An 896,200-nucleotide genomic window follows, 5' to 3' on the forward strand; every position below is an offset into this window, starting at 1 on the left:
CAGCGTCCACAGCGCCGCGCGGGCCTGCGGTGTCTCGTCCCCGCGGCGCAGGCGGTGGGTCGGGCGCGGGGCGCGGTCGTGCCAGAACAGCCCCGTGCTGTGGCCCGGCTCGGCGGCCGCCTGCAGCCAGACGACGGTGTCCGCGCCCTGCGCGGGCGTGCGCAGCAGCGGTCCCGTGAGGCGGTGGAAACCGGGCAGCGAGCTCGCGACGCCGGGGGTGTCGGCCCAGCCCGGGTGCATGCTGTGCACGACGACGCCGTCGCCGGCCAGGTCGTCGGCGAGCAGCTCCGCGAGCACCACCTGCATCCGCTTCGTGCGGGCGTACGCGGCCCCGCCGGAGAACGTCCCGGTGCGCGACTCGGGGTCCTCGAGGCGCAGCGGGGTGGTGTACATGCCGCCCGAGGAGACGAGCACCACCCGCGACGGCGTGGTCGGCCCCGACCCGGCGCGCAGCACCGGGCGCAGCTCGCGGGTGAGCAGGAACGGCCCGAGGACGTGGGTGGCGAACGTCAGCTCGTGGCCCTCGGCGGTCTCGGTGCGCTCGGCGGGCAGGACGCCGGCGTTGTGCACCAGGCCGTGCACCGCGGCCTCGCGGTCGCGGACCTCGGCGGCGTAGCGGCGCACGTCGGCCAGCGACGACACGTCGCAGACCGCGACCTCGACGCTCGCGCCGGGGTGCTCGGCGAGCACGGCGTCACGGGCCTGCTCGCCGCGCCCGCGGTCGCGCACGACCATCTCCACGCGCGCGCCCAGCCCGGCCAGCCCGAGCGCCGTCGCGGCGCCGAGCCCGCCGGACGCTCCGGTGACGATCACCGTGCGCCCGTCCACCGCCGGCAGGGCGCGCCACCCGGCGCTCCGCGCGACGTAGCCCAGGCGGGACCAGCCGGGGACGACCAACCGGTCGAGCGCGGTGTCGACGAGACGGGGGAGCGGCACGGCGCGCAGGCTACGGGTCGCGGGGTCGGGGAACGATCACGGCGGGCAGACGAGGCCCTGCGGCGGGAGGGTGCCGTCGCGCAGGTAGCCGCCCACGGCGTCGCGGACGCACGGCGTCGCGGGGTACGCGCCGTGCCCCGCGCCGAGCCAGGTGACCAGGCTCGCCGAGCCGAGCTGGGTGGCCGCCCGCTCGGAGCCGGCCAGCGGCGTCACGGGGTCGCCGCGCGTGCCCACCACCAGCGGCGGCGGCCCGACGACGGCGCCGGGCGCCGGGGTCTCCACGGGCACCGGCCACGACCCGCACAGCAGCGCCTCGTGGGCGAAGTACGCGCCGAACAGCGGGTCGGCGGCCCGGGCCTGCCCGGCGTCGACCGCGACCTGGTCGAGGGTCGGGCGCTCGGAGCTGTCGTTGCAGGCCAGCAGCACGCCGGCGTCGAAGCCCCCGCCGTCGGCCTCGGAGGGCGCGAGCAGCCGGAGCAGGCCGGCGGGGTCGCCCTCGCCCGCCGAGGCCACGGCGGCCGCGAGGTCGCGCCACCGGGCCGGCTCGCCGAGCCCGCGGACGATCACCTGCGTCGCCGTCCCGTCGGTGATCGCCCGCCCGAGCGGGCCGGGCAGGGGCGCCGCGCGCAGGTTGGTGAGGATGCCGGTGAGCGCCCCGGCCGGGTCGGGCCCGAGCGGGCAGTCCGGGCGGGCCGAGCAGTCGGCGGCGAACGCGGTGAGCGCCTCGCGGGCGGCGGTGGCGCGCTCGCGGGCGCGCTGGGAGAACGTGGCGCTCGGGTCGGCGACACCGTCGAGCACCGTGCGCCCCACCGACGACGGGTGGCGCCGCGACCACGCGGCCAGCACCCCCGCGCCGTCGCCGACCCCGACGACGTGCAGGCGCTCCGCGCCGAGCGCCGTGCGGACCTCCTCGAGGTCGTCGGCGTCGACCTCCGTGCGGTAGTCGGTGAGGGCGGTCTCGAGCACCTGGGTGCACGTCCGCGCCGCCGTCGCGGCCGCGTCGCGCAACGGGCCGAGCGCGACCGGGTCGGCGGCCAGCGGGTCGGCGTCGACGAGCGCCTCGCGGGTGGTGGGCGTGATGCAGTCGACGGGCTCGGAGTTGCCCGTGCCGCGCAGGTCGACGCCGTAGAACGCCGTGCCGACCAGCAGCGCCTCGGGCACGGTCGCGGCGAGGCGGGCCGCGCGCTCGCCGCCGGTCGGGCCGCCGGCCTCGCCGACCACGGCCACGGGCACGGGCCCGCCGGGCGGCAGCGGCCCGACGGTCACCTGCACCACGCCGACCTCGGCGCGCGACGACCCGCCGCGCCCCCCGACGGGCACGCTCTGGCAGCCGAAGCGCACGTCGCGGCCGCCGAGGAGCTCGTCGCCGTAGGTCGCGCGCAGCTCGCCGGTGCAGTCGGCGAACCCCACCGGCGCCGTCGGCACGGGCACCCACGGCGGCAGCAGCGACGGCGCGGGGCCGGGCACCCCGGTCTCCGGGGCCGGGGCCGGCAGCACCGGCCCGTCGACGCGCGTCGCGATCGGCGGCCGCAGCGAGGGCCCCACCGCGCACCCGGCGAGCAGCAGCGCGGCGCCGAGCACGAGGACGACGGCCGCCCGCACGGATCGGGGCACGCAGCGCTCCTCGTCAGGGTGTCGGGGGATCGGCGGACCGGGGGAGTCTGACGAACGCGGGGGCGTGCCCGGCGTGAGGGGGCGGGACGGAGCGCCATCGTGCGCCCGCGCGGCATGATGCGCGCGTGGACCTGCCCGTGATGCCGCCCGTCGCCCCGATGCTGGCCAAGGCCGTGGCGGAGATCCCCGCCGGGCAACGCTACGAGCCCAAGTGGGACGGCTTCCGCTCGGTGATCTTCCGCGACGGCGACGAGGTCGAGATCGGCAGCCGCAACGAGAAGCCGATGACGCGGTACTTCCCGGAGCTGGTCGAGGCGTTCGCGACCGCGCTGCCGCCGCGCTGCGTGGTCGACGGGGAGATCGTCGTCGTCGACGCCGAGGGCACCGGCCTGGACTTCGAGGCGCTGCTGCAGCGCGTGCACCCGGCGGCGTCGCGGGTGCGCAAACTGGCCGTCGAGACCCCGGCCCACTTCGTCGCGTTCGACCTGCTCGCGCTCGGCGACGACGACCTCACCGGCCGGCCCTTCAGCGAGCGCCGCGAGCGCCTGGCCGAGGTCGTCGGCGGCCTCGAGCGCCCCGACGTGCACCTCACACCGATGACCGAGGACCTCGACACCGCCCGGGGCTGGTTCGAGCAGTTCGAGGGCGCGGGCCTGGACGGCCTCATCGCGAAGAAGGCCGACCTGACCTACCAGCCCGACAAGCGGGTCATGAGCAAGATCAAGCACGAGCGCACCGCGGACTGCGTCGTCGCGGGCTACCGGGTGCACAAGTCGGGGCCCGACGCCGTGGGCTCGCTGCTGCTCGGCCTGCACACCGAGGACGGGGCGCTGCAGAGCATCGGCGTCATCGGCGCGTTCCCGATGGCGAAGCGCAAGGAGCTCTTCGCCGAGCTCCAGCCGCTGGTCACGTCGTTCGAGGGGCACCCGTGGGCCTGGGCGGCGCAGGAGGAGGGCACCCGCACGCCCCGCGAGGCCGAGCACAGCCGCTGGAACGCGCAGAAGGACCTGTCGTTCGTGCCGCTGCGCCCCGAGCGCGTCGTCGAGGTCAAGTACGACCACATGGAGGGCGTGCGCTTCCGGCACACCGCGCAGTTCAAGCGCTGGCGCCCGGACCGCGACCCGGCGTCGTGCACGTTCGCCCAGCTCGAACGCCCGGTGCGCTTCGACCTGGCCGAGGTGCTCACCGCCCGCTGATCACTCCACCCGCGCCGGCGTCGGTGCCGAAGAGGCGTCGAGCTCCAGGCGCACGGCCGTGGGCAGCGCCGAGACCGAGAACGCCTCGCGGGCCCGGGCCAGCACCCGGCCGTCGAGCTCGGCCCACACGTCGCGGACGTCGCTGCCCTCGACCATGGTCAGGGCGATCCGCAGCGCCGGGCGCATCGGCGTGCCGACCAGGCGCACGCGGGCGCGGCTGACGCCCTCGATGGTCTCGGCGTCGTGGCGCACGGCGTCGCAGATCGCGGCGTGCTCGACGGTCAGGCGCTCGCCGGGGACCTCCGAGAGCGACACGTCGGGGCGCGGCTCGGGACGCAGCGAGCGCAGCGTCCACCAGAGCCCGACGACGAAGAGCACGACGCCGATCCCGATGGCGATCCAGCGCGTCGCGCCGGCGTGGCCGGCGGCCCACTGCACCGCGATCGGGTCGATGAGCGGGCGCTGGGCGCGGAAATCGCCGAACACGCCGTAGCCGACGAGCAGGGCGAGGACGGCGGCGGCGACGAGGACGAGCCCGAGGATCGTGGTCAGCGTGCGGTCGCCGCCCGCGGAACGGGCGACGGCGGCACGGGAGCGGCGGCTCACTTGACCCCCTGGGTGGTGGTGACCGAGACGGAGACCCGCGGGCGCCGCGCGAGCGGCAGGCGCACGAGCATCGTGTCGACGCGGGCGCGGACGTCCTCGCGGACGGCCTCGGCGGGGTCGAGGGTGGAGGCCTTGACGGTGATCTTCTTGGCCGACGCGACGACGGACGCCGAGACGACGTCGGAGTGCGAGCGCACCTCGTGGCCCACGGCGCGGGCGAGCGAGCGCGGCGACGTGGTGACCGTGACCTCGGGGACCGGGTCGGCCAGGTAGACGTCGTGGCGGCGGGCGACGAGCCCGAGCACCAGCACGAACAGCCCGACGACGCCGACGGCGATCGCGGTGCCGCGCACGGCCCCGGACTGCCAGGTCAGGCCCTCGGCGGCCGCCTGCCACGCGGGCCACGGCACGACGAGCGGGCTCGAGTCGGGCGCGACCCAGAGCGTCACCGTCTCGACCACGATCGCGAGGCCGACCACGGCCAGCACGAGGCCGAGCAGCGGCGCGAGGACGCGCAGGAGCAGGCGCACGGCGCTAGTCCCTCCGGGAACTGGGGTCGGTGAGCGCGGAGACGCTCAGGTCGAGCGAGCGCACCCGGTAGGGCGTGAGGGCCTGGACGCGCTCGCGGACGTGGTCGCGCACCGCGGCGGCGCTCTCGGTGATGCGGGCCGGGTAGGCCAGCGGCACCTCGAGGCGCACGTCGACCTGCTCGCCGTACCCCGAGACCTTGGCGCTGGCCCCGTGCTCGCCCAGGTCCAGCCCCGCGAGGCGGCGCTGGGTGCGCACGGTGCCCGCGGTGTGGTCCGCGGCGTACTCCGCGATCTTGCGGACCACGGACAGCGCGACGTCGAGGCGGCCGCGCTCGGCCGCCTCGTCGTCGGTGTCGTCGGGGACCGCGGGGGACGTCGAGGCCATCGGCGACGTCCGCTCGGTCAGGGGCACGGTGCTCATCGGTCGCGGCCGCGCCCGACGAACTGGTTGACGTCGAGCTCGCCGTCGAGCACGCGGCCCACGACGAAGCCCAGGACGCCCAGGACGAGGGCGATGAAGAAGCCCTGGAGGCCGCCGGCGGCGGCCGCCACGCCCAGGATGAGGCCGACGAACAGGCCGGCACGGGTGGCGCTCATGACCACTACCTCCACGATCGTTCGCGTCCCGCTCCGTCGGGGAGCGGGGTCCTACTGCACGCGGGCGGACCCGCGGCGCGGGTCGTACCGGCGGGCGATCCGTCGGCCCAGCCGCCCGAGGCGGGCCAGGCGGCGGTCGCTCACGCCGACCACCGGCGCGTCGAGCCGGGGGTCGTCCGGGGCGATCCCGCCGGGCGGGCCCGCGGCCGGGCCCAGCGCCGCCCGGAGCTCCGACAGGCCCTCGCGGAAGGCGACCGGGTCGCCCCCGACGTCCGGGTGGTGCGTGCGGACGAAGGCCCGCAGCGCCGCCCGCGGGTCGGTGACCCCGTCGGGTGCGGGGCCGCTCACGGCGGCATCTCCGGCGTCTCCGGCATCTCCAGGTCCGTGACCAGCACGTCGACCCGGCGGGCCCCGGAGGCCGCGGCGACGATCCGCCGCAGCTCGGCGGCGGTCGCCTCGACCGGCGCGCCGTACCGCAGCACGACCGCGATCCGCGCCGGCTCGTCCGGGCCGCCCAGCGCGACGCCGGTGAGCCGGCGGCCGGGCAGGTAGCTCGCGACGGTGCCGTACGGCCCGCCGGACAGGGCGGCGACCGCCGGGTGGGCGAGCAGCGCCTCGGCGACCCGCACCGGCAGCGGGCCGAGGCCCGGGGCCTCCGGCGTGCCGGCCGCGAACGCCGCGCCGGGGGGACGGGGCGTGCTCACTCGACGCGGGTCGAGGGCTGCGACGGCGTCTGGTCGTCGTCGTTGTTGTCGTCGCCCGGCATGTGGATGTCGTTGACGGCGATGTTGACCTCGATGACCTCGAGGCCGGTCATCTGCTCGACGGCGGCGATGACGTTGCGGCGCACCGCGCGGGCCAGCTCGACGATGCCGGCGCCGTACTCGACGACGATGTCGAGGTCGATCGCGGCCTGCTTCTCGCCGACCTCGACCTGCACGCCCGCGGCCTGCGAGGTGCCGGTGCCGCCGGGGATGCGCTCGCGGATCGCGCCGAAGGCGCGGGAGACGCCGCCGCCCATGGAGTAGACGCCCGAGACGTCGCGGGCGGCGATGCCGGCGATCTTCTGCACCACGCCGGAGGCGATGGTGGTCTTGCCCTGGCCCGTGTCGTCGGCCAGGCGGGCCGGGGTGTTGTTGCCCCCGGTCCGCCCGCTCGTCGACGGGGTCCCTCCGGTCGAGGCCTCGGTGCCGGTGCTGGGGCTCTGCGTCATGGGGCGCTCCTGTGCGCGTGGCGGGTGGTTGACGCCGCGACGGGCGTCCACCGGATCGGCCCGGTTGCCGAAGCGGTACCCGTGGGACACGCGGGGCGGCGAGTCGTCATGGTCTGTCACCCGAAAAGACCACGGAAGTGGTCCGGATCTCAGCGATCGGCCGTCCGGTAGCGCAGCAGGAGCCCGTCGTCGTGGGCGAGAACCGAGGCCAGCCCGAGCCGACGCGGCCCGTCGATGTGCGCGCCCGTGACGATCCGCCCGGCGTCCCCGCCGACCAGCTGGGGCGCGAGGCTCAGGCACAGCTCGTCCACCCGGCCGGCGGCCAGCAGCGCCCCGAAGAGCGCGGGCCCGCCCTCGCAGAGCACACGGGTGAGCCCGCGCTCCGCGAGCGCCGCCAGCACCGCGTCGGGGTGGGTGGCCCCGGGGTCGTCCCCGCTGACGGCGATGACCTCGGCGCCGGTGGCGGCCAGGGCGCGCCGGGCCCCGTCGGCGGCGACGGCCGTGGTGAGCACGAGCGGGGCCACCGTCGTGTCGGTGAACAGGCCGGCACCGGGGTCGAGGTCGCCGCGCGTGCTGACGACCGCGATCGGGGGCACGGCCGCCCGTCCCCGCGCCCGCCGGCGGGCCTCGCGCTCGGGCGAGGTGCGCGCCCCGCGGTAGCCCTCGGCGCGCACGGTGCCCGCGCCGACCAGCACCACGTCGGCGAGCTCGCGCAGGAGCCCGAAGACCTGCTTGTCCCCGGGCGCCTCGAGCCCCCCGGACACGCCCTCGACCGCGACCGCCCCGTCCGCGCTGGCCACGAAGTTGACGCGGACGCAGCCCTCGTCGTGGGCGTAGAGCTCGGCGAGGGCGTCGCGGTCGAGCTCGCCGTCCGCGGGCTCCGGCCAGACCAGTCTCACTGCGTCCGACCCGGCTCCGCTGCGGTCCGCGGGTGGCTCGCCTTGTCCCTCAGCTCGTCGATCGCGCGCGAGGCCTGCGACTTGTTCAGCCCGGTCGGCGGCTCCTCGCCGGCCTGCTGGGCGAGGGTCTCGAGGTAGCTGGCCTGGGGCCCGGTCATCGGCTCGTCGCCGGTGACCCATTCGGTGGTCGGGCGCTCCTGGCGCGACAGGTCCGGGGTCCCGCCGCCCTCGCCGTCCCCGCTCGACGGCGTCACCGAGCCCTGCAGGCGCTCGATCTCGTCGGAGGCCTGGGCCTTGGTGAGCCCGGAGGGCGGCTCCTCGCCGGCCTGGTGGGCGAGGGTCTCGAGGTAGCTGGCCTGCGGCCCGGTCATCGGCTCGTCGCCGGTGACCCAGTTGCTGTTGTCCTTCGCGGCGGGGGAGTCGTCGCCGGGCGTCTTCACGGCGTGGGGGTCGGGCGTGCCCTGGGGGTCGGTCACCGGGGGGCTCCTCGGTCGTCGGGGTGGTCGAGGTGTCGAACACGCGTTCGATGCTCCCGGTTACCCCGTGGCGGCGCGGGAACACCTCGCCGATTCGTGGCGCTACCGTCGCCGCCGTGACGAGCCCGGACGAGCGCGGAGACCGCGACGAGCTGCGCCCGATCTTCTCCCGTCCGGCCGAGCGGCCCGGCCTGCGGCGGGAGCGGCTGGCCGACGAGGAGATGCTGCCGGCCACGGCGTACCAGATCGTCCACGACGAGACGATGCTCGACGGCAACGCCCGCCTCAACCTCGCCACGTTCGTGGGGACGTGGATGGACGACCACGCCGACCGGCTCTACGCCGAGTCCGCCGACAAGAACATGATCGACAAGGACGAGTACCCGAGCACCGCCGCGATCGAGGAGCGGTGCTGGCGGATCCTCGCCGACCTCTGGCACGCCCCGGACCCCGGCGCGGCCATCGGCACGTCGACCACCGGCTCGTCCGAGGCCTGCATGCTCGGCGGGCTCGCGTTCAAGCGGCGCTGGCAGCACGCCCGGCGCGCCGCGGCAGCGTCGACCGAGCGGCCGAACCTCGTCATGAGCTCGGCGGTGCAGGTCTGCTGGGAGAAGTTCTGCAACTACTTCGACGTCGAGCCGCGGTGCGTCCCGATCACCGAGGAACACCCGGTGCTCGACGGCCACGACCTCGCGCGCCACGTCGACGAGAACACCATCGGCGTCGTCGCGATCATGGGCGTCACCTACACCGGCGTGTACGAGCCGGTCGAGGAGATCGCCGCCGCCCTCGACCGCATCCAGGCCGACACCGGCCTCGACGTCCCGATCCACGTCGACGGCGCGTCCGGCGCGATGGTCGCCCCGTTCCTGCAGCCCGACCTGCGCTGGGACTTCGGCCTCGAGCGCGTGCACTCGATCAGCACGTCGGGCCACAAGTACGGCCTCGTCTACCCCGGGGTGGGCTGGGTCGTGTGGCGCGAGCGCCGGTGGCTGCCCGAGGACCTGGTCTTCGAGGTCAGCTACCTCGGCGGCAGCATGCCGACGTTCGCGCTGAACTTCTCGCGGCCCGGGGCGCAGGTGCTGCTGCAGTACTACCTGTTCCTGCGGCTCGGGCGGGCCGGGTACACCGCGGTCCAGCGCACCTCGCAGGCCGTGGCGCAGTACCTCGCGCGGGGCGTCGCGGCCCTCGGGGCCTTCGAGCTGTGGAACGACGGCTCGGACATCCCGGTGTTCGCCTGGCGCCTGCGTCCCGGCCACACGCAGAACTGGACGCTGCACCACCTGTCCGACCGGCTGCGGATGAAGGGCTGGCTGGTGCCGGCCTACCCGCTGCCCGACGACCTGTCCGACCGCACCGTGCAGCGGATCGTGGTGCGCGACGGCCTGTCCGGCGACCTCGCGGACCGTCTCCTCGCCGACATCGCCACCGAGACGGCCTACCTCGACCAGCTCGACGCGCCCATGCCGGCGGCCCGCGGGCACCCCTCGTTCCACCACTGAGGCGGCGCCCGGAGGGCGGCAGCCACACGCCCGTCCCACGTACCGCCGGGTAACGCCTCTTGGCCTCACGGTGTGTCGCCGGGCAGACTGTCAGCGTGTCGGGAGACGGAGCGCAGCGGAGATCGACCCGGTGGAGCCCGGCCGGGCTGCCCGGGCGCGATCCCTACGACGATCGCCGCGCCGACACGGGCGGCCCCTCCAGACGCTGAGCCGTTCGGCGTCGTTCGGGGGCCCGGTCGGCCGGTTGTCCCCACGTGGCGATCAGCACTCTTTCGGACGCGTCCACCCGGTGCGCACGCCGGGTCGCGGAGGTTAACGTCAGATTGCCCCTCCGGTCGTCCACCCCGACCGGTGCGCCGGGCCGTCCCGGGACGAGCGCCACGCTCCCCGCAGCACGACCACCACGCCGGTCCCCGGCGACCATCACCTGCACGGACGCACGATCGGAGGGCGCACGTGGCACACCGCCGCAGCGAGGGCCTGTACGACCCCGCGTACGAGCACGACGCCTGTGGCGTCGCGTTCGTGGCCGACATCGCCGGCCGCCGCGACCACCGCACGGTCAGCCGGGGTCTCACGGCGCTCATCAACCTCGAACACCGGGGTGCCCGCGGCGCCGAGCCCGAAACCGGCGACGGCGCCGGCATCCTCATCCAGGTCCCCGACGGCCTCTACCGGCCGCTGCTGGCCGAGGCCGGCGTCGAGCTGCCGCCCGCCGGCCGCTACGCCGTCGGCAACGCCTTCCTGCCCGCGGACGCCGACCCGGCGGACGTCGAGGTGATCGTCGCGCGCGTCGCCGCCGAGGAGGGCCTCGAGGTCCTGGCCTGGCGCGAGCTGCCCGTCGACCCCGACTCCGCCGGCATCGGCCCCACCGCCCGCGCCGTCATGCCGCGCTTCCGCCAGCTGTTCGTGGGCCTGCCGCCGCACGTCGACGAGGTCGTCGACACCCCCAACGCGGGCGACGACGACGCCGGCATCGTCCTGACCCTCGAGCGCCGGGCCTTCGCGCTGCGCAAGCGCGTCGAGCACGAGGCGCGCGCCGCCGGCGTCGAGACCTACTTCCCGAGCCTGTCCGGGCGCACCGTCGTCTACAAGGGCATGCTCGCCGAGGAGCAGCTCGAGCCGTTCTTCGCCGACCTCGCCGACGAGCGCACCACCAGCTCGCTCGCGCTGGTGCACAGCCGGTTCTCCACCAACACCTTCCCGGCGTGGAGCCTCGCGCACCCGTACCGCTACCTCGCCCACAACGGCGAGATCAACACGCTGCGCGGCAACCGCAACTGGATGGCCGCGCGCGAGTCGATGCTCGCCACCGGCGCGTTCGGCGAGGCCGAGATCGACCGGCTCTTCCCGATCGTCACCCCCGACGCCAGCGACTCGGCCACGTTCGACGAGGTGCTCGAGCTGCTGCACCTGGGCGGGCGGACGCTGCCGCACGCGGTGCTGATGATGATCCCGGAGGCGTGGGAGAACCACGCCGAGATGGACCCGGCCCGCCGCGCGTTCTACCGCTACCACTCCACGCTGATGGAGGCCTGGGACGGCCCGGCGCTCGCCGCGTTCACCGACGGCTCGGTGATCGGCGCGGTGCTCGACCGCAACGGCTTGCGCCCCGCCCGCTACTGGGTCACCGAGGACGGCCTGGTCGTGCTCGGCTCCGAGGTCGGCGTCCTCGAGATCGACCCCACGACGATCGTGCGCAAGGGCCGCCTCGAGCCCGGCCGCATGTTCCTCGTCGACACCGTCGGGCGCCGCATCGTCGACGACGACGAGATCAAGGGCGAGCTCGCCGCCGAGCACCCCTACGACGAGTGGCTGCACGCCGGGATGGTCGAGCTCGCCGACCTGCCGTCGCGCCACCGCGACCGGTTCGACCGCCAGGTGCTGGTGCGCCGCCAGCAGACCTTCGGCTACACCGGCGAGGAGATCTCGCTGCTGCTGCGGCCGATGGCCCAGGGCGGCGCCGAGGCCACCGGCTCGATGGGCAACGACGCGCCGCTGGCGCCGTTCTCGTCGCGCAGCCGGCTGCTCTTCGACTACTTCATCCAGCTCTTCGCCCAGGTCACCAACCCGCCGCTGGACGCCTACCGCGAGGAGCTCGTCACCTCGCTGCAGGTGCAGCTCGGGAGCGAGACCAACCTGCTCGACGCCTCGCCCGCGTCGAGCCGGCGCGTCGTGCTGCCGCTGCCGGTGCTCGACGACGACGAGCTCGCGCAGATCGCCGGCATCAACGACGACGGCGACATGCCCGGCTTCGCGCCGTACCTCGTCTCGGGGCTCTACGACGTCGGCGGCGGCGGGGACGCGCTGCGCGCCCGCCTGGGCGAGATCCGCGAGGAGGTCTCGCGGGCCGTCACCGACGGCGCCCGCGTGATCATCCTGACCGACCGCCACTCGGACGCCGAGCACGCGCCGATCCCGTCGCTGCTGCTCACCGGCGCGGTGCACCACCACCTCGTGCGCGAGAAGACCCGCACCCGGGTCGACCTGATCGTCGAGTCCGGCGACGTCCGCGAGACCCACCACGTCGCGCTGCTGCTGGGCTACGGCGCCAGCGCGGTGAACCCCTACCTCGCGCTCGACTCGGTCGACGACCTCATCGACCGCGGCGTCATCACCGGCGTCACCTCCGGCACCGCGACCCGCAACGTGGTCGAGGCGCTGGCCAAGGGCGTGCGCAAGGTGATGAGCAAGATGGGCGTCTCCACGGTCGCGTCCTACGTCGGCGCGCAGATCTTCGAGGCGATCGGCCTGGGCACCGAGGTGGTCGAGGACTGCTTCGCCGGCACCACGTCGCGCCTGGGCGGGGTCGGCTACGACGTCCTCGCCGAGGAGGTCGCGATCCGCCACCGCCAGGCCTGGCCCGCGGACGGCGTCCGCCCGGACCACCGCGAGCTCGCGGTCGGCGGCGAGTACCAGTGGCGCCGCGAGGGCGAGCTGCACGTGTTCAACCCGCACACGGTGTTCAAGCTGCAGCACTCCACGCGCACCCAGAACTACGACACGTTCAAGGAGTACACCCGCGCGGTCGACGAGCAGAGCTCGCGGCTGATGACGCTGCGGGGGCTGTTCGGGTTCAAGGAGTCCGAGCGCTCCGCGATCCCGATCGACGAGGTCGAGCCGGTCGGCGAGATCGTCAAGCGCTTCAACACCGGTGCCATCTCCTACGGGTCGATCTCGCAGGAGATGCACGAGGTGCTGGCCATCGCCATGAACCGCCTCGGCGGGCGCTCCAACACCGGCGAGGGCGGCGAGGACCCGGACCGCTTCACCCGCGACGCCAACGGCGACTCGCGGCGCTCGGCGGTCAAGCAGGTCGCGTCGGGGCGCTTCGGCGTCACCAGCGAGTACCTCGTCAACGCCGACGACATCCAGATCAAGATCGCGCAGGGCGCCAAGCCCGGCGAGGGCGGCCAGCTGCCCGGGCACAAGGTCTACCCGTGGATCGCGAAGACCCGGTTCTCCACGCCCGGGGTCGGCCTCATCTCGCCGCCGCCGCACCACGACATCTACTCGATCGAGGACATCGCCCAGCTCATCCACGACCTCAAGAACGCCAACCCGCGGGCGCGCATCCACGTCAAGCTCGTCTCGCAGGTCGGCGTCGGCACGGTCGCGGCGGGGGTGTCGAAGGCGCACGCCGACGTCGTCCTGATCTCCGGGCACGACGGCGGCACCGGCGCCTCGCCGCTGAGCTCGATCAAGCACGCGGGCGGTCCCTGGGAGCTCGGGCTCGCCGAGACCCAGCAGACGCTGCTGGCCAACGGCCTGCGCGACCGGATCGTCGTGCAGACCGACGGCCAGCTCAAGACCGGCCGCGACGTCGTCATCGCCGCGCTGCTGGGCGCCGAGGAGTTCGGCTTCGCGACGGCGCCGCTGGTGGTGTCGGGCTGCATCATGATGCGCGTCTGCCACCTCGACACCTGTCCGGTCGGCGTCGCGACCCAGAACCCGGTGCTGCGGGCGAAGTTCGACGGCAAGGCCGAGTACGTCGTGGCGTTCATGGAGTTCGTCGCCCAGGAGGTGCGCGAGCACCTGGCGGCGCTGGGCTTCCGGTCGATCGAGGAGGCCATCGGGCGCACCGAGGTGCTCGACACCCGGGCCGCCGAGTCGCACTGGAAGGCCGAGGGCCTCGACCTCTCGCCGATCCTGCACCGCCCCACGGACATCCCGGACGCCACCGTGCTGCACCAGGCGGTGCCCCAGGACCACGGCCTGGAGAAGGCGCTGGACCACACGCTGATCCAGCTCGCCGAGGGCGCGATCGCCGACGGCACGCCGGTGCGCCTGGAGCTGCCGGTGCGCAACGTCAACCGCACCGTCGGCACGATGCTCGGCTCCGAGGTGACCCGGCGCTGGGGCGGCGACGGCCTGCCCGACGACACCATCGACATCACGTTCACCGGCTCGGGCGGGCAGTCGTTCGGCGCCTTCCTGCCGCGCGGCGTGACGATGCGGCTGATCGGCGACACCAACGACTACTTCGGCAAGGGCCTCTCGGGCGGGCGGCTCTCGGTGCGCCCGCACCCGCAGGCGCCGTTCGTCGCCGAGCAGAACATCGTCGCCGGCAACGTCATCCTCTACGGCGCCACCGCCGGCGAGGCGTACCTGCGCGGCAAGGTCGGCGAGCGCTTCTGCGTGCGCAACTCCGGCGCCATCGCGGTCGTCGAGGGCGTCGGCGACCACGGCTGCGAGTACATGACCGGCGGGCGCGCGGTGATCCTCGGCCCGATCGGCCGCAACTTCGCGGCCGGCATGTCGGGCGGCATCGCCTACGTGCTCGACCTGACCGAGGGCCGGGTCAACCACCAGATGGTCGAGCTCGAGGTGCTGGACGCCGACGACCTCGAGGACCTGCGCTCGCTGGTGGAGAAGCACTACGCGGCCACGGACTCCGCGGTGGCGCACGACCTGCTCACCGACTGGGACGCCGCCGCGGCGCGCTTCACCAAGGTGATGCCGACCGACTTCAAGCGGGTCCTCGAGGCCACCGCCGACGCCGAGCGCGACGGCCGCGACGTCAACGAAGCGATCATGGAGGCTGCTCGTGGCTGACCCCCGGGGATTCCTCACCACCGGCCGCGAGCTCCCGCGGCGCCGGCCCGTCGACATCCGCATCCGCGACTGGCACGAGGTCTACGAGGAGCTCAACCCGACCACGCTGCGCAAGCAGGCCGGGCGCTGCATGGACTGCGGCATCCCGTTCTGCCACCAGGGCTGCCCGCTCGGGAACATGATCCCCGAGTGGAACGACCTGGTCTGGCGCGACGACTGGGCCGAGGCCATCGAGCGGCTGCACGCCACCAACAACTTCCCGGAGTTCACCGGGACGCTGTGCCCGGCGCCGTGCGAGTCGGCGTGCGTGCTGGGCATCAACTCGGACCCGGTCACGATCAAGCAGGTCGAGATCGAGATCATCGACCGGGCCTGGGACGAGGGCTTCGTCAAGCCCCAGCCGCCGGAGACCAAGACCGGGAAGTCGGTCGCGGTGATCGGCTCCGGGCCCGCCGGCCTGGCCGCCGCCCAGCAGCTCACGCGCGCGGGCCACGACGTCACCGTCTACGAGCGGGCCGACCGCATCGGCGGGCTCCTGCGCTACGGGATCCCCGAGTTCAAGATGGAGAAGAAGCGCCTCGACCGCCGCCTCGAGCAGATGGTCGCCGAGGGCACGCGGTTCCTCGCGGGCGTCGAGGTGGGCGGTCCGGCCGAGACCGACCACACCGTCGAGAAGCTGCGCGCGGAGTTCGACGCGGTCGTGCTCGCCGTCGGGGCCACGTCCTGGCGCGACCTGCCCATCACCGGGCGGGACCTCCAGGGCGTCCACCAGGCGATGGAGTACCTGCCGCCGTCGAACAAGGTCCAGCAGGGCGACTACGAGCGCTCGTTCATCGACGCCGAGGGCAAGCACGTCGTCGTCATCGGCGGCGGCGACACCGGCGCGGACTGCGTGGGCACCGCGCACCGGCAAGGGGCGGCGTCGGTGACGCAGCTCGAGATCATGCCGGTGCCGCCCTCGGAGCGCCCGGACACCAACCCGTGGCCGACCTACCCGATGGTCTTCCGGGTGTCCTCGGCGCACGAGGAGGGCGGCGAGCGCCTGTTCTCGGTCAACACCGAGGAGTTCCTGGGCGACGAGCAGGGCAACCTCCGCGCGCTGCGGCTGGTGGACGTCGAGCGCGTCGACGGGCGGTTCCAGCCGGTCGAGGGCAGCTCGCGGGAGCTGCCCGCCGACCTGGTCTTCCTCGCGATGGGCTTCCTCGGCCCGCAGAAGGAAGGGCTGCTCGACAGCCTCGGCGTCGAGTACGACGAGCGGGGCAACGTGCGCCGCGACGCCGACTTCGCGAGCACGGTGCCCGGGGTGTTCGTCGCCGGCGACGCCGGCCGTGGCCAGTCGCTGATCGTGTGGGCGATCGCCGAGGGCCGGTCGGCGGCGGCCGGGGTCGACCACCACCTCACCGGCCGCGAGGTCCTCCCGCGCCCGATCGGCCCGACCGACCGCGCTTTGGCCTAGCGGCCTCGCGCGCACACCTGGGTCAGGCGGGGCGCAACGTCCGCTGGTCGGCGATGGCCGGCACGGTGACGCGCAGGCGGTGGGGCGAGACCTGCCAGTAGCGGCGTCCCGGGTCGGCGCGGCGCCACCGCTCGGCGAGCTCGGTGACCCGGCCCTCGTCGACCGTGCCCGCCCGGGCGCGCCAACGGCGGGACCGGCCGCGGACCAGGAGGTCCAGCGTGTCCCAGGCCTCCTCGGCCGAGCCGTGCACGGTCACGCGCGCCGGGGCCTCGCCGTCGCCGAACAGCACCGTGTAGGCACTGACCGCGTCGTAGGTCACGTCGTTCTCCTCCCGGGCCGGGCGGGGCCGCCGGCACCGGTCCAGTAGACCGGGCGCGGGCGGTCCGGGCGGGCGCGCCGCGCCCGGCCGCGCCGGACCGGTGCGCCCCCGCGACGGGTGGTGCGCCCGGCCGGGTGTCGCTCGTCCGGGCGTGCCGCCGGGCGCACGGGCACCACTTCCGGTCCGCCCGGCGGGCGAGCGGCCCCGACGGGTGCCCCCGCTCACACGGCGGTGGCGAGCATCAGCTGCGTCGTGACCAGGCGTTCGCCCATCAGCCGCCCCATGATGCGGCCCTGCTCGTCGGCCTGGCGGTGCGCCGGGTGGTCGCCGTGGTGGCGGCGCACGTGCTCGGCGACACGGTCGGCGCGCTCGTCCCACCCCGCCGGCGACCCGGGCAGGCGGGCGGCGTCGACCTCGTCGTCGACGCGGAACCCGGCGTCGGCGAGCTGGACGGCCAGCGCGTCGTGGGTGGGGAAGTCGTTGCCCTCGGGCTGCTCGGGCAGCGGCCGGTCGCCCTGCTCGAGGACCAGCAGGCCCAGCCGCCCGCCGGCGACGAGCACCCGGCGCAGCTCGCCGAGCATCCGCGGGCGCGAGGGCGTGACGCACAGGACGCCGAGCGACCAGGCGACGTCGACGCTGCCGCTCGGCAGCGGGAGCGCCTCGGACACCGCGGCGACGGTGGGGAAGCCGAAGAGCCGGCGCGCCGAGCGCGCGGCGTGCACCATCGGCTCGGTCAGCAGCGGCCGGCCGGTCCACCGGCCCTCGAGGTGGTCGACGAGCCACGCCGCCGGCCCGCCCAGGCCCGCGCCGGCGTCGAGGAAACGCGCGTCGCCGCGCAGGTCGAGCCCGCGGGCCAGCCAGGCGAGGTCGCCGGGCGAGCCGCTGCCCCGGCAGGCCGCGGGAACGGCGTGATCGTGGCCGAGGTCGGCGATCGCCTGCTCGGTCCAGGCCGCCACCGTGTCGAACTCGGCCTCCATGGCGGTGTCGGGGGCGGGTTCCTCGGTGCTCACGGGCGGGTCCTCACGAGTCGGGCGGCGATCTCGGCCTTGATCTCGGCGCCGGCGCGCCAGCCGTCGGCGGAGGCCAGGCCCGACAGGTTCACGCCCACCACCCCCGGCACGGCGAGCAGCGCCTCGGCCTCGGCGACCGCCGCGGCGATCCCGGCCTCGCGCGGGTCGTCGGCGGCGAGCACCGCGGCCACGGCCCGGGCATCGAGCGCGAGGCCGGGGAAGGCGGCGAGCACGGCCGCGGAGCGCTCGTCGGTGTAGACGGCGACGCCGGCGATGACCGGCAGGTCGGCGCCGGCGTCGCGCGCGGCAGCGAGGAACGCGGCCAGCTCGTCGGGCGAGCCGACGTGGTTGGCGACGGCCAGCGACGCGCCCGCCCGCTGCTTCTGCGCGAGCGCGGCGGGCCGCAGGTCGGCGGGCGGGGCGGCTGGGGCGACGGCCACGGCGGCGGGGAGCCCGCCCGCCGCGACCAGGTGGGTGAGGCGGGTGCTGTCGAGGTCGAAGACCTGCGTCACCTCGGGGCGAACGTCCTGCCCGCGCCCGTCGCCGGTCACGCACAGCACCCCGCCCGCGCCGAGCGCCGCGAGCCCGGCCACCTCCTGCTCGAGCACGACGCCGTTGCGGTCGCGGCAGGTCAGCGTGATCCACGGATCGCCGCCGGCGGCGAGGATCTCGGCCGCCAGCATCGTCGGCGGGAAGTCGGGGCGGTGGTGGTGCTCGCCGACCAGCAGGGCGTCGGACACCGGGGTGAGCAGGGCGAGGGCCTCGCGCAGGGCCGCCAGGTCGTAGGGCGGGACGCTGAGGTCGGTGAGCACGGCGGGCACGCGCACCGGGACGGGGGCGGGCGGCGGATCGGGCCACGCGCGCAGCCCGACCGGATCGCCGGGGTCGCACCAGGGGCAGGGCAGCCGGTCGTCGAGCTCGCAGGTGCCGGCGCTGCGCACCCCGCCGCACGGGCCGAACACCATGCGCTTCGGACAGCCCGGGGTGGGCGGGGCGATCATCGTGTCGGCCACCGAGGCGCGGTTCCCGCCGCGTCACCCGGGCCAAACGGCCGCGGGCGCCCTCGCGTCGCGCGGAGCGCCGGGCGGGGCAGGGACGAGTGCGGGATGCGGCGACCGGCGGCGGGGCAGCCCCTCGAACCCTCGACGCCTCGTGGGTCTCGTCATGCCGCCGCCGCTGGTCGCCGACGGGGGCTGCGCCTACCGTCGTGAGCAGGGCGGACTCGAGTCAGGGGTCCGGCCCGACATCGACGACGGGCCCGGTCCCCGCCCTCCACCTCCACCTCCACCGCCCCCGCGCCTGCGCGCGTCGTGGCCGCCGTCCCGGCGCCGCGACGCGGTCGCACCGAGCCGGGGACGACCGACACCGATCCACCGGGAGGACCCTTGGCGCAGCCAGGACGCACGAACACCACCGATCGACGCGACGACGCCGTGGACGAGGCCCCCGACCTCGCCGCGAACGGCTCCGAGGCGGGAGCGAGGACCCAGCCCCGCCGCGCCACCACGGAGTCCCGCCCGGCCGCCCGGAAGACGTCCGAGAAGGGCTCCGAGAAGACCTCCGAGAAGACCCCCGAGCGGCGTCGGACGACCGAGACCCGCCGGACGTCCGAGCCCCGGACGACGGAGTCCCGCCGGACCACCGGGACCACCGGGACGACCGGGACCACCGGGACCACCGGCCGGCGCGCCTCGGGCGGCGCCGGTGACGACGAGCCCCAGGGTCGCCAGGGCCCGCAGGGCCCGCCCGGGGAGAAGGGACCGACCGGCGACAAGGGGCCGACCGGCGACCAGGGCGACCAGGGCTTGCAGGGCGACCAGGGCTTGCAGGGCGACCAGGGCTTGCAGGGCGACCAGGGCTTGCAGGGCGACCAGGGCTTGCAGGGCGACCAGGGCTTGCAGGGCGATCAGGGCTTGCAGGGCGATCAGGGCTTGCAGGGCGATCAGGGCTTGCAGGGCGATCAGGGCTTGCAGGGCGATCAGGGCTTGCAGGGCGATCAGGGCTTGCAGGGCGATCAGGGCTTGCAGGGCGATCAGGGTCTGCAGGGCGATCAGGGTCTGCAGGGCGATCAGGGTCTGCAGGGCGATCAGGGTCTGCAGGGCGATCAGGGTCTGCAGGGCGATCAGGGTCTGCAGGGCGATCAGGGTCTGCAGGGCGATCAGGGTCTGCAGGGCGATCAGGGTCTGCAGGGCGATCAGGGTCTGCAGGGCGATCAGGGTCTGCAGGGCGATCAGGGTCTGCAGGGCGATCAGGGTCTGCAGGGCGATCAGGGTCTGCAGGGCGATCAGGGTCTGCAGGGCGATCAGGGTCTGCAGGGCGATCAGGGTCTCCGCGGCGAGCAGGGCGACCGCGGCGAGCAGGGTCTCCGGGGCCCGCAGGGCGGGCAGGGTGTCCACGGGTTCCCCGGTCAGCAGGGCGCTCCCGGCGAGCAGGGTCTCCAGGGCGCGCAGGGTCTCCAGGGCGAGCAGGGTCTGCCGGGGGAGCAGGGCGAGCAGGGCCTGCGGGGCGAGCACGGCGAGCAGGGTGCGCCCGGCGAACAGGGCCTGACCGGCGAGCAGGGTGCCCCCGGCCCGCAGGGCGTGCCCGGTCCGCGCGGCGAGCAGGGCCCGCAGGGCGAGCCCGGCCCGGCCGGCCCGCAGGGCCCCCCGGGGCCTCAGGGTGAGCCCGGTCCCGCCGGTCCGCCCGGACCGCAGGGCGCTCCTGGGCCGCAGGGTGCGCCGGGCCCGGAGGGCCGGCAGGGATGGGCGCCGGCGCCGCCGCGCCGGGACGCGGCCCCGCGTCCCGAGCGGTCCGACACCGAGCGGGCCGACACCGAGCGGGTTGACTCCGGCCCGGCCGGGGCGACGTCGGGGCTCCTGACCTCGACCCTGCTCCTCCCGGTCCGCGCGACCGACGCGACCATCCGCTTCGGGCTCCGGACGGCGAGCCGCGTCCTGCGGGGCGGCCGCTCGTAGTCCCGCACCACGTGCTCGTGACTTCGGTGGCGGATCCCGCGCTGGGGCGCGGGTTTCGTCACCGAAGTCGGAACAGGCTCTCGATGAGGTGAACGCGACGACGGGGGTCCTCCACGACGGAGGGCCCCCGTCGTCGTGCGCGGGGGGAGGGGGAGAACCCCACCCGGGAAGCAGGGACCACCCCGCGGGGGCGAGGGCGCACACCATCGGCCGCGGGCCGCCGCACGGCGACGCTGACTCCATCACCGGACGAGACCGGGACACCCGAGGAGCCAGCCATGACCGTCGACACCGCGACCGCGCCCACCACCCCGATCACCGTGCCCGCGCAGGGCGCGCTGCCGTCGGTCCGTGTCTCCACGCGCCGGCCCGCCGCGGACCTCGAGGTCATCATCCCCGCCTACAACGAGGCCGCCCGGCTGCCGCGGACCCTGGAGGCCACCGTCGCCTTCCTCGCCGCGCAGCCCTGGGACTCCCGCATCGTCGTGGTCGACAACGGCAGCGTCGACGACACCGCCGGCGTCGTCCGCGCCGCCGCGGCCCGCCTCGGCGACACGGTGCCGATCGAGGTCATCGGCTGCACCCGCGCCGGCAAGGGCGCCGCGGTCCGCCGGGGCCTGTCCACCAGCTCCGCGCGATTCGTCGGGTTCTTCGACGCCGACCTCTCCACCCCGGTCGAGACGCTGACCGCCGCGATGTTCCACCTGCAGAGCGGCGCCGGCGCGGTCATCGCGTCCCGCCACGCCCCGGGCGCCCGCTTCGCCGAGGCCCAGCCCCTGGCCCGCCGCCTCGGCGGCGCCGCCTTCCGCGCCCTGAGCCGCTCGGTGGTTCCCGGCGTGCACGACTCGCAGTGCGGCTTCAAGTTCTTCGCCCGCGAGGTCGCCGAGGCCGCCGTCCGCGAGTGCCACCTCGACGGGTTCGCCTTCGACGTCGAGCTCCTGCGCCGGGTGCAGCAGGTCGGGGCGGACATCGTCGAGGTGCCCGTGACCTGGACCGACGACGCCCGCTCCACCTTCCACCCGATCCGCGACGGCATCCCGAGCTTCCGCGCCGTCCTCGCGCTCCGCGGAGCCTGACGCGTCTTACCCGACCGCCTCGTGGCGCTGGGTAGTCGTCATGACCTATCGTTCCCCCGTTGGGAGTTCGTTGTGGCGGCAGACGGCCGGTCGCGATGTCTCTGCGTGATGCGACTGGGGGCAGCGTGACGAGACTGGCGAGCGGCGCGGTTATCGGCGGCGTCCGCATCGACCGGCAACTCGGCCAGGGTGGGATGGGCACGGTCCACCTCGGCCACCAGGTGACTCTCGGCCGGCCCGTCGCGGTCAAGGTCGTGCGCGACACCCTCGCCGAGGACGATGAGTTCCGGGCGCGGTTCCTCCGCGAGGCGCAGCTGGCGGCGTCGCTCGACCACCCCAACATCGTCCCGGTGTACGACGCCGGCGAGGACGACGGCCGACTGTACGTGGTCATGCGCTACCTCGACGGCTTCGACCTCGGCGCGGCGCTCTCCCGCCACGGCGCGCTCCCGCCCCTGCAAGCGGCCCGCATGGTCGAGCAGGTCGGGGAAGCGCTCGACGCGGCGCACGCCCGCGGCCTGGTCCACCGTGACGTCAAGCCGTCGAACATCATGCTGGTCGGATCAGGGGCCGACACCCGGGCCTACTTGACCGACTTCGGCCTGAGCAAGGTCATCAATGGCATCGAGTCCATCACGGCGACAGGTGTGGTGCTCGGAACTGCGGACTACATGGCCCCCGAGCAATTCGAGGGCGTCAACGTCGACGGCCGGGCCGACACCTACGCACTTGGGTGCGTGCTGTATGAGGCGTTGACGGGTTCCCCACCCTTCTCGTCAGGTGAGGGCTTCGTCGGCCGCATGTATGCGCACCTCATGCAGCCAGTGCCGAAGCCCACCGCGGCACGCCGGGACCTTCCGCGGGCGCTCGACGCGGTGGTGGCGATGGCGATGGCGAAGGATCCCGCTCACCGTTATGCCAGCTCCAGCGGCGTGGGCGCTGCCGCCTTGCAGGCTTCGTCCTACGGGCAGAGCGAGGCAAGTCGCGGAGTAGGGCCCGATGAGAACCAGCGCGTCAACGACGGTGAACGTCCAGCAGGGGGCTCGATAATCCGGGAGGGGGAGACGACCCGGATGTCGGCTCCCAGCCAGCCGAGCGTCGGGCCGCGGGACTCGCGGCTCGGAGCGGCTGGTGGAGGCTTGCTTACCCCCGAAGAGGTGCAACCTGTGGGGAGTGCGCCGAACGACCCGTACGAACAGGGAGAGGTCGCTGCGGTCGGAGCGGCACCGCGTCGCTGGTGGTTGCTCGGCGGGGCGGTAGCCGTGGTCGTGCTGCTCGTCCTCGTGACGGTCTTGGCTTGGCCGCGTGGCAGTCGAGCCGGCGAGATCGTGGGTACTCCGATCGCGGCCGGCGTCCAGCCGTCGAACTTCGATGAGTTCGGGGGCATCGCCTGGATAATCGACACCGCACGCAACAGCAACGACAACGACGGAAATTTGCTCCGCGTCGACGTTACGACCGGCGCAACAGAGACGTTTCGGATTGGCGGGGACCCCACCCTTGTGGCCGCTGACCGCGGCGCCGCGTTTGTCGTCCACTACTCGGGGGACATCTTGAGAGTCGACGCTGCGACCGGAGTGCAAACCGTGATCCCACTTCCCGGCGGGGAAGTTACAGCAATCGAAGCGGGCGGCGGTTCCGTGTGGGTCACCGGGTTGCTGCCTGACACGGTCACGCGTATCGACGTCGCCACATCGGCCGTCTCCCACATCCCTGTGGCCGGTGGGCCAACAGCGTTGGCGATCGGCGAGGAGTACGTCTATACAGTGACGACGACTCCATCGCAGGTGGTTTCCATCTCGACCTCAACCGGGCAGGTGTCCGGGAACCCGTTGCCGGTAAACGGCGCCTACACGTTGCAGGTCGTCGAGGGTTCGATCTACGTCCTCATTAGCAGGCGAGAGAATCCTTCTGACGTCTCGTACACCACGGTCGATGAGGGTGAGTTCGTCGTCAGTGCCTCGAGCACCCCCTTGAGGACACTGGAGAACTACCAGTGGTATGCCGAGTTCCGGAAGAATTCCTACTGGATCTCGGATGAACGTGCTGATCTGATTCGCCACTACTCCCTCGCCCAGGGCAACCCTGAGGAGGAACCAATCATCGGCGCGGGCAAGGGCGTGGTGCAGATGCGGGCGGTGGGCGACGAGCTCTGGGTCCTCAATGCCGAAGACGACACCCTCACCCGCTACGCCGTGGGCGACTGACGCGGAACGGTCGGGGTGGGGTTCTCCCCACCCCGAGGACGGGGGAGTGGTCCCCCCGGGTGCAGGGCGCACCCCCTCGGTCACGCCAGTCTCCGGCGGCATCCTCGTTCTTGCAGGTCAGCAGGCCGCGAGACACCAGGGAGACCGAGATGACCACCACCGCCACCCCCCTCACCGACCGTCTCGTCGGCCGCCACGTCCTCGTCCTGAACTGGCGCGACGTGCGCCACCCGCAGGCCGGCGGCGCCGAGCAGTACATGCACCGCATCGCCAAGCGCTGGGTCGCCGCCGGCGTCCGCGTCACCTGGTTCTGCGCCCGCCCCGAGGGCCTGGCCGCCCGCGAGGTCATCGACGGCATCGAGATCGAGCGCGCTGGCGGCGAGCTCTCCCTCTACGCCCACGTCGCGGCCCGCCTGGCCCGGCGCGGCGGCGAGTTCGACGCCATCGTCGACTGCCAGAACGGCATCCCCTTCTTCGCCCCGGCCTTCGTGCCCCGCGGCGTCCCGGTGGTCGGTGTCGTGCACCACGTGCACCAGGACCAGTTCGCCACCCGCTTCTCCGCCCCCGTCGCCGCCGTCGGCCGCTTCCTCGAGGGCACCGTCGCCCGCCGGGTGCACGGCGCCCGCCGCATCGCCGCGGTCTCGCCGTCCACCCGCCTGGAGCTGCGCCGCCGCCTCGGCTTCGCCGGTCCCATCGCGATCGTCCCCAACGGCGCGGCCGCCCCGGTCGTGCCGACCAGCCCCCGCGACGTCGACCCGACGATCGCCGTCGTCACCCGCCTCGTGCCCCACAAGCGCGTGGACGTGCTGCTCCGCCAGGTCGCCGAGGTCGCCCGCCGCGTCCCGCGCCTGCGCGTCGACGTGGTCGGCGACGGCCCCGAGCGCCCCGCCCTCGAGGCCCTCGTCGCCGAGCTGGGGCTCGGTGACATCGTGACGCTGCACGGCTACCAGCCCGACGCCGTCCGCGACGAGATCCTCGGCCGCGCCTGGCTGACCACCTCGACCTCGGACGCCGAGGGCTGGGGCTGCTCGGTCATCGAGGCCGCCGCCCACGGCCTGCCGACCGTCGCCCTCGACGCCGCCGGCATCCGCGACTCGGTCGTCGACGGCGTCACCGGCCGCCTCGTGCCGTCCGTCGCCGAGCTCGCCGACGCCCTGGTGACCACGCTGACCGAGCTCGCCGACGACCGCCACGCCGTCGCCGTCGAGGACGCCTGCCGCCGCTGGGCCGCCTCGTTCTCCTGGGACCGCAGCGCCGAGCTCCTCGCCGGCGTCGTGCTGGCCGAGATGGACGGGGCCGGCCACGACCAGGCCCGCAGTGCCCGCACCGACCTCGCCACGGTCGCCCGCCTGCGCGGGGTCACCGTCGAGGCCGTGCGCGCCGGCGTCCGCAGCACCGACCAGGTGGTGGCCGTGGGCGACGAGGTCGCCGTGCTGCTCGTCGGCTGCGACGAGGTCGACGCCACCGCGGTGGTCGCCCGCCTCGGCGCCACGGCCGTCGAGCTCCGGATCGCCGAGCGCCGCGACCTGCTCGCCGGCCCGGTGCGCGCGCAGGCGGCGCCGCAGGCGGTCGCGGTCTGACGCGGTCCGACGAGCCGGGGTGGGGTTCTCCCCACCCGAGGAGGGGGGCGTGCTCCGCGGGGGCGAGGGCGCACCCCCTCGGATCGATCACCGCCCGGCGGCAGGGTCATGACCAGCACGGACAGGGCACGAGACCCGCAGGACGGAGACCGGTGATGACCACCACGACGCAGGAGCGCCCCGCCCCCCAGGAGACCGCCACGGCGGTGGAGGACCGGGACGTCACGCGCCACAGCGTGGTGCTCTCCGCGTGCTCCGCCGCGGTCGGCGTCCTCAGCTACGCCTGCACGGTCCTCATGGCCCACCTGCTCGCCCCCGCCGAGTACAGCGCCTACGCCGCCGCCCAGATGCTCGTCGGGATCGCCGGCATCGTCGCCGGCGCGCTGGTCCCGCTGCCGCTGGTGCACACGGTGCGCGCCCACGGCGCGGGCACCGAGACCCGCCGCCAGGGCATGGCCTTCGCCGTGCTGCTGACCGCCGGCGCCGGCGTCCTCGCCGCCCTGGTGACCGGCGTGGTGGCCGCGGGCTTCGCCCCCGCCCCGCTGGTCGTCGCGGTGGCGGTGGCCTCGGCCGGGATGTTCCTGGTCGCCCCGGTGCTGGGCTTCCTGCAGGGCGAGCTGCGCTTCCGCCGCTACGTGATGGCGATGGTCGCCCAGGTCGCGGGCCGGCTGGGCTTCTCGGTCGCCGCGGTCCTCGTCGGCGCCGGCGCCCCCGGCGCGATCCACGGCTTCGTCGCCGGCGTCGTCGCGGTGCTGCTCGTGGCCGGCACGGCGACGATCCGCCGCGACCTGACCTGGCGCCCCCGGGTGCTCACCGAGAAGGCCCGCTGGGCCGAGACGGGCGACATCGCGCTGGTGCAGCTGGTGGTGGCCTCGGTGGTCGGGTCCGACGTGGTCCTGGTGGCCGCCCTCGGCTCCGGCACGCCGATGGAGGCGGGCTTCCAGGCGCTGGCCACGCTGGCCAAGGCGCCGATCTACGTCGCCGGCGGCACCGTGCTCGTCACCTTCCCGCTGCTGCGCGGCGTCGGCCGGGCCGAGGCCGCCGCGATCCTGCGACCCGCCCTGGCCGCGTTCCGCCGGATCGTCCTGCCGGTGACCGCGGTGCTCGCCACCGCGCCGGCCGCCTTCGTCATGGTCGTGCTGCCCGCCCGCTACGCCGACGCCCTGGTGCTCCTGCCCTGGCTGGCCCTCTCCGGGCTGGGCTTCGCGGTGCTCACCGTCCTCGCCACCGTCCTCTCCGCGGCGCGGGAGCACCGCCGCAACCGGCCGGCCCTGGCGCTGGCCGCGGTCCTGCTCATGGGCGGGCTGCTCGGGGGCTGGGCCTGCGGCGCCGTCACCGGCATGGCCGTCGGCGGGGCGCTCGGCGCCCTGGCCGCCGCCGCGGTGATGATCCTGGCCGCCCGGCCCCTGCTCACCGGCACGCTGAAGGCCACCGCGATCGAGGTCGGCGCGGCCCTGCTGGCCACCGTGGTCCTCGGTCTGCTGCACTCCCACCCGCTTGCGTGGTTGCTCTCGGTGGTCGTCGCTGGTGTGATCGTGCGCCAGAAGCTCGCTCGTTCGGGTGAGGGCGTCTCCGAGGGGTCGGCATGAACCACGCTGCGCAACAGCAGGGCGTGAGCGCCGCGCGCGGCCCGGCTCCCCGGACCTCCAAGCTCGCCGCCCCGGCCCTCCGGACTCCCCCCGAGGGCCGTGCCCCCGGGGCTCCCGGTGCCCCTGGTGCCCCCGGCTCCCTCGACGCCCCCACCGCCGCCCTCCCGCTGCTCGAGCGGGTCCGGGCCGGGGGCGTCGGGCGCCGGGACCCGCGGGCGCTGCTCACCGCGGCCCTGCCCCTGGTCGTGATCGGCCTCCTCGCCTTCGGGGTCCGCGCGATCGGGGTGCAGAGCGGCTTCGAGCTCTGGGTCGACGAGATGGTCTACGGCGACCTCGGCCGGGCCGTCGCCCGCGGGGAGCTGCCGAACCTCCCGGACGGCCCGTTCTTCCTCCACCCGCCCGGGATGTTCCTCGTCGAGGGTGCAGTCATCGCGTTGTTCGGGCTGGGCGACTACGACCCGGCGAGCCTGGTGTTCGACCTGCGCTGGATGACCGTCGGCTTCGGCGCGATCTCGGTGGTGCTCGGCTTCCTGCTGGTGCAGCGCACCGCCGGCCGGCCCGCCGCCTTCATCGCCGCCGCCGTCCTGATCTTCGAGCCCTTCGTGCTCCGCAACAACAGTCGCGTCTTCCTCGAGACCCTCGGCACCACCGCCGTGCTCGCCGGCCTGCTCGTGCTCGTGCACCACCTCAGCGCCGGCGGCTCGCGGGCCTCCCGGACGCTGGCGCCGGTCACGGCCGGCGCACTGCTGGGCTTCGCGCTGCTGACCAAGGACGTCTTCGCGGTCTACGTCCTGGTCCCCGTGGTCGCCGCGATCTGGTGGCGCCGCACGCTGGCCGGCCGCGAGGCGCTGCTCGTGCTCGGCGCCACGATCACGCCCTACGCCTCCTACCTGCTCTTCCTCGCCGCCACCGGCAACCTCGACGGCTGGGTGCTCGCGAAGCTCGACGGGCTCTCGCGGATGTTCGGCGCCAGCCAGACCACCGGCTTCAACGCCCCCAACGCCCCGAGCCTCGTGGGGCGGCTCATCGCCCAGGTCGGCCAGTACGGCACCAGCTACCTGCTGCTGGTGCTCTGCCCCGTGGCCGGCGTGCTGGTCGTGCTCAGCAAGCGCCCGGAGCGGCGCCTCATCGGGCTCACCGCCCTGTTCATGGGCCTGTTCGGCCTCTACACCGCCGCCTTCGGCACCTTCGAGGAGCAGTACGGCTACGGCATCATGATCGCCAGCGTCACCGCCGTCGCGATCGCCGCCGTGGAGCTGCGCGAGCGCCGCCCGCGCCTGCGCCGCCCCATCGCCGTCGCCGCCGCCGTGTTCCTGGTCTGCACGATCGCGCTGGGCGCCCGCGCCGAGCTGACCACCGACAACGGCTACCAGCAGTTCCAGGCCTGGGCCGCGGAGAGCCTGCCGCCCGACGCCAAGGTCGGCGTGACCAACGCGACCGCCGAGTGGATGTTCGCGGGCGACCCGCAGTACGGGGTGTGGGTCAACCCCCGCGAGCTGCGCGACGCCGGCGCGGGCTACGTCCTGACCCAGAGCCTGCCGACGAGCCAGGGCTACGACTACGCCGCGCCCGTGCTGCTGGAGTGGCTCGAGGCCAACGCCACGCCGGTCTTCCGCGTCGACGGGCCGAGCAACGGCGCCACCGTGCTGTGGGCGCTCGACGGCGACGCCCTGGAGCGCGGCGCGGCGGAGAACGCCGGCACCGACCCGGACCACGCCGGCGGCCACGGTGGCCGGTGAGCTGTATGGACGCCGCGGTGTGGTGCTCCTGCTCTCGGGCCTCGCGCTCGCGGCGGTGGTCCTCGTGATCGTCTCCCTCACCGCGGCCGGGCGCCCCGCCCCCGCCGGCCCGCTGCGCTTCGGCGTGCTCGGCTCCTCGTGCGACGCCGCGCGGGTGCCGGCGCTGGCCGAGGCCGGGGTGACGCTGGCGCAGGTCAGCGTCGAGTGGGCCCGCTTCGCCCCGGCGCCGGGCGTCGTCGACGCCGCCTACCGCGACGCCACGACCGCGGGCATCGAGCGCTGCCGCGCCGCCGGGATCGGCGTCGTGCTCAGCGTGGGCCTGCAGGACGCGCCCCCGTGGGTCACCGCGGCGCCGGGCGCGGCCTACCGCGACCAGTACGGGCGCCCGGGCCCCGACCGCGTGCCCAACCTCGCCTTCAGCGCCGCCGCCCGCGCGGCCACGGCGGAGTACCTCAGCGCCGTGGCGCGTACCTGGCCCCTCGACGGGTTCGCCGCCGTCCGCGTCGGCACCGGCGACAACGGCGAGCTCGGCTACCCGACGGTCGAGCCGACGGCCGGCGCCGACAACCCCTACTGGGCGTTCGACGACGCCGCGCAGTCCGGTGTCGGGCTGGCCGAGGGCGCCGCGGTCTCGCCGCTGCCCGGCTGGACGCCCGGCTCGCCGACCTACGACGACCGCCCCCTGGGCGCCGACGGCGTGCGCCGCTGGTTCGACTGGTACTCCGGCGCGATCGCCGGCGCCGCCCGCTGGCAGGTCGACACGCTGCGCGCCCTCGGGTTCCGCGGCGAGGTCCACCTCCCGCTGGCCGGGCGTGGGGTGCTGCCCGCCGACCTGGCGCTCGCCGTCGAGAACCACCTCGACGGCACCGGCGACCGCGACGGCAGCCTCGCCGCCGGCCTCGACTACCCGACGCAGCTGCCCGCGCTCGCCGAGGCGCCCGGCCCGCTGCTGGTGGACGTCACCGGGCTCGACGACGCCACCGCGGTCGACGCCCGCCGGCTCGATCCGCCCCAGGACCTGTGCGCCCCCGACGACGCCGACCAGGTGCCCGAGCCCGCGCCCGAGGTCGACGTCGCCTCCTGGTCGGCGTCGCGCTGGACCCTGGCGGTCGCGTCCCACGCCGGGCTCGGCGCACTGGGGGAGAACCCGGGCAGCGCCGGCGCCCCGAACACCGGCGGCGACCCCGAGTCCGACGACCTGTCGGCGCAGATGGAGCAGGCCACCCGCTACGCCCGCGCGTGCGGGCTGTCCGCCCTGCTCTTCGCGTTCGAGGACGACCTCTTCGGCGACCCGCGCGACGTCAGCGTGGCCGAGTACGCCGAGCACATCCGTACCGGGGAGGCGAGGTAGCCGTGCACGTCCTGCACCTGGGGTTCGAGCACCCGCAGCAGCCGGGCGCCGGCGGCGGGTCCCGCCGCACCCACGAGATCGACCGCCGCCTCGCCGCGGCCGGGCACCGGGTGACGGTGCTGACCACGACGTTCCCCGGAGCCCGGGACGCCGAGCTCGACGGGGTCCGCTACGTCCCGGTCGGCCCCGAGATCGGGGTGCGCCGCGGCGGCAACCGCCTGACGCGGCTGCTCGGCTACGTCGCCGGCCTGCCGCTGGCGGTACGGCGGCACCGCGGGGACGCCGACGTCGTGATCGAGGACTTCTTCGCCCCCTTCTCCAGCATGGCCGCCCCGCGCTGGACCGGGCGCCCGACCGTGGGCCTGGTGCAGTGGCTGCACGCCCGCGACAAGGCCCGCCAGTACCGGGTGCCCGTGCACTGGGTCGAGCGCGCGGGGGTCCGCAGCCACGACCGCCTCATCGCCGTCTCCGAGGGCACCGCCGAGCGGCTGCGCGCCATGAACCCCGACGCCCGCGTCGACGTCGTCGGCAACGGCATCGAGCCCGCGCTCTTCGCGCCGCCGGCGCGCGTGGGCCGCGACGTCGTCTTCCTCGGCCGCCTCGAGCTCCAGGGCAAGGGCCTCGACCTGCTGCTCACCGCCTGGGCGGCGGTGTGCGGCGAGGTCGAGGGCGACCTCGTCATCGCCGGCGGCGGCCCCGAGGAGCCGCGGGTGCGCCGCTTCGCCGAGCGCCTCGGGGTCGGCGAGCGCATCCGCTTCGTCGGCTGGTGCTCGGGCGCGGACAAGGTCGCGCTGCTCGCCGACGCCCGCCTCGTCGTCGTGCCCTCGCGCCACGAGACGTTCGGGCTCGTCGCGCTCGAGGCCCTCGCCGCCGCCACCCCCGTGCTCGCGTTCGACATCCCGTGCCTGCGCGAGGTGATCCCGGACGGCGTCGGGTGGACCGTCCCCGCCTTCGACGGCGACGCGCTGGCCGCGCGCCTGGTCGACCTGCTCACCGGTGCCGACGCCCTCGACACCCTCGCCGCTGCCGGCGCGCGGGGTCGCGAGTTCGCCCGCGCCTTCGACTGGGACGCCCTCGCGCAGGCCGAGCTCGCGGTGCTCACCGACGTGCTCGCCGGCTCCGCTGCCCGACCCGCTGACCTGCCCGTCCCCGCACCGAGAGGTCCCGCCGTGTCCGAACCCGCCTCGATCCCCGCCCAGCGTTCCCGCTTCGGGTTCAGCGACCGCGCCCGTCGCCGGTTCGTGCGCCGCTACGTCCTGGCCAAGACGGTCGGCCTGTGGCGCGACGTGCGGAGCCCGCGGCTGCGGATGTTCCTCTACGAGGTCATCTACTCGCTGTGCCGCGCGGCCGGGCGCCCGATCCTCCCGACCGGCTGGCTGCGCCTGGACCACGTGACGACGGTGTTCGGCGAGTTCCACCTGCGCCCGGGCACCATCGACGCCGCGTGCGTCTCGCCCGCCTTCGAGCGCGACGACCTCGACCACCTGCTGGCCCTGACCCGCGAGCGGCTGCTCGCCGGCCGCCGGGTCGTGTTCTGCGACGTGGGCGCCGACGTCGGCACCTACTCGGTGGCCGTCGCCAACCGGCTGCGCGACGCGGGCGACCTGCGCATCCTGGCGTTCGAGCCGGCCAGCTCGTCGCAGCGGATGGTGGCGGCCAACGTCGAGGCCAACGGCATCGGCGACCTCGTCGAGCTGCGTCCGGTGGCCCTCGGTGACGGGTCGGTGACCGAGGCCGAGCTGCAGTTCGACCCCACCGAGCCCGGCGGCAGCGGTCTCGACCACGCGCTGGTCGAGGGCAGCGTGCACGAGCGGGTCACGGTGAGCACGCTCGACGCCGAGCTGGCGGCCACGGGCGCCGACGCCTCCGACGTGCTCGTCCTCAAGATCGACGTCGAGGGCCACGAGGCGGCCGTGCTGGCCGGGGCCTCCGCGGCGCTCGCCGGCGCGCGCGAGGTGCTGCTGCTGGTCGAGGACTTCGTCGAGACGAGCATCATCGCCCGCCTCGAGCGCGACGGCTGGACGTTCCTCGACAAGCGCACGCCCTACAACAGCTTCTGGGTCCACCGGGCGGCCCGGCCCGCGCCCGCCGCGTCGGCGGAGTCGACAGGGTCCGCCGTGCCCGCCACCCCCGTCAGCGCGATCCCGGCCGCCGGCGGGGGCACGCCGTGACCCGGGCCGTGGCCCGCGAGCTGGCCGGGGTGCGCGTCACCAGTCCGGCACCGCGCGCGGTGTGGGCCACGGCGTTCGCGGCCGACCCGCACGCGGTGCCCAGCCAGTCACCCCAGTGGGCGGACTGCCTCGCCGCGACCCGCGGGCGCGTCGACGCCAGCCGGCTCTACGAGCTGCCCGACGGGCGCGCGCTGGTGCTCCCGCTGGCGGGGCGCCAGGTGGCGGGGGTCCGCGTCGCCGAGGACTCGTGGCCCTACGGCTGGGTCTACGGCGGCGCGCTGAGCACCGAAGGGCCGGTCACCGAGGCCGACGCCGCGATCGTGCTCGCCGACCTCGTGCGCCGCCCGGTGGTGCGCACCGGCGTCGTGCCGATGCCGATGACCGGGCCGTCCTGGACCTCGGCCGCCGACGGGCTCGGCGTCCCCGTGCAGCGCGTCCCGTACCTCTCGCAGAGCCTCGCGCTCGACGGCGGCTTCGACCACGTGTGGGCCAAGCGCTACCGCAAGCAGGCGCGGCGCTGGATCAAGAAGGCCGGCGCCTCGGGGCTCGACGTCGCGGAGTACGCGGGGTCGCACGCGCTGCCCGCGGTCGCGGTGTTCGCCGACCTCTACCGGCAGTCGATCGACCGCTGGGCCGCCGACATGGGACGCCCGCTGCCCATCGCCCGGGCGCACGCCCGTCTCCAGGACCGGCCCGGGCACCTCGCACGGGTCGTGCGCGGCCTGGGCGACATGGTGCGCGTGTGGACGGCGCACCGGGCCGGCGAGCCGGTGTCGGTGCTGGTGGTGCTCGAGCACGGGCCGCACAGCTTCGGCTGGCTCGCGGCGATGGACGTGCGCCTCGGCGCGGAGACCAACGCCGGGCACCTGTTGCAGTCGCTGGCGATCGAGTCCGCCTGCGCGGCCGGGCGCGACTGGTTCCACATGGGGGAGTCGGCGCCGGGCTCGGGCGTCGAGCGGTTCAAGACGAGCTTCGGGGCGGTGCCGATGCCCTACGAGGCGCTGTTCACCGAGCGCCTGCCGCTGACGGCCGCGGACCGCGCGCTGCGGCGCGCGGTCACGGCGGTGACCACGCGGCGGCGCCGCTCGACGGACGACGAGAGCGAGGCTCAGGAGGCGAAGTAGGTCTCCGGCGCGGCGGGGATGACCCCGGAGGGGAAGAGCGCGTCGGCCTGCGTGCCGTAGCCGCGGATGAGCGCGGCCTTCTCGACGATGCCCTCGTCGTGGCGCCACGCCTGCAGCCCCTGCGTGCGGACGAACGCCTCGTCGCGGGGGTGGACCTGGTCGTAGGGGAAGTCCGAGTAGTAGACGACCCGGTCGGGGTGCACGCCGCCGAGGGTGCGGGTCAGCAGGTGGTCGACGTGGCGCCCGACGCCCAGGGGCGCGAAGACCAGGTCGGCGCCCTCGAGGCGCGGCGCGAGGCGGGCGGCGAGGTCGCCGACCAGCGACCGGTCGCCGCGCGAGACCCGGCCGCGGGCGATGTCGTAGCGGAACGTCGGGTAGCGGTGGTCGACCTCGGGGAGCACCCGGCCCAGCCGCGCGACGACGCCCGGCACCGTGCGGCGCCGGAACAGGGCGTCGGCCAGGCCGACGTGCTCGTGCGTGACGCCCATGCCGTCCAGCACGGCGCGGTCCTCGTCGCGGCGGGCGGCGAACAGGGCGTCCGCGTCGGCGTGGGCGCACTGGCGCAGGAACGAGCGCGCGGCGCGGGTGTGGGGGCCCTCGCTGATCTCGGTGAACACCGTGACCACGTGGATCTCCGACCGCGGGGCGAGCGAGCGCATCAGCGCGCCGCAGGACAGCACGGCGTCGTCGAGGTGCGGGGAGAGGAACACGCAGCGCGCGCCGGAGGAGGCCGCGGTGCCGAGGCGGTCGAGCGGGCTGGTCACGATGGGCTCCCGGGCGGGTGTCGCGGTGGGGCGGAACAGGGACGGGTCAGGCGGCGTGCAGGGCGTGGTCGCCGGCCGGGGTGAGGCGGGCGGCGCCGGAGCCGGCGGTGAGCAGCCCCGCGCGGGCGAGGCGGGCGAGCGCGAACTGGTCGGCGCTGAAGCGGCCGTCGATCACGAGGGCCCCGGCCCGGACCGCGGCCCGCCCGGCGGCGACCGCGGCGAGCACGGCGCGGTCGCGACGGCTGATGGCGGGGGCGGCGGGGGCGATCGTGGCGGTCATGGCGGGCTCCTGGATCTCGTGCTGGTGGTGTCCACGAGAGTCGTCCGACGAGGGCCGCCGCACCCTGGTGCCGGCCCTCCGGCCGACCCCACCCCGCAGCGGGGGAGAACCCCACCCCGCACGTCACGGACACCGCTCAGCCGGGGAGCACGAGCCCCTGCGGGGCGCTCTCCGCGGGCGCCTCGCCGTCGGTCGGCTCCGGAGGCGGGCCGATCACCCCGAAGAGGAACAGCAGGACGACGGTGACCGCGGCGACGATGAGCGCGGCCATCACCGTGAGCACCACGGTCTGGGTGCGCCGGCCACGGGCGGCGCCGTCGTCGGGCTCCGCGAGGGCCGGGGCCTTACGGCCCACCGGGGCGGCGGGGCGGGCGGGCCGGTTCTCGCCGACGGGCGGCTCGGCGGCGGGGCTGCGCGGGGGCTGCTGGGGCGCGGGGCGACCGGGCGCGACGCGCGGGTCCGGCGGGCGACCGGGAGCGCCCGGCCCGCCGGGCGGGCGTCCGCCCGGGGCCGGGCGGCCGGGGCCGCCGTAGCCGGGACCACCGGGACCCCGGGGTGCTGCGGGTCCACCGGGACCACCCGGTCCGCGCGGGCCGCCGGGACCACCCGGACCGCCGCCCGGGCCCCGGGGCCCGCCGGGTCCACCCGGGCCGCCCGGTCCGGGTCCGCCCGGGCCTCGGGGTCCACCCGGTCCGCCGGGACCGCCGGGACCGCCGGGACCGCCGGGACCCCCCGGCCCGCCCGCCCGGGCCCGCGCCGGGATCGCGCCCTCGTCGGCGCCGGTCGGCGGGGTGGGGCGCGGCAACCAGGGGCTGCTGCTCACGCCGTCCACGGGCAGCGCGCGGGTGGCGGCGACCGGGTCGGGGGAGTGCACGACGGTGGGGGGCGGGGCGTCCGGCCCCACGTCCGGCCCCACGTCGGCCCAGCGCGGCGCGGCCGTGGCCACCGGGGCGCCCTGGGGGTTCGTCGGCGCCCAGGTCGCGACGGCGCCCGAGGGCGGACGGCTCCCGGCGCCCGCCGCCCCGGCGCCGGCCGCGGCCCCCGGGGCGCTCGGCGCGCCCGAGCCGCCCGCGCCGACGAGGCCGGCGCCGCCCGCCGGGACGCCCCCACCGGTCCCCAGCCCGCCCGCGACCACCGCGGCGCCCAGGGCGACGGCGTGCTTGGGGTGGCTGTCGACCACGGTGCGGCAGCCCAGGGCCTCGCCGACCATGCGACCGACCAGCGGGATCCGCGAGGAGCCGCCCACCAGGAGCACGGCCGACAGCGCGTCCGGGCGCACCCCCGCGGACTCCAGCGCGCGGCGCAGCGCCGCCACCGTGGAGTCGATCGGCGTGCGGACCATGGCCTCGAACTCCGCGCGCGTCACCGTCACCTCCTCCTGCCGCGTGGGCAGGAGCACCGAGATGCTCGCCTGGTCGTCGACCGACAGCGTCTCCTTGGCCACGACGCAGTCCTGCCGCACCCGGGCCACGGCCGCGCGGGCCCGGGCGTCGTGCGGGTCGAGCTCGCTGACCGCGCCGCCGCAGGCCTGGTCGACGCGGTCGAGGACGGCCTCGTCGAAGTCGACGCCGCCGAGGTGCTCCATCCCCTCGGGCACGCCGAGGATCTCCACCCCGGCGGCGCGGCCGCGCAGCACGGCGGCGTCGAAGGTGCCGCCGCCGAGGTCGTAGACCCCGAGCAGCTCGCCGTCGGCCAGCCCGCGGGTGAGCGCGAAGTGCACCCCGGCCGCCTCGGGCTCGGTGAGCATCGGCGGGTCCTCGAGCCCGGCGAGCACGGCGACGTCCTCGAACAGCCCGCGCCGGTAGGGCCCCCAGTTCGCGGGGTGGGTGAGCACGACCCGTTCCGGCGGGCCGCCCTCCTCGTCGGCGATGCGGGAGAGGACGTCGCGGAGCATGGCCGCGAGCAGCTCGCCGGCCGGCCGTGACGCCCCCCCGAGCACCACCGGGGTCGGGTCGCCGAGACGCCGCTTGACCCCCCAGGCGACGTCGGCGGGCCGGCTGCCCGCCTGCCGGGCCGCGGCGTCGCCCACCGCCAGCGAGCCGTCGGAGCGGCGCAGCACGAGCGCCGGCTCCGTGACGGTCCGGTCGCCGAGGGACACCATCTCGACCCGGTGGCCGTCCCGGGAGATCGCCGCGGCCACGAACGTCGTGCCGAGATCGACCCCGAGGCTGTACGTCACGACCCCTCCTCCGGCAATCTGACGGATAGTAACCTTCCGCACCGTCGCTGGGCGACGGGTCGGCGGCGTCACACCACTTTGGGGGTCCGGTTGGACACGAGGCGTGTTCGACGGTGCCGCGGGATCGGGGGCCCGCCCCTCCCACGACGAGGGCACACCCCCTGTCCCGGGGCCCGCGCGAGGAACGAGGCTGCAGCGATGACGCTGGGTGGCGAGCACGGCCGTCGCGCGCAGGCGGTGTGGCGGCGACGCCGCGGGCTCGAACGGGCCCTGCACGACGGGCCGGCCCTGCGCCTGTCCGCCCTGTCGCTGCGCCTGGGCGTGCTGCGGGCCGAGGTCCCGGCCGCGGACGGCGCCGACGCCTGGCGCCGCGGGCTCGACGACTGCGCCGACGAGATCGCCGCCGCCCTGCAGGAGCTGCGCGAGGTGGCCGGCGCGATCTACCCGTCCCTGCTCGAGGAGGCGGGGCTCGGCCCGGCGCTGCGCGAGCTGGTGGCCGCCACCGGCGCCCGCGCCCGCGTCGACGCCGTGGACACGCGCTGCGGCACCGCGGCGGAGGGCGCGGCGTACTTCGCCGCGGCCGCCTGCCTCGCGGCGGCCCGCGACGACCCCGTCGACGTCGGCGTGCGCGTGGAGGACGACCACCTGGTGCTCGTGCTCGCCGGGATCGACCCCGGCCTGCGCGGCACCGTGTGCGACGAGGCCGAGCCCCTGGGCGGGACGGTCGAGGTCGGTGGCCCCGGGGACGGGACCGCCACGATCACCGCGAGGTTCCCGTGCGCGTAGCCGTGGCCGAGGACGGTGCCCTGTTCCGGCAGGGCCTGGTGATGCTGCTCGAGGCGGCGGGCCACGAGGTCGTCGCCGTCGAGGCGGGCGGCGACCCGCTGGTGGCGGTGCTCTCGACCGTGCCCGCCGACGTCGCCCTGCTCGACATCCGCATGCCGCCCGAGCCCGACGGCGGGCTCGTCACCGCCGAGCGGCTGCGGGCCGCGCACCCGGACATGGGGCTGCTGTTCCTCTCGCACTACGCCGAGTCGCACTACCTCATGCGCATCCTCGAGATCGGCACCGACAGCATCGGCTACCGGCTCAAGGAGAAGGTCGGCAGCGTCGAGGTGCTCTCGGACACCCTGACCCGCATCGCCGACGGCGAGATCGTCATCGAGCCCGAGCTGGCCAAGCGCCTCGTCGAGCGGCCGCGCGGCGACAAGAAGGACCTGGTGTCGACGCTGTCGGAGCGCGAGCGCGACGTGCTCAAGCTGATGGCCGAGGGCCGCTCCAACAACGGCATCGCCTCCACGCTCTTCGTCAGCGCGAAGGCGGTGGAGAAGCACGTCGCCAACATCTTCGACAAGCTCGGGCTGCAGGCCGACACCTCGGCGCACCACCGCCGGGTGCTCGCCGTGCTGACCTACCTGCGCTCGCAGCGCAGCGACGCCTGAGCCGATGAGCGACGCCGGCGCCGCGTGGCGGGCCCCCTCCCGCGTCACCTGGCCGGTACGCGCCGGGCTGCTGGGCGTGCTCGTCGCCGTCGTCCTGCTGGCGGTCGCGAGCGTGTGGGCCCTGCTCACCGGCCCCGCGCTGGCGGCGGTGGTCGGCCCGTTCGTGGCCGCGGCCGTCGCGGTGGCGGCGGCCCGCGCGGCGGGGCCGGGCGTCGACGGCCTGGCCCGGCGCCTCGTCCCGCGGCCCGCGACCACGCCCTACGCGGTGCTCGCCGACACCGCCGCCCGGGTCCGCGAGGGCTCGCTGGCCGACGCCCTGCCCGGCCTGGCCCGGGTGCTGGGCGAGGGCACGGCCGCCGAGACCGCGGGCGTGTGGCTGGCGGTCGGCGACGACCTCGTGGCCGAGGCCGTGTTCCCGCCGGGCGAGGGCGCGGGGGAGCGGGTGCCGTCGCTGGCGGCGCTGCTGGCCCGGCCCGGGATCGACCACGCCGTGCCGGTGCTCGCCGGGGAGCGCCTGCGCGCGGTGCTGACGGTCGGCAAGGCCGGGCGCCCGGTCACCGCGGCCGACCGCCGGCTCGTGCGCGACGTCGCCGGCGGGGCGCACCTGCTGCTGCAGGGCGTGGCGCGCGGCGCCGAGCTCGCCGCCCGTGTGCGCCGGGTCGACGAGCTTGCCACCGAGACCGCCGCGTCGCGCCGGCGCCTCGAGGTGGCCCGGGAGGTCGAGCGCCGGCGCCTGGCCACCGAGCTGCGCGGGGCGACCACCGAGCGGCTCGCGGCGTTCCGCCTCGCGGTCACCGACGCCGGCGAGGCGCTGGAGGACGCCGAGGACGACCCCGAGGGCGCCGCGGACATGGCGCGCCACCACGTCGAGGAGGCCCGCGACCGCCTCAGCGAGCTCATCGACCGCTTCCGGGTCATCGCCCGCGGCGTGCACCCCGCGGTGCTGCGCGAGCAGGGGCCGCGCGCGGCGCTCGAGGAGGTCGCCGCCGACCTGCCGCGGCGCGTGCACCTCTCGGGCCGGCTGTCCGACCGGCTGCCCTGGGAGATCGAGTCGGGGCTCTACTACGCGGCCGCGTCCGCGATCTCCCTGCTCGCCGCCCACGCGGGCCGCCGCCCGCTCGAGGCCCACCTCGACCGCCACGGCGACGTCGTCGAGGTGCGCGTCGAGGACGGCGACCCCGAGGGCGACGCCGCCTGGCTGCGCGACGCGCTCGCCGACGACCTCGACCGGCTCGCCGCACTCGGCGGGGGCCTCGACGTCGTCGACCGCGGCGGGCTCCTCGAGCTGCGCGCCTGGCTGCCCGACCGGCTGCGCCCGGTGGTGCTCGACCCGGGCGGTGCCCCGTGACCGGGACCCTCGCGGCGGCCGCCGCCCCGACGGCCCCGTCCGGCACCCGCGTCGCGACCCGGCCCGGCGGGGGACGCGGCTGGGTGGTGGCGTGGTGGGTGGCCCTCGGCGCGTGCGGCCTGCTGACCCTGATGTGGCTCGTGCTCGGCGCGGTCGTCGCGCTCGCGGCGAACATCCCCGCGCTGGGTGCGGTGGTCGAGGACGCCGCCGCGGCGGGCGGCACGTGGTCGTCGGGGATCGTCGAGGCCGGCGAGCTCGGCGAGCCCGCGGGCCAGGCCGTGCTCGACTACGTGGCGAGCGCGGTCAACCTGGTGGTCGCGGTCGTCCTGTGGCGCCGCGGCGGGCGCACGTGGACGGTCCGCCTGCTGGTCCTCGCGATGATCGGGTCGGCGGGCGCGTTCAACCTGCAGGCGCACGCGGCGACGCTGGTGGTCCGGCGCGGGTCCGGGCTCGAGATCGGCGAGCTGCACCAGATCCTGCTCCACGGCATCGCCAGCGCCGCCTACGTCGGGGCGCTGCTGCTGTTCCCGGCCGGCGTCGCCGCGGCCCGCGGCGGCCAGCGGCTGCTGGTGGGGCTCGCCGGGGTCGCGCTGTTCGCCGCGGGCGTCGGCACCGCGCTGCTGCCGCACACGGTGAGCTGCGTGGTGTTCTTCGGCTTCGGGGTGCCGCTGGTGGGCGCGCTCGGGGTGTCGCGGCACCTGCGCGCCGGCGCCACTCCCGAGCGCCGCGACCAGGCGCGGCTGCTCGCCACCGTGCTCACCGGGGTGCTCGTCTCGGCGACCGTGCTCGCCCTGCTGACCGCGGTGATGGCCGCGCTCGGGCAGCCGGGCCTGACCCTCGACGACCCCACCGCGCGCCACGGCGGCGGCGGCGGCGAGCCGACCGCGCTGCTGTTCTGGTTCGCGCGCTTCTCCGCCGCCGCGCTGGCCCTCGCCGTGCTGGCGGCCTACCGCCCGCGGCTGCGGGCGTCGGCCGACCACCTGCACCGGGCGCTCGTCGCCGTCGTCGTGGTGGTGGCCGTCGGCGGCACCGTCGCGCTGCTCGCCGCGCTCGCCGGCAGCGGCCCGCTGGGATGGGTGGTCGGGGCGGTCGGCGGGGCCGCGGTGTACCTCGCGGTGTCCGCCCGGGTCGACCGCGTCGTCGAGCGGCTGCTGCACGGACGGCGCCCCACGCCCTACCGGGTGCTGCTCGAGGTCGCCGAGCTCTCCCGCACCGCCGCCGCCGGCACCGAGCTCGACCGCCTGCCGGAGGCCGTCGGGCGCCACCTCGGGGCCCGCACCGTCCAGCTCGCGGCGCGCCGCCCGGGGCTGCGGCCGCGGACCTACCGCTGGCGGCGCGACGACGCCGGCGCCGAGGGCGAGCTCGTGACGTTCCCGGTGCGCCACGGCGCCGAGGAGATCGGGGCCCTGTCGGTGGACGCCGAGGCCGTGGCCGGGGGCAGCGAGCGCCACCAGCTGCTCGCCGACGTCGCCGACAGCCTCGGCGCCGTGCTCCAGGCCCACCGCGTCGAGATCGAGCTCGAGCGCCAGCTGCGCGCGGCCGTCGCGCACGGCGAGCAGATCGCGACGTCGCGGCGGGAGGCCGTCGCCGAGTCCGACGGCGAGCGCCGGGCCATCGAGCGCAACCTGCACGACGGCGCCCAGCACCACCTCGTCTCGCTGCGCCTGTCGCTGGGGCTCGTCGAGCACCAGGTGGCGGCGGGCAAGCTCGACGCCGCCCGCGAGCGTCTCGAGCAGCTCGCCGAGCAGGTCGACACCGCCGAGGCGGTGCTCGCCGAGACGGCGACGGGCGTCTCGTCGGCGACCCTGGCCGACCGCGGCGTCGTCGAGACCCTGCGCCAGGAGCTGACCGGCGGCGACTCCACGGTCACCCTCGACGCCGGCGGCGTGCCGCCCGGGCGCCGCTACGGCGCCGACGTCGAGTCCGCCGTGTACTTCTGCTGCCTGGAGTCGGTGAACAACGCCCGCAAGCACGCGCCGGGCGCCCGCATCACGGTGACGCTGACCGAGGCGGCGGGGGCGCTGCGGTTCACCGTGCGCGACGAGGGCCCCGGCTTCACCCCCGACCCCGCCGCCGCCGGCGGGGGCAAGGGCGTGCGCAACGTGACCACGCGCGTCGCCGCGGTCGGCGGCACGGTCGTCCTGCGCTCGGCCCCGGGCGCGGGCACCACCATCGAGGGCGCGATCCCGCTGCCCGACGCCGACCCCGACCCCGTCACGGGTCCCGTGGTGCTCGCGGGCGCGGCGGTGAACGCGGCGGTGGGGGCAGCGAAGGTCACCCCCGCTGCGTCCGACGCAGGCGAGGAGTCCTTCGCCCCGACGGGCACGCTCGCGGTGGGCGCAGCGAAGGTCACCCCGGCTGCGCCCGACGCAGGCGAGGAGTCCTTCGCCCCCGCGGGGCTCCTGCTCGCCGTGCGGGACCTGCTCGCCGGGCTCGACCGCCCGCCGCCGGTCGCCGAGCGCCTCGACGCCCTCGCGCGCGCCCTCGACGACGGCGCCGGCACCGAACCCGGCACCGTGCGCGCCCGCCGGGCCCTCGACGGCCTCGAGGCCCTTGCCCGCACGGGCGCCGGCGGGCCGGGCTGGTCGCGCCGCGTGCTCTACGAGGCCGAGCGCACCCGGCTCGCCGGGGCCCGCGAGGTGGCCGAGGCCGACCTCGCCGACGCCCTGCGCCGACGCGCCGTCGTGCTGCCCGCCCGCGAGCAGGAGGACGCCGAACGACTCGCCGCCGCCGGCGCCCCGCGCGCCCGCCTCGGCTTCGCGGACGACGCGCCCGCCGCCGAGGTCCGCCGCGCCGCCCAGGACCAGCTCGCCGTCTGGCGCGCCCGCGCCGCCCACCCCGCGTCCTCGCGCGGGGTGCGCGACGCCGCGCTGGTGCTGGCCGGGGTGTGCGAGGCGGTGCTCGCCGAGGACACCCTCTAACCCGTGTTGCGCATGCCCGCCGAGATGCCGTTGACCGTCAGCAGCAGGGCGCGCTGCAGGTCGGGGTCCGGGTCCTCGACGGCGCGGCGCTGCGCCAGGGCGTGGATCTGCAGGTGGTGCAGGGGCTCGAGGTAGCCCTCGCGGATGTCGAGGGTGCGGCGCAGCAGCGGGTTGCCGCCGAGCAGCTCCTGGCCCGGCGTGAGCTTGAGGACCTCGTGCTCGGTGACCCGGTGCTCGTCCTTGATGATCTCGAAGACCTCCTGCAGCTCGGGGTCGACGAGCTCGGAGACGTAGAAGCCGGCGATGCGCATGTCGGTCTTGGCCAGCGTCATCTCGACGTTGGAGATGAGGTTGGCGAAGAACGCCCAGTCGCGCATCTCGTCGAGGACCTCGGAGTACCCCGCCTCGTGCGCCGCGGCGAGCCCGCTGCCCAGCCCGAACCAGCCCGGCACGATCATGCGGGTCTGGGTCCAGCCGAACACCCACGGGATCGCGCGCAGGTCGTCCAGCGACGCCTGCCCGCTGGCGCCGGGACGCTTGCCGGGACGCGAGCCGACGTTGAGCATCGACAGCTCGTCGACCGGGGTGGCCTGGGTGAAGAAGTTCGGCAGCCCCTCGTGCTCGACGAGCTTGGTGTAGGCCTCCTGCGCGGCGTCGGAGATGACGTCCATCGCCTCGTCCCAGCGCTTGAGCGTCGCCGCCTCCACCCGCGAGGTCTGGTGCAGCAGCGTCGCGTCGAGCACCGCCGAGAGCATGATCTCGAGGTTGTCCTCGGCGAGGGTGGGCAGCGAGTACTTGTCGGAGATGACCTCGCCCTGCTCGGTGACCTTCATGCAGGCGTCGACGACGCCGTGGGGCTGGGCCGCGATCGCCTCGCCCGCCGGCCCGCCCCCGCGCCCCACCGAGCCGCCGCGGCCGTGGAACAGGCGCAGCCGCACCCCGTGCTTCGCCGCGACGTCGCGCAGCTGGCGCTGGGCCTGGTGGATCGACCACTGCGACGTGGTCAGCCCGGCGCCCTTGTTGGAGTCGGAGTAGCCCAGCATCATCTCCTGGACGTCGCCCCGGGCCGCGACGAGCGCGCGGTACGACGGGTCCGACAGCATCCCGTCGAGCAGGTCGCCGGAGATCTTCAGCTCCGTCGCGGTCTCGAACAGCGGCACGATGTCGAGCGACGCCACGGCCTCCACCGCGCCGTCCCGGCCGCCCGTGATCTCGACCAGCCCCGCCTCCCGGGCCAGCACGGCGACGGCGAGGATGTCGTCGACGTTCTGCGCCATGGAGATGACGTAGGTGTGCAGGGCGTCCTCGCCGTAGGTCTCCTGCACCGTGCGGATGCAGTCGAAGACCTCGAGGGTCTCGCGGAAGCTGTCGTCCCCGATGTGCTCCCAGTTGCGGCGCGGGGTCAGCGCCCGGCGTCCCGCCAGCTCCTTCGAGAGCACCTCCGCGCGCCCGGCGTTGTCGAGGTCGGCGTAGGGGGTGTCCAGCTCGCCGACGCGGTCGAACAGGGACGCCAGGGCGGTGTGGTGGAAGTTCGTGTGCTCCCGGACGTCGACGCTCGCCAGGTGCAGCCCGACGGCGTTCGCGCTGCGCATGACGTCGCGCAGACCCCCGTCGGCGATCCGCTCGCCCTGGTGGGAGCGCAGGGAGGCGTCCATGACCTCGAGGTCGCGCAGGTATTCGTCGGCGCCGAGGTAGTCGCGGCCCGGGCGGTGTGGGGTGCCCTCGGCGTAGCGGCGGGCGGTGTTCTGCAGCCGCGCGTGCACGTACGAGCACTTGAGCCGGTAGGGCTCCTCGGCGTTGAGCCGCACGAAGCGGTCGTAGACCTCGGGCAGCGCCCGGCGGTCACGGGCCAGGCTGCGCCGCAGGTCCTCGCTGACGCCGACCAGCCGCGTCGACACCGACAGCTCCTGCACGAGGCCCTCGAGCAGGTCGGACTGGATGCGCACGCCGCGCTCGCCGTAGATCCGCATCGTCTCGAGCGTGAGCTCGGCGGTGACGTTGGGGTTGCCGTCGCGGTCGCCGCCGACCCAGCAGCCCAGCACGAGCGGGCGAGAGCCCTCGGGCAGAGACAGGCCCACCCGGCCGAGCTGCTCGTCGAGCTCGGTGAGCACCTCGGGGACGGCGTGGCGCCCGAGCTGCTCGAGGTAGTAGGCCACCGAGCGCGCCTCGTCGAGCACCGTCGGGCGCTCCGGGCGGATCTCGTCGGTCTGCCAGATGAGGTCGACGAAGCGGTGCAGGCGGGCGTCGGCGAGCTCGTCGGGCAGGTCCTGGGCCAGGACGTCGGCGATGCCGCGCAGCTTGCCCAGCACCGACTGGCGCTGCGCCTCGGTGGGGTGCGCGGTGAACACCGGCTTGAGCTCGAGGCGGGATAGCGCGGTCGAGAGCTCGTCGGGGTCGGCGTCGGTGACGAGCCGATCGGCGAGCTCGTGCAGGGGCCCGCGGCCCTCGTCGTGCACGGTGGCCCGCTCGCGGGAGCGGTGCAGCTGGTCGGCCAGGTTCGCCAGGTGGAAGTACGTCGCGAACGCCCGGCCGAGCACCGCCGCGGTGCCGGGGTCGAGCTCGCCGAGCAGGTCGCGGATCTCGGTGTCACCGCGCTCGGGCGTCTGGCGCACGAGGTGGCGGACCTTCTCGACGAGGTCCAGCACGTCGTCGCCGTGCTGCGCGGCCACCGTGCGCCCGAGCAGCGTCGAGAGCCGGCGGATGTCGGCACGCAGCGCGGAGTGCTCGGACTCGGACGCGACGGTGCCCTCGGTGGAGACACGGTCGGCCCGCGCGGTCCGCTGTCCGTTCTCGCTCTCGCTCATCGGCGGCCTCCCTGTCGACGTGCCCGGGTGATGGGTCCGCGACGGTGGGGACGCCGCTGGATTGTGCCCCCGATCGCCGCGCGCGACACCCCGGGCGGGCGCGTCTCACGTCAGCTGGGCGAGGAGACCGTGGTGGTCCCAGAGCGTGCGGTGCTCGGCGACCCGCAGCTTGCGCACCGTCACCACCGAGATCGCGAGCACCTCGACGTACCGCCCGGTCGCCGCGACGCCGGGCAGCAGCCACGGCAGCTCGCGGTCGTGGGTGAACGACACGAGCTCCTCGTCGACCACGCGCCAGCGGTCGCCGGTGCGCGAGACCCGGCGCGTCGCGAGGTCGGCGGGATGGTGGGGGAGGACGTCGTCGGCGAGGTGGCGGCGCAGCTCCCCGGCCCCGCGCGCCCCGGTGCCCGCCGGCAGCGTCGCCAGCGCGACGTCGTCGGTGACCAGCTCCATCGCGCGCTCGAGGTCCCCGCCCCGGACGGCGGCGACGAACTGGTCGCGGGTGCGCTCCACCGCGACCATGAGGTCCTGGACGCCCTTGGTCACCCGCGGATGCTCTCACCCGAGCGCGGCCAGGCGCCCCGCCAGCAGCTCGCGCTCGACGTCGTTGGCGGTGAGCAGCACCGCCTCCTCGATGGCCTCCCGGGCCTCGCGGTGCCGGCCGGCGCGGCGCAGCAGTTCCCCGCGGGCGGCGGCGAGGTAGCCGTACCCGGCGAGGCGGGGCTCGTCGGCGAGCCCGTCGAGCGCCGCCAGGCCCGCGTCGGGGCCGTCGGCGAACCCCACCGCGACCGCCCGGTTGAGCGCCACCACCGGCGAGGGCCACCGGGCGAGGACGACGTCGTAGAGCCCGACGATCTCGGGCCAGTCGGTGTCCTCGAGGCTCGGCGCCTCCGCGTGGACGGCGGCGACGGCGGCGAGCACCGCGTAGCGGGCGACCGGGCGGGCTCCCAACGCGCCGCGGACCAGCGCGCGCCCCTCCTCGATCATCGCCGCGTCCCACCGCGCGCGGTCCTGGTCGGCGAGCAGGACGAGGCCGCCGTCGGCGTCGACCCGTGTGGCCCGCCGGGCGTCGGTGAGCAGGACCAGCGCGAGCAGCCCGGCGACCTCGGGGTCGTCGGGGAAGCGCGAGCGCAGCAGGCGGGCGAGGTCGTGGGCGCGGTCGAGCAGGTCGTCGCGCACGAGCGCCGCGCCGGTCGGGGCCGTGTGCCCGGTGGTGAGCACGAGGTGCACCACGGCGAGCACCCCGCCGAGCCGCCGCGGCACCTCGTCGGGCGGGGGCACGCGGAACGGCACCCCGGCGGCGGCGATCTTCTTCTTCGCGCGGGTGAGCCGGGCGGCCATCGTGGGTTCGGTGACGAGGAACGCCCGCGCGATCTCGGGGGTCGAGAGGCCGCCGAGCAGGCGCAGCGTCAGCGCCACCCGGGCCTCGGCGGTCAGCGCCGGGTGGCAGCAGGTGAACAGGAGCGCGAGGACGTCGTCGGGCGGGGCGCCCCACGGCTCGGGGGCGACCTCGTCGACGACCAGCAGGGGCAGCGCCCGCTGCGCGACCTCGGCCCGGCGGTGGGCGTCGAGGGCCCGGCGCCGCGCCGCCGTGGTCAGCCAGGCGCCGGGCCGCGCCGGGACACCGTCGCGCCACGCCTCCAGGGCCTGCGCGTAGGCCTCCTGGACGCACTCCTCGGCGAGGTCCAGGTCGCGCGTGACGCGCACCGTCGCGGCGAGCACGGTGGCCCACTCGCGACGGTGCGCGTCGGCGACGGCCCGGGCAGGGTGGATCACGTCCCCTGGTACTCCTGCACCGACGGGCGCAGCGGGCGGACCTCCACGCCGCCGAAGGGCTCGGGGACGTCCCGCGCGACCCGGAGCGCGGTGTCCAGGTCGGGCACCTCGATCAGGTAGTAGCCGCCGAGCGCCTCCTTCGTCTCCACGTACGGCCCGTCGGTGACCAGCGCGTCCTCCCCGGCCGCGAGGTCGTCGCGCTCCCGGCCGTCGGGGCGGCGCAGCGTGGTGGCGGCCGCGGTCGGGTGCAGCCACCCGCCGCCGCGCAGCACCGCGCCGTGCTGCTGCCCGAACCGCTGGTGCGCGGCGGTGACCGCGCCGGACTCCTGCTCACCGATCGCCGCCCAGGACGCCTCGTCGGTGTAGATCAGGATCAGGTACTGGCCCATCGTCTCTCTCCTCGGGCTCCGGGGCCCCGCGGTCGGGGCCCTCATCATGACGTCGCGGACGCCGCGCCGGAATCGACAGCCGGGTCCGGTCGGGTGCGCACCCGGTAGCGCAGGTGCGTGGCCCGGCGGTGGAGGTCCTCGGTCGGCGGGCTGCCCAGGCGGCGCACGAGCTCGAGCTCGACGTGGCCCGGCAGGTCGCCGAACAGCCGCCGCCCCTGCCCGAGCAGCACCGGCACGACGTGCAGCTCGATCTCGTCGAGCTCCCCGGCGGCCAGCAGGGCCTGCCCCGCGCCCGCCCCCATCACGACGACGTCGCCGTCCCCGGCCGCCGCCCGGGCGCGCGCCGCGGCGTCGCGGACGTCGGTGGCGTAGACGACGCTGCCGGGCGGCGGCTCGTCGGGCACCGCGTGGGTCAGGACGACGATCGGGACGCCGTCGTGGTGGTCGCCGCCCCAGCGCCCCGCGTGCTCGTAGGTCCGGCGGCCGGAGAGCACGGCGCGGGTGGCCATCGCCTCGGCGTACACCTCGCCGGCGGGGCCGGGGTCGAGGCGGCGGTCGAGCCAGTCGAACAGGCGGAACCCGCCGACACCGAGCGGGTCGTGCGGGGAGTCGTCCGGCCCCGCGACGAAGCCGTCGAGGGACACGGTCATGTCCAGGCGCAGGGCCATCACCGCTCACCCGCCCCGAGCACCCGGTAGCGCAGGTGCACCATCCCGGGACCGTCGAGCGCGCGGAGCAGCTCGAGCTCGACGCGTTCGGCGGGCAGGTCGTCGAACAGCCGCCGCCCCGCCCCGAGCAGCACCGGCACCACCTGCAGCGCCATCTCGTCGAGCACCCCGGCCCGCAGGCACGCCCGGGCCGCCTCGGCGCCGTGGAGCAGGACGTCCCGGTCGCCGGCGGCCGCCTTCGCCTGCGCCGCGGCCTCGCGGACGTCGGTGACGTAGCGGGCGTGGCCGAGCGGCGGCTCCGCGGGCGCCGAGCGGGTGAGCACGACGATCGGCACGCCGTCGTGGTGGTCGCCGCCCCACTGCCCGGCGAGCTCGAAGGTGCGCCGGCCGGTGAGCACCGCGCCGGTGGTCATCGCCTCCGCCATGACCGCGGTCCCGACCTCGTCGCTCGAGCGGGCGGACGAGGGATGGTCGGGGTCGTCCTCGGGACCGTCGAACGTCAGGAAGTCGTGCAGCCGCTCGCCGCCGACCCCCAGCCCCTGGCCCGGGCCGTCGTCCGGCCCCGCGATGAACCCGTCGAGGGACATGAACATGTACAGCACGATCTTCGCCATCGTCGTCCTCCTCACCGGCGCCGCAGCGTCGAGACGGTGGCGCCGGTGGGGATCGTCGCCACCGACTCCAGCGTCCAGGTCGACCGTGGCAGCGGGCCGTCGAACAGCGGTAGCCCCGCGCCGAGGATCGCCGGCACGCGGGTGATGCGGAGCTCGTCGACCAGGTCGGCGGCGAGCAGCGCACGGATGACGCTGACGCTCGACAGCACCGCGATGCCCTGGCCCGCCGTGGTGCGCAGCGCGCGGACCGTGCCCTCGAGGTCGTCGGTCACGCGGCTGTTCGCCCAGTCGGCCGTGGACAGCGTGCGGGAGACCACGACCTTCTCGACGGCGTCGAACCATCGCGAGAAGTCCCGGCTGCGCGCGTCGGCGGCGGGGTCGTCGGCCACCGCGGGCCAGTAGCCGTGGAAGCCCTCGTAGTTCGTGCGGCCGAGCAGGACGGTGTCGACGCCGCGGTACCAGCCGGCGAAGCCGGAGGCGCACTGCTCGTGCAGGGCGGTCTCGATCAGCCAGGACATGTCCCCGCCCGGCCCGGCCGCGTAGCCGTCGAGCGAGAGGGTGATGTTGGCACTCACGGTGCGGGACATCGGGTGCTCCTGTCGGTGGTGGGCCCCGTGCGGGCCCGGTCACCAGGGCGTCGAGCCGGCCCGTCCCCGTCGGTCACGCGGGCGGAACGCCGGACGATCGGGCGTCGGATCGACCGGTGCTGCGCCGATCGTCCCGCACTCGTCACGTTGCGGCGGGCTCCTCCGAGGGCACCCAGCCCTGCGTGAGCACCCCCACCGACAGCAGTGGCTCGTTCCGCCGTCGCGGCCCGCGCTTCACCGACCGGATCGTGGCCGAGCCGACCGGCGAGCAGGACTGGCCCGCCGAGCCCGGCCGCTACCGCCTCGTCGTGTCGCTGGCCTGCCCGTGGGCGCACCGCTCGATCATCGTGCGCCGGCTGATGGGGCTCGAGGACGCGATCTCGATGGCCATCGTCGACCCGATCCAGGACGAGCGCTCCTGGCGGTTCGCGCTCGACGAGGACGGGAAGGACCCGGTGCTCGGGTACCGCTACCTCGAGGAGGCCTACCTCGCCCGCGACCCGGAGGAGGGCACCGAGAACGGGGTGAGCGTGCCCGCGATCGTCGAGGAGTCCACCGGGCTGCTCGTCACCAACGACTACCCGCAGATCACCGTCGACCTGGGGATCGAGTGGGCCAAGCACCAGCGCCCGGGCGCCCCGTCGCTCTACCCGCCCGAGCTGCGCGAGGAGATCGACGCCGTCAACGAGGGCGTGTTCCACGACGTCAACAACGGCGTCTACAAGACCGGCTTCGCGACGACCCAGAACGCCTACGAGACGGCCTACACCGCGCTGTTCGCCCGCCTCGACGAGCTCGACGAGCGGCTGGCGGACCGGCGCTACCTGGTCGGCGACCACATCACCGAGGCCGACATCCGGCTGTTCACCACGCTGGCGCGCTTCGACGCCGTTTACCACGGCCACTTCAAGTGCAACCGGCAGAAGCTCGCCGAGTTCGGCAATCTTTGGCCCTACGCCCGCGACCTCTACCAGACCCCCGGGTTCGGGGACACGGTCGACTTCGACCACATCAAGCGGCACTACTACCAGGTGCACACGTCGATCAACCCGACGCGGATCGTCCCGCTGGGCCCCGAGCCCTCGGCCTGGCTCGAGCCGCACCACCGCGAAGAGCTGGGCGGATCGCCGTTCGGCCCCGAGGGCACGCCGCCCGAGCCCCTCGCCGGCCCGCTGCGCCCGCTGCCGCCGCTGGACATGTAGCGGCTCGCGCGGGTAGTCCGGGGGCGTGAGTGCACCCAAGAACGTCGCCGCGCACGTCCTCGACCGTCTCGCCGCCTGGGGTGTCCACCGCTTCTACGGCTACCCCGGCGACGGCGTCGGCGGCATCTTCACCGCGATGCCCGAGCGCCACGACGCCGAGTTCGTGCAGGTCCGGCACGAGGAGACCGCCGCGTTCGCCGCCTGCGCGGACGTGAAGTACGGCGGGTCGCCCATCGGCTGCTGCGCGGTCACCGGCGGCCCGGGCGCGATCCACGCCCTCAACGGCCTCTACGACGCCAAGCTCGACCACCAGCCCGTCGTCGCGCTGCTCGGCAACACCGCCCAGACCGCGCAGGGTGGCGGCTACTACCAGGAGGTCGACCTCGTCGCGCTGTTCTCCGACGTCGCGGGCTACCTCGCCGAGGTCAAGGACCCCAGCCAGGTGCGGCACGTCGTCGACCGCGCGTGCCGCAGCGCGCTGGCCGACCGCACGGTCTCGGTGATCATCCTGCCGTCGGACGTGCTCGAACAGGACGCCGTCGTCGACCCGCCGGACGCCCACGGCTACTACCACACCTCGGCGGTGCCCTCGTCCATGATCGGCGCGCCCCCGGAGCCCGCGCTGGACGCCGCGGCCGAGGTGCTCAACGCGGGGGAGAAGGTCGCGATCCTCGCCGGCGCGGGCGCGCTGGGCGCCACGACCGAGCTCACCGAGATCGCGAACGCGCTCGGCGCCGGCGTGGCCACCGCCCTGCTCGGCAAGGGCGTGGTCGACGACCGCTCGCCCTGGAACACCGGCGCGATCGGCCTGCTCGGCACCACGGCCTCGTGGCACCTCATGCGCGAGTGCGACACGCTGCTGATCGTCGGCTCGACCATGCCCTACACCGAGTACCTCCCGGCGCCCGGCCAGGCCCGCGCCGTCCAGATCGACGTCGACGGCTCCCGGTGCGGGATCCGCTACGAGACCGAGGTCAACCTCACCGGCGACGCCGCGGCCACCCTCTCCGCGCTGCTGCCCCGGCTGCGCGCCCGCACCGACACCTCGTGGCGCGCCCACGTCGAGCGCTGGACCCGGTCCTGGCACGACTACTCCCGCCAGCGCGCCCACGCCCACACCACGTCGCTCAACCCGGAGCTGGTCGTCCGCGAGCTCTCCGACCGGCTCCCCGGCGACGCGCTGATCGCCGTCGACTGCGGCACCGCGACGTCCTGGTACGCCCGCGACCTGACGCTGCGCCCGGGCCAGCGCGGGTCGCTGTCGGGGACGCTGCTGTCGATGGGCGGCGCCATGCCGTACGCGATCGCGGCCAAGAACGCGCACCCCGACCGGCCCGTCGTCGCCCTGGTCGGCGACGGCGCGATGCAGATGAACGGCGTCAACGAGCTGATCACCGTGCAGCGCTACTGGCAGCAGTGGGCCGACCCCCGCTTCGTCGTGCTGGTGCTGACCAACGACGACCTGTCCTTCGTCTCGTGGGAGACCCGCGGGATGCTCGGCGAGGCGCCCGACCCGCAGTCGCAGTCGCTGCCCGACGTGCCCTACGCGGACTGGGCGGCGCTGCTCGGTCTCGGCGGGGCGACGCTGACCGACCGGGCGGCGATCGGGGAGACCTGGGACCGGGCGTTCGCCGCCGACCGCCCGTTCGTCGTCGACGCGAAGGTCGACAAGGACATCCCGCTCGTGCCGCCGCACGTGACCCTGCAGCAGGCCCTCAACACGGCCCGCTCGCAGCTGCACGACACGGACGCCCTGTCGATCATCGCGAACGGGGTGCGCGAGACCGTCGGCGCCAAGGCCCGCTCGGTGTTGGGCCTTCGGCCTCGTGAGTGATATTCACGGCCTCAGCCGGGAACATCACTCACATGGCAGCCAGGGGCAAGGCGTTCGTCGCGTCGCTGTCGGGGACGTCGCTGGAGTACTACGACTTCGCCGTCTACGGCACGGCGTCGGCGCTCGTGTTCCCGCAGCTGTTCTTCCCCGGCTCGGACCCACTGACCGGGCTCCTGCTCGCGTTCGGCACCTTCGCGGTGGGCTACGTGTCGCGGCCCATCGGCGGGTTCGTGTTCGGGCGGCTCGGGGACACGCTGGGCCGCAAGCGGGTGCTCGTCACCACGCTCATGCTCATCGGCGTCGCCACCGTCCTCATCGGGCTGCTGCCCACCTACGCGACGATCGGGGTCACCGCGCCGATCGTGCTGGTGCTGCTGCGCTTCGGGCAGGGCGTCGGCGTCGGGGGTGAGTGGGGGAGCGCGGTGCTGCTCTCCGGCGAGTTCGGCGACGCCCGGCGGCGCGGCTTCTGGTCGTCGGCCGCGCAGATCGGCCCGCCCGCGGGCAACCTGCTCGCCAACGGCGTCTTCGCGGTCCTCGCGGCGACGCTGACGCAGGACCAGCTCCTGTCGTGGGGCTGGCGGCTGGCGTTCCTGCTCTCGGCGCTGCTCGTCGCCTTCGGCCTGTGGATCCGGCTGACGCTCGAGGACACCCCGGTGTTCCGGGCGCTCCAGGAGTCGGGGTCGACGTCGGACACCCCGATCCGCGAGGTGCTGCGCACCCAGCCCCGCGGGCTGATCGCCGCGATCCTCTCGCGCCTCGGCCCCGACGTCGCCTACTCGCTGCTGACCGTCTACGTCCTGAGCTACGCCACCCGCACCGCGGGCTTCGAGCGCGCCGCGGTGCTTGCGGCCGTGCTCATGGGCTCGGCGCTGCAGCTCGGGCTCATCCCGGCCTTCGGTGCGCTCTCCGACCGGGTCAACCGGCGGCTGGTCTCGACGGTCGCCGTCCTGCTCGCCGGGGTGTGGGTGTTCGTGCTCTTCCCGGCGATCGACTCGGGCTCGTTCGGGTTGCTCGTGCTCGGCGTCGTGGTCGGCCTCGTCCTGCACGCGGCGGCGTACGGGCCGCAGGCCGCGTTCATCACCGAGCAGTTCTCCCCGCGCCTGCGCTCCACGGGCTCCTCGCTGGGCTACACCCTGGCCGGGGTCCTCGGCGGCGCGCTGGCCCCGCTGCTGCTGACCTCGCTGCAGGCGGGCTACGGCTGGGCCGCCGCCGCGGGCTACGTCGCGCTGGCCTGCGTGCTCTCCGCCGTCGGCCTCGCGCTCGGCCGCGACCACGACCCCCGCGAGGACGAGGAGCTGGCCGCCGCCGTCCCCGCGGGCCCTGACGAGGCGGCTCCCGGGCGCCCGTAGGGTCGGGTCATGGCGGTCACCGTGGACAACACCGACGACCTGACCCGCGCCCCCGGCGCGTCGGTCACCCCCGACACCCTGCCGAACGACCTCGACATCACCGACCTGGTGGTGGGCGGCGGCGCCGAGGCCGGCCCCCGCGACACCGTGCAGGTCCAGTACCAGGGCATCCGGGTCTCCGACGGCGGCGAGTTCGACTCCTCCTGGGGTCGCGGCGGCGCCCCCGTCGAGTTCCCGCTGAACGGCGTCATCGACGGCTTCAAGCTCGGCATCTCCGGCATGCGCGAGGGCGGGCGGCGCATCCTCGTCGTCCCGCCGCACCAGGGCTACGGCGACCGCGGCGTGCCGCCGGTGATCCCGGCGAACGCGCACCTGGTCTTCGTCGTGGACCTCGTCAAGGTCAACTAGGCCCCGAACGTCATCGGCTGGCCCGTGGCCTCGATGACCGACATCCACAGGTCGCCGTCCGGGTCGACCTGGTTGCGGTGCGCGGTGATGAGCTCCATCGGGATGTGCACGAACCGGCGCCGCCAGCGGACGACGACGGTCTCGGTGCGCCCGGCCATCCCGGCGTGCACGGCGGCGTGGGCGAGGCGCACGCAGTAGACGCTGTCGTAGGCGTTCGCCGGCACGCTGCGGATGGCGTAGCTCGGGTCGAGGTAGCGGATCGTGGGCGGCAGGCCGACCTCGGTGAGGTGCTCGGTGAGCTTGTCCTTGAGGTAGATGCCGATGTCGCCGAGCTTGGTGTTGCCCGACGCGTCGGTGGTCTGGCCCTCCTGCTCGAGCAGCTCCTGGCCGGCGCCCTCGGCCACCACGACGACCACCTGGCCGTGCCGGCGTACGTGGTCCTCGACGCGGCGCAGCACGCCGTTGGGGCCGTCGAGCACGAACGGCACCTCGGGGATGAGCACGAAGTCGGCGTCGTTGTTCGACAGGGCCGCGTAGCAGGCGATGAAACCCGAGTGCCGGCCCATGAGCTTGACGATGCCGACGCCGTTCTCGGCCGCCTGGGACTCTATGAACACGGAGGCGATGAACTCGGTCGCCTGCGCGAACGCCGTCTGGAAGCCGAAGCTCTGGTCGGTGTAGGGCAGGTCGTTGTCGATCGTCTTGGGCACCCCGATGACGGCGATGTCGAGGCCGCGCGCGTCGATCTCCTTGGTGATGCCCATGGCGCCGCGCATGCTGCCGTCGCCGCCGATGACGAACAGCACGTCGATGCCGAGGTCGACGAGCGTGTCGACCATCTCCTCGGGGTCCTGGTCGCCGCGCGAGCTGCCGAGGATCGTGCCGCCGTCGTTGTTGATGTCGGCGACGGACCGCAGGTCGAGCTCGACGACCCGCTCGCGGTGCTGGGACGTCAGGCCCGCGTAGCCGTTGCGGAAGCCGTAGATGTGCGCGACGCGGTAGTGCTCGGTGAGCTCCTGGACGAGGCCGCGGATGACGTCGTTGAGACCCGGGCACAGGCCGCCGCAGGTCACGATGCCGACGCTGGTCGCGTCCGGGTCGAAGTAGATCTTCCGCCGGGGCCCGGCGGCCTCGAGGCTCGGCAGCTGCTCGAGCGGCACGCCGCGGGAGAGCAGCACGGACACGGTGTCGTCGACGAGGACGCGGTCGTCCTCGTGCACGTAGTGGGGCGAGGTGCGCTTGGTCGCCAGCATCTCCGCGAACGGGGAGTCGTAGCGGCACTCACCCAGGCTGCGCACGCGCAGGTCGTCGAGCTCGAGCGTCACGGCGGGGACCCCCGGGGTGGTCGAGAGGCGGGGCACCGGCGCGACGCTGCGGCGGGCGGACGGCGCGGAGCACCGGGGTGCTGCCGCTCTGCATCGTTCACGATAACCGAGCGGCCACCCACGCCGACCCCTATCGTGCGCCTGCTCCCAGATCATCCGCAGCACCGGAGGACGCCCCATGGCCGACGACATCGTCGTCACCCGCACCGTCGACGCCCCGCCGGACCGGGTGTGGGACCTCGTCGGCGACCCCGCGCGCATCGGGGCGATCTCGCCGGAGTGCCACCGCGTCGACTGGCTCGGCGGCGCCACCGGCCCGGCGCCGGGCGCGCAGTTCAAGGGGCACAACCGCAAGGGCCCGATGCGCTGGTCCACCAAGGGCACGATCGCCGAGTACGAGCCGCAGCGGGCGATCAGCTGGGACGTCGAGCTGCTCGGGCAGTCGGTGGCCCGGTGGGGCTTCCGCCTGGTCCCGGAGGGCTCGGGCACCCGCCTCGAGCAGTTCTGGCAGGACCGTCGCAGCCCGATCGCCAACGTCGTCGGGCGCGCCCGGGCGTGGGACGTGCCGGCCGCGAACCGCCGGGGCATGGAGCAGACGCTCGACACCGTGCGGCGCAAGGCCGAGCAGGGGTAGCAGGCCGAGCAGGGGTGGCGGTCAGCCCTCGAGGGCGGCGACGCCCTCGAACCCGGAGAGCTGGAGCACCCGCCGCGCCGGCGACCCCTGGGGCACGTGCACCCGCATCGCGATCTGCAGGACCTCGAGGCGGGCGGCGAGGGCGAACAGCACCCGCAGGCCCGCGCTGTCGAGGTACTCCAGCGTCCCCAGCTCGAGCACGACCGCGGTGGTCTCGTTGGGGATCGCCGCGGCGAGCTGCTCCTCGACCGTGTCGGCGTTGTCGAGGTCGATCTCGCCGCTGATCCCGATGCGCACGCAGGCGTCCTCGGGTCGCACGACGACGGTCGCGGTGGTCACTGCGGCGCCCCCGTCACGTGCCGGCGGAAGGTGACCGTCGTGCCACCCACCCCGGCGATCACGTCCATCTCGTCGCTGCACGACCGGATCAGCGCGGTGCCCCGTCCCGGGTCGTCCCCCCGGGCCGGGCGCCACCGTCCGTTGTCCCGCACGTTCGTCACCACCGTCGTGCCCTCGAGCTCCATCTGCACCGTCAGCGTGCCACCCGCCGGTCCGTACGCGTGCTCGACCACGTTGGCGCACGCCTCGCCCGCGGCCACCAACACGTCCGCCGCGACCTCGGGCGGCGCGCCCACCGCCTGCAGCCAGCGCCGCACGGTCGCCCGGATGTCGGAGAGCGTGCGCGGGACGGCGGGCACGACGATGTTCAGCGGCACCATCGCCGAGCCCTCGCGTCGGCGCGCCACGAGCATCGCCACGTCGTCGCCCACCGCCGTCGGGCCGATCATCTGGTGCAGCACGGACGTGCAGACGGCGTCGGAGTCGGTGCCGGGCCGGACGGCGTCGCACAGCAGGTCGAGGCCGGTGTCGAGCGACTGGCCCCGGCGCTCGACGAGGCCGTCGGTGTAGAGGAAGAACAGCGCCTCGGGCGGGAGGTCGATCACCGTGGTGCGGCGCGGCGGGCCCACCGAGACCCCGACCGGCAGGTCGACGGGCACGTTGACCAGCGCCGACCGCTCGCCGGGGCGGCCGAGGATCGGCGGCAGGTGGCCCGCCGTGGACAGCGAGACGCGGTCCAGCGACGGCTCGAAGATCGCGTAGAGGACCGTGGCCATCACGCCGTCCTCGAAGTGCTGGACGTTGCCGTCGAGGCGCTCGAGCACCTCGGCCGGGTCGTCCTCCTCGAGCGCGAAGGCGCGCAGGGCGCTGCGCAGCCGCCCCATGATCACCGCGGCCTGCAGCCCGCGGCCGACCACGTCGCCGATGACGACGCCCAGGCGGCCCGAGGGCAGGGAGAACACGTCGTACCAGTCGCCGCCCAGCCCGCCGGCCTCGCCAGGCACGTAGCGCGCCGCGAACTCGACCCCGTTCACCTTGGGCAGCTGCCCGGGCATGAGGCTGCGCTGCAGCGCCGAGGCGGCGGCGCGGTCGAGATCGGAGAGGTGGGTGCGGGTCACCAGCGCGACGCGGTCGGCGACCATCTGCAACAGCTCCGCGTCGTCCTGGGTGAACTTCCGCGAGGACAGGGTGCCGACGTGCAGGACGCCCAGGACCCCGCCCTCGGCGATGAGGGGCACGCCGAGCAGCGAGCGGATGTCCTTCTCGCGCAGGATCGGGTTGAGGACGTTGGAGTGGTCCACGTCGTCGATGAACACGGGGCGGCGCTCAGCCGCGATGCGCCCCGCGAAGCCCTTGCCGACCGGGATGCGCACGCCCTGGCGCACCTCCTCCTCGATCCCGCGGGCCGCGGTGGCCACGAGGTAGGTCCCCGAGGGGTCCAGGAGGAGGACGGCGGCGGTGTCGGCGCCGAGCAGGATCCGCACCCGGTCCAGCAACTCGGTGAGCAGATCCCCGACGTCGAGGTGCGACAGCGTCGTATCGGTGATCTGCTCGATGCGACGCAGCCGGTCCTCGTCGGTGACGGATCCGGGCACGGACATGGGGCAGACGCTAGTACGGCTAGCGTGGCGGGCGTGCGACTGGCGACGTGGAACGTGAACTCGGCCAAGGCCCGCGAGCCGCGGCTGCTGGGCTGGCTCGACGACCGCGCGCCCGACGTGGTCTGTCTGCAGGAGACCAAGCTCTCCGACGAGGCGTTCGCCGAGACCTTCGCGGCCCCGCTGGCCGAGCGCGGCTACGCCGTCGCGCACCACGGCGAGGGCCGCTGGAACGGCGTCGCGGTGCTCTCCCGCGTCGGGCTCGACGACGTCACCGAGGGCCTGCCCGGGGGGCCCGGCTACCCGCACCAGGAGGCGCGCGCGGTCACCGCGACCTGCGGGGGCCTGCGCGTCACGTCGGTCTACGTCCCCAACGGCCGCGACCCCGCCGACCCGCACTACGCCTACAAGCTCGAGTGGCTCGCCGCCCTGCGCGAGCGGGTGGAGGCGGCGGGCCCCGACGCGGCGGTGGTGGCCGGCGACTTCAACATCGCCCCCGCCGACGCCGACGTCTACTCCGTCGAGGCCTTCGCCGAGTCCACCCACGTCACCCCGCCCGAGCGCGAGGCCCTCGCCGCCCTGCAGAAGGTCGGGCTGCACGACGTGGTGCGCGACCGCTGGCCCGAGGAGCGCGCGTTCACCTACTGGGACTACCGCGGCGGTGCCTTCCACCAGGACCGCGGCATGCGCATCGACCTCGTGCTCGTCGGCGAGCCGGTGGCGCAGCGCCGGGCGGCGGTGTGGGTCGACCGCCAGGCCCGCAAGGGCACCGGCCCGTCGGACCACGCGCCGGTGATCCTCGACCTCGACGAGGCCCCGGACGGCGACCTCGGCCCGGTCGTCCCGCCGCCGTCACTGGGCCGCACGCGCAAGCGGTAGGGCCGCCGCCCACCGCTCGATCGTCGTCGGGGTGCTCGTGGCCGGGCCGCGGCCGGTGAGGGCCCGCACCGTGCCCGCGTTGAACGCCACGTTCATCGCGAGGTTCTCGTCGGCGAGGTCCGGGGGCAGGCCGACCTCGACCAGCACGGCGCGCATGACCTCCGCCGGCGGGCGCTCGTAGCGCAGGCCCGGCTGCCCGAGCGCGGCGCCGAGGCGGGCGATCGCCTCGGGGACCGTGAGGTCCTCGGGCCCGAGCAGCTCGCGGACCCCCTCCGCGTCGGGGTCGCGCAGCGCGTCCGCTGCGGCGTCGCCCACGTCGGCGGTCGCGACCATGGGCAGCGCGACGTCGTAGTCGATCGTGTCGTGGTGGACGCCGGTGGCCAGCACCGCGTCCAGCGCGGGCAGGAACGACTCGAAGAACAGCCCCGGCCGCAGGAACAGCACCCGGGCGTCGAGGGCGGCGAGGCGCTGCTCCTGCTCGTGGAGGGTCTCGAGGAACCCGGTGCCGCGCGCCCGCTCCGCCCCGAGCGAGCTCAACGCCACCACTCGCGGCACGCCGGCGTCGGCGAGCGCGGTCGCGATGGCCGTGCCCACCCGCTCCTGCTGGGCGCGGTAGCCGGGCGCGGCGAGGTCGAGGGGCATGAGGACGTAGGCGGCGTCGGCCCCGCGCAGCGCCGTCGTGAGCGCGGCGCGGTCGGCGATGTCGGCGACGTGCGGCTCGGCGCCGTGCGCGGCCGCCTCGGCCAGGCGGGTGGCGTCCCGCCCGACGGCGCGGACGGTCTCGCCGGTCTCCTGCAGCCGGCGGACGACCCGCCCGCCGGTGTTCCCGCTGGCTCCGAGAACAGTGATCATGGTGTGCCTCCTGGCTGGGTCGGTGCGTCCAGCCTCGAGGCGTCGGGCTGGACGGACCATCGTCGAAGCGCCGGTTTCCTTGCCCGATCGTCCGGTCATGACGGATGCTGGGCCGATGCCGACCGAGCCTCCGTGGACGCCCTCCGACGCCGTCGGCGAGGCGCTGCACGTCCTGCGGATGAACGGGACCTTCTACTGCCGCGCCGAGCTGCGGGCGCCGTGGGGGATGGCGCTGCCCGCGACGCCCGGCTGCCTGTGGTTCCACGTCGTGACGTCGGGGAGCGCGCGGTTCGAGGTCGGCGACGAGGTCGTCACCCTCGCGCCGGCGGACGTCGTGCTGGTGCCCCGCGGCGAGGGCCACGTGCTGCGGGACGCGGAGGACTCCCGTGCTCCGGACGTCCGGTCCATCCCGCACACCTGGCACGGCGACCGCTTCGCCTCGATCCGCCACGGCGGTGGGGGTGCGCTGACGACCACCGTCTGCGGGGCCGTGCGCCTCGAGCACCCGATGGCCGAGCGGCTCGTGGCGATGATGCCCGACATCGTCCACGTGCCCGTGTCGCCGCTGACCGCGCGCCTGCAGGACACGCTGCGCCTCATCGCGCTCGAGGTGGAGGAGACCCAGCCCGGCGGCGAGGCCGTGATCACCCGCCTCGCCGACGTCCTCGTCGTCCAGATGCTGCGCGCCTGGCTCGCGCACGACCCCGCTGCGCGCACCGGCTGGCTCGGCGCCCTCGCCGACCCCGACATCGGCCGCGCGCTGGCCCTCGTCCACGCCGACCCGGCCCGCGACTGGTCGGTCGCCGGCCTCGCGCACGAGCTGGCCCTGTCGCGCTCGACCTTCGCCGCGCGCTTCACCGCGCTGGTCGGCGAGCCGGTGATGACCTACGTGACCCGCTGGCGGATGCTCGTCGCCCACGACCGCCTGCGCGCCGGCGACACCACCGTCGCCGCCGTCGCCGCGTCGCTGGGCTACCGCTCCGAGGCGGCGTTCAGCCGCGCCTTCCGCCGCGTCGTCGGCACTCCGCCGGGCGCCGTCCGCGCCCGCCCCCGCGACGAGGAGGGCCTGCTCGTCGGCGCGTGAGCCGCCGGACCCCGAGCAGGTCGTCTCGCGACCCGTGTCCTGAGGACACGGGTCGTTAATCGGCGCCGGCCGCGCCGGGCGGCCGGCCGCCGGACCCGGGTAAGTCGTCTGGCGACCCGTGTCCTGAGGACACGGTTCGTCCTGAGCAATGACGGTCGGGCCGAGTGGCCGCTGCCGGACCCGTGAGTCGTCGGAGACGACCCGTGTCCCGAGGACACGGGTCGTCTCCGGCGGTGCCGGCCCCGCCGGGCGTGCCGGGCGGCTGCCGCCGGACCCGGCAAGCGTCCTGCGAGCCGTGTCCTGAGGACACGGTTCGTCCTCGGCGCGCGGCTGGCCCGCGCGCCGGACCCGGCGGGCCGACTCGCGACCCGTGTCCTAAGGACACGGGGCGACCTCGGCGAATCCGGCCCCGCGGTGCGGCGGGGTTCGCGACGCTGCTCGGCGTGGACCGTGACGAGGTCGAGGCCGAGCTCGACGCCGCGACCGACGAGCTGGTGAGGCTGCTGCTCGACGACCTCGGGCCGACCCTGCAGTGGTACCGCGACGAGGTCGCGCGCCGGCTGGGGCTCTCGCACGCCGAGCTGCTGTGCCTGGAGCTGTGCCGTCGCCACGGTGCCGTGACGAGCAACCGCATCGGCACGCGGCTCGGCCTCACGCGCAGCGCGGCGGCGAAGCTGGTGCGCCGGCTGGAGGCCGCGGGGCACGTCACCCGGAGGCACGGTCAGGCCGACCCGGAGGTCGAGGTCCGGCTGCGCCCGCACGCCGCACGCGATGCCGTCCTCGCCGATCTGCGCGGGCGGATGTGGCGGGCGGTGCGGGGCGTGGTGGCGAACCACGGGCTCCGCGAACGTCGGCACGCGCTGGTGGCGACCGCGCTGGTCGGGATCAGCAACGTGGTGTTCGCGCACGCCCAGGCGCTCGCCGACGCCGCGGCCGACAAGCGCCTGCACGCCGCGCGGCGCCGGGCCCGCGAGGCCGACACCAGCGCGCCGTGGTGGCGGTGACCTCTACGTCGTCGCCATCGGACCGATCGCCGTCACGTGCACCGCGGCCGCGCCCAGCTCGTCGGAGGCGTCGAGGTCGACGTCGGCGCTGATGGCCCAGTCGTGGTCGCCCTCGGGGTCGTCGAGGACCTGGCGCACGTGCCAGGTGCGCCCGTCCACGGTGACCCGGAAGAACGCCGGCCCGCGGGCGTCGGGGCCGGCGCCGAGGGTCGGGTACTCGCCGAAGTAGGCCTCCATCGCATCGGCCCAGGTCTCGAGGTCCGGACCGTCGTCGGACAGGTCCGCGAGGTCCGCGGGGGAGCGGCGGGCGAACAGCTCGACGCGGCGGAACATCTCGTTGCGCACGAGCACGCGGAAGGCGCGCTCGTTGCGGGTGACCGGCGGCGGGCCCTGGTCCACGGGGCGCGCGTCGGTGCCCGCGGCGTCGAGCTCGGTGGGGTTGGCGAGGTTCTCCCACTCGTCGAGCAGCGACGAGTCGGTCTGGCGCACGAGCTCGCCGAGCCAGGCGACGAGGTCGTCGAGGTCCTCGGTGCGCGCGGCCTCGGGCACGGTCTGGCGCAGCGCGCGGTAGGCGTCGGTGAGGTAGCGCAGGACCAGGCCCTCGGAGCGGGCGATCCCGTAGTACGAGACGTACTCGGTGAAGGTCATCGCGCGCTCGTAGAGGTCGCGGACCACGGACTTCGGGGCGAGCTCGTGGTCGGCGACCCACGGGTGGCCCGACCGGTAGGACTCGTAGGCCGCGCCGAGGAGCTCGGCGAGCGGCTTCGGCCAGGTCACGTCCTCGAGGAGCTCCATGCGCTCCTCGTACTCGATGCCCTCGGCCTTCATCGCCTGCACGGCCTCGCCGCGGGCCTTGTGCTCCTGGGCGCGCAGCACCTGCTTGGGGTCGTCGAGCGTCGCCTCGACCACGGACACGAGGTCGAGGGCGTAGGTCGGCGACTCCTTGTCGACCAGGTCGAACGCCGCCAGCGCGAACGGCGAGAGCGGCTGGTTGAGGGCGAAGTCGACCTGGAGGTCGTCGACCAGCCGCACGTCGGGGCCGGCGACGGTCTCGACGCGCTCGACGACGTCGGCCTCGAGCAGCCCGCGGTAGAGCGCGATGGCGCGCAGGATCAGCTTCCGCTGGGTCGGCCGGTCGGCGTGGTTGTCCTCGAGCAGGTGGCGCATCGCGGCGAAGAAGGGCTGCTCGCGCTGGGCGACCTGCAGCAGCATCGCCGTCGACACCCGGAACTGGCTGGTCAGCGCCTCGGGCTGGGCGTCGATGAGGCGCTCGAGCGTCTTCTCCGACCAGGACACGAAACCCTCGGGCGGCTTGGTCCGCACCACCCGGCGCTGCTTCTTGACGTCGTCGCCCGCCTTCGCGAGACGCTTGGCGTTCTCCACCTCGTGCTCGGGGGCCTGGGCGACGACGTAGCCCGCGGTGTCGTGCCCGGCGCGCCCCGCCCGGCCGGCGACCTGGTGGAACTCGCGGGCGCGCAGGTGGCGCACGCGCTGGCCGTCGAACTTGGTCAGCGCGGTGAACAGCACCGTGCGGATCGGGACGTTGATGCCGACCCCGAGGGTGTCGGTGCCGCAGATGAGCTTGAGCAGGCCCGCCTGGGCGAGCGTCTCCACGAGCCGGCGGTACTTGGGCAGCATCCCGGCGTGGTGCACGCCGATGCCGTGGCGCACCAGCCGCGAGAGCGTCCGGCCGAAGCCGGCGCTGAAGCGGAACGCGCCGATGAGCTCGGCGATCTGCTCCTTCTCGGCCTTGCTGCTCACGTTGAGGCTCATCAGCGCCTGGGCCTGCTCGATGGCGGCGGCCTGCGTGGTGTGCACGACGTAGACGGGCGCCTGCTGGCCGGCGAGCAGCTCGGTGATCGTCTCGTGCAGCGGGGTGCGGGCGTAGCGGAACGACAGCGGGACGGGCCGCTCGGTGTGGGCCACGACCGCGGTCTCGCGCCCGGTGCGCCGGGTGAGGTCCTCGGCGAAGAACGAGACGTCGCCCAGGGTCGCGGACATGAGCAGGAACTGGGCCTGCGGCAGCTCGAGCAGCGGCACCTGCCAGGCCCAGCCGCGCTCGGGGTCGGCGTAGAAGTGGAACTCGTCGATGACGACCTGGCCGACGTTCGCGCTCGCCCCCTCGCGCAGCGCCCAGTTGGCCAGCACCTCGGCGGTGCAGCAGATGACCGGCGCCTCGGGGTTCACCGCGGCGTCGCCGGTGAGCATGCCGACCTGCTCGTAGCCGAGCTGGGCGCCGAGGGCGAAGAACTTCTCCGAGACCAGCGCCTTGATCGGCGCCGTGTACACGGTGCGCCGGCCCGCCGAGAGCGCGGCGACGTGGGCCCCGAGCGCCACCAGCGACTTCCCCGACCCCGTCGGCGTCGAGAGGATGACGTTGGATCCCGAGACCAGCTCGATGAGCGCCTCGGACTGGGCCGGGTAGAGGTCCAGGCCCCGCTCGGCGGCCCACTCCGCGAACCCCTCGTAGAGCTCGTCGGCGTCGGCGCCCGGGCGGGCGAGCAGGGCGGTGGAGGTGGTCATCCCCGCCATTGTCCCGCGCGCGCCCGTCCCGCCGGTGGCGCCCGGCCCGCGCCCCCGGCAGGTTACGATCCGTCACCGCACGGACGGTCACTGCTCCGTTGCGGCGAAGGGGAGGGGACCGCGTGACGCCCGTCGGTCGGCGCGCCGCCACCAAGGCCCGCACCCGCGAGGCGCTGCTCGTCGCCGCGCGCCGGGTGTTCGCCGCGCGTGGCTACGGCCCGGCGTCGGTGGAGGAGATCGCGCGTACCGCCGGGGTGTCGGTGGGCTCGGTCTACGTGCACTTCGCCAGCAAGGAAGCCCTGTTCACCGCGCTGGTCGAGGACCAGACCTCGGCCGCCGTCGACCACAAGGCGGCGCTGGTGGGCGGCGACCCGCAGGAGACGTTCGCCGCGCTCGACCGCCTCGTCACCGACGTGGCCGACTCGCGCGAGGAGGCTCTCCTCGACGCCGAGGTGTGGCTCTACGCGGTGCGCCACCCCGAGTTCGCCGGCCGCCTCGCCGAGCACGAGGTGCGCCTGGCCCAGGTCGCGACCGACGAGCTCGCCCGCTCCTGGGACGACGTCGACCCCGCCGTGCGCGCGGCCGTGCGCGACGACGAGGTCGTCATCGCCGCCGCGGCGCTCTACCACGGGCTCATCCGCCTGCGCCGCGTCCTCGGTGAGGAAGCGGTGTCCGGCGACCTCTACAGCCGCGTCCTGCGCCTGCTCCTGCACCTGCCCGCGGGCGGCGACCCGGTCTCCTGACCGCCGCCCCTCACCGGCCGGGCAGCACCGTCCGCAGCACCGGGGCGAAGGCGGCGGGGTCGCCGGCGAACCCGATGTGGTCGCCGGGGAACAGCACCGGCGCGACCCCGAGCCCGTCCGCGAGCGCCCGCGACGCCCGGTCGCAGAGCTGACCCGCGGAGTCCTCGCCGATGCCCACGACGATCCGCGGCCGCCCGTCGCGCAGCGCCTCGAGGTCCGGCCGGAAGTGCGTCGTCGGGCGCATGAGGCGCCCGTTCTGGTAGTCGCCGTCGGCCCGGGCGGCCGCATCGGGCTCGCCGCCGAACACCGCCGCGACGACCTCGTCGGGCATCGCGATGTCCGCGTTGGCCAGGAACGCGCGCCACGACCCGAGGTGGTCGCCGGCGAACCAGCGCTCGATCACGACGTCCTCGCCGGCGTGCCGCTCGGCGCGGTCGGGGAGCAGCTCGACCAGCGGGGGCTCGTGCGCGACGACGGTGTCCACCAGGTCGGGGTGCTCCTGGGCGACCGCGAGCGCGGTGACCGCGCCGCCGCTCGACCCGAGGAGCGTCACCGGCCCCCGTGCGCCGTCGGGGTCGACGTGGCGGACGAGCCGGGCGACGTCGTCGGCGCGCGTCGACAGCGTCGGGGACACGTCGCGGTCGTCCACCGGACTGCGCCCCGTGCCGCGCGGGTCGGACGTGAGCACGGTGTGGTCGACGGCGAGGAGGTCGGCCAGCCCGGCGAAGGCGTCGGCGCCCATCGGGGTCCCGAACAGGACGACGAGCGGGCCCTGGCCGCGGACCTCGTGGTGCAGGCGGGCGCCGGGGACGGCGAGCGTGCCGGTGGTGACGGTGCGGGGGGAGACGTCGGTCATCGGGGGCCTCCAGGGCGGCGGGTGGCGCGGTCCCCCGTGTGACGGCGCGCGGGCGCCCGAATCATCGCGCGGATCGATCCGATCACCGCCGGGTACAGGCCGTCATGGCTCCCTCCCGCTCACGTGACCTGACGTGGATCCCCCGCCTGCTCGGCGTGGCCACCGCCGGGTACAGCGTGGCGATCATCGCCCGTCCCGAGCTCTTCACCAAGCCCACCGCGCTCCAGGCCGAGGGCGCGCCCCTGCCCACGGCCACCGCGATCGGGGTGCGCGCGCTCGGCGGGCGCGACCTCGCCTCCGGCCTCGCCATGGCCCTCGCCCCGTCGGGCAAGGCGCTGCGCACCGCGATCGCCGTGCGCGTCGGCGCGGACCTCGTCGACCTCGTGGTGCTGGGGACGTCCCTGCCGGACGCGACGGCCCGGACCAAGGCGGCCGGGGTGGCCGCGGCGTGGGGCACGCTGTGCGGACTGAGCTACCTCGCCGCGGGCGACTGATCGGCCGGCACCTCGCTGAGCCGCAGGTGGTAGACGCCGGCGGCGGGGGTGAGCGGGTGCAGGTCGTAGACGTGGACGACCTTCGGGCCGTCGTGGAGGTGCGTGTGGGTGACCACCGGCAGGGGCGCGCCGTGGCGGGCCTCGCGAACCTCGACCCGGCCGTCCAGCGGGCCGCCGACGTAGAGCAGCACGGCGTCCTCGGCGGTCGGCCCCGTGGGCGTGACGGTCATGAGGACCTCCTCGGACGGCTCGCGGCGACGCTGCGGTCGCGCCCCGGTGGGGGCGGCGTCCAGCGTAGGGACGCTCCCGCTCGCGCGCTGCCCTCCTGCCGCGTCACTTTCCGGAGCGCGTCGTGACCGCCGGTGACGGAATCCGTGACTGGACGGCGCCCGGCCATCCCCCGTTGGTCCCGGAGATCACCCTCCTGCTCGCCGACGACATCCACCGCGCGTGGTCGGCGCTCGACGAGGAGGCACCGCCGTTCTGGGCGTTCGCCTGGGTGGGTGGCCAGGCGCTGGCCCGCCACGTCCTCGACCACCCGGAGCTGGTCCGCGGGCGTCGGGTGCTCGACCTCGCGACGGGCTCCGGGCTCGTGGCCATCGCCGCGGCGCTCGCCGGCGCCACCGCGGTGGTGGCCTCGGACACCGACGCCCGCGCCCGCACGGCCGTCGGCCTCAACGCGGCCGCGAACGGCGTCGCGGTCGACGTGGTCGGGGACGTGCTTGACGGCGCGGTCGAGCTCGACGTCGACGTCGTGCTGGCCGGCGACGCCTTCTACGAGCAGCCGATGGCTCGCCACGTCGAGCGCTTCTGCGACGAGGCCGTGGCCGCGGGGGTCGACGTGATCGTCGGCGACCCGGGCCGCGAGTACTTCCCGCGGAAGCGGTGCACCGCGCTGGGCACCTACGAGGTGACCGACACCGCCGACCTCGAGGGCGGGGCGGTCACGCGCACGGTCGTCCACCGGTTCTCCTGAGCGCCCGGCTCCTGTAGAACCGTCACGTCTGACGGTTGGTGGTCCCCGGCGAGGAGGTCGCGGTGCGCGCGGTACAGGTCGTCCGGCTCGACGGGCCGGGCGCGCTCGAGGTCGGCGAGGTCGAGGAGCCGAAGGCCGGCGACGACCAGGTGCTCATCGACGTGGAGGCGGCCGGCGTCGTCTTCCCCGACCTGCTGCTGTCCCGCGGCGAGTACCAGATGAAGCCCGAGCTGCCCTTCGTCCTCGGCAACGAGGTCGCGGGCACGGTGCGCGAGGCACCCGCCGACTCGGGGTTCTCCGCGGGCGACCGCGTCGCCGCGCTGCCCGTGATCGGCGGCTTCGCCCCGACCGTCGCGTCGCACACCGAGACCGTGTTCCCGCTGCCGGACGCGGTGTCGTTCGACATCGGCGCCGGGCTGCCCATGAACTACCTGACGGCGCACTTCGTGCTCGAGACGCGCTCGCACCTGGCGGCGGGGGAGACCGTGCTCGTGCACGGCGCCGCCGGCGGGGTCGGCATCGCCTGCATCCAGTTCGCGAAGGCGCGCGGGGCGACCGTGATCGCGGTCGTGTCCTCGGAGGGCAAGGGCGAGGTGGCCACCGCCGCCGGCGCCGACCACTGGATCCCGGTCGAGGGCTTCAAGGACGCCGCGAAGGAGCTCACCGGCGGCCGCGGGGTCGACGTCGTCGTCGACCCGGTCGGCGGCGACCGGTTCACCGACTCGCTGCGCAGCCTCGGCGACGACGGGCGCCTGGCCGTCGTCGGCTTCACCGCCGGCGAGATCCCCACCGTCAAGGTCAACCGGCTGCTGCTCAACAACATCGCCGTCGTCGGCGCCGGCTGGGGCGCCTACGCCTCGAAGCGCCCCGGCTTCATGCGCCGGCAGTGGGACGCGATGCTCGACGACATCGCGAGCGGCCGGCTCGCCCCGCCGATCAGCGCCACCTACCCGCTGGCCGAGGCGTCCTCCGCCGTCGGCGAGCTGGCCGAGCGGCGCGTCACCGGCAAGGTCGTCGTCCACCCCCGCGCCTGACGCACCCCGCCCCGCACCCGCCCCGCACCCGAGGAGGACGCGTGGACCTCGCCCACACCCGCACCGGCTCCGGCGAGCCCGTGCTGCTCCTGCACGGGATCACCCACCGGCGCCAGGGCTGGGACCACGTCGCGCCGCTGCTCGCCCGGGAGCGCGAGGTCTGGGCGGTCGACCTGCCCGACCACGGGGAGTCGCCCGACCTGCCGCCCGAGTACCGCGGCGACATCGGCCCCATCGCCGACGCGGTCGAGGCGTTCTGCGCCACCCAGGGTCTCGATCGCCCGCACGTCGTCGGCAACTCGCTCGGCGGCCTCGTCGCCCTCGAGCTCGCCGCCCGCGGCACCGTGCGCTCGGCGACCGCGCTGTCACCGGCCGGGTTCTGGTCGACCGCAGAGCGGCTGTGGGCCCGCGGGGTGCTCGGCGGGGCGCACGCGGTGCTGACGCTGGTCCCGTCGGCGCGGCTGCAGGCGATGCTCGGCACGCCCGTGCTGCGCAGCGCGCTGGTCGGCCTGCTGCTCGCGCACCCCTCGCGCATCGACCCCGCGCAGATCGCCGACGACCTCCAGGGCCTGAGCCACCCGCGCTCCTCGTTCGCGACGATGCTCGCGAACCTCGGTAGCTGGACGATCCCCGCGCGCGCCGCGGTCCCCACCGTCGTCGGGTGGGGCGCGCGCGACTTCCTGCTGCCGCGCTGGCAGTCCGGACGGCTGCGCCGCGCGCTGCCCGACGCCGCGGTCTACGTCCTGCCCGGCTGCGGGCACGTCCCGATGGGCGACGACCCCGAGCTCGTCGCCGACCTCGTACTCGCCGCCACCCGTCCCCGCCCGGCGGCCCACGCCTGAGGTGCCGACCCTGCACCTCGTCCGCGGCCTCCCGGCCTCGGGGAAGACCACCTGGGCGCGGGCCCTGGTCGCGTCGCGGCGGCCGGGCTCGATCCTGCGGGTCAACCGCGACGACCTGCGCCGCAGCATGGCCGACCCCGGCTACTCGGCGCCCGTCGACGCCGTGGAGCGCCGGATCACCGCGGCGGAGTGGCGCCTCGTGCGCAGCACCCTGCTCGACGGCGTCGACGTCGTCGTCGACGCCACCAACCTGCGCGCCGGCGTCGCGCGGCGCTGGCTCGCGCTCGCCGAGGCGTGCGGCGCGACGTGGCACGTCGAGGACGTCGTCGCGGACCTCGAGGAGTGCGTGCGCCGCGACGCCGCCCGCACCGGCCCGGAGCGCGTGGGGGAGGAGACGCTGCGCGACCTGCAGGCGCGCTTCCTCGACCCTGCAACGGGCCGCCCGGCCCCGCTCGCCCCGCCACCGCGGCTGGGGTCGACGGGCGGCGCGCCGTACCGGCCGGTGCCCGGGACGCCGCCGGCGGTGCTGGTCGTGGTCGAGGGCGTCCTCACCCAGCGCGAGCCGCCCGACCCGGACCACCCGGAGGAGCTCCCCGTCCCCGCCGCCGTCACCGTGGTGGACGCCCTCGCGGCCGCCGGGCACCGGGTCGTCGCCCTGTCCGCGCGCCCCGAGGAGGAGCGGACGGCGGTGGCGTCGTGGCTCGCGCGCCACGTGCCCGTCGCGCTCGACGCCCTGCTCCTGCGCCCGCCCGGGACGCGGCGCGGCGAGGCCGCCGTGGCGCTCGGCCTCTTCGACGGGCACGTGCGCGACCGGTACACGGTGCTCGCGGTGCTCGAGGGACGTCCCCGGCTCGCGGCGTCCTGGCGGGCGCTGGGCCTCACCGTCCTGGGGCTCGCCGAGGGCGAGGCGTGATCGGGACGCATCACCGTGCCAGCATGGGTCCGTGGCCCACGAGAACGAGTGGTACTTCTGCCTCAAGCACCACCGGGTCGAGCCCTGGGACGGCTGCCGTGCGGCCGACCGGCTCGGTCCCTACCCCGACAAGGAGACCGCGGAGCACGCGCTGGAGATCGCCCAGCAGCGCAACGAGGCGGCGGACGAGTACGACGAGAGCTGACCGGCTAGCGGTACCACTGCCGGTGCGCGACGCGGGCGACGTCGGTGACGTCGGCGACCAGCCGGTCGAGCTCGACGCGGAACCGCGGCGCCGGCAGCGTGATCGCGATGGCGGCGCCCACCCGGCCGCCCGGATCGGCGATGGGCGCGCAGACGCAGGAGAAGCCGGCGGCGAACTCCTCGCGGTCCAGCGCGTAGCCGTCGCGGCGGATGCGGGCGAGCTCGAGGTCGTACGCGTCGGGTGAGGTGATCGTCGCGGGCGTATAGGCCGTCCAGCGCGACGGGTCGAGGCGCGCGCGGCGGCCCGGGGCGTGGGCGACGAGGACCTTGCTGACGGCGAGGGCGTGGGCCATGGTCGGCGGCACGCGGGCGGGCAGCTCGGGGATGTTGCCGAGGCCCTGGTGGCCGCGGATGTCGACGAGGTCGATCTGGTCGTCGTCGGCCCACTCGATGAGGTAGGCCCAGGCGCGGGTGCGCCGGTAGAGCTCGGTGACCGCGTCGGAGAGCATCGCCGGCAGCTCGCGCCGCGGGGCGGTGCCCGCGGCGGGGATGCCACCCCAGCTCGGGCCGGGGCGCAGGCGGTAGGTCCCGCCGTCGCGGTGCTCGACGTGGCCGTCGCGCACGAGGCGCTGCAGGACGGGGAGCACGCCGGTGTCGGTGCGGCCGAGGTGCCCGCCGAGCGCGGCGAGGTCGACGCCCTCGGGGTGCGCGGCCAGCATGCGCAGCACCCGGAGCGTGCCGGGGGCGACCATGCGTGAGGAGCGGGTCGAGCGCGGTCGCCGCGGCACGTCGCCCGAGCGGGGGAGGGGGACGTCGATCGTCACGTCGGGTGATCTTAGGCGGTGTCGCCGCCCGTGTTCGGAGAGAACGCTGAGGAAGCCGTGAGGTCGTCCTCAGAGCGCCTCGAGGGCGGCGCCGCACGAGGGGCAGCGCGTCGGCGGGTCCTCGTCGGCGAGGCGCCCGCACTCCTGGCACACGCGGTGCATCCAGCAGGCCGGGTCGCCGCCCTCATCGGCCACGTCCCGACGCGTCGCTTCCGGGTCCACGAGCACCTCCCGAACGAACGAAGCTCCGTCGCCGGCGGCGGGGCCGCTGACGAACGGAGCCCCGCCGTCCGGCTGCGCTTCTGAACCGGACCTACGGCGTGCGTCCGGCACACCGCCCCGACCGGTCCCAGCACACAGCCTGGTGACGTGCGACTGCCCGCGTTCGTCGTCCTGCGAAACCACCCTCGTCGGAACCCCCGAGGGATCACGGGCTCCAGGGCTCGTCGGTCGCCTGGTCCGCGGCGACGCCGGTCGTGAGCTACTGGGCGACGGCGGTGAGCTTCGTGCCGGTGTCCTGCGACGAGCGCACGAGCATCTCGAAGGCCGCGTCGTCGTCGACCTTGAAGCGTTCCGTCCGTGTCATCGCGTGATGCTCACGGGCACCGGCTGATGTCCCGCTCGATGACTTTTCGCTGGCGCTCAGGACCACCCGCGAGCGACGGCCCAGAGGCTCAGTCCGCGTCCCTGTCGGCGGAGTGCACGCCACGTCCTGATCGTCCGCATGGGGACGCACGGTGCACCGCCGGTTCACCGGTGTCCATCGAACAGGTGTACGAGGAGCGCGCGGAAGTCCTCGCGCGAGACGGCGAACGATCACGCGTTGCGCCGCACACTGCCGCGTCGCCGGGAGACCGATCGAGGCCGCCTCGCGTCTGGCCGACCTTGGTCGGGAGCCTCTCAGCCGAGACTCTCGGGGTTGGTGCCGGTCCCGGTCGAGCCGGGCCTCTGGGTGGTGAGCCACGACGCGACGGCGGTGAGCTTCATGTTGGTGTCCTGGGAGGTGCGGACGAGCATCTGGAATGCGGCCTCGCCGTCGATGCTGAAGCGCTCCATGAGGATGCCCTTGGCCTGCCCGATCAGGTCGCGGCTGTCCACCGCCTTCTGCAGGTGCGTGGCCTGGCCGGCGCCGTAGAGCAGCAACGCCGCCTGGACCCCGAACAGCCCGGCCATCGTGCGGCTGTGCTCGTCGAACGCGTCCGGGGCGTGGGAGTAGAGGTTCAGCGCCGCCCGGGGTCCGCCGTTGGTGGACAGCTGCGTGGAGAGCAGGGCCCGGAAGCCGGCGTCCACCGCGCGCGGCGCGAACCGTGGCCAGAGCTCGGCGTCGGTGCCGGCGAAGTCCTGGGCGACGACGATCCCGCTCTCGGGCGGGTCCTCGATCGCCTCGATGCAGGGGCCCTGGCGCAGCTCGCTCTGGGTCTCGTCGAGCTTGCGGATGACCTCGCTGGTGGGGTGGCGGGTCTCGATGCGCCCGTGCTCGGTGATGGAGATGCTGCCCGCGTCCACTCCGGGGACGGTGTGGACAGCGGAGGTCACGATCTCCTGCAGCGTTTGCTCCAGGTCGCGGATGCTGCGGCGCTGGGCGAGTTCGCGGGAGGCGTGGCGCAGGGCGATGAGGAGCTGGTCGTTCTGACGGGGGTCCATGGGGGTCCCACCTCGTACTTCGCGGCGGGGACGAACACAGCACCTCGACGAGGCGGTTGCGCCGAGCAGAGCCGAAGCGCCATGGCTGCGTTCTGCCCGCCACCCGGAGGCCGGTCGGGACGCGCATGAACAACGGGACCACCGGGAGCGCTCGTGCCGAGCGGAGCGCTCCGCGTCCGGTCAGCGCCCGTCACGTCGACCGCTGTGACCGTCACCGTACAGAGCCCCGACGATCCGTGCGGGGGCTGGCCCCGAGCGACGGGGCTGCACGTACCCGGCACGGCGGGATTCGGGCAGGCGCGCTCAACGTGTTGGTCTGGGCGCTTCGTCGAGCATCTGGGTGGCGATCTCCGCCCGGGTGAGCGCCGACGCCTGCGCCCGGCGGTGGATGGTGTGCACGGCCTGCTCGATGCTGATACCGAGTCGCACCGCAACCCGGCCCTCGGCCTGGTGGAGCTCGTCGTCCTCGTGCCAGGTGAACTCGTAGCCGTCGGACGTGTCCATCGGTCCACCTTCCGTCGCAGCTGCGTTGACACAGCGGGCGGCGGGGTCCGGGCCGGGGCTGACCACCCCACCGTGACTGACACGTCGCGATCCGTCCAACAACGGACAACGGCCGGCTACGGGTCTCCCTCGGCGGCGCTCTCCTGGGGTCGGTGCTCTGGTCCAGGGCGGAGCCCCTGGCCACTGGAGGCCGGTCGGGTCCTACGCCGTCGCGCCAGCGCCGGCCCCGACCGTGGTCGGTGCGCAGTGACCGCCCCGGCTCTCGGTGAAGGCCGCGCGCATTCGGGAGCCGGTATGACGAGCCCCGCTGACTTCTCGCTGACCATTCGGCCCGGAAACACCGAAAGGCCCCGGTCGGGGACCCCTTGCGGGGTCGTGACCAGGGCCTTCGTGGTGGGCGATACTGGGATTGAACCAGTGACCCCTACCGTGTCAAGGTAGTGCTCTCCCACTGAGCTAATCGCCCGAGGCGCAGGCGGGAATCGAACCCGCGTACAGGGCTTTGCAGGCCCTTGCCTAAGCCACTCGGCCACTGCGCCAGGCATCCGGAGGTCGTCCGGCTCACCTTGGGACGACGCCGAGGAGCCTCCTCGAGCGGACGACGGGACTCGAACCCGCGACCCTCACCTTGGCAAGGTGATGCGCTACCAACTGCGCTACGTCCGCGTGTGGCCGGCGGGTTCCGTGGGTCCGACCCGCCGTTGCCGACGAAAGAAACAGTACTGCATCGCGCGCCCCCCACTCCTCGCGGGGGGGGGTGCGCGTCAGCTCGGATCGCTCGACAGCAGCAGTCCGAGGGCGTGCTCGAGGTCGAGCCAGTCGTCCTCCGAACCGGGCGCGACGATCTCGTGGGTACGGGTCAGGAAGTCGGAGACCTCCCGGCTCGTGGCCCGGAACGTCGCGTGGCCCGAGGGCGAGCTGAGCTCGATCTCCACGGACTCGGCGTCGTGCTCGGCCGGCCGGATGCGGACGTCACCGGCGCCGGCGGGGGCGAGGAGCCCCTCGGTGAGCAGATCGCGGGAGAACACCCACTCCACCCACCCGGCGCGACCGGTCCGGAACGCCGCCTGCACGGCGTACGGGTCGCGGGTGTCGTAGCGCATCTCGACCTGGACGGGCACGGGCGGGTTCGGCGGGCCGACGAGGTCGAAGACCGCCGTGGAGCGGATCGTCGTGTGATCGTTGAGCATGAGGCTGCCTTTCGCACGCTGCTGTCGTCGGGGGAAACGACTGGCGGACGAGCCTGTGACGGCGGTTCACCCGGCTCACGCATGCATCACACCGCACGGGCACCCGAGAGGGGACCTACCCGGTTCGGTTCCGTAACGAACCACCCACCCCGGGCGAGCGCCGCTCGTTGCCCCAGGAGCACTAGCCTGGCCGACATCTGGCCCGGACACACACACCCGACGAGAGGCTCGAGCAGTGTCGGACACGTCGCGAGGGGTCCCCAAGGTGGCTCCGCAGCGTGACGACGCCCGGGGTGGTGGGGTGAGCGACGTCACATTGCTCGAACAGATCGGGGAGCGAAGCGCGGATGCCCTCGCGCAGCTCTACGACCGGTACGGACGCCCCTCCTACTCCCTGGCCCGTCGCATCTGCGTCGACGAGTCCTTGGCGGAGGACGTGGTGCAGGAGGCGTTCCTCGTGGTGTGGCGTGACCCGCAGCGTTTCGACCCGGCCCGCGGGGCCGTGTCGAGCTGGTTGCTGACGCTCGTCCACCACCGCGCCGTCGACGCTGTGCGCCGCGAGGCGACCCGGCGCCGCCGCACCGTCGCGCCCAGCGAGGACGGCGAGGAGTGGAACGTGCCGCCGGGGCCGGGCGCCGACCAGGCGGCCCTCGGGGCCGTCGTGGCGGGCAAGGTCCGCGAGGCCCTCGCCTCGCTTCCCGCCGAGCAGCGCGAGGCGCTGGCCCTGGCCTACTTCGGCGGTTACACCCAGCGCGAGGTCGCCAGCCTCGTCGGCGTGCCGCTGGGCACCGTCAAGTCCCGGATGTTCACCGGGACCCGCAAGCTGCGGACCCTGCTCGGCCCGCACGTCGAGGTGGACGAGGGGGAGGGCCGATGAGCGACGACGCCGTCCCGCAGGCCACCGCGGACCACACCGACGACCACGACGCCCTCGCCGTGGGCTGGGCGCTGCACGCGCTCGACGCCGAGGACGAGGCGGACTTCGCCGCGCACCTGGCGACCTGCGAGCGGTGCCGGCAGACGGTCGACGAGACCCTCGAGACGTTCGGCGGGATCGCCGAGGCCCTCGAGCCCGCGGCCCCGCCGCCCGCGCTGCGCGCGCGACTGCTCGACGCGGTGGCGCAGGAGGCGGCGGACTCGGCGGCGGAGGACGAGGACGACGACGTCCCCGTGTCCGGCGAGGTCCCGCCGACGATCTGGTCCTCGTCGCCACGACGGACGCGGGACGACGAGCGGGAGGCCTCCGCGCCTGTTCCTGCGTCCGGTGGCTCGCCGCGGCACGCCAGCGTGGTGCCCCTGCGCCGCCGGCGCGCGACCCGATGGCTGGCCGTCGCGGCCGCCGTGGTCGTCCTCGCCGCGGTGGGCGGCCTGGCCGTGGCCACCCAGTCGCTGCGCAGCGAGCGCGACGCCGCCGCGGCGCAGGCCCAGCGCGACGCCGTCGTCGTGGACGTGCTGCGCGACGCCGGCACGCCCGGCGTCGTCCACGCGACGCTGGCCGACCCGCAGGGCGCGCTCGTCGGGGTGGTCGTCGACGACGGCTCCGGGCCCCGCGTCCTCACCACCGGCCTGGGGGCCAACGGCGCCGAGGAGGTCTACGTGCTGTGGGGGATCGCCGACGCGACGCCCCGGCCGCTGGGCACGTTCGACGTCACCGAGCAGGCGCCCTCCGTCCGTTCCGTACCCTCGGCCGCTGAGGCCGCCCCGCTCGCGGGGTACGCGGTGTCGCTCGAGCCCGGGCGCACCGCGCCCGCCTCGCCGACCCGAGTCGTCGCCAGTGGACAGGTGGGACGTTGAGCGAACCGGCCGAGCCGTCGACCGCGACCGCCGAGCAGCCCACTCCCGCCGCGACCGGGGCCACCCCCGTCGAGCCCGCGCCCCGGCACCGGACCCTGCGCACCCGGCTGCGGCACGTCCGCGCGCGGGTGCGCGGCAACCCCCGCGCCAACCTGGTGTGGCGCATCGCGATCGGCGTGGTCGGCGGCCTCGTCCTCGTCGCCGGCATCATCGCCATCCCGTACCCGGGCCCCGGCTGGCTGATCGTCTTCGCCGGCCTGGGCATCCTGGCCACTGAGTTCACCTGGGCCGGGCGGGTCCTGCACTTCGCGCGGCGGCACTACGACCGCTGGATGGCGTGGGTCGGGCGGCAGAGCGTCGTGGTCAAGGCCCTGCTCGGTCTGCTGACGTGCGCCATCGTGTTGCTGACGTTGTGGCTGCTCGGGGCGCCGTACCTCGTGGCCGAGCTCGTGGGCCTGGGGCACTGGACCTGGCTGCAGAGCCCGCTGGGTTGATGGTCTAGGCTCGTGAGTGCTGCGGGCGATTAGCTCAGGGGGAGAGCGCTTCGTTCACACCGAAGAGGTCACTGGTTCGATCCCAGTATCGCCCACCGCAGGTCAAAGGCCCGATCCCGAACCTTGGGGTCGGGCCTTCGCCGTTTCAGCGGGAACACTTCGGGAACATCGGCCCTCACCGGACCACGGCGAGGGAGCCCGCCGGACCGTCCTCGTCGTCATCGTCGGGCCCGTCCTCGTCGTCCTCCCGAGCCAGCGCAGGCCCGCCACCGAGGGCGTCGAGGATGCGATCGTGGTGCTCGGTGCGCCGCGTGTAGAGCTGCAGCGTGGTGGTCACGTTCTCGTGGCCCATGACCCGCTGGACCATGTTCGGCGGGACGCCGTCGTCGACGAGCCAGGTGGCGTAGGAGTGGCGCAGGTCGTGGAACCGGAGCCCGGTCCCGGCCTCTCGGGCGACGACCTTGACCGCCTCGTCGTATGAACCGCAGACCTGGGCGACGGGCTCGCCGTCCTCGTCGGCCCACCGGCCCTCGAACTTGTGGCCGTCGGTCTCCGCGACCTCCCCGAGCAGACCCGCCCGGACCAGGGCCGGGCGCCAGACCCGCGACCGGAACAGCGTCCGACGCAGAGGCTTGCCGACGGCGTTCGGGAAGACCAGGCCGTGATCCCCGAGGCCGAACCGCGCGATGTGGTCGCCGATCATCGTGGTGAGCCACGCCGGTAGCGGCACCGTGCGACGACCGGCGGCGGACTTCGGGAAGGGCTTGAACGCCGTGCTCCCGCTCACCTCCACCACGACCCGGATGACCCGGAGCCGGCGATGGTCGAGGTCCAGCGCGTCCGCGCGGAGGCCAGCGGTCTCGCCCCATCGAAGGCCGGCCCACGCCGCCGTGGCGACGAATGCGCGGTAGCGCTCCGGTACGGCGGGCAGCAGTAGCTCGCTCAGGTCCTGCTTCGAGATCACGCGGTCGTCGTGGTCCTGCTTCCGTCGCTTCGGGAGCCGTACCTCCTCGCAAGGGTTGAAGGCGATCAGCCGGTTGCGCACCGCGGACCGCAGCACCGACGAGGTCAGCCGGAACGCTTCAGCGACGGTGGCGGGGGAGCGGCGTGACCCGAGCTGTGTCACCCAGCTCTGGACCGACAGGTGATCGATCTTCGCGAGCTGCCAGCCGCCCCACCGCGGCAGAACGTGCGTGCGCATGATCGATTCGTCGCGCGCTCGTGTCGTCGCCTCCGTGCCTCGGCTGTCGAGCCAAGCGTGGGCGTGGACCGCGAAGCGCTCCTTGCCGGCCTGCGGGTCGACGTACTGACCGCGTGACTTGGCCGTCTCCTGCTCGGCAAGGAACGACTTGGCCTCGCGCTTGGTGCCGAAGTTCTTGGAGCGCTGGCGGCCGGACGGGTCACGCCACTTGGCGCGGTAGGCGCCTTCCGGTGTGCGGTGGACGCTCACGAGGCCACCGCCGACACCTCGGCCAGCCACGCGTGGAAGGCCTCACGCGGCACGAGCCACCGCCGGCCCAGCCGCTTCGCGGGAATCTCGCCTCTGCGGATCAGCTCGTAGGTGATCCCGAGGTTGAGCCCGAGCGCGGCCGAGACCTGCCGCACGGTATAGACCTGCGTCGCCGGGATGTCTTTCAGCGAGACCGGATCGTCGGACCGATCGGCCAGCTTCCTCAGTAGTTCGTCGCCCTGCATCGGCCTTTCTCCTTCTCCGTGGTCAGGCAGTGATCGAGTCCAGTTCGTCGCGGGCGGCGCGTCGCCTGGCTCGCGCGTTGGCCGCGGAGGTGTTGGCCAGTAGGGCGTCAGCGCTGGTATGCCAGCCGATCCCGGCGAAGGCCAGCGAGGAGACGATGACCTCGGTGGTGTCCTCGTCGGCCAGCTCGTCGTCCTCGTCTGGGCGGGGCGCGTGCTGCCGGCGCCAGTCGCGGCGGGCCTGCCGTAGGGCGCCGAGGGTGGTGGAGTAGCGGCGGCTGCGGGTGGAGAAGTGGCCGCCGAAGCCGAGCATGTGCGCCCAGCGCTGGAGGCGGCCCCAGCCGGCGGCCCACTTATTGGCGTCGGCGGTCCCGGGGCGGGTGCCGAGGTACCAACACACGTCGACCTGGCGGCCGGGGTGCGTGTCGAGACGCGCGTGCTCGCGGACGGTGTCCGGCCGGAGCCGGGTCGACGCGTGGCCGGCGAGTTCGGTGGCCTTGGTGGCGTACTTGGCGAGGTAGCCGGCGACCGCGAGGGTGGTGATCTCCCCGGCGTCGTCGAGGTCCAGGCGTGAGAGCCGGACGGGTCGGGGGTCGACCTGTTTGCCCCAGGCAATCGACCAGCCCTGCGCGCGGGCCGGGTGTGGGGCGGTGGTGAACGCGGTGTCCTCGATAGCTTCCCGCAGGATCGTGGCGAGGTGGTTCGCTCCGACGCGGGGGTCAGGCGGGAGCACCGCGTCAAGGTCGTGGGGGTCGAGCCCGTCGAGACGGACCAGGGCGTGGAAGTGCACCGCGCCGCGATGCTGGAACTCGGCGACCTTGGTGTACGACAGGCGCAGTTTCGTCCTGTACCGCTTGGCGAGTGCCTTGAGCGCCCGCCGGGCAGCGATCATGGTGCGGCGCCACAGCTCCCCGGACTGCAGGTTCCACACGGCCTGGGCCGGGTAGTCGTAACAGTCCAGGCACAGCGGACGCCCGACGTCGGCCGCGTGCTCGTCGTGACGTTCGAAGCACGCCAGCGGCAGCCCGTGGGCGCAGTGCTCGAGCTGCCGGCGCGGTCGGCACGGGCGGGCGCGACCAGCGCGGTCGGTGTGATGCGAGTGAACCGGACCGAAGGACGGTGCGGTGACAGTGAGGAACACGCACGGGTGCTCGCCGACGGCGACGGGGACACCCTTGCCGCCGACGAGACCGGCGGTCACCAGCTGGAAGGTGTCGGCGCGATAAGTCTCCGCACAGCCGGGACAGACCGAAGCCCGGCGGTTGCCGCACGGGGTGTAGAGCACCCCGTCGGGCATCTCGGCGGTGTGCCGCTCGGCGGTGATCCGTCCGGTGGCGGCTTCGACGTGGTGGATCAGGCCGGCGAGGCGGATCGGGTGGGAGCAGCCGGCGGCACCGCCAACGTGACCCAGCCACGCGTCATGGTCGCCCCGGAGCGAGCGCGCGAGCTCGTCGAGAGACGCCGAGCGGGCAGCTTTCGCCAGCCGGCGCGCGCCGAGCTCATCGACGGTGGAACCGGTGGTCCCTGCAGTCCCGGCGGTACGGGCGGTCATCGCCGGTCCGAGCGCGACGTCTCCACCGAGGAGTCGCGGCTGGCGAGGTAGAGGGCATTCGCTCGCAGGTCACGTCCGAGCAGGTCGGCCTCGTCGGGCGACAGGATGACCTCGATCGTGCGGTGGGGGCCGATGGTCAAGCGGAACACCAGTACAACCGCGGCCGCGTCCATGACCGGCGCCACGTTCTCCGCACACAGCCGGGTCACCCGGTCCACGGGGACATCGCTGAGTCCGACGTCCTGGCGGCGGGCCGTGGCGCTCACGACGGGCTCCGGAGGTGGGTGGCGGTGTCGGCGAGGGCGTAGACCTGCTCGTCGGACAGGTAGGCGGACTTGATCCGCTTCGGTTCGCCACCCTCGGCGAGCAGCAGTCCGACGCCCTTGTCCTCGGGGGCGATGGCGGCGGCGGTGTGGCCTCGGGTGGCCCAGCCGGCGCCGAGCACGATGTCCGAGGACGAGTCGGTGGTGCAGCGGAACGCCCAGCGGTAACCGAACAGGTCCCGCAGGCTGGTGGGGATGATGTCCGAGCTGGGGCGTTGGGTCGCGGCGATGACGATGATGCCGGCGGCGCGGCCTCGAGCCACGAGGTCGCGTACGAGCACGGCGAAGCGTTCCTGTTCGCGCTTGGTGCCGACCGTGGCCAAGTAGTAGGCGAGTTCATCGAACACGGCCACGACCGGCCAGACACCGTGGGCGGCATCCTCAGGCGTGATCTTTCGGCGGCGATCGGCGTCGAGCAGGTCGTACCGTCGGCCCATCTCGGCCTGCAGCTCTTCCAACGCGGTGATGGCGTCGCTGAGGTCAGGGCCGACGAACCGCTCCGCGGCGGTGCGCCACAGGCCGAGTTCGACCAGCTTGCCGTCGAAGAGCCACAGGTCGCAGTCGGTCGACAGTGCCGCGTGCCCGACCGGCAGGTTCAGCCCGACCGACTTTCCGGCGCCGGGCTCGCCGGCCAGCAGGGCGTTGCGGTAGACCAGGGTGACCCGCACGGGTCGGCCGTGCTCGTCGGTGCCGAGGTGGATCGGGTCCCAGATCGACAGCCCTGCCGGCTCGGGCGCCTGGTCGCAGACGCCGGCGGGGGTGCGCACGGCCTCGGCCCAGGACCGCAGCAGGGTCCCGAACCGCACGGGGCCGGGCTCGGTGGTGAGCTCAGACATAGTCCGACCAGTCCCCACCGCGGTCAGGCACGACCGGCCGGTTCCGCGGCTTGTCGACGTTGGCGTCCTGGTGGTCGATGACCACGGGGACGTCGTCGTCGAGCGTCGACCGAGGAGCCGGCATCGGAGCTGTTCTGGCGCGCTCGTCGGTGCCAGACCAGTGCTGGTTGCCGGGCTTGGGTGGGACGACGACGGCACCGGGCGGGGGAGGCGCGCCGGTGGTGGCGGTCCAGTCGTCCAGCTCGGAGGCGATCAGCTCGGTGGCGAGCGGGTCGCGGCGGATGACCTCGACCCGTAGCAGAGCGGTCATGCGCCGCACGGGGGTGACGCGGGCGTCGCGGGCGAAGCAGCCCGAGGCGATCCACTCCGTCTCGCCTTCGACGTCCGAGGGCGAGATACCGGCACGCAGGAACAGCCACAACGTCTCGCCGACCTCGGTCGGGTGCGACCAAAGGAACAGCGGCGCGTGACGGGAGAAGTTCAAGCAGCGGCGTTCGACGAGGACCTGACGCAGCCGGTGGCGGGTCATGACCGCCGAGCCGCGTCGGGAGACGAACCCGCGGAGTGCGGGGACGGCGAGGATCGCGGCGACGGTGATGGCGATGACGGCGGATGCGGCGGCCGGCGGCAGCCAGGAGTAGAGGACCGCGAGGACGGCGAAGGTCAGCATCAGGGTGGTGATCTCGGCGCGGAGCCGGATCAGCAGCCCGATCACGCGGGCGGCGGGGTGGGTGATCGGGTTGCTGATGATCTCGAAGGAGTCGGTGCGGGCGCGGCGCACGATTGGGCGGGTCGCCGGGCGGCCGGTGGTGTTGCGAGCCATGACAGATCACTCCGAAGGAGAAGGGCCGACGCGGAGCCCGGCCGAGACGACGAGACGCGGGAAGTCGAGCGGGAGATGGGGGTCGGGGCTGCAGGGAAGCCAGCCCCGACCCCCGGATCAGTCCGGGTAGGCCAAGGCCGAACAGATGCCGACGCAGGCGAAGACCTGCGAGCCGGTGTGCGAGCACCCGACCGGGACGCCTGCGATGCCCGCCGGCCCCGTGCGGATGCCGGGCACCGGGTCGGGCTGGAACTGCGCGGGGAGTTCGGGCCAGCCGAACGAGCGCTCGCACATCACGCACTCGGTCCCGTCGGCGTGGCTCTCGTTGAGCCTGTGCCACACGGCCTCGCTGCGGGCGGCGGTCACGACCCTGAGCCCTTCGACGGCGCGGGCGCGGCCGAGGCGATGCCCTGAGTGGTGGCGGGGACGTGCTCGATGGCGTCGGCCTTGAACGCCACCCCGGAGCGCTGACCCTGCTGCCACGGGATCGCGATGAGCTTGACCGGGCGCACCTCCGCGCCCTGCCCGACGTCCGGGGCTCCGGGCGTGGTCACCGCGATGATCTCCGCTCCGTCGTCGTCCAGCTTGATCAGCTGCGTGACGAACAGCGGCGTGCCGGTCATGCGGTCGGTGCGCTGGCGCCCCTCCATGTCGTTCTTCGGGCGCGGCTCCACCCCCACGCTGAACTTCGTGTCCGAGGTGTCCACCTTGATCATTGCCATGTCGTCCTCCGAGGACTTCCGCGATGGCCCCGGGCTTGGGGCACCACGAAGACTCCGGAAACCGACGGGACGACCACACCACACGGCTGGACTTCTACGGACGTCCTTGAGAGCCTTGGACGTCCTAGACGTCCCTACGAAGGGTGTCGGTCGTGGCGAATGAACGGCTACGCGACGCGCTGCACCGCGGCGGAGTGACACTCGACGACGTCGCCGAGCGGACCAGCGTCGACCCCAAGACCGTCGAGCGTTGGATCACTCAGGACCGCGTCCCTTACCCCCGTCATCGACGCACGGTCGCGCAGATGCTGGCCGAGGCCGAGTCGTACCTCTGGCCGTCGGCCCACTCGGACCAGAAGATCGACGAGGTCTCGGGCTCCGAGGTCGTCAAGGTCTACCCGAGCCGCAACGCCGTGCCGCGCGAGCTGTGGGACCGGCTGCTCAGCGACGCCACCTCGCGCGTGGACATCCTCGTGTACGTCGGCATGTTCCTTACCGAGAACCCGGCGTTGCTACCCGCGCTGCGGGAGAAGGGTGCGGACGGCGGCCGGGTCCGCCTGTTGTTCGGCGACCCGAACAGCCGCGAGGTGATGCGACGCAGCACCGACGAGGGCATCGGCCGCAACGCGATCTCGGCGAAGATTCGCAACGCGCTTGCGTTCTTCGGGCGCATTGCCGACGCGTCCGGTGTTGACATCAGGTGCCACGGCACGACGCTCTACAACTCAATCTACCGCTACGACGACGAAATGATCGTCAACCCGCACGTTTACGGCGCCCCAGCGCCGCACGCCCCGGCCATGCACCTGCGCCGGCTCTCGGCCGGGCTGATGTTCGAGACCTACGCGCAGAGCTTCGACACCGTGTGGGAGGCCGCGAAGGCGCCGAAGTGGTAGTTCTGGTGACGTGGGCAAGACCGACTACTACGACGACCCGACGGCACCGGCCGCCAACAGCCTCGTCGTCGCCGTCGCCGTGGTCGTACTCGACGACCAGGGCCGGATCCTGCTCATCCAGCGCACCGACAACGGCCTGTGGGCGCTGCCCGGTGGCGGGCAGGAGCTCGGCGAGTCGGTCAGCCAGGCCGGTGTCCGCGAGACCCGCGAGGAGACCGGACTCGAGGTCGAGGTCACCGGTATCGTCGGCGTCTACTCCGATCCTCGCCACGTCATCGCCTACGACGACGGCGAGGTCCGCCAGGAGTACTCGCTGTGCCTCCGAGCCCGAGCAACTGGCGGCGAACTCGCGACCAGCGACGAGAGTCGACGCGTGTGCTGGATCGAGCCTGCCGACATCGACCAGCTCGACATGCACCCGACTATGCGCCGGCGCGTCCAACACGGCCTCGCACAACAGGCACCTCACGTCGACTGAGGGACTCCCGCCGCGTCCATCCGAGCGCGCGTGCGCGCCACCGCAGCCCGCAAGACCGGCTCCGCGATTTCGAGGAACTGAGCAACGACGTGGCCCGCGCCGTAGCGAGTCCTTATCTCCGTCCACCGCTCATCAGGACTCAGTCGTTCCCCCTGAGGACCGGTGACCGCGTCGCAGTACCAGAGAGCATCACGCGTGGGGCTCGCCTCATCCTCGAAGGCGTCCAGGCCAGCAACGTCGCGGAGGCCAGCCTCCGTTATTGCGCTTGAGTGATGGGCGACCAAGCTGGCGACACGCTCACCGTACTGATGTGCAGCGAGGAAACGCGCGCCGTCGAGTGGGTGGAAACCCACGCGGGCCACGATTGGCGAGTACCCGATATCGTGCAAGACCGCCGACTGAGTCAGAGCGTCGCGGCTGATATCGCCGATGTCGGCAATCCGGAGCGCTTCCCTCGCTACCGACTGTACATGTCGCCACCGATCGGGCAGATGCTCCCCGAGCGTCAGTTCGGCGAGTGCACGCGCATCGGCGAAAGAGGGCACGGCTAGAACTGTAGCGCTCGACGACAGTCCGCAACAGCCGAATCTCGCCCATCCTTCACGAGGCTGAGGTCGCCGCAGCATGCAGTGGTTACGTACGGCGCCGCCAGCTGGCTAGCGAGCATACTGGTCCCAAAACCCGGGATAGAACAGGGAGAGTGGGCTCTCCGCTGGGCCATCCTCGTCCAGAGCGAGTCGACATTGCCGCGCGATCTCGGCGCGATAACTATCAATCTGCGGCACCAACGTGAAAATGCTTGTCATGTCGATTGTCACCGTTCGGAATTGACCAACATCGAACGGCAAACGATCCGAGGATCGAATTACCTGGACGGCCGGCTTCCTGCAGGCATGACGAAGTGCTAACTCGTAGTAGACATTGGGGTTGCTATACGAGAGGTCAGCGATGACTAAGGGTGCCTTGACAATGTGCTCGATAACTTGCCCGGTAATCATGCCTGGTTTGCTAATTTGGTCGGCTCGCACCAACCTCAGCCCGAGAGACGTGAGTGCTGGCTCGAGCAGCGAACCCAAGACGAGGTTGGCGTGTTCTCGTTGCTCGGAGCCTTCGGCCCCAATGGGCGACACCAAGAAACACACATCAGACATGTCGATTGGTGAGTCAGGCCAGCTCCGCGAGACCGCCGGGCCATGAATGGGCGCAGACTTGAACGCCTGTCCGGGGTCCTCATCGGCTACCAGATCACCAGTCTCGGAATCTCGGACATCCTCCCCAGCTTCGTCTACGACGTGTTCAATTGTTAGCATTCGCTCGGCACCCGCATAGGTGCGGACTAGCCCAAGGTCTCGGCAGTTGGCAAGGAATGTCTCTACGCATTCGCCAGCCACCTCCCTTGCCGTACCTTGCTCGACCGCGTGATCTTGCAGTACCGCAGGGCTAGGGACTCGATTGTCCTTGAATTGCTCGTAGAGCGAATTGAATGGGTCGATCCGTGTGATAGCGAGAAGTAGCTGTGCAGCGAGGGCGGTCCGCGCTGGGGTGTCGTCGCTGGACGCCGCGCGACCCTCGTCGGTTAGCTCGATCCACTCTGCGGTATAGCTCCCCCGAGTAATGCCGTACTGATTCGAGTTGGTGACTAGCTGCCGGCTCGCACCGCTATCAGCAGAGCGGCCCATCCTCTCAAAGAGAGTAAGGCGCCGAACTCTTTGGCCAGCTGCGTGCTTTTGAATAGCCTCGGCTAATGCCAGTGCTTCGAAGAAGGACGACGCAGGGAACGAGCGCGGAACGCGAGCGCGGCGAGACTTCGATCGTGTTGCGGGTGCAGTCGGCGTCGCTTCAGGCGTTGGGCTGGTTTCAATCGCTCCGCCGTCCCCGCTAGAACTCGCCGGAGTCTCGGCAGGCAATTCATGATCTTCGGCCACGACAGCAGTCTATACGTGATCTTGCTCGCCCCGCGCGGCAGGGGATTAGTCGTTCGCGCGCCGGGGAGAACCCCGCGTTGTGAGGACTTTCTGTACGTCTTCAAGCCGGCCCTCACGGGCCGGGATCGGGCGGCGCCGCAGCCGGCTCGCCTCCTGCCTCCGGCCCGGCGGCCGGCGCGGGCACGCCCGGCCACAGCCGTCGAGCAGCGCTAGACGTGTCAAGCCTTCACCCCACCGCAGGACAGGTGGAGCCGCGCGGCCCAAGAACGGGCACGAGGGAACGCCCTACCTCCTGGTGGCGAGCCTCTACGGCCGAGGTGAGAGCGAGCGCGGTTGAGGCCGGGACGGCCCCAACCCCCAGGCCCGCCGACGCCCCTCTGAGTCTTCCGAGCGCAGTGGACTGATCGCGCTGCTTGGCAGTCTAGACGATCAGTAACGTCAAAGGTACGAGGCGGCGATAACCTGGAAGGGCAAGACCAGCCCAGTGAGCGGAGACCTTGATGAGTGTGCCTTCGGCAACGTGCGTGACGGACCGGATGACGTCCTCGCCTAGCGCGACGTGTATGGCGCGAGCGGATGATCTACTGCCTTCGGTGACGATGTCCACGCCGAAGAGGCATCGTTCACTCACTTCAGTGAGCCGACGTTAGCCAGCGCGCACGATTTCCAAGCTATCAGGCTTTCAATGGGTGGTACTCCATCGTAGTATGCGGGATGTTCAAGCCATGGAAATCGTACTCGCCGGAGATCGCGCGGAAGCCAAGACGTTGATAGAAGCCGCTTGCCTGCACCTGTGCTTGCAGCCATAGTCTATGACAACCATCGTCTCGCACAGACTGGATAACGTGCTTAGTCAATTCTGCGCCAACTCCGCACCCACGGTTCTTGCCACGCACCGCCATACGTTCGATCTTCCTGGAGCCGGGTCTGTCCCGACGAAGTCGTGCCGTCGCCACCACGACGTCGTCGACGAGTGCAATAAAGTGATCCGCATTCCGGTCCTCGGGGTCCGGTTCCCAGCCAGGCGGACAGTGCTGCTCTATTATAAAGACGTCAACCCGGATACGAATAGCCTCTACAAACTCAGGAATAGTGGTTACTCGGCGGCACGAGATTCCCGATGCCGGCTGCTTGTTTGCCACGGTTCCTCCGGACGACGTCGTTGCGCGCGCGACAGCCTCACGCTCCCTGCGGCGCTGTGTAAGCCTGGCTGGTGCGGACCCCCAAAGGCCAACGACCCTGGAGGGCCCTCCGACGAGCGTAGACTGACATGCCGGCGTGATTCTAGCCTGACTCCATGATGTACGCCAACGAAATCCCAGAGAAACTGCCGCCCGGAAAGGCACCGTCCTGCTAGACAGGAGAGCAAATGACCATCATCAGCCTGTCAAGTGACTTTGGCGTGCAATCACAGGGGGTTGGGATCATGGAGGCGACCGCCTACTCAATCGCCCCCGAGGTGCGGCTAATCCATCTTATGCATGGCCTCCCGGAGTTCGACATAACGGCCGCTGCGCGTACTCTGGAAACCGCGCGATATCTGCCCGTGGGATGCCACGTTTGCATCTGCGATCCAGGCGTCGGCACAGACCGACGAGGGATCATTTGCCAGGTCAACCGAGGCGACTACCTGATTGGCCCTGATAACGGTGTTCTGGTTCCTGCCTCACGCATACTCGGCGGAACCGTAAGGGTTCATCAGATCACGAACCCTAGCTATATGCGCCTCCCCGTATCGCCCATATTTCACGGGCGAGATGTCTTCGTGCCCGCAGCCGCGCATCTTGCCAACGGAGTACCTATTGAGGACTTCGGAGAAGAGTTGCAGGCGACATCGCTTGCACCTGCTCCATACGACGAGGCGCTCGTCGATGGCGACCGACTGATGGCTACTGTAATACAAATCAATAGATTTGGATCAGTCCACCTCAATATTCTGCACGAGGCATGGGATAAGATGGGCGCAATCGAAGGAACCACCGCTCGAGTACGGCTCCCAGACGACAACGAACTCGAGGTGCGGGTCAGCCGAACGTTCGGCGACGTTGCACCCCACGAAAATGTGATCCTTAAAGATGACTATGGGCGAGTGGAGATAGCCAAGAATCTCGGGTCGTTTGTCGAAGAGCATCCGCTTCGTCGGGGCGACAACCTTCAAGTATCTCTAGCTGCTAGTGAAGCTTCCGGAGAAGTGAGATCATGAGCGAGCACGCCGTGTTCTTATCGTACAGTTCGGCCGACAGAGATGCCGTGGGCATTTTGGCCCGGCGATTGATCGATAACGGCATCGAGCCGTGGTGGGACAGACGGAACCTTATACCAGGCGAGCCGTGGCAAGAGTCGATCGAGCGAGCATTAAGTCGGTGCTCTGTTGTGGTGGCATTCCTCGGCGCCGATGGCGTCGGCCCGTGGGCGAATGAGGAAATTCGCTACTCCCTCGACCGTCGGGCAAGGAATGAGGATGTTCGGGTGGTCCCGGTTCTGCTGCCGGGAGCTCCTGACCCAGCCGACGTACCGCGGATGCCAGGTTTCCTAACTAGGCTGACTTGGGTTGACTTCCGTTCCAGTCTAGATAGCTACGAATCGCTGCAGCAGTTGATAGTTGGAATTCGTGGTGCGGGCCCTGACCCTCTCCCCTCGTCACTGACAACTCGGTACCTAACCAAAGTATCCGACTTCGCCGGCGTATCCTCGGAAATTATCGACGTTCGGTTTGGCATTCCAGCCTGGAACGACTTTCCCAATCCACCGAGCGATAAGCCGCTAGCTCGCAGGCCAGAGCTGGCTCGCAAGATCATAGCCAGTCTTGATAGCGACAAGCTGCACGTCCTTGTTGGTCCATCTGCTTCAGGTAAGACCACCCTCATCAAGGAAATCGCGTCAGTACTGGTAGATCACTCCAATACACAAAGCTATTACCTCGACGTGGGTCAGCTTCGCCGCACTGACAACGCCGGCATTGCGGAGCTGAACTCCGAGTTCACTAGCGTGTTGAGTGTGTCCGAAAGCTTCTATCTCTTAATAGATAATGTTCACTTCGCATTCAATGAAGTTAGTGCCGTCGTCCGACAATTGCGACGGACGTCGCCCTCAGTGAAGATACTGCTGAGCCTCGTGCGGGATATTCCGAAGTACTATGCGATGTTGGACGAGAGCCCAGTGGCGTGGGCGCTGCAGCAACCGTCGCTCCGGACGATTGTGTCTAGCTCTGATGTTGCCGATCGAATTATCACGTCGTTCAGCGATACGCATCAGATCGATCGGGGCAAGTTGCCGACTACTTCCTATCTGGTTGACCTGTGCAACCACAATCTCCACCACCTCAACTTCTGCCTGTTGGGCATGCTGGAAGATGTACATGCGAGCGATAAAGACACTTCGAGCTCCGTCCAGGCCACACTCGACTCGAAGGCTGGGATTCGAAAGTATGTCCTTGGCAGGCTGGAGAATGTACGGCAAAAGTATGGTGCGGCTGGCTTACTCGCCTTGTCCGCGATCGCCACGTGGTCGCTGTACGATGTTCATATCGAACGCTCTTTTCTGACGGGCGGGTCCGATCAGGGTAGAGTTGGCCTCGCGATAGCCGAGGATACGATCGCCAACCTTGTGCGCGACGGAGAAATCGAGGAGCAGTGGGGCCTCGTCGGGTTACCGCATCGAGCGGTCGGGATCGCTTACTCCGATACCCTTCAGCAAGTGCACGGAGTTCAGGCACTCGTGCGAGATGAGATTTTGTCGCGCTGTGCAGTCAGGGGACGAGTTGTAGAGAACATGGTACGACTCTACTTGCAGTTTCGTCCACATTCCATTGATGTGATCTCGCGACATATCTGTAATCGCACCGATGTGGCGTCGACAATCAGCACGAGCCCGGAAACCATCGACGCCATCTTCGACCTCATGATGGAACAAGACGACCTTGTTCGGCTGACAGAGATCTTCATCAACTTCGAGTGGCAGAACTTCCGGCTTTCCACTGAGCTGATGAACCGAATGCTAGTCTCGTCGGAGCGTCTCATCTCGATGTTCAACAGCCAAGACAGTATAGTCCCAATTGTTCATCTGCTCGCTCCGATGTGGTTTGTCTCGGGTGACTCTGTCAAACGTGGGAAGACCTTGGTCCATGCGAATAGTCAGGATACCCAACAGAGCTCGGCGGGTCCGATCATTGAGTGCCCGTACATCACACCTTTCGATCAGTTCGACAGATACCAGCAGGACGTTGTCCGTCGATTAGGAGCGGGCGGAATCGACGAACAAACCATAACGGCAGTCAGTTCGCCTGCAAGTGAGCAAAACCTGCTTGCGAACAGCTCCATCTGCATCAAAGCGTTCTCGTACTCACGACCGGTAATGTGCGGTAAGTTGACAGTTGCGGACAATCGCCCAGGCGCGAGCCTCCTGAAGAAGATCGACGAGCGCTTACTACTTCGACTCCTCGAGGTGGAGGAGTCGCTGAAGAACGTCGCGTATGCATTCAGTGTAATCTCATACTACGACAATGCGCTCGGGCGGCGGATCGTCGAGGGCATGAGAATCGAACACTTGTTGGACGTCTTCAATAAGTGTGGCGACTCGGAGATCACGACACTAGCGGCGCTCCTTATCGGGCGGATGTCGCGGTCGCGTTACACACAGGTGGTGGCGAACCTAGATCGAGCGATAGCAGAGCGAGTCGCCAGTTCCGGTTGGCTGGTTGCTGAAAACTGATATGCATCCTTGTGCGCCGACGCGCCGAGTATGTGAGATGCAATCTTCAGAATGGCTGCGATTCAGCTCCGGGATTCTCGGTGATCGAATTAACGCACTGACTCTGCTGTTGATGTAGGGAACTCTGACGACGCCCCGACACCACCCAGCAAGTTGTGCGAGTTCGTTCGTCCTGTGACAGTGCTCTCCTGCTGCATCCCACCATATCCGCCAACTAATGGCGCAAGTCCTCGATGACTGCGAGATAGCCATCGATCACGGCCTCAATTAGTCGCTCGCCAGCCTCAACGGTCGCCTTACGTTGATCTGACCCTATTACGCCCGACTCCGTCATAAACTGTCGGAGAAGGGTCCGGCCGACTTGGTATTTCACGGGAGGAAACTCGGCGGTTAAGAGCTCTTGCCGAACATATGACTGGTCGATGGCAAGTAACATTGCAACGTCCGCAGCGTCGGCATGTCCGCCAGCCTCATCGAATTCCTCCTGCATTATCTTCTGAACTAGTGAGAACTCCCAGAAGTCCTTTATGGCGAAGCGCATCTCTGGCAGAGAATCGGCCAGTTCTGACATTGCCGCAGCCACTGGGAAGTGATTGTCCCAGTGGGTACCCAGCATCAAGAACCTACGAAATCCAGCTCTGTGGAGAGAGGTCACATAGTCTACCGTCGCGGCAAAGAGCGTTGACGGTCTGAGTGCGATCGTTCCTGGGAACGATGTGAATACTAGAGAATCTCCAACCGGGAGCACCGGACCATAGAGAATGTTGGCCGCTTCAGCGACACGTGGAGCGATATACTGAGCCAGAATCATGTCTGTGCCGACCGGACAGGAAGGCCCGTGTTGTTCCACCGCCCCGATGGGTACTAGGACGGCGTCACTTTCTTGGATGCACTCTGCGACCTCGTTTGTGGTTAGATCGGTGATTGCCCATGAAATTGGCACCCGTCTCTCCCCCTTGTTGACGGACCTGCGCGGCGGCCGGCACCACGCGGCCGCATCGCACTCTGCCAGAAGCCCGATCGATTGCAAGGATTCGGAGGTCCCGTCGGCAAAATTGGCGCGGCGTGTACGTAGTGTTCGGGGCTTCGGTACGACGGATGATCTTCTCGGACGGCGCAGCCGTCACCGAACGTGCACGGCCAGTTACTCTGAGAGTTGGTCGAGCCGCCGCACGCTTGTGGAGGTGAGCAGCCGTAGGCGTCGCTGAGCGACGGCTCAGTCTTGATCGGGGGTAGTCCGTGTATCGGTGCGGGGGGGACGGAGGGTAGTGCTGTGCAGGATCGCAATGGGTCCTAGGGTTGGCTTCGCCGCGAGGCTCGCTCTTTCCCTGGCCCCAGGCGCGATGCAAAGTATTGTTGGCGGGTTATGCAGCAGTATCAAGGCGTCGATGTGCGGCTCGAAACGGACCGCGTGAAATGGCGCCCGTAATTCGAATTTGGTGGGCGACGCCAGGCGGGCCCTCACTACGTCGCTCGACGCGCCGGGGCTAGTTGCACAGAAGATAGCCGGCACGCACACCGTCCGCGGTACTTGACTGGCCGGTACGATGCGTCGGTGGCGACAGATGTCGACGGTCTCGAGTTCCCTGCAATGTTCGCTTCAGCGGAGCGCGCCTCAGCCGACGGGCAGAGACTCTACATGAGCCTGGTTGGAATTCGGCTCGGTGCGCTCATCGCCGCGGCTTTGGGGGGCGCCGTCAGTTGGCATATTGACACGATTGATGTGTTGAGCTGGCTGGCGCTCGTATCATTTGTCGTGGCCCTCACTGCCGAGGTCCTTATTCTCGCGCTTGTGCCTGAGAAGAAGTGGTACGAAGGCCGGGCCATCGCAGAGTCTGTGAAAACCCTCACGTGGCGCTACGCTTCGGGCGGCGATCCCTTTGATCCGACTATGGGGCAGGACGAAGCTGAGAGCGAATTTCGGTCGCAACTGCGAGCGGTCGGGCAAGACATGGAGTACGTTCCCGTTCCGACCGATGGTGCGGGTCAGGACATTCCTCCATCGCTGCGTACGCTTCGCTCCGAGTCCTATGAAGGCCGAAAGAATCGTTATCTAACCTGTCGACTCATAGATCAGCAGAACTGGTACACGGGCAAAGCACAGTCTAACGAGCGTCGCCGGATCGCTTTTCTGGTGCTGACAATATGTCTAGAATTCATAGGTTTGGTCGCTGCGGCTTTACGCGTCTCTGGTGCAATTGACTTTGATCTGTTGGGGATTATTGCGGCGATCGTAGGAGGGGCCGCATCGTGGGCACAGACCAGGCAGTACGGCCAGCTCTCACGTGCCTATTCCATCACCGCGCACGAGTTGCGATCCGTGAGGTCTGAGGCCGAACGAGTCTCTGAGTTTGACTGGCCTCGGTTCATAGACGAAGCCGAGGAAAGTATTTCGCGGGAGCATACGCTCTGGCGCGCCTCTCGAGGCGTGCTGGCAAGGCCTCACCGCTAACGCCGTGCGCCTTTCGGATGGCATAGACGACAGTGGAGGTATTTGGCGACCGCAGCATCAGCGTTGCTTGGGGTCGACGTCGAATTGCCTATTTTCCTTGCGGTGGTTGCGTGACTTGTCCGACGTTGCGCGAACTCGCTCCTCCTAACGCCCGCTTGCCTACCGCCGTACCAAGGTGCGCTTCGGAGTAGTTTGAGGCTGGAGGCTGGCGCTACTCCCTCGGCCGGTGAGCATCCACGTCGCGCCGTCGGCGTCAAGGGCGCCTCCGCGTCGCTCCGCGATGGGCTTCGCCCACCCTGGACCCCGCCATCGCGACGAGAGAGGCGGCCTATGCGGGAAGCAGTGGGGACCTGTAGGCAAGGCAGGCGCCGGGCTGAAGTCGTGGCACTTTGCACGGCTCGACCGCAGGGCGGCTAGAGCCCAACAGGCCATGCACGGCGAAGCTTTCCAACCCGTCTACCTGTCTGCCGCGTCGCTCCGAGTTCCGTGCTTTGTCCATCCGGGCAGCTCGATACAGCGGCATTCGCGGACGCGGCCAGCTGGTCGCTCGAGGGCGCGGCTCCGCGGCGACGTGCCACCCGCCGAGCTCGAAGCCGCCAATTGCCGATCAACACCTGCCCCAAAACAGAGTGTGTAATTCGAATTCGTAACACCTCGGACGGAACGGGCACGTTGGGTGATTCAGAGCGCCCTTGCCGCGGACGGCAGTGGTTCCCAGCTGACGAGGTAGGTGTGGCGGCCGATAGTTTTGTCAAAGATCGAGTCAAGGTCAGACTGTTGGGCGTGACGCAGGTGGCGATCCAGGAACATCACGGGAACTCGCCGCTCAGCCCGGTGCGCTGCCTCCTGGCGCTGGCCAGTACGAAGACGCAGATCAGGCCCTCCCAGCGGTCCTTGGCGGCGGTCGGCCCCATGGCCGGTCAGGCTTCACACCGAAGAGGTCACTGGTTCGATCCCAGTATCGCCCACTCAGCAAAGCCCCTGGTCACAGGCTCACCAGAGCCGTCGGCCAGGGGTTTTTTCGTGCCTGAGCGGTACCGCACGCCCCTTCGGTCGCCCTAGACTTACCGTTCGTGTCAGCTTACCGAGATGCCGGGCTGGGGTTGCTGGGCGACCCGATGCGCCGCGCGATCTTCGAGACGCTGGCGCGTCGGCCCTGCTCGGTCGGCGAGCTGGCCGAGCAACTCCCGATCAGCCGCCCGGCGGTTTCCCAGCACCTGAAGGCGCTCAAGGACGGCGGCCTGGTCGTCGCCCACGCTGAAGGCACCCGGCGCATCTACCGGCTCGACCCGCAGGGTGTCGCCGCGCTGCGGAGCTGGCTCGACGGCGTCTGGGAGCACGCGCTCGCCGACTTCCACAAGTTCGCCGAGCAAGCCGTCGCCGACGAGACCGACGGCCACGGCACCGACCACCGCGATCACTCCTCGAAGGAGCAGCCATGACCACGCCGATCCCGGCGATCGAGGGCAAGACCACCGTGAACATCAGCCGTGACCGCGCCTTCGCGCTGTTCACCGGCTCCTTCGGGGCGTGGTGGCCCCGGCAGTACCACATCGGTCAGGCCGAGGTCGCCGACGTGATCCTCGAACCCGCCGAGGGCGGCCGGTGGTTCGAGCGCGGCGTGGACGGCAGCGAGTGCGACTGGGGCCGGGTCCTGGCCTGGGAGCCCCCGGAGCGGGTGGTGTTCACCTGGCAGATCGGTGGCGACTGGCAGTTCGACCCCGACCCGTCGCACGCCAGCGAGATCGAGGTGCGGTTCCACGCCGACGGGCCCGAGCAGACCACCGTGGAGGTCGAGCACCGCCACTTCGAGCGCCTCGTCGGGGGCGAAGGCGTCCACGGTGCCATCGAGCACGGCGGCGGCGGCTGGGTCGCGCTGCTCGCTGCCTACTCCCGGATGGTCGCCGCCGAGACCGGAGAGGGCCCGTCGTGACCGACCAGGACCCGAGGCGTCTGGCCCGCGACGACCGCACCGAGCTGGCCGAGTTCCTGGGTGGGCTTCCGCCCGAGCGGTGGGACGCACCCACGCTGTGTACGCAGTGGAGCGTCCGTGACGTCGTCGCCCACATCATCAGTTATGACGACCTCGGGCCGGTCGGGCTGGTCGGGCGCTTCGCGGCGGGCCGGTTCGATCCCGACCGGGCCAACCAGGTCGGCGTCGACCAGTACCGGTCGCTCACTCCGGACGAGCTGCTCGCCGAGTTGGAGGGCCACCTCCGGCCGGCCGGGCTGACCGCGCGGTTCGGGGGACGGATCGGGCTGGTCGACGGCCTGATCCACCATCAGGACATCCGCCGGGCCCTCGGGGCGCCCCGCGAGGTGCCTCGGGCTCGACTCGCCGCGGCCCTGCCCTTCGCGACGATCGCGCCACCGATCCGGGCGTCCTCGAGGATCAAGGGTCTCCGTCTCGTCGCCACCGACGTGGACTGGTCCACCGGGAAGGGGCCTGCGGTCGAAGGCCCGGCTGAGCCGCTGTTGATGGCGATCGCCGGCCGCGCCGACGCCGTCGACGAACTCACCGGGCCGGGGCAGCCCACCCTCGCGGCGCGCATGCCCGCCGGGTAACTCGTCCGCCCCGTTGGCCATCAGCGGTGCGAGCGTCAGAGAGGAAGGGCCGGGTGCGCGGCTCGGGTGAGTTCGCTGAGCAGCGCGCGCACGCGGACGTCTATGTCGTCGCGGATGGGGCGGACGTCGTCGACGCCCTTGCCCGCCGGGTCGGCGAGCTGCCAGTCGAGGTAGCGCTTGCCGGCGAAGACGGGGCAGGCGTCGCCGCACCCCATGGTGATGACGACGTCGGCGGTGTCGACGTCCTCGGTCGTGAGCTTGGTCGGGACCTCGTCGGAGAGGTCGATCCCGAGCTCGTCCATCACCTGCCGGACCGCGGGGTTGATCGTGTCGGCGGGCGCGGAGCCGGCGGAGCGGACGCGGACGGAGCCGGCGGAGTGGTGGTCGAGCAGGGCGGCGGCCATCTGCGAGCGGCCGGCGTTGTGCACGCAGACGAACAGCACCTCAGGTAGCTCAGGCACGGCGGGCCTCCTGGTCGAGCGCGGGATCGGTGGCGGGGACGAGCCGGCGGCGGAGCCAGAGGGACACGTAGACCAGGGCGACCAGCACCGGGACCTCGATGAGCGGGCCGACGACGCCGGCGAGGGCTTGGCCGCTGGTGGCGCCCCAGGTCGCGATGGCGACGGCGATGGCGAGCTCGAAGTTGTTGCCGGCGGCGGTGAACGCGAGCGTGGTGGTGCGCTCGTAGCCCAGTCCGACGGCACGGCCGAGGGCGTAGGAGCCAGCCCACATCAGCGCGAAGTAGATCAGCAGCGGCACGGCGATCCGGACGACGTCGAGGGGCCGGTTGGTGATGGCGTCGCCCTGGAGGGCGAAGAGGATGACGATGGTGAACAGCAGTCCGTAGAGCGCGAACGGTCCGATGCGGGGCAGGAAGCGGGTCTCGTACCAGTCGCGGCCGCGGGCGCGTTCCCCGAAGCGGCGGGTGAGGTAGCCGGCGAGCAGCGGGATGCCGAGGAAGATCAGTACCGAGCGGACGATGGCCCAGGCCGACACGTCGAGCCCGGCCGTCGGCAGCCCGAGCCAGCCGGGCAGGACCGCGAGGTAGAACCAGCCCAGGGCACCGAACGCGATCACCTGGAACACGCTGTTGAGGGCGACGAGCACGGCGGCGGCTTCGCGGTCGCCGCAGGCGAGGTCGTTCCAGATGATGACCATCGCGATGCAGCGGGCGAGCCCGACGACGATCAGACCGGTGCGGTACTCGGGCAGGTCCGGCAGCAGCAGCCAGGCCAGGGCGAACATCAGCGCCGGCCCGATGACCCAGTTCAGCACCAGCGACGACACCAGCAGCCGCTTGTCGCCGGTGACGGTGTCGAGGCGGTCGTAACGGACCTTCGCCAGCACCGGGTACATCATGATCAGCAGCCCGAGGGCGATCGGGAGCGAGACCCCGTCGATGGCGACCGCGCCCAGGGCCTCGCCGAGCCCGGGGATCAGCCGGCCGGCCAGCAGGCCGACGATCATCGCGGCGAGAATCCAAATCGGCAGGAACCGGTCGAGGGTGGAGAGCTTCGCGACGACGCCAGCCTCGCCCGGGTCGTTCGAGGTCAGGTTCTCCGTGCTCACGCCTCGACCACCGGCAGGGCCTCGCGTCCGGCGGGCACGAGTACCGCAGAGACCGTGGCGAGCAGCTCGGGACGTACCCGGTAGTAGACCCAGGTCCCGCGCCGCTCGCCGGTGATCAACCCGGCCTCGCGCAGCACCTTGAGGTGGTGGCTGATCGTGGGGCCGGACAGGTCGAACACGTCGGTCAGGTCGCAGACGCACGCCTCGCCGCCGACGTGGGAGGCGATCAGCGAGAGCAGCCGCAGCCGCACCGGGTCGCCCATCGCCTTGAACACCCGCGACAGCTCGATCGACTGCTGCGCCGTGAGGGGCTCACGGACCAGCGGCTCGCAGCACCCCACGACCTCGGCGAGCTGGGCCAGCACCCGCTCCTCGTCACCCTGCTTCGACATGCATCTACCTTGACATGCGTCGAACCAGAGTGCAACCTCTGGTTCGACCGACATCGAAGCAGGCGTCGGAGGAGTTCGAGGAGGACATCCATGTCCCGTGTGCAGCTCGCCCTGCGGGTCTCCGACCTGGAGGGCTCGATCCGCTTCTACAGCTCTCTGTTCGGGGTGGAGCCGGCCAAGCGGCGCCCCGGCTACGCCAACTTCGCGGTGGCTGAGCCGCCGTTGAAGCTGGTCCTGTTGGAGGGCGAGGCGGACCGGCCGACGGTGATGGACCACCTCGGGGTCGAGGTCGAGTCCACCGACGAGGTCAACGACGCCACCGAGCGGCTCGACCAGCTCGGGCTGTTCACGCAGGTCGAGGACGACACCACCTGCTGCTACGCCCGCCAGGACAAGGTCTGGGTCCAGGGCCCCGGCCAGGAGCCGTGGGAGGTCTACACCGTCAAGGAGGACTCCCCCGACTTCGGCACCAACGGAATCATCACCACCATGCCCGACCAGGGCACCAGCGCGGCGAGCGTCGAAACCAACGAGGCCTCCACGTGCTGCGGGGTCACCGCGTGCTGCTCGCACGAAGAGCAGGCCACCGAGCCCGGAGTGACCGCCACCGAGGCCAAGACCGCGTCGGGCTGCGGATGCGTGGCATGACCACCGATCACTTGGATGGGTCGCTGCGGCGCGCGAGCGGGTCCGCACCCGCTACGCGGCTGCGGCCGGCCAGGTCCGCGCCGGCCAGCCTGGGCTGCGGCAACCCGCTCGCGGTCGCCGAGCTCGTCGCCGGGGAGACCGTGCTCGACCTCGGGTCCGACTCCGGGCTGGACGTGCTGCTCTCCGCCCGCCGCGTCGGTCCCGACGGGTTCGCCTACGGGCTGGACCTGACCGACGAGATGCTCGACCTCGCCCGCCGGCACGCCGCCGAAGCCGGCGCGACCAACGTCGAGGTCCTCCGCGGGTACATCGAGGCCATCCCGCTGCCCGACGCCTCAGTGCACGTGGTCATCTCCAACTGCGTGATCAACCCGTCGGCGGACAAGCCCGCGGTGTTCGCCGAGATAGCTCGGGTGCTGCGGCCGGGAGGACGGATCGGTGTCTCCGACCTCGTCGCCGACGACCAGGCCGACGCGGCCACCGTCTCGGAGGCGGCCGCATCGGTCGGGGCATGACCGACGTTCTGCGCCAGAGCGCCTACCGCATTGAGCTGGAGGAGGCCGGGCTCGTCGCCGTCACCGTCACCGCCACCAACGAGGTCAGCGCCGGCGTCTTCTCCGCCATCATTCAGGCCTCGCGCACCTGAACCCGCCAGGCGCACACTCGACCGATGGACCGGCAGGCGGTTCACCACGAGTACGAACCCGCGCGGGCGGGGCGCTGGGCCGCCGGCGCCGACGCCGTCGAGGCGGTGGAGCAGAAGGCCCGGACCCTGCTCGCCCAGGCCGACGCGCACCGCCGGGTGTCGTCCTCCCTCGACCACGACGACGCCGGCTGATAGGACGGCGCCCGTGGCGGAGACCGGCGAGGTCCTCCTGAACACGGACGACCTCCGCGCGGTCACCGGGTTCGCCGCGGGCTGCGCCGGCACCGTCCTGGGCCTCTACGCGAGCGCGCACCCCGCTGACCCCCGTCCGCGGGATGCGATCGACGCCGCGTGGGCCTTCGCCCGCGGTGGGCGACGCGGGAAGGCGCTGCGCGACACGGCGTGGGCCGCCCTGCGGGCCGCGGGGGAGACCGACGACGAGGCGGCCGAGCACGCCGCACGGGCGGCGATGGCCGCGGCCTCCGCCGCGTACCTGCACCCCCTGGCCGACGCCCACCAGGTCAAGCACGTCCTCGGGGCCCCCGCCCACGCCGCGCGGGCGGCCGAGCTCGCGGCGGGGGGTGACGAGGACGTCGCGGTCGAGCACCTCGCGCGGGCCCGGGAGCGCTGTCCCGCCGAGGTCGTCGCCGTCCTCGTGCGCTTCCCGGCGGCGCCGGCCGGCGGCGGGCGGGTCGGCAAGCTGCTCCGCGACCTGGACGAGGTGCTCCGCCGCGTCGGCTAGAGGCCGCCACACGTGGCCGCCACGGCCTCCCGCGCGACCGACTGGACGTGCCGCCACCGGTCGGGCAGGTGCTCGGCCGGCGCCATCTCCGCCAGCGCGCGGGCGTCGGAGGAGGGCACGGACGACGGTGGCGAGGCGGTTCTCGCTGGTGGGCGGGACTGTCGGGGGTCGGGTCTATCTTCGAACACATGAGCGAAGGTGGGGTTGTCGGGCAGGTCGAGCGGGAGGCGCTCGACCGGGTCCGGGACGGCATCACCGCGCTGCACGCCGCTCAGTACCGGTTGCTCGAGGACGTCGCCGACCTGCAGCGCCTGGGCGTCGCGCGCCAGACCGGTGACCGGTTCACCGAACGCCTGCTCGAGGACCTGGGGCGGCTCAACCGGCGTGACGCGGACCGGTTGGTCGACGAGACCGCCGACTTGGTCCCGCAGCTCGCGTTGTCGGGGGAGCCGCTGCCGGCGCGGCTGCCGTGCACGGCGACGGTTTACGCGGCGGGCGAGATCGGGCCGGGGCATGTGGCGGTGATCCGGCGGACCATGGCGCGGCTGGACAAGGTCGATGGACTCGATCCCGCGGACTGGGTGTGGGCGGAGGCGACGCTGGCCCAGGACGCGACCGAGCTCTCGCCCGACGCGCTGGCTCGGGCGGCGGCGCGGGTGCTCGCGCATCTGGACCCGGATGGGGCGGCGCCGGATCCGCGGGAGGAGCGCGACGACGAGCTGCTGATCTCTTCGCGGCGTGACGGGACGTTGCGGATGACCGCGACCTTCCGCGGGACGGTGAACGCCGAGATCGTCCGCGAGGGCTTCGACGCCGCCTCCACCCCGGCCGGTCCGGACGACGACCGGACGCTGGGCAACCGGCAGGCCGGGGCGCTGGTCGAGTTCGTGCTCGGCGCGCAAAGTGCTGGCGGCATCCTGGCCGACGACGACACCACCGCAGACTCCAGCGAGCCTCAGCCCGAGTCCGCGGGATCAAAGCCGGAGGTCGAGGACGCGCTGATCCCCGCGCCGCGCACGCCCGAGCCGCCGGCAGCGCTCCGACGCCGGCAGCCGCCCCGCTCGATGGGGCGCCCGCTCCTGAACATCACCATGGACCACCGCTGGCTCCAGGCCGCCATCGGCCACGGCACCCTCGACTCCGGGCACCTCGCCGACGCCGCCACCGTCCGCCGGTGGGCGTGCGACGCCGAGATCATCCCCATCGTCCTGGGCTCCAAGTCCGAGCCCCTCGACGTGGGGCGCCTGGCGCGCACCGCCACCGACGCCATCCGCCGCGCGCTGAACCTCAGAGACGGCGGCTGCGCTTTCCCCGGCTGCACCCGACCACCCCGGCGCTGCCACGCCCACCACATCCACCACTGGCTCGACGGCGGCGACACCGACCTGAACAACATGGTGCTGCTCTGCCAGCACCACCACCTCGTCGTCCACCACGACCACTGGGTCATCGACATGATCGACGGACTGCCCTGGTTCACACCACCGCCGTGGATCGACCCCGACCAACGACCACGCCTCGGCGGCCAGTCCCGTGTCCCGGGTGGCCGTCGAGAACGGGCTGGGTAGGCTCTGCGCGCCGCGGTCGAACAGACGGCCGCTTCGTGATCGGGGTGCGGCCCGCGGAGGCTCTGCGCTCGTCCGGTCCGTCCGCTGTGGCTCCCCGCCCGTGCTCCGGGCGCGGGTGAGCGCGCGCGTCCGACGGCCGACGGCGCGGGACGTCCGCACGGTGCCGCCCTCGCGTCTCGTCGCGACCGCGAAGTGGGGGATGACTGCGTTGCACCCGGGCCAGTCCGAGCAGCTCGTCGTGGCGCTGCGCAGAGCCGCGCAGCAGCTGCTGGAACAGCACAGCATCCGGGACCTGCAGCAGACGCTCTCGGAGATCGTCGTGGCGGCGGTCGAGACGGTGCCCGGCGCGACGGCCGGCGGCATCTCGGTGGCCGAGGACGGCGTCGTCGGCTCCCACAACCCCACCAGCCGCGACATCTCCGAGCTCGACCGCCTGCAGGGCGAGCTGCACGAGGGGCCCTGCATCACGGCGCTCGAGGAGCCCGCCGACGACGGTGTCGTCATGGCCGAGGACCTCGCCGGGCCCGACGCGGAGCGGTGGCCGCGGTTCGCGCCGGCGGCGGTGGACTCGGGCTACCGGTCGATGCTCTCCATCCAGCTCGCGAGCGGCGGGCGGATGCGGGCCGCACTGAACCTCTACGCCCCCGAGCCCCACGTCTTCGACCGCGACGCGCGCGTCACGGCCGGTCTGTTCGGCGTGCAGGCGGCGGTGCTCCTGCACGGCAGCGAGCAGGCCGAGCACCTCGGCAAGGCCGTCGACAGCCGCGACGTCATCGGGCAGGCCAAGGGCATCCTCATGGAGCGCTTCGGGGTGGACGAGTCCGAGGCGTTCCGGCTGCTCGTCGAGTCGTCGCAGAGCACCAACCTCAAGCTCGTCGACGTCGCCCGATGGCTCGCGAACGAGGCCAACCGACGGCAGCCGCGCCGCAACACCGACGGCCCGCCGCTGCCCGAGGTGGCGGCCGCCGACATCGTGCCGCCCGAGCACGAGGAGCACTGACCCGCACCGGCCTCACCCACCGTCCAGCACCACCGCACCGTGGGGCGTGCGCAGCTCCGCGCGCAGCACCGGAGGCCCGTCGGCGACGGTGACGCACCCTGCGAGGCCGAGCCCGGCGAGGCGGCGGCGCAGCTCGGGGGCGTGCGGACCGGCGAACACCAGCCGCTCGAGGCGCACGCCGGCGTCGGGGAGGGTGTCGGTGGGGTGCGCGCCGTCCCACGCGATGAGCGTCGGCACGAGGCCGCTCCCGTCGCCGGGCAGCGACCCGTCGGCCGGCACCGTCACCGCCCACGCCAGGTCGCCGCGACGCAGGCGCAGGCGCTCGCCGTGGTCGTCCAGGTCGGGCGGCAGGGCCGTCGGGCGGGCGACCCAGTGCAGCAGCCGCGGGCCGTCCGCGAGGCGGGACCGCACGGCGTCGGTGTCGAGGCCGAACCAGCGCGGCCGTCCCGGCGGCGGCGCGTCCGGGTCGACGGCGATGAGCTCGAGGTAGGTGCTGCCGCCGAGGGCGAGCAGCGCGTTGTGGGTCCCGAACGCGACGTGGCGGCCGCCCTCGGCGAGCGGGACGCCGAGCTGCTCGGCGAGGGCCGGCACGCCGTGGGCGAGGTCGGTGGTGGCGACGACGAGGTGGTCGACGGCGGGCGTCGGCGGCACGGCACTCCCGGGGACGGCGGCGGGTCGGGGAGACGGTACCGAGGGCAATGAGTACGAAAACAATACTGCATTGTTGTTGGTAGATACCGATCCTGCTAGCGTCACGGGTCAACCCACTCCGGAGGAGGCCGTGATGGCACCGACCGTGACCTCGGAACGTCGCGCGTGGATCGGGCTCGCCGTGCTGGCGCTGCCGACGCTGCTGCTCTCGCTCGACATGAGCGTGCTCTACCTGGCGCTGCCGGCCCTGTCCGCCGACCTCGGCCTGGGCCCGACGGCCCAGCTGTGGGCCATGGACGTCTACGGCTTCATGATCGCGGGCTTCCTCGTCACGATGGGCACGCTCGGCGACCGCATCGGACGCCGCCGCCTGCTGCTGATCGGCGGCGCAGCGTTCGGCGTGGCGTCGATCGCCGCGGCGTTCTCCACCAGCGCCGGGATGCTCATCGCGACCCGCGCGCTGCTCGGCGTCGCCGGCGCCACGCTGATGCCCTCGACGCTGGGCCTCATCCGCACGATGTTCCCCGACCCGCGGGCCCGCGGGACGGCGATCTCCATCTGGATGAGCTGTTTCATGGGTGGGATGACCGTCGGCCCGCTGGTCGGCGGCGTGCTGCTCGAGACGTTCTGGTGGGGCGCGGCCTTCCTCATGGGCGTGCCGGTGATGGTGCTGCTGCTCGTGCTCGGGCCGGTGCTGCTGCCCGAGTCGCGCGACACCGGCGCCGGTCGCCTCGACCTCGCCAGCGTCGCGCTGTCGCTCGGCGCCGTGCTGCCCGTGGTGCACGGGCTCAAGGCGCTCGCGGCCGACGGCGTGCACCCCGGCGGGGTCGCCGCGCTGGCCCTGGGCCTCGGCATCGGCGTGCTCTTCGTGCGCCGCCAGCTCCACCTGGACGACCCGCTGCTCGACCTCAGCCTGTTCCGCCACCGCGCGCCGGCCGGGGCGCTGGCCATCGGGCTCGGTGGCGGGGTCGTCATGGCCGGAACGTTCCTGCTGCTCACGCTCTGGCTGCAGCTCGTCGCCGGGCTCTCGGTGCTCACCGTCGGCCTGGTGCTCGCCCCGCTGCAGGCGGCGATGGTCGTCGCGTCGCTGCTCGCCCCGCGCCTCGTGCGCACGATCCGCCCCGCGCGCGTGATGGCCGCCGGGCTGGTGATCGGTGCCATGGGGCTGGCGGTCGTCGGGCTGCTGGGCGCCGGGGCGGGCGGCGGGACCGTGGTCCTGCTCGGCGGGTTCCTGCTCGCCAGCGTCGGCATCGCGCTGCCGGTCGCGCTGGGCACCGACCTGCTCGTCGGCTCCGTGCCCGAGGAGAAGGCCGGCTCGGCCGGCGCGCTGTCCGAGACCAGCGGTGAGCTGGGGATCGCGCTCGGCGTCGCGACGCTGGGCAGCCTCGCCACCGCCGTCTACCGCGGTTCCCTCGTGCTCCCGCCCGGGACGCCGACCCCCCTCGCGGAGGCGGCCCGGACGGGGCTCACCGAGGCGGTGGCCGCCGGCCCCCCGCCCGCCGTGCTCGACGCCGTGGAGTCGGCGTTCACCACGGGGCTCGGGGCCGCGGCCACCGCCGGCGCGGTGGTGTTCGCCGTCCTGGCCGCCCTCGCCCTGGTCGCCTTCGACCGCGTCCCGGTGACGGCCGCCGCCCCGGCCACCGTCCCGGACGTCGAGGCCGACGCCGAGCGCATCCCGGCGCCCGCGGCGGCGTGACCGGGCGCGCCGCGTACCGTGCTCGCCATGTCGGGCTTCCCGTGGCCGCCGCGCGACACCGATCGCAACCGCATCCTGTACCGCGCGCAGGCCGTGATCTACGGGCTGATCACCGTGTACTTCTTCCTCTTCGCCCTGGCCTCGGGCGCGTTCGTCCCCTGGGCGATCTTCACGGTGGCGCTGGCGGCGACGGTGGTGGTCGGCGTGGGACTGCTGCTCATGCGGGCCCAGCGCCAGGCGGCGACCACGGCCACCGAGGCTCCCGACCCGGCCGCCCCCGCGGCCTGACCCGAGCTCAGGCCGGCGGGCCCGTCGCGACGGTCTCCCACCGGCGGGAGAGGGCGTCGAGGTCGGCGATCAGCCGCTCGGCGCACGCCGCGTGCTCGGCCATGAGCTCGTCCTCGAGCGCGCTGACCCGCGCGTGCACGCGGGCGAGCGCCGTGCGGCCCTCGTCGGTGAGCCCGAGCAGCTTGCGGCGGCCGTCGGCCGGTGCCTGCGTGCGCTCGATGAGGCCCCGCTCCTCGAGACGCCGGCAGACGTCGGCCATGGTGGAGCGGTCGAGGGCCACGGTGTGCGCCAGCGACCCCTGGTCGAGGCGGGGATGGGCCTCGACCGTCGCCAGCACCGCGTACTGCGGCCCGGTGAGCACCGGGTCCACCCGGCGGCTCCACGCCGCCGTGTACGCCTGGTGCAGCCGCCGGGCGAGGTAGCCCGGGGCTCGACTGATGACCTCGGGCGTGCCCGGACCAATTTCCGTGTTCGTCGCGTCCCCCTCGCGTGACATCCATCTACTGTGACACAACCAAGTGATACACAACTCGTTGTGGCGCGCCCTCTCCCGCTGAGCGGTCGTCCGTTCCGGACCACCGGACGTTCGGTTGGTTCTAGCCCCTCAACGCAGTGCTTCGCCACCCAGCCGTCGCCAGGGTGGCACGCTTCGCGCCCGTGGACGAGATCGCGGAGTGGACCCGTGCCCAGCAACGGGTGATCGCCCTGGTGACGGGCCTGCCGGCCGCACGGGCGGCGACCACCGTGCCCGCCTGCCCGGAATGGACGGTGCGTGACCTCCTGTCGCACATGGTGGGCCTCGGCGCCGACGTGCTCGCGGGCGACGAACCGGACGACCACCACGCCACCTGGACGCAGCGGCAGGTCGAGGCCCGGCGCGACCGGGACGTCGACGCCCTGGTGGCCGAGTGGCAGGAGGTCGCCGAGCCCCTGCGGGCGTGGATGGCCGAGCACGGGACGCGCCCGCTCGGCGACGTGGTGATCCACGAGCAGGACCTCCGCGGCGCCCTGGGGGAGCCCGGCGGGCGGGACACGCCGGCGATGGCCGCGATGCGCGACCGGTTCGCCGGCCGCTTCGCCGCGCGCCTGGACCCGGCGCTCCCGCCGATCGCCCTCGTGGGCGAGACATGGTCCTGGGGCTCGGCGGGCGACCCGGCCGACGCGGCGGTCGAGCTGCGGGCCTCGGACTTCGACCTCGCCCGCGCGCTGGTCACGCGCCGCTCCACGGCCCAGCTGCGCGCGTGGACGGTGCGCGGCGACGTGACGCCCCACCTCGAGGCCTTCGCGCTGCTCGGCGCCCTGCCGGAGCGCGACCTCAGCGAGTAGCGACCGAGGCCGGCACCTGGCTCGGGAACAGCAGCCGGACGTCGTCGAGCGTGACGAGCCGCAGGTGGATGACCTGCTCGACGACCGCGACGCGCCAGCCGCGGGTCTTGTCGTTGAGCCGCAGGCCCCGCAGCCAGCGCTGCGCGTGCCGGAACGCCTCGCTCTGGGTCTTCGGGCTGGGCGCGGGACGGCCCTCGGCGCGGTGCCACTCGGCGATCTGGTCGGCGTCGCCGTGGACGTCGCGCGGCGTGCTCCCGGGCCCGGCCGTGGCGGCCGCGATGATCGTCGGCCCGCAGGCGGCGACCAGCACCGACCACCACGTCTCCGCGGTGGGCAGCGAGGTGTCGACCGTGCGCTCGGCGAGGTCGCCGCTCGTTCCGGCGCCCGCGCCCGCCACGGGGGCGAAGCGCAGCAGCGCCAGCGTCAGCTCCTGGCCGTCCGGGAACCACAGGCCCAGCGAGGAGCGGTCGTCGCGGACCAGGAGCCCGTTGCCGACGCGGATGCGGTCCTTGCCCGGCACCCCGGGCACGAACAGGGTCAGCAGGCCGCCGTGCCGCTGCCGGTTGATGATCAGGTAGGCGTCGTCGCGCACCTCGATCTCGGCTGCGAGCCGGGACACGCGGTCGTCGGGGACGGCCACGTGGCGGGCGACGCCCGCGCCGCGGTCGCCGCGGCCGATCGTGATGCGGTCGCCCCACGGCACCGACTGCGTGCGCTCGGAACGGACGTCGAGCACGGCGAGGCCACCGGCCGGCAGGTTCGGCCCCCCGGGACGCGACAACGGGCGCGCCGCCGGACGGGCCGGACGGGCGGCGGGTCGCGTCACGTCACCTCCCGGGGCGGCTGCCGGGAGCTGCGTCAGCCGCTCCCGTCCCGGGGGCGGTCCGCCGGGCGACGCCACGATACGCCGCGCACCGGTGCCGTCCTCGGGGTGAAGCGCCTCAGCGTCCGGGCGAGCGTCGTCGGCCTTTCGACCACCGCGGTGCCGCCACCGGCACCAGCATCTCCGCCACTGCTACCCCGGGACCCCCCGACGAAGTCCCGGGGTACCCCGGCCGGCCCCCGCGCCGGAGCCGGCCGAGGTGGTGGCGGAACGGGCCCCGGCCGACCGGCTGCCCCCGGTCGTGCCGGGCCGCGCACGTGCAGGGCGTGCGGCGCCTGGCGTACTGCTTCAGGAGGGGCCAGCGACGACGGGGTCGGCTCGGTCGCCGACGCCGTCACCACCGGGTCGGACGGCGGCCGCGAGAACGCGGCGGTGACGACCACGCGGCCGACGGGGACGTCGCGGCCCGCCAGCAGGTGCAGGAACGTGCGCTCGGCCGTGCGGCGCGCGCCGGAGTCACGGGCGTGCTCGAGGTAGCCGCCGAGCAGCTCGTCGGCGAGCACCTCGAGCGGCCAGCGGGCGGCGACGTCGGCGAGGTCGTCGGGGTTGAGCTCGACCCACAGGTGCGGGGCGGCGACGCGCTGCCCGCGCGGGGTCCACACCAGCGACTCCTCGGACGCGAGGCGCCGGGCGGCCGCGCGGACCAGGCCGTCGCCCTGCACCCAGGGGCGGCCGAGCAGGCGGCGCAGCGTCCGCCGGACCCGGGCTCCGGTCGACGGCGGGGTGAGGTCGGTGGTCGGCAGGGCGCCGAGCACGGCCGACGGGTCCGCGGTCCCGCGCGACGGGCGGCCGCTCCAGCCGACGAACACCCACGCCAGACCGGCGGTGCCGGCGACGAGGACGACGACGAGCAGCCCTAGCACGAAGGAGCCGGACGCGATCCACACGAGCAGCAGCAGGCCGAGCGTGCCCAGCCCCGCGAGGCGCGGCCAGGTCAGGGGAGCGCTCACCACACCTCCGCGGGGGTCGAGGTCACCCGGCGCACGTCCGCCGGTGACTCCGAGTCAACCGTGGGGGAAGCGTCCCCGGCCGTGCCCGTTCGGGAAGTATTTCCCGGAGCGCTACCCGCCCGCCTGCTGCTCCAACGGCACGAGGACCTCCTGCATGGCGGGGCTGTCGACCGGCCCGCCCTGCATCCGCGCGAGGAACGCGATGACGCCCGCGGAGCCCCAGTGCCACGACGGCTCGCCGCCGAGCGTCCACGTGCCGCCCTGGCGGGTCGCGCCGAAACGGTGCTCGGGCGTCGCGACGGCGAGCAGCCACGCCCGGGCGTCGAGGGCGGCAGCGGAGAACTCCTCCTCGCCGGTGACGCGGCCGAGCGTGTCGAGGAACCAGCCGGTGCCCGCCGCCCCGCTGTTGGTGGCGGTGTGCACCGTACGGCTGCCCTCGTACTCGGCCCATGCGCGCCCGATCGGCTCGTCGAGGGCGACGTCGACGAGCCAGCGGCCCGCGGCGCGCGCCCGCTCGAGGTGGCGCTCGCCGCCGAGCATCGCGTGCGCCTGCAGCGACACCCAGCCGATGCCCGCCGCGCCCTCCTCCATGCCCGTCGCGCGGTTCGTGTTGTCCGGGGTCAGCGGGTCGGGGCCCGCGCCGAGCAGGATCGGCCAGGTCAGGCCGCGCCCGGCGGGCTGGGCGGTGCGGTCGAGGAAGCCGAGCGCGGACTCCGCGTCGCGGCGCCACCGCTCGTCGCCCGTGGCCTGGTACATCCGCAGGAACGCGAAGGCCGCGCCCGCGGTGCCGGACAGGAAGCCGGTGTTGCGGCGGGGCTCGTCGGCGCGCTCGGGAAGGCCGCCGTCGGCGTCGAGGCGGCTGGAGAGGTACGCCGCGCCGCCCGCGGCGTGCGCGGCCAGCACCGGGTCGCCCGAGCGCTCGGCCAGCACGCTCAGCGCGTAGACGATGCCGGCCTGGCCCTCGCCCATCCCGTGCCGGTACGAGGGCGGGCCCGCGCCGCCGTCGTCGACCCACGCCCAGCGGCACATCCGCGGGCACGCCACGCCGTCGACGCCCTCGGCGCGGCCGACCACCCAGCCGATCGCCGCCCGGGACGCGGCGCGGTAGCGGTCGTCGCCGGTGACGTCGCCGAGGCGCCAGAGGACCTCGGCGATCCCCGCCGCGCCGTCGTCGAACGAGGTGTAGGCGCGCGCCGCCGGGCCGTCGGCGTCGACGTAGTCGGGGACCCGGCCGCCGCGCGCGGCCCCGACGAGGAAGTCGCCGGCGGCGCGGGCCCCGGCGAGGTGGCGCGCCCGCACCGCCGGGTCGGGCGTCGCCGCGGCGAGCGCCATCAGTCCGTGGGCGATGCCGGCGGCGCCGACGTCGCGGTCGGTCTGGCGGTGCGGGGCCTGGATCGCGCTCGTCCACGCCCGGGCGCCGGTCGGGCCGTCGGGGCCGAGCGGGTCGGGGACGGCGTCGGCGACGAGCCGGTCGCCGAACACGGGGTCGGGGCCGCCGCCGGGCCCGGCGAGCGCGACCGGCTCGGCCGCCGGGGCCCGCGAGCAGCCCGCGGCCAGCAGGAGGGCGGCGAGCAGCACGAGGACCGCCCTCACTCGGGCCGTCACCGGGCGACCACGGCGGCGCGCGATCCCGCGTTCACCGGCGACGGGGCCGCGGCCGGCGCGACGACGCCGAAGGTGGCGCCGCGGGCGCGCAGGGCGTCGATGGCGCGCGGCAGGTAGTCGAGCTGGGCGGGCGGGCAGCCCACCACGTCGCCGGCGTCGTGGAGCAGGATCATCGCCTGGTCGACGGCCTCGGTCAGGACGTAGTCGACGAGCGCGTCGGCGCCCGGGCACTGGAAGTCGCCGGGCCGGTTCGACGACCACTTCCAGTGCACCCCGCCCGACATGCCCAGCCGGGCCAGCGCCGCGTCGCCCGCGGGGGAGGGCTGGCCGAAGGGGTAGCGGAAGAGCGTGGGCCGCGCGCCGGTGATCTCGGTGAGCACCTGGTTCGTGCGCTCGATCTCGACCTCGGCCTCCTGGGGCGTCAGGTCCGGGAACCAGGGGTGGTCCCAGGCGTGGTTGGCGACGACGTGGCCCTCGGCGTGCAGGCGCCGCACGAGGTCCGGGTTCGCCGCCGAGTGGTCGCCCTGCAGGAAGAAGGTGGCGGGCACCCGCTTGGCGGCCAGCACGTCGAGGATGTACGGCGTGAGCTGCGGCGACGGGCCGTCGTCGAACGTCAGGGCGATGCGGGGACCGCGCGCGGGGCCGGGCGTCGGCGGCAGGGCCAGGTCGGCCGCGGTGGGGGTGTAGCGCGGCCCGGCCACCGGGGCCGGACCGTCGGCGCGGCCGGCGGCGCCGGCGAAGGAGCCGGCGAACGACGCCACGACGGTGGCCAGCAGGGCCACGAGGAAGAAGATCAGCGAGCGGACGTTGCGACGCCGGTCGTCGAAGGACACGCGGCTCAGCGACGGAGGCGGGCGCCGCGGCGCACGATCCGCACGAGCAACATCACCGTGAACAGCACCGTCACCGCCATCAACATCGCGGCCATCGTGTTGATGCCCGTGGTCGCGGCCAGCGCGAGGCCGGTGCTCCCGCCGCCGACCACGCTCGTGAGGTACATCGAGTGCTCGCCGTACATCCCTGCGCTCCGTCCCCTCTCGATCTCGTCACCAGGCCTGGCGGCGGGCGTTCAGACACCGCCAGGACGCGACCACCGCGCACAACTCCAGGAAGAAGCCGTAGACGTCCTCCACCAGCAGGACCGCGACCAGCACGACGTCGCGCCAGCCCCGGTCGGGCACCCGCCACATCGACGTCACCCGCTCCAGCCACATCACCCACAACGGGATCAGGCCGTACAGCGCGTACCGGAACGGGACCTCGTAGACGATCATCAGCGTGAGCATCGCGAGGAACAGCACGCGGAAGAACACGCTGAACGCGAAGAGCAGGTAGGACAGGCAGTCGGTGCGCGTGGCGGTCGACCAGCCGCGCTTGAGCACCTCGTCCATGCCGCCGCGGCCCCAGCGCAGGCGCTGCTGCCAGAGTTCGCGGAACGTGGCGGGCGGCGTGGTGTGGACGTGGGCGTGCCGGGCGGCGGCGACGCGCCAGCCGCGGGCCTTGAGCTCCAGGGTCAGCGCGTAGTCCTCGATGAGCGACGCGCCGTCCCAGGGCTCGCCGGCCTCGCGGGCCGCGGCGACCTGCTCGAGCGCGCCGGCCCGGTACATCGCGGCGGCACCGCTGGCCACCGAGACGCGCCAGCCGCGAAGGTCGCGCAGGTCGTCGTACCGGGCGTACTCGAGGCGCTGCAGCCGCCACACCAGCCCGCGGCCCGCCGTCGCCCAGTACCGCGCGCAGACCGCGCCGAGGACGGCGTTGCCGCGCAGCTCGGCGGCCATCGCGGCGACGGTGTCGGGCTGCAGGACGGTGTCGGCGTCCATGGTCAGGACGAGGTCGGCGGCCTCGGTGCCGCGGCAGACCTCGCGCCAGCCGTGGTTGAGCGCGCCGGCCTTCTTGTCCGGGTTGCGCTCCATCTCGAGGACCGTGACGGGGTAGCGGCGCGCGATCTCGGCGGTGCGGTCGGAGCAGTTGTTGGCGACGACCACGATGCCGGCGATCCGCAGCCAGTCCGGGGACTCCTGCGCGAGCAGGCCCTCGATCGTCGCCGCGATCCCGACCTCCTCGTCGTGCGCGGGCACCAGCACGGTCGCGGTGGTGACGGCGGTGGCCGGGGCGCGCTTGGCCGGGGTGCGCGGCGCCGTCGGCCGGTGGGCGCGCAGCCGGATCGTGGGGGAGTCGGGGTCGTGCGAGCGGCGCGCCGGGGCCGGGGTGGGCGCCGGGTTGGGCCCGAAGGTGAGCGACGACCTGGGGGTGTGGAGGGGCGACGGCCCGTCCCGCACGTCCTGCCTGGTTGCCACGTCACCTCGCCCTGCGTCGCGCCCCGATCGGCGTGCCCGTCACCCGTTCGGAACGGGGCACATGCGGCATACCGTACACAGATCGCATTTCGTTACACCATCGTGAGAAAAGGGATGTGGCGACCGACGCCGGAGCGTCACTCACCTCCCACCGGCCGGCCGCCGACCAGCACCCGGGTGACGGTGAGGTCGGCGTCCAGGAGGACCACGTCGGCCGGGCCGCCGGGACGCAGCCGGCCGAGGTCGGGCCGGCCGAGCAGGCGCGCCGGCACCGCGGTCGCGGCCCCGACCGCCGTGACGAGCCCGACGCCCGCGTCCACCGCGGTCCGCACGCCCCGGAGCAGCGGTGCCGCGGCCCCGGCCAGGCCGCCGTCGGCGTTGCGCACCGCCCCGTCGGCCAGGGTCACCGGGACCCCGGCCAGGCGGTACGGGCCGTCGGGCATCCCGGCGGCCGCGGTCGCGTCGGTGACCAGGGCCCACCGTCCGGGCGCCGCGGCGGCGAGCAGGCGCAGCATCTCGACCGCGACGTGGTGGCCGTCGCCGATCACGGTCGCGACCACCTCGGGGCGGGTGAGGGCGACGGCGGCGAGGCCCGGCGCGCGGTGGTCCAGGCCGCTCATGGCGTTGTGCAGGTGGGTGACCGCGGTGACGCCGCGGTCGACGGCGGCGTGCGCGGCGGCCGCGTCGGCGTCGCTGTGGCCGGCGGAGACGACGACGCCGCGCGCACGGAGCGTGGCGACGAGCGCGTCGGCGCCGGGGAGCTCGGGGGCCAGGGTGACGACGTCGACCCGGCCGGCGTCGAGCAGGCGGGCGAGCAGGGCGGGGTCCGGGTCGCGGCGGTGCGCGGGCGGGTGGGTGCCGAGGCGGGTGGGGGCGAGGAACGGGCCCTCGAGGTGGGCGCCGAGGAGGTGGGCGCCCGCGTGCCCGGTACGGCGGGCCGTGTCCAGCCGGCCCAGCGCGGCGACCGTGCGATCGGGGTCGTCGGTGAGCAGCGAGGGGCAGAGGGCCGTGGTGCCGTCGCGGGCGACCGCGGTGCGCAGGGCGGCGATCCCGTCGGCGTCCGCGCTCGCGAGGTCGACGCCCGCGTAGCCGTGGCAGAGGAGGTCGACGAGCCCGGGCACCGCGACCAGGTCGCCGCGCGCGGGCGGGAGGCCGACGTCGGTGACCCGCCCGTCGTCGACCGCGACGTCGCCGGGGCACCACGCCCCGTCGACCACCGCCCCGGAGACGCCCAGCCGCACCGGCCCAGTGTGGAGCGCGCCTAGCCTGGGCGGGGTGATCGGGATCGAGATCGTGGGTTTCGTGGTCTCCCCCGGCCACGCCTGGGACGGGCGTCCCGCCGACGGTCCCGCACCGGTGGCGACGCACACGCCGTCGGCGATCGAGGTCCGGGCGGGGTACGGGGTGGTCGGCGACCGCTACGCCGGCCATGCCGCGCACCGGGAGGCGGCGGTGACGGTGCTCGCGGTGGAGGCGCTCGAGGCCGTCGCCGCGGAGCTCGGCGTCCCGCCCGTCGACCCGGCCGCGGCGCGCCGCACGATCGTCACCCGCGGGCTGGACGTCGAGGCGCTGCGGGGCCGGGAGTTCGCGCTCGACTCCGGCGACGGGCCGGTGCGCCTGGGCGGCGGCCGGCCGGCGGCGCCCTGCGCGTGGCTGGACGTGGCGCTCGCCCCGGGCGCGCACGCCGCGCTGCGGGGCCGCGCCGGGGTGCGGTGCGCGGCGCTGGGCTCGGGGACGCTGCGGGTGGGGCCGGCGACCGTGACCGTCGCGGACGGCGAGGAGCTGCTGGACCCGAGCCGCGCCGGGCTCCCGCGCCGCCGCCTCCCCACGTGAGCACTCTCCGCCTCCATGAAGGCGGAAAGTGCGCACAAACCGGGCAGGCGACGGTGGGATCGGTCTCGACCGCGCGTGCGGGCCCGGGTGGCGCGGGCACCGTCGGACGGTGACCGCCGAGACCTCGACCGACCCGGCCGCGCCTGCCTCCGGTATCGGGCGCGCCCGGACGCTGCTGCTCGCGGTGGTGTGCGGGGCGGCGGTCGCGAACATCTACTACGCCCAGCCGCTGCTGCACACGATCGGCCAGGCGTTCGGCGTCGGCGACGGCACCGCGGGCCTGCTCGTCACCGCCTCGCAGATCGGCTACGCGGCGTCGCTGGCGCTGCTCGTCCCGCTCGGCGACCTGCTCGAGCGCCGCCGCCTCGTCACGGTGCTGCTGCTGGCGTCGGCCGTGGTGCTCGCGCTGGCGGCGGCGGCGCCCGGGTTCGGGCTGCTCGCGGGCGCGGTGGCGCTGGTCGGCGTGACCTCGGCGGTCGCGCAGATCGCGGTGCCGCTGGCCGCGTCGCTGGCCGGCGACCACGAGCGCGGGCAGGTCGTGGGCACGGTGATGAGCGGGCTGCTCGTCGGCATCCTCGGCGCCCGCACCGTCGCCGGGTTCGTGGCCGAGGCCGGTGGTTGGCGCTGGGTGTTCGGGGTCGCGGCCGGGGTGATGGTGCTGCTCGCGGTGGTCGTCCGGGTGGGGCTGCCGGTGGTCGCGCCCACGGAGTCGTCGAGCTACCCGCGGCTGCTGCGCTCGGTGCTGGGGCTGGTGCGCCGCGAGCCCGAGCTGCGGCGCCGGATGGCGCTGGCCGCGGTGGGCATGGGCTGCTTCACGATCCTGTGGACCGCGGTCGACTTCCTGCTCTCCGCCCCGCCGTACGGCTACGGCCCCGCGGTGATCGGGCTCTTCGGGCTCGCGGGCCTCGCCGGGGCGGCCGCCGCGCCGCTGGCCGGCAAGCTCGCCGACCGCGGGCACGGCCGGCTCGTCGTCACCCTCGGGCTGCTCGTGCTCGCGGGTAGCTGGGGGCTGCTCGGGCTCGGCGGGGCGTCGCTCGTGGCGCTGATCGCCGGCGTCGTCGTGCTGGACCTCGCGCAGCAGAGCCTGCAGATCAGCCACCAGAGCGTCATCTACGCGCTGGCCCCGCAGGCGCGCAGCCGTGTGACCACGGCATTCATGACCTCGGCGTTCCTGGGCGGCACGCTCGCGTCGGCGGCCACGTCGGTGGTCTACCCGGCGGCCGGGTGGACGGGCGTCTGCGTCCTCGGCGGCGCCCTCGCCCTCGTCGGCCTGGTCGTCTGGTCCCTGCCCCGTACGTGAGCGATCCTTGGGGCTATAGGGCCAAAGATCGCTCACGTAGGGGACGCCAGCGCCGCCGAGAGGTCGGCCGCGGTGGCGGCGGTCGCGGCGGCGTGGTCGGCGAGGCGCGGACGGAGGCGCGTCGCGGGCCCCGACACGGTCAGCGCGGCGACGATCCCGCCGTGGGGCCCGCGCACCGGGGCGGCGGCGCCCGCCAGCGCGGGGTCGAACTCGCCGTCCACCACCGCGTGCCCGGCCCGGCGCACGCGCGCCAGCACCCCCGGGTCGGCGCCGGCGGCCCGCGCGTCGCCCGGGTCGCGCTCGCTGAGCAGCACCCGGCCGGTCGAGGTGGTCGCGGCCGGGACGTCGTCGACGTCGAAGCGCAGCCGCGCGCGGCCCCCGGGCTCGGCGGTGAGCACCGTCGCCACGCGGGTCCCGTGCAGGCGGCAGAGGTGGGCGTTCTCGCCGGTCCGGGCGGCCAGGGCGATGAGGGCGGGCCCCGCCGTGCCCACCAGGCGCGCCTCGGTGGTGCGGACCGCGAGCGCGTAGAGACGCCAGCCCAGCGCGTAGCGCCGGCTCGCCGGGTCGCGCTCGACGAGCCCCTCGTCCTCCAGCGCCGCGAGCGCCCGCGACACCTGGCTCGGCCCGCGCGCGGTGAGCTCGGCCAGCCGGACCACCCCGAGCCCGGCCGGGCGAGCCTCGGGCGAGGCCAGCGCGTCGAGCAGCTCGGTGTCGCGGAGCAGCCCGGCCGATCGCGGGCGTCTCACGACGCCAGCAGCAGCATCGCCAGCGCCACCCCGCCACCGAGCGTCCACGCCGCCGTGCGCCACCAGTTGGTGCGCACCAGCCGGGCGTGCACCGCCGGGTCCCAGCCGTGCGCCAGGCGCTGGTGGCACGGCACCGAGACCGCGACGGTGACGACCACCGTCACCGCCCCGCACACCCCGGCCGCCAGCGCCGCCACCAGCGGCACCCCGGGCGGGCGCCACACCAGCAGCACCGCGCAGGTCAGCCCCTGCAGCGCCCAGGGCCCGGTGACGAGCAGGCCCATGAGCCGCGTGTGGCGCGCGTGGACGGTCGCCCAGTCGGGACCGGTCCCCAGGGATCCGACGAGGGCCGCGAATCCCGGGTAGACCAGCAGCTGGACGACCCAGACCAGGCCCGCGCAGAACCACACCGCGGCCAGGTGGACGCCGAGCAGGGCCGTGCCCACCAGCGGGTTTGCGCTCACCGCACGGATTGTTGCCCACGCCCGCACCCCGCGCTGCACTCTCGCCGTCCGACCCCGGCGACAGGCGGCCCGTGAAGATCACCGACATCCGGCTCGAGCACCGCGAGACGGTGCTCGACCCGCCGTGTCACGCGGCGTGGGACCCGGAGCCCCGGACCCGCTTCGAGGCCGTGGTCGTGCGCGTCGAGACCGACGAGGGCGTGGTCGGCGTCGGCTCGGGCGACACCATGGCGGGCTTCGACGCGTACCGCGAGCTGTTCCTCGGCAGCGACCCGCTGGCCACCGAGCTGCAGGTGCGCCGCATCGAGTCCGTCGGCTTCCACGCCGGCCGGTTCTGGCCGCTCGAGGCCGCGCTGTGGGACGTCGTCGGGCAGGTCGCCGGCCTGCCCGTGGCCACGTTGTTCGGCGGGGTCACCGACCGCCTGCCCGTCTACGCCTCCTGGTGCTCCGAGCAGCCGCCCGCCCGCCGTGCCGAGGACGCCCACCGGCTGCTCGACGAGGGCATCCGCGCGGTGAAGATCCGCGCGCACCCGCGCCGGCTCGACCAGGGCGTCGCCGCCGTCGCCGCGGTGCGCGGGGCCGTCGGCGACCGCCTGGACGTCATGGTCGATCTCAACCAGGCCTGGCGGATGCCCGGCGACGTCACCGAGCCCCTCGAGCTCGCCGACGTCCGCCGGGTCGTGCGCCGCCTCGCCGAGTACGACGTCGCGTGGGTCGAGGAACCGCTGCCCTACGCCGACGCCGAGGGCCACCGCCTGCTGCGCGCCGACAACCCGGGGCTGCGGATCGCGGCGGGGGAGATGCTCGACTCGCTGCCGCAGACGCTCGCGCTCGTCGAGGCCGACGCGCTGGACGTGTACCAGGCCGACGTGGTGCTCGCGCTGGGCATGACGCGCGCCCGCCAGCTCGCCGAGGCCGTCCGTGCGCGCCACCGCCGCTTCACTCCGCACACCTGGACCAACGGCCTCGGCCTGCTCGCGAACCTGCACGTGGCGGCGGGGGTCGGCGCCGGCCCGTACCTGGAGTTCCCCGACGACCCGGCCGGCGGCTGGACGCCCGAGCGGCGCGACTTCCTGCTGGCCGAGCCCCTGCGCCCCGACCCCGACGGCATGCTCGTGGTGCCCGACGCTCCCGGGCTGGGCGCCGTGCTCGCCTGACCGGCGGGCCCCACAGACGCTGCACCAGGAGGAGCCGTGACCGGGACGAACGCCGCGAGACCCGTGACGACGTCCCCCTGCGCCGGGGTCGCGGCCGGCACCTTCCTGTCCGGGCCCGGCCCGGTGGTCGACTGCGGGCCCGGCGCGGTGGCCCGCATCCCCGGCCACCTCGCCGGGCTCGGCGTGCGGCGGGTGCTCGTGGTGACCGACGCCGGGCTGCGCGCGGCGGGGGTGGTCGACGCGGTCGCCGCCCCCGTCGGCGCGGCCGGGCTCGCCGTCGAGGTCTACGACGCCGTCACCGGCAACCCGTCGGTCGCGCTCGTCGAGGACGCCGCCGCGCAGGCCTACGCGCTGGGCGTCGACGCCGTGCTCGCCGTCGGGGGCGGGTCCAGCCTGGACGCGGCCAAGGGCATCGCCCTGCTCGCGCCCACCCCGGGCGCCCGGGCCGACGGCGCCGGCGCCGCGCCGGGGGCCGGGCTGCCGGTCGTCGCCGTGCCCACCACGGCGGGCACGGGGGCGGAGACCAACGGGTTCGGCGTGCTCGAGGACCCGACGACCCGGCAGAAGGTCTACTGCGGCGACGTCAGCGTCGTGCCCCGGGTCGCGGTGCTCGACCCCGAGCTCACCCACGGCCTGCCCGCCCGGCCGACCGCGACCACCGGCGTCGACGCCCTGGTGCACGGCATCGAGTCGCTGGCCTCGCGGGGGCGCGACCCCGTGTCCGAGGCCTTCGCCGCCGAGGCCGTCCGGCGCGCCTGGGCGTGGCTGCCGACCGCCGTCGCGGACGGTGGCGATGCCCGCGCGCGGGCCGAGATGCTCGTCGCCGCGCACCTCGCCGGGCAGGCGCTCACGCGCAGCGGCCTCGGCCTGGTGCACGGGCTCGCGCACGCCCTGAGCCTGCACACCGGCGCGGTGCACGGGCTGGCGCTGGCCGCGGTGCTGCCCGAGGTCGTCGGCTGGTCGCTCGACGCGGAGCCCGCGGGATGGGGGCGCGCCGCCGAGGCCACGGGCCTGACGTCCGCGGCCGCGCTGCCCGACGCGCTCTCCGACCTGCTCGAGCAGGTCGGGACGCGGGTCGGGCTCGCCGACCTGGGCGCCGGGCCGGCCCAGCACGAGGCGCTGGCGCGCACGGCCCTGGCCGACCCGGTGACCCGCAACGCACCGCGCCACCCGTCGTCGGTGGCCGAGGTCACGGACCTGCTCGCACACTGCTGAGCACCTGGGGGAACGCCCCCGAGACTTGTGGTCATGCAACAGATTCGGTCGTCGACTCCTCGCTGGGCGCGTAGCCCGTCGCGCACGACCTGCCTACCGTCGAGGGAGATCAGCAGCGGGCCCGACGGGCGCTCGCGCCGCTCCCTGACTCTCCAGGAGGCCCCGTGACCGCACTCGACGTCACCATCCCCGAGCACATCACCCGCATCAACGAGGCGAAGACGCCGACCGGCCCCGGACGCCCGGGCGCCAGCACGGCCCACATCACGCCGTCGACCGAGCACCTGACCGCCGCGGACATCGACCGGCTCGGCACCGAGCTGCAGGCGATCCGCGAGCGCGTCATGTCCTCGCTGGGCGACGACGACGCGCGCTACATCCGCCGTGTCATCCGCACGCAGCGCGGCCTCGAGGCGGCGGGACGCGTCCTGCTGCTCGGCGCGCTGTTCCCCCCGGCCTTCGTCGCCGGCACCGCGTCGCTCGCGCTGGCCAAGATCCTCGAGAACATGGAGATCGGGCACAACGTCCTGCACGGGCAGTGGGACTGGATGCGCGACCCGGAGATCCACTCCACCACGTGGGAGTGGGACCACGTGTCGACGGCCAAGAGCTGGCAGCAGACGCACAACTACCTGCACCACACCTACACCAACGTGCACGGCAAGGACCGCGACATCGGCTACAACGTGCTGCGGGTCGACCCCGACCAGCCGTGGCACCCGCTGTACCTGGTCCAGACCGTCACCAACGCCGGCCTCGCCATGATCTTCGAGTGGGGTATCGCGGCCTTCGACCTCGAACTGGACGAGATCCAGCGCGGCGAGAAGACGTGGAAGGACAAGCTCCCCGAGCTCAAGGCGATGGGGCGCAAGGCCGGCAAGCAGGCGCTCAAGGACTTCGTGGTGTTCCCGGCGCTGTCGGGCCCCTCGTTCGTCCCCGCCGCGGTGGGTGGACTGGTGGCCAACCTGGTCCGCAACATCTGGTCGCACGCCGTGATCTTCTGCGGCCACTTCCCCGTGGAGGTCGAGACCTTCTCCGAGGAGCGGCTCGACAACGAGTCGCAGGCCGAGTGGTACGTGCGGCAGATGCTGGGCTCGGCGAACATCGAGGGCTCGGTCCTGCTGCACATCATGACCGGGAACCTGTCGCACCAGATCGAGCACCACCTCTTCCCGGACATGCCCTCGCGGCGCTACCGCACGATCGCCCCGGAGATCCGGGACCTGTGCCGCCGCTACGGCCTGCCCTACCACGCCGGCCCCATGTGGAAGCAGTACGGCGGCGTGCTCGCCAAGATCGCGCGCCTGTCGTTCCCCGGCGGCCACAAGACGCTGAGCAAGCGCCGCCTGCGCGCCCTGCCCTTCGGTCGCCGCCGCGCCGAGAGCGTGGGCACCCAGGGCGCCGTGGCGCCCGCGGCTGCCTGACCTCAGTGCGCCATCCGGTGCAGCACGCGCCGGAAACGCCCCGCCGACGCGGGCAGGTCGCCGGGAGGGTCGTCCGTCCCGGCGACCTCGTCCGTCGGCGCGAAGTCTTCGGTCGGCGCCGGTTCCTCGGCGGGCGCTGAACCCCCGGAGTCCTCCGAGGACTCCTCCGACGAGTCCCGGTCGTTCGTGTGCTCTCCGGCCTGCGGCAGCACGACCGTGCCGCCGGCGTAGTCGTCGGCCGGCACGCCGATGAGGGGGTCGTCGCTCTCCGGCGGCGCGGGGGGCGCCGCGCGGGCCGCCGGGTCGCCGTCGGGGTCCTCGGAGCCGGCCGCGCCGTCGTCCGACGGGCTCGCCTCGGTCATCGACCCGGTGTCGCTCTCGCTCATCGCCCGGTTCCCGAACGGGTCGGCATCTTCCGGCGGCCGGTCGCGGGTGATCTCGATCAGCTCGGTGCGGTCCTGGTCCTTCGAGATGCCGTAGCGCTCCATGTCGTCGGCGGTCAGCGACTCGAGGATCGCGGTCTGCGCCTTCTCCGGCAGCGTGTGCAGCACCTGCATCACCCGGTCCTTGCGGCGCTGCACCGCGGGGCGGTCGCCGAGCCCTTCGGTGGGGTCGATCTGCGGGTCGATGTGGTCGACGAGCCCGACTCCGGGCTCGACCCGGTGCGCACCGCGTACCTCAACCAGCTCCTGGTCGACCTCAACACCCAGCTCGACGCCACCATCCTCGTGGTGACCCACCACCTGGGCACGGCGCGCTCGATGCCCGACAACATCGGGATGCTGTTCCGCCGCAACCTCATCATGTTCGGCCCGCGCGAGGTGCTGCTGACCTCGGAGGAGCCGGCGGTGCAGCAGTTCCTGCAGGGCCGGCGGATCGGGCCGATCGGGATGAGCGAGGAGAAGGACTCCGGCCAGATGGAGGCCGAGATGGCCGAGCTGAAGAAGAAGGGCGGCTCGGCGGACTCCGAGGAGTCGTTGGATGATCTCGGGGTCGAGCACCAGCGCCCGCGCGAGCCCGGCGCGCTTCTTCATGCCGCCGGAGATCTCGCCCGGCAGCTTGTCCTCCGCGCCGGACAGCCCCACCAGCTCGAGCTTCTCCATGACGATGTCGCGGATCTCCTTCTCGCCCTTGCGGGTGTGCTCGCGCAGCGGGAAGGCGATGTTGTCCTGCAGGTTCATCGACCCGAACAGCGCGCCGTCCTGGAAGAGCACCCCGAAGAGCTTGCGGATCTCGTAGAGCTTCGACTCCGAGCACCGCACCAGGTCGGTGTCCTGGATGAAGATCGAGCCCTTCTCCGGCTTGAGCAGCCCGATGATGGACTTGAGCAGCACCGACTTGCCCGTCCCGGACGGCCCGAGCAGCGCCGAGATCTCCCCGGCGGGCAGCGTCAGGGTGACGTCGTTCCAGATGTTGGCCTTGCCGAACGACTTGCTGAGGTTCTTGATCCCGACCTCGAGCCCCGCCACGTGTCCTCCGACCACCGCACCGGCCGCGCCGGAACCGGCGCGGGCCGTCGACACCGGCGAGAGAACTCGGGTCCCCGGGAGGGGGCGGGAGGTCCGGGTGGGGGAGCGCCGGCCGACCGGGCCGGACGCCTCCGTGGTGCAGGCGTCGCCGGGGACCGGGGCGGCGTCTCGTCGAGGAGGACGAACCTACGCCGACCGGAGGAGGCGCGCCGGGTGTCCGGAAGAGCTCAGCTCTCCGCGAGCGTCGCGGCCGCACCCCCGGCACGCAGCGCGAGGGCGACCTCGAGGCGCCCGACGGGGTCGTCGAGCACCCCGGCGAACGCCTCCTTGAGCCGCGCGAGGCGGTAGCGGACCGTCTGCGGGTGCACGTGCAGGCGCGTGGCAGCCTCGCCCACGTCGCCGTGCGCGTCGAGCCAGGCCGTCAGCGTCGTCACCGCGCGGTCGCGGGCGGCGGCGGTCATGCGCCGCAGGGGCTCGAGCCGCTGGGCCACGAGGTCGGCGGTGAGCGTGACGTCGGCGTGCAGGAGGAGCACGAGCAGGTGGTCCTCGCTGCGCACGAGGCCCTCGCCCGGCAGCTGGCCCTCGAGGTGCAGCGCCCACGCCGCCCGCGCGCGGGTGACGGTGCGCGTGACCTGGTCGGGCGCGACGGTCGGCCCCAGGAGCCCGTCGGTGCCGCGCAGTGCGTCGGCGAGCGCGTCGGCGCGTCCCGGCCCGTCGGGGTCGGGCACGAACAGGACGCCGACGCGGTCGACCACGGACGCCGCGACATCGGGGGGCAGGCGCCGGCACACGGTGCCCAGCGACTCCTCGGCCAGCACGAGGGCGGCCACGGACTTCGGCACCGGCCAGCCGGCCTCCCGCGCCAGCGCCTCGAACTCCGCGGCCTCGGGCGCGGGTGCCCGGCACAGGCGCTCGACCAGCGCGTGCTGGCGGGCCTGGCGTGAGCCGGCGGCCAGCGACTGCTCGTAGGCGTAGCCCGACACCGAGGCGGCGGCGAGCTGCTCGATGTAGGCGAAGAGGGCCTCGGCGAGCCGGAAGATCGCGTCGGGCTCGAGGCCGTGGTCGTCGCCCGACGCCGCGATGCGCCGCCAGAGCACCCGCGAGCCGATGCGGTAGGCGCTCTGCAGCGCGTCCATGGTCCGGCCGTGGCGGTGCTCAACGCGCCCGAGCTCGAAGTAGACCCGGGTGTCGGGCAGCGCCGCGTCGGTGCCGAGCAGGTCGAGGAACTGGTCGAGGGCCACCGACACGCCCAGGCGCAGGCGGCGGCCGAACTCGCCGTCCATCGACAGCGCGTACTCGGCGACCTCGGCGCGCACCGTCTTGATGATCTCGTCGCCCGCGTCGAGGACGACGGCCTCGAGACGCTCGCGCGCGGTCGCCGGCACCGCGGCCCACGGATGGGGCCGGGGCGCGTCCTCCGCCGCCTCGCACAGCCCGTCGCTCACGGCGTCCAGTGTGGCAGGAACCGACGGCGCCGGGGGTGGAGGCGACTCACCGGCCCCGGGACCGCGCGGCCGGGTCACCGCAGGAGAGATGATGACGGGGTGCGGATCCCACGTGCCCTGCTCGCGGCGCTGCGGGCGCCGGGGGCGGGGCCCGCGCTGGTGGTGGGCGGGCTGTCGGTGCTGGTGGCCGCCTCGGGCCTGCGGCCGGTGACGCGGCGCTGGCCGGCCGCCCTGCTCGGCAGCCTGCTGTCCGCCACGGCCACCGAGGTCCCGCGCGCCACCGCCCTGCTCGCCGGCGCGGCCGCGGCGGACGCGGCGGGCCGCGGGGCCTGGCGCCACCCGGCCGGCCGCGTCGGGCTCGGCGCGACGGCCGTCGCGGTGGCCGTGCTGCTGGGGCTCGACCGCCGCGCCCGCGCCGACGCCGAGGGGCTCACCGACGCCCTGCGCGCCGAGCTCGGGCCCCTGGAGCTGCCCGCTCGGGGCCGGGTCCTGCGCCGGATCCTGCGCGCGGTGCTCGCCCGCCGCCGCTACGCGACGGCCCGCGACGTCGCGTACGGGCCGGACCCCGCCAACGTGCTCGACGTCTGGCGCCACCCCGCCCTGCCCCGCGACGCGCGCGCGCCCGTGCTGCTGCAGATCCACGGCGGCGCCTGGTCGTCGGGCAGCAAGGCCGCGGACGCGCACCCGCTGATGGCGGCGATGGTGGGCCGCGGCTGGGTGTGCGTCAGCGTCGACTACCGCCTGGGCCCCGCCGAGCGCTGGCCGGCGCAGATCGTCGACGTCAAGCGGGCGCTGGCCTGGACCCGCGCCCACATCGGCGAGCACGGCGGCGACCCGGACCGCATCGCGATCACCGGCGGCTCGTCCGGCGCCCACCTCGCGGCGCTGGCGGCGCTGACCCCCGGCGCGTGGCAGCCCGGGTTCGCCGACGTCGACACCTCGGTGGCCGCCGCGGTCTGCCTCTACGGGATCTACGACCTGACCAGCGACGACGGCAGCGGCACGCTCGACGAGCTGCTGGCCGAGACGATGATGCCCACGGCGCTGGACGAGGACGCCCACCCCTACGTCGCCGCGTCACCGGCGGCACGCGTGCACCCCGGCGCCCCGCCGTTCATGGTGCTGCACGGCACCGGCGACGCGATCGTCGTGCCCGCCCAGAGCGCCGCCTTCGTCGCGCGGCTGCGGGCGGTGTCGCACGCCCCGGTGGTGCACGCCGAGCTCGCGCACGCCCAGCACGGCTTCGACCTCGTGCCCACCGCCCGCACGCTCGCCGCGGTGCGGGCGATCGCGGCGTTCCTGGAGACGGTCGTGGGCCGCGGCGTGCGGGGGCCCGGGGCCGAGGACGCGGCGGCCCGGCCGGATCCGGCACTCGCGAACGCTCGATAGGCTCGGTGCGACCACCGCCCGCGATCCCGGAGTCCACCCGTGTCCTCGCCGCCCTTGCCCCTCCCCACCGTCGCCGACAGCGTGCGGGTGACGGCGGGCACCACCGCGGGGCAGGCGGTCCGCGACGCGGGGCTGCCGTCGTCCGGCCCGCAGGCGGTCGTCGTCGTGCGCGCCCCCGACGGCGTGCTCAAGGACCTGGCGTGGACGCCGGACGAGGACGTCGACGTCGCGCCGGTCCCCGCCGACACCGACGACGGCCGCGCCGTGATCCGCCACTCGGCGGCGCACGTGCTGGCCCAGGCGGTGCAGCAGCTCTTCCCCGAGGCCAAGCTCGGCATCGGCCCGCCGGTCACCGACGGCTTCTACTACGACTTCGCCGTCGACCGGCCGTTCACCCCCGAGGACCTCGAGGCCCTCGAGAAGGCGATGCGCAAGATCGTCAAGGGGAAGCAGCGCTTCGTGCGCCGCGAGTACGCCTCGCTGGACGCCGCCCGCGAGGAGCTGGCCGGCGAGCCGTTCAAGCTCGAGCTGGTGGACCTCAAGGGCACCACCGCGGACGACGACTCCGAGATCATGGAGGTCGGCGCCGGCGACCTCACGGCGTACGACAACGTCCACGCCCACACCGGCGAGCGGGTGTGGGGCGACCTCTGCCGCGGCCCGCACATCCCGACCACCGGCTACATCCCGGCGTTCAAGGTCCTGCGCTCGGCCGCGGCCTACTGGCGCGGCGACCAGCGCAACGCCCAGCTCCAGCGCATCTACGGCACGGCGTGGGAGAGCCAGGAGGCCCAGGACGCCTACCTGGAGCGGGTCGCCGAGGCCGAGCGCCGCGACCACCGCCGCCTGGGCAGCGAGCTCGACCTGTTCAGCTTCCCGGACGAGATCGGCTCCGGGCTCGCGGTGTTCCACCCCAAGGGCGGGATCATCCGCAAGGAGCTGGAGGACTACAGCCGCCAGCGCCACGCCGAGGCCGGCTACGAGTTCGTCAACACCCCGCACGCCACCAAGGGCGACCTGTTCCAGACCTCGGGTCACCTCGACTGGTACCGCGAGGGCATGTTCCCGGCGATGCACCTCGACGCCGAGTACGGCGAGGACGGCGAGGTCAAGCGCCAGGGGATCGACTACTACCTCAAGCCGATGAACTGCCCGATGCACAACCTGATCTACCGGGCGCGCGGGCGGTCCTACCGCGAGCTGCCGCTGCGCCTGTTCGAGTTCGGCACGGTCTACCGGTACGAGAAGTCGGGCGTGGTGCACGGCCTGACCCGGGCGCGGGGCTTCACCCAGGACGACGCGCACATCTACTGCACGCGCGAGCAGATGCGCGACGAGATCCGCTCGCTGCTGCAGTTCGTGCTCGACCTGCTGCGCGACTACGGCCTCGACGACTTCTACCTGGAGCTCTCCACCCGCAACCCCGAGAAGTCGATCGGGTCGGACGAGGCGTGGGACGAGGCCACCGAGGTCCTGCGCGAGGTGGCCGAGGGCGCCGGGCTCGACCTCGTGCTCGACCCGGGCGGCGCCGCGTTCTACGCGCCGAAGATCTCGGTGCAGGCCAAGGACGCCATCGGGCGCACCTGGCAGATGTCGACCATCCAGGTCGACCTCATGCTCCCGGACCGCTTCGACCTGGAGTACACGGCGGCCGACGGCTCGCGGCAGCGGCCCGTGATGATCCACCGCGCGCTGTTCGGGTCGATCGAGCGCTTCTTCGGCGTGCTCACCGAGCACTACGCCGGCGCGTTCCCGGCCTGGCTCGCGCCGGTGCAGGTGGTGGGCATCCCCGTCTCGGGCGACCAGGCCGACTACGTGCGCGACATCGCCGCGCGGCTGCGGGGCCACGGCCTGCGGGTCGACGTCGACGACTCCGACGACCGCATGCAGAAGAAGATCCGCAACCACACCCTGCAGAAGGTGCCGTTCCTGATGCTCGCGGGCGGCAAGGACGCCGACGCCGGCGCCGTGTCGTTCCGCTTCCGGGACGGGTCGCAGCGCAACGGGGTGCCGGTGGACGACGCCGTCACGGCGCTGGTCGACTGGGTGCGGCGCCGGGAGAACGCCTCGCCCGACGCGGACCTGTTCGCGCCCTGATGGCGGAGCAGGCCGACCACCCGGGCGAGCTCGACGAGCTGTGGGGCGCCGGAACGCCCGACGGGTTCCGCCGGCTGTGGGCGCCGCACCGCATGGCCTACATCGCGGGGGAGACCGGCACCGGCCAGGTCGACGGCGGCGGCTGCCCCCTGTGCCGCATCCCGACGCTCGGCGACGACGAGGGTCTGGTGCTGCACCGCGGGACCCGGGTCTACGCGGTGCTCAACCTGCACCCGTACAACCCGGGCCACCTCATGGTCGTGCCCTACCGGCACGTCGCCGGGCTCGACGAGCTCGACACCGAGGAGTCCGCCGAGCTGATGGCGGTGACGCAGCAGGCGGTGCGGGCGCTGCGCGCGGTCGCGTCCCCGCACGGCTACAACGTCGGCATCAACCTCGGGCACGTGGCCGGCGGGTCGCTGGCCGACCACCTGCACCAGCACGTCGTGCCCCGCTGGGGCGGCGACGCCAACTTCATCACGGTGATCGGGCAGACCAAGGTCATCCCACAGCTGCTGGCCGAGACCCGCGCGAGCCTGGCGGCGGCGTGGCCGGCTCCCGGGGCGGGGGACGCGGCGTGATCAACGAGTGGGCCCGCGCCGCCCTCAAGGGCGGCGTCGAGCCCGCCGCGGCGTGGCTGGTGCGCCGCGGCGTGCACCCCGACGCGGTCACGGTGACCGGCACCGCGCTCTCCACCGGTGCCGCGCTGTGGCTGATCCCCACCGACCACCTCGTCGCGGGGGCCATCGTCGTCGCGGTGCTGGCCATGCTCGACGTCGTCGACGGCGCCATGGCCCGCGCGCGGGGGGTGAAGAGCCCGTTCGGCGGGGTGCTCGACTCGGTGTGCGACCGGCTCGTCGACGGCGCGGTGTTCGCCGGCATCACGTGGTGGGCGGCCGAGCGGGAGCTCTGGCTGCTGGTCGGGCTGGCGCTGACGTGCCTGGTCACCGGCCAGCTGATCTCCTACATCAAAGCGCGCGCGGGCGAGGCCGGGCTGCGCGCCGACGGCGGGCTCGTCGAGCGCGCGGAGCGGCTGATCCTCGGGCTGCTGGGCGTCGGCCTCGTCGGGCTCGGCGTGCCGTACGCCCTGGACATCGCGCTGGGGTTGCTCGCGGTCGGCTCGGTGATCACGGTCGGGCAGCGGGTCGTGGCGGTGTGGCACAGCGCGCGCGAGCAGTACGGCGCGGCCACCGGGCACACGCCGGGGCGGGCGTCCGCCGACCAGACTGTCGAGCGGCCCACCGACGGACCGGGGGCCTCGGCGTGACGGACGTGGTGACCCCCGCCCCGGTCACCGAGGGCGCCTCGTCGCCCGGCGAGCGGGCCGCCGCCCTGGGCTACGCGGCGGGCTGGCGGGTCGTGCGCGCGCTCCCGGAACGGGTGGCGCGGTGGGCCTTCGCCCACGGCGCCGACCTCGCCGCCCGGCGCGGCGGGCGCGGCACGCGGCGCCTGCGCGCCAACCTCGCCCGCGTCCGCCCCGACGCCGACGAGGCCGAGCTCGACGCGCTGACCGCCGCCGGCCTGCGCTCCTACGCGCGCTACTGGCGCGAGGCGTTCCGGCTGCCTGGGATGGACCACGCGGAGCTGGCCCGCCGCCTGGACCCGCTGGTCGAGGGCCAGGAGCACCTCGACGCGGCGCTCGCGAGCGGGCGCGGGGCGGTCGTGGCGCTGCCCCACTCCGGGAACTGGGACATCGCCGGGCTCTGGCTCGTCGCGCATTCGGGACGCTTCACGACGGTGGCCGAGCGGCTGCGGCCCGAGTCGCTCTACGAGCGCTTCGTGGCCTACCGCGAGTCACTGGGCTTCGAGATCCTGCCGATGACCGGCGGCGAGCACCCGGTGCGCGGGCTGCTGCGGGCGCTGCGCGCGGGGCGGGTGGTGTGCCTCGTGGCCGACCGGGACCTGTCGGCGCACGGGGTGCCCGTGACGTTCTTCGGCGGGCGGGCCTCGATGCCCCCCGGCCCGGCGTCGCTCGCGGCGACCACCGGCGCGGCCCTGTTGCCCGTGGGGCTGTGGTTCACCGACGACCCGGTCGCGGGGGAGGGGTGGGGGTTCCGCATCCACCCGCCGGTCCCGGTGCCCGACCGCGCCGCGGTGCCGGCAGCGACCCAGCGGATCGCCGACCACTTCGCCGCCGACATCGCCGAGCACCCCACCGACTGGCACATGCTCCAGCGCATCTGGATCGACGAGGACTGAGGCCCCGACGCCCGTCGGCGCCGATGAACGCCCCATGACGTGACGCAGAGCACACGCGGGCGCGCTAGAGTTCATCGCGTGAACACGGTGTCGCGGCCCGGGTCGCCCGCCGGGCTGCGCGACGCCAACCGCCGGCGGGTGCTGGAGGCGGTGCGCGGCGGGGGCGCGCCCACCCAGGCGGAGATCGCCGCGGTCACGGGCCTCGCGCCCGCGACCGTGTCCAACATCGTCCGCGACCTCGCCGCGGCCGCCCGGGTGGAGGCGGTCGACGAGGTGCGCGCCGGGCGCCGCGTGCGGGCCGTGCGCCTCGTTCGCCGTACCGGCGTGGTCGCCGGGATCGACTTCGGCCACCGCCACGTCCGCGTCGCCCTGGCCGACGTCGCCGACGCCGCCGGCGCCTCCGGGCACCCCGCGCCGCCGGAGACGGCCGAGGTCCGCGCCGACCTGCCCGACGCCCACGGCGTGGCCGACGGGCTCGCCACCGCCTCGCGCCTGCTCGACGAGGTGCTCCACCGGACCGGCACGCGGCGGGCCGCGCTGCGCGGAGCGGTGGTCGGCCTGCCCGCCCCGCTGGACCTCGCCACCGGGGCCGTCGGCGCGTCGGGGGTGCTGCCCGGGTGGGTCGGCGTGCCGGTCGCCGGGCGGGTCGCCGAGCACCTCGGCGTGCCCAGCTGGGTGGACAACGACGCCACGCTCGGGACGCTCGCCGAGCAGCGCTGGGGCGCGCTGCGCGGGGTGGACGACGGCCTGTTCCTCAAGCTCTCCGACGGTGTCGGAGCGGGCCTGGTGCTGGGCGGACGCCTCTACCGCGGCCCGGACGGCACCGCCGGCGAGATCGGCCACGTGGCCGTCGATCCCGGCGACCGCTTCGCCGCCGTCTGCCGCTGCGGGCACCGCGGGTGCCTCGAGACGGTGGTCTCGGCCCGCACGGTCATCGCGGTGCTCGAGCCGCTGCTCGGTACCCCGCTGACGATCGCCGACGTCGTGGCCCGCGCCCACGAGGGAGACGCTCCGGCGCGCCGCGTGCTCGCCGACACCGGGCACCACGTGGGGGTGGCGATCGCCGGGCTCGCCACGGTGCTCACGCCGCGGCGCATCGTGGTCGGCGGCGAGCTCGCACACGCGGGCGCGCTGCTGCTCGATCCGCTGCACGCGGCGCTCGCGGCCGCCGCGGTGCCCGGCACCACGCGCACCGCCGAGGTCGTCACCGCCGAGCTCGCCGAGCACGCGCCCGTCCTCGGGGCGCTCGCGCTCGCGCTCGAGCGGTGCGCGGTCACGCTGTAGGACCCCGCAGGCCCCCGTCCGCGCACCCCCGCGCACCCGCTCGGTCCAGCGCCCGCGGCGTTCCGGCCCCGTCGCCACGGACTGGTGCCGCCCACCTGGCGCGCGGGCCACCCGTCCGCCAAGATCACGGCGCTGTGTTCATCCGTTGACGGCGTGTGCGCGCGGACCTAGCCTGTGGCTCGCATCACATGACGCGGCGCCCCGACGATGCAGCCCGATCTCCGCGGAGGCCCTGGTGACCGTCCCCCCGACCGCTCCGGCGGACCGGTTGCCGCACGCGCTCGACGCCCCCGAGGTGTCCGAGAGGCTGCGGGGACGACGTCCGGCGGTGTTCCTCGACTACGACGGCGTGCTCAGCCCGATCGTGCCGCGACCCGAGGACGCGATCATGACCCCGGAGATGCGCGAGATCGTGCGCGCGCTGGCCGCCCGCTGCCCGGTGTGCGTCGTCTCGGGGCGCGACCGCACGGTCGTCGCCGAGCTGATGGGCCTCGACGACCTCGTCATCGCCGGCAGCCACGGCTTCGACATCCACGACCCCGCCCGGGGGGTCATCGAGCACGAGGCCTCCCGCGGCTGGGAGGACCTCGTCGCCGAGGTCACCGAGCGGGTGCGCACGGGCGCCGCGGAGATCGAGGGCACGCAGGTGGAGCCCAAGCACGCCTCGGTCGCCCTGCACGACCGCCACGTCGCCGACGCCGACCGGCCCCGGGTCGCGGAGCTGGTCGAGGCCGTCCTCGGCGAGCACACCGGGCAGCTGCGGGTGACGCCGGGCAAGTTCGTCCACGAGATCCAGCCGAAGATCGACTGGAACAAGGGCAAGGCCGTCGAGCACCTCGTCGGGGTGCTCGACCTCGACCGCCCCGGCCCCGACGGCCGGCCCACCGTCCCGATCTACCTCGGCGACGACATCACCGACGAGGACGCCTTCCGCGCCCTCGCCACGCGCGGACGGGACGGTGATCACCGGGAGCCCGGGCTGGGCATCCTCGTGATCGACCCGGCGGACGCGCCCGACCGGGAGACCTCGGCGACGGCGGTCCTGGCCACCGTCGACGAGGTCGGCCGCTTCCTCGACGCCCTGGCGCGCTGACCGCATGAGTCCGACGACCCCGCCGCCCGCTCCCGCAGTACGGAGACGTCCGTGACGACGACGACCGAAGACCAGACCCCCAGCACCACGACCGGCGGCGCCACCGCCCCGGCGACGCCCGAGGCGCTGCCCGGCGGCGCCGTCGCCGACGGCACCACCCTCGTCTGGAGCGGCTTCGAGCCCGACGACGAGGGCCTGCGCGAGGCGCTGACCAGCACCGGCAACGGCTACTTCTGCACCCGCGGTGCCGCGGAGTGGGAGGACACTGACGCGCCGACGCACTACGCCGGCACCTACGCCCACGGCGCCTACAACCGCGAGACGACCATCCTCGGCGGGCGCCCGGTGCTCAACGAGGACCTGGTCAACCTGCCGAACTGGCTGGTCCTCAAGGTGCGCATCGAGGGCGAGGACGCGGTCCGCCTCGACAACGTCGAGGTGCTCGAGTACCGCCACACCTACGACATCCGCACCGCGACCGTGGGCCGCGAGTTCCGCTTCCGCGACCGCCAGGGCCGCGAGACGACGCTGCGCAGCCGCCGCTTCGTCTCCATGGCGCACAGCCACCAGGCCGCGATGGAGTGGACGCTCACCGCAGAGAACTGGTCGGGCCGGGTCGGGATCGTCTCCGCGATCGACGGCCGCGTCGACAACGACATGGTGGCGCGCTACCGCGACCTCGAGGGCCGCCACCTCGACCCCGTCACCCCGCGGACGTTCGGGCCCGAGATCATCGCGCTCAAGGTCCGCACGCGGCAGTCGAACCTCTACGTCTCCGAGGCCGCCCGCACGCGGGTCTACCGGGGCCGGGGTCGCGGCTGGGAGCAGGTCGAGCCGGCCCGCACGCTCCACCAGATGAACGACTACGTGCAGCAGGTGCTCGACCTCGACATCACCGAGGGCGAGACCGTGCGGGTCGAGAAGATCGTCGCGTTCTTCACCAGCCACGACAACGCGATCACCGAGACGCTCACCGCCGCCGGCCGGCACGTGGAGCGGTACCCGGACTTCGCCGGCTGCCTCGCCGAGCACGTCGACGCCTGGGACGAGTACTGGGACGTCTGCGACCTCGAGGTGCCCCACGAGCCGCAGATCCAGCTGCTGCTGCGCTTCCACATGGCGCACGTCCTGCAGGTCTGCTCGCGCCACACCGCCCGCCACGACGCCGGCGTCCCGGCCCGCGGGCTCAACGGCGAGGCCTACCGCGGGCACGTGTTCTGGGACGAGCTCTATGTCTACCCATTCCTCAACTACCGGCTCCCCGAGATCACCCGGGGCCTGCTGATGTACCGCTACCGGCGTCTCGCCGAGGCCCGCGCGGCGGCCGAGGAGGCGGGCTACAAGGGCGCGATGTTCCCCTGGCAGTCGGGCAGCGACGGCACGGAGGAGACGCAGGTCGTCCACCTCAACCCGCTCTCGGGCCAGTGGGACCCCGACCACTCGCACAACCAGCGCCACGTCAACGCCGCGATCTTCTACAACGTCTGGCAGTACTACCAGGCCACCGACGACCTGGAGTTCCTGCGCGACTACGGCGCCGAGCTCATGCTCGAGATCGCCCGGTTCTGGGCCTCGATCGCGCACAAGAACCCGAACACGGGCCGCTGGGAGATCCACGGCGTGATGGGGCCCGACGAGTTCCACGAGCGCTACCCCGGCGCCACCGAGGGCGGGCTGCGCAACAACGCCTACACCAACGTCATGGTGGCGTGGATCTGCTCGACCGCGCCCAAGGTGCTCGCGCTGCTGCCCAAGAGCCGCCGCCGCGCCCTGCGCAGCCGCCTCGGCATCACCGACGACGAGATCGCGCGCTGGTCGGAGATGTGCACCTCGATGGTGGTGCCGACGCACCGCGACGACGACGGGCACCCGGTGATCACGCAGTTCGAGGGCTACGAGGCCCTCGACGAGCTCGACTGGGACGGCTACCGGGCCAAGCACACGAACATCCAGCGGATGGACCGCATCCTCAAGGCCGAGGGCGAGGACCCCGACCGCTACAAGCTCGCCAAGCAGGCGGACGCGGTCATGCTGTTCTTCCTGTTCGGCGACGACGAGCTACGGGAGATCTTCTCCCGGCTGGGCTACGACGAGATCGCCCAGGACGAGGAGCTCGCGCGGCGCACCATCGCCTACTACGACCGGCGGACCTCGCACGGGTCGACGCTCTCGCTCGTCGCGCACGCCGCGGTGCTCGCCGGCATCGACCCCGAGAGCTCCTGGGAGCGCTTCCTCGTCGCCGTCGAGTCCGACATCGGCGACGTGCAGGGCGGCACCACCAAGGAGGGCATCCACATGGGGGTCATGTCGGGGACCCTCGACCTCCTGCAGCGGGCCTACCTCGGCGCCGGTGCCCGCGACGGCGTGCTCACCTTCGCGCCGCGGCTGACCCTGCGCCTCGACGGGCTCGCGCTCTCGCTGGTGTTCCAGGGCACGACGCTGCGCGTCTCGGTCTCCGGCGGCGAGCTGACCGTCGCCGTGCAGTCCGAGGGCTTCAGCCACCCGGTGCGCATCGGGCTCGCCGACGAGGTCCGCGAGCTCGGCGCCGGCCAGGAGTGGACCGTGCCGCTGGACCGCACCGGCCGGATCGTGCCGTCCGGCGCCCGCCGGTCCGCGGACGCGGTCACGGCCGGCGGCACGGCCGGCGGCACGGCCGGGCCCGAGGGTGCCCACGACGGATCGCAGGGCCACGACCACGGAGGGAACGGCGCATGAGCGGCTTCACCGGAGCGATCTTCGACGTGGACGGTGTCCTGGTCGACTCCCCGCACGAGGAGGCGTGGCGCGAGTCGCTGCGCGAGCTCATGGAGGGCCCCTGGGCCGACATCGCCGGCCAGACGAGCTACTCGCCGGAGAAGTTCACCTCGGCGGTCTACCACGAGCGCATGTCGGGCAAGCCGCGCAAGGCCGGCGCCACCGCGGCGCTCGAGTACTTCGGCGTGCCCGACATCGACCGGCGCGTGCAGGAGTACGGCGAGCACAAGCAGGAGATGATCATCCGGCTGATCTCGGAGGGCCGGTTCTCGGCCTACGACGACGCCGTGCGCTTCGTGCTGGCCGTCCGCGACGCGGGCATCCCGGTCGCGGCCGCGTCCTCGTCGAAGAACGCCAGGATGTTCCTCGAGAAGATCGACCTGACCCGCTTCGGCGGCACCGGCAACCTGCACCAGGTCTTCGACGTCGACGTCTCCGGCCGCGACTTCGCCCAGGGCAAGCCGCACCCGGAGATCTTCCTGACGGCCGCGAGCGAGCTCGGCGTCGAGCCCTCGGCCGCGTTCGTGGCCGAGGACGCCGTCAACGGCATCCAGGCGGCGAAGGCCGGCGGCTTCTCCGCGCTCGGGGTCTCGCGGGCCGACGACGTCGACGCGCTCGCCGCCGAGGGGGCCGACGTCGTCGTCACCGACATGGGCGAGATCGACCTCGCCGCGCTCGGGCGGGGTGAACTGGTGACCAAGTCATGAGCGACCTGACCGTCGGCGTGGACGTCGGCGGCACCAAGATCGGCGCCGGCGTCGTCGACGAGGACGGCAAGCTCATCGCCTCGACCCGCCGCGAGACGCCCGCCACCGACACGGCCATGGTGCTCGAGGCCATCGGCGACGCGGTGCGCGAGCTGCAGGTCGCCCACCGGGTCGTGGCCGTCGGCATCGGCGCCGCGGGGTTCGTGGACGCGGGCCGGGCCAAGGTCATGTTCGCGCCCAACCTCGCGTGGCGCGACGAGGACCTCGGGGGCGAGCTGACGTCGCGGCTCGGGCTCCCGGTGGTGGTCGAGAACGACGCCAACGCGGTGGCGTGGGCCGAGTCGCGGTTCGGCGCCGGGCGCGACCACGACGACCTGGTGGCCATCACCGTCGGCACCGGCATCGGCGGCGGCCTGGTCACCAACGGCCGGCTGCTGCGCGGCGGGTACGGCGTGGCCGCCGAGATCGGCCACGTGACGATGGTGCCCTACGGGCGGCGCTGCGGCTGCGGCCTGCAGGGCTGCTGGGAGCAGTACGGCTCCGGCCGGGCGCTGGTCACCGAGGCCCGGGAGATCGCCCGGCACTCGCCGGCGTTCGCGTCGGGCCTGCTGGCCGCGGCCGGCGGGGACCCGGAGGCGATCACCGGGGAGATGGTGACCGCGAACGCCCAGGAGGGCGACGTGGGCGCCCTGCACTGCTTCGACGAGATCGGTCGATGGATCGGGCTGGGCCTCGCCCAGCTCGCGGCCGTGCTCGACCCGTCGCTGTTCGTCATCGGCGGGGGGGTGTCCGCCGCGGGCGAGGTGCTGCGCGAGCGGGTGGAGAACGTGTTCCGCGCCAACCTCACGGGCCGGGGGCACCGGCCCGTGGCGGAGGTGCGGCTCGCGGAGCTGGGTTGGGAATCAGGGATGGTCGGCGCCGCCGACCTCGCCCGCACGAAGTACGACAGCGCCGTCCCGGGGAGTGACCGATGACCAGTCCAGCAACCGGGCCGGGTACGCCCGGCTCACGGGAGAAGACGACCGCCAAGGCGATCCTCATCTCCATCGTCGCCGCCGTCGGCGGCTTCCTCTTCGGCTTCGACTCCAGCGTCATCAACGGTGCCGTCGACGCCCTCAACGACCAGTTCGGCCTCCAGGACAGCCCGCTGCTGTCCGGCTTCGCGGTGGCCTGCGCCCTGCTCGGGTCGGCCGTCGGCGCGTGGTTCGCCGGCCCCGCCGCCGACCGCTACGGCCGCGTCCGGGTCATGCTCATCGCGGCCGCGCTGTTCGCGATCAGCTCGATCGGGTCCGGTCTGGCGTTCGCCGTCTGGGACCTCATCATCTGGCGCATCCTCGCCGGCGTCGGCATCGGCATCGCCTCGGTGATCGCCCCCGCCTACATCGCCGAGATCGCGCCCGCCCACATCCGCGGCCGGCTCGCGTCGCTGCAGCAGATGGCCATCGTGCTCGGCATCTTCGTCGCCCTGCTCTCCGACGCCCTGCTCGCGGGCGTCGCCGGCGGCGCGGCGAACACGTTCTGGCTGGGCCTCGAGGCGTGGCGCTGGATGTTCCTCGTCGGCATCATCCCGTCGGCGATCTACGCGATCCTCGCCCTGCGCATCCCGGAGTCGCCGCGCTACCTCGTGGCCAAGGGGAGGATGGAGGAGGCGGGCCGGGTCCTCGCGCAGGTCCTGGGACAGCCGGTCGACTCGGTCCAGGCCAAGGTCCGCGAGATCGCGGTGACGCTGGAGCGCGAGGAGAAGCCCAGCCTGCGCGACCTGCGCGGGCACGCGGCGGGCCTGCGCCCGATCGTCTGGGTCGGCATCCTGCTGTCGGTCTTCCAGCAGTTCGTCGGCATCAACGTGATCTTCTACTACTCGACGACGCTGTGGCAGGCCGTCGGGTTCTCCGAGAGCGACTCGTTCCTCGCGTCGGTCATCAACTCGCTGGTCAACGTGCTCGCGACGGTCGTCGCCATCCTCATCGTCGACCGGGTCGGCCGGAAGCCGATGCTGCTCGGCGGGTCGGCCGGCATGGTCGTGACGCTGGGGATCATGGCGATCGCGTTCTCGCAGGCCATCGTCACCGTCGGCGCGGACGGCTCCGAGGAGCCGAGCCTGCCCGGCCCCTGGGGCCCGATCGCGCTGGTCGCGGCGAACCTCTACGTGGTCGCGTTCGCGGTCTCGTGGGGACCGGTGGTCTGGGTGCTGCTCGGTGAGATGTTCCCGAACTGGCTGCGTGCCGCCGCGCTGTCCGTGGCCGCCGCCGCGCAGTGGATCGCGAACTTCCTCATCACGGTCACGTTCCAGTCCCTCGCCGACGTCGGCCTGACGCTGGCCTACGGGCTGTACGCGCTCTTCGCCCTCCTGTCCTTCCTGTTCGTGAGCAAGTACGTGCAGGAGACCAAGGGCAAGGAGCTGGAGGAGATGCTCGCCCCGCAGTGAGTCGGCGCTTCGCGCTCGTGAGTGCTCGCCCGTGCCCCGGCACGGGCGAGCACTCACACCCCGCCCAGTACGCTCGCCCCCGCCATGCGCATCGGGATCGTGTGTCCTTACTCGCTGGACGTGGCCGGCGGGGTCCAGGCCCACGTCCTCGACCTGGCGCGGGCCCTGACCGGTCTCGGCCACCACGTCGACGTCCTCGCGCCCGCGGGCGACGACACCCCGGTCCCCGACTTCGTGACGCGGGCGGGGCGCGCGGTCGGCATCCCCTACAACGGCTCGGTTGCCCGGCTGACGTTCGGGCCGGTCTCGCTCGCGCGGGTGCGGCGGTGGCTGCACGAGGGCGGGTTCGACGTCCTGCACGTCCACGAGCCCACGGCGCCGAGCCTGTCGATGCTCGCGCTCGTGGTGGCCGAGGGCCCGGTGGTGGCCACGTTCCACACCTCCACGCCGCGCTCGCGGACCATGACCTTCTTCGAGCCCCTCCTGCGCCCGATGCTCGAGCGGGTCACCGCGCGCATCGCGGTCTCGCCGCTGGCGCGCCAGGTCTACGTCGAGCACCTCGGCGGGGACGCCGTCGAGATCCCCAACGGCGTCGACGTCGCGGCCTTCGCCGACGCCGCGCCGCTGCCGGGGCACCCCCACCACGGCGACGGGGCGACCGTCGGCTTCGTCGGGCGCTACACCGAGCCCCGCAAGGGCATGCCCCTGCTGCTCGAGGCGCTGCGCCCGCTCGCCGAGCGGCGCCCCGACCTGCGCCTGCTCGTCGTCGGCCGGGGGGACGCCGACGAGCTGCGCCGCGAGGCGGGCCCGGTGCTCGCCGACCGGATCGAGCTGCTCGGCGCCGTCGACGGGCCGACGAAGGCCTCGGTGCTGGCGTCGATCGACCTGCTGGCCACCCCGAACTCCGGCGGGGAGAGCTTCGGCGTCGTGCTGGCCGAGGGCATGGCCGCGGGCGCCCCGGTGGTGGCCAGCGACATCGACGCGTTCCGCCGCGTGCTCGGGGACCCACCGGCCGGGGTCGCCGTGCCGTCCGGGGACGCGCCGGCCTGGGGGGCCGCGATCGGTGCCCTGCTCGACGACCCCGCCCGCCGCGACGCCCTGCGCGCCGCCGGGCGGGCCCGCGTCGCGGCGTTCGACTGGTCGGTGGTCGCGGCGGCGGTGCTGCGGGTCTACGAGGTGGCCGTCGCCGCCGACCCGCGGGGTGTCCGCCCCGGGCGGCGCGACCAGGTGGAGCAGGCCGGTGCCCCGGCGCCGCCGGGCGCGGGCGGCGAACTACCGTCCTCGCCGTGACCCTCCTCGGGGCCGGCGGTGTGCTGGTGGTGCTCGTCGCCGTCGTCGTCCTGCTGCTCGTCGCCGTGACCGCCGGCGTGCTGGTGGCGCGGGCCCGCCGCCTCGACCGCCTGCACGTGCGCACCGACGCCGCGGCCGCGGGCCTCGCGGCCGTGCTGGACCGGCGCGCCGCCGTCGTCCGGGCGATCGCCGCGACGGCCGGCCCGGTCGCGCTCGACGACGCCGACCGCCGCGCCCTGCGCACGGCGGCCCGCGCGGTGGGGGCGACGCGCTCCGCCGGCGACGGCGTGCTCGACGCCGAGCGCGAGGCCGCCGAGAACGATCTGACCCGCGTGCTCGCCCGCCTCGACACCGCGGCGCTGCCCGCCGACCTCGCCGCCGAGCTCGCCGACGCCCACGCCCGCGTCTCGGTGGCCCGCCGCGTCCACAACGACGCGGTGCGCGACACCCGGGCGCTGCGCGGGCGCCGGATGGTGCGCTGGCTGCACCTCGCGGGCAGCGCCCCGATGCCCCGCTACTTCGAGATCGCCGAGCCCGGCCCCGACGCCCTGCCCGGCTTCCCCGCCGCGCTGGGGGCGGCGCAGGACGCGGTGCGCGTGGTCGTCGTCGACGGCGACGGGCGGGTGCTGCTCTTCGAGGGCGTCGACCCCGCCCGTCCCGCCGAGACGTTCTGGTTCGCCCCGGGCGGCGGCGTCGCACCGGGGGAGGAGCCACGGGTCGCGGCCGCCCGCACCCTCGCCGAGGAGACCGGGCTGGCCGTCGACCCCGCGCAGGTCCGGGGGCCGCTGTGGGTGCGCGAGGTCGTCTTCGAGGCCGACGGCGTGACCTATGCCGGCCGCGAGCTCTTCCACGCCGTCGCCGTGCCGACCGGCGACATCGACACCAGCGGCTTCACCGAGCACGAGGCGCGCACGGTGCGCGGGCACCGCTGGTGGACCCCCGCCGAGCTGGCCGTGACCCTCGACGTCGTGCACCCCCACCAGCTCCCGGGCCTGCTCGCCGACCCGTCGGCCCTCGAGCCCGGCCCGGTCCCGCTGGCGATCCACTAGACCCCGGCCGTGCACGACGTCACGGGCCGGGCCCGCCGCACGTCCGTACCATCGGGCGACGACGTCGTCGTCCCGTTCGGAGGATCACCGTGACCGAGTCCGCCACCACCACCGGCACCGGAGGGGTCAAGCGCGGCCTCGCCGACATGCTCAAGGGCGGCGTGATCATGGACGTGGTCACGCCGGAGCAGGCGAGGATCGCCGAGGACGCCGGCGCCGTCGCCGTCATGGCCCTCGAGCGCGTGCCCGCCGACATCCGCGCCGACGGCGGCGTGGCCCGCATGTCCGACCCGGACATGGTGCGCGGCATCGTCGACGCCGTCTCCATCCCGGTGATGGCCAAGGCCCGCATCGGCCACTTCGTCGAGGCCCAGGTGCTGCAGTCGCTCGGCGTCGACTACGTCGACGAGTCCGAGGTGCTCACCCCGGCCGACGAGGCGCACCACATCGACAAGTGGGCGTTCACCGTCCCCTTCGTCTGCGGGGCGACCAACCTCGGCGAGGCCCTGCGCCGCCTCGGCGAGGGCGCGGCGATGATCCGCTCGAAGGGCGAGGCCGGCACGGGCAACGTCGTCGAGGCGACGCGGCACATGCGCGCGATCCGCTCGGAGATCCGCGCGCTGTCGCGGATGGACCCGCAGGAGCTCTACGCCGCGGCCAAGGAGCTGCGCGCGCCGGTGGCGCTGGTGCAGGAGGTGGCCGAGTCCGGCCGCCTGCCCGTGGTGCTGTTCACCGCCGGCGGCATCGCGACCCCCGCCGACGCCGCGATGATGATGCAGCTCGGCGCCGAGGGCGTGTTCGTGGGCTCGGGCATCTTCAAGTCGGGCGACCCGGCCCGGCGCGCGGAGGCGATCGTGCGGGCCACGACCTTCCACGACGACCCGGACGTCATCGCCAAGGTGTCGGCGGGCCTCGGGGAGGCCATGGTCGGGCGCACCACCGCGGACATGCCCGACCACGAGCGCCTCGCGACCCGCGGCTGGTGACGGGACACCGACCGATGACCACGCCGGACGAGGCCGACACCGAGACGATGCGCGCCGTCGGCCCCGCCCGGCCACGGGCCGCGCGGGAGCCCGAGCTCGTCGAGGAGCCCGCCCAGCGCAACGGCATGGGCACGCCCGCGCTGGTGCTCGGGCTGCTCGCCGCGGCCACGTGCTGGACCGGGTGGGCGGGCGTCGTGCTCGGCCTGCCCGCGGTCGTCGCCGGCTACCTCGGCGCGCGCCGGGCGTTCCGCAACCTCGCCACGGACGGCGCCGCCTCGCTCGGCGGCCTCGTCGCCGGGCTGGTGGGGCTGGTCGTCGGCGCCGTGATCGTGTGGCCGACGCTGTTCGGCACCGGCGGCTTCGGCGACGGGCTGACCCTCGACCAGTGCATGGCGCAGTCGACGACGGCCCGCGAGATGCACATGTGCAAGTCCCAGCACCTCACCGAGTTCAACCAGCGCTACCCGGGCGCCGCCGAGTAGCGGCCGGTGGCACGATCCCTGCCATGACCAGAGCCTCCCGAGCGGGTGTCGAGACGCGCGACCGCGAGCGTCGCGGGGGACTGGGCACGGTCGCGCTGGCCGCCGGCATCCTCGCCGTGGGCACGTGCTGGCTCGGCTGGCCGGGCGTCGGGCTCGGCCTCGTCGCGCTGGTCGTCGGCTTCGTCGGGGCGCGCCGCGCGTTCCACGACCCGCAGCGCAACGGCGCCGCGTCCCTGGGCGGCTTCGTGCTCGGGCTGGTCGGGCTGATCGTCGGCGCCTGGCTCGTGGTGCCGGGCCTGCTCGGCATCGGCACGTTCGGCGAGGGCCTGACCCTCGACGAGTGCATGGCCCAGGCCCAGGGCCAGCAGGAGGAGCGCATGTGCGCCTCCCAGCACCTCGGCGAGTACCGCGCCCGCTACGGCGACCCGGGCGGCTCGGGGGGATAGTCGGGCCGGGGATCGGTGACCCCCTGGTGTTCCGCACCCGAGCACCAGAGGAGGCCCCGTGAGCGGGCACCAGCAGGAGCACCCCGGCTTCGAGGCGCAGATGACCCCGCCGGCCGACTGCGGCGAGGACAGCTACCGCGGCTCCGGCCGCCTCGAGGGCAAGGTCGCGCTGCTCACCGGCGGCGACAGCGGCATCGGGCGGGCCGTCGCGATCGCGTTCGCCCGCGAGGGGGCCGACGTCGCGTTCGGTCACCTGCCCGTCGAGGAGGCCGACGGCAAGGACGTCGAGCGCCTCGTCACCGAGGCCGGGCGGCGCGCGCTGCGGGTCCCCGGCGACCTCAGCGACCCCCAGGCGTGCCGCGACCTCGTCGCCCGCACCGTCGAGGAGTTCGGGCGCATCGACGTGCTGGTCAACAACGCCGCGTTCCAGATGGTGCGGCCCAGCCTCGAGGACGTGCCCGACGAGGAGTGGGACCGCACGATCGCGGTGAACCTCGACGCGCTCTTCCACGTCACGAAGGCGGCGCTGCCGCACATGGGGCCGGGCGGGTCGATCATCAACACGACGTCGGTGAACTCCGACAACCCGCCGCCCGGGCTCATCGCCTACGACGCCACGAAGGCGGGCATCGCGAACTTCACCGCGGCCCTGGCCCGCCAGTACGGCGAGCGCGGCATCCGCGCCAACAGCGTGGCGCCCGGCCCGATCTGGACCCCGCTGATCCCGGCCACGATGCCCGCGGAGGACGTCGAGGTCTTCGGCCAGGAGACCCCGCTGGGCCGTGCGGGCCAGCCGGCCGAGCTCGCGCCCGTGTACGTCATGCTCGCCTCCGACGAGGCCAGCTACGTCTCCGGCGCGCGCATCGCGGTCACGGGCGGGATCCCGATCCTGTGACCACCTGGGCGCCCCTGCACCTCACGGCGCCGGTCGCGAGCCACGTGTTCGGTGGGCGGGCGATCGCCGAGCGCCTGGGCCGTGAGGGCCTGCCCGAGGGCCGCGTGGCCGAGACGTGGGAGGTCAGCGACGTCGAGGGCATGGCGTCGGTGGTCGCCGCGGGCCCGTGGGCGGGGACGTCGCTGCACTACCTGACCCTGGAGCACCCCGACGAGCTCGTCGGGCGCGGCTGGCGCGGCGACGCGTTCCCGGTGCTGACGAAGTACATCGACGCCGCCGGGATGCTGCCGGTCCACCTCCACGCCGACGACGCCACGGCCCAGCGCCTCGAGGGCACGGCCACCGGCAAGACCGAGGCGTGGCACGTGCTCGAGGCGGCGCCGGGCGCCACGGCGCTGTGCGGCACCCGCCCCGGCGTCGACGCCGACCGGCTGCGCGCGGCGCTGCTGGCCGGCGACTTCGACGCGGTGATGCGCCGGCTGCCGGTGCGGGCGGGGGAGACGATCTACGTGCCGGGCGGGACGCTGCACAGCTTCGGCCCGGACACGCTGGTCTACGAGATCGAGCAGACCTCCGACGTCGTGCAGCACGCGATGCCCTGGCGCATGGAGGACGGCTCAGCCGTGCCGCGCGGGGAGCAGGAGGCCAACGTCGACCTGCTGCTCGCCGAGTGGGACCCCGCGCCCCGCCCGGAGTTCCGGCCGGGGCTGGCCGTGGACGTCGAGGACGGCGTGACCCGCACCGTCCTGACCGCGGGCCCGTACTTCGCGCTCGAACGGTGGCGGGCGGCGGGGACGGCGCGGTTGGGGGTCGAGACCGCGACGGTCCTGTCGAACGTGGGCGCGCCGGTGCGGTTGCGGACCCCGGGGCACGAGGAGGTGCTGGGGCGGGCGACGACGGTGCTGCTGCCGGCGGCGCTGGGGTGGGTGGAGATCGACGGCCCCGCCGACGTGCTCGCGGGGTACCTGCCGGACCTCGAACGCGACGTCCGGGCGCCGCTGCTGGCGGCGGGGTACGGGGCGGATGTGATCGCGGGGCTGGGGGCGGGGCTCGAGGGGTGAGGCGATGAACCTGCTGTTCAGGGCCTTGTCGGGCTGGTAGTATCGAACACACGTTCGACAGCTGGTGGGCGGAGGCGGCGCCGGTCGCGCCTGCTGCGCTGTCGTGGTCGCAGTGGCTGCCGGGCCCGGAGCTGGCCGCCGCGCTGGAGGGTTCGGAGCCGGTCGATCTGGTCGACGACCAGGGGTTCGACGCCGCGGAGCGGCTGGCCGGGTGGGAGGCGCTGGTCGCGTGGGCGAGCGCGCGGCTCTACCGGGAGACCGCGGAGTACCTGCAGGCCCGGCAGGGCCGGGTGCGCGGGGAGGGGCGCGGGGAGCTGGCCGCGCAGGAGGTGGCGATGGAGGTCGCCGCCCTGGCCCGGGTCGCGCCGCGCACCGGCGAGGTGCGGATCCACCAGGCGGCGTTGCTGCTCGAGCGGCTGCCGGGCACGTTGGCGGCGCTGGAGGCGGGCCGGATCTCGCTGTCGCACGCGCGGGTGGTGATCGAGCAGACCGAGCAGTGCTCGGCGGAGACCGCGCGGGCGCTGGACGCGGCGTTGTGGTCGCGGCCGCCGCGGGACCGCACCCCGACGCAGCTGCGGGAGACGGTGCGCCGGCTGTTGGCGCGGATCGACCCGGACGCGGTGCGCCGCCGCCCGGAGCAGGCGCGCCGCGGTCGGGAGTTGCGGTACTGGTCGGACGACGACGGCGCGACCGGGGTCATCCAGATGCGGATGCCCGCCGATCAGGCCCGCGGGGTGTTCGCGGTGGTCGACGCGCTGGCCCGGGCGGCGGGTGACCCCCCGGAGGGCGAGGTGCGGACCCTGGGGCAGAAGCGCTTGGACGTGGCCCGCGACGCCATCCTCGACAGCGCCACCGCCCGCGTCGCCGGCGACTGCGGTGACGGCTGCTGCTGCAGGGCCCAGGACAGCGAGACCAACTCGACCAACCCCGCCGGCGACGCCGCCGAGGACCCCGCCGAAGAGTCCAGCGCGGACCAGGCCGGCACTCCGGCGCCCGGGCGCGACCCGCAGCGCGGGTTGCGCGACGGGGCCGTCTCGCCGGTGCGCACCGAGGTGCGGGTGACGATCGGGTGGGACGTGCTGGCCGGGCTCTCGCAGCGGCCCGCGGAGCTCGAGGGCCACGGCCCGATCCCCGCGGTGCTGGCCCGCCGGCTGGCCGCCGACCCCGACGCCACGTGGCGGCGGCTGCTCACCGACCCGGTCACCGGCACCGCCACCCACCTCGACGCCCACCGCTACCGGCCACCCGCGGCGATGCAGGAGCTCGTGCGCTCCCGCGACCTGACCTGCGCGGCCCCGGGGTGCCGGATGCCCGCCGCGCGCTGCGATCTGGACCATGTCGTGCCCTACGACCACGGCCACCCTGACGGCCGCGGCGGCGCGGGCCGCACCCGCGAGGGCAACCTGCGGCCCTGCTGCCGGCGCCACCACCGCATCAAGACCCTCGGCGACTGGACCGCCGCCCTCGCCCCCGACCCCGACGGCGGACAGACCCCGGTGGTCCTGTGGACCTCCCCGTCCGGGCACCGCTGGTGGGTCCGCTCACCCGAGCTCGAACCACCACCCTGGGAACGCGACCCCCACCTCGACCCCCACCTCGACCCCGACACTGACCCCGACACCGCCGACGCCCACCTCGCCGACCTGCGCAGCGCCGCCGCGTGAGCCGTCACCACGCCCCCGGCGGCCCCGGCCGCGGTTCCTACACTGGAGACGTGAGCGCACCCGTCGGCGTCCTGGCCCTGCAGGGCAACGTCCCCGAGCACCTCGACGCCCTGCGCGCCTGCGGCGCCGACGCCCGCCCGGTGCGCCGCCCGTCCGAGCTGGCCGAGGTCGCCGGGCTCGTGCTGCCCGGCGGCGAGTCGACGACGCTGTCGAAACTGCTCGAGGCCGTCGAGCTGCTCGAGCCGCTGCGCGAGCGCCTGCGCGCGGGCATGCCGGCGTTCGGGTCGTGCGCGGGCATGATCCTGCTGGCGCGCGAGGCCGTCGACGCGCGTCCCGACCAGCACCAGCTCGGCGCCCTCGACATCACCGTGCGCCGCAACGCGTTCGGCCGGCAGGTGCAGTCGTTCGAGGCCGACCTCGCGGTCACCGGCGTGCACGGGGGCCCGGTGCGCGCGGTGTTCATCCGCGCCCCGTGGGTCGAGTCGGTGGGTCGCGGGGTCGAGGTGCTGGCGCGCGTGCCGGGCTCGGTGCGGGGGCCGGCGTCGGGCAAGGTCGTCGCCGTGCGCCAGGGCGCGGTGATGGCGACGGCGTTCCACCCCGAGCAGACCGGCGACGCCCGCCTGCACGACCTGTTCCTGCAGCGCGTGCGCGCTCTGGGTCTCGCGGGCGCACCCAGCCCCGGCTAGGGTGCCGGGTCGTGCGCTACGCCGACCGCCCCACCGTCGAGGCCGCCGTCCACGTCGCCGCGCCCCCCGACCGGGTGTGGCCGCTGGTCCGCGACATCGAGCTCGTCGCCGAGACCTCCGACGAGCTGCAGGAGGCGCAGTGGCTGCCGGCCCCCGAGGGCCCCGCGGACGGCACCCCGCCGGCGGTCGGCCACCGCTTCCGCGGCCGCAACGCCCACCCGCAGGGAGGGGAGTGGGAGACCGTCTCGGAGATCGTCGAGTGCGACGAGGAGCGGGCCTTCGGCTGGGCGGTCATGGACCCCGCGAACCCGTCCGCGCGCTGGCGCTTCACGCTCACGCCCACCGAGGGCGGCACCGAGCTGCGGCAGTGGGCGCAGCTCGGCCCCGGCCCGTCGAACCTGACCGAGGTCATCGAGCGGATGCCCGACAAGGAGGAGCGCATCGTCGCCCACCGGCTGCGCGAGTTCCAGCAGGGCATCGAGCGCACGCTCGCCGGGATCAAGGAGCGCGCGGAGTCGTGAAGCAGAGCTGATGCGCACCGCGACCACCATCGAGGCCTCGGGAGCGCCCTGGGGCGAGACGGTCGACTTCGTCGTCGAGGCCGAGCGCCTCGGCCTCGACGTGTGCTGGGTGGCCGAGGCCTGGGGCTCCGACGCGCCGTCGCCGCTCGGCTACCTCGCGGCGCGCACCGAGCGGCTGCTGCTCGGCTCGGGCGTGGTGCAGGTCGGCACGCGCTCGCCCGCCCTCATCGCCCAGACCGCGCTGACGCTGCAGGAGATGTCGCAGGGCCGCTTCCTGCTCGGCCTCGGCAGCTCCGGGCCGCAGGTCCTCGAGGGCCTGCACGGCGTGCCGTTCGCCCACCCCCTGGGCCGCATGCGCGAGACCGTCGAGGTCGTCCGGGCGGTCATGGCGGGGGAGAAGGTGCGCTACGAGGGCCGCCACGTCGTGCTGCCGCTGCCCGGCGGCGAGGCGCGCCCGATGCGGGTCTCGGTGGCGGCGGACGAGCGCGTCCCGATCTACCTCGCGACCCTCTCGCCGCGCATGCTCCGGCTCACCGGCGAGGTGGCCGACGGCTGGCTGGGCACGAGCTTCGTCCCCGAGGGCGCCGCGACGTCGCTGGAGCCGATGGCCGAGGGCGCGGCGGCGGGCGGGCGGACGCTCGCCGACCTCGACCTGTGCCAGGGCGCCGAGGTCGCCTTCGCCGACGACCCCGCCGACCTCGACGCGATGCTCGACGAGCGCCGCGCCGGGCTCGCGTTCAGTCTCGGCGGCATGGGCTCGGCGAGCCGGAACTTCTACCACGACGCCTACGCCCGCCAGGGCTTCGCCGACGTCGCGGCCGAGGTCCGGGCGCTGTGGCAGGCGGGCCGGCGCGACGACGCCGCGGCCGCGGTCCCGCGCGCGATGGTCGCCGCGACCACCCTGATCGGCACCGAGGACGGGGTGCGCGAGCGGCTCGCCGCCTGGCGCGACGCCGGCATCACCACCGTGCGGCTCTACCCCGCGGGCGCCGACCTCGGTGCGCGGCTCGAGACCCTCGCGCGCGCGATCGAGCTGGTGCACGAGGTCGGCGCGCCGTGAGCGCGTCGGAGCTGCCCTGGCGCGAGCTCGACAGCGGCACGTGCTCGATCGCGCGGACGATGGCGGTGCTGGGCGAGCCGTGGACGGTGCTGGTGGTGCGCGACCTGCTCCACGGCGTCCGGCGCTTCGACGACCTCGTCGCGCACCTGGGCATCGCCCGCACCGTGCTCTCCCGGCGCCTGGCCGTGCTCGCCGAGGCGGGCCTGGTCGAGACCGTCGAGTACCGCGAGCCCGGCCGGCGCTCGCGTCGCGAGTACCGCCCGACCGCCGCCTGCCTCGAGCTGCGCCCGGTGCTGCTCGCGCTCATGACCTGGGGCGACCGCCACCGGCCCGGCCCCGGCGGCCCGCCCGTCGTGGTGCGCCACGACGGCTGCGGGGCGCCGGTCGCGCTGGTGGCGGAGTGCGCGGACGGTCACCGCCTCGCCGCGGAGGACCGGATGCGCACCACGCCCGGCCCGGGAGCCCGTCCGGCCCCCCGAGCCCGGGAAGGCTAGGACGCGGCGTCGGCGACCTTGTCGATCGTCTGCGCCATCTGGTCCTCGGTGACCAGCGGGAAGAAGCCCCGGAACTGCTCGTCCTCGACGCGGCTCCAGTCGTAGACCTGGGTGACCTCGGTGCCGTTGTCCGCCGGCTCGAGCTTCCAGGTCCAGGTGTGGCCCTTGCCCTGGACGTCGCCGAGCTTGTCGGTGTAGCCGTCGAGCGGGTGCAGCTGCGGCGCCCAAGCGATCTCGCGGTCCTGCTCGTAGGTGGTGACGGTGTTGAGCATCTGGTAGTCGCCGAGGGCGTCGTTGCGCATGTTCATGACGAACTGGTCGCCGACGCCGGAGACCGCGCCGTTGCCCTCGACCCCCTGGAGCATGCCGGCGCCGTCGAACTCGTGGTGCCGGGCCGGGGTGGCGAGCAGGGAGAAGATCTTCTCCGGCTTGGCCTCGACGGTGCGGGTGACGGTGATCTGGTCGTCGCTCATGGGTCCCCTCCGAGAAGTCGGTACGCCGTCCACCTGCCCGGCACGCCGACCGTCAAAACGGTTGGGTGCTACCGACCGGGCGGCGCGAGCCGGTAGACCGCGCCGGCCCCGTCGTCGGTGATGTAGACGGCCCCGTCCGGGCCGGGTACCGCCGCGACCGGCCGGCCCCAGCGCGACCCGTCGGGCGCCTGGAAGCCGCCGACGAGCGTGCGCTGGCCGCCGAGGCCCCCGTTCTGCCACGAGTAGAACGACACTTCGGGCGCCCGCGGCGTCTGCCGGTTCCACGAGCCGTGGACGCCGACGAGGGCGCCCTGGCCGTAGGGCGCGGGCAGCTGCGCGCCGAAGGCCAGGCCCAGCGGCGCCGAGTGCGCGCCCATCGTCTGCTCGATCGGGGTCAGCGCACGGCAGTCGAGCGCCCGGCCGTCGGCGTTGGTCTCGGCGTCGGCCACGAACGGCGGGTCCGACGGGTCGAGGGCGCTGTCGGGCACGCCGGGCTGCACGTCCGGGTCCGGGTTGCAGTACGGCCAGCCCAGGTCGCGGCCCGGGTAGAGGCGGGCGAGCTCCTCCGGCGGGTGGTCGTCGACGTAGTCGGGGACGACGCGCCCGCGGGCGGAGCCGTCGTCCTCGCCGTAGGGGCGGTCGTAGGGGAACGGGATGTTGTCGCGGTTGTTCACCGCGGTCCACACCGCGCCGTCCGGGGCGACGGCCAGGCCGGTGCCGTTGCGCACGCCGCGGGCGAAGGGCTCCGCGGGCCCGCCGCCCGGCGGCACCCGCAGGATCGCCGCGCGCTGCGGGGTCGACTCGCGGTCGGCGGGGGAGACGTTGGCGGTGGAGCCCACCGACACGTACACCGAGCCGTCGGGCCCGACGGCCACGCTCTTGAGCGCGTGCGCGTAGGCCCCGCGCAGGTCGGGGCTGCGGGCGTCGGGCAGGTCCTCGACCACGGCCGTCGGGGTGCCGAGCGTGCCGCCCTCGTAGGGGTAGGAGCGCACCGCGTCGCTCTCCGCGACGTAGAGCGTGTCGCCGGAGAACGCCAGGCCGTGGGGCTGGGTCAGGCCGCTGACCAGCGTCGTCGAGGTCGGTCCGCCCGGCCCGGCGACGAGGCGCACGACCTCGCCCGCGCCCGGGCGGGACACGAGCAGGGCGCCGTCGGGGGCGAAGGCCGCGAGGCGCGCACCGTCCACCCGGGCCCACACCGCCAGCGACCAGCCCGCGGGCACGAGCGCCTTGCGCGGGACGTCCAGCGGCTCGGCGCCCATCCCCGGCGGCACCGTCACGGGCGTCTCGACGAGGCCCTCGGTGGCGGCGCCGGCGGGCGCGGGCCCGTCGCCGGGCTGGGCCGACGCCGTGCGGTCCGGGTCCGGGGGGCCGGCGGGCGCGGGGCCGATGGCCGCCTGCCCGCAGGCCGCGAGGAGCGCGGCGGTCGCCGTGGCGACCAGGGCGTGCATCACGCGGCGGTGCGCAGGCATGGCGGCCTCTCGAGAGACGGTGTCCGGGCCCGGGTCCCCACGGACTCCACCACAGCCCCTGTGACGTCGGCCTCCCGGCCCCCGTGGCCGGCCGCCCTCAGCCGCGCAGGATCAGGCAGCTCGAGGTGGCCTCGGCGACCAGCCGCCCGGCGCCGTCGACGAGCTCGGCGCGGGCCAGGGCGGTCGTGCGCCCCGCGTGCACGACGTAGCCGGTGGCGCGGCTGGTGCCGGAGTCGGCGGTGAGGCGGCGCAGGAACTTCACCGACAGGTCGAGGCTCGTGTAGCCGACCCCCGCCTCCAGGGTGCTGTGCACCGCGCACCCGGCCGCCGAGTCGAGCAGCGTCGCGTAGATGCCGCCGTGGACCGAGCCGATCGGGTTGTAGTGGTACTCGGCGGGCTCGAGGGCGAACACGACGCGCCCGTGCTCGACCGACTCCACCCCGGCGCCCACCAGCGTCATGATCGGGGGCGGCGGCAACGTCCCGTCCGCCATGGCCCGCAGGAACGACAGGCCGTCCTGCCCGGTCGCCGCGGCGGCGAGCGTCCGGGGGTCGGACCACTGGTGGGTGCGCTCGCGTGCCGTGCCGTCCATGCCACTCCTGGGTATCGATACGGGACTCAGCCGTCGGGAGCACCGTACCGTCCCCGCACGCGCCGGGGGCTCTCGGTAAGGTGGACCGCTGCGAGACCGAAGGGCGGGAGACCATGAGCGGCCACTCCAAGTGGGCGACCACGAAGCACAAGAAGGCCGTGGTCGACGCGAAGCGCGGCAAGATGTTCGCCAAGCTGATCAAGAACATCGAGGTGGCCGCCCGCACGGGCGGCGGCGACCCGTCCGCCAACCCGACGCTCTACGACGCCATCCAGAAGGCGAAGAAGACGTCGGTGCCCAACGACAACATCGACCGCGCCGTCAAGCGCGGGTCGGGCGCCGAGGCCGGCGGGGCCGACTACCAGGCGATCACCTACGAGGGCTACGCCCCGGGCGGCGTCGCGGTGCTCGTCGAGTGCCTCACCGACAACAAGAACCGCGCCGCGGGCGAGGTCCGCACGGCGATGAACCGCAACGGCGGCGCGATGGCCGACCCGGGCTCGGTGGCGTACCTGTTCAACCGCAAGGGCGTCGTCATCGTCCCCAAGGAGCAGTCCTCGGGCGACCTCGCCGAGGACGACCTGCTGCTCGCGGTGCTCGAGGCCGGCGCCGAGGAGGTCAACGACCTCGGCGAGAGCTTCGAGGTGCTGTGCGAGGCCACCGACCTCGTGCCGGTGCGCACCTCGCTGCAGGACGGGGGCATCGACTACGACTCGGCCGAGGTCTCGTTCGTCCCGTCGATGAACGTCGAGGTGGACGCCGACGGCGCCCGCAAGGTCCTGCGGATCATCGACGCGCTCGAGGACTCCGACGACGTCCAGAACGTCTACGCCAACTTCGACGCCTCCGACGAGGTCATGGCCGAGGTCGGCTGACGCCCGTGCCGCCGGCCCCGTGCGTCGTCGCCGCCCTCAGCGCCGACGACGCCGGCGAGGCGCTGACCGTGCAGTTCGCGGCGTACCTGTCCGAGGCGCGCCGCTACGGCACCACCGAGATCCCGCCGCTGCGCGAGACGGTCGCGCAGCTCGTGGCCGACCTCCAGGACCCCGCGGTACGGGGGTTCGGGGCGTGGATCGGGCCGCGGTTGGTCGGGTCGGTGCGCCTGCGGGGCGCCGGCGTCGGCACGGGCAGCGGGTGCGCGGAGCTGGCGCGCTTCTCGGTGGCGCCCGACGCGCAGGGCCACGGCATCGGGCGCGCGCTGATGGAGCGCGCGCACGCCGAGCTGGCCGCGGGCGACGTCACCTGGCTGGTCAGCGGGGCGCGCAGCGAGGAGAACCTGCGGCTCTACCGCCGCGCCGGCTACGAGGACACGGGACGGCTCGTCGACGCCGTGGGCGTGGAGCTGCTGCGCCTCGAGCGCCTGGCCCCGGGGTGAGGCGCCGGGCGGCGGGCGCTCTCCTCGGGCTCGGCGCGCTGGTCGCGGCGCTGTGGGTGCCGTTCTGGTGGTGGGCGCCGCCGTGGTCGCCGGCCGCGTTCGCCCTGCTCGCGCTCACCCCGCTCGCGGCGGGCGCCGCGCTGCTCCTCGCGGTGCTGGCGGCGGTCCTGCGGCGCTGGGCGACGGCGGCGGTGGCGCTCGTCGCGGGCCTGGTGCTCGCCGGGCTGGTCCTGCCGCGCGCGGTGGGCGACGGCGACCCCGCCGTGGCGGCGGGGGCGGGCAGCGCGCCGGTGGTCGTGGCCACGGTCAACCTGCAGTTCGGGCGCGGGGACCCGGCGGCGGTCGTCGCCCTGGCGCGCGAGCGGCGGGTGGACGTCCTCGGGCTGCAGGAGCTGACCCCCGACGCCGAGCAGCGCCTGGTCGCCGCGGGCCTGCGCGCGGAGCTGCCGTTCACCGTCTCGCGGGCCCGCGACGGGGCGGGCGGCACGGCGCTCGTCAGCCGCCACCCGCTCGCGCCGTCGGGCCTCGTGCTGCGTCCTGCGGAGCTCCCGCCGGTCACCGGCCGGGTGCTGGCGCCGTCGGGACCGGTGGACGTGGTGGTGGCCCACCCGTCGGCGCCGGTGTTCCGCGACGACTCGGCGGGCTGGGCGCAGGAGATCGCCGACCTCCCCGGCCCGGCGGCGGCGACCGACCCGCCGCGGCTGGTGATCGGCGACCTCAACGCCACCCTCGACCACCGGCCCCTGCGCTCCCTGCTGGCCCCCGGGGCCTGGCGCGACGCGGGCGCCGCGCTCGGCGACGGCCTGCGCGGCACCTGGCCGGCCGACACCGTCCTGCCGCCGTTCGCGGCCATCGACCACGTGCTGGTCTCCGGGCCGGCGACGCCGGTGGAGCTGGCCACCCGGCGCCTGCCGGCGACCGACCACGCGGGGCTCGTCGTCACGCTCCTCGTGCGCGACGGGCGCGGCGGCGTCATCCCGGGAGCGTGAGCGCCCGCCCCAGCACGCGGCTCCAGACCGCCCGCTCGTCCTCCAGGTCGGGGAGCGGCGCCTCGAACGGGGTGACCGCCAGCCGGTCGTCGTCGGCGCTCCAGGTGCCCACGACGCGCCCGGCCTCCAGCACCACCGGCGCGATCCACCCGGCGGCGCGGCTGACCTCCTTCCGGTGCGCGGGTGGCACGAGGTCGGGGTCGCCGGTGCCGGCGCCGAGCACGTAGGGGTCGAACGGGCCGAGCAGGCGGGGCCCGGGCGGCGCGGCGGCGGCGAGGTCGTTGAGGTCGGCGGTGCGGGCGTGGCGGGTCTCGCCGTCGACGTCGACCTCGGTGAGCGTCCCGTCGGCGACGAGCCCGGCGAACCAGCGCCGCAGCCGGGCCTTCGGCGTCGCGCCGCGCAGGAGCCAGGCGTCGAACGCGGCCGGGGTCGCGGGGCCGTGCGCGGCGAGGAAGGCGGGGACGACCGTGCGGGCGGCCTCGTCGGGGTCGGGCAGGCCGGGCCAGCCGGGGACGGCGACGCGCGGGCTGGTGAAGGTCACGCGCGGCCCCGCCGGCGGGCCGTGGCAGAGCAGGCCCTGCCAGGCCAGGGGCTTGAGCACCGCGCCCCACCCCGAGCCCAGCGCCTCGGCGAGCCCGGGCTCGCGGGTGTGCGCGACCAGCGCGGCGGTGAGCTCCTCGCGGGTGAGCACGGCGTCGGCGAGCACCTCGGCGGCCCCCGCGGCGAGCGCGTCCATCTGGGCGGCCGTGGCGAACTCGCGCTGCCAGGAGCCCTTGTCCCACGACCGCGCCGAGGCGAGCAGCGCGAGCACCGCGGGCGCCTGGTCGGCGGCCAGCAGGTGCAGCGTGCCGCGCACCGACCAGGTGCGGAGCAGCGCGCCCGTGGCCAGGGCCGCGTCGACCGTCCCGTCGCCGGCCGTGCCGGTAGCCGTGCGCACGGCCACCGCCTGCGCCGCCGCCGACGGGACCTGGGCCTGGACGCCGACGAGGCGACGGGCGATCGCCACCGGGTCGGCGCCGTCGCGGCCGGCGACGTGCTGGCGGCGCAGGCGGAAGCCCCGGACCTGCGGGGCGGTGAGCCTCATGCCTGCTCGAACGACTCCAGCCCCTGGGGCTCGGTGTCGGTGACGTCGACGCCGGTCACCGCGGCGGACGAGGGTCCCTGGCGGGCCCACTCCACCATGCGGTCGACGGCGGCGTCGTCGCCCTCGACGAGCATCTCGACGGTGCCGTCGTCGCGGTTGCGCACCCACCCCGCGACCCCGAGGTCGTTCGCGGCGTCCTCCGCGGCGGACCGGAAGTTGACGCCCTGGACGCGTCCCTGGACGACGATGTGCTTGCTGGTCACTTTGCCCTCCGGGCTCGTGAGCGCTTGCCCGTGTCCTGACACGGGAAAGCACTCACACCTCGACTCGAACACGTGTTCTACTGGTCGGGATGACCGCCGCCTGGACGCCCTCGCTCTTCGGGGGCGGCGCCGACCCCGCCGCCGACCCCGCCGTGGACCCGGCCGTCGTCCCGCGCCGCATCGTCCTGGACGACCGGTCGTGGGTCGACCTCGCCCCCGCCTGGATCGCCGGCGCCGACGCGTGGTTCGACGCGATCGTCGCGCAGGCGCCGTGGGACCAGCGGCGGCGCCGGATGTACGACCAGGAGGTCATGGAGCCGCGGCTGACCTGCGGCTGGCGCGTCGACGAGGCGCCCGGTCCGGCGCCGGCCGTGGCCGCGGCCCTGTCCGCGCGCTACGGCGTGCGCTTCGACCGGGTGTCCGCCAACCTCTACCGGCACGGCGACGACTCGGTGGCCTGGCACGGCGACCGCGTCCGGTACACCCACGAGGCGCCGATCGTCGCGATCGTCTCCCTCGGCGCCCCGCGGCGCTTCGGCCTGCGCCCCCTCGGCGGCGGCCCGTCGCGGCGGCTGACCGTCGCCGGCGGCGACCTGCTGGTCATGGGCGGGCGCTGCCAGCACGACTGGCAGCACACGGTGCCCAAGTGGCCCGGCGCCGGCCCGCGGGTCAGCGTGACGTTCCGGCACGACGACCCCGGCCCGCGGCCCTGACCCCGGCACCTCAGCCCGTGCTCGTCGGCGGCGCGACGCACTCGACGTCCGGGCCGGGCACGCTGGCGGTGTTCTCGACCAGCACCCGCCCGTCGAGCGAGATGCGGCACGTCAGCCGCGAGCCCTCCGGCGCGTCGGCCACCGAGATCCGCATCTTCGGGGCGACCTCGCCGGGGGCGGGCACCTCGTCGCGGAACGGCAGGGTGTCGAACGAGCGCATCTCGTTGCCCGGCAGCTCGCCCTGCAGGACGTAGGCGCCGACCACGGGACCGCTCGGACCCTCGGCCGCGAACTCGAGGTAGCTCAGCGGCTCGTCGGGCGGGGCCGGGTCCGACGAGCAGCCCGCCAGGGCCACCAGCAGCACGCCGGACGCGGCCAGGCCGACCCGGCCGCGTCGCCACCCCACACCTGTCCGTCCACCCATCGCCCGCTCCCCTCGCCTCGCCCGGATGGCGGGGCCGGATGCCCGGACGCTGGGCCGGACGAACCCTCCCGGCGCGGCGGACGGGGGAGCGTCAGATCGGGATCTCGCTGTCGTCGCCCTCGGCGCGCGGCCCGTGGATCCGCCGGTCGGCCTCGTCGATGCGCAGGTCGTTGATGCTCGCCTCGCGCCGGGCCATGAGCCCGTTCGGGGCGAACTCCCAGTTCTCGTTGCCGTAGCAGCGCCACCACTGCCCGTCGGCGTCGCGGCACTCGTACTGGAAGCGCACCGCGATGCGGTGCCCGCTGTAGGTCCACAACGCCTTGCGCAGCGCGTAGTCGTGCTCGCGCTCCCACTTGCGGGTCAGGAAGTCGACGACCTCGTCGCGCCCGGAGACCCACTCGTCGCGGTTCCGCCACACCGTGTCGACGGTGTAGGCCAGGGCGACCTTCTCCGGGTCGCGGGTGTTCCACCCCTTCTCGGCGGCCAGGACCTTCGCGCGCGCCGACTCCTCGTCGAACGGCGGGAAGGGCGGGCGGGGCTCCTCGGTCGGGCTGCTCACGGGTCGTTCCTCCTCGCGGGGCGCGGGACGGGCGACGGTGCCCGGGGGTGCGCGGCCAGCATGCCGGGTCGGCCACGCGCGGTCGATCACGCCCGATCACTCCCGATCACTCCGGATGACACGGGGACACGCCGGGCGCGGGGGACGAGGACGGGCCCGCGGGCCGGCGCCCCGTAGCGTCGCGGTCCATGCGGGTGCTGGGCGTGGACCCCGGGCTGACGCGCTGCGGCCTGGGCGTCGTCGAGGGCGGCGGCGGGCGCTCGGTGCGCGCGGTCGCCGTCGACGTGGTCCGCACCCCGTCGGACGCCGAGATCGCCCAGCGCCTCGGCGCCGTCGCCGACGCGGTCGAGGCGTGGATCGCCGAGCACCGCCCCGACGTCGTCGCCGTGGAGCGGGTGTTCGCCCAGCACAACGTGCGCACGGTGATGGGCACCGCCCAGGTCAGCGGGGTCGTCGCCCTGGTCGCCGGGCGGGCGGGGCTGCCCGTCGCGTTCCACACGCCGAGCGAGGTCAAGGCCGCGGTCACCGGCTCGGGGCGGGCGGACAAGGAGCAGGTGACGACGATGGTCACCCGGCTGCTCGCCCTCGGCGCCGCGCCGCGCCCCGCCGACGCCGCCGACGCGCTCGCGCTGGCGGTGTGCCACTGCTGGCGCGCCCCGATGCTCGCGCGCATGGCCGAGGCCGAGGCCCGCGCCGCCGAGGTCACCAAGCACCACCGCGCCCGCCTCGCCGCGGCGCGCCGGGCGCGGTGACGACCACCCACGTCGCCTCGGCCGACGGCACGCGGATCGCGGTCGAGACGGTGGGCGAGGGTCCGCCGCTCGTGCTCACCACGGGCGCGCTGCAGGACCGGGCGAGCGTCCGGCTGCTCGCGCGGGCCCTGGCCGACCGCGCGACCGTGCACGTCTGGGACCGGCGCGGGCGCGGCGACAGCGGCGGGGTGCCCGACCCGTCGCGGGACCCCGCGGGTCCCGACGGCGACGCGCTGGTGGCCGTCGAGGTCGCCGACCTCGCCGCCGTCACCACGCACGCCGGCGGCGCGCCCGGGCACTACGGGCACTCCGCGGGCGCCGTGCTCGTCCTCGAGGCGCTGGTGCGGGGCGTGCCCGCGTCGCGGGTGGTGGCGCACGAGGCGCCGTGGCCGCTCGACGGCGACGACCCCGTCCCTCGCCGCGAGCTCGCCGCCGCGACCATGGCCGCCCTGCGCGCCGGGCGCCCCGACGACGCCGCGGCCGCGTTCCTCGACGGCTTCCCGGCCGCCGCGCCCGCCCCGGTCGCGCGCCTGCGGACCACGCCGTTCTGGGCGCGGACCGTCGCCATGGCCCCGGCGCTGCCGTACGACGTCGCGCTGGTCGCCCGGGACGTGCTGCCCGCCGACCGGCTCGCGGACCTCGCCGTCCCGCTGCTCGCCCTCGACGGCGGGGCGAGCCCGGCGTGGGTGCGCGCCGCGGTCGACGCCCTGGCCGCGACCGTCCCGGGCGCACGGCGCCGGACGCTGCCGGGCCAGGGGCACCTCGTCACCCCGGCGGTGCTGGGCCCGGTGCTCACCGAATACTTCACCGAGTTCCTGACCGGGTGAGCAGGCGCGGCGGTCCCCGGGAGCGTCGGGGGTGGCCGGTAGCCTTCGAACGCGTGTTCGTCAGGACGGTCGGGAGGGTCGTGCGGTGATCTCGTCGGTGCGGGGGGAGGTCCTGTCCCTGGGGCTCGACCACGCGGTGGTCGAGGTCGGGGGCGTGGGGCTGGCCGTGCAGGCCACCCCGTCGACGCTCGCCCGGCTGCGCCGCGGCCAGCCGGCGCGGCTCGACACCGCGCTGGTGGTCCGCGAGGACTCCCTGACGCTCTTCGGCTTCGCCGACGCCGCCGAGCGCGAGATGTTCCTGCTGTTGCAGACGGTCTCCGGGGTGGGGCCGCGCGTCGCGCTGGCGACGCTCGCGGTGCTCGACCCGCAGTCGCTCTCGGTCGCGCTGGCCGACGGCAACCTCACGACGCTGATGAGCGTGCCGGGCATCGGGCGCAAGGGCGCCGAGCGGCTGGTGGTCGAGCTGCGCGACAAGGTGGCCCCCGCCCCGCCCGCCGGGGACGACGAGCTCCTCGCGTCGCCGGTGGCCGCGGGCACGCTGCGCGACCAGGTGGTCGAGGCGCTGGTCGGCCTCGGCTTCGCGGCCAAGCCGGCGGAGAAGGCGGTGGACGAGGTGCTCGGCGACTCGTCGGGCTCGTCCGACTCCTCCGCGGTCCTGCGCGCGGCGCTCACCCGGCTCGGGCCGGGCCGATGAGCGAGCACGACCTCGAGGCGAGCCTGGCCTCCGCGCTGGCGAACACGGCGGCGGACGGTGAGGGCGACGTCGAGAACAAGCTGCGCCCCGCCCGCCTCGACGAGTTCATCGGCCAGCACCGGGTGCGCGAGCAGCTCGACCTCGTGCTCCAGGGCGCGCTGCGCCGCGGCCGCCCGCCGGACCACGTCCTGCTCTCCGGGCCCCCGGGCCTGGGCAAGACCAGCCTCGCCATGATCATCGGGGCCGAGCTCGGCAGCGCCGTGCGCATCACCTCGGGCCCGGCCCTGGAGCGCGCGGGCGACCTCGCGGCGATGCTGTCCAACCTCGTCGAGGGCGACGTGCTGTTCATCGACGAGATCCACCGCACGGCCCGCCCGGCGGAGGAGATGCTCTACCTCGCGATGGAGGACTTCCGGGTCGACGTCGTGGTCGGCAAGGGCCCCGGCGCCACGTCGATCCCGCTCGACGTCGCCCCGTTCACGCTGGTCGGGGCGACGACGCGGGCCGGCGCGCTCACCGGCCCCCTGCGCGACCGGTTCGGCTTCACCGCCCACATGGAGTTCTACGAGCCGTCCGACCTCGAGCAGGTGCTCGTGCGCAGCGCCCGCATCCTCGACGTCGTGCTGCGTCCGGACGGCGCCCGCGAGATCGCCGGGCGCTCGCGCGGCACGCCCCGCATCGCCAACCGCCTGCTGCGCCGGGTGCGCGACTACGCCGAGGTCCGCGCCGACGGCACGGTCACCCGGGACGTCGCGCGGGCGGCGCTGGCCGTCTACGACGTCGACGAGCTGGGGCTCGACCGGCTCGACCGCGCCGTCCTGGGCGCGCTCGTGCGCAGCTTCGGCGGCGGGCCCGTCGGGGTGTCGACGCTCGCGGTGGCGGTGGGGGAGGAGCCGGGCACCGTCGAGGAGGTCTGCGAGCCCTACCTCGTGCGCGCCGGGATGCTCGCCCGCACGCCCCGCGGACGCGTCGCGACCCCCGCGGCGTGGCGCCACCTGGGGGAGGAGCCGCCGTCACCCGGGGGAGGGGCACCCGACGACGAGCGGGGCCAGGGCGCACTCTTCGGTTGAGCTGGCAGACTCGGAATCGGACACGCGCGGGCCACGACTCCTCGCCCGCCCGGTGAACGGAGAACCATGGACCTGATCTTCCCCCTGCTCATCCTGTTCATGATCGGCCTGGTGTTCATGTCCAGCCGTCAGCGCAAGAAGCAGGAGCAGCAGCAGCAGGGCATCCAGAGCACCCTCGCCGTGGGCGACGTCGTCGTCATGACCTCGGGCATCAGCGGCACCGTGGTCGACGTCGACGACGAGCGCACCATCGACGTGGAGATCGCCCCCGAGGTCGTCACCACGTGGCTCCGCGCCGCCGTGCGCGAGAAGCTCGTGGCCGAGGAGGCGGTGGTGGACCCCGAGGACCTCGAGGACCTCGACGCCCTGCCCGAGTCGTCGGTGCCCACCGAGTCGACCCCCGTGGTCGAGGCCCCGGGCACCGTCGAGACGGACACCAAGGACACCCCGGCGGACACGACGGACAACGTGTCCTCGCCGCGCCGGTCCTGAGCGACCCGGGGCGGGGCGCCGCCGGGGGCGTCGCACGCGGCGCCTACCCTCGCGGCGAGCCCCTCCCCGGCTGAACACCCGAGCATCTGGAGCAACGCAGCGTGGCCCCTCCGACCGTGCGCTTCCGGCCAGGGCGCTACCTCGCCGCCTTCGTGGTGATCGTGGCGGTGCTCTACGGCCTGGTGTTCCTCACCGGGAACGGGTCGCCCACGCCCAAGCTCGGCATCGACCTCCAGGGCGGTACGCGGGTCACGCTGACGGCCCGCACCGAGACCGGTGCGGCGCCCACGCCCGACCAGCTCAACCTGGCGCGCCAGATCATCGACCAGCGCGTCAACGGGCTGGGCGTCAGCGGCGCCGAGGTGGTCCAGGACGGCAGCAACCTCGTCATCACCGTGCCCGGTCAGGAGGGCGACCAGGCGCGCTCGCTCGGCCAGACCGCGCGGCTGTACTTCCGGCCCGTCCTCGGCGGGCCCATCCCGGCGAACCCGCAGGCCGGCCAGCCGGGGGCGCCCGGCCAGCCCGGCGCCGCCGCACCCACGCCGGGCGGACCGAGCGGGGCGGGCACCCCGGGCTCGGCGCCGGCGGGCCAGAGCGCCCCGATCGGTCCGGCCCAGCCGCCGGTGCCCACGCCGCCCCCGGGCGGTGGGGCCGACCCCGGCACGTCCGCCGACCCGCGCCTCGCCCAGGCCATCAGCGAGGCCAAGGCGCTGCGCCAGAGCGAGGACCCGGCGGTCCAGGAGCAGGCCGCGCTGGCGCTCGACTGCGCCGTCGAGGACCCGCTGCGCGGCTACGACGACCCGGCGCGGCCGCTGGTGGCCTGCAACCGCGAAGGCACCGAGAAGTACCTGCTCGGCCCCGCGATCCTCTCGGGCACCGACGTCGCGAGCGCCACCCCCAACCCGAACCCGCAGGGCGTCGGGTGGGTGATCAACCTGGCGTACAAGTCGGAGGCCGCGGGCGTCTGGGCCGACTACACGAGCGCCAACGTCAACAAGTCGAACGCCGTGGTGCTCGACTCCCAGGTGGTCTCCGCGCTGCGCATCGTCCAGCCGCTGCTCGACGGCAACGCGCAGATCTCCGGCAACTTCAACCAGGCCTCGGCCACCGACTTCGCCAACGTGCTGCGCTACGGCTCGCTGCCGCTGTCGTTCGACACCTCCGAGGCCCAGACGGTGTCGGCCACGCTCGGGCTCGCGTCCCTGCAGGCCGGGCTGATCGCCGGGATCGTCGGGCTGATCCTGGTGTTCGTCTACTCGCTGTTCTACTACCGCGCCCTCGGGGTGCTGACGATCCTGTCGCTGATCCTCTCGGGGCTCGTCGTCTACGCCGTGCTGGTGCTGCTCGGGCGCGGGATCGGGTTCACGCTCGACCTCGCCGGGGTCGCCGGCTTCATCGTCGCCATCGGCATCACGGCGGACTCGTTCGTCATCTTCTTCGAACGGATCAAGGACGAGGTCCGCGAGGGCCGCAGCTTCCGCTCGGCGGTGCCACGCGGGTGGATCCGGGCGCGGCGCACGATCCTCTCCGGCGACGCGGTCAGCTTCCTCGCCGCGGTGGTGCTCTACGCGCTGGCCGTCGGCCAGGTGAAGGGCTTCGCGTTCACCCTGGGCATGTCCACCGTCCTCGACCTCATCGTGGTGTTCCTGGTGACCCACCCGCTGCTGGCGCTCGCGTCGAACTCGCGCCTGTTCTCCAGCCCGGCCTGGTCGGGTCTCGGCGAGGTGGTGCGCCACGCGCCCCGCTCCACCGGCTCGGGACCGCCACGCGCCGGCGGGGGCCGGCCGGTGCGCACCGGCGCCGGTGACCGTCCGGCGGGCGCGCGCAGCCGCGCGGGCCGTGGAGGTGCGCGATGAGCCGCCCCACCGGGTCCCGCGGCAACGGCCGCCGCCGCGCCGAGGACCGCCTCGACGACCGTGCCGACGACGAGCTCGACTCCCTGGAGAGTGCCGACGCGTCCGCGGACGGGGCCGACGGCTCCGACCTCGCCGACGGGCCGGGCGACCCCGACGACGAGGGCGGGCCTCGCCGGCAGATGAAGTCCGGCCGCCTCGACATGCTCTACCGGGGCAACGGGGGGCTCGACATCGTCGGCCGCTCGCGCACCTGGTACGCGATCTTCGGCGTCGTCCTCGCGATCTGCATCCTGTCGATGGTCATCCGGGGCTTCAACTTCGGCATCGACTTCGAGGGCGGCACCAGCGTCCAGATGCCCGCGGCCGGGGCGGCCGGGACGGTCTCGTCGCAACAGGTCGAGCAGGTCTACGCCGAGACGGTGGGCTTCCCCGCGACGTCGGTGCAGAGCGCCGGCCAGGGCGGCACGGCGACGATCATCATCCGGTCCGAGCGCCTCGACGTCGCGCAGGTCGTGGCGCTGCGCCAGGCGCTGTTCGACCGGTTCCAGCCGCTGGGCACCAGCGGCGCCCCGGACCCGAACGCGATCTCCGACAGCGCGGTCAGCGCGAGCTGGGGCGGCGAGATCACCCAGCAGGCGCTCGTGGCGCTCGCGGTGTTCCTCGTGCTCGTCACCGTCTACCTGTCGTTCTACTTCGAGCGGCGCATGGCCTACGCGGCGCTGATCGCCCTGGCCAACGACATCATCATCACCGCCGGCGTGTACTCGCTGGTCGGCTTCGAGGTGTCGCCGGCGACCGTGATCGGCCTGCTGACCATCCTCGGGTTCTCCCTCTACGACACGGTCGTCGTGTTCGACAAGGTCCGCGAGAACACCCGCGGCCTGCTCGGGCTCACGCGGCGGACGTACGCCGAGGCCGCGAACCTCGCGGTCAACCAGACCCTCATGCGCTCGCTGAACACCTCCCTGATCGCCGCGCTCCCGCTGATCGGGCTGTTCGTCGTCGGCGTCGTGCTGCTCGGCGTCGGCGTCCTGGGCGACCTCGCGCTGGTCCAGCTCGTGGGCACGATCATCGGCGCCGCGTCGTCGGTGCTGCTCGCGACGCCGATCGTCGTCGACCTCGCGATGCGCGACCGGCGCTGGGCCGCGCAGGCCGAGAAGGTCCGCACCCGGCGCGCCAAGGCCGCCCGCCGCACCCCGGGCGACGGCGAGCCCGCCGGCGACGGCGCCCCGGGCCCTGCCACCGACGTCCTCGACACCCGCGAGGTCGCGGCGGCCGGTGCGGGCCGGGCCGGCGCCCGATCGACCGCGCCGCGTCCGGGCGCCCGCCCCTCGGGCAAGGTCGCCCGGCCGTCGGGCAAGCGCCGCCGGTGAGCCACCCGTGAGCGCCGCCCCCGCGGCCGACGACCTCGACGTGGTCGCGGGCCTCCTGCGCGAGGTCCCCGACTTCCCGACCCCGGGCATCCGCTTCTGGGACCTCACCGCGCTGCTCGCCGACGGCGCCGGGCTCGCCGCCACCACCCGGCTGCTGGGCGCGCCCGCCCGCGACGGGGGCGCCGACGTCGTGGTCGGCATCGAGGCGCGCGGCTTCCTGCTCGGCGCCGCGGTGGCCCAGTCGCTGGGTCTGGGCGTCGTCGCGGTGCGCAAGGAGGGCAAGCTGCCCGCGGTCGCCGCCCGCGAGTCGTACGAGCTGGAGTACGGCTCGGCGGTCCTCGAGCTGCCCCACGACGTCCTGCGGCCCGGCACCCGGGCACTGCTCGTCGACGACGTCCTAGCCACCGGCGGCACCGCGGCCGCCGCCTGCGCGCTGGTCGAGGGCGCGGGCGCCACGGTCGCCGCGGTCGCCGTCGTGCTCGAGCTGCCCGCGCTCGCCGGCCGCTCCCGCCTCGACGGCCACACGGTGCACGCGCTGCTCGCGCGCTGAGCGCCCGCCCGGGACCCACCCGGGACCCCACCCCGCCCGACCGCTCGTCCGCTCCCCGCACCGCGGGCGACGGCCGACCGACCGCCCGGCGCGCGCGGACGCATCACCGGTCCGGGTGGCGCGGCGTCACCCACGCGTACCGACGGCGGGCGACCAGTGACCCGATCGGACCCCGACCGACCGGACACCTCGACCCCGCGGAGATATCCTGGATGGATTCCGGACGCGCCGGGCTCCCGTACCGGATCGGGGCCCTGGCCGTTTCGTCCGGAGGGAGGGACGACGCGTGAGCCAGGACGTCGACGCCACCGGCACGCCGATCGCTCCCGAGCCGGGTACCGCGGACGCCGACGGGTCGGCCAGTGAGTCGGCGCGCGAGGAGGCCGTCCTCCACGCCGCCGGGCTCTCGCCGGCCCCGCCGGTCAGCCCCACGCGCCCGCCGTCGGCCACGCGTCGCGTCCGGGCCCGCATCGCCCGCCGGATCACCGCGCAGCGCTCCGGGGTCGTCAAGCCCGTGCTCGAGCCGCTGGCCGCGGTCCACCGCGAGCTGCACCCGTCGGCCGACATGGCCACGCTGCAGCGCGCCTACGACATCGCGGAGCGGTCGCACGACGGCCAGATGCGCAAGAGCGGCGACCCCTACATCACCCACCCGCTGGCCGTCGCCACCATCCTCGGCGAGCTGGGGATGGACACCACGACGCTGGTCGCCGCCCTCCTGCACGACACCGTCGAGGACACCGCGTACTCGCTGGAGAAGCTCTCGGCCGACTTCGGGGCCGAGGTCTCCCACCTGGTCGACGGCGTCACCAAGCTCGACAAGGTCCAGCTGGGCGCCGCGGCCGAGGCCGAGACGATCCGCAAGATGGTCGTCGCCATGGCGCGCGACCCGCGCGTGCTGGTCATCAAGCTCGCCGACCGGCTGCACAACATGCGCACGATGCGCTTCCTGAAGCCGGAGAAGCAGGCCAAGAAGGCCCGCGAGACCCTCGAGGTGCTCGCGCCGCTGGCCCACCGCCTGGGGATGTCGACGGTCAAGTGGGAGCTCGAGGACCTCGCGTTCGCGATCCTGCACCCCAAGCGCTACGACGAGATCGTCCGCCTGGTCGCCGACCGCGCGCCCAGCCGCGACACCTACCTGCGCTCGGTGATCGACGAGGTGTCGGGCCAGCTCACCGAGGCGCGGGTGAAGGCCGAGGTGCTCGGGCGCCCGAAGCACTACTACTCGATCTACCAGAAGATGATCGTCAAGGGGAAGGACTTCGACGACATCCACGACCTGGTGGGCGTGCGGGTGCTCGTCGAGGACGTGCGCGACTGCTACGCGGCGATGGGCATGGTCCACGCGCTGTGGCAGCCGATGCCCGGGCGGTTCAAGGACTACATCGCCCAGCCCCGCTTCGGGGTGTACCAGTCGCTGCACACCACGGTGATCGGGCCGGACGGGCAGCCGCTCGAGGTGCAGATCCGTACCCACGAGATGCACCGCACCGCCGAGTACGGCATCGCGGCGCACTGGCGCTACAAGGAGACCAAGGGCGGGCACAAGAGCTCCCCGGGCTCGGTCGGCGGCGGCGACGGGACGCTCGAGCTCGACGAGATGGCCTGGATGCGCCAGCTGCTCGACTGGCAGCGCGAGGCCGCGGACCCCGGCGAGTTCCTCGAGTCCCTGCGCTACGACCTCGCCACCCGCGAGATCTTCGTGTTCACGCCCAAGGGCGACGTCATCACGCTGCCCAGCGGCTCGACACCGGTCGACTTCGCCTACGCGGTGCACACCGAGGTCGGCAACAAGTGCATCGGCAGCCGGGTCAACGGCCGGCTGGTGGCCCTCGAGCGCGAGCTCGAGAACGGCGAGGTCGTCGAGATCTTCACGTCGAAGGCCGAGAGCGCCGGGCCGTCGCGCGACTGGCTCGCCTTCGTCGCCTCGCCGCGCGCCAAGCAGAAGATCAAGCAGTGGTTCGCCAAGGAGCGTCGCGAGGAGGCGATCGAGGGCGGCAAGGAGGCCATCACCCGCGAGGCGCGGCGCACCGGCCTGCCCCTGCAGCGCCTGGTCTCGGCCGACTCGATGGGCGCGCTGGCCCACGAGCTGCACTACCAGGACATCTCCGCGCTCTACGCCGCCGTCGGCGAGCACCACGTCTCCGCCCGCCACGTCGTCCAGCGCCTGGTGGCGCTGCTCGGCGGCGTCGAGCAGAACGAGGAGGAGCTCGCCGACCGGGCCACCCCGTCGACGGTCCAACGCCGTCGGGGCACCGGGGACGTCGGCGTCGTCATCGACGACATGGCCGACGGCGGCGACTCGACCGACGTGTGGATCAAGCTGGCGCGCTGCTGCACGCCGGTGCCCGGCGACGGCATCCTCGGCTTCGTCACCCGCGGCGGCGGCGTCAGCGTGCACCGCACCGACTGCACCAACGCCGACGAGCTGCGCAGCGAGCCCGAGCGCCTGGTCACCGTGCACTGGGCGTCGTCGTCGAGCGCGCTGTTCCTCGTCGCGATCCAGGCCGAGGCCCTCGACCGGCACCGCCTGCTCTCCGACATCACCAAGGTGCTGGCCGACGAGAAGGTCAACATCCTGTCGGCGTCGGTGACGACCTCGCGCGACCGCGTGGCGGTCAGCCGGTTCTCCTTCGAGATGGGCGACCCGAAGCACCTGGGCCACGTGCTCAAGGCCGTCCGCAACGTCGAGGGCGTCTACGACGTGTACCGGGTGACGTCGGCGGGCTAGTGCCTCAGGCCTCCGTCAGGCCGAGGAGGTGCGGCTGCGGACGGCGTCGACGGCGCGGGCCACGAAGCTGCGGGGTGGCTGCTCGCCGACGTGCCAGTCGGGCCGGGCGGAGCGGGGGTCGAGGGCGTCGACGGTCTCGGGGTCGAGACCGTGGCCGTCCGAGGCCCGGTTGAGCGAGCGGACGCCGGCGTCGATCACCGTGACGAGCGGGACGGCGAGCAGGGCGCCGGCGATGCCGGCGAGCACCAGGCCGCAGGCGATGGGCAGCACCACGGCGAGCGGGTGGAGCTTGATCGACCGGCCGAGCAGCAGGGGCTGGAGGATGTAGCCCTCGAGGTTCTGCACCAGCACGAGCAGCAGGACGACGAGCAGGGCGTCGGTGATGCCGCCGCTGACCAGGCCGACCAGCACGGCGACGACCCCGGAGACGACGGCCCCGAGGGTGGGGACGAACGCGCCGAAGAAGATGAGCGCGGCCAGCGGCACGGGCAGCGGGATGCCGATCAGCCAGAGCCCGACGCCCGCCGTGATCGCGTCGGCGGCGGCGACGAGGATCGTCGCGCGGGTGTAGCCGACCAGCGACGCGAACGCGCGCCGCCCGGCGATGTCGCTGCGGTCGCGGGCCTGCCGCGGGATCGCCTGGAGGACGAACCGCCACACCTGGCCGCCGTTGTAGACGAAGAAGATCAGCGTGAACAGGGCCAGCAGCAGCTCGGTGAGCACCTCGCCGACGGTGCTGACGGCGCCGAGGGCGCTCTGGGCGAGCGTCGCCTGGCTCGACTGCAGGTAGGCGAAGAGCTGGTTGCCCACCTCGGTGAACTGCTCGTTGTTGAGCCCGAGCGGGCCGGTGCGCAGCCACTGCTGGATGCCGGCGACGCTGGCGAGCAGCTGCGACGACAGCTCGGGCAGGCCGGACACGAAGGCCAGTCCGACGCCGTAGAATACGCCGCCGACGATCGCGACCCCGCCGACGATGACGATGGCGGTGGCGATGCCGTGGGGCAGCCACTTGAAGCGCGAGAGCGCGTGCGCGGACGGGGCGAGCAGCGACGCCGCGATCAGTGCCAGGACCACAGGGAACACGACGGCCCCGAGCAGGCCCAGCACGTAGATGACCACCAGGACGGCCGCGCCCAGGAGCAGCAGCCGCCACGCGAGGGCGGTGGCGATCTCGAGGGCGGCCGGCACCTGCCAGCGTTTGCGCCCGGACAGGAGCACGGCGCCGCCCGTCCCGGACGCGGCGGCGTCGTCGCCGTCGTCGTCCGCGGGCTCCTCGAGCAACCTGGCCTGGCTCACACCCCGAACCGTAGCCCGCGCGCGTCACGGGAGCGGTCCGGAGCGCCGAGCTGGTGCTGGATCGGTGCAGACAGGGGATACGATGAGGGCCGTGAGCCGTCGAGCCAAGATCGTCTGCACGCTGGGGCCGGCGACGTCGTCGCCCGAGGCCATCCGCGACCTCGTCCGCGCGGGCATGGACGTCGCGCGCCTCAACTTCAGCCACGGCACCCACGCCGAGCACGAGCGGATCTACCGCCTGGTGCGCGAGGCGGCCGACAGCGAGGGCCGCGCGGTGGGCATCCTCGCCGACCTCCAGGGGCCGAAGATCCGGCTCGGGAGGTTCGCCGACGGGCCCCAGATGTGGGCCACGGGTGAGACCGTGCGGATCACGACCGAGGACGTCGAGGGCACCCACGACCGGGTCTCCACCACCTACGCCGGCCTCGCCGACGACGCCCGCGCGGGCGAGTCGCTGCTGGTCGACGACGGGAACGTCGCCCTCGAGGTCACCGCCGTCGAGGGCCGCGACGTCGTCTGCCGCGTGGTCGAGGGCGGGCGCGTCTCCGACAACAAGGGCATCTCGCTGCCCCACACCGCGGTGTCCGTGCCCGCGATGAGCGACAAGGACGAGGCCGACCTGCGCTTCGCGCTCGGGCTGCGCGTCGACGTCATCGCGCTGTCGTTCGTGCGCTCGCCGGCCGACGCCGAGCTGGTGCACAAGATCATGGACGAGTACGGCGCGCGGCTCCCGGTGATCGCGAAGCTGGAGAAGCCGGAGGCCGTCGACGCGCTCGAGGCGATCGTCCTGGCGTTCGACGCGATCATGGTCGCGCGCGGCGACCTCGGCGTGGAGCTGGCGCTCGAGGACGTGCCGCTGGTGCAGAAGCGCGCGGTGCAGATCGCGCGGGAGAACGCCAAGCCGGTGGTCGTCGCGACGCAGATGCTCGAGTCGATGATCCACAACTTCCGGCCGACGCGGGCCGAGGCCTCCGACGTCGCCAACGCGGTGCTCGACGGCGCCGACGCGGTGATGCTCTCGGGCGAGACCAGCGTCGGCTCCTACCCGATCGAGACGGTGCAGACGATGGCGCGCATCGTCGCCGCGGTCGAGGTCGGGCCGGCGTCGGTGCCGCCGATCCAGCACGTGCCGCGCACGCAGCGCGGGGTCGTCACCACCGCCGCCCGCGACATCGGCGAGCGGCTCAACGCCCGCGCGCTGGTGGCGTTCACGCGCACCGGCGACACGGTGCGCCGGCTCGCGCGGCTGCACACGCGGCTCCCGGTGCTGGCGTTCACACCGATCCCCGAGGTGCGCAGCCAGCTCGCGCTGAGCTGGGGCGTCGAGACGTTCCTCGTGCCGTGGGCCGAGACCACCGACGCGATGATCCGCCAGGTCGACGCGTCGCTGCTGGAGATCGGGCGCTTCGCCGCGGGCGAGCTGGTGGTCATCGTCTCGGGCTCGCCGCCCGGGCAGGTGGGCAAGACCAACCTGCTGCGCGTGCACAAGATCGGCGAAGACAGCCGTTAGACGCGGTGCGACGATCGCGGGCGTGACGACGACGCAGCACCGCTTCGACGCCCTCACCGCCGAGCACATGCGGGCCGGCGGCAGCTGGAAGTGGTCGACGCCGGGCGAGTCCCACGGGCGCGGGCTCATCGGTGCGTTCGTCGCCGAGATGGACTACCCCGTGGCCGACGCGGTGGCCGAGGCGGTGCGGGCGGCCGCGGACGGCTCGCGCCTCGGCTACCTGCCCGACGGCTGGGTGGCCGACATGGCCGCGGCGTGCGCGGAGTTCTGGGGCGAGCGCCTGGGCTGGGCGCCCGACCCCGCGCGCATCCGCCCCGTGCCCGACGTCCTCACCGCGTTCACCGCGACCGTCCGGCACTTCAGCCGGCCGGGCAGCGCGATCGTGCTGCCGACCCCGGCCTACATGCCGTTCCTGACCGTGCCGGCCATGGTCGACCGTGAGCTCGTCCAGGTCCCGATGGTCCGGGACGGCGGGCGGTTCGTCCTCGACCTCGACGGGATCGACCGGGCGTTCGCCGACGGGGCCGGGCTGCTCGTGCTGACGAACCCGCACAACCCGACGGGCCGCGTGTTCGACGACGCCGAGCTCACGGCGGTCACCGAGGTCGTCGAGCGCCACGGCGCGAGGGTGTTCAGCGACGAGATCCACGCCCCGCTGACGTTCGGGGGAGCGCGGCACCGCCCGTACGCGGCGACCTCGGGGGCGGCGGGGCACACGGTGACCGCGACGTCGGCGTCGAAGGCCTGGAACACCCCGGGGCTCAAGTGCGGGCAGGTGATCCTGTCGAACGATGCCGACGTCGCGCACTGGGAGGCGACCGGCTACCTCGCCGAGCACGGCACCGCGACCCCGGGGGTGCTGGCGTCGACCGCGGCCTACCGGGACGCCCGGGGCTGGCTCGACGAGGTGCTCGCCTACCTCGACGGCAACCGCGCGCTGCTGGCGGAGGCCGACCTGCCCGGGGTCGACGTCACCGTCCCGGACGGCACGTACCTGGCGTGGCTGGACGCGCGCGGGCTGGGGCTCGACGAGCCGCCGTCGACGTTCTTCACCCGCGAGGCCGGCGTGGTGATGACCGACGGCGCCGCGTGCGGCGAGGCCGGGCGCGGCGGCATGCGCCTCAACCTCGCCATGGCCCGCCCCGTGCTCGCCGAGGCCCTCGATCGTCTGCGCGCCGCCCTCACGTGAGCGATCTTTGGGCGTATAAGCCCAAAGATCGCTCACGTGGGCCAGGGGAGGGGCTCCGGCGGGAGGCCCTCGGCGAGGAGCGAGGCGAGGTGGTCACCCCGCCGCTCGGTGAGCTGGTCGATCTGGGTGCGGCAGGAGAACCCGTCGGCGATCACCGCGGTGTCCGCCGACGCCGCCCGCACCCGGGGGAGCAGCACCTGCTCGCCGCAGGCCACGGACACCTCGTAGTGCCCCTGCTCGAACCCGAAGTTGCCGGCGAGCCCGCAGCAGCCGGAGTCGAGCACCTCCACCTCGGCGCCCGCCCGGCGCAGCACGGCGGTCTCCGCCCCGTAGCCGCCGGTGGCGTGCTGGTGGCAGTGCTGCTGGACCATCACCTCGCGGCCCGCGAGCCCCGGCGGCGCCCAGTCCGGCGCGCGCTCGGCCAAGAGGCCGCCCAGGGTCGTCGTCGCCGCGGCGATCGCGTCCGCCCGCGGGCCGGGCAGCAGGTTGACCGCGTCGTCGGTGAGCACCGCGGTGCAGCTCGGTTCGAGGCCGACGATCGGCATGCCGTCGCCGACGGCCGGGGCCAGCGCGTCGAGGGTGCGCCCCAGCACCCGCTTCGCAACGTCGAGCTGGCCCGTCGTCACCCACGTCAGCCCGCAGCACAGCTCCTGCTCGGGCAGCCGCACCGTGAACCCCGCCGCCTCGAGCACGCGCACCGCGTCGGCGCCGGCGCGCGGGTGGAGGAACTCGGTGAACGTGTCGGGCCAGAGCAGGACCTCGCCGCGCCCGCCGGCGCCCCGCGGACCGCGGGCCCGGTACCAGTGCGAGAACCGGGGCGTCGCGAACGCCGGGATGCTGCGGCGCGTGTCGATGCCGCCGGCGCGCTTGAGCAGCCCCGAGAGCCGCGACGCCGTGAGCCGGTTGACCAGCGGCGCCAGCGGTGACGCGACGCGGGCCAGGGCCGGCAGCCAGCCCATGGAGACGTGCGAACGGGGGCGGCGGTGCTGCCTGCCCTCGTAGTGGTGGTGCAGGAACTCGGCCTTGTACGTCGCCATGTCGACGTTGACCGGGCAGTCGGACAGGCAGCCCTTGCACGCCAGGCACAGGTCGAGGGCGTCGCGGACCTCGGTGGAGCGCCAGCCGTCGCGGATCGGCGAGTCCTCGTGCCCGCGCAGCATCTCCCAGAGCAGCCGGGCGCGGCCGCGGGTCGAGTGGTGCTCCTCGCCGGTGACCCGGTACGAGGGGCACATGACGTCCCCGTCGGTGCGCCGGCAGCGCCCGACCCCGATGCAGCGCTCGATCGCGCGCGTGAACCGCCCGTCGTCGGACGGGTAGGCGAACGCGGACGCCGGTTCGGCGGGCGCGTAGTCGGCGCCGACGTGCAGGTGCTCGTCGAGGCGGTAGGGGTGGACGATCTTGCCGGGGTTCATCCGGTTGCGCGGGTCGAACAGCGCCTTCACCGACTCGAAGGCAGCCACCAGCTCCGGGCCGAACATCCGCTCGAGCAGCTCGCCGCGCGACTGCCCGTCGCCGTGCTCGCCCGACAGCGACCCGCCGTGGGTCACGCACAGGTCCGCCGAGCGCTCCATGAACGACCGGTAGGCCGCGATCCCGGCGACCGAGCCCAGGTCGAAGGGGATGCGCGTGTGGATGCAGCCGTGGCCGAAGTGCCCGTAGATCGCGGTGCCGCCGGTGAAGCCGTACTCCTCGAGCAGCGCCACCCACTCGGCCAGGTAGTCGGCGAGCCGGTCGGTCGGCAGCGCCGCGTCCTCCCAGCCCTCGTAGTTGTCCTGGCCCGTGCGCGGGTCGCGGGCCGAGACGGCCAGCGCCGACTCGCGGATGCCGAACAGCTCGGCCTGCTCGGCGGGGTCGGTGACCGTGAGGATCGAGCAGGTGCCCTCCAGCTCCGCGGCCAGCGCCCGGGCGCGCTCCGCGACCCGCTCGGGGTCGTCGTCGCGGATCTGGACCATGAGCCAGCTGTGGCCCGCGGGCATCGCGCCCATCGCCCGCTGGTGCACGCCCTTGGCCCGCTCGAACTCGACGATGACGCGGTCGATCGACTCCAGGAAGTGCGGCTCGTGCGGGAGGATCGCCGGCACGGCCCGCGCGGCGGCCACGACGTCGTCGAACCCGAGCACCACCAGGGCGGTCTCGGCGGCCTCGGTGACGAGGTCCAGCTCGGCGTGCAGCACCGTCACGAGCGTCGACTCCGAGCCCACCAGCGCGCGCGCGAGGTCGAACGCGGAGCCGGGCACCAGGTCGTCGAGGTTGTAGCCCGAGACGCGCCGGGGGATGTCGGGGAAGCGCTCGGCGACCAGCGCGGCGTGGTCCTCCGCGATCGCCCGCAGGCCCCGGTAGATCTCGGCGCGCCGCCCGCCCGCGGACTGGATCGCCGCGTACTCGTCCTCGGACGTCGGCCCGACCCACATCCGCAGGCCGTCGTAGGTGAGCACCTCGAGGCGCCGGACGTTGTCGGCCACCTTGCCGAACACCTGCGCCGTGGAGCCGCAGGAGTTGTTGCCGATCATCCCGCCGAGCGTGCAGCTGACGTGCGTCGCGGGCTTCGGGCCGTAGATCAGGCGGCCGGGCAGGGCGGCGTTGAGGTCGTCGAGCTTGATGCCGGGCTCGACGACGCACGTGCGGGCGTCCTCGTCGACCGCGACGACGCGGGTGCAGTACTTCGACCAGTCGATCACCACCGCGGCGTTGCAGCACTGCCCGGCGAGGCTCGTCCCGCCCCCGCGCGAGAGCACCGGGACGTCGTGCTCCCGGCACACGGCCAGCGCCGCGACGCCGGCGTCGATGGTGCGCGGGACGACGACGCCGATGGGGACCTGGCGGTAGTTCGACGCGTCGACGGCGTAGGCGGCGCGCGAGCCGGCGTCGAAGCGCACCTCGCCGTCGACGCGGTCCGCGAGCGCCCGGACGAGGGCGTCCTCGGGGCGCGGAGGGTCCTGCGCACGGGTGCGGGGGACGGGCAGGTCGACGGTGGCCACCGCCCGACCCTTGGCCACGGCCGGGTGCACCGCAAGCCTGAGATGCTGCGGGAGACTGGGGGCGTGGAGGCCGACCTGCTCGACGACGCCGCGGTCGGCGCGCTGCTGACCCGGGTGCGGCGCGTCGCGGTGCTCGGCGTGTCCGACCGCTTCAACCGGCCCAGCTTCCGCATGGCGGCCTACCTGCTCGACCGCACGGCCTGGACCGTCGACCTCGTGAACCCGCACGTCGTCGAGACGCTCGGCCGGCTCTGCGCGCCGCTGCTCAGCGACGTGCCCGCCCCCGACCTCGCCGTCGTGTTCCGGGCGCCGGCGGCGTGGGACGCGGTGCTCGACGAGGTCGCCGCGGCCGGGGGCGGGGCGGCGTGGCTGCCGTCCGGGGTCGCCGACCCCGCCGTCACCGAGCGCGCCGTCGCCCGGGGCCGCGCGCTCGGGCTGGTCGTCGTCGCCGACCGTGACCTGCGCGCCGAGCACCGGAGGTGGTGTCCGTGAGCCCCGCCGTCACCCGCGAGCCGGACCGTCTGGAGATCCGCGCGCCGCAGACCCCGGCCGTGGTCGCGCTGGCCACCGGGCTGGTCGGCATCGCCGCCGGGGTGTGGCTGCTGCTGGCGGGCGGCACGGCGAGCTTGGTGCTCGGCGCCGTGCTCGTCGTGTTCTTCGCCGTCGGCGCGGTGCGGGCGGTGCTGCGCCTGGTGCGGGGCCGCCCGCTGCTGGTCGTCACCCGCGAGGGCGTCGACGACGGCGGGTCGATCGTCGCCGCCGGCTTCCTGCCCTGGTCGGAGGTCGGGGCGATCGACGTCCTGGCCGGGCGGGGCGGCGGGATGCTCGTCATCGGCGTTCGCGACCCCGAGGCCGTCCTCTCCCGCGCCACCCCGGCGCGCGCCCGCGTCGCCCGGACCCAGGCGGGCCGCCTCGGCAGCCCCGTCGTCCTGCCGCCGACCGTCCTGCCGCTGCCCGCCGCCGAGGTCGCCGAGGAGCTGGAGCGCCTCCGGCCGGGTGCGGTGTGAGGTGCGCACCGACCACGAGCGACGGCGCCGCGCGATGATCGCCGACCTCCGGCAACAGGGGATCACCGACGAGCGCGTCCTCGCCGCGATGGCGGCGGTCCCGCGGCACCGCTTCGTCCCCGCCCACCGCGCCCGGCAGGCCTACGGCCGGAGGCCACTCCCGATCGCGTGCGGGCAGACGATCTCGGCGCCGTTCATCGTCGCCGCGACGGCCGAGGCCCTCGGGCTGCGTGGCACCGAGCGCGTCCTCGAGGTGGGCGCGGGCAGCGGGTACGCGGCGGCGGTGCTGTCGCGGCTGGCCCGCGAGGTGATCACGATCGAGTACCACCCCTCGCTGGCCGCCGGGGCCCGCGCCGCGCTCGGGGCCACCGGGCACGACGTCGAGGTCCGGCACGGCGACGGCCGGCGGGGTGCCCCGGACCGCGCCCCGTTCGACGCGATCGCCGTGGCCGCCATGGCCGAGGGCGAGGTGCCGCCCGCCTTGGTCGAGCAGCTCACCGACGACGGGGTGCTCGTCGGGCCCGTGGGCCACGGACGCCACGGAGACCTCGTGCGCGTCCGGCGCGACGGGCGCACCGAGACGCTCATGGCGGTGTCGTTCGTGCCCCTGCTCTGACCGGCCTACGTGCGTGATCTTCTGAGCTACAGCTCAGAAGATCACGCACGTACCAGGGCGAAGGACTCCGCGGGCAGGGTCAGGGAGTCGGTCGCGGTGTCCACGCCGGACGGGGCGTAGAGCACCTCGCGGGCGGCGACGGGCAGGGTCACCGGCGACGCGCCCAGGTTCACCGCCAGCCGCAGCGTCCCCCGGTGCACGACGAGCGTGCGCGCCTCGGCGTCGAGGTCCACCCGGACCCGGTCGAGGTGGGGGTCGACGAGCTCCGGGTGAGCGCGGCGCAGGGCGATCAGCTCGCGGTGCACACCGAGCAGCCAGGCGTGGGGCTCGCGCTCGGGCTCGGTCCAGTCCAGCCGCGAGTCCTCGAACGTCGACAGCGCCGTCGGGTCGGGGACGTCGGAGGCGCCCCAACCGTGCTCGGCGAACTCGCCGCGCCGGCCCTCGCGCACCGCGTCCTGCAGCGCCGGGTCCTCGAACCCGACGAAGAACGCCCAGGGCGTGCGGGCGCCCCACTCCTCGCCCATGAACAGCATCGGCGTGTACGGCGAGCAGAACACCAGCGCGGCGCCGCAGGCGAGCAGGCCGGGGGAGACCGACGCCGACAGCCGGTCGCCCGCGGCCCGGTTGCCCACCTGGTCGTGGTCCTGCAGGTAGGCCAGGAACCGGTGGCCCGGCGTCGTGAGGACGTCGACCGGGCGCCCGTGGGTGCGCCCCCGGAACGACGACCACGTCCCGGCGTGGTGGAACGGCTGGCGCAGCACCCCGGCCAGCGTCGCCGGCTCCCCGAAGTCCCCGTAGTAGCCCTGGGTCTCGCCGGTGAGCGTGGAGTGCAGGGCGTGGTGGATGTCGTCGCACCACTGCGCGTCGAGCCCGTAGCCGTTCGCCTCCCGCGGGGTGATCAGCCGCGGGTCGTTGAGGTCGGACTCGGCGATGAGGGTCAGCGGGCGGCGCAGGTGCGCCGACAGAGTGGCCACGTGCTGGGACATCTCCTCGAGCAGGTGGACCGCGCGGGCGTCGCGCAGGGCGTGGACGGCGTCGAGGCGCAGGGCGTCGACGCCGAAGTCGCGCAGCCACATCGTGACGTTCTCGAGGATGTAGGACCGCACGGTGTCCGAGCCGGGGCCGTCGAGGTTGAGCGACGGGCCCCAGACGTTCTCGCCGAAGAAGTAGGGCCCGAACCGGTCGAGGTAGGCCCCGGACGGCCCGAGGTGGTTGTAGACGACGTCGAGCACGACGCCCAGGCCGCGGGCGTGGCAGGCGTCGACGAACCGGCGGAACGCCGCCGGCCCGCCGTAGTTCTCGGTGACCGCGTACCAGAGGACGCCGTCGTAGCCCCAGCCCCGCGTGCCGTCGAAGGCGTTGACCGGCAGGACCTCGACGAAGTCGACGCCGAGCTCCACGAGGTGGTCGAGCCGCTCCTCGGCGGCGGCGAACGTGCCGCCGGGGGTGAACGTGCCGACGTGCATCTCGTAGACCACCGCGCCCGGCAGCGACCGGCCCGTCCAGGCGGCGTCGGCGGGGGAGGGCTCCACCTCGACGACGCGGGACGGAGCGTGCACACCGTGGGGCTGCCAGCGTGATCGCGGATCGGGCAGCGGGTCGCCCCCGTCGAGGGAGAACGCGTAGTCGGTGCCGGGGCCGGCGTCGTCGACGGTGAGTGACCACCACCCGTCCGCGTCCGGGTCCGAAGCAGGGGTCATCGCCTCGGTACGGCCGTCCAGGACCAGGCCGACCGACGTGCGGTCGGGGGCCCACACCGCGAACTCGTGTGCCACCCGCGCATCCTTCCCGACGGGTCGGTCGCGCATGCCTACCCGTCGGCCGGGATGATGGGCGCCGGGGCCCGGGCCGTCACACCACGACGGCAGGACGACCGGGCCCGACACGTGCGCGAGGCGGTGACATGAGCACGGGAACCACCCCCGACGCGGGTGCCCTCTTCAGCGGGGGCGGCCGGGTCGGCGCGGACATGGCGCAGGTCGACTGGGCGACCACGCCGGTCGGGGCGCCGGACGCCTGGCCCACCCCGCTGCGCACCACCGTGCGCACGCTCCTGACCACGCGCTTCTCCATGTGGATGGCGTGGGGCCCCGAGCTCACCGTGTTCTACAACGACGCCTACTGGCGCGACACGCTGCAGTCCAAGCACCCGTGGGCGCTGGGCAAGCCCGCGCGCGTCATGTGGTCGGAGATCTGGGCCGACATCGGGCCCCGCATCGACTCCGTGCTCGAGACCGGGGTGGCCACCTGGGACGAGGACCTGCTGCTGTTCCTCGAGCGCAGCGGCTACGCCGAGGAGACGTACCACACGTTCTCCTACAGCCCGCTCGCCGACGACGAGGGCGTCGTGCGCGGGATGCTCTGCGTGGTCACCGAGAACACCGACCGCGTCGTCGGCGACCGGCGGATGGCCACGCTGCGCGACCTCGCCACCGCCATGGCCACCGCCCGCACCCAGGCCGACGTCCTCGGGGCCGCGGAGCGCGTGCTGCGCGAGAACGACCGCGACGTGCCGTTCGGCCTGGTCTACCTGCTCGACGAGGACGACGGCACCGCCCGCCTCGCGGCCAGCGCGGGCGCCGAGCCGGGCTCGGCCACGGCCCCCGAGGTGATCGCGCCGGGCGACGGCCCCTGGCCGCTGGATCGGGCCGCGGGCGGGACCACCACGGTGGTGGACGACCTCGCGGCGCGCTGCGGGCCCGACGTGCCGGTCGGCGCGTGGGAGCACCCGCCCTCGCAGGCCGTGCTCGTGCCCCTGCCCGCCGCACCCGGACAGGGCCCGGACGGCGCCTCCGGGCCCGGCACCGCCGGCGTCCTCGTCGTCGGCGCGAACCCCCACCGGCCCCTCGACGACCGGCTCTCGAGCTTCCTCCAGCTGGTCGGCGGGCAGATCGCCGCGGGCCTCGCGCGGGCCGGCAGCTACGAGGCCGAGCGCCGCCGCGCCGAGGCGCTGGCCGAGCTCGACCGGGCGAAGACCGACTTCTTCTCCAACGTCAGCCACGAGTTCCGCACCCCGCTGACGCTGATCATGGGCCCGGTCGAGGACCTGCGGGCGGCCGACGAGATCGACCCCGAGCGCTGGCGCGCCGAGCTCGAGGTGGTGCACCGCAACGGGCAGCGGCTCGGCCGGCTGGTCAACAGCCTGCTCGACTTCTCGCGCCTGCAGGCCGGCCGGCTCGAGCCCCGGTACGTGTCGACCGAGTTCGGGGCGGCGACGGGCGAGCTGGCGGGGGTGTTCCGCTCGGCGATGGACCGCGCCGGGCTCGAGTACGTCGTCGACACCCCGGCGGTGTCCCGCCCGGTGCTGCTCGACCGCGATGCGTGGGAGAAGGTCGTCCTCAACCTGCTCTCGAACGCGCTGAAGTTCACCGTCGAGGGCCGCATCGAGGTCCGCGTCGGGGCGCGCGAGGACGCCGCGGTGCTGCAGGTGATCGACACCGGCGTCGGCGTGCCCGCCGAGGAGCTGCCGCGGCTGTTCGAGCGCTTCCACCGCGTCGCGGGCACCCCGGCGCGCTCGGGGGAGGGCAGCGGCATCGGCCTGGCCCTGGTCCGCGAGCTGGTCGCGCTGCACGGCGGCGAGATCCGCGCGGAGAGCACGCCCGACGTCGGCACGACCATGACCGTCACCATCCCGTTCGGCCGCGCGCACCTGCCCGCCGAGCGGATCGTGGACGACACGGAGGACCCCGACCGGACCTCCGACGTCCCGCCGCCGCCCTCGCCGGACGCCGAGTCGTTCGTGGCCGAGGCGCTGCGCTGGCTGCCCGACACCGAGCCCCCGGACGACGGTCCGCCGACCCCGTCGCCGAGCGACACCACCGCCGACGTGATCACCGCGGCGGCGGCGCCCGGCCCCGCGGGCGGACGGATCCTGGTGGCCGACGACAACGCCGACATGCGGGCGTACCTGGAGCGCCTGCTCCGGCCGCGCCACCACGTCCGCCTCGTCGCCGACGGCGAGGACGCCCTCCGGAGCGCGCTCGCGGACCCGCCGGAGCTGGTCGTCTCCGACGTGATGATGCCGCGACGCGACGGCCTGTCCCTGCTCGCCGCGCTGCGCGCCGACGACCGCACCGCGCGGGTGCCGGTGCTGCTGCTCTCGGCGCGCGCCGGCCAGGAGGCCGCCGTCGAGGGCCTCGCCGCCCAGGCCGACGACTACCTCGTCAAGCCGTTCACCGCCCCCGAGCTGCGGGCGCGCGTCGAGGCCCACCTGCAGCTCGGGCGGGCACGGCGCCGCGCCGAGGACCGGTTCACGGCCATGGCCGACCTCGCGCCGGCGATGATCTGGGCGGCCGACCCCGACGGCGGTCGGGTGTTCCACAACGCCGGCTGGCGGCGGTTCACCGGCCGCGAGGAGGCCGACGAGCACGGCGACGGCTGGCAGGACGCCCTGCACCCCGACGACCGCGACCGCTACCGGGAGGTCACCGGCGCGGCGATGGCGGCCGGGGAGGGCTGGGAGGTCGAGTTCCGCCTGCGGCGCGCCGACGGCGCCCACCGCCGGGTCGTCGAGCACGCCGTGCCGCTGCCCGGCGAGGACGGTGTGTCGGGCTGGGTCGGCAGCTGCGTGGACGTCAACGCCCGCGCGCTCGAGGCCGACCGCCAGCGCCTGCTCGCCCGTGTGGGCGCCGAGCTCGACGGCGAGCCCGAGGTGGTCGACCGCCTCGAGCGCCTCGTCCACCTGCTCGTCGACGTCGGGCTCGCGGAGCACGCCACCGTGCGCTCCGTCGACGACGAGGAGCGGATCGGCGGGGGCCGCGTCGCCGTCCCGTCGACGGGCTCCGCCCCGGGCGCGGGACCCGGGACGCCGCCGGCGAACTCGCCGTCGGCCACCCGCGGGACGTCGGCGGCGACCTCGGACACGGTCCTCGCCGAGGAACGCGAGGCCGTCGCGTGCCGGGCCGAGGTCATGGTCGACGGAACGCTCGCGCTGCCGCTGCTGGTCCGCGACCGTCCGGTGGCGGTGCTGTCGCTGCGCCGGCACGCCGACGCGCCGGGCTGGACCGACGAGGACCGGGCGCTGGTGGGCGAGGTCGCCGACCGCGCCGCCCTCGCCCTGGACAACGCTCTGCTGCTGGCCGAGGAGCGGGCCACCGCCGACCGGCTGGCGCTGCTGCAGCGCGCGACCACCGAGCTCTCCGCCGCCGCCACGCCGGTCGAGGTGGCCGAGGTGACCGTCGAGCACCTCCAGGCCCTGTTCGGGCGCTCCGCGCGCGTCGCGGTGTTCGAGTACGAGCCCCGGGACGGGTCGCTGGTCCCGCTCGCGGCGCGCAACAACGACGCCCCGTCGGCCGAGCCGGGGCGGGAGCCGCCGACGCTGGTGAGCGCCGCGGTCGGCGGGGGCGAGCCGCTGTGGCTGCTCGGCGGCACCGACGGGGACCTGCTCGGCGAGGGCGCCGACGGGCGCGAGCGTGCCGACGACGTCGACCCCGCCGTGGTGGGGGTGCTGCGCGAGGCGGGCGTGCGCGGGGCGATGGCGCTGCCGCTGGTCGCCGCGGGCACCACCGTCGGGGCCATCGGCGTCGGGCTGCTCGACCGCGCCCGCATCTCGCGCACCGAGCGCAACACGCTCATGGCGCTGGCCGAGCCGTGCGGGATGGCGCTGGACCGGGCGCGGCTCTACCGCGCCGAGCACCAGATCGCCGACACCCTGCAGCGCAGCCTCCTGCCCCAGGCGCTGCCCGACATCGACCGCCTCGGCCTGGCCGTGCGCTACCTGCCCGGCGCGACCGGCACCCAGGCCGGCGGCGACTGGTACGACGTCGTGCAGCTCGACGACCAGCGCGTCGCGGTGGCCGTCGGCGACGTCGTCGGGCAGGGCACGGCCGCCGCGGCGGTGATGGGCCAGCTGCGCACGGCGCTGAGCGGCTACCTCCTCGCCGGGCACGGCCCGGCCGCGGCGCTCGGGCTGCTCGACGGGCTGACCGCGCGCATCCCGGGCGCCCGCGCGTCGACCGCGATGTGCCTGGTCCTCGACCCGCACCGCGGCGAGCTGCGGTGGGCGCGCGCCGGGCACCTGCCCGCGCTGCTCGTCGCGGCCGACGGCTCGCCCGTGCGCTACCTCGACGACCCCGCTGGGCACGGCCCCCTGCTCGGCCTGCCGCCCGACCGGCGCGGCCACGGCGAGGCCGTCGCCCAGCTCGAGCCGGGGGCGACCCTGCTGCTCTACACCGACGGGCTCGTCGAGCGCCGCGGCGAGTCCCTCGACGAGGGGCTCGCCCGCCTCGCCGACGCCGTCGAACGGCACCGGGAGGACGGGCCGGAGCCGCTGGCCACGATGCTGCTCGACGAGCTCGGCTCCCGCACCGACGACGTCGCGCTCGTCGTCGCCCGGCTGCTGCCGGCCCCGCTGGAGCTGCACCTGCCGGCCCGCCCCGAGTCGCTGGGCGCCATGCGCCGGCGGGTCGCGGCGTGGGCCCGGACCTCGGCCCTGCCCGACGTGGCCCTCGACGACCTGCAGCTCGCGCTGGGCGAGTCGGCCACCAACGCCGTCGAGCACGCCTACCGCGACGACGAGGACGGCGTCGTCGACGTGCGCGTCGCGCGCTGCGACGACGGCACCGTCGAGGTCGTCGTGCGCGACCACGGCACCTGGCGGCCGGTGCCCGCGGACCCCGGCTACCGCGGCCGCGGCCTCACGCTCGTGCGCGAGCTCACCGACGAGACCGAGGTGATCTCGCAGCCCGACGGCGGGACGCGCGTGCGCTTCCTGCTCGTGCCGGAGCAGGCCGGGGGACCCGAGGAGGACCCCGAGCCGCCGGCCGCGGACAGCGGTGACGAGGTCCCGGACGCCGTGGAGCCGCCACCCCCTGCGGGTACGCCGGCCACCTTCACTGTCGAGGACGACGCCGGCACCCGGCGGCTCGTCGTCCGCGGCGACCTCGACCTCGTCGCGGTGTCCGGCTGCCGCGAGGCCCTGCTCGAGGCCGTGGCGGCCAGCGCGCGGGTGGTGCTGGACCTGCGCGCCGTCGGGCACCTCGCGAGCGCCGGCGTCGGCCTGGTCCTCGAGGCCCTGCAGCGGGCGCGGGGGCGCGGCGCCGCGGCGGACCTGCGGACGCAGCCGGGGAGCGCGGCGGCGCGGGTGCTGGCGCTGTCGATGCCCGACGGGACCTGAGCCGGCCTAGCCGCCCCGGCCGAGCCCGGCTTCGCGGGCCCGGACGATCGCCTCGGCGCGGTCGGCCACGTGCAGCTTCGTGAAGATCGCCGACACCACGTTGCGCACGGTCTTGGGGGAGAGGAAGAGCGCCGAGGCGATTTGCGGGTTGGCGCGGCCCGCGGCGACGAGGTCGAGCACCTCGCGCTCGCGGGAGGTCAGCTCGGGGAAGACGTCGACGGTGGCGGCGCGCGGCGCGAGGAACTCGCCGACCCGCCGCGCCAGCGCCGGCCCGAAGATCGCGTCGCCCTCGGCGACCGCGGTCACGGCGCGCACGATCTCGGCCTTCGTGGCGCCCTTGAGCAGGTAGCCCCGGGCCCCGGCGCGCAGGGCGGCGAAGAGCGTCTCGTCCTCCTCGCTCATGGTCAGGACGACCACGCCGACGCCCGGGTCGGCGTCGACGATGCGCCGGGTGGCGGCGATCCCGTCGAGCACCGGCATCCGCACGTCCATGACGACGACGTCGGGGCGCAGCGTGGCCACGGTCTCGACGGCGGCGGCGCCGTCGGTGGCCGTGCGCACCACCTCGACCTCTTCCACCGTCGCGAGCAGCCCGGCCAGCCCGTCCAGGTAGACGGGGTGGTCGTCGGCGAGCACCACCCGGATCACGCGTCCCCTTCCCTCGGTGTCACGGCGCACGGCAGGTCGGCGCTGACCACCGTGCCCCCGCCGGGCGGGCAGGTGACGGTGGTGCGCCCCCCGAGCTCGGCCGCGCGCTCGCGCAGCGACAGCCTGCCCACCCCGGCGACGACGTCCGCGCCGATCCCGCGGCCGTCGTCGGCGACGGTGACGACCAGCCGGTCCTCGCCGCGCTCCAGGGTGACCTCGGCGCAGCTCGCGGTGGCGTGGCGCACGACGTTGGTGAGGGCCTCGGACGCGATCCGGAACGCGGCGACCTCGACGGCCGCGCTGAGCTCGCCGGGCTCGCCGTCGACGGCGATCACCAGCTCCTCGGTCGACAGCCGCCGGGCCAGGGTGCGCAGCGCGCCGAGCAGGCCGAGCTCGTCGAGCGCGGGCGGGCGCAGGTCGTGCACGAGGCGGCGGACGTCGGTGAGCAGCGCGCCGACGTCGGCGACGGCCTGCTCGAGCACCGCGTCGGCGCGCCCGGGGTCGCGGGCCGCGAGGCCCCGGGCGGTCTCGATGCGCAGGGTCACGGCGCCCAGCCCGGGGCCGAGGCTGTCGTGCAGGTCGCGGCGCAGGCGCCGCCGCTCCTCCTCGCGGGCGGTGACGAGACCCTCGCGGGCGCTCTGCAGCGACGCCGAGAGCGCGCCGGCCCGCGCGGCCCCGGCGGCCTGGCGCAGCAGGTCGCCGAGCAGCCGCTGGTCGGATTCGGAGAGCCGGCGCCCCTCGGCCACCACGACCCGTCCGATCGACTCCTCGCGGTAGCGGATCGGGAGCTCCACGGTGGGGCTGTCGGTGTGCCCGTGCTCGACGACGGCCCGCGCCCCGTCGGCGCGGTCGATCTCGACGCGCACGTACGGCAGCTTGAACGCCTCGGCCACCGAGCGCGCCAGGGCCGCGAGCTGCTCGCCGGGCGCCACCGCGGTCTCCAGCCGCCCGGCGAGGGTGGCGACGGCGGCGTACGGGTCGTCGCGCGACCCGCGGGTCAGCCGCCGCGCCGCGCGCCAGAGCCGGGAGCGCAGCGGGGTGTAGAGCACCGCGACGACGGCCACCGCGACCAGTGCCGAGTCGCGGTCGTCGAAGGCCGCGCCGGCGACCAGCAGCACGACCCCGTCCACCGCGAGCACCAGCAGCGCCAGCGCGACCGCGACCAGCGTCGTGGGCAGCAGCCGGTCGATCTCGTAGAGGCGTTCGCGGACCACCGCGGTGACGATCGCGCCGCAGGTGACCGTGATCGCGACGAGCAGGGCGACCGTCGGCCACGGCTCGGCGAGCAGGAGACCGACGCCGATGACGATCAGGTCGACCAGGCCGGCCCAGACGAGCCAGCGCAACTGCAGGCGCCGCCGCCCCGTCGCCCGCCGATAGCGGACCGCGATCACGGCGAACGGCACGACCATGCCCAGCGGCACGAGCGCGAACGCGACGTCGAGCACGACCGGCCAGAACGGCAGCGCGATCGGGTGCGGGTCGAGGTCGAGCGCCGACTCGACGGGCGAGAGCACGCCCCCGGCGCGGGCCACGACGACCGCCGCGGGCACGAACAGCAGGCTGACCGGCAGCAGCGCGGTGCCCGCCAGGCTCGCGACCGCGAGCGGGCGGCCGACCCGGCCCCGCGGCGGCCGGCCGTCGGGGAACAGCAGCAGCGCCAGCGGCAGCGCGAGCAGCAGGAAGGAGCCGTAGCGCGCGCCGACCGCGTACGCGAAGGAGGCGCCCGGCAGGCCGGGGCTGACCGCGACCGCCTCGACGAGCCAGCCCTGGGCGAGCGCCGTCGCGAGCCAGCCCGCCCCGGCGACGGCGAGGACCCGCCCGACCGGCCGGCCCCGGCGGTCGGCGCCCCGGAGCACGAGCAGCCCCGAGAACAGCAGGACGAGGCCGGGGAGGATGTCGGCGATCCCGCCGCTCTCGCCGACCGCGACGACGACGTCGCGGTGGCGCACCTCGAGCGCGACGACGACGGCGGCGACCGCCAGCCCGGCGAGTGCGGCGAGGGCCAGCGCGACGTCGCGGCGGCGGCCGGTGTCCGGGCCGGCCGAGGACCCGGAGTGCTCGGGGGACCCGTGCCCGATCACCGGCACCGGGGCGCTCGCGGGGCGCTCGGCCGTGGATCGCACGCGGACGATCGTTGCAGGTCGGGCGGTCGGTGTCCCCGCGTCGGCGTCCCCTCCTGGTCCCGATCCGTGTCCCGGGTGGTCGGGACGACGTCGGGACCGGCGCGGGGCGCGCGGCCCTGCCGGGCAGGACCGCCGGCCGCGCAGAGTCCTCGCCATGCCCCAGGCCGACCGCCTCATCGCCGACCACTTCAGCACCGACCGCTTCAGCACCGACCGCTTCAGCACCGACCGCTTCTCCCGGGAGCCCGCCATGACGACCGTCCGCACCACGCCCGCCCGTGCCCGCACCGACGCCCCGGTCACCTCCGCGGTGGTGTCGCCCGGCTCCGGGAGCCCGGGGGCCCGCGCCGGGACCGGGCGGCTGCGGCTGCTCGGTGCCGGTCTCGCCGTCGGCGCCACCGCCTACGCCGTCCCGTTCATGCTCTACGGCGGCGAGGAGACCGGGTCCGGCCGCTTCGTGATCGATCTGTCCGGGGTGTTCTTCCAGCTCGGCGTGTTCTGCCTGCTCGCCGCCATGTGGCGGACGCGGGCCACGGGCACCTCGCGCCTGGCCCGCGCCGTGATCGTCGTGGAGTCGGTGGTCCTGGCCGTCGCCACCGTCCAGTCGCTGCTGACCCTGCCCTCGATGGGCGGCGAGTGGAGCGCCGCGGCGACCGCCCTCGACCCGTTCTGGCCGCTGTCGATGCTGGGCATGGCGATCCTGGGCGTGAAGGTCGCCGTCGCCGGCCGCTGGCGCGGCGCCCTGCGGGCGTGGCCCGTGGTCGCCGAGACCTGGATCTTCGTCGCGCTGCCCGCGATGGCGCTGCTCGGCCCGGCGGTCGGTTCGGTCATCGCCGGCGGGCACTTCGTCGTCGGCTACGGCGTCCTGGGTCTCCTGCTCGCGGTGCGCCCCGACCTGGCGGTGCGCGACTGACGGTGGCTCCGCGTACTGACCGAAGGGCCCCGTCGCTCGAGTAGACCGAGCGAAGGGGCCCTTCGCTCATCTCACGTTCCGCCCCGCCCGGCCGGGGGCAACCGTCCGGCATGGAGTACCGCACGCTCGGACGGTCGGGACTGAAGGTCTCGACGATGACCATGGGCACGATGACGTTCGGTGGCAGGGGCGGGTTCGAGAAGCTCGGCGCCACCGACGTCGAGGGCGCCACGCGCCAGATCGACCTGTGCGTCGACCACGGCGTCAACCTCGTCGACACCGCCGACATGTACTCGGCGGGCGTGTCCGAGGAGATCGTCGGGCAGGCCACCAAGAACCACCGCGACGACCTGTTCCTCGCCACCAAGTGCCGCTTCCCGTTGGGCGACGGGCCCAACGACGGCGGCGCCTCGCGCCAGCACATCGTCAAGAGCGTCGAGGACAGCCTCCGCCGCCTCGACGTGCAGCACATCGACCTCTACCAGCTCCACGGCTGGGACGGCGTGACGCCGCTGGAGGAGACGCTCGAGGCGCTCGACACCCTCGTCAGCAAGGGCAAGATCCGCTACATCGGGTGCTCGAACTACTCGGCCTGGCACATCATGAAGGCACTCGGGGTGTCCGAGCGCGGGGAGTACCAGCGCTTCGTCTCCCAGCAGATCCACTACACGCTGCAGGCCCGCGAGGCCGAGAACGAGCTGGTCCCGGTGTCGGTCGACCAGGGCCTCGGCATCCTCGTGTGGAGCCCGATCGCGGGCGGCCTGCTCTCGGGCAAGTTCCGCCGCGGCCAGGACGACCCGGAGACCTCGCGCCACCTCGGCGAGTGGTCCGAGCCGCCGGTCCACGACCGCGAGCGGCTCTACGACATCATCGAGGTCGCCGCGGAGGTGGCCGACGCCCACGGCGTCTCGGTCGCGCAGGTGGCCAACGCCTGGCTGCTGCGCAAGCCCGGCGTGACCTCGCTGGTCATCGGGGCCCGCACCGAGGAGCAGCTCACCGACAACCTGGCGGCCGCCGAGCTCGCGCTCACCGACGACGAGGTCGCCCGCCTCGACGAGGTCTCGGCGACGCCGCTGCTCTACCCCTACTGGCACCAGAAGAACACGATCACCGACCGGCTCTCGCCGGCGGACGCGACGCTGCTCGACCGCTGACCGGTCACACCACGGGTACCGTCAGCGCGGCGACCAGGCCGGTGGCCGGGTCGCCGCCCATCCGTGCAAGCTGGCTGTCCACGCCGTCGGCGAACACGGTGTCGTCGGTCAGCGTGACGTCGTCGAGGTTGCCGGTGCTGTCCTCGTAGCCGGACAGCGCGTACACCTGCCGGCACACCGACTCGGGGAACGCGAGCTGCGAGGTGGTGATCGCGGCGTCGCCGCCGGTCGCCCGCGCGAGGTCCGGGTAGACCTCGAAGTGCACGTGCGGCCAGCGTCCCGCGTAGGCGGCCGGGAAGATGCTGGTGAACGTCACCCGGCCGTCCCTGTCGGCGACCTGGACGCCGCGCAGGTAATTCTGGTCGGCGACGTCGTAGAGCGAGTAGGCGCCCGAGCGGTCGCAGTGCCACACGTACACCGCGGCGCCGGGCAGGGCGACGCCGGCCGCCGAGGTCACCGTGAGGTCGAGGGTGAGCGGAGCGCCCTCGGCGACGCCGGTCAGCGCGCCGAAGCTCGGGCGGATGTCGCGACGGACCACGCCCGCCTCCTGCAGCACGTTCGGCCCGTTGCTGCCGTCGCCGGGGAACGGGCCGGCGGTCTCCTGGGGGATCTCGCCGGGCGACCCGGACTCGACGGCCCCACCGGGCCCGCCCGCCTCGCCCCGCCCGGGACGGTCGGGGGGCGCGCAGGCGGCGGCCAGGCCGGCGAGGCCCGCACCGCCGAGGAGTGCGAGGGCCCGGCGCCGACCGAGCAGCCGCGGCAGGTCGGCGCGCAGGCCGGCGTCGTGGTCGTGCGGTCCGGACGGGGTGGTCATCGACGCTCCGGGGGTCGCGCGGGGGGTGGGCGGCGCCCAGGATGGTCGCGTTTCCTGTGCCCTCGCTGAGCGCGGGACCTGGCCCGGCCCGGCGGCGTGCGGGATGCTGCGCCGGGTGACCACGGCGCCGGGCACCGCGAGCGCGGTGCTGGTCGGCCGGCGCTGGGAGCTCGCGCTGCTCGAGGCCCGGCTCGACGCCGCGCGCGCCGGGACGGGCGGGTTGGTGCTGTGCGCGGGGGAGCCGGGGATCGGCAAGACGCGGCTCGCCCAGGAGCTCGCCGGCCGGGCGCTGGCGCGCGGGGTGGCGGTCGCGTGGGGGCGGTGCGCCGAGGCCGAGGGGGCGCCGGCGTTCTGGCCCTGGCGCCAGGTGCTGCGCGGCCTCGGCGCGGACGTCGGCGTGCTGGGAGGCGACGGGTCGGCGCCCGAGGAGCGCTTCCGCGTGGTGGAGGACGTGCTCGCCGCCCTGGGGACGGCCGGGGCGCGGGACGGGCTCCTCGTCGTCGTCGACGACGTCCACCGCGGCGACGAGCCGTCGCTCGACGTCCTGCGCCACGTCGCCCCGGCCCTCGGCGGGCTCCGGGTGCTCCTGCTCGCCGCCTATCGGGACGCCGACCCGGGGAGCCCGCTGCCGCGGGTGCTGCCCGAGCTCGCGGGCGCGCCGGGTGCCGAGCGCGTCGACCTGCACGGCTTCGACCTCGGCGAGGTGCGCGCCCAGCTGGGCGACGCCGCGGACGACGCGACCGCGCGCCGGCTCCTCGACGTCACCTGCGGGAACCCCCTGTTCGTCCGCGAGGTCGCGCGGGCGATGGCCGACGGCTCCTGGCGCCCCGACCGACCGCCCCGCTCCGTGCTCGAGGTGGTCACCGCCCGGCTCGACCGGCTCGGACCCGGCGCGCGGCGCCTCGTGCAGGCCGCCGCGGTCGTCGGGCGGGACTTCTCGCTCGGGCTGATCGCCGCGGCGCTCGGCGAGCCACCCGCGGCGTGCGTGGGGTGGCTCGACGAGGTGCGGGCCCACGGGCTCGTCGACGAGACGGGGCCGGGCGACCACCGCTTCGTCCACGCGCTGACCCGCGACGCGGTCGAGGCCTCGCTGTCCACCGACGAGCGGGTCGCGCGGCACCGTGCGGTCGCCGAGGCGATCGAGGCCCGGGCGGCCGGGGACCTCGCCGAGCACCTCGCGGACATCGCCCGGCACTGGCGCGAGCTCGCGCCCCACGGGGAGGCGGCCCGGGCCCGCGCGTGGACCGCCCGCGCGGCCGCCGACGCCGTCGCCCGCGGCGCGCCCGAGGAGGGCGCCCGGCTCTACCGGGTGGCCCTCGCGATCGATCCCGACGTGCTGCCGGCGGGCGAGCGGAGCGCCCTGGCCGCGGCGCTCGGCCGGGCCCTGGGCGCGGCGGGGGAGGTGGGCGCCGCGGTGGAGGCCGCGTCCCGGGCCGGCGAGGCCGCGCGGATCGCGGGCCGCCCGGACCTGCTGGCCGAGGCCGCGCTGGTGCTCGAGGCGGTGCCCGACGCGGCGGTGAACGCCGTCGCCACCGCGCTCGTCGAGGAGGCGCTCGCGGGGCCGGCCGTCGGGGAGCACGACGCCCTGCACGCCCGCCTGCTCGCCTCGCGCAGCCAGCTGGCCTTCTACGCGGGCGACCAGGAGCGCGTCACCGCGCTGAGCGCGCAGGCCCTGGCCCTGGCCCGGGACAGCGGCGACGACGGCGCGCTCTCGGCCGCGCTGCGCGCCCGGCACGAGGCCTGCCCCGGTCCTCCCGGCCGCGGGGAGCGCGCGGACCTCGCCACCGAGATGATCACTCTCGGTCGCCGGACCGGCAGCGCGCGCAGCGCGATGTGGGGCGAGCTCTGGCGGATCGACACACTGGTCGAGCAGGGGCGCCTGCGCGACGCGGCCGACGAGCTCGCCGTCCTCCGGGTGGCCACCGAGGGGGTGGGCGGGCCGGTCCCGGCCTGGCACCTCGACCGGGTGGGCGCCTGCGTCGCGCAGGCGCAGGGCCGGTACGAGGAGGCGGCGGCCGCGGCCGGGCGCGGGTTCGAGCGCATGCGCCCGGTGGAGCCCGCTCCCGCGACCGGGGCGTTCTTCGGCCTCCACACCGCCCTGTCCCGCCACGTCGGGGTCCGGCCGGAGGCGCAGCGGTTCCTCGCCGCGGTCTTCGATCCGCCCCCGCGGTTCCGGACGCAGTTCCGGATCGCCCACGCGGCCCTGTTCCTGGCCGCAGGGCGACGGGACGAGGCCGCGGCGTCGTACCAGCAGGCCGGCCCGGTCGCCTCGTGGTCGCTGCCGGTCTTCTTCGTGCTGTCCGCCCGGGCCTCGGCGGCCGCGATCTGCGGCGAGCTCGGCCTCCGCGACGACCTCGCCGTCCTGCTCGAGCACCTCGAGCCGTTCCGCGGCGGGTACGCCGCCGGCAGCGGGGTCTTCTTCCTGGGCCCGGTCGAGCTGGCGCTCGGGCGCGGAGCCCTCGACCTCGGCCGCCCCGACGCGGCCGTCGACGACCTCACCGCGGCGGTGGACGCCGCGGAGCGGGCCGGCGCGCCCGGCTTCGTCGCCGAGGCGCGGTACCACCTCGCGGTCGCCCTGCACGAGCGCGGCGAGCCGGGGGACCGCGAGCGCGCCGCCGCCGCCGCGGTCGACGCCGACCGGCTCGCCCGCGCCCTCGGCATGGCCGCGTACGTCGACCGCACGGCGGCGCTGGTCGAGCGGCTGCGGCCCGACCCGCGCCACGACCTGACCTCGCGGGAGGCCGAGGTGGCCGCGCTGGTCGCCGACGGGCTGACGAACCGGCGGATCGCGTCCCGGCTCGGCATCTCGGAGCGCACGGCCGAGACCCACGTCCAGCACATCCTCACCAAGCTCGGGTTCACGTCGCGGAGCCAGATCGCCGGGTGGGAGGTACGTAGCCGCCTCCGTGGTCCTGCGGATGGCCGCGGGGGCGCGGCTCCCTAGCGTCGTCCGTGCGGCCGATCCGGGCCGCGGGGACGAGGAGGACGACATGGAGTGGATCGGGGTGGCGACGCCGCCGCTGACGACCGTCGAGCAGTTCGACGCGGTGATCGCGCGGACCGGCGAGCCCGCGGGGCTCGAGGCGCGCTGGTGCGGGCGGACCGCGGACGGGGAGCTGCGCATCATCACCGTCTGGACGTCGAAGGAGCACGCCGACCGCTTCTTCGCCGAGAAGCTCGGCCCGGCGCTGGCTCAGGTGATCGGGCCGGAGCCCCAGGGGCCGTCGCGCATGCTGGGCCTCGAGGTGCTCCGGAGCTGGGTGCTCGCACCGGTCGGCTGACGGCCTCCCGCCGACCACACTCCGCGATCGGTCATCCTGGGGGAAGTCGAGGCGGGAGGTCGAGGGTGTCGGGTCCGCGCAGCGCGAAGGCCGTCGCGCACGAGCAGAACAAGCGCACGATCGTCGAGCTGACCGCGTGGATCACGGTGGCGGCCGCCGTGCTGGTGGTGGCGCTGCACGCGGGCATCTCGGCGTCGTCGACGGCGGCGGACGTGCCCCGGGTGACCACGGCCGAGTACCGCTGGTGATCGAGCTCTGGAACGTCTCGCGGGCCCTCGGGCTCGTCGCCCTCCTGCTGCTCAGCGTCGTGCTGGCCCTCGGCGCACTGCACAACACCACGTTGAGCCGCGCCGCGACCCAGGCCCTGCCGCGGTTCGTGGTGGTGGCGCTGCACCGCAACCTCGCGCTGATCACCGTGGTCTTCGTGGCGCTGCACGTCGTGGCGGTGCTGGTCACGCCCTACCTGCCGCTGCGCTGGTACCACCTCGTCGTCCCCGGGACGGCGTCGTTCAACCCGTGGCCGGTGGGGCTCGGCGCGGTCGCGCTGGACCTGCTCCTCGCGGTGGTGATCTCCAGCAGCCTGCGGCGGTACCTCTCGAAGCGCGCGTGGCTGGTCGTGCACTGGAGCGCCTACGTCTGCTTCCCGGTGGCCGTGGCGCACGCCGTCGCCAACGCGTCGTTCCGCGGCGGCACCTGGTGGACGCTCGTGGTGCCGCTGCTCGCGACCGCCCTCGTCGTCGCGTCGCTGATCCAGCGGCGGGCGGCGCGGCGGCGCCCGGCGCTCCCGCTCGCCGGCCGCGGGCGCACCGACCCGGTCGAGGCCCGGCGCGCCGCCGACCACGCGACGGGGCAGCAGCCAACCATCAACCCCGAGGCGCGCCCGCCCCGTCCGTGATCGGCTACGGGGCCTCGCGCATCCGCTCGCGCATCTGCTCGAGCGCGGCGATGAGCGTCTTCGCGTCGTAGGGGCCGAGGTGGCGCCGGGGGCGCGAGCCGCGGATGCCGAGGAAGAAGGTGGGGGTGCCGGGCAGCTCGCTGCCGCGGGCGTCGATCTGGTCGTCGGTGACGCGGCGGGTGACCTCGCCGTCGCGCAGGTCGTCCTCGAGCCGGTCGACGTCGAGGCCGAGGTCGGCGCAGTAGCCCAGCAGGCTCTCGCGGTCGAGGGCGTCGCTGTGGGCGAAGAACGTGTCGTGCACGTCCCAGAACCGGCCCTGCTCGGACGCGGCCTCCGCGACCTCGGCGGCGAGGCGGGCGTTGGGGTGGACGTCCTCGAGCGGGAAGTGGCGGAACACGTAGCGCACCTCGTTGCCGAAGTACGCCCGCACCTCGCGGGTGGAGCCGGTGGCCTTGCTGCAGAACGGGCACTCGAAGTCGCCGTACTCGACGATCGTCAGCGGCGCGTCGACCGGCCCGCGGATGTGGTCGCGGCGCGGGTCGACCGTGCGCAGGAGCACCGAGGACACGTCGAAGGGCTCGGGACGCAGGCGTGCGCCGACCCGGAACACCAGCGCGCCGAGCCCGAGCGCGATCACGGACGCGGCGAGCACGCCCACGCGCGCCTCGTCGGCGAGGAGCGGGTCGGGGAGGGCCAGGTCGACGATGAACAGCGAGATCGTGAACCCGATGCCCGAGAGCGCCGCGCCGCCGCCGACCTGGGTCGCCGTCAGACCGGGCGCGATGCTGCCCGGGCGCAGCCGCGCCATCACCGCCGTCGCCCCGCTGATGCCGACGAACTTGCCGACGACGAGGCCGAGCACGACGCCCCAGGTCAGCGGCGAGGTCGCGGCTGCCTGCAGCGTCTCGGCCGTCAGCGGGACGCCCGCGTTGGCCAGCGCGAACACCGGCACGATGATGAACGCGGTGTAGGGCTGCCAGAGGCGCATGAGGCGCTCGTTGACCGACACCGCGCGTTCCAGGCCGAGCCGGGCGGAGCGGGCGTACTCGGGGTTGGGCGACTGGCGGAACGCCCGCGTCAGCTCGGCCGCCCGCTCGACCTCGTGCCGGCGTGGGGGGTAGACGGGCAGCAGCAGCGCGATGAGCACCCCGGCGAGCGTCGCGTGCACGCCGGACGCGTAGAACGCCACCCAGGTGATCACGGAGATCAGCAGGTAGGCGCCGCCGCGCCAGACCTGCAGGCGCCGCAGCTGGAACACGGCGAGCAGTCCGACCCCGGCGATGACCAGGGGCAGCACGCGCAGCTCGTCGGTGTAGACCAGCGCGATGATCGCCAGCGCGCCGACGTCGTCGGCGACGGCGAGGGTCAGCAGGAAGATCCGCAGGCGCTCGGCCCGGCGTGGCCCGACCACGGCGAGGGCCCCGAGCAGGAACGCGGTGTCGGTGGAGATCACGACGCCCCACGCCGACGCCTGCTCGCCGCCGGGGTTGAGCAGGAGGAACAGGACCGCGGGCAGGGCGAGCCCGGCGAGGGCCGCCGCGAGCGGGACCACGGCCTTGGACCGGTCCCGCAGCTCGCCCATCGCGAACTCGCGCTTGACCTCCAGGCCGATGACGAAGAAGAACAGCGCCATCAGCCCGTCGTTGACCCAGTGCTGCAGGTCGAGGTCGATGCCCACGTCGCCGACGGAGATCGCGAGCCGCGTGTGCCAGAAGGCGTCGTAGGTGTCGCTCCACGGGGAGTTCGCCCACACCAGGGCGAGCACCGTCGCGACGAGGACGAACACGGCGGCGAGCGACTCGCTCGCGTCGCCCCGGCGGGCCTGGGCGATGCGCTCGAGGGCGCCGTGCCACCGGGGGCGGCTCTCCGTGACGTCGGCCATGCCGGGACTCAAGCAGGACGGACGAGGAGCGCGACCGGGTAGAGGTCGAGCACGGCGGTGAGCAGCGGGGCGCCGCCCTCGACGGGACGCCCGGTGACCACGTCGGTCCAGTCGTCGGCGCCGCCGGGCAGGGGCAGCGAGGTGTCGCCCCAGCCGCCGGCGGCCCGCAGCCCGACGGGCAGCCGGGTGGCCACGGCGACGAGGCGCTCGCGACCGGCCGCACCCCCGCGGGCGAAGGCCACGGCGTGGTCGGCCGCCGGCCCGGACGCCGGCAGCGGCGCGTACCCGGTGAACAGCTCCGGGCGGAAGCGCCGCAGCCGCAGCGCCGCGGACACCACGGCGAGCTTCGTGGCCGCGCGGTCGTCGTCGTCCCCGTCGAACTCCGGCACCCAGCCACTGTCGAGGCGCTCGAGCAGCCGGCGGCGCAGGGCGAAGTCGACGGGCCGGCGGTTGTCGGGGTCGACCAGCGAGTACTCGTAGCACTCGGTGCCCTGGTAGACGTCCGGCACGCCCGGCCCCGCGAGCTGCAGCAGCTTCTGGCCCAGCGCGTTGGCCCGCCCGTGCGCGTCGATCTGCGCGACGAACGCCTCGATCTCCGCGACGGCCTCGGCGTGGGCGAGCACCTGGCCCGGCCACGCCGCGATCGCCTCGTCGACCTCGGGTACCGCGTCGACGTGCGCGGTGACGAGCTTGGCCTCCTTGGACGCCTTGGTCAGGTAGCCCGCGAGGCGCTCCTCGGTGATCGGCCACGCCCCGAGCACCGACTGCCACGCCAGGAGCTCGAGCGACGGCGACGGCAGGGGATGCCGCGCCGCCGCGGTGCGCAGGAACGCGCCCCACTCGGCGGTGAGCTCGCTGAGCACGGCCAGGCGGGCCCGGACGTCCTCGGAGCGCTTGGTGTCGTGGGTGGACAGCGTCGACATCGTGGCCGGGGTGGCCGCGTCGCGGGCCGCCGCCTTGGCGTGGAACTCCGCCGGCGACACCCCGAAGCGGTCGGGCGCCCCGCCGACCTCGTTGAGCGCGACGAAGCGGTTCCACCGGTAGAACGTGGTGTCCTCGACGCCCTTGGCCGTGACCATGCCGCTGGTCTGCTCGACGCGGCGCGCCAGGTGGCCGTCGGGCTCGGCGATCATGGCCGCGTGGATCGTGCGGACGGTGTCCGCGAGCTCCGGGCGCGCCGTGGACGCCGTGTCCACCGCGCGGTCGAGCGCCGCGCGCCCCTCGGGGAGGTAGGAGCGGTAGACCGGGAACGAGCTGAGCAGCTCGGCGACGGCGTCGCGGACCTTCTCGTCGTCGCCGCCCCCGGGCACCAGGTTGGCGATCCGGCGCATCTCGGCCACGAGGATCTCGTCGGTGACCAGCCGCCGCGCCGTGTGCTCGACGGTGGACAGGCCCTCGCGCACCCCGGTGTGCTCGGCGGCGACGGCGTCGACGAGCGCCTCGCCGCGCGGGTCGACGAACAGGCCCTGCACCTCGCGCAGCGCCTCGTAGCCCGTCGTGCCGTCCACCGGCCAGGACAGGGGCAGCGCCTCGTCCGGACCGAGGATCTTCTCGACCAGCAGCCACGCGTCGTCACCCAGCGCCGCGCGCAGCCGCCGCAGGTACGCCCCCGGCGCGGTGAGGCCGTCGGGGTGGTCGATGCGCAGGCCGTCGAGCTGGCCCGCCGCGCGCCAGCGCAGCACCTCGGCGTGGGTGGCGTCGAAGATCTCCGGGTCGTCGACGCGGACCGCGGCGAGGTCGGAGACGTCGAAGAAGCGCCGGTACGTGAGCTCGGTGTTGCCGCGCCGCCAGTGCACGAGCCGGTAGTGCTGGCGCTCGTGCACCTCCTGCGCGCTGCCCTCGTCGCCCGTGCCGGGGGCGACGGGGTAGCGGTGCTCGTAGTAGTGCAGCTCGTCGCGGTCGTCGGAGAGCGTGAGCGCCTCGACGTCCTCGGGGGAGCCCAGGACCGGGATCAGCAGCGGCTGCGAGAGGTCGGCGTCGTACCAGGCGGCGTACGGCGAGTCCGGGCCCTCGCGCAGCAGCGACCACCACGACGGGTTGGCCGCGGGCACCGCCACGCCCATGTGGTTGGGCACGAGGTCGACGAGCACGCCGAGCCCGGCGGCGCGCAGCGTGGCCACGAGGTCGCGCCGGGCCGCCTCGCCGCCGAGCTCGTCGTTGGCGTGGGTGGGGTCGACGACGTCGTAGCCGTGGGTGGAGCCGGGCGCGGCCTGCAGGATCGGCGAGCAGTACAGCGTCCCCACCCCGAGGGCGTCGAGGTAGCCGACGAGCTCGCGGGCCGCGGCGAACGGCTGGTCGGGGGAGAGCTGGAGCCGGTAGGTGGAGGTGGGGATGCTCATGCCGCCCGGTCCGTGCGCTGCAGCAGCAGCATCGAGCGGGACGGGACGGTGAGGACGTCGCCGCCCACGTGGTCGTCGAGGTCCTCGGGCAGGGCCGGGGTGTTCCACGTCTGCGTGGTGCGCGCCGTGCCCACCACGACGTGGCCCGTGGCGGTGTCGAGCACCGTGCCCCAGCGGTGCGGGTGACCCTTGCCGGGCAGGGTGACCTCGCAGTCCTCGTGGTGGGCGTTGAAGATCAGCAGGAACGTGTCGTCGACGACGCGCTGGCCCCGCGGGTCGCTCTCGAGGATGCCGTCGCCGTTGAGGAACACGGTCAGCACGCCGGCGTCGCTGGACTCCCAGTCCTGGTCGGTCATCTCCTCGCCCGACGCGGCGAACCAGGCGATGTCGCGCTGGACCTCCGTGCCCTGTGCGCCCAGGGCCGGGCGGATGGGCCGGCCGTTGAAGAAGCGCCGGCGGCGGAACACCGGGTGGGAGGCGCGCAGCTCGGAGAGCGAGGAGGTGAAGTCCATCAGCTCGGAGTCGGCCTTCTCGGGCGACCACTCCATCCAGGAGATCTCCGAGTCCTGGCAGTAGCCGTTGTTGTTGCCGTACTGGGTGCGGCCCATCTCGTCGCCGTGCAGCAGCATCGGCACGCCCTGCGAGAGGAACAGGGTGGTGAGGAAGTTGCGCCGCTGGCGGTGGCGCAGCTCGAGCACCTCGGCGTCGTCGGTGGGGCCCTCGACGCCGTGGTTCCACGAGTTGTTGTCGTCGGCGCCGTCCTGGCCGCCCTCGCCGTTGGCCTCGTTGTGCTTCTCGTTGTACGAGACGAGGTCGTTGAGCGTGAAGCCGTCGTGCGCGGTGACGAAGTTGATCGAGGCGTAGGGCCGCCGGCCGTCGTCCTGGTAGAGGTCCGACGACCCGGTGAGCCGCGCGGCGAACTCGCCCATCGTGCCCGGGGTGCCGCGCCAGAAGTCGCGGACGGTGTCGCGGTACTTGCCGTTCCACTCGGTCCATCCGGGCGGGAAGTTGCCCACCTGGTAGCCGCCGGGGCCGACGTCCCACGGCTCGGCGATGAGCTTGACCTGCGAGATCACCGGGTCCTGCTGGACGAGGTCGAAGAACGTGGACAGCCGGTCGACGTCGTAGAACTCGCGGGCCAGCGTGGAGGCGAGGTCGAACCGGAAGCCGTCGACGTGCATCTCGGTGACCCAGTAGCGCAGCGAGTCCATGATCAGCTGCAAGGTGTGGGGCTGCCGGACGTTGAGCGAGTTCCCGGTGCCCGTGTAGTCCATGTAGTACTGCGGCTGGTCCTCGACGAGGCGGTAGTACGACTGGTTGTCGATGCCGCGCATGGACAGCGTCGGGCCCAGGTGGTTGCCCTCGGCGGTGTGGTTGTAGACGACGTCGAGGATCACCTCGATGCCCGCGGCGTGCAGGTCGCGCACCATCGCCTTGAACTCCTGCACGTGCGCGCCGGGCGCCGGGTTGCCCGTGATGCCCACCGAGGCGTAGCCGTAGTGCGGGGAGAAGAAGGCGATCGTGTTGTAGCCCCAGTAGTTGCGCAGACCGCGCTGCACGAGTGCGTCGTCGTGCACGAACTGGTGCACCGGCATGAGCTCGATGGCCGTGATGCCCAGCCGCTGCAGGTGCGCGATGACCGCCGGGTGCGCGACACCGGAGTAGGTGCCCTGCATCTGCTCCGGGACCTCGGGGTGCAGCGTGGTCAGGCCCTTGACGTGGGCCTCGTAGATCACGGTCTCGTGGTACGGCGTGTGCGGCGGCCGGTCGTCGTGCCAGTCGAAGAACGGGTTGATCACCACGGCCTTCGGCACGTGGGCCGCCGAGTCGGCGTCGTTGACCTCGTCGGGGGCGTCGAACCGGTACCCGAACAGCGACTCGTCCCAGGCGTAGGTGGACCCCAGGCTGCCGTCGATCGCCTTGGCGTATGGGTCGATGAGGAGCTTCGCCGGGTTGCAGCGCAGCCCCTGCGCCGGGTCGTGCGGCCCGTCGATGCGGTAGCCGTAGCGCTGGCCGGGCACGACGCCCGGCAGGTAGCCGTGCCAGACGAACCCGTCGCGCTCGGGGAGGGGGACGCAGGTCTCGGTGCCGTCCGCGTCGAACAGGCACAGCGTGACGCTCTGCGCGACCTCGCTGAACAGCGCGAAGTTCGTCCCGGCCCCGTCGTAGGTCGCCCCCAGGGGATAGGACGTGCCGGGCCAGGGCTGCATCGGGCTTCCTCCGAGGGGTGCGGGGTGGTCAGGCACGAGACGAGGAGTGCCCGGTGCGCACGTCGAGGATACGGGGCGCGACCGACAGCACCGAGGAGCCGACGGGAGGCCTCGCTACCATCCCCGGCGTGGCGACCGTGTTCACCAAGATCATCAACGGCGAGATCCCGGGACGTTTCGTCTGGTCGGACGACCAGGTGGTGGCGTTCCTGTCGATCAACCCGCTCGGGCCGGGACACGTCCTGGTGGTCCCGCGGGAGGAGGTCGACCAGTGGGTCGACGCCTCCCCGCAGCTGCTCGGGCACGTCATGACCGTCGCCCAGGCCGTCGGGACGGTGATCCGCACCACCTGGTCGCCCCCGCGCGTGGCGTTGATGATCGCCGGCCACGAGGTGCCGCACCTCCACGTCCACGTGCACCCGATGTGGGGCGCCGAGGCGTTCGACTTCTCCCGGGCCGACACCGACCCCGACCCCGCCGAGATGGACCGGAACGCCGAGGCGATCCGCGCCGGGCTGCGCGACGCGGGTCACGGTGACGTGGTGCCCGACGCGTGACGCAACTGGTGCTCGTCCGCCACGGCGAGCCGCTCGCGGCCACTGTGCTGCCCGGCGCCCCGGACGCGGGCGGCGGCGCGGACCCCGCGCTGTCCGACCGCGGCCGCGAGCAGGCCGACCGGTTCGCCGCCTGGCTCGCCGCGGCGCCCGAGCGCGACGACGTCGCCGAGATCGTCACCTCGACGATGCGCCGGTCGCGCGAGACCGCGGCACCGGCGGTGCGCCTGCTTGGCGTCGCCGAGCCCGTGGCCGTCGAGGACCTGTGCGAGTTCGACCGGGGACGGGCGAGCTACCAGCCGGTTCACGAGCGCGACGAGGACGACGAGGACTGGAAGAGCATCAAGGCCGGCCGGTTCCCCGCCTACGTCGACGGACCGGCCTTCACGGCGCGGGTGGTCGACGCCCTCGACGCGGTGGCCGCCCGGCAGGAGCCGCGGGCGACCGCTGTGGTCGTCTGCCACGCGGGCGTCGTCAACACCTACCTGTCGGTCGTGCTCGGCCTCGAGCGTCCGCTGACCTTCCCGCTGCACCACACCTCGGTGTCGCGGGTGCTCGTCTCGCGCTCGGGCACGCGGCGGGTCAGCTCGGTCAACGAGACCCAGCACGTCGCCGGGATCCTGTGAGCGCGCCGGACCGGGAGCGCTGGTGGCTCGGGGCCGAGCGGCTGCTCGCGTTCAGCGACGGCGTCGTGGCGATCGCCCTGACCCTGCTGATCCTGCCGCTGGCCGAGCTCGTCCCCGAGGCGTCGGAGCCGACCGGCTCCGGGCTGACGATCGTCACCGAGAACCTCGCGCCGATCGGCAGCTTCGTCCTGAGCTTCGTGGTCATCGCCCGGTTCTGGGTCGCGCACCACCGCGTCTTCGACGACGCGCCCCGCGTCTCGCCCGGCATCGTCTGGGTCAACACGGTCTGGTTGTTCACGGTCGTCGTGCTGCCGTTCCCGACCGAGATGGTCGGCGCCTTCCCCGAGGACCCCTTCACGCTGCGCTTCTACGTGGCGGCGCTGCTGGCCAGCAGCACGGTGCTCACGGTCACGACGGTGCTCGTCGCGCGCTCGCGGCCCCGCGACGAGCGGGCGCAGGCGCTGCTCTCCGGGTCGGGCGCCACGGCCCTGCTGCTCCTCGTGGTCTTCGTGACCACGCTCGTCGCCCCCGGCCTCGGCTACTGGCCGTTGCTCCTGCTGGTCGCGACCTCGCTCGTCGAGCGCGCGACCGGCCCCCTGATGCGCCGGGTCGTCACGCGCTCGTGACCCACGGACCGGCCGCCGGTCCCTACGGTGGTGCCGCCCGTCACCCCCGCGGTCCGTGAGGAGACCACCGTGCCCGTCACGCCACCCACCCCGGACGAGCTCGCCGCCCTGGCCGAGCGCGACCGCCTCGGCCTCGACGAGGCCGGCCTCGCGGCGTTCGCCCCGCTCGTCGAGGGCTCGTTCGGCGCCTACGACCGCGTCGAGGAGCTGTGGGCCGCGCAGGCGCCCGTCGCCCCGCGGCGCGAGTGGTCCTGGCCGGCGGACGGCGAGAACCGCTGGGGCGCCTGGTACGCGCGGTGCCACGTCGAGGGCGCGCCCGAGGGCCCGCTCGCGGGCCGGACGGTGGCGATCAAGGACAACACCGCGGTCGCCGGCGTCCCGATGGGCAACGGGTCGCGGCTCGTCGACGGGTACGTCCCGGCGCGCGACGCGACGGTGGTGACGCGCCTGCTCGAGGCCGGGGCGACGATCACGGGCAAGGCGGTGTGCGAGGACCTCTGCTTCTCGGGCGCCAGCCACACCTCGCACACCGGCCCCGTGCGCAACCCGTGGGACCCGACGCGCACCACCGGCGGCTCGTCCAGCGGCAGCGCGGCGCTGCTCGCGGCCGGCGAGGTCGACCTCGCCACCGGCGGCGACCAGGGCGGATCGATCCGCATGCCCGCCGCGATGAGCGGGATCGTCGGCCACAAGCCCACCCACGGCCTCGTGCCCTACACCGGCGCCTTCCCCATCGAGGCGACGATCGACCACCTCGGCCCGATGGCGCGCACGGTCGCCGACGCGGCCCTGGCGCTGGGGATCCTCGCCGGTCCGGACGGGCTCGACCCCCGCCAGCCCGACGCCGTCGCGCCCGTGGACTACCTGGCCGAGATCGCCCGCGGGGCGCAGGGGCTGCGCGTCGGGGTCGTCACCGAGGGCTTCGGGCACGAGGGCCTGTCGGTGCCCGGCGTCGACGCCAGCGTCCGGTCGGCGCTCGACGTGCTCGCCGGCGCGGGCCTCGCCGTCGAGGAGGTGTCGCTGCCCTGGCACCGTCACGCCTTCGACGTGTGGACGGTGGTGGCCACCGACGGCGTGGTCGCGCAGATGATCGAGGGCAACGGCTACGGGATGAACTGGGAGGGGCTCTACGACCCCGACCTCATCGCGCACTACGGGCGGCTGCGCGCCCAGCGCGGCCACCTCTTCTCCGACCCGGTGAAGATGGTGACGATGGCCGGCCGCCACACCCTGACCACCGAGCACGGGCGCCACTACGCCATGGCCCGCAACCTCGTGCCCGCCGCCCGCGCGGCCTACGACGCGGCGCTCGCCGACCACGACGTGCTGGTCATGCCCACCGTGCCGATCCTGCCGACCACCCTGGTGGGGGAGGGGACGCCGGTCGCCGAGGGCGTCGCCCGCGCGCTGGAGATGATCGTCAACACCGCGCCCACCGACGTGACCGGGCACCCCGCGACGTCGGTGCCGACCGCCCCCGTCGACGGCCTGCCGGTCGGGATGATGATCGTCGGCCGGCGCTTCGACGACGCCACGTGCCTGCGCGTCGCCCACGCCTTCGAGCAGGCCGTCGGGGGCTTCCCGGCGCCGCCCGTGCCCGCGGGCGTGGCGGCGGGCTGAGGCTCGGGGCCGGCGTGATCGGGACATAGCGTCAAGATCGCGTCGAGACCGCCGCCGACCCCCGTCCGCGTCGGCCCGGGACTGTCGGGGGTCTGGTTTATCTTCGAACACATGAGCGAAGGTGGGGCTGTCGGGCAGGCCGAGCGGGAGGCGCTCGACCGGTTCCGCGACGGCATCACCGCGCTGCGCGCCGCTCAGTACCGGTTGCTCGAGGACGTCGCCGACCTGCAGCGGTTGGGGGTCGCGCGGCAGACCGGTGACCGGTTCACCGAACGCCTGGTGCAAGAGCTGGGGCGGTTGAACCGGCGCGACGCGGATCGGCTGGTCGACGAGGCCGCCGACCTCGTGCCCCAGCTCGCGCTCTCGGGGGAGCCGCTGCCGCCGCGGCTGCCGGCGACGGCCACCGTCTACGCGGGCGGGGAGATCGGGCCGGGGCATGTGGCGGTGATCCGGCGGACCATGAGCCGCCTCGACAAGGTCGACGGCCTCGACCCGGCGGTGTGGGCGGAGACCGAGGCGAGCTTGGCCGAGGCCGCGACCCGGCTCTCCCCGGACGCGCTGGTGCGGGTCGCGGCGCGGGCGCTGGCCTACGCCGACCCCGACGGCGCGGCGCCGGATCCGCGGGAGGAGCGCGACGACGAGCTGCTGATGTCCTCGCGGCGCGACGGGACGTTGCGGATGACCGCCACGTTCCGCGGGGCGGTGAACGCCGAGATCGTCCGCGAGGGGTTCGACGCCGCATCGACCCCTGCGGACCCGGACGACGACCGGTCGCTGGGGAATCGACAGGCGGGGGCGCTGGTCGAGTTCGTGCTCGGCGCGCAAGGGGCTGGCGGCATCCTCGCCGACGACGACATCAGCGAGTCGCAGCCCGAGGCCGCCGGCTCCGAGCCGGAGGTCGAGGACGCGCTGATCCCCGCACCGCGCACGCCCGAGCCGCGGGTAGCGCTGCGGCGCCGGGCGCCGCGGTCGATGGGGCGGCCCCTGTTGACCATCACGATGGACCACCGGTGGCTCCAGGCCGCGGTCGGTCACGGCACCCTCGATTCCGGGCACCTCGCCGACGCCGCCACCGTCCGCCGGTGGGCGTGCGACGCCGAGATCATCCCCATGGTCCTGGGCTCCAAGTCCGAGCCCCTCGACGTGGGGCGCCTGGCGCGCACCGCCACCGACGCCATCCGCCGCGCCCTCAACATCAGAGACGGCGGCTGCGCCTTCCCTGGCTGCACCCGACCACCACGGCGCTGCCACGCCCACCACATCCACCACTGGCTCGACGGCGGCGACACCGAGCTGCACAACATGGTGCTGCTCTGCCAGCACCACCACCTCGTCATCCACCACGACCACTGGGTCGTCGACATGATCGACGGACTGCCCTGGTTCACCCCGCCGCCCTGGATCGACCCCGACCAGAGACCCCGGCTCGGCGGACGACCACGCGTCCCCACCTGACGTGACGCGGGTCACCACCGACCTCGGGTCGATCCGGCGGGTCCCGCTCGTGGTGGGGCGAGTCCCCGCGAGCTGCGCGGCGACCGCCACACGAGGAGCACCACCGTGACCCCCGGCATCGTCGACCTGCCCCCCGCACGCAACCTGCTCTCCGGCCTCGTGATGGTCGAGTCCGCCCGGTGGCACGACGGGCGGCTCTGGTTCGCGCACTGGGGCGCCGGCGAGGTCGTCGCGGTCGACCTCGACGGCACGGCCGAGGTCATGGCACCCGGACCGCGCCGGATGGGCTGGTCGATCGACTGGCTGCCCGACGGCACCCTGCTCACCACCGGCGACGAGATCACCCGCCACGATCCCGGCGGCGCCGTGGTCATCCGGGACCAGGGCGCCAACGAGATCGTCGTCGACCCGCGCGGTCACGTGTACGTCGACGGCGCCGACTTCGACTTCGTCGGCGGGGGTGCGCCGGAACCCGGGTGGATCGACCTCGTCGCGCCCGACGGGTCCTCGCGCCGGGTCGCGGGCGACATCGAGTTCCCGAACGGCATGGTCGTGACCCCCGACGGCTCCACCCTCGTCGTCGCCGAGTCCTTCGCCGGGCGCCTGTCCGCCTTCGACATCGGCGAGGACGGAAGCCTGAGCGGACGCCGCGTGTGGGCCGAGGGGCTCGGGCCCGACGGCATCGTCATCGACGCCGAGGGCGGGATCTGGACGCAGACCGCCGACACCGTCGCGTACACGGGCGACCCCGGCTCCCCGGCAGGAGCCTGCGTGCGGGTGCTGGACGGCGGGGAGATCACCCACCGGATCGAGACCGACCTGCCCTGCTTCTCCTGCGTCCTCGGGGGTCCCGAGGGCCGGCACCTGTTCCTGCTGTGCAACGAGTTCGAGGGCGTCGACCGGTTGACGGCCGTGCAGCAGCGGCGATCCGCGCGGGTCCTCGTCACCGAGGTGCCGGTGTCCCCGGCCTGCTGATCACTGCAGGTAGTCGTGCACCTGCTTCTCGGTCGCCTGGCCCGGGTCGCCGCCGAAGTCGCGGCCCGCGCGGCGGCGGCGCAGCACGTCCCAGCACTGGTCGAGCCGCTCCTCGATCGAGCGCAGGCGGGCGCGGTCGTCCTCGTCGATCTTCTCGCCGTGGGCGCGCAGCCGGTGCTCCTCCTCGACCAGCGTGTGGATCGTCTGCAGGGTCTCGTCGTCCGCCATGGGCACGACCCTAATCACTTCCGGACGAGCGCCACGAGGTCCCGCACGCCGGCGTCGGGCAGGTAGGCCCGCCCGATGCCCAGCCCGACGCGCGGGAGGTCGGCCTCGTCGCGGTGCACGAGGTACATCGGCGCGTAGCGCGGCTGGAACTTCGCCTTGAACTGGTGTAGCGAGCGGAAGCCGTAGTACGGCTCGAGCAGGGCGCCCATCCGGTCGAGCACGCGGTCGAGCACGTCGTGGCTCGCCGCGTCCTCGGCCTCCTCGGTGCGCGCGAGCGGTGCGCCCGACAGCGACAGGAACCGCGCTCCCTCCTCCTGGAAGGTCAGGCACGCCGAGGCGATGAGGTACTCGACGACGGCGCGGAACCCGTCCTGGCGCCGGCGCATGACGTCGAGGGTCCAGCCGACGACCTCGGGACCCCCCGCCCCGCCCGGCCCGTACACCGGCAGCCACGACGTGACGCCGTGGATCGTGCCCTCGGCGTCGACGGCGAGCCCGGTGCGGACCTCCGGGTCGAGGGCCTCCTCGACGCCGCCGAGCGTGAAGCCCATCTCGGGCAGGCCCTTGTCGCCCACCCACTCCTCGGAGATCGCCCGCACCTGCGCGACGACGGCGCGCGGTTCCTCCTCGAGGCGCACCATGCGGTGGGTGATCCCGGCCTTGCCCGCGCGGTTGAAGGCGCTGCGGACGTTCTGCCAGGGCTTGCCCTTGAACTCCAGGCCGTCGAGGTCGATGAGCGTGTCCTCGGCGACCTGCAGCGTGCGCCACCCGTCGGCCCGCGCCTGCTCGGCGAGCTCGGCGGTGGCGGAGAACAGGCACGGCACCCAGCCGGCGCGCTCGGCCATCGCGCGGAAGTCCTCGAGCGCGGCGGCGCGGTCGGCCGGCGCGACGATCGGGTCGCCGAGGGCCACCGCGACGCCGGCGTGCACGCGGAACGCGGTGATCCCGTCGGCGGTGCCGTGGGTCAGGTAGCGGTTCTCCGGCCAGGTCGTCATCCAGGACAGGGTCGACCCGCCGTGGCGGTGCAGTGCGTCGCGGGCGACCTCGGGGCCGGTGCGGGCGCCGTTCTCCCGACGGCGCAGGCGCCGCCGCGACGGCACCGCGAAGGCGTGCCGGCCCGCCACCAGCCACACCAGCAGCGCCGACCACAGCACCGCGTTGGGCACGAACACCGCGAGTCCGACGAGCTCGATCTGGTCCATCTGGTCGGTGATCTGCGCGAACACGACCGCGCCGATCACGAACAGTCCCAGCAGCGTGTACAGCGCGCCGAGGCAGAGCCCCAGGACCCAGGCGATCCGGCGCCCGCGGCGCAGGCCCTCGGCCAGCAGCAGCGAGACCACGGCGGAGATCACGGTCTCGGTGACGGTGGAGTCCGACGCGGTGTCGCCGAGCGGTCCGACGACCGGGACCACCAGCGTCAGCACCCGGATCACGGCGATGACGAGGAGCCCGGCCGCGGCGACCAGGCGCCACTCGCGGCGACCCGGGCGGCCAGAAGGGACCTCGCCGGCGCGGGCGATCCGGCGCCCGAGGGGGAGCGCGACGGCCAGGACGAGCACGTGCTCGACGTCGGCGAGGTGGCCGAGGAACAGCAGCCCCACGGCGGCGACGCCGACGAGCACCAGGCGCAGCCGCAGCCGCCAGGGCGCGGCGAGCGTGGCCGAGGCGACGGCCACCACCGCGAGCACGCCCGGCGAGATCCCGCCGCCGAGGGAGGCCGCGACGCCGACCGCCCAGGCCCACCCGGTGGCCGCGAGCGCCGCGACCAGGGCGATCGTCACCGCGACCGCGGCGACCTGGCCGGCGACGAGCAGCACCGCGGTGCGCCGCGACCCGAGGCGCCCCTCGCCCCAGCCGACCCCGAGCGCGACGAGGAGCAGACCGACCCACGCGCCGGCCGGGTGCGCGCTGACGAGTGCGCCGGTGAGCACTGTCCAGGGGTGGCCCGCGGCGATCGAGGGGACGCCGTGGGCGATCGCGTCGCCCCACGTCCGGTCGGCGACGGGGCTCCAGAACGCCCCGGTGGCGACGCCGGCGACGACGAGCAGCAGCAGGGTCACCGCCGTCACGGGCCGCCGGCGCGCGACCGCGAGGGCCCGTGCCCCAGCCTCGCCCGTCCGGGACGGGGCCGGCGTGGTCTCGGGAGGGGCGGTCACCGTCATGGGGCGAACTCCTGGTGGTCACGGATCGCGACGAGATCGTCGCCCGGTGCGGCCGGACGGGTGAGGACTGAGTCGAGTCTGCGGTCCGTGTCGCGGAATGACAATCCTCTGGGTGATCGACGCTCTCGACGCGGGCGCCCGCGACCGTCACGATCATCGCGTGGAGTCCGACGGGCCAGGCGAGCTCGACGAGTCCGACGTCCGCGACCGGCGCCTGCTGCTCCTGTCGGTGTGGGCGTCCGCCGCCTTCGCGGTGCTGTCGTCGGTGTGGGGAGTGCTCAGCGGCTCGTCGATGATCGTGTTCGACGGGCTCTACTCCTTCGCGAGCATCGGGCTCTCGGTGCTCGCCGTCCTCGCGCTGCGCACCTCGCGCCGGGGGGCGGACGAGCGATACCCCTGGGGCCGCGAGGTGTGGGAGCCGGTGACCGTGGTCGTCAAGGCCTTCGCCCTCGGCGCGCTCTGCGTCTACGCCGTCGTGGGCGGGGTGACGGACCTGTTCGCGGGCGGGCGCGAGGTCGCGACGGGGTGGGCCCTCCTCTACGCCGTCATCGCCACCGCCGGCGGCGTCGTCGTCACCCTCTTCATGCGCCGCGGCGGGCGGTCGGACCTGGTGCGCGCCGAGGCGGCCGAGTGGGTGGGCGACACGCTGCTCTCGGTGGGGGTGCTCGTCGGCTTCGTCATCGCCGCCGTGCTCGTGGCGGTGGGACGGCCGGACATCGCCGCCTACGTCGACCCGGGGATGGTCGTCCTCGTCTCGCTGCTCTTCCTGCGGGTGCCCGCGAAGCTGATCGGCGGGGGGATGCGGGAGATCCTGGCGATGTCCCCGCCGCCGGAGACGCGGGCGGAGCTCGAGGCGGCGGTGGGGGCCGTGCGCGAGCAGTTCGGGCTCGCGGAGTCGTTCCTGCGGGCCTCGAAGGTCGGGGGCCGCGTCGACGTGGAGGTGGACTACGTGGTGGGGGAGAAGTCGGCGGTGGCCACGGTGGCCGACTGCGACGCGGTGCGCGCGGCCCTGCACGAGCGGCTGGTCGCCCTCGGGCACGAGCGGTCTGTCGTCGTCGCGTTCACCACCGACCGGAGGTGGGCCCTGTGAGCGGGACGCCGGTGGTGGTGCACCTGCGCCGCCCCGGCGACCTCGTCGCCGTCGACCCCGCGCTGCTGCTGGAGGACGACGACGCGCGGACGGTGCCGGGCGCGGACGAGGTGCTCGACGAGCTGCTGACCCGCCGGCGGGTCGGGCGGGGCGACCGGGTCGTGGTCACGCTGCCCGCCGCCGGGGTCGGGCCGGACCGGGCGGCGACCGAGGCCCTGCTGGCCACGACGCTGCGGCGCTGGTGCCGCCGGCGCCTCGAGGGCACCGAGCGCGAGGCCGCGGTGCTGCACCGCCAGGGCTGGGCCTCGCTGCGCCCGGGCCTGCCGCTGTTCCTCATCGGCCTGCTGTTCTCGACCGACTTCCTCGCCCCCGACGTCCCGGAGTTCTTCCAGAACCTGCTCGGCAACGGCGTCTTCCTCGTCATCGCCTGGGTGGGGCTCTGGTATCCCCTGGACCTGCTGTTCTTCGCGCGCCTGCCGCTGCGCCGCCAGCGCCGGGTCCTGGACGCCCTGCTGGCGATGCCGGTCGAGGTGCGTGTTCGGGAGACTGCGCCGGAGGGGTGACGGCGGCGGCCAGCCGGGTGAGCCGGCGTTCCGTCGCGGTCGCCGTGGGTGGACGCTCGCGGGCGAGCGCTCGGCGGCGACGGGGTCGGCCATGGGAACAGCCCGGGGGGACGGCGAGTGGCTGGAGCTCGTCGCCGACCTCCTCGGGCGGCCACTGACCGACTGGCCCGTCCAGCAGATCCTGCCCTTGCTCGCGCGATCGTTCGACGCGCCGGCCGCCGCGTTCTACGGCCGGGCGCCGTCGAGCCCGCTCGGCCAGGAGGCGTGGCCGCCGGACCTCTACACCGACCGCTTCGACGACGTCCTGCGCTGGGGCCGGGAGCGCGCCCCACGGGAGCACCCGCTGCTGCGCTACTACCTCGCCACCGGCCGGCCGGACGTGATGCAGGTGCGCGACGTGCCCGCGCAGTTCGCGGACCTGCGGGTGCACGAGCGGTGGCGCGCCGCGTGCGACGACGTGATCGGCAGCGACGTCGTCATGCAGGTGTCGCTGCCCGTCTGCCTGGGGCCGAGCACGAACCGGTCGTTCCTCGTCGGGCGGGTCGACCCGTACTCACCTGAGGAGATCGCGGCCATGAGGCGCCTGCAGCGGGTGTTCGAGGGCCTCGACCGCCAGATCAGCGCCCACGCGCGCTGGTCGGCCCGGACCGGCACGCACGCGGTGGCCACCGCCTGCGAGGTCGGGCTGACCCCGCGCGAGAGCGCCGTGCTCGACCTCCTCGCGTCCGGCGGCACGGCGCGCGCGATCGCCCGGCGCCTGGCCGTGGGGGAGCGGACGGTGCAGAAGCACCTGCAGCGCGTCTACGCGAAGCTCGACGTCACCGACCGGCTGGCCGCGGTCCAGCGCGCCCAGGTGCTGGGCCTGCTCCCCGCGCCGGCACTCCGCCGGCCCTGACGTACGCACTTCCCGCCCTGTCGGGAGCGTCACGTCCCGAGGTGAATGGTCCCGACGCGACCACCACCACCACCACGGGAGGCCCCCATGCTCGCCACCACCGACCTCAGGTCCCGGCTCGACGACGTCCGGGGGCGCATCACCACGTGCCTCCGCGCGGTGGAGGACGACCAGGGCGCCTCCGTGGTCACCCTCGCGGTCGTCCGCGAGTTCGACGCCAAGGCCGGGAAGGCCGGGTCCACGCCGGACGAGGGCACGCGGGACGCCGTCATCGAGCTCGAGCAGGCCGCGGACAGCGCGAAGGCGGCCGCCGGCGCCGACCCCGGGATCAGCGAGGCCGCCCGCAGCAGCGTCGAGGACGCCCACCTGGCCATCTGCATCCTCAAGACCGAGGTCTGAGCGCGTCCTCCAGCGCCGCGGCGAAGCCGGGCGGATCCTCCAGGTAGCCGATGTGCGCGCCGGGCATCTCCGTGACCGCGACCCCGAGGCGCTCGGCCAGCACGGCGTTGGGACGGCTCGGCATCTGGTCTTCTGCTCTCGAGGTGTGGCCCACGGCCAGCACGAGGCGGTCGGCGTGACGGCGCAGGGCTGCGAGGTCGATCTCGTGCTCGGGGTACGGCCCGTACTCGTGGTCGAACCAGAAGGTGGTGTTGGCCGGCCAGCGTTCGTACATCGCCGCGAACGCCGGCGGCACCGCCTCCGGCGACGGCTCCGGCCGGCGCCCCATGCCGACCACCTCGCCGAACGCGGCCATCGCGGGCACCACGCCCTCGCGCCGGTAGAGCGCGTGGACGTCCGCGAAGCGCTCCCGCCAGCGCGCGGCGTCGTCGAGGAGGGGGAACAGCGGCGGCTCGTGCGCGACGACCGTGCGGACGAGGTCCGGCCGCCGGACCAGCAGCTCGAGGGCGACGATCGCCCCGGAGCTCGAGCCGAGCACCGCCGCCGGGCCGCCGTGGCGCTCGATCAGGGCGACCGCGTCGTCGACGTCGGCGCCGACCTTGTCCTCGGCGACCTGTCCCGCCGGGCCCTCCGCCACCGGGCTGCGCACGAAGCCGCGCCGCACCCAGGTCAGGACGGTCCAGCGCTCCGCGAGCAGCGCGGCGAGGGGTTCGAAGATCGTGGGATCGCCGTTGCCGCCGACCACCAGCAACAGGAGCGGCCCGGCGCCCCGGACCTCCGTGTGCAGCCGCGCACCCGGGACGTCGACCACCTCGGTACGCGGTGACGTGGCGTCGTCCACGAGGTCACGGTAGGCGCTCCCGGCGACATAGGGGCAAGATCGCACCGAGACCGACGGTCCCGGGCCGGTGCTGCTCGGGTGGTCTCGACGCCGCGGGAACTGGCGGCTGTTCGTCCCCGACACCTCGCCGGGCGAGGTGGCGGCCAGCACGCGGAACCCGGTCGTGACGGGCGACCCCGGCGCGTGACCGGCGAGGGCCGAACGGGTGCCGGCCCTCGGCGCCGGCGCCCCACGGGAGGACGATGCGCGTGCCGCTGTCCCGCCCCCCGGGAGGTCCGATGACGTACCGACTCACCGCCACCTATGCCCACCCCACCGACCACGACGCGTTCGTCGCGCACTACCGCGACGTGCACGCCCCGCTGGTCGCGAAGCTGCCGGACCTGCGGTCGTTCTCCTGGGGCGTGAGCGAGACCCCCGACGGCACGCGCCCGGCCCATGCGCTGGTCGCGGTGCTCGACTGGGACACCCGGGAGGCGGCCCAGGCCGCGCTGTCGTCCGCGGAGGGCGAGGCCGCCGTCGGCGACCTGCCCAACTTCGCCCAGGCCGGCGTGAACCTCGAGTTCCAGGAGGTCACCAGGACCGTGTGACGCCTACCGGTCGAGCATGGCCTCCTCGTGGTCCAGCTCGCGGAGCATCTCGCGCATCACGCCCTCGTCGATGCGGCGCATCTCGCGGAAGCGCGCGAACGTCTGGCGCTCCGCGTGGAGCATCGCCCGGCGCAGGCGGACGAACGCGAGCGACGGGGCCTCGCCGAGCTCGTCGTCGGACCGTCCGAGGCGTTCCCACGGGCTGTTCGCACGGTGCTGCGCCCAGGCGCGCAGCTGCTCGGTGACCGTCTCCGGGGTGGTCTCGTCGGAGAGCTCGTCGAGGCGCGCGAGGGCGGCCTCGGCGGCGGCCTGCTTCACCGCGGCCTCGTCGAGGACGTCGCCGTGCCCGCCCTGGTCCCGGATGTGCAGCCGGCGGATGAGCACGGGCAGCGTCAGGCCCTGCACCAGCAGGGTCCCGACGGTGATGACGAAGGCGGCGAACAGCACGACGCTCTGTCCCGGCATCCCCGGGCTGTCCGGCCCGGCGGCGGGGATCGCGAACGCGGCGGCGAGCGTCACCACGCCCCGCATGCCGGCCCACGAGATGACGAACGGTCCGCGCCAGGGCAGGGCGGGCCCCCGTGCCCGCACCCGGGGCAGGAGGCGCGGGAGGTAGATCGTCGGGAAGACGAAGACGAAGCGGGCCAGGATGGTGACGCCGAGCAGGGCGAGCGAGACGAGCAGGATCCGCGTCGCGTCGTCGCCGAGGCCGTCCACGACGACCCGCAGCTGCAGGCCGATCAGCGCGAAGACCAGCGCCTCGAGCAGGGTGTCCAGCGCCTTCCACACCGCCTGCTCCTGCAGGCGCGTGGCGTAGCCGGCCTCGTCGGCCTTGTGGCCGAGGTAGAGCCCGGAGATGACCACCGCGAGCACGCCGGAGGTGTGCAGCTCCTCGGCGAGCAGGTAGATCGCGAACGGCACCAGCAGGCCGACGGAGCTCTCGAGCGCGCCGTCGGCCAGGCGCAGGCGGGCCCGGTGCAGCAGCCAGCCCGCGGCCCCGCCGATGAGCACCCCGCCGACCGCGGCCAGGGCGAACTCCTCGAGCCCGGACAGGATCGTCGTGCCGGCGCCGACCGTCGTGGTCATCGCGGCGGCGAGCAGCACCCGGAACAGGGTCAGTGCGGTGGCGTCGTTGAGCAGGCTCTCGCCCTCGAGGATCGTCATGATCCGTCGGGGGAGTCCCAGCCGCCGCCCGATCGACGCGGCCGCGACGGCGTCGGGCGGCGCGACGACGGCGCCGAGCACGAGCGCGCTGGCCAACGGCAGTTCGGGCAGCAGCAGCCACGCGGCGACCCCCACCACCGCGGTGGAGAACAGGACGAGCCCGACCGCGAGCTGGCTGATCCGCTTGAGGTTCTCCCGCAGGCGCAGCGTCGAGCTCTCCAGCGCCGCGGAGTACAGCAGCGGCGGGAGGACGAGGAACAGGACGAGGTCGGGCTCCAGGGGCACGATCGGGACGCCGGGCACGTAGGACGCCCCGAGCCCCACGACCACGAGCAGCAGCGGGGCCGACAGCGCGTACCGGCGCGCCAGGGCCGTGACGGCCAGGGCGACGACGAGGACCGCGAGCAGGACGCGGAAGTCGGTGTCGTTCACGCGGTGGGCGTCCCGGTCGCGGGCGCCGGCGGGGTCCAGGGCGTCGTCGCCTGCAGGACGGCCTCGGTGAGCGCGCCGGAGCGCAGGTGCGTGCCCTGCTGGTAGGCGGGGTCGGCGACCATGTCGCTGAACGCCCGGCGGCTCGGGTAGCGCACGACCAGCACCGCGTCCCAGGCCTGGCCCTCCTCGGCCACGAGCGCGGTGCTGCCGTCGCCGAGGTACAGGATCTCCGCGCCGCGGGGCTCGGCGTACCGGCGGAAGTGCGCGAGGTAGGCGGTGTAGGCGTCGCGGGCCGCCGCGTACCCGCCCTCGGCGTCGGGCCGGAAGCGCAGCAGGTTGAGCATGACCACCGGTCCGCCGGGGTCGTCGGCCAGGAACGTCTTCAGGTCGCGCCCGCGGGGGTCGACGGCCATCAGGGTGCCTCCTCTCTCACGTGCACGCTGACGGCGTAGCCGCCGCCCGCGTACGGCTCCTCGCCCGCCCAGTCGGCGGTGCGCGCGACGAGGACGAGGCCGGCGGCGGCGCACGCCGCGTCGTAGTCGTCGAGCCCGGGGAAGGCGACGTCGCCGGGCAGCGTGAACGGCACGTGCTCGTCGTCGAGGCCGAAGCCCGCGACGAGCAGGCCGCCGGGACGCAGGTGCCCGGCGAGCCCCGCGACGACCCCGGCGTGCGTGCCGGGCGTCAGCAGCGGCCAGAGGTTGCCGGCCGCGACGACGGCGTCGAGCGGGTGGTCGAGGCGCAGGGCCCCGGGGTCGGCGAGGTCGACCAGGCGCCAGTCGAGCTCCGGCGCCGCGGCGCGGGCCTCGCCGAGCATCGAGGCGTCGAGGTCGGCGCCGACGACGTGGTGCCCGAGGTGCGCGAGGTGGATCCCGACACGCCCGGTGCCGCAGCCCGCGTCGAGCACCCGCGACGGCCGGCCGCCGAGCAGGGCGTGCACCCGGCGCGCCTCGCCGTGCAGGTCCTCGCCCGCGGCCTCGAGGGCGGCGAAGCGTGCGGCGTAGCCGGGGCCTGCGGTGCCGCCGGTGACGGCGAGCCAGGGGTTCACGGCCACCGGCACACTCTAGGCGCCGGCCCGGAGTGATGATCCTGACCCGCACATGCAGATGTACGCATGTATGGTCCGGGGCGTGGGACACGGTCACGGACACGGGGGTCACGCCGGGCGCGACGACCGTCGCCGGCTCGGGCTCGCGCTCGGCGTCACGGCGGTCGTCCTGGTCGTCGGCGCGGTGGGCGCGGTGCTCACCGGCTCACTGGCCCTGCTCGCCGACCTCGGCCACGTCGGCACCGACGTCGTCGCCCTGGGCACGGCCCTGGTCGCCTCCGCGCTGGCCGTCCGGCCCCCGAGCCGGCGGCGCACCTTCGGGCTCGGGCGCGCCGAGGTGCTCGGCGCCGGGCTCAACGCCGTCCTGCTCCTCGGCGTCACCGTCTGGGTCGCCGTCGAGGCCGTCGAGCGCCTCGCCGCGCCCACCGCGGTGCCCGGCGGCGGCCTGCTGCTCTACGGCGTGGTCGGACTCGTCGGCAACGTCCTCGCGCTCGCGGTGCTCCAGCGCGGCAGCGGCGGGATGAACGTGCGCGGCGCCGCCCTGCACGTGCTCGGGGACGCGCTGGGCTCGGTCGCCGTGTTGGCCGCGGCGGTGGTCACGCTGACCACCGGCTGGGCCTACGCCGACACCGTCGCCTCGCTGGTGATCGTCGCGATCCTCCTGCCGCGCACGGTCGCGCTGCTGCGCGAGACCGGGCACGTCCTGCTCGAGGGCGCCCCCGCCGGCATCGACGTCGACGACGTCCACACCACCCTGCTCGACGTCGACGGCGTCGCCGAGGTCCACGACCTGCACGTCTGGGCCATCAACGACCGCAGCCCCGCGGTGTCGGCGCACCTCGTCATCTCCGACGCGGGCTGCGCCACCGCCGACTGCGGGCCCCACGGCGTGCTCGACCGCGCCACCCACCTGCTGCGCGAGCGCTTCGGGCTCGAGCACAGCACCCTGCAGATCGAGGCGCTCGAGCACGCCGACCACGAGCGGGCCTGCGACCCGCCCGCCGGCGTCGTCAGGAGACGCTGAGCGCGCGCGCCGGTGCTCCGAGGGCGTGCGGCCCGGCAGACCGCGGGCCTCGTGCTCTACGGCGTGCTCGTCCTCGTGGCGCTCGCGATCGCCCCGGGCGGCGGCCTGGTCCTCGCGGCCCTGACCCTCGTCGGCCACGGCGCCTGGGACCTGTGGCACCTGCGCCGCCACCGCGACCAGGTCTCGCCGTCGATGGCCGAGGCGTGCGTCGCGCTCGACGTGCCCGCCGGGCTGGCGGTGCTCGTGCTGGCGCTCGTCGTGTGAGATGGCCGGGGTGACGACGACCCACGCGCTCGCGGACAGCCCCCTCGGCCCGCTGACCCTGCGCGCCGACGACGGCGTGCTGACCGGGCTCTACCTGCCCGAGCACCGCCGCGGGCCGGCGCCGGGGACGCTCGGGGAGCGGGACGACGCGGCCCTGCCCGCGGTCCGCGAGCAGCTCGCGGCGTACTTCGCGGGGGAGCGGACGGCGTTCGACGTGCCGCTGGACCTGCGGGGCACCGCGTTCCAGCAGCGGGTGTGGGCGGCGCTGCGGGAGATCCCGTACGGGCAGACGTGGACCTACGGCGAGCTGGCGGCGTGGATCGGCGCGCCCGCGGCCTCGCGCGCGGTGGGCCTGGCGAACGGGCGCAACCCGATCAGCATCGTCGTGCCCTGCCACCGCGTGGTCGGGGCGAGCGGGTCGCTCACCGGCTACGCCGGCGGCGTGGAGCGCAAGCGGGCGCTGCTGGACCTCGAGCGGGCCGGGGTGCCGGTCGGCGGGTGAGCAGCGAAGGACGCCTCCGCTGCCTGCGACGCAGGCGAGGCGTCCTTCGCTGCGCGTGCGGTCGGGTCAGCGGCCCTCGGTGGACCCGGCGCGGGTGGGCTCGGCCTCGCCGTCCTCGGGCTCGCCGGCCGGGTCGAACCAGGGGTGACCGGCGGACGGCGTGGGGGTGGGGTCCGGCGTCGCGGTGCTCGAGGTCGCGGCGTCGTCCGTCGCCGGGAGCGTGTCGGTGACGACGGCGTCGTCCTCGACGTCCTCGACGTCCTCCTCGGGGATCGCGCTGTCGGGGTCGGCGGGGTCGGCGGGGTCGCCGTCGTCCGGGCCGGTCTCGAGGTCCGGGTCGGCGTCCAGAACGTCGTCGGCGGCCGGGACCTCGTCCTCGTCCACCGCGTCGTCCGCGTCCTCGTCCACGGGGTCGTCCGCGGTGGGCTCGTCGGTCGCCGTGAGCGTGGTCGTCACCGGCTCGTCGGGGTCGGTGCCCAGCGTCTGCGGCGTCTCCGGCGTCTCCGGCGTCTCCGGCGTCTCCGGCGTCGCTGCGGTCTCCGCCACGTCCCCGTGCGCCTCGTCCTCGGTCTCCGCGGCCTCGTCGAGCGACTCGGCCGTGACGGCCGGGGGCTCCTCGCGGTCGAGGTCGTCGTCGGGCTCGGGCTCCTGGGGCCCCTCCGGCGCCGGCTCCGCGGCGAAGGTCTCGGTGACCGCCGCCTGCTCGGGCGACGGCTCCCCGGACGGCGCGACCGGGGCGTCGGAGCCGGTCGCGGCGGCGGCCCCCAGGCCGGCCCCCGCACCCGCGCCGGCCGCGGCGGCGCCGACCGGCAGGAGGGTCGTGCCCTCCTCGGCGATCACCTGCTCGCCCTGCTCGTCGAGCAGGGCGTGGCGCCCGGTGGGCGTGCGGTCGCCGCTGCGGGCGGGGAGGCGCCGGAACAGGGCGACGAGCAGCAGGGTCCAGGACACCACCTGGAGGACGATCACCCCGAAGCCCAGGACGCTGGTCAGGGTCAGGAAGCTCGCCGGTGCCAGCCCGAGCCCGTTGAAGGACGCCGCGGCGACCAGGAACGTGCTGACCAGCACGACGATCAGCTGCAGCAGCAGGCCCACGATCGCCGGCAACGAGACCGCCGGCAGCGCGCGCCGACGCACCACGGCCACCACGAGGCCCACGAGGACCGGGATGCCCACGGGCAGGAAGGCGGCGGCGATGCGGACGCCGGAGTCGAGCATGGCGACGAACCTAACGGAGAGGCCCCGAACGGCGGAGGGCCGACCACCCCGTCCCGCGGGGCCCGTTGCCCTGCGTGTCCGTCCCTGTCGGGAGCGTCAGGGCAGGACCCTCTCGTCGGTGACGTCGACGTCGGGGAAGCCGAGCTGACGGGCCACCTCGCGGGCCCCGTCGATGTCGATCACCTCGGCGCCGCCCGCCCCGGCGCCCAGCCACCGCAGCGAGTCCGGCTGCGTGCTGGCGTGCCACCGGCCGTCGACCCCGAGACGGGCCCCGCGCCGGACCCCGCGGCCCCGCAGGTCGTAGCGCAGGAGGACCGGTCCGAGGGTGCCCGTGCGGTCGACCCAGAAGGAGAACCGGGCGGGTCGGGGACGGCCTGTGCCCCGGCCGCGCGTGCTCGCGACGGTCATGATGGCCAGCATGCGTGGCTGTGGGTGCGAGCGCGACCGGCCGAGGGGGCGACGTGACTAGCCCGTCCGCCGGTGTCGCCGTCGACGCCGCCCGGGTACGCGCGGTCCTTACCGCGGTCGACGCCGTCGGCGGGTTCTTCGCCGTGTCGACCCGCGAGGCCGAGGCCGCCGACCCGTCGTGGCGCCCGCTGGCCGCCCTGTTCGCGGTCCCGGCCGAGGGACCCGACCCGCTGGGGCAGCGGCTGGAGGAGGTCGCCGACGGGCTGGGCGCGGGCCGGCGGGTCGCGGCGTCGCTGCTCGCGCAGTCGGTGGCGTCGCGGTCGGTGTCGGTGCTGCTGGCGTCGGCGGCGCTGGGCGTGCTGCCGGACCTCGCGACGTCGTCGGTGCTGCACGCGCGGCCCTGGGCGGGCGGACCGCTGCCGCTGTGGGCCGACCCCGCGCAGCTCGCGGGCACCGACGTCACGGCCGCCGCCCCGGACGACGTCGCGGCGGCGCTGGCCGACGTCCTGGCGCGCGAGCACGTGGCGCCCCTGGTCGCGGGCGTCCGGGCGCGGGCGTCGGTGTCGGCGCGCCTCCTGTGGGGCAACGCCGCGTCGGCGCTGGCGGGGGCGGTGCGCGTGCTGGGGGAGGCGCGGCCCGACCTGCACGCCGGCGCGCTCACCCTCGCGCGGGGCGTCCTCGCCCACGAGGCGTTCGCCGGGCTCGGGACCTTCGTCCCCGACCCCCTGCACCCCAGCGGGCTCGGCTTCGCCCGCCGCACCTGCTGCCTCTACTACCGCGTGGACGGCGGCGGGAAGTGCGCCGACTGCCTCCTCCGTGCGTGATCTCCTGAGCTACAGCTCAGAAGATCACGCACGTCAGACGGGCGGCCACACCACCAGCAGGCGCCCGGCGCCCAGCAGCGAGAACACCCCGAGCAGCGCGAACAGCGCCACCCAGATGCCGCCGGGCACGCCGGTGAGGCGCTCGAGCTGGTCGGCGTCGGAGTCGGGCGCGCGGCGCCGGGAGCGCTTGCGCTGCACCTCGAGCACCGTGCGCAGGCCGCCGACGATGAGGAACCACGTCACGAAGCACGCGAACCCGTACTGCACGTTGGCCGAGCCGTAGGCCGCGACCACCACGAACACCGCGCCGGTGAGCACCACCGACAGCACGCCGTAGGCGTTGCGCACCAGGATCAGGGTGGCGAGCAGCAGCACGACGGCGATCCCGAGCATGATCGAGATCTCGTCGGCGGCGACGAGGACGGCCGCGCCGATCCCCAGCAGCGGCGGCGTCGCGTAGCCGGCCGCCGCCGTCGCGACCATGCCCGGCCCGTCGCGGCGGCCCTTCGACACGGTCACGCCCGAGGTGTCGGAGTGCAGCAGGATCCGGGTCAGCGTGCGCCCCGAGCACACCGCGACCAGGGCGTGCCCGCCCTCGTGGGCGATCGTCACGACGTTGCGAGCGAGTCGCCACGTGCCGTGGACGCCGACCACCACGAGCGCGACGAGCCCGGCGAGGATCACCAGGGTGGCCTGGGTCTGGCCCGTGGTGAGCTCGCGGAGCGGGGAGAGCACGGTCGTCACGATGGGGGCACGGTAGCCGGGCGGGACCTGGTGTCCGGGTCCGACTCCACGGCGGATCGCTTCCCCCGGATCTCGTCACCCGCCCGTGAGGTGGTCATGCTGAGCCGGTGACGGAGACCCCGGGGGCCATCGAGGACATCCGGATGGGCTCCGCGCGCGGCCGCTGGATCCTGCTGACCACGGTGCTCGGGTCGGGGCTCGCCCTGCTCGACTCGACGGTGGTCAACGTCGCCCTCGAGCGCATCGGCGACGAGTTCGACGCCAGCTTCTCGGCGCTGCAGTGGACGGTGAACGGCTACACGCTCACCCTCGCCGGGCTGATCCTGCTCGGCGGCTCGCTGGGCGACCGCTTCGGCCGGCGGCGGATCTTCTGCATCGGGGTGGTGTGGTTCGCGGTCGCCTCGGCGCTGTGCGGCCTGGCGCCGTCCGTGGAGTTCCTCATCGCCGGGCGCGCGCTGCAGGGCGTCGGCGGGGCGCTGCTGACGCCGGGGAGCCTGGCGCTGATCTCGGCGTCGTTCCACGGCAGCGACCGGGCCGCCGCCATCGGGGCGTGGTCCGGGCTCGGCGGCGTCGCCGGGGCGATCGGCCCGTTCCTCGGCGGCTGGCTGGTCGAGTGGACGTGGCGAGCGGTCTTCCTCATCAACCTCCCGCTCGCGGCGATCGTGCTGGTGGTGGCCCTGCGCCACGTGCCCGAGTCCCGCGACCCCGAGGCCGCCCACCACCTCGACGTCCCCGGCACCGTGCTCGCCGTCGCCGGTCTCGGGGCGCTGACGTGGGCGCTGACCGCGGTCGGCGAGGACGGCGGGACACTCGCGGTCTGGGGCAGCGGGGTGGTCGGTGTGCTCGCGCTCGTCGCCTTCGTCGTGGTCGAACGGCGCTCGCGCTCCCCGCTGGTGCCCGGCGAGCTCTTCGCCAGCGCCCGGTTCACCGGCGCCAACATCGTCACCCTGCTCGTCTACGGGGCGCTCGGGGTGCACTTCGTGCTCGTCGTGCTGCAGCTGCAGGTCTCGGCCGGGTTCAGCCCGCTGGCGGCCGGGACGGCGATGCTCCCGATCACGGTGATCATGCTGCTGCTCTCGGCCCGCTCCGGGCGCCTGGCCCAGCGGATCGGGCCGCGCTGGCCGATGACGGTCGGGCTCCTGCTCGCCGCCACCGCGATGCTCTGGCTCGGCCGGATCGGGCCCGGCGCGTCGTACCTCGTCGACGTGCTGCCGCCGGTGACGCTGTTCGGGCTGGGGCTCGCCGGCACCGTCGCCCCGCTCACCGCGACCGTCCTCGACGCCGCCGACGACCGTCACGCCGGCATCGCGTCCGGGGTCAACAACGCCATCGCCCGCGCGGCGGGCCTGCTCGCGGTGGCGCTCATCCCGGCGGTGGCGGGCATCTCCGGGCAGGACTACGACGACCCCGTCGCCTTCAGCGCGGGCTTCCGCACGGCGATGACGATCTGCGCGGGCCTCCTCGTGACCGGCGCGGTGCTCTCCGCGGTGCTCCTGCGCCCGCGGCCCCGCGCCGCCTCGCCGACCCGCTTCCGCACCGAGGACTGCCCCCACTGTGGGGTCATCGCCCCGCAGCAGCACCCCGGCTGATTCAGCCCAGCGCCTCGAGGGCGGCGTCGGCGTCGGACGCGGTGTTGTGCAGATGGAAGCCCAGGCGTGCGGCACCGTCGCGCACCGCCGCCCGGATGCCCGCCACGGCGAGCCGGTCGGCGGCGCCCTCGCGGCGCACGGACACGATCGCCGACCCGCCCGGCGGCATCCCGAGGCCCGCGCGCACGCGGTCCGCCAGCCCGACGGCGTGGTCGCGGACGGCGGCGGCGTCGAGGTCCGCGATCCAGGGCAGGGCCGCCGCGGCGCCGACCTGGGCGAGCCAGACGGGGGAGAGGTCGAAGCGCCGGGCGTCGTCGTGCAGGCGCAGCGGCAGCCCGTAGATCGCGTCCCAGCCGCCCGCGTACCAGCCCGACTGCACGGGCGCGGTGCGCGCGGCCAGCCGGTCCGACAGCGCCATCCACGCCGCGCCGCGGGGCGAGAGCAGCCACTTGTACCCGGCGGCGACCACGGCGTCGGCCCAGGCGAGGTCGGCGGGCAGCCAGCCGAGGGACTGGGTGGCGTCCAGGACCACGAGCGTGTCCGGCCCGACAGCGGCCCGCAGCGCGGCGAGGTCGACCTGCGCCCCGTCCGCGGACTGCACGACGCTCACCGCCACCACGTCGGCCGTGCCCACGTGCTCGGGCAGCGCGGCCAGCGGCACCTCGACGACGTCGTGCCCGGCGGCGGCGAAGGGGAAGGTGACGCTGGTGAACTCCCGCCCGGCGGTGAGCACGCGCGCGCCCGGCGGCAGGGACGCCGCCACGAGCCCGAGCAGGCCCGAGACCGCCGTCCCGATCGTCACCGCGGACGCCGGCACCCCGACCAGCGCCGCGAACGCCTCGCGGGCGGTCGCCACGGAGGCGTCGAACTCCGGCGGCGAGCTCTCCGCCCGGCCCCAGGAGGCCACGGCCGCGCCCACCGCCTCGACCACCGGCCGCGGCGGGACCCCGATCGACGGGGTGTTGAGGTAGACGCCCTCGACGTCGAAGACCGTGCCGAACGCCGGGCGCACGGTCAGCGGGCCCGGGGCGTGAACCGGCGCAGCCGCAGGCTGTTGGCGACGACGAACACGCTGGAGAACGCCATCGCGGCGCCGGCGATCACCGGGTTGAGCAGGCCGAGCGCCGCCAGGGGGAGCGCGGCGACGTTGTAGGCGAAGGCCCAGAACAGGTTGCCCTTGATCGTCGCCAGCGTGCGGCGGGCCAGGCGCAGCGCGTCGGGGACCATCCGCAGGTCGCCGCGGACCAGGGTCAGGTCGCCCGCCTCGATCGCGGCGTCGGACCCGGTGCCCATGGCCAGCCCGAGGTCGGCGCGGGCGAGGGCGGCGGCGTCGTTGACCCCGTCGCCGACCATCGCGACGACGGCGCCCGCGGCCTGCAGGCGCGCGACCTCGTCGGCCTTCTCCTCGGGCAGCACGCCCGCGATCACCGTGGCGATGCCGACCTCGTCGGCCACCGCCCGGGCGACGGTCTCGTGATCACCGGTGAGCAGGACCGTGCGCAGGCCCATCGCGTGCAGCGCCGCGACCGCCTCGGCGGAGGTCTCGCGCACCGTGTCGGCGACGGCGAGCACCCCGCGGGCGCGCAGCACGCCGTCCGCCCCGGCCCAGGCGACGGCCACCGGGGTCGACCCGCCGGCCTCGACGCGGGCGAGGACGTCGGCGAGATCGTCCGTCGCCACCCCGCTCTCGGTGAGCAGGCGCGCGCGCCCGACGACGACGGCCCGCCCCTCGACGGTGCCGGTGACGCCGAGCCCGTCGCGGGCGGCGACGTCGACGGCGGCGGGCAGGTCGCTGCCCTGGTCACGCAGCCGCGCGCGGGCGGCGTCGGCGACGGCCCGGGCGACGGGGTGGGCCAGCGCGTCCTCGAGGCCGCCGGCGCGGCGCAGCAGGTCGCCCTCGTCGACCCCGTCGAGGGTGACGACGTCGACCAGGCCCATCGCGCCGGTGGTCACGGTGCCGGTCTTGTCGAGCACGACGGTGTCGACGCGGCGGGTGGACTCGAGCACCTCGGGTCCGCGCAGCAGGATGCCGAGCTGCGCGCCGCGCCCGGTGCCCACCATGAGCGCCGTCGGCGTGGCCAGCCCGAGCGCGCAGGGGCAGGCGATGATGAGGACGGCCACCGCCGCCGTGAACGCCACCGAGGGCGCGGCGCCGAGCAGCAGCCACACCGCGAGCGTCCCGACCGCGAGCGTGATGACGATCGGCACGAACACCGCGGACACCCGGTCGGCGAGGCGCTGGACCGCCGCCTTGCCGTGCTGGGCCTCCTCGACGCGGCGGGCGATGCGGGCCAGGCGGGTGTCGGCGCCGACCGCGGTGGCGCGCACGACCAGCCGGCCGCCGACCGCGACCGTGCCGCCGCTGACGCGGTCGCCCGGGGCTACCTCGACGGGCACCGACTCTCCGGTCATCGCGCTCGCGTCCACCGCCGAGCGGCCCTCGACGACGACGCCGTCGGTGGCCAGGGTCTCGCCGGGGCGCACGACGAACTCGTCGCCGACGCCCAGACGGTCGACCGGGACGCGCTCCTCGCGCCCGTCGCGGCGCACGGCGACGTCCTTGGCGCCGAGGTCGAGCAGGGCGCGCAGCGCGTCGCCGGCCCGGCGCTTGGCACGCGCCTCGAACCAGCGCCCGGCCAGCACGAAGGCCGTCACCGCCGACGCGGCCTCCAGGTAGATCGCGTCGGTGCCGCCGGCCGCGGTGAGCGAGAGGCCGTGGGTCATGCCCGGCATCCCGGCGCCGCCGAGGAACAGGGCGTAGAAGGACCAGCCGAGCGCGGCGAGCGTGCCCACCGAGACCAGCGTGTCCATCGTCGCCGCGCCGTGGCGCAGGTTCGTCCACGCGGCCCGGTGGAAGTCCTGCCCGCCCCACACCACCACGGGCGCGGCGAGGATGGCCGAGAGCCACTGCCAGTTCGTGAACTGCCAGGCCGGGACCATGGCCAGCACCACCACGGGCAGCGTGAGCGCCACGCTGACGAGCAGCCGCCGGCGCAGCACGTCGGCCTCGCCCGCGTCCGGGCGGCCGGACGGGGCGGAAGAGCCCGTCTCCGGGCGCGGCGGGGCGGGCGGTGCGGCACCGTAGCCGAGCTTCTCGACGGTGGCGACCAGGTCGTCGACCGACACCGACGGCGCGTGCTCCACCCGGGCGTTGCCCGTCGCGTAGTTGACCCCGGCGGTGACGCCCTCGAGCTTGTTGAGACGCCGCTCGATGCGGGACGCGCACGACGCACACGTCATCCCGCTGATCACCAGCTCGACGCGCGACGCGTCGGGTGCCGGGGCGGGCGGTGCACTCATCGGGTCCTCCTGTCCTCGTCCGCCTTGCTACCCCTGGGGGGTATGACTGTCAAACCGGGGTGACCGGAACGGCGGGTGGGCGCTCGGTCACGCGGGGCGAAGTGGTGTGATTGTTTCGTGACCATCCACCGGCCGCCGCCGCGGCCGGCTCCGGACGGGGCACCACCGCGCTCCCGTCCCACCGGCACCGGCGGGCCCGCCCCGGCGCGCCACCGCGCGCCGGCGGGGCCTCCGCCTGCGGGTCTGCTGACCGCGCCGGCGCCCCGGCACGCGGTCCGCGAGCTGGTCGGGGCGGGTGCGGTCGCCGCTCCGTCGCGTCCGGTCGCGCCCCCGCCCGCCCGACCGATGGCCCCGCCGGCCGCGCCGCGGCACGCCGGACCGCCGCCGGTGCCCGCGGCCTTCGCCGCGCCGCCCGCCGCCCCGCCCCGGCACGAGCCGCCCGTCGAGCGCCCGGCCCCCGCGCCCCGCCGTCCCGTCGCGCCGCCCGTCGCCCCGGACGGCCCCGCCCCGGACCGCGCCGCCCCGGCCGAACCCGTCACGCCCCGCCGCCGCCCCACCCCGGAGCCGGCTCCCCGGACCGCCGCACCTCGCGCCACCCCGGCCGCGCCCCGCCCCACCCGGCGGCGCCGCGCCCGCGGCCGCGGCCTGCCGCGCGGGCTCGGCGCCGCCCTGGTGGGCGCGGTCGTGGCCGGCACGCTGGTCACCGTCGACACGCTCAACGGGTCGTCCGGGCTCCTGGCCACGAGCGTCCCCGACATCTCGCCCCTCGACGACACCGAGACGGTCGCCCCGCCCACCGCCCCCGGCGCCCTGCCCGTCGACCTCGCCGCCGCCGTCTCGGCCGCCGAGGACGCGGCCGGCCGGGGCGTCGACGTCGGCGTCGCCGTGGCCGACATCGCCACCGGCGAGCTCTCGCCCGGGACCGCCGGGGACGAGCGCTTCGACACCGCGTCACTGGCCAAGCTCCTGCTCGTGGTCGACATGCTCCAGCGCCAGCGCGACGGCGAGCTGACCCTCGGCGCCCGCGACCTGCGCCTGGTCCACGCCGCGCTCAGCGCCAGCAGCGACCCGGCGATGAACGCGCTGTGGACCCAGTACGACGGGCCCAACGCGATCACCCGGGTGTCCACCTCGCTCGGGCTCGAGGACACGACCACCCCCGAGGACCCGTCGCAGTGGGGCGAGGTGCAGAGCTCGGCGCGCGACATGGTGACGGTGCTGCGCCACGTGCAGGTCGACCTGCCCGCGCCCGACCGCGACGTCGTGCTCGGGTCGATGGGCCAGGCGTCGCCGGTCGCCGGCGACGGCTTCGACCAGGGCTACGGCTTCCTCGACGGGTCCGGCTCGCCGGTCAAGCAGGGCTGGATGTGCTGCATCGGCTCGCGCGCCGAGGTCCACTCCATCGGCGTGGTCGGCGGGCGCTGGGTGGTCGCGGTGATGACCAGCCAGCCCCCGGGCTACGACCGCGCCCGCCAGGTCGTCGACTCGGCCGCCGGCGCCGTGCGCGAACGCCTCGGGACGCGGTCGTCGGCCGGGTAGCCTGGACGCGCATCCGGGCGCCAGGAGGGTCATGAACGGCTACGCGGGCAACAAGGACGACCACCTGCGGCGCCTGCGCCGGATCGAGGGCCAGGTCCGCGGCATCGCGAAGATGATCGAGGACGACAAGTACTGCATCGACGTGCTCACGCAGGTCTCGGCCGCGACCCACGCGCTGCAGAACGTCGCGCTCGGCCTGCTCGAGGAGCACATGGGCAGCTGCGTGGTCGACGCCGCGAAGGCCGGCGACGACGAGGCGGCCGAGAAGGTCCAGGAGGCCTCCGCGGCCATCGCCCGCCTCGTCCGTTCCTGAGTCCGGCCCCGGGTCAGGCGCGCGCGGGCGCGCCCTCCACACGGGCACGCAGCTCGGCGGCCAGCGCCTCGACACCGCCGAACCGGCGGTCGACGATCAGCTGGCCGACGATGCCCAGCACCACGGCGGGCCACTCCAGGAGCCCCGCGATCCCGACGCCGAGGTAGAGCCCGTAGAACAGCAGGCTGGTGGTCTCCGGGGTGTGCGCCCGCACCCAGGCGTGCACGGCCGCCTCGTCGCCGGCGTCGAGCGCGGCCAGCAGGCTGGGCGCGTCCTCGGGCTGCAGCTCGGCCTCCCCCGGCAGGGCCGGGGTGCGGGTGGGCGTGTCGGCGGGCACGGCGGCGAGGTGCGCGCGGCTCGGGGTGGTCGTGGCGGTGCCGTCGGCCATGGGGTGTCCTCCGGGAGTCGGCGAGGTGGACGGGCCGTGTCCGGGCCCTGTCCAGGCCTACCCACCCTAGGTCGGCCCACGCGCCCGAGGGGGCGGGAACCTCAGCCCGGGAAGATCCGGTCCAGGGCGTGGCGCCGTTCGGCGCGGTCGAGGCCGCGCAGGTCGGCGGGCCCGTGCTCGGTGACGACGACGTCGACGTCGTGGGACGCGGTGGTCACCGGCCGCGAGAGCCGATCGACGCGCGTCGACCGGCCGCGGTGCTCCGCGGCCAGCGCGATCACCGAGAGGCCGCGGACGGACCGGGTGGCCGCCGCCGCGTAGTCGGGGTGCCCGCCGATGCCCCCGACCAGCGCCGTCCGGGTGCCCTCCACGTTGACCTGGCCGTCGAGGTCGATCTCCACCGCGGTGTTCACCGACACCAGCGGCGGGTCCGCGGACAGACGCGAGGGGTCGTGGGTGTGCTCGATCCGGTGCACCACCGGGTGCCCGGCGCGCCCGCGCTCGTCGGCCCAGGCGTAGAGCTCCGGGCTCCCGACGAGGTAGGTGGCCACGGGGTCCGAGAGCAGCAGCCCGGCCCGGTCGAGGGCGACGACGCCGTCGCCGAGCAGCCCGGAGTCGGCGTGCACCCGCACCCCGGCCGCGCGCACCCCGTCCACCACCGCGGCCCCGAGCTGGCCCGGCGCCCACTGCAGCCGCACCCCGTCGGTGAGCAGGGCGGCGACGTGGCGCCCGATGGCCTCGTGCGCGGCGCTCGGGGCGCCCGCGGTGTGGACGTGCGGGCCGCCCGGGGCCTCGCCGAGCACGAACACCTGCGCGTCGGGCAACGGCGGCCCGGCCGTGGCGCGCGGCAGCTCGGGGTCGAGGACGACGGCCAGCGGCACCCCGAGGTCGATCACCGCCCGCACCCAGGAGGCCTCGGCGCCCAGGACGGGGCCGACCGGACCGGGCGCCGCGGCGAGGACCAGGAGGTCCGGGCGCAGCGGCCCGGCGACCAGCGCGGGGACGGCCGAGAGCCGCGCGGGCACCGGGCGGACGTGCCCGGCCTCGGCGGCGCGGCGCAGGCCCCAGCCGGGCATCACCGTGCGGGCGTCGGCGAAGGCGTCGAGGTCGAGCCCGTCGACGGGGCCGGGCAGCCAGCCGGTGAGCAGCCGCAGGTCGCCGCGCTCGCGGGCCAGGGCCGAGAGCGCGGGGTAGGCCGCGCGCGGGCTGCCGCAGCCGTCGGCAAGCGCGACCCGCGCCCCGGGCCGGGCAAGGCTCGCGAGGATTCCGCCGTCGAGCGCCATGCCCGCAGCATCGCTCACGGGCGGGCGGCGGCTCCCAGCACCCCGCGGGCGATGATCACCTGCTGGATCTGGCTGGTGCCCTCGTAGATCCGGAAGAGGCGGGCGTCGCGGTACATCCGCTCGACGGGCACGCCGCGCATGTAGCCCGCGCCGCCGTGCACCTGCACCGCGCGGTCGGCCACGCGACCCACCGCCTCGGAGCAGAAGTACTTGGCCGTCGACGGGCCCAGCGTGGTGTCCGATCCGTCGTCGTAGGCCCGCGCCGCCTCGCGGACCAGGGCCCGGCCGGCGTGCCAGTCGGTCACGGCGTCGGCCACGAGCCCCTGGACGAGCTGGTAGGCCGCGATCCGGTGCCCGCCCTGCTCGCGATCGGTGGCGAACGCGGTCATCTCGTGCACCAGGCGCGCGGCCATGCCCGTGCAGAGGGCGGCGATGTGCAACCGGCCGTGCGCGAGGCAGCGCATGGCGGTGACGAACCCGCGGTGCAGGCCCTGCTCGCCCCCGACCAGGTTCGCCGCCGGCACCCGGACGTCGTCGAGGTAGACCTCGCAGGTCCACGAGCCGCGCTGGCCCATCTTCGCGTCGTGCTCGGAGAACGAGACCCCGGCCGCGGACGTGGGGACGAGGAACGCGGAGATGCCCTTGGCGGGTGCCGCGTCCGGGTCGGTGCGCGCGAAGACCATGAGGACGTCCGCGAGCGGGGCGTTGGTGATCCAGCGCTTGGCCCCGGTGATCACCCACCCCTCGCCGTCCCGCACCGCCTTCGTGGTCAGCGACGAGGGGTCCGAGCCGGCGTCGGGCTCGGTGAGCGCGAACGACGCGACGACCTCGCCCGTCGCCAGGCGCGGCAGCCACTGTTCCTGCTGCTCGCGCGTGCCGCCGGTGAGCAGCACCTGCCCGGCGATGCCGTTGTTGGTGCCGAAGAGCGAGCGCAGCGACGGCGTGGTCCAGCCGAGCTCCATCGCGAGCTCGACCTCCTGCGCCATCGACAGGCCGATCCCGCCGAACTCCTCGGGGATCGCGAAGCCGTAGAGGCCCATCGCCTTGCACTGCTCGCGCAGCTTCTCGGGCACCTCGTCGGCGGCCTCGATGTCGTCCTCGCGGGGCACCACCTCGTCGCGGACGAACTCGCGCACCGAGGACAGGACGTCGGCGAAGTCATCGGCCTCCATGGCGCTCACGGTGTCACGTTCCGCGCCGCTCCGCCGTCCTCCCGGTGTCCGCCCGCCACGGCCCACCACGGCCCACCCCGGAGGTCCTCCCCATGGCCCGCATCCCGCTCGTCGCCCCGCGCGACGCCGGTCTCCTCGGCCGGCTCGCCTACCGGTACGCCGCCAAGCGCTTCGGCGACGTCCCCGAGCCCTTCGCCGCCCTGCGCCACCACCCCGGCCTGTTCTGGAGCTCGGCGATCGGCGAGTCGCTGATCGAGCGCGCCGCGACGGTGCTGCCGGCGCGGCTGCGTGACCTCGCCGTCTACCGCACGGCCACCCGCGTCGGCTGCTCGTGGTGCGTCGACTTCGGCGAGATGCTCTGGATCCGCCGCGGCCTCGACGCCGACCACCTGCGCCGCGCCGCCGCCGACGGCGCGCCCGACGACCCCGGCTTCGACGACGACGAGCGCGCCGTCATGGCCTACGCCGACGCGATGAGCGCCCAGCCGGTCGCGGTCACCGACGAGCAGGTCGCCGACCTCGACGCCCGCCTCGGGCACGCCGGCCTCGTCGAGCTCACCCACCTCGTGGCCGTCGAGAACCAGCGCGCCCGCGCCAACGCCGCCCTCGGCGTGCGCGCCCAGGGCTTCGCGGCGTCGTGCGAGGTGCCGGCGGCCGTCAGGTCGGTGCCGTCCCCGGGCTGAGCTTCTCCGGCGTCATGACCGCGTGCACCGCCCGCGCCCGGTCCCCGTCGACGGTCAGGACGACGACGATCGGGGCCGGCCCTGTCGGATCTGCGGGCACGAGCAGGCCCGCCTCGCCGTTGACGAGCACCGGCCGGGCCCCGGCCAGCATCTCCGGCCCGGCCTCCTGGACGAGCGCGACGAGGAAGCGCGCGATCTTGTCCGCGCCCACGACGACCCGCCGGGCGGCCTTGACGATCCCGCCGCCGTCGGTGCGCAGCGCGGCGTCGGGGTGCAGCAGGGCGACCAGGGCCGGCACGTCGGCGGCGGCCAGGGCGGCGACGACGGCGTCGAGCACCCGGCGCTGCTCGGGCTCCGGCACCGGGGCGGGCAGCTCGCCGTCCGCCGCCGCCCGGCGCACCTTCCGCCGGGCCCGCAGCGCGTGCTGGCGCACCGTGCCCGTGGGACAGTCGAGCACCGCGGCGACCTCGTCGAACCGGAGCCCGAGGGCGTCGTGCAGCACGACGGCCACCCGCTGGTCGGGCGTGAGGCGCTCGAGCACGAGCATCGTCGCCATCCGCACGTCGGCGGCCGCGACGACGGCGTCGAGCACGTCGTCGGCGCCGGTGGTCACCAGCGGCTCGGGCAGCCACGGGCCGACGTAGCGCTCGCGGCGCGCCGGCGCCGAGCGCACCTGGTCCAGGCACAGGCGCGCGACGGTGGTCGTCAGCCAGGCCCGGACGTCGCGGACCTCCGCCCGGCCCGCGGGGCCCAGGCGGTCCCAGCGCAGCCACGCGTCCTGGACGGCGTCCTCGGCGTCGGCACGCGACGCGGTGAGCCGGTAGCCGACGGCCAGCAGGTGGGCGCGGTGCTCGGCGAACGCTTCGGCGACGGTGTCGGCGCCCATCAGCCGAGCATCCCGCGCAGGGCGGCGGCGTAGTCCTCGAACGCCCGCCGGCCGGCGCCGGTGAGCGCCACCCACGTCACCGGCGTGCGGCCCTGGTGGGCCTTCGTGACCGTCACGTACCCGGCGTCCTCGAGCTTGCGCAGGTGGGTCGAGAGGTTGCCGGCGGTCATCTCGAGCAGCTGCTGGAGCCGGGGGAAGGTGATGCGGTCGTCGGTCGCGAGCGCGGCCAGCGCCACCGTCACCCGCAGCCGCGCCTGCGCGTGGATGACGGGGTCGAGCTCGGGCAGCGTCGCGGCGGGGTCGTCGCGCTGCTCGGTGCTCACGTCTGCCGCCCGCGCGCCCACGCCACCAGGGCGAGCACGACGAAGCCGCCCCCGCCGGCGAGGGACAGGACGAGGAAATTGGTGGGGTAGCCGACGATGATGCTCAGCGCGGCGGAGACCAGGATCCACACGCCCAGCACGTACTGGCCGCTGCCCGGCCACAGCAGCCCGCCGGCGAGGGTGAGCAGCCCGACGACGATCAGCGCGGAGCTCGACCAGATCAGCGAGATCGTCGTCGGCGCGACGCCGAGCCCGATCAGCTGGGAGTTGACGACGCCCAGGGTCGCGAAGGCGAGCGCCCAGCTCCCGCCGTAGCGGGTGGCGACCCGCCGCGTCGGCCCCTCCACCCCGTGGTGGCTGCGGACCAGCGCGGTCAGCATCGTGGCCACGGCCCCGACGACGGCCAGGGCGACGACCACGACGGTGGCCGGCGCGGGCAGCAGGCCGGGGCCGAGGGTGAGCCAGACGGCGCCGAACGCGACCACGTAGACGAGGCCCCAGGGCAGGAAGAGCGCGAGCGGGTGCGGGCGCAGCCGGCGCTGGGTGGTGCGGCGCTGGGCGTCGATGAGCGCCAGCGAGTCCTCCGGCGACAGGGCGTGGTCGGGGTCGTGCGTGGAGGCGGCCATGGTCTGCTCCTCAGGCTGGTCTTGCGTGCTGACGAGTTTGCAGGACAAACTCGTCGGTGTCGAGAGGAGCGGGCGGGCCCGTCAGCGCACGCCCCGCATCGCCCGCCGGATCAACGGCGTGAGCGCGACCAGGACGAGGCCCAGCACGATCGCCGCGGCGCCGGTGATGCCGAAGTAGGCGGCCTCGTGCTCGGGGGCATAGAAGCCCGCGAGCGTGCCGGAGAGCGCCGAGCCGAGCGAGATCGACAGGTAGAACAGCGCGACGGTGAGGTTGCGGAACGCGGCCGGCCCGATGCGGGTCGACAGGGAGAGCCCGACCGGCGAGAGGTTGAGCTCGGCCAGCGCGAAGACCAGCAGGATCAGGACGACCGCGAGCACCGGGGTCGTGTTGCCGACGCCGCCGGCCCAGGGCAGGAACAGCAGGAACGCGAGGCCCATGCCGCCCGCGCCGATGGCGAACTTGGCCGGGGTGGAGGGCGCCCGCTGGCCCAGCTTCGTCCACAGCACCGCGAACACCGGCGCGAGGACGATCACCCAGAACGGCTCGATCGAGTTCACCCAGTTGACCGGCATCTCCCAGCCGAACAGGTTCCGGTCCAGCCGCTCGTCGGAGTACAGCTCGACGACGGTGAACTGCTGCTGGAACAGCGACCAGAACACCACGCTGCCCAGCCACAACGGGATGAAGGCGCGCACGCGGCTGCGCTCGTCGCCGTCGGTCTTGGGGCTCGTCAGCATGATCGCGAAGATCACCACCGCGATCACCGCGACGACGATCGCCACGCTCGTCGAGAGCGTCGCGGCGGACAGGACGCCGGTCAGGAAGCCGACGGCGACGAGCACCACGACGGCGACCGCGCCGACGAGGGGCCGCACCCAGGCCCCGGGCGGGAGGGGGTCGGGCACGACCGCGGCGCTCGACGGCAGGCTCCGGCGCCCCAGCGTGTAGATCACCAGGCCGAGCGCCATGCCGGCCGCCGCGAGGCCGAAGGCCCAGTGGAAGCCCACGAGGTCCTGGGTGAGGCCCGTGAGCAGCGGACCGACGAGCGCGCCGATGTTGACGCCCATGTAGAAGATCGAGAAGCCGGCGTCGACGCGCGGGTCGTCACGGGCGTAGAGCGAGCCGACCACCGTCGTGGCCGAGGTCTTCACCCCGCCGCTGCCCAGGGCGACCAGGACGAGCCCGACCGCGACGCCGGTGATCCCCGGCAGCACCGCGAGCGCGACGTGCCCCGCCATGACCGCGATCGCGGAGAAGAAGAGCGTGCGCTCGGCCCCGAGCAGCCGGTCGGCGACCCACGCGCCCACGACGGCCGCGAGGTACACGAGGCCGCCGTAGGCGCCGATGACGCTCGTGGCGGAGGCCTTCGGGAAGCCCAGGCCGCCCTCGGTCGCGGCGTAGTACAGGTAGTACGCCATGACGGTCTGCATCCCGTAGAACGAGAAGCGCTCCCAGAGCTCGACCGAGAACAGGCTGCCGAGCGCGAGCGGGTGACCGAAGAAGCGCCGATCGGTCGAGGGCCCGGTGTCGGCGGTGGGCGTCGTCGTCACGCAGAGCAGGGTGCCCCTCGCGCAGCGCGACCGCCAGGCGTGTCATCGAGACTTGACCGGGGTGAGACCGCCGTTCGTGTCGACAGCGGGGCACGAACCGGGCACGCTGCGCCACCAACGCGCGACGCCGCGGCCGCGCAGGGGGAGGTGGCACGTGTACGTCCAGAACGACACCCCGCTCGGCGGGTCGCTGGCCCTGAGCTCGCTCGTGGCCGTGCTCCCGTTGCTGACGCTGTTCGTGCTGCTCGGGGGCCTGCGGGTCCGGGCCTGGCTGGCCGCGCTGGTCGGCCTCGCCGTGGCGCTGCTCGTCGCGATCCTGGCCTACGGCATGCCGGTCTCCCAGGCGTTGCTCGCCGGCACCGAGGGCGCAGTGTTCGGCTTCTTCCCGATCCTCTGGATCGTGATCAACGCGCTCTGGATCTACCAGATGACCGTCTCGACCGGGCAGTTCGACGTGCTGCGGCGGTCGTTCGGGTCGGTCTCGGACGACCAGCGGGTCCAGGCCGTGATCATCGCCTTCTGCTTCGGCGCGCTGCTCGAGGCACTCGCGGGCTTCGGCACCCCGGTGGCGATCTGCACGGTCATGCTCATCGCCCTGCGGTTCAGCCCGCTCAAGGCCGCGGTGGTGGCGCTGGTGGCCAACACGGCGCCCGTCGCGTTCGGGGCCATCGCCGTGCCGATCACCACGCTGGCGCAGGTCACCGGGCTGCCCGAGGAGGCCCTCGGGGCGATGGTCGGGCGCCAGACCCCGATCCTCGCGGTGTTCGTGCCGTTCGTCCTCGTCTTCCTCGTCGACGGGGCCCGGGGCCTGCGGGAGACCTGGCCGGTGGCGCTCGTCGCCGGGCTGGTCTTCGGTGTCGCGCAGTACGTGACGTCCAACTTCATCTCGCTCGCGCTCACCGACATCGTCGCGGCGCTGCTCTCGGCGGGCGCGGTGGTGCTGCTCGTGCGCATCCGGCCGCCGCGCCGCGCGGAGGTCCCGGCGGACGCGCCGCAGGACACCCGGGAGACGGTGAGCGTGTCCTCCGGCGGCGGGGGAGACGGCGGGTCCGGTGGCGCCTCGTCCACCGACGCCCCGACGGGCTCCGACCACGACGACCACACGCGGGACAGCCGCCGCGACGTGGTCCTCGCCTACGCGCCCTACCTGATCATCATCCTGCTGTTCTCCCTCCAGCAGATCCCGTTCATCGACGACGCCCTGGGCGCCACGACGACGAAGTTCAACTGGCCGGGGCTGAACGTCGTGACCGAGGCCGGCAAGCCGGTGTCGACGCAGGCGTTCACGCTGAACTGGCTGGAGTCCGCGGGCACGATCCTGCTCTTCGCCGGGATCCTCACGGCGCTGGTCCTGCGCGTGCGGCCTGCGGTGGCCGTCGCGGCCTACGGGCGCGTGCTCGTGCAGCTGCGCACGGCGATCGTCACCGTGATGGCGGTCCTGGCGCTGGCCTACGTCATGAACACCTCGGGGCAGACGCTGACCCTCGGCGGCCTGCTCGCGGGCACCGGGGCCTTCTTCGCGGTGCTCTCCCCGGTGCTGGGCTGGCTCGGCGTCGCGGTGACGGGCTCGGACACCTCGGCCAACTCGCTGTTCGGCTCGCTGCAGGTCACGGCCGCGCGGGGCGCGGGTCTCGACCCGATCCTGCTGGCCGCGGCCAACAGCTCCGGGGGCGTGCTCGGCAAGATGGTCTCGCCCCAGAACCTGGCCATCGCGGCGTCGGCGGTGGCGATGAGCGGGCGCGAGGGGGAGATCTTCCGCAAGGTGCTGGTGTGGAGCCTCGTGTTCCTGGCGGGCATGTGCGTGCTGGTGCTGCTGCAGTCGACGCCCGTGCTCGGCTGGATGGTCGTGGCGGGCTGAGCACGCGGAGTAGCGAGCCGAACCGTTCGGCGACTCTTCACCCGGACGGTGCTCGGGGCCGGGGTTCGCGGGGCACCTGGTGGGATGATCGCCCGGGAAGCCGTACGGGCGCGCGGAGGGGTGCATGGATCCGGTCCTGATCATCGTCGTGGTCGCCGCCGTGGTGCTGGTGCTCGGGGTCGTGCTGGTGGTCATCGCCCGCAGCCGGTCCCGGTCACGGCGGGCGGCGCTGCGCAGCCAGTTCGGCGACGAGTACGAGCGCGTGGTCGGCGAGTACGGCCAGCGCGACGGCGAGCGCGAGCTGCGTGCGCGGCTCAAGCGACGCCGCGAGATCGAGGTCCGCGAGCTCGAGGGCTCCGAGCGCGACCGGTTCGGCCAGGCGTGGGACTCGGCGCAGTCGGCGTTCGTCGAGCAGCCCTCGACGGGGCTGCGGGACGCGGACCTGCTGGTCCAGCAGGTGATGCGCGAGCGCGGCTACCCCACCGAGCGCTTCGAGGAGCGCGCCAAGATGATCTCGGTGGACCACCCGGACCTCGTCGAGCGCTACCGCTCGGCCCACCGCACGGCCACCGAGCTCGAGGACGGCTCCCCGGACACCGAGGACATGCGCCAGGCGATGGTCGACCACCGGTACCTGTTCGACGCCCTGCTCGGGGGCGGCGACGCCAACCGCACCCGCCGGCTGTGAGTGCTCCGCACCAGGCGCGCGGCCAGTCCCGCGTCCTCAAGGACCGCTACGAGCTGCGCGAGCTGATCGGCCGCGGCGGCATGGCCGAGGTCCACCGTGCGGTCGACCTCGAGCTGGGCCGCACGGTGGCGGTCAAGCTGCTGCCCGCCGAGCACCGCGGCGACGCCGAGTTCGGCGGGCGCCTGCGCGACGAGGCCCGGGCGGCGGCGTCGATCGACCACCCGTCGGTCGTCGCCGTGCACGACGTCGGGTTCGCCGGCGGCGACAGCGGCGAGGTCTTCGTCGTCATGGAGTGCGTCGACGGTCGCACGCTGCGCCAGGAGCTCCAGGCGCGGGGCCGGCTCGACCCGGGCGAGGCAGCGGCGGTGCTGGTGCCGGTGTGTGAGGCGCTCGCCGCGGCCCACGACCGCGGGATCGTGCACCGCGACGTCAACCCGGGCAACATCATGCGCTGCCACGACGGCCCGGTGAAGCTCATGGACTTCGGCATCGCCCGCGTCGCGGACGTCGAGGGGTTCACGGGCACCGGGGTGGTCATGGGCACTGCGGCCTACCTCTCGCCCGAGCAGGTGCGCTGCGAGCCGCTCGACGGGCGCTCCGACCTCTACGCCGTGGGCTGCACGCTCTACGAGCTGCTCACGGGACAGCCGCCTTTCCGCGGGCCGAGCTCGGTCGAGGTCGCCTCGCAGCGGCTGCGCGAGCTGCCCGTCCCGCCGCGGGAGATCGTGCGGGACCTCTCGCCCGACCTCGACGCCGTGGTGCTGCGGGCGCTGGCGATGGAGCCGGCGATGCGCCACCACGACGCCCGCGAGCTGGCGAACGACCTGCGGCGCTTCGCGGCGGCCGACCCCACCGCGCGCACCGCGGTGGTGCCCGGCCAGCGGGCGTCGGGGGACTCCGGCGGCACCGGGGCCGGCGCGGGCGGTGGCGGTCGCGTGGCGGCGACCCGCCCCCAGGACGTGCCCGACACCGGCCCCGGAGCCGGCGAGCGCAACCCCTGGTCGGCGATCCGGGTCCTCGGCATCACGCTCGTGGTGCTCGCCGTGCTGGCGCTCGCGGGCGCCGCGACGCTGCTGGCTCTGCGCTAGCCGGGCTGGCCGATCCGCCGCAGGGACAGGCGCCCGTCGGCGGGGCCCGTGGTGGCCCACGCCCCCGAGGCCACCGTCCAGGTCTGCCCGTCGTAGGTGACGCTCTCGAGCGACAGGCGCTCGCCGTGCGCCACGAGCCAGGTGGCGATGGCCCACCCCTGCTCGGCCGGCTGCTCGCCCGAAAGGCGCGTGGTGCCGAGCTCGCTGCTCGCGAGCGCCGCGACCGGCGCCGCCGACGCGTCCTCCGGCGCGGTCGCGGGCAGGTCGGCACAGGTCCACGACCCGGGCGCCTGCCCGAGCAGCGACACGGCCATGAGGCGGGCCTCGGGCTCGTGGTCGGCGTAGGCCTCGGGGAAGCCGCTGCGCTGCACGGCCTGCGCGGCGACGGTGACGTCCATGGAGGGCCAGCCCGGGATCTGCAGCAGGCCCTCGTAGAAGGCGGTGGTGCTGGCGACGGGGTCGAGGATCTCGTCCTCGGTGCCCCAGCCCTGGCTCGGGCGCTGCTGGAACAGGCCGAGGGAGTCGCGGTCGCCGTAGTCGAGGTTGACCAGTCCCGACTCCTGGATCGCGGTGGCCAGGGCGATCGTCACCGCGCGGTCGGGGACGCCGAGGCGCCGCCCGACGCCGACGATCGTCGCGGCGCTGTCGGCCTGCTCGGGGGACAGCGTCCAGGTCGCGGGCAGCCCGGGGGAGTCGGGCGGCGCGGTGATCGTGCAGCGCGGCCGGGCGCTCGGGCCGCTGTCGGCGAGCAGCACGATCAGCGTGATCACCAGCGCGAGGACGGCGAGGACCGCGACGACCGCCACCGCGAGGCGCGCCCGGGCGGCGACGACCGGGGAGCTCAGGGCCGGCCTCCCTCGACCGCCGCGGGGACGCCCATGTCCGCGCGGTGCCGGGCGACGGCGTCGACCACGTCGGTGAGGAACCGGGTCACGAGGGCCAGCTGGTCGGGGGAGTAGTCGGCGACGACGGCGTCGAGGCGCGCGGCGAGCGGGCCGAACCAGGCGCGCCCGACGTCGGCACCCGCGGGGTCGTGGTGCAGCGTGACGCGGCGCCGGTCGACGTCGTCGCGGACGCGGTGCAGGTGGCCGAGGCGCTCGAGCCGGTCGACGGCCGCGGTCGTGGCGCCGGAGGACAGCCCGACCTCCTCGCCGAGCCGCCCCGGGGTCAGCGCGGCGCCCGCCCGCTCGGCGCGCAGCACGGCGAGCAGGGCCTGGGCGTCGGTGCGGTGCAGCCCCTGCCCCGCGGCGAACGCCTGCCCGAGCCGCCCGGCCTCGTCGGCGTAGGCCTGGAGCAGGTCGACGAGGTGCTCACGCGCCTCCCGGTCACCGTCGGTCACACCGTGCAGCCTAGCCGCGTCCGGGGTAATCTCGACCGTCGAGAGGTTCGATGATGGAGGAGAACGATGACCGCGACCGTGTCCGCGCCCACCACGAGGCCCACCGCCGCCGACCACGTCCGGTCGGTCGCGCTCCTGCTGGGCGCGGTGCTGCAGATCGTCGTGGGCGGGCTCGGCGGGTCGGGGGCGCTGGGCCTGTCGGTGGGCCAGGTGGCGCAGGAGAACACCACCGTGGTCATGCCCGCGCCGGCCGCGTTCTCGATCTGGGGCCCGATCTACGCCGCGATCCTGCTGCTCGCGGTGCGCCAGGTGCTGCCCGGCCAGCCCGGGCGGGCGGTGCACCGGGCGACGGGGTGGTGGCTGGTGGCGTCGACGGTGTTCAACGCGGGCTGGATCCTCGCGTTCTCGGCGCAGGCGGTGGTACTGGCCCAGGTGATCATCGTCGCGCTGCTCGTGGTGCTGGCCGCCGCGCTGGCGCAGCTCACGCGCCTGCCGGCCTCGGGAGTCGCCGACCGCCTGCTGCTCCACGGCCCCGTCGGCCTCTACGCGGGCTGGGTGAGCGTGGCCACCGTCGTCGGCGCGGCCACCACCGGCACGTTCCTCGGCGCCCCGGGCACGGGCGGCGTGGCGACGGTGCTGGGCGCGCTCGTGCTGCTGGTCACCGGCGCGATCGCCGCCGCCGTGGTGGCCCGGGGCCCCGGAGCGCTGCCCTACGCGGCGTCCGTGGTCTGGGCGCTCGCCGCGATCGTGGTGATGGGCCCGCCCTTCGCCGTGGTCGTCGCGGCCCTGGTGGCCCTCGTGGCGGTCCTGGCCGTGGCCGTGCGCCGCGTACTCGTCGCCCCGCCCGGCCGCCGCGTCCCCGCCGCCTTCGGCTGACCGTTCACGGCGCACGGGTTGTGCCAGCCTGGGGGCCACGCTGGCGATCCAACACAGCACGCCGATAGGGCCAGGAAATCCCCCACGATCACGGTCAGGCCGCCGGCCCCGGGGTACGCCGTCCTCGATCCACCCGCCCCGACCAGAGGACCCCGTGACGCTCCCCGACGATCTCACCGCACTCCTGCGCCGCCCCGCGCCCTGCTTCATCAGCACCCTGATGCCCGACGGCTCGCCGCAGATGACGCAGACGTGGGTCGACACCGACGGCGACCACATCCTGATCAACACCGTCGAGAGCCACCAGAAGGTCCGCAACATCGCCCGCGACCCCCGCGTCGCGCTCAACGTCGCCGACCCCGACCGGCCGGCTCGCTACTTCGGCGTCCGGGGCCGCGTGATCGACCGGACGACCGAGGGCGGCGACGCCCACATCGACGCGCTCTCGCAGCGCTACCTGGGTCGCCCGTACCCGGCGTTCGGCGGACCGGACCAGGTGCGCGTGATCCTCACCATCGCGGCCGACCGCATCACGAACATCGGGTACTGAGCCGCCTGTGCTGGTCTGGCTGGTCCGTGTCGTGGCCGTGGTGTGGATCGGCACCCTGCTCGTCGTCGCGATCGGGACCTACGCCCCGCGCCTGCCGGTGCTCGGGTTCCTCGGCTCCTTCGTCACCGGCCAGTACCCGCTGCACGCCGCGCTCGCGGCCCTCGTCGGCGTCGGGCTCGGCGCGCTGGCGTGGGGCGCCGGGTCACCCCGGGTCGGCGGGGTCCTCGGCGCGCTCGCGCTGGCCGCGACGGTCGCCCTCGCCGGCGTGCTGGTCGGCCAGGGCCGGGTCGCGGGTGCCGAGGGCGCGTCCGTCGACTGGTGGCAGGCCCTCACCGTCGTCGGCCAGCCCGACGGGCACCCCGACCGCACGGAGCAGTACGGCGTCGACGAGCTCGGCCGGCCCCTGTCCCTCGACCTCTACCGCCCCGCGGGCCCCGGGCCGCACCCCGTCGTCGTCTGGGTGCACGGCGGCAGCTGGGTCCGCGGGGAGCGCGACGACCGCACCGCGCTCAACCGCTGGCTCGCCGACCGGGGGTTCGCGGTGGTCTCCGTCGAGTACCGCCTCCCGCCGCCCGCGCCGGTGGGGGAGGGCCAGCGCCGGGACGTCGCCGCGGCGATGGCGTGGGCCGTCGCGCACGCCGCCGAGGAGGACCTCGACCCGCAGCGCCTCGTGCTCGCCGGCCAGTCCGCGGGCGCGACCCTCGCCCTGAGCTCCGCGGCCGGGGTGCTCGCCGGCGAGTACGACGTGCCGCGCCCGCGGGCGGTCGTGGCGTACTACCCGGTCACCGACCTGCGCCGGATCGACCGGTCGCTGCAGGACGCGGTGCTCGGCGGGGCGGCGGCCGAGCACGACGCGGCCGTGCGCGCGGGCTCCCCGGCCGACCTCGTGCGCCCCGACCTGCCGCCGACGCTGCTGGTGCTCGGGTCGGCCGACCACTTCGTCTTCCCCGACCTCGTGCTCGCCTACGACCGGGCGCTGCGCGACGCCGGCGTGCCCGGCAGGCTCCTCGAGGTGCCGCACGCCGACCACGTCTTCGACTACCCGTTCGGCAGCCCGGGCGCCCAGGCGACCCGCCCCGCCGTCGCCGCGTTCCTCGCCGAGCAGGTGGGGGTGCGGGCGCGGTGAGGGTCGAGCAGGTCGCCGACGACGTGCACCTGGTGCGCGCCGCCGCCGTGAACTGGGTGCTCGTCGACGACGGCCACGCCGTGACCCTGATCGACGGCGGCTACCCCGCGGACGCCGCGGCGGTCGAGGCCTCGCTCGCCGCGATCGGGCGGGCGCCGGGCGACGTCGTCGCCGCGCTCGTCACCCACGCCCACGTCGACCACATCGGGGGCCTCGCGCCGCTGGCCGCGCGCCACGGGTTCCCGGTGCTCACCGGGGAGACCGAGGCCCGCCACGCCCGTCGCGAGTTCCTCGAGCAGGCCACGCCCGCCGACGTCGCCCGCCAGGCCTGGCGCCCGCGGGTGCTCGCCTGGGCGGCGACGATCGCGCGGCTCGGGGCCCTGCGGTCGGTGAGCGTGCCGACGGCCACCGCCCTCCCGGACCCGCCCCTCGACCTCCCCGGCGCCCCCGTCCCCGTCGCCACCCCCGGGCACACGAGCGGCCACACCGCCTACCTGCTCCCCGGCGCCGGCGTGCTCGTCAGCGGCGACGCGCTGGCCACCGGCCACCCGACCACCGCCCGCACCGGCCCCCAGCGCCTCCCGGCGTTCTTCGACCACGACACGGCCCGGGCCGAGGCCGCGCTCGACACCCTCGCGGCCCTCGACGCCGCCGTCCTCCTGCCCGGACACGGCCCGGCGTGGCGCGGGACGCCGGCCGAGGCGGTGGCGCGGGCGAGGTCGTAGCGAGACGCCCCGGCGAGCTGGTGGACTGCCCGACATGACCGATCGGGGGACGCAGGACGTCGGGACCACGGACACGCAGGAGCCGCGGCGCCGCTGGAGCATCGTCGGCCCGGGCATCGTCGTCGCAGCCACGGGCGTCGGCGCCGGCGACCTCGTCGCCACGCTCGTCGCCGGCTCCGAGTACGGCTACACGCTGCTGTGGGCGGTGGTGCTCGGCGTCGTCGTCAAGGTCGCGCTGGCCGAGGCGACGGGACGCTGGCACCTCGCCACCGGCTCGACGATCTTCGCGGGCTGGCGCTCGCTCGGGCCGTGGACGACGGTGTACTTCGTCGTCTACGTCGTGATCTGGGGCTTCGTCTACGGCGCGACGGCCATGACGTCGTCGGCGCTGCCGCTGGCGGCGATGTTCGGCGGCTCGATCCCCGCCTGGGGCATCCCGTGCGGGCTGCTCGGGCTGGTGCTCGTGTGGTTCGGCTCGTACCGGTTCTTCGAGAAGATCATGACGGTGCTGGTCGGCGTCATGTTCGTCGTCGTGGTGGGTCTCGCGATCCTCGTGGTGCCGGACGTCCCGGCGATGCTGGCGGGGCTGCTGCCGACGCTGCCGACGGGCTCGGGGATCTACACGCTGGGCCTGGTCGGCGGCGTCGGCGGCACGGTGACCATGGCCGCGTACGGGTACTGGGTGAACGCCAAGGGCTGGCGCGACAGCTCATGGATGCGGGTGATGCGCCTGGACAACCGCGTCGCCTACATCACCACCGGGATCTTCGTCGCCGCCATGCTCGTGGTCGGCGCGGAGCTGCTGTACACGGCGAACATCGCGCTGGTCGAGAGCGACCGCGGCCTGCTCGACCTCGACGCGATCCTCGCCCAGCGCTTCGGGCCGGTGATCGCGACGCTGTTCCTCGTCGGCTTCTTCGCGACGTCGTTCTCGTCGCTGCTCGGGGTGTGGCAGGGCGTGAGCCTGCTGGTCACCGACTTCGTCCGCACCCGCCGCGAGGCCGTCGCCACCACGCCCGAGGAGCTGGCCGCCGCCGGCCAGCTCTCCGACGACGCCCACCGCAGCACCCCGTACCGCGCCTACCTGTTGTGGCTGACGTTCCCGCCGATGGCGCTGCTGTTCCTCGGGCGCCCGTTCGCGCTCGTGGTGGCCTACGGCGCGCTCGGGGCGTTCTTCATGCCGTTCCTCGCCGTGACGCTGCTGTGGTTGCTGGGCGGGCGCCGGACGCCGCGCGAGTGGCGCAACGGGTGGCTCTCGACGACCCTGCTCATCGGCTCGGCGCTGCTGTTCTTCGGGCTGTGCGCGTCGGAGCTGGTGGACCTGTTCGGCTAGGTCCATGTGAGCGATGTTCGCGGCTATCGCCGAGAAGATCGCTCACGTAGGGGTCCGAAGGCGGACTCCGATGGCACGCACATGCCGCGGCTACTCCCGCGGGTAGAGAGGGACGCGTGACGGTCTCCTCCCGCCGGTTCCGCGTCGTCGACAGCCCGATCGGGCCGCTGACCCTGACCTGGGACGACGAGGCGGGCGCCGTGGTCGGCGTGCACGTCCACGACCAGCGGGAACGCGGTCCCGATCCGGCGTTCGGCACGCCCGACGACGGCGCCTGCGCCGCGCTGGACGACCTGGCCGGCGAGCTGGACGAGTACTTCGCCGGCACGCGCCGCACGTTCTCGCTGCCCGTCGACCCTCCCGGGACGCCGTTCGCGCGCGCCGTCTTCGCCGCGTTGCAGGACGTCCCGTACGGCGCGGTGACGACCTACGGGGCGCTCGCGGCGGCGATCGACAAGCCCCGCGCGGCCCAGGCCGTCGGCACCGCGAACGCCCGCAACCCGGTCAGCCTGCTCGTGCCCTGCCACCGCGTGGTGACGTCCGCGGGTCATCCCTCGGGTGGGGGACCCGGCGTCGAACGCAAGCGTTTGCTCCAGCAGCTGGAGCGTGGAGGGCCTTGACCGTGCGGGCGGCGCGAGTATGTTCAGAGGTGTCGTTGTGGTGCTGATCACACGAGCTGAGGGCTGATCGCGCTGCAGTCACGACCGAAGGTTTCCGACCGGGATCGAGGTGATGGATTGGACGCAGGGAACACCCCGCACAACATCACGAGGACCCGGTCGACCCGGCGCCGTACCGCGCACGGGAGCTGATCGATACCAGTCTCCACGCCGATGAGCGCATCTCAGCGGATGGTGGGACGACCGGGCCCGTGCGGGTCCCGAGCTGACACTTCCTCCCAGATACGAGCCGGCGTCCCCATCGGGGGCGCCGGTTCGTGCGTGTAGGGGTAGTTCCGCGCCGGGATCGCGGGGCAGCGCGACGCAGGAGCGCTGACGTGCGGATCCCCCTGGCGCGACTAGTAGTGCACGACGCCCCGCTCGCCGCCGCCGGCGACCACGGCGTCCCCGGTCACCGCGACCGCCCGGGGCGAGGCGAGGAAGACGACGACGTCGGCCACCTCCTGCGCGGTGGGAATCCGGCGCAGGCTGGTGCCCTGCGCCAGCTCCGCGCGGACCTCGGCCTCCGGGAGCCCGGTCGCCGCCATGCGCTCGGCGACCATGCCCGGGGTGCGCTCGGTGTCGGTGTAGCCCGGGTGCACGACGACGACGCCGACCCCGGACGGGCCGAGCTCGTCGGCGAGGTTCGCGGTCAGCGCCGCGACGCCGACGTTGCGCACGGTCCCCGCGATCGAGCCGGTGCGCCGGGCGTTGAGGCCCGAGATGTTGACGATGCGCCCGGCGCCCCGTGCGCTCATGTGCGGGGCGACGGCGCGGGCGGTGCGCAGGTAGCCGAGCACCTTGGTGTCGACGGCGTCGAGCACCGCGGCGTCGGTCAGCTCGGCCAGCGCCGGCACGGGACCTCCGCCGGCGGGCGGCGCCGCGGCGTTGACCAGCACGTCCACGCCGCCCAGCTCGTCGACGACCCGCGCGACCATCGCCCGCACGGCCGCGTCGTCGGTGGTGTCGGCGACCAGCGGCAGCACCGTCGACGCGGGTCCCGCCGCCCGCACCTGCCCGGCCGCGGTCTCGAGCGCCGCGGCGTCGCGGGCGACCAGCACGACGTGCGCGCCCTCGGCCGCGAGGCCGCATGCACAGGCCAGGCCGATGCCGCGCGAGCCGCCGGTGACGATCGCGACGTGCCCGGTGAGCCCCAGGTCCACGGTCAGCTCCAGTCGTAGAAGCCGCGCCCGGACTTCTGCCCGAGCTCGCCGCGCTCGACCTTGTCGCGCAGCAGCTGCGGCGGGGTGAAGCGCGGCCCGAGCTCGTTCGTGAGGTGCTCGGCGATGGCCAGGCGCACGTCGAGCCCGACGACGTCGGTGAGGCGCAGCGGGCCCATCGGCCAGCGGTAGCCGAGCTGCATGCCGGTGTCGATGTCCTCGGGGCTCGCGACGCCCTCCTCGACCATGCGGATCGCCTCGAGCCCCACGGTGAGCCCGAGACGCGAGGTGGCGAAGCCGGGCGCGTCGTTGACGACGATCGCGGTCTTGCCCAGCGCCTCGACCCATTCGCGGGTGGCCTCGGTCGTCGCCTCCGAGGTGCCGGGGTGGACGACGAGCTCGACGAGCTTCTGCGCGGGCACCGGGTTGAAGAAGTGCATGCCGATGACGCGCTCGCCGGGCAGGTCGGCGGCGATCGCGCCGATCGAGAGCGACGAGGTGTTGGACGCGAGCACCGCCTCGGGGCAGGCGCGGGCGGCGCCGCCGAGCACGGCCTGCTTGACGTCGACGCGCTCGGGCACCGCCTCGACCACCAGCGCGGTGTCGGCCGGCAGCTCCTCGACAGTGGTCGACAGCGTCAGGCGCGCGAGCAGGTCGTCGCGCGTGGTGCCCTCGGGGAGCTTCCCGCGCTGTGCGGCCCCGTCGAGGCTGGTGACGACGGCCGCACGCGCCGCGTCGCCGCGGGACTCGTCGGCCTCGACCAGGGTGACGGGGGAGCCGGCGGCGAGCAGGACGTGGGCGATCCCCGCGCCCATCGTCCCGCCCCCGACGACGGCTGCGGTGGGGCGCTGATCCACGTCCTTGGACCTCCGGTCTCCCTCTCGGCGTGCTCCTCTTACCCCGTGTCATAGCACGGACGAGCACTCACAGCCCGACGCGATGGGCCGCGAGGAAGACGTCGACCGCGTGGTCGGCGGCCTCGGCGATGTCGATCTCCGGCGTGGCGTGGAACATCCCGTGGTCCAGGGGGCGGCCCAGGAGCAGGAACGCGAAGTCGTCGGCGGCCCGTCGCGGGTCGTCGAGGGTGACCAGCCCGCGCTCGGCGAGCCGGCCGAACTCGCGGGCGAGGGCGGCCAGCACCATCGCCGGCGACCGCGCGTAGTACGCAGCCGCCACCTCCGGGAACCGCGCGGCCTCGCCGATGACCAGCCGGCGCAGCGCCAGGACCTGCGGGTCCATCACCGCGGCGAGGTAGCGCCGGGCCACCGCGCGCAGCACTGCCTCGACCTCGTCGGCCGTGACGGCGTCGACCAGCGAGGACGTCAGGTCCGCCGCGAACGCCTCGGCGGTGGGGGCGACCGCGAGCACGACCTCGCGGAACAGGCTCTCCTTGTCGCCGAAGCGGGTGTAGACGGTCTGCTTGGACACCGCGGCGGCCGCGGCGATCTGCTCGGTGCTGGTGGCCCGGAAGCCCTGCCGGAGGAACAGCTCGGTGGCCGCCCGGACGATCACGGCGTGCTTCCCCGCGGTCACGCGCCACCTCCTCGAACTGGACGGTACGGTACCAGGACCAGTACCGTCCGGCCCCCTGCCACCGACCCCGAGGACGATCGCGATGACCGGCTCCACCCGCCCGACCGGCCCCTCGGGCAGCCCGCTGGTCGGGCGCGGCGACGCCGACCGGCACGCCGCGATCACGCGCTCGCTGCTGGGCTACGGCGTGCTGGCCGGGCCGTTCTACGTCGTCGTCGGCCTCGTGCAGGCCCTCACCCGCGACGGCTTCGACCTCGCCCGCCACGACCTGAGCCTGCTCGCCGCGGGTCCCTGGGGCTGGATCCAGATCGCGAACCTCGTGCTGTCCGGGCTGATGACCGTGGCCGCGGCGGTCGGGATGGGTCGCGCCCTGCGGGTGCTCGGGGACGGGCCCGGCAGGACGTGGGGCCCGCGGCTCGTCGCCGGGTACGGGGTGGGCCTCGTCGGGGCCGGGGTGTTCGTCGCCGACCCGATGAACGGCTACCCGCCCGGGACCCCGGAGGGCCCGCCGGCCGTCGTGACGGTCGGCGGGATCGGTCACCTGGTGCTCGGCGGGCTCGGCTTCCTCTTTCTCGTCGCGGGCACCTGGGTGATCGCGCAGCGGTACGCCCACGAGGGCCGCGCCGGCATGGCCGGGTTCTCGCGCGCCACCGGGGTGCTGTTCCTGCTCGCGTTCGCGGGCATCGCGAGCGGTTCGTCGAGCCCGGCCGTCGTGCTCGGGTTCTGGGTCGGTGTCGTGCTGGCGTGGGTCTGGCTCGCCGTGGTCTCGGTCGACCTCTACCGCCGCACGCCGCTGCTCACCCCCGCGGCCGGCTGAGGGGGTGTGCGTGCTCGTCCGTGCCCCGGCACGGGCAAGCGCTCACGAGCGCGCCAGCGCCGAGGACACATGCTCGGGCACCAGCACCGCGGCCCGGGCGACGAGGCCCAGGAAGCGGTTGGTCAGCGCGTCGGGCGTGGAGCCCGTGTAGGCGGCGAGCTCGCGCTCGACGCGGGGGACGGGCCGGGCGATCGTGCCCGCGAACACCGGCGGGACGATCGCCGCGGGCACCAGTGACGGCCCGATCCCGGCGGCGGTGAGCAGCGGGGCGACCGCGGTCTGCTCGGTGCGCACGGCCACGCGCGGGCGGTAGCCGACCTGGCGGCAGGCGTCGACCAGCACGTCGGCCAGGGCGTGGTCGGGCGCGTACTGCACCCACGGCACGTGCTCGAGGCGGCTCAGCGCGATCTCCCCGCCGACGGGGGCCATGACGTCGTCGGCGCCGAGGTTGGGCGGCAGCAGCACCACCATCTCCTCGTGGCCGAGGCTGCGCTGGCGCCCGCGCCACTGCGCCGGCACGGGCCCGACCCCGACGTCGGCCTGGCCCTCGGTGACCGCGGTGGCGAGCGTGTCGCCGTGGCGGTGCTCGTAGAGCCGCACGGTGACGTCCGGGTTCTCGGCCCGCCAGCGGCGCAGCACGCCGGGCAGGAGCCCGAGGCTCACCGAGTAGACGCAGCCGATGCGCAGCTCGCCGCCCTCGGAGCCGGTGGCGGCGCGGGCCGCGGCGCTGCCGCGCTCGGCGGCGGTGACGGCCGCGCGGGCGTGGGGGAGGAGCGCGCGGCCGGTCGGGGTGAGAGCCACCGCACGCGGCAGGCGGCTGAACACCGCCCCGCCGAGCTCCTTCTCCAGGGTGGCGATCTGCTGCGAGAGGCCGGGCTGGGTGACGAACAGCCGGTCCGCGGCCCGCGTGAACGAGCCCTCGTCGGCGACGGCGAGGAAGTACTCGAGCTGGCGCAACGTCGGCATCAGTTCAGCTTATGCGCTTTCGCGGTGACCTTCTTCGACTTATGGGCGCAGGCGACGCAGCGTGGAGGGCGTCCCCGAAAGCCCGTCTCCCCGAGGAGCTCCCCGTGCCTCTGGCCCTGCTCGCCCTCGCCCTGGGCACCTTCGGCATCGGCACCACCGAGTTCGTGATCATGGGCCTGCTGCCGCAGGTCGCCGGTGACCTCGGCGTCACCGTCAGCGGCGCCGGCCACCTCGTCTCCGCCTACGCCGCGGGCGTCGTCGTCGGCGCGCCGCTGCTCGCCGTCGCCACGGTGAAGCTGCCGCGGCGCCTGGTGCTCATGGCGCTCATGGCCGTGTTCGCGGCCGGCAACGTCGCGTCGGCGCTCGCCCCGGGCATGACCTCGCTGCTCGTCGTCCGCTTCCTCACCGGCCTGCCGCACGGCGCCTTCTTCGGCCTCGCCTCGGTCACCGCGGCGGCCATGGTGGGCCGGCAGCGGCGCGCCACGGCCGTCTCGCGCGTGTTCCTCGGCCTCACCGTCGCCAACGTCGTCGGCGTCCCGCTGGCCACGCTGCTCGGGCAGGCCGCCGGCTGGCGGGCGACGTTCGCGCTGGTCGGCGTGATCGGCGTCGTCGCCCTGGCCGCCGTCGCCGCGTTCGTCCCCGCCGCCGAGCCCACCGCGACCGGGCCGGGCGCCCTGCGCACCGAGGTCGCGACGCTGCGCCACCCGCAGGTCGTGCTCTCGCTGCTCGCGGTGGTCTTCGGCTTCGGCGCCATGTTCGCCTGCTACAGCTACGTCACCCCGATGCTCACCGAGGTCGGCGGGTTCTCGGCGGCGACCGTCACCGTGCTGCTCGCGGTGGTCGGGCTGGGCATGACCGCGGGCTCGCTGCTCGGCGGGCGCGCGGCCGACCGGGCCCCGCTGGCCACCCTGTACACGTGCCTCGTCGCGCTGGCCGTGGTACTCGTCAGCTTCACCGTCACGGTGCAGCACCCGGTGCTCGCGGTGCTCTCGCTGTTCGGGGCGGGCATGTTCTCGCTGGCCCTGGGCCCGGCGATCCAGACGCGCATCCTCGACCTCGTGGGCGAGGCGCCGACCATGGCGTCGGCGGCGATCCAGTCGGCGTCGAACATCGCGAACTCGCTGGGCGCCTGGCTGGGCGGGATGGTCATCGCCGCGGGCCTGGGCTACCTCGCGCCCGCGATCGTGGGCTCCGTGCTCGCCGTCGTCGGCCTCGCGGTCCTCGCCCTCTCCGGCGGCCTCGAGGTGCGCGTCCGTCGCCAGGAGGCGGTCCGGGCCCTGGCCGCGGCCTGACCCCACGTGAGCGATCTTTGGGGCTATAGGCCCAGAGATCGCTCACGTGAGGGCCGGTGCCAGCGTTAACACCCCCAGCAGGACCGGGACGCTGACGACGGTCGAGACCAGCGCGCTGTCGCGGGCGAGGCTCGTCCCGGTCCCGAAGCGCACGGCGTAGCCGAAGACGTTCTGCGCCGTCGGCAGCGCGGCCATGACGGCCACCGCGACCAGCTCGTCGCCGTCGATCCCCAACAGCAGCGCCAGCCCGAGCGCCAGCGCCGGCTGCACGACGTTCTTCAGCAGCACCACCGCCCCGAGGACGACGGGGTCCTCGTCGCGGCCGGGGCCGGTGGGCGGACACCAGCGAGACGCCGAACGCGAGCAGCATCGCGGGCACGGCGAAGTCGCCGATCATCTCGATCGGCGCGCTCACGGGTTCGGGCAGCTCGACGCCCAGGAGCGCGACGAGGACGCCGAGCGTCGTCGCGATCGCGAGCGGGTTGCGCAGCGGCGCGCTCAGCGTCCAGGCGTAGGACGGGCGCTCGCCGTTCGACCGCGCGCACTGGACGTCGAGGATCGTGGGGAACACCGGCGTGAGGATCGCCAGCTGGAAGATCAGCGCCGGCGCGACGTCGGCGGGGCTCGACAGCGCGTACACCGCGATCGGCAGGCCCAGGTTGCCGGCACAGCAGCGCGGGCGTGGCGACGAAGAACGCGACGCGCGAGAGCACCGATGTCGCTCATGCGTCCGGCCGCGCCGATGTGATCCGGACGGCCGTCACAGGGCCGCCACGAGCAGCACCGGGACGCTGAGCAGCGTCGTCAGCAGCGCCGCGTCGCGAGCCAGCGGGACGCCGGTGTCGAAGCGCACCGCGTAGCCGAAGACGTTCTGCGCGGTGGGCAGCGCGGCGCTCACGACCACGGTGAGCAGCGCTGGCCCGCCCAGCCCGAACGCCACGCCCAGCCCCAGCGCCAGCAGCGGGTGCACCAGGTTCTTGAGCACGATCACCGCGCCCAGGCAGACCGGGTCGTCGTCGCGGCCCGGGCGCTGGGCGTGCGCGAGCGACAGCCCGAACGCCAGCAGCATCGCCGGCACCGCGAGGTCGGCCAGCAGCTCCAGCGGCTCGAGCACCCCCTCCGGCGGGCGCACGCCGGCGACGTTGCACCCCAGCCCCGCCGCGGTCGCGAGCAGCAGCGGGTTGCGCAGCGGCGCGAGCAGGGCGCCCCCGAGCCCGGCCCGCTCACCCCGGCGCCGCGCGGCGACGACGTCGAGCAGCGTCGTGTAGGTCGGCGTGAGCACCGCGAGCTGGAAGATCAGCGCCGGGGCGATCTCGGCCGCGCTGCCCAGGGCGTAGGTGGCGATCGGCAGCCCGAGGTTGCCGGCGTTGAGGTAGCCGCTGGCCATCGAGCCCACGACGGTCTCGCCGCGCGGGCGCCCGCGCAGCATCCCCACCGGCACGTACAGCGCGCACACCGTGATCGCCGACAGCGCGGTGACCACGAGGCCCGTCGAGAGCACCCGCGCGACGTCCGCCCGCAGCAGCGTGACGAACAGCAGCGCCGGCGAGGCAACGAAGAACGCGGTGCGCGAGAGCGTCTCGGTCGCCGCGTCCGGGAGCAGGCCCATCCGCCCGACGACGATCCCGACGGCCACGACGACGCCGATGACGAGGAACCCCTCCAGCACCCCGTTCACCTGCCGATCACCGGACGAGCCTAGGAGTGCGTGCGTGCCCTACGGTCCCGAGACCATGGGCATCCTCGATCGCTTCCGGCTCGACGACCGCGTCGCCGTCGTCACCGGCGCCTCCTCCGGGCTCGGCGTCGTCTTCGCCACCGCGCTGGCCGAGGCCGGCGCCGACGTCGTGCTCGGCGCCCGCCGCATCGAGAAGCTCGAGGAGACCCGCAAGGCCGTCGAGGAGCGGGGCCGCCGGGTGGTCACCGTCGCCACCGACGTCGCGTCCCCCGACGACTGCCGCGCCCTGGTCGACGCCGCGGTCGCCGAGTTCGGGCGCGTCGACGTGCTGGTCAACAACGCCGGGGTCGGCACCGCCGTGCCCGCGACGAAGGAGACCCCGGAGCAGTTCCGGCAGGTCATCGACGTCAACCTCAACGGCTGCTACTGGATGGCCCAGGCCGCCGCGCCCCACATGGCGCCCGGCAGCGTGATCGTCAACGTGTCCAGCATCCTTGCGCTGACCACCGCGGGCCTGCCCCAGGCCGCGTACTCGGCGTCGAAGGCCGGGCTGATCGGCCTGACCCGCGACCTGGCCCAGCAGTGGACGCCGCGCAAGGGCATCCGCGTCAACGCGCTGGCGCCCGGCTTCTTCACCTCGGAGATGACCGACAGCTACCACGAGGGCTACCTCGAGAAGATGATGCCGCGCGTGCTGGCGGGGCGGATCGGCGATCCCGAGGAGCTCGCGGCCGCGCTGGTCTTCCTCGTCTCCGACGCCGGGTCCTACGTCACCGGCACGACGCTCACCGTCGACGGCGGCGTCACCACGACCTGAGGTTTCGGGCGGGCCCTCGGTCCGGGTAGGCCCCCGGCATGGACGACACGCTCGCCGAGGAGCAGAAGGCGACGGCCCGCGCGGCGCTCGAGCGCGAGGGCCGGGGGTTCGCCGAGGAGATCGGGCTCGGGCGCACGAACAACCCCGCCAGCCTGTTCGGTCTCCTCGTGGCCGCCGTGCTCGTCGCGCCGCGCGGTGAGGCCGCGGGGCCAGCCCGCGCCGCGCACGAGGTCACCAACCGCTGGCACACCGCGTCCGACCTCGCCGCGGCGTCCGCGCAGGACGTCGCGAAGGAGCTCGGTGCCGCGGTGGAGGGCTTCGACCGCGACGACGGCGACGACAGCGCCTCCGACGACGCCGGGACGTTGATCGCGCTCGCCGCCGCGGTGAGCGACTCCTGGGGCGGCGACCTGCGGCGCCTGCGCGACGAGGCCGGCCAGGACCCGGAGGCCGAGCGCCGGTTCCTCACCGACCTGCCCGGGGTCGACGACGCCGCCGTCGACGTGTTCCTGCGCGAGGTCCAGGTGCTCTGGCCCGAGATCGCCCCGTTCGCCGACGCCCGCGCCCTGCGCGCCGCGGCAGCCCTGGGACTCGGCGAGACCGCGGAGGACCTCGGGCGCTACGGCGGTGGCCCCGAGAAGATCGGCCGGCTCGCGGGCGCGCTCGCGCGCATCGAGGTCGAGGGCTCGCACGACGAGGTCCGCCGGGCGGCGGCCGAGGCCTGACGGCTGGCCGGTCCTCACCGCGCCGCCGGCGTCGCCTCCCCGGCCGCCGCGAGCTCGGCGGGCAGCACCCGCGCGGCCTCGAGCAGGCTCGGGCCGTACCAGGTGAGCAGCCGCCCGCTGACCAGCGCGGCGGGCGCGGCGAAGCTCTCGGGCCCGTCGTCGGCGGTGAAGCGGTAGGGCTCGTCGGGCAGCACCACGAGGTCGTGTGCGGGGAGCTCGGCGGGGTCGAAGCGGGGGTAGCGCTCGGGGGAGTCGTCGAGCACGTTCTCCACCCCGAGACGGGCGAGGACCGCGCCGGTGAAGGTGTCGGAGCCGACCGCCATCCACGGCTTGCGCCAGATCGGCACCACCGCGCGGCGCGGCGCGTCGGGCAGCGCCAGCGCGTCCCACGCGGCGCGGGCCCCGTCGATCCACGCCGGCCGCTCGAGGCCGCACGCGGCGAGCATGCGCTCCAGCGAGCGCAGGGCCCCGTCGACGTCGCGGATGTCGGTGACGTACACGGCGAGGCCGGACTCGCGCAGCCGGTCGAGCTCGGCGGGCTTGTTCTCCTCGGCGTTGGCGAGCACCAGGTCGGGGGCCAGCGCCACGATCGCGTCCACGTCGGGATTCTTCGTGCCCCGCACCCGCGTGACCCCGTGCTCGTCGAGGTCGTCGGGGTGCGTGCACCAGTCCGTGGCCCCCACCAGGAGCCCGGGGGCGGTGACCCCGACGGCCTCGGTGAGCGAGGGGACGAGGCTCACCACCCGGCTGACGGACGCGGGGAGCGAGACGCGGGTGCCCTCGTCGTCGACGACGTTCATGCCCCCAGCGTGCCACCAGCAGGAGTCCGATACCGTCGGTACCGGTAATTCTCGGAGACCGGAGGCACACCCGTGGATCGTTGGGCGTCGGGCGTCGACACCGCCTGGCTGCAGCTCGAGCAGCCCACCAACCGCATGATCGTCCATGGAGTCCTGTTCTGCGAGGACGCCGTGGACGTCGAGGTGCTGCGCGAACGCGTGCGGGAGCGCTGGGTGGCGACCTACCCGGGCCTGCGCCAGCGTCCCGTGTGGAACGCCTCCCAGCTCGGTCCGGTCCGGTGGACCGACGCCGACCCCGACCTCGACGAGCACGTCCGCGTCGTCGCGATCGAGGAGCCCGGCGACGACGCCGTCCTGAGCCGCCACGTGGGCCGCCTGATGGCGACGCCGCTGCCCCACGACCGGCCGTGGTGGTCGCTCCACGTCCTGCAGGGCTACCGCGGCACCGCCGACGGCGGGACCGGGGAGCCGGGCACGGCCCTGCTGCTCAGCATCCACCACGGGCTCGGCGACGGCGTCGCGCTCAACCACCTCTTCCACGCGCTGTCCGACGACCCCGCCGCCGAGGGCACCCCGGCCGCCTACGCGCAGCCGCCGCGTCGGGCGCGCCCCGCCCACGACTGGCGCCTGCTGCTGCGCGAGCTGGGCGACCGTGGCCGTGACTTCGCCGGCAAGGTCCGCGCGGCGGGCACCGACGAGGGCGCGGGCGAGCTCGCGGCGACCGGGCGCGCCATCCGCTCGTCGGCGGCCATGCTGGCCCGCCCGCCCCGCGACGCCGACACCGTCCTGCACGGACGTCTCGGCACGGCGAAGTCCGCCCGCTGGACCTCCCGCGTCCCGCTGGAGACGGTGAAGGCGGCCGGCAAGGAGCACGGGGCGAGCATCAACGACGTCCTGTGCGCCGCGATCGCCGAGGCCCTGCGCGCGTACCTGGCCCCCGACGGCGGGGACGTGCCCCGGCTGCGCGCGGTGATGCCGACCAACCTGCGGCCGCTCGACCAGCCGATCTCCGACGAGCTGGGCAACGAGTTCGGGCTGGTGCTCCCGCCGCTGCCCACCGACGAGGCCGACCGGGGCCGCCGCATCGAGCGGCTGCGCGCGTCGATGCAGACGATCAAGCGGACCAACCAGGCGCTGGCCTCCTTCGCGGGCATCGTCGCCTCGGGCTTCGGTCCCCCGTCCGCCAGCCAGGGCCTCATCGGCCGCTACGCGACGAGCACGTCCGTGATCATCTCCAACGTGCCGGGCCCGCTCGCGCCGCTGCGGATCGCCGGCGTCCGGGTGCGCGACGTCCTGTTCTGGGTGCCCTGCTCGGCGCGCCTGGCCCTCGGCGTGTCGATCCTCAGCTACGCCGGGCAGGTGCGGCTCGGCGTCCGCGCCGACACCGGGGTGCTCGGCGGGGAGGAGGGCGTGGACCGCTTCACCACCGCCCTCGAGGAGGCGCTCGCCCAGCTCTGAAGGTGCCTCCGGCACGTGAGCAGTTCTTGGTGCTGCAGCACCGTGTCTGTGCTCAGGACTTCCCGGACAGTTGTTGTCTCAGCACATCGCGGACACTGAGCATGCCCCGCGGGTGGGTTGGTCACGTTGGTGACCAGCCTGCTCGGGTGTGGGCAGGACAGGGTTCGAGATGGATCCAGCGCTGGTGGCCGCGGTCGCGTTGGCCGCTGCCGGGGAGAAGATCAACGTCACCCGGGTCTGCCGCGAGGCGGGCGTGACCCGGTCGGTCTTCTACCTCAAGCTCGCCCGGTTCCGGGAGCAGGGCAGCGCCGGACTGGCGCCGCGCTCGCGGGCGCCGCGCACCCGCCCGACGAGCACACCGGCGCACGTGGGCGAGGCGGTGGTGCGGGCCCGCAAGGAGCTCGCCGATCAGGGTTGGGACCACGGCGCGGTGTCGATCCGCTGGCGGTTGCTCGACCACACCCGCAGCGGTGTCCACCCCGCCGGCGGCCCGGTGCTGGAGCTGGCGGAGGTCCCGTCGCGGGCCACGATCCACCGCATCCTGATCCAGCGCGGTCAGATCACCCCGCAGCCGCAGAAACGGCCTCACCGGGGGCGGCGGTTCGTGCACCCCGCCCCCAACGCGGTCTGGCAGGTCGACGGCACCACCACCCTGCTCGCCGATGCCACCCGCGTCACGGTCGTGCAGATCATCGACGACCACTCCCGCCTCGACATCGCCTGCCACGCCGCGGTCAGCGAGAACAGCGACGCGGTCTGGCAGGCGCTGACCGCCGGCTTCGAGCGCTACGGGCACCCGGCCTGCGTGCTCTCCGACAACGGCACCGCCTTCTCCGGGCGCCGCCGCCAGTGGCCCCTGGTCGAGATGGAACGAGGCCTGGCCCGGCGGGGGATCACCACCATCGTGTCCTCGATCGGACACCCGCAGACCTGCGGGAAGAACGAACGCGCCCACCAGACCCTGCAACGCTGGCTCGCCGCCCGACCCACCCCGCGCACCCTGACCGAGCTGCAGGCCCTGCTCGAGACCTACCGCCACGGCTACAACCACCGCCGCCACCAAGCCCTTGACGGCGACACCCCCGAGCAGCGGTTCCACGCCACCGACCGCGCCCAACCCGCCGGCCCCGCACCCCGGGTGGCCGGGCACCTCACCCGCACCGTCTCGGCCACCGGCGTGATCCGGTTCAGCACCGCCTCCATCGGCCTGGGCCGACGCCACGCCGGCGCCACCGCCGAGGTGTTCTGGCAAGGCGACCGCGTCACCGCTCTCGTCGATGACACCGTCGCCGCCAGCCTTACCCTCGACCGCAGCGTCCGCTACCAGCGGACCACCAACCTGTCTCCGATGTGCTGAGACAGATCTGTCCTAGATGTGCTGAGACATCACATGGTGCTGCAGCACCGAGAACTGCTCACGTGCGCGGAGCGCACCTACATCGAGCGCCGGTACTGCCCGCCCACCTCGAAGAACGCGTCGGTGAGCTGGCCCAGGGTGCAGACGCGCGCCGCGGACATCAGCTCGGCGAAGACGTTGCCGCCCGAGGTGGCGGCGTCCTGCAGGCGCCGCAGCGCCTCGGGGGCGGAGTCGGCGTGGCGCGCCTGGAAGTCGGAGACGCGCTGCAGCTGACCCTGCTTCTCGTCCTCGGTGCCGCGGGAGAGCTCGAGCTCCGGGGCCTCCTGCTCGGCGTCCTCGGGCGGCAGGAACGTGTTGACGCCGACGAGCGGCAGCGAGCCGTCGTGCTTGCGCGACTCGTAGAGCATCGACTCGTCCTGGATCTTGCCGCGCTGGTAGCCGGTCTCCATCGCGCCCAGCACGCCGCCGCGCTCCGCGATCGAGTCGAACTCCTTGAGCACGGCCTCCTCGACGAGGTCGGTGAGCTCGTCGATGACGAACGAGCCCTGCAGCGGGTTCTCGTTCATCGAGAGGCCCCACTCCCGGTTGATGATCAGCTGGATGGCCAGCGCGCGACGCACCGACTCCTGCGACGGGGTCGTGACGGCCTCGTCGTAGGCGTTGGTGTGCAGGGAGTTCGCGTTGTCGTAGAGCGCGCACAGCGCCTGCAGCGTCGTGCGGATGTCGTTGAAGTTCATCTCCTGCGCGTGCAGCGACCGGCCCGAGGTCTGCACGTGGTACTTCAGCTTCTGGCTGCGCTCGTTCGCGCCGTAGCGCTCGCGCATCGCGACGGCCCAGATGCGCCGGGCCACGCGCCCGATCACGGAGTACTCGGCGTCCATGCCGTTGGAGAAGAAGAACGACAGGTTGGGCGCGAAGTCGTCGATGTCCATGCCGCGCGCGAGGTACGACTCGACGTAGGTGAAACCGTTGGACAGCGTGAACGCGAGCTGCGAGATGGGGTTCGCCCCGGCCTCGGCGATGTGGTAGCCGGAGATCGACACCGAGTAGAAGTTCCGCACCTTGTGCGCGATGAACCACTCCTGGATGTCGGCCATCATCCGCAGCGAGAACTCGGTGGAGAAGATGCAGGTGTTCTGGCCCTGGTCCTCCTTGAGGATGTCGGCCTGCACCGTGCCGCGGACGTTCTGGTAGGCGTGCTCGGCGAGCTCCGCGCGCTCGTCCTCGCCCGGCTCCCGGCCCTCCCGCTCGGTGAACGCGTCCACCTGCTGGTCGACCGCGGCGTTGAGGAAGAACGCGAGCATCGCCGGTGCCGGGCCGTTGATGGTCATCGACACCGACGTCGTCGGCGAGGTCAGGTCGAACCCGGAGTAGAGCACCTCCATGTCGTCCAGCGACGCGATCGACACCCCCGAGGTGCCGACCTTGCCGTAGACGTCGGGCGGGGTCGCCGGGTCGTGGCCGTAGAGCGTCACCGAGTCGAACGCGGTCGAGAGGCGCTTGGCCGGCGAGTCCTGCGACAGGTAGTGGAAACGGCGGTTGGTGCGGAACGCGTCGCCCTCGCCGGCGAACATGCGCGCCGGGTCCTCGCCCTCGCGCTTGAACGCGAACACCCCGGCGGTGAACGGGAAGTGCCCGGGCAGGTTCTCGCGGCGCAGGAAGCGCAGGACCTCGTCGTCGGCGGTGAACGGGGGCAGCGCGACGCGGTGGACCTTGCTGCCCGAGAGCGTCTCGCGCGTGAGCTGGGTGCGCAGCTCCTTGTCGCGCACGTGCACGACCATCTCGTCGCCGGCGTAGTCCTCGACCGTCGCCGGCCACGCGTCGAGCAGTGCCGCCGCCTCGCCGGGCAGGTCGCGCTCGGCCTCGGCGAGCACCGCGGGCAGCTCGCCGGCGTCGCGGTCGCCCAGCGCCTCGGCGGCGGTGCGCAGGGCCGCGCGGCGGCGGGCCGCGGCGACCATCGCCTCGGTGCGCTCGTGGTAGCCGCGGACGGTGCCGGCGACGTCAGCGAGGTAACGGGCGCGCTCCGGCGGGATCGCGGCCGCGTACTCGGTGGAGGTCTTGGTCTCCGGGATCGTCAGACGGCCCTCGCCGACCGACATGCCGTGCTCGGCGAGCAGGGCGCGCAGGTGCCCGTAGAGCGCGGTGACCCCGTCGTCGTGGAACGTCGCGGCGCTGGTGCCGTAGACCGGCATGTCCTCCCACGAGGCGCCGAACGCGTCGCGGTTGCGCACGAGCTGGCGGGCGACGTCGCGGCGGGCGTCGTCGGCACCGCGGCGCTCGAACTTGTTGATCGCCACGACGTCGGCGAAGTCGAGCATGTCGATCTTCTCGAGCTGCGACGCCGCCCCGAACTCGGGCGTCATGACGTAGAGCGAGGCGTCGACGTGGTCGACGATGCCGGCGTCGCCCTGCCCGATGCCGGGCGTCTCGACGATGACGAGGTCGACGCCCGAGGCGCGCAGCAGCGCGATCGCGTCGCCCAGGTGCTCGGGCAGCGTCCCGCCGCTGCCGCGCGAGGCCATCGAGCGGAAGTAGATCTGCGGGCCGCCGAGGGCGTTCATGCGGATGCGGTCGCCGAGCAGTGCCCCGCCGCCCTTGCGGCGGGTGGGGTCGACGGCGAGCACCGCGATGCGGAGCTTGTCCTCCTGGTCGAGGCGGAAGCGGCGCACCAGCTCGTCGGTCAGCGAGGACTTGCCCGAGCCGCCGGTGCCGGTGATGCCGAGGACGGGCACGGTGCGCCCGTCGAGCGCGCTCGTGGCACGTTCGCGGACCTCGTCGGGCAGGGCGCCGGACTCGGCGACGCTCAGGGCGCGGGCCAGCGTGGCGGGCTCGCCGGTGAAGACCCCGTCCCAGCTCGAGGGCGGCTGCGCGCCGAGGTCGACGTCGCAGGCCCGGATCATCGTGTTGATCATCCCGGGCAGGCCCAGGCGCTGGCCGTCGGTGGGGGAGAAGATGTGGGCGACGCCGTGGGCGTGCAGCCGGTCGATCTCCTCCTGGACGATCACGCCCCCGCCGCCGCCGTAGACCTTCACGTGCCCGGCCCCGCGCTCGCGCAGCAGGTCGACCAGGTACGAGAAGTACTCGACGTGCCCGCCCTGGTAGGAGCTGATCGCGACGCCGTGGGCGTCCTCCTGGATCGCGGCCGTGACCACCTCGTCGACCGACCGGTTGTGCCCGAGGTGGATCACCTCCGCGCCCTGGCGCTGGAGGATCCGCCGCATGATGTTGATCGCCGCGTCGTGCCCGTCGAACAGGCTCGCCGCGGTGACGAAGCGGATCGGGTGGGTCGGGACGTACAGCTCGTCCGTCATCGTTCCTCGCAGTCCGTGTCGGCGCCTGGGGCAAATAGTAGGACGTCAAAGCTTTTCGTGGTGGGCGACACGGGTCACTCACGGTGTGGAGTCGTTGTTGAGCTGATCGAGTGAAGGACTGGGCTTGGTGCCGAGGTCTTGATTACTGTGCGTCTCATCAGGGTCGGCGAGCCCCTCGCCCACTGATCGTCCCGCCCCCGTCACCGCCCCGGGAGACCGCCATGAGCACCGACACCTCGCCCTCCGCCGCCGGCGACGCCTCGTCGCGCCCCACCGCCGTCGTGGGCCAGGTCCCCGAGTCCGACCGGAGCACCGCGGTGTTCGGCCAAGCCCCGGCTCCGACCGGGCCGACGGCGTACCCACCCGGTCACCAGCCCGGGTACCCGCCGGGACCGGCTCCCTACGGGCTGGCCCCGTACGGCGCGCCGGGTTACGGGCCGCCCGGCCAGCCGCCGACCGGCGCGCTGCCCTACGCCGGCTACGGGACGCCCCCGCCCGCGCCGAAGAAGCGGGGCTGGATCGGCTGGCTCGTGGGCGGCGTCGCGGTCGTCCTCGTCGCGGGCGTCGTCGCCGCCTTCCTGCTGCTCTCGGGCGGCGGGACGCTCATCGGGGTGTCCACCGACCGCGTCGCCGTCCCCGACGCCAGCACCACCGGGGTCGCCGACGGGGTCGTGCTCGACGGGTCCGGCGCGGTGCAGAACGTGCACCTCGAGGCCACGATCACCCACCCCTACACCTGCGACCTCACCGTCCGGCTGATCTCGCCGCAGGGCACGCAGGTCACGGTGGCGGACCCAGCGGACTGCAGCCGCTCGGCGCCGAACCTGGCGATCAACCTCGACAGCAGCGCGCCCGGCAGCCCGCTCGCCGCGTTCACGGGCGAGGAGGCCGGGGGCGAGTGGCGCCTGCAGGTCGTCGACTCGGTCAGCATCGACCAGGGCGCGCTCACCGGCTGGGGCCTGACGGTCCAGGCGGACTGAGCCGTCCGGCCGCACCCCGCGAGGAACGAACGGCGCTCTCGCTGCTTCGGATGCAGCGGGAGCGCCGTTCGTTCGCGGGGTGGCGGGCTCAGCGGGTGCGCTCGGCGTGCAGCGCGAGGACGCCGACGAGCGACCCGGCGCCGAGCATCTCGCCGGCGAGGGCCAGGCGGACGGCCTCAGCGAACGGGATCCACGCGGCGCGGCCGGGCTCGAGGGGGTCGAGGGGCAGGTCGCCGGGCACCGCGCCGGTCCACACGTGCACCGACATCGGGGCCTCCGCCGACCCGGGCAGCGGCTCGAACGCGAGCAGCGTGCGGCCGGGGCCGTCGGGGCGCCACCCGGTCTCCTCCGCCGCTTCCCGCGACGCGGCGACCACCGGGTCCTCGCCGGGCTCGACGACGCCGCCGGGGAGCTCCCAGCCGTCGCGGTCGGCGACGTGGCGGTGGGTGCGCAGCACCAGGACCCGGTCGCGGGCGTCGAGGACGAGGGCGACCGCGACGCGCGAAAATATTGCCCGATCGAATGCGAAGCGGTCGCCCGCGGGCGCAGTAACGTCTTCCTCCTCCACACGAAGTGTGCGCCCGGCGTACACGGTGTGGCGCGAGTGCACGACCCAAAGATGCTCCGAATGCGGAGTGTCCTGAGTCATGCGCTGGGGTAGTTGGCAGGCCCGGCCGTATGGTCGGCCATCGACAGAGGAGTCTCCTTGATCGTTCTCGGCGTCATCTTGATCATCGTCGGGGTGTTGCTCAAGATCAGCATCATCACCACCATCGGCATCATCCTCGCTGTCGTCGGTCTGGTCCTCACCCTTCTCGGCGCCGTCGGCCGTGGTGTGGGCGGTCGCAAGACCTACTTCTAGCCCGTCGGCCCGGCCGGAACCCCGTCCCCACGGGGCCGCGCCGGGTGCGACGTCATCCCCGAACACCGCGCGCCCGTCCCCTCGCGAGGGGACGGGCGTGTCGTGTGTCCGGGGCCGGTTCGGGATCAGGCGTTCCGTCCCAGCCGCGCGACGAGCTCGCCCGCCGGCTCCCCGGTGGCCCGCCGGTGGCCCGTCCCCGCCCAGAGGTGCAGTGCCTCCGGGTCGCCCGCGCCCGACGCGGCGGCCCGCACCGGGCGCGTCAGGTGGTGCAGCTCCGGATAGCAGGGCGGCGCGTCCGCCGAGTACGCCGCGGTGAAGCGGTTGGCCAGAGCCCGCGCGGGACGTCCCGTGAACGCCCGCGTCACCACCGTCTCCCGTGCCCGGTCCGCCTGCAGCGCCGCCCGGTGCGTCGCCGACGTGCCCGCCTCGGGGCAGCACAGGAACGCCGTCCCCAGCCCCGCCGCCACCGCGCCGGCCGCGACGACCCGGGCGACATCGGCGCCGTCCATCAGCCCCCCGGCCGCGACCAGCGGCAGGTCCGTGGTCGCGCGCACGATCGGGAGCAGCTCGGCGAGGGGCACCGCGCCCTCCTCGGCGTCGCCGCCCGCGTCGTGGTGCACGCCGCGGTGACCGCCCGCCTCGGCGCCCTGCACCCACAGGCCGTCGAAGCCCTGCTCCTGGGCGGCCAGGGCCTCGTCGACCGACGTCACCGTGGCGACGAGCGCCGCCCCGGTCTCCCGCAGCGCCGCGTAGCGCGCCGCCGAGGGCAGCGCGAACGTCACCGACACCACGGCGGGCCGGTGCCGCGCCAGCACCGCGATCTTCTCGTCCACCGCGTCGTCGTCGGCCCGCGGCGCCCCGAGCTCGACCCCGTACCGCACGGCCTCGGGCGTGAGCCGCGCGGCGTAGGCCGCGACCGCCGCCTCGCGGGCCGGCGGGTCGGGATCGGGCGGGCCGGGCAGGAAGAGGTTGACCCCGTACGGCCGCCCGCTGCGGGCGGCGAGGTCGTCGATCTGCGCCGCGAGCGCCTCGGCGGACAGGTAGCCGCCGGCGAGGAAACCCATCCCGCCGGCCCCGCCCGCGGCGGCCACGAGTGCGGGGGTCGAGGGACCCCCGGCCATCGGCGCGGCGATCACCGGGACGTCGAGGGAGGGCAGCGTCGGCACCGCGCCATCCTGCCCCGGCTGAGCCCCGCGATCAGCCCTCGCCGCGGAACGGGAACTCCCGCACCGCCTCCCACGGGCCGCCGCGGTAGCGCCACAGCGCCAGCCCGACCACCGTCGCGGCGTAGGGGGAGTGCGACGCGACGAGCTCGGCGAGCGTCGCCTTCGCGGTCTCGGGGTCGACCTTGTTCTGCACGGTGACGTGGTGGTGGGGCCGCCGGCCGTCCTGGCGGGTCAGGTCGCCGGCGAAGCGCCGGGCGACCGCGGCGTGCACGGTGTCGAGCCCCGGCGCCTCGATCCGGTAGGCGACCCCGCGCCCGAGCGCGAACGGCGCCCGGACCCGGGCCTCGATCGGCGGGCGCGCGGCGAGCTCGTCCAGCGCCGCGACGACCTCGTCCGCGCGTGCCCCGGGCAGGGCGTGGAACAGCGTCAGGTGCGCCCCGACGACGAGGCGCCGCGACGGGAAGAGCCGCTGGCGCTGGGCGTCGAGCTCGGCCTGGGTGTGCTCGTCGAGCAGCGCCGAGACGATGAGGGGGTCGGTGTCGATGTCGGGCTCGGTCACGGTGTTGATCCTGACTCTGGCCCGGCCGCCCATCCCTCCGGGTCGTCCCACGCCTGCAGGGTGCGCCGGCTGGTGAAGCGCCGCACCTCGCCGGTGCGCGGGTCGGGGAACGCCAGCTCGCGCGCGAGCAGCTGCAGCGGCGCGCGGAAGTCGTCGAGCGGGACGTCGCGCACCCGCGGGTAGAAGGGGTCGCCGAGCAGGGGGAGGCCCAGCGAGGTCATGTGCACCCGCAGCTGGTGGGTTCGCCCGGTCCGCGGGGTGAGCCGGTAGCGGGCGAGCCCGTCCCGGGCCTCGATCAGCTCGACGAGCGTCTCGGCGTTCGGCTCGCCGGGCACCTCCTGCGCGGTGAGCACCCCGCGCTCCTTGGTGATGCGGCTGCGAACCACCCGCGGCAGGGCGAGGTCCGGGTCGTGCGGGGCGACGGCCTCGTAGACCTTCTCGACGCGCCGGTCCCGGAACAGGTTCTGGTACGCGCCGCGCCGGGCGGGGTCGACGACGAACAGCACGAGGCCGGCGGTGACCCGGTCGAGGCGGTGCGCCGGGCTCAGGGCCGGCAGCCCGAGGCCGTGGCGCAGCCGGACCAGCAGGGTCTCGCGCACGTGGCGCCCCCGCGGGATGGTGGCGAGGAAGTGCGGCTTGTCGACGACGACGATCTCGTCGTCCCGGTGCACGACCTCCGGGGCGAAGGGGACGAGCGCCTCGTCGGGCAGGTCGCGGTGGAACCACACCACCGCCTTCGGCACGAACGCGGCGTCGGGGGCGAGCGGGCCGTCGTGGTCGACGATGCGCCCCTCGGCGAGCATCGCGTCGACCCGCTCCGGGGGCACCGGCAGGCGGTCGACGAGGTGGTCGCGCAGCGTCGCCCACGGCCCGTCGTCGGGCATCCGGACCCGGGCGGGGTCGAGCCCGTCGCGCGGCGGGAGCGGGGGCGCGACGCGGGGCACGGCGCCGAGGCTAGCCACTCGCGGCGAGGTGTGAGCGCTTGTCCGTGCCCCGGCACGGGCAAGCACTCACGAGCGCGGAGCGCAAAGATCAGATGAGGGTGCGCGCGAGGCCGGCGGTGAGGTGGTCGAGGGTGCTCGCGGGCACCACGCGGTAGTCGGGGCGCCCGCGGTGGCGCCACATCCGTTCGGCGAAGGTCCAGGCGAGGTCGCGGGTGCCGGTGACGAGGATGTCGGCGAGCACGTTGCCCGCCCGGTCGAAGACCGAGCCGTCGCCGAGGACGTCCGACCACGGGGCGTCGAAGTCGTTGCAGAGCTCGTCCATGTTGCGCTCGAAGATCGTGTTGATCGCGAGGTAGTCGGCGTACTGCTGGGCGGGGGTGCCCAGCGGCACCCGGTGGCGCTCCCAGACGTCGAGCAGGGCGAAGGCGAGGTCGAAGTTGACGTGCGCGTTGACCCCGGCGGCTGCGAAGCGCCATGGCACGGTGTCCTCGTCCTGGCGGCGGTCGAACAGCAGCCGCCAGCACTCCGGGGCCGACCGGGTGGTCTGGGCGGCGAGGGCGTCGAGGTAGCGGCGGGCGAAGGCGATGTCCAGCTCGATGATGAAGTCGCCGGGGCAGGAGAACAGCTCGCCCGCGCGGAAGCCGCCGAGGACGTCGACGGTGATCTGGTGGTAGAGCCGGGTGAAGCACGCGATGCCGTCGTCGTGGCCCCGGGGCGCCAGCACGGCGGCCCGCTCGGCGATGCGCGCGAGGCGGTCGATCACCTCGGGCACGTCGTCCGGGCGGGGCTCGGCGAGCTTCGCCAGCGCGGCGAGGTTCTCCTCAGGGCTCTCGGACACGGTCACCTCGTGGTCGGTCGGGGCGGGTGGGTCGGGCGCGGACGCGCTGGAGGAGGGCGGCGGCCTGGGTGCGCGAGCGGGTGCCGGTCTTGGTGAGCACGCGCGAGACGTGCACGGCGACGGTGCGCTCGCTGATGTAGAGGCGCTGGGCGATCTGGCGGTTGGACAGGCCCTCGGCCATGACGGCGAGGATCTCGTGCTCGCGCGGCGTGAGGCCGGCGAGCTCGGGGGCCCGGCGCTCGGCGGCGCCCCGGGCCGCGGTGGCCGTGCCGCCGGTGACGACCGCGTCGCCGGCGTGGGCGATGTCGATGCGCGCGCGACGGGCCAGCGCGGAGATCTCGTCGAGGAACGGGCGGGCGCCCATGGCCGTGGCGGTCTCGGCCGCCGCGCGCAGCACCCGCGCCGCGTCCCCGTGCCGCGCCCCGGTGACCAGCAGCGCGTCGGCGCGCCGCAGCAGGGCGTAGGCGGCGGGGTAGGGGTGCAGCAGCCCGCTCCAGGTCTCGGCGACCTTCCCCCACGCCGCCGGGTCGGGGGCGCCCGCCGCCCGCCCGGCCTCGGCGTGGCACATCTGGACGTAGGCGAGCACGGTGCGCCGCAGCGCCGGGACGGTGTGCGGCACGCGGCCCTCGAGGTGGGCGACGTGCCGGCCGAGGCGCTCCAGGGCCGCACGGTCGGCGGTCATGCCGTGGGCGACGGCCTCGGCCTCGGCGCGCAGCCCGTGCCACACCAGCGGGGCGACGAGGAAGACGTCGTCCGGGGTGTGCTCGGCGACGTCGAGGCCGCGGGCGACGAGATCGCGCGCCACGTCCGGGCGGCCGCGCCACATCTCGATGCCCGAGCGCAGCGTCAGCAGCGGGACCCGGTAGCGCGAGGCGACCGTGCCCCGGCGGGGAGCGACGGCGGCGTCGGGGTCGTCGGCGTCGTCAGCGGCACCCGCCGGCGGCGCGTCCTCGCCGGTGCCGTCGAGGGCGAGGAGGTCGACCGCGCGCAGGTCCTCGTCGGCCTCGGCGAACTCGCCGCGTCCCACCTGCAGGCGGCAGCGGGCGAGGCGGACCTCGAGGGCGTCGGCGCCCGTGGGCCGCAGCGCCCAGGCCTCGTCGACGGCGTCGGAGGCCTCCGACCAGCGCCCGAGCCGGAACAGGCCGTTGGCCGCCGTGGCCAGCAGGCGCACCCCGACCGACCGCGCGAGCCCGAGGTCGCGCATCCGCGCCACCCCCTGGCGGGCGATCTCGATGCCCTCGTGCAGCTCGCCCAGCGGCCCGGAGAGCAGGTCCGCCCACGCCTGGTACGCCCGGCCGACCGCCGCCGGGTCCCCGCTGCGCTCGGCGATCATGAGGCCCTCGGCGACGGCCGCGAGCCCGGCGTCGGGGTTCTCGAGGTACGCCAGCGCGAACCCCAGCGTCGCGAGCATCGGCGCCTGCTCGGCCAGCTCGCCGCCGGCGCGGGACACCGCCAGCGCGCGCTCGGCCTCCTGCCGGGCGCCGGTGACGTCCCCGGTGATCAGCAGCGCCTCCGCGTACGCGGCGTGCACCGAGGCCAGCGACGGGTCGTTCCCGGCCCGCCCCGCGGTGCGCCCGGCGTCGTGCAGCACGGCCACCGCGTCGGCGGTGCGCCCGGCGTCGAGCAGCGAGCGGCCCAGCCGCACGACCGCGGGCAGCTCGCCGGCGCTGGCGCGGGCGGGGTCGGGCACCAGCCGGCGCAGGAGCGTCACCGCCGCGTCGTACTCGCCGGCGAGCTGGGCGGTGTCGGCGGCGTGGCGCAGCAGCACGCCCGCGTCGCGGTCGGCGGGGGGCAGCGCGCGGGCCGCGCGGCCCGGCAGCAGACCGGCGGACGGTGCCGCGCGCTGCGCCGAGAGGTCCAGGGCGGCCATCCAGTGCCGGTGCGCCGTGCCGAACTCGTGCATCCGCTCGGCGACGTCGGCGGCGTGCACCACCGCGGGCAGCGCCCGCTCCGGGTCGTCGGCCCGCGCCCAGTGGTGGGCCCAGCGCAGCGTGATCGCGGGGTCGGGGGTGTCCGCCCCGCCGCCGCCGTCCCCGAGCGCCGTCTCGAGGGCGAGGGCGTAGCGGCGGTGCAGGCCGCGGCGCTCCCCGGGCATCAGCTCGCCCGCGACGACGTCGCGCATCAGCCCGTGGCGCAGCGTGTAGGCCTCGCACGGGGCGTCGACGAGGACCATCGCCGCCTCCCGGGCCTCGCGCAGCGCGGTGAGGAAGTCCTCCTCGCCGGCCCCCACGACCTCGGCCAGCAGCCGGTGGGTCACCGGTTCCTCGCCCAGCGACAGTGCGGCCACGATGGTCTGCGCGAGGCGCGAGAGCCCGGCGAGGCGGCCGAGCACCAGCCCGCGCAGGCCGGGGGACAGGCCGTCGTCGGCGCCCTCGGACACCGCGGCGAGGGTCTCGGCGACGATGAACGCGTTGCCCCCGGAGCGGTCCCAGACCAGGGCGGCGAGGTCGTCGTCGCCGCCCTCGCTCCGGACGACGGCCTCGACGGTGTCGCGGGGCAGCGGGGACAGCGCCAGGGTCCGCACGGCCCGGTCGCGCGCCAGCTCCGGCAGCATCCGGCGCAGCGGGTGCGTGGAGTCGAGGGCGTCGGAGCGGGCGGTGGCCGCCACGAGCACGGGCTCGTCGGCGAGGTGGGCGACCAGCGAGACGAGCAGCTCGCGGGTGGTGCGGTCGGCCCAGTGCAGGTCGTCGACGACGACGAGCACCGGCGCGGCGGCGGCCAGCTCCACGAGCACGCGGCGCACGAGCTCGAGCAGGTGCCCGCCCGACGGCACCGGCGCGGCGGGCCCGGGCTCGAGCAGCGGGGCCAGCTCGGTGCGGCCCTGCTCCAGGACCGCGCGGGCGGCCCGGGCGGCGGGCCGGGCGTCGTCGGGGGCGCGCAGCAGGCGGCGCAGCCCGTTCGCGACGGGCCAGAGCGGGAGCTGCTCGCCGACGTCCACGGCCGCGCCGGACACCACCACGCCGCCCTCGGCCTCGGCGCGCGCCGCGAGACCCCGCACGAGACGGGACTTGCCCGCGCCGGCGTCGCCGGTGACCACCACGGTCAGCGCGCCCGTCCGGCACGCCCGCTCCCAGCACCGGGCCAGCACCGCGGCGTCGGCGGCGCGCCAGACGTCCGGGTCGCCGGCACCCGGCGGGGTCGTCATCCGGACTGCCGACCTGGCATGTCCCGGGACGCTAGGCGGCGCCCGGGCGCGGCGTCCAGCCGTCGAGGCGGCCGCCGGGCGGCCTAGTCATTTCTGCTGATGTGGCCGCACTGGTTGATCGGCGAAGCTTCCGGCCGAGGGCGGGACGGCGGTCGTCGGGGGATGGTCGGGGGGTCGTCGCTCCGGCGTCCTCGCTCGCCCTGGCCCCCTGCGGCCGGGCGCGCGACGGGAAGGGGAGGCGGGGCTCCAGAGCCGCTCCGGGGGGATGTGGCTCGCCCCGTCTCCCCTTTCCCGTTCGCTCAGGTCCAGAGCCGCTGGGTAGCGATCGCCGCACCCTGCGAGAGCGCCCGGAACTTCTCCCACACCACGCTCGGGTGCACCTCGGGGGAGTAGCTCGCCCGCGACGAGAACCCGCAGTCCGCACCCGCGACCACGTTCTCGCGCCCGACGCAGGAGGCGTACCAGCCGATCATGTCGGCGATCAGCTCCGGGTGCTCCACGTAGTTCTGGGCGTGCCCGAGCAGGCCGGGGATCAGCACCGCGCCGTCGGGCAGCGGGAGGTCCTCCCAGATCCTCCACTCGTGCATGTGCCGCGGGTTGGCGACCTCGAACGAGTACGCGCCCGCCTGGATGCCGAGCATGTACGGCGCGACCTCGCCCATCCCGATGTCGTGGATGCGCGGGCCGTGGTTGAGGCCGTAGCAGGTGTGCAGCCGGATGCGGTCGGTCGGGATGCCGCGCAGGGAGTGGTTGACGATCTCGGCGTGCTCGCGCGCGGTGCGGTCGCGCTCGGCGGCGTCGAGGGTCGGGTCCGAGAGGATCTCGATGAGCCACGGGTCGTCGACCTGCAGCAGCAGCCCGGCGTCGACGATCGCCAGGTACTCCTCGCGCAGCGCCTCGCCGACGGCCTCGTAGTACTCGCGCTCGGTGGCGTAGTACTCGTTGCGCCCGAACCCGCGGGGCGAGGTGGAGGGCATGAACGCCTCGGCGACGCCGCTGACCCCGGCGAGGGCCTTGTGCAGGTTCGCGATGTCGGTCTGCAGCTCGTCGTGGCCGGTGTAGCGGACCGGCCCGACGCAGGCGATGCTCTGCATCGGCGCGACGGTCTTCGTGTACTTGCCGAGGTAGCCCTCGTAGTAGTCGGGGAAGGCGTCGATCTCGACCTGCCAGGACGGCGGGAGCAGGCGCTCGCCCGAGTCGGGGGCGAAGCCGTCGAGCCGGCGCTGGATGTAGGTCGCGAAGCTGACCTTGCCCATCTCGCCGTCGGTGACGACGTCGATCCCCGCCTCGCGCTGCCGGGCGACGACGTCGGCGACGGCCTCGGTCACCTGCCGGGCGAAGAGGTCGTGGTCGTAGGGCCGGCCGTGCTCCTTCTCCCGCATGGTGTCCAGCAGGGGCTCGGGGCGGGCGAGGCTGCCGACGTGGGTCGTCAGGACGCGGTCGGTGCTGCGCTGCATGGCCCCGACGCTAGGAGCGCCCCCGGGTGGTCGGCACCACCCTGTTCCCGCCAGCCGAACGGCCCGGGGAGGGCCTCAGTGGGGGTGGGCGTGCCCGTGGACGGCGTGCGCGTGGACCTCGGCGTCGTCGGGCCCCGGGTCGGTGCCCGTGCCCGACGCGATCCCCGAGCCGAGGGCCGCGGGGGTGACGTCCGGCCGGGTGCGGCGGCGGCGCACGACGTCGACGAGTCCGAGGGCGAAGGCCGCGAGCACGCAGGCGAGGACGACGAGCAGGCCCGCGGCCAGCGCCGTCCCGTACTGCTCGCCGGAGGCGGACAGGGCCGCGAAGAACACGGTGGCGACCAGGGCGATGCCGATCGAGGACCCGATGCGCTGCGACGTCTGCTGCATCCCGCCCGCGGTGCCGCCCTGGTCGACGGGCACGTCCTGCAGGGTCAGCGCCTGGTTCGGGGTGATCACCAGGCCGCTCCCGATCCCCGCGACGAGCAGCGGGAGGGCGGTGAACAGGCCCGTCGAGGGGTCGGTGCGCAGCCGGACGACCACGAGGGTGGCCGCGATCCCGGCGGCCATGACGAGCGTGCCCGCCACCACGAGCGGGCGCCCGACGCGGACCACGATCCGCCCGCCCCACGCCGCGGCCACCGCCGACCCGACCGCGTAGGGCATGGTCGCGAGCCCGGCGAGCAGCGGGGAGTAGCCGAGCCCCTGCTGCAGGTAGACCGTGAGCACGAAGAAGATCGCCGTCGACCCCGCCATGTAGAGCGTGCCGAGGCCGGTGCCGAGGACGTAGCCGGGGCTGCGCAGCACCCGCTCGTTGACCAGCGGCTCGCGTCCGCCGCGGGCGTAGCGGCGCTCCCAGGCGACGAAGCCCACGGCGACGACGACGCCGACGGCCGCGGTCCACCAGGGCGCGCTCGCGGGGTCCCGCTCGGCGAGCACGACGGGCAGCAGGACGCCGAACACCGCGAGGCCCAGGAGCACGGCGCCGACGGGGTCCAGCGAGGCGCGCGACCGCTGCGCCCGGTCGGGGTCGGCAGGCAGCAGGCGCGGGGCCAGCACCAGCGCGATGGCCGCGAGGGGCAGGTTGACGAGGAAGACCCAGCGCCAGCCCTCAGCCGGACCGCCGAGCTGGATGATCAGGCCGCCCAGGAGGGGACCGACGGCGGTCGAGGAGGCGTTGACCGCCCCGAAGACGCCGAACGCGGTGCCCCGCTCGCGGCCGCGGAACATCTGCTGGATGAGCCCGAGGAGCTGCGGGTTCACCAGCCCGCCCGCGACGCCCTGCACCAGGCGGGCGACCACGAGCCACAGCGGGCTCTGCGCCAGCCCGGCGGCGAGGCTCGCGAGCGCGAAGAGCACCAGGCCCGCGACGAGCACGCGCTTGCGGCCCCGCGCGTCACCGAGGCGCCCGGCGGGGACCAGCGCGAGCCCGAACGTCAGCGTGTAGCCGGCGACGATCCAGGACAGGTCGGCCGGGCCCGCGCCGAGACCGGTGCGGAACGAGGGCAGCGCGACGTTCACGATGCTCACGTCGACGAAGATCATGACGCCGGCGAGCATGCAGACGGCGAGCGCCCGCCACCGCGCGGGGTCGGGGGCGTCCTCGTCGGGGCGCGTCTCGGGTGCGGGGTCGGTCGCAGGCACGATCCCGTGGCTACCCGGGCCGCGGAACAACGACGCGGGAACGGGGGTTGCGGCCGACGTGACGGAGAACCAGGTGGAGGCCAGCCCGACCGGCTGGGTCCGGGAGCAGACCGAGAAGATCGTGCAGAACGGGACCACGGAGGGCGTCGAGGTCCGCGGCGCCCCGGTCGTCCTGCTGACGCTGCGCGGGGCGAAGAGCGGCAAGCTCCGCTACACCCCGGTGATGCGGGTGGAGCACGACGGGAGCTACGCCGTCGTCGCGTCCAAGGGCGGGGCGCCCGAGAACCCCGTCTGGTACGCGAACATCAAGGCGAACCCGGAGGTCACGCTCCAGGACGGCACCGAGACCGGCACCTTCGTCGCCCGCGAGGTCTCCGGCGACGAGCGGGCGCGGTGGTGGGAGCGCGCCGTCGCGGTGTTCCCGTCGTACGCCGAGTACCAGGCGAACACGAGCCGCGAGATCCCGGTGTTCGTGCTCGACCCGAAGTAGATCCGGATCAGCTGCGGGCGCGCTCCAGGTCCGCCGAGATGCGGGCCGCGGCGCGCCGCAGCCCCTGGACGACCGCCGGCTTGCGCGGGCCGAGCACCCGCGAGGTCACGCCGACGACCGACAGCGCCGCCACCGGGTGGGGACGCCCGCTGCGGGTCAGCGCGATCGGCGCCGCGAGCGACGACCAGCCGGGCTCGAACTCCTCGCGCGAGGTCGCGTAGCCCTGCTCGCGGGTCTGGGCGAGGATCTGCCGGTAGCGCAGCGGGTCGACCACCGTGAACGGCGTGTACCGGCGCAGGCCGCGCTCGAGGATCGCCGTGACCAGCGCCGGGTCCGCGGCGGCGAGGACGCGCCCCGTGCTCGACGAGTGCGCCGGGTTGCGGCGGTGCTCGCTGCGGAAGCGCACGTTCATCCCGGCGGCCTCGGTGCGCTCGACGTAGAGCACGTCGGTGCCCACCACGACGCCGAGCTGCACGGTCTCGCGGAGCAGTTCGCGCAGCTCGCCCATCGCGGGCAGGGCCACGTCGCGCAGCATCAGCCGGTCGACCGCGAGCTGGCCGTACTCGAACAGGCGCAGGCCCAGCCGGTAGCGGCCGGAGCCGGTGCGCTCGAGCAGCCCGCCGGTGGCCAGCGCGGCGAGCATCCGGCACGCCGTGCTCTTGGCGATGCCCAGGCGCGCGGCGACGCGCGTCGCGCCGAGCTCGGCCTCGTCGGCGAAGCAGTCGAGCACCGCGACGGCGGTGGAGACCGACCGCAGCGGCGAGTCGTCCTCGGGCGGGCCGCCGGGGCCGAGCTCGAGCGGGGGGAGGGACAGCACGCTCACGGCTCAGGCCTCCCACTGCGGGAACTCGTCGGGCGGTGGGACGTTCACCTCGGTGACGCGGTTGCGGTAGGAGACGAAGGCGCTCCGGGCGCCCTCGCGCACCTTCACGCGGATCTCCTCGGTGTTCAGCGGCTCGCCCGGGTCGTAGCCGTGCGCCCAGGTGGCGAACGCGCGCATCGGCCCGGAGTGGGTCGCGGCGAGGATCCGGCGGTGGCTGATCGAGCCGTCGGGCTGCGTCGACTCGGTGATCAACCGGTGGAACCCGCGCCAGAACCGCCGCACGCACATCGCCGGCGGCTCGAAGTACATCATCGGGACCGTCAGCCACTCCTGGATCGGGTCCGCCCCGCCCAGCTGCGTGCGGTAGAAGCGGTCGATCTCGACGAGCCAGCGCGGCCGGTCGCCGACGGCGAGGCGCTCGAGGGTCTCGTTGGTCGCCTGGTACTGGCGGAACGCCGAGGTGACGTCGCGCAGGCCGTCCGGGGTCCAGACCCCGAAGTTGCGCAGCTCTCCGATCGGCTCCTTCTCGGTGATCTCGGCGTCGATGCCCCACATCTCCAGCCCGTCGGTCACCCCGCGGTAGAGCTGGTCGGCGGTCTGGCGCGCGCGGTTGGTGTCGGCGCAGACCAGCCGCACGCGGTCTCCGGCGTCGAACCGCCGCGCCAGCTCGTGGCCGCGCCGGTGGGCCTGCCAGCCGCCCATCGGCGTCAGGCCGGCGTCGGTGGAGTAGCCCTGGGTGATGCCGTGCCGGATGATCGAGATCTCGCAGACGATCTTCTCCGACGCGCGCCGCTCGACCGGTGCGGCGATCTCCTTGCCCCGGCTGGCCTCGGCCAGCGCCGGGCTGAAGTGCTTGCCCTCGTACTCGACGGTGGCCGCCCCGCCGCCGGGCGCCGAGCCCCGGTCGCGAAAGCGGCGCAGGTAGAGCGGCAGGCCGTCCCCTTCGGGCGGCGCCTCCGGCGCGGCCGGCGCGGCCGCCGCGCTCGCCCGGTCCGACTCCGGGTCCTTCGCGCCGCCGCGGCGCGCGCGGTAGCGCGACAGGTAGTCCGGGGCCTCGTAGCGGTGGACCGCCCGGGGGTCGGTGCGGTCGTCGACGCCGGTCATGAGTGGACCGTGAAGAAGCGCTCGTTGACCTGGCGGTGGTAGTAGAAGATGGCCCGCCCCATCTCCTCCTCGGTCCAGGTGATCGGCTCGAAGTCGGGGTCGACCCAGTAGCCGCCGGTGAAGAGCTCGTTGCGGTTGCCCGCCGGGTCGAAGAAGTACGTGGTGTACCCGCGGGTGACGCCGTGCCGCGTGGGCGCCACGTCGATGTTCACCCCGTGGTACGCCAGCGTGTCCGCCGCGTCGCGGATGCCGTTCCAGTCGTCGAGCCAGAACGCGAAGTGGTGCAGCGCCCCGTTCGGACCGGTGATGACGGCGATGTCGTGCGGGGTGTGCGAGTGCTCGAGGAACGTCGCGAGCTGGTGGCCGTCGTTGGCGAGGATCTGCTCGGTGAGCCGGAACTCGAGCAGCTCGCAGAAGAACGCGGTGAACGCCTCGACGTCCTCGGCCATGACGAACAGGTGGTCCAGGCGCGGGGGAGCGATCCCGATGAGGTCCTGCGGCCGGGGCGGCGGGTTCGTCTTCGGCAGCATGTTGCCGATGCGCTCGGTGCCGTGGGTCAGCTCGACGAGGTGGCCCGACGGGGAGTCGAAGCGGATCGCCTCGCCCCAGCCCGGCCCGAGCTCGCGGAGGGCGTAGCGCTTGACCGGCACGCCGGCGGCCTCGAGCTTCGCGGTGAAGTGGTCGAGGTCGCTCGCCTCGTTGAGCTTGAACGACATGTGGTCGAGGCCGTAGGTGGGGGCCTCGCGCAGGATCACCGAGTGGTGCTCGCGCTCGTCCCAGCACTTGAGGAACACCCGCGGAGCCCCGTCGCGCTCGTCGCGCGCGGTCTCGATGAGGCCCAGGACCTCGGTGTAGTAGGCGGTCGCGAGCTCCAGGTCGGGGACCCGGACCTCGACGTGCTGCAGCCGGATGATCCGGTCGGAGGTGGTGGCCACGATGTCCGAGTCCCCTTACGTGTGCATCCGCAGGAACCGCTGGCTGATGACGTTCTCGTAGTAGAAGAGGCCCTTGCCGAAGTTGTCCTCGGTCCAGGTGAGGATCTCGGTGTCGGGGTCGACCCAGTAGCCGCCGGTGAAGACCTCGTTGCGGATGCCGAGCGGGTCGAAGAAGTAGATGGTGTTGCCGCGCGTGACGCCGTGGCGCGTCGGGCCCTGGTCGATCTGCACGCCGTTGTAGGCGAGCGTGTCGGCGGCCTTGCGCACGTGGTCCCAGTCGTCGAGCCAGTACGCCCAGTGGTGCAGCGCGCCGTTCGGGCCGTTGACGATGGCGATGTCGTGGGGCGAGTGCGTGTTGCCCGCGAGCCACACGCCGAGCTGGTGGCCGTTGCCGTCGAGCACCTGCTCGGTCATCCGCATACCGAGCACGTCGATGAAGAAGCTCCCGGCCTCGGCGACCTCCTCCGCGTTGACCAGCATGTGGTCCATCCGCGGCGGGGCGATGCCCGGGAGGTCGGGCGGCGGGATCGGCGAGGGGTTGTGCTTGCCCAGCATGTTGCCGGTCTTCTCGATGTCCCAGACCAGCTCCATGATCTGGCCGGACGGGACCTCGAAACGGATCGACTCGCCCTGGCCGACCGCGCCACCGCGGCTGACCCGCTGCGTCGGGCAGCCGTAGGCCTCGACCTTCTTCTCGAACTCGGCGAGGTCGTCCTCCTGCTCGACGCGGAAGGTGAAGGAGTCCAGGCCCGTCCGCGGGTTGTAGCGCATCCGCAGCGAGTGGTGGTCCTCCTCGTCCCAGCACTTGAGGTAGACGGTGTCGTCGGTGCGCGCCACCTGCTGGAGACCCATCACCTCGGTGTAGTAGGCGGCCGACAGGTCCAGGTCGGGCGTGCGGACGTCGACGTGGGCCAGGCGCAGGATCCCCATGCGGCGTCTCCCTCTCGAGCAGGCCGGGCTTCCTTGACGGGACGACGCTAACCGCCCTAGCGTTCCGCAAGGAAGGACAGCCGTTCCGATGTGCGGAACGTGGGGGGTTGACGGAGGTGGTGGGCGTGGCGGACCCGGAGGCGATGCGCCGCGCGGTCGCCGGCTACGTCGAGGGGATCCACGGCGCGTACCTCAAGCAGGCGTCCACCTTCCCGCCCGCGGTGCAGGGCCGGCTGCCGCTGCTGGCGGCGGGCCGGTTCACCGTCGCCGCGGTCGGCGCGCGCAACCTGCACGTCCTCGCCACCACCGAGTCCCTCGGGCCGCCGCGGGGCCAGGAGGTCGAGCTCACGGGCGCGCTCGAGGGCCTCGAGTGGACCGTGCGGTTCTACGACCCCGTGGTCGTCCCGGCGCTGGGACTGATCGACGAGTCCGAGGGGCCGGCGTCGGAGAAGGTCCGGGGCGCGCTGGGGATCGCGACGACCGTCTACCACGTGGTCACCCAGCCCGGCTCCGGTCTGACGCCGCACCACGCGGGCCACGTCGGCTCGGGGCTGGCCAGCGCGCACTCCGCCGTGGCGCGCGACTTCGAGCGCCTGCGCGACCGGGCCCGCGGCCGCGAGGCGCTGGTCGACGAGATGGAGGGCGCGGCGGTCGCGGGCCTGCCGCGCGCCCAGGTGCTGCTCGCCCGCGCGATCCGCCCCCACGACGCGGCCGTCGGCGAGGCCGTGGACGCCTCGCTGCGCCCCGGCGCGACGCCCGACCCGGACGGGGTGCGCAAGGTGCTGCTCGAGGCCTTCACCCGGGAGCCGGCGTGAGCGATGCGCCGCTGCAGACGGTCACCAACGCCGCGCGGCTGCTCAAGGCGTTCCTCACCCGCGAGGAGTCGCTGGGGGTCTCGGAGCTCGCCCGGCGCCTGGGCCTGGGCAAGAGCGCGGTGCACCGGCTGTTGACCACGCTGGCCGCGGAGGGCCTCGTCGAGCAGGACCCGGGCACGGGCGGCTACCGGCTGGGCCTCGTGGTGTTCGAGCTGGGCGAGGCGGTGCGCGTCCACATGGACCTGCACGCCGCGGCCGGTTCCGTGCTCGCCCACCTGAGGGAGGAGACGGGGGAGTCCGCGCAGGTCGGGATGCTCGACGGGCACGACGTCGTCTACGTCGACCGGCTCGAGTCCAGTCACGCGCTGCGCCTGTTCACCGAGACCGGCCGCCGGGTGCCCGTGCACTGCACCAGCTCGGGCAAGGTGCTCCTGGCCTTCGCGCCCGAGCCGGTGCGCGAGCGCTTCCTCGCCACCGCTGCGCTGCACCGCCACACCCCGCACACGCTCACCGACCCCGACGAGCTGCGCCGGGCGCTGGTGACCGTGCGCGCCCGCGGCTGGGCCGACGCCGTCGACGAGCGCGAGATCGGGATCGCGTCGCTCGCCGCGCCCATCCGCGACGTGCGCGGCGCCGTCGTCGCCGCCATCGGGATCGGCGCCCCGGTGACCCGGTTCAAGGCCATGCACCGCAAGCGCCTCGCGCGCACCGTCGTCGAGGCCGGCGAGGCCGTGTCCCGACGCCTGGGCTGGTCCGAGGAGTCCCCCCTGCTCGAGAAGGAGAGCTGAGTGCCCGTCACCGACGCCGCCGACAAGGCGCGCGCGCTGTACGAGGCGCGCCGCACCCGCGTGCCGATCGCGCCCTTCACCGACGCCGAGCCCGAGCTGGACATGGCCGACGGCTACGCGATCCAGCAGGAGCTGGTGCCGCTGCTGCTCGCCGACGGCGACCGCGTGGTGGGGCACAAGGTCGGCGTCACGTCGGCGGCGATGCAGAAGATGATAGGCATCGACACCCCGGACTACGGCCCCGTGCTCGCGTCGACGGTGTACCGGGACGGCGACGCCATCCCGCTGTCCCGCTTCATCGCGCCCAAGGTCGAGGCCGAGATCGTGTTCGTCCTCGGGTCCCGGCTGCAGGGCCCGGGCGTCACGCCGACCGACGTCGCGCCCGCGGTGGCCGGGGTCGCGGCGGCCATGGAGATCGTCGACTCCCGCATCGCCGACTGGCGCATCAAGCTCGCCGACACCGTCGCCGACATGGCCTCCAACGGCGCCGTCGCGGTGTCGTCGCGGCTGGTCCCGCTCCCCGGGCTCGACACCCGGCTGATCGGGATGACGTTCACGCGCAACGGCGAGCTGGTCGACACCGGGGCCGGCGCGGCCGCGCTCGGCGACCCGCTGGCCGTCGTCGCCTGGCTGGCCAACGTGCTCGGCGAGGTCGGGGTGGCGCTCGAGCCCGGCCACCTGATCATGACCGGTGCCCTGCACGCGGCCGTGCCGCTGGCCGCGGGCGACGTGTTCCGGGCCGAGTTCGACCGGCTCGGTCCGGTGACGATCCGCGTGGAGGAGTCCTGATGGCCGACGTGCAGGAGCTGGCGGCGCGGCTGACGAAGGCCGTCACCGAGCGGACCGCGATCGAGCCGCTCACCGACGACGTCTCCGACCTCGACCTCGAGACCGGCTACGCCGTGCAGCGCGTGCTGCGCGAGCAGGCGGGGCCCCGGGTGGGCTGGAAGCTGGGCGTGACCTCGCGGGCCAAGCAGGCCCAGGTCGGGGTGTCCGACCCGGTGTGCGGGTTCCTGCGCGGCACCGGCGCGCTGGACCTGGGCGTGCCGCTGCGCACCGGCGAGCTGATCCAGCCCCGCGCCGAGCCCGAGATCGTCTTCGTGCTGGGCCGCGACCTCGCCGGCGAGTACGTCACGGCTGCGGACGTGCTGTCCGCGACGTCGGGGCTCGCGGTGGGCATCGAGATCCTCGACTCCCGGTTCCGCGACTACCGCTTCACGATGGCCGACGTCGTCGCCGACAACACCTCGGCCGCCCGCTTCGTCGTCGGCACCCCGGTGCCGCCGGCGGGGATCGACGTGCGGCTGGTCGGCGTGCTGCTGGAGAAGAACGGCCGGCTCGTGGCCACGGCCTCGGGCGCGGCGTCGCTGGGCCACCCCGCGGCCGCCGTCGCCTGGCTGGTGCGCCGCCTCGCGGCGTCGGGCGAGGGCCTGGCCGCCGGCGAGGTCGTCCTGTCCGGCGGCCTCACCGCCGCGACCCCCGTCGCCCCCGGCGACGTCGTCACCGTCTCGATCGACCGCCTCGGGACGGTCGAGCTCGCCTGTACGTGAGCGATCTTTGGGCCTATGGGCCCAAAGATCACTCACATAGCAACGGAGGCCGAACGTGCCGCTCGTGCAGATCACCCTCGCCCGGGGCCGCAGCCCCGAGCAGCTCGCCGCGCTGGGGGAGGAGGTGACCGCCGCCGTCTCGCGGGCGGTCGGGGCGCCCGCGGGGAACGTGCGGGTCGTCGTCACCGAGTGCGAGCCCGAGCACTGGTTCGTCGGGGGTGAGTCGCTCGCCGCGTTGAGGGCGTCGGGTCAGAGGTGAGCCTCGTGCGCGTCGACGGGCCGGGCGTCGTCACGACCGACGACGGCCGGCGCTTCGTCGTGCTCGCGCTGTCCGACGGCCTCCGGGTGGTCGACGCGCGGTGCCCGCACAACGGCGGGCCGCTCGAGGAGGGCTGGGTGCGCGAGGACCGGGTCCTCGTGTGTCCCTGGCACTGGTACCGGTTCGACCTCGACACCGGCGCGTGCGACACCTCCCCGCAGCACGTCCTGCGGGTCCACCCGGTCCGCGAGATCGACGGCGTGACCTACGCCGACGTCGGCGAGCCCGCGCGCGCGATGTCGTGGTCGGAGCGCCTGCGCGCCCACGCCCGGGAGTGACCCGCCCCGGCCCGTCCGGTTCGCCCGATCCGCGACGCCGTCGCCGCGCACGTCACCCGGACGGCCCATCGCCGGGTGTGTCGGGGTGGGGCGTGGGCGTCGGCACCGGAACGTATGCTGCCGCGCGTGTCCTCCCCCTTCGGTGGTTCCGGGTCCGAGGACCCCCAGCGCAACGAGCCCTTCGGCGCCCAGCCCACCCAGTACGGCCCGCAGGCCGACCCCTCGGCGTGGGGCGGGCAGCAGCAGGGCCAGTACGGGCAGCAGGGGCAGTACGGCCAGTCCGGGCCGCAGCCGTACTACGGCGGCACGGGACCGCAGCAGGGCTACGGCCAGCCCGGGTACGGGCAGTCCGGCGCGCAGCCGTACTACGGGGGCTCGGGGTACCAGGAGCAGCCCTACGGGCAGCAGGGCTACGGCCAACCGGGGTACGGCCAGCCGGGCTACGGCCAGCCCCAGTACGGCCAGCAGGGCTACGGGCCGCAGTACGGCCAGCCCGGGTACGGCGGCTACGGCCAGCCGCCCAAGAAGAACAAGGCGCTGCCCTGGATCCTCGGCGGCGTCGCGCTCGTGGTGGTGCTGGTCGTCGCGGTCGTGCTCGTCATCGGGCTGGGCAGTGGCGGCACGGTGACCGCCACGTCCTCGCGCTCGGTGTCGATCCCCGACGACACCCCCACCGGCGTCACCGACACGCTCACCCTCGACGGCTCCGGCACGGCGTCCGCGATCCGGGTCGGCGTGTCGATCAACCACACCTACACGTGCGACCTCGTCGTCACCCTGCGCTCGCCGCAGGGCGCCTCCGCGGTGATCGCCGACAGCGACTCGTGCAACCGGTCGCAGCCCAACCTGCAGATCAACCTCGACAGCCGGCAGGGCGGCCCGCTGGCCTCGCTGGTCGGGCAGTCGACCTCCGGGCCGTGGACGCTCGAGGTCGTCGACGACGTGGCCGTCGACCGCGGCACCCTCACCGGCTGGAACATCGCTGTCGATCAGTGAGACCACGGCGACCCCCCGGAGCGCGCCGGAGGTCGGTGGGCAGCGCGACGCAGGAGCGCTGACGACCGGACCTCCTCGGCGCGACTAATGCCCGGGTTCGTGGCCGATCGCGGTGCTGCCCGTCGTCGTGACCTCGCCCGTCCAGTCGCACGAGGCGCACCAGCAGTAGAAGCGTCGCTGGTCGCCCTCCCAGAACTCGTTGGCGAGTCCCAGGTCCCGCGCGCACGACGGGCAGAACCGCGGCGCGTCGCGGCGGTGGGCCTCGACGTCGGCGGCGAAGCGCCGGTCGATCTTCGCCCCGGGCGAGCCGTCGGGCACCGTCACCGGGGGATCAGTCCCGAGTCCACCTGGGCGTCCGTGCCGGGCGCGAGGGTGGCGGTGCCGATGCCGCCCTCGGGCGTGAACGGCGAGCGCCCGGCGTCCTTGTCCGCGGCGGCCCGTTCGGCGGCGGAGATGTGGACCGTGCGGATGGTCTCCAGCTCGGGGGAGTAGCGCGTGGAGCCCATGGCGCAGAAGTCCAGCGCGAACTCCGCGGCGCCGGCGTGGAACTTGTCCTTCTCGCAGGGCAGGTCGATGCGCTCGTGCGGCTCGCGGATCGTGCCCAGCGGGTCCTCGCCCTTGGCGACGGCCTGCATCGCCTGGCGGAACATCTTGCGCAGCAGCGCCACGCCGATGTCCGAGCGGCCGAGGTGCTCGGTGGTGCGGTCGGTGATCGGCCCCTGGGTCACCCAGGCCATGATGTCCTGGCCCTCGACGTAGTCGACGACGTGGTTGCCGCGGCCGTCGAACACCGGGATCTCGTAGTCGGGGATCGCCTGCTGCGCCACCGGCTCGTACCCCTCGGGGGCGTGCACGGTGTAGAGCATGAACCGCGTGGTGGTGCGGTTGATCGGCACGCGGATCTGCATCTGGTGGATGCCGCCGCCGCCGACGCGCATGTTGTACGGGAAGACGAGCGGGTGGCCGACCTTCCAGTCGTCGTTGTCCTCCGACGCCCCGGCGAGTACGCGGCGCTTGATGATGCCCCACGCGAAGGCGTCGAAGCCGATGCGCTGGTGCTTCTTGCCGAACGACGCCGGCGCGACGAAGCCCTCGTGGTTGCCGATGAACTCGAAGTAGCGCCCGTGCAGGTGCTCGACGTGATGCGGGTCGACGGCGTTCTCCATGACCTGCACGTAGTTGCAGGGGATGTCGGCCCAGCCGATGTCGCGGTAGCCGTCCATGACGTAGACGTCGAAGCGGGGGAGCAGCGGGGCGGGGTCGGGCCCGACGTAGGCCCACACGAGCCCGCCGAGCTCCTCGACCTTCCCGGCCGTGGCGCGCACCCGCTCCTGGAAGTTGGTGTTGTCCTTCTCCGCCGGCTGGTCGGTGCACGCGCCGTCGGTGTCGAACTTCCAGCCGTGGTACGGGCAGCGCAGCCCGTCGCCCTCGACGACGCCGTAGGCCATCGACGCCTTCCGGTGCGGGCAGGGCTCCGGGATGATCCCGTACTTCCCGGACGGCGAGCGCCACAGCGCGAAGAAGTCGCCGAGCAGCTCGACGCGCTTGACTGGGAACTCCTCGAGCTCGCGGGTGAACGCCACCGGGTACCAGTAGCAGCGCAGCACCTCGCCCATCGGCGTGCCGGCCTCGACGGCGGTGAGTTCCTCGTTCTGCTCGGCGGTCAGCATGCGGCCCTCCGGGGCGTGTGGCGGTGACCCCGACGCTAGGGAGCCGCCCGCCCCCGGAGAAGAGCGTTGTCCCGCTCCGCGGGATGGGACCTCAGACGCGCCGGCGCTCGAGGGTCCGTCGCGTGCCGAGGAGCAGCCCGGGGACCACCCGGCGGTGCACCGCGGACGCGGCGCCCCAGATCACCCGGGCGGCCGGGTGGTCGTACGCCATGACCGTCGTCAGCGCCAGGGCGCCGTCGCCGTGGCGGACGATCAGCTGGGCGCGGCCCCACCAGGACTCCGCGTGCAGGCGGACCCAGTCGTCGCCGACGGCGTCGAGGCGCCACCCGGCGACGCGGTCCGGGGACGGCCGCGGGTCGATCCGCAGCATCAGCGTCCGCCAGATCGCCTGCGCGCGGGCGCCCCCGACGTCGGAGAACATCACCCGCGCCCACTGCTCGGCGGTCCAGGGGCCCGGGTCGGTGGGGAGCGCGTAGTGGTCGAGGTAGGCGGGGTGGTCCAGCGAGCTGCGCTCCAGGACCCCGGCGGGGGCGACCGCGACGCCCACGTGCTCGGTCACCGGGGTCACGGCGCCTCCTCCGGACGGGTGGGGGCGAGCGCCGCCCACGTGCCGAGGACGGCGACGGCGGGCCAGCCGCCCGGCATGAGCACGCTGCCGGCGACGCCGGTGAGGGCGAGGACGCCGCCGCCGACCCGGTCGCCCGGGGTCAGCGTGCGCCCGACGGTCCACAGCGCGGGAGCCGCGACGAGGAACCAGAAGGCCGTCGCGCGGTCGCCGCGGTCGGGGACGGCGCCCCGGAGGGCGCCCGGGCCCCGCGTCCGGACGTCGCGCCCGACCTCGGCGAGGACGTCGCGGTAGAGCCAGGTGCCGACGGCCGCGTGCCCGAGGGCGACGACCTGCAGCGCGCGCCCCACGGTGGTGCTCACCGGGCACCCCCCACGGCCGGGACGGGCGCGTCCTCGGTGAGCCGGGCGATCCAGCGGTCGGCGTACCCGGCCAGGTCGTCGCCGGAGGGAGCGAGCGACGGGGTCGCGTGCACCAGCTGGGTGTGGCCGAGGAAGGCGCTGTAGGCCATGACCGCGCGCTCGCGGGCGTCCGCGTCGTCGTGGCCCAGCGCGGCGAACTGCGCGGCGAGGTACTCCAGCCGCCGGGCGGTGACCCGGGCCAGCGCCTCGGCGACGTCCGGGTCGTCGACGCTGGCCTGCAGCGCGAGCTCGACCTCGGCCGAGGGTCCGGAGGTCCGCCGCAGGGCCCCGAGCAGCAGCGTCCGGAGGCGCTCGCGCGGCCCGTCGACGGCCTCGACCCAGGCGATGACGTCCTCGGTCTCGCGCCGCTCCCACAGCGCGAGCGCGGCCCGCACGAGGTCGCCGCGCGAGGAGAAGTGCCAGTAGAAGCTGCCGCGGGTGGCGCCGAGGACCTTGGACAGGGGCTCGACGGCCACGGCCGCCGCTCCGCCCCGGCCCATCGCCGTCAGCGCCGCCGCGGCCCAGTCGTGGGCCGTGAGCTGCCGTTTCTCGGTCGCCATGCGTCCGTACAGTACTGTACGGACGCCCTACCGTACAGGGGTGTACGGACGCCGGAAGCGCCGCCGGTAGGCCAGCGGGGACAGGCCGACGTCCTCGGCGAGGTGGGCGCGCAGCGACGCCGCGGTGCCGAGGCCCGCGGCCGCGGCCACCCGGTCGACGGGCAGGTCGCTGCCCTCGAGCAGGCGGCGGGCGCGGGCGACGCGCTGGGCGACCAGCCACGCGTGCGGCGAGGTGCCCGTCTCCGCGCGGAAGCGCCGGGTGAAGGTCCGCACGCTCATCGCCGCCCGCGCCGCGAGCCCGGCGACGTCGAGGTCCGCGTCGAGGTGCTCCAGCGCCCAGGTCCGCACCGCGCTCGTCGAACCCTCGCGGTCGGCGGGCAGGGGCCGGTCGATGAACTGCGCCTGCCCGCCGTCGCGCCACGGGGCCACGACGAGGTGGCGGGCGACGGCGTTGGCCACCTCGGCGCCGTGGTCGCGGCGCAGCACGTGCAGGCAGAGGTCGAGGCCGGCGGCGAGGCCCGCGGAGGTCGCGACGTCGCCGTCGTCGACGAAGAGCACGGACTCGTCGACCTCGAGCTCCGGGTGCAGGCGGCGCAGCTCGTCGGCGTGGGCCCAGTGGGTGGTCGCCCGGCGCCCCGCGAGGCGCCCGGCGGCGGCGAGCACGAACGCCCCCGTGCAGATCGACAGCCAGCGGGCGTGGGCCGGCACCGCGTCGAGCGCCGCCTGCACGTCCGGGGGCAGCACGCCGTCGCGGCGGGCCGGGGCGTAGCGGGTGCCCGGGACGATGACCGTGTCCGCGGCGGCGAGCGTCTCGGGGCCGTGCTCGAGCAGGAGCGAGAAGCCGGCCGTGGTCGGCACGCGCTCGTCGAACCCGCAGACGCGCACGTCGTAGAGCGGCCGCCCGCCGGCCTCGGCGGACCCGAAGACCTGGGGCGGGATCTGCAGGTCGAAGCCGATGACCTCGGGCAGGGCGAGGACGGCGATGACGTGGCGGGGGCCGGGCATGGCCGGATTCTTGCACGGAGTGGCGTTCGGGCCACTGGTCCGCGGGGCCCGGACCCCGCAGGATCGACCTCCGTGACCGAGACCGCCCCGGTGAGCCCGACCCGTCTCCGTACCTCCGCCTGGCCGTGGGCGGTGGCCGCGACGGCGTTCGTGACCCTGCTCGGGGCGTCGGGCTTCCGGTCGGCGCCCGGGGTGTTCATCGACCCCCTGCACGCCGAGTTCGGCTGGTCGACCGCGACGATCTCGTCGGCGGTGTCGCTGAACCTCCTGCTCTACGGCGTCGTGTCGCCCTTCGCCGCCGCGCTCATGGAGCGCTTCGGGATGCGCCGGGTGGTGTCGATCGCGCTGCTGCTCGTGGCCGCGGGCAGCGGGCTGACCGTGTTCATGAGCGAGGTCTGGCAGCTCGTCCTGCTGTGGGGCGTGCTCGTCGGGGTGGGCACGGGGTCGATGGCGCTGGCGTTCGTCGCCACGGTGACGGGCCGGTGGTTCGTGCGCCGCCGCGGGCTCGTCTCCGGCGTGCTCACCGCCGCCCAGGCCGCGGGCGGGCTCGTCTTCCTGCCGCTGATGGCCTCGCTCGCGGGCTCGGTGGGCTGGCGCGCGGCGTCGCTGGTGATCGCCGCCGGCGCGCTGCTGGTGGTGCCGCTGGTGCTGCTGCTCCTGCGCGACCGCCCGTCCGACGTCGGGACGGTGGCCTACGGCGCCGACCCGGCCGAGGAGCAGCCCGAGGAGGTGCTGACGGGCGGAGCCGCGCGCCGCACGCTCACCGTGCTGCGCGACGCGTCGCGCACGGGCACGTTCTGGCTGCTCGCGGGCGGTTTCGCGATCTGCGGGGCGACCACCGTCGGCCTGCTCAACACCCACTTCGTGCCCGCCGCCCACGAGCACGGCATGCCCGCCACCACCGCCGCCGGGCTGCTGGCGGTGGTCGGGGTGTTCGACGTCGCCGGCACCATCGCCTCGGGGTACTTCACCGACCGCGTCGACCCGCGCAAGCTGCTCGCCGCCTACTACGTCCTGCGCGGCGCGTCCCTGGCCTTCCTGCCGTTCCTGCTCGCGCCGACCGCGGCGCCGCCGCTCTGGGCGTTCATCATCTTCTACGGCCTCGACTGGGTCGCCACGGTGCCGCCGACGGTGGCACTGTGCCGCGAGCGCTTCGGGTCCCGCGCGCCCATCGTCTTCGGCTGGGTGTTCGCCGCCCACCAGATCGGGTCGGCGATCGCGGCGGTCGGCGCCGGCGTGATCCGGGACGTCACCGGCACCTACGACGGTGCCTGGTGGTCGGCCGGCGCGCTGTGCGTCGTGGCGGCGGGGCTCTCGCTCGCGGTCCGCCGGGAGCTAGCGTCGGTCCGGTGACGATCACCCCTGCCGCCGACGCCGCCGACTGGGGCGGGCGCCTGCCACGCAACGAGTCCCTCGACCTCGACGAGGACCAGCGCGCGGCCCGCGACGAGATCCTGGAGCGCTCCGCGCGCTGGGCCGAGCGCTCCGGGTTCGCGCCCACCGACGACCAGGGCGGGCTGATCGGGCCGTTCAACGCCTTCGCGCTGCGCCCCGCGCCCGGGCGGGCGTTCAACCGCTGGGTGCAGACCGACCAGCGCGGCTCGTCGCTGTCCGCGCCGATCCGCGAGGTCGTCATCCTCACGGTCGGGGTGGCGTGGCAGGCCGACTACGAGATCTACGCCCACGTCGCGGTGGCCCGGACGGTGGGCCTCTCCGAGACCGTCATCGCCGGGCTGCGCGCGGGGGACACCGCGGGCTTCGCGCCCGACGAGCTCGCCGCACACCGCTTCGCCGACGAGCTCGTGCGCACCCACCGCGTGGCGGACGCGACCTACGCGGCGGCGCAGGACGCCTTCGGCCGCGACGGGGTGCTCGACCTGGTCCACCTCGTCGGCATGTACCTGGCGACGTCGGCGCTGCTCAACGCGTTCGAGGTCCCGGCGCCGCCGATCCCCGGCTAGCGTCCCCCACCGTGGCGGGACGGCCGAGCTGGGAGCTGGGCTCGGTGCGCAACGCCGCGCGCCTGCTCAAGGAGTTCTCGATCGTCGACCGGGAGCTCGGGGTGGCCGAGCTGGCCCGCCGGCTGGGCCTGGGCACCAGCACGGTGCACCGGCTCCTGGCCACGCTCGCCGATGAGCGCCTGCTCGAGCGCGGTCCCGCGGGCACCTACCGGCTGGGGCTCGCGGTGCACGAGCTCGGCGCCAGCGTCGCCCCGCACGTCGGCCTGCACGAGGCGGCGATGCCCGCCATGGCCGGCCTGCGCCACGCCACGGGCGAGACCGTGCAGCTCGCGGTGCTCGACGGGCTCGACTCCGTGTACGTCGAGCGGCTGGAGAGCCCGCACACCCTGCGGATCTTCGCCCGCGTCGGGATGCGGCTGCCGGCGACGACGACGAGCACCGGCAAGGTGCTGCTCGCCGCGCTGCCCTCCGAGGAGCTCGACGCGCGGCTGGCGTCCTGGACCCCGGAGCGCCCGACCCCGCACTCCATCGCCGACCCGGCGACCCTGCGCCGGCGGCTTCGCGAGATCGCCGCGCGGGGCTGGGCCGACAACCGCGAGGAGAGCCGGCTGGGCGTGGTGTCGGTGGGCGCGCTGGTCCGCGACGGCGCGGGCGAGGCGGTGGCCGCGGTGAGCGTCGCGGTGCCCGTCGACCGGGCGGCCGCGGCGACCCTGCGCCGCTACACGAGCCTCGTCACCGACACCGCGGAGGTGATCACGCGGCGACTGGGCGCTGCCGCAGCAGGCTGACGAAGGCGACCAGCGCCAGCAGCGCGACGATCCCGGCGAACACGACGCCCGCGGTGACCAGGCCGAACGCCGCCGACGCGACGCCCTCGCCGATCACCGGCAGCGAGATGCCGACGTAGAGGACGAGGAGGAAGCTCGACGCCACCTCGCTCCGCCGCTCGGGCGGGCTGCCGGCGTTCACGGCCCCGAGGCCGGCGCGGAAGCTCATGCCCTGCCCGATCCCGGCCACCACGGCCCCGGCGACGAGCACCCACAGCGTCGCCAGCGCGATGCCGGCGCCCACGACGAGGGCGCCGGCCACGAGGATGGCGCAGCCGGTGAGCAGGGCCGGGCGGAGACCGACCCGCGACGACGCGACCTGTCCGACCGTCGAGGCCCCGAGCAGGGTGAACACGACGAGGCCGGTGACGAGGTGGTCGGGCTCCCCGAGCACCTGCGTGAGGAAGGCGGGGGAGACGGCGGTGAAGAGCCCGAGCACGGCGAAGCCCGCGAACCCGGCGATGGCGGCGCGCACGAACACCCCGCGGACCTCGGCCGGCACGGACACCGTCTGGGGGCGCCAGCGCACCGGGCCCTCGGGGACGTCGATGGGTTCGGCGATCATCCAGACGGCCACGCCGGCGACGAGCACCATCGCGATGTGCACGAGGTAGGGCAGGTCGAGCGGCGCCGGGGCGTACTCGGCGAGCGCTCCCGCGACCACCGGCCCCAGGCCCAGCCCCAGCATGTTCACGCAGGCGCCGAGCAGGCTGTAGCGGTCCTGGCGGCCCTCCGGCGCCAGGTCGACCAGGGCCGCGGTGGCCGTGCCGGTGAAGATGCCGGCCGACAGCCCGGACAGCACCCGGCCCACGAACAGCGCGGTGGTGCTGTCGGGGATCAGGAACACGGCGCTCGAGACCGCGGCGATCACGAGGCCGGGCAGCAGCACCGCGCGGCGCCCCACCTGGTCGGAGAGCCGCCCGAACAGCAGCAGCGCCGCCATGACGCCCACCGCGTACGCCGCGAAGACCACCGTGACCATCACCCCGCCGAACCCGAGCTCGCGCTCGTAGATCGGGTAGAGCGGCGTCGGCAGGGTCGCCCCGAGCATCGTGACGAGGAACGCGCTCGCGACGACGGCGGCCGCGGCGGGCCCGCGCAGGCCGCGCCGTCGGGTACCGGTGGTGGTCTCTGGCGACGAGCTGATGGTGTCCTCCGTCCGGTCGTGCACGACGGAGGGCGTGTTCCCCCGCCGCCCGGGCGTTCACGCCTGGGCGGCCGGGGGTCACACCGGCGCCTACCGCCCGGGGATGGGCCGGCCGGAGAACAGGTACTTCTGGGCGAGGGCCACCGGGTCGTAGGCCGCCGGCGCCGCATCCTCGGGCGCGGCGGTCACCGTCACCGGGCGGGTCTGCACGATGCACACGGGGTCGCCCGGACGCCGGTGCCGGCTGATCACCCACTCGACGTCCACCGGGTGGCCGTAGTGGTCCTCGATCGACCGCACCGCCGACGCGATCGCCCCGACCTGCTCGGTGTCGAGGACCTGCCGGTCGGCGAGCTTGGCCGGCATGTCGATCTCGGTGACCGCGCCGACCGCGAAGTCGAACGCCGAGACGATCCGCTTGTGCGCGACGTCGTACTTGAGCACGCGGCCGTCGGACTTGCCGACCTCCACGTGGTCGGGGTCGACGAGGCCCTGCACGATCGCCTCGCCCCAGCCCCAGCTGGTCTCGATGACGATGCGGTCGGTCTTCCCGGTCACCGGGTGCACCGAGAACGCCACCCCGGACGCCCGGGCGTGGATGAGCTCGATGACCCCGACGGCGATCGGCATCGCGTGGTGGCTGATGCCCTTGCGCAGGCGGTAGGCCAGCGCGCGCCCGGTGAACAGCGAGCCCCAGCAGTTGCGCACGGCGTCGAGCACGCGCTCGACGCCCGAGACCCCGAGGTAGGTGTCGAAGATGCCGGCGAACGAGGCGTCGGCGGCGTCCTCGCCGGTGGCCGACGAGCGCACCGCCACCGGCACGTTGACGTCGACGCACCGCAGGCACAGCTCCTCGTAGGCCTCGGTGAGCCGCCCCGTGAGGTGCTCGGAGACCGGCGTCTCGCGGAACATCGCGCGGATCTCCGCCGACGCCGCCTCCACCGCCGCGTCGTCCGGCGCCCCGCCGAGGCGCGCGACGACGGCGTCGATGCGCTCGTCGAGCCCTGACTCGCGGCAGTGCCGCGCGTAGGCGTCGACGGTCACGGCGAACCCCTGCGGGACCTGCACCCCGGAGGCCAGCAGCTCGGCGAGGCGCCCCATCTTCGAGCCGCCGGCGCGGATCGCCCGCTCGGGGTCGACCTCGTCGAGCCAGACCACGGCCTCGCAGCTGTGGACGGCCGTGTCCTCGGGTCCGGGGGTGGTCATGGATGCCTCCGGGGCGGCGGTCACCCGGCGACACCCGCAGGGGCGCCGGCGGGGTCCGCACGGGTGGTGGTGGCCTTCGTGAGGATCGTGACGGTGCCGGTGTTGCCGTCGACCTCGATCTCGTCGCCGTCGGCGATGGAGAGGGTGGCGACGCCGAGTGCGGTCACCGTGGGGACGCCGTACTCGCGCCCGACGATGGCCGCGTGCGAGAGCATGCCGCCGCCGTCGCAGGCCGCCCCGGCGATCTTGCCGAAGACCGGCGTCCAGCTCGGCGAGGTCGACTCGCAGACGAGGATCGAGCCAGGCTCGAGGCGGTGCATCTCGTCGGAGGACTGCAGCACGCGGGCGATGCCGCGCGCGGTGCCCTTGGCGGCGGGGACCCCCTGCATCACCGTCTGCTTGGCGGCGTCCGGGTTCTGCACGGCCCGGATCGACCCCGGGTTGAGCCCGAAGATCTCGATGAGGATCGGGTCCTCGACGGCCTCCGGGATCGTCCCGAGCACCTTCGGCATCTCGGCGCGCTTGGCGTGCCAGTGGTCGAAGTACTGGCGGCGCTCGGCGACCAGGCTCTTCAGCTCGCCCTCGAAGGGCTTGCGGCCCTGGACGACGTCCATGAGCTCCGGCCAGAACAGGTAGAGCATGTCGTCCTGGTGGTCGGCGCCCTGGCGCCGCGCGAGCTCCTGGCAGCCCCACCGCAGCGGGAGCATGACCTTGAGGTCGATGTAGTAGTTGTGGTCGTCCTGCCACCAGGGGAAGTTCGCCTCCAGGTTGGACTGCAGGCCCGCGTCGAAGACGGCCTGCTCCTCCCGCGTGAGGCCGGCGCGCGCGTTCTCGATGGCCTCCTCGCGCTCGGCCATCGCGTTGCGGGCCGCGGCCTCGAAGTCGTGCTCGCCCTCTTTCTTGAGGAAGGTCTTGATCAGCCCGAGCGGGATCGTGTTGTCCTCGATCCAGCTCGGCACGCCGACGTCGCACGTGGCCTCGGCCCGCCAGCCGTAGACCTGGAGGAAGTCGTCGAACTCGGTGAGCCAGGTCCCGGCGCCCGGCTCGCGGCCCAGGGCGGCGCGCAGCGTGTGCGGCTCGTTCGTCTCGAAGACCTGCTCCAGGCCCGCCGCGCGGGCCCGCGCCGCGAGCCGGGCGAGCCCGCGGTCGGTCTCCATGATCTTGGTGTCCTCGCCCTGGAGGAACTTGCCGATCTCGTTGGGGTTGATCCCCATGTCGGCGCAGGCCCCGTAGAAGCCCAGGAAGTTGGCGAGCATCGGGTACATGACGCCGAAGTGGATCTCCATGGCCCGTTTGTGGTAGCGGCGGCCCTTGGTCAGCAGGTCCGTGAGGTCCGGCGTGCCCGCGAAGTCGACACCGCGGAAGTACTGCCAGGTGGCCTCGAGCTCGTCGCGCCCGCCCTCCCAGATGCTGCGGTAGTTCTGCAGGAAGTGCGGGAGGTTGGTCGCGATGCGGTTGGCGCGCGCCCCGATCTCGTTCGGGTCGGTCTCGGGCAGGGCCGAGCCGTAGAGGTGGGTGCCGGCGAACCGCGCGGACACACCGCGCCCGGGCGGCAGGGGCAGCGACTCGGCGGCGTGCTGGGTGCCCCAGCAGTAGCCGTCACCGCTCCACAGCGTGGCCGCGAGGGGCGTCAGGCCGCGCGACCAGTGGAAGTCGAGGAACCAGAAGCCCTGCTCGTCGCCGGGCTTGAAAGGGCTGGCCGCGTCGACGATCCAGGGCATGTCGAAGTGCTCCGGCTTGTACCCCGGGTACCACTCGCCCGTGGCGAACTCGTCCACCGGCACCACGTTGGCCATCTGGTTCCTCCTCGACGATGAGCGCCAGGTCACCGTTCATCCGATCAAGCTTGTGATGCAAGCAACACGTTCCGCCCCCGCGAACGTTGCGCGCCCCCGAACGGACCGCTGGGTGCGCCGGGCGGGGGGTGCCTAGGGTCGCCGCCGTGGATCAGGTGCTGCTGCTCGACATCGGTGGAGTGGTGCTGCGCTCGGGCCACGAGATGATGGCGCTGCTGGGACGGCGACGTCCCGAGCTGGCGGGGGAGACCGATCGGCGCGGCCACCTCGGCCCGCTGCCCGATCCCCGGTGGGAGATGGCGCTGGCGGGCACGCTCGCCGAGCGCGCGTACTGGGCCGAGCGCGCCGCCGCCCTCGGCGCCCTCACGGGCGGCAGCACGGGCATCCCGGCGCTGATGTCGCTGCTCTACGACGAGGACGCCCTCGGCACGGACGGGCTCGTGCGGCCCGAGGCCCGCGCGCTGATGCGGGACGCCGCCGCGGACGGCCGCACGGTGGCCGCCCTGACCAACGACCTCGCCGCCTTCCACGAGGACGCCGACCTGACCCGGCACCCGCTGTTCTCGCTGTTCGACCCGCTGGTGGACCTCTCGTCCGCCGGTGTGCTCAAGCCCGACCCGGGGGCCTACGCACGCGCGCTCTCCGCGCTGGGCGACCCCGATCCCGCCGACGTGGTGTTCCTCGACGACATGCCGGCCAACGTCGCCGGCGCCCGGGCGGCGGGGCTGACGACGGTGTGGGTGGACCTCGAGGACCCGGGCGCGGCGTTCGCGCAGGCCCGCGACCTGCTGAGCCTGGCGGTGGCGGCATGACGGGCCCCGTCACCGCCGAGCCGCTCGCCGTCGTCGTCGGGGCCACCGGCGCCCTGGGCGGCGCGATCGTCCGCCGGCTGCGCGGGCGCGGGGTGCCGGTGCTGGCCGTGGCGCGGTCCACCGAAGCGCTCGCCGCGCTCCCGGCCGACGACGGCGGCGTGTTGACCTGCACCGCCGACATCGCCGAGGACGGCGCGGGCCCGGCGATCGCCGAGGCGCTCGCGGCGTGGGGCGGGCCGGTGCGCATGGTGGTGCAGGCGGCCGGGCTCCCCGCCGTCGGCCCGCTGGACACCGTGGACCCGGCGGCGCTGGGCGCGGCGGTGGCGCTCAAGGTCGGCGGGATGCTGCGCCTGGTCCGCGCCGCCGACCCCTGGCTGGGCGAGGGCTCACGGCTCGTCGCGCTCGGCGGGCACTACGGCGCCGAGCCCTCCCCGCACGTCCCGGGCGCCGGCGTCACCAACGCGGCGCTGACCAACCTCGTGCGCCAGCTCGCCGACCACTACGGCCCGCGCGGGATCACCGCGCACCTCGTCGCGCCCGGCCCCGCCGACACCGAGCGCCTCCGCCGCCTGTCGGCCGACCGGGCGAGCGCCCGCGGCGTCGACGTCGAGGAGATCCTCGCCGAGCGCCGCGCCGAGTCCCCGCTCGGCGCGCTCGTGACCCCCGACCAGGTCGGCTGGGCCGTCGCGACCCTCCTGGACCCCGAGGCCGCGGCGCTCACCGGCTCGACGCTGGCGCTGGACATGGGGGCGCGGCGGGGACTTTGAGCTGCGCTCTCGTGCGTGCTTGCCCGTGCCCTGACACGGGCAAGCACGCACACCTCAGCCCAGCGCCTCCGCCCGCCGGACCACCGCGTCGACGACAGCCGACCCGTGCCCCAGCGCGGCGTCGTTGTGGTCCGCGCCCGGCACCGCGACGACCTCGCCGCCCGCCGCCCGCGCCACCGCCCGGCTCTGGTCCGGCGGGATGAGGCCGTCGGCCTCCCCGAGCACCACGGTGGTGGGCACCCCGGCCCGGGCGACGGGCTCGGCGACGGGGAAGCGGTCCGCGAGCAACCACCGCACCGGCAGGTAGGGGTAGAGCCGCTCGCCGATGGACGGCAGGTCGACGAACGGTGAGCGCAGCACCATCCCGCCGGCCGGTGCCTCGGTGGCGAGCCGGGCCACGACCGCCCCGCCGAGGCTCTCGCCCAGGTACAGCAGGCGCTCCGGCGCGACGCCGCGCTCCCGGACGAGGTGGTCCCGGGCCGCGCGGGCGTCCGCGATCAGCCCCTCCTCGCTGGGGCTCCCCGGGTTGCCGCCGAACCCGCGGTAGTCGAACAGCAGGACGTCCAGGCCCTGCGCGCGCAGCGCCGCGGCGAGGGGCGCGCGCAGCGACCGGTCGCCGGCGTTGCCGTTCGCGACCAGCACCGTGACGTCCCGCCGCGGCCCCTGCGCCGGGACGAACCAGGCGCCGAGCGCGAGGCCGTCGGCGGTGGTCAGCACGACGTCCTCGGCGCCGGCGAGCGCCGTCGCGGCCGGCGGGACGGGGCCGGGGGAGGGCAGGTAGACCAGCTGGCGCTGGAACAACCACAGGCCCGCGACCAGGGCCAGGGCCGCCACCACGAGCACGCCGGCGAGGAGGGCGAGGGGTCCGCGCACGCCGCCAGTCTGGCGGAGCCCGGTGCCCTGTTCCTGACCGTTCATCCCCTCCTGGTACCCATGTCGGGAAGGGGGTGGCGCCGGTGGAGGTCGCACTCGTCGCCGAGGAGGCCGCGGGGGTGCGGACGCTGCAGCGCGTCGTGCGTAGCGGGCACCACGTGGGCGTCGTCCTGACCGCGGGCCCCGCCGAGGGCGCCGGGGTGACCGTCGCGTCGACGGCCGCCCAGCTCGGGGTGCCGACGTTGCCCGCCGCGCGCGTCCGCGACCCCGACCTCGCGGACGAGCTGCGCGCGCGGGGTGTCGACGTGCTGCTCAACGTCCACTCCCTGCACCTCGTGTGCTCCGAGGTCCTCGGCGCGCCCCGGGTCGGCGCGTTCAACCTGCACCCCGGCCCGCTGCCCGAGGTCGCGGGGCTCAACGCGCCGAGCTGGGCGGTGGCCCTCGGCCACGAGGAGCACGGCGTCACGCTGCACTGGATGGAGCCCGGGATCGACACCGGCGACATCGTCGAGGAGGTCCGCTTCCCGATCACCCCGGACGACACGGGGCTCACCGTCTCGGTCCGCTGCATCGCCCGCGGGCAGGAGCTCGTCGACCGCCTCCTGGGCCACCTCGACGCCGGGGCCGACGCCGTGCCGCGACGCCCGCAGGACCTCGGCGCCCGCCGCTACTACGGCCGGGGCGTGCCGCACGACGGCCGGGTGCCGTGGTCGGCGCCGGCCGAGGAGGTGCTCGCCTTCGTGCGCGCCTGCGACTACGGGCCCTACCCCTCCCCGTGGGGGACGCCCCGGACGAGGCGAGGAGCGGACGAGATCGGCGTCCTCCGCGCGACCGCCACCGGACGGTCGTCGGCCGGCCACGTCTCCGGCGAGGTCGACCGGGACGACGAGGGCCCGCTCGTCGCCACCGCCGACGCGTGGGTCCGGCCGCGGCGACTGCTCGTGGGGGACCGGGCGTGCGAGCCCGCCGACGTCCTGCGCCGCGGGGACCGGCTCACCTAGAGACCACCTGCAGCCCCAGCGCGCGGCACACGTCGGCGGCCTGCTCGGCGGAGACGATCGCGCCGCGCAGCACCGCCGGTGTCTCGGGGGTGATCTCGCCGAGGTCGGCCCCGCGCAGGTCGGCGCCGGTGAGGCGGGCGTGCCTCAGGTCGGTGCCGCGCAGCTTGCTGTCGGTGAGCACGACGTCGCGCAGGTCGGCGCCCGAGAGGTCGGCGTCGGAGAGGTCGACGCGGTCGAGCCGCCAGCCCCGCAGGTGGGCGTCGGCGAGGCGGGCCAGCGCGAGCGAGCAGCCGTCGACGGTGAACGTGACCGCGAGGTCGCGCAGGCCCGAGAGGTCGGCGCCGACCATGCGGCAGTCGCGGAACGCGGTGTCGGTGAGGTGCGCGCCGACGAGCCGGGCGCGCGAGAGGTCGACGCCGGTGAACGCGGCGTCGGTGAGGTCGGCGTCGAGCAGGTCGGCGCCGGCCAGCGAGCCCCCGTCGACGCGCACCCCGTCGAGCACCGCGCCGCGCAGCCGCACGTCCGCCGCCCGCACGCGGTCGAGCGTCGCGCCGGTGAGGTCGACGCCGGAGAGGTCGAGCTCGTCGAGCACGCAGCGGCGCAGCACCCACGGCGCCCCGTGCCCGCGGTCCAGCCGCTCGCGCACCCGCTCCGCGTCGGCCGTGGTGAGGTCGACGTCGGCCACCTCGAGGCCGGCGTCGAGGGCGGCGAGGGGGTCGGTCACGTGCCGCAGTGTGTCCGGTCAGCCCGGGATCGCCGCACCCGAGGGCACGCCCGCGGCGACGTAGCCCTCGTAGCGCTCCTCCCAGGCGGGCGTGCGACCGGTCGACGGCGCGTCGGCGGTGCCGGCGAGGGCGTCGAGGCAGACGTCCCACCCGGCCGCGTTGCGGGCGGCGGTGTCGCGCGCGGCGAGCAGCGTGGTGAACGTCAGCAGCGTGCCGTCGTCGGTGCCGGCGAGCTCGAACACCAGCTCGTCGCCCTCCCACTCGAACGCGAGGCGGCGGACCGGCTCGACGGCCAGGACGCGACCGGTGGACTCGCCCTCCTCGCCGTCGAAGGTGAAGCGCAGGGTCCCGCCGACCTCCCAGGCGTCCAGGTGCACCCGCGCGGGGAACCAACCCGCCAGCTCGTCCGGATCGGTGATCATCGTCCAGACGCGGGCCGGGGGGTGGGGCAGGCGGCGCTCGAAGCGCAGGGCCGGGCGGCCGTCGATCTCGAGGTACGTGCCGGTGGGGCTCATGCGGGGTCCTCTCGGGTCGCGGTGTCCTCGAGGCGCCGGGCGAGGGCGTCGAGGCTGTCCGACCACATCCGCCGGTAGGGCGCGAGCCAGGCGTCGAGGGCCGCCAGCGGGGCCGGGTCGACCTCGTAGACCCGGCGCTGGGCGTCGGCCCGCACGCGCACCAGACCCGCCTCGCGCAGCACGCGGAGGTGCTTGGACGTGCTGGGCTGGCTGAGGGCCAGGGCGTCGACGAGCTCGCCGACGGCCCGGGGCCGCTCCCGGAGCAGGGCGAGCACGGCCCGGCGGTGCGGGTCCGCCAGGGCCGTCCACGCCCCGGCGGCGGGCTCGGTGGTCACGCCGTCGAGCATGCCCTACGAGGAATATGCCGCACAAGGCATGGACGTCACGGGTCGCGACGGACCTCGACGTTGCGGTTGGACCGGAACAGGTTGTCCGGGTCGTGGGTCGCCTTGATGCGGGCCAGACGGTCGTACCGGGACCCGTAGGTCGCCCGCACCCTCTCGTCGCCCTCGTCGGCGGTCTGGAAGTTGACGTAGTTGCCGCCGGTCGAGAACGGCCGGATCCGCTGCCACCCGTCGCGCACCCACCCCGGGAACCCGTCGGCGCCCGGGTGCCCCGGCTCCCACATGCCGGTGATGGCGAAGACGAAGCGGGCGTCGCGGTTGCCGACGGCGCCGTCGTCCTCGGCGTGGTCGCCGATGGCTCCGCCGAGGTGGAGGAAGCCGATCTCGGCCTCCGGGATCGGGCACTGCGCGAATAGGTCCCGCGTCGTCGCGAGCAGCTCGTCGGACAGCTCGGCCACGAACTCGTTCTTCCAGTAGTAGTGGTGGCCCTTCGGCTCGCCGTCGTCGAGGTAGGACTGCACCTCGGTGTAGGGCATGGGCCCGATCAGGTCGACGACCGGGTCGGGCAGCGCCCGGATCGGGGCGAGCGCCGCGTCGGCGTCCTCGGGCGCGCCGCTGTGGCAGACGGCCATGGCGCAGACCTTGCGGCCGTGCCACCGCTCGGGGACGAACGGTGCGGGCGGCGCGTGCAGCATCAGCATCCAGACGCTGAGCTCCCGGGGTGCCCCGGCGGCGATCGTCCGGTACGCGGCGAGGATCTCGTCGGCCCGCTCGAACGGCCACAGGACCAGGCCGCCGTGGACGACCGGACCGACCTCGTGCAGCCGGAACGTGAACGAGGTGACCACGCCGAGGTTCGCGCCGGCGCCGCGGATCGCCCAGAACAGGTCGGGCGACTCGTCCCGGCTCGCGCGCCGGACCCCGCCGTCCGCGGTGACGACCTCGACCTCGAGGAGGTTGTCCACCGTCCACCCGAACCGCCGGCTCAGGTAGCCCAGGCCGCCGCCGAGCGTCAGTCCCGCCACCCCGACCTCCGAGATGAAGCCGAGCGGGGTCGCGAGTCCGTGCAGCTGGGTCTCGCGGTCGACCTCGCCGAGCACGCAGCCGGGCTGCACCGTCACCGTCCGGGCGACCGGGTCGACGTCGATCCCGCGCAGCGCCGACATGTCGAGGGTGAGCCCGCCGGCGACGAGCGCGGTGCCGGCGATGTGGTGGCCTCCGCCCCGGACCGAGAGCGGGAGGCCGTGCTCGCGGGCGGCGTCGACCGCGGCGACCACGTCGGCGGTCCCGGTGGGCCGCACGACGAGGGCCGGCGTCTTGGCGATCATCCCGTTCCAGAGCAGCGTCGCGTCTCCGTAACCCTCGTCGCCCGGGCGGAGCAGCGCGCCGCGCAGGCAGGAGCGGAGCCGGTCCGCGACCTCGTCGTGCGGGGTCGTGCTCAGGGCGGTGGGTGTGGGTGACATCGGTGCCTCACCTCGACGCGGGCGGCTCGGGACTCCACGACGGTAGGAACGAGGGGCACCACGCCGCATCGGGCGGGATGTGCAGGTCGCGTGGAGGGCGCGTGGGTCGTCCTGTGCAGCGGGCTACACGAGCCCCTGCTCGTAGGCGTAGGCCGTGGCCGCCGCGCGGGAGGACACGCCGACCTTGGCGAAGATGTTGGCGAGGTGGCGGGCGACGGTCTTCTCGCTGAGGACCAGGTCCGCGGCGATGACCCGGTTGGTCCGGCCGGTGGCCACGAGGCGCAGCACCTGCACCTCGCGCTCGGTGAGGCCGCCCACCGGGTCGGCGGCACGGGTGAGCGCGGCCACCCGGGCGAGGTCGGGCGCGGCACCGAGCGCGGCGAACACCCGTCGGGCGGCGTCGAGCTCCATCTCCGCGGCGTCGTCGTCACCGAGGTCCCGGCACGTCATCGCGAGGAGGACGCGGACCCGGGCCGCGTGGTGGGGGACGCCGAGCTCCTGCCACCCCCGCCAGGCCGTGCGCAGGGTGGTCAGCGCATCCACCGGTCGACCCTCCGCGCGCAGGACGGCGCCCGACGCCTGGGCCGTCATCGCCCGCAGCAGCTCGACGTCCGACCGTGCGGCGAGCACGGCCAGCTCGTCCGCCGCGGCGCGGGCCGCCGGCGTGTCACCGGTCGCCAGGAGGACCTCGACGAGGGCGGACAGCAGCGCGGACCGGTCGGGGGCGGGCGCCTCAGCGAGCGCCCGCCGCAACGCCGCGGCCGCCACGTCTCCCCGGCCCTGCGCGAGGCGCAGCAGCGCCAGCCCGGGCTGGGGCTGGCGGCCCCACCGGGAGCACTCGCGATAGGCCGCTTCCGCCTCGGCGACCCGGCCGTGCAGCCGATGCAGCTCGGCGACCTGGTAGAACGCCCCGCCCGCCGCCGGGTGCCCGGGCGCCGCGGCCTCGGAGGGTCCCGCCGGGGCGGCGAGGCGCTCGCAGGCCTGACCGGCCGCTGCGGCCGCCTCCGACCAGGCGCCCTGGAGCACCAGGATCTCGGCCCGGTGGACCAGGCACTGGCCCCGGAAGGGGACCAGGTCGGGCTGGGCGGCGCACCACTGGGTCAGCGCCGAGGTCCACGCCCGGGCCCGCCGGAGGTCGAGGATCTCCTGGCAGGCCTGGATGACCGCGCAGTAGGCGATGCCGGCGACGACGGGCGACAGCTCGCCCGCGGTGGCGGCGACCATCACCTCGTCGAACAACGCCGCGGCCTCGGAGGACCGGCCCGCCGCGGCCTGCGCCTCGCCCCGCCCGAGCCGTGCGAAGGCGGTCAGGTCCGGGTCGCCGAAGCGCTCGCCGATCGCGCCGACCCGCTCGTAGATGGCGTGCGCCGCCGCGGGATCACCCGCGCCCAGCTGCGCGATGGCCACCGGCACCAGCAGGTAGCCCTGCTCGGGGCAGTCGTGCCGGCCCTCGTCCAGCAGCCGTCGCGCGCGACCCAGCCACCCCCCGGCCCGGATCTCCTCGCCGCGCAGCAGCAGGCCGAAGCCGAGCCAGAACGCGCAGCGGGCGGCCGCGACCTCCTCGCCGCCCCGCAGGCCCGCGTGGTGGGCGCGTTCCCGGAGCGCCTCGCACTCACCGTCGCGCCCGGTCAGGTACGCGGCGGTGGCCAGCCGCTCGAGGTCTGCGGTACCGAGGCCGTCCTCGCGGTCGGCCTGCGACAGGTCGGTGTAGGCGTCCTGCCAACGGCGGCGACCGAAGGCCTCGCGGCCGCGGTCGAGTGCGCGCGGGGGCGGCACGGCCGGTCATCCCCGGCGTGCGGCGATCTCGTCCCGGCGTGCCGCCGAGGCGGGCACGCCGCCGATGGCCCAGTCGTCGGGCGGGACCTGGATGATCCGCCCGCGCACCCGCGACCGGGTCGCGCCGAGGACGTCGACGAGCAGGTCGGTCAGCTCGGCGAGGAGACGGTGACGCTGCTCGGTCGGCCGGCCCTCCAGGACGATCGCGGTGAAGTACGGGGCGGGAGCGCCCCCGGTCGCGCCGCCCACCGCCCAGTGCTCGCGCGGGTGCAGCGTCGCGTAGGCCCGGATGCGCTCGACCGGCGACTCCAGCACCTCGGCGTAGCGCCGGCTCGCGGCTTCGAGCAGGCGGGCGACGGCGGCGGGGGCGTGGTCGCCCTCGACGAGGTGGACCTCGAGGACCGGCACGCTCAGCCCTGCTCCCGCTCGCGGGCGAGCTCGAGCGCGATGTCGATGATCATGTCCTCCTGGCCGCCGACGAGGCCGAGCTCGCCGCAGCGGCGCAGGATGTCGGGGACGGGGACCTTGTAGCGCTCGCCGGCGTGCTCGGCGTGGAGCAGGAAGCTCGAGTAGACGCCGGCCCAGCCCTGGGTGATGGCGTTGCGGTCCATCTTGGGCCAGCGGTGCAGGTAGGGGCGCACCACGTCCTCGGCGGCGTCGAGCAGGGCGGTGACGTCGAGGCCGGTGCTGATGCCCATGCGGTCGAAGACGGCGGCGATGACCTCGGTGGGGGAGTTGCCGGACCCGGCGCCCAGGGCGCAGAGCGAGCCGTCGATCTCCTTGACGCCGACCTCGGCGGCGATCACCGAGTTTGCGACGCCGAGCGAGAGGTTCTGGTGGCCGTGGTAGCCGACCCAGGCGTCGTCGCCGACCTCGGCGAGCAGCGCCTCGAACCGCGCGCGGGCGTCGTGCATGAGCAGCGCGCCCGCCGAGTCGGTGACGTACGGGCACTGGCAGCCGGCGTCGACCATGATCCGGGCCTGCTTGGCGAGGTCCTCGGGCGAGGTCCGGTGGGCCATCATCAGGAAGCCGACGGTCTCCATGCCCAGGTCACGGGCGACCCCGAAGTGCTGGGGGCTGACGTCGGCCTCGGTGCAGTGGGTGGCGACGCGGACGATGTCGGCGCCGGCGTCGCGGGCGCGGCGCAGGTCCTCGACCGTGCCGATGCCCGGGACGAGCAGCACCGCGATGCGGGCCTGGGTGGCCTCCTCGCGGGCGGCGGCGATGAGCTCGAGCTCGCTGGTGTGGGAGAAGCCGTAGTTGAAGCTCGAGCCGCCGAGGCCGTCGCCGTGGGTGACCTCGATGACCTCGACCCCGGCGCGGTCCAGCGCGCGCACCGTGTCGCGGACCTGCTCGACGGTGAACTGGTGGGCCTGGGCGTGGGAGCCGTCGCGCAGGGTGGTGTCGGTGATGCGGACGTCGTGGCGAATTTCGGGCCTGCTCACGCCGCCACCTCCGTCATGTCCGCCGCCACGAGCTCGCCGACCTGCGCCGCCGCGGCGGTCATGATGTCGAGGTTGCCGGCGTACTCGGGCAGGAAGTCGCCGTTGCCCTTGACCTCCAGGAACACGGCCACCCGGCCGTTGCCGCCCCACTTGGCGTCCGGCGGGTCGAACTGCGGTTCGGCGCGCATCGCGTAGCCCGGGACGTACTGCTGGACGCGCTCGACCATCGCGTGCACCGAGGCCGCCACCGCGTCGGTGTCGGCGTCCGGGGGCAGCGAGCAGAACACCGTGTCCCGCATGATCATCGGCGGCTCGACGGGGTTGAGGATGATGATCGCCTTGCCGCGCTCGGCGCCGCCGACCTCCTCGACCGCCCGCGCGGTGGTCTGGGTGAACTCGTCGATGTTCGCGCGCGTGCCCGGCCCGGCCGAGCGCGAGGCGGCCGAGGCGACGATCTCGGCGTAGGCCACCGGCGCGACGCGCGAGACCGCGGCGACGATCGGGATCGTCGCCTGGCCCCCGCAGGTGATCATGTTGACGTTCGGGGCGTCGAGGTGGTCGGGCATGTTCACCGCCGGGCACACCATCGGCCCGAGGTGCGCGGGCGTCAGGTCGACGGCCCGGATGCCGGCCTCGGCGTAGCGCGGGGCGTTGGCGGCGTGCGCCTTCGCCGAGGTGGCCTCGAAGACGATGCGCGGCAGCGTCGGCTGCGCGAGCAGCCAGTCGACCCCCTCGGACGACGCCGGCACGCCCATCGCGCGCGCCCGGTCGAGCCCCTCGGACTCGACCACCCCGACCATCGCCGTGACCTCGATCCGCGCGCTGCGCGCGAGCTTGGCCAGCAGGTCGGTGCCGATGTTGCCCGGGCCGACGATCGCGGCGGGGACCTTCGCGGGCGCACTCATGACCTCACTGTGCACCGCCGGTCACCGTGGTGGAACCACCGCGTTCCGCTCCGTGGGACCGCGCCGGGGGACCGCGGCGGGGGCGCGGCACCGTGCCCGACGGCGCCGCGGGCCCGCAGACGGCGAGACGGGCCCGGTCGGCGGCGGCGACCACGTCCTGCGCGGTCCGGGCCAGCACCGCCCGGGGGAACAGCGTCGTCGGGCCGGCGACCGAGAGCCCGCCGAGGGGCCGGCCGTCGCCGTCGACGACCGCCGCGGCCACCGACGTGCGGCCGGCCTGGAACGACGACGACACGACGTACCCCGCCTCGCGGCCGACGGCGAGCTCGTCGGCGAGCGCCGCGGGGTCCGGGGCGGGCACGTCCTCGTCGCGGCACAGCCGCGCGACCCGCTCGTCGACCTCCGCGGGTTCCAGCCGCGACAGCGCCGCCTTCCCGCAGCCGCCGCGCCAGGCCGGGGCGCGCAGCCCGACGCGGTTGTCCATCGGCGCCCGGATCGGGCCGGCCTCGCGGTGGAGGTAGACGAGCCACCCACCGACGAGCTGCCCGACGTGGACCTCCTGGCCGGCGGCCCGCAGCAGGCCCCCGAGGGAGCCCTCCACGGCGGCGACCAGGCCGGTGCGCTCGATGATCTGGCCGGCGAGGCCGACCAGCAGCGGCCCGAGCCGCCACCCGCGTCCGGGGACGGTCTCCAGGAGTCCCTCGGCGGCCAGGGTCGCGGCGAGGACGTGGACGGTCGAGCGGGCGATGCCGGTGCGGGCGGCGAGCGCCCGGGTGGAGAGCACGTCGACGCCCGGGTCGAAGGCGCGCAGCAGTGCGGCCGCCTTGCCGACCGCCGACACCATCGGCTGAGTCTCGGGAGCGCGCGCGGCGGTGTCCAGCCCTGCGGGACAGGACCCTGGGTCGCCCGTGGTCGCCGCCCTAGCGTCCGCGGCCATGGCCCGCGTCTTCCACGTCCCGGCCGGCAGCAGCCGGTCCGGGGCCCGCCGCGCGGCGGAGGTCCCCCCCGCCTCCGCCGTGCGGCCGGCGTCGGGCCCGTCGACGGGCACCGAGAGGCGGGGCGGGATCGTCGCCGGCTACCTCGCCCCGCACCCGCCGCACCTGGTGTACGCGGAGAACCCGCCCCAGAACGAGCCGCGCTCGACCGGCGGGTGGGAGGTGCTGCGCTGGGGCTACGAGGAGCTGCGCCGCCGCCTGCGCGCCCACCGCCCCGACGTGCTCGTGGTGCACGCGCCGCACTGGATCACCATGGTCGGCCACCACGTCAACTGCGTGCCGAACCCGCGCGGCGTCTCGGTCGAGCCGATCTTCCCGCACCTGTTCCGCTACCACTACGACTTCGACACCGACGTCGAGCTCGCCGAGGCGATCGTCGAGGAGGGCGAGAACGCGGGCCTCGTGACCAGCGCCCTGCGCGAGGAGGGCGTGCGCGTCGACTACGCGACGATCGGCGCGCTGCACCTGGCGAACCCCGCTTGGGACCTGCCGGTCGTCTCGCTCTCGGCCAACAACAACCCGTACTACTACTCCGACGCCTCGCTGGCCGAGATGGAGACGCTCGGCGCCGCGACCCGGCGCGCGATCGAGCGCACCGGCCGCCGCGCGGTCCTGCTGGGGTCGAACTCGCTGTCGCACCTGCACTGGGACACCGAGCCCGACCTGCCCGAGGACATGAGCGTCGAGCGCCCGTTCAACCATCAGCAGTACGCCGGCGACATGGAGCTGCTGCAGACGATCCGCGAGGGTCCGACTTCCCGGCTCAAGGAGGCCGTGCCGAAGCACATCGAGGCGACGTCGTCCGAGACCAAGGCCGGCAGCCTCACCTGGCTGCTCGCGGCCATGGGCTGGCCCGCGATCGCCGGCGACGTCCTGGCCTACGGCACCGTGATCGCCACCGGCAACGCGGTCATCGAGTGGGTCCCGTGACCGTCCCGGCGGCCCTCGTGCCCGCGATGCCGCACCTGCTGGCCGGCGACCCGGCGCCCAGCTGGGCGGAGCTGGCGACGGCCACCCGCACCGTCGGCGACCGGCTGCGCGCCGCGGGCGTAGACACCGTGCTCCTGCTCTCCACCCAGTGGTTCACCGTCCTCGGGCACCAGGTCCAGTGCGACGCGCGGCTGCGCGGGCGGCGGACCGACGAGAACTGGTACCGCTACGACTTCGGCCGCCTCGACCACGACCTCACCGTCGACACCGAGCTCGCCCACCGCTGGGCCGACCAGATCGACGCCGCCGGGATGCAGGCCCGCCGCACGCTCTACGAGGGCTTCCCCGTCGACACGGGCACGATCGTCGCGTCCCGCCTGCTCGACCCCGGCGACCACGGCCGCTGGGCGATGGTCTCGTGCAACCTCTACGCCGACCCGTCGGCGATGGGCGCGGTCGCCGCCGCCGGGGTGCGGGCGGCGGGCGAGCTGGGCCGCCGGCTCGGGGTGGTCGCGGTCAGCGGCCTGTCGTCCGGGCTGACCGGGCGCTGGATCGCCCCGGCCGAGGACCGCGTCCCCGACGTCCACGACCGCTGGAACCGCAAGGTCCTCGACGCGATCCGCGCCGGCGACCGGACGGAGGTCCTCGCGATGAGTCCCCGCTTCGGCGAGGAGGCGCAGGCCGACAGCCAGTTCCGCGCGTTCGCGTTCCTCGACGGGGCCGGGGCGGTCGACCGGCCCGGCGAGGTCCTGGCCTACGGCCCGGTCTGGGGCACGGGGGCGGCGGTCGTGTGGTGGGGATCCGACTCGGACTAGGGAGAACTGGTGGCCAGAGCAGTGGGGTTCATCGAGGCCGAGGGGTTCGTGCCCGTCTTCGACGCGGTCGACGCCATGGTCAAGGCGACGGAGGTGGAGGTCCGCGGAGCGGTGCGCCTCGGTGGCGGGCTCGTCGCGGTGGCGGTGACCGGCGACCTCGCGACGGTGGAGGAGGCCGTCGAGGTCGGCGAGGAGGTCGCCCGCGCGGTCTCCGGGCGCGCCGTGAAGTCGATCGTGTTCGCGAGCCCGTGCACGCCGGTCCAGGCGCTCGCCGGCGACCTGACGATGGTGGGGAGCTGACGTGGCCGCAGGGACACGGAGCAAAGCGGAGCTGGCCCGATGACGGAACGGGGTTCGGGCGCCATCGGGATCCTGGAGACGCGCGGCGTGGTGGCGCTCGCGGCCGGGATCGAGGCGATGATGAAGACCGCCGACGTCGAGACCGTGACCATCGACCGGGTGTCCAGCGGCTACCTGGCCGTCGCCGTGCGCGGCTCGCTCGCCGCCGTCCGCCAGGCCGTCAACGCCGGCTCGGCCGCCGTCGAGCAGTACGGCGAGCTGCGCGCCGCCCAGGTCTACCCGAAGCCGCACGGGGTGTCGGTCGGCCTGCTGGAGAACGGGAGCGCCGACCGGCTCGCCCGGGCGATCGAGTCATGATCCTCGGCGAGGTCGTCGGACGGGTCTGGTCCGAGCGCGAGGTCGACGGGCTCGGCGGCCTGCGCATGGTGATCGTCCGGGAGCCCGGCAGCGAGCAGCGCCGCGTCGCGGTCGACCTGCTCGACGCCGGCACGGGGACGACCGTGCTCGTCGCGACCGACGAGGCCGCGGCCGCGGTCACCGGGCGCAGCTGCGTGGACGCGGCGGTGGTCGCGCTCGTCGCCGGGTGGGACGGGCCGTGAGCGGGCCCTGGGTGATAGGGCTGGACGACCCCGCCGCGGCCGACAGTGCGGTGGTCGGCGGCAAGGGCGCCGGCCTGCACCGCCTGGTCGCCCTCGGGGGCCGCGTCCCCGCCGGATTCGTCGTCTCGACGGCGGCGTTCGCCGCGGCGCTGGGCGACGGGGTCGACGTCGAGGCCCCGCTGCGCGGGCTGGACCCGGACACCCCGCTCGACGTCCTCGAGCAGGCCGCGGACCGCGCGCGGGCGACGCTGCTGGAGACCGCGCGGTCGAGCCCCGTGCTCGACGCGGTGCGCGAGGCCTACGCGACGCGCGTCGGCCCGGACACCCGGGTGGCCGTGCGGTCGTCGGCGGTGGGCGAGGACGCCGCCGGCGCGTCGTTCGCCGGAGAGCACGACACCTACCTCGAGCTGCGCGGACCCGACCCGGTGGCGGACGCCGTGGCGCGCTGCTGGGCGAGCCTCTACACCGCGCGGGCGATCTCTTACCGCCAGAGCGCGGCGGTCGGCGGCGCGGGAGCCGGTGCCATGGCCGTCGTCGTCCAGGAGATGGTCCCCGCGCGGGCGGCCGGGGTGTTCATGACCCTCAACCCCGCCAACGGCGACCGCTCCACCGTGGTCTGCGAGGCCGTCTGGGGCCTGGGGGAGCCGCTGGTGTCGGGCGAGGTCACCCCCGACCGCTTCGTCATCGACAAGATCAGCGGCGAGGTCGTGCGCCGCGAGATCGCCGACAAGGCGACGCGGCTGACGCGCACCGAGGACGGGCCGGGCACGGTCGTCGCCGACGTCGCGCCCGACGACCGCGAGCGTCCGTGCCTCGACGACGCGGAGCTCGCCGCGCTGCTCGCCGTGGCCCGCCGCATCGAGCGGGACGCGGGCGTGCCCCAGGACGGCGAGTTCGCCGTCGCCGAGCCCGGGGGCCCGGACGCGGTCCACCTGCTCCAGACCCGACCCGAGACGGTGTGGAGCGGCCGCGCGCCCCGCTCGGCGGCCCCCGCGCCCGGCGTGGGCTCGGCGCTGTCCGCCGTCCTCGCCACCCTCACCCGCTCCTCCCGAGAGGACGCCGACCATGGCGGCTGACCGTTTCCCGAGCCCGTTCGACGTGCCGACCCCGGAGGGCGCCGAGGGCTGGGAGTCGATGTACGACTGGTACCACTTGTTCGGGCCCGAGCGCCGCGAGCTCGACGAGCAGCGCTTCTGGTTCGCCGACCGCCTGCACCACCCCGACGTCCTGCACCCCTACGACGAGATCCAGTGCGAGTGCTGGTGGCAGGCGCTCGGGGCGTTCAACACCCGCGTGTTCGCGATGCCCCCCGCGTTCGGCGTGGACCAGCGCATCGTCAACGGCCGGCTCTACGTGACCCCGGTGCCCGCGCCGCCCGAGGACATCGCGGCGCGCGCCGAGGAGTTCGGGAAGCGGGCCGGCCACTACTACGAGCGCTGGGACGCGATCTACGACGAGTGGCGCGGCAAGGTCATGGCGAAGCTCGAGGAGATCCGCGCGATCCGCTTCGACCCGCTGCCCGACCTCGAGCCCGAGGAGACCGTCTACGCGCACACCGGGCACTCGGCCGGGTTCCGCATGATCCGGGACTTCGACCGGCTCGTGCTCACGATGTACGAGACGTACCAGTACCACTTCGAGCTGCTCAACATCGGCTACGCCGCCTACCTGACGTTCTTCGGGATGTGTCGCCAGGCGTTCCCCGACATCTCCGACCAGTCCATCTCGCGGATGGTCGGCGGGCTGCGCGTCGAGCTGTACCGCCCCGACGACGAGCTCAAGCGGCTCGCCAAGGAGGCGCAGCGGCTCGGGATCGCGGACCGGATCGCGGGCGACGAGGACGCCCGCACCCTGTTCGCGGCCCTGCGCGAGGACCCGGCCGGCGCCGAGTGGCTCGCCGACTGGGAGCGCACCGCCGACCCGTGGTTCCTCATCAACACCGACCCGGGGCACCCCGGCGGCTACCACACGTACCCGACCTGGGCCGACGACCCGAACATCCCGCTGGCCTCGGTCCGCGAGTACCTGCGCCGCCTCGCCGACGGCAGCTCGATCGACCGGCCGACCGAGGAGGTCCTCGCCGAGCGCGACCGGATCACCGCGGGCTACCGCGAGCTGCTCGACGAGGCCGACCGCGCGACGTTCGACGAGACGGTCGCGCTGGCGCGGCAGGTGTTCGTCTACATCGAGGAGCACGTGCTCTACATCGAGCACTGGATGTGGGCGACGTTCTGGGCGAAGTCCCACGAGCTCTCGCGCGCGCTGGCCACGATGGGCGAGTTCGACGAGCCGGAGGACATGTTCTTCCTGCGCCGCTACGAGGTCGCCGAGGCGATCTACGACTGTGTCGCCGGCTGGTCGGTGGGCTCGCGGCCGCGCGGGGCCGACTACTGGCGCCCGATCATCGCGCGGCGCCGGGAGATCTACACGGCGCTGCGGGCGTGGGAGCCGCCGCCGGCGCTCGGGCCGCCGCCGACGACCATCGACGAGCCGTTCACGGTGATGCTCTGGGGCATCACCACCTCGACGGTCTCCGAGTGGTTGCGCACCGACACCGAGGACGGCGTGCTGCGCGGCACCGCGGGCTCGCCCGGCGTGGTGGAGGGCCCGGTGCGCGTGGTGACGCACCCGTCGCAGCTCACCGAGGTCCAGCCCGGCGACGTGCTGGTGTGTCCGGCCACCTCGCCGGCGTGGGCGCCGGTGTTCGCCCGTGTGGCCGCCACGGTGTCCGACGTCGGCGGGATCATGAGCCACACGGCGATCGTCTGCCGCGAGTACGGGATGCCCGCGGTCGTCGGCACGGGCAACGCCGTCGCAACCCTGCGCACGGGGCAGCGGGTGCGGGTGGACGGGAGCTCGGGCGTGGTGACCGTGCTGGAGCCCGCGTGACGTCGTGCTCGCCCTCGCCCGAGGGGCGGCCGGCGCCGGCGCCGGTCGACCCGGTGCGGGCGCGGCGTCGCCAGGCGCTGCGCCGCACCCGCGGCGGGGGAGGGACGCTGCTGCTCGACATGGGCGGCGTCGTCATCCCGACGCTGTTCGAGTCGACCGCGGTGCCCGGCTTCCCGGCCGGCCCGACCGGCCCGGACCCCGACTACCGGGCGGTCGAGCGGGGCGAGGTCCAGGAGCGGGAGTACTGGGCGAAGCTCGCGGCGCGGCGCCCGGACATCGACATCGGGGCGCTGTGGCGCGACTGCTCGTACGTCCGCAACGAGGTGCTCGGGCTGATCGCGCGGCTGGCCGGGCGGGTGCGGGTCGTGGCGTTCACCAACGACATGGCGCACTGGTTCGGCGACGACTGGCCGGCGCGGTTCCCGGCGGTGGCGCGCTTCGACGGGGTGCTCGAGGCGGCCAAGCTCGGCGTGCTCAAGCCGGCGCCCGAGGCGTTCCGGGTGGCGGCGCGGGCGCTCGGGGAGGACCCGGGGCGCTGCCTGTTCGTCGACGACCTCGCGGCCAACCTCGACGGGGCGCGGGCGGCGGGGATGGCGGCGGAGCTGTTCGAGGTGACCGACCCCGCGGGCTCCGTCGCCCGTGTCGCCCGGGCGCTCGGGCTGCCCGCCGAGGAGCCGGCGCGCCGGCGGGTGTGGTCGCCGTGACCGGTCCTGACCAGCGGCTCGAGGAGCTGGGGCTCACCCTCCCGCCGCTGCGACAGCCGGCCGGGCACTACCGCGGCTGGTCGCTGGCCGGCGACGTGCTCCACCTCGCCGGGCAGGGTGCGGACGGGCACGTCGGGCGGCTCGGCGCGGACCTCGCGGTGGCGGACGGCTACGCCGCGGCGCGGGCGTGCGCGCTGAACCTGCTCGCGCAGGCGCGCGACGCGCTGGGCTCGCTCGACCGCGTCGCCCAGGTCCTCGTGCTGCGCGGCTACGTCACGTGCACCGACGAGTTCACCGACCAGCCGGCCGTCGTGGACGGGGCGTCGGACCTGCTGGCGGCGGTGTTCGGGGCGCGCGGGGAGCACGCGCGCACGGCGATCGGGGTGCGGGCGCTGCCCCGGGGCTTCGCCGTGGAGCTGGACGCGATGTTGCGTGTGCGCTGAACGCCGGGCGTACGGGGACGACCCGGCGCAGTTCGTCGAGGTCTCCCCGGGCTCCGGTGCCGGGACGGTGGTGCTGCTGCACGGCGGGTTCTGGCGGGCCCGGGTCGGGCTGGACCACATCGCGCCGGTGGCGGCGGACCTGCAGGCCCGCGGGTTCACGGTCTGGAACGTCGAGTACCGCCGGGTGGGGCAGGCCCCGTGGCCGGCGACGCTGGACGACGTCGCCGCGGCGGTGGCCCTGGTCGAGGCGCCGTGCGTCGTCGTGGGGCATTCGGCGGGCGGGCACCTGGCGACGTGGGTGGCGTCGCGGGTGCCGGTGGCCGGCGTCGTGTCGCTGGCCGGGGTGCTGACGCTGGCCGACGTCGCGCGAGACGGCGTGGGCGGGACGGCGGTGCCCGACCTCGTCGGCGGGAAGCCCGACGCGTTCCCGGAGCGCTACGCCGAGGCCGACCCGGCGGCCCGGCTGCCGCTCGGGGTCCCGGTGCGCGCGGTGCACGCGCCCGCCGACGACCGGGTGCCGATCGGGATCAGCCGCCGCTACGTCGAGCTGGCCCGGGCGGCGGGGGACGACGCGGAGTTCGTGGAGGTCGAGGGCGACCACTTCACCCTCGTCGACCCGACCCACCCCACCTGGCCGACGGTCCTCGCGACGATCGAGGCTCTCCTGGTGGTCGCCTGACGTGCCAGCGTGGCGGCCACGCTGGCGTTCAACGCCAGGAAAGCCCCCACGATCACCGCTGCGCGTGCGGGTAGCCCCGGCCCGCGTAGTCGAAGCCGCCGAGCTCGAGGCGGGCGTGGTCGGGCGCCTGGGGCGAGGCGTAGTAGGCGCGGATCTCGCTGATGAACCCGTCGCCGTCGAACTCGTACCACTCCGCCCCGCGCAGGATCACGCCCAGCGAGCCCTTGTGGTGGGTCCACTCGCACGCCGCCTGCCGGCGCGGCTCGTCGACGACGATCGCGTCCACGGTCCACGACGAGCCGCGCTCGCGCACCGCCGTCGCCCAGCGCTCGGCGATGACCCGCCCGCCGACCCAGGGTCCGTCGTACATGTCGGGCGGGAAGTAGTGCCGGGCGTCGTCCGTGAGGTGGGCGGCGATCGCGTCGGCGTCGCCCGCGGTGCAGGCGTCCATGTAGCCGCGGACCGTCGCCTCCAGCGCCGCCGCCGTCGTCCCCCCGATGGCCCCTGCCGCTGCGCTCACCGTGCTCCTCCCGACGACCCGTGTCCGCCGAGGATGCGGATTTCCTGACGTTGAGTGCAAGCGTGGCCGCCACGCTTGCACGAGGATGGCGCCCGTGAGCCAGAGCGGACGGGTGCGGCAGGACGAGGTCTACCGGGGCGGCATCACGGGGCGGCGCCCGGTCGTGCCCACCGCGTTCCCCGAGCTCGAGCGCCGCGCGCGCCGGGTGATGTCCCGCAAGGCCTGGGCCTACGTCGCCGGCGGCGCGGGCTGCGAGGAGAGCGTGCGCGCCAACCGCGACGCCTTCGGCCGCCACCAGGTCGTGCCGCGGGTGCTGCGCGGGGTGGGGGAGCGCGACACCTCGGTCGAGCTGTTCGGCCGGCGCCTCGACGCCCCCGTGCTGCTCGCGCCGATCGGGGCGCTCGACCTCGTCTCCGCCCAGGCCGACCTCGCCGTCGCCCACGGCGCCGGGCAGGCCGGGGTCCCGATGATCGTCTCCAACCAGGCCGGCCACCCCATGGAGCAGATCGCGCCGTACGCGACCGCCGGCTGGTGGTTCCAGCTCTACTGGTCGACCTCCGACGACCTCGTCGACAGCTTCCTCGCCCGCGCCGAGGCCGCCGGGGCCGGCGCCGTCGTCGTCACCCTCGACACGACGATGCTGGGCTGGCGTCCGCGCGACCTCGACCTCGGGCACCTGCCCTTCGCCCGCGGCCTGGGCATCGCGCAGTACACCTCGGACCCCGTGTTCGCCCGGCTCACCCGCGAGACGGCCGCGGGCCCGCCGCGCCCGACCCCCCGCCCGACGCCCGCGGCGGTGCGCACGCTGGTCGAGATCAGCCGCCACCACCCCGGCCGCTTCGTCGACAACCTGCGCTCGCCGCTGCCGCGCGCCGCGGTCGAGACGTTCCTGCGCGTCTACTCCCGGCCCACCCTGAGCTGGGACGACATCGCCACCGTGCGCTCGCGCACCCGCCTGCCGGTCGTGCTCAAGGGCGTCCTGCACGCCGGCGACGCCCGCCGCGCGCTCGACGCCGGGGTGGACGGGGTGCTGGTCAGCAACCACGGCGGCCGCCAGGTCGACGGATCGGTGGCGAGCCTCGACGCGCTGCCCGGCGTCGTCGACGCCGTCGGCGACCGCGTCCCGGTCCTGCTCGACTCCGGGGTGCGCAGCGGCGCCGACGTCGCCCGCGCGCTGGCGCTCGGGGCCCGCGCGGTGTGCCTCGGCCGGCCGTTCGCGTACGGGCTCGCGCTGGCCGGGGCGGCCGGCGTCGCCCAGGTGACCCGCGACGTCCTCGCCGAGCTCGACCTCACGCTCGCCCTCGCCGGCGCGCGCACGCCCGCCGACCTCGAGCTCGCGTCGTTCGCCGCTGCGGAACCCGCCGTGCACGCGACTCGGTGATCAGGTCAGGGTGGGCGGCATGAGCCGGGTGCTGCTGATCCGTCACGGCGAGACGCACGGCTACTTCGACGACGTCGGGCTCACCGAGCACGGCGAGGACCAGTGCCGCGCCAAGGGCGACGCGCTGGCCGCCGAGCTGCCCGCGGGCGCCCGCGTCGACCTGGTGCACGCCCCCACGGCACGCGCCACGGCGACGGCGCGGATGCTGCGCGACGTGCTCGCCGAGCGCCGCGACGACCTCGCGCTGGGCGAGCCCCGGCCCGACGGGCGCTTCGACAGCCTGCAGTTCCTCCACGAGGGCGCGGCCCGCGAGTCGTCGGGGGTGGCGGCGCACCGGCTGCGCTACTCCCCGAACGGCGCGCCGACCCCCGACTGGGTGCGTGCATACGACCGCTTCGACACCGACTACGGCGCCGCCTCCCGCCTCGGCGGGCCCATCGACCGGTGGATGGACCTCGTCGGCCTGCACTTCGAGCCCCCGCAGGTCATCGCCTACCGCGCCTGGGCCGGCATCCGGGCCCTCGACACCGCCGACGCCGCGGCGGTCACCCTGGTCGCCTCCCACTCCGCGCTCCTGCGCGGGTTCGCCGCCGCCGCGCTGGGCCACGACCCGGGCGAGCCGCGGAACCTCGAGCACGTCGAGGTCGTCGTCGACGGGCCCCGGGCCGCCGTCGCCTTCCGCGGCGAGCGGGTCGACGTCGAGGTGCCCACCGCGCTGCCGCCGTGGCTCAACCCGGCCTACCTCGACGACGGGACGCGGGCCGCCCTGCCCTGGTGAGGCCGCCGACGCGGGGCCGAGGCCGGGACGTGACGTTTCGGTCGCCGGTGGCGCGCCTATGCCCCGGGGTCACACCCGACTTCCCCCGGGAGCCCCCGCCATGTCCCTCGCCGACACCCTCGCCCGCTGGCGGGCCCGTCTGACCGGGGAGCGGGGACCCGTCGGGCCCTCGCCCACCTCCGATCCCTCGGAGTCCGACGCCGGGCACGACCCCCGCACGGCCGCGTCCCGCGTGGCCGGCGGCGAGCACCCCGAGCACGAGGGCGACCAGGGCGCGGTGACCGGTACGGGCGACACCGACACGTTCGTCGGCCGCGCCGCCGGCCGCGACCTCGGCTACGTCGGCGAGACCGGCGCCGAGGCCCGCCGCGAGGCCGAGCGCGAGGCGGAGGGGCAGCGATGAGCGAGCAGCAGGACGACCAGCAGGACCGATCGCGGGTGGCCAGCGCCCTGCACCCCGACCACAAGGTGATGTGGGTGCACCGCGTCGGCGCGATCGTGGTCGCCGTCGTCATCGCCGCGTTCGGCGTGCTCGGCTTCGTCGGCGGGCTCTCGTTCTTCGACACCGAGGGCGCGCCGGTCGCCGGCCTGTCGACCAACGGGGCGCTGTCGACGATCTCCCTGGTCACCGCGGTGGTCCTCGTCGTCGCGGCGATCCGGGGCGGGCGGCTCTCGTCCACCGTCATGGTGGTGATCGGGGTGGCGTTCCTGGTCTCGGCGTTCGTCAACCTCGCGCTGATCGGCACCGCGTACAACCTGCTGGCGTTCCGCCTGCCCAACGTCTTCTTCTCGATCGGCGCGGGGCTCGTGCTGCTGTTCACCGGCGCCTACGGGCGGTTCGCCTCGAAGCTCCCCGACGACAACCCCTACCGCCAGGAGCGCGGCGCCGACGACGAGGAGCCCGAGGACGCGCACCGCCAGCCCCGGCCCTCGACGCGCGCCGAGGCCGACGCCGACGCGGCGATGGCCGAGGCCGCCCGGGCCCACGCCCAGGGCGCGTCCGATGACGACCAGCGCCGCCGGCTCGCGGCCATGGACTCCGCGCGCACCCACGAGGAGCGCCGCGAGATCTGGATGCGCTTCGACCGCGACGGCGCCGAGGGCGACGGCACGGGACCGTCGCGCGGCCGGGCGCTGGCCTGACCGTCCCCGCTCCGCCCGCGGCCTGGCCCGCGGCTGCCGGGGATGGTGGACTGGGTCCATGACCGTGAGTGCCCCGTCCGCCACCCCCGTCGAGCCCGCGCCCGCGGCCGTGCGGATCGAGGTCGAGGGCGCGACCGCGGTGCTCACGCTGGCCAATCCCCGCCGGCGCAACGCCCTGTCGGTGGCCACGATGCGCGAGCTGCACGCCGCGCTCACCGACGTGTCCGGACGCGACGGGGTGCGCGTGATCGTGCTGCGCGCCGAGGGCCCGGCGTTCTCGGCCGGCCACGACCTCTCCGAGATGGTCGACCGCACGCTCGACGAGGAGCGCGAGGTCTTCGCCGTCTGCACCGAGCTGATGACCCTGGTGCACCGCGTGCCCCAGCCCGTCATCGCGGCGGTGCAGGGCGTGGCCGTCGCCGCCGGCTGCCAGCTCGTCGCCACCTGCGACCTGGCCGTCGCCGCCGAGAACGCGGTGTTCGGGACGCCCGGGGTGAAGATCGGGCTGTTCTGCTCCACGCCGATGGTGGCGGTGACGCGGGCGATCGGGCGCAAGCGCGCGATGCAGCTCCTGCTCACCGGCGAGACCATCGGCGCGGCCACGGCCGCCGAGTGGGGGCTGGTCAACCAGGTCGTCCCCGCCGACGAGCTCGACACCACCGTGCGCGCGCTCGCGGAGAAGGTCGCCGACGCGAGCGCGGTGACGCTGCGCATCGGCAAGGAGGCGTTCTACCGCCAGGTGGACCTGCCCGAGGACGCGGCCTACGAGCAGATGAGCGACACGATGGCGACCAACGCGATGACGTGCGACGCCCAGGAGGGCATGTCGGCCTTCCTGGCCAAGCGCGCCCCGCAGTGGCAGCACCGCGAGTGACCGACACCCCCCAGGGCAAAGGAGCCCCCTCCATGGCCTTCCCCGGCCTCCAGCACATCGCGATCACCGTGTCCGACCTCGAGCGCAGCACCCAGTGGTACAGCCGCCTCTTCGGCGCCGACCCCGTGCTCGACGAGGACGAGGAGGGCGGCCAGTTCCACCACACGGTGTTCGCGCTCGACGGCGGGAACCTCTTCGGGCTGCACACCCACCAGGGCCGCGAGTCGGGCGACCCCGCCGACGAGCACCGCACGGGCGTCGACCACATCAGCTTCGGGCTGAACGGCACCGCCGAGCTCGAGCAGTGGCGTGACCGTCTCGACGAGTTGGGCATCAGCCACGGCGGCATCAAGAAGGCGCACTACGGCTCCGGGGTGTCGTTCCGCGACCCCGACAACATCGCCCTCGAGTTCTTCATCGCGCCCGGCACCTGAGCCGCGAGCGCGCCCACGAGACGAACGAACGGCGAGTTCGCTGCTTCCGGTGCAGCGAACTCGCCGTTCGTTCGTCCAGGGGCGGGCGTCAGGCGGCGGCGACCTCCTCGCGGCGGACGCGGGCCGAGGCGCGCTGGAGCAGCCGGACGCCGACGAGGATCATCGGCGCGGAGCTGACGAACATCCCGACCAGGATCGCGCCGGGCAGCGGCACGAAGAAGCCGGCGAAGCCGACGACCGGGGCGGCCAGGAGCCACCAGCTCACGACGCCGGCCCGGGCGAGGGCGGCGATCACCAGCGGGATGCCGACGAAGCCCACGAACTGCCCGGTGAGCTGCCAGCTCGTCACCCACGGGTCGCCCCAGACGCCCTCGGTCAGCGCCGCGGCCGCGTCGAGGGGCAGGGCGCGGGCGACGGCGCCGGTGAACCAGTCGCTGAGCAGCAGCCCGGAGAGCTGGATCGCCGAGAGGGACGCGAGGATCGCCGCGACGGGCACGAACACCCGGCCGCGCCGGCCCCGGACCAGCCCGATCGTCGCGAGGACGCCGAGCGCGAAGGCCACCCACGAGTAGTGCAGGAGGCCGGCCGAGAGCCCGGTGAGCGCCGGGTCCGCGCCGAGGCTCGCCACGTAGTCCGTCGTCGCGTCGGACGCCTGTGGCGGGGACGTCGCGATCCCGGCCGTGAACAACACCGGGAACGCGATCAGGGCGAGGCCGGCGGCGGTGCGGGTGATCGCCGGGGCGCCCTGCTCGCCGGCGTCGGTGGCGCGGTGCGCGGTGGCGATGACGGTGGTGGGGTCGGAGGTGATGCTCATCGTGGCTCCTCGTGCTCGTCGTTGCTCCGTCTGAGCGATGACGGAAGGTTATGGAGCGCCACTACGATCACGGATCGTGTCTGCGGCCCGTCCTGGTCCTCCGCCGGTCCACCCCGGGTCCTCCCGTGGGAGGACCCCCGGGGCGCCGTGGCCGCCTAGGGTCCGCGCGGTGCGCCCGATCGCCGTCCGGCTCCTGGTGGCCCTCGCGGGCGCCGGCCTGGTCACGGCTGCGTGCCTGGTCGAGGCGCTGACCTACCGCGACCAGGCGCTCGGGCCGGTGCTGCTGCCCATGGCGCTGCTGATCGCCGGGGCGGGCGTCGCGCCCTTCGTGCCGGCCCTCGGCGTGGTGGCCGCGGTGATCAGCTTCCCGGTGCAGGTCTTCCTCGTCCCCGACTCGCCGGGCATCGGCGGCACCGCGCTGGTCACGATGATGGTGCTGATCGCGTACGGGGCGCGGCACCTGCGCACGCGGTGGAGCGCCCTCGGCGCGGCGCTTGCGGCCCTGAGCGCGGCGGCCTCGATCGTCGTCGACGGGGAGTCCCTGTTCGAGTTCGTCTTCTTCGCCGCGACGATGGGCGGGGCGTGGCTGGTCGGCTGGCTGCTGCGCCGCGAGGCCCGGCGCGGCGCGGAGCTGCGCGACCTCGCCGCCGCCCTGGCCGCCGAGCGCGAGCGCAGCGGGCGCCTCGCCGTCGCCGAGGAGCGCGGCCGGCTCTCCCGCGAGCTCCACGACGCCGTCGCGCACACGGTCAGCGTGATGACCCTGCAGGTCGGTGTGGTCCGTCGGCGCCTGCAGGACACCGAGGAGGGCGAGGTGCTGCGCTCGGTCGAGGAGCTCGGGCGGCGCTCGGTCGACGAGCTGCGCCGCGTCGTCGGCGCCCTGCGCACCGACACCGACGGGTCGGGGACGCTCGACCCGCCCCCGTCGCTCGACCGCCTCGACGACCTCGTCGCCGAGCTCGGCCGCGTCGGGCTGGCCGTCACCGTGCGCCGCGAGGGCGAGGCGCGCGCCCTCGCGCCCGCCACCGACACGTCGGCCTACCGGATCGCGGCCGAGGCCCTGACCAACGTCCTGCGCCACGCGGGCGTCGCCGAGGCCGAGGTCGTGGTGGTCCACGGGCGCGAGTCCGTCGGCCTCTCCGTGCTCGACCGGGGCCGCGGCCCGGCGCCGACGTCCGCCCGCGACGCCGACGACCCCGGCGGCCACGGCCTGCTCCACCTGCGCGAGCGGGCGGTGCTCGTCGGCGGCACGCTGGAGGCCGGACCGCGCGAGGGAGGAGGATTCCGCGTGCACGCCGAGCTGCCGGCGACCCCGCTGCCCGCCCCGGCCCGCTCCACCGAGCCGGCGACCGCCCCGTGACCGCCCCCGTCCGCGTCGTCCTCGCCGACGACGAGCTGCTCGTGCGCGCGGGGCTGCGGATGCTGCTCTCCGGCGAGCCCGACCTCGTCGTGGCCGGCGAGGCGGGCGACGGCCGGACGGCGGTCAGCGTGGCGCTCTCCAGCCGCGCCGACGTCGTCCTCATGGACGTGCGCATGCCCGGGCTCGACGGCATCGGGGCCGCCCGGGCCCTCGCCGAGGCCGGCTCGCCCGCGCGCGTGCTCGTGCTGACCACGCTCGACGAGGACCAGATCCTCGAGGCCGCCCTGCGCGCCGGGGTGGCCGGCTTCCTGCTCAAGACCGCACCGCCTGAGCAGATGCTCGACGCCGTGCGCCGGGTCGCCGCCGGGCAGGGCGCGCTCGACCCGTCGGTGGTGCCGCGGGTGGTCGCCGCCGTCGCCCGCGGTCGCCCGCGGCCCGCGCCGCCGCCCGCGCTCGCCGCGCTGACCGCCCGCGAGGGTGAGGTGCTCGCCGAGGTCGCGCGCGGGCTCTCGAACGCCGAGGTCGCGGCGCGCCTGCACCTGGGGGAGACGACGGTGAAGACCCACCTCGGGCGGGTGCTCGACAAGCTCGGCCTGCCCGACCGGCCGCGGCTCATCGCGTGGGCGTGGAAGCACGGGGTGGTGTCGGCCGAGCACGGATCGTGATGGTCCTACTCTGCTACTCGGAAGGTCGGAAGACGTATCCGGTGGTAACGTGCCGGTATGGCTGCACGACGGGACTACTTCGACGGCTGCGGTGCGGCCCACGCGCTCGACCTGGTCGGCGAGCGCTGGGCGCTGCTGGTGGTGCGCGAGCTGGTGCTGGGGCCGAAGCGGTTCACCGACCTGCGCACGGGCCTCCCGCACGCCAGCCCCAACGTCCTGTCCCAGCGTCTGCGTGAGCTGGAGGACGCGGGCGTCCTGCGCCGTCGGCGCCTGCCCCCGCCCGCGGCCTCCGCGGTCTACGAGCTCACCGAGTGGGGGCAGGAGCTCGAGCCCGTGCTTCAGTCGCTCGGGCGCTGGGCCGCGCGCTCGCTGCCCGAGTCCGACGGCATCAAGGTCGACTCCTTCATCCTGTCGCTGCGCACGATGTTCGCCCCCGAGCGGGCGGCGGACGCCGACGTGACGCTGCAGCTCGTGCTCGACGACCAGCCGTTCCGCGTGCACCTCGCCCACGGCGCGCTCGAGATCGAGCGCGGCGAGCTGCCGGGCGCGGCCGCCACCGTGCGCTGCTCGCCGACCCTGCTCGCCGGGATCGTCTACCAGGGGGTGTCGGTGGCCGACGCCCAGGCGGACGGCTCGCTCGTCCTCACCGGTGACCCCGCGGCGCTCGAGGCCCTGGTCGGCAGCGTGCAGCTGCCCGAGCCCCTGCCCGCCTGACACGCCGGTACGTCAGCGCCGGTCGAGCCCGTCGACCAGCAGCCCGAGCGTGAAGTCGAACCGGTCGTGGCCCTCGCCGGCCGTGAGCTCGGCGGCGTGGCGTGTGGTGTGCGGGAACGTCCCGGCGGGCAGGGCGGAGAGTCGGCGGTGCAGCTCGACGCGGTCGAGCACCCAGGCGGCGTCCTCGTGCGTCGACCGCTGCCGCGCGATCGCGAGCTCGAGGCAGTAGGCCGACACGTAGAGCAGGAGGGCGTCGATGGCCCACGCCGCGACCTGCGGGGCGACGCCGCCGGCGAGCAGGATCGCCAGCATCCCCTCGTTGACGCGCACGATCTCGAGGTCGGTGGGGACCATCGCCAGCGCGGCGCGCGAGATCCCCGGATACGCCAGGTACCGGTCGCGGAGCTGGGCGCACACCCCGCAGATCTGCTCCCGCCACGTCGCGGGATCGGGCTCGGGCAGCACCAGCGCGGCGCAGAGCCGCCCGATGAGCAGCTCGTCGAGGTCGGCCTTGTTGACCACGTGCGCGTAGAGCGAGGCGGGGCCGGTGTCGAGCGCGGTGGCCACCCGCCGCATCGTCAGGGCCTCGTACCCCTCGGTGGCGACGAGCTCCAGCGCGGCGTCGACGACCCGGTCGACGGTGATCGGGGTCGTCCGACGCGGCCGGGTATCGACGTCGGCCGGGCTCGGTGGCCGGTGGCGCGCCTCCCGACGCTCGCGCGGGTTCACCGCACCACCCTAGCTTGACGGGAACAGCGTTCGTCCGTAGAACGGCGTTCGTGTCCACCACCGACCACCCCACCTCCCTGCGCGAGGCCTGGGTCGCCCTGTCCGGGCTCTCCGCGGTGTTCCTCGTCGAGATGCTCGACACCTCGGTCCTCACCGTCGCGCTGCCCACCATCGGCCGCGACCTCGAGGCCTCGACCGTCGCGCTGCAGTGGGTGACCGGCGCGTACGGGGTGGTGTTCGGCGGGTCGATGCTCGTGTTCGGCGCCGTCGCGGACCGGTTCGGCCGCCGACGGGTCATGCTCGCCGGGCTCGTGCTGCTGGGCTCCGCGAGCCTGGCCACCGCGTTCGTCACGACCGCGGCGGAGCTCATCGCCGTCCGGGCCGTCATGGGCGTCGCGGCCGCGATGACCACGCCGGGGTCGATCGCGCTGGCCTTCCGGCTGTTCGCCGACGACGGCCTGCGCGTCCGCGCGACCACGCTCATCTCGACGGTGGGCCTCGTCGGGCTCGCCGTCGGGCCGACGGCGGGCGGCCTCGTCCTCGCCGTCGCCCCGTGGCAGGTCCTGCTGCTGGTCAACGTGCCGATCGCCGTGCTCGCGATCGTCGGCGTGCGCCGGGGCATCGCCGCCGACCGCGACGACGACCTCCACCGCGACCCCGTGGAGGTGCTCGGCGCGGCGCTGGGCACCGCGACGATCGTGCTCGCCCTCGTCGCCCCCACCCTGTTCGTCGACCGGGGCGCCGGGTCGTGGGCGCCCTGGGCGGCCACCGGGGCCGCGGTCGTCGGCGCGATCGGGTTCGTCCGGCGCGAGCGGACGGCGCGCCGCCCGTTGCTCGACCTCGCGCTCGTCGCCCGGCCCCTGGTCTCGGGCGGGCTGGCCTACAAGGCCGCCGCCGGGCTGGCGACCGCCGGCCTCGGCTACGTCGTGACCCTGCAGCTGCAGCTGGAGTGGGGCTGGTCGCCGGCCGCGGCGGCGCTCGGGATGCTGCCGCAGGTCGTGGTGCTCCTCGCCGCCGGTCCGTTCGTCCACCCCTACGTCGCGCGGGTCGGCTTCGGGCGGGCCGCCTGGTCCGGCGCGGTGGCCATCGTCGTCGGGCTCGGCGTCTACACGGTGTTCGGCACCCACGGCTACGCGGGCGTGGCGGTCGCCCTCGTACTCGTGGCCGCCGGGCTGCGGATCTCCGGCGTCGTCGCCGCGGTGAACGTCCTGCGCGGGCTCCCGGAGAACCGGACGTCGATCGGGGCGGCGCTCGTCGACACCGCCACCGAGGTCTCCTCCGGTGCGGGCCTCGCGGTGGCGGGCACCGTCCTCGCGGCGGTGTTCACCGGCACGATCGCGACCCAGCCGTGGAGCGCGTCGCAGGTCGTCGAGTTCCGCGAGGCCGTCACGATCGCGGGCGGCGTGCTCACCGTCGCCGCCGCCGTGTTCGTCGGGTGGGCGATGCTCCGCACGCGCGGCGTCGCGGACGACCGGGCGAGCGCCCCGACCGCCGGGTGACCCTCACGGCCGCGCCGGCCACGCCGGCACGAGGTCGGTGTGGTCGCGGGTGCGGCGCAGCGGGAACGCCGGCGCCCGCTTCTCGAGGAACGCCGTGACGCCCTCCGCGGCGTCGGCGTCGCGGCCGAGCTCGACCACCGCCCGCGAGTCCAGCGCGTGCGCCTCCCACGGCGACGACGCCGAGAGCATCGACCACATCATCTTCCGGGTCGCCGCCACCGACACCGCCGAGGTGTTCTCGGCGACCTCGCGGGCGAGCGTGTACGCGGCGTCGAGCAGGTCCTCGTCGGGCAGCACGCGCGAGACCAGGCCGCCCTCGAGGGCCTCGCGGGCGTCGAACACCCGCCCGGTCATCGCCCACTCCATCGCCCGCGCGATGCCCACGACGCGCGGCAGGAACCAGCTCGACGCGGCCTCGGGCACGATGCCCCGGCGGGCGAAGACGAACCCGAAGCGGGCCGACGCGCCGGCGAGGCGCACGTCCATCGGCAGCGTCATCGTCGCGCCGACGCCCACCGCCGGGCCGTTGATCGCCCCGATCACGGGCACCTGCAGGGCGGCGAAGCGCAGGGCCACCACGCCGCCGCGGTCACGCCCAACCCCGCCGACCTCGCCGTAGCGCGCGGCCTTGTCGCGGCCGCGGTCGTCGAACGTGCTGCCGCCCTCGCCCAGGTCCGCCCCCGCGCAGAACGCGCGCCCGCGCCCGGTGACCACGAGCGCGCGGACCGCGTCGTCGGCGTCGATCGCGTCGCACGCCGCCACGAGCTCGTCGCACATCCGGCCGGTGAAGGCGTTCATGCGCGCCTCGCGGTCGAGCACGACCGTGGCCACGCCGTCGGTCACCGAGTAGTCGATCTCTGCGTAGTCGATCTCCGGGCTGTCGTCGGTCACGTCCGGCACCCTCCCGGCCCCGGACGGCAACGGTCAACGGTGACCGTCCGTGTGCAACGAGCTGGTCTCGGCGCGGCGGGGGGCGTGGACAGGCCCCGTCCGGGGTACCAATGTCTGATTCACGGGTCGACGCCGTCGTCGCCCGTCACACCACCCGGCGCCCCGGCGCCCGAGGAGGACCCGTGACCGTCATTAGCCCCGATCCCGCCATCACGCCCGAGGCCGGGCTGCCGGACGGTCCCGCGGAGGTCGTGGTCACGGTGCCGGAGGGGCCGGGGCGCGTCGCCGCGGCCACCCTGAGCTGCCGGCTGCACGCGGTGATCGGCGGTGCGGGCGCGGCGGCCCCGCTCACGGTCGTCGTCGCGGCGGGGGAGCGGGCCGACGACCCCGACCTCGCGCGCGTGCTGGCCTGCGCCCGCGAGAGCGCCGTCAGCCGCGGCCTGGGCTTCGAGGTGCGCTAGCACGCCATGGCCTTCGTCCACGGGCACGCGCGCGAGACGGGGTGGGTGGTCAGCCACTACCGCCGTCCCCAGCGCGCCGGGGACGACCAGCTCGACCTCGAGCTGCCCGCGCCCCGGCGCGACGACGATCAGCCCGGCGACGAGGGCGGCGAGACCTCCGGAGTCGACCCCGACCCGGACAGCGTGCGCTCCATCCCGCGCCGCACGGCGTCGACGAGGTAGGGACGCAGCCGGGCGGGCGGGACGATCGCGTGCACCGACCCCATCTCCTGCGCGCGGGCGATGGAGTGCTGCGTGTCGAACTCGTCGGCGATCTCGCCGAGCTTCTCCGAACGCACCCCGGGGCGCACCGCGACCAGCTCCTCGCGCAGCTCGGCGACGTCCTCGCCGCGCTCGAGGCCCTCGCCGATGCGGCTCTCGAGGTCGGCGACGCGCGGGTCCGCGGCCGTGCGCTTCGCGACCTCGCCGGCGAACACGACCGCGGCCGCCGGGGCGCCGCCGATCACCGAGGCGTAGGAGCCCTCGACGGCGGCCACCTCCATGCCGTCGTTGAGCGTCCCGGAGAACACGACGAAGGCGCCGCCGTGGTACCGCGAGACGACGCAGAACACGATCGGGCCGTCGAAGTTGACCACCGCCCGGCCGATCTCCGCGCCGTACTCCAGCTGGATGCCGCGCAGCGACTCCGGTGAGCCGTCGAAGCCCGAGAGGTTGGCCAGCACGACCACCGGCCGGTTGCCGCTCGCGGCGTTGATCGCCCGCGCGGTCTTCTTCGACGAGCGCGGGAACAGCGTGCCCGCCGTCCACTGCGACGGGCCGTCGACCGGCGGCGGGCCGTGGCGGGGCAAGGGCTTCGACTCGATGCCGATGAGCTCGACGGGGTGCCCGCCCAGGTGCGCGTCGAGCACGACGACCGACTCGGCGGCCTGCATGTCGGCCCAGCGCTCGAGGGTGGGGTGGTCGGTGTCGGCGACGCCCCGCATGAGCGAGCGGATGTCGAAGGGCTTCTTGCGCTCGGCGTTGACGGCGGGGTCGAAGATCTCGCCGACGCGGGTGAACCCGTCGCCGTGGTGCGGGGCGTCGCGCACGTCGCGGTCGACCGGGTCGCTCGTCGGTGCCGGCCGGGGGAAGCGCTCGCCGGGCACGACGTAGGTGTGGGCGTAGTGCTCGAGCAGCAGGTCGACGGCGCCCGAGAGGTCCGGCGCCCAGTACTGGGCCTCGCCGTTCGGGCCCATGATCCGGTCGTAGCCGCCGATGCCGTAGTTGTCCTCGGCCGACACCCCGCCGGAGTAGTCGAGCGACTGCTTGCCGGTGAGCACCATCGCCGAGTCCGGGGTCATCACGAGGATGCCGCGGGTGTGCATCAGCATCGTGGACTCGGCGTTCCAGTAGGGCTGGGCGCCGACGTTGATGCCGGTGACGACGACGTTGATCTCCCCGCCGTCCTGGGTGAACAGGATGATCGCCCGCAGGACCCGGGAGATCCAGTCCATGTTCTCGGTGCCGGAGTCCATGGCGATCTTGGCGCCGGCCGACACCGCGTACCACTCGACGGGCACCCGGTGCTCGCGGGCGAGGTCGATCGCGGCGAGCACCCGGCGGCACTCGGGCTCCGCGATGGCCCCCAGCGCGCGCGTCGGGTCGCCCAGCAGCACGACGCGGGTCAGGCCCTCGGGCTGGCGCCGCGTGGTGGTGGTGACCATGCCGAGCACGATGTTGGCGGTGTTCGACCCGGGCGCGCGGTCGACCGGCACCGGGCGCAGGTCGGTCGGGTCGAGGTCGTACTCGGTGAACGTGCCCGGGTCGCCGTCCGGGTCGGGGTTGCGGGTGACCAGCGAGACCAGCTCGTAGGGGTACAGCGCGCCACGGCGGGCCGCCTTGATCACCTTCTGCGTGTAGGCGTCGAGCTCGCCCATCGGGTGGCTCGGCCACTCGGTGACCCGCAGGGTCAGCCCCGCACCCGGCGGGCGGCTCATCCGCAGCACCCACTCCCGGGTGCCGGGCCCGGTGCCGTCGGGCGTCCGGAACCGCACCATGACCTGCTCGATCCCCAGGCTCTCGGTGCGCGGGGCGAGGGTGCGCACGATGCCGTCGAGCTCGGTCAGCGGCACCTCGACCACCGGCCACACGTAGAGCAGCACGCGGTTCCAGGCCAGCCGGCCCAGGTCGGCGTCGGCGGCCCGGGCGGAGCGCAGGCTGTCGAGCGCGGCGTCGAGCACGGCCTCCACCTGCGGCAGGGCCCGGATGCGCCCGGTGTCGTCGCGCAGGACGGTGAGGTCGCGGACGTCGCCGGTGACGATCAGCCGGCGGTCCTCGGGGACGTTGCGGCCGCGGGCGTCGAACAGGTGGACGTCGGTGGCCGACGGCAGGCGGGTGAGCTCGAAGTCGCGCAGCCGCCAGAGGCCGAGCCGCTCGGCGACCATGGGGTGCAGGCCGCGCAGGGTGCGGTCCTCGCGCGCCGAACCGTCGTCGGCGCGGCGGAACGTGAACCAGCTCGTGGTCCCGCTGCCCTCGTCGATGGTCCCGCGGACGCCGACGGTCACGCGGCCGACCGCGGCCGGGACCGTGCCGATCGCCTCGCGGATCCTCTCCGCGCGGTCGTCGGGCCCGTCGGGCGCCTCGGAGCCCCGCGGGGACGTGACGTAGAGGTCGATGAGCACCGTGTCGCCCGCAGGCAGCGACCCGACGAGCCGGTGCAGGTCGGTCGACACCGTGTCCGGGGCGGTGGTCGCGCCCTCGGGCTCGTCGACCGTGGCCACCGTGGCGACGACGACGTAGGAGTGGTCGTCGTGGCGGTAGCGGGCGGTGAGCAGGGGGCGCCCGTCGTGCTGGTCGACCCGCACGTCGCCGAGGTCGCGGATGAGCCCGTAGTACCGCCGGGTCATCACCTCGAGCATCACCGCGTGGTGGCGCTCGGCGAACACCCCGAGGATCGGCTCGCCCGACGCGACGATCTCGTCGATCTGCGCCGCGCGGGCGGCGGGGTCGTCGGAGAGGTCGTCGAGCTCGGCGCGCACCCGGTCCTGCACCCGGGCGCGCTCGGACTCGATCAGCGGCGCGTCGAAGCAGCGGAAGCGCACCTGCCGGGCGAGGTCGCCGATCTGCGGCTGGCGCACCTGGGTGGCGGCGACGAGGTGGTCCAGCACGGCGCGGAACGCCGCGCCCTCGTGGTCGGGCAGGCCGGTGTGGTGCAGCCGGGCGCGCAGCAGGGCCGCGACGACGGGCTGGTGGGCGCCGGAGCGCCGGTGCGCCAGGAACATCCGGTAGAGCGCCGGGCCGAGCACCTCCGGGCTGCCGGTGAGGTCGGTGACCCCGTAGTGCGCCAGCGCCCGGCGCAGCTTGAGCAGGAACGACTCGGGCAGCACCTCGGCGTCGGGATCCCGCGAGCGCAGGTAGGCGTGCAGGTACTCCTGCGGGTTGCGCACCGCCTCCTCGTCCACGGCGGTGTCGTCGACCTCGACACCGCCCTCGAGGCGCCGGTTGCGCGAGAGCGCGGCGAGGTCGGCGACGATGCGCAGGATGCCGATCTCGTCGTCGAGGATGTCCGGGTCCTCGGGCGGCAGCTCCTCGCGCGCCCGGTCCAGGGCCTCGAGCAGCGGGTGCGTCTCGCGCTCGTCGACGTCGTAGCCCAGCACCAGCGCGCGCAGCCCCGCCAGCGCCTCGCGGGCCCGCGTGTGGGCGTCGCGGGCCTCGGCCGCGGGCCCCGCCACCAGGGGCGCGAGGCTCACGCGGGCGCCGCCACCGCCCGCGGCGGGGTCGTCGACGTCGGGCTCGAGGCGCACCAGCCGGGTGCCGCCCTCGACCTGGGTGTTGGCGTCCACCAGCACCTCGGCGACCCGCCCGGACACCGGCGCCCGCAGTGCGGTCTCCAGCTTCATGCTCTCCACGACGGCGACCGTGTCGCCCTCGCTGACGGTGTCGCCGGGGGAGACGGGCACGGCCACGACCATGGCCGGCGCGGGCGCGCGCACGAGCCCGGCCTCGCCGCCGGCGATGCGGTGCACGGCCCCGTCGACCTCGACGAGGTAGTCCGAGCCCTGGGTCACCGAGAGCACGCCGAAGGTGTGCCCGCCGACCGTGAGGCGACGCTCGAAGCGGCCGGAGCGCTCGACCACCACGTCCACGCCGGTGTCGCCGTCGAGCACCACCCGGTAGTGCGACGGCTGCGTCCGGGCCACGCGCAGGCGGTAGGACTCGCCGACGACGCGGACGTCGACCTGGTGCCAGACCTCGTGCCCGACCTCGGGACGGCCGCGCTCGGCGGAGAGGAACAGCCGCCCCTGCTGCCGGAACTCGTGCGCCTCGTGGGCCTCGACGGCGGCGGCCAGCAGCGCGACGTCGACCCGGCGCGGCGGGGTGTAGCCGTCGGCCATCATCGTGTCGAGCCACGTGGTGTCCGCGGTGCCGTGGGCGACCTCGGGGCGGGTGAGCAGGTCGAGCAGGAACGCCTTGTTGGTGGTGCCGCCCTCGACGACCACGGCGGTCTGCCGGATCGCGCGGGACAGGCGCGCGCGGGCCTCGTCGCGCGTGCGGCCCCAGGCGATCACCTTGGCGATCATCGAGTCGTACTGCGGCGGGATGACGTCCCCGGCGGCCACGCCGGTGTCGACGCGGATGCCCGGGCCGGCGGGCAGCACCAGGTGGCGGATCGCGCCGGGCGCCGGGGCGAACCCGCGCTCGGGGTCCTCGGCGGTGAGCCGGGCCTCGATGGCGTGCCCGGAGGCCGGTGGTGCGATGGGGTCGGCCATCACCTCGGGGCCCAGGACCTCGTCCAGCGTCCCGCCCATGGCCACGTGCAGCTGGAGCTTGACCACGTCGACGCCGGTGACGGCCTCGGTCACCGGGTGCTCGACCTGCAGCCGGGTGTTGACCTCCATGAACGACAGGACGTCCTGGGCGGGGTCGTAGAGGAACTCGACCGTGCCGGCGTTGACGTACCCGGCGGCGCGGGCGAGGTCGGCGGCGCTGCGGCGCAGCAGCCGGTCGCGCTCGACGTCGAGCGCGGTGGACGCCGACTCCTCGAGGACCTTCTGGTTGCGCCGCTGCACGCTGCAGTCGCGCACGCCCAGGGTGACGACGCCGCCGTGCTCGTCGGCCACCACCTGCACCTCGACGTGGCGCCCGCCGCGCACCGCGCCCTCGAGGAAGACCGTGCCGTCACCGGCGGTGCGCGACCCCTCGGCCGACGCGCGCGTGAAGGCGTCGTCGAGGTCCTCGGGACGGGCCACGAAGCGGATGCCGCGCCCCCCGCCGCCCGCGGTGGCCTTGACCATGAGCGGGAAGCCGATCTTCTCGGCCGCCGTGCGCGCGGCCTCGGTGTCGGCCACCGGGCCGCCGCTCCACGGGGCCATCGGCACGCCCACGCCCTCGGCGATGCGCTTGGACTCGATCTTGTCACCGAGCCGGCGCATCGTCGCCGAGCCCGGCCCGACGAACGTGATGCCCAGGCGCTCGCACAGCTCGGCGAACTCGGCGCGCTCGGAGACGAACCCCCAGCCCGGCCACACGGCGTCGGCGCGGACCGCGACCAGCGCGCGCTCGAGCTCGGCGAGGTCGAGGTAGGGCACGGGGCCCATGTCGTCGGGGTCGTCGGGCCCGATGAGCACGGCCTCGTCGGCCTCGCGCACCGCCATCGCGTGGCGGTCGACCGCGGTGTGCACCGCGATGGTGCGGATCTCCGGGAGCACGCCCTCGTGCTCGGCGTTCCACTCCCGGACGGCGTTGATCAGGCGCATCGCGGGCTCGCCGCGGTTGACGATCGCGAGACGTCGGAACGGACGGGGCGGCGCGCTCACGGTCCGGACCCTAACCGCGACCGGGCGTCACGCGGATCCTCCGCGGGACCCGGGCGTCCGTTCAGACGCGCGAGGAGGGCCGGAAGCTCAGGACGCCGGGGACGTGGCCGACGCGGCCCGTCGTCACCGGGGCCGCCACGTCCCGGTCCTCCGCGTGCAACGCCCGGAGGATCTCGGTGACCGTGCGCCGCTGCGCGCCCTGGCCGTCCCGGGCGCCGTCATGGGCCGTGCCCCGCGCCGGCGGGGCGACGAGGGCGGCGAAGATCGGCGTGGGCTCCACCGCGGCGACGCTAGCCGCGCAGCCCGCCGCCCGACCGGACGCGCCCACCATCGGGCGGGGTCGCGTCACCCGCCGGGGGAGGGGCGCGCAGGACCCGGACCAGGCGCACCACCGCGCCCACGGCGCCGAGGCCGCCGAGCACGAGCAGCACCGGCGTGCCCCACCCGTCGAGGGCGCCCTGGATGAGCAGCGCGTGCCCGACGCCGAGGACGACGACGAGCGCGGCGAGGCTGCCGTGCACGAACCGCCACGTCGCCGGCGACCACCGCAGCCGGCGGCGCAGCACCCCGAGCAGCGTGACGACGCCCAGCAGCAGCGTGGCGATCAGCGCCATCCGCGCCCGCGTCGGGCCGTCGGGCGACATCGAGTAGAGGGCGTCGTCGGGGTCCTCGACGAGCAGCGCGACGACGTGCAGGACGACGAGCACCGCGACGATCGCGCCGACCCGCACGTGCACCCCGACCCGGCGCCGCGTGAGCCACGGCTGGACCGCGAGCGCCGCCACCGCGAGGCAGGCGGCCACCGTCGACACGACCAGCAGCACCGGGGCGCCGGCCAGGTGGGGGCCCGCGAGGGCGAGGCCGACCAGCGCGACGGCCCCGAGCGCCGCCACCCCGACGAGCACGCGCACGAGGCTCACGAGCGTGGCACCAGCGTCAGGTCGACGACGGCGAGGGTGTCGGCGCTGTCGATCACGTTGCGCAGGAACACCGAGCGCCAGGGGTCGTCGACATCGTGGGCGACGTGCACGTTGGGCTCGCCGAACTGTGCCACCGCCGGGTCGCTGTCCACGCGGTAGCGCCCGTCGGGGCCGGTGAGCACCGTGGTGCGGTTCTCGCGCTCGCTGCCCCCCGCGGTCTGCAACCACACCTGCACCGGGACGCCGGGCAGCGGTCGGCACGCCGTGTCCCGCACGACGCCGGTGATCACCAGGCCGCGGCCCAGGGGCACGTCGTACGGGGCGTCCGCGCGGTAGTTGTTGCGCCCGCCCGGGTTGGTGATCGACGGAGCGCACGCGGTGCCGGGCGCCGCGGCGACCGGGAGGTCCGAGACGCTGCCGACGTCGCGGGCGCCCGTCCCGGACTCGTCCGAGCGCCAGAGGAGCGCGGCGATCATCGCGACGAGCAGCAGCACGGCGGTGACGGCGACGGGGTGCGGGCGGGTGCGCGGGGCGGGCACCGGCACAGCGTGCCTCCTCAGCCCGGGACGCGGGCGAGCACCACCGAGTTGACGACGTCGGTGTGCGGGTGCAGGACGGCGACGGGGTCGAGCCCGCCGAGGCCGGCGTCCCCGCTCCCGCCGACCTCGAGCACCGGGTAGAGCAGGGTGCGCAGCGAGTGGGCGCTGCGGGCGAGCACCATCGCGCCGGGCCGCATCCGGGCGCGGACGTGCGCCAGCGCCGCCGCCTTGTCCTCGGGCGCCAGGCCGACCAGCGCGGCGAGGCAGACGAGGTCGTAGCCGCCCAGGTCGCCGAGCCCGAGCACGTCGCCCTCGGTCACCGCGACGTCGTCGCCGAGCGCGCGGGCGAGCGCGCCGCCCAGGGCGACGGCCTCGGGGTCGACGTCGACGGCGTCCACCGCGACGCCGTGGCGCGCGAGCAGCAGCGCCGAGAGCGGCAGCGGCCCGGAGCCGACGAACAGCGCCCGCCGCGGCGGGGCCGGCGCGTGCCCGGCGACCGCGTGGAACTCCATGCGGGTGAGGTCCCGGTAGTTCTGCAGGTAAGGGAACCCCGCGAGCGCGGACGCGGGATCGTCCGCCGCGAGCACCCGGCGGGCCCAGCACCGCTCGAGCGCGTACTCGCCCGCCGCGCAGCGGGCCCGCAGGTCGGGCAGGCGCTCGCGCACCCGCGGGTCGGCGAGCACCGCGGCCACCACCGCCGCCGGGCGCCGTGCGACGGCCAGGGCGACCAGGCGGGTGAACAGGTCGTCGGTGTGCGGGCCCGGTTCGAGGGACGGCGCGGCGACGAGGGCGTCGTGCAGGGCGAGGACCTCGGCCACCAGCGCCGCGTGCTCGCTGCCGGTGCCGTCGTGGCCGCAGGCGCGCACGGGCAGGCGGGTGGTCAGGTCACGGCCGTGCGCCCCGCGCGACGCGGCACGGGCGTGCGTCTGCTCGAACGGTCTGCTCATCTCGGGTGGTCCTCCACCGGGGCCGGGCGCCGTCGTGCGTGCGGCCATTCGGCCACGTCCACCCATGGTGGCACAATACGTAAGCGTGTGCGCACACGACGACGTCAGAGGGGACGGGGACTGGTCGCGCCTCCCGTCCGACGCGAACGTCGACGTCGCGGTCGAGGGGCTGCGGATGCTCGCCGACCCCACTCGCCTGCGCATGCTCTGGCTGCTCTGCGGCGCCGAGCTGGACGTCTCCACGCTGGCCGCGCGCCTCGGCGCCACGCGCCCCGCGATCTCGCAGCACCTGGCCAAGCTGCGGCTCGCCGGCCTCGTCACCCAGCGCCGCGCCGGGCGCCACGTCCTGTCCCGGGCGCGCGACCACCACATCGCCGAACTGCTCGACGTCCTCGTCCACGACGCGGATCACCGCCGTGCCCTGGGCCGCCACCCACCCGCGTCCTGATCCGCCGTGCGGCCCAGTGCCCCCGTAGGGTCCGGCGCCGTGGGGGGAGACGCCGACGGCCCGCTGGGCGACGTGCTGACCGCGCTGGCGGAGAGCCGGGCCGCGGCCCAGGTGGTCGACGCCGACGGCCGGCTGGCGTGGGTGTCCGAGCAGATGCTGCTGCTCGCCGGGGCCGACGCCGACACCGACGTCGGCCTCGGACACCACGTCGACGAGGTGCTCGAGCGCCCGGTGTGGCGCGAGCTGCTCACGGCCGGCTCGGTCGAGACCCTGCGCGCCGAGCTGCACCCCCGCCTCGCCGACCCGGAGACGACGCCGCTGTGGGTCCTCGCGCTCGACCTGCAGGTCGGCGCCCGCCGACGCGCGGTGGGCCTGCTCGGGGTCGCGCTGCGCCACCCCGACGGGTCGCCGATGGGCGCGGTGCTGGTCTACGCCCCGCTGCTGCCGGCCCGCGTCCTCGCGCTCGTCTCCGAGGGCGACGAGGAGATGTTCACGCGCATGGCCGACCTGTCGGCGCCGGCCCAGCGCCCGGCCGCGGTGCTCTTCGCCGACATCGACGGCTCGGGCCCGCTGTCGCGGCGCCTGCCCACGCCCGTCTACTTCGAGCTGATCCGCGGAGTCACCACCGCGTTCGACGCCCTCGTCGCGCGCCACGGCGGCATCGTCGGCAAGCACGCCGGCGACGGGGCCAGCGCCTACTTCCTGCGCGAGACCCACGGCTCCGACGCGGCCGCGGCGCTCGCCGCGCTGCGCACGGTGCAGGAGCTGGCGGACGCGATCGCGGGCGTGATCGCCGACCTCGCCGACACCGGGGTCGAGCTGCGCCCGGAGGACTGCCGCATGAACGTGGGCGCGCACTGGGGCGCCGACCTGTTCATCGGGCAGGTCGTCACCGGCGGCCGGCTGGAGGTCACGGCGCTGGGCGACGAGGTCAACGAGTGCGCGCGCGTCGAGCAGGTGGCCACGGGCGGCCAGCAGCTGGTCACCAAGACGCTCGTCGAGCGCCTGGACGACGAGGCCGCCGAGACGCTGGGCCTGCGGCCGCGCAGCATGACCTACCGCCTGCTCGGCGACCTCACCGACGGCGCCGACCACGCCGGCGGCAAGGCCGAGCGCGACGCGGGGACGCTCGCCGTGCACGACCTGCGCTGACGTGGGGGCGACGGGTCGCCCGCGCGTGGCTACGGTGACTCCCGTGAGCGCGGACAAGTCATCGTTGATCAGCGACGAGGAGCGCGAGCGGCTGACCGCCGAGCGCGACCGGATCCGCGAGGAGTTCCTGTTCTCCCGGGAGCACCGCCCGCCGTCGACCGGCAAGGGCATCCACCACACGGCGCTGATCTGCCGCGACGTGCGCACCACCGTGGAGTGGTACCAGAACGTGGCCGGCTTCCCGGTCACCGTGCTGTTCGAGAACCGCGACCTCGCGGGCTCGACGCACTTCTTCTTCGACGTCGGCAACGGCAACTGCCTGGCGTTCTTCGACCTGCCCGGCGTCGACCCCGGCCCGTACGACGAGGTGCGCGGCGGGCTGCACCACCTCGCGATCTCGGTGCCGGGCACCCAGTGGTACGGGATCAAGAGCCGCCTCGACGAGCGCGGGATCGAGTACATGCTCGAGTCCGACGTCTCGATCTACACGCGCGACCCCGACGGCGCCCGCATCGAGTTCATCCAGGACCCGCTGGGCGAGATGTACGGCGAGGAGACCGTGTAGGTGCCTTCGGCACGTGAGCACTTCTCGGTGCTGGAGCACCGAGAAGTGCACACATGCGCGAAGCGCACCTCTCAGATGGTGAGGCCGCCGTCGACGGCGACGGTCGCGCCGGTCATGAAGGCGCTGTCGTCCGAGGCCAGGTAGAGCACGGTCCGGGCGATCTCCGCGGGCGTCGCGTGGCGGTGCAGGGGGATCAGCTCGTCGAAGGCGGCCGCGGCGTCCTGCTGGGACGCGCCGGTCGCGCGCATCTCGATGCTGTCCTGGAACGCCGTCGACGTCGGTCCCGGGTGCAGGGAGTTGACGCGGATGCGCCGCGGGGCGAGCTCCTTCGCGGCCGCCCGCATCACCCCGACCTGGGCGTGCTTGGCCGCGATGTACCCGCTGATCCCGGCGAAGCCCATGAGCCCGACGACGCTGGAGGTGATGATCACGCTGGCGCCCTCGCCGAGGTGCGGGCTCGCGTGCTTGACCACGTGGAAGGCGCCCAGCGCGTGCACCTGCAGCGTGCGGGCGAACTCGTCCGAGGGGTAGTCCTCGAGGGGCGCGACCGCCCCGGTGTTGCCGGCGTTGCTGAAGACGACGTCGAGGCGGCCGTACCGCTCGACCGCCGCCCCGATCGCGTCGCGCACCGCGTCCTCGTCGGTGACGTCCGCGACCGTCCAGCTCGCACGCTGCTCGCCGAGCTCGACCGCGGCCTGCTCCAGCCCGTCCCCGTCGAGCCCGACGAGGTGGACCTTCGCGCCCTCGTCGACCATGGCGGTCGCGGACGCGCGACCGATCCCGCTCTCCCCGCCGGTGACGAGGGCGATCTTCCCGTCCAGACGCATCTCCGTACTCCTCCGTGGTGTCGTTCGGTGGGTGATCAGGCGGCGACGATGTCCCGGACGGCGCCGGTGATCTCGGGATGGGCGAAGTCGAAGCCGTGGGCGAGCGCCCGCCGGGGCACGAGGCGGTGGCTGTGCAGGAGCAGCTCGCTGGCCCCGCCGAGGGCCTCGGCGACGCGGTCCGCGGGGACCTGGTCCTGCCACGGGACGCCGAGCGCCTCGCCGATCGCCCGGGCCAGCTCGGCGTGCCGTGCGGGCTGCGGGGCCACGGCGTTGACGACCCCGCGGTAGGCGGGGTCGGTGAGCGCCTCGACGAGCAGCCCGACGACGTCGCTGAGGTGGATCCAGGGCAGCCACTGCCGGCCGCTGCCGAGCACCACCCCGTGGCCGGCGTCGAAGGGCTGTCGCAGCACGGGGAAGCCTCCGCCGTCCCCTCCGAGGACCAGCCCGATCCGCATGATGGCCACCCGCGCCGGCCCCCCGGCGGCGCGGGCGGCCACGGCCTCCCACTCGGCGTCGATGTCGCCGAGGACGAGCTCGCGGCTGGCGGGCAGGTCCTCGTCGAGCTCCTGCTCGCCGCCGTCCCCGCAGACGGGGTAACCGCTCGCGCTGACCAGCACGGGGTCCGCGACCCCCGTCCGGGCCAGCGCGTCCACGATCCGCTCCGTCGTCCCGATGCGGCTCGAGCGCATGGCGTCGACGAACTCCGTCGTCCAGGGCTGCTCGAAGGCGTTCCGCCCGGCGAGGTTCAGCACCCGGCCGGCCTCGGTGACGGCCTGCTCGAGCTCGTCCCCGACCCCGATCCAGCGCCACTGCGGGTGCTGGTCGCGCGCCTGCTCCGGCGTCCGGGAGACGCCGACGACCTCCCACCCGAGCCGGTGCAGCACGCGGCACGCGTGGCCGCCGATCCAGCCGTTCGCGCCGGTCACCACGACCTGGTTGCTCATCGCCGTCTCCCCTCGGTGGCACCGCTCCGCTCGGGAGAAGCCTCGCCGAGCGGCGGGGGAGGGCGACATCCCGGAAACCATGTAGCGACGTGGTCGTTCACCACCGCCCGAGCCCTAGGGTCGGGACGGTGGTGGGGGGTGGGTCGCTCGTCGGGCGCGAGCGGGAAGCGGAGCGTCTGCGGCAGCACGTCGACGAGTCGGGTGCCGGCCGGGGTCGGTTCGTGCTGATCACGGGTGAGCCCGGGGTGGGCAAGAGCTCCCTCGCGCGCGTCGCCGTGGAGCACGCGCGGTGCTCCGGGTCCGTGGCCGCCTGGGGACGCTGCGCCGAGACCGAGGGCGCGCCCCCGTTCTGGCCGTGGATCCGGCTGCTCCGGTCACTGTCCAAGCGAACCGAGGGCGACTGGGCGCCGGCGCTGCAGGCCCTCACCGGGGCCTCGCCCGACAGCGACCGCTTCCGCCTGTTCGACAGCGTCACCGAGGCGCTGACCGACGCGGCGTCGACGCGTCCCGCGGTGCTCGTGTTCGACGACCTCCACCGGGCCGACGAGGCGTCGCTGGCGCTGCTGCGCTTCGTCCTCGGCGCCGCCGTCGACCACCCCCTGCTGTGCTTGGGCACCTACCGCGACGGCGAGGTCTCCGGCGACCACCCGCTGTTCGCGCTGGCCGGGGAGGCGTCCGCCGACCTGGTGCGGCTCACCGGCCTGACCCGGGACCAGACCGCGACCTTCGTCCGGGCCTCCACCGACGCGGGCGTCGACGTCGACCTGCTCCACGACCGGACCGGGGGCAACCCCTTCTTCCTCGGCGAGGTCCTGCGTCTGGACGGAGGGCTCGACGCCGTGCCCACGACCGTCGACGCCGCCATCCGCATCCGCGTCGGGCGGCTGCCCGAGGTCACCCAGGAGGCGCTGGCCCAGGCCGCCGTCCTCGGCCGCGAGGTCGTCCCCTCCCTGCTCGCCGGCATGCGGGGGACGACCGTCGACGACGTCGCGGCGACGCTCGCCCCGGCGGTCGGCAGCGGGCTCATCTCGGGCCCGGGGACGGGGACGGCCTTCTACCGCTTCGACCACGTCCTGGTCCAGCAGGCGCTCTACCAGCACATCGACCCCGCTGCACGGGTCGTCCTGCACCGGGCGGCGCTCGCGGCGCTGGCCCGCTTCGACGACGAGCCCGCCTACGCCGTCGCGATCGCCCACCACGCCGTGCAGGCCGCCGACTCACCCGAGGCCCGGGTCCGCGCGCGGACCCTCGCGGAACGGGCGGCCGACCACGCGGCGGCGACGGCGGCCGACGGGATCGCCGCCGACTGGTGCCGACGAGCACTGGCCCTCGTCGACGCCGGGGAACCCGCGCGCACCGATCTCCTGGTCAAGCTGGGCCGGTCGGCCGGCCGCGCAGGGCACCTCCAGGAGGCCCGGCGATCCTTCGAGGAGGCCTGGGCGGTCGCGGCGCGCCGGGGCTCGGCGCCCGCCATGGCGGCCGCCGCGCTCGGGCTCGGGGAGATGGTCGTCTCCGCGGGCACCGTCGACGTCGGCCTGGTGCAGCTGATCGAGCGGACCCTGGCCCGGCTGCCCGACGACCCGGCCGGCGCCCTGGACGTCGCCCTGCGGGCGCGGTTGGCCACCGAGCTGTACTGGGGCCCAGGCCTCGAGCGCGCCCGCACCCTGGCGCGCCAGGCGGCCCAGGACGCCCGGGCCCTCGACGACCCCCGCTGCCTGGCCGGGGCCCTGGCCGCGCAGCAGTTCGTCATGCGCGGGCCCGACGGCTTCGAGGAACGCCTCGCCGTCGGCCGGGAGGTCCTCGACCTCGCGCGGCACCTCGAGGACGAGGCGCTCGAGCTCGGGGCCCGGCGGGTCCTGGTCCCCGACTGCCTGCAGCTCGACATCGTGCGGGCCGAGGCGGAGATCGACGGGCTCGCCGCCCTGGCCGACCGCAGCGGCCGGCCCCTGGTCCGCTGGTACCTGCAGGTGTTCCGGGGGGTGCGCACGACGATGCAGGGTCGTGTCGACGAGGCCCTCGCGGAGATCGACCGGGCCGAGACCGAGGGTCGCCGACTCGGGATCCAGCCGACCGTCGTCTACGCCACCGGGCAGCGCTTCACGCTCCTCCGGCAGGCCGGCCGTACCGCGGAGGCCGAGGACGCCGTCCGGGAGCAGGCCGCCCGCTGGCCGGTGCTGGTGACCTTCCGCTGCCAGCTCGCGCTCCTGCTCGCCGACACCGGCCGACGGTCCGAGGCGCTCGCCGCCCTCGACAGCCTGCTCGAGGGGCGCTGCGGCGCGATCCCGCGGGACTCCCTGTGGCTCGCCAGCATCGCGATCCTCGCCGAGACCGCGGCGTGCCTGGAGCACCCGGAGCACTGCTCGACCCTGTACGACCTGCTCGTCCCGTACCGCGGGCGCATCGCGTTCCTCGGGGTCGTCGGCTGGTGGGGCGCGGTCGACCACTACCTCGGGCTCACCGCGGCCGCGACGGGACGGCACGCCGACGCCTCCGGGCACTTCGCCGCCGCGCTGCGCGTGCACCAGCACTGGCAGGCGCCCCTGTTCATCGACGCGTCGCTCCGGGGTCTGCGGCGTGCCGAGCAGCGCGCCGGCGCGGACGCCGTCCCGACCCCTGCGCCGGAGGTGGCCCCCGACGACGGGCTGACCCGCCGGGAGGCCGAGGTGCTCGACCTGCTCGCCGGAGGCGCCAGCAACAAGGAGATCGCCCGCGCCCTCGCCCTCAGCGTCCACACCGTCGAGCGCCACGTCGCCAACCTCTACGGCAAGATCGGGGCGCGGAACCGCGCCGACGCCACGAGCTACGCGCTCACGCGGCGGCGCACCTAGCGTCCCTTCCAGACCGCCGCGCGCTTCTCGGCGAAGGCCGCCGCGCCCTCGCGGGCGTCCTCGCTGGAGAGCACGGGGCCCAGGATCTCGCCCTGCCGCTCCCACATCTCCGCCGCGCTCCAGTCGGGCGAGGCGACGATCACCTGCTTGCTCGCCCGCACGGCCAGCGGGCCGTTGGCCCCGATCCGGGCGGCCAGCTCGCGGGCCCCGTCCAGCGCGCCGCCGGGGGCGGTGAGCCGGTTGACCAGGCCCCACCGGTGCGCGTCGGCGGCGCTCATCGGGTCGCCGGTGAGCGCGAGCTCCATCGCGATCGTGCGCGGGATGCGCGCGGGCAGGCGCATCAGGCCGCCCGCGGCCGCGGCGAGCCCCCGCTTGACCTCCGGGATGCCGAAGCTCGCCTCCTCCGAGGCCACGACGAGGTCGCACGAGAGCGCCAGCTCGCAGCCGCCCGCCAGCGCCGGGCCCTCGACCGCGGCGATCAGCGGCTTCGCGGGCGGGCCGGCGGTGATGCCGGCGAACCCGCGGCCCTCGACGTGCGGGCGCTCGCCGCGCAGGAAGGCCTTGAGGTCCATGCCCGCGCTGAAGAACCCGCCGGCGCCGGTGAGGATGCCGGTGACCAGCGCGTCGTCGCCGTCGAGCTCGTCGAGCGCGGCCGCGATGCCCTGGGCCACGGCCAGGTTCACCGCGTTCCGGGCGCGCGGGCGGTCGATGGTGATGACCAGCGTCGTGCCCTCGCGCTCGGTGCGCAGGACCGTCTCGTCGCCCTCCGGCGCGCTCATCGCGGCGGCATCCGGATCGCGCCGTCGAGACGGATCGTCTCGCCGTTGAGCATCGGGTTCTGCAGCATCGCGACGGCCATCTGCCCGTACTCGGCGGGGTCGCCGAGGCGGCGCGGGTGGGGCACCGAGTCGCCGAGGGCCTTGCGCACGTCCTCCGAGAGCGTCGCGAAGAGCGGGGTGTCGAACAGCCCGGGCGCGATGGTGTTGACGCGCACCAGCTTCGACGCGAGGTCGCGCGCCGCGCAGAGCGTCATCGACACGACGCCGCCCTTCGACGCCGTGTAGGCCATCTGCCCGATCTGGCCCTCGAACGCGGCCACGGACGCCGTCATGATCATCGCGCCGCGCTCGCCGTCGACGGGCTCGGTGCGCGCGATCGCCGCGCCGGCGAGGCGCAGGGCGTTGAACGAGCCGAAGAGGTTGACGCGCACGACCCGCTCGAAGGCCTCCATGTCGCCGGGGTCGCCGTTCTTCTCGACCACCCGGGTGAGGCTGCCGATGCCGGCGCAGTGCACGAGCGCGCGGAAGGGCCCGGCCGCTTCGGCGGCGGCGACCGCGGCGCCCAGGGCGTCGGCGTCGGTGACGTCGGCGGCGACGAACTCGCCGCCGAGGTCGGCGGCGACCTCCTTGCCGTTCGACGAGGGCAGGTCGGCGACCACCACCCGCCCGCCGGCCGCGGTGATCGCCCGCGCGGTGGCCAGCCCGAGGCCGGACGCGCCGCCGGTGACGAGGGCCGAGACGCCCTGGAGATCCATGATCGGTTCCTCTCGTGGGGTGACTGCCCCGGCACCGTAACCAGTCAGGGCTGACCGCGTCACCGGGTCGGCGGCGGGGGGCAGCGAAGGACGCCTCGGGTGCGTGGAGTGCAGTCGGGGTGCCCTTCGCTGCGCGGACCCGGGTACGCAGCGGGCGAGGTCGCGAGCAGCGAGGGACGCCTCGTCTGCCTGGCGCGCAGTCGAGGTGACCTTCGCTTGCCCCGGACCCCGCGCGCCTCACCGTCCCCGCACGCGCGTCGCCCACGCGGCGAGGAGCGCGACGGCGAGGGCGAGGGCGCTCGCCGCGGCGATGGCGGCGCCGGGGGCGACCGCGTCGATCAGCACGCCCGCCAGCGGCGACGCGACCGTGGCGCCGAGCATGAGCGCCGAGCCGTGCAGCCCGGTGGCCACGCCCCGGGCGGCGTCGGGGGCGAGGCGGCCCACGGTCTCGGCGGCCGCCGCCAGCGCCGGGGCGCAGAACGCGCCGGCGGGCACGAGCAGCAGGGTCACCGCCCACCACGGCCCGCCCAGGGCCACCGGGAGCGAGCCGACCGCGAGCAGCGCGAGCAGCACCGCGGTCGGGGGCGGGCGCCCCGCTGCGCCGTAGATCCACCCGCCGAGCAGCGACGCCGCGCACCAGACGGTGTTGGCGACGGCGAACCAGGCGGTCTCGCCCCGATCGGTGAGCGCGGCGACCACGGAGAGCTCGGTGGCGGTCAGCACCAGGATCGCCGCGCTCGTGGCGCCCAGCGCGGCGAGCATCGGCCCCCGCAGCCACGATCGCAGCGCCGGGGCGGGCTCCTCGCCGGGCCGGGTGCCCGCGGCGCGCACCGGCGGGTCGAGCCAGAACAGGGCCCCGGTGGCGGCCACGGACGCCGCGCCCACGAGCCACGGTCCGCGCCCGGGCAGGGTGAGCACCACCAGCGTGCCCAGCGCCGGGCCCACCGCGTAGGCGACCTCGGTGGACATCGCGTCCAGGGCGAACGCGGGCCGCCGCTGCGCCGCGGGCACCGACGCGGCCAGCGACTGGCGCACCACCGAGAACGCCGGCGGGGCGAGCAGCCCGGCGACGAACGCGGTGGGCACCAGCGCGGTGACGCCGAGCAGCGGCACCACGGCCCAGAACGCGGCCTGCACCGTCCCGCACAGCGCGAGGACCGGGCGCAGCCCGTGGCGGTCGATCAGCCGTCCCACCAGCGGCGCGCCGAGCGCGACCCCGGCGGTCACCGCGCCGCCGACCAGCCCCGCCGCGGCGAACCCGCGGTCGAGCGCGATCGCCACGTGCAGCGTGAGGACGACGCCCGTGGCGGTGACCGGCAGCCGCGCGGCGAACCCGACGACCGACAGCGGAGCGAGCCCGGGGAGGCGCAGCACCTCGCGGTAGGTGGCGAGTCCGCCCCCGGTGCCAACGCCCATCACCACCATCGTGCCCGCCGCGTCACCCGGGATCGTGATCGAGGAGGCCCACGTCTGGGGCCCGGCCCGCGTGGGCACACTGGCGACCATGACCGAGCCGCCCGTCCTGCCCACGCCGACCTACGCCGTCACCGGAGCGACCGGCCACCTCGGCCGGCTCGCGGTCGACGCCCTGCTGCGCCACGGCGTCCCGGCCCGGAACGTCTTCGCCCTGGTCCGCGACCCGGGCAAGGCCGACGACCTCGCCGCCCTCGGTGTCGGCGTGCGCGAGGCCGACTACGACCGCCCCGACACCCTCGGCCCGGCCCTGGAGGGCATCGAGCGCCTGCTGCTCGTCTCCAGCCCGACGCCGGGCCGGCGCGTCGAGCAGCACGGCAACGTCATCCGGGCCGCCGACGCGGCCGACGTCGGCATGGTCGTCTACACGAGCATCCTGCACGCCGACGAGACCGAGAACGCCCTCGCGCCCGAGCACGCGGCCACCGAGGACGTCCTGCAGGCCTCGGGCCTGCCGTTCGCGGTGGCCCGCAACGGCTGGTACGTCGAGAACTACACCGGGCGCCTCGACGAGTACCTGGCCGACGGCGAGATCGTGGGCGCCGCCGGCGAGGGCCGCGTCTCGGCGGCCACCCGCGCGGACTTCGCCGAGGCCGCGGTCGCGCTGCTCACCGGCGACATCGCCGACCAGCAGGGCTACTGGGAGCTCGGCGGGCCGGCCTTCACCATGGCCGAGCTGGCCGAGACGGTCTCCGAGGTCACCGGCACGAAGGTCGTGTACCGCGACCTGTCGCCCGAGGAGTTCACCGAGGCCCTGCGCGGCGCGGGCACGGACGACGCCACGGCGGAGTTCGTCACCGGGCTGGAGCTCTCGACCGCACGCGGCGAGCTGGAGACCGACAGCCCCGCGCTGGAGAACCTCCTGGGCCGCGCGCCCACCTCGCTCGTCGACGCGGTGCGCGCGGCGCGGCTCTGAGGCGCGCACCCGTGTAGAACTCCGTCCCATGGAGACCTTCCACGGACGCGAGGAGCTCGTCGGGTCGCTGGGGCGCGAGCTCGGGCCGGGGGAGTGGGTCGAGATCGGCCAGGACCGCATCGACGGGTTCGCCGACGTCACCGGCGACCACCAGTGGATCCACGTCGACCCCGAGCGGGCGGCCACCGGGCCCTACGGCGCCACGGTCGCGCACGGCTTCCTCACGCTCTCGCTCGTCCCGCTGCTGCTCGACGGGCTGCGGCGGGTCGAGGGCACGAAGATGGGGCTGAACTACGGGCTCGAGCGCGTCCGCTTCCCGTCCGCGGTGCGCTCGGGCACACGGGTGCGGGCGCGCTCCACCCTCGTCGACGCCACCGACGTCGGCGACGACGGCGTCCAGCTGGTCACGCGCGTGACGATCGAGGTCGAGGGCGAGACCAAGCCGGCGTGCGTCGCCGACCTCGTGACCCGCGCCTACTTCTGACCGGGCGCGTCTGACTCGATCGAGGCGCGGCGCCACGGGGGTGACGCGTGTCCGGGGGAACGACCGGGTACCAACGGCGTAGACCGGGCCGCGTCGTGGCGGCACCGGGCGAGGAGGTGGTCGCCGTGAGCGCACCCACACCGACGCCGATGCGTCGTCTCCCGGACGCCGACCCGACACAGGCGGTCACGTCCCTCCCCTTCCCTCCCTGGTGGCTCACCGCCACCGATCTCGGGCGGGCCTGGCTCGAGGTGGCCGCCTGGCACGCCGTGCGCCACGTCCTGCCGGAGGGCGACCGTGGCGACGGCCAGCCCGTGCTCGTGCTGCCCGGCTTCATGACCAGCGACGTGACGTGCGCGGCGCTGCGCACCCACCTGCGGCGCCGCGGCTTCCACACCCACCGGTGGACCCTCGGGCTCAACCGCGGGTTCACCGACGACATCCTCGACGGGCTCGTCGAGCGGTTCGACGCGATCCACGCCCGCCACGGCCGCCCGGTCGCGGTCGTCGGCTGGAGCCTGGGCGGGCTCATGGCCCGCTGGCTGGCGCACCTGCGCCCCGACGCCGTCGAGCGCATCGTCTGCCTCGGCTCGCCGTGGCGCCCCGAGGCCGAGATCAACCGCGTGACCGGGGCGTTCCGCGCCGCGCAGCGGACCTGGGGCTTCTCGGCCGACACCGACGAGATCCTCGACCTCATCCGGCAGCCGGTGCCGGTGCGGTCGGTCGCCCTGTACTCGCCGTGGGACGGCCTGCTGCACGGCGACGGCTGCCGGCAGGACGAGGCCGAGCTCTGCGAGAACGTCGTCGTCCCCGGCGGCAGCCACTGCGGGCTCACCCACAACCCGGCTGCGCTGCTCGCCCTCACCGACCGGCTCGAGACGCCGCTGGACGACTGGCGGCCGTTCAGCTGGACCCGCGCGCTGGCCGACGCGGTGGGCGGCCGGCGCCCCGCCGCACGGCGCGGGACGGCCCCGGCGGAGGCCGCGGCGGCGGCCTGAGTACCCGGTCGGTAGCGCACGACCGACCGAGACGGGGATCTCACTCCGGCCGGCCGCGGCAGGGTGTACGACGGTCGGTAGGAGGTGAGCATCAATGGCTGATGTCTCCCGGCTGCCGTGGGCGATCACCGACCACTGGGACTGGCAGCGCCACGCCGCGTGCCGCGGCATGAACTCCGAGGTGTTCTTCCACCCCGACGGCGAGCGCGACCCCCGTCGCAGCGAACGCGTCGCCGCGGCGGCGCGGATCTGCGCGGGGTGCGCGGTCCGCGAACCCTGCCGCGAGTGGGCCCGCCGCGTCGCCGAGCCCTACGGGGTGTGGGGCGGCGAGAGCGAGCAGGAACGTCGTGAGCACCTGGCCCGCGACCGGCAGGACCGCACGGCGTGAGGGGGCCCGGTCCGGCCGGCGTGGCAGGCTGATCGCCATGGACGCGCCGGCGGCGTGGGCCCGGGGTCGCCTCCCGGACGGTGACGGTCGCGTGGTGTCGCTCGACATCAACGGGCACGCCCTGGACTGCCTCGTCCCCGCGGGCGACGGGGCGCCCGAGGGCGCGACGTCGTTCGGGCTGCTGGCCGCCGCGCTGTCGTCGTGCACCGCGATGTCGGTGCGCACGTTCCTGCAGCGCTTCGGCCTGCCGCAGGCCACGGTCGAGGTCGACGTGGCGCTGGAGTCCGGCCCCTCGCCGGTGCTGCACCGGCGCGTGGGCCTGGCCGTCGACCTCGACCCGGACGCCCGGGCGCAGCTCGCGGCCGTGGTGGACGGCACCCCGGTGACCGTGCTGCTGCGCGACGCGATCGTCATCGTCACGCGTCTGGAGGTCGGCGCCCCCACGGCGTGAGGGTTGGCGTGCGCGTCAGGCGGGCCCGGCGCCGGGCTCGTCGAGCAGCGTGTGCAGCCGGACGATCAGCCCGTCGTCGACCAGGGCGATGTCGGTGCCGGTGACCACCGGCGTGCCGTCCTCGGGGCCGAAGCTCCAGGTCAGCACCCCGAGGTCGCCGGACACCCGCACCGGCCCGGTGAGGCGGAAGACGAAGCCGGGCGCGTCGGCCAGCAGCGCGGCGACCTTGGCGTCGACCGCGTCGCGGCCCCGGACGGACCCCTCGGGGTCGTGGAACAGCACGTCGGCGCCCAGCACCGTGGCCATGGCGGCCCGCCGCCGGTCGCCGTCGCGCTCGCCGAACACCTCGAGGAGGTTCCGCCGCAGGACTTCGTCGACACCGGCCACACCGCGATCATGCTCGGGTGCGGCGGCGCCGCGTCAGCGGGGGGACACCGCGGTGAAGACGCGGTGCGCCACCGCCTTGACCTGGTCGGGCAGCAGGCCGTTGACCGCCGCCTGGGCCTTCACCCACGACGAGCCGCCGACCACGGCCGTGCGCCCGGCGGCGAGGGCGGCGTAGCCCTGGGCCGCGACCTTCGCGGGGTCGTCGACCGCCGAGCGGGCCAGCAGCGTGCCCTCGAGCCCGGCGCGCCGGAAGAAGTCGGTGTTGGTGGGGCCGGGCATCAGCGAGGTGACGGTGACGCCGGTGCCGCGGGTCTCCTCGGCGAGGGCCTCCGCGAGCGACTGCACGAACGACTTCGAGGCGTTGTACACCGGCTGGCCCGGGCCGGGCATCGTCGACGCGATCGACGAGGTCAGCAGCAGCCCGCCGCGCCCGCGCGCGGTCATGTCCGAGAGCACCAGGTACGCGAGGTGCGTGGTCCCGCGGACGTTGATGTCGATCAGCCGCAGCTGGTCGGCGACGGGGGCGTCGAGGAAGTTGCCGCCCTGCCCGACGCCCGCGTTGAGCGCGGCGGCGTCGACGGGCCGGGGGAGGGCGTCGTAGAGGTGCCGCACCCCGTCCTCGGTGGCGAGGTCGGCCTGGACGGCGACGACCTCGACGTCGTGCTCCGTGCGCAGGGTGTGGGCGGCCTCCTCGACGAGCTGGTCCTCGGCGTTGACGACGAGGTCGTGGCCGTGGCGGGCGAACTCGTGCGCGAGCTCGAGGCCGATGCCGCGCGAGGCGCCGGTGACGAGGGCGAGCGGTCGTGGTGAGGGCATGGTGGGGCGTACCCGGTGCGACCCTGGCCCCATCCGCACCGCGCGGGCAGGATGCGGACCATGGCCCTCGAACAGCTGTCCATGCTGGTCGGTGGCACACCGACCGGTGCGATCTCGGGACGGACCTTCGCCTCCGAGAACCCCTACACCGGGCAGCCCTGGGCCGAGATCCCCGACGGCGGGCCCGAGGACGTCGACGCGGCCGTCGCCGCCGCCCGGGCCGCCCTCGACGGCGAGTGGGGGGCGATGACGGGGTTCGCCCGCGCGGCCTGCCTGCGCCGGCTGGCCGACCTCATCACCGCGAACGCCGACCGGCTGGCCCGCCTCGAGGTCAACGACTCGGGCAAGCTCTACCGGGAGATGCTGGGGCAGCTCCAGGGCCTGGGCGGCTGGTACCACTACTACGCGGGGCTGGCCGACAAGATCGAGGGCCGCCAGATCCCCAGCCCGAACCCGAACTACCTCGTCTACACCCGCCGCGAGCCCGTCGGGGTCGTCGCCGCCATCACGCCGTGGAACTCCCCGCTGCTGCTGATGAGCTGGAAGGTCGCCCCGGCGCTGGCCGCCGGCTGCACGGTGGTGATCAAGCCGTCGGAGCACGCGCCCTCCTCGACGCTCGGGTTCGCCGAGCTGATCGGGCAGGCCGGCTTCCCCGCGGGCGTGGTCAACGTCGTCACCTCCGGCGACGGGGCGGTCGGCGCGCACCTCGCCGCGCACCCCGGGGTCGACAAGGTGGCGTTCACCGGCTCGACGGCCACCGGGCGCAAGGTCGCCGCGGCGGCCGCGCAGAACCTCCACGCCGCCACCCTGGAGCTGGGCGGCAAGTCGCCGCAGGTCGTGTTCGCCGACGCCGACCTGCAGGCCGCGGCCAACGGCCTCGTCGCCGGCGTCTTCGCCGCGACGGGGCAGACGTGCATGGCCGGCTCCCGGCTGGTGGTGCACGCCGACGTCCACGACGAGCTCGTGCGCCTGGTGGCCGAGCGCGCCTCGCAGATCAAGCTCGGTGACCCGTTCGCCGCCGACACCGAGATGGGGCCGGTGGCCAACGGCCCGCAGTACGAGAAGGTGCTGGGCTACCTCGCCACCGCCCGCGACGAGGGCGCGACCATCGCCTACGGCGGCGCGTCGGAGGAGTCGCTGGGCGGCTACTTCGTCCAGCCCACGGTGCTCTCGGTGCGCCCGACCGACACCGTGTTCCGCGAGGAGGTGTTCGGGCCCGTCCTGGCGGCGGTGACGTTCACCGACGAGGACGAGGCGGTGAAGCTCGCCAACGACACGCCCTACGGGCTCGCCGGCGCGGTCTGGACGAAGGACGTGCACCGCGCACACCGCGTCGCCGCGCGGATCAGGGCGGGGACGATCTGGATCAACGCCTACCGCGTCGTCGCGCCCAGCGTCCCGTTCGGGGGCTTCGGCGACTCCGGGCTCGGCCGCGAGAACGGGGTCGACGCGGTGGACGCCTACCTGGAGACGAAGGCGGTGTGGGTGGAGCTCTCCGGCGGCACCCGCGACCCGTTCACCCTCGGCTGAACGCTCCCGGCGGGCGGGCGCCCTCGGCGTGCCGGGCGGCCTTGACCGTCTCGGGGGTCGCGCGGTTGTCGGCGGCCTGCTGCCGGGTCGCCTCGTCGCCCCCGACCACCTGGTCGTCGCCGGCGAACAGGGCGTCGATGCCCTGGCGGGCGACCAGGACGCGGTCGTTCTTCCAGCTGTTGTCGCCGTACGGCGTGTCGCCCATGCCCGCCCGGTGGTGGAAGGAACTCCGAGTCGGTGGCGCCGGGCAGCAGCGCGGTCACGGTGAGCCCTGCGTGGCGCACCTCCTCGCGCAGCGACTGGGCGAACGCGAACCCGAACGCCTTGCTCGGCCCGTAGACGGTCTCGTAGGGCGTCGGGGTGGTCGCCGAGATCGACGACGTGACGAGGATGCGGCCCGGCCCTGCGCCAGCATCGCGTCGGTCACCCGCTTGGCGAGGTGCACCAGCCCGGTGACGTTGACCGCGACGACGCGCAGGTGCTCGTCGAGGTCGGAGTCGGCGAACGCGCCGCCCGCCCGATGCCGACGTTGAGGCAGGCCACCTCGACCGGGCGCCCGAGGGCGGCGACGGAGTACGAGGGCGAGGGGACGTGTCTCGGTCACCGGGCCGGGCTGCCCGTGCGGGCCGCGCGGCACGCCCCCGATCTCGTCGACCAGGAGGTGGGCTAGGAGGTGTGGGCCTTGCCCACGGCGGCGGCGACCTCGTCGAACACCTCGGCGAGACGCTCGGGCGCGCCCTTGCTCTTGAGACCCCGTGCACCGGGGCTCGGGCCCACGACGGTGGAGAGTCCGGAGTCGCCGCAGGTCAGCGCCCACGCGTCACGGGCGACCGTGCCGAGCAGCGCGATCACCTGGAGGCGGGGGAGGAGCTCGACCAGGCCCGGGAGCCACGCCGCGCCCTTGCGCACGTGGGGCGACGTCGGCTGACTGGTGCCCTTGGGCAGCGGCGCCGGCACGGCGTTCCAGAGCATGATCCGGTCGAAGGCGAGCCCGACGCGCACGCAGTGGTCGAAGCACACCGCCGAGGCGTCGTCCTGGTTCTCCAGCGAGAGCAGGCCCGACCCGTCGAGCGAGCTCTCCGAGACCCGGGCCGGATGGGAGAACACGAACAGCACCTCGGCCTCGGTGCCCCCGTGGCCGGGGTCGGGGTAGGGGACGTCCCCGGGGGACAGCTCGTAGGCCGCGGCCACCTGGTCGGCGTAGGCGACCAGCGGCGCCACGTGCGGCAGCTGCAGGTCCCGTCGCTTCATCCGGACGTGGACCCAGTCGTTCGCACCCTTCTGCACGCTCCCCAGCCTCCCACGGCGGCCTCCGCGCTCTCGCGGCACGGTGGCGGCCCGGGGTCAGGGACGGGTCGGCCAGCCGTCCGGCCGGGCCGAGACGACCGTCAGCCCGAGGGCGCGGAGCTGCTCGAGGACGCCGTGCAGGTGGGCGTCGTCGACGACGTCGCCGCGCAGGACCGTCCCGGCCGGGGCGTCCTCGAGCACCATGTCGCAGAAGGCGTCGCGCGCAGCCGCGGGCACGGCGGGTTCGACCCGGAACTCCCAGCGGCGGCGGTCCGTCATCGCCCGAGCGTGGGGGCGCGCCCGCCGGCGTCCCTCATCCGTCGAGGGTCATTCCCGGGGCAATCCGCGCCCTGGGCGGCGCGAACGGGCGAGCCGCGCGGGCGGAATGCCCGCTGGTGCTCGTCGCGGAGGCCCAGTACCGTGACGGACAGTAGTCCTCGCTGTTCAGGTACAGCATGATCGGGGACAGCCGCGTCGACACCACGGCGGGAGGGTCATGTTCCACGTCCCCCCGTCGAAGGTGACGCCGCCGCCGGTGCCGCCCGAGCACATCCGCCGGCCCGGGCTGGAGGCCGCGCTGGAGCGCGGCACCGACGCGGCGCTGACGCTGGTCTGCGCCCCGCCCGGTTCCGGGAAGACCTCGCTGCTCGCCGCGTGGGTCGCGTCCACGCGGGGCCCGCCGACCGCGTGGGTGCGCCTCGAACCGGAGGACACCGACCCGCGGCGGCTGTGGGCCGCCGTGCTGGCCGCCCTGACGGCGCTGCCGGGGGTGCCGCCGTCGAGCCGGCTCCACCGCCTCGTGGTCTCCCGGGCGACGGTCGAGCTGGACTTCGTGGGCGAGCTGCTCGAGGGGCTCGCGGCCCTGCCCGACGGGGTCCGGCTCGTCCTCGACGACGTCCAGCACCTCGACCGTCCCGCCGCCCGGCACGGGCTGGAGATGCTCGTGCGCGGCCCGCCTCCCGGCCTCCGGCTCGTGCTCTCCGGCCGCCGCGACCCGCCCCTGCCGCTGCCCCGGCTGCGTCTCCAGGAGCGGCTCCGCGAGGTCCGCACCGAGCAGCTGCTGTTCACCCGGCCGGAGGCGGCGGCGCTGCTGGGCCGGGCGGGGCTGCGGCTCACGCCGCCCCAGGTCGACGCCCTGCACGAGCGCACCGGCGGCTGGGTCGCGGGCCTGCGGCTCGCGGCGGTGTCGCTGCGCGGACACCCCGACCCGGACCGCTTCCTCGCCGAGTTCTCCGGCGACGAACGCCCGGTGGCCGACTACCTGGTCGACGAGGTGCTCACCGGCCTCGCGCCGGAGCAGCGGGAGACCCTGCGCCGCGTGAGCGTCGCGCGGGCCCTGCCGGCGGGTCTCGCCGTCGAGCTCGCCGGTCGCGACGACGCCGCCGACGTGCTGGACGACCTCGTGCGCAGCACAGGCCTCGTCACCGGCACCGGCGCCCCGGGGGCGGAGTACCGGGTGGCCGAGCTCCTGCGCTCGCACCTCGTCGCCGATCTTGGCCGGCACGGTCCGGAGCTGGTGGCCCGGACGCACCGGCGCGCCGCGGACTGGTGGTCCGCGCAGGGCCGGCCCGTGGAGGCGCTCGCCCACGCGCGGTGGGCCGGCGACGCCGGGTTCCTCGCCGACCTGCTGGGCCGCTGGGCGCCGCGGCTCGTGGGCGTCGGCGAGCTCGACGCGCTGGACCGGGCGGCGGCCGCGCTGGACGCCGACGCCGGCGCCGAGCCTTGGGCGGGCGCGACCGTCGCCCACGTCCACGCCCGGCAGGGGAGGCCCACAGAGGTGCGGGCGGCCCTGCGCCGGGCTCGGCGGGCGGCACCGCGCGGGGCCGACGCCCTCGCGTTCCGCACCGCCACCGAGCGCCTGGTCGGCCTGCGCGGCGGCACCGGTGCGTGCCCCGAGGAGGCCGACGCGGCCGCGGACCCGGCCCTCGCGGCCCTGGTCCACCTCGGCCGCGGGACGATCGGCGTGGTCCGCGATGACGGGCGCGCGGCCGTCGGGGAGCTGGAGCGCGGCCTCGGGCTCGCGGCGCGCCACGGGCTCGGCGCCCTCGAGCGGCAGGCGCGGTGCCTGCTCGCGGCCGCCCGGTGGTCGGTCGGCGACGTCGCCGGAGCCGCCGTGGACGCGGCCGCCGCGCTCGACGGCGTGACGGGCGAGGAGGACACGCCCTGGACCGCGGTGGCCCGGGCGGTCGCCGCGCACGTCGCGGTGCTGCGCGCCGACCCCGACGCCGCCCTCGGCATCCTGGCCGGCGCGACGACGGCCGCGGACGCGGCGCTGCCCCCGGCCCTGCGCTTCGCGCTGCGCACCGCCGCCGGGGGCGCGCTGGTGGACGGCGCCGACCGCGAGGCGGGCCTGCTCGCGCTGCAGGCGGCGCGCGCGGAGCTCGGCGGCGTCCGGGCCCCGGCCGCCGTGGAGATCACCGCGGCGCTCCTGGAGCACGACGCCGCCTCCTTGCTCGGCCACCCGGCCGCCGGCGCGAGCGTCGCGGGCTGGCTGGCGTCGCGCCGCCCGGGGTGCCCGGAGCTGCACCTCGTCCGGGCCCGGACCGCCGCCGGGGCCGGGGACGACCACGCGATGCGGCACGCGGTGGCCCCGCTGCTGCCGGGCGGCCTGCCCCCGGGTCCCGCGCCGACCCTCGTCGAGGCCTGGCTCCTGGAGACCCGCGGGCGCCTGGCCCGCCGTGACCGCCCCGGCGCCCGCCGCGCCCTGCGCACCGCGCTCGACCACGCCCTGCCCCTCGACGCCCGGCGGCCCTTCGTCCACGCCGGCGACGCCGTGCGCGCCCTGCTCGTCGACCAGCTGGTCGGGGGCGGGGACCGGGCCGCGTTCGTCGCCCGGACCCTCGCCGCGCGGGCCGGCGGCGCGCCGGCCCCGTCCGGCCTCAGCTCCCGCGAGCACGACGTGCTCACCCGGCTGCCGTCGCTGGAGAGCCTCGACGAGATCGCCGAGGACCTCGACGTCTCGATCAACACCATCAAGAGCCACGTCCGCGCGATCTACGGCAAGCTCGGCGTCAGCACGCGCCGCGAGGCCGTCCTGACCGCGCACGAGCAGGGCCTGCTCCGGTGAGCCGGGCGGCTCCGGCTCCGCCCGGGGGCCACCTCATCCCCGGCGGAGGACGCCGTCTCGTCCCGCCGGGCGGGACCGTGCCCGCCATGGTCCGCATCCCCGCGCGCAAGATCGCGGTGCCCGAGCTCCCGCCCTGGTCGGTGCCGCGTGACCGGCTCGCGAGGCCGGGGGAGGACGCCGCCGCCGGGACACTCGTGGCCGTGATCGCGCCCGCGGGGACGGGCAAGACGACGCTCGTCGCGCAGTGGGCGCGCCACGACCCGCACCGGCGGACCGCGTGGGTCGACCTCGACCCGGACGACACCGACCCCCGGCGGCTGTGGGCGGCGGTGCTCGCGGCCGTGGCCGCCGTCGGCGCGATCCCGCCCGGCGGGGTTCCGGAGCGCCTGCTGGCCCGGCTCGACGCGGGGCCCGGCGGCGACGGCGAGGACCTCACCGACGAGGTCCTCGACGTGCTCGACACCCTGCGTCCCGCCGTCCGCCTGGTCCTCGACGACGTCGACGCCCTGGCGGGCTCCCGGGCGGGCACCGGGGTCCTCGCCCGCCTGGTGCGCCGGAGCCCGGCGGGGGTGCAGCTGGTGGTCACCGCGCGCTCGGAGCCGCCGCTCGGCCTGCCCCGGCTGCGCCTGGAGGGCCGGCTCGTCGAGCTGGGCGCCGACCGGCTGCGCCTCACCCCCGCGGAGGCGGGCGCCCTGCTCGAGGCGTCGGACGTCCGCCTCGCCCCCGACGACCTGGCCGTCGTGCACCACCGGACCGAGGGCTGGGCGGCCGGACTGCGACTGGCCGCCCTCGCGCTGCGGGGCCGCGCCGACCCGGACGCCGTCGGGCACTTCACGGGCGAGGAGCGCTCCGTCGTCGACTACCTCGACGCCGAGGTGCTCGAGCCGCTGCCGGACGCCGCCCGCACCCTGTTGCAGGAGCTGAGCGTGTGCGGGCACCTGCCCGTGGCGCTCGCCGCCGCGCTCACCGGGCGCGCCGACGTGGGCCACGCGCTCGAGGAGCTGGTCCACGCCGGGGCGATGGTCGAGCGGGTCGGGCCGGCGGAGTACCGCCTCCACGGCCTCCTGCGCGCCCACCTGGCGGCGGACCTCGAGCGGCACCGGCCGGCGCGCCATCGCGCCCTGCACGCGGTCGCGGCGCGCTGGTGGACGGCGCGGAGCGAGACCGCGCACGCGCTGCGCCACGCCGAGCGGGCGGGCGACTCGGTGCTGAGCGCGGCGATCCTCCGCCGGGCCGGGGTCCCGCTCCTGCTCGACGGCGACGTCCCGCTCGTGCGCCACGCCCTCGCCGTCGTCGGCCTGCCCGCACGGCGGGCGGACCCCCGCCTGGCGCTGACCGCCGCCCTCGCCGACCTCGAGTCCGGCGACGTCGACGCCGCCGCGACGGAGCTGGCGCGGGCGCGCGACGCGTGGCCGGCGCGGCCGGACCGGTCGCTCGCGGCGCTGCGCGCCGGCACCGAGCTGCTGGCGGCCGGGCGCGGTGTGCCGACCCCGAGTCCGGCCGGGACGCACCCGGGGGAACCGGTGGACCCGGAGCTGGCGGCCCTCCTGCACGCCGGGCGCGCGGCGGCGCTGCTCGGCGGCGACGGAGCCGGGGCGCTCGAGGAGACCGGGCGGGCGACGACGCTGGCCCGGCGGCACGGCTTCGCCGCGCTGGAGGTGGCGGCGCTGACGTTGCGCGCAGCCGCCCTGTGCGGCGAGGGCGACCTGCGGGCCGTGATCGCCACCGCGGACGAGGCGCGGGCCGTGGCCACGCGGGCCGGACGCGGCCGGTCGGGGTGGACCGCCCGCGCCGCGGCGCTGGCCGCCTACGCCGATCTCCTGCGCGGCGACGCCGGGAGCGCCCGGGCGCGGTGCGCCGAGGCGCTCGGCGGCGGGGACCCGCCGGCGCCCGGGACCGCGCCCGAGGCCCTCTACGCCCTGCACGTCGTGCACGGCACCGCGCGGGGCGACGGGGGAGGGCGCGACGAGAGGACGGCCGGCCTCGCCGAGGCGCGCGCGGCCCGCCACGCCCTCGGCGCGGCCCCGCTGCCGCCGGGGCTGGCGAGCTCCCTGGCCGCGCTCGAGCACCGCACGGCCCTGCGCCTGGGCGACCACGGCGCCGCCGCCGAGGTGCTCGCCTGGCTCGCGGGACGGCTCGGGGAGACCGCGGACGTCGTCCTGATGCGCGCCTGGGCCGAGGTGGCCGCCGGTCGTCCCGCGGCGGCGCGCACGCTGGCCGCCCCGCTGCGGGCCGCCGGGTGCCGGGGCCGCCGGCTCGTCGAGCTCGACCTCCTCGACGCCGAGGCGGCGCTGTCCGACGGCGACGACCGCGCCGGGCACGTCGCGCTGACCGCGGCCCTCGGACGCGCGCAAGGCCTCGACCTGGTGCGGCCCTTCGGGGACGCCGGGCCGCGCGCCCGCGCGGCGCTGCCGGCCCGGCTCGTGACGTCCACGCCGTACGACGCGCGCGTCGCGGCCGCCTGCGCGGCGGGACCCGCGGACGCCACGCCGCTGAGCGAGCGGGAGATGGTGGTGCTCGCGCTGCTGCCGTCGCTGCTCAACGCCCCGGCGATGGCCGAGGAGCTGATCGTCTCGGTCAACACCGTGAAGACGCAGATCCGGTCGATCTACGCCAAGCTCGGGGTCTCGACGCGTCGCGAGGCGGTGTCCCGGGCGCACGAGCGCGGGCTGCTCCTCTGAGGGTCCGCCCGTGCACCTGGCCGTTCACCTGGACGGGATGAGGGACCGGACCGGTCGCGGAGAGCAGGCTCGGACCCGGTGGGTGACCGTCGGGGCCGCCTCCCGGGCGAGGAGGACGGTCGTGTCGGGACGCTTCGAGATCCGGGTCAGTGGTCGCCTCTCCGAGCGGGTCCGGGCCGCGTTCCCGGGGATGGACGTCGAGGACGTGCCCGCGGAGACCGTGATCTCCGGGCGGGCGCGCGACGAGGACGAGGTGCACGGCCTGCTCAGCCGCATCCAGTCGCTCGGCCTGCAGGTGGTCTCCCTGCGCCAGACCCCGGGCGACGCCGGCGAGGGCCCGCACCAGCCCTGACCGACCCTGCACGCGCCGGAGCCCCCGTCCGCATCGGCGGACGGGGGCTCCGGCAGGACGTCTCACATCGTGGCGCCGGCCCGCTCGGGCTCGTCGACGTCGCCGAAGACCTCGCGCAGCTGCGCCTCCTGGTCGCTCGAGAGGTTGGTGTGCAGCAGCTCCGCGTGGCTGCCGCGGAAGGCCTCGACGACCTTGTCCGTCACCGCGTTGGACGTCAGCGCGAAGAGCGCCGACGAGCCCGGCGTGACCTTCTCCCGCACGTCCCTGATGAAGTCGTCGTCGATCCCGACGTCGCTCACCGACCCGGCCGCGGCACCCGCCGCCGCACCGATGACGAGGCCGAGCAGCGGCACGAAGAAGATCAGCCCGAAGAGCATGCCCCAGAAGCTGCCCCCGAGGGCGCCGCCGCCGACGAGGCTGTGCAGCTGCCGGGTCTTCGGTCGCTTGCGGTCCTCGGGCCAGGTCACGACGGCCGCGTCGAGCAGGGTGATCAGCTCCTCCTTCTGGAGCCGTTCCAGCGTCGCGAGCGCGTCGTCCGCACCCATCGTGGACGGGAACTTCCAGGCCGTGAGCGTCGCCATCGGTCTTCCTCTCGCGTCGTTCCGCCCCGCGAGCACCGGGACCCGGTGGTGGGCGGCAGACCGACTCTCGGTGCGCCCCCGCCGCCGGTCCTCATCCCCGCGGGGTGACGTCACGCCGGGGGCGCCGACGCCGCCGCGGCGGCGACCCGCCGGCGCGCCTCGTAGCGGGTGGCGATCTCCCCGAGCACGCCGATCAGCAGGCCCCACGAGGCGATGATGAAGAACCACGTGCCGAGCCGGGTCGACGCCGGGTAGAGGAACATGATGCTGCCGAGGACGAAGAACAGGTTGCCGACCAGGCCGATCACGAGGTGCACCCACGGCAGGTCGTGCGCGTGCCGGGCGATGTAGCGCAGGTAGTACCAGATGATCACGGGCCCTCCCCGGGTCGTCGCCTCGCCGCACCGTGCCCCCCGTGGCGCCGCGGCGCGTCACCTGCGCGGGGTGAGGGCCGTCGGGTCACGTCCCGGCGGGCAGCTCCCGGGTGCCGCCGAACACCAGGGCGACCTGCACCGCGACGTCGCCGTACCCGGCGCGGTCGAGCTCCTGGCGCAGCAGCGCGACGTCGGGGCCCGGGGGCGGGCCGAGGACCTCGACCCGGACCCCGTCCGCGGTGTCCGAGACGTCCACGACCTGCCAGGAGCCCGCGGTCGCCCACCGCTCGGCGACGGGGCGCACGCCCGCGAGCGTGGTGCTGTCGGTGAACACCTGGTAGCTGCCCACCCCGAGCGGCACGGCGACGAGCACCACGAAGCCGGCCACGACGGCCACCGTCCCCCGCCCGAGCCGGCCGACGGGGCGGCCGTCGTCCTCGGCGACCGCGCGGAGCCGGTAGGCCGTGAGCAGTGCAGCGCCGGTGGCCACGATGGCGGCGACGTTCGAGGCGAACAGCAGCAGGGCGCCGAGGGCCTGGCCGGGCTCGCCGGACTCGAGCGTCAGCCCGACCACCGCGAGGGGTGGGACGAGCGAGATGGCGATGGCGACGCCGGGCAGCGTGTCCGAGATGTCCGTGCGGACCAGGGCGAAGGCGCCCACCAGCCCGGTCGCCAGGGCGCCGACCAGGTCGATGAGGTCGGGGCTGACCCGCGAGGCGACCTGGGAGTTCGTGGCGGCGACGACCGGCTCCGGCACGAGGAGCCCGAGCAGGTAGCCGAGGACCACCACGAGCGCGGCGCCGAGCAGGACCGTGGTGACGCCGCGGACGATCCGCGCCCGGTCGGCCAGCACGACGGCGAGCGCCGTGCCGAGGATGGGGGTCATGAGCGGGGCGACGATCATCGCCCCGATGACCGTGGCGTCGGAGTCCTCGACGACGCCGGAGCCGGCGATGACGGCGGCCAGGGTCAGCAGCACCCAGAAGGCCGACTGCTTGCGCCGGCCCTCGACGTAGAGCCGGTCGGTCATCCGGTCGATGTCGGCACCGGACACCCGCGACGCCGTCTCGACCATCGGACGAGCCTCGCCCGGGGATCGACGACCCCGCCTCGCCCGCGCCGGATGAGCGGGCGCGGGAGTCACCTCGCGGGGGTGACGTGGACCGGCGCCCGTGCGGCGAGAGTGGCACCTCGCCCCCGCGACGCGGGGGCCGGACGAGGAGGACGACGTGACCGACACGGACGGGCTGCGCAAGAAGGGCCGCACCCCCACCTTCGGGGCGCAGGCCGCGTACCTGCAGGAACCCGCGGGATACGGGTCCGACACCGACGACTGGACCGGCTGGATCCGCTTCGCCGGGATCATGATGATCCTGCTGGGGGTCTTCCAGCTCATCGAGGGGCTCGTGGCCCTGTTCAGCCCCACCTACTTCCTGGTGGGCGAGGAGGGCGTGGTCCTGTCGCTGTCGTTCAGCTCCTGGGGCTGGACGCACCTGTTGCTCGGGGTGCTGATCCTGGCGGCCGGGTTCGGGGTGATGGCGGGGCAGGTCTGGGCCCGCGCGGTCGGGATCGTGCTGGCGGGTCTGAGCGCGATCGCCAACCTGGTGTTCATCGCGGCCTACCCGATCTGGTCGGTCATCATCATCGCCGTGGACGTCGCCGTGATCTTCGCGCTGGCCACCAACCGCCGCGGCGCGCCGGCCCCGGAGGCGTAGGACGCCCAGGCCGCGCTGGGTCGACCACCTCGTACGGGCCGCGTGGCGGTACACCGAGCGCCACGGTGACCACTACGCGGCCGCGGTCACGTACTTCAGCGTGGTCGCGCTCGTGCCGATGCTGATGATCGGGTTCGCCGTGGCCGGGTCCGTGCTGCTCGGCGACCCGGAGCTGCTGGCCGAGCTCCGACGGTCCGTCACCGCCGCGGTGGGGCCGGGGCTCGCCGCCACGGTGGACCAGATCGTGACGGAGGCGATCCGGCAGCGGGAGACCGTCGGGCTCCTGGGCCTGCTGCTCGCCGGCTACACGGGGCTCGCCTGGATGTACCGCGTGCGCGAGGCCCTGTCCGCCCAGTGGGGGCAGCGCACCGCGGGACCGCCGTACCTCGCCGGCGCGATCTCCGACGCCGCGGCGCTGATCGGCTTGGGCCTGGTGCTGGCCGTCTCGCTCGGGCTCGTCGTGCTGGGCCAGACCGTCAGCGCCACGGTGGCCGGCCCGGAGGGGGCGGGCTGGGCCCGGACGGCCGCCGCGGCGACGGTGGTGCTGGGGGTCTCGTTCGTCGCGAACCTGGTGGTGCTGCTCTGGGCAATCGCCCGGCTCCCGCGCGAACGACTCCCGCTGCGCCGCGCGGTCCGGCCCGCCCTGCTGGCCGCCACTGGCTTCGAGGTCATCGAGCAGGGCGGGGCCGTGTACCTCGGCTGGGTCACCGGCTCCCCGGCCGGACTCGTCTTCGGGCCGGTCCTCGGGCTGCTGGTCGCCATCTACCTGGGCGCGCGCGTCGTCCTGTTCGCGACGGCGTGGGCCGCGACCCGCCGATCGGTCCCGGCGCCCCACGCGATCACCAGCGACGGGCGAGGGACGCCGCACGTCGCGGCGCCACGATGAGGAGCATGGGAGACCGCGCCGACGCCGGCACCCCGGCCCGCACCCCGGCCACCACCCCGTCACCGCCCGCGGCGCCGCTCGAAGCGGCCGCGGTGGTGCGGGAGCGCGGGTACCTCGTCCTGCTGCTCGTGGCCGCCGGCCTCGGCGTGCCGGTGGCCGCGGCCTCCTACGGGTTCATCGTCCTCATCGGCCTGGCCCACCGGTCGCTCTACGAGGACCTGCCCCGGGCCCTGGGCCTGGACGGCGCGCCCGCCTGGTGGCCGGTGCCGTGGCTGGTGCTCGCCGGCGTCCTCGTCGCGCTCGTCGTCCACCGGATGCCGGGCCACGGGGGACACGTGCCGATCGACGGGTTCCAGACCGGGTCCTTCCCGTCGCCCCGTGAGCTCCCGGGCGTCGTGCTGGCCGCGCTCGTCTCGCTGGCCGCGGGCGCGGTGATCGGCCCGGAGGCGCCGCTGATCGCTCTCGGGGGTGGGCTCGCTGCCCTCGCCGTCCGGCTCGCGCGGCGCGACCCCGCCCCGCGGGTCCTCGCGGTGGTCGCCTCGGCGGGCGCCTTCGCGGCGATCAGCACGCTGTTCGGCTCGCCGCTGCTCGGGGCGTTCCTGCTGATGGAGGCGGCCGGGCTGGCCGGCGCGACCCTGGGGCTCGTGCTCGTCCCGGGCCTGCTCGCGGCCGGCGTCGGGACGATCATCTTCGTGGGCCTGGACTCCTGGACCGGCCTCGGCGCCGCCTCGCTGGCCATTCCCGGCCTGCCCCCGGCGGGCAGCCCGACGCTCGCCGAGTTCGTCTGGGCGGTGCTGATCGGCCTCGCCGCCGGAGTGGCGGGCACCGCGATCCGCCGCGCCGGCGGGCGGCTGCGGGGCCCCGTGGAGCGCCGGCCGCTGCTCGCGGTGCCGGTGGCCGGCCTGGCCATCGGGCTCCTCGCGGGCGCCTACGCCCTGCTCACCGGCCGCGGGGTGACCGAGGTCCTCTTCTCCGGGCAGGACACCATCGGGCCGCTGCTGCAGACGGGCGCCACGCTGCCCGTCGCCGTGGTGGTGGCCCTCCTGGTCGCCAAGGGCCTGGCCTACTGCCTGTCCCTGGTCGCGTTCCGCGGTGGCCCCGTCTTCCCCGCGATGTTCCTGGGCGCGGCCGGCGGTCTCGCGCTCGCCGCGCTGCCAGGTCTCTCGCCGCTGGCCGGCGCGGCGATGGGGATCGGGGCGATGTGCACGGTCATGCTGCGGCTGCCGCTCACGTCGGTCCTGCTCGCCACCCTGCTGCTCGCGGAGAACGGACTCGTGCTCATGCCCGTGGTCATCGTCGCGGTGGCCGTCGCCTACGTCGTCGGGCTCCGGCTCACCCCGGTCCCGGCACCCACGCCGGCGGCCCCGTCCGCCGGGCCCTCGACGTGAGCCCCGAGTCGCCGTCCCGCCGCCGGGTCGCGCTGAGCATCGTCCGGTCGATCGCGACCGTGGTCGTGCTCGTCGTCGTCTACTACGCGCTGCCGCTGCGCGGGGAGGCCGAGAGCGGGGCGCTGGTCCTCTTCATCGGCGGCCTCGTCCTGCTGGGCGTGCTGATCGTCTGGCAGCTCCGGGCGATCGTCCGCGCCCGGCACCCCGTCCTGCGGGCGGTCGAGGCCTTCGCCAGCGCGATCCCGCTGTACCTGCTGATCTTCGCGTCGATCTACGTGCGGCTGGAGACGGCCCGGCCCGGCGCGTTCTCCGAGACGCTGACCCACACCGACGGCCTCTACTTCACGATGACGGTCTTCGCCACGGTCGGCTTCGGGGACATCGCCCCCGTCACCGGTCCGGCCCGGGTCCTGGTGACGATCCAGATGGTGGGGAACCTGCTGGTGCTGGGGCTGCTGGGACGCTCGGTGCTCGAGGCGGTGCGTCGGGGCCAGACCCGTCAGGGGCGGACGCCGCCGGCGTGACCGTCCGGGCCACCACCAGCAGGTGGCCCACGAGGGCGCCGCCCAGCATCACGACGCTGAACGCGACGAACCACGAGAGCATGACGAAGACGATCCCGAGGGGCCCGTACTCGCGGTAGTGCAGCGTGATCGCGGGCGAGAGCACGATGTCCGCGCCGAGCCGCAGCCCCACGAGCCCGATCCCGGTGACGACGGCGCCCGGCAGCAGGGGCCGCCACCCGACCCGGCCCCCGAGCAGCAGGTACTGCGTCCACCACGCCCACCCGACGGCCAGCGGCGTGCCCAGGGCCAGCAGGGCGACGAGCCAGGCCACACCGGAGAGCAGCGGGTCGACGAGAGCGGCGACGAGGACCACCGCGACGGCGCCGGCGAGCCACAGCAGGGGCCGGCCCATCGAGCGCAGCCCGCCGCGGGGGAGACCCCAGACGAGCTCGTAGGCGCGCTGCAGCGCCATTGGCCAGCGCACGGTGAGGACGACGGTCAGCGTGGCCCCGATCCAGGTCGAGGCGTTGCGCACGGTCGTGCGGCTGGGGAAGAGCTGCTGCAGGTCGTGCGTCGCCCCGGGTGTCAGCCCGAGACGCAGGGCGAAGCCGCCCACGGCGCCGTCGTCCCGGCCCAGGGGCAGGACCGCGGCGAGCGTGACGAGCGCGGGGATCACCAGCATCAGCGCCATCGCGGCCAGGATCAGTGCCTGCTTGGTCAGCTGGACCTCGACGACGCGGCGCTGCAGGCGTCCGGCGGTCGACGCCTCGAAGCGCTCGCGGGTCCGGCGGATCCGCTCCCGGGTGCCCGGGGCGTCGGCGGGGGGAGGGACGGGCAGCGTCACGGTGCCTCAGTGCAGTGCGGCCTTGAGCAGGACGATGACCGACCCCACGACCACCGAGCCGAGGGTCCAGGCCACCCGGACCGCCGGGCGCCGTCGGGCGGCACGCCCGGCGAGGATGCTGCACACGGCGAGTGTGCCGACCCCGATCCACAGGGTGATGTCGATGCGCGTGGCGACGGGGAAGCGCAGCAGCGCCGTCACCAGCAGCACGATCCCGGCCGCGAGTCCGGGCACGGCGGCCCAGCAGGTCCGCCGCAGCGCGACGCGGATCTCGTGCGCCGAGGGAGCCGCGGCCCCGGAGAAGGCCTGACCCACCACCTCCGCGTAGGCCTCGGCCAGGAAGATGACGATGCCGGTGCCGCCGACGGTCACCGCCGTCACCCACGGGCCCGGTTCGTGGTCGCCGAGGTAGGCGAGCACCGACATCGCGATGATCGTGCCGTAGACCGCGGACCGGACCCTGCCGGCGAGGCGCTCGCCCGATTCCGTCGGCGGTGGGGCGGTGCGTCCGACCATGGCGGCCACGGCCTCCTCCTGCGTTCGTCGGGTGGCGCTCCGGTGCCGGGAGGTTAGGTCGGACGGCGCCCGCGGTGGCTCACCCCGCGCGGGTGAGACCGGAATGCCCTGGCGTTCCTACCGTCCTGTCCATGTCGACCACGACCGCAGCAACCGGTGCCCCCGCGGCGAGCACCGGTTACGTCGCCCGCGCCGCGCAGGGCATGCCCCGCGGCCTGATGCTCCTGCTCGGCGCCGCCGCCACGGTGATCACCATCGCCGGGCTCCAGCAGGCCGCGTGGCTGATCTCGCCGATCCTGCTGGCGCTGGTCGTCGTCATCGCGGTCAGCCCCGTGCAGTCGTGGCTGCGCCGCAAGGGCCTGCCCGTCTGGATCACGGTCCTGGCCATGATCGTGATCATCTTCGCGGTCATCGTGGGCCTGGTCGCCGTGCTGTTCGCCTCGGTGGGTCAGCTCATCGGGCTGGTGCCCCAGTACTCGGGGCGCATCCAGCAGCTCACGGGCTCGATCACCACCTCGCTCCAGTCGCTCGGCTTCGACCCGTCCCAGGCCCGGGCCACGGCCGGCTCCGCGGACGTCGGCAAGGTCGTGGGCGTGATCGGCGGGATCCTCTCGGACCTCAGCGGGGCGCTCACGAGCATCGTGTTCATCCTCGCGCTGCTGCTGTTCCTCATCGCGGAGGCGAGCGGGGCGGGCCGCCGGATCGCGGCCATCGGCGCCGACCGCCCCCACATGGTCGGCGCCCTGCAGGGCTTCACGTCCGGCACGCGCCGGTACCTGGTGGTCACCGCAGTCTTCGGGCTGGTCGTCGCGGTGCTCGACAGCGTCGCCCTCGCCATCATCGGCGTCCCCCTGGTGGTGCTCTGGGGGCTGCTCTCCTTCATCACCAACTTCATCCCGAACATCGGGTTCATCATCGGCGTCATCCCGCCGGCTGTCCTCGGCCTCTTGGTCGGCGGCTGGCAGATGATGGTCACGGTGCTGGTCGTCTACATCGTCCTCAACGCCGTCGTCCAGTCGCTGATCCAGCCGATGTTCACCGGCGACGCCGTCGGGCTGTCGACCACCATCACGTTCGTCGCGCTGCTGTTCTGGGCGTGGGTCCTCGGGCCCCTCGGCGCCCTGCTCGCCATCCCGGCCACGCTGCTGGTCAAGGCCGTGCTCGTCGACTGCGACCCGAACGCGAAGTGGGTCGACCACCTCATCGGCGCGGCGTCGCCCGAGGAGGCGAAGCACCGCGCGGACGAGCCGGACGAGCCGGACGACCCGGTCGTGGTCCCCGACTCGTCGGACCCGCCGGATCCGGTGGACCCGACCGACCCCCCGGACACGAGCCCCCGCACCGACGGCGGTCCGGTCCACACCGTCCGCGTCTGACCGCGTCATCGCCTCGTCCGGTGACCACGACCCGAAGGACCGAGACCATGACCGCACCAGGACCGGACACCGGCCCCATCGATTACCTCGTCGTCGAGTTCCCGCCCGGGACGATGACCGGCGAAGGGATGCCGCTGCTGCTGGACCTCGTCGATCGCGGACTGATCCGCATCCTCGACCTGGCCTTCGTGACGAAGGGCCAGGACGGCGCGGTCGCGGGTGTCGAGATCGCCGACCTCGACGGCGACGGGGACCTCGACCTGCGCGAGTTCCACGGGGCGTCCTCGGGGCTCCTCGGCGACGACGACCTCCGGGAGGCGGGAGCCGTGCTCGCGCCGGGGACCTCCGCCGCGGTGCTCGTCTACGAGAACGTGTGGGCCGCCCCCCTGGCCGCCGCGTTCCACCGCAGCGGGGCGCAGCTCGTGGCCGGGGGCCGGGTCCCCGTCGACGCCGTGCTCGCCTCGCTCGATGCCGTGACCGACGCGCCCTCCTACACCTGACAGGGGTGGACGACATGCCAGGACTCCTCCGAGGACTCGCCCGTACGGCGATGGTGGCCGGGACGGCGACCGCGGTCTCGAACCGTGTGTCGCGCCGGCAGGCCGGACGGTGGGCCGCGGAGGCCCCGCCGCCGCAGTACGAGCAGGCTCCTCCGCCGCAGTACGCCCCGCCGCCCCCTCCCGCCGGGGGCGGGGGCGGTGGCGGGGACGTCCTCGACCAGCTCCGGCAGCTCGGGGAGCTGCGGACCGCGGGCGTGCTGACCGACCAGGAGTTCGCCGACCAGAAGCGCCGGATCCTCGGCGGCTGACCGGCGGGCACCACGGACGGGCCGGCTACGGCTACGTCATGGAGAACATGCAGGAGAACGCACGGATCCTCGCCGAGCAGCTGCAGGCCACGGGGAGGTTCGAGCTGATCGGCGCCGGGGACGAGCAGCTCCCGCTCGTCGCGTTCCGGCTGGCCGAGCCCGACGGGTACGACGAGTTCGACGTCGCGTGGCAGTTGTCCGCCGAACGGGGCTGGATGGTCCCGGCGTACACGCTGCCCCCCGACGCGCCCGGGCCACTGAGCCGATCCCGATCACCACCAGGAACGTCCGACGAGGAGAACGCATGCCGCAGGACAAGCCGAACATCGTGGTGATCTGGGGCGACGACATCGGCATCTCGAACCTCAGCTGCTACAGCGACGGCCTGATGGGCTACCGCACCCCGAACATCGACCGCATCGCCGAGGAAGGCGTGCGGTTCACCGACTACTACGGCGAGCAGAGCTGCACGGCGGGTCGCGCGGCGTTCATCTGCGGGCAGAACCCCATCCGCACCGGCCTGACCAAGGTCGGGATGCCGGGGGCGACCGTCGGGCTCCAGGCGGGCGACCCGACGATCGCGACCGCGCTGAAGGCGCACGGCTACGCCACCGGCCAGTTCGGCAAGAACCACCTCGGGGACCGCGACGAGCACCTGCCCACCGTCCACGGCTTCGACGAGTTCTTCGGGAACCTCTACCACCTGAACGCCGAGGAGGAGCCCGAGCTCGACGACTACCCCAAGCCCGAGGAGTTCCCGCACTTCCGGGAGCGGTTCGGGCCCCGCGGGGTGATCCACTCGTGGGCGAACGAGGACGGCACCCAGGAGATCAAGGACACCGGTCCGCTGACGCGCAAGCGCATGGAGACCGTGGACGACGAGTTCGCGGAGGCGGCCGGGCGGTTCGTGCGGACACAGGTCGAGTCCGAGAGGCCGTTCTTCCTGTGGTTCAACTCCACCCACATGCACTTCCGGACCCACGTCAAGCCCGAGAGCAAGGGGCAGGCGGGGCGGTGGCAGTCGGAGTACCACGACACGATGATCGACCACGACGCCGTCGTGGGCGGACTCCTCGGCCTGCTCGACGACCTGGGGATCGCCGACGACACGATCGTCGTGTACTCGACCGACAACGGGCCGCACATGAACTCGTGGCCCGACGCCGGGATGACGCCGTTCCGCGGGGAGAAGAACTCCAACTGGGAGGGCGCCTACCGGGTGCCGGCGATGGTGCGCTGGCCCGGGCACGTCCCGGCGGGCCGGGTGCTCAACGGCATCATGAGCCACAACGACTGGTTCCCGACCCTGCTCGCGGCGGCCGGTGTGCCGGACATCGCCGACCAGCTCAAGGCCGGCGCCGAGCTGTCGGGCACGACGTACAAGGTCCACCTCGACGGGCACGACCAGCTCGGCTACCTCACCGGGACGGAGGAGAAGAGCCCTCGCAACTCCTTCTTCTACGTCTCCGACGACGGCGGCCTGACCGCGGTGCGGTTCGACAACTGGAAGCTGGTGTTCCTCGAGCAACGGGCCACCGGCACCCTGCGGGTCTGGGCCGAGCCGTTCACCCAGCTCCGCGTCCCCAAGATCTTCAACTTGAGGCTCGACCCCTACGAGCGCGCCGACATCACGTCGAACACCTACTACGACTGGATCCTCGACCACGCGTGGGTCGCGGTGCCCATGCAGGCGTTCGTCTTCGAGATGATCCAGAGCTTCGCCGAGTTCCCGCCGAGCCAGAAGCCCGCCACCTTCGGTCTCGACGAGGTCCTCGCCAAGCTGACCTCGGGCATGGGCAGCGAATGACGGGCACCGCCCTCCTCAGCTGGAAGGACCGTCCCGCGAGACGCGCGGTGCTCGACTTCGTCGAGCGCACCTGCGGCGACGGGCCCGACGCCGTGCCGGTCGGAGAACGGATCGCCGTCTTCGACAACGACGGCACGCTGTGGTGCGAGAAGCCCATGCCGATCCAGCTCGACTTCATCATCCGTCGCCTCGTGGAGATGGGGGAGGAGCAACCCGATCTCCGCGACCGCCAGCCGTGGAAGGCCTCGCACGAGAAGGACTACGGCTGGTTCGGCCGCGTCATGGACGAGCACTACGCCGGGAACGACGCCGATCTGGGAGTCCTGGCCGCCGGCGTCCTCAGCGCCCACGGGGGTATCAGCGTCGAAGCCTTCGAGGAGCAGGCGGACCACTTCCTGCGCACCGCGCAGCACCCCGGGCTGGGTCGTCCGTACCTGCAGTGCGTCTACGCGCCCATGGTCGAACTGATCGGCCACCTGCAGGCCAACGAGTTCTCCTGCTACATCGCCTCGGGCGGTGGGCGCGACTTCATGCGGCCGATCAGCCAGGACACCTACGGCATCCCGCGTGAGCGCGTGATCGGCAGCAGCACCAGCTTCTCCTACTCCGGGGACGAGCACGGCGGGACGATCACCCGCAAGCCGGAGGCCGACTACCTCGACGACGGGCCGGAGAAGCCCGTCCGCATCTGGAACCGCACCGGACGCCGCCCCCTGCTCGCCGCGGGCAACTCCAACGGGGACGTCCCGATGCTCGAGTTCACCCAGCACGCCGACAAGCCCACGCTGCGGCTCCTCGTCCTCCACGACGACGCCGAGCGCGAGTTCGCCTACACCCGCGGGGCGGAGACGGCGCTCCGTCGTGCCGAGGCCGAGGGCTGGACGGTCGTCAGCATCGAGAACGACTGGACCACCGTCTTCCCGGCCTGACTCCGCCCCTCAGAGCAGGCCGAGCTCCCGGGCGCGGCGCACCGCGTCGCGGCGCCCGTCGGCGCCGAGCTTGCGGTACACCGCGCGCTGGTGGGTCTTCACGGTGTTGACCGAGACGTAGAGCGCGGCGGCGATCTCGGTGTTCGCCAGCGAGCTCGCCAGGTAGCGCAGGGCGAGGCGTTCGCGCTCGGTCAGGGGGTCGACGACGCCCGCGGTGTCGCGCGTCGGGGTCGGCCGGCCGAGGAGCTCCAGGGCGAACCCGCCGGCGGCGGTGCCGCGTTCGAGGCGCCGCGCCAGCAGCGGGGCGAGGTCCGGCTCGGCGAGGAACGGGCGGCGCAGGCCGTGCGGGGCGGCGGCGACCAGGGCGTCCTCGAGGAGGTCCGCCGCCCGGTCCTCGTCGCCGGCCTCGTCCGCGAGCAGCGCGCCGACGACCCCGGCGTCGACACGGGTGCGCACCGCGTCCCCGCGGACGCCGGCGAGGACGTCCCGGGCCGCCTCGGGGTCCTCGAGCCGCCGGTGGAGGCGCGCGAGCAGGAGCCGGCCGGCGTCGGTCTCCGGAGGGCCCTCGCGCCCGAGGAGGAGCCGCGCGGCGGGGAGCTCGCCGACCCGGGCGAGCAGCGCTGCCTCGGTGAGCGCGGCCTGCTCGCGCAGCGGCCGGGGCGGCGCCCACCCGCCCAGGCGCGCCCGGGTGGACCGGAGCTCGGCGAGGCCGCGTCCGGCGTCGCCCGCGGCGTCGTGGCGCAGCGCCCGCAGCAGCGCCCCGGCGAGCTGCAGGGGCCGCTCCGGGCCCTGCTCCTCCACCTCGGCCAGGCGCCGCCACCACGTGTCGGCCCCGTCGGTGTCCCCGCGGTCGAAGACCACGCGGGCCAGCGCCAGGTAGGCCGGCGCGACCTGGATCGCCAGCGTCCACCCCGCGGCCTCGGCGGCGTCCACGACCGCGGTCGCGACCTGCTCGGCGGCGTCCAGCTCACCGCGCCCGACGGCGATCAGGGCAAGGTGGGCGGCGGCGTTGAGGGGCGGGAGAGCCCGTGCCCCTCGCAGGTCGGCCACCTCGCGGAGGTGGGTCTCGGCTTCCTCCAGGTCGCCGATCCAGAACGCGGCGGTGCCGAGGTTGCTGCGCACGACGTCGAGGACGACGTCGACGTCGGCGACGTCCAGCGCCGCCAGCGCTGCCGCGTCGAGCTCGACCGCCCTGAGCGCGTCCCGGGAGGCGGCGGGGTCCCCGTCCATGCGGGCCAGGCCGCCGAGGATCAGGGCGTGGAACAGGCGCAGGCGGTCGATCCGCCGCGCGGAGAGCCCACCCCAGCTCGTGCGGGCGGCCTCGACGAGCCGGGCGACCTCGACCCCGTGGGCCCGGGAGATGCGCGCCCCGGCGAGCGCGGTGGCCAGCTCCGGTTGCGCGAGCAGCACGTGGCGGGGCACCTCGGCCAGGACGCGCTCCAGCTCACGCCCCGACCCCCCGAGGGCGAGGGCGAGGAGGTGCCGGCTCACCAGCTCCGACGCCAGCGGCCAGAGCTCGCCGCGCACGGCGGCGCGCACGGCCTCGAGCGCCGTGCCGTGCGCGGCGAACCAGGTCGACGCGCGCCGGTGCAGGTCACGGCGCTCGCGGCGGGGGAGCGGGCGGGCCCGCAGGAGGTCGAGCACCAGCCGGTGCAGCCGGTACCAGCGACCCGGACCGAGGGCCTGGACGAAGAGGTGGGAGGCGGCGAGGTCGGCGAGCACTGCGGCGCCGTCATGGCCGCCGACGAGGGCGTCCGCGAGGTCGGCGCACACGAGGTCGACCACGGCGACCCGTTCGAGGAAGGTCACCAGCCCCGGGGGCTGGTGGTCGAGGATCTCGTCGAGCAGGTAGCCCGAGACGTCGTGGTCGTCGCCGGAGAAGGCGCCGACCGCGGCGTCGACGTCCGGGGCCCCGCGCAGGTGCAGCGCGCCGAGGCGCAGCCCGGCGGCCCAGCCCTCGGTGCGCCGCACCATCTCGTCGAGCTGCCCGGTGCCGAGGTCCACGCCCAGGTGGTCGAACAGGGCGGCCGCCTCGTCACGGTCGAAGGCCAGGTCCGCGGCCCGGATCTCCGTGACGAGCCCGGCGAGGCGCAGGCGGGGCAGCGCCCAGGCGGGATCCCGCCGCGTCGTGATGACGAGGGCGAGACCCGGCGGCGGGTGCTCCACGAGCCGCTGCAGCCCGGCGTGCACCTCGGGATCGGCCACCTCGTGGAGGTTGTCGAGGACGACGACGAGCGGGTCGGTGCCGTCGAGCGCCCGCACGAGGTCCCCGGGCAGCTCGCCGGCCCCCGACGGGAGGCGGGCCAGGGCCCGCGCGACCCGGTCGCCGGCGACCTGCGCGAGCGCGGTCGCCACGGTCCGCCAGAAGGCGCGCGCGTCGTCGTCCCCGGCGTCAAGGCTCACCCAGGCGACGCCGCGGCCCCCGGCACCGGCCGCCACCCACGATCCGACCAGCAGCGACTTGCCCCAGCCGGGCCCGGCCGCGATCAGTACGACCCCGTCCGCGACGCCCGCGTCGAGCCGGGCGTGCAGCCGCGGCCGGGCGACGACGTGGGTCGCGACGGGCACGGCGAACTTCGCCGGGACGTCGGGGGTCGGCGCCGCAGGAACCGGGCCCCGCGCGCGGCGGTCGCGCGGCGCGGCGAGGTCGTCGACCTGGTGACGGTGCACGGGCACGTCACCCGTCCCGCAGGACGGGGTCCGCGGGCCGGGCGTCGTCGTCCGGGGCCCCGTCGTCCGGGGCGGCGGCGGCCGCGGCGCGGTCCCGGGGGTACGAGCGCGCCCCGGACCACAGGGCGGCCGCCGCGACCAGCCCGAGCAGCGACACGGCCGCGAGCGCGGCGGGCAGCCCGATCCGGTCGGCGAGGGCGCCGGTCAGCACGGGACCGATCGTCAGGCCGAGCAGGTTCTGGGCCACGACGAGCACGGCGGCCGCCGACGCCCGCTGACCGCGGTGGACGACGTCGACCACCACAGCGGCCACCGGGCCGACCGCGGCGGTGGTCGTCGCCGCGCCGACCAGCAGGAGCGCGAGCTGCAGGCCCCCGGGCGGCGCGACGCCGAAGCCGAGGCCGAGCAGCACGGCCGTCGCCGACGCCGTGACGGCGGGGACGAGGAGCCGGTAGCGCGGGTCGCGGCGGGCGAGGCGGTCGGCCGCCACCGCCCCGGCGACGGTGCCGGCCACCCCGGCGAGCAGCACCCCGGCGGCGAGGCCCCCGGCCGCGGCCCCGCCGAGCCCGTAGGCCTCGCCGAGGTGGCTCGGCAGCCAGGTGTAGAGCGCGGACGCGACGACGAGCAGGAGCACGGCGCCGACGACAGCGCCCGCCGCGGAGCGCGTCCGCAACAGGGCGACGGCGGCCGGCCGGCTCCGGGCCCGTGGTGGGCGCACGGTCGGGTAGTCGGGGAGGCGGAGCACCGCCAGCGCGACGATCAGCCCCGGCACGGCGAGGACGCCGACCGCCCACCGCCACCCCCACGTCGCCGCGACCGCCCCGCCCAGCGCCGTGCCGATCACGGCGCCCAGGGGGCCCGCGGCGTACAGCGCCCCGAGGACGGTCGCACGGCGGCGCGCGGGGAAGGCCGTGGCGAGCAGCGCGGCGCCGGCCGCGCCGTAGCCGGCCTCCCCGGCGCCCACACCGACGCGCGTCGCGAGGAGCTGCCCGTAGCCCTGCACCCACCCGGAGGCCGCGGCGGCCACGCTCCACACCACGCCCATCAGCGCGATCGCCCGGACCCGGCTCCGGCGGTCGACCCACGCCGCGACGGGCATCGCCGCGAGGGCCACGGTGAGGGTGAGCACCGAGACCAGCGCGCCGAGCTCGGTGTCGCTGAGCCCCCACTCGCGCCGGAGCTGGGGGAAGGCGCCGACCAGCACCTGGCGATCGGCGAAGTCGATGACCATGAGGACGAGGAGCAGGGCGAGTGTCCGTCCCGCGCGGGGCGTCGGGGCGTCGTCATCCACCGCGGGAGGTCCGGTTCGTGGGAGGCGGATGCCGCACCCCCCTGATCCGGCGGCGGAACGCCCGCCCCTTCCGCAGGATGGGATGGTCGTCCGTCCCGGCACACGACGTCAATGCAGCTCACGAGGGGTGTGGCCCGCCTGCGCCGGACGGCGGGCGCCGTTGCTCCCCGTGGTTGTGGAGATCCGGGAGCGGACGAGGTTCACCCGCCGCGGACGAGGGCCGCGCTGCGGTCAGGGGCCAGGGTGACGGCGCACCCACCCCACGGAGGATTCATGGACAGCGAGACCGAGCCGGCCGCGCTCCCGGGCTGGCACGTCGAGATCCCCTACATCGGTCCGGTGGGCTGGCCGCTGACCGGCAGCCTCGCCTTCCTCATCACGGTCGGCGTCCTCGCCGCGTTCGAGGTGATCCCCCTGCCCGTCGCGGGACTGGTCGGGCTCGGCCACGTGATGGCGCGCAACCGCGACCACGCCGTCGTGAGCGAGGTCGGGGCCGGGCTGTCGTCCGTGGCGTGACGTCCCCGCCCGTCGGGGTCAGTACTTCGGCCCGACGACGAGGTCGAGCGCCGCGACGCCGGCGCGCTTCGAGACGGACAGCATGTCGCGGCGGGAGCGCCGCCAGGGGATGTCCATCAGATCCAGGGCCTGCGTGCAGAGCCCGAGGATGTCCTCCGACCTGTTGGAGAAGTGGTAGCGCGGATACTCGTAGCGCCGTACCCCGGACTCCGTGCGCTTCGTCGCCCAGTTGGCGACGCGGCACCCGTCGGAGTGGAACAGCCCGCGCAGGAACCGGCCCGGGTGGTCCACGACGATCGCGGCCTGCCACGGCGCCAGGGCGATGGCCCGCGTGTGCTTCTTCCCCGGGCCGTGCTGGGGGAACAGACACAGCCAGTGGTTCGTGTAGCTCGTGACGGCGTGGCAGCCGGTCCTCGTGACCAGGTGGACCTCGGCGGAGGGCATCACGGCGCCCATCGCCTCGGCGACCTCTCTGCGGACGCCGGGCCAGTCGTCGGCGCAGGAGACGGCCAGGGCCGCGACCGATCGCCTCGGGATGTTGATGTGCCCGTCCCCGAGGTAGCAACCGAGCAGGTACGCGTACTGGACGTCGTCGAGCGACAGCCCGTGGCACCGGGGACAGGTCGGCGGAGGTGATCGGCGACGCGAGGGCGAGCGGCCACCTCGACACCAGTACTGGACGGTGCTCTTGGGCACGCCGAGGCGGCGGCCGATCTCGGTCGGACTCAGCCCCGCGCACGTGAGGGCCAGCGCCGAGTGGACCGTCGTCTCGGGGTGCACATTCGGGACGCTCCCACCGCCCCCTGACACCCGAGCGTCCCGTCGGTGGCGTGCAAGCCCTCGCGGAAGCCGGCTGCTCCACGGGCTACGCTCGACCCCGCTTCGCCATCGCCAGCCCCCGTAGCCCAATCAGGCAGAGGCCGCGGTCTCAAACTCCGTCCAGTGTGGGTTCGAGTCCCACCGGGGGCACCATGCGGCCCGGCCGCCGTGGACACGCCCGCCTCCCGGCGCCCAGCATCGGGTGCGTGACCACCGAGGGGCCGGCGAGGACCCGGAAGTACCGCTTCCTCCGGGTGTTCCTCCGCGTCGGCACCGGCGCCCTGCGGTGGGCGCTGCGCCACGACCTCGCGCCGCCGGCGTTCGCGCTCCTCGAGACCACCGGGCGTCGCAGCGGGCGGCCCCGCCACACGCCGGTCGGCAACGGGCTCGCCGGCGACGTGTTCTGGCTCGTCGCGGCCCACGGGCACCAGGCCGACTTCGTCCGCAACGTCGCGCGGGAGCCGAGGGTGCGGGTCCGGGTCGGCCGGACCTGGCGCACCGGCACCGCGACGCCCCTGTCCGACGACGACACCCGGGCCCGCTCGCGGACCCTGCCGTCCCGCGCCGACGCCGCACTCGGCCGTGCCCTCGCGACCACGCCGCTGACGATCCGCATCGACCTCGACCCGCCGGGGCCGTGAACCCCGAGCGAGCAGCGTCACGGTCGGCTCCAGGGTCCCGTGCCGGTATGTTCCTGAATCGAAACGGCCTGCCCGAACCGGTCGTCCCGGCCCTGCCGGGACCGGAGGGCCGGACGGCCGTCCCGGGTCGACGCAGCGTGGCGCCATGCGGGGGCGGCGCGACGACGCGCGGACACGAGGAGCGGGCCCATGAGCCAGTCGGCCGACATCATCAGTGACACCGAGGGCCAGACCACTCCCGAGGCGGTGCCGGTCGCCGGCCTGCGGGTCGTGGTCGCCGAGGACGAGGCGCTCATCCGGCTCGACCTCGTCGAGATGCTCCGCGAGGAGGGCTACGACGTCGTCGGCGAGGCCGGCGACGGCGAGGAGGCCATCCGGCTGGCCCGCGAGCTGCGCCCCGGCCTGATCATGATGGACATCAAGATGCCGGGCACCGACGGCCTCGAGGCCGCCCGCACCATCGCGGGGGAGCGCCTGGCCCCGGTCGTCATGCTCACGGCGTTCAGCCAGCGCGAGCTCGTCGAGGCCGCGCGCGACGCCGGCGCCATGGCCTACCTGGTCAAGCCGTTCTCCAAGACCGACGTCGTGCCGGCCATCGAGCTGGCGGCGTCGCGCTACGCGGAGGTCGCCGCCCTCGAGGCGGAGGTCGCCGGTCTCACCGACCGGCTCGAGACCCGCAAGGCCGTCGAGCGGGCCAAGGGCCTGCTGATGGCCAAGAAGAAGATGTCGGAGCCCGACGCGTTCCGCTGGATCCAGCGCACCGCGATGGACCGCCGCACCACGATGCGCGCCGTGGCCGACGCCGTCGTCGAGACCTTCGGCTGAAGCTCACGCACCGTGACCGTCCCCGGGTCCGACGCCCCGCGGCGGTGACCTACCGTAGGTCCCCGCCACGAACGAGGGTCGGACACGGCGAGGGGGTCGAGGCGAGTGCGACGGCGTCGTCGGGTCGGGGCGGTCACCGCGATCGCCGTGGTGGCCGCGCTGCTGGCGCTGGTCCTCGCCGGGTGCGGGGGAGCGGGCGGGTCGTCCGGCGACGGGGGCGACTGCGACACCAGCCGCGGCACGCTCGTCGTCGGCCTCGTGGCGCCGCTCTCGGGGGAGCTGGCCTCGGTGGGCCTGGGCATGAAGAACTCGGCCGACCTCGCCGTCAACCAGGCCAACGCGCGGTGCGCGGTGCCCGGCTACCACCTGGCCGTGCAGAGCCAGGACGACCGCGCGGACCCGGCGACGGGCGCCGCCGCGGCCGCGACGCTGGCCCGCGACCCGTCGCTGGTCGGGGTGCTCGGGCCGTTCAACTCGTCGGTGGCCCAGGCGGTGCAGCCGGTGCTGGGCGAGGCCGGCGTCGTGCAGATCTCGCCGGGTAGCACCGCCACGACGCTGACGCGCGGCGCCAACCCCGTCACCGCGCCCCTGCGGCAGTACCAGACGTTCTTCCGCACGGTGGCCACCGACGCCGTGCAGGGCCCCGCGGCGGCCACGTACCTGGCGCGGGCCGAGGGGAAGCGGCGCGTCGCCGTGGTCTCCGACGGCAAGACCTACGGCGAGGGCATCGCCGAGGAGTTCGCCAAGCAGCTCGCCACCGAGGGCGGCCAGGTCGTCGTGCGGGTCACCGCGCCGCCCGGCACCCCGGCCCGGGACGTCGTGTCCCGGGTGTCCGCCGCCCGGCCGGACGCGGTCTTCTACGGCGGCGAGTACCCCGAGGGCGGACCGCTGTCCGCCGCGCTCGCCGCGGGCGGGGTCTCCGTGCCGGTCATGGGCGGTGACGGTGTGGTCAACCCCGGTTACGTCACCGCGGGTGGTCGCGAGGGCGACCTCGGCACGTCCATCGGGCCGCCGCCGGAGACGCAGCCCGCGGCCCGCGACTTCGTCGAGGCCTACCGCCGCGCCGGCTACCCCGAGAGCTTCGGCTCGTACGGTGCGTCCACCTTCGACGCGGCGAACGTCCTCGTGGACTCCGCCGTGCGGACCCTCGGCGAGGAAGCCGAGTGGACCCCGGCGCTGCGGCCCGCGATGGTCCGCTCGGTGCAGGGCTTCCACGGCGACGGCATCACGGGGCCGGTGTCGTTCGACCGCTTCGGCGACGTCAGCACCGACGCGGTCACGGTCTACCGCGTGCAGGGCCGTCAGTGGGCCGTCGTGGGCCCCGCGGATTGATCTCCGGGGACCCCACCACGCCGGATCTCCAGCGGATCTCCGACCGGCCGGGCGTCACGGTCCGGATACGACCACGCACGCGCTTGCGCGCGAGACCGGACACGCCTATACCTTCCACACCCGACCGGGCGAGCGAGATCATGCAGACCCGTCGTGGACATGACGGCACGTGACGGAGGTTGAGACGTGATCCGACGACGGCTCGCAGCAGCGGGCGCGCTCGTGGCGGCGGTGGCCCTGGTGCTCAGCGGCTGCGCCAACCAGGGGGGAGGCGAGCAGCAGGGCGGCGGCCCGCAGGCCGGTGCCCCCAGCCAGCCCACCGACGCGGTGCTGCCGGCCGGCAACGGGCAGGGGCGCTGCGCGCCCGGCACGTCCATCGGCTACGCGGGCACGATCGCGGGGCAGAACGCCGCGCTCGGGATCGCGATCGTCAACGCGGCGCAGCTCGCGGTGGACCAGCACAACGCGGCCAACCCGAACTGCCAGGTGACGCTGGTCCGCGCGGACACGGGCGGCACCCCGGACACCGCGGTCGGCCCGACCACCGCGCTGATCAACAACCCGGCGGTGCTCGGCCTCGTGGGCCTGCCGTTCTCCGGCGAGTCCCGCGCCGTCGGCCCGGCCCTCAACGCGGCCGGCCTGGTGAACATCACCCCGTCGGCCACGAACCCCGCGCTGACCCAGAACGGCTGGACCAACTTCTTCCGCGGCCTCGGCAACGACGCCGTGCAGGGCCCGGCCATCGGCCGCTACATCAAGGAGCGGCTCAACGCCCAGAACGTCTGCGTCATCAAGGACGACTCGGACTACGGCATCGGGCTGGCCGGCACGGTCAACCAGGAGCTCGGTCCGCAGGTCGCGCGCTGCCAGGTCGACGTGAAGACCAACCAGCGCGAGTTCTCGGCGATCGTCGGCCAGGTGCAGCAGGCGGCGCCGCAGGCGATCTTCTACGCGGGCTACTACCAGGAGGCCGCGCCGCTGGTCCAGCAGCTGCGCGACGCCGGCGTGCAGACCACGTTCATCGGGCCCGACGGTGTCAAGGACCCGCAGTACGTGGTCAACGCGGCCGGTGCGGCCGACGGCTCGCTGCTGTCCTGCCCGTGCGTGCCGCAGGAGGGCTTCGCCGACTTCTCGAACGCGTACCGCCAGGCCTTCGGCGTCGGTCCGCAGACGTACTCGGCGGAGTCCTACGACGCCACGACGATCCTGCTGCGCGGTCTCGACCAGGGCATCGCCGACCGGCCTGGCCTGCTCAACCACGTCCGCAACTACAACGGTCAGGGCCTCACCAAGCGGTTCCAGTGGAGCCCGACCGGCGAGCTGACGAACACCCCGGTCTGGATGTACCGGGTGCAGGGCAACCAGATCGTCACCGACACCCAGATCGGCTGACCAGCCCGGAGCGCTGAACCCCCGGCCGCGTCCCCGCGCCAGAGTGCGCGGGGGCGCGGCCGTCGGGTGTCACGACCCGTGGTGCCACACTCCCGACCCGTCACCCGACGACCCAAGCAGCCTCCTGTGCCCGCCGACGGCGGGCGCCCGACGCCCCCGGGGAGCGCGTCATCTCCTCTGTCCTCGATCTGGCCGCGCACGCAGCGCCCCTGGTCGTGCACGCCGAGCCCTGGATCAACTTCGACGTCGGCCTGCTCGCCGACCGGTTCTGGGCGAACACCATCAGCGGCCTGGCCTACGGCAGCATCTACGCGCTCGTGGCGCTGGGGTACACGCTGGTCTACGGCGTGCTCCAGCTGATCAACTTCGCGCACTCCGAGATCTTCGTGATCGGGGTCTTCGGGGTGTACCTGACGTTCCTCGCGCTCGGGTTCGAGCCCGGCGCGCTGCCGAACCTGCCGCTCGCCGCGATCATCCTCGACCTCGTCCTGGCGGGCCTCGTCGCGATGGCCGTCGCCGGGCTCGCCGCGGTGGGCCTCGAACGCGTCGCCTACCGGCCGCTGCGACGGCGCAACGCCCCGCGCCTCGCGTTCCTCATCACCGCGATCGGCGCGTCGTTCGTCATCCAGCAGGTCATCCGCATCTGGCGGGGCTCGAACCCCGAGGGGACGATCCGCCTGCTGCCGCCCTCGCCGACCTTCTCGATCTTCGGCGCGCCGGTGACGAACCTGCAGCTCGTCATCTTCCTCGCGTCGATCGCGATGTTCGTGATCGCCGACCAGTTCGTGAACCGCAGCCGGCTGGGCCGCGGCATCCGCGCGGTGGCGCAGGACCCCGCCACGGCGACGCTGATGGGTGTCAACCGCGAGCGGGTCATCATGATCACGTTCCTCGTCGGCGGGGTGCTCGCCGGCGCCGCGGCGCTCTTCTACCTCATGACGATCCCGCAGGGCGCGGTCTACAACGGCGGCTTCCTGCTCGGCATCAAGGCGTTCACCGCGGCGGTGCTCGGCGGCATCGGCAACCTGCGCGGCGCCCTGCTGGGCGGCCTGATCCTCGGGGTGGCGGAGAACTACGGGCAGAGCCTGTTCGGCGGCGACTGGCGCGACGTCGTCGCGTTCGTGCTGCTCGTGCTCGTGCTGATGTTCCGCCCGACCGGCATCCTCGGCGAGTCGCTGGCGAGGTCCCGCGCATGAGGGAACGCATGGCCACCGTCTCCCACTGGTGGAACGCGCAGAGCCGGCCGCAGCAGTGGCTCTACACGTCCCCGATCGTCGTGTTCCTGCTCGCGCTGCCGGTGCTCAACCCGCCGATCATCACCACCGAGCCGTACACCGACTTCCCGATCGCCCTGTTCAACGCCGCGGTCTTCGCGCTCATCGCCATCGGGCTCAACGTCGTCATCGGGCAGGCCGGGCTGCTGGACCTCGGCTACGTCGGCTTCTTCGCCATCGGGGCCTACACCGCGGCGCTGCTCTCGAGCCCCGACTCCGAGCTGGGCGTGCGCTACCCCTGGCTGATCATCGTGCCCATCGCGATGGTGGTCACGATGATCTCGGGCGTCATCCTGGGCACACCGACGCTGCGGCTGCGCGGCGACTACCTGGCGATCGTCACGCTGGGCTTCGGCGAGCTCGTCCGGCTGCTCGCCGACAACGTCGACCCGCTGCGCGGCAACCGCGGCTTCCAGGACATCGCGCGGCCGGGCGGTACCTACGCGGACGGCCAGCCGATCTTCGCGCAGACCGACGCGCTCGGGTTCTACTGGCTCGCGGTCTGCATCATCGTCATCGTCCTGCTGTTCATGGGGAACCTCGAGCGCTCCCGGGTCGGGCGGGCGTGGATCGCCGTGCGCGAGGACGAGGACGCCGCCGAGCTCACGGGCGTGCCGACCTACAAGTTCAAGATCTGGGCGTTCGCCATCGGCGCCGCGGTCGGTGGGCTGTCGGGGACGCTGTTCGCCGCCCAGGTGGGCTACGTCAACAACCAGCGCTTCGACATCACGACGTCGATCCTCTACCTCGCGGCGGTCGTGCTGGGCGGGCAGGGCAACAAGGTCGGGGTGATCGTCGGCGCGTTCCTCGTCTCCTACATCCCCGACCGCTTCCAGTTCGAGCCGACGTACCGGTTCCTGGTCTTCGGCCTCGCGCTCATCATCCTGATGATCTTCCGGCCGCAGGGCATCCTGGGCATGCGCCAGCACCTGCTGACGTACGGCCGGCAGGCGTACCAGAAGCTGTTCGGCGCCGGGGCCGCCGTGGCGCCGAGCGGGCTCTCGGCGTCGTCGAAGGCGACCGGGGACATGCCCGAGGTCACGCCGGACGACCACGCGGGGACGTCCCCGCGGGGAGGTGGGGAATGAGCTCGGGAGACGGAGCAGAGCGGAGCTCGACCCGGGTGGCGCGTGACGGGGCGACGCCGGGCCCGGCGACGGTCGAGACGCCGCCCACGGAGGAGGGTCTGCTCCAGGCCGTCGAGAACATGGACGCCACCGAGCGCGCCGCGCACGACGCGGCGGTCTCGGCGACGGTCGCGCCCGAGCGCGAGATCGGCGTCGCCCGCGGCGAGACCCTGCTCGCCGTCGACGGGCTGACGGTCCGCTTCGGCGGGCTGACCGCGCTCGACGACGTCACCTTCGACGTCCGGCGCGGCGAGATCCTCGGCCTGATCGGCCCCAACGGCGCCGGCAAGACGACGTGCTTCAACATCATGACCGGCGTCTACCGGCCGACCTCGGGCGACATCCGCCTGGAGGGGGCGTCGCTGGCGCGGATGAAGCGGTACAAGATCATCCAGGCCGGCGTGGCGCGGACGTTCCAGAACATCCGGCTCTTCGGCGCGATGACGGCGCTGGAGAACGTGGTCGTCGGCACCGACGCGCGGCACCGCACCTCGGTGCCGGGGGCGCTGCTGCGGCTGCCGCGGCACCGCCGCGAGGAGCGCGAGGCCGTCGACCGGGCGATGGCGCTGCTCGAGTTCGTCGGGATCGCCGACCGCGCCGCCGACAAGGCCACCGCCCTGCCCTACGGCTACCAGCGCCGGCTGGAGATCGCCCGCGCACTCGCGACCGAGCCGAAGCTGCTCTGCCTCGACGAGCCCGCCGCCGGGTTCTCGGCCACCGAGAAGGACGCGCTCTCCGAGCTCATCCTCAAGATCCGCGACGACGGGTACACCGTGGTGATCGTCGAGCACGACATGCGGGTCGTCCTCGGCGTGACCGACCGCCTCGTCGTGCTCGACTTCGGGCGCAAGATCGCCGACGGCGTGCCCGACGAGGTCCGGCGCGACCCGGCGGTGGTCGCGGCCTACCTGGGCGGGACCGTCGACGCCGCGCCCGCCGCCGACGAGGGGGAGCGGGACGCATGAGCATGCTCGAGCTCGACGACGTCCACGTCGCCTACGGGCGCATCCAGGCACTGCGCGGGGTCACGCTGCGCGTCGAGGAGGGCCAGATCGTCGCCCTCATCGGGGCCAACGGCGCGGGCAAGACCACGACGATGCGCGCGATCTCGGGAATCCTCGGGCTGCAGTCGGGGTCCATGCGCTTCGACGGTGACGACCTCACCGCCGTGCGCGCCGACCTGCGCGTGGTCCGGGGCATCAGCCAGGTGCCCGAGGGTCGCGGCATCTTCCCGGGCATGACGGTGGCCGAGAACATCGACATGGGCGCCTACGTCCGCAAGGACCGGCGCAGCCCGGAGTTCGCGGCCGAGCTCGAGCGGGTCTACGAGCTCTTCCCGCGCCTGGCCGAGCGCCGCAGCCAGGTCGGCGGCACCCTGTCGGGCGGCGAGCAGCAGATGCTCGCGATCGGCCGCGCGCTGATGGCCAAGCCGCGCCTCCTGCTGCTCGACGAGCCCTCCATGGGGCTGGCGCCGCAGTTCATCGCGCAGATCTTCCGGGTCATCCGGGACATCAACGCGCAGGGCACCACCGTGCTGCTCGTCGAGCAGAACGCGACCCAGGCCCTGGGGCTGGCGCACGAGGCCTACGTCCTCGAGACCGGCGAGGTCACCCGCTCCGGCACCGGCGCTGAGCTGCTCGCCGACCCGACCGTCCAGGACGCCTACCTCGGGGTCAGCTAGACACCGGACGCAGCGAACGGGCTGTTCGCTGCTTCTGTGCGCACGAACTCCCCGTTCGCGTCGGCGTCGGCCAGCCCGAGGGCCCCGTCGACGACGGCGCCCAGCACCCGCACCGGGTCACCGACGGCGACGTCGCACCGCCAGGCCACGATGCCGTCGGGGCGCACGAGCACCGCCCCGCCGGCGTCCAGCCGGTAGGCGCGCGCCAGGCGACCCGCGGGGTCGGCGATCTCCGGCGCCGCGACGCCCACCCCCGCGGCGGCGTGCCGCCAGGAGTCCGCGGTGGTGACGAGGGTCAGGCGCCCGTCCCACAGGTCGAGCGTCGAGCACCGGCGGCCGTCGACGGCGACCCACACGTGCGGGGCGCGCTCGCCGGGTGCGGCGGCCAGCTCGTGCGGCGCGACGAGCTCGGCGACCCCGCCCGCGATCGTCGGCGAGGTGTAGCGCGTGCCGAGGTCGCCGATCACGCCGTCGGCGGGGTGGGGCACGCCGGGCGCGACGGAGCGGCGGGCGTTGCGCTCCCCGACGGGCCCGCGCTCGACGGCGTAGCTCGCGAGCAGCGCCTCCCCGGCGCGGCCCTGCGCGGCCCACGCCAGCTTCCAGCCCAGCTCGTGCCCGTCCTGCACCGCGGTGTTGAGGCCGACGGCGCCGACCGGCGTCATCCGGTGCGCCGCGTCGCCCACCAGGAACGCCGCGCCCGCCCGGGAGGCGCTCGCGAGCTCGGCGGAGAGGTCGAAGACGGCGGTCCCGAGGAGCTCGGGCGCCAGGTCCGGCACGCCAGTGGCCGAGCGCAGGAGGGCGGTCCACGTCGCGTCGTCGGCGGGGATGTCGGCGTCGGTGGGGCACGGACGGGCGAAGCCCCAGCGGTTCCGCCCGAACGCGATGATCAGCCCGCCGGCCTCCGGGTGCGACAGCGCGTAGAGCCCGTGGGCGACGTCGCCGATCACGGCTGCCAGGTCGGCCCGGAACAGCATCTGGACGTGGCGGCCGATGCCGCCGAGGTGCTCGGTGGTGATGCCCACCGCCGAGCGCACCCGGCTGCGCGGGCCGTCGGCGCCGACGACGAACCGGCTCCGCACCGTCGTGGCGCGGCCGGTGTCCCGGTCGGTCAGGCGCGCCCAGGCGCCGTCGTCCTCGACGACCAGGTCGGTGAGCTCGGTGGCGAACCGGACGTCGACCCCGGCCCGGCGCACCGCGTCGAGCAGGATCGGCTCGAGGTGGTCCTGCGGGCAGCAGGCCGGGAAGGCCGGGCTGACGGCGAGCGCCTCGCGGGGCAGCGGGAGGCCGAGCGAGCTCTCGGCGAGCTCGGGGTCGGTGAGGGTGACGCCGTGCGCCGCCCGGGCGATGACCTTCGAGCTCGCCGCCCGGACGGCGTCGATGACGCCCCAGGCCCGGAAGACCTCCATGGTGCGGGTGCTCAGCCCCGAGGCCCGCGGATGGATCGAGGTGGTGCGGTGCCGTTCGACGACGAGCACCCGTGCGCCGTGGTGCGCGGCGGACAGGGCGGTGGCGAGGCCCGCGGGGCCGGCGCCGACGACGAGGATCTGCGGTGCGGTGTGGTTGCTCATGGCGTCGAGCGTCGCGGCGCGCGGCTCGGCACGGATCCGTGCCGACCACGGATTCAGGGTGGGGACGCCCAGCTCCGTAGTCCCGCGCGGTCGGTGGTCCCGGTCTTCGCGAGCAGGTTCGCGACGTGGGACTCGACGGTGCGGGGGGAGAGGTGCAGGCGCGCGGCGATGTCGGCGTTGGGGAGGTGCTCGACGACCAGGGCCAGCACCTCCGCCTCGCGGGCGGTCACCCCGACGCGGCGCAGGTCCGGCGGCACCGGGTCGGCGGTCCGCGACGTGCGGGTGGGCGCGCCAGCGGCGCGCAGCAGGTCGCGGCAGGTGCGGGCCAGGGCGCGGGCGCCGGCGTCGTCGCCCCGGGCGTGGACGGCGAGGTCGGCGCGCAGCGCGGGCACCGGGTCGCCCCAGCCGTCGCGCACGGCGGCGTGCAGGACGAGCGTGCGCACGAGGCGGTGCCACCACGGCTCGCCGTCGAGGAGCGCGGCGGCCGCGGCGGCGAGCGCGGTCGCCTCGGCGGCGCGGCCCTCCCGGCCGGCGGCGACCGCGTCGGCGTAGGTCAGGGACGCCGTGTTGTTGACGGCCACGAGGACGTGGTGGCCGCGCAGGAGGTCGCGCGCCTCGACGTCGCGGTCGCCGACCACGGTGCGCAGCAGCGGCCACAGCCCGTAGAACGCGATGGGCGCCGCACTGCGGTGGGCGAGGGCGGCGGGCACGGCCTCGTCGAGGAGCGCGGCGGCGCGGGGCAGGTCGTGGGCGAGCAGGGCGGCCAGCGCGGGCACGATCGGGCCGAGCACGGCGACCTCGGTGGGGACGTCGGCGCGGCTCGCGGCGGCGGTCCGGAGCGCCGCGGCCGCGTCGCGGTCGCCGGCGAGGGCGCTCGACGCCGCCGCGAACAGCTCGGCCATGCCCTGCAGCCCGGTCAGGCGGAGCCGTCCGAGCTGCGCGCAGGCGGGGAGCAGGATCGCCAGCGACGCCCGGGGACCGTCGAGGTGCAGCGCCGCGTCGGCGCGCAGGAGGTCGGCCTGGGCGGCCCGGCCGAGCATCCCGTGGCGTTCGGCGAGGTCGCGGGCGCGGGCGAGGTCGGTCGCGCGGGCGTCGCCGCCCGACAGCTGGGCCGCGCCCAGGGCGAACAGGGCCTCCACCCGCCACGGGGTCAGGCCGTGCTCGGCGGCGACCCGCGCGGCGCGCTGTCCGAGGGCGGCACCGTCGAGCTCGTCGTCGACCATGGCGCAGCGGCCCAGGACGAGCAGCGCCTCGCACAGGGTCGCGGCCGTCCCGGGGGTCGGAGCGGCGGCGAGGGCGTCGTCCGCGGCGCGCACGGCCGCCCGGGCGCGGGCCGAGGCCGTGGCCGTCTCGCCGGCACCGAAGGCGGCGTCGGCGGCGATGACGAGCGAGCGGGGGTCGCCGGGACGCCCGGCCCGCGTGACCCGGTCCTCGGCGTCGGCGAAGCGCCCGCCGAGCACCGCGGCCCGGGCGAGGCGCAGGCAGAGCTCCGCGTGCTCGTCGCCGGTGACCGTGCCGGACTCCAGCGCCGCGTCGCCCACCGCGAGGGCCTCGGCGGCCCGGCCGCGCAACGCGAGCATGCGGACCCGTTCGGCGGCCACCCGGCCGGGTGCGGCCCCCAGCGCCGTGGCCCGCGCCAGCAGCTCCTCGGCGTGGCCCAGCGCGCCGCGGTCGGCGTCGCGGCCGGCGAGGTCGAGCAGGAGCGCGGTGGCGCGGTCGTGGTCCCCGGCCTCGGCGTGGCGGGCCGCGGCGCGCTCCCGGTCGCCGGGGGCGTCGCGGGCCTCGAGGGCCACCGCGAGCCGGCCGGCCACGGCGGCCCGGTCGGGCGGGAGGAGCGCGGCGAGCACGGCGTCGCGGGTCAGGGCGTGCCGCCAGGTCAGGCGCCCGTCGGCCGCGGTCAGCAGGCCCGCGGGGACGGCCGCGCGCAGGCCGGCGAGCACAGTCGCCTCGTCGAGACCCGTGCCCGTGGCGAGCAGCCGGTGGTCGGGGTCGCCGGGGGCGACGGCCGCCGCGTCGAGCACCGTCCGCGCGTCGCCGGGCAGGGCGGCGAGGCGCCGGGCGACGAGGTTCGCCCAGCTCGGGGGCACGGTGTCGGGGCCGGCGCCGAGCAGCTCCTCGACGAGGAACGGCAGGCCCTCGGACCGCCGGACCAGCTCGTCCAGCGACCCGGAGTACGCCTCGCCGCGCGCCGCCGCCAGGCGCGCCACGCCGTCGGCGCCGAGCCGGTCGAGGGCCAGCACGCTGACGTCCGGGTGGGCGGCGAGCGCGACGACGTCCGCGCCGCCGACCTCGTCGTCGCGGGCCGAGAGCGCCAGCAGCAGCGGGGCCCCGGCGACGGTGCCGGCGAGGTAGCCCAGCAGGTCGACGGTGTCGGCGTCGGCCCAGTGCAGGTCGTCGAGCACGAGCACGACGCCGCGGTCCGGGTACAGCTCGGCGAGCAGCGCGAGCAGTCCCTCGCCGAGCACGACGGCGGGGTCCGCGACGGGGCCGGCCGGGGGGACGCCGCCGTGGTCCCCCGTCGCGCCGGGGACGAGGCTCGCGAGCGCGGCGCGGAAGGGGCGCAGGCGCGCGGTCGTGGGCACGCCGCCCGCGCGCAGGGGCGGGGCGAGGGCCTCGGCGAGGGGGCGGTACGCGCCGCCGCCGGGAACCGCGCGGCCGGTGAGCACCGGGAGACCGTCGGCCGCGTCGACCACCTCGCGCAGCAGGCGGGTCTTCCCGACGCCCGCCTCGCCGGTGACCAGCAGCGTCGCGCCGGTCCCCTCACGCAGCGCGTCGACGCAGCGACGTACGGCCGCGCGCTCGGCGTCGCGACCGACCACCGGTCGCGGCGCAGCACGGGACGAGGGGACCACGGGCCCATCCCATCGCGGCCCCGGGGCCCTGACCAGGGGCGACGGCCGCCCGGTTCAGCTCCCCGAGCCCGGCGGGCGGGAGCGGTAGACGCAGGTGAGCTTCGCCGTGCACACGCGGCGGCCGGCGTCGTCGGTGATGACGATCTCGAACGTCCCGATCGTGCGGCCCACCGACAGCGGGGTGCAGACGCCGGTGACGACGCCGTCGAGCGCCGACCGGTGGTGGGTGCACGAGAGCTCGAGGCCGACCGGCAGGCGCTCGGGCCAGCCGTGCAGGGCCGCGGCGGTGGAGCCGAGGGTCTCGGCGAGGACGCCGTTGGCGCCGCCGTGCAGCAGCCCGAACGGCTGGCGGTTGCCCGTCACCGGCATGGTGCCGACGACGCGGTCCGCCTCCCACGACGTGATCTCGATGCCCATGCGGGCCGCGAGCTGCTCGTCGGGGTACTGCACGTCGATGTCGGGCACCGCGGCGGACTCGGGGGCGGACTCACGGGCGGGGCGCGCCTCGGAGCTGGTCATGCCCGCAGGGTAGGGCGGGCGTCGGGCCCCGGCTCCCCGGGCGCCCCGGGTGTGTCGGGGGTCGCCCCTAGACTCGCGGCGTGGCTCCGACCGGCACGGCGACCCCTTCCGAGACGACCCCTCCCGAGACGACCGAGCCCGAGGCCGTCCCGGACGCCCCGGCGGGCGGGCGGGGCCGGTTGCTGCTGCTCGACGGGCACTCGCTGGCCTACCGGGCGTTCTTCGCGCTGCCGACGGAGAACTTCAACACCACCACGGGGCAGACCACCAACGCGGTCTACGGCTTCACCTCGATGCTCATCAACCTGCTGCGCGACGAGGAGCCGACGCACGTGGCGGTGGCGTTCGACGTCTCGCGGCAGACGTTCCGCGCCGAGACGTTCGCGGCCTACAAGGCCAACCGCAGCTCCACGCCCGACGAGTTCCGCGGCCAGATCGACCTCATCAAGGACATCCTCGCCGCGCTGGCCATCCCGGTGCTCGCCGTCGAGGGCTACGAGGCCGACGACCTCATCGCCACGCTCACCACGCAGGCCGTGGCCGAGGGCATGACGGTGTCGATCTGTACGGGCGACCGCGACGCGTTCCAGCTGGTCAGCCCGGACGTCACCGTGCTCTACCCGCGCAAGGGCGTGTCCGACCTCGTGCGCTACACGCCCGAGCAGGTCATGGAGCGCTACACGCTCACCCCGGAGCAGTACCCGGACTTCGCGGCGCTGCGCGGCGACCCGAGCGACAACCTGCCCAGCGTCCCCGGGGTGGGGGAGAAGACGGCGCAGAAGTGGATCCGCGAGTACGGGTCGCTCGACGCGCTGGTCGACCGCGTCGACGAGGTGCGGGGCAAGGCCGGTGACGCCCTGCGCGAGCACCTGTCGTCGGTGGTGCTCAACCGCCAGCTCACCGAGCTCGTCCGCGACGTCGACGGCATCGGCGCCGGCCCGCACGACCTCGTGGTCCGCCAGTGGGACCGCGACGCGGTGCACCAGCTGTTCGACCAGCTCGAGTTCCGCGTGCTGCGCGAGCGGCTGTTCTCCACGCTCACCGCGGCCGAGCCCGAGGCCGAGGAGGGCTTCGAGGTCCGGGGCGCCGCGCTGGAGCCCGGGGCGGTGGGCGACTGGCTCACCGACCACGCCCGCGACGGCCGCCGCGTCGGCCTCGCGTTCCGGGGGCAGTGGGCGCACGGCACGGGCGACCTCGAGGGCGTGGCGCTCGCCGCCGCCGACGGCGAGGGCGCCTACGTCGACGTCCGTGCGCTGGACGAGAACGACGAGGCGGCGCTGTCCGCGTGGCTCGCCGACCCCGCGGTGCCCAAGGCGGGGCACGAGATCAAGGGCCCGAGCCACGCCGTGCGCGCGCGGGGCTGGCGGCTCGAGGGCGTCACCAGCGACACCGCGCTCGCGGCCTACCTCGCCCGCCCGGGCGAGCGCAGCTTCGACCTGGCCGACCTCGCGCTGCGCTACCTGCGCCGCGAGCTGCGCGTGGAGGAGACCGGAGACGCCGGCGACCAGCTCACCCTCGACGGCGGCGAGGAGGAGGCCGACGCGGCGCTCGCGCAGGCCGAGATGCTGCGGGCCCGCGCGGTGTTCGACCTGGCCGACAAGCTCGACACCGACCTGGCCGAGCTGGGCGGCACGGCGCTGCTCACCGAGCTCGAGCTGCCGCTGCTCGCGGTGCTCGCCGACCTGGAGGCCGCGGGCATCGCGGTGGACGTCAGCGCGCTGCACGACCTCGAGTCGCAGTTCGGGGCGCGGGTGCAGGCCGCGGCGCAGTCCGCGTACGACGTCATCGGTAAGGAGATCAACCTCGGGTCGCCGAAGCAGCTGCAGGTCGTGCTGTTCGACGAGCTGGAGATGCCGAAGACCAAGCGCACCAAGACCGGCTACACCACCGACGCCGACTCCCTGCAGACGCTGAACGAGTCCAACCCCCACCCGTTCCTCGAGCACCTGCTCGAGCACCGCGACGCCACGCGGCTGCGGGTGACGGTGAAGGGCCTGCTCGAGTCGTGCAGCGACGACGGCCGCATCCACACCACGTTCAACCAGACCATCGCGCGCACCGGCCGGCTCTCGTCCACCGAGCCCAACCTGCAGAACATCCCGGTGCGCACCGCCGAGGGCCGCCGCATCCGCGACACGTTCGTCGTCGGGTCCGACTCCGCCGACGGCGCGTTCGGCGAGCTGATGACCGTCGACTACTCCCAGATCGAGATGCGCATCATGGCGCACCTCTCGCGCGACGAGGCGCTCATCGAGGCGTTCCAGTCGGGCTACGACTTCCACTCCGCCACCGCCGCGCGGGTGTTCGGCGTGGCCGAGGACGAGGTCTCGCCGGCGCAGCGCGCCAAGATCAAGGCGATGAACTACGGCCTGGCCTACGGGCTGTCGGCCTACGGGCTCTCCGCCCAGCTCCGGATCTCCACCGACGAGGCCAAGGAGCTGATGGAGGAGTACTTCACGCGCTTCGGCGGCGTGCGCGACTACCTCCAGCAGGTCGTGGGCCAGGCCCGCAAGGACGGCTACACCAGCTCGATCCTGGGCCGCCGCCGCTACCTCGCCGACCTCACCAGCGACAACCGCCAGCGCCGCGAGATGGCCGAGCGGATGGCGCTCAACGCCCCGATCCAGGGCAGCGCCGCCGACATCATCAAGGTCGCGATGCTGGGGGTGCACCAGGCGCTGCGCGACGAGGGCCTGCGCTCGCGGATGCTGCTGCAGGTCCACGACGAGCTCGTGCTCGAGGTGGCGACGGAGGAGAAGGAGACGGTCACGGAGCTCGTGCGCCGCGAGATGGGCGCGGCGTTCGAGCTCGACGTCCCGCTCGAGGTGTCGGTCGGCTTCGGCCGGTCGTGGGACCAGGCGGCCCACTAGCGGTCAGCCCTCGCCCGGCGCGGTCTCCTCCTCGGCGTCCCCGCGCACCAGCAGCGACCCGTCGCCGTGCCGGTACTGCTCGGCGTCGAACAGCAGCTGGTGCCCGCACAGCGAGCAGCGCACCGCCACCAGGTACTCGATCGTCTCGTCCGCGTCGGGGGGCTGCAGCCAGCCCCGGGCGCCGCGGCCCCCGACGAGCAGCAGCCGCGGGCGCGCGAGCACCTGCAGCTCGCTGCCCCCGCACACCGGGCAGGAGGACAGCCCGAGACGTCCGAGCCCGTCCGTCACCTCGCGCAGGAAGTCGCGTCGCCAGCGGGCCATCGCGGGATCGTGCCACCCGTCCGGCCGCTGGACGCGATGCCTAACGACGTTCGACACTGCTAATCGTGTTGGACAAACCGAGACGCGATCGCCGTGCCGAACGCCGTGAGGCAACGCGGGCGGAGATCGTGGAGGCCGCCTGGGAGGTGGCGCGGGAGCGGGGGTTCGCCGCGTTGACCCTCAAGGAGGTCGCGGAGCGGATCGGGATGCGCGCGCCCTCGCTGTACGGGCACTACGCGTCCAAGACCGCGATCATCGACGCGATGTTCGGGCAGGCCTGGGAGCAGTACCGGGCCGCCGCCGACGCCGCCCAGGCCGCCCTGCCCGAGGCGCCGCGCGAGGTCCTGCTCCTCGTGGCCCGCACCTACTTCGCGTTCGCCGTCGACGACCCGGTCCGCCACCAGCTCATGGACACCGCCGTCGTACCCGGGTTCCGGCCCTCGCCGGCGGCGTACGCCCCGTCGCTCGCCGTCATGGAGCAGCTCGTCGCGCTGCTGCACCGCCTCGGCCTCGACGACCCGGACGACCGGGACATCTTCACCGCCCTGGTCGGGGCCATGGTCGAGCAGCAGCTCGCCAACGACCCCGGCGGCGACCGGTGGCAGCGCCTGCTGCCCCGCGCCATCGACATGTACGCCGACCACACGGGTCTGCCCGGCCCGAAGCTCCAGGGGAAACCATGACCGCCACCGCCACGACCACCGCGAAGCCGCCGCCACGCACCTCGACGCTCGACCGGACCACCGCCGACCGCCTCGCCGCCACGGAGTACCAGCGGTTCGCCGACCTGCTCGCCGGCCTCGGCGCCGACCAGTGGCGCGCGCCCACGGTCTGCCCCGGTTGGGACGTCCGCGCGGTCGCGGCCCACTGCCTCGGCATGGCGGAGATGATCGCGACGACGCCCGAGATGGTGCGCCAGAACCTCAGAGCGACGATCCGCAGCAAGCGGCGCGGCAGCGCGTTCATCGACGAGCTGACGGCCCTGCAGGTCGAGGAGCACGCGGACCTGGACGGTGCCGCGATCGCCGCGGCCTACGCCGCGGTCGGGCCGAGGGCGGCCCGCAGCCGGGCGCGCGCGACGTCGCTCACGCGGCGCATGACCATGGTCAACGAGCCCGGCGACGTGTGGACCATGGGCTACCTCTGGGAGACGATCCTGACCCGCGACCCGTGGCTGCACCGCGTCGACATCACCGACGCGTGCGGGGCGACGATGGTCCTCACCCCCGAGCACGACGGCGTCCTCGTCGACGACGTCGTCGGGGAGTGGGCGGCCCGCCACGGCCGGCCCTTCCACCTGGAGCTCACCGGCGCGGCCGGCGGGCGGTGGAGCCGAGGCGCCGGCGGCCCGGAGCTGTGCTTCGACGCCCTCGACTTCTGCCGCCGCCTCTCCGGGCGCGCGCCGGCCGAGGGCCTGCTGGAGACCCAGGTCCCGTTCTGACCCTCACCGGAGGGCGGCCGGCTCCTCCGCCCGCGGCGGAGCCGGAGCTCCACGCCGGGCGAGCACGATGCCCAGCGCGGTGAACCAGGCGAGCGTGAGCACCGCGCCGAGGAAGAGGTTCATCGGGCCGCCCGGGGCGGTGAAGCCGGTGCGGCCGAACACCGTGAGCGTCTCGACGACCTGCTCGACCAGCGCGACGACGCCCAGGACGCCGAGCCAGCGCGGGAGGTCCAGCGCGCCGCGGGCCGCCGCGACGACCACCGGGGCGAGCATGGTGATCGTCGAGCCGGTGAGCACCGGTCCCCAGAACGCGGCCACGTCCAGCAGGGTCCGGGCGACGGCGGGCACGAGCACCGCCTCGTGGGACGCCAGCGCGCCCCACACCCAGCCCATCACCGCGGTCTCGGCGACGAAGGTGATGCCGCCGACGAGGTAGACGTCGCGGTAGGGCGCCGGCAGCCGGTGCCGGACCAGCGCGACCGACGTGCCCGCCACGGGCGCGAGCAGGGTCAGGCACCAGACGTAGGTGCGCACGCCGGTGCCGTGCGCGGCGAACCAGGCGGCGACCTCGCCGCCGGTCGCGGTGGCGTCGGGCGGTGTGCCCAGGGCGCCCGCGGCGGCGACGTAGAGCACGAGCGAGGCGACGGTCGTGGACAGCAGGACGGTGGACGAGCGCATCGCAGCTCCTCGGGATCGGTCGGGTCCCGCTGACCCGCCCGGGCGCCACCCTCGGGTCGCCGGCCGGCGACAACATCTGCCGGACGGCAGACCCCGGCACCGGTTTCCGGACACCCGGGCGCAGACGGGACGCACCCGCGTGACGGGGTCGGCGACCGCGAGCACACTCCCGGCCATGACCGAGGGGGGGTCACGCGCGGTGCGGGGCGCCGCCGCGACGTCGTTCGTGGGACGCGACCGCGAGATGGCCGCGCTGCACGCCCGGTGCGCGGCCGAGCGCCTCGTGACACTCGTCGGGCCGGGCGGCAGCGGCAAGACACGGCTGGTGCTCGAGACGCTGCCGGGGCTGGCGACCGACGTCGTCGGCGTCGTCGAGCTCGCGGCCTGCGCCCCCAGCGACGATCTCTGGTCGGTCGTGCTCGACGCCTGCGGCATCCGCGACGACCCGGCCCTCACCCCGCCGGCCCGGTTCGCCCACCGTGTCGGCGACCTCGACGCGCTGCTGGTGCTCGACAACTGCGAGCACGTCCGCGACGCCGCCGCCGACGCCGCCGTGGAGCTCCTCGCGGCCTGCCCGCGGCTGCGCGTGCTGACCACGAGCCGGGTCCCGCTCGGCCTGCCGGAGGAGGCGGTCCTGCCGGTGGACGGGCTGGCCGCGGACGTCGCCGCCGCCCTGTTCCTCGACCGGGCGCGCCGCGTGCGGCCGGCGCTGGCCCCGGACGAGGAGGCCGACCGGATCGCGCGGGGCGTCGCCGTCGCGCTCGACGGGCTCCCGCTGGCGGTCGAGCTCGCCGCCGCGCACGCCCGCGGCCTGTCCCTGCGCGCCATCGGGGAGGCGATGACCGACCGCCTCGCCTTCGTCGCCGGCGGGCGCCGCGCGCCACGGCACCGATCGCTGGAGGCGTGCCTCGCGTGGAGCACGGCGCTGCTCGGCGAGCGGGCGCGCACGGCGCTGGCCGCGCTGTCGGTGATCGAGGGACGCTGCTCCCTCGCGGCGGCGGTCGCGGTGGTCGGTCCGCCGCGCACCGCCGGCGAGCCGGGCGCGCTCGCCGTGGTCGAGGAGCTGGTCGACCACTCGCTGGTGCGCCTGCTCCCCGGCGACGAGGGCTACCTCGTGCTCGAGACCGTCCGCGAGCACGCCCGCGGGATCGCCCCGGACGAGGCGCCGCCGGCGCGGGCCCGTCTCGGCGCGTGGGTCCGGGCGCTCGCCGCGGACGCCCGTGCCGCCCTGGAGCGCGGCGACCCGGAGGTGCTGGCCCGCCTCGACGGCGACGCGGCGGCGGTCCGCGCGGTCCTGGGACACGGCGCCGCCGGGGACCTGGCCGGGATCGTCGCCGACCTCGCCTTCTGGTGGTCGCTGCGCGGGCGCTGCCGGGAAGGCCGCACGTGGGCGGCGCGCGTCGCCGCGGCGTCCGGGGAGGCGGGGGAGCGGCCCGGGAGCCGCCTGCGGTGGGCGCACGCCTTCCACGCCGTCTACTCCGGCGACCTGGCCGAGGGCCTCGGGCTGGCCGCGGCCGTCGCCGAGGACCCGGCGGCGGACGAGGAGACCCGGGCGCGCGCGATGATCCTGCTCGGGATGGCGCAGGCCTTCGACGACCCGGGCGGCGCCGACCCCGTGCTCGCGGCGGCGGCCGAGCTGGCCGGGCGCGCCGGCGACCGGTGGGGCCGGGCGGAGGCCCTGCAGTGCCTGGCCTACGCGCACCTGTGGCGGGGTGACCACGGCGCCGGCGTGGCCTGCGCCGACGCCGCGCGGCCCGCGGTCGACGCGCTCGGGCACCCGCAGCTGCGGGCGTGGGACGGCGCGATCCGGGCCGAGGCGGCGGCCCAGCGCGGGGACGTCGCGACCGCTCTGGACCACGGGCGGGACGCGCACGCGCTCGCGGTGGGGATCGGCGAGCCCGTGAGCGCGACCGGCGCGCTGCTGCCCGCGGTCCGGGCGCTGTGCCGCACGGGACGCGCCGCGGAGGCGGGCGCGCTGGTGGAGCGCCACGCCGCCTTCCTCGACGAGCACCCGGGCCTCGGCACCGCAGAGATGGTCGCCCTCGGCGGCGCGGAGGCGGCGTTGTGGGCCGGCGCGCCCGCGGAGGCGGCCGCGCTCGCCGGGCCGCTGCTGGGCTGCGCGGACGAGGGCCTGACGCTGGTGGCGGCCGAGGCCGGCGCGGTGCTCGCCGTCGCCCTGCTCGTCGCCGGCGAGGACGCCCGCGCGGCCGAGGCCGCCGCGCTGGCGGCGGCCCGCGCCGGCGAGCGCGGCGCCCGCGAGTTCGTCGTCCTGGCGGGCCTGGCGCACGCGGCCGCCCGGCGCCGGCAGGGGGACGACGTCACCGCCGACGCGCACGACGCCCTCGCCACCGCCCACGGGGCGGGGCTCGGGCTCCTCGTCCTCGACGCCCTGGAACTCGTGGCCGTCGTGGCCCTCGACGCCGGGCGGGCCGAGACCGCTGTGCGGCTGCACGCCGCCGTCGACGCCGCGCAGCGGGCCCGCGGCCTCCGGCCCTCCCCGCTGGCCGGGACGGTGCTGGCCGGGACGGTGCTGGCCGGGTCGGCGCTCGACGACCCCGCCCACGACGCCGCACGGGCCGACGGCGCAGCGCTCGACGTCGACGCCGCGGTCGCCCTCGCCCGCCGGGCCCGCGGAGCGCGCGGCCGTCCGCGCAGCGGGTGGGGCAGCCTCACGCCGACCGAGCGCGACGTCGTGGCCCTCGCGGCCCGCGGCCTGCGCAACCAGGCCATCGCCGACGAGCTGCTCATGGGCACCGGCACCGTCCGCACCCACCTGCGGCGGATCTTCACCAAGCTCGACCTCACCTCGCGCGCCGAACTGGCCGCCCTGGCCACCCGTCAGGGGATGTGACCCGGCTCCGGGTGGTACGTGCGAGTACCGGCGGATACGGTGGTACGCGTGAGTACCGAACACCTCGACGTGGTCATCGTCGGCGCGGGCCTGTCCGGGATCGGCACCGCCTGTCACCTCGAGCGCGAGCTGCCCGACCACCGCTACGCGGTGCTCGAGGCCCGGGAGGACCTGGGCGGCACCTGGAGCCTGTTCCGGTACCCGGGCATCCGCTCGGACTCCGACATGCACACCCTGGGCTACCGGTTCCGCCCGTGGAGCAGCGCCACCGCGCTGGCCGACGGCTCGTCGATCCTGGAGTACGTGCGCGAGACCGCGCAGGAGTTCGGGGTCGCGGAGAAGATCCGCTACGGCCACCGCGTCACGCGCGCCTCGTGGGACTCCGCGGCCCAGCGCTGGACCCTCGACATCCCCGGCCGGGAGCCGCTGACCTGCTCGTTCCTGCTCATGTGCTCGGGCTACTACCGCTACGACCAGGGCTACACCCCGGACCTGCCCGGCCTCGACCGCTTCGGCGGCACGGTCGTGCACCCGCAGCTCTGGGAACCCGAGCTGGACTACGCCGGCAAGCGCGTCGTGGTGATCGGCAGCGGCGCGACCGCGGTGACGCTCGTGCCCGCCATGCTCGAGGACTCCGACGAGCACGGCGCCGCCGCGCACGTGACCATGCTCCAGCGCTCGCCCAGCTACGTGCTCTCGATCGGGCGGACCGACGTCGTCGCCGAGACGCTCTCGCGGTTCCTCCCGCGTGCCGTCGCCGACCCGCTCACGCGCGCCAAGAACATCGCCCAGATCATCGCGCTCTACCAGATCAGCCAGCGCTTCCCGCGCTTCGTCCGCGGGCTGCTGCGCAAGGCGACGCAGGCGGCCCTCCCCGCGGGCTACGACGTCGACACCCACTTCAACCCGAGCTACGACCCGTGGGACCAGCGGATGTGCATGGTCCCCGACGGCGACCTGTTCCGGTCGATCCGGCACGGCCGCGCGGACATCGTCACCGACCACATCGAGACGTTCACCGAGACGGGCATCCGCCTGCGTTCGGGCCAGGAGCTCGAGGCCGACGTCGTCGTCACCGCGACCGGCCTGAACCTGCAGATGTTCGGCGGTGCGGAGGTGGTCGTCGACGGCGAGCCCGTGCACCTGCCCGACACCATGGCCTACAAGGGCATGATGCTCTCCGGCGTCCCGAACCTCGTGTACATGATCGGCTACACCAACGCCTCGTGGACGCTCAAGGTCGACCTCGTCGCCGAGTACGTCGTGAAGCTGCTGCGGCACCTGCAGCGTGGCGGGTTCGGCATCGCCGTGCCCGAGCGCGACGCGGACGTCGAGGAGGCCCCGTTCCTCGACTTCGGCGCGGGCTACGTCCAGCGCTCGATCGACGAGCTGCCCAAGCAGGGCACCCGGGCGCCGTGGCGGCTGGCGATGAACTACGCGATCGACGCGGTCGCGCTGCGTCGCAGCCGGGTCGACGACGAGGCGATGCGCTTCGAGCCGGCGGTCGTGCACGCCCCCGAGGCCCAGCGCGCCGCGGGCTGATCCGCTCGTGAGCACCGTCGGCGTCGTCGCGCCCGGGGCCATGGGCACCGCCCTCGGCGCCTGCCTCGCCGCGGGCGGGCACCGGGTGCTGACGAGCCTCGCGGGGCGCTCGCCGGCCACCGCCGAGCGTGCGCGAGCGGTGTTCACCGACGCCGGCACGCTCGACGACCTCGTGCGCGCCGTCGACGTGGTGCTGGTCGTCGTCCCGCCCGGCGCCGCCCGGTCCGCGGGCGAGGACCTGGGCGCGGCGTGCGCGCGCACGGGCGCCCGGCCCCTGGTGGTCGAGATGGACGCGGTGGCCCCGGCGACGGTCGAGGCCATCGCCGCGTCGCTGCCCGGCGACCTCGTGGACGGCGCGATCTCCGGCCCGCCGCCGCACCCCGACGCCGAGGTCCCGACCCGCGTGTTCCTCTCCGGCGAGCGGGCCGTCGAGGTGGCGGCCCTCGAGGCGCCCGGGGTGCGGTGGCTCGTGCTCGATGGACCGGTCGGGGCCGCCAGCGCGACGAAGGCGTGCACGGCCTCGGTGCGCAAGGGACACCAGGCGCTGCTCGCGCACGCGCTGGTCACCGCGCAGGCGCACGGCGTGCTCGACACCGTGCTCGCCGACCTGCGCCTCGACTTCCCCGACGCCGGCGTCGCCCCCGCCTCGGCGGCCGCCACGAAGGCGTGGCGGTTCGTCGACGAGATGACCGAGATCGCCGCGACCCAGGCCGACGCCGGCCTGACCCCGGCGCTGTTCGAGGCCCTCGCCGAGGTCTACCGCGCGCTGGCCACGAGCGAGTGGGGCGCGCGACGTCCCGAAGACGTCCCCGGCGACCTCGCGGATCCCGCCGGACTGCGGCCCCGTCCGGAGGGGTAACCCCCGGGAAGCGGGCCGGGGAGTGGTCACGCGCCGTGGTCATCCGTGCCCGGTGCATTCGGGTCGTGTGCAGGCGACCGAGCGGACGAACGATCAGGGCCGGATGCGCATCGGGCCGGCGGTGGCGGGTCCGACGTTCCCCTCGGGCGGCGGATGTCCGTACTCGTTCGGCCGCAATTTCGCGTCGGGGCGCATCCTTCTCCGGTGCGGCCGTTCGGCGGCAACGCCTTCGCCCTTCCGGACGTGACGAGAACCGGCGGACGGCCCCTGCCGGGAGGCGACCATCGACGCCCCGTGAAGTGGTGCACGACCGGTATCCCTGGGAGTGGCACTTCCGCCGTTCTGCCGCCGGAACGGGTCAACAGCGCGTGTACGGTTCCGCGCGTTCGTCCCGGCCCCGACGAACGCGCAGAGCCTCGAAGGACGGTGAGACGCCCGCATGACCCGTGTCCTGGACTACCTGCCCCGCGGGGACATGGTCGACGACGCGGCCTGGCAGCGCCGTCACCGGTTCCTGCTCGTCCTGCTCGTCCTGCAGTCGCCCGCGCTCGCGATCTTCGGGCTCGCGCTGGAGAACCCGGCCTGGCTCATCACCCTCATCGCACTGATCCCGGTGGTCACGGCCGCGGGGGGCTGGTTCAGCCCGGGCCGCCTGAGCGGGTCGTTGTGCGTGACGGCGGGCCTCACCGCCACCTCCGCGGGCCTCGTGGTGCTCTCCGGCGGCTCGATCGAGGCGCACTTCTCGTTCTTCGTGATCATCGGCTTCCTGACGCTGTACCAGCACTGGGTGCCGTTCGTCTTCAACATCGTCTTCACCGTGATCAGCCACGGGCTCGGCTCGGCGCTCGTGCCGACGCTGATGTTCAACCACCACGGGGGGCAGCACAATCCGTGGGGCTGGTCGCTGATCCACGGTGGCGCGGTGCTGCTCGCGTGCCTCGGCGTGGCGATCTTCTGCAAGATCACGGAGGACGAGCAGCGGCGCCGTCAGGAACTGACGAAGGAACTGTCGGACGCCCGCGTGCGGCAGCAGGAGTTCACCTCGGAACTGCTGCTGAACCTCGCGCGCCGCAACCAGAGCATGTTCCACCGCCAGCTCGACATCATCAACGACCTCGAGGAGCGGGAGCGCGACCCCGACGCGCTCGCCGACCTCTTCCGGCTCGACCACCTCGCCACCCGCGTGCGCCGCAACGCCGAGAGCCTGCTGGTCCTCTCGGGTGAGCAGCCGGCGCGGGTCTGGTCGGCGCCCGTCGCGCTGCGCGACGTCGTGCGCGCCGGCGTGGCCGAGACCGAGGACCTCGACCGCGTCACGCTCGCGGTCGACGAGCGCCCGCGGATCGTCGGCAGCTCCGTCGCCGACGTGACCCACATGATCGCCGAGCTGGTCGAGAACGCCGCGCGCTACTCGCCGCCCGCGACCCCCGTGCTCATCCAGAGCCGCGCCTACCACCGCGCGCCGGGCGCCCACATCGTGATCATCGAGGACACCGGCATCGGCATGCCGCCCGCCGAGCTCGCCGCGGCCAACGAGCTGATGGGCAACCCGCAGGAGGTCGACGTGTCCGCGGCGGCCCGCCGCCTGGGCTTCCACGTCGTCTCGCGGCTCGCCGAGCGCCACGGCATCGAGGTCTCGCTGACCCCGACCCCGGGCTCGGGCGTGACGGCGGTGCTCGTCCTGCCCGCCGCCCTGTTCGCCGAGGCCGCGCCCACCGTGCCCACCGTCGGCGACCGGGGCGGCCTGGAGCGCGTGCCGGCCTCCGCGGTGCCCGCGCCCCGGCGCGGCGCCGCGGACGACGACGGGCGCCACGGCTCGCCGTCGAGCAACGGCAGCAACGGCACCAACGGCCACCGGGGCGGGCCGGCGTCCGGGACGAACGGCGCGCCGGCCTCGGGACCGATCGCGGTCGACGGGCGGCACGCCTGGCCGGGCGCCCCCACCGCCGACGAGGTCGCGGAGGCCGGCCCCGGCACCGACGCGGAACAGAGCGCCGGTCGGCGTCGCGCGGCGCACGCCGCCTCCGGCGAGGAAGCCCCGGCGGCCGGCACCACCGAGGCGACGCCGAACGTCACGGAGGTCGCCCCCGACCTGTCCGGCGACGGGCACACGACCATCGAGCACGCGCCGCCCCCGGGTGCCGGGCCGGTGCGGCGGGGTCTCATCCACCCGATCGTCGTGCCGCCGCCCGCCCCGGTCGCGGCCGAGACGCCTACCGACGTGTCGGGCCCGCTGCCGGCGGCCCCCGCCCCGCGGCGCTCGGAGGAGGACGAGCCGGCGGCGGTCGGCCCGAACGGGCTCGTCCTCGCCCGGCGCCGTCCCCAGTCCCACCTCGCGCCGGAGCTGATCCGGCGGGCGCCCACCGCCGCGGCCGCCCCCACCGCCAACGGCGGGTCGCACCGTCGTCCGGGAGCGCCGGGCGCCGACCGCGGCGCGATGGACGCCCTGTCGGCCTACCAGGCCAGCCGGGCCGCGGCCCGGTCGGCGATCGGCGCCGACGGCTCCGATCCGTCGCGCGAGGACCACCACCCGCAGCGCGGGACCACCACCGGGAGCCAGACGTGAGCGCACCGACCGACAGCGGGCTGGACTGGCTGCTCTCCGACTTCGCCTCCGGTACCCCGGGCGTGCGGCACGTCCTCGTCGTCTCCGCCGACGGCCTGCGCCTGGCGGTCAGCGACGGCGTCGAACCGCACCTCGCCGACCAGCTGTGCGCGGCCGTCTCGGGCCTCGTCAGCCTCGCCCGGGGCACCTCGGCGCTGCTCGAGTCCGAGCCGGTCACGCAGACCATCGTCGAGATGGCCGGCGGCTACCTGTTCGCGACGTCGATCAGCCTCGGGTCGACGCTGGCCGTCGTCACCGACCGCACCGCCGACATGGGACTGGTCGGCTACGAGATGACCATGCTGGCGGCACGCGTCGGACACGCCCTCACCCCGGGTGCCGCGCGCAGCGGACGCTCCGGGGACCCGATGGCGCCGTGAGCGTGGACCGTCGCCAGCGCCCGCAGACCGACGGCGGGCGGGTCGTCCCGAACTACGCCTTCACCGCCGGCCGCACCCGGTCGGTGGCGGGCGCCGACATGCCCATCGAGGCCCTGGTGACCGCCACCGAGAAGGGGCTCGCCCGGTCGCCGTCGATGTCGCCCGAGCTGCGGGCCATCGTCGAGGCCAGCACGGCGCCGCAGTCGCTCGCCGAGATCGGTGCGCTGCTGGGCGTCCCGATCGGCGTGGCCCGGGTGCTCGTCAGCGACCTGGCCGCCGAGGACCACCTCGCCGTCCACCTGCCCCTCGTGGGCACCGACGGCCGCCCCCGCCGCGAACTCCTGGAGAGGCTGCTCGATGGACTCCGTGCACGGTGATCGGATCGCGCCCGGCCGGCCGGCGGGCACCGTCCGGACGGCGGAGCGCCGCGAGCTGCTGCCGCTGAAGATCCTGATCGCCGGCGGGTTCGGCGTCGGCAAGACGACGCTGGTCGGGACCCTGTCGGAGGTGCCGCCGCTGTCGACCGAGCAGCAGATGACCAGCCTCTCCGACGGCATCGACGACGCGTCGATCGTGCCGGAGAAGACGACCACCACCGTGGCCATGGACTTCGGCCGTGTGACGGTTGACGACTCGCTGGTGCTCTACCTGTTCGGCACGCCCGGCCAGTCGCGCTTCTGGTTCATGTGGGACGAGCTGGCCAAGGGCGCGGTGGGCGCGGTCGTGCTGGTCGACCTGCGGCGCATCGACGACTGCTTCGCGGCGATCGACTACTTCGAGAACCGCGGCCTGCCCTTCGTCGTGGCCCTCAACGCCTTCCCGGGCACCGAGGGCGTCGACGACGAGGCCGTGCGCGAGGCGCTCGCCGTGCCGGTGGGCTGCCCGCTGGTGCACGTCGACGCCCGCGACGACGCGTCGTGCACGCACGCGCTGATCGCACTGGTGGAGCACGCGCTCGCCCGCAGCGCCTGAGCCCTCGGCGGCCGGGATCAGCGCAGGCCCGTCGCGGGCCGGACCTCCCACAGGGTCCACAACGGGCGGTAGCCGTGGCGCGGCCAGAACACCGAGGAGATCGGGTTCGGCGGGTTGTAGTAGAGGTAGCTGCCCCGCGCGCCCGGCGGCAGCAGCGCGGGCAGCGCGGCGGTGACCAGCGCGTGGCCGACGCCCGCGCCGCGGTGCCCAGGCAGCACCGAGGCGCAGTTGACGTAGCCCCAGCGCCCGGGCGGCAGGAGGCCGGCGAGCCAGGAGCCGGGGGAGGAGTCGGTGAGCCCGCACTCCAGCAGGCCGACCGCCAGGCCGTCCTGCTCGGCGAGCCACACCGGCTCGTCGCGGGCGAACCGCTCCCGCAGCGAGGTGCGCTTGACCGCCTCGGCGTCCGGGCGCAGGACGCTGCCGCCGACCATGCTCGAGTAGGCGATCTCGTGCATCGCCAGGCCCACGCAGGCCTCGAGGTCGTCGTCGCGGGCGCGCCGCACCCGCAGCGCGTCGCCGGGCGGGGCCGCGACGATCGGGGTGGTGGGCGGCCCGGGCCTGCGGATCGCGAGCACGGCCAGCGGGACGAGGCCGTGGTCGAGGAAGGCGCGGGCGGCGACGACGTCGCGGCTGGGCCAGGTGACCACCGCGGCGGAGTCCGCGGCGTGGCGCGCGCGGGCGGGCAGACGGGTCCGCCACTCGGCGAGCAGGCGGTCCACGCCGGCGCGCCCGGCGCCGCCGAGCACCGGGTGCAGCTCGGTGACCTCGGCGGCCGACCACAGCAGCGGCGCGCTGCCCGCGGGCCACGTGTGCTGGGTCAGGACGCCCGCGACCTCCCCGCCCGCGTCGTCGCCGACGACCACCACCTCGCCCGGCGGCGGCAGCACGGCCTGCGGCAGGTCCGGGTCGATCTCGGCGAAGCGGCGCTGCTGGTCGCGGAGCAGCTCGGTGAGCACGACCTCGGGGACGCGCCCCGACGGCGTCGCCCGCGCGCGGCCGATCACGACGACCCCGGACGCCGGCAGCAGAAGATCGCCGTGCCGGGGAAGAGCGTGCCCCGCAACGGCGACCACTGGCCCCACTCCGCGTCGAGGTCGTCCGGCCACTCGGGCTCGACGAGCCGCTCGAGCACCAGCCCGGCGCCGACGACGTCGTCGACGCGGTCGCCCAGCGTGCGGTGGTGCTCGACGTAGGTCACGCGGCCCTCGTCGTCGACCTCGGCGTACGGGGTGCGGTCGAAGTACGACTGCGAGACGGTCAGCCCGTCGGGGCCGGGGTCGTCGGGGAAGGCCCAGCGCATCGGGTGGTTCACCGCGAACACCCACGGGGCGCCGGGGCGCAGCACCCGCGCCACCTCCCGCATCACCGCGCCCGCGTCGGCCACGAAGGGCACCGCGCCGAACGCGGAGAAGGCGGCGTCGAAAACCCCGTCGGCGAAGGGCAGGACGCCGGCGTCGGCCTGCACGGGCGGCACCGGGACGCCGGTGCGCCGGTCGGCCGCCCGGGCCTGGCGCAGCATGCCGGCGGACAGGTCGAGGCCGACGACCCGCGCGCCCTCGCCCGCGAGCCACCGCGCGCAGGACGCGGCCCCGCACCCGACCTCGAGCACGCGGGCCCCGCGCAGTGACCCGGGCGGGCCGAGCAGGCGCGCGTCCTGCTCGCGCAGCCGCTCGGGGCACCAGACGAAGTCGTCGTCACCGAGGAACGCGCCGTGCTCCGCCTGGTAGTCGTCGGCGTCGGCGTCCCACCAGGCCCGGTTGGCCGCGCTCGACTCCGCCGGCCCGACGCCGCGGCGCGCGATGCCGGTGGTACCGAGCAGCGTCTCCGCCGACGCCGCGCTCGCGTGCGGCTCGGGGGGCGGGGTCGGCACGGGGGCATCCTGGCACGGTCCCGGGACGCGACACGCCAAGGGAGGAGCGCGGCGACACGCCGGGGACCGGTCGGGGGTGCCCCGATTGCCGGGCCGCGTCGGACGCGGTTACGATGAAGGTCCACGTCAGTGGTCTCGCCCTGCTCGCGTTGCCTTCCCTGGTAGCGGGTGGGCGGCGATACCTCGTCTCCGGTCCTGCTCGCGGGCTACGCCGGTGCACGCGTCAGGACGACGGCTCACTTCCGTGGTGTCCCTGGCACGCTCGATCTGACCATGTTCCCGGAGCCGTCCACCGTATGTCCATCGACACCCACACCGCCCCGACGTCGACCAGCCCTCAGGTCGCGATCAACGACATCGGGTCGGAAGCGGACTTCCTCGCCGCCATCGACGAGACGATCAAGTACTTCAACGATGGCGACATCGTCGAAGGCACGATCGTCAAGGTCGACCGAGACGAGGTCCTCCTCGACATCGGCTACAAGACCGAGGGGGTCATCCCCTCGCGCGAGCTGTCCATCAAGCACGATGTCGACCCCAACGAGGTCGTCGCCGTCGGCGACGAGGTCGAAGCCCTCGTCCTCCAGAAGGAGGACAAGGAGGGCCGGCTGATCCTGTCCAAGAAGCGCGCGCAGTACGAGCGCGCCTGGGGCACGATCGAGCAGCTCAAGGACAACGACGAGCCCGTCAAGGGCACCGTCATCGAGGTCGTCAAGGGTGGCCTCATCCTCGACATCGGCCTCCGCGGCTTCCTCCCCGCCTCCCTGGTGGAGATGCGCCGCGTCCGCGACCTCCAGCCCTACGTGGGCAAGGAGATCGAGGCCAAGATCATCGAGCTGGACAAGAACCGCAACAACGTGGTGCTGTCCCGCCGCGCGTGGCTGGAGCAGACCCAGTCGGCCGTCCGCAGCGAGTTCCTCAACCAGCTCGCCAAGGGCCAGATCCGGTCCGGCCAGGTCTCGTCGATCGTCAACTTCGGCGCGTTCGTCGACCTCGGCGGCGTCGACGGTCTGGTCCACGTCTCCGAGCTGTCCTGGAAGCACATCGACCACCCCTCCGAGGTGGTCGAGGTGGGCCAGGAGGTCAAGGTCGAGGTCCTCGACGTCGACCTCGACCGCGAGCGGGTCTCGCTGTCGCTCAAGGCGACGCAGGAAGACCCGTGGCGCCAGTTCGCCCGCACCCACCAGATCGGCCAGATCGTGCCCGGCAAGGTCACGAAGCTCGTGCCGTTCGGTGCGTTCGTCCGCGTGGACGAGGGCATCGAGGGCCTGGTCCACATCTCCGAGCTGGCCGAGCGCCACGTCGAGGTGCCGGAGCAGGTCGTCCAGGTCGGCAACGACGTCATGGTCAAGGTCATCGACATCGACCTCGACCGTCGCCGCATCTCGCTCTCGCTGAAGCAGGCGAACGAGGGCATGACGACCGAGACCGAGTTCGACCCGGCGCTCTACGGCATGGCGGCCGAGTACGACGACGCCGGCAACTACATCTACCCCGAGGGCTTCGACCCCGACTCGGGCGACTGGCGCGAGGGTTACGACACCCAGCGCGAGGAGTGGGAGCGCCAGTACGCCGCGGCGTACGCCCGCTACGAGCAGCACATCGCGCAGCTGCAGCGCACCCAGGAGCAGGAGGCCGAGGCCGCCGAGGCGGCGCCGGCCAACTACTCCTCGGGCGGCCCGTCGGCCGGTGGCGGCAGCGACGCCGCCGAGGCCGACAACGACGAGGCGGACCCGGGCCAGGGCCCGCCCTCGCAGAGCGGTGGCGGCGCGCTCGCCAGCGACGCCCAGCTCGCCGCGCTCCGCGAGAAGCTCTCCGGCGGCTGATCGACAGCACGCCTGCTCGACCTCGGGCCCTCACCCCTCGCGGGGTGGGGGCCCGTCGTCGTTCCGGGGCCTGGTGCGTGGCAGCGAACGCCCTGTCGGCGTGCTCCCCTGACTCGCTGCCTTACGCGCGCGAAGTCCCCGTTGATCACGGGGTGATCGCCGGCGGGTAGACCCCGGGCGCGCGGGCGAGGGACGCCTCGGGTGCGTGGGACGCAGCGAGGGACGCCCTCGCTGCGCACGGGCGGCGAGGCCGAGGCGACGCCGGGAGCGTCAGGCGACGGCGGCGCGCGGCGCCGAGCGCGGCGCGGGGCCCGCGACGGCGGGGCGCAGGTGGCGCGAGCTCGCGAGGAGGCGCTCGACGAGACCCCGGCGGGCGATGTGCGGCGCGGCGAGGGCGGCGGCGACCTGGGGGAGGGCGCGGCACCAGACCAGGCCGGGCGCGCCGAGACGGTGGCGACCGGCGGGGCGTGGACGGAACACGCGCGACTCCTCGACGTTCGGGTGTGGTGCAGGTGAGGCGTGACGATAGCGCTGTGACGCACGAGGCGTGAGGGACTCGCCGCAGACTCTCGACCCCGGGTCGAGTGATGTTCCCGGGCGGTGGGCAGACTGGCGGGGTGCTGAGGCTCGGGCTGACCGGAGGGATCGGGGCGGGGAAGTCGACGGTCGCGGAGACGCTGACCGAGCTGGGCGCGGTGGTGATCGACGCCGACCGCATCGCCCGCGAGGTGGTGGAGCCCGGCACCGAGGGGCTGGCGGAGGTCGTCGCCACCTTCGGTGAGCAGGTACTCGACGCCGACGGCGCCCTCGACCGCCCGGCCCTGGGCCGCGTGGTGTTCGGCGACGACGCCAAGCGCCAGCAGCTCAACGCGATCCTGCACCCCCGCATCGGCGCGCGGACCGCGGAGATGGTGGCCGAGGCCGACGAGGACGCGGTGGTCGTGCACGACGTCCCGCTGCTGGTCGAGAACGGGATGGGCGCGGCGTTCGCGCTGGTCGTGGTGGTCGACGCCCCGGTGGACGTCCGCGTGACCCGCCTCGTCGACACCCGCGGCATGACCGTCGAGGACGCCCGCGCCCGCATGGCCGCCCAGGCCGACGACGCGGCGCGGCGCGCGGCCGCCGACGTGTGGTTGGAGAACGCGGGGGCGGCGGGCGCGCTGCGCGAGCAGGTCGAGCGCCTGTGGCACGAGCGGCTCGTCCCGTTCGCCGACAACGTCCGCCATGGGCGGGCGGCGCCGGCGCCCACCGGCATCGAAGAGCCCGACGAGGACCGCGAGCTGGTCGGCCGCCGCCTCGCCGCCCGCGTCGCCGTGGCCGCCGGGGAGTCGGTGCGCCGCGTCGAGCACGTCGGCCCGGGCGCGGTGCCCGGCCTGCCCGCGCCCGCCGTCGTCGACCTGCTCGTCGAGGCCGACCGCCCGGGCGCCGACCTCGCCGAGGCCCTGGCGGTCGCGGGTTTCCCGTCCACCGGGCGCGGGCGTCACGGCTCGGCCGACCCCGCTCGACCGGCCCGGATCCTCGTGCTCGACGCGAAGGACCGGCGCCAGGCGAAGCAGGCGCGCGCGATCGTCGAGAGCCGCGACCGCGCCGGCAAGGACCCCCGCCGGGTGGCCGCCGACCCCGCGGGCGTCCGCGCCGAGGTCGCGCTGCCCTGACCGTCAGCCCGGGTCGACGACGCGGCCCCGGAGCTCGATGCTGATCTGCTCGGCGTCGAGGTTCTCCAGCAGGGTCGCCAGCGCCGCCGAGGTGAACGTGCCCTCGTCCCGGGCGGCGAGCAGCGCCGCGCGCTGGCCCTCGATCATCTCGAGCCGGACCGCGATCCGCCCCTGCGAGGCCAGCGCCGGATCGGGGCGCTCGTCGCGGTCGGCGAGACGCTCGCGGAACGCGGCGATCTCCGGCTCGTCGGCGTGGCGGTCGAGCACCTCCCGGTTCACCGCCATGAGCCGGTCGAGGAGCTCGGCGCGCTCGGCAGGCGACGCGAGCTCGGCCCGGGCCGGGGCCACCCGGCGCACCACCAGCGCGAGGGTGCCGCCCTGCAGGAGCAGCGACGCGGTGGCCACCGAGAACGCGACGAACACCAGCAGGGAGCGGTCCGGAGTCGTCGTCGGCAGCGTCTGCGCGGCGGCCACCGTCACCGCGCCCCGCATGCCCGCCCACACCACGACCACGCCCTCGCGAGGCCCCAGGGGCGCCGAGCGGAAGTAGTCGATGTCTGCGATCCGGAGCCGCAGCCGGTCGCGGAACCGGGCCATGCGGCGCGGTCCGGGCAGCGAGACGGTGCGGCCGCGGATCGTGATCGCCTCGCCCGCGGCGAGGCGCTCGTCCATGTCGCGCAGGTGCGCCCGCACCGTCGTCCCGCGCCGCGCGGACGCCCGCACCGCGAGCACCAGCGGCGTCACGTAGGCGGCGCGCAGGACCAGCGTCGCCACCAGCGCGCCGGCGGCGAGGGCGAGGCCGGCGCCCCACGACGCCCCGTCGCGCTCGAGGTCCTCGAGCACGCGGGTCAGCTCCAGGCCCATGAGCAGGAAGATCGTGCCCTCGAGGACCAGCTCGACGGTGCGCCAGTTCTCGGTGTCGGAGAGGCGGTGCTGGGGGGTGAGGCGCCGCGCCGCCCCGTGCCCGGTGACGAGCCCGGCGGCGACCGCGGACACCAGCCCCGACGCGCCCAGCGCCTCGGCGGGCAGCGACGCGACGAACGGGGTCGCGAAGGACAGGAGGGTGTTGACGGTGGGGTCACGCACCCGGCCGCGGACGAGCAGCCCGACCCGTCCGACGACGACCCCGAGGACGACCGCGACGGCCACCGCGAGCGCGAACTGCCCGAGCACCCCGCCGACCGACACCGACACCGCACCGGCGGCGCCCGCCGCGATCGCCGCGATCGCCGCGCGCAGGAGCACCAGCGCGGTCGCGTCGTTGAGCAGCCCCTCGCCGTCGAGGACGGTGACCACCCGCGAGGTGACCCCGAGGCGGCGCACGATCGCCGTCGCCGCCGCGTCGGTGGGGCTCAGGATCGCCCCGAGCGCGACGCCGGCGGCGAGCCCCAGCCCCGGCACGACGAGGTCCAGCAGCAGGCCGATCACCAGCGCGGACACGACGACCAGCACGACCGACAGGCCGCTGACGGCGCCGAACGCGCGCCGGAAGTCCATGACGGGCATCGCCACGGCCGACGAGAACAGCAGCGGCGGGAGGATCCCGGCGAGGACCCACTCCGGGTCGACCTCGATCGCCGGGACCCCGGGCACCAGCGAGACGCCCACACCCAGCAGCACCAGCAGCAGCGGGGCGGCCACGCCGACGCGGTCGCTGAGGGCGCGCACACCCGCCACGGCCACCAGGCCGAGGACGACCACGATGAGGGGTCCCATGCCGGGAGCCTCCCGCGGTCAGCGGCCCGAGAGCGCTCCGACCCCCAGCGAGGTGGTCCAGGCGTCGAGGTCGTGGCGCGCGTCGCCCAGCTCGCCGAGCACGCGGTGGACCGTGCTCATGGCCTCCTCGGCGTCCGCGGAGGACAGCACGCCGCCCGCGACGGCCGCGGCGAAGTCGGCGTCGTGCGCGACGCGGGCCGGCCGTCCCGGCAGGACCTCGAGCCCGAGCAGCAGGTCGGTGCAGCGCCAGCGGTCGCCGTCGACGACGATCCGCACCGCGCCGATCTCGGTGGCCGTGGCGGTGCCCTCCGCGCGTGGCTGCCGCCGGCGCAGGCGCAGGCCGTGGTCGGGCAGCAGCCAGCAGGTCTCGGCGAGGACGAAGGGGTCCTCGGGGCTCAGCACCGTCGTGCGCAGGCCCCAGGCGGCGACCCGCCAACGGTCCAGGGGCTGTTCGATGACGTGCTCGGGGGCGAGGGGGAGGGTGCGCATCGCGCTGCGCACATCGACGATCTCGACCAGCTGGCGGGAAACGACCGGGCTCACGGCGCAGGACCCTAGGCCACCCGACCGAGGGACGGAGAAGGACCCCCTACCCGAACGACAGCGGTGTCATTCAGCACGTGGTGCGGCTCACGCCGTCCAGCTCAGGTCCACGTCGTGGGTCGCGAGCCAGGCGTCGAGGTCGTGCCCGTGCTCGGCGAGGCCGGCCAGCGTCCGGTGGCTCGTGGTCAGCGCCCGCTCGGCACGCACCGGGTCGAGCAGACCCGCCGCGACCGCCTCGGCGAGCTCGTCGAGGTCGAGGACCTCGGTGTGCTCGCCCGTGTGGACGACGAGGTCGACGTAGTGGTCCTCGGTGTGCCAGGTGTCGCCGTCGCGGGTGACGTCGACGATGTCCAGGTAGTGGTCCTGGAGGCGCTCGTGGCCGGGCAGCCAGGTGAAGTCGGTGACGCGGATGCCCAGGGCGGGCAGCAGCCACGACCGCAGGTGCGTCAGCGTCGGGTGGTCGGGCATGCCGCGGCTGAGGTAGAGCCCGAACGGTGCCTCGCGGTAGAGGTCGACGGCGCGCACGAACCCCTTGGGGTCGGTGTTCGTGCCGGCGGCCACGTCGAACGTCTCGACCTTCGGCGGGTGGATGCCCACGGGCGGGGACCCTAGTGCGCGCACGACGGCACCCGCTCCCACGTGCGCCACGGGGAGCGGGTGCCGGTGCGTGCGTCAGGAGGCCGGCGACTCCTCGCCCGAGGCGACCGCCGGGTCCATCCACACGGCCTCCCACACGTGGCCGTCCGGGTCGGTGAACGAGCAGCCGTACATGAAGCCGTGGTCCTGCTCCGGCTTCCACTCCGCGCCGCCGTTCGCCAGCGCGGTGGCCTTGATCCGGTCGACCTCGGCGCGGCTGTCGGCGGAGAGCGCCAGCATCACCTCGGTGGTCTTCTGCGCGTCGGCGACCTCGCCGACGACGAAGTCGCCGAAGCGCTCCGGCGTCATGAGCATCGCGAAGATGTTCTGCTCGATGACGAGGCAGGCGGTGCTCTCGTCGGAGAACTGCTCGTTGAACGTGAAGCCCAGGGCGCCGAAGAAGGCGCGGCTGGTGGCGACGTCGGCCACGGGCAGGTTGACGAAGATCGATCGCACGGTGGTCCTCCAGGGGTGTCGGTCGGGACGGGTCAGGAGCGGGCGCGCACGAGGGCGGGGACGAGGACGGCCCCGACGGCGAGGTGGACCGCGGCGAGGGCGATCCGCGTGGGGGTGGTGGCCTCCACCAGCAGGATCGGGATCATCGAGGCGGCGACGACGATCGCGGCGAGCACGGTCCAGACGGTGGTCCCCCACCGGGTCAGGCGCTCGAGCAGGGCGAGCACGCCCCAGCCGACCAGGCTGAGCACCACGGTCACCTGGGTGGTGACCAGGGCGTCGATGCGGACGGTGCCCTGGCTGTCGGTGATCCAGTAGTCGGCGCCGGCGAGGTGGCCCGACAGCCACACCGCGAGCGTCACCCCGAGTGTGGCGACGATCCCGAGCGCCCGCCGGCGGCGACGGACGGCGGCCCGGCCAGGCACGGGCGCGGTGTCGGTGGTCGGGGTCGGGGCCGGGGCGGTGAGCGACATGGTGACCTCCGTCGGGAGAAACTGTGTCCTGTGGACACTGTGTACGCTAGACACAGTAGGAGCGCCGAGGCAAGGGCGGATCGGATGAGCAGCACGACCGGGACGGACGACCCGGCCTCGGCGCAGGGGTCAGGGGGTCACCTCCTCTGGCGGACCCCCGACGAGCCGACGCGGGGGCCCCGCCGCGGGCTGACGCTCCAGGAGGTCGCGGCGGCGGCCGTCGAGGTGGCGGACCGCGACGGGCTGGCCGGCCTCTCGATGCAGCGGGTGGCCGCCGAGGTGGGGCTGACCAAGATGGCGCTCTACCGCTACGTCGCCAACAAGGAGCAGCTCGAGGCGATCATGATCGACGCCGCCGTCGAGGAGCCGCCGGGCCCGGACGCGCTGACCGGGACGTGGCGCGAGCAGGCCGAGGAGCTCGCGCGGCGGGTGTCGGACGTCTGGACGCGGCACCCGTGGCTGCCCTGGGTCACCGTCGGCGAGCGGGTGATGGGCCCGCGCGAGGTCGGCTGGGTCGAGGCCGCCGTGCGCGTGTTCGAGCCGCTCGGGCTCGCCCCCGACGAGCGGATGGACGCGGTGTCGATGCTCTTCGGGCACCTGCGCACCACCCTGGCCACCGCGTCGGCGGGCACCCGGCCGTGGACCGCCGACCCCGCGGGCGGGAGCACGATGCGCGACCTCGTCGCCGCGCACGCCGACCGCTTCCCGGCCCTGACCTCGGTGATGACCGATCCCGGCCGCCCGGTCGGGTCCCGCTGGGACTTCGGCCTGCGGTGCCTGCTCGACGGGTTCGCGGCGGCCGCCGCGCGGCGGGAGGGCCCCCGGTGAGCACCCCCGCGGTCCTGCACCGCTACCTGGCCGCGCTGGACGCCGGCTCGGTCGACGACGTCCTCGCCTGCTTCGCGCCGGCCGGGGAGGTGGCGTCGCCGCTGTACGGGACGATGCCGGCCGAGCGCTTCTACCCCGGGCTGTTCGCGGACTCGTCGGCGTCGAGCACCGAGCTGCGCCGGGTCTACGTCGACCCCGCGGACGACCGCGAGGTCGCGCTGGCCTTCCACTACGCGTGGGTGCTCGGCGACGGCACGCCCGCCCCGTTCGACGTCGTCGACCTGGTGACGCTCACCGACGACCGGGAGCTCATCGCGCGGCTCACCATCTGCTACGACACCGCGCCCCTGCGGCGCTCGTGGGAGCGGGTGGCGGCGCAGGACCACGCTGTCGGGGGGCGCGGTTAACCTCGATCCCATGGCCTTCGCGACAGAGGTTCCGGGTTCGGCCCGCGACGGGGAGAACCCCGAGGGGCTCCCCGACGAGGCGCTCGCGCACTCGGAGCACCGCCCCGTGGGGGAGATCGAGCGCACCGGGGTCCCGTTCGAGGTCGTCAGCCCCTACCAGCCGGCGGGCGACCAGCCCGCGGCGATCGAGGAGCTCGAGAAGCGGGTCCGGGCCGGCGAGCACGACATCGTCCTGCTCGGGGCCACCGGCACGGGCAAGTCGGCGACGGCGGCCTGGCTCGTCGAGCGGGTGCAGCGCCCGACGCTGGTGATGGCGCCCAACAAGACGCTGGCGGCCCAGCTGGCCAACGAGCTGCGCGAGCTGCTGCCCAACAACGCGGTCGAGTACTTCGTCTCGTACTACGACTACTACCAGCCCGAGGCGTACATCGCGCAGACCGACACCTACATCGAGAAGGACTCCTCGATCAACGAGGACGTCGAGCGGCTGCGGCACTCGGCCACGTCCAACCTGCTCTCGCGCCGCGACGTCGTGGTGGTCGCGTCGGTGTCGTGCATCTACGGCCTCGGCACGCCGCAGTCCTACCTCGACCGCTCGGTGCAGCTCACCGTCGGCGACGAGCTCGACCGCGACACACTGCTGCGCGCGCTGGTCGACGTCCAGTACCAGCGCAACGACATGGCCTTCGCGCGCGGCACCTTCCGGGTCCGCGGCGACACCGTGGAGATCATCCCGGCGTACGAGGAGCTCGCGGTCCGCATCGAGTTCTTCGGCGACGAGGTCGAGGCGCTCTACTACCTCAACCCGCTCACCGGCGACGTCGTGCGCCAGGTCGACGACGTGCGCATCTTCCCGGCCACCCACTACGTGGCCGGCCCCGAGCGCATGGAGAAGGCGGTCAAGGCCATCGAGGCCGAGCTCGAGGAGCGGCTGGCCGAGCTGGAGCGCCAGGGCAAGCTGCTCGAGGCCCAGCGCCTGCGCATGCGCACCAGCTACGACGTCGAGATGATCCGCCAGGTCGGCTTCTGCTCGGGCATCGAGAACTACTCGCGCCACATCGACGGCCGCGGGCCGGGCACCGCGCCGGCGACGCTCATCGACTACTTCCCGCAGGACTTCCTGCTGGTCATCGACGAGTCGCACGTGACGGTCCCGCAGATCGGCGGCATGTACGAGGGCGACATGTCGCGCAAGCGCAACCTCGTCGAGTACGGCTTCCGGCTCCCGTCGGCCACCGACAACCGGCCGCTGACCTGGGAGGAGTTCGCCGACCGCATCGGGCAGACGGTGTACCTGTCGGCCACGCCGGGCGACTACGAGATGCGCATGGCCGGCGGCGAGTTCGTCGAGCAGGTCATCCGGCCCACCGGCCTCATCGACCCCGAGGTGATCGTCAAGCCGACCAAGGGCCAGATCGACGACCTGGTGGGCGAGATCCGCACGCGGGTCGAGAAGGACGAGCGCACGCTGGTCACCACGCTGACCAAGAAGATGGCCGAGGACCTCACCGACTACCTGCTCGAGCTCGGCATCAAGGTCCGCTACCTGCACTCCGAGGTCGACACCCTGCGCCGTGTCGAGCTGCTCCGCGAGCTGCGCTCCGGCGAGTACGACGTGCTGGTCGGCATCAACCTGCTGCGCGAGGGCCTGGACCTGCCCGAGGTGTCGCTGGTCGCCATCCTCGACGCCGACAAGGAGGGCTTCCTGCGCAGCGAGCGCTCGCTGATCCAGACGATCGGCCGCGCGGCCCGCAACGTGTCGGGCCAGGTGCACATGTACGCCGACAAGGTCACCGACTCGATGCAGTACGCCATCGACGAGACCAACCGGCGCCGCGAGAAGCAGGTCGCCTACAACACCGAGCGCGGGGTCGACCCGCAGCCGCTGCGCAAGAACATCGCCGACATCCTCGACCGCGTGTACCGCGAGGCCGAGGACACCGAGGAGTCCGTCGGCGTCGGTGGCTCGGCCCGCAACAGCTCCCGCGGCCGTCGTGCGGCGGGGGAGGCGGGCGGCCGGGGCAGCTCGGGCATCGTCGAGCACCGCAGCACCGAGGGCATGGCCCGCGCCGAGCTGGCCGACCTCATCCAGCAGCTGACCGACCAGATGATGGCGGCGGCGCGCGACCTGCAGTTCGAGCTGGCCGGACGCCTGCGCGACGAGATCGCCGACCTCAAGAAGGAGATGCGGGGGATGGACGCGGCCGGGGTGAGCTGAGGCCGGGTCCGTCCACCGATCCGGGCGCCTGCTCGCCCATTAGGGTGGTGGAGTGCGGGGCGGTGCTGCTCGGAGCGCGACGGTCGCGGACCGGCTGGTCGGCTGGGCCACGGTGGTGGCCGGCGTCGTGTACTCCGCGTTCCTCGTGACCCCGCTGCTCGGGACACGGCTCGATCCCGGCCGCTCGTTCGTCAGCGAGCTCGCCGCGCTCGACCAGCCGCACAACCTCGCGTTCCGCGTCGTCGACGCGGTCGTCGGGCTGGTCGTGGTCGCCGCCGCGCTGCACCTGGTCCGGGGCCCGGGCGTGCGGGTGGTGCGGTGGGCCGGCGCCGCGCTCGGGCTCTTCGGGGTGGCGACGCTGCTCGACGTGGCCGCGCCGATGGCCTGCGCCCCCTCCGCGGACCCGGTCTGTGCCGCCGCCGAGGCCTCGCGGACGGCGCTCGCGTTCGGGGTGCACGAGGTGGCCAGCGTCGCGGCCAACGGTGCCGCGATCGTCGCCGCGGTGCTGCTCGCGGTGGCCCGGTCCCGCGGGCGGACGGCCGACCAGCCGGCGTCGCCGCTGGAGGGCGCGATGCTGGTCGGGCTCCCGCTGGTGGCGGTGCCCGGGCTGCTGGTGGTGCTCGAGGAGACGGTGGGCCTGGGGCTCGACGGGGTCGTCGGCTACGTCCAGCGGGTGCAGGTGCTGGCGCTCTCGGGTGTGCTGGTGACCATCGGGCTCGTCGTGCTGCGCGGCTCGCGGTGGGTCCGGCGGCGGGCGTGAGGGCGCGGACCGTGGTGCTGGTCCCCGGGCTGGGATCGACGCCGGGGGAGTGGGACGCCGTCGTCGCCGCGCTGCCCCCGGATGTCCCCGTGGTCGTCGTCGATCCGGCCGATGCACCACGGCTGCGCTCGCGGGCCGACTGGTCCCCCGAGGCCGTCGCCGCCCGCCTCGCCGCCCGGGTGGCCGCCGCGGCCCGGCCGCTGCTGCTCGTCGGCCACTCGTCCGGTGGGCTGCACGTGCAGGCCCTGCTCCACACCGACGGCGGGCACGACAGCGCGGGCGCCGTGCTGGTGGACGCGTCCCACGAGGAGGCGGTCCGGCTCGCGCCCGCCCTGCTCAGCGACGTGGGACGGGCCGCCGCCGAGCTGGTGCTGGCCACCGGGGTCACGACGCTCGCCGGCCCCTGGCTCCGCGCGCTCGGGGTGCGGGCGGCGTCGGTGCGGCGGCGCGACCGGATGGCGCCGGCGGCGGTGCGCGCGGTCTACGCCTCTCGGGCGTGGGCGTCGTCCACGCTCGACGCGTGGTTCGGCCACGGACCGCTGCAGGCCGGGGTGCTGGCGTGGCAGCGGGAGCGTGGCGCGCCGGGGGTCCCGGTCCGGCTGCTCGTCGGGGCCGCGGGGATTGGGCGCGGCCGGGCCGGTTGGATCGCGCTGCAGCGGGACCTCGCCCGCCGGCTCGGCGCGCCGGAGCCGACGCTGCTCGACGACGCCGGGCACCTGGTGACCGTCGACCGCCCGGACGCGATCGCCGACGCCGTGCGGGCGCTGCTCGGCGTCGACGAGACCCCTGCTGCGCGCTGAGCGTCAGCCCGCCAGCAGCTCGCCGGCCCGGCGGAGGTCGGCGACGAAGCCCGCGAACATCTCGTCGCGGTCCTGCCCGCGGGCGGGGTCGGCGCGCAGGATCGCCGACGGGTGGATCGTCGGCACCAGCGTCAGGTCGTTCCACGGCCGCGGCTCGCCCCGCTCGCTGGTGATGCGGAACTTCGCGCCCAGCAGCGCCTTGCCCGCCGTGGCGCCGAGGGTCACCAGCACCTGGGGCTTCACCAGCGCCAGCTCGGCGTCCAGCCACGGCCGGCAGGCCTTGATGTGGCCCGCCTTCGGCGTCTCGTGGATGCGCCGCTTGCCCTGGTAGCGGAAGTTGAAGTGCTTCACCGCGTTGGTCACGTAGGCGTCGTCGCGGGCCACACCGGCCTCGTCGAGGGCCTCGTCGAGCAGCCTCCCCGCCGGGCCGACGAACGGCGCCCCCTGGCGGTCCTCCTGGTCGCCGGGCTGCTCGCCGACCATCACCATGCGAGCCTCCCGCGGGCCCGTCCCGAACACGGTCTGGGTGGTGTCCTGGTAGAGCTCGCAGCGCGTGCACCCCGCGGCCTGCGCCGCCAGGGCGTCGAGGTCGGGTGGCAACGCGGCGTCGGCGGTGTCGCCGAAGAGGTCGAGCGGCTCGGTCACCGGGCGGGGGTGCCCGTCCTCAGTCCAGGCAGAACTCGTTGCCCTCGGGGTCGGCCAGGATGATGTGGCCGGCGGCGAGCGGGGGCTCGGGCTCGTGCCGCTCGAGGCGCGTGGCGCCGCGGCCGACGAGCCGCGCGGCCTCCGCCTCCAGCGCCGCCATGCGCTCCTCGCCCTGGAGGCCGGGGGCCGCCCGCACGTCGAGGTGCACCCGGTTCTTGACCTGCTTGCCCTCCGGCACCCGCTGGAAGAACACCCGCGGCCCGGAACCGTCGGGGTCGTTCACCGCCGAGGCGTCGTTGTGGCGCTCGGGCGGGACGCCGAACGCCTCGAGGGCCTCCGGCCACGAGGCGAAGCCCTCCGGCGGTTCCTGGACGCGGTAGCCCAGGACCTCGGCCCAGAAGGCCGCCAACGCGGCGGGATCGGCGCAGTCGAGGGTGATCTGGACGTCGCGGCTCACGGTCGCCTCGTTCCGTTCGGTGGCGGGGGTCTGTGCGGGGCCAACCTCTCACCGACGCCGGACAGGTCCGGTCCGCCACTCCGGGGTCCGGGTTCGGGACGGGTCGCTCGCTGTCTGGGAGGGGTCCCGAGCGCGGGTTATGCTCCCGGTCACCAGGGGCGGTCCGCGTGGCCGGAGGTGCATGTGGTGGACGACGGCGTCTGCGCGGTGACACGCAGCACCGACCTCCGCCGGCACGCCCGCCTGCTGCACCAGGCCCACGACGAGCGCCTGGCGGGCAGCCGCCCGACCACGGCGCTGCGGCGGGTGGTCAGCCGGTCCTGGGACCGGGTGCTGTCCTACGGCGTCGCCCCGGACGGGCGGGCGCTCGACGACCCGGCGGCGCCCGAGGTCGTGGAGCGTCGGCGCGCCGAGTCGCCGATCGCGGGCGTCCTGCCCCAGCTGCGGGCGAGCCTCACGGCCGTCGCCGAGGACGCCGAGCACATCATGGTGATCACCGCGGCCGACGGGTTCGTGCTCTGGCGCGAGGGGGCGGTCCGGGTCGGGCGCCTCGCCGACAGCCTCGGCTTCCTGCCCGGTGCGGACTGGACCGAGGCCGCGGTCGGCACCAACGCCATCGGCACCGCGCTGGCCGAGCACGCGTCGGTGCAGCTCTTCTCCGCCGAGCACTTCGTCCGCGCCCAGCACCCCTGGACCTGCACGGCGAGCCCCATCCACGACCCGCGCACCGGCGAGATGCTGGGCGTCGTCGACCTGTCCGGCCCCGCGCCCACCGTCCACCCGACCACCGTCGCCCTCGTCCACACCGCGGTGCGCCTGGCCGAGACCGGGCTCTGGGCCGCGCACGAGACCCGCCTCGACGGGCTGCGCGCGGTGGCCGCGCCGCTGCTCGCACGCGAGTCGGCGCCCGCGCTGGTGGTCGACGACCACGGCTGGGTCGCGGCGTCCACGGGGCTGGCGCCGCGCGACCGCGTCGGGGTGCCGCGGGCCGGCGAGGCGCTCCTGGTGCACGGGCTCGGCGCCTGCCTGCCGGAGCGCGTCCCGGGCGGCTGGCTGCTGCGGCCGTCGACCGCGACGGGGCCGGGCGCGACGCGGCTGCGACTGGACCTCGACGCGGACCCGCCGGGCGCCGTCGTCGAGGGCCGCGAGGAGTGGCGCCACGCTCTCGGGCGTCGCCACCTGCAGATCCTGGCGCTGCTCATGCGCGCCGGCGGCGAGGGCCTGGACGCCGCGGCGATCAGCCGCGCGCTCTACGACGACGCCGACCACCTCGTCACCGTGCGCGCCGAGCTCTCCCGGCTGCGCCGCGTGCTCGGCGGGCTGATCGCGGCCCGCCCGTACCGGATCGCGCCCGGGGTCGCGGTGGTCCCGCCGTCGGCGCAGGACACCGCGCGGCTGTTCGGGGCGGCTGCAACACCGCTGCAACCCTGGTCGTGACCCGGGTCACCCCCGTGGGATGAGGGGCGACCCCACCCCGGAGGAGGAACCGTGAAGGCTGCTCGCTACCACGGGCGCGGCGACATCCGCGTGGAGGAGATGCCCGACCCCCACGTCGGCCCCGGGCAGGTGCAGGTGGCCGTCGAGTGGTGCGGGATCTGCGGCACCGACCTGCACGAGTACCTCGACGGGCCGATCTTCGCCCCGACGCCGGAGGCACCGCACCCCCTGACGGGCGGGGCGGTGCCGATCACGCTGGGCCACGAGTTCGCCGGCGTCGTCGCCGAGGTCGGCGAGGGCGTCACCGGGCTGTCCGAGGGCGACCGGGTGGTCGTCGAGCCCTACGACGTGTGCGGGTCGTGCGTGGCGTGCCGGTCCGGGCGCTACAACGTGTGCCGCTCGCTCGGCTTCATCGGTCTGGACGGCGACCAGGGTGGCTTCGCCGAGCGGGCCGTCGTCGACCGGCGCTGGGTGCACCCGATCGGCGACCTGACCACCCAGCAGGACGCCCTCGTCGAGCCCCTGGCCGTCGGTTACCACGCCACCAAGCTCTCGGGCCTCGAGGCGGGGCAGACGGCCGTGGTGTTCGGGGCCGGACCCATCGGGCTGGTCACCGCGGCGGCCCTGCGCGCGGTCGGGGCCGGGCAGGTCGTCGTCGTCGAGCCCGCCGACGCCCGCAAGGCCAAGGCGCCGGGCGCGGGCGCGGACGTCGTGCTCGACCCGACCGAGGAGGACGTCCCGGAGCGCGTCCGCGAGCTCACCGGGGGCGCGGGCGCCGACGTCACCTTCGAGTGCGCGGGGCTCGACCCCGTGCTCGCCCAGGCCGTCGCCTCCACCCGCCCCGGCGGGACCTGCGTCAACGTCTCGATCTGGGGCCACCCGGCCACCTTCGACGTCAACTCGCTGGTGCTCTCCGAGATCCGGCTCATCGGCTCGCTGGCCTACGCCGGCCGCCACCCCGAGGTGATCGACCTCGTGCGCGACGGCGTCGTGGACGTCGACCAGTTCATCACCGGTCGCATCGCCCTCGACGACATCGTCGACGAGGGCTTCCGCGAGCTCATCGACCACAAGGAGACCAACGTGAAGATCCTGGTGCACCCGTGACCGCCGCCGGCACGCGCGTCGCCGTCGTCACCGGCGCCGGGCGGGGGATCGGCGCCGCCATCGCCCGCCGGCTCGCGTCCGACGGGCTGGCCGTGATGGTGTCCGACATCGACGCCGCCACCGCGCAGGAGGTCGCGCGGGAGATCACCGACGCCGGCGGTCAGGCCGACGCGACGGCCACCGACGTCGCCGACCGCGACGCCTGCCTGGCGCTGGTCGCCGCAACGCGGGAGCGGTTCGGGTCGATCGACGTGATGGTGGCGAACGCGGGGATCGCGCAGGTGAAGACGCTGCGCGAGGTGACGCCCGAGGACCTCCGGACGATGCTCGGCATCAACGTCGGCGGGGTCCTGTGGTGCCTGCAGGCCGCGGCCGAAGCGATGATCGAGCAGGGTCACGGCGGCAAGATCATCAATGCGGCGTCGATCGCCGGGCACCAGGGCTTCGACCACCTCGGCCACTACTCGGCGTCGAAGTTCGCCGTCCGCGCGCTGACCCAGGCCGCGGCCAAGGAGCTGGCGTCGCACCAGATCACCGTCAACGCCTACTGCCCGGGGATCGTCGGCACCACGATGTGGGACGAGATCGACCAGGGCCTCGGCGGCTACCTCGGCACCGGCAAGGGCGAGGCGCTGGCGCAGTACTCGCAGCTCATCGCGCTGGGCCGGGTGCAGACGCCCGAGGACGTCGCGTCGTTCGTCTCGTACCTGGCGAGCCGTGACGCCGACTACATGACCGGGCAGGCGGTGATGATCGACGGCGGCATCGTGATGGTGTGACCGGCCGCCCTCACGGCTCCAGGTACACGCGGGTCACGGTGCTGTCCTGGGTGTTGGTCACCCAGAGTTCCTCGCCCACGACCTGCATCGCCCCGACGCTCGCCCCCACGCTGGTGATCGGGTCACCGGACGGGGCGCGCGTGCCGAGGTCGATCCGGCGGACCTCGTCGGTCTGCGGGTACGCCGCCCAGCCGGTGCCGTCCTGGGCGTCGAACCAGGACGCCCGGCCGAGCGCGATCGGCTCGCCGACCACCCACGACGCGGAGTCGAGGGGCAGCACGTCGAAGCGGGCGCGGTCGGAGGGTGCGTTGAGGTCCCCGGTGCCGACGTAGAGCGTGCCGCCGTCGGCGTCCACGCCGCCGAGGTCGGAGGAGAACGTGATGGCGGCGCCCATCGACGCCCCGTTCCGGTCGAGCACCGAGATGCCTGCGGTCGCCGGTGTTGGCGACGTAGAGGCGGTGGTTCTCGTAGACCACCGACACCGGCGCGCGGCCGACCGGGAGGGGTGGACCCGGCGCGACCGCCTGGCTCGCCGTGTCCACGCGCGTCACGATGTTGCCGTCGCTGTGGCTGATCCACAGGAAGCCGTCACCGGCGGCGATGCCCGACACCGCCGCCGGCTGGTTCAGGTAGATGGTGGTCAGGGCGCCGGTCGCGACGGCCCCCCTCGCCTTGTCCGGTGACATGCTGTCACCGACGTCGGAGCGACGAATGGGCTGGACGGGTCAGTACGGCCTCCGGTGTTCGCCGGCTGCTCACTCGCCGTCCCTGTCTCCACCCAGGACGTGCGGCCGGCCCGCGTGCGGGCGCCGACGTGGTGGGGGTAACATCATCGTCATGCTTCGCCGGGAGGTAGTACTCCGGCGCGTCGGGTGAGCCAGGTCCCCGGCGCGCCCCTTCTGCTCGTCCCCGTCGCCGGGGGCTGAGCCCCGAGGCCTGGCTCGGATCCCCGTTCGCACGGATCCCCCAGGAGCACCCGCCGTGACCACACTCGAGCCGGCCCCCACCACGTACACCCCCGCCCCGCGGCGTGCCTCGCGGCTGCCGCGGCCCTTCACGATCCTCACCACCGGCGGGATGACGGGGGTCATGGACCTCGCGTCGGCGCTGTGCTCGTTCGGCTACCGCGTCCCCGACTTCTCGGTCGACGTCCACGAGGGCGTGAGCTGCTCGTGCATCCAGTGCACGGTCGCGCTGACCACCGCCGAGTGCGCCGAGTTCGCCGACCGCGTCCGCACGCTGCCCGGCGTCCTCTCCGTCGAGCCCTCCTGCTAGTCGGTCGCGCCAAGGAGATGCGCCCGCCAGCGCTCCTCCGTCGCGCTGTCCCGCGATCTCCGACGCGCTCCGGTGGTCACCGCGCGAGCATGATGGGGTCGTGAGCGACGACGCCCGCCGCGGCGACCAGGACCGGTCCGGGGAGTGGTCCAACCCCCTCGAGGACCTGATCGGTCGCCTCGTCGAGGGGTTCGGCGATCTCGGACGCCCGGACGAGGGCCCGCCGCCGCCGCGGGGCCGGCGCGAGGACACCCGCACGCCGGTGCTCGACCGGTTCGGGCGCGACCTCACCGCCGCCGCCCGCGCCGGGCGCCTCGACCCCGTCGTCGGCCGGGAGCGCGAGGTCGCGGCGGTCCTGGAGATCCTCGGGCGGCGGACCAAGAACAACCCCGTGCTCGTCGGGGACCCGGGCGTCGGCAAGACCGCGATCGTCGAGGGCATCGCGTCGCGGATCGCGGCGGGCACGGTGCCCGGGACGCCCGGGCGGCGGGTCGTCGCGCTCGACCTCGCCGGGCTGGTCGCCGGCACCAAGTACCGCGGCGAGTTCGAGGAGCGGCTGCGGCGCCTCGTCGACGAGGTCACGGCCACCGACCGCGGCGTCGTGCTCTTCCTCGACGAGCTGCACACCGTCGTCGGGGCGGGTGCGGGCGTCGAGGGGACGATGGACGCCGCCGACATCCTCAAGCCGGCGCTCGCCCGCGGGGAGCTGCAGGTCGTGGGCGCGACGACCCTCGACGAGTACCGCCGCCACGTGGAGTCCGACCCCGCGCTCGAGCGGCGCTTCGCCCCGATCACCGTCGACGAGCCGACCGTCGAGCAGACCGTCGGCATCCTCGAGGGCCTGCGGGGGCGCTACGAGGAGCACCACGGCGTGCGCCTGCCCGACGACACCCGCCGGGCCGCCGTCGAGCTCACCGCGCGCCACGTCCGCGACCGCTTCCTGCCCGACAAGGCGATCGACGCGATGGACACCGCCGCCGCCCGCGTGCGCCTGCGCCGCGCCGAGGACCCGGGCGCGTCGGCCACGGTGACCGTCGCCGACGTCGCACAGGTGGTCGCCGACCGCACCGGCCTGCCCGTCGCCCACCTCACGGACTCCGAGCGCACCCGCCTCCTGGGGCTCGCCGAGCACCTGCGCCGGCGCGTCGTGGGCCAGGACCACGCGCTGGAGGCCGTCACCGACGCCGTGCTCGCCGGGCGCGCGGGGATGGGCCAGCCCGGGCGCCCGGTGGCGTCGTTCCTGTTCGCGGGCCCGACCGGGGTCGGCAAGACCGAGCTCGCCCGCGCGCTCGCGGAGGCGCTGCACGGGTCCGACGAGCGGCTCGTGCGCCTCGACCTCGGCGAGTTCCGCGAGGCGCACACCGTCAGCCGCCTCACCGGCGCGCCGCCCGGGTACGTGGGCCACGACCGCCCGGGCGAGCTGACCGAGGCGATCCGGCGGACGCCGTCGTGCGTGGTGCTGCTCGACGAGATCGAGAAGGCGCACCCCGACGTGCTCGCCCTGCTGCTCGGGGTGCTGGACGCGGGGCGGCTGACCGACGGGCGCGGGCGCACCGTCTCGTTCGCCGACGCCGTCGTGATCATGACGAGCAACCTCGGGGCGTCGGCGCTGACCGAGGGCCGGGAGGTCGACGAGGCCCGCGGCGCCGTGGTCTCGGCGCTGGCGCGGGCCCTGCGCCCGGAGTTCCTGGGCCGGGTCGACGAGGTCGTGCTGTTCACCCCGCTCGGCCCCGAGGAGCGCCGCGCGGTGGTGGAGCTGTTCCTCGACGGGACGCGCGAGCGCCTCGCCGCCCAGGAGGTCGGGCTCACCGTGACGCCCGCGGCGGTCGACGCGCTCGTGACGCGCGGGCACGACCCGGCCCTGGGGGCGCGCCCGATGCGCCGGGTGGTGACCCGCGAGGTCGACCGGGCCCTGTCGCGGCGCATCGTCGCGGGCGCCCTGCGTCCCGGCGGGCACGCGACCGTCGACGCCCCGGACCCGGAAGCCCCGCTGACGATCGAGGTCACGGGCTGAGTGCCAGCGTGGCGGCCACGCTGGCGTTCAAGGCCAGGAAAGGCCCCACGATCACCCCGGGGCTCTACTCCACGGTGACGCTCTTGGCGAGGTTGCGCGGCTTGTCGATGTCGCGTCCGAGCACCGCGGCGCAGTGGTACGCCAGCTGCTGCAGGGGGATACCGAGCAGGATCGGGTCGAGCTCGGGCTCCAGCCGCGGCACGTGCAGCACGGCGTCGGCCAGGCCGTCCGGGAGATCCGCGTTGGTCACCGCGATCACCGGGCCGCCGCGGGCCTTGATCTGCTCGATCGTGCTGGTGTTCTTGCCGACCAGCTCGTCGTCGGGCACGACCACCACGCACGGCATCGACGGGTCGACCAGGGCGAGCGGCCCGTGCTTGAGCTCCGCCGCCGCGTACGCCTCGGCGTGGATGTAGGAGATCTCCTTGAGCTTCTGCGCGCCCTCCCGCGCGACCGCGGCGCCGCGCACCCGGCCCAGGAAGAACATCGACCGCGCGTCGGCGTAGCGCCGCGCCACCTCGGCGACCTCCTCGGACGGCGCCAGCGCCGCCTCCACCGCGTCCGGGAGCCGCCGCAGCCCCTCGACGAGCCGGGCGCCGTGCGCCGCGGACAGGTCGCGCACCCTCCCGAGTAGCAGGGCGAGCAGCGTGAACGACGTCGCCATCGAGCTGAACGCCTTCGTCGAGGCGACCGACACCTCGGGGCCGGCGTGCAGGAACATGCCGGCGCCGCACTGGCGCGCGATCGCCGAGCCGATGACGTTGACGACGCCGACGACCCGCCCGCCCTTGCGCTGGAGCTCCTCGACGGCGGCGAGCGTGTCGATGGTCTCGCCGGACTGGCTGACCGCCACGTACAGGGTCTCGGGGTCGACGAGCGGGTTGCGGTAGCGGAACTCGCTGGCCTGCTCGGCGTCCGCCGGGATGCGGGCCAGCTCCTCCACGAGGCCGGCGCCGATCTGCCCGGCGTAGAGCGCCGACCCGCACCCGAGGAACGTGACGCGGCGGATGCCCCGGAGCTCGCGCGGGTCGAGCCGCAGCCCGTCGAGGCGCGCCGTGGCGAACCGGGCGTCGAGCCGTCCGGCCAGCACGCGGCGCAGGGCCGCCGGCTGCTCGTGGATCTCCTTGGACAGGAAGTCGGGGTGGCCGTCCAGCTCGTAGGCGTCGTCGTCCACGTCGACGGTGATCGGCGACGCCAGGCGCGAGCCCTCGTACCCGGCGGCCGTCAGCGTCGCGATCTCGCCGTCGGCGAGGAACACCACCTGGCGGGTGTGGCGCACCAGCGCGGCGACGTCGGAGGCGACGAACATCTCCCCGTCACCGAGCCCAAGGACGATCGGGCTGCCGTTGCGGGCGACGACGAGCTCCTCGGGGCGCCGCGCGTCGAGCACGACCAGCCCGTAGGTGCCCTCGACGACGCGCAGCGCCTCGCGGACGGCCTCCTCGAGCGAGCGCGACCCGTCGTCCAGGGCGCGGGCGATCAGGTGGGGCAGGACCTCGGTGTCGGTGTCCGAGCGCAGCACCACACCGTCGGCGACCAGCTTGGCGCGCAGCTCGTCGGCGTTCTCGAGGATGCCGTTGTGGACGACGGCGATCCGCCCCTCGGCGTCGGTGTGGGGGTGGGCGTTGCGCTCACTCGGCTCGCCGTGCGTGGCCCAGCGGGTGTGGGCGATGCCGGTGCGCCCGGGGGAGTCGTCGTCGCCGATGGCCGCGCGCAGGTCGTCGACCCGGCCCGCCGCCCGGGTGATCCGCAGCGCCTTGCGGTGCGCGACGGCCAGGCCGGCCGAGTCGTAGCCGCGGTACTCGAGGCGCGCGAGGCCCTCGACGAGGATCCTCGTCGCCGGGCGCGGGCCGACGTACCCCACGATGCCGCACATGGGCGCTCTCCTTCATCCGTAGACGATGCGTCGCAGGCGCCGCTCGGTGACGGCGCCCGGTGCGACCGGGCGGTGCGCGAGCTCGTCGGCGATCACCGTCCAGATCTCGGCGTTGCGACGGTCCCGGGCCTGCAGCTCCCGGTGCCGCCGCCGCACGTACTCCTCGGTGGTCTCCGAGCGGTAGTAGGCGACGACGTCGGCCACCACGCGGGCGGCCACGGCACCGGGTAGACCCGTCGACGCGGCGACGTGCCGCACGAGCTCCGGGTCCACGCCTGGAGCGTGCCCGGTCAGGGTCGTCGTGGCCAGGTCCCTGCCCGGTTCCGGGCAGGCGCGGGCGGTGAACGTGGTCGGCGGCGGGGATCCACCAGCCGCGGGCGCTCGAACGACCGGCGCACCGGCAGCCCGGCCGGGCGCAGCAGCCGCTGGACGAGCAGCCAGACGCCGGGCGCCCCGAAGAGCAGCACGAACGACGAGGCCGAGGAGGTCGCCCGGACCCTGCGGCGGCTGGTCCGCGAGGGGTGCCGGTGATCGTGGGGCCTTTGCTGGCGTTGAACGCCAGCGTGGCCCCCACGCTGGCTGTGAGGGTGAGAGCGCCGGTTCGCGGTGTGGTGGGCTGGTGGCGTTGGTGGTGGGCGTGACTCCCACGCTGGATGGCCCTCTGTGAACCGCCCCGGCGTGTCCGGAGACCTGATCGTCTGAGGAGATCTGGTCATGACACGTCGGTCCCAGCCGCCCTATCCGCCGGAGTTGCGGGAGCGGGCGGTGCGCATGGTCGCCGAGGTTCGGGCGGACTACGAGTCGCCGTGGGCGGCGATGAACGCGGTCGCCGAGAAGCTCGGGGTGGGCACCGGGGAGACGGTGCGCAAGTGGGTCCGTCAGGCTGAGATCGACGGTGGTGTGCGCCCAGGCGCGACGAGCGAGGAGTCTGACGAGCTCAAGCGGCTGCGCCGGGAGAACGCCGAGCTCAAGCGGGCCAACGACATCCTGAAGGCGGCCTCGGCTTTCTTCGCGGCCGAGATCGACCGGCCACCGCGACGCTCGTGAAGTTCATTGACGAGCACGCCGCCCGCAGCAGTGCGGGCCGGCGGTGGGGCGTCGAGTCGATCTGCACCGTGCTCGGCGAGCTCGGTGTGTCCATCGCCCCGTCCACCTACTACGAGGCCCGCAAGGCTCTTGCGGCCGAGCCCACCGCCCAGGCATGTCGCGACGAGCAGCTGAGCGTCGAGGTGGCCCGGGTGCACGCCGAGAACTACGGCGTCTATGGCGCCCGCAAGGTCTGGGCCCAGCTCAACCGCGAGGACATCCCGGTCGCCCGCTGCACCGTGGAGCGGCTGATGCGCGCCCAGGGCCTGGCCGGAGTCCGCCGCGGCCGCCGGATCCGCACCACCATCCCCGGCGATCAAGCCCGAGCCCGCGACCTGGTGGGCCGGCGCTTCAACCCGGCCGCACCGGACCGGTTGTGGGTCGCGGACTTCACCTACGTCCCGACCTGGTCCGGGATGGTCTACGTCGCCTTCGTCCTCGACGCCTACTCCCGGCGCATCCTCGGCTGGCGCGCCGCCACCACGATGCGCACCAGCCTCGTGCTCGACGCCCTCGAGCAAGCCGTCTGGACCCGCCGGCAGGAAGGCATCACCGAGCTCGGAGGCCTGGTGCACCACTCCGACGCCGGCTCCCAGTACACCTCGATCGCCTTCACCGAACGCCTCGCCGAGGCCGGTGCCGCACCCTCGGTCGGCTCGGTCGGCGACGCCTACGACAACGCGCTGGCCGAGTCCACCATCGGACTGTTCAAGACCGAGCTGATCAAGCCGCGGGCGCCCTGGCGCACCGTCGAGCAAGTCGAGATCGCCACCCTCGAGTACGTCGACTGGTTCAACCACCGCCGACTACACAGCACCGCCGGCGACATCCCACCCGTCGAGCTCGAGCACGCCCACTACCGTCAACACCACGCCCAACCCGAGCCCGAGCACTCAATCCCATAGCTCTCCGGACACGCCGGGGCGGTTCACTGGGTGCCTTGGGTGTGACTTGTCCGTCTGCTGCCTTCGGCGCCGGCCCGGCCGGGAGCTGCTGGCCTGATCAGGAGCTTGACCGCCAGTAGGCGCTGGCGTGTCCCGTCACAGTCCTGCCGTGCTCTCCAGCCGGACCGGAACCCACGTCCCTCCCGGTCAAGGAGAACGCCGTTGTCCATGCTCGCAGACCTGGTCGACGTCGTCATCGGCGTCGACACCCACAAGCACACCCACACCGCCGCGGTGGTGCTGGCCTCGACCGGCGCGGTGCTGGCCGAGACCACCGTTGCCGCCGACCCGGACGGCTATCAGGAACTCGTCGAACTCGCCGACGCGCACGGCGGACTGCGGGCCTGGGCCCTGGAAGGCTCAGCCAGCTACGGCGCCGGGCTGGCCAACGAGCTCGGCGCCCGCGGGGAGCTGGTCGTCGAGCTTGACCGCCCGGCGCGCCCGCCACGATGAGGTGGGGCGAAGTCCGACCCGATCGACGCGGTCCGCGCCGCCCGCGACGCGTTGGCCCGCGCCCGACTCGCCGCTCCCCGCGGCGGCGCTGAACGCAACGCGCTGCAGATCCTGCTCGCCGCCCGCCGAGCCGCGGTCGCGGCCAGCACCGAGGCCCAGAACCAGCTTCACGCACTGGTCGTCACCGCCCCCGACAGGGTCCGGGCCCGATTCCGCGGGCAGGGCACCCGCACCATGCTCGCCACCGCGCTACGGCTGCGGCCCGCGCACACCGCCAGCCAGGTCGAGGTGTTCACCGCGCTGAGCACACTCAAGGCCATCGCCGGACGCGTGCGCGCTCTCGAGCAGGAAGCCGCCCAGCACGAGCGCGCGATCCGCGCCGTGGTCACTTCCTGGCGGCCTGACCTGCTCGAACTGCCCGGCCTCGGCCCGATCAACGCGGCAACCGTGCTGGCCGCCTGGTCGCACCCCCAACGCTGCCGCAACGACGCCGCCTTCGCCATGCTCGCCGGCGCCGCCCCGATCCCCGCCAGCTCTGGGCAGACCGTGCGCTACCGACTCAACCGCTCCGGCGACCGCCAACTCAACCGCGCACTGCACAACATCGCGCTGTCCCGACAGCGCTACCACCAGCCAACCCGCGACTACATCGACCGCCGCCGAAGCGAAGGCAAGACCGACCGCGAAATCCGACGCTGCCTCAAGCGCTACATCGCCCGACAGCTCTACCGACAGCTCGAAACCCGCCCCCACGACCTTGACGCCCATAGGAGCGTCACACCCCGTGCGCCAGACGGGCTAGGAGGTGATGTCTTTCCGGCGGAACCACCAGATCGCCGTGGCGCCGAAGGCCGTGCACCAGACCAGGCCCGACAGCACCCCGCGGGCGAGGTCGGTGCCGTCGACGTCGAGGGTGAGCAGGTCGGCGAAGGCGAAGACGTCGTGGGTGGGCAGGACGTTGCGCAGGCTCCCGAGCGCGTCGACCGTGTCGAGGATCTGGGACAGGATCGACACCAGGACCGCGCCGCCGACCGCGCCCAGCGGGGCGTCGGTCACCACTGAGAGCAGCGTCGCCACGCCGGCCACCCAGAGCAGGTGGATCGCGAGGTAGGCGACGACGAGGGCGATGCGGACCAGCGCCGTGCCGTAGGGCAGCGACTCGCCGGTGGGGGACAGGTAGTCGCCCGCCCCGTACACCAGCGTCCCCAGGACCAGGGCCACCAGCGGCAGCGCCACGAGCGTCGCCAGCGAGAGCAGCGCGGCCACGATCGTCTTCTGGCGCAGCAGGCGCACGCGCGGCACGGGGATCGCGAGCAGGTAGCGCAGTGACGACCACGACGCCTCGCTGGCCACCGTGTCGCCGAAGAACAGGGCCACGACCACGACGAACAGGAAGCTCGCCGACGCGAAGACCGCGAACACGGTGAAGTTCACGCCGGAGGCCTGGGCGAGGTCGGTGAGGCTCGTGGCCGCGGCGCCCGGGTCGGGGGCGTCGCCCACGGAGAACGCGATCCAGAGGATCACCGGGAGCAGGGCGAACAGCGCGAGCGTCACCTGGGTGCGTCGGCGCCGCCACTGGCGCGCGAGCTCGACGCGCACCGGGAGCGTGCGGGTGTCGTCGACGGGGGTGGTCACGGGCGCGGGGCCTCCTCGCCGATCAGCGCCAGGAAGGCGTCCTCGAGGCGGCGGCGCGGGCCCACCCCGCGCACGTCGTGGCCCGCCTCGACCAGGGTGCGCACCACGTCGGCGCGGTCCGAGCCGTGCAGGTCGACGAGCACGACGTCCGCGTCGCCCGGGTCCGGCTCGACGCCCACGCCGTTGCGCCCGCGCAGCACGGCGACGGCGTCGTCGCGGCGGCCCGGGTCGACGGTGACCGCGACCTGGCCGTTCGCCACCAGCTCGGCGACCTCGCCGGTGGCGACGACCCGCCCGCGGTGCATGACGACCACGTGGTCGCAGGTCTGCTCGACCTCGGCGAGCAGGTGGCTCGACACCAGCACGGTGCGCCCGGTGCCCCGCGCGTAGCCGCGGAGGACTTCGCGCATCGCGTGGATCTGCGGCGGGTCGAGGCCGTTGGTGGGCTCGTCGAGCACGAGCAGGTCGGGCAGCCCGAGCATCGCCTGCGCGATGGCCAGGCGCTGGCGCATGCCCTGGCTGTAGGTGCGCACGGCCCGGTCGACCGCCCCGCCCAGCCCGGCGATCTCCAGCGCCTCGTCGAGGTGCGCCTCGGCGCGCGGGCGCCCGGTGGCCGCCCAGTAGAGCTCGAGGTTGTCCCGCCCGGTCAGGTGCGGCAGAAAGCCCGCGCCTTCGACGAACGCCCCGACGCGGCCGAGCACCGGCGCGCCGGCGACGACCCGGCGCCCGAAGAGCCGCAGCTCGCCGGCGGTCGGGGCGATCAGCCCGAGGAGCATGCGCAGGGTCGTCGTCTTGCCGGCGCCGTTCGGCCCGAGCAGCCCGAGGACCTGGCCGCGCTCGACGATGAACGAGACGTCGTCGACGGCGACGAGCCCGCTCGGCCACGACTTCGACAGCCCGCGGACCACGAGCGGGGTGTCGGCGAGGCCCTCCTCGAGGGCGAGCGCCCCGCCCGGCTCGAGGTCGCGGCGCCGGCGCCGGGCGGCGAGCACCCGCGCGACCAGCCAGGCCACCAGCACCCCGAGCAGCAGCAGTGCCGCGGTGATCAGCGGCGCGAGCGGGACCGAGGTGCCGCTGCGGACGTCGCCGGGCACGGTCGGCACGGACAGTGTCGCGTCCCCGGCCGCCGCGACGCGGTACACGGCCGGCTGCGCCGCCCCGGCGTAGGACTGGTCGGTGGTGCTCACGACCACCTCGAGGCGGTGGCCCGCGGCGAGCGTCGCCACCACCGCGGGCAGGCTCACGGCCACCTCGGCGGGCGCCGCGCCGGTGGCGGGCAGGCGCACCGGCGACACCGCGTTGCCCAGCAGCGTGCGGGTGCCCGGCGCGTCGCCGCCGGAGGCCACGTCGTAGACCTTGGCGAACAGCACCGGCTCGCCCGCGGGACGGCCCGGCACGGCGGACACCGCGAGCCGGACCTGCGGCGCGCCGGCGACCACGGTGCGCGCGGGCAGCGGGTCGGTGGAGAACCGGGCGGCCTGCCCGGGGAGGTCCGCGGCGAGGCGCCCGAGCAGCGCGCTGGCCGCACCCCCGCCGCCACCGCCGCCGGAGCCACCGCCCCCACCGGAGCCGCCGCTGTCGCCGCCGTCGCCGCCGTCCTCGTCCTCGTCGTCGCCCCCGCCGCCGCCCCCGCCCCCGCCGGCGAGCCCGGCCAGGCCGGGCACCGACGAGATGGCCGCGGGCACCCCGCCGGCCGGCGCGAGGACGTCCTGGGCGTCGCCGCGCAGGGGCAGGGCCTGCCGCGGCGCACCCGGCCCGCCGCCGAGGCCGGGGTAGGCGGCGGCGGTGACCGTGCGCTGGGTCGGGGCGCTGCGGGCCTGCACACCCGAAGGGACGACGTAGGTGAACGCGGTGCCCGGGTCGGCGACCGTGCCGGCGAGGTGGTGGTCGAACCAGGCCTGCATGCGCGCGGTGGTGCGCTGGTCGGGCCCGCCGCCGTCGTGACCGCCGGCGAACCAGCTCACCGCGACCGTCCCGCCGCCCGCGGCGATCTGGCGCGCCGTCGCGTCCGCCTGGTCGAGCCCGAAGAGCGTGTCCTGCTCGCCCTGGACCAGCAGCGTCGGCGCGGTGATCCGCCCGGCCACGCTCGCCGGCGAGGCCCGGGACAGGAACGCGGCGAGCTCGGGGGGCTCGCGCCCGGTGGTGACGGCCGCGACGTAGCCCGCGCAGATCTCGGGCAGGAAGCGCCCGCACACCTGCGGGGGCGCCTGCTCCTGACCGGGTGCGGGCCGCGCGCCGCTGCCGAAGAACAGCGCCGACCACGCCCGCTTGAACACCCCGTCGCCCTCGGCGGCGCTGGCGGCCGCGGTGGCGGCGGGGACCGCGCCCGCGCGGTCGGGGAACAGCGCCTGCCCGAGGTCGTTCCAGGTGATGATCGGGATGGTGGCGTCGACGCGGGGGTCGGCACCGGCGAGCAGCAGGGCCAGCGCGCCGCCGTAGGACGCGCCGGTGACACCGACCCGGGGGTCGCCGGGCCCGTCCTGGCGGACCTCGGGGCGGGCGGCGAGCCGGTCGACGAGCTGGCGGGCGTCGGCGACCTCGTACTCGGGGGAGTTGAGGGCGATCTGCCCGGTGCTCTCGCCGAACCCGCGCGCCGACCACGCGAGCGCCACGTAGCCGCGCTCGGCCCACGCGCGCGCCTCGGACGCGACCGACTGCTTGCTGCCGCCGAAGCCGTGCGCGACGAGGACGGCCGGCGCGGGACCCGTGGTGGCGGGGAGCCAGAGCGTCGCGTCGAGGGTCTGGGGCTGGTCGCCGGCGGGGCCGTCGAGGACGTCGATGCGCAGGTCCTCGCTGCGCACGGTGCCGCCCGGGGCGGGCGCGGCGCCGGCCGTCCCGGCACCGAGCACGAGGACGACGAGCACGACCCCGAGGACCCGGAGCGGGCGGCTGATCACCAGCGCACGGTATCCCTCGGCGTCTGAGCCGGTCGTGAGCGACCGAGTCGGGGTGGGACGCGACACGCGGGGTGGGTTCGCCCCCTCGTCACGCAGGTGACATGCTCGGTGGCGGAGGGGAGTATCCCCACGCGTCGGCCTCGTCAGCACGGCACCGGATGTCTCGGTGCCCGGGGCCGCCGGTCGCCCGTCACGGGCGGCGGGAGAGACCTCCGGTGGCTTCGTCTTGGCTGGACGTCCCCGGAGATCGGAGAACCCCGATGAGCGTGCCCTTCTGGGTGTGGGCCCTGACCATCGTCGGGCTGCTGGCCGTCCTGGCCCTGGACCTCGCGATCGTCGGGCGCCGCCCCCACGAGGTGGGCGTCCGCGAGGCCGGCCGCTGGGTCGCGGTGTACGTCGGGCTCGCCGTGCTCTTCGCCGTGGGCCTGTTCCTGCTGGCCGGGCAGGACGTCGCGACGGCGTTCGTCGCCGGGTACGTCACCGAGTACTCGCTCTCGGTCGACAACCTCTTCGTCTTCCTGCTGATCATGGGCGCGTTCGCCGTGCCCAAGGTGCTCCAGCACCGGGTGCTGCTGTTCGGCATCCTCATCGCGCTCGTGCTGCGCGGGGCGTTCATCCTCGCCGGCGCCGCGGTGATCTCCCGCTTCAGCTGGGTGTTCTACCTGTTCGGCGCCTTCCTCGTGATCACCGCGATCAAGGTCGTCACCTCCGGCGGCGAGGACGAGGAGTTCCGCGAGAACGCGGCGCTGCGCCTCGTGCGCCGGGTGCTGCCCGTGACCGACGACTACGTCGGCACGCGGTCGGTGGTGCGCCGGACCGACGCCCGCGGACGCCTGCGGCTGATGGTCACGCCGATGCTCATGGTGATGCTCGCGATCGGCATGACCGACCTGCTGTTCGCGCTGGACTCGATCCCCGCGATCTTCGGCCTGACCCGCGACCCGTACATCGTGTTCACCGCGAACGTCTTCGCGCTCATGGGCCTGCGCCAGCTCTACTTCCTGCTCGGCGGGCTGCTGCAGAAGCTCGTGTACCTCTCCTACGGGCTCGGCGTGATCCTCGCGTTCATCGGGGTCAAGCTCGTGCTCGAGGCCCTGCACACCAACACGCTGCCCTTCCTCCACGGCGGCGAGCCGCTCGACGTCCCGGTGATCGGCATCGAGATCTCGCTGGCGGTCATCGTCGGTGTGCTGCTGATCACCACGGCCGCGAGCATCGTCAAGATCCGCTGGTTCCCCGACCCCGTCGAGACCGCGCCCGCGGCGGCCGACGGGCCCAGCGACGTGCGACGGACGGACGCCGAGGGGCACACCGACGCGGCACCGGAGCCCACGGGGTCCTCGAGGCCCTCCTGACCGCCTCACGACGGGTCCACCGCTCGCGCGGTTCGGTGGCACCCTCGGGGCGGGGATCGCGCGAGGGGAGTCGGGGCGTCGGTGGCGGTGGGGTCGGGCACGACCGTGGGCACGACCCTGGGGAAGGTCGTGCGGTGGGCCGTGGTGGTCCTCGTGGGCGCGCTGATCGTCGGGGTGCCCGCGGCGCTCGCCGCGCGTCCCGGTGAGGCGCAGGCCGACCCCGGTGAACTGCGCGCCCGGATCGCCGCGTCGGTCGACCGCCCGTGGACCGGCTACGCCGAGGCCCGCGCGGGCCTCGACCTGCCCCGCATCCCGGCCCTGAGCGACGTGACGACCCTGCTCTCGGGCGTGACGCGCCTGCGCGGCTGGTACGCCGCGCCGGACCGGGCGCGCACCGACGTGCTCACCGCGGTGGGAGAGCGCGACCGCTACACCACGCCGACGGGCCAGGCGGTCTGGGACTACGGCGCCGAGCTGCTGACGATCGTCGGCGCCGACCCCGTGGTCCGCCTGCCCCGCCCCGACGACCTGCTGCCTCCCGCCCTCGGCCGGCGCCTGCTCGCGGGCACCGCGGCCTCCGACCCCGCCATCGCCCTACCGGCGCGGCGGGTCGCCGGCGTCGACGCGGCCGGGGTGCGGGTCACGGTCGCCGACCCGGGGACCACCGTCGGCGCGCTCGACCTCTGGGCCGACCCGGAGACGGGCCTGCCGGTGGCCGTGGAGGTGCGGGCCCGCGGCGTCGCGGACCCGCTGATCAGCACCGCCTTCGGCGAGCTCGCGCAGGGCCCGCCCGACCCCGCGGCGCTCGTCCCGCAGCGCGGCCCCGGGTCCGGTGTGACGCGCAGCCCGACGTCGGACCTGTTCGGGGCGCTCGGCCGCGGCGACGGCTCCTCGCTGCCCGCCCGCCTCGCGGGGCGCGATCGGGAGCGCCCGCAGCGGCGGTTCCCGGCGCTCGGTCAGTACGGCACGACGCTGGGCCAGCTCGTCGCGGTGCCGCTGCCGGCCGACCTCGCCGGCTCCCTGCTCGACGGGATCGGCCGGGCCGGGGCCGGGCGGACGCTGTCCGTCGCGGGGCAGGGTTCAGCGCTGGAGACGCCGCTGCTGACCCTGGCCGTGGTGCGCAGCGAGGACGGCGCGCGGGCGTGGGTGCTGTCCGGGCTCGTGCCGCCCGCGACGATCGACTCCGGGGCCGCCGACCTCCTCGCCGGGGGGCAGGCGTGACCTCCCTGGTGATCGAGACGCGCCACCTGACCAAGCGCTACGGCGCCCGGGCGGCCGTCGACGACGTCGACCTGCACGTCGCCGAGGGCGCCCGATACGGCTTCCTGGGGCCCAACGGCTCGGGCAAGACGACGATGGTGCGGATGCTGCTCGGGCTCGTCTACGCCACGCGCGGCGAGATCGAGGTGCTCGGGCGCCCGGTGCCCGCGCGGGTGGCCGAGGTGCTCCCGGAGATCGGGGCGATGGTCGAGGGCCCGGCCGCGTACCCGCACCTGTCGGGGCGCACGAACCTCGCCCTGCTCGACGCGTCGGGCCCGCGCCGCGACCGCGACGGGCGGCGTCGCCGCGACCGGATCGCCGACGTCCTCGACCGCGTCGGGCTGGGCGCGGTGGACCGCCGGCCGGTGCGGACGTACTCGCTGGGCATGCGCCAGCGCCTCGGGCTGGCGGGCGCGCTGCTGAACCGGCCGCGCCTGCTGATCCTCGACGAGCCCACCAACGGCCTCGACCCGCACGGCATCCGCGAGGTGCGCGACCTGCTGATCGAGCTCAACGAGGCGGGCACCACGGTCTTCCTCTCGAGCCACCTGCTCGCCGAGATCGAGGCGCTGTGCACCGACGTCGGCGTCGTCGACCGCGGGCGGCTGGTGCTGGAGGACGCGCTCGACGCCGTGCGGGGCCCGACCGGGCGGCTGCTGGTGCGCACGCCCGACCCCGAGGCCGCGGTGCGGGTGCTGGGCCGGGCGGTCGCCGAGCGCGACGGCGACACCCTCGTCGTCGACGCCACACCGGGCGGGCCGCCGGCGCTGGCGCGCCACCTCGTCGAGCACGGCGTCCCGCTCGACGGTCTCGCCGAGCAGCGCCGGAGCCTGGAGGACGTGGTGGTGGCGTTGACGGGGCCTGGGTCGGACACGAAGCGCAGCGGAGCTGGACCATCGAGATCCGACTCGGCACGGACGCCCGCGGGGGGGATCGGCCGGTGATCGGTGTCGAGCTGGTCAAGCTCGTCCGCCGGCCCCGCACGTGGGCCGCGATCGGGCTGCTCTGCCTGCTGCCCGCGGTGGTGGCGGTGTTCCTCGCGACGACGCGCATCTCGCCGCCGCCGGGGCAGGGCGCGGCGTTCCTGTCGGCGGTGCTGCAGTCGGGCTCGCTGTACCCGGCGGCCGCGCTCGCGCTCGTCCTGCCGATCTTCCTGCCGGTGGCGGTCGCGGTGGTCGCGGGCGACGCGGTGGCGGGGGAGTCGTCGCAGGGCACGCTGCGCTACCTGCTCGTGCGGCCCGTGCGGCGGACGTCGCTGCTGGTCGCGAAGCTCGTGGCGGTCGTCGTGTTCGTCGTCGGCGCGGTGCTGTCGGTGGCCGGCACGTCGTACGTGGTCGGGGTGTCGCTGTTCGGGGCGGGCGACCCGGTGGCGGTGGTGCGCGCGCTGCCGGAGGTCACCGGCGACGACGGCGGCGTCGCCGGGACGGGGTCCGCGGGCGGCCAGCAGCCGGCGTCGGGGCCGGGGGGTGGACAGTCCGGGGGCTCGGACGCGGCGGCCGGCGGTGCTGCGGGCGGGCAGTCGGGCGGACAGGTGGGCGCCGACAACGGCGGCGCCTCGGCCGCCGACCCCGAGGCCGCGCGCGAGCGGGCGCAGTCGTCGGTGTCGTCGCTGTCGGGCGAGGCCCTCTCGCCGGCCGACCTCGCGGCGCGCCTGCTCGGCGCGATGGGCTACGTCGTGGTGTCGATGCTGGGCGTCGCGGCGATCGCGCTGTTCCTCTCGACGCTCACCACGTCGTCGCTGGGCGCGACCCTCGGCGCCCTCGCGGCGCTGATCACGAGCCAGGTGCTGGTCAGCCTCGACGCGGCCGCGTCGGTGACGCCGTACCTGCCGACCCGGTACTGGCTGGCGTGGATCGACTTCTTCCGCGACCCGATCTTCCTGCGCGACATCACCGCGGGCCTGTGGCTCCAGGCCGGCTACGTGGTGGTGCTCATGCTCGCGGCGTGGGCAAATTTCACGACGAAGGACGTCACGAGCTAGGTGCGCTCCGCGCACGTGAGCAGAACGTCGTGTTGGAGCACCAAATTCTGCTCACGTGCCGGAGGTGCCCTCGGCACGCAGGGCGTCGCACTCGCCCGGGTCGGCGGTCGGCAGCGGCCCGGTGCCCAGGGCTCGCAGGACCAGGCCGACGCTCAGCGGGTCGCTGGGCAGCCGCGAGTGGGTGATCGTCGCGTCGCTGCACACGTCCTGCAGGCGTACGGGGTCGGTGCCCGGGAGCTCGGCGGACTCGGGCGGGGTCACGGTCTCGTCGTCGGCGGTCCACAGCGAGAGCCACGGCAGCCCGGGCGGCGCGGTCGCGATGCCCGTGAGCAGGGCGCTGCCGGGCGCGAGCTGCTGGCACGCCCGCGGGCACGCGCCGGGCACGAGCGCCCCGCCCGCGGCCGCGAGCTCCGCGCCCTGCAGCGGCGAGCCCAGCGTCACCACCCGGCGCACGGCCGGCGCGGTGCGGCCGCGGTCGAGGTAGACGCGGGTGGCGACCCCGCCCGCCGAGTAGCCGACGACGTCGACCGAGGGCGCGCCCTCGTCGAGCAGCCCGCGCACGGTGTCGTCGACGGTCGCGGCCTGGGTGACGAGGTCGCCGGTGCCCCCGGAGGGCAGGTCGACGATCACGGCGCGCCGCCCGTCGGCGCGCAGGCGCTCGGCGAGCGCGATGAACGCGGCGCGGTTGCCGCCGTAGCCGGGGACCATCACCACGGCGCCCGGGACGTCCGGGTCGGCGGCGGCCGGGACGCGGTACTCGCGGGCCACCCCGACGCCGACCAGCACGACGAGCACGGCGGCGAGCGCGAGCAGGGCCAGCAGGAAGGCCCGCCGGCGCGGGGCGAGGCCCCCGAGCGGGGCCCGGTCGGGCCAGGACGGCATGCGTCCAGTCTGCCCCGGGCGGGGGTCCGCTCGGCGTGGGACGGTGAGCGCCGTGGCCGCACCCTCCGACACCGCCGTGGACCCCGCCGACGCCGCCGCCCTCGCGGCGCGCCTCGAACCACTGCACTCGATGATCTACTTCGTGCCCGAGGTGGGCGAGGAGCTGGCGCCGGCCGGGATCACCCGCGACCGCGACCAGTACTTCGCCCAGCGCTCCGCCCCCATGGGCGCGGTGGGGCCGGGCGTGGTGGCCGCGACGTTCTTCAACTTCAACCCGGCGCTCGTGGCCCGCTCGGTGCCGATGGTCTGGGCGCAGGCGGCGCCGGCCGACGTCGTCAACGCCCGGCTGCGCGCCGCCGACGCGGCCCTGCGCCGCCTGCTCGACGACCAGGTGTCGTCGCGGGCGGTCACCGAGGCCGGCGAGCTCGTGCGGCGCGCGTGCGACGGCGCGACGGGGGAGGACCGCCCGCTCTACGCCGCGCACGCCGACCTGCCCTGGCCCGAGGAACCGCACCTCGCGCTCTGGCACGGCGTCACGCTGCTGCGCGAGCACCGCGGCGACGCCCACCTCCACGCGCTGCTCTCGGCCGGGCTCTCGGGCATCGAGGCGCTCGTGACCCACACCGCCACCGGCAGGGGCTTCACCGTCGCCTTCGCCCAGCGCAGCCGGGGCTGGTCGCCCGAGCAGTGGAGCGACGCGAGCGCCGGGCTGACCGAGCGCGGCCTCCTCGACGCAGGCGGCACGGAGCGCAGCGGAGCTGACGCGCCGGAGGCCGGGCACCGTGGACTCACCGAGACGGGCGTCGCCCTGCGCGCCGAGATCGAGGACCACACCACGCGCATGTCCCTCGGGCCGTGGCGCCACCTCGGCGCCGAGGGGACGGCGCGGTTGCGCGAGGTCGCGGCCCCGCTGTCGAAGGCCGTCCTGCCGGCGTTCGCCGTCGAGGGGGTCTTCGCGCCGCGCTCGCCCCGGGCGTCGTCGAGCTGACCCGCCTCAGGGCAGTCGGCGCGCCTCGACCGGAGCGTCGACTCGCTTGCGGTGCGAGCGCGCCAGCCACACGCCCCCGCCGACGACGAGCGCCGCCGGCACCAGCCACACCAACGCGCCGAGCAGCCACGACACCAACGGCAGGACCACGCCGCCGACCAGGACGAGCGCACCGATCCCCGCCAGGACCCACACCAGAATCTTCATGACCCGAGCCTGCGCGCCGCTGCGGGCCCGCGGATCGGGGTGCACCCTGATCCCGGTCTCGGGGTCGGGAGGGCGCACGTGCGGGTGACGGTGGTCGGGGCGGGCGTCGTCGGGCTCGCCACGGCGTACAGCCTGCGCGCGGCCGGGGCCGACGTGCGCTGCCTGGACACCGGCCCGCCGATGGGCGCCCGGTCGGTCGGCGACACGCGCATCTTCCGCGTCGCCCACGGCGATCCCGCGCTGGTCGCGGAGGCCCGCCGCGCCTCGGAGCTCTGGGACGACTGGTCGATGCGGGCGCGGCGGACGCTGGTCGGCGCCGAGCGCCTGGTGGTCACCGGGCCGCGCGTGCCGGCCTGGGCCGAGGCGATGTCCGCCGCGGGCGCGGTGCACCGGGTCGACCGCCACGGCGCCCTGCACGACCCCGCGGGCGGGGTGCTCGACCTCGTCGCCACCGGCGCCTTCCTCATCGCCGCCGTGTCGCCCGAGCGCGCGACGGTCACCGCCGTCGACGCCGACGGCACCGTGCACCTCGCGGACGGCGACCCCCTCGCGGCCGACGCCGTCGTGGTCACTGCGGGTGCCGGCACGCCCGCGCTCGTGGCGCCCCTGGGCGTGACCGTGCCCGACGTCCTCGAGCACCACGTCCGCTTCACCTTCGACGGCCCCGCCGACCGCCCCTGCCACCTCGACGGGCGCGCCGACGGGCCCCTGGCCAGCACCTACCAGCACCGCACGCGCTCGGGGCACTGGGCGATCGGGGCCACCTCGCCGACGCCGACACCGCGTTCGACCTGGGCGTCGAGGAGGTCGCCCGCCGGTCCCGCGAGGCCGTCGTCGACCACGTCCGCCGGCACCTCCCGCACCTCGACCCGACGCCGGTCGAGGAGGTCCGATGCACGCCGACCCGGGGCCTCGACGACGGTGTCCAGCGGGCCCGCGCCGGGGTCGTGCAGGTCGTCTGGGGCGAGAACCTGGCCAAGCTCGCACCCCGCATCGGTGAGGTCGTGACGGCCGACGTGGTGGGGGACACCCCGGTCGCCGCCGGTGGGCGGGATCACGCCCCGTAACCTGGAGGCGTCGAACCTTCCCTTCCGGCTGGAGTCCCCCGCGTGTCCGTCACCGCCCCCGAGCGTTCCGAGTCCACTTCGGGACGCGCCGACCTGCGCAACGTCGCCATCGTGGCGCACGTCGACCACGGCAAGACGACGCTGGTGGACGCCATGCTGCGCCAGTCGGGCGCCTTCGCCGCGCGCGCCGAGCTGGTCGACCGGGTCATGGACTCGGGCGACCTGGAGCGCGAGAAGGGCATCACGATCCTCGCGAAGAACACCGCGGTGCACCGTGACGGCGTCACCTACAACATCATCGACACCCCCGGCCACGCCGACTTCGGCGGCGAGGTCGAGCGCGGCCTGTCGATGGTGGACGGCGTGGTGCTGCTGGTCGACGCCAGCGAGGGCCCGCTGCCCCAGACGCGCTTCGTGCTGCGCAAGGCGCTCTCGGCGCACCTGCCGGTGATCCTGGTCGTCAACAAGACCGACCGCGCCGACGCGCGCTGCGCCGAGGTCGTCGACGAGTCCCTCGAGCTGCTGCTCGAGCTGGCCACCGACCTCGACCTCGACGACGACGTCGTCGCGCACCTGCTCGACCTGCCGGTGATCTACGCCAGCGCCCGCGCCGGCAAGGCGTCGGTCGAGCGGCCCGCCGACGGCGAGGTCCCGGACTCCCCGGACCTCCAGCCGCTGTTCGACACGCTGATGTCCGAGGTGCCGGCCCCGGCCGACGACCCGAACGGCGTCCTGCAGGCCCACGTCACCAACCTCGACGCCTCGGCCTACCTCGGGCGCATCGCGCTCTGCCGCGTGCGCTCCGGGCGCATCCGGCGCGGCCAGCAGGTCGGCTGGTGCCGCGAGGACGGGACCGTCCAGCGCGTCAAGGTCACCGAGCTGCTGCGCACCGAGGGCCTCGAGCGCGTCTCGGCCGAGTTCGCCGACGCGGGCGACATCGTCGCCGTCGCCGGCATCGCCGAGGTCACCATCGGCGACACCCTCGCCGACCCCGACGACCCGCACCCGCTGCCGCGCATCACGGTCGACGAGCCCGCGATCGCCATGACGATCGGCACCAACACCTCGCCGATGGCGGGCCGCGACCCGAAGCCGGGCACCAAGCTCACCGCGCGCCTGGTCAAGAACCGCCTCGACTCCGAGCTGGTCGGCAACGTGTCGATGCGCGTGCTGCCCACCGAGCGCCCCGACACCTGGGAGGTGCAGGGCCGCGGCGAGCTGGCGCTGGCCATCCTGGTCGAGCAGATGCGCCGCGAGGGCTTCGAGCTCACCGTCGGCAAGCCCGAGGTGGTCACCAAGGAGGTCGACGGCAAGGTCCACGAGCCGTTCGAGCGCCTCTCGGTGGACGTGCCCGACGACTACCTTGGCGCCGTCACCCAGCTCCTGGCGGCCCGCAAGGGCGAGCTGCTCGAGATGCAGCACTCCGCGTCCTCGCAGAACGTGCGCATGGAGTACCGGGTGCCCTCGCGGGGCCTGATCGGCTTCCGCACCGAGTTCCTCACCGAGACCCGCGGCACCGGCATCGCCAACCAGCTCTTCGACGGCTACGGCCCCTGGGTCGGCGAGCTGCGCGCGCGCATCTCCGGCTCGCTGATCGCCGACCGTGCCGGTGCGGTCACCGGGCACGCCGTCGCCCTCCTGGCCGACCGGGGCGAGCTCTTCGTCGGGCCGACCACGACGGTGTACGCCGGCATGGTCATCGGCGAGAACAACCGGTCCGAGGACATGGAGGTCAACATCGTCCGCGAGAAGAAGCTGACCAACATGCGTCAGTCCTCGCAGGACGTCCTCGAGCGCCTCACCCCGCCGCGCATCCTCTCCCTCGAGCAGGCCCTGGAGTTCTGTTCCGAGGACGAGTGCGTCGAGGTCACCCCGGGCGCCGTGCGCATCCGCAAGGTCGAGCTCGACTCGCACCTGCGCAACCGCCAGCGCATCCGCGCCAAGGCCCGCGCCTGATCGGGCCGCTTTCCGTGAGCTGGTCGACCGTGCAGGCAGCGGCACCGGGCGGCGGTGGCGGTCTGGCCGGGTGGGCGAGCGACCTCATGGCGACGCTCGGCGCGCCGGGCGCCGGCATCATCGTCGCCCTCGAGAACGTGTTCCCGCCGATCCCCAGCGAGGTGATCCTGCCGCTGGCGGGCTTCGCCGCCGGGCGCGGCCAGTTCTCGGTGTTCTCCGCGATCGCCTGGACCACCGGGGGCTCGGTGGTCGGCGCGGTCGCGCTCTACCTCGTCGGCATGCTCGCGCCCGAGCACCGGGTGCGCCAGGTGCTGTCGAAGATCCCGATGGTGCACCTCGAGGACGTCCGCCGGGCCGAGGGCTGGTTCGACCGCCACGGCCGCTGGGCGGTGTTCCTCGGGCGCATGGTGCCCGGCATCCGCAGCCTCGTGTCGCTGCCCGCGGGCGCCCGCCGCATGCCGTGGTGGGAGTTCGGCCTGCTCACGCTGCTGGGCAGCCTGATCTGGAACTCCGTGTTCGTCTACGGCGGCTACGCGCTGGGCTCGCGCTGGTACCTCGTCGAGCGCTACTCCGGGGTGTTCCAGATCGTCGTCGGGGTGCTGCTCGGGGCGCTCGTGCTCGTCATGCTGTTCCGGCGCTACCGCCGGCACCGCCGGAAGGTGAAGGCGATGCGCGCCCCGACCGAGGCGATGGACGCGGTGCCGGAACGTCCCGAAGGCTGATCCGGGAACCGATCGGGTAGCCGGAGCGGTCCCCGGTCGAGCACGAGCCGGTCCCCGCCGGCGCCCCCACGGGCGCCGCCGCACGACAGGAGGCGCACCGTGGCGCGACTGGCACAGATCGGACGAGACGAGGCCGCCGAGTACCGCGGCGAGAGCACCCAGCCCGTGGCGTCGCACGCGGCGTTGCTGGGCGTCTACCTCGCCCTGCTGGCGGTCGCGACCCTGCTGACCCGGGCCGCCGGGCGGGAGCTGGCCGAGGAGGTGTCGGTCAAGGACCTCGTGACGATGGCCCTGGGCACCCACAAGATCTCCCGCGCGATCACCAAGGAGTCGGTGGCGAGCCCGCTGCGCGCGCCGTTCACCCACCACAACGGCCAGGGCGGCCCGGCCGAGGTGATGGACGAGCCCCGCGGCGAGGGCGGCATGCGCCACGCCGTCGGCGAGCTGGTGACCTGCCCGTTCTGCCTCGACGTCTGGATCGTCAGCGCCTTCGGGCTCGGCCTCGTCGTCGCGCCCCGGCTGACCCGCCTCGTGGCGGGCAGCTTCTCGGCGCTGGCGGGCGCCGACTTCCTGCAGCTCGCCTACGCCCGGGCCCAGCAGGAGGCCTGAGACCGGCGCCGGGGGAGCGCGGTCAGCGCTCCTCCTGCGGGCGCCCCTCCTCGGCCCAGCGCGTGTGGAAGGTGCCCTCGCGGTCGGTGCGCCGGTAGGTGTGGGCGCCGAAGAAGTCGCGCTGGCCCTGGATCAGCGCCGCGGGCAGGCGCTCGGCGCGCAGGGCGTCGTAGTAGGCCAGCGCGGTGGAGAACCCGGGCGCGGGGATGCCCAGCTGGGCGGCGACGGCCACCACGCGCCGCCAGGAGTCCTGGGCCCCGGCGAGTGCCTCGGAGAACGCGCTGTCGACCAGCAGGGTCGGCAGGGCCGGGTCACGGCGGTAGGCGGCGGTGATCTCGTCGAGGAAGCGCGCGCGGATGATGCAGCCGCCGCGCCAGATCGAGGCGACCGCGCCGAGGTCGATCGACCAGTCGTACTCGGTGGCGCCGGCCTGGATCTGGTTGAAGCCCTGGGCGTAGGCGACGATCTTCGAGGCGTAGAGCGCCTGCTCGATGTCGTCGGCGAAGCCCTCGGCGGCGGCGCCCTCGAGCACCGCGCCCGAGGTGCCCGGCAGGCCGCGGGCGGCGTCGCGCAGGTCGCGGTGGCCCGACAGCGAGCGCGAGAACACCGCCTCGCCGATGCCGGTGACCGGCACGCCCAGCTCCAGCGCGCCCTGCACGGTCCAGCGCCCGGTGCCCTTCTGCTCGGCCTCGTCAGCGACGACGTCGACGAACGGCTTGCCCGTGTCGGCGTCGACGTGCGAGAGCACCTCGGAAGAGATCTCCATGAGGTAGGAGTCGAGCCGCCCGGAGTTCCACGAGCGGAAGGTGTCCGCGATCGCCGCGGGCTCCAGGCCCAGGCCCTTGCGCAGCAGGTCGTAGGCCTCGGCGATGAGCTGCATGTCGGCGTACTCGATGCCGTTGTGGACCATCTTCACGAAGTGGCCCGCGCCGTCGGCGCCGATGTGGGTGCAGCAGGGCTCACCGTCGACCTTCGCTGCGATGTCCTCCAGCAGCGGGCCGAGCGCGTCGTAGGCCTCCTTCGGCCCGCCCGGCATGATCGAGGGGCCGTTGAGGGCGCCCTCCTCGCCGCCGGACACGCCCATGCCGACGAAGTTGAGGCCCAACTCGCTCAGCGCCTTCTCGCGGCGGCGGGTGTCGAGGAAGTGCGCGTTGCCGGCGTCGATGATCACGTCGCCCTGCTCGAGGAGCGGGGTGAACTCGTCGATCACCGCGTCGGTCGCGGCGCCGGCCGGCACCATCAGCACGATGCGCCGGGGCTTCTCCAGGGCGTCGACGAACTCCTGCGCCGACTCGGACGCGACGAACGTCCCCTCGTCGGAGAAGTTGTCCACCAGGTCACGGGTGCGCTGCGCGCTGCGGTTGTGCAGCGCCACCACGTGCCCGTGCCGGGCGAGGTTGCGGGCGAGGTTCCGCCCCATCGTGGCCAGTCCGCTGACGCCGATCTCGGCTTTCGCACTCACGCGGTGCAGAGTGCCCACCCACCTGCCCGTCACACCAGTACCCGGCGGTGATCCACTCGGCGCGGTCGCTCCTCGTCACCGGTGTCCACGGCAGCGTCCGACACCCGATCGGGGCACACCGCGGGCGCGCCTGGCGCGTTGTGGGACGACGGCGTGCGCGGGCCTCCGGCCCCCGGCGCCGCGGCCACCGGGGGATGTTCGTGACGCGTGGGGGACGACGGCGGGGCGTGCACGGCGGGGTCGTCGGGGCGCTGGCGGCGGCGCTGATCGCGACGGGCCTGCTCGCCGGGGCGGGCAGCGGGTCCGCCGCACCCGCCCGGACCTGCGACCAGTTCGGGTCGTTCCCGCTGGCCGGGGCCACCTACGTCGTCCAGAACAACCGCTGGGGCGCGAGCACCGAGCAGTGCATCACCGCGGCCGCGAGCGGGGTCGGCTTCACCGTCGACACCGCGCGGCACACGAACACCACCGGCCCGGCGGCCTACCCGTCGATCTACCGCGGGTGCGTCTACGGCTACTGCACCCAGAAGAGCCCGTTCCCCCGCCGCGTCTCCGACCTCGGGAACCTGCGCTCGAGCTGGGTGACGTCGCGGCCGACCGGGGGCGGCACCCAGCAGTACAACACCGCCTACGACATCTGGTTCGACCCGATCGCGACCCAGGCAGGCCGCAACACCGGCGCCGAGATGATGATCTGGCTCAACCGGACCACGTGGGTGCAGCCCATCGGGCAGAAGTACTACGAGATCGTCCTCGCCGGCACCCGCTGGGAGGTCTGGTACGGCCGCATCGACCTGCCGGTGATCTCCTTCGTGCGCAAGACGCCGACGACGTCGGTCTCGAACCTCCCGCTCACCGACTTCGTCCGCGAGGCCACCCGCGCCGGGGTGGTGAAGTTCACCTGGTTCCTCACCAGCGTCCAGGCCGGCTTCGAGCCGTGGACCGGGGGCACCGGCCTGCGGACGTCGTCGTTCTCGGTGACCCGCAACGGGGCGTAGGTGCGCTGCGCGCACGTGAGCACTTCTTGGTGCTCTGGGCCGAAGAAGTGCTCACGTGCCGAAGGCACCTAGGCTGGTCACGTGCTGTCCCGGATCGACCTGCGTGACGACGTCCCCGCCCCCGCCGCCCTGCGCGCGATGCTGCCCCGGGCGGCGGTCGACATCGACGCCGTGGTCGAGCGGGTGACCCCGGTGATCGAGGCCGTGCGCGAGCGCGGGGTCGACGCAGTGATGGAGTACGCCGAGCAGTTCGACCGCGTGCGCCCCGCGTCGGTGCGCGTGCCCGGGCCCGCCCTGCGCGAGGCCCTCGTCGCCGTCGACCCGGACGTCCGCGCGGCGCTGGAGACCTCGATCGCGCGGGCGCGCACCGTCCACGCCGACCAGCGGCGCACCGACACCACCACCCAGGTCGTGCCCGGCGGCACGGTCACGGAGCGCTGGGTGCCGGTGTCGCGGGTGGGGCTCTACGCGCCCGGCGGCCTCGCGGTCTACCCCTCCAGCGTCGTCATGAACGTCGTCCCCGCCCAGGAGGCCGGGGTCGAGGGGCTGGTCGTCTGCTCGCCGCCGCAGGCCGAGTTCGGCGGCCGGCCGCACCCGCTGATCCTCGCCGCGGCGGCCCTGCTCGGCGTGGACGAGGTGTGGGCGGTCGGCGGCGCGCAGGCCGTCGCGCTGCTGGCGTACGGCGGGGTCGACACCGACGGCACCCCGCTCGAGCCGGTCGACATGGTCACCGGGCCCGGCAACGTCTACGTCACCGCCGCCAAGCGGGTGCTGCGCGGGCGCATCGGCATCGACTCCGAGGCCGGCACCACCGAGATCGCGGTGCTCGCCGACCACACCGCCGACCCCGTGCACGTGGCCGCCGACCTCATCAGCCAGGCCGAGCACGACCCGGCCGCTGCGTCGGTGCTGGTCACGACCTCGCCCGAGCTCGCCGATGCCGTGGACACCGAGCTCGACGCCCAGGTGGCCACCACCAAGCACACCGAGCGCATCACCACCGCGCTGGGCGGGCCCCAGTCCGGCGTGATCCTCGTGGGGTCGGTGGACGACGGCCTGCGGGTCGTCGACGCCTACGCCGCCGAGCACCTGGAGATCCAGACCGCGGACGCGCGCGGGGTGGCCGCCCGGGTGCGCAGCGCCGGCGCGGTGTTCGTCGGCCCGCACAGCCCGGTCTCGCTCGGCGACTACTGCGCCGGGTCCAACCACGTGCTGCCCACCGGCGGCTGCGCCCGGCACTCCAGCGGCCTGTCGGTGCAGACCTTCCTGCGCGGCATCCACGTCGTCGACTACTCCGCCGAGGCGCTGGCCGAGGTGGCCGACCGCGTCGTCGCCCTCGCCGACGCCGAGGACCTGCCCGCGCACGGGCAGGCGGTCACGGCCCGGTTCGGGCGACGGAAGGACCGCTGAGGTGTCCGACGTCATCGGCGCCGGGGTCACCCTCGACGACCTGCCCCTGCGCGACGACCTGCGCGGGCGCAGCCCCTACGGCGCGCCGCAGCTCGAGATCCCGGTCGCGCTCAACACCAACGAGAACCCGTTCCCGCCGCCCCCGGCGCTGGTGGCCAGCGTCGCCGCCGCGACGCGCGAGGCCGCCGCGACCCTGAACCGCTACCCCGATCGCGACCACACCGCCCTGCGGGGGGCGCTCGCGGCCTACCTGACCCGGGCGACCGGCGTCGCGCTCGCCACCGAGAACCTCTGGGCCGCCAACGGGTCCAACGAGGTGCTCCAGCAGCTGCTGCAGGCCTTCGGCGGGCCGGGGCGCCGCGCGCTGGGCTTCGAGCCGTCGTACTCGATGCACCCGATCCTCGCCGCCGGCACGCGCACCGAGTGGGTCCCGGCGCCGCGGCGCGACGACTTCTCGCTCGACGCCGACCAGGCCGTCGCGGTGATCGCCGAGAAGCAGCCCGACGTGCTGTTCGTGACCACGCCCAACAACCCCACCGGGCAGTCGATCGACCTCGACGAGCTGCGGGCGATCGCCGACGCCGCGCCCGGGCTGGTGGTCGTCGACGAGGCCTACGTCGAGTTCTCGTCCGGCCCGTCGGCCGTCGAGCTCCTCGAGCCGCTGGGCCACAAGCTCGTGGTCAGCCGCACGATGTCCAAGGCGTTCGCCTTCGCCGGCGGGCGGCTGGGCTACCTCGCCGCGGCGCCGGCGGTGATCGAGGCGCTGATGCTCGTGCGCCTGCCGTATCATCTGTCGTCGCTCACGCAGGCCGCCGCGCTCGCCGCGCTCGAGCACGCCGACGACACGCTCGCGCTGGTGGCGACGCTGGCCGCCGAGCGCGACCGCATCGCCGCGCGCCTGCACGACCTCGGCGCCCAGGTGGTGCCCAGTACCGCGAACTTCCTGCTCTACGGCGGCTTCCCCGCCCGCCACGGCGACGCGCACGCCGCCTGGCAGGCCTACCTCGACGCCGGGGTGCTCGTCCGCGACGTCGGCATCCCGGGGATGCTGCGGGTCACCGTGGGCACGCCGGCGGAGAACGACCGGTTCCTCGAGGTCAGCGCGGACGTCCTGCGGGCGTGAGCCCGGGGTCGAGCGTGTCGCGCAGGGCCTCCAGGCCGCTCCAGCGGGGACGCCATCCCAGCTCCTCGCGGGCGCGGGTGGTGTCGACGATCGGCGGGGCCGCGGCGGCCTCCACCCACTGCAGGGTCGGCGGCAGGGGCAGCCGCGCGGTGGCGCGGGCGGCGGTGCGCAGCAGCGTGTCCGGGACCGGCAGCGGGTAGGCGCCGACCTCGCGCAGCACCTCGTCGAGGCCGACGACGCCCTCGCCGGCGAGGTTGTAGGCGCCGGGTGGGCCGTCGCCCACCACACAGCGGCGCAGCGCGTCGCCCACGTCGTCGGCGTGCACGAACTGCAGCCGCAGCGTCGGCGCGAGCACCGGGACGGGCACGGGGAGCCGGCCGCGTCGCGCGCCCAGCAGGCCACCCAGTCGGCCTGCGGCGGCGAGCAGCGCCGGCAGGGGAGCGGGCAGGTCCTTGGCCCCGAGCGCGTCCGGGCCGACCACGATCGTGGGCCGCACCTGGTAGAGCGCCGTGTCGGGGTGCGCCCGCGCGGCCTCCTGCAGGCAGCGGTCGGTCTCGGCCTTGTCCTGCGCGTAGAAGAGGCGGTCGGCGGGGCGGACGGGCCAGTCCTCCCCGATGGCCGGCGGGTTGTCGGCGTGGAACCCGTAGGCCGCCACCGAGGAGGCGTTGACGAAGCGGCTGACGCCGGCCGCCGCGGCCGCGCGGAAGGCCTCGAGGGTGCCGTCGACGTTGACCGCGCGCAGCGTCGCGGGGTCGGCGTTGCCGGTGATGAGGAAGGCCAGGTGGACCACGACGTCCACGCCCGCGAAGGCGTCGCGCAGGGTGGCGGGGTCGCGCACGTCGCCCGGCCGGTACTCCATCGACGTCCAGCCGCGCGAGGCCGGGTCGAAGGGGCTGCGGGCGACGCCCACGATGCGCCCGACGCGCTCGTCGGCCTCGAGCAGCGGGACGAGCCCGGCGCCGAAGGTGCCGGTGGGGCCGGTGATCGCGACGGTCAGGCCCGTGCCGGGCGAGTCGGACATGACCGGCGTCTACCCGGACGGAGCCGGGTTCAGGCGGTGTTCTCGGCCGGGCGGGCCGCGGCGGTCTCCCGGGCCGCCGCGAGGCGCTCGCGCACCGGCGGCCGCTCGGGGTGGGGCCGGGGGACGGCCAGGTGCTGCTCGCGGAGCTCTGCCGTGAAGTCGGCCCACATCTCCGGCCCGCCCGCTTCGAGCAGCTCGGCGCGGACGGCGAGCTCCTCGGTGGTCTCGCGGTGGCGCAGACCCCAGGAGCCCAGCGCCACGAACACGGGGATCAGCGCGATCGAGGACTCGGTGAGGCTGTAGGTCGCCCGCCGTCCGCGCCCGGCGTCGTCGCGCGTGAGCATCCCGTCCTCGACCAGGCGGCGCAGCCGGTCGGCGAGGATGTTCGAGGCGATGCCCTCCTCCGAGCCGGCCAGCAGCTCGCGGAAGTGGCGGCGGCCGCCGAAGACGATGTCGCGCAGCACCAGCAGGGTCCAGTGGTCGCCCAGCGCCTCCACCGCCCGGTTGATCGGGCAGCCGGATCGGCCGTCCTGGCGCATGGTCCCTCCCGCGCTCGACTGGTTGCAGATTACCACTGCCCCGCGCTAGCGTCGCGACAGCCGGTTGCGAAGTGCAACCACTGTTCTCGGGAGCGCACCATGGCCTGCCTGCGCGTGCACGCCTTCACGATCACCCTCGACGGGTTCGGCACCGGCACCGACCAGCGCGCCGACGCCCCCTTCGGCGACGGCGTCGAGGGCCTGCACGACTGGATGATGCCGAGCTTCCGCGGCGAGGGCACCGGCGCCGACGACGCCGCGTTCCGGGCCGGGGACGAGGGCATCGGCGCGACGATCATGGGGCGCAACATGTTCGGCCCCGTGCGCGGGGCGTGGCCCGACGAGGCGTGGCGCGGCTGGTGGGGCGAGACGCCGCCGTACGGCCACGACGTGTTCGTCCTGACCCACCACCCGCGTCCCTCGCTCGTGATGGGCGGCGGCACGACCTTCCACTTCCTCGGGGCCACCCCGGCCGAGGTGCTCGCCCGCGCCACCGAGGCCGCCGGCGGGCGGGACGTCCGGCTCGGGGGCGGCGTGGCCACCGTGCGGGCGTTCCTCGCGGAGGGCCTGGTCGACGAGCTGCACCTCGTCGTCGCGCCGATCCTCGCCGGGGCCGGCGAGCGGCTCTTCGAGGGCCTCGAGGGCCTGCCCGCGGCCTACCGCGTCGACTCCCTGGTGCCCGGCGGGGCGGGCAACGCGCACGTCACGGTCGTGCGCCGCTGAGCCGGACCTCCCTCTCCCGGTACCGTGAGGGCGTGGCCCGGACCGGACGTGTGGAGCGCGTGACCAAGGAGTCGAGCGTGCTCGTCGAGCTCGACCTCGACGGCACCGGCCGGACGGAGGTCGCCACCGGCGTCCCGTTCTTCGACCACATGCTCGACGCGCTGGGCAAGCACGGCGCGTTCGACCTGGTCGTGCGGGCCACCGGCGACGTCGAGATCGACGCCCACCACACCGTCGAGGACGTCGCGATCGTGCTGGGCCAGGCGCTCAAGCAGGCGCTGGGCGACAAGTCGGGCATCCGCCGCTTCGGTGACGCCTGGATACCGATGGACGAGGCGCTCGCGCAGGCCGTCGTCGACGTCTCGGGCCGCCCGTACTGCGTGCACACCGGCGAGCCCGAGGTGATGACCGGCTTCGTGGTCGGCGGCAACTACCCGACGGTGCTCAACCGCCACGTGTTCGAGTCCATCGCCTTCCACGCCGGCGTCGCCCTGCACGTCCGGGTCACCGGCGGCCGCGACCCGCACCACATCACCGAGGCCGAGTACAAGGCCATCGCCCGCGCCCTGCGCGCCGCCACCGAGCCCGACGCCCGCCTCGAGGGCCCCGCGTCGACGAAGGGCGTCCTGGAGTCGTGAGCTCGTCCGACGTGCTCGTCGTCGGGCTCCTCGCGCTCGGCGGCTTCCTCATCGGCGGCGTGGTCAGCTTCTGGTCTCGCAACCGGCTCGTGGCCGGCGTCCTGGCGGCGCTCGCCGTCCTCGCCCTCGGCGGGGCGATCCTGCGTCTGGTGTCGTAGCGCCCCGGCGATCCGGACGGTTGACCCGGTGCACAACGGGAACCTCCGGCACGCAGACCGACGCCCGGGAAGGGGATCGTGGGTACCCCCGAGACCGCGGACACCGCCGACGCCGCCGCCCGGCTCGCGCAGATCACCGCCGCCACCGACGTCGCCGAGGTGCGCCGGCTCTACGACGACTGGGCCGCCACCTACGAGGACGTCGACGTCGCGGGCCTCATGGGGCACCCGGACGCGTCGCGGGTGGCCGACGTCGTCACCGAGATCGCCGGGCCGGGCGCCGACGTCCTCGACGCCGCCTGCGGGACGGGCCTGGTCGGCGCGGAGCTGGCCGAGCGCGGGTTCACCTCGATCGACGGGCTCGACCTCTCCCCGGGCATGATCCACCGGGCCCGGCGCCGCCGCGTCTACCACGACCTCGGCCCCGCCGACCTGCGCGACGGGGTGCCCGGGGCGTCGGCGAAGTTCGACGTCGTCACCTGTCGGGGCGGCTTCGCGCCGGGGCACCTCGGGCCGCGGGCACTGACCGGGTTCGCCCGGGTCGTGCGCGTCGGCGGGGTCCTCGTCGCCGCGGTCGACGACGCGACGTGGGCCGCCCACGGCTACGCGGAGGCGGTGGACCGGCTGCGCGCGCAGGGCCTCGTGCGGCCCGTCGAGCGGTCCGACCCGGGCCTGCTGGTGCTCGAGGTGCGCGGCGACGTGCCCGCCTCACGCTCGGTACCGTGGAGTCCGTGACCACGGAGACCAGCGCGACGACGACCCCGGCGCGCCGCCCCTCCCGCAGCCCGCGCGTCGTGGTGCTCGACTACGGCTCGGGCAACCTGCGCTCCGCCGAGCGGGCGCTGCAGCGCGTGGGCGCCGACGTCGAGGTCACCGCCGACCGGCAGGCCGCGCTCGAGGCCGACGGGCTGGTCGTGCCCGGCGTGGGCGCGTTCGCCGCCTGCGCCGCGGGCCTGCGCTCGGTGCAGGGCGAGCGCCTCGTCGAGCAGCGCCTGGCCGGCGGACGCCCGGTGCTCGGCATCTGCGTGGGCATGCAGGTGATGTTCGAGCGCGGCGTCGAGTTCGGCGAGGAGGCCGAGGGCGCGGGCCAGTGGCCGGGCACCGTCGAGAAGCTGCACGCCGACGTCCTGCCGCACATGGGCTGGAACACCGTCTCCGCGCCCGCCGACAGCGTCCTGTTCGCCGGCACCGACCCCGAGACCCGCTACTACTTCGTGCACTCGTTCGGTGTGCGGCGCTGGGAGCAGGAGGCGCCGGAGCACTTCGCGCCGGCGCGGGTCACGTGGGCGCACCACGGCGAGGACTTCGTCGCCGCCGTCGAGAACGGGCCGCTCTCGGCCACCCAGTTCCACCCCGAGAAGTCGGGCGACGCGGGCGCGCACCTGCTGACCAACTGGCTCGGCGTCCTGCGGTAGGAATTCCTCGGCCGAGGAGTGTCGAAGGACGGCGCACCCGTTCGACGCCTGGGCGAGCGGCGGGGGAGACGCCCCGCCGACGAGCCGCGAGGAGCACCCCATGCGCTACATGCTGATCATGCAGGCCCCCGAGTCGATGAGCGTCGGCGAGAGCGCCGGCCCGCCGCCCGAGGAGGTCTTCGAGGCGATGGGCCGCTACAACACCGAGCTCGTGGACGCCGGCGTCCTGCTGGCCGCCGAGGGCCTGACCCCGAGCGCCGACGGCTTCGTCGTCACCCACGACGGCGAGTCGGCCAGCGTCACCGACGGGCCGTTCGCCGAGGCCAAGGAGCTGGTCGCGGGGTTCTGGATCCTCGAGGTCGCCTCGCGCGAGGAGGCCGTGCAGTGGGCCCGGCGCTGCCCGATCGGCCCCGGCGTGACGCTGGAGGTCCGGCGGATCGCCGAGATGAGCGACCTCGAGGGCATCGCCCCCGCCGAGGTGCTCGACGCCGAGGCCACGCTGCGCCGGCGCGTGGCCGAGCGCGAGGCCGAGCGCGACCAGGTCTGACCCCCACCCCTCCCCGACGAGTCCCCAGGAGATCGCCGTGCGCTTCATGCTGCTGCTCAAGTACGACGAGGCCGCCCAGTCGGCCACCCCGCCCGACCCCGCCATGTTCGAGGAGATGGGCAAGTTCAACACCGCGATGGTCGACGCCGGCGTGCTGCTCGCCGGCGAGGGCCTGATGCCCAGCGCCCAGGGCGCCGTCGTCGCGTTCGACGGGGAGGAGCCGACCGTCAGCGACGGCCCGTTCACCGAGGCCAAGGAGCTGGTCGGCGGGTTCTGGATCCTCGAGGTCGACTCGCTGTCCGACGCCCTGTCGTGGGCTCGCCGGGCCCCGTTCCGCAGCGGCGAGCGCCTCGAGGTGCGCCGCGTGAGCGAGCCCGAGGACTTCGAGGGCATCGCCCCGCAGGAGGTGCTCGACGCCGAGGCGGAGCTGCGGGCCCGCCAGACCGAGCAGCACGGGAGCTGACCGGGCGGTGACCACCGCGACCGAGCCCGCCCACGCCGATCCCTTCGGCGTCCTCGAGACGGTGTGGCGGATGGAGTCGGCCCGGATCGTGGCCGGCGTCGCGCGCGTGGTGCGCGACGTCGGCCGCGCCGAGGAGCTCGCCCACGACGCGCTGGTCGCGGCGATGGAGCAGTGGCCGCGCGAGGGGGTGCCCGACAACCCGGGCGCCTGGCTGACCGCGACGGCCCGGCGGCGGGCGATCGACGTCGTGCGCCGGGAGCAGACGCTGGCGCGCAAGACGGAGCTGCTCGTAGGGCGGGCGGGCGACGACGCTGTGGCCCCGGCCGCGGACGTCGCGGTCGGTGACGGCGCGGCGGCCGTCGGCGACGACCTCCTCGCCCTGCTCTTCGCCACCTGCCACCCGGCGGTGGCGCGCGAGTCGCGGGTCGCGCTGACCCTGCGACTGTTCGGGGGGCTGACCACCGACGAGATCGCCCACGCCTTCCTCGTGCCGTCGCCGACGATCGGGCAGCGGATCTCGCGCGCCAAGAAGCGCCTGGCCGGCGTGGGGCCCGACGCGCTCGCGGTGCCGACGGGCGACGAGCTGGCCGCGCGGCTGGGGGCGGTGCTCGAGGTGGTCTACCTCGTGTTCAACGAGGGCTACGCCGCCACCACCGGCGTCGACTGGACCCGCCCGGCGCTCTGCGTCGAGGCGATGCGGCTGGGCCGGGTGCTCGCGGCGCTGCAGCCCGGCGAGCCCGAGGTGCACGGGCTGGTCGCGCTCATGGAGCTGCAGGCCTCGCGGCTGCGGGCGCGGGTGGGGCCGTCGGGCGAGCCGGTGCTGCTCGGCGACCAGGACCGCGCGCGCTGGGACCGGGTCCTGCTGCAGCGGGGCCTGGCCGCGCTGGCGCGGGCGGAGGCGGGCTCGGAGGGGTCGCGGGGGCGCTACACGCTGCAGGCCGCGATCGCCGCCTGCCACGCCCGCGCGCGCTCCACCGACGACACCGACTGGGCCGCGATCGCCGCGCTCTACGCCGAGCTGGCGGCGCTGACGCCTTCGCCGGTGGTCGAGCTGAACCGGGCGGTGGCGGTGTCGCGGGCCGAGGGTCCCGAGGCGGGGCTGGCGGTGCTCGAGCCGCTGATGACCGACCCGACGCTGGCCGGCTACCACCTGCTGCCCGCGGTCCGGGCCGACATGCTCACCGCCCTGGGTCGCATCGACGAGGCGGTCGCCGAGCTCGACCGCGCGCTGGCGCTGGTCCGGACGGTGGCCGAGCGGGAGCTGCTGGAGCGCCGGCGGTTGGCGCTGTCGCGCTCGTGAGCGCTTGCCCGTGCCCTGGCACGGGGAAGCGCTCACGAGCCCGTAGGGCAAAATCGCCCGCCGTGACCATCGACCTGCTGCCCGCCGTGGACGTCGTCGACGGCCAGGCCGTCCGCCTGGTGCAGGGTGTGGCCGGCACCGAGACCGGCTACGGCGACCCCCTCGAGGCCGCCCGGGCCTGGGCCGACGACGGGGCCGCGTGGCTGCACCTCGTCGACCTCGACGCCGCGTTCGGCCGGGGCGCGAACGCCGAGCTGCTCGCCCGGGTCGTCGACGAGGTCGACATCGCCGTCGAGCTCTCCGGCGGCATCCGCGACGACGCGTCCCTGCGCCGGGCGCTCGACACCGGCTGCGCCCGGGTGAACATCGGCACGGCGGCTCTCGAGGACCCGGCGTGGTGCGCGTCGGCGATCGCCGAGTTCGGCGACCGGGTGGCCGTCGGCCTCGACGTCAAGATCAGCGAGGGACGCCACCGGCTGGCGGCGCGCGGCTGGGTGTCCGACGGCGGCGACCTGTGGAGCGTGCTCGCCCGCCTCGACGCCGAGGGCTGCGCGCGCTACGTCGTCACCGACGTCGGGCGCGACGGGACGCTGACCGGCCCGAACACCGAGCTGCTCGAGGCCGTGTGCGCGCGCACCGACCGCCCGGTGGTGGCCTCGGGCGGGGTGTCGTCGCTGGACGACCTGCGCACGCTCGCCGCCCTGGCCCCGATCGGCGTCGAGGGCGCGATCGTCGGCAAGGCCCTCTACGCCGGCAACTTCACCCTCGCGGACGCGCTGGCGGCCACCCGTACGTGAGCGATCTTCTCGGCCATAGCCGGGAAGATCACGCACGTAGGGCGCGGTTAGGCTGAACGGTATGGGTGTCGCCGTCCGCGTGATCCCCTGCCTGGACGTCGACGCCGGCAGGGTGGTCAAGGGCGTCAACTTCGTCGGCCTGCGCGACGCCGGCGACCCCGTCGAGATGGCCCGGCTCTACGACGCCGAGGGCGCCGACGAGCTGACCTTCCTCGACGTCAGCGCCTCGTCCGCCGAGCGCGAGACCACCTACGACGTCGTGCGCCGCACGGCCGAGCAGGTCTTCATCCCGCTGACGGTCGGCGGCGGGGTGCGGTCCAACGAGGACATCGACCGCCTCCTGCGCGCCGGCGCCGACAAGGTCAGCATCAACACCGCCGCGATCGCCCGGCCCGACTTCCTCGGCGAGTCCAGCCGGCGCTACGGCTCCCAGTGCATCGTGCTGTCGGTCGACGCCCGGCGTGTGCCCGCGGACGGGCAGCCGACGCCCTCGGGCTTCGAGGTCACCACCCACGGCGGCCGGCGCGGCACCGGCATCGACGCCTTCGAGTGGGCCCAGCGCGGCCAGGAGCTGGGCGTCGGCGAGATCCTGCTCAACTCCATGGACGCCGACGGCACCAAGGCCGGCTTCGACCTCGAGATGATCCGCCGGGTGCGCGCGCTGGTCGACGTGCCGGTGATCGCCAGCGGGGGAGCGGGCGCGGTCGAGCACTTCCCCCCGGCCGTGGCGGCGGGGGCGGACGCCGTGCTGGCCGCGAGCGTGTTCCACTTCGGGATCATGCGGATCGGCGAGGTCAAGGACGCGCTGCGGGCCGACGGGGTGGAGGTGCGATGAGCGAGACCTGGACGCTCGACCCCGCGCTCGCGGCCCGGCTCAAGCGCACCCCCGACGGGCTGGTGTGCGCGGTGGCCCAGCAGTACGACACCCGCGAGGTCCTCATGGTCGCGTGGATGACCGACGAGGCCCTGGCGCGCACGCTCGCCACCCGCGAGGGCACCTACTGGTCCCGCTCGCGCGGCGAGCTGTGGATCAAGGGCGCCACCTCGGGCCACGTGCAGAAGGTCGTCGAGGTGCGCCTCGACTGCGACGGCGACACCGTGCTGCTGCTCGTCGACCAGTCCGGCGCCGCCTGCCACACCGGCGATCACACCTGCTTCGACGCCGACCTGCTGCTGGGGCCCGAGGCCTGAGCCCCGTCGGCGTCGCGCTCCGCGGCGACCGCGGTGAACGTCGCGACGGCGGCCCGCACCGCCGGGGTGTCGCGGTCGGTGCGCCACACGGCGTCGATGCTGCGGCGCAAGAGCGGCGTCGTGGTGGCCGAGACGACGCCGGCCGGCAGCGGGGGACGGGCCAGGCGGGGCACCAGGGCCGCGACGCCGACGCCCGCGACCAGCTCGACGTGCATCCCGAACCCGCGCACCCCGCACGTCACCCGCGGCTCGAGGCCCTGCGCCCGCAGCGTCTGGAGCAGCCAGTTCTGGGCGCGGGTGGCGGAGCCGTCGGCGACCCAGTCGAGGTCGTCGACGTCGGCCAGGGCGACGGGGCCGGGCCCGGCAAGGCGGTGGTCGGCGGGCAGCAGCAGGTCGATGACGTCCTCGCAGAGCCGCGCCCGCGACGTGCCGGGCGGGATCGGCGCGGGCAGGCCCTCCCAGTTCTCGACGACGGCGAGGTCGAGGTCGCCGGCGAGCACCGCGGGCAGCGTCTCCTCGGCCTCCCCGTCGGCGAGCACGACCCGCAGGTCGGGGTGGGCGCCACGCAGGCGGGCGAGCGTCGCGGGGGCGAGCGCGTGCACCGACGTGGGGATCGCGCCGACCCGCAGCTCGCCCACCACCTGGTCCTGCAGCCGGTCGAGGTCGAGCCGCGCCGCGGCGACGCGGGCGAGGATCTCCGCGGCGTGCTCGGCGAGCATCCGGCCGGCGGGGGTCAGGCGCAGGCCCCGGCCCGCGGGCTCGGTGAGCGCCGCCCCCGCCTCGCGCTCGAGCTTCGCCAGCTGCTGCGAGACCGCCGAGGGCGTGAGGTGCAGCGCGCCCGCGGCCCCGGCCACCGAGCCGCGCGTCGCGAGCGCGTCCAGGGCACGGAGACGGTCGAGCGCGAACACGGTAGAGAACCTAACGGGTCGGGCGCAGGAATCCTCGCTGGTGCTCAACGGTCGCCGCCCGCACGATCGGGGACGTGACCCGCTCCCTCGCCCGCCCCGCGGGGCCCACCCCGGCCACGCCCTGGCTCGACGCCCGCCTCGTCGCCGTCGCGGGGAGCCTGTGCATCGCGTTCTCGCCGATCTTCATCGCGCTCGCCGACGTCAGCCCGGGCACGGCGACGTTCTTCCGCTGCGCGCTGGCCCTGCCGTTGCTGGTGCCCCTGGCGCTGCTCGAGCGCCGCCGCCGGCTGCGGACGGCGTCGGTCACCGGCAACCGGCCCTGGGTCTTGTTCGCCGGCGGCGCGCTGCTCGGGCTCGACATGACGCTGTGGGCCGAGTCGGTCCGGTCGGTCGGCGCCGGGGTGTCGACGGTGCTGGTCAACGTGCAGGTCGTGATCCTGCCGCTGCTCGCGTTCCTGGTGCTGGGCGAGCGGGTGCGCCGGACGTTCGTGCTCGCGGTCCCGGTGATGCTCGCGGGCGTGGCGCTGGCCGGCGGGCTGGTCGGCGACCCCGACGCGGTCACGGGCGTCGCGCCGGTGCGCGGGACGGTGACCGCGCTCGTCGCGGCGGCCGCCTACGCCGGCTACCTGCTGCTCGTGCGCCTCGGGGCCGGCCCGGGGCAGCGGTTCACCCCGGTCGCGATCGCCACGGTCGGCGCCGCGGCCAGCTCGTTCGTGGTCGGCACCGTGTGGCAGGGCGTCGACCTCACCCCGGACGTGCGGGCCCTGGGCTGGCTCGTGACCCTGGCCGTCACGGGCCAGGTGATCGGCTGGGTGCTCATCGCCTCGGCCCTGCCCCGCCTGCCCTCGTCCACCGGGGCCTCGATCCTGCTGCTCCAGCCGGTCGGCGCGGTGCTGCTCGGCGCGCTGCTGCTGGGCGAGGTGCCCGGGGTGCTGCAGCTCGTCGGTTGCGCGGTCGTCCTGGGGGCGGTGGCCGTCGCCGCCCGGGCGCGCGCGGCGCCGCCGGCCACGGTGCCGGAGCCCGTCGCCGCCCCGCCGCGTTGATCAACGGGGAGTTCGTGCGCGTCGGAGCAGCGAGTCAGTGGAGCACGCCGACAGGGCGTTCGCTGCGTCCGGACCGACGGCGGACCCCGGGCGCCTGAGGCTGTCGGGGGCGGGGGCCACAATGGATCCGTGCCCGCGTCCGACCCCTCCGCAGCGCCGCTCGGCGCGGTCGTACCCGATCGCACCGGGTTCCACGCCCTGGCCGCGCACCACCGCGTCATCCCCGTGACGCGGCGGCTGCTGGCCGACGGCGAGACGCCCGTCGGGCTCTACCGCAAGCTCGCCGGGCGCCGGCCCGGCACGTTCCTGCTCGAGTCGGCGGCGCACGGCGAGTCGTGGTCGCGCTGGAGCTTCGTCGGCGCGCGCAGCGCCGCGGCGCTCACCGAGGTCGACGGGCGCGCGGTGTGGACGGGCACGGCGCCGGCCCACCTGCCCGGCTCGCCCGACGGCCCCGCGGGGGACGACCCCCTGGCCGCCCTGCGCGGGACGCTCGAGGCGCTGCGCACCGACCCGCTGCCCGGGCTCCCGCCGCTCACCGGCGGCCTCGTCGGCTACGTCGGCTACGACGCCGTGCGCCGGCTCGAGCGGGTGCCCGAGCTCGCCGACGACGACCTCGAGATCCCCGAGATGGTCATGCTGCTCGCCACCGACGTGGCCGCGCTCGACCACCACGAGGGCTCGGTGACCCTCATCGCCAACGCGGTGAACTGGGACGACAGCCCCGAGCGGGCCGACGCCGCGTACGACGACGCGCTCGCCCGCCTCGACCGCATGACCGCCGAGCTGGCCGCGCCCGCGCCGTCGACGGTCGCCACCGTGAACACGCCGGCGGGCCCGCCGCAGGGGGTGCGCCGGCGCCGCACGCCCGCCGAACACCACGCGGCCATCGAGGTGGCCAAGGAGCGCATCCGCGCCGGCGACGCGTTCCAGGTGGTGCTCTCGCAGCGCTTCGAGTCCGACACCGCGGCGGACGCGCTGGAGATCTACCGGGTACTGCGCATGACCAACCCGAGCCCGTACATGTACCTGCTGCGCCTCGCCGACGCGCACGACCGGCCGTTCGAGATCGTCGGGTCGAGCCCCGAGGCGCTGGTCACGGTGCGGGACGGGGTGGCCACCACCCACCCCATCGCCGGCACGCGCTGGCGCGGGGCGGACGCCGAGGAGGACACCCTCCTGGCCAAGGACCTCCTCGCCGACGAGAAGGAGCGCGCCGAGCACCTCATGCTCGTCGACCTGGGGCGCAACGACCTCGGGCGCGTCTGCGTGCCGGGCACGGTGCAGGTGCGCCGCTTCTTCGAGATCGAGCGCTACAGCCACGTCATGCACCTGGTCAGCACGGTCAGCGGCCGCCTCGCGCCGGGGCGCACCGCGTTCGACGCCGTGGCCGCCTGCTTCCCCGCGGGCACGCTGTCCGGCGCGCCCAAGCCCAAGGCGCTCGAGATCATCGAGGAGCTCGAGCCCACCCGTCGCGCGCTCTACGGCGGCATCGTCGGCTACCTCGACTTCGCCGGCGACGCCGACACCGCCATCGCGATCCGCACCGCGCTGCTGCGCGACGGCGTCGCCCACGTCCAGTCCGGCGGGGGCATCGTCGCCGACTCCGACCCGGTCGCCGAGGACGCCGAGAGCGTCAACAAGGCGCGGGCGGTGCTGGCCGCGGTGGCCACCGCCAACACCATGGCCGCGCCGGGTCCCTCCGCCCGGCCGGACACGGTGTCCGCCACCCCCGACCCGATCCCGGCCGTGCCGTGACGACGCCCGAGGCGGGCCCGCGCGCCGCCCGTGCGACGGGGCGGCTGTTCGGCGGCATCGTCGTGCTGCTCCTCGCCGCCGCGATCGTGCTCTGGGGCTCGTCGCGCGCCACCTGGGTGAGCCAGGTCGTCGAGGGCCTGCCCGGTCCCCGCACGAACACCGCCGACGGCGCCGCCGCCGAGCCGGTCCTCGTGCCGTGGGCGCTGCTGTGCCTCGCCGCCGTCGGCGGGCTGCTCGCGACGTCGGGCTGGGGGCGCCGAGTCGTCGGCACGCTCGTGGCCGTCGCCGGCCTGTGGGCGCTGCTGCGCGGTGTCGCCGGCCTGGCGGACCCGGCGTCGGAGGCCCTGCCGATCGGCGTGCGCCCGGGCGACCGCCCGCTGCCCGCCGAGGCGGTGCTCGCTGGGCCGTCGCTCGGGGTCCTCGGCGGGGCGCTGATGCTCGTCGCGGGCCTGCTCGCGGCGCGGTTCGCCGCGGTGCTCCCGCGGCTCGGGGCCCGCTACGACGCCCCGACGCGCCGGGCGGGGGACGGGGCCACGGCGGTGCGGACGACGCCCGCCGACCCCGACCGCGCGCTCTGGGAAGCACTCGACGAGGGGTACGACCCCACCGGGGAGCCGCGGGGAGAGCCCGCGGATCGTCCGGCCGGTCGTGCTCCGGATCCGCCGGGTGGACGAGCGTCCGGTCGCCCCGACGGGGTCGGAGGGACGGAAGGGGTCGCGGGTTAACATGGAGCGAACTCGGACGGGGGAAAGGGGCAGACCCGGCGTGAGCGTCCTGGAGCAGATCCTCGAAGGGGTCCGAGCCGACCTCGCTGCCCGGGAGGCCGCCGTCCCCTTCGACGTCGTGAAGGACCGCGCCGCGGCCGCGCCGCCGGCGCGCGACGCCCTGGCCGCCCTGCAGGGCCCCGGCATCGGGGTCATCGCGGAGGTCAAGCGGGCCAGCCCGTCCAAGGGCCACATGGCCGACATCCCGGACCCGGCGTGGCTCGCCGGCCGCTATGTCGACGGCGGCGCCCGGGTCATCAGCGTGCTCACCGAGCAGCGCTTCTTCGGCGGCTCGCTGGACGACCTCGACGCGGTCCGCGCGACGGTCGACGTCCCGGTGCTGCGCAAGGACTTCGTGGTCGGCACCTACCAGGTGCACGAGGCGCGGGCCCACGGCGCCGATGTCGTCCTGCTCATGTGCTCGGTGCTCGAGCAGAACGCCCTCGACGCGCTGGTCGACCGGGTCGGGTCCCTCGGGATGACGGCCCTGGTCGAGGTGCACAACGAGGAGGAGGCCGACATGGCGCTGAAGGCCGGCGCCCGCCTCGTCGGCATCAACGCCCGCGACCTGCACACACTCGAGGTCGACCGCTCGGTGTTCAGCCGCATCGCCCCGGGCCTGCCCGGCGAGGTCATCCGGGTCGCCGAGTCCGGCGTGCGCGGCCCGGGCGACCTCATGACCTACGCCGGCCACGGCGCCGACGCGGTGCTGGTGGGCGAGTCGATGGCCACCGCGGAGGACCCTCGCGCCGCCGTGCGCCAGCTCGTCACGGCGGGCTCGCACCCGGCGTGCCCCAAGCCGTCGCGCTGAGCAGCCGCCGCAACGCCCTCGCCCGCACTCGTAGCATCGCCGGCAACCGCATCGCGCTCGAGGGAGCACCACCATGACGTCGGCCAGCCACGGCCTCGCCGGGACCACGCACGAGCCGGACGACACCGGGCACTTCGGGCGCTGGGGCGGGCGGTTCATGCCCGAGGCCCTCATCGCCGCCGTCGACGAGGTGGCCGCCGAGTACGAGAAGGCGCGCCGCGACCCCGCGTTCCTCGCCGAGCTCGACCGCCTGCAGCGCGACTACGCCGGCCGCCCCTCGCCGGTGACCGACGCCCGGCGCCTGTCCGAGCACGCGGGCGGCGCGCGCATCCTGCTCAAGCGCGAGGACCTCAACCACACCGGCTCACACAAGATCAACAATGTGCTGGGCCAGGCGCTGCTCACCAAGCGCATGGGCAAGACCCGCGTGATCGCCGAGACGGGCGCGGGCCAGCACGGCGTCGCGACGGCCACCGCGGCCGCGCTGATGGGCCTCGAATGCATGGTCTACATGGGCGAGGTCGACACCGAGCGCCAGGCGCTCAACGTCGCGCGGATGCGGCTGCTCGGCGCCGAGGTCGTGCCCGTGACCACGGGCTCGCGCACGCTCAAGGACGCGCTCAACGAGGCCTACCGCGACTGGGTCGCCAGCGTCGGGCACACCCACTACATCCTCGGCACGGCCGCCGGCCCGCACCCGTTCCCGCGCATGGTGCGCGACTTCCACCGCGTCATCGGCCTCGAGGCCCGCGACCAGGTCCTCACCGCCTACGGGCGCCTGCCCGACGCCGTCGTGGCGTGCGTCGGCGGCGGCTCCAACGCCATCGGGATCTTCCACCCGTTCCTCGACGACGAGTCCGTGCGCCTCGTCGGGTTCGAGGCCGCGGGGGAGGGCGTCGAGACCGGCCGCCACGCCGCGTCGATCACCGGCGGCACGCCCGGCGCGCTGCACGGGGCGATGTCGTACCTGCTGCAGGACGAGGACGGGCAGACGCTCGAGACGCACTCGATCTCCGCGGGCCTCGACTACCCCGGCGTCGGCCCCGAGCACGCGTACCTCGCCGACACCGGGCGCGCGACCTACGAGCCGGTCACCGACACCGAGGCCATGGACGCGTTCCGGCTGCTGTGCCGCACCGAGGGGATCATCCCGGCGATCGAGTCGGCGCACGCCGTCGCCGGCGCCGTGCGGATGGGCCCGAGCCTGGTCGAGGAGCTCGGCCCCGACGCCACCATCCTGGTCAACCTGTCGGGCCGGGGCGACAAGGACGTCGACACCGCGGCGCGCTGGTTCCGCGTCGTCGACCCCGAGGCGCTGCCCACCGAGGAGCCGCCGCCGGCGCAGGACGCCGACGGGGCCGTGGCGAGCGGGGAGCGGGAGCTGTGACCAGCACGAGCACCACCGGCGTCGACCGCCTCGGCGAGGTCTTCACGACGGCGAAGGCCGAGGACCGCGCCGCGCTGATCGCCTACCTGCCCGCGGGCTACCCGACGGTCAAGGGCTCGCTGGGACTGCTGACCCAGGCGCTCGACGCGGGCGCCGACCTCGTCGAGGTGGGCCTGCCGTACTCCGACCCGGTGCTCGACGGCCCGGTGATCCAGCACGCGGTCGAGCAGGCGCTGCGCCAGGGTGTGCGCATCCGCGACACGCTGCAGGTCGTCGAGCAGCTCGCCGCCCGGGGCGGGCGCGCGGTGGTGATGACGTACTGGAACCCCGTGCTGCGCTACGGCGTCGACGCCTTCGCCCGCGATCTCGCCGCCGCCGGCGGGCTCGGCGTGATCACCCCCGACCTCGTGCCCGACGAGGCCTCGACCTGGCTCACGGCCGCCGACCGCGAGGGCCTCGCGCCCATCTTCCTGGTCGCGCCGTCGTCGTCCGACGAGCGCATCGCGGCCACCACCGCGGCCACCCGCGGCTTCCTCTACGCCGCGTCGACCATGGGCGTCACCGGCGCCCGCGACGCCGTCTCCGACACCGCGACCTCGCTGGTGGCCCGGGCGCGCAGCCACACGCAGCTGCCGATCGGGGTCGGGCTGGGCGTGCGCAACGGCGCCCAGGCGGGTGAGGTCGCGGGCTTCGCCGACGGCGTCATCGTCGGGTCCGCGCTGGTCTCGGCGGCCGAGCACGGACGCGCGGCGGTCGCCCGGCTGACCACCGAGCTCGCCGCCGGGGTGCGGGGCCAGCACACGGGCCGCTGACCTCCGGGGGATAGCGTGGCGGCCGTGCTCTCAGCGGTGCAGACAGCGGTCACGGTTCTGCCCACCTACCTGCCCAGCCCGCCCCAGGGCGTGTGGGAGATCGGGCCGGTCCCGCTGCGCGCCTACGCGCTCTGCATCATCGCCGGCATCGTGGTGGCGGTCCTCTGGACCGAGCGCCGCTTCGTGGCCCGCGGCGGCGAGCCGGGCACCGTCACCGACGTCGCGGTGTTCGCGGTGCCGTTCGGCCTGATCGGCGGGCGGCTCTACCACGTGGCCACTGACTGGCCGACGTACTTCGGGCCCGGTGGGAACCCCCTCGCGGCGCTGTACATCTGGCAGGGCGGGCTCGGCATCTGGGGCGCGATCGCGCTCGGCGGCGTCGGCGCCTGGATCGGGTGCCGCCGGCGCGGTGTGCCGCTGACGGCCTTCGCCGACGCGGCCGCACCGGGCATCGTCACCGCCCAGGCGATCGGCCGGCTCGGCAACTGGTTCAACCAGGAGCTCTACGGCGCCCCGACCACGCTGCCGTGGGGACTCGAGCTCTACCGGCGGGTCGACCCCGCGACCGGGGTGACCGACAACCTCACCGGCGTCGCCGTGGACACCACACCCGTCGCGATCGTGCACCCGACCTTCCTCTACGAACTGCTGTGGAACCTGGCGGTCGCCGCGCTCGTCGTGTGGGCCGACCGCCGCTTCCGCCTCTCGCGGGGCCGGGCGTTCGCGCTCTACGTCGCGGGCTACACGGCCGGCCGGTTCGCCATCGAGCTGATGCGCACCGACCCGGCGACGCGGGTGTTCGGCGACGTGCGGATCAACGTGGTGGTCGCCGCCGTCGTGTTCGCGGGCGCGGTGGCCTACCTGGCGTTCGTCCGTGGCCCCCGCGAGGTGTTCGGCCGGGCGCTGGACGAGACCGGTTCGGCGGGCGACGACGGGGGTACGCCCGACCCCGTGGCACGCAACGGGAGTACCGGGGACAAGGACGAGGACCAGCGCTCGGAGAACGAGGCCGAGGTGCGCCTGAGCGAGCGCTCGCCCGCCGCCGCACCGACCGGGAAGGGCGGGTCGGCCAACGCCAGCAGCGTCGACGCCGAGCCCGCCGACCCGGAGCAGGAGGAGGACGCGCCGGCGGCACCGCCGTCGGCCGCGAAGAACTGACGACCGCGGACGCGGCCCGGCCGATCACCGGTCGGGCGCGTCACGTCGGCGCGGAGCTCCACCGGCGCGCCGCGGGACGGTCGAGCGACTACGATCGGTCGGGCACTGCGCAGGACGTCGGGGTCCCGCGCCGCCCGTCCGTGCCCGGTCCTGCCGTCGGCTCCTGCCGCCGGGACCGCTCCCGGACCCGCCGCGCACCCCTCCTGGGCCACCGTCGTCCCCGGGCCACTCCCATCACCCGTCCGGCCGACGACGAGGAGGCACCGGATGTCCGCCACGACTCCGGGTCGACAGGGTCTCTACGACCCGGCGTACGAGCACGACGCCTGCGGCGTCGGCGCGGTCGCGAACGTCCGCGGGGAGCAGAGCCACGGCATCGTCCGTGACGCCCTCCACGTGCTGCACAACCTCGACCACCGCGGGGCGGCGGGCAGCGAGCCCACCACCGGTGACGGCGCGGGCATCCTGCTGCAGGTGCCCGATGCGCTGCTGCGGGCCACGGTGGACTTCGCGCTCCCCGAGCCGCTGCCCTCGCCCGACGGCGGCGCCCCCGTGCTCGCCTACGCGACGGGGCTCGCTTTCCTGCCCGGCGACCCCGACGACCGCGCCAAGGCGGTGTCGCTGCTCGAGCGCATCGCCGCCGAGGAGGGGCTCGACGTCCTCGGGTGGCGCGAGGTCCCCGTCGACCCGGTCGGCGCCGACGTCGGGTCGGTGGCGCGCAGCGCCATGCCGCACTTCGCGCAGATCGTCGTCGCCACCCCCGACCGCGCCACCGCGGGGATCGACCTCGACCGGCTGGCGTGGATCGTGCGCAAGCGCGCCGAGCGGCAGTCCCGCGAGGAGGGCTGCGGGGTCTACGTCGCGTCGCTCTCGAGCCGCACGATGACCTACAAGGGCATGCTGACCACCGACCAGCTGCCCCTGTTCTTCGGCGACCTGCGCGACGAGCGCCTCGTCAGCGCCATCGCCGTGGTGCACAGCCGCTTCTCCACCAACACGTTCCCGAGCTGGCCGCTGGCGCACCCGTACCGGGTCCTGGCGCACAACGGCGAGATCAACACCGTGCGCGGCAACCGCAACCGGATGCGCGCCCGCGAGGCGCTGCTCGCCACCGACCTGTTCCCCGGCGACCTGCAGCGCGCGATGCCCGTGTGCCCCGAGGACGTGTCCGACTCGGCGAGCTTCGACGAGGTGCTCGAGCTGCTCTGCCTCGGCGGCCGCTCGATGCCGCACGCGGTGATGATGATGATGCCGGAGGCGTGGGAGAACCACGCCGAGATGCCGACCGACCAGCGCGACTTCTACCGGTTCCACGCGGCGCTCATGGAGCCGTGGGACGGCCCGGCCGCCGTCGTGTTCTCCGACGGGACCCTCATCGGCGCCACCCTCGACCGCAACGGCCTGCGCCCCGCCCGGTGGTGGCAGCTCGCCGACGACCGGGTCGTGCTCGCCAGCGAGTCCGGCGTGCTCGACGTCGAGCCCGACCAGGTGCTGGCCAAGGGCCGCCTCCGGCCCGGCCGGATGTTCCTCGTCGACACCCGCGCCGGCGCGATCGTCGACGACGACGCCTTCAAGAGCGAGCTGGCGGCCGAGGCGCCCTACGGCGAGTGGCTGCACGCGGGCCTGGTCCGTCTCGCGGATCTCCCGGAGCGCGAGCACGTCGTGCACACCCACGAGTCGGTGATGCGCCGCCAGCAGACCTTCGGCTACACCGAGGAGGAGCAGCGCGTCCTGCTCGCGCCCATGGCCGTCTCGGGCGCCGAGCCGCTGGGCTCGATGGGCACCGACACGCCCACGGCGGCGCTCTCGTCACGCTCCCGCCTGCTCTACGACTACTTCGTCCAGCTGTTCGCCCAGGTCACCAACCCGCCGCTGGACGCCATCCGCGAGGAGCTGGTGACCTCGATGGGCCGGGCGATCGGCCCGGAGCAGAACCTGTTCCACCCCGGCCCGGCGTCGTGCCGCCAGGTGCTGCTGCCCGACCCGGTGATCGACAACGACGAGCTGGCCAAGCTCATCCACATCAACGACGACGGCGACATGCCCGGCTTCGCCGCCACGGTGATCAGCGGGCTCTACGAGGTCGACGGCGGCGAGGAGGCCCTGCGCGGCGCGCTCGACCGCGTGCGGCGCGAGGCGTCGGACGCGATCGCGGCCGGCAAGCGGATCCTCGTGCTCTCCGACCGCGACTCCGACAGCCGGTACGCGCCGATCCCGGCGCTGCTGCTGGTGTCCGCGGTCCACCACCACCTCGTCGGCACCCGGGAGCGCACCCAGGTGGCGCTGGTCGCCGAGTGCGGCGACGCCCGCGAGGTCCACCACATCGCGCTGCTGCTGGGCTACGGCGCCGCCGCGGTCAACCCGTACCTCGCCTTCGAGTCGATCGAAGACATGATCAACAACGGGTGGCTGCAGGGCGTCGAGTGCGGCGAGGCGATCGGCCACTTCATCGGCGCGCTGGTCAAGGGCGTCCGCAAGGTCATGTCGAAGATGGGCATCTCCACGGTGTCCGGCTACACCGCGGCCCAGGCGTTCGAGGCCATCGGGCTCTCGCACGAGCTCGTCGACGAGTACTTCACCGGCACCCCGTCCAAGCTCGGCGGCGGCGGCCTGGACCTGGTGGCCCGCGAGGCGGCCGAGCGCCACCGCCGCGCGTACCCGGACAACCCGGGGGAGCGCAAGCACCGCAAGCTCGAGGTCGGCGGCGAGTACGCCTACCGGCGCGAGGGCGAGCTGCACCTGTTCAGCCCGGAGACGGTGTTCCTGCTGCAGCACTCCACGCGCACCAAGCAGTGGGACGTGTTCAAGCGCTACACCGCCGAGGTCAACCGGCTGCTGTCGTCCGGGGGCGCGCTGCGCGGCATGTTCCGGCTGCGGACCGAGGAGCGCACCCCGGTGCCGCTCGAGGAGGTCGAGCCGGCCACCGAGATCGTCAAGCGGTTCGCCACCGGCGCGATGTCCTACGGGTCGATCTCGGCCGAGGCGCACACCGACCTCGCCATCGCCATGAACAACATCGGCGGCAAGTCCAACACCGGCGAGGGCGGCGAGGACCCCGTCCGTCTCTACGACCCGTCCAAGCGCTCGTCGATCAAGCAGGTCGCGTCCGGCCGGTTCGGCGTGACCAGCGACTACCTCGTCAACGCCACCGACATCCAGATCAAGATGGCGCAGGGCGCGAAGCCGGGCGAGGGCGGGCAGCTGGCGGGCCAGAAGGTCTACCCGTGGATCGCCGAGGTGCGGTACTCCACGCCCGGCGTCGGGCTGATCTCGCCGCCGCCGCACCACGACATCTACTCGATCGAGGACCTCAAGCAGCTCATCCACGACCTCAAGAACGCCAACGAGCACGCCCGCATCCACGTCAAGCTCGTCGCCTCGGTCGGCGTCGGCACGGTGGCCGCGGGCGTGGCGAAGGCGCACAGCGACGTCGTGCTGATCTCGGGGTGGGAGGGCGGCACCGGGGCGGCGCCGCTGACCTCGCTCAAGCACGCCGGCGCGCCGTGGGAGATCGGCCTGGCCGACACCCAGCAGACGCTGATGCTCAACGGACTGCGCGACCGCATCACCGTCCAGGTCGACGGCCAGATGAAGACCGGGCGCGACGTCATCATCGGCGCGCTGCTGGGGGCCGAGGAGTACGGCTTCTCGACGGCGCCGCTGATCGTCAACGGCTGCATCATGATGCGCGTCTGCCACCTCGACACGTGTCCCGTGGGCGTCGCGACCCAGAACCCGGAGCTGCGCAAGCGCTACACGGGCAGGCCGGAGTTCGTGGAGAACTTCTTCTGGTTCATCGCCGAGGAGGTCCGCGAGCACCTCGCCGAGCTGGGCTTCCGCACGATGGACGAGGCGATCGGGCACGCCGAGCTCATCGACGGCAACGAGGCGGTCGAGAACTGGAAGGCCCAGGGCATCGACCTGACGCCGCTGTTCGCTGTTCACGACTCTCTTCCGGGCCAAGACGTGCCGGAGGGCGCGCCCACCGACCGCATCCGCACGCGCGTGCAGGACCACGGGCTCGACAAGGCGCTCGACCGCACGCTGATGCAGCTGGCCGAGGGCGCGCTGTCCGACGCCACGCCGGTGCGCCTGGAGATGCCGGTGCGCAACGTCAACCGCACGGTCGGCACGCTCACCGGCGCGGAGGTCACCCGGCGCTACGGGGCCGACGGGCTGCCCGACGACACGATCCACGTCGAGTTCCACGGCTCGGCGGGGCAGTCGTTCGGGGCCTTCCTGCCGCCCGGGCTGACGCTCGACCTCGTCGGCGACGCCAACGACTACCTCGCCAAGGGGCTCTCGGGGGGCCGGGTCATCGCCCGGCCCGACGACCGGGCGCCGTTCGCGGGTGACGTCGACGAGCGCCACGTGATCGCCGGCAACGTCATCGCCTACGGGGCGACGGCCGGCGAGGTGTTCCTGCGCGGGCAGGTCGGCGAGCGTTTCTGCGTGCGCAACTCCGGGGCGCTCGCCGTCGTCGAGGGCACCGGCGACCACGCCTGCGAGTACATGACGGGCGGCCGGGTGGTGGTGCTCGGGAGCACCGGGCGCAACCTCGGCGCCGGCATGTCCGGGGGCATCGCGTTCGTGCTCGACCTGCCCGAGATCCGGGTGAACTCCGAGATGGTCTCGCTCGACGGGGTCGACGACGAGGACGCGGCGTGGCTGCGCGGCGTCGTCGAGCGCCACCGCGACCTCACCGGTTCCCCGCGGGCGGCCGCCCTGCTCGCCGAGTGGGACGCGACGGTGCGGCGCTTCACCAAGGTCATGCCCGACGACTTCCGCCGCGTCCTCGACGCGACCCAGCGCGCCCAGGCCGAGGGCCGCGACCCCGACGAGGTGATCATGGAGGTGGCGGCCGGTGGCTGATCCGCGCGGGTTCCTCAAGTACGACCGGCAGGACAACCCCAAGCGCCCGATCGAGGAGCGCCGCGCCGACTGGCACGAGCTCTACGCGCCGCTGACCGACCCGGCGGTGCGCGAGGGCACGGTCACCCAGGCCGCCCGGTGCATGGACTGCGGCATCCCGTTCTGCCACTCCGGCGGCGCGGGCTGCCCGCTGGGCAACCTCATCCCGGAGTGGAACGACCACGTCCGGCGCGGCGAGTGGGGCCGGGCCACCGACCGGCTGCACGCGACCAACAACTTCCCGGAGTTCACCGGGGCGCTGTGCCCGGCGCCGTGCGAGGCGGCGTGCGTCCTGTCGATCACCAGCCAGCCCGGCCCGGTGACGATCAAGCGTGTCGAGTGGTCGATCGCGGAGGTCGGCTGGGCCGACGGGCACGTCGTGCCGCAGCCGCCGTCGAACCGCACCGGCCGGCGGGTCGCCGTCGTCGGGTCCGGGCCGGCCGGGCTCGCCGCCGCGCAGCAGCTCACGCGCGCCGGGCACGACGTCACCGTCTACGAGCGCGACGACCGCCTCGGCGGGCTCATGCGCTACGGCATCCCGGAGTACAAGTTCGAGAAGTGGGAGCTCGACCGGCGCCTCGAGCAGATGCGCGCGGAGGGCACGCACTTCGTCGTGAGCTGCGAGGTCGGCGGTGACGGCGACGGCGCCCTGTCCGTCGAGCGGCTGCGCGCCGAGCACGACGCGGTGGTGCTCGCGGTCGGCGCGCTGCAGGGCCGCGACGACCGGACGATCCCCGGGCGCGACCTCGAGGGCATCCACCTGGCGATGGAGTACCTCGTGCCCGCCAACCGCGAGCAGGAGGGCGACGGGCCGTCGCCGATCAACGCCCGCGGCAAGAACGTCGTCATCATCGGCGGCGGCGACACCGGCGCCGACTGCTACGGCACCGCGACCCGTCAGGGCGCGATCGGCGTGCACCAGCTCGACCAGTATCCGCCGCCACCGCAGACGCGCCAGGACTCGAGCTCGCCGTGGCCGACCTGGCCGTACGTCTTCCGCACGCCGCCGGCGCTGGAGGAGGGCGGCGAGCGCCTGTTCGCCACCGCCGTGCAGCGCTTCGTCGGCGACGACCGGGGCCACGTGCGCGCGGTCGAGCTGTCGTCGGTGGAGGTGCGCAAGGACGCCGACGGGCGCCGCGAGGTGGTGCCGACCAGCGAGGAGCTGCACCAGATGCCGTGCGACCTCGTGCTGTTCTCGATCGGCTTCACGGGCCCCGACGACATGCCGCTCCTGCCCAGCCTGGGCCTCGAGCGCAACCCGAAGGGCTCGATCGGCTGTGGCTCGGACTGGCAGACCGACGCCCCCGGGGTGTTCGTCTGCGGCGACGCCCACCGCGGGGCGTCGCTGATCGTCTGGGCCATCGCCGAGGGCCGCTCCGCCGCCGCAGCGGTCGACCGCTACCTCGACCCGGCGGGCTCGACCGACCTCCCGGCCCCCCTGCACCCCAACGCGGTCCCGTTGAGCGCCTGAGTCTTGTCAGCGAAGTGCCGTCGCGGACGTTGAGTGTCCGTATCGGTACTTCGATCACTCGAGGCGCGGGTCGGCGGGGGTGATGTGCGTCAACGCGCACAGCCACTGCCCGTCCCGGCGGACGAAGAGGTCGGTCGTCCACTCGTCGGCGTCGAGGTCCTCGCCGCCGTACTGCGCCGTGCTCAGCATCCGCACGGTCAGCACCGCCGTGTCGCCGTAGACCCGCACCCGGCGCTCGCCCACGCCCTCCATCCGCGTGTGCCCCAGCGTGCCGGAGCGGACGTAGGCCAGGAAGTCGTCGCGGGCCGTCGCGCCCGACCACGAGACGAGGACCCAGTCGTCCGTCGTGTACGCGCCGATGCGGTCGGCCTCGTTCGCGACGATTGCCTCGCTCCAGGCGTCCGCCCGGGCGATGATCTCCTGCTCGACGACGCCGGTGTCCATGTCCGGGACCCTAGGCCGACGATCGTGCCGCCGGCTTGGACGAATCGGAACCCCGCGTGGCGCCAGTGATCGGAGTGGAGTTGCAGACACTCAACGTCTGCGGAGCCGCTCCGCTGGCACTCAGGGCGCCGGCGCCGCCACCACCGCGCGCTGGATCTGCACCGGGATGCGCGGGGCCCCGCCGCCGGCCTGGTTCGACCCGTCGTCCCCGCCCGCGCCGATGCGGTCGAGCACGGTCAGGCCCTCGGTGCCGATCCGCCCGATCACCGAGTACTCCGGGGGCAGGGCCGAGTCGCCGTAGACGAGGAAGAACTGGCTGCCCGTCGACCCCGGCTGCGAGCTCTTGGCCATGGCCACCAGCCCGCGCGAGTACGTCGACGCCTGGCCCTCGGCGCCCGGGTACGGCGCGAGGCCCTGCGGGGGCTCCTCGGCGTACTGGTAGCCCGGGCCGCCGGCGCCGGAGCCGGTCGGGTCGCCGCACTGGAGCACCTGCAGGCCCTGGCTCGTCACGAGCCGCGGGCACGGGGTGTCGTCGTAGAAGCCCTGCTGGGCGAGGCTGACCACCGCGTTGACCGCGCAGGGTGCCGACGCGCGGTCGAGGGTCAGCGGGATCGCGCCCTGCGAGGTCTGCAGGGCGACGTCGACGGTGCCGGTCGTCGGGGGGTTCGCGTCGGGCGGGGTGTTCGGCTTGGCCGCCGCCTCCGACGGGTTGTACTGGCACGTGGCCGGGGCGGCGACGGGGTCGGGTTCGTCGGGGGCGGAGACCACGAAGTAGATCCCCACCGCCACCGCGACCAGCGCGACGACGCCGACCACCGAGATCAGGGTCAGGCGCTGCCGACGACGCCGGGCCCGCTCGGCGCGCCGCTCGATCTGGCGCTCGAGCTTCTTCTTGGCCGCCTTGCGGCGCTGTTCGTTGGTCGGCACGGCGGACATCGTAGGAACCGCGCCCCCGGGTCCCGGTGAGGCCCTCGACTAGGCTGGACGAGCAATCCGTGCGCGAGGAGGACTGAGGACGTGCTGGTCGAGGCCTTCGCGGCCGGGGTGTTCCAGACAAACTGTTACGTGGTCGCTCCCGGCCCCGGGGAACCCTGCGTGGTCGTCGACCCCGGCCAGGACGCCGAGGAGGGGCTGCGCGAGGTGATCGCGCGCCACAGGCTGTCGCCGGTCGCGGTCCTGCTGACCCACGGCCACCTCGACCACATGTGGTCGGTGACCCCGGTGTGCGACGGCGACGACATCCCCGCCTGGATCCACCCCGAGGACCGCGCGATGCTCGCCGACCCGATCGCCGGTGTCGGCCCCATGGGCGCCCAGCTCGCCGCGATGTACCCGGGGCTGGAGTTCCGCGAGCCCCGCCACGTGCGCACGCTCGACGACGGCGCCGTCCTCGAGCTCGCCGGCCTGCGTCTCACCGTCGACCACACGCCCGGCCACACGCGGGGGTCGGTGGTCTTCCGCTCGGCCACCGAGGACGACCAGCCGTTCCTGCTCGCCGGCGACACCCTGTTCCAGGGCGGGATCGGGCGCACCGACCTGCCCGGCGGGTCGATCGAGGAGATGATGACCTCGCTGCGCGACAAGATCCTCAGCCTGCCCGACGACACCGCCGTCCTGCCCGGCCACGGCCCGATGACCACGGTGGGCCGCGAGCGCGACACCAACCCCTTCGTCCAGGGCCTCACGCGCGCCCCCGGGCGTCACCTGTGAGCGCCGCCGTCCCGTCCGGCGGGTTCCGCGCGCCCAAGGGCATCCCGGAGTACGTGGGCCCCGAGTTCACGACGGTCCGCGACACCCTCGTCCGCGAGGCCGACCGCGCCGGGTACGCGCACATCGAACTGCCCGTCTTCGAGGAGACCGCGCTCTACGCCCGCGGCGTGGGCGAGTCCACCGACGTCGTGTCGAAGGAGATGTACTCCTTCGACGACCGCGGCGGGCGCTCGGTGACCCTGCGCCCCGAGGGCACGGCGGGCGTCGTGCGCTCGGTGATCGAGCACGGGCTCGACCGCGGCGGGCTGCCCGTGAAGCTGCGCTACGCCGGGCCGTTCTTCCGCTACGAGCGCCCGCAGGCCGGCCGGTTCCGCCAGCTCCAGCAGGTCGGCGTCGAGGCCATCGGCGTCGACGACCCGGCCCTGGACGCCGAGGTGCTCGCCGTCGCCGACGCCGGCTTCCGCGCCCTCGGCCTGCGCGGCTACCGCCTCGAGCTCACGAGCCTCGGCGACGCCAGCACGCGGCCGCAGTACCGCGCCGAGCTCACCCGGTTCCTCGAGAAGCTCGACCTCGACGACGCCACCCGCGAGCGCGCCCGGATCAACCCGCTGCGGGTGCTCGACGACAAGCGCCCCGAGGTCCGCGAGCAGCTCACCGACGCCCCGCTGATGGTCGACCACCTCTCCGACGAGGCGGCGGCGCACCACGCGGCGGTCAAGCGCCACCTCGACGACCTCGGCGTCGCCTACGTCGAGAACCCGTGGATGGTGCGCGGGCTCGACTACTACACGAAGACGACGTTCGAGTTCGTCCACGACGGGCTGGGCTCGCAGTCGGGCATCGGCGGCGGCGGGCGCTACGACGGGCTCATGGCCGAGCTCGGCGGCCAGGCGCTCTCGGGCGTCGGCTTCGGCATCGGCGTCGACCGGACCCTGCTCGCGTGCCGCGCCGAGGAGGCGGGGCTCGACACCGCCCCGCGCGTCGAGGTGTTCGGCGTGCCGCTGGGGGACGAGGCCCGCGACCGGCTCGTCGGCATCGTCGGTGCCCTGCGCCGCGCGGGCATCCGCGCCGACCTCGCCTACGGGAGCCGCGGCCTCAAGGGCGCGATGAAGGCCGCCGACCGCTCCGGCGCCCGCTTCGCCCTGGTCCTGGGCGAGCGCGACCTGGCCGCCGGCGAGGTCCAGCTCAAGGACCTCGCCGACGGCAGCCAGACCGCGATCGCCCTCGACGGCGCCGCGGCGGCCGTCGACCGCGCGGTGCACGGCGCCTGAGCGCGGGTTACTGGCTCGTATCCCTCGCCCAGCGGGGGATACGAGCCAGTAACCGCGTCACACGGTGGCGGGGGTGCGCTCGGCCGACCGCACACTCGGCGCGGTCAGGCGCCGCGAGGCCGGGCGGGTGGCCCAGGACAGCGCGGCGACGGCGAGCAGGACCACCGGCACCAGGACGTGGAACGCCGGGCTCCCGGACACGAGGTGCGAGACGGTGGCGCCGCTGAGGTCGAAGGCGACGCCGGCGTAGGCCCACTCCTTGAGGAGCGGGAAGCCGGGCACCGTCACGGCGACGGCGCCGAGCACCTTCCACACGCCCAGCAGCGTCACGACGTAGGCGGGGTAGCCGAGCGCGGTCACCCCGGCGACGGCCCACTCGGCGCTGAGCAGATAGGTCACCCCGCCGGAGAGCAGCACGAACGCGGTGATCGCGGTGGAGGTCCAGTAGGTCCGGGTGTGCGTGTCCATCGGGGGGCTCCTCGCGGGTCGTCGGGGACGTCGACGGGGAGACGCACGGGAGTACGCGGATGTGACTAGGCGAGGCCGAGGATTCTCGCCGCGTTGTCCTTCAGGATCGCGGGGCGCACCTCGTCGGGGATGTCGAGGTCGGCGAAGGCGGCGAGCCAGCGGTCGGGCGTGATCACCGGGAAGTCCGAGCCGAACAGCACCTTGTGCTTCAGCTGGCGCGACGCCGCGCGCACGAGCTGCGGTGGGAAGTACTTCGGCGACCACCCGGAGAGGTCGATGAACACGTTGGCCTTGTGCGTCGCGATCGAGATCGCCGCGTCCTGCCACGGCACCGACGGGTGCGCGAAGATCATCGTGAGCGCGGGGAAGTCGGCGGCGACGTCGTCGAGCAGCATGGGATCGGAGTAGCGCAGCTTGAGCCCCGCGCCGCCCGGGAGCCCCGCGCCGATGCCGGTCTGCCCGGTGTGGAACAGGGCCGGGACGCCGGCCTCGGAGATCGCCTCGTAGAGCGGGTAGAACGCGCGCTCGTTCGGCGCGAAGCCCTGCAGCGTGGGGTGGAACTTGAAGCCCCGCGCGCCGCGCGCCACCAGTTCCCGCACCCGGCGCACGGACGCGCGGCCGGCGTGCGGGTCGACCGAACCGAACGGGATCAGCACGTCGGGGAACGCGGCGGCCCGGTCCACGATCTCCTCGCTCGACAGCGGCGGGTGCCCCGTGGCCGCGGGCGCGTCGACGGTGAACACCACGGCGGCCATCGCGCGCTCGCGGTAGTGCGCGGCGATCGCCTCGACGGTCGGCGTGCGGTCCTGGTCGCTGCGGAAGTACTGCGCCGACGCGTCGAGCAGCTCGTCGGTGAGGGCGAAGCAGCCGTGCGCGTCCTGCTCGACGTGGGTGTGCACGTCGATGGCGGTCAGGTCGTCGAGGTTCAACGGAACCTCCGGGCGTCCAGGGCGGCGGTGATCACCGCGTCGCGGCGGGCGAGCAGGTCGGAGGCGTCGGCGTCCCCGACGGCGTCGTGGACCTGGGTGACGAGGCGGTCGGCGAGCTCGGGGGTCATCGTCACCGTCCCGAGGTCGTCCCAGAGCGCCTCGGTGCCCGGCCCCAGGTGCTCGAGGACGTGGGCGAGCCCGCCGGCGCCGCCGGAGAGGTGCTGGCCGGTGATCGGGCCGAGCGCGGCCCAGCGCAGGCCCGGGCCCTCGGTGATCGCCGTGTCGACGTCGGCGACGGTGGCCACGCCCCGCGCGACCAGCGAGTACGCCTCGCGCCACAGCGCGGCCTGGAGCCGGTTCGCGAGGTGGCCCGGCAGCTCGGCGCGCAGGAGCAGCGGCGTCCGGCCCACCGACCGGTAGAACGCCATCGCCGCGTCCACCGCCCCGGTCGACGTCCCCTCGCCGGGCACGACCTCGACCAGCGGGACGAGGTGCGGCGGGTTGAAGGGGTGCCCGACGAGCACCCGCTCGGGGTGCCGGGGCGCGCCGCGGGCGAGGTCGGTGGGCCGCAGCATCGAGGAGCTGCTGGCGATGACCACCTCGGGCCGCGTCGCGGCGTCGAGCACGGCGAGCAGCTCGTGCTTGACCTCGAGGCGCTCGGGGCCGTTCTCCTGCACGAAGTCCGCGTCGGCGACGGCCGCGGCGGGGTCGTCGGTGAAGGCCACCCGATCCCCGACGGCCGCCACCAGCCGCTCCTCGGCCCCCGGCGCCGGGTCGGTGGCGACGACGTCGTGGCCGTGGGCGAGGAACAGCGTCGCCCAGCTCGCCCCGATGACCCCGGTGCCGACGACCGCGACCTTCACCGCGCGTCCACGAACGGCTCCAGCGCCGCCGGGTCGACGAGCGAGTCGCGCGACGCCACCGTGTCGGGGTCGGCGCCGAGGAGGATCCGCTTGGCCGGCACCTCGAGCTTCTTGCCGGTGCGGGTGCGGGGCACGGCCGGCAGGGCGAGCACGCGGTCGGGGACGTGGCGGGGCGAGAGGGCCGAGCGCAGCTCGCGGCGCACCCGGGCGACGAGGGCGTCGTCCACCGCGTGGCCCGGCGCCGGCACCACGAACAGCAGCAGCTCGCCGGGTCCGCCGGCCGGGTCCTCGAGGTGCACGACGAGGCTGTCGGTGATCTCGGGCATCTCCTCGACCACGGCGTAGAACTCCGCGGTGCCCAGGCGCACGCCGCCGCGGTTGAGCGTCGCGTCCGAGCGCCCCGAGACCACCACCGAGCCCGAGGGCGAGAACCGCACCCAGTCCCCGTGGCGCCACACGCCCGGGTAGGTGTCGAAGTAGGCGGCGTGCAGCCGGGAGCCGTCGTCGTCGCCCCAGAAGTACAGCGGCATCGACGGCATGGGGGAGCGGATGACCAGCTCGCCGCGCTCACCGATCACCTCGTTCCCGTCCTCGTCGAAGGCCGCGGTGTCGACGCCGAGCTCGCGCCCGGAGATCTCGCCCTCGACGACCTCCTGCCACGGGCCGCCCTGGACGATGCCGCTGCAGACGTCGGTGCCGCCGCTGCCGACGAGCAGCAGGACGCCGGGCCCGAACTCCGCGGCCACCCACCGGTAGCCCTCGGGCGGCAGCGGGCTCCCGGCGACGCAGATCTGGCGCAGCGGGCCGAGGTCGACGTCGCGCGCCGGCTGCAGGCCTTCGGCGCGGCAGGCCATGAGGAAGCCGGGCGAGGTGCCGAAGTGCGTGGCCCGCGCCTGCGCCGCGAGGCGCCACTGCCAGGCGAGGTCGGGGTGCAGCGGGTTGCCGTCGACGAGGATCAGTGCGGCGCCGTGGAGCAGCCCCGAGACCAGGGCGTTCCACATCATCCAGGCGGTCGTGGTGAACCAGAGCAGGCGGTCGCCGGGCTGGACGTCCCAGGCCAGGCCGTGGTTCTTGAGGTGCTCGACGGTGATGCCGCCGTGCCCGTGCACGATCGCCTTGGGCTTCCCCGTGGTCCCCGAGGAGAACAGCACGCTCAGCGGGTGGCTGAACGGCACCGGGTCGTAGCGCGGCTCGGCCGGCTCGCCGACCAGCTCCGACCACGCGAGCGCGTCGGGTACCGCGCCCGGGCCGTAGGGCACCTCGACGACGTGCCGGACGCTCGGCAGCGCGGCCCGCAGTGCTGCGACCTCGGCGGTGCGGTCGATCGGCTTGTCGCCGTAGACGTACCCGCCCACGGCGAGCAGCACGGTGGGCTCGATCTGGGCGAAGCGGTCGATGACGCTGCGCGCCCCGAACTCGGGTGCGCACGAGGCCCAGACCGCCCCGAGGCTCGCCGCGGCGAGGTGGGCGACGACCGTCTCGGGGATGTTCGGGGCGTAGGCCGCCACCCGGTCGCCGGCGCGCACGCCGAGACGCTCGAGGCCGGCGCGGGCGCGGGCGACCGCGTCGCGCAGGTCGCGGCGGGTCCACTCCTGCGGCTCGCGGGTCTGCGAGTAGGCGAGGAGCACCGTGTCGTCGTCGGCGCTGCCGGCCGGGCCCTCCACGGCGCGCTCGGCGTAGTTGAGCGTGGCGCCCGGGAACCACTCCGCGCCCGGCATCTCCCGGCGCGCCAGCACGCCCCGCGGGGCGTCGTGGAACGGCACGGCGAAGAACGCCGCGACCGCCGACCAGAAGCCGTCGAGGTCGGTGACCGACCAGCGCTGCAGGGCGTCGTAGTCGTCGAACCGCAGGTCCCGCTCGGCGGCGAGCCAGGCGACGAAGCGGGCGGTGACCGTGCCCGCCGGTGGTGGAGTCGGCGGCGCCATCAGCGGACCTTCCCCGCGCGCCCGTCCAGGAACGCGCTCATCCGTTGCTGGGCCTCGTCGCTGCTCGAGGTGATCGCGGCCATCAGGGCCTCCAGGAAGAAGCCGTCGTCGTCGCTCGCCGCGGCGATGCGGGGCAGGGCCTGCAGGACGGCGAAGGTGCTGGCCGCCGGGTTCTCGGCGATGCGGTGCGCCAGCTCGAGCGCCTTCGCGAAGCCGCCGCCCGGCTCGGTGAGGTAGGTGGCGATGCCCAGCTCCCGGCCCTCCTGCGCGTCGAGGACCCGGCCGGTGAGCATCATGTCGGTCATGCGGTGCACGCCGATGAGCCGCGGGATGCGCACCGAGCCGCCGCCGCCGACGAACAGCCCGTGCCGGCCCTCGGGCAGCGCGTAGAAGGCGCTGGGCTCGGCGACGCGGACGTGGGTGGCGGCCGCGAGCTCGAGCCCGCCGCCCACCACCGCGCCCTTGAGGACGCTGACGACGGGCAGGCGGCCGCGCTCGATGCGCTCGAAGACGCGGTGCCAGAAGCGGGAGTGCGCGACCCCGGCGACGGCGTCGGTGGCGCCGAGCTCGGCGAGGTCCAGGCCGGCGCAGAAGTGGTCGCCCTCGGCGTCGAGCACGACGGCCCGGACGTCGGGCGGCGGCGCGGAGAAGAAGGTCTCGAGCCCGAGGACCGTCGGGTCGTCGAGGGCGTTGCGCTTGGACGGCCGCGCGAGCCGCAGCACGGCCACCGGGCCGTCGCGGTGCAGCGTCAGCGACCGGGGCAGCAGCGACGCCACGGCGGCGGGCTCGCTCACTGGGGACTCCCTCGTCTCGCCGGCGTGGCGGGACCCACGCCTGGTATCAGGAAGCTTGATATTAGGCTGTGGCCGGTCGGCGCGGAAGGGTGAGGACGATGACGGGCACGGGTCCCACGCTGCTCTACGCGGTCAAGCAGGTCGAGCTCGCCGTCCGGGCCCACCTCGACGAGCTGCTGCGGCCCACCGGGTGCACGGTGCCGCAGTGGACGGCGCTCACGGTCCTGTCGCGCCGCGAGGGCCTCACCGGCGCCGAGCTCGCGCGCAACGCCTTCGTCAGCCCGCAGGCCATGGGCGACCTCCTCGCCGCGCTCGACCGCGGGCGCTGGATCACCCGCACGCCCGACCCGGCGCACGGGCGCCGCGTGCTCATCGGGCTCTCCGACGCGGGCCGGGAGCTGCTGGCCCAGGTCGGGCCGGGCGCCGACGCCGTCGAGGACCGCATGGTCGACGGCTTCGACCCCGACGAGCAGGCCGTGCTGCGCGCCATGCTCAACCGCTGCCGGACCAACCTCGTCACCTAGGCCGCGTCAGCCCCGGGCCGCGTCCTCGTCGGGGATGACGTCGAGGTCGGCCGCGCCCGCCCGGGCGCCGGGCTCGTAGGCGGCGTAGCGCTCGCGGAACACCGCGTGCGCGGGCTCGGCGGGCCAGTCGGGCGGCAGGTGCCGGCGGGGGAGGCGCGGGTCGCGGCGGACGGCCTGCAGCCAGTCGGTCTGCAGCAGGAGCTGGGCGGCGAGCGGGTCGGGGAGGTCCGGGCGCGCGGCGGTATCGGCCCAGCGGTCGCGGAACGCGGCGTAGCGCCCGGCGAGGGCGGGCAGGTCCCACGCGTCGCGGACCAGGGCGTCGGCGTCGGTGGGGGCGACGGCGCGGGCGTCGAAGGCGCGCAGGCGCCCGTCGAGCCCGAGGCCCTCGCCGAGCGCCCGCACGTCGACCTCGCCGGGCGCGATCCACAGCCCGCCCTGCAGCGGCCCGAACCCGGCCCAGACCAGGCGCGCGCGCAACAGGTGCCGCTCGCGCTGCCAGGCGTCGGGCAGCGAGAACGACAGCAGCGTCCACGACCCGTCCCAGCGGGTGTTGACGACGTCGGTGCGCCAGATGCGGGCGTCCCCGTCGCGCAGGACCTCGCGGGTGGCCGGCGTCGGGCCGACGTAGACCTGGCGGCCCCGGCGCACGCGGTGCAGCTGCTCGCGGCGGGCCATGCGGCTCACCGTCGAGCGGGTCGCGTGTTCGGACACCCCGGCGCGGTGCAGGACGTCGACGAGGCTGCTCGTGGCGACGTGGACGCCACGGCCGAGCAGGTAGCCGCCGAGGAAGGTCAGCAGGATCGCCTGGGGGCGGGGCGCGTCGGCGTCGGCCTCGTCGGCGGGCGCGAGGGCCTCGGACACGGTCCGGAGACTAGCTCATGATGTTGGGCACATCGTTGACGACCGTCGGCAGTCTGCCTACATTGGCTCCGACCGTGACCGCGACCACACGGAGGTCGGCGTGGCCGAGAGCGACACCCACTCGCGGACCCAGCTCCGGCGGGCGGTGCTGTCCAGCTACCTGGGCAGCGTCATCGAGTACTACGACTTCCTGCTCTACGCGACGGCGTCGGCCGTGGTGTTCGCCAAGGTCTTCTTCTCGACGCTCGACCCGCTGGTGGGCACCGTCGCGAGCTTCGGGACGCTGGCCACCGGCTACCTCGCGCGCCCGCTCGGCGGCATCCTGTTCGGGCACTTCGGCGACCGGGTCGGCCGCAAGAAAATGCTGGTCACGACGATGACGCTCATGGGCGTGGTCAGCGTCCTCATCGGGGTGCTGCCCACCTACGCCCAGATCGGGGTCTGGGCGCCGATCCTGCTGGTGCTGCTGCGCGTGCTGCAGGGCGTCGCGGTCGGCGGCGAGTGGGGCGGCGCGGTGCTCATGTCGGCCGAGCACGCCACCTCGCGGCGCGGGCTGTGGGCGAGCTTCACCAACGCGGGCGCGCCCAGCGGCATGGTGCTCTCGACCGTCGCTCTGGCCGGGGCGGCGGCGATCGCGGGGGAGCAGGGCTTCCTCGCGTGGGGCTGGCGCATCCCCTTCCTGCTGTCCGCGGTGCTGCTCGCGGTCGGGCTCTTCGTGCGCGCCCGCGTCGAGGAGACGCCGGTGTTCGCCCGCGCGAGCTCCGACGCCGGCCCGTCGACGCCCCCGCTGCTCGAGGTGCTGCGCCGCCACCCGCGCAACCTCCTGCTCTCGATCGGCATCGGCTTCGGCGCGTTCGTGGCCCAGGGCGTGCTGACGACGTTCGTCATCGCCTACGCGGTGCAGGCCGGCTTCGCCCGCCAGACCGTGCTCAACGCGCTGACGGTGTCGTCGATCGCCGCCGTGTTCGGGATCGTCGGGTTCGCGGCGCTGTCCGACCGCGTCGGCCGGCGGCCCGTCGTGCTCGTCGGCGCGCTGGCCATGACCGTGTGGGCGTTCGTCCTGTTCCCGCTGGTCGATTCGGGCTCCACCGGCCTGCTCGTGCTGGCCGTCGTCGTCGGGCAGGGCGTGGTGCACGCGGCGATGTACGGGCCGCTGGCCGCGCTCTACACCGAGCTGTTCTCCACCCGCTCCCGCTACACCGGCGCGTCGCTGGGCTACCAGATCGCCGGCATCGGGGCCGGGCTCGGGCCGGTCGTGTTCGCCACCGTGCTGCAGAGCTCGGGCAGCGCGCTGTGGGTGTCCGTGGTGATCGCCGCGTGCTGCGTGATCACGGTGATCTGCGTGGCGCTGGCCGGGGAGACCAGCGGGCAGAGCCTCGACGCGCACGACGTCGACGCCGACCGAGAGGCCCGCACCCCGGTCGCCTGACCGTGCGGATCGCAACCTGAACGTCACCCACAGACTTCACACCTGCCTCACGCTGTGCCCCCGGGGGCGAGTGGAAGGGGACGCGGATGGCGGAGCAGGTCGACTCGGGCGCCGGCACGGGCACGGGCAGCGACTACCTCGCGCAGAGGCAGCTCAAGGCCGGGTCGGCGAGCTGGGTGCTGCTGGCCGGTCTCGGCGTCGCGTACGTGATCTCCGGCGACTACGCGGGCTGGCACTTCGGTCTCGCGCAGGGCGGCTGGGGCGGGCTCGCGGTCGCCGCCGTGCTCATGGCCGTGATGTACGCGTGCATGGTGCTCGGCCTCGCGGAGATGTCCTCGGCGCTCCCGGCCGCGGGTGGCGGCTACACGTTCGCCCGCGTGGCCATGGGTCCGTGGGGCGGGTTCGCGACGGGCGCGGCGATCCTGCTCGAGTACGCCGTCGCCCCGGCCGCCATCGCCACCTTCATCGGCGGCTACGTCGAGTCGCTCGGCCTGTTCGGGATCACCGACGGCTGGTGGGTCTACCTCGCCTGCTACGTGCTCTTCGTCGGCGTGCACCTGCTCGGGGTGGGCGAGGCGCTCAAGGCCACGTTCGTCATCACCGCCATCGCGCTCGCCGGCCTCATCCTCTTCGCGGTCGGCGCGATCGGGTCGTTCGACGCCGCCAACCTCACCGACATCCCCGTCAGCGACGCCGCCGGCGCCTCCCCGTTCCTGCCGTTCGGCCTGGTCGGGGTGTGGGCGAGCTTCCCGTTCGCGATCTGGTTCTTCCTCGCCGTCGAGGGCGTCCCGCTGGCCGCCGAGGAGGCGCGCGACCCCGTCCGCGCCGTGCCGCGCGGGATCATCGTCGCGATGGCGGTGCTGGTGGTCAGCGCGACCGCGGTGCTCGTGCTCGGGCCCGGGGCCCAGGGCGCGCTGGGCCTGTCCACCAGCGACAACCCGCTGGTCAGCGCCCTGGAGGCCGGCTCCGGCGGGTCGACCTGGATCTCCACCACGGTCAACTACATCGGCCTGCTCGGGCTGGTCGCGAGCTTCTTCTCGATCATCTACGCCTACTCGCGCCAGACCTTCGCCCTCTCGCGCGCCGGCTACCTGCCCCGCGTGCTGTCGAAGACCAACGGCCGCAAGGCGCCGACCCTCGCGCTGATCATCCCCGGCGCCATCGGCTTCGTCCTCGCCGCGTTCGGCAACGGCGACATCCTCATCAACCTCGCCGTGTTCGGGGCGACGCTGTCGTACGTGCTGATGATGGTGGCCCACCAGGTGCTGCGCGTCCGGAACCCGGACATGCCCCGGCCCTACCGGACGCCCGGCGGGCGCATCACCACCGGCGTCGCGCTGGTGCTCGCGCTCGCCGCCGTGGTGGCCACGTTCCTCGTCGACGTCGTGGCGGCCCTGTGCGCGCTCGGGGCGTTCGCGGTGTTCATGGCGTGGTTCGGCTTCTACTCGCGCCACCACCTCGTCGCGTCGGCCCCGGACGAGGAGTTCGCGGCGCTGGCGGAGGCGGAGGAGGAGGTGCGGTGAGCTGGACGACGACCCTCGGCGGGCACTCGTACACCTTCACCGACCTGCGGGAACTGCTCGCGAAGGCCACGCCGCTCCGCTCGGGCGACGTGCTCGCCGGGGTGGCCGCGGCGTCGGCCGCCGAGCGGGTCGCGGCCGAGACGGTGCTGGCCGACGTCCCGCTGACCCACTTCCTCGACGAGGCCGTCGTGCCCTACGAGGACGACGACGTCACCCGGCTGATCCTCGACACCCACGACGCCGAGGCGTTCGCCCCGGTCCGCTCGCTCACCGTGGGCGGGTTCCGCGACTGGCTGCTCTCGTGGGGGGCCGACACCGCGGCGCTCACCGCCCTGGCCCCCGGGCTCACGCCCGAGATGGTCGCGGCGACGAGCAAGCTCATGCGCGTCGGCGACCTCGTGGCCGTCGCCCGCAAGACCCGCGTCGTGACCGGGCTGCGCACGACCCTCGGCCTCGAGGGGCGCCTGGCCACGCGCCTGCAGCCGAACCACCCCACCGACGACCCGGTGGGCATCACCGCCTCGCTGGTCGACGGGCTGCTGCACGGTGCGGGCGACGCGGTGGTCGGCATCAACCCGGCCACCGACCGCCCGTCGACGGTGCGCGCGCTGCTCGAGCTCGTCGACGACGCCCGGCAGCGCCTCGACGCCCCGATCCAGTCGTGCGTGCTGACCCACGTGACGACGACGCTGGAGCTGCTCGAGCAGGGGGCACCGGTCGACCTCGTGTTCCAGTCCGTGGCGGGGACGCAGGCCGCGAACCGGGGCTTCGGGGTGACGCTCGACCAGCTGCGCGAGGCGCACGCCGCCGCCTCCGAGCTGCACCGCGGCGACGTCGGCAACAACGTCACCTACTTCGAGACCGGGCAGGGTTCGGCGCTGTCGGCGGACGCCCACCACGGCGTCGACCAGCAGACCCTCGAGGTCCGCGCCTACGCGGTGTGCCGGGCGTTCGACCCGTTGCTGGTCAACACCGTCGTCGGGTTCATCGGGCCGGAGTACCTCTACGACGGCAAGCAGATCCTGCGCGCCGGGCTCGAGGACCACCTCTGCGGCAAGCTGCTCGGCGTCCCCATGGGCGTCGACGTCTGCTACACCAACCACGCCGAGGCCGACGCCGACGACACCGACACCCTGCTGCTGACCCTGGGGGCGGCGGGCTGCGCGTTCGTCATCACCGTGCCGGGCGGCGACGACATCATGCTCAACTACCAGTCGCTCTCGTTCCAGGACGTGCTGCAGGTCCGCCAGACCCTCGGCCTGCGCCCGGCGCCGGAGTTCGAGGCGTGGCTGGGCTCGGTGGGCCTGCTCGACGACGCCGGGCGGGTCCCGCAGCTGGTGCCGGAGCCGATCCGGGCGTTGATGGGATGAGCAGCGACATCCGCGGCGATCCGTGGGACACGCTCCGTGCGGCGACGCGCGCCCGGGTGGGCCTCGGGCGCGCCGGCGACGGGCTCTCGACCGCCGAGAACCTGCGCCTGGCCGCAGCGCACGCCCAGGCCCGCGACGCGGTGCACGCGCCGCTGGACGCCGACGCCGTCCTCGCGGCGCTGGGGGAGCGGGCGGGGCCGGTGGTGCGCTCGCGGGTCGCCGACCGCACGGAGTACCTCCAGCGCCCCGACCTCGGCCGGCGCCTGGCCGACGACCACGGCCTGTCCGCCGGCGACCACGACCTCGCCGTGGTGATCGCCGACGGCCTCTCGGCGCGCGCGGTGCAGGACCACGCGGTCCCGGTGGTGGACGCGCTGCTGCCGCGCCTCGAGGGGTGGTCGGTGGCGCCGGTGGTGGTGGCCGAGCAGGCGCGCGTCGCGCTGGGCGACGAGATCGCCGCGGCGCTGGGCGCGCGGATGGTGCTCGTGCTGATCGGGGAGCGGCCGGGCATGTCGGCGCCGGACTCGCTCGGCGCCTACCTGACCTTCGAGCCCCGCCCCGGGCGCGTCGACTCGGAGCGCAACTGCGTGTCCAACATCCGCCCGCCCGACGGGCTGACCCACGAGGCCGCGGCCGAGGTGCTCGCCGCCCTGATGACCGAGTCGTTCCGCCTCGGGCTCTCGGGCGTCGGGCTCAAGGACACCGGCGCGGCCCTGCCCTCGGCGGCCGGCTGAGCGCCGGCGGTACCCCGAAGAGACGACCTCCGTCCGCCACTCGCCCGGATGATCTCGTCACCCCTCCGTGTCCTCCTCGTTACCTCGCCGTGGTCGCCGTCGGGGGGCCGCGTCACACCAGCGGCGGAGGGACACCACACGCATGGGTCTTCACAGGGCGAGACTGGGACGTCGGGGGATGGTCGCGCTGGCGGCCACCGGGGCGCTGATCGTCGGCGGCGGTGCCGCGGCGATGGTCGGCACGGGCAGCGCGGCACCGCTCGACGCGGTCGCGGGCGCGGCGCTGGGCAACACCTACGTGCTGCCGGACCTGGCGCCGTTCGAGCGGACCGACATCCGGGGCGCCGGGACGGCCGAGGTCTCCGACGAGTTCGACGCGCCCGTGGGCGGTGGCGAGGCCGCGCTGCGGCTGACGACGCCCGGCGGGTCGGACAAGGCGGCGGTCGCGAACACCGAGGACGCGGGCACGAGCCTCGACCGCTGGATCACCTCCGCCGCCTACTCGGCGTTCCAGAACGAGGCGGACAACGCGATCCAGTTCCCGAGCTACCAGCTCGTCGTCGACGTCAACGGCGCCGCGGCCGGGGGCTTCGCGACCCTCTTCTACGAGCCTTACTACAACGGCGAGGACCTGACGCCGGGCGTGTGGCACCGCTACCAGGCCGGCACGGGCCGGTGGTGCTCGACGAAGGAGATCCCCGGGCTGATCGACGGCACGAAGACCTTCTGCTCGAACGGCGGCCTGCTGCCGCTCGCGGAGTACGACGCCGCGGCACCAGACCTGGTCGTCAACGCCCTGGTGATCAACCAGGGCAGCGGCAACCCGGGGCTCGACGCGGCCGTGGACCTCGTCTCGACGCCGAGCACCACCTACGACTTCGAGCTGACCGAGCCGGCGGTCATCCCCGGCGGGGGCGAGTGCGAGGAGCCGACCCTGCCCGAGGTGCCGGAGCTGCCCGAGGTCCCCGAGGGTGAGCACGGCGGCGGTCACGAGCACGGCGGCGACACCGGCGGCGGTCACGAGGACGGTGGCCAGGAGAACGGCGGGCACGAGCAGCCCGACGCCGGACACGACGACGGCGGCGAGCACGAGCAGCCCGAGGACGACGGCGGTCACGAGGACGGCGGCGGCCACGAGGAGCCCGAGCCCCAGCCGGAGCCCTGCACGTAGGAGCACCTGAACGCGACGGCCCCCTCACCCACGTGGGTGAGGGGGCCGTCGGCGTCTTTGCCGGCGCTACTGGTCGCCCCGCTTGCGTCCGGGGAGGCGGTCGACGACGCGCCCGAGGCGCTCGGTGGTGCCCTGCAGCGGGGCGAGGGCGTCGGCGAGCACCTTGATCTGCTCGTCGAGGTTGTCGATGCGCCCGGCGAGGGTGCGCAGGTCGGGGCTGACCTTCTGCAGCTCGCCGGCCGCGGTCGACAGCGCCGCGTCGAGGTTGGCCAGGCGTGGGGGGACGTCGGGGAACGTGGTGTCGGCGTGGCGCGCGAGCACCTCGACGTGGTCGATGGCGCCGGTGAGCTTGCGGATCTCGTCGACCGCGCCCGCCATCGCCTGCAGCGCGGGGGCGGCCTCGGCGAGCTGGTGCAGGTCGTCGACGGCGGACGAGAGCGCGTGCAGGTCGTCGGTGGCGCCGGCCAGCGCCTGGAGGGTCGGCACGGCCTCGGCGAGCGCGACGACGGTGGGCACCGCGTCGGCGAGCCGGGCGACCGTGGGCGCGGCGTCGGCGATGCGCTCGATGGTGCCCGTGGCGTCGGCGATCCGTCCCAGGTCCGGCACCGCGCCCCCGATCTGCTCGAGGGTGCCGCTGGCGCCGGCGAGGGTCGCGAGGTCGTCGGTGGCGCCGGCCAGCGTGCCCAGGTGGACCGCGGCGGCGGCGATGTCCTGCAGGGCGGGCACCGCGCCCGCGAGGGCTTCGAGCTCGCCCGCCGCGTCGCTGATCCGCTGCAGCGCCGGGACCACGCCGGCCAGCTGCTCGAGCACGGGCGCCGCCTCGCCCAGCTGCGCCAGGGCGGGCACCGCACTGGCGAGCGCGGCGATGTCGCCGCGGGCCTCGCCGATGTCCTGCAGTGCGGGCACCGCGCTCGCGAGGGTGGCGATGTCGCCCCGGGCCCGGCCGATCTCCTGGAGCGCCGGGACGGCCTCGCTCAGCGCGTGGATGTCGGGTGCGGCGGCGGCGATGGCCTGCAACGCGGGCACGGCGCTCGCCAGCGCGTGGAGGTCGTCGGTGGCCTCCCCGAGGCGGACCAGCGCGGGCCCGGCCTCGGCGAGCCGGTCGAGGGCGGGCACGGCCTCGGCGAGGCGCGCCAGGGTCGGCACGGCGCGGGCGAGCGCGTGGAGGTCGTCGACGGCGCCGCCGAGGCGGTCGAGGGCGTCGACGGCGTAGGAGAGGCGGGTGAGGTCGGGCGCGATCTCGTCGAGGGTGTGCTGCAGCCCCGACGCCACCGGCGCCAGCTGCTCGAGCAGCCGCACGAGCCGGGGCACGGCGCGCAGCGCGTCGACCACGAGCGGGCTGAGGTCCGCGGCCGTGCCGGCGCCGGTGCGGGCGATGTCGGCGAGGCCGCGCACGATGGACGGGCCGTGCAGGGTCAGCTCGATCGCTGTGCGCGTCGAGGCGACGACGAGGGCCCGCGCGGTGTCGAGGACCCCCTGCGGCGCCGGGGCCGGGTCGACCGCGCGCGGGAGGGCAGGACGGGTCATGCGGGCACACCCCGATGGCTCGAGCTGACGGCGCGCACGACGACGGCCGCGAGGATGGTGGTCAGCGGGACCGAGGCGACCAGCCCGATGCTGCCGACCAGGGTCCGCACCACCTCCTGCGCCACGTCCTCGGCCGTGAGGAGGTCGCCGAGACCCCGCCCCGCCAGCGCGAACAGCAGCAGCAGGGGCAGCGCCGCCCCGGCGTACGCGAGCACCAGCGTGTTCACCGCGGAGGCGACGTGGTCCCGACCGACACGCATGGCGGCACCATAGAGGTCATTCAGCCGAGCGGCCGGGTTCGCACGGTGCAGCTCCCACACGGCGCTGGTCTGGGTGACGGTGACGTCGTCGAGGACGCCGAGGGCGCCGATGACCACGCCGGCGAGCAGCAGCCCCCGCACGTCGAGGCCCGCGCCGAGCACCCCGGCCAGCTCCGAGGCCTCCTCGCCGAGCCCGGTGAGGCGCGCGGCGGCGGAGAACAAGAGCGCGAGCACCCCGATGAGCCCGAGGCTCGCCAGCGTCCCGAGCGCGGCCGTCGCCGTCCGGGCCGACAGGCCGTGGGTGAGCGGGAGGACCACCCCGACGATCAGCCCGCAGGCGGTGAGCGCGACCGGGACCGGTGGCGAGCCGGTGGCCAGCGCGGGCAGCACGAACACGGCGAGGACGCCGAGGGTGACCCCGAGCGCGACGAGGGCGAAGAGGCCCTGCCAGCGGCCGAGCAGGACCACGGCCAGCGCGAACAGCCCGCCGAGCAGCCACAGCGGCGCGCCGCGCTGGAAGTCGACGAGGGTGTAGGTCAGCGGGTCGGTGGGGTCGCCGCCCGCCCACGAGAGCACCACCGGGTCGCCCACCGCGAAGCGCGGCGAGCCGGGGGAGGCCGGGGCGAGGGTGGCGATCGTGGTGCCCGCGGCCGGGCCCTCGGCGAGGCGGACGGTCACGGCGACGCAGCCCTCGCCGGGCCCGGGGGAGGGCAGGTTGGGGTCGGAGCAGTCGGACTCCCCGGCCGCGCGCAGGACCTCGCCGTCCACCGGGGTCTGCCCGCCGAGCCCGGGCACGCCATGGGCGGACTGGCCGGTGCGCGCGCCCTCGACGACCGCCGCGTACTCGCCGGGCGACGGTGCGAGCAGGACCAGGCCCGCGAGCACGGCGAGGGCGAACGGTGCGAGCAGGAGCGCGAGCAGCCGGCGCACCCGCCGCGCCGAGACGCCCTCGAGGTCGCCGCCCCCGTGCCCGTGCCCGTGCCCGTGCCCGACCGTGGCCTCCGCCGCGGGCGTGGTTCGCGTGGTGGTCGTGCCAGCCTGGGGGCCACGCTGGCGTTGGGTGCCAGGAAATCCGCCCGCTCGATCGCCGGTGCGTCCCGCACGACGCCGTCCCGCACGACGCCGTCCCGCACGACGCCGTCCCGCGGGTTGCGCGCCGTCCTCGTCGTCGGTCCGCGTGCCCACCTCGCGACGTCGCGGGGACCTCGGCTCGTCCGGCGGCACCGCGATCGGTCCGGTGGCCGCGTCCGGCGCCGGGTCACGCGCGGGCCGGCGAGCGACGGGCTCCACGGCCCCGGACCGGGCGTGCCGATCCGGTGGCCGGGAGGAGGTCACGCCGCCATCTTCGCCGGGACCCCGCCCCGCGCCGGACCTGGGGGGAGGTCGAGGTGGGGGCTTTCCTGGCACCCAACGCCAGCGTGGCCGCCACGCTGGCACAAGGCGCGCGAGAAGGAAGGCGGCTCAGCCGCCCGGGGAGGCGAGCTTGCCGCCGAGGCGCGTCACCTTCTCGGGCGCCTTGTTCGCCAGCTTCATGAACACCTCGCCCGCGCGGGCCCGGACCAGCGAGCCGTGGCCGAACTTGCGCGAGAGGCCCCGCTTGTCGCCGGGCAGGCGGTGGTGCACGGGCGCCTCGGTCGACTCCGGCTCCGAGAGCGTCCGGCCGATCACCATGCGCTGGATCTCGCTGGTGCCCTCGAAGATCGTGTAGAGCTTGGCGTCGCGGTACCACTTCTCGACCGGCAGGTCGTCGACGTAGCCCCAGCCGCCGCAGGTCTGGACCGCCTGCTCGGCGGCGCGCACGGCGACCTCCGAGGCCTTGAGCTTGGACATCGAGCCCTCGCCGACCTGGAACGGGACGCCGTTGGCGGCCATCCACGACGCGCGCCAGGTCAGCAGGCGGGCGGCGTCGATGTCGGCGGCGAGGTCGGCCAGGGGGAACGAGACGCCCTGGTTGCCGATGATCGGGCCGCCGAACGCCTCGCGGCCCCGCGCGTAGTCGCACGCGTACTCGAAGGCCGCCCGTGCCACGCCCAGCGCCATCGCGGCGACCATCGGACGGGTCTGCTCGAACGTGCCGAGCGCCGCGGGCTTGCCCTCGCCGCGCCGGGCCTTGTCCAGCTTGTGCTCGAGCTTGTCCTCGCCGCCGAGCAGCTGGTCGGCGGGGATGCGGCAGTTGTCGAACTTCAGCTCGGCGGTGTGCGACGCCCGGTGCCCGAGCTTGCGCAGCCGCCGGACCTGCTCCATGCCCGGGGTCTCCTTGGGCACGACGAACATCGCCTGGCCCTTGGTGCCCAGCTCGGGGTCGACGACGGCGTTGACGATCGTGACGTCGGCGATCCCGCCGTTGCCGATCCAGATCTTCTCGCCGTCGAGCACCCACGAGTCGCCGTCCTTGCGGGCGCGGGTCTGCAGGTTGGCGACGTCGCTGCCGCCCTGGGGCTCGGAGACGGCGAGGGCGGCGAGCTTGATGTCGCCCGGCTCGCCGAACATCTCCGGCGCCCAGCGGACCAGCTGCTCGGGGGTCCCGGCCTGGTTGAGCGCCGAGAGCGCCAGGGCCGGCAGGACGACGGTCAGCCCGATGCCCGCGCAACCCCAGAAGATCTCCTCCAGGAACAGCGGCAGCGAGAGCCCGGTGGGGTCGGAGATGAGGTCGGCGTAGAACAGCGGGCTGTAGAAGCCGTCCTGGGCCGCCCGGTCGACGATGTCCCAGGGGCACTCCTCGGCGGCGTCGTACTTGGCCGCCGCCGGGCGGATCACCTCCTCGGCGAAGGTGTGGGCGCGGCGGACCAGCTCGTGGTGGGCCGGGGTCAGCTCGAGCGTGAAGCTCATCGGGGGACTCCCTGCCGCCGCTGGGTCGTCTCGACCACCGGGCACCTCCTGTTGCTCGCGACCGTTGCTCCACCGTGATGTTGTCGTCAGGTACCGCGTACCGCAAGTACCGAAACAACACACCGGAGCCCGGGGCGGCCCGGGAGCAGCTCAGTGCCGGACGAGCCCGATCGGGTTGCCGGGCGGGAACGCGTGCCCGGCCACGACGGCGTCGACCAGCGGCACGAGCAGGTGCGCGAGGCGGTCGGTGCGCTCCCGGCCGAGGGCCGCCCAGGGCCGCGCCGCGAGCCGGTCGGTGGCGGCCTCGATCTCCGCGTGCCCCGCCTGCCCCGCCTCGGTGAGCCGGTCGGCGTCGTCGAGCCAGCCGCGCTCGCGCAGCTCCCGCGCGCCCGCGGCCCAGGCGTCGTCGTCGAACCGTCGCGCCTGACGGGTCGTCGAGCCGTTGAGCTCCCCGGCGGCGGCCTTGAGGCGGTGCGCGGCGACCGGGCCGAGGCCGCTCGCGACGAGCACGGCCACGTGGCCGTCGCCCCGGTGCTCGCGCAGCGTCGTCGCGGCCTGCCACAGGGCGCGGACCGGCTCGTCGGGGCGGGGGAGCGCCTGGTTCGCTGCGCCGAGCACGCGGCCCTCGGTGTCGGCGGCATCCGCGGCCTCGCCGGCCAGCGCGGCGGCCTCGGCCACCTCCGGCTGGTGCGCCACCTGCTCCCCGAGCAGCCGGTGCAGCGCGGCGCCGGCCCCGGCGGAGCGCGCGGTCAGGCAGCGGGCGGGATCGGCGAGATCCCAGGCGTCGGGCAGCGCGCGCTCGAGGCGCAGGCGGTGGAAGCCGTGGAAGCACGCGTGCGCGACCTCCGGACCCACCGCGCCCAGGGGCGCGGCCCGCTGGGCGGCGTAGGCCATCCAGAACCCGCGCAGTCCGACGGCGTCGGACGCCGTGCGGGCCTCCACGGTGAAGTAGGTGACCGCGTGCAGCGGTTCGAGCAGGCTCCACAGGCGCCGGGCGTCGTCCACGGGCAGGATCGTCCTCGTGTCCGCGGCTTGCCGCAGCATCGAACACGTGTTCGAATGGTGGGCGTGCGGTGGGACGAGCAGAAGGTCGCGAGCGGGCCCGAGGAGCTGCCGGGCATGCCCGCGCTCAAGGGCCTGGTGCGGAGCGTCCGGACGCCGGAGTTCGCCGGGATCACCTTCCACGAGGTGCGGGCGCGCTCGGTGCTCAACCGGGTGCCCGGGGCGTCGCCGATGCCCTTCGGCTGGACGGTCAACCCGTACCGCGGCTGCAGCCACGCCTGCACCTACTGCCTCGGCCCGGACACCCCCGTGCTGATGGTCGACGGCACCAGCGTGCGCCTCGCCGACGTCCGCGTGGGCGACCTGGTGGTGGGCACCGCGATGCGCGGCGACGCGCGCAGCCTCGTCCCGACCCCGGTGCACGCGGCGTGGACCACGACGAAGCAGGCCTGGCGGGTGCGCCTGGCCGACGGCACCGTGCTCGTAGCCAGCGCCGACCACCGCTTCCTCACGCCCCGCGGCTGGGTGCACGTGCGGCCCGAGGGGTGCGCGGGCGACGCGCGGCCGCACCTGGTGGTCGGCGACGCGCTGGTCGGGGCCGAGACCCTCGCCGACGAGGCCTTCCGCCGGCCGGGCGAGGCGCCCGTCGCGCCCCCGCCGCCGGGCGACGCGCCGGGCGGACGGACCGTCGCGGCGATCGAGGAGCTGCCCGGCGAGCGCCCGCTGTGCGACCTCACCACCGGCACCGGCGACTTCGTGGCCGACGGGGTGATCAGCCACAACTGCTTCGCGCGCAACACCCACACCTATCTCGACCTCGACGCGGGCGACGACTTCGACCGCCAGGTGGTGGTCAAGCTCAACGCGCCCGAGGTGCTGGCCCGCGAGCTGCGCGCCCCGCGGTGGGCCCGCGAGCACGTCGCGATGGGCAGCAACACCGACCCCTACCAGCGCGCCGAGGGCCGCTACGCCCTCATGCCCGGGATCATCCGCGCCCTCGGCGCGTCGGGCACGCCGTTCTCGATCCTCACCAAGGGCACGCTGCTGGCGCGAGACCTGCCCGAGCTCACGGCCGCGGCCCGCGACGTCCCGGTCGGCGTCGGGGTGTCGCTGGCCCTGCTCGACCCCGAGCTGCACCGCCGCGTCGAGCCGGGCACGCCAACGCCGCGCGCCCGGCTCGACCTCGTGCGGCGCATCCGCGACGCCGGCCTCCCGTGCGGCGTGTTCGTCGCGCCGGTGCTGCCCGGGCTCACCGACACCGACGAGGCCCTCGACGCCCTGCTCGGCGAGATCGCCGGCGCCGGCGCGAGCGGCGCCAGCGTCCTCGCGCTGCACCTGCGCCCCGGGACGCGCGAGTGGTTCCACGCCTGGCTCACCCGCGAGCACCCGGAGCTGATCGAGCGCTACGCCGCGCTCTACCGCCGCGGGGCCTACGTCGACGCGGTCTACCGGCGCGACCTCGCGGCTCGGGTCCGGCCGCTGCTCGAGCGCCACGGGCTCGCCGGCGGCGGGCACGCGATGGGCGGGCGCCAGGGGTACGGCGAGGGGATCGACGGCCGCGAGGGCAAGGGCGGCTGGCCCGACGGCGCGATGCCGCCGCCGGCGGTGCCCGCGGCGGTGGTCACGGCGCCGCCCGAGCAGCTCTCGTTGCTCTGAGCGGGAGCGCGCCCCACCGGGGCCGGGGGAGCGGAGTCGCCCCGACGCGGGCGGGGCGGGTGCGCGGGGAGGGGAACAGGCGCCGCGGATAACCTCGTCGGGTGTGCACCCGTGCACTGCTCGGTGCACACCCGACACCCCGCGACCCAGGAGCACCACCGCACCATGATGCGCACGCACCCCGCCGGCACGCTGCGCGCCGAGCACGTCGGCGCCACCGTCACCCTCGCCGGATGGGTGGCCCGCCGCCGCGATCACGGCGGGGTCGTGTTCATCGACCTGCGCGACGCGTCCGGGATCGTCCAGGTGGTCTTCCGCCTCGGCGACGTCGCCGAGGAGTCGCACCGGCTGCGCGCCGAGTTCTGCGTCCAGATCGTCGGCGTCGTCGAGCAGCGCCCGGCCGGCAGCGAGAACGCGGAGCTGGCCACCGGCGGCGTCGAGGTCAGCGCCACCGCGCTCACCGTGCTCTCGGAGTCCGCGCCGCTGCCCTTCCCCCTCGACGAGCACGGTGAGGTCGGCGAGGACGTCCGCCTGCGCCACCGCTACCTCGACCTGCGCCGCGAGGGCCCGGCGTCGGCGCTGCGGCTGCGCAGCCGCGCCAACAAGATCGCCCGCGACGTGCTGTCCGACCGCGAGTTCGTCGAGGTCGAGACCCCGACCCTGACCCGCTCGACCCCCGAGGGCGCCCGCGACTTCCTCGTCCCGGCGCGCCTGCGGCCCGGGTCCTGGTACGCGCTGCCGCAGAGCCCGCAGCTGTTCAAGCAGCTGCTCATGGTCTCCGGGCTCGAGCGCTACTTCCAGATCGCGCGCTGCTACCGCGACGAGGACTTCCGCGCCGACCGCCAGCCCGAGTTCACGCAGCTCGACATCGAGGCGAGCTTCGTCGACCAGGACGACGTCATCGCCCTGGGCGAGGCCGTGATCGGGGCGCTGTGGTCAGAGCTCGCCGGCTACACGATCTCCACGCCGATCCCGCGGATCCCGTACCTCGAGGCGATGGCCCGCTACGGCTCGGACAAGCCCGACCTGCGCTTCGACCTCGAGCTCACCGAGCTCACCGCCTACTTCGCGGACACCCCGTTCCGCGTGTTCCAGGCGCCCTACGTCGGCGCCGTCGTCATGCCCGGCGGGGCGTCGCAGCCGCGCCGCACGCTCGACGGCTGGCAGGAGTGGGCCAAGCAGCGCGGCGCCAAGGGCCTCGCCTACGTCCTCGTCGGCGAGGACGGCACGCTCACCGGCCCGGTGGCCAAGAACATCACCGACGCCGAGCGCGAGGGCCTCGCGAAGGCGGCGGGCGCGAACCCGGGCGACTGCATCTTCTTCGGCGCCGGCGAGCCGCCCGCGGCCCGCGCGCTGCTCGGCGCCGCCCGCGGCGAGATCGCCCGCCGCCTCGACCTCATCCCCGAGGGCTCGTGGTCGTTCGTGTGGGTCGTCGACGCCCCGCTGTTCGAGCGCGCCGGGTCGACCGACGACGTCGCGGTCGGCTCGGGGACGTGGACCGCGGTGCACCACGCGTTCACCTCGCCCACCCCGGAGTGGATCGACCGCTTCGAGGACGACCCGGAGCACGCGCTGGCCTACGCCTACGACCTCGTCTGCAACGGCAACGAGATCGGCGGGGGGTCCATCCGTATCCACCGCCGCGACGTGCAGGAGCGGGTCTTCGCCCTCATGGGCCTGAGCCCCGAGCAGCAGCAGGAGAAGTTCGGCTTCCTGCTCGACGCGTTCGCCTACGGCCCGCCCCCGCACGGCGGCATCGCGTTCGGCTGGGACCGCATCTGCGCGCTGCTCGCCGGGGTCGACTCGATCCGCGAGGTCATCGCGTTCCCCAAGACCGGCGGCGGGTACGACCCGCTGACGGCCGCCCCGGCGCCGATCACGGCGCTGCAGCGCAAGGAGGCGGGCGTCGACGCTCCGGCACCCGGGACACAGACGAAGCCGGCGGCGCCGGTGAAGCCGCCCGAGCGCCCGGTGCAGTGACCGGTCCCGGGCACACCGTGGGGGGAGTGGACCGGTGATCCGGTTGCGGGTGCTGTGCCCCGAGGAGGACGAGGGCGTCGTCGAGTGCGTGCTCGAGGTCCTCGCCGCCGAGCCGGGCGCGGTGCACGTCGTGCGCCTGCGCGGCGCGGCGGTCGACCCGCCGGGCGACGTCGTCGAGGCCGACCTCGCCCGCGAGTCGGTCGACGAGGTGCTCGGGGCCCTGCGCGAGCTGGGATGCGTGCGCCGGGGCGGGGTGGTGCTCGAGACCCTGGACACCGTGATCTCCGACGCCGCCGACCGCGCCGAGGAGGCCGCGCCCGGCGAGGGCGTCGACGCGATCGTGTGGGACGAGCTGCTCGCGCGCACCGGGCAGGGCGCCCGGCTGTCGGTCACGTTCGTGATCATGCTGACGATCGCGTGCCTGCTCGCTGCGATCGGCGTCGTCACCAACTCCCCGGTCACCGTCGTCGGCGCGATGGTGCTCGGGCCCGAGTTCGGGCCGCTGGCGGCGCTGGCCGTGGCGCTGGTGCGCCGCGACGGCTCGCTCGCCCGCACCGCGGGGCTGGCGCTGGGCGCGGGGTTCGCGATCGCCGTGGCCGTGACGGCGCTCGGCGCGTCCGGGGCCGCGGGCGTCGACCTCATCCCGGAGGACGCGCTCACCAACCTCTCGGGCGTCGCCTTCATCTACCAGGTCGGCCCGTTCTCGCTGCTCGTGGCGCTGCTGGCCGGGGTCGCGGGCATGGTCGCGCTGATCGCGGGCGAGAACACCGGGGTGCTGGTGGGCGTGTTCATCTCGGTCACGACGGTGCCCGCCGCGGGCTTCGCGGCGGTCGCGGTGGTGCTCGGCGACTGGATCCGCGCGGCGAGCTCACTGCTGCAGCTGGCCGTCAACGTCGCGGGCGTCGTGCTCGCCGGCGTGGTCGTCCTCGTCGTCGTCCGGGCCTCCCGGCAGCGACGCGGCCTGCCCGAATCCCTCCCTTCGGCGCCGAGCGACCGGTAGAGTCCCTCGGCTGATGGCTCCCCTGACGACGGACGACGCCGGCACCTCCGACGGTCGTGCCCCCGACGCGGACCGTTCCGGCGACCTCGCCCGAGTCGTCGGACTGGCCGAGGACGTGCTCACGCGGCGCCACGGCGCGACGGTGCGGCTGGCCGATCCGGTGGACCTCGGCGGCAGCGCGCGCTCGCTCGTGGTGCGGGTGCGCGTGGCCGAGGACCCCTTCTCGCTGCCCCGCACGCTGGTGCTCAAGCACTACCTCGACGAGCCCGGCACCGGCGAGCAGAGCACCGACCGCTTCCGCTACGAGGCCGCGTCCTGCCAGCTGCTCACCGCCATGCCCGCCGAGGACCGGGCGAGCCCGATGCTCGTGGCCAACGACCCGACGCACCGGCTGCTCGTGCTCGAGGACCTCGGGCGCTGCTCGACGCTGGCCGACCGCCTGCACGAGCCCGACCCCAAGGCCGCCGAGCGAGCGTTGCTGGGCTGGGCGCGTTCGCTGGGGCGGATGCAGGCGGCGACGGCGGGCCGCGAGGACGACTTCCGGGCCTTGCTGCGCCGCTTCGGGGAGCGCGCCTGGCGCGACCCGCTGGCCGACGACGCCCGCGCCGCCTTGGCCCAGGTGCCCGACCAGCTCGCCCAGCTGCTGCGCGTCGAGGCCGCCCCCGCCGCGGTCACCGAGGCGCGCACGGCGGCGCGGCTGCTCGGGGGGTCGGGCTACCGCGCGTTCAGCCCCGCGGAGATCCGCCCGGACAACTGCCTGCTCACCGGCAGCGGCGCCCGGTTCCTCGACTTCGAGTGGGGCTGCTTCCGCGACGTCGCCCTCACCGCGGCCACCCTGCGCCTGCCGCTGCCGAGCGGCGGCAAGGCCCGCGCGCAGCCGGCGGGCATGGCCGAGGCGATGGTCGCGGCCTGGCAGGCCGAGATCACGCCCGTGTGGACCGACATGGCCGACCCCGACGTGCTGCGCGAGCGGGTGCTGCAGGCCGAGGTGCTCTGGGTGTGGCTCTCCACCCGCGCCCTGCTGCCCATCGTCGTCGGCGCCCGGCACGCCGGCCCGGCGGCGCGCGTCGTCGTGGCCGACCCGGGCGAGGACGCGCCCGCGGTGCTCAGCGCGCTGTGGCGGCGCCTCGGCGTCGACGCCGGGCAGGCCGGCCTGGTGGCCGTCGCCGAGCTCGCCGCGGCCGTCGTCGGGGCGCTCGGGCGCCACGGCGGGGAGGCCGTCCTGCCGCCCTACCCGGCGTTCCGAAGGGTCTGAGGCCCGACGCGCGTCAGGCCGCGAGCAGCCGCGCGCGGTGCACGAACGCGTCGGCCGCCGGCCCCGACCAGTCCAGCGCGCCCGCCGCGCGCAGCGACTCCGCGTCGAGGCGTCCGGTCAGCAGCAGCAGCAGCCCGCCGGGGTCGATCTCGACGGCGTCGACGGTGTCGCCGTCGGCGGGGACGACGTGGCCGTGGCTGACGTGCACGGCGCGGTCGTCGCCGGCGCGCACCGCCAGGCGCAGGGTGGCGTCGTCGGCGCCCACCGCGGCGACCAGCAGGCGGGGCAGCACGCGCAGGACGAGCCGGCACGCCTCGCGGGCGGCGGGCTCGTGGTCGCGCAGGTCGGCCGGGGCGCCGAGGGCCGCGGTGAGGTCGTGGACGTGCAGGCACATGTCGAGGCACTGGGCGCCGAGCACCGGGTCGCCCGCGACGCGGTCGGCGAGCTGGGCGACGGCCCGGTGCCGCGCGGCCCCGAGGGCGGCGCGCAGCGTGTCCGGTCCGGCGTAGTGCACCCCGGTGAGGTGGACCGCGAGCTCGGCGACGTCGGCGGGCCCCGGGCCGGCCCCGGGCAGCGTGCGCGCCCAGTCACCCGGGGCGAGCGCGCGCACGTTCGCGTCGGCCACGTCCCAGAGACCCAGCAGGGCCCTCGTCGCGTCCTCCACCGCTCACCGCCCGGGGTTGTCACGTCGCGTCGTGGAGAGGACACTATGTGATCCACACCACACGAGCAACGGATCCCCTGGCCCCCGGGACCCTGTCCAGGGGGCCGTCATGGGCGAGTGCGAACCCCGGAACTTCCTGCGGCCGTGCCTGCTGCTGCTCCTGCACGAGCGCCCCGCGCACGGCTACGATCTGGTGGAGCGCCTCCACGCGTCGCTGATCGACGACACCGACGCCGGCGGCGTCTACCGCACGCTGCGGTCGTTCGAGCGCGAGGGACTGGTCCGCTCGACGTGGAGCATCCCGGCCACCGGCCCCGCGCGGCGCACCTACGCGCTGACCGGGGCCGGGGCGGAGAACCTGCGGCGCCAGGTCGAGACCCTGGAGGCCACCCACCAGCTCCTGCACTCGTTCCTCGGGCGCTGCGGGCGGGCGATGGGGACGGAGGCGACCTCGTGACCGGGCCCCTGGGCTGCGAGGGCCCCGTCTGCATCACGTGCTCCGACCAGGCCGTCCGCGTCACGGTGCTCGCCCTGCACCCCGACGGCACCGCCCGCGTCGACACCGGGGCCGGCGAGGAGGAGGTGTCGGTCGCCCTCGTGGACGCCGCGGTCGGCGACGTCGTGCTGGTGCACGCCGGGGAGGCGATCGCGGCGCTGGGCCCGCCGTGACCGTCGCGCACGGACGCCGCGTCCGGGTGCACCTCGCGGTCACCGGGATCGTGCAGGGCGTCGGGTTCCGGCCCTTCGTCCACGGGCTCGCCGCCCGGCTCGCGCTCGACGGGTACGTCGGCAACGACGCCTCCGGTGTCGTGGCCGAGGTCGAGGGCGCGCCCGGAGCGGTCGAGGCGTTCGTCGCCGCGCTGCGCGCGAACCCGCCGCCGCTGGCCGTCGTGGAGAGCGTGCACCGCGCCGCGGTGGCCCCGACCGGAGCGCCGGGCTTCCTCATCGTCGCCAGCGGGACGGGCGCCGGCGGACCGCGCACGATGGTCTCGGCCGACACCGCCCCGTGCGCGGACTGCCTCACCGAGCTGGACGACCCGACCGACCGCCGCCACCGGCACCCCTTCATCTCCTGCACCAACTGCGGTCCGCGCTTCAGCATCGTGTGCGACGTCCCCTACGACCGGGCGACCACGACGATGGCCGGCTACGCCCTGTGCCCGGAGTGCGCGGCGGAGTACCACGACCCCGCGGACCGCCGCTTCCACGCCCAGCCCGTGTGCTGCCACGACTGCGGGCCGACCCTGCGCCTCGACGGGGCGCCGGACGACGTCCTCCCACGGGCGGCGGCGCGGCTGCGGCGCGGGGAGATCCTCGCGGTGAAGGGGCTCGGGGGCTACCACCTCGCGGTGCGGGCCGACGACGCCGACGCCGTCGCCCGCCTGCGCGCGGCCAAGCACCGCGAGGACAAGCCGTTCGCGGTGCTCGCGGCCGACCTGGACGCGGCGACGGAACTGGTCGTGCTCGACCCGGACGTCGCGGGCGCGCTGACCTCGCGGCAGCGGCCGATCGTGCTGGTCCCGCGCCGCGCGGGGGCCGCCGTCGCCCCCGCGGTGGCCCCGCGCACCGCCGAGCTCGGCGTCCTGCTCCCGCCGACCCCGCTGCACCGCCTGCTCGCCGCCGACGTCGGCGTGCCGCTCGTCCTGACCAGTGGCAACGTCTCCGACGAGCCGATCGCCCACCGGGACGACGACGCCCGGCAGCGGCTGGCACCTCTCGTCGACGGCTTCCTGACCCACGACCGCGCCATCCGCACCCGCGTGGACGACTCGGTGGTGCGCGTCGCCCGCCGGCGACTCCTGCCGGTGCGCCGGGCGCGGGGGTACGCCCCCGAGCCGGTGGCCCTGGGGTTCCCCGTCGACCGCCCGGTCCTCGCCTGCGGGGGTGAGCAGAAGGTGACGATCGCCCTGGCCACGGGACGGCGGGCGTTCCTCTCGGCGCACCTCGGCGACCTCGAGAACCTGCCGACCCTGCGCGCCTACACCGACGCGGTCACCCACCTCGGTCGCCTCTTCGACGTCGTGCCGGAGGTCGTCGCGCACGACCTGCATCCCGAGTACCTGTCGACGAAGTACGCACGGGACCGGGACGACCTCGAGGCGGTCGGCGTCCAGCACCACCACGCCCACGTCGCGGCGTGCCTGGCCGAGCACGGCTGGGGCCCCGACGACCCGCCGGTGCTGGGCGTGGCCTTCGACGGCACCGGCTGGGGCCCCGACGGGACGATCTGGGGCGGGGAGCTGCTGCTGGCGTCGCTGCGCTCGGCGCGGCGGGTCGGGCACCTCGAGACGGTCGGTCTGCCCGGCGGGGCGGCCGCGGTCCGCGCGCCGTGGCGGATGGCGGCCGCGTGGCTCGGCGCGTCCGGGTCGGACCTCGCGGTCGCCCGGCGCCAGGAGCGCTGGGACACGGTGGCGGCGCTCGCCCGGTCGGCGTCGACGCTGCGGACCTCCAGCGCCGGGCGGCTGTTCGACGCCGTCGCGGCCGTGCTGGGTGTCCGGGAGACCACCACCTACGAGGGCCAGGCCGCGGTGGAGCTGGAGCAGTGCGTCGACCCCGCCGAGCGCTCGGCGTACCCGGTGGGCGAGGCGATCGACGGCGTGATCCCGGTCGGGGACCTCGTGGCGGCGGTGGTCGCCGACGTGCGGGCGGGCGTCGGCCGGGGCCGTGTCGCCGCGCGCTTCCACCACGGTCTCGCCGACGCCACGGTCCGCGCGACGCTCGACGCGGCCGCCGAGCACGGCGTGACGACCGCGGCCCTGTCCGGCGGGGTGTTCGTCAACCTCGTCCTGCTCGAGCGCGTCCGCACGGGGCTCGAGGCCGCCGGCCTCGAGGTCCTGGTGCACGAGCGCGTCCCCTGCACCGACGGCGGCCTGAGCCTCGGGCAGGCCGCCGTCGCCGCGTGCGTCCCCTCACCGACAGCCCCCTCACCGACAGCCCCCTGACGACGGAGGTCGACCGATGACGACGACGCTGACCCGGGAGGACGCCGTGGCGGCGTTCGCCCGCCGGACACCGGCCACCACGGCGCTGGCCGAGGAGGCCGAGCGCATCGCCGACGCCTGCCACGCGATGGCCGAGCGCTTCGCCCGCGGCGGGCGATTGATCACCTTCGGCAACGGCGCAGCGGCCGCGGACGCCGCGCACCTCGCCGTCGAGTTCGTCCACCCGGTGATCGTGGGCAAGCGCGCACTCCCGGCGGTCTCGCTGGTCACGGACCCCGCGACCCTGACCGGGATCGCCCGGCGCTCCGGCTTCGAGGACACCTTCGCCGCCCCCCTGCGCGCCCAGGCCCGCCCCGACGACATCGCCGTCGGCATCTCCGTCGACGGGCGGTGCCCGAACGTGGCCCGCGCCCTCGGTGAGGCCCACGATCACGGCCTGCTCGCCGTGGCGCTGGTCGGCGGGGAGGGTGGTGCGGTGGCCGCGCTCGCCGCCGAACGCCCGACCCCGCGCCTCGACCACCTGCTGCGCGTCCGGTCCACCGACCCCTTCGTGGTCAAGGAGATGCACGTGACGATGTACCACGTGCTGTGGGAGCTGGCGCACGTGTTCCTCGAGCGGGGGACCGCGCGGTGAGCGGGATCGAGTCGCTCTACCCGTTCCTCTACGCGGACGGGGACGACGGGCAGTCCGTCGAGCAGGTCTTCGCCGAGGTCCGCCGCTCGACGCGGGAGAAGGTGTCGGAGATCGCCGCGCTGCGCGAGCAGGTGCTGGCCACCTACGCCGACGCCCTCGTCGCCTGCGCGGGCGCGATGGCGGTGGCGTTCGCCGCGGGCGGGCGGTTGTTCTCGTTCGGGAACGGCGGCAGCAGCACCGACGCGCAGGCGGTCGCCGAGATGTTCTCCGCCCCCGGGGACCCGGGCGCGGGCCTGCCCGCGATCGCCCTGACCGCCGACGTCGCCGTGCTCACGGCCCTGTCCAACGACGTGTCGTTCGAGGTGGTCTTCGCCCGCCCGCTCGCCGCGTCCGGAGGGCCCGGCGACATCGCCCTCGGGTTGTCCACCAGCGGGAACTCGTCGAACGTGCTGCGCGCGTTCGCGCAGGCGCGCCGGCAGGGCATGCTCACGGTCGGGCTGGCCGGGTACGACGGCGGCCGGATGGCCGAGGTCGACACGATCGACCACCTGTTCGTCATGCCCTCGTCGTCGGTGCACCGCATCCAGGAGGCCCAGACCACCGTCTACCAGGTGCTCGGTGAGCTCACCCTCCGGGCGGTCTCTGGGACGTCGGCGCCGAGACACTGAGCGGGGGGCCCACGAAGTCGAGCCCGCCGACACGGGCCGCCTCCTCGAGTGCCTCGGCGTCGTGGGGACCGGTCGCCCGCCGGTCGTACGCGAGGAAGAACTCCTCCAGTCCCGACGGGGCGGTGACCACGAGCAATCGTCCGGTCCCCGCACCGGTGTTCTGGAACGTGTGGGGCGTGCCGCGGGGGCCGAAGGCGAGGCCGCCCGTCGGCTGGTGGACCAGCTCGTCCCCCAGGAGGAACCGGAACTCGCCCTCGAGCACGTACCACAGCTCGTGCTCGCGCCGGTGCACGTGCACACCCGGCCCCTCGCCGGACTCCATGACGAGCTCGAAGACCGAGAGGGTCCCTCCGGTGCCGGTGGCGTCGAGCTTGACCGTGCCGGAGGCCCGGGTGGGCAGGACGAACGGCGCTCCGCCGCCGGAAGCGACGGCGGTCGGCGCAGGTCCTCCCGACATCAGCTGCCCTGGTCGCCCGGCCCGAGGTCCGGGCTCCCCGGGGTCACCGACGGGTTCGGCTCGACGCCGTCGGCGTCGTGGGAGTCCCCGCTCCCGTAGGGACGTCCCGCGCCCTTCGTGCCCTCGCGGTCGGACCCCCGCTCCTCCTCGGCCTCGCGGGCGATGTCCTCGGCGCGGGCACTGAGGCTCTCGCCGACCCCGAGGGGGGCCTTCGGGCGCGTCTCGGTGTCCTTCATCCCCTCGGCCTCCTCACGCGAGGGCTCGCGGCCCGGGCCCGGGGGCGGGGCGTTCGAGGCGTCGAACGCCCTCGTGGCGCCTTGCTCGGATTCCTTCATGTCGGCCTCCTTCGGCCTACGGCCTCAGCAGATGCGCGGGAGGGGGTCGCCGACGAGCATGTCGACGATGCGGGTGCCGCCGAACGCGGTGCGCAGGAGCACCAGCCCGGGTGGGTCGTCGGCGACGTGCCCGATGACGGCGGCACCGTCGCCGAGCGGGTGCGCGCGGAGCGCGGCCATGACCGCGTCGGTGCGGGACGCGTCGACCACGGCGACCAGGCGGCCCTCGCAGGCGACGTAGAGCGGATCGATCCCGAGCAGCTCGGACGCGCCGGTGACGACCTCGCGCACGGGCACCGAGGCCTCGTCGACCACCACCGCGACCTGCGACGCCGTGGCGATCTCGTTGAGGATGGTCGCGACCCCGCCGCGGGTCGCGTCGCGCAGCACCCGCACCCCGTCGCCGGCGGCGTCGAGGAGACCGGCGGTGAGCTCGTTCAGCGGAGCGGTGTCGGAGGACAGGTCGGCCTCGATGTCGAGCTCGCCGCGGGCGAGCATGATCGTGATGCCGTGGTCGCCGAGCGGCCCGGAGACGATGACGGCGTCGCCCGGCCGGGCGGCGGTGGCGCTCAGCGTGACCGGCCGCTCCAGGACGCCGACCCCGGCGGTGGTGATGAAGCAGCCGTCGGCCTTGCCGCGCGGGACGACCTTGGTGTCCCCGGTGACGATCTGCACCCCGGCCGCCGCGGCCGCGCGGGCCATCGAGCCGGCGATCCGCCGCAGGTCGGCGACCGGGAAGCCCTCCTCGAGGATGAACCCCGCCGAGAGGTGCAGCGGGCGTGCTCCGCACATCGCGAGGTCGTTGACCGTGCCGTTCACGGCGAGGTCGCCGATGTCCCCGCCGGGGAAGAACAGGGGCGAGACGACGTAGGAGTCGGTGGTGAACGCCAGCCGCGCCTCGCCCACCTGCAGGGACGCTCCGTCCTCGAGCTGCTCGAGGACGGGGTTGCGGAAGGCCTCGACGAACACGGCGTCGATGAGGGTGTGGGTCGCCTTGCCGCCGGCGCCGTGGGCGAGGGTGATCCGCTCCTCGCGCACGCGGGGCCGGCGCCGCCGGGCCCGCTCGATGCGCTCGAGGACCTGCTCCTCGCTGCGCAGGTGCTCGGCGCCGGCATGCGTCGCCACGGCCTCCTCGGCCCAGCCGGCGTGGACCGTGGCGCCGTTCGGGGGGGTGCGGTGGATGCTCATCGCCGCACCACCGGGTCCGCGAGCATCGTCGTGCCGCCGGCGCGGACGCGGTCGCGGCTGAACCGCCCGAAGTTGTAGTAGGCCGCGCAGGCGCCCTCGGAGGACACCATGCAGGTGCCGATCGGCGTCTCGGGAGTGCACGCGGTGCCGAAGACCTTGCACTCCCACGGCTCGAGGACGCCCTTGAGCACCTCGCCGCACTGGCACGCCTTGGGGTCGGCGACGCGCACCCCCGGGACCTGGAAGATCCGTTCGGCGTCGAACCGCGCGTACTCCGCGCGCACCTGCATGGCGGACTGCGAGATGAACCCGAGGCCGCGCCACTCGAAGTACGGCCGGAGCTCCATCACCTCGCCGATGACCTCGAGCGCCCGCCGGTTGCCGTTCCAGGGCACCACCCGGCTGTACTGGTTCTCGACCTCGCAGCGGCCCTCGTGCAGCTGGAGCATCAGCTGGTGCACCGACTGCAGGATGTCGAGCGGTTCGAAGCCGGCGGTGACCAGTGGCTTGCCGTGGCGGGCCGCGATGAACTCGTAGGGCCGGCAACCGATCACGGTCGACACGTGGCCCGGGCCGAGGAAGCCGTCCAGGCGCAGGTCGGGGGAGTCCAGGATCGCCTTGATGGCCGGGATGATCGTGACGTGGTTGCAGAAGATCGAGAAGTTCTCGATCCCCTCGCGGGCCGCCCGCAGGACGGTCATCGCCGTGGACGGCGCGGTGGTCTCGAAGCCGATGGCCATGAACACCACGTGCTTGTCGGGGTTGTTGCGCGCGATCTTCAGGGCGTCGAGCGGGGAGTAGACCATCCGGATGTCGGCGCCGGCGGCCTTGGCGTCGAAGAACGATCCGTCGCCGCCGGGCACGCGCATCATGTCGCCGAACGCGGTCATGATCACGTCGGGTTCCTGCGCGATCGCGATCGCGTCGTCCACCCGCCCCATCGGCAGGACGCAGACCGGGCAGCCGGGGCCGTGCACGAGCCGGACCGACTCGGGCAGGTGGTCCTCGAGGCCGTGCTTGTAGATCGTGTGGGTGTGGCCGCCACAGACCTCCATGAAGGCGTAGCGGCGGCCGGGCTCGCACAGCTCGGCGATGCGCGCGGCCACCGACCGCGCCGTGTCGGCGTCGCGGAACTCGTCGACGAACTTCATCCCCTGGTCCCCTCTATCCGACGTCGGACTGGGCGAAGTCGGCGATCTCCTGGTCGAAGGCCGGCCCCATGTCGTGCAGCATCTGCAGCGCGGCCTGCGCCTCGGCCTCGTCGATCTTGGCCAGCGCGAAGCCGACGTGGATGAGGATCCAGTCGCCGACGGCCAGGTCCTCCTCCTCGGTGAGCAGGCCGACGTTGACCCGGCGCCGCACGCCGGCCACCGAGACCAGGGCGAGGTCGGTGTCGTCGGTCGCCATCTCCACGAGCTCCCCCGGGATGCCCAGGCACATCAGCCCACCTCCTGCTCGGCGCGGGCCGGTGCGTCCCGGTCCGCGAGCGTGATCGATGCGAGGACGAGGTCGTCGCCGTGGACGAGCTCGAGGTCGTGGCCGGCGCACGCCGGGCACGTGGTGATCAGTTCGCCGGCGGTGGCCTCCGCGGCGCAGGCGCGGCAGCGGACCACGACGGCGACCTCGACCACCTCGACCGCCGCGCCCTCCGCGACGCCGCCGTCGGCGATCATCGCGAAGGCCTGGTCGAACACGTCGCGGTCCAGGCGCTGGAGCGCGCCCACGTGCAGACACACCGCGTCGACGCTCCGTCCGGCCGCGCGCACGTCGACGGCCTCGAGGACCGAGGCGGCCACCCCGAACTCGTGCACGGCGCTACATCGCCCGCAGGCGCAGGTAGCGCTGCACGTCGTCGCGCTGCTCCCACGCGAACCACCCGACGCCGCCGAGCAGGCCCAGCAACAGGATCTTCTTGATCATCGACGGTCTCCCGACTCGGTGAAGGGACGGTGCTCGGTCAGGTGGGCGACGATCCGGCCGACGGTGCCGACCGCCTCGTCGACGGCGGTGGCCACGGGCGGGCTCAGGCCCATGCCGGCGCCGACCTCGGCGGGGACGCAGCCGAGGACGAGCACGCGGCGCACCCCGCCCGCGCCGACCCCGCGGGCCAGCGCGCCGACGAGCTCGAGGACGGCGTCGGGCTCCATGCCGTGCGGGTCGAAGGCCGCGTCGCCGGTGGTCGCGCCGAGATCGTGCTCGACGAGGTGCAGCGTGCCGGGTCCGCCGTCACCGGGGGCCGCGTCGACGACGAGGAGCACCTCGTAGCCGTCGAGCACCTGGTAGGCGAGGTGCATGCCGCGGATGCCGACGTCGACGACGTCCACCGACGCCGGCAGCGCGCCGGGGTCGGCGAGCAGGCGCCGGGCCACCTCGGAGCCGAAGCCGTCGTCGGAGAAGAAGACGTTGCCCACCCCGGCGACCAGGATCCTCATAACGGCACCGCCAGTTCCTCGGGGCGGAAGTAGCGGAAGCGCCCGTGGGTGGCCTGGAGGTCGGCGCCGGGGTCGTCGTCGATCGACACGGCGACGTGGGTGCCGCCGTCGACGTCGTGCAGCACCGCCTGGACGGTGGCCGCCGACCCGCGCAGGAAGACGTCCTGCGCGTCGCTGCCCCGCCCCGGCATGAGGATCACGGAGCTGCCGCGCGCGACCGGGTGCCCGTCGACGAACGTCTCGTCCGACTCCGGGTCGACCGAGGCGTCGGCGCCGGGGTCCCACCAGGGCGTCCCGGGGGTGGTGAGGGTGGGGATCTCGTCCGGAGCCCGGCCGTCCGGGCGGATCGCACCGTGCAGGCGCTCGAACATCGCCGGCCCCATCGCGTCGACCGCGTCGACGATGTGGGCGGCGCGGGGATCGGTGGCCCGGGCCTCGCGCTTCTCGTCGTCGGTCAGGGCGAGCGTGCGCAGCGCGAGGATCTCGTCGTTCTCGGTGCCGTCGAACAGGTTCGTCGGGCTCTCGGGGGCGAGCTGCGGGTGGTCCTCGAGGATGATCGGTGTGGCCAGCAGTAGCGAGCCGTCTCCGGGCGGTCCGGCCAGCACCGGCCAGCTGCGCGCGTTGACGCACGCCGCGACGGCGGGCGCGGCCCACTGCGGCGGGTCGGCGCTGGAGAGGAACGCGCCGCGGTCGAGGCCGAGCACGGTGTGTGCCGAGATCAGGGCGGTCCGCAGGGCCTCGCCGCGCGGGGTCGCCGGGTCGACGTCGGTGTCGTTGACGACGTCGACGCGCAGCCGCAGGCCTCCGTAGGGGCCGGGGAGCGGCGTGGTGGCGAGCACGACCCGGCCGGTCACGGCGTCGCTGCGACGGACGACGCGCGCCCGCAGCGTGCCCGTCGCGTCGCGGATCTCCTCCTCGGTCCGGGTCGCCGGCAGGGTCACGTCGACGGTCACCGGCGCGTCGGCCAGCGCGTCGAGCGCGACGGCGGCGTCGACCTGGCGCGGCACGCCCTCGTCCCAGGCGGTGTACGGGACGCCGTCGACCTCGAGGCGGTCGTGCTCGGCACCGTCGACGTCGACGACCGTGCGGCGCTGCAGGCCGAGGAAGCGCAGCCGCAGCCGCAGGGTGGCTCCGGCGCGCGGGTCGACGACGCACTCGGTGCGGCTGGCCGACGGCTCGGCGAGGGCGTCGGCGGTCGCCGGCGGGACGAGCACCCCGAACTGCCAGCGCAGCGCGTTCTTCTGCGCGGACGCGCGGTACGGGTAGAGCAGGTAGCCCTCGAAGAGGACGGCGTCGGCGACGGCGGCCACGGCGTCGAGGGGGTCCGTACTCATGACTCGTCGCCTGCGGCCGCGAGGAGAGCGGTGAACGTCTGCTCCCACGTGGGCAGCGCCCGCGCGGCGCGCCAGGCGCTCAGCGCGGTGAGCGTGTGCTCCGGGAGCCGCAGCCAGGCCATCCCGGCCTGGTGGGCGTCCATCATGGCGGTCCACACCGCCACCGGGAGCCGGAACGTCGCCTCCGAGTGCCACGGGACGAGCCCGATCTGGACGCCGGCGGGGGCCTCGTAGAACATCGTGCCGCTGAACAGCAGCCGCAGCGGCACGTCCTGCCCGGCGCCGCCCTCGCTGACCCCGCGGAAGTAGCGGGTGGTCGCGACGTCGGTGTCGAACGTCAGCGGGACCTCGAACACCACGGCGTGCTCGCCGGTGAACGAGCTGGTCACGGTCGAGACCGTCGCCAGCTGCATCGGGTTGAGCGTGCGGCCCCAGCGGGCCGGGTCGCCGAAGAGCTCGACGAGGCGTTCCTGCTGGTCGGGGGAGTAGCGACGGCTGGCGGGCTCGAGCCGGATCTGGGCGCGCAGGGCGAGGGCGTGCACGCGGGTGCCGGTGGTCTCGGTGACGGTGGTGTGCAGCCGCAGGGTCGGGCCGGCGGCCTGCGGGTCGTGGTCGGCGTGGGTCACCCCGAACCGGAACGAGGGCCCGGGCGCCGCGCGGGGGAAGGGGAGGGTCATCGCCGCTGTGCCCCCTCTCGCAGGGTCCGCACGTCGCGGGCCCGCGCACGGGCGTCGTCGAAGAAGCGGTCGATGTGGATCCACGCCTCGGCGCCGCCGTCGAAGCCCCGCCAGTGCCGTCGCACCAGCCCGACCAGGCGGTAGCAGGCGTCGACGGGCACGAGGAGGCACGCCGAGCGCCCGCCGTCGTGGCGGACGAGCAGCGCCTCGACGTCGGGCTCGAGCACCGCGCCGAGCCGGCCCGCGCCGACCCCGTCGTCGAACTCGGAGAGGTCGAGCTCGCTCTCGGTCGCCCCCGCGGGGCTCGGGTAGCAGGCGACCACGGTGTCGGTGCGGGTCGAGCGCAGGAAGAACGCCATCCCGACCGGGATCTGCAGGGCGTCCCACCGCTCGTCGGCCAGCGTGAACTCCGGGTCGTGCAGGTAGCGGTCGGGCACCGTGCGGTAGGCGGTGCCGGCCATCTCGCGGGTGCGGTCGACGAAGAGCAGCGCGCAGGGACGGCACGCGCACTTGAGCGACCGGCCGACGACGTCGACGAGGTGCGGGTGCTCGACCGCGACCTCGTTCCCGCACAGCTCGCAGCGCTCGACCGTCGGTGCCGGCTCGTCGACCCGCGGCGTGAGGAACCGGCGCAGGGACGCGGTCACGAGCCGGCCACCGAGCTGGGCGGCCGCACCCCGATCTGGAGCAGCGCCGGCCCGGCCGGCTCGGCGACGAATTCGACGGCGACGACCTCGGGCGCCAGCTCCGCGACCGCGGTGCGCACGACGTCGCGGACGGTGTCCGACGACGAGCCGCAGCCCGGGGCCAGCGCGACGTGGACGGTGCCGGTGTGGGTGTCGACGCGCGCCAGGCTGATGCCGGACCCGTGGTGCCCCAGGCGCCGTTTCGCCGTGTCGACCCCGTGGCCCACGCGGGTCGGCAGGTCGACGGGGTGCAGGTCGTGCAGGGCGAGCAGCGCCGCCACCAGCGGGTCCGCGGCGAGCCGGTGGACCAGCGTGTCGCCGGCGGCGAGCCGCGCGACGGTCACGATCTGTTCCAGCCCGGCCCCGTAGAACTGCATGAGCACGCGGACCAGGTCCTCGCCGACCTCCCGCTCCGGCGAGTCGGCGGGCAGGGCGTCGAGCAGCTCCGCGATGGTGGTGGCGACCGTCGTGGGGTCGAGGTCCTCGCTCGGGGGAGCCACGAGGGCCTACGGGAGGTTCAGCTGGGTCGGCGACGTCTCCCGGTGCAGCTGTTTCCCGTTGCCGAGGTACATGTGCACCCCGCACGGCAGGCAGGGGTCGAAGCTGCGCACCGCCCGCATGATGTCGATGCCCTTGAAGTCGTCCGGCCCGTTCTCCTCGAAGATCGGGGTGTTCTGCACCGCGTCCTCGTACGGACCCGGCGTGCCGAACTTGTCGCGCACGCTGCCGTTCCACGGCGTCGGGGGGTACGGGTGGTAGTTCGCGATCTTCCCGTCGCGCACGACCATGTGGTGCGAGAGCACGCCGCGCACGGCCTCGGTGAACCCGACGCTGACCGACTCGTCGGGGACGACGAACGACTCCCAGGTCTTGGTGTTGCCGCCGCGGACCTCGCCGAGCGCCTTCTCGAGGAAGTGCATGGCCGCCGCGGCCGCGTAGGCCTGGAAGTACGTGCGGGCCCGGTCGCGCTCGATGGCGTTCGAGAGCGGGCGGCCCTGCTTGTCCACCGGCGGCGTCCACGTGAACGTCTTCTCCGGCTTCGACACCGTCCGCGGGAGGTTGATCTCGACGCTGCCGCCGGTGGAGCGCACGTACCCGCCGGCGTCGACCAGCCCGGCGAGTGCGGTGACCCAGAGGCGGGGGAGCGGGCCGCCGCCGGTGTCCATGGCGAGGTGGTCGGTGCCGTCGAACCAGCGCGGCGACATCGTCCACGAGTACTTGTCGTCGAAGTCGCGCTTCTGCGGCGCCGGGATCGTGTGCTGGTTCCACGGGTGGTCCATCGAGACCGGGTTGCCGAGGGGGTCGCGGTCGACGAACTTCTCCTGGTCCTCCCAGCCGCGGTAGAACGAACTGCCGAGCAGGATGCGGATGCCGAGGTTGATGTCGACGAGGTCGGTGGTGACGAGCTTCCCGTCGACGATGACCCCGGGGGAGACGAACATCTTGCGTCCCCAGTTGGTCATGGTCTTGTAGTCGAAATCGCAGTGCTCGGGGTCGTTGAACGCGCCCCAGGAACCGATGATGACGCGCCGGCGCCCCACTTCCTCGTACCCGGGCAGCGCCTCGTACATGAAGTCGAACAGGTCGTCGTGCATCGGCACGACCCGCTTCATGAACTCGATGTACCACATGAGCCGCGTCATGTAGTCGGTGAAGAGCTGGATCGTCGCGACCGTGCCGACCCCGCCGGGATAGAGCGTCGACGGGTGGACGTGCCGGCCCTCCATCAGGCAGAACATCTCGCGCGTGTACCGCGAGACCTTCAGGGTCTCCCGGTAGAACTCCCCGGTGAACGGGTTGAGGGCCCGCATGATGTCGCCGATTGTGCGGAAGCCGTGGTCCTCGGCGTGCGGGCTCGGCGTGCGGTTGGCGAGCTCGAGCACTCCGGGATTGGTGTCCGCGACCATCTTCTCGCAGTAGTCGACGCAGGCGAGGTTGTCCTGGTAGAGGTTGTGGTCGAACATGTACTCGGCGGCCTCGCCGAGATTGATGATCCATTCTCCGAGGTGCGGCGGGCGCACCCCGTAGGCCATGTTCTGGTTGTACACCGAGCACGTCGCGTGGTTGTCCCCGCAGATCCCGCAGATCCGGCTCGTGATGAAGTGCGCGTCGCGCGGGTCCTTGCCCTTCATGAAGATGGAGTAGCCGCGGAAGATCGACGACGTCGAGTGGCACTCGGCCACGCGCTTCGCGGCGAAATCGATCTTCGTGTAGATGCCCAGGCTGCCGACGATCCGGGTGATCGGGTCCCAGGCCATCTCCACGAGGCCGGTCTTCTGGGCCGTGGTCGGCTTCGGTGCGGTGGCGGTCATGGCACGACCTCTCAGAACGCGGTGGGCTGGTAGCCGGTGCGCAGCTGCCGGCCCTTCGCACGCCAGCGCGGTTCCTTGTCGACGGTCCGCGCGGTGATGTCGCGCAGCTTGCGGATGACCACGCCGTAGGCACCGCTGGCGGCGCCGGAGACCTTGCTGCCGGGCGGGGCGTCCATGAACGGCATGAACTTGTCCGGGAAGCCGGGCATCGTGCAGCCGATGCAGATGCCGCCGACGTTGGGGCAGCCGCCGACGCCGTTGATCCAGCCGCGCTTGGGGACGTTGCACTTCACGACCGGGCCCCAGCACCCGAGCTTGACCAGGCACTCGGGCGAGCCGTACTCGGTGGCGAACTGGCCCTGCTCGTAGTAGCCGCCCCGGTCACAGCCCTCGTGGACCGTGGCGCCGAACAGCCAGGTCGGGCGGCCGGCCTCGTCGAGCGGGATCATCGGGGCGTCGCCCACGGCCTGGTAGAGCAGGTAGAGGATCGTCTCGGAGAGGTTGTCCGGGTGCACCGGGCAGCCGGGCACGTTGACGATCGGCAGGCCGGCCGAGGACTTCCAGTCCCAGCCCAGGTAGTCCGCGACGCCCATCGCGCCCGTCGGGTTGCCGGCCATGGCGTGGATGCCACCGTAGGTCGCGCAGGTGCCGACGGCGAGGATGCCGAGCGCCTTGGGGGCCAGCCGGTCGATCCACTCGCTGGTGGTCATCGGCTGCCCGGTGAGCGGGTCGTTCCCGAACCCGCACCAGTAGCCCTCGGGCTTGATCGACTCGTTGGGGATCGAGCCCTCGATGACCAGGACGAACGGCCCGTCGAGCTCGCCGCGCTCGGCCTTGAAGAACCAGTCGATGAACGACTGGCTGCCGCCGACCGGGCCGGACTCGAAGTCGATCAGCGGCCAGTGCACCGCGACCGTCGGCAGCCCGGGCAGGGCGCCGAGCGCGATCTCCTCGATGCTGGGCTGGGTGGCCGCGGTGAGCGCCACCGAGTCCCCGTCGCACGACAGGCCGGCGTTCATCCAGAGGATGTGCACGGTGGTGTCGCGGTGATCGGCGAACGTCGTCACGAGGTCCCCCAGCTGGTCGAGGGCGAGCCGACGGGTGGTGGACCGCCGGCAGGGGACGAGGCTGACAGCGACGATCGACCAGCGGTAAGTGACCCGATCACCTAGGTGCGCCGCCGGGAGGGGTACGACGGAGACATGAGCACCGCCGACAGCACCATCACCAGGGCCCAGGAACTGCAGCGTCTGCACAGCGACCCCGAGCTGCTCGTGGTCGTCAACGTGTGGGACGCGATCACCGCGACGACCGTCGCGAACACGCCGGGGACGAGGGCGCTGGCCACCGCGAGCCACGGCATCGCGGCCGCGCGCGGGTTCCCCGACGGCGAGGTGATCCCGCGCGACGAGATGATCGCCGAGGTCGGGCTCATCGCGCGCCAGACCGAGCTGCCGGTGACCGCCGACCTCGAGGCCGGCTACGGCGACCCGGGCGGCACGATCGCCCGCGCCATCGACGTCGGCGTCGTCGGCGCCAACCTCGAGGACCAGCTCAAGCCGCTGTCCGAGGCGGTGCGCGCCGTCGAGGACGCCGTCGCCGCGGGCGAGAAGGCGGGCGTGCCGTTCGCGCTCAACGCCCGCACCGACGCCTGGGTCCGGGGCGGGGGCCGCGACCCGCAGGAGATCCTCGACGACGCGATCGCCCGCGGCCGCGCCTACCTCGAGGCCGGGGCGACGTCGTTCTTCGTGCCCGGCAAGCTCGACGAGGACACGATCCGGGCGCTGGTCGACGCGCTGGGGGAGCGCAAGGTCAACGTCATCGGCGTGCCGGGGATGCCGAGCACGCGCCGCCTCGGCGAGCTGGGCGTGGCCCGCGTGTCCTTCGGCCCGTGGAGCCAGAACGTCGCGCTCACGGCCCTGGCGTCCCTGGCCGAGGACGCCTACGCCGGCGGCGGCCTCCCCGAGGGCACGCGCAAGCTCAACTAGCCTGTCGCGCCAAGGAGGTCCGGTAGTCAGCGCTCCTGCGTCGCGCTGCCTACCGACCTCCGGCGCGCTCCGGTGGTCACCCCATCACGTACGGGAGGCGAGGAACGTGCCCATCCGCTCCAGGGCCTGCTCGAGCAGGGGGAGCGCGGTGGCGTAGGAGCAGCGCACGTGGCCCTCGCCCGACGGGCCGAAGACGTCGCCGGGGACGACGGCCACCTTCTGCTCGTTCAGCAGCTGCTCGGCGAAGTCCTGCGACGACAGCCCGCTGGCCCGGATCGAGGGGAACGCGTAGAACGCGCCGCCCGGCTCCGGGCACGTCAGCCCGAGCTCGTCGAGGCCCTTGACGAACAGCCGGCGGCGGCGGTCGTAGTCGGCGACCATCTCGGCGACGTCGGGCTCGGCGCTGCGCAGCGCCTCGACCGCGGCCACCTGGCTGACGTGGGGGGCGCAGAGCATCGTGTACTGGTGGATGCGGTGCATCAGCGCCGCCAGCGGCCCCGGCGCGCAGACGTAGCCCACCCGCCAGCCGGTCATCGCGTACGACTTCGAGAACCCGCCCAGCAGCACCGTGCGGTCCCAGGCCCCCGGGACGGCCGCGGTGCTGGTGTGGGTGCCGGTGTAGGTCAGGCGGTCGTAGATCTCGTCGCTGACCAGCCAGAAGTCCTCGCGCTCGGCCAGCGCGGCGAGCGCGGTCAGGTCGTCGGCCGACTGGGCCGCCCCGGTCGGGTTCGACGGCGAGCCGAACAGCACCGCCTTCGTGCGCGGGGTGACGGCGGCGGCGATGCGGTCGGCGTCGAGCCGGTAGCCCTCCGCCGGGTCCATGGCCACGGGCACCGGCACGCCGCCCGCGAACGCCACGCACGGCTGGTAGGCCACGTAGCAGGGCTCGGGGACGATCACCTCGTCGCCGGGGTTGATCAGCGCGCGCAGGGCGAGGTCGAGCCCCTCGGACACCCCCGAAGTCACCAGGCACTCGTCGGCGGGCCGGTAGGTGACCCCGCAGCGGCCGGCGAGGTCGGCGCACACCAGCTCGCGCAGCTCCAGCAGCCCCGAGTTGCTGGTGTACGTCGTCGCGCCCCGGGTCAGCGCGTGGATCGCGGTCTCGCGCACGCCCCAGGGGGTGGGGAAGTCGGGCTCGCCGACGCCGAGGGAGATGACGCCCGACATCGTCTGGGCGAGGTCGAAGAACTTCCGGATGCCCGAGGGCGGGCACGCCTCGACCACCCGCGAGAGCGGCTTGCGGGGCGGCGTCACGGGGTGATCGACAGACGCTGGTCGGGCTCGGGGTCGGTGAGCAGCTGCCCGTCGTCCTTGTACCGGCGCAGCAGGAAGTGGGTGCTCGTCGCCGTGACCCGGTCGACGCCCGAGAGGCGCTGGGCGACGAAGTCGGCGACCTCCTTCATCGAGGCACCCACCACCTCGACCCGCAGGTCCTGCGCCCCGGACACCAGGTGCACGGCCCGGATCTCGCGGAACCGCGCGATCCGCTCGGCCACGTCGTCGAACCCGCTGCCCCGCTCCGGCGCCACGGTGACGTCGACGAACGCCGTCACCCGGCCGTCGCCCAGGCGGTCCCGGTCGATCACCGCCTTGTACCGGCGGATCACCCCGTCGGCCTCCCACGCCGCGATCGCCGCGCGCACCTCATCCTCGGCGATGCCCGTGAGGGCCGCGATGCGCTCGGGCGTCGCGCGGGCGTCCGCCTCGAGCACGGTGAGGATCTCGTGCATGGGGAAGGACCCTAGTCGTCGTCCACCGCGGAGGCCCCCGATGCCCGTCCACCTCGTCGCCACCGGCGGCACCATCGCCAGCACGGGCTTCCCCGGCCCGCTCGCGGCCGCCCGCGACGGCGCGGCGCTGCTGGCCGACGCCGGCGTCACGGCCGACGTCACGGTCACCGACCTCGCCACCGCCGGGAGCTTCGCCATGGGGTGGGACGACCTGCGGCGCCTGCGCACCGCGGTGGCCGAGGCCCTCGAGGCGGGCGCCGACGGCGTCGTCGTCACCCACGGCACCGACACCATGGAGGAGAGCGCCTACGGCCTGGACCTGCTGCTCGACGACCGGCGCCCCGTCGTCCTGACCGGCGCCCAGCGCGCCGCCGACGAGCCCGGCGCCGACGGGCCGGCCAACCTCCGGGCCGCGCTCACCCTCGCCGCCGACCCCGCGACGCGCGGTGACGGCGTGCTCGTGTGCTTCGACGGCGAGGCGTTCGCGGCGCGGGGCGTCGCCAAGCGCCACACGCTCGCCGCGGGCGCCTTCCGCGGGCCGGTCGTGCACCGCGCGGTCGACGGGACGGTCCGGCGCGTCGCCCACCCTGTCCGCCGCCGCGCCCTGCCGCTGGTGGCCGGCGAGCCGCCGCGGGTCGACGTCGTCGCCGCCCACCACGGCGCCGACGGGACCCTGCTGCGCGCCGCCGTCGCGGCCGGCGCCCGCGGTGTCGTGCTCGCCGCCGTCGGTATCGGCAACGCGGCCCCGGACGTCGTCGACGCGGTGGGGGAGGCCGTCGGGTCCGGCGTGACCGTGCTCGTCGCGTCCCGGGTCCCCGAGGGGCCGGTCTCGCCGCGCTACGCGGCCGGCGGCGGCGCGCTGGTCGACCGCGGCGCGCTGCTGGCCGGCGACCTGAGCCCGTGGCAGGCGCGGATCCTGCTCGGCCTCGCGCTCGCGGCTGACCCGGCCGAAGCGCGGGCACTCCTCGACGAGCACCTGACCTGAGGGAGGACCCGTGGCCAAGGAAATCTTCGTCGCGTTCGGCGTCGACGTGGACGCCGTCGCCGGCTGGCTCGGCTCGTACGGCGGGCAGGACTCGCCCGACGACATCTCGCGGGGGCTGTTCGCCGGCGAGGTCGGCGTCCCGCGTCTCGTGGAGCTGTTCCGCCGCCACGACGTGACCCAGACGTTCTTCTGGCCCGGGCACTCGGTGGAGACGTTCCCCGACGAGTTCGACGCCTGCGTGGCCGCCGGCCACGAGATCGGCGTGCACGGCTACAGCCACGAGAACCCGCTGGCCATGAGCCGCGAGCAGGAGGAGACGATCCTCGACTACTGCGTCGAGCTCATCGAGCGCCGCAGCGGGCGCCGGCCCACCGGATACGTCGCGCCGTGGTGGGAGTTCAGCCGCGTCACCAACGAGATCCTGCTCGACCGCGGCATCCGCTACGACCACTCGCTGATGCACCGCGACGTCACCCCGTACTACGTGCGCGTCGGCGACTCGTGGACCCCGATCGACTACGACCAGCCCGCCGAGACCTGGATGAAGCCGCTCGAGCGGGGCGAGGAGACCGACCTCGTCGAGATCCCGGCGAACTGGTACCTGGACGACCTGCCGCCGATGATGTTCATCAAGGGCAGCCCGAACAGCCACGGCTTCGTCAACCCGCGCGACATCGAGCAGATGTGGCGCGACCAGTTCGACTGGACCCACCGCGAGTGCGACTACGCGGCGTTCACGATGACGATCCACCCGGACGTCTCCGGCCGTCCGCAGGTGCTGCTGGCCCTCGAGCGGCTCATCGAGCACATCAACGGGCACGACGGGGTGCGCTGGGTGACGTTCGACGAGATCGCCCAGGACTTCGTCGCGCGCTCGCCGCGGCAGCGCTGATGTGCGGGGCCTGCGGGTCGGGGCGGGTGCGCGCGCCGTGGGAGGACACGGTGGGCCCGCCCGACCCCGGCGCGTCCCGGCGGCTCGCCGCCGCCCTCACCCGCGCGCTCGCCCCGCTGCGCTGGCGGGTGGGGTCGTGGGCGGGGGGCTACACGGTCGCCGGGCCGGCGGGCGCCCTCGCGCCGGCGGCGTCGCTCGACGAGGTCGTCGCCCGGGCGCGGGCGGCCCGCCCGGGCCTGCTGCACCGGCTCGCGGAGCCCGCCGAGGGCCTCGACCTCGCCGACGCCGTCGTGCGCGTGTCGGTGGCGGCGCTGCACCGCGACGGCCCGCTGCTCCTCGCCGGCCCCGACCCGGGGCGGCCGCGGCGGCTCACGGCCCAGCGGGGCGTCCCCGTGGACGTGGTCCCCCGGACCGGCGCGGGGTGGAGCGTCGGCTGACCTCGCTACCGTGCGGGGCATGGGCGAGGACGGGCTGTTCGAGGTCGCGGTGCCGGAGGCGCCGGTCACCGGCCCGGATCCCGACCGCCCGGTGACGCGCGGCGTCGTGGACGACCGCCCGGCCCCATCAGGGGAGCACGCCGATAGGGGCGACGGCACGCCGCTGGCGGTCCGGATGCGCCCGGCGAGCCTCGACGAGGTCGTCGGCCAGGACCACCTGCTCGCCCCCGGCGCCCCGCTGCGGCGCCTGGTCGAGGGCGCGGCGCCGGCGTCGGTGGTGCTCCACGGGCCGCCGGGCACGGGCAAGACGACGCTGGCGCGGCTCATCTCGCACGCCACGGGGCGGGCGTTCGAGGCCCTGAGCGCGCTCAACGCCGGGGTCAAGGAGGTGCGCGGGGTCATCGAGGTCGCGCGCCGCCGCCTCGCGGCCGCCGAGCCGCGGCGCACGGTGCTGTTCATCGACGAGATCCACCGGTTCTCGCGCACCCAGCAGGACGCGCTGCTCGCCGCGGTGGAGGACCGCGTGGTGCTGCTCGTGGGCGCCACGACGGAGAACCCGAGCTTCTCCGTGGTGGCGCCGCTGCTGTCGCGCTCGCTGGTCCTCGGGCTGCACGCCCTCGACGACGAGGCCGTCGGCACCCTGCTCGACCGGGCCGTGGCCGACCCGCGCGGCCTCGGCGGCGCGGTGACCCTGCACCCCGACGCCCGCGCGCACCTGGTGCGCCTCGCCGCCGGCGATGGGCGCCGCTCGCTCACCGCGCTGGAGGCGGCCGCCGACGCGGTCGGCAACGTCGGCGAGGTCACCCTCGCCGACGTCGAGCGCGTCGTCGACGAGGTCGCCGTGCGCTACGACCGCGCCGGCGACCAGCACTACGACGTCATCTCGGCGTTCATCAAGTCGATCCGCGGCTCCGACCCCGACGCCGCGCTGCACTACCTCGCGCGCATGATCGTCGCGGGGGAGGACCCGCGGTTCATCGCCCGGCGCCTGGTGGTGCACGCCAGCGAGGACATCGGCCTCGCCGACCCCACCGCCCTGCCCGCGGCGGTCGCCGCCGCGCAGGCCGTCGCGCTCATCGGGCTCCCGGAGGCGCGCATCAACCTCGCGCAGGTGACGATCCACCTCGCGACGGCCCCGAAGTCCAACGCCGTGATCACCGCGATCGACGAGGCCATGGGCGACGTGCGCACCGGCGCGGCCGGGCCCGTGCCGCCGCACCTGCGCGACGGGCACTACGCGGGCGCCGCGGCCCAGGGCAACGCGGTGGGCTACGTCTACCCGCACGCCGACCGCGCCGGCGTCGTCACCCAGCAGTACCCGCCCGACGAGCTGGTCGGCCGCGACTACTACCGCCCCGGCGGCCGCGGCGACGAGCGCGCCCGCGCCGAGCGCCTCGCCCGCCTGCGCGAGGTCGTGCGGGGCGCGCCGGGGGGCTGACGCACCCGGGGCGCCCGGACGATCACCGGGCCCCCGAACGGCCTCGCGGCCGCACGGTAACCTGCCGCCACCTGCGCCAGGTGTCGTCCGGTGTCCCCACCCCCGGGTGGTGTCGCCGGGCGGCGGTCCGGGGACCTGTACCGCACCCAGCACCCGAGGAGGACCCGTGTCGGTCGGCCAGCTCGCGGCGATCGTCGCCGCGGTGGCGTTCGTGATCCTGGTGGTGCTGCTCGCCATCCCGCTGCTCAAGCTCGGGCGCACGCTCGACGAGGCCACGATCGCGATCCGCAAGGCCCACGAGGGCACCGAGCCGTTGCTCTCGGACGCCGGGGTCACGCTGACCACGGTCAACACCCAGCTCGAGCGCGTCGACGGCGTCACCGCCAGCGCCCAGGCCGTCGCGGCCAACACCAAGGCGCTGACCACGCTGTTCACGGCGACGCTCGGCGGCCCGCTGGTCAAGGTCGCCGCGCTGTCCTACGGGCTGCGCAAGGCCCAGCAGGCCCGGCAGCTCAAGGCCGCGTCGAAGGAGTCGAAGCGGAGTCGCCGCGCATGAAGCGTCTGTTCTGGGTCGGGGTGGGCGTCGCCGTCGGCGTCTCCGCCACCCGCAAGGTCAACGAGCTCACCCAGAAGGCCACGCCCTCGGGCATCGGCACCAGCCTCGGCGAGGGCCTGCGCGAGCTCGGCGCCGGGCTCGGCGCGTTCGGCGCGGAGGTCCGCGCGGGCATGAACGAGCGCTCCGAGGAGCTGTACGCGATGGTCGAGGAGACCACGGAGATCCCCGTGCGCCCCGACCCGGCGCCGTCGCCGTCGGCCCGCCACGCGCGAGCGCCCCGGCGCGGGGCCTCGCACGCCCGCTGAGCCCGCTGAGACAGACCCGCCCGACCCCGCGCCACCGCTCGACCGCAGCGCCCCCACCCGCACCACCCGAGCAGGACATGCAGACCCACGAGATCCGCCGACGCTTCCTCGCGCACTTCGAGCACGCCGGCCACACGCCCGTCCCCAGCGCCTCGCTGATCCTCGACGACCCGACCCTGCTGTTCGTCAACGCGGGGATGGTCCAGTTCAAGCCGTACTTCCTCGGCGACGCCCCGGCGCCCTACGACACGGCGACGTCGATCCAGAAGTGCGTGCGCACCGGCGACATCGAGAACGTCGGCCACACCACCCGCCACAACACGTTCTTCCAGATGGCGGGCAACTTCTCGTTCGGCGACTACTTCAAGGAAGGCGCGATCCGCCACGCCTGGTCGCTGGTCACCGGGAGCCTGGAGGACGGCGGGTTCGGCTTCGATCCCGAGCGCATCTGGGTCACCGTCTTCGAGAACGACGACGAGGCCGAGCGCCTGTGGCAGGAGGTCGCGGGCCTGCCGCGCGAGCGCATCCAGCGCCGCGACGGCCTCGACAACTACTGGGACATGGGCGTGCCCGGACCCGGCGGCCCGTGCTCGGAGATCTACTACGACCGCGGGCCGGAGTTCGGCGCCGAGGGCGGGCCGGTCGCCGACGAGGACCGCTACCTCGAGATCTGGAACCTCGTCTTCATGCAGGACGTGCGGGGTGACGAGAGCCCGAAGTACGGGGCCGAGCCGATCGGCGAGCTGCCGCAGAAGAACATCGACACCGGGCTCGGCGTCGAGCGCGTCGCGTTCCTCCTCCAAGGCGTCGAGAACGTCTACGAGACCGACCTGCTGCGCCCCACGATCGACCGCGTCCAGGAGCTCTCGGGCCGCTCGTACGACGAGGGCAGCGCCGAGGACGGGGTGCGCTTCCGCGTCATCGCCGACCACATCCGCACCGGCACGATGATCATCGGCGACGGGGTGATCCCCGGCAACGAGGGCCGCGGCTACGTGCTGCGCCGCCTGCTGCGCCGGGTCGTGCGCAACGCCCGCCTGCTCGGCATCACCCAGCCGGTGCTCGCCGACCTCACCGCGGTGGTCCGCGACGCGATGGGGCCGTCGTACCCCGAGCTGGTCACCGACTTCGAGCGCATCGTCTCGGTGATGCGCGCCGAGGAGGAGGCGTTCCTCGCGACGCTCACCACCGGCTCGCGGCTGTTCGACGACGCCGTCACCAACACCCGCGCCGCCGGGCTCTCCACGCTGTCGGGCGACGACGCGTTCGTCCTGCACGACACCTACGGGTTCCCGATCGACCTCACCCTCGAGATGGCCGCCGAGGCCGGCCTCGACGTCGACGAGGGCGCGTTCCGGTCGCTGATGGACCAGCAGCGCGCCCGCGCGAAGGCCGACGCGAAGAGCCGCAAGCAGGGCAGCGCCGACCACTCGGTGTACCGGCGCCTGCTCGAGGCCCACCCGCCCGGCGAGTTCCTCGGCTACACCGACCTGCAGGCCGCCGCGCGGATCGTCGGCCTGCTCGTCGACGGGCAGCCGGTGCCGTCCGCGCGCGAGGGCGACGCCGTCGAGGTCGTCCTGGACAACACCCCGTTCTACGGCGAGTCCGGCGGTCAGCAGCCCGACTCCGGCACGATCCGCACCGCCGACGGCACGGTGCGCGTCGACGACGTGCAGCTGCCGGTGCCCGGGCTGCGCATCCACCGCGGCGTCGTCACCCACGGCACGGTCGGCCTCGACACGGCCGCGGACGCCGAGGTCGACGTCGCCCGCCGCACCGCCATCGCCCGCGCGCACACCGGCACGCACCTGGTGCACGCCGGCGTGCGCAACGCCCTCGGGCCGGCCGCCGCCCAGGCCGGGTCGCTCAACGCGCCGGGCCGCCTGCGCTTCGACTTCACGTCGCCCACGGGCGCCATCCCGGCCTCGCTGCTGCTCGAGGTCGAGGACGAGGTCAACACGATCCTGCAGGAGGACCGCGACGTCGACTGGTACGTCACGACGATGGACCGGGCGCGTGAGCTCGGCGCCATGATGCTCTTCGGCGAGAAGTACGGCGACCAGGTGCGCGTGGTCGACATGGGGGAGTACTCCCGCGAGCTCTGCGGCGGCACGCACGTCGCGCGCACCGGCGAGCTCGGCATGGTCAAGATCCTCACCGAGGGCTCGATCGGCAGCGGGGTCCGGCGCGTCGAGGCGCTCGTCGGGCTCGACGCGTTCCGGTACCTCAACCGCGAGCACGTGCTGGTCAACCAGCTCAGCGAGCAGCTCAAGACGCCCAGCGAGGAGCTGCCCGAGCGGGTCTCGGGCATCGTCGAGCGCCTGCGCGCCGCCGAGAAGGAGCTCGAGGCCGTCCGCGCCCGCGAGGTGCTGTCGTCGGCCGGCGCGCTGGCCGAGGGCGCCGAGGACGTCGGCGGCATCGCGCTGGTGGCCACCCGCACGCCCGAGGGCGTCGGCGCCGGCGACCTGCGCTCGCTCGCGGGCGACGTCCGCGGGCGCCTGCAGGGCCGGCCCGGCGTCGTGGCGCTCTTCGCCCCCGACGGCGAGAAGGTGTCCTTCGTCGTCGCCACCACCGAGGGGGCCCGCGAGCGCGGCCTCGCCGCCGGCGACCTCGTCAAGGCGTTCGCGCCCGCGGTCGGCGGGCGCGGCGGGGGCAAGCCGGACCTGGCCCAGGGCGGCGGCAGCGGCGTGGCCGGCATCGACGACGCCGTCGCGGTGCTGCGCGCGGAGGTGTCCCGGGCCGGTGCCTGACTCGGGGCCGTCGGGGGGACGCCGTCTGGGTGTCGACGTGGGCAGCGTGCGCGTCGGGATCGCCCTGTCCGATCCCGGCGGGGTGCTCGCGACGCCGCTCGTTACCCTCGATCGCGATGCAGAGGCCGGTACCGACCTGGACCGGCTCGTGGCGCTCGTCGACGAGCACGAGGTGGTCGAGGTGGTCGTGGGGCTCCCCCGCACGCTCGCCGGTCGCGACGGCCCGGCCGCGCAGGCCGCGCAGGACTACGCGGCCGCCACGCGCGAGCGGCTGACCGCGGCCGGCCACGAGGTGCCCGTCGTGTTCTCCGACGAGCGGCTGACCACCGTCACCGCCACCCGGCAGCTCTCCGACCGCGGGGTCCGCGGGCGCAAGCAGCGCCGCGTCATCGACCAGGCGGCGGCCGTCGCGATCCTCCAGGGCCACCTCGACGCCCGCCGCGCGACCGGCGGCACCCCGGAGCCCTCGTGACGGGTCGTCACGGGGGACCGGGCGAGCCCGAGCCGGGGACGCCGGGCGGGCGCCGGGTGATCCGGATGTCGCCCAGCACCGGCCGGCCCGGAGGGCGTCCGGGCACCGGCCAGGGCACCGGGCGGCCCACCCGCCCCGTCGCCGGGCGTCCGGCCACGGGCCGGCACGGGGCCGGCGCGGGGCGGCCCGTCGCGGGACGCTCCGGCACCGGGCGCCCCGGCGCCGAGCGGGCGCCCGAGCGCGCTCCCGTCCGTGCCCGCGAGGCCGACCACGAGGGCGACGCCGAGACCGAGCGCCACTACGCCGCCGCCTGGCGGCTGCCCGCGCCGGCCACCGGGGTCGACGACCCGGACGACCGCGAGGACGAGCCGGCGGTCACCGAGACGGTCGTGACCCGGGACGAGGCGGGCCCCGACGTCGCTGACGGCTCCGAACGCTCCGACGGCTCCGACGGGGACGCCGGCTGGCTGCTCGGCGACGACCGCCGCGCCAGCGACGACGACCACGACGACGCCATCACCGAGCTCCTCGGCCACGACGACCCGCCGCGGCGGGACGGGCGGCGGTGGCTGTGGCCGGGCATCGCGGCGCTGCTGGTGCTCGCGCTCGCGGGCGGGGTCTTCTTCGCGCGCGACCTGCTCGGCGTGGTCTTCCCGCCCGACTACGACGGCCCGGGTACCGGCCGGGTGGTCGTCGAGGTCGCCGACGGCGCGTCCACCCGCGAGATCGGCGACGACCTCGCCCGCGCCGACGTCGTCGCCTCCGCCCGCGCGTTCGGCGACGCGGCCGAGGACGACCCCGACGGCCGCGGCATCCAGCCCGGCTTCTACCAGCTGCGCCGCCAGATGGCGGCCGCCGGCGCCGTCGACGCGCTGCTCGACCCGGCCAACCGCGTCGGCCGCCTCGAGATCCGCAGCGGCGTCCAGCTCGACGACACCGTCGGCGCCGGCGACGCCACCGTCCCGGGCGTGCTGTCGATGATCTCGCGCTCGACCTGCACCGTCGACGAGTCCGGCGCCGAGCAGTGCGCGTCGGTCGACGACCTGCGCGCCGCCATGGCCGACACCGACCCCGCCGAGCTCGGGGTGCCGTCGTGGGCGCTGGCGGGCGTGCGGCGCGCCGAGCCGAACCGCCGCCTCGAGGGCCTGCTGGCCCCCGGGACCTACGACCTGGCGCCCGGTACCGCGGCGCGCGAGGCGCTCGCGCAGGTGGTGCGGGCGTCGGTGCCGCGCCTCGAGGCGGGCGGGCTGGTGCGCGAGGCCCAGGCCCGTGGCGTCGACCCGTACGACGCGCTGATCATCGCCTCGCTGGCCGAGCGCGAGGGCGTGCCCGCCGACTTCGGCAAGGTCGCGCAGGTCATCGTCAACCGCCTCGCGGTGCCGATGCGCCTCCAGTTCGACTCGACCGTGAACTACCCGCTCGACCGCCAGACGCTCCTGACCAGCCCGTACGACCGCGCGCGGCCCGGGCCGTACAACACCTACCTCAACCTCGGGTTGACCCCGACCCCCATCGGTGCGGTCAGCCCGGACGCGCTCGCCGCGGCGCTCGAGCCGACGCCGGGGCCGTGGGTGTACTTCGTCAAGTGCGAGAACAGCGGCCTGTCCTGCTTCGCGGTGACCCCCGAGGAGCACGACGCGAACCGCCGCCTCGCGCAGACCCGCGGGGTGTACTGAGCGTGCGCGCCGCCGTCGTGGGGTCACCGGTGACCCACTCCCGCTCCCCGGTGCTCCACCGCGCCGCGTACGCCGCGCTGGGCCTCGACGACTGGACCTACGAGGCCGTCGAGTGCACCGTCGAGGAGCTGCCCGGCTTCGTCGCCGGGCGCGACGCGTCGTGGGCCGGGCTCTCGGTGACGATGCCCGGCAAGCGCGCGGCCCTCGAGCTGGCGTCGAGCGTGAGCCCCCGGGCGCGGCGGGTCGGCGCCGCCAACACGCTCGTGCCCCGCGACGGCGGCTGGGTCGCCGACTGCACGGACGTCGACGGCGTCGCGGGCGCCCTGCGCGCGGCGGGGATCCGGGGCCCGAGCGGCGCCGCGGGGATCACCGACGTGGTCATCCTGGGCAGTGGAGCCACCGCCTGCGCCGCGCTCGCCGGCGTCTACGAGGTCGGCGGCGAGAGGGTGACGCTGGTGGTGCGCGACAAGGGCCGGGCCGCCGGCACCCTTGCGGTGGCCCGCGCCCACGGCCTCAACCGACGCCCCGTCACCTGGGACGACATCGGCGTCGGCGACCTGGTCACCGCGACGGCGCTGATCAACACCACCCCGGCCGACGTCCTCGGCCCGGCACTGGCCGAACGCATCGTCGCGGCGCTCCCGCCGTGGTCGGTGGTCCTCGACGCGGTCTACCACCCGTGGCCGACGCCCCTGGCCGACGCCGCCGCGGCGCGGGGCCTCCCCGTCGCCACGGGCCTCGACATGCTGCTGCACCAGGCGTTCGGGCAGGTCGAGCAGTTCACGGGCCGCCCCGCGCCGCGCCAGGCGATGCGCGCCGCCCTGGCCGAGACCGTCGAGGTGGACCTGCTGCCGCTGCCGGCGTGAGGGTCGGCGCGACACAGCGCCAAGATCGCGTCGAGACCGACGGCTCGCGCGTGGGTCGTGCAGCGAAGGCGCCGTTCGCTGCGTCCGGGGCAGCGAAGGCGTCGTTCGCTGCGTCCGCCGACGTCGGTCTCGACGCGATCTTCGCCCTAGGTCGGCGAGACCCACCCGCCTCGCCCTCGGGGTCGCTGCTCCGTCCGCCGTCCCCATCGGCCGGATGCGTCCACAGGGTCGCGAGGAGATCCGTGACGCGGTGAGCGCTGCCCACCACGCTCGAGGACGTGGTGATCGGGGTGGTGGTGCTGGCGGCGGCCGCGGGCGCGCTCGTCGGGGTGGCGGTGCGGGCGGGGCTCGCGCGGATGCGGCGCGGGGTGCTCGTGGCGGTCGGGCCGTGCGCCGGCGCGCTCGCGGTGCTCTGGGCCGTGCCGGCGGGCGTGGTAGCGGCCGGCGCGGCGCCGCCGGCGTGGCTCCCGGCGTGGCTGGGGCTCGGGGTGCTGGTGGTCGCCGGCAGCGCCACGGACCTCGCCGCGCGCCGCCTCCCCGACGCCCTCACCCGCCCGGCGACGGTGCTGGCGCTGGCGACGCTGCTTCCGCTCGGCGCGCGGGCCGTGCTCGCCGGCCTCCTCGGCGCCGTGGTGTTCGGCGGCGCCCACGCGGCGGTGCACCTCGTGGCGCCCGGTGCCCTCGGCGCCGGCGACGTGAAGCTGGCGCCGGCCCTGGGCGCCCCGCTGGCGGCGGCGGCGTGGAGCGCGCTGGCCGTCGCACCGGTGCTCGCGGCGGCCGGGGTGCTCGCCCTGGTGCTGGCGCGCCGGGGGCCCCGCGGACCGGTGCCGTTCGGCCCGCCGTTGCTGGCCGCGTCGTGGGTGGCGCTCGCGACGGTGGTGATCGACCCGTGAGCGGACGGGCCCGGACGGCGGCGTGGAACGATGGGCGGCGTGTTGCGGTGGTTGACGGCAGGCGAATCGCACGGTGCGGCGCTGACGGCGGTGCTCGAGGGCATGGTCGCGGGCGTCTCGGTGAGCTCGAAGGAGGTGTCGGCCGAGCTGGCCCGGCGACGCCTGGGCTACGGGCGCGGCGCGCGCATGGCGTTCGAGGCCGACGAGATCGAGCTCTCGGGGGGCCTGCGCCACGGCCTGACGATGGGCGGTCCGATCGCCATCCGCATCGCCAACAGCGAGTGGCCGAAGTGGGAGACGGTGATGTCGGCCGACCCGGTCGACCCGGTGCTGCTCGAGGGCCGGGCGCGCAACGCGCCGCTCACCCGCCCGCGGCCCGGGCACGCCGACCTCGCCGGTATGACGAAGTACGACTTCGACGAGGCCCGCCCCGTGCTCGAGCGCGCCAGCGCCCGCGAAACGGCGGCCAAGGTGGCGCTCGGTGCGGTGGCCAAGGCGTTCCTCGCGCAGGCCCTCGGGGTCGAGGTGCTCTCGCACGTGGTCAGCCTCGGCACCGCCGACGCCACGCCCGACGCGATCCCGATGCCGGGGGACGGCGAGCGGATCGACGCCAGCCCGGTGCGCGCCGTCGACGACGCCTCGACGGACGCGATGGTGGCGGAGGTCGACGCGGCCAAGGAGGACGGTGACACCCTCGGCGGGGTGGTCGAGGTCGTCGCGCACGGGCTCCCCGTGGGTCTCGGCTCCTACGTCCAGGCCGACCGCCGTCTCGACGCCCGGCTCGCGGGGGCGCTCATGGGCATCCAGGCGATGAAGGGCGTCGAGATCGGCGACGGCTTCACCACCGCGCGCCGCCGGGGCTCCGCCGCCCACGACGAGATCCAGCTCGGTGCCCACGACTCCGGGGTCGCGCGCACCAGCAACCGCGCCGGCGGCATCGAGGGCGGCATGACCAACGGCGAGCCCCTGCGGGCGCGCGTGGCCATGAAGCCGATCTCGACGGTGCCCAAGGCGCTGCGCACCGTCGACGTGGTCACCGGCGAGGGCACCACCGCGCACCACCAGCGCTCCGACGTCTGCGCCGTCCCCGCGGCGGGCGTGGTCGCCGAGGCCCTGGTCGCGCTCGTGCTCGCCGAGGCCGCGCTGGAGAAGTTCGGCGGCGACTCGCTGCGCGAGACCGCCCGCAACGCCGCGGCGTACGTGGCCGCGATCGACCCGCGGCGGCTCGTGGACGTCGACACCGACCGGGACCGTCCGTGAGCCCCGTCGCGGTGCTCGTCGGCCCGCCCGGGGCCGGCAAGTCGACGGTGGGCGCCCTGCTCGCCGAGCGCCTCGGCGTCCCGTTCACCGACAGCGACACCCTGGTCGAGCAGAAGGCCGGCCGCGTCATCGCCGACATCTTCCTCAGCGACGGCGAGCCGGCGTTCCGCGCGATGGAGCGCGACGCCGTCGCCGAGGCCCTCGCCACGCACGACGGGGTGCTCGCCCTGGGCGGGGGAGCGGTGATGACCGACGGCGTCCGCGAGCTCCTCGACGGCCACGCCGTGGTGTTCCTCGCGGTCGGGCTGGCCGCCGGGGTGCGCCGGGTCGGGCTGTCCACTGCGCGCCCGCTGCTCGCCGGGGTCAACCCGCGGGCCACGTTCTCCGCGCTGCTCCAGGAGCGCCTGCCCGTCTACCGGGCCGTCGCCCGCCACGAGGTCGCCACCGACGACCTGGCCCCCGAGGCCGTCGCCGACGCCGTCCTCGCCGCGCTGCGCCCCGAAGCGGCCGACCGTGCCTGACGCCGGCGCCGTCCTCGAGCGCCTGCCCGTCGCCACGGCCGCGCCCTACGACGTGGTCGTCGGGCGCGGGGTGACCGCCGCGGTCGCGGAGACGCTGGCGGACACCGCCACCGTCGTCGTCTGCCACCAGCCCGCCGTCGCCGGCATCGCCGGCGCGGTGCGCGAGGCCCTGGAGGCGCAGGGCACGCGGGTCCACCTGCTGGTGCTGCCCGACAGCGAGGACGGCAAGGACCTCGCGACGGCGGGGCGGTGCTGGGAGGAGCTCGGCCGGCTGGGGGTGACGCGCTCCGACGCGCTGGTCGCGGTCGGCGGGGGAGCGGCCACCGACCTCGTCGGCTTCGTCGCCGCCGGCTGGATGCGCGGCGTGCGGGTGGTGCACGTGCCCACCACCCTGCTCGCGATGGTCGACGCAGCCGTCGGCGGCAAGACCGGCATCAACACCGCGGCCGGCAAGAACCTCGTCGGGGCGTTCCACGAGCCCGCCGCGGTGGTGGCCGACCTCGACACCCTCACCACCGTGAGCCGTCCCGAGCTGGCCGCGGGCCTGGCCGAGGTGGTCAAGACCGGCTTCATCGCCGACCCCGCGATCCTCGACCTCGTCGAGGCCGACCCCGAGGCCGCGCTCGACCCGGCCGGCGACGCCCTCGGCGAGCTCGTGGTCCGCTCGATCCGGGTCAAGGCCGACGTGGTGGCCGCCGACCTGCGCGAGTCGCACCTGCGCGAGATCCTCAACTACGGCCACACCCTGGGCCACGCCGTCGAGCGCCGCGAGCGCTACCGGTGGCGCCACGGCGAGGCGGTGTCGGTGGGCCTGGTGTTCGCCGCGGAGCTCGCCCGTCGCGCCGGGCGCCTCGACGACGCGACGGCCGACCGGCACGCCGCGGTGCTCCGGGCCGTCGGGCTGCCGGTGACGTATCCCGCCGACGCGTTCGACGAGCTCGTCGCCACCATGGCGCTGGACAAGAAGTCGCGAGGGGCGATGCTGCGCTTCGTCGTGCTCGACGGCCTCGCGCGGCCCGGGCGCCTCGAGGGCCCGGCCCCCGAGGACCTCACGGCCGCCTACGCCGCGCTCGCCCGCTGACCCGGCTGACCGCTCAGTCGCGCGGGCGGCGCAGGCCGAAGCGCCGGCGCGGCTGCTCCTCGTCGTGACCGGCGCCGTCGGACGCCAAGGGCGCCGACGCGGCGCTGCCCCCGGCCGGGGTCTCGGGGTCGAGCGGGCCCCCGGGCACCGGGAACGAGGGCAGGACCGCGACCACCGGCGGCTCGAGGGACTCGGGCGCGTCGCCGCGGGGCGCCGCGTCCGAGGACGTGCTCGACGCCTCCGCGCCGAAGGGCGACGACACCGGCGTCGTCGCCGACGCCGGCCGCACCCGCGACGCCCGCCGCTGCCCCGCGAGGCGCGCGGCCTCGGGCATGCGCTCGCGCTCGGCGACCTCAGGCCCGGCCGAGGCGCCCGCCCCGGCCCCGGCACCCACGCGCTCCGGGGTGCGCCGCCCCGGCGTGCGGACGCCGGCCACCGACGGCCCGGTGGCGCCCGCGGCCGTCGGCCGCACCCCGATCCGCGCGGCGGCCCGCGCCGCGGCCGCGGCCCGCTCGTCGGCGGTGGCCCCGGGGGTGATGTCGGCGCGGTCGATCGCGGCCTGGGCGGCGACGGCGTCGTCGTCGGCGTCCAGCGCCGGGTCGTCGTCGCCCTCGCCGTGCCGGCGCAGCGACAGCCAGCCCAGGCGCGACCCGATGACCGCCCCGCCGAGGATGAGCAGCGCGGTGAACGAGGCGCGCCCGACGAGCGCCGCCTGGAGGTCGGCGACGCCCGTGTCGTCGACGAACAGGGCGAGCAGGATCCAGCTCAGCAGGCCCGCGCCGGGCGCCGCGGCCAGCGCGGCGCCGAACCACGACCACTCGGGCGGCCGGCGGTCGAGCACGACCTCGGCGCCCGCCCAGACGATCACCACGGCGAGCACGAGGACCAACAGGAGGATGCTCCACAGCCGCAGCAGGTCGGGGGACCACGACCGCAGGGCCACGAACAGCGTCTGCGCGACGCCGAACACCACGCCGAGGACGAGCGCACGCAGGACCCAGGGGCGCGGGGCCGGGAGGCGTACCGATGAGGGCAGACGCACGTGGACACCGTACGACCCGCCCTCACCTAGGCTGACGGGCATGCTCACCGGGGCCCCGACGGACGCCGGGCCCGCCCGCCCGGACCGTGCGCCCGGCGGCCACGCCCGTCGCCGCGACGCGCTGCGCGCGCTGCTGCGCGGGGCCGGGCTGGACGCCCTGCTCGTCACCGACCTGGTCAACGTCCGCTACCTGGCCGGCTTCACCGGCTCGAACGCCGCGCTGCTCGTCCACGCCGGCGACGACGCCGACCACGGCGAGGACCGCACCGTCCTCGCCACCGACGGGCGCTACACCGTGCAGGCGGCGGCGCAGACCCCCGACCTCCCCGTGCTCGTCGAGCGGGCCTGCGCGCCGGCGCTGCTCGCGGCGCGGCCGGAGGCCGGCGTCGTCGGGTTCGACAGCGCCCACGTCACCGTCGACGGGCACGACGTCCTGCGCGAGGCCCTGGCCGACGGCGAGCTGCGGCGCGCGCCGGGCCTGGTCGAGACGCTGCGCGAGGTCAAGGACGCCGGCGAGGTCGACGCGCTGCGCCAGGCGTGCGCGGTGGCCGACGCGGCGCTGGCCGGGATGCTGGCCGCGGGCGGGCTGCGGGCCGGGCGCACCGAGCGCGAGGTGGCCCGCGACCTCGAGGACCGCATGCGCGAGGCCGGCGCCGAGGCCCCGTCGTTCGCCACGATCGTGGCCACCGGCGCCCACGCCGCCATCCCGCACCACAGCCCCACCGACGCGCCGCTGGCCGACGGCGACCTGCTGACCATGGACTTCGGCGCGCTCGTCGACGGCTACCACTCGGACATGACGCGCACGGTGGTCGTCGGCGTCCCCGGGGACTGGCAGCGCGACCTGCACGCCCTCGTCGCCGAGGCCGCCGCCACGGGCCGGGCGGCGCTCGCGCCGGGGGTCGCCACCCGCGACGTCGACGCGGCCGCCCGCGACGTCATCGCGGCCGCGGGGTTCGGCGAGCAGTTCGTGCACGGGCTCGGCCACGGCGTCGGGCTGGTCATCCACGAGGCTCCGGCGGTCTCGGCGACGGCGACCGCTACCCTGAGGGCGGGGATGACGGTCACCGTCGAGCCGGGCGTGTACCTGGCGGGCAGGGGCGGGGTCCGGATCGAGGACACGCTCGTCGTCACCGACGACGGGGCCGCACCGCTCACCCAGAGCCCCCGGGACCTGCAGGTCCCGTCCGGACACAACGCGTAGGAGAGTGCGCGCCGAGATGGCGACGACGAACGACCTGAAGAACGGCCTGGTGCTGCGGATCGACGGCAACCTCTGGGCCGTCACCGAGTTCCAGCACGTCAAGCCGGGCAAGGGCGGCGCCTTCGTCCGGACCACGCTGAAGAACGTGATGACCGGCAAGGTCGTCGACAAGACGTTCAACGCCGGCACCAAGGTCGAGACGGCCAACGTCGACCGGCGCGACATGACCTACCTGTACCGCGACGGCGACGACTTCATCTTCATGGACGCCTCGGACTACGAGCAGGTGCCGGTCCCGGCGTCCACCGTCGGCGACCAGGCGCGGTTCCTCCTGGAGAACCAGGAGGTCCAGGTCTCCTTCAACGACGGGGCGCCGCTGTACATCGAGCTCCCGGCCTCGGTCGAGCTCGAGATCACCCACACCGACCCGGGCCTGCAGGGCGACCGCTCCACCGGCGGCACCAAGCCGGCCACGGTGTCGACGGGCGCGGAGATCCAGGTCCCGCTGTTCCTGGAGACGGGCACGACGGTCAAGGTCGACACCCGGGACGGTCGGTATCTCGGTCGCGTGAGTGGCTGACGTGGCGTCACCCGCCACGCCCCGCAAGGGGTCCCGCTCGAAGGCCCGCAAGCGGGCCCTCGACATCCTCTTCGAGTCCGAGGCGCGGGGCGAGGACGCCCAGGAGGTCCTCGCCCGGCGCATCGCCGGTGCGGACGCCCCGCCGGTGTCGGACTTCGCCGCGACGCTGGTCGAGGGGGTCGTCGCGCACCGCGACGAGATCGACGAGGTCGTCTCGTCCTACTCCCGCGGTTGGACGATGGAGCGCATGCCGGCGGTCGACCGCATCATCCTGCGGATCGGGGTCTTCGAGATCCTGCACCTCGAGGACGTGCCCGACCCGGTCGCGATCGACGAGGCCATCGACCTCGCGCGCGAGCTCTCGACCGACGACTCGCCGCGCTTCGTCAACGGTGTCCTGGCGGGGGTGTCCTCGGGGCGCCCGGGCACCGTCGCGGCGCCGAGCCCGGGCCGCGTCGACCTGCCGGCAGGTGTCGAGCTGGCGCCGGCGGACGGGGCGGGGTCCGCCGACGAGCCCGACGCGGGCTGAGCCGCCCTACTCGTCGATCGCGCGGGCGACGCGGGCCTCGGGGGGCAGCACGCCCCAGTCGACCAGCTGGTCGGACAGCTCGCCCGGGCTCATGTCGTAGATGATCGCGAGCGAGCGCAGGTCCTCGTTGCGGATCGAGAGGACCTTGCCGTTGTAGTCGCCGCGCTGGCTCTGGATGGCCGCGGCGTAGCGCGCGAGCGGGCCGGCCTTCTCCGCCGGGAGCTGCTGGAGGCGCTCGAGGTTGATGACGATCTTGGCAGCGGGCTCCGAGCCGGAGGGCACGCGACCCTCGGGGAGCAGCTCGGCCACGGGTACGCCGTAGAAGTCGGCGAGCTCGGCGAGCTTCTGCACGGTCACCGCACGGTCACCGCGCTCGTAGGAACCGACGACGACGGCCTTCCACCGTCCGCCGGACTTCTGCTCGACGCCGTGCAGGGACAGACCCTGTTGCTGGCGGATACCCCGGAGCTTCGACCCCAGCGCCTTCGCGTAGTCACCCATCTGGCGGACACCCCGTCCTCTCGCGTCGCCCGGCTCGCCCCGCCCGTGCACCCAGCGAAGTCGATACGGAGAGTGATGATGCGCCCCGGGTCGTCACAAGGTCAAGCCGGGATCTCACGGATCGTCGCCGGTTGTGGCTCGCAGCACTCGTCCGGCGGCGAGCCACGCGCCGTAGTGCCCGGCCGCCGGGAGCCCGCACGGTCGGTCGTCCGGGCGTCGCGGAGGGGCCGGATGGTCGCTGATAGTGTGCGAGCAGTTCGACCGACATCCTCACTGCTACTCCTTTAACGGGCCGTCCGGCGAGGCGGAGAAGGAGGTCCCCCGCGCATGCCGTCACGGCAGCGGGGCGCAGCGGGAACCGGTGGCGCGGAGGCCGAGGGCGAGCGCGAGCTCCTCTCGGCGGCCGACCTCGCGCGCACCGTGGCCCGCGTCGCCCACGAGATCATCGAACGCACCGCACCCGACGGCGACTCCTCGCCCCCGGTGGTGCTGCTCGGCCTCCCGACGCGCGGCACCTACCTCGCGCGACGGCTCGCCGAGCGCATCTCCGAGATCACCGGGGCGATCGTGCCCACCGGGATCCTCGACCCCACGCTCTACCGCGACGACCTGCGGCTGCGCCCCACGCGCGCCCTCGCCGAGACCGAGCTGCCGCCGGCGGGGATCGACGAGGCCGTCGTGGTGCTCGTCGACGACGTCCTCATGTCCGGGCGCACCGTGCGCGCGGCCCTCGACGCCCTGCGCGACCACGGCCGCCCGCGCGCGGTCCAGCTCGCCGTCCTGATCGACCGGGGCCACCGCGAGCTGCCGATCCGCGCCGACTACGTCGGCAAGAACGTGCCCACCAACCGCACCGAGGACGTGGCCGTGCGCCTCGTCGAGGTCGACGGCGAGGACGGGGTGAGCCTGCGGTGACCTCCACCGAGACCCTCGGCCTGCGCCACCTGCTCTCCACCGAGCACCTGCGCCGCGAGCAGGCCGAGGCCCTCCTGGACACGGCCGCGGGCATGGAGCAGGCGCTCACCGGGCGGGCGGTGCGCAAGCTGCCGACCCTGCGCGGGCGCACCGTCGTCACCCTCTTCTACGAGAACTCGACGCGCACCCGGGTGTCGTTCGAGGTCGCCGGCAAGTGGATGAGCGCCGACACGATCAACGTCAGCGCCTCGGCGAGCTCGGTGAGCAAGGGCGAGTCCCTGCGCGACACCGCCGCGACGCTGGCCGCGGCGGGCGCCGACTGCCTGGTCGTGCGTCACCCGTCGTCGGGCGCCCCGCACCGGATCGCCGCGTGGCTCGACCGCGTCGGGCACTCCCACCTCGGCGCCGAGGGCCACGTCGCGGTGGTCAACGCCGGCGACGGCACCCACGAGCACCCCACCCAGGCGCTGCTCGACGCGGCGACGCTGCGCCGGCGCCTCGGGCGGGTCGAGGGCACGCACGTCGCGATCGTCGGCGACATCCTGCACAGCCGGGTCGCCCGATCCAACGCGCACCTGCTGGCGACCCTCGGCGCGCGCGTCACGCTCGTCTCGCCGCCGACGCTGCTGCCGGTCGGGGTGGGGGAGTGGCCGGTCACGGTGTCCCACGACCTCGACGCCACGCTCGCCACCGGCCCGGACGCGGTGATGATGCTGCGGGTGCAGGCCGAGCGGATGCACGGCGCCTTCTTCCCGTCGGCGCGCGAGTACGCGGTGCGCTTCGGGCTCTCGCAGGTGCGCGCCGACCGCCTGCCCGACCACGCCGTCGTGCTGCACCCCGGTCCCGCCGTGCGCGGCATGGAGATCGCCAGCTCGGTGGCCGACTCGAGCCGGGCCGCCATCGCCGAGCAGGTCACCGCCGGCGTCCACGTGCGGATGGCCGTGCTCTACCACCTGCTCGCGGGGGAGGACGTCGCGTGATGACCACCAGGATCCGGGACGTCCGCCCCTACGGCGAGGACCCCACCGACCTGTACGTCCGCGACGGGCTCCTGGTCGACGCCGTCGACGAACCCGACGAGACGGTCGACGCCGGCGGCCTGATCGCCCTGCCGGGGCTGGTCGACCTGCACACCCACCTGCGCGAGCCCGGGGGCGAGGAGGCCGAGACCGTCGACACCGGGTCGGCGGCGGCGGCGCTCGGCGGCTACACCGCGGTGTTCGCGATGCCCAACACCGACCCGGTGGCCGACTCCCCGGTGGTCGTCGAGCACGTCTGGCGCCGCGGGCGCGAGGTCGGGCTGGTCGACGTGCACCCCGTCGGCGCCGTCACCGTCGGTCTCGAGGGCACGAAGCTCGCCGAGATGGGGATGATGGCCGCCTCGCCGGCGCGGGTGCGGATGTTCTCCGACGACGGCCGGTGCGTGAACGACCCGCTGGTCATGCGCCGGGCGCTGGAGTACGCGCGGGCCCTCGACGCCGTCGTCGCCCAGCACGCCGAGGACCACCGCCTCACCGTGGGCGCCCAGGCCCACGACGGCCCGGTCGCGGCGCGCCTGGGCCTCGCGGGGTGGGACCCCACCGCCGAGGAGTCGATCGTCGCCCGCGACGTCATGCTCGCGGCGACGACCGGTGCGCGGCTGCACGTCTGCCACCTGTCGACGGCCCGCTCGGCGGAGATCCTCCGCTGGGCGCGCGAGACCTACGACGTGCGCGTGTCCGCCGAGGTCACACCGCACCACCTGCTGCTCACCGACACGGCGGCCGAGGACTACGACCCCGTGCACAAGGTCAACCCGCCGCTGCGCCCGTCGGCGGACAAGACGGCCCTGCGCCGGGCGCTGGCCGACGGGACGGTCGACTGCGTCGCCACCGACCACGCCCCGCACGCCGTGGAGGCCAAGGACTGCGAGTGGTCCGCGGCACGCCCCGGCATGCTGGGGCTGCAGACCGCGTTGCCGGTGGTGGTGACGACGATGGTCGCCACCGGCCTGCTCGACTGGCGCGGCGTGGCGCGGGTGTGCAGCGAGGCGCCGGCGCGGATCGCCGGTCTCGCGGACCAGGGTCGCCCGCTGGCGGTGGGGGAGCCGGCGAACCTCGTGCTCGTCGACCCGGACGCCGCGTGGACGGTGCGGGGTGCGGCGCTGGCGAGCCGGGCGGACAACACCCCGTACGAGGGGATGGAGATGCCGGTGTCGGTAGTGCACACGATGCTGCGGGGCCGGTGGACGGTGCGGGACGGGAAGGTGCAGACGGATGACGGGACACGTAGCGCAGCGGAGCTGGCCCCATGAGCACTGACCAGGCGGTCCTCGTGCTCGAGGACGGCAGCGTGCACCGCGGTGAGGCCTTCGGGGCCCGCGGTCGCAGCCTGGGCGAGGCGGTGTTCGCCACCGGGATGACGGGCTACCAGGAGACGCTGACCGACCCCAGCTACCACCGCCAGATCGTGGTGGCGACGGCGCCGCACATCGGCAACACCGGCTGGAACGACGAGGACGACGAGTCGCGGCGCATCCAGGTCGCCGGCTACGTCGTGCGCGACCCCGCGCGCCGGCCGTCGAACTGGCGGTCGCGCCGCGACCTCGCCGACGAGCTGGCCGACCAGGGCGTCGTCGGGCTCTCCGGCGTCGACACCCGGGCGATCACCCGCCGGCTGCGCGAGGCCGGGTCGATGCGGGCGGGGCTGTTCTCCGGCCTCTCCGACGCAGCCCTGGCCGACCTCACGTCACTCCGCGCCCAGGTGCTCGACAGCCCGGGGATGGCGGGCGCCGACCTCGCCGGCGCCGTCACCACCCGCGAGCCCTACACGGTGCCCGCGACGGGGGAGACGCGGTTCCGGGTGGCCGCGCTCGACCTCGGGATCAAGGCCAACACCCCGCGCATGCTCGCCGAGCGCGGCGTCGAGACCCGCGTCGTGCCGTCGACCGCGTCGATCGACGAGCTGCTCGAGGGGAGCCCCGACGGGGTGTTCGTCTCCAACGGGCCCGGCGACCCCGCCGCGGCCGACCACGCGGTGACCCTCACCGCCGAGGTCCTGCGCCGCGAGGTGCCGCTGTTCGGCATCTGCTTCGGCAACCAGATCCTCGCCCGCGCGCTGGGACTGGGGACGTACAAGATGCGCTACGGCCACCGCGGGATCAACGTCCCGGTCGTGGACCACGCCACCGGCACCGTGGCCATCACCAGCCAGAACCACGGCTTCGCGGTCGCCGGTGAGCCCGGGGCCCGTGTCGACTCACCGTTCGGCACCGTGCACCTCAGCCACTCGTGCCCCAACGACGGCACCGTCGAGGGGCTGACCTGCGAGGGCGTGCCAGCCTTCAGCGTGCAGTACCACCCGGAGGCGGCGGCCGGTCCCCACGACGCCGCGGACCTCTTCGACCGTTTCGCTCTGCTGTTGGGAGGGCGCTGACAAGATGCCGCGCCGCGAGGACATCCACCACGTCCTGGTCATCGGCTCCGGTCCGATCGTCATCGGGCAGGCCGCCGAGTTCGACTACTCCGGCACGCAGGCCTGCCGGGTGCTGCGCGAGGAGGGCCTGCGCGTCTCGCTGGTCAACTCCAACCCGGCGACGATCATGACCGACCCCGGGGTCGCCGACGCCACCTACGTCGAGCCGATCACCGTCGAGCACGTCACCAAGGTCATCGAGGCCGAGCGCCCGGACGCCCTGCTGGCCACCCTCGGCGGGCAGACGGCGCTGAACACCGCGATCGCCCTGCACGACGCGGGGGTGCTCGAGCGCTACGGCGTCGAGCTCATCGGCGCCGACATCGACGCCATCCAGCGCGGCGAGGACCGGCTGAAGTTCAAGGAGATCGTCCGCTCGATCGGCGGCGACGTCCCGCGCAGCGAGGTCTGCCACTCGATGGCCGAGGTCCGCGCGACGGTGGCCGAGGTCGGGCTGCCCGTCGTCATCCGGCCCAGCTTCACCATGGGCGGGCTCGGCTCGGGCCTCGCGTACACCCACGACGAGCTCGAGCGCCTGGCCGGCACCGGCCTGTCCGCGAGCCCGGTGCACGAGGTGCTCATCGAGGAGTCCGTGCTCGGGTGGAAGGAGTACGAGCTCGAGCTGATGCGCGACGGCAAGGACAACGTCGTCGTGGTCTGCTCGATCGAGAACGTCGACCCGATGGGCGTGCACACCGGCGACTCGGTGACGGTCGCGCCGGCGATGACGCTGACCGACCGCGAGTACCAGGTCATGCGCGACACCGGCATCGCCGTGCTGCGCGAGGTCGGCGTCGAGACCGGCGGCTGCAACATCCAGTTCGCCGTGCAGCCCGAGACCGGGCGCCTCGTGGTCATCGAGATGAACCCGCGCGTGAGCCGCTCGAGCGCGCTGGCGTCGAAGGCCACCGGCTTCCCCATCGCCAAGATCGCCGCCCGGCTCGCGGTGGGCTACACGCTCGACGAGATCACCAACGACATCACCGGCGAGACGCCGGCGAGCTTCGAGCCGACCCTGGACTACGTCGTGGTCAAGGTGCCGCGGTTCGCGTTCGAGAAGTTCCCGGGCGCCGACCCGACGCTGACCACGACGATGAAGTCGGTCGGCGAGGCCATGGCGCTGGGCCGCAGCTTCCCGGAGGCGCTGAACAAGGCGCTGCGCTCGGCGGAGACCAAGGCCGGCGGCTTCTGGACGCTGGCGGACCCCGACGAGACGAAGGAGGAGGCGCTGCACCAGGCCTCGCTCCCGCGCGACGGGCGGCTCTACGCCGTCGAGCGCGCGCTGCGGTTCGGGGCGAGCGTCGAGGAGGTCAGTGCGGCGTCGGGCATCGACGGCTGGTTCGTCGAGCAGATCGAGGGCCTCGTGCGGCTGCGCGACGTCGTCGCCGCGGCCCCCGTGCTGGACGAGGCGCTGCTGCGGCGGGCCAAGCGTGCCGGGTTCTCCGACGCCCAGGTCGCCGCCGTGCGGCCCGAGCTGGCCGGCGAGGCCGGGGTGCGGGCGCTGCGCCACCGCCTCGGCGTGCGCCCGGTGTACAAGACGGTCGACACCTGCGCCGCCGAGTTCGAGGCCCGCACGCCGTACCACTACTCGGCCTACGAGTCCGACCCCGCGGGCGAGACCGAGGTCGTGCCGCAGACCGACCGGCCCAAGGTGATCATCCTGGGCTCGGGGCCGAACCGCATCGGGCAGGGCATCGAGTTCGACTACTCCTGCGTGCACGCGGCGTTCAGCCTGCGCGCCGCGGGGTTCGAGACGGTGATGCTCAACTGCAACCCCGAGACCGTCTCCACCGACTACGACACCTCCGACCGCCTGTACTTCGAGCCGCTCACCGAGGAGGACGTGCTCGAGGTCGTGCACGCCGAGCGGGAGAGCGGGCGCGGCGGGCCGGGCCTGGTCGGGGTCGTCGTCCAGCTGGGCGGGCAGACGCCACTGAAGCTGGCCGCGGGCCTCGAGGCCGCCGGGGTGCCGGTGGTGGGCACGCCGCCCGCCGCGATCGACCTCGCCGAGTCCCGCGGCGCGTTCGGCCGCGTGCTCGACGACGCCGGGCTGCCCGCCCCGCCGTACGGCCTGGCCACCAGCTTCGACGGGGCCCGCGAGATCGCCGCGTCGATCGGCTACCCGGTGCTCGTGCGCCCGTCGTACGTGCTGGGCGGGCGGGGCATGGAGATCGTCTACGACGACGCCACGCTCGCCGACTACATCGCCCGGGCCACCGAGGTCACGCCCGACCACCCGGTGCTGGTCGACCGCTTCCTCGACGACGCCATCGAGATCGACGTCGACGCGATCTGCGACGCCGAGGGCGAGGTCTACCTCGGCGGGGTCATGGAGCACATCGAGGAGGCCGGGGTGCACTCCGGCGACTCCTCGTGCGCGCTGCCGCCGATCACCCTCGGGGTGGCCGAGCTCGCGACCGTCCGCGAGTCGACGGTCGCGCTCGCCCGCCGCCTCGGGGTGTGCGGGCTGATGAACGTGCAGTACGCGCTCAAGGACGACGTGCTGTTCGTGCTCGAGGCCAACCCGCGCGCGTCGCGCACCGTCCCGTTCGTCTCCAAGGCCACCGGGATCCCGCTGGCCGGCGCGGCGTCGCGGGTGATGCTGGGCGCCACGATCGCCGGGCTGCGCGCCGAGGGCGTCCTGCCCGCCGTGGGCGACGGCGCCGACCTGCCGCGCGGGCACCCCGTCGCGGTCAAGGAGGCGGTGCTGCCGTTCCACCGCTTCCGCCGCCCCGACGGCCGCGGCGTCGACTCCCTGCTCGGCCCGGAGATGAAGTCCACGGGCGAGGTCATGGGCATCGACAGCGCGTTCTCCACCGCGTTCGCCAAGGCGCAGGCCGCGGCCTCCGGGCCGCTGCCCACGAGCGGGCAGGTGTTCGTCTCGGTGGCCAACCGCGACAAGCGCTCGCTGATCTTCCCGGTCAAGCGCCTGGCCGACCTCGGCTTCTCGATCCTCGCCACCGAGGGCACCGCCAGCGTCCTCGAGCGCAACGGCATCCCGTGCGAGGTCGTGCGCAAGCACTTCGAGGGCGGCGAGGGGCTGCCGACCATCGTCGACCGCATCCTCGCCGGCGAGGTCGACCTCGTGGTCAACACCCCGGTGGGGCACTCGGGCCCGCGCATCGACGGCTACGAGATCCGGGCCGCGTGCCTCGACGTCGGCGCCCCGTGCGTGACCACGGTCCAGGGGGCGGCGGCCGCCGTGCAGGCGATCGAGGCCGCGATCCGGGGCGAGGTCGCCGTGACGCCGCTGCAGACCTTCCACGCCCGCCTCGCGGCCGCGCGCCAGCAGGGCACCGAGGCGTCCCGCGCCCCGGCGCCCGTGGCGGTGGCCGGCTCGTGACGCCGACGGCGTCCTTCCGGACGCGCCTGCGCGACGCCGTCGCGCAGCACGGCCCGCTGTGCGTGGGGATCGACCCGCACCCCGGCCTGCTCGCCGGGTGGGGGCTCGACCCCGACGCCGAGGGCGTGGAGCGCTTCGCCCGCGGGGTCGTCGAGGCCCTCGCGGGGCACGTGGCGCTGCTCAAGCCGCAGGTCGCGCTGTTCGAGGTGCTCGGGTCCGCCGGGCTGCGGGCCCTCGAGCGGACGCTGGCCGACGCCCGGGCCGCCGGGGTGCTCACCGTCGCCGACGCCAAGCGCGGCGACATCGGCTCGACCATGGCCGGCTACGCCCGGGCCTGGCTCGCCGACGACGCCCCGCTGGCGGCCGACGCGCTGACGCTCAACCCGTACCTCGGGGTCGGCGCGCTCGCCCCGGCCCTCGACCTCGCCGCGGCCACCGGGCGCGGGGTGTTCGTGCTCGCCCGGACGTCGAACCCCGAGGCGGCCGGCGTGCAGTCCGCGCAGGCGTGGGTGTCCGCACCCACGGGCCGGCGGATGCGCGAGGTGGCCCAGTCGGTGGTCGACGCGCTCGCCGAGCACAACGCCGCGCACCGCGACGGGCCGGGCGACGGGTCGGCGGGCGTCGTCGTCGGGCTCACCCGCGGGACCACCGGCCGCGACCACGGGCTGGACCTCACCGAGCTCGGCGGCCCGGTCCTCGTGCCGGGTCTCGGGGCGCAGGGCGGCACGCCCTCGGACGTGGCGGGGGCCTTCGGCGCGCCGGACGGCGCGCTGGGCGCCGCCGGGGGACCGGTCGTGCCCGTGAGCGCCCGCGAGGTCCTGACGGCCGGCCCCGACCCCGGAGCGCTGAGAGCCGCCGTGGGCGCGCTGAACGGGGCGCTGACGGGGTAGCCCCGCCGTGTGCCGCCCCCCGGGACCGACGATCACGCCGGTGAGCGCGAGGCCCGTCCGACCTGCGGACACTCCGCCCCCACGGACTGTCGACGTCGGCCCCGCGCGGTACGTTCGCCAGCACTGGACACAGTCATCCGCCACCACGGGAACCGGCCCCGCCGGCGCCCGTCGTCACGACCTTCCGGAGGAGAACGTGGCTTTACCCGAGCTGACCGAGGAGCAGCGGGCAGCGGCGCTCGAGAAGGCCGCCGCCGCCCGCCGTGCCCGGGCCGAGCTCAAGGAGCGGCTCAAGCGCGGGGGCACCAGCCTCTCGGAGGTGCTCGAGCAGGCCGACTCGGACGAGGTGCTCGGCAAGATGAAGGTCTCGGCGTTGCTCGAGGCCATGCCGGGCGTGGGCAAGGTCCGCGCCCAGCAGATCATGGAGCGCCTGGAGATCGCGCCCAGCCGGCGTCTGCGGGGGCTCGGTGAACGCCAGCGCAAGGCCCTGCTCGACGAGTTCTCCACCGGCGAGTGATCCGGTGAGTGACCCGGTGAGCGCTTGATGGACGACGCCCCTCCGCACGGGCCCGGCCGGCTGATGGTGCTGGCCGGGCCGTCGGGGGTCGGCAAGAGCACGGTGGTGAAGGAGCTGCGGCGCATCCGTGCGCCGCTGTGGTTCAGCGTGTCGGCCACGACGCGGGCCTCGCGCCCGGGCGAGGTCGACGGGCGCGACTACCGGTTCGTCACCGCCGACGAGTTCGACCGCATGGTCACCGAGGGCGAGCTGCTCGAGTGGGCCGAGATCCACGGCGGCATGCACCGCTCGGGCACCCCCCGCGCCCCCGTCGACGAGCACCTCGCGGCCGGCGAGCCCGTGCTCCTCGAGCTGGATCTCGCCGGCGCGCGCGCCGTGCGGGAGCAGCGGCCGGACGCGCTGTTCGTCTTCCTCGAGCCGCCGTCGTGGGAGGTCCTCGTGGGCCGTCTCATCGGCCGCGGCACCGAGGCCACCGAGGTGGTGGACCGGCGGCTGGCCACCGCGCGCGAGGAACTGGCCGCGAGCAGCGAGTTCGACGTGACCGTCGTGAACCACGACGTCGGGGAGACCGCGCGCCGGTTGGTAGAGTTGAGCGCCGGTCCTCCTGTCAGCCGTGCAGGTCAGGGGACCGCACCGACCCGCCGGACCGGTCTTGAGTCCGGCGCCACCCCCGCAGGAGCGAGCGAGTGAGCATTCCCATCGGACGATCCGGCATCCTCGAGGGTCCGGAGGGGATCACCAACCCCCCGATCGACGAGCTGCTGGAGACGGTGAGCTCCAAGTACGCGCTGGTCATCTACGCCGCCAAGCGCGCCCGCCAGATCAACGACTACTACGCCCAGCTGGGCGAGGGCCTGCTCGAGTACGTCGGCCCGCTCGTCGAGCCCGGCCCGCGCGAGAAGCCCCTCTCGGTGGCCATGCGTGAGATCCACGCCGGCCTGCTCGAGCACACCGAGGGCGAGTGACCGAGGCCGTCCCGCCCCGGGAGATCGTTCTCGGGGTCTCGGGCGGCATCGCCGCCTACAAGGCCTGCGAGGTGCTGCGGCGCCTGCGCGAGGCCGGCAACCACGTGCAGGTGGTGGCCACCCGGGCCGCGCTGGAGTTCATCGGTGCGGCCACGTTCGAGGCGCTCTCGGGCAACCCGGTGCACACCGGGGTGTTCGAGGACGTCCCCCACGTCGCGCATGTCGCCCTCGGGCGGCGTGCCGACCTCGTGGTCCTGGTGCCCGCCACCGCCGACCTGCTCGCGCGGATGGCGCACGGCCGCGCCGACGACATGCTCACCTCGACGCTGCTCACCGCCCGGTGCCCGGTGCTGGCCGTGCCGGCGATGCACACCGAGATGTGGGAGCACCCCGCGACGGTCGACAACGTCGCCACGCTGCGCCGCCGCGGCACCGTCGTCCTCGAGCCCGCCTCCGGGCGCCTGACCGGCGCGGACAGCGGGGCCGGCCGCCTGCCTGAGCCGCCCGAGATCGCCGAGTTCGCGCGGTTGCTGCTGGAGTGGGGTGTCGAGAGCGGCGGCATGCCCTTCCCGCTGCCCCGCGACCTCGAGGGCCGCCGGGTCGTCGTGTCCGCGGGCGGCACCGCCGAGCCGCTCGACCCCGTGCGCACCCTGGGCAACCGCTCGTCGGGCCGGCAGGGCTACGCCCTGGCCCGGGTCGCCGCGCAGCGTGGCGCCGAGGTGACCCTCGTCGCCGGCACGGTCGCCGACCTCGACCCGCCCGCCGCGGTCGACCTGCGCCGCGTGCAGACCACCGTGCAGATGCGCGAGGCCGTCCTCGACGCCGCGAAGGCCGCCGACGTGGTCGTCATGGCCGCGGCCGTCTCGGACTTCCGGCCCGCGTCGGTGTCCGCCGGCAAGATCAAGAAGGGCGACGACGCCCCGTCGATCCCGCTGGAGTTCAACCCCGACATCCTGCGCGAGCTCGTCACCGAGGACGTCCCGCGGCGCCTCGTGGTCGGCTTCGCCGCGGAGACCGGGGACGAGCACCGCAGCGTGCTCGAGTACGGGCGCGCCAAGCTCGAGCGCAAGGGCTGCGACCTGCTCGTCGTCAACGCCGTGGGCGCCGGGCGGGCGTTCGAGGTCGAGGACAACGAGGGCTGGCTGCTGGGCGCGGACGGCTCGTCGACGCCCCTGCCGATGGGCTCGAAGGCCGCGCTCGCGGCCCGCGTCTGGGACGCGGTGGCGGAGCGTCTGCCGTAGCGCCAGACCGTTCCGCCATTCCCACGATCGCGCGGAGAACACAACCGTTGTGTGACAGGCTTGGCATTTCGGCAGGTCAGAGGCCCTCCGAATGCGGGGGATGCCGTTAGTGTGGACGGGTCCCATTGTCGAGGCAGGGAGAGCTCGTGCCCGCTAGGCGTCTGTTCACCAGCGAATCCGTCACCGAGGGCCACCCGGACAAGATCTGTGACGCCGTCAGCGACGGCATCCTGGACGCCCTGCTGGCGCAGGATCCCAAGAGTCGCGTCGCCGTCGAGACGATGGTCACCACGGGCCAGGTCCACGTCGCCGGCGAGGTGACCACCAACGCCCAGGTGAACTACATCGACATCGTCCGCAAAACGATCTTGGACATCGGCTACGACTCGTCGGCCAAGGGCTTCGACGGCGAGAGCTGCGGTGTGTCGATCTCCATCGGCGCGCAGTCGAAGGACATCGCCCAGGGCGTCGACCAGGGCTACGAGTCCCGCGTCGAGGGCAACGAGGACGAGATCGCCAAGCAGGGCGCGGGCGACCAGGGCCTGATGTTCGGCTACGCCGACGCGGACACCCCGGAGCTCATGCCGCTGCCGATCGGGCTCGCGCACCGCCTGGCGCGCAAGCTCACCGCGGTGCGCCGCGACGGCACGCTGCCCTACCTGCGTCCGGACGGGAAGACCCAGGTCACCATCGCCTACGACGGCGACAAGCCGGTCGCCGTGGACACCGTGGTCCTGTCCACCCAGCACGCCGCCGACATCGACCTCGACGAGCTGCTGACCCCGGACATCAAGAACAAGGTCATCCAGCCCGTGCTCGACGGGATCGACCTCGACTCGTCGAACACCCGCGTCCTGGTCAACCCGACCGGCCGCTTCGTCGTCGGCGGCCCGATGGGCGACGCGGGCCTCACCGGCCGCAAGATCATCGTCGACACCTACGGCGGCTACGCCCGCCACGGCGGCGGCGCCTTCTCGGGCAAGGACCCGTCGAAGGTCGACCGCTCCGCGGCGTACGCCATGCGCTGGGTCGCCAAGAACGTCGTGGCCGCCGGCCTGGCCAAGCGCGTCGAGGTCCAGATCGCCTACGCGATCGGCAAGGCCGAGCCCGTGGGCGTGTTCGTCGAGACGTTCGGCACCGAGAACGTCGACCCGGCGAACATCGAGAAGGCCATCCACGAGGTCTTCGACCTGCGCCCCGGCGCGATCGTGCGCGACCTGCAGCTGCTGCGCCCGATCTACCAGCCGACGGCGGCGTACGGCCACTTCGGCCGCGACGACCTCGACCTCCCGTGGGAGCGCACCGACCGCGCCGACGCCCTGAAGTCGGTCGCGGGCAGCTGACCCCGGCTCCGCACCACGCCGGCCCGGCCACCTCGAACCCCGAGGTGACCGGGCCGTCGTGCGTGCGGGGTGTGCCAGCGTGGGGGCCACGCTGGCGTTCAACGCCAGCAAAGCCCCCACGATCACCACGGTGGCCGGAGCTGGTCGGGGTCCTCTGGTAGACCGGGCGCCGTGAGGGCGGGCGAGGCGGGGGAGGCGCTGTTCGCGGCGCCCGCCGCCCCCGAGCCGAAGCCGGCCCCGAAGAAGCCCCACCGCAACGAACGCCTCCCCGCCGCCGAGCGCCCCATCGCCCGGGTGGCCGTCGACGTCAACCTCGCGCACCTCGACCGCCCCTTCGACTACCAGGTCCCCGAGCAGCTGGCCGGCGACGCCGTCCCCGGCGCCCGGGTCCGCGTGCGCTTCGCCGGCCGCACGGTCGACGGCTTCGTGCTCGCCCGCGAGGAGACCAGCGAGCACACCGGACGCCTGGGCTGGCTCGAGAAGGTCGTGTCCCCGGAACCGGTGCTCGGCCCGGAGCTCGCGGGCCTCTGCCGCGCCGTGGCCGACCGTTACGCCGGCACGCTCGCCGACGTCCTGCGCCTCGCGGTGCCCCCGCGCCACGCCCGCGTCGAGGCCGAGACGCCCCGCGACCGCCCGCCGGCCACCGCCCCGGAGACCACCGGCTGGGCCGCCTACCCGCGTGGCCCCGCCCTGCTCGAGGCCCTCGCCGCCGGCCGGGGCGCGCACGCCGTCTGGCAGGCCCTGCCCGGCGAGGACTGGCCCACCCGCCTCGCTGAGGCCGCCGCCACCACGGCCGCCGCCGGGCGCGGCGCCGTGCTCGTGGTGCCCGACCGCCGCGACCTCGACCGCGTCCAGGCCGCCTGCGAGGCGGTCGCGGGCGCGGACGCCGTCGTCGCCCTCGCCGCCGACCTCGGCCCCGCTGAGCGCTACCGCCGCTGGCTCGCGGTCGCCCGCGGGCACGTGCGCATCGTCGTCGGCACCCGCGCCGCCGCCTTCGCCCCGGTGGCCGACCCCGGGCTCGTCGCGGTGTGGGACGACGGCGACGACTCCCTCGCCGAGCCCCGCGCGCCCTACCCCCACGCCCGCGACGTGGCCATGACCCGCGCGCACCGCGACGGCGCCGCGCTGCTCGTGGCCGGGTTCGCCCGCACCGCCGAGGCGGCCCTGCTCGTCGCCAGCGGCTGGGCGCACGACGTCGTCGCCGACCGGGCGACGGTGCGCGAGCGCGGGCCCCGCGTCACCGCGATCGGCGAGGACGACCGCCAGCTGCTCCGCGACCCCGCCGCCCGGGCGGCGCGCATGCCCTCGGTGGCCTTCGAGGCCGCGCGTGCCGCGCTCGGCGCCGGCGCCCCGGTGCTCGTGCAGGTCCCGCGCCGCGGCTACCTGCCCGCCGTCGCGTGCGCGCGCTGCCGCGAGCCCGCTCGGTGCCGCCGCTGCGCCGGCCCCCTGGCCCTGCGCGCGACCGGGCACGACGCCTTGCCCACCTGCCGCTGGTGCGGGCACCCCGACGCCGCGTACCGCTGCGGGGCGTGCGGGTCGCCGCAGCTCCGGGCGCTGGCGGTCGGGTCGGAGCGCACGGCCGAGGAGCTGGGCCGGGCCTTCCCGCAGATCGTCGTGCGCAGCTCGGGCGGCGGCGCCCCGGTGCTCGACACCGTGCCCGCCGCCCCGGCCCTGGTCGTGGCGACGCCCGGCGCCGAGCCGGTGGCCGAGGACGGCTACGGCGCGGCCCTGCTGCTCGACGGCGCGGTGCTGCTCGCCCGGCCCGAGCTGCGGGCGGGGGAGGAGACGCTGCGCCGCTGGTTCGCCGCCGCCGCGCTCGTGCGCCCGGCGCCGGCGGGCGGGCGCGTGGTGGTCGTCGCCGACTCGTCGAACGCGGCGGTGCAGGCCCTCGTGCGCTGGGACCCCGCCGGCCACGCCGCCACCGAGCTCGCCGCCCGCGAGGAGCTCGCGCTGCCCCCGGCCGTGCGCCTGGCCGCGCTCGACGGCCCGCCCGCCGCCGTCGCCGACCTGCTGGCGGCCCTGCCCGACACCGTCGAGGTCCTCGGGCCGGTCGAGCTGCCGCCGGGTACCCGCCTGCCCGGCGCCGACGAGCGCACCGAGGGCGCCGAGCGCTGCCTGGCCCGGGTGCCGCGCGCCGAGGGCCGCGCGCTGGCCCGCGAGCTGCACGCCGCCCAGGCGGTGCGCTCGGCCCGCAAGGAGCGCGAACCGGTGCGCGTGCTGCTCGATCCCCTCGACCCGCTGTAGACACGCCCGCCCCGCCCTGCCAAGGTAATCAACCTAGAGGTTGAACACCGAGGAGGACGAGATGACCGAGGAGACCACCGCCGATCGCCACCGCCGCGTCGCGGCGACGTTCACCGAGCGGGTGCGGGGCACGACGGACTGGGACGTGCCGGCGCCCGTCGAGGGCTGGACGGCGCGCGACGTCGTCGACCACCTCACGACGTGGTTCCCCGGCTTCCTCGCCGGGTCCGGCGTCACGCTGCCCGCGGGGCCGACGGCCCAGGACGACCCGGTCGGGGCCTGGGAGCACCAGACCGCGGTCGTCCAGGCGCTGCTCGACGACCCGGCGAGCGCCGGGCAGGCGATCGAGAACCCCCACATCGGCGCGATGACCGTCGCCGGGGCGGCGGACATGATCTACATCTCCGACGTCTTCATGCACACGTGGGACCTGGCCCGCGCCACCGGCCAGGACGACCGCCTCGACCCCGAGGTCTGCGCCGCGATGGTCGAGGGCATGGAGCCCATGGAGGACCTCATGCGCGGCTCGGGTCAGTACGGGCCGCGGGTGCCGGTGCCCGACGACGCCGACGCGCAGACCCGACTGCTCGGGTTCATCGGTCGCGACCCCGACTGGAAGCCCTGACGGAACGACTACGCTGGACGGCTGTACCCCGAGAGAGGACCGATGACCGTCCAGCCGTTGCGCCTGTTCGGCGACCCCGTCCTGCGGACGAAGGCCGAGCCCGTGGTCGACTTCGACCGCGAGCTGGCCACCCTCGTCGCCGACCTGCACGAGACCATGCGCGACCAGGGCGGTGCCGGGCTCGCCGCGCCCCAGATCGGCGTCGGCCTGCGGGTGTTCGTCTTCCGCGCCGACGGCGTCGAGGGCCACATGGTCAACCCGACCTGGAACGCCGTCGACGACACCGAGCAGTTCGGTCCCGAGGGCTGCCTGTCCATCCCGGGCCTGCGGTTCGACTGCCGACGCTTCGAGCACGTCGTCGCCACCGGGTGGGACCTGCACGGCGAGCCGCAGTCGGTGGAGGGCACGGCGCTGGTGGCCCGGGCCATCCAGCACGAGACCGACCACCTCGACGGCGTGCTGTTCCTCGACAAGCTCGACGCCGAGACCCGCCGCGAGGCCATGAAGGCCATCCGGCAGGCGTCCTGGTTCGACCCGGCCGCCCCGCCCACGGTGAAGCAGAGCCCGCACCCGCTGTTCGGGCGGGCGCTGTAGACGTGCGCGTCGTCTTCGCGGGCACCCCCGAGCCCGCCCTGCCGTCCCTGCGGCGCCTGCTCGCCAGCGAGCGGCACGAGGTGGTCGCCGTCGTCACCCGCCCGGACGCCCCGGTGGGGCGCTCGAAGCGCCCGCAGCGCAGCCCCGTCGGCGCGGCCGCCGACGAGGCCGGCGTCCCGGTGCTCAGCCCGACCAAGGCGTCCGAACCGGCCTTCCTCGACGCGCTGCGCGAGCTCGCGCCCGACTGCTGCCCGGTGGTCGCGTACGGCAACCTGCTGCGCCGCGAGGCCCTCGACGTCCCCGTGCAGGGGTGGGTCAACCTGCACTTCTCCCTGCTGCCGGCCTGGCGCGGGGCCGCGCCGGTGCAGGCCGCGATCCGCGCGGGCGACGAGGTCACCGGCGCCAGCACGTTCCTCCTGGAGGAGGGCATGGACACCGGGCCGGTCTTCGGCACGGTCACCGAGGAGATCGGCCGTCACGACACGGCGGGGACGCTGCTCGAGCGCCTGGCGACGTCCGGCGCGACGCTGCTGGAGCGGACCCTCGACGGGATCGCCGACGGCGAGCTCGTCCCGGTCGCCCAGCCCGCCGACGGCGTCTCGTACGCCCCGAAGGTCACCGTGGACGACGCGCGCGTCACCTGGACGCACCCGGCGCCCGCGGTCGACCGCGGCATCCGGGCGGTGACGCCCGCGCCCGGGGCCTGGACGACCTTCCGCGACGCCCGCCTCAAGATCGGCCCCGTGCTGACCACCGGCGATCCGGACCTCGACCCGGGCGCGATCCGCGTCGAGCGCACCCGCGTGCTCGTCGGCACGGCCACCGCGACCGTGGCGCTGGGCGAGGTCCAGCCCGGCGGCAAGAAGCCGATGCCGGCCGTCGACTGGGCCCGTGGGGTCCGTCCCGAGTCGGGGGAGCGGTTCGCGTGAGCGGGGCGAGCGGAGCGACGGGGTACCGATGACCGACAGCTCCGTCCCGCCCGGGGGACACCGCTCCGGCCGCGGCCCACGTCGCCGCCCGGACGACCAGCGCCGCCGCTCCGGCCCGCCGCGCGGCCGCCAGGGACCCGACCGCCCACCCTCGGGTGACCCGGCGCGCGAGGCCGCCCTCGACGTGCTGCGCGCGGTCCGCCAGGACGACGCGTACGCCAACCTCGTGCTGCCCGGCCTGTTGCGCGAGCGCCGGATCTCCGGGCGCGACGCGGCCCTGGCCACGGAGCTCGCCTACGGCGCCTGCCGCGCGCAGGGGCTGCTCGACACCGTGCTCGCCGCCTGCTGCGACCGCCCGCTCGCCGACCTCGACGGCGTCGTGCTCGACGTCATGCGCCTCGGGGCCCAGCAGCTGCTGCGCACCCGCATCCCCCCGCACGCCGCGGTCGGCGCCGCCGTCGAGCTGGTCCGGTCCCGCGCGGGGTCGCGCCCGACGGGGTTCGTCAACGCGGTGCTGCGCCGGGTCGCGGAGCGCGACGAGGCCGCGTGGGTGGAGCGCCTCGCGCCGGCCGACGAGCTGGGCCGGCTCGCCCTGGCCCACGCCCACCCGCGATGGATCGCCGAGGTGTTCGTCCGCGCCCTGGGCGGGGACGAGGAGCTGGCGGCCGCGCTCGCCGCCGACGACGCCCGCCCGGCCGTGCACCTCGCCGCCCGGCCCGGGGAGATCTCCGCCGAAGAGCTCGCCGCGATCACGGGTGGCGACCCGTCGCCCTACTCGCCCTACGGCGTGCTGCTCACCGAGGGCGGCGACCCGGGCGAGCTGCCGCCGGTGCGCGAGGGCCTGGCCGTCGTGCAGGACGAGGGCAGCCAGCTGGTGGCGCTGGTCGCGGCGCGGGCGCCCGTCGAGGGCCGCGACGACCGCTGGCTCGACCTGTGCGCCGGCCCCGGCGGCAAGGCCGTGATGCTCGGGGCGCTGGGGGCGATCGAGGGCGCGACCCTCGACGCCGTCGACCGTGCCCCGCACCGCTCCGGGCTCGTCGCGAAGGCCACCGAGGGCCTGCCGGTCCGCGTGCACACCGGCGACGCCCGCGAGGTCGTGCTGCCCGAGGAGGCCTACGACCGCGTGCTCGTCGACGCGCCGTGCACCGGGCTCGGCGCCCTGCGCCGGCGCCCCGAGGCCCGCTGGCGGCGCGAGGCCGCCGACGTCGAGCAGCTCGCGGAGCTGCAGCGCTCGCTGCTGCGCGCAGGCCTCGAACGCGCCCGGCCCGGCGGGATCGTCACCTACGCGACCTGCTCGCCGCACCCCGACGAGACCACGGCGGTCGTGGCGGCCGTCGCCGCGGAGACGGGGGCCGAGGTGCTCGACACCGTGGCCCTGCTCCCGGAGGTGCCCGACACCGCCGCCCACGACGGCCCCGGCGTCCAGCTCTGGCCCCACCGCCACGGCACGGACGCGATGTACGCGGCGGTGCTGCGCCGGGTGTGACGGGCGACGCCGGCGGGACCACTACCCTCCGGCGTGTGGCGCGTCCCCCGATGATCGCACCGAGCATCCTGTCCGCCGACTTCGCGCGCCTGGCCGAGGAGGCCGAGGCCGTCCCCGGCGCCGACTGGCTGCACGTCGACGTCATGGACGGGCACTTCGTCCCGAACCTCACCCTCGGGCTCCCGGTGGTGCAGGCGCTGGAGCGGGCGACGTCGATCCCGCTCGACTGCCACCTCATGATCAACGATCCGGACCGCTGGGCCCCGGGCTACGCCGAGGCGGGCTCCCGCAACGTCACCGTGCACGCCGAGGCGGCGCGCGACCCGCGCGGCTGCGCCCGCGACATCCGCGCGGCGGGCGCGCTGGCCGGGCTCTCGATCAAGCCGGGCACCCCGCTGGAGGACTGGCTCGAGGTCCTGCGCGACTTCGACACGCTGCTCGTCATGAGCGTCGAGCCCGGCTTCGGCGGGCAGAGCTTCATGCCCGAGGTGCTGGACAAGGTGCGCACCGCGCGCCGGCTGGTCGACACCGGGCACCTGCGCGTCCTCGTCGAGATCGACGGCGGCATCAGCGCCGACACCATCGAGGCGGCCGCCGAGGCCGGCGTCGACTGCTTCGTCGCGGGCTCCGCGATCTACGGCGCCGACGACCCGGAGCGGGCCGTCGAGGCGCTGCGCGAGCAGGCCGCGGCGATGTCGGCGCACCTCGGACGCGGGTGAGCGGGCGGTGAGAGCGGCGTCACCGCGGTGGTGATGCCGGGTGGCGGCGTCGTGAGGATGATGGCGGGCGGACCCGGTGCTGTAGTGGGAGCGGCCGGGACGACGAGAGGAACGCGGGTGTTCACGGGGATCGTCGAGGAGGTCGGCGAGATCGTCGACGTCGTCGCGCAGGAGGACGCCGCGCGGTTGCGCGTGCGCGGGCCGCTGGTCACCTCCGACGCGCGCCCCGGCGACTCGATCGCGGTGAACGGCGTGTGCCTCACGGTGGTCGATCCCGGCGACGGCGAGTTCGGCGTCGACGTGATGGGCGAGACGCTGCGCCGCTCCAGCCTGGCGGGCGCCACCGGCGGCAGCCGGGTCAACCTCGAGAGGGCCGTCGAGGCCGGGGCGCGGCTCGGCGGGCACATCGTGCAGGGCCACGTCGACGGCACCGGCACGGTGGTCGAGCGCACCGAGCACGAGCAGTGGACGACGGTGCGGTTCCGGGTCACGGACGGGCTCACCCGCTACGTGGTGGAGAAGGGCTCGATCGCCGTGGACGGCGTCAGCCTCACGGTCACCGAGGTCGACGACGAGACCTTCGCCGTCGGGCTGATCCCGACCACCCTGCGCGAGACGACGCTGGGGGAGCGGGAGGTCGGCTCCACGGTGAACCTCGAGGTGGACGTGGTCGCCAAGTACGTGGAACGGCTCATGGGAGCACACGCCGGGTCGGGGAAGTAGGGGACGTGGACGGGTTCGAGCACATCGAGCGGGCGATCGCCGACATCGCGGCCGGCAAGGCCGTGGTCGTCGTCGACGACGAGGACCGGGAGAACGAGGGCGACCTCGTCTTCGCCGCCGAGTGCGCCACGCCGGAGCTCGTGTCGTTCATGGTGCGCTACACCTCGGGCTACATCTGCGTCCCGCTCACCGGCGAGGCCTGCGACCGTCTCGACCTGCCGCCCGCGCACTCGATCAACCAGGACCGGCACGGCACCGCGTACACGGTGTCGGTGGACGCGCGCGAGGGCATCGGCACCGGCATCTCGGGCACCGATCGCGCGCACACCATCCAGGTGCTGGCCGACCCGTCGTCGGCGCCGACCGACCTCGCGCGCCCCGGGCACGTCGTGCCGCTGCGGGCCCGCGACGGCGGCGTGCTGCGCCGCCCCGGGCACACCGAGGCCGCGGTGGACCTCGCCCGCCTCGCCGGGCTGCAGCCCGCCGGCGCGATCTGCGAGATCGTGTCGCAGAAGGACGACGGCGACATGGCGCGGTTCGAGGAGCTGCGCGTCTTCGCCGACGAGCACGAGCTCTCCCTGATCACCATCAAGGACCTCATCGCGTACCGGCGGCGCTCGGAGAAGCAGGTCGTCCAGGTCGCCCACGCCAACATCCCCACCGACCACGGCACGTTCGTCGCCTACGGCTACGACTCGCTGCTCGACGGCATCGAGCACGTCGCGCTCGTGCACGGCGAGATCGGCGACGGCGAGGACGTGCTGGTGCGCGTGCACTCCGAGTGCCTCACCGGCGACGTGCTGCGCTCCCGGCGCTGCGACTGCGGCCCGCAGCTCGACGCCGCGATGGCCGCCGTCGTGGCCGAGGGCCGCGGGGTCGTGCTCTACGTGCGCGGCCACGAGGGCCGGGGGATCGGGCTGATCCACAAGCTGCAGGCCTACCAGCTGCAGGACGCCGGGGCGGACACCGTGGACGCCAACCTCGCGCTCGGCATGCCCGCCGACGCCCGTGACTACGGCACCGGCGCCCAGATCCTCGCCGACCTCGGCATCAAGTCGATGCGCCTGCTCACCAACAACCCCGAGAAGCGCGCGGGCCTCGAGGGCTACGGCCTGCAGATCCTCGGCCGCGTGGCGCTGCCGTCGCGCGCGACGCCCGAGAACCTGCGCTACCTGCGCACCAAGCGCGACCGCATGGGCCACGACCTCGAGGGCCTCGACGCCGAGGACGACGCCGTGGTCGCGCAGCCCGACCCGGCGGTCGGCGGGACGCGCGGATGAGCGGCGAGGGCCGCCCGGAGCCGGCGGTCCCGGACGCGACGGGGCTGCGCCTGGGCGTCGCCGTGACGCGGTGGAACGCGGCCATCACGGACGTGCTGCTCGAGCGGGCCCTCGACGCGGCGGCCACGGCCGGGGTGCACGGGCCCACCGTCGTGCGCGTCGCCGGCGCCATGGAGCTGCCGGTGGTGTGCCAGGGCCTCGCCGACGCCCACGACGCCGTCGTGGGGCTCGGCGTCGTCATCCGCGGCGGGACCCCGCACTTCGAGTACGTCTGCGACGCGGTGACCGCCGGGCTGCTGAGGGTGGGCCTCGATGCCCGCACGCCGGTGGGCAACGGGGTGCTGACCGTCAACGACGAGCAGCAGGCGTGGGACCGCGCCGGCACCCCGACCTCAGCCGAGGACAAGGGCTTCGAGGCGACGGTGGCGGCGCTGGACGCGGCGCTGACGCTGCGGGGGCTCGCGAGCGGGGTGCTCCTGTCGTGACCGCGCCCCAGCAGACCGTCGACCTCGGCGAGATCGAGCTCGAGATCCGCCCCAAGCGCATCCGCTGGGTGGCCTGGGTGCTCGCCGTGTTCCTCTTCGCGTTCTTCGGGGCCGGCGCGCTGCTGGTGTTCGTCGAGTCGTCGGGCTTCAACTTCCGCCCGGCCGACCAGATCGCGATGGTCGTGCTCGGCACGATCCTCGCCGGCTGCGCGCTGCTGTTCACCCGGCCGCGGCTGCGGGCCGGGCCCGGCGGGGTGGAGGTCCGCGCGACCCTCCTCACCCGCCGCGTGCCGTGGTCGGAGGTGCTCGCGGTGAGCTTCCCCGACGGCGTGCAGTTCGCCCGCCTCGACCTGCCCGACGACGAGTACCTCACGATCGCGGCGCTGCAGGCCGTCGACCGCGGGCACGCCGCGCGCGGAGTGACGGCGCTGCGCCGGCTGCACGCGCGCTACCACCAGGACGCATGAGCGCCTACGACCTGCTCTTCCGCCACGTCGCGACGCGGGTGCCCGCCGAACTCACCCATCGGGTGGGGGTCACGGCGCTGCGGGCGGCCACGCCGCTGCTGCCCGGGCGGTCCCTCGGGACGCCCGTCGACGCGATGGGCCTGCGCTTCGCGAACCCGCTCGGCGTCGCCGCCGGCTACGACAAGGACGCCGAGGGCGTGCGCGCGCTGGCGCGGCTGGGCTTCGGGGCGGTCGAGGTCGGCACGGTGACCGCGCGCCCGCAGCCCGGCAACCCGCGACCGCGGCTGTTCCGGCTGCCCGTCGACCGGGCGCTGGTCAACCGCATGGGCTTCAACAACGCCGGCGCGGACGTCGTCGCCGCCCGGCTCGCCGCGGTGCGCTCCGGGCCGGGCGCGGGGACGGTCCTCGGGGTCAACATCGGGAAGTCGAAGGCCGCGGCCGACGCCGTCGCCGACTACCGGTACTCCGCGCGGGTGCTCGGCCCGTACGCCGACTACGTCGTGGTCAACGTCAGCTCGCCCAACACCCCGGGCCTGCGCGAGCTGCAGGGCGTCGACGCGCTGGAGCCGCTGCTCGCCGCCGTGCGCGAGGAGGTCGGCGCGACCCCGCTGCTGGTGAAGATCACCGCGGACCTCGGCGGCGACGGCGTCGACGCCGTGGCCGACCTGGCGCTGGCGCAGGGCCTGGACGGGATCGTCGCCACCAACACCACCGTCGCCCGCTCCGGGCTCAGCTCGGCCGAGGACGTCGTCAGCGCGGCCGGCGCCGGCGGGCTCTCGGGCGCCCCGCTGGTGGAGCCCGCGCGGGCGGTGCTGGCGCGGCTGCGGGACCGGGTGTCCGACCGCCTGACCCTCGTCTCGGTCGGTGGCATCAACTCCGCCGCCGAGGCCCGGGCGCGCCTGGACGCCGGCGCGACGCTGGTGCAGGCGTACACGGGCTTCGTCTACGGCGGGCCGGCGTGGCCCCGGCGGGTACTGGACGCCCTGTGACCGACTCGTCCGTGGGGGGCAGCTCCGCTCCGCTGCGTGCCCCTGCCCCGGCCCGCCGCCCCCAGGTCGTCCTGTTCGACCTCTTCGAGACCTGCCTGCAGCTCGAGGGCCTGCGCCCGCGGTTCACCGCGCTCGGGCGCCCGGGCCACGAGCTGGAGCTGTTCTTCGCGCGCCTGCTGCACCAGGGCATGGCGATGACGCTCGCGGGCGAGGCCCCGCCGTTCGCCACCGTCGCCGCCGACATGCTGCGGCGCACCAGCGGGCGCGAGCTCACCGACGACCAGGTGGCCTCGGTGCTCGACGGCTTCCGGGACCTGCCGGTGCACCCCGACGTCGCGCCGGCCCTGCGCCGCCTGCGCGAGGCGGGCGTCCCGGCGTACGGGTTCACGCACGGCTCGGCGGAGGTCGCGGGCGCGGCGCTCGAGGCGGGCGGGGTGCGCGACCTGTTCGACGACGTGGTGTCCTGCGCGGAGCTGAAGATGTTCAAGCCGCCGGCGCGGGTCTACCACTGGGCGTGCGAGCGGATCGCGACCGCGCCCGCCCGGACCGCACTGGTCGCCGTGCACTCCTGGGACGTCCACGGCGCGGTGTCCGCGGGCCTGGTGGGCGGGTTCTGCGAGCGCCTCGAGGGCCGCATCCCGGACGCCGTCGCCCGCCCGCACGTCAGCGCGCCCGCCCTCGAAGACGTCGTCGAGGGCCTCCTCGCCCTCCCCGACGAGCCTTCGCCCTGACCCCATGTGCGTGATCTTCTGAGCTATGGCTCAGAAGATCACGCACGTACCCTCACCCGGCGGTGACGGGGGTGCGGGGCAGACTGGGGCGTCCGACGACGATCACGATCACGCCACCACGATCACGGAGGTGTCGGTGTCCACCACCACCGGGCCCAACCGGCGCACGGTCCTCTGCGGGCTCGCCGCCGCCCTCGCGGCCCCGGCCGCGCTCGCGGCGTGCTCCTCGCCCGGCGAGTTCCAGCCGGGCGCGCCGACCACCACGGCCGCCCCGCCCGCTCCCGGCGGCGGCAGCGGCGTCCCGCTCGCGCAGGTCCCGGTCGGCGGCGGCACCATCCTCACGGTCGGCGAGCGCCCGATCCTCGTCGTCCAGCCCACGGCCGGCACCGTCAAGGCGTTCGACGCCTCGTGCCCGCACCAGGGCACCACGGTCGACCCGCCCCAGGCCGGCGTCATCACCTGCCCGAACCACTTCAGCCAGTTCGACGCCGCCACCGGCGCGGTGCGCAAGGGCCCTGCCGACACCGGACTCGTCGAGGTGCCCGCGCGCGTCGTCGACGGCGTGGTGCAGGTGACCTGAGCAGCGTGCTCGCTCTGCACGCCCTGTGGTCGCCGGGTCGCGGCGTCTGCCTCTGGGCCGAGGATCCGGAGCTGCCGGTGCGCAGCACCAGCCGCGCCCGCCGCGGCGCGCGCCCGCACCCGTTCGCCGTACCCGCTGACCGGCTCACCGCGGCCTGGGACAGCCCGACGGCCACGGCGGGCGTCGCGGTGCTCGCCCTGCCCTCGGACCCCGACGCGCCGCGCGACTCCGACGCCCTCGCCCGCGACGAGCACGGGCCCGCGGGCGGCGCCCCGGTCCTCGCCGACTGGAGCGTCCCCGTCCTCGAGCTCGCCCCCGGCGCGGCCCCGCCCGCCCCGCCGACCGGCGCGACGGCGAGCGCGTCCGTCAGCGCGTCGGTCCACGCCCTGCGCGCGGTCGACGCGCTGGCCGCGGACCTCGTCACCCGCGGGCGCGTCCTGCCGAGCCCGGAGGACGACGGCCTGGTCTGGCGCCCGGTGCTCCAGGGCCCCGACCTCGTCGCGGCCGACACCCTCGCCGCCGCCCTGCCGCCCGTGTGCCGGTGCGAGCGGGTCCCGGGCGAGGACCTCCCGAGCGCCGCGGAGGTCGTCGAGGCCGCGCTGGCCGCGGCGGTCGACGCCCACGCGCGCGCCCGCCTGACCGGCGCGCCGGAGCTCGCCGCGGCCCCGGACTGGGTGCAGGCGCTGACCCACGAGCCCGTCCTCGACCCGGCGCCCCCGCCCGCCGCGCTGGTCGCCGGGCTGCGCCGCTGGGCCGTCGTCGGCGCCCCCCACGCTGGCCCGGCGCGGGCGTCGTTCCGGCTCGACGAGGTGGTCGTCGACGACATGCTGCACGCCCTCGACGACCCCGAGCCGGTGTTCCGGCTGACGTTCGCCGTGCAGTCGGCCCAGGACCCCAGCCTCACCGTCGACGCCGAGACCGTGTGGCGCGACCCCACCGCGCTGCGCCGCTGGCTCGACGACCCCGCCGAGCTCCTGCTCGGCGAGCTCGGCCGCGCCGCCCGCGTCTACCCCGAGATCGCCGAGGCCCTGCGCGTCCCGCGGCCGTCGGGCATGGACCTCGACCTCGCCGGCGCCCACCACTTCCTCGCCCACGTCGCCGCCGACCTCGACCGCGCCGGATTCGGTGTCCTGCTGCCCGCGGGCTGGCGCGCCGGACCCGCCCGCCTCGGGCTCGCCGGCGCGGGCCACGCCGAGGGCCCCGAGGGCGTCGTCAAGACCGGCGCACGCCTGCGCAAGGACGACCTCGTCGACTTCGCCTGGCGCCTGGTCGTCGACGGCGAGACCCTCTCCGACGACGAGATGGACGCCCTCGTGCGCGCCAAGGCGCCGCTGGTGCGCCTGCGCGGGCGCTGGGTGGCCGTCGACCCCGAGCGCCTGCGCGACGGCCTCGCGTTCCTCGCCGAGCGGCGCGACCGGCCGAACGTCGGCGACGTCCTGCACCTCGCGACCACCCACCCCGACGACGTGCCCGCGCCGCTGCCCGTGGAGTCGCTGCGCCTCGACGGCCCGCTGGGCGACCTCCTCGCCGGCGGCGCCGTGCTCGAGCCCCTCGACACCCCGCCCGGCGTCCACGCCACCCTGCGCCCTTACCAGCGGCGCGGGCTGTCGTGGCTCGCGTTCCTCGCCCGCCTCGGGCTCGGCGGGGTACTCGCCGACGACATGGGGTTGGGCAAGACGCTGCAGGTCCTGGCGCTGGAGGCCCACGAGCGCGGCGACGCCGCCGCGGAGGACGAGCACGACCAGCCCGGCCCGACCCTGCTCGTCTGCCCGACCTCGGTGGTCTCCACCTGGCGCCGCGAGGCCGAGCGCTTCGTCCCCGGCCTGCGCGTCGCGGTCCACCACGGCGCCGGGCGCACCGAGCCCGCCGAGGCCGCGGCCGGCGCCGACCTCGTCGTCACCTCGTACGGCACGCTCGTGCGCGACAGCGACGCGCTGAGCCGGCTCGCCTGGCACCGCGTCGTGCTCGACGAGGCCCAGATGGTCAAGAACAACCGCTCGCGCGGCGCGAAGGCCGTCCGCCGCCTCGACGCCGAGCAGCGGCTCGCGCTCACCGGCACGCCCGTGGAGAACCGGCTCGCCGAGCTCTGGTCGATCATGGACGCGGTCAACCCGGGCCTGCTCGGCACCGCGTCCGCCTTCCGCGAGCGCTACGCCGTCCCCGTCGAGCGCCACGGCCGCACCGACGTCGCCGAGGACCTGCGCCGGCGGATCCGCCCGTTCCTGCTGCGCCGGCTCAAGACCGACCCGACGGTGGTCGACGACCTCCCCGAGAAGATCGAGACGGTCGAGCGGTGCGGGCTGACCACCGAGCAGGCCTCGCTGTACCGGGTCGTCGTCGACCAGGTGCTCGACAGGATCGACGACGTCAAGCCGGGGATCGAGCGCCGCGGTCGGGTGCTCGCGGCGATGACCAAGCTCAAGCAGGTCTGCGACCACCCCGCCCTGCTGCTGCACGACGGCTCGCCGATGGGGCGGCGCTCGGGCAAGATCGCGCGGCTCGAGGAGATCCTCGCCGAGGTCCTCGCGGCGGGGGACCGGGCACTGCTGTTCACCCAGTTCGCGGCGTTCGGCGACATGCTCGCCCCGCACCTCGCCGCCCGCTTCGACACCGAGGTCGCGTGGCTGCACGGGGGAGTGTCCCGGCGCGCCCGCGACACGATGGTCGAGCGGTTCCAGAGCGGTGACGGCCCGTCGCTGTTCCTGCTCTCCCTGCGTGCGGGTGGCACGGGGATCACGCTCACCGCCGCCCAGCACGTCGTGCACCTCGACCGCTGGTGGAACCCCGCCGTCGAGGACCAGGCCACCGACCGCGCCTTCCGCATCGGGCAGAAGCGCACGGTCGGGGTCCGCAAGCTCGTCTGCGCGGGCACGCTGGAGGAGCGCATCGACGACCTGATCGCGGGCAAGCGGGCGCTGGCCGACCTCGCGGTGCGCGACGGGGAGGACTGGCTGGGCGACCTGTCCACCGACGAGCTCGCGAAGGTGCTCAGCCTCGACGCCGTCACCGACGAGCCCGACGAGCCCGACGAGGACCCGGGGGAGGAGGACGACGATGGTCCGTGAGACGCGCTCGGGCCCCCGGTTCTCCGAGCGCTTCGAGGAGTACGGCAAGCGCAAGCCCGTCGAGGACGGCATCGTCGCCCGCAGCCGCCGCGGCGCCATCGGCGAGTCGTGGTGGTCGGGCCGCTTCCTCGCCGTGCTCACCGCGCTCGGCGTCGGCGGGCGCCTCGACCGCGGCAAGACCTACGCCCGGGCGGGCCAGGTCGTCGACCTCGCCATCGAGCCCGGCGCGATCACCGCCACCGTCCAGGGCAGCCGCGACGAGCCCTACCGTGCCCGCCTCGGCCTGCGGCCCTTCGCCGACGAGGCCTGGGAGGCGGTGCTCGACGCGCTGGCCGCCGACTCCTGGTACGCGGCGGCGCTGCTCGCCGGCGAGGTGCCCGACGACCTCGAGGACGTCCTCGCCCGCGTCGGGCTCTCCCTGTTCCCGCAGGGCTCGGGCGAGCTGCCGATGGACTGCTCGTGCCCCGACTGGTCGGTGCCCTGCAAGCACCTGGCCGCCGTCGCCTACCTCGCCGCCGAGGAGTTCGACGCCGACCCGTTCGCGCTGCTGCGCTGGCGGGGCCGCGACCGGGCCACCCTGCTCGCCGCGCTGCGCGACCGCCGCGACGCGGGCGCGGGCACCCCCACCGCGCTGGAGGACCTGCTCGACCGCTTCCACCGCGCCGGCGTCCCGGTTCCCGCGCCGCCCGAGCGGACCGCCCGGTCGCTGCCCCCACCCGATGCCCTGCTCGACGAGCTGCCCGCCCTGACGGTCGGCGACGACGACGTGCGCGAGGTGCTCCGCCCGCTCTACCGGCGTCTCGCCGAGGGGCCGGAGTAGGTTGACCATCGTGGAGCCCGAGCAGCCCGAGACCGGCCCGCTGACGATCCTCATCATCGTCGCCCACCCGGACGACATCGACTTCGGCAGCGGGGGCTCCGTCGCCACCTGGACCAGCGAGGGCCACCGCGTCGTCTACTGCCTGATCACCGACGGCGACGCGGGCGGCTTCGACGAGGAGATCACGCGCACCGACATGGCGTCGCTGCGCCGCGAGGAGCAGACCGCGGCCGCCGGCATCCTCGGGGTCGACGAGCTGCACTTCCTCGGCTGGCCCGACGGCCGCCTCTACGTCACCCACGAGCTGCGTCGCGACCTCAGCCGCGTGATCCGGCAGGTGCGCCCCGACCGCGTCGTCACCCAGTCCCCGACGCGCAACCTGCGCTCGATGTACGGCAGCCACCCCGACCACACCGCCGCCGGCGAGGCCGCGATGTGCGCGGTCTACCCCGACGCCCGCAACCCCTTCGCCCACCCCGAGCTCCTCGCCGAGGAGGGCCTGGCGGCGCACACGGTCAGCGAGGTCTGGATCACGCACATGGGCGAGGGCGCCGACCACTACGTCGACACCACCGACGCCTTCGACCGCAAGGTCGAGGCCCTCCGGGCGCACAAGAGCCAGACCGCGCACATGGACGACCTGCGCGGCCGCATGTGGGGCTGGGGCCGCTCGCAGGCCAAGGCGGCCGGCTTCGAGGCCGAGCGCACCGCCGAGGGCTACGTGGTGCTCGACACGAGGTGACCGACGCGACGGCACCGCCGGTTTACGGCGGGTAGTCGAACGCCGATCCTGGACGTGCACCGTGGGGACGACGCCGCCCCCGCCGACGCACCAGCGGCCGTCCCTCGCCGGGACGCCGCACCGCGCCGGCCGGACCGGCCGTCTCGCTCCACCGGGGCTGTCGTCCACCAGCCGGCGTCGCTCCCCGGGCGTGAAGGAGACAGACGATGAGCGACATCCGGTGGCTGGGCAACCGCGTGACCCTCCAGGACATCGCGGGCACCGACCTCACCTACGTGCAGTGGCGACGCCCCTGGCACGGCTCGCTGCGGGGCTACGTCGTGCTCGGGTCGGAGGAGCTCGCCCTCGTCGAGGCCGCCGTCGAGGACGCGGCAGCCGGGCGTCGCGACCACCCGCAGCTCGACGCCGCGGGCCGGCCGACCGACCTCGAGGCGTTTCTCGCCGACGTCCTCGGCCGCCGCCCGGGCAACCCGGCGGCGCCGGCGGACGCAGCCTCCTGACGCCTCCTCGCTGAGGATGCTTCGGTTTCCGAAGCATTCTGCTGGCTCGTCGCGGTCGGGGACGGAGCTCCCGCTCTCGTCCTGTGCGGATGCTTCGGATCTCGAAGCGTTCTGCTGGCTCGGCGCGCCGAGAGGCCGAGAGGCCGCGCTCGTCCCGTGCGGATGCTTCGGTTTCCGAAGCATCTCGCTGATGCTTCGCCGCCAGGGGCGAAGGTCCCGCGACCGAATTCCGGGCACCTCTCGCGAACCGCACCCGGCCCGACGTCGCCCGCTCTACCGTCCGGCACGGAGGACGGAGGGGCCGGTGGACGAGGTGGACGAGCGGGCGCTGGCGGAACGGCAGCGGCGGGAGGATCGGCGCTGGCCCGCGTCGGCGCTGGTCGATCGCCTGGCCCCGGCGCTGCGGCGCCACCAGCACGAGCTCGCGCGGCTCCTCGGCCTGCGGGAGGTCGAGCTCGCCTGCCTGCAGCTCGTCGACCGCCCGCGGGGGATCGCGATGACGGCGCTCGCCGAGCGGCTGGGCCTCAGCCGGGCGGCGGCGACGGCGGTGGTCGACGGGCTCGTGGCGAGGGAGCGCGCGGAGCGGTGGGAGGACCGCGACGACCGCCGGCGGGTGCGGGTCGGCGCGACCGCTCCGCCGGGAGCGACGGCACGGTGGCGGCGCCTCACGGACGACCTGGCGGCACGGCAGGACGGGTTCACCGACGACGAGCTGCGGGTGGTCGGGCGCTGGATCGCCGGGATGGCCGACGAGCTGCACGGGCGCGCCGGGGACCTGACCATCGCGCGGGCCGGCCGGGAGGAGCTCGCACGGCGGCGGTCCGGGCGGACGCGCCGGGTGCGCTAGCCCCGGCGCGGCGTCCAGGCGACACGCCGTGACACGCCACGGACACGCCGTGCGACACGCCGAGACCACCCATCCGGGTGCACGCCCGACAGCCGGACGGACGCGCCTACGCTGGACCCATCATGGCCGACCCGCAGACGTACCGACCTGCCCCCGGGAGCATCCCGGAGGCGCCCGGTGTGTACCGCTTCTCCGACGAGACCGGGCGGGTCATCTACGTCGGCAAGGCCAAGAGCCTGCGCAGCCGGCTCAACTCGTACTTCGCGGACGTGGCGGGCCTGCACCCGCGCACGCGACGCATGGTCACCACCGCCGCGGCCGTCCAGTGGACCGTCGTGCACACCGAGGTCGAGGCCCTCCAGCTCGAGTACAACTGGATCAAGGAGTACGACCCGCGGTTCAACGTCCGGTACCGGGACGACAAGACCTACCCGGTGCTCGCGGTGACGCTGAACGAGGAGTACCCCCAGCTCCGGGTCTACCGGGGGCCGCGCAAGAAAGGCGTGCGGTACTTCGGTCCCTACGCCCACGCCTGGGCGATCCGCGAAACGGTCAAGCTGCTCACGCGGGTGTTCCCCGCGCGCGTCTGCTCGACCGGGGTGTTCAAGCGCCACGGCCAGATCGGCCGGCCGTGCATGCTCGGCTACATCGACAAGTGCTCGGCGCCCTGCGTCGGGCGGGTCAGCGCCGAGGAGCACCGGCAGATCGTGCTCGACTTCTGTGACTTCCTCGCCGGGCACACCGACCAGCTGATCGGCCGCATCGAGAAGGACATGCAGGTCGCGGCGGCCGAGATGGACTTCGAGCGCGCCGCCCGCCTGCGCGACGACGCGGGCGCGCTCAAGCGCGTGGTCGAGAAGCAGGCCGTGGTGCTCGGCGACGGCACCGACGCGGACGTCGTCGCCTTCGCCACCGACGAGCTCGAGGCCGCGGTGCAGGTGTTCCACGTCCGCGGCGGGCGGGTCCGGGGCCAGCGGGGCTGGGTCGTCGAGACCGAGGCCGACAGCGACGTCCCCGCGCTCGTCGAGCAGTTCCTGGCGCAGTTCTACGGCGAGCAGGCCGACCTCGCGGGCTCCGCCGACGACGCCGTGCAGCCGGTGCCGCGCGAGGTGCTCGTCCCGGCGATGCCGCCCGACGCCCACGCGCTCTCGCAGTGGCTCTCGGACCTGCGCGGCTCGCGGGTCTCGCTGCGCGTGGCCCAGCGCGGCGACAAGCGCACGCTCGCCGAGACCGTCCAGCGCAACGCCGCCGAGGAGCTGACCCGCCACAAGCTCCGCCGCGCCGGCGACCTCACCGCCCGCAGCGCGGCGCTCGAGGAGCTCCAGGAGCAGCTCGGCCTCGACACCGCGCCCCTGCGCATCGAGTGCACCGACGTCTCGCACGTGCAGGGCTCCGACGTCGTCGCGAGCCTCGTCGTGTTCGAGGACGGGCTGGCCAAGAAGGCCGACTACCGGCGCTACGCCATCCGCGGTGGCGCGGAGGGCGGCGACGTCGCGGCGATCGCGGAGGTGGTGCGGCGCCGGTTCGCGCGCTACCTCAAGGAGACCGCGGAGGAGGCGCCCGACCACACCGACACCGCCTGCGCGGGCGAGACCAGCGACGGCGCGCCGGCGAGCGGCGAGGTGGGGCCCACCGACGGCCCGCTGCCGGGCATCGACCCGCTCACCGGGCGGCCCCGCAAGTTCGCCTACCCGCCCAACCTGCTCGTGGTCGACGGCGGCGCGCCCCAGGTGGCCGCGGCCGCCGAGGTGCTGGGCGACCTGGGCATCACCGACGTCGCCGTGGTCGGGCTGGCCAAGCGCCTCGAGGAGGTCTGGCTGCCCGGCGAGGAGGACCCCGCGATCCTCCCGCGCAACTCCGAGGCGCTCTACCTGCTCCAGCGGATCCGCGACGAGGCCCACCGGTTCGCGATCACCTACCACCGCCAGAAGCGCTCGACCCGCATGACGGCGTCGGCGCTGGACGGCGTGCCCGGGCTGGGCGAGGCCCGGCGCGCGGCGCTGATCAAGCACTTCGGCTCGGTGAAGAAGCTGAAGGCGGCGTCGGTCGAGGACGTCATGGAGGTGCCCGGCGTCGGTCGGCGCACCGCGGAGGCGGTCCTGACCGCGCTGGACGACGGGGGGACGCCATGACCGGACGTGCGGAGATCCCCGCGCACCCGGGCGGGATCGAGGTCGCGATCGTGTCCGGGCTCTCGGGCGCCGGACGCAGCACGGCGGCGAAGGTGCTCGAGGACCTGGGCTGGTTCGTCGTCGACAACCTCCCGCCGGAGCTGATCGAGACGATGGTGGACCTGGGCGCCCGGTCGTCGGGCCAGGTCACGCGCATCGCCGTGGTGATGGACGTGCGCAGCCGCGCGTTCACCACCGACCTCGGCGACGTGATCAAGGAGCTGGACGCGCGCGGGCACCGCCCGCGCGTGCTGTTCCTCGACGCGTCCGACGCGGTGCTCATCCGGCGCTTCGAGGCCAACCGCCGCTCGCACCCGCTGCAGGGCGACGGGCGGCTCTCCGACGGCATCCGCGCCGAGCGCGAGCTGCTCGCCCCGCTGCACGACCAGGCCGACCTCGTCGTCGACACCTCGAACCGCTCGGTGCACCAGCTGCGCGCGGCCATCGAGAGCGCGTTCGGCGACACCTCGGCCGACGTCGGGCACAGCGTCACCGTCGTCTCGTTCGGCTACAAGCACGGGCTGCCGCCCGACGCCGACCTCGTCGTCGACATGCGCTTCCTGCCCAACCCGCACTGGATCCCCGAGCTGCGCGAGCACGACGGCCGCGAGGAGGTCGTGCGCGACTACGTCCTCTCCCAGGAGGGCGCCGAGGAGTTCCTCGAGCGCTACCTCGAGCTGCTGCGCCTCGTCGGCGCCGGCTACCGGCGCGAGGGCAAGCGCTACCTCACCGTCGCCGTGGGCTGCACCGGCGGCAAGCACCGCAGCGTCGCGATCGCCGAGGAGCTCGCCCGGCGCATGGAGCGCGGCGAGGACGGCGGCGGCGTGCGGGTGACGGTGTCGCACCGGGACGTGGGGCGCGAGTGAGCGGCCCCCTCGGCGGTGACCCGCCGCGGCCGCTGCGCGCGGTCGCCCTCGGCGGCGGTCACGGGCTGCACGCGACGCTGTCCGCGCTGCGGCGGCTGACCGACGACATCACCGCGGTCGTGGTCGTCGCCGACGACGGGGGCTCGTCGGGGCGGATTCGCCGCGAGCTGGACATGCTCCCGCTGGGCGACCTGCGCATGGCCCTCGGCGCGCTCGCCGGGCAGCAGGACCCGGGTCCGGTGAACACCCTGTGGCAGCGGCTCTTCGAGCACCGCTTCGGCGGGCACGGCGCGCTGGCCGGGCACGCCGTCGGCAACCTCGTGCTCGCCGGGCTGCTGGAGGTCCTCGACGACCCGGTGGCCGCCCTGGACCAGGCCTGCCACGTCCTCGGCGTGCGCGGGCGGGTGCTGCCGATGAGCCCGCAGCCGGTGGACATCGAGGCGGACGTGACCGGCATCCGCGGCCCCGCCGGCGGTGACCAGGACCGCGACGTCGCCCACCGCATCCGGGGCCAGGTCGCGGTGGCCACGACACCGGGCAAGGTGCAGCAGGTGCGCCTGGACCCGCGCCGGCCCAAGGCGTGCCCGGAGGCGTGCGACGCGCTGCGCGCCGCGGACCTCATCACGCTCGGGCCGGGCTCCTGGTTCTCCAGCGTCCTGCCCCACCTGCTCGTCCCCGAGCAGTTCACCGCGCTGGTGGAGAGCGAGGCCCGCAAGGTCCTCGTCCTCAACCTCGCGCCGCAGCCGGGTGAGACCGGCGGCTTCTCGCCGGAGCAGCACCTCGAGGTGCTCGCGGCGCACGCCCCGCGGCTGCGCCTCGACGTCGTCGTCGCCGACGAGGGCGCCGTGCCGGAGCCCGACCGGCTGCGCCGCGGCGCCGAGGCCTTCGGCGCCGAGACGCTGCTGACCACCGTCGGCGCCACCGACGGCAGCCCCCGTCACGACCCCGAGGCCCTCGCCGAGGCCCTGGCCACCGCCGCGCACCACCGCGCCCCGCGCCGCGAGCCCTCGGGCACCGCGGCCCCCGGGTCAGCCGGTGCCGACGGCGGCCCCGACCCTGCCCGCCCGCACCAGGAGGAGGACCGAAGGTGGCCATGACCGCTGCGGTCAAGGACGAGCTCAGCCGGCTCGCGGTGACCAAGACGTGCTGCCGCCGCGCCGAGGTGGCAGCCCTGCTGCGCTTCGGGGGCGGCCTGCACATCGTCGGCGGCCGCGTCGTCGTCGAGGCCGAGCTCGACACCGGCTCCGCGGCCCGCCGCCTGCGGGGGGAGATCCACGACCTCTACGGACACAACCCCGAGGTCCACGTCCTCTCGCAGGGCGGCCTGCGCAAGGGCACCCGTTACGTCGTGCGCGTCGCCGCCGACGGCGACTCGCTGGCCCGCCAGACCGGGCTGCTCGACCCGCGCGGGCGCCCGGTGCGCGGGCTGCCGCCGCAGGTCGTCTCCGGCGGGGTGTGCGACGCCGAGGCCGCGTGGCGCGGGGCGTTCCTCGCCCACGGCTCGCTGACCGAGCCCGGGCGCAGCTCCGCGCTGGAGATCACGTGCCCGGGCATGGAGGCGGCGATGGCGCTGGTCGGCGCCGCCCGCCGGCTCGGGGTGGTGGCCAAGGCCCGCGAGGTGCGGGGCGCCGACCGGGTGGTCGTGCGGGACGGCGACGCGATCGGCGCGCTGCTGACCCGGCTCGGCGCGCACACCTCGGTGCTGGCCTGGGAGGAGCGCCGCATGCGCCGCGAGGTGCGGGCGACGGCCAACCGCCTGGCCAACTTCGACGACGCCAACCTCCGGCGCTCGGTCAAGGCCGCGGTCACGGCCACGGCGCGCGTGAACCGGGCGCTGGAGCTGCTCGGCGAGGAGGTCCCCGACCACCTCGTGCAGGCCGGGCGCCTGCGCGTGGAGCACGAGCAGGCGTCGCTCGAGGAGCTCGGGCAGCTCGCCGAGCCGCCGATGACCAAGGACGCGGTGGCCGGGCGCATCCGCCGGCTGCTCGCGATGGCCGACAAGAAGGCCAAGGACATGCGCGTCCCCGACACCTCGTCGGTGGTCACCGAGGAGATGTCCGAGCTCGCCGACCGCTGACGTGACGTCCTCCGCGCGACCCGGACGGCGGGGCCGGATTCGTTAGGGTGGCGGCCCCACGGGGAACGCGGTCCACCGAGCGCAGCGCGGCGCAGGACCTCGGCACGACCGACGCACGAGAGGCAGGGCGAGGCGCAGTGACGATCCGCATCGGGATCAACGGGTTCGGTCGCATCGGACGCAACGTGTTCCGCGCGCTGGAGAAGCAGCGCGCGGCGGGGACCGCCGACATCGAGGTGCTCGCGGTCAACGACATCACCGACAACAAGACGCTCGCGCACCTGCTGCGCTACGACTCGGTGCACGGGCGCTTCGACGGCACCGTCGAGTACACCGACGACGCCCTCATCGTCAACGGCACCACGGTCAAGGCCTACGCGGAGAAGGACCCGGCGGACCTGCCCTGGGGCGACCTCGGCGTCGACGTGGTGATCGAGTCCTCGGGCATCTTCACCGACGCCGACTCGGCCGGGAAGCACCTCAAGGCCGGCGCCAAGAAGGTCGTCATCTCCGCGCCCGCCAAGGGCGAGGACCTCACGGTCGTCATGGGCATCAACGACTCGGCCTACGACGGCAGCCAGAACATCCTGTCCAACGCCTCGTGCACCACCAACTGCGTCGCGCCGATGCTCAAGGTGCTCAACGACGCGTTCGGCGTCGAGACCGGCTTCATGTCGACGATCCACGCCTACACCGGCGACCAGCGCGTCCACGACGCCCCGCACAAGGACCTGCGCCGCGCCCGCGCCGCCGCGGTCAACATCATCCCCACCACCAGCGGGGCCGCCGAGGCCACGGCGCTGGCGCTGCCCGCCCTCGAGGGCAAGGTCACCGGCATGGCGTACCGCGTGCCGGTCAGCGACGGCTCGGTCACCGACCTCACCGCCACGCTGAACACGGACGTCACCGTCGAGTCGATCAACGCCGCCTTCAAGGAGGCCGCCGAGGGCGAGCTCTCGGGCGTGATGGTCTACACCGAGGACCCGATCGTCTCCACCGACATCGTCGGCGAGGCCGCGTCGTGCACCTTCGACGCCGGCATGACCAAGGTGCTCGGCAACCGCACCGTGAAGATCGTCGGCTGGTACGACAACGAGTGGGGCTACTCCAACCGCGTCGTGGACCTCACCACCCTCGTCGGTTCGAAGCTCTGACCGCGGGATGAAGACCCTCGACGACCTGATCGCCGACGGGGTGCAGGACCGCTTCGTCCTGCTGCGGGCCGACCTCAACGTGCCCCTCGACGGCTACACCATCAGCGACGACGGGCGCATCCGCGCGGCGCTGCCGACCATCACGCGCCTGGCCGGGGCCGGCGCGAAGGTGCTGGTCGTGGCCCACCTGGGCCGTCCGAAGGGCGGCGAGCCGCCCGGCCGCGACCGGCTGTCGACGCTCTCACCGGTGGCGGGGCGTCTCGGCCAGCTCCTCGACCAGCGGGTCTCGCTGGCCGAGGACGTGGTCGGCGAGTCCGCTCGCGGCGTCGCCGAGGGTCTGCGCGCCGGCGGCGTGGCGATGCTGGCCAACGTGCGCTGCGACCCGCGGGAGACCGGCACCGACCGCGAGCGCGACCACCTGGCCACGGAGCTCGCGGAGCTGGTGCCCAGCCAGGATCCTTCACGGGCGAGCGCGTTCGTCTCCGACGGCTTCGGGGTGGTCCACCGCGAGCAGGCGTCGGTGGTCGAGGTGGCCCGCAAGCTCCCGGCCTACGGCGGCGACCTCGTCGCCCGCGAGACCGAGGTGCTGCGCCGGCTCGTCGGCGACCCGGACCGGCCGTACGTCGTGATCCTCGGCGGGTCGAAGGTCTCCGACAAGCTCGGGGTGCTGTCGAACCTGCTGCCGACCGTCGACCGGCTGCTGGTGGGCGGGGCGATGTGCTTCACGTTCCTCGCCGCGCAGGGCCACGACGTCGGCGGCTCGAAGACCGAGTCCGACCAGGTCGACACCTGCCGCGACCTGCTCGAGCGCTACGCCGAGAAGCTCGTGCTGCCCACCGACGTCGTCGTCGCGAGCGAGTTCTCCGCCGACGCGGAGACGCGCACGGTGGCGGTCACCGAGATGCCCGAGGGCTGGATGGGCCTCGACGTGGGCCCCGAGACGGTGTCGGCGTTCGGCGCCGCGCTCGACGGGGCGGCGACGGTGTTCTGGAACGGGCCGATGGGCGTGTTCGAGATGGCGCCGTTCGCGGCAGGCACGACGGGCGTCGCGGAGGCCGTGGCGGCCAGCAGCGCGTTCAGCGTGATCGGCGGCGGCGACTCGGCGTCGGCCATCCGCGCGGCGGGGCTCGACGAGAACCGCTTCGGCCACATCTCGACCGGCGGCGGCGCGTCGCTGGAGTTCCTCGAGGGCCACGTCCTGCCCGGTATCGCCGTCCTCGAGGAGTCGTCCTGATGGCCCGCAAGCCGCTCATCGCGGGCAACTGGAAGATGAACCTCAACCACCTCGAGGCCATCGGCGTCACCCAGAAGCTCGCGTTCGCCCTGCCCGGCAAGTACTACGACGTGGTGGACGTGGCGGTGCTGCCGCCGTTCACCGACCTGCGCAGCGTGCAGACCCTCGTCGACGCCGACGCCATGCCGATCACCTACGGCGGCCAGGACCTCTCCCCGGAGGACTCCGGGGCGTTCACCGGCGACGTCTCGGGCGCGATGCTCGCGAAGCTCGGCTGCTCGTGGGTCGTCGTCGGGCACTCCGAGCGGCGCACGGTGCACGGCGAGGACGACGCGCTGGTCAACCGCAAGGTGCGCGCGGCGCTGCGCCACGGCCTCACGCCGATCCTGTGCCTGGGGGAGGGCGAGGACGTCCGCGAGGCGGGCGACCACGTCCCGTACTGCACCGGGCAGCTCGACGCGGCGCTCGAGGGGCTGGGCGACGACGAAGTCGCGACGATCGTGCTCGCCTACGAGCCGGTGTGGGCGATCGGCACCGGCAAGTCCGCGGGCGTCGCCGACGCCCAGGAGGTGTGCCACGCGCTGCGCGAGCGGCTGCGCGAGCAGCACGGCGCCGGGGTCGCGGGCGCGGTGCGCATCCTCTACGGCGGCTCGGTGAAGTCGGACAACGTCGCCGACCTCGTGAAGAGCGACGACGTCGACGGCGCACTGGTGGGCGGCGCGAGCCTGGACCCGGAGGGGTTCGCCGAGCTCTGCGCCCTGGCCGCCGGGGGCCCTTTGCCCTAGCGGGCTCCCCATCGGCGTGCTGAGTTGGACGCTCGTCCGTGCCCGAGCACGGACGAGCGCTCACACCCGGTCACGACTCGTGGGAGGGCCTCACCGGGATGTCCGACGGGCGGGGTATCGTCCTCCCTACGCACCGATCCCGCACGCCGGGACGGTCAGAGCCCCGTCCGCCCGGCCGGGGTCGGCACCCGGAGGTCACGGACACCGACATGCGACTGTTCCTGGACATCCTGCTCATCGCGTCCAGCGTGCTGCTGGTGCTGCTGGTGCTGCTGCACCGCGGGCGTGGCGGCGGGCTGTCGTCGCTGTTCGGCGGTGGCGTCCAGTCGAGCCTCGCGGGGTCGAGCGTCGTCGAGAAGAACCTCGACCGCCTGACCCTGTTCGTGGGGGCCATCTGGCTGATCTCGATCGTCGGCACGGGGCTGCTCGTCAAGATCGAAGGCTGACGGGCGGCCCGGAGTCCGGGCCGCCCCTGGACGGGAGGTACTCCGGCGATGGCGACTGGCAACGCGATCCGAGGCACCCGCGTGGGCTCGGGGCCCATGGGGGAGTCCGAGCGCGGGGAGAGCGCGGCGCGCACGATCGTCTCCTTCTGGTGCTCGAACGGCCACGAGACCCGCCCGTCCTTCGCCGTCGACGCCGAGATCCCCACGAGCTGGGACTGCCCGCGCTGCGGCCTGCCGGCCAACACCGACGAGAAGAACCCGCCGCCGGCGAAGCGCACCGAGCCCTACAAGACCCACCTCGCGTACGTGAAGGAGCGGCGCTCCGACGCCGACGGCGAGGCCCTGCTCGACGAGGCGCTGGCGAAGTTGCGCGCGAAGCGCGGCGAGAGCTGAGAGCGCTGGCATGATCCCGGGCCATGGTGGCCCCGGCGATCGATACACGGTTCTCGCTCTCCCAGTCCGAGCTCCCGACGGCGTGGTTCAACGTCGCGCCGCACCTCGCGACGCCGCTCGACCCCCCGCTGCACCCGGCGACCCGCGAGCCCGTCGGCCCTGACGACCTCGCGCCGCTGTTCGCGCAGGAGCTCATCGGCCAGGAGATGTCGGCCGACCCGTGGATCGACATCCCGGGCGAGGTCCTCGACGTCCTGCGGCTCTGGCGGCCCACACCGCTGGTGCGCGCCCGGCGGCTCGAGGCCGCCCTGGGCACGCCCGCGCGCATCTACTTCAAGGACGAGTCGGTCTCGCCCGCCGGCTCCCACAAGCCGAACTCGGCGGTGCCGCAGGCGTTCTACAACAAGCGCGAGGGCATCACGCGCCTGTCCACCGAGACCGGCGCGGGCCAGTGGGGCACGGCGCTGTCGTTCGCGTGCGCCCAGTTCGACCTCGAGTGCGCGGTCTACATGGTGCGCCGCAGCTTCGAGCAGAAGCCCTACCGCAAGGTCATCATGGAGACCTGGGGCGGGACGGTCGTGCCGTCGCCGATCGACGACCCGTCGCACCCCGGCTCGCTGGGCGCCGCGATCTCCGACGCGGTCCGCGACGCCGTCGGCCGCGACGACACCCACTACGCGCTGGGCTCCGTGCTCAACCACGTGCTGCTGCACCAGACGGTGATCGGCCTCGAGGCCCAGCAGCAGCTCGCGAACGCGGGGGAGACCCGTCCGGACGTGGTGATCGCTCCCTGCGGCGGCGGCTCGAACCTCGGCGGCATCGCGCTGCCGTTCCTGCCCGACCCCGCGGTGCGCCTGCTCGCCGCCGAGCCCGCCTCGTGCCCGACCCTGACGCAGGGCACCTACGAGTACGACTTCGGCGACGTCCAGGGCCTCACCCCGCTGATGAACATGTACACGCTGGGCCACGGCTTCGTGCCGCCCGGCATCCACGCCGGCGGCCTGCGCTACCACGGCGACTCACCGATCATCTCCAAGCTGGTGCACGAGGGCCGCATGGAGGCGGTGGCGCACCGCCAGCGCGCGGTGTTCGAGGCCAACGTGCTGTTCGCCCGCGTCGAGGGCAAGCTCCCGGCGCCCGAGGCCGGCCACGGCATCGCGTCGGTGATCCAGGAGGCCCACGACGCGACGCAGAAGGGCGAGGACCGCGTGATCCTCTTCAACTACTGCGGCCACGGCCTGCTCGACCTCGCCGCCTACGAGGAGTACCTCGCGGGCGACCTCGTCGACGAGCCGACGAGCTGACCGTCCCCGGTTGTGCCTCAGCCCGTGGTGCCGATCCGTCGTGGTTCGGCTGGGCCGTCTGGGTGGCGTGGCCCTTGCGCCCTGGCTGGTGTCGCGCAGCGGGTTGTCGGCAAGTGTGATCTCGGTCACCGTGGTGATCCGGCGAGGACGGCGGCGAAGAGGGATCGAGATGACGGACGAGAAGCAGATCGAGGTCAGGCGGGTCGTCCAGGCGCCGCCTGATCGGGTCTTCGCGCTGGTCTCGGACCCGAAGCAGCAGCAGGTCATCGACGGGTCCGGAATGTTGCAGGGGACCACCAGTGGTCCGGTCACCGCCGCGGGCCAGGTGTTCACCATGGAGATGTGCCGGGACGATCTCGGTCCGTGGCGGACGATCAACACCGTGACCGAGTTCGAACCCGGAACCGTCATCGGATGGGCGCCCGACCTCGACCGCTCTCACGAGTGCCAGGTGGCTCAGATGCTCGCCACCGTCACCACCGGCGGACACACCTACGCGTACGGCCTGCACGGAACCACCGAGGGGACCGAGGTCCGGCTGGTCTATGACTGGTCGGGGGTCACCGACCCGGACTTCGAGGCGCTCTGTCCGTTCGTGAGCCGGGAACAGTTGGTGAACACGCTCGACCGGTTGGCCGACGCGGTCCGACCCGCGGCGGCGCGGACGTCCGACGATTCGTGATCAGAAGTGCAGGAGTGCTCCTCACGCTCCTCACGCTGCTCACGACGACGATTCTGTCGGCGTGTGCCGATGCCGCCCCGGCGCCCCACGGACCCGTGCCCGCCGCGCCCGATCCCCCGCCGGGGATGCGGGTGATCGCCACCGGCCTGGCCGCCCCCTGGGAGTTGACCTGGGGCCCGGACGGCTGGCTGTGGGTCACCGAGAAGGTCGGCAAGCGCGTCGACCGGATCAACCCGGCGGACGGCAGGCGGACGGTGGCGCTGACCGTTCCGGACGTCGCGGCGAGCGGCGCGCAGGACGGCCTGCTCGGGCTCGCCTTCGCCGGCGAGTCGGCGTTCGTCGCCTACTCCTACAACGTCGCCCCGCCTCCAGGTGAGGACCTGCGCGGCAAGATCGTCCGATACCACCGCGACCCGGGAGGCAGCCTCTCGGCGCCCCTCGACGTGCTGAGCGGGCTCCCCGCCAGCCACGACCACAACGCCGGACGTCTGGTCGTCGGACCGGACCAGGAGCTCTACTACTCGGTGGGCGACCTGGGGAACAACCAGTTCGACCGGTCCTGCGAGCCCATCCGGTCCCAGGACCTCCCGACGGCGCAGCAGGTCGCCGCCAGGGATTGGAGCGCCTACGTGGGCAAGATCCTCCGCATCGATCTCGACGGCTCCGTCCCACCCGGCAACCCGGTGCTCCAGGGCGTGCGCAGCCACGTCTTCACCTACGGGCACCGCAATCCCCAGGGCCTGGTCGTGGGACCCGGGGGCCGGCTGTTCTCCGACGAGCACGGGCCCAAGAGCGACGACGAGATCAACCTGCTGCGAGCCGGAGGGAACTACGGCTGGCCGTTCGTCGTCGGCTTCCAGGACGGGCAGGCCTACCAGTACGCCGACTGGTCGGGTGCTCCCGACTGCGCCCAGCTCGCCTACGACGACGACGCGGAGCCGTCCAGCGTCCCGCGCGGTCCCACCGAGGTGGCCTGGATCGGCCCGGACTACGTCGAGCCGCTCAAGACCCTGTACACGGTGCCCACCGGCTACAACTTCCAGGACCCGGCCTGTAGCCAGTCCGACTTCTACCTCTGCTGGCCCTCGATCGCCCCGGCGAGCCTCGACTACGTCCCCGCGGACGCGCCCGATCCCCTCGTGGCCAACGCGCTCCTCGTGCCGGCGCTGAAGACCGGCTCGGTATTCGTCTTCAAGCTGACCGGTGACGGCGGCTCCGTCCAGGGCGACACCACCCAGCTGTTCCGCACGCAGAACCGCTACCGCGACGTCGCCCTCAGCCCCGATCGCACCCGGCTCTACGTCGCCACCGACAGCGACGGCCCCGCCGGACCCCAGTCCGGCTCCCACACCGGTGCCCTGGCCAATCCCGGCTCGGTGCTCGAGTTCCCGCTGACGGTCTCACCGGCGGTGGGTGGGTGATCTCCACCAGCTGCGGCCATCCCGCGTGTGGGCGGGCGAGGGGCGCCCGTTCCCGGAACGCGGCCCGCGCGCAGGGTTCCGGCGAGCGGGAGAGTCGTCGCGGCCGGGCGCGGCGCGTGGTGGGGTCGCCACCGTGAGCGATGTCAGCACCGTCAGCAACGTGCGCGAGGCGTCCCTGGCGGTGCTGCGCCGCCACGGCATCACGACGATCTTCGGCAACCCGGGCTCCACCGAGCTGCCGATGTTCCGCGACTTCCCCGACGACTTCCGCTACGTGCTCGGGCTGCAGGAGTCCGTCGCGGTGGGGATGGCCGACGGCTTCGCCCAGGCCACCGGGCGGGCCGCGCTGGTGAACCTGCACTCCGCCGCCGGGGTCGGCCACGGCCTGGGCAACGTGTTCACCGCGTTCCGCAACCGCACGCCGCTCGTGCTCGTCGCCGGCCAGCAGGCGCGGTCCCTGCTGGTCGGCGAGCCGTTCCTGTTCGCCGAGCGTCCGGTCGAGTTCCCCGAGCCCTACGTCAAGTACAGCCGCGAGCCCGCGCGCGCCGCCGACGTCCCCGCCACCCTGGCCCGCGCGATCCACGTCGCCACGACGCCGCCGTGCGGGCCGGTGCTCGTGTCGGTGCCCGTCGACGACTGGGACCGCCCCGCCGGCCCGGTCGCGGAGCACAGGGTGGCGGGCGCGGTCGCGGGCGACCCGGCGGCGCTGGCCGAGGTGGCCGATCAGCTCGCCGCGGCGGAGAGCCCGGTGTTCGTCGTCGGAGGCGAGGTGGACCGCGACGGGGCGTTCGACGACGTCGTCGCCCTCGCCGAGCGCCACGCCGCGCCGGTCCACGTCGCCCCGATGTCCCCGCGCTGCGGCTTCCCCGAGCGCCACCGCCTCTTCGCGGGCTTCCTGCCCGCCGCGCACGACGGCATCCGGGCCGCGCTGGACGGCCACGACCTCGTGCTGGTCCTGGGCTCACCGGTCTTCCCGTTCCACACCGAGGGCGCCGTCGAGGGCGACAGCGCCGTGCCCGACGGCACCGTGCTCGTCCAGCTCACCGAGGACCCCGCGCACGCCGCGTGGACCCCGGTCGGCACCTCGATCGTCACCGGGTTGCGGCACGGGGTGCGCGCGCTGCTGGACGGCCCGCCGCCGCCGGCCCGCCCGGAGCCATCGCCGCGGCCGGCCGCCGCGCGGGTCGCCGCCGACGACGTGATCACCGAGGAGCTGCTGCTCCAGACCCTCGCCGACCTCCGGCCCGCCGACTCCGTGGTCGTCGAGGAGGCCCCGGCCACCCGCGGCCCGATGCACGACCACCTGCCCTTCGACCGGCCGGCGAGCTTCTACAACTGCGCCAGCGGCGGCCTCGGCCACGGCCTGCCGGCCTCGGTGGGGATGGCGCTCGCCCGCAGCGAGAGGGTGGTGGCGCTCGTCGGCGACGGCTCGGCGATGTACGGGATCCAGGCCCTGTGGTCGGCCGCGCAGCTCGGGGTGCCGCTGACGATCGTCGTCGTGCACAACGCCCGCTACCGGGCCCTCGACCAGTTCGCCGAGCACTTCGGCATCACGAAGCCGGTGGGCACCGCGCTGCCCGGCCTGGACTTCGTCGCCCTCGCCGCCGGCCAGGGCGTGCCCGGTGTGCGCGTCGAACGCCCCGAGGAGCTCGAGCCGGCGCTCACCGAGGCGCTGAGCTCGCCGGGGCCGGTGGTGCTCGACGTCCTCGTCCGGTGATCAGCTGCGCACGACCACCACGGTGCACTCCGCGTGGATCACGGCGCTGAGCCCGACCGAACCGATGATCCGGCTGGCGAGGCCGCCGCGCCCGCGGTGCCCCACGACGAGGACCGCGGCCCCCTGCGAGTGGTGGATCAGCACCGTCGACGCCGGCCCCATGGCGATCTCGGCCTCGATGGCGGGCGGCTCGGGCGCGCCCCGGGCCCGCCGCGCGGCCACGACCTCGTCCACGATCGCCCGCACCTCCTGGGCCGCCGCGTCGTGCAGGACGCGGGCGTCGGGCAGGACGCCGTCGGCGGTGGTCCAGACGTCCGGGCCCGCGTAGGCCATCAGCGCCCGCAGGGGGACGTCGCGGCGTGCCGCCTCGTCCAGCCCGTACTCGAGCGCGGCCCGCGAGCCGTCGCTGCCGTCGACCCCGACGACGACGGCGCCCGGGGCGGTGGGGGAGGGCTCGGTCATGCCACACGCTCCTCGTGCCGGCGATCAGGATCCCCGATCATGCCACCGTGATCATGTTCCGCGGCTCGACCGGCGTGGACTTGATGACCGAGGTGACCGTCGAGGCGTGCTCCTGCCAGCCTTCGAGGACGCGGTCGAGGTCGGCGACGTCGCGGACCTGCACGCGCATGAGCAGGCAGTCCTCGCCGGTGATCTTGTGGCACTCGACGACCTCGGGCTGGCGGGCCGCGATCTGCTCGGCGATCTTGCCGTGCCCCAGGGCCGGGCGGACCCGCACCCAGGCGGCGATGGGGTAGCCGAGCGCCGCCGGGTCGACGTCGAGGCGGTAGCCCCGGATCACCCCGAGCCGCTCGAGGCGCTGCACCCGCTCGGTGACCGCCGGCGCCGACATCCCGATGCGCCGCCCGAGCGCCGACATGCTGAGTCGCGGGTCCTCGGCGAGCTCCGCGAGGATGCGCCGGTTGGTCTCGTCGAGCAGCTTGTCGTTCTCCAGGTTCGAGGGGGTGCGCACCCCTGAAGTCGTCGTCATGTCGCCACTATCCCCGTGAGATGTCCCTGGAGTCCAGGGGATCGGCCTTCGAGAATGGTGTCCACGGATCGAGGGAGGGGTGGGAACGATGGTGACCTTCTGGGGAGTGCTGGTGGTGCTGGGGTTCCTGGCGGTGGCGCGCTACGGCGCCGACACGCGCTCGGAGGCCGACCCGACGGGCCGCGACCCGGCATGGCCGGTGGTGCGGCACCCGCACACGGTGCGCGGGGACGCGGTGCTGCTGGGCGAGATCGCCCGCCGGATCGCGGCGCACCGCCGGCTGTGGGAGGCCTACGACGCGAGCCTGCGGCCGTGGGAGCGCGACCGGGACCTCACACGACGGTCGTGAGGGTCGGGCTACCGGTTCCGAGCGCGTCCCAGGCCTCGGCCAGGCGCGCGACCGCGTCGTCGAGCGCGTCGGGGGCCAGCGTGTAGGGCAGGCGCAGGTGCTGCTCGAAGGCCCCGCCGATGCCGAACCGGGGGCCCGCCGCGAGGTGCACACCGTGGCGGGCCGCCGCCTCGACCAGGGCGCTCGAGCGGGGCGCACCGAGGTCGACCCACAGGCTGAAGCCCCCGGGCGGCGACGGTGCGTGCCACTCGGGTAGGGCCGACGCCAGGGCCGCGCGCAGGTGGTCGCGGCGGTGGGCGAACAGGGCGCGGCCCGTCGCGACGATGTCGTCGAGGCGGTCGAGCAGGCCCACGGCGACGAGCTGTTCGAGCACCGGCGTGGCGATGTCGTCGGAGCTGCGGGCCGCCGCGATGCGCCGCAGCAGGGTGCGCGGGGCGCGCAGCCAGCCGATGCGCAGCCCGCCCCACACGGTCTTGGAGAGCGAGCCCGTGGTGATCACCGGGGTGCCGCCGCCCGCCGCCGCCGCGTACGCCCCGAGCGGCGGCGGACCGGGCGCGTCGAGCCACAGCTCGCGCAGGCAGTCGTCGACGACGATGGGGACGCCGTGGCGCCCGGCCGCCGCGACGACGGCCGCGCGGGCCTCGGCGCCCATCACCGCGCCGGTGGGGTTCTGGTGGTCGGCGACGAGGTAGGCCAGCGCCGGGGTGGAGGCGCGCATGGCCGCCGCGAGGGCCTCGACGTCCCAGCCCGGACGCCCGTCCCGCGGGTCCGCGGTCATCGCCACGGTCACCGGCCGCGCCGAGACGTGGCGCACGAGGTCGATGGCGCCCGGGTAGGTGGGCTGCTCGAGCAGCACCCGGTCGCCGGGACGCACGAGCGCGCGGGCGACGAGGGCGTGGGCGTGCTGGGCCCCGGCGGTCACCATGACCTCGTCGGGCGAGGTGTGCAGGCCCTGGTCGGTCAGGCGCCGGGCGATGCCCTCGCGCAGGACGGCGAGCCCGAGCACGTCGTAGCCCGTGCCGGCCAGGTGGGCGGGGAGCTCGGCGAGCGCCCGGGCGCCCGCCTCGGCCATGGCCTCCATCGGGGCCCACGGCGCGGCGTGCGCGAGGTCGATGACCTCGGGGCCGTCGGGTCGGCGGCCCGGCACCCAGCCGCCCATGGGGGCGAAGGGCGTGACGGGCGCGGTCGGCGCGGCCGTCGCCGCGGGGGTGGGCAGCGCCGTCCAGGTCCCCGAGCCGCGGCGCCGGAGCAGGTGGCCGGACTCGCGCAGGCGGTCGTACGCCGCGGCCACCGTGCCGCGCCCGACGCCGAGGGCGACGGCCAGCTCGCGCTCGCTGGGCACCCGCGTCCCGACCGCCAGGCGCCCGTCGCTCAGCAGCGAGGTGATCCGCGCGGCCAGGGCGCCGTGCGCCGCCTCGCCCGACCCGGCGGCGTCACGCCACCCGGTGAGCAGCCGCGCCAAGCCACCGGCACCCACGTGGTCGTCCACGGCCGGTGATTCTGCCACTTCTGCCAATCGTCCTGCCACTGCTCGTGAATTGGCCCTGGCAGGACCAGCCACCGGGGGCCACCGTGGAGGACACACCAGCCACTCCGGACGGAGGACCTCCCGTGGTCACCACCATCGCCCTGCTCGCCGTCGTCGTCGGCCTCGTGCTCGCCGTGCGCTACGGCGCCGACTCGCGCGGGACCGGCGACCCGACCGGGCGCGACCCCGCCTGGCCGTCGGCCCCGACCCGCGAGCACACGCCGGCCCGGGACCTGGCCGTCGTCCGCGCCGCGATCGCCCGCTGGGCGGCGCAGGTGCGGTGCTGGGAGCTCTTCGAGCGCTCGCTGCGCCCGTGGGAGGCCGCGCCGGTGGAGCCGCGCCGCTCGCACGCGTAGGCGACGGCGTCGGTGACGGGGCGCCTCAGAGCTGCGCCGCGGCCGCCTCGTCGAGCAACCACAGCGTCCGCTCGGTCCCGCGCAGGCCCGCGATCGGGACGTCGACCTCCGACGCCCCGGCGTGCGCCTGGGCGAGGACCTCGGCCTTGCCCTCGCCCGTGGCCACCAGCCACACCTCGCGGGCGTAGCGGGCGGCGGGCAGCGTCAGCGTGACGCGGGTCGGCGGCGGCTTGGGGCAGTCGCGCACCCCGACGACGCCGGCGGCGCCCGCGTGCACCGCGGGGGAGTCCGGGAACACCGAGAGCACGTGGCCCTCGGGCCCGCAGCCGGCGAGCAGCACGTCGAACGCGGGGATCGTGTCCCCACCCAGCCGTGCGGCGGCCGACGACAGCAGCTTGGCGTAGACGTCGGCGGCGAGGTCGGGGTCGCCGCCGCCGGCGTCCTCGGGCGCGTCCGCGGGGGGCATCGGGTGCACCCGGGCCGCGTCGAGGGGCAGCGCGTCGAGCAGGGCCTCGCGGGCCTGGGCGTCGTTGCGCTCGGCGTCCCCGGCGGCGACGAAGCGCTCGTCACCCCAGAACACCTCGACCGCGGCCCAGTCGACCTCGTCGCGCCGGGGCGACGACGCGACCTCGCGCAGCATCGCGATGCCCACCCCGCCGCCGGTGAGCACGACCGACGCGGTGCCGCGCGCCCGCTGGGCCGCGGCGAGCGCGCTGATCAGCCGGTCGGCGGCGTCGGCGGCGGTGGCGTCGGTGTCCGGCTGGACGAGGACCTCGACGGCGATCACGCGGTCACCTTCTTCGACGAACGGGTCCGCCCGGTCGGCATCGCCTCGATCGCCTCGGCGAAGATGTCGTCGGGGTCGAGGCGGCGCAGCTCCTCGGCCAGGCACTCCCGCGTGGTGCGCCGCGACAGGGCGACGCGGCGGTCCGGCTGGTCGGGCTGGGAGAGCACCGCGCTCTTCGCGTCGAGGCGGCGCAGCTCCACCGCGCCGCCCGGGCGCTCGAGGCGCACCGCGGAGATCTGGCCGCCCTGGCCGGGGACGTCCTCGGCGATCCGCGTGACCGGGCAGTTCAGCCGCGACGCCAGCCAGCCGGTGAGCAGGTCCGCCGAGGCCGAGTCGGATGCGCCGGCCACCGAGGCCCGGGTCACCGACTCGTGGGGCGGCTGGTCGAGGGCCGCGGTGAGCAGCGCACGCCAGCTCGTGATGCGGCTCCACGCCAGGTCGGTGTCGCCGGGGTGGTAGCGCTGGCGCAGCTTGTACAGCGCCTTCGACGGCGACCGCGCCGACGACACGTCGGTGATGCGCCGTCCCGCGACGTGGCCCACCGGGTCGTCCGCCGGCGACACCGGCGGCTCGCCCGGCCACCACGCGACGATCGGGGCGTCGGGCAGCAGCAGCGGCACGACGATGGCCCCGCCCTGGTCGGCCAGCGGCCCGTACATGCGCAGCACGATCACCTCGCTGGCGCCCGCGTCGCCGCCGATGCGGATCTGCGCGTCCAGCCGCGACGCCGCCCGCCGGACGCCGCGCGCCAGCACGAGCACGCGGCACGGGTGCTCGCGGCTCGCGTCGTTGGCGGCCTGGATCGCGGCCTCGGCCTCGGGCCCGTCCTCGGTGATGATCAGCAGGGTCAGCACCCGGCCGAGCGCCACCGCGCCAGCGCTCTCGCGCAGGTCGACCATCGTGCGGTTGACCGCCGACGTGTCCGTCGACGGGAGGTCGACGATCACAGGTCCCCCTCCGGGTTCACGGTCTCCTCCAGGTGCGTCCGGTGCGCTCGAGCAGGACGTCGGCCGACGGTGGGCCCCAGGTGCCGGCGGCGTAGCTGTCCGGCGAGCCCTCGCGGTGCCACTTCTCGATCACGGGGTCGAGGATGCGCCAGGACAGCTCGACCTCGGTGTTGGTGGGGAACAGCGACGGCTCGCCGAGCAGGACGTCGAGCAGCAGGCGCTCGTAGGCCTCGGGGGAGGCCTCGGTGAACGCCGTGCCGTAGCCGAAGTCCATCGTGACGTCGCGGACCTCCATGCCCGAGCCCGGTACCTTCGACCCGAACCGCAGCGTGACGCCCTCGTCGGGCTGCACGCGCACGACCAGCGCGTTCTGGCCGAGCTCCTCGGTCATGGTCTGGTCGAACGGCAGGTGCGGGGCCCGCTTGAACACGACGGCGATCTCGGTGACGCGCCGCCCGAGGCGTTTGCCGGTGCGCAGGTAGAACGGCACGCCGGCCCAGCGCCGCGTGTTCACCTCGCAGGTGATCGCCGCGTAGGTCTCGGTGACCGAGTCGGCGGGGAAGCCCTCCTCCTGCTGCAGGCCCTTGACCTCGGTCGAGCCCTGCCACCCGCCGGCGTACTGCCCGCGCGCGGTGGTCTCGTCCAGCGGCTCGGCCAGCTTCACGGCCGAGAGGACCTTGATCTTCTCCTCGCGCAGGTCGTCGGGGGAGAAGGAGACGGGCTCCTCCATCGCCGTCAGCGCGAGCAGCTGCAGCAGGTGGTTCTGGATGACGTCGCGGGCCGCACCGATGCCGTCGTAGTAGCCCGCGCGGCCCCCGACGCCGATGTCCTCGGCCATCGTGATCTGCACGTGGTCGACGTGGTGGGCGTTCCAGATCGGCTCGAACAGCTCGTTGGCGAAGCGCAGGGCCAGCAGGTTCTGGACGGTCTCCTTGCCGAGGTAGTGGTCGATCCGGAAGACCGCGTCCTCGGGGAAGACGTCGTTGACGATCGCGTTGAGCTCCTGCGCCGAGCGCAGGTCGTGGCCGAACGGCTTCTCGATCACCACGCGGCGCCACACGTCGCCCTCGTCGTCGGCGAGGCCCGAGCGCGAGAGCTGCTTGCACACGATGGGGAACGCCGAGGGCGGGATCGACAGGTAGAAGGCGTGGTTGCCGCCCGTGCCGCGCTCGGCGTCGAGCTCGGCGACGCACGTGGCGAGCCGGTCGAACGACTCGTCGTCGTCGAACGTGCCCTGGACGAAGCGCAGGCCCTCCGCGAGGCGGTCCCACACCTCCTGGCGGAACGGGGTCCGCGAGTGCGAGCGCACCGCGTCGTGGACGACCTCGGCGAAGTCCTGGTCCTCCCAGTCGCGGCGGGCGAAGCCGACCAACGCGAAGCCGGGCGGGAGCAGGCCGCGGTTGGCGAGGTCGTAGATCGCCGGCATCAGCTTCTTGCGCGCGAGGTCGCCGGTGACCCCGAACAGCACGAGGCCCGAGGGGCCCGCGATGCGCGGCAGGCGCTTGTCGCGGGCGTCGCGCAGCGGGTTGACCCAGTCGTCGTGCGCCTGGCCGTACCCCGCGGTGCCCGACCGTCGGGTCACCGGCTCACCTCCCGGACGGCGTTGGCCAGCGCCACCAGCCCCGCCGCACGGTCGGCCAGGTGCAGGCGCAGGACGGGGCGCGCGGTGCCGCCGTTCTTGGGTGCCGCGAGCACGCCCGCGTCGCCGCGGGCCTGCGCGTGCTCGAGGGTGCCGAACGAGAACGGCTGGCCCGGGATCGCCAGGTCGTCGGCGACCGAACCCGTGACCTGGAGGAACGCGCCGTTCTGGTGCCCGCCCTTGTGGTACTGGCCGGTGGAGTGCAGGAACCGCGGGCCCCACCCGAAGGTCACCTGCAGGCCCGTGATCGACGCCAGCTCGGGACGCAGGGTCGCGAACGAGGCGTCGTCGAGGCGGTCGAGGTAGGCCTGGATCGCGATGTAGCCGGCGTCCGGCGTCGCGTCCACCAGCGCCTGCAGCGCCGCGCCGAGCGTCGCCGGGCTGCCCAGCCACGAGGCCTGGTCCGCGGAGCCCGCGGCGCGCACCTCGACCGGGCCGTCGGTGAGCACCGGGGCGTCGCCCTCGGCCGAGCCGCTGCTCCCGCCGGAGCCGACCTCGGTGAGCAGGTCGCGGGTCGCCTGCTTGGCCGACTCGACGTCGGGCTGGTCGAACGGGTTGATGCCCAGGAGCCGTCCCGCGAGGGCGACCGCGGTCTCCCAGAGCAGGAACTGGCCGCCGAGGCTGCCGGTGACCGACATCCGCGCGCCGCCCTGGGCGGGCCCGAGGGCGACCGGGGTGGCGTCGGGGCCGGCGTCGGCGAAGCCGGGCGCCTCCGCGTTCTCGACCACCACGGGCAGCAGGCCCGTGCCCTGCTTGCCGGTGGATTCGGCGATGAGCTGCTCGGCCCAGTTGCCGAACCCGACCAGGCCGGACCCGGTGTCGGCGAGCACGACCTTCTCGGCGCCCGCGGCGTGCGCGGCCGCCATGGCCGCGGCCAGGACGATCGCCGGGTTGTCCGACGCGTCCTGCGCGAACGCCGGCGCGGCCTCGGCGGCCTCGTCGAGCAACGCGCCGACGTCGACGCCGGCGAGCGCCGAGGGCACCAGCCCGAACGCGGTGAGCGCCGAGTAGCGCCCGCCGACGCCCGGGTCGGCCTCGACGAGGCGGCGGAAGCCCTGGTCGCGGGCGAGGTCGCCGAGCCCGGTGCCCGGATCGGTGACCGCGACCATGCGGGAGCCCGCGTCGATCCCGTTGGCCTCGAAGACCTGGGCGAAGATCCGGCGCTGGCTGTCGGTCTCGACGGTGCCGCCGGACTTCGACGACACGACGAGCACGGTGCGCGACAGGTCGCCCGCGAGCGCGTCGGACACCTGGCCGGGGTCGGTGGTGTCGAGGACGACGAGCGGGAACTCGCCGCCGACGTCCGTGCCCGAGCGGGTCGCGCAGATGACCTCGGGCGCCAGCGACGACCCGCCCATGCCCGCGAGCACGACGCGGTCGACGCCGTCGTCGTGCAGCTCGCGGCGCAGGGCGGCCAGCTCGTCGACCAGCGGCCGCGAGGTCTCGTGCAGGTGGGTCCACGCCAGGCGCTTCGACGCCTCGGGCTCGGCGTCGGGGCCCCAGAGGGTGGGGTCGCCGGCGGCGAGCTTCGACGCCGCCTGGTCGCCGACGAGCTTCTCGACCAGCGACGCCGCGGCGTCGGCGAGGCCCTGGTCGGTGATCTCCACCGACGGGGTGCTCACGACTGCTCCGGGCTGCGGCGCGTCAGCTGGTCGGACACGGTCGCGGTGAGCTCCTGCCACGAGTCGTCGAACTTCTGCACGCCCTCGTTCTCGAGGGTCAGGAACACGTCGTCGATGTCGACGCCCACGTGGGCGAGGCCGGCGAAGACCTCGCGGGCCGCGTCCTCGGTGCCCGACACGGCGTCGCCGTGCAGCTCGCCGTGGTCGGCGAACGCCTTCAGCGTGGCCTCGGGCATCGTGTTGACGGTGTTCGGCGCGACCAGCTCGGTGACGTAGAGCGTGTCCGGGTAGGCCTTGTTCTTGACGCCGGTCGAGGCCCACAGCGGGCGCTGGACCTTGGCCCCGGCGCCCTTGAGCGCCGCCCAGCGCTCGGTGCCGAACACCTCGAGGAAGGCCGCGTAGGCCAGCCGGGCGTTGGCGATCGCCGCCGTGCCGCGCAGGTTGAGCGCCGCGTCGGTGCCCAGTGCCTCGAGGCGCTTGTCGACCTCCGAGTCGACGCGCGAGACGAAGAACGAGGCGACCGAGGCCATCGCGGTGAGGTCGTGGCCGTTGGCGCGGGCCTGCTCCATGCCGGCGAGGTAGGCGTCCATCACCTGGCGGTGACGCTCGACGGAGAAGATCAGCGTGACGTTGACGCTGATGCCCTCGGCGAGCGTGCGGGTGATCGCGGGGATGCCCTCGACGGTCGCCGGGATCTTGATCATCAGGTTGGGCCGGTCGACGGTCTTCCACAGGTCGGCCGCCTCGGCGACGGTGGCCTCGGTGTCGTGGGCCTTGCCGGGGTCGACCTCGAGCGAGACGCGGCCGTCGACGCCGCCGGTGCGCTCCCAGACGTTGCGGAAGACGTCGCACGCCCGGCGGACGTCCTCGGTCGTCAGCTCGCGGATCGCGTCCTCGACCGCCGCGCCGCGGGCGGCGAACCCGTCGAGGTCCTCGGCGTAGTAATCCGCGTCGGCGAAGGCGCTCGCGAAGATCGTCGGGTTGCTGGTGACGCCGACGACCTCGGACTCCTCGATCAGCGAGGCGAGGTTGCCGGACTCGATGCGCTGGCGCGACAGGTCGTCGAGCCAGATGGAGACGCCGGCCGCGGAGAGGTCGGCGAGGGGGGTGGTGCTGGCCATGGGGGTGTCCTCCTCGAACGCTGCCGGGATCAGGAGCGCTCGGCGGCGCGGTTGAGCGATCGTCGCCCGGCCTCGACCACGTGCTGGGAAGTGAAGCCGAACTGCTGGAACAGGGTCTGGTAGTCGGCGCTGGCGCCGTAGTGCTCGATGGACACGCACTCACCGTCGTCGCCGACGAACTTGTGCCAGGACTGGGCGACCCCGGCCTCGACGGACACGCGGGCCTTGACCTCGGGCGGGATGACCTGGCGGGTGTAGGAGCGGTCCTGCGCCTCGAACCACTCGACGCAGGGCATGCTCACGACGCGGGTGGGGACGCCCTCGTCCTCGAACACCTTGCGGGCCTCCACCGCCAGCTGCACCTCCGAGCCGGTCGCGATGAGCACCAGCTGCGGCTGCCCGCCCGATGCGTCCTGGAGGACGTAGCCGCCGCGCCCGACGCCGTCGGCGTCGGTGCCCTCGAGGATCGGCAGGGTCTGGCGGGTCAGCGCCAGGCCGGCCGGGCCGGTCGGGTTGTCGAGGACGTGGCGCAGCGCCGCGGCCGTCTCGTTGGCGTCGGCCGGGCGGACGATCGACAGCCCCGGCACCGCGCGGAGCGCGGAGAGCTGCTCGATCGGCTGGTGGGTGGGGCCGTCCTCGCCGAGACCGATGGAGTCGTGGGTCCAGATGTAGGTCGTCGGCAGCTTCATCAGCGCCGCGAGCCGGACCGCGGGACGCATGTAGTCCGAGAAGATCAGGAACGTGCCGCCGTACACGCGGGTGCCGCCGTGCAGCGCGATGCCGTTGAGGATCGAGCCCATCGCGTGCTCGCGGACCCCGAAGTGCAGGGTGCGGCCGTAGGGGCTCATCTGACCCCACATCCGCACGGACACCGTCGACGGCCCGAACGAGTCGGCGCCCTCGATGGTCGTGTTGTTGCTCTCCGCGAGATCAGCCGACCCGCCCCACAGCTCGGGCAGCTCCGGCCCGATCTCGGCGAGGATCTTCTGCAGCGCCTTGCGGGTCGCGATCGGCTTGTCGTCGGGCTGCCAGGCAGGGAGCTTCTCGTGCCACCCCGCCGGCAGCTCGCGGCGCGCCATGCGCTCGAGCAGGGCCCGGCGATCGGGGTTCTGCTCCGCCCAGTCGGCGAACTGCTTGTCCCACGCCTCGTGCTCGGCCTTGCCCCGCTGACCCACGGAGCGGGTGTGCTCCAGGACGTCCTGGTCGATGTGGAAGTGCTGGTCCGGGTCGAAGCCGAGGATCTCCTTGACCGCCCGGACCTCGTCCTCGCCCAGGGCGGCGCCGTGCGCCGTGCCGGTGTTCATCTTGTTCGGCGCGGGATAGCCGATGACCGTGCGCAGGGCGATGAAGCTGGGGCGGTCGGTCTCGGCCTTCGCGTTGGCGAGCGCCTCGCGGATGCCGACGACGTTCTCGCCGCCGCGCACGACCTGGGTGTGCCAGCCGTAGGCCGCGTAGCGCCCCACCACGTCCTCGGCGAGGGCGATCTCGGTGTTGTCCTCGATCGAGATGTGGTTGTCGTCGTAGATGACGACGAGGTTCCCGAGCTGCTGGCGCCCGGCGATCGAGCTCGCCTCGGCGGTGACGCCCTCCTCGATGTCCCCGTCGGAGGCGATGACGAAGACGTGGTGGTCGAACGGGCTCTCGCCCTGCGGCGCGTCCGGGTCGAACAGGCCGCGCTCGCGGCGCGCGGCCATGGCCATGCCCACCGCGGAGGCCAGGCCCTGGCCCAGCGGCCCGGTGGTGATCTCGACGCCCGGGGTGTGGCTGTACTCCGGGTGGCCCGGCGTCGCCGAGTCCCAGGTGCGCAGCTCCTGCAGGTCCCGCATCTCGAGGCCGTAGCCGGCGAGGAAGAGCTGCAGGTAGAGCGTCAGGCTCGTGTGCCCGCACGAGAGCACGAAGCGGTCGCGTCCCTGCCAGTGCGGGTCGGCCGGGTCGTGGCGCATCGTGTGCTGGAAGAGCTCGTAGGCCACCGGGGCGAGCGACATCGCCGTTCCCGGGTGCCCGCTGCCCACCTTCTGGACGGCGTCGGCGGCGAGGACACGGATGGTGTCGACGGCCTTCTGGTCGAGCTCCGTCCAGTCGTCGGGGCGGTGCGGGGTCGTCAGCGCCTCGATCTCGTCGGGGTCCTCGCTCGCGGGCTGCGTGCTGCTCACGTCGGTGGCGGCCTTCCTCAGCGTTTCGGGAGCCGCGGTGCGCCGGTGCCCCGGCCACGGCTCGTCGGTCCTCTGCCCGGGTCCCGGCGTCGGCGGCGTCTCTCCCGGCCCGCACGATGGTCCCACGGGATCGATTCGGGTCCACCACCGCGCGGCGGGCTCCACGGGGGCGGACCAGCGCCGATCCTGGTCCATCGCACGTCGGCGCGGATACCCTCGCCGCCCCTCCGGGACACCGCGCTCGTATGATCGTCGGGTCGTTCGGCGGACGGCCCACCACCCGTCACGTGGCGGACACCGCACCGGCCCGGGGAGGCCCCCGCGAGCGTTCGGCGCCGCGGGGGTGCAGACTCGTCGACGACAGCGTGTAGGAGATTCGCGCGCGACCGAAGCAGTCCCTCCCGAGCAGCGAGGTGCCACCGAGTGAGCACGGCGGTCGGCCCGGTCTCCGCGAGGCCGCGGAGCGGATTCCTCGCCACCGTGCGGGCCTACCTGGCGCTCACCAAGGCCCGCATCATCGAGCAGCTGCTCGTGGTCACGGTGCCGGCGATGATGCTCGCGCAGCGCTCGGTGCCGTCGCTGTGGCTCGTCCTCGCGGTCCTCGTCGGCGGCGCCGGCGCGGCGGCCAGCGCCCACGCGCTGAACTGCGTCGTCGACGCCGACATCGACGCGAAGATGGCACGCACCCGCAAGCGGCCCCTCGCCCGCGACGCCGTCCCGCGCTCGCACGCCCTGGTGTTCGGCCTGGTGCTCGGCGCCGTCTCCGCGGTGTGGCTCGGGCTCACGGCCAACTGGGTCGCCGCGGGCCTCGCCGTCGCCGCGATCGCCTTCTACATCCTCGTCTACACGCTGCTGCTCAAGCGCCGGACCTCCCAGAACATCGTCTGGGGCGGGGCCGCGGGCTGCATGCCCGTCGTGATCGGCTGGGCGGCCGTGACGGGCACGGTGCAGTGGCCCGCGCTGGTCCTGTTCGCGATCATCTTCTTCTGGACGCCGCCGCACTTCTGGGCGCTGGCGATGCGCTACCGCGACGACTACGCCGCCGCGGGCATCCCGATGCTCCCGGTGGTCGCCTCGCCCCGGCGCGTGAGCCGCCAGATCGTCGCCTACTCCTGGGCGATGGTGGCCTGGTCGGCGCTGCTGGTGCCCGCCACCTCGTGGATCTACCTCGGCGCGGCCGTGCTCGGCGGCGTCTGGTTCCTCGTCGCGGCCCACCGCCTCGACGCCGCCGTGCGGCGCGACGAGGTCGTGCAGTCGATGCGGCTGTTCCACCTCTCCAACACCTACCTGACCGGCCTCTTCGTGGCCGTGGCCGTCGACTCGGCCCTCGGCTGGCCGGTCTTCGGCTGGCCCTTCTAGGGGTTCGCCGCCGCGAACACCCGCGGCGCGGTCGGTCGCCGGGGGAACCGGCGGCGGATGTCGGGCAGGTCGCGCCACCGCACCCGGTCGACGTGCGCGAGGAAGGCGACGACCCGCTCGACCACGTGCTCGACGGAGTGCTCGCCCTGCGCCCCGAGCGAGACCACCTCCCACCCGTGCGCCTGCAGCTCCTCCCCGCACGCCCACGCGACCTCGGGGTGGCGGTCGAGCAGCACCCCCGCGTACGTGCCGGGCCAGGCGAGGTCGAGGGCGCCGACGGCCCCGCCGTCCGCGCGTCGCGTCGCGACCACGTCGACCAGTGGCGGCGGGAGCCGGGCCAGCAGGACCCCGAGCCGGATCCGTGTGCGCCGCGGCGTGTCCGCGCCCGGGTGGACGAGGGCCGCGGCCGCCCGGACCCGCGCCATCCCCCGCTCCCCGGACCGGCGGTCGGCGAGGGCGACCACCTCCGCCGGCGTGAGCCCGCAGCGGCGCGCCATGGCGTCGCCCACGACCACGGCGTCCACCGTCGCCAGCCGGCGCGCCAGCTCCACGAAGGTCCGTGCCGGCGAGGTGAGCCGCAGCGGCGGGCTGTCCGGGCCGTCGGGCCATGCGACGACCTCGACGGCGTCGAGCGCGGCCCGCCGGACCTCGAGCCCGCCCCGCGACCGGGTGCCCGCAACCGGCACCAAGACCTCCGTCGGCGCCCCGGCGCGCCCGACGTCTGCCACGGCCTCGCCGGCACCCCAGAGCGTCGCGGCCGCCGTGCCAGTAACCGCGCCGTCCGGGTGACGGAGCATCGAGGCCCGCGCCTCCTGGAGCTGGTCGACGCGTACCTCCGCGTCGATGTAGACGTCGGGGCCCAGGGCCGCGAACCCGGGGCCCCGGAGCTGCCACGCCGTGAGTTCGCCGCGGGTCACGGCGGCGGACCCGCGGAAAGGCCGATCGAGCCTCATGCCGGGTTCGACGCGCGCGCGTCCGGAGCGGTTCCGCCCAGCTCGCCACGTCGATCTCTCGAGGGTGTCGGGAGCGTGGCGCCGCGCTGGTGACACCCCCGGGAGATCGAAGTGGCGAGGCTCCCTGGGGTGCTGCCTCCGGGTGGCGGGCCCGCGGAGGGGTCGGTCGAACCTCGAGCCGGGTCCGGCGCGATCGCGCTTGAGCCCCTCCAGGGGCCCCTGCTCAGGGCAGCAGCAGGAGCTTCCCCGTGGTGCGCCGGGCCTCGAGGTCGCGGTGCGCATCGGCGGCGTCGTCGAGCGGGTAGCGGCCGCCCACGCGCACGTCGAGGTCGCCCGCGGCCACCGCCGCGAACACGTCGGAGGCGCGGGCGGCGAGAGCCTCGGGGGTGCGCACGTGCCAGTGCAGCGAGGGGCGGGTGAGGTAGAGCGAGCCACCGCTGTTGAGGCGCTGGGGGTCGACGGGCGGGACCGGACCGCTCGCGGCGCCGTAGAGGGCGAGGACGCCACGGACGCGCAGGCTCGCCAGCGAGGCGTCGAACGTGGCCGCGCCGACGCCGTCGTAGACCACGGCCACGCCCTCGCCGTCGGTGAGGGCCCGGACGCGGTCGGGGAGGTCGTCGCCGTAGCGCAGGGTCTCGTGGGCCCCGGCGCCGCGGGCGAGGGCGTCCTTCTCCTCCGACGAGGTCGTCGCGAGGACGCGGGCCCCCGCCGCGCGGGCCATCTGGCAGAGCAGCAGGCCCATCCCGCCGGCTCCCGCGTGCACGAGGACGGTGTCGCCGGCGGCGACGCGGTGGGTGTCGTGGACGAGGTAGTGCGCGGTCATGCCCTGCAGCAGGACGGCGCCGGCGAGGTCGAGATCGGTGCCGTCGGGGACGGTGACGAGCTCGGCGGCCGGGACGCAGGCGAGCGTCGCGTAGCTGCCGCGGGTGTTGCTCCACGCGACGCGGTCGCCGGCGGCCACCGTGGTGACGCCGGGGCCGACGGCGCGCACGACCCCGGCGCCCTCGAATCCCGGCACGAACGGGGGCTCGCCGGCGTAGACGCCGGAGCGCACGTAGGTGTCGATGTAGTTGACGCCGGCCGCGGCGACCTCGACGAGCGCCTCGCCGTCGCCGGGCTCCGGGTCGGCGAGGTCCGCCGGCACGAGGACCTCGGGCCCGCCGTGCGCGGTGACCTGGACGGCGTGCACGTCAGGCCGTGCCGGCGAGCGCGCGGGCGGGGGTGTCGGGCACCGGGTCCGGCGTGGGCGCCGGTTCGGCCGTCGCCGCCCAGAGCCAGGCCATCGCGGCGGTGATGACGGCGGCGCCGAGGACGTGCAGGGCGACGAGCAGCTCGGGGACCCCGAGCGCGTACTGGGTGCCGCCCAGGGCGCCCTGGGCCAGGGCCACCACGACGAGCACCCGCAGGCGCAGCAGGACGGCCCGGGGCGCGCCCACGGCGTGCACCGCGAAGCCGGCGCCGACGAGCAGGCCGAGGAACGCGAAGAGCAGGTGCGCGTGGGCCGTCGCCAGCATCGGCAGCGGGATCGCGGCGAGGCGCGGGGTCGCGGCGTCGCCGCCGTGCGGGCCGGCCGCGGTGACGAGGGTGCCCGCGAGGAGCAGGGCGCCGAGCACCACCGTGGTGACGGCGAGCAGCCCGCGCAACGCACTGGGGACGACGGGGCGCCAGGGGGTGTCCGGCGGGACGGCCATCGCGGCGGGGGAGGACTCGCGCACGAGCAGGACGGCCAGCCAGACGAGCGGGATGGTCACGAGGAAGTGCGGCGCGACGGTGTACCAGGCGAGCCCCGCGAGCACGGTGACGCCGCCGATCACGGCCTGGGCGATCACGCCGAGCGGCATCGTCGCGGCCAGCAGCACGAGGCGGCGCCGGCGCGGGCGGACGTTCAGCGCCGCGAGCAGGCACGCCCCGGTGACGATGACCAGCGCGATGCCGAGCAGCCGGTTGCCGAACTCCACCCACTGGTGCAGCACGGCGATCTCGGGGTGGGGGACCGGGACGAGGCTGCCCGGGAAGCACTGCGGCCAGGTCGGGCAGCCGAGCCCCGACCCGGTCACGCGCACCACGGCGCCGGTGACCGCGATGCCCGCCTGACCGAAGACGGCGGCCATCGCGAGGCCCCGCATGAGGCGGGGCGGCGTGGCCGGGAGGCGCTCGAGCACGGGGCCGATCCTACGACGCGGTGTAGGGGACCGGCCCGCTCAGGACCAGCGCACGGTGCGGCTGGCGATCCCGCCGGCGACGACCGCCCACGCGAGCAGGACCACGACCTGGCCGAGCGTGGGCGTGCCGCCGAGCAGCGCGGTGCGCAGGCCCTCGGCGAGCGCCCCGGACGGCAGCAGCATGACCACCGCAGCGAGCGGGCCGGGCAGCGCCGCGACGGGCACGAGCACCCCGCCGGCGAAGAGCAGCACGAACCACACGATGTTGGCGACGGCGAGCACGAGCTCGGCGCGCAGGGTGCCGCCGACCAGCAGGCCCGCGGCCCCGAAGGCGGCGGTGCCCAGCAGCACGAGAAGCAGGACCCAGCCGAGCGAGCCCGTGTCCGGACGCCAGCCCAGCAGCAGGGCCACGGCGCCGAGCACCACGAGCTGCACGACGACCACCGTCGCCATGCCCCCCAGCCGCCCGACCACGATGAGCCAGCGGGGCACGGCGGTGGCCGCGAGCCGGCGCAGCACCCCGTAGCGCCGGTCGAAGCCCAGCGAGATCGCCTGGCTGGTGAACGCCGTCGACATCACCGCGAGCGCGAGCACCGTGCCGAGCACCGACGTCACCCGCGGCTCGGGCAGCGGCACGACCCGCAGCAGGGCGAGGCCGACGAGCAGCGCGAGCGGGATGACGAGCGTGAGCAGCACCTGCTCGCCCTGGCGCAGCGCCAGGCGAGTCTCCAGCGATACCTGCGTCGCGAGCATCCGGCCCAGCGGCCCGCGGCCCGGGGCCGGCGTGAAGGTGCCGGGGGCGAAGCGCGGTTCGGTGCTCACGATCGGAGCTCCCGGCCCGTGAGCTCGAGGAACACGTCCTCGAGGCTGCGGCGCGCGATGCGCAGGTCGTCGGCGAGCACGCCCTGGCGCGCGCACCACGACGTCACCGTGGAGAGCACCTGCGGGTCGATCGCGCCCTCGACGAGGTAGCTGCCCGCGGACGGCTCGGTCACCGTGCAGCCCTCGGGCAGCGCGGACGCGAGCAGGCGCAGGTCCATGCCGGAGGCAGCGCGGAAGCGCAGCTCGCGGTCGGCGCCCGCGGCGGTCAGCGTCTCCGGGCTGCCCTGGGCCACGACGCGGCCGTGGTCGACGATGACGATGTGGTCGGCGAGGGTCTCGGCCTCCTGCATGAGGTGCGTGGTCAGCAGCACCGCGACGCCGTCGGCGCGGAGGCCGCGCACGAGCTCCCACACCAGGCGCCGGCCCTGCGGGTCGAGGCTCGCGGTGGGCTCGTCGAGGAACACGAGCTCAGGCCGTCCGACCACCGCGCACGCCAGCGCGAGGCGTTGCTGCTGGCCGACCGAGAGGCGCTTGAACGGCGTGCGCGCGCAGGACGCGAGGCCGAGGACCTCGATCAGCCAGTCGGGGTCGAGGGGGTCGGCGGCGCAGGCGGCGACCAGCCCGAGCATCTCGCGCACCCGCACCCCGGGGTAGGCGCCGCCGCCCTGCGGCATGACGCCGAGCCGCGCGCGCAAGGCGTCCGGCGCGCCGGCGGGGTCGACGCCGAGCACCCGCACCTCGCCCGCGTCGCGGCGGCGCAGCCCCTCGCACACCTCGACCGTGGTGGTCTTGCCGGCGCCGTTGGGCCCGAGGAGCGCGAGCACCCGGCCGGCGGGGAGGTCGAGGTCGAGCCCGTCGACCGCGGCGCGGCCCTGGTAGCGCACGACGAGGTCGCGCACCTCCAGCGCTGGACCCGACACGTCCGACAGCCTAGGTCGCCGGGGTGCGCGGCACCCGGCCGCGCACGACGGCCAGCGGCACCAGGGCGAGCAGCGCGGCCGCGGTGATGGCCATGGGCAGCTGGTAGGTGCGGAACGAGAAGTCGGCGCCGGTGGGCGGGACGAGCAGGGCGACGATCGCGCACACGGCGACGGCGAAGCCGCGGATGCGCGGGTTCACCACCGACGCGGACAGCGGGACGATCGCCCACAGCAGGTACCAGGGGTGCAGCACGGGGCCGGCGAGGAACACCGCGCCGAAGCCGTAGCCCATGCCGGCGACGGCGTGCAGCCGCCCGTTGAGCACCTGGAACACCAGCACCACGCACACCAGCGCGGCGACGCCGAGGCCCGCGGCGCGCGTGAGGTCGAGGACGGACTCGGTGTGGTCGCCCAGCCCCAGGACGCCGCCGAGCCAGCCGCCGAGCACGCCGAGGTCGGTGGTGACCGAGAGCCAGCTGCGCAGCAGGTTGGGCACCGACAGCGCCTGGATCCAGCCGAACCCCAGCCCGCTGCCGATCGAGACCGCGACGACCGTCCCGAGACCCAGCGCGGAGCACCCCGCGCCGTAGCGCAGGAGGCGGGCGATCCCCCCGCCGCGCTCGCGGGCCACGTGCGCGGCGAGGAAGCCCAGCGCCAGCACCGCGGGGATCTTCCCCGAGGCGCCGAGCCCGATGAGCAGCGCGCCGAGCACCCACGAGCGGCGCATCCCGATCTCGAGGCCCGCCAGGACGACGCCGAGCATGATCGCGTCGTTGTGGATGCCGCTGACCAGGTGGAAGAGCACCAGCGGGCTGATCGCGAGCCACAGCGCGGCGATCGGCTCGACGCCCGCGCGGCGCGCCAGGTGCGGCACCGCCCAGATCACCAGGCCCAGCGAGGCGAGCGCGAGCGCGCGGTGCAGGTAGACGCCGAGCACGATGTCGTCGCCGGCGATGCCCGTGATGAGCCGGCCGAACGTGAGGAAGCCGGGCCCGTACGGCGACGGCGTGGTGCGCCAGATGGTGGGGATGCTCGCGACCAGGGGGTCGGAGAGCCCGAGGGCCTGGGCGGCGCCGTAGACATAGGGATCGAACCCGCGCGAGACCACCTCGGCCTGCGACAGGTAGCCGTAGACGTCGGTGGAGAACAGCGGCGGGGCGACGGCGAGCGGCGCCATCCACATGACGAGGATCCGCGTCAGCTGGCGCACCGACAGGCGGACCCGGCCGGGCCAGGCGAGGCGGCCCAGCCACAGCCAGGCCAGCACGAGCATGCCCATGCCGAGGTAGGCCAGCGTCAGCGAGACCGTCGGCATGCGCCCCCACAGGCCGAGCACGCGCGTGCCCAGCAGCGGGTTGTAGGCCGGCGCCGGCGTGGCCCCGCAGCCCAGCGCGCCCACGGCCATGAGCAGCGCACCGGTGAACCCGAACCGGCGCACCGTGCGCAGCCGGCGGCGTTCGTCCGGGGTGGGCGGGGGCGGCGTGGCCCCCGGCGGCGTGACGGCCGTGGCAGCGGAGGGCGGCGCCTGCGGAGCCTGCGCCGTGCCGGTCACGGGGCGGGACGATACCGAGCGGGACCGACGCACCCGCCGCCGTCCCCACGCCGGGCGAGGTGAGGTCACCCTGGGTGAGGCCGATCACCCCGGCGATCCGGGGGTCCGCTTTGCCGGGTGGCATCAAATACGCAAGACTGATGTTGTCAAATAGCGGGGACACCGCAGGAGAGCACGACAGCACGCGCACAGGAGGTGAGGGACGTGGCGATCGACGGGCACGACGGCCGGACGCGGGACCTCATCGTCCGGCGCCTGCTCGAGCACGGGCCCACCACGGCCATGGACCTCGCCGGCGAGCTGGGGCTCTCCGGGGCGGCGGTGCGCCGCCACCTCGACGCCCTGGTCATCGACGGCACCGTGTGCACCCGCGACGCCCCGCGCGCCTCCGGGCGCGGTCGCGGCCGCCCGGCGCGTCAGCACCTGCTCACCGAGCAGGGCCGCCGCCGCGCCGGACGCGGTGAGGCCGACGTCGCCGACCTGGCCGTCGCCGCCCTCGCCGAGCTCGCCGACGCCGCGGGGGAGGACGCCGTCCGGGCCTTCGCCCGCCGGCGCGTCCGCGACCTCCTCGGCGAGCACCGCGAGGAGGTCGAGGCGCACGACGAGCGCTCGGCGCGGGTCGACGCCCTGGCCGGCGCCCTCTCGCGCGAGGGCTACGCGGCGTCGTCGCGGCCGACCTCCGCGGGCGCCCAGCTCTGCCAGCACCACTGCCCGGTCGCCGGCGTCGCCGCGCACTTCCCGCAGCTGTGCGAGGCCGAGACCGAGGTGTTCGCCGAGCTGCTCGGCACCCACGTCCAACGCCTGTCCACGATCGCCCGGGGCGACGCCGCGTGCACCACGCACGTGCCCCGACAACCCGGGCCCCCCGCCAGCTCCACCACCGCCACCACACACGTCGTCAAGGGAAGGCAGGTCGTATGACCACCTCCGCGGAGCGGACCACCCCCACCGCCCCCGAGCTCACGCAGGAGGAGACCCTCGCGGCGCTCGGGACCTATCAGTTCGGGTGGCACGACACCGACGTCGCGGGCGCGAGCGCCCAGCGCGGTCTCTCTGAGGCCGTCGTCCGCGACATCTCGGCCAAGAAGGACGAGCCGGACTGGATGCTCCAGCTGCGGCTCAAGGCCCTGGCCATGTTCGACAAGAAGCCGATGCCGCAGTGGGGCTCCGACCTCTCGGGCATCCACTTCGACAACATCAAGTACTTCGTGCGTTCGACGGAGAAGCAGGCGGCCACCTGGGACGACCTGCCCGACGACATCAAGAACACCTACGACAAGCTCGGCATCCCCGAGGCCGAGAAGAGCCGTCTGGTGTCCGGCGTCGCGGCGCAGTACGAGTCCGAGGTCGTCTACCACGCGATCCGCGAGGACCTCGAGCAGCAGGGTGTCATCTTCATGGACACCGACACCGGCCTGCGCGAGCACCCGGAGCTGTTCGAGGAGTACTTCGGCTCGGTGATCCCGGCCGGCGACAACAAGTTCTCCGCGCTGAACTCCGCGGTGTGGTCCGGCGGCTCGTTCATCTACGTGCCCAAGGGCGTCCACGTGGACATCCCGCTGCAGGCCTACTTCCGGATCAACACCGAGAACATGGGCCAGTTCGAGCGGACGCTGATCATCGTCGACGAGGACGCCTACGTCCACTACGTCGAGGGCTGCACGGCGCCGATCTACTCGAGCGACTCGCTGCACTCCGCGGTCGTCGAGATCGTCGTGAAGAAGGGCGGCCGCTGCCGCTACACGACCATCCAGAACTGGTCGAACAACGTCTACAACCTGGTCACCAAGCGCGCCAAGGCCGAAGAGGGCGCGACCATGGAGTGGGTCGACGGCAACATCGGCTCCAAGGTGACCATGAAGTACCCGGCCGTCTGGCTCACCGGGCCGCACGCCAAGGGCGAGGTGCTCTCGGTCGCGTTCTCCGGCGAGGGCCAGCACCAGGACGCGGGCGCCAAGATGGTGCACCTCGCGCCGTACACGTCCTCGACGATCATCTCGAAGTCGGTCGCCCGGGGCGGCGGACGCACGAGCTACCGCGGCCTGGTCCGGGTCAACAAGGGCGCGCACCACTCGCGCTCCACGGTGAAGTGCGACGCGCTGCTGGTCGACACGATCAGCCGCTCGGACACCTACCCGTACGTCGACGTCCGCGAGGACGACGTGACGATGGGCCACGAGGCGACCGTCTCGAAGGTCAGCGAGGACCAGCTCTTCTACCTGATGTCCCGCGGCCTGTCCGAGGACGAGGCCATGGCCATGATCGTGCGCGGGTTCGTCGAGCCCATCGCGCGCGAGCTGCCCATGGAGTACGCGCTCGAGCTCAACCGCCTGATCGAGCTGCAGATGGAGGGCGCTGTCGGATGACCCGGGCGAGCGAAGCGACGGGACAGACTCCCGACCAGCCAGTGGCCCAGGTCGGCGGCGCCATCATCGACGCCGCCGACTCCCCGGTCCTCGACGTGGACCCGGGCATCAACGCGACGAGCCCGAAGATCGCGCCGTGGGAGCTGCGGTTCACCTCCTACGACGTCGAGGCCTTCGAGGTCCCGCGCGGGCGCGAGGAGCAGTGGCGCTTCACGCCGCTGCGTCGCCTGCGCGGGCTCCACGACGGCTCGGCCACCGCCCAGGGGCGCATCGGCGTGTCGGTGGTGTCCGGCTTCGGCGACGCCGCGTCGTCGGAGCTCGGCGGCGTGCGGCACGAGACCGTCGGCCGCGACGACCCGCGCCTCGGTGACGGCGGCATCCCCGCCGACCGGGTCGCGGCGCAGGCGTGGTCGGCGACCCCCGAGGCCCACGTCGTCACGGTGAACGAGGCGCGCTCGGAGGACGAGCCGCTGACGATCACGGTGACGGGCCCGGGGGAGGGGCAGTCGGCCTACGCCCACCTCCAGCTGCGCCTCGAGCACCACGCCGAGGCCGTGGTGGTCCTCGACCACCGCGGGTCGGGCACGATCGCGGCGAACACCGAGCTCGTGGTCGCCGACGGCGCCAAGCTCACCGTCGTCGAGGTGCACGACTGGGCCGACGACGCGGTGTACGTCGGTGCCCAGCACCTCTCGGTCGGCCGCGACGCGACGATCCGGCACACGTCGGTGACGCTCGGCGGCGACCTCGTGCGCCTCTCCCCGGTGGTCAACTACCGGGCGCCCGGCGGCGACGTCGAGCTCGACGGGCTGTACTTCGCCGACGGCGGGCAGCACTTCGAGCAGCGCCTGCTCGTCGACCACTCGGTGCCGAACTGCCGCTCGCGCGTGACGTACAAGGGCGCCCTGCAGGGCGTCGAGGGCGGCACCGCGGCGCACACGGTCTGGGTCGGCGACGTGCTGATCCGCAAGGCCGCCGAGGGCACCGACACCTACGAGCTCAACCGCAACCTGCTGCTCACCGACAACGCGCGCGCCGACTCGGTGCCGAACCTCGAGATCGAGACCGGCGAGATCGTCGGCGCCGGCCACGCCAGCGCGACGGGACGATTCGACGACGAGCAGTTGTTCTACCTGATGGCGCGGGGGATCCCGGAGGCCCAGGCACGTCGCCTGGTCGTGCGCGGGTTCTTCGGCGAGGTCATCCAGAAGGTCCGCGTGCCCGCGCTGCGCGACCGGCTCGAGGCGGCCATCGAGGCCGAGCTCGAAGCCATCGGTTCCTGATCCGGGCTGGCAGCTGAGTCCGTCCCCCACCACGTACCTGTAGTGAAAGAGGCTTGATGTCCACCCTCGAGATCCGCGACCTGCACGTCGAGGTCGAGACCGAGTCGGGTCCCAAGGAGATCCTGCGCGGCGTCGACCTGACGGTGAACTCGAACGAGACCCACGCGATCATGGGTCCGAACGGCTCCGGCAAGTCCACGCTCGCCTACTCCATCGCGGGCCACCCCAAGTACACCGTGACGAAGGGGCAGGTCCTCCTCGACGGCGAGGACGTCCTGGAGATGGCCGTCGACGAGCGCGCCCGCGCCGGCCTGTTCCTCGCGATGCAGTACCCCGTCGAGGTGCCCGGCGTCTCGATGTCGAACTTCCTGCGCAGCGCCGCCACCGCCACCCGGGGCGAGGCCCCGAAGGTGCGGCACTGGGTCAAGGAGGTCAAGGGTGCGATGACCGACCTCGAGATCGACCCGGCGTTCGCCGAGCGCAGCGTCAACGAGGGCTTCTCCGGCGGCGAGAAGAAGCGGCACGAGGTGCTGCAGATGGCGCTGCTGAAGCCCAAGATCGCGGTGCTGGACGAGACCGACTCGGGCCTCGACGTCGACGCCCTGCGCGTCGTGTCGAAGGGCGTCAACGACTACAAGGCGCAGTCCGACGTCGGCATCCTGCTGATCACGCACTACACCCGCATCCTGCGCTACATCGCGCCGGACCGGGTCCACGTGTTCGTCAACGGTCGCGTCGCCGCGTCCGGTGGCCCCGAGCTCGCCGACGAGCTCGAGGAGAACGGCTACGAGCGTTTCGTCGGGGCCTTCGGCGCCGACAAGGAGGAGCAGCCGGCATGACCGCACTCGCATCCGCTTCCACGTCGGCGGGTGCGACCCTGGACGTCGAGGAGATCCGCGCGGACTTCCCGATCCTGGGCCGCACGGTCCGTGACGGGAAGCCGCTGGTCTACCTCGACTCGGGGGCCACCTCGCAACGGCCGCGCCAGGTGCTCGACGCCGAGCGGACGTTCCTCGAGACGTCCAACGCCGCGGTGCACCGCGGGGCGCACGCCCTGGCCGAGGAGGCCACCGACGCCTACGAGTCCGCGCGCGAGCGGATCGCGGCGTTCGTCGGCGCGGACATCCACGAGGTGGTGTTCACCAAGAACGCCACCGAGGCGATCAACCTCGTGGCCTACGGCATGAGCAATGCGTCGGTGGGCGACGGCGTCGAGCCCGCGGCCGAGCGGTTCCGCCTCGGGCCGGGCGACGAGGTCGTCACCACCGAGATGGAGCACCACGCCAACCTCATCCCGTGGCAGGAGCTCTGCCGGCGCACGGGCGCGACCCTGCGCTGGTTCGGCATCACCGCCGACGGGCGGCTGGACCTCGACGACGACCCGATCACCGAGCGCACCAAGGTCGTCGCGTTCACCCACCAGTCGAACGTGCTCGGCACGGTGCCGCCGGTGGAGGAGATCGTGCGCCGGGCGCGCGCGGTCAGGGCGTACACCGTGCTGGACGCGTGCCAGTCGGTGCCGCACGCGCCGGTCGACCTGCACGCCCTCGGCGTCGACTTCGCCGCGTTCTCCGGGCACAAGATGCTCGGGCCCTCGGGCATCGGCGTGCTCTACGGCCGCCACGAGCTGCTCGAGGCGCTGCCGCCGTTCCTCACGGGCGGCTCGATGATCGAGATGGTCCGCATGGAGGGGGCGACGTACGCGCCGCCGCCCGCGCGGTTCGAGGCCGGCGTGCCGATGACGTCGCAGGCCATCGGCCTCGGCGCGGCCGTCGACTACCTCTCGGCCATCGGCATGGACCGGGTCAAGGCGCACGAGAACGAGCTGACCGGCGCGGCCCTGCTCAAGCTGCAGGACCTCCCGGGCGTCGCGATCCTCGGTCCGCGCGGCACCGAGGCGCGCGGCGGCGCGGTGGCGTTCTCCATCGACGGCGTCCACCCGCACGACGCGTCGCAGGTGCTCGACGACTCGGGCATCGCCGTCCGCGTCGGGCACCACTGCGCGTGGCCGCTGCACCGGGCGTTCGGCGTGCAGTCGTCGATCCGCGCGAGCTTCCACGTGTACAACACGATGGAGGAGGTCGACGCGCTGGTCGCGGGCGTGCGACGGGCGCAGGAGTTCTTCGGGGTGGTGCCTGCATGAAGCTCGACTCGATGTACCAGGAGATCATCCTGGACCACTACCGCCGCCCCCACGGCCACGGGCTGCGCGAGCCGTTCGAGGCCGAGGTGCACCACGTCAACCCGACGTGCGGCGACGAGGTCACCGTGCGGGTGCACCTGTCGGGCGGCGAGGGGCTCGACGCCAAGGTCGAGGACCTCTCGTACGACGCGCTGGGCTGCTCGATCTCGCAGGCCGCGACGTCGGTGGCCCACGACCTGCTCGTCGGCCACACCGTCGGCGAGGCGTTCGAGACCCTCGACGCCTACCAGGCGATGGTGCAGGGTCGCGGCAAGGTCGAACCGGACGAGGACGTGCTCGACGACGCCGTCGCCTTCGCCGGCGTGGCCGCCTACCCGGCCCGCGTGAAGTGCGCGCTGCTCGGGTGGCTGGCGTTCAAGGACGCGGTGGCCCAGGCTCAGGCGTCGGGACAGACCGGAGGAACAGCATGAGCGAAGACACCGTCCAGCGGGGTGCCGCCGGCATGCCCGAGGCCCCGGCGAAGACCGAGGGCCTGCCCTCGGTGGACGACCTCGAGGAGGCCATGCGCGACGTCGTCGACCCCGAGCTCGGGATCAACGTCGTCGACCTCGGCCTGCTCTACGGCATCGACGTCCACAGCGACGACGCCGGCCCGGTCGTCACCCTCGACATGACGCTGACGTCGGCGGCGTGCCCGCTGACCGACGTCATCGAGGACCAGGCCCGCGCCGCCCTCACCCAGGGCGCCGACGGGGGACTGGCCAACGATGTGCGCATCAACTGGGTCTGGATGCCCCCGTGGGGCCCGGACAAGATCACCGACGACGGACGCGAGCAGCTCCGCGCGCTGGGGTTCACCGTTTGACCTCCGGTCTCGTGAGCGCTTGCCCGTGCTGGGGCACGGACAAGCACGCACACCCCGTGGGGCTGGACTGAACGGCCGCACTCTCGCAGGAACGAACGGCGCTTTCGCTGCTACCGAAGCAGCGAGGGCGCCGTTCGTTCGTCTAGGACCCCCGATCAACGGGGAGTTCGCGCGCAGAGAAGCAGCGAGTCAGGGGAGCACGCCGAGAGGGCGTTCGCTGCGTCCGTCAGGACGACGAGCGCTCGCGCACCACGTGCGGGCGGAGGTGGCGGTAGCCGCGCACCGCGAGCTGGGGCACCGCGCGGATCTCGAGGTCGAGGTCGGTGGCGCGCAGGGCCTCGGTGAGGTCCTCGTCGACGAGCACCGAGCCCGGGCGGGCCTCGGAGGTCAGGCGCGCGGCGATGTTGACCACCGGCCCGTACACGTCGCCGTAGCGGGGGAGCACCTCGCCGAGCGCCATGCCCACGCGCAGGGTGACCTGGCCGTCGTCGTCGGGGACCTGCTCGTGGAGGCGGAACGCGATGTCGACGGCGTCCTCGACCCGCTCGCACACGAAGAGGATCTCGTCGCCGAGCGTCTTGACGATCCGGCCCCGGCGCCGCGCGACGATCTCGGTGCACACGGTCTCGAAGCGCTCGAGCAGCGACCGCAGCTCGGTCTCGTCGATCTGGCGGCTCAGGCGGGTGAAGCCGACGATGTCGGCGAACCCGACGACGGTCCGGTTGCCGCCGGCGCCCTCGCCGTCGGGGTCGGCGAGGCCCGAGAGGATGCGCCCCGCCGTCACCGCGAGGTGCCGGCGCCACACGTAGGACTGCAGCCGCTCGAGCGTCGGGACCAGTGTCTCGACGGCCGCCACGACCGCGTCCGGGTCGTCGGCGCGTCCGGCGTCGACGATCGTGCGGCGCACGAGGTTGGCCTGCCACTCCGCGAGCCGCCCGAGGCCCTGCCCGAGCGCGCGGGCGACGGCCAGCTCCTCGGCGGCGTCGAAGGTGTCGGTGTCGAGCAGCCGGCCCGAGAGCTCGAGCGCCTCGAGGTCGGCCTCGGCGAAGCCGCGCAGGTCGTCCGGGGTCGTCGGGAAGCCCAGCGCGCTCCAGAGCCGCGCGGTGTGCTCCGGCGACAGCCCCGTGCGCTCGTGGACCTCGCCGCGCGTCATCGTCCGGGGGCCGCCCAGCAGCAGGTCCTCGATCCGCTCCTGGGCCCGCGCCCACCGCTGGGGGTCGGTGGCGTCGGGACCCGGGGTCACGTGGTGTGGACGATGAGGACGTCGCTGCCGGCGCGCCGGGAGATGCCCTGGGGCACCGAGCCGAGCAGGCGCCCGGCGAGGCTGTTGAGCCCGCGGTTGCCGACGACGACGAGGTCGGCGCGGCGGTCCGCGACGATCTCGATGACGCGCTCGATGGGGTCGCCCTCGACCGCCACGGTGTCGATCTCGACCGAGCCCTTGGCCGACGCGCGCTCGCGGGCGTCACGCAGCGTCTCCTCGGCGGGGGTCGAGCCGACGACGTGGAACGCCGCGTCCTCGCCGAGCTCGCGCTCGGCGTCGGCGGTGTTCTTCGCCGGGTGGTAGGCGCAGATGATCAGCAGGAGGGCCTTGGCGTCGGCCGCGATGGTCGCGGCGCGGTCGACGGCGCGGTACGACGACTCCGAGCCGTCCGTGCCGACGGCCACGATCTGGTAGGCGCCCATGGTCGCGACAACCTCTCTCGTCGGTGACGGGTCACGGCCCCGTCACGATGTCGGTCCGGGAGCGTACCGCTGTTGCTCCGTTCGGACGCTGTGGGCCCCGAGGAGCGTCCCCCTGATGAGGTGGAGACGCAGACGGGGTGTCAGTCGTCCGAACAACGAGGTCATGGCCGCCACCGATGCGGTGACGTCGTCGCGGGCGTCGAGATAGGCCCGCCGGTGGGCCGTCGGCAGCGTGAAGAAGCGGTCGAAGAACCCGGGCACGTCGGCCGGCGGCATCGCCAGCAGCGTCTCGAGCCCGCGGCGGCGCAGCGCGTGCACGGTGACCGCGGCGGGGGAGCGGATGACGCGCCGGGCCGCGCGGGCGGTGGCCGCCGGGTCGGCGCCCCCGCGCAGCGCATCGGCGATCGCGGCCGCGATGCGCGGGGAGAGCCGCAGCGAGGTGGCGAGGCTGAACCCCGACGCCGGGTGCACCAGCGGGTCGGCCGCGCCCACGGCGACGACGCCGGCGGGGGAGCGGTGGCGCGGCGAGTCGACAGGGAAGCGGACCTTCTCCACCGCCGCCGGGTCGTCGTCGGGGATCTCGGCGTCGGACAGGCCCGCGGCGCGCAGCCGGGCCCGGAGCCGCGTGCGCAGCTCGGGCATCGGCAGCCCGGGTCGCCGCGCGAGTGAGGTCTCCTCGAGCAGCACGCGCTCGGCGTCCAGCGGCACGGCGTAGAGGAACGTCGGCCAGCCCGGACGTCCGTGCCGCGGGCGCCAGTCCATGAACAGCAGCCGGTCGTCGCTGACGCGGGCGGCCACCTCCCGGTCGACGACCACCCCGAACGCCGTCTGCTCGGCGCGCGGCCCGCCGTCGGTGACCGAGCGGCGCCCGAGCGCCTGGCGCGCGCCGGTCGCGTCGACCACGACCCGCCCCGGGGCGGCGGTGCCGTCGTCGAGCAGCACCGCGGGGTGCCGGCCGGCGCCCGCGGGCACGGCGCCGACCACGCGGCCGCGGCGCACGGCGACCGTGGGGTCGGTGAGGTGCTCCTGGAGCGCGGCGGTGTCCAGCACGACGTACTCGTCGTCGAGCTGGTGGGTGCGCTGCGCGACGACCACCCCGCGGCCGCGGGCGGCGACGACGTCGGTGGGCAGGTCGGCGGGCAGCTCGTGGGTCCACGACCCGTAGGTGTGGGTCCACGGGCGGTGCGGGCGCGGGTCGACCAGCAGCGTGCGCAGGTCCAGGGCCGCGCAGGCGAGCGCGAGCGCGCGCCCGGCCGGGCCGGCCCCCGCGATCACGACGTCCGCGACGGGCGCGGCGGCGGGCGTCACCGCTCGCGGTCCCCCTTCTGCTCCCTCTTCTGCTCCGCCTCGGCCCGGGCCATCTCCTCGAGCGCCGCGCGGTCGGCCTTCGCCCGGGCGTTCCAGGCCCGCATCTCGGGCGGGTAGCCGGTGACCTGCACGTCGTGGCACGCGACCTTCACCGAGCGCGCGAGCTTCTGCGCCGCGCGCGGCGTGCCGACGCGCCGGCGGGTCCACTCGCCGTCGAACGCCACGGCGACGACCGTGGTGTCGGTGGCCGTGGTCTCGGGCTCGACGTAGAACGCGACGCCCTCGCGGGACTTCGCGAACGCCCGGAGGTGCGCGAGGTCCGCGGGCCCGCCCTCGCGGTCGAGCACCTGGCGACGCTCGTCGCCACCACCCCGCCACCTGCTGAACAGACCCATGCGCACCTCCCGGTCACCCCCCATTCTGCCCAACGGAGTTGAGGTGACGGTGGGGTTCACGTGCTGCCCGTGGCGAGCAGGCCGCCGTCGACCCGCACGGTCTCCCCGGTGATCCAGGACGCGGCGTCGGAGACGAGGAAGCCGACGAGCGCGGCGACGTCCTCCGGGGTGCCGAGGCGGCGCATCGGGTAGCGGCTGGCGACCTCCTCCTCGCCGTGCGCGTAGAGCGCCTCGGCGAACCGTGTCTTGACCACCGCGGGCGCCACCGCGTTGACCCGGATCGCCGGCCCGAGCTCCCAGGCCAGCTCCTCGGTGAGGCGGATCAGCGCCGCCTTCGACGCCCCGTAGGCCCCGATGACGCCGCTGGAGCGCAGGCCGCCGACCGAGGCCATGTTGACGACCGCCCCGCCGTGGGCGCCCATCCAGGCGCGGTGCGCCTCCTGCACGAAACCGAGCGCGGCCACCACGTTGACCTCGAAGGTCTTGGACACCGCGCCGAGGTCGGCGTCCACGAGCGGGCCGTACTGCGGGTTGATGCCCGTGTTGTTGACCAGCACGTCCAGCGACCCGAAGCGCGCGACGGTGGCGTCGACCGCCTCGGTGCGCGCCGCCGGGTCGCCCGCGTTGCCCGCGACGGCCAGGACGCGGTCGTCCGCGCCCAGCGACGCCGCCGCCTCGTCCAGCTCGGGACGCTTGCGCGCGGTGATCGTCACCGACGCCCCCCGGTCGAGCAGGTGGCGGGCCACGCCCAGGCCGATGCCCCGGCTCGCGCCGGTGACGAGGGCGACACGCCCGGCCAGATCACCCGCGGAGGCGGTGTCGTCGGTCATGGCCGCACCCTAGGCGGCCGGGCCGACAGCGAGGGTCGCCTACACTGGGAGGGTCCGCGCGGCGCCCCCGGCCGCCCGCACCGACCTCGTCGAGGACTCCTCCCTGTGATCACCGCGTCCGATCTCGAGCTGCGCGCCGGCTCGCGCATCCTGCTGTCGGGGACGTCGCTGCGCGTCCAGCCGGGCGACCGGATCGGGCTGGTCGGGCGCAACGGGGCGGGCAAGACGACGACGCTGCGCAGCCTCGCCGGCGTCGGCGAGCCCTACGGCGGCACGATCCGCCGCACCGGCCCGGTGGGCTACCTGCCCCAGGACCCCCGCGAGGGCGACCTCACCGTGCTCGCGCGCGACCGCGTGCTCTCGGCCAAGGGCCTCGACGAGCTGCTGCGCGAGATGGAGAAGACGCAGACCGCGATGGCGGAGCTCGCCGACGACGCCGCGCGCGACAAGGCGATCGCCCGCTACGGGCGGCTGGAGGAGCGCTTCGCCGACCTCGGGGGCTACGCCGCCGAGAGCGAGGCCGGGCGGATCTGCTCGAACCTCGGCCTGCCCGACCGCGTGCTCGGCCAGCCGCTGCAGACGCTCTCGGGCGGCCAGCGCCGCCGCGTCGAGCTGGCCCGCATCCTGTTCGCGGCCAGCGGCGACACCGGCGGCAACGCGGGCACCACGCTGCTGCTCGACGAGCCCACCAACCACCTCGACGCCGACTCGATCGGCTGGCTGCGCTCGTTCCTGCTGTCCCACGAGGGCGGGCTCGTGGTGATCAGCCACGACACCGAGCTGATCGACGCCGTGGTCAACAAGGTGTGGTTCCTCGACGCCACCCGCGGCGAGCTCGACAGCTACAACATGGGCTGGTCGAAGTACCAGCAGGCGCGGGCCGACGACGAGGCCCGGCGCCGCCGCGAGCGCGCCAACGCCGAGAAGAAGGCGGGCGCGCTGCAGGTCCAGGCGGCGAAGATGGGCGCCAAGGCCACCAAGGCCGTCGCCGCCAAGCAGATGGCGCGGCGCGCGCAGGCCATGCTCGACGGGCTGGACGCGCAGCGCACCGACGACAAGGTGGCGCACATCCGCTTCCCGGCGCCCGCCCCGTGCGGGCGCGTGCCGATGACCGCGCAGGGCCTGTCGAAGACCTACGGCTCGCTCGAGGTGTTCACCGGCGTCGACCTCGCCATCGACCGCGGGTCCCGGGTGGTCATCCTCGGGCTCAACGGCGCGGGGAAGACGACGCTGCTGCGCATCCTCGCCGGCGCCGAGCACCCCGACACCGGGGAGGTCGAGGCCGGCCACGGGCTGCGCACCGGCTACTTCGCCCAGGAGCACGACACGCTCGACATGGACCGCTCGGTCTGGGAGAACGCCCGCAGCGCCGCCCCGGACACCGGAGAGCAGCAGCTGCGCACGCTGCTCGGCGCGTTCCTGTTCACCGGCGAGCAGCTCGAGCAGCCCGCCGGCACGCTGTCGGGCGGCGAGCGCACGCGGCTCGCGCTGGCCGGGCTCGTGTCGTCGGCGGCCAACGTGCTGCTGCTCGACGAGCCCACCAACAACCTCGACCCGGCGAGCCGCGAGAAGGTCCTCGACGCCCTGCGCCGCTTCGAGGGCGCGGTCGTGCTGGTGACCCACGACCCGGGCGCGGTCGAGGCGCTGGAGCCCGAGCGGGTCATCCTGCTGCCCGACGGCACCGAGGACCACTTCTCCGCCGAGCACCTCGAGCTGGTCGAGCTCGCGTAGCAAGGTCCTTGTCGTTCCTGGCCCCTCCGGACTTTCCGCTGGTCCGGCAGGCCATGGAGATCACTCCGATCGGCCCAACCGCTTACCGATCACGAGAAGTGTGCCGTGGCGCACACCCCGTCCGGCGATCATCATGGGTTGCTCGGACCTGCGATCGGACGAGGGGTGGGATCGAGATGGCCGATCTGAAGAAGGGTGCCCGCATCACGGGCACCCAGCGTGACAAGCTCGCGACGGATCTCAAGAAGAAGTACGAGAAGGGCGCGAGCATCCGCTCGCTGGCCGAGTCCACCGGGCGCTCGTACGGATTCGTGCACCGGGTGCTCTCGGAGTCCGGTGTGACGCTGCGCGGGCGTGGGGGCGCCACGCGCACGAAGAAGAAGTAGGAGCGCGCACGTCGTTCGGGGGGTACACCCGCCCACGGAGGACCCGGTGGACACCACACGCCGGCCCCGTGGAGCGGGCACTTGACCTCGATCTAGGTCGAGGTCGCACGCTCGGGGCACACGGTCCGACGAGCGTGAGGATTGCGAGCCCATGGACGGCGCCTGGTCGTTGATGATGTCCGCGGCGCGGTCCGAGGGCCTGCCGCGGTCGGTCCCCAAGGGGACGCTGCCGCGGATCTGGCGCTTCGCGAGCCGGCACCACCGCGCGCTGACGGTGTTCCTGTCGCTCGCGACGGCGTCGGCCGTGATCGGCGTCGCGACGCCCGTGCTCGCGGGCCGCATCGTCACGGCGATCACCGGGCGCTCCGCCCCGTCGGTGGTCGTCGTGCTGGCGCTGGTCATCGCCGGGCTCGCGGTGGTCGACGCCGGGCTGACGCTCGCGGAGCGCTGGCTGTCCTCGCGCATCGGCGAGGGGCTCATCTACGACCTGCGCCTCGCCGTGTTCTCGCACGTCCAGCGCATGCCGCTCGCGTTCTTCACGCGCACGCGCACCGGGTCGCTGGTCAGCCGGCTCAACAACGACGTCATCGGGGCCCAGCGGGCGTTCACCTCGACGCTCTCGGGGCTCGTCACCAACGTCATCCAGCTCGTGCTCGCGGTCGCGGTGATGATCGCGCTGGCCTGGCAGGTCACGCTGCTGGCCCTCCTGCTGCTGCCGGTGTTCGTGCTGCCCGCCCGCCGCATGGGCCGGCGGATCGCGGCGCTGCAGCGCGAGTCGGCCGACCTCAACGCGTCGATGACCGGGCAGATGACCGAGCGCTTCTCGGCCGGCGGCGCGACGCTGGTCAAGCTGTTCGGGCGGCCGGAGGCGGAGCGGGACGAGTTCGGCGAGCGCGCCGACCGGGTGCGCGCCGTGGGCGTGCGCACCGCGATGGTCAACCGCGTCTTCCTGACCTGCCTGACGCTGGTCTCCGCGCTCGCCCAGGCCCTGGTCTACGGCCTCGGCGGCTGGCTCGCGGTCACCGGGCGCCTCGACGCCGGCACGGTCGTCGCGCTCGCGCTGCTGCTCACCCGCCTGTACTCGCCGCTGACCCAGCTGGCCAACGCCCGCGTCGACGTGATGAGCGCGCTGGTCAGCTTCGAGCGGGTGTTCGAGGTGCTCGACCTGCAGCCCGCGCTCACCGAGCCCGAGCACCCGGTGCCGCTGCCCGAGGGCCCGCTCGGGGTGCGGCTGCGCGACGTGCGCTTCACCTACCCGACGGCGTCGGCGGTGTCGCTGGCCTCGCTCGAGGAGGTCACCCGCCTCGACGACCGCGCCGGGCACGAGGTGCTCCACGGCGTCGACGTCGGCATCGGGCCCGGCCGGATGCTCGCGCTGGTCGGCCCGTCGGGGGCGGGGAAGTCCACGATCGCCTCGCTGCTGCCGCGGCTCTACGACGTCGACTCCGGCGCGGTCGAGATCGGCGGGGTGGACGTGCGCGAGCTCGCCTTCGCCGACCTGCGCGGCGCGGTCGGCGTCGTGACCCAGGACGGGCACCTGTTCCACGACACCGTGCGCGCCAACCTGCTCTACGCCGCGCCGGACGCGGACGAGGAGCAGTTGCGCGAGGCCATGGTCCGCGCCCGGCTGGGCGAGCTGCTCGACGAGCTGCCCGCCGGGCTGGACACCGTGGTGGGGGAGCGGGGCCACCGCCTCTCCGGCGGCGAGCGCCAGCGGCTGACGATCGCGCGGCTCCTGCTCGCCGCGCCGCGCGTCGTGATCCTCGACGAGGCCACCGCCCACCTCGACTCCGAGTCGGAGCACGCGGTGCAGGAGGCGCTGGCGGAGGCGCTGGTCGGGCGCACGGCGGTGGTCATCGCCCACCGGCTCTCGACCGTGCGCGCCGCCGACGTCATCGCCGTGGTCGAGCACGGGCGGGTGGTCGAGCAGGGCACGCACGACGAGCTGCTGGCGCGCACCGGGCGGTACGCGGACCTCTACCACACCCAGTTCGCCCCGTCGCGCAGCGCAGCGTGAGTCATCACTCACGGTGACACTCGCATCCCGGACACTCCGCGAACGACACCTGCGGGGCGTGCGGTGCGCGTGTAGCGTCGCTGAGCGTCCGTGAGCACCAGCATCGACCCGGCGGCGTGAACCGTCGGTGTCAGGCCGTTCGAGGAGGCCCCGTGCCGGCTCCGACACCGTCCGCGCGCCCGGTGGATCGCGACGTCTCACCGGTCCCGACGGCGGCGGTCGCGCACCACCGCATCCCGCTCGACCCCGCGTCGCCGCTGCGCGATCGGGGCACCGCCGAGGCCTACGTGGCGTCCGTGTGCTTCAAGCACGGGCCGCCACGGCTCATCGGCACCGAGCTGGAGTGGCTCGTCCGTGACGCCGAAGACCCCGCCCGTCCCCTCGACCCCGCCGTGCTCGCCCGTGCCCTCGGGCCGCACGCGCCCGTGACGCTCGCGCCGCACCCCCGCCCCACGCACGGGCACCCCGTCCCCGCCGCCTCCGATCCCGTCCCGCTGCCCGCCGGCGGCACGGTGACCGTCGAGCCCGGGGGTCAGGTGGAGATCGCCAGCCCGCCCCTGCCGACCGTCGGCTCCCTCGTGCGCGCGGTGAGCACCGACGTCGCCGCGCTGCGCACGCTGCTGGCGAACGAGGGCCTGGTCGCGGTCCCGCGGGCCAGCGATCCGCTGCGCCCGCCGCGCCGCCTCCTGCAGGTCCCGCGGTACGCGGCCATGGAGGCGTCCTTCGACCGCATCGGCCCGCACGGCCGCACGATGATGTGCTCGACCACCGCGGTGCAGGTCTGCGTCGACGCCGGCGAGGGCGAGGACGTCGCGCACCGGTGGGCCGCCCTCCACGAGCTCGGGCCCGTGCTGCTCGCGGCGTTCGCCAACTCGCCGGTGGTCCACGGCCGGCGCACCGGCTGGAAGTCGTCACGCATGGCGAGCTGGCTGGCGCTCGACCCCCAGCGCACGAGCCCGCCCGCCGTCGCCGGCCCCGACCCGGGCCGCGAGTACGCGCGCCGCGCACTCGACACTCGCCTGCTCCTCGTCCGTCGCGACGACGCGGGCGGCACGTCGTGGGACGCACCGGAGGCCTCGTTCGCCGACTGGATCGCCGGCCGCACCGACCCCGCGCCGACGCGGGCGGACCTCGACTACCACCTGACGACGCTCTTCCCGCCCGTGCGGCCCCAGGGCCACCTCGAGGTCCGCTACCTCGACCAGCAGGCGGGCGACGAGTGGGTGGTGCCCGTGGCCGTGGTGGCCGCGCTGATGCAGGACCCCGACACCGTCGCCCGAGCCCGTGCCGCCGCGGAACCGGCGGTCGGGCGCTGGACCGCGGCCGCCCGCCACGGGCTCGCCGACCGCGTGCTGCGCCGCGCGGCGGGGGCGGTGTTCTCCCAGGCCCGGCGCACGCTGGCCGGCCCCGCCTTCGACGACCTCGACCCCGCGGTGCGCGACCTCGTCGACCGCGTCATCGCCGGGCGCGTGATGCGGGGCCGCTGCCCCGCCGACGAGCCGCTCGACGACGCCGAGGCCCGCGTGCCCGAGACCGGGCGCCCGCCCGAGCACGAGTACCCGTCCGGATCCCGATCCCCCTCCGGAGGTGAGCGATGACCGCCACCGACCCCGTGACCGACCGGGCCGCGCTGCGCCGCCGCCTGGCCGCCGAGCTCGAGGCCGCCCGCGCCCGGACCCGCGCGCTGAGCCACGACGTCTTCGGCCCCGACGACCCCGAGTTCACCCGCCAGCACTCGCCGCTGATGTCGCCGTTCCACTGGGACGTCGCGCACATCGCCAACATGGAGGACTTCTGGCTGGTGCGCCGGGGCGCCGCCGACACCGACCTCGTCGACGGCGTGCGCGAGGACCTCGACCACCTCTACGACGCGTTCACCAACCCGCGCGCCGCGCGTCCGTCGCTGCCGCTGCTCGACCCGACCGAGGCCCGCGTCTACGGCGAGCGCGTCCGCGAGCGGGCGCTGGCGCACCTGGACGCGGCGTCGTTCGACGAGCGCCGCACGCTGGCCGGCGGCTTCCTGTTCGGGATGATCGTCCAGCACGAGCAGCAGCACGTGGAGACGATGCTCGCCACCCATCAGCTGCGGGCCGGGGCGCCGGTGCTGCACGCCGACCCGCCGCCGGCGTCGGTGGTGCCGGGGCTGGCGGGCAGCGAGGTGTTCCACCCGGGCGCGGAGTTCCTCCTGGGCACCTCCGACGAGCCGTTCGCGCTCGACAACGAGAAGCCCGCCCACCCCGTCCGGGTGGCGGACTTCTGGCTCGACGCGGCGCCGGTCACCAACGCCGAGTACGCGCGCTTCGTCGACGCGGGCGGGTACGACGACCGCTCGCTGTGGTCCGAGGCCGGCTGGGAGCACATCCGGGCCGAGGGCTGGACCGCGCCGATGACGTGGGAGCGGATCGACGACCGCTGGTACCGGACGTCGTTCGGCGTGCGCGAGGAGATCCCGGGCGACCAGCCGGTGCTGCACGTGAGCTTCCACGAGGCCGCGGCGTACGCCGCCTGGGCGGGCAAGCGTCTGCCCACCGAGGTCGAGTGGGAGTTCGCGGCGCGCTACGAGCACGCGTCGGGCACCGCGCGGCGGTGGCCGTGGGGCGACGAGGACCCGACGCCCGAGCGCGCCAACCTCGACCAGCGCCACCTGCAGCCCGCCCCGTTGGGCGCCTACCCGGCCGGGGCGTCGCCGCTCGGCGTGCACCAGCTCGTGGGCGACGTGTGGGAGTGGTGCGACTCGGGGTTCGAGGGCTACCCGGGCTTCGAGCCGTTCCCGTACAAGGAGTACTCCGAGGTCTTCTTCGGCGGCGACTTCCGGATGCTGCGCGGGTCGTCGTTCGGCGTCGGCACGCCCAACGCCCGCACCACGTTCCGCAACTGGGACCTCCCGATCCGGCGCCAGATCTTCTCCGGCTTCCGCTGCGCCCGGAGCGCCTGACCGGTGTGCCGCCACCTGGCCCATCTGGGCCCCACGCCGGTCACGCTCGCTTCGGTGGTGACCGAGCCGCCGCACTCGCTGCTCGTCCAGAGCTACGCCCCCGCGGACATGCGCGGCGGCGGCACCGTCAACGCCGACGGGTTCGGGGTGGGCTGGTACGTGCGTGATCTTCTGAGCTATAGCTCAGAAGATCACGCACGTACGGCGCTGTACCGGCGCGACGACCCGATGTGGACCGACGCGTCGTTCCTGGACGTCGCCCGGGCGGTGGAGACCACCGCACTCGTGGCCGCGGTGCGCTCGGCGACCGTGGGGATGCCGGTGTCGACGGCGGCCTGCGCGCCCTTCCGCGGCGAGGCCGCGGGCGCGACGTGGCTCTTCAGCCACAACGGCGTGGTCCGCGGCTGGCCGCAGAGCATGGCCGACCTCGCCGCGACCCTGCCCGCGGTCGACCTGCTCACCACGGAGGCCGCCACCGACTCGGCGCTGCTCTGGGCCCTGGTGCGCGCCCGGATCGCCGCCGGCAAGGACCCCGCCGACGCGGTCGCGGGCGTGGTCGCCGAGGCGCTCGCCGCCGCCCCGGGTTCGCGGCTCAACCTGTTGCTCAGTGACGGCGACCAGGTGGTCGCCACGGCCGTCGACCACGCGCTCGCGTACCGCACCCACCCCGACGGCGGGGTGACGGTCGCCTCCGAGCCCCTCGACGACGACGACGCGTGGGTACCCCTCAACGACGGCACCCTGCTCGTCGCGCGCCCCGGGTCCGCGCACGACCCACCCGCCGTGTCCGTCACGGCCCTGTAGCCGCACGCCCCGTTCCCGACGCCGTGAACGGCGCCCGCCACCGCGGTGACGTGCGCCCCCGATCCCAGGACGTGACCCGAGACCGATGAGCCTGCCCGCCCTCGACGTACACCTGACCGCCGCCGACGCCGACGCCGCGCTCCGGGACGACGCCCGCCGCGGCCTGACCGCGAGCCCGAAGGTGCTCTCCCCGCAGTGGCTCTACGACGCCCGGGGGAGCGAGCTGTTCGAGCAGATCACCGCGCTGCCCGAGTACTACCCCTTCCCCGCCGAGCGCGAGGCGCTGACCCTGCACGCCGACGCCATCGCCCGCGCGGCCGCCGCCGACACGCTGGTGGAGCTGGGGTCGGGGTCGTCGTCGAAGACCCCGGTGCTGCTCGACGCCCTGCACCGGGCCGGCACGCTGCGGCGCTACGTGCCCGTGGACGTCTCGCCGTCGGCGCTCGAGGAGGCGGTCCCGGGCCTGGTGGAGGCCTACCCGGGTCTCGACGTGCACGGCGTCGTCGCCGACTTCACCCGCGACCTGCGCAGCGTGCCGCACGACGGCCGGCGCCTCGTCGCCCTGCTCGGCGGGACCCTGGGCAACTTCGAGCCCGGCGACCGCCAGGTGTTCCTCGCGGCGCTGGCCGACGAGCTGGACCCGGGAGAGGCGTTCCTCGTGGGCACCGACCTCGTCAAGGACGAGGCGACGCTGGTCGCGGCCTACGACGACGCGCAGGGCGTGACGGCCGCGTTCGACCTCAACACGCTCTCGGTGCTCAACCGGGTGCTCGGCGCCGACTTCGACCGCTCGGGGTTCGACCACCTCGCGGTGTGGGTGCCGCAGTCCAGCCGCATCGAGATGCGGCTGCGGGCCCGGCGCGCCATGCGGGTGCGGGTGCCGGAGCTCGACCTCGAGGTGGACTTCGCCGAGGGCGAGGAGATGCGCACCGAGATCTCGACCAAGTTCACGCGCGAGCGGATCCGGGACGAGCTGGCCGCCGCGGGCTTCTCCCACGACGGGTGGTTCACCGACCCGCAGGACCGGTTCGCCCTGTCGCTGGCCGTCCGTCGCTGAACGAGGCCACCGAGGACACGGTCGGCGGCGCTGCGGGGGCCGCACCGAGCGGCCCGCCGGGGGCCCGCGGCGACATCGCCGAGAGCGGGGCCAGGGAGACGGGCGCCGGGGTCGGCGCGATGTCGGCCTCGTCGGCCTCCGGTGCGGGCTCCGGGGCTGCCGGCTCCACGACCCAGCTGCCGTTCACGGGGCGCCGCTGGAGCGTGGGCCCCGCCGTGAGGGCGTCGACCTCGACGGTCCGCAGGCGCCGCCGGGCACGCTCGACGTGCCGGGCGCTGCCCCGGACCACGACCGCCACCACCAGCCGGTCGCCGTGCGGATCGGGCACGGCGTGCAGGAGGTGGTGGCGGCCGTCGCCGGTGTCGACGGTGAGCTCGCGACCCGGCCCGAGGGCGTCGGCCGCGCGGACGACGTCCGCGTGGCCCGCCCCGAGCAACTCGAGGTCGGCGAGCTCGGGGTCGTCGGCGTAGCCGTCGAGGATGAGGCCGCTGCCGACGTCGACGAGGGTGGCGGCGAGGATGCGCCGGTCGTCGAGCAGCGGCTTGAGCACCGCCGACAGCCCGTCCGACCGCACGCACGTCAGATGGCGATGACGCCCCACCCTCGCCGCCTTCCCCCGTCGGTGGTGGTCAGCGGCGTCCGACCTGCTGGTAGTAGCCCGGGTCCTGCGTCGGCACGGCCGCCTGCGACGACGGGTCGTCGAGGTAGAAGCGCTGGCCGATCATCCGCAGGTCCCGCCGGGCCATCGCGAGGTTGGCCTGCTGGCGGTTGAGCACCAGGTAGAAGAACAGCTTGTCGTCGCCGTTCGAGTAGATCGGCCGGATCAGGTGGTACTGGGTGTCGAGGGTGATCAGGATGTCCTCGATCGTCTCGCGCAGGCCCAGCTTCTGCATGACGTCGAACTTGGCACGGACGACCTCGCTGTTGCCGGGGGCCGCGACGTCCAGGTCGAACTCGGCGCTGCCACCGCGCGAGCCCAGGGTCATGCCGCTGTCGTAGTCGACGATCGCCACGGCGAACGCGCCCTTGATGTTGGCGGCCTGGTTGAGGGCGTACTCGATGTCGCTCATGGATTCCTCCGTGTCGGGGTCGCTCCGGGGGAGCGGGTGGTGGTCGGGTCGGGGCGCCCGGCGATGGCCTTCTGGGGACCGGGCCCGAGACCCAGCAGGCCCGCGAGGACCCGCCGCAACGTCTCGGGATCGGTGCGCCAGCGCTGGCCCAGCACGCCGGCACTGTCGCGGACGGTGGTGCGCCATCCCGGGCCCGCGGCAGCCGGTGGCCCGGCGGGCTGCGCCGTGCGGGGTGCCGGCAGCACCGGCACCGCCGCGGGCGGGGCCGCGGTCGGGGTGGGTGTCGGGGTGGGTGTCGGGATGGGTGCCGGGGTCGGCACGAGGGCGGCCGGCGACGCTGCCGGTGGGCTCGCCCAGGGTCGGGCCGACGGTCCCGCTCCCGTCGGCGTCCGCCGCGGGAAGGGGACGGTGCCCGGTCGGTCGCCCGACCGGGACGGCGGGGGCAGCGCGGGCTGGGCGGGCACCGTGGTCACGGCGGCGAGCTGCCGCCGGGCCAGGGCGAGGTTCCCGTCCTCGCGGCGGACCCGCAGGTACGCCCACGGACCCTCGGGAGAGCCGCCCACCGCCCGCAGGAGGTGGTGCGCCGCGTCCGTGGTGACGATCAGGTCGTCGAGGGTCCGGCCACGGTCGGCGGCCACCGCACCGGCGCGTCGCCCCCAGGCGAGCACCGCCGCGACGGTGCCCTCGTCGTCGGCGCCGATCGCCGCGAGCACCCGTCCGTCGCTCTCGTCGACGAGGCACGCGTGGGACAGACCCGGCAGGTCACGGACCGGCGCGAGGTACTCCGCGCCCGGCGACGGGGTGGCCGACACCGGGGTGGCTCCCGGGGGAGTCGCCCGACGTATGGCCTCCTGGATCACGAAACCCTCTCGATCGCCTCTCGCTGCGGTCACGATCCTATGAGCGATGACCACGCTCCGCCATTGGCGTTCGGGGCATCTTCCCCGTACGGGCGACGCAGCCGTTCGTCCGAATGCAGAGTGATTACTCTGCGCCGAACGGCGGGGCGTTCAGCCGATCAGGCGGACGCGCGGGGCACGAAGCGCGAGAGGACGCCCCGCTGACGACGGCCGTCGTCCGGGTCGGACTCACCGGCCGCCGTCGCGCACGACGGGCACCGGCTCGCCGGCGGGGCCGCCAGGGACGAGGCCCAGACCGTGGCGCGGCACAGCGCCTCGTAGCGGCCGTCGCCGCCCTGGGCGGCCAGGAACGCGGCGTCCGAGACGGCGTGGTCGGCGCCGTCGACGGCACACGTGAGCCACAGGGGACGGCCCGGCCCGGCCCGCCTCACGACGCGCGGTCCGCGACGTCGTCGGGGCCCAGCAGGTCGTCGTAGGCGCCGCCCTTGATGTCGGCCAGGAACGACGCCATCTCGGGGACGGAGAACACCAGAGCCGGGCCCTCGGGGAAGCGGGAGTTGCGCACCGCCACGCCCTCGGCGGGCACCGGCGCGAGCTCGACGCAGTTGCCCTGCTTGCCGGACCGGACGCTCTTGCGCCATGCCGCGTCGGGCAGGGCGACCTGCGCGTTCGGGACCTGGCCCATGGCGACCGCCTCGATCATCTGCACGTGCATCCGGTGGGTGCAGCAGTGATCCTATCAACCGTGCCGTGCGGATGCACGTGCACGCGACGGCTCGCCCGGGGAGATCCCCCGGATGTCTCAGCGCTCCGCGGCGATCTTGTTCAGGTACTGCCGCGTCTCGTCCGGCGTCAGGGCGTCGACGGCCACGCGGTCGATCACGCGGCTGTAGGCCTCGACCTCGGAGCGCTTGTCCAGGTAGGCCGCGGCCGTGAGGTGCTCCTGGTAGACGAGGTCGGGCAGCTCCGGCTCGGCGAAGCGCAGGATCGAGAACGAGCTCTCGGCCGCGTACCCGGACATCGTGAACGGCAGGATCTGGATGACCACGTTCGGGAACGCCGAGAGCTCGAGCAGGCGCTCGATCTGCGCGACGAGCGCCGACGGCCCGCCGATGGGCCGGTGCAGCACCGACTCGTCGATGATCGCCCAAAAGGTCGGTGCGTCACGGCGCCCGAGTGTCTGCTGGCGCCGCATGCGGACCTGCAGCCGCCGCTCGTCGTCGGGCGTCGCCCGGTCCGGGTGGCCCGAGGTGATGATCGCCCGCGCGTAGTCCTCGGTCTGCAGCAGGCCCGGGACGAACAGCAGCTCGTAGGTCTGGATGCGTGCGGCGCTGGTCTCCAGGCCGACGTAGTCCTCGAACCAGTGGGGCAGGACGTCGCCGTAGGGCTGCCACCAGCCCGGCTCGTTGCTGCGCCGGGTCATGTCGAGCAGCAGCTCGCGCTCGTCGGCGTCGGTGACCCCGTACATCGTCAGCAGGTCGGCGACGTCACGGTCCTTGAAGCCGACCTTGCCGGCCTCGAGGCGGCTCATCTTGGAGTCGGAGCCGCGGATGGACCACGCCGCCTCGGAGCGGGCGACCCCGGCACGCTCGCGCAGGCCGCGCAGCTGGGCGCCCAGGATGATCCGGCGCGCGGTGGGCCCGCTGACCTCGGTCTGCTCCCGCTCGGCCACGGTGGTGCGCTCCCCGTTGTCGTGGGGCCCGAGTCCGCCGCCCCACGTCTCCCAGGGGCCTCGGGCGTGCCGCCGAGCACGGGACGTTACACGGCCGGTGCCCTGGGTGTCCGCTCCTCGGGTCGTCGGAACGATCGGCCGTTACCCTCGTAGGGTGAGCGACCGTTCGTGATCGCACCGCCTGATGGGAAGCCGATGACCGCTGCGCACTCCTCGTCCCGAGCGGGGTCCGCACCCAGTTACATCGACACGACGAAGGCGAGCATCGCGCGCGTCTACGACACCGCGCTGGGCGGGAAGGACAACTACCCCGCCGACCGCGAGGTGGTCGACAAGCTGCGCCAGGTCGCCCCGGAGATCGAGCAGTTCACGGTCGACCACCGCGCGTTCCTCGTGCGCGCCGTCCGCTTTCTCGCCGGCCACGCGGGGATCGACCAGTTCCTCGACCTCGGTTCCGGCCTGCCCACGGCGGAGAACACCCACCAGGCCGCGCAGCGCCTGCGGCCCGAGGCGCGGGTCGTCTACGTCGACAACGACCCGTCGGTCGTCGCCCACGGGCGCGCGCTGCTGGAGGAGAACGACCGCACCTTCTTCTCCCCGGGCGACCTCACCATCCCGCGCGAGGTGCTCGAGGACCCGACGGTCACGCGCCACCTCGACTTCGACCGCCCGATCGCGCTGCTCCAGCTCGGGACGCTGCACCACTACGACGAGTCCGCTCTGACGTGCGCGGAGATCATGCAGCAGTACGTCGACGCGCTGCCCTCGGGCAGCTACGTCGCGCTGAGCCACTTCTTCGACCCGCAGGACGAGGACAGCGCCGTGGCCCGGCGGATGGAGGACGTCTTCCTCCACAGCCCGCTGGGCACCGGCCGATTCCGCACGCGCGACGAGATCCTCGCGATGCTGCCGGGGCTGGAGCTGGTCGAACCGGGCCTGGCGCGCTGCGTCGAGTGGTGGCCGGACGGCCCGCAGCTGCGCCCGCTCGTGCCCGCCCAGCGCTGCATCGTCGGCGCCGTGGCCCGCAAGCCCTGACCTTCTGCCGGTGAGCGCCTCCGATCGCGAGCGCTGGGACGCCCGGTACGCCGACGGCGCGCCGGGGGAGCCGGCGCCACCCGTGGCGCTCGCCGGTCGGGAACACCTGCTCCCGGCGAACGGCCGCGCGCTCGACGTCGCCTGCGGGCGCGGCGCGGTCGCGGTGTGGCTGGCGGGGCGGGGGCTGACCGTCGACGCGGTCGACGTCTCCCCGGTCGGTCTCGCCGCGGGCCGGGAGCTGCCCGGGGGCGACCTGGTGCGCTGGATCGAGGCCGACCTCGACGACGGCCTGCCCGTCGCCGGGCCCTACGACGTCGTCGTCGCCCAGCGCTTCCGCGCGCCCGCCCTGTACGGGGCGCTGGTCGACGCCCTCGCGCCCGGGGGGCTGCTCGTCGTCTCGGTGCTCGCCGGCGGCGACGGGCCCTTCCGCGCCGCGCCCGGCGAGCTGCTCGCGGCGTTCGGGCACCTCGCCGTCGTCCACCACGAGGAGTCCGGCGGCGAGGCGCACCTCGTGGCGCGCCGACCCTGATCGTCCCGACCCCGCGGGTGTGGTCGGTGTCAAGCCATGGTGCCCGTGGTGGGCGAGGGTGATACTCGTCGAGACCCCTGTGGGGCCGACCGGGTGACACGGAACGAGGAGGCGCCGGGCGTGGCGGAGCTGTTCATCGACGGAGCGTGGACCTCGGCTGTCGACGGCGGACGACGGGAGATCCGCTCTCCCGCCGACGGCACCCTCGTGGCCGAGGTCGACGAGGCCGGCGCGAAGGACACCGAGAAGGCGATCGCGGCCGCGCGCCGCGCGTTCGACGACGGCCGGTGGGCGTCGGTCCCGGCGCCGCAGCGGGGCGACCTGCTGCTGCGCGTGGCCGACCTCCTCCAGCGCGACAAGGCCCGCCTCGCCCGCGCCGAGACCGACGACACCGGCAAGCGGGTCGCCGAGTCCGAGATCGACATGGACGACATCACGAACTGCTTCCGCTGGTTCGGGCACCTCGCCGCCAGCGACGACGGCCGGCTCGTCGACACCGGCATCGCGACGGCGCGCAGCAAGGTCGTCCACGAGCCCGTCGGGGTGTGCGGGCTGATCACGCCCTGGAACTACCCGCTGCTGCAGACGGCGTGGAAGGTGGCCCCGGCGCTCGGCGCGGGCTGCACGTTCGTCCTCAAGCCCAGCGAGCTGACCCCGCACACGGCGATCATCCTGATGGAGCTGCTGGCCGAGGCCGGCGTGCCCGACGGCGTCGCGAACCTCGTGCTCGGGGCCGGCGCCACGGCCGGGGCGCCGCTGTCGACCGACCCGCGCGTCGACATGGTCAGCTTCACCGGCGGGCTGGTCACCGGGAAGAAGATCATGGAGTCGGCCGCGGCCACCGTGAAGAAGGTGGCCCTCGAGCTCGGCGGCAAGAACCCGTTCGTCCTGTTCGCCGACGCCGACCACGAGACCGCGGTGGACAACGTCCTCACCGGGATCTTCCTGCACTCCGGGCAGGTGTGCTCCGCCGGCGCGCGGCTCGTCGTCGAGGAGTCCGCGCACGACCGGATCGTCGACGACCTCGTCGAGCGCGCGCAGCGGATCCGCCTCGGCGGGCCGGACGCGCCCGACACCGAGACCGGCCCGCTGATCTCCGCGGCGCACCGCGAGAAGGTCGAGGCCTACGTCGCGGCGGGCGTCGCCGAGGGCGCCGTGCTGCGCTGCGGCGGCGAACGCCCGACCGACCCCGCGCTGCAGGACGGCCACTACTACCCGCCGACCATCCTCGACCGCTGCACCCAGGACATGTCCGTGGTGCACGACGAGTCGTTCGGCCCGGTGCTCACGGTCGAGACGTTCACCGACCTCGACGACGCGGTGCGGATCGCCAACGACACCGAGTACGGCCTGGCCGGAGCCGTGTTCTCCGCCGACCACGGCACCTGCGAGGAGGTCGCCGCGCGCCTGCGCCACGGCACCGTGTGGATCAACGACTTCGGCCCCTACGTCCCCGCCGCCGAGTGGGGCGGCTTCGGCCACTCCGGCGTCGGTCGCGAGCTCGGTCGCGCCGGGTTCGCCGAGTACCAGGAGACCAAGCACATCTGGACCAACACCCGACCGGGGCCGACCGGATGGTTCCCCTCGTCGACCAGCCGTTCCACACCAGGGAGTGGTTCGTGAGCAGCACCGAACGGACGACCAGCGACAGCCAGGACATCGACGAGTTCGGCTACAAGCCGAGCCTCGTGCGCTCCCTGGGCAGCTTCCACACCTTCGCCGCGGGGATCAGCTACATCTCGATCCTCACCGGCACCTTCCAGCTCTTCTACTTCGGGCTCGGCTCGGGCGGGCCCGCGTACTGGTGGTCGTGGCCGCTGGTGTTCGTCGGCCAGCTCATGGTCGCGCTGTGCTTCTGCGAGCTCGCCGCGCGCTTCCCGGTGGCGGGGTCGATCTACAACTGGACCAAGCGCCTGACCAGCCCGCACACCGCCTGGCTGGCCGGCTGGACGATGCTGACGGCCTCGATCGTCTCCATCGCGGCGGTCGCGCTGGCGCTGCAGGCGACGCTGCCCGAGCTGTGGGACGGGTTCCAGTTCATCCCCATGAACGGCGACGAGGACACGGCGGCCCAGGCGCTCAACGGCGTCATCCTCGCCTCGATCCTCATCGTGTTCACCACCGCGATCAACGCCTTCGGCACCAAGCTGATGGCCCAGATCAACGCGGCCGGGGTGTTCATCGAGCTCGTCGCGGCGGTGCTGCTGATCGTCCTGCTCGCGATCAACATCGTGCGCGGCCCGCAGATCGTGTTCGACACCGGCGGCATCGACACGAGCGGCCGGCCGCTCGGCTACGCGGGCGCCTTCCTCGTGGCCATGTTCGCCTCGCTCTACGTCATGTACGGGTTCGACACCGCGTCGTCCCTGGCCGAGGAGTCCCACGAGCCCCGCAAGAACGCCCCCAAGGCGATCCTGCGGGCGCTGTTCTTCTCGTTCCTGCTCGGCGGGCTGATCCTGCTCTTCGCGCTCATGTCGGCGCCGGATCTCGCCGACCCCGCGTTCAGCTCCCTCGGCGGCCTGCAGGCGCTGATCCTCGCGGTGCTCGGGCCGGTCGGCGGGTCGGTGATCCTCGTCGCGGTCGTCATCGCCGTCGTCGTGTGCGCCCTCGCGGTGCACGCGGCCGCGATCCGGCTGGCCTTCGCGATGAGCCGCGACAACAACCTGCCCGCCGGCTCGAAGCTGTGCACGATCAACCCGCGGTTCGGCACGCCGATCGTCTCGTCCGTCGCCATCGGCGTCATCGCGATCGTGCTGCTGTTCGTGACGTTCAGCCCGCAGATCTACACGGTGGTCACGTCCATCGCGATCATCATGATCTACACCGCGTACCTGCTGGTGACCATCCCGCTGCTGATCAAGCGCCTGCGCGGCCAGTGGGAGCCCCGCGAGGGCGCCTTCTCGCTGGGCCGCTGGGGCATCCCGGTCAACATCGTGGCGGTGCTCTGGGGCGGGTTCATGGCGATCAACCTCGCCTGGCCGCGCAACGAGGTCTACAACGCCACCGAGCCGTTCCACTGGTATCTGCAGTGGGGCGGGGTGCTGCTGCCGGGGATCATCCTCGGCGGAGGGTTCGCCTACTACTGGACCGTCCAGCGCCACAAGACCGGCGTCGTCGCCGAGCACGCGCGCGTCGACTCCGCGGCTCCCACCACGATCACCACCACGACCCCCTCGGAGGAGACGCGATGAGCAGCCCGCAGACATCCGGGCGGGAGTTCGACTACGTCGTCGTCGGCGGTGGCACCGCGGGGTCCGTGGTGGCCGCGCGCCTGTCCGAGGACCCCGACGTGTCGGTGCTGCTGGTCGAGGCCGGCCCGTCCGACGTCGGCGACCCCGCGATCCTCAACCTCTGGCGCTGGATGGAGCTGCTCGAGTCCGGCTACGACTGGGACTACCCGGTCGAGCCGCAGGAGCACGGCAACTCGTACATGCGCCATGCGCGGGCCAAGGTGCTCGGCGGGTGCTCGTCGCACAACTCGGCGATCGCGTTCTGGGCGCCGCGGGAGAACCTCGACGACTGGGCGGCGCAGGGCTGCACGGGCTGGGGCGCGGACGAGAGCTACGCCTTCTACCGCAAGCTCGAGGCTGCGCTCGACGGCGCCGAGAACGCCGAGCCGCCCGGGCGCGGCACCGACGGGCCGGTGACCATCCGGTCCATCGCGCCGAAGGACCCCTGCGGACGCGCGCTGCTGCAGGCCTGCGAGCAGGTCGGGCTGCCGACCACCCCGTTCAACACCGGGCGCACCGTGCTGCGCGGCGCCAACTGGTTCCAGGTCAACGCCAACCCCGACGGCACGCGCAGCTCGGCGTCGGCGGCCTACCTGCACCCGATCATGGCGAGCCGCCCGAACCTCGAGGTCTGGACCGGCTACCGCGCCGAGCACCTGACCTTCGACGACTCGGGTGCCCGCCCGCGCGCCACCGGCGTCGCCCTGCGCACGCCGGACACGCGCTGGACGATCGAGGTCACCGCGCGCCGCGAGACGATCGTGTCCGCCGGGGCCATCGACGGGCCGAAGCTGCTGATGCTCTCGGGCATCGGGCCGGCCGAGCACCTGCGGTCGGTGGGCATCGAGGTGCGCGTCGACGCGCCGGGCGTGGGGGAGAACCTCCAGGACCACCCCGAGGGCCTCGTGCAGTGGGAGGCCCTGCAGCCGATGCCGACCGAGTCGGTGCAGTGGTGGGAGATCGGCATCTTCGCCGGCGCCGAGGACCGGACGACGCCGGACCTGATGTTCCACTACGGCTCGGTGCCGTTCGACCTCAACCTCGTGCGCTACGGCTACCCGAGCACCGAGAACACGTTCTGCCTCACGCCGAACGTCACCGGCGCCCAGTCGACGGGCACCGTGCGCCTGCGGACCCGCGACTTCCGCGACAAGCCGGCCGTCGACCCGCGCTACTTCACCCACGAGCACGACCGCGAGGTCATGATCCGTGGGGTGCGGGTGGCCCGGGAGATCGCGGCGGCGCCGGCGCTGGCCGACTGGGTGGGCAAGGAGCAGGCGCCCGGCGACGCGGCGCAGACCGACGAGGAGATCTTCGACTACATCGCGAAGACCCACAACACCGTCTACCACCCGTCGTGCACGGTGAAGATGGGTCCGGACTCCGACCCGCTGGCCCCGGTGGACCCGCAGCTGCGGGTGCGCGGCGTCGACGGGCTGCGCGTGGCCGACGGGTCGATCATGCCGGACCTCATCACGGTCAACCCGTGCATCACCACGATGATGATCGGCGAGCGGGCGGCGGACTTCATCAAGAACCCCCGCTGAGCTCGACGACCTCGGTGGCGGAGCCCGCGCTGAGCACGGGTTTCGTCACCGGGGCCGCGGGGGGTAGCCCCGCCCCCATGACCGACACCCCAGGAGCCGTGGTCCTCGACGTCGACGGCACGCTCGTCGACACCAACTACCACCACGCCCTGGCCTGGTACCGCGCGTTCCGGCGCTACGACGTCACCGTCCCCGTGTACGCGATCCACCGCGCGCTCGGCATGGGCGGCGACCAGCTCGTGGCCGCCGTCGCCGGCGACGACGTCGAGGCCCGCCACGGCGACGACATCCGCGCGGCCTGGGTCGAGGGCGCCGACGCGATGCTCGACGAGATCAGCGCGCTGCCCGGCGCCCACGCGCTGCTCGAGGCGATCCGCGACGCCGGCTTCGTGCTGGTGATGGCGAGCTCGGGCAAGCCGCACCACGTCGAGCGCTACGCCGAGCTCATCGAGGCCGGCGACATCCCCGAGGCATGGGTCAGCTCGGGCGACGTGGAGCAGACGAAACCCGCGCCCGACCTCATGGCCGTGGCCATGGAGCGCGTCGGCGCCACGGCGGCGGTGGCCATCGGCGACTCGATCTGGGACTGCCAGGCCGCGGGCCGCCTCGGCATCCCCTCGGTGGCCGTGCGCACGGGCGGCTTCGCCGACGAGGAGCTGCGCGAGGCCGGGGCCACCGCGATCTACTCGTCGGTCGAGGAGCTCACCGCCGACGTGGCCTCGCTGAAGCCGCAGGAGCGTTCGGGCTGAGACGAACGAACGGCGCTCTCGCTGCCTCGGAAGCAGCGAGAGCGCCGTTCGTTCGTTCGCGGAGCGCGCACGCAGAGCAGCGTGCGCCCGCTGATCAGCCCAGCATCTTGCGCAGGACGTACGGCAGGATGCCGCCGTTGCGGTAGTACGCCGCCTCGCCCGGGGTGTCGATGCGCAGGCGCGCGTCGAACTCGACCGCGTCGCCGCCGCCCTCGGGCGTCGCGGTGACGTGCACGGTGTCGGGCACGTCGCCGTCGTTGAGCGCCGTGACGCCGCTGACCGCGAACGTCTCGGTGCCCGTGAGCCCCAGCGCGTCGGCGTCCTGCCCCTCGGGGAACTGCAGCGGCAGCACGCCCATGCCGACGAGGTTCGAGCGGTGGATGCGCTCGTAGCTCTCGGCGATGACCGCGCGGACCCCGAGCAGCGTCGTGCCCTTGGCCGCCCAGTCGCGCGACGAGCCCGAGCCGTACTCCTTGCCCGCGAGCACCACCAGCGGCGTGCCCTCGGCGGCGTAGTGCTGGGCGGCGTCGTAGACGTACGCCTGCGCGCCGCCGTTGGTGTAGTCCGCCGTCCAGCCGCCCTGTGGCAGGTCGTTGCCCTCGCCGTCCTTGAGCTCGTTGCGCAGCCGGATGTTGGCGAAGGTGCCGCGGATCATCACCTCGTGGTTGCCGCGCCGCGAGCCGTAGGAGTTGAAGTCCTTGCGCTCGATCCCGTTCTCCTTGAGGTACTGACCGGCCGGCGACTCCTCCTTGATCGCGCCGGCGGGGGAGATGTGGTCGGTGGTCACCGAGTCACCGAGCTTGAGCAGCACGCGGGCGCCGTCGAGGTCGGTGACGTCGCTCGGCTCGCGGTCCATGCCCTCGAAGTACGGGGGCTTGCGCACGTAGGTCGAGTCGGGGTCCCAGGTGAACGTCTCGCCCTCGGGGGTGTCGAGCGACGTCCAGCGCTCGTCGCCGGCGAAGACGTCGGCGTAGCCCTCGGTGAACTGCTCCGGCGAGAGCGCCGAGGCGATGACCTCCTGGATCTCCTGCGGCGACGGCCAGATGTCCTCCAGCGTCACCGGGTTGCCCTCGGTGTCGTACCCCAGGGGTTCCGTGGTCAGGTCGAGGTCCATCGTCCCGGCCAGCGCGTAGGCCACGACCAGCGGCGGGCTGGCCAGGTAGTTCATCTTGACGTCGGGGTTGATGCGGCCCTCGAAGTTGCGGTTGCCCGAGAGCACCGCGGTGACCGCGAGGTCGCCGTCGTTGACCGCCTGCGAGATCTCCTCGGGCAGCGGCCCGGAGTTGCCGATGCAGGTGGTGCAGCCGTAGCCGACGAGGTTGAAGCCCAGCTTCTCCAGGTAGGGCAGCAGGCCCGAGCGCTCGTAGTAGTCCATGACGACCTTGGAGCCCGGGGCCAGCGAGGTCTTCACCCAGGGCCGGCGCTCGAGGCCCTTCTCGACGGCGTTGCGGGCCAGCAGGGCCGCGCCGATCATCACCGACGGGTTCGAGGTGTTGGTGCACGACGTGATCGCCGCGATCGACACGGCGCCGTGGTCGAGCTCGAGCTGGGTGCCGTCCGACAGCGTCACCGGCACCGGGTTCGACGCGCGGCCGCCCGGGTCGACGGGCTGGCGGTGCACCGCCGGCTTGTCCTCTTCCTTCGACTCGTCCTCGGCGGGCGGGTCGGAGGCCGGGAACGACTCCTGCGACGCCTCGTCGGTGGAGCCCTGCACGCCGCTGGCGTAGTCCGGCAGGGCCTGGCGGAACGACTCCTTGGCGGCGTCGAGCGCGATGCGGTCCTGCGGGCGCTTCGGGCCGGCGATCGACGGGACGACCGTCGAGAGGTCCAGCGCGAGCGTCTCGGAGTAGTCGGGCTCGTGGGACGGGTCGTGCCAGAGGCCCTGCTCCTTGCAGTAGGCCTCGACGAGCGCGACCTGCGCGTCGTCGCGGCCGGTGAAGCGCAGGTAGTCCAGCGTCTCGTCGTCGATCGGGAAGATCGCGCACGTGGAGCCGAACTCGGGGCTCATGTTGCCGATCGTGGCGCGGTTGGCCAGCGGCACGGCGGCGACGCCCTCGCCGTAGAACTCGACGAACTTCCCGACCACGCCGTGCTCGCGCAGCATCTCGGTGATCGTCAGCACGAGGTCGGTGGCGGTGGCGCCCGCGGGCAGCTCACCGGAGAGCTGGAAGCCGACGACCTTCGGGATGAGCATCGAGACGGGCTGGCCCAGCATGGCCGCCTCGGCCTCGATGCCGCCGACGCCCCAGCCCAGCACGCCCAGACCGTTGACCATCGTGGTGTGGGAGTCGGTGCCCACCAGGGTGTCGGGGTACGCCTGGCCGCCCCGGGTCATGACCACGCGCGCCAGGTGCTCGATGTTGACCTGGTGGACGATGCCGGTGCCGGGCGGGACGACCTTGAACTCGTCGAACGCGGTCTGGCCCCAGCGCAGGAACTTGTAGCGCTCCTCGTTGCGCTGGTACTCCAGCTCCACGTTGCGCTCGAAGGCGTCCGGGGTGCCGAAGAGGTCGGCGACCACGGAGTGGTCGATGACCAGCTCGGCCGGCGCCAGCGGGTTGACGTTCTGGGCGTCGCCGCCCAGCTCGGCGACGGCCTCGCGCATGGTGGCCAGGTCGACGATGCACGGCACGCCGGTGAAGTCCTGCATCACCACGCGCCCGGGCACGTACTGGATCTCGGTGTCGGGCTCGGCGGTCGGGTCCCACTCGGCGAGCGCGCGGATGCTCGCCTCGGTGGTGACGAGACCGTCCTCGGTGCGCAGCAGGTTCTCGAGCAGCACCTTGAGGCTGAACGGCAGGCGCTGCGAGCCCTCGACCGCGGACAGGCGGAAGATCTCGTAGGACTCCCCGCCGACCTCGAGGGTGCCCTTGGCCCCGAAGGAGTCGGCGCTCCCCGTCGCTCCGTCGGACTGGTCTGGCGAGCTCACGGACACGTTCCTCCTTGTTCCTCCACCGGGCGCGGCGAGTGGTGGTCGGCCGCGGCCCGGGGTCACTGGCGGTCCCGGCGGCGTCGCCGGGGACGGTCCGGAACCGGGTACCCGTTCCACGGGCCGGATCCGGTGCCTCCCCGGGTGGTGGTCGGACGGCGCGACGCGTGCCGGCCGGCGAGGGAACGACGCCCGACCCGGGGGTCGGTCGGGAGTCTCGCGCACCCACCCGGGTGGCGCACTCCCGCCCCACCAGGATACGGCCACGACCTGCGCCGGGGAGGGCGTGCGGGGCCCCGGAACCGTGATCACGCCACCCGGGTGGGCGACACGCGCCACACCGCCGCGTGTCGGTCCCCGCGCCGGGCCGGTCGGCCGTCCACGCTCCGTGCGCCCCGGCCCACGACCCCCCGGCGGAGGAGGACGGCGTGCCCGCGCTGCGCACCTCTGCCGTCCTGCTCGCCCTCGTCCTGGGGCTCCTCGTCCCGACGCCCCTCGCGATCGCCGGGCCGGCCACGCCGGACCCCACCCAGGACACCCCGGCGCCGGATCCCGCCACCGACCGGGCGGGGGAGGCGGGCTCGCTCGTGGCGCGCATCGCCGCGGCCCGGGCCGGGCTCGAGGCCCTCACCGACGACCTCGGCGAGCGCCAGGAGCTCGCCAACCGGGCGATGGCCGACGACACCAGCGCCCGCGCGCGTGCCGACGAGGCCCGCCGCGCCGCCGAGGAGAGCCGCCGCGGCGCCGACGCCGCCGCCGCGGCCGCCGACCGGGCCCGCGCCGACGCCGACGCCTGGATCACCGCGTGGTTCCAACAGGCCGACGTGCTCGGCCCGCTCTCGGTGCTCTCCGGGTCCGCGGGGCCCCAGGACGTCGCCGCCCGCGCCCACCTGCGTGACGTCGTCGCCGAGGACCAGCGCACCGCCCTCGACGGCGCCGAGCTCTCCCGCATCGCGGCCGCCAACGCCGACTCCCGGGCCCGCGCGGCCCGCGACGAGGCCGACGCCGCCGCCGCCCGGGCCACCGAGGCGCGCGCCGCCGCCGACGCCGAGCTCGCGCGGGTGCAGGCGGACGCCGAGGCCCAGGAGGCGCGCCTGCGCGATCTCACCGCCGAGCGCGACGCCGCCGAGTCCCGGCTGCGCGAGCTCGAGGCCGCCGACCCGGACCTCGCCGCGCAGCGCGACCGGGCAGAGGCGTTCGACGCCGCCGCCACCGCCCGCGACGAGGCCCGCGACGCCCGCGTCCGGCTCGCCGCGGCGAGCCCCGACGACGCGCAGGACGCGCTCGCGGCCGCCGGCGTCGACACCACCGGGATGAGCGAGGAGGTCCGCACCGTGCTCGGGCGGGCGCTCTCGCAGCTCGGCGTCGTCTACGCCTGGGGCGGCGGCGACGCCGCGGGCCCGACGAAGGGAATCCGCGACGGCGGCGTCGCCGACAGCTTCGGCGACTTCGACAAGACCGGCTTCGACTGCTCCGGGCTGATGATCTACGCGTTCGCGGCCGTCGGGAAGGATCTGCCGCACTACAGCGGCTACCAGGCCGAGGCCGGCCCGCGGGTCCCGCTGGCGGAGCGTCGCCCCGGCGACCTCCTGTTCTGGGCCGAGGACGACGGCGCAGGCGCGGTGCACCACGTCGCTCTCTACCTCGGCGGCGACCAGATGGTCGAGGCGCCCGAGTCGGGCAAGACCGTGCGCATCGTGCCGCTCCGGCTCGACGACGAGATCGTCCCCACGGTGACCCGGCTGGTCTAGGTGGAGGCTTGACGGCACCCTCACCGGCCGCGCGGTTGCCTGGACCCCCGGCGGGTAGCGTGCCGCCGCGGCGCCCCACGTCCGGTGCGGGGCCGCGGAAGAGAGAGTTCGGGGGAGGAACACCGGTGACCGACCAGCCCGGTCCGGAGAGGGACACGGCGGGTCCCGCCACGCCCGCCCACGACGCCGAGCAGCTCGAGCGCACGGTGCTCGAGGTCAAGCGGATCATCGTCGGCCAGGACCGCCTCGTCGAGCGGATGCTCGTCGGCCTCCTGGCCAAGGGCCACCTGCTGCTCGAGGGTGTGCCCGGCGTGGCCAAGACCCTCGCGGTGGAGACCTTCGCGCGCGTCGTCGGCGGCTCGTTCGCCCGCATCCAGTTCACGCCCGACCTCGTGCCCGCCGACATCCTCGGCACGCGCATCTACCGCCAGGGCCGCGAGGAGTTCGACGTCGAGCTCGGGCCCGTGGTGTCGAACTTCGTGCTCGCCGACGAGATCAACCGCGCGCCGGCGAAGGTGCAGTCGGCGATGCTCGAGGTGATGGCCGAGCGCCACGTCTCCATCGGCGGTCAGACCCACCCGATGCCCGACCCGTTCCTCGTGCTCGCCACCCAGAACCCGATCGAGAACGAGGGCGTCTACCCGCTGCCCGAGGCCCAGCGCGACCGCTTCCTGTTCAAGATCCTCGTCGAGTACCCGACGGCGGACGAGGAGCGGGAGATCGTCTACCGGATGGGCGTGAGCCCGCCGTCGCCGCACCGCGTGCTCGACCCGGTGGAGCTGCGCCGCCTGCAGGACGTCGCCGCGCAGGTGTTCGTGCACCACGCGCTCGTCGACTACGTCGTGCGTCTCGTGGTCGCCACGCGATCGCCGGCCGAGCACGGCATGGCCGACGTCGGCGGCTGGGTCGCCTACGGCGCGTCGCCGCGCGCGTCGTTGGGGATCATCGCCGGCGCCCGCGCGCTGGCGCTGGTCCGCGGGCGCGACTACGTGCTGCCCCAGGACGTCGTCGACATCGCGCCGGACGTGCTGCGCCACCGCCTCGTGCTGTCCTACGACGCGCTCGCCGACGGCGTGCCGGTCGACCACGTGGTCACGCGCGTGCTCCAGACCGTCCCGCTGCCCCAGGTCTCGGCGCGACCCGTCGGCATGGGCCCCGCGCCCGTGCCGGCGGCGGGCCGGTGACCCCGGCTCCGTGACGACGCAGGACGACACGCCGGCGGCGCGGGTCCCGGAGCCGGGGCCGCGGCCTCCGTCGGCCCCCGCGGCGGACGCCCCCGCCGGCGGGCCGCGTCCCGAGTGGGCGCCGCCGTCGACGACGCCCCCGCCCGCGAACGCGGACGAGATGACCGGCGAGGCCGCGCAGGCCCGGCTCTCGGCGTCGCTGCGCACCCTCGAGCTCACCGTCCGGCGCCGGCTCGACGGCCTGCTGCAGGGCAACCACCTCGGCCTCGTGCCCGGACCGGGCACGGAGCCAGGGGATCCCCGGCCCTACCAGCCCGGCGACGACGTGCGGCGGATGGACTGGTCGGTCACCGCGCGCACCACCGAGCCCCACATCCGCGAGACGATCGCCGACCGCGAGCTGGAGACCCAGCTCGTCGTCGACCTCTCGCCGAGCCTCGACTTCGGCACCGCCTCCTGCGAGAAGCGCGACCTCGCCGTCGCCGCCTGCGCCGCCGTCGTGCACCTGACGCGTGGCGGCGGCAACCGCGTCGGCGCCGTCGTCGCCACCGGCGAGCGCACCGTGCGCCTGCCCGCTCGCGGCGGGGAGACCGGCGCGCGCGAGCTTCTCCGGCGGATCGCGGCGACCCCGACCGCCCCGGAGGGCACCCGCGGCGACCTGCCCGGCGCGCTGGAGTCCCTGCGCCGCCCGCCGCGGCGGCGCGGGCTGGTCGTCGTCGTGTCCGACTTCCTCGGCGACGTCGACTGGGAGCGCGCGCTGCGGGCCCTGCGGGCGCGCCACGAGCTGCTCGCGGTGGAGGTCGTCGACCCCCGCGACGAGGAGCTCCCCGACGTGGGCACGGTCGTGCTCGCCGACCCCGAGACCGGGCACCGCCGCGAGGTCACCACCACCGCGACGCTGCGCCGGCGCTTCGCCGCCGAGGCCGCCGCGCACCGCGGACGGGTCGCCGCGGCCCTGCGCCGCACCGGCGCCGCGCACCTCGTCCTGCGCACCGACCGCGACTGGATCGCCGACGTCGTGCGCTTCGCCGTGGCCCGCAAGCGCGGCTGGTCGGGCGGGGCGACGACGGGACGCGTGCCCACCGCCGCGCCCGAACCCGGGGGGCGGTGACCCGTGTTCGCGAGCCCGTGGTGGTTCCTGCTGCTCGTGGTGGTCGCCGCCCTGGCCGTCGGCTACTGGTGGATCAACCGGCGCCGCCAGCGCTACACGATGCGCTTCACCAACCTGGCGCTGCTCGAGCGCGTCGCCCCCCGCGGGCCGGGCCGGTGGCGCCACGTCCCCATGGCCCTGGTGCTGGCCGCGCTGGTGCTCATGACGATCGCGCTGGCTGGGCCCCAGGGCGTCGCGCAGGTCCCGCGCAACCGGGCCACGGTCATGCTCACGATCGACGTGTCGCTCTCGATGCGCGCCACCGACGTCGAGCCCTCCCGGCTGCAGGTGGCCCAGACCGCCGCCTCGGCGTTCGCCGACCAGCTGCCCGCGGGCATCAACCTCGGCCTGTCGTCGTTCGCCGCGACGCCCAGCACGCTGGTCACGCCGACCACCGACCGGCAGGCGATCAAGAACGCGATCGGTTCGCTGCAGCTCGCCGAGTCCACGGGCACCGGCGACGCGATCCGGGCGAGCCTCGCCGCGATCCGGGCGTTCGGCACCCAGGTCCGGGGGCCCGAGGGCCCGCCTCCGGCGCGGATCATCCTGCTGTCGGACGGCAAGCAGACGACGCCGACCACCGACCCCGCCGACGACCGGGGCGCGTTCCCGGCGTCCACCGAGGCCCGGGCGGCGGGCGTGCCGATCTCGGCGATCTCGTTCGGCACCGAGTACGGCGAGATCGAGATCGACGGCCGTCCGGTGTCGGTCGCCGTGGCCGACGACCAGATGCGCGAGATCGCCCAGCTCTCGGGCGGCGACTTCCGCCGCGCGTCCACCGAGCTGGACCTGCGCGAGACCTACGCCAACCTCGCCGAGCAGGTGGGCTACGAGGAGCGGACCGTCGACCTCTCGGGCCGCTGGTTCCTCGCCGCCACGATCCTGGTGCTGCTCGGGGCCACGGCCGCCATCGTGACGGGTCAGCGTCTGCCCTGACCGGCGCTCACACGTGGTCGACCGCGAGCCGATCGGTGAACGCCCGGATGTCGGCGATCGCGGCGCGGTGCTCCGCGGGCAGGGCCTGCCGGAAGATCAGCTCGGCGCCGTGGACGATCCCGAGGTTCACCCGCCCCGACGCCGGGACGCCCGCGGCCAGCAGCTTGCGGTAGTACGCCAGGCCCTCGTCGCGGAGCGGGTCGAGCTCGTTGACCGTGACGACGTGGGGCGGCAGGCCGGCGAGGTCGTCGAGGGTCGCGAAGTACGGCCAGGCCAGCGGGTCCTCGGCGTGGCGGCCACCGGGGTCGTAGGCCGCCACGAGCAGGTCCATGAGGGCGCAGTTGATGAAGTACCCGTCGTTCTCGATCATCGAGGGCAGCTCGCGGAGCTTGCGGGCGTCGTCCCACGCGGAGCCGCCGCTGATGTAGGGCACGGAGACGTGCACGCCGTCGATGGCGTCGAGGTCCCCCGAGCGCTTGGCCCGCAGGGTCGTGGCCAGTACGAGGTTCGCGCCGCCGGACTCGCCCTGCAGCACGATGCGGGTCAGGCCCAGTTCGCCGCGCTGGTCGTCGAGCCAGCGGACGGCCGCGGCGCAGTCGTCGAGACCCGCGGGGAACGGGTGCGGGCCCAGCGCCGTCCACGCGTTGCGGAACCCGACCTGCACGGCGACGAGGCCGGACAGGGCGAGGTCGCGGCACCAGCGGTCGTGCACGCGGGTGTCGGCGTCGAGGATCGTCATCCCGCCGCCGTGGATGTAGGCGACGCACGGCAGCGGCCCGGCCACGCCCGCGGGGCGGTAGACCCGCAGGGGCACGAGGTGGCCGTCGGGGGACGCCACCGAGGTGTCGGTGACGTCGACGGACTCGTCGGGCTCGTCGTCGGGAAGGGCAAGCGGGACGCTGGCGTAGATCGCGCTGAACCCGTCGTGCAGGCCGCCGACGGCCTCGCTCACCGCCGCGTGGCCGGCCGCCCGGGTGATCGGGGGCTCCGCGGCCGGCCCGTCGAGCCCGAACGCGGCCAGCGCGGCCACGAGGTCGGGCTTGGCGCGCGGGTCGGTGCGCAGGTCGAGGGAGGGGTCACCGAGACGGCCCGGGAGGGTCGGCGAGGCGTCGGTCGCGGTCATGGGTCCTCCGAGCGGCGGGGTCGGCTCCGTGATCGACTCTATGAGCCACGCCACACGGCGCAAGGCGCTGAACGGCCGTGAGTGGTTGCCCGTGTCCCACCACGGGCAAGGGCTCACGAGGCGGAGCCAAAGCGGCTACCCTTCCGCCGCCGCTGGACCCGACCGAGAGGAGTCGCGTGAGCCGCGTCGTGCTGGTCACGGGAGGCAACCGCGGGATCGGGCTCGCCACGGCGCGCGAGTTCGCCGAGCGCGGGTACAGCGTGGTGGTGACCCACCGCTCGGGCGAGCCGCCGGAGGGTCTGCACGGCGTCCAGTGCGACGTCACCGACTCCGCGCAGGTCGACGCCGCGTTCTCGCAGGTCGAGTCCGAGCACGGGCCCGTCGAGGTGGTCGTCGCCAACGCCGGCATCACCCGCGACGGCCTGCTCATGCGCATGCCCGAGGACGCGTTCACCGACGTCCTCGACGCCAACCTCACCGGCGCCTGGCGCGTCACCCAGCGCGCCATCCGCGGCATGGTCAAGGCCCGGTTCGGGCGGCTGGTCTACGTGTCCAGCGTCGTCGGGCTGACCGGCGCGCCGGGCCAGGCGAACTACGCGGCGTCGAAGGCCGGCCTCATCGGCCTCGCCCGCTCCACGGCCCGCGAGCTGGGCGGGCGCGGCATCACCGCCAACGTCGTCACCCCCGGCTACGTCGACACCGACATGACCGCCGAGCTCACCGACAAGCGTCGCGAGGAGCTCCTGGGCTCCATCCCGCTCGGGCGCGTCGCGGCGCCCGAGGAGGTGGCCAAGGCCGTCGCCTGGCTCGCCTCCGACGACGCCGCGTACGTCACGGGCGCGGTCCTGCCGGTCGACGGCGGCGTCGGCATGGGCCACTGAACAGTCGATCAGCAGGGGAGACGACCGCATGAGCGGAATGCTCGACGGCAAGCGCATCCTGGTCACCGGGATCATCACCGACGCCTCCATCGCCTTCCACGCGGCGAAGGCGGCCCAGGAGGCCGGCGCGACCGTCGTGCTCACCGGCTTCGGGCGCCTGTCCCTGGTCAAGCGCGTCGCGCAGCGCCTCCCGCAGGAGGCGCCGGTCATCGAGCTGGACGTGCAGAACCAGGAGCACCTCGACGCCCTGGCCGACAACGTCCGCGAGCACGTCGACGGCCTCGACGGCGTCCTGCACTCGATCGGTTTCGCGCCGATGGACGCCCTCGGCGGCAACTTCCTGCACACCGAGTGGAAGGACGTCGCCACCGCGGTCGAGGTCTCGGCCTACTCGTTCAAGTCGCTCGCGATGGCCTGCCGCCCGCTGCTCGGGCGCGGCGCGTCGCTGGTCGGCATGGACTTCGACAACACCGTCGCCTGGCCCGGCTACGACTGGATGGGCGTGGCCAAGGCCGCGCTCGAGGCCACCACCCGCTACCTCGCCCGCGACCTGGGCCCCGAGGGCATCCGCGCCAACCTCGTCGCCGCCGGCCCCGTGCGCACGATGGCCGCGAAGTCGATCCCGGGCTTCGACACCTTCGAGGAGGCCTGGGTGCAGCGCGCGCCGCTGGGCTGGGACCTCGGCGACCCCACCCCGGTCGCGAAGACGATCTGCGCGCTGCTCTCGGACTGGATGCCCGCCACCACCGGCGAGGTCGTCCACGCCGACGGCGGCTACCACGCGATGGGCGCCTGAGCCCCTACCCGTCCCGCGGGTGGTCCGCGGCCAGGGTGCGGTGCAGCGCGAGGCAGATCGCCAGCATCAGCAGGGCGAACGGCGTGGCGACGAGGATCTCCGCGTTCTGCAGCGCGTCGAGCCCGCCGATGAGCAGCAGCGCGGCGGCCAGCGCGGCCATGATCACGCCCCAGGTCAGCTTGCTGCGCGTGGCCGGGTCCAGCCCGCCGCCGGACATGCTCCCGAGCACCACCGTGCCCGCGTCGGCGCCCGCCACGAAGAAGATCCAGACCAGGACGAGCACGAGCAGCGCCATGACCAGGAAGCCCGGGTATTCGCGCAGGAACCGGAACATCGCCAGCGCCTCGTCCTGGCCGGCCGCCGCGCCGATCGCGCCGCCGGTGCGGTTGTCCGTGTCGAGGCCGGCGCCCCCGAGCACCGAGAACCAGACGACGCTGAACACGCTGGGCGCGACCAGCACGCCGATCACGAACTCGCGGATCGTGCGGCCCCGGGAGATGCGGGCGATGAACGCGCCCACGTAGGGCGCCCAGGCGATCCACGTCGCCCAGAAGAAGATCGTCCAGTCCGTGAGCCACTCGGGGCCGGCGAACGGGTAGGACCGCAGGCTCATCGGGACCACGCGCGCGAGGAAGTTGCCGGTCTCCTGCGTCAGCAGGTTCAGCTGCAGCGTCGTCGGTCCGACGACGACGAAGTACGCGACGAGCACCACCGCGAGCGCGATGCTGGCCTGGCTCAGGACGTTGATGCCCTTCGAGATCGGCGTGGACGCCGAGAGCATGTAGCCCACCGCGGTGACCGCGATGACGGCCAGCGACAGCGTCACCCCGCCCGACAGGCCGAACACCTCGCCGAGGCCCGCGGTGATCTGCAGGGTGCCGAGGCCCAGCGACACCGCCACCCCGAACAGCGTGGCCACGACGGCCAGGACGTCGATCGCCTGGCCGAGGGGGCCGTCGACGCGGTCGCCGAGCAGGGGGCGCAGGACGGCGCTCAGGCGCAGGGTCGCCGTGCCGCGGTTGTAGCTCGCGTAGGCCACGGCCAGCCCGACCACCGCGTAGATCGCCCACGGGTGCAGCGTCCAGTGGAAGAACGCGTACTGGAGGCCGACCTCGGCCGCCTCGGGGGTGCCGGGCGCGGCCGTGCCCGGCGGCGGCTCACGGTAGTGCATCACCGGCTCGGCGACGCCCCAGAAGAGCAGCCCGACGCCCATCCCGGCCTGGAAGAGCATCGCGAACCAGGCGAAGCGGCCGAACTCGGGTCGCGCGTCGGGCCCGCCGAGGCGCACCCGGCCGAACCGGCCGAACGCGAGGTAGAGCGCGAAGACCAGGAAGAACGACGTGACCAGCAGGAACATCCAGCCGAGGTAGGTCACGACGGCCGACACCGCGGCGGCCAGGGCGGCCCCGACCGGCCCCACGGCCAGGAACGAGACCACGACGAAGGCCGCCGAGAGGCCCACCGAGATCCAGAAGACGGGCCCGAACTGACGGGCGTCGGCGCCGTCGGCGGACGCGTCGGTGGGGGCCTCGGCGGGGGAGTCGGCGGGCGTGTCGTCGTCCGGGCGCACCTGCTCCGTGTCGGTCACGACCGGGCGTGTACCCGGGTCGGACGCGGGGGATGCTGGGCTCGTGAGCACCCCGCCCGTCGACGCCGTTCTCCTGCTGTCGTTCGGGGGACCGGAGGGGCCCGACGAGGTGCGCCCGTTCCTCGAGAACGTCACCCGCGGGCGCGGCGTGCCGCCCGAGCGCCTCGACGAGGTCGAGCAGCACTACCAGCACTTCGGCGGCGTGAGCCCGATCAACGAGCTCAACCGCCGGCTCGTCGCCGACCTGTCCCGGGCGCTGCGGGAGGCCGGGCACGACCTGCCGGTGTACTTCGGCAACCGCAACTGGCACCCGCTGGCCGAGGACACGGTGACCGACATGGCGCGCGACGGCGTGCGCCGGGCGCTCGTGTTCGCCACCAGCGCCTACGGCGGCTACTCGGCCTGCCGGCAGTACCACGAGGACATCGCCCGGGCCCGCGCCGCGGCGACCGAGCGCACGGGCGGGGCGCCCGACCTGGTCAAGCTGCGCCACTTCTTCGACCACCCGCTGTTCGTCGGGGCGGTCGCCGACGGGGTGCGGGCGGCGCGGGAGCAGCTGGTGGACGGCCACGACGCGCGCCTGGTCTTCACGGCCCACTCGGTGCCGGAGTCGGCCGACCGCACGGCCGGGCCCCCCGGGGAGGGCGGGCACCGGTACTCGCGGCAGATGGCCGAGGCCGCCCGCCTCGTCGCCGAGGCCGTCGGCGCGCCCGAGCACGACCTGGTGTGGCAGTCGCGGTCCGGGCCGCCGCGCATCCCGTGGCTGGAGCCCGACATCGTCGACCACCTCGACGACCTGCACGACCGTGGCGTCGGCGCCGTCGTCGTCAGCCCCGTCGGCTTCGTGTCCGACCACCTCGAGGTGGTGTGGGACCTCGACAACGAGGCTGCCGAGCACGCCGAGAAGATCGGGATGGGCTTCGTGCGCGCGGCGAGCGCCGGGTCGGACCCGCGGTTCGTGCGGATGGTCGCGGAGCTGGTCGCCGAGCAGGTCGACGGGGCCCCGGTCCGCGGGCTCGGCACCGTGCCGCGCGCCGGGGTCGGGTGCAACGGGGAGCTCTGCCACCCCGGGTGCTGCGAGCCGGCGAAACGTCCGGGTTCGCCCTGATCGCCTGCTCGCGGCGGCTCACGACGGCCGTCCCACCGTGTTGCCGATGATCGTCGACGTGGCTAGTGTCGCGCGTCACGTGGTCGGTGTTGCATGCATCGTCGTGCGGCGGTCCCGGCCGTGTTCCCCATCCGGCACGTGGACCGCGGAGGATCCCTGAATGGCTGCCAGTGGCGAGATCAAGGTCAGCATCCTGGACTGCGGGATGATGACCGCAGACCTGACGTGGCTGCTGCTCAAGCCCGGGCGCTCGATCCGCCCTCGCCAGCAGCGCGACCAGCCGACCGAGTGGGCCGACGTGCCCACGCACTGCGTCCTGGTCGAGACCCCCGACGGCACGCTGCTCTGGGACACCAGCTGCCCGCGTGACTGGGAGGAGCGCTGGGGCCCGACGGGCCTGCAGGACTTCTTCCCCTACGAGAAGGTCAGCGAGGAGGAGTACCTCGACTCGCGCCTGCGCCAGCTCGGCATCGGCACCGACCAGATCGACTACGTCGTGCTCTCCCACCTGCACTTCGACCACTGCGGCAACGCCGACCTCTTCAAGGACTCCTCCGCGAAGCTGGTCTGCAGCGACAAGGAGAAGGAGTGGGCGTTCGGGTTCGACGGGCTGTTCAACGGCGCCCACCTCAAGACCGACTACGAGGAGCTGTCCTGGGAGACCGTCTCGGGTGACACCGAGTTCCTCCCCGGGGTCACGCTCCTCCAGACGCCCGGCCACACCCCGGGAACCATGTCCATGCAGGTCGACCTGCCCGACACCGGCACCATGATCTTCACGTCGGACGCCGTCTACATGGGCGAGAGCTACGGCCCGCCCACCACGCCGGCGGCGATCGTCAACGACATGGGCCAGTTCTACTCGTCGGTGGAGAAGATCCGCGGGGTCGCCGAGAAGACCGACGCCACCGTGGTCTTCGGCCACGACCCCGACCAGATCCGCGAGCTCAAGACCGTGGGCAACGGCGGCCACTACACCTGATCGGAGCCCCAGCACCATGACGGTCCCCCCGGTACCCACCGACGAGTCGGTGTTCACGTGGGGCGCCCCGCCGCTGAAGTTCGGCGCGGGCGCCTGCGACGAGATCGGCTTCGACCTCGCCCAGTACGGCGCGAAGCGCATCCTGTTGATCACCGACCCCGGGATGCAGCAGACCGGCCTGCCCGACCGGATCGCCGACAACATCCGCCGGTACGACATGACCGTCGAGATCTTCGACGGCGTGCACGTGGAGCCCACCGACGACTCCATGAACAAGGCGATCGGCTACGCCCACGAGCAGGGCCCGTGGGACGGGTTCGTCGCCGTCGGCGGCGGCTCGGCGATCGACACCGCCAAGGCGGTCAACCTGCTCACCACCTGGCCCGGCGAGCTGATGGACTACATCAACAAGCCGGTCGGCAACGCGCAGGTCCCGCCGGGGCAGCTCAAGCCGCTGATCGCGGTGCCCACCACGGCGGGCACCGGCTCGGAGTCCACCGCCATGTGCGTGCTGGACGTCCTGTCGCTGCGGGTCAAGACGGGCATCAGCCACTGGCGGCTGCGCCCGACCCTCGCCGTGGTCGACCCGCTGCTGACGATGACGCTCCCGCCCGAGGTCACCGCGGCCTCGGGGATGGACATCGTCTGCCACGCGCTCGAGTCCTACACCGCGCGCTGGTACACGAGCTTCGACCGCAAGAAGCCCGAGGAGCGCGTCACCTACTGCGGCTCGAACCCCGTCTCGGACCTGTGGTGCGAGAAGTCGATGTCGCTGCTGGCCCGGTCGTTCCGCACCGCGGTCGAGCGGGGCGAGGACGACGTCGACGCGCGGATGGACATGATGATGGCGGCGACGTTCGCCGGCATGGGCTTCGGCAACTCCGGGGTGCACATCCCGCACGCCAACGCCTACCCGATCGCCGGGCAGGTGCGGGACTTCCACCCGTCGGGCTACCCGCAGGACGAGCCGATGGTGCCGCACGGGATGTCGGTGTCGCTGACCGCGCCGGAGGCGTTCCGGTTCAGCTTCGAGGCGGCGCCCGACCGGCACATGGCCGCGGCGAAGCTCCTCGGGCCGAACGCGGACACGCAGAACGACGCCTCCGAGCAGCTGCCGCACGTGGTCACCGAGCTGATGCGCGACATCCGCATCCCGAACGGGATCGGCGAGGTCGGCTTCGGCGAAGGCGACATCCCCGACCTCGTCGACGGGACGATGAAGCAGCAGCGGCTGCTGGCCACCTGCCCGAAGACGCCCACCGAGGACGACCTCGCGGACATCTTCCGCAAGTCGATCCAGAACTGGTAGCCGCGTGCCGATCTACGACTACCGCTGCGGGTGCGGCGTGCGCTTCGAGCGTCTCGTCGCCCTCGACGCGCCCACCCCGCCGTGCCCCCAGTGCGGCGGGGAGGCGCGCAAGGTCCCATCACGTCCCGCGCTGCACGGCACCGCGGACCCGGGGCCGTCCAAGGAGTACATGCCCCAGACCTGGAAGGGCACCCACCGCGGCAACCGGGAGTACGTGACCGGACTCCAGCGGCAGTGGGAGAAGCGCGAGCGGCTCGAGGCGAAGCACCCCGAGCTCCGCGGCGACACCCGCCCGGTGGCCGCGCACGAGGGGCGCTACGAGCAGGCGCCCCTGCGGGCGGGGGAGCCGTACCTGGGGCCGGGGTCGTCGTCGGGGTCGTCGGGGTCGTCCGACTCCTCGGGTTCCTCCGGCGGGTCCGGGCACGGGCATGGTCACGGGCACGGCCACTCGCACTGAGGTGACCCGGGACGAGGGACGCCCTCGCTGCGCACGACGCAGCCGGGGCGTCCCTCGCTCGCCGTTCAGGCGGCGGTGAGCACCCGCACGGTCTCGGCCACGGCGGCGACGCGCGCGGCGCGCACCGCGGTGGCCAGCGGGCGCAGGGCGTCGTTGCGGGCGAGCGCGGCCGAGGAGGACATCGCGCCGCCCGGGTCGTCGCCGGACGCGGCGAGCAGGATCGCCTCGACCTCGTCGGCGTGCTGGAGCACCCGCAGGGGCCGCCCGGGCGTGCCCGCCGGCCAGGACGCGTGGGGGCGGCGGCGCAGGGCGTCGGCGATCTCCTCGCGGACCCCGCGGCGGGGGCGGGCGACGTCGAGCGCGGCGAGGGTGTCGGCGGCGTCCCGCACGCCGGTGCGCAGGTCGTGCTCGGCGTCGGCGAGGCTCGGGTGCGCGGCCGGGGGCACGTCGTCGACGAGGTGCACGGTCCAGCGCAGCACGCCGTCGGCGACCGCGGAGGGCACGAGCGCCAGGGCCGGCCCGGCGAGCACCGCGCACTCGCCGGCCTCGAGCGCCGCGGCGCGCAGGGCGTCGGGGCCGGGCAGCCCGCGGACGTCGCCCGGGGCGGGCAGCACGACGCGCGCATCCGGCCCGTTGCCCGCGGAGCGGCGCCGGGCGAGGGCCAGCAGGGCCGCGAGGCCGGTGCCCGCGTGGTCCGGGGTCGGCAGGTCGGTCACGGCGGCGACCGCGGTGTCGGCGGCGACCACGTCGTGGGCCTCGGACCACGGGGCCAGCGCGTCGAGGACGTCGTCGGCGGCGGCGCCACCGGCGAGCCACGCCGCGCTCCACACGGCCAGGGAGGCACTCGGGCAGGGCACCCGGACGACGATACGGGCGCTGCGGCGCGGCGGCCGCCGGGCGGGGCGGGGCGAAGGACGCCCCGACTGCGTCCCGCGCAGCCGAGGCGTCCCCCGCACACCGCCCGCCGCGCCCGCGTGTCGAGCCCGGACGACCGGCCCGCGCCGTTAGCGTCCCCGCGTGGCGAGAACGCAGGGCCGGGGCATGCACGGCTCCTCCGGCGACCCGGGCTTCCGATCGACCGGCGGGGCGGTCCGCGCGCCGGGACGCGGCGGCACGCCGTCGTCGGGCGCCGGGCGCACCGGCGGCCTGCCGGGGCTCGCGGCGCACAAGCCGAAGCGCGAGGTGGTCTCGGTCGTCGCCGAGCCGGGCCTGGTCGTCGAGGATGCCGCCGAGACCTTCTGCGGCGCGGTGATCCGGGCCGACATCCGCGAGGTCGTGCTCGAGGACTCCGCGGGGCGGCGCCGGCTCTTCCCCAACAAGCCCGCCGCCTTCCTGCACGAGGGGCGCCCGGCGACGCTCGTCCCGCCGCAGCGCGCCGCCGGGCCGTTGGCGACCCCGCAGCGCTCTGCGTCCGGGTCACGGCGGGTCGAGGACGTCCGCGCCAAGACGGCGCTGCCGCACCGCATCTGGGTCGAGGGCCTGCACGACGCCGCGATCGTCGAGCGCGTCTGGGGCCACGACCTGCGCGTCGAGGGCGTCGTGGTCGAGCCGCTGCACGGCGCGGACGTGCTCGTCGAGGCCGCCCGCGAGTTCGGGCCGGGTCCGGACCGGCGGCTCGGGGTGCTCGTCGACCACCTCGTCTCCGGGTCCAAGGAGTCGCGCATCGCCGACGGCCTGCGCCGCGAGCTCGGCCCGGCCGCCGCCCACGTCCTGGTGCTGGGGCACCCGTACATCGACATCTGGGAGGCCGTGAAGCCCGCGACGGTCGGCATCGCGGCGTGGCCCCGGATCCCGCGCGGCATCGAGTGGAAGCGTGGCGTCTGCGAGGCCCTCGGGTGGGGCGACGAGCGCGACGGCGCGCGCCGGGTGCTGTCCGCCGTGTCCACCTGGACGGATCTCGAGACCCCCCTCATCACGTCGATGGAACAGCTGATCGACTTCGTGACCGTCGGCCCCTGACCACACCCTCGCCGTCCCCGTGGCGTGGCACACTCGACGGTGTGATCCCGCTGCTGTGGCTGATCGCGGGAGTGGTGCTGATCGCGGTCGAGCTGGTCTCCGGCACCTTCGTGCTGCTCATGCTCGGACTCGCCGCGTTCGCGGCCGCCGGGGCCTCGGCCCTGGGTGCGCCGCTCGGGGTCGACGTCGCCGTCTTCGGTGTCTCCGCCGCCGTCCTGGTGCTGCTGGCGCGGCCCGCGCTGCAGCGCCGGATGCGTGGCGAGGCCGCGGACGGCGCGGTCAACGCCGGGCCGGCCGCGCTGCTCGGCACCACGGCCGAGGTCGTGGACGCGATCACCGGCGACGACGCGGGCACCGTGCGCATCGCGGGCGCCCTCTGGACCGCACGGGCGCTGCACGACGGCCCCGGCAGCCCGGCACTCACCCCCGGCGACCCCGTGGTCGTCGTCGACATCCGCGGGGCCACCGCCGTGGTCACGGCGCCGAGCGCCGGCCCCGCGCACCCGTCCCGCCCACCCCTGCAGGGAGAGAGCTGATGGACCCCGTCACGCTCGTGCTCTACGTGGTCATCGCCGCCGCGCTGATCCTCATCATCACCGCGGTGGTCAAGGCCGTCACCGTCGTGCGCCAGGCCGAGGCCGCCGTCATCGAGCGGCTGGGGCGCTACCAGCGCACCGCCGGCCCCGGGCTGACGTTCCTCGTGCCGTTCATCGACCGCATCCGCGAGCGGGTGGCGCTGTGGGAGCAGGTCGTCTCGTTCCCGCCCCAGCCGGTGATCACCCAGGACAACCTGACGGTCTCGATCGACACCGTCGTCTATTACCAGGTCACCGAGCCGCGCAACGCGGTCTACGAGATCTCCGACTACATCAACGGCGTCCAGCAGCTGACCACCACGACGCTGCGCGATGTCGTCGGCGGGATGAGCCTCGAGGAGGCGCTGACCTCCCGCGAGACGATCAACACGCGCCTGCGCCGCGCCCTCGACGACGCCACCGGGCCGTGGGGCCTGCGGGTGGTCCGCGTCGAGCTCAAGGCCATCGACCCGCCGCCCTCCATCCAGCACTCGATGGAGCAGCAGATGAAGGCCGACCGCGAGAAGCGGGCCATGATCCTCACCGCCGAGGGCCACCGCGAGTCGTCGATCGCCGCCGCACAGGGCAACAAGCAGGCCGCGATCCTCAACGCCGAGGGCTCCAAGCAGGCCGCCATCCTCAACGCCGAGGCCGACCGGCAGGCCACGATGCTGCGCGCGCAGGGCGAGCGGGCCGCCGCGTACTACCAGGCCCAGGGCGAGGCCAAGGCGATCGAGAAGACCTTCGCCGCGATCAAGGCCGGACGTCCGACGCCGGAGATGCTGGCCTACCAGTACCTGCAGACGCTGCCGCAGATGGCGCAGGGCGAGTCGAACAAGCTCTGGGTGGTGCCCAGCGACTTCGGCAAGGCCCTCGAGGGCTTCACGAAGATGCTCGGGGCGCCCGGTGAGGACGGGGTGTTCCGCTACCAGCCGTCACCCCAGGACCCCGCTCCTGCCACGCGCCCGGGCGAGACCGACGACGACGTCGCCGACTGGTTCGACACCAGCACCGACCCCGAGATCGCCCGGGTCGTGGCCGCCGCCGAGCAGCGCGCCGACGCGGTCCTGGCGGAACCGGAGAACAACGGCGCGGGGCGCCACGCCACCGGCGACCTCGGTCTGCCGCCCGGTGACGGCGCCTGAGCAGGGCGACCTCGTAGGATCGGGCCCCATGCTCGATCGCGCCCTCGTCGACGGCCTGTTCCCGGCCGACCTGCCCGAGCCCGCCGAGCTCGAGGAGCGCTACCCGCCCCGCGAGCTGGCCGAGGGCGCGCTCGTCACGCGCTTCGGCCCGAGCCCCACGGGGTTCGTGCACGTGGGCGGGCTCTACACGGCGATGGTGTCGCGCGACCTCGCGCACTCGACGGGCGGCGTCTACGTCCTGCGCATCGAGGACACCGACCAGAGCCGCGAGGTCGCCGGCGCCGACGCGCAGTTCCGCCGCGCGTTCGAGGCGTTCGACCTGGTGCCCGACGAGGGCGACGTGGCGCTCCCGGAACCCCGCGGCGACTACGGGCCCTACCACCAGTCGCAGCGCGCGGCGATCTACCAGACCTACGTGCGCGAGCTGATGCGCCAGGGGCGGGCGTACCCGGACTTCGCCACGAAGGACGAGCTGGCGCAGATCGCCGACGCGCAGCGCACGCTCAAGCTCCCCACCGGCTACTACGGGCGCTGGGCACCGTGGCGGGACGCGAGCGAGGACGATGTGCGCGCCGCCCTGGACGAGGGCCGGCCGTGGGTGGCGCGGTTCCGGTCCGGGGGCGTGGTGGGGGAGCGGTTCGCGTTCACCGACCGCCGGCGCGGACGCGTGGAGATGGAGGACAACCACAACGACGTGGTGATCCTCAAGAGCTCCGCCAACGACGTCCGGCTGCCGACCTACCACTTCGCGCACGCCGTCGACGACCACCTCATGCGCACGAACCTCGTCGTGCGCACCGAGGAGTGGCTGTCGTCGGTGCCGACGCACCGCCAGCTGTTCGCCGCGCTGGGCTTCGAGCCCGTCGACTACGCCCACCTCGCGCCGCTGATGAAGCAGGAGGGCGGGTCGAAGCGCAAGCTCTCCAAGCGCAAGGACGCCGAGGCGGCCGTCGACTTCTACCTCGAGGCCGGCTACCCGGTGCCCGCCGTGCAGTACTACCTGCGCGGGCTGGCCAACCCCCGGCTCGCGGAGATGCCGCTGGCCGAGGCCCTGGCCACCCCGCTGCGCCTCGACGACTTCGGGCTCGCCGGCCCGCTGGTCGACACGGTCAAGCTCGCCGACATCTCCGCCGACCACATCGCCTCGCTGCCCGGCCCGGACGTGCTCGCCGGCGTGCGCGCCTGGGCCGCCGAGTACGACCCCGAGGTCGTCAAGGTGCTCGACGCCAACCCCGAGCTCGCGGCGGCGGCGATCGACGTGGAGCGCGTCGGGGTCGAGAACCCGCGCAAGGACCTGGCGAAGTGGTCGGACTTCCGCGAGGCCTACGGCTTCTTCTTCCCGGAGCTGTTCACCGACGTCACCGACGCGGGCGACGAGCGCTTCGGCGGGCTCGACGCGGCGCTCGTGCGGACGCTGGCCGCCGACCTCGCCGACGGCTACGTCCAGGAGGGCGACCAGCCGACCTGGTTCCAGCAGATCCGCGACCTCGCGTCGCGCCACGGCTTCGCGCCCAACCCGAAGACGTACAAGAAGGACCCCGACGCCTACCCGGGCATGCTCAAGGACGCCGCCAACGTCGCCCGCGTCGCGATCACCGGCGCCCAGCGCAGCCCCGACCTCTACGAGGTCACCCGCGCGCTCGGCGCCGACGAGGTCGTGCGCCGCCTGCGGGCGCTCGCCGGCTGACGGCGTGTACGTCCGCACCGACGACGGCGTCCGGATCGCCTACGACCGCGAGGGCGCGGGCGGTCGCCCGCTGGTGCTCATCGGCGGGCTCGGGCAGATGCGGGCCACCGACGCGGCGACGCGGACGCTGACCAGCGAGCTCGCCGCCCGCGGGTGCGACGTCGTGCACCACGACCGGCCGGGTCGCGGTGACTCGGACGACGGGCCCGCGACGCTGGCGGGCGAGGTCGCGGCGCTGCGCGCGCTGGTCGACGAGCTCGGCGGGCGCGCCGCCCTCTACGGCAGCTCTTCGGGCGGGGCGATCGCCCTGGCCGCGGCCGCGGCGCTGCCCGGCGTCGACCGGCTCGTGCTCTGGGAGGTCCCGCTCGCCACCGACGGCGGGGCCCAGGCGTGGGCGTGGCACGCGGGGATCGTCGAGCGCGCGCGGGCGGGCGACCCCGAAGCCGTGCTCCGGTTCGCCACCGAGGGCATGCCCCCGGAGTGGCTGGACGGCATGCTCGGTGGGCCCGACCGCGAGCGCTACCTGCGCCTCGCGCCCACGGTCGCCGCGGACACCGAGGCCCTGGCACGCGTCGCGGACGCCCTGGCGGACGGGAGCCTCGCCCGGTCGGTCACGGTGCCGACCACCGTCCTCACCGGCTCCGCGGCCTGGCCGTTCTTCGTCGCGGCCGCCGAGGCCCTCGTCGCCGCGCTGCCCGACGCCTCGCGGGCCGAGGTGCCCGGCGCCGAGCACGGCTGGGCGCCCGCCGACCTCGCGGACGCGGTCGTCGAAGCGCTCGACTGGGGGTCACTTCTCACCGAGGGTCACCTCGACCGGCGGGTGCTCGCGGCGCACTGGGCTGAATGAGACATACTCTCCGATCACAGCGACGCTGAGTCACGAAGAGGTGGAGCATGACCGCACGAGGTCCCGCCACGTACGGGGCGCTGGCCGTCGCCCTCGTCGCGGGCGGGCTGCTCGCCGGCTGCGGCGGCACCGGCAGCTCGGTGAGCTGCAGCGGCAACGACTGCCGGGCGACCGTCACCGGGTTCCCGATCGAGGTCAGCCAGCCGGACGCGAGCCAGCCGACCCGCAGCGGGCGCACCAGCACCCGGCGCGCGCCCCGCGACAACGACGGCGTGGACTTCACCGTCAACGCCGTCGGCCCGGGGTGGGCGGACATCGAGGACGACGGCACCGTCACGCGCATCACCCAGGGCGGCACGTTCGTCGAGGACGGGTCGACGGTGCGGCTGGAGTCCTCGGACGGGCGCACCGCGGTCTTCACGTTCCGCCGCCGATGAGCCCGACCCCGGTCCCGCTGCACCTCGGGCCGCACGCCGCGACCAGCGGGCTCGACGTCTCGGGCGTCGCCGCGGCCGGCGACGTGCTGTTCCTGGCCCCCGACGAGGGCGCGTCGCTGCTGGCCCTGCGCCGCGAGGGCGCCGGGTGGGGGAGTCCCGAGGAGCTGCCGCTGGCCGGCCTGGTCGACCTGCCCGGCGATCCCGACGACGAGGTGGACGCCGAGGGCCTCGACGTGGTCGACGGCGCGCTGTGGGTCGTCGGGTCGCACAGCGCCAAGCGCAGGCGGGTCAAACCGGGGACGCCCGCGGACCAGGTGGGCGTCCGGCTCGCGCGCACGTCGGCGGAGAAGTCACGCCGCCTGCTCGCCCGCCTGCCGCTGCGCGACGGCCCGGACGGGGCGCGCCCGGTCCCGGGTGCGGGGGCCCGGTTGCCGTCCGGGCGCCGCGGGCTGTTCGGGGCGCTGGCCGCCGACGAGCACCTCGCGCCGTTCCTGGCGATCCCGGGCAAGGACAACGGGTTCGACGTCGAGGGGCTCGCGGTGCTCCCGGACCGCGTGGTCCTGGGCCTGCGCGGTCCGGTGCTGCGCGGCTGGGCGGTGCTGCTGGGGCTCGCGGTGCACGTGGAGGGCTCCGAGCTCGCCCTGGACGGGGTGGGCAAGCACTTCGTCGACCTCGACGGCCTGGGTGTGCGCGACCTGGCCCGCGACGGCGACGACCTGCTCGTGCTCGCCGGCCCGACGATGGTGCTCGACGGCCCGGCGCGGATCGTGCGCCTGCCCGGGGCGGCCGCCGCCGGGTCGCTGCCGCCGGCGATCACCCGCGACGAGGTCGAGGTGGTCGCCGAGCTCGCCGTCGGCGTCGGCTGCGACCGCCCCGAGGGCCTGGCCGTCCTGCCTGAGGGTCTGCTCGTGCTGCACGACACCCCGGCCGCCCACCGCCTGGACGACCGCACCCTCACGGGCGACCTGTGGCCTTCGGCCACGTGAGCACTTCTCGGTGCTGCAGCACCGAGAAGTGCTCACGTGCGCGGAGCGCACCTACACGTTCATCGCCACGTACTTGACCTCGAGGTACTCCTCGATGCCCACGCTGCCGCCCTCGCGGCCCAGGCCCGACTGCTTCCAGCCGCCGAACGGCGCGCCGGCGTTGGACACCACGCCCTGGTTGAGCCCGACCATCCCCGCCTCGAGGCGTTCGGCCAGCCGGATCGCCCGGGAGAGGTCCCTGGTGTACAGGTAGCTGACCAGGCCGAACTCGGTGTCGTTGGCGGCGCGGATCGCCTCGTCGTCCTCGGTGAACGTGAAGATCGGGGCCACCGGGCCGAAGATCTCCTCCTTGGCCACGCGGGCCGAGGTGGGCACGTCGGCGAGCACGGTCGGCGGGTAGAAGTAGCCCTGGCCCGAGGGCACCTGGCCTCCGGTGCGCACGGTCGCGCCCTTCTGCACGGCGTCGTCGACCAGCTCGGCCACCTTGTCGCGCTGGTCGGCCTCCACCAGGGGGCCGACCTCGACGCCCTCCTCGGTGCCGCGCCCGACCTTCATGTCGCCCATCCGCTCGGTGAGCTTCTTGGTGAACTCCTCGGCGACGTCGGCGTGGATGTAGAACCGGTTGGCCGCGGTGCACGCCTCGCCGATGTTGCGCATCTTGGCCAGCATCGCGCCCTCCACCGCGGCGTCGACGTCGGCGTCCGCGCACACGACGAACGGCGCGTTGCCGCCCAGCTCCATCGACGTCTTGAGCACCTGCTCCGACGCCTGCTGGAGCAGCTTCTGCCCGACCTCGGTGGAGCCGGTGAACGACAGCTTGCGGATGCGCCCGTCGGCGATCAGCGGGCCCATCACCTTGCCCGTCGACTTCGTCGTGACGACGTTGAGCACCCCGTCGGGCAGGCCTGCCTCGGCGAGGATGTCGGCCAGCTTGAGGATCGTCAGCGGGGTCAGCGACGCCGGCTTGATCACCATCGTGCAGCCGGCGGCGATCGCCGGGCCGATCTTGCGGGTGCCCATCGCCAGCGGGAAGTTCCACGGCGTGATGAGCAGGCACGGCCCGATCGGCTGGCGCATCACGAGCACGCGCCCCGACCCGGTGGCGTTGACCTTCCACTCGCCGGCGATGCGCACGGCCTCCTCGGAGAACCAGCGGAAGAACTCCGCGGCGTAGCCGATCTCGGCCTTCGACTCGGCGAGCGTCTTGCCCATCTCGAGGGTCATGAGCATCGCGATGTCGTCGGCGCGCTCGGTGACCAGCTCGAAGGCGCGGCGCAGGATCTCGCCGCGCTCCCGGGGCGCGGTGGCGGCCCACTCGGCCTGGACGCCCGCGGCGGCGTCGAGGGCGGCCATCCCGTCCTCGGGGGAGGCGTCGGCGACGTCACAGAGGATCTCGCCGGTGGACGGATCCTCGACCCCGAAGGTCTTCTGGTCGGTGGCGTCGCGCACCGACCCGCCGATGATCAGCCCCTTCGTGACCTCGTCGATCACGCGCCGTTCCCGGTCGGTCTCGGCCATCGGTGCCTCCCGCTGCACGGTCCTGCCCTCGCGCCCCGTGGCGGGGCCGGTCGACGGGCTAGGTGCCCCCGCTCCGGCGGGCCCATGCCCGCCGGGCGGCCTAGGCTGCGCCCGTGTCCGGCCCCTTCCGTCCCCACCACCACGTGCGTGCCCGGCCCGACCTCCCGCAGCGCGTGGGTCCGGACGTCACCGCCGTCGTCGTCGGCGGCGGCATCGCCGGCGTCACCGCCGCGCTGGTGCTCGCCGAGCGCGGCGTGCGCGTCGAGCTGCTCGAGGCCGCGCCGCACCTCGGCGGCCGGCTCGGGACGTGGGACCGGCGTCTCGCCGACGGCAGCGAGGTGGTCGTCGAGCACGGGTACCACGGCTTCTTCCGCCAGTACTACACGCTGCGCGACGTCCTGCGGCGCATCGACCCGGACCTGGGCTTCCTGCGCGACGTCGGCGGCTACCCGATCGCGAGCCGCCCGTCGGTGGGCTGGGAGCCCGAGGACTTCACGGCGCTGCCGCGCACCCCGCTGCTCAACCTCGTCGCGCTGGTGCTGCGCAGCCCGAGCTTCAAGCTGCGCGAGCTGCGCCACGTCAACGCCGACGAGGCGCTGGCGATGCTGCACTACGACCCGGCGCGCACCTACGCCGAGCACGACCACCGCAGCGCCGCCGAGCTGCTCGACTCGCTCGGCTTCTCCGACCGCGGGCGGGCGATGCTGTTCGAGGTGTTCGCGCACTCGTTCTTCAACGTCGAGCAGCGCTACTCGGCGGCCGAGTTCCTCGCGATGTGCCACTTCTACTTCACCGGCAACCCCGAGGGCCTGGGCATGGACGCCCCGGTCGAGGATTACCGGACCTCGCTGTGGGAGCCCTTCACCCGCGTGCTGGAGAAGCACGGCGCGACGGTGACGACGGGCGCCCGCGCGGTGTCGCTGCGCCCCGACGGCGCGCGCGGTTGGGCGGTGGACGTCGAGTCCGAGCCCGCACGGCACGCCCGCCACCTCGTGGTGGCCACCGACGTCCCCGCCACCCGGAACCTCGTGGCCGCCTCGCCGGAGCTCGTGGCCAGCGCCCCGGGGCTCGCGCGGCGGATCGCGGCCCTGCCCGGCGGCGAGCCCTACGTCGTCGCCCGGCTGTTCTGCGAGGGCGACGTCGACCCGTCGCGGTCGGCGTTCACCGGCGTCACCCGCGAGCGCGTGCTCGACTCGGTGACGCTGTTCCACCGGCTGGAGGGCGGGTCGGCGCGCTGGGCCCGGGAGCGCGGGGGCTCCGTCGTCGAGCTGCACTCCTACGCGTGCCCGCCCGGGGAGTCGGTGGACGACCTGGTGGCGGCGATGCGCGAGGAGCTCGCCGCGCTGTGGCCCGAGGCCGCAGACCTGCGGGTGATCGACGCCGAGACCCACCGCTACACCAACGCGCCGGGCTTCGACCCCGGCTACCACCTGGTGCGCCCCGGCGTCCTCACCGACGCCCGCGGGCTGCGCCTGGCCGGCGACTGGGTGGCGTGCGACGTGCCGTCGGCGCTGATGGAGCGGGCGGCGGTCACCGCGGTCACGGCGGCCAACGACGTCCTGCGCGAGGAGGGCGTGGGCCCCGAGCCCATGCGCTCGATCCGGCCGCGGGGGATCCTGGCGCGCTCGGTACGTGCGTGATCTTCTGAGCTGTAGCTCAGAAGATCACGCACATGGGGCGAGCGCGGCGGGCCGGGCGGGGACGCGATACCGTCTGCGCGCCGTCGACGGGGGTCGGCGGGACGACCAGGGAGGGACCCGCGTGCTGAACCGACGCACAGCCGCCCGCACCTCGGCCCTCGCGGCCGTGCTGCTCGCCGGGGGCGTCGCCCTGAGCGCCTGCGTGTTCCCCGGCGACGAGCCCGCCCCGGGGTCGCCGACCAGCCCGAACGAGTACTCGACCAACGGCTTCCCGCCGCCCGGTCCCGCGCCCCAGCCCGGCGTCATCACCCCCGACCCGGTCGCGCCGGTCGCGCCGTCGGAGGCCCCGCGGCCGGCCGAGGGCCCCGTGCGCACCGAGGGCCCGGTCAGCCCGAGCCCCACCGAGCCCGAGCCGACGAACAACCCGGCCCCGCCGCCCGGCAGCTAGTCCCGCTCCTGCGGCTCCTCTGTCTCGGGTCGTGGCCCGCGGGCGCACAGCAGCACCCCGATCACGCCGATGGCCCCGCTGACCCCGAACACGGCCAGCGAAGCCGGCGACAGCGACCCGGTGGCGGCGTCGCCGAGCAGCACGACGGCCGACGTGCCGGGCACCAGCCCGATCGCGGTGCCCACGAGGTAGTGGCGCCAGCGCACGCTCGTGACGCCGAACGTGTAGTTCAGCGGCGCGAACGGGATCGCCGGCACGAGCCGCGCCGACGTCACCGAGAGCAGGCCGCGTGAGGACAGGCGTTCCTCGGCCGCGCGCACCCGACCCGGCCCGAGCCGGTCGACCGCCCGCCCGCCGAGGCGCCGCGCGATGGCGAAGGCGGCGGCCGCGGACAGCGTGCTGGCCACCACGCACAACGCGATCCCGAGCCACGGCCCGAACATCACGCCCGCCGACAGCGAGAACACCGTGCGGGGCAGGGGCGTCGTCGTCACCAGCGCGTGGACCAGCAGGAACGCGACCGGCGCCCACGCCCCGAGCCCGTCGACCCGGTCGCGCAGCTCCAGCGGCGTCGGCAGCGGCACGACGAGCGCGACGGCGACGAGCGCGAGCACGATGACCGCCAGCAACAGCCAGCGGGCACGACCGGAACGCAGGGGCGAGGGCACGGTACGGCTCGCCTCCACCACGGGCATCGGGGCCTGACAGCGACGAGGGTACCTAGGCGACCCGGGTGAACAGCCCCTGATAGGCGACGACGAGCCCGGCCCGGTCGACGGTGATGCCGAACTCGCCGTAGGTCGGGTCGGCGTAGGTGTAGGTGGCGAGGCCGCGGGCGTCGTCGGGACCGCGGCGGTAGACCTGGCGCACGCGGTGCACGGCGAGCGAGGGCACGTCCAGCCAGGCCACGTCCACCGACGCCTCGCCGCCGACGGGCAGGCCCAGCCGGTTCACGGGCAGGGCGTTCGTCAGCGGCGTCGCGGACACGTCGACGTCGGTGCACCCGCGCAGCTCGGGCCACGGGCGGCCGTCGAGGCTCCACTCGCCGAGGGAGTCGACCGAGAGCGTGACCCGTTCCAGGCCGTCGTCGGCGAGCACCTCGACGAACACGGTGCGCGTCAGCCAGGCGCGGTCGGCGATCACCGAGAACCGCAGCGACCAGGCGCCCGCCTCGTCGCGGGTCACGGCCGCGCCGTCGAGCAGGTGTGCCCCGTCCGGGTGATCGGCGTCGGGGGTGAAGTCCGAGAGGGCGCCGTGGGCCAGGCCGTCGGAGATGTCGAGCCGGCGCCACAGCGCGGAGTGCAGGGCCACGCGGGGATCGTGACAGACGCCGGCGCGGCCCTGGCCCGAGCCCACCGGTGGCCGGCGCGCCGCCGTGGACGCGGGTGCGCGTCGGGCGTCCGTGGCACGATCGCCGCGTCCTCTCCCCGGTGCGGGGGGAGCCACCCGAGCAGGGAGCGTGTCCGGTGAGTGGTCCGTCGTCCGACCCCAGCGGCGAGCCGTCGGAGGCCGCCAGCGGCGAGCCGACCCCGCCGCAGGGCACCCCGGGCGCGGACGTCCCGGCCTGGGACCCGGGCCCGACGCAGACCGGGCCGGGGTACGAGCAGCAGTCCGGGTTCGGGCAGCAGCCGGGATACGGCCAGCAGCCTGGCTACGGGCAGCAGGGCTACGGCCAGCAGTCGGGCTACGGCCAGACCGGCTACGGCCAGCAGCCCGGCTACGGGCAGCCCGCGGGGTACGGCCAGCAGCCGGGCCACGGCCAGCCCGGGTACGGCGCGCCCGGCGGGTTCGGCGGGTTCGGTGCCGCGCAGGCCCCGAAGCCCGGCGTCGTCCCCCTCCGCCCGCTGGGCCTCGGCGAGATCCTCGACGGCGCGCTGCAGTACATCCGCGCGCACCCGCGCGTCGTGCTCGGCGCGTCGGCGGTGGTCGCGGTGATCAGCCAGGTCGTGCAGGTGGTGCTCCAGCTGCTGTTCACGTCGTCGGCGACCGACCTCGGCGGCTCCCCGGACCTGGCCCAGGTCACGGGGCTCGTCGCGGGCATCGGGCTGGCGGGCCTGCTCGGCATCGTGGTCACGGTCGTCGCGGCCGCGGTGCTCACGGGCGTGCTCATGGTGGTGATCAGCCGCTCGGTGCTGGGCGCGCCGGTCGACGCGGGCGAGGTCTGGCGGGCCGCGCGGCCGCGGGTGGGCGGGGTGCTCGGCGTCGCGGTGCTCGTCGCGCTGATCAACCTCGGGATCCTCGCCGTCGCCCTGCTCCCCGGGACCCTGCTCCTCGCCCTCGACACCGCCACGGGCGTCGTGGTGATCGTCATCGGCGTGCTCGCGGCCATCGCGGTGCTGGTCTGGATCAACGTGATGCTCCTGCTCGCGCCGCCGGCCTACGTGCTCGAGGGCGTGGGGGTCGTCGAGTCGCTGCGGCGCTCGTGGTCGCTCGTCACCGGGCGCTTCTGGCCCGTGTTCGGCATCCAGCTGCTCGGTGGGCTGATCACGTTCGCGATCGCGCTCGTGATCACGCTGCCGTTCCAGGCGCTCGGCGGTGCGCTGGGCTACGCGGCCGGCAGCAGCGGGGGCCCGACGGCGACGGCGACGACGCTGCCGGTGCTGCTGATCGTGGCGGTCGGCAGCATCATCGCCACGACGCTGACGACGCCGTTCCAGTCGGGCGTCACCGGCCTGCTCTACGTCGACCAGCGCATGCGCCGGGAGGGCTTCGACATCGAGCTGCAGCGGTCCGTGGCCGGCGGTCGCTGACGGTGCTGCCGCTCGGGCCCGTCCCGGGGCCACCGCCCGGCGCCGGGCCGGGGATCCCGCTCCCGGGCGCCGTGCCGATCGACCTCGGCGCCGACCCGGCGCGCGAGCTGGCGCGCGAGGAGCTCGCCCGCCAGGAGTACCGCGACGCCCAGCCCGACCCCGTGCTGGCCGCGGTGCAGTGGCTCGCGCGCCGCATCGCCGACCTGCTCCGCGCCGCCGCGGGGGTCTCGCCCGGCGGTGGGTGGGGGCTGCTGGTGCTCCTGGTGCTGGTGGTGGTCGTCGTGATCGTCGTCCGGCGGCGTTTCGGCCCGACGCTGCGCAGCGCGGCGGTGGCCGGCACGGTGCTCGGCGCGACCGAGCTGCCCGCCGCCGAGCACCGCCGCCTCGCCGACGGGCACGCGGCCGCCGGCCGGTACGACGACGCGGTGCGCGAGCGGATGCGGGCGATCGTCCGCGCGCTCGAGGAGCGCACGGTGCTCGAACCCCGGCGCGGGCGGACGGCGACGGACGCGGCCCGCGAGGGCGGGCGCGCCCTGCCCGGCGCCGCGGCCGACCTGCGGGAGGCGGCGCACCTGTTCGACGAGACCGTCTACGGCGGCCGGTCCGCCGGCACCGCGGGTGACGCCCGCCTGCGCGAGGTCGACGCCGCGGTGGCGGCCACGAGGCTCGTGCGCTCGTGATCGACGGGGACTCCGCGCGCGTCGAAGCAGCGAACAGGCCGTTCGCTGCGGACCAGCCGGCCCCGCGCCGTCGCTGGCGCGGCCCGGTGCTCATCGGTGCCCTGGTGCTGGCGGGCGCGCTCCTGCTCGCCGTGCTCGGCACCGCGCCCCGCACCGGCGAGCTCGACCCCGCGGCGGCGTCGCCGGAGGGCTCGATGGCCCTGGCCCGCCTGCTCGAGGGCCAGGGCGTGCGGGTCACGCCCGTCTCGGACCTCGACGCCGCGGCCGCCGGGCCCGGACGCACCGTGCTCGTCGCCCTGCCCGAACGGCTGAGCACCCGCCAGCGCGACGCCCTCGCAGCCTCAGGTGCCGATCTCGTCCTGCTGCGCCCCGACGAGCGCAGCCTGCGCGCGCTCGCCCCGACCGTGGCCCTCGAACCCGTCGAGCTCCCCGAGCCCACCGAGCCGGGGTGCGCGCTGCGCGCCGCGGTGCTCGCCGGCCCCGTCGACCTCGCCGGCGCCGCGTACACGACGACCGACCCCGCCGCCGCCCGCTGCTACCCGACCGGCACCGGGAGCGGCGCGGCGTCGCTGGTGGCGGTCCGCGACCGCGGGCGCACCGTCACCGTCGTCGGCGACGCCACCCCGTTCACCAACGACGTCCTCGACGAGCGGGGCAACGCCGCGCTGGCCCTCGACGTGCTGGGCGCGCAGCCGCAGCTGCTCTGGTACCTGCCCGTCCCGCCGCCGGCCGAGCCGGGCCAGGCGCGCGGGACCACCGAGCTGCTGCCGCCGGGCTGGCTGTGGGCGCCGGTCCAGCTGCTGGTCGCGGGCCTGGTCGTCGCCCTGTGGCGGGGCCGGCGCCTGGGTCCGGTCGTCCATGAGGACCTGCCCGTCGTCGTGCCCGCGGGGGAGACCGTGCGGGGCCGGGCGCGCCTGTACCGCCGCGCGGGGGCCCGCGACCGGGCCGCCGCCGCCCTGCGCGCCGACGCGCACCGGGACCTCGCCCTGCGCCTCGGGGTGCCGCGCGGGGCGGGGGCGGACGCCGTCGTCGACGCCGCCGCGGCCCGCACCGGGTGGCCGGTCGCCGCCGTCGGCGCGCTGCTCGCCGGCCCGCCGCCCCCGGACGACCCGTCGCTGGTCGCGCTGGCCGGCGAGATCGACCGGCTGCGCGCGGCGGTCCGCGAGGCCTCCGGTGCGGTGTCCGGAGGGGCGTGATCGGATGGCGCGCGTGGCAGAGGACCGTGAGGGCGGGATCGGTAGCGAGATCCCTGCCGGCAACGCTGCCGACGACACCGCCGAGATCACCGCCGACGAGGCCCGCGAGGCCCTGCTCGCCCTGCGCCACGAGGTGGGCAAGGCCGTCGTCGGCCACGACGCCGCGGTCACCGGCCTGGTCATCGCCCTGCTCTGCCGCCGCCACGTGCTGCTCGAGGGCGTGCCCGGCGTGGCCAAGACGCTGCTCGTGCGCGCGGTCGCCGCGGCACTGTCGCTCGAGGACCGCCGCGTGCAGTTCACCCCGGACCTCATGCCCGGCGACATCACGGGCTCGCTGGTCTACGACTCGCGCAGCGCCGAGTTCTCGTTCCGCCCCGGTCCCGTGTTCACGAACCTGCTGCTCGCCGACGAGATCAACCGCACGCCCCCGAAGACCCAGGCCTCGCTGCTCGAGGCCATGGAGGAGTACCAGGTCTCGGTCGACGGGACGCCGCGCCCGCTGCCCGACCCGTTCGTGGTGGCCGCGACCCAGAACCCCGTGGAGTACGAGGGCACCTACCCGCTGCCCGAGGCCCAGCTCGACCGGTTCCTGCTCAAGCTCGTGCTGCCGCTGCCGGCCCGCGACGACGAGATCCGCATGCTCGCCCGCCACGCCGAGGGCTTCGACCCCCGCGACCTCGCGGCCGCCGGGGTGCGCCCCGTCGCGGGCGCGGCGCACCTGCGCGCGGCGCGGGCGGCGGTCGCGCGGGTGACCGTGCGCCCCGACGTCCTCGCCTACGTCGTCGACCTGTGCCGCGCGACCCGCGCGTCGCCGTCGCTGCGCCTCGGGGTCTCGCCCCGCGGGGCGACGGCCCTGCTCGTCGCCGCCCGCAGCTGGGCGTGGCTCTCGGGCCGCCCGTACGTGACGCCCGACGACGTCCAGGCCCTCGCCCTGCCCGTGCTGCGCCACCGGGTCGAGGTGCGTGCCGAGGCCGAGCTCGAGGGCGTCACCGCCGACGGCGTGGTCACCGGGGTGCTCGGCGCCGTGCCGGTGCCCCGCTAGACGGTGGCGGTCACCGAGCGCCTGGCGCTGCTCGCGGCGCTGGGGACGCTGGTCGTCGGGTTCCTGCTGCCCTCGCTGGTCGGGGTGCTCGTCGTGAGCGCGGTGGTGGCCGTGCTGGCGGTGGTCGACGCGCTCCTCGCCGTGCCGGTGCGCGCGCTGGCGCTGGACCGCGAGCAGGCCCCCGACCACGTGACGAGCCTGCGCCTGGGCGCGTCGACCGAGATCGCGCTGCGCGTCGCCAACCCCGCCGGACGGCGCGCGGTGCTGGTGCTGCGCGACGCCTGGGAGCCCTCGGCCGGCGCGGTGCCGGCGCGCCAGCGACTCGTGGTGCCGGCGGGGGAGCGGCGCCGGGTCACCACCACGCTGACCCCCAGCCGGCGGGGCGACCGGGACGCGGTGCGCGTGGCGGTGCGCTCGGTCGGCCCGCTCGGGCTGGCCGCACGCCAGGGCCGGCGCGCGGTCCCGGCGCGGGTGCGGGTGCTCCCGCCCTTCGGGTCCCGCCGGCACCTGCCGTCGCGCCTGGCGCGGCTGCGCGAGCTCGACGGGCGCCGCGCGGTGCAGGTCCGTGGGCAGGGCACCGAGTTCGACTCGCTGCGCGAGTACGTGGCCGGCGACGACGTGCGGTCGCTGGACTGGCGGGCCTCGGCGCGCTCGACGGGCCTGGTCGTCCGTACCTGGCGCCCCGAGCGCGACCGGCACGTGCTCGTCGTGCTCGACACCGGCCGGGCCGCGGCGAGCCGGGTGGGCGACGCCCCGCGGCTGGACGCGGCCCTGGACACCGCGCTGCTGCTGGCGGCGCTGGCCTCGCGGGGCGGCGACCGGGTCGACCTGCTCGCCCTCGACCGCGAGGTCCGCGCGTCGGTGCAGGGCGCCACGGCGCGCGACCTGCTGCCCGCCCTGGTCACGGCGATGGCCCCGCTCGAGGCGCGGCTGGTCGAGACCGACATGCGCCTGGTCGCGTCGACGGTGCTGGCGCGGGCCGGGCGGCGCAGCCTCGTGGTGCTGGTGACGGGGCTCGACGAGTCCGCGATCGCCGAGGGCCTCGAGCCGGTGCTCCCGGCCCTGCTGCGCCGGCACACCCTGCTGGTGGCGGCCGTCGCCGACCCGGAGCTCGCGGTCCTGGCGGCCGGGCGCGGCGACGCCGAGGCCGTCTACACCGCGGCCGCCGCCGAGACCGCCCGCGCCGCCCGCCGCCGCGTGGTCGAGCGGCTGACCCGCCGGGGCGTCGAGGTCGTCGACGCGGGCCCCGACGACCTGCCCCCGGCCGTCGCCGACCGCTACCTCGCGCTGAAGGCGGCGGGGCGCCTGTGAGCGGTCAGGCGAAGTCCTCCGGCGTGAACGCCCGCGGCTCGACCAGGACCAGCCAGTTGCCGGAGTTGTCGCGCATCACGGCCTCGACGCCGTAGGGGCGCTCCTGGGGCTCCTGGACGAACACGACGCCCTGCTCGGTGAGCCGCTCGTACTCGGCGCGGCAGTCGTCGGTGGTCAGGCCGAAGCCGCCCATCGTCCCGCTGGCCAGCGAGCGCCGGACCGCGCCGGTCATGTCGTCGTTCAGCGGCGGGCCGGGCAGCATCAGCGTCACCTCGAGCTCGGGCTGGGCGGGGTGCTTGACCGTGACCCAGCGGAAGCCCTCGCCCAGGAAGACGTCGGTGCCCTCCACGAAGCCCATGACCTCGCAGTAGAACTTCTTCGCGTCGTCCTGGTCGGCGACGTAGAGCGTGACCAGCGAGATGTTGGTGATCATGCGGGAAATCCTCCCGCGGCACCCCGCCCCGGCGGCTACTCCGGGATTGCGCGGTCCGAGAGCCCGTGCATCAGCACGAAGCACCCCGGGATGCGCGGCGCGCCCGTGAGGGCCCACCGCGCCTGGTACTCCGACGGGCTGCTGCCCACGAGCTGGCGGAACCGCGACGAGAACGAGCCGAGCGAGGCGTACCCGACGAGTCCGCACACCTCGGTGACCGTGAGGTTGGTGCTGCGCAGCAGGTCCTGGGCCCGCTCGATGCGCCGCTCGGTGAGGTGGGCGTGCGGGGTGCGCCCGTAGGTGCGGGCGAAGCAGCGCAGGAAGTGGTACTTCGACAGGCCCGCGACCCTGGCCAGCTCGTCGAGATCGAGGGGCTGGGCGTAGTCGCGGTCGACGCGGTCGCGGGCGCGGCGCAGCCCGACGAGCAGGTCCTCGGGCACGGGCGGGCGGGAGCGGGCGACGGTCACGCGCTCACCCCGCGCTCGGGAGCTCGGCGCCGCGACGGTCGGCGGCGAGGTCGGCCAGCGCCGGGGCGGTGGCGCCGTGGCGGCGCACCAGCACCACGCCCCACAGCACGTAGGCCACGAAGCCCGCCTCCGCCAGCACCCCGATGCCGATGCGCGCGGCCGTCGGCAGGCCCGAGGGCGTCACGAACGCCTCGATCACCCCCGACACCGCCAGCAGCACGGCCACCCCGAGGGCCATCCCGACCGTGGTCCGGCCCTGGCGCGCCAGCGACTCGGACCGGGTCAGCGGTCCCGGGTCGATCCACGACCAGCCCAGCCGCAGGCCCGCGCCCGCCGCGACGAACACCGCGGTCAGCTCGAGCAGCCCGTGCGGCGTGATGAGGCCGAAGAACAGGTCGGCGCGCCCGTTCGCGGCGAGGATCCCGCCGCTGAGACCCACGTTGACGACGTTCTGCAGCAGCACCCAGAGCACCGGGAGCACCAGCACCCCGGTCACCAGGCACACGGCGGCGAGCCAGGCGTTGTTCGTCCACACGCGGGCGGCGAACGACGAGGCCGGCTGCGAGCTGTAGTACGACGCGAAGTCCTCCTCGACGAGGCGCCGCGTCTCCTCGGGCGGGAGCAGCGCCGAGGCGACGTCGGGGGAGCGGGCCACCCACACGCCCACCCCGACCATGACCACCGTGCTGACCACGATCGTCGTCAGCCACCAGCGCCACGACGCCGCCAGCGCCACCGCGAACCCGACCGTCGCGAAGCGGGTGACGTCGCGCCACGACGGGCCGGCCGAGCCGGTGATCGCCGTGCGGCCGCGCGCGACCAGCGTCGAGAGCCGGGCGACGAGCGCGGGGTCGGGCGACGAGGAGCGCACGACCGACAGGTGGGTGGCGGCCCGCTCATAGAGCGCGACCGCCTCGTCGACCTCGTCCCCGGTCCAGCGGCGACGGCCGAGCAGCACCGCGAGGCGGTCCCACTCGTGCCGGTGCGCGGCCACGAAGGCGTCGACGTCCACGTCGGGTGATCCTGCCCGACCGCGGACGGCCGGTGGGGCACGATGGGCCCGTGGACCGGGTGGTGATCGGCGAGGCGGTCGAGCTGGACGTCCGCACGGCGCGGCTGCCCAGCCGGTCGCTGTCGTTCGCGCTCGACGCCCTGCTCATGGTGCTGCTGCTGCTCGTCGTGCTGCTCGTCATGGCCGCGGTCGGCGACGACGCCGACCCCGCGTTGGCCGCCGCGGTCGGGCTGTCGACCACGGTCGGCGTCTTCGTCGGCTACCCGCTGCTGTGGGAGACGCTGACCCGCGGCCGGTCGCCGGGGAAGTACGCGATGGGGTTGCGCGTGGTCCGCGGCGACGGCGGCCCGATCGTGTTCCGGCACGCGCTGGCCCGCGCGCTCGCCGGCTTCATCGTCGACTTCGGCCTGTTGTCGTTCTTCACGGGTTTCTTCGGCATCGTCGTGTCCGCGAGCTCGGCGCGCGGCCAGCGCATCGGCGACCTGCTCGCCGGCACGGTCGTGGTCCGCGAGCGCGTCCCGCACACCGGCCTCGGAGGTCTGCCCCCGGTCGCCCCCGCGCTCGCGACGTGGGCGGCAGGGTGCGAGCTCTCCCGCCTCCCGGACGACCTGGCCCTCGCCGCCCGCCAGTTCCTCGTGCGCGCGCCGCAGCTCGCGCGGTCGGTGCGGTTCTCGCTCGCCGAGCGCCTGGCCGCCGACGTCGCCGCCCGCGTCGCCCCACCCCCGCCCGGGGGCGTGCCGGCCGAGGCGTACCTCGCCGCCGTGCTCGGCGAGCGCCACCGCCGCGAGGTCCAGCGCCTGGGCGCGGGCAGCGCGTGGGGGAGCGGGTCCGCTGGCCCCGCGCCGGCGGGGATGCCGGCACAGGCGTCGGGCTCCGGATTCGGACCTCCTGGTCCCACGGTCACCCCGGCGTCGCCCTTCGCCCCGCCGCACGCCCTGGCCGACCCTCCTCGCTCCGACGACCGCGACGCCGCCCCCTCGACCGGCGGCTTCGCCCCGCCCGGCTGAGGTCGTGACCCCTGCCGGTTCCCAATATGTGAGACGCTCGTCCTGCACAGTGGGCAGCCGAGGCGTAGACAGACGGCGTGCGCTCACGTCGACGCTGGGTCGTCCTCGCGGTCGGTGTCGCGGCCCAGACCGCGGCGTCGTCCCTCGTGTACGGCGTGCCCTTCCTCGTGCCGACCCTGCGCGACGAGCGCGGGCTCTCGCTGGCCGCCGTCGGCGTCGTCGTCGCGGCCCCGACGCTCGGCCTGCTCGTCGCCCTGATCGCGTGGGGCGCGGTGGTCGACCGGGTCGGCGAGCGCGTGCCCATGGCGCTCGGGCTCGGTGCCTGCGGGGTGGTGACCGGGGTGCTCGCGCTGCTCGCACCGAGCTCGCTGGTCCTCGCCGTCGCGCTGCTCGTGCTGGCCGGGATCGGCGCGGCGTCGGTGAACGCCGCGAGCGGGCGGCTGATCATGGGGTGGTTCGACGTCGAGGAACGCGGCCTCGCCATGGGCATCCGCCAGACCGCCCAGCCGCTCGGGGTCGCCGCCGCGGGGCTCGTGCTGCCGACCCTGGCCGCCGCCGAGGGCTCGCTGACCGCGCTCGCCTGGCCCGCGCTGGCGTGCCTCGTGTGCGCCGGGCTGGTGCTGCTCGCCGCCGCCGACCCGCCGCGGGCGGCCCGCGACCCGGACGCCGCCCCGCCGGCCTCGCCCTACCGCACCACGGTGCTGCCGCGCGTACACGCGGCCAGCGCGCTGCTGGTGCTGCCGCAGTTCGCGATCTCGGCGTTCTCGCTGGAGTACCTCGTCCGCGAGCAGGGCTGGTCGCCGGGCGCGGCGGGGGCGTTCGTGGCCGTGGCCCAGATGGCCGGGGCGGGCGGGCGCATCGCCAGCGGCTGGTGGTCCGACCGCGTGGGCTCGCGCCTGCGCCCGATGCGGATGCTGGCGTTCGCGAGCGCCGGGGTGCTGCTGGTCTTCGCGCTCGGCGACCTGACCACCGGCATCGTCGCGGTGGCCGCGATCGCCGCCGGTTCTGTGATCACCGTCGCCGACAACGGGCTGGCGTTCACCGCGACCGCCGAGATGGCCGGCACCGCCTGGTCCGGGCGGGCGCTGGGCGTGCAGAACACGACCCAGAACATCGTGGCCACCGCGGCGCCGCCGGTGCTCGGGGTGATCATCGGGGTGTCGAGCTACGCCGCGGGCTTCGCCCTGGCCGCCCTGGCGCCGCTCGCGGCCGTCGCGGTCACGCCGGTGCGCGACGAGCCCGTGACCGAGCGCGCCGCCGCCCGCGCCGAGAAGGACTGACCCGGTGGGCTGGACCGTCCGCCGCGCCGTCCCGGGCGACGCCGAGCGGATCGCCGCGATCACCGTCGCGGGCTGGCGGCACACCTATCGGGGCGTCGTCTCCGACGAGCGGCTCGACGCGCTCGACCCGGCCGTGTTCGCCGAGGCGCGCGGGCGGGCGATCACTGCGCCGGACCCCACCGCGGTCTTCGTCGCGGAGGACGGCGACGGCGAGGTGCGCGGGGCCTGCGTCGTCGGTCCGCTGCGCGTCCCCGAGCAGTCGGGGGACACCTCGGTACCGTCCGCCGAGCTGCACAGCCTCTACCTCGACCCGCCCGTCATCGGGACGGGCGCCGGCCGCGCGCTGCACGACGCGGGCATCGCGTACCTCGGGGCGTGCGGGTTCCGGCGCGCGGTCCTGTGGGTCTACACGGCGAACACCGCGGCCCAGGACTTCTACGCGCGCCAGGGCTGGCACGCCGACGGCGAGCCCTACCAGCCGCCGGAGTGGTCGGCGTCCGCCACGCTCTGGGCGCGAACCCTCTAGACGAGGAAGCGGAACCCCGCCGACCCGGGCTCGAGGGCCTCGATCTGCAGCGGCGAGCGGGCCATCCGCTCGAGCAGGGGCTCGAGGTCCGCACGCGACCCGATCTCCACGCCCACCAGCGCCGGGCCGGACTCGCGGTTGTCCTTCTTGACGTACTCGAAGCGCGTGACGTCGTCGTCGGGGCCCAGGACCTCGTCGAGGAAGCGACGCAGGGCGCCGGGCTCCTGGGGGAACTCGACGAGGAAGTAGTGCTTGAGACCCTGGAAGCGCAGCGAGCGCTCGATGACCTCGGCGTAGCGCGAGACGTCGTTGTTGCCGCCGGAGAGCACGACGACGACGGTCTCGCCGGGGACCAGGTCCAGCCCGGGCCCGTCGGGGCGGATCGCGGCGCCGGCCAGCGCGCCCGCGGGCTCGGCGATGATCCCGTCGGTCTGGTAGAGCGCGAGCATCTCGGTGCAGACCAGGCCCTCGTCCACCGCGACGACCTCGGCGCCCGCGCGGCGGATCATCGGGTAGGTCACGGCCCCGGCCTTGCGCACGGCGGCCCCGTCGACGAAGCGGTCGAAGCCCTCGTCGTCGAGCACCACCGGGGTGCCGGCGTGCAGCGCGGCGGCGACGTTGCGCGCTCCCGCGGGCTCGACGCCGACGACGCGGGTGCGCGGGTGGGTGGCCTGCAGCCAGGTGGCGGTGCCGGCGAGGAGGCCGCCGCCGCCGACGGGCACGACGATGGTGTCGGGGGCCTCGCCGAGCTGCTCGACGATCTCGGCGACGACCGTGGCCTGGCCGGCGACGGTGCGCGTGTCGTCGAACGCGGGCACGAGCGTCGCGCCGGTCTCCTCCGACCACCGTGACGCCGCGGCCGACGCCTCGTCGTAGGTGTCGCCGGCGACGACCAGCTCGATCATCTCGCCGCCGAGGGCGACGATCCGCTCGCGCTTCTGGCGCGGGGTGGTCGAGGGGATCACCACGCGGCCGGGCACCCGGTGCGCCGCGCAGGCGAACGCGAAGCCCTGGGCGTGGTTGCCGGCGCTGGCGCACACGACGCCGGCCGCGCGGGCCTCGGCGTCGAGCTGGCTGATGAGGTTGTAGGCCCCGCGCAGCTTGTAGGAGCGCCCGACCTGCAGGTCCTCGCGCTTGAACCACACCTCGGTGCCGGTGGCGGCCGAGAGCCGCGCGTTGCGCTGCAGCGGGGTGCGCTCGGCGATGCCCGCCAGACGCTCCGACGCCTCGAGGACCTGCTTCTCGAACGTCGTGCCGTGGCCCCGCGTCATCGCTGTCCCGATCAGTCGTCGAGTGGTTGGTCCGTTCGATGGTAGGTCGCGCGGCGCCGCCACCCCGGGGTGACCCTGCACGCGGCGAGCGCGGGGATTGTCGGGGGGCGACGAGACCCTCGGGACGTGGACCCGACGACGCACCCGGTGAGCCCGGCGCACCGTCTATCGCATCAGTGCTATGGCGTGGGGTAGTGTCGAGCTCGAGCCGGGAGTCAGGCGCTGGTTGGAGGACCTGTCGGCACGGCACTTCGGTGCCGCGGCGTTCCACATCGACCTCCTCGGCGAGCGTGGCCCCCTGCTGGGGGAGCCGTACACGCGGCAACTCAGCGGGAAGCTCCGCGAGCTGCGCGTCCACCTCGGCGGCGAGGCAGTGCGTGTGACCTACTGGATCGCGTCGGGGCGGAGGATCGTCCTGCTGACGGTGTTCACGAAGCAGCGGATGCGGCAGTCCGCCGAGGTCCGGCGGGCTGTGCGGGCGGTGGAGCGGTGCCGGGCCGAGATGCACGTGGTGGAGGACGACGATGGCTGAGCGCACCTCCTGGTCGGCCCTGCGGGACCGGCGGATGGGCGAGGACGAGGCGCAGCACGGGTACGACGAGACGCGACGGGCCCACGAGCTCGGGGTGGCCGTCCGCGAGCTGCGTTCCGCTCGCGGCTGGACGCAGGCCCAGCTGGCCGCGGCGGCCGGGATGACGCAGTCGGCCGTCGCCCGCTTCGAGGCGGGCGGCACCGTGCCCACCCTCGCGGTCCTCGCCCGCCTGGCCCAGGCCCTCGACGCGGACCTCACCGTCAGACTCACGCCGCGCTCCGGCGTCGCCTGACCGCCGCGACCACTCGGGGATCACCCCGAGGAGATCCGGGGTCGACTACGTCGTGACGCTGACGACGTGGCCCTCTGCGCGCCCTAGCGTGACCGGGGTGATCCCGGTCCCGCGCGCACGGTGCCCGTGGTGGCCCCGCCACGGCGACGTCGCGCTGGCCGCCGCGCTCGCGACGATCTCGATCCTGGGCACGGCGCTGACCGCGCACCCCGACGACCGGCCGTGGTGGCCCGGCGGCGCCGCCCTGATCGTCGCCGCGGCGACGGCCCTCGCCTGGCGCCACCGCGCGCCGGTGCTCGTGCTCGCCTCGACCCTGCTGACCGTCGCGCCGTACTACTGGATGGGCTACCCCGACGGGCCCGCGTCGCTGATGGTTGCCGTCGCCATGTACACGGTCGCCAGCCGGCTGAGCTGGCACCGGTCGGTCGCCGCCGGGGTCGCGCTGTTCGTGGTCTGGGTCGGCCTCGAGCGGATCATCTCCCGCGACGACGTGGTCGCACCCCCGGACCGCGACCGCCTCATGTGGATCATCGTCACGGTGGCGGTCGGGGTCGCCGTCGGTGGGCTGCGCCGCGGCCAGGCCGAGGCGGCCGTGCGCGCCGAGGAGCAGGCCCGCCGCCGCGTCGAGCAGGAACGGCTGCGCCTGGCCCGCGAGGTGCACGACGTCGTCTCGCACAGCCTGGCGATGATCGCGGTGCAGGCCGGGGTGGGCGCGCACGTCGCCGACCGGCGCCCGGAGCAGGCCGTGACCGCGCTCCTCGAGATCAAGGAGGCGAGCCGCGCCGCGCTCGCCGAGCTGCGCACCACGCTCGAGGTGCTCCGCGAGCCCGAGGGGTGCGACGCCCCGGGGCTGCACCGCCTCGACGAGGTCGCGCGGGTCGCGGGTCTGGCGGGGGTCGGCGTGGAGGTGCGGGGGAGCCCGGGCGAGCTCGCCCCGACGGTCGACGACGCCGCGTTCCGCATCGTCCGCGAGGCCGTCACCAACACCGTGCGCCACGCCCGCGCGGCCCGGCACGTCACCGTCGACCTCGAGCGCGACGCCCGTGAGCTGCGGCTGCGGGTCGCCGACGACGGCGGGTCGGCCGGCGAGGTCACCCCCGGCAACGGGCTGCGGGGCCTCGCCGAGCACGCCGCGGCGGTGGGCGGGCGCTCGTCGGTCACCCCCGGCCCGAGCGGCGTCGTGGTGGAGGCCGCGCTGCCGCTGATGGCCCGGTGACCGCGGTCCGGGTGGCCCTCGCCGACGACCAGCAGCTCGTGCGCGCCGGCCTGCGCGTGCTGCTGGAGACCGAGGACGGCTTCGCGGTGGTGGGCGAGGCCGCGGACGGCGAGCAGGCCGTCGCCCTCGTGCGCGCCGAGCGCCCCGACGTCGTCGTCATGGACGTGCGCATGCCCGGCGTGGACGGGCTGACCGCGCTGGAGACGATCGTCGCCGACCCCGCTCTCGCCGCGACCGCCGTGCTCGTGCTCACCACGTTCGACCTCGACGAGTACGTCTACCGGGCGCTGCGCGGGGGAGCGGCCGGCTTCCTGCTCAAGGACGCCGAGCCCGCGGACCTCGTGCGCGCCATCGCCCTGGTCGCCCGGGGCGACGCGCTGCTGGCGCCGGCGGTGACGCGCCGGCTGATCGCCGAGTTCGCCGGGCGCCCGCAGCCGCTGGTGCCCGCGGCCCGCCTCGACGTCCTCACCCGGCGCGAGCGGGAGGTGCTCGCGCTGGTCGGGGGCGGGCTGACCAACGACGAGATCGCGGGGCGCCTGGTCATCAGCCCGGCCACCGCCCGCACGCACGTCGGGCGCCTGCTGACCAAGCTCGACGCCCGCGACCGCGCCCAGCTCGTGGTCATCGCCTACGAGACCGGGCTGATCACCCCGAGGTGCGCTGCGCGCAGGTGAGCACTTCTCGGTGCTGGAGCACCGAGTTCTGCTCACGTGCGCGGAGCGCACCTCGGGGTCGCTACGCCCGCTGACGTAGCCCCGGGACACGTCACCACGCCGACGACCGCGACCCCTGCCGGCGGCGACGCTCCTCGCCGTGCCCCCGCTGTCACGGCGCCGCTTCCTCGGCGCGACGCTCGCCGCCGCCGGTGCCGCCGCCGTGGTCTCGGTCGCCGGCTGTGCGACCGGCGCGCCCGCCCCGCGCGACCTGCCGGCCCGCCGCCCGCTCGCGATCCCACCGCTCGCGCCGTCGACCCGGGACGCCGCCGGCCGCCGGGTGGTCGAGCTCGTCGCCGCGCCGGGCATCAGCACCTTCCTGCCCGGGCTCGCCACCCCGACCTGGGGCTACGGCGGCCTGCCCTTCGGCGGTCCCACCGTGCGCGCCCGCCGCGGCGAGGACGTCCTCCTGCGCGTCACCAACCGCCTGCCCGAGACCACGACCACCCACTGGCACGGGGCCACGCTGCCCGCCCGCGCCGACGGCGGCCCACACCAGCCGATCGCCCCCGGCGCCACGTGGGAGGCGTCGTGGCGCGTCGACCAGCCGGCGGCGACGCTCTGGTACCACCCGCACCCGCACGGGGCGACCGAGCGCCACGTCCACCGCGGCCTCACCGGGCTCTTCCTCGTCGACGACGACGTCCCCGCCGGCCTGCCCGAGCGCTACGGCGTCGACGACGTGCCGCTCGTGCTCACCGACCGCGCCTTCGCCCCCGACGGCGCGTTCGACGAGCAGCACCGCAACGCCGTCGGGCTGCTGGGCGACACGGTGCTGGTCAACGGCACGGTCGCCCCGTACCTCGAGGTGACCACGACCCGCCTGCGCCTGCGCGTGCTCAACGCCTCGCCAGCCCGCAGCTACCGCCTCGCCCTCGACGACGAGGGGCCCCTCACGCTCGTCGGCACCGACGGCGGCCTGCTGCCAGCGCCGCGCGCGGTGGACGGCGTCGTGCTCACCCCGGGGGAGCGGGCCGAGATCGTGGTCGAGCTCCGGCCGGGCGCGCGACGGGTGCTGCGCTCGGTCGGGCACGACCTGGGCGCGGTCAACGGCGTCGCCGGGGCCGCGGGGGCGGACGACGCGTTCGACCTGCTCGAGCTGCGCCCCGCCGACGGCCTGGAGCCCGCGCCCGCGGTGCCCGCGCGCCTGTCCCGCGAGGCCCCGCTCGACGAGGCGGCCGCCGCCCGCACCCGCCGGTTCGTGCTGTCGAACAACCGGATCAACGGCCACGCCATGGACACGGCCCGCGTCGACGAGGTCGTCCCGGTGGCGGCCACCGAGATCTGGGAGTTCACCAACCGGCACACGCTGCCGCACAACATCCACGTCCACGACGCGCGGTTGCAGGTGCTCGAGCCCGGCGTCGCCGCGGCCGGCCGCGCCTGGAAGGACACGGTCGCCGTCCCGCCCGGGACCACCGTCCGCGCCCTGGTGCGCGTGGGTCCGCACACCGATCCGGAGGTGCCCTACATGCTCCACTGCCACCTGCTGCGCCACGAGGACGACGGGATGATGCTGCAGTTCCTCGTCGTCGCCCCCGGCCAGCGCCCCGCGACGACCATCGCCGCCGCCCCGGGCCACGACCATGGGTGAGCGCGCCGGCGCGACCGTGGTCCTGTTCCGCGGCGTGACCGTGCTGCACGCGGCCATGACCGTCACGCAGGCCGTCGCCGCGGGTGCGATCCTGCAGGCGTCGACGGTCGGGCTGATCGTCCACCAGGCCGTCGGGGGGACGTTGCTGCTGGTCGCGTTCGTCCAGGTCGCCGTGGCCGCGCTCGCCTGGCGTCCGGGCGGGCTGCCCGCCTGGCCGATCGGCGTGTCGGCGGGCCTCGTGGCCGCCGAGGTCGCGCAGGTCGCGGTCGGCGCCACGGGGGTCCTGGCGGTCCACATCCCGCTCGGGGTGGCGATCGTCGGGACCGCGATGTGCCTGGCCGTGTGGACGCTGCGGGCCCGGCCGGCGCGGGTCCTCGAGCGCCCACCCGTGATCGCCACCTGACCTCGACCGATCCGGCGTTGTCGGGGGGCGGTGCTACTCCTTCACCGACGGCGCGAGGGAGGGAGCGGACGATGAAGGTGCTGGTGGCCACGGCCGAGACGCAGGGTGACCGGGGGAACGACTTCCACTACGCGGTGGAGGGCGAGCTGGTCCGGATCGACAGCCCGTGCGCGAGGGACAGACGCGACCCGGACGGCGGGTGCGGCTGCGGGCGCTCCTTCGCCGGCCTCAACTCGGCGCGCCCCACCACCACGGCACGCATCGCCGACCTCCCGCTGAGCCGCGCGGACGTCGCCGAGGCCCTGCGGTCGAGCCTGGCGCAGCAGGGGTGGAACCCGTCGTGGGCGGCCGAGGAGGCCGGGAGCCTCCTGGACCTCGTGGCGGATCTCCCGGTCGGGACGGTCGTGGGCCGCCGGTTCTACGACGTCGTCATCCGGCGGCCGGCCGTCGACGTCCCCGATCGCGCGACCTGACGAACGGTACGGTGAAGGGTATGGCGACGCGGAAGGTGACGTTCTCCCTGGACGAGACCGCCCTGTCGCTGGCGGAGGCCGCCGCGCAACGGGCCGGTCTCTCGACGTCGGCGTGGCTGTCCGCTGCGGCGCGGCGGGAGGCCGTCCGTCAGGGGGCCGGCGATCGCTGGGGCGATCCGGCCGCCGAGGCGGCCGGGGACGACACCGATCAGGCGGCGGCGGAGGCCGAGGTCCGTGCGACGGGGTGAGCTCCGCGCGTACGTCCGGCCCTCCACACCCGATCATCGGCGGACGGTCGTCCTCCTCTCCAGCGACGGCATCAACGACTCGCCCCGGCCCTGGCTCCTCGGCATCGAGCTGCGGGATCAGGACCCGGGCGACCTGCTCGCCGTCCCCCTCCGGGACGGTCGCATTGCCTACGCCGGCGACCTCACCCGCCTCTACCGCGCCTGGGTGGGCGAACGGGTCGGCGCCCTCGACGCCACCACGCTGACCCGGCTCGAGGGGGCGCTCCGGGCCGCGCTCGATCTCTGAACACCCGGACTCGATATCCTCGACGTCGCACGCCGAGCACCAGGGAGAGGACGCATGACCGAGACGATCGAGTTCCAGGCCGAGGCCCGTCAGCTGCTCCAGCTGATGATCCACTCGATCTACTCCGACAAGGACGTCTTCCTCCGCGAGCTGGTGTCCAACGCCTCCGACGCGCTGGACAAGGTCCGCCTCGCGAGCTACGTCGACAAGGACGTGGCGGTCGAGACCGACGACCTGCACGTGGAGCTGGCCACCGACGCCGAGGCGCGCACGCTGACCGTGCGCGACAACGGCATCGGCATGACGCGCGAGGAGGTCGTCGACCTCATCGGGACGATCGCCAAGTCCGGCACCGCGGAGATGCTCGCGAGGATGCGCGACGCCGAGTCGGCCGGGAGCAAGGAGCAGACCGCCGAGCTGATCGGCCAGTTCGGCATCGGCTTCTACTCGAGCTTCATGGTCGCCGAGCGGGTCGAGATGACCACGCGCAAGGCCGGCACGGCCGAGGGCGTGCACTGGGAGTCCACCGGCGAGGGCACCTACACCCTCGAGACCGTCGAGGACGCCCCGCAGGGCACGGCGATCACGCTGCACCTCAAGCCCGAGGACGCCGAGGACGCGCTGCACGACTACGCGAACCCGGACACGGTCCGCCGCATCGTCAAGCGCTACTCCGACTTCATCACCTGGCCAATCCGGCTGAACCCGGGCGAGGAGGAGGGCTCGCAGGAGCCCATCAACTCCCGCAAGGCGCTCTGGGCCCGCTCGCAGGGCGAGGTCAGCGACGAGGAGTACGCCGAGTTCTACCGCCACGTCAGCCACGACTGGCAGGAGCCGCTGGAGACCATGCGGCTCTCCGCGGAGGGCACGTTCGAGTACCAGGCGCTGCTGTTCCTGCCCAGCCACGCGCCGATGGACCTCTTCATGCGCGAGCACAAGCGCGGCGTGCAGCTCTACGTCAAGCGCGTGTTCGTCATGGACGACTGCGAGGCGCTGGTCCCCGAGTACCTGCGGTTCGTCAAGGGCGTCGTCGACGCGCAGGACCTCTCGCTCAACGTGTCGCGCGAGATCCTGCAGCAGGACCGCCAGATCCAGATGATCCGCAAGCGGCTGGTGCGCAAGGTCCTGCAGACGGTCCGGGCGATGCAGGAGAACGAGCCCGAGAAGTACGCGACGTTCTGGCGCGAGCTCGGCCGGGCGGTGAAGGAGGGCCTGCTCTCCGACCGCGACAACCAGAAGGCCATCCTCGACATCTGCTCGTTCCCGTCGACCCACGCGGCCGACGAGCCGACCACGCTGGCGGCGTACAAGGAGCGGATGCCCGAGGGGCAGGACACCATCTACTACGCCACCGGCGACTCGCGCACCGGCCTGGAGAACTCCCCGCACCTCGAGGCGTTCCGGGCCAAGGGCTACGAGGTCCTGCTGCTCACCGACCCCGTCGACGAGGTGTGGGTCGACGCGGTCACCGAGTACGACGGCACGCCGCTGGCCTCGGTGGCCAAGGGCGAGGTCGACCTGGGGGACGAGAAGGAGACCCCGGAGGGCTTCGACGACCTGCTCTCGTGGATGGGCACCGAGCTGGCCGAGGAGGTCAAGGAGGTCCGGCTCTCGTCGCGGCTGACCACCTCGCCGGCGTGCCTCGTCGGCGACCCCGGCGACCTCACGCCCACCCTGGAGAAGATGTACCGGGCGATGGGCCAGGAGCCGCCGAAGGTCAAGCGGATCCTCGAGCTCAACCCGACGCACCCGCTGGTCACCGGCCTCAAGGACGCCCAGGCGGGCGGGTCGGCCGAGAAGGACCTCGCCGAGCTGCTCTACGGCATGGCGCTGCTCGCCGAGGGCGGCGACCTCGCCGAGCCCGCGGCGTTCGTCACCACGCTGGCGGCGCGTCTGCAGAAGGCCCTCTAGTGGCCGAGCCGGTCCTGCTGGGCGTCGACAGCTTCGTCGCCCGGGTCACCGACCCGGACACCGAGCGGGTCGTCGGCCCGGAGGAGCGCTTCGAGCACCTCCTCGAGGAGATCGCGCTCGCCGACCGCGTCGGCCTGCACTCCTACGGCATCGGCGAGCACCACCGCAGCGAGTACTTCGACGCCGCGCCGCCGGTGATCCTCGCGGCCGCCGCGGCGCGCACCGAGCGGATCCGGCTGCGCAGCGCGGTGACGGTGCTGTCGGCGGCCGATCCGGTGCGGGTGTTCCAGGAGTTCGCCACGATCGACCTCATCTCGCGCGGTCGGGTCGACCTCGTCGTGGGCCGGGGCTCGTTCGTCGAGGCGTTCCCGCTGTTCGGGCTCGCCTTCGAGGACTACGACGACCTGTTCACCGAGAAGCTCGACCTGCTGCTGAAGATCAACGAGTCGCCGATCGTGACGTGGTCGGGCCAGCACCGCCCGGCGCTCACGAACCAGCCCGTCTACCCGCGACCGTCCCAGGAGCGCCTGCCCATCTGGGTCGGGGTCGGCGGCACCCCCGAGTCGTTCGCGCGGGCCGGACTGCTGGGCCTGCCGCTGATGATCGCCATCATCGGTGGCGAGCCGCAGCAGTTCGCCCCGCTCGTCGATCTCTACCGACGCGCGGGCGAGCACGCCGGGCACCCGCCGGAGGCGCTGCGGGTGGGCCTGCACTGCTTCGGGTTCCTCGGCGACGACGTCGCCAAGGCCACGAACGCCTTCTACCCGGGCTGGGAGGAGATGTTCACGACGGTCGCCGCCGAGCGCGGCGGGATGCCCCCGACGCGGCGGGCGTTCGACGCGATGCGCGGGCCCGACGGCGCGTTCTTCGTCGGCGACCCGAGGACGGTCGCGGAGAAGGTGCTGCGGGTGTCCGAGCAGCTCGGCGGCGTGGAGCGGATCAACCTGCAGATGACCAACCCGCGCCTGCGCCACGCCGACCTGCTGCACTCCATCGAGCTCCTGGGCACCGAGGTCGCCCCGCTGGTGGCCAAGGGCTGACGCGCGGAGCTCACGGCAGCGGCATCCAGCGCAGGCCGGGGAAGCGGGCGAAGCCGCGGTCGGTGGTCACCCACGTCGCGCCGTGCTCCATCGCCAGGGCGGCGTGGAAGGCGTCGGGGACGACGTTGCCGCGCGCACCGACTTCCTGGCACAGACCGCGGAAGATCGTCCAGTGTCGGGACCCGGGGCGTACCCGCACCGTGCTCGGCCCGGACAGGACGGCGTCGCAGAACGCCACCGCCTGCACCGGCGGGGTCGGCTCGAGGTAGACGCGGTGGTGCGTGACGATCCGGAGGAAGCCCGAGAGCACGAGCTCGCTGACGCCGAACGGCTCGTCGGCGGTCAGGGCCTCGGCCAGCCACGTCCGCCGCTCCTCGTGGCGGTCGCTCTCCGGGCGGTGGGCGTAGACGAGGACGTTGACGTCAGCCAGCAGCACGGGCGTCGTCCCCGTCGAGGACGGCCGCCAGCGCCTCCGGGTCCTCGAGATCGACGCCCGGCCGCATGCCGCTCCCGCCGAACGTCGGCAGGGTGACCGTCGGCGCCGGGCGCTCGGCCTCGGCCGCGACGAGCAGACGCAGGCCGTCACCGACCACCTCGCCGAGGGGGCGCCGCGTGCGGGCGGCGATCCGCTTGGCCTCGGCCAGCAGGTCGTCGTCGATGTTCACGGTCGTGCGCATCAACGCATCATAGCGGCCGAAGCCGTCGCATCACGATGCGTCGCGTCAGAGCTCCCCGGTGAGGAACTGCGCCCGTCCCCGGCCGAAGGACCAGTCGTCCTTCGTGTTCTCGGTGACCGACACGATGAGGTCGTCGGGCTCGACGAGGCCCGCGTCGCCGAGGCGCTGCGCCAGCGCGGCGTACATCGCCTCCTTCTGCTCGCGGCTCCGGCCCTGCTGGGTCACCTGGATCACCACGACGCCGTCGGTGCGCGTGTAGCCGAGCCCCGTGTCCTCGGCGACGATCTCGCCGGGGTCGTGCTGGTGGATGACCTGGTAGCGGTCGCGCGGCGGGGCGGCGAAGACGTCGAGCATCACCTCCTGCACGACGTCGGCCAGCGCGCGGACCTGCTCGGGACTGCGGCCCCGGACCATGTCGATCCTCACCAGCGGCACGGTGTCACCCCTCGTCGTCGATGCGCGCGCGGAGCGCCTTCTTGTCGACCTTGCCCGACGCGTCGCGGGGCAGCGCGTCGACGAGCTCGAGACGTTCGGGCAGGTACCACTCGGTGGTGCCCTGGTCGCGCAGGTGCTGCTGCAGCTCCTCGAGCGTGGGCGCGTGCCCGTCGACGGGGACGACGACCGCCGCGGGGGCCTCGGCCTGCTCGGCGGGGTGGTAGGCGACGAGCACGACCTCGTCGACCTGCGTGTGGGCGGCGATGAGGTCCTCCACCTCCGCGGCCGGGATGATCATTCCGCTCGAACCCTTGATCTCGTCGGCGTCGCGGTCGACGAACGCGAGCTCCCCGGTCTCGTCGCGCAGGGCGAGGTCGCCGGTGGCGTACCAGCCGTCGTCGTCGACCGGGGACCACACCGCCCGCCCGTCGGCGGTGTCGAGCAGGCCGACGGTGACCTGGGGCCCGCGCACGACCACCTCGCCGAGCCCCTCGTCGCCGCCCGGCACCGGGCGCAGGTCGCGCTCGAGGCCGGGCACGGGTTGACCCATCGTGTGCCACGACGTGCCGGGCACCTCCTGCCCGCGCGAGACCCCGCCGCCGGGCACCTCGGTCATGCCCCAGTGGATCCGCAGCACCGCGGGGAGCCGGTCGGCCTTGCGCAGGCTGCCGCGGGCCAGCGGCGCCCCGCCCAGCGCGACCATCCGCAGGCTCGGGGTCGCCTCGCCGGCCCCGTCGGGACCCAGCGCCTCGAGCAGCGCGTCGTAGCCGCGCGGACCGACGAGCAGGTGCGTGACCTGCTCCTCGTGCACGGCGCGCAGCACCGCCTCGGGGCTGCCGTCGTCGTCGAGCACCGCGCAGTGCCGGTGCAGGAGCGGGCTCAACGCGCTCGTCATCACGCCGATGGCGTGGGTGGCCACGGACGGCGTCATCACGCGGGGATCGGGGCCCGGGTCCTCGAGCACGAGCGCGCCGAGCGTCCCGCGGGTGCTGGCGTACAGGGTGTTCGCGGTGTGCAGGACGGCCTTCGAGGTGCCGGTGGTGCCGGAGGTGAAGAGCACCAGCGCGACGTCGTCGGGCCCGATCTCGTGCTCGCGCGGGGGAGCGGTGCCGGCGGGGAGGTCGTCGAGGTCGAGCAACGCGTCACCGGCGTCGTCGGCGGCGAGCACCGCGCCGGTGGCCTGCAGGCGCTGCTCGACCTGCGCCGGCCCGAGCGAGGCGGGGAGCGGCACGGCGACGGCGCCGATGCGCCCGCAGGCGTGGAAGAGCGCGACGGTCTCCCAGCGGTTGGCGAGGCGGTAGGCCACGCGGTCGCCGGGCCCGACGTGCGTGGCCAGCGCGGCGGCGAGCCGCTCGACGCCGTCGGCGAACGCGGCCACGTCGAGCACCCGGTGCCCGCCGCGCGAGCGGTCGACGAGCAGCGTGCGGACCGGGTCGCGGGCGAGCTGGTCGCGCAGGTCGTCGAGGTGGGTCCGGTGGCGCCAGTGCCCGGTGCGGCGGTGGGCGTCCGCGGCGGCGGGGAGCGTCGGTCGGGCGATGGCGTCCGATCGGGGCATGGGGACGGCGGTACCCGCGTTGCAGCGAGGGAGAAACGACCGTGCACGACCGACCGGGGCAGGGTGACCGTGACGAGCAGGGTGGCGGCGCTGCACACCGCGCCGGAGCGTGGGGCGCCGATGGTGACCGTCGACCGCATCGAGGCCGAGGCGGGCCGGGGCGTCGTCGGCGACCGCCACCACGGCACCCGGCACCGCCACGTGTCGGTGCAGAGCCAGGACGACCTCGACGCCGCCACCGCGGCCCTCGGCGCGCCGGTGACGCCCGCCGCGACCCGCCGCACGCTCACCCTCGACCACGGGGTCGTGCCCACGACGCCCGGCGCCCGCCTCGTGGTGGGCGACGTGGTGCTGGAGGTCGTCCGGCGGGCCGCGCCGTGCCGGGTGATGGACACCGAGATCGGGCCCGGCGCGGCCCGGGCCCTGCACGACCGCGGCGGCGCGATCTGCCGGGTGCTGACCTCGGGGACGATCGCGGTCGGCGACGGGGTCGAGCTGCCCGGCTAGACCTCGACCACGCCGACGTGGGCGCCCGCCGGATCGGACAGCACCGCCCGGCGCCCGCGCGGTCCCGCCGTCACCGCGACGACGACCCCGCCGCCGGCCTCCCGGGCCGCGCCCGCGGCGGCGTCGACGTCGGCCACCCCGAAGTAGGGCAGCCAGTGCGGCAGCGCGTCGCCGGCGAGCCCGACCCCGGCGACGGGCCGGTCACCAGCGCTGGCCACGAGGTGGCCGACGTCCGCGCCGTCGGCGAAGCGCCACCCGAGCAGCTCGCGGTAGAAGGTGCGCGTGGTGCCCGGCTCGGCGGACGCGGCCTCCGCCCAGCACAGCCGGCCGGGACCGGGGGTGGCGACGGGGTCGTCGGAGCCCCAGAGGCCGACCACCGCGCCGCCGGCGTCGAGGGCGACCAGCAGGCGCCCGCCGGCGAGGTCGTCCTCGGGGCCGTGGAGCACCTCGCCGCCCAGCTCCGCGAGGTGCTCGGCGGCGGCGTCGACGTCGTCGACGGCCAGGTAGAGGGTCCAGGCGGGCGGCGCCGCCGCCCCCGACGAGCCCAGTGCGGCCACTGCGGCGTCCTCGTGGCGCAGCACGCGCTGCTGGTGGCCGGCGGTGACCCCGTCGCCGGACGCCCACCCGAGGACCGCCGCGTAGAACCGGGTCACGGCGTCCGGGTCGGTGCCGTCCCCGGGGTCCAGCTCGGCCCACCGGGGCACGCCGTCCATGGGCGGGAGTCTGCGGGGTCGGCGGGCAGCCGGGGAAGGGCGGGACGCGGCAGAGTACGGCTGCGGGAGGGCGGTGCACGGCCGCCCCGGGGCGAGGAGGCGTCGTGGCGAGAGGATCGGCCGGGGTCGACGAGCTCCTGGCGGCGCTGGACCACCCGCTGGCCGCGGGCATCGAGCGGCTCCGGTCGGCGATCCGGGCCGCGGAGCCCGACCTCGTCGAGACCGTGAAGTGGAAAGCCCCGAACTACCGCTACGCGGGCGAGGACCGGATCACGTTCCGGCTGGCGCCGCGCGGGCAGCTGCAGCTGATCCTGCACCGGGGGCGGCCGTCCGCGCGGACGCCGGCGACTTCCGGTTCGACGACCCGGCGGGACTGCTGACCTGGCGGGCGCCCGACCGCGCGGTCGTGGACTTCCCGGACCTGGACGCGGTGGAGACGAAGATCGGCGCCGTGGCCGAGATCGTCCCGCGCTGGGTGCGTTCGTGAGGGGGTGTCCGAGGGGGGACTTGAACCCCCACGCCCTACTAGGGCACTAGCACCTCAAGCTAGCGCGTCTGCCATTCCGCCACTCGGACTTGCAGAAGGAGGGTAGACGACGCCGCTCCGCGCGATCACGGTGGGTGGCAGGATGCCGCGCATGGGTCGTGCCGAAGACGAGGTCGTGACGCTGACCAGCGAGCTCATCCAGATCGACAGCCAGAACACCGGGGAGCTCGAGACGACCACCGGCGAGGCCGAGGCGGCCGCCTACGTGGACGCCAAGCTCCGCGAGGTCGGCTACGAGACCGAGGTCGTCGAGTCCGGGGCGCCGGGGCGGCACAACGTGTTCGCCCGGCTGAAGGGCGCGGACCCGGACCGGCCGGCGCTGCTGGTGCACGGCCACCTCGACGTCGTGCCGTTCAACGAGGCCGAGTGGTCGGTCCACCCGCTGTCCGGCTCGGTGCAGGACGGCTACGTCTGGGGCCGCGGCGCGGTGGACATGAAGGACATGGACGCGATGATCCTGGCGCTGGCCCGCCAGTTCATGGCCGAGGGCACGGTGCCCCCGCGCGACATCGTGTTCGCCTTCCTCGCCGACGAGGAGGCCGGCGGGGCCTACGGCGCGCACTGGCTCGCCGAGCACCGCCCCGACCTGTTCGAGGGCTGTACCGAGGCGCTCGGCGAGGTCGGCGGCTTCTCGCTGACCCTCGGCGAGGACGTGCGCGTCTACCCGGTGATGACCGCCGAGAAGTCGATCGCGTGGATGAAGCTGCGCGTGCGGTCCCGCCCGGGCCACGGATCGATGATCCACGACGAGAACGCGGTGACGATCCTCGCCGAGGCGGTCGCCCGGCTGGGGCGCCACCGATTCCCGCTGGTGCTCAGCGAGTCGGTGCAGGGCTTCTTCGACGAGATCACCGCGCTGACCGGCATCGAGTTCCCCACCGACTCCGCGGCCGCCCTCGACGGCGCGGTCGCCAAGCTGGGTGGCGTGGCCCGCGTCGTCGGCGCCACCACCCGCGACACCGCCAACCCGACGATGCTCCAGGCCGGCTACAAGGCCAACGTCATCCCGTCGGTCGCCGAGGCCACCATCGACTGCCGCGTGCTGCCCGGACGCCAGGAGGCGTTCGAGCGCGAGCTCGACGAGCTGCTGGGCCCCGACGTCGAGCGCGAGTGGATCCGCAACCTCGAGGCCGTCGAGACCTCGTTCGACGGCGAGCTCGTCGACGTGATCACCCGCGCGGTGCAGGAGGAGGACCCGCAGGCGCACACGCTGCCCTACATGATGTCGGGCGGCACCGACGCCAAGGCGTTCGTCAAGCTCGGCATGCGCTGCTTCGGCTTCGCGCCGCTGCGCCTGCCCCCGGACCTCGACTTCACCGCGCTCTTCCACGGCATCGACGAGCGCGTCCCGGTCGACGCCCTGCAGTTCGGGACGCGGGTGCTCGAGCGCATCCTGCGGTCCTGCTGATGCGCGCCTGGCGCGTCCCGCGGTACGGCCCGTTCGACGAGGTCCTCGAGGTCGCCGACGTCCCGAGCCCGGAGCCGGGGGAGGGCCAGACGCGCGTGCGCGTCGAGGCGGCGGCGCTGAACTTCGCCGACATCCTCTACGTCGCCGGCGAGTACCAGGACCGGGTGCCGCCGCCCTTCACGCCCGGTCTCGAGGTGGCGGGCACCACCGAGGACGGCGCGCGGGTGTTCGGGCCCGTCGTCATGCCGCACGGCGGCTTCGCCGAGGAGGCCGTGCTCAGCACCACCTGGCCGTGGCCCGAGGGCATGACCGCCGCGCAGGCCGCGGGCTTCTTCGTCGCCTACCAGACCGGGTGGTGCGCGTTGCACCACCGCACGACGCTCTCGGCGGGCGAGACGCTGCTGGTCCTGGCCGCGGCGGGCGGGGTGGGCGCGGCCGCGGTGCAACTGGGCAGGGCGGCGGGCGCCCGCGTGATCGCGGTGGTGGGTGACGATGACAAGGCGGCGGTCGCCCGGACGTTGGGCGCGGACGAGGTGCTGGTGGCCCCCGACGACCTCGTCGCGGCGGTCCGCGAGCTCACCGACGGCCGGGGCGCCGACGTCGTCTACGACCCGGTCGGCGGCGACTCCTTCGACGCCGCGCGCCGGGCCGTGGCGTGGGAGGGCCGGCTGCTGGTGATCGGGTTCGCCGGCGGCCGCATCGCCGAGGCGCCCACCAACCACGCGCTGGTGAAGAACTACGCGGTGATCGGCGTGCACTGGGCGGCGTACCGGCAGCGCTCACCCGAGCTGGTCGTCGCGTGGCAGCGCGAGCTCGAGGCCCTGTGGGCGCGCCGGGCGATCGACCCGCTGGTCGGCGCGGAGTACCGCTTCGACGACCTGCCCGTGGCCCTCACCGAGCTGGCCGCGCGCCGGACGACCGGCCGCGTGGTGCTGCTGACCCGCTAAGTGGCCAGCCCCGCCGCGAGCGAGCGGGAGATCTTGCGCCGCAGCCACACCTTCCGGGTGCCGTCGGCGTAGAGCAGCGTGCGGGCGAGCTCCCAGCCGCCGAACTCGGCGCGGATGCCGAGCTGCACGGTGGCCGAGATGCGCGTGACGTCCGGGGGCAGGCGCACCGGCTGGTACTCCCAGTCGCCCTCCACCACGGGTGCGCCGACGAGCGCACCGCCGTCACGACCGCCGCCCACGCGGGCACGAGCGTCGTTCACGAGCCGACCACCTCCGGGACACCTGACGGAAGCCGGAACCACCGTACGCAGACGGGTGCGCTTCGCGCATGTGAGCAATTCGTGGTGCCGGAGCACCGATTTCTGCTCACGTGCCCGGAGGGCACCAGGGCGGGAGATCCGGCTCGTCGGGCTCGTCGTCCGGGACGGTGGGGGAGCTGACGTCGTCGAGGGCCATGCGGATCGCCGGGGGCAGCACGAGCTCCTCGGCGGCCAGCGAGCCCAGCAGCTGCGCCCCGTCCCGGGCGCCGACCACCGGGGCGACGACCCCGGGGCGGTCGCGCACCCAGGCCAGGGCGACGGCCAGCGGCGAGGTGCCCAGGCCGTGGGCGGCGGTGACCACGGCCTGGACGATGCGGGCGGTGCGCTCGGTGCGGTGACGCCCCACGTAGCCCGCGAGGTGCGCCGACGCGCCGCGCGAGTCGACGGGCACCCCCTCGCGGTACTTGCCGGTGAGCACCCCGCGGCCCAGCGGGCCCCACGGCAGCAGGCCCAGCCCGTGGTGCTCGGCGGCGGGCAGCACCTCGGTCTCCACCGACCGGTCCAGCAGCGAGTACTCCGACTGCACCGACACCAGCGGCAGCGACGTCAGGCTCTGGCGCACCGCCGCCGACGCGAGCTGCCAGCCCGCGTAGTTGGCGACCCCGGCGTAGCGGGCGCGCCCCGTCGTCAGCGCGACGTCGACGGCGGCGAGGGTCTCGTCGAGGGGCACGTCGTCGTCCCAGGCGTGCAGCTGCCACAGGTCGACGTAGTCGGTCTCCATGCGGTCCAGCGAGGCGTCCAGCGCCGAGAGCAGCGCCCCCCGCGACGCACCGCCCCCGAAGGGCCCGTCGTCGCGGCGCGCGCCCGCCTTGGTGGCCACGACCACCTCCCCGCGCGGGATCACGTCGTCGAACAGCCCGCCCAGGATCCGCTCGGCCTCGCCGCCGCCGTAGACGTCCGCGGTGTCGACCAGCGTGCCGCCCGCGTCGAGGAAGGCGAGCAGCGACGCGCCCGCCTCGTCGGGGTCGGTGTCGCGTCCCCAGCTCATCGTGCCCAGGGCGAGCCGCGAGACCCGCAGCCCGCTCGTGCCCAGGCGTCGCTGCTCCACGGCGCCCGAGCTTACGAAGCCCCCACGGACGGGGGTCTGGCGGGCACGGGCGCACGGTCGCCCCCGGGGGGTGGTCTACCGTCACGGGCCGTGCAGGGCGCTCCGATGGGCTGGCTCGAGGCCGTGGTGCTGGGCATCGTGCAGGGACTGACCGAGTTCCTGCCGGTGTCCTCGTCGGCGCACCTGCGGATCACCTCGGCGTTCTTCTTCGGCAACGACGCCGGCGCGGCGTTCACCGCCGTCACCCAGCTCGGCACCGAGACCGCCGTGCTCATCTACTTCTTCTCCGACATCTGGCGCCTGCTGCGGGCCTGGTTCGTGGGCCTCGCCCGGCGTGACGAGCGCGGCTACGACTACAAGCTCGCCTGGTACGTGATCCTCGGCTCGATCCCCATCGGCGTGCTCGGGCTGGCGTTCGAGGACCTGATCAAGGGCCCGGCCCGCAACCTGTACCTCAACGCCACCGTGCTGATCGTGTTCGGCCTGGTCCTCGCCGCCGCCGAGCGCTACGGCCGCCAGCGCCGCGGCCCCGACCAGCTCACGCTGCGCGACGGGATCGTCATGGGGTGCGCGCAGGCGATGGCGCTGATCCCGGGCGTGTCGCGCTCCGGCGGCACGATCAGCGCGGGCCTGTTCCTGGGCCTCGAGCGCGCGGTCGCGGTGCGGTTCTCGTTCCTGCTCGCGCTGCCGGCGGTGTTCGCCTCCGGGCTGACCCAGATCCCCGACATCCTCGAGCCGGGCGCCGCCGACGTGCAGGGCAGCCTCGTGGTGGTCCCGAGCATCCCGCAGATGATCGTCGCCACGGTCATCGCGTTCGCCCTGGGCTACGCCTCGATCGCCTGGCTGCTGCGCTTCGTCGAGAACCACACGATCTACGTCTTCGTCTGGTACCGGGTGCTGCTGGGGCTCGTCGTGCTGCTCGCCGTGAGCAACGGGGTCGTCCCCGCCACGTAGGATCGCGCCAGTGACCACGGTGATCCTCCTGCGACACGGGCGCTCGACGGCCAACGTCTCGGGCGTGCTCGCCGGCCGCACCGAAGGGGTGGGGCTCGACGACCACGGCCGCGCGCAGGCCGAGAAGCTCGTCGACCGCCTCGCCGAGCTGCCCCTCGCCGCGGTCGTGACCTCGCCCCTGCAGCGCTGCCGGGAGACGCTCGCGCCGCTGCTGTCCGCGCGCGGGCTCACCCCGACCGTCGAGGAGGACCTCTCCGAGGTCGACTACGGCGACTGGACGGGGCGCAAGCTCTCCGAGCTGGGCGGCGAGGACCTCTGGAAGGTCGTCCAGGCCCACCCGTCGGCGGCGGTGTTCCCCGGCGGCGAGGGCCTGGCCGGCATGCAGTCGCGCGCCGTGGCCGCCATCCGCCGCCAGGCCGCCCGCATCGGCGCCGAGCACGGCGACCGCGCCCTGTGGGTGGCGTGCAGCCACGGCGACGTGATCAAGGCCGCGGTGGCCGACGCGCTGGGCCTGCACCTCGACTCGTTCCAGCGGATCGTGGTCGACCCGTGCTCGGTCAGCGTGATCAGCTACACGCCCACGCGGCCCTTCGTCGTGCGGGTCAACGACACCGGCGGCGACCTGTCCGCGCTGGTCCCGAAGCCTGAGGAGGAGTCGAAGGACGCCGACGACACCACCGCGTCCGACGACGCCGCCGTCCCGACGGCGGCCGCCGTCGGGGGGTCGACGGGCGTAGCATGAGCCTGCCCTCGACGCCAGGTCTGCGTGCGCCGCGCGCACCGGCCCGGCGGCGTCCCGCCCGGAGTCCTACGATCGAGAAGCCATGCCCAGGGTGATCCACGTCTTCCGCCAGCCCGACCGGTTCGTCGCCGGCACCGTCGGGCAGCCCGGCGAGCGCTCTTTCTACCTGCAGGCCACCGAGTCGGCCCGCAAGGTGAGCGTGCTGCTCGAGAAGCAGCAGGTCTCGGTGCTCTCCGAGCGCATCGGCACCCTGCTCGAGGAGGTCTCCCGCCGCTTCGGCGCCGACGTGCCCGTCACCGTGCCCGAGGACGAGGTCGACACCTCGCCGCTCGAGGTGCCGGTCGAGGAGGAGTTCCGCGTGGGCACCATGGGCCTGGGCTGGGACGCCGAGTCCCGCAACGTCGTCGTCGAGCTGCTGGCGGTCACCGAGGAGGAGGTCGACGAGTCGGTCGTGCTCGACGACACCGACGAGGGCCCCGACGCGCTGCGCGTGTTCCTCTCGCCGGCCGGCGCGCGGGCGTTCGCGACGCGCGCCGAGCGCGTCGTCGGCGCCGGACGCCGCCTCTGCCCGCTGTGCACCCAGCCGCTCGACGCCGCCGGTCACGTCTGCCCGCGGCAGAACGGCTACCGCCGCGTCACCACCCCCGAGTAGGCGCGTGACCGAGACACCGGACACGCTCGAGCTCCTCGTCCACGGCACCATCGAGATCCAGGGCCGTCTCACCGAGGCCTCGAACACCACGCTCCTCTGCGGGATCGCCGTCAACGGCGTCGAGGAGCTCTGCGTCTACAAGCCCGTGCGCGGCGAGCGCCCGCTGTGGGACTTCCCCGACGGCACGCTCGCCGGCCGTGAGGTCGCCACCTACCTGGTCAGCGAGGCCGCCGGCTTCGACGTCGTGCCGCCGACCGTGCTGCGCGACGGCCCGTTCGGTCCCGGCATGGTGCAGCGCTGGATCGAGGTCGACGAGGAGCGCGAGCTGGTCGACATCGTCTCGCCCAAAGCCGTCGGGAAGGGCTGGCGCACCGTGCTGCGTGCCCGCGGGTCCGACGGCGACCCGGCGCTGCTCGTGCACTCCGACGACCCCGCGCTGCACCGCATGGCCGCGCTCGACGTCGTGGTCAACAACGCTGACCGCAAGGGCGGGCACGTCCTCGCCGGCGCCGACGGCGGTGTCTACGGCGTCGACCACGGCATCTGCCTGCACCGCGAGGAGAAGCTGCGCACGGTGCTGTGGGGCTGGGTCGGCGAGCCGCTGCCCGACGAGATCGTCGAGAACCTGCGGCGGCTGCGGGCGTCGCTCTCGCCCGGGCACCCGAGCGGGCTCAACGACACGCTGCACGAGCACCTCACGCGCGCCGAGGTCTCGGCGCTGCGCTCGCGGATCGCGCGGCTGCTCGACGCCGGCGAGCTGCCCGCCCCCGGGGGCCGCTGGCCCCCGATTCCGTGGCCGGCCTTCTAGCCCCTGCTCTCCCTACCCCGAGGTTCCCCGTCGTGCCCACCCGCCGCGACCCCCGCTGGCCGCGCGACTTCCACCACCGCCGCACCAGCGGGCTCCTCGCGCCCGCACAGGCCTGGGCGCTGCTGCGCTCGTTCCCGTCACGCGCCGACCGCGCCGCCGCGCGCGTGCCGGTGGTCGACGCGCTGCCCCTGCCCCCCGCGGGCCGCGGCCAGATCGCGGTGACGTGGCTCGGCCACTCCTCGGCGCTGCTGCGCGTCGACGGGGTGACCCTGCTGGTCGACCCCGTGCTCGCCGGCGGCATCCCCGGCGCCCGGCGCCGCCTCACCGCGCCGCCGCTGACCCCCGAGCAGCTGCCCCCGATCGACGCGCTGCTCATCAGCCACGACCACTACGACCACCTCGACGCGCCCACCCTGCGCCGGCTCCCCCGCACGACGCGGGTGCTGGCCGGGGCGGGCAGCGCGCCGTGGTTCGCGCGACGCGGGTTCACCGACGTCACGGAGCTGGACTGGTGGGAGTCCGCGCCGGTGGGCACCACCACCGTCGAGTTCGTCCCCGCCCACCACTGGTCGCGCCGCAGCCCCTTCGACACCTGCCAGCGGCTCTGGGGCGGCTGGGTGGTCACCGGGCCGGACGGGCGCAGCGTCGTGCACGCCGGCGACACGGGGTACGGCGGGTTCCCCGCCCGCATCGGCGCGCGCCACCGGGACATCGAGGTGGCCGTCCTGCCGATCGGGGCCTACGCGCCGCGCCCGCTGCTGCGCGGCGTGCACATGGACCCCGCCGAGGCCGTCCGCGCCGCCGCCGACCTCGGCGCCCGCCGCGTGGTCCCCGTGCACTGGGGGACGTTCGTGCTCTCCGGCGAACCCGTGCTCGAGCCGCTGGAGCGCGTCCGCGCCGAGTGGGCCCGCGCCGGCCAGGACCCCGACGACCTCTGGGACCTGCCGATCGGCGGGACGAGGGTGCTGTGAGCAGGCCCGATCCCGACCTCACCGTCGTCCCCCCGCGCCGGTCGGGCCGGGCGCTGATCGTGTTCGGCGTCGCGGTCCTCGCCTACGTCGCCGCGGTGCTGGGGCGCTCGTCGCTCGCCGCCACGGGCGTCGCCGCCGCCGAGCGCTTCGGGGTCTCGTCCGGCGTGCTCTCGCTGCTCGCGGTGGTGCAGCTCGCGGTGTACGCCGCGCTGCAGGTGCCCGCCGGGGTGCTCACCGACCGCCTCGGCCCGCGCCGGCTCATCGCGGGCGGCGCCGTGCTCGTGGCCGCCGGGCAGGTGGTGCTCGCGCTCGCGGCGCCGTTCTGGCTCGCCGTGCTCGGGCGGGTGCTCGTCGGCGCCGGCGACGCGGTGACGTTCGTCAGCGTCCTGCGCCTGATCCCGGCGTGGTTCCCGGCCCGCCGGGTGCCGGTGCTCAACCAGCTCGCGGGCATCCTCGGCCAGCTCGGGCAGGTGGTGTCGGCCGTGCCGCTCGCGGCGCTCGTGGTGGGCGCGGGCTGGACCCCGGCCTACCTCGTCGCCGGCGGCACCGCGGTGCTCGTCGCCGTGCTCGCGCTCGCGGTGATCAGGGACGGGCCGGCGGGGGCGGCGGCGCAGTCCGGGCCGGCGATCGCTGGGGGCCTCGGCGCGGCGGTGCGCGAGCCGGGCGTCCGCCTGGCGTTCTGGTGCCACCTCGCTGCCCCGTTCCCCGGCAACGCCTTCGGGCTGCTGTGGGGCTTCCCGTTCCTCACCGGCGGCGAGGGCGTCGCGAGCGGCACCGCCCGCGCCCTGCTCGCGGCCTACGTCGTCGCCGGCATCGCCATCGGGCCCCTGCTCGGGCTGGTCGCCGGGCGGTGGCCAGAGCGGCGGGTGCGCCTCATCGTGGTCAGCGTGCTGGCCCAGGCCACGGCGTGGCTGGTCGTCCTCGCCTGGCCGGGCCCCGCACCCCTGGCGCTGCTCGTGCTGCACGTCGTCGTCCTCGGCGGCGGGGGACCGGCCTCGCTCGTCGCCTTCGACATCGCCCGCGCCGCCGTCCCGCCCGAACGGCTCGGGCGCGCGTCGGGGATCGTCAACGTCGGCGGCTTCGTCTCCACCATCGCCGTCGTGCTGCTCGTCGGCCTCGCCCTCGACCTGCAGGGCGCCGGCACCCCCGACACCTACGACCTCACCGCGTTCCGCGTGGCGATGCTCGTGCAGATCCCGGTGTGGCTCGTGGCCCTGACCGGGATCGCCCGGTCCGCGCGGCGGGTGGATCAGTCGGCGGCCGACGGGAAGCGGGGCTCGCGCTTCTCGCGCAGCGCGGTGTAGCCCTCGACGACGTCGGGGCCGAGGAAGGTCAGCATCTCGTAGGCCGCCGACTGGTCGAAGGTCGGCCCGGCGGCGCGCAGCCAGTTGTTGAGCGCGCGCTTGGTCAGCCGGATGGCCTGCTGGGAGCCGGTGGCGAGCCGGTCGGCGACGCGCAGCGCCTCGTCGAGCACCTCGTCGCGGGGCAGGGCCTTGGCCACCATGCCGAGCCGCTCGGCCTCGGCGCCGGTGAGCATGTCGCCGGTGAGCAGGTAGTAGCGCGCCTTGGCCATCCCGGCGAGCAGCGGCCAGATGATCGCGGCGTGGTCGCCCGCGGCGACGCCGAGCTTGACGTGCCCGTCGCCGAGCTTGGCGTCCTCGGCGGCGATGGCGATGTCGGCGAGCAGCGCGACGACCACCCCGGCGCCCACGGCGACGCCGTTGATCGCCGAGACGATCGGCTTGTCGCAGTCGACGATCCCGTACACGAGGTCCGACATCTCGCGGAGCATGTGCTGGACGCGGTCGTAGTCGCCGGCCATCCGCTCGACCATCGCCAGGTCCCCGCCGGCCGAGAACGCCTTCCCGGCGCCGGTGATCACCGCGACGCGGGTGGCCGGGTCGCCGCTCACCTCGCGCCACACCCGGGCCAGCTCGCCGTGGAGCTCCTCGTCAGCGGCGTTGTACTTGTCGGGGCGGTCGATCGTGATCAGCAGGACGCCGTGGTCGCGGCGGGTGAACGTCAGCTGGTGGTAGTCCTCGAACGGCACGGGCGGTCTCCTCGGTGGGGGTCGTGCGGTCAGCTCATCGAGAGCCCGCCGCTGACGGACAGCGTCTGCCCCGTGATGTACGCGGCCTCGTCGGAGGCGAGGAAGGCGACGGCGTGGGCGAGGTCCGTCGGCTGCGCGAGCCGGCGCAGCGGGATGGCCTTGACCAGCGCGTCGCGCAGCTTCGGGTTCTCCTCGACCACCGCGGCGAACAGCGCGGTGTCGGTGGGCCCGGGGCACACGCAGTTGACCGCCACCCCGTGGCGGGCCATCTCGCGCGCGGCGGTCTTGGTGAACGCGATGACCCCGCCCTTGGCCGCGGAGTACACGGCCTCGCCGGACGAGCCGACCCGCCCGGCGTCGGAGGCGAGGTTGACGACGCGGCCCGCGCCCTGCGCGGCCATCAGCGGCAGCACCGCGTGGCAGGTGTGCAGGACGCCGTAGAGGTTGATCGCGATGATGCGGTCCCAGTCGGCGGGGTCGGAGTCGACGAACGGCCCCACCTTGTCGTAGCCCGCGTTGTTGACCAGGACGTCGATCCGGCCGAAGCGCTCGCGCACGGCGGCGACCACGGCGTCGACGGACTCCCGCGACGCGACGTCGCACGTCAGCCCGAGCGCGTCGCCGCCCAGCGCCGCGGCGGTGTCGACCGCGGTCGCCTCGTCGACGTCGGTGGCGACGACGGTCGCGCCCTCGGCGGCGAGCACCTCGGCGATCGCGCGCCCGATGCCCTGGCCGGCGCCGGTCACGACGGCCACCTTGCCGTCCATCCTGCCCATGGGGTCCTCCTGGTCGGGGATCGTCCGGGGAGCTTCACACGCGACGCCGCGTGCCGGGCGGCGGGCACCTCGCCGACCCGTGTCCTGAGGACACGGGTGGCCACGCCGTGGAGACGTCACGAGCGGCCGACGAGGCCGGCATAGACGATGACGTTGTCCTCGTAGGAGTGGCCGGTCGGGTCAAGCGCTCCACCGCACGTGATCAGCCGTAGCTCCGCGCCCGTGGTGTTGCCGTAGACCGCGCCGGTCGGGAACGAGTCCTTCGGCACCTGCTCGACGTGGGTGACGGCGAAGACCGCCGTCGACCCGTCTCGCCGAACCACCGTGATCACGTCTTCCGGGCGGGCCTCGACGAGGTCGGCGAACACCCCGCGCCGCCCGTCACCGTCGACGTGACCCACGATGACGGCGGGGCCCTGCTCGCCCGGGGTCGGCCCGTGGCGGTACCAACCGGCCTGCTCCGGGGTGTGCACCGACGGCACCTCGATCTGGCGGGCCGCGTCCACCCCGACGGGGACGAGGCTCGAACAGGCGTCGATCCGATCGGCCACCAGCGCCACGGGCTCGGCGGCCGCCATCGGGTCCACGTCGGAGCGCCACGGGCCCGTGCCGGGGAGGCAACGGTCCGGCGATCCGTTCGCCGTCGCGACGCCCAACACGAGGCAGAGGGCGCTGAGCAGGAAGCCGACGGTCGCGAGGGCGCGATCGGACGGGCGTGGCCGGCCGGCCGCCGCGAGCACCTGGTCGCGGCGGCCGGCGCGGTCCCGAGGGGATAGCGTCACGGCCGCACGGACCTCCACCTGCTCACACCGACCAGCGCCGCGCCGAAGGCAGCGAGGAGCGCGCCCGACCACCACGTGAGGGCGCCGTCGGATGCGTGCATCGACCCGTCCCCCGTGGGTGCCGCGCCCTGGGGAACGACGGAGACCTGGTCAGCCTCGTCATCGGCCGTAGAGCTCTCGATCGTCGACTCGTCCGTCTGCTCGTCGACCGTGCTCTCGTCGTCCCCCGTACCGGACCCCTCGGCCGGCAGTCCCTCGCCGCTCCCGCCACCGGACGCATCCTCGCCGCTCTCGCAGGCGACCCCGTCGCGATCACGATCCAGAGCGGGCCGATAGCCCGGCTCACCGACACCGATGTCCTCCGCACCGTCGGCGCGTGCCTCGTCGCAGTTCGCGTACGGGGGCGCCGCCGGCAACGCCAAGGCCGGCGATGCCGCACCCAGAGCCAGCCCGACCGACATCCCCGCCACCACCACAGTCCGCCTCAAGGCGTTCCCTTCGTCGACTTCCGGGTTCGTCCGAGCCCGGGACGAGGAGTCAACTCCAGTGAGTGTTGAAGAAGCACACAGCGTGACGGCGAGTCGGGCTGCACTTTCGGTGGAACCACTGGCGCCAGGTCTCCACCCAGCGCCGTGACCCGGTGACCGTGTCCTGAGGACTCGGTTCAGCACGCCCGTCGCCGCCGCGGACGGGATGGACCGGACACCGGCGTCGGACCCCGACTCGACGATCTCCGCGGCGAGGAGCCGGATCCCGATCGCGGACGTAGCGTGGAGGTGTGAGCACTCCTTCCGCTCCTGCTGATCTCCCCACCACCGCCGGCGAGCTGGCCCGCAGCGGCCACCCGGCGGCGACGCCGAAGAGCGTCCGCACCGAGCTCCGCGACAACCTGCTCGCGCGCCTGCGCGCGGGCGCCGACCCCTGGCCCGGCATCGTCGGGTTCGACCGCACCGTGCTCCCGCAGTTCGAGCGGGCCGTCCTCGCCGGTCACGACGTCGTCCTGCTCGGCGAGCGCGGGCAGGGCAAGACCCGCCTGCTGCGCAGCCTCGTCGCCCTGCTCGACGAGTGGACCCCCGTGATCGAGGGCTCCGAGATCGGCGAGCACCCCGGCGAGCCGATCGTCCCCGCCAGCCGCCGCCGGGTGGCCGAGATGGGCGACGACCTGCCGATCTCCTGGCGCCACCGCTCCGAGCGCTACGCCGAGAAGCTGGCGACGCCCGACACCAGCGTCGCCGACCTCATCGGCGACGTCGACCCGGTCAAGGTCGCCGAGGGCCGCAGCCTGGGCGACCCCGAGACCATCCACTACGGCCTCGTGCCGCGCGCGCACCGCGGCATCGTGACGATCAACGAGCTGCCCGACCTGGCCGAGCGCATCCAGGTCGCGCTGCTCAACGTCATGGAGGAGCGCGACATCCAGGTGCGCGGCTACACGCTGCGCCTGCCGCTGGACATCATGCTCGTGGCCAGCGCGAACCCCGAGGACTACACCAACCGCGGGCGGATCATCACCCCGCTCAAGGACCGGTTCGGCGCCGAGGTCCGCACGCACTACCCGCTGGAGATCGCCGGCGAGATCGCCCTGGTGCGCCAGGAGGCCCACCTCGTGGCCGAGGTGCCCGACCACCTCGTCGAGGTCATCGCCCGCTTCACCCGTCACCTGCGCTCCTCGGGCGCGATCGACCAGCGCTCCGGGGTCTCGGCGCGCTTCTCGATCGCCGCCGCCGAGACCGTCGCGGCCGCGGCGCTGCGCCGCTCGGCCGTGACCGGCGAGGACGCGCCCGTCGCCCGTCCCGTCGACCTCGAGGCCGTGCCGCCGGTGCTGCGCGGCAAGCTCGAGTTCGAGTCCGGCGAGGAGGGCCGCGAGGCCGAGCTGCTCACGCACCTGCTGCGCCGCTCGATCTCCGAGACCGCCCGGGCCCGGCTGGCCGGCGTGGACCTGACGCCGCTGGCCGAGGGCGTCTCGGCCCTCGAGGGCGACCGCCGCGTCGTCACCGGCGACCGGGTCGCCGCCCGCCAGGTGGTCGACGCGCTGCCGTCGCTCTCGGTGGTCTACACCGTGGCCGAGCGCCTCGGCGCCGCCGGCACCGAGGCCCCGGGGCCGCTGGCCAGCGCGGTCGAGCTGGCCCTCGAGCACCTCTACCTCACCCGCAAGCTGGCCAAGGACGACGACGCGGACGAGGGCACGGTGACCTATGGCGGCTGACCAGGCCGGCGCCGGCCGGTACTCCTACGGCCGGTTCTACGACGGTCCCGACCCCCTCGCCCCGCCGTTCGACCTGCGCTCGGCGATGGACGAGCTGGGCCGCGACGTCATGGAGGGCACGTCGCCGCGGCAGGCGATGCGCGAGCTGATGCGCCGCGGGCTGGGGGAGCAGCAGGGTCTCGACGACCTGATGCGCCGGCTCAACGAGCGGCGCAGCAAACTGCAGCGCGAGCACCGGCTGGACGGGACGCTGCAGGAGGTCCGCGAGCTCCTCGAGCGCGCGCTGGAGGCCGAGCGGAACTCGCTGCAGGCCGAGGACTCCGACGACGCCCGCTTCCGCGAGATGCAGCTCGACGCGCTGCCGCCGTCGCCGGCGGGCGCGGTGCGCGAGCTGGAGGACTACGACTGGCGCAACGCCGAGGCGCGCCAGGCGTACGAGGACATCAAGGACCTGCTGGGCCGCGAGGCGCTCGACCAGCGCTTCCAGGGCATGAAGCAGGCGATGGAGAACGCGACGCCCGAGGACGTCGAGGCCGTCCGCGAGATGCTCTCGGACCTCAACGACCTGCTCGAGGCGCACGGCCGCGGCGAGGACACCACCGAGCAGTTCGCCGAGTTCATGGGCAAGCACGGGCAGTACTTCCCGGAGAACCCGCAGACCACCGACGAGCTGATCGACCTGCTGGCCGAACGCGCGGCGGCGGCCCAGCGGATGATGAACTCGCTGTCGGCGGAGCAGCGCGCCGAGCTCGAGGGCCTCATGCAGCAGGCGTTCGGCGACCCGCGGCTCGCCGAGCAGCTCTCCCGGCTCGACCAGCAGCTCCAGGGCATGCGCCCGGGCGAGGACTGGCAGGGCCGGGGCCGGTTCCGCGGCGACGAGCCGCTGGGCATGGGCGAGGCGACCCGGGCGATGGAGGAGCTCGGGCAGATGGACGCCCTGTCCGAGCAGCTCTCGCAGTCCTACCCGGGCGCGCGCATGGAGGACATCGACCTCGAGGCGCTCGAGGCGACCCTCGGCGAGCAGGCCCGCGTCGACGCCCGGCGCCTGGCCGAGCTCCAGCGCGAGCTCGAGGCGCAGGGCGTGTTCGAGCGCGCCGCCGACGGCTCGCTGATGCTCTCGCCGAAGGCGCTGCGCCAGCTCGGGGAGTCGTCGCTGCGCGACGTCGTCGGCGCGATCTCCACGCGTCGCGGCGAGCGCGAGACGCAGCGCTCCGGCGCGGCGGGGGAGGCGACGGGCGCGACACGCCCGTGGTCGTTCGGCGACACCGAGCGCTGGGACGTGTCGCGGACGCTGCTCAACGCCGAGATGCGCCACGCCGCGGGCGACGACCGCCTGCTCGACGTCCAGGACGTCGAGATCGTCGAGACCGAGCAGCGCACCCGGGCCGCGGTGGCGCTGTGCGTCGACACCTCCTGGTCGATGGTGGCCGACGGGCGCTGGGTCCCGATGAAGCGCACGGCGCTGGCGCTGCACCACCTCGTCTCGACCCGCTTCCGGGGCGACGCGCTGCAGCTCGTCACGTTCGGGCGGCACGCGAAGGAGGTGGAGCTGGGCGAGCTCACCGCGCTCGAGGGCGCCTGGGAGCAGGGCACCAACCTGCACCACGCGCTCCTGCTCGCGGGGCGGCACCTGCGCAAGCACAGCGACGCGGCGCCCGTGGTCCTGGTCGTCACGGACGGCGAGCCGACCGCGCACCTCGAGACCGACGGGCACGCGGTGTTCGACTACCCGCCGAGCCCGGAGACGCTGCGGGCGACGCTGAACGAGGTCGACGCGCTGGCGCGGCTGCACGCGGCGATGACCGTGTTCATGCTCGGCGAGGACCCGCGGCTGGAGGCGTTCGTCGACCTGGTCGCGCGGCGTGCCGGCGGGCGGGTCGTGAACCCGGATCTCGACGGTCTGGGGGCCGCCGTGGTGAGTGACTACCTGGCGAGTCGACGCCGGCGCTGAGCTTGGTGGTGCACAACGTGTTCAACCACACGGGCTAACGGACGTCGTCCTCGACCACGGCGTGCCACGGTTGTGCGAAAGCGGTTACGCTCGATCGTGGCTGGAGCCGATCCCCCCCGCGGCTCCAGGCCACCCCGGCCGGGTCTGTCATCTCGTGCGGGAGCGTCGTGCTCGCCCATGACGCCCCCGTCGACCGACCCGGCCGGGGTCCTGGGGAGTGTTCGTCCGGGCACGGGGGAGCGGTTCACCACGCCGGGCGTCCGGACGGGGCGCCGCCCGCCGCGGCGGGCATAGGCTCGGGTCATGCGTGCGTGGTCACCCGTCGACGTCCCGCGGCTCCCCGGCTCCCCGCCCCCCTTGCGGTTGCACGACACCGCGACCGGCGACATCCGCCCGACCGCGCCCGGCGCGACGGCGCGGATGTACGTCTGCGGCATCACCCCCTACGACGCGACGCACCTGGGTCACGCGGCCACCTACCTGGCATTCGACCTGATCCACCGGCTGTGGCTCGACGCCGGCCACGACGTGCACTACGTCCAGAACGTCACCGACATCGACGACCCGCTGCTCGACCGCGCCGCACGGGACGGCAACGACTGGGTCGTGCTCGGCATGCGGGAGACGGCGCTGTTCCGCGAGGACATGGCGGCGCTGCGGATCCTCCCGCCGCGCGAGTTCATCGGGGCGGTCGAGGCGGTCGACGAGATCAGCGAGCTCGTCGGCAAGCTCCTGGCCAGCGGCGCCGCGTACCGGGCCGACGACGAGCGCTTCCCGGACGTCTACCACGACCACACCGCCACCCGGGACTTCGGCTACGTCTCGCGCTACAGCGAGCAGCGGATGCTCGAGGTCTTCCCGGACCGCGGCGGCGACCCCGACCGCGTCGGCAAGCGCCACCCCCTCGACGCGCTGCTGTGGCGCATGGCCCGCGAGGGCGAGCCGTCGTGGGGCTCGGACCTGGGCGACGGGCGCCCGGGCTGGCACGTGGAGTGCGCCGCCATCGCGCTCAACCGCCTCGGCGACCAGTACGACCTCCAGGGCGGGGGCTCCGACCTCGCGTTCCCGCACCACGAGTTCGGGTCGGCCCACGCCGAGGCGCTCACGGGCGCGCACCCGCTGGCCCGGCACTACTGCCACGCCGGGATGATCGGGCTCGACGGCGAGAAGATGTCGAAGTCCAAGGGCAACCTCGTCTTCGTCTCGCGGCTGCGCGGCGACCGCGTCGACACGATGGCGGTCCGCCTGGCCCTGATGAGCGGGCACTGGCGCACCGACCGCTCGTGGACCGCCGACCTGCTCACCGCGGGGCAGGCGCGGCTGCACCGCTGGCGCGAGGCCGTGGCCGCGCCGACCGGGCCCGACCCCGAGGACACGATCACCCGCCTGCGCGCGCACCTGGCCGACGACCTCGACACCCCGGGTGCGCTCGCCGCGATCGACGCGTGGGCCGACGAGGTGCTCACCCGCCGGGGCGGGCAGGGCTGGACGGCCGACGGGCCCGCCCGCATCGGCGACGCCGTCGACGCCCTGCTCGGGGTCACCCTCCGCTGACGGGGTAACCGGGGAGATGGCCCAGAACGTCCTCGGCGGCGAGCTCGCCGACTGCAGTCACGACCCCAAGACCGGCTTCTACCGCAACGGGTGCTGCGAGACCGGTCCCGACGACGCCGGCGTGCACACCGTGTGCGCCCGCGTCACCGAGGAGTTCCTGACCTTCTCCGCGGAGCGCGGCAACGACCTCACCCGCCCGGACGCCGGCTTCCCGGGCCTCCAGCCCGGCGACCGCTGGTGCCTGTGCGCGACCCGCTGGAAGGAGGCCCTCGACGGGGGCGTGGCCCCGCCCGTCGTCCTCGAGGCCACCCACGCCCGCACGCTCGAGTGGGTCGACCTCGCCGACCTGGAGAAGCACCGGATCGCCGAGTGACGGGCGCCGCGATGCGGTAGGCATCGCGTCGTGCCCTCCGAGCCGCCCTCCGCGACCCAGGTCCAGGCGCACCGCTTCGCCGTGCGCCGCCTGGAGTCCGCGCTGGTCGGCCGCGACCCGACACCCCGCCACGACCCAGGCCGGCGACAGAACCGCGCCCTGCTGGTCGGGGCCGTGCTGGGCGTCCTCGCACTGATCGGGTTCGCGGTGGTCGGGCTGGTCCGCGGTGACGAGGGGTGGCGCGACGAGGCGGTGGTGCGCGGCGAGCCCTCGGGTGCGCTGTACGCCGTCGCCCACGGGCCCGACCGCCTCGTCCCGGCCCTGAACCTCGCCTCGGCCCGCCTGCTCGCGGCCGCCGCGGGCAACGTCGACGTCCTCGCTCCGCCGACCCCGGTGCGCGACGACGCGCTGGCGGAGGCCCCGCGCACCGCGCCGGCGGGCATCCCCGGGGCGCCGTCCGTGCTGCCCGACCCCGCCGCGCCCGTCCCCGACGCGTGGGCGGTGTGCGACCGCGCGGTGCTCGACCCCTCGGTGCCCGACCCGGCCGCCGACCCCGAGCTGACCACGGTCGCACTCGGCGGGGTGCCCGCGCCCGGGCGGGCGGTCGCGCCGGACGAGGCGCTGCTGCTGCGGGGCCCGGACGGGTTCTGGCTGGTCGACGAGGGACGGCGGGCGCGCATTGACCCCACGATCGGCTCGGTGGTGCGCGGGCTGAACCTCACCGGCGCCCGCCCGCGCTCCGCGAGCCCGGCCCTGCTGGGCACGCTGCCCGAGGGCCCGCCGCTTGCGCCGGTGATCGTGCCGGGCAGCGGCGCCGCGCCCACCGACGCGCGCACCGCGGCGCTCGGCGTCCCCGTCGGGGCCGTCGTCAGCCCGGACGGCGCCCGCTTCCACCTCGTGGCGGCCACCGGGGTGCAGGAGGTGCCCGCGGTCGTCGCGCAGCTCGCGCGCTTCGCCAACCCCGACCCGGCGGCCGACCCGGGCATCGCCGCCGTGCCCGCCGGGCGCCTCGCGGCCGCCCCGCGCGTCGCGGTCGTCGACGTCGCCGCCTACCCGTCGGCGTTCCCGCGCCTGGTCACCTACGACCAGGCCACCACCACCTGCGTGCGCGCCGACGCCTCGGGTGCCGCGACGGTGTTCGCCGCGTCGGCGCTCCCGGGCCCCGCGGAGCCGACGCCGCTGGTGGGCCCGCCGCTGGACGGCGCCCGGGTGGCGGGCGGCGGGGTCTACGTCGTGCCCGTGGCGCCCGGCGCGCCGGCCGACCCCGCGGGCGGCGTGCTCGTCGACCCGGGCGGGCGGGTGTTCGCCGTCCCGGACCGGGCGGCCGCCGCCGCCCTGGGGCTGGGGACCCCGCGCCCTGCGCCGCGCAGCGTCCTCGACCTCCTGCCCCGGGGCCCGACCCTCGACCCCCTCGCGGCGCAGACCGCCCGCTGACCCGGGACACCGCCGCCGCGGGTGGTGCAGGGTGCCCCCATGCGGCGCGCGGGAGCCCGGGGAGCGAGGGGCACGCCCGTCGCGGCGCTGTGGACCGTCGTGTTCGTCGTCGCCTTCGGCACGAACGTGCCCACCCCGCTGCTCCTGGTCTACCGCGACACCCTCGGACTCGGCCCGAACGTCCTCACCGCGGCGTTCGGGGTGTACGCGGCGGGGCTGATCCCGGCGCTGCTGCTCGCGGGCCCGGCGTCGGACCGCCGCGGACGCCGGCCGGTGGTCGTGCCGTTCGTGGCGCTCGCGGGGCTGGTCTCGGTGCTGTTCCTCGCCGCCGGGTCGTCGGTGGTCGTGCTGTTCGCAGGCCGCTTCCTCCAGGGCGCCGTGTCCGGGGTGGTGTTCAGCGTCGGCACCGCCTGGCTGGGCGAGCTGGTCGGCGAGCCCGGGCGCTCGGCCCGCCTCACCACGATCGCTCTCGCCGCCGGCTGGGCGGCGGGACCGCTCACCGCCGGGCTGCTCGGCCAGTGGACCCCGTGGCCGACCGTGCTGCCCTACCTCGTGCACGTCGCGCTCATGGTCGTCGCGATCGCGCTGCTCGCCGCGGTCCCCGAGACGCTGACGCCCGAGCGCCGACGCGTGGCCGGACCGGTGGTCAACCTCGGGGTGCCGGCGGGGACGCGGCGGCCGTTCCTGCTGGTGGTCGTGCCGATCGCGGTCGGGGTGTTCACGTTCCCGTCCACCGCGGCCACCGTGCTGCCGCTGCTGCTCACCCCGCAGATGCCCGGGATCGCCGTCGCGGTCGCCGGGATCGTCGCCGGGGTCACCCTGTCCACCGGGGCGCTGGTGCCGCCGCTGCAGCGCCGCCTCGGTGCCCCGCGTGCCGGGCCGCTGGGGATGGCGCTCGGTGCGCTCGGCCTCGGGGTCGCCCTCGCCGGGCTCGCGCTCGACACCTGGCCCCTGCTGCTCCCGGCGTCGCTGCTCCTCGGCGCCGGCTACGGGCTCTGCCTCGCGTCGGGCCTCGCGACCGTCGCCCGGCTCGCCCGCCCCGACGAGCGCGGCGCGCTGACCGGCACGTTCTACGCCTGCGCCTACCTGGGCTTCGGGGTGCCGTTCGCGATCTCGGCCCTCGCGGTCGGCGGCGACCTCACCGGACCGCTCGCCGGGCTGGCCGTCCTCGCGGCCGTCGCCGCCGGCGCGCTGGCGCTGCCCGGGGCGCGCCGGCTCGTCGCTGCCTGAGCATTCCCACCGCGCCGGCGCGCGAGGGGCACGTTCGGCAGGCGTGGAGCCCTGTCGATCATGTCGAACGTGCCCCTCGCGGGCGCCGGGCCGACGCTCACCGCCGCGGCGTGAGCCCCGCCGCCGCGAGCAGGACGATGCCGGCGAGCCCGAACCCGGCGACGGGGGAGAGGTGGTACGCCCCGAGGAACAGCGCCGGCGAGGCGGACGCCCCCAGGAAGCGCCCGGCCTGCACCACCGACACCCCGCCCGCGGTCCCGCCGCGCAGCACCAGGGTGTTGACGCCGACCAGCACGAGCTGCGCGGCCGCCCCGGCCAGCGCCCACACCGCGGCCACGGCGATCGCCGACGGCAACAGGCCCACGGCGGCGACGAGCACGGCCCCGAGGACCGCGCCCGCCCGGATCGTCACGCGCGGCCCGACACGGTCGACGCCGGCGCCGACGAGGCGCGCGGTGAGCAGCCCGACGATCCCGAACCCGGTCAGCAGCGCCCCGCGCAGCCCGGCGCCGAGGGTGAACGCGTCCTCCACGCGCAGCGCGACGAGGAACGCCAGGCCGCCCAGCGCCGCCCACGCCAGCCCCGCGACGAGCCCCAGCCGCAGGACGGGCGGGCGCCAGGCGTCGCGCAGGCGGGGACGCTCGGCCGGGTCACCGGGCGGGTCCGCGGGCAGCCCGGCGGCGGCCAGCAGGGCGGCGACGAGCGCGACGCCGACGAACGCCGCGCGCCAGTCGACCGCCGCGGCGAGCCCCCCGACCAGCGGCGCGAAGGTCATCCCGGCCGCCTGCAGCGAGCCCATGACCCCGAGCGCCCGGCCGAGGCGCTCCGGCGGCGTGGCCGCGGCGAGCGAGCTGAGCAGCAGCGGCGTGGTGAAGGCGTTGGCCGCGCCCTGCAGCGCCCGCGCCCCCAGGAAGAGCCACCCCGCCGTCGCCACGGCCGCGAGCAGCGAGAACGCCACGTAGGCGACGTAGGCCGTGCGCACCGTGCGCGCGGCGCCCCAGCGCTGGCCCAGCGTGCCCGACACGAGCATGAGCAGGGCGAACGGCAGCAGGTACGCCGTCAGCGACGCCGACGCCGCCGACGGGGAGATGCCGAGGTCGGCGCCCAGCTCGGGCAGCATCGACGCGGTGATCCCGCCGCCGAACGGGCCGAGGAACCCGCCCGCGTAGAGGGCGGCGACCCGGACGCGGGCGACGGTCGGGCGAGGGGGTGCCCCGGTCACCGCTCCCAGGGACCCTTGCCGGGCCCGGGCGGGCCGCCGGCCGTGCCGCCGGGGCCGCGCCGGCGCAGGTAGCGCTCGAAGTCGGCGGCGATCTCCTCGCCCGAGGCCTCCTCGAGGTCGGTCTCGGCGTCGCCGGCCTCCTCGAGGGCCTTGACGTACTCGCGCACCTCGTCGTCCTCGTCCGCCATCTCCGAGACCGTGCGCTCCCACTTCTCGGCCTGCTCGGGCAGCCCGCCGAGGGGCACCTCGACGTCGAGGACCTCCTCGACCCGCTGCAGCAGCGCGATCGTGGCCTTGGGCGCGGGCGGCTGAGAGACGTAGTGCGGCACGGCGGCCCAGAACGAGATGGCGGGGAAGCCGGCCTGCACGCAGGCGTCCTGGAGGACCCCGACGATGCCGGTGGGCCCCTGGTAGCGCGAGCGCTGCAGCCGGTAGCGCGCGGCGGACGCCTTGTCGAACGACGTGCCGGTGACCGGGACCGGGCGGGTGTGTGGGGTGTCGGCCAGCAGCGCCCCGAGCGTGATCACGGTGCCGACGCCGAGCTCCTGGGCCTGCGCGATGACCTCGGCGCAGAACGCCCGCCAGCGCATGTTGGGCTCGATGCCGCGCACGAGGATGAGGTCCTGCGCCGAGCCCGGCGGGCGGCAGCGGTGGAGGCGCGTGGTGGGCCAGTCGATCTCGCGGCTGACGCCGTCGACGAGGCGCACGGTGGGTCGCGAGACCTGGAAGTCGTAGTACTCGTCGGGGTCGATCGCGGTCAGCTCGGTGGCGTCCCAGTGGAGCGCGAGGTGTTCCACCGCGGTGCTGGCCGCGTCTCCCGCGTCGTTCCAGCCCTCGAACGCGGCGAGCATCACGGGGGCGTCGCGCGGGACGCTGACCTGCGGAGACGTCTCCTCGTCCTCGCTCGGTCCGGTGGGCTCGGGCTCGTCGGGAAGGTCGTCGGACAAGGACACGCGGACAGCCTACGTGCCGTGACGCGGCTCGCAGTGCGCCCGGCGCAGGTCCTCGATCACGTTACGATCGTGTGATGACTACTTCGGGTGAGTCTGCATTCCTGTCCGCACTGCACTCCCGGGTCCTCATCGGCGATGGTGCCATGGGGACCGCGCTGCAGGACCAGGATCTCTCGCTCGACGACTTCGAGCAGCTCGAGGGCTGCAACGAGATCCTCAACGTCTCGCGGCCGGACGCCGTGCTCAAGGTGCACCAGGGGCACCTCGAGGCCGGCGCCGACATCATCGAGACCAACACCTTCGGCACCAACTGGGCCAACCTCAACGAGTACGACATCGTGGACCGCGTCCGCGAGCTCGCCTTCGAGGGCACCAAGATCGCCCGTCAGGCCGCCGACGAGTACTCGACGCCCGACCGCCCGCGCTTCGTCTTCGCCTCCAACGGCCCCGGCACCAAGCTGCCGACCCTGGGCCACGCGCCGTTCGCCCTGCTGCGCGACCACTACAAGGAGTCGGTCCTGGGCGCCCTCGAGGGCGGCGCGGACTGCGTGCTCGTCGAGACCTGCCAGGACCTCCTGCAGGCCAAGTCGGCCATCCTCGGCGCCTACCGGGCCATGAACGAGTACGGCCACCGCATCCCGGTGTTCTGCCACGTCACCGTGGAGCTCACGGGCACGATGCTCGTCGGCTCGGAGATCACCGCGGCGCTGACCGCGCTCGAGCCGCTGGGCATCGACGCGATCGGCCTCAACTGCGCCACCGGCCCGGCCGAGATGAGCGAGCACCTCCGGGCCCTCAGCCGCCAGAGCCGCATCCCGATCTCGGTGATGCCCAACGCCGGCCTGCCCGAGCTCGGGCCGAACGGCCCCGAGTACCCCCTGCAGCCCCAGGAGCTCGCCGACTACTGCGCCTCCTTCATCACCGACTACGGGCTCCAGCTCGTCGGCGGCTGCTGCGGCACGACGAACGAGCACGTCAAGGCGCTGGCCGACACGTGCCGTGAGCTCACCCCGGCCACCCGCGACCCGAAGCCCGAGCCGGGCCTCGCGTCGGTGTACCAGGCCGTGCCGTTCCGCCAGGACACCGGACTGCTGATGATCGGCGAGCGCTCGAACGCCAACGGGTCGAAGGCGTTCCGCGAGGCGATGGTCGAGGACGACTACGAGCAGTGCGTGGAGATCGCCAAGGCGCAGACCCGCGAGGGCGCGCACTTCATGGACCTCTGCATCGACTACGTCGGCCGCGACGGCGCCGCCGACATGGACCGCCTGGCCCACGACGTCTCCACCGCGTCGACGCTGCCGGTCGTGCTCGACTCCACCGAGCCCGAGGTCCTGCAGACCGGCCTCGAGCAGCTCGGCGGCCGCAGCGCGGTCAACTCGGTGAACTACGAGGACGGCGACGGCCCGGACTCGCGCTTCATCAAGATCATGACCGTCGCGAAGGAGCACGGCGCCGCCGTCGTCGGTCTGTGCATCGACGAGGAGGGGCAGGCCCGCACGGCGGAGTGGAAGACGCGCGTCGCCTTCCGCCTCATCGAGGACCTGACCGAGAACTGGGGCATGCGCGTCGAGGACATCATCATCGACTGCCTGACCTTCCCGATCTCCACCGGTCAGGAGGAGGTCCGCAAGGACGGCATCGAGACGATCAACGCGATCAAGCAGCTCAAGGAGCGCTACCCCGAGGTCCAGACCACGCTCGGTCTGTCGAACATCTCGTTCGGCCTCAACCCGGCCGCGCGCCAGGTGCTCAACTCGGTGTTCCTCAACGAGTGCGTCGAGGCCGGCCTGGACTCCGCGATCCTCAACGCCTCGAAGATCCTGCCGATGTCGCAGATCGACGAGGAGCAGCGCGAGGCCGCGCTCGACCTCGTCTACGACCGCCGCGAGAAGCACGACCCCCTCCAGCAGTTCATGGGCATCTTCGAGGGCGTCTCGGCGTCGTCGGCCAAGGACGCCCGCGCCGAGGAGCTCGCCGCCCTGCCGCTGTTCGAGCGGCTCGAGCGCCGCATCGTCGACGGCGACCGCAACGGCCTCGAGGCCGACCTCGACGCGGGGATGGAGGAGAAGGACCCGCTCGAGATCATCAACGAGACGCTGCTCGCGGGCATGAAGACCGTCGGCGAGCTCTTCGGCGCCGGCAAGATGCAGCTGCCGTTCGTGCTCGCCTCGGCCGAGGTCATGAAGGCGTCGGTGGCCTACCTCGAGCCCCACATGGAGGCCGACGACAACGGCGGCAAGGGCAAGATCCTGCTGGCCACGGTCAAGGGCGACGTCCACGACATCGGCAAGAACCTCGTCGACATCATCCTGTCGAACAACGGCTACGACGTGGTCAACATCGGCATCAAGCAGCCGATCAACGCCATCCTCGAGGCCGCCGAGGAGAACAAGGTCGACGCGATCGGCATGTCCGGGCTGCTGGTGAAGTCCACCGTGGTCATGAAGGACAACCTCAAGGAGATGAACGACCGCGGCGTCGCGCAGAAGTACCCGGTGCTGCTCGGCGGCGCCGCGCTGACCCGCTCGTTCGTCGAGAACGACCTGGGCGAGCTGTACCAGGGCGACGTGCGCTACGCGAAGGACGCGTTCGAGGGCCTGAGCCTCATGGACACCGTGATGGCCGGCGACACGGAGCGCTCCGACGCCGAGGCCGCGAAGATGGCCGAGCGCAAGGAGCGCCGCGAGCGTTCCAAGCGCATCCAGGCCAAGCGCGAGGCGGAGGCCGAGCCCGAGGAGATTCCCGACCACTCCGACGTCGCCCGGCGCATCGAGGTCCCGCAGCCCCCGTTCTGGGGCACGCGCGTCGTCCGCGGCATCCGGCTCAAGGACTTCGCCGGGCTGCTCGACGAGCGCGCGACCTTCTTCGGGCAGTGGGGCCTGCGCGGCTCCAAGGGCGGCGACGGACCGTCGTACGAGGAGCTGGTGGAGACCGAGGGCCGGCCCCGCATGCGGTACTGGCTCGACCGGCTGCAGTCCGAGGGCATCCTCGCCCACGCCGCCGTCGTCGCCGGCTACTTCCCGGTGATCTCCGAGGGCAACGACGTCATCGTCCTCGACGAGGCCGACCCCGAGGCCAAGGAGCGCTACCGCTTCTCCTTCCCGCGCCAGCGTCGCGACCGGCACCTGTGCCTGGCCGACTTCTTCCGCACCAAGGAGGAGGCGATCGAGCTCGGCGGCGTCGACGTCATGCCGATGAACCTCGTGACGATGGGCCAGCCCATCGCCGACTTCGCCAACGAGCTGTTCGCGAACAACTCCTACCGCGACTACCTCGAGGTCCACGGCCTGGGCGTGCAGCTCACCGAGGCGCTCGCGGAGTACTGGCACCGCCGCGTGCGCGAGGAGCTCGGCTTCTCCGACGGCTCGGTGATGGCCGACTCCGACCCCGAGAAGGTCGAGGAGTACTTCAAGCTCGGCTACCGGGGCGCCCGCTACTCGCTGGGCTACGGCGCCTGCCCGAACGTGGAGGACCGCGTGAAGGTCGTGGACCTCCTCGAGCCGGGCCGCATCGGCGTCGAGCTCTCCGACGAGGACCAGCTGCACCCCGAGCAGTCGACCGACGCGCTCGTCGTGCACCACCCGGAGGCCAAGTACTTCAATGCCTGATCTCTGTGGGCGCTGAGCTGGCGGCCGTCCTCTGGGACATGGACGGCACGCTGGTCGACACCGAGGGCCTGTGGTCGGTGACCATCGGCGAGCTCGCCGAGCGTCTCGGCGGCGAGCTGTCGGCGGCCACCCGCGAGGACCTCACGGGGTCGAGCCTCGACCGCACCGTGCGCGCGGTGCGGGCCGAGGTCGGCCTCGACCCCGACGACCCGGACGGCGTCACGGCCGACGGCCGCTGGCTGATCGACCGCACGGCCGAGGTGTTCGGTCACGGCGTCCCGTGGCGCCCGGGCGCCCGCGAGGCGCTGGCGGCCGTGCGGGCGGCGGGGGTGCCCACGGCCCTGGTCACGAGCACCTACCGCGAGCTCACCGACGTCGCGCTGGACACCATCGGGCGCGGGTTCTTCGACGTCACGGTGTGCGGGGACGAGGTGGCGGCGACGAAGCCGGACCCGGCGCCCTACCGGCTGGCGGCGGAGCTGCTCGGGGTCGACCCGCACGCGTGCGTCGCGGTGGAGGACTCGCCGACGGGCACCCGCTCGGCGGTCGCCGCCGGCGCGACCGTGCTGGTCGTCCCCGCCGAGGTGGCGGTGGAGGGCGGGGAGCACCGTGTGTGGCGGGAGAGCCTCGTCGGGCTCACCGTCGCCGACCTGCGGGCCGCGCTGGCGGGGGAGACCCTCGATGGTGGCGACCACCGGACGCGGGCGGCCGCACACTGAGCGCTCCGTGATCCGGCCCTGCTCTGCCCGAGGGACGACGAGATCCGGCTCCGTGTCCGCTCCTCGCCCGTACGGCCCAGCGTCCCGGTCGGTTCGCCCAGGTGATCGTCCGTTCGGCGCGTCGGGACGCCCGGACGGCGCGTCGGTTGATCACCGGGGGAACCGTCTCCGTCTCGGGGGAGAATCCGGTGGCGTGCGACCCCCCGTGACCGCGTGCGACGATGGCTCGACGTGAAGACGTTCGACGGGCTCTTCGACGAGCTGACCGCCAAGGCGCGCGACCGGCCCACGGGATCCGGGACCGTGGAGGCCCTGGATGCCGGGGTGCACGCACAGGGCAAGAAGGTGCTCGAGGAGGCCGGCGAGGTGTGGATCGCCGCCGAGTACGAGACCGACGACAAGCTGGCCGAAGAGATCTCCCAGCTGCTCTACCGCGTCCAGGTGATCATGCTGGGCCGCGGTCTCACGCTGGACGAGGTCTACAAGCACCTGTAGTGACACCTGCAGGTGTCAGGAGGAGGGCCCATGCTCCGCGTCGCCGTCCCCAACAAGGGGTCGCTCGCCGAGGAGGCGTCGACGATGCTGCGCGACGCCGGCTACCGGCAGCGCACCGACAGCCGTGACCTGAGCCTGCAGGACGAGGCCAACGGCGTCACGTTCTTCTACCTGCGGCCGAAGGACATCGCGACCTACGTCTCCGAGGGCCAGCTGCACCTCGGGATCACGGGCCACGACCTCACCGAGGAGTCGAGCGCCTCGGTGAAGCAGCTGCTGCAGCTGGGCTTCGGGCACTCGAAGTTCCGCTACGCCGCACCGTTGAAGAACGAGTGGACGGTCCAGGACCTCGCCGGCAAGCGGATCGCGACGTCCTATCCCCGCCTCGTGCGCGCCAACCTGGCCCAGCAGCGCATCGCGGCCAAGGACGTCATCCGCCTCGACGGCGCGGTCGAGATCTCGATCGAGCTGCAGGTGGCCGACGCCATCGCCGACGTCGTCAGCTCGGGACGGACGCTGGCCCAGCACGGTCTCGTGGCCATCGGCGAGCCGATCACCGAGTCACAGGCGGTGATCATCGACCGCAACGCGAAGTTCGACCAGGCGCCCGACTCGGCGCAGACCGAGCGGGACAAGTCGCGTTTCGTCGAGCGCCTGCGCGGCGTGGTGTACGCCCGCCGCTACGTGATGCTCGACTACGACTGCCCCGTGGACCTCAAGGACCGGGCCGTCCAGCTGACGCCGGGCATCGAGTCGCCCACCGTGGCGCCCCTGTCGGACGAGAAGTTCGTCGCCGTGCGCTCGATGGTGGAGCGCAAGCGCGTCAACGACATCATGGACGAGCTCGCCGACATCGGGTGCACGGGCATCGTGACCTCGTCGCTGCAGTCGTGCCGCGCCATCGGCGCCGGCAACGGCCGGTAGGACTCAGCGGGGCCGGACGGTGAGGGCCTGAGCGGCACGCCCGACCGGGCCGTCCCCGTCGTGGAGCACCGAGAACGCGGTGCCCAGGCCCTCCGGCCCGATGACGCTGTCGGCGTCGAGCCCGATCCACTCGCCGCGCGGCGCGCGGTGGACGTGCAGCGTGAGGTCGGTGTTGACGAACAGCCAGGCGTTGAGGTCGAGCCGCGACGCGGCGCCGTTGGTGGAGTCGGCGACGGCGGCGAGGCGCTGCCACGGCGTGGGCTCCTCGCCCCCGACCACGGGGACCCGCAGCCGGCCCCACGCCCGCCCGGGCCCGGACTCGCCGAGGTGCCCCGAGAGCCAGCGCCACTCGAGGGCGTCGAGGTAGCCGGGCAGCCAGCCTTCGGGAGTGGGGATCTCGCGGCCGTCCTCCGGCCCGGGCATCGACGGTCCGGGCGCGGTGGCGGCGGCCGCCGTGTCGGTGACCGCCAGGCGCCAGCCCGCGGCGCGGGCGACCGCCCGACCCTCGGCGGCGATCTCGGCGGACACGAGCTCGATGGTGCGCCCGGCGCGCTCGACCCGGCTCGACACCGTCAGCTCGCCCATCGGCACGCGCCCGAGCACCTCGACGGTGAACCGCGAGAGCAGCATCTCGGGGCGCGGGTCGCAGGCCTCGAGCGCGCGCACGAGCAGGGCGCTGGGCGGGCCCATGTGCTGCCCGTCGGGGAACCAGGGGCCGGCGGTGGACCCGGTGGCGAACACCCGCTGCGTGCCGGGCGGGTCGGCGGCGCTCCCCGTCGCGGGCGGCAGCAGCCGGAAGAACGGCTCGGTGACGGTCACGTGGGCTCTCCGGAGCGGGGTCGGGGGAGGGGAAGCGGGGCGGCCGTGGTCGTCGCGTGGGCCAGGGTCGGCGGCGGGCCGGGGTACGGCGGGAGCGTGCCGCCCTGCGCCGGGCACTGCTCGCGGAACGAGCAGAACGCGCAGCCGGGGCCGGGGTTCGGGCGGAAGTCGCCGGTGGGCGCGGCGCGGCGGATCGCGGCCCAGACCGCCCGCAGGACGCCGGCGAAGCGCCCGAGCTCGTCGGCGGTGGGGCGCAGCGTCAGCGTCGTCGCGTCGCCGAGCTGCAGCAGGCGGACGGTGGGCACGACGCCGCGGGTGCGGGCGACCAGCAGGGCGTAGAAGCGGACCCCGAACAGCGCCCGCAGCTCGCCGCGCACCGGCGGCGCCGACCCCGACTTGTAGTCGATCACCGTCAGCCCGTCGGGCCCGGCGTCGAGGCGGTCGACCACCCCGCGCAGGGGCGTCCCGTCGTCGAGCTCCGCCTCGACGAGCAGCTCGCGGGCCTCCGACGTCACGGCCCGCGGGTCCTCGAGGTCGAGATAGCGGGCGAGCAGCGCGTCGACGCCCGGCTCGCGGCCGAGGAGCGCGCGGTCGTCGGGCTCGAGGCCGTCGAGGACGTCGCGCGCGAGCGCCCGGGCGGCGTCGCCGGAGCGGGCGCCGGGCTCGAGGTCGTGCAGCCGCTCGAGCACGGCGTGGACGACGGTGCCGCGCAGGGCGGCGGGCGAGGGTGCCTCGGGCAGCCGGTCGATCGCCCGGAAGCGGTAGAGCAGGGCGCAGCGCCGGAAGTCCGCGGCCCGGGACGGCGAGAGCGCGGGCGCACGCGCCGGCGCCGCGGTCGTCACGTCCCCGGTGGTCACGATCGGCAGGCTAGATGAGCACCCCGACAGCTCCTGTCCGCTCTCGCGCGGCGCCGGGGCGGGCGGTGATCGCTCCCGGTGCTCCTGCAAGCCCGTCACACGGGGTCGACGGAGCACCCGGAGCGATCATGGGCCGCCGTGTTCCGCGAGGGGCACGGTGCGCATGATCGAGAGGCCCCGGCGCCTGCTCACCGTGCCCCTCGCACCCGGGGCCGCGGAACCCGCGCCGACCCCGCGCCTAGGGTGACCGGTCGTGCACACCGAGGGAGAGGTCGCCGAGGACCCGCCCGCCGAGGACGATGCCGACCAGGTCGACGACGAGCGCGGCCCGGCGCGCAGCGGGCCCTTCCTCCCCGGCGACCGGGTGCAGCTCACCGACCCCAAGGGCCGGCACTTCAGCCTCGTCCTCGAGCGCGGGCAGAGCTACCACACGCACCGCGGGGCGATCGCCCACGACAAGCTGATCGGCGCCCCCGAGGGCAGCGTCGTGCTCTCCGCGGCCAACACCCCGTACCTCGCGCTGCGCCCGCTGCTGCCCGACTACGTGCTGGCGATGCCGCGCGGCGCCCAGGTGATCTACCCCAAGGACGCCGCACAGATCGTCATGTGGGGCGACGTCTTCCCCGGCGCGCGGGTGCTCGAGGCCGGCGCGGGCTCGGGCGCGCTGACCTGCAGCCTCCTGCGCGCGGTGGGGCCGACCGGGCAGGTGCGCTCCTACGAGGTCCGCGCCGACCACGCCGAGCACGCGGTGACCAACGTCGAGCGCTTCTTCGGCGAGCGCCCCGCGACCTGGGACCTGCGCGTCGGCGACCTCGCTGACCACGACCCGACGGAGCCGGGCGGGACCGCCGACCGCGTCGTGCTCGACATGGCAGCGCCCTGGGAGCTGCTCGACGTCGTGCGCGCCACGCTCATCCCGGGTGGGGTGCTCGTCGGGTACGTGGCGACGACGACGCAGCTCTCGGCGCTGACCGAGGCGCTGCGCGAGCAGGCCTGCTGGACCGAGCCGCAGATCTGGGAGTCGATGGTCCGCCCGTGGCACGCGGTGGGCCTCGCGGTGCGCCCGGAGCACCGGATGATCGCGCACACGGCCTTCCTGCTCACCGCCCGGCGGCTCGCCGATGGTGTGACACCACCGAGGGTGCAGCGCAGGCCCAGTCGGGGCTGACGGGGCGCGTGATCCCGCGAGGGGCGACCGAGGGTGAACAGCGGTGATCCTCCGTGGTGGGAGAATCACCCACGGTGACGCTGCGCAAGGGGGGTGCGTGAGAACTCCGTCACCAGAACGCTACTCCACGGACACCTCGATTCGCGGGTACGGTTGCGCCACGGAGTAGCGGAGGAGGGCGCCGTGACGACTGACGACGACCCCAGGGGCCGATCCGACCACGGCCGGGACCGCGGTGACCGCGGCGCGGCGGACATGGCAGCACAGGTGCGTTTCCTCGAGGACGAGGTCGCACTGTTGCGTCGCAAGCTGACCGAATCCCCTCGGCACGCGCGCATCCTCGAGCAGCGTCTCGGCGAGGCGCAGCAGCGCGTGGCCCAGCTGAGCGAGCGCAACGACAAGCTCACCGACACGCTCAAGGAGGCGCGGGCGCAGCTCGTGGCCCTCCGCGAGGAGGTCGACCGGCTCGCCCAGCCGCCGTCCAGCTACGGCGTGTTCCTCGAGGCGCACGAGGACTCGACGGTGGACGTGTTCACCTCGGGTCGCCGCATGCGCGTGGCCGTGTCGCCGGCGGTCGAGACCGCCGACCTCACGCGTGGCCAGTCCCTGCGGCTCAACGAGGCGCTCACCGTCGTCGAGGCGGGCACCTACGAGCGCATCGGCGAGGTCTGCGCGCTGCGGGAGGTCCTCACCGACGAGGACGGCAGCCGCACCCGCGCGCTGATCATCGGCCACGCCGACGAGGAGCGGGTGATCCACCTCGCCGACTCCCTGCTGAGCGCCGAGGGACCGGAGCTCAAGCCCGGCGACTCGCTGATGGTCGACACGAAGGTCGGCTACGCCTACGAGAAGGTGCCGAAGGCCGAGGTCGAGGAGCTCGTCCTCGAGGAGGTCCCCGACGTCGCCTACACCGACATCGGCGGGCTCTCGCGGCAGATCGACAGCATCCGCGACGCGGTGGAGCTGCCGTTCCTGCACGCGGACCTCTTCCGCACCTACCAGCTGCGCCCGCCCAAGGGCGTGCTGCTCTACGGCCCGCCCGGCTGCGGCAAGACGCTCATCGCGAAGGCGGTGGCGAACTCCCTGGCCAAGAAGGTCGCCGAGACCCGCGGCGAGGACAGCCGCGACATCAAGGCGCACTTCCTCAACATCAAGGGCCCGGAGCTGCTCAACAAGTTCGTCGGCGAGACCGAGCGGCACATCCGGATGATCTTCCAGCGGGCGCGAGAGAAGGCGTCCGAGGGCACGCCGGTGATCGTGTTCTTCGACGAGATGGACTCGATCTTCCGCACCCGCGGTTCCGGGGTGTCGAGTGACGTCGAGACGACGATCGTCCCGCAGCTCCTCAGCGAGATCGACGGTGTCGAGGGGCTCGAGAACGTCATCGTCATCGGCGCCTCGAACCGCGAGGACATGATCGACCCCGCGATCCTGCGGCCGGGCCGGCTCGACGTGAAGATCAAGATCGAGCGCCCCGACGCCGAGGCGGCGATCGACATCTTCGGCAAGTACCTCATCGAGGGCCTGCCGGTCCACGAGGAGGACATCGCCGAGTTCGGCGGCAACCGCCAGGCGTGCCTCGAGGGCATGATCGAGCGGGTCGTCGAGCGGATGTACGCCGAGACCGACGACAACCGGTTCCTCGAGGTCACCTACGCCAACGGGGACAAGGAGGTCCTGTACTTCAAGGACTTCAACTCCGGCGCGGTGATCGAGAACATCGTGGGGCGGGCCAAGAAGTCGGCGATCAAGTCGCACCTCGAGTCCCAGCAGGCCGGGCTGCGCGTGCAGCACCTGCTGGACGCGGTGGTCGACGAGTTCGCCGAGTCCGAGGACCTGCCGAACACGACGAACCCCGACGACTGGGCCCGGATCTCCGGCAAGAAGGGCGAGCGGATCGTCTACATCCGCACGCTCGTCACCGGCAAGGGCGCGACGCAGGGCAAGGAGATCGACACCGCGTCGAACACCGGCCAGTACCTGTGACCCCAGGTACCGTATAGGCCATGAGCGACGAGGTTGACCGGCCGTCCCGCCCGGACCGCAACGAGGTCCGCGGGGCGGCCGGTGTCGCGTCCGAGGCCGTCGACATCGTGTCTCGGCCGGTGCAGGGCACGCACGAGGCCATCTCGGGCACCGTGTTCGGCGTGCTGCGCCGGGTCGGCCTGGGCGCGGCGTCGAAACCCGTGCAGGTCATGCACGACGGCATCAGCACCGGCGTGTACGCCGCGGTGCGCGGCATCGGCCACCTCGCCGGCCGCGGCGTCGGAGCGGCCGCGGCGCTCGCCCGTCCCGGCGAGTGGCGCCCGATCACCGGCAGCCCCACCGGCGCGGTGCTCACCGGGGCGATCAACGGCCTCGTCGGCGACCACATGGTGGCCCTCGACAACGACCTGGCCGTCCCGATGGCGCTCTACACCTCGACGGTGGCCGACGAGCACGGCGAGCTGCCCGGCGACCCCGAGGAGCTGCGCGCGGTGGTGGCCGACCACCCCGAGCGCGACCTCACCCACCTCGTGCTGTTCGTCCACGGCCTCGGCGAGACCGAGCACGCCTGGCGCCTCTACGGCGAGGCCAGCGCGGGGGAGGGCTACGCCGAGCGCGTGAGCTCGGCGATCGGCGCCACCCCGTTGCTGCTGCGCTACAACTCCGGCCTGGGCATCGCCGACAACGGCGCGGCGCTCTCGCTGCTGCTCACCGACCTGTGGAACCGGTGGCCCGTGGAGGTCCGCCGCCTCGACCTCGTCGGGCACTCGATGGGCGGGCTGATGCTGCGCCACGCCTGCCACCACGCCGTGCAGACCGGCCAGCCGTGGGTCGGCGCGGTGCGGCGGATGATCTACCTCGGCTCCCCGCACCGCGGGGCGCCGCTGGCCCACCGCGTCGACCAGCTCGCCACCCGGCTGCAGCGGTGGTCCCGCTCGCGCGCCTGGGCCGAGTTCCTCGACCGGCGCTCGGCGGGCATCCACGACCTCGTGGCCGGCGTGTCCGACACCGAGGTGCCGCTGCTGGCGCACGCCTCGCACCACGCCGTGGCCGCCTGCATGACCAGCTCGCCGCACCACCCGCTGGCCAACGCCCTGGGCGACCTGCTGGTGCCCGTCGACTCCGCGGGCGGCGCGATCACCGACGTCGAGCCGCTGACGTCGTCGCACCACTTCCACCTGCTCAACGACCCCGACGTCCACGAGCACCTGCTGCGCTGGCTCGCGGTCGAGGACGACGACGAGGACGAGGACGAGGACGACGCGGAGGCCCCCCGCTGAGGGGTGGTCACCGGGCGCGCCTGCTGGTGCTGGGCGCCCTCACCGCGGCCGCCCCGTTGTCGCTGGACACCTACCTCCCCGCGCTGCCGACGCTCACCGCCGACCTCGCGACGACCCCGTCGATCGCGCAGCTCTCGCTGACCTCGTGCCTGCTCGGCCTGGCGCTGGGCCAGCTCGTGGCCGGCCCGCTGTCCGACGTGCTGGGCCGACGCCGCCCGATGCTGCTCGGGGCCACGGGGTTCGCGGTGGCGTCGGCGCTGTGCGCGGTGGCGCCGAACGTCGGGGTGCTGGTCGCGCTGCGCCTGGCCCAGGGGCTGCTCGGCGCGGTCGGCATCGTCGTGGCGCGGGCGGTGGTGCGCGACACCAGCGACGCCACCACCGCGGCCCGGTCGTTCGCGACGCTCATGCTCGTCTCGGGCGTCGCCCCGATCCTCGCGCCGGTGCTCGGGGGCCAGCTGCTGCGGGTGACGAGCTGGCGCGGGGTGTTCGTCGCCCTCGCCGTCTACGGGACGCTGGCCGGGCTCGCCGTCCTGCTGTTCGTGCGCGAGTCGCTGCCCGCGACGCGGCGGCGCTCGGGCAGCGCCGCGGCCACGCTGGCGTCGTTCCGGGTGCTGCTCGGCGACCGCCGGGTGGTGGCGTGCGTGCTGGCCGCGGGCCTGCTGTTCGCGGCCATGTTCGCCTACATCTCGGGCTCGACGTTCGTGCTCCAGGACCTCTACGGGCTCTCGCCACAGGGCTTCTCGGGGGTGTTCGGGGCGAACTCGGTGGCGATCGTCGCCTCGGTGCAGGTGGCGGGGCGCCTCGCCGGGTCGGGGCGGGTGCGCCCGGAGCGGCTGCTGGCGATCGGCCTGGTCACCGCGATGGCGGGCACCGGCGTGCTCCTGACCTCGGCGCTGCTCGACGTGGGGCTCGCGGGCATCCTGGCCGGCCTGGTCGTCACGGTGATCGGCGTCGGCCTCGTGCTGCCCAGCGCGACCACGCTGACCCTCGCCGACCACCCCGAGCACGCCGGGAGCGCGTCGGCGCTGCTGGGCACCGCGCAGTTCCTGGTCGGCGCGGGCGTCGCCCCGCTGGTGGGGCTCGCGGGAAGCCGGTCGGCGGTCCCGATGGCGTCGGCGATGGCCGCGTCGGTGGTGCTGGGCGCCGTCGTGTTCACCGTGCTGTGGCGCACCGCGGCGCGCCCGGACCGCACCGCAGCCCCCGGACACGCCTAGGGTCGGGGCCATGACCGCGCGCCGCATCATGGGCACCGAGATCGAGTACGGCATCTCCGTCCCCGGCGACCCGTCGGCGAACCCGGTGATCACCTCCACCCAGATCGTGCTGGCCTACGCCGCCGCCGCCGAGGTGCCGCGGGCCCGGCGCGCCCGCTGGGACTACGAGGTGGAGTCGCCGCTGCGCGACGCCCGCGGCTTCGACCTCGGCCCCAGCGCGGGCCCGCCGCCGGACGCGGGCGACCTCGACGACCTGGGCGCCGCCAACGTCATCCTCACCAACGGTGCCCGGCTCTACGTCGACCACGCGCACCCGGAGTTCTCGGCGCCCGAGGTCACGACGGCCCGCGACGCGGTGATCTGGGACAAGGCCGGCGAGCGGGTCATGGAGGACGCCGCCGAGCGCGCCGCCACCGTGCCGGGAGCGCCCCGCATCCAGCTCTACAAGAACAACATCGACAACAAGGGTGCGAGCTACGGCTCCCACGAGAACTACCTCTGCGCCCGCCAGACCCCGTTCCCGACGATCATCACCGGGCTGACGCCGTTCTTCGCGTCCCGCCAGGTGGTCGTCGGCTCCGGGCGCGTGGGCCTCGGGGCGTCCGGCGACGAGCCCGGCTTCCAGCTCTCGCAGCGCGCCGACTACATCGAGGTCGAGGTCGGGCTGGAGACCACGCTCAAGCGCGGCATCATCAACACCCGCGACGAGCCGCACGCCGACGCCGACAAGTACCGCCGGCTGCACGTGATCATCGGCGACGCGACGCTGGCCGAGTACTCGACGTTCCTCAAGGTCGGGGCCACCGCCCTGGTCCTGTCGATGATCGAGGACGGGGTCCGCTTCGACGACCTGCGCCTGCTCGAGCCGGTCCGCTCGGTGCACCGGATCAGCCACGACCCGACGCTGCAGACCACGGTCGACCTCTCCGACGGCCGCAAGATGACCGCGCTCGACCTGCAGCGCATCTACCTCGAGCGGGCGTGGGAGCACGAGGAGCGCACCGCCGACGGCGAGATCGACCCGATGACCCGCGAGGTGCTCGACATCTGGCAGGAGGTGCTCGACGACCTCGGCACCGACCCGATGCGCTGCGCCGACCGCCTGGACTGGGTGGCCAAGCTCAAGCTGCTCGAGAGCTACCGCGACCGCGACCAGCTGCCCTGGGACTCGCCCAAGCTCAACCTCATCGACCTGCAGTACTCCGACGTGCGCCAGGCCAAGGGGCTCTACAACAAGCTCGTGCAGCGCGGGTCGATCAAGCGCCTCGTCACCGAGGAGGAGGTGCGCCGCGCGGTCACGCAGCCGCCCGAGGACACCCGCGCCTACTTCCGCGGCCGGTGCCTCGAGCGCTACCCCGCGGAGGTCGCCGCCGCGTCGTGGGACTCGGTGATCTTCGACCTCGGCCGGGAGTCGCTGGTGCGGATCCCCACCCTGGAGCCCCTGCGCGGCACCCGCGGGCACGTCGGCGAGCTCATCGACAACTCCGCCGACGCGAGCGCGCTGGTCGAGGCGCTGACGCGGGGCTGATCGAGAAGCGGGCGGATCGCGTCCCCGGTGGGTAGGGTTCGGGGCGCAGTACCGAGGACCCGGGAGGCAGCCATGGCGCAGGAACAGACCCAGCGGCAGGGCGGGGGCGACGACGGCGACGGCGGCGAGGACAGCACCGCCGCCGGCCAGGAGCGCCGCGAGAAGCTCGGTGAGGACGTCGACACGATCCTCGACGAGATCGACGACGTGCTCGAGGAGAACGCCGAGGACTTCGTCCGCGCGTACGTCCAGAAGGGCGGCCAGTAGGCTGCTGGCCTCCCGCGAGGCACCCAGACACAACCCGCCGCCCCCGCGGCCCGGTCCGCCGCGACCGGGCCACGGGGGCGGCCCCTTACGCCCACCCCGACCAGCACCAGGAGCGCCCCACCGATGGAGCCCTCGTCGGCCCTGCCCGCGGCCTACTTCCAGGCCGGGACGGCCTCGTTCGTCGACTTCCTGCGGGAGGTCCGCCCGGACCTGCTGCCGGGGTCGGGCGCGCGGCCGGTGACGGCCGAGGCGGCCGGCACGTCGGCCGTGCACGGCACGACGATCGTCGCCGCCACGTACTCCGGTGGCGTGGCGATCGCGGGCGACCGGCGGGCGACGATGGGCAACCTCATCTCCTCGCGCGACATGCAGAAGGTGTTCGTCACCGACGACTGGTCGGCGGCGGGCATCGCGGGCACGGCGGGGCTGGCGGTCGAGGCGGTCCGGCTGTTCACCGTCGAGCTGCAGCACTACGAGAAGATCGAGGGCGTCCCGCTCACCTTCGACGGCAAGGCCAACAAGCTGGCCGGCATGGTCCGGGGCAACCTGGGCGCCGCGATGCAGGGGCTGTCGTTCGTGCCGCTGTTCGTCGGCTACGACCTCGACGCCGCCGACCCGGCCCACGCCGGGCGGATCGTGTCCTACGACGTCGTCGGCAGCCGCGCCGAGGAGACCCACTACGCGGGCGTCGGCTCGGGCTCGCTGTTCGCCAAGTCGTCGCTGAAGAAGCGCCACGACCCCGACGCCCCGGTGGGCGACTGCGTGCGCGCGCTGGTCGAGGCGCTCTACGACGCCGCCGACGACGACAGCGCCACCGGCGGGCCGGACACCATCCGCGCGATCTACCCGATCGTCGTCAGCATCGACGCCGAGGGCGCGGTCATGCTGCCCGCCGAGGAGACCGCCGCGGTCGCCGAGGCCGTGGTCGCGGACCGCCGCGAGCGTCCCGGCGGCTGACGCCGCATCCCGCACCGATTCCCTCCCGCCCGACCCCACCCAACCGCCCGACCCCAGGAGCGCTCCCCGCCATGACGATGCCGTTCTACGCGTCGGTCGACCAGCTGATGCGCGACCGCTCGGAGCTCGCGCGCAAGGGCATCGCGCGGGGCCGCAGCGTCGTCGTCCTGACCTGCGCCGACGGCGTGCTGTTCGTGGCGGAGAACCGCTCGAACTCCCTGCGCAAGGTCTCCGAGATCTACGACTCGCTCGGGTTCGCCGCGGTGGGCCGGTACAACGAGTTCGAGAACCTGCGCACCGCCGGCATCCGCTACGCCGACGTCCGCGGCTACTCCTACGACCGCCGCGACGTCACCGGGCGCTCGCTGGCCAACGCCTACGCCCAGATCCTCGGCGCGAGCTTCATCGAGCAGCAGAAGCCCTTCGAGGTCGAGCTCTGCGTCGCCGAGGTCGGCCCCACGCCCGACCGCGACCAGATGTTCCGCATCACCTACGACGGCTCGATCTCCGACGAGCCGCGCTTCGTGGTCATGGGCGGCACCACCGAGCCCATCAGCGCCGCCCTGCGCGAGTCCTACGAGCCCGACCTGGCCACGCGCGACGCCCTGCGCATCGCTCTCGAGGCCCTGCAGGCGCAGAACGGCACCGGCACCTCGGCGTCGGGCTCGGCGGCCGCCACCAGCGCCTCCGACGACCGGCGCCTCGGCGTCGACGCCCTCGAGGTCGCGCTCCTCGACCGCGCCCGCCGGCCCCGCCGCGCGTTCCGCCGGATCACCGGCGCCGCCCTGTCCGCGCTGATGCCCGGGGACGAGCCGGCCGCCGAGGAGACCGAGGAGGCCGCGGCCGACGACACCGGCGCCGGCGACGAGGTCTCGGGCGCCGGCGGCGCAGACCCGCAGGCCTGAGCTCGGCCCGCTGACCCTCCCTACGCCTCCGGAGCCCGGTACACGGGCACCGGCTTCGGGGCGATCCGGAAGGTGAAGCGGTCGGCGTCGGGCTGCACCTCGCCGTCGGTCGCGAGCCCCACGGGCGGGCCCACGACGCGCACCGACAGGCGCGTGCGCGTCCCCGCCACGTACACGCGGCTGCGCGCCAGCGTCCCGCCCATCACCGAGGCGACGAAGCGGGTGCGGGAGAAGGGCACGTCGGCGCGCAGGTAGCGCACGTCGAGCACCCGGGCGTCCAGGCGCGGGCGGAACAGCGGGGCCATGCCGCGGGGCTCGTAGCCGCCGTTGCCGACGAAGAGCAGCCAGATGGTGCGGCGGCGCCCGTCGAGCTCGACGACGAGCGGCGCGGCCTCGGCCAGCACGCGGACCAGGGCGAACGCGGCGCTGGGCCACTTGCCCCAGCGGCCCTCCCAGCTCTCGCGGAGCTTGACCATGTCGGGGTAGCCGCCGAGGCTCGCGGTGTTGACGAAGGCGACGGTGCGGTCGCTCGCCTCCGGGCCCTCGATGTCCACGAGCCCGACGTCGACGAGGACGGCCTCGCCGTCGCGGGCCGCGGCCAGTGCCGAGTCCGAGTCGTCGATGCCGACGTCGCGGGCGAAGTGGTTGAGGGTGCCCTCGGGCAGCACCACCAGGGGGACGCCCCGGCGCTGGGCCAGTCCGGCGAGCGCGGCCACCGAGCCGTCGCCGCCCGCGACGCCGATGGCGCGCGGGGCGGTGCCGTCGGGAGCGGGGCGGTCCAGGGCGGCCTCGACCTCCTCGACGAAGTCGACGCCCGGCTCCGGGACGATCACCTGGGCCCGCGGCAGGACGGCGTGGATCTCCTCGGCCGGGCCCTGGAGCTCCTCCTCCCCGGTGACCCCGACGATCTGGCCGAGGGTCTCGAGGGCGCCGGGGGTGCCGGCCGAGCGGTTGGCCACGATGACGACACCCGAGCCGTCGGCCAGGGGCGGGGCGCCGCTGGCGGGGCGGGCGCGCGCCGAGGCGTGGCGCACGACGGGCCACCAGCGCCGCGTCAGCACGGCCACGCCGACGCCCAGCGCGGCGCCGGCGACGACGTCGGACGTGGTGCGCTCGCCCAGCCAGACCCGCGCACCGGAGACCCCGGTGGCGAGGGGGACGAGCGCCACCCCGAGCAGCGGCGACTCGAGGGCCGCGGCGGTGACGAACGCGGCCGAGGACGCGGCGTGCGTGGCGGGGAAGCGCCGGCCCCAGGACGGGGCACCGCTCTGTTCGGCCACGGTCCGCAGGACCCGGGGCAGCAGGGGCTTGGCCAGCGTGTGGGCGATGGCGGACGTGGCCGTCGCGGCCATCACCCCCCGGACCCCGGCGCGGCGCCGGGGGCCGCGGCCGGAGGCGAACAGCCCGCCGGCGACGGCGGTCCACAGCAGGCCGCGGTCGGCGGCGCGGTCGAGGCGGCGGAGCAGGCGGCACGCAGCGGAGCGGAGCTGCCGCGCCGGAGGCGCATCACCGCTCGTGTCGGCGGGGGAGTGGAGAGGCGAGGGGGACACCGTGCTCAACGGGCCGTCGCGCGGTGCGGCCACAGCGCCTCGTCGCGCCGGTAGACCGGTACCGGGTGGTCGGCGACGGCGTAGCGCAGGCGCCGCCCGCGGGCAACGACCTCGCCGTCCGCGGCGACCTCGACGGGGCCGTCGAGCAGCTCGATGTCCAGCGACCGCATGGCGCTCTCCTGGTAGATCCTGTTGTGGCCCAGCACGCCCGTGGCGAGGGCGACGAAGGCCCGGGTCCGGGCCAGGCGCCGGTCGGCGCGCAGGTAGCGGACCTCCAGCACGCCGGTGTCCAGGCGGGGCCGGTACGACGGCACCATCCCGGTCGGCACGTAGGGCCCGTTGCCGACGAACAGCATCCACACCGAGCGCTCGTCCCCGTTGAGGCGGACACGGATGGGCCGGCTGCGCGCCAGCGTCACCATCAGCGCGGCGACCGCGGAGGGCCACTTGCCCCAGCGCGGCTGCCACTTCTCGCGCAGCCGCACCATCTCGGGGTAGCCGCCGAAGGCCGAGGTGTTGACGAAGACGACGCGCTTCGCCTCCTGGCGTCCCTCGGCGTCGGGGTGGACGCGCAGCTCGCCGAGGTCGACCGCCACCGCCTCGCCGGCGCCGGTGGCGTCGATCGCCTCCTGCGTGTCGTAGACCCCGACGTCGCGGCCGAAGTGGTTGAGCGTCCCGGCGGGCACGACGGCCAGCGGCATGTCGAGGTCCTCGGCGACGCGGGCGGCCCCGGCGACCGAGCCGTCGCCGCCGGCGATGCCCAGGGCGCGCACGCCCGGCTCGCGGGCGAGATCCGCGAGCGTCTCGACGAGGTCCGCCCCGTCCTCGAGGCGCACGACCCGCGCGCGGGGGAGGGCGGCCACGAGCTCCTGGTAGGGGTCGACGCCCTGGCGCCCGGAGCGGGTGTTGACCAGGATCGCCAGCCCCTCGCCGTCGGGCAGGCTCGGCGCGCCGGACACGGGGCGGGCGGCGGCCTCGTCGATGTCGCGCACCGGCAGCCAGCGCCGCGTGGCCAGGGCGACGAGGGTCCCGAGGCCCGCGCCGGCCACGACGTCGGTGGTCCAGTGCACGCCGACGTGCACCCGCGAGTAGGCGACGGTCGCGGCGAGCGGGATCACCCAGCTCGCGGCCTTCGGGCTCTCCATGGCCACCGCGGTGGCGAACGCGGCAGCGGACGCCGCGTGCCCGGACGGGAACGACGACGAGGTGGGCGGGGAGTCCAGGGAGCGGTGCTCCGGCAGCAGCTCCGCGGCGGGTCGGCGCCGGGGCACGAGCGGCTTGAGCACGCTGTTGGCGAGCAGGCTGGCGCCCGCGATGGCGAGCACCCCGCGCAGCGCGCCACGCCGGGTGTGGCGGGTGCCGGCCGCGAGGACGCCGGCGACCCCGAACCAGAGCTTGCTGTGGTTGGCCGAGCGGGTGAGGGCGCCCAGGGCAGGGTCGGCGGCCGTGTAGGGCAGCTTGCCGATGGTGGTGGTGATGCGGCAGTCCTGCTCGTTGACGTCGGCGAGGCGCCGCCGGCTGCCACGGGCTCCCTGGCGCACCCGGTTCCGCACGCCGTGCGAGAGGTCGGATGCCAGTCCGTGTCCGGGGAGCGCCACGGCACCGACCGTAGTGATCGGCCAATGACGGCCGTCGACCCACCGCTCCGGACAGGCCTCATCCGTCGGATCCCTGGCCTAGGGTGGAGGGATGCAGCGGAGGATTTACGGGGTCGAGACCGAGTTCGGTGTCACCTGCACCTTCCACGGCCAGCGACGCCTCTCGCCCGACGAGGTCGCCCGCTACCTGTTCCGCCGGGTCGTGTCGTGGGGACGGTCGTCCAACGTCTTCCTCCGCAACGGGTCGCGGCTCTACCTCGACGTGGGCAGCCACCCCGAGTACGCCACCGCGGAGTGCGACTCGCTGACCCAGCTCGTGGCGCACGACAAGGCGGGCGAGCGGATCCTCGAGGACCTGCTGCTCGACGCCGAGCGCCGTCTCGCCGACGAGGGCATCGGCGGCGACATCTTCCTGTTCAAGAACAACACCGACTCGGCGGGCAACTCCTACGGCTGCCACGAGAACTACCTGGTGGGCCGGTCGGGCGAGTTCTCGCGCATCGCCGACGTGCTGCTGCCGTTCCTCGTGACCCGCCAGCTCATCGCCGGCGCGGGCAAGGTGCTGCAGACCCCGCGCGGCGCGGTGTTCTGCCTGTCCCAGCGCGCGGAGCACATCTGGGAGGGCGTGTCGTCGGCCACCACCCGGTCGCGCCCGATCATCAACACCCGCGACGAGCCGCACGCCGACGCCGAGCGCTACCGCCGGCTGCACGTCATCGTCGGCGACTCGAACATGAGCGAGGTCACCACGCTGCTCAAGGTGGGCACCACCCACCTCGTGCTCGAGATGATCGAGCAGGGCGTGCAGTTCCGGGACTTCACGCTCGACAACCCGATCCGCGCCATCCGCGAGATCAGCCACGACCTGTCGGGCCGCCGCCCCGTGCGCCTCGCCGGCGGGCGCGAGGCCAGCGCGCTGGACATCCAGCGCGAGTACCACGCCCGCGCCGTCGAGCACGTCGCGCGCCGCGGGTCGGACCCCATCACCGACCGCGTCGTCGAGCTGTGGGGCCGCACGCTGGACGCCGTCGAGCGCCAGGACCTCTCGCTCATCGACCGCGAGATCGACTGGGCGATCAAGCACCGCCTGGTGCAGCGCTACCGCAGCAAGCACGACCTCGGCCTGTCGAGCCCGCGCGTGGCCCAGCTCGACCTCGCCTACCACGACATCCGGCGCGGTCGCGGCATCTTCGACCTGCTCCAGCGCAAGGACCTGGTCGACCGCGTCACCGACGACGGCGAGATCGAGGCGGCGAAGGACACCCCGCCGCAGACCACCCGCGCCAAGCTCCGCGGCGACTTCATCGCCGCCGCCCAGGCCGCCGGGCGCGACTTCACGGTGGATTGGGTCCACCTCAAACTGAACGACCAGGCCCAGCGAACCGTCCTCTGCAAGGACCCCTTCCGCGCCGTCGACGAGCGGGTCGACCGTCTCATCGCGACCCTGTAACGGAGGCCACGTCGGCGGCGTGCGTCGGGGGCGCGCGAGGTACCCACCCCCCGCACCGACCGATCGACGCCCGAGGACGGCATCACGAACTCCATGCAGCACCAGCCCCGCACCTCCCGCCTGCACAGCCCGGGCCCGGCCCCGAGCACGCTGCACGACGCCCCGCCGACCCCGGTGGACACCTCGGTCGTGGGCACCGTGCTCGGGGGGCGCTACCGCATCGGCGAGTGCATCGGCTCGGGCGCCATGGGCGTCGTCTGGACGGCCTGGGACCGCCGGCTGCGGCGCACGGTCGCGATCAAGCAGCTCGCCGCCCGCGGCACCCGTGACGCCGCCGAGGAGCGCGTGGCCCGCGCCCGGGCCATGCGCGAGGGCCGCATCGCCGCGCGCGTCGTGCACCCGCGGGCGATCGCGGTGTTCGACGTGGTGGTGGACGACGCCGGGCCGTGGCTGGTCATGGAGTACCTGCCGTCGCGTTCGCTGGCGGCGCTGATCGCCGAGCACGGACCCCTCGAGCCCGCCGAGGCCGCGTGGGTCGGCGCGCAGGTCGCCGACGCGCTGGGCGCCGTGCACGAGGCGGGCATCGTCCACGGCGACATCAAGCCGGGCAACGTCCTCATCACCGACGACGGCGTCGCCAAGATCACCGACTTCGGGGTCTCGCGCGCCACGTGGGACACCACGTCCACCGGTGGCGGCACCGTCGCCGGGACGCCGGGCTACTTCGCGCCCGAGGTGGCCCGCGGCGGCGAGCCGACGCCCGCCTCCGACGTGTTCTCCCTCGGCGCGACGCTGTACGCGGCGGTCGAGAACGAGCTGGTCTGCGGCCGCCACGACAACACCCTCGCCGTGCTGCACGCGATGGCCGAGGGGCGCCTGCGCCCGGCCACCCGGGCCGGCGTGCTCGGGCGCCCGCTGGCCGCGATGCTGCGCCTCGAGCCCGACCACCGTCCCGGCACCGTCGCGGTCGGGCGGGCGCTGCGCCAGCGCGCCGGGGCGAACCCGTCGATCCCGGTGCCGCGGGTGTCGTCGGCGCTCGCCGCCGAGACGGCCGACGTGCCCGCGCCCCGCGCCGACACCGCGGACCTGCCCGCCACGGCCGAGGCGCCGGAGGACGGGGCTGCTGTGCCGGCACCGGTCGTCGGCCCGACCCCGGTCGCACCGGGCGGGAACGCCGGCCGTGCCGGGGGCACCGCGGCGGCCTCGGCGACCGCGGCAGCCGCCCTCGCCCGTCCCGGGCTCACCACCCGCCGCACCGCCGCCGGCGGCTCCGACCGCAGCCGGCCGTCCCGCTTCGGCGGGCGCCGCGGGCTCGCCACCGTCGCCGCCGCCTCCGGGCTCGTGCTGGCCGCCGGCATCGGGGTGGCCGTCGCCGCGGGCACGGGCGGCACCACGGTCGCCGCCCCGACGCCCGGGCCCGTCACCGCCATCCCGGCCGACCCGGCGCCCGCCGACCCGATCGGCGGCGAGGGGACCGCGCCCTCGCCGACCACCACCCCGCGGGCCGCGGCGCCCCTGTCGCCCACCGACCCGGCGGACCCGACGCCGGCCGACCCGGGCGCGGTGGTCGTCGACTACTACGCCTCGCTGCCCGGCGACATCGACGGCGCGTGGGGGGTGCTGTCCGAGCGGGCCCGCGACGACTCCGGCGGCTTCGATGGCTACCGGCGCTTCTGGTCGGGGATCCGCGACGTCCGGGCCACCAACGTGGCGGTGCGCGGCGACACGGTCACCGCCGACATCCAGTTCACGACCAGCAGCGGGCGCACCAGCCGCGAGAGCTACCGCTTCGAGGTCGACCGGGCCGACGACGGGCAGCTGCGCATCCAGCGGGCCCAGCGCAGCTCGGATTCCATCTAGTCGCGATCGGACGCGCCGGGCACCGGCGTTCGAACACGTGCGCGAGGCGTCGTAGGCTCGCCCGCGTGACGACCAGCCCGTCCGCGCGCGCCGAACGCCTGGTCAATCTCGTGCTCTGCCTGCTCTCGACCCGCCAGTACCTCAGCGCGGAGCGGATCCGCGCCACGGTGCCGGGGTACGCCGACGTCGCGTCCGACGAGGCGTTCTTCCGGATGTTCGAGCGCGACAAGGCCGAGCTGCGCGAGCTGGGGGTGCCGCTGGAGACCGGGCGGTCGTCGCTGGCCGAGCCCGTCGACGGCTACCGGATCGCGCGCGGCGACTACGAGCTCCCCGACATCGATCTGGCCCCCGACGAGGCGACGGCCGTCGCGCTCGCCGCGCGGCTGTGGGACTCGCCGGCCATGGCCGGGGCCGCGCGCACCGCGCTCCAGAAGCTGCGGGCGGCGGGGATCGCGGTCGACCCGGACGCCGCGTCCGCGGTGCAGCCGCGCCTGCGGGCCACCGAGGCCGCGTTCTCGCCGCTGCTCGCGGCCAGCCGGGCGGGGCGGGTCGTGACGTTCAGCCACCGCGCCCACCCCGCCGCCGAGGCCCGCACGCGCACCGTGGAGCCGTGGGGCGTCGTGTCGTGGCGGGGCCGCTGGTACCTCGTGGGCCACGACCGCGACCGCGACGACGTGCGCTGCTTCCGCCTCTCGCGCATCGGCGACGACGTCCGCGCGGTCGGGGCGCGCGGGGCCGTGACGGTGCCACCCGACGTCGACCTGGTCGCCCTCGTCGCCGCCTCCGCCGGGCCGCCGCCGGCCACCGGGCGCGCCCGCATCCGGCTGGCCCCGGGCCGCGCGGCGGGCCTGCGCCGCAGCGCCCACCCGGATCCCGGGGGCGACCCGGACGTCGTCGAGATCGACCTCTCGCGCGTCGACACCGCGGCCCGCTGGGTCGCGGGCCACGGCCCGGACGCCGTCGTCCTCGACCCCCCGGAGCTGCGCGACGCCGTCGTGGCCCTGTTCCGGGGCTCGCTCACCGCCGGCCTCGACACCCCCGACCCCGTCGACGCCGGGAGCGCCCGGTGACCGCCGGCGGCGTCGCGGACCGGCTCCCGCGCCTGCTCACCCTCGTGCCCTACCTGCTCGCGCGGCCCGGGATCGCGGTGGCCGAGGCCGCCGCCGACTTCGGGATCGGCGAGGCCCAGTTGCGCCGCGACCTCGAGCTGCTGTGGATGTGCGGTCTGCCCGGATACGGGCCGGGCGACCTGGTGGACCTCTCGTTCGAGGGCGACACGGTCACCGTCACCTTCGACGCCGGCCTGCGCCGCCCGCTGCGCCTGTCGGGCACCGAGGCCGCGACCCTCGCCGTGGCGCTGCGCGCGCTCGCCGACGCGCCCGGGGTGGTCGACGCGGACGCCGTGCAGCGGGCGCTGGCCAAGATCGAGGACGCGGCCGGGCGGGCGGGCACCCGGTCCGCGGACACCGCCGACGCCACGGCCGGCGACGGCGTGGCGGTGGTGCTGGGCCGCTCGCCGGGCGGGGCCGAGGACGCCGTGCGCCGGGCCGTCGAGACCGGGCGGGCGCTGCGGCTGACCTACTACTCGGCGTCGCGCGATGCGGTGGGGCGCCGGGTCGTCGACCCCATGCGCCTGCTGCTCGTCGACGCGTCGGCGTACCTGGAGGCGTGGTGCCGGCGCGCCGAGGGCGTGCGCCTGTTCCGCCTCGACCGCGTCGACGCCGCCGAGGTCCTCGACGAGCCGTCGTCGCCCCCGCCCGGGGCCCGCGGGCGCGAGGGCGCGGGGGAGGACCTGCTCCGTCCGGACGACGGCGCCCACGTCGCCGCGCTCGTCCTGCGCCCGGCCGCCCGGTGGGTCGCCGAGTACTACCCGGTCGAGGACCTGCACGCCGACGACGACGGCTCGGCGCGCGTGACGATGCGCTACGGCGACCGCGACTGGATGGTGCGCCTGGTGCTGGGGCTCGGCGACGCGGTCGAGGTGCTCGCCCCGCCCGACCTGGCCGCCGCGACCCGTGCCCGGGCGCTCGAGGCGCTGGCGGCGTACGGGGAGGCCTGACGCAAGCTTCGCGACGGCGAGGGCCAACCAGCGGTCCGTAAGCAGGCCTCGCGATCGGTCGGGGCGGATTCAGGTAGATCGTCACCTCGATGGGTGAATCTCGCGCTCCGGCCGTAACCCGCTGCTACCCCCCTGCGAACAGGTCATACCGAGATCCACGGATGAACCAGGGGGAAGCAGCATGAGCACCATCGACGAGGCCCGTCAGGATGAATCACCGTCGGGCCAACCTCCGGTCGCCCCTTCTCCCGGCCCGCACGGCAACGGCCCCGCGAGCGTCGGATTCGTGGTGGCCCTCGCCGGTGCGATCGTCGTTCTGCTGCCGACCGTCGGGGCGATCTCCTGGGTCCTGAGCCCGCTCGGGCTCGTGTTGTCCATCCTCGGGGTCCGGATCGCCGCACGTCGGCAGGTGGGGCGCGCAGCCGCGTGGACAGGGGTTCTGCTGGCGCTGTTCGGCCTGGTCATGTGCACCGTCACCACCCCGTCGTTCATGGCGGGGATCAACGCATCGTCGAGCAGGCCGGCGACGTCCCCCACGCAGTCCTACGGGACTCCGTCCTACTCGTACCCCTCGTACACGACTCCCTACTACGCTCCGCCGTCCTAGTCGTACCAGTCGTACACGCCGAGGCCGAGCGCGCCGACGACCACGACACCGGTACCTCCGAGGACCTACCGCGGTAGCGGAGACGACGTCGTCGCCATCACCAAGCAGCCAGGAGTCGCGGTCGTCGAGTTCACGTGTTCCCGCTGCAGCGGCAACACCGTGCTGAAGAGCAACGGCGGCGAGAGGCTCCTCGTCAACACCATCGGTTCCTACGAGGGGAAGCGGTGGATCGACGTCCGCGACGGAGGCAGCACCACGCAGCTCACGGTCGAGGCGAGTGGCTCGTGGACGATCACGGTCGGCGGTCTGGACCAGGCAACGCGAGCGACCGGTGCGGTCAGCGGTGATGGCGACGACGTCGTTCTGATGTCCGGTAGCACCTCGGTCGCCAGTGTCACCAACAGCGGATCGAGCAACTTCGCGGTGCACGTCCTCTCCGGGAGCAGCTCGTCCATCGATCTCGCGGTGAACGAGATCGGTAGCTACAGCGGCACCATCCCGCTGGCCGCGCCCGCGTTGGTCGAGGTCACGTCTTCTGGAGAGTGGACGATCACTCCTCGGTGACCACCCTGCCGCCTTGAGAACGTGAACGTGCTGGGTAGGGGCCTACCGGGCTGGTATCATCGAACACATGTTCGACAGCGGGTGGGCGGAGGCGGCGCCGGTCGCGCCTGCTGCGCTGTCGTGGTCGCAGTGGCTGCCGGGCCCGGAGCTGGCCGCCGCGCTGGAGGGTTCGGAGCCGGTCGATCTGGTCGACGACCAGGGGTTCGACGCCGCGGAGCGGCTGGCCGGGTGGGAGGCGCTGGTCGCGTGGGCGAGCGCGCGGCTCTACCGGGAGACCGCGGAGTACCTGCAGGCCCGGCAGGGCCGGGTGCGCGGGGAGGGGCGCGGGGAGCTGGCCGCGCAGGAGGTGGCGATGGAGGTCGCCGCCCTGGCCCGGGTCGCGCCGCGCACCGGCGAGGTGCGGATCCACCAGGCGGCGTTGCTGCTCGAGCGGCTGCCGGGCACGTTGGCGGCGCTGGAGGCGGGCCGGATCTCGCTGTCGCACGCGCGGGTGGTGATCGAGCAGACCGAGCAGTGCTCGGCGGAGACCGCGCGGGCGCTGGACGCGGCGTTGTGGTCGCGGCCGCCGCGGGACCGCACCCCGACGCAGCTGCGGGAGACGGTGCGCCGGCTGTTGGCGCGGATCGACCCGGACGCGGTGCGCCGCCGCCCGGAGCAGGCGCGCCGCGGTCGGGAGTTGCGGTACTGGTCGGACGACGACGGCGCGACCGGGGTCATCCAGATGCGGATGCCCGCCGATCAGGCCCGCGGGGTGTTCGCGGTGGTCGACGCGCTGGCCCGGGCGGCGGGTGACCCCCCGGAGGGCGAGGTGCGGACCCTGGGGCAGAAGCGCTTGGACGTGGCCCGCGACGCCATCCTCGACGGCGCCACCGCCCGCGTCGCCGGCGACTGCGGTGACGGCTGCTGCTGCGGGGCCCAGGACAGCGAGACCAACTCGACCAACCCCGCCGGCGACGCCGCCGAGGACCCCGCCGAAGAGTCCAGCGCGGACCAGGCCGGCACTCCGGCGCCCGGGCGCGACCCGCAGCGCGGGTTGCGCGAGGGGGCCGCGTCGCCGGTGCGCACCGAGGTGCGGGTGACGATCGGGTGGGACGTGCTGGCCGGGCTCTCGCAGCGGCCCGCGGAGCTCGAGGGCCACGGCCCGATCCCCGCGGTGCTGGCCCGCCGGCTGGCCGCCGACCCCGACGCCACGTGGCGGCGGCTGCTCACCGACCCGGTCACCGGCACCGCCACCCACCTCGACACCCACCGCTACCGGCCCCCCGCAGCGCTACAGGAGCTCGTGCGCTCCCGCGACCTGACCTGCACCGCCCCGGGGTGCCGGATGCCGGCCGCGCGCTGCGATCTGGACCATGTTGTGCCCTACGACCACGGCCACCCTGACGGCCGCGGCGGCGCGGGCCGCACCCGCGAGGGCAACCTGCGGCCCTGCTGCCGGCGCCACCACCGCATCAAGACCCTCGGCGACTGGACCGCCGCCCTCGCCCCCGACCCCGACGGCGGACAGACCCCGGTGGTCCTGTGGACCTCCCCGTCCGGGCACCGCTGGTGGGTCCGCTCACCCGAGCTCGAACCACCACGCGGGGAACGCGACCCCCACCTCGACCCCGAGACTGACCCCGACACCGCCGACGCCCACCTCGCCGACCTGCGCAGCGCCGCCGCGTGAGTCAGCGCCACGCCTCCCGACGGACGCGCCCACCGCGAGGAGGCGGCCTGAACCCCACCGCGTCCCCTCGCGCCACGCACTCGGGCGTTCACCGCGCGGTCACCCCGGCGCACTAGGGTCGGGAGCGTGCCGTACCTCTGGAGCGTCGTCGTGGTCGTCGTCGCCCTGGTCGCGCTGGGCCTGCTCGTCGTCTCGGCGCTGCGCCCCGCCCAGCGGCTGAGCACCGTCGCGGCCCTCGCGGGTCGGCAGATGGGCGACGAGGTCGGCATGCTCAAGGCGCGCCTGGCCGCGCTGCGGGTCCGCCTCGCGCAGCGTCGCGGGTGACGGCCGCGCGTAGCATCGGACGCACCGTGGAAGGAGCCACACCGTGAGCGAATGGGTCATCATCGCGATCGTGGGCGTGGTGCTGCTGTTCAGCGCCAAGAAGCTGCCCGACATGGCGCGCGGACTGGGCCAGTCCATGCGCATCTTCAAGGCCGAGACCCGCGGCCTGAAGGAGGACGAGCAGGCCACCAAGGGCGGGCAGGCCACCGGCGAGCCGCAGGCCCCGGGGCGTGCGCTCGACGAGGGCCCGGCCGTGAACGGTCAGGTGCCCCCGGCTCAGCAGGACCCCGCCCAGCCCACGCGGCCGGGCCCCACCTCCTCCTGAGTCGCCGATGACTGGGTCCCCCGGGTCGCGCGCCCGGTGGTGGCGCGGTCTGCGCCGGCCCGGATCCCGCCGCCGGGCCAACCCCGACGGCACGATGACGCTCGTCGAGCACATCTACGAGCTGCGCCGGCGCCTCGCCATCGCGCTGCTGGCCGTCGCGCTCGGGACGCTGATCGGCTTCTTCTGGTACACGACCTACCCCTTCGGGCTGCCCTCGCTCGGCAAGCTGCTGACCGACCCGTACTGCGCGCTGCCGCCCGAGAACCGGGTCCAGCTCGGCGGGGGCCAGGAGTGCCGCCTCGTCGCGTTCGGGGTGTTCGAGCAGTTCACGCTGCGCCTCAAGGTGGCGGCGACCGCCGGCGTGCTGATGTCCAGCCCCGTCTGGTTCGCGCAGCTCTGGGGCTTCATCACGCCGGGCCTGTACGCGAAGGAGAAGCGCTTCGCGTACGTCTTCGTCGGCGCGGCGGTCGTGCTGTTCACCGCCGGCGCGGTGCTCGCGTACTACGTGGTCACCCAGGCGCTGCAGTTCCTGTTCACGGTCGGCGGCGACATCCAGACCACGGTGCTGCGGGGCTCGGACTACTTCAGCCTGCTGATCGCGCTGCTCGTCATCTTCGGGGTGAGCTTCGAGCTGCCGCTGCTCGTGGTGATGCTCAACCGCGTCGGCGTCGTCTCCTACGCCCAGCTCAACTCCTGGCGCCGCGGCCTGATCTTCGGCCTGTTCGTGTTCGCCGCGATCGCGACGCCCGGCCAGGACCCGATCTCGATGCTGGCGCTGGGCATCGCGCTCGTGCTGCTGCTGGAGCTCTCCATCCAGATCTCGCGCGTGCACGACAAACGGGAGGCCCGGCGGCGTCTCGAGCAGGGCTGGGACGGGCTGGACCCCGACCAGCCGTCGCCGCTCGACGACCGTCTCGGCTCCGCCGCCCCGAGCCCGACCCCGGCCCCGCGCATCCAGCCGGTGCCCCCGCCGGCGGCCGACGGGACCAGCGACGGCTCGTCCGACCGGTGGGACGCGACCTGACCCTCACCGAGCAGTCGGTGTGACGTCTCTCGGGGGGTCTCGGGGGCGGAGCCCCCGAGTGTTGTGACACTGTGGAGACGTGGCCACTCGCTCTCCCGCCGAGGCCTACGAGCAGGCTCGCACCCGCTCCGCACACCCCGAGCTCGGACGGTTCGCCCCGCAGCTGTCCTTCGAGCTCGACGACTTCCAGCGCCGGTCCTGCCTGGCCCTCGAACAGGGCCACGGCGTGCTGGTCTGCGCGCCGACGGGCGCCGGCAAGACGGTGGTCGGCGAGTTCGCGGTGCACCTCGCGCTCGCCCGCGGCCAGAAGTGCTTCTACACGACGCCGATCAAGGCGCTGTCCAACCAGAAGTACACCGACCTCGTCGAGCGCCACGGCGCCGACGCCGTCGGCCTGCTGACCGGCGACGCCGCGATCAACGGCTCCGCGCCCGTGGTGGTCATGACCACCGAGGTGCTGCGCAACATGCTCTACGCCGAGTCGCCGGCGCTCGAGGGCCTCGCGTACGTCGTGATGGACGAGGTGCACTACCTCGCCGACCGCTTCCGCGGCGCGGTGTGGGAGGAGGTCATCCTCCACCTGCCCGAGCACGTGCAGATCGCGTCGCTGTCGGCCACCGTGAGCAACGCCGAGGAGTTCGGCGACTGGCTCGTCACCGTTCGCGGCGACACCACGGTCGTCGTCGACGAGACCCGTCCGGTGCCGTTGTGGCAGCACATGGTGGTCGGGCACCGCATGTTCGACCTGTTCGCCGAGGAGCGCAGGGGCGGCCAGGCGGCGCTGAAGGTCGACCCGACGCTGGTGCGCGCCGTCGCGGAGGTCGACCGCGGCCCGTCGATCCGGGGCGGCCGCGCGCGCGGCGGGCTCCGGTCGGGGCCCCCGGGACGCGGCGGTGACCGGCGCGGGGGACCGGGTCGCGCGGGCCCGCCCGGGCGCGGCGGGACGTCGGGGTTCCGGCCGCCGTCGCGCGTCGACGTCATCGAGCGCCTCGACGCCGCCGGGCTGCTGCCCGCCATCACCTTCATCTTCAGCCGGGCCGGCTGCGACGCCGCGGTGACGCAGTGCGTGCGGGCGGGCCTGCGCCTCACGGGCCCCGACGACGTCGCCGTGATCCGCGAGGTCGTCGAGCGGCGCACCGCCGGGCTCCCGGACGCCGACCTCGAGGTCCTGGGCTACTGGGAGTGGCGCGAGGGGCTCGAGCGCGGCGTCGCCGCCCACCACGCCGGGATGCTGCCCGCGTTCAAGGAGACGGTCGAGGAGCTGTTCGTCCGCGGACTGGTGCGGGCGGTGTTCGCCACCGAGACCCTCGCGCTGGGCATCAACATGCCGGCGCGCACCGTCGTGCTCGAGAAGCTCGTGAAGTACAACGGCGAGGCGCACGTCGAGCTGACGCCGGGGGAGTACACGCAGCTCACGGGGCGTGCGGGGCGGCGCGGCATCGACGTCGAGGGCCACGCGGTGGTCCTGTGGGCGCCCGGCGTCGACCCCGAGCAGGTCGCGGGCCTCGCCTCGACGCGCACCTACCCGCTGCGCTCGTCGTTCCGGCCCGGCTACAACATGGCCGTCAACCTCGTCGAACGCGTCGGGGTGGAGTCCGCGCGGGAGCTGCTCGAGCAGTCGTTCGCCCAGTTCCAGGCCGACCGCAGTGTCGTCGGCCTGGCCAAGCGCCTCGAGCGCAACCGCGAGGCCCTCGCGGGCTACGCGGAGGCCGCGGGCGGTCACTCCGGGCAGGAGGAGGACTTCCGCGCCTTTGCCGAGTACATGGACCTGCGCCGGCGGGTCACCGAGCGCGAGAAGATGCTCTCGCGCCAGGGCCGGTCGGCCCAGAAGGCCGAGGCCGCGGCGTCGCTCGAGGCCCTGCGGCCGGGTGACGTCATCGCGGTGCCGGGCGGCAAGCGCGCCGGGCTGGCCGTCGTCCTCGACCCGGGCGTCGACCGCAGCCCGCGCGGGCAGGAGCCGCGCCCGCTGGTGCTCACCGAGGACCGCTGGGCCGGGCGCCTGTCGCTCGCCGACTTCCCCGAGCCGGTCGAGCCGCTCGGGCAGATGAAGCTGCCGCGCAAGCTCGACCACCGCGTCCCGCGCCTGCGCCGCGACCTCGCCCACGCGCTGCGCGAGACGGGCCTCGAGGCGCCCCTGCGCACCGGGGCGAGCCGGCGCCGGAAGGGGTCGGAGAACGAGGACGCCGAGCTCGCGTCGCTGCGCCGGGCGCTGCGCGCGCACCCGTGCCACGGGCTCGCCGACCGCGACGACCGCGCCCGCTGGTTCGAGCGCTACCAGCGCCTCGAGCGCGAGACCGAGCAGCTCCAGTCGCGGGTGCGCTCGACGACGCACTCGCTGGCGCGCACCTTCGACCGCATCCGCGGGCTGCTGGGGGAGCGGGGCTACCTCGACGACGCCCCCGACGTCGAGCAGGACGTCACCGAGCACGGACGGCGGCTCTCCCGGCTGTGGGGCGAGTCCGACCTGCTCGTCGCCGAGTGCCTGCGCCACGGCGCCTGGCGCGACCTCGGGCCCGCCGAGATCGCGGCGGTCGCGTCGTCGCTGGTCTACGACAGCCGCCGCGACGACGGCGGCGTGCCGCGCGTCCCCGAGGACGCGGCGGCGGCCGTCGAGCAGACCGTGGCGCTGTGGCACGACCTCGTCGCCGACGAGCAGCGTCACCACCTCGGCCGCACCCGCGAGCCGGACATGGGGTTCGCCTGGCCGGTGCACCGCTGGGTGCGCGGCGACTCGCTCGCGACCGTCCTGGACGGGGCCCGGGCCCACGGCACCGAGCTGTCCGCGGGAGACTTCGTGCGCTGGTGCCGGCAGGTCGTCGACCTGCTCGACCAGATCCGCGCCGTCGCCGGGAGCGGCGACACCGTGGGACGGGCCGCTGCTGACGCGGTCCGCCGCATCCGGCGTGGGGTCGTCGCCGTCGGAGAGGGCTGAGTCGTGGGCGCGCCGGGGGAGCAGCCGACCGTCGGCCCGGGGTCGCCCTGGGCGCGGCCCGGCGGTGACGAGGGTCGGCAGGCCGGCCCGCCCACCACCTACGGGCCGCCCACCGGTTACGGGCCGCCCACCGGCTACGGACCACCGACCGGCTACGGGCAGCCCACCGGCTACGGCCCGCCCACCGGCTACGGGCAGCCCGGGTACGGCGGTCAGCCGGGCTACGGCCCGCCTCCGGGGTACGGCGGTCAGCCGGGCTACGGCCCGCCTCCGGGGTACGGCGGCCCGCCCGGTTACGGGCCGCCCCCGGGGTACGGGAACCAGCCCGGGTACGGCGGCCCGCCGACCGGCTACGGCGCCCCGCCCTCGGGCTACGGCGGCCAGCCCGGCTACCCCGGCCAGCCCCCGGGCTACGGCGGCCAGCCCGGCTTCGGCGCGTTCCCCGGCCCCGGCCGGCCCGGACCCGGCGGCCCCTGGGGTCCCCGCCCGCGCCGGCCGTTCCCCTGGAAGCGGGTCGGCATCGTCGCCGGGATCCTGCTGGTGCTCGTCGTGGTCGTGGTCCTGCTGCTGGCGTTCGTCGTCGGTCCCCGGTTCGCGCGCGTCGAGGTGCTCGACCCCGACGCGGTCGCGCAGGGCGTGACGCGGGTGGTCACCGTCGACTGGCGGCGCCAGATCACGGGCGTCGCGTGCCCCGCTGACCAGGAGGTGCGCACCGGCCTCACCTTCACCTGCCAGGCCACGGTCGACGGGCGGCCGGCGCAGGTGCCGGTCACCGTCCTCGACGCCGTCGGCACCTACGCGGTGGGCCAGCCGCGCTGATGGCCACCCTCGACGACGTCCGCCGCCTCGCGCTGGCCCTGCCGCGCACCGACGAGACGGTCTCGTGGGGGACGGCGCACTGGCAGGTGTCGAAGAAGGGCTTCGTCTGGGAGCGCCCGCTGCGCCGCTCCGACGAGGCCGCTCTGGAGGCCGCGGGCGTCCCGCTGCCCGACGGGGTCGTGCTCGGCGTGCGGGTGGCCGACGTCGGGGTCAAGGAGGCCCTCATCGCTGACGACCCCGATGTCTACTTCACGACCCCGCACTTCGACGGCTTCCCCGCGGTGCTCGTACGCCTCGAGCGGATCGGCGCCGACGAGCTGCGCGAGCTGGTGGAGGACGCGTGGGTCGACCGCGCCCCGAAGACCGTCGCGGCGAAGTGGCTGGCCGAGCAGGGCCGGTAGCCCCGACCAACCCCTACTCGCCCCGCAGCGCCGCGGTGAGCCGGTCGACCGAGCCGGCGAGGTTCCAGCGCTCGGCCAGCGCGGCGAGCCGGTCGGGGTCGACGGGCTCGTGGGGGAGGGCCCGGGGCTCGCCCGTCCAGTCGATGGGGGCGTCGGGCGCCACGCGGACGACCCCGGGGGCGACGGTCAGGTAGTCGGCCGCGCGCACCATCTTCGCGCGCACGGCGGAGGACATCCGGTCGTCGGAGCGGTCGAGGACGGCGCCGATCATGTCCTCCCACGACGAGAACTTCGAGACCACCTGGGCGGCGGTCTTGTCCCCGATGCCGGCGACGCCGGGCAGCCCGTCGGACGGGTCGCCGCGCAGCATCGCCATCTCGGCGTAGGCGGAGCCGGCGCGCGCGACCGGCACGTTGTAGCGCCCCGCGACCTCCTCCGGGCCGTAGAGCTCGTACTTCGACACCCCGCGGGCGATGTAGACGACCCGCACGGACGTCGGCTCGTCGCGCACCAGCTGGAGCAGGTCGCGGTCGCCGCTGACCACCTCGATCGCGTCGCCCGTCTCGGTGGCGCACAGAGTGCCGATGACATCGTCGGCCTCGAAGCCCTCCGCGCCCGCGGTCGGGATCCCGATCGCGGCGAGCACCTCGAGGATGATGTCGACCTGCGGCCCGAGCTCGGGCGGGGCGGCCTCGGCGTCGGGGGCGCCGCCGACGGGGGAGGACGGGTCGCCCGCGGAGGGGTCGACGCGGTGGGCCTTGTAGGACGGCAGCGCGCGCACGCGGAACGCCGGGCGCCAGTCGCGGTCGAGGCACGCCACCACCCCGCCGGGCCGGCGCTCGCGGACCAGCCGGGCGACCATGTCGCAGAACCCGCGCGCGGCGTTCACCGGCGTCCCGTCCTCGGCGGTCAGCGTGGCCGGCACCCCGTAGAACGCGCGGAACCAGAGGCTGGCCGAGTCGAGCAGCATGAGCGGCGCGTCCATGTCCGGGAGCCTCCCACGTGCTCTCCGGGCACGTCCGGGCGCCGAGGGTCACGGGCCTTGACGCGCACCGCGCGGAGGAGTGCCCTGGTGGGCAAGGGTGCGATCCGGGAGCCGCCATGGACGTCGTCGTGGTCGGCGCGGGCCCCACGGGACTCGTCGCCGCCGTCGCCCTCGCGCGGCGCGGGCACCGCGTCGCGCTCGTCGACGACGACGGCGGCCCCACCGGGTCGATCGACGGTGACCGCTGGGCCCGCCGGGGCGTCATGCAGTTCCACCACCCGCACGCCTTCCGCTCCCAGGTGGTGGACGTGCTGCGTACCGAGATCCCCGAGGTCCTGGACGCGCTGCTGGCCCGCGGCGCGGAGCCGGCGGCCCCGAGCGACGGGACGGACCCCGCCCCGACGCGACCCGGAGACCCGCTGCCGCCGGGGACCGGGCTGCGGTGCCGGCGGATGGTCGTCGAGCAGGAGCTGCGCCGCGTCGCCGAGCGCGAGCCGGGCGTGACGCCGGTCCGGGGCCGGGCCGACGCGGTCCTGGACGAGCGCGGGCGGGCGACCGGCGTCCGGGTGGGCGACCGGCGGCTCGACGCCGGGCTCGTCGTCGTCGCCACCGGGCGGGCGGGTCGGCTCGACGACCACCTGCGGGCCCGCGGCGAGTCCGCCGACTGCGGCACCGCCTACGTCTCGCGGCAGTACCGCCTGCGCCCGGGCGCATCACCCGGCCCGATGACCATGCCGATCGGGGCCGTCGCGATGCACGACGGCTACACGGCGATCGCCTTCCCGCACGACGCCGGCACCTTCTCGACCCTGATCGCCCGGCCGCCGGCGGACCACCGGCTGCGCGGGCTGCGCCACGAGCCGGCGTGGGACGCCGCGGTGCGCGCGATCCCGCTGCTCGCCGCCTGGACCGACCCGGAGCGCGCCGTGCCGCTGACCCCGGTGCTGCCGGGCGGCCGGCTGCGCAACACCTACCGGGGCCAGCTCGACGACGAGGGACGTCTGCCGCTGCCCGGGTTCGTGGCCGTGGGCGACGCCGTCTGCACCACGAACCCCGTCGCCGGGCGCGGCATCGCGACGAGCCTGATGCAGGTCGAGCGGCTCGTCGCCCTCGTCGAGGAGCACGGCGACGACCACGCCGCCACCGCGCTGGCCCTCGACGCCTGGTGCGAGGCGGCCATCCGGCCGTGGTTCACCGATCACGTCGCCACCGACGCCGCGCAGAGCGAGCGGTGGGCGGGCCGGGACGTCGACCCGACCCGCCCGCCGACCTCCGACCTGGTCGTGGCGGCGATCGCCGCCGACCCGTCGCTCCTGGCCGTGGCCGGGCCGTACCTGGTCATGGCCGCCCTCCCGGACTCGCTGGCGGCGGTGCACCCGCGCGTGCAGGAGATCTACGCCTCGGGGTGGCGGCCGCCGCCCACCGAGGGCCCGACGCGCGACGAGCTGGCCGCCGTGGTGGCGTCGGCCTCGCCGGACGCGGCCACCGCCTTGGCGTAGCGGCTCCCGGCGGCGAGCAGCACGAGCCCGGCGCCCAGGAACGCGGCGACGCGGGCGAGGCCGTCGAGCGCGGTGAGGTCGAACGTCACGAGCTTGATCACCGCGGCGACGACGAGCACCCCGCCGAGGATGCGCGGCAGCGACGCCTGCAGCCCGCGGGCGAGCAGCACCAGGGCCACCGCCGTCCAGGACACGGTGACCAGCACGTGCCCGACGAGGAACGCGTCCCGGGTGGGCGAGATCAGCAGCGACGCCGAGACGACGGTGCCGGTCGCGCCGTAGAGCCCGACGACGCCGAGGACGCTGACGAGCACGGCGGCGCGGGTGCGGTCGCGCAGGGCGCCGAGGCGGGCGAGCGCGAGCAGCCCGATCCCGGCGACGGCGACGAGCACCAGCGAGGTGGCCAGCGCGCCGGCCAGGTCACCGAGCGAGCCCGAGGTGGCGGTCCCGCCCGGGGCGGTGACGACGAACGGGCTGACGGGGAAGTCGGCGAGGAGGTCCGCGGGGGCGTCCTTGCCCAGCGCGACGAGGCCGCCGACCAGGGCGAGGACGCCACCCGCCACCAGCGGGCCGGGCCGGCGGGCGACGACCGCCACCAGCCCCAGCACCGCGGCCTCGGCAAGCAGCGGCAGGGACACGGGGCCACCGCCGACGGCGATCACCGTGGCGACGAACAGGGCGGCCGTGCCGGCGGCGCCGGCGACGACGGCGAGGGCGCGGTGCCCGGTGGGGGCGGCGGCGCGGTCGAGCGCCACGACGGCGAGGAGCAGGGCGACGGCGACCAGGCCGGCCACGAGCGCGCCGGGCAGGCGGGGCAGGCCGATGCAGACGAGCAGGACGGGCAGCACGGGCGCGCCGAGCAGGGCCGCGGGTGTCGCCCGGCCGGGGGCGCCGACGAGCAGGGCGCTGACGGCGCCGACGACGAGGACCGCGAGGGCCGCGGCCGCGGTGGCACGGTCGTCGGAGGGCGCACCGGCCAGCAGGCGGACCGCCGCCCCGAAGGCGCCGATCGTCGCGGCCGCCGTGGCCACGGCCGCGACCAGGGGCCAGGCCCGGCGCCACGCGACCGCCGCGGCGGCGATCTGCGCGCCGACCAGCAGCGCGACGAGCGTCGCGGTCAGCCCGCCGACCACGAGCGGCGCGGCGAGTCCGCTGGCGACGAGGACGCTGACGGCGAGGCCGCGGTGGCGCCAGCGGTCGGCCAGCGCGAGGCCCCCGGCCGTCACCAGCAGGGCGAGCGGCACGGCGACCGCGACGGGGACGAGGTCGTAGAGCGAGACGGCCGCGGCGACGGCGAGGAAGACGGTGGCGACGCCGGTGGCGACGAGGGCGACGGCGGCGACGGGGGTGTCGCCGTCCTTGCCGCCGACCCCCCGGCGGACCCGGGCGCCGGCGTAGGCGAGCGCGAGGCCCAGGGCGGCGCCACCGGCCACCCGCGCCTCGGGGCTGAACCAGCCGCGCCCGGCGGCGAGCACCAGCAGCAGGACCACGCCGAGCACGGTGATCGCCGCTCCCGTCACGGCCAGCAGCCGCGCCGGCGACCACGCCACGCGCGGGGCGCGGGCGGGCCGGGGCCGCGGCGGGGGCTGCTGGGCCTGCGGCGGGGGCGGCGGGAAGCGCCACGGCCCGGGCCGCCGCGGGTCCGGGCCCCCGGCCGGCGGCGACCACACGCCGGGCGGGGGCCAGGGGGCCGGGCCGCGGGGCGGGGCGGGCTGCGACGGCGGGGTGGTCTCCTCGGTGGCCTGCGCCGACCGCAGCGTCAGCAGGGAGTCGCGGATGCGGTCGATCTCGCGGGTGACACCCGCGAGGTCGTCGCCGAGGCGGGCGACGAGCGCGTCCTGCGGGAGCGGGGTGGTCATGGCACGGAGCCTCCCGGAGCGGGGGCGGCACGCCCAGGGGACATCTACTCAGGTGTCCGCGTGGCGGACCCGGCGAGTGGGCACAGGGCGATCACCAGACCCTCAGACGATGGGAGAACGCATGGGTGACATCAAGGACAAGCTCGACAAGGCCTACGAGGACAAGTCGTTCTCGGAGATCGCCGACGCGCCGGTCGCGGCGCTGCAGGGCGTCAGCGACGACGACGCCCAGAAGCTCAAGGACGCCTTCAACGTGAAGACGATCCGTGAGCTCGGCACCAACAAGTACTTCCTGTGGGCCCAGGCCTTCGCCAAGCTCGCCGAGTGAGACGCGGGACGCGCCCCGGGTCCACCCCGGGGCGCGCCCGTCCGGCGCCGCGCTGACCTAGGCTCGGTGCCCATGAGCAGCACCCCCGCCGCCGCCACCGATCGGGTGGCGGCCCGGCTCGAGCGCGCCCGGTCCGCGGCGCGGCAGGTCGGCGTGGACGCCCTGGTCGTGACACCGGGCCCGGACCTGCAGTACCTCACCGGCGTCGTCAAGCACTCCCACGAGCGGCTCTCGGCGCTGCTCCTGCCGGTCGACGGCGAGCCCGCGTTCGTGGTCCCCACGCTCGAGCGCCCGGGGCTCGCCGGCTCCGCGGTCGAGGCGATGGACGTGCTGACCTGGACCGACGGCGTCGACCCCCACGCGCTCGCGGCGTCGCGCCTCGGCGGGGTGCGGCGCGTCGCGGTCGCCGCCGACATGCCCGCCCTCCACGTCCTCGGCCTGCGCGACGCCCTGCCCGGCGCGGGGATCGAGCTGGCGACGCCGGTGCTGCGCGAGCTGCGGATGCGCAAGGACGACGCCGAGGTGGCCGCGCTGCGGTCCGCGGGCGCGGCCATCGACGCCGTGCACGAGCAGGTCCCGGGGTGGCTGGTCGCCGGGCGCACCGAGGCCGAGGTCGGCGAGGACATCACGCGCGCCATCGTCGAGGCCGGCCACGCCGAGGCCGCGTTCGTCATTGTCGGCTCGGGCCCCAACGGGGCGAGCCCGCACCACGAGGTGTCCGACCGCGTCCTCGGGACCGGCGACGTCGTCGTCGTCGACATCGGCGGGCCGCTGCCCGAGGGCTACCACTCCGACTCCACCCGCACCTACGTCGTGGGGGAGCCGGGCGGCGAGGTCCGCGACGTCTACGCGGTGCTCCAGCGCGCCCAGGCCGCGGCCGTCGACGCGGTCCGCCCGGGCGTCACGGCCGCGAGCATCGACGAGGCGGCGCGCGCGATCATCCGCGACGCCGGCTACGGCGAGTACTTCGTGCACCGCACCGGGCACGGGATCGGCCTCGAGGTGCACGAGGAGCCCTACATCGTCGACGGCAACGACCTGCTCCTCGAGCCGGGCATGGCGTTCAGCATCGAGCCGGGCATCTACTTCCCGGGCCGCTGGGGTGCGCGCATCGAGGACATCGTGGTGGTCACCGGCGATGGCTGCGAGGCGGTCAACCGGCGGCCCCACGACCTGCTCTCGTGCTGACGACCGACCCCGCCGAGCGGAGGGCACGGTCGCTCGACACCTCCGAGCGGAGGGGCCCTTCGCTCGGCACGTGGGGGCGCCTCGCGGGCGCTGTCGTCGCCGGCCTCGCGCTCTACGCCGCGTTCCCGCCGCTGGGGGCCTGGTGGGCGGCGCCGCTCGGGATCGCGCTGCTCGTCGCCGTGGTCGACGGGCGCCGGGTGCGGGCGGCGTTCGGTCTCGGAGTGCTGGTCGGCGTCGCCTACCAGCTGCCCCTGCTGCACTGGACCGGCGAGTACGTCGGCGCCGTGTGGCTGCTGCTGCTCGTGGCGCTGGTGCTCGTCGTGGCCGTGCCCGTCGCGCTGCTGCCGCTGGTGACGCGCCTGCCCGCCGCCCCGCTGTGGGTGGCGGGGGTGTGGGTGGCCGGCGAGGCGCTGATCGAGCGGTGGCCGTTCGCCGGGTTCCCCTGGGCGAAGATCGCGTTCGGTCAGCCCGGCGGCCCGTTCGCGCCGCTGGCCTCGCTCGGCGGCGCGCCGCTGGTGAGCGGGGCCGTCGTGTTCTGCGGCGCCGGGCTGTGGGCACTCGTGCGGGCCCTGCGCGCGCGGCAGCGGCGGGCGGCGGCGGGCGCGCTGGTCGCCGTCCTGCTCGGGCCCACCGCGGGTCTCGCCGCGACGCCGTCGGTGGACGCCGACCCGCCCGGCCCGACGATCACGGTGGCCGCGGTGCAGGGCAACGTGCCGCGCGCGGGCCTGGACTTCAACGCCCAGCGCCGCGCGGTGCTCGACAACCACGTCGTCCAGACCCGCCGGCTCGCCGCCGAGGTGCGCGCCGGGCGGCTCCCGCGACCCGAGCTCGTCATCTGGCCCGAGAACTCCTCGGACATCGACCCCCTGCGCAACGCGGACGCCGGCGCGGAGATCCAGGCGGTGACCGACGAGGTCGGCGTCCCCGTCGTGGTCGGTGCCGTGCTGGCCGGCGCGCGCGCCCCCGACGGCCGGCTGGTGCGGGGCCCGCGGAACGCGGCGATCGTCTGGGCCCCGCGCTCTGGACCGGGCGCGACGTACGTGAAGCGCCACATCCTCCCGTTCGGCGAGTACATCCCACTGCGCGGGATCGCCGCGCAGGTCTCGCCGCTGGTCGACCGCGTCACCGACTTCGAGCCCGGCACCGGAACCGGCGTGCTGCCCGCCGGACCCGCGCGGCTCGGGGTCGTGACCTGCTACGAGGTCGTGTTCGACGACAGCGTCCGCGACGCCGTGCGCGGCGGGGCGGATCTGCTGACCGTGCCCACCAACAACGCGACCTTCGGGTACAGCGACATGACCTACCAGCAGCAGGGCATGTCGCGGCTGCGGGCGATCGAGCACGACCGCGCCGTCGTCATCGCGGCCACCAGCGGCCAGAGCGCGGTGGTCGCGGCGGACGGAACGCTGCAGGCGCGCACGGGCGACCTGTTCACCCCGGGTCTGCTCGTCGAGACGGTGCCGCTGCGCACCACGACGACGCTCGCGACGCGGCTGGGGCCCGGGCCGGAGTGGGTGCTCGTGGCGCTCGGGGTCGGCGCGGTGGTGGTCGGGCTGGTGCAGCGACGGCGATCCCGCGAGCAGGGGCGCGCGTGAGCGGACCGTGCCCCGACGGGTCGGACACGCTGGTCGTCGTCCCCACCTACAACGAGCGCGAGAGCCTGCCCGGGCTGGTGACCCGCCTGTTCGACACCCTGCCCGGCCTGCGGATCCTCGTCGTCGACGACGGCAGCCCCGACGGCACCGGCGCCCTCGCCGACACGCTGGCGGCGGTCGACCCGCGGGTGCGGGTGCACCACCACGCGCCCCGCGCCGGGCTCGGCGCCGCCTACGTCGACGCGTTCGGCCGGGTGCTGGACGGCGCGTTCGGCACCGACGGCGTCGCGTGGATCGTGCAGATGGACGCCGACGGGTCGCACGCCCCGGAGGAGCTGCCGCACCTGCTCGCCGCGGCCGCCGGCGCCGACGTGGTGCTGGGCTCGCGGTACGTGCCCGGCGGCAGGACCGTCGGCTGGGCCGGGCACCGCCGGCTGCTCTCGCGGGCGGGCAACGCGTACTCGCGGCGCGTGCTGTCGCTGCCGCTGCACGACGTCACCGGCGGGTACCGCTGCTTCCGCCGGAGCGCGCTGGCCGGGACGGGGCTGGAGACGGTCGCGTCGGAGGGCTACTGCTTCCAGGTCGACGTCGCGTTCCGGGTGCAGCGGGCGGGGCTGCGGGTGCGCGAGGTGCCGATCACGTTCGTCGAGCGCGAGGCCGGCGAGTCGAAGATGAGCGGCGCCGTGGTGCGCGAGGCGCTGTGGCGGATCACGTCGTGGGGCGTGCGCGACCGGGCCCGGCGCCGGCGCGCGCGCCCACGTCGCGGCTGACGGTCCCGGACACACGGAGGGCCGCCCCGGCACTGCCGGGACGGCCCTGTGTTGCGGGGTCCTGCGCGCTCAGGCGCTCTCGGAGCGGCGCTGCTTCAGCAGGCCGAGACGCTCGTCGAGCAGCTCCTCGAGCTCGGGCACCGAGCGCCGCTCGAGCAGCATGTCCCAGTGGGTGCGCGGCGGCTTGGCCTTCTTCTGCTCCGGCTCGGTGCCGTCGATGCGCTTGCCCTCGTCGCCGTGCAGACGGCACTCCCAGGTCACGGGCGCCTCGGCGTCGTCCGAGAACGGCACCTCGAAGTCGTGGCCCTTGGGGCAGCGGTAGGCGAAGGACCGACGGGGAGCGAGGTCGTGGTCGCGGTCGGTCTCGTAGCTCACGGCCCCGAGACGGCTACCACGGAGGACGCGGTCGGCCATGATCTGGTGTCCTTTCCTCGACTGCGAGTGCACCCGAGGCGCACAGCCGCCGGGCACGGGTGGGTCAACGCCGGACCGTCGTGGTTCGTTCCCGCGACGCCCCGGGTTCACCCTCTCCGTGACCGGACTCACCGGCGTCGGGCCACGGGGTGTGGCTACCCCTCCCACACAACGTCCACACGGCTCGGGTTGTGCCCGTCCGGAATCGTGACGTCGAGGGGCCCTCCTCAGCCCGTCCCGTCGGCGGGCGCGGTCCACGTGCCGCGGGTGACGAGCACGTCGCGCAGCAGGTCCGGACGGTCGGTCATGAGGCCGTCGACGCCGAGGTCGAGCAGGCGGTGCATCTCCGAGGTGCGGTCGACGGTCCACACGTGCACCTCGACGCCCAGGTCGTGGGCGGCGTCGAGCATGGCGCGGTCGATCACGGTGAGGGCGCCGAGGCGCACCGGGAGCTGGGCGAGGTCGCCACGCACCGGCAGCGCGCGGCCCAGCGGGCGGCGCAGCAGGACGGGGGAGACCGCGCGGGCCCGCAGACGGAACGCCGAGCGCGAGGCGATGCCGGTGACCACGCGGTCGCCGAAGCGGGCGCGAACCGCGTCGAGGCGCCGCTCGTCCGTGCTCGCCACGGCCACGCGCTCGGCGACGTCGTCGCGCTCGAGCAGCCGCAGCATCGGCTCGAGGGTGCCGGGCGCCTTGAGGTCGACGTTGAAGCGCGTCGCGGGCAGCGCCTCGAGCACCTCCTCGAGCCGGGGGAGCGGCTCGCGGCCCCGCAGCCGCACGCCGGCCAGGTCCGCCCACGGCATGGTCTTCAGCACCCCGGGGTGCCCGGCGACGCGGCGCAGGGTGGCGTCGTGGTGCACGACGAGCACCCCGTCCGCGGTGGCGTGCACGTCGGTCTCGAGGTGCGTGTAGCCCTCGTCGACGGCCCGGCGGAAGGCCGCCAGGGAGTTCTCCAGCCCCTCGAGGTCGCCGATGTGCCAGCCGCGGTGCGCGAACGCGCGGGGCCTGCGACCGGCCAGGAACGGGTGCGGCGGCCGGGTCACGGGCGACGAGTCTGCCCGCTCCGACCCCACCCCGCGCGCATCGGGACCTGTCCGGGGTGGTCGGTGCGGTGAGGCGCGACCGCTGGCACGTTACGGGGAATCGGCGGGCCACCTTGGGGGTGAGCGTGCACGTGGAGTAGTCTCGGCGATCACACTGGGCTGAGGGGAGCACAAGGTGTCGAAGGGGCGGGGGGGAGAGCCCGCGTGGTGGTCGTCGGGCTCGGTCCCTGACGGCCTCCCGGAGTGGGCCCGGCGGGGACTCGACGAGTCCCCGGGCGAGCTCGCGCCCTCGGCGCCCGCACCCGACGCCGGACGACACCGCCGCCGTCGCGGCGCAGCGGCCCCGGTGGCCGCCGCCGGCGGCGCCTCGAAGCTCAAGGGCTGGGGCATCGCGCTGGTCTCGGTGGCCGCAGCGGCCGCGTCCGTGCCGCTCGCCGTGTCCACCCTCGCCAACTCCGACGACGCCACCGCCCTGCCGCGCGTCGGCACGTTCCCCGTCGTCGCCCCCGGCACCCTTCCGGGCACCACCGCGCCGGGCACGGCCCGTCCTACGGCCCCGGCCGACGCCAGCGTGCTGCCCCCGCTGGAGGACCCGACCGTCGCGCTTGCCGAGCCGCCGCGCACCGTCACCGTCGCGCCCCGCGCGGTCACCCGTGACGCCGAGGCGACGAGCTCGCGCACCAGCCGGACGACCACCAGCACGGCCGACGACGACGAGTCCACCTCGGCGACCCCGCGCGAGGACCCGGACGACGACGACGGCGGCTCGGGTGGGTCGGGCTCCGGCTCCGCCGGCGGCGGCTCGAGCTCCGGCGGTGGCTCCGGCGGTGGCGGCTCGAGCGGCGGGTCGAGCGGCGGGTCGGGCCGCGACTCCGGCGGCGGCTCCGGTGGCTCGGGCGGATCGGGTGGCGGCCTGCTCGGCGGCCTGCTGGGCGGCGCCGGCCGCACGGTCGGTGGCGTCACCAACTCGCTGCTGGGCTGACCCCGCGCTCTGGCGGCACCCGCCCCTCAGGCCCCCGACGGCCGTTCCGGCAGGTCCGGGCGCGTGACGCCGACGCCCAGCGCCGCCGCGTAGAGGTCCCCGTCGCGCCCGATTCGGGCCAGCACGTCGGCGGGGGCGAAGGTCAGGTCACGCACCGCCGTGGCGGCGGCCACCTCGTCCCAGGTCAGCGGCGTCGACACCGTCGGCGCGCCGTGGGCGGCCCGGGCGCGCAGCGAGTACGGCGCAACGGTGGTCTTCGACGGGTTGTTCTGGCTCCAGTCGACGAAGACCTTGCCGCGGCGCCGGTCCTTGGCCATGACCGCGGTGACCGCGCGCGGGGTCTCGCGCGCGAGGTGCTCGGCGACGGCCTTCGCGTAGGCCGACGGGCGGGCGGGGTCCTCGACGCGGATCGCGGCGCTTACCTGCATGCCCTTGCTCCCGCTGACCTTCGGGCAGAGCTCGAGGCCGTCGGCGGCGAGGAGGTCGCGGACGCGCTCGGCGACCCGGGCGCACTCGAGCACGGTGGTGCCCTCGCCCGGGTCGAGGTCGAACACCAGCTCGTCGGGGGGCTGCACGACACCCGCGTCGTCAACGCGCCACTGGGGCACGTGCAGCTCGAGCACCGCGAGGTTGGCCAGGTACACCAGCGTCGCGAGCTCCTCGACCACCACGAACGTCGCCGTGGCCGACCCGCGGCTGCTGCCCGGGGTGGGCACGTCGACCGTGCGCAGCCAGTCCGGGGCCTTGGCGCCGGCGTTCTTCTCGTAGAACGACGGCGCGCCGATGCCGTCGGGGAAGCGGCGCAGGGTCAGCGGCCGGCCCGACAGGTGGGGGAGAAGGGTGTCGGCGACGCGGGCGTAGTAGTCGAGCAGTGACGCCTTCGGGACGCCGGGGTACAGCTCCTTGTCGAGGTTGACGAGCTTCAGCGCGCGGCCGCCGACGTTCACGCGCGGGGCCTGGGCGTCGCGTGGCGGGGCAGGGGTGTCGTGACGCCGCTGGACCAGCCAGTCCTTGCTCTCCGCCCCGCGCTGCGGCTTGAAGAACACGAACCGGCCCGACACCCGCTCCCCGTGCAGGGTCACCGCGACCTCGTCGTCGGACCACTTCTCGGTCTCGTAGCGTCCGGTGTCCCAGATGGTCATCCGCCCGCCGCCGTACTCGCCGCGCGGGATCTCGCCGTGGAAGTCGAGGTACTCCAGCGGGTGGTCCTCGGTGTGCACGGCCATCCGGGGCGCGCCGGGCGCGTCCGGCAGGCCCTTGGGCACCGCCCACGACACGAGCACGCCGTCGCGCTCGAGGCGCACGTCGTAGTGCAGGCGGCGGGCGTGGTGCTCCTGGACGACGAAGCGGTCGCCGCCGGCCGCCCCGACCTCCCCGAACGGCTCGGGGGTCCGCGCCGGGTCGCGCTTGGCGTTGTACTCGGAGAGGTCGGGCATCGCCGGCTATCCCAGGGTGGGGTCGGCGGTGAAGCCGAAGAACGCGAGCATCGCGGCGCCGGCGTCGGGCCCGGACGGGTCGGCGTACGACCCGCCCTCGCGGCCCCCGGACCAGGCGTGGCCCATGCCGTGCACGGTCCACGACTCGGCGAGCACCCGCCCGCCGGGCTCCGACCAGCGCTCGCGGGTCCACGCGCGCCCGTCGTCGACCCGTCCGTCGGTGCGCACGGGCTCGATGCGGCCCGCGCGGGTCAGGGCCGAGCGGACGACGGCCTCGCCGCACGCGGGCGCCACCGTGCGGTCGGCGTCGCCGTGCACGACGACGAGCGGGACAGGGCCGGCGTCGGCGACGGTGCGCGGCGGCGAGGACATGGCCGCGAACGCGGAGCCCACGTCCGACGCGGCGCGGTGGGGCAGGCCCGAGTGCACGCCGGCGCCGCAGAACAGGTCGGGGTAGGACGCGCCCATCACCGCCGCCATGGCGCCCCCGGCGGAGAAGCCGGCGACGGCCACGCGGGCGGGGTCGGCGTCGTGCGCGGCCATCACCTCGCGGGTCACGGCGGCGATCATGCCGGGCTCGCCGGCGTCGCGGGCCTGGTCGCCGGGGCGGAACCAGTTCCAGTACCCCATCGCGTTGGCCGAGCGCGACTGCTCGGGGTAGGCGACGAGCACCCCGGCGGCCTCGGCGGCCTCGTCCATGCCGGTCGCGGCGGCGAACGTCTCGGCGTCCTGGGTGCCGCCGTGCAGCATGACCAGCAGGGGAGCGCCGGCCTGCAGGGTGGTGGGGACGTAGAGGCGGTAGGCCAGGCCCTCGGCCGACCCGCGGGTCACGGCGCCGGGGGCGCGGCCGGTGGGGGAGCCGGTGCGGGGTGTGGGCATGCCGGACATGGAGGGCATGCCAGCCATCGAGGGCATGCTCACCCCACCCGGCAGCCCCCCGCCCAGCCGCTCCTGGATGCGCGCGGTGGCGTCGAGCAGCCGGCCCTCGCGCATCATGCGGCCGACCTCGGACGTGCCGGTGGCCGCGGGCATCGCGCGCAGGGTGTCGCGGATCAGCTTGCCGGTACGGAACACGGTGACCTCCAGGGTCAGACGATGCGGGGACCGAGCGCGGCCTTGACGGCGCGGCTGGCCCGGAAGGCCCCGAGCACCTCGACGGAGGCGATCGTGGCCGTGGCGAGCTCGGGCGGGACGTCGTCGGCGACGGTGGCCAGCCCGAGCACGCGGATGTGCACCTGCTCGCCCCGGTCCCGCAGCGCCTCGAGGTCGTGGCGCGAGAAGTGCTGGGTGCCGAGCACGAGCGTGCGGCGCGCGACCGTGTGCTCGATCGCGGGCCCGCTGGCCGTGAGCTGGTTGCGCACGGCGGTGCGGATGAAGTCGGTGCGGTTGGAGAAGTGCCCTTCCTGCACCAGGAGATCGATGCGGCCGAGGTCGACCGGACCGATGTTGATCGTGATCTTCTCGGTGCGTTCCGCCGGCTCCCCGACCACGATCACCCTCCCTCGACCATCCATGTGGATGGTGCACGGAGGGCGGCACGAGCGCAAGTCACCGCGCTGTTCTCGACACCGCCGGGGTCGGCCTGGGTAGCGTGCCTCGCGTGACCACGACCGCGGCGCCCCCGGACGACGGGCTCGTGGTGGTGGTCAAGCAGGACTGCCCCACGTGCCGGCTGGTGGCCCCGGTGCTGGGCGGGCTGGGCGCGACCGTCTACAGCCAGGACGACCCCGCCTTCCCCGACGGGGTCGCGGTGCGCGACGACACCGCGCTGGAGGCCAGCACCCGCCTCGGCATCGACGTCGTGCCGACCCTGCTGCGCCGCGCGGGCGGCGTCGAGACCGAGCGCGCCGAGGGCTGGGACCGCGAGCGCTGGCGGGCCCTGACCGGCGTCGCCGACCTGGGCGCCGACCTGCCCGACCGGAAGCCCGGCTGCGGGTCGCGCACCCACGATCCCGAGGTGGCCGACGAGCTGCTCGTGCGCGCCCGGGGCCACGAGCTCACCGCCCGTCGCGTCGAGCTCGCGGGCCTCGAGGACGAGGCCGAGGCCCTCTACGACCGCGGCTGGACCGACGGGCTGCCCGTGGTCGCGCCGACCCTGCCGCGGGTGCTGCGGATGCTCGCCGGCACCACGCGCGCGCCCGGCGAGGTGGTCGCCGTCGTGCCCCCGAACCTCGTGCCGGCGACGGTGGAGAAGGTCGCCGTCAACGCGGTGCTGGCGGGCTGCCGCCCCGAGTACCTGCCGGTGGTGCTGGCCGCGGTGGAGGCGGCGTGCACCGCGGAGTTCAACGCCCACGGCCTGCTCGCCACCACCTGGGGCGCGTCGCCCGCGGTGCTCGTGCACGGGCCGGTGGCGCGCCGGATCGGGGTCAACGCGGGCGGCAACGCGCTGGGCCAGGGCACCCGCGCCAACTCGACGATCGGGCGCGCGCTGCAGCTGGTGATCCGCAACGTCGGCGGCGGGCGGCCCGGTGAGGTCGACCGCGCGACGCTCGGGCAGCCCGGCAAGGTCGGGCTGTGCTTCGCCGAGGACGAGGACGGCTCGCCCTGGGAGCCGCTGTCGGTCGCGCGCGGCGTGCCGGCCGGGGCGTCGGCGGTCACGGTCTTCGCCGCCGAGGGCGCCCGCGGCCTCGTCGACCAGCTCTCGCGGACGCCGGAGTCGCTGGCGCGCTCGCTGGCCCGCGGGCTGCAGGGCGTCGGGCACCCCAAGCTCGCGCCCGGGTTCGACGCGGTCCTGGTGCTGGCGCCCGAGCACGTCGCCGTGTTCGCCGGGGCCGGCTGGGACCGCGCGCGGTTCACCACCGAGCTCGATGCGCTGCTCGTGGCGCCGCCCGAGGAGCTGGCGCGGGGCGCCGACGGCATCGAGGAGGGCGTGCCGGAGCCGACCGGGCCGCGCCCGAAGTTCCGCCCCGGCGGGCTCATGGTCGCCGTGGCCGGCGGGGGAGCGGGCAAGTTCTCCACCGTGCTCGGCGGCTGGGTGGGCGGCCGCGGCGGCAGCACCCCCGTCACCCGCGTCATCGAGGAGGCCTGAGTGATCGTCTCGACCGTTGTGCTGGACCCGACCGACGAGTCCCGTCCCGCCGCCCGCACCGTGGGGCCGCGTCCCGTGGACCTCGCGGGGCGCACCGTGGGGCTGCTCGACATCGCCAAGCCGCGCGGCGAGGTGTTCCTCGACCGGCTCGCCGAGCTGCTCGCCGAGCGCGGGGTGACCGTGCGCCGCTACGCCAAGCCGACGTTCACGCGGCCGCTGCCCGCCGACCTGCGCGCGGAGATCGCCGCCGAGTGCGACGTGGTGATCGAGGCCCTCGCCGATTGAGGCTCGTGCACGTCGTGCAGTGTGCACGACCTCGCCGCCCTCGAGGCCGACGGCGTGACGGCCACCTTCGTCGCGTCGACCGAGTTCGTCAGCGCGACCGACGCGCAGGCCCGGGCGCTGGGCTTCGCCGCGGTGCCCGCGGTCTACGTCGCGCACCCGATCCAGGACCGCACCGACGCGGAGATGGCCGCGCTCGCCGACGACGCGCTGCCGCGGGTCCTCGCGGCGGTCACGGCGGGTCCTCCGACCGGCTGACGCGGGGTCCCCACGGGCGCCTCGTCGCCCTCGGGTGGCCCAACCCACCCCCGAAGGGCGTCGCTCCCGGCTCACAGTGGGCATACGCTGCCCGCCGTAACCGGGAGGAGGCACCCACATGACGGTCGGCGCGGACGTCGCGGTCGCGCACCAGGAGGCGGTGGACGCCGTGCGGCGCGGGCTCGCCGAGCTCCCGCCGGGCGCCCCGGTGCGGCTGCGCAAGAAGACGTCGAACCTGTTCCGCTTCCGCGGGGGCGAGGGCGGCCTGTCCGTCGACGGGCTCGACCGCGTGCTGTCGGTCGACCCGGAGGCGCGCACCGCGGACGTCCAGGGGATGACCACCTACGAGGACCTCGTGGCGGCGACGCTGCCGCACGGGCTGATGCCGCTCGTGGTCCCGCAGCTCAAGACCATCACCCTCGGCGGCGCGGTCGTCGGGCTCGGCATCGAGTCGACGTCGTTCCGCGACGGCCTGCCGCACGAGTCCGTGCTCGAGGCCGACGTGCTCACCGGCACCGGTGAGATCCTCTCGACCGCCGATCACCCCGATCTGCTCTCCGGCCTCCCGAACTCCTACGGCACGCTCGGGTACGCGCTGCGGCTGCGCATCGAGCTCGCGCCGGTGAAGCCCTTCGTGCGGCTGCGCCACGTGCGCTTCGACAGCGCCGACGAGACCGCGAAGGCCCTGGCCGAGGTCACGGCGACCCGCGAGTGGGCGGGGGAGCGGGTCGACTTCTGCGACGGCACCGTCTTCTCCGCCGACGAGCACTACCTGACCCTCGGCGAGATGGTCGACGAGGCGCCCTACCTGTCGGACTACACCGGCCAGGGGATCTACTACCGGTCGATCCAGGACCGGGACACCGACTTCCTGACCATCCACGACTACCTGTGGCGCTGGGACACCGACTGGTTCTGGTGCTCGCGCGCCCTCGGCGTCCAGCACCCGGTGGTGCGCCGGCTCTGGCCGTCGCGCTACCGCCGCTCCGACGTCTACCGCCGGCTCGTGGCGCTGGACCGCCGGGTCGGGCTGTCGCAGGCGGTCGCGCGCCGCAGCGGCGCCGCGGGCGTCGAGCCGATCATCCAGGACGTCGAGGTGCCGGTGGAGCGCCTGCCGGAGTTCCTCGCGTTCTTCCACGACGAGATCGGCATCAGCCCGGTCTGGCTGTGCCCGCTGCGCCAGCGCGACCGGCGCACGTGGCCGCTCTACCCCCTCGACCCCGACGCGACCTACGTCAACGTCGGGTTCTGGTCGGACGCCGAGCTCGCCCCGGGCCAGGCGCCGGACCACCACAACCGCCGCATCGAGCAGGTGCTGCTCTCGATGGACGGGCACAAGTCGCTGTACTCCACGGCGAGCTATCCGCGCGACGAGTTCGACGCGCTCTACGGAGGGGCGGCGTACCGGGAGCTGAAGGCCCGCTACGACCCGGACGGACGCCTCCCCGATCTCTACACGAAGACCGTGACGGGCTGAGGAGGTCCGACGTGCAGGTCGCCGAGATGTTCCGACCGGTCCTGGGGGACGAGGCCCCCATCGCCATCCGCGCCTACGACGGCAGCGCCTCGAAGCCGGCGGGCGCCGAGCCCGTCGCCACCATCGACGTGCGCAGCGAGACGGCCCTGGCCTACCTGGCCGGCTCGCCGAACTCGCTGGGTCTCGCCCGGGCCTTCGTGTCCGGGCACCTCGACGTCGACGGTGACATCTACGAGGCGCTGACCGCGATCAGCGAGCTCACCGTGTCCGACGTACCGCCCTCGACGCTGCTCAAGGTGGCCGCGCGCCTGGCGCCGGTGCGCCTGCGCCACCGCGTCGCGCCACCACCCGAGGAGCACCGCCAGTCCGGCCGGCGGCACTCCAAGCGGCGCGACTCGACGGCGATCGAGCACCACTACGACGTGTCGAACCGCTTCTACGAGATGGTCCTCGGGCCGTCGATGACCTACACGTGTGCGGTCTACCCCTCGGCGGGCGCCACGCTCGAGGAGGCGCAGGACACCAAGCACGAGCTGGTCGCGCAGAAGCTGGCGCTGGAGCCGGGCATGCGCCTGCTCGACGTCGGCTGCGGCTGGGGCCAGATGGCGATGCACGCCGCCGAGCACCACGGGGTGCAGGCGCTCGGCGTGACGCTCTCGCGCGACCAGGCGCTGTGGGCGCAGAAGGAGGTCGCACGCCGGGGTCTGGGCGACCGCGTGGAGATCCGCCACGCCGACTACCGCGACGTCACCGAGGACGGGTTCGACGCGATCAGCTCGATCGGGCTCACCGAGCACATCGGGCGGCGCAACGTCCCGTCGTACTTCCGGGCGCTCTACGGCAAGCTCCGCCCGGGCGGCCGGCTGCTCAACCACTGCATCACCCGGCCCGACCACCTCCACCGCGCGGCGGCGGACCCGTTCATCGACCGCTACGTCTTCCCCGACGGCGAGCTGCTGCCGATCGGTTGGCTGATCTCGCAGATGAACGCCGCGGGCTTCGAGATCCGGCACGAGGAGAACCTGCGCGAGCACTACGCGCGGACGCTCGCGGACTGGTCGGCCAACCTCGAGGCGCACTGGGACGAGTGCGTCGCGGAGGCGGGGGAGGGCCGCGCCCGGGTGTGGCGGCTCTACATGCCGGCGTGCCAGGTGGGCTTCGACGTCAACAACATCCAGCTCCACCAGGTGCTGGGGGTCAAGCTCGGCCCCGACGCCCGGTCCGGGTTCCCGCTGCGTCCGGCGTTCTGACCCGCACGCCGGCCAGGCCCCGCGGCGGGGTGTCGTCGGGGCCTGGCGCGTCGGCCGGGTCGCCCAGCACGCCGCGCAGCTTCGCGACGGCGCGGTGCTGGGCGACCCGCACCGCGCCGGGCGTGGAGCCAACGGCGAGCGCGGTCTCCTCGGCAGACAGGCCCACCACCACCCGCAGCACGAGGATCTCGCGCTGCTTGGCCGGCAGCTGCGAGAGCAGGGCGCGCATCTCGACGCTCGCCGACATCTCCAGCGCGTGCTGCTCGGGGCCGGCCATGTCGGCGAACCCCTCGGGCACCTCGTCGGTGGGGTCCGAGCGGTCGCGCCCGGCGTGGCGGTGGGCGTCGACGACCTTGTGCGCGGCGATGCCGTAGACGAAGGCGAGGAACGGTTTGCCCTGGTCGGTGTAGGTCGGCAGCGACTTGAGCACCGCCAGGCACACCTCCTGGGCCACGTCGTCGGCGGCCACGCCGGCGCGGTCGCTGCCGAGCCGGGCGCGGCAGTAGCGGACGACCAGGGGGCGCAGGATCACCAGCAGCTGGTTGAGCGCGGCGCGGTCGTCGTCGAGCACCGCCGCGACCAGCCGGTCGATCTCGTCGGACTCGTCGGTCACGACGCGGCCTGCCGTTGTCGTCGCCGGTGCTCCCGTCGACGCGGTGCCCCCACCGCATCGTCTCCGCCCACTGCCGATCCCCCCACGCGACCCGTTCCGGGACCCTCGCTCGGCCCGGCACCCACGGTCATCCACTGTGCGTGATCGGGTCCGTCACTCCGCGGAGACGATTCTCGCGGTCCCGCGACCCGGTCGTGATCCCACCGTGCTCGATCCGTCGTCACGGGGAAAGGCGCGCGCGGTCGGCGGCGCGACTGTCCGGCAAGCGGCCAGATGGTCGTGCACGATTCAACGAGCGGGTGCCGTCAATGGTCGAACCGAGCCGACGAGCGGATCTCGATCACCGGGGTGGAGCAGGGGATGTGCGGTGCGCCGGGGGCAGGACGGCGTCGGTCATGGCCTGGCCCACCCAGTCCTCGTAGGCCTCGCCGCTCCACCCGCGGGTGACGGTGAGCAGGTGCCAGACCTCGGCGCTGTTGAGGGTCCAGAGGCGGTCGCGGGCGGTCTCGTGGTCGAGTCCGGGGGAGAGGGCGCCGAGCTCGACCAGGCGGCGCACGACCATCCCGGTACCCACCAGGCGCTCCTGGTCGGTGGTGGCGCGCATCGCGACGAGGTCCGCGTCGCCGGCCAGGGCGCCCGCGCCGATCTGCACCGCCAGCGCGCCCACGCGGTCGAGCAGCGAGCGACCCAGGCGCGCGTAGCCCCGCAGGAAGGCGCCGGGGTCCGGCTCGGCGTAGAGCGCGCGCACCTCGGGGCGCTCGGCCAGGGGCACGTCGGCGTCGTCGCCGGCGAGCACGAGGTCGTAGCCCTCCTTGAGCAGGGCGGCCTTGGTGCCGAAGCCGTTGTAGACCGTCTGCGCGGACACGCCGGCCGCCCGGGCCACGGCGGCCACGGACGTCGTCGCGTACCCGTGGGCGACGAACTGCTCGACCGCGACGCGGGCGATCTGCTGGCGGGTCCGGGCGGCCTGGCGCTCGCGGCTCGAGGCGTCGTACCGGCGGCGGCCGTCCATGATTTCGTTTGACTCCTGCTCAATCGGGTTTAGCATAACTCTATCCGATTTTCGTCGAGGGGGAGTACCGCTCGTGAGCACCGAGATCCTGGCCGCCGACCGTCCGCGCACCGACGCCGTGGGGTGGCGCCGCTGGCACCTGGTCGGCCTGACGGCGCTCACGGCCTACTCGGCGGCGCTGGGGTGGCAGGCCCAGGCGGCGTCGTACCCGCTGTTCCGCGTCGTGCCGGAGAGCGACTTCCTCGAGTACCACGCGGCCTACAACGCGGCGATCCCGTTCGCGGTGATCGTGCCCGGTTTCGTGGGCTTCCTGGCGGCCGCGGCGTTCCCGTGGACGCGACCGGCGGACGTGCCGCGCGGGCTCGCCGGCGTCGTCGCGGCGAGCGGGGTCGGCGCGCTGGTGTCGACGGTGGCGTGGGCGATCCCGCGGCACGCCCGGCTCGACCGCATCGGACAGGACGCGGCGACCATCGACAGCCTGCTGGACGCGAACCTGCTGCGGTCGGCGCTGCTCACGGCGGGTACGGCGGCGCTGGCGGTCGCGACGGCACGGTCCGGGCGCCTCTCGCCCACTGTCGGCACCGTCAGCTCGATCCGATAATCGACATTATGTCATTACGGATGGCGGAGAGCCTCTCCCGCGCTCGTGCCGTCGAAGTCAGACTTCTCGGCATGAAGTACACCGTCTCGGTCGAGATCGCGCTGCCGCGGGAGCGGGTGGCCCCGTTGCTCGCCGACCCCGCGCACCTGCCGATGTGGCTGCGAGGCCTGGTGGTGCACGAGCCCATCCGTGGTGAGCACGGGCAGGTCGGCACCGAGTCGCGCGTCGTGCTGTGGACGGGCCAGCAGACGATGGAGGCCACCGAGATCATCACGCGCCGGGAACCGGCGGACCTGCACGCGATCCCGCGGGACAGCGTGGTCCACTTCGAGCGCGAGATCGTCGCCGAGGGCATGTGGAGCGCCGCGCGGGAGCGGCTGACCGAGGCCGGCCCGGGGACGACGCTCTGGGCGAGCGAGAACGAGTACCGGTTCGGCGGCGTGATGCGGCTGGTGGCCCCGTTGATGCGCGGTGTCTTCCGCAAGCAGTCGCTCCGGCACATGCAGGACTTCAAGGCGTTCGCCGAGCACGGGACGGACGTCCGCGATGCGCAGGGCTGAACCCTCGTCGCGCCTCTCCCCTGGGTTCATCGTGCCCGGCGGATTCCCACGGGCGTGCTGACGAAGATCCCGAGGCACGCGATCCCGGCCCCGCGGACCGCCCCCTCGAGCGCGTCGGCCCACAGCTCGTCGCCGTCCCGGCGCCGGGCGCCCAGGCGCTCCCACACGAAGACACAGGACCCGGGGCCCGCGTCGGTGGCGAGCTCGTCGGCCAGGCCCGCGAGCACGGTCTGCAGACCGTCGACCAGCTCCGGGTCGGGCCGTGGCGGGGAGTCCTCGATGGGCATGATGACCGGCGCCTGCCTCCGATCGCCGTCGACGAGGACGAGCCACAGGCACCGGTCCTGGGCGGCGGGGCGATGAGCGCGTCGACACGGTCGTGCACGTCGGCGGCGGTGAGCAGGGGCTGCGCGAGTTCGGGAGAGAGCGTCACCCCGATGACTGTGGCCACCTCGACGCGGCCGTGGTGGCGGTTTCGGCGAACCGGTCAGTCGCGTCGACGTCAGCTGCGCGGGGCGTCCCCCGCCTCACGCGGTGATCGAAGTGCCGATACGGACACTCAACGTCTGCGACGCCACTTCGCTGACACTCACACCCGACGGAGCTGGTCGACCAGCAGGACGGCGAAGACCGCGGACGACGGGTCGAGGTCGTCGGGCAGCTCCGCCAGGCGCCCGTCGCGGACCCACCACGGCGTCCCGATCTCGTCGAGCAGGGTCACCTGGGACACCTGCGCGGCGGCGGGACGGTGGCGCAGCCGCAGGGCGGGCCCGCGGGCCGGGCGCACCGTCCAGTCCACCGGCGCGCCCGCGGGGTCGGCGCCCGGGGGCCGGGCGGCGTCGGCCCGGGCCACCGTGTAGCCCTCGTCGTCGACCAGCGCGTACCACTCGGGCTCCGCCGCGTCCGGCCCACCGTGGAGCAGCAGGTCGTGCCCGCCGAGGCGCACGGTCACGTGCGGCGCCCGGTCGTCGCGGCGCAGCGCCACGACCTCGCCCTCGCCGACGTCCTCGACCTCGATGCGGCCGCGCTCGTGCCCGCGCGTCGACCACGTCACCGTGACGCGCCGGCCCGCGCCGTAGACCGACATGTCGTCGCCCGGGCCCCGCCCGGCCGCCGTGCCGACGAGGAACAGGGCGACACCGGCGACGGCGATCGTCAGGACGACGAGCGCGAGGAGCGCCAGCACGACGGTGTTCGGTGGGTCCTCCCCCACGCGCACGCCGAGGCCGATCACCGCCGCCCCGAGCACTCCCGACACCGCGGCCCACACGAAGCCCGCGCGGGCCCGGACCAGGAACGGGACCGGCACCCACACGGGGCGCGGCGGTCGGAGACGGGACGGGACGGCCACGCCACGATCGTGCCTGTCGTGACGCCGCGTGACAAACCTGGCGCCCGGTCAGGTGATAGAACACGGTCAGCCACCCGACGCCTGGTACGCACCGTCACGAACGCAGCCGACCCAGCAACGGGATCGCCGCGATCTTCTCCTCGGTCAGCTGGTCCCAGTCGATGCGCCCGGGGTGCCGGGCCTCGCGGGTGCAGGTGACGACGCGGTCGGCGGTGACGAGCAGGTCGAGGCGCACGTCGTGGTCGGTCACCGGGATGTCCCCCGGCGCCACGATCTGCTGCTCGTGGACGGTCGTCACCACCGGCGTGCCCGGCGCCACGAGGCCGGCCTGGCTCGCGACCGCGAACTCCAGGTCGCTGAACCCGCCGCCCTTGCCCAGGCGCGCGCCGTCCTCGGCGACGGCGACGCAGCCGGTGACGACGAGGTCGACGGGCTCGAGGTCCTCGACGGCGACCGTGCGCGCGGACGCGGCGGCCCCCTTGATCGACGACGCCTTGCGGGGCGTGTCGGCCAGGTGCGCAGGGTCGAGCAGGAAGAACGGCTGCTCCTCGGCGAGGCGCGGGACGGCCATGTACACGGTCTTGCCGTCCTCGAGCGCGCGCTGGCGCACCGGCCACTGCGCGGCGTCGGGGTTGCACTTCAGCGTCCGGGCCCGCTGCCACACCGCGGTCCCCCGCAGCCGCTCGGCGGCCGCCTCGGCGCCGACGACGTTCGGGATGCGCCCGTGTGCGCCCGGGAACCGCGCGATCTTCCCCTCCCGCAGCGCGTCCCAGATGCGCTGGCGGATCGCCGCCTTGGCCTCGTTGACCTCCGCCGGTCCGCCCGCGTCCGCGTCGTGTCGTCGTCCCCGTGCCACGGCCGGCACGATACGAGGCCTTATTGACAAATATTCTTGTCAATGTTTTCGTGGGTCCCGTGCTCGACGTGGACGTGATCGACGAACCGGCCGCCGCCGCGGCGGCGCTGGACCCCCTGCGGGCGCGCCTGCTGGCCGCCCTCGCCGAGCCCGGCTCGGCCTCGACGCTGGCCGCCCAGGTCGGCCTCACCCGCCAGAAGGTCAACTACCACCTCCGCACGCTGGAGGAGCACGGGCTGGTCCGCGAGGTCGGGCGGCGCGCCAAGCGCGGGCTCACCGAGCGGGTCCTCGAGGCCTCGGCGGCCTCGTACCTCGTCTCCCCCGCCGCGCTCGGCGAGGCCGCCAGCGATCCCGCCCGGGTCTCCGACCGCCTCTCCGCGCGCTACCTGCTCGCCCTGGCGGGGCGCGTGGTGCGCGAGGTCGGCGACCTCGCCCGCCGCGCCGACGCCCAGGACAAGCGCCTGGCCACCCTTGCGATCGACACCGAGATCGCGTTCGCCTCCGCCGCCGAGCGGGCCGCCTTCGCCGACGAGCTCGGCGCCGCGGTCCGCGACCTCGCCGCCCGGTACCACGCGCCGGGCGGCCGTCCCCACCGTCTCGTCGTCGGTGCGCACCCCGTGCCCGTGACCCCGTCCGAGGAGGACTCATGAGCAAGCCCGACCCCCGCACCGTCGACCTCGAGGTCACGGTGCCCGGCACCCCCGACCAGGTGTGGGACGCCATCGCCACCGGCCCCGGCATCAGCTCCTGGCTGCACCCCACCCGCGTCGACGAGCACGTCGGCGGCGCCTTCGGCTTCGACATGGGCGGCTCCGCCGAGGACGCCCACGCGGCGCCGCAGGGCACGGTCACCGCCTACGACGCCCCGGCCCGCTTCGCCACCGAGGCCCCGTGGTCGACCGCCGGCGAGACGACCACGCTCGCCACCGAGTGGCTCGTCGCCGCCCGCGACGAGGCCAGCTGCACCGTGCGCATGGTGATGAGCGGCTTCGGCCCCGGCGACGACTGGGACGACGAGGTCGAGGCGCTGCGCGAGGGCATGGCCGCCGCGCTGGAGACCCTGCGGCTCTACCTCACGCACTTCGCCGGCCGCCGGCCCGCCGTGGTCGACGCCGGCGCCCGGCGGGGCGGCCCCCAGCCCGCGGCGTGGACCGACCTGCTCGAGGTCACCGGCCTGGCCGGGGCACGCCCCGGCGACCGCGTCGTGCTCGCCGGCACCCCCGAGCTCGCCGGCACCGTCGAGGTCCTCTCCCCCGGGCTCCACCGCAGCGACGTCGTGCTGCTCGCCGAGGCGCCCGCACCCGGGATCGCCGACATCGGCACCGCCGGCGCGGACGCCCGCGCCACCGTGCACCTCGTGCTCTTCGACGCCCCCGGCACCGACGCCGCCGCCGTCGCCGACCGCGAACGGCCCCGCTGGCAGGCCTGGTTCGCCGGCCTCCCGACCGCGGAGGCCCACCGGTGACCCGCACCCGCGCACGGCTCGCGCTGGCCGTGCTCACGCTGCCCGCCCTGCTCGTGTCCCTCGACCTGTCCGTGCTGCTCGTGGCCCTGCCAAGGCTCTCCGAGGAGCTCGGCGCCGACGCCGCGCAGCAACTGTGGATCACCGACGTGTACGGCTTCCTCGTCGCCGGCTTCCTCGTCACGATGGGCACGCTCGGCGATCGGATCGGCCGCCGCCGTCTGCTGCTGGCCGGGGCCGTGGCCTTCGGGGTGGCGTCGCTGGCCGCGGCGTTCGCGCCGACCCCGGAGCTGCTCATCGCCGCCCGCGCCGCGCTCGGGATCGCCGGCGCGACGCTCATGCCCTCGGCCCTCGCGCTGGTCACCGAGCTGTTCCCGGAGCCCCGCGCGCAGGGCACCGCGATCGCCACCGTGTTCTCCGCGATCATGGCGGGCGGCGCGCTCGGGCCGGCCGTCGGCGGCCTGCTGCTCGCACACTTCTGGTGGGGCTCGGTGTTCCTGCCCGGCGTCGCGGTGATGGTCCTGCTCCTGGTGGCGGGCCCGCGCCTGCTGCCCGCGGGCCGGGGCACCGGTCAGGGCCGCCTCGATCCGCTGTCGGTCGCGCTGTCGCTGCTCGCGCTGCTCCCGGTCGTCTACGGCGTCAAGGAGCTGGCCCGCGGGGACGTCGGCGTGCTGCCTCTGGTCGCGCTCGGCGCCGGGGTCCTCGCCGGGGTCGCGTTCGTGGTCCGCCAGCGCCGCCTGACCCGCCCGCTGCTCGACCTCGCGCTGTTCGCCCGCCCGGCCCTGCGCGGCGCGCTGCTGGTGATGCTGCTCGGCGGGGTGGTCATGGGCGGGGTGTTCCTCGTCGTCACCCAGTACCTGCAGCTCGTCGTGGGCCTCTCCCCGCTCGCGGCCGGGCTCGCGACGCTGCCGGGCACCCTCGCGATGCTGGCCGGGGTGATGGCCGGCCCGCCGCTCGCGGCGCGCGTGCGCCCGGCCGCCGTGATCGCCGGCGGCATGCTCCTCGCGGCCGCGGGCCTCGCCGCCGTCGCGCTCGTCGGGGGCGGTGCGCCGGTCGCGCTCGTCGCCGCCTTCACCGTGGCGCTGCTCGGGATGGGCCTGGCCGGCGGGCTCGGGGTCGGCCTCGTGCTCGGCGCGGCGCCGCCGGAGCAGGCCGGGTCGGCGTCGTCGCTGTCGGAGACCGTCCAGGAGCTGGGCATGGCCGCGGGCCTCGCGGGCGTCGGCAGCCTCGCCGTCGCCGTGTACCGGGCGCTCGTGCCCGCCGACGTCCCGCCCGCGGCGCGCGACAGCCTCGCCGGCGCCCACGCCGTCGGCGACCCGGGGGTGCTCGCCGCCGCCCAGCAGGCGTTCTCCGGGACCGTCGGCGTCGTGGCCGGCGTCGCCGCCCTACTGCTCGTGGGCGTCGCCGCCCTCGCCGTCGCCACCCTGCGCCACGTGCCCCGCACGGGGGCGAGCGCGCCGAGCGAGCCCGTCGCCGCCTGAGGGGTTCTAGAGCACGGCCTGCCGCCACCGCCCGGGCGGCAGGCCGTGCTCGGCGCGGAAGCGCCGGACGAAGTAGCCCGTGTCGCGGAAGCCGACGCGGGCGGCGACGGCGGCGACGGTCAGGTCGGTGTCGTGCAGGAGCCGGCGGGCCTCGCGCAGGCGCCGCTCGGTGATCCACTGCTGGACGGTGCGGCCGGTCCGCCGGCCCACCACCGTCGTCACGTGCCCCGGGGTCAGCCCCACCGCGCCGGCGACGTCGCGCAGCGACAGCGGCTCGCGGAACCGCTGCTCGACGACGTCGAACACCCCCGCGAGCAGGGGCTCGTCGCGGTCACGCAGCTCCTCGGTGACCACCGCGTCGAGGCGGGTGAGCCCGACGAGCAGCAGCGTCAGGTGCGCGCGGACGGCCGCGGCCGCGCCCTCCCGGCGCTCGCGCAGCTCGGTCTCCAGCGCCCGGACGTGCTCCAGCCACCGGCCCCGCTCCCCCGCCGGCACCGTGAAGCGCTGCCCGCCCGCCCGGCCGCGCCCGACGAGCGGGGCGAGCAGCGGGTGCGAGCGCCACGACACCAGCGAGGCCGTCGAGCCGGGGTCGACGACGTCGACGGGGAAGAACACGGTCCACAGGTCGACGTCGGCGAGGTCCCAGGCGCCGGGGCCGACCACCGCCCCGGGCGCCACGACCACGATGTCACCGGCGGCCAGCGGGACGTCCCGGTCGTCGATGCGGACCACGCCGCGCCCGGCCTCGACGAGCAGCAGCACGAGGAAGTCGTGCGCGTGGACGCCGGGTGGGCGTTCGGCGGCGGGCGGCACCCGGTGGGCCACGGTCACGTCGAGCCCGTCGGGCGAGCGGGGGTAGCCGACGAGCGGTACCTGGACGTCGGCGGCACCCGAAGAACGTCCCATGGTCGGCGAGTGTGGTCCCTTGTCCCGGCCTCCACCAGCGCCGACCGTGAGGACCGGAACCGAACCCCGTCCCACGAGGAGAACCCCGTGAGTCAGCCCGACCCGGCACGGCCCTTCCTGCCCGCGATGAGCCGCGACGCGCTGCTGCCGTACTACGACGCGTTCAGCCGCCTGCTCGGCGCCGGGCCCGCCCACGCCCGCCTCGTCGCGCAGGCCGACCCGCCGCCGGACGGACGCGTGCTGGAGATCGGCTGCGGCACCGGCAACGTCCTCGCGCGGATGGCCCGCGCCCGGCCCGACGTCGCGCTCACCGGCCTCGACCCCGACGCCGCGGCGCTGGAGCGTGCGCGGGCCAAGCTCCCCGTCGGCGTGCGGCTCGAGCGGGGCTACGCCGACGCCCTGCCGCTGCCCGACGGCTCCGTGGACCGGGTGCTCTCGGCGCTGATGCTCCACCACATGCCCCCGGACGAGCAGGCGGGCGCGCTGCGCGAGGTGCGCCGGGTGCTGGCGCCGGGTGGCTCGCTGCACCTCGTGGACCTCGAGACCGGCGGGCCCCACAGCCTGCTCGCGCGCGGCGCCGGCGCGCTGCTGCGCCTCGTGGGCCGGAGCGGCGGCGGCGAGGGACACGGGCACGGGCACGCGCATGGGCACGACGCACCGCGGCCCCACCTCGCGGCCGCGGACGATCTCCTCGCCCTGCTGCGCGACGCCGGGCTGGTCGACGCCGTCGTGGTGGGACGCCGACGCTGGGTGCTCGGCACCCTCGTCTTCTACCGCGCGTCGGTGCCGGGTCCCGAAGGCGTCTAGGTGGGGACGCGTGGTCGTCCGCCGAGGCGTGGTGTCTGGTCGGGGTCGATCCAGGGTGGGGGTGTGAACCAGGGCAGGCCGTCGATCATCTCGAGCTGCCAGTGGTCGTGGTGGATGACGAGGTGGTGGTGCTGGCAGAGCAGCACCATGTTGTGCAGGTCGGTGTCGCCGCCGTCGAGCCAGTGGTGGATGTGGTGGGCGTGGCAGCGGCGGGGTGGTCGGGTGCAGCCGGGGAAGGCGCAGCCCCCGTCGCGCAGGTTGAGGGCGCGGCGGATGGCGTCGGTGGCGGTGCGCGCCAGACGTCCGACGTCGAGGGGTTCGGACTTCGTGCCGAGGACGATGGGGATGATCTGGGCGTCGCAGGCCCACCGGCGGACGGTGGCGGCGTCGGCGAGGTGCCCGGAGTCCAGCGTGCCGTGCCCGACGGCGGCCTGGAGCCAGCGGTGATCCATCGTGATGGTCAGCAGCGGCCGGCCCATCGAGCGCGGCGCCCGGCGCCGCAGCGCGGCCGGCGGCTCGGACGTGCGCGGGGCGGGGATCAGCGCGTCCTCGACCTCCGGCTCGGAGTCAGCGGCCTCAGGCTGTGGCTCGCTGGTGTCGTCGTCGGCGAGGATGCCGCCGGCACCTTGCGCGCCGAGCACGAACTCGACCAGCGCCCCCGCTTGGCGGTTCCCCAGCGACCGGTCGTCGTCCGGGCCGGCCGGGGTGGAGGCGGCGTCGAAGCCCTCGCGGACGATCTCGGCGTTCACCGTCCCGCGGAAGGTGGCGGTCATCCGCAGCGTCCCGTCGCGCCGCGAAGAGATCAGCAGCTCATCGTCCCGCTCGTCGCGCGGGTCCGGGGCGGCCCCGTCGCGATCCAGATACGCCAGCATCCGCGCCGCCGCCTTCGCCAGCGCGTCGGGCGACAACTGGGTCGCCTTTTCGGCCAGCGTGGCCTCCGCCCACACCCAGTCCGCCGGATCGAGATCCTCGACCTTGTCCAACCGCGCCATGGTCCGCCGGATCACCGCCACATGACCCGACCCGATCTCCCCACCCGCGTAGACGGTGGCCGTACACGGCAGCCGCGGCGGCAAGGGCTCACCGGACAGGGCGAGCTGCGGGACCAGGTCCGCGGTCTCGTCGACCAGCCGGTCCGCGTCACGGCGGTTGACCCGGCCCAGGTCCTGCAGCAGGCGCTCGGTGAACCGATCCCCGGTCTGGCGCGCCACCCCCAGGCGCTGCAGGTCGGCGATGCCCTCGAGCAACCGGTACTGAGCGGCGTGCAGCGCGGTGATGCCGTCCCGGACCCGGTCGAGCGCCTCCCGCTCGACCGACCCGACGACCCCACCTTCGCTCATGTGTTCGAAGGTAGACCCGACCCCCGACAGTCCCGCCCATTAGCGAGAACCGGGCTCAGGTCCCGGTCTGCGAGAAGTGCATGGTGTCCTTCGGGGCGCTGAAGGTCGCGCCCCAGGTCCAGCCGATGGCCGCGAACGCCTCGGTGACCACGTCGCCCTGGGCGATCATGCCGGGCCGCCGCCAGGAGCGGTCGGTGTAGGCCGAGGCCAGCTCCGGGACGACGAGGCCGTCGCGGCGCTCGAGCGGGTTCTGGAACGGGTTGACGTCGATCGCCAGGCCGGAGGCGTGCGCGGAGAACCGGGTCTGGCCCGTGGCCGCGCGGCAGGCGAAGGCGGCGGTGCCGTTGCCACGCCCGGTGGGCAGGGCGGTGAGGTCCTCGGGCTTCGCCAGACGCATCGCCTCGATCGGGAAGCGCGCGGCGAAGAGCTTCCGGAACACGCCGACCACCGGCTCGGCGACGTCGTCGCGCACGATCATCTCGCCGGTGTGGGTCCGATCGTCGAAGCCCCAGAACGACATCCGCAGGTAGCGCAGGCGCTCCGGCGGCACCGGGCAGCCCGGGCGCCACGTGGTGCGCGGCAGCAGCTCGGCGGAGATCGGGGCGATCGAGGCCTCGTACTGCCCCGACGCCGGCGGCGGCAGCACGTCGGGGGCGGTGCGGCGCCGGTCGACCAGCTCGGGAGGCGTGGGCAGGACCTCGCCGAAGCCGTCGGGGCGGCGCGGGAGGACCGGGTCCGCTGCGGTCGGGCTCGTGGTCGTGATCGTGGTCGTGCTCTCCGCGGTGGCGGTGGCGCCGGCGGGCGTGGACTCGGGGGCGGGTGCGGGGTGGTCGAGCGCCACGATGACCACGACGACGAGGACCGCCACGGCGAGCACCACCGCGGCGACCCGCGAGCCCGCCTCGCGCTCGGCCACTCAGGCCTCCGGGCCGGCGGCGACGGACCGGCGCGCGTGCCCCAGCGCCCACGCCCCGAGCAGCCCGACGACCAGCACCTCGGCCAGCGCGAGCCCCCGCTCGAGCAGGCCCAGCGGCACCGCCCGCCACCACGGGACGCCGGTGAGAGTGCGCGCGGCGATGGCGCCGACGATGGGCAGGAACGACGCGAGCGCCAGCCACGAGCCCCAGCGCACGCCGGTGCGGAAGGGGCGGGCGGGCGGGTCGACGCGGTGGCGGCGGGCGAGCAGCAGCGCCCCGAGCGGCAGGGCGAGGAAGGCCACGAGGCTCGCGTAGCGGTGGACGTAGCCCGCGAAGCTCGGCCCGATCGACCAGTTGGTCTTCTCGAACGCGACGACCAGCAGCAGGCCCAGGCACCACGCGCCGAGCAGCGCCGTGGGCAGCGAGCGCAGCGGGGTCAGCCGTGCGGCGACGAGCGCGGCGAGCACGGCGGCCGACCCCAGCGCGAGCCCGACGACGGCGACGTCGAAGAGCCATCCGCCCCCGACCAGCGCGTACTCGCTGATCGTGCGGCGCACGGGGTCGATCCGCGACGTCGGCCCGACGAGGTGCAGGGCCCCGATGAGCACGAGGGCGAGCGCGACGGCGGCGACGCCCGCCCGCGCGCCGGCCGTGACGAGGCGCGGAAGGGTGCCGGCTGCCGGCGCGGCGATCGCCGGGACGGCGCGGTCGACGTCGGTCACGCGCCGAGCGTTCCACTCACCGCAGGCCCTCGCGCGGTTCGAGGCCGAACCAGCCCGCCGCGCCGAACCCGTCGGCGAGACCGACGCACCGCTCGCCCGCGAACAGCCCAGCCCTGTAGAGCAGCCCGTCGGGGCCGGCGTCGACGGCCAGCGCGACGTCGTAGGTGCGCGGGTGCGCGACCTCGGCGACGTACTGGACCTCCCACGCGATCGGGGCGAGCTCCTCGGGCGGTCCGCCGTCGGGGTCGCCGAGCCTCTTCGACTGCCAGGTGGCCACCGCGTCGGCGTACCAGGAGAGGGCGGCGACGTTGTTGACGTGCCGGTTGGTGTCGACGTCGCCGATGCGCGTGGTGATCCGGTGGGTCACCGGGTAGCGGTCGCGCTCGGTCCGCGACGCCTCCGGGCGCGGTGCACTCCCGCCGGGCTCGTCGATCGCCAGTGCCGCGAGGTCGGCGCGCAGCTCGTCGGGCAGCCCGCTCGGGCCGGCGCCGGTGGCCAGCACGGTGACCGAGTCGGACACGGCGACGCAGCGGTCGCCGGCGAACACGCCGTGGCCGTACGAGAACGACGTCCCGCCGATGCGCCGCACGCCGGTGGTGACGCGGTACTCGGTGCCGTGGGTCAGCGGGGCGAGCCGCCGGATGCGCTGGGCGGCGAGCAGGATGCGGAACGGTCCGGAGCCGCCGCTCTCGGCGAGCCGGCGGAACCGCGGCAGCTCCGCGGCGACCCGGGCCTCCTCGAACCAGCGGCCCAGGGCCACCGTCGTGACCCGCCCGTCGCCGCCGAGATCGGCGTAGCGCGGGGTCAGGGGGCGCGAGACGGGGAACGCCGCGGGGTCGGTGAGCCCGTCGCCGTCCACGCCGAGGGACGGTCCGGCGGGGAGGACCGGTGCGTCGTGGGCCATGGCGCCCATCGTGGGTGACCGCCGCCCCGATGACCCGGCGCGATCGACCGGATCACACGTGACGCGCGCCGTGCCGGGCACCCGGGGCCGGTGACCTTCCCGTCCGGGTTCTTCGACCGCGCCGACACCGGCGACGACGCCCGCTTCTACGGCCCACCGCGCCTCGTGCAGCACATCGACGACGAGGCGATCGCCGCCGTCGGCGCGTTCTACGACGAGGTCGGCGTCACCGGCGACGTCCTGGACCTCATGAGCTCGTGGGTCTCCCACCTGCGCACCCGCCCCCGCCGGCTCACGGTGCTCGGCATGAACGCCGCCGAGCTGGACGCGAACCCCATCGCCGACGAGCGCGTCGTGCAGGACCTCAACACCGACCCCGTCCTCCCCTTCGCCGACGCCGCGTTCGACACCGCCGTGTGCACGGTGTCGATCGACTACCTCGTCCGCCCGGTCGCGGTGTGCGCCGAGGTCGCACGGGTGCTGCGGCCCGGCGGGACGTTCGCGCTGACCTTCTCCAACCGGTGCTTCCCCACCAAGGCCGTCCGCGGCTGGCTCGCCGCCGACGACGAGCAGCGCGCCGGGATCGTCGCGACCTACCTGCGCGAGGCCGGCGGGTTCGACGAGCCGGTGGCGCAGCGGCGGCCGTCGCGCGGGGACCCGGTCATCGCGGTGCGGGCGACGAGGGCCGCAGCCTAGCTCGCCGGTTCGATCTCCCGAGGGTGTCACCAGCGTGGGGCCACGCTGACGGCACCCTCGAGAGATCGAAGTGGCGAGCCCCTCCCAGATCAGTCGCCGGCGGCCAGGGCGTCGAGCGCCGTCCGGGTCGCCGCGTCGGCCGGGACGAACGACTCCAGCGACAGCTCGTCGAGGGTGACGTCCCAGGCCGCGCCGAAGTGCGTGATCGTGGAGTACAGGCGCAGGTCGCCGGCCGGGTGCGCCAGGTGCAGCGGCAGCATCACGTGCGCCGCCCGCGCGGCGGGCCCGCCCGGCGCCGGCGGGACGTGGTCGGCGAGCTCCTCGCGCAGCGCGACCAGGCGCGGGTCGCCGGTGAGGTCCGCGAGTCGCTCCAGGCGGTGGAGCAGGTGCCCGGCCCACTCCGCCAGGTTGCGGACGTGGGGCGCGAGGCCGTCGGGGTGCAGGCTGAGGCGGTAGACGTTGACCGGCGGTGCCAGCAGGGCCGGGTCGATGGCCGCGAGCAGCGCCCCGACCGCGCGGTTGGCCATGACGACGTCGCCGCAGCGGTCGACCACGAGCGCGGGGAAGGGCTCGTGGCCCGCGAGCAGGTGCTCCAGGGCGCCGCGCACCGCGTCGAGCCCGCCCGCGTCCAGCCGCGACTCGCTGTAGGTCGGGGCGAAGCCCGCGGCGAGCAGGAGCGTGTTGCGCTCGCGCAGCGGGACCTCGAGGTGCTCGCAGAGGTCGACGAGCAGCTCGCGGCTGGCGCGGGAGCGCCCGGTCTCGACGAAGCTCAGGTGCCGGGTGGAGACGCCGACGTCGAGGGCGAGGTCCATCTGGCTGCGCCGCCGGCGGGTGCGCCACCCGCGCAGCAGCTCGCCGGGCGCGGGGCGGGCGTCGAGGGTGCTGGTCACGTCGCCGACCGTAGGACGCCGCCGGCCCCGCGACCATGACCTGCGAGGTCATCGACGCGCTTACCTCCCGGGCCGCACGGTTCTCCCCGACAGCGAGTACCGACCGAGGAGGACCCGATGACCGCCACCCTCACCGCCCCGTCACCGACACCCAGCGCGGGCTGCGCACCGTCCTGCGCCTCGACGCCGTCGCCTCCGGCACCCTCGGGATCGCCGCCGGGGCGGGCGCCGGGGTGCTCGACACCCTGCTCGGGCTCCCGGGCGGCCTCCTGCTCGGCGTGGGCGTGTTCCTCGTCGTCTACGCCGTCGGGCTGGTCGTGCTCGTCGCGCGACCGCTGATCCCCCGCCCGGCCACCTGGGTCGTCGTGCTCGGCAACAGCGCCTGGGTGCTGGCGAGCCTCGGCCTCGCCGTCGGCGCGTGGGAGCAGCTGACCGTCCTCGGCGCCGTGGTCGTGCTGGCCCAGGCCGCGGCCGTCGCGGTGTTCGCCGACCTGCAGTACGCGCGGCGCTGACGCTCCTCAGCCCCGGCGCCGGCGCGCTCCCGGCCGGCGCCAGGGCCGCGGGAAGCCGAAGCGCACCGACACCCCGGGCGAGCAGGCGACGTGGTCGGGGGCGCGTCCGGCGAGGTCGGGGAACCCGGCGGCGGCCACGAGGTCGTCGTCGAGCTCGAGCACCTCGGCGGCGTGCAGCGGCCACGGCTCGTGGACGTTCGGGACGTACCAGTCGACGCCGAGGTGGCGCTCGTGCAGGCCCCAGCGGGCGGTGAGGAAGTCCTCGAGCGGACCCGACGCCATCGGCTCCCCCACGCGCACCCGCACCCGGCTCGCGTGGGGCCGGTGCGTCACGTAGACCCGCTGCCCGCCCGCGTCCGCGATGTCCATCGACGCCCACCGGTACGGGAGCCCGAACGAGGCCCGCGCACCCGCCACCACCGCCAGGCGCGACGCGTCGAGGCTGCGGAACACGATGCCGCGCACCCCGCGCTCGTCGACGGTGTAGAGCCGGACGTTGGTCTCGGGGAACGTCCCGAGGTACGGGATCGACGGCCCCCGCAGCACGCCGGCGCCGACCATGCGGAACGGCACCAGGCCCACCCAGGTCGCGCCGTCGTGGACGTCGGGGTGCACGCCGGGCGGCAGCAGCGGGGCGACGGCCTCGGGCGGCACCGCCCAGTGCAGGAAGGTGATGTCGCACCAGCGCTGGGTCATCATCGTCGGGCCCGTGTAGTCCGGGGCCTCGCGGGTCACCGGCTCGACGTGGTCGCTCACCGGACGGTCATCCCCCGTGCGGAGCCCGCCCACGCGCGATCTCCGCCTCGCGGAGGAGGCAGCACCCCGGTCGGCTGCGCCACGATGACCCGTATGCGCACCGCCGAGGATCTCGCCCTGCTCCTCCACGACCCCGCCACCGGGGCGCCGCTGGCCGACTCGACGTCGCTGCCGCGGGCGCTGGCCGGCGCCGTCGTGCTCCAGCTCGTGCTCGACGGCCGGGCCCACCTGGCCCCGGGCCGTTGGCGCACCCACCTGGTCATCGACGACCGCAGCCCGTCCGGCGACCACGTCCTCGACCTCGCCCTCGGGCGCCTGTCCGACGACACGACCCCGAAGTCGGCGATCGAGAAGCTCCACAGCCGGGTCCGCGACCCGCTCATGGCCGGGCTGGTGCACGACGGCGCCGTGCGCCTGGAGGAGCGCCGCTGGCTCGGCTTCCCCCTGACCCCGCGCTGGTCCGCCGCCGACCCGACCCGCCGCGACGCGGTGCTCGCCCGGCTCGCGGCGGTGCTCGTGCAGGGCGCGGCGCCGACCCCCGAGGACGCGTCGCTCGTCGCGCTCGTGCGGGCGGTCAAGGCCGAGCACAAGCTGCTCGACGCCCCGCGCCGCGCGCTGCGCGCGCGGAGCAAGGAGATCGCCGAGGGCGAGTGGGCCGGCGAGGCCGTGCGCAAGGCGATCGCCGACGTCCAGGCCGCGATCGCCGCCACCGCCGCCGCGGGGGCGACCGCAGCCACGTCCTGACGGGCGGGAACAACCGCCGCGCCCGCGGGGGTTGCACCGGTCACGTCGAGACCGAGGAGGTCGTGGTGGCGCTCACCATGCACGGGGGCCCGCTGTCGCGGCGCGTGCCCGAGACCCGCACGTTCACCGTCGAGGGGCCGGCGCACTCGCTGCTGCTCGAGCCGTTCACCCGCCGGGTCCGCGCCGAGGTCGACGGGGTCACGGTGCTCGACACGACGCGGGGCGCGCTGCTCTACGAGACCGGGCTCCCGCCGCAGCTCTACGTGCCCGAGGAGGACCTCCGGGCCGACCTGCTCGAGCCCAGCGACACCACCACGCACTGCCCGTTCAAGGGCGACGCGACCTACCGGACGCTGCGGGTCGGCGGCCGGGTGGTCACCGACGCGGTGTGGGCCTACCCCGAGCCGCTCGCGGACACCCCGTGGCTCGCCGGGCGCGCCGTGCTCGCCCCGCAGGCCGCCGACCGCTGGCTCGACGAGGACGACGAGGTCGTCGGGCGCCTGCCCGACCCGTACCACCGCGTCGACCTGCGCCACACCGGCCGGCACATCACCGTGACCACGACCGACGGCGTCGTCGTCGCGAACGCGGCCGGCGGCGTGCTGCTCGGCGAGACCGGCCTGGTCGACCGCTACTACATCGCCCGCGAGGCGCTGTCGGCGACGCTGGAGCCCAGCGACAAGCGCACCGTCTGCCCCTACAAGGGCTACGCCACGTACTGGTCGCTGCGTCTGCCCGACGGGCGCGTGCTCACCGACGCGGCGTGGTCGTACGAGGAGCCCACCGACGAGTCGCGGGCGATCGCCGGGCTCGTGTGCCTCGCCCACGACGACCTCGTGGTGGACGCCGTCACGCGCTAGGGGTGGTGTCCTCCGGCGCCGGCATCCGCGCGGCGTCGCGCAGCACCTCGGCCTGCCCGGCGAAGCGGGCGGTCTCGGTGATGAGGTGCAGCAGGATCCACCGCAGCTCGATGTGGCCGCGGCGGTCGTCGCGTACGGCGTCGTCGAGCGACTCGGCGCCGGCCAGCGCGTCGCGGCCCTTCTCGCAGGCCTCGAGGTAGGCGCCGACGACCTCCTCGGGCGGCTCGACGTCGGCGAGGCGGAACCCGGCGTCCGGGTCGTCGACGTAGCTGGGCGCGTGGTGCACGCCCCGCTGGCCCCACCGCTCGACGAGCCAGGTGCGCTCGAGCTCGGTGAGGTGCTTGACGATGCCCAGCAGGCTCGTCCCGGAGCCGTCCGGGATCCGGCGGCGCAGCACCGTCTCGTCCAGCCCGTCGAGGGCGACGACGACCAGCGCGCGGAAGTAGTCGAGCCAGCCCTCGAGCGCCTCGCGCTCGTCGGCCACCTCGGGGGGCGCGGGCCGACGGCGCAGCGGAGCCTGGAAACCCACCGGCGCTCCCGGGGTCGGATCAGTCACACCTGACACACCGTGCGTCGTTGCCCGGATGCACAACGTTACACGCGGTGTCTCCGCGTGGTCGGAGCGTCACTCCTCGACCAGGCGTTCCAGGGCCGGCAGCGCGGCCTCCAGCGCGGCCCGCTGCTCGGGGTCCAGCCGGTCGAGGCGCTGGGCGATCGAGGCCGTGCGCTCGGTGCGGATGCGCCGGATGGCCTCGTGCCCCGCCTCCGAGAGGTGGATCAGCGCCGACCGCGCGTCGTTGGGGTCGGGCGTGCGCACGAGCAGTTCGGCGTCGTCGAGCGCGGCCAGGACCCGGCTCATGGTCGGCGGCGTGACCGCCTCGCGCCGAGCCAGCTCGGACAGGCGCAGCGGCGCCTGGTCCTCCAGCGTGGCGAGCACCGACGTCTGCAGGGGTGGCAGGGCCGCGCCCGAGTCGACGCGGATGCGCCGGTTGAGGCGGCCGACGGCCAGTCGCAGGCGGGACGGGAGGTCGGCGTCGGACCACGCTCCCGAGCCGGCCCCGGGACCCCCGGCGCTGCCGGTGGCGGTGTCGGTGTCGGTGTCGGTGACGGACATACCTCATCGTCCCACGACCGGCCCTACAACCGCCGGAGCCGGATCCGGCGCACCGAGTGGTCGCCGCCCTTGGTCAGCACGAGGTCGGCCCGCGAGCGGGTGGGCGCGATGTTCTCCCGCAGGTTCGGCCCGTTGATCTCGTCCCAGAGGGTCGCGGCACGGGCGCGCGCGTCGGTCTCGTCCATCTCGGCGTAGCGCCGGAAGTAGGAGGCGGGGTCGCGGAACGCCGTCTCGCGCAGCGCGAGGAAGCGCTCGACGTACCAGCGGCGCACGTCGGAGGGGTGCGCGTCGACGTAGACGGAGAAGTCGATGAGGTCCGAGACGGCCAGCGCGCTCGCCCGCTCGCCGGTCGCCGGCGCCGGCTGGAGCACGTTGAGGCCCTCGAGCACGAGGATGTCGGGGCGCGAGACCACGCGCTGCTCGTCGAGGACGTCGTAGACGAGGTGGGAGTAGACCGGCGCCGGCACCTCGGGCTTGCCGGCCTTGATGTCGGCGACGAACCGCAGCAGCGCGCGCCGGTCGTAGGACTCGGGGAAGCCCTTGCGCCGCATCAGCCCGCGGCGCTCCAGCTCCGCGTTGGGGTGGAGGAAGCCGTCGGTGGTCACCAGGGCGACGTCGGGGTGGTCGTCCCAGCGCGCGAGCAGCAGGCGCAGCAGCCGGGCGGTGGTCGACTTGCCGACGGACACCGAGCCCGCGATGCCCACGACGAACGGCGTCGCCTGCTCGTCCTGGCGCAGGAACGTCCGGTAGGCCTCCAGCAGGCCGGTGTTGGCGCGCACGTGCAGGTCGAGCAGGCGCGACACCGGCAGGTAGACGTCGCGCACCTCGTCGAGGTCGACGGGATCGCCCAGCGACCGCAGCTCCTCGAGCTCCTCGGCGGTCAACGGCACGGCGCTGGTGTCGCGCAGCTGGGCCCACGTCGCCCGGTCGAAGTCGACGAACGGGCTGCCACTCACCGCTCCGGCCCCGACGCCGGCCCTGCGCTCATGGCGCGCCATTCTCGCGGTCACGGCGCGCCGCGCCACCGGCTGCGGCGCAGGTCACCGAACCGGGGTGCCCGGACGATCACTGTTGTTTGGCCGTCGAGGTCAGCGCGTACTCCACGACGCACACCTCGGGCGGCAGGCCGAGCACGTGCACCACGGCCGCCGCGACGTGCTCGGGCGCGAGGCCCTCGGCGTGCATCCGCTCCCGGAACGCGGCGACGTCCTCGCGGCCCACGGCGTCGCCGGCCATGAGGTCGGTGGCCACGAACCCCGGGGCCACGGTGGTCACGCGCACCCGCGCCGGGCCAGCAGCCCCACCCGCGCCCCGGAGGCCGCGGCGGCCCGGGCCGTCGCCTCCCCGATGCCCGAGGACGCCCCCGTGACCACGACCCGCCGCCCGTCCAGTGCACCCATGCCGGGGACCGTAGGACGCCGAGCGACACGTCCGGTCGCACGGGACGGATACGCTCGGTCCGTGGCGACGGTGGCGACCAACGACCGGGTGGGACGCGAGGAGCTCGACGCGTTCCTCCGCACGAGGCACAAGGCCGTCGTCGTGACGCGGCGGAGCGACGGCGGTGACCAGACCTCGCCCGTCACCCTCGGCATCGACGCCGACGGCCGGCTGCTCGTCTCGACCTACCCGGAGCGGGCGAAGGTGACCAACGTGCGCCGCGACCCCCGGGTGGCCCTGTGCGTGCTCTCCGACGACTTCGACGGCCCCTGGGTGCACGTCGAGGGCGACGCCGAGGTGCTCGACCTGCCCGACGCGCTCGACCCCCTGTGCGAGTACTTCCGCTCGATCTCCGGCGAGCACCCCGACTGGGACGAGTACCGCGAGGCCATGGCCCGCCAGGGCAAGTGCCTCATCCGCCTGACGGTCCGGCACTGGGGCCCCATCGCCACCGGCGGGTTCCCCGCCCGGTTGGCCACGAGCTAGGACGGGGACTCGGACGATCGTGGACGTCCTGCTGTCGGTGCTCGGCCTCGTCGGTTTCGTGGCCGTCACCTGCACCACGGCCATCTTCGTGGCGGCGGAGTTCTCCCTCACCAGCCTCGAGCGCAGCCAGGTCGAGAACCACCTCGCCGAGGTGGACGACCGGCGCGCCAAGATCGTCCAGCGCGCCCACCGCAACCTGTCCTTCGAGCTCTCCGGCGCGCAGCTGGGCATCACGATCACCACGCTGATCACCGGTTACCTCTCCGAGCCGGCGATCGCGACGCTGATCTCCCCGCTGCTCGAGGACGTCGGGCTGTCGGCGGGCGCCGCGGGCGGTACGGCGGCGGTGATCGCTCTGGTCTTCGCCACCGGGCTGTCGATGGTCTTCGGCGAGCTGGTGCCCAAGAACCTGGCGATCGCCCGCCCGCTGGGCACCGCGCGGATGGTCGCGGGACTGCAGTCCGGCTTCTCCCGGGTGTTCTCGTTCTTCATCACCGGGCTCAACGGCTCGGCCAACTGGGTCGTGCGCCGGCTCGGGATCGAGCCCGCCGAGGAGCTGCGCTCGGCGCGCTCACCCCAGGAGCTCGGCTCGCTGGTCACCACCAGCGCGGCGCAGGGCACGCTCGACGAGGGCACCGCCGAGGTGATGGCGCGCTCGCTGCGGGTCGCCGAGCGCCGCGCCGACGAGCTGATGACCCCGCGCGTGCGGGTCGAGTCGCTGGGCCAGGACGCCACGGTCGACGACCTCATCGCCGCGACGGTGCGCACCGGCTTCTCGCGCTTCCCCGTGGTCGACCGCGACCTCGACGACATCCGCGGCGTCGTCCACGTCAAGCAGGCGTTCTCCGAGCCCCGCGCGCGCCGCGGCACCACCAAGCTGCGCAACCTCATGCGCACCCCCACCACGGTGCCCGACTCGCTCGACGGCGACGAGCTGCTCGACCGCCTGCGCGGCGCCGGGCTGCAGATGGCCCTCGTGGTCGACGAGTACGGCGGCACGGCGGGCATCGTCACCCTCGAGGACCTCGTCGAGGAGATCGTCGGCGACGTCCGCGACGAGCACGACCGCGGCGAGGCGGCCCGGGTGCGCGGCGAGGGGCCCGACACCTGGATCGTCTCCGGGATGCTGCGCCCGGACGAGCTCGAGGAGGTCGTGGGCTGGGCGTTCCCCGAGAACGAGGTCTACGAGACCCTCGCCGGCTTCTTGCTGGCCGAGCTCGGGCGCATCCCGTCGGTCGGCGACACGGTCACCACCGAGGACGGCACCACGCTCGTCGTCACCCGCATGGTGCGCCGGCGCATCGCCGACGTGCGCATCGATCGGCCCGCGGGCTCCAGCGTGGGCTCCGGCCCGGACGAGCGGGACCAGGACGCGGCGGGGCGCGAGCTCACGGTGCGCGACCACGACGTGCGCGACCGGAAGAAGTCGGGGGTGAGCTCGTGAGCGACGGCCTCGCCCTCGTGCTGATGATCGCGCTGCTCGGCGCGAACGGGTTCTTCGTCGGCGCCGAGTTCTCGCTGATCTCCGCCCGGCGCGACCGGCTGGAGGCCCTGCTCGCCGAGGGCACCGCCGGCGCGGGCAGCGTCATCCGCGCCTCCGAGCACCTCTCGATGATGCTCGCCGCCGCCCAGCTCGGGATCACGATCTGTTCCCTCGCGCTGGGCTCGCTCGGCGAGCCCGCGGTGGCCCACCAGCTCGAGGCGGTGCTGACGCCGATCGGCGTGCCCGAGGTGCTCATCCACCCCATCGCCTTCGTGATCGCGCTCGCGATCGTGACGGTGCTGCACATCGTCATCGGCGAGATGGTGCCCAAGAACATCGCGATCGCCGGGCCCGAGCGCACCTCGCTGTGGCTGGTGCCGCCGCTGGTCGCGTTCCTCAAGGTCACGCGGCCGGTCATCGTCGTGCTCAACTGGATCGCCAACCACGTGCTGCGCCTGTTCGGCGTCACACCGGTGGACGAGCGCGAGTCGGCCTACACGCCGCAGGAGATCGCCGAGATGCTCTCCGAGTCCCGCCGGGAGGGCCTGCTCGACGCGTCCCAGACCCGGCGGCTGACCCAGGCGCTCAGCTCCGCGGAGCACACCGTCGCCGACGTGATGATCCCGCTGGAGCGGGTCACGGTGCTGCCGCCCAACCCCACGGTCGGGGCGGTCGAGGAGGCGGTGGCGCGCACCGGGTTCTCGCGGTTCCCCGTGGAGGCCCCCGAGGCGCCCGACGCCCATCCCCGTCTCGACACCCACGCCCAGGAGCCGGGCACCACGCCCCTGACGCCGCCCCACGACGACCCGGTGCCGCCCGGCCACGCGCCGGTCGTCGCGCTGGACGGGTACCTGCACGTCAAGGACGTCCTCGACCTCGGCGAGCCCGAGGACGGCGCCGAGGACGGCACCGACGAGGGCGACCGCCTCGTGCCCAGCGAGCGCGTGCGCGCCCTGCCCGAGCTCGCGCTCACCGCGCCCGTGGACGAGGCGCTCGCCGCCCTGCGCCGCGAGGGCTCGCACCTCGCGCGCGCGGTGGACGGCGACGGCGCGACGGTGGGCCTCGTCGCCATGGAGGACCTCGTCGAGGAGTACGTCGGCACGGTGCGCGACAGCACCCACGTCACGCGCTCGGGCGCCCGCTCGTGAGCGCTCCCGAGGCGCAGGACGTCCTCGTCGTCGGCGGGGGCATCAGCGGCGTCGCGTGCGCCCGCGCGCTCACCGAGTCCGGCACGCCGGTGCGCCTGCTCGAGCGCGCGCACCGCGTCGGCGGGCGGATGTCGAGCAAGCCGGTCCCCGCGGACGCCGGCCGGGTGGTCGACCTCGGCGCCGCGTACTTCACGGTGCGCGACGAGGAATTCGCCGCGGTCGCCGAGAGCTGGCGCCGGCGGGGCTTCGCGGTGCCGTGGACCGACACGCTGGCCAGCCACGAGCCCGACGGCTCGTGGACCTCGAAGTCCGGCCCCGAGCGGTGGTGCGCGCCCGGTGGGCTGCGCACGCTGGTCGACGACCTGGCCCGCGACCTGCGGATCTCCTACGGCCACACCGTCACCGCCGTCGGCCCCGGGCCCGCGGTCGACGGGCTCGCGGCGCGCGCGGTGGTGCTCGCGATGCCCGACCCGCAGGCCGCGCGCCTGCTGGATCCGGCGCTGGGGGCCGCGGCGGTCGTCGCCGGCCGCACGTGGCAGCCGGTGATCTCAGTGGCCCTGGGTTACGGGCACCGCGGCTGGGAGCACCTGACGCCCCCGGGGTCGAGCTCCGCTCCGCTCCGTCTCCGGGCGGCGTTCGTCAACGGCCACCCCGACGTCTCCCTCGTCGCCGACGACGGCGACCGGCGCGGCGACCTCGCCCCGGTCCTCGTCGCGCACACCACCGCCGAGCGGGCGCGGCAGCACCTCGACGACCCCGACGGCGCGATCGCCCCCGTGGTCGCCGCCGTCACCGAGCTGCTCGGGCTCACCGACGCGCCCGCGTGGACCCACGCGCACCGCTGGAGCTACGCCAGCCCCGCCGAGCCCCACGACGGCGAGTTCTCCCTCGACGACGACCTCGTCGGGCTGTGCGGCGACGGCTGGGGCAGCCCGAAGGTCGAGACGGCGTGGCGCTCGGGCACCCTGCTGGGCCGCGCGATCGCGGAGCGCCTGGGCGGCTGACCGGTCGTCGCGGACGCTGACCGACGGGCGCGGACCGCCGACCGCGTCGGCGCTCCCGCCCGCCGTGGAGCAGGCAACCTGCCCTGGTCCGGGTCAACGCTTGGTCTACAGTCGCTCACGGAACGGTCACGAGCAGGTCACGGCTCCCCACCTCAGACCTCGCTCTCCCCGCACGGCGACCACCGACCCCGACGGTGCCGCCGGGCCGTTCCGCGTGAGTGGAAGGCAGAACGTGACACGGCAACGCTCCCCCTGGGGCCGTGACGCGCAGGCCACGAGCCGACGCGAGCCCCGCACCGTCCCCTTCGTCATGCCCGTCGGCGCCCCCCGCGGCACCGCGCGGCACCGCTCCCCCGCCCGCGCCGCGGTGCGCCACGGCGCGGTGGCCGCCGGCCTGACCGGTAGCGCGCTGGCCCTCGTCGGTCCGGCGGTGATCGCCCTTCCCGAGCAGGACGCCGCGACGACCCTCGAGCTCTCGGCGCAGGGCGAGGCCCTCGCGTCCACCACGTCCCGCTCCACCTCCGCGACACCGTCCGCCGAGGTCAGCCCGGTGAGCAGCGCCGGTGGCGGGGCGGCGTCGGCCGACCTCATCAAGGCCGCCGAGCGCGACCGCGCCGCCGACGCCGCCACGGCGCGGCAGGCCGAGGAGGACGCCGCCGAGCAGGAGCAGGCCACGGCGGCCGCCGCCGAGGAGCAGCGCACCGCGTCGGTGACCGGCTGCGGCGCCTCGGGCTCCTACGGCGGCGTGGCCGACTCCGTGCAGGAGGTCGGCAACGCCATGGAGTGCGTGTTCCCGGGCCACGACGTCCTCGGCGTCGGCAGCCGCGGCAACGCCTCGGACCACCCCAGCGGCTACGCGCTCGACTTCATGACCACGAGCGGCGACGCGATCGCCGACTGCGTCATCGAGAACAGGAACGCGCTCGGCGTCGAGTACGTGATCTGGAACCAGCGGATCAACACCGGATCCGGCTGGGAGGGCATGGAGGACCGCGGCGGCGCCACGGCCAACCACGAGGACCACGTGCACATCTCGTTCGAGCACGGCGGCTCCCCCGACGTCTCGGCGCTGCGCAGCTGCGGCTGAGTCCTCACCTCGGACTTCACACGCCCTTGACCCGCCTGGTTCCCTGGTCGGGTGTCGACGGAGACGAGCGGGTCGAGCACGGACAGTGAGCTCGGGCGGCGGACGGTACGGCGGGTCGTCTGGCGGTTGATGCCCCTGCTGGGGCTGCTCTACTTCGTCAACTACCTCGACCGCGTCAACATCGGCTTCGCCGGTCCGAACGGCATGAACGCCGAGCTCGGGATGACCGCGACGGTGTTCGGCCTCGCGTCGGGGATCTTCTTCGTCGGCTACCTGCTGCTCGAGGTGCCCAGCAACCTCGCCCTGCACCGCTTCGGCGCGCGCCGCTGGATCACGCGCATCCTGGTCTCGTGGGGCCTGGTCGCGTCGATCATGGCGTTCGCCCCGAACGCGACGACGCTGATCGTCCTGCGCTTCCTGCTCGGCGTCGCCGAGGCCGGCTTCTTCCCCGGGATCATCCTGTACCTGACCTTCTGGTTCCCCGCGGAGTACCGGGCGCGGGCGGTCGGCTGGTTCATGGTCGCGGTGCCGATCTCGACCGCGGTGGGGTCGACGGTCAGCGCGTTGATCATCTCGGCGGGTGACGGGCTGTTCGGGCTGTCGGGCTGGCGGGTGATGTTCCTGCTCGAGGGCATCCCGGCGATCGTGCTCGGCATCGTCACGTTCTTCGCCCTCACCGACCGACCCGAGCAGGCACGCTGGCTCGCCGAGGACGAGCGGACGTGGCTGCGCCGGCGTCTGGACGCCGAGTCCGCCGAGGTGGAGGCCGCCGGGCACTGGCCGCTGCGCCGCGCGCTGACCGCGCCCCGCATCCTCGTCCTCGCCTTCGTCTACTTCGGCGTCACCTACGGGCTCTACGCCCTGGGCTTCTTCCTGCCGACGATCGTCTCCGGGTTCGAGCAGCAGTTCGGGACCAAGCTCGGCATCGTCGAGAAGGGCCTGGTCACGTCCGTGCCCTATGCGGTGGCGGCCATCGGCATGGTGCTGTGGAGCCGCGCGGCCGACCGCTCCGCCTCCCGCTCCGACGGCGGCTTCCTCGCCGGCGAGTCCGGGCGGCGCTGGTGGCTGGCGCTGCCGATGATCCTCGGCGGGATCGCCATCCCGATCGCGCTCTACCAGAGCAACCCGTTCTGGACGATGGCGGCGGTGACGGTCTGCGCGGTCGGGACCTGTGCGGCCCTGCCCACCTTCTGGCCGCTGCCCTCGCAGTTCCTCACCGGGGCGGCCGCCGCCGGTGGCATCGCGCTGATCAACTCGCTGGGGAACCTCTCGGGCTTCGTGGCGCCGTACGTCACCGGCGGGCTCGCCGACCTCACCGGCAGCCAGCGGGCGGGCCTCTGGGTGGTCGGCGCGGTGACCGTCCTCGGGGCGGTCCTCGCGCTCCTCGTGGGGCGTGCGCACGACCGCTCCACCGCGCACGGCCCCACGGGTTAGGCTCCCGCGCGCCCGCTCGACGGCGAGAGGCCCACCACCGCAGAGCCCGAGGGGGACGCCCGTGCCCGGAGCCGATCGCGGCGCCTTCCTGCGCCGCAAGTCCGTCGAGGCGATGGCCGCCGAGACCGGCGCCGACGCCACCCCCGGGCACGAGGGCGGGACCCTGCAGCGCTCGATCGGCCTCGTGCAGCTGGTGGCCATCGGCATCGGCGCCACCGTCGGCACCGGCATCTTCTTCGTGCTCTCCTCGGCCACGCCGGAGGCCGGGCCCGCGGTGGTCCTGTCGTTCGTCCTCGCGGCCATCACCGCCGGGCTCACCGCGCTCTGCTACGCCGAGCTCGCCTCGGCGGTGCCGGTGGCGGGGTCGTCGTACTCCTACGCCTACGCCACCCTCGGCGAGGGCGCGGCCATGGGCGTGGCCGCCTGCCTGATCCTCGAGTACCTCGTGTCGTCGGCCGCGGTCGCCGTCGGCTGGTCGGAGTACCTCAACGCCCTGCTCGAGGCCACGATCGGCGTCCGGGTCCCCGACGCGCTCTCGGGCGCGCCCGGCGCGGGCGGCGTCGTCAACCTCCCGGCCGTGGTGCTGGTCGTGCTGTGCACGCTGCTGCTGGTGCGCGGGGTGCGCGAGTCCGCGGCCGCCAACGCCGTCATGGTCGCGATCAAGCTGGCGGTGCTCCTGCTGTTCGTCGGGCTGGCGTTCACCGCGTTCAACGCCGACAACTTCGCGCAGTTCGCCCCGCTGGGCGTCGGCGGGATCGGTGCGGCCGCGGGCACCGTGTTCTTCTCGTTCATCGGACTCGACGCGGTGTCCACCGCGGGCGAGGAGGTGCGCGACCCGCGCCGCACGCTCCCCCGCGCGCTGATGCTCGCGCTCGTCGTCGTCACCGTCATCTACCTGCTGGTCGCGCTCGCGGCGCTGGGCGCCCAGCCGTGGGGCGAGTTCGAGGGCCAGGAGGCGGGCCTCGCGGCGATCCTCGGCGAGGTCACCGGCGCGGCCTGGCCGGGCATCGTCATCGCCGCGGGCGCCGTCATCTCGATCTTCAGCGTGACGCTCGTGACCATGTACGCCCAGACCCGCATCCTGTTCTCCATGAGCCGGGACGGGATGCTGCCGCCCCTGCTCTCGCGGGTGGACCCGCGGACGCTGACGCCCGTGCCCACCACGGTGATCGTCGGCGTCGGCGTGGCGCTGCTGGCCGGGCTCGTGCCGCTGGACGTCCTCGCCGACCTGGTCAGCATCGGCACGCTCGTGGCGTTCTCGGTGGTGTCGATCGGCGTGATCATCCTGCGGCGGACCGCGCCCGACCTGCCCCGCGGGTTCCGGGTGCCGGGCTACCCGGTCACCCCGATCCTGTCGATCGCCGCCTGCCTCTACCTCGTGGCGAGCCTGTCCTGGATCACCTGGATCGTCTTCGCGGCGTGGGTGTCCGTCGCCCTCGTGTTCTGGGCGTTCTACGGGGCGCGGCACTCCCGCCTCGCCCGCACCGGGGAGGGATCGTGAGCGTCCTCGTCGGCCAGGTGCCGGACCGGTCCGCCGACGCGGCCCGGCGTCTCGGGGTCCGGCTCGCCCGGGCCCTGGGCGAGCCGCTGGTGCTGTGCACGGTCACGCACCCGGGCGGTTCCGCCGCCGACGAGGTCCCCGCGGAGGACGTCGAGGGCGTGCCGGTCGAGGTCGTCCACGTCGCCGACCGCTCGATCCCCGGCGGCCTCGCCCGCGCCGCGCACACCCACCAGGCCGAGGTGGTCGTCCTCGGCGACGGCCCGTCGGGCGCCGGCACCGTGGGCGCCCGCCTGGCCCGGGCCGCCGACGTCGCGGTCGCGCTCGCCGGCGCGTCGCCGGGCGACGGCCCGATCGCGCGGGTGACCTGCGCGTACGGCGGCGGGCGCGACTCCGCCGGCGTGCTCGCGGCGGCCGCCGACCTGGCCCGGCGGACCTCCGCGGCACTGCGCGTCGCCTCGTTCGCCCCGCAGCGCGGACCCACCGTGCCGCCCGAGGCGGGGCTGCACGCCGTGCGCGTGGTGGTCGAGACGTGGCGCGAGCAGGTGCTCGCCGCGCAGCGGGACGCGCTCGCGTCCCTGGGCGTGGAGGCCGAGACCCTGGCCGTCGCCGACACCACCGTCGAGCAGGCCGTCGCCGGCCTCGACTGGGACTCCGGCGACCTGCTCGTCGTCGGCACCGCCGCCGCCCACGCCGCCACCCGCCTGCTGCTCGGCGACCCCGGCGCGGCGGTGCTGCGCGCGGCGCCGGTGCCGGTGGTGCTCACGCCGGGAGCGGCTGTCAACCGTCGTTGACAGGCGCGCTGTGTCAACCTAGATTGACACGCATGGCTGATGCGACCGCGGTGGCGGCGGCGGCGTCCTCGCGGGACCCGGCGACGGGCCTCGCGGCGGTGGCGTCGCTGCGCTCCCTGCTCGAGTCCCTCGAGGAACTGCAGGTGCGCAACGCGCGCGACCAGGGCTGGTCCTGGCAGCAGATCGCCGAGGGACTCTCGGTCAGCCGGCAGGCGGTGCACAAGAAGTACCGCCGCCACGTGTCCTGATCTCCGGGCGACGGCGGGAGGCCGACGTGTTCGAACGATTCACCGAGCCGGCACGGCGGGTGGTGGTGCTGGCACAGGAGGACGCGCGCGAGCGCGGCGACCAGAGCATCGGCAGCGAGCACCTGCTGCTCGCCCTGTGCGGGGCGGGCGGCACCCCCGGGGCGGGGCTGCTCGCGGCGCAGGGGGTCACGGCCGCCGCCGTCGAGGCGGACCTGCGACGCGGCGAGCGACCCGGCGGCCCCGACCTGCCCGACCGCGAGGCGCTGGCCAGCGTCGGCATCGACCTCGACGAGGTCCGCGGCCGCATCGAGGACGCGTTCGGTCCGGGCGCGCTCGAGAACACCCGCGCCGCGGGGCGTGGGCGCCGGCGGCTCTGGGGCCACATCCCCTTCGAGCCGGGCGCGAAGAAGGCGCTCGAGTACTCGCTGCGCGAGGCGGTGCGCCGGGGCGACCGGTCGCTGGGCACCGAGCACCTGGTCCTGGGCCTGCTCCACGAGGAGACCGGGCGGGCGTCGACCCTGCTCCGCGCCCGCGGGCTCACCCTCGAGGGGATGCGCGCCGTGTGGCCTCCGGCCATGTGAGCACTTCTTGGTGCTGGCGCACCAAGAAGTGCTCACGTGCGCGGAGCGCACCTACTCCGCGAGCTCCTCCAGCGGCGGGCAGGAGCAGACGAGGTGGCGGTCGCCGTGCGCGGCGTCGATGCGGCGCACCGGCGGCCAGATCTTCGCCGGGCGCCCGGCGGCCGGGAACGCCGCCTCCTCGCGGGTGTACGCGTGGTCCCACCCCCCGGTGAGCACCGAGCGCGCGGTGAAGGGCGCGTGCACGAGCGGGTTGTCGTCCGCCGGCCACTCCCCCGACTCCACGCGGGCGACCTCGCCGCGGATCGCGATCATCGCGTCGCAGAAGCGGTCGATCTCGTCGAGGTCCTCGGACTCCGTGGGCTCGACCATGAGCGTCCCGGCCACCGGGAACGACATCGTCGGGGCGTGGAAGCCGTAGTCGGCGAGGCGCTTCGCGATGTCGTCCACCGAGATCCCCGACGCCTTGGTCAGCGGGCGCAGGTCGAGGATGCACTCGTGCGCCACGTGGCCGCCCGGCCCCGTGTAGAGCACGGGGAAGTGCTCGTCGAGGCGCCGGGCGACGTAGTTCGCCGCCGCGACCGCGGTCAGCGTCGCGCGCCGCAGCCCGTCGACGCCCATCAGCCGCACGTAGGCCCAGGAGATCGGCAGGATCGACGCCGACCCCCAGGGCGCGCCGGCCACGGGTCCGACGCCCGTGTCCGGGCCGGCCGCGGGCTGCGCGGGGTGGTTGGGCAGGAACGGCGCGAGGTGCTCGACGACGCCGATCGGGCCGACGCCGGGCCCGCCGCCGCCGTGGGGGATGCAGAAGGTCTTGTGCAGGTTCAGGTGGCTGACGTCGGCGCCGAAGCGCCCGGGCCGGGCCAGCCCGACCAGGGCGTTGAGGTTGGCGCCGTCGACGTAGACCTGCCCGCCGGCGTCGTGCACGGCCGCGCAGACCTTGCGCACGTGCGGCTCGTACACGCCGTGCGTCGACGGGTAGGTGATCATGATGGCGGCGAGCGCGTCGCCCACGTCGGCGATCACCTTCCGCAGGTCCTCGACGTCCACGTCGCCGCGCTCGGTCGTCCTGACGACCTTGACCCGCATGCCCGCCGAGATCGCCGACGCCGCGTTGGTGCCGTGCGCCGAGGACGGGATGATGCACACGTCGCGGTGCTGGTCGCCCCGGCTGTGGTGGTAGGCGCGGATCGCGAGCAGGCCCGCGAGCTCGCCCTGCGAGCCGGCGTTGGGCTGCAGCGACACCGCGTGGTAGCCGGTGAGGTGCACCAGCCAGTCCTCGAGGTCGCGGATCACCTGCAGCATCCCCGGCGCGTCGGAGGCGGGCGCGAACGGGTGCAGGTCGCCGAAGCCGGGGTCGGTGATCGGCTCCATCTCGGCGGTGGCGTTGAGCTTCATCGTGCAGGAGCCCAGCGGGATCATGCTGCGGTCCAGCGCGACGTCCTTGTCGGAGAGCTCGCGCAGGTAGCGCAGCAGCGACGTCTCGCTGCGGTATCGGTGGAACACCGGGTGGGTGAGGTAGGGCGACGTGCGCCCCAGCGCCGCGGGCACCGCGTCGGCGGTGGCGGCGTCGAGCTCCTCGGGGTCGACCTCGCCGGCGCCCAGCGCGCGCCACAGGGCGCGGAGGTGCTCGCGCGTCGTGCGCTCCGAGCAGGAGATCCCGACGTGGTCGGCGTCGACCTCGCGCACGAGGATGCCCTCGCCGCGGCACGCGGAGACCGCCGCCGGCGCCCCGTCGGGCACGTGGACGAGCACGGTGTCGAAGAACTCGCGGTGCACGACCTCGACGCCGCCCTTGACCAGGCCCGCGGCCAGCACGGCGGCCATGCGGTGGGTGCGCCGGGCGATGGCGTGGATGCCGTTCGGCCCGTGGTGCACGGCGTACATGGCGGCCATCACCGCGAGCAGCACCTGGGCGGTGCAGATGTTGCTCGTGGCCTTGTCGCGGCGGATGTGCTGCTCGCGGGTCTGCAGCGCGAGCCGGTGCGCCGGGTTCCCGTCGGCGTCGACCGACGTGCCGACGAGCCGCCCGGGCAGCTGGCGCGCGAGCCCCTGGCGCACGGCGAGGAAGCCCGCGTGCGGGCCGCCGAAGCCCAGCGGCACCCCGAAGCGCTGGGTCGAGCCGACCGCGACGTCCGCGCCGATCTCGCCGGGCGGGGTGACGACGGCGGCGGCCAGCAGATCGCAGGCCACGACGACGGCGGCGCCGCGGTCGTGGGCGGCCTCGACGACGCCGCGGTGGTCGCGCAGCACGCCGGACGCGCCGGGCGCGGCGAGCAGGAGGCCGAAGAAGTCGTCCGTCGGGAGCTCGGCGGTGACGTCGACGAACGCCAGCTCGATGCCGAGCGCCTCAGCGCGCGTGCGGAGCACCGCGATCGTCTGCGGCAGCGTGTCGGCGTCGACGAGGAAACGGGGAGCCCTGTCCTTCTGTGGCTGTGTCTTGTCCGCGCGGCGCAGCAGCAGCATGGCCTCGGCCGCGGCCGTCGACTCGTCGAGCATGGAGGCGCCGGCGACGTCGAGGCCGGTGAGGTCGCAGACGACGGTCTGGAAGTTCAGCAGCGCCTCGAGCCGCCCCTGGCTGATCTCGGGCTGGTAGGGCGTGTAGGCGGTGTACCAGGCCGGGTCCTCGAGCACGTTGCGGCGGATCACCGGCGGGGTGATCGTGCCGTGGTAGCCCAGCCCGAGCATCGGCTCCAGGGTGGTGTTGCTCGCGGCGAGGGCGCGCAGCTCCTCGAGCACCTGCGCCTCGGTGGCGGGCGGCGGCGGCGCGGCACCGGTCGGGTCGTCGGACCAGTCGGCGGGGTCGCTGCGGATCGACGAGGGCATCGCGGTGTCGGCGAGCTCCTCGAGCGACCCGACGCCGATCGTCTCGAGCATGCGGGCGAGGCCGCGCGCGTCGGGGCCGATGTGGCGGTCGGCGAAGGGCACGCCGTGCTCGAGCGCCGCGAGCGGCGCGGAGTTCCACGGGGACTGGGACGGGGATCCGTGCGGTGCGGTCACGACGCCTCCGGAGGCAGGGCGGTCAGGGGCCTCACGCGCAGCGGGCGTCAGCGTCCGTCGCGCGGCCTCCCCCTCTGCCACTGCCCGCCACCGTGCGAGCGCCTGAGAGCTTCGCCGGTCGGGTGGGCTCACCCTCGGCTTGCACCATCGGCGGGTGGCCGGCCCGGGAGCCGGTCACCACTTTCCAGAGATCGTCTCCTCCGCGCGGTCGGGGTGCCTGAGAGGTTCCGGGGAGGAGTTGCTCCTTCGGCGCCTGCAGCCAGAGGCTTCTGTGTGCAGGTCTCTCCCGCGCGGTGTCCAAGAACGACGCGGTGAGGATAGCGCAACGGACACCGGACCCCCAGGTCCGTCGTGTCCCGTGTCACCCCGCCCGGATCAACCGGCGGAGCGGGTCCCCCGTGCACGGCGTGAGGCGAGCTCGTCCTCCGGGGAGTGGTCGACCACCGCGGAGTCGGCGCGCTCGGCCGGGAACCGCGCGATGGTCCCGGAGATCTCGCGCATGGCTCCGCCGACGGCGATGCCGAAGACACCCTGGCCGCCCTGGAGCAGGTCGACGACCTCCTCGGGCGACGTGCACTCGTAGACCGTGACCCCGTCGGAGAACAGGGTGATGCGGGCGAGGTCGCGCACGCCGTGGCGGCGCAGCTGCTCGACGGCGAGGCGGATGTTGTTCAGCGAGACGCCGGTGTCGAGGAGGTTCTTGACCACCTTGAGCACCGCGAGGTCCTTGAACGAGTACAGCCGCTGCGAGCCCGACCCGGTGGCGGTGCGGATGCTCGGGACCACGAGCTTCGTGCGCGCCCAGTAGTCGAGCTGGCGGTAGGTGATGCCGACGATCTGGCACGCCGCCGGGCCGCGATAACCGACGACCTCGTCCATCCCCGGGATCGCGTCACCGAAGACCTGGTCGTCGAACAGCGATCCCTGCTCGCCCTCGGGGCCGAGGGGCTCGAGCTCGGGGCCGGCGGGTCCGCCGTCCTCGCCACCGCTCACCGATTGCCTCCTCGTTCCGTTGTGACGCCGACGGTACGAGCGGCGGAGATGGGGGTCAACGCGACGCGCGGCTACTCTCGACCTCGACTTGAGAGTGAGGCTAGTGGGCCGTGTCGGAGTGTCTCCCCCTACCCCCCGACACCGCGGCGCCCGACGGCTGACGTCACGCGACGAAGGAGCGTGAGGGCAGCGCTCGGGCTTGCCGCGACACTAAGTGTCGGCGCCGCGGAAGTCCTCGGGCGAGACGGAGTCGAGGAACTCGCGGAACTTCTCGACCTCGTCCTCCTGCTCGTCGGGGATGACGAGGCCCGCCTCGGAGAGCACGCCCTCCTCGGCGTGGATCGGCACGCCGACCCGCAGGGCGAGCGCGACCGAGTCGCTGGGCCGGGCGGAGACGCGGACGTCACCGTCGAACACCAGCTCGGCGTAGAAGGTGCCCTCCTGCAGGTCGATGATCCGGACCTGCTCGAGGCGGCGGTCGAGCGCGCCGAGCACGTCCTTCAGCAGGTCGTGCGTGAGCGGGCGGGCGGGCTTGACGCCCTGCTGCTCGAGGGCGATGGCGGTGGCCTCCACCGAGCCGATCCAGATCGGCAGGTAGCGGTCACCCTCGGCCTCCCGCAGGAGGAGGATCGGCTGGTTCGCGGGAAGCTCGACCCGAACGCCCACGACACGCATCTCGCTCATGCGACTCGCCCTCCTCGTCACGGTCGAGCTCCGCTCCGCCGCCCAGCGTTCGGGCGACGTGCCGAGACGCTACACGCTCGGGACCCCCCGTGCGCGGGCCCGCGAAGGCCTCCGCGGGCCGGTCGCCCGGCGTGTCGGCGCTTGCTTCAGCGCCGGTGACCCTGGCGCAGACCGGCCCCCACGAGCAGGGCGTGCAGGCGCCCGGAGAGGGCCGCGAGCTCGGCGGAGAGCTCCTCGGCGCGGCGCGCGGCCTCGGGCCCGCGGCTGCGGGCGACGGGGGTCACGAGCTGGGTGAGCAGGCCGACCTCGCGGTCCGCGCTGGCCCGGGCCGAGCGCAGCAGGCGCGGTTCGACGCCGAGGCGGGCGAGCGACGCCGCGGTGCGGGCGACGAGCACGTCCTCGGGCTCGAAGCGGCCGTCGGCGTCGGGACGCAGGATGCCGTGGTGCTCGAGGCCGTCGAGCAGCGTGGCGTCCACGCCGTCCTCGGCGAGCAGCACGTCGCGACCCACGGTGTCGGCGCGCGAGGTGCGGGCGCCGTCGGGGTCCTCGTCGGGCTCGACGCGGTCGGCCACCGAGGCGAGGCTGCGCACGCGGGCGGTCGCGGCCGGCGACGGTGCGCCCGTCGGCCCCCCGGGTCCGCCCGGCCCCCCGGGTCCGCCGGTGTCGGCCGTGTCTCCGCCCGGCGCCCCGTCGCCGGGCAGCGCGGGCGCGCCGCCGGACGGGTCGCGGTCGAACTCGTCGAGCTTGGCGCGGATGACCTTGAGCGGGAGGTAGTGGTCGCGCTGCGCGGAGAGCACGAAGCGCAGGCGGACGACGTCGCTGTGCGAGAACTGCCGGTACCCCGCCGCGGTGCGTGCCGGGCGGATCAGCCCCTCGGACTCGAGGAACCGGATCTTGGAGATCGTGATCTCCGGGAAGTCGGCCCGCAGCGCGTCGAGCACCGAGCCGATCGAGAGGGGGGATCCCCCCGGCTCCGACAGCCCGGCGGCGGTCACTCCAGCCCCGCCCCCGCGGACCCGCCGTCACGCGGGCCGGTGAGGAACACGAGGCGGAACTTGCCGATCTGCACCTCGTCGCCGTTGGCGAGCACCGCGGTGTCCACCGGCTCGCGGTTGACGTAGGTGCCGTTGAGACTGCCGACGTCCACCACGACGAACTCGGCACCGTCGCGGCGGAACTCCGCGTGGCGCCGGGAGACCGTGACGTCGTCGAGGAAGATGTCCGAGTCCGGGTGCCGGCCGGCGCTCGTCGTGTCCCGGTCGAGCAGGAACCGCGAGCCCGCGTTCGGGCCGCGCTTGACCACCAGGAGCGCCGAGCCGGCGGGCAGCGAGTCGACCCCGGACACCGGGGCGTTGCGCGACTCCGCCTCGGGCTCGGCGAGGAAGTCGGCCCGGAAGACCGACGTCGTCTCGCCCTGACGCTCGGGGGGGACCGGGGGACCGCCTGTGCTCACCGTGCTCCTCCGTCGTGTCGTGCTCGGTCTCACGGATCGTCGCGAGGTGGCCGTCACGGTACCGGTCCCCGTCACGGGGTCGAGGCCCTCCCCACCCACCGTGAGCGAGGAGCCCTGTGCCGTGGCGGAGCGTGTGGACGCGTCGTCACGACCGGGTCGCGGTGCGGGCCTCAGGAACCGTCGATGAGCTGCTGGTAGGCCGAGGCCTCGAGCAGCTCGGAGACGGCGTCCGCGTCCGGCAAGCGCAGCTCCATCATCCATCCGGAGCCGTACGGATCGGAGTTGATGAGCTCGGGCGTGTCGGTGAGCCCGTCGTTGACCGCGGTGACCTCGCCGTCGAGCGGGGCGTAGATCTCCGAGACCGACTTGGTCGACTCGACCTCCGCGATCGACTCCCCCGACGTCACCGAGGCGCCGACGGTGGGCAGCTGCACGAAGACCACGTCGCCGAGCTGGTCCTGGGCGTAGTCGGTGATGCCGACCCGGACGACCGACGGGTCGCCCTCGGTGGCGGTGATCCACTCGTGCTCGGCGGTGTAGCGCAGGCCCTCGGGGACCACCGGCGGCTCCTCACGTCGTTGGTTACTGCAGCGTACGAAGGCGGCAGGCTAGCGGGCCGGGTCCGCGACGGGCGAGCGCACGAGCTGGATCAGGTAGAGCGTTCCCGACCACAGGTGCAGCGCGATCCCCCACGCGGTGAAGGCGTAGGCGAACGGGCGGGCGAGGTCGGCGCCGGGCCAGTCCATCTGCGCGAGCAGCAGCAGCGGGAAGGCGTAGAGCAGGTTCAGCGTCGCGGCCTTGCCGACGTAGAGCACCGGGAACGCGAGGTAGCCCTTGCGCCGCAGCAGGGGCAGCGCGGCCGAGACGACGACGTCGCGCCCGATGATCAGCACCAGCACCCACCACGGCACGATCCCCCGGATGAGGAACGCCACCAGCGTCGCGACCGTGTAGAGCCGGTCGGCGAGGGGGTCGAGCAGCTCGCCCAGGCGGCTGTACTGGTCGAGGGCGCGCGCGAGGCGCCCGTCGAGCCAGTCGGTGATCCCGCTGGCCATGAGCACCACCAGCGCCCAGCCGTCGGCCCGCGGGCCCAGCAGGAGCCAGAGGAACAGCGGGACCCCGAGCAGGCGCAGGAAGCTCAGCGCGTTGGGCACGGTGAGCCAGCGCTCGCCGGCGAGCTCGCGGAGGGTCACGGCCCGGGAGTATCCCCCGGGCCGCCGCGGTCAGCGCGCCGTCCAGCCCATGTCCATCGTCACCGGGGATCCGGTGAACGTGGACCCCGCCGGGGTGTTGAGGAAGGCGACGACGTCGGCGACCTCGGAGGGCTCGATCAGCCGCTTGCGCGCGTGGGGCGTGAGGATGACCTCCTCGAGGACCCGGTCCTCGCTGATCCCGTGGGCGCGGGCCTGGTCGGCGATCTGCTTCTCCACCAGCGGGGTGCGCACGTAGCCGGGGCACACGGCGGTCGCGGTGATCCCGTCGGCGGCGCCCTCGAGGGCGAGGGTCTTCACCAGGCCGAGCACGCCGTGCTTGGCCGAGACGTAGCCGGCCTTGAACGGCGAGGCGGCCAGCGCGTGGGCCGAGGCGATCGCGACGAACCGCCCGCCCTCGGGGGCTGCGCGCAGCGACTCCCACGCGTACTTGGCGAGCAGGAACGGGCTGGTCAGCAGGATCGCCAGCAGCGCGTCCCAGCGGTCCTCGTCGAAGTCGACCACCGGCGAGACGTGCTGGAAGCCGGCGTTGGCCACGACGAGGTCGAGGCGCCCGAAGTGCTCGAGCGCCGTGTCCACCGCGGTCCGGTTGCCCTCGCGCGTGGTCAGGTCGGCGCCCAGGGACGGGCCGGGCAGGGTCTCGTCGGCCTTGAGGTCCACGCCGAGGACCGACCATCCGTCGCCCGTCAGCCGATCGACGATCGCCCGGCCGATCCCGCTGCCCGATCCGGTCACCACCGCTGCTCGCTGCTCGCTGCTCATGCCCCGACCGTAAGCTGTCGCGCCGTGATCGCTCCCGCCAGCGGCCCCGCCCTCGGCCTGCCGGCCCAACCCGCTCCCCCGGTCCCCGACGTCCGCCGCATCGCCGTCCTGCGCGCCAACGGCCTCGGCGACTACGTCGTCGCCGAGCCCGCGCTCTCGGCCCTGCGCGACGCCTACCCCGACGCCGAGGTCACCCTCCTCGGCGCCCGCCACCACGTCGCGCTCCTCGAGGGCCGGCCGTCGCCGGTGGACCGCGTCGTCACGGTGCCCCTGGTGCCCGGGGTGCGCGTCGGCCCCGACCCCGACGCAGGAGAGGACGAGGTCGAGGCCTGGTGCGCCGAGCGCCGCGCGGAGGGCTACGACCTCGCCGTGCAGCTGCACGGCGGCGGGCGGAACTCCAACAAGCTGCTGCTGCGCCTCGGCGCGCGGGTCACGGTCGGCGCCGCCACCCCGGACGCGCCCCGGCCGGACCGCTGGGTGCCGTACTGGCCCTACCAGCACGACACGATCCGCTGGCTCGAGGTCGCGGCCGCCGCGGGCGCGACACCGACCCGCGTGGAGCCGCGCGTCGCGGTCACGCCCGCCGACCTCGACGCCTCGCACGCCGTCGTCCCGCCCGGCGAGGCGCCGCTGCTCGTCGTGCACCCCGGGGCCACCGACGCCCGCCGCTGCTATCCCGAGGAGCGCCTCGGCGCGATCGCCCAGGACCTCGCCGACCGCGGCGCCCGCGTCGTCGTCGCCGGCGGCAGCGGGGAGGCCGAGCGCGTCGACCGCGTGGTGTCGGGGATGCGGTGCACCCCGGAGACCGCGGTCGGCACCCTCGACCTTCCCGCGCTGGTCGGGCTGCTCTCGCGGGCGACGGTGATGCTCGGCAACGACTCGGGCCCGCGGCACCTCGCGGCCGCCGTGGGCACGCCGACCGTCGCCGTGTTCACCTACGCCAACCTCGCCGACGTCGCCCCCCTGACCCGCGTCTGGCACCGCGTGCTCGTGTCGTGGCACGGCGGGTGCCAGGTGTGCGGGCGCCGGGTGCTCGACGGCTGGTGCGGGCACGGGGCGAGCGCCACCCACGACGTCGACGTCGAGGAGGTGCGCGAGGCGGCGGCCGACCTGTGGGAACAGGCCCTCAGCTGACCAGCAGCGTCGTCCCGTCCTCGGCGGCCACGATCTCGCCGATCACCGGGTGGCCGGGGATCTCGCCGGCCAGCAGCAGCCCGCCCGAGGTCTGGGCGTCCGCGAGCAGTAGGGCCACGGTCTCGTCGACGTCGAGGCGCGCGTGCGGGCGCACCCAGTCGAGGTTGCGCCGCGAGCCGCCCGGCACGTAGCCGTCGCGGGCCGCCTCGCGCGCGCCGTCGAGGAACGGGACCGCGCTGCTGTCGATCACCGCGGTGACCCCGGACGCCCGGGCCAGCTTGTGCGCGTGGCCCAGCAGCCCGAAGCCGGTGATGTCGGTGCCCGCGCGGATTCCGGCGGCGACCGCGGCGCGCGAGGCCTCGGCGTTGAGCGTCGTCATGACCTCGATGGCCTGGTCGAACGCCTCCCCCGTGGCCTTGTGGCGGTTGTTGAGCACGCCGAGCCCGAGGGGCTTGGTCAGCGTCAGCGGCGTGCCCGGGCGGGCGGCGTCGTTGCGGATGAGGCGGTCGGGGTCGGCGGTGCCGGTGACCGCCATGCCGTACTTGGGCTCGGGGTCGTCGACGGAGTGCCCGCCGGCGACGTGGCAGCCCGCGAGATCGGCGACGGCCAGCCCGCCGCGCAGCACCTCGGCGGCGAGGTCGTAGGGCAGGACGTCGCGCGGCCAGCAGAGCAGGTTGAGCGCGATCACCGGCCGCCCGCCCATGGCGTAGACGTCGGAGAGCGCGTTGGCGGCGGCGATCCGGCCCCAGTCGTAGGGGTCGTCGACGACCGGGGTGAAGAAGTCGGTGGTCGCGATGAGCGCGAGCCCGTCGCGGATGAGCACCGCCGCGGCGTCGTCGCCGTCCTCGAGCCCGACGAGGAGCTCGCCCGCGCGCTCGGTGGTCGGCGAGGGCAGCAGGCCCCGGACCACGTCCTCCAGCTCGCCGGGCGGGATCTTGCAGGCGCAGCCGCCACCGTGGGCGTAGCTCGTCAGGCGCTGGGTCGTCGCGGTCACGACCCCGTTCTACAGCCTGTGCAGCCCGTCCAGCACCCGCTGCATCATGTCGCGGGACGGGGCACCCGAGGCGGCGACGGCGCGGGGGTGCACGAGCAGCAGGCCCGCGCCCGCCATGTCGTCGATGATCACCCGGGCGACGCCCAGGGGCACCGCGAGCAGGGCGGCGACCTCGGCCACCGAGCGCGGGTCGTCGACGACGTCGCCGAGCGCCACGTGCTCGGGGTCCTCCATCGGCGGGCGCGGCGACGGGATCGACACGAGGGTCTCGACGGCCAGGTCCGCCTTGGTCCGCGTGCGCCCGCGGGTGCGGACGTAGGGCCGGACGCGGGTGCGCGTGCTCTCGGGCGGTGCCGCCGCGGTGAGGAACAGCGGCAGGGTGGGCGCGTCGTCGGGATCGGGGTCCGCACGGCGGCGCACGGGCGGCGGCGCCTGGGCGGACACCACCACGTCCTCGGCGGCGGTGCGCTCGGCGAGGCGGCGGGTCCGGCGGCTGCGGGAGTTGAAGCGGGCGCCGGTGCGGCCGACGGACGCCTCGTCCGGGTCGGCGTCGGGCAGGGTCCCCGTGAACGCCTGGGCCTCGACCTCGGGTTCCGCGGCGTCGTCCCCGTCCACGGGGCGGGGGAAGCGGGCCCCGGTGCGCCCGACCCGTGGCGCGCGCCGGCGCCGCCGGGCGTCGCCGTCGGCCTCGCTCACGCTGCGCTCCCTACCTCACCCCGATCGGCGGACGGGTCGTCCGCCGAGCCGCCCGTCCGGGGGTCGCGCAGGGTCCGGGGCCCACGGCTCGTCGCCACGATAGAGCAGCTCGGGGGCTCGCCACACGGCCGGACGAGGAGGCTTCACGAGAGCGTCACGACGCTCACGGCACGTGACGGGCCGGTCACACGGTGACGATGTGGTCACGCCTCCAGGACGACCCGGTGTCGACCTCATCGGCGGCCGTGTCCAGCGACGACGGGCCCGCGGGGTGGCGCTACGCTTCTCCTCAGCCCCACCTTGACCTCTCTCCGTGGGGCTTTTCCCACCGAGGCTCGGGGTCGTCGTCGTTCCACCCGGTTCGCCGGGACGGCGACTCCGAGCCTCGTTGCTTGTACACATCAACTGCCGGCGTCGGCGATGCGCACGCGCACCCGCTCCTCCCCCAGGGCGACGACGTCGCCGCCGCCGAGCTGCCGTCCCCGGCGCGCCTCGGGGCGGCCGTTGACCGTGACCTCGCCGGCCTCGAGCACCTCCCGCGCGGCGGCGCCGTGCTCGACGAGACCGGCGAGCTTGAGCAGCTGGCCGAGGCGGATGCCGTCGTCGCGGACCTCGACGTCGCGGATGGGTGAGCGGTTGTCCACGCCCGCGAGTGTGCCGGGCGCCGCGGTGGTGTGATGGCGGCGATGGGCGTAGCGCTGCTGGTCCTCGCCGGGGTGGCCGCGGGGCTCACCGGCTCGATGGCGGGGCTGGCGTCGCTGTTCTCCTACCCGGCGCTGCTCGCGGTCGGCCTCTCCCCCGTCGTCGCGAACCAGACGAACACGATCGCGCTGGCCGTCAGCAGCGTCGGCTCGATGCTCGGCTCCCGCCCGGAGCTGCGTGGCCAGGCGCCGCGTGTCCTGCGCCTCCTGCCGCTGACGATCCTGGGCGGGGCGATCGGCGCCGGCCTCGTGCTGCTCACCCCGTCCGACGCCTTCGCGCTCATCGTCCCGTTCCTCGTCGCGGGGGCCTCGTTGGTGCTGCTCTGGCGCCCGCGCGCCGACGCGGCGCCGGTCTCGTCGCGCGCCGGTCGGGCCCTGACCACGGTCGGGGTGATCGCCGTCGGCGTCTACAGCGGCTACTTCGGCGCCGCCGCGGGCGTGGTGATGATGGCCCTGCTCGTCCGGGCCCTCGCCGACTCGCTGGTGCGTGTCAACGCGGTGAAGAACGTGCTGCTCGGGGCGTCGAACGCGGTCGCGGCGATCGGCTTCACGGTGGTCGGCGACGTCGCGTGGTCCTCGGCGCTCCCCCTGACCCTCGGCCTGCTCGTGGGCAACTACTGCGGTCCGGCCATCGCCCGCCGCCTGCCCCCGACGGTGCTGCGCGTGGGCATCGCCTGCGCCGGGTTCGTGCTGGCGGCGGTGCTGCTGCAGCGGGCGCTCGCGGGGCCGTGAGGGTCGCTCTCGGCGACATAGCGCCAAGATCGCGTCGAGACCGACAGGCCCGGGCCGTGCCGCTCGTTCCGATCTCGACGCGATCTTGTGCATAGGTCGCACAGAACGGGCCCGCGCCCGCGTCTGGCCCGACCGACCTGTGCGTGGCGGGGCCGCCGGGGTTCCGAGGGGCTTCCGTCGACATAGGGCCAAGATCGCGTCGAGACCGACGGACCCGGCGTGTACCCGCGCGGTCATTCTCGACGCGATCTTGTGCGTAGGTCTCACGGAACGGCGCACGGGCGGCGCCGCGCGCAGTCGTCGGCGCCGGGCTCGTGCCGGCGGCGGTGCTATTGCCGCCGGCACTCAGGGCACCGGCGACCTACCGCCAAGATCGCGTCGAGGCTGACGAGCCCCGGCTCGTGCCACGTGTCGGTCTCGGCGCGATCTTGTACGTAGGTCGCACGGACCGGTCCGGGCGCCGCCCGCGAGGTCGCCGCGGCCTTCGGCCCGGCCGCGATGCCGTGCCTTCAGCGCTCAGGGCTCGCGACGACATGCGCCCAAGATCGCGTCGAGACCGACGACCCCCGGGCTCGTGCCGCCCGTCGATCTCGACGCGATCTTGTGCATAGGTCGCGCGGAACGGCTCGGGCTCCGGCGACGTCGAACCCTGTGTGACCCTCGAACATCCCGACCCCGCACCGCTGCTGGTCCGGGCCCTGGATCTGCTCGCCGCCCGCCCCGGCGCGGTACTCGCCGGACCGACGGCGGCGGCGCTGTGGATCGACGAGTTCGCCGGGATCCGGGCCGGCGACGACCGCGAGGCCCACCTCGAGCTCGTGCCCCCGCTCGCCCGCGCACCGCTCGAGATCGTGGTGCCCGGGCGGGGCGGGCGATCGACGGCCGGGGTGCGGGTCCGCGCGGACGAGCTCCACCCCGACGAGATCGGCGAGGTGCCCGTCGACGGCGGCGTCGTCCGACTCACGAGTCCGATGCGCACGGCGTTCGACCTCGCGCGGACCCGGCCGCTCGACGAGGCCGTCGAGCTCGTCGATGCGATCGGCGCCCGCCACGTCGTGTGGCCCGACGACCTGCGCCGGATCGCGCACTCACATCCCGGGGTCCGGGGCCGGCGGGCGGTGTTCGCGGTGGCGGACCTGATCGACCACGGCAGCACCTCGCCGGCGCGGACCCGGGTCCGGCTGGTGCTGCGCCGCGGCGGCATCGACGCCCCGCGGGCCGGGCGGGCGATCGTCGACGCGGAGGGGGTGCTCGTCGGGTTCCTCGACCTCTCCTGGCCCGAGGACGGGTGCGGCTTCCAGGTCGGCCGGCCGCGCGCGGAGGCCCTCGCCCGCACCGGACGGCTCGGCGAGTACGGGTGGTTCGTGCAGCTCATCCCCGACCACGGGCGGCCGGACTGGTTGGTGTTCCAGGCGCTGGGCCTCCTGGAGCGGCGGCGGGGCCGGGTGTCGCCGCCGCTGATCACAAGGTCTGACCGCCGTCGACGACGATCGTCTGCCCGGTGATCGCGCGGCTCTCGACGACGCCGAGCACGGTGCGGGCGACGTCGTCGGGCGTGGTCTCGCGGTCGAGCAGGGACGCGGCAGCGAGCGAGCGCCCACGCCCTCGTCGCCGGCCCACAGCGGGTCATCACCAAGCCCGGCGCGACCTCGTTCACGCGCACCGGGGCCAGGGCCCGGGCCAGCGAGCGGGTCAGCCCGTGCAGCGCCGACTTGCTCACGGCGTAGGGCAGCGACGACCCCTGGCCGGTCAGGCCGGCGATCGAGCCGATGTTGACCACGCAGCCGTCGTCGGCGGCGTGCAGGTCGTCGGCGGCGGCGCGGGCGCAGTACCAGGGCGCCATGAGGTTGATCGCGAGCATCTGCTGCCACACGTCGTCGGTGGCGCCGGCGAGATCGTCGAGGGCCAGCGGCACGGTGGCGCCCGCGTTGTTCACGAGCACCGCGACGGGGCCGAGGCGCTCGCGCACCTCGGCGACCATCCCCTGCACGGCGCCGTCGTCGGTGACGTCGGCGTGCACGGCGATCGCCCGGCCACCTTCGGCCTCGATCTCGGCCACGGTCGCCTCGGCGTCGTCGGCCGAACGCCGGTACGAGATCGCGACGGCGTGGCCCGCCCGGTGGAGCGCGAGGCTGCAGGCGCGCCCGATGCCGGTGCCGCCGCCGGTGACGAGCGCCGTGGTCACGAGCCGCTGAGCTGGCGCTTGACCTCCGCGGACACGCGGCGCCCGTCGGCTCGCCCGGCGACCTGCGGCTGGACGGCCTTCATCACCACGCCCATCTGCTTCGGCCCCGCCGCCCCGGTCTCGGAGATGACGGCCTCGACGATCGTGGCGAGGTCCTCGTCGGAGATCTGGGTGGGCAGGTAGTCGTCGAGGACGGCCTGCTCGGCGCGCTCGCGCTCGGCGAGCTCGGTGCGCCCGGCGCCGTCGAACGCCTCGGCGGACTCGCGGCGCTTCTTCTGCTCGCGGCCGAGGACGGTGACCACCTCGTCGTCGCTGAGCTCGCGGTGCGCGTCGCCCGCGACCTCCTCGGTGTTGATCGCCGAGAGGGCCATGCGGATGGTCGCGACCCGGACCTGGTCGCGGGCCTTCATCGCGGTCGTGAGGTCGCTGCGCAGTCGTTCCTTGAGCGGTGCCACGGACACCACCGTAGTCAGGTGACGCGACGGAGAATCGGTGTCGGCATCACGCGCAGGACGCGGCCGAGCACGCTCCACGGCCAGGTCGGCACGTAGGCGAACGCGGGCGCGCGCTCGACGGCGTCGGCCATCGCGCGCGCGCCGGTGACCGCGTCGACGGCGAAGGGCATGGTCATGCCCTCGTTGAGGTCGGTGCGGATGAAGCCGGGCGCGAGGGTGGTCACGCGGATCGGGGTGCCGGCGACGTCGACGCGGATGCCCTCGGCGAGGTGCGACAGGGCCGCCTTCGTCGCGGCGTAGGTGGTCTGCGCGCCGCGGAGCCCGCGGTCGGCGGCCACCGAGGACACGACGACGAGGTGGCCTGCGCCCTGCTCCCGGAAGATCTCCATCGCCACCTCGCACTGGGCCAGCGCGGAGACGAAGTTGGTGCGGGCGGTGGCGAGGTTGGCGTCGAAGCGCCCGGTGCCGATCGGCGCGCCCTTGCCCAGCCCGGCGTTGACCACCACGCGGTCCAGCCCGCCGAGCTCGTCGCGCAGCGCGCGCACGGTGGCGAACACCGCGTCGTGGTCGTCGACGTCGAGGGCCGCGACGGCGACGCGCACCCCGGTGGGCGCGAGCTCGTCGCGCAGGGCCTCGAGGCGGTCGAGGCGCCGGGCGGCCAGCGCCAGGTCGTGGCCGCGGGCGGCGAACTCGCGGGCCATGCCCGCCCCGAGGCCCGAGCTCGCTCCGGTGATCAAGGTCCGCATGCGCGGAGCCTGTCAGGTCACCGGTGGGCGAGCACGTTCACCACCACGCCCTGCGGGGTGCGCACGAAGAAGCGGCGCACGCCCCACGCCTCGTCGGTGAGCGGGTGGACGATCTCCAGGCCGGCGTCCACCGCGCCGGCGTGCACCGCGGCCAGCGCGTCGAGGTCGGCCACCTCCACCGACACCCGGCTGTCCTCCGGCGCCGTGGCGTCGCGGGCGACGAGCTGCACCTGGGCGTTGTCGGGGCCGCGGTGGTTGACGATCCAGCCCAGGTCCATGGGGGTGTCGAGCCCGAGCAGGCCGGTCCAGAACGGGGCGTCGGCGCCCGGGTCGGCGACGGTGAGGTTGGCGACGATGCGGCGCACGGGCGAGTCGGTCACGGGCGCCAGCCTCCCGCGCGCGAGGGCCCCGGGTCTTGGACGAAACGGAAGGCGGGCGTGTGGTGTTCTCCTGGACGTGGCCGACGACGAGCAGCTCCGCGCGGCGCTGGTCGACGACCTCGACGCGGGGTTCGAGGCCGTGGTGCGCGCGCACGCCGACGTGGTGCACGCGGTGGCGCGGCGCACCGTGTCCCGGGCCGCCGACGCCGAGGACCTCGCCGCCGAGGCCCTGCTGCGGGCCTATCGGGCGCTGCGCGGCTACACCCCGGCGCGGATCGAGGCCCTGACCCTGCGGCCCTGGCTGCTGACGATCCTGCTCAACACCGCGCGCAACGACCGCCGCGACGCCGCCCGCCGGCCCCGCACCGACGGCGTCGCCCCGGTGCCCGACCGCCCCGCGAGCGCGCCCGGCCCCGCCGAGCAGGCCGAGAGCACCGAGCTCGGCGACCACCTGGCCGTCCTGCTCGCCGATCTCCCGGCCGCTCAGCGCACCGCCGTGGTGCTGCGCCACGTCGTCGACCTGCCCGTGGCCGAGGTGGCCGCGGTCCTCGGGTGCGGCGAGGCGACCGCGCGCTCGCACGCCAAGCGGGGCCTCGACGCCCTGCGCACCCGCCTGATCTCCGAGGAGAAGCCGTGACGGACACCCTGCTCACCGCCCTGCGTGACCTCGCGGGGCCCGCCCCGGCGACGCTCGCCGACCGCGTCGTCGACGCCTGGGTGCGCGTGCCCGGCCCGCTGGGCGAGGTGTTCGCCGTGACCGGCGCCCAGGGCGTGCGCCTGCTCCGCCCGGCGGCGCACGCCGGCGACCTCGACGCGTTCCTCGAGGGCTACCGCGCTCGCCACGGCCGCCCGGTCCGCCCGGCGGCGCGCACCCCGCGGGGCCTGCTGCCCGCGCTGCGCGGCACCGGTCCCGGCCCGGATCTCGACCTGGGCGACCTGACGCCGTTCGCCCGCGAGGTCCTCGCCGTCACCGCCCGCATCCCCACCGGCCAGACCCGCCCCTACGGCTGGGTGGCGCGCGAGGCCGGGCACCCGAAGGCCGTGCGGGCGGTGGGCACGGTGCTGGCACGCAACCCGGTGCCGCTGCTGGTGCCGTGCCACCGCGTGGTGCGCGGCGACGGGGACGTCGGGCAGTACCTGTCGGGCGTCGCGGACAAGGTGGCGCTGCTCGAGCGCGAGGGCGTGGAGCTCGCGCACCTCGCGGGCCTGGTCGGCAGCGACACCACGGGCGTCGTGTGCTTCCCGACCTGCCATCACGCGCGCCGGATCACCACCGCCCACCGGCAGGGGTTCGCGAGCCTCGAGCGCGCCCGCGCCGCCGGCTACCGCCCGTGCCGCGACTGCCGCCCCTGACCACGACTCAGCGGGCTGTGAACCCCGCGTCCACGGGCATCGCGATGCCGGTGACGTAGCGGGCCTCGTCGGAGCAGAGCCAGGCCACGGCGGCCGTCACGTCCCGGGGCTCGAGGAGGCCGACCGGCAGCAGGTTGCCGACGTCGGGCACCTCGCCGGCGGGCGGGTCGGTGAACAGGGCCGCGACCGCGTCGTTGAGCACCATCGGCGTCGCGACGCCCGAGGGGTGCACGGAGTTCACGCGGATCGAGTGCGGTGCCAGCCAGTGCGCCCAGGCGCGCACGAGCCCGACCAGCGCGTGCTTGCTGGCGATGTAGCCGTCCATCTGCCCACTGCCGTCGCCGCCACGGCCGGTGAGGCCCATCGACGAGCTGGTGACGACGATCGCGCCGCCGCGGCCCTGGGCGATCATCGCCGGCGCGGCGGCCTGGACGGTGTTCCAGACGCCGACGGTGTTGACGTCGAGCTGGTCGCGGAACGCCCGCGCGGCGGAGACGTCGGGCGACGCCATGCCGATCCCGGCGTTGGCGAGCACGGCGTCCACGCCGCCGAGCTCCTCGATCCCGGCCGTGACGGCCGTGCCGAGCCCCTCGGCGTCGCGGACGTCCGCGACGTGCGCGCTGACCCGTCCCCCGCGCTCGCGCACCCCGGCCGCGGTCTCCTCGAGCTCCTCGGGGGTGGCCAGCGGGTAGGCGACGCCGGGGTCGGGCGCGCAGACGTCGATAGCGACGATGTCCGCGCCCTCCTCGGCGAGGCGCCAGGCGTGGCTGCGTCCCTGTCCGCGGGCGGCGCCGGTGATGAGCGCGACGCGGCCCGCGTGCCGTCCCGAGCGGTGCACCATGGTCGGACCGTAGCACCGACTGGTTGCAAAACAGAACCAGTCGGTGCAGCGGTCAGACCGGCGTCTTCTCCCCCGCCTCCACCGGCACCGAGACGGTGTTGCCCGCCGGCGGGAGCGGGCAGGTGGCGTACGCGGTGAACGCGCAGGGCAGGTTGACCGTGCGGTTCAGGTCGATCCGCACGGTGCCGTCGTCCGCGGGCGCCGGGGTGCGCAGGTTGCGCCCGCCGCCGTAGGTGCTCGCGCCCGAGGTGCCGTCGCGGAAGTGCAGGACGAGCCCGCCGGCCTCACCGGCGAGGGCGACGAGCTCCTGCTCGGCGCCGCCGAGGGTGAAGTGCACCGTGCCCACGGCCGTCGGGTGGAACCCGAGGCCGTCGACGACGGTGTCGACGTCGATGCGCTGCGGGGCGTCCCACGGCACGAACCGGCCGTCGACCACCCACGCGGCGTCGACGGGGAACGCCGGCACCCCGGCGAAGCGCTGCCGGGTCGGGGCCTGCGGGTCGCGCACGCGCAGGGCGACGTGCTCCTCGCGGCGGATCACCTCGACCCGCCGCTCCCCCACCTCGACCAGCACGCCGGGCTTGCCGTCGACGGGCTCGACGCGGGCGGTGCCGTCCACGGCCGCGCCGTCGACGGCGACGCCGTCACCGCGCGCGGCCGTGATCTGCGCACCGCCGTCGACGGCCCGCCACGTCCCCGGGAGCTCCGGGTACGGGCGGGCCTCGCCGTCGAGCCAGTACAGGCCCGCGAGGCTGAGCCAGCCGTGCGGGGCGCGCAGCGTGTCCTCGCGCTCCGCGTGCCAGGCGGCCCAGTCCGCGGTCAGGGCTCCGGTCCGATCTGCGGTGCCGGCCGTCACGCCGACGTCGCCGCGCGCCGCGGCAGCACCCAGTCCGGGCGCACGAAGTGGCAGGTGTAGCCCCAGGGCTGCTTGAGCAGGTAGTCCTGGTGCTCGGGCTCGGCCTCCCAGAACTCGCCGGCCGGCTCCACCTCGGTGACGACCTTGCCCGGCCAGAGGCCGGACGCGTCGACGTCGGCGATGGTGTCGCGCGCGACACGCTCCTGCTCGGGGGTCGTGTAGTAGATCGCCGACCGGTAGCTGCGCCCGACGTCGTTGCCCTGGCGGTTCTTCGTCGACGGGTCGTGGATCTGGAAGAAGAACTCGAGGATCTCGCGGTAGGAGATGACGTCGTCGTCGTACACGACCTCGACGGCCTCGGCGTGGTCGCCGTGGCGGCGGTACGTCGCGTTCGGCGTGTTCGGGTCCCCCGAGTAACCGACCCTCGTCGACAGGATGCCGGGGCGGCGGCGCAGCAGGTCCTGCGCACCCCAGAAACACCCACCGGCCAGGATCGCGGTCTGCGTGGCCACGGAATCGACCTCCTCGGTCTCGGCTTGCTGTGCGCACAACGCCCGTGGGGCCGGCCGTGTTCCGTCCGGGGACGCCGGTCCCGGAGATCCGCACGGGGGGTGACATGCTCCGCACCGTGAGCGAGCAGCGCATCGAGGTCCCCCGATGGATCGACGCCGAGCCGGCGACGATCTTCGACGTGCTGCGCGACCCGCACGGGCACGTCGCCATCGACAGCTCCGGGATGCTCATGGACGCCACCGGCGAGCCGGTGGAGGCCGTCGGCGACCGCTTCACCGTGCACATGGACCGCGAGGCGCTGGGCGACCGGCCGCTCGGGCGCTACGACGTCGACGTGGTCATCACCGTCTACGAGCCCGACCGCGAGATCGCCTGGACGATCGAGGGCCAGGCGAAGCCGTTCATCGGCCACGTCTACGGCTACCGCCTCGAGCCCGACGACGACGGCACCCGCGTCGTGTCCTACCTCGACTGGTCGGCGATCCACCCCGAGTGGGCCGAGCGCGACATCTTCCCCGTGGTCTCCGAGCAGGCGCTCAAGGCGACGCTGGGGATCCTCGCGCGCAACGTGCAGAAGAACTGACCGCTAGCCGGTCAGCGGCACCTCGGCCACGGTGCGCCAGCGCTCGTCGCGGGCCAGCAGGTGCACGCGGTCGACCCGCGTGACCAGGGGCAGCTCCGGGACGAGCGCCTCGGCCGCCGCCTCGAGGTCCCGCGCCGACGCCGCCCGGCGCAGCCCGACCGTCAGGTGCGGGACGAGCTCGCGGTCCGCAGGCGGCACCGCGGGCACGGCGCGCCGGATCCGCTCGGCGATGTCGCGGAACGGGGCCACCGGCTCCGGGGCGAGCCACAGCACCCGCCGGTCGAACCACCGCACCGCGCCGAACGTGGCGGTGAACGCCGCCACGGGCGCCACCGCCTCGCGCAGTGCCGCGACCGCGGCGTCGTCGACCGCGGCGGGCTCGAGGAAGGGGTACACGAGCGTCAGGTGCGCGCCGAGCCCGCGCCGCGCGGTGGGGTCGAGCCGCGCCCGCAGCGCGCCGACCAGCGGCTCGGCGTCGGGCACCAGCGCCGCGATCATGGTGCGCCGGACGTCGGGGTCGAGGACGGGGGCCACGCCCGCAGAGCATGCCCTGCTCGCGCTTGCCCTCGACCGCGATCGAGGTCCTAGCGTCGGCGGCGTCGACGAGAGGAGATCCGATGCGCATCGCGGTCCTGGGCACGGGTGAGGTGGGGCGGGCGCTCGCCGGGCGCTGCGCGGAGGTCGGTCACGACGTCGTCGTGGGCACGCGCGACCCGGCGCGGACCCGCGATCGCGACGGGTACGCCGGCTGGCTCGACGCGCACGACACCATCCGGCTGGTGGCGAACGCCGAGGCCGGCGCCCACGCCGAGCTGCTGGTCAACGCGACGAACGGAGCGGGCTCGCTCGCCGCGTCGGGCGACGCGGGGGTGGCCGACCACCCCGGGCTCGTCGTGCTCGACGTCGCCAACGTGCTCGACTTCTCCGGCGGCGGGCCCTACCCCGCCATCGGGGCGGCCACCGACCACAGCCTCGCCGAGCGGTTGCAGGCGGCCTTCCCCACGGCGCGCGTGGTGAAGGGCCTCAACACGATGAACTGCCAGGTCATGGCCGACCCGGCCCGGGTGCCCGGCGAGCACGTGACCTTCGTGGCCGGCGACGACGAGGACGCCAAGGCGGCGGTGCGCGCCCTGCTCGCAGCGTTCGGCTGGCCCGCGCACCGCGTCCTCGACCTCGGCGGGCTCTCCGCCGCGCGGGCGACGGAGATGTACCTGCCGCTGTGGCTCTCGCTGTTCACCGCGGCCGGGACCGCTGACGTCAACATCGCGCTCTGCCGCTAGCGATCGCGTCGAGCACGAGGGCCACCGGCGGCCAGCTCGCCCGCCCCCGCCGGGTCACGGCGTAGGCGCGCTGTCGGACGCCGGGGGCGGTGAGCCGGACGACGGTCACCCCGTCGCGGACGGGCCGGTCCCGCGGCAGGAGGCCGACGCCGAGCCCGGCGACGACCAGCTCCTCGACCAGCTCGAGGCTGTCGGCCTCGTGCGCGGTGTGCAGCCGGAAGCCCGCCATCGAGGCCAGCGTGCGCAGCACCTGCTCGTCGGCCGGGTTGCGCGAGTTGCCGATCCACGCCCGGTCCCGGAACGCGGCGATCACCGTCAGCGTGTCGGCACCGGGGGCGGGGACGTCGGCGGACGGGACGGCGAGCCCCCACGCCGTCGTCCACAACGGCGAGGCGGTGAGGTCCGGGTCGAGGGCGTCGGGCGCGAGGTCGTAGTCGTAGGTCAGGGCGAGGTCGACGCCGTCGGCGACGAGCATCGCGTGCGCCTCGGCCGGCTCGTGCTCGCGGATCGTCAGCGTGACGCCCGGGTGCGACACGGCCAGCGCGGCCACCGTCGGCATCACCGCCCGCCGGATCGCCGTCGCGAACCCGGCCACGCGCACCACCCCGCGCGGCTCGGCCTCCGGGTCGAGGTCGAGGCGCGCGGTCTCGACCGCCGCGAGGATCGTGCGCGCGTGCTCGGCGAGCCGCCGCCCGGCGGGGGTCAGCCGGGACCGCCGCCCCTCGGGCTCCACCAGCGCGGCGCCGGACTCGCGCGCCAGCGCCGCGATCTGCTGGGACACCACCGACGTGCTCGTGCCCAGGACCTCGGCCACCACCCGCATCGAGCCGTGCCGGGCGAACTCGACGAGGTAGGGCAGGCGGCGCGTGTCCACGCCGACCATTGTCCGCCATCGACGAACGATGTGTGAAGGATGCTCACGTGGACGCGAACGATGTCGCCCTCTTCACTGGTGCTCGTGACCGCCTCCGCCCTCTCCCCCACCACCGGCACCCGCCCGCCCTCGCCCCGCACCGGCGCCGGGATGGCGGTCGGCGCGATGCTCTGCGTCCAGCTCGGGCTCGCCCTCTCGGTCGGGCTGTTCGACCAGATCGGGTCCACGGGCACCGCCTGTCTGCGGCTGCTGTGGGCCGGGCTGCTGCTGGTGCTCCTCGCGCGCCCGCGGCCCTCGGCGTTCACGCGGTCGAGCCTCGCGGCGTGCGTCGCGCTGGGCGTGGTCACCGCCGGCCTGACGATCCTGTTCACCGAGGCGATCGCCCGCATCCCGCTGGGCACGGCCGCCGCGCTGGAGTTCCTCGGTCCGCTCGGCGTCGCGCTGCTGCGCGGCCGGGGCCGGGCGCGCGGGTGGGCGCTGCTCGCGGGCGCGGGCGTCGTGCTGCTCACGAGTCCGTGGCAGGCGGGCCTCGACCCCGCCGGCGTCGCCTTCGCCCTCGGCGCCGCGGCCTGCTGGGCGGGCTACATCCTGCTCACCCAGCGCGTCGGCGACCACGTCACCGGGCTCACCGGGCTCGCGGTGTCGATGCCGGTCGCCGCGCTCGTCGCCACCGCGGTCGCCGGCCCGGGGCTCCTCGCCCACCTCGAGGCGGGGCGGATCGACGCGTCGGTGCTGCTCACGGGCCTGGGGATCGCGCTGCTGCTCCCCGTGGTGCCGTTCAGCCTGGAGCTGCTGGCCCTGCGCCGGCTCACCACCGCGGCCTTCGGGACGCTCATGTGCCTCGAGCCCGCGATCGCCCTCGTCATCGGCGTGGTGCTCCTGCACCAGGTGCCCTCGGTGCTCGCCGCGGCCGCCGTCGCCGCCGTCGTGCTCGCCGGGATCGGCGCGGAACGGGCGGGGGCGCGGATGCCGACCTGATCCCGGGTCAGGCGTACGCGGCGACCATGCCCACGACCACGCCGACGGCCCCGATCGCGGCCACCCCGACCCCGCCGACGAGCGCCGGGCGCTTGCTGCGCCGGCTCCCGAGCGCCCACAGCGCCACGGCGGGCAGGAACGCGAGCACCACGACGCCGAGGAACGGCACCGTGAGGGCCGCGAGGACGCCGGCCGTCCCGGCGGGCACGGCGCGGTCGCCCTCGGGCGCGAGCTGGGCCCGGCGGACGTCGCCGGCGGTGGAGTCCGGGGACGCGTCCACGGCCACGGCCGGCCCGCCGTCGTCGGGGGCGAAGGTGCCGGTGCAGTCGTAGCGCCCCTGGCCGAGCTCGGTGCACTGCTCGACGGTCAGCGTCCCGGGGGTGCCCACGGACCCGGTGGCGAGCTGCAGGTCGCCGAGCGAGAAGAGGAACGGGGCGACGCCCAGCACGAACCACAGGAGCAGCAGCACGATGCGGCCGACGGGCCCGGGGTCGTTGCCGGGGCCGGGCGTCGGGGTGCCGAAGTCCGCCACGGCGACATGATGCCGAACGGGGCGCGAGGGGCACGTCCGGCAGGTGCCGGCGCCTCTCGATCATGCGCCACGTGCCCCTCGTGACCCTGACCCCTCGCCGGGGCGGATCGCCCAGGACGCACCGTGTCCTCAGGACACGGGTCCCACCCCGAACGCCGGGCCCGGGGGCGTCAGTCGTCCGGGCCGTCCGGGTCCGCGCCGAGGTCGCGGAGGTGGTCGCGCCGGAGGCTCTCGTTCCAGTGCTCCTCGCCGCGGCCCGTGCCCTCGGCGCGGTCGACGCCCAGGAAGCGCGCCATGAACTGCCGTTTCGCCTCGGCCCGGACCACGTCGTCCACCGCGGCACCGAGCGCGGCCTCGGCGTCCTCGGCCCCCGGGTCCGGTTTCGGATCCCCGCCGTCCGTGCCGCCCTCGCTCATGGACCTCAGGGTGCCCCCTCGACGGGCCCCGGGCCAGCGGAGCGCAGCTGCAGCCCGGCCTCGGCGGCGGGGCGCCGGGCGGTCCGCTCGACCCAGCGGTGGTCGACCAGCTCGGCGCGGCTGTCCCACCCCTGCCCCATCGGGGCGCGCCGCGTCACGGACCCATCAGTCCGCCGGCCCCACACCGGGCGGCCGGGGCGCGTCGAGGTGGAAGCCCACGCCGACCAGCCGCACGGTCAGCGCGAGGGCGGCACCGGCGAGGGTCCACCCGAAGCCGCCGAACCCCAGCCGCTCGGGCACGACCACCACCGCCGCCCCGAGCAGCGCGGGGATCGCGTAGAGCTCGCTGCTCAGGACGGTCGGCACCCGGCGCACGAGGACGTCGCGGATCGTGCCGCCGCCGACGGCGGTGATCCCGCCCAGCAGGATCGCCTGCCCGACGCCCGCACCGAGGTCGATCGCCCGGCCCGCGCCGGTCACCGCGAACAGCGAGAGCCCGAGGGCGTCGAGCACCGTGATCGGCATGGCGAGGCGCTCGAGCTGGCGGCTCGCGGCGAAGGCGACGAGGCCCCCGACGGTGGCGACCGCGAGGTAGCGCCAGTCGCTGAACGTCGCCGGCGGCAGCGCCCCGAGCAGCACGTCGCGCAGGATGCCGCCGCCCAGCGCGGTGATCATGCCGAGCGTCACCACGCCGACGATGTCCAGGCGCGCCGCGCGCACCGCCGTGAGCGCGCCGTTGAGGGCGAACGCGAACGTCCCCAGCAGGTCCAGGACGAGGGCGGCCGTCGACATCGGGGCCACGGTCCCAGGCCGGGAGCGAGGCGCGAGGATGCCCCCGTGTCGACCGCGCTCTGGCCCGATCCCCCCGAGCCCTCCGCCGAGGAGGTCGCCGCGCGCCTGCACGTCGAGCGCCGCGGCCACGTCCTGCTGCTGCGGATGCAGCGCGACGACCGGCACAACGCCCTCGACGTCGCCATGACGCGCGCGCTGGACGCCGCGTTGAACACCCTCGACGACGACCCGGAGCTGCGCTGCGGGGTGCTCGCCGGCGGGCGGCGGTCGTTCTCCGCGGGCACCGACATCGCCGTCGGCCCCGGCGCGCCCACCCCGCGCGGCGGCAACTACGGGGTGGTCGGGCGCCGGCGCCGCACCCCGCTGGTCGCGGCCGTCGAGGGCATCGCCTACGGCGGCGGCTTCGAGCTCGCGCTGGCCTGCGACCTCGTCGTCGCGGCGCGGACTGCGCGCTTCGCCCTGCCCGAGGTCGGGCTCGGGCTCGTCGCCAACTGCGGCGCGCTGTTCCGCGGCCCGCGGGCCCTCCCGCCGATGGTGGCGCGCCAGCTGCTGCTCACCGGCGACCCGCTGGGCGCCGACCGGTGCCAGGAGCTGGGGCTGGTCACCGAGCTGGTCGAGTCCGGCGCCGCCGAGGACCGCGCGCTCGCGCTCGCCGCCCGCATCGCCGCGCGCTCCCCCGTCGCCGTGCAGGCCACCCTCGCCGCGGTGGAGGACGCGCTGATCGAGCCCGACGCGCGCGGTTGGGCGGCCACCGACGGCGCTGTCGCGCGGGTGGCGGCCAGTGAGGACCGGGCCGAGGGCGTGGCCGCCTTCTTCGCCAAGCGGGAACCCCGCTTCACCGGACGCTGAGGGAGGACCCGTGAGCTTCTTCGTACGCCCCGCCGGCGAGGGCGAGCGCTACGAGTTCGACGGCACGACGTTCACCGTGAAGGCGAGCGGCGCCGACACCGAGGGCCGCGTGGGCGTGATGGAGCAGGCGGCGCCCGCCGGGCTGACCGTGCCCGCGCACACCCACGAGGGCGAGGACGAGATGTTCTACGTCCTCGAGGGCGAGCTGCGCGGCTTCTGCGGCGACGAGCGCTTCACGGCGTCGGCGGGGGCCTTCATCTTCCTGCCCCGCGACGTCGAGCACGGCTTCGAGGTGGTCGGCGACGGCCCCGCCCGCGCGCTGACGATCGTCGGCCCCGCGCGGTTCGACCGGCTGGTGGTGGAGCAGGGTCGTCGACTGGACCCTTGATGGGCAAGCCGTGACTTGCCTATTCTGCTCCCCGTGGCGGACGTCTACCGGGCCCTCGACGACGAGACACGTCGTCTCGTCCTCGACGAGCTCGCCGCCCGCGACGGCCAGACCCTCTTCGAGATCTGCACCGTCCTGCTCACCCGGCACGGCCGCACGTCCACCCGGCAGGCCGTCTCGCAGCACCTCGCGGTGCTCGAGGAGGCCGGCCTGGTGGTGACGGAGCGGCGAGGCCGCTCCAAGTTCCACCACTTCGACCGCTCGCCGCTCGCCGAGATCGCCCGGCGCTGGCCCCTCCCGGAGGACGTCCCGTGAAGATCCGACTGACCAGCATCTTCGTCGACGACCAGCGTGCCGCGCTGGCGTTCTACACCGACGTGCTGGGCTTCTCCGTCCGCCACGACGTCCCGCTGGGCGACGCCTCCTGGCTCACCGTCGTCTCGCCCGAGGACCCCGACGGGCCCGAGCTGCTGCTCGAGCCGGCCGGGCACCCGGCGGTGAAGCCCTACCGCGACGCCCTCGTCGAGGACGGCATCCCGCTCGTCCAGTTCGCCGTCGACGACGTCGAGGCCGAGCACCGGCGCCTCACCGAGCGGGGCGTGGTGTTCACCCTGCCGCCCACCGACGGCGGCCCGGTGATGGTCGCGGTGTTCGACGACACCTGCGGCAACCTCGTCCAGATCGTCAGCGAGAAGGCCTGACGAGACTGGCTGAGCCTCAACCGCGCTCGATCGTCCGGCTCCGGCCCCGGAACTCGGCGATGACCTGCCCGTCGGCCGGCCGGGCGACGGTGATGTCGTAGACGCCGCTGCGCCCGAAGCGAGTGCGCTCGGTGGCCAGCGCCTCGAGCTCGTCGCCCTCGCGGGCGGAGGCGACGAACACGATGTCGGCGGCCGCGGCCACCGTGACCGGGCCGGGGCTGTTGCAGGCGCACGCGAACGCCGAGTCGGCGAGCAGGAACAGGTAACCGCCGTGGCACATGCCGTGCCCGTTGACCATCTCCGAGCTCACCCGCATGGTCAGGCGCGCCCGCCCGTCGACGGCCTCGTGCAGCACCATGCCCAGCTTGCGGGACGCGGCGTCGTCGTCCCACATGCGCTGCACGGCGTCGACGACGGTCACGAGGACGCCTGCTTCGCGACGAGGGTGAGCACGTCGTAGCGCGCCACCGAGTCGCCCGCGGCGTTGGTGACGTCGGCGTCCCAGCGGACCTCGCCGTAGTCGGCGGTGTCGCGCGGGGTGATCTGCTTGGCGGTCAGGGTGATCGTCAGTTCGTCGTCGAACTTCACCGGCGTGAGGAACCGCAGGGAGTCCACCCCGAAGTTGGCCAGCACCGGCCCGGGCGCCGGGTCGACGAACAGCCCGGCGGCGAACGAGACCACCAGGTAGCCGTGGGCCACGCGCTCGCCGAAGAACGGGTTCGCGGCCGCGGCCTCGGCGTCGGTGTGGGCGTAGAAGGTGTCGCCGGTGAACTCGGCGAAGTGCTCGACGTCTTCCTGGGTCACCCGGCGCGGCCCGCCGACGACGGTGTCGCCGATGCGCAGCTCCTCGAGGTGCTTGCGGAACGGGTGGACGTCGGTGACGGTGCGCTCGCTGCCGCGCACCCAGCGCCCGGTGATCGCGGTGAGCATCGCCGGGCTGCCCTGCACCGCGGTGCGCTGCATGTGGTGGGCCACCCCGCGGATGCCGCCCATCTCCTCGCCGCCGCCCGCGCGACCCGGACCGCCGTGCACGAGCTGGGGCATGGGCGAGCCGTGGCCCGTCGACTCCGGCGCGGCGGCCGCGTCGAGCACCAGCATCCGGCCGTGCCACGGCGCGGCGCCGAGGACGACGGTGCGCGCGACGTCGGGATCGGCGGTGACCACGGAGCCGACCAGCGAGCCCTGGCCGCGCGCGGCGAGCTCGACGACCTGGTCGACGGACTCGTAGGGCAGCACGGTGGAGACGGGGCCGAAGGCCTCGACCTCGTGGAACGCGGCGGTGTCGGGGTCGCCGGTGAGCAGCACCGGGGACAGGAACGCGCCCCGCTCGGCGTCGGCGTCGACCACCTCGACGTGGTCGGGGTCGCCGAACACCACGCGCCCGGCGTCGGTCAGCGACTTCAGCGAGCGGCGCACCTCCTCGCGCTGCTCGGTGCCCGCCAGCGCGCCCATCCGGACGTCGGGGTTCGCCGGATTCCCGACCGTCACCTTCGCCAGCCGCGCGGACACGGCCTCGAGCACCGCGTCGACCTGCGCCGACGGCACGAACGCCCGGCGGATCGCCGTGCACTTCTGCCCCGCCTTGACCGTCATCTCGGTGGCGAGCTGCTTCACGTAGAGGTCGAACTCGGTGGTGCCCGGGACGGCGTCGGGCCCGAGGATCGAGCAGTTCAGCGAGTCGGCCTCGGCGGTGAAGCGCACCGAGCGCGCCGTGAGCGTCGGGTGGGTGCGCAGGCGCGCCGCGGTGGACGCCGAGCCGGTGAACGAGACGAGGTCCTGCTCGGTGAGGTGGTCGAACAGGTCCCCGCCAGAAGAGGATGTGAGGGAGCCCGCGAGGAACTGGACCGCGCCCTCGGGCAGCAGGCCGCTCTCGACGACCAGCCTCACCAGCTCGGCGGTGAGGAACGCCGTCGGCGTGGCCGGCTTGATGATCGTGGGGACGCCGGCGAGGAACGCCGGGGCGAGCTTCTCCAGCGGGCCCCAGCAGGGGAAATTGTAGGCGTTGATCTGCACCGCGACGCCGTGGCGCGGGGTCAGCACGTGCTGGCCGAGGAAGGTGCCGCCCTTCGAGAGCGGCTCCACGTCGCCCTCGACGAGCACCGACCCGGCCGGCAGCTCGCGCTTGCCCTTCGACGCGTAGGCCTGCAGGACACCGATGCCGCCGTCGACGTCGAACTTGGAGTCCCCGAGCGTCGCGCCGGTGCGCGCCGAGACGGCGTAGAGCTCCTCGCGGTGCTCGCGCAGGTGCCCGGCGAGGGCCTTGAGCAGCGAGGCGCGCTGGTGGAACGACAGCTCCCGCAGCGCAGGCCCGCCGGTGCGCCGGCCGTACGCGGCGGCGGCGGCCACGTCGATGCCGTCGGTGGACACCCGGCCGACCTCGTCGCCGGTGACGGCGTCGTACATCGGCCGCCCCTCGCCGGTGGGGGCCTGCCAGCGGCCCTGGACGTGGCTCTGGAGCACTGCGGTCATCGTCGGGTGCTTCCTCGCGGGGACGGGGGTCAGGTGTCGTAGTCGACGGTGAGGGTCTCGGAGACGGGCGTCGACTGGCAGGTGAGCACGAAGCCGGCGTCGACCTCGTCCTGCTCAAGGGCGAAGTTGCGGGCCATCCGCACCTCCCCCTCGGTGATCTGGGCGCGGCAGGTGCCGCACACCCCGCCCTTGCACGCGAACGGCAGGTCGGAGCGGACCTTCTGCGCGGCGTCGAGCACCGACAGGTCGCGGGGCAGGGTGATCGCGGTGGAGCGGCCGTTGAGGATCACGGTGCCGGCGGCGCCCTCGCCGTCGTCCGCCCCGTCGTCGTGCCGCACGGGCTCCGGCGGCGGCGCGTCGACGTAGAACAGCTCCTGGTGCACGCGCTCGCGGGGCACGCCGAGCTCGCCGAGCACCTCGCGCGCGTCGGTGACCATGCCGAACGGCCCGCAGAGCCACCAGTGGTCGACGTCGGGCACCGGCACCAGGGCGCCGAGCAACGTGCGCAGCTTCTCCGCGTCGAGTCGGCCGCCGAAGATCTCGGCCTCCATCGGCTCGCGGGAGAGCACGTGGTCGAGCTGGAGCCGATGGCGGTAGCGGTCCTTGAGGTCGGCCAGGTCCTCGGCGAACATCACCGTGTCGGTGCGCCGGTTGCCGTAGAGCAGCGTGACGTGGTTGTCCGGGTGCGCGCCCAGTACGGTCGCGGCGATCGAGAGCACGGGGGTGATCCCGGACCCGGCGGCGATGAGCGCGTGGTGCTCCCCCGCGGCGGTCGACGGGGTGAAGCGCCCCTCGGGCGGCCCGACCTCCAGCTCGTCGCCGACCGCGAGCCGGTCGACGAGCCACTCCGAGAACAGGCCGGTGTCGACGCGGCGCACCCCGATCCGCGGCGCGGCCCCCTCGGGCGCGCAGATCGAGTACGACCGGCGCTCCTCCCCCGCGGCGGTGTGCAGGCGCAGGGTCAGGTACTGGCCGGCGCGGAAGCGGTAGCGCTCGGCGAGGTCGTCGGGCACGTCGAAGGTCACCGCGACGGCGTCGTCGGTGAGCCGCTCGACGCGCCCGACGCGCAGCGCGTGGAAGCCGGTCCCGCGCACGGGGGCAGCGGCGGTCATCAGATCTCCTTGACGTGCTCGAACGGCTCGGCGCACGCGCGGCAACGGCGCAGCGCCGTGCACGCCGTCGGCCCGAACCGGGACACGACCTCGGTGTCGCCCGCGCCGCACTGCGGGCAGGCCACGACCGGCTCGGGCGGGTCGAGCCTCAGCGGCACCGGACCCGCGGCGCGCGGCCCGACGTGCGCGGGCGGCGCGATGCCGGCCTCGGCGAGCTTGCGGCGCCCGGCGTCACTGATGAAGTCGGTGGTCCACGGCGGGCTGAAGCTGGTGCGGACGTCCACCCGCGCGTGGCCGGCCTCCTCCAGCTTGTGGCGGAGGTCCGAGCGCATCTCGTCGAGCGCGGGGCAGCCCGAGTAGGTGGGCGTGATCGTCACGACGACGGTCCCGTCCTCGCGGGTCTCCGCGCCGCGCAGCACGCCGAGGTCGGCGAGGGTCAGCATCGGCATCTGGGGGTCGGTGACCTCGGCGGCGAGGTCCCACACGGCCCGATCGATGGTCGTCACCACGTCGCCTCCGGGTGCGCCCGGGCCAGCGACTGCAGCATCGCGAGCACCGGCCCCAGCGCCTCGGTGTGGACGCCGTCGCGGCCCCCGCGCCCGGCGACGAGCCCGACGGCCGGGCGCTCGGGGCGGGTCAGCCCCGCGGGGGGCAGGACCTGGTCGAGCACGGCGTCGAGCTCGGCGCGCAGCGCCGCGGGGTCGACGGCGACGCCGGCCTCGACCAGGCGCGCCTCGACCGGGTGCACGGTGAACAGCTCCTCGACGAACGGCCACACCCCGTCGAGCCCGGCCTGCATGCGCTCGTGGGAGTACGGGGTGCCGTCGCCGAGCCGCACGACCCACTGCGCGGCGTACTGGCGCTGGTAGGCGAGCTCCTTGACGGTCTTGTCGGCCACGGCGGCGAGCACGACGTCCCGCGAGCCCACGAGCCGGGTCATCAGCGCGAGGCGCCACGACGAGAACACGAGCATCCAGGCCATCGTGCGGCCGAAGTCGCCGAGGTCGGCCTCGGCGAGGACGACGTTGCGGAAAGCGCGCTCGTCACGGAAGTACGCGAGCACGTCCTCGTCGTCCTGCGGGCCGGCGCGGAACGGCTCGGCGGCCCCGAGGTGCCCGGCGCGGGAGAGCAGCACGCGGGCCTGGCCGAGCAGGTCGAGCGCGATGTTGGCGAGCGCGACCTCCTCCTCCAGCTCCGGGGCGTTGGTCGTCCACTCGGCCAGGCGCTGGCTCGCGACGAGCGCGTCGTCGGCGAGCATGAGGCAGTAGGTGGCGAGGTCGTCGCGGTCGACGCCCTCGGGCGCCGGTGCGTCGATCTCGGCGGTGCCGGCGTCGAAACCGGCGCCGAAGGCCCAGCGGTCCTCGTCGCCGTCGAGGGTCTCGGCCAGGGCCTGGTAGGCGCTGTCAGCGCTGTCGGGGCCGCCCATGGAGAGCCTCCCTCGCTACAGGTGCGGGACGGAGTCGGGGATGTCGTAGAACGTCGGGTGCCGGTAGACCTTGTCGCCGGCGGGTGCGAAGAACGGGTCCTTCTCGTCCGGGCTCGACGCCGTGATGGCGTCGCCGCGGACCACCCAGATGCTCACGCCCTCGTTGCGCCGCGTGTAGAGGTTGCGGGCGTTGTGCAGGGCCATCGTGTCGTCGGGCGCGTGCAGCGAGCCGACGTGCACGTGGTTGAGCCCGCGCTTCCCGCGGACGAAGACCTCGTACAACGGCCAGCGGGCCTTGGGAGACGAAGCGGAGCGGAGCTCGACCTCGGAGTTCGGCGTGCCGGTGCCGAGATCCCCCGCGGGGTCGCCCTCGACGTGCGCGGTGACGTCGTCGGACATGCTCACGCGCTCATCGCCTCCCGCGTCCCGGCGTGCTTGGCGGCGTACGCCGACGCCGCGTCGCGCACCCACTGGCCGTTCTCGTGGGCCGCGCGCCGGTGCGCCAGGCGCTGGGCGTTGCACGGTCCGGCGCCCTTCACCACGGCGGTGAACTCGTCCCAGTCGATCGCGCCGAAGTCGTAGGACCCGCGCTCGGGGTTCCAGCGCAGCTCGGGGTCGGGGAACGTGACCCCGAGCGCCTCGGCCTGCGGCACCGACATGTCGACGTAGCGCTGGCGCAGCTCGTCGTTGGTGTGGCGCTTGATCCGCCAGGCCATCGACTGCTGGGTGTTGGGCGAGTCGCCGTCGGCGGGCCCGAACATCATCAGCGAGGGCCACCACCAGCGGTCGACCGCGTCCTGGACCATCGCGCGCTGCGCCTGCGTGCCGGCCATCAGCGTGCGCAGCAGCTCGAAGCCCTGGCGCTGGTGGAAGGACTCCTCCTTGCAGATGCGCACCATGGCCCGCGCGTAGGGGCCGTAGCTCGAGCGGCACAGCGGCACCTGGTTGCAGATCGCGGCGCCGTCGACGAGCCACCCGATGACGCCGATGTCGGCGAAGGTCAGCGTCGGGTAGTTGAAGATCGACGAGTACTTCTGCCTGCTGCTGATGAGCTTCTCGGTGAGCTCGCCGCGGTCGACGCCGAGCGTCTCGGTGGCCGAGTAGAGGTAGAGCCCGTGCCCGGCCTCGTCCTGCACCTTGGCCAGCAGGATGGCCTTCCGCCGCAGGCTGGGGGCGCGCAGGATCCAGTTGCCCTCGGGCTGCATGCCGATGATCTCGGAGTGCGCGTGCTGGGCCACCTGGCGGATCAGCGTCTTGCGGTAGCCCTCGGGCATCCAGTCGCGCGGCTCAACGCGTCCCTCGCCGCCGACCGTGCGCTCGAAGGCCTCCTCCAGCTCGTGCCGGAGGTGCTCGGGGACGTCGGTGCCCCCGTCAGGAGCCGCCGCGGTCGCGAGGCGCGTGGTCTCGTCGGACATCGCCGTCCTTCCGCCCGAATGTTCGTTCGGTTGGGATGGTGCACCACGCCGGGAGACCGACGCAACCACCGACCGTGGGTGCCGCGCAGGTCACGCTGCGTCGACGGGGCGGGCGAGCCCGTTGACCGCGCCGTCGAACAACGGGGGCAGCAGCCGGGCGAGCGGCACCAGCGCGCGCCGCGCCGGGCGCGGCCGGGTGCCGAGCAGCAGGGCGCCGGTCAGCCAGCGGTAGCGTCGGGTCAGCCGCACCCAGTCGCGCTCGTAGCGCGGCGCCGCCCCGTCGGTGATCGCCCGGACCGCAGCCCCGGCCTGGGCGAACGCCAGCGCCAGCCCCTCGCCGGTCAGGGCGTCGACGTAGCCCGCGGCGTCGCCGACCAGCAGCACGCGCCCGGCCACCCGTCGTCGGGCGCCCTGGCGCAGCGGGCCCGCGCCCCGGACGTCGCCGGCGGGCTCGGCGTCGGTCAGCAGCGCGGCGAGCGAGGGCAGCGCCCGCACCCGCGTGTCGAACGAGCCCTTGCTGGTGGCGAGCACGGCCACGCCGACGAGGTCGTCGGCCACCGGGGTCACGTAGCCCTCGACCTCGGGCGCCCAGTGCACCTCGACGAACGGCGACCAGGGCGCGGTGCGGAAGTGCCGGCGCAGCCCGTAGCGGCGGTACCGGGCGGGCGCGGTGTCGAGGCCGAGCGCGCGGCGCAGGGGCGAGTGCAGCCCGTCGGCGGCCACGACGTGGCGGGCGCGCACGTCGTCGACCGACACCCCGTCGTCGTCCTGGCGCAGCTCGCCCACCGCCCGCTGCTCGATCCGCGCGCCGGCCGCGGTCGCCGCGTCCGACAGGGCGCCGTGCAGCGTGGTGCGCCGGATCCCCCGGCCCGCTGCGCCGTCGCGGAAGGCGGCGTCGGCGGACCGGTCGCCGCCGACGTAGCGGATGCCGTGGAAGGCGTGCCCGGGCGGGTCGACGCCGAGCTCCTGCAGCGCGGCGAGCGCCCCGGGCATGAGGCCCTCGCCGCAGGCCTTGTCCACCGCGCCGGGGCGCGGCTCCCAGACCTCGACGTCCAGGCCCGCGCGGGCGGCGTGCAGGGCGGTGACCAGGCCGGCGGGCCCGCCGCCGGCGACGAGCAGGTCGACGTGGCGGGTCACGCAGGCACCGCCGCGGACTCGACGGCGGACCGCAGCGCCGCCCGCTCGGCCCGCAGCCGCACGGTGAGCAGGGCCGCGTTCGCCACCGTGAACACGGCCGCCGTGATCCACGCGCCGTGCACCAGCGGCAGCGCGAGGCCCTCGACGACCACCACCGCGTAGTTGGGGTGGGCGAGCCACCGGTACGGCCCGGACCGCACCAGCGGCATCCCGGGCACCACGATCACGCGGGTGTTCCAGCGCGGCCCGAGCGCCCGGACGCACCACCACCGCACGCCCTGGCACGCGATCACCAGCGCGAGCATCGGCCACCCCAGCGCGGGCACGAACGGCCGGCCGGCGAGCCACACCTCGGCGACGCAGCCGGCCAGGAACGCGGTGTGCAGCACGATCATCGCCGGGAGGTGCCCGCGCCCGGTCTCGACGCCGCCGCGCGCGAACGCCCAGGAGGCGTTGCGCCGGGACACCGCCATCTCGCCGAGGCGCTGCACCCCGACGGCGACGACGAGCAGGGTGTAGAGGACGGCGCTCACGCGGATGCCCGCAGCAGCACCAGCTCGGAGCAGAACCCCGGCCCCATGGCCAGCATCAGCCCGTACGACCCGGGCCGCGGCGGCCGCGTGGCCAGGGTGTCGGCCAGGACGTGGAGCACCGACGCCGAGGACAGGTTGCCGATGCGGCGCAGCGAGTCCCAGGTGACGGCGAGCGCCTCGCGGTCGACGCCGAGCGCGTCCTGCAGGGCCTCGAGCACCTTCGGCCCGCCGGGGTGCGCGACGTACCACCCGACGTCCTCGGGACGCAGGCCCTGGTCGGCGAGGAAGCGGCGCACGTCGTCACCCAGGTAGCGGCGCACGACGTCGGGGACGGCGCTGTCGAGCACGATCTTCAGCCCGCCCGCGCCGACGTCCCAGCCCATCGTGCGCTCGGAGTCGGGGTAGAGCCGGCTGCGCGCGGCCAGCACCTCGGGCTGGGCCCGGCGCTCGTCGGCGAGCTGCTCGGCCCGCCGCGCGCCCGCCGCCACCACGGCCGCGGCCCCGTCGCCGAAGAGCCCGCTGGCCACGAGGTTGGGCATCGAGGTGTCGTCGCGCTGCAGGGTCAGCGAGCAGAGCTCGACGCTCATGAGGACGGCGACGGCGTCGGGGTGGCCGACGAGGTAGTCGTGCAGGCGGGCGACGCCGGCCGCCCCCGCGACGCAGCCGAGGCCGACGATCGGCACGCGCACCACGTCGTCGCGCAGCCCGATCAGCGCCGCGACGCGGGCGTCGAGCGACGGGACGGCGAGGCCCGTGACGGTGGCCGACACGATGAGGTCGACGTCGCAGGGCGCGAGGTCGACGGCCTTGAGCGCGTCCACCACGGCGCGGGCGCCCAGCTCGACGCCGGTCGCGATGAACGCGTCGTTGGCCTCGCCGAAGTCGCGCAGCGCCGCGTAGCGCTCCAGCGGCAGCGCGGTGTGGCGGGTGTCGACGCCCGCGTTGCGGTGCAGGCGGTCGAGCACCCCGCGGTTGACGACGCCCGAGAGCATCGTGGTCGCGAAGGACTCGGTGATCTCCTCCTGCCGGTACCGGTGGTCGGGGAGCGTGCCCCGGACGCTCAGGACGCGCATGGTCGTCTCTCCTCCAGGAGCGAGGTCACCAGGCCGCGCACGACGGCCGGCGTGATCCGGCCGCGGGCGAGCCCGAGCTCGACGAGGTCGTCGAACACTCGCTGGTCGGCCGCCGAGGCGCGCAGCCCCGCGTCCAGCATCGGCGCGCTGCGGCTCAGCCGCCCGGCGGCGGCGGTGTGGCGCAGGTGCGGGAAGAGGTGGGCGCGGGCGTCGCGGGCGTACCGGCGCCCGGCGGTCTCCGGGCGTCCCGCCGCGAGGGCGCGCGCGGCAGCCCGGCCGGCGGCGATGCCCGTGGCCACGGCGTAGTAGATGCCCTCGCCGGTCATGGGGTTGACCAGCCCCGCGGCGTCGCCGACCAGCAGCACCCGGCCCGCCGGCGGGCGCCAGCGCAGCCCCGAGAGCGGCAGGTGGTGGCCGCGCCAGTCGCCGGCGTCGCGGGTGGCGCCGGGCAGCAGGCTCTCGAGGTGCCCGATCAGCTCGGCCTTGCTCGGCAGCTGCCCGTCGCCGAGGACCTCGCCGTAGCCGACGTTGGCGTACCCGTCGCCGCGGTCGAACGACCAGGCGTACGACGGCTGGCGGGCGGTGCCGAACGCGATCACCTGGGCGCCCTCGCGGCCGGGGGTGATCGGGGCGTAACCGCGCAGGGCCAGCGCCGTCGTGCCCCGCGCCCACCCGAGACGCCGGCGCAGCACCGAGCGCGCCCCGTCGGCGCCGACGACCACCGGGGCCGCGATCGCACCGTCGAGCACGACGCCGTCCCCGATCGCCACCTCGCGGACCCGGTGGCGCACCAGCTGGGCGCCGGCGGCCTGCGCGGCCACCACGAGGCGGGCGTCGAGGACCGCGCGCGGCACCACGTACGACGGGCGCGCCATGGTCCGCTCGGCGCCCCGCCCACCCCGGTCGAGGCGCAGGCGGGTCGCCGGCACGCGGTCGTCGAGCAGGCCCGTGACCCCGACCTCGGCGAGCCGGTCGAGCACGTGCGGGGCCACGCCGTCGCCGCAGGCCTTGTCGCGGGGGAAGTCGTCGCGGTCGAGCAGCGCCACCCGCAGCCCCGGGTCGGTGTGCAGGGCCCCGAGCGCCGTGGCCGTCCCGGCGGGCCCCGCACCGACGATCACGAGGTCGTGGGTCGCCGTCATCCGGCGGCCACGAGCAGCACGACGTCGAGCAGGGCGATCGCCATCGCGGCGCGGAAGGGCCCGCGTCCGCGGCCGATCAGGGCGACCGCCGCGAGGGCGGCGACCGCGAGCAGCACGAGCCAGACCCACGCCGCGGGCGCGCCGGCGGGGCCGAACGCGGCCAGCACCGACGCCGCGACGAGCAGCCCGGCGGCCAGGGGGCGTGCGGTCCGCTCCCCCAGCCGGTGGGGCAGGCCGCGCACGCCGGTGCGCAGGTCGTCGGCGAGGTCCGGCAGGGCGTTGACCACGTGCGCGCCGACCCCGAGCGTCGCGCCGGCGGCGAGCATCCACCACGGCGGCCACGCGGGCGGCGCGCCGGCCAGCGACACGACGGCCGGCAGCGTCCCGAACGTCACCGCGTAGGGCAGCCACGACAGGGCGGTGCGCTTGAGGCCGAGGTTGTAGGTCTGGCCCGCGCCGATGCCGAGCACCAGGTGCACGACGCCGCTGCGCCACCCCGCGGCCAGCGAGAGCACGACGCAGGCGAGGGCAGCGACGACGAGCGTCGCGGTGACGGCGCCCGCCCCGACCCGACCCGTGGCCAGCGGCTTGTCGGTGCGCCCGACCGCGCGGTCGCGGCGGGCGTCGAGCAGGTCGTTGGCGAAGCCGAGGGTCAGGTGCCCGGTGAAGACGGCGAGCGTGACGACGACCGCCGTGCCCGGTGTGAGCCCGGCGTCGACGGCCAGCAGCGCGGCGACCGTCGCGACCGCGAGCGCCGGCCCCGGGTGGGCGGCGGTGAGGAGGCCGCCGGCCCGGGGCGGCACCGAGATCACGCTCGTCACGGATCTCGTCACGGGCGCGACCGGCGGGCGACGTGCCCGTGGCGTGCGGCGTCGCGCAGGGTCTGGCCGACGGTGCGCCGCCGCAGCACGGCCGTCGGGCCGGAGGCGGTGGTGCGCATGCCCTCGACGACCTCGCGGAACACCGCGACGCCGTCCTTCGTCGGCGCCCAGTCGAGCTCGGTGCGCGCACGCGTCGAGTCGAGCAGGGGCAGGGCGAACGCCATGTCGAGCCAGCCGGTGTCGACCTGCTGCAGGCGCAGGTGCCACGCCGCCGACGCCACCACGCGCAGCGCCGCGGACGGCACGTGCACCAGCCGGGCGCCGAGCACCCCGGCGATGTCGGCGGCCGTCAGCGGTGTCGCGGACGCGAGGTTGAACGCGCCGGCCGCCTTGCGGTCGAGCACCCGCGCCACGGCGTCGGCGACGTCGTCGGCGTGCACCACCGAGACCGCGAGGCCCCGGTCCAGCGGCAGGATCGGCAGGAAGTCCAGTGCCCGGGCCGGGACGATGCCCGGCACGCCGTAGCGCAGCAGCGCGCTGCCGGCGGAGCGCTGGCCCACGATGCCGGGCCGCAGCCGCGTCACGGTGGGGATCGTCCCGCGGCTCTCGACGTCGTCGAGCATCTTCTCCGCGGCGGCCTTGTGCCGGCTGTAGCGCGAGGTCGGGACGCCGTCGTGCGGCCAGTCCTCGGCCACCGGGGTGTCGTCGCGGCGGGGGGCGTAGGTGCCCAGCGACGACATGTGCACCAGGTGCGGCACGCCCGCCGTCGCCGCCGCGGCCACGACGCGCCGGGTGCCGCCGACGCCGAGCTCGCGCAGGTAGGCGAGGTCGTGCGAGGGCTGGAACCCCCACGCGAGGTGGACGACGGCGTCGGCGCGCGCGAAGGCCTCGGCGAGGTCGTTGGCGGAGTCGGCGGTGAGGTCGATCGACCGCCACTCCGCGGGCTCCCCCTCGATCGGGGCGTCGGGGATCCGGCGGGCCACGCCGATCACCTCGTGGTCGTCGCGGGCGAGCCGGCGCAGGACCGCCGTGCCCACGTTGCCGGTCGCGCCGGTCACGGCGATGCGCATCGTGCCTCCCCAGGGCTCGCGAACCCGCCTGGTGTCCCCGGCGTCCCCGCACCCCACACACCGGTGTCGCGGGGTTTGCGCCACGCCGCCCGCGGGGCACCGGGGCGGGATGGCGGACGGGCCGGGCGAGGCGTCACGGCGCCGGACCGGTGATCGCGACGCCGTGTGGGAGGCGTTCGAGCAGTTCCCGGTCGCGCTGGTCGCCTTCGCGGGCCCCGAGCACCGCGTCACGGCCGTCAACCAAGCGTACCGGGCCCTGGTCGGGCGCACCGGCTTCGTCGGCCGGACGGTGCGTGAGGTGCTCCCCGAGGTCGAGGGCCAGCAGCTGGTCGAGCTGCTGGACCGCGTGTACGCGACGGGCGAGCCGGAGGTCGGGCGCGAGTGGCGCCTCCAGCTGGACGACGGCGACGGGGCCCTCCGGGAGAGCTGGGTCGACTTCGTCGTCTCCGCCCGGCGCGGCCCCGACGGCGCGGTCACCGGGGTGCTCGGCTCCGTCACCGACGTGACCGAGCAGGTGCGGCGGCGCCACGAGGCGCAGGCCCGCGCGGCGGACGCCGAGCAGCGATTCGCCGCGGCCCGGGACGTCATGGCGACGCTGCAGCGCGAGCTGCTGCCCCCGGGGCTGCCCGTGCTGCCCGCGGTGCAGATCGCGGCCAGCTACCTGCTCGCCGACGCGGGGACGACCGCCGGCGGTGACTGGTTCGACGCGCTGGCGCTGCCCGACGGCCGGGTGGTGCTCGTGGTGGGCGACGTCGTCGGCCACGGGGTGGTGGCCTCGGCGACGATGGGCCAGCTCCGGGCGGTGCTTGGCGAGCGGCTGCGGGCCACCGACGGCGACGTCACCGCGGCGCTCGCGGCCGTCGACCGGGTGGCCGACCACCTGCCCGGCGCCCGCGCGGCCACCGTGTGCGCGGCGGTCCTCGACCCCGCCGACGGCGCGCTGACCTACGCGACCGCCGGCCATCCGCCCCCGCTGCTGGTGCCCGCCGCCGGCGAGGCGCGCTACCTGTCCCCCACCGGCGGCGGACCGCTGGGCACCGGCGCGGCGTTCCCGGCGGCCCGGGCGCGGCTCGCGGTGGGCGACCTGCTGCTGGTCTACAGCGACGGCGTCCTCGAGCGCCCCGGACGGGACCCGCGCAGCAGCGGCGTCGAGCTGGCCCGGGTGGCCGCCGACACCGCGGCGGGACGGTCGTTCGCGGCGGACGGCGAGTCCCCGGCCGAGCGAGTCTGCACCCAGGCGCTCGAGCTGCTGGTGCGCGCCACCGGCCACGCCGACGACATCACCCTGCTCGCGACCGGCCGTCGCGAGCCGGTCGCCGACCTCGCGCTCACCGCGCCGGCCGAGCCCCGCACGCTCGCCGCCGTGCGCCGCGAGCTGCGGGGATGGCTGCGCGCGCTCGGCGCCGGCGAGGACACCGTCTCCGACGTCGCCCACGCGGTCGGCGAGCTGGTGACCAACGCCGTCGAGCACGCCTACCCCGACGACGGCCCCCGGCGCGCCGACCCCGACGCCGTGCGCCTGGACGCCACGTTGTCGCCGACCGGGGTGCTGCGGCTGGCGGTGCACGACCGCGGTCGCTGGCTCGACCCCCGACTCGACCCCGACGCCACCCCTCGCGACCCCGGCCCGCTTCCCGGCGCCGACCGCGGCCGGGGCCTGGAGATGTCGACGGCCCTGATCGACGCGCTCACCGTCGACCGCGGCCCCGACCGGGGAACCACCGCCACCGTCGAGCACCGCCTCACCCGCCCGGCGCGGCTGCTCACGACCGTCGACCTGTTCGCCGACGCCCCGGCCCGCGACGCCGACCGCGACGACCCGACGCTCCTGCTGGTCCTCGACGAGCCCCCGGACCGCGCGCACGAGGGTCCCCGCGTGCGGGTCGACGGGCCGGTCGACGCCGTCACGGCCGACCAGCTGCACACCGCCCTGGTGCACCGCACCCGCGGCGGCACCCGGCCGTTGACCGTCGACCTCACCGGGGTGACCCACCTCGGCAGCGCCGGGGTCGCCGCGCTGTTCGCGGCACGCCGGTCCGCGCTGCGCGGTGCCGACGGGGAGCCGGCCCTCGTGCTCCACGCGCCGGTGGGCAGCGTCGCCGACCACGTCCTGACCCTGGTCGGACTCCCCCACGTCACCGGCAGCTGATCAGCGGGCGGAGATCTGCAGCCACTCCCGCGTCGCGTCGACGGCCCGGGCGCGGGCCCCGTCGCGGTCGGTACCGTCCGGGGCCGCGGCCGTCAGCCGGTCGGCGAGATCGCGCAGCTTGGTGTTGTGCTCCTGCGACAGGGTGCGCAGGACGGTGAACGCCTCCTCGGCGTCCAGGCCGAACCGGCCCATGAGCATCCCCTTGGCCTGCTCGATGACGGGCAGGCTCGCCCGGGCGCGCTCGTGGTCGCGGACCTTGAGGCGCAGCTCGTCGAGGAGGGTCTCGGCGCTCGCGGTGCCCACGGCGTGGTCGAGGTCCGGGTAGAGCGGCAGCCGGCGGCCGAGCTCGGTGCCGGCCAGCACGCGGCGCACGGGGGCGTCGGCGCAGATCAGCCGCAGGTCGAGGCCGGCGTCGTGGCACGCGCGCTGGGCGCGCAGCAACGCCGTCAACCCGGCCGCGGCGACGCTGCGCACCCGGGCGAGGTCGACCACCACCGTGGTCAGGCCCTCGCCGCGCGCGGCCAGCACCGCGTCGACGGCGTCCCGCAGCGCGTCCGCCGTCGCCCCCTCGAGGTCCCCGGTGGGGTGCACCACCCGCACCGCGCCGCCCGCTCGTCCGTCCGTCCCTGATCTGCACCACGTCGCGCCCGCATCTGCCGCATGCGTCCGCCGGCGACCCCACGTCTCGAGGCCCACCGACCCGTCACGTGGCGCGGCCGCGGCCGCACCCCCGGGGCGGGACGCTACCGGGTCGGCAGGGTTGGGGTCCCGGCCTGGCGCCCAACCCCCGCGCATGACGCACGCAGAGGACGCCACCGACACCTCCGGCTGGACCGAGATCGCCGAGCCGGCCCCGGGCGAGGTCCGCCGGGTCGGGCAGTGGGCGGTGGGGACGAGCCGCGGCGAGCCGTTCGCGGTGTCGCGGCGCTGCCGCCACCAGCTGCGCGACCTCTCCGACGGCCACGTCGACGCCGAGGGCTGCCTGGTGTGCCCGTGGCACGGCGCGCGCTACGACACGGGCAACGGCGAGATGGCCGAGGGCCCCAAGGGCATCGCGTTCTACGTCGGGCCGACCCCCGGCTACACCCAGCTCGTGCGTGCCCTGGCCCGGTGGGTGCCGCTGCGCCTCGGGCGCGCGGTGCGCCGCGGGCGCTCGCTGTTCGTGCGCTGACCCCCGTCGGGCGAGGTCAGCGGGCGACCTCGTCCGCGCCGCCACCGTCTGTGGCGCGCAGCGTGCGGTACCCGGGGTGCACCCCGGGGGTCAGGCCCCGGTCGGCGGCGACCCGCGAGAGCAGGGCGTACAGGGTCGCGCGCTCGTCGGGGTCGAGGGCGGCGAGCACGGCGTCGTCGTGGGCGGTCGCCACGCGCGCGATGTCGGCCATGAGCGCGTCCCCGCGCTCGGTGAGGTGGACCGCGTGGAGGCGCCGGTCGCGGGGATTGCGGCGGCGTTCGACCAGTCCCCGCTCCTCCAGGCCGTCGACCAGCGCGACCAGCCGGGTGGCCGGCGTGCCCAACAGGTCGGCGAGGGCCTGCTGGCTGCTCCCGGGGCTGCGTGCGATCGCCCGCAGCAGGCCCGTCTGGGGCGGGGTCAGGTCGAGCTCGCCGATGCGCTCGGCGAAGGCCTGCGCGCTGTGGGTGCCGAGCTGCGTGAGCAGGAACGCCCCGCCGACGACGGGCAGGCCCGCCCGCTCCTCCGATGCCACGGGCTGACCGTATCGCTTGACAATCCGTCCCGCCATGCAACCCTTACAATTCGTCATGATTATACGAGGGAAGGAGTCGGGCGATGACCACCACCGCACCGGCCGGCAGGACGGCCACCACGCGACGCGGTACCGGGGGCCCGCCGCTGTGGGCGCCCGCGATCGCCTACGCGGGGCTGACGATCGCCGGCGCCGCGATGTACACCGGCCTGCGGCCCGGCGCGCCGGCGAGCGCGGTGCTGGCCGCCCAGCAGGCTGCGCCCGTGCTCGGCAGCGTCTCGGCGCTGCTGCTGTTCGCGTCGTCGGCGCCGCTGGCGGTGTGGAGCGCGTCGGTGTTCCAGCGCCTGCAGGTGCTCGGGGTGCGCGTCGCGGGTCCGGTGATCGGGCTGGTCGGCGGGGTGCTCGCCGCCGCGGCGGTCGCCGCCAGCGCGCTCGTGGCGGCCACGGCCGTCGCGGTCGCGCCGGGCGGCGACGCCGGGGCGGCCGCCGCCGCTGGCCCAGCTCGCGTTCCTCGCCGGCGGCCCCGGGTTCGCGGTGGCCTCGGCGCTGCTGCTCGCCGGCGTCGCGGTCCCCGCGCTGATCCTGCGGCTCGTGCCCCGCTGGCTGGCGATCACCGGGATCGTCCTGGCCGCATTCGGCGTGCTCGCCACGCTCAGCGTCGCCGTCCTCGCGGTCGCGCCGGCGCTGCCCGTCGTCCGGTTCGGCGGCCTGCTGTGGTTCCTCGCCGTCAGCGTCGCCCTGCCGCGCCACCGCCACCGCGCCACCACGGCCTGAGGAGGCGGACGTGCACGTCAGCATCTCGATCACCGACGTCTCGGGGACCGAGCCCGCCGGCCTGGCGGGCCACCTCGTCGACACCGCCCGCGCCGCCGACGACGCGGGCCTGGACACCCTGTGGGTGGCGGACCACCTGCTGCAGGCCATCCCCGGCACGTCCGTCGACGACCCGGTGCTCGAGGCCTTCACCACCCTGGGCTTCCTCGCGGCCCACACCCGACGGCTGCGGCTCGGCACCCTGGTCGCCGGGGTGACGTTCCGCCCGCCCGCCCTGCTGATCAAGGCCGTGACCACGCTCGACGTCCTGTCCGGCGGCCGGGCCTGGCTCGGGGTCGGCGCCGGGTACCACCAGGAGGAGGCCGAGGCCACGGGCCTGCCGCTGCCGCCGACGCCGGAGCGCTTCGGCCATCTCGAGGACACGCTGCGCCTGGCCCAGCAGATGTGGCGCGGCGACACCTCGCCGTTCACCGGCACCCACCACCGCGCCGCCCACCCCGTCTCGAGCCCGGCGCCGCTGACCCGGCCGCGGCCGCCGATCCTCGTCGGCGGAATGGGCGAGCGACAGACGCTGCGCCTGGTCGCGCGGTACGCCGACGCCTGCAACCTCTTCGACATCCCCGACGGCGGGGCCACCCTGCGTCGCAAGCTCGACGTGCTCGCCGGGCACTGCGCGGCGATCGACCGGCCCTTCGACGAGATCCTCACGACGGTCAGCACGCGCCTGCAGCCCGACGAGCCCGCCGCGGCCTTCGTCGAGCGGTGCGCGGCGCTCGCGGACCTCGGGATCGACCACGCCGTCGTGATCACCGCCGGGCCCTGGACCGCGGCGCGGATCGACACCCTCGGTCGGGCCGCGGCCGACCTCGCGGGCGTCACCGCGCGGTCCCGCTCGGCCTGAGCCCCGGGCGTTCTCGGCGGCACAGGGCCAGATCGCCCACAGGTCGACGTCAGGTCCCCCGGGCCGCCACACCCGGGACCACCGCCACCCAGTCCGCGTGCTTCGCCGACGCCGTGTCGCCGGAGGAGATGCCCCGGACCCGCCGCCCGACCCACGGCAGCACGTGCTCGCGGTAGTAGGCCAGCTCGGCGCGGGTGCTGCGGGGCGGGTCGGCGGGCGCCGGATCGGCGTCGGCGTCGGTCGCCCCGTCCAGGATCGCGGCGAGCACGAGCCCCGCGACGCGCCGGTGCCCGGGGGCGCCGAGGTGCAGGCGGTCCGGCGACCAGTACCCCGGCCGGTGCAGCTCCGCGTCGTGGAAGGCGTCGACGAACGCCACCCCGTGCGCGGCGGCGAGCTCGGCGATGCTCGCGGTGAGGGCCTCGGCGCGCCGGCGCACCACGCGGCCCAGCGGGATGCCGCCGGACGGGTCGGCGCCGCTGATGAGCACCAGGCGGACGCCGGCCTCGGCGCAGCGGGCCACCACGGCGGCGGTGAGATCCGCGAGGTGGGCGAGGTCGGTGCGCGGGCGCAGCATGTCGTTGCCGCCGCCGTTGAGCGTGAGCACCGTCGGCGCCGGGCGCAGGGCCAGGGCCGCGTCGAGCTGGTCGGTCACGATCTCGCCGAGCAGGCGCCCGCGGACCGCGAGGTTGGCGTAGGAGATCGGGTGGCCCGCCGCCTCGGCGAGGCCGACCGCCACGTGGTCGGCCCACCCCCGCACGGACCCGTCGGGCTGCTCGTCCCCGACGCCCTCGGTGAAGCTGTCGCCGATCGCCGCGAAGTGCACGGGTGCAGGCTAGGCGCGCACGCCCCGCTGGCCGACCGCGCCGCGGAGCCCGACGCAGCCGATGCACCCCACGCAGTCGACGCAGTCCACGCACGCGATGCAGCCGACGCAGCGGCGGCACGCCACGCACGCGATCGTGCCCACGCACCGCTCGACGAGGACCCCGACGAGGGTCACGGCGCTGGCCGCGATGCCCACGCTCCCGCTGGTGGCGGCGCTGCCGGCGACCCCGACGCTGCCCGCGGTCGCCACGCTCCCGGCGACCGCGACGCTGCCCGCGGTGGCCACGCTGCCGACCACCGCGACACTGCCCGCCGTCGCCACGCTGCCGGCGACGGCGATGTTGTCGCCCGGGACGACGACGTGATCCTCCACACCCGCGAGCCTGCCCGAGCTCCGGGCACCCGACAAGGACGCGATCACGACCGCGGGCGGCGCCGCGCCTGGGCTTCGGCACGCAGCCGCCAGGCGTCCGCGACCGGGCCGAGGTGCTCGAGCTTGTCCGGGTTGACCACCGTGCGGATGGTCTGGATGCGGCCGTCGAGGACGTCGAGGGCCATGACGGCCACCACCGCGCCGTCGGCATCGCGCAGCACCGCACCCGGCTGGTCGTTCACCCGGTGCTGCTCCACGCCCACGAGCCCCTGCGCGAGCGACGCGAACCCCGCCACCAGCCGCGCCACGCGCGGCGCGCCGACCACCGGCCGGGTCAGCGCCGGGCCCTTGTCGCCGCCGTCGGCCACGGCCTGGACGTCGGCGGCCAGCAGCTCGGTCAGCCCGTCGACGTCGCCGTCGCGCAGGGCGTCGAAGAACCGGGTCGCCAGCTCCTCCCGCGCGCGGCGGTCGGCGTCGAACCGCGGCCGCCCCTGCTCCATGTGCCGGCGGGCCCGCACGGCGAGCTGGCGGCACGCCGCCTCCGAGCGCTCGACGGCCGCGGCGACCTCGGTGAAGCCGAACCCGAACACCTCCCGCAGCACGAACACCGCGCGCTCGAGCGGGCTGAGGCGTTCGAGGAGCAGCAGCGCCGCCATCGACACCGAGTCCGCCAGCTCCGCCGACCGCTCCGGGTCGGCGTACGGGTCGATCAGCAGCGGCTCGGGGAACCACGGCCCGACGTAGACCTCCCGCCGCACCCGGGCCGAGCGCAGCGTGTCGATCGCGATCCGGGTGACCACGGCCGAGAGGAACGACTTCACCGACACGGGCTCGGTCGCCGACGACTCGTAGCGCAGCCACGTCTCCTGCACGGCGTCCTCGGCCTCGCCGACGCTGCCCAGGATGCGGTAGGCGATCGCGAAGAGCAGCGGCCGCAGCGCGGTGAACTCCTCGGTGCGGGTCACGTCGCGGGACCCGTGACCGCGGCGTCGCGGGAACGGGCGGCGTGCGGCCAGCGCGCCGCACCCGGCAGCCGCCGCTCGAGGCCGACGGCGGCCACGACCCCGCGGACCTGGACCCACTTGGCCGCCACCGCGCCGCGCCCGATCACGGCCCGGCCCTGCGCCACGTCGGCCTTGTCGGTCGGCTGCAGCACGCCGTGGCCGCGTCCCAGGCTCACGCACCGCGCGGTGAACCCGAGGTCCAGCGCGCCGCCGGGTCCCAGCCCCAGCACCTCGGCGCGCAGCAGGTCGGCGGCGTGCGCGGCCGACGGGAACGCGTACTGGCACGACATGCTGTAGCGCTCGCCGCCCGGTCCGGGGGCGTGCCCGGCGTCGCCCACGGCCATCACCGACGGGTGCGAGACCGACCGCATCGTGGCGTCGGTGCGCACCGCCCCGCGGTCGTCGACGGCGATCCCGGCCTCGCGGGCCAGCGGCGGGGCCGCGAACCCCCCGCACCAGACGGTCAGCGCGGACGGCACCTCGCCGCCGCCGTCGAGCAGCAGCCGGCCGGGCTCGACGGCGCGCACGCGGGTGTCGCCGACGGCCTCCACCCCGAGCTGCCCGAGCGTCCGTTGCACGTGGTCCCGGCCCCGCGGGGTGAACCAGCCGCCGACCTCGCCCGCGGCCACCAGGCGCACCCGCGCGTCCGGGCGGGCCTCCGCCAGCTCGGCCACCGTCTCCAGCCCCGTGAACCCCCCGCCGACCACCGCGATGTCCGCCCCCGTCGGCGCCGTGGCCAGCGCGGGCCGCAGCCGGCGGGCGGACTCCAGGTCGCCGACGGCGTGGACGTGCTCGGCGCCGGGCACCGTCACGTCCGTGGTGCTCCCGGTGGCGAGGACGACCCGGTCGAACGCCACCTCGTTCATGCCGTCGGGCCCGGCGACCGTGGCCCGCCCGGCGTCGGGGTCGAGGGCGACGACCTGCCCCTCGACCAGGGTGACGCCCGTGCCCACCATGCTGCGCAGCGACGGCGCGGCGATCGGGCGCCCGACAGCGACCTGGTGCAGCCGCAGCCGGTTGACGAACCCCGCCCGCGGGTTCACCAGCGTCACCTCCACGCGCCCGGCCGACCGACCGGCCAGCCGCACCGCCGCCGTCGCCCCGGCGTAGCCGGCGCCGACGACCAGGACCCGCATCCTGCTCTTCCCCGTTGTGCTCATGCACCCGTGACGAGGCGGCCCCGCGCCCCGTGACACCTGCGGGGTGGGGAGGCACCGGCCGCCCCTACGGGGTCAGCACGACCTTCTCGCAGTCGTCCTGCTTCTCCAGGAACATGCGGTAACCCTTCGGGGCGTCCTCGAGCGGCATCCGGTGGGTGATGACGAAGCTGGGGTCGATGTCGCCGTTCCGGACGTGCTCGAGCAGCTTCGGCATGTAGCGGTGCACGTGGCACTGGCCCGCGCGCAGCGTCAGGTACCGGTTCATCACCGAGCCCATCGGGAACTTGTCGATGAACCCGCCGTAGACGCCGATGACGGACACGATGCCACCGTTCGCGCAGGTGGTGATGGCCTCACGCAGGGCGTGCGGACGATCGGTCTCGAGTCCGGTGGCCTGCTTGGCCCGGTCGTAGGCGTGCAGGGCGCCGAGACCGTGGTGGCCCTCGACGCCGACGGCGTCGATGCACTTGTCCGGTCCGCGGCCTCCGGTCATCTCCTTGAGCGCCTCGGGCACCGACACCTGCTCGTAGTTCAACGTCTCCGCTCCCGTGTGCCGGCGGCCCAGCGCGAGCCGGTCGTCGAACCGGTCGACGAGGATCACCCGCTCGGCCCCGAGCAGGAACGCGCTGGCGACGGCGAACTGCCCGACCGGGCCGGCGCCCCACACCGCGACGACGTCCCCGGGTCCGACCTCGGCCATGTCGGCGCCCATGTAGCCGGTGGGGAAGATGTCGGAGAGGAACAGGACCTTCTCGTCGGACAGGTCGGACTCCACCGTGAGCGCCCCGAAGTCGGCGAACGGCACCCGCACGTACTCGGCCTGGCCGCCGGGGTAGCCGCCGAGCATGTGGGAGTAGCCGAACAGCGCGGCCGGCGAGTGGCCCATGAGCTTCTCGGCGATGCCGGCGTTGGGGTTGGAGTTCTCGCAGAGCGCAGTCAGCCCGCGCTCACAGGCCCCGCAGACCCCGCACGCGACGGGGAACGGGACGACCACGCGGTCGCCCACCGCCAGGTTCTCCACGCCGTCGCCGACCTCGACCACCTCGCCCATGAACTCGTGGCCGAGGATGTCGCCCTTCCGCATGGTCGGGATGAAGCCGTTGTAGAGGTGCAGGTCGGAGCCGCAGATCGCGGTCGACGTGATCTTCAGGATCGCGTCGCGCCGGTTGAGGATGGTCGGGTCCGGGACGGTCTCCACCGACACGGACTGCTTGCCGGTCCAGCAGGTCGCTCGCATCGTCCACTCTCCTCGCGGTCTATCGGGCCGGCTGGGCGGGTCGCTGGCCGACCTGCTGGCGGGTGCTCTGGCCGGACGGGCTGCCCTCGGAGCGCACGACCTCGCCGACCTCCACGATCTGCTTGAAGCGCCGCAGGTCGTCGCGCAGCTGCTGGTCGGGCTCCTCCCCCAGGAGCTTCGCGACGACCCGGCCCGCCCGGCCGCCGGGCGGCCGGTAGCGCAGGTCGACGCGGATCTCCGTGCCACGCCCGCCCGGGGCGGGCCGGAACCGGACGGTGCCGTCGTTGTCGACGTCCGCCCCGTCCACCGAGCGCCACGCCAGCAGCTCACCGGGCCGGTCGTCGACGATCTCCGCGTCCCACTGCACCGTGCCCACGGGCGCCTCGGCCTCCCAGTGGGAGCGGGTCGCGGAGTCGGCGCGCACCGAGCGCAGGTGCGCCATGAACTCCGGGAGGTGCTCGAGGTCGCGCCACTGCCGGTACACGTCGTCCGCGGGACGGTTCACCGTGATCGCCGCGGTGGCCGAGAGGGCGCCGCCGGTCTCGGCCCCGCCGCGCGAGAGCTGCAGCGCGGCGACGAGATCCGCGACGCCGACCCCGGCGAGGGCCCCGAGCGCGATCGCGAGGCGGGTGCGGTCGTGGCCCTGCGCACGGGCGCCCGCCAACAGCGTGCCGACGTCCACGACGTCGCCCGCCACCCGGCTCCACACCCATCCCCGCGGCGACGAGGAGGCGAGGATGCCGGTGCCCTGCACCAGCTCCCGCGCCCCGAACACCCGCTGCACGGCCTGGACGGTCGGGCTGCTGCCCCGCACCCCGGCCAGCCGGGACACCGCGTCCGGGCTCAGCACCTGCGCCGTCCCCAGCCCGAGGCTGAACACCCCGAGTGCGGTCGCGAGGGCCGAACCGTCCTGCCCGTTCCGTCGTCCTCGTGCCACCGACGTCACCTCCGCGGGTCGTCCGGGGTGCGGCAGCCGGGGTGTACCGCGCGAGTGGGACGGTGTTGCCGGACCGGGTGCCGGACCAAACCCGGATGCGGACGGCGCCCGGTTTGCACGGCTCCGTGTGGGGGCCGCATGCTCGGTCGATGACCGCTCGGACCCGCTCGTGAAGGTGCTGGTCGCGGGAGCGTCCGGGTTCGTCGGCGCCCGGCTGTCCCCCGCCCTCGAGGCCGCCGGCCACTCCGTCCGCGCGATGACCCGGCGCCCGGCGGGCTACCGCGGTGTGGGCGAGGCCGTCGCCGGCGACGTCGGCGACCCCGCGTCGCTGCGCACCGCGCTCGCCGGCTGCGAGGTGGCCTTCTACCTCGTGCACTCCCTGGGCGACGCCGACTTCGAGCAGCGCGACGCCGATGGTGCGGCCGCGTTCGGGCGGGCCGCGGCGGACGAGGGCGTCGCCCGCATCGTCTACCTGGGCGGCCTCGGCAGCGGCGAGGACGACCTGTCGGCGCACCTGCGCAGCCGCCACGAGGTCGAGGAGCTGCTCGGCGAGGCGGGGGTCCCGGTGACGACGCTGCGGGCCGGGATCATCGTCGGCCACGGCGGGATCTCCTGGGAGATGACCCGCCAGCTCGTCGAGCACCTGCCCGCGATGATCTGCCCGCGCTGGGTCCGGACCCGCACGCAGCCGATCGCGGTCGCCGACGTCGTCCGCTACCTGGTCGGCGTCCTCGACGTCCCCGCGACGGCGGGCCGCGCCTTCGACATCGGCGGCCCCGAGGTCCTCGAGTACCTGACGATGATGCGGCGGGTGGCCGCGATCGAGGGCCGCAAGATGCTGGTCCTGCCGGTCCCGCTGCTGACGCCGTCGCTGTCGTCGCGCTGGCTGTCGCTGGTCACCGACGTCGACGTCGCGACCGGGCGCTCGCTCATCGACTCGATGAGCAACGAGGTCGTCGTGCGCGACGACAGCATCCGCGAGCTGGTGCCCTTCAGCCCGATGGACTACGACGACGCGGTGCTCGTCGCCCTGGGCGAGCGCGCCCGGGCGGCGCGGGCCGCCGTCGGCGGCTGAACCGGGCCGTTCCGGCGCGCCCCGTCGCCCTCCGGGGACCGAGCGGTACGATGGAGCACGAACCCGGCCCGCTGTGCTCCGCACGTCCGGCGGCCCGGGGTGCACGGGCACGACGTCACCCTCGCGTGGTGGCCCTCCCCGTGCGCACACCGCCGGGGCCGTGGCCAGCTCTTCCGCCCGTCCGACGGTCGATCAGGCAACGCGCGGCAGGTCGCCACGGCGGCGCTGCCGCGCACTCCGAAGGAGGTCCGTGGCTCGACGAGGCCAGCCCCGTGCCAAGGCACGTGGTGGTGACCCGAGGGACCGACGGCGCGGCCGCGACCGCGAGGACGTCGTGTCGGTGCTCGAACGCGCCGTGCGCGACGTCCGCACCGCGCTCGAGAGCGGGCGGGTGACGCCGGCGACGCGCACCAAGTTCCAGGCCGTCGCCCTGCTGCTGCGCGACGAGCGCGGCCGCATCCGCGCGCAGACCGACAGCACCGAGTCGCAGCGCACCGCGCGCCTCAAGCGTCTCGACGACATCGCGACGGCGCTGGCGAAGAACGCCGTACGGCACCCGGCGCTGCTGGCGCTGCTCGCGGAGGACGCGGTCGTCTCCGACGAGGCCCGCGCGCTCGAGCGCGAGATGTTGCGCCGCGCGGGCATCGAGGCCCCGGCCGAGGAGCCGGCGCCCGAGCCGGAGCCCACCGCCGCGGCCCCGGCCAAGCCCGCCGTCGTGCCGCAGTCGGTCATCTCCCGCCAGATGGCCAACCCGTTCCTGGCCCCGGACTACTCGGCCGTCCGCCCGAGCGGGCCCAAGCCCACGCCGCTGAGCAGCTGGGAGCTCCTCGACCCGCTGCTGCGCTCGTTCGAGCGCGCCGGCGACGGCACACCGGCCTGCATGCCGCTGCCGGAGCCGACGACGCGGAAGGTCCCCGGCGGCCGCGAGCTCATGCCGCACCAGGCCCGCCTGGTCGCCGCGGCCGCGGACGGGCACCGCACGTTCCTGCTCGCCGACGAGCCCGGGCTGGGCAAGACGGCCGAGGCGCTGCTCGCCGCCGAGGCCGCCAAGGCCTACCCCCTGCTCGTCGTCGTGCCCAACGTCGTCAAGACGAACTGGCTGCGCGAGGCCGGGCTCTGGTCGACCCGCCGCCGGGCCACCGCGATCCAGGGCAACGGCGACTCCGTGGACGGGTTCGCCGACATCGTCGTCGTCAACTACGAGGTGCTCGACCGGCACGTCGGGTGGCTCGGCGACTTCGGCTTCCGCGGGATGGTCGTCGACGAGGCGCACTTCATCAAGAACAAGACCTCGCAGCGCTCGCAGCACGTCCTGACCCTCGCCGAGCGCATCCGGTCGTTCACCGCGCGCCCGCTGCTCATGGCGCTGACCGGCACGCCGCTGATCAACGACATCGAGGACTTCCTGGCCATCTGGGAGTTCCTCGGCTGGATCGACGAGAAGAAGCCGCGCCCCGACCTCATGGACGCGCTGACCGAGACGGGCCTGACGCCCGCCGACCCGGGCTTCTCCGCCGCCGCCCGGCGCGCCGTGATCGACCAGGGCATCGTCCGGCGCCGCAAGGTCGACGTGGCCGCCGACATCCCCGAGCGCCGCGTCGCCGACCTGCCCGTCGAGCTGGACGGGGCCACCGGCCGCTCGATCCGCGCGGCCGAGCGCGACCTCGCGCGCCGCATGGTCACCCGGTACCGGGACGCCCTCGCCGCGCGGGGCTCCGACCCCGCCGAGGGCATCGACCACGACCTCGTGCGCCGCGTCGCCACGTGGGAGCAGAAGGACGCGGCCGGCGCGTCGAACGGCGACAACGTCTTCACGATGATGCGCCGCATCGGCCAGGCGAAGGCCGCGCTGGCCGCCGACTACGCCACCCAGCTCGCGCGCAGCGCGGGCAAGGTCGTCTTCTTCGCCAAGCACGTCGACGTCATGGACGCCGCCGAGGAGACCTTCGCCCGCCAGGGCGTGCGGTACTCCTCGATCCGCGGCGACCAGACCCCCGCCGTCCGGCAGCGCAACATCGACGCGTTCGTCGACGACCCGGGCGTGGCGATCGCGGTCTGCTCGCTGACCGCGGCCGGGGTGGGCATCAACCTGCAGGTGGCGTCGAACATCGTGCTCGCGGAGCTCACCTGGACCGCCGCGGAGCAGACCCAGGCGATCGACCGCAGCCACCGCATCGGCCAGTCCGAGCCGGTCACCGCCTGGCGGATCATCGCCGCGCAGACGATCGACGCCCGGATCGCCGCGCTGATCGACGACAAGGCCGGCCTCGCCGCGGCGGCCCTGGACGGCTCCGAGGAGGAGGTCGGGTCGTCGACCGACGCGCAGCACGCGACGCTCGTCGCCCTGCTCACCGACGCGCTGTCGGCGTAGTCGGGCGCCGGCTCAGCTCCCGGAGGCCACGTCGGCGGGCGGCTCCACGGACCGGCGCAGGATCTTGCCGGTCGGCCCCTTGGGCAGCTCGTCCTCGATCCACACGTGGCGCGGGTACTTGTAGGCCGCCACCCGCTGCTTGGCGAAATCGCGCAGCTCGTCGACGCCCGCGTCCTGCCCGGGCTTGAGGGAGACCGCCGCGCCGACCTCCTCGCCCAGGTCGGTGTGCTTGATCCCGATCACGGCGACCTCGGCCACCGCCGGGTGCTCGTAGAGGGCCTCCTCGACCTCGCGCGGGTAGACGTTGTAGCCGCCGCGGATGATCAGCTCCTTCTTGCGGTCGACGATGGAGAAGTAGCCGTCCGCGTCCCGCCGGGCCAGGTCACCGGTGCGGAACCAGCCGTCGGGGATCGACTCGGCGGTCGCCTCGGGCCGCCCCCAGTAGCCCTTCATGAGGCCCTCGCCGCGGATGGCGATCTCGCCGACCTCGTCATCGCCGACGTCCCGGCCCTCGTCGTCGACCAGCCGCATCTCCATCCCGGCCACCGGCGTGCCGATCGAGCCGGGCTTGCGCTCGGCGTGCGGGTGGTTGAACGACGCCACCGGCGAGGTCTCGGAGAGCCCGTAGCCCTCGAGGATGATGCAGTCGAAGGCCTCCTCGAACGACCGCAGCACCTCCACCGGCATCGCCGAGCCGCCCGAGACGCAGGCCCGCAGCGACGAGACGTCGTACTGCTCGCGGTCGGGGGCGTGCAGCATCCCCGAGTACATCGTCGGCACGCCCTCGAAGACCGTCACCCGGTCCCGCCCGATCATCGACAGCGCCTTGGCGCCGTCGAAGCGCGGCAGCAGGGTCAGGCAGGCGCCGCTGAGCACCGACGCGTTGAGCCCGCATGTCAGCCCGAAGACGTGGAACAGCGGCAGGCAGCCCATCACCACGTCGTCAGGCGTGATCTCCATGAGCGTCTGCGCCGAGGTGCGGGCGTTGGTCCACAGGTTCGACTGCGTCAGCTCGGCGCCCTTGGGCGTGCCCGTGGTGCCGGAGGTGTAGAGCACGACGGCGGTGTCGTCGTCGGCGCGCGGCACCGGCTCGGTCAGCGGCTCGGCGTCGCCGAGCTGCTCGCGGCTCGGGCCCGCGGCGCCGACGGCCACGGCCTCGATGCCGACCTCCTGCGCGGCCTCGGTCGCGGCCTGCGCCGCCTGGTCCCAGGCGAACACCACCGACATCCCCGAGTCCTCGAGGTAGAAGCGGATCTCGCGGGCGGTGAGCAGCGGGTTCATCGGCACCACGGCGCAGCCGGCGAGCATCGCGCCGTAGAACAGCACCGGGAACGCGGGCACGTTCGGGAACACCAGGCCGATCCGGGACCCGGGCTCGATCCCGCGGGCGCGCAGCATGCCGGCCACTCCCTGGGCGGCCTCGAGGAACGCGCGGTAGGTCACCACGTGGTCGTCGAGGCGCAGGGCCGGCCGGTCGCCGTGCTGGTCGGCCGTCTCGCGCAGTGCCGTCGCCAGGTCGGTCATCGAGGACTCCCGTCTCGTCGCGTGCGCCCGGGTTGCCCGGCGGCGTGACCGGGGACACCCCGCACGTGATGGCCGAGCAGGCGGCGTGGTGGCGCCGCGCGTTCGACGCGGTCGAGGGGGCGGTCGCGCCGCGGCTGGAGTCCCTCGTCCGCACCGACGAGTACGCCCGGGTCGCGGCGACGGTCACGTGGGCCCAGGCCACGGTGCGCCACCGGCTGGCCGACACCAGCGCCGCGGTGTGGCACCTGGTGAACCTGCCCGCGGGCAGCGACGTCGCGCGGTTGCGCGCCCAGATCGGTGCCTTGGACCGCGACGTCCGGCGTCTGACGCTGCGCCTCGACCAGGAGTCCCCCGCCCGGTCCGGTACGACGGAGGCGATCGATGGCAGCAGAGCAGGCGGCCCCGCAGAGCGTGCTCGACCGCATCCGCCGGGACGTGGAGCGCAACGCCCTCCGCGCTCGTAACGGCATCGGCCTGGTCACCGGCACGCGGCGCGTCCGGACGGGCCTGACCCCGAAGGACGTGGTGTGGCGCCACGGGCGCTGCGAGCTGTGGCACTACCGCAACGCCGGCGAGGGCGGGGTCCGGCTCGGGCCGCCGCTGCTCATCGTGTTCAGCCTCATCAGCCGCAGCTACATCCTCGACCTCACTCCCGGCAACAGCTTCGTCGAGCGCCTGCTCGACGCCGGCTTCGACGTCTACCTGCTCGACTGGGGCGAGCCCGACGAGCGCGACGCCCGGAACCGGCTGGAGGACTACGTCGACGACTACCTCCCGGCGGGCATCCGCCAGGTCCTGCGGCGCTCGGGTGCCGACGAGGTCAGCTTGCTGGGGTACTGCTTCGGCGGCGACCCGGCCCTGCTGCACGCCGCGCACCACCCCGACAGCCCGCTGCGCAGCCTGTCGGTGATGGCCACCCCGGTGGACTTCGCGGCGATGGGGCCCATGGCCGCCCTCTTCACGCGCGGCGGCCTCGAGCTCGACGACGTGCTCGACGACGACGGCAACGTCCCTCCGCACGTGGTGCTGCAGAGCTTCCGCGCCCTCAAGCCGACCGCCGAGGTGAGCCGCTACGTCACGCTGTGGGACCAGCTGTGGAGCGACGAGTACCTGGACGCCTACCAGGCCATGACGAGCTGGTCGGACGACCACATCCCGTTCCCCGGCGCCGCGGCCCGCCAGACGGTGGACATGCTCGTGCGGGACGAGGGGCTGCTCGCCGACCGCCTCGAGCTCGGCGGGGACCGGGTGCACCTGCGCGACATCACGGTGCCGTTCCTCAACGTCCTCGCCCGCCGCGACCACATCGTCCCCGAGGCCGCGGCCGCCCCGCTGATCGACCTCGTCGGCTCGCCCGACCGCCACGAGCTGCGTCTCGACGCCGGGCACATCGGCCTGGTCGTGGGCCGCACCGCCGCGCGCACCACGATCCCGACGATCATCGACTTCCTGCGGCGGCGCAGCGACGCCGTCGCCCCGGACCCGCGGGAGGCCTCGTGACCACGACGGTCGTCGAGCTCGACGCCGACCACGTCGACGCCCTGGCGCGCTTCTTCGCCGACCTCCCCGCGGGCGACCTGACCTTCGTCAAGGAGGACGTGGGCGGCCCCGCGGCGATCCGCGGGTGGATGCGGCCCGGGCGGCAGTGGCTCGCGCTGGACGACGGCGAGGTGGCCGGGTTCGTCGCGGTCCTGCCGCTGCACGGCTGGTCGGACCACGTCGGGGAGATCCGGCTCGTCGTCCACCCCCGCCACCGCGGCGCGGGGCTGGGCCGCACGCTGGCCCGGCACGCCCTCCTGCGCGCCCTCGAGCAGGGACTCCGCAAGGTGGTCGTCGAGGTCGTCGCCGACCAGGAGGCGCTCCTGGGCATGTTCTCCGGGCTCGGGTTCACCGGCGAGGCGCTGCTCACCGACCACGTCCGCGACCGCGAGGGCCGCCTGCACGACCTCGTGCTGCTCGCCCACCACGTCGAGACCACGTCGGCAGCCATGCGCGCGATCGGGCTCGAGGACGAGGTGGCGCCGGGCTGACGGGCCCGCGGCAGACTCGACGGGTGCTGCGCCTCGTCGCCCGTGTCCTGCTCGGCCTGTTCCTGCTGTTCGCCGGCGCGGCGCACCTCACCGGCGCCCGCCAGGAGTTCCGGGCGCAGGTGCCGTCCTGGTTCCCGGCCGACCCCGACCTCGTCGTCCTCGTCTCCGGCGTCGTCGAGATCGTCCTCGGGCTCGCCCTGGTCCTGCTGGTGCGGCACCGCGTCGCCGTCGGGCTGGTGGTCGCCGCGTCCTTCGTCGCCGTCTTCCCCGGCAACGTCGCCCAGTTCGTGGAGCAGCGCCCGGCCTTCGGTCTGGACACCGATCTCGCGCGCGGGCTGCGCCTGCTGGGGCAGCCGGTGCTCGTCGCCTGGGCCCTGTGGTCGACCGACGCCGCGACGTGGCTGCGCGACCGGCTCCGGCGGCTCGGACGGCGGGGCGCCTCGCGCGTGCCCTGAGTCCGGGAGGATCGGCGGCCGGCCCCACCACCACGCACTCCGGAGGACCCCTTGTACCTCGCGATCTCCACCGACGGCGTCGACCTGCGCATGCCCGAGCGGGTGACCGACCTCTACGCCTCCTACCGGCAGCGGCTGACCTCGGACAAGCTCGCCGAGATCCTCGCCGAGCACGACGCCGGGGAGCTCTCGGAGAAGGCCGACCACGTCGTCGTCCCCGTGGCCACCCTGCGCCGCATGGCCGCCGGCCGGGTGCCCGAGGGCTGGGAGGCCGACTTCGAGGGCATGCTCGCCGACGCCCGCACGAAGGGCCGGCTCACCGAGGACGGGGCCGGGATCAGCGCGCCCCTCGAGCGCGAGATGTAGCGGCCCCGCACTGTCGGACCCCGGTGCGAGCATCGCGCCCCATGACGCCGTGGCGAGAGGTCGAGGACGCGGAGCCCGAGTTCGCCGGCCGGGTGCGGGCGCTGTTCGAGGGCCGCCGGCACCACACAATCGCGACGCTGCGCGCCGATGGGGCGCCGCGGATCTCCGGCATCGAGACGGCGTTCGCCGACGGCGAGCTGACGATCGGCTCGATGCCCGGGGCCCGCAAGGGCGCCGACCTGCGCCGCGATCCCCGGTGCGCCCTGCACAGCGCCACGGTCGACCCGGTCGAGGGCGCCGAGGCGCAGTGGCCCGGCGAGGCCAAGGTCGCCGGCCGGGCGGTCGCGGGCTCCCCGGGCGCCGAGGGCGAGGGCGACCTCTTCCGGCTCGACGTGGACGAGGTCGTGCACACGCACCTCGACGCGGCGGCGACGCGGCTGGTCGTCGAGTGGTGGACGCCGGCGCACGGGCTGCGGCGGGTGGAGCGCGCGTAGCGGCCCCACGATCCTCACGCCGGATCGAGGGTGCTCCCGAGCACCGCCCCGGCCCGGCACTCCCCGGGGGTGACGCCGAAGGCCCGGCGGAAGCGCTGGGCGAAGAAGCTCGGGTGGCGGAACCCCCACGACCGGGCGACGGCCGCGATGGACTGGTGACGACGGCCGGGGGCCATCAGGTCGACCCGCGCGCCCTTCAGGCGCTGGTCGATGATCGACTGCTCGAGGCTGGTCCCGAGCGCCGCGTAGATCGCGTAGAGCGTCCGCGTCGACACCGCGTTCGCCGCCGCGATCTGCTCCGGGCACAGGGCCGGGTCGCGGAGGTGGACGCGCACGTACGCCTGGACGCGCACCGCGACCGGCGCCGGCGTCGGCGTCGGGTCCGCGGGCGACCGCGCGTCGCCGGCCGCGGAGAGGACCAGCGCGCGCACGAGCTGCACCGAGGCGGCGCCCAGCGCCGCGGCGGCGGCGGGCGCCAGCGTCGGGGCGCGCGCGGCCACCACGAGGAGGTGGTCGCGCACCAGGGGGTAGAGCGGGTCCGTGCGGATCGTGCGGGACGCGGCACGGGCGGTGCCCCGGGGCACCGCGAGCTCGTCGACGCCGACCCGGAAGGCGGGGACACCGTCCTCGGGCCAGCGGGCGACGCACGGCGTCGCCAGGTCGACGAGCACCGATCCGCCCGTCCCCCGGGCGCGCCCGTCGACGTCCCCGAAGCGCAGCACGCTGGTCGACCCGGGCTCGACGACGTGCACCTCGGCGAGGGTGGCCGCGCTCGTCACGGCGTCCGGGCTCACACGACGAGCGTTCGGGGCGCGGCGCGGGGGGTCAAGTCACACGGTCACGGGCTCGGCGGGCTCCGCGGCCTGCGGGACGACCGCCGGCGGCGCCGTCGCGTGGCGCACCGCCCAGGCCAGGACGTAGTCGGCGATCTCCTCCCAGCCCGGCGCCGCGGGCAGCAGGTGGGGCTTGCCGCCGAACTCGACCACCTCGGTGATCGTGTCCTCGCCCCGGTAGTGGGCGGCGTTCGACCACTGGATCTTCGGCGGCATGATGTTGTCCTCGCTGCCGGCGACGAACAGCAGCGGCACCCGGTCCGCGTTGTGGTAGTTCACCCAGGTGCCCTGGTGGCCCGGGGTGAGGTTGGCCAGGGCGCTCTCGAAGATGATGCCGCCGGACACCGGGACGGCGTAGCGCTCGTAGAGCGCCCGGGCCTCGGCCTCCGGGAAGGTGTTGGTGAACGCGTAGTTCCAGTGCGCGAAGTCGTAGTGGATCGCCCGGTGGCGGTTGGCAGGGTTCTTCAGCACCGGGAAGGTCGCCTTCGCCTGGCTGAGCGGGATGATCGGCACGCCCTCGGTCGGCGCCGAGTTCAGCGCGACGCCCGCGGCGCCGAAGCCGTGGTCGAGCAGGATCTGCGTGAACGCCCCGCCCGCGGAGTGGCCGATGATGATCGGCGGTGACGGGATCTCGCGCAGCACCGACTCGAGGTGCTCGACGATCCCGGCCGTCGTGAGCGCCTCGACCGGGGCCGGGTCGGCGTTGAGGGCCTCCACCTCCACCTCGAAGCCTGGGTAGGCCGGGGCGATCACCCGGTAGCCCTGGGCCTCGTAGCGGGCGATCCACTGCTCCCACGAGCGGGGCGTCACCCAGAAGCCGTGCACCAGCACGATCGTGTCGGGGGCGGGACGGGCCGCGTGCGTCATGGTCGATTCCTCCTGTTTCCGGACGTCCCCGCGAACCTGGCAGCGGACGGCCCCCGCCGATGTCGCCACGGCGCACGGTTCTGCACCACGCGTGCAGGCCCTACGCTCGGGCGCGACCCGCCGACGACGCGGAGTGCCGCCGTGCCCGTCATCGCCTCGTGGACCCCCGACGACGCTCGGGCGGTGCGCGACGCCCGCGACGAGGCCGTCGCCACCATGTCGGCGCTGGCGCCGATGACCCGGATCGGCGCGCTGCGCCTCCCCGTGGGACGCACCGCCACCATCGCCCGGCACGACCTGGGCCCCGTCGCCCTGGCCCACCTCGAGGGCCTCGCCTACGACCAGGTCGCCACCACCCGGACCATCGACGGGGTGCCCGCCGGCATCTCTCTCGCCGTCCGGCCGAGCGGCACCTGGGTGCTGTCGCAGGCCGGGACCACCCGGAGCAGCGCCACCCGCGACGTCGTCGGCGTCGTCGACGTGACGCGGGCGATGCACCTGCGGACGGCCGCGGACACCCCGCTGCTGCAGCTCTACCTCTCCGCCGACCAGCTGGGCATGGACATCGACACGCTGCGCACCGCCGCCGCGCTGGTCGACCGCAGTCCCCTGCGCACGCTCGTGGCCCACCACGTGCTGGCGCTGCCCCCGGCCGCCGGTGTCCCGGACGCGGCGGCACGCCGGAGCGTGGGGCTCGCGACGATCGAGGTGGTGCGCGCGATGCTGCTCGGCGCCGCCCGTCCCGAGCAGCAGGTCGGCGCCGCCGTGAGCGCCGAGCACCTCCGCGCGTGCATCCGGCGCTACGTCGGGCGCCGGCTGCACGACCCCGCCCTGAGCCCGGCGACGATCGCCGACGCGCACGCGGTCTCCCGGCGGTACCTCTACGACCTCTGGCGCGACGAGCCGACGACCCTCGCCCGCTGGATCACCCTGCGCCGTCTGCAGGCCGTCCGGGAGGACCTCGCCGACCCCCGCCTCGCCCACCGATCGGTCGCGCGGATCGCGCACGCGTGGTGCTTCACCAACCCCACGTCCTTCGCCCGGCGGTTCCGCACCGCGTACGGCATGACCCCCCGCGAGTGGCGCCGCCTCGCCGCCCCCGACCCCTAGCGACGACCGTTCGTCGCAGGGCGTGGTGAACGGCGCCCCGGGCGGCTAACCGGCCCCATGGCCGACTTCACGGGCACCACCACCGTCGCTGCTGCCGACGATGTCCTGTTCGCCTTCCTCTCCGACGTGCACAACCTCCCGAAGTACTTCGCGCGCATGACCTCGGCCGAGCCCGGCGACGGCAACGAGGTCCGCACCACCGCCGCGCTCCCCGACGGCTCGCAGGTCGAGGGCAAGGCGTGGTTCGAGGTCACCGACGAGTCCCGCCACCTCGCCTGGGGCTCCGAGGGCGAGAACGGCTACCGCGGCGACCTCGACGTCCGCGCCGTCGGCGACGACCGCAGCGAGGTCGAGGTGCACATCCACACCGAGCGGGTCACCGAGGACACCGACGGCAGCATCCAGGGCGGGGTCGACGAGACCCTCGCCGCGATCAAGCAGCTCGTCGAGCGGGCCGGCGCCCTCGACTCCTGACGCAGCTCAGCCCCCGGCCAGGAGCCGCGCCAGGGTGCCGACGTCCGCGAGGTCCAGGTGCGGGCGCCGGTGCTCCGGCACGTCGCGGAACGAGTCCGCGTCACCGAGGCCGGTGTGCACCGCGACGGCCAGCGCACGGCCGCGGTGCGCCATCGGCACCTCGAGGCCGGGGTCGTCGCCCACCACCGCCAGCTCGGCGGGCGCGACGCCGAGCCGGCGCGCCGAGGTCCGCAACGCCGCCAGCGCGGGCTTGCCGACCACGGTGACGCGCGCGCGGGTGATGTCGCGGACGACGGCGCTGATGGCCCGCGACGACCCGAGGCTGCGCCCCTCCGCGGTGGCGAACCAGGGCGAGAGCGACGCGCTGTAGAACCGCGCGCCGTCGAGCACCGCGAAGCAGGCCGCCTCCAGCGCCTCGAACGTCAGCTCCTGGCGGTACCAGCCCGCGAGGACGGCGTCGGAGGACGTGCCGCGCAGCGGCGGGAGCGTCTCGATGCCCGCGGCCTCCAGCGGTTCGGTGAGGCCCTTGCCGCCGAGCACCATGACCCGCCGGTCACCGCGCTTCGCCAGGATCTCGGCCGCCGCGGTGGCGGGGGTGAGCACCGCGTCGTCGGGCACCGGGAACCCGGCGTCCTGCAGGGCGTGCGCGCACTCCTGCGGCGTCTTCACGGTGCCGTTGGTGAACACGCAGCACGGCGTGCCCCGCTCCCCCAGCAGCCGGACGAACTCGACGGCGCCGGGCAGGGCACGGATGCCGCGGTTCTCGCGGTCGCCCAGCACCAGGGTGCCGTCCATGTCGAGCACGAAGCCGCGCACCGCCCGCAGCCGGTCGAGGACCTCGGGCGCGGGGTCAGCCATCGCCGGCTCCGCGCCGGTGCACCGACAGCCGCAGATCGCCCTTGGTGACCGCGAGGTCGTGGACACTCGATCGCTCGCCCACCGCGCGGACGAGGTCGAGCACCGGGGTCAGGGCCGGCTGGTGGTGCTGCGGCGCGGGGTCGGCGGCGAGCATCGCGTCGACCTCCTCGGCGGGCATGTGCGCCCGCAGCAGCAGCTCCTCGTCGCTGATCCGGGTGCCGAACCGGCGGCGCAGCTCCTCCGGGGACGGCGCCGGCGGCTCGGCCCGCAGCTCGCGGGCGCGCGGCCGGTCGAGGATCCGGTCCAGCACGTCGGGAGCGATCGGGGTGGTGGGCCGCCCGAAGCTGCCCAGCGCGTAGCGGATGACCTGGTCGGGCACGGTCGCCCACCGCTCCCCCATGACGTTGAACAGCGCCTGCGAGACCACCATCTGCGGGAACGGGGTGACCATGATCGGGTGGCCGAGCTCGGCGCGGACGCGGCCGACCTCCTCGATGAGCCCCTCGAAGCGGTCCTCCATCCCGATCTCGCGCAGCTGCCGGCGGGTCGTGCTCATGACGCCGCCGGCGATCTGGTGGTGCAGGAACGCGGCGTCGAAGTCCTGCGGGCGCCCGGCGGGGAGATCCTCGGTCGCGGCCAGCCGGTCGACGAAGTCGCAGGCCAGGCCCAGCGCGCGGTCGTCGACGTCCACCGTGTGGCCCATCGCGCGCACGTTGGCCACGGTGCGGCGCACCTCGGGCAGCGACGAGCCGTTGCCCAGCGCGCCGCAGCCGGTCTGCACCACCTCGACGCCCAGCTCGGGCGCGATGGCGTAGGTCAACGGCGAGAGCCCGATGGTCGCGTGCGAGTGCAGCTCGAGCGCGGTGTCCCCGAGCGCCGCCTTCACCGCCGGGATCAACGTGCGGGCCCGCTCGGCGGTGAGGATGCCGGCCGGGTCCTTGACGTAGACGCGGTCCATGTCCGGGCACGCGCGCAACTGACGGGCGATGTCGGCGTAGAACGCGTCGTCGTGCACGGCGCTGATCGTGTAGGTGAGCGCGCCGACGACCTCGTCGACGCCGGCCTTCTTCAGCCGTCGGGCGGTGGCCCGGGCCGCGTCCATGTCGTGCATGGGGTCGAGCACGACGACGCGGTCGATGCCGTTGGCGACGAGCCGGTCGTAGACCAGCTGCATCGTGTCGGGGTGGGAGTTCTGCCAGCTGATGAACCGGAAGCCGGTGCCGATGAACTGCAGCTTCGTCCGCGGCATCAGGGCGCGGGTGCGCCGGAACAGTGCCCACGGGTCCTCGCGGTGGGTGCGCACCAGCACGCCCATCGCGGTACTCGAGCTGTAGTCGAGCGCCCGGAAGCCGACCCGCTCGAGGATCGGCGCGACCGCGAGGACGTGGGCGCTGCGCACCCCGGAGGCACCCCACAGGCTCTGGTTGCCGTCGCGCAGCGAGACGTCGACGAGCCCGACGTCGGCCATCAGGACACCCCCGCCGGCGCGCGGCGGTCGGCCAGGAAGCGCTCGAAGAAGGCGGTGTCGACGCCGCCCACGGCGAACTCGTCGTCGTCGAGCAGGGCCCGGTGCATCGGCGCCGTCGTCACCACCCCGTCCACGCGCAGCAGCTCCAGCGCCGCGCGGGCGCGGGCCAGGGCGTCGGCGCGGTCGGCGCCGAGCACGACGAGCTTGGCCAGCAACGAGTCGTAGTGCGGCGGGACGACGGAGCCGGTCTGGACCCCGGCGTCGACGCGGATCCCGTCCCCGACGGGCAGGACCACGCGGTCGATCCGGCCGGGTGCGGGGCGGAAGTCGTCGGCCCAGTCCTCGGCGTTGATGCGGCACTCCACGGCGTGCCCCGTGAGGGCGACGTCGGCCTGGCGCAGGCGCAGCGGCAGCCCCTCGGCGACGGCGATCTGCTCGGCGACGAGGTCCAGCCCTGTGACCATCTCGGTGACGGGGTGCTCGACCTGGATGCGAGCGTTCATCTCGAGGAAGAAGAAGGTCTGCTGCTCCCGGTCGTAGAGCAGCTCCACGGTGCCCAGGCCGCGGTAACCGAGGTGGGCGGCCAGCGCGAGCGCCGCGGCGGCCATCGCCTCGTGGACGTGCCCGGGGAGCGCCGGCGCGGGCGCTTCCTCGACCAGCTTCTGGTAGCGGCGCTGCACCGAGCAGTCGCGATCGCCCAGGGCCACCGCGGACACCCCGTCGCCCAGCACCTGCACCTCGACGTGGCGCCCGGACGCGACGTAGCGCTCCAGGTAGACGCGCGCGTCGCCGAACGCGGCGGCCGCCTCGGACACGGCCAGCGCGAGCGTGCCCGGCAGCTCCGCGGCGGACCGCACGAGCTGCATGCCCCGCCCGCCGCCCCCGCCGACGGCCTTGACCAGCAGCGGGTAACCGACCTCGGCGGCCACCGCCCGCGCGGCCGCCAGGTCGGCGGCCTCCCCGCCGGGCACGACCGGCAGGCCCGCGGCGACGGCGTGCGACCGGGCGGTCAGCTTGTCGCCCACCGCGTGCAGGGACGCCACGCTCGGGCCGACGAAGACGATCCCGGCCTCGGCGCAGGCCGCGGCGAGCGCCGGGTTCTCGGACAGGAAGCCGTAGCCGGGGTGCACCGCGTCGGCGCCGACGGCGCGCGCGGCGCGGACCACCGCGGCCGGGTCGAGGTAGGACTGCGCGGCGGGCGCCGGGCCGAGACGGACCACGCGGTCGGCGCAGCGGGCGGGCAGGGAGTCGAGGTCGGCGTCGGAGGCGGCGAGCACCGACTCGATGCCCAGGCGGGTGCAGGTGCGGATCACCCGGGCGGCGATCTCGCCGCGGTTGGCGACGAGCAGGCGGCGGATCCTCACGGGGCGCCCGCCGGCTCCACGACCAGCAGCACCGCGTCGGTGTCGGCGAACTCGCCGTTGCCGGTGCGGAACTCGGCCACCGTGCCGCGGACGCCGGCGTGCACCGACGTCATCATCTTCATGGTCTCGACGATGCCGATCACGGTCTCCTCGTCCACCGCGTCGCCGACGTCGACGAAGGGCGGGGCCCCCGGAGCGGGGGCGCGGTAGAAGGTGCCCAGCAGCGGCGGGTGCACGGCGACCATGCCGTCGGGCAGGGCGGTCGAGGGACGTTCGGGTTCCGCCGCGACGGCGGGCTCCGCACCGCCCTCCACCCGCGGCTCGCGGGTCACCCGCTGCTCGGCGGTCCAGCCCGCGGCGCCCTCGCGACGTACGGTGAGGGTGAGGTCGGCCAGCTCGAGGTGCAGCTCGTCGAGGCCGCCGGCGTCCAGGGCGCGCACGACGTCGCGGACGTCGTCCGGGGTGAGGTCCACGGCGCTCACGCCCCCGTCCGCGGTTTGCCACCCAGGGCGTTGAGCACGTGGTCGTACGCCCGCGGGGTCGGCGTCGCGACCCGTGCGGCGGCGGCGTCCTTCTCCGCCCACACCGTCTCCGGCCGGCTCTGCAGCAGCACGACGGCCTCGCCGGGCGGGGCCGTCCGGGCCACCGCCCACTCGATGTCCTGCGGGCAGCCGTGGTGGGCCTCCACCGTGCGCGCCACGGCGACCAGCGCGGCGATCTCGTCGTCGCTGATCGACGGCACGTCGCGCAGGTCGTCGGGCACGTCGCCCTCGACCACGCCGTCCCCGTCGGGCGCGGGCCGGTGCCAGCGGGTCTTGGTCGCCACCGTCCGCCGGGCGACCTCGCCGGTCACCTTACTGACGACGAACGCGTCGGGGGTGACCTCGCCGCTGACCACCGCGGAGCCCAGGCCCCAGCTCGCGTCGATGGCCACCACCGACCGGTCACCGGTGAGCGGGCTGCGGGTGAACATCACCCCGGAACTGCGCGCGTCCACCATCTGCTGCACGACGACGGCCATCGCCAGGTCGTCCTCCGGGATGCCACGACGCAACCGGTAGGTCACCGACTCGACGCTGTAGAGGCTCGCCCAGCAGCGGCGCACGGCGTCGAGCACCCGGTCCGCGCCGCGCACCCACAGGTAGGTGTCCTGCAGGCCGGCGAAGCTGTCCGCGGCGCCGTCCTCGCTGGTCGCGCTCGAGCGCACGGCCACCGGCAGGTCGTCGGCGCCGCAGGCGGCGGCCAGCTCCCGGTAGCCGGCGACGACGGCGTCGGCCACCCCGGGCGGTAGCGGCGCCGCCGCCACCGTCGCGCGCAGCTCGGCGCACGTGGCGGTGATCGCGGCGGCGTCCCCCGCGTCGAGGGCCGCGACCCGGGCCCCGAGGCCCAGCGCGGCGACCGCGTCGCCGAAGGCCACCGTGGTCACCACGAACCCGTCGGGCACGCGGATGCCGGCGCGCTGCAGCTCGCCGAGCCCGGCGCCCTTGCCGCCGACGGCGGCCACGTCGTCCCGCCCCACGTCGGCGAACCGCAGCACGGGGGTCACGGGGTCTCCCGCAGGACGGTGACGAGGCCCCGGTCGCCGTCGACCCGCACGCGGTCGCCGGTGCGGATCTTGGCGGTGGCCTGGCCGGTGCCGACGACGGCGGGCATGCCGTACTCGCGGGCCACGATCGCCGCGTGCGACATGGTGCCGCCGATGTCGGAGACGGCGGCGGCGATCTTGCCGAACACCGGGCCCCAGCTCGGCGCGGTCACGGGGCAGACGAGGATCTCGCCCTCGCGGATCGCGCCGATGTCGTTGACGTTCATCAGCACGTGGGCGACGCCCTCGACGACGCCCGGGGAGGCGGCGTAGCCGCGCACGGAGTCGGCGTCGAGGTCCCCGGCGCCGAGCCAGGTCTGGATCGTCTCGTCGGTGATGCCCCAGAGCATCTTGACCGCGGGGTCGTTGAGCGACTCCGGCACCGGGCCCAGGGCCGGCGGCGGCGACCAGCCCGCGAGCGCCTCGAGGATCCGCTTGCGGCGGCGGACGATCGGCTGCCAGTGCCGCGCGCCGAGCTCGGCCCCGCCCGACGCCCAGGCCAGCGAGACGTCGACCAGGGCCTCCTCCACCTCGAGGTGGCGCAGGTGGAAGACGTCGTCGGCGTCGGCGAGCACCCCGCGCTCGGCGAGCAGCCGGCCGAAGTCGCGGATCTTCTGGAAGAACCGCGTCGTGAACCAGTGCTCGCAGTAGAACTTGTGCGACTCGATGTAGGGGAACACCTGCCGGCACAGCCCGAGCATCTGGTCGAAGGCGGCGCGCTCCTCGTCGGAACCGAGCAGGGCGCGGTACTCGTCGGCGATCCGCTCCCGCTCCTGCGCGAGCCGCTCGGTGGGCCGGGTGAGGTCCTCGCCGGCGCGGATCTGCTCGACGTAGCGGGGCAGGGCGGCGAACGGGACGGTCAGGTCGTCGGCCCAGGACAGGTGGTGGTGGTAGAAGCCGTCACCGACCGAGACGTTGAACCACGGGTCCTTCGCCTCCTCGAGGGCGGCGAGCCAGCGGGCGCCCACGTCGCCGCGCTCGGCCAGCTCGCGCAGGACCTTGTCGGGCTCGCTGCCCTCGACGAACAGGTCGGCGAGGTCGAGCTCGACCGCGAGGGCGGCGAGCTTCTTCAGCTCGTCGTCGGGGCGGTACATCGTCACGTCCATGCCGGCGACCATCCGGGCCACCGTCTGGTCGCCCATCTCCGGGAAGGCCTGCCGGCAGAACTCGAAGAACACGACGTAGGCGCCGTAGCCGAGCATGAGGAACTCGGTGTGGTGGTGCCACATCGTCGAGTACAGGTCGATGCAGCGGTGGAAGTTCTCGCGCAGCAGGTGGTTGCTGGCGTAGCCGCGCGACTCCAGCACCACCGACAGGTCGTCGAGCTCGCCGAGCCGCGGCACCTCGACCGCCTCGATCTCGGCGATCAGCGCCTCGATCCGCGTCTGCCAGCCGGCGTAGAGGCGGTCCCAGTTCGCGTAGTAGTGCCCGGCGCGCTCCTGGAAGTCGGCGAGCCGCGCCTCGATCTGCGCAGGGTCGGTCACCGGGTTGGCCGTGATGTACACGCGGCCGTTGATGATCCGGTACTCGATGCCCATCGTCGTCGGGAAGCTGAACAGCCGGGCGGTGTTCGCCCCGATCGCGGTGTAGGGCACCTCCGAGGTGATGCCGTCGAAGGCCGGGACCACTTCGGGGAAGTGCATCGAGTTGTAGAACCAGAAGCGCCCGTCGTCCTCGGGCTGGAAGCGGGAGAAGAAGGGGTACATCTCCTCCCAGCCCTCGGCGCCCGGGACGGGGTCGATCTGCGACGGCAGCGGGAAGGTCCGCTCACCGGACGGCTGGGACATGGGGGCTCCTCTGCTCCGTGTCTGCTCCGTGGGCCAGGCGACCACCGCCGCAGCACGCCCCGAGACCGTCGCCCAGCCCGCGGAGTGAGGCAACACACGTCTTCCGTGGCATGGAAAGCTTTCGCCGTGCCGCGCCCCCCGATCCGCACCGCGCCGGGCCGGTCGGCGACGTCCCGGGCCTTGTCGGTGCTCGACGCGTTCGACGAGCGCCACCACACGCTGACGCTCGCCCACATCGCGCGGCGGGCGACGCTGCCCGTGGCCACCGCGCACCGCCTGGTCGGCGAGCTCTGCCGGGCGCGGCTGCTGCGCCGGCGTCCGGACGGGAGCTACGAGATCGGGGCGCGGGTCTGGCAGCTCGGGCTCCTCGCGCCGCCGACGTCGCTGCGGGAGGCGGCGCTCCCCCACCTCCAGGACCTGGTCATCACCACCGGCCACACCGTCCACGTCGCGGTGCTCGAGGGCCGCAGCGCGCTGGTCGTCGAGCGGCTGGCCGGGTCCCGCACCCAGCCGACGCGCCACAGCCCCGGCGGGTACCTGCCGCTGCACTGCACCGGCGTCGGCAAGGTGTTGCTCGCCCACGCCCCGCGCGACCTGCGCGAGGAGGTCCTGCGCGCGCCGGCGCGCTACACCGCGTGGACCGTCACCGACCCCGCCGTGCTCCGGCGCCAGCTCGACGCGATCGTCGTGTCGGGCCACGCCCTGAGCACCCAGGAGCACCACGAGGGCGTGTGGTCGGTGGCCATGCCCGTGACGGGCCCGTCGGGCGTGGTCGCCGCGCTCGGGGTGCTGGCGCCGCTCACCGCCCCGCGCCTCGCCGACGTCCTCTCCCCGCTGTCGGCCGCCGTCGCCGCGATCGGCGCGTCGACCGTCGACGTGGGCTACGGGGTCGACCCGGCGGACGACCCCTGATCACGCTCACCCCGGGCGGTCCACCGCGTCGTCGAGGCGCGGGGCGAGGGTGGTGGCGCTCCACGAGGCCAGCAGCGCGAGGGCGTCGGCCGAGGGGCTGGCCGGCTCGGGGCTGTAGATCGTGAGGACGAGACCCGGGTCGGCGGGCAGCGGCATCGTCTCGTACCCGACCTCGAGGTCGCCGACGACCGGGTGGTGGAAGCGCTTGACCCCGGTGTGGTGGAGCCGGACGTTGTGCCGGGCCCAGCGCACGCGGAACTCCTCGCTGCGGGTGGACAGCTCGCCGACCAGGTCGGAGATGCCGCGGTCGTAGGGGTCGCGGCCGGCGTCGGTGCGCAGGAGGTTGACCGAGGTGTCGGCCATGGTGTCCCAGTCGGGGTAGAAGGCGTGCGCCGCCGGGTCGAGGAAGCAGAACCGCACGAAGTTCACCGGCCGGGTCGGGTCCGGCGCCGCCGGGTCGGGGAAGAGCGGTGCGTAGAACGCGTAGCCGAACGCGTTCGCGGCCACGAGGTCCTGGCGCGCGTTGCGGACGAACGCCGGCACCGACATCGCCTCGAGCAGGCGCTGCACCATCGGGCGGACCGTGGCGGCGCGCCGCGGCCGGGCCCGCTGCGGGCTGGTGGTGACGCTGCGGTGCAGGTCGGCGAGGTGGGAGCGCTCGGCGTCGTCGAGCTGCAGGGCGCGGGCGATGGCGTCGAGCACCGACTCCGAGACGCCGGCGGCCTTCCCGCGCTCGAGCTGGGTGTAGTAGTCCACCGACAGCCCGGCCAGCGTCGCCACCTCCTGGCGGCGCAGCCCCGGCACCCGGCGCTTGGCGGCGTCGTACACCGGGAGCCCGACCTGCGCCGGGGTGATCCGGGCGCGCCGCGAGGCCAGGAACTCGCCGAGCTCGACGCGGGTGTCCATGCCCCGACGGTACGACGCGGAGCCCGGGCGAGAGGGGTGCTGCCGGCACCCCTCCCGATGCCGCCTGTCAGCACCGGCTCCGCGGGCGTTGTGTGGGGCTCGCACAGCGAACGAGCGAGAGGAAACGATGAAGGCGACCCTGATGTACGGCGCGGGCGACGTCCGCACGGAGGACGTGCCCGACCCCGTGATCGAACGGCCCACCGACGCCCTGGTGCAGATCACGACGTCCTGCGTCTGCGGCAGCGACCTGTGGCCCTACGGCTCGATGTCGCCCGCCGACGGACCGGCCCGCATGGGCCACGAGTTCCTCGGCGTGGTCACCGACGTGGGCGCGGAGGTCTCGGGGCTGCGGGCGGGCGACCACGTCGTCGCGCCGTTCGCCTACTCCGACGGCACCTGCGCCTTCTGCCGCGAGGGTCTCTACACCTCGTGCGTGCACGGCGGGTTCTGGGACGAGCCCGGCCAGCAGGGCGGGCAGGCCGAGGCCATCCGTGTCCCGCTCGCCGAGGGCACGCTGACCAAGCTCCCCGTCGGGCCGGACTCCGCGCTCGCCCCGTCCCTGCTCACGCTCTCCGACGTCTTCGGCACCGGCTACCACGCCGCCGTGCGCGGCGGGGTCACCGAGCGCACCACCGTCGCGGTCGTCGGCGACGGCGCCGTCGGGCTGCTCGCGGTGCTGTCCGCGAAGCTGCTGGGCGCCGAGCGGATCGTCCTCATGGGCCGCCACCGCGCCCGCACCGACCTCGGGCGCGAGTTCGGGGCCACCGACGTCGTCGCCGAGCGCGGCGAGGAGGGCGTGGCGAGGGTCCGCGAGCTCACCGGCGGCGAGGGCGTCCACGTCGTGCTCGAGGCCGTCGGCGCCCGACCGGCCTACGACCAGTCCTACGGCGTCGTCCGCCCCGGCGGCACGATCAGCCGGGTCGGCGTGCCCCAGTACGAGGAGGCGCCCGTCGGCTTCGGCAGCCTGTTCGCCGGCAACGTCACCCTCACCGGCGGCCCCGCGCCGACCCGCGCCTACGTCGAGACCCTGCTGCCCGCGGTGCTCGACGGGACGGTCGAGCCGGGCCGGGTCTTCGACCGCACCGTCGGGCTCGACGGCGTCTCCGACGGCTACCGGGCGATGGCCGACCGCGAGGCCCTCAAGGTGCTGGTGACGCCGTGACCGGAGCGTGACGTCCCCTACCCGTCCCCGGAGGACCCGGTGAACCCGACCTACGACTTCACCGGCCAGACTGCCTTCGTCACCGGCGCCGGCTCCGGGATGGGGCTCGCGACCGCGAAGGCCTTCGCGGCGGCCGGCGCTGCGGTGACGCTCGCCGACCTGCCCGGGGACGCGCTGGACGCCGCGGAGCACCAGTTGCGCGACGCCGGGCGCCGCGTGCTCGCCGTGGCCTGTGACGTCAGCGACGAGGACCAGGTCGCGCACGCCGTGGCCGCGACCGTCGACTCCTTCGGCCGCCTGGACATGGCCTACAACAACGCCGGCGTCCAGTCCCCCACCACCGATGCCGCCGACGAGCCGGCCGAGGTGTTCGACCGCGTCAACGCGATCAACCTGCGCGGGATCTGGGCGAGCATGAAGCACGAGCTCGCGCAGATGCGCCGGCAGGGTTCGGGCGCGATCGTCAACTGCTCCTCGCTCGGCGGGCTCGTCGGCCTGCCCGGCCGCGCCGCCTACCACGCCTCCAAGCACGGCGTCATCGGCCTGACCCGCAGCGCCGCCGTCGAGTACGCGCCGCGCGGCGTCCGCATCAACGCGATCTGCCCCGGCACGATCGAGACCCCGATGGTCACGCGGATGCTGGAGTCCGGCGACCTCGACCGCGCCGCGGCGGAGGCGAACCAGCCGATCCACCGGCTCGGCACCGCCGAGGAGATGGCCGCCGCCGTGCTGTGGCTCTGCAGCCCCGGCGCCGCCTTCGTCGTCGGCGTCGCCCTGCCCGTCGACGGTGGCTACACCGCCGTCTGACCCGTCACCCCGAGGAGCACCCATGGAGCTCGAGACCGTTCCGCCGACCGCGAAGGGCCCCGCCGAGCGGTTCACCGGCGACGTCTACGTCGACCTCGTCCACGGCCCCCGGGAGCGTTCCCGGCTCCTGGCCAGCCTCGTCCGCTTCACCCCCGGGGCGCGGACCAACTGGCACGCCCACGCCCTGGGCCAGACGCTGCACTGCACCGCGGGCCGCGGGCTCGTCGTCACGCGCGACGGCACCGTCATCGCGCTGCGCCCCGGCGACACCGTCTGGACCCCGCCCGGCGAGGAGCACTGGCACGGCGCCACCGACGACAACCTCATGTGCCACTACGCGCTGCTCGAGGGCACCGGCGACGGCGACGGGACCACGTGGCTGGAGCCGGTGACCGACGAGCAGTACCGGCAGGCCCAGGCCGGTTGACGACGCTCGGCGCGAGCACCCGGGATCGGCCCGGTTCGCCGCTACCCTGACCCGATGACCGCGCCGATGCCGGCCGCGTTCATCGGCCACGGCAGCCCGATGAACGCCCTCGAGGCGAACCGCTACACCACGTCCTGGCACGCGCTCGGGTCCGCGCTCCCCCGCCCGCGGGCGGTGCTGGTGATCTCGGCGCACTGGTACATCCACGCCACCGCGGTCACCGCCATGCCGCGGCCGCGCACCATCCACGACTTCTACGGCTTCCCGCAGGAGCTCTTCGGCCTCGACTACCCGGCCACCGGCGACCGCGAGCTGGCCGAGGAGGTCGCCGACGTCGTCTCCCCCACCTGGGTCGGGCTCGACGAGGACAGCTGGGGCCTCGACCACGGCACCTGGTCGGTGCTCGCGCACGTGTTCCCCGAGGCCGACGTCCCGGTCGTCCAGCTCTCGATCAACGCGCTCAAGCCGCTGGAGTACCACCTGGCGCTCGGGGCGGCCCTGGCGCCGCTGCGCGAGCGCGGGGTGCTCGTGCTCGGCAGCGGCAACGTCGTGCACAACCTCGCCGGCATGGATCCCCGGCACGCCGACGACGGCTTCGACTGGGCGCAGCGCTTCGACGACGCGGCCCGCGAGACGATGACCGGCAGCCCCGACGCCCTCCCCCGCCTGCAGGGCGACGCCGACTGGGGCACCGCGGTGCCCACGCCCGACCACTTCATCCCGCTGCTCTACCTCGCGGGGCTCGGTGCGGCCGCCGGGCAGGGCGCCGAGGTGCTGGTCGACGGCTACGCCTACGGGTCGCTGTCGATGACGTCCTACACGCTCGGCGACACCGCGGGCGCCGGCCCGTCGACCGACGCCGGGGTCGCGCCGCCGCCCGGGGTGCCGGGCGACGACAGCAACATGTGAGGTCGGGCTACACGACCCGCTTCGGTGTGACGGCGGTCAGCCGTCCCGCCAGCGGCGCCGGGACGTCCCAGTCGCCGGGCGTGCCGGTGCTGCTGGCGTCGTAGGCGACGGTGGCGTCGAGCAGGTCGCCGGCGTCGTCGGTGGTGAGGAACGAGAAGCGCACGCGCGGTTTGCCCGGCCCGTCGAGGGCGACGTTGCCGGCGTGCGGGCAGCCGCCGACGCAGGGCACGTGCCGCACCCGCACGCCGCGGGACCGGGCGGCGGCGAGCGCGGCATCGAGCCGGTGACCGAACGAGCCGCTGTCGGCCTCGTCGCGCGGGCAGGTGCGGCAGACCAGCAGCGGCACGGCCGGGACCTCCTAGGGACGGGCCTCGACGTACTGCCGGGTGGCCTCGCTGATCGGTCCGGCCGGCGCGTCGAGCCCGCTGGTCGGGGCGATCCCGCTGTCCTCCTTGTGGAACCGGCCGTCCTTCATGATCGCGTGGAGGGCGTCGTGGTCCTGGAGGATCGTGATGTCCTCCAGCGGGTCGCCGTCGACGAGGATGAGGTCGGCGAGGTAGCCGGGCTGGACCTTCCCGAGCTCGTCGGGGCGCAGCATGATCTCGCCGCCCCACGCGGTCGCCGAGATGATTGCCTCCATCGGCGTGAAGCCGAGGCGCTCGACGAAGTGCTCGAGGTCGCGGGCGTAGGTGCCGTGCGGGGTCCAGGCGAAGCCGTAGTCGCCGCCGGGCAGCAGCTTGATGCCGCGGCGGTGCATCTCGCGCAGCCCGTCGGTGGCCATCTCCAGCTCCTTCTTGTACCCGACGGCCTCGGCGGCCTCCTGCGGGAACCCGAAGGCCTCGGCCTCGTAGAGCGTGGCGATGAGCCAGTTGATGCCGGGGGCGACGAACACCCAGTCCTTGTTGGCCTCGAGCATGTCCATGCCCTCGGCGTCGGTGAACGAGGCGTGGTAGACGATGTCGACGCCGTGCCGGACGCACATCTTGACGCTCTCGGCGGAGCGGGCGTGGGCGCAGACGCGCTTGCCGCGGCGGTGGGCCTCGGCGACGGCGGCCGCGACCTCCTCGTCGGAGAAGTAGGTGTCCTCCGCGCGCTGGGTGCCGGTGATCTCCTCGCCGGTCATCGACAGCTTGATCTGGTCGACGCCGAGGTCGACCAGCTCGCGCACGGCCTTGCGCATGCCCTCGGGGCCGTCGGCGAACTTGGTGATCGACTTGATGAGCGCGCCGCCCGTCACTGCGATCTCGGGACCGTTGGCGAGATAGCGCGGGCCGGGGATGCGCCCGGCGTTGATGGCGTCGCGGCAGACGACGTCGAGGCGCTCCTTGGCCGACGCGGCGCCGAGGCACATGGTGTAGCCGGAGTCGATGTACTTCTTGGCCGACTCGACCGCGAAGAGCAGGTGCTCCTCGACCGGCATGGTGCCCAGGCCGTCGAGGTCCGCCGAGTTGTTCCAGCTGAAGTGGGTGTGCGCGTCGCACAGCCCCGACATCAAGGTGCGGCCGCGGCCCTCGACCACCTGCGCGCCCTCGGCGCGGGACGGGTCGACGGAGCCCACGGCGGCGATGCGGTCGTCCTCGACGAGCACGTCACCCGGGTAGGGCGCGGCCCCGGTGGAGTCGAGGATCGAGACGTTGCGGAACAGGACGCTCATGACGGGCTCCTCGTCGGCGAGGGTCGGCGGTGATGGTCAGAAGAACTTGAGGAGGTGCTCGGTGACGTCGTTCGGGCGCTCGAGCGCGGTCCAGTGGCCGCAGCCCGGCAGGACGTCGAGCGTCGCGGCGCCGTGCGCCTGCGCGAGCGACTCGCTGACCTCGGGCTTGCCGACGCCGTCGTCGGCGCCGGTGACCAGCAGCAGCGGGAGCTGCGGGTCGACCGGGCCCGGGTCGGGGGCGCCGGCGAGCGCCTCGCACGAGCGGGCGTAGCCCTCGGGGTCCTGCCGCAGGACGAGCTCGCGGACGAAGGCGGCGGTGGCCGGGGCGTCGCGGCGGGTGACCTCCGAGGTCGCGTTAGCCGTGATCGCGTCGGCGATGGCGGGCATCTCGCCGGCGCGGGCCTTCGCGGCCCGGTCGTGCTGGCCCTGCTGCCCGGCCTCGGGTAGCGGCGCGGGGACGGCCCCGAGCAGCGCCAGGTGCGAGACGGCCTCCGGGCGCGTGGCGGCGAGGAGCCGGACGGTGATCGTGGCCATCGAGTGGCCGACGACGCGCACGGGCCCGGCGTCGAGCTGCTTGATCAGCTCGGCGAGGTCGTTGGCGAAGCCCTGGATGGACAGCGTGCCGGTGACCGGGGAGCGCCCGGAGCCCTCCATGTCGGGGCGGACGACGGTGAAGCGCTCGGCGAGCGCCGCGACCTGCGGCTGGTAGAAGTTCGAGGTGCCGCCCAGGCCGTGCACGAGCAGCACCACCGGCCCCTCGCCGGTGGTCTCGACCGCCAGGTCCTTGCCGTTGACGTCCACGTACTCGTCCTCCCGAAGGGTGTTCAGCGGATGGTGTTGCGCAGGGCGCCGAGGCCGGAGATCGCGCACTCGACGACGTCGCCGGGCACCAGGAAGCGCGGCGGGTCGAAGCCGATGCCGACGCCGGCCGGGGTGCCGGTGGCGATGACGTCCCCGGGCAGCAGCGTCATCCCCGCGGAGAGCACGCGGATGAGCTCGGGGACGTCGAAGATCAGGTCGGCGACGGGCGCCTTCTGGCGCGGCTCCCCGTTGACCGTGGAGGAGACCTCCAGCGCGGCGAGGTCGCCGACCTCGTCGGCGCTCACCGCCCAGGGCCCCATGGGCGCGTGGGTGTCGAGCGACTTGCCCAGCAGCCACTGCTTGTGGTCGCGCTGCACGTCGCGGGCGGTCACGTCGTTGACGATCGTGTAGCCCCAGACGTGGCCCATCGCGTCGTCGCGGGTGATGCCCCGGCCGCCGACGCCGATGATCACCGCGAGCTCGGCCTCGTAGTCGAGCTCACTGGTGACGCCGGTGTGGGCCTCGACGTCGTCGTAGGGGCCGGTCACCGAGGTCGTCGCCTTGGAGAAGACGATCGGCTTGTCGGGCAGGTCCTCGGACTTGTCGGGGCTGTCGTAGCCTGAGCGGCCGAACTCCGCGACGTGCTCGCGGTAGTTCTTGCCCACCGCGAACAGGTCCCGGCGCGGCTCCGGGATCGGGGCCCGCAGCCGCGCGCCCTCGACCACCGGCAGGTCGCGGGCCGCCGCGATCGCGGCCCCCAGGCGCTCCCAGTCCCCGATGACCTCGAGCAGCGAGCGGTCGCCGACCACCCCGCCCAGGTCCCGGATCGTGGTCGCGTCGTCGTCGACCCGGCCGAGCGCCTCGCGCCCCTCGTGGACGAACGTCACCAGCTTCACGGACACCTCCGGAGCACGTCCCCGGGGACCTCACCGGGCGGCGCAAGGCGGATCAATACGAACCAATCGTCGCGTGTGGTGCGTCGCGACCTCGCTGGTCCGACCGTACGGCGCGGCCCACACGGTGCCAAGGGGGTCGATGGGATAGCATTGGTCCGTCATTGGTCGACGCACGTACCGACGGAAGCGAGGTGGACGGTGGCTGCACCCCACGCGCAGGAGCCCCCGCGCGGCCCGGTGGCCGGCCGGCTGCGCGCCCTGCTCGACGGTGGCCTCGCCGACGGATCGCTGAGCACGGGCGCACGCATCCCCACCGAGCGGGCCCTCAGCGAGACGCTCGGCGCCTCCCGGGGCGCGGTCCGCGCGGCGCTGGCCGAGCTCGAGCGCGAGGGACGCATCACCCGTCACGTGGGGCGCGGCACGTTCCTCGCCGAGTTGGGCCGCGACCTCGCCCTGCCGCACGGCCTGGGCGGACCACTGCAGACCAGCCCCGCCGAGATCATGTCGACGCGCTTGGTCCTGGAGCCCGAGGTCGCCGCGCTCGCCGCCCGGCACGCCACGCAGGCCGACATCGACCACGTCGAGCACTGCCTGCGCCGCGGCAACGCCACCGCGACCTACGAGGAGTTCGAGGCCTGGGACTCGGCGCTGCACCGCGCCATCGCCGCCGCCGCGCACAACGGGCTGCTGCTGCGGCTCTTCGACACCATGAACGCCGCCCGCGACCTCCCGGTGTGGGGCAACATCAAGCGCCGATCCGCCACCCCCGAGCGGCGCCGCGGGTACGAGAGCTGCCACGGCGAGATCGTCACCGCCCTCGTGGAGCGCGACCCCGACGCCGCCCGCGAGCGCATGCGGGCCCACCTCGTCGACGTGCGCACCAACCTGCTCGGGCCGCACTGACGGGACCCGGGGCCCAGCGCGCTCAGCGCTCCAGGCGCGCGCGGCGGTCCCGCAGGAACGCGCGCTCGGTGTCGTTGCCGGCCAGGGCGAGCGCCTCGTCGTAGGCGTCGCGGGCCTCGTCGACGCGGCCCAGGCGGGCCAGCAGGTCGGCGCGGGTGGCGGGCAGCAGGTGGTAGCCGGGGATGTCCAGCTCCTCGACGGCCGCGAGCGCGACCGCGGGCCCGTGCACCTCGGCGACCGCGACGGCGCGGTTGAGCGCGACGATCGGCGTCGGGACGAGCACCAGGAGCTGGTCGTAGAGCGCCAGCACCTGGGTCCAGTCGGTGGCCGGGCCGTCGGTGTGCACGGCGTTGATGGCGGCCTGTATCTGGTACGGGCCGGGGCGGTCGCGACGCAGGCAGCGACGGACCAGCTCGTGACCCTCGGCGATGAGCGCCCGGTCCCAGAGGGTGCGGTCCTGCTCGGCGAGCGTCACCAGCTCGCCGGACGGCGCCACCCGGGCGGGGCGGCGGGCCTCGGTGAGCAGCAGCAGCGCGAGCAGCCCGAGCACCTCGGGCTCGTCGGGCATGAGGTCGGCGAGGGCCCGGGCCAGGCGCACCGCCTCCGCGGAGAGGTCGGTGCGCAGCAGCGGGCCCGCGGTCGCGGCGTAGCCCTCGTTGAACACCAGGTAGAGCACGGTGAGCACGGGCGGCAGCCGGTCGGGCAGCTCCGCCTCGCCGGGCACCCGGTACGGGATGCCGGCGTCGCGGATCTTCTTCTTGGCCCGGACGATGCGCTGGGAGATGGTGGCCTCGGGCACGAGGTAGGCCCGGGCGATCTCCGGCACCTCCAGCCCGCCGAGCAGGCGCAGGGTGAGCGCGGTCTGGGCGAGCGGCGAGAGCGCCGGGTGGCAGCAGGTGAAGATCAGTCGCAGCTGGTCGTCGCGCACCGGTCCCACCTCCTCGTCGTCGTCGCTCTGGTGCAGCAGCAGGGCCTGCGCGTGCCGGGTCTCGCGGGTGGACTCGCGGCGCAGGCGGTCGATGGCCCGGTGGCGGGCGGTGGTGACGATCCAGGCGCCCGGGTTGTCGGGCGGGCGCCCCTCCCACTTGTCCATCGCCACCGCGAACGCGTCCTGCACGGCCTCCTCGGCGAGCCCGATGTCGCCGAGGAGGCGCGTCAGGGTGGCGACGCAGCGGCCGTACTCCGCGCGGTAGACGTCGGTCAGGTCCACGGTCGGCGCGGTCAGGCGAGCCCGTCGAAGGGGCGGACCTCGATCGGTGCCTCGCAGGCCTCGGCGCACCGCTCGGCCCAGGCCAGGGCCGCGTCGAGGTCGTCGACCTCGATGACCCAGAACCCGGCGAGCTGTTCCTTCGTCTCGGCGAACGGGCCGTCGGTCATCGTCGTGGCGCCGTTCTCGACGCGGACGACGGTGGCGCTGTCGTAGGGCAGCAGCCCCCCGCCGAACACCCAGACCCCCTCCGTCTTCATCTCGTCGTTGACCGGCCCGACCCGGGAGAGGGACCTCTCCAGCTCGGCGTCGGTGGGCGCGCCCCGGCTCTGGTCGAGCTCGACGCTCATCAGGTAGTGCACGGTGCTGCTCCTTCTCTGGCGGGAGGTGGTGGTCAGGCCATCCGGCGCGCGACGGCGGGGATGACGATGGCGGCGGCCACGATGTGGGTCAGGATCAGCAGCGCCTTCGTGGCCACGGTGGCGTCGGCGAGGACGTCGGGCACGAAGGACAGCACGGTCAGGGCGACCGTGGTGCGGATCCACGCGGTGCGCGGGGCGCGGGTGCGGCGCAGCACCAGGGCGATGACCAGCCCGAGGACGGAGAACATCGCGGTCAGGACGGCGAAGCCGGACGTCGGGATCGGCATGCCGGCGACAGCCGTGCTGATGCCGACGGCCTGGCCGGCGGCGGCGACGGCCGCGGTGGCGACGGACGCGGCGACGGTGGCGGCGGCGCCGGCCAGCAGCACCGAGCCGGCGCCCGGGGTGGTGGTGGCCGCGGTGGTGTCGGTGGTGGTGGCGGTGTGGGCGGTGGTGGTGGACATCGTGACCTCCGGAGCGGTGGGGAGACCGGCTCGGTTGCCGCTCTCTCACCATGGCGACGAACGGGACCCGCTCCGGATCGACACGCCTGCGGAAGTTTCTCGAAGAATTTTTCGGCGGCCCGGCGCCGCCCGCGGTTCGCCGCCACCGTGCGGGGGGATCTGGGGACATGGGTGACCAGCGGACGCTCGGCGCGCGGGAGGTCCTCGCCGCGGCGCGGGAGGAGGCGGACGCCCTGGGCTGGCGGTGGGACGGGCTGGTGGGCCTGCGCCGCGCCGGCGAGGTGTGGACGGTGACCGTCGACGTCGTCGAGACCCGCCGGGTGCCGCCGACGATGGACATCCTCGCGGTCTACGAGATGGAGATCGACCGCGCGGGCGAGGTCCTCGGGTGGCGCCGGCGACGGCACCACGTGCGGGGCCAGGGGTCAGGGTGACGAGAACGCGAACCCGGTGTAGCCGTCGGCGGCGAGCTGGTCGCAGTGCTGGCGGTAGGCGCCCACGCCCCCGATGTAGGCCATGAACACCCGCGGCTTGCCCGGCACGTTGGCGCCCATGTACCAGGAGTCCGCCTGCGGGTAGAGCGTGAAGTCGCCGACCTCGCGGACGTGGTCGGTCCACCCCCGCGCGGCCTCCTCGGTCGACTCGACCACCGTGGCGCCGTGCTCCGCACGCGCGTGACCCCGCCGCGGACCGCGTGCTCGACGTCGAGGGCGAACGGGCCGGCGCAGCGAGCGCCGAACCTGCCCAGCAACGCGCCGGCGTCCAGCGGGCAGCCCAGGGCCTCGAACAGCGCGGCCAGGCTCAGGCCCATCCCCCGCTGCGGGGCGAGGAACGCCCAGATCGGGTGCGGGTGCGGCGAGCGCGGGGAGCGCACCGCGTCGTGGAGCAGCAGGCTCTCCCAGCCCTCGACACGGCAGGTGCCGCCCGGGAGCCGCCAGCCCTCCAGGTCCGCGGGGGCGGGCGCCGTCACGCGCGGCTCCCCACCCGCGGCGCCTCGGTCACGCCGGCCGCGGCGAGCTCGTCGGCGATCCGGGCGCGCAGCTCCACCTTGCGGATCTTCGTGCCGGACATGGGCCACTCGGTCACGAACCGCACGTAGCGCGGCACCCGGAAGCTCGCGATCCGCCCGGTGCAGTGGGCGACCAGCTCCTCCGCGGTCGCCGACGCCCCGGGCGCGAGCTGCACGAACGCGGCGGGCACCTCGACGTAGCGCGCGTCCGGGGCCGCGACGACGGCGACGACGCCGACCGCGGGGTGGCCCAGGAGGTGGTCCTCGATCTCGGCGGCCGACACGTTCTCGCCGCCGACCTTGAGCATGTCCTTGAGGCGCGAGCGGAAGGTCACGCGGCCCTCGGCGTCGACGGTGACCACGTCGCCGGTGAGCACCCAGCCCTGCGGGTCGATCGTCGCCGCCGTCGCCGCGGGGTCGCGGAAGTAGCCGTCGAACGCGGTGGGCCCGCGGAAGAGCAGCTCGCCGGGCGTGCCGGGCGGCAGGTCCGCGCCGGTCTCCGGGTCGACCACCCGGCAACGCATCCCGGGCATCGGGTGGCCGCCGGTGGTCAGCCGCGCCTCGAGAGGGTCGTCGAGGCGGCCGAGGGCGAGGAACGCCGACGACTCGGTCATCGCCACGCACGAGACGTGCACCGCCTGCGGGACGCGCGCGGCCATCATCCGCAGCCGCTCGGGGACGCCGACGGCCATGACGAGCCGGATGCGCGACAGATCGCGGTCGGGCCAGTCGGGGCGGTCGAGCACCGGCAGCCAGATCGTCTCGAACGCGGCGAGCGCGACCGTGATCCGCTCGGCCTCGAGCAGGGCCGGCGTCGTGGTGGGGTCGAAGTGCCCGGGGTGCACGAACGCGGCGCGGGCGGTGAGCGCGGCGAACGCGAACGTGATGCCGCCGCCGTGGAAGAGCGGGATCGCGGTCCAGATCCGGTCGGCAGGCGTGAGGGCCATCCGGGCGGCGATCCCGGCCGCGAGCCGCACCAGCGCCTCGTGCGCGAGCAGCGCGCCCTTCGGGGCGGCGGTGGTGCCCGAGGTGTAGACGAGGACGGCCGGGTCGCGGACGCGGGTGCCGGCCTGGGCGTCGGCGACCGCCGCGGGGTCGGGGGTGTGCTCCCCCAGCTCATTGAGGGTGACCAGGGCGCGGAGCTCCGGCGTCGGGCCCTCGGCGACGGCGCTCCGCGCGAGGTCGGCGAGGTCCGGGGCCCCGGGCGTCGGGGCCGGCGCGCAGACCACGAGCGCCGCCCCGGAGTGCACGACGACGTGGCGCACCTCGGCGGGGCGGTAGCGGGCGTTCACCGGCACGGCGACGGCGCCGACGCGGGTGACCGCGAGCAGCAGCGCGACGAGGTCGGCCGACGCCGGCAGCAGCAGGGCCACCCGGTCGCCCGCCGCCACCCCGAGCGCGAGCAGCGCCGCGGCGTGGCGCACCGAGCGCTCGGCCAGGGCCCCGACGGTGAGCCGCTCGCCGTCGGCGAAGACCAGCGCCTCGGCGTCGGGGTCGATCGCCGCCGACTCATCGACCAGCTCGAAGAGCGTCGTGACCCGCTCCCGCGGGGTCACGGGGCACTCCCGGCGCCGGCGCCCTCGTGTACCACCGGCAGGGACTCCTGCGCCCGCGACGCCAGCGTCGGCAGCCAGGCGGGGTCGCCGTCGACGCGCAGGCCGGGCAGCCGGCGCAGCAGGGTCCCCACCGCGATGCGCGTCTCGAGGCGCGCGAGCTGCGCCCCGATGCAGGCGTGGATGCCGCGGCCGAAGGCGACGTGGGTGGCGCGCTCGCGGGCGAGGTCGACGACGTCCGGGTCGGCGAAGCGCTCGGGGTCGCGGTTGGCCCCGCAGAGCAGCAGGTAGACACGCTCCCCCGCGCGGATCCGCCGTCCCCGCAGCTCGTGGTCGCCGACGACCCAGCGCACCAGCACCTTGATCGGCCCCGCCAGCCGCAGCGACTCCTCCACCGCGGGCCCCACGAGCGCGGGGTCGTCGCGCACCCGGTCGCGCAGCGCGGGGTCGGCGGTCAGCAGGCGCACGGCGTTGGCGATGGAGTTGGTCGTGGTCTCGTGGCCGGCGAACAGCAACAGCGCGCACATGCCGACGAGCTCGTCGTCGGTCAGCCCGTGCTCCTCGACCCCGCCGGACGGCGTGTCCCCGGCGATCATCGCCGAGAGCATGTCCCCGGCCGGCGCCGCCCGGCGCTCGGCCACGAGCGCGCGGAAGTACGCCGCCATCTCCTCGAGCCCGCGCAGCGCCCGCTCGTGGCGGTCGGGGCGCGCGTCGCCGCCCGCGCCGAACGCGACGAGGGCGAGCTCGTCGGACCAGGCCCGGAAGCGGTCGCGGTCCACGGGCGGGGCGCCGAGCATCTCGGCGATGACGATCGCGGGCAGCGGGTAGGCGACGCCGGCGACGAGGTCGCCGCGCGGCCCGCCGGCGAGGAACGCGTCGACGAGCTCGTCGACGAGGGTCTGGATCCGCTGCTCCATCGCGGCGATCTGCTGCTGCTTGAACGCGGCCCCGGCCAGGCGGCGCAGGCGGGTGTGGGCGGGCGGGTCGGTCACCACCATCCACTCGCTGATCAGCCCGAGCACGCGGTGCTCGGCCGCGGGCCGCTCCCGCTGCGCCGACATCAGGGGCCGGACGCGGTCCGACGAGAGCGCCGGGTTGCGGAAGCTCGCGACGACGTCGTCGTAGCGCGTCACCAGCCACGCCCGGTGGGTCGGGCTCCAGTGCACCGGGTCCGCGTCGCGCAGCACGGCGGCGGCCCCGTCGGGGTCGGCCACGGCCTCGGGGGTCAACAGGTCGTCGGGGAGATCGTTCACGGAGTACCTCCCACGGAGACCGGCGCCGCCAGGCCGGGGCGCAGCACGTCGGTGACCAGCTCCAGGTGGCGGTCGACGAGGTCCGCCGGCAGGCCCCCGAGGTCGGCGAAGCAGAAGACGTCGGTGACGGGGAAGCCCTGGAGACCGGCGACCTGCTCGCGGACCGCGGCCACGGCGTCGTCGCCGGTGAGCACGCGCAGCCGCGGGAAGGTCGCGTCGCCCGGGGCCGCGGCGGCGTCGTCGTTGCCCCGGTACGACGCCCGGTTGCGGCGCGCCGCCGCGCGGACCTCCTCCTTCGCCGCCACCGGGTCGTCGGCGAGCAGCACGTTGACCAGGCCGCCGAGACGGCCCTGCTCGCGGGGCCACCCGCCGGCGTCGAGGCCCTCGGCGTACGGGGCGAGCAGGGCGGGGTCGAGCCACAGCAGCCCCGCGCCCACCCGCCCGGCCAGGCGCGCCCCGCGGGGGCCGCGCGCGCCGACCCACGTCGGCAGCGGGTCCTGCACCGGCGCGGGGGTGACGGTGCCGTCGACCCAGAGCCCGGGCAGGCGACGCAGCTGGTCCTCGAGGGTCGTGTAGCGGGCGCGGTGGTCGGCGCCGACGCGGACGAACTCCTCGGCGCGCCAGCCCGCGCCGACGCCGAGCTCGAGGCGCCCGCCGGACACGAGGTCGACCACGGCGGCCTGCTCGGCGAGGGTCTCGACCGGCAGCATCGGCGCGATGACCACGCCGGTGCCGATCCGCATGGTGCGGGTGCGCGCGGCGATCGCCGCGGCTGCGGTCAGGGGTGCGGGCAGATAGCCGTCGGCGAACCCGTGGTGCTCGGTGACCCAGGCAGCCTCGAGACCCCGGCGCTCGGCGTCCGCGACGCGGTCGAGCGTGCGGGCGTAGACGTCGGCGCCGCGGACGCCCGGCGGGATCCGCAGGTCGAGGTAGAGGCCGACGCGGGTCACGGCGTCGCCCGCGCCGGGATCAGGGCCCGGGACAGGCCCAGGCGGTCGCGGACCACGTGCCCGGCCACGACCTGCCCGCCGGCCACCGTGACCAGTGCGGCGGCGTGCTGCGTCGCGGGCGCCCCGACGTGCTCGTCGGCGCCCGGCAGGCCGCCGCGGAAGGCGCCCTGCACGGTGACGTGCACGGCGGCGTGGTCGCCCGCGGTGAACAGGTCGTCGACCACCACGGTCTCCGGTTCCACGAGCGCCGCGGGGTCGCGGCCGTCGTCGAGCACGACGTCGCCGACCGCCGGCGCCCCGGCCTGCGCCCAGGCGCGCGCGGCCCGCTCGACGGCGGGGTCGGGCGGGCGGGCGACGGTGTCCCAGGGCGCGAGCGCGGGCGGCGGGGCCACGTCGGGCACGCCGTCGGCGAGCTGGCGGCGGCGGGCGAGGTAGTCCTGCTCGACGTGGTTGGCGGTCAGGCGCCGGCCGTTCCAGGCGTAGAGCCCGATCCCGCCCCACACGGCCAGCGCGCCGCCGTGGCGCACCGAGGCGCCGTGCTCGGAGAAGCGCAGGGCCAGCCGCTCGCCGTCGGTCACGACCTCGTGGACCGTGAGCCCGAGCCCGGGGAACTGCTCGAGCTGGCGGCGGGTGGCGGGCTTGTAGGCCTCGTCGCGCCCAGCGACGACGTGCGGGCCCATCCGGAGCACGTAGTCCGGCTCCATGATCTCGTCGCAGACCGCGAGGTCGTGGGCGTTGGTGTAGTCGACGACGTAGCGGCGCATCAGCGCGACGAAGGGCTCCACGTCAGCGGCCCTCGAACCGCGGCGGGCGCTTCTCGGCGAACGCGGCGATGCCCTCGGCGGTGTCGGCGGTCTCCTGCAGCATCGTCACCGCCTCCAGCGAGTAGCCGGTCTCGCCGCGGTCGACCCCCCGGTTGATCATCTGCTTGCCGACGCGCACGGCCAGCGGGGCGGCCCGGGCGATCCGCTCCCCCAGCGCCACCGCCTCGTCGAGCAGGGCGTCGTGCGCCACCACCCGCTGGACGAGCCCGGCGCGCTCGGCCTGCGCGGCGTCGAGGCGCTCGCCGGCGAGCACCATCCACTTCGTCCAGTGCCGCCCGAGCACCGCGGGCCCGCGCAGCACCCCGAAGCCGGGCACGAGTCCGATCCCGCTCTCGGGCATGGCGAACAGGGCGCGGTCGGAGGCGATCACCAGGTCGCAGGCCAGCGCCAGCTCGCAGCCGCCGCCGAACGCGTAGCCGTTGACCGCGGCGATCACCGGCAGCGGCGAGTCCTCGACCGCCGCGAACGTCCGCAGACAGTCGGCCTGGAACGCGCGCTTCGCCGCGACGCCGTCGAGCTCGCCGAACCCGGCGATGTCCCCGCCCGCGGAGAACGCCTTGTCCCCCGCGCCGGTGACCACGACCGCGCGCGTCGTCCCGTCCGCCTCCAGGGTGGCCAGCGCCTCGCGCATCTGCGGCCAGAACGTCGGGGTCAGCGCGTTGAGCTTCTCCGGGCGGTCGAGGTGGATCACCGCGACCGGACCGTCCGCCTTCAGCGTGATCTCCGTGTACGCGCTCACAGCCGGCCTCCCCGGTGGCCGACGCGGTGCGGCCGCTCCCCCCACGCGATCTCGATGCCGGTCGCGACGGCGTGGCGGGTGGCGGCGGGCGCGATGACGTCGTCGAGCGACAGGTGCGCCGCGGCCTCCCACGGCTCGGACTCGGCGACCCACTCGGCGGTCAGCTCGGCCGCCCGGGCGTCGCGGGCCGCCTCGCCCTCCTCGGCGAGCAGGCGGTCGAGGGCGCGGCGGTGCACGGTGCGGATGCCGGTCTCGGGGGCCATGAAGCCCATCTCGGCGGTGGGCCAGGCGAAGAGGAAGTCCGGGCCGGTCGGGCGCCCGCCCATGGCGAAGTGCCCGCCGCCGTAGGCCTTGCGCAGCACCACCCCGACGCGCGGCACTGCGGCGCGGGCGATGCGCGAGACGGTGCGCTCGTAGGCGTGCAGGATGCCCGCGCGCTCGGCCTGGCTGCCGATCATCAGCCCGGGCACGTCGTGCAGGAACACCAGCGGCAGCCCGAAGGTGTCGCACAGGTCGACGAAGTCGTGCTCCTTGGCCAGCGAGTCCGGGTCCAGCGCGCCCGCCCGCACCAGCGGCTGGTTGGCGACGATCCCCACCGGTCGGCCCTCCACGCGCGCCAGGGCGCACAGCAGGCTCGGCCCCCACCCGTCGGCCCAGGGCAGCACGGACTCCGCGTCGGCGACGGCGGCCAGCACCGTGCGCATGTCGTAGCCCGCGCGGGCGCCGGTGGGGACGAGGTCGGCGAGCTCCGCGGGGTCGGTGGCGGGCGCGACGGGCGCGGAGACGGGCGCCGGGAGCGCGGCGTTCGAGGGCAGGTAGGACAGGAACGCGGTCAGCGCGTCGAGGGCGTCGGCCTCGGTGTCGACCACGAGGTGGGCGTTGCCCGCGGCCGTCGCCGCGTCGGGGCCGCCGAGCTCGTCGTCGCTGAGGCGCTCGCCGATCGCGGGCTCGACGACGCTCGGCCCGGACAGCGCCACCGAGGAGCCGCGCGTCATCACCACGTAGTGGGCGGTCGCCGCGTGCAGCGCGGAGTCGCCGTACGACGGGCCGAGGACCGCCGCCGCGCGGGGCACGGCAGGGCGGCCGTCGGTCGGTCCGAGGAAGCTGGTGAAGTCGAGCGGCAGCCCGGAGAACCGCCAGCCCATGACGTCGGGCATCCGGCCGCCGTCGGCGTCGCAGAGCAGCACGAGCGGGAAGCCGCCGCGCTGGGCGTGCTCGATGAGCCGGCCCTGCTTGCGCATGCTGATGGGCGCGGTGGTGCCCGCGACCGCGGTGGCGTCGATGCCGATGACGCCGACCCGCCGGCCGTCGAGCGTCCCGAACCCGGTGACCACGGCGTCGCCGGGGACCGGCTTCTCCCGGCGGATCTCCGGCTCGGCGAGCGCGCCGATCTCGAACCAGCTGTCCGGGTCGACCAGCGCCGCGACCCGCTCGCGCACCGGCATCCGCCCCGACGCCCGGTGGCGGGCGAGGGCCTGCTCGCCGCCCATGGCCTCGGCCGCGGTGCGGCGGCGGGCGAGCTCCGCGAGGGCGGTGTCCATGCCGGAGCGGGAACCGGCTTCGGCGGCGGGCACGTCGGGGCCGTCGCCGTTCGCGCGCCCTCCGGCGTGCTCGACTGGCACGGTGCCTCCCGTAGTGACGTGGATGACCCGGCGACCGTAATCTACCATCCGGACGTTTGGTAGACGACGCACCAGTGGAGGTCGCGATGCCCGGTCCGGTCCTCGTCGCCAACCGCGGTGAGGTCGCCGTGCGCATCGTGCGGGCGTGCCGCGAGCTCGGCCTGCGCTCCGTCGTGGTGCACACCGACGTCGACGCGGGCGCGCTGCCGACGCGGGTCGCCGACGTGGCGGTGCGCGTGCCGTCCTACCTCGATGTCGACGCGGTCGTCGGGGCGGGCCTGGCCCACAGCGCCTGGGCCGTGCACCCGGGCTACGGGCTGCTCGCCGAGGACGCGGGGTTCGCCGCGGCGGTGGCGGCGGCCGGGCTGGTGTTCGCCGGGCCGCCGGCCGAGGTCGTCGCGGCGATGGGCGACAAGGTGCGCGCGCGGGCGCTGGCCCGCCGCTGCGGCGTGCCGGTGCTGGACGGCACGGACGCTCCGGTGGACGCTTCGGACGCCGGGGCCGCCGCCGCGGACATCGGGTTCCCGCTGCTGGTCAAGGCCGCGCACGGCGGGGGCGGGCGCGGGATGCGCGTGGTCCGCGGGCCCGACGAGCTCGCCGGTGCCCTCGCCGCCGCGGGCCGCGAGGCGACGGCGGCGTTCGGCCGGGGCGAGGTGTTCCTCGAGCGCCACGTGGCCCGGCCCCGCCACGTCGAGGTGCAGGTGCTGGCCGACCACCACGGCGCGGTCGCGGTGCTCGGCGACCGCGACTGCACCGTGCAGCGACGGCACCAGAAGCTGCTCGAGGAGGCGCCAGCCCCCGACCTGCCCGACGCGCTGCGCGCCGAGCTGCACGACGCGGCCCGCCGGCTCGCGGTCGCCGTCGGTTACCGCGGGGCCGGCACCGTCGAGTTCCTCGTCTCGGGGGGGTCTCGGGGGGCGGAGCCCCCCGAGGGTGCGTTCCTCGAGATGAACACCCGCCTGCAGGTCGAGCACGGCGTCACCGAGCTGGTCACCGGCGTCGACCTCGTCGTCGCCCAGCTGCGGATCGCCGCGGGCGAGGCGCTCGCCGACGTCACCGGGTCGATCGCCGTGCGCGGGCACGCCGTCCAGGCCCGCATCGCGGCCGAGGACCCGTGGGAGGGCTTCCGCCCGGCGCCGGGGCGGATCACGGCGCTCGCCCTGCCGTCCGGGCCGTGGGTCCGTTGCGACTTCGGGGTCGAGGCCGGCGACGCGGTGCCCGGCGCCTACGACTCGCTGGTCGGCAAGGTCCACGCCTGGGGGCCCGACCGCGCCACGGCGTGCGCGCGCCTCGCCGGGGCGCTGGACGACCTCGTCGTCACCGGCGTGCCCACCACCGCGCCGTACCTGCGCGGGGTGCTCGACCGCCCCGAGCACGCGGCGATGATCCACGACACCGGCAGCGTCGAGCGGGACTGGGCGCCGGACCCCGCTGCTCGTCCGCCCGTGACCACTCCGGAGCCTGCCGCCGACCGGACCGTTTACCTCGCCACCGACCGTGGCCCGCTGACCCTGCGGGTCCCCCGCCACCGCGCCGCCGCCGGAGCCGCGACCGCGGCGCCCCGTCCGGAGCGCGGCCCGGCCGGCGGACCCGCGGTGCCGGTGGCCGACGGCGACCCGGTGGCGCCGATGGACGCCACGGTGGTCGAGGTGGTCGTCGCGGCCGGGCAGGACGTGGCCGCCGGCGCGGTGCTGGTCGTGCTCGAGGCGATGAAGATGGAGCTGCCGGTGCGCGCCCCGCGTGCGGTGCGGGTCGACGCGGTGCACGTCGCGGCCGGCGACCGCGTCGCGGCCGGGAGCGCCCTGGTCGGGCTCACCACAGCGTGATCAACGGGGACTTCGCGCGCGTGAAGGCAGCGAAACGCCCGTTCGCTGCGACAGGTCAGGCGCCGACGCGCGCCGGGGCCCGGGCGGCGAGGGCGTCGGCGGTCGCCACCCCGTGCACGGCCATCGCCGCGAGCTGGACGCCGATCTCCTCCGGCGTCGAGGGGCCGTCGGGCCGGAACCAGCGGTAGACCCAGTTCGTCGACCCGAGGATCGACAGCCCGGCGACGCGCGGGTCGACGTCCGGGCGAGTGAGGCCCTCGCGCTGGGCCTCGGCGACCAGGTCGCGGAACACGCCCTGGTACGCGTGCCCGGAGCCGAGGATCTGCTCGCGGCGCGCCGTCGGGAGCGACGCGAGCTCGTGCAGGAACACCGCGGTCGGCACGAGGTTGCGGCAGGCGTGCTCGACGTGGGCGCGGATCGTGGTCTCGAGGCGCTGGAGCGGGTCGCCGTCCGAGGCCGCCGCGGCGCGCACGACGGCGTAGCCCTCGCGGTGCACCTCGCTGATGACCTCGAAGAGCAGGTCCTCCTTGGACTGGATGTAGTAGTAGAGGCTGCCCTTGAGCATGCCGAGGCGGTCGGCGATGTCCTGCAGCGACGCGCCCTCGTAGCCCTTCTCGTAGAACATCTGCGTGGCGACCTCGAGCAGCTGCGCCCAGCGCTCCTCGCGGGGCTTGCGCTGCCCGGCGGCGCGGCGCTCGCTGCGCCCGGCCGGGCGGCGGTCCTGTGCCATGGTCTGCTCCCGCTGGTGCTCGTGGGCCGGTCGGCGGACGGCGATGCGACCCACCGTACGGCCGGTAGGTGGTACCCGACGCCCGACTCGCTCAGCCCGTCGCGTGCTCCCGGCGCGACAGGCGCGGGGCCTCGGTGACCCCGCGGGCGGCCAGGTCGGCGGCGATCCGCTCGCGCAGCGCCCCTTTCTGGATCTTCGTGCCGGACATGGGCCAGGTGTCGACGAACTCCACCCAGCGCGGGGCCTTGAACGTCGCCAGCGTCTCGAGGCAGTGGGCGACGAGCTCGCGCGCGAGCGCCTCGCGGTCCGCGCCCCGCCACGCCGGCGCCCGCTCGACGAAGGCGGCGGCGACCTCGCCGAGGCGGGCGTCGGGCGCGCCGACCACCGCCACCACACCGACCGCCGGGTGCTCGGCGAGCCGGCCCTCGACCTCGGCCGCGGCGACGTTCTCGCCGCCGACCTTGAGCATGTCCTTGAGCCGGCTGACGAACGTGAACCGCCCCGCGGCGTCCCGGCGCACGAGGTCGCCGGTGTGGAACCAGCCCTCGGCGTCGATCCGCGCGGCCGCGGTCTCGGGGTCCCCGTGGTAGTACGCCATCCGCGAGACCCCGCGGTGCAGGAACTCCCCCACCTCGTCCGGGCCGCACTCCCGCCCGGTCTCCGGGTCGCGGACCGTCGCCTCCATCCCGGTCAGCGGCACCCCGCTCGTCCCGGCGCGGGCCTCGGGCGGGTCGTCCACGGAGCCGACGCAGCAGAACCCGGCCGCCTCCGTCCCGCCCAGGCACGAGACCTGCACCGCGGTCGGCAACCGGGCCTGCATCGCCGCCATCCGCGCGGCCGGGCCGACGTTGATCACCGTGCGCAGGGCGGGCACCGCGGCCGGGTCGAACTCGGGGTGGTCGAGCACCGGCAGCCAGATCGTGTCGAACGCGGGGAACGCGACACTCGCGCGCTCGTCGACCAGCTGCCGCCAGGCGACGTCGGCCGTGAAGGTCCCGACGTGCACGAGCGTGCACGCCGCGGCGAGCGAGCCCAGGAGCAGGTCGATGCCGCCGCAGTGGTGCAGGGGCAGCGGCGTCCAGAAGCGGTCTTCGGGGGTGAGGCGCAGGCGCTCGACCAGGTTCGCGCCCAGCGCGGCGTAGGCGGCGTGGGTGTGCACGCAGCCGCGCGGACGCGAGGTCGTCCCCGACGTGTAGAGCAGGATCATGGGGTCGTCCGGGGCGACGTCCACCGCTGGCGCGTCGGCCGGGTCGCCGGCGAGCTCGGCGGGCGTGACGGCGTCGGGCCCGGCGAGCGCGAGGAGCTCGGGCGACGCCACCACCACCGCGGGCCCCGCGTCGGCGCGCAGCCACGCGGTCTCGTCCGGCGTCCCGCGCGGGTTCACCGGCGCGGGCACCGCCCCGAGCATCGTCGCCGCCACCAGGCCGACGACCGCGTCGAGGCCCCCGGGCAGCACGAACAGCACCCGGTCGCCGCGGCGCACCCCGCGCGCGTGCAGCCCGGCGGCCTGCGCCCGGGCCGCGGCGCGCACCGCCGTCCACGTCGCCCGCTCGCCGGGGAAGGCGACCTCGGCCGCCGGCGACCGCGTAACGGCGTCGTCGAGGAGCCCCGGCAGCGTCGTCCGCACGCCTCGCCGACCCGCTACTTGATCGACGCCCCGGCGTCGACAGGCAGCGTCGCGCCGGTGATGTAGCGGGCCTCGTCCGAGAGCAGGAAGAGCACCGCGTTCGCGACGTCGACCGACTCGATCCACGGGATCTCGAGGGCGTTCAGCGAGGTGAACCCGGCGATGGCCTTGTCCTGCGTGGGCTCCGGGTCGCCCGGCGCGAACATCCCCCACGTCCCCGGGTTCTGGATCATGTGCGTGTCGACGTTCGTCGGGTGCACCGTGTTGACCCGCACGCGGTAGGGCGCCAGCTCGTTGGCGAGGTTGCGCATCAGCCCGACGAGCCCGTGCTTGGCCGAGACGTAGTGCCCGACCTGCTGGATGCCCTTGAAGCCGCCGATCGAGCTGGTGAACACCATCGCGCCGCCCCGCCCGCCCTCGATGAGCCGCGGGATGGCGGCCTTCGCGGTGTGCCAGACGCCGGTGAGGTTGACGTCGATCATGTCCTGCCAGGTGGCCTCGTCGAGCTCCCAGGCGCGCCCGTAGCTCGCGATGCCCGCGTTGGCGACGACGCCGTCGAGGCGCCCGAGCTCGTCGACGCCGTCAGCCACGGCCGAGTCGAGGCCCGCCTGGTCGCGCACGTCGGCGACGCGGGCGACGATCCGCCCGCCGGCCTTCTCGACCTCGACGACGGTCTGGTCGAGGTCCTCGCGCGTGGCCGGCGGGTACTTGCCGACCACGGTGTCGATGCCGGCGCAGGAGTCGACCGCGATGACGTCGGCGCCCTCCTGCGCGAGCCGTAGCGCGTGGGCGCGGCCCTGGCCGCGCGCGGCCCCGGTGACGAGGACGACCTTGCCCTCCATGCGTCCGGTCATGCCGGTGCTCCCTGTCAGACGGAGCGCTCCCGCACGTCCCAGTACGGGGCGCGCAGGTCACGCTTGAGGATCTTGCCGGTGGGCGCCTTGGGCAGCTCGGGAACGAACTCCACCGAGCGCGGCTTCTGGTACGACGCGAGGTGCGCCCGGGCGGTCTCGACGATGTCGGACTCGGTCGCGCTCGTGCCCGGCTTGAGCACGACGAACGCCTTGACGCTCTCGCCCCACACGTCGTCCGGGACGCCGATCACCGCGCACTCGAGCACCGCCGGGTGGTGGTTGACGGCCTCCTCGACCTGCACCGAGTAGATGTTCTCGCCGCCCGAGATGATCATGTCCTTGGCGCGGTCGACGATGAACACGTAGCGGTCGGCGTCCCAGGTGGCGAGGTCGCCGGTCCACATCCAGCCGTCGCGCAGGGTGTCGGCGGTGAGGTCGGGCCGGTGCCAGTAGCCGGCCATGTTGGCCTCGGACCGGACGACGATCTGACCCACCGTGGCCCCGTCGGTGGGCACCGGGTTGCCGTCGACGTCGACGATGCGCACCGAGGTCACGAACCCCTCGCGCCCGCACGACTGCAGCCGCTCGGGGTGGGCGCCGTTCACCGCGGCGTGGTGGTCCTCCTGGGACAGGAAGCACATCGTGGTGCCCTCGGTCTGCCCGTAGCCCTGGATCATCGTGCACGGGAAGGCCTGCAGCGCGTTCTTCACCACCGCCGAGGGCATCGGCCCGCCGCCGTACTGGATGTTGCGCAGGCTCGCGATGTCGTAGCCCGAGAACCCGGGCACGGCCATCATCCAGTTGAGCATCGTGGTGATGCCGAGGAACGCCGAGACGCGCTCCGCCTCGATGATCTCCAGAGCCCGCGTGGCCTCGAAGTTCATGAGCACGAGCGGGCAGCCGTGGCGCAGGTAGTTCATCGAGAGCACCACGGGGATGTGGTACATCTGTCCGGTCAGCATGTAGACGTCGCTGGGGACGATCCGCTCCGCGACGGTCTGGTTGAGCATCCCGAACGACGCGCTGCGGTGGGTGTGCAGCGCGCCCTTCGACGCCCCGGTGGTGCCGCCGGTGTAGAGGATGAAGAACGGGTCGTCGTCGCCCACGGCCGCCGAGTCGGCCGGCTCGTCGGCGGACGACGCGGCCAGCAGGTCCTCGTAGGACCCGTCGCCGTCGGGCCCGCAGGACAGCCAGTGCTCGACGTCGGCGAGCGCGGCCAGGTCGCGCCCGAGCTCCGCCCACTCCCCCGCGACCACGATCGCCCGGGGCGCGCCGTCGGCGACGATGCGCGCGAGCTCGGCGACCCCGAGCCGCCAGTTCAGCGGCTGGACGACGAGGCCCGCGCGACCGGCGGCGAAGTAGATCTCCTGGAACTCGGTGGAGTTCTTCGCGAGCACGGCGATCCGGTCGCCGCGCTGCAGCGCCAGGCCGTCGGGGCGCGGACCGCGCAGCCCGTTGGCGAGGCGCCGGACGCGCTCGTCGAGCTCCGCCCAGCTCGTGCGCCGGCCGACCGTGGTGTCGACGACGGCGTCGGCGCGCGGGGTGAGCGCCGCCCACTTCTCGGGGATGCGGCCGATGTTGACCATGTCAGTAGGGCAGGTCGAGGTAGACGTAGCGGTCGGCGATCAGCCAGGTGCCGTCCTGGTGGACGAGCTGGTCGCGGTACCAGCCGCTGGAGAGCACCCGGATCGCGCCGTTCTCGATGGACAGCAGCGTCAGGTTCGTGACCGCGATGGCCTCGTCGTCGGCCTCCTTCTCGAACCACAGGTTCGAGAGGTTGTGGCGGCGCTGGTCGGTCTGGGCGGCCATCGAGTCGGCGTGCAGCGCGCGGATCGCCGCCCGGCCCTCGAACGGGCCGACGAGCTGCCCGTCGCGCCCGATGCGCAGGCTCATGCGGGCGTCGTCGGTGAAGCAGGAGGCGATGAGGTCGGGGTCGGCCTCGTCGTAGCCCCAGGAGGCCTTGCCGAGGAGGTTCTCGATGTGGGGACGGACGGGGGCCACGGGGTCCTCCTAGCTGGGGGTGAACTCGAGGAGCAGGCGATCGGGGGCGCGCGTGAACACCCCGGTCTCCGGGGGCGGCGCGCCGTCGGCGAACCGGATGTCGGTCATCGCGTCGAGGAGGTCGTTCATGCCGACCTCGATCTCGAAGAGCGAGAGCAGCGCACCGACGCAGAAGTGCCGGCCGAGGCAGAAGGCCAGGTGGTCCGCGGCGGCGGAGAACGCCCGGGAGTGGTCGAGGTCGGGGCGCAGGACGTCGAAGACCTCGGGCCGGTCGAAGCGCCGCTCGTCGCGGTTGGCGGCACCGATGAGGCAGGTGACCGTGCGGCCGGCCTCGACGACGCCGCCCGACAGCTCCACGTCCTCGGCGGGCTGGCGCATGATCATGTGGACGGGCGGGGTGAAGCGCAGCGTCTCGGCGAAGGCGGCGGGGATCAGGCTGCGGTCCTGCCTGACCGCCGCGAGCTGCTCGGGGTGGGCGACGAGGTCGGCCATGAGGCTCGTGATCGCCTTGTCGGTGGTCTCGCCGCCCGCGGTGAGCAGGAGGCTGCAGAACGCCTTGATCTCCTCGTCGGTCATCGACTCGCCGTCGATCTCCGCCGCGCACAGCGTCGAGAGCAGGTCGTCGCCCGGGTTCTCCCGCCGCTCCCCGATGCGCGGGATCATGTAGTCCTCGAACTCGGCCTTGGTGCGCAGGCCCTCCGCGGCCACGGCCTCGTCGCCGGCGAGGTTCCCGAGGAACCCCATGATCGAGGTGTACCAGCCGTGGAAGCGGTCGTGGTCCTCGCGCGGCAGGCCGAGCATGTCGACGATGACGTTGATGGGGAACCGGGTGGCGAACGCCTCGACGAGGTCGACGTGTCCGTCGGCGCGGAAGGCGTCGACCAGATCGCGGGAGTTGCGCCGGATCGTCGGCCCGAACTGCTCCTGCAGCGCCTTGCCCCGGAACGCCGGCGCCACCAGCGAGCGGTGCGTGGAGTGCTCGCGACCCTCCATCTGCAGGATCGTGCGCCCGTGCACGGGCTCCAGCTGCCAGGCGTAGTTCTGGCTCGTGAAGACCGGGTCCTTGAACGCCCGCTGCACGTCGTCGTAGCGGCTGATGACGTAGGTCTGCATGCCCTCGTGCCACACCAGCGGGAACTCGTCGCGCAGCAGCCGGTACGCCGCGTACGGGTCCCTCGCGAACTCCGCCGACAGGATGTCCGGCGGTTCGAGCGTGGCCGTCATGTGTCCCCCGACCTGGTCAGACGTCGATGTCCCGTTACCTACCAAGCGTTTGGTACTCGATCGCGAGACTAGCATCACACCCGCTCGGGTCAAGGCTCGCTGGTTCCGGCCCTGCTCCGGTGATCACCAGGTCGAAAAGCACCTCGCGAGGCCCTATGCGGGTGCTTTTCGGCCTGGTGATCACGGGTGGCGAACGCCGAGCTCGCGAGCCCGCCGCGCCAGGGCCACCCGGACCCGGTGCACGAACCCCCGAGGGTCGACGAACAGGTCGTGCGCGGTGATCGGGAGGACCAGCCAGCCGGCGGCCGCGAGCTCCGTGATGCGCACGGCGTCGCGCCGCCACTGCCGCTTGTCGGCGCGGTGGTGGTCGCCCTGGTACTCCAGCGCGGTCCGCAGCTCGCGCCACCCGAAGTCGACGCGCCCGACGAACAGCCCGCGGTCGTCGCACACGACGAGCTGCGGGACCGGCTCCGGGATGCCCGCCGCCCCGCGGAGGAGCAGCCGCGTGCGCGTCTCCGGCGGCGACTCGGCGCGGGCGTCGGCGTCCGCGACGACGGCCTCCAGGCACCGCCTGCCCCGTGGGTTGTCGCGCAGGACCGGGTGGTCGAGCAGCTCGTCCGGGCGGAACCGGAACTCGTGCGCCAGCGCGTCCACCGCGATCACGCCCTCGACGTGGTCGCCGCGGGACGCCAGGTCGAGCGCGGTCCTGATCGGCGACGTCACCCCGACGCCGTCGACGCGCACCACCTCGTGCTCGCCGAGCACGTCCTGCCTCAGGGTCCTCCCCGGGCGCACGCGCCGGAGGTGCCGCGGGCCGACGACGAGCTCGATCGGGGCGCCCTCAGGCACCGCGTCCACCCCGAGGAGGGTGACCGCCGACCAGCCACCGACGACGGCGCCGGGCACCTCGAGCGCGGCGCCCAGCACCCGCAGCCGGGCGTCGAGCTCCACCCTCGCCGCCACGTACGTGTCGCGCCCGAGCTCACAGAAACCGGGCCCGCCCAGCCGCCGGCGCGTGGTGAGGCCGGCCGCGATCGCCGCCGACCCGCGGAAAGGCTTGTCCAGGTCCACACGGTGTTGGAGGGGCGCGGGGCCCGCGCGGTTCCCTGCACGGTGATCAGCAGGTCGAAAAGCACCTCGCGGACCCTGTCGGAGGTGCTTTTCGACCTGGTGATCACCGGAGCAGGGCGGGCTAGGTGCGCAGGGGCGCCATGACCTGCTCCGCGAAGCGCAGCACCGGCTCCGTGGAGGCCGGGTTGCCGAAGTCCATGACGAAGTGGTCGACGCCGACCTCGATCTTCGCCGCGAGCTCCTCCACGAGCCGCGATGAGTCCTCGTCGCTCTCGGGCAGGGCGCGCTCGAGGGTCACCGAGACCTCGATCGCGTCCGGGGCCCGGCCGGCCCCCTCGGCGGCGCGGCGGACGATGTCGCGGCGGCGGACGAAGTCCTCCGCCTCCCCCTTGAACGGGCCGTTCCACACGTCCGCGAGCCGCCCGACCATCGGCAGCCCGACCTTCTCGCCGGCCGCGCCGATGCACACGCGCGGCGGGGGGTCGGGCAGCGGCGGGGCCGCGGCGCCGTCGATGCGGTAGTGCCGGCCCTCGAACGACGGGTCGTCCTCGGTCCACATCAGCCGGCAGATCGTGATCGCCTCCTCGAGCTGGGCGAAGCGCACCGGCGGGCGCGGGAAGTCGTAGCCGTAGGCGAGGTACTCGGGCTCGCGCCAGCCCGCGCCGATGCCGAGCACGAAGCGCCCGCCGCTGAGGTACTGCAGCGTCGCGGCCATCTTCGCCAGCAGCGGCGGGTGGCGGTAGCCGACGCCGAGCACGTGGTGGACCAGCTCGACGCCCTCGTGGCGCGCCGCGAGCCACGTCAGCGTCGTCCACGCCTCGAGGAACGGATCGGTCTTCTGGTCGAAGCCGTAGAAGTGGTCGGCGATCCAGAGCGAGTCGAAGTGCGGCAGCGCCGTCGGCAGGATCGCGGTGTCCTGGTCGGCGGCGATGGGCCGGTGGTCGCTGAAGCGGTTCCCGATCACCGGGGAGAGCCAGCCGAACTTGGGGGTGGTCGCCACGAGGGCATCATGCCGTGCCGCTTGACCCCGATCCGCACCCTTGCGACGCTCTCGGACGTCCGTTTGGTAGTCGGGAGGCCTCGGTGGCGCAGTACGACGTCGTGGTCATCGGGGCCGGCGCGGCCGGGCTGACGGCGGCGTCGCTGCTGGCGGTCGAGGGCAAGCGCGTCTGCCTGCTCGAACGCTCGCCCCACCTCGGCGGGCGGGGCATGGCCGTGCCCGACGAGGGCTTCACCGTCAACGTCGGCGGCCACCTCATCGAGGACCCGGGCTCGGGACTGACGAAGGTCTTCGAGCACGTCGGCAAGACGCTGCAGCACGGCGAGGTCTCCGCCGAGATGCCCGTCTGGGACCACGAGAACGACCGCTGGGGCTCGATCCGCGACCGCTACGCGGGCAGCAAGGGCGAGCTGAAGAAGGTCATCAAGGCCCTGATGGACACCGAGTGGGACGAGCTCGACCGCTGGGACGACCGCCCCCTGCGCCAGTGGCTGCACCAGCACACCGACGACCAGGGCGTCGTCGACCTCTTCGAGTTCATCACCGTGCTCGAGTGCATGACGGACAACTGGTGGGACCACTCCGCCAGCGACAACCTCTTCGTTCGCAAGATGCACTTCGCCGAGCGCGGCACCGCGGCCTACTCCTGCTGGCCGGGCCAGGGCTGGGACGGCATGTGGGCCGACCTCGCGGACGCGTTCACCGCGGCCGGCGGCGACCTGCGGCTCTCCACCCCCGTCGAGCGCGTCGTCATCGAGGACGGCGTGACCAAGGGCGTCGCGATCGCCCGCCAGCCCCGGGTGCTGCCCAACGAGTTCTTCGAGGAGGAGATCCTCGAGGCCGACCACGTCATCTGCACGCTGCCCGTCTGGCACGTGCTGAACGTCGTCGACGAGGACGACCTGCCCGACTGGTACGCCGCGCAGATCAGGTTCCTCGCGCAGGACCGGTTCCGGATCTCGTGGCTCGGGCTCTACCTCGCCACCGAGGAGCCGGTGCACCAGTACGACCCGCGCGAGCTCTCGACGTGGCTGAAGACCCCGAACACCGAGCTCTCCGGGTTCATGTTCAACCAGACCGCCATGGACCCCACGTGCTCGCCGGAGGGCACGCAGCTGCACGTCATGGGCGGCGTGTTCCCCGGCGAGAAGGGCCGCGACCGCGCCTGGCTGCGGAAGCAGATGCTGCAGTTCGAGGCCGACGTCGCGCAGATGTGGCCCGCGTTCGCCGAGCCCGTCTGGCGCCGTCGGCACCTCGTCTTCGAGCCGTCGTTCGGCGTCATCCAGAAACCCGGGCTCGTCGGGATGTACCGGCCGCACTGGCGCCCGCCGCACCCCGAGGGCCTGTGGTTCGCCGGCGAGACGTTCCGCAGCCGCGGCATCGGCACCGACCGCGCGGCGCGCGCCGCCGTCACGGTCGTCGAGGAGTACCTCGGGCGGCGCCTCGCCACCTTCGGCGACGGGTGGCGGTACTAGGTGGCGATCGAACTCGGCGTGCCCGGCCAGATCATGCCGCCCGCGTCGGCGGCGGTGAAGTTCGCGCAGCGCAGCGAGGCCGAGGGCTTCGACGCGGTGTGGTGGCCCGACCACCTCATGGGCTGGCACCCCGACACGATGTGGACCCCGGACCTCACCCCGCTCGCGGACATGCAGCCCAGCCCCCACGTCTACTTCGACCCCGCCGTGATGATGGGCGTCGTCGGCGCGGCCACCGAGCGGATCAAGGTCGGCGTCTGCGTCACCGACCTCATCCGCCGCCACCCGGCCGTGGCCGCCCAGACCGCGCTGACGCTCGACCACGTCACCCAGGGCCGCGCGATCATCGGGCTGGGCAGCGGCGAGCAGCTCAACGCGACGCCCTACGGGATGCCCTTCGACACCCCGGTCGCCCGGCTCGACGAGGGCATCGACGTCATGCGCCTGCTCATGGACGCCGACGGGCCCGTCGACTTCGACGGCCGGTTCCACCGTCTCGACCGGGCCGTCCTCGGCCTGCGGCCGTGGGGCGAGCAGCCCCCCGAGATCTGGACCGCCGCCCACGGCCCGCGGATGCTGCGCCTGACCGGGCGCAAGGCCGACGGCTGGCTGCCCACGAAGCTGGGCCCGGCCGAGTACGGCACCGCGCTCGGCACGATCCGGGGGTCCGCCGAGAAGGCCGACCGCGACCCGGACGCGATCACGCCGGGGATGCTCGGCTACGTGCTCATGGGCCCCGACACCGAGACCGTGCAGCGGCTCACCGAGGCCCCGCTGGTCCGCGCCCTGTGCGTCCTGCTGCCCGCGCAGGTGTTCCGCGACCTCGGCGTCGAAGGCCCCTACCCCGACGGCTCCGGCTTCCACGACTTCATCCCGACCGCGATCGACCGCGCCGAGTCCCTGCGGATCATCGACGCGATCCCGCCGGCCGTGGTGCGCCACTACGCGTTCTGCGGCACGCCCGAAGAGGTCGCCGACCAGGTCGAGGAGTACGTCGCCCACGGCCTGCGGCACCTCGTGATGTGGAACATCACGGCGTTCGGCGACCCGAGCCTCGCCCGCTGGTCGTTCGGCGCGATGTCGGAGCTGCGCAAGAGGCTGGGCACGTGACCCCGCCGGTGGTCGACCGCTACTTCGCCGCGGTCAACGCCGGCGACTGGGCCGCGGTCGGTGACGTCTTCGCCCCCGACGCCGAGCTGCACGCCGTCGGCGCGCCGCCGCGGCGGGGACGCGAGGAGATCGTGGCCCACTTCCCGCGGGTCCTCGCGGCGCTGCCCGTCCACCACGACGAGCCCACCCGCGTCGTCGTCGCCGGCTCCGTCGTCCTCGTCGAGATCCGTTTCACCGGCCGGAACCAGGCCGGCGGCGACGTGGTCTTCGACGCCGTCGACGTGTTCGACCTGACCGACGACGGCACGGCGATCCGGCGCCTGTCGAGCTGGTACGACACGGCGGCGGTGGGCCGGATGGTGCGCGCGTCGTGACCGTGCTGACCGGGCTCGGCGTCACGCTGCCGGTGGACGAGGGCCTCACCGCCGGCGGCTACCTCGACCTCGCCCGGCTCGCCGAGGACTGCGGCTACAGCGACGTCCTCGTCGGCGAGGTCGCCGGACCCGAGGTGTTCGCGATGCTCGGCATGATCGCGGCGTCGACGAGGCGCATCCGGCTGGGCAGCGGCATCGTCGGGATCTACCAGCGCAGCGCGGTGCTCACCGCGATGGGCTTCACGACGCTGGCCTCGCTCGCCCCGGGCCGGGTGCTGGCGGGCATCGGGGCCTCGAGCCCGATCGTCGTCGAGCAGTGGCACGGGCTGGCGTTCGACGCGCCCCGCGCGCGGATCGAGGAGTACGTCGGCGCCCTGCGCACCGTGTTCCGCGGGGAGCGCACCGCGATCGACGGGGCCCACGTGCGCTCGCACGGGTTCCGGGCGGCGCTCGCCCCGGTGGACGTCCCGATCGTGCTCGCGGCGATGAACCCGCGGATGCTGCGCCTCGCCGGCGCGGTCGCCGACGTCGCGTTCCTGACCTGGACCCCGCCCGCCGAGTACGGGCCGAAGATCGCGCTGGTCCGCGAGGGCGCCCGCGCGGCCGGCCGGGACCCCGACGAGGTCGGCATCGCCGCGTCCTTCTGGGCCTACGCCGGCGACCGGAACGACGAGGCCCGCGAGCGGCTGCGCCGCTTCGTGCTCCAGTACGCGATGGTGCCGACGCACCGCCCGTCGTTCCGCGGGAGCTTCGCCGGCCTCGACGCGGCCGCGGAGGCGTGGTCCGCCGGCGACCGGCGCGCGGCGCTCGGCGCCGTGGACGACGCCGCCGTCGACGCGATGTGCGCGCTCGGCATCGGGACGGACGTCGCCCGCCGGGTCGCCGAGATGCGCACGGCCGGCGTGGACCTGCCGATCGCGCTCACCCCGGGCGCGGTGCCCGGAGACCCGGAGGGGCCCGTGCAGACCATCGAACGGCTCGCCGCGGCCGCGGCGGTGCGCTCGTGACCGGGCCGTCGGTCGACGACACCGTCGCGTCGGTGCCCCCCGACGCGGGACTGCTGCGGACCGACCACGTCGCGGTGGCCCTGCACGACCCGCGCGACGGCGTCGCGCTGTTCGGCGGCGCCCTGGGCGGGCGGTTCCTGTTCGGCGGGGACAACGACCGCCAGGGGATCCGCATCGTGCAGCTCGTCCTGCCCGGCGGGATGAAGATCGAGCTCATCTCGCCGCTGCGCGACGACGCCCCGGTGGCGCGGTTCCTGGAGCGCCGCGGGCCCGGCGTCCACCACATCACCCTGATCTTCGCCGACGTCGAGGTCGCCGTGGCCCGGCTGACGGGGTGCGGCTACGAGGTCGTCGACGTCGACCTCGGCAACCCGCACTGGCGCGAGGCGTTCGTGCGCCCGCGCTCGGGCCTCGGGACGCTGCTCCAGCTCACCGACACGACGGTGCGCTGGGACGAGCCCCCGCCCTCGGGGATCACGCTCGACGACGTGCTCGCCGGCCGCGTCGTGTTCACCGACGACGAGCAGGCCGTGCTGCGCGAGGGATGAGCCGCTCCCCGGGCGGCCGTCACGCCGCGCGGACGTCCGCGGCTCCCGCGGCGGGCGGCACCTCCCCGAGGTCCACGATCATCAGGTCGGTGTCGGTCCCGACGTAGACGTAGCGGCCGTCGGCGCTGAACACCGGGTAGTCCAGCTGGGGAGCCGGGATGGTCGAGACCCGGTCGTCGGCCGTGCTGATGAGCGTGATCGCGGCGTCGGGGCCCTGGTCGTAGAAGTGGCCGGAGTAGGCGTACCGGCCGTCCGCGGTGAACTCCACCCGCGGGTAGCCCTCGACGGACACGGTCTTCACCACCGTGTCGTCGGCCGTGTCGATGATCGTGACCATCCCGTCGCCGCCGGCGGAGACGTAGAGGCGGCGTCCGTCCGGGCTGAGCACCAGGTCGCCGGGGTAGCCGCCGAGGGTGATGGTCCTCGTCGCCCCGGTGGCCGTGTCGAGGGCGGTCACCGTCCCGTCGCCGCCGTTCGTGACGTAGACGCGGGCACCGTCGGGCGTGATCACGGGATCGCTCGCGTACAGGCCGGCGGCGGCGGTGCCGACGACCGCGTTCGTCGCGGTGTCGATCGTCGTCACCGACCGATCCCCGTCGCCGGGACCGGAGGTGACGTAGATGCGCGTGCCGTCCGGGCTGAGCCGCAGCTCACCGGGCTGCTCCACCCCGATCACGCCCACCGTGTCGCCGGTCGCGACGTCGATCACGGACACCGTGTTCCCGGCGATGTCGGCCACGTACGCGCGGCTCCCGTCCGGGGAGAACCGGACCTCGCGGGAGTTCGCCTCCACGGAGTCCGGGGACGTCGCCAGCGAGAGGGTGCCGAGCAGCTCCGCCGTCGCCGTGTCGACCACGGTCACCGTCCGGTCGGTGCGGCTGGTCACGAACACCCGGCTGCCGTCCGGACTGAACTGCACGGGGAACGGGAGGCGGCCGACGTCGGTCGTGCCGACGGCGCGGTTCGCGACGGTGTCGATCACTGTCATGGTCCCGCTGCCGTAGTCGTAGACCACGGCGTGTCCGCCGTCCGGGCTGACGACCAGGTTGCGGCCGACGACGCCGGGGATCGTGGCGACGACCTCGTTCGACGCCGTGTCGTAGACCGACACGATCCCCTCGTCCTCGTCGAGGTAGTACGACCGGCTCCCGTCCGGGCTGTACACGCGGACGTCGTCGGCGAGGCCGGCGGGGAGGGTGGCGCTGGAGCCGTCGGTCAGGTCGATGGTGGTGATCGTGCCGACCTCACGGTTGAGCACGTCGAGGTGACGGCCGTCGGGGTTCATCTCGGTCGAGCCTCCGCCGGTGGGGATCGTCCGCAAGAGGGCGCCGCTCGCGACGTCGATCATGAAGACGGTGGCGTCGTCCTGGTTGTAGACGTAGGCGTACCGGGAGTCGGGGCTGAACACGGCCTCGGTGGGCGACGCGCCGGTCGCGGCGACGGTCGTAGCGACGCCGGTCACCCCGTCCACCACGACGATCGATCCGGTGTCGTAGCTGGTCACGACGGCGTGCCGACCGTCCGGGCTGGGCACGGGCCGCCCGTTCGGGCTGATCGGGACGGTGTGCGACGGCGCGACCGGCGCGCTCGTCGTGAGCGCGTCGACCGGCACGGTCTCGGTGTACTCGGCGCCCTCGTCGACGGCGAGCAGTGCGAACCCCCGGCGCTGGTCGACAGCTCCACCGGAGTCGGTGACAGTCACGGTGAAGGAGTCGTACTCGTCGCCGGGGGTGTCAGCCGCGGCCTCCTGGGCCGCCCTGCTGGGCGTGTACACGTAGTCGCCGAACCGGTCGATCACGACCCGGCCCCCGGCCGGTGGCGTCGTGATCGTGTAGGTCCGCGCGATGCCGTCGTCGGGCCCGACGTGGCCGGTGACCACGCCGGTCGCGGGGTCGGTGCGGGTGTCCGGGTCAGGCGCCACGACGGCCGTCCCGGTGACGTCCACGGTCACGACCGTGGTGACGACGTGGGCGCCGAAGAGGCGGTCGGCCAGGGCGGGGTGCCGGACGGCGAGCGCGTCGTGCAGGAGCCCGGTGAAGCCGCCGAGCCCGGGTGCCTTCGGGTCGTTGTCGCGGACGGCGACGGTGAAGGTCACCGTCCCGCCCGTGCGCGCCAGCTCGGCGTCCGGCGTGTACACGTAGCTGCCGTCGGGGTTCACCACGATCCGGCCCCGGCTGGGTGCCTGGGCGAGCGTGTAGGTCAGGCGGTCACGGTCGGGGTCGGTCGCCTCGACAGTGCCGACGACCTCGCCCGTGCTCGGCCCCCCGGTCTGGCCGGGACGCACGACGGGGCTCTGGTTGAACAGCGGGTTCTCGCCGCGGCGGAACCACGCCCACTGCGCCAGCAGGAGCGCCGCCGAGGTGGACGGGGCCGAGGGCCCGGACACCGCGGCCGGTCCGCCACCGAACCAAGCGAGCACGGCGCGGGCCAGTGCGCTGCGGGGCGCCGGCGTCGCGTGCCCCGCGGAGGGCGGGCGGCCCGAGGTCGTCCGTGCGGTCGGTGTGGGGCCGGGGGTCGTCGCGGCCGCGCTGGGCGCCACGGCAGGCGCGGCGGCGGCCCCGGTCGTGGCGGTCGCGGCGTTCCCGGGCGACGGCAGGACGGCGGCCGCGGGCGTGGCCGGTGCGGGCCCGCCGGCGTCCGTGTCGGCCGGCCCGTCCTCGTCGTCCGCTCCGGCACCGTCGCCGGGGGTGCCGGCGGGCTCCGTGGTCGGCGGCGCCCCCGTGCCCGACGTGTCCGCCGTGCCCCCGTCGTCCGTCGCGGGGTCGTCCGTCGCGGGGTCGTCCGTCGCGGGGTCGTCCGTCGCGGGGTCGTCCGTCGCGGGGTCGTCCGTCGCGGGGTCGTCCGTCGCGGGGTCGTCGGTGTCGGGACCGTCCGTGCCGGCGTCGTCGCCCGGCTCGACGGGTGCGGGGTCGGCGGCGTCCGACCCGTCGCTCTCGGGTGCCGCGCTCGCCGACCCGCTGCTCGGCGCGTCTGCGCCGTCGTCGACGGGGACGGTGACGGCGACCTGCACGAGCGTTCCGGCCGAGGTCACCACACCGTCGGCGGGCTGGCCGCCGTGCAGGAGGATGCCGGCGCCGATCGCCGCGGCCACGGCGGTCTGCGCCGCCCGCGAGGACGCCGTGGTCTTCGCCGCCCGCGCCGCGCGCCGCCTGGCCGCCCGGGCCGTTCGTGCGGTCTTCCCCGTCTGCGCGGTCTGCTTCTTCACCGGTCGCTCCCCCCGTCGATGCCGCGCCCGCGTGTCCCTCGGCTGGACTCTCGCCGTGGTTCACCCGGCCAGCCCAACGTCACTCACACTGCGGCGACAGCTGTGGCGACTCCGTCCACCCCGGAGCCGAGCCGTTCGGGTGAGCATCGTGATGATCAGGCCTAGTCGTTACCCCACGTGCTCGAGCGCCGAGCTGCTGACGGGTCCTCCTTCTTGACTCTCCGGTCCTAGAACGATACCTATAGTCAACCGACAAGTTGACGAAACGACAGGAGGGAAGGTCCGATGTCGAACCTCATGGTGGACCTGATCATGTCTCTGGACGGCTACGGGGCCGCAGAGGGCTGGCCCGGGCTCTGGGGCATGGAGGGGCCCGAGTACCTCGCCTTCATCGAGGAGGCGGGCGAGAACGAGCACGTGGCGCTCCTGGGGGCCAGGACGTACCGACTGATGTCGGGGTTCGCCGCCGAGATGGGCGACGATCCCGGGTTCGCCGCCCTGACCGCGACGCCGAAGGTGGTGTTCTCGTCCACCCTGGGCGCCGCTGTCGTGGGCGAACACCGACGTGGTCGGCGGGGACGCCGTCGAGGCGGTCCGCGCGATGAAGCAGCGCGAGTCGCGGCCCCTGCGCACACTCGGCAGCCTGAGCCTGGGCCGGTCGTTGCTCCGCGCCGGTGTGGTGGACCGCCTCCGGGTGGTCGTCTTCCCGGTGATCAACGGCGCCACGGGGACCGATCGTCTCTTCGACGACTACCCCGACGTCGCCCTCGACCTGGTCGGGAGCCGGCTGTTCGACGGCCGGCTCCAGATGCTGGAGTACGTGCCCCGGGTGCTCGCCGGGCCGCCGCACTGACATCCGCGGGAGGCGCTGCGAGGATGATCAGGCTCATCGACGGCGATGCAGGGACGGGACACATGACAGCCACGACGGACCCGGGAGCCACGGCGTGAGCGAGGGGGAGGTCGGTCCCGACCGGCTCCGCCAGCTCTTCCACGCCCTGTCCGACGACGACCGCGACGTCCGCCGCCCCTGGGCCGGCACCCCGGCGGACTGGTGGCGCGAGGGCGCCCTCCCCCGGGACACCGCGCCGACCGTCGGCACGGTCCTGGGCTGGTGCACGATGATCGACGACGATGCCGGCGGCGTCCGCGCCCAGCTCCTCGGCTCGGTGGCCGCGCTGGCCGAGGACGGGCAGGTGGCCGAGGCCGACCTCGACCGCCTCGTCACGGGCTTCGACGCGCAGTGGATCCCCGACAACGAGCGCCCGCACTCCGAGACCCTCCGGAACGCCCTGGGCCGCTCCGCGAACGGCCGCCGCGACGGCAAGGGCTACCTCCGGACGCTGGTCGACCACGTCCACGCGCTCACCGGCCCCGACGGGGCCGAGCGCGAGGCGGCCGTGAGCGCGGCGGCGGCCGAGCCGGGCCTGAGGCCGGCGGACAAGGAGGCGCTCGCCGTCGTCTCCCGGTGGGCGACCGCCTGAGCGGAGCTCAGCCCACGGCCGGCACGATCGCCTCGACGAGGTGCGGCCCCGGCTCGCCCTGGGCCCACCGCAGTGCCTCGAGGAGGTCCTCGGTGGTCTCCACCCGGCGCGCCGGGACGCCGTACCCCGTCGCCAGGGCCACGAAGTCCGGCGTCGGGTCGGCGAGGGTGAGCATCCGGCCGGCGCGCCCGGAGTGGGCTGCCTCCCCCGCCCCGGTCCGGGCCAGCTCCACGCGCAGGATCGCGTAGGCCGAGTTGTTGATGATCACGGTGGTCACGTCGAGCTGCTCGCGGGCCTGCGACCACAGCGCCTGCAGCGTGTAGAGCGCGCTGCCGTCGGCCTGCACCGCGACCACCGGCCGGTCCGGGGCCGCGACCGCCGCCCCCAGCGCCGCGGGCGGACCCTGGCCGATCGCCCCGCCGGTCAGTGCCAGCTGCGTGTGCGGGGCGGCGGTCTGCAGCGCCGGGGCGAGCGCGGCCGCGGCGGTGAGCGACTCGTCGACCACGACGGCGCCCTCGGGCAGGGTCGCGGCGACCGCGGCGCACAGCGAGCGCACGTCGAGTTGCCCGGGCGGTGGCTCGGGCGCGTGGCGCGGGGCCGGCTCGGCCACCGCGTCGGGCGCCACCTCGGCCGCGAGCGCCGCCAGCGCCCCGGCCACGTCGGACGCCGTGTCGGCCAGCCCGACCACCGCGGCGCCCTCGGGCACGAGGTCGCCGGGCACCCCGGGGTAGCCGAAGAACGACACCGGGGACCGGGCCCCGGCCAGGACCAGCGACGTCGCGCCGTCGAGCTGCGCGATCGCGTCCTCGGCGAAGTAGCCCAGCTTGTCCACCCGTGGGCGGCCGGCGCCGGTGTCCCAGCGCCGCGGGAACGTCTCCACCAGCAGGCGGGTCCCGGTGGCGGCCGCGATCCGGCCCGCGGCGTCCATCGCGTCCGCGGTCAGCGCCGGCCCGCCCAGCAGCATCACCGCGCCCGGGGCGCGCACCGCGTCCGCGGCGGCGGCCACCCGCGACGGCGCCGGCGGGTACGGGGCGGTGACCGGCAGCGCGGGCGCCAGGGCGGCGCCCTCGGACCACGACACGTCCGCCGGCAGCACCAGCGTCGCGACCTGGCCGCCGTGCTCCGAGGTGGCCGCCACCGCGCGCACGGCGTCGTCGGCCACGTCCCGGACGTCGCCGCTGGTGTGCACCCAGCCCGACACGGTGCGGGCGAGGGCGGTGATGTCGGACTCCAGCGGTGCGTCGTGGCGCACGTGACCGGTGGCGTGCGCGCCGACGACCAGCAGCAGCGGGGTGCCCGCCCGGCGGGCGTTGTGCAGGTTGGCCAGGCCGTTGCCGAGCCCCGGTCCCAGGTGCAGCAGGACCGCGGCGGGCCGGCCGGTGAGGCGGGCGTGCGCGTCGGCCGCCCCGGTCGCCACGCCCTCGAAGAGGGTGAGGACCCCGCGCATCTCCGGGACCGAGTCCAGGGCCTGGACGAAGTGCATCTCGGAGGTGCCGGGGTTCATGAAGCAGACGTCGACGCCCGCCCCGACCAGCGAGCCGACCAGCGCCTCGGCGCCCCTCACGCCTCCCGCCCCGGCAGGCGGCGGGACGGGGAGCACGGCGATGTCCTCATGGCCCCCACCTCACACGGTGATCGCCTGCGGGGGAACCCGGGGGTCACTCCCCCGGCACGTCAGGGCCTGTTCACGTGCAGCGTCGGGCGGTAGACGAGCTCCTGGATGTCGCCGTCGAGCGTCCGGTGCTCGAGCAGCTCGAGGTCGAAGTCGTCGGCGCCCCCGAAGATCGGGTCGGTGCCGGTCCGGCCCGTGACCACGGGGAAGACCGTCACCTGGAGCCGGTCGACGAGGCCCGCGGCCATGAGCGCCCAGTTCAGCGACAGGCTGCCGTGCGAGCGCAGCGGCACGTCGGACTCCTCCTTGAGCCGGGCGACGGTCTCGACGCCGTCGCCGGGCGCGACGGTGGCGTCCGGCCAGTCGACGGGGCCCTCGATCGTGGACGACACGACCGTCATCGGCATGTTCCGCATCCGGGTGACCCAGGCGTCGCGGACGTCGGAGTCCTCGGTGCTCTCGCCGAGCATCTCGACGAACTGCCGGAACGTGGTGGCCCCGAAGACCATCCGGTGCGGGGTCTCGAACGAGGCGAGGCGGTGCTCGAGCAGCTCGGGGCCCTGCTTGCCCCAGTAGCCGCCCCAGTCGCCGTCGGGCCCGTGCGAGCCGTAGCCGTCGAGCGAGGAGAAGACGTCGAACGTGTAGGTGGCGGTCATCGGTACCTCCGGGGTCGCGGGGACCGGCCCGTCGCCGGTCCCTCACCACGGCGACGAACGGGACCCCCGCGTTTTCGACATCGTCCGATCCGGGTGATGCGGGCGGCCGCGCCGGGACCCACGCTCGCCCGATGGCGACAGACACCGGCACCGCGAGCACCGGGCTCCGCCCCGACCGGGCCGTCATGGTCGTGGCGTGCGTGTCGACCCTGGTGGTGAACGCGAACACCTCCGCGGTCAGCATCCTGCTGCCCTCGATCAGCGCCGACCTCCAGACCTCGGTGGCCACGCTGCAGTGGGCGGTGACCGGGTACCTGCTGGTCGGGGCGGCCGTCATCGTCACCTCGGGCGCGATGGGCGACGTCTTCGGGCGGCGGCGCGTCTTCGTGGGCGGCCTGGCGCTGTTCGTCGCGTCGTGCGTGCTGATCGCGCTGGCGCAGACCGGCGAGATGGTCGTGATCGGCCGGCTGATCCAGGGCGCCGCGGGGTCGACGATCCTCGCCTGCGGGCTGAGCCTGCTCTCGGTGGCCTCGTCGGGCCAGGCCCAGATGCGCGCCGTGACGCTGTGGGGCGCCGCCGCCGCGGCCGGCGCCGCCGGTGGCCCGGTGCTCGGGGGCGTGCTCAACGAGCTCGCGGGCTGGCAGGGCCTGTTCTGGATCGACGCGGCGGTCGCGGCGGTCTGCGTCCCGATCGCCCTGCGCGGCGTGGCCGAGTCCCGCGATCCCCACCGCGCGCCGACCATCGACTGGGCCGGCACCGTGCTCATCGCCGGCGTCCTGGTGCCGTTCGTGTTCGCGATGACCGAGGGCCCGAACTGGGGCTGGCTCTCGCTGCCGACCCTGGCCTGCCTGGTCCTCACGGTGGCCGCCGCGATCGGCTTCGTGGTCGTCGAGCGACGGGTGGCGTCCCCGCTGGTCGACCTCCACGTGCTGCGCAACCGGCAGCTCGTCGTCTCGACGTGGGTGATCTTCGTCGGGGCCGGGGCGATCGCCGCCCTGAGCTTCCTGCTCAGCCTCTACTTCCAGGCCCCCGAGACGCTCGGCTTCTCGAGCCTCGTCGCGGGCCTCGCGATGCTGCCGCTCGCCGCCGTCGTGATCCTCGTGGCGCCGGCGGTCACCCCGCTGGCCCACCGCTTCGGTGCCCGCCCCGTCGTCCTGGGCGGGTTCCTGCTGCTGACCGTCGGCTTCCTGCTGCTCGTCGCGGTCGCCCCGACCTGGGGTTACGGCGTGTTCCTCCTGCCGCTGCTGGCCATCGCGGCCGGGCTATCGCTGACCAACGGGCCGGCGACGTCGGTCTCCACCTCCTGCGTCACCCCCGCACAGGTGGGCCAGGCCTCGGGCATCTCCAACATGGCCCGGTACGTGGGCGGCGCCGTCATGACCGCCGTCGCGTCCGGCATCTACAGCACCGGCATCGCGACGAGCACCGCCGCGGGCGAGTCGACCGCCGCCGCGCTCGCCGACGGGTTCTCCCAGGCCTGCATCGCGCTCACGATCTTCGCGGCGTCGAGCATCGTGTTCGCCGTCGTCTCGGCCCGCCGGCCGGGTCGTCCGCACGCCGTCGACTACGCCGCCGCGGCCGCGTCGACGACCCACACCCTCCCGGTCCAGCCAAGCGATATCGACTAGTCGGTCAGCACCGTGCGGGTCGGAGGAGATGCCGTGGCAGGCCCTCTCGGGCTGCACCCGCCCCGGGCAACGGGTAGCCGCGGGGGTCAGCGCAGCAGTCGGCGACGGTTGGCCACGACGGTGCGGTGCACCGGGGCGACGACGTTGCCGACCGCCCGCGCCGTGTCCTTCGGCGGCGTCGTCACCGCGGCGACGGCGACCTTGCCCAAGGTCTCGACCTTCTCCTGCACCATCCGCGTCAGCTCCCGGCGGTCCCGAGCGCTCGGCGGCCACCCGCCGGCCACGATCCGGGCCGTCCGGTAGCCGATGACCACCGGCACCGACCACGAGAGCTCGACGAGCTGCATCCACGGACGCACCCAGCCCGCGCCGGGCACCGACGTCCCTGC

The 896,200-nt window shown here is 74.9% G+C and carries 897 protein-coding genes, 6 tRNA genes, 11 pseudogenes and 1 riboswitch (2 of these 915 cut by a window edge); of the genes and pseudogenes, 522 read left to right on the forward strand and 392 right to left on the reverse strand.

What is annotated here, in order from left to right; all coding sequences use genetic code 11:
• Together ACQPX6_RS11730 and ACQPX6_RS11735 are read right to left on the reverse strand one after the other, a co-directional pair.
• Nucleotides 1–936 carry the 5' portion of an SDR family NAD(P)-dependent oxidoreductase gene (locus ACQPX6_RS11730; RefSeq protein ID WP_433787471.1) on the reverse strand. It extends 24 nt beyond the left edge of the window, so only the first 936 of its 960 coding nucleotides appear in the window; the start codon lies at nt 934–936; the stop codon falls past the left edge of the window.
• Between the two features lie 36 nt (nt 937–972).
• Nucleotides 973–2,550: an alpha/beta hydrolase gene (locus tag ACQPX6_RS11735; protein ID WP_433787472.1), complete on the reverse strand. Its 1,578-nt coding sequence runs from the start codon at nt 2,548–2,550 to the stop codon at nt 973–975.
• A 125-nt stretch (nt 2,551–2,675) separates the two neighbouring features.
• Between ACQPX6_RS11735 and ACQPX6_RS11740 the strand changes: the two genes are divergently transcribed.
• The gene (locus tag ACQPX6_RS11740; RefSeq protein WP_433787473.1) at nt 2,676–3,746 is read left to right on the forward strand and encodes an ATP-dependent DNA ligase; all 1,071 of its coding nucleotides are present in this window, start codon (nt 2,676–2,678) and stop codon (nt 3,744–3,746) included.
• Here ACQPX6_RS11740 and ACQPX6_RS11745 read toward each other — a convergent pair whose 3' ends face one another.
• The 9 genes from ACQPX6_RS11745 to ACQPX6_RS11785 all read right to left on the reverse strand — a co-directional run bounded on the left by ACQPX6_RS11745 (nt 3,747) and on the right by ACQPX6_RS11785 (nt 8,067).
• Nucleotides 3,747–4,352, reverse strand: coding sequence for an alkaline shock response membrane anchor protein AmaP (locus tag ACQPX6_RS11745; protein WP_433787474.1), 606 nt, complete (start codon nt 4,350–4,352; stop codon nt 3,747–3,749).
• The gene (locus ACQPX6_RS11750) at nt 4,349–4,882 is read right to left on the reverse strand and encodes a DUF6286 domain-containing protein (protein WP_433787475.1); all 534 of its coding nucleotides are present in this window, start codon (nt 4,880–4,882) and stop codon (nt 4,349–4,351) included. The genes ACQPX6_RS11745 and ACQPX6_RS11750 overlap by 4 nt, the downstream gene beginning before the upstream one ends.
• Nucleotides 4,883–4,886: 4 nt before the next feature.
• Nucleotides 4,887–5,303, reverse strand: a complete 417-nt coding sequence (locus ACQPX6_RS11755) for an Asp23/Gls24 family envelope stress response protein (RefSeq protein ID WP_433787476.1) — start codon at nt 5,301–5,303, stop codon at nt 4,887–4,889.
• Nucleotides 5,300–5,479 (reverse strand): hypothetical protein, encoded by a 180-nt coding sequence (locus ACQPX6_RS11760; protein ID WP_274232677.1) that lies wholly within the window; start codon nt 5,477–5,479, stop codon nt 5,300–5,302. Before ACQPX6_RS11760 ends, ACQPX6_RS11755 begins: the two co-directional genes overlap by 4 nt.
• A gap of 51 nt (nt 5,480–5,530) precedes the next feature.
• Complete coding sequence (locus ACQPX6_RS11765; RefSeq protein ID WP_433787477.1) at nt 5,531–5,827, reverse strand: hypothetical protein; 297 nt, start codon at nt 5,825–5,827, stop codon at nt 5,531–5,533.
• Nucleotides 5,824–6,183, reverse strand: a complete 360-nt coding sequence (locus ACQPX6_RS11770) for a hypothetical protein (protein WP_433787478.1) — start codon at nt 6,181–6,183, stop codon at nt 5,824–5,826. Before ACQPX6_RS11770 ends, ACQPX6_RS11765 begins: the two co-directional genes overlap by 4 nt.
• On the reverse strand, nt 6,180–6,692 hold the full coding sequence (locus tag ACQPX6_RS11775; protein WP_433787479.1) for an Asp23/Gls24 family envelope stress response protein: 513 nt from the start codon (nt 6,690–6,692) through the stop codon (nt 6,180–6,182). Before ACQPX6_RS11775 ends, ACQPX6_RS11770 begins: the two co-directional genes overlap by 4 nt.
• A 149-nt stretch (nt 6,693–6,841) precedes the next feature.
• Entirely contained in the window at nt 6,842–7,591 is a 750-nt protein-coding gene (locus ACQPX6_RS11780) for a pyrimidine reductase family protein (RefSeq protein WP_433787480.1), read from the reverse strand.
• On the reverse strand, nt 7,588–8,067 hold the full coding sequence (locus tag ACQPX6_RS11785) for a DUF3072 domain-containing protein (RefSeq protein ID WP_433787481.1): 480 nt from the start codon (nt 8,065–8,067) through the stop codon (nt 7,588–7,590). The genes ACQPX6_RS11780 and ACQPX6_RS11785 overlap by 4 nt, the downstream gene beginning before the upstream one ends.
• 116 nt (nt 8,068–8,183) lie before the next feature.
• On the opposite strand from ACQPX6_RS11785, the gene ACQPX6_RS11790 reads away from it, so the two are divergent.
• From ACQPX6_RS11790 to ACQPX6_RS11800, 3 genes are all read left to right on the forward strand, one after another.
• The gene (locus tag ACQPX6_RS11790) at nt 8,184–9,569 is read left to right on the forward strand and encodes a glutamate decarboxylase (protein WP_433787482.1); all 1,386 of its coding nucleotides are present in this window, start codon (nt 8,184–8,186) and stop codon (nt 9,567–9,569) included.
• 456 nt (nt 9,570–10,025) lie between these two features.
• Entirely contained in the window at nt 10,026–14,624 is a 4,599-nt protein-coding gene (gene gltB, locus ACQPX6_RS11795) for a glutamate synthase large subunit (RefSeq protein ID WP_433787483.1), read from the forward strand.
• Complete coding sequence (locus ACQPX6_RS11800) at nt 14,617–16,080, forward strand: glutamate synthase subunit beta (RefSeq protein ID WP_433787484.1); 1,464 nt, start codon at nt 14,617–14,619, stop codon at nt 16,078–16,080. The genes gltB (ACQPX6_RS11795) and ACQPX6_RS11800 overlap by 8 nt, the downstream gene beginning before the upstream one ends.
• A 22-nt stretch (nt 16,081–16,102) precedes the next feature.
• Here the strand turns inward: ACQPX6_RS11800 and ACQPX6_RS11805 are convergent, their stop codons facing one another.
• The 4 genes from ACQPX6_RS11805 to ACQPX6_RS11820 form a co-directional block, all read right to left on the reverse strand.
• On the reverse strand, nt 16,103–16,399 hold the full coding sequence (locus ACQPX6_RS11805) for a hypothetical protein (protein WP_433787485.1): 297 nt from the start codon (nt 16,397–16,399) through the stop codon (nt 16,103–16,105).
• Between the two features lie 221 nt (nt 16,400–16,620).
• Nucleotides 16,621–17,409, reverse strand: coding sequence for a class I SAM-dependent methyltransferase (locus ACQPX6_RS11810; RefSeq protein WP_433787486.1), 789 nt, complete (start codon nt 17,407–17,409; stop codon nt 16,621–16,623).
• Entirely contained in the window at nt 17,406–18,422 is a 1,017-nt protein-coding gene (locus ACQPX6_RS11815; RefSeq protein ID WP_433787487.1) for a methylenetetrahydrofolate reductase C-terminal domain-containing protein, read from the reverse strand. The genes ACQPX6_RS11810 and ACQPX6_RS11815 overlap by 4 nt, the downstream gene beginning before the upstream one ends.
• 186 nt (nt 18,423–18,608) lie before the next feature.
• Complete coding sequence (locus ACQPX6_RS11820; RefSeq protein WP_433787488.1) at nt 18,609–19,922, reverse strand: hypothetical protein; 1,314 nt, start codon at nt 19,920–19,922, stop codon at nt 18,609–18,611.
• 66 nt (nt 19,923–19,988) lie between these two features.
• On the opposite strand from ACQPX6_RS11820, the gene ACQPX6_RS11825 reads away from it, so the two are divergent.
• The 9 genes from ACQPX6_RS11825 to ACQPX6_RS11865 all read left to right on the forward strand — a co-directional run bounded on the left by ACQPX6_RS11825 (nt 19,989) and on the right by ACQPX6_RS11865 (nt 33,200).
• The gene (locus ACQPX6_RS11825) at nt 19,989–20,363 is read left to right on the forward strand and encodes a hypothetical protein (protein ID WP_433787489.1); all 375 of its coding nucleotides are present in this window, start codon (nt 19,989–19,991) and stop codon (nt 20,361–20,363) included.
• 278 nt (nt 20,364–20,641) lie between these two features.
• Nucleotides 20,642–21,439, forward strand: a complete 798-nt coding sequence (locus ACQPX6_RS11830; RefSeq protein ID WP_433787490.1) for a glycosyltransferase — start codon at nt 20,642–20,644, stop codon at nt 21,437–21,439.
• A 125-nt stretch (nt 21,440–21,564) separates the two neighbouring features.
• On the forward strand, nt 21,565–23,646 hold the full coding sequence (locus ACQPX6_RS11835) for a protein kinase domain-containing protein (RefSeq protein WP_433787491.1): 2,082 nt from the start codon (nt 21,565–21,567) through the stop codon (nt 23,644–23,646).
• A gap of 149 nt (nt 23,647–23,795) precedes the next feature.
• On the forward strand, nt 23,796–25,226 hold the full coding sequence (locus tag ACQPX6_RS11840) for a glycosyltransferase family 4 protein (RefSeq protein ID WP_433787492.1): 1,431 nt from the start codon (nt 23,796–23,798) through the stop codon (nt 25,224–25,226).
• Between the two features lie 155 nt (nt 25,227–25,381).
• Nucleotides 25,382–26,815 carry a lipopolysaccharide biosynthesis protein gene (locus tag ACQPX6_RS11845; protein ID WP_433787493.1) on the forward strand — a complete coding sequence of 478 codons (1,434 nt, stop codon included), beginning with the start codon at nt 25,382–25,384 and terminating at the stop codon, nt 26,813–26,815.
• Nucleotides 26,812–28,554, forward strand: coding sequence for an ArnT family glycosyltransferase (locus ACQPX6_RS11850; RefSeq protein WP_433787494.1), 1,743 nt, complete (start codon nt 26,812–26,814; stop codon nt 28,552–28,554). The genes ACQPX6_RS11845 and ACQPX6_RS11850 overlap by 4 nt, the downstream gene beginning before the upstream one ends.
• Nucleotides 28,544–29,905 (forward strand): hypothetical protein, encoded by a 1,362-nt coding sequence (locus tag ACQPX6_RS11855; protein ID WP_433787495.1) that lies wholly within the window; start codon nt 28,544–28,546, stop codon nt 29,903–29,905. Before ACQPX6_RS11850 ends, ACQPX6_RS11855 begins: the two co-directional genes overlap by 11 nt.
• 2 nt (nt 29,906–29,907) lie before the next feature.
• Nucleotides 29,908–32,076 carry an FkbM family methyltransferase gene (locus tag ACQPX6_RS11860; protein ID WP_433787496.1) on the forward strand — a complete coding sequence of 723 codons (2,169 nt, stop codon included), beginning with the start codon at nt 29,908–29,910 and terminating at the stop codon, nt 32,074–32,076.
• Nucleotides 32,073–33,200 (forward strand): GNAT family N-acetyltransferase, encoded by a 1,128-nt coding sequence (locus ACQPX6_RS11865; RefSeq protein ID WP_433787497.1) that lies wholly within the window; start codon nt 32,073–32,075, stop codon nt 33,198–33,200. Before ACQPX6_RS11860 ends, ACQPX6_RS11865 begins: the two co-directional genes overlap by 4 nt.
• On the opposite strand, the gene ACQPX6_RS11870 is transcribed toward ACQPX6_RS11865, so the two are convergent.
• From ACQPX6_RS11870 to ACQPX6_RS11880, 3 genes are all read right to left on the reverse strand, one after another.
• Nucleotides 33,185–33,964 carry a PIG-L family deacetylase gene (locus ACQPX6_RS11870; protein WP_433787498.1) on the reverse strand — a complete coding sequence of 260 codons (780 nt, stop codon included), beginning with the start codon at nt 33,962–33,964 and terminating at the stop codon, nt 33,185–33,187. The genes ACQPX6_RS11865 and ACQPX6_RS11870 overlap by 16 nt on opposite strands.
• 46 nt (nt 33,965–34,010) lie before the next feature.
• A complete protein-coding gene (locus tag ACQPX6_RS11875; RefSeq protein WP_433787499.1) occupies nt 34,011–34,244 on the reverse strand; it encodes a hypothetical protein in 234 nt (77 codons plus the stop codon).
• A gap of 136 nt (nt 34,245–34,380) precedes the next feature.
• Complete coding sequence (locus tag ACQPX6_RS11880; RefSeq protein WP_433787500.1) at nt 34,381–36,423, reverse strand: Hsp70 family protein; 2,043 nt, start codon at nt 36,421–36,423, stop codon at nt 34,381–34,383.
• Nucleotides 36,424–36,621: 198 nt separating this feature from the next.
• Between ACQPX6_RS11880 and ACQPX6_RS11885 the strand changes: the two genes are divergently transcribed.
• From ACQPX6_RS11885 to ACQPX6_RS11900, 4 genes are read left to right on the forward strand one after another with little or no spacing between them, the layout of a single operon-like run.
• The gene (locus ACQPX6_RS11885) at nt 36,622–37,209 is read left to right on the forward strand and encodes a histidine kinase (protein WP_433787501.1); all 588 of its coding nucleotides are present in this window, start codon (nt 36,622–36,624) and stop codon (nt 37,207–37,209) included.
• Nucleotides 37,200–37,865 (forward strand): response regulator transcription factor, encoded by a 666-nt coding sequence (locus ACQPX6_RS11890; protein WP_433787502.1) that lies wholly within the window; start codon nt 37,200–37,202, stop codon nt 37,863–37,865. The genes ACQPX6_RS11885 and ACQPX6_RS11890 overlap by 10 nt, the downstream gene beginning before the upstream one ends.
• Nucleotides 37,866–37,869: 4 nt before the next feature.
• Nucleotides 37,870–39,213, forward strand: a complete 1,344-nt coding sequence (locus tag ACQPX6_RS11895) for a hypothetical protein (RefSeq protein WP_433787503.1) — start codon at nt 37,870–37,872, stop codon at nt 39,211–39,213.
• The gene (locus tag ACQPX6_RS11900; protein WP_433787504.1) at nt 39,210–42,134 is read left to right on the forward strand and encodes an ATP-binding protein; all 2,925 of its coding nucleotides are present in this window, start codon (nt 39,210–39,212) and stop codon (nt 42,132–42,134) included. The genes ACQPX6_RS11895 and ACQPX6_RS11900 overlap by 4 nt, the downstream gene beginning before the upstream one ends.
• Here ACQPX6_RS11900 and ppc read toward each other — a convergent pair.
• The 7 genes from ppc to ACQPX6_RS11935 all read right to left on the reverse strand — a co-directional run bounded on the left by ppc (nt 42,131) and on the right by ACQPX6_RS11935 (nt 48,972).
• Nucleotides 42,131–44,938 carry a phosphoenolpyruvate carboxylase gene (gene ppc / locus ACQPX6_RS11905; protein WP_433787505.1) on the reverse strand — a complete coding sequence of 936 codons (2,808 nt, stop codon included), beginning with the start codon at nt 44,936–44,938 and terminating at the stop codon, nt 42,131–42,133. The genes ACQPX6_RS11900 and ppc overlap by 4 nt on opposite strands.
• Nucleotides 44,939–45,043: 105 nt before the next feature.
• Entirely contained in the window at nt 45,044–45,484 is a 441-nt protein-coding gene (locus ACQPX6_RS11910; protein WP_433787506.1) for an ester cyclase, read from the reverse strand.
• Nucleotides 45,485–45,496: 12 nt separating this feature from the next.
• Nucleotides 45,497–46,714 (reverse strand): RNA polymerase sigma factor, encoded by a 1,218-nt coding sequence (locus ACQPX6_RS11915; protein WP_433787507.1) that lies wholly within the window; start codon nt 46,712–46,714, stop codon nt 45,497–45,499.
• Complete coding sequence (locus tag ACQPX6_RS11920; RefSeq protein WP_433787508.1) at nt 46,711–47,103, reverse strand: YciI family protein; 393 nt, start codon at nt 47,101–47,103, stop codon at nt 46,711–46,713. The genes ACQPX6_RS11915 and ACQPX6_RS11920 overlap by 4 nt, the downstream gene beginning before the upstream one ends.
• Nucleotides 47,104–47,147: 44 nt before the next feature.
• Nucleotides 47,148–47,771 (reverse strand): dihydrofolate reductase family protein, encoded by a 624-nt coding sequence (locus ACQPX6_RS11925; RefSeq protein ID WP_433787509.1) that lies wholly within the window; start codon nt 47,769–47,771, stop codon nt 47,148–47,150.
• Complete coding sequence (locus ACQPX6_RS11930) at nt 47,771–48,385, reverse strand: dihydrofolate reductase family protein (RefSeq protein WP_433787511.1); 615 nt, start codon at nt 48,383–48,385, stop codon at nt 47,771–47,773. Before ACQPX6_RS11930 ends, ACQPX6_RS11925 begins: the two co-directional genes overlap by 1 nt.
• 11 nt (nt 48,386–48,396) lie before the next feature.
• On the reverse strand, nt 48,397–48,972 hold the full coding sequence (locus ACQPX6_RS11935; RefSeq protein WP_433787512.1) for a dihydrofolate reductase family protein: 576 nt from the start codon (nt 48,970–48,972) through the stop codon (nt 48,397–48,399).
• A 182-nt stretch (nt 48,973–49,154) separates the two neighbouring features.
• On the opposite strand from ACQPX6_RS11935, the gene ACQPX6_RS11940 reads away from it, so the two are divergent.
• Genes ACQPX6_RS11940 through ACQPX6_RS11955 form a run of 4 tightly spaced genes read left to right on the forward strand, consistent with a single transcriptional unit; the run spans nt 49,155 to nt 53,765 of the window.
• On the forward strand, nt 49,155–50,174 hold the full coding sequence (locus tag ACQPX6_RS11940; protein ID WP_433787514.1) for a glutathione S-transferase family protein: 1,020 nt from the start codon (nt 49,155–49,157) through the stop codon (nt 50,172–50,174).
• Between the two features lie 25 nt (nt 50,175–50,199).
• Complete coding sequence (locus ACQPX6_RS11945; protein ID WP_433787515.1) at nt 50,200–52,008, forward strand: thiamine pyrophosphate-requiring protein; 1,809 nt, start codon at nt 50,200–50,202, stop codon at nt 52,006–52,008.
• A 32-nt stretch (nt 52,009–52,040) separates the two neighbouring features.
• Nucleotides 52,041–53,357 (forward strand): MFS transporter, encoded by a 1,317-nt coding sequence (locus ACQPX6_RS11950; RefSeq protein WP_433787516.1) that lies wholly within the window; start codon nt 52,041–52,043, stop codon nt 53,355–53,357.
• A gap of 9 nt (nt 53,358–53,366) precedes the next feature.
• Nucleotides 53,367–53,765, forward strand: coding sequence for an FKBP-type peptidyl-prolyl cis-trans isomerase (locus ACQPX6_RS11955; RefSeq protein ID WP_433787517.1), 399 nt, complete (start codon nt 53,367–53,369; stop codon nt 53,763–53,765).
• On the opposite strand, the gene ACQPX6_RS11960 is transcribed toward ACQPX6_RS11955, so the two are convergent.
• A complete protein-coding gene (locus ACQPX6_RS11960) occupies nt 53,762–55,126 on the reverse strand; it encodes an ATP-dependent 6-phosphofructokinase (protein ID WP_433787519.1) in 1,365 nt (454 codons plus the stop codon). The two genes, ACQPX6_RS11955 and ACQPX6_RS11960, sit on opposite strands and share 4 nt — an antisense overlap.
• Before the next feature lie 142 nt (nt 55,127–55,268).
• Between ACQPX6_RS11960 and ACQPX6_RS11965 the strand changes: the two genes are divergently transcribed.
• Nucleotides 55,269–55,724, forward strand: a complete 456-nt coding sequence (locus tag ACQPX6_RS11965; RefSeq protein WP_433787520.1) for an SRPBCC family protein — start codon at nt 55,269–55,271, stop codon at nt 55,722–55,724.
• A 21-nt stretch (nt 55,725–55,745) separates the two neighbouring features.
• Here the strand turns inward: ACQPX6_RS11965 and ACQPX6_RS11970 are convergent, their stop codons facing one another.
• Nucleotides 55,746–56,063: an STAS domain-containing protein gene (locus ACQPX6_RS11970; protein ID WP_433787521.1), complete on the reverse strand. Its 318-nt coding sequence runs from the start codon at nt 56,061–56,063 to the stop codon at nt 55,746–55,748.
• Nucleotides 56,060–57,664 (reverse strand): ATP-binding SpoIIE family protein phosphatase, encoded by a 1,605-nt coding sequence (locus tag ACQPX6_RS11975; RefSeq protein WP_433787522.1) that lies wholly within the window; start codon nt 57,662–57,664, stop codon nt 56,060–56,062. Before ACQPX6_RS11975 ends, ACQPX6_RS11970 begins: the two co-directional genes overlap by 4 nt.
• Before the next feature lie 33 nt (nt 57,665–57,697).
• Here ACQPX6_RS11975 and ACQPX6_RS11980 point away from each other — a divergent pair, with 33 nt between their 5' ends.
• Entirely contained in the window at nt 57,698–58,540 is an 843-nt protein-coding gene (locus ACQPX6_RS11980) for an exodeoxyribonuclease III (RefSeq protein ID WP_433787523.1), read from the forward strand.
• Here ACQPX6_RS11980 and ACQPX6_RS11985 read toward each other — a convergent pair.
• Nucleotides 58,514–59,392, reverse strand: coding sequence for an NmrA family NAD(P)-binding protein (locus ACQPX6_RS11985; protein ID WP_433787525.1), 879 nt, complete (start codon nt 59,390–59,392; stop codon nt 58,514–58,516). The genes ACQPX6_RS11980 and ACQPX6_RS11985 overlap by 27 nt on opposite strands.
• 115 nt (nt 59,393–59,507) lie before the next feature.
• On the opposite strand from ACQPX6_RS11985, the gene ACQPX6_RS11990 reads away from it, so the two are divergent.
• Both ACQPX6_RS11990 and ACQPX6_RS11995 read left to right on the forward strand, forming a co-directional pair.
• Nucleotides 59,508–60,476 carry an AraC family transcriptional regulator gene (locus ACQPX6_RS11990; protein ID WP_433787526.1) on the forward strand — a complete coding sequence of 323 codons (969 nt, stop codon included), beginning with the start codon at nt 59,508–59,510 and terminating at the stop codon, nt 60,474–60,476.
• Nucleotides 60,477–60,919: 443 nt separating this feature from the next.
• Nucleotides 60,920–61,480 carry a MarR family winged helix-turn-helix transcriptional regulator gene (locus ACQPX6_RS11995; RefSeq protein WP_433787527.1) on the forward strand — a complete coding sequence of 187 codons (561 nt, stop codon included), beginning with the start codon at nt 60,920–60,922 and terminating at the stop codon, nt 61,478–61,480.
• A gap of 3 nt (nt 61,481–61,483) precedes the next feature.
• On the opposite strand, the gene ACQPX6_RS12000 is transcribed toward ACQPX6_RS11995, so the two are convergent.
• Nucleotides 61,484–64,003, reverse strand: a complete 2,520-nt coding sequence (locus tag ACQPX6_RS12000) for a DEAD/DEAH box helicase (protein ID WP_433787528.1) — start codon at nt 64,001–64,003, stop codon at nt 61,484–61,486.
• Nucleotides 64,004–64,125: 122 nt separating this feature from the next.
• On the opposite strand from ACQPX6_RS12000, the gene ACQPX6_RS12005 reads away from it, so the two are divergent.
• Nucleotides 64,126–64,746 (forward strand): TetR/AcrR family transcriptional regulator, encoded by a 621-nt coding sequence (locus ACQPX6_RS12005; protein ID WP_433787529.1) that lies wholly within the window; start codon nt 64,126–64,128, stop codon nt 64,744–64,746.
• Between the two features lie 10 nt (nt 64,747–64,756).
• Here ACQPX6_RS12005 and ACQPX6_RS12010 read toward each other — a convergent pair whose 3' ends face one another.
• The gene (locus ACQPX6_RS12010; RefSeq protein ID WP_433787531.1) at nt 64,757–65,602 is read right to left on the reverse strand and encodes an alpha/beta fold hydrolase; all 846 of its coding nucleotides are present in this window, start codon (nt 65,600–65,602) and stop codon (nt 64,757–64,759) included.
• Between the two features lie 155 nt (nt 65,603–65,757).
• On the opposite strand from ACQPX6_RS12010, the gene ACQPX6_RS12015 reads away from it, so the two are divergent.
• Nucleotides 65,758–66,096 (forward strand): hypothetical protein, encoded by a 339-nt coding sequence (locus ACQPX6_RS12015; RefSeq protein ID WP_433787532.1) that lies wholly within the window; start codon nt 65,758–65,760, stop codon nt 66,094–66,096.
• Here the strand turns inward: ACQPX6_RS12015 and ACQPX6_RS12020 are convergent.
• Nucleotides 66,075–66,326, reverse strand: a complete 252-nt coding sequence (locus tag ACQPX6_RS12020; protein ID WP_433787533.1) for a hypothetical protein — start codon at nt 66,324–66,326, stop codon at nt 66,075–66,077. The two genes, ACQPX6_RS12015 and ACQPX6_RS12020, sit on opposite strands and share 22 nt — an antisense overlap.
• 122 nt (nt 66,327–66,448) lie before the next feature.
• Here ACQPX6_RS12020 and ACQPX6_RS12025 point away from each other — a divergent pair, with 122 nt between their 5' ends.
• The 5 genes from ACQPX6_RS12025 to ACQPX6_RS12045 all read left to right on the forward strand — a co-directional run bounded on the left by ACQPX6_RS12025 (nt 66,449) and on the right by ACQPX6_RS12045 (nt 70,066).
• The gene (locus ACQPX6_RS12025; RefSeq protein WP_433787534.1) at nt 66,449–67,072 is read left to right on the forward strand and encodes a class I SAM-dependent methyltransferase; all 624 of its coding nucleotides are present in this window, start codon (nt 66,449–66,451) and stop codon (nt 67,070–67,072) included.
• Nucleotides 67,073–67,134: 62 nt separating this feature from the next.
• Entirely contained in the window at nt 67,135–68,106 is a 972-nt protein-coding gene (locus tag ACQPX6_RS12030; RefSeq protein WP_433787535.1) for an NADPH:quinone oxidoreductase family protein, read from the forward strand.
• A gap of 41 nt (nt 68,107–68,147) precedes the next feature.
• On the forward strand, nt 68,148–68,948 hold the full coding sequence (locus tag ACQPX6_RS12035; protein WP_433787537.1) for an alpha/beta fold hydrolase: 801 nt from the start codon (nt 68,148–68,150) through the stop codon (nt 68,946–68,948).
• Between the two features lies 1 nt (nt 68,949).
• Complete coding sequence (locus ACQPX6_RS12040) at nt 68,950–69,861, forward strand: AAA family ATPase (RefSeq protein ID WP_433787539.1); 912 nt, start codon at nt 68,950–68,952, stop codon at nt 69,859–69,861.
• A 31-nt stretch (nt 69,862–69,892) separates the two neighbouring features.
• A complete protein-coding gene (locus ACQPX6_RS12045; RefSeq protein WP_433787540.1) occupies nt 69,893–70,066 on the forward strand; it encodes a hypothetical protein in 174 nt (57 codons plus the stop codon).
• A 4-nt stretch (nt 70,067–70,070) separates the two neighbouring features.
• Here ACQPX6_RS12045 and ACQPX6_RS12050 read toward each other — a convergent pair whose 3' ends face one another.
• From ACQPX6_RS12050 to ACQPX6_RS12090, 9 genes are all read right to left on the reverse strand, one after another.
• Entirely contained in the window at nt 70,071–70,889 is an 819-nt protein-coding gene (locus ACQPX6_RS12050) for an IclR family transcriptional regulator (protein ID WP_433787542.1), read from the reverse strand.
• A gap of 69 nt (nt 70,890–70,958) precedes the next feature.
• Complete coding sequence (locus ACQPX6_RS12055; RefSeq protein ID WP_433787543.1) at nt 70,959–71,084, reverse strand: hypothetical protein; 126 nt, start codon at nt 71,082–71,084, stop codon at nt 70,959–70,961.
• A 286-nt stretch (nt 71,085–71,370) separates the two neighbouring features.
• Complete coding sequence (locus tag ACQPX6_RS12060; RefSeq protein WP_433787544.1) at nt 71,371–71,475, reverse strand: ANTAR domain-containing protein; 105 nt, start codon at nt 71,473–71,475, stop codon at nt 71,371–71,373.
• A gap of 314 nt (nt 71,476–71,789) precedes the next feature.
• Nucleotides 71,790–72,533, reverse strand: a complete 744-nt coding sequence (locus ACQPX6_RS12065; protein ID WP_433787546.1) for a GAF and ANTAR domain-containing protein — start codon at nt 72,531–72,533, stop codon at nt 71,790–71,792.
• Between the two features lie 303 nt (nt 72,534–72,836).
• Nucleotides 72,837–73,037 (reverse strand): hypothetical protein, encoded by a 201-nt coding sequence (locus ACQPX6_RS12070; protein ID WP_433781435.1) that lies wholly within the window; start codon nt 73,035–73,037, stop codon nt 72,837–72,839.
• A gap of 391 nt (nt 73,038–73,428) precedes the next feature.
• A tRNA-Val gene (locus tag ACQPX6_RS12075) sits at nt 73,429–73,503 on the reverse strand.
• A gap of 1 nt (nt 73,504) precedes the next feature.
• Nucleotides 73,505–73,576: transfer RNA gene (locus ACQPX6_RS12080), tRNA-Cys, on the reverse strand.
• Between the two features lie 54 nt (nt 73,577–73,630).
• Nucleotides 73,631–73,703 (reverse strand) — tRNA-Gly (locus tag ACQPX6_RS12085).
• A 98-nt stretch (nt 73,704–73,801) separates the two neighbouring features.
• Complete coding sequence (locus ACQPX6_RS12090; protein ID WP_433787548.1) at nt 73,802–74,227, reverse strand: SsgA family sporulation/cell division regulator; 426 nt, start codon at nt 74,225–74,227, stop codon at nt 73,802–73,804.
• A gap of 301 nt (nt 74,228–74,528) precedes the next feature.
• Between ACQPX6_RS12090 and ACQPX6_RS12095 the strand changes: the two genes are divergently transcribed.
• The 4 genes from ACQPX6_RS12095 to ACQPX6_RS12110 all read left to right on the forward strand — a co-directional run bounded on the left by ACQPX6_RS12095 (nt 74,529) and on the right by ACQPX6_RS12110 (nt 76,610).
• Nucleotides 74,529–75,104: a sigma-70 family RNA polymerase sigma factor gene (locus ACQPX6_RS12095; RefSeq protein WP_433787550.1), complete on the forward strand. Its 576-nt coding sequence runs from the start codon at nt 74,529–74,531 to the stop codon at nt 75,102–75,104.
• Complete coding sequence (locus ACQPX6_RS12100; protein ID WP_433787552.1) at nt 75,101–76,021, forward strand: anti-sigma factor domain-containing protein; 921 nt, start codon at nt 75,101–75,103, stop codon at nt 76,019–76,021. The genes ACQPX6_RS12095 and ACQPX6_RS12100 overlap by 4 nt, the downstream gene beginning before the upstream one ends.
• Nucleotides 76,018–76,515, forward strand: a complete 498-nt coding sequence (locus ACQPX6_RS12105) for a TIGR02611 family protein (protein ID WP_433787554.1) — start codon at nt 76,018–76,020, stop codon at nt 76,513–76,515. Before ACQPX6_RS12100 ends, ACQPX6_RS12105 begins: the two co-directional genes overlap by 4 nt.
• 23 nt (nt 76,516–76,538) lie before the next feature.
• Nucleotides 76,539–76,610 (forward strand) — tRNA-Val (locus ACQPX6_RS12110).
• 80 nt (nt 76,611–76,690) lie between these two features.
• On the opposite strand, the gene ACQPX6_RS12115 is transcribed toward ACQPX6_RS12110, so the two are convergent.
• From ACQPX6_RS12115 to ACQPX6_RS12150, 8 genes are all read right to left on the reverse strand, one after another.
• Nucleotides 76,691–77,965, reverse strand: a complete 1,275-nt coding sequence (locus ACQPX6_RS12115; protein ID WP_433787555.1) for a tyrosine-type recombinase/integrase — start codon at nt 77,963–77,965, stop codon at nt 76,691–76,693.
• A complete protein-coding gene (locus ACQPX6_RS12120) occupies nt 77,962–78,210 on the reverse strand; it encodes an excisionase family DNA-binding protein (protein WP_433787556.1) in 249 nt (82 codons plus the stop codon). Before ACQPX6_RS12120 ends, ACQPX6_RS12115 begins: the two co-directional genes overlap by 4 nt.
• A 22-nt stretch (nt 78,211–78,232) precedes the next feature.
• Nucleotides 78,233–79,690: a replication initiator gene (locus ACQPX6_RS12125; RefSeq protein WP_433788251.1), complete on the reverse strand. Its 1,458-nt coding sequence runs from the start codon at nt 79,688–79,690 to the stop codon at nt 78,233–78,235.
• 65 nt (nt 79,691–79,755) lie between these two features.
• Nucleotides 79,756–80,025, reverse strand: coding sequence for a hypothetical protein (locus tag ACQPX6_RS12130; RefSeq protein ID WP_433787557.1), 270 nt, complete (start codon nt 80,023–80,025; stop codon nt 79,756–79,758).
• Nucleotides 80,022–80,849 carry an FtsK/SpoIIIE domain-containing protein gene (locus tag ACQPX6_RS12135; protein ID WP_433787558.1) on the reverse strand — a complete coding sequence of 276 codons (828 nt, stop codon included), beginning with the start codon at nt 80,847–80,849 and terminating at the stop codon, nt 80,022–80,024. Before ACQPX6_RS12135 ends, ACQPX6_RS12130 begins: the two co-directional genes overlap by 4 nt.
• A gap of 61 nt (nt 80,850–80,910) precedes the next feature.
• On the reverse strand, nt 80,911–81,741 hold the full coding sequence (locus ACQPX6_RS12140) for a hypothetical protein (RefSeq protein WP_433787560.1): 831 nt from the start codon (nt 81,739–81,741) through the stop codon (nt 80,911–80,913).
• Between the two features lie 117 nt (nt 81,742–81,858).
• Entirely contained in the window at nt 81,859–82,107 is a 249-nt protein-coding gene (locus ACQPX6_RS12145; protein ID WP_433787561.1) for a hypothetical protein, read from the reverse strand.
• A complete protein-coding gene (locus tag ACQPX6_RS12150) occupies nt 82,104–82,463 on the reverse strand; it encodes a hypothetical protein (protein WP_433787562.1) in 360 nt (119 codons plus the stop codon). Before ACQPX6_RS12150 ends, ACQPX6_RS12145 begins: the two co-directional genes overlap by 4 nt.
• 152 nt (nt 82,464–82,615) lie before the next feature.
• On the opposite strand from ACQPX6_RS12150, the gene ACQPX6_RS12155 reads away from it, so the two are divergent.
• Nucleotides 82,616–83,359 carry a DUF5919 domain-containing protein gene (locus ACQPX6_RS12155; RefSeq protein WP_433787564.1) on the forward strand — a complete coding sequence of 248 codons (744 nt, stop codon included), beginning with the start codon at nt 82,616–82,618 and terminating at the stop codon, nt 83,357–83,359.
• A 10-nt stretch (nt 83,360–83,369) separates the two neighbouring features.
• Nucleotides 83,370–83,837, forward strand: a complete 468-nt coding sequence (locus ACQPX6_RS12160; RefSeq protein WP_433787565.1) for an NUDIX hydrolase — start codon at nt 83,370–83,372, stop codon at nt 83,835–83,837.
• On the opposite strand, the gene ACQPX6_RS12165 is transcribed toward ACQPX6_RS12160, so the two are convergent.
• The 3 genes from ACQPX6_RS12165 to ACQPX6_RS12175 all read right to left on the reverse strand — a co-directional run bounded on the left by ACQPX6_RS12165 (nt 83,825) and on the right by ACQPX6_RS12175 (nt 86,904).
• Nucleotides 83,825–84,382, reverse strand: coding sequence for an HD domain-containing protein (locus ACQPX6_RS12165; protein ID WP_433787567.1), 558 nt, complete (start codon nt 84,380–84,382; stop codon nt 83,825–83,827). The genes ACQPX6_RS12160 and ACQPX6_RS12165 overlap by 13 nt on opposite strands.
• Nucleotides 84,383–84,493: 111 nt before the next feature.
• The gene (locus tag ACQPX6_RS12170; RefSeq protein WP_433787568.1) at nt 84,494–85,762 is read right to left on the reverse strand and encodes a hypothetical protein; all 1,269 of its coding nucleotides are present in this window, start codon (nt 85,760–85,762) and stop codon (nt 84,494–84,496) included.
• Between the two features lie 674 nt (nt 85,763–86,436).
• Complete coding sequence (locus ACQPX6_RS12175; protein WP_433787569.1) at nt 86,437–86,904, reverse strand: GNAT family N-acetyltransferase; 468 nt, start codon at nt 86,902–86,904, stop codon at nt 86,437–86,439.
• Between the two features lie 227 nt (nt 86,905–87,131).
• Between ACQPX6_RS12175 and ACQPX6_RS12180 the strand changes: the two genes are divergently transcribed.
• The gene (locus ACQPX6_RS12180; protein ID WP_433787571.1) at nt 87,132–87,965 is read left to right on the forward strand and encodes an SAM hydrolase/SAM-dependent halogenase family protein; all 834 of its coding nucleotides are present in this window, start codon (nt 87,132–87,134) and stop codon (nt 87,963–87,965) included.
• Nucleotides 87,962–90,472, forward strand: coding sequence for a TIR domain-containing protein (locus tag ACQPX6_RS12185; protein ID WP_433787573.1), 2,511 nt, complete (start codon nt 87,962–87,964; stop codon nt 90,470–90,472). The genes ACQPX6_RS12180 and ACQPX6_RS12185 overlap by 4 nt, the downstream gene beginning before the upstream one ends.
• A 214-nt stretch (nt 90,473–90,686) precedes the next feature.
• Here the strand turns inward: ACQPX6_RS12185 and ACQPX6_RS12190 are convergent, their stop codons facing one another.
• Complete coding sequence (locus tag ACQPX6_RS12190) at nt 90,687–91,415, reverse strand: creatininase family protein (RefSeq protein ID WP_433787574.1); 729 nt, start codon at nt 91,413–91,415, stop codon at nt 90,687–90,689.
• Nucleotides 91,416–92,027: 612 nt separating this feature from the next.
• Between ACQPX6_RS12190 and ACQPX6_RS12195 the strand changes: the two genes are divergently transcribed.
• From ACQPX6_RS12195 to ACQPX6_RS12210, 4 genes are all read left to right on the forward strand, one after another.
• A complete protein-coding gene (locus ACQPX6_RS12195; RefSeq protein ID WP_433787575.1) occupies nt 92,028–92,924 on the forward strand; it encodes a DUF4231 domain-containing protein in 897 nt (298 codons plus the stop codon).
• 1,073 nt (nt 92,925–93,997) lie between these two features.
• Nucleotides 93,998–94,366: an ArsR/SmtB family transcription factor gene (locus tag ACQPX6_RS12200; RefSeq protein ID WP_433787576.1), complete on the forward strand. Its 369-nt coding sequence runs from the start codon at nt 93,998–94,000 to the stop codon at nt 94,364–94,366.
• Entirely contained in the window at nt 94,363–94,857 is a 495-nt protein-coding gene (locus ACQPX6_RS12205; protein WP_433787577.1) for an SRPBCC family protein, read from the forward strand. The genes ACQPX6_RS12200 and ACQPX6_RS12205 overlap by 4 nt, the downstream gene beginning before the upstream one ends.
• Nucleotides 94,854–95,489 carry a maleylpyruvate isomerase family mycothiol-dependent enzyme gene (locus ACQPX6_RS12210; RefSeq protein WP_433787578.1) on the forward strand — a complete coding sequence of 212 codons (636 nt, stop codon included), beginning with the start codon at nt 94,854–94,856 and terminating at the stop codon, nt 95,487–95,489. The genes ACQPX6_RS12205 and ACQPX6_RS12210 overlap by 4 nt, the downstream gene beginning before the upstream one ends.
• 35 nt (nt 95,490–95,524) lie before the next feature.
• Here ACQPX6_RS12210 and ACQPX6_RS12215 read toward each other — a convergent pair whose 3' ends face one another.
• Genes ACQPX6_RS12215 through ACQPX6_RS12225 form a run of 3 tightly spaced genes read right to left on the reverse strand, consistent with a single transcriptional unit; the run spans nt 95,525 to nt 97,450 of the window.
• Nucleotides 95,525–95,950, reverse strand: a complete 426-nt coding sequence (locus ACQPX6_RS12215) for an arsenate reductase ArsC (protein ID WP_433787579.1) — start codon at nt 95,948–95,950, stop codon at nt 95,525–95,527.
• Entirely contained in the window at nt 95,943–97,058 is a 1,116-nt protein-coding gene (arsB, locus tag ACQPX6_RS12220; RefSeq protein WP_433787581.1) for an ACR3 family arsenite efflux transporter, read from the reverse strand. The genes ACQPX6_RS12215 and arsB overlap by 8 nt, the downstream gene beginning before the upstream one ends.
• Complete coding sequence (locus ACQPX6_RS12225) at nt 97,055–97,450, reverse strand: ArsR/SmtB family transcription factor (protein ID WP_433787582.1); 396 nt, start codon at nt 97,448–97,450, stop codon at nt 97,055–97,057. Before ACQPX6_RS12225 ends, arsB begins: the two co-directional genes overlap by 4 nt.
• Nucleotides 97,451–97,540: 90 nt before the next feature.
• Between ACQPX6_RS12225 and ACQPX6_RS12230 the strand changes: the two genes are divergently transcribed.
• The 5 genes from ACQPX6_RS12230 to ACQPX6_RS12250 are packed head-to-tail and all read left to right on the forward strand — an operon-like array spanning nt 97,541 to nt 99,486.
• The gene (locus ACQPX6_RS12230; protein WP_433787584.1) at nt 97,541–98,098 is read left to right on the forward strand and encodes an ArsI/CadI family heavy metal resistance metalloenzyme; all 558 of its coding nucleotides are present in this window, start codon (nt 97,541–97,543) and stop codon (nt 98,096–98,098) included.
• Nucleotides 98,095–98,613: a methyltransferase domain-containing protein gene (locus ACQPX6_RS12235; protein WP_433787586.1), complete on the forward strand. Its 519-nt coding sequence runs from the start codon at nt 98,095–98,097 to the stop codon at nt 98,611–98,613. The genes ACQPX6_RS12230 and ACQPX6_RS12235 overlap by 4 nt, the downstream gene beginning before the upstream one ends.
• Nucleotides 98,610–98,744: a hypothetical protein gene (locus ACQPX6_RS12240; RefSeq protein WP_433787587.1), complete on the forward strand. Its 135-nt coding sequence runs from the start codon at nt 98,610–98,612 to the stop codon at nt 98,742–98,744. The genes ACQPX6_RS12235 and ACQPX6_RS12240 overlap by 4 nt, the downstream gene beginning before the upstream one ends.
• A gap of 24 nt (nt 98,745–98,768) precedes the next feature.
• Nucleotides 98,769–98,936: a hypothetical protein gene (locus ACQPX6_RS12245; RefSeq protein ID WP_433787588.1), complete on the forward strand. Its 168-nt coding sequence runs from the start codon at nt 98,769–98,771 to the stop codon at nt 98,934–98,936.
• A 13-nt stretch (nt 98,937–98,949) separates the two neighbouring features.
• Entirely contained in the window at nt 98,950–99,486 is a 537-nt protein-coding gene (locus tag ACQPX6_RS12250; RefSeq protein WP_433787589.1) for a putative immunity protein, read from the forward strand.
• On the opposite strand, the gene ACQPX6_RS12255 is transcribed toward ACQPX6_RS12250, so the two are convergent.
• A complete protein-coding gene (locus ACQPX6_RS12255; RefSeq protein ID WP_433787590.1) occupies nt 99,483–99,605 on the reverse strand; it encodes a hypothetical protein in 123 nt (40 codons plus the stop codon). The genes ACQPX6_RS12250 and ACQPX6_RS12255 overlap by 4 nt on opposite strands.
• 69 nt (nt 99,606–99,674) lie before the next feature.
• Between ACQPX6_RS12255 and ACQPX6_RS12260 the strand changes: the two genes are divergently transcribed.
• Complete coding sequence (locus tag ACQPX6_RS12260) at nt 99,675–101,054, forward strand: DUF222 domain-containing protein (protein ID WP_433787591.1); 1,380 nt, start codon at nt 99,675–99,677, stop codon at nt 101,052–101,054.
• A gap of 199 nt (nt 101,055–101,253) precedes the next feature.
• Nucleotides 101,254–102,054: a GAF and ANTAR domain-containing protein gene (locus ACQPX6_RS12265; protein ID WP_433787593.1), complete on the forward strand. Its 801-nt coding sequence runs from the start codon at nt 101,254–101,256 to the stop codon at nt 102,052–102,054.
• 12 nt (nt 102,055–102,066) lie between these two features.
• Here ACQPX6_RS12265 and ACQPX6_RS12270 read toward each other — a convergent pair whose 3' ends face one another.
• Entirely contained in the window at nt 102,067–102,705 is a 639-nt protein-coding gene (locus tag ACQPX6_RS12270) for a VOC family protein (protein ID WP_433787594.1), read from the reverse strand.
• Nucleotides 102,706–102,838: 133 nt separating this feature from the next.
• Here ACQPX6_RS12270 and ACQPX6_RS12275 point away from each other — a divergent pair, with 133 nt between their 5' ends.
• Both ACQPX6_RS12275 and ACQPX6_RS12280 read left to right on the forward strand, forming a co-directional pair.
• A complete protein-coding gene (locus ACQPX6_RS12275; RefSeq protein WP_433787595.1) occupies nt 102,839–104,401 on the forward strand; it encodes an MFS transporter in 1,563 nt (520 codons plus the stop codon).
• Nucleotides 104,402–104,428: 27 nt separating this feature from the next.
• Nucleotides 104,429–104,689, forward strand: coding sequence for a hypothetical protein (locus ACQPX6_RS12280; protein WP_433787597.1), 261 nt, complete (start codon nt 104,429–104,431; stop codon nt 104,687–104,689).
• A gap of 7 nt (nt 104,690–104,696) precedes the next feature.
• Here ACQPX6_RS12280 and ACQPX6_RS12285 read toward each other — a convergent pair whose 3' ends face one another.
• Nucleotides 104,697–105,185, reverse strand: a complete 489-nt coding sequence (locus ACQPX6_RS12285; protein WP_433787598.1) for a MarR family winged helix-turn-helix transcriptional regulator — start codon at nt 105,183–105,185, stop codon at nt 104,697–104,699.
• Nucleotides 105,186–105,346: 161 nt separating this feature from the next.
• Here ACQPX6_RS12285 and ACQPX6_RS12290 point away from each other — a divergent pair, with 161 nt between their 5' ends.
• On the forward strand, nt 105,347–106,015 hold the full coding sequence (locus ACQPX6_RS12290) for a maleylpyruvate isomerase family mycothiol-dependent enzyme (protein WP_433787599.1): 669 nt from the start codon (nt 105,347–105,349) through the stop codon (nt 106,013–106,015).
• Here ACQPX6_RS12290 and ACQPX6_RS12295 read toward each other — a convergent pair.
• The 7 genes from ACQPX6_RS12295 to ACQPX6_RS12325 all read right to left on the reverse strand — a co-directional run bounded on the left by ACQPX6_RS12295 (nt 106,005) and on the right by ACQPX6_RS12325 (nt 112,991).
• Nucleotides 106,005–106,841: a hypothetical protein gene (locus tag ACQPX6_RS12295; protein ID WP_433787600.1), complete on the reverse strand. Its 837-nt coding sequence runs from the start codon at nt 106,839–106,841 to the stop codon at nt 106,005–106,007. The two genes, ACQPX6_RS12290 and ACQPX6_RS12295, sit on opposite strands and share 11 nt — an antisense overlap.
• A 32-nt stretch (nt 106,842–106,873) precedes the next feature.
• Nucleotides 106,874–107,848 (reverse strand): hypothetical protein, encoded by a 975-nt coding sequence (locus tag ACQPX6_RS12300; RefSeq protein ID WP_433787602.1) that lies wholly within the window; start codon nt 107,846–107,848, stop codon nt 106,874–106,876.
• A gap of 111 nt (nt 107,849–107,959) precedes the next feature.
• Nucleotides 107,960–109,453, reverse strand: coding sequence for a lanthionine synthetase LanC family protein (locus ACQPX6_RS12305; protein ID WP_433787603.1), 1,494 nt, complete (start codon nt 109,451–109,453; stop codon nt 107,960–107,962).
• The gene (locus tag ACQPX6_RS12310; RefSeq protein ID WP_433787605.1) at nt 109,450–110,286 is read right to left on the reverse strand and encodes a polysaccharide deacetylase family protein; all 837 of its coding nucleotides are present in this window, start codon (nt 110,284–110,286) and stop codon (nt 109,450–109,452) included. The genes ACQPX6_RS12305 and ACQPX6_RS12310 overlap by 4 nt, the downstream gene beginning before the upstream one ends.
• A gap of 5 nt (nt 110,287–110,291) precedes the next feature.
• On the reverse strand, nt 110,292–110,471 hold the full coding sequence (locus ACQPX6_RS12315) for a hypothetical protein (protein ID WP_433787606.1): 180 nt from the start codon (nt 110,469–110,471) through the stop codon (nt 110,292–110,294).
• A 28-nt stretch (nt 110,472–110,499) separates the two neighbouring features.
• On the reverse strand, nt 110,500–111,750 hold the full coding sequence (locus tag ACQPX6_RS12320) for a glycosyltransferase (protein ID WP_433787607.1): 1,251 nt from the start codon (nt 111,748–111,750) through the stop codon (nt 110,500–110,502).
• A 137-nt stretch (nt 111,751–111,887) separates the two neighbouring features.
• Nucleotides 111,888–112,991, reverse strand: coding sequence for an N-acetylglucosamine-6-phosphate deacetylase (locus ACQPX6_RS12325; RefSeq protein ID WP_433787608.1), 1,104 nt, complete (start codon nt 112,989–112,991; stop codon nt 111,888–111,890).
• Between the two features lie 34 nt (nt 112,992–113,025).
• Between ACQPX6_RS12325 and ACQPX6_RS12330 the strand changes: the two genes are divergently transcribed.
• The gene (locus ACQPX6_RS12330; protein WP_433787609.1) at nt 113,026–113,583 is read left to right on the forward strand and encodes an MOSC domain-containing protein; all 558 of its coding nucleotides are present in this window, start codon (nt 113,026–113,028) and stop codon (nt 113,581–113,583) included.
• Between the two features lie 109 nt (nt 113,584–113,692).
• Nucleotides 113,693–114,883 (forward strand): MFS transporter, encoded by a 1,191-nt coding sequence (locus tag ACQPX6_RS12335; protein WP_433787610.1) that lies wholly within the window; start codon nt 113,693–113,695, stop codon nt 114,881–114,883.
• 32 nt (nt 114,884–114,915) lie between these two features.
• Here ACQPX6_RS12335 and ACQPX6_RS12340 read toward each other — a convergent pair whose 3' ends face one another.
• Entirely contained in the window at nt 114,916–115,629 is a 714-nt protein-coding gene (locus ACQPX6_RS12340; RefSeq protein ID WP_433787611.1) for an IclR family transcriptional regulator, read from the reverse strand.
• The gene (locus ACQPX6_RS12345; RefSeq protein WP_433787612.1) at nt 115,626–116,093 is read right to left on the reverse strand and encodes a hypothetical protein; all 468 of its coding nucleotides are present in this window, start codon (nt 116,091–116,093) and stop codon (nt 115,626–115,628) included. The genes ACQPX6_RS12340 and ACQPX6_RS12345 overlap by 4 nt, the downstream gene beginning before the upstream one ends.
• Nucleotides 116,094–116,164: 71 nt before the next feature.
• Between ACQPX6_RS12345 and ACQPX6_RS12350 the strand changes: the two genes are divergently transcribed.
• The 4 genes and pseudogenes from ACQPX6_RS12350 to ACQPX6_RS12365 form a co-directional block, all read left to right on the forward strand.
• Nucleotides 116,165–117,250 carry a mandelate racemase/muconate lactonizing enzyme family protein gene (locus tag ACQPX6_RS12350; protein WP_433787613.1) on the forward strand — a complete coding sequence of 362 codons (1,086 nt, stop codon included), beginning with the start codon at nt 116,165–116,167 and terminating at the stop codon, nt 117,248–117,250.
• Between the two features lie 36 nt (nt 117,251–117,286).
• Nucleotides 117,287–118,465 carry an iron-containing alcohol dehydrogenase family protein gene (locus tag ACQPX6_RS12355; RefSeq protein ID WP_433787614.1) on the forward strand — a complete coding sequence of 393 codons (1,179 nt, stop codon included), beginning with the start codon at nt 117,287–117,289 and terminating at the stop codon, nt 118,463–118,465.
• A 263-nt stretch (nt 118,466–118,728) separates the two neighbouring features.
• Nucleotides 118,729–119,889, forward strand: a complete 1,161-nt coding sequence (locus ACQPX6_RS12360) for a fatty acid desaturase family protein (RefSeq protein WP_433788252.1) — start codon at nt 118,729–118,731, stop codon at nt 119,887–119,889.
• Between the two features lie 632 nt (nt 119,890–120,521).
• Nucleotides 120,522–120,819 (forward strand): annotated as a pseudogene (locus ACQPX6_RS12365) (ABC transporter ATP-binding protein); the annotation flags it as partial.
• A gap of 110 nt (nt 120,820–120,929) precedes the next feature.
• Here ACQPX6_RS12365 and ACQPX6_RS12370 read toward each other — a convergent pair.
• Nucleotides 120,930–121,412: pseudogene (locus ACQPX6_RS12370) on the reverse strand (ABC transporter ATP-binding protein); the annotation flags it as partial.
• A 173-nt stretch (nt 121,413–121,585) separates the two neighbouring features.
• Nucleotides 121,586–122,803, reverse strand: a complete 1,218-nt coding sequence (locus ACQPX6_RS12375) for a PucR family transcriptional regulator (protein WP_433787615.1) — start codon at nt 122,801–122,803, stop codon at nt 121,586–121,588.
• A 99-nt stretch (nt 122,804–122,902) separates the two neighbouring features.
• On the opposite strand from ACQPX6_RS12375, the gene ACQPX6_RS12380 reads away from it, so the two are divergent.
• The 23 genes from ACQPX6_RS12380 (at nt 122,903) to ACQPX6_RS12490 (ending at nt 147,385) form a co-directional block, all read left to right on the forward strand.
• On the forward strand, nt 122,903–124,192 hold the full coding sequence (locus ACQPX6_RS12380) for an alpha/beta hydrolase fold domain-containing protein (protein WP_433787616.1): 1,290 nt from the start codon (nt 122,903–122,905) through the stop codon (nt 124,190–124,192).
• A gap of 39 nt (nt 124,193–124,231) precedes the next feature.
• On the forward strand, nt 124,232–126,289 hold the full coding sequence (gene thrS, locus ACQPX6_RS12385) for a threonine--tRNA ligase (RefSeq protein ID WP_433787617.1): 2,058 nt from the start codon (nt 124,232–124,234) through the stop codon (nt 126,287–126,289).
• Nucleotides 126,289–126,870, forward strand: coding sequence for an HIT family protein (locus ACQPX6_RS12390; RefSeq protein ID WP_433787618.1), 582 nt, complete (start codon nt 126,289–126,291; stop codon nt 126,868–126,870). The genes thrS and ACQPX6_RS12390 overlap by 1 nt, the downstream gene beginning before the upstream one ends.
• Nucleotides 126,867–127,556, forward strand: a complete 690-nt coding sequence (gene pgsA, locus ACQPX6_RS12395; protein WP_433787619.1) for a phosphatidylinositol phosphate synthase — start codon at nt 126,867–126,869, stop codon at nt 127,554–127,556. The genes ACQPX6_RS12390 and pgsA overlap by 4 nt, the downstream gene beginning before the upstream one ends.
• Nucleotides 127,553–128,488: a phosphatidylinositol mannoside acyltransferase gene (locus ACQPX6_RS12400; RefSeq protein WP_433787620.1), complete on the forward strand. Its 936-nt coding sequence runs from the start codon at nt 127,553–127,555 to the stop codon at nt 128,486–128,488. The genes pgsA and ACQPX6_RS12400 overlap by 4 nt, the downstream gene beginning before the upstream one ends.
• 78 nt (nt 128,489–128,566) lie before the next feature.
• Nucleotides 128,567–129,772: an ROK family transcriptional regulator gene (locus ACQPX6_RS12405; protein ID WP_433787621.1), complete on the forward strand. Its 1,206-nt coding sequence runs from the start codon at nt 128,567–128,569 to the stop codon at nt 129,770–129,772.
• A gap of 235 nt (nt 129,773–130,007) precedes the next feature.
• A complete protein-coding gene (gene otsB, locus ACQPX6_RS12410) occupies nt 130,008–130,865 on the forward strand; it encodes a trehalose-phosphatase (protein WP_433787622.1) in 858 nt (285 codons plus the stop codon).
• Nucleotides 130,866–130,916: 51 nt separating this feature from the next.
• Nucleotides 130,917–133,580, forward strand: coding sequence for a glycoside hydrolase family 65 protein (locus tag ACQPX6_RS12415; protein ID WP_433787623.1), 2,664 nt, complete (start codon nt 130,917–130,919; stop codon nt 133,578–133,580).
• Nucleotides 133,577–134,326, forward strand: coding sequence for an HAD family hydrolase (locus ACQPX6_RS12420; protein WP_433787624.1), 750 nt, complete (start codon nt 133,577–133,579; stop codon nt 134,324–134,326). The genes ACQPX6_RS12415 and ACQPX6_RS12420 overlap by 4 nt, the downstream gene beginning before the upstream one ends.
• Nucleotides 134,323–135,300, forward strand: a complete 978-nt coding sequence (locus tag ACQPX6_RS12425) for an ROK family glucokinase (RefSeq protein ID WP_433787625.1) — start codon at nt 134,323–134,325, stop codon at nt 135,298–135,300. The genes ACQPX6_RS12420 and ACQPX6_RS12425 overlap by 4 nt, the downstream gene beginning before the upstream one ends.
• Complete coding sequence (locus tag ACQPX6_RS12430) at nt 135,297–136,751, forward strand: sugar porter family MFS transporter (RefSeq protein WP_433787626.1); 1,455 nt, start codon at nt 135,297–135,299, stop codon at nt 136,749–136,751. Before ACQPX6_RS12425 ends, ACQPX6_RS12430 begins: the two co-directional genes overlap by 4 nt.
• Before the next feature lie 84 nt (nt 136,752–136,835).
• Nucleotides 136,836–138,041: a glycosyltransferase family 4 protein gene (locus ACQPX6_RS12435; protein ID WP_433787627.1), complete on the forward strand. Its 1,206-nt coding sequence runs from the start codon at nt 136,836–136,838 to the stop codon at nt 138,039–138,041.
• A complete protein-coding gene (locus ACQPX6_RS12440; protein ID WP_433787628.1) occupies nt 138,038–139,090 on the forward strand; it encodes an NUDIX hydrolase in 1,053 nt (350 codons plus the stop codon). The genes ACQPX6_RS12435 and ACQPX6_RS12440 overlap by 4 nt, the downstream gene beginning before the upstream one ends.
• Nucleotides 139,091–139,179: 89 nt before the next feature.
• Complete coding sequence (pdxS, locus tag ACQPX6_RS12445; RefSeq protein ID WP_433787629.1) at nt 139,180–140,076, forward strand: pyridoxal 5'-phosphate synthase lyase subunit PdxS; 897 nt, start codon at nt 139,180–139,182, stop codon at nt 140,074–140,076.
• Nucleotides 140,077–140,090: 14 nt separating this feature from the next.
• Nucleotides 140,091–140,558, forward strand: a complete 468-nt coding sequence (locus ACQPX6_RS12450) for a hypothetical protein (protein WP_433787630.1) — start codon at nt 140,091–140,093, stop codon at nt 140,556–140,558.
• A gap of 23 nt (nt 140,559–140,581) precedes the next feature.
• Complete coding sequence (locus tag ACQPX6_RS12455) at nt 140,582–141,004, forward strand: hypothetical protein (protein WP_433787631.1); 423 nt, start codon at nt 140,582–140,584, stop codon at nt 141,002–141,004.
• Nucleotides 141,005–141,104: 100 nt separating this feature from the next.
• On the forward strand, nt 141,105–141,899 hold the full coding sequence (locus ACQPX6_RS12460; protein WP_433788253.1) for an SDR family oxidoreductase: 795 nt from the start codon (nt 141,105–141,107) through the stop codon (nt 141,897–141,899).
• The gene (locus ACQPX6_RS12465) at nt 141,896–142,960 is read left to right on the forward strand and encodes a class I mannose-6-phosphate isomerase (protein WP_433787632.1); all 1,065 of its coding nucleotides are present in this window, start codon (nt 141,896–141,898) and stop codon (nt 142,958–142,960) included. The genes ACQPX6_RS12460 and ACQPX6_RS12465 overlap by 4 nt, the downstream gene beginning before the upstream one ends.
• A 290-nt stretch (nt 142,961–143,250) precedes the next feature.
• Nucleotides 143,251–144,624: a DUF222 domain-containing protein gene (locus tag ACQPX6_RS12470; protein ID WP_433787633.1), complete on the forward strand. Its 1,374-nt coding sequence runs from the start codon at nt 143,251–143,253 to the stop codon at nt 144,622–144,624.
• Between the two features lie 50 nt (nt 144,625–144,674).
• Nucleotides 144,675–145,310, forward strand: a complete 636-nt coding sequence (pdxT, locus tag ACQPX6_RS12475; protein ID WP_433787634.1) for a pyridoxal 5'-phosphate synthase glutaminase subunit PdxT — start codon at nt 144,675–144,677, stop codon at nt 145,308–145,310.
• Between the two features lie 11 nt (nt 145,311–145,321).
• A complete protein-coding gene (locus ACQPX6_RS12480) occupies nt 145,322–145,831 on the forward strand; it encodes an SRPBCC family protein (RefSeq protein WP_433787635.1) in 510 nt (169 codons plus the stop codon).
• A gap of 10 nt (nt 145,832–145,841) precedes the next feature.
• Complete coding sequence (locus ACQPX6_RS12485) at nt 145,842–146,891, forward strand: LLM class flavin-dependent oxidoreductase (RefSeq protein ID WP_433787636.1); 1,050 nt, start codon at nt 145,842–145,844, stop codon at nt 146,889–146,891.
• Nucleotides 146,888–147,385: a winged helix-turn-helix transcriptional regulator gene (locus ACQPX6_RS12490; protein ID WP_433787637.1), complete on the forward strand. Its 498-nt coding sequence runs from the start codon at nt 146,888–146,890 to the stop codon at nt 147,383–147,385. The genes ACQPX6_RS12485 and ACQPX6_RS12490 overlap by 4 nt, the downstream gene beginning before the upstream one ends.
• Here ACQPX6_RS12490 and ACQPX6_RS12495 read toward each other — a convergent pair.
• The 3 genes and pseudogenes from ACQPX6_RS12495 to ACQPX6_RS12505 all read right to left on the reverse strand — a co-directional run.
• Nucleotides 147,382–147,858 (reverse strand): SRPBCC family protein, encoded by a 477-nt coding sequence (locus tag ACQPX6_RS12495; protein ID WP_433787638.1) that lies wholly within the window; start codon nt 147,856–147,858, stop codon nt 147,382–147,384. The genes ACQPX6_RS12490 and ACQPX6_RS12495 overlap by 4 nt on opposite strands.
• A 68-nt stretch (nt 147,859–147,926) precedes the next feature.
• Entirely contained in the window at nt 147,927–149,327 is a 1,401-nt protein-coding gene (locus ACQPX6_RS12500; RefSeq protein WP_433787639.1) for a PQQ-dependent sugar dehydrogenase, read from the reverse strand.
• A gap of 97 nt (nt 149,328–149,424) precedes the next feature.
• Nucleotides 149,425–149,958: pseudogene (locus tag ACQPX6_RS12505) on the reverse strand (PaaI family thioesterase); the annotation flags it as partial.
• A 74-nt stretch (nt 149,959–150,032) separates the two neighbouring features.
• Between ACQPX6_RS12505 and ACQPX6_RS12510 the strand changes: the two are divergent.
• Genes ACQPX6_RS12510 through ACQPX6_RS12520 form a run of 3 tightly spaced genes read left to right on the forward strand, consistent with a single transcriptional unit; the run spans nt 150,033 to nt 152,283 of the window.
• Nucleotides 150,033–150,794 (forward strand): YebC/PmpR family DNA-binding transcriptional regulator, encoded by a 762-nt coding sequence (locus tag ACQPX6_RS12510; protein ID WP_433787640.1) that lies wholly within the window; start codon nt 150,033–150,035, stop codon nt 150,792–150,794.
• A gap of 5 nt (nt 150,795–150,799) precedes the next feature.
• Nucleotides 150,800–151,294, forward strand: coding sequence for a GNAT family N-acetyltransferase (locus ACQPX6_RS12515; RefSeq protein WP_433787641.1), 495 nt, complete (start codon nt 150,800–150,802; stop codon nt 151,292–151,294).
• The gene (locus tag ACQPX6_RS12520) at nt 151,291–152,283 is read left to right on the forward strand and encodes an endonuclease/exonuclease/phosphatase family protein (RefSeq protein ID WP_433787642.1); all 993 of its coding nucleotides are present in this window, start codon (nt 151,291–151,293) and stop codon (nt 152,281–152,283) included. The genes ACQPX6_RS12515 and ACQPX6_RS12520 overlap by 4 nt, the downstream gene beginning before the upstream one ends.
• Here the strand turns inward: ACQPX6_RS12520 and ACQPX6_RS12525 are convergent.
• Nucleotides 152,267–153,367 carry a winged helix DNA-binding domain-containing protein gene (locus ACQPX6_RS12525; RefSeq protein ID WP_433787643.1) on the reverse strand — a complete coding sequence of 367 codons (1,101 nt, stop codon included), beginning with the start codon at nt 153,365–153,367 and terminating at the stop codon, nt 152,267–152,269. The genes ACQPX6_RS12520 and ACQPX6_RS12525 overlap by 17 nt on opposite strands.
• The gene (locus tag ACQPX6_RS12530; protein ID WP_433787644.1) at nt 153,364–153,630 is read right to left on the reverse strand and encodes an acylphosphatase; all 267 of its coding nucleotides are present in this window, start codon (nt 153,628–153,630) and stop codon (nt 153,364–153,366) included. Before ACQPX6_RS12530 ends, ACQPX6_RS12525 begins: the two co-directional genes overlap by 4 nt.
• An 89-nt stretch (nt 153,631–153,719) precedes the next feature.
• Here ACQPX6_RS12530 and ACQPX6_RS12535 point away from each other — a divergent pair, with 89 nt between their 5' ends.
• Entirely contained in the window at nt 153,720–154,343 is a 624-nt protein-coding gene (locus ACQPX6_RS12535) for an alpha-ketoglutarate-dependent dioxygenase AlkB (protein WP_433787645.1), read from the forward strand.
• Nucleotides 154,344–154,353: 10 nt separating this feature from the next.
• On the opposite strand, the gene ACQPX6_RS12540 is transcribed toward ACQPX6_RS12535, so the two are convergent.
• A complete protein-coding gene (locus tag ACQPX6_RS12540) occupies nt 154,354–154,767 on the reverse strand; it encodes a hypothetical protein (RefSeq protein ID WP_433787646.1) in 414 nt (137 codons plus the stop codon).
• 91 nt (nt 154,768–154,858) lie between these two features.
• Nucleotides 154,859–155,326, reverse strand: coding sequence for a nuclear transport factor 2 family protein (locus ACQPX6_RS12545; protein WP_433787647.1), 468 nt, complete (start codon nt 155,324–155,326; stop codon nt 154,859–154,861).
• A 188-nt stretch (nt 155,327–155,514) separates the two neighbouring features.
• On the opposite strand from ACQPX6_RS12545, the gene ruvC reads away from it, so the two are divergent.
• From ruvC to ACQPX6_RS12590, 9 genes are all read left to right on the forward strand, one after another.
• Nucleotides 155,515–156,078, forward strand: coding sequence for a crossover junction endodeoxyribonuclease RuvC (gene ruvC / locus ACQPX6_RS12550; RefSeq protein WP_433787648.1), 564 nt, complete (start codon nt 155,515–155,517; stop codon nt 156,076–156,078).
• Entirely contained in the window at nt 156,075–156,905 is an 831-nt protein-coding gene (locus ACQPX6_RS12555) for an alpha/beta fold hydrolase (protein WP_433787649.1), read from the forward strand. Before ruvC ends, ACQPX6_RS12555 begins: the two co-directional genes overlap by 4 nt.
• 85 nt (nt 156,906–156,990) lie before the next feature.
• A complete protein-coding gene (ruvA, locus tag ACQPX6_RS12560; RefSeq protein ID WP_433787650.1) occupies nt 156,991–157,599 on the forward strand; it encodes a Holliday junction branch migration protein RuvA in 609 nt (202 codons plus the stop codon).
• The gene (gene ruvB / locus ACQPX6_RS12565; protein ID WP_433787651.1) at nt 157,596–158,669 is read left to right on the forward strand and encodes a Holliday junction branch migration DNA helicase RuvB; all 1,074 of its coding nucleotides are present in this window, start codon (nt 157,596–157,598) and stop codon (nt 158,667–158,669) included. Before ruvA ends, ruvB begins: the two co-directional genes overlap by 4 nt.
• A gap of 66 nt (nt 158,670–158,735) precedes the next feature.
• Nucleotides 158,736–159,161: a preprotein translocase subunit YajC gene (gene yajC, locus ACQPX6_RS12570; RefSeq protein WP_433787652.1), complete on the forward strand. Its 426-nt coding sequence runs from the start codon at nt 158,736–158,738 to the stop codon at nt 159,159–159,161.
• A gap of 101 nt (nt 159,162–159,262) precedes the next feature.
• On the forward strand, nt 159,263–161,017 hold the full coding sequence (gene secD / locus ACQPX6_RS12575; protein ID WP_433787653.1) for a protein translocase subunit SecD: 1,755 nt from the start codon (nt 159,263–159,265) through the stop codon (nt 161,015–161,017).
• Between the two features lie 179 nt (nt 161,018–161,196).
• Complete coding sequence (secF, locus tag ACQPX6_RS12580; protein WP_433788254.1) at nt 161,197–162,390, forward strand: protein translocase subunit SecF; 1,194 nt, start codon at nt 161,197–161,199, stop codon at nt 162,388–162,390.
• 7 nt (nt 162,391–162,397) lie between these two features.
• Nucleotides 162,398–162,940, forward strand: coding sequence for an adenine phosphoribosyltransferase (locus ACQPX6_RS12585; protein WP_433787654.1), 543 nt, complete (start codon nt 162,398–162,400; stop codon nt 162,938–162,940).
• A 286-nt stretch (nt 162,941–163,226) separates the two neighbouring features.
• Complete coding sequence (locus tag ACQPX6_RS12590) at nt 163,227–165,671, forward strand: RelA/SpoT family protein (RefSeq protein WP_433787655.1); 2,445 nt, start codon at nt 163,227–163,229, stop codon at nt 165,669–165,671.
• Between the two features lie 15 nt (nt 165,672–165,686).
• On the opposite strand, the gene ACQPX6_RS12595 is transcribed toward ACQPX6_RS12590, so the two are convergent.
• The gene (locus ACQPX6_RS12595; protein WP_433787656.1) at nt 165,687–166,967 is read right to left on the reverse strand and encodes an AI-2E family transporter; all 1,281 of its coding nucleotides are present in this window, start codon (nt 166,965–166,967) and stop codon (nt 165,687–165,689) included.
• Nucleotides 166,968–167,058: 91 nt separating this feature from the next.
• Here ACQPX6_RS12595 and pyk point away from each other — a divergent pair, with 91 nt between their 5' ends.
• Together pyk and ACQPX6_RS12605 are read left to right on the forward strand one after the other, a co-directional pair.
• Nucleotides 167,059–168,477: a pyruvate kinase gene (gene pyk / locus ACQPX6_RS12600; RefSeq protein WP_433787657.1), complete on the forward strand. Its 1,419-nt coding sequence runs from the start codon at nt 167,059–167,061 to the stop codon at nt 168,475–168,477.
• A gap of 22 nt (nt 168,478–168,499) precedes the next feature.
• On the forward strand, nt 168,500–169,666 hold the full coding sequence (locus ACQPX6_RS12605) for a MalY/PatB family protein (protein WP_433787658.1): 1,167 nt from the start codon (nt 168,500–168,502) through the stop codon (nt 169,664–169,666).
• 32 nt (nt 169,667–169,698) lie between these two features.
• On the opposite strand, the gene ACQPX6_RS12610 is transcribed toward ACQPX6_RS12605, so the two are convergent.
• Entirely contained in the window at nt 169,699–172,662 is a 2,964-nt protein-coding gene (locus ACQPX6_RS12610; RefSeq protein WP_433787659.1) for an FAD-binding and (Fe-S)-binding domain-containing protein, read from the reverse strand.
• 45 nt (nt 172,663–172,707) lie between these two features.
• Here ACQPX6_RS12610 and ACQPX6_RS12615 point away from each other — a divergent pair, with 45 nt between their 5' ends.
• Genes ACQPX6_RS12615 through ACQPX6_RS12625 form a run of 3 tightly spaced genes read left to right on the forward strand, consistent with a single transcriptional unit; the run spans nt 172,708 to nt 174,267 of the window.
• A complete protein-coding gene (locus ACQPX6_RS12615) occupies nt 172,708–173,136 on the forward strand; it encodes a CoA-binding protein (protein ID WP_433787660.1) in 429 nt (142 codons plus the stop codon).
• On the forward strand, nt 173,133–173,651 hold the full coding sequence (locus ACQPX6_RS12620; RefSeq protein ID WP_433787661.1) for an STM3941 family protein: 519 nt from the start codon (nt 173,133–173,135) through the stop codon (nt 173,649–173,651). The genes ACQPX6_RS12615 and ACQPX6_RS12620 overlap by 4 nt, the downstream gene beginning before the upstream one ends.
• A 1-nt stretch (nt 173,652) precedes the next feature.
• Complete coding sequence (locus ACQPX6_RS12625; RefSeq protein WP_433787662.1) at nt 173,653–174,267, forward strand: protein-L-isoaspartate(D-aspartate) O-methyltransferase; 615 nt, start codon at nt 173,653–173,655, stop codon at nt 174,265–174,267.
• 41 nt (nt 174,268–174,308) lie between these two features.
• Here ACQPX6_RS12625 and treZ read toward each other — a convergent pair whose 3' ends face one another.
• A complete protein-coding gene (gene treZ / locus ACQPX6_RS12630; RefSeq protein ID WP_433787663.1) occupies nt 174,309–176,042 on the reverse strand; it encodes a malto-oligosyltrehalose trehalohydrolase in 1,734 nt (577 codons plus the stop codon).
• A gap of 128 nt (nt 176,043–176,170) precedes the next feature.
• On the opposite strand from treZ, the gene ACQPX6_RS12635 reads away from it, so the two are divergent.
• On the forward strand, nt 176,171–181,381 hold the full coding sequence (locus tag ACQPX6_RS12635; protein WP_433787664.1) for a SpoIIE family protein phosphatase: 5,211 nt from the start codon (nt 176,171–176,173) through the stop codon (nt 181,379–181,381).
• A 6-nt stretch (nt 181,382–181,387) separates the two neighbouring features.
• Here the strand turns inward: ACQPX6_RS12635 and ACQPX6_RS12640 are convergent, their stop codons facing one another.
• The gene (locus tag ACQPX6_RS12640) at nt 181,388–182,029 is read right to left on the reverse strand and encodes a response regulator (RefSeq protein WP_433787665.1); all 642 of its coding nucleotides are present in this window, start codon (nt 182,027–182,029) and stop codon (nt 181,388–181,390) included.
• Nucleotides 182,026–184,155 (reverse strand): sensor histidine kinase, encoded by a 2,130-nt coding sequence (locus ACQPX6_RS12645; protein ID WP_433787666.1) that lies wholly within the window; start codon nt 184,153–184,155, stop codon nt 182,026–182,028. Before ACQPX6_RS12645 ends, ACQPX6_RS12640 begins: the two co-directional genes overlap by 4 nt.
• A gap of 154 nt (nt 184,156–184,309) precedes the next feature.
• Here ACQPX6_RS12645 and ACQPX6_RS12650 point away from each other — a divergent pair, with 154 nt between their 5' ends.
• Entirely contained in the window at nt 184,310–185,068 is a 759-nt protein-coding gene (locus ACQPX6_RS12650) for a hypothetical protein (protein ID WP_433787667.1), read from the forward strand.
• Between the two features lie 155 nt (nt 185,069–185,223).
• A complete protein-coding gene (locus tag ACQPX6_RS12655) occupies nt 185,224–186,222 on the forward strand; it encodes an aldo/keto reductase (RefSeq protein ID WP_433787668.1) in 999 nt (332 codons plus the stop codon).
• A 4-nt stretch (nt 186,223–186,226) separates the two neighbouring features.
• On the opposite strand, the gene ACQPX6_RS12660 is transcribed toward ACQPX6_RS12655, so the two are convergent.
• Nucleotides 186,227–187,036 (reverse strand): intradiol ring-cleavage dioxygenase, encoded by an 810-nt coding sequence (locus ACQPX6_RS12660; RefSeq protein WP_433787669.1) that lies wholly within the window; start codon nt 187,034–187,036, stop codon nt 186,227–186,229.
• 115 nt (nt 187,037–187,151) lie between these two features.
• On the opposite strand from ACQPX6_RS12660, the gene ACQPX6_RS12665 reads away from it, so the two are divergent.
• The 4 genes from ACQPX6_RS12665 (at nt 187,152) to ACQPX6_RS12680 (ending at nt 191,212) form a co-directional block, all read left to right on the forward strand.
• The gene (locus ACQPX6_RS12665) at nt 187,152–189,980 is read left to right on the forward strand and encodes an ATP-binding protein (RefSeq protein ID WP_433787670.1); all 2,829 of its coding nucleotides are present in this window, start codon (nt 187,152–187,154) and stop codon (nt 189,978–189,980) included.
• Between the two features lie 46 nt (nt 189,981–190,026).
• A complete protein-coding gene (locus tag ACQPX6_RS12670; protein ID WP_433787671.1) occupies nt 190,027–190,317 on the forward strand; it encodes a hypothetical protein in 291 nt (96 codons plus the stop codon).
• A 65-nt stretch (nt 190,318–190,382) separates the two neighbouring features.
• The gene (locus ACQPX6_RS12675; RefSeq protein ID WP_433787672.1) at nt 190,383–190,565 is read left to right on the forward strand and encodes a hypothetical protein; all 183 of its coding nucleotides are present in this window, start codon (nt 190,383–190,385) and stop codon (nt 190,563–190,565) included.
• Nucleotides 190,562–191,212, forward strand: coding sequence for a ferric reductase-like transmembrane domain-containing protein (locus tag ACQPX6_RS12680; RefSeq protein WP_433787673.1), 651 nt, complete (start codon nt 190,562–190,564; stop codon nt 191,210–191,212). Before ACQPX6_RS12675 ends, ACQPX6_RS12680 begins: the two co-directional genes overlap by 4 nt.
• Nucleotides 191,213–191,216: 4 nt before the next feature.
• On the opposite strand, the gene nhaA is transcribed toward ACQPX6_RS12680, so the two are convergent.
• Genes nhaA through glgX form a run of 3 tightly spaced genes read right to left on the reverse strand, consistent with a single transcriptional unit; the run spans nt 191,217 to nt 197,643 of the window.
• Nucleotides 191,217–193,094, reverse strand: coding sequence for a Na+/H+ antiporter NhaA (nhaA, locus tag ACQPX6_RS12685; RefSeq protein ID WP_433787674.1), 1,878 nt, complete (start codon nt 193,092–193,094; stop codon nt 191,217–191,219).
• 8 nt (nt 193,095–193,102) lie between these two features.
• Nucleotides 193,103–195,433, reverse strand: coding sequence for a malto-oligosyltrehalose synthase (treY, locus tag ACQPX6_RS12690; RefSeq protein ID WP_433787675.1), 2,331 nt, complete (start codon nt 195,431–195,433; stop codon nt 193,103–193,105).
• Nucleotides 195,430–197,643 carry a glycogen debranching protein GlgX gene (glgX, locus tag ACQPX6_RS12695; protein WP_433787676.1) on the reverse strand — a complete coding sequence of 738 codons (2,214 nt, stop codon included), beginning with the start codon at nt 197,641–197,643 and terminating at the stop codon, nt 195,430–195,432. The genes treY and glgX overlap by 4 nt, the downstream gene beginning before the upstream one ends.
• Nucleotides 197,644–197,771: 128 nt before the next feature.
• On the opposite strand from glgX, the gene ACQPX6_RS12700 reads away from it, so the two are divergent.
• The 6 genes from ACQPX6_RS12700 to ACQPX6_RS12725 all read left to right on the forward strand — a co-directional run bounded on the left by ACQPX6_RS12700 (nt 197,772) and on the right by ACQPX6_RS12725 (nt 203,499).
• A complete protein-coding gene (locus ACQPX6_RS12700) occupies nt 197,772–198,200 on the forward strand; it encodes an HIT family protein (protein ID WP_433787677.1) in 429 nt (142 codons plus the stop codon).
• Entirely contained in the window at nt 198,197–198,823 is a 627-nt protein-coding gene (locus ACQPX6_RS12705; protein ID WP_433787678.1) for a histidine phosphatase family protein, read from the forward strand. Before ACQPX6_RS12700 ends, ACQPX6_RS12705 begins: the two co-directional genes overlap by 4 nt.
• A complete protein-coding gene (locus tag ACQPX6_RS12710) occupies nt 198,820–199,449 on the forward strand; it encodes a TMEM175 family protein (protein ID WP_433787679.1) in 630 nt (209 codons plus the stop codon). The genes ACQPX6_RS12705 and ACQPX6_RS12710 overlap by 4 nt, the downstream gene beginning before the upstream one ends.
• Nucleotides 199,450–199,518: 69 nt before the next feature.
• Entirely contained in the window at nt 199,519–201,069 is a 1,551-nt protein-coding gene (locus ACQPX6_RS12715) for an amidase (protein WP_433787680.1), read from the forward strand.
• Nucleotides 201,070–201,180: 111 nt separating this feature from the next.
• Nucleotides 201,181–202,524, forward strand: coding sequence for a DUF222 domain-containing protein (locus ACQPX6_RS12720; RefSeq protein ID WP_433787681.1), 1,344 nt, complete (start codon nt 201,181–201,183; stop codon nt 202,522–202,524).
• Between the two features lie 105 nt (nt 202,525–202,629).
• Nucleotides 202,630–203,499, forward strand: coding sequence for an SMP-30/gluconolactonase/LRE family protein (locus tag ACQPX6_RS12725; RefSeq protein ID WP_433787682.1), 870 nt, complete (start codon nt 202,630–202,632; stop codon nt 203,497–203,499).
• Here ACQPX6_RS12725 and ACQPX6_RS12730 read toward each other — a convergent pair whose 3' ends face one another.
• Nucleotides 203,500–203,727 (reverse strand): DUF2630 family protein, encoded by a 228-nt coding sequence (locus ACQPX6_RS12730; protein ID WP_433787683.1) that lies wholly within the window; start codon nt 203,725–203,727, stop codon nt 203,500–203,502. It lies immediately after the preceding gene.
• A 14-nt stretch (nt 203,728–203,741) separates the two neighbouring features.
• Nucleotides 203,742–205,892, reverse strand: a complete 2,151-nt coding sequence (locus ACQPX6_RS12735; RefSeq protein ID WP_433787684.1) for a bifunctional lysylphosphatidylglycerol flippase/synthetase MprF — start codon at nt 205,890–205,892, stop codon at nt 203,742–203,744.
• A 112-nt stretch (nt 205,893–206,004) separates the two neighbouring features.
• On the opposite strand from ACQPX6_RS12735, the gene ACQPX6_RS12740 reads away from it, so the two are divergent.
• From ACQPX6_RS12740 to ACQPX6_RS12755, 4 genes are all read left to right on the forward strand, one after another.
• Nucleotides 206,005–206,982 (forward strand): cation diffusion facilitator family transporter, encoded by a 978-nt coding sequence (locus ACQPX6_RS12740; RefSeq protein WP_433787685.1) that lies wholly within the window; start codon nt 206,005–206,007, stop codon nt 206,980–206,982.
• The gene (locus ACQPX6_RS12745) at nt 206,979–207,545 is read left to right on the forward strand and encodes a hypothetical protein (protein ID WP_433787686.1); all 567 of its coding nucleotides are present in this window, start codon (nt 206,979–206,981) and stop codon (nt 207,543–207,545) included. Before ACQPX6_RS12740 ends, ACQPX6_RS12745 begins: the two co-directional genes overlap by 4 nt.
• Before the next feature lie 91 nt (nt 207,546–207,636).
• On the forward strand, nt 207,637–208,440 hold the full coding sequence (locus tag ACQPX6_RS12750; protein ID WP_433787687.1) for a response regulator transcription factor: 804 nt from the start codon (nt 207,637–207,639) through the stop codon (nt 208,438–208,440).
• A gap of 87 nt (nt 208,441–208,527) precedes the next feature.
• Nucleotides 208,528–208,839, forward strand: a complete 312-nt coding sequence (locus ACQPX6_RS12755) for a hypothetical protein (protein WP_433787688.1) — start codon at nt 208,528–208,530, stop codon at nt 208,837–208,839.
• Here ACQPX6_RS12755 and ACQPX6_RS12760 read toward each other — a convergent pair.
• Nucleotides 208,823–209,680: an alpha/beta fold hydrolase gene (locus ACQPX6_RS12760; RefSeq protein ID WP_433787689.1), complete on the reverse strand. Its 858-nt coding sequence runs from the start codon at nt 209,678–209,680 to the stop codon at nt 208,823–208,825. The genes ACQPX6_RS12755 and ACQPX6_RS12760 overlap by 17 nt on opposite strands.
• A 278-nt stretch (nt 209,681–209,958) precedes the next feature.
• Between ACQPX6_RS12760 and ACQPX6_RS12765 the strand changes: the two genes are divergently transcribed.
• The gene (locus ACQPX6_RS12765; RefSeq protein ID WP_433787690.1) at nt 209,959–210,270 is read left to right on the forward strand and encodes an EthD family reductase; all 312 of its coding nucleotides are present in this window, start codon (nt 209,959–209,961) and stop codon (nt 210,268–210,270) included.
• A 3-nt stretch (nt 210,271–210,273) separates the two neighbouring features.
• Here ACQPX6_RS12765 and ACQPX6_RS12770 read toward each other — a convergent pair whose 3' ends face one another.
• The 3 genes from ACQPX6_RS12770 to ACQPX6_RS12780 are packed head-to-tail and all read right to left on the reverse strand — an operon-like array spanning nt 210,274 to nt 212,917.
• Entirely contained in the window at nt 210,274–211,866 is a 1,593-nt protein-coding gene (locus ACQPX6_RS12770) for a Na+/H+ antiporter (RefSeq protein WP_433787691.1), read from the reverse strand.
• Nucleotides 211,863–212,279, reverse strand: coding sequence for a DUF1330 domain-containing protein (locus ACQPX6_RS12775; RefSeq protein WP_433787692.1), 417 nt, complete (start codon nt 212,277–212,279; stop codon nt 211,863–211,865). Before ACQPX6_RS12775 ends, ACQPX6_RS12770 begins: the two co-directional genes overlap by 4 nt.
• Nucleotides 212,279–212,917 carry a class I SAM-dependent methyltransferase gene (locus ACQPX6_RS12780; RefSeq protein ID WP_433787693.1) on the reverse strand — a complete coding sequence of 213 codons (639 nt, stop codon included), beginning with the start codon at nt 212,915–212,917 and terminating at the stop codon, nt 212,279–212,281. Before ACQPX6_RS12780 ends, ACQPX6_RS12775 begins: the two co-directional genes overlap by 1 nt.
• Before the next feature lie 76 nt (nt 212,918–212,993).
• On the opposite strand from ACQPX6_RS12780, the gene ACQPX6_RS12785 reads away from it, so the two are divergent.
• From ACQPX6_RS12785 to ACQPX6_RS12795, 3 genes are read left to right on the forward strand one after another with little or no spacing between them, the layout of a single operon-like run.
• Nucleotides 212,994–213,935, forward strand: coding sequence for a cation diffusion facilitator family transporter (locus tag ACQPX6_RS12785; RefSeq protein WP_433787694.1), 942 nt, complete (start codon nt 212,994–212,996; stop codon nt 213,933–213,935).
• A 12-nt stretch (nt 213,936–213,947) separates the two neighbouring features.
• Nucleotides 213,948–214,199, forward strand: a complete 252-nt coding sequence (locus ACQPX6_RS12790) for a hypothetical protein (protein WP_433787695.1) — start codon at nt 213,948–213,950, stop codon at nt 214,197–214,199.
• Nucleotides 214,200–214,209: 10 nt separating this feature from the next.
• Entirely contained in the window at nt 214,210–214,701 is a 492-nt protein-coding gene (locus ACQPX6_RS12795; protein WP_433787696.1) for a methylated-DNA--[protein]-cysteine S-methyltransferase, read from the forward strand.
• 66 nt (nt 214,702–214,767) lie between these two features.
• On the opposite strand, the gene ACQPX6_RS12800 is transcribed toward ACQPX6_RS12795, so the two are convergent.
• Together ACQPX6_RS12800 and ACQPX6_RS12805 are read right to left on the reverse strand one after the other, a co-directional pair.
• A complete protein-coding gene (locus ACQPX6_RS12800) occupies nt 214,768–215,916 on the reverse strand; it encodes a hypothetical protein (RefSeq protein WP_433787697.1) in 1,149 nt (382 codons plus the stop codon).
• Between the two features lie 96 nt (nt 215,917–216,012).
• Nucleotides 216,013–216,324 (reverse strand): hypothetical protein, encoded by a 312-nt coding sequence (locus ACQPX6_RS12805; protein ID WP_433787698.1) that lies wholly within the window; start codon nt 216,322–216,324, stop codon nt 216,013–216,015.
• 53 nt (nt 216,325–216,377) lie between these two features.
• Between ACQPX6_RS12805 and ACQPX6_RS12810 the strand changes: the two genes are divergently transcribed.
• Nucleotides 216,378–217,148 carry a (2Fe-2S)-binding protein gene (locus ACQPX6_RS12810; RefSeq protein WP_433787699.1) on the forward strand — a complete coding sequence of 257 codons (771 nt, stop codon included), beginning with the start codon at nt 216,378–216,380 and terminating at the stop codon, nt 217,146–217,148.
• A gap of 33 nt (nt 217,149–217,181) precedes the next feature.
• Here the strand turns inward: ACQPX6_RS12810 and ACQPX6_RS12815 are convergent, their stop codons facing one another.
• Nucleotides 217,182–217,892: a M50 family metallopeptidase gene (locus ACQPX6_RS12815; protein ID WP_433787700.1), complete on the reverse strand. Its 711-nt coding sequence runs from the start codon at nt 217,890–217,892 to the stop codon at nt 217,182–217,184.
• A 143-nt stretch (nt 217,893–218,035) separates the two neighbouring features.
• Between ACQPX6_RS12815 and ACQPX6_RS12820 the strand changes: the two genes are divergently transcribed.
• Complete coding sequence (locus tag ACQPX6_RS12820; RefSeq protein ID WP_433788255.1) at nt 218,036–219,481, forward strand: MFS transporter; 1,446 nt, start codon at nt 218,036–218,038, stop codon at nt 219,479–219,481.
• A gap of 1 nt (nt 219,482) precedes the next feature.
• On the opposite strand, the gene ACQPX6_RS12825 is transcribed toward ACQPX6_RS12820, so the two are convergent.
• Together ACQPX6_RS12825 and ACQPX6_RS12830 are read right to left on the reverse strand one after the other, a co-directional pair.
• Nucleotides 219,483–220,493: an aminotransferase class V-fold PLP-dependent enzyme gene (locus ACQPX6_RS12825; protein ID WP_433787701.1), complete on the reverse strand. Its 1,011-nt coding sequence runs from the start codon at nt 220,491–220,493 to the stop codon at nt 219,483–219,485.
• Nucleotides 220,494–220,495: 2 nt separating this feature from the next.
• On the reverse strand, nt 220,496–222,781 hold the full coding sequence (locus ACQPX6_RS12830; protein WP_433787702.1) for a heavy metal translocating P-type ATPase: 2,286 nt from the start codon (nt 222,779–222,781) through the stop codon (nt 220,496–220,498).
• Nucleotides 222,782–222,898: 117 nt separating this feature from the next.
• On the opposite strand from ACQPX6_RS12830, the gene ACQPX6_RS12835 reads away from it, so the two are divergent.
• A complete protein-coding gene (locus ACQPX6_RS12835) occupies nt 222,899–224,320 on the forward strand; it encodes a hypothetical protein (RefSeq protein ID WP_433787703.1) in 1,422 nt (473 codons plus the stop codon).
• Nucleotides 224,321–224,351: 31 nt separating this feature from the next.
• Entirely contained in the window at nt 224,352–224,633 is a 282-nt protein-coding gene (locus tag ACQPX6_RS12840; RefSeq protein WP_433787704.1) for a metal-sensitive transcriptional regulator, read from the forward strand.
• 13 nt (nt 224,634–224,646) lie between these two features.
• On the opposite strand, the gene ACQPX6_RS12845 is transcribed toward ACQPX6_RS12840, so the two are convergent.
• From ACQPX6_RS12845 to ACQPX6_RS12855, 3 genes are all read right to left on the reverse strand, one after another.
• Nucleotides 224,647–225,021, reverse strand: a complete 375-nt coding sequence (locus ACQPX6_RS12845; protein ID WP_433787705.1) for a hypothetical protein — start codon at nt 225,019–225,021, stop codon at nt 224,647–224,649.
• 101 nt (nt 225,022–225,122) lie between these two features.
• Nucleotides 225,123–226,322: an acetyl-CoA hydrolase/transferase C-terminal domain-containing protein gene (locus ACQPX6_RS12850; RefSeq protein WP_433787706.1), complete on the reverse strand. Its 1,200-nt coding sequence runs from the start codon at nt 226,320–226,322 to the stop codon at nt 225,123–225,125.
• Nucleotides 226,319–227,476, reverse strand: a complete 1,158-nt coding sequence (locus tag ACQPX6_RS12855) for an acyl-CoA dehydrogenase family protein (RefSeq protein ID WP_433788256.1) — start codon at nt 227,474–227,476, stop codon at nt 226,319–226,321. The genes ACQPX6_RS12850 and ACQPX6_RS12855 overlap by 4 nt, the downstream gene beginning before the upstream one ends.
• Before the next feature lie 92 nt (nt 227,477–227,568).
• Between ACQPX6_RS12855 and ACQPX6_RS12860 the strand changes: the two genes are divergently transcribed.
• Nucleotides 227,569–228,159 carry a carboxymuconolactone decarboxylase family protein gene (locus tag ACQPX6_RS12860; RefSeq protein ID WP_433787707.1) on the forward strand — a complete coding sequence of 197 codons (591 nt, stop codon included), beginning with the start codon at nt 227,569–227,571 and terminating at the stop codon, nt 228,157–228,159.
• On the opposite strand, the gene sigJ is transcribed toward ACQPX6_RS12860, so the two are convergent.
• From sigJ to ACQPX6_RS12880, 4 genes are all read right to left on the reverse strand, one after another.
• The gene (gene sigJ, locus ACQPX6_RS12865; protein ID WP_433787708.1) at nt 228,134–229,045 is read right to left on the reverse strand and encodes an RNA polymerase sigma factor SigJ; all 912 of its coding nucleotides are present in this window, start codon (nt 229,043–229,045) and stop codon (nt 228,134–228,136) included. The two genes, ACQPX6_RS12860 and sigJ, sit on opposite strands and share 26 nt — an antisense overlap.
• On the reverse strand, nt 229,045–229,332 hold the full coding sequence (locus tag ACQPX6_RS12870) for a winged helix-turn-helix domain-containing protein (RefSeq protein ID WP_433788257.1): 288 nt from the start codon (nt 229,330–229,332) through the stop codon (nt 229,045–229,047). Before ACQPX6_RS12870 ends, sigJ begins: the two co-directional genes overlap by 1 nt.
• 32 nt (nt 229,333–229,364) lie before the next feature.
• A complete protein-coding gene (locus ACQPX6_RS12875) occupies nt 229,365–229,994 on the reverse strand; it encodes a hypothetical protein (RefSeq protein ID WP_433787709.1) in 630 nt (209 codons plus the stop codon).
• An 81-nt stretch (nt 229,995–230,075) separates the two neighbouring features.
• Entirely contained in the window at nt 230,076–231,545 is a 1,470-nt protein-coding gene (locus ACQPX6_RS12880; RefSeq protein ID WP_433787710.1) for a peptide MFS transporter, read from the reverse strand.
• A gap of 154 nt (nt 231,546–231,699) precedes the next feature.
• Here ACQPX6_RS12880 and ACQPX6_RS12885 point away from each other — a divergent pair, with 154 nt between their 5' ends.
• From ACQPX6_RS12885 to ACQPX6_RS12895, 3 genes are all read left to right on the forward strand, one after another.
• Complete coding sequence (locus ACQPX6_RS12885) at nt 231,700–233,403, forward strand: L-lactate permease (RefSeq protein ID WP_433787711.1); 1,704 nt, start codon at nt 231,700–231,702, stop codon at nt 233,401–233,403.
• Between the two features lie 124 nt (nt 233,404–233,527).
• Complete coding sequence (locus tag ACQPX6_RS12890; protein WP_433787712.1) at nt 233,528–234,091, forward strand: hypothetical protein; 564 nt, start codon at nt 233,528–233,530, stop codon at nt 234,089–234,091.
• The gene (locus tag ACQPX6_RS12895; protein WP_433787713.1) at nt 234,088–235,179 is read left to right on the forward strand and encodes a protein kinase domain-containing protein; all 1,092 of its coding nucleotides are present in this window, start codon (nt 234,088–234,090) and stop codon (nt 235,177–235,179) included. The genes ACQPX6_RS12890 and ACQPX6_RS12895 overlap by 4 nt, the downstream gene beginning before the upstream one ends.
• On the opposite strand, the gene ACQPX6_RS12900 is transcribed toward ACQPX6_RS12895, so the two are convergent.
• Nucleotides 235,176–235,985: a hypothetical protein gene (locus ACQPX6_RS12900; protein WP_433787714.1), complete on the reverse strand. Its 810-nt coding sequence runs from the start codon at nt 235,983–235,985 to the stop codon at nt 235,176–235,178. The genes ACQPX6_RS12895 and ACQPX6_RS12900 overlap by 4 nt on opposite strands.
• 35 nt (nt 235,986–236,020) lie before the next feature.
• Complete coding sequence (locus ACQPX6_RS12905; RefSeq protein WP_433787715.1) at nt 236,021–236,518, reverse strand: MarR family winged helix-turn-helix transcriptional regulator; 498 nt, start codon at nt 236,516–236,518, stop codon at nt 236,021–236,023.
• Nucleotides 236,519–236,584: 66 nt separating this feature from the next.
• On the opposite strand from ACQPX6_RS12905, the gene ACQPX6_RS12910 reads away from it, so the two are divergent.
• The 6 genes from ACQPX6_RS12910 (at nt 236,585) to ACQPX6_RS12935 (ending at nt 241,748) form a co-directional block, all read left to right on the forward strand.
• Nucleotides 236,585–237,394, forward strand: coding sequence for a hypothetical protein (locus ACQPX6_RS12910; RefSeq protein ID WP_433787716.1), 810 nt, complete (start codon nt 236,585–236,587; stop codon nt 237,392–237,394).
• Between the two features lie 154 nt (nt 237,395–237,548).
• The gene (locus ACQPX6_RS12915) at nt 237,549–237,944 is read left to right on the forward strand and encodes a PPOX class F420-dependent oxidoreductase (RefSeq protein WP_433787717.1); all 396 of its coding nucleotides are present in this window, start codon (nt 237,549–237,551) and stop codon (nt 237,942–237,944) included.
• Between the two features lie 7 nt (nt 237,945–237,951).
• A complete protein-coding gene (locus tag ACQPX6_RS12920; RefSeq protein ID WP_433787718.1) occupies nt 237,952–239,070 on the forward strand; it encodes an alpha/beta hydrolase in 1,119 nt (372 codons plus the stop codon).
• Nucleotides 239,067–239,795 carry an MBL fold metallo-hydrolase gene (locus tag ACQPX6_RS12925; RefSeq protein WP_433787719.1) on the forward strand — a complete coding sequence of 243 codons (729 nt, stop codon included), beginning with the start codon at nt 239,067–239,069 and terminating at the stop codon, nt 239,793–239,795. Before ACQPX6_RS12920 ends, ACQPX6_RS12925 begins: the two co-directional genes overlap by 4 nt.
• 34 nt (nt 239,796–239,829) lie before the next feature.
• Entirely contained in the window at nt 239,830–241,128 is a 1,299-nt protein-coding gene (locus ACQPX6_RS12930) for an Nramp family divalent metal transporter (protein WP_433787720.1), read from the forward strand.
• Between the two features lie 116 nt (nt 241,129–241,244).
• The gene (locus ACQPX6_RS12935; protein ID WP_433787721.1) at nt 241,245–241,748 is read left to right on the forward strand and encodes a methylated-DNA--[protein]-cysteine S-methyltransferase; all 504 of its coding nucleotides are present in this window, start codon (nt 241,245–241,247) and stop codon (nt 241,746–241,748) included.
• 398 nt (nt 241,749–242,146) lie between these two features.
• On the opposite strand, the gene ACQPX6_RS12940 is transcribed toward ACQPX6_RS12935, so the two are convergent.
• From ACQPX6_RS12940 to ACQPX6_RS12950, 3 genes are all read right to left on the reverse strand, one after another.
• Entirely contained in the window at nt 242,147–242,950 is an 804-nt protein-coding gene (locus ACQPX6_RS12940) for an SDR family NAD(P)-dependent oxidoreductase (RefSeq protein ID WP_433787722.1), read from the reverse strand.
• Nucleotides 242,951–242,952: 2 nt separating this feature from the next.
• Entirely contained in the window at nt 242,953–243,804 is an 852-nt protein-coding gene (locus tag ACQPX6_RS12945; protein WP_433787723.1) for a 3-hydroxyacyl-CoA dehydrogenase family protein, read from the reverse strand.
• Between the two features lie 67 nt (nt 243,805–243,871).
• On the reverse strand, nt 243,872–244,480 hold the full coding sequence (locus tag ACQPX6_RS12950; protein WP_433787724.1) for a TetR/AcrR family transcriptional regulator: 609 nt from the start codon (nt 244,478–244,480) through the stop codon (nt 243,872–243,874).
• An 82-nt stretch (nt 244,481–244,562) separates the two neighbouring features.
• On the opposite strand from ACQPX6_RS12950, the gene ACQPX6_RS12955 reads away from it, so the two are divergent.
• Entirely contained in the window at nt 244,563–245,297 is a 735-nt protein-coding gene (locus ACQPX6_RS12955) for a DUF998 domain-containing protein (protein WP_433787725.1), read from the forward strand.
• A 42-nt stretch (nt 245,298–245,339) separates the two neighbouring features.
• On the opposite strand, the gene ACQPX6_RS12960 is transcribed toward ACQPX6_RS12955, so the two are convergent.
• On the reverse strand, nt 245,340–246,263 hold the full coding sequence (locus tag ACQPX6_RS12960) for a LysR family transcriptional regulator (RefSeq protein WP_433787726.1): 924 nt from the start codon (nt 246,261–246,263) through the stop codon (nt 245,340–245,342).
• A gap of 104 nt (nt 246,264–246,367) precedes the next feature.
• On the opposite strand from ACQPX6_RS12960, the gene ACQPX6_RS12965 reads away from it, so the two are divergent.
• Nucleotides 246,368–247,555, forward strand: coding sequence for an MFS transporter (locus ACQPX6_RS12965; protein WP_433787727.1), 1,188 nt, complete (start codon nt 246,368–246,370; stop codon nt 247,553–247,555).
• 42 nt (nt 247,556–247,597) lie between these two features.
• Here ACQPX6_RS12965 and ACQPX6_RS12970 read toward each other — a convergent pair whose 3' ends face one another.
• Nucleotides 247,598–247,846, reverse strand: a complete 249-nt coding sequence (locus ACQPX6_RS12970) for an AEC family transporter (protein ID WP_433787728.1) — start codon at nt 247,844–247,846, stop codon at nt 247,598–247,600.
• A gap of 469 nt (nt 247,847–248,315) precedes the next feature.
• Entirely contained in the window at nt 248,316–249,224 is a 909-nt protein-coding gene (locus ACQPX6_RS12975; RefSeq protein ID WP_433787729.1) for an AEC family transporter, read from the reverse strand.
• 64 nt (nt 249,225–249,288) lie between these two features.
• Between ACQPX6_RS12975 and ACQPX6_RS12980 the strand changes: the two genes are divergently transcribed.
• Together ACQPX6_RS12980 and ACQPX6_RS12985 are read left to right on the forward strand one after the other, a co-directional pair.
• Nucleotides 249,289–250,050 carry an SDR family NAD(P)-dependent oxidoreductase gene (locus tag ACQPX6_RS12980; RefSeq protein ID WP_433788258.1) on the forward strand — a complete coding sequence of 254 codons (762 nt, stop codon included), beginning with the start codon at nt 249,289–249,291 and terminating at the stop codon, nt 250,048–250,050.
• A gap of 38 nt (nt 250,051–250,088) precedes the next feature.
• On the forward strand, nt 250,089–250,775 hold the full coding sequence (locus ACQPX6_RS12985) for a hypothetical protein (RefSeq protein ID WP_433787730.1): 687 nt from the start codon (nt 250,089–250,091) through the stop codon (nt 250,773–250,775).
• A 14-nt stretch (nt 250,776–250,789) separates the two neighbouring features.
• Here ACQPX6_RS12985 and ACQPX6_RS12990 read toward each other — a convergent pair whose 3' ends face one another.
• Nucleotides 250,790–251,575 (reverse strand): helical backbone metal receptor, encoded by a 786-nt coding sequence (locus tag ACQPX6_RS12990; RefSeq protein WP_433787731.1) that lies wholly within the window; start codon nt 251,573–251,575, stop codon nt 250,790–250,792.
• 72 nt (nt 251,576–251,647) lie between these two features.
• On the opposite strand from ACQPX6_RS12990, the gene ACQPX6_RS12995 reads away from it, so the two are divergent.
• Nucleotides 251,648–253,033 (forward strand): wax ester/triacylglycerol synthase family O-acyltransferase, encoded by a 1,386-nt coding sequence (locus ACQPX6_RS12995; protein ID WP_433787732.1) that lies wholly within the window; start codon nt 251,648–251,650, stop codon nt 253,031–253,033.
• Between the two features lie 169 nt (nt 253,034–253,202).
• Nucleotides 253,203–254,390: a DDE-type integrase/transposase/recombinase gene (locus ACQPX6_RS13000; RefSeq protein WP_433787733.1), complete on the forward strand. Its 1,188-nt coding sequence runs from the start codon at nt 253,203–253,205 to the stop codon at nt 254,388–254,390.
• A gap of 77 nt (nt 254,391–254,467) precedes the next feature.
• Here ACQPX6_RS13000 and icmF read toward each other — a convergent pair whose 3' ends face one another.
• Nucleotides 254,468–257,701: a fused isobutyryl-CoA mutase/GTPase IcmF gene (gene icmF / locus ACQPX6_RS13005; protein WP_433787734.1), complete on the reverse strand. Its 3,234-nt coding sequence runs from the start codon at nt 257,699–257,701 to the stop codon at nt 254,468–254,470.
• Between the two features lie 221 nt (nt 257,702–257,922).
• On the opposite strand from icmF, the gene ACQPX6_RS13010 reads away from it, so the two are divergent.
• On the forward strand, nt 257,923–258,681 hold the full coding sequence (locus tag ACQPX6_RS13010) for a proprotein convertase P-domain-containing protein (RefSeq protein ID WP_433787735.1): 759 nt from the start codon (nt 257,923–257,925) through the stop codon (nt 258,679–258,681).
• An 88-nt stretch (nt 258,682–258,769) separates the two neighbouring features.
• On the opposite strand, the gene ACQPX6_RS13015 is transcribed toward ACQPX6_RS13010, so the two are convergent.
• Nucleotides 258,770–259,291: an NUDIX hydrolase gene (locus tag ACQPX6_RS13015; protein ID WP_433787736.1), complete on the reverse strand. Its 522-nt coding sequence runs from the start codon at nt 259,289–259,291 to the stop codon at nt 258,770–258,772.
• Between the two features lie 96 nt (nt 259,292–259,387).
• Between ACQPX6_RS13015 and ACQPX6_RS13020 the strand changes: the two genes are divergently transcribed.
• Nucleotides 259,388–259,543: a DUF6131 family protein gene (locus ACQPX6_RS13020; protein WP_433787737.1), complete on the forward strand. Its 156-nt coding sequence runs from the start codon at nt 259,388–259,390 to the stop codon at nt 259,541–259,543.
• A gap of 125 nt (nt 259,544–259,668) precedes the next feature.
• Here the strand turns inward: ACQPX6_RS13020 and ACQPX6_RS13025 are convergent, their stop codons facing one another.
• The 7 genes from ACQPX6_RS13025 to ACQPX6_RS13055 all read right to left on the reverse strand — a co-directional run bounded on the left by ACQPX6_RS13025 (nt 259,669) and on the right by ACQPX6_RS13055 (nt 269,296).
• Nucleotides 259,669–260,709: a nitronate monooxygenase gene (locus ACQPX6_RS13025; protein WP_433787738.1), complete on the reverse strand. Its 1,041-nt coding sequence runs from the start codon at nt 260,707–260,709 to the stop codon at nt 259,669–259,671.
• A 31-nt stretch (nt 260,710–260,740) separates the two neighbouring features.
• Nucleotides 260,741–261,268, reverse strand: coding sequence for a 2'-5' RNA ligase family protein (locus ACQPX6_RS13030; RefSeq protein WP_433787739.1), 528 nt, complete (start codon nt 261,266–261,268; stop codon nt 260,741–260,743).
• Nucleotides 261,265–262,152 (reverse strand): pseudouridine synthase, encoded by an 888-nt coding sequence (locus ACQPX6_RS13035; RefSeq protein ID WP_433788259.1) that lies wholly within the window; start codon nt 262,150–262,152, stop codon nt 261,265–261,267. Before ACQPX6_RS13035 ends, ACQPX6_RS13030 begins: the two co-directional genes overlap by 4 nt.
• A 148-nt stretch (nt 262,153–262,300) precedes the next feature.
• Nucleotides 262,301–263,050 carry a DUF5995 family protein gene (locus tag ACQPX6_RS13040; protein ID WP_433787740.1) on the reverse strand — a complete coding sequence of 250 codons (750 nt, stop codon included), beginning with the start codon at nt 263,048–263,050 and terminating at the stop codon, nt 262,301–262,303.
• Complete coding sequence (locus tag ACQPX6_RS13045) at nt 263,034–266,195, reverse strand: helix-turn-helix transcriptional regulator (RefSeq protein ID WP_433787741.1); 3,162 nt, start codon at nt 266,193–266,195, stop codon at nt 263,034–263,036. Before ACQPX6_RS13045 ends, ACQPX6_RS13040 begins: the two co-directional genes overlap by 17 nt.
• A 299-nt stretch (nt 266,196–266,494) precedes the next feature.
• Nucleotides 266,495–267,652 carry a cobalamin-independent methionine synthase II family protein gene (locus tag ACQPX6_RS13050; protein ID WP_433787742.1) on the reverse strand — a complete coding sequence of 386 codons (1,158 nt, stop codon included), beginning with the start codon at nt 267,650–267,652 and terminating at the stop codon, nt 266,495–266,497.
• 75 nt (nt 267,653–267,727) lie between these two features.
• Nucleotides 267,728–269,296 (reverse strand): MFS transporter, encoded by a 1,569-nt coding sequence (locus tag ACQPX6_RS13055; protein WP_433787743.1) that lies wholly within the window; start codon nt 269,294–269,296, stop codon nt 267,728–267,730.
• A 58-nt stretch (nt 269,297–269,354) separates the two neighbouring features.
• On the opposite strand from ACQPX6_RS13055, the gene ACQPX6_RS13060 reads away from it, so the two are divergent.
• A complete protein-coding gene (locus ACQPX6_RS13060) occupies nt 269,355–269,786 on the forward strand; it encodes a nitroreductase family deazaflavin-dependent oxidoreductase (protein WP_433787744.1) in 432 nt (143 codons plus the stop codon).
• A 7-nt stretch (nt 269,787–269,793) separates the two neighbouring features.
• Here ACQPX6_RS13060 and ACQPX6_RS13065 read toward each other — a convergent pair whose 3' ends face one another.
• From ACQPX6_RS13065 to ACQPX6_RS13080, 4 genes are read right to left on the reverse strand one after another with little or no spacing between them, the layout of a single operon-like run.
• A complete protein-coding gene (locus ACQPX6_RS13065; RefSeq protein ID WP_433787745.1) occupies nt 269,794–270,609 on the reverse strand; it encodes an IclR family transcriptional regulator in 816 nt (271 codons plus the stop codon).
• Between the two features lie 3 nt (nt 270,610–270,612).
• Complete coding sequence (locus ACQPX6_RS13070) at nt 270,613–271,713, reverse strand: histidine phosphatase family protein (RefSeq protein ID WP_433787746.1); 1,101 nt, start codon at nt 271,711–271,713, stop codon at nt 270,613–270,615.
• Entirely contained in the window at nt 271,710–272,648 is a 939-nt protein-coding gene (locus tag ACQPX6_RS13075; protein ID WP_433787747.1) for a catechol 2,3-dioxygenase, read from the reverse strand. Before ACQPX6_RS13075 ends, ACQPX6_RS13070 begins: the two co-directional genes overlap by 4 nt.
• A gap of 15 nt (nt 272,649–272,663) precedes the next feature.
• Nucleotides 272,664–273,578 carry a catechol 2,3-dioxygenase gene (locus tag ACQPX6_RS13080; protein WP_433787748.1) on the reverse strand — a complete coding sequence of 305 codons (915 nt, stop codon included), beginning with the start codon at nt 273,576–273,578 and terminating at the stop codon, nt 272,664–272,666.
• 125 nt (nt 273,579–273,703) lie between these two features.
• On the opposite strand from ACQPX6_RS13080, the gene ACQPX6_RS13085 reads away from it, so the two are divergent.
• The 7 genes and pseudogenes from ACQPX6_RS13085 to ACQPX6_RS13115 all read left to right on the forward strand — a co-directional run bounded on the left by ACQPX6_RS13085 (nt 273,704) and on the right by ACQPX6_RS13115 (nt 278,324).
• Nucleotides 273,704–274,393, forward strand: a complete 690-nt coding sequence (locus tag ACQPX6_RS13085; protein ID WP_433787749.1) for a hypothetical protein — start codon at nt 273,704–273,706, stop codon at nt 274,391–274,393.
• Nucleotides 274,390–275,181 (forward strand): IclR family transcriptional regulator, encoded by a 792-nt coding sequence (locus tag ACQPX6_RS13090; protein WP_433787750.1) that lies wholly within the window; start codon nt 274,390–274,392, stop codon nt 275,179–275,181. The genes ACQPX6_RS13085 and ACQPX6_RS13090 overlap by 4 nt, the downstream gene beginning before the upstream one ends.
• Nucleotides 275,182–275,970 carry a 2-keto-4-pentenoate hydratase gene (locus ACQPX6_RS13095; protein WP_433787751.1) on the forward strand — a complete coding sequence of 263 codons (789 nt, stop codon included), beginning with the start codon at nt 275,182–275,184 and terminating at the stop codon, nt 275,968–275,970. It abuts the gene before it with no gap.
• On the forward strand, nt 275,970–276,731 hold the full coding sequence (locus tag ACQPX6_RS13100) for a 2-keto-4-pentenoate hydratase (RefSeq protein WP_433787752.1): 762 nt from the start codon (nt 275,970–275,972) through the stop codon (nt 276,729–276,731). The genes ACQPX6_RS13095 and ACQPX6_RS13100 overlap by 1 nt, the downstream gene beginning before the upstream one ends.
• 52 nt (nt 276,732–276,783) lie before the next feature.
• A pseudogene (locus tag ACQPX6_RS13105) lies at nt 276,784–276,990 on the forward strand (2-hydroxymuconate tautomerase); the annotation flags it as partial.
• Between the two features lie 5 nt (nt 276,991–276,995).
• Entirely contained in the window at nt 276,996–277,328 is a 333-nt protein-coding gene (locus ACQPX6_RS13110; RefSeq protein WP_433787753.1) for a Rieske (2Fe-2S) protein, read from the forward strand.
• 126 nt (nt 277,329–277,454) lie between these two features.
• On the forward strand, nt 277,455–278,324 hold the full coding sequence (locus tag ACQPX6_RS13115; RefSeq protein ID WP_433787754.1) for a proprotein convertase P-domain-containing protein: 870 nt from the start codon (nt 277,455–277,457) through the stop codon (nt 278,322–278,324).
• Nucleotides 278,325–278,408: 84 nt separating this feature from the next.
• Here ACQPX6_RS13115 and ACQPX6_RS13120 read toward each other — a convergent pair whose 3' ends face one another.
• The 6 genes from ACQPX6_RS13120 to ACQPX6_RS13145 form a co-directional block, all read right to left on the reverse strand.
• Entirely contained in the window at nt 278,409–278,648 is a 240-nt protein-coding gene (locus tag ACQPX6_RS13120) for a hypothetical protein (RefSeq protein WP_433787755.1), read from the reverse strand.
• Nucleotides 278,645–279,994, reverse strand: coding sequence for a Rieske 2Fe-2S domain-containing protein (locus tag ACQPX6_RS13125; RefSeq protein ID WP_433787756.1), 1,350 nt, complete (start codon nt 279,992–279,994; stop codon nt 278,645–278,647). The genes ACQPX6_RS13120 and ACQPX6_RS13125 overlap by 4 nt, the downstream gene beginning before the upstream one ends.
• 91 nt (nt 279,995–280,085) lie before the next feature.
• Complete coding sequence (locus tag ACQPX6_RS13130) at nt 280,086–280,562, reverse strand: hypothetical protein (protein WP_433787757.1); 477 nt, start codon at nt 280,560–280,562, stop codon at nt 280,086–280,088.
• The gene (locus ACQPX6_RS13135; RefSeq protein ID WP_433787758.1) at nt 280,559–280,921 is read right to left on the reverse strand and encodes a DUF6463 family protein; all 363 of its coding nucleotides are present in this window, start codon (nt 280,919–280,921) and stop codon (nt 280,559–280,561) included. The genes ACQPX6_RS13130 and ACQPX6_RS13135 overlap by 4 nt, the downstream gene beginning before the upstream one ends.
• Nucleotides 280,918–281,520, reverse strand: coding sequence for a TetR/AcrR family transcriptional regulator (locus ACQPX6_RS13140; RefSeq protein WP_433787759.1), 603 nt, complete (start codon nt 281,518–281,520; stop codon nt 280,918–280,920). The genes ACQPX6_RS13135 and ACQPX6_RS13140 overlap by 4 nt, the downstream gene beginning before the upstream one ends.
• 27 nt (nt 281,521–281,547) lie before the next feature.
• Nucleotides 281,548–282,525: a GlxA family transcriptional regulator gene (locus ACQPX6_RS13145; RefSeq protein WP_433787760.1), complete on the reverse strand. Its 978-nt coding sequence runs from the start codon at nt 282,523–282,525 to the stop codon at nt 281,548–281,550.
• A 72-nt stretch (nt 282,526–282,597) separates the two neighbouring features.
• Here ACQPX6_RS13145 and ACQPX6_RS13150 point away from each other — a divergent pair, with 72 nt between their 5' ends.
• From ACQPX6_RS13150 to ACQPX6_RS13160, 3 genes are read left to right on the forward strand one after another with little or no spacing between them, the layout of a single operon-like run.
• The gene (locus tag ACQPX6_RS13150; RefSeq protein ID WP_433787761.1) at nt 282,598–283,878 is read left to right on the forward strand and encodes an MFS transporter; all 1,281 of its coding nucleotides are present in this window, start codon (nt 282,598–282,600) and stop codon (nt 283,876–283,878) included.
• On the forward strand, nt 283,875–284,486 hold the full coding sequence (locus ACQPX6_RS13155) for a carboxymuconolactone decarboxylase family protein (RefSeq protein WP_433787762.1): 612 nt from the start codon (nt 283,875–283,877) through the stop codon (nt 284,484–284,486). Before ACQPX6_RS13150 ends, ACQPX6_RS13155 begins: the two co-directional genes overlap by 4 nt.
• Nucleotides 284,487–284,497: 11 nt before the next feature.
• A complete protein-coding gene (locus tag ACQPX6_RS13160; RefSeq protein WP_433787763.1) occupies nt 284,498–285,274 on the forward strand; it encodes an IclR family transcriptional regulator in 777 nt (258 codons plus the stop codon).
• On the opposite strand, the gene ACQPX6_RS13165 is transcribed toward ACQPX6_RS13160, so the two are convergent.
• The 3 genes from ACQPX6_RS13165 to ACQPX6_RS13175 all read right to left on the reverse strand — a co-directional run bounded on the left by ACQPX6_RS13165 (nt 285,240) and on the right by ACQPX6_RS13175 (nt 289,462).
• Nucleotides 285,240–286,484 carry an MFS transporter gene (locus ACQPX6_RS13165; RefSeq protein WP_433787764.1) on the reverse strand — a complete coding sequence of 415 codons (1,245 nt, stop codon included), beginning with the start codon at nt 286,482–286,484 and terminating at the stop codon, nt 285,240–285,242. The two genes, ACQPX6_RS13160 and ACQPX6_RS13165, sit on opposite strands and share 35 nt — an antisense overlap.
• Nucleotides 286,485–286,550: 66 nt before the next feature.
• Nucleotides 286,551–287,666: a PEP/pyruvate-binding domain-containing protein gene (locus tag ACQPX6_RS13170; protein ID WP_433787765.1), complete on the reverse strand. Its 1,116-nt coding sequence runs from the start codon at nt 287,664–287,666 to the stop codon at nt 286,551–286,553.
• 20 nt (nt 287,667–287,686) lie between these two features.
• The gene (locus ACQPX6_RS13175; RefSeq protein WP_433787766.1) at nt 287,687–289,462 is read right to left on the reverse strand and encodes a PEP-utilizing enzyme; all 1,776 of its coding nucleotides are present in this window, start codon (nt 289,460–289,462) and stop codon (nt 287,687–287,689) included.
• A 146-nt stretch (nt 289,463–289,608) separates the two neighbouring features.
• Between ACQPX6_RS13175 and ACQPX6_RS13180 the strand changes: the two genes are divergently transcribed.
• Both ACQPX6_RS13180 and ACQPX6_RS13185 read left to right on the forward strand, forming a co-directional pair.
• Nucleotides 289,609–290,274, forward strand: a complete 666-nt coding sequence (locus ACQPX6_RS13180) for an HAD-IA family hydrolase (RefSeq protein WP_433787767.1) — start codon at nt 289,609–289,611, stop codon at nt 290,272–290,274.
• Entirely contained in the window at nt 290,271–291,041 is a 771-nt protein-coding gene (locus tag ACQPX6_RS13185; RefSeq protein ID WP_433787768.1) for an SDR family oxidoreductase, read from the forward strand. Before ACQPX6_RS13180 ends, ACQPX6_RS13185 begins: the two co-directional genes overlap by 4 nt.
• A gap of 54 nt (nt 291,042–291,095) precedes the next feature.
• Here the strand turns inward: ACQPX6_RS13185 and ACQPX6_RS13190 are convergent, their stop codons facing one another.
• Entirely contained in the window at nt 291,096–291,914 is an 819-nt protein-coding gene (locus ACQPX6_RS13190; protein WP_433787769.1) for an alpha/beta hydrolase, read from the reverse strand.
• 83 nt (nt 291,915–291,997) lie between these two features.
• Between ACQPX6_RS13190 and ACQPX6_RS13195 the strand changes: the two genes are divergently transcribed.
• Entirely contained in the window at nt 291,998–292,915 is a 918-nt protein-coding gene (locus ACQPX6_RS13195) for a methionyl-tRNA formyltransferase (RefSeq protein WP_433787770.1), read from the forward strand.
• On the opposite strand, the gene ACQPX6_RS13200 is transcribed toward ACQPX6_RS13195, so the two are convergent.
• The 9 genes from ACQPX6_RS13200 to ACQPX6_RS13240 all read right to left on the reverse strand — a co-directional run bounded on the left by ACQPX6_RS13200 (nt 292,908) and on the right by ACQPX6_RS13240 (nt 300,932).
• Nucleotides 292,908–293,639, reverse strand: coding sequence for a pentapeptide repeat-containing protein (locus ACQPX6_RS13200; RefSeq protein WP_433787771.1), 732 nt, complete (start codon nt 293,637–293,639; stop codon nt 292,908–292,910). The two genes, ACQPX6_RS13195 and ACQPX6_RS13200, sit on opposite strands and share 8 nt — an antisense overlap.
• Nucleotides 293,640–293,657: 18 nt before the next feature.
• Nucleotides 293,658–294,155 (reverse strand): SRPBCC domain-containing protein, encoded by a 498-nt coding sequence (locus tag ACQPX6_RS13205; RefSeq protein ID WP_433787772.1) that lies wholly within the window; start codon nt 294,153–294,155, stop codon nt 293,658–293,660.
• Entirely contained in the window at nt 294,152–294,490 is a 339-nt protein-coding gene (locus tag ACQPX6_RS13210; RefSeq protein ID WP_433787773.1) for an ArsR/SmtB family transcription factor, read from the reverse strand. Before ACQPX6_RS13210 ends, ACQPX6_RS13205 begins: the two co-directional genes overlap by 4 nt.
• Nucleotides 294,491–294,537: 47 nt before the next feature.
• Entirely contained in the window at nt 294,538–295,962 is a 1,425-nt protein-coding gene (locus ACQPX6_RS13215) for an FAD-binding oxidoreductase (RefSeq protein ID WP_433787774.1), read from the reverse strand.
• Between the two features lie 123 nt (nt 295,963–296,085).
• On the reverse strand, nt 296,086–297,738 hold the full coding sequence (locus ACQPX6_RS13220; RefSeq protein ID WP_433787775.1) for a LuxR C-terminal-related transcriptional regulator: 1,653 nt from the start codon (nt 297,736–297,738) through the stop codon (nt 296,086–296,088).
• 6 nt (nt 297,739–297,744) lie between these two features.
• Nucleotides 297,745–298,146, reverse strand: a complete 402-nt coding sequence (locus ACQPX6_RS13225) for a tautomerase family protein (protein WP_433787776.1) — start codon at nt 298,144–298,146, stop codon at nt 297,745–297,747.
• Nucleotides 298,147–298,148: 2 nt separating this feature from the next.
• A complete protein-coding gene (gene dmpG, locus ACQPX6_RS13230; RefSeq protein ID WP_433787777.1) occupies nt 298,149–299,183 on the reverse strand; it encodes a 4-hydroxy-2-oxovalerate aldolase in 1,035 nt (344 codons plus the stop codon).
• Entirely contained in the window at nt 299,180–300,088 is a 909-nt protein-coding gene (locus ACQPX6_RS13235) for an acetaldehyde dehydrogenase (acetylating) (protein WP_433787778.1), read from the reverse strand. Before ACQPX6_RS13235 ends, dmpG begins: the two co-directional genes overlap by 4 nt.
• A gap of 4 nt (nt 300,089–300,092) precedes the next feature.
• Nucleotides 300,093–300,932, reverse strand: coding sequence for an IclR family transcriptional regulator (locus tag ACQPX6_RS13240; RefSeq protein WP_433787779.1), 840 nt, complete (start codon nt 300,930–300,932; stop codon nt 300,093–300,095).
• Between the two features lie 91 nt (nt 300,933–301,023).
• Between ACQPX6_RS13240 and ACQPX6_RS13245 the strand changes: the two genes are divergently transcribed.
• From ACQPX6_RS13245 to ACQPX6_RS13290, 10 genes are read left to right on the forward strand one after another with little or no spacing between them, the layout of a single operon-like run.
• A complete protein-coding gene (locus ACQPX6_RS13245; protein ID WP_433787780.1) occupies nt 301,024–302,013 on the forward strand; it encodes a hypothetical protein in 990 nt (329 codons plus the stop codon).
• Nucleotides 302,010–302,828, forward strand: coding sequence for a hypothetical protein (locus ACQPX6_RS13250; RefSeq protein WP_433787781.1), 819 nt, complete (start codon nt 302,010–302,012; stop codon nt 302,826–302,828). Before ACQPX6_RS13245 ends, ACQPX6_RS13250 begins: the two co-directional genes overlap by 4 nt.
• 9 nt (nt 302,829–302,837) lie before the next feature.
• On the forward strand, nt 302,838–303,128 hold the full coding sequence (locus tag ACQPX6_RS13255) for a BMC domain-containing protein (RefSeq protein ID WP_433787782.1): 291 nt from the start codon (nt 302,838–302,840) through the stop codon (nt 303,126–303,128).
• A gap of 39 nt (nt 303,129–303,167) precedes the next feature.
• Entirely contained in the window at nt 303,168–303,485 is a 318-nt protein-coding gene (locus tag ACQPX6_RS13260) for a BMC domain-containing protein (protein WP_433787783.1), read from the forward strand.
• Nucleotides 303,482–303,727: a EutN/CcmL family microcompartment protein gene (locus ACQPX6_RS13265; RefSeq protein ID WP_433787784.1), complete on the forward strand. Its 246-nt coding sequence runs from the start codon at nt 303,482–303,484 to the stop codon at nt 303,725–303,727. The genes ACQPX6_RS13260 and ACQPX6_RS13265 overlap by 4 nt, the downstream gene beginning before the upstream one ends.
• Entirely contained in the window at nt 303,724–304,803 is a 1,080-nt protein-coding gene (locus tag ACQPX6_RS13270; RefSeq protein ID WP_433787785.1) for a PEP/pyruvate-binding domain-containing protein, read from the forward strand. Before ACQPX6_RS13265 ends, ACQPX6_RS13270 begins: the two co-directional genes overlap by 4 nt.
• Nucleotides 304,793–306,616 carry a PEP-utilizing enzyme gene (locus ACQPX6_RS13275; RefSeq protein ID WP_433787786.1) on the forward strand — a complete coding sequence of 608 codons (1,824 nt, stop codon included), beginning with the start codon at nt 304,793–304,795 and terminating at the stop codon, nt 306,614–306,616. The genes ACQPX6_RS13270 and ACQPX6_RS13275 overlap by 11 nt, the downstream gene beginning before the upstream one ends.
• Nucleotides 306,613–307,320 carry an HAD-IA family hydrolase gene (locus ACQPX6_RS13280; protein ID WP_433787787.1) on the forward strand — a complete coding sequence of 236 codons (708 nt, stop codon included), beginning with the start codon at nt 306,613–306,615 and terminating at the stop codon, nt 307,318–307,320. Before ACQPX6_RS13275 ends, ACQPX6_RS13280 begins: the two co-directional genes overlap by 4 nt.
• A complete protein-coding gene (locus ACQPX6_RS13285; protein ID WP_433787788.1) occupies nt 307,317–307,763 on the forward strand; it encodes a RidA family protein in 447 nt (148 codons plus the stop codon). The genes ACQPX6_RS13280 and ACQPX6_RS13285 overlap by 4 nt, the downstream gene beginning before the upstream one ends.
• Complete coding sequence (locus ACQPX6_RS13290; protein WP_433787789.1) at nt 307,753–308,442, forward strand: alpha/beta hydrolase family protein; 690 nt, start codon at nt 307,753–307,755, stop codon at nt 308,440–308,442. Before ACQPX6_RS13285 ends, ACQPX6_RS13290 begins: the two co-directional genes overlap by 11 nt.
• Nucleotides 308,443–308,494: 52 nt before the next feature.
• On the opposite strand, the gene ACQPX6_RS13295 is transcribed toward ACQPX6_RS13290, so the two are convergent.
• Nucleotides 308,495–308,962 carry a nuclear transport factor 2 family protein gene (locus ACQPX6_RS13295; protein ID WP_433787790.1) on the reverse strand — a complete coding sequence of 156 codons (468 nt, stop codon included), beginning with the start codon at nt 308,960–308,962 and terminating at the stop codon, nt 308,495–308,497.
• Nucleotides 308,963–309,056: 94 nt separating this feature from the next.
• Here ACQPX6_RS13295 and ACQPX6_RS13300 point away from each other — a divergent pair, with 94 nt between their 5' ends.
• The 6 genes from ACQPX6_RS13300 to ACQPX6_RS13325 all read left to right on the forward strand — a co-directional run bounded on the left by ACQPX6_RS13300 (nt 309,057) and on the right by ACQPX6_RS13325 (nt 313,572).
• Complete coding sequence (locus ACQPX6_RS13300; protein WP_433787791.1) at nt 309,057–310,343, forward strand: alpha-hydroxy-acid oxidizing protein; 1,287 nt, start codon at nt 309,057–309,059, stop codon at nt 310,341–310,343.
• Nucleotides 310,344–310,362: 19 nt separating this feature from the next.
• Nucleotides 310,363–311,121, forward strand: a complete 759-nt coding sequence (locus ACQPX6_RS13305; RefSeq protein ID WP_433787792.1) for a histidine phosphatase family protein — start codon at nt 310,363–310,365, stop codon at nt 311,119–311,121.
• 100 nt (nt 311,122–311,221) lie between these two features.
• Nucleotides 311,222–311,524: a hypothetical protein gene (locus ACQPX6_RS13310; protein WP_433787793.1), complete on the forward strand. Its 303-nt coding sequence runs from the start codon at nt 311,222–311,224 to the stop codon at nt 311,522–311,524.
• A complete protein-coding gene (locus ACQPX6_RS13315; protein WP_433787794.1) occupies nt 311,521–312,264 on the forward strand; it encodes a DUF4383 domain-containing protein in 744 nt (247 codons plus the stop codon). Before ACQPX6_RS13310 ends, ACQPX6_RS13315 begins: the two co-directional genes overlap by 4 nt.
• A 58-nt stretch (nt 312,265–312,322) precedes the next feature.
• Entirely contained in the window at nt 312,323–313,138 is an 816-nt protein-coding gene (locus ACQPX6_RS13320; RefSeq protein WP_433787795.1) for an enoyl-CoA hydratase, read from the forward strand.
• Between the two features lie 32 nt (nt 313,139–313,170).
• A complete protein-coding gene (locus ACQPX6_RS13325) occupies nt 313,171–313,572 on the forward strand; it encodes a VOC family protein (protein ID WP_433787796.1) in 402 nt (133 codons plus the stop codon).
• Nucleotides 313,573–313,660: 88 nt separating this feature from the next.
• Here ACQPX6_RS13325 and ACQPX6_RS13330 read toward each other — a convergent pair whose 3' ends face one another.
• The gene (locus ACQPX6_RS13330; RefSeq protein WP_433787797.1) at nt 313,661–314,386 is read right to left on the reverse strand and encodes a hypothetical protein; all 726 of its coding nucleotides are present in this window, start codon (nt 314,384–314,386) and stop codon (nt 313,661–313,663) included.
• A 169-nt stretch (nt 314,387–314,555) separates the two neighbouring features.
• On the opposite strand from ACQPX6_RS13330, the gene ACQPX6_RS13335 reads away from it, so the two are divergent.
• From ACQPX6_RS13335 to ACQPX6_RS13345, 3 genes are read left to right on the forward strand one after another with little or no spacing between them, the layout of a single operon-like run.
• A complete protein-coding gene (locus ACQPX6_RS13335; protein WP_433787798.1) occupies nt 314,556–315,743 on the forward strand; it encodes a sensor histidine kinase in 1,188 nt (395 codons plus the stop codon).
• On the forward strand, nt 315,740–316,408 hold the full coding sequence (locus tag ACQPX6_RS13340) for a response regulator (protein ID WP_433787799.1): 669 nt from the start codon (nt 315,740–315,742) through the stop codon (nt 316,406–316,408). Before ACQPX6_RS13335 ends, ACQPX6_RS13340 begins: the two co-directional genes overlap by 4 nt.
• A gap of 57 nt (nt 316,409–316,465) precedes the next feature.
• Complete coding sequence (locus ACQPX6_RS13345; protein ID WP_433787800.1) at nt 316,466–317,122, forward strand: winged helix-turn-helix transcriptional regulator; 657 nt, start codon at nt 316,466–316,468, stop codon at nt 317,120–317,122.
• 12 nt (nt 317,123–317,134) lie between these two features.
• Here the strand turns inward: ACQPX6_RS13345 and ACQPX6_RS13350 are convergent, their stop codons facing one another.
• The gene (locus tag ACQPX6_RS13350) at nt 317,135–317,851 is read right to left on the reverse strand and encodes a TetR/AcrR family transcriptional regulator (RefSeq protein WP_433787801.1); all 717 of its coding nucleotides are present in this window, start codon (nt 317,849–317,851) and stop codon (nt 317,135–317,137) included.
• 50 nt (nt 317,852–317,901) lie between these two features.
• On the opposite strand from ACQPX6_RS13350, the gene ACQPX6_RS13355 reads away from it, so the two are divergent.
• Nucleotides 317,902–319,350 (forward strand): MFS transporter, encoded by a 1,449-nt coding sequence (locus ACQPX6_RS13355; RefSeq protein WP_433787802.1) that lies wholly within the window; start codon nt 317,902–317,904, stop codon nt 319,348–319,350.
• Nucleotides 319,351–319,353: 3 nt separating this feature from the next.
• Here ACQPX6_RS13355 and ACQPX6_RS13360 read toward each other — a convergent pair whose 3' ends face one another.
• A complete protein-coding gene (locus ACQPX6_RS13360) occupies nt 319,354–320,241 on the reverse strand; it encodes an enoyl-CoA hydratase-related protein (protein WP_433787803.1) in 888 nt (295 codons plus the stop codon).
• A 182-nt stretch (nt 320,242–320,423) separates the two neighbouring features.
• Here ACQPX6_RS13360 and ACQPX6_RS13365 point away from each other — a divergent pair, with 182 nt between their 5' ends.
• Nucleotides 320,424–320,702 carry a hypothetical protein gene (locus ACQPX6_RS13365; protein ID WP_433787804.1) on the forward strand — a complete coding sequence of 93 codons (279 nt, stop codon included), beginning with the start codon at nt 320,424–320,426 and terminating at the stop codon, nt 320,700–320,702.
• A 128-nt stretch (nt 320,703–320,830) separates the two neighbouring features.
• Here the strand turns inward: ACQPX6_RS13365 and ACQPX6_RS13370 are convergent, their stop codons facing one another.
• From ACQPX6_RS13370 to ACQPX6_RS13390, 5 genes are all read right to left on the reverse strand, one after another.
• Nucleotides 320,831–326,497, reverse strand: a complete 5,667-nt coding sequence (locus ACQPX6_RS13370) for a carboxyl transferase domain-containing protein (protein ID WP_433787805.1) — start codon at nt 326,495–326,497, stop codon at nt 320,831–320,833.
• Between the two features lie 61 nt (nt 326,498–326,558).
• Nucleotides 326,559–326,777 (reverse strand): hypothetical protein, encoded by a 219-nt coding sequence (locus tag ACQPX6_RS13375; protein ID WP_433787806.1) that lies wholly within the window; start codon nt 326,775–326,777, stop codon nt 326,559–326,561.
• A gap of 10 nt (nt 326,778–326,787) precedes the next feature.
• Entirely contained in the window at nt 326,788–327,417 is a 630-nt protein-coding gene (locus ACQPX6_RS13380; RefSeq protein WP_433787807.1) for a ferric reductase-like transmembrane domain-containing protein, read from the reverse strand.
• A complete protein-coding gene (locus ACQPX6_RS13385; protein ID WP_433787808.1) occupies nt 327,414–327,956 on the reverse strand; it encodes a hypothetical protein in 543 nt (180 codons plus the stop codon). Before ACQPX6_RS13385 ends, ACQPX6_RS13380 begins: the two co-directional genes overlap by 4 nt.
• Before the next feature lie 17 nt (nt 327,957–327,973).
• A complete protein-coding gene (locus ACQPX6_RS13390) occupies nt 327,974–328,903 on the reverse strand; it encodes a nicotianamine synthase family protein (RefSeq protein WP_433787809.1) in 930 nt (309 codons plus the stop codon).
• Nucleotides 328,904–328,988: 85 nt separating this feature from the next.
• On the opposite strand from ACQPX6_RS13390, the gene ACQPX6_RS13395 reads away from it, so the two are divergent.
• Genes ACQPX6_RS13395 through ACQPX6_RS13405 form a run of 3 tightly spaced genes read left to right on the forward strand, consistent with a single transcriptional unit; the run spans nt 328,989 to nt 331,068 of the window.
• On the forward strand, nt 328,989–329,351 hold the full coding sequence (locus ACQPX6_RS13395) for an ArsR/SmtB family transcription factor (protein WP_433787810.1): 363 nt from the start codon (nt 328,989–328,991) through the stop codon (nt 329,349–329,351).
• A 39-nt stretch (nt 329,352–329,390) separates the two neighbouring features.
• Nucleotides 329,391–330,503, forward strand: a complete 1,113-nt coding sequence (locus ACQPX6_RS13400; protein WP_433787811.1) for an adenylate/guanylate cyclase domain-containing protein — start codon at nt 329,391–329,393, stop codon at nt 330,501–330,503.
• 43 nt (nt 330,504–330,546) lie between these two features.
• On the forward strand, nt 330,547–331,068 hold the full coding sequence (locus ACQPX6_RS13405; RefSeq protein WP_433787812.1) for a VOC family protein: 522 nt from the start codon (nt 330,547–330,549) through the stop codon (nt 331,066–331,068).
• Between the two features lie 71 nt (nt 331,069–331,139).
• Here ACQPX6_RS13405 and ACQPX6_RS13410 read toward each other — a convergent pair whose 3' ends face one another.
• Both ACQPX6_RS13410 and ACQPX6_RS13415 read right to left on the reverse strand, forming a co-directional pair.
• Entirely contained in the window at nt 331,140–331,895 is a 756-nt protein-coding gene (locus ACQPX6_RS13410; protein WP_433787813.1) for an SDR family NAD(P)-dependent oxidoreductase, read from the reverse strand.
• Nucleotides 331,896–331,930: 35 nt separating this feature from the next.
• Complete coding sequence (locus ACQPX6_RS13415) at nt 331,931–332,839, reverse strand: TIGR01777 family oxidoreductase (protein ID WP_433787814.1); 909 nt, start codon at nt 332,837–332,839, stop codon at nt 331,931–331,933.
• A 128-nt stretch (nt 332,840–332,967) separates the two neighbouring features.
• Between ACQPX6_RS13415 and ACQPX6_RS13420 the strand changes: the two genes are divergently transcribed.
• The gene (locus tag ACQPX6_RS13420; protein ID WP_433787815.1) at nt 332,968–335,667 is read left to right on the forward strand and encodes an ATP-binding protein; all 2,700 of its coding nucleotides are present in this window, start codon (nt 332,968–332,970) and stop codon (nt 335,665–335,667) included.
• On the opposite strand, the gene ACQPX6_RS13425 is transcribed toward ACQPX6_RS13420, so the two are convergent.
• The 3 genes from ACQPX6_RS13425 to ACQPX6_RS13435 form a co-directional block, all read right to left on the reverse strand.
• Complete coding sequence (locus ACQPX6_RS13425; protein ID WP_433787816.1) at nt 335,664–336,446, reverse strand: crotonase/enoyl-CoA hydratase family protein; 783 nt, start codon at nt 336,444–336,446, stop codon at nt 335,664–335,666. The genes ACQPX6_RS13420 and ACQPX6_RS13425 overlap by 4 nt on opposite strands.
• Nucleotides 336,443–337,201, reverse strand: coding sequence for an SDR family NAD(P)-dependent oxidoreductase (locus tag ACQPX6_RS13430; protein WP_433787817.1), 759 nt, complete (start codon nt 337,199–337,201; stop codon nt 336,443–336,445). Before ACQPX6_RS13430 ends, ACQPX6_RS13425 begins: the two co-directional genes overlap by 4 nt.
• Nucleotides 337,202–337,438: 237 nt before the next feature.
• On the reverse strand, nt 337,439–338,707 hold the full coding sequence (locus ACQPX6_RS13435) for an MFS transporter (protein WP_433787818.1): 1,269 nt from the start codon (nt 338,705–338,707) through the stop codon (nt 337,439–337,441).
• On the opposite strand from ACQPX6_RS13435, the gene ACQPX6_RS13440 reads away from it, so the two are divergent.
• From ACQPX6_RS13440 to ACQPX6_RS13460, 5 genes are all read left to right on the forward strand, one after another.
• Nucleotides 338,706–339,590: an SDR family oxidoreductase gene (locus tag ACQPX6_RS13440; protein WP_433787819.1), complete on the forward strand. Its 885-nt coding sequence runs from the start codon at nt 338,706–338,708 to the stop codon at nt 339,588–339,590. The genes ACQPX6_RS13435 and ACQPX6_RS13440 overlap by 2 nt on opposite strands.
• Nucleotides 339,591–339,618: 28 nt before the next feature.
• Entirely contained in the window at nt 339,619–340,074 is a 456-nt protein-coding gene (locus ACQPX6_RS13445; RefSeq protein ID WP_433787820.1) for a MaoC family dehydratase, read from the forward strand.
• 125 nt (nt 340,075–340,199) lie between these two features.
• Nucleotides 340,200–341,072 carry an esterase/lipase family protein gene (locus ACQPX6_RS13450; RefSeq protein WP_433787821.1) on the forward strand — a complete coding sequence of 291 codons (873 nt, stop codon included), beginning with the start codon at nt 340,200–340,202 and terminating at the stop codon, nt 341,070–341,072.
• Between the two features lie 94 nt (nt 341,073–341,166).
• Nucleotides 341,167–341,460, forward strand: coding sequence for a WhiB family transcriptional regulator (locus ACQPX6_RS13455; protein WP_433787822.1), 294 nt, complete (start codon nt 341,167–341,169; stop codon nt 341,458–341,460).
• 37 nt (nt 341,461–341,497) lie between these two features.
• Entirely contained in the window at nt 341,498–341,911 is a 414-nt protein-coding gene (locus ACQPX6_RS13460; protein WP_433787823.1) for an OsmC family protein, read from the forward strand.
• A 15-nt stretch (nt 341,912–341,926) separates the two neighbouring features.
• Here the strand turns inward: ACQPX6_RS13460 and ACQPX6_RS13465 are convergent, their stop codons facing one another.
• Together ACQPX6_RS13465 and ACQPX6_RS13470 are read right to left on the reverse strand one after the other, a co-directional pair.
• Nucleotides 341,927–342,298 (reverse strand): nuclear transport factor 2 family protein, encoded by a 372-nt coding sequence (locus ACQPX6_RS13465; RefSeq protein ID WP_433787824.1) that lies wholly within the window; start codon nt 342,296–342,298, stop codon nt 341,927–341,929.
• A 33-nt stretch (nt 342,299–342,331) separates the two neighbouring features.
• A complete protein-coding gene (locus tag ACQPX6_RS13470; protein WP_433787825.1) occupies nt 342,332–343,114 on the reverse strand; it encodes an SDR family NAD(P)-dependent oxidoreductase in 783 nt (260 codons plus the stop codon).
• Between the two features lie 60 nt (nt 343,115–343,174).
• Here ACQPX6_RS13470 and ACQPX6_RS13475 point away from each other — a divergent pair, with 60 nt between their 5' ends.
• On the forward strand, nt 343,175–344,644 hold the full coding sequence (locus ACQPX6_RS13475) for an aldehyde dehydrogenase (protein ID WP_433787826.1): 1,470 nt from the start codon (nt 343,175–343,177) through the stop codon (nt 344,642–344,644).
• Here the strand turns inward: ACQPX6_RS13475 and ACQPX6_RS13480 are convergent.
• Both ACQPX6_RS13480 and ACQPX6_RS13485 read right to left on the reverse strand, forming a co-directional pair.
• The gene (locus ACQPX6_RS13480; RefSeq protein ID WP_433787827.1) at nt 344,631–344,849 is read right to left on the reverse strand and encodes a hypothetical protein; all 219 of its coding nucleotides are present in this window, start codon (nt 344,847–344,849) and stop codon (nt 344,631–344,633) included. The genes ACQPX6_RS13475 and ACQPX6_RS13480 overlap by 14 nt on opposite strands.
• A 79-nt stretch (nt 344,850–344,928) precedes the next feature.
• Nucleotides 344,929–345,036 (reverse strand): annotated as a pseudogene (locus ACQPX6_RS13485) (SDR family NAD(P)-dependent oxidoreductase); the annotation flags it as partial.
• Between the two features lie 47 nt (nt 345,037–345,083).
• Between ACQPX6_RS13485 and ACQPX6_RS13490 the strand changes: the two are divergent.
• Nucleotides 345,084–345,314 (forward strand): hypothetical protein, encoded by a 231-nt coding sequence (locus ACQPX6_RS13490; protein ID WP_433787828.1) that lies wholly within the window; start codon nt 345,084–345,086, stop codon nt 345,312–345,314.
• On the opposite strand, the gene ACQPX6_RS13495 is transcribed toward ACQPX6_RS13490, so the two are convergent.
• A complete protein-coding gene (locus ACQPX6_RS13495; RefSeq protein ID WP_433787829.1) occupies nt 345,311–345,931 on the reverse strand; it encodes a hypothetical protein in 621 nt (206 codons plus the stop codon). The two genes, ACQPX6_RS13490 and ACQPX6_RS13495, sit on opposite strands and share 4 nt — an antisense overlap.
• Before the next feature lie 57 nt (nt 345,932–345,988).
• Nucleotides 345,989–346,210: a hypothetical protein gene (locus ACQPX6_RS13500; RefSeq protein ID WP_433787830.1), complete on the reverse strand. Its 222-nt coding sequence runs from the start codon at nt 346,208–346,210 to the stop codon at nt 345,989–345,991.
• Between the two features lie 217 nt (nt 346,211–346,427).
• Here ACQPX6_RS13500 and ACQPX6_RS13505 point away from each other — a divergent pair, with 217 nt between their 5' ends.
• From ACQPX6_RS13505 to ACQPX6_RS13515, 3 genes are all read left to right on the forward strand, one after another.
• Complete coding sequence (locus ACQPX6_RS13505; protein WP_433787831.1) at nt 346,428–348,998, forward strand: LuxR C-terminal-related transcriptional regulator; 2,571 nt, start codon at nt 346,428–346,430, stop codon at nt 348,996–348,998.
• Between the two features lie 86 nt (nt 348,999–349,084).
• Entirely contained in the window at nt 349,085–351,679 is a 2,595-nt protein-coding gene (locus ACQPX6_RS13510) for an AAA family ATPase (RefSeq protein ID WP_433787832.1), read from the forward strand.
• Between the two features lie 121 nt (nt 351,680–351,800).
• Nucleotides 351,801–352,031, forward strand: a complete 231-nt coding sequence (locus tag ACQPX6_RS13515; protein WP_433787833.1) for a hypothetical protein — start codon at nt 351,801–351,803, stop codon at nt 352,029–352,031.
• A gap of 62 nt (nt 352,032–352,093) precedes the next feature.
• Here the strand turns inward: ACQPX6_RS13515 and ACQPX6_RS13520 are convergent, their stop codons facing one another.
• The 3 genes from ACQPX6_RS13520 to ACQPX6_RS13530 form a co-directional block, all read right to left on the reverse strand.
• Nucleotides 352,094–352,612, reverse strand: a complete 519-nt coding sequence (locus ACQPX6_RS13520) for a DUF1269 domain-containing protein (RefSeq protein ID WP_433787834.1) — start codon at nt 352,610–352,612, stop codon at nt 352,094–352,096.
• A gap of 110 nt (nt 352,613–352,722) precedes the next feature.
• The gene (locus ACQPX6_RS13525) at nt 352,723–352,986 is read right to left on the reverse strand and encodes a YrhK family protein (protein ID WP_433787835.1); all 264 of its coding nucleotides are present in this window, start codon (nt 352,984–352,986) and stop codon (nt 352,723–352,725) included.
• A gap of 85 nt (nt 352,987–353,071) precedes the next feature.
• Nucleotides 353,072–354,061 carry a TIGR00341 family protein gene (locus ACQPX6_RS13530; RefSeq protein WP_433787836.1) on the reverse strand — a complete coding sequence of 330 codons (990 nt, stop codon included), beginning with the start codon at nt 354,059–354,061 and terminating at the stop codon, nt 353,072–353,074.
• A gap of 154 nt (nt 354,062–354,215) precedes the next feature.
• Here ACQPX6_RS13530 and ACQPX6_RS13535 point away from each other — a divergent pair, with 154 nt between their 5' ends.
• From ACQPX6_RS13535 to ACQPX6_RS13550, 4 genes and pseudogenes are all read left to right on the forward strand, one after another.
• Nucleotides 354,216–354,701 carry a DUF7144 family membrane protein gene (locus ACQPX6_RS13535; protein WP_433787837.1) on the forward strand — a complete coding sequence of 162 codons (486 nt, stop codon included), beginning with the start codon at nt 354,216–354,218 and terminating at the stop codon, nt 354,699–354,701.
• Nucleotides 354,702–354,768: 67 nt separating this feature from the next.
• Nucleotides 354,769–355,587: pseudogene (locus ACQPX6_RS13540) on the forward strand (YhjD/YihY/BrkB family envelope integrity protein); the annotation flags it as partial.
• 5 nt (nt 355,588–355,592) lie between these two features.
• The gene (locus ACQPX6_RS13545; protein WP_433787838.1) at nt 355,593–356,975 is read left to right on the forward strand and encodes a chloride channel protein; all 1,383 of its coding nucleotides are present in this window, start codon (nt 355,593–355,595) and stop codon (nt 356,973–356,975) included.
• Nucleotides 356,972–357,499 (forward strand): potassium channel family protein, encoded by a 528-nt coding sequence (locus ACQPX6_RS13550; RefSeq protein ID WP_433787839.1) that lies wholly within the window; start codon nt 356,972–356,974, stop codon nt 357,497–357,499. Before ACQPX6_RS13545 ends, ACQPX6_RS13550 begins: the two co-directional genes overlap by 4 nt.
• A 43-nt stretch (nt 357,500–357,542) precedes the next feature.
• On the opposite strand, the pseudogene ACQPX6_RS13555 reads toward ACQPX6_RS13550, so the two are convergent.
• Together ACQPX6_RS13555 and ACQPX6_RS13560 are read right to left on the reverse strand one after the other, a co-directional pair.
• Nucleotides 357,543–358,172, reverse strand: a pseudogene (locus ACQPX6_RS13555) (YhjD/YihY/BrkB family envelope integrity protein); the annotation flags it as partial.
• A gap of 159 nt (nt 358,173–358,331) precedes the next feature.
• Nucleotides 358,332–358,850, reverse strand: coding sequence for a hypothetical protein (locus ACQPX6_RS13560; protein ID WP_433787840.1), 519 nt, complete (start codon nt 358,848–358,850; stop codon nt 358,332–358,334).
• Nucleotides 358,851–358,972: 122 nt separating this feature from the next.
• Here ACQPX6_RS13560 and ACQPX6_RS13565 point away from each other — a divergent pair, with 122 nt between their 5' ends.
• From ACQPX6_RS13565 to ACQPX6_RS13590, 6 genes are read left to right on the forward strand one after another with little or no spacing between them, the layout of a single operon-like run.
• Nucleotides 358,973–360,217 (forward strand): AI-2E family transporter, encoded by a 1,245-nt coding sequence (locus ACQPX6_RS13565; protein ID WP_433787841.1) that lies wholly within the window; start codon nt 358,973–358,975, stop codon nt 360,215–360,217.
• Between the two features lie 47 nt (nt 360,218–360,264).
• Complete coding sequence (locus ACQPX6_RS13570; protein ID WP_433787842.1) at nt 360,265–360,717, forward strand: DUF6325 family protein; 453 nt, start codon at nt 360,265–360,267, stop codon at nt 360,715–360,717.
• 14 nt (nt 360,718–360,731) lie between these two features.
• A complete protein-coding gene (locus tag ACQPX6_RS13575) occupies nt 360,732–361,025 on the forward strand; it encodes an SHOCT domain-containing protein (RefSeq protein WP_433787843.1) in 294 nt (97 codons plus the stop codon).
• Nucleotides 361,026–361,063: 38 nt separating this feature from the next.
• On the forward strand, nt 361,064–361,360 hold the full coding sequence (locus ACQPX6_RS13580; RefSeq protein ID WP_433787844.1) for a hypothetical protein: 297 nt from the start codon (nt 361,064–361,066) through the stop codon (nt 361,358–361,360).
• Nucleotides 361,330–362,832 (forward strand): arylsulfatase, encoded by a 1,503-nt coding sequence (locus ACQPX6_RS13585; protein WP_433787845.1) that lies wholly within the window; start codon nt 361,330–361,332, stop codon nt 362,830–362,832. Before ACQPX6_RS13580 ends, ACQPX6_RS13585 begins: the two co-directional genes overlap by 31 nt.
• Nucleotides 362,829–363,761: an HAD family hydrolase gene (locus ACQPX6_RS13590; protein ID WP_433787846.1), complete on the forward strand. Its 933-nt coding sequence runs from the start codon at nt 362,829–362,831 to the stop codon at nt 363,759–363,761. The genes ACQPX6_RS13585 and ACQPX6_RS13590 overlap by 4 nt, the downstream gene beginning before the upstream one ends.
• Nucleotides 363,762–363,770: 9 nt before the next feature.
• Here the strand turns inward: ACQPX6_RS13590 and ACQPX6_RS13595 are convergent, their stop codons facing one another.
• On the reverse strand, nt 363,771–366,437 hold the full coding sequence (locus tag ACQPX6_RS13595) for a LuxR C-terminal-related transcriptional regulator (protein WP_433787847.1): 2,667 nt from the start codon (nt 366,435–366,437) through the stop codon (nt 363,771–363,773).
• A gap of 1 nt (nt 366,438) precedes the next feature.
• Nucleotides 366,439–367,722: an MFS transporter gene (locus ACQPX6_RS13600; RefSeq protein ID WP_433787848.1), complete on the reverse strand. Its 1,284-nt coding sequence runs from the start codon at nt 367,720–367,722 to the stop codon at nt 366,439–366,441.
• Nucleotides 367,723–367,995: 273 nt separating this feature from the next.
• On the opposite strand from ACQPX6_RS13600, the gene ACQPX6_RS13605 reads away from it, so the two are divergent.
• Entirely contained in the window at nt 367,996–368,238 is a 243-nt protein-coding gene (locus tag ACQPX6_RS13605; RefSeq protein ID WP_433787849.1) for a hypothetical protein, read from the forward strand.
• An 18-nt stretch (nt 368,239–368,256) separates the two neighbouring features.
• Here ACQPX6_RS13605 and ACQPX6_RS13610 read toward each other — a convergent pair whose 3' ends face one another.
• Nucleotides 368,257–369,018: a helix-turn-helix domain-containing protein gene (locus ACQPX6_RS13610; protein ID WP_433787850.1), complete on the reverse strand. Its 762-nt coding sequence runs from the start codon at nt 369,016–369,018 to the stop codon at nt 368,257–368,259.
• Between the two features lie 114 nt (nt 369,019–369,132).
• Here ACQPX6_RS13610 and ACQPX6_RS13615 point away from each other — a divergent pair.
• The 9 genes from ACQPX6_RS13615 to ACQPX6_RS13655 all read left to right on the forward strand — a co-directional run bounded on the left by ACQPX6_RS13615 (nt 369,133) and on the right by ACQPX6_RS13655 (nt 377,329).
• Nucleotides 369,133–369,210 (forward strand) — tRNA-Leu (locus ACQPX6_RS13615).
• A 53-nt stretch (nt 369,211–369,263) separates the two neighbouring features.
• Nucleotides 369,264–369,698 carry a nitroreductase/quinone reductase family protein gene (locus tag ACQPX6_RS13620; RefSeq protein WP_433787851.1) on the forward strand — a complete coding sequence of 145 codons (435 nt, stop codon included), beginning with the start codon at nt 369,264–369,266 and terminating at the stop codon, nt 369,696–369,698.
• A gap of 189 nt (nt 369,699–369,887) precedes the next feature.
• Nucleotides 369,888–370,523, forward strand: a complete 636-nt coding sequence (locus ACQPX6_RS13625; RefSeq protein WP_433787852.1) for an ANTAR domain-containing response regulator — start codon at nt 369,888–369,890, stop codon at nt 370,521–370,523.
• A gap of 105 nt (nt 370,524–370,628) precedes the next feature.
• Nucleotides 370,629–371,855, forward strand: a complete 1,227-nt coding sequence (locus ACQPX6_RS13630; RefSeq protein ID WP_433787853.1) for a branched-chain amino acid ABC transporter substrate-binding protein — start codon at nt 370,629–370,631, stop codon at nt 371,853–371,855.
• A 186-nt stretch (nt 371,856–372,041) separates the two neighbouring features.
• Nucleotides 372,042–373,247 carry a branched-chain amino acid ABC transporter substrate-binding protein gene (locus ACQPX6_RS13635; protein ID WP_433787854.1) on the forward strand — a complete coding sequence of 402 codons (1,206 nt, stop codon included), beginning with the start codon at nt 372,042–372,044 and terminating at the stop codon, nt 373,245–373,247.
• A gap of 209 nt (nt 373,248–373,456) precedes the next feature.
• Nucleotides 373,457–374,443: a branched-chain amino acid ABC transporter permease gene (locus tag ACQPX6_RS13640; protein WP_433788260.1), complete on the forward strand. Its 987-nt coding sequence runs from the start codon at nt 373,457–373,459 to the stop codon at nt 374,441–374,443.
• Nucleotides 374,440–375,609 carry a branched-chain amino acid ABC transporter permease gene (locus tag ACQPX6_RS13645; protein ID WP_433787855.1) on the forward strand — a complete coding sequence of 390 codons (1,170 nt, stop codon included), beginning with the start codon at nt 374,440–374,442 and terminating at the stop codon, nt 375,607–375,609. Before ACQPX6_RS13640 ends, ACQPX6_RS13645 begins: the two co-directional genes overlap by 4 nt.
• Nucleotides 375,610–375,728: 119 nt before the next feature.
• On the forward strand, nt 375,729–376,613 hold the full coding sequence (locus tag ACQPX6_RS13650; RefSeq protein ID WP_433788261.1) for an ABC transporter ATP-binding protein: 885 nt from the start codon (nt 375,729–375,731) through the stop codon (nt 376,611–376,613).
• On the forward strand, nt 376,610–377,329 hold the full coding sequence (locus tag ACQPX6_RS13655) for an ABC transporter ATP-binding protein (protein ID WP_433787856.1): 720 nt from the start codon (nt 376,610–376,612) through the stop codon (nt 377,327–377,329). Before ACQPX6_RS13650 ends, ACQPX6_RS13655 begins: the two co-directional genes overlap by 4 nt.
• Here the strand turns inward: ACQPX6_RS13655 and ACQPX6_RS13660 are convergent.
• The 3 genes from ACQPX6_RS13660 to ACQPX6_RS13670 form a co-directional block, all read right to left on the reverse strand.
• Nucleotides 377,326–378,897: an FAD-dependent monooxygenase gene (locus ACQPX6_RS13660; RefSeq protein ID WP_433787857.1), complete on the reverse strand. Its 1,572-nt coding sequence runs from the start codon at nt 378,895–378,897 to the stop codon at nt 377,326–377,328. The genes ACQPX6_RS13655 and ACQPX6_RS13660 overlap by 4 nt on opposite strands.
• 53 nt (nt 378,898–378,950) lie before the next feature.
• Entirely contained in the window at nt 378,951–381,716 is a 2,766-nt protein-coding gene (locus ACQPX6_RS13665) for a helix-turn-helix transcriptional regulator (protein ID WP_433787858.1), read from the reverse strand.
• Nucleotides 381,717–381,803: 87 nt separating this feature from the next.
• Entirely contained in the window at nt 381,804–382,268 is a 465-nt protein-coding gene (locus tag ACQPX6_RS13670) for a PaaI family thioesterase (RefSeq protein WP_433787859.1), read from the reverse strand.
• A gap of 80 nt (nt 382,269–382,348) precedes the next feature.
• Between ACQPX6_RS13670 and polA the strand changes: the two genes are divergently transcribed.
• A complete protein-coding gene (gene polA, locus ACQPX6_RS13675) occupies nt 382,349–385,138 on the forward strand; it encodes a DNA polymerase I (RefSeq protein ID WP_433787860.1) in 2,790 nt (929 codons plus the stop codon).
• 3 nt (nt 385,139–385,141) lie between these two features.
• Here polA and ACQPX6_RS13680 read toward each other — a convergent pair whose 3' ends face one another.
• Nucleotides 385,142–385,459, reverse strand: coding sequence for a hypothetical protein (locus ACQPX6_RS13680; protein WP_433787861.1), 318 nt, complete (start codon nt 385,457–385,459; stop codon nt 385,142–385,144).
• A gap of 128 nt (nt 385,460–385,587) precedes the next feature.
• Between ACQPX6_RS13680 and ACQPX6_RS13685 the strand changes: the two genes are divergently transcribed.
• Nucleotides 385,588–386,142 (forward strand): TetR/AcrR family transcriptional regulator, encoded by a 555-nt coding sequence (locus ACQPX6_RS13685; protein WP_433787862.1) that lies wholly within the window; start codon nt 385,588–385,590, stop codon nt 386,140–386,142.
• Nucleotides 386,139–386,900 (forward strand): maleylpyruvate isomerase family mycothiol-dependent enzyme, encoded by a 762-nt coding sequence (locus ACQPX6_RS13690; protein ID WP_433787863.1) that lies wholly within the window; start codon nt 386,139–386,141, stop codon nt 386,898–386,900. The genes ACQPX6_RS13685 and ACQPX6_RS13690 overlap by 4 nt, the downstream gene beginning before the upstream one ends.
• Nucleotides 386,901–386,903: 3 nt before the next feature.
• Here the strand turns inward: ACQPX6_RS13690 and ACQPX6_RS13695 are convergent, their stop codons facing one another.
• Nucleotides 386,904–387,578: a hypothetical protein gene (locus ACQPX6_RS13695; RefSeq protein WP_433787864.1), complete on the reverse strand. Its 675-nt coding sequence runs from the start codon at nt 387,576–387,578 to the stop codon at nt 386,904–386,906.
• A gap of 175 nt (nt 387,579–387,753) precedes the next feature.
• Here ACQPX6_RS13695 and ACQPX6_RS13700 point away from each other — a divergent pair, with 175 nt between their 5' ends.
• From ACQPX6_RS13700 to ACQPX6_RS13730, 7 genes are all read left to right on the forward strand, one after another.
• Nucleotides 387,754–390,429 (forward strand): helix-turn-helix transcriptional regulator, encoded by a 2,676-nt coding sequence (locus ACQPX6_RS13700; protein WP_433787865.1) that lies wholly within the window; start codon nt 387,754–387,756, stop codon nt 390,427–390,429.
• A 48-nt stretch (nt 390,430–390,477) separates the two neighbouring features.
• Nucleotides 390,478–391,971, forward strand: a complete 1,494-nt coding sequence (locus ACQPX6_RS13705) for a flavin-containing monooxygenase (protein WP_433787866.1) — start codon at nt 390,478–390,480, stop codon at nt 391,969–391,971.
• A 7-nt stretch (nt 391,972–391,978) separates the two neighbouring features.
• On the forward strand, nt 391,979–392,830 hold the full coding sequence (locus ACQPX6_RS13710) for a DUF1932 domain-containing protein (RefSeq protein WP_433787867.1): 852 nt from the start codon (nt 391,979–391,981) through the stop codon (nt 392,828–392,830).
• 439 nt (nt 392,831–393,269) lie between these two features.
• Nucleotides 393,270–395,393: an ATP-binding protein gene (locus ACQPX6_RS13715; RefSeq protein WP_433787868.1), complete on the forward strand. Its 2,124-nt coding sequence runs from the start codon at nt 393,270–393,272 to the stop codon at nt 395,391–395,393.
• Complete coding sequence (locus tag ACQPX6_RS13720; RefSeq protein ID WP_433787869.1) at nt 395,390–395,812, forward strand: roadblock/LC7 domain-containing protein; 423 nt, start codon at nt 395,390–395,392, stop codon at nt 395,810–395,812. The genes ACQPX6_RS13715 and ACQPX6_RS13720 overlap by 4 nt, the downstream gene beginning before the upstream one ends.
• On the forward strand, nt 395,809–396,189 hold the full coding sequence (locus ACQPX6_RS13725; RefSeq protein ID WP_433787870.1) for a DUF742 domain-containing protein: 381 nt from the start codon (nt 395,809–395,811) through the stop codon (nt 396,187–396,189). The genes ACQPX6_RS13720 and ACQPX6_RS13725 overlap by 4 nt, the downstream gene beginning before the upstream one ends.
• Nucleotides 396,170–396,784, forward strand: coding sequence for a GTP-binding protein (locus ACQPX6_RS13730; protein ID WP_433787871.1), 615 nt, complete (start codon nt 396,170–396,172; stop codon nt 396,782–396,784). The genes ACQPX6_RS13725 and ACQPX6_RS13730 overlap by 20 nt, the downstream gene beginning before the upstream one ends.
• Nucleotides 396,785–396,801: 17 nt before the next feature.
• Here the strand turns inward: ACQPX6_RS13730 and ACQPX6_RS13735 are convergent, their stop codons facing one another.
• Together ACQPX6_RS13735 and ACQPX6_RS13740 are read right to left on the reverse strand one after the other, a co-directional pair.
• Nucleotides 396,802–397,788, reverse strand: coding sequence for an N-acetyltransferase family protein (locus ACQPX6_RS13735; RefSeq protein WP_433787872.1), 987 nt, complete (start codon nt 397,786–397,788; stop codon nt 396,802–396,804).
• On the reverse strand, nt 397,785–398,654 hold the full coding sequence (locus ACQPX6_RS13740) for a class I SAM-dependent methyltransferase (protein ID WP_433787873.1): 870 nt from the start codon (nt 398,652–398,654) through the stop codon (nt 397,785–397,787). Before ACQPX6_RS13740 ends, ACQPX6_RS13735 begins: the two co-directional genes overlap by 4 nt.
• 296 nt (nt 398,655–398,950) lie before the next feature.
• On the opposite strand from ACQPX6_RS13740, the gene rpsA reads away from it, so the two are divergent.
• Complete coding sequence (gene rpsA, locus ACQPX6_RS13745) at nt 398,951–400,480, forward strand: 30S ribosomal protein S1 (protein ID WP_433787874.1); 1,530 nt, start codon at nt 398,951–398,953, stop codon at nt 400,478–400,480.
• Nucleotides 400,481–400,750: 270 nt separating this feature from the next.
• Here rpsA and ACQPX6_RS13750 read toward each other — a convergent pair whose 3' ends face one another.
• Nucleotides 400,751–400,960: a hypothetical protein gene (locus ACQPX6_RS13750; protein ID WP_433787875.1), complete on the reverse strand. Its 210-nt coding sequence runs from the start codon at nt 400,958–400,960 to the stop codon at nt 400,751–400,753.
• A gap of 137 nt (nt 400,961–401,097) precedes the next feature.
• Here ACQPX6_RS13750 and coaE point away from each other — a divergent pair, with 137 nt between their 5' ends.
• A complete protein-coding gene (coaE, locus tag ACQPX6_RS13755) occupies nt 401,098–402,135 on the forward strand; it encodes a dephospho-CoA kinase (RefSeq protein ID WP_433787876.1) in 1,038 nt (345 codons plus the stop codon).
• A gap of 3 nt (nt 402,136–402,138) precedes the next feature.
• Here coaE and ACQPX6_RS13760 read toward each other — a convergent pair whose 3' ends face one another.
• The 5 genes from ACQPX6_RS13760 to ACQPX6_RS13780 all read right to left on the reverse strand — a co-directional run bounded on the left by ACQPX6_RS13760 (nt 402,139) and on the right by ACQPX6_RS13780 (nt 405,959).
• Nucleotides 402,139–403,851 carry a cation:proton antiporter gene (locus ACQPX6_RS13760; protein WP_433787877.1) on the reverse strand — a complete coding sequence of 571 codons (1,713 nt, stop codon included), beginning with the start codon at nt 403,849–403,851 and terminating at the stop codon, nt 402,139–402,141.
• An 18-nt stretch (nt 403,852–403,869) separates the two neighbouring features.
• A complete protein-coding gene (locus ACQPX6_RS13765) occupies nt 403,870–404,394 on the reverse strand; it encodes a DUF402 domain-containing protein (RefSeq protein ID WP_433787878.1) in 525 nt (174 codons plus the stop codon).
• Nucleotides 404,395–404,481: 87 nt separating this feature from the next.
• Complete coding sequence (locus ACQPX6_RS13770; RefSeq protein WP_433787879.1) at nt 404,482–404,991, reverse strand: DUF402 domain-containing protein; 510 nt, start codon at nt 404,989–404,991, stop codon at nt 404,482–404,484.
• A gap of 75 nt (nt 404,992–405,066) precedes the next feature.
• A complete protein-coding gene (locus ACQPX6_RS13775) occupies nt 405,067–405,486 on the reverse strand; it encodes a VOC family protein (protein WP_433787880.1) in 420 nt (139 codons plus the stop codon).
• 32 nt (nt 405,487–405,518) lie between these two features.
• Entirely contained in the window at nt 405,519–405,959 is a 441-nt protein-coding gene (locus tag ACQPX6_RS13780; protein WP_433787881.1) for a DUF6069 family protein, read from the reverse strand.
• 84 nt (nt 405,960–406,043) lie between these two features.
• On the opposite strand from ACQPX6_RS13780, the gene ACQPX6_RS13785 reads away from it, so the two are divergent.
• The 5 genes from ACQPX6_RS13785 to ACQPX6_RS13805 are packed head-to-tail and all read left to right on the forward strand — an operon-like array spanning nt 406,044 to nt 410,972.
• Nucleotides 406,044–406,787, forward strand: a complete 744-nt coding sequence (locus tag ACQPX6_RS13785; RefSeq protein WP_433787882.1) for a TetR/AcrR family transcriptional regulator — start codon at nt 406,044–406,046, stop codon at nt 406,785–406,787.
• The gene (locus ACQPX6_RS13790) at nt 406,784–407,194 is read left to right on the forward strand and encodes a nuclear transport factor 2 family protein (protein WP_433787883.1); all 411 of its coding nucleotides are present in this window, start codon (nt 406,784–406,786) and stop codon (nt 407,192–407,194) included. The genes ACQPX6_RS13785 and ACQPX6_RS13790 overlap by 4 nt, the downstream gene beginning before the upstream one ends.
• Nucleotides 407,195–407,204: 10 nt before the next feature.
• Nucleotides 407,205–409,412, forward strand: a complete 2,208-nt coding sequence (gene uvrB / locus ACQPX6_RS13795) for an excinuclease ABC subunit UvrB (protein ID WP_433787884.1) — start codon at nt 407,205–407,207, stop codon at nt 409,410–409,412.
• A 52-nt stretch (nt 409,413–409,464) separates the two neighbouring features.
• On the forward strand, nt 409,465–410,172 hold the full coding sequence (locus ACQPX6_RS13800) for a DUF998 domain-containing protein (protein WP_433787885.1): 708 nt from the start codon (nt 409,465–409,467) through the stop codon (nt 410,170–410,172).
• Nucleotides 410,169–410,972: an alpha/beta fold hydrolase gene (locus ACQPX6_RS13805; RefSeq protein WP_433787886.1), complete on the forward strand. Its 804-nt coding sequence runs from the start codon at nt 410,169–410,171 to the stop codon at nt 410,970–410,972. The genes ACQPX6_RS13800 and ACQPX6_RS13805 overlap by 4 nt, the downstream gene beginning before the upstream one ends.
• Nucleotides 410,973–410,975: 3 nt before the next feature.
• Here the strand turns inward: ACQPX6_RS13805 and ACQPX6_RS13810 are convergent, their stop codons facing one another.
• Nucleotides 410,976–411,617 (reverse strand): UdgX family uracil-DNA binding protein, encoded by a 642-nt coding sequence (locus ACQPX6_RS13810; RefSeq protein WP_433787887.1) that lies wholly within the window; start codon nt 411,615–411,617, stop codon nt 410,976–410,978.
• Nucleotides 411,618–411,636: 19 nt separating this feature from the next.
• A complete protein-coding gene (locus ACQPX6_RS13815; protein WP_433787888.1) occupies nt 411,637–412,074 on the reverse strand; it encodes a VOC family protein in 438 nt (145 codons plus the stop codon).
• Nucleotides 412,075–412,260: 186 nt separating this feature from the next.
• Here ACQPX6_RS13815 and ACQPX6_RS13820 point away from each other — a divergent pair, with 186 nt between their 5' ends.
• The 3 genes from ACQPX6_RS13820 to ACQPX6_RS13830 are packed head-to-tail and all read left to right on the forward strand — an operon-like array spanning nt 412,261 to nt 415,397.
• Complete coding sequence (locus ACQPX6_RS13820; protein WP_433787889.1) at nt 412,261–413,511, forward strand: GAF domain-containing protein; 1,251 nt, start codon at nt 412,261–412,263, stop codon at nt 413,509–413,511.
• Between the two features lie 51 nt (nt 413,512–413,562).
• Entirely contained in the window at nt 413,563–414,618 is a 1,056-nt protein-coding gene (locus ACQPX6_RS13825) for a 2,3-butanediol dehydrogenase (RefSeq protein ID WP_433787890.1), read from the forward strand.
• Nucleotides 414,615–415,397 carry an acetoin reductase gene (locus ACQPX6_RS13830; RefSeq protein WP_433787891.1) on the forward strand — a complete coding sequence of 261 codons (783 nt, stop codon included), beginning with the start codon at nt 414,615–414,617 and terminating at the stop codon, nt 415,395–415,397. The genes ACQPX6_RS13825 and ACQPX6_RS13830 overlap by 4 nt, the downstream gene beginning before the upstream one ends.
• 10 nt (nt 415,398–415,407) lie before the next feature.
• Here ACQPX6_RS13830 and ACQPX6_RS13835 read toward each other — a convergent pair whose 3' ends face one another.
• Complete coding sequence (locus tag ACQPX6_RS13835; RefSeq protein WP_433787892.1) at nt 415,408–415,815, reverse strand: hypothetical protein; 408 nt, start codon at nt 415,813–415,815, stop codon at nt 415,408–415,410.
• A 563-nt stretch (nt 415,816–416,378) separates the two neighbouring features.
• On the opposite strand from ACQPX6_RS13835, the gene ACQPX6_RS13840 reads away from it, so the two are divergent.
• The gene (locus ACQPX6_RS13840) at nt 416,379–416,672 is read left to right on the forward strand and encodes a hypothetical protein (protein ID WP_433787893.1); all 294 of its coding nucleotides are present in this window, start codon (nt 416,379–416,381) and stop codon (nt 416,670–416,672) included.
• Nucleotides 416,673–416,772: 100 nt separating this feature from the next.
• Nucleotides 416,773–418,686: an ATP-dependent Clp protease ATP-binding subunit gene (locus tag ACQPX6_RS13845; protein WP_433787894.1), complete on the forward strand. Its 1,914-nt coding sequence runs from the start codon at nt 416,773–416,775 to the stop codon at nt 418,684–418,686.
• Nucleotides 418,687–418,750: 64 nt separating this feature from the next.
• Here ACQPX6_RS13845 and glmS read toward each other — a convergent pair whose 3' ends face one another.
• Both glmS and ACQPX6_RS13855 read right to left on the reverse strand, forming a co-directional pair.
• Complete coding sequence (gene glmS, locus ACQPX6_RS13850; protein ID WP_433787895.1) at nt 418,751–420,562, reverse strand: glutamine--fructose-6-phosphate transaminase (isomerizing); 1,812 nt, start codon at nt 420,560–420,562, stop codon at nt 418,751–418,753.
• Between the two features lie 12 nt (nt 420,563–420,574).
• Nucleotides 420,575–420,835 carry a hypothetical protein gene (locus ACQPX6_RS13855; protein WP_433787896.1) on the reverse strand — a complete coding sequence of 87 codons (261 nt, stop codon included), beginning with the start codon at nt 420,833–420,835 and terminating at the stop codon, nt 420,575–420,577.
• A 441-nt stretch (nt 420,836–421,276) separates the two neighbouring features.
• On the opposite strand from ACQPX6_RS13855, the gene ACQPX6_RS13860 reads away from it, so the two are divergent.
• The 3 genes and pseudogenes from ACQPX6_RS13860 to ACQPX6_RS13870 form a co-directional block, all read left to right on the forward strand.
• A protein-coding gene (locus ACQPX6_RS13860; protein ID WP_433782182.1) for an IS3 family transposase occupies nt 421,277–422,553 on the forward strand; the annotation gives its coding sequence in 2 pieces (ribosomal slippage) (nt 421,277–421,565 and nt 421,565–422,553; 1,278 coding nt in all).
• 207 nt (nt 422,554–422,760) lie between these two features.
• Nucleotides 422,761–423,045 (forward strand): IS110 family transposase, encoded by a 285-nt coding sequence (locus ACQPX6_RS13865; RefSeq protein ID WP_433787897.1) that lies wholly within the window; start codon nt 422,761–422,763, stop codon nt 423,043–423,045.
• Between the two features lie 234 nt (nt 423,046–423,279).
• Nucleotides 423,280–423,655 (forward strand): annotated as a pseudogene (locus tag ACQPX6_RS13870) (transposase); the annotation flags it as partial.
• 188 nt (nt 423,656–423,843) lie between these two features.
• On the opposite strand, the gene ACQPX6_RS13875 reads toward ACQPX6_RS13870, so the two are convergent.
• The gene (locus ACQPX6_RS13875; protein ID WP_433787898.1) at nt 423,844–424,680 is read right to left on the reverse strand and encodes an ABC transporter permease; all 837 of its coding nucleotides are present in this window, start codon (nt 424,678–424,680) and stop codon (nt 423,844–423,846) included.
• Nucleotides 424,677–427,577, reverse strand: coding sequence for an alpha/beta fold hydrolase (locus tag ACQPX6_RS13880; protein ID WP_433787899.1), 2,901 nt, complete (start codon nt 427,575–427,577; stop codon nt 424,677–424,679). Before ACQPX6_RS13880 ends, ACQPX6_RS13875 begins: the two co-directional genes overlap by 4 nt.
• Before the next feature lie 260 nt (nt 427,578–427,837).
• On the opposite strand from ACQPX6_RS13880, the gene ACQPX6_RS13885 reads away from it, so the two are divergent.
• The 4 genes from ACQPX6_RS13885 to ACQPX6_RS13900 all read left to right on the forward strand — a co-directional run bounded on the left by ACQPX6_RS13885 (nt 427,838) and on the right by ACQPX6_RS13900 (nt 432,173).
• A complete protein-coding gene (locus ACQPX6_RS13885; protein ID WP_433787900.1) occupies nt 427,838–428,932 on the forward strand; it encodes a TerC family protein in 1,095 nt (364 codons plus the stop codon).
• A gap of 105 nt (nt 428,933–429,037) precedes the next feature.
• Nucleotides 429,038–430,153: a hypothetical protein gene (locus ACQPX6_RS13890; protein ID WP_433787901.1), complete on the forward strand. Its 1,116-nt coding sequence runs from the start codon at nt 429,038–429,040 to the stop codon at nt 430,151–430,153.
• On the forward strand, nt 430,150–431,136 hold the full coding sequence (locus ACQPX6_RS13895) for an ABC transporter ATP-binding protein (RefSeq protein ID WP_433787902.1): 987 nt from the start codon (nt 430,150–430,152) through the stop codon (nt 431,134–431,136). The genes ACQPX6_RS13890 and ACQPX6_RS13895 overlap by 4 nt, the downstream gene beginning before the upstream one ends.
• Nucleotides 431,133–432,173 carry an ABC transporter permease gene (locus tag ACQPX6_RS13900; protein WP_433787903.1) on the forward strand — a complete coding sequence of 347 codons (1,041 nt, stop codon included), beginning with the start codon at nt 431,133–431,135 and terminating at the stop codon, nt 432,171–432,173. The genes ACQPX6_RS13895 and ACQPX6_RS13900 overlap by 4 nt, the downstream gene beginning before the upstream one ends.
• Nucleotides 432,174–432,224: 51 nt before the next feature.
• Here the strand turns inward: ACQPX6_RS13900 and ACQPX6_RS13905 are convergent, their stop codons facing one another.
• On the reverse strand, nt 432,225–433,055 hold the full coding sequence (locus tag ACQPX6_RS13905) for an esterase/lipase family protein (protein WP_433787904.1): 831 nt from the start codon (nt 433,053–433,055) through the stop codon (nt 432,225–432,227).
• 76 nt (nt 433,056–433,131) lie between these two features.
• Between ACQPX6_RS13905 and ACQPX6_RS13910 the strand changes: the two genes are divergently transcribed.
• Nucleotides 433,132–434,043 (forward strand): SCO6745 family protein, encoded by a 912-nt coding sequence (locus ACQPX6_RS13910; protein ID WP_433788262.1) that lies wholly within the window; start codon nt 433,132–433,134, stop codon nt 434,041–434,043.
• A gap of 6 nt (nt 434,044–434,049) precedes the next feature.
• Here ACQPX6_RS13910 and ACQPX6_RS13915 read toward each other — a convergent pair whose 3' ends face one another.
• The gene (locus tag ACQPX6_RS13915) at nt 434,050–434,250 is read right to left on the reverse strand and encodes a hypothetical protein (protein ID WP_433787905.1); all 201 of its coding nucleotides are present in this window, start codon (nt 434,248–434,250) and stop codon (nt 434,050–434,052) included.
• Between the two features lie 78 nt (nt 434,251–434,328).
• Here ACQPX6_RS13915 and ACQPX6_RS13920 point away from each other — a divergent pair, with 78 nt between their 5' ends.
• The 4 genes from ACQPX6_RS13920 (at nt 434,329) to ACQPX6_RS13935 (ending at nt 438,604) form a co-directional block, all read left to right on the forward strand.
• Nucleotides 434,329–435,258, forward strand: coding sequence for an FAD-dependent oxidoreductase (locus ACQPX6_RS13920; RefSeq protein ID WP_433787906.1), 930 nt, complete (start codon nt 434,329–434,331; stop codon nt 435,256–435,258).
• A gap of 101 nt (nt 435,259–435,359) precedes the next feature.
• Entirely contained in the window at nt 435,360–437,273 is a 1,914-nt protein-coding gene (typA, locus tag ACQPX6_RS13925) for a translational GTPase TypA (protein ID WP_433787907.1), read from the forward strand.
• A gap of 86 nt (nt 437,274–437,359) precedes the next feature.
• On the forward strand, nt 437,360–437,995 hold the full coding sequence (locus tag ACQPX6_RS13930; RefSeq protein ID WP_433788263.1) for a DedA family protein: 636 nt from the start codon (nt 437,360–437,362) through the stop codon (nt 437,993–437,995).
• A 99-nt stretch (nt 437,996–438,094) separates the two neighbouring features.
• A complete protein-coding gene (locus tag ACQPX6_RS13935) occupies nt 438,095–438,604 on the forward strand; it encodes a DUF1360 domain-containing protein (RefSeq protein WP_433787908.1) in 510 nt (169 codons plus the stop codon).
• 22 nt (nt 438,605–438,626) lie between these two features.
• On the opposite strand, the gene gndA is transcribed toward ACQPX6_RS13935, so the two are convergent.
• Nucleotides 438,627–440,066: an NADP-dependent phosphogluconate dehydrogenase gene (gene gndA, locus ACQPX6_RS13940; RefSeq protein WP_433787909.1), complete on the reverse strand. Its 1,440-nt coding sequence runs from the start codon at nt 440,064–440,066 to the stop codon at nt 438,627–438,629.
• Between the two features lie 227 nt (nt 440,067–440,293).
• Between gndA and ACQPX6_RS13945 the strand changes: the two genes are divergently transcribed.
• The 3 genes from ACQPX6_RS13945 (at nt 440,294) to ACQPX6_RS13955 (ending at nt 443,597) form a co-directional block, all read left to right on the forward strand.
• Entirely contained in the window at nt 440,294–441,064 is a 771-nt protein-coding gene (locus ACQPX6_RS13945; RefSeq protein ID WP_433787910.1) for a GH12 family glycosyl hydrolase domain-containing protein, read from the forward strand.
• A gap of 81 nt (nt 441,065–441,145) precedes the next feature.
• Nucleotides 441,146–442,474, forward strand: coding sequence for a histidinol dehydrogenase (gene hisD / locus ACQPX6_RS13950; RefSeq protein ID WP_433787911.1), 1,329 nt, complete (start codon nt 441,146–441,148; stop codon nt 442,472–442,474).
• 1 nt (nt 442,475) lies between these two features.
• Nucleotides 442,476–443,597 (forward strand): histidinol-phosphate transaminase, encoded by a 1,122-nt coding sequence (locus ACQPX6_RS13955; protein ID WP_433787912.1) that lies wholly within the window; start codon nt 442,476–442,478, stop codon nt 443,595–443,597.
• Here ACQPX6_RS13955 and ACQPX6_RS13960 read toward each other — a convergent pair.
• Together ACQPX6_RS13960 and ACQPX6_RS13965 are read right to left on the reverse strand one after the other, a co-directional pair.
• On the reverse strand, nt 443,572–444,618 hold the full coding sequence (locus ACQPX6_RS13960) for an NAD-dependent epimerase/dehydratase family protein (RefSeq protein WP_433787913.1): 1,047 nt from the start codon (nt 444,616–444,618) through the stop codon (nt 443,572–443,574). The two genes, ACQPX6_RS13955 and ACQPX6_RS13960, sit on opposite strands and share 26 nt — an antisense overlap.
• A 29-nt stretch (nt 444,619–444,647) precedes the next feature.
• Nucleotides 444,648–445,157 carry a winged helix-turn-helix transcriptional regulator gene (locus ACQPX6_RS13965; RefSeq protein WP_433787914.1) on the reverse strand — a complete coding sequence of 170 codons (510 nt, stop codon included), beginning with the start codon at nt 445,155–445,157 and terminating at the stop codon, nt 444,648–444,650.
• Between the two features lie 99 nt (nt 445,158–445,256).
• Between ACQPX6_RS13965 and ACQPX6_RS13970 the strand changes: the two genes are divergently transcribed.
• The 11 genes from ACQPX6_RS13970 (at nt 445,257) to hisI (ending at nt 452,389) form a co-directional block, all read left to right on the forward strand.
• The gene (locus ACQPX6_RS13970; RefSeq protein ID WP_433787915.1) at nt 445,257–445,880 is read left to right on the forward strand and encodes a dihydrofolate reductase family protein; all 624 of its coding nucleotides are present in this window, start codon (nt 445,257–445,259) and stop codon (nt 445,878–445,880) included.
• 32 nt (nt 445,881–445,912) lie between these two features.
• A complete protein-coding gene (gene hisB, locus ACQPX6_RS13975; protein ID WP_433787916.1) occupies nt 445,913–446,518 on the forward strand; it encodes an imidazoleglycerol-phosphate dehydratase HisB in 606 nt (201 codons plus the stop codon).
• Complete coding sequence (locus tag ACQPX6_RS13980; protein WP_433787917.1) at nt 446,515–446,676, forward strand: hypothetical protein; 162 nt, start codon at nt 446,515–446,517, stop codon at nt 446,674–446,676. The genes hisB and ACQPX6_RS13980 overlap by 4 nt, the downstream gene beginning before the upstream one ends.
• Before the next feature lie 78 nt (nt 446,677–446,754).
• Entirely contained in the window at nt 446,755–447,411 is a 657-nt protein-coding gene (locus ACQPX6_RS13985; protein ID WP_433787918.1) for a class I SAM-dependent DNA methyltransferase, read from the forward strand.
• Nucleotides 447,408–448,091: an imidazole glycerol phosphate synthase subunit HisH gene (gene hisH, locus ACQPX6_RS13990; RefSeq protein WP_433787919.1), complete on the forward strand. Its 684-nt coding sequence runs from the start codon at nt 447,408–447,410 to the stop codon at nt 448,089–448,091. Before ACQPX6_RS13985 ends, hisH begins: the two co-directional genes overlap by 4 nt.
• Before the next feature lie 100 nt (nt 448,092–448,191).
• A complete protein-coding gene (locus ACQPX6_RS13995; protein WP_433787920.1) occupies nt 448,192–448,638 on the forward strand; it encodes a YciI family protein in 447 nt (148 codons plus the stop codon).
• 46 nt (nt 448,639–448,684) lie between these two features.
• A complete protein-coding gene (locus ACQPX6_RS14000) occupies nt 448,685–449,101 on the forward strand; it encodes a YciI family protein (RefSeq protein WP_433788264.1) in 417 nt (138 codons plus the stop codon).
• 70 nt (nt 449,102–449,171) lie between these two features.
• Nucleotides 449,172–450,401, forward strand: coding sequence for an RNA polymerase sigma factor (locus tag ACQPX6_RS14005; RefSeq protein WP_433788265.1), 1,230 nt, complete (start codon nt 449,172–449,174; stop codon nt 450,399–450,401).
• Between the two features lie 62 nt (nt 450,402–450,463).
• Nucleotides 450,464–451,198, forward strand: a complete 735-nt coding sequence (gene priA, locus ACQPX6_RS14010; protein WP_433787921.1) for a bifunctional 1-(5-phosphoribosyl)-5-((5-phosphoribosylamino)methylideneamino)imidazole-4-carboxamide isomerase/phosphoribosylanthranilate isomerase PriA — start codon at nt 450,464–450,466, stop codon at nt 451,196–451,198.
• Nucleotides 451,199–451,259: 61 nt separating this feature from the next.
• Nucleotides 451,260–452,033, forward strand: a complete 774-nt coding sequence (gene hisF, locus ACQPX6_RS14015) for an imidazole glycerol phosphate synthase subunit HisF (RefSeq protein WP_433787922.1) — start codon at nt 451,260–451,262, stop codon at nt 452,031–452,033.
• Nucleotides 452,030–452,389, forward strand: a complete 360-nt coding sequence (gene hisI / locus ACQPX6_RS14020) for a phosphoribosyl-AMP cyclohydrolase (protein ID WP_433787923.1) — start codon at nt 452,030–452,032, stop codon at nt 452,387–452,389. Before hisF ends, hisI begins: the two co-directional genes overlap by 4 nt.
• On the opposite strand, the gene ACQPX6_RS14025 is transcribed toward hisI, so the two are convergent.
• The gene (locus tag ACQPX6_RS14025) at nt 452,344–453,297 is read right to left on the reverse strand and encodes a LysR family transcriptional regulator (RefSeq protein ID WP_433787924.1); all 954 of its coding nucleotides are present in this window, start codon (nt 453,295–453,297) and stop codon (nt 452,344–452,346) included. The two genes, hisI and ACQPX6_RS14025, sit on opposite strands and share 46 nt — an antisense overlap.
• Nucleotides 453,298–453,371: 74 nt before the next feature.
• Between ACQPX6_RS14025 and ACQPX6_RS14030 the strand changes: the two genes are divergently transcribed.
• The 9 genes from ACQPX6_RS14030 (at nt 453,372) to ACQPX6_RS14070 (ending at nt 467,409) form a co-directional block, all read left to right on the forward strand.
• Nucleotides 453,372–454,340: a DMT family transporter gene (locus ACQPX6_RS14030; protein ID WP_433787925.1), complete on the forward strand. Its 969-nt coding sequence runs from the start codon at nt 453,372–453,374 to the stop codon at nt 454,338–454,340.
• Nucleotides 454,341–454,469: 129 nt separating this feature from the next.
• The gene (locus tag ACQPX6_RS14035) at nt 454,470–456,095 is read left to right on the forward strand and encodes an anthranilate synthase component I (RefSeq protein ID WP_433787926.1); all 1,626 of its coding nucleotides are present in this window, start codon (nt 454,470–454,472) and stop codon (nt 456,093–456,095) included.
• Nucleotides 456,092–456,820: a TIGR02234 family membrane protein gene (locus ACQPX6_RS14040; RefSeq protein WP_433787927.1), complete on the forward strand. Its 729-nt coding sequence runs from the start codon at nt 456,092–456,094 to the stop codon at nt 456,818–456,820. The genes ACQPX6_RS14035 and ACQPX6_RS14040 overlap by 4 nt, the downstream gene beginning before the upstream one ends.
• Nucleotides 456,821–456,860: 40 nt before the next feature.
• Entirely contained in the window at nt 456,861–457,670 is an 810-nt protein-coding gene (trpC, locus tag ACQPX6_RS14045; protein ID WP_433787928.1) for an indole-3-glycerol phosphate synthase TrpC, read from the forward strand.
• A 73-nt stretch (nt 457,671–457,743) separates the two neighbouring features.
• Complete coding sequence (gene trpB, locus ACQPX6_RS14050; RefSeq protein ID WP_433787929.1) at nt 457,744–459,057, forward strand: tryptophan synthase subunit beta; 1,314 nt, start codon at nt 457,744–457,746, stop codon at nt 459,055–459,057.
• Complete coding sequence (gene trpA / locus ACQPX6_RS14055; RefSeq protein WP_433787930.1) at nt 459,054–459,869, forward strand: tryptophan synthase subunit alpha; 816 nt, start codon at nt 459,054–459,056, stop codon at nt 459,867–459,869. Before trpB ends, trpA begins: the two co-directional genes overlap by 4 nt.
• A gap of 24 nt (nt 459,870–459,893) precedes the next feature.
• Nucleotides 459,894–461,027: a prolipoprotein diacylglyceryl transferase gene (gene lgt, locus ACQPX6_RS14060; RefSeq protein WP_433787931.1), complete on the forward strand. Its 1,134-nt coding sequence runs from the start codon at nt 459,894–459,896 to the stop codon at nt 461,025–461,027.
• Nucleotides 461,028–461,294: 267 nt separating this feature from the next.
• A complete protein-coding gene (gene gltB / locus ACQPX6_RS14065) occupies nt 461,295–465,899 on the forward strand; it encodes a glutamate synthase large subunit (protein WP_433787932.1) in 4,605 nt (1,534 codons plus the stop codon).
• The gene (locus ACQPX6_RS14070; RefSeq protein ID WP_433787933.1) at nt 465,892–467,409 is read left to right on the forward strand and encodes a glutamate synthase subunit beta; all 1,518 of its coding nucleotides are present in this window, start codon (nt 465,892–465,894) and stop codon (nt 467,407–467,409) included. Before gltB (ACQPX6_RS14065) ends, ACQPX6_RS14070 begins: the two co-directional genes overlap by 8 nt.
• A 54-nt stretch (nt 467,410–467,463) precedes the next feature.
• Here the strand turns inward: ACQPX6_RS14070 and ACQPX6_RS14075 are convergent, their stop codons facing one another.
• Nucleotides 467,464–467,853, reverse strand: a complete 390-nt coding sequence (locus ACQPX6_RS14075; RefSeq protein ID WP_433787934.1) for a nuclear transport factor 2 family protein — start codon at nt 467,851–467,853, stop codon at nt 467,464–467,466.
• A gap of 120 nt (nt 467,854–467,973) precedes the next feature.
• Complete coding sequence (locus ACQPX6_RS14080; RefSeq protein WP_433787935.1) at nt 467,974–468,780, reverse strand: peptidylprolyl isomerase; 807 nt, start codon at nt 468,778–468,780, stop codon at nt 467,974–467,976.
• Between the two features lie 90 nt (nt 468,781–468,870).
• On the opposite strand from ACQPX6_RS14080, the gene ACQPX6_RS14085 reads away from it, so the two are divergent.
• Complete coding sequence (locus tag ACQPX6_RS14085; RefSeq protein ID WP_433787936.1) at nt 468,871–469,563, forward strand: MBL fold metallo-hydrolase; 693 nt, start codon at nt 468,871–468,873, stop codon at nt 469,561–469,563.
• Nucleotides 469,560–470,834 carry a histidine--tRNA ligase gene (gene hisS, locus ACQPX6_RS14090; RefSeq protein WP_433787937.1) on the forward strand — a complete coding sequence of 425 codons (1,275 nt, stop codon included), beginning with the start codon at nt 469,560–469,562 and terminating at the stop codon, nt 470,832–470,834. The genes ACQPX6_RS14085 and hisS overlap by 4 nt, the downstream gene beginning before the upstream one ends.
• A gap of 57 nt (nt 470,835–470,891) precedes the next feature.
• Here the strand turns inward: hisS and ACQPX6_RS14095 are convergent, their stop codons facing one another.
• The 5 genes from ACQPX6_RS14095 to ACQPX6_RS14115 all read right to left on the reverse strand — a co-directional run bounded on the left by ACQPX6_RS14095 (nt 470,892) and on the right by ACQPX6_RS14115 (nt 475,813).
• Entirely contained in the window at nt 470,892–471,302 is a 411-nt protein-coding gene (locus ACQPX6_RS14095; protein ID WP_433787938.1) for a DoxX family protein, read from the reverse strand.
• 65 nt (nt 471,303–471,367) lie between these two features.
• On the reverse strand, nt 471,368–472,231 hold the full coding sequence (locus ACQPX6_RS14100) for an amidohydrolase family protein (RefSeq protein WP_433787939.1): 864 nt from the start codon (nt 472,229–472,231) through the stop codon (nt 471,368–471,370).
• Nucleotides 472,228–473,094, reverse strand: a complete 867-nt coding sequence (locus tag ACQPX6_RS14105) for a 3-hydroxyacyl-CoA dehydrogenase NAD-binding domain-containing protein (protein ID WP_433787940.1) — start codon at nt 473,092–473,094, stop codon at nt 472,228–472,230. Before ACQPX6_RS14105 ends, ACQPX6_RS14100 begins: the two co-directional genes overlap by 4 nt.
• Nucleotides 473,091–475,019 carry an acetoacetate--CoA ligase gene (locus ACQPX6_RS14110; RefSeq protein ID WP_433787941.1) on the reverse strand — a complete coding sequence of 643 codons (1,929 nt, stop codon included), beginning with the start codon at nt 475,017–475,019 and terminating at the stop codon, nt 473,091–473,093. The genes ACQPX6_RS14105 and ACQPX6_RS14110 overlap by 4 nt, the downstream gene beginning before the upstream one ends.
• The gene (locus ACQPX6_RS14115; protein ID WP_433787942.1) at nt 475,019–475,813 is read right to left on the reverse strand and encodes a crotonase/enoyl-CoA hydratase family protein; all 795 of its coding nucleotides are present in this window, start codon (nt 475,811–475,813) and stop codon (nt 475,019–475,021) included. Before ACQPX6_RS14115 ends, ACQPX6_RS14110 begins: the two co-directional genes overlap by 1 nt.
• Before the next feature lie 98 nt (nt 475,814–475,911).
• On the opposite strand from ACQPX6_RS14115, the gene ACQPX6_RS14120 reads away from it, so the two are divergent.
• Complete coding sequence (locus ACQPX6_RS14120; protein WP_433787943.1) at nt 475,912–476,337, forward strand: MarR family winged helix-turn-helix transcriptional regulator; 426 nt, start codon at nt 475,912–475,914, stop codon at nt 476,335–476,337.
• 6 nt (nt 476,338–476,343) lie between these two features.
• Here the strand turns inward: ACQPX6_RS14120 and ACQPX6_RS14125 are convergent, their stop codons facing one another.
• Nucleotides 476,344–477,198, reverse strand: coding sequence for a PaaX family transcriptional regulator (locus tag ACQPX6_RS14125; RefSeq protein WP_433787944.1), 855 nt, complete (start codon nt 477,196–477,198; stop codon nt 476,344–476,346).
• A gap of 100 nt (nt 477,199–477,298) precedes the next feature.
• On the opposite strand from ACQPX6_RS14125, the gene ACQPX6_RS14130 reads away from it, so the two are divergent.
• From ACQPX6_RS14130 to ACQPX6_RS14150, 5 genes are all read left to right on the forward strand, one after another.
• Nucleotides 477,299–478,627, forward strand: coding sequence for an MFS transporter (locus ACQPX6_RS14130; RefSeq protein WP_433787945.1), 1,329 nt, complete (start codon nt 477,299–477,301; stop codon nt 478,625–478,627).
• Between the two features lie 86 nt (nt 478,628–478,713).
• Nucleotides 478,714–480,150, forward strand: a complete 1,437-nt coding sequence (gene eat, locus ACQPX6_RS14135) for an ethanolamine permease (RefSeq protein WP_433787946.1) — start codon at nt 478,714–478,716, stop codon at nt 480,148–480,150.
• A complete protein-coding gene (gene eutB, locus ACQPX6_RS14140) occupies nt 480,147–481,520 on the forward strand; it encodes an ethanolamine ammonia-lyase subunit EutB (protein ID WP_433787947.1) in 1,374 nt (457 codons plus the stop codon). The genes eat and eutB overlap by 4 nt, the downstream gene beginning before the upstream one ends.
• Nucleotides 481,517–482,254 (forward strand): ethanolamine ammonia-lyase subunit EutC, encoded by a 738-nt coding sequence (eutC, locus tag ACQPX6_RS14145; protein WP_433787948.1) that lies wholly within the window; start codon nt 481,517–481,519, stop codon nt 482,252–482,254. Before eutB ends, eutC begins: the two co-directional genes overlap by 4 nt.
• 178 nt (nt 482,255–482,432) lie before the next feature.
• Nucleotides 482,433–483,425, forward strand: coding sequence for a hypothetical protein (locus ACQPX6_RS14150; RefSeq protein WP_433787949.1), 993 nt, complete (start codon nt 482,433–482,435; stop codon nt 483,423–483,425).
• A 66-nt stretch (nt 483,426–483,491) separates the two neighbouring features.
• On the opposite strand, the gene ACQPX6_RS14155 is transcribed toward ACQPX6_RS14150, so the two are convergent.
• The 4 genes from ACQPX6_RS14155 to ACQPX6_RS14170 form a co-directional block, all read right to left on the reverse strand.
• A complete protein-coding gene (locus ACQPX6_RS14155; protein WP_433787950.1) occupies nt 483,492–484,952 on the reverse strand; it encodes a hypothetical protein in 1,461 nt (486 codons plus the stop codon).
• Entirely contained in the window at nt 484,949–486,142 is a 1,194-nt protein-coding gene (locus ACQPX6_RS14160; protein ID WP_433787951.1) for a YibE/F family protein, read from the reverse strand. Before ACQPX6_RS14160 ends, ACQPX6_RS14155 begins: the two co-directional genes overlap by 4 nt.
• A gap of 531 nt (nt 486,143–486,673) precedes the next feature.
• Nucleotides 486,674–488,041 (reverse strand): acyl-CoA dehydrogenase family protein, encoded by a 1,368-nt coding sequence (locus ACQPX6_RS14165; RefSeq protein WP_433787952.1) that lies wholly within the window; start codon nt 488,039–488,041, stop codon nt 486,674–486,676.
• A gap of 150 nt (nt 488,042–488,191) precedes the next feature.
• The gene (locus ACQPX6_RS14170; RefSeq protein WP_433787953.1) at nt 488,192–489,046 is read right to left on the reverse strand and encodes an SCO6745 family protein; all 855 of its coding nucleotides are present in this window, start codon (nt 489,044–489,046) and stop codon (nt 488,192–488,194) included.
• 54 nt (nt 489,047–489,100) lie between these two features.
• Between ACQPX6_RS14170 and ACQPX6_RS14175 the strand changes: the two genes are divergently transcribed.
• The 4 genes from ACQPX6_RS14175 to ACQPX6_RS14190 all read left to right on the forward strand — a co-directional run bounded on the left by ACQPX6_RS14175 (nt 489,101) and on the right by ACQPX6_RS14190 (nt 494,934).
• Entirely contained in the window at nt 489,101–490,699 is a 1,599-nt protein-coding gene (locus tag ACQPX6_RS14175) for an Rv2578c family radical SAM protein (protein WP_433787954.1), read from the forward strand.
• Nucleotides 490,700–490,864: 165 nt separating this feature from the next.
• Nucleotides 490,865–492,679, forward strand: a complete 1,815-nt coding sequence (aspS, locus tag ACQPX6_RS14180) for an aspartate--tRNA ligase (protein WP_433788266.1) — start codon at nt 490,865–490,867, stop codon at nt 492,677–492,679.
• Nucleotides 492,680–492,713: 34 nt separating this feature from the next.
• Nucleotides 492,714–493,679: a DUF389 domain-containing protein gene (locus ACQPX6_RS14185; protein ID WP_433787955.1), complete on the forward strand. Its 966-nt coding sequence runs from the start codon at nt 492,714–492,716 to the stop codon at nt 493,677–493,679.
• Between the two features lie 13 nt (nt 493,680–493,692).
• Nucleotides 493,693–494,934: a hypothetical protein gene (locus ACQPX6_RS14190; protein WP_433787956.1), complete on the forward strand. Its 1,242-nt coding sequence runs from the start codon at nt 493,693–493,695 to the stop codon at nt 494,932–494,934.
• Nucleotides 494,935–494,947: 13 nt separating this feature from the next.
• Here ACQPX6_RS14190 and ACQPX6_RS14195 read toward each other — a convergent pair whose 3' ends face one another.
• Complete coding sequence (locus ACQPX6_RS14195; RefSeq protein WP_433787957.1) at nt 494,948–495,598, reverse strand: hypothetical protein; 651 nt, start codon at nt 495,596–495,598, stop codon at nt 494,948–494,950.
• Nucleotides 495,599–495,707: 109 nt separating this feature from the next.
• On the opposite strand from ACQPX6_RS14195, the gene ACQPX6_RS14200 reads away from it, so the two are divergent.
• Genes ACQPX6_RS14200 through ACQPX6_RS14220 form a run of 5 tightly spaced genes read left to right on the forward strand, consistent with a single transcriptional unit; the run spans nt 495,708 to nt 499,842 of the window.
• On the forward strand, nt 495,708–496,055 hold the full coding sequence (locus ACQPX6_RS14200) for a helix-turn-helix transcriptional regulator (protein ID WP_433787958.1): 348 nt from the start codon (nt 495,708–495,710) through the stop codon (nt 496,053–496,055).
• Nucleotides 496,052–496,267, forward strand: coding sequence for a HypC/HybG/HupF family hydrogenase formation chaperone (locus tag ACQPX6_RS14205; RefSeq protein WP_433787959.1), 216 nt, complete (start codon nt 496,052–496,054; stop codon nt 496,265–496,267). The genes ACQPX6_RS14200 and ACQPX6_RS14205 overlap by 4 nt, the downstream gene beginning before the upstream one ends.
• A complete protein-coding gene (gene hypF, locus ACQPX6_RS14210) occupies nt 496,264–498,540 on the forward strand; it encodes a carbamoyltransferase HypF (protein ID WP_433787960.1) in 2,277 nt (758 codons plus the stop codon). The genes ACQPX6_RS14205 and hypF overlap by 4 nt, the downstream gene beginning before the upstream one ends.
• 16 nt (nt 498,541–498,556) lie before the next feature.
• Nucleotides 498,557–499,174, forward strand: coding sequence for a D-sedoheptulose-7-phosphate isomerase (locus ACQPX6_RS14215; RefSeq protein WP_433787961.1), 618 nt, complete (start codon nt 498,557–498,559; stop codon nt 499,172–499,174).
• Nucleotides 499,171–499,842, forward strand: a complete 672-nt coding sequence (locus ACQPX6_RS14220; RefSeq protein WP_433787962.1) for a D-sedoheptulose-7-phosphate isomerase — start codon at nt 499,171–499,173, stop codon at nt 499,840–499,842. Before ACQPX6_RS14215 ends, ACQPX6_RS14220 begins: the two co-directional genes overlap by 4 nt.
• Here ACQPX6_RS14220 and ACQPX6_RS14225 read toward each other — a convergent pair.
• From ACQPX6_RS14225 to ACQPX6_RS14290, 14 genes are all read right to left on the reverse strand, one after another.
• Nucleotides 499,799–500,299, reverse strand: a complete 501-nt coding sequence (locus tag ACQPX6_RS14225; RefSeq protein WP_433787963.1) for a cupin domain-containing protein — start codon at nt 500,297–500,299, stop codon at nt 499,799–499,801. The two genes, ACQPX6_RS14220 and ACQPX6_RS14225, sit on opposite strands and share 44 nt — an antisense overlap.
• The gene (locus ACQPX6_RS14230; protein ID WP_433787964.1) at nt 500,299–500,634 is read right to left on the reverse strand and encodes a hypothetical protein; all 336 of its coding nucleotides are present in this window, start codon (nt 500,632–500,634) and stop codon (nt 500,299–500,301) included. Before ACQPX6_RS14230 ends, ACQPX6_RS14225 begins: the two co-directional genes overlap by 1 nt.
• A gap of 24 nt (nt 500,635–500,658) precedes the next feature.
• A complete protein-coding gene (hypE, locus tag ACQPX6_RS14235) occupies nt 500,659–501,732 on the reverse strand; it encodes a hydrogenase expression/formation protein HypE (protein ID WP_433788267.1) in 1,074 nt (357 codons plus the stop codon).
• Nucleotides 501,733–501,818: 86 nt separating this feature from the next.
• The gene (gene hypD, locus ACQPX6_RS14240) at nt 501,819–502,973 is read right to left on the reverse strand and encodes a hydrogenase formation protein HypD (protein WP_433787965.1); all 1,155 of its coding nucleotides are present in this window, start codon (nt 502,971–502,973) and stop codon (nt 501,819–501,821) included.
• A gap of 13 nt (nt 502,974–502,986) precedes the next feature.
• Nucleotides 502,987–503,262, reverse strand: a complete 276-nt coding sequence (locus tag ACQPX6_RS14245) for a HypC/HybG/HupF family hydrogenase formation chaperone (RefSeq protein ID WP_433787966.1) — start codon at nt 503,260–503,262, stop codon at nt 502,987–502,989.
• The gene (locus ACQPX6_RS14250) at nt 503,262–503,633 is read right to left on the reverse strand and encodes a hydrogenase/urease maturation nickel metallochaperone HypA (protein ID WP_433787967.1); all 372 of its coding nucleotides are present in this window, start codon (nt 503,631–503,633) and stop codon (nt 503,262–503,264) included. Before ACQPX6_RS14250 ends, ACQPX6_RS14245 begins: the two co-directional genes overlap by 1 nt.
• A 4-nt stretch (nt 503,634–503,637) precedes the next feature.
• Nucleotides 503,638–503,742, reverse strand: a complete 105-nt coding sequence (locus ACQPX6_RS14255) for a DUF6893 family small protein (RefSeq protein WP_433787968.1) — start codon at nt 503,740–503,742, stop codon at nt 503,638–503,640.
• On the reverse strand, nt 503,739–504,254 hold the full coding sequence (locus ACQPX6_RS14260; protein WP_433787969.1) for a hydrogenase maturation protease: 516 nt from the start codon (nt 504,252–504,254) through the stop codon (nt 503,739–503,741). The genes ACQPX6_RS14255 and ACQPX6_RS14260 overlap by 4 nt, the downstream gene beginning before the upstream one ends.
• Nucleotides 504,251–505,588 (reverse strand): hypothetical protein, encoded by a 1,338-nt coding sequence (locus ACQPX6_RS14265; protein ID WP_433787970.1) that lies wholly within the window; start codon nt 505,586–505,588, stop codon nt 504,251–504,253. The genes ACQPX6_RS14260 and ACQPX6_RS14265 overlap by 4 nt, the downstream gene beginning before the upstream one ends.
• Nucleotides 505,585–506,265, reverse strand: coding sequence for a DUF6084 family protein (locus ACQPX6_RS14270; protein ID WP_433787971.1), 681 nt, complete (start codon nt 506,263–506,265; stop codon nt 505,585–505,587). The genes ACQPX6_RS14265 and ACQPX6_RS14270 overlap by 4 nt, the downstream gene beginning before the upstream one ends.
• Nucleotides 506,262–506,912 (reverse strand): DUF5947 family protein, encoded by a 651-nt coding sequence (locus ACQPX6_RS14275; RefSeq protein ID WP_433787972.1) that lies wholly within the window; start codon nt 506,910–506,912, stop codon nt 506,262–506,264. The genes ACQPX6_RS14270 and ACQPX6_RS14275 overlap by 4 nt, the downstream gene beginning before the upstream one ends.
• A complete protein-coding gene (locus tag ACQPX6_RS14280) occupies nt 506,909–507,451 on the reverse strand; it encodes a NifU family protein (protein ID WP_433787973.1) in 543 nt (180 codons plus the stop codon). Before ACQPX6_RS14280 ends, ACQPX6_RS14275 begins: the two co-directional genes overlap by 4 nt.
• A 6-nt stretch (nt 507,452–507,457) precedes the next feature.
• Complete coding sequence (locus ACQPX6_RS14285; RefSeq protein WP_433787974.1) at nt 507,458–509,263, reverse strand: nickel-dependent hydrogenase large subunit; 1,806 nt, start codon at nt 509,261–509,263, stop codon at nt 507,458–507,460.
• A gap of 11 nt (nt 509,264–509,274) precedes the next feature.
• Nucleotides 509,275–510,282, reverse strand: a complete 1,008-nt coding sequence (locus ACQPX6_RS14290) for a hydrogenase expression protein HypE (protein ID WP_433788268.1) — start codon at nt 510,280–510,282, stop codon at nt 509,275–509,277.
• 183 nt (nt 510,283–510,465) lie between these two features.
• On the opposite strand from ACQPX6_RS14290, the gene ACQPX6_RS14295 reads away from it, so the two are divergent.
• On the forward strand, nt 510,466–511,251 hold the full coding sequence (locus ACQPX6_RS14295) for an isocitrate lyase/PEP mutase family protein (protein ID WP_433787975.1): 786 nt from the start codon (nt 510,466–510,468) through the stop codon (nt 511,249–511,251).
• 84 nt (nt 511,252–511,335) lie between these two features.
• On the opposite strand, the gene ACQPX6_RS14300 is transcribed toward ACQPX6_RS14295, so the two are convergent.
• Together ACQPX6_RS14300 and ACQPX6_RS14305 are read right to left on the reverse strand one after the other, a co-directional pair.
• A complete protein-coding gene (locus ACQPX6_RS14300) occupies nt 511,336–512,505 on the reverse strand; it encodes an aminotransferase class I/II-fold pyridoxal phosphate-dependent enzyme (protein WP_433787976.1) in 1,170 nt (389 codons plus the stop codon).
• Complete coding sequence (locus ACQPX6_RS14305; protein ID WP_433787977.1) at nt 512,502–512,981, reverse strand: Lrp/AsnC family transcriptional regulator; 480 nt, start codon at nt 512,979–512,981, stop codon at nt 512,502–512,504. The genes ACQPX6_RS14300 and ACQPX6_RS14305 overlap by 4 nt, the downstream gene beginning before the upstream one ends.
• 40 nt (nt 512,982–513,021) lie before the next feature.
• Here ACQPX6_RS14305 and ACQPX6_RS14310 point away from each other — a divergent pair, with 40 nt between their 5' ends.
• From ACQPX6_RS14310 to aroB, 14 genes are all read left to right on the forward strand, one after another.
• The gene (locus ACQPX6_RS14310) at nt 513,022–513,966 is read left to right on the forward strand and encodes an asparaginase (protein ID WP_433787978.1); all 945 of its coding nucleotides are present in this window, start codon (nt 513,022–513,024) and stop codon (nt 513,964–513,966) included.
• Between the two features lie 10 nt (nt 513,967–513,976).
• Entirely contained in the window at nt 513,977–514,858 is an 882-nt protein-coding gene (locus ACQPX6_RS14315; RefSeq protein ID WP_433787979.1) for a polysaccharide deacetylase family protein, read from the forward strand.
• A gap of 26 nt (nt 514,859–514,884) precedes the next feature.
• Nucleotides 514,885–515,295, forward strand: coding sequence for a hypothetical protein (locus ACQPX6_RS14320; RefSeq protein ID WP_433787980.1), 411 nt, complete (start codon nt 514,885–514,887; stop codon nt 515,293–515,295).
• A gap of 19 nt (nt 515,296–515,314) precedes the next feature.
• The gene (locus tag ACQPX6_RS14325) at nt 515,315–516,733 is read left to right on the forward strand and encodes a replication-associated recombination protein A (RefSeq protein WP_433787981.1); all 1,419 of its coding nucleotides are present in this window, start codon (nt 515,315–515,317) and stop codon (nt 516,731–516,733) included.
• A gap of 166 nt (nt 516,734–516,899) precedes the next feature.
• Nucleotides 516,900–517,289: a DUF948 domain-containing protein gene (locus ACQPX6_RS14330; RefSeq protein WP_433787982.1), complete on the forward strand. Its 390-nt coding sequence runs from the start codon at nt 516,900–516,902 to the stop codon at nt 517,287–517,289.
• Nucleotides 517,286–517,594 carry a hypothetical protein gene (locus ACQPX6_RS14335; RefSeq protein WP_433787983.1) on the forward strand — a complete coding sequence of 103 codons (309 nt, stop codon included), beginning with the start codon at nt 517,286–517,288 and terminating at the stop codon, nt 517,592–517,594. The genes ACQPX6_RS14330 and ACQPX6_RS14335 overlap by 4 nt, the downstream gene beginning before the upstream one ends.
• Before the next feature lie 77 nt (nt 517,595–517,671).
• A complete protein-coding gene (alaS, locus tag ACQPX6_RS14340; RefSeq protein WP_433787984.1) occupies nt 517,672–520,344 on the forward strand; it encodes an alanine--tRNA ligase in 2,673 nt (890 codons plus the stop codon).
• 37 nt (nt 520,345–520,381) lie between these two features.
• Nucleotides 520,382–520,816 carry a Holliday junction resolvase RuvX gene (gene ruvX / locus ACQPX6_RS14345; protein WP_433787985.1) on the forward strand — a complete coding sequence of 145 codons (435 nt, stop codon included), beginning with the start codon at nt 520,382–520,384 and terminating at the stop codon, nt 520,814–520,816.
• Nucleotides 520,817–520,881: 65 nt separating this feature from the next.
• On the forward strand, nt 520,882–522,492 hold the full coding sequence (locus ACQPX6_RS14350) for an endolytic transglycosylase MltG (protein WP_433787986.1): 1,611 nt from the start codon (nt 520,882–520,884) through the stop codon (nt 522,490–522,492).
• A gap of 2 nt (nt 522,493–522,494) precedes the next feature.
• Nucleotides 522,495–523,358, forward strand: a complete 864-nt coding sequence (locus ACQPX6_RS14355) for a shikimate dehydrogenase (RefSeq protein ID WP_433787987.1) — start codon at nt 522,495–522,497, stop codon at nt 523,356–523,358.
• Between the two features lie 278 nt (nt 523,359–523,636).
• A complete protein-coding gene (locus tag ACQPX6_RS14360; RefSeq protein ID WP_433787988.1) occupies nt 523,637–524,251 on the forward strand; it encodes a prepilin peptidase in 615 nt (204 codons plus the stop codon).
• A 39-nt stretch (nt 524,252–524,290) separates the two neighbouring features.
• On the forward strand, nt 524,291–525,511 hold the full coding sequence (gene aroC / locus ACQPX6_RS14365) for a chorismate synthase (RefSeq protein ID WP_433787989.1): 1,221 nt from the start codon (nt 524,291–524,293) through the stop codon (nt 525,509–525,511).
• A complete protein-coding gene (locus ACQPX6_RS14370; protein WP_433787990.1) occupies nt 525,508–526,032 on the forward strand; it encodes a shikimate kinase in 525 nt (174 codons plus the stop codon). The genes aroC and ACQPX6_RS14370 overlap by 4 nt, the downstream gene beginning before the upstream one ends.
• Nucleotides 526,025–527,113: a 3-dehydroquinate synthase gene (gene aroB / locus ACQPX6_RS14375; RefSeq protein WP_433787991.1), complete on the forward strand. Its 1,089-nt coding sequence runs from the start codon at nt 526,025–526,027 to the stop codon at nt 527,111–527,113. Before ACQPX6_RS14370 ends, aroB begins: the two co-directional genes overlap by 8 nt.
• Before the next feature lie 13 nt (nt 527,114–527,126).
• Here aroB and ACQPX6_RS14380 read toward each other — a convergent pair whose 3' ends face one another.
• On the reverse strand, nt 527,127–528,155 hold the full coding sequence (locus tag ACQPX6_RS14380; protein WP_433787992.1) for a hypothetical protein: 1,029 nt from the start codon (nt 528,153–528,155) through the stop codon (nt 527,127–527,129).
• A gap of 40 nt (nt 528,156–528,195) precedes the next feature.
• Between ACQPX6_RS14380 and ACQPX6_RS14385 the strand changes: the two genes are divergently transcribed.
• The 3 genes and pseudogenes from ACQPX6_RS14385 to nusB form a co-directional block, all read left to right on the forward strand.
• Nucleotides 528,196–529,359, forward strand: a complete 1,164-nt coding sequence (locus ACQPX6_RS14385) for a M24 family metallopeptidase (protein WP_433787993.1) — start codon at nt 528,196–528,198, stop codon at nt 529,357–529,359.
• Between the two features lie 16 nt (nt 529,360–529,375).
• Complete coding sequence (gene efp, locus ACQPX6_RS14390; RefSeq protein WP_433787994.1) at nt 529,376–529,939, forward strand: elongation factor P; 564 nt, start codon at nt 529,376–529,378, stop codon at nt 529,937–529,939.
• Nucleotides 529,932–530,390, forward strand: a pseudogene (gene nusB / locus ACQPX6_RS14395) (transcription antitermination factor NusB); the annotation flags it as partial. The gene efp and the pseudogene nusB, both read left to right, overlap by 8 nt.
• An 84-nt stretch (nt 530,391–530,474) precedes the next feature.
• Here the strand turns inward: nusB and bldD are convergent.
• Nucleotides 530,475–530,969, reverse strand: a complete 495-nt coding sequence (bldD, locus tag ACQPX6_RS14400) for a transcriptional regulator BldD (protein WP_274199279.1) — start codon at nt 530,967–530,969, stop codon at nt 530,475–530,477.
• Nucleotides 530,970–531,296: 327 nt separating this feature from the next.
• Here bldD and pyrR point away from each other — a divergent pair, with 327 nt between their 5' ends.
• From pyrR to mdlC, 42 genes are all read left to right on the forward strand, one after another.
• Nucleotides 531,297–531,884 (forward strand): bifunctional pyr operon transcriptional regulator/uracil phosphoribosyltransferase PyrR, encoded by a 588-nt coding sequence (gene pyrR, locus ACQPX6_RS14405; RefSeq protein ID WP_433787995.1) that lies wholly within the window; start codon nt 531,297–531,299, stop codon nt 531,882–531,884.
• 20 nt (nt 531,885–531,904) lie between these two features.
• On the forward strand, nt 531,905–532,864 hold the full coding sequence (locus ACQPX6_RS14410; protein ID WP_433788269.1) for an aspartate carbamoyltransferase catalytic subunit: 960 nt from the start codon (nt 531,905–531,907) through the stop codon (nt 532,862–532,864).
• Nucleotides 532,864–534,177 carry a dihydroorotase gene (locus ACQPX6_RS14415; RefSeq protein ID WP_433787996.1) on the forward strand — a complete coding sequence of 438 codons (1,314 nt, stop codon included), beginning with the start codon at nt 532,864–532,866 and terminating at the stop codon, nt 534,175–534,177. Before ACQPX6_RS14410 ends, ACQPX6_RS14415 begins: the two co-directional genes overlap by 1 nt.
• Nucleotides 534,174–535,298 carry a glutamine-hydrolyzing carbamoyl-phosphate synthase small subunit gene (carA, locus tag ACQPX6_RS14420; RefSeq protein WP_433787997.1) on the forward strand — a complete coding sequence of 375 codons (1,125 nt, stop codon included), beginning with the start codon at nt 534,174–534,176 and terminating at the stop codon, nt 535,296–535,298. Before ACQPX6_RS14415 ends, carA begins: the two co-directional genes overlap by 4 nt.
• Nucleotides 535,299–535,302: 4 nt before the next feature.
• Nucleotides 535,303–538,680: a carbamoyl-phosphate synthase large subunit gene (carB, locus tag ACQPX6_RS14425; protein ID WP_433787998.1), complete on the forward strand. Its 3,378-nt coding sequence runs from the start codon at nt 535,303–535,305 to the stop codon at nt 538,678–538,680.
• Entirely contained in the window at nt 538,677–539,570 is an 894-nt protein-coding gene (gene pyrF, locus ACQPX6_RS14430; protein WP_433787999.1) for an orotidine-5'-phosphate decarboxylase, read from the forward strand. The genes carB and pyrF overlap by 4 nt, the downstream gene beginning before the upstream one ends.
• Nucleotides 539,571–539,766: 196 nt before the next feature.
• The gene (gene mihF, locus ACQPX6_RS14435) at nt 539,767–540,087 is read left to right on the forward strand and encodes an integration host factor, actinobacterial type (RefSeq protein WP_433788000.1); all 321 of its coding nucleotides are present in this window, start codon (nt 539,767–539,769) and stop codon (nt 540,085–540,087) included.
• A gap of 27 nt (nt 540,088–540,114) precedes the next feature.
• Nucleotides 540,115–540,777: a guanylate kinase gene (gmk, locus tag ACQPX6_RS14440; protein WP_433788001.1), complete on the forward strand. Its 663-nt coding sequence runs from the start codon at nt 540,115–540,117 to the stop codon at nt 540,775–540,777.
• On the forward strand, nt 540,774–541,052 hold the full coding sequence (rpoZ, locus tag ACQPX6_RS14445; protein ID WP_433788002.1) for a DNA-directed RNA polymerase subunit omega: 279 nt from the start codon (nt 540,774–540,776) through the stop codon (nt 541,050–541,052). The genes gmk and rpoZ overlap by 4 nt, the downstream gene beginning before the upstream one ends.
• Nucleotides 541,049–542,293 (forward strand): bifunctional phosphopantothenoylcysteine decarboxylase/phosphopantothenate--cysteine ligase CoaBC, encoded by a 1,245-nt coding sequence (coaBC, locus tag ACQPX6_RS14450; protein WP_433788003.1) that lies wholly within the window; start codon nt 541,049–541,051, stop codon nt 542,291–542,293. The genes rpoZ and coaBC overlap by 4 nt, the downstream gene beginning before the upstream one ends.
• 161 nt (nt 542,294–542,454) lie before the next feature.
• On the forward strand, nt 542,455–543,636 hold the full coding sequence (metK, locus tag ACQPX6_RS14455; protein ID WP_433788270.1) for a methionine adenosyltransferase: 1,182 nt from the start codon (nt 542,455–542,457) through the stop codon (nt 543,634–543,636).
• 171 nt (nt 543,637–543,807) lie between these two features.
• Nucleotides 543,808–545,880, forward strand: coding sequence for a primosomal protein N' (locus tag ACQPX6_RS14460; RefSeq protein ID WP_433788004.1), 2,073 nt, complete (start codon nt 543,808–543,810; stop codon nt 545,878–545,880).
• Between the two features lie 61 nt (nt 545,881–545,941).
• Nucleotides 545,942–546,505, forward strand: a complete 564-nt coding sequence (locus tag ACQPX6_RS14465; RefSeq protein ID WP_433788005.1) for a TIGR03086 family metal-binding protein — start codon at nt 545,942–545,944, stop codon at nt 546,503–546,505.
• A 42-nt stretch (nt 546,506–546,547) separates the two neighbouring features.
• Nucleotides 546,548–547,099, forward strand: a complete 552-nt coding sequence (def, locus tag ACQPX6_RS14470; RefSeq protein ID WP_433788006.1) for a peptide deformylase — start codon at nt 546,548–546,550, stop codon at nt 547,097–547,099.
• Nucleotides 547,100–547,101: 2 nt separating this feature from the next.
• A complete protein-coding gene (gene fmt, locus ACQPX6_RS14475) occupies nt 547,102–548,028 on the forward strand; it encodes a methionyl-tRNA formyltransferase (RefSeq protein WP_433788007.1) in 927 nt (308 codons plus the stop codon).
• A gap of 28 nt (nt 548,029–548,056) precedes the next feature.
• A complete protein-coding gene (locus ACQPX6_RS14480) occupies nt 548,057–549,514 on the forward strand; it encodes an RsmB/NOP family class I SAM-dependent RNA methyltransferase (protein ID WP_433788008.1) in 1,458 nt (485 codons plus the stop codon).
• Between the two features lie 50 nt (nt 549,515–549,564).
• Complete coding sequence (gene rpe / locus ACQPX6_RS14485) at nt 549,565–550,233, forward strand: ribulose-phosphate 3-epimerase (protein WP_433788271.1); 669 nt, start codon at nt 549,565–549,567, stop codon at nt 550,231–550,233.
• 117 nt (nt 550,234–550,350) lie between these two features.
• A complete protein-coding gene (locus ACQPX6_RS14490; RefSeq protein ID WP_433788009.1) occupies nt 550,351–550,956 on the forward strand; it encodes a riboflavin synthase in 606 nt (201 codons plus the stop codon).
• A gap of 5 nt (nt 550,957–550,961) precedes the next feature.
• The gene (locus ACQPX6_RS14495) at nt 550,962–552,236 is read left to right on the forward strand and encodes a bifunctional 3,4-dihydroxy-2-butanone-4-phosphate synthase/GTP cyclohydrolase II (protein ID WP_433788010.1); all 1,275 of its coding nucleotides are present in this window, start codon (nt 550,962–550,964) and stop codon (nt 552,234–552,236) included.
• Entirely contained in the window at nt 552,233–552,721 is a 489-nt protein-coding gene (gene ribH, locus ACQPX6_RS14500) for a 6,7-dimethyl-8-ribityllumazine synthase (RefSeq protein ID WP_433788011.1), read from the forward strand. Before ACQPX6_RS14495 ends, ribH begins: the two co-directional genes overlap by 4 nt.
• Nucleotides 552,718–553,188, forward strand: coding sequence for a PH domain-containing protein (locus ACQPX6_RS14505; RefSeq protein WP_433788012.1), 471 nt, complete (start codon nt 552,718–552,720; stop codon nt 553,186–553,188). Before ribH ends, ACQPX6_RS14505 begins: the two co-directional genes overlap by 4 nt.
• On the forward strand, nt 553,185–554,177 hold the full coding sequence (locus tag ACQPX6_RS14510) for a quinone-dependent dihydroorotate dehydrogenase (protein ID WP_433788013.1): 993 nt from the start codon (nt 553,185–553,187) through the stop codon (nt 554,175–554,177). Before ACQPX6_RS14505 ends, ACQPX6_RS14510 begins: the two co-directional genes overlap by 4 nt.
• The gene (locus ACQPX6_RS14515; protein WP_433788014.1) at nt 554,174–554,908 is read left to right on the forward strand and encodes an HAD family hydrolase; all 735 of its coding nucleotides are present in this window, start codon (nt 554,174–554,176) and stop codon (nt 554,906–554,908) included. Before ACQPX6_RS14510 ends, ACQPX6_RS14515 begins: the two co-directional genes overlap by 4 nt.
• A gap of 136 nt (nt 554,909–555,044) precedes the next feature.
• Nucleotides 555,045–555,488 (forward strand): Rieske (2Fe-2S) protein, encoded by a 444-nt coding sequence (locus tag ACQPX6_RS14520; protein WP_433788015.1) that lies wholly within the window; start codon nt 555,045–555,047, stop codon nt 555,486–555,488.
• 5 nt (nt 555,489–555,493) lie between these two features.
• Nucleotides 555,494–558,553: a DEAD/DEAH box helicase gene (locus ACQPX6_RS14525; RefSeq protein WP_433788016.1), complete on the forward strand. Its 3,060-nt coding sequence runs from the start codon at nt 555,494–555,496 to the stop codon at nt 558,551–558,553.
• A complete protein-coding gene (locus ACQPX6_RS14530) occupies nt 558,543–559,373 on the forward strand; it encodes an SWIM zinc finger family protein (RefSeq protein WP_433788017.1) in 831 nt (276 codons plus the stop codon). The genes ACQPX6_RS14525 and ACQPX6_RS14530 overlap by 11 nt, the downstream gene beginning before the upstream one ends.
• A 10-nt stretch (nt 559,374–559,383) precedes the next feature.
• Nucleotides 559,384–560,115 (forward strand): PIG-L deacetylase family protein, encoded by a 732-nt coding sequence (locus ACQPX6_RS14535; protein ID WP_433788018.1) that lies wholly within the window; start codon nt 559,384–559,386, stop codon nt 560,113–560,115.
• A gap of 206 nt (nt 560,116–560,321) precedes the next feature.
• Nucleotides 560,322–560,615 (forward strand): hypothetical protein, encoded by a 294-nt coding sequence (locus ACQPX6_RS14540; protein WP_433788019.1) that lies wholly within the window; start codon nt 560,322–560,324, stop codon nt 560,613–560,615.
• A 304-nt stretch (nt 560,616–560,919) separates the two neighbouring features.
• Nucleotides 560,920–561,462 (forward strand): MarR family transcriptional regulator, encoded by a 543-nt coding sequence (locus ACQPX6_RS14545; protein ID WP_433788020.1) that lies wholly within the window; start codon nt 560,920–560,922, stop codon nt 561,460–561,462.
• A 122-nt stretch (nt 561,463–561,584) separates the two neighbouring features.
• Nucleotides 561,585–563,594, forward strand: a complete 2,010-nt coding sequence (gene uvrC / locus ACQPX6_RS14550) for an excinuclease ABC subunit UvrC (RefSeq protein WP_433788021.1) — start codon at nt 561,585–561,587, stop codon at nt 563,592–563,594.
• On the forward strand, nt 563,591–564,499 hold the full coding sequence (gene rapZ / locus ACQPX6_RS14555; RefSeq protein WP_433788022.1) for an RNase adapter RapZ: 909 nt from the start codon (nt 563,591–563,593) through the stop codon (nt 564,497–564,499). The genes uvrC and rapZ overlap by 4 nt, the downstream gene beginning before the upstream one ends.
• Nucleotides 564,500–564,531: 32 nt before the next feature.
• The gene (locus ACQPX6_RS14560) at nt 564,532–565,596 is read left to right on the forward strand and encodes a gluconeogenesis factor YvcK family protein (protein WP_433788272.1); all 1,065 of its coding nucleotides are present in this window, start codon (nt 564,532–564,534) and stop codon (nt 565,594–565,596) included.
• Nucleotides 565,587–566,576 carry a DNA-binding protein WhiA gene (whiA, locus tag ACQPX6_RS14565; RefSeq protein WP_433788023.1) on the forward strand — a complete coding sequence of 330 codons (990 nt, stop codon included), beginning with the start codon at nt 565,587–565,589 and terminating at the stop codon, nt 566,574–566,576. Before ACQPX6_RS14560 ends, whiA begins: the two co-directional genes overlap by 10 nt.
• A 137-nt stretch (nt 566,577–566,713) precedes the next feature.
• Complete coding sequence (gene gap / locus ACQPX6_RS14570; protein WP_433788024.1) at nt 566,714–567,730, forward strand: type I glyceraldehyde-3-phosphate dehydrogenase; 1,017 nt, start codon at nt 566,714–566,716, stop codon at nt 567,728–567,730.
• Nucleotides 567,731–567,737: 7 nt separating this feature from the next.
• Nucleotides 567,738–568,964, forward strand: coding sequence for a phosphoglycerate kinase (locus tag ACQPX6_RS14575; RefSeq protein WP_433788025.1), 1,227 nt, complete (start codon nt 567,738–567,740; stop codon nt 568,962–568,964).
• Nucleotides 568,964–569,749, forward strand: a complete 786-nt coding sequence (gene tpiA / locus ACQPX6_RS14580) for a triose-phosphate isomerase (RefSeq protein WP_433788026.1) — start codon at nt 568,964–568,966, stop codon at nt 569,747–569,749. The genes ACQPX6_RS14575 and tpiA overlap by 1 nt, the downstream gene beginning before the upstream one ends.
• Nucleotides 569,750–569,958: 209 nt before the next feature.
• Nucleotides 569,959–570,195, forward strand: coding sequence for a preprotein translocase subunit SecG (gene secG, locus ACQPX6_RS14585; RefSeq protein WP_116707491.1), 237 nt, complete (start codon nt 569,959–569,961; stop codon nt 570,193–570,195).
• A 48-nt stretch (nt 570,196–570,243) separates the two neighbouring features.
• A complete protein-coding gene (locus ACQPX6_RS14590) occupies nt 570,244–570,588 on the forward strand; it encodes an RNA polymerase-binding protein RbpA (RefSeq protein WP_433788027.1) in 345 nt (114 codons plus the stop codon).
• 23 nt (nt 570,589–570,611) lie between these two features.
• Nucleotides 570,612–571,892, forward strand: a complete 1,281-nt coding sequence (locus ACQPX6_RS14595; RefSeq protein ID WP_433788028.1) for a TrpB-like pyridoxal phosphate-dependent enzyme — start codon at nt 570,612–570,614, stop codon at nt 571,890–571,892.
• 40 nt (nt 571,893–571,932) lie between these two features.
• Complete coding sequence (locus ACQPX6_RS14600) at nt 571,933–572,574, forward strand: SRPBCC family protein (protein WP_433788029.1); 642 nt, start codon at nt 571,933–571,935, stop codon at nt 572,572–572,574.
• A gap of 95 nt (nt 572,575–572,669) precedes the next feature.
• On the forward strand, nt 572,670–573,995 hold the full coding sequence (locus ACQPX6_RS14605; RefSeq protein WP_433788030.1) for a glucose/sorbosone family PQQ-dependent dehydrogenase: 1,326 nt from the start codon (nt 572,670–572,672) through the stop codon (nt 573,993–573,995).
• Nucleotides 573,996–574,128: 133 nt separating this feature from the next.
• A complete protein-coding gene (gene mdlC / locus ACQPX6_RS14610) occupies nt 574,129–575,712 on the forward strand; it encodes a benzoylformate decarboxylase (RefSeq protein ID WP_433788031.1) in 1,584 nt (527 codons plus the stop codon).
• Here the strand turns inward: mdlC and ACQPX6_RS14615 are convergent, their stop codons facing one another.
• Together ACQPX6_RS14615 and ACQPX6_RS14620 are read right to left on the reverse strand one after the other, a co-directional pair.
• Nucleotides 575,713–576,174 carry a universal stress protein gene (locus tag ACQPX6_RS14615; protein WP_433788032.1) on the reverse strand — a complete coding sequence of 154 codons (462 nt, stop codon included), beginning with the start codon at nt 576,172–576,174 and terminating at the stop codon, nt 575,713–575,715. It abuts the gene before it with no gap.
• Nucleotides 576,175–576,211: 37 nt separating this feature from the next.
• Nucleotides 576,212–576,703 carry an Lrp/AsnC family transcriptional regulator gene (locus ACQPX6_RS14620; protein ID WP_433788033.1) on the reverse strand — a complete coding sequence of 164 codons (492 nt, stop codon included), beginning with the start codon at nt 576,701–576,703 and terminating at the stop codon, nt 576,212–576,214.
• Between the two features lie 88 nt (nt 576,704–576,791).
• Between ACQPX6_RS14620 and ACQPX6_RS14625 the strand changes: the two genes are divergently transcribed.
• Nucleotides 576,792–577,052 carry a hypothetical protein gene (locus ACQPX6_RS14625; RefSeq protein ID WP_433788034.1) on the forward strand — a complete coding sequence of 87 codons (261 nt, stop codon included), beginning with the start codon at nt 576,792–576,794 and terminating at the stop codon, nt 577,050–577,052.
• Here the strand turns inward: ACQPX6_RS14625 and ACQPX6_RS14630 are convergent.
• On the reverse strand, nt 577,036–578,541 hold the full coding sequence (locus tag ACQPX6_RS14630) for a PLP-dependent aminotransferase family protein (RefSeq protein WP_433788035.1): 1,506 nt from the start codon (nt 578,539–578,541) through the stop codon (nt 577,036–577,038). The genes ACQPX6_RS14625 and ACQPX6_RS14630 overlap by 17 nt on opposite strands.
• A gap of 122 nt (nt 578,542–578,663) precedes the next feature.
• Here ACQPX6_RS14630 and ACQPX6_RS14635 point away from each other — a divergent pair, with 122 nt between their 5' ends.
• Nucleotides 578,664–578,936 carry a hypothetical protein gene (locus tag ACQPX6_RS14635; RefSeq protein ID WP_433788036.1) on the forward strand — a complete coding sequence of 91 codons (273 nt, stop codon included), beginning with the start codon at nt 578,664–578,666 and terminating at the stop codon, nt 578,934–578,936.
• Nucleotides 578,937–578,961: 25 nt separating this feature from the next.
• On the opposite strand, the gene pgl is transcribed toward ACQPX6_RS14635, so the two are convergent.
• From pgl to tkt, 6 genes are read right to left on the reverse strand one after another with little or no spacing between them, the layout of a single operon-like run.
• Nucleotides 578,962–579,723: a 6-phosphogluconolactonase gene (pgl, locus tag ACQPX6_RS14640; protein ID WP_433788037.1), complete on the reverse strand. Its 762-nt coding sequence runs from the start codon at nt 579,721–579,723 to the stop codon at nt 578,962–578,964.
• Complete coding sequence (locus ACQPX6_RS14645; RefSeq protein ID WP_433788038.1) at nt 579,720–580,670, reverse strand: glucose-6-phosphate dehydrogenase assembly protein OpcA; 951 nt, start codon at nt 580,668–580,670, stop codon at nt 579,720–579,722. The genes pgl and ACQPX6_RS14645 overlap by 4 nt, the downstream gene beginning before the upstream one ends.
• A 16-nt stretch (nt 580,671–580,686) precedes the next feature.
• A complete protein-coding gene (gene zwf, locus ACQPX6_RS14650; RefSeq protein ID WP_433788039.1) occupies nt 580,687–582,252 on the reverse strand; it encodes a glucose-6-phosphate dehydrogenase in 1,566 nt (521 codons plus the stop codon).
• Nucleotides 582,249–583,931, reverse strand: coding sequence for a glucose-6-phosphate isomerase (locus tag ACQPX6_RS14655; RefSeq protein ID WP_433788040.1), 1,683 nt, complete (start codon nt 583,929–583,931; stop codon nt 582,249–582,251). The genes zwf and ACQPX6_RS14655 overlap by 4 nt, the downstream gene beginning before the upstream one ends.
• Nucleotides 583,928–585,052, reverse strand: a complete 1,125-nt coding sequence (gene tal, locus ACQPX6_RS14660; protein WP_433788041.1) for a transaldolase — start codon at nt 585,050–585,052, stop codon at nt 583,928–583,930. The genes ACQPX6_RS14655 and tal overlap by 4 nt, the downstream gene beginning before the upstream one ends.
• Nucleotides 585,053–585,081: 29 nt before the next feature.
• The gene (gene tkt, locus ACQPX6_RS14665) at nt 585,082–587,166 is read right to left on the reverse strand and encodes a transketolase (RefSeq protein WP_433788273.1); all 2,085 of its coding nucleotides are present in this window, start codon (nt 587,164–587,166) and stop codon (nt 585,082–585,084) included.
• 462 nt (nt 587,167–587,628) lie between these two features.
• Between tkt and ACQPX6_RS14670 the strand changes: the two genes are divergently transcribed.
• Nucleotides 587,629–588,564: a heme o synthase gene (locus ACQPX6_RS14670; protein WP_433788042.1), complete on the forward strand. Its 936-nt coding sequence runs from the start codon at nt 587,629–587,631 to the stop codon at nt 588,562–588,564.
• Here the strand turns inward: ACQPX6_RS14670 and ACQPX6_RS14675 are convergent.
• The 6 genes from ACQPX6_RS14675 to mptB form a co-directional block, all read right to left on the reverse strand.
• Entirely contained in the window at nt 588,561–589,481 is a 921-nt protein-coding gene (locus ACQPX6_RS14675; protein WP_433788043.1) for a hypothetical protein, read from the reverse strand. The two genes, ACQPX6_RS14670 and ACQPX6_RS14675, sit on opposite strands and share 4 nt — an antisense overlap.
• A gap of 259 nt (nt 589,482–589,740) precedes the next feature.
• Nucleotides 589,741–590,706, reverse strand: a complete 966-nt coding sequence (locus ACQPX6_RS14680; RefSeq protein ID WP_433788044.1) for a quinone oxidoreductase family protein — start codon at nt 590,704–590,706, stop codon at nt 589,741–589,743.
• Nucleotide 590,707: 1 nt separating this feature from the next.
• A complete protein-coding gene (locus tag ACQPX6_RS14685) occupies nt 590,708–591,643 on the reverse strand; it encodes a COX15/CtaA family protein (protein ID WP_433788274.1) in 936 nt (311 codons plus the stop codon).
• A 75-nt stretch (nt 591,644–591,718) separates the two neighbouring features.
• Nucleotides 591,719–592,432 carry an ABC transporter permease gene (locus ACQPX6_RS14690; RefSeq protein ID WP_433788275.1) on the reverse strand — a complete coding sequence of 238 codons (714 nt, stop codon included), beginning with the start codon at nt 592,430–592,432 and terminating at the stop codon, nt 591,719–591,721.
• A 65-nt stretch (nt 592,433–592,497) separates the two neighbouring features.
• Nucleotides 592,498–593,421, reverse strand: a complete 924-nt coding sequence (locus ACQPX6_RS14695) for an ABC transporter ATP-binding protein (protein WP_433788045.1) — start codon at nt 593,419–593,421, stop codon at nt 592,498–592,500.
• A gap of 10 nt (nt 593,422–593,431) precedes the next feature.
• Nucleotides 593,432–594,973, reverse strand: a complete 1,542-nt coding sequence (gene mptB / locus ACQPX6_RS14700; protein ID WP_433788046.1) for a polyprenol phosphomannose-dependent alpha 1,6 mannosyltransferase MptB — start codon at nt 594,971–594,973, stop codon at nt 593,432–593,434.
• Nucleotides 594,974–595,177: 204 nt separating this feature from the next.
• Here mptB and ACQPX6_RS14705 point away from each other — a divergent pair, with 204 nt between their 5' ends.
• The 7 genes from ACQPX6_RS14705 to ACQPX6_RS14735 are packed head-to-tail and all read left to right on the forward strand — an operon-like array spanning nt 595,178 to nt 601,630.
• On the forward strand, nt 595,178–595,894 hold the full coding sequence (locus ACQPX6_RS14705) for a helix-turn-helix transcriptional regulator (protein WP_433788047.1): 717 nt from the start codon (nt 595,178–595,180) through the stop codon (nt 595,892–595,894).
• Nucleotides 595,891–597,339: a Fe-S cluster assembly protein SufB gene (gene sufB, locus ACQPX6_RS14710; protein WP_433788048.1), complete on the forward strand. Its 1,449-nt coding sequence runs from the start codon at nt 595,891–595,893 to the stop codon at nt 597,337–597,339. The genes ACQPX6_RS14705 and sufB overlap by 4 nt, the downstream gene beginning before the upstream one ends.
• Before the next feature lie 41 nt (nt 597,340–597,380).
• The gene (gene sufD, locus ACQPX6_RS14715) at nt 597,381–598,622 is read left to right on the forward strand and encodes a Fe-S cluster assembly protein SufD (RefSeq protein WP_433788049.1); all 1,242 of its coding nucleotides are present in this window, start codon (nt 597,381–597,383) and stop codon (nt 598,620–598,622) included.
• Between the two features lie 56 nt (nt 598,623–598,678).
• Nucleotides 598,679–599,461, forward strand: coding sequence for a Fe-S cluster assembly ATPase SufC (gene sufC / locus ACQPX6_RS14720; protein WP_433788050.1), 783 nt, complete (start codon nt 598,679–598,681; stop codon nt 599,459–599,461).
• Nucleotides 599,458–600,765 (forward strand): cysteine desulfurase, encoded by a 1,308-nt coding sequence (locus tag ACQPX6_RS14725; protein WP_433788051.1) that lies wholly within the window; start codon nt 599,458–599,460, stop codon nt 600,763–600,765. Before sufC ends, ACQPX6_RS14725 begins: the two co-directional genes overlap by 4 nt.
• Nucleotides 600,762–601,235: a Fe-S cluster assembly sulfur transfer protein SufU gene (gene sufU, locus ACQPX6_RS14730; RefSeq protein WP_433788052.1), complete on the forward strand. Its 474-nt coding sequence runs from the start codon at nt 600,762–600,764 to the stop codon at nt 601,233–601,235. Before ACQPX6_RS14725 ends, sufU begins: the two co-directional genes overlap by 4 nt.
• Nucleotides 601,232–601,630: a metal-sulfur cluster assembly factor gene (locus tag ACQPX6_RS14735; protein WP_433788053.1), complete on the forward strand. Its 399-nt coding sequence runs from the start codon at nt 601,232–601,234 to the stop codon at nt 601,628–601,630. Before sufU ends, ACQPX6_RS14735 begins: the two co-directional genes overlap by 4 nt.
• A gap of 226 nt (nt 601,631–601,856) precedes the next feature.
• On the opposite strand, the gene ACQPX6_RS14740 is transcribed toward ACQPX6_RS14735, so the two are convergent.
• Genes ACQPX6_RS14740 through ACQPX6_RS14760 form a run of 5 tightly spaced genes read right to left on the reverse strand, consistent with a single transcriptional unit; the run spans nt 601,857 to nt 605,849 of the window.
• Nucleotides 601,857–602,873 (reverse strand): adenylate/guanylate cyclase domain-containing protein, encoded by a 1,017-nt coding sequence (locus tag ACQPX6_RS14740; RefSeq protein ID WP_433788054.1) that lies wholly within the window; start codon nt 602,871–602,873, stop codon nt 601,857–601,859.
• On the reverse strand, nt 602,870–603,316 hold the full coding sequence (locus ACQPX6_RS14745; protein ID WP_433788055.1) for a universal stress protein: 447 nt from the start codon (nt 603,314–603,316) through the stop codon (nt 602,870–602,872). Before ACQPX6_RS14745 ends, ACQPX6_RS14740 begins: the two co-directional genes overlap by 4 nt.
• 42 nt (nt 603,317–603,358) lie before the next feature.
• Entirely contained in the window at nt 603,359–604,624 is a 1,266-nt protein-coding gene (locus ACQPX6_RS14750; RefSeq protein WP_433788056.1) for a lycopene cyclase family protein, read from the reverse strand.
• The gene (locus ACQPX6_RS14755) at nt 604,621–605,019 is read right to left on the reverse strand and encodes a hypothetical protein (protein ID WP_433788057.1); all 399 of its coding nucleotides are present in this window, start codon (nt 605,017–605,019) and stop codon (nt 604,621–604,623) included. The genes ACQPX6_RS14750 and ACQPX6_RS14755 overlap by 4 nt, the downstream gene beginning before the upstream one ends.
• Nucleotides 605,020–605,075: 56 nt before the next feature.
• The gene (locus tag ACQPX6_RS14760) at nt 605,076–605,849 is read right to left on the reverse strand and encodes an SDR family oxidoreductase (protein ID WP_433788058.1); all 774 of its coding nucleotides are present in this window, start codon (nt 605,847–605,849) and stop codon (nt 605,076–605,078) included.
• 105 nt (nt 605,850–605,954) lie between these two features.
• Between ACQPX6_RS14760 and ACQPX6_RS14765 the strand changes: the two genes are divergently transcribed.
• The 7 genes from ACQPX6_RS14765 to egtD all read left to right on the forward strand — a co-directional run bounded on the left by ACQPX6_RS14765 (nt 605,955) and on the right by egtD (nt 614,779).
• Nucleotides 605,955–607,580 (forward strand): ABC-F family ATP-binding cassette domain-containing protein, encoded by a 1,626-nt coding sequence (locus ACQPX6_RS14765; protein WP_433788059.1) that lies wholly within the window; start codon nt 605,955–605,957, stop codon nt 607,578–607,580.
• A 176-nt stretch (nt 607,581–607,756) separates the two neighbouring features.
• Nucleotides 607,757–607,966, forward strand: coding sequence for a helix-turn-helix domain-containing protein (locus ACQPX6_RS14770; RefSeq protein ID WP_116707459.1), 210 nt, complete (start codon nt 607,757–607,759; stop codon nt 607,964–607,966).
• Between the two features lie 151 nt (nt 607,967–608,117).
• A complete protein-coding gene (locus ACQPX6_RS14775; RefSeq protein ID WP_433788060.1) occupies nt 608,118–609,983 on the forward strand; it encodes an ABC transporter ATP-binding protein in 1,866 nt (621 codons plus the stop codon).
• Nucleotides 609,984–610,135: 152 nt separating this feature from the next.
• The gene (gene egtA, locus ACQPX6_RS14780; protein WP_433788061.1) at nt 610,136–611,581 is read left to right on the forward strand and encodes an ergothioneine biosynthesis glutamate--cysteine ligase EgtA; all 1,446 of its coding nucleotides are present in this window, start codon (nt 610,136–610,138) and stop codon (nt 611,579–611,581) included.
• Complete coding sequence (gene egtB / locus ACQPX6_RS14785; protein ID WP_433788062.1) at nt 611,578–612,918, forward strand: ergothioneine biosynthesis protein EgtB; 1,341 nt, start codon at nt 611,578–611,580, stop codon at nt 612,916–612,918. The genes egtA and egtB overlap by 4 nt, the downstream gene beginning before the upstream one ends.
• A gap of 54 nt (nt 612,919–612,972) precedes the next feature.
• Nucleotides 612,973–613,722, forward strand: coding sequence for an ergothioneine biosynthesis protein EgtC (gene egtC / locus ACQPX6_RS14790; RefSeq protein ID WP_433788063.1), 750 nt, complete (start codon nt 612,973–612,975; stop codon nt 613,720–613,722).
• 85 nt (nt 613,723–613,807) lie between these two features.
• Nucleotides 613,808–614,779: an L-histidine N(alpha)-methyltransferase gene (egtD, locus tag ACQPX6_RS14795; RefSeq protein ID WP_433788064.1), complete on the forward strand. Its 972-nt coding sequence runs from the start codon at nt 613,808–613,810 to the stop codon at nt 614,777–614,779.
• Here the strand turns inward: egtD and ACQPX6_RS14800 are convergent.
• From ACQPX6_RS14800 to ACQPX6_RS14825, 6 genes are all read right to left on the reverse strand, one after another.
• Complete coding sequence (locus tag ACQPX6_RS14800; RefSeq protein ID WP_433788065.1) at nt 614,730–615,353, reverse strand: hypothetical protein; 624 nt, start codon at nt 615,351–615,353, stop codon at nt 614,730–614,732. The genes egtD and ACQPX6_RS14800 overlap by 50 nt on opposite strands.
• A 55-nt stretch (nt 615,354–615,408) precedes the next feature.
• Entirely contained in the window at nt 615,409–615,849 is a 441-nt protein-coding gene (locus ACQPX6_RS14805; RefSeq protein ID WP_433788066.1) for a hypothetical protein, read from the reverse strand.
• Complete coding sequence (locus tag ACQPX6_RS14810; protein WP_433788067.1) at nt 615,846–616,661, reverse strand: hypothetical protein; 816 nt, start codon at nt 616,659–616,661, stop codon at nt 615,846–615,848. The genes ACQPX6_RS14805 and ACQPX6_RS14810 overlap by 4 nt, the downstream gene beginning before the upstream one ends.
• 206 nt (nt 616,662–616,867) lie before the next feature.
• On the reverse strand, nt 616,868–617,140 hold the full coding sequence (locus tag ACQPX6_RS14815) for a hypothetical protein (protein WP_433788068.1): 273 nt from the start codon (nt 617,138–617,140) through the stop codon (nt 616,868–616,870).
• Complete coding sequence (locus ACQPX6_RS14820) at nt 617,137–617,424, reverse strand: DUF397 domain-containing protein (RefSeq protein ID WP_433788069.1); 288 nt, start codon at nt 617,422–617,424, stop codon at nt 617,137–617,139. Before ACQPX6_RS14820 ends, ACQPX6_RS14815 begins: the two co-directional genes overlap by 4 nt.
• A gap of 87 nt (nt 617,425–617,511) precedes the next feature.
• On the reverse strand, nt 617,512–618,381 hold the full coding sequence (locus tag ACQPX6_RS14825; protein WP_433788070.1) for a helix-turn-helix domain-containing protein: 870 nt from the start codon (nt 618,379–618,381) through the stop codon (nt 617,512–617,514).
• A 195-nt stretch (nt 618,382–618,576) separates the two neighbouring features.
• On the opposite strand from ACQPX6_RS14825, the gene ACQPX6_RS14830 reads away from it, so the two are divergent.
• From ACQPX6_RS14830 to ACQPX6_RS14855, 6 genes are all read left to right on the forward strand, one after another.
• Nucleotides 618,577–619,416, forward strand: coding sequence for an SAM-dependent methyltransferase (locus ACQPX6_RS14830; protein ID WP_433788071.1), 840 nt, complete (start codon nt 618,577–618,579; stop codon nt 619,414–619,416).
• Nucleotides 619,417–619,426: 10 nt separating this feature from the next.
• On the forward strand, nt 619,427–619,945 hold the full coding sequence (locus tag ACQPX6_RS14835; RefSeq protein WP_433788072.1) for a class I SAM-dependent methyltransferase: 519 nt from the start codon (nt 619,427–619,429) through the stop codon (nt 619,943–619,945).
• A 120-nt stretch (nt 619,946–620,065) separates the two neighbouring features.
• Entirely contained in the window at nt 620,066–621,568 is a 1,503-nt protein-coding gene (locus tag ACQPX6_RS14840) for an aldehyde dehydrogenase family protein (RefSeq protein WP_433788073.1), read from the forward strand.
• The gene (locus ACQPX6_RS14845) at nt 621,520–623,136 is read left to right on the forward strand and encodes an APC family permease (protein ID WP_433788074.1); all 1,617 of its coding nucleotides are present in this window, start codon (nt 621,520–621,522) and stop codon (nt 623,134–623,136) included. The genes ACQPX6_RS14840 and ACQPX6_RS14845 overlap by 49 nt, the downstream gene beginning before the upstream one ends.
• Nucleotides 623,133–624,722 (forward strand): GMC family oxidoreductase, encoded by a 1,590-nt coding sequence (locus ACQPX6_RS14850; protein WP_433788075.1) that lies wholly within the window; start codon nt 623,133–623,135, stop codon nt 624,720–624,722. Before ACQPX6_RS14845 ends, ACQPX6_RS14850 begins: the two co-directional genes overlap by 4 nt.
• A 77-nt stretch (nt 624,723–624,799) precedes the next feature.
• Nucleotides 624,800–625,471 carry an HAD family hydrolase gene (locus tag ACQPX6_RS14855; RefSeq protein ID WP_433788076.1) on the forward strand — a complete coding sequence of 224 codons (672 nt, stop codon included), beginning with the start codon at nt 624,800–624,802 and terminating at the stop codon, nt 625,469–625,471.
• Nucleotides 625,472–625,565: 94 nt separating this feature from the next.
• On the opposite strand, the gene acnA is transcribed toward ACQPX6_RS14855, so the two are convergent.
• Nucleotides 625,566–628,400 carry an aconitate hydratase AcnA gene (acnA, locus tag ACQPX6_RS14860; RefSeq protein ID WP_433788077.1) on the reverse strand — a complete coding sequence of 945 codons (2,835 nt, stop codon included), beginning with the start codon at nt 628,398–628,400 and terminating at the stop codon, nt 625,566–625,568.
• A gap of 428 nt (nt 628,401–628,828) precedes the next feature.
• On the opposite strand from acnA, the gene ACQPX6_RS14865 reads away from it, so the two are divergent.
• From ACQPX6_RS14865 to ACQPX6_RS14880, 4 genes are all read left to right on the forward strand, one after another.
• Complete coding sequence (locus ACQPX6_RS14865) at nt 628,829–630,151, forward strand: NlpC/P60 family protein (protein WP_433788078.1); 1,323 nt, start codon at nt 628,829–628,831, stop codon at nt 630,149–630,151.
• Nucleotides 630,152–630,276: 125 nt separating this feature from the next.
• A complete protein-coding gene (locus tag ACQPX6_RS14870) occupies nt 630,277–631,335 on the forward strand; it encodes an AAA family ATPase (RefSeq protein ID WP_433788079.1) in 1,059 nt (352 codons plus the stop codon).
• Between the two features lie 10 nt (nt 631,336–631,345).
• Entirely contained in the window at nt 631,346–632,446 is a 1,101-nt protein-coding gene (locus ACQPX6_RS14875) for a DUF58 domain-containing protein (protein WP_433788080.1), read from the forward strand.
• Nucleotides 632,447–632,449: 3 nt separating this feature from the next.
• Nucleotides 632,450–633,421: a VWA domain-containing protein gene (locus ACQPX6_RS14880; protein ID WP_433788081.1), complete on the forward strand. Its 972-nt coding sequence runs from the start codon at nt 632,450–632,452 to the stop codon at nt 633,419–633,421.
• A gap of 7 nt (nt 633,422–633,428) precedes the next feature.
• Here the strand turns inward: ACQPX6_RS14880 and ACQPX6_RS14885 are convergent, their stop codons facing one another.
• Nucleotides 633,429–634,544 (reverse strand): alpha/beta hydrolase fold domain-containing protein, encoded by a 1,116-nt coding sequence (locus ACQPX6_RS14885; protein ID WP_433788082.1) that lies wholly within the window; start codon nt 634,542–634,544, stop codon nt 633,429–633,431.
• Between the two features lie 176 nt (nt 634,545–634,720).
• On the opposite strand from ACQPX6_RS14885, the gene fabG reads away from it, so the two are divergent.
• Together fabG and fabI are read left to right on the forward strand one after the other, a co-directional pair.
• The gene (fabG, locus tag ACQPX6_RS14890) at nt 634,721–635,425 is read left to right on the forward strand and encodes a 3-oxoacyl-ACP reductase FabG (RefSeq protein ID WP_433788083.1); all 705 of its coding nucleotides are present in this window, start codon (nt 634,721–634,723) and stop codon (nt 635,423–635,425) included.
• A 28-nt stretch (nt 635,426–635,453) separates the two neighbouring features.
• Nucleotides 635,454–636,221, forward strand: a complete 768-nt coding sequence (gene fabI / locus ACQPX6_RS14895; RefSeq protein WP_433788084.1) for an enoyl-ACP reductase FabI — start codon at nt 635,454–635,456, stop codon at nt 636,219–636,221.
• A 4-nt stretch (nt 636,222–636,225) separates the two neighbouring features.
• On the opposite strand, the gene ACQPX6_RS14900 is transcribed toward fabI, so the two are convergent.
• The gene (locus ACQPX6_RS14900; RefSeq protein WP_433788085.1) at nt 636,226–637,809 is read right to left on the reverse strand and encodes a BCCT family transporter; all 1,584 of its coding nucleotides are present in this window, start codon (nt 637,807–637,809) and stop codon (nt 636,226–636,228) included.
• A gap of 43 nt (nt 637,810–637,852) precedes the next feature.
• On the opposite strand from ACQPX6_RS14900, the gene ACQPX6_RS14905 reads away from it, so the two are divergent.
• The 4 genes from ACQPX6_RS14905 to ACQPX6_RS14920 all read left to right on the forward strand — a co-directional run bounded on the left by ACQPX6_RS14905 (nt 637,853) and on the right by ACQPX6_RS14920 (nt 641,665).
• Nucleotides 637,853–638,917 (forward strand): ferrochelatase, encoded by a 1,065-nt coding sequence (locus tag ACQPX6_RS14905; protein ID WP_433788086.1) that lies wholly within the window; start codon nt 637,853–637,855, stop codon nt 638,915–638,917.
• Between the two features lie 160 nt (nt 638,918–639,077).
• Entirely contained in the window at nt 639,078–639,899 is an 822-nt protein-coding gene (locus ACQPX6_RS14910; RefSeq protein WP_433788087.1) for an N-acyl homoserine lactonase family protein, read from the forward strand.
• A 16-nt stretch (nt 639,900–639,915) separates the two neighbouring features.
• Nucleotides 639,916–641,208: a hydroxyacid-oxoacid transhydrogenase gene (locus ACQPX6_RS14915; protein ID WP_433788088.1), complete on the forward strand. Its 1,293-nt coding sequence runs from the start codon at nt 639,916–639,918 to the stop codon at nt 641,206–641,208.
• A 4-nt stretch (nt 641,209–641,212) separates the two neighbouring features.
• Entirely contained in the window at nt 641,213–641,665 is a 453-nt protein-coding gene (locus ACQPX6_RS14920) for an FmdB family zinc ribbon protein (RefSeq protein ID WP_433788089.1), read from the forward strand.
• Nucleotides 641,666–641,730: 65 nt separating this feature from the next.
• Here the strand turns inward: ACQPX6_RS14920 and ACQPX6_RS14925 are convergent, their stop codons facing one another.
• Nucleotides 641,731–642,522: a hypothetical protein gene (locus ACQPX6_RS14925; RefSeq protein ID WP_433788090.1), complete on the reverse strand. Its 792-nt coding sequence runs from the start codon at nt 642,520–642,522 to the stop codon at nt 641,731–641,733.
• Between the two features lie 160 nt (nt 642,523–642,682).
• Here ACQPX6_RS14925 and ACQPX6_RS14930 point away from each other — a divergent pair, with 160 nt between their 5' ends.
• Genes ACQPX6_RS14930 through ACQPX6_RS14960 form a run of 7 tightly spaced genes read left to right on the forward strand, consistent with a single transcriptional unit; the run spans nt 642,683 to nt 649,301 of the window.
• Nucleotides 642,683–643,624 (forward strand): DUF3097 family protein, encoded by a 942-nt coding sequence (locus ACQPX6_RS14930; RefSeq protein ID WP_433788091.1) that lies wholly within the window; start codon nt 642,683–642,685, stop codon nt 643,622–643,624.
• Between the two features lie 41 nt (nt 643,625–643,665).
• A complete protein-coding gene (locus ACQPX6_RS14935) occupies nt 643,666–644,160 on the forward strand; it encodes an NfeD family protein (protein WP_433788092.1) in 495 nt (164 codons plus the stop codon).
• Nucleotides 644,160–645,344 carry an SPFH domain-containing protein gene (locus ACQPX6_RS14940; RefSeq protein ID WP_433788093.1) on the forward strand — a complete coding sequence of 395 codons (1,185 nt, stop codon included), beginning with the start codon at nt 644,160–644,162 and terminating at the stop codon, nt 645,342–645,344. Before ACQPX6_RS14935 ends, ACQPX6_RS14940 begins: the two co-directional genes overlap by 1 nt.
• A gap of 28 nt (nt 645,345–645,372) precedes the next feature.
• The gene (locus ACQPX6_RS14945) at nt 645,373–647,031 is read left to right on the forward strand and encodes a glutamate--tRNA ligase (RefSeq protein WP_433788094.1); all 1,659 of its coding nucleotides are present in this window, start codon (nt 645,373–645,375) and stop codon (nt 647,029–647,031) included.
• 4 nt (nt 647,032–647,035) lie between these two features.
• Complete coding sequence (locus ACQPX6_RS14950; protein WP_433788095.1) at nt 647,036–647,878, forward strand: alpha/beta fold hydrolase; 843 nt, start codon at nt 647,036–647,038, stop codon at nt 647,876–647,878.
• A gap of 47 nt (nt 647,879–647,925) precedes the next feature.
• Nucleotides 647,926–648,315, forward strand: a complete 390-nt coding sequence (locus tag ACQPX6_RS14955) for a hypothetical protein (protein WP_433788096.1) — start codon at nt 647,926–647,928, stop codon at nt 648,313–648,315.
• A complete protein-coding gene (locus tag ACQPX6_RS14960; protein WP_433788097.1) occupies nt 648,312–649,301 on the forward strand; it encodes a DUF3616 domain-containing protein in 990 nt (329 codons plus the stop codon). Before ACQPX6_RS14955 ends, ACQPX6_RS14960 begins: the two co-directional genes overlap by 4 nt.
• A 51-nt stretch (nt 649,302–649,352) precedes the next feature.
• Here the strand turns inward: ACQPX6_RS14960 and ACQPX6_RS14965 are convergent, their stop codons facing one another.
• Nucleotides 649,353–650,819, reverse strand: coding sequence for an NAD-dependent succinate-semialdehyde dehydrogenase (locus ACQPX6_RS14965; protein WP_433788098.1), 1,467 nt, complete (start codon nt 650,817–650,819; stop codon nt 649,353–649,355).
• 113 nt (nt 650,820–650,932) lie between these two features.
• Here ACQPX6_RS14965 and ACQPX6_RS14970 point away from each other — a divergent pair, with 113 nt between their 5' ends.
• Both ACQPX6_RS14970 and ACQPX6_RS14975 read left to right on the forward strand, forming a co-directional pair.
• Entirely contained in the window at nt 650,933–652,459 is a 1,527-nt protein-coding gene (locus ACQPX6_RS14970; RefSeq protein ID WP_433788099.1) for an FAD-dependent oxidoreductase, read from the forward strand.
• 121 nt (nt 652,460–652,580) lie between these two features.
• On the forward strand, nt 652,581–652,907 hold the full coding sequence (locus ACQPX6_RS14975; RefSeq protein WP_433788100.1) for a hypothetical protein: 327 nt from the start codon (nt 652,581–652,583) through the stop codon (nt 652,905–652,907).
• Here the strand turns inward: ACQPX6_RS14975 and ACQPX6_RS14980 are convergent.
• Complete coding sequence (locus ACQPX6_RS14980) at nt 652,904–653,575, reverse strand: TVP38/TMEM64 family protein (RefSeq protein ID WP_433788101.1); 672 nt, start codon at nt 653,573–653,575, stop codon at nt 652,904–652,906. The genes ACQPX6_RS14975 and ACQPX6_RS14980 overlap by 4 nt on opposite strands.
• 52 nt (nt 653,576–653,627) lie before the next feature.
• Nucleotides 653,628–654,218 (reverse strand): putative glycolipid-binding domain-containing protein, encoded by a 591-nt coding sequence (locus ACQPX6_RS14985; RefSeq protein WP_433788102.1) that lies wholly within the window; start codon nt 654,216–654,218, stop codon nt 653,628–653,630.
• A 155-nt stretch (nt 654,219–654,373) separates the two neighbouring features.
• On the opposite strand from ACQPX6_RS14985, the gene ACQPX6_RS14990 reads away from it, so the two are divergent.
• From ACQPX6_RS14990 to ACQPX6_RS15010, 5 genes are all read left to right on the forward strand, one after another.
• Nucleotides 654,374–655,657, forward strand: coding sequence for a hypothetical protein (locus ACQPX6_RS14990; protein ID WP_433788103.1), 1,284 nt, complete (start codon nt 654,374–654,376; stop codon nt 655,655–655,657).
• Nucleotides 655,658–655,659: 2 nt separating this feature from the next.
• Nucleotides 655,660–656,337, forward strand: coding sequence for a DUF4129 domain-containing protein (locus tag ACQPX6_RS14995; RefSeq protein WP_433788104.1), 678 nt, complete (start codon nt 655,660–655,662; stop codon nt 656,335–656,337).
• Nucleotides 656,334–657,533, forward strand: coding sequence for a DUF4350 domain-containing protein (locus ACQPX6_RS15000; protein ID WP_433788105.1), 1,200 nt, complete (start codon nt 656,334–656,336; stop codon nt 657,531–657,533). The genes ACQPX6_RS14995 and ACQPX6_RS15000 overlap by 4 nt, the downstream gene beginning before the upstream one ends.
• Before the next feature lie 85 nt (nt 657,534–657,618).
• Complete coding sequence (locus ACQPX6_RS15005; protein ID WP_433788276.1) at nt 657,619–658,575, forward strand: AAA family ATPase; 957 nt, start codon at nt 657,619–657,621, stop codon at nt 658,573–658,575.
• Between the two features lie 3 nt (nt 658,576–658,578).
• A complete protein-coding gene (locus tag ACQPX6_RS15010) occupies nt 658,579–659,886 on the forward strand; it encodes a DUF58 domain-containing protein (protein ID WP_433788106.1) in 1,308 nt (435 codons plus the stop codon).
• Between the two features lie 4 nt (nt 659,887–659,890).
• Here the strand turns inward: ACQPX6_RS15010 and ACQPX6_RS15015 are convergent, their stop codons facing one another.
• From ACQPX6_RS15015 to ACQPX6_RS15025, 3 genes are read right to left on the reverse strand one after another with little or no spacing between them, the layout of a single operon-like run.
• On the reverse strand, nt 659,891–660,319 hold the full coding sequence (locus ACQPX6_RS15015) for a VOC family protein (RefSeq protein ID WP_433788107.1): 429 nt from the start codon (nt 660,317–660,319) through the stop codon (nt 659,891–659,893).
• 35 nt (nt 660,320–660,354) lie between these two features.
• Nucleotides 660,355–660,786 (reverse strand): helix-turn-helix transcriptional regulator, encoded by a 432-nt coding sequence (locus ACQPX6_RS15020; protein WP_433788108.1) that lies wholly within the window; start codon nt 660,784–660,786, stop codon nt 660,355–660,357.
• 4 nt (nt 660,787–660,790) lie between these two features.
• Nucleotides 660,791–661,798, reverse strand: a complete 1,008-nt coding sequence (locus ACQPX6_RS15025; protein WP_433788109.1) for a stage II sporulation protein M — start codon at nt 661,796–661,798, stop codon at nt 660,791–660,793.
• A 50-nt stretch (nt 661,799–661,848) separates the two neighbouring features.
• On the opposite strand from ACQPX6_RS15025, the gene ACQPX6_RS15030 reads away from it, so the two are divergent.
• From ACQPX6_RS15030 to ACQPX6_RS15040, 3 genes are all read left to right on the forward strand, one after another.
• The gene (locus tag ACQPX6_RS15030) at nt 661,849–662,805 is read left to right on the forward strand and encodes an RDD family protein (RefSeq protein ID WP_433788110.1); all 957 of its coding nucleotides are present in this window, start codon (nt 661,849–661,851) and stop codon (nt 662,803–662,805) included.
• A gap of 77 nt (nt 662,806–662,882) precedes the next feature.
• The gene (locus tag ACQPX6_RS15035; RefSeq protein ID WP_433788111.1) at nt 662,883–664,085 is read left to right on the forward strand and encodes an MFS transporter; all 1,203 of its coding nucleotides are present in this window, start codon (nt 662,883–662,885) and stop codon (nt 664,083–664,085) included.
• 4 nt (nt 664,086–664,089) lie between these two features.
• On the forward strand, nt 664,090–664,611 hold the full coding sequence (locus ACQPX6_RS15040; protein WP_433788112.1) for an N-acetyltransferase family protein: 522 nt from the start codon (nt 664,090–664,092) through the stop codon (nt 664,609–664,611).
• Here ACQPX6_RS15040 and ilvA read toward each other — a convergent pair.
• The gene (ilvA, locus tag ACQPX6_RS15045; protein WP_433788113.1) at nt 664,608–665,882 is read right to left on the reverse strand and encodes a threonine ammonia-lyase IlvA; all 1,275 of its coding nucleotides are present in this window, start codon (nt 665,880–665,882) and stop codon (nt 664,608–664,610) included. The genes ACQPX6_RS15040 and ilvA overlap by 4 nt on opposite strands.
• Nucleotides 665,883–666,063: 181 nt before the next feature.
• On the opposite strand from ilvA, the gene ACQPX6_RS15050 reads away from it, so the two are divergent.
• From ACQPX6_RS15050 to ACQPX6_RS15100, 11 genes are all read left to right on the forward strand, one after another.
• Nucleotides 666,064–666,414 (forward strand): type II toxin-antitoxin system RelE/ParE family toxin, encoded by a 351-nt coding sequence (locus tag ACQPX6_RS15050; protein WP_433788114.1) that lies wholly within the window; start codon nt 666,064–666,066, stop codon nt 666,412–666,414.
• The gene (locus tag ACQPX6_RS15055) at nt 666,407–666,706 is read left to right on the forward strand and encodes a helix-turn-helix domain-containing protein (protein ID WP_433788115.1); all 300 of its coding nucleotides are present in this window, start codon (nt 666,407–666,409) and stop codon (nt 666,704–666,706) included. The genes ACQPX6_RS15050 and ACQPX6_RS15055 overlap by 8 nt, the downstream gene beginning before the upstream one ends.
• A gap of 97 nt (nt 666,707–666,803) precedes the next feature.
• Nucleotides 666,804–667,922, forward strand: a complete 1,119-nt coding sequence (locus ACQPX6_RS15060; RefSeq protein WP_433788116.1) for a sensor histidine kinase — start codon at nt 666,804–666,806, stop codon at nt 667,920–667,922.
• Nucleotides 667,919–668,596 (forward strand): response regulator, encoded by a 678-nt coding sequence (locus tag ACQPX6_RS15065; RefSeq protein WP_433788117.1) that lies wholly within the window; start codon nt 667,919–667,921, stop codon nt 668,594–668,596. The genes ACQPX6_RS15060 and ACQPX6_RS15065 overlap by 4 nt, the downstream gene beginning before the upstream one ends.
• A gap of 139 nt (nt 668,597–668,735) precedes the next feature.
• On the forward strand, nt 668,736–670,229 hold the full coding sequence (locus ACQPX6_RS15070; RefSeq protein WP_433788118.1) for a multicopper oxidase family protein: 1,494 nt from the start codon (nt 668,736–668,738) through the stop codon (nt 670,227–670,229).
• A complete protein-coding gene (locus ACQPX6_RS15075; RefSeq protein ID WP_433788119.1) occupies nt 670,222–670,632 on the forward strand; it encodes a hypothetical protein in 411 nt (136 codons plus the stop codon). Before ACQPX6_RS15070 ends, ACQPX6_RS15075 begins: the two co-directional genes overlap by 8 nt.
• 71 nt (nt 670,633–670,703) lie before the next feature.
• Nucleotides 670,704–671,105, forward strand: a complete 402-nt coding sequence (locus ACQPX6_RS15080; RefSeq protein ID WP_433788120.1) for a DUF7715 family protein — start codon at nt 670,704–670,706, stop codon at nt 671,103–671,105.
• 20 nt (nt 671,106–671,125) lie between these two features.
• Nucleotides 671,126–671,353 carry a hypothetical protein gene (locus tag ACQPX6_RS15085; RefSeq protein WP_433788121.1) on the forward strand — a complete coding sequence of 76 codons (228 nt, stop codon included), beginning with the start codon at nt 671,126–671,128 and terminating at the stop codon, nt 671,351–671,353.
• Nucleotides 671,340–671,639, forward strand: a complete 300-nt coding sequence (locus ACQPX6_RS15090) for a hypothetical protein (protein ID WP_433788122.1) — start codon at nt 671,340–671,342, stop codon at nt 671,637–671,639. The genes ACQPX6_RS15085 and ACQPX6_RS15090 overlap by 14 nt, the downstream gene beginning before the upstream one ends.
• A gap of 54 nt (nt 671,640–671,693) precedes the next feature.
• Complete coding sequence (htpG, locus tag ACQPX6_RS15095; RefSeq protein ID WP_433788123.1) at nt 671,694–673,550, forward strand: molecular chaperone HtpG; 1,857 nt, start codon at nt 671,694–671,696, stop codon at nt 673,548–673,550.
• Nucleotides 673,550–674,590, forward strand: coding sequence for an LLM class flavin-dependent oxidoreductase (locus tag ACQPX6_RS15100; RefSeq protein ID WP_433788124.1), 1,041 nt, complete (start codon nt 673,550–673,552; stop codon nt 674,588–674,590). The genes htpG and ACQPX6_RS15100 overlap by 1 nt, the downstream gene beginning before the upstream one ends.
• A gap of 10 nt (nt 674,591–674,600) precedes the next feature.
• Here the strand turns inward: ACQPX6_RS15100 and ACQPX6_RS15105 are convergent, their stop codons facing one another.
• From ACQPX6_RS15105 to ACQPX6_RS15120, 4 genes are read right to left on the reverse strand one after another with little or no spacing between them, the layout of a single operon-like run.
• Nucleotides 674,601–675,026, reverse strand: coding sequence for a type II toxin-antitoxin system VapC family toxin (locus ACQPX6_RS15105; protein WP_433788125.1), 426 nt, complete (start codon nt 675,024–675,026; stop codon nt 674,601–674,603).
• A complete protein-coding gene (locus ACQPX6_RS15110) occupies nt 675,013–675,267 on the reverse strand; it encodes a type II toxin-antitoxin system VapB family antitoxin (protein ID WP_433788126.1) in 255 nt (84 codons plus the stop codon). The genes ACQPX6_RS15105 and ACQPX6_RS15110 overlap by 14 nt, the downstream gene beginning before the upstream one ends.
• A gap of 45 nt (nt 675,268–675,312) precedes the next feature.
• Nucleotides 675,313–675,693 (reverse strand): tautomerase family protein, encoded by a 381-nt coding sequence (locus ACQPX6_RS15115; RefSeq protein ID WP_433788127.1) that lies wholly within the window; start codon nt 675,691–675,693, stop codon nt 675,313–675,315.
• 13 nt (nt 675,694–675,706) lie between these two features.
• Nucleotides 675,707–677,257 (reverse strand): class I adenylate-forming enzyme family protein, encoded by a 1,551-nt coding sequence (locus ACQPX6_RS15120; RefSeq protein WP_433788128.1) that lies wholly within the window; start codon nt 677,255–677,257, stop codon nt 675,707–675,709.
• Nucleotides 677,258–677,326: 69 nt separating this feature from the next.
• On the opposite strand from ACQPX6_RS15120, the gene ACQPX6_RS15125 reads away from it, so the two are divergent.
• Nucleotides 677,327–677,764 carry an MOSC domain-containing protein gene (locus ACQPX6_RS15125; protein WP_433788129.1) on the forward strand — a complete coding sequence of 146 codons (438 nt, stop codon included), beginning with the start codon at nt 677,327–677,329 and terminating at the stop codon, nt 677,762–677,764.
• Here the strand turns inward: ACQPX6_RS15125 and ACQPX6_RS15130 are convergent.
• Nucleotides 677,761–678,477 (reverse strand): VOC family protein, encoded by a 717-nt coding sequence (locus tag ACQPX6_RS15130; protein ID WP_433788130.1) that lies wholly within the window; start codon nt 678,475–678,477, stop codon nt 677,761–677,763. The two genes, ACQPX6_RS15125 and ACQPX6_RS15130, sit on opposite strands and share 4 nt — an antisense overlap.
• Nucleotides 678,478–678,581: 104 nt before the next feature.
• On the opposite strand from ACQPX6_RS15130, the gene ACQPX6_RS15135 reads away from it, so the two are divergent.
• Nucleotides 678,582–678,857, forward strand: a complete 276-nt coding sequence (locus ACQPX6_RS15135) for a DUF1801 domain-containing protein (protein ID WP_433788131.1) — start codon at nt 678,582–678,584, stop codon at nt 678,855–678,857.
• Nucleotides 678,858–678,969: 112 nt separating this feature from the next.
• Here ACQPX6_RS15135 and ACQPX6_RS15140 read toward each other — a convergent pair.
• A tRNA-Leu gene (locus ACQPX6_RS15140) sits at nt 678,970–679,053 on the reverse strand.
• A gap of 62 nt (nt 679,054–679,115) precedes the next feature.
• On the opposite strand from ACQPX6_RS15140, the gene ACQPX6_RS15145 reads away from it, so the two are divergent.
• Together ACQPX6_RS15145 and ACQPX6_RS15150 are read left to right on the forward strand one after the other, a co-directional pair.
• Complete coding sequence (locus ACQPX6_RS15145; protein ID WP_433788132.1) at nt 679,116–680,432, forward strand: M20/M25/M40 family metallo-hydrolase; 1,317 nt, start codon at nt 679,116–679,118, stop codon at nt 680,430–680,432.
• A complete protein-coding gene (locus ACQPX6_RS15150; RefSeq protein ID WP_433788133.1) occupies nt 680,432–681,379 on the forward strand; it encodes an NADPH:quinone oxidoreductase family protein in 948 nt (315 codons plus the stop codon). The genes ACQPX6_RS15145 and ACQPX6_RS15150 overlap by 1 nt, the downstream gene beginning before the upstream one ends.
• Here ACQPX6_RS15150 and ACQPX6_RS15155 read toward each other — a convergent pair.
• Both ACQPX6_RS15155 and ACQPX6_RS15160 read right to left on the reverse strand, forming a co-directional pair.
• Complete coding sequence (locus ACQPX6_RS15155; protein WP_433788277.1) at nt 681,376–681,576, reverse strand: DUF5703 family protein; 201 nt, start codon at nt 681,574–681,576, stop codon at nt 681,376–681,378. The genes ACQPX6_RS15150 and ACQPX6_RS15155 overlap by 4 nt on opposite strands.
• Before the next feature lie 169 nt (nt 681,577–681,745).
• Complete coding sequence (locus tag ACQPX6_RS15160) at nt 681,746–682,747, reverse strand: aldo/keto reductase (protein WP_433788134.1); 1,002 nt, start codon at nt 682,745–682,747, stop codon at nt 681,746–681,748.
• A 105-nt stretch (nt 682,748–682,852) separates the two neighbouring features.
• On the opposite strand from ACQPX6_RS15160, the gene ACQPX6_RS15165 reads away from it, so the two are divergent.
• The 6 genes from ACQPX6_RS15165 (at nt 682,853) to ACQPX6_RS15190 (ending at nt 688,178) form a co-directional block, all read left to right on the forward strand.
• Nucleotides 682,853–683,701 (forward strand): undecaprenyl-diphosphate phosphatase, encoded by an 849-nt coding sequence (locus ACQPX6_RS15165; protein WP_433788278.1) that lies wholly within the window; start codon nt 682,853–682,855, stop codon nt 683,699–683,701.
• A gap of 10 nt (nt 683,702–683,711) precedes the next feature.
• Nucleotides 683,712–684,443: a histidine phosphatase family protein gene (locus ACQPX6_RS15170; protein ID WP_433788135.1), complete on the forward strand. Its 732-nt coding sequence runs from the start codon at nt 683,712–683,714 to the stop codon at nt 684,441–684,443.
• 82 nt (nt 684,444–684,525) lie between these two features.
• Nucleotides 684,526–685,095: a DUF3090 domain-containing protein gene (locus ACQPX6_RS15175; RefSeq protein WP_433788136.1), complete on the forward strand. Its 570-nt coding sequence runs from the start codon at nt 684,526–684,528 to the stop codon at nt 685,093–685,095.
• Nucleotides 685,096–685,099: 4 nt separating this feature from the next.
• The gene (locus ACQPX6_RS15180; protein WP_433788137.1) at nt 685,100–685,903 is read left to right on the forward strand and encodes an SCO1664 family protein; all 804 of its coding nucleotides are present in this window, start codon (nt 685,100–685,102) and stop codon (nt 685,901–685,903) included.
• A 32-nt stretch (nt 685,904–685,935) separates the two neighbouring features.
• Nucleotides 685,936–686,874, forward strand: coding sequence for an MBL fold metallo-hydrolase (locus ACQPX6_RS15185; protein ID WP_433788138.1), 939 nt, complete (start codon nt 685,936–685,938; stop codon nt 686,872–686,874).
• A complete protein-coding gene (locus ACQPX6_RS15190) occupies nt 686,871–688,178 on the forward strand; it encodes an MFS transporter (protein ID WP_433788139.1) in 1,308 nt (435 codons plus the stop codon). The genes ACQPX6_RS15185 and ACQPX6_RS15190 overlap by 4 nt, the downstream gene beginning before the upstream one ends.
• On the opposite strand, the gene ACQPX6_RS15195 is transcribed toward ACQPX6_RS15190, so the two are convergent.
• The 4 genes from ACQPX6_RS15195 to ACQPX6_RS15210 form a co-directional block, all read right to left on the reverse strand.
• A complete protein-coding gene (locus ACQPX6_RS15195) occupies nt 688,124–688,924 on the reverse strand; it encodes an enoyl-CoA hydratase/isomerase family protein (protein ID WP_433788140.1) in 801 nt (266 codons plus the stop codon). The two genes, ACQPX6_RS15190 and ACQPX6_RS15195, sit on opposite strands and share 55 nt — an antisense overlap.
• Nucleotides 688,925–688,953: 29 nt before the next feature.
• A complete protein-coding gene (locus ACQPX6_RS15200) occupies nt 688,954–689,700 on the reverse strand; it encodes an SDR family NAD(P)-dependent oxidoreductase (RefSeq protein WP_433788141.1) in 747 nt (248 codons plus the stop codon).
• 116 nt (nt 689,701–689,816) lie between these two features.
• Nucleotides 689,817–690,482, reverse strand: a complete 666-nt coding sequence (locus ACQPX6_RS15205; RefSeq protein ID WP_433788142.1) for a class F sortase — start codon at nt 690,480–690,482, stop codon at nt 689,817–689,819.
• Entirely contained in the window at nt 690,479–690,943 is a 465-nt protein-coding gene (locus tag ACQPX6_RS15210) for an excalibur calcium-binding domain-containing protein (protein WP_433788143.1), read from the reverse strand. The genes ACQPX6_RS15205 and ACQPX6_RS15210 overlap by 4 nt, the downstream gene beginning before the upstream one ends.
• A 317-nt stretch (nt 690,944–691,260) precedes the next feature.
• Here ACQPX6_RS15210 and ACQPX6_RS15215 point away from each other — a divergent pair, with 317 nt between their 5' ends.
• The 6 genes from ACQPX6_RS15215 (at nt 691,261) to ACQPX6_RS15240 (ending at nt 699,230) form a co-directional block, all read left to right on the forward strand.
• Entirely contained in the window at nt 691,261–692,688 is a 1,428-nt protein-coding gene (locus ACQPX6_RS15215) for an ATP-binding protein (protein ID WP_433788144.1), read from the forward strand.
• On the forward strand, nt 692,678–694,639 hold the full coding sequence (locus ACQPX6_RS15220; RefSeq protein WP_433788145.1) for a VWA domain-containing protein: 1,962 nt from the start codon (nt 692,678–692,680) through the stop codon (nt 694,637–694,639). The genes ACQPX6_RS15215 and ACQPX6_RS15220 overlap by 11 nt, the downstream gene beginning before the upstream one ends.
• A gap of 303 nt (nt 694,640–694,942) precedes the next feature.
• Nucleotides 694,943–696,193, forward strand: coding sequence for a cysteine--1-D-myo-inosityl 2-amino-2-deoxy-alpha-D-glucopyranoside ligase (mshC, locus tag ACQPX6_RS15225; RefSeq protein ID WP_433788146.1), 1,251 nt, complete (start codon nt 694,943–694,945; stop codon nt 696,191–696,193).
• Nucleotides 696,194–696,209: 16 nt separating this feature from the next.
• Nucleotides 696,210–696,566, forward strand: coding sequence for a DUF2237 family protein (locus tag ACQPX6_RS15230; RefSeq protein WP_433788147.1), 357 nt, complete (start codon nt 696,210–696,212; stop codon nt 696,564–696,566).
• Nucleotides 696,567–696,596: 30 nt separating this feature from the next.
• Nucleotides 696,597–698,000 (forward strand): type VII secretion protein EccB, encoded by a 1,404-nt coding sequence (eccB, locus tag ACQPX6_RS15235; protein ID WP_433788148.1) that lies wholly within the window; start codon nt 696,597–696,599, stop codon nt 697,998–698,000.
• 39 nt (nt 698,001–698,039) lie between these two features.
• Entirely contained in the window at nt 698,040–699,230 is a 1,191-nt protein-coding gene (locus tag ACQPX6_RS15240) for an MFS transporter (protein WP_433788149.1), read from the forward strand.
• Between the two features lie 97 nt (nt 699,231–699,327).
• Here ACQPX6_RS15240 and ACQPX6_RS15245 read toward each other — a convergent pair whose 3' ends face one another.
• Nucleotides 699,328–700,452 (reverse strand): MFS transporter, encoded by a 1,125-nt coding sequence (locus ACQPX6_RS15245; protein ID WP_433788150.1) that lies wholly within the window; start codon nt 700,450–700,452, stop codon nt 699,328–699,330.
• Nucleotides 700,449–701,399, reverse strand: a complete 951-nt coding sequence (locus tag ACQPX6_RS15250; RefSeq protein ID WP_433788279.1) for a PAC2 family protein — start codon at nt 701,397–701,399, stop codon at nt 700,449–700,451. The genes ACQPX6_RS15245 and ACQPX6_RS15250 overlap by 4 nt, the downstream gene beginning before the upstream one ends.
• 80 nt (nt 701,400–701,479) lie before the next feature.
• Here ACQPX6_RS15250 and metH point away from each other — a divergent pair, with 80 nt between their 5' ends.
• The 4 genes from metH to hisG all read left to right on the forward strand — a co-directional run bounded on the left by metH (nt 701,480) and on the right by hisG (nt 707,154).
• Nucleotides 701,480–705,016: a methionine synthase gene (gene metH / locus ACQPX6_RS15255; protein ID WP_433788151.1), complete on the forward strand. Its 3,537-nt coding sequence runs from the start codon at nt 701,480–701,482 to the stop codon at nt 705,014–705,016.
• Entirely contained in the window at nt 705,013–705,735 is a 723-nt protein-coding gene (locus tag ACQPX6_RS15260; RefSeq protein WP_433788280.1) for an HAD family hydrolase, read from the forward strand. The genes metH and ACQPX6_RS15260 overlap by 4 nt, the downstream gene beginning before the upstream one ends.
• Before the next feature lie 231 nt (nt 705,736–705,966).
• Complete coding sequence (locus ACQPX6_RS15265) at nt 705,967–706,230, forward strand: phosphoribosyl-ATP diphosphatase (protein ID WP_433788152.1); 264 nt, start codon at nt 705,967–705,969, stop codon at nt 706,228–706,230.
• Between the two features lie 30 nt (nt 706,231–706,260).
• Complete coding sequence (gene hisG, locus ACQPX6_RS15270; RefSeq protein WP_433788153.1) at nt 706,261–707,154, forward strand: ATP phosphoribosyltransferase; 894 nt, start codon at nt 706,261–706,263, stop codon at nt 707,152–707,154.
• A gap of 3 nt (nt 707,155–707,157) precedes the next feature.
• Here the strand turns inward: hisG and ACQPX6_RS15275 are convergent, their stop codons facing one another.
• Entirely contained in the window at nt 707,158–707,973 is an 816-nt protein-coding gene (locus tag ACQPX6_RS15275) for a thioesterase family protein (RefSeq protein ID WP_433788154.1), read from the reverse strand.
• Nucleotides 707,970–708,830 carry a RecB family exonuclease gene (locus ACQPX6_RS15280; RefSeq protein WP_433788155.1) on the reverse strand — a complete coding sequence of 287 codons (861 nt, stop codon included), beginning with the start codon at nt 708,828–708,830 and terminating at the stop codon, nt 707,970–707,972. Before ACQPX6_RS15280 ends, ACQPX6_RS15275 begins: the two co-directional genes overlap by 4 nt.
• Before the next feature lie 253 nt (nt 708,831–709,083).
• Between ACQPX6_RS15280 and ACQPX6_RS15285 the strand changes: the two genes are divergently transcribed.
• From ACQPX6_RS15285 to prcA, 8 genes are all read left to right on the forward strand, one after another.
• Complete coding sequence (locus ACQPX6_RS15285) at nt 709,084–709,998, forward strand: tRNA (adenine-N1)-methyltransferase (protein WP_433788156.1); 915 nt, start codon at nt 709,084–709,086, stop codon at nt 709,996–709,998.
• 183 nt (nt 709,999–710,181) lie between these two features.
• Nucleotides 710,182–711,984 (forward strand): proteasome ATPase, encoded by a 1,803-nt coding sequence (gene arc / locus ACQPX6_RS15290; protein ID WP_433788157.1) that lies wholly within the window; start codon nt 710,182–710,184, stop codon nt 711,982–711,984.
• A 20-nt stretch (nt 711,985–712,004) separates the two neighbouring features.
• Nucleotides 712,005–713,264 carry an esterase/lipase family protein gene (locus ACQPX6_RS15295; RefSeq protein WP_433788158.1) on the forward strand — a complete coding sequence of 420 codons (1,260 nt, stop codon included), beginning with the start codon at nt 712,005–712,007 and terminating at the stop codon, nt 713,262–713,264.
• 26 nt (nt 713,265–713,290) lie between these two features.
• Nucleotides 713,291–714,478 (forward strand): multidrug effflux MFS transporter, encoded by a 1,188-nt coding sequence (locus ACQPX6_RS15300; RefSeq protein ID WP_433788159.1) that lies wholly within the window; start codon nt 713,291–713,293, stop codon nt 714,476–714,478.
• A 10-nt stretch (nt 714,479–714,488) separates the two neighbouring features.
• Complete coding sequence (gene dop, locus ACQPX6_RS15305) at nt 714,489–716,006, forward strand: depupylase/deamidase Dop (RefSeq protein WP_433781037.1); 1,518 nt, start codon at nt 714,489–714,491, stop codon at nt 716,004–716,006.
• Between the two features lie 72 nt (nt 716,007–716,078).
• Nucleotides 716,079–716,273, forward strand: coding sequence for a ubiquitin-like protein Pup (locus ACQPX6_RS15310; protein ID WP_274194800.1), 195 nt, complete (start codon nt 716,079–716,081; stop codon nt 716,271–716,273).
• Between the two features lie 123 nt (nt 716,274–716,396).
• Nucleotides 716,397–717,230 (forward strand): proteasome subunit beta, encoded by an 834-nt coding sequence (gene prcB / locus ACQPX6_RS15315; RefSeq protein ID WP_433781039.1) that lies wholly within the window; start codon nt 716,397–716,399, stop codon nt 717,228–717,230.
• 71 nt (nt 717,231–717,301) lie between these two features.
• Nucleotides 717,302–718,135 (forward strand): proteasome subunit alpha, encoded by an 834-nt coding sequence (gene prcA, locus ACQPX6_RS15320; protein WP_433781040.1) that lies wholly within the window; start codon nt 717,302–717,304, stop codon nt 718,133–718,135.
• Nucleotides 718,136–718,155: 20 nt separating this feature from the next.
• Here prcA and ACQPX6_RS15325 read toward each other — a convergent pair whose 3' ends face one another.
• Together ACQPX6_RS15325 and ACQPX6_RS15330 are read right to left on the reverse strand one after the other, a co-directional pair.
• Complete coding sequence (locus ACQPX6_RS15325; protein WP_433781041.1) at nt 718,156–719,718, reverse strand: diacylglycerol kinase family protein; 1,563 nt, start codon at nt 719,716–719,718, stop codon at nt 718,156–718,158.
• Entirely contained in the window at nt 719,691–721,283 is a 1,593-nt protein-coding gene (locus tag ACQPX6_RS15330) for a bifunctional phosphatase PAP2/diacylglycerol kinase family protein (protein WP_433781042.1), read from the reverse strand. The genes ACQPX6_RS15325 and ACQPX6_RS15330 overlap by 28 nt, the downstream gene beginning before the upstream one ends.
• 91 nt (nt 721,284–721,374) lie before the next feature.
• On the opposite strand from ACQPX6_RS15330, the gene pafA reads away from it, so the two are divergent.
• The 13 genes from pafA to ACQPX6_RS15395 all read left to right on the forward strand — a co-directional run bounded on the left by pafA (nt 721,375) and on the right by ACQPX6_RS15395 (nt 735,317).
• Nucleotides 721,375–722,733 (forward strand): Pup--protein ligase, encoded by a 1,359-nt coding sequence (gene pafA / locus ACQPX6_RS15335; RefSeq protein WP_433781043.1) that lies wholly within the window; start codon nt 721,375–721,377, stop codon nt 722,731–722,733.
• Between the two features lie 93 nt (nt 722,734–722,826).
• A complete protein-coding gene (locus tag ACQPX6_RS15340; protein WP_433781044.1) occupies nt 722,827–724,593 on the forward strand; it encodes a protein kinase domain-containing protein in 1,767 nt (588 codons plus the stop codon).
• 65 nt (nt 724,594–724,658) lie between these two features.
• A complete protein-coding gene (locus ACQPX6_RS15345) occupies nt 724,659–725,663 on the forward strand; it encodes a helix-turn-helix transcriptional regulator (RefSeq protein WP_433781046.1) in 1,005 nt (334 codons plus the stop codon).
• Nucleotides 725,660–726,652: a helix-turn-helix transcriptional regulator gene (locus ACQPX6_RS15350; protein WP_433781047.1), complete on the forward strand. Its 993-nt coding sequence runs from the start codon at nt 725,660–725,662 to the stop codon at nt 726,650–726,652. The genes ACQPX6_RS15345 and ACQPX6_RS15350 overlap by 4 nt, the downstream gene beginning before the upstream one ends.
• Nucleotides 726,653–726,833: 181 nt before the next feature.
• Nucleotides 726,834–727,259, forward strand: coding sequence for a hypothetical protein (locus tag ACQPX6_RS15355; protein WP_433781049.1), 426 nt, complete (start codon nt 726,834–726,836; stop codon nt 727,257–727,259).
• A gap of 159 nt (nt 727,260–727,418) precedes the next feature.
• A complete protein-coding gene (locus ACQPX6_RS15360) occupies nt 727,419–727,823 on the forward strand; it encodes a hypothetical protein (protein ID WP_433781050.1) in 405 nt (134 codons plus the stop codon).
• A gap of 67 nt (nt 727,824–727,890) precedes the next feature.
• Entirely contained in the window at nt 727,891–729,492 is a 1,602-nt protein-coding gene (locus ACQPX6_RS15365; protein WP_433781051.1) for a DUF222 domain-containing protein, read from the forward strand.
• Nucleotides 729,493–729,618: 126 nt separating this feature from the next.
• The gene (locus ACQPX6_RS15370; protein WP_433781052.1) at nt 729,619–729,816 is read left to right on the forward strand and encodes a bacteriophage holin; all 198 of its coding nucleotides are present in this window, start codon (nt 729,619–729,621) and stop codon (nt 729,814–729,816) included.
• Between the two features lie 43 nt (nt 729,817–729,859).
• On the forward strand, nt 729,860–730,141 hold the full coding sequence (gene tatA, locus ACQPX6_RS15375; RefSeq protein ID WP_433781054.1) for a Sec-independent protein translocase subunit TatA: 282 nt from the start codon (nt 729,860–729,862) through the stop codon (nt 730,139–730,141).
• 7 nt (nt 730,142–730,148) lie between these two features.
• Entirely contained in the window at nt 730,149–731,165 is a 1,017-nt protein-coding gene (gene tatC, locus ACQPX6_RS15380) for a twin-arginine translocase subunit TatC (protein ID WP_433781055.1), read from the forward strand.
• A 79-nt stretch (nt 731,166–731,244) separates the two neighbouring features.
• Nucleotides 731,245–734,097, forward strand: a complete 2,853-nt coding sequence (locus ACQPX6_RS15385; protein ID WP_433781056.1) for a DEAD/DEAH box helicase — start codon at nt 731,245–731,247, stop codon at nt 734,095–734,097.
• Nucleotides 734,098–734,100: 3 nt separating this feature from the next.
• The gene (locus tag ACQPX6_RS15390; protein WP_433781057.1) at nt 734,101–734,916 is read left to right on the forward strand and encodes a DUF4333 domain-containing protein; all 816 of its coding nucleotides are present in this window, start codon (nt 734,101–734,103) and stop codon (nt 734,914–734,916) included.
• On the forward strand, nt 734,916–735,317 hold the full coding sequence (locus ACQPX6_RS15395; RefSeq protein WP_433781059.1) for an MmcQ/YjbR family DNA-binding protein: 402 nt from the start codon (nt 734,916–734,918) through the stop codon (nt 735,315–735,317). The genes ACQPX6_RS15390 and ACQPX6_RS15395 overlap by 1 nt, the downstream gene beginning before the upstream one ends.
• Nucleotides 735,318–735,330: 13 nt before the next feature.
• Here ACQPX6_RS15395 and ACQPX6_RS15400 read toward each other — a convergent pair whose 3' ends face one another.
• On the reverse strand, nt 735,331–736,302 hold the full coding sequence (locus ACQPX6_RS15400) for a 5'-3' exonuclease (protein ID WP_433781061.1): 972 nt from the start codon (nt 736,300–736,302) through the stop codon (nt 735,331–735,333).
• A 116-nt stretch (nt 736,303–736,418) separates the two neighbouring features.
• Here ACQPX6_RS15400 and ACQPX6_RS15405 point away from each other — a divergent pair, with 116 nt between their 5' ends.
• A complete protein-coding gene (locus ACQPX6_RS15405) occupies nt 736,419–737,801 on the forward strand; it encodes an FAD-dependent oxidoreductase (protein WP_433781062.1) in 1,383 nt (460 codons plus the stop codon).
• Here ACQPX6_RS15405 and ACQPX6_RS15410 read toward each other — a convergent pair.
• Nucleotides 737,696–739,660 (reverse strand): DUF2339 domain-containing protein, encoded by a 1,965-nt coding sequence (locus ACQPX6_RS15410; protein WP_433781063.1) that lies wholly within the window; start codon nt 739,658–739,660, stop codon nt 737,696–737,698. The genes ACQPX6_RS15405 and ACQPX6_RS15410 overlap by 106 nt on opposite strands.
• A 121-nt stretch (nt 739,661–739,781) precedes the next feature.
• On the opposite strand from ACQPX6_RS15410, the gene ACQPX6_RS15415 reads away from it, so the two are divergent.
• The 4 genes from ACQPX6_RS15415 to ACQPX6_RS15430 all read left to right on the forward strand — a co-directional run bounded on the left by ACQPX6_RS15415 (nt 739,782) and on the right by ACQPX6_RS15430 (nt 743,541).
• Nucleotides 739,782–739,988: a hypothetical protein gene (locus ACQPX6_RS15415; RefSeq protein WP_433781065.1), complete on the forward strand. Its 207-nt coding sequence runs from the start codon at nt 739,782–739,784 to the stop codon at nt 739,986–739,988.
• Between the two features lie 72 nt (nt 739,989–740,060).
• Entirely contained in the window at nt 740,061–741,176 is a 1,116-nt protein-coding gene (locus tag ACQPX6_RS15420; RefSeq protein WP_433781067.1) for a M24 family metallopeptidase, read from the forward strand.
• A complete protein-coding gene (gene lnt, locus ACQPX6_RS15425; RefSeq protein WP_433781069.1) occupies nt 741,170–742,771 on the forward strand; it encodes an apolipoprotein N-acyltransferase in 1,602 nt (533 codons plus the stop codon). The genes ACQPX6_RS15420 and lnt overlap by 7 nt, the downstream gene beginning before the upstream one ends.
• Nucleotides 742,768–743,541 carry a polyprenol monophosphomannose synthase gene (locus tag ACQPX6_RS15430; RefSeq protein WP_433781071.1) on the forward strand — a complete coding sequence of 258 codons (774 nt, stop codon included), beginning with the start codon at nt 742,768–742,770 and terminating at the stop codon, nt 743,539–743,541. The genes lnt and ACQPX6_RS15430 overlap by 4 nt, the downstream gene beginning before the upstream one ends.
• A gap of 69 nt (nt 743,542–743,610) precedes the next feature.
• Here the strand turns inward: ACQPX6_RS15430 and ACQPX6_RS15435 are convergent, their stop codons facing one another.
• Nucleotides 743,611–743,955 carry an RNA polymerase-binding protein RbpA gene (locus ACQPX6_RS15435; protein ID WP_433781072.1) on the reverse strand — a complete coding sequence of 115 codons (345 nt, stop codon included), beginning with the start codon at nt 743,953–743,955 and terminating at the stop codon, nt 743,611–743,613.
• A 227-nt stretch (nt 743,956–744,182) separates the two neighbouring features.
• Nucleotides 744,183–744,998, reverse strand: coding sequence for a glycerophosphodiester phosphodiesterase family protein (locus tag ACQPX6_RS15440; RefSeq protein WP_433781074.1), 816 nt, complete (start codon nt 744,996–744,998; stop codon nt 744,183–744,185).
• A 175-nt stretch (nt 744,999–745,173) separates the two neighbouring features.
• Between ACQPX6_RS15440 and ACQPX6_RS15445 the strand changes: the two genes are divergently transcribed.
• Nucleotides 745,174–745,980, forward strand: a complete 807-nt coding sequence (locus ACQPX6_RS15445) for a hypothetical protein (protein ID WP_433781076.1) — start codon at nt 745,174–745,176, stop codon at nt 745,978–745,980.
• 26 nt (nt 745,981–746,006) lie between these two features.
• Here the strand turns inward: ACQPX6_RS15445 and ligD are convergent, their stop codons facing one another.
• From ligD to ACQPX6_RS15460, 3 genes are read right to left on the reverse strand one after another with little or no spacing between them, the layout of a single operon-like run.
• Nucleotides 746,007–747,416, reverse strand: coding sequence for a non-homologous end-joining DNA ligase (gene ligD, locus ACQPX6_RS15450; RefSeq protein WP_433781077.1), 1,410 nt, complete (start codon nt 747,414–747,416; stop codon nt 746,007–746,009).
• A 6-nt stretch (nt 747,417–747,422) separates the two neighbouring features.
• On the reverse strand, nt 747,423–748,490 hold the full coding sequence (locus ACQPX6_RS15455; protein WP_433781078.1) for an extracellular catalytic domain type 1 short-chain-length polyhydroxyalkanoate depolymerase: 1,068 nt from the start codon (nt 748,488–748,490) through the stop codon (nt 747,423–747,425).
• A 14-nt stretch (nt 748,491–748,504) separates the two neighbouring features.
• Nucleotides 748,505–748,906 (reverse strand): CopG family transcriptional regulator, encoded by a 402-nt coding sequence (locus tag ACQPX6_RS15460; protein WP_433781079.1) that lies wholly within the window; start codon nt 748,904–748,906, stop codon nt 748,505–748,507.
• A 110-nt stretch (nt 748,907–749,016) separates the two neighbouring features.
• Here ACQPX6_RS15460 and ACQPX6_RS15465 point away from each other — a divergent pair, with 110 nt between their 5' ends.
• From ACQPX6_RS15465 to ACQPX6_RS15480, 4 genes are all read left to right on the forward strand, one after another.
• Nucleotides 749,017–750,444, forward strand: coding sequence for a hypothetical protein (locus ACQPX6_RS15465; RefSeq protein WP_433781080.1), 1,428 nt, complete (start codon nt 749,017–749,019; stop codon nt 750,442–750,444).
• A complete protein-coding gene (locus ACQPX6_RS15470; protein WP_433781082.1) occupies nt 750,445–750,984 on the forward strand; it encodes a UGSC family (seleno)protein in 540 nt (179 codons plus the stop codon).
• 118 nt (nt 750,985–751,102) lie between these two features.
• Nucleotides 751,103–752,461 carry an FAD-binding oxidoreductase gene (locus ACQPX6_RS15475; RefSeq protein ID WP_433781083.1) on the forward strand — a complete coding sequence of 453 codons (1,359 nt, stop codon included), beginning with the start codon at nt 751,103–751,105 and terminating at the stop codon, nt 752,459–752,461.
• Between the two features lie 11 nt (nt 752,462–752,472).
• Nucleotides 752,473–753,711 carry a class I SAM-dependent methyltransferase gene (locus ACQPX6_RS15480; protein WP_433781085.1) on the forward strand — a complete coding sequence of 413 codons (1,239 nt, stop codon included), beginning with the start codon at nt 752,473–752,475 and terminating at the stop codon, nt 753,709–753,711.
• Here ACQPX6_RS15480 and ACQPX6_RS15485 read toward each other — a convergent pair.
• Both ACQPX6_RS15485 and ACQPX6_RS15490 read right to left on the reverse strand, forming a co-directional pair.
• The gene (locus tag ACQPX6_RS15485) at nt 753,659–754,324 is read right to left on the reverse strand and encodes a sigma-70 family RNA polymerase sigma factor (RefSeq protein ID WP_433781086.1); all 666 of its coding nucleotides are present in this window, start codon (nt 754,322–754,324) and stop codon (nt 753,659–753,661) included. The genes ACQPX6_RS15480 and ACQPX6_RS15485 overlap by 53 nt on opposite strands.
• 340 nt (nt 754,325–754,664) lie before the next feature.
• Complete coding sequence (locus ACQPX6_RS15490) at nt 754,665–755,336, reverse strand: TetR/AcrR family transcriptional regulator (protein WP_433781087.1); 672 nt, start codon at nt 755,334–755,336, stop codon at nt 754,665–754,667.
• Nucleotides 755,337–755,409: 73 nt separating this feature from the next.
• Here ACQPX6_RS15490 and ACQPX6_RS15495 point away from each other — a divergent pair, with 73 nt between their 5' ends.
• On the forward strand, nt 755,410–755,937 hold the full coding sequence (locus ACQPX6_RS15495) for a hypothetical protein (protein WP_433781088.1): 528 nt from the start codon (nt 755,410–755,412) through the stop codon (nt 755,935–755,937).
• A gap of 71 nt (nt 755,938–756,008) precedes the next feature.
• On the forward strand, nt 756,009–756,497 hold the full coding sequence (locus ACQPX6_RS15500) for an SRPBCC family protein (RefSeq protein WP_433781089.1): 489 nt from the start codon (nt 756,009–756,011) through the stop codon (nt 756,495–756,497).
• 26 nt (nt 756,498–756,523) lie between these two features.
• Here the strand turns inward: ACQPX6_RS15500 and ACQPX6_RS15505 are convergent, their stop codons facing one another.
• From ACQPX6_RS15505 to ACQPX6_RS15515, 3 genes are all read right to left on the reverse strand, one after another.
• Nucleotides 756,524–756,784, reverse strand: a complete 261-nt coding sequence (locus ACQPX6_RS15505; protein WP_433781090.1) for a hypothetical protein — start codon at nt 756,782–756,784, stop codon at nt 756,524–756,526.
• A gap of 302 nt (nt 756,785–757,086) precedes the next feature.
• Complete coding sequence (locus ACQPX6_RS15510; protein WP_433781091.1) at nt 757,087–757,848, reverse strand: hypothetical protein; 762 nt, start codon at nt 757,846–757,848, stop codon at nt 757,087–757,089.
• A gap of 94 nt (nt 757,849–757,942) precedes the next feature.
• Nucleotides 757,943–758,704, reverse strand: a complete 762-nt coding sequence (locus tag ACQPX6_RS15515) for a 5-formyltetrahydrofolate cyclo-ligase (RefSeq protein WP_433781093.1) — start codon at nt 758,702–758,704, stop codon at nt 757,943–757,945.
• 59 nt (nt 758,705–758,763) lie between these two features.
• On the opposite strand from ACQPX6_RS15515, the gene ACQPX6_RS15520 reads away from it, so the two are divergent.
• From ACQPX6_RS15520 to ACQPX6_RS15530, 3 genes are read left to right on the forward strand one after another with little or no spacing between them, the layout of a single operon-like run.
• A complete protein-coding gene (locus tag ACQPX6_RS15520) occupies nt 758,764–759,354 on the forward strand; it encodes an ArsR/SmtB family transcription factor (protein WP_433781094.1) in 591 nt (196 codons plus the stop codon).
• Complete coding sequence (locus ACQPX6_RS15525; RefSeq protein ID WP_433781095.1) at nt 759,351–760,169, forward strand: SRPBCC family protein; 819 nt, start codon at nt 759,351–759,353, stop codon at nt 760,167–760,169. Before ACQPX6_RS15520 ends, ACQPX6_RS15525 begins: the two co-directional genes overlap by 4 nt.
• A complete protein-coding gene (locus ACQPX6_RS15530) occupies nt 760,166–761,647 on the forward strand; it encodes an MFS transporter (protein WP_433781096.1) in 1,482 nt (493 codons plus the stop codon). The genes ACQPX6_RS15525 and ACQPX6_RS15530 overlap by 4 nt, the downstream gene beginning before the upstream one ends.
• 6 nt (nt 761,648–761,653) lie before the next feature.
• Here the strand turns inward: ACQPX6_RS15530 and ACQPX6_RS15535 are convergent, their stop codons facing one another.
• Nucleotides 761,654–762,553 (reverse strand): AraC family transcriptional regulator, encoded by a 900-nt coding sequence (locus ACQPX6_RS15535; RefSeq protein ID WP_433781097.1) that lies wholly within the window; start codon nt 762,551–762,553, stop codon nt 761,654–761,656.
• 87 nt (nt 762,554–762,640) lie between these two features.
• Between ACQPX6_RS15535 and ACQPX6_RS15540 the strand changes: the two genes are divergently transcribed.
• Nucleotides 762,641–763,360: a class I SAM-dependent methyltransferase gene (locus ACQPX6_RS15540; protein WP_433781098.1), complete on the forward strand. Its 720-nt coding sequence runs from the start codon at nt 762,641–762,643 to the stop codon at nt 763,358–763,360.
• Here ACQPX6_RS15540 and ACQPX6_RS15545 read toward each other — a convergent pair.
• The 4 genes from ACQPX6_RS15545 to ACQPX6_RS15560 are packed head-to-tail and all read right to left on the reverse strand — an operon-like array spanning nt 763,357 to nt 767,243.
• Complete coding sequence (locus ACQPX6_RS15545; RefSeq protein WP_433781099.1) at nt 763,357–764,700, reverse strand: DUF222 domain-containing protein; 1,344 nt, start codon at nt 764,698–764,700, stop codon at nt 763,357–763,359. The two genes, ACQPX6_RS15540 and ACQPX6_RS15545, sit on opposite strands and share 4 nt — an antisense overlap.
• A 55-nt stretch (nt 764,701–764,755) precedes the next feature.
• Nucleotides 764,756–765,616, reverse strand: coding sequence for a M15 family metallopeptidase (locus ACQPX6_RS15550; RefSeq protein WP_433781100.1), 861 nt, complete (start codon nt 765,614–765,616; stop codon nt 764,756–764,758).
• Entirely contained in the window at nt 765,617–766,339 is a 723-nt protein-coding gene (locus ACQPX6_RS15555) for a DUF998 domain-containing protein (protein ID WP_433781101.1), read from the reverse strand.
• A gap of 16 nt (nt 766,340–766,355) precedes the next feature.
• Nucleotides 766,356–767,243: a hypothetical protein gene (locus ACQPX6_RS15560; RefSeq protein ID WP_433781102.1), complete on the reverse strand. Its 888-nt coding sequence runs from the start codon at nt 767,241–767,243 to the stop codon at nt 766,356–766,358.
• A 90-nt stretch (nt 767,244–767,333) separates the two neighbouring features.
• Here ACQPX6_RS15560 and ACQPX6_RS15565 point away from each other — a divergent pair, with 90 nt between their 5' ends.
• Complete coding sequence (locus tag ACQPX6_RS15565) at nt 767,334–767,939, forward strand: class I SAM-dependent methyltransferase (RefSeq protein WP_433781103.1); 606 nt, start codon at nt 767,334–767,336, stop codon at nt 767,937–767,939.
• A gap of 89 nt (nt 767,940–768,028) precedes the next feature.
• Here the strand turns inward: ACQPX6_RS15565 and ACQPX6_RS15570 are convergent, their stop codons facing one another.
• Nucleotides 768,029–768,829, reverse strand: coding sequence for a helix-turn-helix domain-containing protein (locus tag ACQPX6_RS15570; protein ID WP_433781105.1), 801 nt, complete (start codon nt 768,827–768,829; stop codon nt 768,029–768,031).
• Between the two features lie 35 nt (nt 768,830–768,864).
• Between ACQPX6_RS15570 and ACQPX6_RS15575 the strand changes: the two genes are divergently transcribed.
• Nucleotides 768,865–769,341 carry a hypothetical protein gene (locus tag ACQPX6_RS15575; RefSeq protein ID WP_433781106.1) on the forward strand — a complete coding sequence of 159 codons (477 nt, stop codon included), beginning with the start codon at nt 768,865–768,867 and terminating at the stop codon, nt 769,339–769,341.
• 6 nt (nt 769,342–769,347) lie between these two features.
• Here the strand turns inward: ACQPX6_RS15575 and ACQPX6_RS15580 are convergent, their stop codons facing one another.
• Entirely contained in the window at nt 769,348–770,097 is a 750-nt protein-coding gene (locus ACQPX6_RS15580) for a YqjF family protein (RefSeq protein ID WP_433781107.1), read from the reverse strand.
• A 93-nt stretch (nt 770,098–770,190) separates the two neighbouring features.
• Between ACQPX6_RS15580 and ACQPX6_RS15585 the strand changes: the two genes are divergently transcribed.
• The gene (locus ACQPX6_RS15585; RefSeq protein WP_433781108.1) at nt 770,191–770,841 is read left to right on the forward strand and encodes a GOLPH3/VPS74 family protein; all 651 of its coding nucleotides are present in this window, start codon (nt 770,191–770,193) and stop codon (nt 770,839–770,841) included.
• Between the two features lie 65 nt (nt 770,842–770,906).
• Nucleotides 770,907–771,701, forward strand: coding sequence for a DUF427 domain-containing protein (locus ACQPX6_RS15590; RefSeq protein WP_433781109.1), 795 nt, complete (start codon nt 770,907–770,909; stop codon nt 771,699–771,701).
• Here the strand turns inward: ACQPX6_RS15590 and ACQPX6_RS15595 are convergent.
• The 5 genes from ACQPX6_RS15595 to ACQPX6_RS15615 form a co-directional block, all read right to left on the reverse strand.
• Nucleotides 771,691–772,230: a DinB family protein gene (locus ACQPX6_RS15595; protein ID WP_433781111.1), complete on the reverse strand. Its 540-nt coding sequence runs from the start codon at nt 772,228–772,230 to the stop codon at nt 771,691–771,693. The two genes, ACQPX6_RS15590 and ACQPX6_RS15595, sit on opposite strands and share 11 nt — an antisense overlap.
• A 96-nt stretch (nt 772,231–772,326) precedes the next feature.
• Entirely contained in the window at nt 772,327–772,815 is a 489-nt protein-coding gene (locus ACQPX6_RS15600; protein ID WP_433781112.1) for a MarR family transcriptional regulator, read from the reverse strand.
• Nucleotides 772,816–772,838: 23 nt separating this feature from the next.
• Nucleotides 772,839–773,771 (reverse strand): type I pantothenate kinase, encoded by a 933-nt coding sequence (gene coaA / locus ACQPX6_RS15605; RefSeq protein WP_433781113.1) that lies wholly within the window; start codon nt 773,769–773,771, stop codon nt 772,839–772,841.
• A gap of 109 nt (nt 773,772–773,880) precedes the next feature.
• Nucleotides 773,881–774,090: a hypothetical protein gene (locus ACQPX6_RS15610; RefSeq protein WP_433781114.1), complete on the reverse strand. Its 210-nt coding sequence runs from the start codon at nt 774,088–774,090 to the stop codon at nt 773,881–773,883.
• Nucleotides 774,087–774,215, reverse strand: a complete 129-nt coding sequence (locus ACQPX6_RS15615; RefSeq protein WP_433781115.1) for an SDR family NAD(P)-dependent oxidoreductase — start codon at nt 774,213–774,215, stop codon at nt 774,087–774,089. The genes ACQPX6_RS15610 and ACQPX6_RS15615 overlap by 4 nt, the downstream gene beginning before the upstream one ends.
• Nucleotides 774,216–774,276: 61 nt before the next feature.
• Here ACQPX6_RS15615 and ACQPX6_RS15620 point away from each other — a divergent pair, with 61 nt between their 5' ends.
• The 10 genes from ACQPX6_RS15620 to ACQPX6_RS15665 all read left to right on the forward strand — a co-directional run bounded on the left by ACQPX6_RS15620 (nt 774,277) and on the right by ACQPX6_RS15665 (nt 784,018).
• Nucleotides 774,277–774,741: a PPOX class F420-dependent oxidoreductase gene (locus ACQPX6_RS15620; protein WP_433781116.1), complete on the forward strand. Its 465-nt coding sequence runs from the start codon at nt 774,277–774,279 to the stop codon at nt 774,739–774,741.
• Nucleotides 774,742–774,757: 16 nt separating this feature from the next.
• Nucleotides 774,758–776,185 (forward strand): hemolysin family protein, encoded by a 1,428-nt coding sequence (locus ACQPX6_RS15625; RefSeq protein ID WP_433788281.1) that lies wholly within the window; start codon nt 774,758–774,760, stop codon nt 776,183–776,185.
• Nucleotides 776,182–777,372 carry a hemolysin family protein gene (locus tag ACQPX6_RS15630; RefSeq protein WP_433781117.1) on the forward strand — a complete coding sequence of 397 codons (1,191 nt, stop codon included), beginning with the start codon at nt 776,182–776,184 and terminating at the stop codon, nt 777,370–777,372. The genes ACQPX6_RS15625 and ACQPX6_RS15630 overlap by 4 nt, the downstream gene beginning before the upstream one ends.
• Complete coding sequence (locus tag ACQPX6_RS15635; RefSeq protein WP_433781118.1) at nt 777,369–778,376, forward strand: NAD(P)/FAD-dependent oxidoreductase; 1,008 nt, start codon at nt 777,369–777,371, stop codon at nt 778,374–778,376. Before ACQPX6_RS15630 ends, ACQPX6_RS15635 begins: the two co-directional genes overlap by 4 nt.
• Before the next feature lie 310 nt (nt 778,377–778,686).
• Complete coding sequence (locus tag ACQPX6_RS15640) at nt 778,687–779,463, forward strand: hypothetical protein (protein WP_433781119.1); 777 nt, start codon at nt 778,687–778,689, stop codon at nt 779,461–779,463.
• 129 nt (nt 779,464–779,592) lie between these two features.
• Nucleotides 779,593–780,897 carry an MFS transporter gene (locus ACQPX6_RS15645; protein ID WP_433781120.1) on the forward strand — a complete coding sequence of 435 codons (1,305 nt, stop codon included), beginning with the start codon at nt 779,593–779,595 and terminating at the stop codon, nt 780,895–780,897.
• 112 nt (nt 780,898–781,009) lie between these two features.
• A complete protein-coding gene (locus tag ACQPX6_RS15650; protein WP_433788282.1) occupies nt 781,010–782,398 on the forward strand; it encodes an APC family permease in 1,389 nt (462 codons plus the stop codon).
• Nucleotides 782,395–783,189: a universal stress protein gene (locus ACQPX6_RS15655; RefSeq protein WP_433781121.1), complete on the forward strand. Its 795-nt coding sequence runs from the start codon at nt 782,395–782,397 to the stop codon at nt 783,187–783,189. The genes ACQPX6_RS15650 and ACQPX6_RS15655 overlap by 4 nt, the downstream gene beginning before the upstream one ends.
• Nucleotides 783,190–783,221: 32 nt before the next feature.
• Nucleotides 783,222–783,437 carry a helix-turn-helix domain-containing protein gene (locus tag ACQPX6_RS15660; RefSeq protein ID WP_433781123.1) on the forward strand — a complete coding sequence of 72 codons (216 nt, stop codon included), beginning with the start codon at nt 783,222–783,224 and terminating at the stop codon, nt 783,435–783,437.
• A 26-nt stretch (nt 783,438–783,463) separates the two neighbouring features.
• Nucleotides 783,464–784,018 carry a Clp protease N-terminal domain-containing protein gene (locus ACQPX6_RS15665; protein ID WP_433781124.1) on the forward strand — a complete coding sequence of 185 codons (555 nt, stop codon included), beginning with the start codon at nt 783,464–783,466 and terminating at the stop codon, nt 784,016–784,018.
• Nucleotides 784,019–784,069: 51 nt separating this feature from the next.
• Here ACQPX6_RS15665 and gcvP read toward each other — a convergent pair whose 3' ends face one another.
• The 8 genes from gcvP to ACQPX6_RS15705 form a co-directional block, all read right to left on the reverse strand.
• The gene (gene gcvP, locus ACQPX6_RS15670) at nt 784,070–787,015 is read right to left on the reverse strand and encodes an aminomethyl-transferring glycine dehydrogenase (protein WP_433781125.1); all 2,946 of its coding nucleotides are present in this window, start codon (nt 787,013–787,015) and stop codon (nt 784,070–784,072) included.
• A gap of 195 nt (nt 787,016–787,210) precedes the next feature.
• A riboswitch (glycine riboswitch) is annotated at nt 787,211–787,314 on the reverse strand.
• Between the two features lie 76 nt (nt 787,315–787,390).
• Complete coding sequence (locus ACQPX6_RS15675) at nt 787,391–788,008, reverse strand: MerR family transcriptional regulator (RefSeq protein WP_433781127.1); 618 nt, start codon at nt 788,006–788,008, stop codon at nt 787,391–787,393.
• Between the two features lie 210 nt (nt 788,009–788,218).
• Nucleotides 788,219–788,692: a bifunctional nuclease family protein gene (locus tag ACQPX6_RS15680; protein WP_116710890.1), complete on the reverse strand. Its 474-nt coding sequence runs from the start codon at nt 788,690–788,692 to the stop codon at nt 788,219–788,221.
• 146 nt (nt 788,693–788,838) lie between these two features.
• Entirely contained in the window at nt 788,839–789,687 is an 849-nt protein-coding gene (gene ftsR / locus ACQPX6_RS15685; protein ID WP_433781129.1) for a transcriptional regulator FtsR, read from the reverse strand.
• A complete protein-coding gene (gene garA, locus ACQPX6_RS15690; protein ID WP_433781130.1) occupies nt 789,684–790,145 on the reverse strand; it encodes a glycogen accumulation regulator GarA in 462 nt (153 codons plus the stop codon). Before garA ends, ftsR begins: the two co-directional genes overlap by 4 nt.
• Nucleotides 790,146–790,315: 170 nt before the next feature.
• The gene (gene gcvH, locus ACQPX6_RS15695; RefSeq protein ID WP_433781132.1) at nt 790,316–790,705 is read right to left on the reverse strand and encodes a glycine cleavage system protein GcvH; all 390 of its coding nucleotides are present in this window, start codon (nt 790,703–790,705) and stop codon (nt 790,316–790,318) included.
• A gap of 48 nt (nt 790,706–790,753) precedes the next feature.
• Nucleotides 790,754–791,338, reverse strand: a complete 585-nt coding sequence (locus ACQPX6_RS15700) for a CDP-alcohol phosphatidyltransferase family protein (RefSeq protein WP_433781134.1) — start codon at nt 791,336–791,338, stop codon at nt 790,754–790,756.
• A 30-nt stretch (nt 791,339–791,368) separates the two neighbouring features.
• Nucleotides 791,369–792,118: an SDR family oxidoreductase gene (locus ACQPX6_RS15705; RefSeq protein WP_433781135.1), complete on the reverse strand. Its 750-nt coding sequence runs from the start codon at nt 792,116–792,118 to the stop codon at nt 791,369–791,371.
• Nucleotides 792,119–792,142: 24 nt separating this feature from the next.
• Between ACQPX6_RS15705 and ACQPX6_RS15710 the strand changes: the two genes are divergently transcribed.
• Nucleotides 792,143–793,252 (forward strand): glycosyltransferase family 9 protein, encoded by a 1,110-nt coding sequence (locus ACQPX6_RS15710; protein WP_433781136.1) that lies wholly within the window; start codon nt 792,143–792,145, stop codon nt 793,250–793,252.
• On the opposite strand, the gene selD is transcribed toward ACQPX6_RS15710, so the two are convergent.
• The 3 genes from selD to ACQPX6_RS15725 form a co-directional block, all read right to left on the reverse strand.
• On the reverse strand, nt 793,245–794,246 hold the full coding sequence (selD, locus tag ACQPX6_RS15715; protein ID WP_433781137.1) for a selenide, water dikinase SelD: 1,002 nt from the start codon (nt 794,244–794,246) through the stop codon (nt 793,245–793,247). The two genes, ACQPX6_RS15710 and selD, sit on opposite strands and share 8 nt — an antisense overlap.
• 9 nt (nt 794,247–794,255) lie before the next feature.
• Nucleotides 794,256–794,942, reverse strand: coding sequence for a DUF742 domain-containing protein (locus ACQPX6_RS15720; RefSeq protein WP_433781139.1), 687 nt, complete (start codon nt 794,940–794,942; stop codon nt 794,256–794,258).
• Nucleotides 794,943–795,343: 401 nt separating this feature from the next.
• The gene (locus ACQPX6_RS15725) at nt 795,344–795,586 is read right to left on the reverse strand and encodes an RNA-binding S4 domain-containing protein (protein ID WP_433781140.1); all 243 of its coding nucleotides are present in this window, start codon (nt 795,584–795,586) and stop codon (nt 795,344–795,346) included.
• Between the two features lie 42 nt (nt 795,587–795,628).
• On the opposite strand from ACQPX6_RS15725, the gene ACQPX6_RS15730 reads away from it, so the two are divergent.
• Both ACQPX6_RS15730 and ACQPX6_RS15735 read left to right on the forward strand, forming a co-directional pair.
• On the forward strand, nt 795,629–796,375 hold the full coding sequence (locus ACQPX6_RS15730; RefSeq protein WP_433781142.1) for a sulfite exporter TauE/SafE family protein: 747 nt from the start codon (nt 795,629–795,631) through the stop codon (nt 796,373–796,375).
• A gap of 653 nt (nt 796,376–797,028) precedes the next feature.
• On the forward strand, nt 797,029–797,880 hold the full coding sequence (locus ACQPX6_RS15735) for a hypothetical protein (protein ID WP_433788416.1): 852 nt from the start codon (nt 797,029–797,031) through the stop codon (nt 797,878–797,880).
• On the opposite strand, the gene ACQPX6_RS15740 is transcribed toward ACQPX6_RS15735, so the two are convergent.
• The 5 genes and pseudogenes from ACQPX6_RS15740 to ACQPX6_RS15760 form a co-directional block, all read right to left on the reverse strand.
• Nucleotides 797,837–797,995, reverse strand: coding sequence for a hypothetical protein (locus ACQPX6_RS15740; RefSeq protein ID WP_433788417.1), 159 nt, complete (start codon nt 797,993–797,995; stop codon nt 797,837–797,839). The two genes, ACQPX6_RS15735 and ACQPX6_RS15740, sit on opposite strands and share 44 nt — an antisense overlap.
• A 40-nt stretch (nt 797,996–798,035) precedes the next feature.
• A pseudogene (locus ACQPX6_RS15745) lies at nt 798,036–798,560 on the reverse strand (SDR family NAD(P)-dependent oxidoreductase); the annotation flags it as partial.
• Nucleotides 798,557–799,015 (reverse strand): GatB/YqeY domain-containing protein, encoded by a 459-nt coding sequence (locus ACQPX6_RS15750; protein ID WP_433781144.1) that lies wholly within the window; start codon nt 799,013–799,015, stop codon nt 798,557–798,559. The pseudogene ACQPX6_RS15745 and the gene ACQPX6_RS15750, both read right to left, overlap by 4 nt.
• A 14-nt stretch (nt 799,016–799,029) precedes the next feature.
• On the reverse strand, nt 799,030–799,761 hold the full coding sequence (locus ACQPX6_RS15755; RefSeq protein ID WP_433781145.1) for an SDR family oxidoreductase: 732 nt from the start codon (nt 799,759–799,761) through the stop codon (nt 799,030–799,032).
• A 17-nt stretch (nt 799,762–799,778) separates the two neighbouring features.
• Nucleotides 799,779–800,141, reverse strand: coding sequence for a VOC family protein (locus ACQPX6_RS15760; protein ID WP_433781146.1), 363 nt, complete (start codon nt 800,139–800,141; stop codon nt 799,779–799,781).
• A 76-nt stretch (nt 800,142–800,217) separates the two neighbouring features.
• Here ACQPX6_RS15760 and ACQPX6_RS15765 point away from each other — a divergent pair, with 76 nt between their 5' ends.
• Nucleotides 800,218–800,778, forward strand: a complete 561-nt coding sequence (locus ACQPX6_RS15765; protein WP_433781147.1) for an RNA polymerase sigma factor — start codon at nt 800,218–800,220, stop codon at nt 800,776–800,778.
• Complete coding sequence (locus ACQPX6_RS15770; protein WP_433781149.1) at nt 800,775–801,494, forward strand: methylated-DNA--[protein]-cysteine S-methyltransferase; 720 nt, start codon at nt 800,775–800,777, stop codon at nt 801,492–801,494. Before ACQPX6_RS15765 ends, ACQPX6_RS15770 begins: the two co-directional genes overlap by 4 nt.
• 7 nt (nt 801,495–801,501) lie before the next feature.
• On the opposite strand, the gene ACQPX6_RS15775 is transcribed toward ACQPX6_RS15770, so the two are convergent.
• From ACQPX6_RS15775 to msrA, 3 genes are read right to left on the reverse strand one after another with little or no spacing between them, the layout of a single operon-like run.
• Complete coding sequence (locus ACQPX6_RS15775) at nt 801,502–802,335, reverse strand: mycofactocin-coupled SDR family oxidoreductase (RefSeq protein ID WP_433781150.1); 834 nt, start codon at nt 802,333–802,335, stop codon at nt 801,502–801,504.
• Between the two features lie 52 nt (nt 802,336–802,387).
• Complete coding sequence (locus ACQPX6_RS15780) at nt 802,388–803,191, reverse strand: DUF1684 domain-containing protein (protein WP_433781151.1); 804 nt, start codon at nt 803,189–803,191, stop codon at nt 802,388–802,390.
• A complete protein-coding gene (msrA, locus tag ACQPX6_RS15785; RefSeq protein WP_433781153.1) occupies nt 803,188–803,703 on the reverse strand; it encodes a peptide-methionine (S)-S-oxide reductase MsrA in 516 nt (171 codons plus the stop codon). Before msrA ends, ACQPX6_RS15780 begins: the two co-directional genes overlap by 4 nt.
• Before the next feature lie 116 nt (nt 803,704–803,819).
• Between msrA and ACQPX6_RS15790 the strand changes: the two genes are divergently transcribed.
• A complete protein-coding gene (locus tag ACQPX6_RS15790; protein WP_433781154.1) occupies nt 803,820–804,287 on the forward strand; it encodes an SRPBCC family protein in 468 nt (155 codons plus the stop codon).
• A gap of 3 nt (nt 804,288–804,290) precedes the next feature.
• Here ACQPX6_RS15790 and ACQPX6_RS15795 read toward each other — a convergent pair whose 3' ends face one another.
• Entirely contained in the window at nt 804,291–804,821 is a 531-nt protein-coding gene (locus tag ACQPX6_RS15795) for a 2'-5' RNA ligase family protein (RefSeq protein ID WP_433781156.1), read from the reverse strand.
• 83 nt (nt 804,822–804,904) lie between these two features.
• Between ACQPX6_RS15795 and ACQPX6_RS15800 the strand changes: the two genes are divergently transcribed.
• Nucleotides 804,905–805,567: an NADPH-dependent F420 reductase gene (locus ACQPX6_RS15800; RefSeq protein ID WP_433781157.1), complete on the forward strand. Its 663-nt coding sequence runs from the start codon at nt 804,905–804,907 to the stop codon at nt 805,565–805,567.
• Here ACQPX6_RS15800 and ACQPX6_RS15805 read toward each other — a convergent pair.
• A complete protein-coding gene (locus ACQPX6_RS15805; protein WP_433781158.1) occupies nt 805,545–806,441 on the reverse strand; it encodes a LysR family transcriptional regulator in 897 nt (298 codons plus the stop codon). The two genes, ACQPX6_RS15800 and ACQPX6_RS15805, sit on opposite strands and share 23 nt — an antisense overlap.
• Before the next feature lie 84 nt (nt 806,442–806,525).
• Here ACQPX6_RS15805 and ACQPX6_RS15810 point away from each other — a divergent pair, with 84 nt between their 5' ends.
• Nucleotides 806,526–807,419: an EamA family transporter gene (locus tag ACQPX6_RS15810; protein ID WP_433781159.1), complete on the forward strand. Its 894-nt coding sequence runs from the start codon at nt 806,526–806,528 to the stop codon at nt 807,417–807,419.
• A gap of 7 nt (nt 807,420–807,426) precedes the next feature.
• On the opposite strand, the gene ACQPX6_RS15815 is transcribed toward ACQPX6_RS15810, so the two are convergent.
• The 4 genes from ACQPX6_RS15815 to ACQPX6_RS15830 form a co-directional block, all read right to left on the reverse strand.
• Entirely contained in the window at nt 807,427–807,951 is a 525-nt protein-coding gene (locus tag ACQPX6_RS15815; RefSeq protein ID WP_433781160.1) for a hypothetical protein, read from the reverse strand.
• A gap of 170 nt (nt 807,952–808,121) precedes the next feature.
• A complete protein-coding gene (locus ACQPX6_RS15820; protein ID WP_433781162.1) occupies nt 808,122–808,367 on the reverse strand; it encodes a hypothetical protein in 246 nt (81 codons plus the stop codon).
• Between the two features lie 5 nt (nt 808,368–808,372).
• Nucleotides 808,373–808,525: a hypothetical protein gene (locus tag ACQPX6_RS15825; RefSeq protein WP_433781164.1), complete on the reverse strand. Its 153-nt coding sequence runs from the start codon at nt 808,523–808,525 to the stop codon at nt 808,373–808,375.
• Between the two features lie 7 nt (nt 808,526–808,532).
• A complete protein-coding gene (locus ACQPX6_RS15830; RefSeq protein ID WP_433781165.1) occupies nt 808,533–809,159 on the reverse strand; it encodes a trimeric intracellular cation channel family protein in 627 nt (208 codons plus the stop codon).
• A 45-nt stretch (nt 809,160–809,204) separates the two neighbouring features.
• Here ACQPX6_RS15830 and ACQPX6_RS15835 point away from each other — a divergent pair, with 45 nt between their 5' ends.
• Genes ACQPX6_RS15835 through ACQPX6_RS15850 form a run of 4 tightly spaced genes read left to right on the forward strand, consistent with a single transcriptional unit; the run spans nt 809,205 to nt 811,097 of the window.
• The gene (locus ACQPX6_RS15835; RefSeq protein WP_433781167.1) at nt 809,205–810,008 is read left to right on the forward strand and encodes an enoyl-CoA hydratase-related protein; all 804 of its coding nucleotides are present in this window, start codon (nt 809,205–809,207) and stop codon (nt 810,006–810,008) included.
• Between the two features lie 10 nt (nt 810,009–810,018).
• Nucleotides 810,019–810,396 (forward strand): cupin domain-containing protein, encoded by a 378-nt coding sequence (locus tag ACQPX6_RS15840; RefSeq protein WP_433781168.1) that lies wholly within the window; start codon nt 810,019–810,021, stop codon nt 810,394–810,396.
• Nucleotides 810,397–810,429: 33 nt separating this feature from the next.
• Nucleotides 810,430–810,711: an ArsR/SmtB family transcription factor gene (locus ACQPX6_RS15845; protein WP_433781170.1), complete on the forward strand. Its 282-nt coding sequence runs from the start codon at nt 810,430–810,432 to the stop codon at nt 810,709–810,711.
• Nucleotides 810,708–811,097 (forward strand): VOC family protein, encoded by a 390-nt coding sequence (locus tag ACQPX6_RS15850; protein WP_433781171.1) that lies wholly within the window; start codon nt 810,708–810,710, stop codon nt 811,095–811,097. The genes ACQPX6_RS15845 and ACQPX6_RS15850 overlap by 4 nt, the downstream gene beginning before the upstream one ends.
• A gap of 16 nt (nt 811,098–811,113) precedes the next feature.
• Here the strand turns inward: ACQPX6_RS15850 and paaI are convergent, their stop codons facing one another.
• From paaI to ACQPX6_RS15915, 13 genes are all read right to left on the reverse strand, one after another.
• Nucleotides 811,114–811,491: a hydroxyphenylacetyl-CoA thioesterase PaaI gene (gene paaI / locus ACQPX6_RS15855; protein WP_433788283.1), complete on the reverse strand. Its 378-nt coding sequence runs from the start codon at nt 811,489–811,491 to the stop codon at nt 811,114–811,116.
• Nucleotides 811,492–811,514: 23 nt separating this feature from the next.
• Nucleotides 811,515–813,566 (reverse strand): phenylacetic acid degradation bifunctional protein PaaZ, encoded by a 2,052-nt coding sequence (gene paaZ / locus ACQPX6_RS15860; RefSeq protein ID WP_433781172.1) that lies wholly within the window; start codon nt 813,564–813,566, stop codon nt 811,515–811,517.
• Nucleotides 813,567–813,595: 29 nt separating this feature from the next.
• Nucleotides 813,596–814,678 (reverse strand): 1,2-phenylacetyl-CoA epoxidase subunit PaaE, encoded by a 1,083-nt coding sequence (paaE, locus tag ACQPX6_RS15865; protein ID WP_433781173.1) that lies wholly within the window; start codon nt 814,676–814,678, stop codon nt 813,596–813,598.
• Nucleotides 814,678–815,184 (reverse strand): 1,2-phenylacetyl-CoA epoxidase subunit PaaD, encoded by a 507-nt coding sequence (gene paaD / locus ACQPX6_RS15870; protein ID WP_433781174.1) that lies wholly within the window; start codon nt 815,182–815,184, stop codon nt 814,678–814,680. Before paaD ends, paaE begins: the two co-directional genes overlap by 1 nt.
• Nucleotides 815,181–816,104, reverse strand: a complete 924-nt coding sequence (gene paaC / locus ACQPX6_RS15875) for a 1,2-phenylacetyl-CoA epoxidase subunit PaaC (protein WP_433781176.1) — start codon at nt 816,102–816,104, stop codon at nt 815,181–815,183. The genes paaD and paaC overlap by 4 nt, the downstream gene beginning before the upstream one ends.
• A 15-nt stretch (nt 816,105–816,119) precedes the next feature.
• Entirely contained in the window at nt 816,120–816,386 is a 267-nt protein-coding gene (gene paaB, locus ACQPX6_RS15880) for a 1,2-phenylacetyl-CoA epoxidase subunit PaaB (RefSeq protein ID WP_433788284.1), read from the reverse strand.
• A gap of 119 nt (nt 816,387–816,505) precedes the next feature.
• Nucleotides 816,506–817,519, reverse strand: coding sequence for a 1,2-phenylacetyl-CoA epoxidase subunit PaaA (gene paaA / locus ACQPX6_RS15885; RefSeq protein WP_433781177.1), 1,014 nt, complete (start codon nt 817,517–817,519; stop codon nt 816,506–816,508).
• A 90-nt stretch (nt 817,520–817,609) separates the two neighbouring features.
• Nucleotides 817,610–818,656 (reverse strand): FAD-dependent monooxygenase, encoded by a 1,047-nt coding sequence (locus tag ACQPX6_RS15890; protein WP_433781179.1) that lies wholly within the window; start codon nt 818,654–818,656, stop codon nt 817,610–817,612.
• Complete coding sequence (locus ACQPX6_RS15895) at nt 818,653–819,189, reverse strand: isoprenylcysteine carboxyl methyltransferase family protein (protein ID WP_433781181.1); 537 nt, start codon at nt 819,187–819,189, stop codon at nt 818,653–818,655. Before ACQPX6_RS15895 ends, ACQPX6_RS15890 begins: the two co-directional genes overlap by 4 nt.
• On the reverse strand, nt 819,186–820,262 hold the full coding sequence (locus ACQPX6_RS15900; RefSeq protein ID WP_433781182.1) for a type III polyketide synthase: 1,077 nt from the start codon (nt 820,260–820,262) through the stop codon (nt 819,186–819,188). Before ACQPX6_RS15900 ends, ACQPX6_RS15895 begins: the two co-directional genes overlap by 4 nt.
• On the reverse strand, nt 820,250–821,401 hold the full coding sequence (locus ACQPX6_RS15905) for an NAD(P)/FAD-dependent oxidoreductase (protein WP_433781183.1): 1,152 nt from the start codon (nt 821,399–821,401) through the stop codon (nt 820,250–820,252). The genes ACQPX6_RS15900 and ACQPX6_RS15905 overlap by 13 nt, the downstream gene beginning before the upstream one ends.
• Entirely contained in the window at nt 821,398–822,222 is an 825-nt protein-coding gene (locus tag ACQPX6_RS15910; protein ID WP_433781184.1) for a UbiA family prenyltransferase, read from the reverse strand. Before ACQPX6_RS15910 ends, ACQPX6_RS15905 begins: the two co-directional genes overlap by 4 nt.
• An 8-nt stretch (nt 822,223–822,230) precedes the next feature.
• Nucleotides 822,231–823,292, reverse strand: coding sequence for an NAD-dependent epimerase/dehydratase family protein (locus ACQPX6_RS15915; protein ID WP_433781185.1), 1,062 nt, complete (start codon nt 823,290–823,292; stop codon nt 822,231–822,233).
• Between the two features lie 109 nt (nt 823,293–823,401).
• On the opposite strand from ACQPX6_RS15915, the gene ACQPX6_RS15920 reads away from it, so the two are divergent.
• Complete coding sequence (locus tag ACQPX6_RS15920) at nt 823,402–825,441, forward strand: SpoIIE family protein phosphatase (RefSeq protein ID WP_433781186.1); 2,040 nt, start codon at nt 823,402–823,404, stop codon at nt 825,439–825,441.
• Here ACQPX6_RS15920 and ACQPX6_RS15925 read toward each other — a convergent pair whose 3' ends face one another.
• Complete coding sequence (locus ACQPX6_RS15925; RefSeq protein ID WP_433781188.1) at nt 825,442–826,032, reverse strand: ANTAR domain-containing protein; 591 nt, start codon at nt 826,030–826,032, stop codon at nt 825,442–825,444.
• 202 nt (nt 826,033–826,234) lie between these two features.
• On the opposite strand from ACQPX6_RS15925, the gene ACQPX6_RS15930 reads away from it, so the two are divergent.
• On the forward strand, nt 826,235–826,612 hold the full coding sequence (locus ACQPX6_RS15930) for a Rieske (2Fe-2S) protein (RefSeq protein WP_433781190.1): 378 nt from the start codon (nt 826,235–826,237) through the stop codon (nt 826,610–826,612).
• Between the two features lie 16 nt (nt 826,613–826,628).
• Here the strand turns inward: ACQPX6_RS15930 and ACQPX6_RS15935 are convergent, their stop codons facing one another.
• Together ACQPX6_RS15935 and ACQPX6_RS15940 are read right to left on the reverse strand one after the other, a co-directional pair.
• Nucleotides 826,629–827,144 (reverse strand): MarR family winged helix-turn-helix transcriptional regulator, encoded by a 516-nt coding sequence (locus tag ACQPX6_RS15935; protein ID WP_433781191.1) that lies wholly within the window; start codon nt 827,142–827,144, stop codon nt 826,629–826,631.
• 166 nt (nt 827,145–827,310) lie between these two features.
• Nucleotides 827,311–827,589: a hypothetical protein gene (locus ACQPX6_RS15940; protein ID WP_433781192.1), complete on the reverse strand. Its 279-nt coding sequence runs from the start codon at nt 827,587–827,589 to the stop codon at nt 827,311–827,313.
• Between the two features lie 89 nt (nt 827,590–827,678).
• Between ACQPX6_RS15940 and ACQPX6_RS15945 the strand changes: the two genes are divergently transcribed.
• Complete coding sequence (locus ACQPX6_RS15945; protein WP_433781193.1) at nt 827,679–827,918, forward strand: hypothetical protein; 240 nt, start codon at nt 827,679–827,681, stop codon at nt 827,916–827,918.
• A 10-nt stretch (nt 827,919–827,928) separates the two neighbouring features.
• Nucleotides 827,929–828,819 (forward strand): TIGR03560 family F420-dependent LLM class oxidoreductase, encoded by an 891-nt coding sequence (locus tag ACQPX6_RS15950; RefSeq protein WP_433781194.1) that lies wholly within the window; start codon nt 827,929–827,931, stop codon nt 828,817–828,819.
• Between the two features lie 49 nt (nt 828,820–828,868).
• On the opposite strand, the gene ACQPX6_RS15955 is transcribed toward ACQPX6_RS15950, so the two are convergent.
• The 6 genes from ACQPX6_RS15955 to ACQPX6_RS15980 all read right to left on the reverse strand — a co-directional run bounded on the left by ACQPX6_RS15955 (nt 828,869) and on the right by ACQPX6_RS15980 (nt 834,355).
• Nucleotides 828,869–829,642, reverse strand: a complete 774-nt coding sequence (locus ACQPX6_RS15955) for an SGNH/GDSL hydrolase family protein (RefSeq protein ID WP_433781196.1) — start codon at nt 829,640–829,642, stop codon at nt 828,869–828,871.
• Nucleotides 829,643–829,651: 9 nt separating this feature from the next.
• Entirely contained in the window at nt 829,652–830,017 is a 366-nt protein-coding gene (locus ACQPX6_RS15960; protein WP_433781197.1) for a hypothetical protein, read from the reverse strand.
• A gap of 44 nt (nt 830,018–830,061) precedes the next feature.
• On the reverse strand, nt 830,062–830,982 hold the full coding sequence (locus ACQPX6_RS15965) for an RNA polymerase sigma-70 factor (RefSeq protein ID WP_433781198.1): 921 nt from the start codon (nt 830,980–830,982) through the stop codon (nt 830,062–830,064).
• On the reverse strand, nt 830,979–832,157 hold the full coding sequence (locus ACQPX6_RS15970) for an NAD(P)/FAD-dependent oxidoreductase (RefSeq protein ID WP_433781199.1): 1,179 nt from the start codon (nt 832,155–832,157) through the stop codon (nt 830,979–830,981). The genes ACQPX6_RS15965 and ACQPX6_RS15970 overlap by 4 nt, the downstream gene beginning before the upstream one ends.
• Before the next feature lie 88 nt (nt 832,158–832,245).
• Nucleotides 832,246–833,418 carry a zinc-dependent alcohol dehydrogenase gene (locus ACQPX6_RS15975; protein ID WP_433781200.1) on the reverse strand — a complete coding sequence of 391 codons (1,173 nt, stop codon included), beginning with the start codon at nt 833,416–833,418 and terminating at the stop codon, nt 832,246–832,248.
• 19 nt (nt 833,419–833,437) lie between these two features.
• Nucleotides 833,438–834,355, reverse strand: coding sequence for an SRPBCC family protein (locus ACQPX6_RS15980; protein ID WP_433781201.1), 918 nt, complete (start codon nt 834,353–834,355; stop codon nt 833,438–833,440).
• A gap of 169 nt (nt 834,356–834,524) precedes the next feature.
• On the opposite strand from ACQPX6_RS15980, the gene ACQPX6_RS15985 reads away from it, so the two are divergent.
• Together ACQPX6_RS15985 and ACQPX6_RS15990 are read left to right on the forward strand one after the other, a co-directional pair.
• Nucleotides 834,525–835,430: an NAD(P)H-binding protein gene (locus tag ACQPX6_RS15985; protein WP_433781202.1), complete on the forward strand. Its 906-nt coding sequence runs from the start codon at nt 834,525–834,527 to the stop codon at nt 835,428–835,430.
• Between the two features lie 334 nt (nt 835,431–835,764).
• Nucleotides 835,765–837,801 carry a DEAD/DEAH box helicase gene (locus tag ACQPX6_RS15990; protein ID WP_433781203.1) on the forward strand — a complete coding sequence of 679 codons (2,037 nt, stop codon included), beginning with the start codon at nt 835,765–835,767 and terminating at the stop codon, nt 837,799–837,801.
• 12 nt (nt 837,802–837,813) lie between these two features.
• Here the strand turns inward: ACQPX6_RS15990 and ACQPX6_RS15995 are convergent, their stop codons facing one another.
• Entirely contained in the window at nt 837,814–839,325 is a 1,512-nt protein-coding gene (locus tag ACQPX6_RS15995; protein WP_433781204.1) for a long-chain-fatty-acid--CoA ligase, read from the reverse strand.
• 44 nt (nt 839,326–839,369) lie between these two features.
• Here ACQPX6_RS15995 and ACQPX6_RS16000 point away from each other — a divergent pair, with 44 nt between their 5' ends.
• Genes ACQPX6_RS16000 through ACQPX6_RS16025 form a run of 6 tightly spaced genes read left to right on the forward strand, consistent with a single transcriptional unit; the run spans nt 839,370 to nt 842,670 of the window.
• Nucleotides 839,370–839,789, forward strand: a complete 420-nt coding sequence (locus ACQPX6_RS16000; protein WP_433781205.1) for a hypothetical protein — start codon at nt 839,370–839,372, stop codon at nt 839,787–839,789.
• Complete coding sequence (locus tag ACQPX6_RS16005) at nt 839,707–840,825, forward strand: alpha/beta fold hydrolase (RefSeq protein ID WP_433781207.1); 1,119 nt, start codon at nt 839,707–839,709, stop codon at nt 840,823–840,825. The genes ACQPX6_RS16000 and ACQPX6_RS16005 overlap by 83 nt, the downstream gene beginning before the upstream one ends.
• A complete protein-coding gene (locus ACQPX6_RS16010) occupies nt 840,822–841,355 on the forward strand; it encodes an N-acetyltransferase family protein (RefSeq protein WP_433781208.1) in 534 nt (177 codons plus the stop codon). The genes ACQPX6_RS16005 and ACQPX6_RS16010 overlap by 4 nt, the downstream gene beginning before the upstream one ends.
• Nucleotides 841,356–841,378: 23 nt before the next feature.
• Complete coding sequence (locus tag ACQPX6_RS16015; protein ID WP_433781210.1) at nt 841,379–841,810, forward strand: DoxX family protein; 432 nt, start codon at nt 841,379–841,381, stop codon at nt 841,808–841,810.
• A gap of 51 nt (nt 841,811–841,861) precedes the next feature.
• A complete protein-coding gene (locus ACQPX6_RS16020; protein WP_433781211.1) occupies nt 841,862–842,176 on the forward strand; it encodes a hypothetical protein in 315 nt (104 codons plus the stop codon).
• A gap of 41 nt (nt 842,177–842,217) precedes the next feature.
• Nucleotides 842,218–842,670: a pyridoxamine 5'-phosphate oxidase family protein gene (locus tag ACQPX6_RS16025; protein WP_433781212.1), complete on the forward strand. Its 453-nt coding sequence runs from the start codon at nt 842,218–842,220 to the stop codon at nt 842,668–842,670.
• Nucleotides 842,671–842,684: 14 nt separating this feature from the next.
• Here the strand turns inward: ACQPX6_RS16025 and ACQPX6_RS16030 are convergent, their stop codons facing one another.
• Entirely contained in the window at nt 842,685–843,464 is a 780-nt protein-coding gene (locus tag ACQPX6_RS16030) for a helix-turn-helix transcriptional regulator (protein WP_433781213.1), read from the reverse strand.
• A gap of 36 nt (nt 843,465–843,500) precedes the next feature.
• Nucleotides 843,501–844,370 (reverse strand): alpha/beta hydrolase, encoded by an 870-nt coding sequence (locus ACQPX6_RS16035; RefSeq protein WP_433781214.1) that lies wholly within the window; start codon nt 844,368–844,370, stop codon nt 843,501–843,503.
• Between the two features lie 141 nt (nt 844,371–844,511).
• Between ACQPX6_RS16035 and ACQPX6_RS16040 the strand changes: the two genes are divergently transcribed.
• Together ACQPX6_RS16040 and ACQPX6_RS16045 are read left to right on the forward strand one after the other, a co-directional pair.
• Nucleotides 844,512–845,480, forward strand: a complete 969-nt coding sequence (locus ACQPX6_RS16040; protein ID WP_433781215.1) for a helix-turn-helix transcriptional regulator — start codon at nt 844,512–844,514, stop codon at nt 845,478–845,480.
• A gap of 57 nt (nt 845,481–845,537) precedes the next feature.
• Complete coding sequence (locus ACQPX6_RS16045) at nt 845,538–845,954, forward strand: SRPBCC family protein (protein ID WP_433781216.1); 417 nt, start codon at nt 845,538–845,540, stop codon at nt 845,952–845,954.
• 6 nt (nt 845,955–845,960) lie between these two features.
• Here the strand turns inward: ACQPX6_RS16045 and ACQPX6_RS16050 are convergent, their stop codons facing one another.
• From ACQPX6_RS16050 to ACQPX6_RS16075, 6 genes are read right to left on the reverse strand one after another with little or no spacing between them, the layout of a single operon-like run.
• Nucleotides 845,961–846,812 carry an HAD-IIA family hydrolase gene (locus ACQPX6_RS16050; protein ID WP_433781218.1) on the reverse strand — a complete coding sequence of 284 codons (852 nt, stop codon included), beginning with the start codon at nt 846,810–846,812 and terminating at the stop codon, nt 845,961–845,963.
• Complete coding sequence (locus tag ACQPX6_RS16055) at nt 846,805–848,280, reverse strand: biotin carboxyl carrier protein (RefSeq protein WP_433781220.1); 1,476 nt, start codon at nt 848,278–848,280, stop codon at nt 846,805–846,807. The genes ACQPX6_RS16050 and ACQPX6_RS16055 overlap by 8 nt, the downstream gene beginning before the upstream one ends.
• Nucleotides 848,280–849,644, reverse strand: coding sequence for a biotin carboxylase N-terminal domain-containing protein (locus ACQPX6_RS16060; RefSeq protein ID WP_433781221.1), 1,365 nt, complete (start codon nt 849,642–849,644; stop codon nt 848,280–848,282). The genes ACQPX6_RS16055 and ACQPX6_RS16060 overlap by 1 nt, the downstream gene beginning before the upstream one ends.
• Complete coding sequence (locus ACQPX6_RS16065) at nt 849,641–850,126, reverse strand: acetyl-CoA carboxylase biotin carboxyl carrier protein (protein WP_433781222.1); 486 nt, start codon at nt 850,124–850,126, stop codon at nt 849,641–849,643. The genes ACQPX6_RS16060 and ACQPX6_RS16065 overlap by 4 nt, the downstream gene beginning before the upstream one ends.
• Nucleotides 850,123–851,190 (reverse strand): PEP/pyruvate-binding domain-containing protein, encoded by a 1,068-nt coding sequence (locus ACQPX6_RS16070; RefSeq protein WP_433781224.1) that lies wholly within the window; start codon nt 851,188–851,190, stop codon nt 850,123–850,125. Before ACQPX6_RS16070 ends, ACQPX6_RS16065 begins: the two co-directional genes overlap by 4 nt.
• A complete protein-coding gene (locus ACQPX6_RS16075) occupies nt 851,187–853,016 on the reverse strand; it encodes a PEP-utilizing enzyme (RefSeq protein WP_433781225.1) in 1,830 nt (609 codons plus the stop codon). Before ACQPX6_RS16075 ends, ACQPX6_RS16070 begins: the two co-directional genes overlap by 4 nt.
• A gap of 126 nt (nt 853,017–853,142) precedes the next feature.
• Between ACQPX6_RS16075 and ACQPX6_RS16080 the strand changes: the two genes are divergently transcribed.
• Nucleotides 853,143–853,928, forward strand: a complete 786-nt coding sequence (locus ACQPX6_RS16080; RefSeq protein WP_433781227.1) for an IclR family transcriptional regulator — start codon at nt 853,143–853,145, stop codon at nt 853,926–853,928.
• A gap of 6 nt (nt 853,929–853,934) precedes the next feature.
• Here the strand turns inward: ACQPX6_RS16080 and ACQPX6_RS16085 are convergent, their stop codons facing one another.
• Nucleotides 853,935–854,834 carry a helix-turn-helix transcriptional regulator gene (locus ACQPX6_RS16085; RefSeq protein ID WP_433781229.1) on the reverse strand — a complete coding sequence of 300 codons (900 nt, stop codon included), beginning with the start codon at nt 854,832–854,834 and terminating at the stop codon, nt 853,935–853,937.
• 127 nt (nt 854,835–854,961) lie between these two features.
• On the opposite strand from ACQPX6_RS16085, the gene ACQPX6_RS16090 reads away from it, so the two are divergent.
• From ACQPX6_RS16090 to ygiD, 4 genes are read left to right on the forward strand one after another with little or no spacing between them, the layout of a single operon-like run.
• Nucleotides 854,962–855,999 carry a zinc-binding dehydrogenase gene (locus ACQPX6_RS16090; RefSeq protein WP_433781231.1) on the forward strand — a complete coding sequence of 346 codons (1,038 nt, stop codon included), beginning with the start codon at nt 854,962–854,964 and terminating at the stop codon, nt 855,997–855,999.
• Nucleotides 856,000–856,038: 39 nt separating this feature from the next.
• Nucleotides 856,039–856,806 (forward strand): glucose 1-dehydrogenase, encoded by a 768-nt coding sequence (locus tag ACQPX6_RS16095; RefSeq protein WP_433781232.1) that lies wholly within the window; start codon nt 856,039–856,041, stop codon nt 856,804–856,806.
• A 22-nt stretch (nt 856,807–856,828) separates the two neighbouring features.
• Nucleotides 856,829–857,233, forward strand: coding sequence for a (R)-mandelonitrile lyase (locus ACQPX6_RS16100; protein WP_433781233.1), 405 nt, complete (start codon nt 856,829–856,831; stop codon nt 857,231–857,233).
• 54 nt (nt 857,234–857,287) lie between these two features.
• Entirely contained in the window at nt 857,288–858,142 is an 855-nt protein-coding gene (ygiD, locus tag ACQPX6_RS16105; protein WP_433781235.1) for a 4,5-DOPA dioxygenase extradiol, read from the forward strand.
• A 7-nt stretch (nt 858,143–858,149) separates the two neighbouring features.
• Here the strand turns inward: ygiD and ACQPX6_RS16110 are convergent, their stop codons facing one another.
• The 4 genes from ACQPX6_RS16110 to ACQPX6_RS16125 are packed head-to-tail and all read right to left on the reverse strand — an operon-like array spanning nt 858,150 to nt 861,493.
• Nucleotides 858,150–858,488, reverse strand: coding sequence for a DUF1636 family protein (locus tag ACQPX6_RS16110; protein ID WP_433781236.1), 339 nt, complete (start codon nt 858,486–858,488; stop codon nt 858,150–858,152).
• A 12-nt stretch (nt 858,489–858,500) separates the two neighbouring features.
• Nucleotides 858,501–859,796 carry an amidohydrolase family protein gene (locus tag ACQPX6_RS16115; protein ID WP_433781237.1) on the reverse strand — a complete coding sequence of 432 codons (1,296 nt, stop codon included), beginning with the start codon at nt 859,794–859,796 and terminating at the stop codon, nt 858,501–858,503.
• Nucleotides 859,797–859,832: 36 nt separating this feature from the next.
• On the reverse strand, nt 859,833–860,597 hold the full coding sequence (locus ACQPX6_RS16120; RefSeq protein ID WP_433781238.1) for an alpha/beta fold hydrolase: 765 nt from the start codon (nt 860,595–860,597) through the stop codon (nt 859,833–859,835).
• Between the two features lie 23 nt (nt 860,598–860,620).
• On the reverse strand, nt 860,621–861,493 hold the full coding sequence (locus ACQPX6_RS16125) for a fumarylacetoacetate hydrolase family protein (protein ID WP_433781239.1): 873 nt from the start codon (nt 861,491–861,493) through the stop codon (nt 860,621–860,623).
• A gap of 198 nt (nt 861,494–861,691) precedes the next feature.
• Between ACQPX6_RS16125 and ACQPX6_RS16130 the strand changes: the two genes are divergently transcribed.
• Nucleotides 861,692–862,396 carry a FadR/GntR family transcriptional regulator gene (locus tag ACQPX6_RS16130; RefSeq protein WP_433781241.1) on the forward strand — a complete coding sequence of 235 codons (705 nt, stop codon included), beginning with the start codon at nt 861,692–861,694 and terminating at the stop codon, nt 862,394–862,396.
• A 22-nt stretch (nt 862,397–862,418) separates the two neighbouring features.
• Here the strand turns inward: ACQPX6_RS16130 and ACQPX6_RS16135 are convergent, their stop codons facing one another.
• From ACQPX6_RS16135 to ACQPX6_RS16145, 3 genes are read right to left on the reverse strand one after another with little or no spacing between them, the layout of a single operon-like run.
• On the reverse strand, nt 862,419–863,606 hold the full coding sequence (locus ACQPX6_RS16135; RefSeq protein ID WP_433781242.1) for an RNA polymerase sigma factor: 1,188 nt from the start codon (nt 863,604–863,606) through the stop codon (nt 862,419–862,421).
• 11 nt (nt 863,607–863,617) lie between these two features.
• Nucleotides 863,618–863,965 carry a YciI family protein gene (locus ACQPX6_RS16140; RefSeq protein ID WP_433781243.1) on the reverse strand — a complete coding sequence of 116 codons (348 nt, stop codon included), beginning with the start codon at nt 863,963–863,965 and terminating at the stop codon, nt 863,618–863,620.
• A 32-nt stretch (nt 863,966–863,997) separates the two neighbouring features.
• Nucleotides 863,998–864,429: a DUF6069 family protein gene (locus ACQPX6_RS16145; protein ID WP_433781244.1), complete on the reverse strand. Its 432-nt coding sequence runs from the start codon at nt 864,427–864,429 to the stop codon at nt 863,998–864,000.
• A gap of 167 nt (nt 864,430–864,596) precedes the next feature.
• Between ACQPX6_RS16145 and gvpO the strand changes: the two genes are divergently transcribed.
• Nucleotides 864,597–864,863 (forward strand): gas vesicle protein GvpO, encoded by a 267-nt coding sequence (gene gvpO / locus ACQPX6_RS16150; RefSeq protein ID WP_433781246.1) that lies wholly within the window; start codon nt 864,597–864,599, stop codon nt 864,861–864,863.
• On the opposite strand, the gene ACQPX6_RS16155 is transcribed toward gvpO, so the two are convergent.
• The 7 genes from ACQPX6_RS16155 to ACQPX6_RS16185 form a co-directional block, all read right to left on the reverse strand.
• Nucleotides 864,855–865,079 (reverse strand): hypothetical protein, encoded by a 225-nt coding sequence (locus tag ACQPX6_RS16155; protein WP_433781247.1) that lies wholly within the window; start codon nt 865,077–865,079, stop codon nt 864,855–864,857. The genes gvpO and ACQPX6_RS16155 overlap by 9 nt on opposite strands.
• A 316-nt stretch (nt 865,080–865,395) precedes the next feature.
• Nucleotides 865,396–866,994 (reverse strand): class I adenylate-forming enzyme family protein, encoded by a 1,599-nt coding sequence (locus ACQPX6_RS16160; protein WP_433781248.1) that lies wholly within the window; start codon nt 866,992–866,994, stop codon nt 865,396–865,398.
• Complete coding sequence (locus ACQPX6_RS16165) at nt 866,991–868,244, reverse strand: cytochrome P450 (protein ID WP_433781249.1); 1,254 nt, start codon at nt 868,242–868,244, stop codon at nt 866,991–866,993. Before ACQPX6_RS16165 ends, ACQPX6_RS16160 begins: the two co-directional genes overlap by 4 nt.
• On the reverse strand, nt 868,241–869,194 hold the full coding sequence (locus ACQPX6_RS16170; RefSeq protein WP_433781251.1) for an LLM class flavin-dependent oxidoreductase: 954 nt from the start codon (nt 869,192–869,194) through the stop codon (nt 868,241–868,243). The genes ACQPX6_RS16165 and ACQPX6_RS16170 overlap by 4 nt, the downstream gene beginning before the upstream one ends.
• Complete coding sequence (locus ACQPX6_RS16175) at nt 869,191–869,979, reverse strand: nuclear transport factor 2 family protein (RefSeq protein ID WP_433781252.1); 789 nt, start codon at nt 869,977–869,979, stop codon at nt 869,191–869,193. The genes ACQPX6_RS16170 and ACQPX6_RS16175 overlap by 4 nt, the downstream gene beginning before the upstream one ends.
• Before the next feature lies 1 nt (nt 869,980).
• Nucleotides 869,981–870,757, reverse strand: a complete 777-nt coding sequence (locus ACQPX6_RS16180; protein ID WP_433781253.1) for an enoyl-CoA hydratase/isomerase family protein — start codon at nt 870,755–870,757, stop codon at nt 869,981–869,983.
• Nucleotides 870,754–872,379: an acyl-CoA carboxylase subunit beta gene (locus ACQPX6_RS16185; protein ID WP_433781254.1), complete on the reverse strand. Its 1,626-nt coding sequence runs from the start codon at nt 872,377–872,379 to the stop codon at nt 870,754–870,756. Before ACQPX6_RS16185 ends, ACQPX6_RS16180 begins: the two co-directional genes overlap by 4 nt.
• An 86-nt stretch (nt 872,380–872,465) precedes the next feature.
• On the opposite strand from ACQPX6_RS16185, the gene ACQPX6_RS16190 reads away from it, so the two are divergent.
• Nucleotides 872,466–874,205: a biotin carboxylase N-terminal domain-containing protein gene (locus ACQPX6_RS16190; RefSeq protein ID WP_433781255.1), complete on the forward strand. Its 1,740-nt coding sequence runs from the start codon at nt 872,466–872,468 to the stop codon at nt 874,203–874,205.
• Nucleotides 874,206–874,260: 55 nt separating this feature from the next.
• Here the strand turns inward: ACQPX6_RS16190 and ACQPX6_RS16195 are convergent, their stop codons facing one another.
• From ACQPX6_RS16195 to ACQPX6_RS16230, 8 genes are all read right to left on the reverse strand, one after another.
• Nucleotides 874,261–874,935, reverse strand: a complete 675-nt coding sequence (locus ACQPX6_RS16195) for a TetR/AcrR family transcriptional regulator (protein ID WP_433781256.1) — start codon at nt 874,933–874,935, stop codon at nt 874,261–874,263.
• Between the two features lie 91 nt (nt 874,936–875,026).
• Nucleotides 875,027–876,562, reverse strand: coding sequence for a class I adenylate-forming enzyme family protein (locus ACQPX6_RS16200; protein ID WP_433781257.1), 1,536 nt, complete (start codon nt 876,560–876,562; stop codon nt 875,027–875,029).
• Between the two features lie 14 nt (nt 876,563–876,576).
• Nucleotides 876,577–877,416 carry a mycofactocin-coupled SDR family oxidoreductase gene (locus tag ACQPX6_RS16205; protein WP_433781259.1) on the reverse strand — a complete coding sequence of 280 codons (840 nt, stop codon included), beginning with the start codon at nt 877,414–877,416 and terminating at the stop codon, nt 876,577–876,579.
• 14 nt (nt 877,417–877,430) lie between these two features.
• Entirely contained in the window at nt 877,431–879,002 is a 1,572-nt protein-coding gene (locus ACQPX6_RS16210; RefSeq protein WP_433781260.1) for an AMP-binding protein, read from the reverse strand.
• 1 nt (nt 879,003) lies between these two features.
• A complete protein-coding gene (locus ACQPX6_RS16215; RefSeq protein ID WP_433781261.1) occupies nt 879,004–879,417 on the reverse strand; it encodes a nuclear transport factor 2 family protein in 414 nt (137 codons plus the stop codon).
• A 9-nt stretch (nt 879,418–879,426) separates the two neighbouring features.
• The gene (locus ACQPX6_RS16220; RefSeq protein ID WP_433781263.1) at nt 879,427–880,641 is read right to left on the reverse strand and encodes a cytochrome P450; all 1,215 of its coding nucleotides are present in this window, start codon (nt 880,639–880,641) and stop codon (nt 879,427–879,429) included.
• A 180-nt stretch (nt 880,642–880,821) separates the two neighbouring features.
• Nucleotides 880,822–881,712, reverse strand: coding sequence for an endonuclease domain-containing protein (locus ACQPX6_RS16225; RefSeq protein ID WP_433781264.1), 891 nt, complete (start codon nt 881,710–881,712; stop codon nt 880,822–880,824).
• A gap of 121 nt (nt 881,713–881,833) precedes the next feature.
• Entirely contained in the window at nt 881,834–882,712 is an 879-nt protein-coding gene (locus ACQPX6_RS16230) for an LLM class flavin-dependent oxidoreductase (RefSeq protein ID WP_433781265.1), read from the reverse strand.
• Between the two features lie 83 nt (nt 882,713–882,795).
• Between ACQPX6_RS16230 and ACQPX6_RS16235 the strand changes: the two genes are divergently transcribed.
• Genes ACQPX6_RS16235 through ACQPX6_RS16255 form a run of 5 tightly spaced genes read left to right on the forward strand, consistent with a single transcriptional unit; the run spans nt 882,796 to nt 887,226 of the window.
• Entirely contained in the window at nt 882,796–884,187 is a 1,392-nt protein-coding gene (locus tag ACQPX6_RS16235; RefSeq protein WP_433781266.1) for a phytoene desaturase family protein, read from the forward strand.
• Complete coding sequence (locus ACQPX6_RS16240) at nt 884,188–885,297, forward strand: LLM class flavin-dependent oxidoreductase (RefSeq protein ID WP_433781267.1); 1,110 nt, start codon at nt 884,188–884,190, stop codon at nt 885,295–885,297.
• A complete protein-coding gene (locus tag ACQPX6_RS16245; RefSeq protein ID WP_433781268.1) occupies nt 885,294–885,671 on the forward strand; it encodes a nuclear transport factor 2 family protein in 378 nt (125 codons plus the stop codon). Before ACQPX6_RS16240 ends, ACQPX6_RS16245 begins: the two co-directional genes overlap by 4 nt.
• Nucleotides 885,668–886,678, forward strand: a complete 1,011-nt coding sequence (locus tag ACQPX6_RS16250; protein ID WP_433781269.1) for an LLM class flavin-dependent oxidoreductase — start codon at nt 885,668–885,670, stop codon at nt 886,676–886,678. The genes ACQPX6_RS16245 and ACQPX6_RS16250 overlap by 4 nt, the downstream gene beginning before the upstream one ends.
• The gene (locus ACQPX6_RS16255) at nt 886,675–887,226 is read left to right on the forward strand and encodes a VOC family protein (RefSeq protein ID WP_433781270.1); all 552 of its coding nucleotides are present in this window, start codon (nt 886,675–886,677) and stop codon (nt 887,224–887,226) included. The genes ACQPX6_RS16250 and ACQPX6_RS16255 overlap by 4 nt, the downstream gene beginning before the upstream one ends.
• 19 nt (nt 887,227–887,245) lie before the next feature.
• Here ACQPX6_RS16255 and ACQPX6_RS16260 read toward each other — a convergent pair whose 3' ends face one another.
• Nucleotides 887,246–890,431, reverse strand: a complete 3,186-nt coding sequence (locus tag ACQPX6_RS16260) for an Ig-like domain-containing protein (protein WP_433781272.1) — start codon at nt 890,429–890,431, stop codon at nt 887,246–887,248.
• Between the two features lie 312 nt (nt 890,432–890,743).
• Here ACQPX6_RS16260 and ACQPX6_RS16265 point away from each other — a divergent pair.
• From ACQPX6_RS16265 to ACQPX6_RS16275, 3 genes and pseudogenes are all read left to right on the forward strand, one after another.
• Nucleotides 890,744–890,911 (forward strand): annotated as a pseudogene (locus ACQPX6_RS16265) (dihydrofolate reductase family protein); the annotation flags it as partial.
• 85 nt (nt 890,912–890,996) lie between these two features.
• The gene (locus ACQPX6_RS16270; RefSeq protein ID WP_433781273.1) at nt 890,997–891,284 is read left to right on the forward strand and encodes a dihydrofolate reductase family protein; all 288 of its coding nucleotides are present in this window, start codon (nt 890,997–890,999) and stop codon (nt 891,282–891,284) included.
• Nucleotides 891,285–891,378: 94 nt separating this feature from the next.
• Nucleotides 891,379–891,915, forward strand: coding sequence for a hypothetical protein (locus tag ACQPX6_RS16275; RefSeq protein ID WP_433781274.1), 537 nt, complete (start codon nt 891,379–891,381; stop codon nt 891,913–891,915).
• Nucleotides 891,916–891,922: 7 nt separating this feature from the next.
• Here ACQPX6_RS16275 and ACQPX6_RS16280 read toward each other — a convergent pair whose 3' ends face one another.
• Together ACQPX6_RS16280 and ACQPX6_RS16285 are read right to left on the reverse strand one after the other, a co-directional pair.
• Nucleotides 891,923–893,479: an acetolactate synthase large subunit gene (locus tag ACQPX6_RS16280; protein ID WP_433781275.1), complete on the reverse strand. Its 1,557-nt coding sequence runs from the start codon at nt 893,477–893,479 to the stop codon at nt 891,923–891,925.
• A gap of 110 nt (nt 893,480–893,589) precedes the next feature.
• Nucleotides 893,590–894,183: a dihydrofolate reductase family protein gene (locus ACQPX6_RS16285; protein ID WP_433781276.1), complete on the reverse strand. Its 594-nt coding sequence runs from the start codon at nt 894,181–894,183 to the stop codon at nt 893,590–893,592.
• 131 nt (nt 894,184–894,314) lie between these two features.
• Between ACQPX6_RS16285 and ACQPX6_RS16290 the strand changes: the two genes are divergently transcribed.
• Nucleotides 894,315–895,811 carry an MFS transporter gene (locus ACQPX6_RS16290; RefSeq protein ID WP_433781277.1) on the forward strand — a complete coding sequence of 499 codons (1,497 nt, stop codon included), beginning with the start codon at nt 894,315–894,317 and terminating at the stop codon, nt 895,809–895,811.
• 86 nt (nt 895,812–895,897) lie between these two features.
• Here the strand turns inward: ACQPX6_RS16290 and ACQPX6_RS16295 are convergent, their stop codons facing one another.
• Nucleotides 895,898–896,200: the 3' portion of a hypothetical protein gene (locus tag ACQPX6_RS16295; protein ID WP_433781278.1), read on the reverse strand. It continues 21 nt past the right edge of the window; 303 of the gene's 324 nt are visible here — the last part of the coding sequence; its start codon lies beyond the right edge, outside the window; the stop codon is at nt 895,898–895,900.

Origin of the sequence: Actinomycetospora sp. CA-101289 (assembly GCF_050955895.1) — a bacterium.
Classification (GTDB): domain Bacteria; phylum Actinomycetota; class Actinomycetes; order Mycobacteriales; family Pseudonocardiaceae; genus Actinomycetospora.

What these genes read in the sequence shown, in the direction of transcription:
- ACQPX6_RS11755 (WP_433787476.1), bottom strand. Translation starts at nt 5,303, where the DNA reads ATGAGCACCGTGCCCCTGACCGAGCGGACGTCGCCGATGGCCTCGACG.
- ACQPX6_RS11760 (WP_274232677.1), bottom strand. Translation starts at nt 5,479, where the DNA reads ATGAGCGCCACCCGTGCCGGCCTGTTCGTCGGCCTCATCCTGGGCGTG.
- ACQPX6_RS11775 (WP_433787479.1), bottom strand. Translation starts at nt 6,692, where the DNA reads ATGACGCAGAGCCCCAGCACCGGCACCGAGGCCTCGACCGGAGGGACC.
- ACQPX6_RS11830 (WP_433787490.1), top strand. Translation starts at nt 20,642, where the DNA reads ATGACCGTCGACACCGCGACCGCGCCCACCACCCCGATCACCGTGCCC.
- ACQPX6_RS11840 (WP_433787492.1), top strand. Translation starts at nt 23,796, where the DNA reads ATGACCACCACCGCCACCCCCCTCACCGACCGTCTCGTCGGCCGCCAC.
- ACQPX6_RS11845 (WP_433787493.1), top strand. Translation starts at nt 25,382, where the DNA reads ATGACCACCACGACGCAGGAGCGCCCCGCCCCCCAGGAGACCGCCACG.
- ACQPX6_RS11850 (WP_433787494.1), top strand. Translation starts at nt 26,812, where the DNA reads ATGAACCACGCTGCGCAACAGCAGGGCGTGAGCGCCGCGCGCGGCCCG.
- ACQPX6_RS11875 (WP_433787499.1), bottom strand. Translation starts at nt 34,244, where the DNA reads ATGACCGCCACGATCGCCCCCGCCGCCCCCGCCATCAGCCGTCGCGAC.
- ACQPX6_RS11885 (WP_433787501.1), top strand. Translation starts at nt 36,622, where the DNA reads ATGACGCTGGGTGGCGAGCACGGCCGTCGCGCGCAGGCGGTGTGGCGG.
- ACQPX6_RS11895 (WP_433787503.1), top strand. Translation starts at nt 37,870, where the DNA reads ATGAGCGACGCCGGCGCCGCGTGGCGGGCCCCCTCCCGCGTCACCTGG.
- ppc (WP_433787505.1), bottom strand. Translation starts at nt 44,938, where the DNA reads ATGAGCGAGAGCGAGAACGGACAGCGGACCGCGCGGGCCGACCGTGTC.
- ACQPX6_RS11920 (WP_433787508.1), bottom strand. Translation starts at nt 47,103, where the DNA reads ATGGGCCAGTACCTGATCCTGATCTACACCGACGAGGCGTCCTGGGCG.
- ACQPX6_RS11925 (WP_433787509.1), bottom strand. Translation starts at nt 47,771, where the DNA reads ATGGCCCTGCGCCTGGACATGACCGTGTCCCTCGACGGCTTCGTCGCG.
- ACQPX6_RS11930 (WP_433787511.1), bottom strand. Translation starts at nt 48,385, where the DNA reads ATGGCGAAGATCGTGCTGTACATGTTCATGTCCCTCGACGGGTTCATC.
- ACQPX6_RS11935 (WP_433787512.1), bottom strand. Translation starts at nt 48,972, where the DNA reads ATGTCCCGCACCGTGAGTGCCAACATCACCCTCTCGCTCGACGGCTAC.
- ACQPX6_RS11950 (WP_433787516.1), top strand. Translation starts at nt 52,041, where the DNA reads ATGGCAGCCAGGGGCAAGGCGTTCGTCGCGTCGCTGTCGGGGACGTCG.
- ACQPX6_RS11955 (WP_433787517.1), top strand. Translation starts at nt 53,367, where the DNA reads ATGGCGGTCACCGTGGACAACACCGACGACCTGACCCGCGCCCCCGGC.
- ACQPX6_RS11965 (WP_433787520.1), top strand. Translation starts at nt 55,269, where the DNA reads ATGGCCGACGACATCGTCGTCACCCGCACCGTCGACGCCCCGCCGGAC.
- ACQPX6_RS11975 (WP_433787522.1), bottom strand. Translation starts at nt 57,664, where the DNA reads ATGTCCGTGCCCGGATCCGTCACCGACGAGGACCGGCTGCGTCGCATC.
- ACQPX6_RS11985 (WP_433787525.1), bottom strand. Translation starts at nt 59,392, where the DNA reads ATGATCACTGTTCTCGGAGCCAGCGGGAACACCGGCGGGCGGGTCGTC.
- ACQPX6_RS11990 (WP_433787526.1), top strand. Translation starts at nt 59,508, where the DNA reads ATGCCGACCGAGCCTCCGTGGACGCCCTCCGACGCCGTCGGCGAGGCG.
- ACQPX6_RS12000 (WP_433787528.1), bottom strand. Translation starts at nt 64,003, where the DNA reads ATGACCACCTCCACCGCCCTGCTCGCCCGCCCGGGCGCCGACGCCGAC.
- ACQPX6_RS12010 (WP_433787531.1), bottom strand. Translation starts at nt 65,602, where the DNA reads ATGACCGACGTCTCCCCCCGCACCGTCACCACCGGCACGCTCGCCGTC.
- ACQPX6_RS12020 (WP_433787533.1), bottom strand. Translation starts at nt 66,326, where the DNA reads ATGACCGTCACGCCCACGGGGCCGACCGCCGAGGACGCCGTGCTGCTC.
- ACQPX6_RS12060 (WP_433787544.1), bottom strand. Translation starts at nt 71,475, where the DNA reads ATGACACGGACGGAACGCTTCAAGGTCGACGACGACGCGGCCTTCGAG.
- ACQPX6_RS12065 (WP_433787546.1), bottom strand. Translation starts at nt 72,533, where the DNA reads ATGGACCCCCGTCAGAACGACCAGCTCCTCATCGCCCTGCGCCACGCC.
- ACQPX6_RS12070 (WP_433781435.1), bottom strand. Translation starts at nt 73,037, where the DNA reads ATGGACACGTCCGACGGCTACGAGTTCACCTGGCACGAGGACGACGAG.
- ACQPX6_RS12090 (WP_433787548.1), bottom strand. Translation starts at nt 74,227, where the DNA reads ATGCTCAACGATCACACGACGATCCGCTCCACGGCGGTCTTCGACCTC.
- ACQPX6_RS12100 (WP_433787552.1), top strand. Translation starts at nt 75,101, where the DNA reads ATGAGCGACGACGCCGTCCCGCAGGCCACCGCGGACCACACCGACGAC.
- ACQPX6_RS12120 (WP_433787556.1), bottom strand. Translation starts at nt 78,210, where the DNA reads ATGCAGGGCGACGAACTACTGAGGAAGCTGGCCGATCGGTCCGACGAT.
- ACQPX6_RS12140 (WP_433787560.1), bottom strand. Translation starts at nt 81,741, where the DNA reads ATGGCTCGCAACACCACCGGCCGCCCGGCGACCCGCCCAATCGTGCGC.
- ACQPX6_RS12150 (WP_433787562.1), bottom strand. Translation starts at nt 82,463, where the DNA reads ATGGCAATGATCAAGGTGGACACCTCGGACACGAAGTTCAGCGTGGGG.
- ACQPX6_RS12180 (WP_433787571.1), top strand. Translation starts at nt 87,132, where the DNA reads ATGACCATCATCAGCCTGTCAAGTGACTTTGGCGTGCAATCACAGGGG.
- ACQPX6_RS12185 (WP_433787573.1), top strand. Translation starts at nt 87,962, where the DNA reads ATGAGCGAGCACGCCGTGTTCTTATCGTACAGTTCGGCCGACAGAGAT.
- ACQPX6_RS12205 (WP_433787577.1), top strand. Translation starts at nt 94,363, where the DNA reads ATGACCACGCCGATCCCGGCGATCGAGGGCAAGACCACCGTGAACATC.
- ACQPX6_RS12225 (WP_433787582.1), bottom strand. Translation starts at nt 97,450, where the DNA reads ATGTCGAAGCAGGGTGACGAGGAGCGGGTGCTGGCCCAGCTCGCCGAG.
- ACQPX6_RS12230 (WP_433787584.1), top strand. Translation starts at nt 97,541, where the DNA reads ATGTCCCGTGTGCAGCTCGCCCTGCGGGTCTCCGACCTGGAGGGCTCG.
- ACQPX6_RS12235 (WP_433787586.1), top strand. Translation starts at nt 98,095, where the DNA reads ATGACCACCGATCACTTGGATGGGTCGCTGCGGCGCGCGAGCGGGTCC.
- ACQPX6_RS12240 (WP_433787587.1), top strand. Translation starts at nt 98,610, where the DNA reads ATGACCGACGTTCTGCGCCAGAGCGCCTACCGCATTGAGCTGGAGGAG.
- ACQPX6_RS12245 (WP_433787588.1), top strand. Translation starts at nt 98,769, where the DNA reads ATGGACCGGCAGGCGGTTCACCACGAGTACGAACCCGCGCGGGCGGGG.
- ACQPX6_RS12260 (WP_433787591.1), top strand. Translation starts at nt 99,675, where the DNA reads ATGAGCGAAGGTGGGGTTGTCGGGCAGGTCGAGCGGGAGGCGCTCGAC.
- ACQPX6_RS12265 (WP_433787593.1), top strand. Translation starts at nt 101,254, where the DNA reads ATGACTGCGTTGCACCCGGGCCAGTCCGAGCAGCTCGTCGTGGCGCTG.
- ACQPX6_RS12275 (WP_433787595.1), top strand. Translation starts at nt 102,839, where the DNA reads ATGGCACCGACCGTGACCTCGGAACGTCGCGCGTGGATCGGGCTCGCC.
- ACQPX6_RS12280 (WP_433787597.1), top strand. Translation starts at nt 104,429, where the DNA reads ATGTCGGGCTTCCCGTGGCCGCCGCGCGACACCGATCGCAACCGCATC.
- ACQPX6_RS12285 (WP_433787598.1), bottom strand. Translation starts at nt 105,185, where the DNA reads ATGTCACGCGAGGGGGACGCGACGAACACGGAAATTGGTCCGGGCACG.
- ACQPX6_RS12315 (WP_433787606.1), bottom strand. Translation starts at nt 110,471, where the DNA reads ATGTACGGCGAGCACTCGATGTACCTCACGAGCGTGGTCGGCGGCGGG.
- ACQPX6_RS12390 (WP_433787618.1), top strand. Translation starts at nt 126,289, where the DNA reads ATGGCGGAGCAGGCCGACCACCCGGGCGAGCTCGACGAGCTGTGGGGC.
- ACQPX6_RS12420 (WP_433787624.1), top strand. Translation starts at nt 133,577, where the DNA reads ATGAGCGGCTTCACCGGAGCGATCTTCGACGTGGACGGTGTCCTGGTC.
- ACQPX6_RS12425 (WP_433787625.1), top strand. Translation starts at nt 134,323, where the DNA reads ATGAGCGACCTGACCGTCGGCGTGGACGTCGGCGGCACCAAGATCGGC.
- ACQPX6_RS12430 (WP_433787626.1), top strand. Translation starts at nt 135,297, where the DNA reads ATGACCAGTCCAGCAACCGGGCCGGGTACGCCCGGCTCACGGGAGAAG.
- ACQPX6_RS12435 (WP_433787627.1), top strand. Translation starts at nt 136,836, where the DNA reads ATGCGCATCGGGATCGTGTGTCCTTACTCGCTGGACGTGGCCGGCGGG.
- ACQPX6_RS12450 (WP_433787630.1), top strand. Translation starts at nt 140,091, where the DNA reads ATGACCACGCCGGACGAGGCCGACACCGAGACGATGCGCGCCGTCGGC.
- ACQPX6_RS12455 (WP_433787631.1), top strand. Translation starts at nt 140,582, where the DNA reads ATGACCAGAGCCTCCCGAGCGGGTGTCGAGACGCGCGACCGCGAGCGT.
- ACQPX6_RS12460 (WP_433788253.1), top strand. Translation starts at nt 141,105, where the DNA reads ATGACCCCGCCGGCCGACTGCGGCGAGGACAGCTACCGCGGCTCCGGC.
- ACQPX6_RS12485 (WP_433787636.1), top strand. Translation starts at nt 145,842, where the DNA reads ATGCGCACCGCGACCACCATCGAGGCCTCGGGAGCGCCCTGGGGCGAG.
- ACQPX6_RS12495 (WP_433787638.1), bottom strand. Translation starts at nt 147,858, where the DNA reads ATGAGCGACGACCAGATCACCGTCACCCGCACCGTCGAGGCCAAGCCG.
- ACQPX6_RS12500 (WP_433787639.1), bottom strand. Translation starts at nt 149,327, where the DNA reads ATGCCTGCGCACCGCCGCGTGATGCACGCCCTGGTCGCCACGGCGACC.
- ACQPX6_RS12510 (WP_433787640.1), top strand. Translation starts at nt 150,033, where the DNA reads ATGAGCGGCCACTCCAAGTGGGCGACCACGAAGCACAAGAAGGCCGTG.
- ACQPX6_RS12525 (WP_433787643.1), bottom strand. Translation starts at nt 153,367, where the DNA reads ATGAGGCTCACCGCCCCGCAGGTCCGGGGCTTCCGCCTGCGCCGCCAG.
- ACQPX6_RS12535 (WP_433787645.1), top strand. Translation starts at nt 153,720, where the DNA reads ATGACCGCCGCCTGGACGCCCTCGCTCTTCGGGGGCGGCGCCGACCCC.
- ACQPX6_RS12540 (WP_433787646.1), bottom strand. Translation starts at nt 154,767, where the DNA reads ATGGGTGGACGGACAGGTGTGGGGTGGCGACGCGGCCGGGTCGGCCTG.
- ruvC (WP_433787648.1), top strand. Translation starts at nt 155,515, where the DNA reads ATGCGGGTGCTGGGCGTGGACCCCGGGCTGACGCGCTGCGGCCTGGGC.
- ruvB (WP_433787651.1), top strand. Translation starts at nt 157,596, where the DNA reads ATGAGCGAGCACGACCTCGAGGCGAGCCTGGCCTCCGCGCTGGCGAAC.
- yajC (WP_433787652.1), top strand. Translation starts at nt 158,736, where the DNA reads ATGGACCTGATCTTCCCCCTGCTCATCCTGTTCATGATCGGCCTGGTG.
- secF (WP_433788254.1), top strand. Translation starts at nt 161,197, where the DNA reads ATGAAGTCCGGCCGCCTCGACATGCTCTACCGGGGCAACGGGGGGCTC.
- ACQPX6_RS12635 (WP_433787664.1), top strand. Translation starts at nt 176,171, where the DNA reads ATGAGCACGGGAACCACCCCCGACGCGGGTGCCCTCTTCAGCGGGGGC.
- ACQPX6_RS12650 (WP_433787667.1), top strand. Translation starts at nt 184,310, where the DNA reads ATGCCCCAGGCCGACCGCCTCATCGCCGACCACTTCAGCACCGACCGC.
- ACQPX6_RS12655 (WP_433787668.1), top strand. Translation starts at nt 185,224, where the DNA reads ATGACCATGGGCACGATGACGTTCGGTGGCAGGGGCGGGTTCGAGAAG.
- ACQPX6_RS12660 (WP_433787669.1), bottom strand. Translation starts at nt 187,036, where the DNA reads ATGACCACCCCGTCCGGACCGCACGACCACGACGCCGGCCTGCGCGCC.
- ACQPX6_RS12670 (WP_433787671.1), top strand. Translation starts at nt 190,027, where the DNA reads ATGGAGTGGATCGGGGTGGCGACGCCGCCGCTGACGACCGTCGAGCAG.
- nhaA (WP_433787674.1), bottom strand. Translation starts at nt 193,094, where the DNA reads ATGGCCGACGTCACGGAGAGCCGCCCCCGGTGGCACGGCGCCCTCGAG.
- treY (WP_433787675.1), bottom strand. Translation starts at nt 195,433, where the DNA reads ATGAGCATCCCCACCTCCACCTACCGGCTCCAGCTCTCCCCCGACCAG.
- glgX (WP_433787676.1), bottom strand. Translation starts at nt 197,643, where the DNA reads ATGCAGCCCTGGCCCGGCACGTCCTATCCCCTGGGGGCGACCTACGAC.
- ACQPX6_RS12720 (WP_433787681.1), top strand. Translation starts at nt 201,181, where the DNA reads ATGAGCGAAGGTGGGGCTGTCGGGCAGGCCGAGCGGGAGGCGCTCGAC.
- ACQPX6_RS12730 (WP_433787683.1), bottom strand. Translation starts at nt 203,727, where the DNA reads ATGGCGGACGACGAGACCCTGCAGACGATCCACACGCTGGTCGAGGAG.
- ACQPX6_RS12735 (WP_433787684.1), bottom strand. Translation starts at nt 205,892, where the DNA reads ATGACGGTGACCGCCCCTCCCGAGACCACGCCGGCCCCGTCCCGGACG.
- ACQPX6_RS12750 (WP_433787687.1), top strand. Translation starts at nt 207,637, where the DNA reads ATGGGAACAGCCCGGGGGGACGGCGAGTGGCTGGAGCTCGTCGCCGAC.
- ACQPX6_RS12755 (WP_433787688.1), top strand. Translation starts at nt 208,528, where the DNA reads ATGCTCGCCACCACCGACCTCAGGTCCCGGCTCGACGACGTCCGGGGG.
- ACQPX6_RS12765 (WP_433787690.1), top strand. Translation starts at nt 209,959, where the DNA reads ATGACGTACCGACTCACCGCCACCTATGCCCACCCCACCGACCACGAC.
- ACQPX6_RS12775 (WP_433787692.1), bottom strand. Translation starts at nt 212,279, where the DNA reads ATGGCCGTCGACCCCCGCGGGCGCGACCTGAAGACGTTCCTGGCCGAC.
- ACQPX6_RS12800 (WP_433787697.1), bottom strand. Translation starts at nt 215,916, where the DNA reads ATGCTCGACTCCGGCGTCCGCATCGCCGCCGCCTTCCTGCCCGTGGGC.
- ACQPX6_RS12805 (WP_433787698.1), bottom strand. Translation starts at nt 216,324, where the DNA reads ATGACCGTCGCGAGCACGCGCGGCCGGGGCACAGGCCGTCCCCGACCC.
- ACQPX6_RS12820 (WP_433788255.1), top strand. Translation starts at nt 218,036, where the DNA reads ATGGGCTCCGCGCGCGGCCGCTGGATCCTGCTGACCACGGTGCTCGGG.
- ACQPX6_RS12830 (WP_433787702.1), bottom strand. Translation starts at nt 222,781, where the DNA reads ATGAGTGCACCGCCCGCCCCGGCACCCGACGCGTCGCGCGTCGAGCTG.
- ACQPX6_RS12840 (WP_433787704.1), top strand. Translation starts at nt 224,352, where the DNA reads ATGAACGGCTACGCGGGCAACAAGGACGACCACCTGCGGCGCCTGCGC.
- ACQPX6_RS12845 (WP_433787705.1), bottom strand. Translation starts at nt 225,021, where the DNA reads ATGGCCGACGGCACCGCCACGACCACCCCGAGCCGCGCGCACCTCGCC.
- ACQPX6_RS12855 (WP_433788256.1), bottom strand. Translation starts at nt 227,476, where the DNA reads ATGGAGGCCGATGACTTCGCCGACGTCCTGTCCTCGGTGCGCGAGTTC.
- ACQPX6_RS12860 (WP_433787707.1), top strand. Translation starts at nt 227,569, where the DNA reads ATGGCCCGCATCCCGCTCGTCGCCCCGCGCGACGCCGGTCTCCTCGGC.
- sigJ (WP_433787708.1), bottom strand. Translation starts at nt 229,045, where the DNA reads ATGGGCGCCGACACCGTCGCCGAAGCGTTCGCCGAGCACCGCGCCCAC.
- ACQPX6_RS12875 (WP_433787709.1), bottom strand. Translation starts at nt 229,994, where the DNA reads ATGGCCGCCTCCACGCACGACCCCGACCACGCCCTGTCGCCGGAGGAC.
- ACQPX6_RS12890 (WP_433787712.1), top strand. Translation starts at nt 233,528, where the DNA reads ATGGATCCGGTCCTGATCATCGTCGTGGTCGCCGCCGTGGTGCTGGTG.
- ACQPX6_RS12910 (WP_433787716.1), top strand. Translation starts at nt 236,585, where the DNA reads ATGACCGCGACCGTGTCCGCGCCCACCACGAGGCCCACCGCCGCCGAC.
- ACQPX6_RS12930 (WP_433787720.1), top strand. Translation starts at nt 239,830, where the DNA reads ATGACCGATCGGGGGACGCAGGACGTCGGGACCACGGACACGCAGGAG.
- ACQPX6_RS12955 (WP_433787725.1), top strand. Translation starts at nt 244,563, where the DNA reads ATGACCGGCTCCACCCGCCCGACCGGCCCCTCGGGCAGCCCGCTGGTC.
- ACQPX6_RS12960 (WP_433787726.1), bottom strand. Translation starts at nt 246,263, where the DNA reads ATGCCGACGTTGCGCCAGCTCGAGTACTTCCTCGCCGTCGCCGACGAG.
- ACQPX6_RS12980 (WP_433788258.1), top strand. Translation starts at nt 249,289, where the DNA reads ATGGGCATCCTCGATCGCTTCCGGCTCGACGACCGCGTCGCCGTCGTC.
- ACQPX6_RS12985 (WP_433787730.1), top strand. Translation starts at nt 250,089, where the DNA reads ATGGACGACACGCTCGCCGAGGAGCAGAAGGCGACGGCCCGCGCGGCG.
- ACQPX6_RS12990 (WP_433787731.1), bottom strand. Translation starts at nt 251,575, where the DNA reads ATGAACGTCGTCGACGACGAGGGCACCCGCGTCTCGCTCCCCGCGTCC.
- ACQPX6_RS13000 (WP_433787733.1), top strand. Translation starts at nt 253,203, where the DNA reads ATGGATCCAGCGCTGGTGGCCGCGGTCGCGTTGGCCGCTGCCGGGGAG.
- icmF (WP_433787734.1), bottom strand. Translation starts at nt 257,701, where the DNA reads ATGACGGACGAGCTGTACGTCCCGACCCACCCGATCCGCTTCGTCACC.
- ACQPX6_RS13010 (WP_433787735.1), top strand. Translation starts at nt 257,923, where the DNA reads ATGAGCACCGACACCTCGCCCTCCGCCGCCGGCGACGCCTCGTCGCGC.
- ACQPX6_RS13035 (WP_433788259.1), bottom strand. Translation starts at nt 262,152, where the DNA reads ATGCCCGACGACGGGCCGTGGGCGACGCTGCGCGACCACCTCGTCGAC.
- ACQPX6_RS13045 (WP_433787741.1), bottom strand. Translation starts at nt 266,195, where the DNA reads ATGACGACCCCGCCGGGTGCCGGCGACCCGGACGTCTGGCGCGCCGCC.
- ACQPX6_RS13050 (WP_433787742.1), bottom strand. Translation starts at nt 267,652, where the DNA reads ATGCAGCGCAGCACCGACCGCGTCCTGACGACCCACGTCGGCAGCCTC.
- ACQPX6_RS13070 (WP_433787746.1), bottom strand. Translation starts at nt 271,713, where the DNA reads ATGACCGGCGTCGACGACCGCACCGACCCCCGGGCGGTCCACCGCTAC.
- ACQPX6_RS13080 (WP_433787748.1), bottom strand. Translation starts at nt 273,578, where the DNA reads ATGGGGATCCTGCGCCTGGCCCACGTCGACGTCCGCACGCCCGACCTG.
- ACQPX6_RS13100 (WP_433787752.1), top strand. Translation starts at nt 275,970, where the DNA reads ATGGCCGACGTGCAGGAGCTGGCGGCGCGGCTGACGAAGGCCGTCACC.
- ACQPX6_RS13125 (WP_433787756.1), bottom strand. Translation starts at nt 279,994, where the DNA reads ATGCTGACCGCCGAGCAGAACGAGGAACTCACCGCCGTCGAGGCCGGC.
- ACQPX6_RS13140 (WP_433787759.1), bottom strand. Translation starts at nt 281,520, where the DNA reads ATGGCGACCGAGAAACGGCAGCTCACGGCCCACGACTGGGCCGCGGCG.
- ACQPX6_RS13145 (WP_433787760.1), bottom strand. Translation starts at nt 282,525, where the DNA reads ATGCCCGGCCCCCGCCACGTCATCGCCGTCCTCGCCCTGCCCGAGGTC.
- ACQPX6_RS13170 (WP_433787765.1), bottom strand. Translation starts at nt 287,666, where the DNA reads ATGACCACCCCCGGACCCGAGGACACGGCCGTCCACAGCTGCGAGGCC.
- ACQPX6_RS13175 (WP_433787766.1), bottom strand. Translation starts at nt 289,462, where the DNA reads ATGGCCAACGTGGTGCCGGTGGACGAGTTCGCCACGGGCGAGTGGTAC.
- ACQPX6_RS13185 (WP_433787768.1), top strand. Translation starts at nt 290,271, where the DNA reads ATGACGGGCCCCGTCACCGCCGAGCCGCTCGCCGTCGTCGTCGGGGCC.
- ACQPX6_RS13205 (WP_433787772.1), bottom strand. Translation starts at nt 294,155, where the DNA reads ATGAGCCCCACCGGCACGTACCTCGAGATCGACGGCCGCCCGGCCCTG.
- ACQPX6_RS13215 (WP_433787774.1), bottom strand. Translation starts at nt 295,962, where the DNA reads ATGTCACCCACACCCACCGCCCTGAGCACGACCCCGCACGACGAGGTC.
- ACQPX6_RS13235 (WP_433787778.1), bottom strand. Translation starts at nt 300,088, where the DNA reads ATGAGTGCGCCCGCGAAGGTCCCCGCCGCGATCGTCGGCCCGGGCAAC.
- ACQPX6_RS13240 (WP_433787779.1), bottom strand. Translation starts at nt 300,932, where the DNA reads ATGGTGTCGGCGGTCGGCAAGGCGGCCGCACTGCTGCGCGCCTTCGAC.
- ACQPX6_RS13245 (WP_433787780.1), top strand. Translation starts at nt 301,024, where the DNA reads ATGGCCCGCGTCTTCCACGTCCCGGCCGGCAGCAGCCGGTCCGGGGCC.
- ACQPX6_RS13260 (WP_433787783.1), top strand. Translation starts at nt 303,168, where the DNA reads ATGACGGAACGGGGTTCGGGCGCCATCGGGATCCTGGAGACGCGCGGC.
- ACQPX6_RS13265 (WP_433787784.1), top strand. Translation starts at nt 303,482, where the DNA reads ATGATCCTCGGCGAGGTCGTCGGACGGGTCTGGTCCGAGCGCGAGGTC.
- ACQPX6_RS13275 (WP_433787786.1), top strand. Translation starts at nt 304,793, where the DNA reads ATGGCGGCTGACCGTTTCCCGAGCCCGTTCGACGTGCCGACCCCGGAG.
- ACQPX6_RS13305 (WP_433787792.1), top strand. Translation starts at nt 310,363, where the DNA reads ATGAGCCGGGTGCTGCTGATCCGTCACGGCGAGACGCACGGCTACTTC.
- ACQPX6_RS13310 (WP_433787793.1), top strand. Translation starts at nt 311,222, where the DNA reads ATGTCCCTCGCCGACACCCTCGCCCGCTGGCGGGCCCGTCTGACCGGG.
- ACQPX6_RS13315 (WP_433787794.1), top strand. Translation starts at nt 311,521, where the DNA reads ATGAGCGAGCAGCAGGACGACCAGCAGGACCGATCGCGGGTGGCCAGC.
- ACQPX6_RS13320 (WP_433787795.1), top strand. Translation starts at nt 312,323, where the DNA reads ATGACCGTGAGTGCCCCGTCCGCCACCCCCGTCGAGCCCGCGCCCGCG.
- ACQPX6_RS13325 (WP_433787796.1), top strand. Translation starts at nt 313,171, where the DNA reads ATGGCCTTCCCCGGCCTCCAGCACATCGCGATCACCGTGTCCGACCTC.
- ACQPX6_RS13330 (WP_433787797.1), bottom strand. Translation starts at nt 314,386, where the DNA reads ATGAGCATCACCTCCGACCCCACCACCGTCATCGCCACCGCGCACCGC.
- ACQPX6_RS13345 (WP_433787800.1), top strand. Translation starts at nt 316,466, where the DNA reads ATGGCTGCACGACGGGACTACTTCGACGGCTGCGGTGCGGCCCACGCG.
- ACQPX6_RS13390 (WP_433787809.1), bottom strand. Translation starts at nt 328,903, where the DNA reads ATGAGCAGACCGTTCGAGCAGACGCACGCCCGTGCCGCGTCGCGCGGG.
- ACQPX6_RS13410 (WP_433787813.1), bottom strand. Translation starts at nt 331,895, where the DNA reads ATGCGTCTGGACGGGAAGATCGCCCTCGTCACCGGCGGGGAGAGCGGG.
- ACQPX6_RS13415 (WP_433787814.1), bottom strand. Translation starts at nt 332,839, where the DNA reads ATGAGCAACCAGGTCGTGGTGACCGGCGCGAACGGCTGGATCGGCGGC.
- ACQPX6_RS13425 (WP_433787816.1), bottom strand. Translation starts at nt 336,446, where the DNA reads ATGAGCGCGCCGGAGGGCGACGAGACGGTCCTGCGCACCGAGCGCGAG.
- ACQPX6_RS13430 (WP_433787817.1), bottom strand. Translation starts at nt 337,201, where the DNA reads ATGGATCTCCAGGGCGTCTCGGCCCTCGTCACCGGCGGCGCGTCCGGC.
- ACQPX6_RS13440 (WP_433787819.1), top strand. Translation starts at nt 338,706, where the DNA reads ATGACCGAGCCGCCCGTCCTGCCCACGCCGACCTACGCCGTCACCGGA.
- ACQPX6_RS13435 (WP_433787818.1), bottom strand. Translation starts at nt 338,707, where the DNA reads ATGGTCGCCAGTGTGCCCACGCGGGCCGGGCCCCAGACGTGGGCCTCC.
- ACQPX6_RS13445 (WP_433787820.1), top strand. Translation starts at nt 339,619, where the DNA reads ATGGAGACCTTCCACGGACGCGAGGAGCTCGTCGGGTCGCTGGGGCGC.
- ACQPX6_RS13455 (WP_433787822.1), top strand. Translation starts at nt 341,167, where the DNA reads ATGGCTGATGTCTCCCGGCTGCCGTGGGCGATCACCGACCACTGGGAC.
- ACQPX6_RS13460 (WP_433787823.1), top strand. Translation starts at nt 341,498, where the DNA reads ATGGACGCGCCGGCGGCGTGGGCCCGGGGTCGCCTCCCGGACGGTGAC.
- ACQPX6_RS13470 (WP_433787825.1), bottom strand. Translation starts at nt 343,114, where the DNA reads ATGCCCTCACCACGACCGCTCGCCCTCGTCACCGGCGCCTCGCGCGGC.
- ACQPX6_RS13475 (WP_433787826.1), top strand. Translation starts at nt 343,175, where the DNA reads ATGGCCCTCGAACAGCTGTCCATGCTGGTCGGTGGCACACCGACCGGT.
- ACQPX6_RS13480 (WP_433787827.1), bottom strand. Translation starts at nt 344,849, where the DNA reads ATGGGCGACACGCCGTACGGCGACAACAGCTGGAAGAACGACCGCGTC.
- ACQPX6_RS13500 (WP_433787830.1), bottom strand. Translation starts at nt 346,210, where the DNA reads ATGACGGACCGCCGCCGCTGGGAGTTCCGGGTCGAACCCGCCGTGCCC.
- ACQPX6_RS13505 (WP_433787831.1), top strand. Translation starts at nt 346,428, where the DNA reads ATGTTCCACGTCCCCCCGTCGAAGGTGACGCCGCCGCCGGTGCCGCCC.
- ACQPX6_RS13510 (WP_433787832.1), top strand. Translation starts at nt 349,085, where the DNA reads ATGGTCCGCATCCCCGCGCGCAAGATCGCGGTGCCCGAGCTCCCGCCC.
- ACQPX6_RS13520 (WP_433787834.1), bottom strand. Translation starts at nt 352,612, where the DNA reads ATGGCGACGCTCACGGCCTGGAAGTTCCCGTCCACGATGGGTGCGGAC.
- ACQPX6_RS13530 (WP_433787836.1), bottom strand. Translation starts at nt 354,061, where the DNA reads ATGGTCGAGACGGCGTCGCGGGTGTCCGGTGCCGACATCGACCGGATG.
- ACQPX6_RS13545 (WP_433787838.1), top strand. Translation starts at nt 355,593, where the DNA reads ATGGGAGACCGCGCCGACGCCGGCACCCCGGCCCGCACCCCGGCCACC.
- ACQPX6_RS13565 (WP_433787841.1), top strand. Translation starts at nt 358,973, where the DNA reads ATGTCGACCACGACCGCAGCAACCGGTGCCCCCGCGGCGAGCACCGGT.
- ACQPX6_RS13570 (WP_433787842.1), top strand. Translation starts at nt 360,265, where the DNA reads ATGACCGCACCAGGACCGGACACCGGCCCCATCGATTACCTCGTCGTC.
- ACQPX6_RS13575 (WP_433787843.1), top strand. Translation starts at nt 360,732, where the DNA reads ATGCCAGGACTCCTCCGAGGACTCGCCCGTACGGCGATGGTGGCCGGG.
- ACQPX6_RS13580 (WP_433787844.1), top strand. Translation starts at nt 361,064, where the DNA reads ATGGAGAACATGCAGGAGAACGCACGGATCCTCGCCGAGCAGCTGCAG.
- ACQPX6_RS13585 (WP_433787845.1), top strand. Translation starts at nt 361,330, where the DNA reads ATGCCGCAGGACAAGCCGAACATCGTGGTGATCTGGGGCGACGACATC.
- ACQPX6_RS13590 (WP_433787846.1), top strand. Translation starts at nt 362,829, where the DNA reads ATGACGGGCACCGCCCTCCTCAGCTGGAAGGACCGTCCCGCGAGACGC.
- ACQPX6_RS13605 (WP_433787849.1), top strand. Translation starts at nt 367,996, where the DNA reads ATGGACAGCGAGACCGAGCCGGCCGCGCTCCCGGGCTGGCACGTCGAG.
- ACQPX6_RS13625 (WP_433787852.1), top strand. Translation starts at nt 369,888, where the DNA reads ATGAGCCAGTCGGCCGACATCATCAGTGACACCGAGGGCCAGACCACT.
- ACQPX6_RS13645 (WP_433787855.1), top strand. Translation starts at nt 374,440, where the DNA reads ATGAGGGAACGCATGGCCACCGTCTCCCACTGGTGGAACGCGCAGAGC.
- ACQPX6_RS13650 (WP_433788261.1), top strand. Translation starts at nt 375,729, where the DNA reads ATGGACGCCACCGAGCGCGCCGCGCACGACGCGGCGGTCTCGGCGACG.
- ACQPX6_RS13655 (WP_433787856.1), top strand. Translation starts at nt 376,610, where the DNA reads ATGAGCATGCTCGAGCTCGACGACGTCCACGTCGCCTACGGGCGCATC.
- ACQPX6_RS13660 (WP_433787857.1), bottom strand. Translation starts at nt 378,897, where the DNA reads ATGAGCAACCACACCGCACCGCAGATCCTCGTCGTCGGCGCCGGCCCC.
- ACQPX6_RS13670 (WP_433787859.1), bottom strand. Translation starts at nt 382,268, where the DNA reads ATGACCAGCTCCGAGGCGCGCCCCGCCCGTGAGTCCGCCCCCGAGTCC.
- ACQPX6_RS13680 (WP_433787861.1), bottom strand. Translation starts at nt 385,459, where the DNA reads ATGGCCCGCTGGCGACGCGACTTCCTGCGCGAGGTGACGGACGGGCTC.
- ACQPX6_RS13690 (WP_433787863.1), top strand. Translation starts at nt 386,139, where the DNA reads ATGACCGCCACCGCCACGACCACCGCGAAGCCGCCGCCACGCACCTCG.
- ACQPX6_RS13695 (WP_433787864.1), bottom strand. Translation starts at nt 387,578, where the DNA reads ATGCGCTCGTCCACCGTCCTGCTGTCCACGACCGTCGCCTCGCTCGTG.
- ACQPX6_RS13700 (WP_433787865.1), top strand. Translation starts at nt 387,754, where the DNA reads ATGACCGAGGGGGGGTCACGCGCGGTGCGGGGCGCCGCCGCGACGTCG.
- ACQPX6_RS13715 (WP_433787868.1), top strand. Translation starts at nt 393,270, where the DNA reads ATGACCCGTGTCCTGGACTACCTGCCCCGCGGGGACATGGTCGACGAC.
- ACQPX6_RS13730 (WP_433787871.1), top strand. Translation starts at nt 396,170, where the DNA reads ATGGACTCCGTGCACGGTGATCGGATCGCGCCCGGCCGGCCGGCGGGC.
- rpsA (WP_433787874.1), top strand. Translation starts at nt 398,951, where the DNA reads ATGTCCATCGACACCCACACCGCCCCGACGTCGACCAGCCCTCAGGTC.
- ACQPX6_RS13760 (WP_433787877.1), bottom strand. Translation starts at nt 403,851, where the DNA reads ATGGGACCCCTCATCGTGGTCGTCCTCGGCCTGGTGGCCGTGGCGGGT.
- ACQPX6_RS13780 (WP_433787881.1), bottom strand. Translation starts at nt 405,959, where the DNA reads ATGTCGCTCACCGCCCCGGCCCCGACCCCGACCACCGACACCGCGCCC.
- ACQPX6_RS13785 (WP_433787882.1), top strand. Translation starts at nt 406,044, where the DNA reads ATGAGCAGCACGACCGGGACGGACGACCCGGCCTCGGCGCAGGGGTCA.
- uvrB (WP_433787884.1), top strand. Translation starts at nt 407,205, where the DNA reads ATGGCCTTCGCGACAGAGGTTCCGGGTTCGGCCCGCGACGGGGAGAAC.
- glmS (WP_433787895.1), bottom strand. Translation starts at nt 420,562, where the DNA reads ATGTGCGGCATCGTGGGGTACGTCGGCCCGCGCCCGGCGACGAGGATC.
- ACQPX6_RS13865 (WP_433787897.1), top strand. Translation starts at nt 422,761, where the DNA reads ATGCTCGCAGACCTGGTCGACGTCGTCATCGGCGTCGACACCCACAAG.
- ACQPX6_RS13885 (WP_433787900.1), top strand. Translation starts at nt 427,838, where the DNA reads ATGAGCGTGCCCTTCTGGGTGTGGGCCCTGACCATCGTCGGGCTGCTG.
- ACQPX6_RS13905 (WP_433787904.1), bottom strand. Translation starts at nt 433,055, where the DNA reads ATGCCGTCCTGGCCCGACCGGGCCCCGCTCGGGGGCCTCGCCCCGCGC.
- ACQPX6_RS13915 (WP_433787905.1), bottom strand. Translation starts at nt 434,250, where the DNA reads ATGAAGATTCTGGTGTGGGTCCTGGCGGGGATCGGTGCGCTCGTCCTG.
- ACQPX6_RS13930 (WP_433788263.1), top strand. Translation starts at nt 437,360, where the DNA reads ATGGCGACGCTCGGCGCGCCGGGCGCCGGCATCATCGTCGCCCTCGAG.
- ACQPX6_RS13960 (WP_433787913.1), bottom strand. Translation starts at nt 444,618, where the DNA reads ATGTCCGACTCGCCCGGCACGGGCCTGACCGTCGCGATCACCGGCCCC.
- ACQPX6_RS13965 (WP_433787914.1), bottom strand. Translation starts at nt 445,157, where the DNA reads ATGCGCCAGGACGGCCGATCCGGCTGCCCGATCAACCGGGCGGTGGAG.
- ACQPX6_RS13970 (WP_433787915.1), top strand. Translation starts at nt 445,257, where the DNA reads ATGGCCTGCCTGCGCGTGCACGCCTTCACGATCACCCTCGACGGGTTC.
- ACQPX6_RS13995 (WP_433787920.1), top strand. Translation starts at nt 448,192, where the DNA reads ATGCGCTACATGCTGATCATGCAGGCCCCCGAGTCGATGAGCGTCGGC.
- ACQPX6_RS14000 (WP_433788264.1), top strand. Translation starts at nt 448,685, where the DNA reads ATGCTGCTGCTCAAGTACGACGAGGCCGCCCAGTCGGCCACCCCGCCC.
- ACQPX6_RS14005 (WP_433788265.1), top strand. Translation starts at nt 449,172, where the DNA reads ATGGAGTCGGCCCGGATCGTGGCCGGCGTCGCGCGCGTGGTGCGCGAC.
- hisF (WP_433787922.1), top strand. Translation starts at nt 451,260, where the DNA reads ATGGGTGTCGCCGTCCGCGTGATCCCCTGCCTGGACGTCGACGCCGGC.
- hisI (WP_433787923.1), top strand. Translation starts at nt 452,030, where the DNA reads ATGAGCGAGACCTGGACGCTCGACCCCGCGCTCGCGGCCCGGCTCAAG.
- trpB (WP_433787929.1), top strand. Translation starts at nt 457,744, where the DNA reads ATGACGTCGGCCAGCCACGGCCTCGCCGGGACCACGCACGAGCCGGAC.
- gltB (WP_433787932.1), top strand. Translation starts at nt 461,295, where the DNA reads ATGTCCGCCACGACTCCGGGTCGACAGGGTCTCTACGACCCGGCGTAC.
- ACQPX6_RS14075 (WP_433787934.1), bottom strand. Translation starts at nt 467,853, where the DNA reads ATGGACACCGGCGTCGTCGAGCAGGAGATCATCGCCCGGGCGGACGCC.
- ACQPX6_RS14095 (WP_433787938.1), bottom strand. Translation starts at nt 471,302, where the DNA reads ATGGACACGCACACCCGGACCTACTGGACCTCCACCGCGATCACCGCG.
- ACQPX6_RS14110 (WP_433787941.1), bottom strand. Translation starts at nt 475,019, where the DNA reads ATGGCGCCGCCGACTCCACCACCGGCGGGCACGGTCACCGCCCGCTTC.
- ACQPX6_RS14120 (WP_433787943.1), top strand. Translation starts at nt 475,912, where the DNA reads ATGACGGGCACGGGTCCCACGCTGCTCTACGCGGTCAAGCAGGTCGAG.
- eat (WP_433787946.1), top strand. Translation starts at nt 478,714, where the DNA reads ATGGCGGAGCAGGTCGACTCGGGCGCCGGCACGGGCACGGGCAGCGAC.
- eutC (WP_433787948.1), top strand. Translation starts at nt 481,517, where the DNA reads ATGAGCAGCGACATCCGCGGCGATCCGTGGGACACGCTCCGTGCGGCG.
- ACQPX6_RS14150 (WP_433787949.1), top strand. Translation starts at nt 482,433, where the DNA reads ATGGTCGCGCTGGCGGCCACCGGGGCGCTGATCGTCGGCGGCGGTGCC.
- ACQPX6_RS14155 (WP_433787950.1), bottom strand. Translation starts at nt 484,952, where the DNA reads ATGACCCGTCCTGCCCTCCCGCGCGCGGTCGACCCGGCCCCGGCGCCG.
- ACQPX6_RS14165 (WP_433787952.1), bottom strand. Translation starts at nt 488,041, where the DNA reads ATGAGCTTCACGCTCGAGCTGACCCCGGCCCACCACGAGCTGGTCCGC.
- ACQPX6_RS14175 (WP_433787954.1), top strand. Translation starts at nt 489,101, where the DNA reads ATGGTGGGCGTGCGGTGGGACGAGCAGAAGGTCGCGAGCGGGCCCGAG.
- aspS (WP_433788266.1), top strand. Translation starts at nt 490,865, where the DNA reads ATGATGCGCACGCACCCCGCCGGCACGCTGCGCGCCGAGCACGTCGGC.
- ACQPX6_RS14190 (WP_433787956.1), top strand. Translation starts at nt 493,693, where the DNA reads ATGGCTCCCCTGACGACGGACGACGCCGGCACCTCCGACGGTCGTGCC.
- ACQPX6_RS14200 (WP_433787958.1), top strand. Translation starts at nt 495,708, where the DNA reads ATGGGCGAGTGCGAACCCCGGAACTTCCTGCGGCCGTGCCTGCTGCTG.
- ACQPX6_RS14215 (WP_433787961.1), top strand. Translation starts at nt 498,557, where the DNA reads ATGACGACGACGCTGACCCGGGAGGACGCCGTGGCGGCGTTCGCCCGC.
- ACQPX6_RS14225 (WP_433787963.1), bottom strand. Translation starts at nt 500,299, where the DNA reads ATGTCGGGAGGACCTGCGCCGACCGCCGTCGCTTCCGGCGGCGGAGCG.
- ACQPX6_RS14230 (WP_433787964.1), bottom strand. Translation starts at nt 500,634, where the DNA reads ATGAAGGAATCCGAGCAAGGCGCCACGAGGGCGTTCGACGCCTCGAAC.
- hypD (WP_433787965.1), bottom strand. Translation starts at nt 502,973, where the DNA reads ATGAAGTTCGTCGACGAGTTCCGCGACGCCGACACGGCGCGGTCGGTG.
- ACQPX6_RS14245 (WP_433787966.1), bottom strand. Translation starts at nt 503,262, where the DNA reads ATGTGCCTGGGCATCCCGGGGGAGCTCGTGGAGATGGCGACCGACGAC.
- ACQPX6_RS14255 (WP_433787968.1), bottom strand. Translation starts at nt 503,742, where the DNA reads ATGATCAAGAAGATCCTGTTGCTGGGCCTGCTCGGCGGCGTCGGGTGG.
- ACQPX6_RS14260 (WP_433787969.1), bottom strand. Translation starts at nt 504,254, where the DNA reads ATGAGGATCCTGGTCGCCGGGGTGGGCAACGTCTTCTTCTCCGACGAC.
- ACQPX6_RS14265 (WP_433787970.1), bottom strand. Translation starts at nt 505,588, where the DNA reads ATGAGTACGGACCCCCTCGACGCCGTGGCCGCCGTCGCCGACGCCGTC.
- ACQPX6_RS14270 (WP_433787971.1), bottom strand. Translation starts at nt 506,265, where the DNA reads ATGACCCTCCCCTTCCCCCGCGCGGCGCCCGGGCCCTCGTTCCGGTTC.
- ACQPX6_RS14285 (WP_433787974.1), bottom strand. Translation starts at nt 509,263, where the DNA reads ATGACCGCCACCGCACCGAAGCCGACCACGGCCCAGAAGACCGGCCTC.
- ACQPX6_RS14290 (WP_433788268.1), bottom strand. Translation starts at nt 510,282, where the DNA reads ATGAACGCCGGCCTGTCGTGCGACGGGGACTCGGTGGCGCTCACCGCG.
- ACQPX6_RS14295 (WP_433787975.1), top strand. Translation starts at nt 510,466, where the DNA reads ATGAGCACCGCCGACAGCACCATCACCAGGGCCCAGGAACTGCAGCGT.
- ACQPX6_RS14305 (WP_433787977.1), bottom strand. Translation starts at nt 512,981, where the DNA reads ATGCACGAGATCCTCACCGTGCTCGAGGCGGACGCCCGCGCGACGCCC.
- ACQPX6_RS14310 (WP_433787978.1), top strand. Translation starts at nt 513,022, where the DNA reads ATGCCCGTCCACCTCGTCGCCACCGGCGGCACCATCGCCAGCACGGGC.
- ACQPX6_RS14325 (WP_433787981.1), top strand. Translation starts at nt 515,315, where the DNA reads ATGGGCGAGGACGGGCTGTTCGAGGTCGCGGTGCCGGAGGCGCCGGTC.
- ACQPX6_RS14335 (WP_433787983.1), top strand. Translation starts at nt 517,286, where the DNA reads ATGAAGCGTCTGTTCTGGGTCGGGGTGGGCGTCGCCGTCGGCGTCTCC.
- alaS (WP_433787984.1), top strand. Translation starts at nt 517,672, where the DNA reads ATGCAGACCCACGAGATCCGCCGACGCTTCCTCGCGCACTTCGAGCAC.
- ACQPX6_RS14350 (WP_433787986.1), top strand. Translation starts at nt 520,882, where the DNA reads ATGTCGCCCAGCACCGGCCGGCCCGGAGGGCGTCCGGGCACCGGCCAG.
- ACQPX6_RS14385 (WP_433787993.1), top strand. Translation starts at nt 528,196, where the DNA reads ATGCTCACCGGGGCCCCGACGGACGCCGGGCCCGCCCGCCCGGACCGT.
- efp (WP_433787994.1), top strand. Translation starts at nt 529,376, where the DNA reads ATGGCGACGACGAACGACCTGAAGAACGGCCTGGTGCTGCGGATCGAC.
- bldD (WP_274199279.1), bottom strand. Translation starts at nt 530,969, where the DNA reads ATGGGTGACTACGCGAAGGCGCTGGGGTCGAAGCTCCGGGGTATCCGC.
- pyrR (WP_433787995.1), top strand. Translation starts at nt 531,297, where the DNA reads ATGCCGTCACGGCAGCGGGGCGCAGCGGGAACCGGTGGCGCGGAGGCC.
- ACQPX6_RS14415 (WP_433787996.1), top strand. Translation starts at nt 532,864, where the DNA reads ATGACCACCAGGATCCGGGACGTCCGCCCCTACGGCGAGGACCCCACC.
- carA (WP_433787997.1), top strand. Translation starts at nt 534,174, where the DNA reads ATGAGCACTGACCAGGCGGTCCTCGTGCTCGAGGACGGCAGCGTGCAC.
- carB (WP_433787998.1), top strand. Translation starts at nt 535,303, where the DNA reads ATGCCGCGCCGCGAGGACATCCACCACGTCCTGGTCATCGGCTCCGGT.
- gmk (WP_433788001.1), top strand. Translation starts at nt 540,115, where the DNA reads ATGGACGACGCCCCTCCGCACGGGCCCGGCCGGCTGATGGTGCTGGCC.
- ACQPX6_RS14465 (WP_433788005.1), top strand. Translation starts at nt 545,942, where the DNA reads ATGACCGAGGAGACCACCGCCGATCGCCACCGCCGCGTCGCGGCGACG.
- def (WP_433788006.1), top strand. Translation starts at nt 546,548, where the DNA reads ATGACCGTCCAGCCGTTGCGCCTGTTCGGCGACCCCGTCCTGCGGACG.
- ACQPX6_RS14480 (WP_433788008.1), top strand. Translation starts at nt 548,057, where the DNA reads ATGACCGACAGCTCCGTCCCGCCCGGGGGACACCGCTCCGGCCGCGGC.
- rpe (WP_433788271.1), top strand. Translation starts at nt 549,565, where the DNA reads ATGATCGCACCGAGCATCCTGTCCGCCGACTTCGCGCGCCTGGCCGAG.
- ribH (WP_433788011.1), top strand. Translation starts at nt 552,233, where the DNA reads ATGAGCGGCGAGGGCCGCCCGGAGCCGGCGGTCCCGGACGCGACGGGG.
- ACQPX6_RS14510 (WP_433788013.1), top strand. Translation starts at nt 553,185, where the DNA reads ATGAGCGCCTACGACCTGCTCTTCCGCCACGTCGCGACGCGGGTGCCC.
- ACQPX6_RS14530 (WP_433788017.1), top strand. Translation starts at nt 558,543, where the DNA reads ATGGTCCGTGAGACGCGCTCGGGCCCCCGGTTCTCCGAGCGCTTCGAG.
- ACQPX6_RS14540 (WP_433788019.1), top strand. Translation starts at nt 560,322, where the DNA reads ATGAGCGACATCCGGTGGCTGGGCAACCGCGTGACCCTCCAGGACATC.
- uvrC (WP_433788021.1), top strand. Translation starts at nt 561,585, where the DNA reads ATGGCCGACCCGCAGACGTACCGACCTGCCCCCGGGAGCATCCCGGAG.
- rapZ (WP_433788022.1), top strand. Translation starts at nt 563,591, where the DNA reads ATGACCGGACGTGCGGAGATCCCCGCGCACCCGGGCGGGATCGAGGTC.
- ACQPX6_RS14575 (WP_433788025.1), top strand. Translation starts at nt 567,738, where the DNA reads ATGAAGACCCTCGACGACCTGATCGCCGACGGGGTGCAGGACCGCTTC.
- tpiA (WP_433788026.1), top strand. Translation starts at nt 568,964, where the DNA reads ATGGCCCGCAAGCCGCTCATCGCGGGCAACTGGAAGATGAACCTCAAC.
- secG (WP_116707491.1), top strand. Translation starts at nt 569,959, where the DNA reads ATGCGACTGTTCCTGGACATCCTGCTCATCGCGTCCAGCGTGCTGCTG.
- ACQPX6_RS14590 (WP_433788027.1), top strand. Translation starts at nt 570,244, where the DNA reads ATGGCGACTGGCAACGCGATCCGAGGCACCCGCGTGGGCTCGGGGCCC.
- ACQPX6_RS14595 (WP_433788028.1), top strand. Translation starts at nt 570,612, where the DNA reads ATGGTGGCCCCGGCGATCGATACACGGTTCTCGCTCTCCCAGTCCGAG.
- ACQPX6_RS14615 (WP_433788032.1), bottom strand. Translation starts at nt 576,174, where the DNA reads ATGACCGAGCCCTCCCCCACCGCCCCGGGCGCCGTCGTCGTCGGGGTC.
- ACQPX6_RS14620 (WP_433788033.1), bottom strand. Translation starts at nt 576,703, where the DNA reads ATGACGACGACTTCAGGGGTGCGCACCCCCTCGAACCTGGAGAACGAC.
- ACQPX6_RS14625 (WP_433788034.1), top strand. Translation starts at nt 576,792, where the DNA reads ATGGTGACCTTCTGGGGAGTGCTGGTGGTGCTGGGGTTCCTGGCGGTG.
- tal (WP_433788041.1), bottom strand. Translation starts at nt 585,052, where the DNA reads ATGGCCAGCACCACCCCCCTCGCCGACCTCTCCGCGGCCGGCGTCTCC.
- ACQPX6_RS14685 (WP_433788274.1), bottom strand. Translation starts at nt 591,643, where the DNA reads ATGCGGGGCCTCGCGATGGCCGCCGTCTTCGGTCAGGCGGGCATCGCG.
- ACQPX6_RS14690 (WP_433788275.1), bottom strand. Translation starts at nt 592,432, where the DNA reads ATGCTCGCGACGCAGGTATCGCTGGAGACTCGCCTGGCGCTGCGCCAG.
- sufB (WP_433788048.1), top strand. Translation starts at nt 595,891, where the DNA reads ATGACCACCTCCGCGGAGCGGACCACCCCCACCGCCCCCGAGCTCACG.
- sufC (WP_433788050.1), top strand. Translation starts at nt 598,679, where the DNA reads ATGTCCACCCTCGAGATCCGCGACCTGCACGTCGAGGTCGAGACCGAG.
- ACQPX6_RS14725 (WP_433788051.1), top strand. Translation starts at nt 599,458, where the DNA reads ATGACCGCACTCGCATCCGCTTCCACGTCGGCGGGTGCGACCCTGGAC.
- sufU (WP_433788052.1), top strand. Translation starts at nt 600,762, where the DNA reads ATGAAGCTCGACTCGATGTACCAGGAGATCATCCTGGACCACTACCGC.
- ACQPX6_RS14735 (WP_433788053.1), top strand. Translation starts at nt 601,232, where the DNA reads ATGAGCGAAGACACCGTCCAGCGGGGTGCCGCCGGCATGCCCGAGGCC.
- ACQPX6_RS14745 (WP_433788055.1), bottom strand. Translation starts at nt 603,316, where the DNA reads ATGGGCGCCTACCAGATCGTGGCCGTCGGCACGGACGGCTCGGAGTCG.
- ACQPX6_RS14755 (WP_433788057.1), bottom strand. Translation starts at nt 605,019, where the DNA reads ATGGGTCTGTTCAGCAGGTGGCGGGGTGGTGGCGACGAGCGTCGCCAG.
- ACQPX6_RS14760 (WP_433788058.1), bottom strand. Translation starts at nt 605,849, where the DNA reads ATGACCGACGACACCGCCTCCGCGGGTGATCTGGCCGGGCGTGTCGCC.
- ACQPX6_RS14770 (WP_116707459.1), top strand. Translation starts at nt 607,757, where the DNA reads ATGGCCGATCTGAAGAAGGGTGCCCGCATCACGGGCACCCAGCGTGAC.
- ACQPX6_RS14775 (WP_433788060.1), top strand. Translation starts at nt 608,118, where the DNA reads ATGGACGGCGCCTGGTCGTTGATGATGTCCGCGGCGCGGTCCGAGGGC.
- egtB (WP_433788062.1), top strand. Translation starts at nt 611,578, where the DNA reads ATGACCGCCACCGACCCCGTGACCGACCGGGCCGCGCTGCGCCGCCGC.
- egtD (WP_433788064.1), top strand. Translation starts at nt 613,808, where the DNA reads ATGAGCCTGCCCGCCCTCGACGTACACCTGACCGCCGCCGACGCCGAC.
- ACQPX6_RS14805 (WP_433788066.1), bottom strand. Translation starts at nt 615,849, where the DNA reads ATGAGCGACATCGAGTACGCCCTCAACCAGGCCGCCAACATCAAGGGC.
- ACQPX6_RS14820 (WP_433788069.1), bottom strand. Translation starts at nt 617,424, where the DNA reads ATGCACGTGCAGATGATCGAGGCGGTCGCCATGGGCCAGGTCCCGAAC.
- ACQPX6_RS14830 (WP_433788071.1), top strand. Translation starts at nt 618,577, where the DNA reads ATGACCGCTGCGCACTCCTCGTCCCGAGCGGGGTCCGCACCCAGTTAC.
- ACQPX6_RS14845 (WP_433788074.1), top strand. Translation starts at nt 621,520, where the DNA reads ATGGTTCCCCTCGTCGACCAGCCGTTCCACACCAGGGAGTGGTTCGTG.
- ACQPX6_RS14850 (WP_433788075.1), top strand. Translation starts at nt 623,133, where the DNA reads ATGAGCAGCCCGCAGACATCCGGGCGGGAGTTCGACTACGTCGTCGTC.
- ACQPX6_RS14855 (WP_433788076.1), top strand. Translation starts at nt 624,800, where the DNA reads ATGACCGACACCCCAGGAGCCGTGGTCCTCGACGTCGACGGCACGCTC.
- ACQPX6_RS14885 (WP_433788082.1), bottom strand. Translation starts at nt 634,544, where the DNA reads ATGACCGCGACCGACGCCTCGCCGACCCTCCCGGGCCGTCTCGGTGAC.
- fabI (WP_433788084.1), top strand. Translation starts at nt 635,454, where the DNA reads ATGAGCGGAATGCTCGACGGCAAGCGCATCCTGGTCACCGGGATCATC.
- ACQPX6_RS14910 (WP_433788087.1), top strand. Translation starts at nt 639,078, where the DNA reads ATGGCTGCCAGTGGCGAGATCAAGGTCAGCATCCTGGACTGCGGGATG.
- ACQPX6_RS14915 (WP_433788088.1), top strand. Translation starts at nt 639,916, where the DNA reads ATGACGGTCCCCCCGGTACCCACCGACGAGTCGGTGTTCACGTGGGGC.
- ACQPX6_RS14940 (WP_433788093.1), top strand. Translation starts at nt 644,160, where the DNA reads ATGGACCCCGTCACGCTCGTGCTCTACGTGGTCATCGCCGCCGCGCTG.
- ACQPX6_RS14945 (WP_433788094.1), top strand. Translation starts at nt 645,373, where the DNA reads ATGCTCGATCGCGCCCTCGTCGACGGCCTGTTCCCGGCCGACCTGCCC.
- ACQPX6_RS14955 (WP_433788096.1), top strand. Translation starts at nt 647,926, where the DNA reads ATGACCGCACGAGGTCCCGCCACGTACGGGGCGCTGGCCGTCGCCCTC.
- ACQPX6_RS14960 (WP_433788097.1), top strand. Translation starts at nt 648,312, where the DNA reads ATGAGCCCGACCCCGGTCCCGCTGCACCTCGGGCCGCACGCCGCGACC.
- ACQPX6_RS14965 (WP_433788098.1), bottom strand. Translation starts at nt 650,819, where the DNA reads ATGGCCGAGACCGACCGGGAACGGCGCGTGATCGACGAGGTCACGAAG.
- ACQPX6_RS15015 (WP_433788107.1), bottom strand. Translation starts at nt 660,319, where the DNA reads ATGATCACCAACATCTCGCTGGTCACGCTCTACGTCGCCGACCAGGAC.
- ilvA (WP_433788113.1), bottom strand. Translation starts at nt 665,882, where the DNA reads ATGACGCGGGGCCACGGCACGACGTTCGAGAAGCAGGTCCTCGAGGCG.
- ACQPX6_RS15050 (WP_433788114.1), top strand. Translation starts at nt 666,064, where the DNA reads ATGGCGTGGGGTAGTGTCGAGCTCGAGCCGGGAGTCAGGCGCTGGTTG.
- ACQPX6_RS15055 (WP_433788115.1), top strand. Translation starts at nt 666,407, where the DNA reads ATGGCTGAGCGCACCTCCTGGTCGGCCCTGCGGGACCGGCGGATGGGC.
- ACQPX6_RS15075 (WP_433788119.1), top strand. Translation starts at nt 670,222, where the DNA reads ATGGGTGAGCGCGCCGGCGCGACCGTGGTCCTGTTCCGCGGCGTGACC.
- ACQPX6_RS15080 (WP_433788120.1), top strand. Translation starts at nt 670,704, where the DNA reads ATGAAGGTGCTGGTGGCCACGGCCGAGACGCAGGGTGACCGGGGGAAC.
- ACQPX6_RS15085 (WP_433788121.1), top strand. Translation starts at nt 671,126, where the DNA reads ATGGCGACGCGGAAGGTGACGTTCTCCCTGGACGAGACCGCCCTGTCG.
- htpG (WP_433788123.1), top strand. Translation starts at nt 671,694, where the DNA reads ATGACCGAGACGATCGAGTTCCAGGCCGAGGCCCGTCAGCTGCTCCAG.
- ACQPX6_RS15110 (WP_433788126.1), bottom strand. Translation starts at nt 675,267, where the DNA reads ATGCGCACGACCGTGAACATCGACGACGACCTGCTGGCCGAGGCCAAG.
- ACQPX6_RS15120 (WP_433788128.1), bottom strand. Translation starts at nt 677,257, where the DNA reads ATGCCCCGATCGGACGCCATCGCCCGACCGACGCTCCCCGCCGCCGCG.
- ACQPX6_RS15130 (WP_433788130.1), bottom strand. Translation starts at nt 678,477, where the DNA reads ATGGACGGCGTGCCCCGGTGGGCCGAGCTGGACCCCGGGGACGGCACC.
- ACQPX6_RS15145 (WP_433788132.1), top strand. Translation starts at nt 679,116, where the DNA reads ATGGGTCGTGCCGAAGACGAGGTCGTGACGCTGACCAGCGAGCTCATC.
- ACQPX6_RS15150 (WP_433788133.1), top strand. Translation starts at nt 680,432, where the DNA reads ATGCGCGCCTGGCGCGTCCCGCGGTACGGCCCGTTCGACGAGGTCCTC.
- ACQPX6_RS15165 (WP_433788278.1), top strand. Translation starts at nt 682,853, where the DNA reads ATGGGCTGGCTCGAGGCCGTGGTGCTGGGCATCGTGCAGGGACTGACC.
- ACQPX6_RS15175 (WP_433788136.1), top strand. Translation starts at nt 684,526, where the DNA reads ATGCCCAGGGTGATCCACGTCTTCCGCCAGCCCGACCGGTTCGTCGCC.
- ACQPX6_RS15200 (WP_433788141.1), bottom strand. Translation starts at nt 689,700, where the DNA reads ATGGGCAGGATGGACGGCAAGGTGGCCGTCGTGACCGGCGCCGGCCAG.
- ACQPX6_RS15210 (WP_433788143.1), bottom strand. Translation starts at nt 690,943, where the DNA reads ATGTCGGTCGGGCTGGCTCTGGGTGCGGCATCGCCGGCCTTGGCGTTG.
- ACQPX6_RS15220 (WP_433788145.1), top strand. Translation starts at nt 692,678, where the DNA reads ATGGCGGCTGACCAGGCCGGCGCCGGCCGGTACTCCTACGGCCGGTTC.
- mshC (WP_433788146.1), top strand. Translation starts at nt 694,943, where the DNA reads ATGCGTGCGTGGTCACCCGTCGACGTCCCGCGGCTCCCCGGCTCCCCG.
- ACQPX6_RS15230 (WP_433788147.1), top strand. Translation starts at nt 696,210, where the DNA reads ATGGCCCAGAACGTCCTCGGCGGCGAGCTCGCCGACTGCAGTCACGAC.
- ACQPX6_RS15240 (WP_433788149.1), top strand. Translation starts at nt 698,040, where the DNA reads ATGCGGCGCGCGGGAGCCCGGGGAGCGAGGGGCACGCCCGTCGCGGCG.
- metH (WP_433788151.1), top strand. Translation starts at nt 701,480, where the DNA reads ATGACTACTTCGGGTGAGTCTGCATTCCTGTCCGCACTGCACTCCCGG.
- hisG (WP_433788153.1), top strand. Translation starts at nt 706,261, where the DNA reads ATGCTCCGCGTCGCCGTCCCCAACAAGGGGTCGCTCGCCGAGGAGGCG.
- ACQPX6_RS15295 (WP_433788158.1), top strand. Translation starts at nt 712,005, where the DNA reads ATGAGCGACGAGGTTGACCGGCCGTCCCGCCCGGACCGCAACGAGGTC.
- dop (WP_433781037.1), top strand. Translation starts at nt 714,489, where the DNA reads ATGACCGCGCGCCGCATCATGGGCACCGAGATCGAGTACGGCATCTCC.
- ACQPX6_RS15310 (WP_274194800.1), top strand. Translation starts at nt 716,079, where the DNA reads ATGGCGCAGGAACAGACCCAGCGGCAGGGCGGGGGCGACGACGGCGAC.
- prcB (WP_433781039.1), top strand. Translation starts at nt 716,397, where the DNA reads ATGGAGCCCTCGTCGGCCCTGCCCGCGGCCTACTTCCAGGCCGGGACG.
- prcA (WP_433781040.1), top strand. Translation starts at nt 717,302, where the DNA reads ATGACGATGCCGTTCTACGCGTCGGTCGACCAGCTGATGCGCGACCGC.
- pafA (WP_433781043.1), top strand. Translation starts at nt 721,375, where the DNA reads ATGCAGCGGAGGATTTACGGGGTCGAGACCGAGTTCGGTGTCACCTGC.
- ACQPX6_RS15340 (WP_433781044.1), top strand. Translation starts at nt 722,827, where the DNA reads ATGCAGCACCAGCCCCGCACCTCCCGCCTGCACAGCCCGGGCCCGGCC.
- ACQPX6_RS15355 (WP_433781049.1), top strand. Translation starts at nt 726,834, where the DNA reads ATGAGCACCATCGACGAGGCCCGTCAGGATGAATCACCGTCGGGCCAA.
- ACQPX6_RS15365 (WP_433781051.1), top strand. Translation starts at nt 727,891, where the DNA reads ATGTTCGACAGCGGGTGGGCGGAGGCGGCGCCGGTCGCGCCTGCTGCG.
- tatC (WP_433781055.1), top strand. Translation starts at nt 730,149, where the DNA reads ATGACTGGGTCCCCCGGGTCGCGCGCCCGGTGGTGGCGCGGTCTGCGC.
- ACQPX6_RS15395 (WP_433781059.1), top strand. Translation starts at nt 734,916, where the DNA reads ATGGCCACCCTCGACGACGTCCGCCGCCTCGCGCTGGCCCTGCCGCGC.
- ACQPX6_RS15400 (WP_433781061.1), bottom strand. Translation starts at nt 736,302, where the DNA reads ATGGACGCGCCGCTCATGCTGCTCGACTCGGCCAGCCTCTGGTTCCGC.
- ACQPX6_RS15405 (WP_433781062.1), top strand. Translation starts at nt 736,419, where the DNA reads ATGGACGTCGTCGTGGTCGGCGCGGGCCCCACGGGACTCGTCGCCGCC.
- ACQPX6_RS15410 (WP_433781063.1), bottom strand. Translation starts at nt 739,660, where the DNA reads ATGACCACCCCGCTCCCGCAGGACGCGCTCGTCGCCCGCCTCGGCGAC.
- ACQPX6_RS15415 (WP_433781065.1), top strand. Translation starts at nt 739,782, where the DNA reads ATGGGTGACATCAAGGACAAGCTCGACAAGGCCTACGAGGACAAGTCG.
- ACQPX6_RS15420 (WP_433781067.1), top strand. Translation starts at nt 740,061, where the DNA reads ATGAGCAGCACCCCCGCCGCCGCCACCGATCGGGTGGCGGCCCGGCTC.
- ACQPX6_RS15435 (WP_433781072.1), bottom strand. Translation starts at nt 743,955, where the DNA reads ATGGCCGACCGCGTCCTCCGTGGTAGCCGTCTCGGGGCCGTGAGCTAC.
- ligD (WP_433781077.1), bottom strand. Translation starts at nt 747,416, where the DNA reads ATGCCCGACCTCTCCGAGTACAACGCCAAGCGCGACCCGGCGCGGACC.
- ACQPX6_RS15475 (WP_433781083.1), top strand. Translation starts at nt 751,103, where the DNA reads ATGACGGTCGGCGCGGACGTCGCGGTCGCGCACCAGGAGGCGGTGGAC.
- ACQPX6_RS15490 (WP_433781087.1), bottom strand. Translation starts at nt 755,336, where the DNA reads ATGGACGGCCGCCGCCGGTACGACGCCTCGAGCCGCGAGCGCCAGGCC.
- ACQPX6_RS15500 (WP_433781089.1), top strand. Translation starts at nt 756,009, where the DNA reads ATGAAGTACACCGTCTCGGTCGAGATCGCGCTGCCGCGGGAGCGGGTG.
- ACQPX6_RS15505 (WP_433781090.1), bottom strand. Translation starts at nt 756,784, where the DNA reads ATGCCCATCGAGGACTCCCCGCCACGGCCCGACCCGGAGCTGGTCGAC.
- ACQPX6_RS15525 (WP_433781095.1), top strand. Translation starts at nt 759,351, where the DNA reads ATGAGCAAGCCCGACCCCCGCACCGTCGACCTCGAGGTCACGGTGCCC.
- ACQPX6_RS15535 (WP_433781097.1), bottom strand. Translation starts at nt 762,553, where the DNA reads ATGGGACGTTCTTCGGGTGCCGCCGACGTCCAGGTACCGCTCGTCGGC.
- ACQPX6_RS15545 (WP_433781099.1), bottom strand. Translation starts at nt 764,700, where the DNA reads ATGAGCGAAGGTGGGGTCGTCGGGTCGGTCGAGCGGGAGGCGCTCGAC.
- ACQPX6_RS15560 (WP_433781102.1), bottom strand. Translation starts at nt 767,243, where the DNA reads ATGGCCCACGACGCACCGGTCCTCCCCGCCGGACCGTCCCTCGGCGTG.
- ACQPX6_RS15575 (WP_433781106.1), top strand. Translation starts at nt 768,865, where the DNA reads ATGACCTGCGAGGTCATCGACGCGCTTACCTCCCGGGCCGCACGGTTC.
- ACQPX6_RS15585 (WP_433781108.1), top strand. Translation starts at nt 770,191, where the DNA reads ATGCGCACCGCCGAGGATCTCGCCCTGCTCCTCCACGACCCCGCCACC.
- ACQPX6_RS15600 (WP_433781112.1), bottom strand. Translation starts at nt 772,815, where the DNA reads ATGTCCGTCACCGACACCGACACCGACACCGCCACCGGCAGCGCCGGG.
- ACQPX6_RS15615 (WP_433781115.1), bottom strand. Translation starts at nt 774,215, where the DNA reads ATGGGTGCACTGGACGGGCGGCGGGTCGTGGTCACGGGGGCGTCCTCG.
- ACQPX6_RS15640 (WP_433781119.1), top strand. Translation starts at nt 778,687, where the DNA reads ATGCCCGTCGGCGCCCCCCGCGGCACCGCGCGGCACCGCTCCCCCGCC.
- ACQPX6_RS15645 (WP_433781120.1), top strand. Translation starts at nt 779,593, where the DNA reads ATGCCCCTGCTGGGGCTGCTCTACTTCGTCAACTACCTCGACCGCGTC.
- ACQPX6_RS15650 (WP_433788282.1), top strand. Translation starts at nt 781,010, where the DNA reads ATGGCCGCCGAGACCGGCGCCGACGCCACCCCCGGGCACGAGGGCGGG.
- ACQPX6_RS15660 (WP_433781123.1), top strand. Translation starts at nt 783,222, where the DNA reads ATGGCTGATGCGACCGCGGTGGCGGCGGCGGCGTCCTCGCGGGACCCG.
- ACQPX6_RS15680 (WP_116710890.1), bottom strand. Translation starts at nt 788,692, where the DNA reads ATGAGCGAGATGCGTGTCGTGGGCGTTCGGGTCGAGCTTCCCGCGAAC.
- ACQPX6_RS15705 (WP_433781135.1), bottom strand. Translation starts at nt 792,118, where the DNA reads ATGAGCAGCGAGCAGCGAGCAGCGGTGGTGACCGGATCGGGCAGCGGG.
- ACQPX6_RS15730 (WP_433781142.1), top strand. Translation starts at nt 795,629, where the DNA reads ATGGGCGTAGCGCTGCTGGTCCTCGCCGGGGTGGCCGCGGGGCTCACC.
- ACQPX6_RS15755 (WP_433781145.1), bottom strand. Translation starts at nt 799,761, where the DNA reads ATGCGGACCTTGATCACCGGAGCGAGCTCGGGCCTCGGGGCGGGCATG.
- ACQPX6_RS15775 (WP_433781150.1), bottom strand. Translation starts at nt 802,335, where the DNA reads ATGGTGCACCGCTCGGGACGGCACGCGGGCCGCGTCGCGCTCATCACC.
- ACQPX6_RS15800 (WP_433781157.1), top strand. Translation starts at nt 804,905, where the DNA reads ATGCGCATCGCGGTCCTGGGCACGGGTGAGGTGGGGCGGGCGCTCGCC.
- ACQPX6_RS15820 (WP_433781162.1), bottom strand. Translation starts at nt 808,367, where the DNA reads ATGAGCGAGGGCGGCACGGACGGCGGGGATCCGAAACCGGACCCGGGG.
- ACQPX6_RS15830 (WP_433781165.1), bottom strand. Translation starts at nt 809,159, where the DNA reads ATGTCGACGGCCGCCCTCGTCCTGGACCTGCTGGGGACGTTCGCGTTC.
- paaI (WP_433788283.1), bottom strand. Translation starts at nt 811,491, where the DNA reads ATGTGGGACGACGACGCCGCGTCCCGCAAGCTGGGCATGGTGCTGCAC.
- paaZ (WP_433781172.1), bottom strand. Translation starts at nt 813,566, where the DNA reads ATGACCGCAGTGCTCCAGAGCCACGTCCAGGGCCGCTGGCAGGCCCCC.
- paaE (WP_433781173.1), bottom strand. Translation starts at nt 814,678, where the DNA reads ATGACCGCCGCTGCCCCCGTGCGCGGGACCGGCTTCCACGCGCTGCGC.
- paaC (WP_433781176.1), bottom strand. Translation starts at nt 816,104, where the DNA reads ATGGGCGGCCCCGACAGCGCTGACAGCGCCTACCAGGCCCTGGCCGAG.
- paaA (WP_433781177.1), bottom strand. Translation starts at nt 817,519, where the DNA reads ATGTCCGACGAGACCACGCGCCTCGCGACCGCGGCGGCTCCTGACGGG.
- ACQPX6_RS15900 (WP_433781182.1), bottom strand. Translation starts at nt 820,262, where the DNA reads ATGCGCGTCCTGAGCGTCCGGGGCACGCTCCCCGACCACCGGTACCGG.
- ACQPX6_RS15905 (WP_433781183.1), bottom strand. Translation starts at nt 821,401, where the DNA reads ATGACGGCGACCCACGACCTCGTGATCGTCGGTGCGGGGCCCGCCGGG.
- ACQPX6_RS15915 (WP_433781185.1), bottom strand. Translation starts at nt 823,292, where the DNA reads ATGCGCATCGCCGTGACCGGCGCGACCGGCAACGTGGGCACGGCGGTC.
- ACQPX6_RS15920 (WP_433781186.1), top strand. Translation starts at nt 823,402, where the DNA reads ATGGCGGACGGGCCGGGCGAGGCGTCACGGCGCCGGACCGGTGATCGC.
- ACQPX6_RS15930 (WP_433781190.1), top strand. Translation starts at nt 826,235, where the DNA reads ATGACGCACGCAGAGGACGCCACCGACACCTCCGGCTGGACCGAGATC.
- ACQPX6_RS15970 (WP_433781199.1), bottom strand. Translation starts at nt 832,157, where the DNA reads ATGCGGGTCCTGGTCGTCGGCGCCGGCTACGCCGGGGCGACGGCGGCG.
- ACQPX6_RS15975 (WP_433781200.1), bottom strand. Translation starts at nt 833,418, where the DNA reads ATGCGAGCGACCTGCTGGACCGGCAAGCAGTCCGTGTCGGTGGAGACC.
- ACQPX6_RS15995 (WP_433781204.1), bottom strand. Translation starts at nt 839,325, where the DNA reads ATGACCGACCTGGCGACGGCACTGCGCGAGACGGCCGACCAGCACGGC.
- ACQPX6_RS16005 (WP_433781207.1), top strand. Translation starts at nt 839,707, where the DNA reads ATGGCAGCAGAGCAGGCGGCCCCGCAGAGCGTGCTCGACCGCATCCGC.
- ACQPX6_RS16025 (WP_433781212.1), top strand. Translation starts at nt 842,218, where the DNA reads ATGACGCCGTGGCGAGAGGTCGAGGACGCGGAGCCCGAGTTCGCCGGC.
- ACQPX6_RS16035 (WP_433781214.1), bottom strand. Translation starts at nt 844,370, where the DNA reads ATGACGCACGCGGCCCGTCCCGCCCCCGACACGATCGTGCTGGTGCAC.
- ACQPX6_RS16045 (WP_433781216.1), top strand. Translation starts at nt 845,538, where the DNA reads ATGGCCGACTTCACGGGCACCACCACCGTCGCTGCTGCCGACGATGTC.
- ACQPX6_RS16050 (WP_433781218.1), bottom strand. Translation starts at nt 846,812, where the DNA reads ATGGCTGACCCCGCGCCCGAGGTCCTCGACCGGCTGCGGGCGGTGCGC.
- ACQPX6_RS16055 (WP_433781220.1), bottom strand. Translation starts at nt 848,280, where the DNA reads ATGGCCGACGTCGGGCTCGTCGACGTCTCGCTGCGCGACGGCAACCAG.
- ACQPX6_RS16075 (WP_433781225.1), bottom strand. Translation starts at nt 853,016, where the DNA reads ATGTCCCAGCCGTCCGGTGAGCGGACCTTCCCGCTGCCGTCGCAGATC.
- ACQPX6_RS16085 (WP_433781229.1), bottom strand. Translation starts at nt 854,834, where the DNA reads ATGGACACCCGCGTCGAGCTCGGCGAGTTCCTGGCCTCGCGGCGCGCC.
- ACQPX6_RS16090 (WP_433781231.1), top strand. Translation starts at nt 854,962, where the DNA reads ATGAAGGCGACCCTGATGTACGGCGCGGGCGACGTCCGCACGGAGGAC.
- ACQPX6_RS16100 (WP_433781233.1), top strand. Translation starts at nt 856,829, where the DNA reads ATGGAGCTCGAGACCGTTCCGCCGACCGCGAAGGGCCCCGCCGAGCGG.
- ygiD (WP_433781235.1), top strand. Translation starts at nt 857,288, where the DNA reads ATGACCGCGCCGATGCCGGCCGCGTTCATCGGCCACGGCAGCCCGATG.
- ACQPX6_RS16115 (WP_433781237.1), bottom strand. Translation starts at nt 859,796, where the DNA reads ATGAGCGTCCTGTTCCGCAACGTCTCGATCCTCGACTCCACCGGGGCC.
- ACQPX6_RS16145 (WP_433781244.1), bottom strand. Translation starts at nt 864,429, where the DNA reads ATGTCCACCACCACCGCCCACACCGCCACCACCACCGACACCACCGCG.
- gvpO (WP_433781246.1), top strand. Translation starts at nt 864,597, where the DNA reads ATGGGTGACCAGCGGACGCTCGGCGCGCGGGAGGTCCTCGCCGCGGCG.
- ACQPX6_RS16190 (WP_433781255.1), top strand. Translation starts at nt 872,466, where the DNA reads ATGCCCGGTCCGGTCCTCGTCGCCAACCGCGGTGAGGTCGCCGTGCGC.
- ACQPX6_RS16195 (WP_433781256.1), bottom strand. Translation starts at nt 874,935, where the DNA reads ATGGCACAGGACCGCCGCCCGGCCGGGCGCAGCGAGCGCCGCGCCGCC.
- ACQPX6_RS16205 (WP_433781259.1), bottom strand. Translation starts at nt 877,416, where the DNA reads ATGACCGGACGCATGGAGGGCAAGGTCGTCCTCGTCACCGGGGCCGCG.
- ACQPX6_RS16210 (WP_433781260.1), bottom strand. Translation starts at nt 879,002, where the DNA reads ATGGTCAACATCGGCCGCATCCCCGAGAAGTGGGCGGCGCTCACCCCG.
- ACQPX6_RS16220 (WP_433781263.1), bottom strand. Translation starts at nt 880,641, where the DNA reads ATGACGGCCACGCTCGAACCGCCGGACATCCTGTCGGCGGAGTTCGCG.
- ACQPX6_RS16285 (WP_433781276.1), bottom strand. Translation starts at nt 894,183, where the DNA reads ATGACCGCCACCTACACGTTCGACGTCTTCTCCTCGCTCGACGGCTAC.
- ACQPX6_RS16290 (WP_433781277.1), top strand. Translation starts at nt 894,315, where the DNA reads ATGGCGACAGACACCGGCACCGCGAGCACCGGGCTCCGCCCCGACCGG.